This window comes from Iamia sp. SCSIO 61187 (genome assembly GCF_019443745.1).
Lineage (GTDB): Bacteria > Actinomycetota > Acidimicrobiia > Acidimicrobiales > Iamiaceae > Iamia.
Genome location: NZ_CP050948.1, coordinates 3,793,998 through 4,695,907 on the forward strand (window position 1 = coordinate 3,793,998; position 901,910 = coordinate 4,695,907).

General features: G+C 72.7%; 870 protein-coding genes, 10 tRNA genes, 33 pseudogenes and 1 other annotated feature (2 of these 914 cut by a window edge). Of the genes and pseudogenes, 370 read left to right on the forward strand and 543 right to left on the reverse strand.

Features of this window, described 5'->3' with window-relative positions:
* Both HC251_RS18090 and HC251_RS18095 read left to right on the forward strand, forming a co-directional pair.
* Positions 1-750 carry the 3' portion of a cyclopropane-fatty-acyl-phospholipid synthase family protein gene (locus HC251_RS18090; RefSeq protein ID WP_219942009.1) on the forward strand. The gene continues 621 nt to the left of window position 1, outside the view, so the window shows 750 of its 1,371 coding nt (coding positions 622-1,371); the start codon falls outside the window, past its left edge; it ends in the stop codon at positions 748-750.
* Positions 750-1,805 (forward strand): cyclopropane-fatty-acyl-phospholipid synthase family protein, encoded by a 1,056-nt coding sequence (locus HC251_RS18095; protein ID WP_219942010.1) that lies wholly within the window; start codon positions 750-752, stop codon positions 1,803-1,805. The genes HC251_RS18090 and HC251_RS18095 overlap by 1 nt, the downstream gene beginning before the upstream one ends.
* A gap of 75 nt (positions 1,806-1,880) precedes the next feature.
* Here the strand turns inward: HC251_RS18095 and HC251_RS18100 are convergent, their stop codons facing one another.
* Positions 1,881-2,972, reverse strand: a complete 1,092-nt coding sequence (locus tag HC251_RS18100) for an ATP-binding protein (RefSeq protein WP_219942011.1) — start codon at positions 2,970-2,972, stop codon at positions 1,881-1,883.
* 118 nt (positions 2,973-3,090) lie between these two features.
* Between HC251_RS18100 and HC251_RS18105 the strand changes: the two genes are divergently transcribed.
* Positions 3,091-3,900, forward strand: a complete 810-nt coding sequence (locus tag HC251_RS18105) for an acyl-CoA thioesterase II (RefSeq protein WP_255566469.1) — start codon at positions 3,091-3,093, stop codon at positions 3,898-3,900.
* Positions 3,901-3,950: 50 nt separating this feature from the next.
* Here HC251_RS18105 and HC251_RS18110 read toward each other — a convergent pair whose 3' ends face one another.
* On the reverse strand, positions 3,951-4,310 hold the full coding sequence (locus tag HC251_RS18110; protein ID WP_219942012.1) for a DUF4190 domain-containing protein: 360 nt from the start codon (positions 4,308-4,310) through the stop codon (positions 3,951-3,953).
* Between the two features lie 14 nt (positions 4,311-4,324).
* Entirely contained in the window at positions 4,325-5,473 is a 1,149-nt protein-coding gene (locus tag HC251_RS18115; protein ID WP_219942013.1) for an acetyl-CoA C-acetyltransferase, read from the reverse strand.
* A gap of 404 nt (positions 5,474-5,877) precedes the next feature.
* On the opposite strand from HC251_RS18115, the gene HC251_RS18120 reads away from it, so the two are divergent.
* Complete coding sequence (locus HC251_RS18120; RefSeq protein WP_219942014.1) at positions 5,878-6,840, forward strand: endonuclease domain-containing protein; 963 nt, start codon at positions 5,878-5,880, stop codon at positions 6,838-6,840.
* Between the two features lie 127 nt (positions 6,841-6,967).
* On the opposite strand, the gene HC251_RS18125 is transcribed toward HC251_RS18120, so the two are convergent.
* From HC251_RS18125 to HC251_RS18155, 7 genes are all read right to left on the reverse strand, one after another.
* The gene (locus HC251_RS18125) at positions 6,968-8,032 is read right to left on the reverse strand and encodes an acyl-CoA dehydrogenase family protein (protein WP_219942015.1); all 1,065 of its coding nucleotides are present in this window, start codon (positions 8,030-8,032) and stop codon (positions 6,968-6,970) included.
* 5 nt (positions 8,033-8,037) lie between these two features.
* Positions 8,038-9,207: an acyl-CoA dehydrogenase family protein gene (locus HC251_RS18130; protein WP_219942016.1), complete on the reverse strand. Its 1,170-nt coding sequence runs from the start codon at positions 9,205-9,207 to the stop codon at positions 8,038-8,040.
* 80 nt (positions 9,208-9,287) lie between these two features.
* A complete protein-coding gene (locus HC251_RS18135) occupies positions 9,288-10,349 on the reverse strand; it encodes a nitronate monooxygenase family protein (RefSeq protein WP_219942017.1) in 1,062 nt (353 codons plus the stop codon).
* A gap of 33 nt (positions 10,350-10,382) precedes the next feature.
* Positions 10,383-10,892 carry a GNAT family N-acetyltransferase gene (locus HC251_RS18140; protein WP_219942018.1) on the reverse strand — a complete coding sequence of 170 codons (510 nt, stop codon included), beginning with the start codon at positions 10,890-10,892 and terminating at the stop codon, positions 10,383-10,385.
* 103 nt (positions 10,893-10,995) lie between these two features.
* Positions 10,996-11,787, reverse strand: coding sequence for a CoA-transferase subunit beta (locus HC251_RS18145; protein ID WP_219942019.1), 792 nt, complete (start codon positions 11,785-11,787; stop codon positions 10,996-10,998).
* Positions 11,780-12,622, reverse strand: coding sequence for a CoA transferase subunit A (locus tag HC251_RS18150; protein ID WP_219942020.1), 843 nt, complete (start codon positions 12,620-12,622; stop codon positions 11,780-11,782). Before HC251_RS18150 ends, HC251_RS18145 begins: the two co-directional genes overlap by 8 nt.
* 26 nt (positions 12,623-12,648) lie before the next feature.
* Positions 12,649-13,410 carry an enoyl-CoA hydratase family protein gene (locus tag HC251_RS18155; protein WP_219942021.1) on the reverse strand — a complete coding sequence of 254 codons (762 nt, stop codon included), beginning with the start codon at positions 13,408-13,410 and terminating at the stop codon, positions 12,649-12,651.
* Positions 13,411-13,522: 112 nt separating this feature from the next.
* Here HC251_RS18155 and HC251_RS18160 point away from each other — a divergent pair, with 112 nt between their 5' ends.
* Both HC251_RS18160 and HC251_RS18165 read left to right on the forward strand, forming a co-directional pair.
* On the forward strand, positions 13,523-14,275 hold the full coding sequence (locus tag HC251_RS18160; protein WP_219942022.1) for an SDR family oxidoreductase: 753 nt from the start codon (positions 13,523-13,525) through the stop codon (positions 14,273-14,275).
* A 454-nt stretch (positions 14,276-14,729) separates the two neighbouring features.
* Positions 14,730-15,521 carry a hypothetical protein gene (locus HC251_RS18165; protein WP_219942023.1) on the forward strand — a complete coding sequence of 264 codons (792 nt, stop codon included), beginning with the start codon at positions 14,730-14,732 and terminating at the stop codon, positions 15,519-15,521.
* Here the strand turns inward: HC251_RS18165 and HC251_RS26070 are convergent.
* The gene (locus HC251_RS26070) at positions 15,487-16,227 is read right to left on the reverse strand and encodes an MOSC domain-containing protein (RefSeq protein WP_219942024.1); all 741 of its coding nucleotides are present in this window, start codon (positions 16,225-16,227) and stop codon (positions 15,487-15,489) included. The two genes, HC251_RS18165 and HC251_RS26070, sit on opposite strands and share 35 nt — an antisense overlap.
* A 51-nt stretch (positions 16,228-16,278) precedes the next feature.
* Here HC251_RS26070 and HC251_RS18175 point away from each other — a divergent pair, with 51 nt between their 5' ends.
* The 4 genes from HC251_RS18175 (at position 16,279) to HC251_RS18190 (ending at position 20,178) form a co-directional block, all read left to right on the forward strand.
* The gene (locus HC251_RS18175) at positions 16,279-16,689 is read left to right on the forward strand and encodes a PilZ domain-containing protein (RefSeq protein WP_219942025.1); all 411 of its coding nucleotides are present in this window, start codon (positions 16,279-16,281) and stop codon (positions 16,687-16,689) included.
* Positions 16,690-16,753: 64 nt separating this feature from the next.
* Positions 16,754-17,698 carry an EamA family transporter RarD gene (rarD, locus tag HC251_RS18180; protein WP_219942026.1) on the forward strand — a complete coding sequence of 315 codons (945 nt, stop codon included), beginning with the start codon at positions 16,754-16,756 and terminating at the stop codon, positions 17,696-17,698.
* Between the two features lie 67 nt (positions 17,699-17,765).
* Positions 17,766-18,473 carry an acyltransferase gene (locus HC251_RS18185; protein WP_219942027.1) on the forward strand — a complete coding sequence of 236 codons (708 nt, stop codon included), beginning with the start codon at positions 17,766-17,768 and terminating at the stop codon, positions 18,471-18,473.
* Between the two features lie 28 nt (positions 18,474-18,501).
* Positions 18,502-20,178, forward strand: a complete 1,677-nt coding sequence (locus HC251_RS18190; protein ID WP_219942028.1) for a M14 family metallopeptidase — start codon at positions 18,502-18,504, stop codon at positions 20,176-20,178.
* 57 nt (positions 20,179-20,235) lie between these two features.
* On the opposite strand, the gene HC251_RS18195 is transcribed toward HC251_RS18190, so the two are convergent.
* The 5 genes and pseudogenes from HC251_RS18195 to HC251_RS26265 form a co-directional block, all read right to left on the reverse strand.
* Positions 20,236-20,874 carry a hypothetical protein gene (locus HC251_RS18195; protein ID WP_219942029.1) on the reverse strand — a complete coding sequence of 213 codons (639 nt, stop codon included), beginning with the start codon at positions 20,872-20,874 and terminating at the stop codon, positions 20,236-20,238.
* Positions 20,875-20,933: 59 nt separating this feature from the next.
* Positions 20,934-22,220, reverse strand: a complete 1,287-nt coding sequence (locus HC251_RS18200; protein WP_219942030.1) for an ArgE/DapE family deacylase — start codon at positions 22,218-22,220, stop codon at positions 20,934-20,936.
* 31 nt (positions 22,221-22,251) lie between these two features.
* The gene (locus tag HC251_RS18205; protein WP_219942031.1) at positions 22,252-22,707 is read right to left on the reverse strand and encodes a hypothetical protein; all 456 of its coding nucleotides are present in this window, start codon (positions 22,705-22,707) and stop codon (positions 22,252-22,254) included.
* 79 nt (positions 22,708-22,786) lie between these two features.
* Positions 22,787-23,698, reverse strand: coding sequence for a haloalkane dehalogenase (locus tag HC251_RS18210; protein ID WP_219942032.1), 912 nt, complete (start codon positions 23,696-23,698; stop codon positions 22,787-22,789).
* Between the two features lie 80 nt (positions 23,699-23,778).
* A pseudogene (locus HC251_RS26265) lies at positions 23,779-24,690 on the reverse strand (GNAT family N-acetyltransferase).
* 73 nt (positions 24,691-24,763) lie between these two features.
* On the opposite strand from HC251_RS26265, the gene HC251_RS18225 reads away from it, so the two are divergent.
* Positions 24,764-25,357 (forward strand): helix-turn-helix domain-containing protein, encoded by a 594-nt coding sequence (locus HC251_RS18225; RefSeq protein WP_219942035.1) that lies wholly within the window; start codon positions 24,764-24,766, stop codon positions 25,355-25,357.
* On the opposite strand, the gene HC251_RS26270 is transcribed toward HC251_RS18225, so the two are convergent.
* From HC251_RS26270 to HC251_RS18245, 4 genes and pseudogenes are all read right to left on the reverse strand, one after another.
* Positions 25,294-25,644 carry an alpha-hydroxy-acid oxidizing protein gene (locus tag HC251_RS26270; protein ID WP_219945742.1) on the reverse strand — a complete coding sequence of 117 codons (351 nt, stop codon included), beginning with the start codon at positions 25,642-25,644 and terminating at the stop codon, positions 25,294-25,296. The two genes, HC251_RS18225 and HC251_RS26270, sit on opposite strands and share 64 nt — an antisense overlap.
* A 119-nt stretch (positions 25,645-25,763) precedes the next feature.
* Positions 25,764-25,976: pseudogene (locus tag HC251_RS26275) on the reverse strand (alpha-hydroxy-acid oxidizing enzyme); the annotation flags it as partial.
* Between the two features lie 22 nt (positions 25,977-25,998).
* Complete coding sequence (locus tag HC251_RS18240) at positions 25,999-27,321, reverse strand: acyl-CoA dehydrogenase family protein (protein ID WP_255566471.1); 1,323 nt, start codon at positions 27,319-27,321, stop codon at positions 25,999-26,001.
* Between the two features lie 48 nt (positions 27,322-27,369).
* Positions 27,370-27,876 carry a LuxR C-terminal-related transcriptional regulator gene (locus HC251_RS18245; RefSeq protein WP_219942036.1) on the reverse strand — a complete coding sequence of 169 codons (507 nt, stop codon included), beginning with the start codon at positions 27,874-27,876 and terminating at the stop codon, positions 27,370-27,372.
* A gap of 124 nt (positions 27,877-28,000) precedes the next feature.
* Between HC251_RS18245 and HC251_RS18250 the strand changes: the two genes are divergently transcribed.
* Entirely contained in the window at positions 28,001-28,807 is an 807-nt protein-coding gene (locus HC251_RS18250; RefSeq protein WP_219942037.1) for a hypothetical protein, read from the forward strand.
* A gap of 71 nt (positions 28,808-28,878) precedes the next feature.
* On the opposite strand, the gene HC251_RS18255 is transcribed toward HC251_RS18250, so the two are convergent.
* The 4 genes from HC251_RS18255 to HC251_RS18270 all read right to left on the reverse strand — a co-directional run bounded on the left by HC251_RS18255 (position 28,879) and on the right by HC251_RS18270 (position 31,887).
* The gene (locus HC251_RS18255; RefSeq protein ID WP_219942038.1) at positions 28,879-29,439 is read right to left on the reverse strand and encodes a dihydrofolate reductase family protein; all 561 of its coding nucleotides are present in this window, start codon (positions 29,437-29,439) and stop codon (positions 28,879-28,881) included.
* 141 nt (positions 29,440-29,580) lie between these two features.
* On the reverse strand, positions 29,581-30,726 hold the full coding sequence (locus tag HC251_RS18260) for an acyl-CoA dehydrogenase family protein (protein ID WP_370651307.1): 1,146 nt from the start codon (positions 30,724-30,726) through the stop codon (positions 29,581-29,583).
* 118 nt (positions 30,727-30,844) lie between these two features.
* On the reverse strand, positions 30,845-31,246 hold the full coding sequence (locus tag HC251_RS18265; protein WP_219942040.1) for a DUF6463 family protein: 402 nt from the start codon (positions 31,244-31,246) through the stop codon (positions 30,845-30,847).
* A 20-nt stretch (positions 31,247-31,266) separates the two neighbouring features.
* Positions 31,267-31,887, reverse strand: coding sequence for a DUF2867 domain-containing protein (locus HC251_RS18270; protein ID WP_219942041.1), 621 nt, complete (start codon positions 31,885-31,887; stop codon positions 31,267-31,269).
* Positions 31,888-31,984: 97 nt separating this feature from the next.
* Between HC251_RS18270 and HC251_RS18275 the strand changes: the two genes are divergently transcribed.
* The 3 genes from HC251_RS18275 (at position 31,985) to HC251_RS18285 (ending at position 33,702) form a co-directional block, all read left to right on the forward strand.
* A complete protein-coding gene (locus tag HC251_RS18275) occupies positions 31,985-32,557 on the forward strand; it encodes a TetR/AcrR family transcriptional regulator (RefSeq protein ID WP_219942042.1) in 573 nt (190 codons plus the stop codon).
* A gap of 46 nt (positions 32,558-32,603) precedes the next feature.
* Entirely contained in the window at positions 32,604-33,203 is a 600-nt protein-coding gene (locus HC251_RS18280) for a TetR/AcrR family transcriptional regulator (protein ID WP_219942043.1), read from the forward strand.
* A 73-nt stretch (positions 33,204-33,276) separates the two neighbouring features.
* Positions 33,277-33,702 (forward strand): DUF6463 family protein, encoded by a 426-nt coding sequence (locus HC251_RS18285; protein ID WP_219942044.1) that lies wholly within the window; start codon positions 33,277-33,279, stop codon positions 33,700-33,702.
* A 22-nt stretch (positions 33,703-33,724) separates the two neighbouring features.
* Here HC251_RS18285 and HC251_RS18290 read toward each other — a convergent pair whose 3' ends face one another.
* Positions 33,725-34,348: a TetR/AcrR family transcriptional regulator gene (locus tag HC251_RS18290; RefSeq protein ID WP_219942045.1), complete on the reverse strand. Its 624-nt coding sequence runs from the start codon at positions 34,346-34,348 to the stop codon at positions 33,725-33,727.
* Positions 34,349-34,443: 95 nt separating this feature from the next.
* Between HC251_RS18290 and HC251_RS18295 the strand changes: the two genes are divergently transcribed.
* Positions 34,444-35,049, forward strand: a complete 606-nt coding sequence (locus HC251_RS18295; RefSeq protein WP_219942046.1) for a dihydrofolate reductase family protein — start codon at positions 34,444-34,446, stop codon at positions 35,047-35,049.
* Between the two features lie 92 nt (positions 35,050-35,141).
* Positions 35,142-35,849, forward strand: a complete 708-nt coding sequence (locus tag HC251_RS18300) for a spermidine synthase (RefSeq protein ID WP_255566473.1) — start codon at positions 35,142-35,144, stop codon at positions 35,847-35,849.
* A gap of 48 nt (positions 35,850-35,897) precedes the next feature.
* Here HC251_RS18300 and HC251_RS18305 read toward each other — a convergent pair whose 3' ends face one another.
* Positions 35,898-36,503, reverse strand: a complete 606-nt coding sequence (locus HC251_RS18305) for a TetR/AcrR family transcriptional regulator (RefSeq protein ID WP_219942047.1) — start codon at positions 36,501-36,503, stop codon at positions 35,898-35,900.
* Positions 36,504-36,586: 83 nt separating this feature from the next.
* Here HC251_RS18305 and HC251_RS18310 point away from each other — a divergent pair, with 83 nt between their 5' ends.
* The gene (locus HC251_RS18310; RefSeq protein ID WP_219942048.1) at positions 36,587-37,627 is read left to right on the forward strand and encodes an aldo/keto reductase; all 1,041 of its coding nucleotides are present in this window, start codon (positions 36,587-36,589) and stop codon (positions 37,625-37,627) included.
* A 131-nt stretch (positions 37,628-37,758) separates the two neighbouring features.
* On the opposite strand, the gene HC251_RS18315 is transcribed toward HC251_RS18310, so the two are convergent.
* The 5 genes and pseudogenes from HC251_RS18315 to HC251_RS18330 all read right to left on the reverse strand — a co-directional run bounded on the left by HC251_RS18315 (position 37,759) and on the right by HC251_RS18330 (position 40,869).
* Positions 37,759-38,652, reverse strand: coding sequence for a phosphatase PAP2 family protein (locus HC251_RS18315; RefSeq protein WP_219942049.1), 894 nt, complete (start codon positions 38,650-38,652; stop codon positions 37,759-37,761).
* A gap of 126 nt (positions 38,653-38,778) precedes the next feature.
* On the reverse strand, positions 38,779-39,465 hold the full coding sequence (locus tag HC251_RS18320) for a cell wall metabolism sensor histidine kinase WalK (RefSeq protein ID WP_255566474.1): 687 nt from the start codon (positions 39,463-39,465) through the stop codon (positions 38,779-38,781).
* 24 nt (positions 39,466-39,489) lie between these two features.
* A pseudogene (locus tag HC251_RS26280) lies at positions 39,490-39,534 on the reverse strand (hypothetical protein); the annotation flags it as partial.
* Positions 39,531-40,106 (reverse strand): hypothetical protein, encoded by a 576-nt coding sequence (locus tag HC251_RS18325; protein WP_219942051.1) that lies wholly within the window; start codon positions 40,104-40,106, stop codon positions 39,531-39,533. The pseudogene HC251_RS26280 and the gene HC251_RS18325, both read right to left, overlap by 4 nt.
* Positions 40,107-40,191: 85 nt before the next feature.
* The gene (locus HC251_RS18330) at positions 40,192-40,869 is read right to left on the reverse strand and encodes a response regulator transcription factor (RefSeq protein ID WP_219942052.1); all 678 of its coding nucleotides are present in this window, start codon (positions 40,867-40,869) and stop codon (positions 40,192-40,194) included.
* 417 nt (positions 40,870-41,286) lie between these two features.
* Here HC251_RS18330 and xerC (HC251_RS18335) point away from each other — a divergent pair, with 417 nt between their 5' ends.
* Positions 41,287-42,459 carry a tyrosine recombinase XerC gene (xerC, locus tag HC251_RS18335; RefSeq protein ID WP_219942053.1) on the forward strand — a complete coding sequence of 391 codons (1,173 nt, stop codon included), beginning with the start codon at positions 41,287-41,289 and terminating at the stop codon, positions 42,457-42,459.
* Between the two features lie 124 nt (positions 42,460-42,583).
* Here xerC (HC251_RS18335) and HC251_RS18340 read toward each other — a convergent pair whose 3' ends face one another.
* The 6 genes from HC251_RS18340 to HC251_RS18365 form a co-directional block, all read right to left on the reverse strand.
* The gene (locus tag HC251_RS18340) at positions 42,584-43,513 is read right to left on the reverse strand and encodes a hypothetical protein (protein WP_219942054.1); all 930 of its coding nucleotides are present in this window, start codon (positions 43,511-43,513) and stop codon (positions 42,584-42,586) included.
* A 178-nt stretch (positions 43,514-43,691) separates the two neighbouring features.
* Positions 43,692-44,984, reverse strand: coding sequence for a hypothetical protein (locus HC251_RS18345; RefSeq protein WP_219942055.1), 1,293 nt, complete (start codon positions 44,982-44,984; stop codon positions 43,692-43,694).
* Positions 44,985-45,118: 134 nt separating this feature from the next.
* On the reverse strand, positions 45,119-46,819 hold the full coding sequence (locus HC251_RS18350) for an SIR2 family protein (RefSeq protein ID WP_219942056.1): 1,701 nt from the start codon (positions 46,817-46,819) through the stop codon (positions 45,119-45,121).
* Between the two features lie 414 nt (positions 46,820-47,233).
* The gene (locus HC251_RS18355) at positions 47,234-51,964 is read right to left on the reverse strand and encodes a DEAD/DEAH box helicase family protein (RefSeq protein ID WP_219942057.1); all 4,731 of its coding nucleotides are present in this window, start codon (positions 51,962-51,964) and stop codon (positions 47,234-47,236) included.
* A 197-nt stretch (positions 51,965-52,161) separates the two neighbouring features.
* Positions 52,162-52,518 carry a hypothetical protein gene (locus HC251_RS18360; protein ID WP_219942058.1) on the reverse strand — a complete coding sequence of 119 codons (357 nt, stop codon included), beginning with the start codon at positions 52,516-52,518 and terminating at the stop codon, positions 52,162-52,164.
* A gap of 467 nt (positions 52,519-52,985) precedes the next feature.
* Positions 52,986-54,632, reverse strand: a complete 1,647-nt coding sequence (locus HC251_RS18365; protein ID WP_370651308.1) for a type IV secretory system conjugative DNA transfer family protein — start codon at positions 54,630-54,632, stop codon at positions 52,986-52,988.
* Between the two features lie 517 nt (positions 54,633-55,149).
* Here HC251_RS18365 and HC251_RS18370 point away from each other — a divergent pair.
* Both HC251_RS18370 and HC251_RS18375 read left to right on the forward strand, forming a co-directional pair.
* Positions 55,150-56,949 (forward strand): ThiF family adenylyltransferase, encoded by a 1,800-nt coding sequence (locus HC251_RS18370; protein ID WP_219942060.1) that lies wholly within the window; start codon positions 55,150-55,152, stop codon positions 56,947-56,949.
* 20 nt (positions 56,950-56,969) lie between these two features.
* Positions 56,970-57,455, forward strand: coding sequence for a Mov34/MPN/PAD-1 family protein (locus tag HC251_RS18375; protein ID WP_219942061.1), 486 nt, complete (start codon positions 56,970-56,972; stop codon positions 57,453-57,455).
* Positions 57,456-57,581: 126 nt separating this feature from the next.
* Here the strand turns inward: HC251_RS18375 and HC251_RS18380 are convergent, their stop codons facing one another.
* Entirely contained in the window at positions 57,582-57,866 is a 285-nt protein-coding gene (locus HC251_RS18380; RefSeq protein WP_219942062.1) for a metal-sensitive transcriptional regulator, read from the reverse strand.
* A gap of 110 nt (positions 57,867-57,976) precedes the next feature.
* On the opposite strand from HC251_RS18380, the gene HC251_RS18385 reads away from it, so the two are divergent.
* The 6 genes and pseudogenes from HC251_RS18385 (at position 57,977) to HC251_RS18410 (ending at position 63,315) form a co-directional block, all read left to right on the forward strand.
* Positions 57,977-58,183: a heavy-metal-associated domain-containing protein gene (locus HC251_RS18385; RefSeq protein WP_219942063.1), complete on the forward strand. Its 207-nt coding sequence runs from the start codon at positions 57,977-57,979 to the stop codon at positions 58,181-58,183.
* Positions 58,180-58,779, forward strand: a complete 600-nt coding sequence (locus tag HC251_RS18390) for a hypothetical protein (RefSeq protein WP_219942064.1) — start codon at positions 58,180-58,182, stop codon at positions 58,777-58,779. Before HC251_RS18385 ends, HC251_RS18390 begins: the two co-directional genes overlap by 4 nt.
* A gap of 191 nt (positions 58,780-58,970) precedes the next feature.
* Positions 58,971-60,188, forward strand: coding sequence for an IS110 family transposase (locus HC251_RS18395; protein ID WP_219942065.1), 1,218 nt, complete (start codon positions 58,971-58,973; stop codon positions 60,186-60,188).
* Between the two features lie 23 nt (positions 60,189-60,211).
* Positions 60,212-60,601, forward strand: a pseudogene (locus tag HC251_RS18400) (hypothetical protein); the annotation flags it as partial.
* Positions 60,602-60,603: 2 nt separating this feature from the next.
* Positions 60,604-62,862: a cation-translocating P-type ATPase gene (locus HC251_RS18405; protein ID WP_219942067.1), complete on the forward strand. Its 2,259-nt coding sequence runs from the start codon at positions 60,604-60,606 to the stop codon at positions 62,860-62,862.
* 72 nt (positions 62,863-62,934) lie between these two features.
* Positions 62,935-63,315 (forward strand): co-chaperone YbbN, encoded by a 381-nt coding sequence (locus tag HC251_RS18410; RefSeq protein WP_219942068.1) that lies wholly within the window; start codon positions 62,935-62,937, stop codon positions 63,313-63,315.
* Here HC251_RS18410 and HC251_RS18415 read toward each other — a convergent pair.
* Positions 63,312-63,887, reverse strand: coding sequence for a TetR/AcrR family transcriptional regulator (locus HC251_RS18415; protein ID WP_219942069.1), 576 nt, complete (start codon positions 63,885-63,887; stop codon positions 63,312-63,314). The two genes, HC251_RS18410 and HC251_RS18415, sit on opposite strands and share 4 nt — an antisense overlap.
* Positions 63,888-64,194: 307 nt before the next feature.
* On the opposite strand from HC251_RS18415, the gene HC251_RS18420 reads away from it, so the two are divergent.
* Positions 64,195-64,719, forward strand: a complete 525-nt coding sequence (locus HC251_RS18420) for a hypothetical protein (protein WP_219942070.1) — start codon at positions 64,195-64,197, stop codon at positions 64,717-64,719.
* Here HC251_RS18420 and HC251_RS18425 read toward each other — a convergent pair.
* Positions 64,716-65,336, reverse strand: coding sequence for a TetR/AcrR family transcriptional regulator (locus tag HC251_RS18425; RefSeq protein WP_219942071.1), 621 nt, complete (start codon positions 65,334-65,336; stop codon positions 64,716-64,718). The two genes, HC251_RS18420 and HC251_RS18425, sit on opposite strands and share 4 nt — an antisense overlap.
* Positions 65,337-65,389: 53 nt before the next feature.
* Between HC251_RS18425 and HC251_RS18430 the strand changes: the two genes are divergently transcribed.
* Positions 65,390-66,850, forward strand: coding sequence for a DHA2 family efflux MFS transporter permease subunit (locus HC251_RS18430; protein WP_219942072.1), 1,461 nt, complete (start codon positions 65,390-65,392; stop codon positions 66,848-66,850).
* Between the two features lie 222 nt (positions 66,851-67,072).
* Positions 67,073-68,290, forward strand: a complete 1,218-nt coding sequence (locus HC251_RS18435; protein WP_219942065.1) for an IS110 family transposase — start codon at positions 67,073-67,075, stop codon at positions 68,288-68,290.
* Between the two features lie 21 nt (positions 68,291-68,311).
* Here HC251_RS18435 and HC251_RS18440 read toward each other — a convergent pair whose 3' ends face one another.
* Together HC251_RS18440 and lgt (HC251_RS18445) are read right to left on the reverse strand one after the other, a co-directional pair.
* Positions 68,312-68,659: a hypothetical protein gene (locus tag HC251_RS18440; protein WP_219942073.1), complete on the reverse strand. Its 348-nt coding sequence runs from the start codon at positions 68,657-68,659 to the stop codon at positions 68,312-68,314.
* Positions 68,656-69,543, reverse strand: a complete 888-nt coding sequence (lgt, locus tag HC251_RS18445) for a prolipoprotein diacylglyceryl transferase (protein ID WP_219942074.1) — start codon at positions 69,541-69,543, stop codon at positions 68,656-68,658. Before lgt (HC251_RS18445) ends, HC251_RS18440 begins: the two co-directional genes overlap by 4 nt.
* An 83-nt stretch (positions 69,544-69,626) precedes the next feature.
* Between lgt (HC251_RS18445) and HC251_RS18450 the strand changes: the two genes are divergently transcribed.
* Positions 69,627-69,968 (forward strand): BlaI/MecI/CopY family transcriptional regulator, encoded by a 342-nt coding sequence (locus HC251_RS18450; RefSeq protein WP_219942075.1) that lies wholly within the window; start codon positions 69,627-69,629, stop codon positions 69,966-69,968.
* A 150-nt stretch (positions 69,969-70,118) separates the two neighbouring features.
* Positions 70,119-70,844: a M56 family metallopeptidase gene (locus HC251_RS18455; RefSeq protein WP_219942076.1), complete on the forward strand. Its 726-nt coding sequence runs from the start codon at positions 70,119-70,121 to the stop codon at positions 70,842-70,844.
* A 13-nt stretch (positions 70,845-70,857) separates the two neighbouring features.
* Here the strand turns inward: HC251_RS18455 and HC251_RS18460 are convergent, their stop codons facing one another.
* The 4 genes from HC251_RS18460 to HC251_RS18475 all read right to left on the reverse strand — a co-directional run bounded on the left by HC251_RS18460 (position 70,858) and on the right by HC251_RS18475 (position 73,860).
* Positions 70,858-71,343: a DUF305 domain-containing protein gene (locus HC251_RS18460; protein WP_255566476.1), complete on the reverse strand. Its 486-nt coding sequence runs from the start codon at positions 71,341-71,343 to the stop codon at positions 70,858-70,860.
* Positions 71,344-71,706: 363 nt separating this feature from the next.
* A complete protein-coding gene (locus HC251_RS18465; RefSeq protein ID WP_219942078.1) occupies positions 71,707-72,114 on the reverse strand; it encodes a four-helix bundle copper-binding protein in 408 nt (135 codons plus the stop codon).
* 214 nt (positions 72,115-72,328) lie between these two features.
* Entirely contained in the window at positions 72,329-73,153 is an 825-nt protein-coding gene (locus tag HC251_RS18470) for a F510_1955 family glycosylhydrolase (RefSeq protein ID WP_219942079.1), read from the reverse strand.
* 107 nt (positions 73,154-73,260) lie between these two features.
* Positions 73,261-73,860 (reverse strand): DUF305 domain-containing protein, encoded by a 600-nt coding sequence (locus HC251_RS18475; protein ID WP_219942080.1) that lies wholly within the window; start codon positions 73,858-73,860, stop codon positions 73,261-73,263.
* A gap of 364 nt (positions 73,861-74,224) precedes the next feature.
* On the opposite strand from HC251_RS18475, the gene HC251_RS18480 reads away from it, so the two are divergent.
* Both HC251_RS18480 and HC251_RS25740 read left to right on the forward strand, forming a co-directional pair.
* Positions 74,225-74,572, forward strand: a complete 348-nt coding sequence (locus HC251_RS18480) for a hypothetical protein (protein WP_219942081.1) — start codon at positions 74,225-74,227, stop codon at positions 74,570-74,572.
* A 397-nt stretch (positions 74,573-74,969) separates the two neighbouring features.
* Positions 74,970-75,242, forward strand: coding sequence for a DUF2752 domain-containing protein (locus HC251_RS25740; RefSeq protein ID WP_255566742.1), 273 nt, complete (start codon positions 74,970-74,972; stop codon positions 75,240-75,242).
* Between the two features lie 76 nt (positions 75,243-75,318).
* Here HC251_RS25740 and HC251_RS18490 read toward each other — a convergent pair whose 3' ends face one another.
* Entirely contained in the window at positions 75,319-75,714 is a 396-nt protein-coding gene (locus tag HC251_RS18490) for a hypothetical protein (protein ID WP_219942083.1), read from the reverse strand.
* Between the two features lie 311 nt (positions 75,715-76,025).
* Here HC251_RS18490 and HC251_RS18495 point away from each other — a divergent pair, with 311 nt between their 5' ends.
* From HC251_RS18495 to HC251_RS18555, 12 genes and pseudogenes are all read left to right on the forward strand, one after another.
* Complete coding sequence (locus HC251_RS18495) at positions 76,026-76,247, forward strand: DUF2933 domain-containing protein (protein ID WP_255566477.1); 222 nt, start codon at positions 76,026-76,028, stop codon at positions 76,245-76,247.
* A 23-nt stretch (positions 76,248-76,270) separates the two neighbouring features.
* Positions 76,271-76,717 (forward strand): hypothetical protein, encoded by a 447-nt coding sequence (locus HC251_RS18500; RefSeq protein WP_219942084.1) that lies wholly within the window; start codon positions 76,271-76,273, stop codon positions 76,715-76,717.
* Between the two features lie 110 nt (positions 76,718-76,827).
* Positions 76,828-77,136 (forward strand): hypothetical protein, encoded by a 309-nt coding sequence (locus HC251_RS18505; RefSeq protein WP_219942085.1) that lies wholly within the window; start codon positions 76,828-76,830, stop codon positions 77,134-77,136.
* Positions 77,133-78,245 carry an FtsX-like permease family protein gene (locus HC251_RS18510; protein ID WP_219942086.1) on the forward strand — a complete coding sequence of 371 codons (1,113 nt, stop codon included), beginning with the start codon at positions 77,133-77,135 and terminating at the stop codon, positions 78,243-78,245. The genes HC251_RS18505 and HC251_RS18510 overlap by 4 nt, the downstream gene beginning before the upstream one ends.
* 3 nt (positions 78,246-78,248) lie before the next feature.
* Positions 78,249-79,364: an ABC transporter permease gene (locus HC251_RS18515; protein WP_219942087.1), complete on the forward strand. Its 1,116-nt coding sequence runs from the start codon at positions 78,249-78,251 to the stop codon at positions 79,362-79,364.
* A complete protein-coding gene (locus HC251_RS18520) occupies positions 79,361-80,197 on the forward strand; it encodes an ATP-binding cassette domain-containing protein (RefSeq protein WP_219942088.1) in 837 nt (278 codons plus the stop codon). The genes HC251_RS18515 and HC251_RS18520 overlap by 4 nt, the downstream gene beginning before the upstream one ends.
* Positions 80,194-80,460 (forward strand): metal-sensitive transcriptional regulator, encoded by a 267-nt coding sequence (locus HC251_RS18525; RefSeq protein ID WP_219942089.1) that lies wholly within the window; start codon positions 80,194-80,196, stop codon positions 80,458-80,460. Before HC251_RS18520 ends, HC251_RS18525 begins: the two co-directional genes overlap by 4 nt.
* A gap of 183 nt (positions 80,461-80,643) precedes the next feature.
* Complete coding sequence (locus tag HC251_RS18530) at positions 80,644-82,137, forward strand: multicopper oxidase family protein (RefSeq protein ID WP_219942090.1); 1,494 nt, start codon at positions 80,644-80,646, stop codon at positions 82,135-82,137.
* A gap of 121 nt (positions 82,138-82,258) precedes the next feature.
* A complete protein-coding gene (locus HC251_RS18535) occupies positions 82,259-82,573 on the forward strand; it encodes a hypothetical protein (protein ID WP_219942091.1) in 315 nt (104 codons plus the stop codon).
* Positions 82,574-82,774: 201 nt separating this feature from the next.
* Positions 82,775-85,149, forward strand: a pseudogene (locus tag HC251_RS18540) (heavy metal translocating P-type ATPase).
* Between the two features lie 71 nt (positions 85,150-85,220).
* Positions 85,221-85,664, forward strand: a complete 444-nt coding sequence (locus HC251_RS18550) for a DMT family transporter (RefSeq protein ID WP_255566743.1) — start codon at positions 85,221-85,223, stop codon at positions 85,662-85,664.
* Between the two features lie 851 nt (positions 85,665-86,515).
* Positions 86,516-88,165, forward strand: a complete 1,650-nt coding sequence (locus HC251_RS18555) for a SulP family inorganic anion transporter (protein WP_255566744.1) — start codon at positions 86,516-86,518, stop codon at positions 88,163-88,165.
* Between the two features lie 97 nt (positions 88,166-88,262).
* Here HC251_RS18555 and HC251_RS26285 read toward each other — a convergent pair whose 3' ends face one another.
* Both HC251_RS26285 and HC251_RS18565 read right to left on the reverse strand, forming a co-directional pair.
* Entirely contained in the window at positions 88,263-89,201 is a 939-nt protein-coding gene (locus tag HC251_RS26285; RefSeq protein WP_370651257.1) for a DMT family transporter, read from the reverse strand.
* A 103-nt stretch (positions 89,202-89,304) separates the two neighbouring features.
* Positions 89,305-89,808, reverse strand: a pseudogene (locus tag HC251_RS18565) (HAD-IC family P-type ATPase); the annotation flags it as partial.
* Here HC251_RS18565 and HC251_RS26290 point away from each other — a divergent pair.
* Positions 89,804-90,333, forward strand: a pseudogene (locus tag HC251_RS26290) (HAD family hydrolase); the annotation flags it as partial. The pseudogenes HC251_RS18565 and HC251_RS26290 overlap by 5 nt on opposite strands.
* Before the next feature lie 438 nt (positions 90,334-90,771).
* Here the strand turns inward: HC251_RS26290 and HC251_RS18580 are convergent.
* From HC251_RS18580 to HC251_RS18595, 4 genes are all read right to left on the reverse strand, one after another.
* Entirely contained in the window at positions 90,772-91,629 is an 858-nt protein-coding gene (locus HC251_RS18580) for a cytochrome c biogenesis CcdA family protein (protein WP_219942099.1), read from the reverse strand.
* Positions 91,626-92,183, reverse strand: a complete 558-nt coding sequence (locus HC251_RS18585; protein WP_219942100.1) for a hypothetical protein — start codon at positions 92,181-92,183, stop codon at positions 91,626-91,628. Before HC251_RS18585 ends, HC251_RS18580 begins: the two co-directional genes overlap by 4 nt.
* A gap of 152 nt (positions 92,184-92,335) precedes the next feature.
* Positions 92,336-92,845 (reverse strand): TlpA disulfide reductase family protein, encoded by a 510-nt coding sequence (locus HC251_RS18590; protein ID WP_219942101.1) that lies wholly within the window; start codon positions 92,843-92,845, stop codon positions 92,336-92,338.
* A 511-nt stretch (positions 92,846-93,356) separates the two neighbouring features.
* Positions 93,357-93,956, reverse strand: a complete 600-nt coding sequence (locus HC251_RS18595; protein WP_219942102.1) for a DUF305 domain-containing protein — start codon at positions 93,954-93,956, stop codon at positions 93,357-93,359.
* A 725-nt stretch (positions 93,957-94,681) separates the two neighbouring features.
* Here HC251_RS18595 and HC251_RS18600 point away from each other — a divergent pair.
* The 4 genes from HC251_RS18600 to HC251_RS18615 all read left to right on the forward strand — a co-directional run bounded on the left by HC251_RS18600 (position 94,682) and on the right by HC251_RS18615 (position 97,814).
* Complete coding sequence (locus HC251_RS18600) at positions 94,682-95,704, forward strand: hypothetical protein (RefSeq protein ID WP_219942103.1); 1,023 nt, start codon at positions 94,682-94,684, stop codon at positions 95,702-95,704.
* 68 nt (positions 95,705-95,772) lie between these two features.
* On the forward strand, positions 95,773-96,120 hold the full coding sequence (locus tag HC251_RS18605; protein ID WP_219942104.1) for a BlaI/MecI/CopY family transcriptional regulator: 348 nt from the start codon (positions 95,773-95,775) through the stop codon (positions 96,118-96,120).
* On the forward strand, positions 96,120-96,986 hold the full coding sequence (locus HC251_RS18610) for a M56 family metallopeptidase (protein WP_219942105.1): 867 nt from the start codon (positions 96,120-96,122) through the stop codon (positions 96,984-96,986). The genes HC251_RS18605 and HC251_RS18610 overlap by 1 nt, the downstream gene beginning before the upstream one ends.
* A 96-nt stretch (positions 96,987-97,082) precedes the next feature.
* Positions 97,083-97,814, forward strand: coding sequence for a GNAT family N-acetyltransferase (locus HC251_RS18615; protein WP_219942106.1), 732 nt, complete (start codon positions 97,083-97,085; stop codon positions 97,812-97,814).
* A 45-nt stretch (positions 97,815-97,859) separates the two neighbouring features.
* Here the strand turns inward: HC251_RS18615 and HC251_RS18620 are convergent, their stop codons facing one another.
* Positions 97,860-100,154, reverse strand: coding sequence for a penicillin-binding transpeptidase domain-containing protein (locus HC251_RS18620; RefSeq protein WP_219942107.1), 2,295 nt, complete (start codon positions 100,152-100,154; stop codon positions 97,860-97,862).
* Positions 100,155-100,195: 41 nt separating this feature from the next.
* On the opposite strand from HC251_RS18620, the gene murJ reads away from it, so the two are divergent.
* The 4 genes and pseudogenes from murJ (at position 100,196) to HC251_RS26295 (ending at position 103,481) form a co-directional block, all read left to right on the forward strand.
* Entirely contained in the window at positions 100,196-101,755 is a 1,560-nt protein-coding gene (murJ, locus tag HC251_RS18625; protein WP_219942108.1) for a murein biosynthesis integral membrane protein MurJ, read from the forward strand.
* Positions 101,756-101,964: 209 nt separating this feature from the next.
* Positions 101,965-102,305: pseudogene (locus HC251_RS18630) on the forward strand (heavy metal translocating P-type ATPase); the annotation flags it as partial.
* Positions 102,306-102,369: 64 nt separating this feature from the next.
* A complete protein-coding gene (locus HC251_RS18635; RefSeq protein ID WP_219942109.1) occupies positions 102,370-102,807 on the forward strand; it encodes a DUF2752 domain-containing protein in 438 nt (145 codons plus the stop codon).
* A gap of 299 nt (positions 102,808-103,106) precedes the next feature.
* A complete protein-coding gene (locus tag HC251_RS26295) occupies positions 103,107-103,481 on the forward strand; it encodes a M15 family metallopeptidase (RefSeq protein ID WP_370651309.1) in 375 nt (124 codons plus the stop codon).
* A 49-nt stretch (positions 103,482-103,530) separates the two neighbouring features.
* On the opposite strand, the gene HC251_RS18645 is transcribed toward HC251_RS26295, so the two are convergent.
* Positions 103,531-104,676: a VanW family protein gene (locus HC251_RS18645; protein WP_219942111.1), complete on the reverse strand. Its 1,146-nt coding sequence runs from the start codon at positions 104,674-104,676 to the stop codon at positions 103,531-103,533.
* Between the two features lie 542 nt (positions 104,677-105,218).
* Positions 105,219-105,596 (reverse strand): hypothetical protein, encoded by a 378-nt coding sequence (locus HC251_RS18650; protein WP_219942112.1) that lies wholly within the window; start codon positions 105,594-105,596, stop codon positions 105,219-105,221.
* Between the two features lie 574 nt (positions 105,597-106,170).
* Between HC251_RS18650 and HC251_RS18655 the strand changes: the two genes are divergently transcribed.
* On the forward strand, positions 106,171-107,049 hold the full coding sequence (locus HC251_RS18655) for a metal ABC transporter substrate-binding protein (protein WP_219942113.1): 879 nt from the start codon (positions 106,171-106,173) through the stop codon (positions 107,047-107,049).
* 18 nt (positions 107,050-107,067) lie between these two features.
* Here the strand turns inward: HC251_RS18655 and HC251_RS18660 are convergent, their stop codons facing one another.
* Positions 107,068-107,994, reverse strand: coding sequence for a F510_1955 family glycosylhydrolase (locus HC251_RS18660; RefSeq protein WP_219942114.1), 927 nt, complete (start codon positions 107,992-107,994; stop codon positions 107,068-107,070).
* 115 nt (positions 107,995-108,109) lie between these two features.
* On the opposite strand from HC251_RS18660, the gene HC251_RS18665 reads away from it, so the two are divergent.
* The 4 genes from HC251_RS18665 to HC251_RS18680 all read left to right on the forward strand — a co-directional run bounded on the left by HC251_RS18665 (position 108,110) and on the right by HC251_RS18680 (position 111,591).
* Positions 108,110-108,721 carry a trans-aconitate 2-methyltransferase gene (locus tag HC251_RS18665; protein ID WP_219942115.1) on the forward strand — a complete coding sequence of 204 codons (612 nt, stop codon included), beginning with the start codon at positions 108,110-108,112 and terminating at the stop codon, positions 108,719-108,721.
* 56 nt (positions 108,722-108,777) lie between these two features.
* The gene (locus tag HC251_RS18670) at positions 108,778-109,626 is read left to right on the forward strand and encodes a prolipoprotein diacylglyceryl transferase (RefSeq protein ID WP_219942116.1); all 849 of its coding nucleotides are present in this window, start codon (positions 108,778-108,780) and stop codon (positions 109,624-109,626) included.
* Positions 109,626-109,982 (forward strand): hypothetical protein, encoded by a 357-nt coding sequence (locus HC251_RS18675; RefSeq protein ID WP_219942117.1) that lies wholly within the window; start codon positions 109,626-109,628, stop codon positions 109,980-109,982. The genes HC251_RS18670 and HC251_RS18675 overlap by 1 nt, the downstream gene beginning before the upstream one ends.
* Before the next feature lie 103 nt (positions 109,983-110,085).
* On the forward strand, positions 110,086-111,591 hold the full coding sequence (locus tag HC251_RS18680) for a hypothetical protein (RefSeq protein WP_219942118.1): 1,506 nt from the start codon (positions 110,086-110,088) through the stop codon (positions 111,589-111,591).
* On the opposite strand, the gene HC251_RS26300 is transcribed toward HC251_RS18680, so the two are convergent.
* Together HC251_RS26300 and HC251_RS18690 are read right to left on the reverse strand one after the other, a co-directional pair.
* Complete coding sequence (locus tag HC251_RS26300; protein WP_219942119.1) at positions 111,581-111,676, reverse strand: four-helix bundle copper-binding protein; 96 nt, start codon at positions 111,674-111,676, stop codon at positions 111,581-111,583. The genes HC251_RS18680 and HC251_RS26300 overlap by 11 nt on opposite strands.
* A 171-nt stretch (positions 111,677-111,847) precedes the next feature.
* Positions 111,848-112,918, reverse strand: coding sequence for a hypothetical protein (locus HC251_RS18690; RefSeq protein WP_219942120.1), 1,071 nt, complete (start codon positions 112,916-112,918; stop codon positions 111,848-111,850).
* Between the two features lie 230 nt (positions 112,919-113,148).
* Here HC251_RS18690 and HC251_RS18695 point away from each other — a divergent pair, with 230 nt between their 5' ends.
* From HC251_RS18695 to HC251_RS26315, 13 genes and pseudogenes are all read left to right on the forward strand, one after another.
* Entirely contained in the window at positions 113,149-113,508 is a 360-nt protein-coding gene (locus HC251_RS18695) for a BlaI/MecI/CopY family transcriptional regulator (protein WP_219942121.1), read from the forward strand.
* On the forward strand, positions 113,505-114,389 hold the full coding sequence (locus HC251_RS18700) for a M56 family metallopeptidase (RefSeq protein WP_219942122.1): 885 nt from the start codon (positions 113,505-113,507) through the stop codon (positions 114,387-114,389). Before HC251_RS18695 ends, HC251_RS18700 begins: the two co-directional genes overlap by 4 nt.
* Before the next feature lie 364 nt (positions 114,390-114,753).
* Positions 114,754-114,954: a hypothetical protein gene (locus tag HC251_RS18705; protein WP_219942123.1), complete on the forward strand. Its 201-nt coding sequence runs from the start codon at positions 114,754-114,756 to the stop codon at positions 114,952-114,954.
* Entirely contained in the window at positions 114,951-115,115 is a 165-nt protein-coding gene (locus HC251_RS18710; protein WP_219942124.1) for a hypothetical protein, read from the forward strand. The genes HC251_RS18705 and HC251_RS18710 overlap by 4 nt, the downstream gene beginning before the upstream one ends.
* Before the next feature lie 1,121 nt (positions 115,116-116,236).
* The gene (locus HC251_RS18715; protein ID WP_370651310.1) at positions 116,237-118,612 is read left to right on the forward strand and encodes a heavy metal translocating P-type ATPase; all 2,376 of its coding nucleotides are present in this window, start codon (positions 116,237-116,239) and stop codon (positions 118,610-118,612) included.
* A 99-nt stretch (positions 118,613-118,711) separates the two neighbouring features.
* Complete coding sequence (locus HC251_RS18720; protein ID WP_219942126.1) at positions 118,712-118,999, forward strand: hypothetical protein; 288 nt, start codon at positions 118,712-118,714, stop codon at positions 118,997-118,999.
* Positions 118,996-120,027 (forward strand): type II glyceraldehyde-3-phosphate dehydrogenase, encoded by a 1,032-nt coding sequence (locus tag HC251_RS18725; RefSeq protein ID WP_219942127.1) that lies wholly within the window; start codon positions 118,996-118,998, stop codon positions 120,025-120,027. Before HC251_RS18720 ends, HC251_RS18725 begins: the two co-directional genes overlap by 4 nt.
* A 16-nt stretch (positions 120,028-120,043) precedes the next feature.
* A complete protein-coding gene (locus HC251_RS18730; protein ID WP_219942128.1) occupies positions 120,044-120,334 on the forward strand; it encodes an isoamylase early set domain-containing protein in 291 nt (96 codons plus the stop codon).
* Positions 120,335-120,414: 80 nt separating this feature from the next.
* Positions 120,415-121,254, forward strand: a complete 840-nt coding sequence (locus tag HC251_RS18735; RefSeq protein WP_219942129.1) for a DMT family transporter — start codon at positions 120,415-120,417, stop codon at positions 121,252-121,254.
* A 330-nt stretch (positions 121,255-121,584) separates the two neighbouring features.
* Positions 121,585-122,082 carry a nucleoside monophosphate kinase gene (locus tag HC251_RS18740; RefSeq protein WP_219942130.1) on the forward strand — a complete coding sequence of 166 codons (498 nt, stop codon included), beginning with the start codon at positions 121,585-121,587 and terminating at the stop codon, positions 122,080-122,082.
* An 89-nt stretch (positions 122,083-122,171) separates the two neighbouring features.
* Positions 122,172-122,912, forward strand: a pseudogene (locus HC251_RS26305) (HAD-IA family hydrolase).
* Positions 122,909-123,140 (forward strand): annotated as a pseudogene (locus HC251_RS26310) (hypothetical protein); the annotation flags it as partial. The pseudogenes HC251_RS26305 and HC251_RS26310, both read left to right, overlap by 4 nt.
* Before the next feature lie 41 nt (positions 123,141-123,181).
* A complete protein-coding gene (locus tag HC251_RS26315; RefSeq protein ID WP_219942132.1) occupies positions 123,182-123,517 on the forward strand; it encodes a glycosyl hydrolase family 65 protein in 336 nt (111 codons plus the stop codon).
* Here the strand turns inward: HC251_RS26315 and HC251_RS18755 are convergent.
* From HC251_RS18755 to HC251_RS18765, 3 genes are all read right to left on the reverse strand, one after another.
* Entirely contained in the window at positions 123,453-124,127 is a 675-nt protein-coding gene (locus HC251_RS18755) for a DUF6629 family protein (protein WP_219942133.1), read from the reverse strand. The genes HC251_RS26315 and HC251_RS18755 overlap by 65 nt on opposite strands.
* Before the next feature lie 110 nt (positions 124,128-124,237).
* Positions 124,238-125,248, reverse strand: a complete 1,011-nt coding sequence (locus tag HC251_RS18760; protein WP_219942134.1) for a YbhN family protein — start codon at positions 125,246-125,248, stop codon at positions 124,238-124,240.
* A 73-nt stretch (positions 125,249-125,321) separates the two neighbouring features.
* Positions 125,322-127,730 carry a lysylphosphatidylglycerol synthase domain-containing protein gene (locus HC251_RS18765; RefSeq protein ID WP_219942135.1) on the reverse strand — a complete coding sequence of 803 codons (2,409 nt, stop codon included), beginning with the start codon at positions 127,728-127,730 and terminating at the stop codon, positions 125,322-125,324.
* 163 nt (positions 127,731-127,893) lie between these two features.
* Here HC251_RS18765 and HC251_RS18770 point away from each other — a divergent pair, with 163 nt between their 5' ends.
* The 3 genes from HC251_RS18770 to HC251_RS18780 all read left to right on the forward strand — a co-directional run bounded on the left by HC251_RS18770 (position 127,894) and on the right by HC251_RS18780 (position 131,456).
* A complete protein-coding gene (locus HC251_RS18770) occupies positions 127,894-128,598 on the forward strand; it encodes an isoprenylcysteine carboxylmethyltransferase family protein (RefSeq protein ID WP_219942136.1) in 705 nt (234 codons plus the stop codon).
* A 253-nt stretch (positions 128,599-128,851) separates the two neighbouring features.
* Entirely contained in the window at positions 128,852-128,974 is a 123-nt protein-coding gene (locus tag HC251_RS18775; RefSeq protein WP_219942137.1) for a YHS domain-containing protein, read from the forward strand.
* 646 nt (positions 128,975-129,620) lie between these two features.
* On the forward strand, positions 129,621-131,456 hold the full coding sequence (locus tag HC251_RS18780) for an NUDIX domain-containing protein (RefSeq protein WP_219942138.1): 1,836 nt from the start codon (positions 129,621-129,623) through the stop codon (positions 131,454-131,456).
* Positions 131,457-131,651: 195 nt separating this feature from the next.
* Here HC251_RS18780 and HC251_RS26320 read toward each other — a convergent pair.
* The 4 genes and pseudogenes from HC251_RS26320 to HC251_RS18810 form a co-directional block, all read right to left on the reverse strand.
* Positions 131,652-132,295: pseudogene (locus HC251_RS26320) on the reverse strand (acetate/propionate family kinase); the annotation flags it as partial.
* A 38-nt stretch (positions 132,296-132,333) separates the two neighbouring features.
* Positions 132,334-133,500, reverse strand: a pseudogene (locus HC251_RS26325) (phosphoketolase); the annotation flags it as partial.
* Between the two features lie 531 nt (positions 133,501-134,031).
* Complete coding sequence (locus HC251_RS18805; RefSeq protein ID WP_219942141.1) at positions 134,032-134,691, reverse strand: response regulator transcription factor; 660 nt, start codon at positions 134,689-134,691, stop codon at positions 134,032-134,034.
* Positions 134,684-135,853, reverse strand: a complete 1,170-nt coding sequence (locus HC251_RS18810; protein WP_255566746.1) for a GAF domain-containing sensor histidine kinase — start codon at positions 135,851-135,853, stop codon at positions 134,684-134,686. Before HC251_RS18810 ends, HC251_RS18805 begins: the two co-directional genes overlap by 8 nt.
* Positions 135,854-136,499: 646 nt before the next feature.
* Between HC251_RS18810 and HC251_RS18815 the strand changes: the two genes are divergently transcribed.
* The 7 genes from HC251_RS18815 (at position 136,500) to HC251_RS18845 (ending at position 141,616) form a co-directional block, all read left to right on the forward strand.
* Complete coding sequence (locus HC251_RS18815) at positions 136,500-137,057, forward strand: ATP-binding cassette domain-containing protein (protein ID WP_219942143.1); 558 nt, start codon at positions 136,500-136,502, stop codon at positions 137,055-137,057.
* Positions 137,054-137,530, forward strand: coding sequence for a hypothetical protein (locus tag HC251_RS18820; RefSeq protein WP_219942144.1), 477 nt, complete (start codon positions 137,054-137,056; stop codon positions 137,528-137,530). The genes HC251_RS18815 and HC251_RS18820 overlap by 4 nt, the downstream gene beginning before the upstream one ends.
* A 73-nt stretch (positions 137,531-137,603) precedes the next feature.
* On the forward strand, positions 137,604-138,686 hold the full coding sequence (locus HC251_RS18825; protein ID WP_219942145.1) for a hypothetical protein: 1,083 nt from the start codon (positions 137,604-137,606) through the stop codon (positions 138,684-138,686).
* Positions 138,683-139,228, forward strand: a complete 546-nt coding sequence (locus tag HC251_RS18830) for a hypothetical protein (protein WP_219942146.1) — start codon at positions 138,683-138,685, stop codon at positions 139,226-139,228. The genes HC251_RS18825 and HC251_RS18830 overlap by 4 nt, the downstream gene beginning before the upstream one ends.
* An 8-nt stretch (positions 139,229-139,236) precedes the next feature.
* The gene (locus HC251_RS26330) at positions 139,237-139,902 is read left to right on the forward strand and encodes an LOG family protein (RefSeq protein WP_370651258.1); all 666 of its coding nucleotides are present in this window, start codon (positions 139,237-139,239) and stop codon (positions 139,900-139,902) included.
* Between the two features lie 168 nt (positions 139,903-140,070).
* Positions 140,071-140,313 carry a histidine phosphatase family protein gene (locus tag HC251_RS26335; RefSeq protein WP_370651311.1) on the forward strand — a complete coding sequence of 81 codons (243 nt, stop codon included), beginning with the start codon at positions 140,071-140,073 and terminating at the stop codon, positions 140,311-140,313.
* 130 nt (positions 140,314-140,443) lie between these two features.
* Positions 140,444-141,616 (forward strand): site-2 protease family protein, encoded by a 1,173-nt coding sequence (locus tag HC251_RS18845; RefSeq protein WP_219942148.1) that lies wholly within the window; start codon positions 140,444-140,446, stop codon positions 141,614-141,616.
* A gap of 88 nt (positions 141,617-141,704) precedes the next feature.
* Here the strand turns inward: HC251_RS18845 and HC251_RS26340 are convergent, their stop codons facing one another.
* The 4 genes and pseudogenes from HC251_RS26340 to HC251_RS18865 form a co-directional block, all read right to left on the reverse strand.
* The gene (locus HC251_RS26340) at positions 141,705-142,175 is read right to left on the reverse strand and encodes a YgcG family protein (RefSeq protein ID WP_219942149.1); all 471 of its coding nucleotides are present in this window, start codon (positions 142,173-142,175) and stop codon (positions 141,705-141,707) included.
* Positions 142,075-142,804: pseudogene (locus HC251_RS18855) on the reverse strand (LemA family protein). Before HC251_RS18855 ends, HC251_RS26340 begins: the two are co-directional and overlap by 101 nt.
* Positions 142,805-142,907: 103 nt before the next feature.
* The gene (locus HC251_RS18860) at positions 142,908-144,236 is read right to left on the reverse strand and encodes a class I SAM-dependent methyltransferase (RefSeq protein WP_370651259.1); all 1,329 of its coding nucleotides are present in this window, start codon (positions 144,234-144,236) and stop codon (positions 142,908-142,910) included.
* 21 nt (positions 144,237-144,257) lie between these two features.
* Positions 144,258-145,784: a multicopper oxidase family protein gene (locus tag HC251_RS18865; protein ID WP_219942152.1), complete on the reverse strand. Its 1,527-nt coding sequence runs from the start codon at positions 145,782-145,784 to the stop codon at positions 144,258-144,260.
* Positions 145,785-145,993: 209 nt separating this feature from the next.
* On the opposite strand from HC251_RS18865, the gene HC251_RS18870 reads away from it, so the two are divergent.
* On the forward strand, positions 145,994-146,632 hold the full coding sequence (locus HC251_RS18870; protein WP_219942153.1) for a hypothetical protein: 639 nt from the start codon (positions 145,994-145,996) through the stop codon (positions 146,630-146,632).
* Between the two features lie 25 nt (positions 146,633-146,657).
* Here the strand turns inward: HC251_RS18870 and HC251_RS18875 are convergent, their stop codons facing one another.
* The 3 genes from HC251_RS18875 to HC251_RS18885 all read right to left on the reverse strand — a co-directional run bounded on the left by HC251_RS18875 (position 146,658) and on the right by HC251_RS18885 (position 148,558).
* The gene (locus HC251_RS18875) at positions 146,658-148,082 is read right to left on the reverse strand and encodes a molybdopterin-dependent oxidoreductase (RefSeq protein ID WP_219942154.1); all 1,425 of its coding nucleotides are present in this window, start codon (positions 148,080-148,082) and stop codon (positions 146,658-146,660) included.
* Complete coding sequence (locus tag HC251_RS18880) at positions 148,083-148,307, reverse strand: hypothetical protein (protein WP_219942155.1); 225 nt, start codon at positions 148,305-148,307, stop codon at positions 148,083-148,085.
* Between the two features lie 101 nt (positions 148,308-148,408).
* A complete protein-coding gene (locus tag HC251_RS18885; protein ID WP_219942156.1) occupies positions 148,409-148,558 on the reverse strand; it encodes a hypothetical protein in 150 nt (49 codons plus the stop codon).
* Positions 148,559-148,756: 198 nt separating this feature from the next.
* Between HC251_RS18885 and HC251_RS18890 the strand changes: the two genes are divergently transcribed.
* From HC251_RS18890 to HC251_RS18920, 7 genes and pseudogenes are all read left to right on the forward strand, one after another.
* Positions 148,757-149,068, forward strand: coding sequence for a hypothetical protein (locus HC251_RS18890; RefSeq protein ID WP_219942157.1), 312 nt, complete (start codon positions 148,757-148,759; stop codon positions 149,066-149,068).
* Positions 149,065-149,472: a hypothetical protein gene (locus HC251_RS18895; protein ID WP_219942158.1), complete on the forward strand. Its 408-nt coding sequence runs from the start codon at positions 149,065-149,067 to the stop codon at positions 149,470-149,472. Before HC251_RS18890 ends, HC251_RS18895 begins: the two co-directional genes overlap by 4 nt.
* 14 nt (positions 149,473-149,486) lie before the next feature.
* A pseudogene (locus HC251_RS26345) lies at positions 149,487-149,840 on the forward strand (CorA family divalent cation transporter); the annotation flags it as partial.
* A gap of 70 nt (positions 149,841-149,910) precedes the next feature.
* Positions 149,911-150,273, forward strand: a complete 363-nt coding sequence (locus tag HC251_RS18905; protein ID WP_255566481.1) for a CorA family divalent cation transporter — start codon at positions 149,911-149,913, stop codon at positions 150,271-150,273.
* Between the two features lie 117 nt (positions 150,274-150,390).
* Positions 150,391-151,056: an isoprenylcysteine carboxylmethyltransferase family protein gene (locus HC251_RS18910; RefSeq protein WP_219942160.1), complete on the forward strand. Its 666-nt coding sequence runs from the start codon at positions 150,391-150,393 to the stop codon at positions 151,054-151,056.
* Between the two features lie 92 nt (positions 151,057-151,148).
* Positions 151,149-152,345 (forward strand): GAF domain-containing sensor histidine kinase, encoded by a 1,197-nt coding sequence (locus HC251_RS18915; RefSeq protein ID WP_219942161.1) that lies wholly within the window; start codon positions 151,149-151,151, stop codon positions 152,343-152,345.
* Positions 152,342-153,004, forward strand: coding sequence for a response regulator transcription factor (locus HC251_RS18920; RefSeq protein ID WP_219942162.1), 663 nt, complete (start codon positions 152,342-152,344; stop codon positions 153,002-153,004). Before HC251_RS18915 ends, HC251_RS18920 begins: the two co-directional genes overlap by 4 nt.
* 177 nt (positions 153,005-153,181) lie before the next feature.
* Here HC251_RS18920 and HC251_RS18925 read toward each other — a convergent pair whose 3' ends face one another.
* The 9 genes from HC251_RS18925 to HC251_RS18965 all read right to left on the reverse strand — a co-directional run bounded on the left by HC251_RS18925 (position 153,182) and on the right by HC251_RS18965 (position 161,811).
* Positions 153,182-154,630: an NADH-quinone oxidoreductase subunit N gene (locus tag HC251_RS18925; protein WP_219942163.1), complete on the reverse strand. Its 1,449-nt coding sequence runs from the start codon at positions 154,628-154,630 to the stop codon at positions 153,182-153,184.
* A gap of 19 nt (positions 154,631-154,649) precedes the next feature.
* Positions 154,650-156,164: a NuoM family protein gene (locus HC251_RS18930; RefSeq protein ID WP_219942164.1), complete on the reverse strand. Its 1,515-nt coding sequence runs from the start codon at positions 156,162-156,164 to the stop codon at positions 154,650-154,652.
* Between the two features lie 28 nt (positions 156,165-156,192).
* Positions 156,193-158,118, reverse strand: a complete 1,926-nt coding sequence (locus HC251_RS18935) for an NADH-quinone oxidoreductase subunit L (RefSeq protein WP_219942165.1) — start codon at positions 158,116-158,118, stop codon at positions 156,193-156,195.
* 74 nt (positions 158,119-158,192) lie between these two features.
* Entirely contained in the window at positions 158,193-158,498 is a 306-nt protein-coding gene (gene nuoK, locus HC251_RS18940; RefSeq protein WP_219942166.1) for an NADH-quinone oxidoreductase subunit NuoK, read from the reverse strand.
* A complete protein-coding gene (locus HC251_RS18945) occupies positions 158,495-159,040 on the reverse strand; it encodes an NADH-quinone oxidoreductase subunit J (protein ID WP_219942167.1) in 546 nt (181 codons plus the stop codon). Before HC251_RS18945 ends, nuoK (HC251_RS18940) begins: the two co-directional genes overlap by 4 nt.
* Positions 159,041-159,060: 20 nt before the next feature.
* On the reverse strand, positions 159,061-159,993 hold the full coding sequence (locus HC251_RS18950) for a complex I subunit 1 family protein (RefSeq protein ID WP_219942168.1): 933 nt from the start codon (positions 159,991-159,993) through the stop codon (positions 159,061-159,063).
* Positions 159,990-160,931: a hypothetical protein gene (locus tag HC251_RS18955; RefSeq protein ID WP_219942169.1), complete on the reverse strand. Its 942-nt coding sequence runs from the start codon at positions 160,929-160,931 to the stop codon at positions 159,990-159,992. Before HC251_RS18955 ends, HC251_RS18950 begins: the two co-directional genes overlap by 4 nt.
* Before the next feature lie 368 nt (positions 160,932-161,299).
* Positions 161,300-161,662, reverse strand: coding sequence for an NADH-quinone oxidoreductase subunit A (locus HC251_RS18960; RefSeq protein WP_219942170.1), 363 nt, complete (start codon positions 161,660-161,662; stop codon positions 161,300-161,302).
* A 2-nt stretch (positions 161,663-161,664) separates the two neighbouring features.
* Positions 161,665-161,811, reverse strand: coding sequence for a YHS domain-containing protein (locus HC251_RS18965; RefSeq protein WP_219942171.1), 147 nt, complete (start codon positions 161,809-161,811; stop codon positions 161,665-161,667).
* Between the two features lie 881 nt (positions 161,812-162,692).
* On the opposite strand from HC251_RS18965, the gene HC251_RS18970 reads away from it, so the two are divergent.
* From HC251_RS18970 to HC251_RS18985, 4 genes are all read left to right on the forward strand, one after another.
* Positions 162,693-162,965, forward strand: a complete 273-nt coding sequence (locus HC251_RS18970) for an SHOCT domain-containing protein (RefSeq protein WP_219942172.1) — start codon at positions 162,693-162,695, stop codon at positions 162,963-162,965.
* Positions 162,966-163,023: 58 nt separating this feature from the next.
* Positions 163,024-164,358, forward strand: a complete 1,335-nt coding sequence (locus HC251_RS18975) for an APC family permease (protein ID WP_219942173.1) — start codon at positions 163,024-163,026, stop codon at positions 164,356-164,358.
* Between the two features lie 254 nt (positions 164,359-164,612).
* Positions 164,613-164,969, forward strand: coding sequence for a BlaI/MecI/CopY family transcriptional regulator (locus tag HC251_RS18980; RefSeq protein ID WP_255566484.1), 357 nt, complete (start codon positions 164,613-164,615; stop codon positions 164,967-164,969).
* A gap of 17 nt (positions 164,970-164,986) precedes the next feature.
* Positions 164,987-165,862 (forward strand): M56 family metallopeptidase, encoded by an 876-nt coding sequence (locus tag HC251_RS18985; protein WP_219942175.1) that lies wholly within the window; start codon positions 164,987-164,989, stop codon positions 165,860-165,862.
* A 78-nt stretch (positions 165,863-165,940) separates the two neighbouring features.
* Here the strand turns inward: HC251_RS18985 and HC251_RS18990 are convergent, their stop codons facing one another.
* Entirely contained in the window at positions 165,941-166,603 is a 663-nt protein-coding gene (locus tag HC251_RS18990) for an adenylate/guanylate cyclase domain-containing protein (RefSeq protein WP_219942176.1), read from the reverse strand.
* Between the two features lie 559 nt (positions 166,604-167,162).
* Entirely contained in the window at positions 167,163-167,366 is a 204-nt protein-coding gene (locus HC251_RS18995) for a hypothetical protein (protein ID WP_219942177.1), read from the reverse strand.
* A gap of 281 nt (positions 167,367-167,647) precedes the next feature.
* Here HC251_RS18995 and HC251_RS19000 point away from each other — a divergent pair, with 281 nt between their 5' ends.
* The 4 genes from HC251_RS19000 (at position 167,648) to HC251_RS19015 (ending at position 169,172) form a co-directional block, all read left to right on the forward strand.
* Positions 167,648-167,935 carry a hypothetical protein gene (locus tag HC251_RS19000; protein WP_219942178.1) on the forward strand — a complete coding sequence of 96 codons (288 nt, stop codon included), beginning with the start codon at positions 167,648-167,650 and terminating at the stop codon, positions 167,933-167,935.
* Positions 167,928-168,371: a hypothetical protein gene (locus HC251_RS19005; RefSeq protein WP_219942179.1), complete on the forward strand. Its 444-nt coding sequence runs from the start codon at positions 167,928-167,930 to the stop codon at positions 168,369-168,371. The genes HC251_RS19000 and HC251_RS19005 overlap by 8 nt, the downstream gene beginning before the upstream one ends.
* Positions 168,372-168,525: 154 nt before the next feature.
* A complete protein-coding gene (locus HC251_RS19010) occupies positions 168,526-168,702 on the forward strand; it encodes a hypothetical protein (protein WP_219942180.1) in 177 nt (58 codons plus the stop codon).
* Entirely contained in the window at positions 168,699-169,172 is a 474-nt protein-coding gene (locus HC251_RS19015) for a hypothetical protein (RefSeq protein ID WP_219942181.1), read from the forward strand. The genes HC251_RS19010 and HC251_RS19015 overlap by 4 nt, the downstream gene beginning before the upstream one ends.
* Positions 169,173-169,214: 42 nt before the next feature.
* Here HC251_RS19015 and HC251_RS19020 read toward each other — a convergent pair whose 3' ends face one another.
* From HC251_RS19020 to HC251_RS19055, 8 genes are all read right to left on the reverse strand, one after another.
* Positions 169,215-169,421 (reverse strand): hypothetical protein, encoded by a 207-nt coding sequence (locus tag HC251_RS19020; RefSeq protein ID WP_219942182.1) that lies wholly within the window; start codon positions 169,419-169,421, stop codon positions 169,215-169,217.
* A 4-nt stretch (positions 169,422-169,425) separates the two neighbouring features.
* Positions 169,426-169,665 carry a DUF2188 domain-containing protein gene (locus tag HC251_RS26350; protein WP_219942183.1) on the reverse strand — a complete coding sequence of 80 codons (240 nt, stop codon included), beginning with the start codon at positions 169,663-169,665 and terminating at the stop codon, positions 169,426-169,428.
* Between the two features lie 146 nt (positions 169,666-169,811).
* A complete protein-coding gene (locus HC251_RS19030; protein WP_219942184.1) occupies positions 169,812-170,864 on the reverse strand; it encodes a toprim domain-containing protein in 1,053 nt (350 codons plus the stop codon).
* A gap of 3 nt (positions 170,865-170,867) precedes the next feature.
* Positions 170,868-172,163, reverse strand: coding sequence for an ATP-binding protein (locus tag HC251_RS19035; RefSeq protein WP_219942185.1), 1,296 nt, complete (start codon positions 172,161-172,163; stop codon positions 170,868-170,870).
* Positions 172,160-173,635, reverse strand: coding sequence for an SCO6880 family protein (locus HC251_RS19040; RefSeq protein WP_219942186.1), 1,476 nt, complete (start codon positions 173,633-173,635; stop codon positions 172,160-172,162). Before HC251_RS19040 ends, HC251_RS19035 begins: the two co-directional genes overlap by 4 nt.
* Positions 173,628-175,025 (reverse strand): hypothetical protein, encoded by a 1,398-nt coding sequence (locus HC251_RS19045; protein WP_219942187.1) that lies wholly within the window; start codon positions 175,023-175,025, stop codon positions 173,628-173,630. The genes HC251_RS19040 and HC251_RS19045 overlap by 8 nt, the downstream gene beginning before the upstream one ends.
* The gene (locus tag HC251_RS19050; RefSeq protein ID WP_219942188.1) at positions 175,022-175,735 is read right to left on the reverse strand and encodes a hypothetical protein; all 714 of its coding nucleotides are present in this window, start codon (positions 175,733-175,735) and stop codon (positions 175,022-175,024) included. Before HC251_RS19050 ends, HC251_RS19045 begins: the two co-directional genes overlap by 4 nt.
* Positions 175,735-176,025, reverse strand: coding sequence for a hypothetical protein (locus HC251_RS19055; protein WP_219942189.1), 291 nt, complete (start codon positions 176,023-176,025; stop codon positions 175,735-175,737). The genes HC251_RS19050 and HC251_RS19055 overlap by 1 nt, the downstream gene beginning before the upstream one ends.
* Positions 176,026-176,129: 104 nt before the next feature.
* Between HC251_RS19055 and HC251_RS19060 the strand changes: the two genes are divergently transcribed.
* Positions 176,130-177,182 carry a D-alanyl-D-alanine carboxypeptidase family protein gene (locus HC251_RS19060; protein ID WP_219942190.1) on the forward strand — a complete coding sequence of 351 codons (1,053 nt, stop codon included), beginning with the start codon at positions 176,130-176,132 and terminating at the stop codon, positions 177,180-177,182.
* Here the strand turns inward: HC251_RS19060 and HC251_RS19065 are convergent.
* The 3 genes from HC251_RS19065 to HC251_RS19075 form a co-directional block, all read right to left on the reverse strand.
* Positions 177,106-177,606 (reverse strand): hypothetical protein, encoded by a 501-nt coding sequence (locus tag HC251_RS19065; RefSeq protein WP_219942191.1) that lies wholly within the window; start codon positions 177,604-177,606, stop codon positions 177,106-177,108. The two genes, HC251_RS19060 and HC251_RS19065, sit on opposite strands and share 77 nt — an antisense overlap.
* Complete coding sequence (locus HC251_RS19070; RefSeq protein ID WP_219942192.1) at positions 177,575-177,904, reverse strand: hypothetical protein; 330 nt, start codon at positions 177,902-177,904, stop codon at positions 177,575-177,577. The genes HC251_RS19065 and HC251_RS19070 overlap by 32 nt, the downstream gene beginning before the upstream one ends.
* A gap of 107 nt (positions 177,905-178,011) precedes the next feature.
* Entirely contained in the window at positions 178,012-178,425 is a 414-nt protein-coding gene (locus HC251_RS19075) for a heavy metal-responsive transcriptional regulator (RefSeq protein ID WP_219942193.1), read from the reverse strand.
* Between the two features lie 54 nt (positions 178,426-178,479).
* On the opposite strand from HC251_RS19075, the gene HC251_RS19080 reads away from it, so the two are divergent.
* The 3 genes and pseudogenes from HC251_RS19080 to lgt (HC251_RS19095) all read left to right on the forward strand — a co-directional run bounded on the left by HC251_RS19080 (position 178,480) and on the right by lgt (HC251_RS19095) (position 181,363).
* Entirely contained in the window at positions 178,480-178,791 is a 312-nt protein-coding gene (locus HC251_RS19080) for a thioredoxin family protein (RefSeq protein WP_219942194.1), read from the forward strand.
* Positions 178,792-179,082: 291 nt separating this feature from the next.
* Positions 179,083-180,435 (forward strand): annotated as a pseudogene (locus HC251_RS19090) (NAD(P)/FAD-dependent oxidoreductase).
* Positions 180,436-180,535: 100 nt separating this feature from the next.
* Positions 180,536-181,363 carry a prolipoprotein diacylglyceryl transferase gene (gene lgt / locus HC251_RS19095; protein ID WP_219942197.1) on the forward strand — a complete coding sequence of 276 codons (828 nt, stop codon included), beginning with the start codon at positions 180,536-180,538 and terminating at the stop codon, positions 181,361-181,363.
* Positions 181,364-181,380: 17 nt separating this feature from the next.
* Here the strand turns inward: lgt (HC251_RS19095) and HC251_RS19100 are convergent, their stop codons facing one another.
* The 3 genes from HC251_RS19100 to HC251_RS19110 all read right to left on the reverse strand — a co-directional run bounded on the left by HC251_RS19100 (position 181,381) and on the right by HC251_RS19110 (position 185,108).
* Positions 181,381-182,838: a bacterial transcriptional activator domain-containing protein gene (locus tag HC251_RS19100; RefSeq protein ID WP_219942198.1), complete on the reverse strand. Its 1,458-nt coding sequence runs from the start codon at positions 182,836-182,838 to the stop codon at positions 181,381-181,383.
* A gap of 17 nt (positions 182,839-182,855) precedes the next feature.
* A protein-coding gene (locus tag HC251_RS19105; protein ID WP_255566485.1) for an IS3 family transposase occupies positions 182,856-184,108 on the reverse strand; the annotation gives its coding sequence in 2 pieces (ribosomal slippage) (positions 182,856-183,823 and positions 183,823-184,108; 1,254 coding nt in all).
* Positions 183,696-183,823 (reverse strand) — a sequence feature (AL1L pseudoknot). Its footprint overlaps the gene before it by 128 nt.
* Positions 184,109-184,418: 310 nt before the next feature.
* A complete protein-coding gene (locus tag HC251_RS19110; RefSeq protein WP_219942199.1) occupies positions 184,419-185,108 on the reverse strand; it encodes a hypothetical protein in 690 nt (229 codons plus the stop codon).
* A gap of 148 nt (positions 185,109-185,256) precedes the next feature.
* On the opposite strand from HC251_RS19110, the gene HC251_RS19115 reads away from it, so the two are divergent.
* The 5 genes and pseudogenes from HC251_RS19115 (at position 185,257) to HC251_RS19135 (ending at position 190,736) form a co-directional block, all read left to right on the forward strand.
* Entirely contained in the window at positions 185,257-185,664 is a 408-nt protein-coding gene (locus tag HC251_RS19115; protein WP_219942200.1) for a hypothetical protein, read from the forward strand.
* A gap of 30 nt (positions 185,665-185,694) precedes the next feature.
* Positions 185,695-186,839, forward strand: a pseudogene (locus HC251_RS19120) (IS3 family transposase); the annotation flags it as partial.
* 542 nt (positions 186,840-187,381) lie between these two features.
* Positions 187,382-188,664 (forward strand): annotated as a pseudogene (gene mobF / locus HC251_RS26355) (MobF family relaxase); the annotation flags it as partial.
* A gap of 432 nt (positions 188,665-189,096) precedes the next feature.
* Positions 189,097-190,458: an ATP-dependent RecD-like DNA helicase gene (locus tag HC251_RS26360; protein ID WP_370651312.1), complete on the forward strand. Its 1,362-nt coding sequence runs from the start codon at positions 189,097-189,099 to the stop codon at positions 190,456-190,458.
* Positions 190,459-190,490: 32 nt separating this feature from the next.
* Positions 190,491-190,736 carry a helix-turn-helix domain-containing protein gene (locus tag HC251_RS19135; RefSeq protein WP_219942202.1) on the forward strand — a complete coding sequence of 82 codons (246 nt, stop codon included), beginning with the start codon at positions 190,491-190,493 and terminating at the stop codon, positions 190,734-190,736.
* Here HC251_RS19135 and HC251_RS19140 read toward each other — a convergent pair.
* Positions 190,733-191,953 (reverse strand): MFS transporter, encoded by a 1,221-nt coding sequence (locus HC251_RS19140; protein WP_219942203.1) that lies wholly within the window; start codon positions 191,951-191,953, stop codon positions 190,733-190,735. The genes HC251_RS19135 and HC251_RS19140 overlap by 4 nt on opposite strands.
* 122 nt (positions 191,954-192,075) lie before the next feature.
* Here HC251_RS19140 and HC251_RS19145 point away from each other — a divergent pair, with 122 nt between their 5' ends.
* Positions 192,076-192,492 (forward strand): MerR family transcriptional regulator, encoded by a 417-nt coding sequence (locus HC251_RS19145; protein ID WP_219942204.1) that lies wholly within the window; start codon positions 192,076-192,078, stop codon positions 192,490-192,492.
* Positions 192,493-192,607: 115 nt separating this feature from the next.
* Here the strand turns inward: HC251_RS19145 and HC251_RS19150 are convergent, their stop codons facing one another.
* The 3 genes and pseudogenes from HC251_RS19150 to HC251_RS26365 form a co-directional block, all read right to left on the reverse strand.
* Positions 192,608-192,955, reverse strand: a complete 348-nt coding sequence (locus HC251_RS19150) for a DUF3703 domain-containing protein (protein WP_219942205.1) — start codon at positions 192,953-192,955, stop codon at positions 192,608-192,610.
* Positions 192,955-193,634: pseudogene (locus HC251_RS26080) on the reverse strand (cation transporter). Before HC251_RS26080 ends, HC251_RS19150 begins: the two are co-directional and overlap by 1 nt.
* 70 nt (positions 193,635-193,704) lie before the next feature.
* A pseudogene (locus HC251_RS26365) lies at positions 193,705-194,115 on the reverse strand (ArsR/SmtB family transcription factor); the annotation flags it as partial.
* Between HC251_RS26365 and HC251_RS19160 the strand changes: the two are divergent.
* The gene (locus HC251_RS19160) at positions 194,008-195,099 is read left to right on the forward strand and encodes a class I SAM-dependent methyltransferase (RefSeq protein WP_219942207.1); all 1,092 of its coding nucleotides are present in this window, start codon (positions 194,008-194,010) and stop codon (positions 195,097-195,099) included. The pseudogene HC251_RS26365 and the gene HC251_RS19160 overlap by 108 nt on opposite strands.
* A 36-nt stretch (positions 195,100-195,135) precedes the next feature.
* On the opposite strand, the gene HC251_RS19165 is transcribed toward HC251_RS19160, so the two are convergent.
* The 15 genes and pseudogenes from HC251_RS19165 to HC251_RS19225 form a co-directional block, all read right to left on the reverse strand.
* Complete coding sequence (locus tag HC251_RS19165; protein ID WP_219942208.1) at positions 195,136-195,501, reverse strand: hypothetical protein; 366 nt, start codon at positions 195,499-195,501, stop codon at positions 195,136-195,138.
* Positions 195,498-196,097: a vitamin K epoxide reductase family protein gene (locus HC251_RS19170; RefSeq protein WP_219942209.1), complete on the reverse strand. Its 600-nt coding sequence runs from the start codon at positions 196,095-196,097 to the stop codon at positions 195,498-195,500. Before HC251_RS19170 ends, HC251_RS19165 begins: the two co-directional genes overlap by 4 nt.
* A gap of 127 nt (positions 196,098-196,224) precedes the next feature.
* A complete protein-coding gene (locus tag HC251_RS26370; RefSeq protein ID WP_370651260.1) occupies positions 196,225-196,407 on the reverse strand; it encodes a DsbA family protein in 183 nt (60 codons plus the stop codon).
* Between the two features lie 101 nt (positions 196,408-196,508).
* A pseudogene (locus HC251_RS26375) lies at positions 196,509-196,799 on the reverse strand (DsbA family protein); the annotation flags it as partial.
* Between the two features lie 72 nt (positions 196,800-196,871).
* Positions 196,872-197,702 carry a cytochrome c oxidase assembly protein gene (locus HC251_RS19180; RefSeq protein WP_370651261.1) on the reverse strand — a complete coding sequence of 277 codons (831 nt, stop codon included), beginning with the start codon at positions 197,700-197,702 and terminating at the stop codon, positions 196,872-196,874.
* Positions 197,703-197,706: 4 nt separating this feature from the next.
* A complete protein-coding gene (locus tag HC251_RS19185; RefSeq protein WP_255566488.1) occupies positions 197,707-197,967 on the reverse strand; it encodes a copper chaperone PCu(A)C in 261 nt (86 codons plus the stop codon).
* A gap of 34 nt (positions 197,968-198,001) precedes the next feature.
* Entirely contained in the window at positions 198,002-198,196 is a 195-nt protein-coding gene (locus tag HC251_RS19190; RefSeq protein ID WP_219942213.1) for a hypothetical protein, read from the reverse strand.
* Positions 198,197-198,344: 148 nt separating this feature from the next.
* Positions 198,345-198,530: pseudogene (locus HC251_RS26380) on the reverse strand (SCO family protein); the annotation flags it as partial.
* Positions 198,496-198,906 (reverse strand): annotated as a pseudogene (locus HC251_RS26385) (SCO family protein); the annotation flags it as partial. The pseudogenes HC251_RS26380 and HC251_RS26385, both read right to left, overlap by 35 nt.
* The gene (locus HC251_RS19200) at positions 198,906-199,286 is read right to left on the reverse strand and encodes a cytochrome c family protein (protein ID WP_219942215.1); all 381 of its coding nucleotides are present in this window, start codon (positions 199,284-199,286) and stop codon (positions 198,906-198,908) included. The pseudogene HC251_RS26385 and the gene HC251_RS19200, both read right to left, overlap by 1 nt.
* A complete protein-coding gene (locus HC251_RS19205) occupies positions 199,283-200,056 on the reverse strand; it encodes a CPBP family intramembrane glutamic endopeptidase (protein WP_219942216.1) in 774 nt (257 codons plus the stop codon). Before HC251_RS19205 ends, HC251_RS19200 begins: the two co-directional genes overlap by 4 nt.
* Positions 200,040-200,189, reverse strand: a complete 150-nt coding sequence (locus HC251_RS19210; RefSeq protein WP_219942217.1) for a hypothetical protein — start codon at positions 200,187-200,189, stop codon at positions 200,040-200,042. Before HC251_RS19210 ends, HC251_RS19205 begins: the two co-directional genes overlap by 17 nt.
* Positions 200,186-200,971: a DUF305 domain-containing protein gene (locus tag HC251_RS19215; RefSeq protein ID WP_219942218.1), complete on the reverse strand. Its 786-nt coding sequence runs from the start codon at positions 200,969-200,971 to the stop codon at positions 200,186-200,188. Before HC251_RS19215 ends, HC251_RS19210 begins: the two co-directional genes overlap by 4 nt.
* Positions 200,972-201,187: 216 nt before the next feature.
* Positions 201,188-201,751, reverse strand: a complete 564-nt coding sequence (locus tag HC251_RS19220; protein ID WP_219942219.1) for a hypothetical protein — start codon at positions 201,749-201,751, stop codon at positions 201,188-201,190.
* 50 nt (positions 201,752-201,801) lie between these two features.
* Positions 201,802-202,590 carry a DUF1775 domain-containing protein gene (locus tag HC251_RS19225; protein ID WP_219942220.1) on the reverse strand — a complete coding sequence of 263 codons (789 nt, stop codon included), beginning with the start codon at positions 202,588-202,590 and terminating at the stop codon, positions 201,802-201,804.
* Positions 202,591-202,694: 104 nt separating this feature from the next.
* On the opposite strand from HC251_RS19225, the gene HC251_RS19230 reads away from it, so the two are divergent.
* Genes HC251_RS19230 through HC251_RS19245 form a run of 4 tightly spaced genes read left to right on the forward strand, consistent with a single transcriptional unit; the run spans position 202,695 to position 204,632 of the window.
* Positions 202,695-203,075, forward strand: coding sequence for a helix-turn-helix transcriptional regulator (locus tag HC251_RS19230; protein ID WP_219942221.1), 381 nt, complete (start codon positions 202,695-202,697; stop codon positions 203,073-203,075).
* Positions 203,072-203,974: a cation diffusion facilitator family transporter gene (locus HC251_RS19235; protein WP_219942222.1), complete on the forward strand. Its 903-nt coding sequence runs from the start codon at positions 203,072-203,074 to the stop codon at positions 203,972-203,974. Before HC251_RS19230 ends, HC251_RS19235 begins: the two co-directional genes overlap by 4 nt.
* On the forward strand, positions 203,961-204,152 hold the full coding sequence (locus tag HC251_RS19240; protein ID WP_219942223.1) for a hypothetical protein: 192 nt from the start codon (positions 203,961-203,963) through the stop codon (positions 204,150-204,152). Before HC251_RS19235 ends, HC251_RS19240 begins: the two co-directional genes overlap by 14 nt.
* 6 nt (positions 204,153-204,158) lie before the next feature.
* Positions 204,159-204,632 carry a hypothetical protein gene (locus tag HC251_RS19245; protein ID WP_219942224.1) on the forward strand — a complete coding sequence of 158 codons (474 nt, stop codon included), beginning with the start codon at positions 204,159-204,161 and terminating at the stop codon, positions 204,630-204,632.
* 19 nt (positions 204,633-204,651) lie between these two features.
* On the opposite strand, the gene HC251_RS19250 is transcribed toward HC251_RS19245, so the two are convergent.
* The 7 genes from HC251_RS19250 to HC251_RS19280 all read right to left on the reverse strand — a co-directional run bounded on the left by HC251_RS19250 (position 204,652) and on the right by HC251_RS19280 (position 211,894).
* Positions 204,652-205,710, reverse strand: a complete 1,059-nt coding sequence (locus HC251_RS19250) for a hypothetical protein (RefSeq protein ID WP_219942225.1) — start codon at positions 205,708-205,710, stop codon at positions 204,652-204,654.
* Positions 205,711-205,737: 27 nt separating this feature from the next.
* Positions 205,738-206,946 carry a DUF4214 domain-containing protein gene (locus HC251_RS19255; RefSeq protein ID WP_219942226.1) on the reverse strand — a complete coding sequence of 403 codons (1,209 nt, stop codon included), beginning with the start codon at positions 206,944-206,946 and terminating at the stop codon, positions 205,738-205,740.
* Positions 206,947-207,439: 493 nt separating this feature from the next.
* Entirely contained in the window at positions 207,440-208,057 is a 618-nt protein-coding gene (locus tag HC251_RS19260; RefSeq protein WP_219942227.1) for a hypothetical protein, read from the reverse strand.
* The gene (locus HC251_RS19265; RefSeq protein WP_255566750.1) at positions 208,054-209,742 is read right to left on the reverse strand and encodes a copper resistance CopC/CopD family protein; all 1,689 of its coding nucleotides are present in this window, start codon (positions 209,740-209,742) and stop codon (positions 208,054-208,056) included. Before HC251_RS19265 ends, HC251_RS19260 begins: the two co-directional genes overlap by 4 nt.
* Before the next feature lie 19 nt (positions 209,743-209,761).
* Positions 209,762-210,232, reverse strand: coding sequence for a cupredoxin domain-containing protein (locus HC251_RS19270; protein WP_219942229.1), 471 nt, complete (start codon positions 210,230-210,232; stop codon positions 209,762-209,764).
* Positions 210,229-210,936 (reverse strand): zf-HC2 domain-containing protein, encoded by a 708-nt coding sequence (locus HC251_RS19275; RefSeq protein WP_219942230.1) that lies wholly within the window; start codon positions 210,934-210,936, stop codon positions 210,229-210,231. The genes HC251_RS19270 and HC251_RS19275 overlap by 4 nt, the downstream gene beginning before the upstream one ends.
* Positions 210,937-210,961: 25 nt before the next feature.
* Positions 210,962-211,894 carry a sterol desaturase family protein gene (locus tag HC251_RS19280; RefSeq protein ID WP_219942231.1) on the reverse strand — a complete coding sequence of 311 codons (933 nt, stop codon included), beginning with the start codon at positions 211,892-211,894 and terminating at the stop codon, positions 210,962-210,964.
* 110 nt (positions 211,895-212,004) lie between these two features.
* Here HC251_RS19280 and HC251_RS19285 point away from each other — a divergent pair, with 110 nt between their 5' ends.
* From HC251_RS19285 to HC251_RS19345, 13 genes are all read left to right on the forward strand, one after another.
* Positions 212,005-212,538: a TetR/AcrR family transcriptional regulator gene (locus tag HC251_RS19285; RefSeq protein ID WP_219942232.1), complete on the forward strand. Its 534-nt coding sequence runs from the start codon at positions 212,005-212,007 to the stop codon at positions 212,536-212,538.
* Between the two features lie 160 nt (positions 212,539-212,698).
* Complete coding sequence (locus tag HC251_RS19290) at positions 212,699-213,370, forward strand: TlpA disulfide reductase family protein (protein ID WP_219942233.1); 672 nt, start codon at positions 212,699-212,701, stop codon at positions 213,368-213,370.
* A 215-nt stretch (positions 213,371-213,585) separates the two neighbouring features.
* Entirely contained in the window at positions 213,586-215,625 is a 2,040-nt protein-coding gene (locus HC251_RS19295; protein ID WP_219942234.1) for a heme lyase CcmF/NrfE family subunit, read from the forward strand.
* A 68-nt stretch (positions 215,626-215,693) separates the two neighbouring features.
* A complete protein-coding gene (locus HC251_RS19300) occupies positions 215,694-216,218 on the forward strand; it encodes a TlpA disulfide reductase family protein (RefSeq protein ID WP_219942235.1) in 525 nt (174 codons plus the stop codon).
* A 46-nt stretch (positions 216,219-216,264) separates the two neighbouring features.
* Positions 216,265-216,993, forward strand: a complete 729-nt coding sequence (locus HC251_RS19305; protein ID WP_219942236.1) for a cytochrome c biogenesis CcdA family protein — start codon at positions 216,265-216,267, stop codon at positions 216,991-216,993.
* Positions 216,972-217,367 carry a hypothetical protein gene (locus HC251_RS19310; RefSeq protein WP_219942237.1) on the forward strand — a complete coding sequence of 132 codons (396 nt, stop codon included), beginning with the start codon at positions 216,972-216,974 and terminating at the stop codon, positions 217,365-217,367. Before HC251_RS19305 ends, HC251_RS19310 begins: the two co-directional genes overlap by 22 nt.
* 41 nt (positions 217,368-217,408) lie before the next feature.
* The gene (locus HC251_RS19315) at positions 217,409-218,359 is read left to right on the forward strand and encodes a hypothetical protein (RefSeq protein WP_219942238.1); all 951 of its coding nucleotides are present in this window, start codon (positions 217,409-217,411) and stop codon (positions 218,357-218,359) included.
* A gap of 90 nt (positions 218,360-218,449) precedes the next feature.
* Positions 218,450-218,797, forward strand: coding sequence for a helix-turn-helix transcriptional regulator (locus HC251_RS19320; RefSeq protein ID WP_219942239.1), 348 nt, complete (start codon positions 218,450-218,452; stop codon positions 218,795-218,797).
* Entirely contained in the window at positions 218,794-220,746 is a 1,953-nt protein-coding gene (locus HC251_RS19325; protein WP_255566489.1) for a cation-translocating P-type ATPase, read from the forward strand. Before HC251_RS19320 ends, HC251_RS19325 begins: the two co-directional genes overlap by 4 nt.
* The gene (locus HC251_RS19330) at positions 220,743-221,402 is read left to right on the forward strand and encodes an adenylate/guanylate cyclase domain-containing protein (protein ID WP_219942240.1); all 660 of its coding nucleotides are present in this window, start codon (positions 220,743-220,745) and stop codon (positions 221,400-221,402) included. Before HC251_RS19325 ends, HC251_RS19330 begins: the two co-directional genes overlap by 4 nt.
* 54 nt (positions 221,403-221,456) lie before the next feature.
* Entirely contained in the window at positions 221,457-222,854 is a 1,398-nt protein-coding gene (gene lpdA / locus HC251_RS19335) for a dihydrolipoyl dehydrogenase (RefSeq protein WP_219942241.1), read from the forward strand.
* Entirely contained in the window at positions 222,854-223,573 is a 720-nt protein-coding gene (locus HC251_RS19340) for an ABC transporter ATP-binding protein (protein ID WP_219942242.1), read from the forward strand. Before lpdA ends, HC251_RS19340 begins: the two co-directional genes overlap by 1 nt.
* A complete protein-coding gene (locus tag HC251_RS19345; RefSeq protein ID WP_219942243.1) occupies positions 223,570-225,909 on the forward strand; it encodes an FtsX-like permease family protein in 2,340 nt (779 codons plus the stop codon). The genes HC251_RS19340 and HC251_RS19345 overlap by 4 nt, the downstream gene beginning before the upstream one ends.
* A gap of 37 nt (positions 225,910-225,946) precedes the next feature.
* Here HC251_RS19345 and HC251_RS19350 read toward each other — a convergent pair whose 3' ends face one another.
* From HC251_RS19350 to HC251_RS19365, 4 genes are all read right to left on the reverse strand, one after another.
* Positions 225,947-226,438 (reverse strand): TlpA disulfide reductase family protein, encoded by a 492-nt coding sequence (locus HC251_RS19350; protein ID WP_219942244.1) that lies wholly within the window; start codon positions 226,436-226,438, stop codon positions 225,947-225,949.
* A gap of 152 nt (positions 226,439-226,590) precedes the next feature.
* Positions 226,591-227,076: a signal peptidase II gene (gene lspA / locus HC251_RS19355; protein ID WP_219942245.1), complete on the reverse strand. Its 486-nt coding sequence runs from the start codon at positions 227,074-227,076 to the stop codon at positions 226,591-226,593.
* A 116-nt stretch (positions 227,077-227,192) separates the two neighbouring features.
* Positions 227,193-227,636 carry a DUF2752 domain-containing protein gene (locus HC251_RS19360; RefSeq protein ID WP_219942246.1) on the reverse strand — a complete coding sequence of 148 codons (444 nt, stop codon included), beginning with the start codon at positions 227,634-227,636 and terminating at the stop codon, positions 227,193-227,195.
* A 110-nt stretch (positions 227,637-227,746) separates the two neighbouring features.
* Positions 227,747-227,965, reverse strand: a complete 219-nt coding sequence (locus HC251_RS19365) for a hypothetical protein (protein ID WP_219942247.1) — start codon at positions 227,963-227,965, stop codon at positions 227,747-227,749.
* 573 nt (positions 227,966-228,538) lie between these two features.
* On the opposite strand from HC251_RS19365, the gene xerC (HC251_RS19370) reads away from it, so the two are divergent.
* Positions 228,539-229,711: a tyrosine recombinase XerC gene (xerC, locus tag HC251_RS19370; protein WP_219942248.1), complete on the forward strand. Its 1,173-nt coding sequence runs from the start codon at positions 228,539-228,541 to the stop codon at positions 229,709-229,711.
* Between the two features lie 62 nt (positions 229,712-229,773).
* Here the strand turns inward: xerC (HC251_RS19370) and HC251_RS19375 are convergent, their stop codons facing one another.
* The 9 genes and pseudogenes from HC251_RS19375 to HC251_RS19415 form a co-directional block, all read right to left on the reverse strand.
* A complete protein-coding gene (locus HC251_RS19375) occupies positions 229,774-230,310 on the reverse strand; it encodes a DUF4411 family protein (RefSeq protein ID WP_219942249.1) in 537 nt (178 codons plus the stop codon).
* Positions 230,307-230,786, reverse strand: coding sequence for an ImmA/IrrE family metallo-endopeptidase (locus HC251_RS19380; RefSeq protein WP_255566490.1), 480 nt, complete (start codon positions 230,784-230,786; stop codon positions 230,307-230,309). The genes HC251_RS19375 and HC251_RS19380 overlap by 4 nt, the downstream gene beginning before the upstream one ends.
* 35 nt (positions 230,787-230,821) lie before the next feature.
* Positions 230,822-231,508 (reverse strand): annotated as a pseudogene (locus HC251_RS26390) (XRE family transcriptional regulator); the annotation flags it as partial.
* Between the two features lie 191 nt (positions 231,509-231,699).
* Entirely contained in the window at positions 231,700-232,677 is a 978-nt protein-coding gene (locus HC251_RS19390; RefSeq protein ID WP_219942251.1) for an HNH endonuclease, read from the reverse strand.
* A 61-nt stretch (positions 232,678-232,738) separates the two neighbouring features.
* Positions 232,739-233,821, reverse strand: a complete 1,083-nt coding sequence (locus HC251_RS19395) for a TIGR02391 family protein (RefSeq protein ID WP_219942252.1) — start codon at positions 233,819-233,821, stop codon at positions 232,739-232,741.
* Between the two features lie 55 nt (positions 233,822-233,876).
* On the reverse strand, positions 233,877-238,520 hold the full coding sequence (locus HC251_RS19400) for a DEAD/DEAH box helicase family protein (protein WP_219942253.1): 4,644 nt from the start codon (positions 238,518-238,520) through the stop codon (positions 233,877-233,879).
* Positions 238,521-238,800: 280 nt separating this feature from the next.
* On the reverse strand, positions 238,801-239,157 hold the full coding sequence (locus tag HC251_RS19405) for a hypothetical protein (protein ID WP_219942254.1): 357 nt from the start codon (positions 239,155-239,157) through the stop codon (positions 238,801-238,803).
* 159 nt (positions 239,158-239,316) lie between these two features.
* Entirely contained in the window at positions 239,317-239,628 is a 312-nt protein-coding gene (locus tag HC251_RS19410; RefSeq protein WP_219942255.1) for a hypothetical protein, read from the reverse strand.
* The gene (locus HC251_RS19415) at positions 239,625-241,301 is read right to left on the reverse strand and encodes a type IV secretory system conjugative DNA transfer family protein (RefSeq protein WP_370651313.1); all 1,677 of its coding nucleotides are present in this window, start codon (positions 241,299-241,301) and stop codon (positions 239,625-239,627) included. The genes HC251_RS19410 and HC251_RS19415 overlap by 4 nt, the downstream gene beginning before the upstream one ends.
* Positions 241,302-241,789: 488 nt before the next feature.
* On the opposite strand from HC251_RS19415, the gene HC251_RS19420 reads away from it, so the two are divergent.
* From HC251_RS19420 to HC251_RS19430, 3 genes are read left to right on the forward strand one after another with little or no spacing between them, the layout of a single operon-like run.
* Entirely contained in the window at positions 241,790-242,077 is a 288-nt protein-coding gene (locus HC251_RS19420) for a hypothetical protein (RefSeq protein WP_219942257.1), read from the forward strand.
* Positions 242,078-242,088: 11 nt separating this feature from the next.
* A complete protein-coding gene (locus HC251_RS19425) occupies positions 242,089-243,588 on the forward strand; it encodes a ThiF family adenylyltransferase (protein WP_219942258.1) in 1,500 nt (499 codons plus the stop codon).
* Positions 243,589-243,608: 20 nt separating this feature from the next.
* Positions 243,609-244,094 (forward strand): Mov34/MPN/PAD-1 family protein, encoded by a 486-nt coding sequence (locus HC251_RS19430; protein WP_219942259.1) that lies wholly within the window; start codon positions 243,609-243,611, stop codon positions 244,092-244,094.
* Positions 244,095-244,199: 105 nt separating this feature from the next.
* On the opposite strand, the gene HC251_RS19435 is transcribed toward HC251_RS19430, so the two are convergent.
* Positions 244,200-244,403 (reverse strand): hypothetical protein, encoded by a 204-nt coding sequence (locus HC251_RS19435; protein ID WP_219942260.1) that lies wholly within the window; start codon positions 244,401-244,403, stop codon positions 244,200-244,202.
* 257 nt (positions 244,404-244,660) lie between these two features.
* Here HC251_RS19435 and HC251_RS19440 point away from each other — a divergent pair, with 257 nt between their 5' ends.
* The 6 genes from HC251_RS19440 to HC251_RS19465 all read left to right on the forward strand — a co-directional run bounded on the left by HC251_RS19440 (position 244,661) and on the right by HC251_RS19465 (position 247,086).
* Positions 244,661-244,972: a helix-turn-helix transcriptional regulator gene (locus tag HC251_RS19440; protein ID WP_219942261.1), complete on the forward strand. Its 312-nt coding sequence runs from the start codon at positions 244,661-244,663 to the stop codon at positions 244,970-244,972.
* Complete coding sequence (locus HC251_RS19445; RefSeq protein WP_219942262.1) at positions 244,965-245,408, forward strand: hypothetical protein; 444 nt, start codon at positions 244,965-244,967, stop codon at positions 245,406-245,408. The genes HC251_RS19440 and HC251_RS19445 overlap by 8 nt, the downstream gene beginning before the upstream one ends.
* Positions 245,409-245,544: 136 nt before the next feature.
* Positions 245,545-245,745, forward strand: coding sequence for a hypothetical protein (locus HC251_RS19450; RefSeq protein WP_219942263.1), 201 nt, complete (start codon positions 245,545-245,547; stop codon positions 245,743-245,745).
* Complete coding sequence (locus HC251_RS19455) at positions 245,739-246,449, forward strand: antitoxin VbhA family protein (protein ID WP_219942264.1); 711 nt, start codon at positions 245,739-245,741, stop codon at positions 246,447-246,449. The genes HC251_RS19450 and HC251_RS19455 overlap by 7 nt, the downstream gene beginning before the upstream one ends.
* A gap of 22 nt (positions 246,450-246,471) precedes the next feature.
* Positions 246,472-246,768: a hypothetical protein gene (locus HC251_RS19460; protein ID WP_219942265.1), complete on the forward strand. Its 297-nt coding sequence runs from the start codon at positions 246,472-246,474 to the stop codon at positions 246,766-246,768.
* Positions 246,769-246,771: 3 nt separating this feature from the next.
* Complete coding sequence (locus HC251_RS19465) at positions 246,772-247,086, forward strand: Fic family protein (protein WP_219942266.1); 315 nt, start codon at positions 246,772-246,774, stop codon at positions 247,084-247,086.
* A gap of 3 nt (positions 247,087-247,089) precedes the next feature.
* Here the strand turns inward: HC251_RS19465 and HC251_RS19470 are convergent, their stop codons facing one another.
* From HC251_RS19470 to HC251_RS19495, 6 genes are all read right to left on the reverse strand, one after another.
* Positions 247,090-247,893, reverse strand: a complete 804-nt coding sequence (locus HC251_RS19470; protein ID WP_219942267.1) for a toprim domain-containing protein — start codon at positions 247,891-247,893, stop codon at positions 247,090-247,092.
* A gap of 252 nt (positions 247,894-248,145) precedes the next feature.
* Positions 248,146-249,441: an ATP-binding protein gene (locus HC251_RS19475; protein WP_219942268.1), complete on the reverse strand. Its 1,296-nt coding sequence runs from the start codon at positions 249,439-249,441 to the stop codon at positions 248,146-248,148.
* A complete protein-coding gene (locus HC251_RS19480; RefSeq protein ID WP_219942269.1) occupies positions 249,438-250,913 on the reverse strand; it encodes an SCO6880 family protein in 1,476 nt (491 codons plus the stop codon). The genes HC251_RS19475 and HC251_RS19480 overlap by 4 nt, the downstream gene beginning before the upstream one ends.
* Positions 250,906-252,174, reverse strand: coding sequence for a hypothetical protein (locus tag HC251_RS19485; RefSeq protein ID WP_219942270.1), 1,269 nt, complete (start codon positions 252,172-252,174; stop codon positions 250,906-250,908). The genes HC251_RS19480 and HC251_RS19485 overlap by 8 nt, the downstream gene beginning before the upstream one ends.
* Before the next feature lie 107 nt (positions 252,175-252,281).
* Positions 252,282-252,827 carry a hypothetical protein gene (locus HC251_RS19490; RefSeq protein WP_219942271.1) on the reverse strand — a complete coding sequence of 182 codons (546 nt, stop codon included), beginning with the start codon at positions 252,825-252,827 and terminating at the stop codon, positions 252,282-252,284.
* A 167-nt stretch (positions 252,828-252,994) separates the two neighbouring features.
* Positions 252,995-253,285, reverse strand: a complete 291-nt coding sequence (locus HC251_RS19495) for a hypothetical protein (protein WP_219942272.1) — start codon at positions 253,283-253,285, stop codon at positions 252,995-252,997.
* A 105-nt stretch (positions 253,286-253,390) separates the two neighbouring features.
* Between HC251_RS19495 and HC251_RS19500 the strand changes: the two genes are divergently transcribed.
* On the forward strand, positions 253,391-254,443 hold the full coding sequence (locus HC251_RS19500; RefSeq protein ID WP_219942273.1) for a D-alanyl-D-alanine carboxypeptidase family protein: 1,053 nt from the start codon (positions 253,391-253,393) through the stop codon (positions 254,441-254,443).
* Positions 254,444-254,504: 61 nt separating this feature from the next.
* The gene (locus HC251_RS19505; RefSeq protein WP_219942274.1) at positions 254,505-256,406 is read left to right on the forward strand and encodes an AAA family ATPase; all 1,902 of its coding nucleotides are present in this window, start codon (positions 254,505-254,507) and stop codon (positions 256,404-256,406) included.
* Between the two features lie 39 nt (positions 256,407-256,445).
* Here the strand turns inward: HC251_RS19505 and HC251_RS26085 are convergent, their stop codons facing one another.
* The 13 genes from HC251_RS26085 to HC251_RS19570 all read right to left on the reverse strand — a co-directional run bounded on the left by HC251_RS26085 (position 256,446) and on the right by HC251_RS19570 (position 267,809).
* The gene (locus HC251_RS26085) at positions 256,446-259,346 is read right to left on the reverse strand and encodes a LysM peptidoglycan-binding domain-containing protein (protein ID WP_219942275.1); all 2,901 of its coding nucleotides are present in this window, start codon (positions 259,344-259,346) and stop codon (positions 256,446-256,448) included.
* A 32-nt stretch (positions 259,347-259,378) separates the two neighbouring features.
* The gene (locus HC251_RS19515; protein ID WP_219942276.1) at positions 259,379-259,777 is read right to left on the reverse strand and encodes a pilus assembly protein TadG-related protein; all 399 of its coding nucleotides are present in this window, start codon (positions 259,775-259,777) and stop codon (positions 259,379-259,381) included.
* Positions 259,774-260,208 (reverse strand): TadE/TadG family type IV pilus assembly protein, encoded by a 435-nt coding sequence (locus tag HC251_RS19520; protein WP_219942277.1) that lies wholly within the window; start codon positions 260,206-260,208, stop codon positions 259,774-259,776. The genes HC251_RS19515 and HC251_RS19520 overlap by 4 nt, the downstream gene beginning before the upstream one ends.
* Positions 260,205-260,561, reverse strand: a complete 357-nt coding sequence (locus HC251_RS19525) for a TadE family protein (RefSeq protein WP_219942278.1) — start codon at positions 260,559-260,561, stop codon at positions 260,205-260,207. The genes HC251_RS19520 and HC251_RS19525 overlap by 4 nt, the downstream gene beginning before the upstream one ends.
* 36 nt (positions 260,562-260,597) lie before the next feature.
* Entirely contained in the window at positions 260,598-260,798 is a 201-nt protein-coding gene (locus HC251_RS19530) for a hypothetical protein (RefSeq protein ID WP_219942279.1), read from the reverse strand.
* A 34-nt stretch (positions 260,799-260,832) separates the two neighbouring features.
* Positions 260,833-261,741 (reverse strand): type II secretion system F family protein, encoded by a 909-nt coding sequence (locus tag HC251_RS19535; RefSeq protein ID WP_219942280.1) that lies wholly within the window; start codon positions 261,739-261,741, stop codon positions 260,833-260,835.
* Complete coding sequence (locus tag HC251_RS19540) at positions 261,738-262,592, reverse strand: type II secretion system F family protein (RefSeq protein WP_219942281.1); 855 nt, start codon at positions 262,590-262,592, stop codon at positions 261,738-261,740. Before HC251_RS19540 ends, HC251_RS19535 begins: the two co-directional genes overlap by 4 nt.
* Positions 262,589-263,947 carry a CpaF family protein gene (locus HC251_RS19545; protein WP_219942282.1) on the reverse strand — a complete coding sequence of 453 codons (1,359 nt, stop codon included), beginning with the start codon at positions 263,945-263,947 and terminating at the stop codon, positions 262,589-262,591. The genes HC251_RS19540 and HC251_RS19545 overlap by 4 nt, the downstream gene beginning before the upstream one ends.
* Positions 263,944-264,666, reverse strand: a complete 723-nt coding sequence (locus HC251_RS19550) for a hypothetical protein (RefSeq protein ID WP_219942283.1) — start codon at positions 264,664-264,666, stop codon at positions 263,944-263,946. Before HC251_RS19550 ends, HC251_RS19545 begins: the two co-directional genes overlap by 4 nt.
* Positions 264,663-265,232, reverse strand: a complete 570-nt coding sequence (locus HC251_RS19555; protein WP_219942284.1) for an SAF domain-containing protein — start codon at positions 265,230-265,232, stop codon at positions 264,663-264,665. The genes HC251_RS19550 and HC251_RS19555 overlap by 4 nt, the downstream gene beginning before the upstream one ends.
* 115 nt (positions 265,233-265,347) lie before the next feature.
* The gene (locus HC251_RS19560; protein ID WP_219942285.1) at positions 265,348-265,956 is read right to left on the reverse strand and encodes a hypothetical protein; all 609 of its coding nucleotides are present in this window, start codon (positions 265,954-265,956) and stop codon (positions 265,348-265,350) included.
* 200 nt (positions 265,957-266,156) lie between these two features.
* Positions 266,157-266,615 carry a hypothetical protein gene (locus HC251_RS19565; RefSeq protein WP_219942286.1) on the reverse strand — a complete coding sequence of 153 codons (459 nt, stop codon included), beginning with the start codon at positions 266,613-266,615 and terminating at the stop codon, positions 266,157-266,159.
* A 501-nt stretch (positions 266,616-267,116) separates the two neighbouring features.
* Entirely contained in the window at positions 267,117-267,809 is a 693-nt protein-coding gene (locus HC251_RS19570; protein WP_219942287.1) for a hypothetical protein, read from the reverse strand.
* A gap of 148 nt (positions 267,810-267,957) precedes the next feature.
* Here HC251_RS19570 and HC251_RS19575 point away from each other — a divergent pair, with 148 nt between their 5' ends.
* The 3 genes from HC251_RS19575 to HC251_RS26395 all read left to right on the forward strand — a co-directional run bounded on the left by HC251_RS19575 (position 267,958) and on the right by HC251_RS26395 (position 272,357).
* Positions 267,958-268,491, forward strand: coding sequence for a hypothetical protein (locus HC251_RS19575; protein ID WP_219942288.1), 534 nt, complete (start codon positions 267,958-267,960; stop codon positions 268,489-268,491).
* 142 nt (positions 268,492-268,633) lie between these two features.
* Positions 268,634-271,888, forward strand: a complete 3,255-nt coding sequence (mobF, locus tag HC251_RS19580; protein ID WP_219942289.1) for a MobF family relaxase — start codon at positions 268,634-268,636, stop codon at positions 271,886-271,888.
* 55 nt (positions 271,889-271,943) lie between these two features.
* Positions 271,944-272,357 carry a helix-turn-helix domain-containing protein gene (locus HC251_RS26395; RefSeq protein WP_370651262.1) on the forward strand — a complete coding sequence of 138 codons (414 nt, stop codon included), beginning with the start codon at positions 271,944-271,946 and terminating at the stop codon, positions 272,355-272,357.
* 523 nt (positions 272,358-272,880) lie between these two features.
* Here the strand turns inward: HC251_RS26395 and HC251_RS19590 are convergent.
* Genes HC251_RS19590 through HC251_RS19600 form a run of 3 tightly spaced genes read right to left on the reverse strand, consistent with a single transcriptional unit; the run spans position 272,881 to position 275,806 of the window.
* Complete coding sequence (locus HC251_RS19590; RefSeq protein ID WP_219942291.1) at positions 272,881-273,873, reverse strand: MBL fold metallo-hydrolase; 993 nt, start codon at positions 273,871-273,873, stop codon at positions 272,881-272,883.
* Positions 273,870-274,454 (reverse strand): TetR/AcrR family transcriptional regulator, encoded by a 585-nt coding sequence (locus tag HC251_RS19595; protein WP_219942292.1) that lies wholly within the window; start codon positions 274,452-274,454, stop codon positions 273,870-273,872. The genes HC251_RS19590 and HC251_RS19595 overlap by 4 nt, the downstream gene beginning before the upstream one ends.
* Positions 274,451-275,806: a cytochrome P450 gene (locus tag HC251_RS19600; protein WP_219942293.1), complete on the reverse strand. Its 1,356-nt coding sequence runs from the start codon at positions 275,804-275,806 to the stop codon at positions 274,451-274,453. The genes HC251_RS19595 and HC251_RS19600 overlap by 4 nt, the downstream gene beginning before the upstream one ends.
* 176 nt (positions 275,807-275,982) lie before the next feature.
* On the opposite strand from HC251_RS19600, the gene HC251_RS19605 reads away from it, so the two are divergent.
* Positions 275,983-277,140 carry an acyl-CoA dehydrogenase family protein gene (locus tag HC251_RS19605; RefSeq protein ID WP_219942294.1) on the forward strand — a complete coding sequence of 386 codons (1,158 nt, stop codon included), beginning with the start codon at positions 275,983-275,985 and terminating at the stop codon, positions 277,138-277,140.
* Positions 277,137-278,747 carry an NAD(P)/FAD-dependent oxidoreductase gene (locus HC251_RS19610; RefSeq protein ID WP_219942295.1) on the forward strand — a complete coding sequence of 537 codons (1,611 nt, stop codon included), beginning with the start codon at positions 277,137-277,139 and terminating at the stop codon, positions 278,745-278,747. Before HC251_RS19605 ends, HC251_RS19610 begins: the two co-directional genes overlap by 4 nt.
* 24 nt (positions 278,748-278,771) lie before the next feature.
* Here HC251_RS19610 and HC251_RS19615 read toward each other — a convergent pair whose 3' ends face one another.
* From HC251_RS19615 to HC251_RS19655, 9 genes are all read right to left on the reverse strand, one after another.
* Complete coding sequence (locus HC251_RS19615) at positions 278,772-280,634, reverse strand: NAD(P)/FAD-dependent oxidoreductase (RefSeq protein ID WP_219942296.1); 1,863 nt, start codon at positions 280,632-280,634, stop codon at positions 278,772-278,774.
* Between the two features lie 9 nt (positions 280,635-280,643).
* Positions 280,644-281,492: an SDR family NAD(P)-dependent oxidoreductase gene (locus HC251_RS19620; RefSeq protein WP_219942297.1), complete on the reverse strand. Its 849-nt coding sequence runs from the start codon at positions 281,490-281,492 to the stop codon at positions 280,644-280,646.
* On the reverse strand, positions 281,489-282,553 hold the full coding sequence (locus HC251_RS19625) for a hypothetical protein (RefSeq protein WP_219942298.1): 1,065 nt from the start codon (positions 282,551-282,553) through the stop codon (positions 281,489-281,491). Before HC251_RS19625 ends, HC251_RS19620 begins: the two co-directional genes overlap by 4 nt.
* A 90-nt stretch (positions 282,554-282,643) precedes the next feature.
* Positions 282,644-283,276, reverse strand: a complete 633-nt coding sequence (locus HC251_RS19630; protein WP_219942299.1) for a TetR/AcrR family transcriptional regulator — start codon at positions 283,274-283,276, stop codon at positions 282,644-282,646.
* Positions 283,273-283,554 (reverse strand): helix-turn-helix domain-containing protein, encoded by a 282-nt coding sequence (locus HC251_RS19635; protein ID WP_219942300.1) that lies wholly within the window; start codon positions 283,552-283,554, stop codon positions 283,273-283,275. The genes HC251_RS19630 and HC251_RS19635 overlap by 4 nt, the downstream gene beginning before the upstream one ends.
* A 211-nt stretch (positions 283,555-283,765) precedes the next feature.
* Entirely contained in the window at positions 283,766-284,320 is a 555-nt protein-coding gene (locus HC251_RS19640) for a TetR family transcriptional regulator (RefSeq protein WP_219942301.1), read from the reverse strand.
* A gap of 221 nt (positions 284,321-284,541) precedes the next feature.
* A complete protein-coding gene (locus HC251_RS19645) occupies positions 284,542-284,970 on the reverse strand; it encodes a hypothetical protein (RefSeq protein WP_219942302.1) in 429 nt (142 codons plus the stop codon).
* 85 nt (positions 284,971-285,055) lie between these two features.
* Positions 285,056-285,493 (reverse strand): universal stress protein, encoded by a 438-nt coding sequence (locus HC251_RS19650; protein WP_219942303.1) that lies wholly within the window; start codon positions 285,491-285,493, stop codon positions 285,056-285,058.
* Between the two features lie 71 nt (positions 285,494-285,564).
* Complete coding sequence (locus HC251_RS19655) at positions 285,565-287,211, reverse strand: MDR family MFS transporter (RefSeq protein WP_219942304.1); 1,647 nt, start codon at positions 287,209-287,211, stop codon at positions 285,565-285,567.
* A gap of 143 nt (positions 287,212-287,354) precedes the next feature.
* On the opposite strand from HC251_RS19655, the gene HC251_RS19660 reads away from it, so the two are divergent.
* A complete protein-coding gene (locus HC251_RS19660; RefSeq protein WP_219942305.1) occupies positions 287,355-287,765 on the forward strand; it encodes a MarR family winged helix-turn-helix transcriptional regulator in 411 nt (136 codons plus the stop codon).
* On the opposite strand, the gene HC251_RS19665 is transcribed toward HC251_RS19660, so the two are convergent.
* Positions 287,757-289,262, reverse strand: coding sequence for an MFS transporter (locus HC251_RS19665; protein WP_219942306.1), 1,506 nt, complete (start codon positions 289,260-289,262; stop codon positions 287,757-287,759). The two genes, HC251_RS19660 and HC251_RS19665, sit on opposite strands and share 9 nt — an antisense overlap.
* 216 nt (positions 289,263-289,478) lie before the next feature.
* Between HC251_RS19665 and HC251_RS19670 the strand changes: the two genes are divergently transcribed.
* Positions 289,479-290,087, forward strand: coding sequence for a TetR/AcrR family transcriptional regulator (locus tag HC251_RS19670; protein WP_219942307.1), 609 nt, complete (start codon positions 289,479-289,481; stop codon positions 290,085-290,087).
* 528 nt (positions 290,088-290,615) lie between these two features.
* Here the strand turns inward: HC251_RS19670 and HC251_RS19675 are convergent.
* From HC251_RS19675 to HC251_RS19685, 3 genes are all read right to left on the reverse strand, one after another.
* Entirely contained in the window at positions 290,616-291,485 is an 870-nt protein-coding gene (locus tag HC251_RS19675; protein WP_219942308.1) for an SDR family NAD(P)-dependent oxidoreductase, read from the reverse strand.
* Positions 291,486-291,512: 27 nt separating this feature from the next.
* Entirely contained in the window at positions 291,513-292,412 is a 900-nt protein-coding gene (locus tag HC251_RS19680; RefSeq protein ID WP_255566492.1) for an enoyl-CoA hydratase/isomerase family protein, read from the reverse strand.
* A gap of 107 nt (positions 292,413-292,519) precedes the next feature.
* Positions 292,520-292,771, reverse strand: a complete 252-nt coding sequence (locus tag HC251_RS19685) for a hypothetical protein (protein WP_219942309.1) — start codon at positions 292,769-292,771, stop codon at positions 292,520-292,522.
* A gap of 429 nt (positions 292,772-293,200) precedes the next feature.
* Between HC251_RS19685 and HC251_RS19690 the strand changes: the two genes are divergently transcribed.
* Positions 293,201-293,449 (forward strand): hypothetical protein, encoded by a 249-nt coding sequence (locus tag HC251_RS19690; RefSeq protein ID WP_219942310.1) that lies wholly within the window; start codon positions 293,201-293,203, stop codon positions 293,447-293,449.
* 50 nt (positions 293,450-293,499) lie between these two features.
* Here the strand turns inward: HC251_RS19690 and HC251_RS19695 are convergent, their stop codons facing one another.
* From HC251_RS19695 to HC251_RS19710, 4 genes are read right to left on the reverse strand one after another with little or no spacing between them, the layout of a single operon-like run.
* Positions 293,500-293,820, reverse strand: coding sequence for a hypothetical protein (locus HC251_RS19695; RefSeq protein WP_219942311.1), 321 nt, complete (start codon positions 293,818-293,820; stop codon positions 293,500-293,502).
* Complete coding sequence (locus tag HC251_RS19700; RefSeq protein WP_219942312.1) at positions 293,821-294,546, reverse strand: ABC transporter ATP-binding protein; 726 nt, start codon at positions 294,544-294,546, stop codon at positions 293,821-293,823. It abuts the gene before it with no gap.
* Positions 294,543-297,329, reverse strand: a complete 2,787-nt coding sequence (locus tag HC251_RS19705) for an ATP-binding cassette domain-containing protein (protein ID WP_219942313.1) — start codon at positions 297,327-297,329, stop codon at positions 294,543-294,545. The genes HC251_RS19700 and HC251_RS19705 overlap by 4 nt, the downstream gene beginning before the upstream one ends.
* A 21-nt stretch (positions 297,330-297,350) precedes the next feature.
* A complete protein-coding gene (locus tag HC251_RS19710; protein WP_219942314.1) occupies positions 297,351-298,631 on the reverse strand; it encodes an ABC transporter substrate-binding protein in 1,281 nt (426 codons plus the stop codon).
* Positions 298,632-298,956: 325 nt separating this feature from the next.
* Here HC251_RS19710 and HC251_RS19715 point away from each other — a divergent pair, with 325 nt between their 5' ends.
* Positions 298,957-300,114: an acyl-CoA dehydrogenase family protein gene (locus tag HC251_RS19715; RefSeq protein ID WP_219942315.1), complete on the forward strand. Its 1,158-nt coding sequence runs from the start codon at positions 298,957-298,959 to the stop codon at positions 300,112-300,114.
* Positions 300,111-301,721: an NAD(P)/FAD-dependent oxidoreductase gene (locus tag HC251_RS19720; protein ID WP_219942316.1), complete on the forward strand. Its 1,611-nt coding sequence runs from the start codon at positions 300,111-300,113 to the stop codon at positions 301,719-301,721. Before HC251_RS19715 ends, HC251_RS19720 begins: the two co-directional genes overlap by 4 nt.
* A gap of 49 nt (positions 301,722-301,770) precedes the next feature.
* Here the strand turns inward: HC251_RS19720 and HC251_RS19725 are convergent, their stop codons facing one another.
* The 4 genes from HC251_RS19725 to HC251_RS19740 form a co-directional block, all read right to left on the reverse strand.
* Positions 301,771-302,841 carry a hypothetical protein gene (locus HC251_RS19725; protein ID WP_219942317.1) on the reverse strand — a complete coding sequence of 357 codons (1,071 nt, stop codon included), beginning with the start codon at positions 302,839-302,841 and terminating at the stop codon, positions 301,771-301,773.
* A gap of 84 nt (positions 302,842-302,925) precedes the next feature.
* On the reverse strand, positions 302,926-303,492 hold the full coding sequence (locus HC251_RS19730; RefSeq protein WP_219942318.1) for a TetR/AcrR family transcriptional regulator: 567 nt from the start codon (positions 303,490-303,492) through the stop codon (positions 302,926-302,928).
* Positions 303,493-303,607: 115 nt separating this feature from the next.
* Positions 303,608-305,425, reverse strand: coding sequence for an NAD(P)/FAD-dependent oxidoreductase (locus tag HC251_RS19735; protein WP_219945750.1), 1,818 nt, complete (start codon positions 305,423-305,425; stop codon positions 303,608-303,610).
* Between the two features lie 16 nt (positions 305,426-305,441).
* Positions 305,442-307,085, reverse strand: a complete 1,644-nt coding sequence (locus HC251_RS19740) for an AMP-binding protein (RefSeq protein WP_219942319.1) — start codon at positions 307,083-307,085, stop codon at positions 305,442-305,444.
* A 320-nt stretch (positions 307,086-307,405) separates the two neighbouring features.
* Between HC251_RS19740 and HC251_RS19745 the strand changes: the two genes are divergently transcribed.
* Complete coding sequence (locus HC251_RS19745) at positions 307,406-308,500, forward strand: zinc-binding dehydrogenase (RefSeq protein ID WP_219942320.1); 1,095 nt, start codon at positions 307,406-307,408, stop codon at positions 308,498-308,500.
* Positions 308,501-308,654: 154 nt separating this feature from the next.
* Here HC251_RS19745 and HC251_RS19750 read toward each other — a convergent pair whose 3' ends face one another.
* From HC251_RS19750 to HC251_RS19785, 7 genes and pseudogenes are all read right to left on the reverse strand, one after another.
* Entirely contained in the window at positions 308,655-309,101 is a 447-nt protein-coding gene (locus HC251_RS19750) for a PaaI family thioesterase (RefSeq protein WP_219942321.1), read from the reverse strand.
* On the reverse strand, positions 309,098-309,250 hold the full coding sequence (locus tag HC251_RS19755; protein WP_219942322.1) for a hypothetical protein: 153 nt from the start codon (positions 309,248-309,250) through the stop codon (positions 309,098-309,100). The genes HC251_RS19750 and HC251_RS19755 overlap by 4 nt, the downstream gene beginning before the upstream one ends.
* Before the next feature lie 4 nt (positions 309,251-309,254).
* Positions 309,255-309,628 (reverse strand): annotated as a pseudogene (locus tag HC251_RS26400) (MaoC family dehydratase N-terminal domain-containing protein).
* A 48-nt stretch (positions 309,629-309,676) separates the two neighbouring features.
* A complete protein-coding gene (locus HC251_RS19770) occupies positions 309,677-309,958 on the reverse strand; it encodes a hypothetical protein (protein ID WP_219942324.1) in 282 nt (93 codons plus the stop codon).
* Between the two features lie 120 nt (positions 309,959-310,078).
* Complete coding sequence (locus HC251_RS19775) at positions 310,079-311,572, reverse strand: NAD(P)/FAD-dependent oxidoreductase (protein WP_219942325.1); 1,494 nt, start codon at positions 311,570-311,572, stop codon at positions 310,079-310,081.
* Positions 311,569-313,293, reverse strand: a complete 1,725-nt coding sequence (locus HC251_RS19780) for an amidohydrolase family protein (RefSeq protein WP_219942326.1) — start codon at positions 313,291-313,293, stop codon at positions 311,569-311,571. Before HC251_RS19780 ends, HC251_RS19775 begins: the two co-directional genes overlap by 4 nt.
* A gap of 1 nt (position 313,294) precedes the next feature.
* Entirely contained in the window at positions 313,295-314,419 is a 1,125-nt protein-coding gene (locus HC251_RS19785) for an amidohydrolase family protein (protein ID WP_219942327.1), read from the reverse strand.
* Between the two features lie 228 nt (positions 314,420-314,647).
* Between HC251_RS19785 and HC251_RS19790 the strand changes: the two genes are divergently transcribed.
* The 3 genes from HC251_RS19790 to HC251_RS19800 are packed head-to-tail and all read left to right on the forward strand — an operon-like array spanning position 314,648 to position 317,875.
* The gene (locus tag HC251_RS19790) at positions 314,648-315,760 is read left to right on the forward strand and encodes a zinc-binding dehydrogenase (protein ID WP_219942328.1); all 1,113 of its coding nucleotides are present in this window, start codon (positions 314,648-314,650) and stop codon (positions 315,758-315,760) included.
* The gene (locus HC251_RS19795) at positions 315,757-317,034 is read left to right on the forward strand and encodes an acyl-CoA dehydrogenase family protein (RefSeq protein ID WP_219942329.1); all 1,278 of its coding nucleotides are present in this window, start codon (positions 315,757-315,759) and stop codon (positions 317,032-317,034) included. The genes HC251_RS19790 and HC251_RS19795 overlap by 4 nt, the downstream gene beginning before the upstream one ends.
* 28 nt (positions 317,035-317,062) lie before the next feature.
* Positions 317,063-317,875, forward strand: a complete 813-nt coding sequence (locus HC251_RS19800; protein ID WP_219942330.1) for an enoyl-CoA hydratase-related protein — start codon at positions 317,063-317,065, stop codon at positions 317,873-317,875.
* Between the two features lie 199 nt (positions 317,876-318,074).
* Here the strand turns inward: HC251_RS19800 and HC251_RS19805 are convergent, their stop codons facing one another.
* Positions 318,075-318,749 carry an alpha/beta fold hydrolase gene (locus tag HC251_RS19805; RefSeq protein WP_219942331.1) on the reverse strand — a complete coding sequence of 225 codons (675 nt, stop codon included), beginning with the start codon at positions 318,747-318,749 and terminating at the stop codon, positions 318,075-318,077.
* Positions 318,750-318,845: 96 nt separating this feature from the next.
* Between HC251_RS19805 and HC251_RS19810 the strand changes: the two genes are divergently transcribed.
* Positions 318,846-319,532: a TetR/AcrR family transcriptional regulator gene (locus HC251_RS19810; protein ID WP_219942332.1), complete on the forward strand. Its 687-nt coding sequence runs from the start codon at positions 318,846-318,848 to the stop codon at positions 319,530-319,532.
* 261 nt (positions 319,533-319,793) lie between these two features.
* On the opposite strand, the gene HC251_RS19815 is transcribed toward HC251_RS19810, so the two are convergent.
* On the reverse strand, positions 319,794-320,399 hold the full coding sequence (locus HC251_RS19815) for a carboxymuconolactone decarboxylase family protein (RefSeq protein WP_219942333.1): 606 nt from the start codon (positions 320,397-320,399) through the stop codon (positions 319,794-319,796).
* A 29-nt stretch (positions 320,400-320,428) separates the two neighbouring features.
* Complete coding sequence (locus tag HC251_RS19820) at positions 320,429-321,652, reverse strand: cytochrome P450 (RefSeq protein WP_219942334.1); 1,224 nt, start codon at positions 321,650-321,652, stop codon at positions 320,429-320,431.
* Positions 321,653-321,839: 187 nt separating this feature from the next.
* Here HC251_RS19820 and HC251_RS19825 point away from each other — a divergent pair, with 187 nt between their 5' ends.
* From HC251_RS19825 to HC251_RS19845, 5 genes are all read left to right on the forward strand, one after another.
* A complete protein-coding gene (locus HC251_RS19825; protein ID WP_219942335.1) occupies positions 321,840-322,991 on the forward strand; it encodes a hypothetical protein in 1,152 nt (383 codons plus the stop codon).
* Positions 322,988-323,410 carry a Zn-ribbon domain-containing OB-fold protein gene (locus HC251_RS19830; protein ID WP_219942336.1) on the forward strand — a complete coding sequence of 141 codons (423 nt, stop codon included), beginning with the start codon at positions 322,988-322,990 and terminating at the stop codon, positions 323,408-323,410. The genes HC251_RS19825 and HC251_RS19830 overlap by 4 nt, the downstream gene beginning before the upstream one ends.
* A gap of 34 nt (positions 323,411-323,444) precedes the next feature.
* The gene (locus HC251_RS19835; protein ID WP_219942337.1) at positions 323,445-324,428 is read left to right on the forward strand and encodes a nitronate monooxygenase family protein; all 984 of its coding nucleotides are present in this window, start codon (positions 323,445-323,447) and stop codon (positions 324,426-324,428) included.
* A 5-nt stretch (positions 324,429-324,433) separates the two neighbouring features.
* Positions 324,434-325,354 (forward strand): LLM class flavin-dependent oxidoreductase, encoded by a 921-nt coding sequence (locus HC251_RS19840; protein WP_219942338.1) that lies wholly within the window; start codon positions 324,434-324,436, stop codon positions 325,352-325,354.
* 305 nt (positions 325,355-325,659) lie between these two features.
* Positions 325,660-327,171, forward strand: a complete 1,512-nt coding sequence (locus HC251_RS19845; RefSeq protein WP_219942339.1) for an aldehyde dehydrogenase — start codon at positions 325,660-325,662, stop codon at positions 327,169-327,171.
* A 121-nt stretch (positions 327,172-327,292) separates the two neighbouring features.
* Here HC251_RS19845 and HC251_RS19850 read toward each other — a convergent pair whose 3' ends face one another.
* The 3 genes from HC251_RS19850 to HC251_RS19860 form a co-directional block, all read right to left on the reverse strand.
* On the reverse strand, positions 327,293-328,186 hold the full coding sequence (locus HC251_RS19850) for an alpha/beta hydrolase (protein ID WP_219942340.1): 894 nt from the start codon (positions 328,184-328,186) through the stop codon (positions 327,293-327,295).
* A gap of 35 nt (positions 328,187-328,221) precedes the next feature.
* Positions 328,222-329,463 carry an acyl-CoA dehydrogenase family protein gene (locus tag HC251_RS19855; RefSeq protein WP_255566494.1) on the reverse strand — a complete coding sequence of 414 codons (1,242 nt, stop codon included), beginning with the start codon at positions 329,461-329,463 and terminating at the stop codon, positions 328,222-328,224.
* Positions 329,464-329,753: 290 nt separating this feature from the next.
* Entirely contained in the window at positions 329,754-330,365 is a 612-nt protein-coding gene (locus HC251_RS19860; protein WP_255566495.1) for a TetR/AcrR family transcriptional regulator, read from the reverse strand.
* 501 nt (positions 330,366-330,866) lie between these two features.
* Between HC251_RS19860 and HC251_RS26405 the strand changes: the two genes are divergently transcribed.
* The 6 genes from HC251_RS26405 to HC251_RS19890 all read left to right on the forward strand — a co-directional run bounded on the left by HC251_RS26405 (position 330,867) and on the right by HC251_RS19890 (position 336,339).
* Positions 330,867-331,079 carry an enoyl-CoA hydratase-related protein gene (locus HC251_RS26405; protein WP_370651314.1) on the forward strand — a complete coding sequence of 71 codons (213 nt, stop codon included), beginning with the start codon at positions 330,867-330,869 and terminating at the stop codon, positions 331,077-331,079.
* Positions 331,057-331,449 carry an enoyl-CoA hydratase-related protein gene (locus HC251_RS19870; protein WP_219942344.1) on the forward strand — a complete coding sequence of 131 codons (393 nt, stop codon included), beginning with the start codon at positions 331,057-331,059 and terminating at the stop codon, positions 331,447-331,449. The genes HC251_RS26405 and HC251_RS19870 overlap by 23 nt, the downstream gene beginning before the upstream one ends.
* A gap of 96 nt (positions 331,450-331,545) precedes the next feature.
* Positions 331,546-332,721, forward strand: a complete 1,176-nt coding sequence (locus HC251_RS19875; RefSeq protein WP_219942345.1) for an acetyl-CoA acetyltransferase — start codon at positions 331,546-331,548, stop codon at positions 332,719-332,721.
* Positions 332,722-332,730: 9 nt separating this feature from the next.
* Entirely contained in the window at positions 332,731-333,138 is a 408-nt protein-coding gene (locus tag HC251_RS19880) for a Zn-ribbon domain-containing OB-fold protein (protein ID WP_219942346.1), read from the forward strand.
* A gap of 24 nt (positions 333,139-333,162) precedes the next feature.
* The gene (locus HC251_RS19885; protein ID WP_219942347.1) at positions 333,163-334,707 is read left to right on the forward strand and encodes an AMP-binding protein; all 1,545 of its coding nucleotides are present in this window, start codon (positions 333,163-333,165) and stop codon (positions 334,705-334,707) included.
* 36 nt (positions 334,708-334,743) lie between these two features.
* On the forward strand, positions 334,744-336,339 hold the full coding sequence (locus HC251_RS19890) for an acyl-CoA synthetase (RefSeq protein ID WP_219942348.1): 1,596 nt from the start codon (positions 334,744-334,746) through the stop codon (positions 336,337-336,339).
* A gap of 36 nt (positions 336,340-336,375) precedes the next feature.
* On the opposite strand, the pseudogene HC251_RS26410 reads toward HC251_RS19890, so the two are convergent.
* A pseudogene (locus HC251_RS26410) lies at positions 336,376-336,924 on the reverse strand (carboxymuconolactone decarboxylase family protein); the annotation flags it as partial.
* Positions 336,925-336,945: 21 nt separating this feature from the next.
* Positions 336,946-337,278: a cytochrome P450 gene (locus tag HC251_RS19900; protein WP_219942349.1), complete on the reverse strand. Its 333-nt coding sequence runs from the start codon at positions 337,276-337,278 to the stop codon at positions 336,946-336,948.
* Positions 337,279-337,914: 636 nt separating this feature from the next.
* On the opposite strand from HC251_RS19900, the gene HC251_RS19905 reads away from it, so the two are divergent.
* The 3 genes from HC251_RS19905 to HC251_RS19915 all read left to right on the forward strand — a co-directional run bounded on the left by HC251_RS19905 (position 337,915) and on the right by HC251_RS19915 (position 340,685).
* On the forward strand, positions 337,915-338,061 hold the full coding sequence (locus tag HC251_RS19905) for a hypothetical protein (protein ID WP_219942350.1): 147 nt from the start codon (positions 337,915-337,917) through the stop codon (positions 338,059-338,061).
* Positions 338,062-338,086: 25 nt separating this feature from the next.
* Positions 338,087-339,340 carry an acyl-CoA dehydrogenase family protein gene (locus tag HC251_RS19910; RefSeq protein ID WP_219942351.1) on the forward strand — a complete coding sequence of 418 codons (1,254 nt, stop codon included), beginning with the start codon at positions 338,087-338,089 and terminating at the stop codon, positions 339,338-339,340.
* 127 nt (positions 339,341-339,467) lie between these two features.
* Positions 339,468-340,685, forward strand: a complete 1,218-nt coding sequence (locus HC251_RS19915) for a cytochrome P450 (protein WP_219942352.1) — start codon at positions 339,468-339,470, stop codon at positions 340,683-340,685.
* A gap of 74 nt (positions 340,686-340,759) precedes the next feature.
* On the opposite strand, the gene HC251_RS19920 is transcribed toward HC251_RS19915, so the two are convergent.
* Both HC251_RS19920 and HC251_RS19925 read right to left on the reverse strand, forming a co-directional pair.
* On the reverse strand, positions 340,760-342,379 hold the full coding sequence (locus tag HC251_RS19920; RefSeq protein WP_219942353.1) for an NAD(P)/FAD-dependent oxidoreductase: 1,620 nt from the start codon (positions 342,377-342,379) through the stop codon (positions 340,760-340,762).
* A 493-nt stretch (positions 342,380-342,872) separates the two neighbouring features.
* A complete protein-coding gene (locus tag HC251_RS19925) occupies positions 342,873-344,144 on the reverse strand; it encodes an acyl-CoA dehydrogenase family protein (protein ID WP_219942354.1) in 1,272 nt (423 codons plus the stop codon).
* A gap of 124 nt (positions 344,145-344,268) precedes the next feature.
* Here HC251_RS19925 and HC251_RS19930 point away from each other — a divergent pair, with 124 nt between their 5' ends.
* The 4 genes from HC251_RS19930 to HC251_RS19945 all read left to right on the forward strand — a co-directional run bounded on the left by HC251_RS19930 (position 344,269) and on the right by HC251_RS19945 (position 348,958).
* Positions 344,269-345,162 carry an SDR family oxidoreductase gene (locus HC251_RS19930; protein ID WP_219945752.1) on the forward strand — a complete coding sequence of 298 codons (894 nt, stop codon included), beginning with the start codon at positions 344,269-344,271 and terminating at the stop codon, positions 345,160-345,162.
* A 91-nt stretch (positions 345,163-345,253) separates the two neighbouring features.
* The gene (locus HC251_RS19935) at positions 345,254-346,465 is read left to right on the forward strand and encodes a DUF445 domain-containing protein (protein ID WP_219942355.1); all 1,212 of its coding nucleotides are present in this window, start codon (positions 345,254-345,256) and stop codon (positions 346,463-346,465) included.
* Between the two features lie 163 nt (positions 346,466-346,628).
* The gene (locus tag HC251_RS19940) at positions 346,629-347,468 is read left to right on the forward strand and encodes a MaoC/PaaZ C-terminal domain-containing protein (RefSeq protein ID WP_219942356.1); all 840 of its coding nucleotides are present in this window, start codon (positions 346,629-346,631) and stop codon (positions 347,466-347,468) included.
* Positions 347,465-348,958, forward strand: a complete 1,494-nt coding sequence (locus HC251_RS19945; protein ID WP_219942357.1) for a hypothetical protein — start codon at positions 347,465-347,467, stop codon at positions 348,956-348,958. Before HC251_RS19940 ends, HC251_RS19945 begins: the two co-directional genes overlap by 4 nt.
* Here HC251_RS19945 and HC251_RS19950 read toward each other — a convergent pair.
* Both HC251_RS19950 and HC251_RS26415 read right to left on the reverse strand, forming a co-directional pair.
* Positions 348,886-349,656 (reverse strand): MFS transporter, encoded by a 771-nt coding sequence (locus HC251_RS19950; RefSeq protein WP_219942358.1) that lies wholly within the window; start codon positions 349,654-349,656, stop codon positions 348,886-348,888. The two genes, HC251_RS19945 and HC251_RS19950, sit on opposite strands and share 73 nt — an antisense overlap.
* 85 nt (positions 349,657-349,741) lie before the next feature.
* A pseudogene (locus HC251_RS26415) lies at positions 349,742-350,278 on the reverse strand (MFS transporter); the annotation flags it as partial.
* A gap of 69 nt (positions 350,279-350,347) precedes the next feature.
* Between HC251_RS26415 and HC251_RS19960 the strand changes: the two are divergent.
* Positions 350,348-351,754, forward strand: coding sequence for an aldehyde dehydrogenase family protein (locus HC251_RS19960; RefSeq protein WP_219942359.1), 1,407 nt, complete (start codon positions 350,348-350,350; stop codon positions 351,752-351,754).
* Positions 351,755-352,430: 676 nt separating this feature from the next.
* Here HC251_RS19960 and HC251_RS19965 read toward each other — a convergent pair.
* Together HC251_RS19965 and HC251_RS19970 are read right to left on the reverse strand one after the other, a co-directional pair.
* Positions 352,431-353,570 carry a nitronate monooxygenase gene (locus tag HC251_RS19965; protein ID WP_219942360.1) on the reverse strand — a complete coding sequence of 380 codons (1,140 nt, stop codon included), beginning with the start codon at positions 353,568-353,570 and terminating at the stop codon, positions 352,431-352,433.
* Between the two features lie 25 nt (positions 353,571-353,595).
* Positions 353,596-354,846, reverse strand: a complete 1,251-nt coding sequence (locus HC251_RS19970) for a cytochrome P450 (protein ID WP_219942361.1) — start codon at positions 354,844-354,846, stop codon at positions 353,596-353,598.
* Between the two features lie 82 nt (positions 354,847-354,928).
* Here HC251_RS19970 and HC251_RS19975 point away from each other — a divergent pair, with 82 nt between their 5' ends.
* Positions 354,929-356,119: an NAD(P)/FAD-dependent oxidoreductase gene (locus tag HC251_RS19975; protein WP_219942362.1), complete on the forward strand. Its 1,191-nt coding sequence runs from the start codon at positions 354,929-354,931 to the stop codon at positions 356,117-356,119.
* A 47-nt stretch (positions 356,120-356,166) separates the two neighbouring features.
* Here HC251_RS19975 and HC251_RS19980 read toward each other — a convergent pair whose 3' ends face one another.
* The 10 genes from HC251_RS19980 to HC251_RS20025 all read right to left on the reverse strand — a co-directional run bounded on the left by HC251_RS19980 (position 356,167) and on the right by HC251_RS20025 (position 367,098).
* The gene (locus HC251_RS19980) at positions 356,167-356,364 is read right to left on the reverse strand and encodes a ferredoxin (protein WP_219942363.1); all 198 of its coding nucleotides are present in this window, start codon (positions 356,362-356,364) and stop codon (positions 356,167-356,169) included.
* 60 nt (positions 356,365-356,424) lie between these two features.
* A complete protein-coding gene (locus HC251_RS19985; RefSeq protein WP_219942364.1) occupies positions 356,425-357,216 on the reverse strand; it encodes an enoyl-CoA hydratase/isomerase family protein in 792 nt (263 codons plus the stop codon).
* On the reverse strand, positions 357,217-358,002 hold the full coding sequence (locus tag HC251_RS19990) for a TIGR03084 family metal-binding protein (RefSeq protein ID WP_219942365.1): 786 nt from the start codon (positions 358,000-358,002) through the stop codon (positions 357,217-357,219).
* 24 nt (positions 358,003-358,026) lie between these two features.
* Positions 358,027-359,214: an acyl-CoA dehydrogenase family protein gene (locus tag HC251_RS19995; protein ID WP_255566498.1), complete on the reverse strand. Its 1,188-nt coding sequence runs from the start codon at positions 359,212-359,214 to the stop codon at positions 358,027-358,029.
* A gap of 1 nt (position 359,215) precedes the next feature.
* On the reverse strand, positions 359,216-360,985 hold the full coding sequence (locus HC251_RS20000; RefSeq protein WP_219942366.1) for an acyclic terpene utilization AtuA family protein: 1,770 nt from the start codon (positions 360,983-360,985) through the stop codon (positions 359,216-359,218).
* Positions 360,982-362,931, reverse strand: coding sequence for a biotin carboxylase N-terminal domain-containing protein (locus HC251_RS20005; RefSeq protein WP_255566499.1), 1,950 nt, complete (start codon positions 362,929-362,931; stop codon positions 360,982-360,984). The genes HC251_RS20000 and HC251_RS20005 overlap by 4 nt, the downstream gene beginning before the upstream one ends.
* On the reverse strand, positions 362,928-364,571 hold the full coding sequence (locus tag HC251_RS20010) for an acyl-CoA carboxylase subunit beta (RefSeq protein WP_219942367.1): 1,644 nt from the start codon (positions 364,569-364,571) through the stop codon (positions 362,928-362,930). Before HC251_RS20010 ends, HC251_RS20005 begins: the two co-directional genes overlap by 4 nt.
* 96 nt (positions 364,572-364,667) lie before the next feature.
* Complete coding sequence (locus HC251_RS20015; RefSeq protein ID WP_219942368.1) at positions 364,668-365,819, reverse strand: thiolase family protein; 1,152 nt, start codon at positions 365,817-365,819, stop codon at positions 364,668-364,670.
* The gene (locus tag HC251_RS20020; protein WP_219942369.1) at positions 365,816-366,223 is read right to left on the reverse strand and encodes a Zn-ribbon domain-containing OB-fold protein; all 408 of its coding nucleotides are present in this window, start codon (positions 366,221-366,223) and stop codon (positions 365,816-365,818) included. Before HC251_RS20020 ends, HC251_RS20015 begins: the two co-directional genes overlap by 4 nt.
* Positions 366,220-367,098: an alpha/beta fold hydrolase gene (locus HC251_RS20025; RefSeq protein ID WP_219945754.1), complete on the reverse strand. Its 879-nt coding sequence runs from the start codon at positions 367,096-367,098 to the stop codon at positions 366,220-366,222. The genes HC251_RS20020 and HC251_RS20025 overlap by 4 nt, the downstream gene beginning before the upstream one ends.
* A gap of 149 nt (positions 367,099-367,247) precedes the next feature.
* Here HC251_RS20025 and HC251_RS20030 point away from each other — a divergent pair, with 149 nt between their 5' ends.
* On the forward strand, positions 367,248-367,937 hold the full coding sequence (locus tag HC251_RS20030) for a PaaI family thioesterase (RefSeq protein WP_219942370.1): 690 nt from the start codon (positions 367,248-367,250) through the stop codon (positions 367,935-367,937).
* An 82-nt stretch (positions 367,938-368,019) separates the two neighbouring features.
* Here HC251_RS20030 and HC251_RS20035 read toward each other — a convergent pair whose 3' ends face one another.
* Complete coding sequence (locus HC251_RS20035; protein WP_219942371.1) at positions 368,020-368,640, reverse strand: TetR/AcrR family transcriptional regulator; 621 nt, start codon at positions 368,638-368,640, stop codon at positions 368,020-368,022.
* Positions 368,641-368,700: 60 nt separating this feature from the next.
* Between HC251_RS20035 and HC251_RS20040 the strand changes: the two genes are divergently transcribed.
* The 3 genes from HC251_RS20040 to HC251_RS20050 all read left to right on the forward strand — a co-directional run bounded on the left by HC251_RS20040 (position 368,701) and on the right by HC251_RS20050 (position 371,565).
* Positions 368,701-369,144 (forward strand): PaaI family thioesterase, encoded by a 444-nt coding sequence (locus HC251_RS20040; RefSeq protein ID WP_219942372.1) that lies wholly within the window; start codon positions 368,701-368,703, stop codon positions 369,142-369,144.
* A 344-nt stretch (positions 369,145-369,488) separates the two neighbouring features.
* Complete coding sequence (locus tag HC251_RS20045) at positions 369,489-370,517, forward strand: TIGR03617 family F420-dependent LLM class oxidoreductase (RefSeq protein WP_219942373.1); 1,029 nt, start codon at positions 369,489-369,491, stop codon at positions 370,515-370,517.
* Between the two features lie 379 nt (positions 370,518-370,896).
* Positions 370,897-371,565 (forward strand): hypothetical protein, encoded by a 669-nt coding sequence (locus HC251_RS20050; RefSeq protein WP_219942374.1) that lies wholly within the window; start codon positions 370,897-370,899, stop codon positions 371,563-371,565.
* Between the two features lie 152 nt (positions 371,566-371,717).
* On the opposite strand, the gene HC251_RS20055 is transcribed toward HC251_RS20050, so the two are convergent.
* The 9 genes and pseudogenes from HC251_RS20055 to HC251_RS25805 form a co-directional block, all read right to left on the reverse strand.
* Positions 371,718-374,840 carry a 3'-5' exonuclease gene (locus tag HC251_RS20055; protein WP_219942375.1) on the reverse strand — a complete coding sequence of 1,041 codons (3,123 nt, stop codon included), beginning with the start codon at positions 374,838-374,840 and terminating at the stop codon, positions 371,718-371,720.
* A gap of 194 nt (positions 374,841-375,034) precedes the next feature.
* The gene (locus HC251_RS20060) at positions 375,035-376,372 is read right to left on the reverse strand and encodes an ABC transporter substrate-binding protein (protein ID WP_219942376.1); all 1,338 of its coding nucleotides are present in this window, start codon (positions 376,370-376,372) and stop codon (positions 375,035-375,037) included.
* Positions 376,369-377,169: an ABC transporter ATP-binding protein gene (locus tag HC251_RS20065; protein ID WP_219942377.1), complete on the reverse strand. Its 801-nt coding sequence runs from the start codon at positions 377,167-377,169 to the stop codon at positions 376,369-376,371. Before HC251_RS20065 ends, HC251_RS20060 begins: the two co-directional genes overlap by 4 nt.
* On the reverse strand, positions 377,166-377,969 hold the full coding sequence (locus HC251_RS20070) for an ABC transporter ATP-binding protein (RefSeq protein ID WP_219942378.1): 804 nt from the start codon (positions 377,967-377,969) through the stop codon (positions 377,166-377,168). The genes HC251_RS20065 and HC251_RS20070 overlap by 4 nt, the downstream gene beginning before the upstream one ends.
* On the reverse strand, positions 377,966-378,295 hold the full coding sequence (locus HC251_RS20075; RefSeq protein ID WP_219942379.1) for a hypothetical protein: 330 nt from the start codon (positions 378,293-378,295) through the stop codon (positions 377,966-377,968). Before HC251_RS20075 ends, HC251_RS20070 begins: the two co-directional genes overlap by 4 nt.
* A gap of 89 nt (positions 378,296-378,384) precedes the next feature.
* A complete protein-coding gene (locus HC251_RS20080) occupies positions 378,385-380,367 on the reverse strand; it encodes an ABC transporter permease (protein WP_219942380.1) in 1,983 nt (660 codons plus the stop codon).
* 595 nt (positions 380,368-380,962) lie between these two features.
* A complete protein-coding gene (locus HC251_RS20085; RefSeq protein ID WP_255566757.1) occupies positions 380,963-381,754 on the reverse strand; it encodes an LLM class flavin-dependent oxidoreductase in 792 nt (263 codons plus the stop codon).
* Positions 381,666-381,845: pseudogene (locus HC251_RS26420) on the reverse strand (LLM class flavin-dependent oxidoreductase); the annotation flags it as partial. The pseudogene HC251_RS26420 and the gene HC251_RS20085, both read right to left, overlap by 89 nt.
* A gap of 62 nt (positions 381,846-381,907) precedes the next feature.
* A complete protein-coding gene (locus tag HC251_RS25805) occupies positions 381,908-382,279 on the reverse strand; it encodes a Zn-ribbon domain-containing OB-fold protein (RefSeq protein WP_255566758.1) in 372 nt (123 codons plus the stop codon).
* 345 nt (positions 382,280-382,624) lie between these two features.
* Between HC251_RS25805 and HC251_RS20100 the strand changes: the two genes are divergently transcribed.
* Positions 382,625-383,305: an alpha/beta fold hydrolase gene (locus HC251_RS20100; RefSeq protein ID WP_219942383.1), complete on the forward strand. Its 681-nt coding sequence runs from the start codon at positions 382,625-382,627 to the stop codon at positions 383,303-383,305.
* Positions 383,306-383,494: 189 nt separating this feature from the next.
* Here the strand turns inward: HC251_RS20100 and HC251_RS26425 are convergent.
* Together HC251_RS26425 and HC251_RS20110 are read right to left on the reverse strand one after the other, a co-directional pair.
* Positions 383,495-383,650, reverse strand: a pseudogene (locus HC251_RS26425) (MBL fold metallo-hydrolase); the annotation flags it as partial.
* Between the two features lie 329 nt (positions 383,651-383,979).
* Positions 383,980-386,190, reverse strand: a complete 2,211-nt coding sequence (locus HC251_RS20110; RefSeq protein ID WP_219942384.1) for an MMPL family transporter — start codon at positions 386,188-386,190, stop codon at positions 383,980-383,982.
* Positions 386,191-386,408: 218 nt separating this feature from the next.
* On the opposite strand from HC251_RS20110, the gene HC251_RS20115 reads away from it, so the two are divergent.
* Positions 386,409-387,479, forward strand: a complete 1,071-nt coding sequence (locus HC251_RS20115; RefSeq protein WP_219942385.1) for a TIGR03617 family F420-dependent LLM class oxidoreductase — start codon at positions 386,409-386,411, stop codon at positions 387,477-387,479.
* Complete coding sequence (locus HC251_RS20120; protein ID WP_219942386.1) at positions 387,479-387,703, forward strand: helix-turn-helix domain-containing protein; 225 nt, start codon at positions 387,479-387,481, stop codon at positions 387,701-387,703. The genes HC251_RS20115 and HC251_RS20120 overlap by 1 nt, the downstream gene beginning before the upstream one ends.
* A 325-nt stretch (positions 387,704-388,028) precedes the next feature.
* Here HC251_RS20120 and HC251_RS20125 read toward each other — a convergent pair whose 3' ends face one another.
* A complete protein-coding gene (locus HC251_RS20125) occupies positions 388,029-388,658 on the reverse strand; it encodes a TetR/AcrR family transcriptional regulator (RefSeq protein WP_219942387.1) in 630 nt (209 codons plus the stop codon).
* Between the two features lie 50 nt (positions 388,659-388,708).
* Here HC251_RS20125 and HC251_RS20130 point away from each other — a divergent pair, with 50 nt between their 5' ends.
* Positions 388,709-389,206, forward strand: a complete 498-nt coding sequence (locus HC251_RS20130) for a cyclic nucleotide-binding domain-containing protein (RefSeq protein WP_219942388.1) — start codon at positions 388,709-388,711, stop codon at positions 389,204-389,206.
* A gap of 563 nt (positions 389,207-389,769) precedes the next feature.
* Here the strand turns inward: HC251_RS20130 and HC251_RS20135 are convergent.
* The 5 genes from HC251_RS20135 to HC251_RS20155 form a co-directional block, all read right to left on the reverse strand.
* Positions 389,770-389,842 (reverse strand) — tRNA-Glu (locus HC251_RS20135).
* 61 nt (positions 389,843-389,903) lie between these two features.
* A tRNA-Gln gene (locus HC251_RS20140) sits at positions 389,904-389,975 on the reverse strand.
* A gap of 60 nt (positions 389,976-390,035) precedes the next feature.
* Positions 390,036-390,740 (reverse strand): YdcF family protein, encoded by a 705-nt coding sequence (locus HC251_RS20145; protein ID WP_219942389.1) that lies wholly within the window; start codon positions 390,738-390,740, stop codon positions 390,036-390,038.
* Positions 390,740-392,155, reverse strand: coding sequence for a glutamate--tRNA ligase (gltX, locus tag HC251_RS20150; RefSeq protein WP_219942390.1), 1,416 nt, complete (start codon positions 392,153-392,155; stop codon positions 390,740-390,742). Before gltX ends, HC251_RS20145 begins: the two co-directional genes overlap by 1 nt.
* Before the next feature lie 145 nt (positions 392,156-392,300).
* Positions 392,301-392,831: a hypothetical protein gene (locus HC251_RS20155; protein WP_219942391.1), complete on the reverse strand. Its 531-nt coding sequence runs from the start codon at positions 392,829-392,831 to the stop codon at positions 392,301-392,303.
* Positions 392,832-392,937: 106 nt separating this feature from the next.
* Between HC251_RS20155 and HC251_RS20160 the strand changes: the two genes are divergently transcribed.
* Positions 392,938-393,408 (forward strand): DUF4190 domain-containing protein, encoded by a 471-nt coding sequence (locus tag HC251_RS20160; protein WP_219942392.1) that lies wholly within the window; start codon positions 392,938-392,940, stop codon positions 393,406-393,408.
* A 22-nt stretch (positions 393,409-393,430) separates the two neighbouring features.
* Here the strand turns inward: HC251_RS20160 and cimA are convergent, their stop codons facing one another.
* From cimA to HC251_RS20175, 3 genes are read right to left on the reverse strand one after another with little or no spacing between them, the layout of a single operon-like run.
* Positions 393,431-395,107 carry a citramalate synthase gene (cimA, locus tag HC251_RS20165; protein WP_219942393.1) on the reverse strand — a complete coding sequence of 559 codons (1,677 nt, stop codon included), beginning with the start codon at positions 395,105-395,107 and terminating at the stop codon, positions 393,431-393,433.
* Positions 395,097-396,014, reverse strand: a complete 918-nt coding sequence (locus HC251_RS20170; RefSeq protein WP_219942394.1) for a branched-chain amino acid transaminase — start codon at positions 396,012-396,014, stop codon at positions 395,097-395,099. The genes cimA and HC251_RS20170 overlap by 11 nt, the downstream gene beginning before the upstream one ends.
* Before the next feature lie 10 nt (positions 396,015-396,024).
* Positions 396,025-397,020, reverse strand: a complete 996-nt coding sequence (locus HC251_RS20175) for a 3-isopropylmalate dehydrogenase (RefSeq protein ID WP_219942395.1) — start codon at positions 397,018-397,020, stop codon at positions 396,025-396,027.
* Between the two features lie 95 nt (positions 397,021-397,115).
* On the opposite strand from HC251_RS20175, the gene HC251_RS20180 reads away from it, so the two are divergent.
* The 5 genes from HC251_RS20180 (at position 397,116) to HC251_RS20200 (ending at position 401,915) form a co-directional block, all read left to right on the forward strand.
* The gene (locus HC251_RS20180; RefSeq protein ID WP_219942396.1) at positions 397,116-397,586 is read left to right on the forward strand and encodes a transcription elongation factor GreA; all 471 of its coding nucleotides are present in this window, start codon (positions 397,116-397,118) and stop codon (positions 397,584-397,586) included.
* A 115-nt stretch (positions 397,587-397,701) separates the two neighbouring features.
* A complete protein-coding gene (locus tag HC251_RS20185; protein WP_219942397.1) occupies positions 397,702-398,802 on the forward strand; it encodes an ABC transporter ATP-binding protein in 1,101 nt (366 codons plus the stop codon).
* A gap of 24 nt (positions 398,803-398,826) precedes the next feature.
* A complete protein-coding gene (locus HC251_RS20190) occupies positions 398,827-400,023 on the forward strand; it encodes a PotD/PotF family extracellular solute-binding protein (RefSeq protein ID WP_219942398.1) in 1,197 nt (398 codons plus the stop codon).
* Between the two features lie 10 nt (positions 400,024-400,033).
* Entirely contained in the window at positions 400,034-400,942 is a 909-nt protein-coding gene (locus tag HC251_RS20195) for an ABC transporter permease (protein ID WP_255566501.1), read from the forward strand.
* A gap of 139 nt (positions 400,943-401,081) precedes the next feature.
* The gene (locus HC251_RS20200) at positions 401,082-401,915 is read left to right on the forward strand and encodes an ABC transporter permease (RefSeq protein ID WP_219942399.1); all 834 of its coding nucleotides are present in this window, start codon (positions 401,082-401,084) and stop codon (positions 401,913-401,915) included.
* Positions 401,916-401,950: 35 nt separating this feature from the next.
* On the opposite strand, the gene HC251_RS20205 is transcribed toward HC251_RS20200, so the two are convergent.
* Positions 401,951-402,433 carry an Lrp/AsnC family transcriptional regulator gene (locus tag HC251_RS20205; protein WP_219942400.1) on the reverse strand — a complete coding sequence of 161 codons (483 nt, stop codon included), beginning with the start codon at positions 402,431-402,433 and terminating at the stop codon, positions 401,951-401,953.
* On the reverse strand, positions 402,430-403,800 hold the full coding sequence (locus HC251_RS20210; protein ID WP_219945756.1) for an aspartate aminotransferase family protein: 1,371 nt from the start codon (positions 403,798-403,800) through the stop codon (positions 402,430-402,432). Before HC251_RS20210 ends, HC251_RS20205 begins: the two co-directional genes overlap by 4 nt.
* Before the next feature lie 126 nt (positions 403,801-403,926).
* On the opposite strand from HC251_RS20210, the gene HC251_RS20215 reads away from it, so the two are divergent.
* The 6 genes from HC251_RS20215 to HC251_RS20235 all read left to right on the forward strand — a co-directional run bounded on the left by HC251_RS20215 (position 403,927) and on the right by HC251_RS20235 (position 409,386).
* On the forward strand, positions 403,927-405,348 hold the full coding sequence (locus HC251_RS20215; protein ID WP_219942401.1) for an aminobutyraldehyde dehydrogenase: 1,422 nt from the start codon (positions 403,927-403,929) through the stop codon (positions 405,346-405,348).
* A 230-nt stretch (positions 405,349-405,578) separates the two neighbouring features.
* A complete protein-coding gene (locus HC251_RS20220) occupies positions 405,579-406,454 on the forward strand; it encodes an alpha/beta fold hydrolase (protein ID WP_219942402.1) in 876 nt (291 codons plus the stop codon).
* Positions 406,455-406,795: 341 nt separating this feature from the next.
* Positions 406,796-406,948 carry a hypothetical protein gene (locus HC251_RS25810; RefSeq protein ID WP_255566502.1) on the forward strand — a complete coding sequence of 51 codons (153 nt, stop codon included), beginning with the start codon at positions 406,796-406,798 and terminating at the stop codon, positions 406,946-406,948.
* 14 nt (positions 406,949-406,962) lie between these two features.
* A complete protein-coding gene (locus HC251_RS20225; RefSeq protein ID WP_255566503.1) occupies positions 406,963-407,928 on the forward strand; it encodes an MBL fold metallo-hydrolase in 966 nt (321 codons plus the stop codon).
* A 70-nt stretch (positions 407,929-407,998) separates the two neighbouring features.
* On the forward strand, positions 407,999-408,451 hold the full coding sequence (locus tag HC251_RS20230) for a GatB/YqeY domain-containing protein (RefSeq protein WP_219942404.1): 453 nt from the start codon (positions 407,999-408,001) through the stop codon (positions 408,449-408,451).
* Positions 408,452-408,594: 143 nt separating this feature from the next.
* Positions 408,595-409,386, forward strand: coding sequence for a VOC family protein (locus HC251_RS20235; protein ID WP_219942405.1), 792 nt, complete (start codon positions 408,595-408,597; stop codon positions 409,384-409,386).
* A 49-nt stretch (positions 409,387-409,435) separates the two neighbouring features.
* Here the strand turns inward: HC251_RS20235 and HC251_RS20240 are convergent, their stop codons facing one another.
* On the reverse strand, positions 409,436-410,080 hold the full coding sequence (locus HC251_RS20240; RefSeq protein WP_219942406.1) for an IclR family transcriptional regulator: 645 nt from the start codon (positions 410,078-410,080) through the stop codon (positions 409,436-409,438).
* Positions 410,081-410,135: 55 nt separating this feature from the next.
* On the opposite strand from HC251_RS20240, the pseudogene leuC reads away from it, so the two are divergent.
* From leuC to HC251_RS20265, 5 genes and pseudogenes are all read left to right on the forward strand, one after another.
* Positions 410,136-411,558 (forward strand): annotated as a pseudogene (leuC, locus tag HC251_RS20245) (3-isopropylmalate dehydratase large subunit).
* 3 nt (positions 411,559-411,561) lie between these two features.
* Positions 411,562-412,155, forward strand: a complete 594-nt coding sequence (gene leuD / locus HC251_RS20250; protein ID WP_219942407.1) for a 3-isopropylmalate dehydratase small subunit — start codon at positions 411,562-411,564, stop codon at positions 412,153-412,155.
* 122 nt (positions 412,156-412,277) lie between these two features.
* Complete coding sequence (locus HC251_RS20255) at positions 412,278-413,117, forward strand: IS5 family transposase (protein ID WP_255566721.1); 840 nt, start codon at positions 412,278-412,280, stop codon at positions 413,115-413,117.
* A gap of 62 nt (positions 413,118-413,179) precedes the next feature.
* The gene (locus tag HC251_RS20260) at positions 413,180-414,670 is read left to right on the forward strand and encodes an SDR family oxidoreductase (protein WP_219942409.1); all 1,491 of its coding nucleotides are present in this window, start codon (positions 413,180-413,182) and stop codon (positions 414,668-414,670) included.
* 57 nt (positions 414,671-414,727) lie between these two features.
* Positions 414,728-415,264 carry a hypothetical protein gene (locus tag HC251_RS20265; protein WP_219942410.1) on the forward strand — a complete coding sequence of 179 codons (537 nt, stop codon included), beginning with the start codon at positions 414,728-414,730 and terminating at the stop codon, positions 415,262-415,264.
* 78 nt (positions 415,265-415,342) lie between these two features.
* Here HC251_RS20265 and HC251_RS20270 read toward each other — a convergent pair whose 3' ends face one another.
* From HC251_RS20270 to HC251_RS20290, 5 genes are all read right to left on the reverse strand, one after another.
* Complete coding sequence (locus HC251_RS20270; protein WP_219942411.1) at positions 415,343-416,242, reverse strand: hypothetical protein; 900 nt, start codon at positions 416,240-416,242, stop codon at positions 415,343-415,345.
* 10 nt (positions 416,243-416,252) lie between these two features.
* Complete coding sequence (gene serA, locus HC251_RS20275) at positions 416,253-417,821, reverse strand: phosphoglycerate dehydrogenase (RefSeq protein WP_219942412.1); 1,569 nt, start codon at positions 417,819-417,821, stop codon at positions 416,253-416,255.
* A 268-nt stretch (positions 417,822-418,089) separates the two neighbouring features.
* Entirely contained in the window at positions 418,090-419,268 is a 1,179-nt protein-coding gene (locus tag HC251_RS20280; protein ID WP_219942413.1) for an HNH endonuclease signature motif containing protein, read from the reverse strand.
* 1,094 nt (positions 419,269-420,362) lie between these two features.
* Positions 420,363-422,450, reverse strand: a complete 2,088-nt coding sequence (locus tag HC251_RS20285) for a prolyl oligopeptidase family serine peptidase (protein ID WP_255566759.1) — start codon at positions 422,448-422,450, stop codon at positions 420,363-420,365.
* A gap of 76 nt (positions 422,451-422,526) precedes the next feature.
* Positions 422,527-423,738 (reverse strand): pyridoxal phosphate-dependent aminotransferase, encoded by a 1,212-nt coding sequence (locus tag HC251_RS20290; RefSeq protein ID WP_219942415.1) that lies wholly within the window; start codon positions 423,736-423,738, stop codon positions 422,527-422,529.
* Between the two features lie 134 nt (positions 423,739-423,872).
* Here HC251_RS20290 and serC point away from each other — a divergent pair, with 134 nt between their 5' ends.
* Entirely contained in the window at positions 423,873-425,012 is a 1,140-nt protein-coding gene (gene serC, locus HC251_RS20295; protein ID WP_219942416.1) for a phosphoserine transaminase, read from the forward strand.
* Between the two features lie 43 nt (positions 425,013-425,055).
* A complete protein-coding gene (locus HC251_RS20300) occupies positions 425,056-425,847 on the forward strand; it encodes an META domain-containing protein (RefSeq protein ID WP_219942417.1) in 792 nt (263 codons plus the stop codon).
* A 102-nt stretch (positions 425,848-425,949) separates the two neighbouring features.
* On the opposite strand, the gene HC251_RS20305 is transcribed toward HC251_RS20300, so the two are convergent.
* Positions 425,950-427,266, reverse strand: a complete 1,317-nt coding sequence (locus tag HC251_RS20305) for a bifunctional o-acetylhomoserine/o-acetylserine sulfhydrylase (RefSeq protein WP_219942418.1) — start codon at positions 427,264-427,266, stop codon at positions 425,950-425,952.
* 190 nt (positions 427,267-427,456) lie between these two features.
* On the opposite strand from HC251_RS20305, the gene HC251_RS20310 reads away from it, so the two are divergent.
* The 4 genes from HC251_RS20310 (at position 427,457) to HC251_RS26090 (ending at position 433,147) form a co-directional block, all read left to right on the forward strand.
* Positions 427,457-428,857, forward strand: coding sequence for a cation:proton antiporter (locus tag HC251_RS20310; RefSeq protein ID WP_255566760.1), 1,401 nt, complete (start codon positions 427,457-427,459; stop codon positions 428,855-428,857).
* A 130-nt stretch (positions 428,858-428,987) separates the two neighbouring features.
* On the forward strand, positions 428,988-429,575 hold the full coding sequence (locus HC251_RS20315; protein WP_219942420.1) for a DM13 domain-containing protein: 588 nt from the start codon (positions 428,988-428,990) through the stop codon (positions 429,573-429,575).
* A gap of 63 nt (positions 429,576-429,638) precedes the next feature.
* On the forward strand, positions 429,639-431,240 hold the full coding sequence (locus HC251_RS20320; protein WP_219942421.1) for a hypothetical protein: 1,602 nt from the start codon (positions 429,639-429,641) through the stop codon (positions 431,238-431,240).
* 26 nt (positions 431,241-431,266) lie between these two features.
* The gene (locus tag HC251_RS26090) at positions 431,267-433,147 is read left to right on the forward strand and encodes a DUF362 domain-containing protein (RefSeq protein WP_219942422.1); all 1,881 of its coding nucleotides are present in this window, start codon (positions 431,267-431,269) and stop codon (positions 433,145-433,147) included.
* 39 nt (positions 433,148-433,186) lie between these two features.
* Here the strand turns inward: HC251_RS26090 and HC251_RS20330 are convergent, their stop codons facing one another.
* Positions 433,187-434,335: a choice-of-anchor Q domain-containing protein gene (locus HC251_RS20330; RefSeq protein WP_219942423.1), complete on the reverse strand. Its 1,149-nt coding sequence runs from the start codon at positions 434,333-434,335 to the stop codon at positions 433,187-433,189.
* Between the two features lie 122 nt (positions 434,336-434,457).
* On the opposite strand from HC251_RS20330, the gene HC251_RS20335 reads away from it, so the two are divergent.
* Positions 434,458-434,994, forward strand: coding sequence for a SigE family RNA polymerase sigma factor (locus tag HC251_RS20335; protein ID WP_219942424.1), 537 nt, complete (start codon positions 434,458-434,460; stop codon positions 434,992-434,994).
* Complete coding sequence (locus HC251_RS20340) at positions 434,991-436,352, forward strand: hypothetical protein (RefSeq protein ID WP_219942425.1); 1,362 nt, start codon at positions 434,991-434,993, stop codon at positions 436,350-436,352. The genes HC251_RS20335 and HC251_RS20340 overlap by 4 nt, the downstream gene beginning before the upstream one ends.
* 64 nt (positions 436,353-436,416) lie before the next feature.
* Here the strand turns inward: HC251_RS20340 and ilvC are convergent, their stop codons facing one another.
* From ilvC to HC251_RS20355, 3 genes are all read right to left on the reverse strand, one after another.
* Positions 436,417-437,445, reverse strand: a complete 1,029-nt coding sequence (gene ilvC / locus HC251_RS20345) for a ketol-acid reductoisomerase (protein WP_219942426.1) — start codon at positions 437,443-437,445, stop codon at positions 436,417-436,419.
* 81 nt (positions 437,446-437,526) lie between these two features.
* A complete protein-coding gene (ilvN, locus tag HC251_RS20350; protein WP_255566504.1) occupies positions 437,527-438,105 on the reverse strand; it encodes an acetolactate synthase small subunit in 579 nt (192 codons plus the stop codon).
* Between the two features lie 132 nt (positions 438,106-438,237).
* The gene (locus HC251_RS20355; protein ID WP_219942427.1) at positions 438,238-440,013 is read right to left on the reverse strand and encodes an acetolactate synthase large subunit; all 1,776 of its coding nucleotides are present in this window, start codon (positions 440,011-440,013) and stop codon (positions 438,238-438,240) included.
* 380 nt (positions 440,014-440,393) lie between these two features.
* Between HC251_RS20355 and HC251_RS20360 the strand changes: the two genes are divergently transcribed.
* The 3 genes from HC251_RS20360 to HC251_RS20370 are packed head-to-tail and all read left to right on the forward strand — an operon-like array spanning position 440,394 to position 443,472.
* A complete protein-coding gene (locus HC251_RS20360; protein WP_219942428.1) occupies positions 440,394-440,912 on the forward strand; it encodes a hypothetical protein in 519 nt (172 codons plus the stop codon).
* Positions 440,913-440,923: 11 nt separating this feature from the next.
* Positions 440,924-441,727, forward strand: coding sequence for a serine/threonine-protein kinase (locus tag HC251_RS20365; RefSeq protein WP_219942429.1), 804 nt, complete (start codon positions 440,924-440,926; stop codon positions 441,725-441,727).
* Positions 441,724-443,472 carry an FHA domain-containing protein gene (locus HC251_RS20370; protein WP_219942430.1) on the forward strand — a complete coding sequence of 583 codons (1,749 nt, stop codon included), beginning with the start codon at positions 441,724-441,726 and terminating at the stop codon, positions 443,470-443,472. The genes HC251_RS20365 and HC251_RS20370 overlap by 4 nt, the downstream gene beginning before the upstream one ends.
* 309 nt (positions 443,473-443,781) lie before the next feature.
* Here the strand turns inward: HC251_RS20370 and HC251_RS20375 are convergent, their stop codons facing one another.
* Positions 443,782-446,013: a cation:proton antiporter gene (locus HC251_RS20375; protein WP_219942431.1), complete on the reverse strand. Its 2,232-nt coding sequence runs from the start codon at positions 446,011-446,013 to the stop codon at positions 443,782-443,784.
* 188 nt (positions 446,014-446,201) lie between these two features.
* On the opposite strand from HC251_RS20375, the gene HC251_RS20380 reads away from it, so the two are divergent.
* Genes HC251_RS20380 through HC251_RS20405 form a run of 6 tightly spaced genes read left to right on the forward strand, consistent with a single transcriptional unit; the run spans position 446,202 to position 451,572 of the window.
* A complete protein-coding gene (locus HC251_RS20380; RefSeq protein WP_219942432.1) occupies positions 446,202-446,564 on the forward strand; it encodes a helix-turn-helix domain-containing protein in 363 nt (120 codons plus the stop codon).
* Between the two features lie 44 nt (positions 446,565-446,608).
* Positions 446,609-447,595: an ABC transporter ATP-binding protein gene (locus HC251_RS20385; protein WP_219942433.1), complete on the forward strand. Its 987-nt coding sequence runs from the start codon at positions 446,609-446,611 to the stop codon at positions 447,593-447,595.
* Positions 447,592-448,521: an ABC transporter permease gene (locus HC251_RS20390; protein ID WP_219942434.1), complete on the forward strand. Its 930-nt coding sequence runs from the start codon at positions 447,592-447,594 to the stop codon at positions 448,519-448,521. The genes HC251_RS20385 and HC251_RS20390 overlap by 4 nt, the downstream gene beginning before the upstream one ends.
* A complete protein-coding gene (locus tag HC251_RS20395; protein WP_219942435.1) occupies positions 448,518-449,453 on the forward strand; it encodes an ABC transporter ATP-binding protein in 936 nt (311 codons plus the stop codon). The genes HC251_RS20390 and HC251_RS20395 overlap by 4 nt, the downstream gene beginning before the upstream one ends.
* The gene (locus HC251_RS20400; RefSeq protein ID WP_219942436.1) at positions 449,453-450,202 is read left to right on the forward strand and encodes a hypothetical protein; all 750 of its coding nucleotides are present in this window, start codon (positions 449,453-449,455) and stop codon (positions 450,200-450,202) included. Before HC251_RS20395 ends, HC251_RS20400 begins: the two co-directional genes overlap by 1 nt.
* Before the next feature lie 35 nt (positions 450,203-450,237).
* The gene (locus HC251_RS20405; protein ID WP_219942437.1) at positions 450,238-451,572 is read left to right on the forward strand and encodes an MATE family efflux transporter; all 1,335 of its coding nucleotides are present in this window, start codon (positions 450,238-450,240) and stop codon (positions 451,570-451,572) included.
* A gap of 42 nt (positions 451,573-451,614) precedes the next feature.
* On the opposite strand, the gene HC251_RS20410 is transcribed toward HC251_RS20405, so the two are convergent.
* The 7 genes from HC251_RS20410 to HC251_RS20440 all read right to left on the reverse strand — a co-directional run bounded on the left by HC251_RS20410 (position 451,615) and on the right by HC251_RS20440 (position 459,769).
* Complete coding sequence (locus tag HC251_RS20410) at positions 451,615-452,856, reverse strand: GNAT family N-acetyltransferase (RefSeq protein ID WP_219942438.1); 1,242 nt, start codon at positions 452,854-452,856, stop codon at positions 451,615-451,617.
* 60 nt (positions 452,857-452,916) lie between these two features.
* Positions 452,917-454,557 carry a serine/threonine-protein kinase gene (locus tag HC251_RS20415; protein ID WP_219942439.1) on the reverse strand — a complete coding sequence of 547 codons (1,641 nt, stop codon included), beginning with the start codon at positions 454,555-454,557 and terminating at the stop codon, positions 452,917-452,919.
* 172 nt (positions 454,558-454,729) lie between these two features.
* Positions 454,730-456,214: an Asp-tRNA(Asn)/Glu-tRNA(Gln) amidotransferase subunit GatB gene (gene gatB, locus HC251_RS20420; protein WP_219942440.1), complete on the reverse strand. Its 1,485-nt coding sequence runs from the start codon at positions 456,212-456,214 to the stop codon at positions 454,730-454,732.
* Complete coding sequence (gatA, locus tag HC251_RS20425) at positions 456,211-457,644, reverse strand: Asp-tRNA(Asn)/Glu-tRNA(Gln) amidotransferase subunit GatA (protein WP_219942441.1); 1,434 nt, start codon at positions 457,642-457,644, stop codon at positions 456,211-456,213. Before gatA ends, gatB begins: the two co-directional genes overlap by 4 nt.
* The gene (gatC, locus tag HC251_RS20430) at positions 457,644-457,946 is read right to left on the reverse strand and encodes an Asp-tRNA(Asn)/Glu-tRNA(Gln) amidotransferase subunit GatC (RefSeq protein WP_219942442.1); all 303 of its coding nucleotides are present in this window, start codon (positions 457,944-457,946) and stop codon (positions 457,644-457,646) included. Before gatC ends, gatA begins: the two co-directional genes overlap by 1 nt.
* Positions 457,947-458,007: 61 nt before the next feature.
* Positions 458,008-458,877: a hypothetical protein gene (locus HC251_RS20435; RefSeq protein WP_219942443.1), complete on the reverse strand. Its 870-nt coding sequence runs from the start codon at positions 458,875-458,877 to the stop codon at positions 458,008-458,010.
* 142 nt (positions 458,878-459,019) lie between these two features.
* A complete protein-coding gene (locus HC251_RS20440; protein ID WP_219942444.1) occupies positions 459,020-459,769 on the reverse strand; it encodes a carboxylesterase in 750 nt (249 codons plus the stop codon).
* A gap of 53 nt (positions 459,770-459,822) precedes the next feature.
* Here HC251_RS20440 and HC251_RS20445 point away from each other — a divergent pair, with 53 nt between their 5' ends.
* Positions 459,823-460,458, forward strand: coding sequence for a TetR/AcrR family transcriptional regulator (locus HC251_RS20445; protein WP_219942445.1), 636 nt, complete (start codon positions 459,823-459,825; stop codon positions 460,456-460,458).
* A 94-nt stretch (positions 460,459-460,552) separates the two neighbouring features.
* Entirely contained in the window at positions 460,553-460,963 is a 411-nt protein-coding gene (locus HC251_RS20450) for an SCP2 sterol-binding domain-containing protein (RefSeq protein ID WP_219942446.1), read from the forward strand.
* Between the two features lie 181 nt (positions 460,964-461,144).
* Here HC251_RS20450 and HC251_RS20455 read toward each other — a convergent pair whose 3' ends face one another.
* The gene (locus HC251_RS20455; RefSeq protein ID WP_219942447.1) at positions 461,145-462,629 is read right to left on the reverse strand and encodes an MFS transporter; all 1,485 of its coding nucleotides are present in this window, start codon (positions 462,627-462,629) and stop codon (positions 461,145-461,147) included.
* Positions 462,630-462,725: 96 nt separating this feature from the next.
* Positions 462,726-464,915 (reverse strand): PASTA domain-containing protein, encoded by a 2,190-nt coding sequence (locus tag HC251_RS20460; RefSeq protein WP_219942448.1) that lies wholly within the window; start codon positions 464,913-464,915, stop codon positions 462,726-462,728.
* 89 nt (positions 464,916-465,004) lie between these two features.
* On the opposite strand from HC251_RS20460, the gene HC251_RS20465 reads away from it, so the two are divergent.
* Both HC251_RS20465 and HC251_RS20470 read left to right on the forward strand, forming a co-directional pair.
* Positions 465,005-465,553 (forward strand): hypothetical protein, encoded by a 549-nt coding sequence (locus HC251_RS20465; RefSeq protein WP_219942449.1) that lies wholly within the window; start codon positions 465,005-465,007, stop codon positions 465,551-465,553.
* Positions 465,554-465,563: 10 nt separating this feature from the next.
* On the forward strand, positions 465,564-466,085 hold the full coding sequence (locus HC251_RS20470; protein WP_219942450.1) for a hypothetical protein: 522 nt from the start codon (positions 465,564-465,566) through the stop codon (positions 466,083-466,085).
* 16 nt (positions 466,086-466,101) lie between these two features.
* Here the strand turns inward: HC251_RS20470 and ligA are convergent, their stop codons facing one another.
* On the reverse strand, positions 466,102-468,417 hold the full coding sequence (gene ligA / locus HC251_RS20475) for an NAD-dependent DNA ligase LigA (RefSeq protein ID WP_219942451.1): 2,316 nt from the start codon (positions 468,415-468,417) through the stop codon (positions 466,102-466,104).
* A 167-nt stretch (positions 468,418-468,584) separates the two neighbouring features.
* Here ligA and HC251_RS20480 point away from each other — a divergent pair, with 167 nt between their 5' ends.
* On the forward strand, positions 468,585-469,997 hold the full coding sequence (locus HC251_RS20480; protein WP_219942452.1) for a DUF4388 domain-containing protein: 1,413 nt from the start codon (positions 468,585-468,587) through the stop codon (positions 469,995-469,997).
* A gap of 8 nt (positions 469,998-470,005) precedes the next feature.
* Here HC251_RS20480 and HC251_RS20485 read toward each other — a convergent pair whose 3' ends face one another.
* On the reverse strand, positions 470,006-471,001 hold the full coding sequence (locus HC251_RS20485) for a hypothetical protein (protein ID WP_219942453.1): 996 nt from the start codon (positions 470,999-471,001) through the stop codon (positions 470,006-470,008).
* Positions 471,002-471,143: 142 nt separating this feature from the next.
* Here HC251_RS20485 and HC251_RS20490 point away from each other — a divergent pair, with 142 nt between their 5' ends.
* The 6 genes from HC251_RS20490 (at position 471,144) to HC251_RS20515 (ending at position 476,918) form a co-directional block, all read left to right on the forward strand.
* Positions 471,144-472,034, forward strand: a complete 891-nt coding sequence (locus HC251_RS20490) for a hypothetical protein (RefSeq protein ID WP_219942454.1) — start codon at positions 471,144-471,146, stop codon at positions 472,032-472,034.
* 51 nt (positions 472,035-472,085) lie between these two features.
* Positions 472,086-473,204: a serine hydrolase gene (locus tag HC251_RS20495; protein ID WP_219942455.1), complete on the forward strand. Its 1,119-nt coding sequence runs from the start codon at positions 472,086-472,088 to the stop codon at positions 473,202-473,204.
* Positions 473,205-473,242: 38 nt separating this feature from the next.
* Entirely contained in the window at positions 473,243-474,439 is a 1,197-nt protein-coding gene (locus tag HC251_RS20500; RefSeq protein ID WP_255566505.1) for a cysteine desulfurase family protein, read from the forward strand.
* A gap of 58 nt (positions 474,440-474,497) precedes the next feature.
* A complete protein-coding gene (gene mnmA, locus HC251_RS20505; protein ID WP_219942456.1) occupies positions 474,498-475,580 on the forward strand; it encodes a tRNA 2-thiouridine(34) synthase MnmA in 1,083 nt (360 codons plus the stop codon).
* 108 nt (positions 475,581-475,688) lie between these two features.
* Positions 475,689-476,462, forward strand: a complete 774-nt coding sequence (locus HC251_RS20510) for a class I SAM-dependent methyltransferase (RefSeq protein ID WP_219942457.1) — start codon at positions 475,689-475,691, stop codon at positions 476,460-476,462.
* A gap of 18 nt (positions 476,463-476,480) precedes the next feature.
* Positions 476,481-476,918: an SRPBCC family protein gene (locus HC251_RS20515; protein ID WP_219942458.1), complete on the forward strand. Its 438-nt coding sequence runs from the start codon at positions 476,481-476,483 to the stop codon at positions 476,916-476,918.
* Positions 476,919-476,984: 66 nt separating this feature from the next.
* On the opposite strand, the gene HC251_RS20520 is transcribed toward HC251_RS20515, so the two are convergent.
* The 4 genes from HC251_RS20520 to HC251_RS20535 are packed head-to-tail and all read right to left on the reverse strand — an operon-like array spanning position 476,985 to position 481,093.
* Positions 476,985-478,988, reverse strand: coding sequence for a beta-propeller domain-containing protein (locus HC251_RS20520; protein WP_219942459.1), 2,004 nt, complete (start codon positions 478,986-478,988; stop codon positions 476,985-476,987).
* Positions 478,989-479,028: 40 nt separating this feature from the next.
* Complete coding sequence (locus HC251_RS20525) at positions 479,029-479,931, reverse strand: rhomboid family intramembrane serine protease (RefSeq protein ID WP_219942460.1); 903 nt, start codon at positions 479,929-479,931, stop codon at positions 479,029-479,031.
* A 60-nt stretch (positions 479,932-479,991) separates the two neighbouring features.
* Complete coding sequence (locus HC251_RS20530) at positions 479,992-480,774, reverse strand: enoyl-CoA hydratase/isomerase family protein (protein ID WP_219942461.1); 783 nt, start codon at positions 480,772-480,774, stop codon at positions 479,992-479,994.
* Positions 480,775-480,832: 58 nt separating this feature from the next.
* Complete coding sequence (locus HC251_RS20535; protein ID WP_219942462.1) at positions 480,833-481,093, reverse strand: NifU family protein; 261 nt, start codon at positions 481,091-481,093, stop codon at positions 480,833-480,835.
* A 179-nt stretch (positions 481,094-481,272) separates the two neighbouring features.
* Between HC251_RS20535 and HC251_RS20540 the strand changes: the two genes are divergently transcribed.
* Both HC251_RS20540 and HC251_RS20545 read left to right on the forward strand, forming a co-directional pair.
* A complete protein-coding gene (locus HC251_RS20540; protein WP_219942463.1) occupies positions 481,273-482,631 on the forward strand; it encodes a hypothetical protein in 1,359 nt (452 codons plus the stop codon).
* Positions 482,610-482,825, forward strand: a complete 216-nt coding sequence (locus HC251_RS20545) for a hypothetical protein (RefSeq protein ID WP_219942464.1) — start codon at positions 482,610-482,612, stop codon at positions 482,823-482,825. Before HC251_RS20540 ends, HC251_RS20545 begins: the two co-directional genes overlap by 22 nt.
* Positions 482,826-482,848: 23 nt before the next feature.
* Here the strand turns inward: HC251_RS20545 and murA are convergent, their stop codons facing one another.
* Positions 482,849-484,096, reverse strand: coding sequence for a UDP-N-acetylglucosamine 1-carboxyvinyltransferase (gene murA / locus HC251_RS20550; protein WP_255566506.1), 1,248 nt, complete (start codon positions 484,094-484,096; stop codon positions 482,849-482,851).
* Between the two features lie 54 nt (positions 484,097-484,150).
* Between murA and HC251_RS20555 the strand changes: the two genes are divergently transcribed.
* Together HC251_RS20555 and HC251_RS20560 are read left to right on the forward strand one after the other, a co-directional pair.
* Entirely contained in the window at positions 484,151-485,791 is a 1,641-nt protein-coding gene (locus HC251_RS20555) for an MFS transporter (RefSeq protein WP_219942465.1), read from the forward strand.
* A gap of 11 nt (positions 485,792-485,802) precedes the next feature.
* On the forward strand, positions 485,803-486,675 hold the full coding sequence (locus HC251_RS20560; RefSeq protein ID WP_219942466.1) for a L,D-transpeptidase: 873 nt from the start codon (positions 485,803-485,805) through the stop codon (positions 486,673-486,675).
* A gap of 55 nt (positions 486,676-486,730) precedes the next feature.
* Here the strand turns inward: HC251_RS20560 and HC251_RS20565 are convergent, their stop codons facing one another.
* From HC251_RS20565 to HC251_RS20575, 3 genes are all read right to left on the reverse strand, one after another.
* The gene (locus tag HC251_RS20565) at positions 486,731-487,288 is read right to left on the reverse strand and encodes an alpha/beta family hydrolase (protein ID WP_219942467.1); all 558 of its coding nucleotides are present in this window, start codon (positions 487,286-487,288) and stop codon (positions 486,731-486,733) included.
* Complete coding sequence (locus tag HC251_RS20570) at positions 487,288-487,992, reverse strand: J domain-containing protein (RefSeq protein ID WP_219942468.1); 705 nt, start codon at positions 487,990-487,992, stop codon at positions 487,288-487,290. The genes HC251_RS20565 and HC251_RS20570 overlap by 1 nt, the downstream gene beginning before the upstream one ends.
* Before the next feature lie 76 nt (positions 487,993-488,068).
* The gene (locus HC251_RS20575; protein ID WP_219942469.1) at positions 488,069-489,124 is read right to left on the reverse strand and encodes a hypothetical protein; all 1,056 of its coding nucleotides are present in this window, start codon (positions 489,122-489,124) and stop codon (positions 488,069-488,071) included.
* Positions 489,125-489,516: 392 nt separating this feature from the next.
* Here HC251_RS20575 and HC251_RS20580 point away from each other — a divergent pair, with 392 nt between their 5' ends.
* Positions 489,517-490,695: an HNH endonuclease signature motif containing protein gene (locus tag HC251_RS20580; protein ID WP_219942470.1), complete on the forward strand. Its 1,179-nt coding sequence runs from the start codon at positions 489,517-489,519 to the stop codon at positions 490,693-490,695.
* A gap of 64 nt (positions 490,696-490,759) precedes the next feature.
* Here HC251_RS20580 and HC251_RS20585 read toward each other — a convergent pair whose 3' ends face one another.
* The 4 genes from HC251_RS20585 to HC251_RS20600 are packed head-to-tail and all read right to left on the reverse strand — an operon-like array spanning position 490,760 to position 496,566.
* Positions 490,760-493,420, reverse strand: coding sequence for an ATP-dependent DNA helicase UvrD2 (locus HC251_RS20585; RefSeq protein ID WP_219942471.1), 2,661 nt, complete (start codon positions 493,418-493,420; stop codon positions 490,760-490,762).
* Positions 493,417-495,000: a Ppx/GppA phosphatase family protein gene (locus HC251_RS20590; protein WP_219942472.1), complete on the reverse strand. Its 1,584-nt coding sequence runs from the start codon at positions 494,998-495,000 to the stop codon at positions 493,417-493,419. The genes HC251_RS20585 and HC251_RS20590 overlap by 4 nt, the downstream gene beginning before the upstream one ends.
* A 46-nt stretch (positions 495,001-495,046) precedes the next feature.
* Positions 495,047-495,862 (reverse strand): hypothetical protein, encoded by an 816-nt coding sequence (locus HC251_RS20595; protein ID WP_219942473.1) that lies wholly within the window; start codon positions 495,860-495,862, stop codon positions 495,047-495,049.
* Between the two features lie 2 nt (positions 495,863-495,864).
* Positions 495,865-496,566 carry a hypothetical protein gene (locus HC251_RS20600; RefSeq protein ID WP_219942474.1) on the reverse strand — a complete coding sequence of 234 codons (702 nt, stop codon included), beginning with the start codon at positions 496,564-496,566 and terminating at the stop codon, positions 495,865-495,867.
* A 143-nt stretch (positions 496,567-496,709) separates the two neighbouring features.
* Here HC251_RS20600 and glpX point away from each other — a divergent pair, with 143 nt between their 5' ends.
* Positions 496,710-497,705 (forward strand): class II fructose-bisphosphatase, encoded by a 996-nt coding sequence (gene glpX, locus HC251_RS20605; protein ID WP_219942475.1) that lies wholly within the window; start codon positions 496,710-496,712, stop codon positions 497,703-497,705.
* A gap of 37 nt (positions 497,706-497,742) precedes the next feature.
* A complete protein-coding gene (gene arsC, locus HC251_RS20610; protein ID WP_219942476.1) occupies positions 497,743-498,105 on the forward strand; it encodes an arsenate reductase (glutaredoxin) in 363 nt (120 codons plus the stop codon).
* A gap of 339 nt (positions 498,106-498,444) precedes the next feature.
* Here arsC and atpC read toward each other — a convergent pair whose 3' ends face one another.
* The 11 genes from atpC to HC251_RS20665 all read right to left on the reverse strand — a co-directional run bounded on the left by atpC (position 498,445) and on the right by HC251_RS20665 (position 507,743).
* Positions 498,445-498,849, reverse strand: a complete 405-nt coding sequence (atpC, locus tag HC251_RS20615; protein ID WP_219942477.1) for an ATP synthase F1 subunit epsilon — start codon at positions 498,847-498,849, stop codon at positions 498,445-498,447.
* 9 nt (positions 498,850-498,858) lie between these two features.
* Positions 498,859-500,307: a F0F1 ATP synthase subunit beta gene (gene atpD / locus HC251_RS20620; RefSeq protein ID WP_255566507.1), complete on the reverse strand. Its 1,449-nt coding sequence runs from the start codon at positions 500,305-500,307 to the stop codon at positions 498,859-498,861.
* The gene (locus HC251_RS20625; protein ID WP_219942478.1) at positions 500,304-501,302 is read right to left on the reverse strand and encodes a F0F1 ATP synthase subunit gamma; all 999 of its coding nucleotides are present in this window, start codon (positions 501,300-501,302) and stop codon (positions 500,304-500,306) included. Before HC251_RS20625 ends, atpD begins: the two co-directional genes overlap by 4 nt.
* A gap of 8 nt (positions 501,303-501,310) precedes the next feature.
* Positions 501,311-502,945, reverse strand: a complete 1,635-nt coding sequence (atpA, locus tag HC251_RS20630; RefSeq protein ID WP_219942479.1) for a F0F1 ATP synthase subunit alpha — start codon at positions 502,943-502,945, stop codon at positions 501,311-501,313.
* 45 nt (positions 502,946-502,990) lie between these two features.
* Entirely contained in the window at positions 502,991-503,515 is a 525-nt protein-coding gene (gene atpH, locus HC251_RS20635) for an ATP synthase F1 subunit delta (protein WP_219942480.1), read from the reverse strand.
* Entirely contained in the window at positions 503,515-504,180 is a 666-nt protein-coding gene (gene atpF / locus HC251_RS20640; protein ID WP_219942481.1) for a F0F1 ATP synthase subunit B, read from the reverse strand. Before atpF ends, atpH begins: the two co-directional genes overlap by 1 nt.
* A gap of 4 nt (positions 504,181-504,184) precedes the next feature.
* The gene (gene atpE, locus HC251_RS20645) at positions 504,185-504,412 is read right to left on the reverse strand and encodes an ATP synthase F0 subunit C (RefSeq protein ID WP_219942482.1); all 228 of its coding nucleotides are present in this window, start codon (positions 504,410-504,412) and stop codon (positions 504,185-504,187) included.
* Positions 504,413-504,523: 111 nt separating this feature from the next.
* On the reverse strand, positions 504,524-505,285 hold the full coding sequence (atpB, locus tag HC251_RS20650) for a F0F1 ATP synthase subunit A (RefSeq protein ID WP_219942483.1): 762 nt from the start codon (positions 505,283-505,285) through the stop codon (positions 504,524-504,526).
* Position 505,286: 1 nt separating this feature from the next.
* Positions 505,287-505,724, reverse strand: coding sequence for an ATP synthase subunit I (locus HC251_RS20655; RefSeq protein ID WP_219942484.1), 438 nt, complete (start codon positions 505,722-505,724; stop codon positions 505,287-505,289).
* Positions 505,725-505,741: 17 nt separating this feature from the next.
* Positions 505,742-506,014: an AtpZ/AtpI family protein gene (locus HC251_RS20660; RefSeq protein WP_219942485.1), complete on the reverse strand. Its 273-nt coding sequence runs from the start codon at positions 506,012-506,014 to the stop codon at positions 505,742-505,744.
* Positions 506,015-506,237: 223 nt separating this feature from the next.
* Complete coding sequence (locus HC251_RS20665; RefSeq protein ID WP_219942486.1) at positions 506,238-507,743, reverse strand: acetyl-CoA acetyltransferase; 1,506 nt, start codon at positions 507,741-507,743, stop codon at positions 506,238-506,240.
* A gap of 62 nt (positions 507,744-507,805) precedes the next feature.
* Between HC251_RS20665 and HC251_RS20670 the strand changes: the two genes are divergently transcribed.
* The 4 genes from HC251_RS20670 (at position 507,806) to HC251_RS20685 (ending at position 511,532) form a co-directional block, all read left to right on the forward strand.
* Positions 507,806-508,492, forward strand: a complete 687-nt coding sequence (locus tag HC251_RS20670; RefSeq protein WP_255566508.1) for a hypothetical protein — start codon at positions 507,806-507,808, stop codon at positions 508,490-508,492.
* A gap of 8 nt (positions 508,493-508,500) precedes the next feature.
* On the forward strand, positions 508,501-509,019 hold the full coding sequence (gene rpiB / locus HC251_RS20675; protein ID WP_219942488.1) for a ribose 5-phosphate isomerase B: 519 nt from the start codon (positions 508,501-508,503) through the stop codon (positions 509,017-509,019).
* An 11-nt stretch (positions 509,020-509,030) separates the two neighbouring features.
* Positions 509,031-510,296, forward strand: a complete 1,266-nt coding sequence (gene glyA, locus HC251_RS20680; protein ID WP_219942489.1) for a serine hydroxymethyltransferase — start codon at positions 509,031-509,033, stop codon at positions 510,294-510,296.
* A gap of 102 nt (positions 510,297-510,398) precedes the next feature.
* Positions 510,399-511,532: a glycosyltransferase family 4 protein gene (locus tag HC251_RS20685; protein ID WP_219942490.1), complete on the forward strand. Its 1,134-nt coding sequence runs from the start codon at positions 510,399-510,401 to the stop codon at positions 511,530-511,532.
* A gap of 36 nt (positions 511,533-511,568) precedes the next feature.
* On the opposite strand, the gene HC251_RS20690 is transcribed toward HC251_RS20685, so the two are convergent.
* From HC251_RS20690 to HC251_RS20715, 6 genes are all read right to left on the reverse strand, one after another.
* Positions 511,569-511,745, reverse strand: coding sequence for a hypothetical protein (locus HC251_RS20690; RefSeq protein WP_219942491.1), 177 nt, complete (start codon positions 511,743-511,745; stop codon positions 511,569-511,571).
* Between the two features lie 21 nt (positions 511,746-511,766).
* On the reverse strand, positions 511,767-512,525 hold the full coding sequence (locus HC251_RS20695; RefSeq protein WP_219942492.1) for a sporulation protein: 759 nt from the start codon (positions 512,523-512,525) through the stop codon (positions 511,767-511,769).
* Positions 512,526-512,627: 102 nt separating this feature from the next.
* The gene (locus HC251_RS20700) at positions 512,628-513,230 is read right to left on the reverse strand and encodes an L-threonylcarbamoyladenylate synthase (protein ID WP_219942493.1); all 603 of its coding nucleotides are present in this window, start codon (positions 513,228-513,230) and stop codon (positions 512,628-512,630) included.
* Positions 513,227-514,168, reverse strand: a complete 942-nt coding sequence (gene prmC / locus HC251_RS20705; RefSeq protein ID WP_219942494.1) for a peptide chain release factor N(5)-glutamine methyltransferase — start codon at positions 514,166-514,168, stop codon at positions 513,227-513,229. Before prmC ends, HC251_RS20700 begins: the two co-directional genes overlap by 4 nt.
* Positions 514,169-514,170: 2 nt before the next feature.
* Entirely contained in the window at positions 514,171-515,238 is a 1,068-nt protein-coding gene (gene prfA, locus HC251_RS20710) for a peptide chain release factor 1 (RefSeq protein ID WP_219942495.1), read from the reverse strand.
* 48 nt (positions 515,239-515,286) lie between these two features.
* Positions 515,287-515,769 (reverse strand): hypothetical protein, encoded by a 483-nt coding sequence (locus HC251_RS20715; RefSeq protein ID WP_219942496.1) that lies wholly within the window; start codon positions 515,767-515,769, stop codon positions 515,287-515,289.
* Positions 515,770-515,866: 97 nt separating this feature from the next.
* Between HC251_RS20715 and HC251_RS20720 the strand changes: the two genes are divergently transcribed.
* A complete protein-coding gene (locus HC251_RS20720) occupies positions 515,867-516,211 on the forward strand; it encodes a DUF3817 domain-containing protein (protein ID WP_219942497.1) in 345 nt (114 codons plus the stop codon).
* 5 nt (positions 516,212-516,216) lie between these two features.
* On the opposite strand, the gene HC251_RS20725 is transcribed toward HC251_RS20720, so the two are convergent.
* The 14 genes from HC251_RS20725 to folP all read right to left on the reverse strand — a co-directional run bounded on the left by HC251_RS20725 (position 516,217) and on the right by folP (position 531,326).
* Entirely contained in the window at positions 516,217-517,248 is a 1,032-nt protein-coding gene (locus tag HC251_RS20725) for a hypothetical protein (RefSeq protein WP_219942498.1), read from the reverse strand.
* A 4-nt stretch (positions 517,249-517,252) separates the two neighbouring features.
* The gene (gene rpmE / locus HC251_RS20730; protein ID WP_219942499.1) at positions 517,253-517,480 is read right to left on the reverse strand and encodes a 50S ribosomal protein L31; all 228 of its coding nucleotides are present in this window, start codon (positions 517,478-517,480) and stop codon (positions 517,253-517,255) included.
* Between the two features lie 134 nt (positions 517,481-517,614).
* Positions 517,615-519,489: a transcription termination factor Rho gene (gene rho, locus HC251_RS20735; protein ID WP_219942500.1), complete on the reverse strand. Its 1,875-nt coding sequence runs from the start codon at positions 519,487-519,489 to the stop codon at positions 517,615-517,617.
* 300 nt (positions 519,490-519,789) lie between these two features.
* Positions 519,790-521,637, reverse strand: a complete 1,848-nt coding sequence (locus HC251_RS20740; protein ID WP_219942501.1) for an ABC transporter ATP-binding protein — start codon at positions 521,635-521,637, stop codon at positions 519,790-519,792.
* A complete protein-coding gene (locus HC251_RS20745) occupies positions 521,634-523,514 on the reverse strand; it encodes an ABC transporter ATP-binding protein (protein ID WP_219942502.1) in 1,881 nt (626 codons plus the stop codon). Before HC251_RS20745 ends, HC251_RS20740 begins: the two co-directional genes overlap by 4 nt.
* Positions 523,515-524,041: 527 nt before the next feature.
* Positions 524,042-525,652 (reverse strand): L-aspartate oxidase, encoded by a 1,611-nt coding sequence (nadB, locus tag HC251_RS20750; RefSeq protein WP_219942503.1) that lies wholly within the window; start codon positions 525,650-525,652, stop codon positions 524,042-524,044.
* A gap of 151 nt (positions 525,653-525,803) precedes the next feature.
* The gene (panD, locus tag HC251_RS20755) at positions 525,804-526,262 is read right to left on the reverse strand and encodes an aspartate 1-decarboxylase (protein WP_219942504.1); all 459 of its coding nucleotides are present in this window, start codon (positions 526,260-526,262) and stop codon (positions 525,804-525,806) included.
* Positions 526,263-526,423: 161 nt separating this feature from the next.
* Positions 526,424-527,275 carry a pantoate--beta-alanine ligase gene (gene panC / locus HC251_RS20760; RefSeq protein WP_219942505.1) on the reverse strand — a complete coding sequence of 284 codons (852 nt, stop codon included), beginning with the start codon at positions 527,273-527,275 and terminating at the stop codon, positions 526,424-526,426.
* Positions 527,275-527,997, reverse strand: a complete 723-nt coding sequence (locus tag HC251_RS20765) for a DUF2520 domain-containing protein (RefSeq protein ID WP_219942506.1) — start codon at positions 527,995-527,997, stop codon at positions 527,275-527,277. The genes panC and HC251_RS20765 overlap by 1 nt, the downstream gene beginning before the upstream one ends.
* Before the next feature lie 94 nt (positions 527,998-528,091).
* The gene (locus HC251_RS20770; protein WP_219942507.1) at positions 528,092-529,102 is read right to left on the reverse strand and encodes a hypothetical protein; all 1,011 of its coding nucleotides are present in this window, start codon (positions 529,100-529,102) and stop codon (positions 528,092-528,094) included.
* The gene (gene folK / locus HC251_RS20775; protein WP_219942508.1) at positions 529,099-529,578 is read right to left on the reverse strand and encodes a 2-amino-4-hydroxy-6-hydroxymethyldihydropteridine diphosphokinase; all 480 of its coding nucleotides are present in this window, start codon (positions 529,576-529,578) and stop codon (positions 529,099-529,101) included. The genes HC251_RS20770 and folK overlap by 4 nt, the downstream gene beginning before the upstream one ends.
* The gene (gene folB / locus HC251_RS20780) at positions 529,575-529,958 is read right to left on the reverse strand and encodes a dihydroneopterin aldolase (RefSeq protein ID WP_219942509.1); all 384 of its coding nucleotides are present in this window, start codon (positions 529,956-529,958) and stop codon (positions 529,575-529,577) included. Before folB ends, folK begins: the two co-directional genes overlap by 4 nt.
* Positions 529,951-530,466 carry a hypothetical protein gene (locus HC251_RS20785; RefSeq protein ID WP_219942510.1) on the reverse strand — a complete coding sequence of 172 codons (516 nt, stop codon included), beginning with the start codon at positions 530,464-530,466 and terminating at the stop codon, positions 529,951-529,953. Before HC251_RS20785 ends, folB begins: the two co-directional genes overlap by 8 nt.
* Before the next feature lie 74 nt (positions 530,467-530,540).
* Positions 530,541-531,326 (reverse strand): dihydropteroate synthase, encoded by a 786-nt coding sequence (folP, locus tag HC251_RS20790; protein WP_255566509.1) that lies wholly within the window; start codon positions 531,324-531,326, stop codon positions 530,541-530,543.
* A 130-nt stretch (positions 531,327-531,456) separates the two neighbouring features.
* Between folP and HC251_RS20795 the strand changes: the two genes are divergently transcribed.
* On the forward strand, positions 531,457-532,152 hold the full coding sequence (locus tag HC251_RS20795; protein ID WP_219942511.1) for a hypothetical protein: 696 nt from the start codon (positions 531,457-531,459) through the stop codon (positions 532,150-532,152).
* Between the two features lie 10 nt (positions 532,153-532,162).
* On the opposite strand, the gene HC251_RS20800 is transcribed toward HC251_RS20795, so the two are convergent.
* From HC251_RS20800 to HC251_RS20825, 6 genes are all read right to left on the reverse strand, one after another.
* A complete protein-coding gene (locus HC251_RS20800; protein ID WP_370651315.1) occupies positions 532,163-534,442 on the reverse strand; it encodes an FdhF/YdeP family oxidoreductase in 2,280 nt (759 codons plus the stop codon).
* 79 nt (positions 534,443-534,521) lie between these two features.
* A complete protein-coding gene (gene folE / locus HC251_RS20805) occupies positions 534,522-535,145 on the reverse strand; it encodes a GTP cyclohydrolase I FolE (RefSeq protein ID WP_255566510.1) in 624 nt (207 codons plus the stop codon).
* On the reverse strand, positions 535,142-535,690 hold the full coding sequence (gene hpt / locus HC251_RS20810) for a hypoxanthine phosphoribosyltransferase (protein WP_219942513.1): 549 nt from the start codon (positions 535,688-535,690) through the stop codon (positions 535,142-535,144). The genes folE and hpt overlap by 4 nt, the downstream gene beginning before the upstream one ends.
* A gap of 106 nt (positions 535,691-535,796) precedes the next feature.
* Positions 535,797-536,663 carry a tRNA lysidine(34) synthetase TilS gene (tilS, locus tag HC251_RS20815; RefSeq protein ID WP_219942514.1) on the reverse strand — a complete coding sequence of 289 codons (867 nt, stop codon included), beginning with the start codon at positions 536,661-536,663 and terminating at the stop codon, positions 535,797-535,799.
* A gap of 55 nt (positions 536,664-536,718) precedes the next feature.
* Positions 536,719-537,792, reverse strand: coding sequence for a zinc-dependent metalloprotease (locus HC251_RS20820; protein ID WP_219942515.1), 1,074 nt, complete (start codon positions 537,790-537,792; stop codon positions 536,719-536,721).
* Between the two features lie 5 nt (positions 537,793-537,797).
* A complete protein-coding gene (locus HC251_RS20825) occupies positions 537,798-537,944 on the reverse strand; it encodes a hypothetical protein (RefSeq protein WP_219942516.1) in 147 nt (48 codons plus the stop codon).
* A gap of 401 nt (positions 537,945-538,345) precedes the next feature.
* Here HC251_RS20825 and HC251_RS26430 point away from each other — a divergent pair, with 401 nt between their 5' ends.
* The 3 genes from HC251_RS26430 to HC251_RS20840 all read left to right on the forward strand — a co-directional run bounded on the left by HC251_RS26430 (position 538,346) and on the right by HC251_RS20840 (position 540,828).
* The gene (locus HC251_RS26430; RefSeq protein WP_370651316.1) at positions 538,346-538,735 is read left to right on the forward strand and encodes a transposase; all 390 of its coding nucleotides are present in this window, start codon (positions 538,346-538,348) and stop codon (positions 538,733-538,735) included.
* A gap of 11 nt (positions 538,736-538,746) precedes the next feature.
* Positions 538,747-540,087, forward strand: coding sequence for an IS256 family transposase (locus HC251_RS20835; protein WP_219941247.1), 1,341 nt, complete (start codon positions 538,747-538,749; stop codon positions 540,085-540,087).
* A gap of 141 nt (positions 540,088-540,228) precedes the next feature.
* The gene (locus HC251_RS20840; protein WP_219942518.1) at positions 540,229-540,828 is read left to right on the forward strand and encodes a transposase; all 600 of its coding nucleotides are present in this window, start codon (positions 540,229-540,231) and stop codon (positions 540,826-540,828) included.
* 81 nt (positions 540,829-540,909) lie between these two features.
* Here the strand turns inward: HC251_RS20840 and HC251_RS20845 are convergent, their stop codons facing one another.
* From HC251_RS20845 to HC251_RS20880, 8 genes are all read right to left on the reverse strand, one after another.
* Positions 540,910-541,080: a hypothetical protein gene (locus tag HC251_RS20845; protein WP_219942519.1), complete on the reverse strand. Its 171-nt coding sequence runs from the start codon at positions 541,078-541,080 to the stop codon at positions 540,910-540,912.
* A 2-nt stretch (positions 541,081-541,082) separates the two neighbouring features.
* Positions 541,083-541,340 (reverse strand): mycothiol system anti-sigma-R factor, encoded by a 258-nt coding sequence (gene rsrA, locus HC251_RS20850; protein ID WP_219942520.1) that lies wholly within the window; start codon positions 541,338-541,340, stop codon positions 541,083-541,085.
* Positions 541,341-541,360: 20 nt separating this feature from the next.
* Positions 541,361-541,939 (reverse strand): sigma-70 family RNA polymerase sigma factor, encoded by a 579-nt coding sequence (locus HC251_RS20855; protein WP_219945763.1) that lies wholly within the window; start codon positions 541,937-541,939, stop codon positions 541,361-541,363.
* A 67-nt stretch (positions 541,940-542,006) separates the two neighbouring features.
* The gene (locus tag HC251_RS20860; protein WP_219942521.1) at positions 542,007-542,213 is read right to left on the reverse strand and encodes a hypothetical protein; all 207 of its coding nucleotides are present in this window, start codon (positions 542,211-542,213) and stop codon (positions 542,007-542,009) included.
* A 143-nt stretch (positions 542,214-542,356) separates the two neighbouring features.
* Positions 542,357-543,931: a serine/threonine-protein kinase gene (locus HC251_RS20865; protein ID WP_219942522.1), complete on the reverse strand. Its 1,575-nt coding sequence runs from the start codon at positions 543,929-543,931 to the stop codon at positions 542,357-542,359.
* Positions 543,932-543,989: 58 nt separating this feature from the next.
* Complete coding sequence (locus HC251_RS20870; protein ID WP_219942523.1) at positions 543,990-544,946, reverse strand: LysR family transcriptional regulator; 957 nt, start codon at positions 544,944-544,946, stop codon at positions 543,990-543,992.
* A gap of 46 nt (positions 544,947-544,992) precedes the next feature.
* Positions 544,993-546,027, reverse strand: a complete 1,035-nt coding sequence (locus HC251_RS20875; protein WP_219942524.1) for a 2-oxoadipate dioxygenase/decarboxylase family protein — start codon at positions 546,025-546,027, stop codon at positions 544,993-544,995.
* On the reverse strand, positions 546,024-547,100 hold the full coding sequence (locus tag HC251_RS20880) for a saccharopine dehydrogenase C-terminal domain-containing protein (protein ID WP_219942525.1): 1,077 nt from the start codon (positions 547,098-547,100) through the stop codon (positions 546,024-546,026). Before HC251_RS20880 ends, HC251_RS20875 begins: the two co-directional genes overlap by 4 nt.
* A gap of 130 nt (positions 547,101-547,230) precedes the next feature.
* Here HC251_RS20880 and HC251_RS20885 point away from each other — a divergent pair, with 130 nt between their 5' ends.
* Positions 547,231-548,778: an aldehyde dehydrogenase family protein gene (locus HC251_RS20885; RefSeq protein ID WP_219942526.1), complete on the forward strand. Its 1,548-nt coding sequence runs from the start codon at positions 547,231-547,233 to the stop codon at positions 548,776-548,778.
* Between the two features lie 288 nt (positions 548,779-549,066).
* Here HC251_RS20885 and HC251_RS20890 read toward each other — a convergent pair whose 3' ends face one another.
* From HC251_RS20890 to HC251_RS20910, 5 genes are all read right to left on the reverse strand, one after another.
* Positions 549,067-553,962, reverse strand: coding sequence for a diguanylate cyclase (locus HC251_RS20890; protein WP_219942527.1), 4,896 nt, complete (start codon positions 553,960-553,962; stop codon positions 549,067-549,069).
* Entirely contained in the window at positions 553,959-556,172 is a 2,214-nt protein-coding gene (locus HC251_RS20895; protein ID WP_219942528.1) for an NAD(P)-binding protein, read from the reverse strand. Before HC251_RS20895 ends, HC251_RS20890 begins: the two co-directional genes overlap by 4 nt.
* A gap of 188 nt (positions 556,173-556,360) precedes the next feature.
* Positions 556,361-557,635, reverse strand: coding sequence for a lipase family protein (locus HC251_RS20900; protein ID WP_219942529.1), 1,275 nt, complete (start codon positions 557,633-557,635; stop codon positions 556,361-556,363).
* Positions 557,636-557,710: 75 nt separating this feature from the next.
* Positions 557,711-557,784 (reverse strand) — tRNA-His (locus tag HC251_RS20905).
* A 72-nt stretch (positions 557,785-557,856) separates the two neighbouring features.
* Positions 557,857-558,282 (reverse strand): ATP-binding protein, encoded by a 426-nt coding sequence (locus HC251_RS20910; RefSeq protein ID WP_219942530.1) that lies wholly within the window; start codon positions 558,280-558,282, stop codon positions 557,857-557,859.
* 157 nt (positions 558,283-558,439) lie between these two features.
* On the opposite strand from HC251_RS20910, the gene HC251_RS20915 reads away from it, so the two are divergent.
* The 4 genes from HC251_RS20915 (at position 558,440) to HC251_RS20930 (ending at position 562,597) form a co-directional block, all read left to right on the forward strand.
* Positions 558,440-559,129, forward strand: a complete 690-nt coding sequence (locus HC251_RS20915) for a response regulator transcription factor (RefSeq protein WP_219942531.1) — start codon at positions 558,440-558,442, stop codon at positions 559,127-559,129.
* 73 nt (positions 559,130-559,202) lie between these two features.
* Positions 559,203-560,225 carry an iron-containing redox enzyme family protein gene (locus HC251_RS20920; RefSeq protein WP_255566764.1) on the forward strand — a complete coding sequence of 341 codons (1,023 nt, stop codon included), beginning with the start codon at positions 559,203-559,205 and terminating at the stop codon, positions 560,223-560,225.
* 205 nt (positions 560,226-560,430) lie between these two features.
* Positions 560,431-561,489 (forward strand): hypothetical protein, encoded by a 1,059-nt coding sequence (locus tag HC251_RS20925; protein WP_219942533.1) that lies wholly within the window; start codon positions 560,431-560,433, stop codon positions 561,487-561,489.
* Between the two features lie 106 nt (positions 561,490-561,595).
* Entirely contained in the window at positions 561,596-562,597 is a 1,002-nt protein-coding gene (locus HC251_RS20930) for an isopenicillin N synthase family oxygenase (protein ID WP_219942534.1), read from the forward strand.
* Between the two features lie 33 nt (positions 562,598-562,630).
* Here HC251_RS20930 and HC251_RS20935 read toward each other — a convergent pair whose 3' ends face one another.
* The 7 genes from HC251_RS20935 to HC251_RS20965 all read right to left on the reverse strand — a co-directional run bounded on the left by HC251_RS20935 (position 562,631) and on the right by HC251_RS20965 (position 568,076).
* Positions 562,631-563,155 carry a flavin reductase family protein gene (locus HC251_RS20935; protein ID WP_219942535.1) on the reverse strand — a complete coding sequence of 175 codons (525 nt, stop codon included), beginning with the start codon at positions 563,153-563,155 and terminating at the stop codon, positions 562,631-562,633.
* Positions 563,152-563,904 (reverse strand): pyrimidine reductase family protein, encoded by a 753-nt coding sequence (locus HC251_RS20940; RefSeq protein ID WP_219942536.1) that lies wholly within the window; start codon positions 563,902-563,904, stop codon positions 563,152-563,154. The genes HC251_RS20935 and HC251_RS20940 overlap by 4 nt, the downstream gene beginning before the upstream one ends.
* Before the next feature lie 246 nt (positions 563,905-564,150).
* On the reverse strand, positions 564,151-565,152 hold the full coding sequence (locus HC251_RS20945; RefSeq protein ID WP_219942537.1) for a hypothetical protein: 1,002 nt from the start codon (positions 565,150-565,152) through the stop codon (positions 564,151-564,153).
* On the reverse strand, positions 565,149-565,331 hold the full coding sequence (locus HC251_RS20950; RefSeq protein ID WP_219942538.1) for a hypothetical protein: 183 nt from the start codon (positions 565,329-565,331) through the stop codon (positions 565,149-565,151). Before HC251_RS20950 ends, HC251_RS20945 begins: the two co-directional genes overlap by 4 nt.
* Positions 565,332-565,473: 142 nt before the next feature.
* Positions 565,474-566,838: a transaminase gene (locus HC251_RS20955; protein WP_219942539.1), complete on the reverse strand. Its 1,365-nt coding sequence runs from the start codon at positions 566,836-566,838 to the stop codon at positions 565,474-565,476.
* Between the two features lie 19 nt (positions 566,839-566,857).
* Entirely contained in the window at positions 566,858-567,625 is a 768-nt protein-coding gene (locus HC251_RS20960; RefSeq protein ID WP_219942540.1) for a tryptophan 2,3-dioxygenase, read from the reverse strand.
* A gap of 10 nt (positions 567,626-567,635) precedes the next feature.
* The gene (locus HC251_RS20965) at positions 567,636-568,076 is read right to left on the reverse strand and encodes a MarR family winged helix-turn-helix transcriptional regulator (protein ID WP_219942541.1); all 441 of its coding nucleotides are present in this window, start codon (positions 568,074-568,076) and stop codon (positions 567,636-567,638) included.
* Between the two features lie 158 nt (positions 568,077-568,234).
* On the opposite strand from HC251_RS20965, the gene HC251_RS20970 reads away from it, so the two are divergent.
* Positions 568,235-568,825, forward strand: a complete 591-nt coding sequence (locus tag HC251_RS20970) for a YceI family protein (protein WP_219942542.1) — start codon at positions 568,235-568,237, stop codon at positions 568,823-568,825.
* Positions 568,826-568,885: 60 nt separating this feature from the next.
* On the opposite strand, the gene HC251_RS20975 is transcribed toward HC251_RS20970, so the two are convergent.
* From HC251_RS20975 to HC251_RS20995, 5 genes are all read right to left on the reverse strand, one after another.
* A complete protein-coding gene (locus HC251_RS20975; RefSeq protein WP_219942543.1) occupies positions 568,886-569,620 on the reverse strand; it encodes a glycosyltransferase family 39 protein in 735 nt (244 codons plus the stop codon).
* A 20-nt stretch (positions 569,621-569,640) separates the two neighbouring features.
* Positions 569,641-571,059 (reverse strand): trehalose-6-phosphate synthase, encoded by a 1,419-nt coding sequence (locus HC251_RS20980; RefSeq protein WP_219942544.1) that lies wholly within the window; start codon positions 571,057-571,059, stop codon positions 569,641-569,643.
* 113 nt (positions 571,060-571,172) lie between these two features.
* The gene (gene infA, locus HC251_RS20985) at positions 571,173-571,397 is read right to left on the reverse strand and encodes a translation initiation factor IF-1 (protein WP_219942545.1); all 225 of its coding nucleotides are present in this window, start codon (positions 571,395-571,397) and stop codon (positions 571,173-571,175) included.
* A gap of 592 nt (positions 571,398-571,989) precedes the next feature.
* A tRNA-Thr gene (locus HC251_RS20990) sits at positions 571,990-572,062 on the reverse strand.
* Positions 572,063-572,076: 14 nt separating this feature from the next.
* A complete protein-coding gene (locus HC251_RS20995; protein WP_219942546.1) occupies positions 572,077-572,913 on the reverse strand; it encodes a dienelactone hydrolase family protein in 837 nt (278 codons plus the stop codon).
* A gap of 57 nt (positions 572,914-572,970) precedes the next feature.
* On the opposite strand from HC251_RS20995, the gene HC251_RS21000 reads away from it, so the two are divergent.
* On the forward strand, positions 572,971-575,937 hold the full coding sequence (locus tag HC251_RS21000; RefSeq protein WP_219942547.1) for an EAL domain-containing protein: 2,967 nt from the start codon (positions 572,971-572,973) through the stop codon (positions 575,935-575,937).
* 14 nt (positions 575,938-575,951) lie between these two features.
* Here HC251_RS21000 and HC251_RS21005 read toward each other — a convergent pair whose 3' ends face one another.
* From HC251_RS21005 to topA, 3 genes are all read right to left on the reverse strand, one after another.
* Positions 575,952-577,016 (reverse strand): ATP-binding protein, encoded by a 1,065-nt coding sequence (locus HC251_RS21005; protein ID WP_219942548.1) that lies wholly within the window; start codon positions 577,014-577,016, stop codon positions 575,952-575,954.
* 146 nt (positions 577,017-577,162) lie between these two features.
* The gene (tmk, locus tag HC251_RS21010; protein ID WP_219942549.1) at positions 577,163-577,780 is read right to left on the reverse strand and encodes a dTMP kinase; all 618 of its coding nucleotides are present in this window, start codon (positions 577,778-577,780) and stop codon (positions 577,163-577,165) included.
* Positions 577,781-577,785: 5 nt separating this feature from the next.
* Positions 577,786-580,512, reverse strand: a complete 2,727-nt coding sequence (gene topA / locus HC251_RS21015) for a type I DNA topoisomerase (RefSeq protein WP_219942550.1) — start codon at positions 580,510-580,512, stop codon at positions 577,786-577,788.
* A gap of 128 nt (positions 580,513-580,640) precedes the next feature.
* On the opposite strand from topA, the gene HC251_RS21020 reads away from it, so the two are divergent.
* Positions 580,641-581,168 (forward strand): hypothetical protein, encoded by a 528-nt coding sequence (locus HC251_RS21020; RefSeq protein WP_219942551.1) that lies wholly within the window; start codon positions 580,641-580,643, stop codon positions 581,166-581,168.
* Here HC251_RS21020 and arfB read toward each other — a convergent pair whose 3' ends face one another.
* The 3 genes from arfB to HC251_RS21035 form a co-directional block, all read right to left on the reverse strand.
* Complete coding sequence (arfB, locus tag HC251_RS21025; RefSeq protein ID WP_219942552.1) at positions 581,169-581,582, reverse strand: alternative ribosome rescue aminoacyl-tRNA hydrolase ArfB; 414 nt, start codon at positions 581,580-581,582, stop codon at positions 581,169-581,171.
* Between the two features lie 3 nt (positions 581,583-581,585).
* Positions 581,586-582,053: an ATP-binding protein gene (locus HC251_RS21030; protein ID WP_219942553.1), complete on the reverse strand. Its 468-nt coding sequence runs from the start codon at positions 582,051-582,053 to the stop codon at positions 581,586-581,588.
* 64 nt (positions 582,054-582,117) lie between these two features.
* Entirely contained in the window at positions 582,118-582,456 is a 339-nt protein-coding gene (locus tag HC251_RS21035) for an STAS domain-containing protein (protein WP_255566765.1), read from the reverse strand.
* Between the two features lie 192 nt (positions 582,457-582,648).
* Between HC251_RS21035 and HC251_RS21040 the strand changes: the two genes are divergently transcribed.
* Positions 582,649-585,033, forward strand: coding sequence for a DEAD/DEAH box helicase (locus HC251_RS21040; protein WP_219942555.1), 2,385 nt, complete (start codon positions 582,649-582,651; stop codon positions 585,031-585,033).
* Between the two features lie 187 nt (positions 585,034-585,220).
* On the opposite strand, the gene HC251_RS21045 is transcribed toward HC251_RS21040, so the two are convergent.
* The 9 genes from HC251_RS21045 to HC251_RS21085 form a co-directional block, all read right to left on the reverse strand.
* Positions 585,221-586,333, reverse strand: a complete 1,113-nt coding sequence (locus HC251_RS21045; RefSeq protein ID WP_219942556.1) for a hypothetical protein — start codon at positions 586,331-586,333, stop codon at positions 585,221-585,223.
* Positions 586,330-587,166: a sortase gene (locus HC251_RS21050; protein ID WP_219942557.1), complete on the reverse strand. Its 837-nt coding sequence runs from the start codon at positions 587,164-587,166 to the stop codon at positions 586,330-586,332. Before HC251_RS21050 ends, HC251_RS21045 begins: the two co-directional genes overlap by 4 nt.
* A 132-nt stretch (positions 587,167-587,298) precedes the next feature.
* A complete protein-coding gene (locus HC251_RS26095) occupies positions 587,299-588,564 on the reverse strand; it encodes a hypothetical protein (RefSeq protein ID WP_219942558.1) in 1,266 nt (421 codons plus the stop codon).
* A gap of 65 nt (positions 588,565-588,629) precedes the next feature.
* Positions 588,630-589,007 carry a TadE/TadG family type IV pilus assembly protein gene (locus tag HC251_RS21060; protein ID WP_219942559.1) on the reverse strand — a complete coding sequence of 126 codons (378 nt, stop codon included), beginning with the start codon at positions 589,005-589,007 and terminating at the stop codon, positions 588,630-588,632.
* On the reverse strand, positions 589,004-589,237 hold the full coding sequence (locus HC251_RS21065; RefSeq protein ID WP_219942560.1) for a hypothetical protein: 234 nt from the start codon (positions 589,235-589,237) through the stop codon (positions 589,004-589,006). Before HC251_RS21065 ends, HC251_RS21060 begins: the two co-directional genes overlap by 4 nt.
* A gap of 87 nt (positions 589,238-589,324) precedes the next feature.
* Complete coding sequence (locus HC251_RS21070; protein ID WP_219942561.1) at positions 589,325-590,128, reverse strand: type II secretion system F family protein; 804 nt, start codon at positions 590,126-590,128, stop codon at positions 589,325-589,327.
* Positions 590,125-590,985 carry a type II secretion system F family protein gene (locus HC251_RS21075; RefSeq protein ID WP_219942562.1) on the reverse strand — a complete coding sequence of 287 codons (861 nt, stop codon included), beginning with the start codon at positions 590,983-590,985 and terminating at the stop codon, positions 590,125-590,127. The genes HC251_RS21070 and HC251_RS21075 overlap by 4 nt, the downstream gene beginning before the upstream one ends.
* Complete coding sequence (locus HC251_RS21080) at positions 590,982-592,175, reverse strand: CpaF family protein (protein ID WP_219942563.1); 1,194 nt, start codon at positions 592,173-592,175, stop codon at positions 590,982-590,984. The genes HC251_RS21075 and HC251_RS21080 overlap by 4 nt, the downstream gene beginning before the upstream one ends.
* A complete protein-coding gene (locus HC251_RS21085) occupies positions 592,172-592,831 on the reverse strand; it encodes a hypothetical protein (protein WP_219942564.1) in 660 nt (219 codons plus the stop codon). Before HC251_RS21085 ends, HC251_RS21080 begins: the two co-directional genes overlap by 4 nt.
* Before the next feature lie 186 nt (positions 592,832-593,017).
* Here HC251_RS21085 and HC251_RS21090 point away from each other — a divergent pair, with 186 nt between their 5' ends.
* Positions 593,018-594,013, forward strand: coding sequence for an HAD family phosphatase (locus HC251_RS21090; protein ID WP_219942565.1), 996 nt, complete (start codon positions 593,018-593,020; stop codon positions 594,011-594,013).
* 102 nt (positions 594,014-594,115) lie between these two features.
* Here HC251_RS21090 and HC251_RS21095 read toward each other — a convergent pair whose 3' ends face one another.
* On the reverse strand, positions 594,116-594,550 hold the full coding sequence (locus HC251_RS21095) for a PPOX class F420-dependent oxidoreductase (RefSeq protein ID WP_219942566.1): 435 nt from the start codon (positions 594,548-594,550) through the stop codon (positions 594,116-594,118).
* A 74-nt stretch (positions 594,551-594,624) separates the two neighbouring features.
* Here HC251_RS21095 and HC251_RS21100 point away from each other — a divergent pair, with 74 nt between their 5' ends.
* Positions 594,625-595,326 carry a histidine phosphatase family protein gene (locus tag HC251_RS21100; RefSeq protein ID WP_219942567.1) on the forward strand — a complete coding sequence of 234 codons (702 nt, stop codon included), beginning with the start codon at positions 594,625-594,627 and terminating at the stop codon, positions 595,324-595,326.
* Between the two features lie 60 nt (positions 595,327-595,386).
* Here the strand turns inward: HC251_RS21100 and HC251_RS21105 are convergent, their stop codons facing one another.
* From HC251_RS21105 to HC251_RS21140, 8 genes are all read right to left on the reverse strand, one after another.
* Positions 595,387-596,445: a hypothetical protein gene (locus HC251_RS21105; RefSeq protein ID WP_219942568.1), complete on the reverse strand. Its 1,059-nt coding sequence runs from the start codon at positions 596,443-596,445 to the stop codon at positions 595,387-595,389.
* Complete coding sequence (locus HC251_RS21110) at positions 596,429-596,956, reverse strand: RNA polymerase sigma factor (protein WP_219942569.1); 528 nt, start codon at positions 596,954-596,956, stop codon at positions 596,429-596,431. The genes HC251_RS21105 and HC251_RS21110 overlap by 17 nt, the downstream gene beginning before the upstream one ends.
* A gap of 74 nt (positions 596,957-597,030) precedes the next feature.
* Positions 597,031-597,966: an RNA polymerase sigma factor RpoD/SigA gene (locus HC251_RS21115; protein WP_219942570.1), complete on the reverse strand. Its 936-nt coding sequence runs from the start codon at positions 597,964-597,966 to the stop codon at positions 597,031-597,033.
* Positions 597,967-598,237: 271 nt separating this feature from the next.
* Positions 598,238-598,840, reverse strand: coding sequence for a hypothetical protein (locus HC251_RS21120; RefSeq protein WP_219942571.1), 603 nt, complete (start codon positions 598,838-598,840; stop codon positions 598,238-598,240).
* A gap of 98 nt (positions 598,841-598,938) precedes the next feature.
* Entirely contained in the window at positions 598,939-599,826 is an 888-nt protein-coding gene (locus HC251_RS21125; protein WP_219942572.1) for a DMT family transporter, read from the reverse strand.
* Positions 599,823-600,467: an HAD family hydrolase gene (locus HC251_RS21130; RefSeq protein ID WP_219942573.1), complete on the reverse strand. Its 645-nt coding sequence runs from the start codon at positions 600,465-600,467 to the stop codon at positions 599,823-599,825. The genes HC251_RS21125 and HC251_RS21130 overlap by 4 nt, the downstream gene beginning before the upstream one ends.
* Positions 600,464-600,724: a phosphoribosyl-ATP diphosphatase gene (locus tag HC251_RS21135; protein WP_219942574.1), complete on the reverse strand. Its 261-nt coding sequence runs from the start codon at positions 600,722-600,724 to the stop codon at positions 600,464-600,466. Before HC251_RS21135 ends, HC251_RS21130 begins: the two co-directional genes overlap by 4 nt.
* Positions 600,725-600,800: 76 nt before the next feature.
* Positions 600,801-602,531, reverse strand: coding sequence for an NAD+ synthase (locus HC251_RS21140; RefSeq protein ID WP_219942575.1), 1,731 nt, complete (start codon positions 602,529-602,531; stop codon positions 600,801-600,803).
* A gap of 95 nt (positions 602,532-602,626) precedes the next feature.
* Here HC251_RS21140 and HC251_RS21145 point away from each other — a divergent pair, with 95 nt between their 5' ends.
* From HC251_RS21145 to HC251_RS21190, 10 genes are all read left to right on the forward strand, one after another.
* Positions 602,627-602,773, forward strand: coding sequence for a hypothetical protein (locus HC251_RS21145; RefSeq protein ID WP_219942576.1), 147 nt, complete (start codon positions 602,627-602,629; stop codon positions 602,771-602,773).
* 27 nt (positions 602,774-602,800) lie between these two features.
* Complete coding sequence (locus HC251_RS21150) at positions 602,801-603,772, forward strand: cation diffusion facilitator family transporter (protein ID WP_219942577.1); 972 nt, start codon at positions 602,801-602,803, stop codon at positions 603,770-603,772.
* 106 nt (positions 603,773-603,878) lie between these two features.
* A complete protein-coding gene (locus HC251_RS21155) occupies positions 603,879-604,283 on the forward strand; it encodes a nuclear transport factor 2 family protein (RefSeq protein WP_219942578.1) in 405 nt (134 codons plus the stop codon).
* A gap of 211 nt (positions 604,284-604,494) precedes the next feature.
* A complete protein-coding gene (locus HC251_RS21160) occupies positions 604,495-605,373 on the forward strand; it encodes a xanthine dehydrogenase family protein subunit M (protein ID WP_219942579.1) in 879 nt (292 codons plus the stop codon).
* A gap of 2 nt (positions 605,374-605,375) precedes the next feature.
* On the forward strand, positions 605,376-605,885 hold the full coding sequence (locus tag HC251_RS21165) for a (2Fe-2S)-binding protein (protein ID WP_219942580.1): 510 nt from the start codon (positions 605,376-605,378) through the stop codon (positions 605,883-605,885).
* Positions 605,882-608,278: an aerobic carbon-monoxide dehydrogenase large subunit gene (locus HC251_RS21170; protein WP_219942581.1), complete on the forward strand. Its 2,397-nt coding sequence runs from the start codon at positions 605,882-605,884 to the stop codon at positions 608,276-608,278. Before HC251_RS21165 ends, HC251_RS21170 begins: the two co-directional genes overlap by 4 nt.
* Before the next feature lie 5 nt (positions 608,279-608,283).
* A complete protein-coding gene (locus HC251_RS21175) occupies positions 608,284-609,177 on the forward strand; it encodes an XdhC family protein (protein ID WP_219942582.1) in 894 nt (297 codons plus the stop codon).
* On the forward strand, positions 609,174-609,770 hold the full coding sequence (locus tag HC251_RS21180) for an NTP transferase domain-containing protein (protein ID WP_219942583.1): 597 nt from the start codon (positions 609,174-609,176) through the stop codon (positions 609,768-609,770). Before HC251_RS21175 ends, HC251_RS21180 begins: the two co-directional genes overlap by 4 nt.
* Entirely contained in the window at positions 609,767-610,642 is an 876-nt protein-coding gene (locus HC251_RS21185; RefSeq protein WP_219942584.1) for a MoxR family ATPase, read from the forward strand. Before HC251_RS21180 ends, HC251_RS21185 begins: the two co-directional genes overlap by 4 nt.
* A 96-nt stretch (positions 610,643-610,738) precedes the next feature.
* Positions 610,739-611,962, forward strand: a complete 1,224-nt coding sequence (locus tag HC251_RS21190) for a VWA domain-containing protein (protein WP_219942585.1) — start codon at positions 610,739-610,741, stop codon at positions 611,960-611,962.
* Between the two features lie 16 nt (positions 611,963-611,978).
* Here HC251_RS21190 and HC251_RS21195 read toward each other — a convergent pair whose 3' ends face one another.
* Positions 611,979-612,935, reverse strand: a complete 957-nt coding sequence (locus tag HC251_RS21195; RefSeq protein ID WP_219942586.1) for a LysR family transcriptional regulator — start codon at positions 612,933-612,935, stop codon at positions 611,979-611,981.
* 67 nt (positions 612,936-613,002) lie between these two features.
* Here HC251_RS21195 and HC251_RS21200 point away from each other — a divergent pair, with 67 nt between their 5' ends.
* The 3 genes and pseudogenes from HC251_RS21200 (at position 613,003) to HC251_RS21210 (ending at position 619,606) form a co-directional block, all read left to right on the forward strand.
* The gene (locus HC251_RS21200; protein ID WP_219942587.1) at positions 613,003-615,648 is read left to right on the forward strand and encodes a hypothetical protein; all 2,646 of its coding nucleotides are present in this window, start codon (positions 613,003-613,005) and stop codon (positions 615,646-615,648) included.
* A 70-nt stretch (positions 615,649-615,718) separates the two neighbouring features.
* A pseudogene (locus HC251_RS21205) lies at positions 615,719-617,548 on the forward strand (carboxyl transferase domain-containing protein); the annotation flags it as partial.
* Positions 617,549-617,776: 228 nt separating this feature from the next.
* Positions 617,777-619,606 carry a hypothetical protein gene (locus HC251_RS21210; RefSeq protein ID WP_219942588.1) on the forward strand — a complete coding sequence of 610 codons (1,830 nt, stop codon included), beginning with the start codon at positions 617,777-617,779 and terminating at the stop codon, positions 619,604-619,606.
* A gap of 38 nt (positions 619,607-619,644) precedes the next feature.
* Here the strand turns inward: HC251_RS21210 and HC251_RS21215 are convergent, their stop codons facing one another.
* The 9 genes from HC251_RS21215 to HC251_RS21255 form a co-directional block, all read right to left on the reverse strand.
* A complete protein-coding gene (locus tag HC251_RS21215) occupies positions 619,645-620,118 on the reverse strand; it encodes a nitroreductase/quinone reductase family protein (RefSeq protein ID WP_219942589.1) in 474 nt (157 codons plus the stop codon).
* A gap of 10 nt (positions 620,119-620,128) precedes the next feature.
* Positions 620,129-621,052: an SRPBCC family protein gene (locus HC251_RS21220; RefSeq protein ID WP_219942590.1), complete on the reverse strand. Its 924-nt coding sequence runs from the start codon at positions 621,050-621,052 to the stop codon at positions 620,129-620,131.
* Between the two features lie 6 nt (positions 621,053-621,058).
* A complete protein-coding gene (locus HC251_RS21225) occupies positions 621,059-622,231 on the reverse strand; it encodes an XdhC/CoxI family protein (protein WP_255566514.1) in 1,173 nt (390 codons plus the stop codon).
* Between the two features lie 82 nt (positions 622,232-622,313).
* A complete protein-coding gene (locus HC251_RS21230; RefSeq protein ID WP_219942591.1) occupies positions 622,314-623,447 on the reverse strand; it encodes a VWA domain-containing protein in 1,134 nt (377 codons plus the stop codon).
* Positions 623,440-624,336 carry a MoxR family ATPase gene (locus tag HC251_RS21235; RefSeq protein WP_255566515.1) on the reverse strand — a complete coding sequence of 299 codons (897 nt, stop codon included), beginning with the start codon at positions 624,334-624,336 and terminating at the stop codon, positions 623,440-623,442. Before HC251_RS21235 ends, HC251_RS21230 begins: the two co-directional genes overlap by 8 nt.
* Positions 624,337-624,406: 70 nt before the next feature.
* Positions 624,407-625,234 carry a xanthine dehydrogenase family protein subunit M gene (locus tag HC251_RS21240; RefSeq protein WP_219942592.1) on the reverse strand — a complete coding sequence of 276 codons (828 nt, stop codon included), beginning with the start codon at positions 625,232-625,234 and terminating at the stop codon, positions 624,407-624,409.
* Entirely contained in the window at positions 625,231-627,759 is a 2,529-nt protein-coding gene (locus HC251_RS21245) for a xanthine dehydrogenase family protein molybdopterin-binding subunit (RefSeq protein ID WP_219942593.1), read from the reverse strand. Before HC251_RS21245 ends, HC251_RS21240 begins: the two co-directional genes overlap by 4 nt.
* Complete coding sequence (locus HC251_RS21250) at positions 627,756-628,274, reverse strand: (2Fe-2S)-binding protein (protein WP_219942594.1); 519 nt, start codon at positions 628,272-628,274, stop codon at positions 627,756-627,758. Before HC251_RS21250 ends, HC251_RS21245 begins: the two co-directional genes overlap by 4 nt.
* Before the next feature lie 136 nt (positions 628,275-628,410).
* On the reverse strand, positions 628,411-629,184 hold the full coding sequence (locus HC251_RS21255) for an alpha/beta fold hydrolase (protein ID WP_219942595.1): 774 nt from the start codon (positions 629,182-629,184) through the stop codon (positions 628,411-628,413).
* Between the two features lie 37 nt (positions 629,185-629,221).
* On the opposite strand from HC251_RS21255, the gene HC251_RS21260 reads away from it, so the two are divergent.
* The 5 genes from HC251_RS21260 to HC251_RS21280 all read left to right on the forward strand — a co-directional run bounded on the left by HC251_RS21260 (position 629,222) and on the right by HC251_RS21280 (position 633,955).
* Entirely contained in the window at positions 629,222-629,920 is a 699-nt protein-coding gene (locus tag HC251_RS21260) for an ATP-binding cassette domain-containing protein (RefSeq protein WP_219942596.1), read from the forward strand.
* Between the two features lie 10 nt (positions 629,921-629,930).
* Positions 629,931-630,716 carry an ABC transporter permease gene (locus HC251_RS21265; protein ID WP_219942597.1) on the forward strand — a complete coding sequence of 262 codons (786 nt, stop codon included), beginning with the start codon at positions 629,931-629,933 and terminating at the stop codon, positions 630,714-630,716.
* Between the two features lie 89 nt (positions 630,717-630,805).
* A complete protein-coding gene (locus HC251_RS21270; RefSeq protein ID WP_219942598.1) occupies positions 630,806-631,879 on the forward strand; it encodes a DUF4214 domain-containing protein in 1,074 nt (357 codons plus the stop codon).
* A gap of 176 nt (positions 631,880-632,055) precedes the next feature.
* On the forward strand, positions 632,056-633,546 hold the full coding sequence (locus tag HC251_RS21275) for a wax ester/triacylglycerol synthase family O-acyltransferase (protein ID WP_219942599.1): 1,491 nt from the start codon (positions 632,056-632,058) through the stop codon (positions 633,544-633,546).
* A 37-nt stretch (positions 633,547-633,583) separates the two neighbouring features.
* Positions 633,584-633,955 (forward strand): RNA-binding S4 domain-containing protein, encoded by a 372-nt coding sequence (locus tag HC251_RS21280; RefSeq protein ID WP_219942600.1) that lies wholly within the window; start codon positions 633,584-633,586, stop codon positions 633,953-633,955.
* A 61-nt stretch (positions 633,956-634,016) separates the two neighbouring features.
* Here HC251_RS21280 and HC251_RS21285 read toward each other — a convergent pair whose 3' ends face one another.
* Positions 634,017-634,466 (reverse strand): hypothetical protein, encoded by a 450-nt coding sequence (locus tag HC251_RS21285; protein WP_219942601.1) that lies wholly within the window; start codon positions 634,464-634,466, stop codon positions 634,017-634,019.
* Positions 634,467-634,592: 126 nt separating this feature from the next.
* Here HC251_RS21285 and HC251_RS21290 point away from each other — a divergent pair, with 126 nt between their 5' ends.
* Positions 634,593-635,276 (forward strand): hypothetical protein, encoded by a 684-nt coding sequence (locus tag HC251_RS21290; RefSeq protein ID WP_219942602.1) that lies wholly within the window; start codon positions 634,593-634,595, stop codon positions 635,274-635,276.
* 284 nt (positions 635,277-635,560) lie between these two features.
* Positions 635,561-636,307 (forward strand): D-Ala-D-Ala carboxypeptidase family metallohydrolase, encoded by a 747-nt coding sequence (locus tag HC251_RS21295; protein WP_219942603.1) that lies wholly within the window; start codon positions 635,561-635,563, stop codon positions 636,305-636,307.
* A gap of 3 nt (positions 636,308-636,310) precedes the next feature.
* Here HC251_RS21295 and HC251_RS21300 read toward each other — a convergent pair whose 3' ends face one another.
* Both HC251_RS21300 and HC251_RS21305 read right to left on the reverse strand, forming a co-directional pair.
* A complete protein-coding gene (locus HC251_RS21300) occupies positions 636,311-636,676 on the reverse strand; it encodes an MmcQ/YjbR family DNA-binding protein (RefSeq protein ID WP_219942604.1) in 366 nt (121 codons plus the stop codon).
* An 11-nt stretch (positions 636,677-636,687) separates the two neighbouring features.
* Positions 636,688-637,791: a DUF6687 family protein gene (locus HC251_RS21305; RefSeq protein ID WP_219942605.1), complete on the reverse strand. Its 1,104-nt coding sequence runs from the start codon at positions 637,789-637,791 to the stop codon at positions 636,688-636,690.
* Between the two features lie 167 nt (positions 637,792-637,958).
* Here HC251_RS21305 and HC251_RS21310 point away from each other — a divergent pair, with 167 nt between their 5' ends.
* A complete protein-coding gene (locus HC251_RS21310; protein ID WP_219942606.1) occupies positions 637,959-638,330 on the forward strand; it encodes a TraR/DksA C4-type zinc finger protein in 372 nt (123 codons plus the stop codon).
* Positions 638,331-638,496: 166 nt separating this feature from the next.
* Positions 638,497-639,708, forward strand: a complete 1,212-nt coding sequence (locus HC251_RS21315; protein WP_219942607.1) for an amidohydrolase family protein — start codon at positions 638,497-638,499, stop codon at positions 639,706-639,708.
* Between the two features lie 2 nt (positions 639,709-639,710).
* On the opposite strand, the gene HC251_RS21320 is transcribed toward HC251_RS21315, so the two are convergent.
* Complete coding sequence (locus tag HC251_RS21320; protein WP_219942608.1) at positions 639,711-640,205, reverse strand: GNAT family N-acetyltransferase; 495 nt, start codon at positions 640,203-640,205, stop codon at positions 639,711-639,713.
* A gap of 77 nt (positions 640,206-640,282) precedes the next feature.
* Here HC251_RS21320 and HC251_RS21325 point away from each other — a divergent pair, with 77 nt between their 5' ends.
* Positions 640,283-640,795, forward strand: a complete 513-nt coding sequence (locus tag HC251_RS21325; RefSeq protein ID WP_219942609.1) for a GNAT family N-acetyltransferase — start codon at positions 640,283-640,285, stop codon at positions 640,793-640,795.
* Positions 640,796-640,858: 63 nt separating this feature from the next.
* Here the strand turns inward: HC251_RS21325 and HC251_RS21330 are convergent, their stop codons facing one another.
* On the reverse strand, positions 640,859-641,194 hold the full coding sequence (locus HC251_RS21330) for an MGMT family protein (protein ID WP_219942610.1): 336 nt from the start codon (positions 641,192-641,194) through the stop codon (positions 640,859-640,861).
* Between the two features lie 56 nt (positions 641,195-641,250).
* Positions 641,251-642,076, reverse strand: a pseudogene (locus HC251_RS26435) (hypothetical protein).
* A 90-nt stretch (positions 642,077-642,166) separates the two neighbouring features.
* Here HC251_RS26435 and HC251_RS21340 point away from each other — a divergent pair.
* Positions 642,167-642,748: a sugar O-acetyltransferase gene (locus HC251_RS21340; protein ID WP_219942612.1), complete on the forward strand. Its 582-nt coding sequence runs from the start codon at positions 642,167-642,169 to the stop codon at positions 642,746-642,748.
* 24 nt (positions 642,749-642,772) lie between these two features.
* On the opposite strand, the gene HC251_RS21345 is transcribed toward HC251_RS21340, so the two are convergent.
* Together HC251_RS21345 and HC251_RS21350 are read right to left on the reverse strand one after the other, a co-directional pair.
* Positions 642,773-643,483: a hypothetical protein gene (locus HC251_RS21345; RefSeq protein WP_219942613.1), complete on the reverse strand. Its 711-nt coding sequence runs from the start codon at positions 643,481-643,483 to the stop codon at positions 642,773-642,775.
* Between the two features lie 204 nt (positions 643,484-643,687).
* On the reverse strand, positions 643,688-644,287 hold the full coding sequence (locus tag HC251_RS21350) for a HupE/UreJ family protein (RefSeq protein WP_219942614.1): 600 nt from the start codon (positions 644,285-644,287) through the stop codon (positions 643,688-643,690).
* A 290-nt stretch (positions 644,288-644,577) separates the two neighbouring features.
* Here HC251_RS21350 and HC251_RS21355 point away from each other — a divergent pair, with 290 nt between their 5' ends.
* Both HC251_RS21355 and HC251_RS21360 read left to right on the forward strand, forming a co-directional pair.
* Complete coding sequence (locus tag HC251_RS21355; protein WP_219942615.1) at positions 644,578-645,540, forward strand: thrombospondin type 3 repeat-containing protein; 963 nt, start codon at positions 644,578-644,580, stop codon at positions 645,538-645,540.
* A 298-nt stretch (positions 645,541-645,838) separates the two neighbouring features.
* Positions 645,839-646,051: a hypothetical protein gene (locus HC251_RS21360; RefSeq protein ID WP_219942616.1), complete on the forward strand. Its 213-nt coding sequence runs from the start codon at positions 645,839-645,841 to the stop codon at positions 646,049-646,051.
* A 37-nt stretch (positions 646,052-646,088) separates the two neighbouring features.
* On the opposite strand, the gene glnA (HC251_RS21365) is transcribed toward HC251_RS21360, so the two are convergent.
* The gene (gene glnA, locus HC251_RS21365) at positions 646,089-647,513 is read right to left on the reverse strand and encodes a type I glutamate--ammonia ligase (RefSeq protein ID WP_219942617.1); all 1,425 of its coding nucleotides are present in this window, start codon (positions 647,511-647,513) and stop codon (positions 646,089-646,091) included.
* A 423-nt stretch (positions 647,514-647,936) separates the two neighbouring features.
* Complete coding sequence (gene glnII, locus HC251_RS21370; RefSeq protein WP_219942618.1) at positions 647,937-648,944, reverse strand: glutamine synthetase; 1,008 nt, start codon at positions 648,942-648,944, stop codon at positions 647,937-647,939.
* Between the two features lie 291 nt (positions 648,945-649,235).
* Here glnII and glnA (HC251_RS21375) point away from each other — a divergent pair, with 291 nt between their 5' ends.
* Together glnA (HC251_RS21375) and HC251_RS21380 are read left to right on the forward strand one after the other, a co-directional pair.
* Positions 649,236-650,579, forward strand: coding sequence for a type I glutamate--ammonia ligase (gene glnA / locus HC251_RS21375; protein ID WP_219942619.1), 1,344 nt, complete (start codon positions 649,236-649,238; stop codon positions 650,577-650,579).
* Between the two features lie 21 nt (positions 650,580-650,600).
* The gene (locus HC251_RS21380) at positions 650,601-651,281 is read left to right on the forward strand and encodes a winged helix-turn-helix domain-containing protein (RefSeq protein ID WP_219942620.1); all 681 of its coding nucleotides are present in this window, start codon (positions 650,601-650,603) and stop codon (positions 651,279-651,281) included.
* A 53-nt stretch (positions 651,282-651,334) separates the two neighbouring features.
* Here the strand turns inward: HC251_RS21380 and HC251_RS21385 are convergent, their stop codons facing one another.
* The 6 genes from HC251_RS21385 to HC251_RS21410 all read right to left on the reverse strand — a co-directional run bounded on the left by HC251_RS21385 (position 651,335) and on the right by HC251_RS21410 (position 655,621).
* The gene (locus HC251_RS21385) at positions 651,335-651,493 is read right to left on the reverse strand and encodes a hypothetical protein (protein ID WP_219942621.1); all 159 of its coding nucleotides are present in this window, start codon (positions 651,491-651,493) and stop codon (positions 651,335-651,337) included.
* A 42-nt stretch (positions 651,494-651,535) separates the two neighbouring features.
* Positions 651,536-651,883 carry a RidA family protein gene (locus HC251_RS21390; RefSeq protein WP_219942622.1) on the reverse strand — a complete coding sequence of 116 codons (348 nt, stop codon included), beginning with the start codon at positions 651,881-651,883 and terminating at the stop codon, positions 651,536-651,538.
* 5 nt (positions 651,884-651,888) lie between these two features.
* Positions 651,889-653,478: a 2Fe-2S iron-sulfur cluster-binding protein gene (locus HC251_RS21395; RefSeq protein WP_219942623.1), complete on the reverse strand. Its 1,590-nt coding sequence runs from the start codon at positions 653,476-653,478 to the stop codon at positions 651,889-651,891.
* A gap of 46 nt (positions 653,479-653,524) precedes the next feature.
* Complete coding sequence (locus HC251_RS21400; protein ID WP_219942624.1) at positions 653,525-654,379, reverse strand: hypothetical protein; 855 nt, start codon at positions 654,377-654,379, stop codon at positions 653,525-653,527.
* Positions 654,380-654,438: 59 nt separating this feature from the next.
* The gene (erpA, locus tag HC251_RS21405) at positions 654,439-654,759 is read right to left on the reverse strand and encodes an iron-sulfur cluster insertion protein ErpA (protein ID WP_219942625.1); all 321 of its coding nucleotides are present in this window, start codon (positions 654,757-654,759) and stop codon (positions 654,439-654,441) included.
* 88 nt (positions 654,760-654,847) lie between these two features.
* The gene (locus HC251_RS21410) at positions 654,848-655,621 is read right to left on the reverse strand and encodes a metalloregulator ArsR/SmtB family transcription factor (RefSeq protein WP_219942626.1); all 774 of its coding nucleotides are present in this window, start codon (positions 655,619-655,621) and stop codon (positions 654,848-654,850) included.
* Positions 655,622-655,683: 62 nt separating this feature from the next.
* On the opposite strand from HC251_RS21410, the gene HC251_RS21415 reads away from it, so the two are divergent.
* The gene (locus tag HC251_RS21415) at positions 655,684-656,895 is read left to right on the forward strand and encodes an Mrp/NBP35 family ATP-binding protein (RefSeq protein ID WP_219942627.1); all 1,212 of its coding nucleotides are present in this window, start codon (positions 655,684-655,686) and stop codon (positions 656,893-656,895) included.
* Positions 656,896-656,966: 71 nt separating this feature from the next.
* On the opposite strand, the gene HC251_RS21420 is transcribed toward HC251_RS21415, so the two are convergent.
* Together HC251_RS21420 and HC251_RS21425 are read right to left on the reverse strand one after the other, a co-directional pair.
* Positions 656,967-657,641, reverse strand: coding sequence for a response regulator transcription factor (locus tag HC251_RS21420; RefSeq protein ID WP_255566516.1), 675 nt, complete (start codon positions 657,639-657,641; stop codon positions 656,967-656,969).
* Positions 657,638-658,774, reverse strand: a complete 1,137-nt coding sequence (locus tag HC251_RS21425) for a sensor histidine kinase (protein ID WP_219942628.1) — start codon at positions 658,772-658,774, stop codon at positions 657,638-657,640. Before HC251_RS21425 ends, HC251_RS21420 begins: the two co-directional genes overlap by 4 nt.
* A 131-nt stretch (positions 658,775-658,905) precedes the next feature.
* Here HC251_RS21425 and HC251_RS21430 point away from each other — a divergent pair, with 131 nt between their 5' ends.
* On the forward strand, positions 658,906-660,438 hold the full coding sequence (locus tag HC251_RS21430; RefSeq protein ID WP_219942629.1) for a glycosyltransferase family 39 protein: 1,533 nt from the start codon (positions 658,906-658,908) through the stop codon (positions 660,436-660,438).
* 111 nt (positions 660,439-660,549) lie between these two features.
* Here HC251_RS21430 and HC251_RS21435 read toward each other — a convergent pair whose 3' ends face one another.
* The 3 genes from HC251_RS21435 to HC251_RS21445 all read right to left on the reverse strand — a co-directional run bounded on the left by HC251_RS21435 (position 660,550) and on the right by HC251_RS21445 (position 663,398).
* Positions 660,550-661,188, reverse strand: a complete 639-nt coding sequence (locus tag HC251_RS21435) for a M15 family metallopeptidase (protein WP_219942630.1) — start codon at positions 661,186-661,188, stop codon at positions 660,550-660,552.
* Positions 661,189-661,295: 107 nt separating this feature from the next.
* Positions 661,296-661,733: a DUF779 domain-containing protein gene (locus tag HC251_RS21440; protein ID WP_219942631.1), complete on the reverse strand. Its 438-nt coding sequence runs from the start codon at positions 661,731-661,733 to the stop codon at positions 661,296-661,298.
* Between the two features lie 153 nt (positions 661,734-661,886).
* A complete protein-coding gene (locus HC251_RS21445) occupies positions 661,887-663,398 on the reverse strand; it encodes an aldehyde dehydrogenase (protein WP_219942632.1) in 1,512 nt (503 codons plus the stop codon).
* 115 nt (positions 663,399-663,513) lie between these two features.
* On the opposite strand from HC251_RS21445, the gene HC251_RS21450 reads away from it, so the two are divergent.
* From HC251_RS21450 to HC251_RS21470, 5 genes are all read left to right on the forward strand, one after another.
* Positions 663,514-664,077, forward strand: coding sequence for a YbaK/EbsC family protein (locus HC251_RS21450; RefSeq protein ID WP_219942633.1), 564 nt, complete (start codon positions 663,514-663,516; stop codon positions 664,075-664,077).
* Positions 664,078-664,261: 184 nt separating this feature from the next.
* The gene (locus HC251_RS21455) at positions 664,262-665,155 is read left to right on the forward strand and encodes a Rho termination factor N-terminal domain-containing protein (RefSeq protein WP_219942634.1); all 894 of its coding nucleotides are present in this window, start codon (positions 664,262-664,264) and stop codon (positions 665,153-665,155) included.
* A gap of 22 nt (positions 665,156-665,177) precedes the next feature.
* On the forward strand, positions 665,178-665,360 hold the full coding sequence (locus HC251_RS21460; protein ID WP_219942635.1) for a hypothetical protein: 183 nt from the start codon (positions 665,178-665,180) through the stop codon (positions 665,358-665,360).
* Positions 665,357-665,524 carry a hypothetical protein gene (locus tag HC251_RS21465; RefSeq protein ID WP_219942636.1) on the forward strand — a complete coding sequence of 56 codons (168 nt, stop codon included), beginning with the start codon at positions 665,357-665,359 and terminating at the stop codon, positions 665,522-665,524. The genes HC251_RS21460 and HC251_RS21465 overlap by 4 nt, the downstream gene beginning before the upstream one ends.
* Positions 665,525-665,572: 48 nt before the next feature.
* Positions 665,573-665,836 carry a hypothetical protein gene (locus HC251_RS21470; protein WP_219942637.1) on the forward strand — a complete coding sequence of 88 codons (264 nt, stop codon included), beginning with the start codon at positions 665,573-665,575 and terminating at the stop codon, positions 665,834-665,836.
* Between the two features lie 109 nt (positions 665,837-665,945).
* Here the strand turns inward: HC251_RS21470 and HC251_RS21475 are convergent, their stop codons facing one another.
* Genes HC251_RS21475 through HC251_RS21495 form a run of 5 tightly spaced genes read right to left on the reverse strand, consistent with a single transcriptional unit; the run spans position 665,946 to position 669,124 of the window.
* Positions 665,946-666,866, reverse strand: coding sequence for an MBL fold metallo-hydrolase (locus tag HC251_RS21475; protein ID WP_219942638.1), 921 nt, complete (start codon positions 666,864-666,866; stop codon positions 665,946-665,948).
* Positions 666,863-667,786, reverse strand: coding sequence for an NUDIX domain-containing protein (locus tag HC251_RS21480; protein ID WP_219942639.1), 924 nt, complete (start codon positions 667,784-667,786; stop codon positions 666,863-666,865). The genes HC251_RS21475 and HC251_RS21480 overlap by 4 nt, the downstream gene beginning before the upstream one ends.
* Positions 667,783-668,289 (reverse strand): FxsA family protein, encoded by a 507-nt coding sequence (locus HC251_RS21485; RefSeq protein ID WP_219942640.1) that lies wholly within the window; start codon positions 668,287-668,289, stop codon positions 667,783-667,785. Before HC251_RS21485 ends, HC251_RS21480 begins: the two co-directional genes overlap by 4 nt.
* 5 nt (positions 668,290-668,294) lie before the next feature.
* Complete coding sequence (locus tag HC251_RS21490; protein ID WP_219942641.1) at positions 668,295-668,675, reverse strand: helix-turn-helix transcriptional regulator; 381 nt, start codon at positions 668,673-668,675, stop codon at positions 668,295-668,297.
* 2 nt (positions 668,676-668,677) lie between these two features.
* Complete coding sequence (locus HC251_RS21495; protein WP_219942642.1) at positions 668,678-669,124, reverse strand: SRPBCC domain-containing protein; 447 nt, start codon at positions 669,122-669,124, stop codon at positions 668,678-668,680.
* Between the two features lie 94 nt (positions 669,125-669,218).
* Here HC251_RS21495 and HC251_RS21500 point away from each other — a divergent pair, with 94 nt between their 5' ends.
* Positions 669,219-669,827 (forward strand): ATP-dependent Clp protease proteolytic subunit, encoded by a 609-nt coding sequence (locus tag HC251_RS21500; protein WP_304608294.1) that lies wholly within the window; start codon positions 669,219-669,221, stop codon positions 669,825-669,827.
* Between the two features lie 73 nt (positions 669,828-669,900).
* Positions 669,901-670,728: a thioesterase family protein gene (locus HC251_RS21505; RefSeq protein ID WP_219942644.1), complete on the forward strand. Its 828-nt coding sequence runs from the start codon at positions 669,901-669,903 to the stop codon at positions 670,726-670,728.
* Between the two features lie 11 nt (positions 670,729-670,739).
* On the opposite strand, the gene HC251_RS21510 is transcribed toward HC251_RS21505, so the two are convergent.
* Positions 670,740-671,000, reverse strand: a complete 261-nt coding sequence (locus tag HC251_RS21510) for a WhiB family transcriptional regulator (RefSeq protein WP_219942645.1) — start codon at positions 670,998-671,000, stop codon at positions 670,740-670,742.
* Between the two features lie 177 nt (positions 671,001-671,177).
* Positions 671,178-672,527, reverse strand: a complete 1,350-nt coding sequence (locus HC251_RS21515; protein WP_219942646.1) for a nodulation protein NfeD — start codon at positions 672,525-672,527, stop codon at positions 671,178-671,180.
* A gap of 27 nt (positions 672,528-672,554) precedes the next feature.
* Here HC251_RS21515 and HC251_RS21520 point away from each other — a divergent pair, with 27 nt between their 5' ends.
* Both HC251_RS21520 and HC251_RS21525 read left to right on the forward strand, forming a co-directional pair.
* A complete protein-coding gene (locus tag HC251_RS21520; protein WP_219942647.1) occupies positions 672,555-673,601 on the forward strand; it encodes an ArsA-related P-loop ATPase in 1,047 nt (348 codons plus the stop codon).
* Entirely contained in the window at positions 673,598-674,710 is a 1,113-nt protein-coding gene (locus HC251_RS21525) for an ArsA family ATPase (RefSeq protein ID WP_219942648.1), read from the forward strand. Before HC251_RS21520 ends, HC251_RS21525 begins: the two co-directional genes overlap by 4 nt.
* Here the strand turns inward: HC251_RS21525 and HC251_RS21530 are convergent.
* Positions 674,707-675,288 (reverse strand): hypothetical protein, encoded by a 582-nt coding sequence (locus tag HC251_RS21530; RefSeq protein WP_219942649.1) that lies wholly within the window; start codon positions 675,286-675,288, stop codon positions 674,707-674,709. The two genes, HC251_RS21525 and HC251_RS21530, sit on opposite strands and share 4 nt — an antisense overlap.
* Positions 675,289-675,298: 10 nt before the next feature.
* Complete coding sequence (locus HC251_RS21535; protein WP_219942650.1) at positions 675,299-675,646, reverse strand: STAS domain-containing protein; 348 nt, start codon at positions 675,644-675,646, stop codon at positions 675,299-675,301.
* 201 nt (positions 675,647-675,847) lie between these two features.
* Between HC251_RS21535 and HC251_RS21540 the strand changes: the two genes are divergently transcribed.
* The 4 genes from HC251_RS21540 to HC251_RS21555 all read left to right on the forward strand — a co-directional run bounded on the left by HC251_RS21540 (position 675,848) and on the right by HC251_RS21555 (position 678,365).
* A complete protein-coding gene (locus HC251_RS21540) occupies positions 675,848-676,276 on the forward strand; it encodes a response regulator (RefSeq protein ID WP_219942651.1) in 429 nt (142 codons plus the stop codon).
* Positions 676,277-676,361: 85 nt separating this feature from the next.
* Positions 676,362-676,438, forward strand: a tRNA-Pro gene (locus tag HC251_RS21545).
* Between the two features lie 102 nt (positions 676,439-676,540).
* Positions 676,541-676,981 (forward strand): VOC family protein, encoded by a 441-nt coding sequence (locus HC251_RS21550; protein WP_219942652.1) that lies wholly within the window; start codon positions 676,541-676,543, stop codon positions 676,979-676,981.
* Positions 676,982-677,288: 307 nt separating this feature from the next.
* Positions 677,289-678,365 carry a hypothetical protein gene (locus tag HC251_RS21555; protein WP_219942653.1) on the forward strand — a complete coding sequence of 359 codons (1,077 nt, stop codon included), beginning with the start codon at positions 677,289-677,291 and terminating at the stop codon, positions 678,363-678,365.
* A 54-nt stretch (positions 678,366-678,419) separates the two neighbouring features.
* On the opposite strand, the gene HC251_RS21560 is transcribed toward HC251_RS21555, so the two are convergent.
* A complete protein-coding gene (locus HC251_RS21560) occupies positions 678,420-678,845 on the reverse strand; it encodes a type II toxin-antitoxin system PemK/MazF family toxin (RefSeq protein WP_219942654.1) in 426 nt (141 codons plus the stop codon).
* A gap of 39 nt (positions 678,846-678,884) precedes the next feature.
* On the opposite strand from HC251_RS21560, the gene HC251_RS21565 reads away from it, so the two are divergent.
* Positions 678,885-679,166: a MazG nucleotide pyrophosphohydrolase domain-containing protein gene (locus HC251_RS21565; RefSeq protein WP_219942655.1), complete on the forward strand. Its 282-nt coding sequence runs from the start codon at positions 678,885-678,887 to the stop codon at positions 679,164-679,166.
* 74 nt (positions 679,167-679,240) lie between these two features.
* Here the strand turns inward: HC251_RS21565 and HC251_RS21570 are convergent, their stop codons facing one another.
* From HC251_RS21570 to HC251_RS21595, 6 genes are all read right to left on the reverse strand, one after another.
* Positions 679,241-680,080 (reverse strand): CoA pyrophosphatase, encoded by an 840-nt coding sequence (locus HC251_RS21570; protein WP_219942656.1) that lies wholly within the window; start codon positions 680,078-680,080, stop codon positions 679,241-679,243.
* Positions 680,077-680,385 (reverse strand): hypothetical protein, encoded by a 309-nt coding sequence (locus HC251_RS21575; RefSeq protein WP_219942657.1) that lies wholly within the window; start codon positions 680,383-680,385, stop codon positions 680,077-680,079. The genes HC251_RS21570 and HC251_RS21575 overlap by 4 nt, the downstream gene beginning before the upstream one ends.
* Positions 680,386-680,519: 134 nt before the next feature.
* Complete coding sequence (groL, locus tag HC251_RS21580; RefSeq protein ID WP_219942658.1) at positions 680,520-682,163, reverse strand: chaperonin GroEL; 1,644 nt, start codon at positions 682,161-682,163, stop codon at positions 680,520-680,522.
* Positions 682,164-682,171: 8 nt separating this feature from the next.
* On the reverse strand, positions 682,172-682,465 hold the full coding sequence (gene groES, locus HC251_RS21585) for a co-chaperone GroES (protein WP_219942659.1): 294 nt from the start codon (positions 682,463-682,465) through the stop codon (positions 682,172-682,174).
* A 204-nt stretch (positions 682,466-682,669) separates the two neighbouring features.
* Positions 682,670-683,326 carry a hypothetical protein gene (locus tag HC251_RS21590; RefSeq protein ID WP_219942660.1) on the reverse strand — a complete coding sequence of 219 codons (657 nt, stop codon included), beginning with the start codon at positions 683,324-683,326 and terminating at the stop codon, positions 682,670-682,672.
* Positions 683,323-683,895 carry an RNA polymerase sigma factor gene (locus tag HC251_RS21595; RefSeq protein ID WP_219942661.1) on the reverse strand — a complete coding sequence of 191 codons (573 nt, stop codon included), beginning with the start codon at positions 683,893-683,895 and terminating at the stop codon, positions 683,323-683,325. Before HC251_RS21595 ends, HC251_RS21590 begins: the two co-directional genes overlap by 4 nt.
* A gap of 97 nt (positions 683,896-683,992) precedes the next feature.
* On the opposite strand from HC251_RS21595, the gene HC251_RS21600 reads away from it, so the two are divergent.
* Positions 683,993-684,550 carry a hypothetical protein gene (locus HC251_RS21600; RefSeq protein WP_219942662.1) on the forward strand — a complete coding sequence of 186 codons (558 nt, stop codon included), beginning with the start codon at positions 683,993-683,995 and terminating at the stop codon, positions 684,548-684,550.
* On the opposite strand, the gene HC251_RS21605 is transcribed toward HC251_RS21600, so the two are convergent.
* From HC251_RS21605 to HC251_RS21620, 4 genes are all read right to left on the reverse strand, one after another.
* A complete protein-coding gene (locus tag HC251_RS21605) occupies positions 684,490-685,911 on the reverse strand; it encodes an acyltransferase (RefSeq protein WP_219942663.1) in 1,422 nt (473 codons plus the stop codon). The genes HC251_RS21600 and HC251_RS21605 overlap by 61 nt on opposite strands.
* A gap of 99 nt (positions 685,912-686,010) precedes the next feature.
* Positions 686,011-687,006, reverse strand: coding sequence for an ATP-binding cassette domain-containing protein (locus HC251_RS21610; RefSeq protein WP_219942664.1), 996 nt, complete (start codon positions 687,004-687,006; stop codon positions 686,011-686,013).
* Positions 687,003-687,836 carry an ABC transporter permease gene (locus HC251_RS21615; RefSeq protein ID WP_219942665.1) on the reverse strand — a complete coding sequence of 278 codons (834 nt, stop codon included), beginning with the start codon at positions 687,834-687,836 and terminating at the stop codon, positions 687,003-687,005. Before HC251_RS21615 ends, HC251_RS21610 begins: the two co-directional genes overlap by 4 nt.
* The gene (locus HC251_RS21620) at positions 687,829-688,620 is read right to left on the reverse strand and encodes a hypothetical protein (RefSeq protein WP_219942666.1); all 792 of its coding nucleotides are present in this window, start codon (positions 688,618-688,620) and stop codon (positions 687,829-687,831) included. Before HC251_RS21620 ends, HC251_RS21615 begins: the two co-directional genes overlap by 8 nt.
* 78 nt (positions 688,621-688,698) lie before the next feature.
* Between HC251_RS21620 and HC251_RS21625 the strand changes: the two genes are divergently transcribed.
* The 5 genes from HC251_RS21625 (at position 688,699) to HC251_RS21645 (ending at position 695,733) form a co-directional block, all read left to right on the forward strand.
* Positions 688,699-689,295 (forward strand): TetR/AcrR family transcriptional regulator, encoded by a 597-nt coding sequence (locus HC251_RS21625; RefSeq protein WP_219942667.1) that lies wholly within the window; start codon positions 688,699-688,701, stop codon positions 689,293-689,295.
* Complete coding sequence (locus HC251_RS21630; protein ID WP_219942668.1) at positions 689,295-691,025, forward strand: ABC transporter ATP-binding protein; 1,731 nt, start codon at positions 689,295-689,297, stop codon at positions 691,023-691,025. The genes HC251_RS21625 and HC251_RS21630 overlap by 1 nt, the downstream gene beginning before the upstream one ends.
* Before the next feature lie 64 nt (positions 691,026-691,089).
* On the forward strand, positions 691,090-692,991 hold the full coding sequence (locus tag HC251_RS21635; protein ID WP_255566517.1) for an ABC transporter ATP-binding protein: 1,902 nt from the start codon (positions 691,090-691,092) through the stop codon (positions 692,989-692,991).
* A 105-nt stretch (positions 692,992-693,096) separates the two neighbouring features.
* Positions 693,097-694,236 (forward strand): methyltransferase, encoded by a 1,140-nt coding sequence (locus HC251_RS21640; protein ID WP_255566766.1) that lies wholly within the window; start codon positions 693,097-693,099, stop codon positions 694,234-694,236.
* 90 nt (positions 694,237-694,326) lie between these two features.
* Positions 694,327-695,733, forward strand: coding sequence for a YncE family protein (locus HC251_RS21645; protein WP_219942670.1), 1,407 nt, complete (start codon positions 694,327-694,329; stop codon positions 695,731-695,733).
* 43 nt (positions 695,734-695,776) lie between these two features.
* Here the strand turns inward: HC251_RS21645 and HC251_RS21650 are convergent, their stop codons facing one another.
* The 5 genes from HC251_RS21650 to tsaE form a co-directional block, all read right to left on the reverse strand.
* Positions 695,777-695,998 carry a hypothetical protein gene (locus HC251_RS21650; RefSeq protein WP_219942671.1) on the reverse strand — a complete coding sequence of 74 codons (222 nt, stop codon included), beginning with the start codon at positions 695,996-695,998 and terminating at the stop codon, positions 695,777-695,779.
* 40 nt (positions 695,999-696,038) lie between these two features.
* Positions 696,039-697,070: a tRNA (adenosine(37)-N6)-threonylcarbamoyltransferase complex transferase subunit TsaD gene (gene tsaD, locus HC251_RS21655; RefSeq protein ID WP_219942672.1), complete on the reverse strand. Its 1,032-nt coding sequence runs from the start codon at positions 697,068-697,070 to the stop codon at positions 696,039-696,041.
* A gap of 138 nt (positions 697,071-697,208) precedes the next feature.
* Positions 697,209-697,826 carry a ribosomal protein S18-alanine N-acetyltransferase gene (gene rimI / locus HC251_RS21660; RefSeq protein ID WP_219942673.1) on the reverse strand — a complete coding sequence of 206 codons (618 nt, stop codon included), beginning with the start codon at positions 697,824-697,826 and terminating at the stop codon, positions 697,209-697,211.
* Entirely contained in the window at positions 697,826-698,548 is a 723-nt protein-coding gene (gene tsaB / locus HC251_RS21665) for a tRNA (adenosine(37)-N6)-threonylcarbamoyltransferase complex dimerization subunit type 1 TsaB (protein ID WP_219942674.1), read from the reverse strand. Before tsaB ends, rimI begins: the two co-directional genes overlap by 1 nt.
* A 22-nt stretch (positions 698,549-698,570) precedes the next feature.
* Complete coding sequence (gene tsaE / locus HC251_RS21670; protein WP_219942675.1) at positions 698,571-699,074, reverse strand: tRNA (adenosine(37)-N6)-threonylcarbamoyltransferase complex ATPase subunit type 1 TsaE; 504 nt, start codon at positions 699,072-699,074, stop codon at positions 698,571-698,573.
* Between the two features lie 155 nt (positions 699,075-699,229).
* Here tsaE and HC251_RS21675 point away from each other — a divergent pair, with 155 nt between their 5' ends.
* A complete protein-coding gene (locus HC251_RS21675) occupies positions 699,230-700,081 on the forward strand; it encodes a S1 family peptidase (RefSeq protein ID WP_219942676.1) in 852 nt (283 codons plus the stop codon).
* A 63-nt stretch (positions 700,082-700,144) separates the two neighbouring features.
* Here HC251_RS21675 and HC251_RS21680 read toward each other — a convergent pair whose 3' ends face one another.
* From HC251_RS21680 to HC251_RS21695, 4 genes are all read right to left on the reverse strand, one after another.
* Positions 700,145-700,996, reverse strand: coding sequence for a P1 family peptidase (locus HC251_RS21680; RefSeq protein ID WP_219942677.1), 852 nt, complete (start codon positions 700,994-700,996; stop codon positions 700,145-700,147).
* A 58-nt stretch (positions 700,997-701,054) separates the two neighbouring features.
* A complete protein-coding gene (locus HC251_RS21685) occupies positions 701,055-702,206 on the reverse strand; it encodes a DUF3524 domain-containing protein (protein ID WP_219942678.1) in 1,152 nt (383 codons plus the stop codon).
* 43 nt (positions 702,207-702,249) lie between these two features.
* A complete protein-coding gene (locus HC251_RS21690) occupies positions 702,250-703,263 on the reverse strand; it encodes an alpha/beta fold hydrolase (protein ID WP_219942679.1) in 1,014 nt (337 codons plus the stop codon).
* Between the two features lie 103 nt (positions 703,264-703,366).
* On the reverse strand, positions 703,367-703,588 hold the full coding sequence (locus HC251_RS21695) for a hypothetical protein (RefSeq protein ID WP_219942680.1): 222 nt from the start codon (positions 703,586-703,588) through the stop codon (positions 703,367-703,369).
* A gap of 172 nt (positions 703,589-703,760) precedes the next feature.
* Here HC251_RS21695 and HC251_RS21700 point away from each other — a divergent pair, with 172 nt between their 5' ends.
* The gene (locus HC251_RS21700) at positions 703,761-705,188 is read left to right on the forward strand and encodes a PLP-dependent aminotransferase family protein (protein ID WP_219942682.1); all 1,428 of its coding nucleotides are present in this window, start codon (positions 703,761-703,763) and stop codon (positions 705,186-705,188) included.
* Position 705,189: 1 nt separating this feature from the next.
* On the opposite strand, the gene HC251_RS21705 is transcribed toward HC251_RS21700, so the two are convergent.
* From HC251_RS21705 to HC251_RS21770, 14 genes are all read right to left on the reverse strand, one after another.
* Positions 705,190-706,890, reverse strand: a complete 1,701-nt coding sequence (locus HC251_RS21705; protein WP_219942684.1) for a hypothetical protein — start codon at positions 706,888-706,890, stop codon at positions 705,190-705,192.
* Between the two features lie 243 nt (positions 706,891-707,133).
* On the reverse strand, positions 707,134-707,523 hold the full coding sequence (gene rplL / locus HC251_RS21710; RefSeq protein WP_219942685.1) for a 50S ribosomal protein L7/L12: 390 nt from the start codon (positions 707,521-707,523) through the stop codon (positions 707,134-707,136).
* A 2-nt stretch (positions 707,524-707,525) separates the two neighbouring features.
* The gene (gene rplJ, locus HC251_RS21715) at positions 707,526-708,221 is read right to left on the reverse strand and encodes a 50S ribosomal protein L10 (protein WP_219942686.1); all 696 of its coding nucleotides are present in this window, start codon (positions 708,219-708,221) and stop codon (positions 707,526-707,528) included.
* Positions 708,222-708,612: 391 nt separating this feature from the next.
* Complete coding sequence (rplA, locus tag HC251_RS21720) at positions 708,613-709,317, reverse strand: 50S ribosomal protein L1 (RefSeq protein ID WP_219942687.1); 705 nt, start codon at positions 709,315-709,317, stop codon at positions 708,613-708,615.
* Between the two features lie 109 nt (positions 709,318-709,426).
* Positions 709,427-709,852: a 50S ribosomal protein L11 gene (gene rplK, locus HC251_RS21725; protein ID WP_219945769.1), complete on the reverse strand. Its 426-nt coding sequence runs from the start codon at positions 709,850-709,852 to the stop codon at positions 709,427-709,429.
* 104 nt (positions 709,853-709,956) lie between these two features.
* Positions 709,957-710,814: a transcription termination/antitermination protein NusG gene (gene nusG, locus HC251_RS21730; protein WP_219942688.1), complete on the reverse strand. Its 858-nt coding sequence runs from the start codon at positions 710,812-710,814 to the stop codon at positions 709,957-709,959.
* A gap of 22 nt (positions 710,815-710,836) precedes the next feature.
* Complete coding sequence (secE, locus tag HC251_RS21735; protein ID WP_219942689.1) at positions 710,837-711,136, reverse strand: preprotein translocase subunit SecE; 300 nt, start codon at positions 711,134-711,136, stop codon at positions 710,837-710,839.
* A 32-nt stretch (positions 711,137-711,168) separates the two neighbouring features.
* A tRNA-Trp gene (locus HC251_RS21740) sits at positions 711,169-711,241 on the reverse strand.
* A 91-nt stretch (positions 711,242-711,332) separates the two neighbouring features.
* Positions 711,333-711,722, reverse strand: a complete 390-nt coding sequence (locus HC251_RS21745) for a hypothetical protein (protein WP_219942690.1) — start codon at positions 711,720-711,722, stop codon at positions 711,333-711,335.
* Positions 711,719-712,420, reverse strand: a complete 702-nt coding sequence (locus HC251_RS21750; protein ID WP_219942692.1) for an RNA polymerase sigma factor — start codon at positions 712,418-712,420, stop codon at positions 711,719-711,721. Before HC251_RS21750 ends, HC251_RS21745 begins: the two co-directional genes overlap by 4 nt.
* A gap of 22 nt (positions 712,421-712,442) precedes the next feature.
* Positions 712,443-712,607, reverse strand: a complete 165-nt coding sequence (gene rpmG, locus HC251_RS21755; RefSeq protein ID WP_219942693.1) for a 50S ribosomal protein L33 — start codon at positions 712,605-712,607, stop codon at positions 712,443-712,445.
* An 18-nt stretch (positions 712,608-712,625) separates the two neighbouring features.
* Positions 712,626-713,813 (reverse strand): elongation factor Tu, encoded by a 1,188-nt coding sequence (gene tuf, locus HC251_RS21760; RefSeq protein WP_219942698.1) that lies wholly within the window; start codon positions 713,811-713,813, stop codon positions 712,626-712,628.
* 75 nt (positions 713,814-713,888) lie between these two features.
* Positions 713,889-713,965: transfer RNA gene (locus HC251_RS21765), tRNA-Met, on the reverse strand.
* Between the two features lie 38 nt (positions 713,966-714,003).
* Positions 714,004-714,076 (reverse strand) — tRNA-Thr (locus HC251_RS21770).
* A gap of 244 nt (positions 714,077-714,320) precedes the next feature.
* Between HC251_RS21770 and HC251_RS21775 the strand changes: the two genes are divergently transcribed.
* Together HC251_RS21775 and HC251_RS21780 are read left to right on the forward strand one after the other, a co-directional pair.
* Positions 714,321-715,619, forward strand: a complete 1,299-nt coding sequence (locus HC251_RS21775; RefSeq protein ID WP_219942700.1) for a hypothetical protein — start codon at positions 714,321-714,323, stop codon at positions 715,617-715,619.
* A gap of 53 nt (positions 715,620-715,672) precedes the next feature.
* Positions 715,673-716,158, forward strand: a complete 486-nt coding sequence (locus HC251_RS21780) for a GNAT family N-acetyltransferase (RefSeq protein ID WP_219942702.1) — start codon at positions 715,673-715,675, stop codon at positions 716,156-716,158.
* 53 nt (positions 716,159-716,211) lie between these two features.
* Here HC251_RS21780 and HC251_RS21785 read toward each other — a convergent pair whose 3' ends face one another.
* Together HC251_RS21785 and HC251_RS21790 are read right to left on the reverse strand one after the other, a co-directional pair.
* Positions 716,212-716,571 (reverse strand): hypothetical protein, encoded by a 360-nt coding sequence (locus HC251_RS21785; RefSeq protein ID WP_219942704.1) that lies wholly within the window; start codon positions 716,569-716,571, stop codon positions 716,212-716,214.
* A 9-nt stretch (positions 716,572-716,580) separates the two neighbouring features.
* Positions 716,581-718,092 carry an alpha/beta hydrolase gene (locus HC251_RS21790; RefSeq protein ID WP_219942707.1) on the reverse strand — a complete coding sequence of 504 codons (1,512 nt, stop codon included), beginning with the start codon at positions 718,090-718,092 and terminating at the stop codon, positions 716,581-716,583.
* 136 nt (positions 718,093-718,228) lie between these two features.
* Here HC251_RS21790 and HC251_RS21795 point away from each other — a divergent pair, with 136 nt between their 5' ends.
* The 3 genes from HC251_RS21795 (at position 718,229) to HC251_RS21805 (ending at position 720,169) form a co-directional block, all read left to right on the forward strand.
* Entirely contained in the window at positions 718,229-718,654 is a 426-nt protein-coding gene (locus tag HC251_RS21795) for a flavodoxin family protein (protein ID WP_219942709.1), read from the forward strand.
* A gap of 61 nt (positions 718,655-718,715) precedes the next feature.
* Positions 718,716-719,474 carry a PP2C family serine/threonine-protein phosphatase gene (locus HC251_RS21800; RefSeq protein ID WP_219942711.1) on the forward strand — a complete coding sequence of 253 codons (759 nt, stop codon included), beginning with the start codon at positions 718,716-718,718 and terminating at the stop codon, positions 719,472-719,474.
* Positions 719,471-720,169, forward strand: coding sequence for an FHA domain-containing protein (locus tag HC251_RS21805; protein WP_219942712.1), 699 nt, complete (start codon positions 719,471-719,473; stop codon positions 720,167-720,169). Before HC251_RS21800 ends, HC251_RS21805 begins: the two co-directional genes overlap by 4 nt.
* Positions 720,170-720,191: 22 nt before the next feature.
* Here the strand turns inward: HC251_RS21805 and HC251_RS21810 are convergent.
* Positions 720,192-720,276, reverse strand: a tRNA-Tyr gene (locus HC251_RS21810).
* 97 nt (positions 720,277-720,373) lie between these two features.
* Between HC251_RS21810 and HC251_RS21815 the strand changes: the two genes are divergently transcribed.
* Positions 720,374-720,862, forward strand: coding sequence for a YajQ family cyclic di-GMP-binding protein (locus HC251_RS21815; RefSeq protein WP_219945770.1), 489 nt, complete (start codon positions 720,374-720,376; stop codon positions 720,860-720,862).
* Positions 720,863-720,997: 135 nt separating this feature from the next.
* Here the strand turns inward: HC251_RS21815 and HC251_RS26440 are convergent.
* From HC251_RS26440 to HC251_RS21885, 15 genes and pseudogenes are all read right to left on the reverse strand, one after another.
* A pseudogene (locus HC251_RS26440) lies at positions 720,998-721,954 on the reverse strand (DUF559 domain-containing protein); the annotation flags it as partial.
* Between the two features lie 196 nt (positions 721,955-722,150).
* Complete coding sequence (locus HC251_RS21820; protein WP_219942714.1) at positions 722,151-723,005, reverse strand: M48 family metalloprotease; 855 nt, start codon at positions 723,003-723,005, stop codon at positions 722,151-722,153.
* 110 nt (positions 723,006-723,115) lie between these two features.
* Positions 723,116-725,107, reverse strand: a complete 1,992-nt coding sequence (gene acs / locus HC251_RS21825) for an acetate--CoA ligase (protein ID WP_219942715.1) — start codon at positions 725,105-725,107, stop codon at positions 723,116-723,118.
* 151 nt (positions 725,108-725,258) lie between these two features.
* On the reverse strand, positions 725,259-726,329 hold the full coding sequence (locus HC251_RS21830; protein ID WP_219942718.1) for an SAM-dependent methyltransferase: 1,071 nt from the start codon (positions 726,327-726,329) through the stop codon (positions 725,259-725,261).
* Between the two features lie 76 nt (positions 726,330-726,405).
* Complete coding sequence (locus tag HC251_RS21835; RefSeq protein WP_219942720.1) at positions 726,406-727,932, reverse strand: NADH-quinone oxidoreductase subunit N; 1,527 nt, start codon at positions 727,930-727,932, stop codon at positions 726,406-726,408.
* A 6-nt stretch (positions 727,933-727,938) separates the two neighbouring features.
* A complete protein-coding gene (locus HC251_RS21840) occupies positions 727,939-729,483 on the reverse strand; it encodes a NuoM family protein (RefSeq protein ID WP_255566518.1) in 1,545 nt (514 codons plus the stop codon).
* Positions 729,484-729,496: 13 nt separating this feature from the next.
* On the reverse strand, positions 729,497-731,773 hold the full coding sequence (locus tag HC251_RS21845; RefSeq protein WP_219942721.1) for an NADH-quinone oxidoreductase subunit L: 2,277 nt from the start codon (positions 731,771-731,773) through the stop codon (positions 729,497-729,499).
* A gap of 10 nt (positions 731,774-731,783) precedes the next feature.
* A complete protein-coding gene (gene nuoK, locus HC251_RS21850) occupies positions 731,784-732,089 on the reverse strand; it encodes an NADH-quinone oxidoreductase subunit NuoK (RefSeq protein WP_370651317.1) in 306 nt (101 codons plus the stop codon).
* Positions 732,086-732,706: an NADH-quinone oxidoreductase subunit J gene (locus HC251_RS21855; RefSeq protein ID WP_219942725.1), complete on the reverse strand. Its 621-nt coding sequence runs from the start codon at positions 732,704-732,706 to the stop codon at positions 732,086-732,088. The genes nuoK (HC251_RS21850) and HC251_RS21855 overlap by 4 nt, the downstream gene beginning before the upstream one ends.
* On the reverse strand, positions 732,703-733,260 hold the full coding sequence (locus HC251_RS21860; RefSeq protein ID WP_219942726.1) for an NADH-quinone oxidoreductase subunit I: 558 nt from the start codon (positions 733,258-733,260) through the stop codon (positions 732,703-732,705). Before HC251_RS21860 ends, HC251_RS21855 begins: the two co-directional genes overlap by 4 nt.
* On the reverse strand, positions 733,260-734,297 hold the full coding sequence (locus HC251_RS21865; RefSeq protein ID WP_219942727.1) for a complex I subunit 1 family protein: 1,038 nt from the start codon (positions 734,295-734,297) through the stop codon (positions 733,260-733,262). Before HC251_RS21865 ends, HC251_RS21860 begins: the two co-directional genes overlap by 1 nt.
* Positions 734,294-735,466 carry an NADH-quinone oxidoreductase subunit D gene (locus HC251_RS21870; RefSeq protein ID WP_219942728.1) on the reverse strand — a complete coding sequence of 391 codons (1,173 nt, stop codon included), beginning with the start codon at positions 735,464-735,466 and terminating at the stop codon, positions 734,294-734,296. The genes HC251_RS21865 and HC251_RS21870 overlap by 4 nt, the downstream gene beginning before the upstream one ends.
* A complete protein-coding gene (locus tag HC251_RS21875; RefSeq protein ID WP_219942729.1) occupies positions 735,463-736,176 on the reverse strand; it encodes an NADH-quinone oxidoreductase subunit C in 714 nt (237 codons plus the stop codon). Before HC251_RS21875 ends, HC251_RS21870 begins: the two co-directional genes overlap by 4 nt.
* A complete protein-coding gene (locus HC251_RS21880; protein WP_219942730.1) occupies positions 736,166-736,666 on the reverse strand; it encodes an NADH-quinone oxidoreductase subunit B in 501 nt (166 codons plus the stop codon). The genes HC251_RS21875 and HC251_RS21880 overlap by 11 nt, the downstream gene beginning before the upstream one ends.
* Before the next feature lie 25 nt (positions 736,667-736,691).
* Entirely contained in the window at positions 736,692-737,057 is a 366-nt protein-coding gene (locus HC251_RS21885; protein WP_219942735.1) for an NADH-quinone oxidoreductase subunit A, read from the reverse strand.
* 278 nt (positions 737,058-737,335) lie between these two features.
* Between HC251_RS21885 and HC251_RS21890 the strand changes: the two genes are divergently transcribed.
* Positions 737,336-738,286, forward strand: a complete 951-nt coding sequence (locus HC251_RS21890; protein WP_219942737.1) for a type IV toxin-antitoxin system AbiEi family antitoxin domain-containing protein — start codon at positions 737,336-737,338, stop codon at positions 738,284-738,286.
* A 256-nt stretch (positions 738,287-738,542) separates the two neighbouring features.
* Here the strand turns inward: HC251_RS21890 and HC251_RS21895 are convergent, their stop codons facing one another.
* The 21 genes and pseudogenes from HC251_RS21895 to HC251_RS21995 all read right to left on the reverse strand — a co-directional run bounded on the left by HC251_RS21895 (position 738,543) and on the right by HC251_RS21995 (position 760,176).
* Entirely contained in the window at positions 738,543-740,120 is a 1,578-nt protein-coding gene (locus HC251_RS21895) for an NADH-quinone oxidoreductase subunit N (protein WP_219942738.1), read from the reverse strand.
* Positions 740,121-740,259: 139 nt separating this feature from the next.
* Positions 740,260-741,906, reverse strand: coding sequence for an NADH-quinone oxidoreductase subunit M (locus HC251_RS21900; protein WP_255566519.1), 1,647 nt, complete (start codon positions 741,904-741,906; stop codon positions 740,260-740,262).
* On the reverse strand, positions 741,903-743,951 hold the full coding sequence (nuoL, locus tag HC251_RS21905; RefSeq protein WP_219942741.1) for an NADH-quinone oxidoreductase subunit L: 2,049 nt from the start codon (positions 743,949-743,951) through the stop codon (positions 741,903-741,905). The genes HC251_RS21900 and nuoL overlap by 4 nt, the downstream gene beginning before the upstream one ends.
* Before the next feature lie 6 nt (positions 743,952-743,957).
* Complete coding sequence (nuoK, locus tag HC251_RS21910; protein ID WP_219945773.1) at positions 743,958-744,275, reverse strand: NADH-quinone oxidoreductase subunit NuoK; 318 nt, start codon at positions 744,273-744,275, stop codon at positions 743,958-743,960.
* Positions 744,275-744,961, reverse strand: a complete 687-nt coding sequence (locus HC251_RS21915) for an NADH-quinone oxidoreductase subunit J (protein WP_219942743.1) — start codon at positions 744,959-744,961, stop codon at positions 744,275-744,277. Before HC251_RS21915 ends, nuoK (HC251_RS21910) begins: the two co-directional genes overlap by 1 nt.
* A complete protein-coding gene (gene nuoI / locus HC251_RS21920; protein WP_219942744.1) occupies positions 744,961-745,626 on the reverse strand; it encodes an NADH-quinone oxidoreductase subunit NuoI in 666 nt (221 codons plus the stop codon). Before nuoI ends, HC251_RS21915 begins: the two co-directional genes overlap by 1 nt.
* Positions 745,626-746,846 (reverse strand): NADH-quinone oxidoreductase subunit NuoH, encoded by a 1,221-nt coding sequence (nuoH, locus tag HC251_RS21925; protein ID WP_255566520.1) that lies wholly within the window; start codon positions 746,844-746,846, stop codon positions 745,626-745,628. Before nuoH ends, nuoI begins: the two co-directional genes overlap by 1 nt.
* On the reverse strand, positions 746,843-749,596 hold the full coding sequence (gene nuoG / locus HC251_RS21930; RefSeq protein WP_219942746.1) for an NADH-quinone oxidoreductase subunit NuoG: 2,754 nt from the start codon (positions 749,594-749,596) through the stop codon (positions 746,843-746,845). Before nuoG ends, nuoH begins: the two co-directional genes overlap by 4 nt.
* A complete protein-coding gene (nuoF, locus tag HC251_RS21935; protein ID WP_219942748.1) occupies positions 749,593-750,963 on the reverse strand; it encodes an NADH-quinone oxidoreductase subunit NuoF in 1,371 nt (456 codons plus the stop codon). Before nuoF ends, nuoG begins: the two co-directional genes overlap by 4 nt.
* Positions 750,963-751,595, reverse strand: a complete 633-nt coding sequence (gene nuoE / locus HC251_RS21940) for an NAD(P)H-dependent oxidoreductase subunit E (RefSeq protein WP_219942750.1) — start codon at positions 751,593-751,595, stop codon at positions 750,963-750,965. The genes nuoF and nuoE overlap by 1 nt, the downstream gene beginning before the upstream one ends.
* 178 nt (positions 751,596-751,773) lie before the next feature.
* Positions 751,774-753,003 carry an NADH-quinone oxidoreductase subunit D gene (locus HC251_RS21945; protein ID WP_370651318.1) on the reverse strand — a complete coding sequence of 410 codons (1,230 nt, stop codon included), beginning with the start codon at positions 753,001-753,003 and terminating at the stop codon, positions 751,774-751,776.
* A 117-nt stretch (positions 753,004-753,120) separates the two neighbouring features.
* Positions 753,121-753,660: an NADH-quinone oxidoreductase subunit C gene (locus HC251_RS21950; RefSeq protein ID WP_304608295.1), complete on the reverse strand. Its 540-nt coding sequence runs from the start codon at positions 753,658-753,660 to the stop codon at positions 753,121-753,123.
* A gap of 62 nt (positions 753,661-753,722) precedes the next feature.
* Positions 753,723-754,235: pseudogene (locus HC251_RS21955) on the reverse strand (NADH-quinone oxidoreductase subunit B); the annotation flags it as partial.
* Complete coding sequence (locus HC251_RS21960; RefSeq protein WP_219942754.1) at positions 754,235-754,717, reverse strand: NADH-quinone oxidoreductase subunit A; 483 nt, start codon at positions 754,715-754,717, stop codon at positions 754,235-754,237. The pseudogene HC251_RS21955 and the gene HC251_RS21960, both read right to left, overlap by 1 nt.
* A gap of 5 nt (positions 754,718-754,722) precedes the next feature.
* A complete protein-coding gene (locus HC251_RS21965) occupies positions 754,723-755,673 on the reverse strand; it encodes a hypothetical protein (RefSeq protein WP_219942756.1) in 951 nt (316 codons plus the stop codon).
* On the reverse strand, positions 755,673-756,806 hold the full coding sequence (locus HC251_RS21970) for a cytochrome c (RefSeq protein WP_219942757.1): 1,134 nt from the start codon (positions 756,804-756,806) through the stop codon (positions 755,673-755,675). The genes HC251_RS21965 and HC251_RS21970 overlap by 1 nt, the downstream gene beginning before the upstream one ends.
* Complete coding sequence (locus tag HC251_RS21975) at positions 756,806-757,675, reverse strand: ubiquinol-cytochrome c reductase iron-sulfur subunit (RefSeq protein ID WP_219942758.1); 870 nt, start codon at positions 757,673-757,675, stop codon at positions 756,806-756,808. The genes HC251_RS21970 and HC251_RS21975 overlap by 1 nt, the downstream gene beginning before the upstream one ends.
* 10 nt (positions 757,676-757,685) lie before the next feature.
* On the reverse strand, positions 757,686-758,483 hold the full coding sequence (locus HC251_RS21980; RefSeq protein ID WP_219942760.1) for a menaquinol-cytochrome c reductase cytochrome b subunit: 798 nt from the start codon (positions 758,481-758,483) through the stop codon (positions 757,686-757,688).
* Positions 758,484-758,497: 14 nt separating this feature from the next.
* A complete protein-coding gene (gene extP / locus HC251_RS21985; RefSeq protein WP_370651319.1) occupies positions 758,498-759,226 on the reverse strand; it encodes a selenite/tellurite reduction operon b-type cytochrome ExtP in 729 nt (242 codons plus the stop codon).
* An 86-nt stretch (positions 759,227-759,312) separates the two neighbouring features.
* Entirely contained in the window at positions 759,313-759,729 is a 417-nt protein-coding gene (locus HC251_RS21990; RefSeq protein ID WP_219942761.1) for a 4Fe-4S binding protein, read from the reverse strand.
* Positions 759,730-759,732: 3 nt separating this feature from the next.
* Positions 759,733-760,176 (reverse strand): hypothetical protein, encoded by a 444-nt coding sequence (locus tag HC251_RS21995; protein WP_219942762.1) that lies wholly within the window; start codon positions 760,174-760,176, stop codon positions 759,733-759,735.
* A gap of 300 nt (positions 760,177-760,476) precedes the next feature.
* Between HC251_RS21995 and HC251_RS22000 the strand changes: the two genes are divergently transcribed.
* From HC251_RS22000 to HC251_RS22015, 4 genes are all read left to right on the forward strand, one after another.
* The gene (locus HC251_RS22000; protein ID WP_219942763.1) at positions 760,477-761,283 is read left to right on the forward strand and encodes a c-type cytochrome; all 807 of its coding nucleotides are present in this window, start codon (positions 760,477-760,479) and stop codon (positions 761,281-761,283) included.
* A 127-nt stretch (positions 761,284-761,410) separates the two neighbouring features.
* The gene (locus tag HC251_RS22005) at positions 761,411-762,682 is read left to right on the forward strand and encodes a geranylgeranyl reductase family protein (protein ID WP_219942764.1); all 1,272 of its coding nucleotides are present in this window, start codon (positions 761,411-761,413) and stop codon (positions 762,680-762,682) included.
* Positions 762,683-763,080: 398 nt separating this feature from the next.
* Positions 763,081-764,010: a DUF559 domain-containing protein gene (locus HC251_RS22010; protein WP_219942765.1), complete on the forward strand. Its 930-nt coding sequence runs from the start codon at positions 763,081-763,083 to the stop codon at positions 764,008-764,010.
* Positions 764,011-764,192: 182 nt separating this feature from the next.
* Positions 764,193-764,420: a hypothetical protein gene (locus HC251_RS22015; RefSeq protein WP_219942766.1), complete on the forward strand. Its 228-nt coding sequence runs from the start codon at positions 764,193-764,195 to the stop codon at positions 764,418-764,420.
* A gap of 64 nt (positions 764,421-764,484) precedes the next feature.
* On the opposite strand, the gene HC251_RS22020 is transcribed toward HC251_RS22015, so the two are convergent.
* The 7 genes from HC251_RS22020 to hemB form a co-directional block, all read right to left on the reverse strand.
* Positions 764,485-765,597 (reverse strand): prolipoprotein diacylglyceryl transferase, encoded by a 1,113-nt coding sequence (locus tag HC251_RS22020; RefSeq protein ID WP_219942767.1) that lies wholly within the window; start codon positions 765,595-765,597, stop codon positions 764,485-764,487.
* A 284-nt stretch (positions 765,598-765,881) separates the two neighbouring features.
* Complete coding sequence (gene zwf, locus HC251_RS22025) at positions 765,882-767,285, reverse strand: glucose-6-phosphate dehydrogenase (RefSeq protein ID WP_219942768.1); 1,404 nt, start codon at positions 767,283-767,285, stop codon at positions 765,882-765,884.
* Positions 767,285-768,256: a phosphogluconate dehydrogenase (NAD(+)-dependent, decarboxylating) gene (gene gnd, locus HC251_RS22030; protein WP_219942769.1), complete on the reverse strand. Its 972-nt coding sequence runs from the start codon at positions 768,254-768,256 to the stop codon at positions 767,285-767,287. Before gnd ends, zwf begins: the two co-directional genes overlap by 1 nt.
* Entirely contained in the window at positions 768,253-769,776 is a 1,524-nt protein-coding gene (locus HC251_RS22035; protein ID WP_219942770.1) for a hypothetical protein, read from the reverse strand. The genes gnd and HC251_RS22035 overlap by 4 nt, the downstream gene beginning before the upstream one ends.
* Before the next feature lie 85 nt (positions 769,777-769,861).
* Entirely contained in the window at positions 769,862-771,688 is a 1,827-nt protein-coding gene (locus HC251_RS22040) for a bifunctional diguanylate cyclase/phosphodiesterase (protein WP_219942772.1), read from the reverse strand.
* A 4-nt stretch (positions 771,689-771,692) separates the two neighbouring features.
* The gene (locus HC251_RS22045) at positions 771,693-773,000 is read right to left on the reverse strand and encodes a glutamate-1-semialdehyde 2,1-aminomutase (RefSeq protein WP_219945777.1); all 1,308 of its coding nucleotides are present in this window, start codon (positions 772,998-773,000) and stop codon (positions 771,693-771,695) included.
* A 62-nt stretch (positions 773,001-773,062) separates the two neighbouring features.
* On the reverse strand, positions 773,063-774,046 hold the full coding sequence (hemB, locus tag HC251_RS22050) for a porphobilinogen synthase (protein WP_219942773.1): 984 nt from the start codon (positions 774,044-774,046) through the stop codon (positions 773,063-773,065).
* A gap of 65 nt (positions 774,047-774,111) precedes the next feature.
* Here hemB and HC251_RS26100 point away from each other — a divergent pair, with 65 nt between their 5' ends.
* Positions 774,112-776,901, forward strand: a complete 2,790-nt coding sequence (locus HC251_RS26100; RefSeq protein WP_219942774.1) for a helix-turn-helix transcriptional regulator — start codon at positions 774,112-774,114, stop codon at positions 776,899-776,901.
* Positions 776,902-776,940: 39 nt separating this feature from the next.
* On the opposite strand, the gene HC251_RS22060 is transcribed toward HC251_RS26100, so the two are convergent.
* The 18 genes from HC251_RS22060 to HC251_RS22145 form a co-directional block, all read right to left on the reverse strand.
* Entirely contained in the window at positions 776,941-778,998 is a 2,058-nt protein-coding gene (locus HC251_RS22060; protein WP_219942775.1) for a S9 family peptidase, read from the reverse strand.
* A 20-nt stretch (positions 778,999-779,018) separates the two neighbouring features.
* Positions 779,019-779,696 carry an HAD family phosphatase gene (locus HC251_RS22065; RefSeq protein ID WP_219942776.1) on the reverse strand — a complete coding sequence of 226 codons (678 nt, stop codon included), beginning with the start codon at positions 779,694-779,696 and terminating at the stop codon, positions 779,019-779,021.
* Between the two features lie 85 nt (positions 779,697-779,781).
* Positions 779,782-780,693, reverse strand: coding sequence for a carbohydrate kinase family protein (locus HC251_RS22070; protein WP_219942777.1), 912 nt, complete (start codon positions 780,691-780,693; stop codon positions 779,782-779,784).
* Entirely contained in the window at positions 780,686-781,618 is a 933-nt protein-coding gene (locus HC251_RS22075) for a pseudouridine-5'-phosphate glycosidase (RefSeq protein ID WP_219942778.1), read from the reverse strand. Before HC251_RS22075 ends, HC251_RS22070 begins: the two co-directional genes overlap by 8 nt.
* A gap of 55 nt (positions 781,619-781,673) precedes the next feature.
* Entirely contained in the window at positions 781,674-783,152 is a 1,479-nt protein-coding gene (cobA, locus tag HC251_RS22080; protein WP_219942779.1) for a uroporphyrinogen-III C-methyltransferase, read from the reverse strand.
* A gap of 87 nt (positions 783,153-783,239) precedes the next feature.
* The gene (hemC, locus tag HC251_RS22085; RefSeq protein WP_219942780.1) at positions 783,240-784,118 is read right to left on the reverse strand and encodes a hydroxymethylbilane synthase; all 879 of its coding nucleotides are present in this window, start codon (positions 784,116-784,118) and stop codon (positions 783,240-783,242) included.
* A 237-nt stretch (positions 784,119-784,355) separates the two neighbouring features.
* Positions 784,356-785,585, reverse strand: coding sequence for a glutamyl-tRNA reductase (gene hemA / locus HC251_RS22090; protein WP_219942781.1), 1,230 nt, complete (start codon positions 785,583-785,585; stop codon positions 784,356-784,358).
* An 11-nt stretch (positions 785,586-785,596) separates the two neighbouring features.
* The gene (locus HC251_RS22095; RefSeq protein ID WP_219942782.1) at positions 785,597-786,253 is read right to left on the reverse strand and encodes a bifunctional precorrin-2 dehydrogenase/sirohydrochlorin ferrochelatase; all 657 of its coding nucleotides are present in this window, start codon (positions 786,251-786,253) and stop codon (positions 785,597-785,599) included.
* A 20-nt stretch (positions 786,254-786,273) separates the two neighbouring features.
* Positions 786,274-786,975, reverse strand: a complete 702-nt coding sequence (locus HC251_RS22100; RefSeq protein ID WP_219942783.1) for a redox-sensing transcriptional repressor Rex — start codon at positions 786,973-786,975, stop codon at positions 786,274-786,276.
* Between the two features lie 70 nt (positions 786,976-787,045).
* Positions 787,046-788,551: an AMP-binding protein gene (locus tag HC251_RS22105; RefSeq protein ID WP_219942785.1), complete on the reverse strand. Its 1,506-nt coding sequence runs from the start codon at positions 788,549-788,551 to the stop codon at positions 787,046-787,048.
* Between the two features lie 149 nt (positions 788,552-788,700).
* Positions 788,701-789,627, reverse strand: a complete 927-nt coding sequence (locus HC251_RS22110) for an S-adenosyl-l-methionine hydroxide adenosyltransferase family protein (RefSeq protein WP_219942786.1) — start codon at positions 789,625-789,627, stop codon at positions 788,701-788,703.
* Entirely contained in the window at positions 789,624-790,403 is a 780-nt protein-coding gene (proC, locus tag HC251_RS22115) for a pyrroline-5-carboxylate reductase (protein ID WP_219942787.1), read from the reverse strand. The genes HC251_RS22110 and proC overlap by 4 nt, the downstream gene beginning before the upstream one ends.
* Positions 790,404-790,446: 43 nt before the next feature.
* The gene (locus HC251_RS22120) at positions 790,447-791,253 is read right to left on the reverse strand and encodes a hypothetical protein (RefSeq protein WP_219942788.1); all 807 of its coding nucleotides are present in this window, start codon (positions 791,251-791,253) and stop codon (positions 790,447-790,449) included.
* A 245-nt stretch (positions 791,254-791,498) separates the two neighbouring features.
* The gene (locus HC251_RS22125; protein WP_219942789.1) at positions 791,499-791,963 is read right to left on the reverse strand and encodes a YbjN domain-containing protein; all 465 of its coding nucleotides are present in this window, start codon (positions 791,961-791,963) and stop codon (positions 791,499-791,501) included.
* Positions 791,964-792,020: 57 nt separating this feature from the next.
* Complete coding sequence (locus HC251_RS22130; RefSeq protein ID WP_219942790.1) at positions 792,021-793,241, reverse strand: glycosyltransferase; 1,221 nt, start codon at positions 793,239-793,241, stop codon at positions 792,021-792,023.
* Between the two features lie 51 nt (positions 793,242-793,292).
* A complete protein-coding gene (locus HC251_RS22135; protein WP_219942791.1) occupies positions 793,293-793,733 on the reverse strand; it encodes a helix-turn-helix domain-containing protein in 441 nt (146 codons plus the stop codon).
* Positions 793,734-793,815: 82 nt separating this feature from the next.
* The gene (locus HC251_RS22140; protein WP_219942792.1) at positions 793,816-794,775 is read right to left on the reverse strand and encodes a hypothetical protein; all 960 of its coding nucleotides are present in this window, start codon (positions 794,773-794,775) and stop codon (positions 793,816-793,818) included.
* Positions 794,760-795,437 (reverse strand): MoaD/ThiS family protein, encoded by a 678-nt coding sequence (locus HC251_RS22145; protein WP_219942793.1) that lies wholly within the window; start codon positions 795,435-795,437, stop codon positions 794,760-794,762. Before HC251_RS22145 ends, HC251_RS22140 begins: the two co-directional genes overlap by 16 nt.
* 120 nt (positions 795,438-795,557) lie before the next feature.
* Here HC251_RS22145 and HC251_RS22150 point away from each other — a divergent pair, with 120 nt between their 5' ends.
* A complete protein-coding gene (locus tag HC251_RS22150) occupies positions 795,558-796,208 on the forward strand; it encodes a histidine phosphatase family protein (RefSeq protein ID WP_219942794.1) in 651 nt (216 codons plus the stop codon).
* 33 nt (positions 796,209-796,241) lie between these two features.
* Here the strand turns inward: HC251_RS22150 and HC251_RS22155 are convergent, their stop codons facing one another.
* Positions 796,242-796,433, reverse strand: a complete 192-nt coding sequence (locus HC251_RS22155; protein ID WP_219942796.1) for a hypothetical protein — start codon at positions 796,431-796,433, stop codon at positions 796,242-796,244.
* Between the two features lie 10 nt (positions 796,434-796,443).
* Entirely contained in the window at positions 796,444-797,673 is a 1,230-nt protein-coding gene (locus HC251_RS22160) for a D-alanyl-D-alanine carboxypeptidase family protein (protein WP_219942798.1), read from the reverse strand.
* A 106-nt stretch (positions 797,674-797,779) separates the two neighbouring features.
* Between HC251_RS22160 and HC251_RS22165 the strand changes: the two genes are divergently transcribed.
* The 4 genes from HC251_RS22165 (at position 797,780) to HC251_RS22180 (ending at position 800,317) form a co-directional block, all read left to right on the forward strand.
* Complete coding sequence (locus HC251_RS22165; protein WP_219942799.1) at positions 797,780-798,472, forward strand: helix-turn-helix domain-containing protein; 693 nt, start codon at positions 797,780-797,782, stop codon at positions 798,470-798,472.
* Positions 798,473-798,564: 92 nt separating this feature from the next.
* Positions 798,565-798,972, forward strand: a complete 408-nt coding sequence (locus HC251_RS22170; protein WP_219942800.1) for a VOC family protein — start codon at positions 798,565-798,567, stop codon at positions 798,970-798,972.
* Positions 798,973-798,981: 9 nt separating this feature from the next.
* Positions 798,982-799,455 carry an SRPBCC family protein gene (locus HC251_RS22175; RefSeq protein WP_219942801.1) on the forward strand — a complete coding sequence of 158 codons (474 nt, stop codon included), beginning with the start codon at positions 798,982-798,984 and terminating at the stop codon, positions 799,453-799,455.
* A 10-nt stretch (positions 799,456-799,465) separates the two neighbouring features.
* The gene (locus HC251_RS22180; protein WP_219942802.1) at positions 799,466-800,317 is read left to right on the forward strand and encodes an MOSC domain-containing protein; all 852 of its coding nucleotides are present in this window, start codon (positions 799,466-799,468) and stop codon (positions 800,315-800,317) included.
* Between the two features lie 3 nt (positions 800,318-800,320).
* On the opposite strand, the gene HC251_RS22185 is transcribed toward HC251_RS22180, so the two are convergent.
* The 5 genes from HC251_RS22185 to HC251_RS22205 form a co-directional block, all read right to left on the reverse strand.
* Positions 800,321-801,217 carry an LLM class flavin-dependent oxidoreductase gene (locus HC251_RS22185; protein ID WP_219942803.1) on the reverse strand — a complete coding sequence of 299 codons (897 nt, stop codon included), beginning with the start codon at positions 801,215-801,217 and terminating at the stop codon, positions 800,321-800,323.
* A gap of 2 nt (positions 801,218-801,219) precedes the next feature.
* Positions 801,220-801,942: a histidine phosphatase family protein gene (locus HC251_RS22190; RefSeq protein WP_219942804.1), complete on the reverse strand. Its 723-nt coding sequence runs from the start codon at positions 801,940-801,942 to the stop codon at positions 801,220-801,222.
* A gap of 22 nt (positions 801,943-801,964) precedes the next feature.
* The gene (locus tag HC251_RS22195) at positions 801,965-802,228 is read right to left on the reverse strand and encodes a DUF2277 domain-containing protein (RefSeq protein WP_219942805.1); all 264 of its coding nucleotides are present in this window, start codon (positions 802,226-802,228) and stop codon (positions 801,965-801,967) included.
* A gap of 10 nt (positions 802,229-802,238) precedes the next feature.
* Complete coding sequence (locus tag HC251_RS22200; RefSeq protein WP_219942806.1) at positions 802,239-802,448, reverse strand: hypothetical protein; 210 nt, start codon at positions 802,446-802,448, stop codon at positions 802,239-802,241.
* Positions 802,449-802,529: 81 nt separating this feature from the next.
* Entirely contained in the window at positions 802,530-803,513 is a 984-nt protein-coding gene (locus HC251_RS22205) for a GlxA family transcriptional regulator (RefSeq protein ID WP_219942807.1), read from the reverse strand.
* Positions 803,514-803,757: 244 nt separating this feature from the next.
* Here HC251_RS22205 and HC251_RS22210 point away from each other — a divergent pair, with 244 nt between their 5' ends.
* From HC251_RS22210 to HC251_RS22220, 3 genes are read left to right on the forward strand one after another with little or no spacing between them, the layout of a single operon-like run.
* Positions 803,758-804,357 (forward strand): TetR family transcriptional regulator, encoded by a 600-nt coding sequence (locus HC251_RS22210; RefSeq protein ID WP_219942808.1) that lies wholly within the window; start codon positions 803,758-803,760, stop codon positions 804,355-804,357.
* Positions 804,354-805,895 (forward strand): MDR family MFS transporter, encoded by a 1,542-nt coding sequence (locus HC251_RS22215; protein ID WP_219942809.1) that lies wholly within the window; start codon positions 804,354-804,356, stop codon positions 805,893-805,895. Before HC251_RS22210 ends, HC251_RS22215 begins: the two co-directional genes overlap by 4 nt.
* 15 nt (positions 805,896-805,910) lie before the next feature.
* Positions 805,911-806,822, forward strand: coding sequence for an alpha/beta fold hydrolase (locus HC251_RS22220; RefSeq protein ID WP_219942810.1), 912 nt, complete (start codon positions 805,911-805,913; stop codon positions 806,820-806,822).
* On the opposite strand, the gene HC251_RS22225 is transcribed toward HC251_RS22220, so the two are convergent.
* Genes HC251_RS22225 through HC251_RS22245 form a run of 5 tightly spaced genes read right to left on the reverse strand, consistent with a single transcriptional unit; the run spans position 806,794 to position 810,383 of the window.
* Positions 806,794-807,090 carry a metalloregulator ArsR/SmtB family transcription factor gene (locus HC251_RS22225; protein WP_219942811.1) on the reverse strand — a complete coding sequence of 99 codons (297 nt, stop codon included), beginning with the start codon at positions 807,088-807,090 and terminating at the stop codon, positions 806,794-806,796. The genes HC251_RS22220 and HC251_RS22225 overlap by 29 nt on opposite strands.
* Positions 807,091-807,117: 27 nt before the next feature.
* Positions 807,118-807,729 carry a TetR/AcrR family transcriptional regulator gene (locus HC251_RS22230; protein WP_219942812.1) on the reverse strand — a complete coding sequence of 204 codons (612 nt, stop codon included), beginning with the start codon at positions 807,727-807,729 and terminating at the stop codon, positions 807,118-807,120.
* Entirely contained in the window at positions 807,722-808,288 is a 567-nt protein-coding gene (locus HC251_RS22235) for a carboxymuconolactone decarboxylase family protein (protein WP_219942813.1), read from the reverse strand. The genes HC251_RS22230 and HC251_RS22235 overlap by 8 nt, the downstream gene beginning before the upstream one ends.
* Complete coding sequence (locus HC251_RS26105) at positions 808,285-809,148, reverse strand: SDR family NAD(P)-dependent oxidoreductase (RefSeq protein WP_219942814.1); 864 nt, start codon at positions 809,146-809,148, stop codon at positions 808,285-808,287. Before HC251_RS26105 ends, HC251_RS22235 begins: the two co-directional genes overlap by 4 nt.
* The gene (locus tag HC251_RS22245; protein ID WP_219942815.1) at positions 809,148-810,383 is read right to left on the reverse strand and encodes a lipase family protein; all 1,236 of its coding nucleotides are present in this window, start codon (positions 810,381-810,383) and stop codon (positions 809,148-809,150) included. Before HC251_RS22245 ends, HC251_RS26105 begins: the two co-directional genes overlap by 1 nt.
* A gap of 226 nt (positions 810,384-810,609) precedes the next feature.
* Here HC251_RS22245 and HC251_RS22250 point away from each other — a divergent pair, with 226 nt between their 5' ends.
* Positions 810,610-811,269: a M50 family metallopeptidase gene (locus tag HC251_RS22250; protein WP_219942816.1), complete on the forward strand. Its 660-nt coding sequence runs from the start codon at positions 810,610-810,612 to the stop codon at positions 811,267-811,269.
* A gap of 10 nt (positions 811,270-811,279) precedes the next feature.
* Here HC251_RS22250 and HC251_RS22255 read toward each other — a convergent pair whose 3' ends face one another.
* From HC251_RS22255 to HC251_RS22265, 3 genes are all read right to left on the reverse strand, one after another.
* Positions 811,280-812,245: a DNA polymerase domain-containing protein gene (locus HC251_RS22255; RefSeq protein WP_219942817.1), complete on the reverse strand. Its 966-nt coding sequence runs from the start codon at positions 812,243-812,245 to the stop codon at positions 811,280-811,282.
* Positions 812,242-813,291 (reverse strand): NAD-dependent epimerase/dehydratase family protein, encoded by a 1,050-nt coding sequence (locus HC251_RS22260; RefSeq protein WP_219942818.1) that lies wholly within the window; start codon positions 813,289-813,291, stop codon positions 812,242-812,244. The genes HC251_RS22255 and HC251_RS22260 overlap by 4 nt, the downstream gene beginning before the upstream one ends.
* Positions 813,292-813,556: 265 nt before the next feature.
* Entirely contained in the window at positions 813,557-815,569 is a 2,013-nt protein-coding gene (locus tag HC251_RS22265; RefSeq protein ID WP_219942819.1) for a family 43 glycosylhydrolase, read from the reverse strand.
* Between the two features lie 67 nt (positions 815,570-815,636).
* Here HC251_RS22265 and HC251_RS22270 point away from each other — a divergent pair, with 67 nt between their 5' ends.
* Both HC251_RS22270 and HC251_RS22275 read left to right on the forward strand, forming a co-directional pair.
* Positions 815,637-816,443 carry an enoyl-CoA hydratase/isomerase family protein gene (locus HC251_RS22270; RefSeq protein WP_219942820.1) on the forward strand — a complete coding sequence of 269 codons (807 nt, stop codon included), beginning with the start codon at positions 815,637-815,639 and terminating at the stop codon, positions 816,441-816,443.
* Between the two features lie 141 nt (positions 816,444-816,584).
* Positions 816,585-817,265, forward strand: a complete 681-nt coding sequence (locus HC251_RS22275) for a fasciclin domain-containing protein (protein WP_219942821.1) — start codon at positions 816,585-816,587, stop codon at positions 817,263-817,265.
* A 142-nt stretch (positions 817,266-817,407) separates the two neighbouring features.
* On the opposite strand, the gene HC251_RS22280 is transcribed toward HC251_RS22275, so the two are convergent.
* The 3 genes from HC251_RS22280 to HC251_RS22290 form a co-directional block, all read right to left on the reverse strand.
* The gene (locus HC251_RS22280; protein ID WP_219942822.1) at positions 817,408-818,628 is read right to left on the reverse strand and encodes a right-handed parallel beta-helix repeat-containing protein; all 1,221 of its coding nucleotides are present in this window, start codon (positions 818,626-818,628) and stop codon (positions 817,408-817,410) included.
* A 71-nt stretch (positions 818,629-818,699) separates the two neighbouring features.
* Complete coding sequence (locus HC251_RS22285) at positions 818,700-820,673, reverse strand: hypothetical protein (protein ID WP_219942823.1); 1,974 nt, start codon at positions 820,671-820,673, stop codon at positions 818,700-818,702.
* Positions 820,670-821,374, reverse strand: coding sequence for an ABC transporter ATP-binding protein (locus HC251_RS22290; RefSeq protein ID WP_219942824.1), 705 nt, complete (start codon positions 821,372-821,374; stop codon positions 820,670-820,672). The genes HC251_RS22285 and HC251_RS22290 overlap by 4 nt, the downstream gene beginning before the upstream one ends.
* 130 nt (positions 821,375-821,504) lie before the next feature.
* On the opposite strand from HC251_RS22290, the gene HC251_RS22295 reads away from it, so the two are divergent.
* Together HC251_RS22295 and HC251_RS22300 are read left to right on the forward strand one after the other, a co-directional pair.
* Entirely contained in the window at positions 821,505-822,728 is a 1,224-nt protein-coding gene (locus tag HC251_RS22295) for a sensor histidine kinase (RefSeq protein ID WP_219942825.1), read from the forward strand.
* Entirely contained in the window at positions 822,725-823,387 is a 663-nt protein-coding gene (locus HC251_RS22300) for a response regulator transcription factor (RefSeq protein WP_219942826.1), read from the forward strand. The genes HC251_RS22295 and HC251_RS22300 overlap by 4 nt, the downstream gene beginning before the upstream one ends.
* Before the next feature lie 18 nt (positions 823,388-823,405).
* On the opposite strand, the gene HC251_RS22305 is transcribed toward HC251_RS22300, so the two are convergent.
* Complete coding sequence (locus tag HC251_RS22305; protein WP_219942827.1) at positions 823,406-823,987, reverse strand: TetR/AcrR family transcriptional regulator; 582 nt, start codon at positions 823,985-823,987, stop codon at positions 823,406-823,408.
* Positions 823,988-824,178: 191 nt separating this feature from the next.
* On the opposite strand from HC251_RS22305, the gene HC251_RS22310 reads away from it, so the two are divergent.
* On the forward strand, positions 824,179-825,879 hold the full coding sequence (locus tag HC251_RS22310) for a DHA2 family efflux MFS transporter permease subunit (RefSeq protein ID WP_219942828.1): 1,701 nt from the start codon (positions 824,179-824,181) through the stop codon (positions 825,877-825,879).
* Between the two features lie 98 nt (positions 825,880-825,977).
* On the forward strand, positions 825,978-827,576 hold the full coding sequence (locus HC251_RS22315; RefSeq protein WP_219942829.1) for a molybdopterin-dependent oxidoreductase: 1,599 nt from the start codon (positions 825,978-825,980) through the stop codon (positions 827,574-827,576).
* A 56-nt stretch (positions 827,577-827,632) separates the two neighbouring features.
* On the opposite strand, the gene HC251_RS22320 is transcribed toward HC251_RS22315, so the two are convergent.
* Together HC251_RS22320 and HC251_RS22325 are read right to left on the reverse strand one after the other, a co-directional pair.
* On the reverse strand, positions 827,633-829,201 hold the full coding sequence (locus HC251_RS22320) for a sulfatase-like hydrolase/transferase (protein WP_219942830.1): 1,569 nt from the start codon (positions 829,199-829,201) through the stop codon (positions 827,633-827,635).
* 41 nt (positions 829,202-829,242) lie between these two features.
* Positions 829,243-831,144 (reverse strand): DUF4214 domain-containing protein, encoded by a 1,902-nt coding sequence (locus HC251_RS22325; protein ID WP_219942831.1) that lies wholly within the window; start codon positions 831,142-831,144, stop codon positions 829,243-829,245.
* A 103-nt stretch (positions 831,145-831,247) separates the two neighbouring features.
* On the opposite strand from HC251_RS22325, the gene HC251_RS22330 reads away from it, so the two are divergent.
* The 3 genes from HC251_RS22330 to HC251_RS22340 all read left to right on the forward strand — a co-directional run bounded on the left by HC251_RS22330 (position 831,248) and on the right by HC251_RS22340 (position 832,373).
* Positions 831,248-831,514, forward strand: coding sequence for a hypothetical protein (locus HC251_RS22330; RefSeq protein ID WP_219942832.1), 267 nt, complete (start codon positions 831,248-831,250; stop codon positions 831,512-831,514).
* Between the two features lie 94 nt (positions 831,515-831,608).
* On the forward strand, positions 831,609-831,875 hold the full coding sequence (locus tag HC251_RS22335; protein ID WP_219942833.1) for a hypothetical protein: 267 nt from the start codon (positions 831,609-831,611) through the stop codon (positions 831,873-831,875).
* 111 nt (positions 831,876-831,986) lie between these two features.
* Positions 831,987-832,373 (forward strand): hypothetical protein, encoded by a 387-nt coding sequence (locus HC251_RS22340; RefSeq protein ID WP_219942834.1) that lies wholly within the window; start codon positions 831,987-831,989, stop codon positions 832,371-832,373.
* On the opposite strand, the gene HC251_RS22345 is transcribed toward HC251_RS22340, so the two are convergent.
* Positions 832,374-833,624, reverse strand: a complete 1,251-nt coding sequence (locus HC251_RS22345; protein WP_219942835.1) for a 4-alpha-glucanotransferase — start codon at positions 833,622-833,624, stop codon at positions 832,374-832,376.
* A 167-nt stretch (positions 833,625-833,791) separates the two neighbouring features.
* Between HC251_RS22345 and HC251_RS22350 the strand changes: the two genes are divergently transcribed.
* The 9 genes from HC251_RS22350 (at position 833,792) to ligD (ending at position 849,836) form a co-directional block, all read left to right on the forward strand.
* Positions 833,792-835,747 (forward strand): alpha-1,4-glucan--maltose-1-phosphate maltosyltransferase, encoded by a 1,956-nt coding sequence (locus HC251_RS22350; RefSeq protein WP_219942836.1) that lies wholly within the window; start codon positions 833,792-833,794, stop codon positions 835,745-835,747.
* A gap of 7 nt (positions 835,748-835,754) precedes the next feature.
* On the forward strand, positions 835,755-837,593 hold the full coding sequence (gene treS, locus HC251_RS22355; RefSeq protein ID WP_219942837.1) for a maltose alpha-D-glucosyltransferase: 1,839 nt from the start codon (positions 835,755-835,757) through the stop codon (positions 837,591-837,593).
* Positions 837,590-838,933 carry a hypothetical protein gene (locus tag HC251_RS22360; protein ID WP_219942838.1) on the forward strand — a complete coding sequence of 448 codons (1,344 nt, stop codon included), beginning with the start codon at positions 837,590-837,592 and terminating at the stop codon, positions 838,931-838,933. Before treS ends, HC251_RS22360 begins: the two co-directional genes overlap by 4 nt.
* On the forward strand, positions 838,930-840,912 hold the full coding sequence (glgB, locus tag HC251_RS22365; protein ID WP_255566522.1) for a 1,4-alpha-glucan branching protein GlgB: 1,983 nt from the start codon (positions 838,930-838,932) through the stop codon (positions 840,910-840,912). Before HC251_RS22360 ends, glgB begins: the two co-directional genes overlap by 4 nt.
* A 110-nt stretch (positions 840,913-841,022) precedes the next feature.
* Positions 841,023-842,726: a malto-oligosyltrehalose trehalohydrolase gene (treZ, locus tag HC251_RS22370; protein WP_219942839.1), complete on the forward strand. Its 1,704-nt coding sequence runs from the start codon at positions 841,023-841,025 to the stop codon at positions 842,724-842,726.
* Complete coding sequence (glgX, locus tag HC251_RS22375; RefSeq protein ID WP_219942840.1) at positions 842,723-844,885, forward strand: glycogen debranching protein GlgX; 2,163 nt, start codon at positions 842,723-842,725, stop codon at positions 844,883-844,885. Before treZ ends, glgX begins: the two co-directional genes overlap by 4 nt.
* Before the next feature lie 174 nt (positions 844,886-845,059).
* Positions 845,060-846,841 (forward strand): aspartate--tRNA ligase, encoded by a 1,782-nt coding sequence (gene aspS / locus HC251_RS22380; protein ID WP_219942841.1) that lies wholly within the window; start codon positions 845,060-845,062, stop codon positions 846,839-846,841.
* A 4-nt stretch (positions 846,842-846,845) separates the two neighbouring features.
* Complete coding sequence (gene treY, locus HC251_RS22385; RefSeq protein WP_219942842.1) at positions 846,846-848,825, forward strand: malto-oligosyltrehalose synthase; 1,980 nt, start codon at positions 846,846-846,848, stop codon at positions 848,823-848,825.
* A gap of 78 nt (positions 848,826-848,903) precedes the next feature.
* Entirely contained in the window at positions 848,904-849,836 is a 933-nt protein-coding gene (ligD, locus tag HC251_RS22390; protein WP_219942843.1) for a non-homologous end-joining DNA ligase, read from the forward strand.
* 130 nt (positions 849,837-849,966) lie between these two features.
* Here ligD and HC251_RS22395 read toward each other — a convergent pair whose 3' ends face one another.
* Entirely contained in the window at positions 849,967-850,317 is a 351-nt protein-coding gene (locus tag HC251_RS22395) for a hypothetical protein (RefSeq protein WP_219942844.1), read from the reverse strand.
* A gap of 86 nt (positions 850,318-850,403) precedes the next feature.
* Between HC251_RS22395 and HC251_RS22400 the strand changes: the two genes are divergently transcribed.
* Complete coding sequence (locus HC251_RS22400; protein ID WP_219942845.1) at positions 850,404-851,417, forward strand: NAD-dependent epimerase/dehydratase family protein; 1,014 nt, start codon at positions 850,404-850,406, stop codon at positions 851,415-851,417.
* A 45-nt stretch (positions 851,418-851,462) separates the two neighbouring features.
* Here HC251_RS22400 and HC251_RS22405 read toward each other — a convergent pair whose 3' ends face one another.
* Complete coding sequence (locus tag HC251_RS22405) at positions 851,463-852,998, reverse strand: glycosyltransferase family 39 protein (RefSeq protein ID WP_219942846.1); 1,536 nt, start codon at positions 852,996-852,998, stop codon at positions 851,463-851,465.
* Positions 852,999-853,078: 80 nt separating this feature from the next.
* On the opposite strand from HC251_RS22405, the gene HC251_RS22410 reads away from it, so the two are divergent.
* The 3 genes from HC251_RS22410 to HC251_RS22420 all read left to right on the forward strand — a co-directional run bounded on the left by HC251_RS22410 (position 853,079) and on the right by HC251_RS22420 (position 856,825).
* Positions 853,079-853,831 (forward strand): type 1 glutamine amidotransferase, encoded by a 753-nt coding sequence (locus HC251_RS22410; RefSeq protein ID WP_219942847.1) that lies wholly within the window; start codon positions 853,079-853,081, stop codon positions 853,829-853,831.
* A 66-nt stretch (positions 853,832-853,897) separates the two neighbouring features.
* Complete coding sequence (locus HC251_RS22415; RefSeq protein WP_219942848.1) at positions 853,898-855,721, forward strand: NAD(P)/FAD-dependent oxidoreductase; 1,824 nt, start codon at positions 853,898-853,900, stop codon at positions 855,719-855,721.
* Between the two features lie 84 nt (positions 855,722-855,805).
* Positions 855,806-856,825, forward strand: coding sequence for an NADP-dependent oxidoreductase (locus HC251_RS22420; protein WP_255566523.1), 1,020 nt, complete (start codon positions 855,806-855,808; stop codon positions 856,823-856,825).
* A 44-nt stretch (positions 856,826-856,869) separates the two neighbouring features.
* On the opposite strand, the gene fabZ is transcribed toward HC251_RS22420, so the two are convergent.
* Together fabZ and HC251_RS22430 are read right to left on the reverse strand one after the other, a co-directional pair.
* Positions 856,870-857,298, reverse strand: a complete 429-nt coding sequence (gene fabZ, locus HC251_RS22425) for a 3-hydroxyacyl-ACP dehydratase FabZ (RefSeq protein WP_219942849.1) — start codon at positions 857,296-857,298, stop codon at positions 856,870-856,872.
* Positions 857,299-857,308: 10 nt separating this feature from the next.
* Entirely contained in the window at positions 857,309-857,905 is a 597-nt protein-coding gene (locus HC251_RS22430; RefSeq protein ID WP_219942850.1) for a TetR/AcrR family transcriptional regulator, read from the reverse strand.
* A 75-nt stretch (positions 857,906-857,980) separates the two neighbouring features.
* Between HC251_RS22430 and HC251_RS22435 the strand changes: the two genes are divergently transcribed.
* Positions 857,981-858,814 carry a ribonuclease Z gene (locus tag HC251_RS22435; protein WP_219942851.1) on the forward strand — a complete coding sequence of 278 codons (834 nt, stop codon included), beginning with the start codon at positions 857,981-857,983 and terminating at the stop codon, positions 858,812-858,814.
* 49 nt (positions 858,815-858,863) lie between these two features.
* Here HC251_RS22435 and HC251_RS22440 read toward each other — a convergent pair whose 3' ends face one another.
* Both HC251_RS22440 and HC251_RS22445 read right to left on the reverse strand, forming a co-directional pair.
* Entirely contained in the window at positions 858,864-860,816 is a 1,953-nt protein-coding gene (locus tag HC251_RS22440; protein WP_219942852.1) for a clostripain-related cysteine peptidase, read from the reverse strand.
* Positions 860,817-860,969: 153 nt separating this feature from the next.
* A complete protein-coding gene (locus tag HC251_RS22445; RefSeq protein ID WP_219942853.1) occupies positions 860,970-861,977 on the reverse strand; it encodes a patatin-like phospholipase family protein in 1,008 nt (335 codons plus the stop codon).
* Between the two features lie 152 nt (positions 861,978-862,129).
* Here HC251_RS22445 and HC251_RS25845 point away from each other — a divergent pair, with 152 nt between their 5' ends.
* Both HC251_RS25845 and HC251_RS22450 read left to right on the forward strand, forming a co-directional pair.
* Positions 862,130-862,252 carry a hypothetical protein gene (locus HC251_RS25845; RefSeq protein WP_255566524.1) on the forward strand — a complete coding sequence of 41 codons (123 nt, stop codon included), beginning with the start codon at positions 862,130-862,132 and terminating at the stop codon, positions 862,250-862,252.
* Positions 862,253-862,302: 50 nt separating this feature from the next.
* The gene (locus tag HC251_RS22450) at positions 862,303-862,638 is read left to right on the forward strand and encodes a TfoX/Sxy family protein (protein ID WP_219942854.1); all 336 of its coding nucleotides are present in this window, start codon (positions 862,303-862,305) and stop codon (positions 862,636-862,638) included.
* Between the two features lie 48 nt (positions 862,639-862,686).
* On the opposite strand, the gene katG is transcribed toward HC251_RS22450, so the two are convergent.
* A complete protein-coding gene (gene katG / locus HC251_RS22455; RefSeq protein WP_219942855.1) occupies positions 862,687-864,888 on the reverse strand; it encodes a catalase/peroxidase HPI in 2,202 nt (733 codons plus the stop codon).
* A 24-nt stretch (positions 864,889-864,912) separates the two neighbouring features.
* Entirely contained in the window at positions 864,913-865,356 is a 444-nt protein-coding gene (locus HC251_RS22460; RefSeq protein WP_219942856.1) for a Fur family transcriptional regulator, read from the reverse strand.
* 154 nt (positions 865,357-865,510) lie between these two features.
* Between HC251_RS22460 and HC251_RS22465 the strand changes: the two genes are divergently transcribed.
* Entirely contained in the window at positions 865,511-865,720 is a 210-nt protein-coding gene (locus tag HC251_RS22465) for a hypothetical protein (protein WP_219942857.1), read from the forward strand.
* 103 nt (positions 865,721-865,823) lie between these two features.
* The gene (locus HC251_RS22470) at positions 865,824-866,741 is read left to right on the forward strand and encodes an alpha/beta fold hydrolase (RefSeq protein WP_219942858.1); all 918 of its coding nucleotides are present in this window, start codon (positions 865,824-865,826) and stop codon (positions 866,739-866,741) included.
* A gap of 342 nt (positions 866,742-867,083) precedes the next feature.
* On the opposite strand, the gene HC251_RS22475 is transcribed toward HC251_RS22470, so the two are convergent.
* The 6 genes from HC251_RS22475 to nifJ all read right to left on the reverse strand — a co-directional run bounded on the left by HC251_RS22475 (position 867,084) and on the right by nifJ (position 875,733).
* On the reverse strand, positions 867,084-867,293 hold the full coding sequence (locus HC251_RS22475; protein WP_219942859.1) for a dodecin family protein: 210 nt from the start codon (positions 867,291-867,293) through the stop codon (positions 867,084-867,086).
* 75 nt (positions 867,294-867,368) lie between these two features.
* Positions 867,369-867,590, reverse strand: a complete 222-nt coding sequence (locus HC251_RS22480; RefSeq protein WP_219942860.1) for a hypothetical protein — start codon at positions 867,588-867,590, stop codon at positions 867,369-867,371.
* A gap of 208 nt (positions 867,591-867,798) precedes the next feature.
* The gene (gene ppdK / locus HC251_RS22485) at positions 867,799-870,414 is read right to left on the reverse strand and encodes a pyruvate, phosphate dikinase (protein ID WP_219942861.1); all 2,616 of its coding nucleotides are present in this window, start codon (positions 870,412-870,414) and stop codon (positions 867,799-867,801) included.
* Between the two features lie 166 nt (positions 870,415-870,580).
* Entirely contained in the window at positions 870,581-871,003 is a 423-nt protein-coding gene (locus HC251_RS22490; RefSeq protein WP_219942862.1) for a CBS domain-containing protein, read from the reverse strand.
* A gap of 60 nt (positions 871,004-871,063) precedes the next feature.
* On the reverse strand, positions 871,064-872,098 hold the full coding sequence (locus HC251_RS22495) for a dihydroorotate dehydrogenase-like protein (RefSeq protein ID WP_219942863.1): 1,035 nt from the start codon (positions 872,096-872,098) through the stop codon (positions 871,064-871,066).
* Positions 872,095-875,733, reverse strand: coding sequence for a pyruvate:ferredoxin (flavodoxin) oxidoreductase (nifJ, locus tag HC251_RS22500; RefSeq protein ID WP_219942864.1), 3,639 nt, complete (start codon positions 875,731-875,733; stop codon positions 872,095-872,097). Before nifJ ends, HC251_RS22495 begins: the two co-directional genes overlap by 4 nt.
* Before the next feature lie 283 nt (positions 875,734-876,016).
* Between nifJ and HC251_RS22505 the strand changes: the two genes are divergently transcribed.
* Entirely contained in the window at positions 876,017-877,147 is a 1,131-nt protein-coding gene (locus HC251_RS22505; RefSeq protein WP_219942865.1) for a NosD domain-containing protein, read from the forward strand.
* Positions 877,148-877,194: 47 nt separating this feature from the next.
* On the forward strand, positions 877,195-877,554 hold the full coding sequence (locus HC251_RS22510) for a nuclear transport factor 2 family protein (RefSeq protein WP_219942866.1): 360 nt from the start codon (positions 877,195-877,197) through the stop codon (positions 877,552-877,554).
* 36 nt (positions 877,555-877,590) lie between these two features.
* Here the strand turns inward: HC251_RS22510 and HC251_RS22515 are convergent, their stop codons facing one another.
* The 3 genes from HC251_RS22515 to HC251_RS22525 form a co-directional block, all read right to left on the reverse strand.
* Positions 877,591-878,415, reverse strand: coding sequence for a class I SAM-dependent methyltransferase (locus HC251_RS22515; protein ID WP_219942867.1), 825 nt, complete (start codon positions 878,413-878,415; stop codon positions 877,591-877,593).
* Positions 878,412-880,214 (reverse strand): helix-turn-helix transcriptional regulator, encoded by a 1,803-nt coding sequence (locus HC251_RS22520; protein ID WP_219942868.1) that lies wholly within the window; start codon positions 880,212-880,214, stop codon positions 878,412-878,414. The genes HC251_RS22515 and HC251_RS22520 overlap by 4 nt, the downstream gene beginning before the upstream one ends.
* A 79-nt stretch (positions 880,215-880,293) precedes the next feature.
* Entirely contained in the window at positions 880,294-881,073 is a 780-nt protein-coding gene (locus HC251_RS22525; RefSeq protein ID WP_219942869.1) for a hypothetical protein, read from the reverse strand.
* A 116-nt stretch (positions 881,074-881,189) separates the two neighbouring features.
* On the opposite strand from HC251_RS22525, the gene HC251_RS22530 reads away from it, so the two are divergent.
* The gene (locus HC251_RS22530) at positions 881,190-882,299 is read left to right on the forward strand and encodes an NDMA-dependent alcohol dehydrogenase (RefSeq protein WP_219942870.1); all 1,110 of its coding nucleotides are present in this window, start codon (positions 881,190-881,192) and stop codon (positions 882,297-882,299) included.
* A gap of 188 nt (positions 882,300-882,487) precedes the next feature.
* Here HC251_RS22530 and HC251_RS22535 read toward each other — a convergent pair whose 3' ends face one another.
* On the reverse strand, positions 882,488-883,159 hold the full coding sequence (locus HC251_RS22535) for an RNA polymerase sigma factor (RefSeq protein WP_219942871.1): 672 nt from the start codon (positions 883,157-883,159) through the stop codon (positions 882,488-882,490).
* A gap of 75 nt (positions 883,160-883,234) precedes the next feature.
* Complete coding sequence (locus HC251_RS22540; protein ID WP_219942872.1) at positions 883,235-884,302, reverse strand: class I SAM-dependent methyltransferase; 1,068 nt, start codon at positions 884,300-884,302, stop codon at positions 883,235-883,237.
* Positions 884,303-884,485: 183 nt separating this feature from the next.
* On the opposite strand from HC251_RS22540, the gene HC251_RS22545 reads away from it, so the two are divergent.
* The 4 genes from HC251_RS22545 to heR all read left to right on the forward strand — a co-directional run bounded on the left by HC251_RS22545 (position 884,486) and on the right by heR (position 887,562).
* Positions 884,486-885,229, forward strand: coding sequence for a hypothetical protein (locus HC251_RS22545; protein WP_219942873.1), 744 nt, complete (start codon positions 884,486-884,488; stop codon positions 885,227-885,229).
* 45 nt (positions 885,230-885,274) lie between these two features.
* A complete protein-coding gene (locus HC251_RS22550) occupies positions 885,275-885,583 on the forward strand; it encodes an STAS domain-containing protein (RefSeq protein WP_219942874.1) in 309 nt (102 codons plus the stop codon).
* Positions 885,584-885,729: 146 nt separating this feature from the next.
* Positions 885,730-886,740, forward strand: a complete 1,011-nt coding sequence (locus tag HC251_RS22555; protein WP_219942875.1) for a YihY/virulence factor BrkB family protein — start codon at positions 885,730-885,732, stop codon at positions 886,738-886,740.
* 54 nt (positions 886,741-886,794) lie between these two features.
* Positions 886,795-887,562, forward strand: a complete 768-nt coding sequence (heR, locus tag HC251_RS22560; RefSeq protein ID WP_255566525.1) for a heliorhodopsin HeR — start codon at positions 886,795-886,797, stop codon at positions 887,560-887,562.
* A 541-nt stretch (positions 887,563-888,103) separates the two neighbouring features.
* Here heR and HC251_RS22565 read toward each other — a convergent pair.
* Entirely contained in the window at positions 888,104-888,997 is an 894-nt protein-coding gene (locus HC251_RS22565; RefSeq protein WP_219942876.1) for an alpha/beta hydrolase, read from the reverse strand.
* Between the two features lie 356 nt (positions 888,998-889,353).
* Between HC251_RS22565 and HC251_RS22570 the strand changes: the two genes are divergently transcribed.
* The 3 genes from HC251_RS22570 (at position 889,354) to HC251_RS22580 (ending at position 891,792) form a co-directional block, all read left to right on the forward strand.
* The gene (locus HC251_RS22570; protein ID WP_219942877.1) at positions 889,354-889,569 is read left to right on the forward strand and encodes a hypothetical protein; all 216 of its coding nucleotides are present in this window, start codon (positions 889,354-889,356) and stop codon (positions 889,567-889,569) included.
* Positions 889,570-889,708: 139 nt separating this feature from the next.
* A complete protein-coding gene (locus HC251_RS22575) occupies positions 889,709-890,005 on the forward strand; it encodes an ANTAR domain-containing protein (protein WP_219942878.1) in 297 nt (98 codons plus the stop codon).
* Between the two features lie 1,034 nt (positions 890,006-891,039).
* Positions 891,040-891,792 carry a hypothetical protein gene (locus tag HC251_RS22580; protein WP_219942879.1) on the forward strand — a complete coding sequence of 251 codons (753 nt, stop codon included), beginning with the start codon at positions 891,040-891,042 and terminating at the stop codon, positions 891,790-891,792.
* An 83-nt stretch (positions 891,793-891,875) separates the two neighbouring features.
* Here HC251_RS22580 and HC251_RS22585 read toward each other — a convergent pair whose 3' ends face one another.
* A complete protein-coding gene (locus tag HC251_RS22585) occupies positions 891,876-892,076 on the reverse strand; it encodes a hypothetical protein (RefSeq protein ID WP_219942880.1) in 201 nt (66 codons plus the stop codon).
* Between the two features lie 156 nt (positions 892,077-892,232).
* Between HC251_RS22585 and HC251_RS22590 the strand changes: the two genes are divergently transcribed.
* A tRNA-Lys gene (locus HC251_RS22590) sits at positions 892,233-892,305 on the forward strand.
* Position 892,306: 1 nt separating this feature from the next.
* Positions 892,307-893,563: an FAD-dependent oxidoreductase gene (locus tag HC251_RS22595; RefSeq protein WP_219942881.1), complete on the forward strand. Its 1,257-nt coding sequence runs from the start codon at positions 892,307-892,309 to the stop codon at positions 893,561-893,563.
* Between the two features lie 120 nt (positions 893,564-893,683).
* Here HC251_RS22595 and HC251_RS22600 read toward each other — a convergent pair whose 3' ends face one another.
* Positions 893,684-894,115, reverse strand: a complete 432-nt coding sequence (locus tag HC251_RS22600) for an SgcJ/EcaC family oxidoreductase (RefSeq protein WP_219942882.1) — start codon at positions 894,113-894,115, stop codon at positions 893,684-893,686.
* A gap of 108 nt (positions 894,116-894,223) precedes the next feature.
* Between HC251_RS22600 and HC251_RS22605 the strand changes: the two genes are divergently transcribed.
* Positions 894,224-894,373 (forward strand): hypothetical protein, encoded by a 150-nt coding sequence (locus HC251_RS22605; RefSeq protein ID WP_219942883.1) that lies wholly within the window; start codon positions 894,224-894,226, stop codon positions 894,371-894,373.
* A 109-nt stretch (positions 894,374-894,482) separates the two neighbouring features.
* Here HC251_RS22605 and HC251_RS22610 read toward each other — a convergent pair whose 3' ends face one another.
* A complete protein-coding gene (locus HC251_RS22610; RefSeq protein WP_219942884.1) occupies positions 894,483-895,454 on the reverse strand; it encodes a zinc-binding dehydrogenase in 972 nt (323 codons plus the stop codon).
* 36 nt (positions 895,455-895,490) lie between these two features.
* Between HC251_RS22610 and HC251_RS22615 the strand changes: the two genes are divergently transcribed.
* From HC251_RS22615 to HC251_RS22625, 3 genes are all read left to right on the forward strand, one after another.
* Positions 895,491-895,856 (forward strand): TraR/DksA C4-type zinc finger protein, encoded by a 366-nt coding sequence (locus tag HC251_RS22615; RefSeq protein ID WP_219942885.1) that lies wholly within the window; start codon positions 895,491-895,493, stop codon positions 895,854-895,856.
* A 147-nt stretch (positions 895,857-896,003) separates the two neighbouring features.
* Positions 896,004-896,411, forward strand: coding sequence for a Zn-ribbon domain-containing OB-fold protein (locus HC251_RS22620; protein WP_255566526.1), 408 nt, complete (start codon positions 896,004-896,006; stop codon positions 896,409-896,411).
* Positions 896,408-897,616: a thiolase family protein gene (locus HC251_RS22625; protein ID WP_219942887.1), complete on the forward strand. Its 1,209-nt coding sequence runs from the start codon at positions 896,408-896,410 to the stop codon at positions 897,614-897,616. The genes HC251_RS22620 and HC251_RS22625 overlap by 4 nt, the downstream gene beginning before the upstream one ends.
* A gap of 76 nt (positions 897,617-897,692) precedes the next feature.
* Here the strand turns inward: HC251_RS22625 and HC251_RS22630 are convergent, their stop codons facing one another.
* The 4 genes from HC251_RS22630 to HC251_RS22645 form a co-directional block, all read right to left on the reverse strand.
* Complete coding sequence (locus HC251_RS22630) at positions 897,693-898,487, reverse strand: DUF2382 domain-containing protein (RefSeq protein WP_219942888.1); 795 nt, start codon at positions 898,485-898,487, stop codon at positions 897,693-897,695.
* 151 nt (positions 898,488-898,638) lie between these two features.
* Positions 898,639-899,370, reverse strand: coding sequence for a response regulator transcription factor (locus tag HC251_RS22635; protein ID WP_219942889.1), 732 nt, complete (start codon positions 899,368-899,370; stop codon positions 898,639-898,641).
* A 55-nt stretch (positions 899,371-899,425) separates the two neighbouring features.
* Positions 899,426-899,584 (reverse strand): hypothetical protein, encoded by a 159-nt coding sequence (locus tag HC251_RS22640; RefSeq protein WP_219942890.1) that lies wholly within the window; start codon positions 899,582-899,584, stop codon positions 899,426-899,428.
* A gap of 55 nt (positions 899,585-899,639) precedes the next feature.
* On the reverse strand, positions 899,640-901,910 hold the 3' portion of the coding sequence (locus HC251_RS22645; protein WP_219942891.1) for a beta-glucosidase. The gene runs 261 nt beyond the window's last position; 2,271 of the gene's 2,532 nt are visible here — the last part of the coding sequence; its start codon lies off the right edge, out of view — the gene reads right to left on this strand; the stop codon is at positions 899,640-899,642.

The following is a 901,910-nucleotide window of genomic DNA, read 5'->3' on the forward strand; positions in this document are numbered from 1 at the left end:
GGCACCGACGACCTGGCCGAGGCCCAGCGGGCCAAGCTCGACCGCCTCCTCGACCTGCTCGACCTGGCCCCCGGCGAGCGGCTGGTCGAGATCGGCACCGGGTGGGGCGGGCTGGCCGAGCGGGCCGCCGAGCGCGGCATCCGGGTCACAACGTGCACCATCTCCACCGAGCAGCACGCCCTGGCCCGCCAGCGCATCGCCGCCGCCGGCCTCGCCCACCTCGTCGACGTCACCCTGCTCGACTACCGCGACCTGCTGGCCCGGGAGGGCGAGGGCACCTTCGACGCCCTGGTCTCGGTGGAGATGATCGAGGCCGTCGACTGGCGCGACCACGGCGCCTACTTCTCCACCTGCGGACGCCTGCTGAAGCCGGGTGGCCGCCTCGCCCTCCAGGCCATCACCGTCCCCGACAGCCGCTACGAGCGGGCCAAGACCTCGAGCGACTTCGTCAAGGAGCACGTCTTCCCCGGGTCGTGCCTGCCGTCGGTCGAGGTAATCGAGCGCGGCCTGGCCGCCCACACCGACCTCCGGGTCGAGCGGGTCGACGCCTTCCCCCAGGACTACGCCCGCACGCTCCACGAGTGGAACGCCCGCCTCCTCGCCCGCCACGACGACGCCCGCGCCCGCGGCTACGACGACGCCCTGCTGCGGCTCTGGGAGTTCTACCTCTGCTACTGCGAGGCCGCCTACGCCGAGGAGTACGTCTCCCTGGTGCAGGTCCTGGCCACCGCACCCGAGGGGCGGGGCTGATGCCGAAGGTCGTCGACGCCCTCTCCACCCTGTCGTTCCTCGCCCTCGACCGCGGGCTGGTCCCGACGCCGGTGCTCCACGCCGCCTGCCGAGGGCGCGTGGCCAAGCGGCTCCGCACCGAGCGGGCGGGCACCCTGGACGAGCGCAGCGACCGGTTCCGGGCGCTCGTCCAGGAGCTCCGGTCGGGCGCCGTCACCACCCACACGGCCGAGGCCAACGAGCAGCACTACGAGGTCCCGACCCGCTTCTTCGAGGCCGTGCTGGGCCCCCGCCTCAAGTACTCGTCGTGCCTGTACCCGCCGGGCGTCGACGACCTCGCCGCCGCCGAGGTGGCCATGCTCGAGCTGTACGGCGAGCGGGCCCGGCTGGCCGACGGCCAGCGCATCCTCGAGCTGGGCTGCGGGTGGGGCAGCCTCACCCTCTGGATGGCCGAGACCTACCCCGACGCCGAGGTCGTCGCCCTGTCGAACTCCCGCACCCAGCGCGAGCACATCGAGAAGCAGGCCGCCGACCGGGGACTGGCCAACGTCCACGTCATCACCGCGGACGTGGCCACCTTCGACCCCGCCGACCACGGCGAGGGCGCCCCGTTCGACCGGGTGGTGTCGGTCGAGATGCTCGAGCACGTCCGCAACCACGGCGTGATCTTCGAGCGGATCGCCCGCTGGCTGGCCGACGACGGCCTCTTCTTCACCCACGTGTTCGCCGGCCGCGACGTCTGCTTCCGCTACGACGCCGACGACCGCCGGGACTGGATGGCGAGGCACTTCTTCTCCGGCGGGCTGATGCCCCGCGACGACCTCTTCCTCCACCTCCAGGACGACCTCGCCATCGTCGACCACTGGACGCTCAGCGGGGTCCACTACCAGCGGACCTCGCTGGCCTGGCTGGCCAACCTCGAGACCCACCGGGCCGAGCTCGACCGGCTGGTGGGCACGGTCCAGGTCCGCCGGTGGCGAGCCTTCTTCGCCGGCTGCGCCGCCCTCTTCGGCCACGACGACGGCGAGGCCTTCGGCGTCAGCCACTACCTCTTCCGCCCGCGCACGCGCCCGTAGGCCACTCGGCTGCGCCTCGCCGGCCCCCGACCCCCCCGCCCTGACCGCCGACCGGTGCCGGGCACCGGTCCGCGGTCAGAGGGCGAAGCGGCGGCGGACCCAGTCGGCCAGCAGGGGGTCGACGACCACGAGGTGGCCGTCGCGCTCGGCCAGGTACCCGTTGCCGGCCAGGGCGGTGACGGCCGCCCGCGCCGTCCCCGTCGACAGGGAGAGGGTCGCCGCCGCCGTGCCGTAGACGCTGCCGCCGCCGGCCACCACCCGCAGCACCTTCTGGTGGCCCGCCGGGAGCAGGGCGAACAACCGCTCGGAGCCGTTGTCGACCGAGGCCCGCACCTCGGCCAGGGCCCGCTCCCAGTGCTCGACCGTGGCCGCCTCGCCCTCGGGGACGGCACGCCAGACGGCGTCGGCCAGCTGCATGGCCCGCTGCGGGTGCCCCTCGGCGGCGGCGACGAGGGGGGCGACGGCCGGTCCCGCGTCGCGTCCGGTGCGGGCGAAGCCCCCGGTGACGATGGCGACGACCTCCTCGTCGGCCATGGGGCCCAGCTCGACCAGATCGGCCTGGGCGAAGAAGGGCTGCGCCTGGTCGGTGAAGAGGGCCGCCATGGTCGACGGCTGGGACCCGGCGAACACGATCCCGAGATCCCGGTAGTGGTGCTGCAGCTCGGTGCGGAGCACCCCGGCGGCACGGGGGACCCCGGCGATGCCCGAGAACTCGTCGAGCACGAGGACGACCGGTCGACGAGCCGCCACCCGGACGAGGAGCTGGAGGAGGCTGCGCAGGCGCAGGACCGGGTCGGGGCGGTCGCGCGGGCCGCGGGACAGCTCCAGCCCCAGCACGCCGAGGCGGATGGATGCCGCCGCCGCCACCTCGTCGAGGGCCGAGCGGAGGCCACCCCGCACCTCCGCCAACCCCCGGTCGAGCGACGACGCCACGTCGGCCATCGAGCTGACCTCGTAGAGGTCGACCCACACCGTGTCGGAGCCGACCTCGGCCAGGTCGGCGGTGACCCGGCGCAGCAGGCTGGTCTTCCCGTACCGGCGCGGCCCGAGCAGGGCCGTCAGCCGGCGGTCCGTGATGCGCTCGGCCAGATCCCGGCGCAGCTCGTCGCGACCGGTGACCTCGTCGGCCCGGAGCGGACCCTGGAACGGGAACGGGCTCGGTTCCATCACAGTGAAAAGCTATCACTGGACCACAGGTCTGACAGAGGACGACCTCTTCGTCGGGGGGCGCCGGTGGCGGACCGGTTCTGGCCGCCACCGGGACGGTCGGTAGGTTCGCGCCGGCATGGCCGCCGCACCCGACGACGCGTTCACCCCGATGATGGCTCTCGAGCCCCACGGACCCGACACCTTCGTGGGCACCGGACCCCGCTACCCGTGGGGCGGCCTGTACGGCGGCCAGATCGTGGCCCAGGCCCTGCACGCCGCGGCCCAGACCGTCGTCGCCGAGCACCGGGTCCACTCGCTGCACGCCTACTTCATCCGCCGCGGCGACCACGCCGAGCCCGTCCGCTACGAGGTGGCCCGCACCCGCAACGGGCGCTCGTTCACCACCCGCACCGTCGAGGCCCGCCAGGCCGTCGGGGCGATCCTCTCCCTGTCGGCGTCGTTCCAGGTCGACGAGGACGCGCCCGAGGTGCAGACCACCTCCCTCCCGGACGTGCCCCTCCCCGACGGCGCCCCCAACGACTCCTGGAGCGGCGCCTACGACCGCGTCACCCTGCCCCCCGACGCCGAGCACGGCACGGCCGCGGCGTGGGTGAAGCTCTCGCGCCCCCTCACCGGCGCCCACGACACCCCGGCCCTGCACGCCGCCGCCCTCGCCTACATGTCCGACGACGTGCCCACCGACGCCGCCCACGTCCTCGACCCCCGGGGCCGCGACACCGGGCCCGACGAGGGCCTCATCGGGTTCAGCCTCGACCACGCCGTGTGGTTCCACCGCCCGCTGCGCGCCGACGAGTGGCACCTGCACACCGTCACCTGCCACGGGCTCATCTCGTCCCGAGGCCTCACCGTCGGCCGGGTCTTCGCCACCGACGGGACCCACGTGGCGACGGTGACCCAGGAGGTCCTCCTCCGACCGCGCCGCTAGGTGGTGCGTCGCCAGCCGCGCCCCGCTGGGCCACTCGGCTGGGTCAGGGCTCAGGTGCTGCTGCTGGTCCCGAGCACCGCGACGAGGATCACCAGGTAGGCGCCGAACAGCAGCACGTAGATGCCCAGGAGCACGCTGCCGACGATGCCCAGGATCCGCCCCGTGTTGACGTTGCTGCGGTTCGAGTAGCGCAGCGGGTCCCGGTCGATCTCCTCCAGGGCCTTGTTGCCCATGGACCAGGCGAACGGGGCGAGGATCTGGCACAGGACCAGGCCGCAGATGCCGAGGATCAGCACCGTCGTGCCCTGGGGGTGCTCGACCTGCCCGCCGTAGCCGCCGTAGCCCGGCGGCGGGTAGCCCTGGTTGGGGTAGCCGCCTGGTCCGCCGTATCCGCCCGGGGGGTATGACATCGCCGGAGCGTAGGTCAGAGGCGCTCGATGATGGTGACGTTGGCCTGCCCGCCGCCCTCGCACATCGTCTGCAGGCCGTAGCGGCCGCCGGTCGTCTCGAGGTGGTGGAGCAGGGAGGTCATGAGGCGCGCCCCGGTCGCCCCGAGCGGGTGCCCGAGGGCGATGGCGCCGCCGTTGGGGTTCACCTTCTCCATGTCGGGCTCGAGCTCGCGCTCCCAGGCCAGCACCACCGAGGCGAAGGCCTCGTTGATCTCCACGGCGTCGATGTCGCCCATCGTCAGACCGGTCCTCTCCAGGGCGTGCCGGGTGGCGGGGATGGGCGCGGTGAGCATGAAGATGGGGTCGTCGCCCCGCACGCTCATGTGGTGGATCCGGGCCCGGGGGGTGAGGCCGTGGTCGGCGACGGCCCGCTCGCTGGCGATCAGCAGGGCGGCCGAGGCGTCGCTGATCTGGCTGGCGACGGCCGCGGTGACGCGCCCGCCCTCGACGAGGGTGGGCAGGCTGCGGATCTTGTCCCAGTTCGGCTCGCGGGGGCCCTCGTCGGCGGTCACGTCGCCGACGGGGGCGATCTCGGCCTCGAAGCGGCCCTCGTCCCGCGCCCGCAGGGCCCGGGTGTGGGACTCGACGGCGAAGGCCTCCATCTCGTCGCGGGAGATGTCCCACTTCTCGGCGATCATCTCCGCCCCCCGGAACTGGCTGACCTCACCGTCGCCGTAGCGCTCGACCCACCCGGGCGAGGTGGTGAACGGGTCCGGGAACCCCAGGTCGGTCGCCAGGGTCATGGCCGAGCTGATCGGGATCTGGGACATCTGCTGCACCCCGCCGGCCACGACGAGGTCCTGCACCCCGGCCATGACGGCCTGGGCGGCGAAGTGGACGGCCTGCTGGGCGGACCCGCACTGGCGGTCGACCGTCGTGCCGGGCACGTGCTCGGGGCCACCGGCCACCAGCCAGCAGGTGCGGGCGATGTCGCCGGCTTGGCCCCCCACCGAGTCGACGTTGCCGAACACCACGTCGTCCACGGCGCCCGGATCGATCCCGGTGCGGTCGAGCAGGGCCCGGATCGAGTGCGCTCCGAGGTCGGCGGGGTGGAGCTGGCTGAGGCCGCCACCCCGCTTCCCCACCGGGGTCCGGACGGCGTCGACGATGAAGGCCTCGGGCATGCCCCGACGATACCTGACACCCCGTCAGATCGACCGAGCCCCGCCCGCCACCCCCATCGACCGCCGCCCGCCCCGATCCCGCCGCCCTCCGTTCCGACACCGCCCCTTCTGACACCGCCAGGCGACAACGACGACGCCTCACGCGAACAGAACGGCTTCCGATCGCCCGCCATCCGTTCTGACCGCGCCAGGCGACACCGATGACGCCTGGCGCGAACAGAACGGACCCGGGCCGGCGCGCCCGGGCGGGAGCTGTGCCGGGGAGGGTCGGCCCGCAGGTGTGGCCGCAGGCGCGGCGGGGTACCTGCCAGTCCTCCACGGCCTCCTGCGCCGGATCGGGCCGCCCGTGCCCCTGTCCCGCCTCGTGCCGCCCAGGCGGCACCCACACCGAGGAGGTCACGTCCATGGACCCCGTCCTGGGCCGCATCATCGCCGACCTGGCGCGCCGCCAGCACGGCATCGTCAGCCGCCGCCAGCTCGAGGTCGTCGGGATGTCGGTCCGCACCGTCCAGCGCCAGGCCCACGACGGCCTCCTGCTGCCCGCCGGTGCTCGCACCTACCGGCTGGCGTCCGCCCCTGTGACCGGGCGCTCGATCCTGATGGCCGCCACGTTCGACAAGGGGGCCGCGGCCTCGCACCGCGCCGGGCTGTGGCTGGCCGGTGCCACCGAGGAGCCGGAGCGGCTCGACGTGACGGTGCCGAAGGGCCGGTCGATGCGCCGAGCAGCGGCCGACGACCCACGTCTGGAGATCCACTCCACGACCTCGATGCCGGAGTGCGACATCGTGGTGATCGACCGCATCCGGTCCATGAACCTGGCCCGGAGCGTCCTGGGCGCGGCCGCCTTGGTGCCCGACGAGGTGTCGCCGGCCGAGCTGGTCGACGTGGTCGCCTCGGTGATCGAGACCGGGCGAGCGTCGATCGCCTGGCTCCGCTGGATGCTCGACGAGCGCCGGTGCCGGGGTCGCGACGGGGTCACGGCGCTCGAGGAAGCGCTCGACACCCGAGAGCAGGTCGGGCCGACGGACAGCTGGCTGGAACGCCGGACCCTCGAGCTGCTCGACGAGGCGGGCCTGCCCCGCCCGGTGCTCCAGCAGAGGATCCCTCGCACCTCGGGGAAGCCGGCCCGGGTCGACTTCCTGTTCGTGCGGGAGCGGGTGGTCCTCGAGGTGCTCGGGTGGGCGTTCCACCGGACGATGGAGAAGCAGGCCGACGACATGCTCCGGGCCGGGGAGCTCCAGATGCAGGGCTACACCGTCCTCCAGCTCACCGCGCTGGTCCTGCGCACCGACCCGGTCGGGGCCATCGCCCACGTCCGCGACGCCCTCGCCGCCGCGCCCCTCAGCCTCCGCCCCACCCCGTTCTGACACCGCCAGGCGACAGCCGTGACGCCTCACGCGAACAGAACCGCACCCGATCGCCCGCCATCCGTTCTGACCGCGCCAGGCGACAGCGATGACGCCTGGCGCGAACAGAACGGTCCCGATCGCAGGGCTACAACGCGAGGGCGTCGGCGACGCGGGTGCGGTGCCAGGCGGGGTCGCCCCAGGTCCGGGCCAGGACCTCGGCCCGCTTCAGGAAGAGGTGGAGGTCGTACTCGGTGGTGTAGCCGATCGCCCCGTGGCACTGGAGGGCGGTGCGGCCGGCCCGCCGGGCGGCGTCGGAGGCCATGGCCTTGGCCATGGAGACGTCCCGGTGGGTCGTCGCCGCGCCGGTGGCCAGCGACCACGCCGCCCGGTGCACGGCCGGTGCCGCGAACTCGAGCTGCAGGGCGGCGTCGGCGAGGTGGTGCTTGACGGCCTGGAACGACCCGATGGGCACGCCGAACTGGCGGCGCTCGCCGACGTAGCCGACGGTGAGGTCGATCATCCGGCGGGCCAGGCCGACGAGCTGGGCGGCGGTGCCCAGCGCCCCCCGGTCGAAGGCCAGGGCGGCGTCGCCGCCGGCGCCGAGGCGATCGCCGGCCCGCCACGCCTCGAGCTGGACGGTCCGTCGGCCGGCGTCGACGACGTCGGCCAGGGCCCGGTGGTCGCCGCGGGCGACGCCGTCCGCCACCCGGCGCGCCACCCACTCCCCCGTCGCCGGATCGACGTCCAGGGTCAGGAGCAGCGTGACGGCATCGCCCCACGGCACCAACCGGGTGCCGAGCGGGAGCACGGCGGCGCGGCGGCTGCCGTCGAGCACGGAGGCCAGCACCCCGTCGGGGTCGCCGGCGGTGGCGAGCAGCGGTCCGGCCACCGCCGCGGTCTCGACGAAGGGGTGGGGCAGGGCCACGTAGCCCGTCTCCTCGGCGAGGAGCACCCAGTCGAGCTCGGACAGGCCCAGGCCCCCGTGCTCCTCGGGCACGGCCACGCCGAGCACGCCCATCTCGGCCAGCGCGGCCCACACCCGCTCGACGCGGGACGGATCGGCGCGGGCGCCCTCACCCTTGCGGGCGCCGTGGGCGTCGGTGCCCTCGGGCCAGGCGGCGCGGACCACCTCCGGCGGGCACTCCTTGGCCAGGAGGTCCCGCACGGCGTCGCGCAGGTCGTGCTGGTCGTCGGTGAAGGCGAAGCGCACGAGGCCTACTTCCGGGGCAGGCCGAGGACGCGCTCGGCCGCGATGTTGCGTTGGATCTCGTTGGTGCCGGCGTAGATCGGGCCCGACAGGGCGAACTGCCAGCCCTTGGTCCACGGGCCGTCGAGCTCGGCGTCGGGGCCGAGGATGTCGAGCGCCGTCTCGTGGAGGGCCACGTCGAGCTCGGACCACCACAGCTTCACCAGGCTGGAACGGGCCCCGGCCGGGTGGCCGTCGGCGTCGGCCGTGACGGTCTGCAGGGTCTGGAGCCGGTAGGCCTCGGCGTGCATCCAGGCCTGCACGACCCGGTCCCGCAGCGCCGGGTCCCGGCCCCCGCGCTCGCGGTAGAGGTCGGCCAGACGGTCGGCGGTGGCGGTGAAGCGCCCCGGCGAGCGCAGCGTGAGGCCCCGCTCCGACGAGGTGGTGGCCATGGCGACCGACCACCCGGCTCCGACCTCGCCCAGCACGGGGCCGCCGGGCAGGGCGTCGTCGGGGAGGAAGGCGCCGTCGAGGAAGACCTCGGCGAAGCCCTCGTCACCGTCGAGGCGGCCGAACCCCCGGACCGTGATCCCGTCGAGGTCGAGCGGCACGAGGAGGTAGGTGAGGCCCCGATGCCGCTCGCTGTCGGGGTCGGTGCGGAAGAGGCCGAAGAGGTGGGTGCAGAAGGCGCCGCGGGTCGTCCACGTCTTCTGGCCGTCGAGGACCCACCCGCCGCGCTCGTCGTCGCGGCGGGCCCGGGAGCTGAGCGAGGCCAGGTCGCTGCCGGCGTCGGGCTCGCTCCAGCCCTGGCACCACAGGTCGTCGCCCCGGGCCATGCGCCGGAGGATGTGGTCCTGCTGGGCTGCGGTCCCGTACTCGAACACGGTCGGGGCGAGGAGGAAGATCCCGTTCTGGGTGATCCGGGGCGGGGCGCCGGCGCGGTAGTACTCCTCCTCGAAGATCAGCCACTCCCAGCGGCTGGCGGCCCGGCCGCCGTGGGCCTCGGGCCACGACACCACGGCCCAGCCGCCGTCGAACAGGGTCCGCTCCCAATCGAGGTGCTGGGCGAACCCCTCGGCGGTGTCCCCGGAGAGGATCCGGCCGTCGTGGCGGTCGCGCCAGGCGGCCAGGTTCTCCTGCAGCCAGGCGCGGGCCTCGGCCCGGAACGCCTCTTCGTCGTCCGACCACGTCAGGTCCACGGGCCGACCGTATCTGACGACCCGTCAGGTCTCCGAAGTCGGGGTCCGGGCACGGAGCACCTCGGAGGGACTCCGTGCGCTCAGCCGTGGAGGCGGGCGAGGGTGGCGCGGGCGTCGGCCTCGATCTGGTCGAGGATCTCGGCGACCGGCGGCGTGCTGTCGATGAGCCCGGTGACCTGGCCCGTGGGCAAGACGCCGACGTCGGGGTCGCCGTCGACCAGCGCGGCCTTGATCAGCATGGGGGCGTTGGCCGCCATGGCCAGCTGGGCGAGGGTGAGGTCCTGGCTCTTGCGCATGGCCAGGCCCTCGGTGGCCAGGTCCCTCACCGACGTGCCCGTCACCCGCCGGAAGGCGAGGGCGTTGCGCACGGCGCGGGGCAGGCGCGTCACCGCGCTCGACCGGATGAGGCGGTCGACCAGGTCGGTGCGGATCACCCGCTGGGGGGCGCCGTCGAGCGCCTCGGTGACGACGGTGTCGGTGACCCGGGCGGCGAGGTAGCGCTGCTTGACCTCGTCGGGCACCCGGCTCTCGGCGCTGAGCAGGAAGCGGGTGCCCATGGCCACGCCGTCGGCCCCGTAGGCCAGGGCCACGACCAGGCCCCGCCCGTCGTGGAAGCCACCGGCGGCCAGCACCGGGATCTCGGCCCCGACGGCGTCGACCACCTCGGGCAGCAGCAGGGTCGTGGGCACGGGACCGGTGTGGCCCCCGCCCTCCCCGCCCTGGGCGATCACGGCGTCGACGCCCCACCCGAGCATCTTCTCGGCGTGGCGGCGGGCGCCGACGGTGGGCATCACGAGGATCCCGGCGTCGTGCAGACGGTCGATGGTGTCCTTGCTCGGCGCGCCGGCGAAGGAGGCCAGCCGGACGCCCTCGTCGGCGATGAGCCGGACGCGGGCGTCGAGGTCGGGCTGGTCGGGCCGCAGGTTGACGCCGAAGGGGGCGTCGGTCGACGCCTTCACGGCCCCGATGGCCCGGGTCAGCTGGGCCAGGTCCATGGTGACGGCGGCCAGGATGCCGAACCCCCCGGCGGCGCTGGTGGCGGCGGTGAGGTTGGCGCCCGACACCCAGCCCATGCCGGTCTGGACGATCGGGAGGCGGCAGCCCAGGAGGGTGCAGGCGCGGGTGGCGAGGACGTCGGTCATCGTCCCGGACCCTAGACCTGACGGTCCGTCAGATCAGCGCCACGAGAAGGCGAAGATGACGTCGTCGTCGGCGGTGCGGATGCCGCCGGCGGAGGCGTAGAGGCTCGCCGCCGAGGTGTCCGAGGCGTTGGTGATGACGAACCCCCGGGTGATGCCCCGGCTGCGGGCGTGGTCGCCCACGGCCTCGAGGAGGGCGGCCCCGATCCCCTGGTTGCGGAACCGCTCGGCCACGCCGACCTCGTAGATGCACAGGTGGCGCAGGGCGGTGTGCCGGCGGTAGAGCTCGTTCGCGTAGCAGAAGCCCACCGGCTCGTCGCCGGCGAAGGCCACGAAGGTGGCGGTGCGGTCGTCGGCCAGGAAGGCGACCGTCTCGGCCTCGGTCAGGGGCTGGAGCGGCTCCCGCTCGTCGACCGTGCCGAAGGTGGCGTTGGCGACGGCGAGGTGGCTGAGGACGGCGTCGTCACCGGGTCCGAGCCGCCGCACCGTGACCGGCGGGGGCACGCCCGGCGTCGAGCGGTCGCGCTTGCGCGTGGAGAAGCCCACCCGTCGCCATCGGCGGCGCCGCGCCACCCCTGAGGGGAACTCGGTGGGAGATCTGGGACGTCGGTCCCCCGTCCGCCGCCCAGCTCGAGGCCACGGGGGCGGGTCAGGCCGGGTCCGGGACCTCGCGGTAGCGGGTGCCGTCGGGGTCGATCACCGTGCCGAGCAGCTCGAGCTCGTCGGGGGTGGGGAGCCGGCTGGTCGGCACGTCGTCGGGGACGGCGAGCTCGAAGCCCGTTGCCTCCTGGACCTCGGCGACGGTGACCCCGGGGTGCAGCGACCGGATCCGCATGCGGTGGTCGTCGGTCTCGAAGTCGAACACGCCCAGGTTCGACACGACCCGGCGGATCTCGTGCCACCGGGCCGCCTCGGGGCCCAGCTCGGCGGCCCGGTCGTAGCCGATCCCGCACACGACGTCGACGGCCTCGACGAACACCTTCGGGCCGTGGCGGCCGACCCAGTAGCTGGTGGTGTCGTTGATCGTGTTGCCCGGCGCGCCCCGGACGCCGAGCAGCTGGACCGCCGGTCGCTGGGGATCGGGCCCGAGGGCGGCGATGTTCTGGTTGCCGTAACGGTCGACCTGGGTGGCGCCCATCATCACGTGGCGTCGCCCGCTCCAGACCACGTCGAACATGCGCCGATAGGGGTTGAACGTCTCCACGACCCGCTCGGCGGCCGGCACCGACGCGGCGTGGTTGGCGATCAGGGTCGCCTCGCCGTCGGTCATCATCAGATCGGGCTCGAAGCTGGCCCGGGCGAGCCGTCCCCCGATCATGGGGATCACCCCGATCGGGTTGGCCAGGCTCTCGCCGTCGCCGCGGAAGCAGTCGGCGACGGCGACGGCGCAGACGTCAGCCCGCCGGACGTCGGTGGCGGTGTCGGACGTTCCCTCAGGCACGGGCCCACTCCTCGAGGAAGGCGGCGCGGGCGTCGGGGTCCTTGGCGGTGGCGAACCAGCGGGACTGCGCCTCGTCGTCGCGGTCGCGGTCGGGGACGCAGTCGGTGAAGTCGCTGCCGCCCGGGGCCTCGACCACGCCGGTGGTGAACAGGCGGCTGATGCGCAGCCGGGTGACGTCACCGGCCTCGGCGACGAGGTCCTCGGTCGCCACGACCCGCTCGACGCTGACGAAGCCCTCGGCCGCGGCCTCGAGGAACAGGTCGTCGAAGTAGAGGTCGGGCCCGGTGAAGGCGGCGTTGCCCCGCTCGTCGCCCACGTTGACGTGGACCAGGGCGGCGTCGAGGGCGATGGCGGGCTGGGCCACCAGCTCCTCGCCCTCGCCGCCGTCGGGACCGGGGTAGGGCGAGCGGACGGTGCGCAGGCCGGGGTCGAGGCGGAGGACGTCGGAGCCGAGGCCGACCCGGGTGGGCAGGAACGGCACCCGCCACGCCGCGGCCTGGAGCCCGAGGAGCAGCATCCCCTCGTCCAGCTCGGTGCAGGTCAGCAGCCCGGCCTGGCGGGCGGCCCGGAAGTGCGGGTCGAGGCCGGGGACGCTGCCGCCGGTCATCGGGTTGGGCACGTCGGGCGACACGAACGGGAAGGTCAGCCGGCTCATGCGCCCGGCGGCGGCGAGGATCCCGACCTCGGGCCCTCCGTAGGTGACCACGTGGAGGTCGGTGACGTCGCTGCGCAGGATGGCCTTGATCAGCGCCATGGGCTTGCGGCGGCTGCCCCAGCCACCGATGCCGACGGTCATGCCCGACCGCAGCCGGCCGGCGACCTCGTCGGGCGTCATTCGCTTGGCCGTGGGCGGGGCGGTGATCACTTGCTCACGTCCGTGTCCCGCTTGGCCACGAAGGCGTCCCGGTGCTCGTCGGCCACCCCGGCCAGGTTGAGCTCGAAGGTGAAGCCCTGCTCGAAGCGGTAGGAGCGGTGGACGTCCCACAGGTCGATGCCGTTGAGCGACGCCTTGGCCGCCCGCACGACCGTCGGGGACTTGGCCGCGATCTGCTCGGCGACCCCCATCGCCGCGGCCCGCAGCTCGGCCGGCGGGACCACGGCGTGCACCGACCCGTACGAGGCCAGCTCGGCGGCGGTGATCGTGGCCGCGGTGTACACCATCGCCCGGGCCCGGTGCTGGGGGACGAGGCGGGAGAGGTGGGTGGCGGCGCCCAGCGCCCCGCGGTCCACCTCGGGCAGGCCGAAGGTGGCGTCCTCGGCGGCGACGATGACGTCGGCGTTGCCGATCAGGCCGATGCCCCCGCCCAGGCAGTACCCGTTGACGGCGGCGATCACCGGGACCTCGCACTCGTAGACCGCCCCGAAGGCGGCGTAGCACCCCTTGTTGGCGCCGATGAGGGCGTCGAAGCCCTCCGTGGCCTGCATCTCCTTGATGTCGACGCCGGCGTTGAAGCCGCGGCCCTCGGCCCGGAGGACCACGACCCGCACCTCGGGGTCGCGCCCGAGGGCGGCCAGGCGGTCGGCCAGGTCGAACCAGCCGGCCACGGTCAGGGCGTTGACCGGCGGGTTGTCCATGACCACCTCGGCGATGCCGTGGTCGTCGACCGTGTGGGTGGTGGGCATCCGGCTACCTTCTCGAGTGTCGTTCTGACGGGTCGTCAGATCCGCAGCGGCAACCTAGTGACCGTCCGCTCCCGAGGCGAACGTCGTCCGTCGCCGCCCTGGAGGCACCCCCGTGGCCCTGACCATCGACCTGTCCGACCAGGTGGCCCTCGTGACCGGCGGCGGGCGCGGGGTGGGCCGCGGGATCACCGATCGCCTGCGCGCCGCGGGGGCGACGGTCGCCGTCGCCGGCCGGAGCGTGCCGGACGGCCTCCCCGGCGGGGTGACCTTCCACGCCGCCGACGTGCGCGACGCCGATGCCGCCGCCCCGCTGGTCGCCTCGGTGCTCGAGCGGCACGGCCGCCTCGACCTGCTGGTGAACAACGCCGGCGGATCGCCCTCGGTGGCCGCCGCCGACGCCTCGCCCCGGTTCAGCACCCGCATCATCGAGCTGAACCTGCTGTCGGCGCTGCACCTGGCCCACGCCGCCCGGGCCGCGCTGGCCGAGGCCGGGGGGTCGATCGTGAACGTCGCCTCCCTGTCGGGGCTGCGCCCCTCGCCGGGGACGGCGGCCTACGGGGCGGCCAAGGCCGGCCTGGTGAACCTCACCCAGACGCTGGCCATGGAGTGGGCGCCGGCGATGCGGGTCAACGCCGTGTCGGCCGGGATGGTCCGCACCGAGCTGTTCGACGAGTACTACGGCGGCCCCGAGGGGGCGGCGGCGGCCGAGGCCACCGTGCCCATGGGGCGGGCGGCCACGCCGGCCGAGGTCGGTGACGCCGTCGTCTTCCTCGCCTCCCCCCTCGCCTCCTACGTCACCGGCGCCAACCTGGCCGTCCACGGCGGGGGCGAGGCCATCGCCCTCCACCGCGTCCTGGGCCACTGAGGCGCGACAGCGGCGCCCAGTGTGGTGGGCGCCGCTGGCTGTGGCCCGGGCTCGCCGGAGCGTCACCCGAGCCCCTCGCCCATCCCTGCGCGAGGCGGGCCCCCACTCGCCCCCGTCAGATGGACGAAACAGAACCGGTTCTGCCGCCTGGCCAGGACCGACGCGCCCGCAGCGCCCCGGCCACGGAGGGGCGGGACGGCACGGGGGCCCGCGCTCGGTCCGCGCTCGACGAGGCGTCGCGCGGGCGAGGTCGGTGGCGCCGCCGGTCCCGCTCGACCGGCCCGGGGGCCGGGTGCGAGAGCGTCGGCGACGGAGGGGACCGTACCGAACACACGTTCGCGCCGCAAGGGGTCGGCGCGCACCTGCGACGACGGCGGACCTGCGACGGCCAGCCCGGACCTCCTGGCCGGTGTCGCCCGTCGGGAGGGGGTGCCGGGCCCCTACGCTTCACCCGGTGAGCAGCCCGGGCGACCGTCACCGTCGAGGCCCCGGCGGGCCCAGCCGCCCGGCCCGCAGCGGCCGGGTCACGCCCTCGCAGGGACGCCGCCACCGGCCGCAGGTGTCGGGCCTGCTCGACCCCACCGTCGACCACATGGTCACCGCCCTGCTCGACACGGCCATCACGTCCGCACCCCCGGACCACCCGGCCCGCGGCGTCTCGTTCGAGCTGTGGGCGGCCGAGCTGGCGGCCTCGTCGTTCGCCGACGAGGCCATGCCCCGCGCGTTCTACGTCGACCTCGGTGACCGCCTCGCCGCCTCGGCCCGGCCCGAGGCGCCTCCGGCCCTCGCTGCGCTGGCCCTGGCGGTGGAGCACCGCGACGCCACCCCGCTCCGCCGCGCCCGCGACGCCTGGCTGGCGCGGGTCGGCGACGGGGCCGACGCCGACCTCGGCATCGGACGCGAGGTCCCGTCGGGGGCCGTCACCATCGGCCACCCCGACGAGGCCCAGACCAGCGTCGTCGTCGGGCTGGAGGCCGCCGGCGGGGCCCACTCCTTCGGCCTGCTGGTCGACGACGCCCTCGACGGCCTGGGCCGCGACCTCTTCGTCGGGCCGCCGCTGGAGGTCATCGCCGCCGACGCCGCCGACGACCCGGAGCTGGTGGTGACGCCGATCGCGCTCGACGAGGCCCGGCGCCGCATCGAGGACGCCCTCGCCGTCACCCTGGCCGAGGACTGGGACGACCCCCAGGACCTCCGGACCCTGCCGCTGGTCACCCGCCGGCTGGGGCTCCTGCCGCCCGGCTGAGGACCTCGTCGCCCACGGCCACGACGCCGGGCTGGTCGATGGTGGCCCCGACGGCGAGGGTGCCGCCGCAGTCGCCGATGATCGTGCGGAGGATCGACCGATCGGCCTCCACCCCCGGCAGCGGGCGGTTGACCATCACGCAGCGGCTGAGGGGCTTGGTGACCGAGAGCGTGGTGGAGCCGAGGCCGATCGTCCCGCCGACGTGGTCCTCCTCGCCGGACCCCCGCAGCAGGACGTTGCTGCGGAACCGGCGCGGGTCCCACCCGCCCACCGTGGCGTGCGAGACGAGCGACACCCGGGCGCGGGGTGAGTCGTGCCACGCCCCGTCGGCGGCGTCGTAGGCGGCCCAGTCCCGCTCGTCGGGGTCGGGGACCTCGAAGGTGACCCGGGCATCGGTCGACGCCACCAGCGCGACCGGGCGGCCCAACCAGTCCGACAGGTCGGCGTCGGACGACGGCGTGGACCCGTCGGGCAGGGTGATCTCGACCTGTCCCGGACCCAGGTGACGGGCGGCGGCGAGCAGGAGGGCCGGCTCCCGGCGACCGGTCAGGACCCGGCCGGTGCTGGTGTCGCAGATGCCCCAGGTGCGGTCACCGTCGATCCCGAGCGGCCCGACGTGGGCCTCGGCCAGCTGCTCACCCCCCATGGACTTCACCGGGTAGCGCCACAGCTGGTCGACCACCAGGCCGGTCGGGGTGCCCGTCATCACCGACCCAGGATGCCTCAACGGGACGGCCCCGGCGTCCGATGGGACCGGATGGACAGCGAGAAGGACCGGCGGTTGGGCACCCGCCACGTGCTCGGGCCGATCGCCGTGCGCTGGCGGCTCGACGACGGGCTCGTGGCGCCCGTGGACCAGGACCGGGCCGACGCCGGCGCCGGCGCCGAGCGGGCCGGGCTCCTCGACCTGTCGGTGAGCGGCTGCCGGATCATGGCTCGCGCCAGCGACGACATCGCCGTCGGCGACTGGACGATGGTCTCGATCCGCGGCCGATCGGGGCCCGTGGTCGTGCGGCGCATCCTGCCGAGCCGGCAGGAGGGCTTCAGCCAGTACGGCCTCGAGTTCCTCGACCCCCTGTCGGAGCTGACCCAGCTGGTCCACGAGGAGATCGCCCTGCGCAAGGCCCGCGGCGCCGGCATCTTGGCCCCGGAGGCCTCCTCCGACTGAGTCGATCCCCGGCGGTCGGTCATCTCATGGCGGCGCCGAGCTGCGCCGTCGGTAGCGTCACGCCGTGAGCACCGGACCCGACCACGGCGACGCGCCGTCGGCGGCCGACCGGCGCACGGGGATCCTCGCCGGGGTGGGCGCCTACACGCTCTGGGGCGTCTTCCCCCTCGTGTTCCACCAGATCCGGGAGGTCCTCCCGGCCGAGGTCCTGATGCACCGGGTGGCGTGGTCGTTCGTCGTCGTCGCCGGGCTGCTCGGCCTGCGCCGGGAGACCCGGTGGTGGCAGGTGCTCCGCACGGCGACTCCCATGCGCACCCGCCTGGCCGCGGCGGCCGCGCTGATCACGGTGAACTGGCTCGTGTACGTGTGGGCCGTGAGCGAGGAGCACGTCGTGGAGGCGGCCCTCGGCTACTACATCAACCCGCTCATCACCGTGGCCCTGGGCGTCCTCGTGCTGCGGGAGGGCCTGACCCGACTCCAGGTGGTCGCCCTCGGGTTCGCGGCCGCGGCGGTCGCGGTGCTGACGGTCGCCTACGGCCGGGTCCCGTGGGTCGCCCTGGTGCTGGCGTTCTCCTTCGCCGGCTACGGCTTCCTCAAGAAGGCCGTCGTCCTGCCCGCCACCACCTCCCTGGCGGTCGAGACCGCGATCCTGCTGCCCTTCGCCCTCGTGGGCCTGGTCGTGGTGCAGGTGCGCGGCGACGCGGCCTTCCTGCACGGCTCGCTCGGCCGCGACCTCCTCCTCGTGGGGCTCGGCGTCGTGACCGCCGTCCCCCTGGTCCTCTTCGGCACCGCTGCCCGTCGGATCCCCCTCACCCTCCTCGGGCTCCTCCAGTACCTCACGCCGACGTTCCAGCTCCTGTGCGGCGTGCTCGTCCTCGACGAGGACCTCCCACCCGAGCGGCTGGCCGGGTTCGTCCTGGTGTGGGTGGCGCTGGCGCTGCTCGGCGTCGATGCGGTGCGGACCTCGCGCCGGCGCGACGAGCTGGTGCCGGTGGCCGAGGCCGTCTGAGACGACCTCGGGGTGGGCCCCTCACCCGATCGCGGGTGGGGTGCGCGCCCGTCGTAGCCTCCCCGCGGTGAGCGAGACCCGCTTCCAGGTGCTGCGCCGCCGGTTGGTGAACGAGGCCATCCAGCAGGGCTGGCGGCGGGTGCGCAAGGCGGGCGGCATCGCCCCCGGGACGATGGCGGCCGACCGCTTCGGCACCTTCGGCGACGGCAGCATCGTGGGCTTCCCCACCGCCACGCTCTACGGCGAGAAGCAGATGCACATCGGCGAGGAGACCCTCATCGGGTGCTGGGCGACGCTGGCCGCCGGGTACACGCCGGAGCAGACGACCGTGCCGCCCCGAGCCCTCGTCATCGGCGACCGCTGCGTGATCGGGCTGAGGTGCGGGATCGTCGCCCACGAGTCGATCGAGATCGACGACGACGTGTGGTTCGGCCAGGACGTGTTCATCACCGATGCCAACCACGGCTTCGACGACCTCGACATCCCGATCGGCCAGCAGCTCGGACCCCACCAGCCCGTCCGCATCGGTTCGGGGTCGTGGATCGGCCACGGCGCCGTGATCCTCCCCGGGTCCCAGATCGGCCGGCACGTCATCGTCGCCGCCGGGTCCGTCGTGCGGGGCGAGGTGCCCGACTACTCCGTCGTCGGCGGCGTGCCCGCCAAGGTCATCCGGACCCGCACCCGCGACGACGATCGCACCCGCCCCGACGCCCACCCGGAGCTCCGGCCCCGGGGCGAGTACGCCTTCAGCCGGAGCAAGCTCACCGGGCGGTAGCCCCCCGGAGCGGCTCTAGGGTCGGCGGGTGGCCTACGACTTCGACCGCTTCCTCCGGTACGACGAGCTGACCGCCTGGCTCCGGGACCTCGTCGCCGCCCACCCGGACCTGCTCGCCCTCGAGTCCTACGGCACCAGCCACGAGGGCCGCGACCTGTGGCTCGTCACCGCCACCGACACCAGCACCGGCAGCCACGACACCAAGCCGGCCCACTGGGTCGACGCCAGCATCCACGCCATCGAGCTCTCCGGCACGGTGGCCGCCTGCCACCTGCTGCAGCACCTCGTCGAGGGGCACGCCTCCGGCGAGGCCGCCGTCGTCGAGGCCCTGCGGACCCGGACGTTCTACGTCGTGCCCCGGGTCAACCCCGACGGCGCCGAGTGGGTCCTGGCCGACCGGCCCCGCCACCGCCGGTCGAGCACCCGGGCCTGGCCGTGGGCCGACGCCCACGAGTTCCCCGGCGCCCACGTGGAGGACGTCGACGGCGACGGACGGATCCTCCAGATGCGGATCCCCGACCCCGACGGGGCCTGGCGCCCCCACCCCGACGACGAGCGCCTCCTGGTGCCGGTCCCGCTCGACGCCCCTGCCGACGACGCCCCCCGGTACCGGCTGCTCACCGAGTCCCGGGTGGTCGACCACGACGGCTTCACCGTCCCCACCCCCCGGCCGCCCGAGGGCCTCGACCTCAACCGCAACTTCCCCGCCGGGTGGGCCACCAAGGTCACCGGCAGCGGTGACCACCCGCTGTCGGAGCCCGAGATCCACGCCCTCGTCCGCGCCATCGCGGCCCGGCCCAACGTCTGCGGCTACAACGCCTTCCACACCAGCGGCGGGGTGCTGCTGCGCCCGTCGTCGACGACCGCCGACGCCGAGCTCCCACCCGACGACGTGTGGGCCTACACCGAGCTCGGGCGCCGGGGCACCGAGCTCACCGGGTACCCGGTGCACTCCGTGTACGAGGACTTCACCTGGGACCGCAGCGACACCATGAGCGGCGCGGCCGACGACTGGGCCTACGAGCACCTCGGCGTGTTCGGCTGGACGACCGAGCTCTGGGATGTCATCGCCGCCGCCACCGACCACCGGTCCCCGACCAAGATCTGGTACCTCGGGCCGACCGACGACGACGCCCTGGCCGTCCTCCGCTGGTGCGACGAGCACGCCCCCGAGGGCCACGTCGACTGGTACCCGTTCGACCACCCCGACCTCGGCCCGGTCGAGCTGGGCGGGTGGGCCGACGTGGGCGTCTGGGTCAACCCCCCGGCCGACCGGCTGAAGGCCGAGGTCGCACCGCACGCCGCCTTCGCCGTCGCCCACGCCCTGGCGTCGCCGTGCCTGGCCGTCCGCCGGGCCCGGGCCGTCGCCCTCGGCGGGCGGAGCTGGCGGGTCGAGCTGGGGGTGGCGAACACCGGCTGGCTCCCCACCGAGGTGAGCGCCCGGGCCCGCAAGGCCGACATGGTGCGGCCGCTGCTGGCCGAGGCCACCGGCGACGGGGTCACCGTCATCGGCGGGCCCGCCCGCCAGACGCTCGGCCAGCTCGACGGCCGGGCCGCGCTGCGCTTCACCGGCGGCCACGACGGCACGCCCGACCGGGCGCTGGTGACGTGGCTGGTCGAGGCCGACCCCGGCACCGAGGTGCACCTCGCCGCCTGGCACCCCCGTGCCGGCCGGGCCGAGGCCACCGTCGTGCTGGAGGCCTGACACCGCCGCGCCCGCGGTCGGAGGCCCACGGCGGGGCGACTCGGCCGGGCGCGGCCGTCAGCCCGGGCGGGCGAGGTCGAGGATGCGGTCGTCGCCGCGGCGCTGGAACCCGACGTCGGACAGGTAGGCGTCGGCCTTGCGCATGGCCCGGGGGGCGACGACGGACCGGAAGCCGCGGTCGGTGAACAGCCCGCTGCGGCGGTACACGAACTCCCCCGGGGTGAAGTCCCGGAACCGGGGCGAGACGTAGTCGAGGGCGATCTCGGCCACGCCGTCGCCGGCGTCGTGGGCCAGCACGACGCCCACGGTCTCGTCGTCGCGCAGGACCAGGAAGGCCAGCGCCCCGGGCCGACTCCCGTCCCAGGAGAACCCCGGGTTGAAGCGGGCGATGTCGGCCCCGTGGTGGGCGAGGACGTGGGCCAGGTAGCCGTCGGTGGGGACGACCTCGACCACGGCGTAGCTGTCGGGGTCGTGCCGGCTGCGCAGGAGGCGGGTCAGGTGCCACACGTTGATGGCCACGATGGCGACGTTCATGGCGACCATCGGCCACACGCCGATGAGCAGGTTGTAGGTGACCAGCAGGAGGCTGGCCACGAGGTTCAGCTGGCGCAGCCGGAGCAGGCGCGACTGCAGGAGGGAGGTGATGAGGATGGCCGAACCGACCCAGCCCACCACCTCGAGGGCGACCGAGGACATGACGGGAGTCTGTCGCGGCCGACAGCGGGCCCGGCTGTCCGCACCGCCGGACCCCGCCCTCAGCGCGGGCCGCACACCTCCAGGGCGAGCAGCGCCAGGACCCGTGCCGTGACCTCGACCTCGGCCAGGGGGACGGCCTCGTCGGGGGCGTGGGCCAGGTCGACGTCGCCCGGGCCGTAGTGGACGGTGGGTATGCCGCCCAGACCGGTGAGCAGCCGGAGGTCGCTCCCGAAGGGACCGGCCCACGTCGCCGCCGGGGCCCCGGTGACCTCGTGGTGGTGGGCCGCCACCCGCTCGCCCAGGTCGCTCTCGGACGGGAGGCGACCGGAGGCGAACTGGCCGCCCCACCACTCGACCTCGACGGGGTGCTGGCGCAGCCACGGGTCGGCGGCGCAGGCCTCGGCCACCGCCGCCTCGAGGGCGGCCTGGGCCACGGCCGGGTCCTCGTCCAGGGCGACGCCGAGGCGGCCCTCGGCCTCGAGCAGGTCCGGCACCGTCGAGGCCCAGTCGCCCGCCCGCACCACCCCCAGCGACAGGGGGTAGGCGATGCCCCACCGGTCGAGGAGGGGGTCGGCCCCGACGTTGCGCTCGGTCTCCAGGGCGGCGAGGGCGGCGAGCACCGGCACCAGCTTCTCGATGGCGCTCACGCCCTCGGTCCGCCGCGAGGCGTGGGCGGCGCGACCCCGGATGCGGAGCCGGAAGGTGAGGGCGCCGGCGCAGGCCGGCACCAGGTCGAGCGCGGTCGGCTCGGGGACGACGCAGACGTCGGCGGTCCAGCCCCGCCGCAGCAGCCCGAAGGTGCCCAACCCACCATCCTCCTCGCCCTCGACGCTGGCCAGGAGCACGTCGCCGGCCAGGGGCACCCCGGTGGCGGCCAGCGCCCGGACGGCCCAGCGCGCCGCCAGCAGCCCACCCTTCATGTCGCAGGCGCCGCGCCCCCGGACCTCGGTGGCGGTGAGCTCGCCGCTGTAGGGGTCGGGGTGGGTCCACGTGGCCGGGTCGCCGGGCGGGACGACGTCGATGTGCCCGTCGAGCAAGAGCGTCCGCCCACCGTCGGAGCCGGAGCCCGATCCGGGCAGCCGGCCGACGACGCCCCACCCCTCGGTGCGCGGTGCCTCGGTGCCGGGGAAGTCGGGGTCGGACCGCAGCTCGGCGAGGGGCAGCTCCCAGTGGTCGACCTCGAGCCCGTCGGCCGCCAGCGCCGAGGCCATGGCGGCCTGGGCCTCGTGCTCGGCCGCCGTGCCGGTCTGGCTCGGCGTGCGGATGAGGTCCGCCAGCGCCGTCACCATGGCCGGGCGCTGGGCGCCGACCTCGTCGAGGACGCGGGAACGCCAGTCGATGGCCACGACCGGCGACGCTACCCGGGCCCACGATCGGTCATCCCCCGAGGTCGTCGCCGGACGAGAACAGGCTGTCGATGCGACCGAGGGCATCGGCCAGCTCCGGCACGGGCGTCCCTGACGCGGGGCGGGCGGTCGCGGGCCGGGACCGGGGTCGCGTCGTCGAGCCGCGGCCCGACGGGCGCGCCGGCCGGGCCGACCCGGCCGGGCGGCGAGCGCCGGCGGCGGGGTGGCGAGCCTTGGCCACGTCGTCGCGCGAGGGGCCGAGGTGCCGGGGGATGACGGCGTCGTAGCGCCAGCCCGGCGTGATGCGGCCGCCGACCTCCCACCGGGCCGACCAGCCGTGGCCCTCGAGGCTCTCGACCGGAGGCGGGTACCCGTACTCGCCCTCGAGCCACCGGGTGATGCGCTCGCGCGCGGTGGCCTCCGACGGCGGGTCGTCCGGGGCGGTGGGGATGGTGACGGTGAGCCGGTTGGCGGCGATGAGGGCCATGCACCGGATGATGGCGGTGGGGTGTGACAGCGAAGCCCGAGGGCGACGGAACCCCTGGTGAGAGCCTCGCGGGGCGCGGTCAGCCGGTGCGGGCGATGAAGTCGACCAGGACCCGGCCGAGCTCGGCCCCCCGGTCCTCCTGGAGGAAGTGGCCCCCGCCCTCGATGGTGACGTGGTCTTGGTCGGCGGCCCCCGGGACCCGCTCCCGGAAGACGGCGTCGCCGCCGCCCGTGATGGGGTCGGCGTCGCTGAATGCGAGGAGGAACGGCTTCTCGAACCTCTCCAGCACCGCCCACGCCGCCTGGTTGTCCGGGGCGGCGGGGTCGTCGGGGCTGGTGGGGACGAGGGCGGGGAAGATCCGGGCCCCGGCCTTGGCCGCCTCGTCGGGGAACGGGGCGTCGTAGGCGGCGATCACCTCGGGGGCGAGGTCGGTCGTGCAGCCGCCGTTGATGATCTGGCCGACGGGGAACGTCTCGGTCTCCTGGGAGAACCGCTGCCAGGCGAGGAAGGCCTCGCTCGGTGCGCCGTGGCCGGTCGGCAGACCGGTGTTGCCGATGGCGACCCGGGCGAAGCGGTCCGGCTCGGCCGCCACCAGTCGCAGGCCGACGAGCCCGCCCCAGTCCTGGCCGAAGAAGGTGATGGCGCGCAGGTCGAGCCGGTCGAACAGGGCCTGGCGCATCCACTCCACGTGGCGGGCGTAGGTGTAGTCGTCGACGGAGGTGGGCTTGTCGCTCCGCCCGAACCCGACGAGGTCGGGGGCGATCACCCGGTGCCCGGCGGCGACCAGCGGCGGGATCACGTGGCGGTACAGGAACGACCACGAGGGCTCGCCGTGCATCAGGAGGACGGGCGCGGCGTCGGCCGGGCCCTCGTCGAGGTGGTGCACGCGCAGCGTCCCGCCGTCGCCGTCGTCGACCTCCACGTAGTGGGGTGCGAACGGGAAGTCGGGCAGGTCGGCGAAGGCGGCATCGGGGGTGCGGGATGTGTCCATCAGGATCCGATCATGGCGGCGATGCCCACGGCATCGGTGCGCTGGTAGGTGCTCTGCATCTCGTCCGAGACTTCTGTCGCTCAGTCTGTCACGATCGGCGCGGAGGGGTCGTCGAGGCGCTTCTCGAACCAGTGGTGGGCGTAGGGCTCGTCGTTGAAGGGCGCGACCTCGACGAAGCCCGACGACCGGTAGAGGGCGATGGCCTCGACGAGCGCGCGGTTGGTGTCGAGGCGCAACACCGGGGCCCCGACGGCCCGGGCCTCGCGCTCCAGGGCCTCGAGCAACCGCCGGGCCACACCCATGCCCCGCGCCGAGGGCGCCACCCACATGCGCTTCACCTCGGCCCCGGGTCCGGGGCGGAACCGGAGGGCGGCGCAGCCCACGGGCTCGGCGCGCACCCGGGCCAGCAGGAACGTCCCCGCCGGCGGGCGCATCCCCTCGGGGGCGGTGGGTCAGCTGCGACCCGGGTCGAACCCGGTGGGGAACCGGACGGCCAGCTCGGCGGCGTAGCGGTCGAGGCAGACCTGGGCCTCGGGCGACTCCGGGTCGACCGCGACCACCTCGACGAGGGCCATCGTGACCAGCCGCTCGACCTCGGCCATGGCGGCGACCAGACGCTCCCGCTGGGCGGGGCTGAGCGGCTCGACCAGCGAGCGGGCCAGGTCGTCGCTCCGTCGGTCGAGCACCGCCCGCTCGGCCCGGCCGCGCGCGGTGAGGGTGGCCCGCCGCACCCGCCGGTCGGGCTCGCCGGGGCCGACGGCGACCAGGCCGTCGGCCTCCAGGGCGCGCAGCAGCCGGCTGACGTAGCCGGAGTCCAGGCCGAGGCGGGCGCGCAGCTCCCGGACGTCGCACCCGGCCTCGCCCACCTCCCACAGGAGGCGCGCCTGGCCGAGGGGCCGGTCGCGGGCGAGGTAGCGGTCGTCGAGGGCCCCCACCCGCTGGGTGACGGTGCGGTGGAACCGCCGGACCTGCTCGATGGCGGTGGCGTCCATGCCGGCGACCCTAGCCCGATGCCTGACCTCGGTCAGACATCGCTCCCGGCGAGCGGCACGGCAGACTGCCGGGGTGACCGACGGCCTCCAGGACGTGCTGCTCGCCGTGGGGCCGCGCCTGCGGGCCCTGCGCCAGGAGGCGGGCGCCACCCTCGCCCAGGTGGCCGAGACGACCGGCATCTCGGTGAGCACCCTGTCGCGCCTGGAGTCGGGCCAGCGCCGGCCCACCCTCGAGCTCCTGCTGCCGCTCTCGCAGACCTACCAGGTGCCCCTCGACGACCTGGTCGGGGCCCCGCCGGTGGGCGACCCCCGGGTCGAGGCCCGCCCCTTCGACCGCCACGGCTCGACGTGGGTGCCGCTCAGCCAGCAGGCCGGGGGCCCGCAGGCGTTCAAGCAGACGATGCCCGTCGGGTACGGCGCCGGGCCCGTCGAGCTCAAGGTCCACGAGGGCTACGACTGGGTGTACGTCCTCTCCGGCCGGGTGCGCCTGGTCCTCGGCGACCACGACCTGGTCCTGACGCCGGGTGAGGCGGCCGAGTTCGACACCCGGGTGCCCCACGCCTTCGGCAACGCCGGCGACGAGCCGGCCGAGCTGATCTGCCTCTACGGCCCCCAGGGCGAGCGGATGCACGTCCGCGCCAGCCCCCGTCGTCGCGACCAGGCCTGACGCCCGATCCGTCCTGTCGCGGTCAGCGCTCCTCGATGGGCGGCCAGCGCGACAGAACAGCGTCGGCCGGCGACCGGATCGGTTCTGTCGCGGCCAGCGCTCGCGGATGAGCGGTCAGCGCGACAGAACGTCCTGGCAGCCCTTCGCCGCCGCCGGCTGGCGTCGGCCGCCAGCACCGCGTCGGCGACGGTCTGGACGCCCTTGATGACGAGGGGCCCGTCCCAGACCGAGCGGAGCCAGTCGACGTCGGCCCAGGAGAGCCCGGGTCGAACTGGGTGCCGATGCAGTCCGACAGGTTCACCGGCGAGGCGCCGTCGTCGACGTCACGACCGGCCGCGTTGGCGAAGCGGACCGAGCCGACCGCCCGCAGCACCCGGGGCCGGAAGGTCGTGCGGGCGAAGGCGGCGGCGTTGGCGGCGAGGGTGCGCTCGTCCTCGGCCCCGCCGTCGATGGAGTCGTAGACCCCGCCGGGCAGGCGGCGCCGGGCGATGGCGCGCAGGTCCGCCACCGAGGCGGCCCGTCGGAGGCGTCGCTCGACCGGGTCGGTCTCGGGCCGGGCGAACCGCACGACCGACCGCAGCGCAGCCGGCACCCGGCGCAGCGAGGGCTGGGGGCTCACGGGGCCTCCCCGCCGCGCCCGATCAGGGACCGGAGAACTGGAAGCCCATGCCGGCGTGCTTGCCGACGGCGGGGGCGCTGTCCTCGGCGTAGCGGGCCAGCTCGGCCCGACCGACGACGTGCCAGTGGACCTCGTCGGGCCCGTCGGCCAGGCGCAGCGTGCGCTGGGCGGCGTACATGCGGGCCAGCGGCGTCCACTGGGACACGCCGGTGGCCCCGTGGATCTGGATGGCCTCGTCGATGATCTCGCACACCCGGACCGGCACCATGGCCTTCACCGCGCTGACCCACACCCGGGCCTCGGCGTTGCCGAGGGTGTCCATGGCCTTGGCGGCCCGGAGCACCATCAGCCGCATGGCCTCGATCTCGATGCGGGCCTTGGCGATGACCTCGACGTTCTTGCCCAGCCGGGCCAGGGGCTTGCCGAAGGCCTCGCGGTTCAGGCCCCGGCGGACCATCAGCTCGAGGGCCCGCTCGGCGGCACCGATGGAGCGCATGCAGTGGTGGATGCGACCCGGCCCCAGGCGCACCTGGGAGATCTCGAAGCCGCGGCCCTCGCCCAGCAGCATGTTCTCGGCCGGCACGCGGACGTCGGAGAACCGCAGGTGCATGTGCCCGTGGGGGGCGTCGTCCTCGCCGAAGACGTGCATGGCGCCGAGGATCTCGACCCCGGGGGTGTCCATGGGGACCAGGATCTGCGACTGCCGGCGGTGGGGCGGCCCGTCCGGGTTCGTCTCCACCATCACGATCATGATCTTGCAGCGGGGGTCGCCGGCGCCGGAGATGTAGTACTTCTCGCCGTTGATGAGCCACTCGTCGCCGTCGAGCACGGCCGAGCAGGCGATGTTCTTGGCGTCGGAGCTGGCCACGTCGGGCTCGGTCATGGCGAAGGCGGAGCGGATGTCCCCGGCGAGCAGGGGCTTCAGCCACCGCTCCTTCTGCTCGGGGGTGCCGACCCGCTCGAGCACCTCCATGTTCCCGGTGTCGGGGGCCGAGCAGTTCAGGCACTCCGAGGCGAGCGGGTTCTTGCCCAGCTCGTTGGCGATGTAGGCGTAGTCGAGGTTCGAGAGGCCCTCGCCCGTCTCGGCGTCGGGGAGGAAGAAGTTCCACAGCCCGTTGGCCTTGGCCTTGGCCTTCACCGAGTCGAGCAGCTCGAGCTGGCCCTCGCCGTAGCCCCAGTGCTCGGCCCGGCCCTCCCCGAGCCGGAAGAACTCCTCGGTGATGGGATCGACCTCGGTGGCGATGAAGGCCTTCACGGCCTCGAACAGCGGCACGGCGTGCTCGGACATGGCCAGGTTCATGGCGTCGTCGGTCGGCAGACCGGAGTGCATCCCGGGGGCGGGCATGGCGGGTCCCTTCGGAGCCGGGCGGGGTCTCGGGACCCTACCGCTCGGTCACTGGTGCGGCGGCTCGACCTCGGCGGCGTCGTCGGAGGGCCGCAGCAGGAAGGCGACGGCGCCGGCCCGGTTGCGCACGCCGAGCTTGGCGTAGGCCCGGCTGAGGTGAGTCTTGACCGTCTCCCGCCCGAGGAACAGGGCGGCGCCGATCTCGGCGTTGGTCAGGCCCTCGGAGGCCAGCACCAGGACCTGGCTCTCCCGCTCGGTCAGACCGGCCTCCTTCCCCGGCCATCCGGGTCCGTCGTCGCCGGCCGGGTCGCTCGGCCGGCGACCGAGGGCGCTCGGGAGCTGGCGGCGGCTCCGCACCAGCAGGGCGGCGGCCTCGCACACCGGGATGTCGCGCGCCCGGGAGAGGTGCTCGAGCACGTCGAGGGCCTTGGTGTCGTCGATGGCGTGCCGCTCCATGAGGATGCCCTTGGCCTGCCCGAGGATGTCTCGCGCGTCGGGCACGGAGGACCGGCGATCGGTGTCCTTGTCGGCGTCCTGCGGGGGGTGTGCGGTCATGGGGTGGGGTCGGGGAGCCGCTCGTGATCGGACCTGCGGCGCGGCGGTCGACATCGCTCCTCCACTGGTTCGGTGCCGGGCAACCTCCGGCGTGTGTGTCGGGTGGTACGTCCGAACCGGCCGTGTGGCGACCGGCACAGGCGACGCTTCCCACGGCGAGCCCACAGATGCATCCCCCGATCGGGGGAGCGGGGACGGCGCAGGGGACGCCACCCCGCCACCCGGCAGGGAACCTTCGGGGGCCGGGTCCGCTCTCACGGCCACACCCACGGAGCCGGACCGCCGGCAGAAGGAAGGCAGTGCCATGAGCGAGTCCGGATTCGACGACGCCAACCTCGACGCCACGGTGACCGACACCGACGGCGACGGCTTCTTCGACACCGTCGAGGCCGACACCGACGGCGACGGCTACATCGACACCGTCGGCTACGACACCGACGCCGACGGGGTCGTCGACATCGCCGAGGTCGACACCGACGGCGACGGGTTCGTCGACACGATCGTCGACGACGCCGACTACGACGGCATCGTCGACACCGTCTCGTCCGACACCGACGGCGACGGCTTCATCGACACCGTCGGCTACGACACCGACCTCGACGGCGTGGTCGACATCGCCGACGTCGACACCGACGGCGACGGCGTGGTCGACACGGTCGTCGACGACGCCGACTACGACGGCGTGTTCGAGACCGTCTCCACCGACACCGACGGCGACGGCTACATCGAGACCACCGTGGTCGACACCGACGCCGACGGCGTGTTCGACACGGCCGAGGCCGACCTCGACGCCGACGGCTACATCGACACCGTGGCCACCGACACCGACGGCGACGGGGTCATCGACACCGCGGTCGTCGACACCGACGGCGAGGGCGTCGAGGACGTCGCCGTGGTCGACCTCGGCACCGGCCCGTTCCAGGGCTCCTGACCCACCGACCCGACGGCGACCCCGGGTGAGCGCGGCTCACCCGGGGTCGCACCGTCGCGACCGGGACACGGTCACCGGACGACGTCGTAGACCTTCTTCACGACGCCGTTGGAGTAGACGTCGTGCTCGACGAGCGCCAGCTTGGTGGCGTCCTTGTCGGTCTCGCTGAACAGCCGCTGGCCCGCACCCAGCAGGACCGGGAACTCGAGCAGGTGGTAGCGGTCGACCAGCCCGGCGTCGGCCAGGGCGGCGCCGAGCACGGCGCTCCCGTGGACGAGGATCGGGGCGCCGTCGGTCTGCTTGAGGGCGGCGACCTCGTCGATCGAGCGCAGCACGGTCGCCGGCCAGCGCGGATCGCCCTCGGCCAGGGTGGTCGACACGACGTAGCGGGGCATGGCATTGTACTCGGTGAACTCGTCCATCGTCGGCCAGACGGGGGCGAACTCCTCGTAGCTGCGGCGGCCCAGCAGCAGGGCGCCCGCCTCCTGCTGCTCTCGGCCCTTGATCTCGTAGGCCTCCTCGACGAACTCGACCTCCTTGAACGTCCACCCGGCGCTGCGGTGGTCGCCGCCGCCGGGCGCCTCCATCACGCCGTCGGTGGACACGAACGCGGTCACGATCAGGGTGCGCATGGGGATCTCCTTGGTCTCGGGGAGGACGGTCGTCGTCCTCTGATGGTCCTACGAACCGGAGCCGGCGCGATCGACACCCCGCCGGGACGATGCTCGGCCGGTGTCCGGGGTCCGGCGTGAGCGGAGCGGCCCCGGGATCCGTCAGAGGCCGATGGGGTCGTCCACGACGCCGAGCCACACCTGGGCGGAGTCGACGGCGACCTTCTCGCCGATGAAGGCGTGCTGGGTGCCGGTGTAGAGGTCCCGGAAGGCCCGCTCGAGGCGGCTGCCCTCCCGGATGGCGGTCGTCCCCGCAGCCAGGTGCGCCCACTGGGCGATCTCCCGGGACGCGTCGGTCGCGTAGACGGCGGCGGCCCGACCGTCGGCGCGCAGCGTGGGCGTCAGCTCCTCGCCGGCGCCGACCGCGGCCTCGATCCGGTCGAAGGCGTCGCCGACCAGGAGTCGCGCCGCCCGCCACATGCTCTCGTGGCGCGCCAGACCGACCTGGAAGCTGGGCTTGTGGGCCAGCGGCGCCGGGTCGCCCATGCGCACCTTGCTCAGGGCCAGCTCGGTGAGGTCGTCGAGCATGCTGCGGGCGACCCCGAGCGCCCAGCTGGCGTGGCCGGCGGCGACGAGCGGCATCAGCCCCATGCGGAACGTGGGCGCCGAGCCCCGGCCCGGGGTACGGGTGAAGAGCTCGAAGGTCCGGTGGGCGGGGACGACGACGTCGGCGACCTCGTAGTCGTAGGACCCGGTGCCCTTGAGGCCCTGGACGTGCCAGCCGTCGGTGAAGCGCACCTCGTCGCGGGGCATGACCGCCACGCGCAGCTCGGGGATGCCCTCGGACGCGTAGACGAGCTCGCCGTCGACCAACGGCATGAAGCCGGCGGCGACGTACTCGCTGTGGCCGGTCCCGGACCCGAAGCTCCACGAGCCGGTCAGCCGGTAGCCCCCGTCGACGGTCTCACCGGTGCCGTTGGGGAACAGCTGGCCGCCCATGGTGATGCGATCGTCGTGGGCGGTGAAGACCTCGGCGAACCCGGCGTCGGGCAGGTAGGCGGCGACGGCCGCCGTCGTCGGGAGGTTGGCGATCCCGATCCACCCGAACGACCCGTCGAGGCGGGCCATGGCGATCCACGTCTCGATCATCTCGGCGAACGTCGGCTCGCCGCCGCCGGCCTCGGACGGGTTGAACCGCCCCATCAGGCCGGTGTCCCACATGGCGGCGACGACCTCCGGGGTCGTGGTGCGACGCTGCTCGCAGGCGGCCGCCTCGGCCTCGACCAGGGCGGCCATCGCCGCGACCATGGCCGGCCCGTCGGTGGCGGGGTCCGGCAGGGGCTGGGGTGCGGCCATCGGTGGGGTCCGTTCGGTCGGGCGCCGGGGCGCGCGTCGGCGGATCATCGCGCGGGACGCCCGCCCGCGGTCAGACCACCGGCATCGACGAGGCGGAGCTGGCCGGGGTCACGAGGTCCTCGTCGCGCCCGGCCCGGCGGGCGCCCACCAGCAGGAGGACGTGGGCGATCACGATGATGGGCCACGGCGTGAACGGGTTGATCACGGCGTCGACGAGGGTGAGGGTCCCCAGGATCCACGCGATGAACGGGGGCGGGGTGATGCCGTGGCGGTCCATCCACAGCACGGTCAGCCCGATCACGAACAGGGGCGGTCCGAAGCTGGCCAGGCTCAGCCACAGGGCGCTGCCGGCCTCGGTCATGTCGGAGAAGTCCTCGTCCCAGAGCCCGCCGGTGAACCACTCGTCGGCGTGCCCGGCCGCGCCCTCGAAGGTGAGGGCGGCCACGGTGTGCGCCGTCGCGTAGAGGGCCATGATCCACCCCGCGGCCCTGATCACGTGGGCGCTCCCGCCTCGGTGCGGACGAGGTGGGCCCGCTCGCGCCAGGCCCGCTCCCACTGGCGGGTCAGGGCGGGGTACACGATCAGGTACCGGAAGGGCTTGATGGCTGCCATGTAGACCCGCCCGAGGACGCCGTTCGGCCGGACCAGGGCGGCCATCCGCAGCTCGTGCTCGCCGTGGTCGGTCGGCACCCAGCCCAGGTGGCAGACGGCGTGGACGGTCGAGTTGGCCATCTCGAGGGCGCACTCGTCGGGCAGCTCGTACACCAGGGTGAACGGGACGCCCTCCTCCGCGGCGCCGGTGGCGTCCTGGCGCAGGTCGACCGGCAGGCGGTCGCCCAGCGTCTCGGTCCGGCGGGCGAGGCCCTGCTCGGGCTCGTCCCAGCCGAGCAGGGCACCGAGGCGCCACCGCACGGCGAACAGGAACCGGACCACCGGCGGGTTGTCGTCGAGCCCGCCGCCCGCTCGCAGCGCGGCGAGCATCACGGGGAAGTCGTCGGGCCCGGCGCCGGGGGTGCGGAACCGCCAGACGTCCTCGACCTCGAAGTCGGGAGCGATCTCGTGGATGCGCCACGGACGCTCGGTGTGCTCGGTCTCGGGGAGTCGGATCGCCATGGGGGTCTCCCGGGGGTTGTACGGTGGCGTATGAGAGGGACCGTACGCCATTGTGCGGTTCCGTACAACCGGCACGAGGAAGCGAAGAGGGAGTCAGGTGGGAGCGCTACGGACCCCCCGCGAGGGGTGGATCGAGGAGGGGCTGCGGGCGCTGGCCGAGGGGGGCGTGGACGCGGTGCGCGTCGAGGTCCTGGCCAAGGCGCTCGGCGTCACCAAGGGCGGGTTCTACGGCTACTTCGCCGACCGCGCCGCCCTCCTCACCGAGATGCTCGACACCTGGGAGCGCGAGAGCGTCGACGACGTCTTCGAGCGGATCGAGCGCGAGGGCGGGGACGCCCTCGACAAGGTCAGGCTCGCCGGGCAGCTCACCTTCTCCAGCGATCGGTTGCGCCCCATCGACCACGCGGTCCGGGAGTGGGCGCGCCGCGACCCGGACGTCGCCGAGCGCCTCCGCCGGGTCGACAACCGGCGCATGCAGCTGTGCCGCGACGCGATCAGCACGTTCTGCTCCGACCCCGACGAGGTCGAGGCCCGCAGCCTGCTCGCCTTCTGCATGGCGATCGGGAGCCACCTGCTCGCCGCCGACCACCCCGGCCGCACCCGCGCCGAGGTGATGACCCGCGCCGCCGACCTCATCCTCAGCCCCTCGCCCGGGACCGCCGCCCCCTGACCGTCGGCGAGGGCGGCCCGGCGACGGGGTGTGCGAGAGTTCGCCGGTGAGCGACCTGCGCCAGCGCCGCCATCGCGAGACGCGGCGCCAGCTCGTCGATGCCGCGCTCGACCTGTTCGACGAGCGGGGGTACGCGGCGGTGACGATGGGCGACATCGCCGGTGCGGCCGGTGTGTCCCGGCGGACGCTCTACCGCCACTTCCCGACCAAGGACCGGGTCGTCCTCGACCTGCCGGTCGAGTGGACGGAGGTCTGGGACGAGACGCTGGCGGCGCTGCCCCCCGACACCTCGGCCCGCGACGCCGTCGAGCAGATCACCCGCACCATCGCCGGGCGGCTGGACGAGGAGCGGGAGCGGATGCAGCGCGTCTGGCGCATCGTCGAGTCCACCCCCGCCCTCGAGCCCGCCTTCCTCGCCAACCGGGCGTGGACCGAGCGGATCCTGGCCCTGCTGGCGGACGCCCGGCGAGGCCCGGTCGTCGCCGGCCCCGAGGCCCTCACCATCGCCGGGGCGTACCTCGGCGCCATCGACGTGGCCATGGCGGACTGGGCGGCCGGCGCCGACGACCGCACCGTGACCGACACGGTGGACGCCCTGCTCGCCCACCTGCGGCCGCTGTGGCCGGCCGACACCGCCGAGGCATGAGGACCCCGGCACCTCGGCGCCGACCACGCCTGACCCGTTGACGCATGTTGGCACATTGCGCGATCCTGGCGCGATGACGCATCAGCGAGTCGCCCCTGCCCGCCCCGCCCGGGCGACCCGAGGGGCCCTGGACCGACCCCTCGTGGGGCGCTCGCTCGTGGTCATCGCCGCCGTCCACACCGCCGTCGCACCGGCCGTGTACCCGGACTCGCTGCGCAGCACCTGGGAGGCGGGGGTGATCGACGCCGTCGAGGGCGACCCCGCCTCGATCGACCTCCGGGGCATCGGCTTCTGGTACCTGACCGCCGGTCTCGCCGTCGGTCTGCTGGGCGGCGTCGTCCACCGCGCCGAGCAGCGCCCCGACGGGCTGCCGCCGTGGTTCGGGTGGGGGCTGCTGGGGTTCACCGCCTGGGGCGCGACCCTGATGCCGCGGTCGGGGTTCTGGGCCTTCGCCGTGCCCGGCATCCTCGCCCTGCGGAGCCGCCACCCCCGCTCCTGAGCGGACCTCGTCGGCCCCCGGCTCAGGGCCGGTAGGCCCGCAGGAAGGCGGCGACGCCGTCGTCGGCGTGGCGGTCGATGTCGGCGGCCGCCATGCCGTGGTCGGCGCCGAGGAGCATCGCCCGGTTCAGCGGGCCCGACAGGATCAGCCAGTTCAGGTGCTCGGCCGCGGTCGAGACGTCGGGGGCGCGGACGACGCCGCGCCGGTCGAGGTCGGCGACGATGGCGGCCAGCCGCTCGACCGTCCGCGCCAGGCCCAGCTCGTAGAAGCGACGACCGAGCCCCGGGAAGCGGACGGCCTCGGCGATCACCAGCCGCCGGAGGTCGAGCACCTCCGGCTGCATCACCCCGTGGGCGAGCGCCCGGGCGTAGACCGACAGGTCGGCGGCGACATCGTCACCGATGGTCTGGTCGAGGGCGGCGGATGCGCTCGCCGCGCCCTCGACGGTGACGGTGACCAGCTCGAAGAACAGCGACTCCTTGTCGCCGAAGTGCTTGTACACCGTCTGCTTGGAGACCCGGGCTCGGGCGGCGACCTCGTCCATGCTCGCCCCCACGAACCCGTTGGCCATGAACACCCCCGCCGCCGCGTCGAGGATCGTCTGCCGTCGAGTGGGGGGCGATGGCGTGTCCTCGTCGCCGTGCATGGAGGCGATGGTAACCGACCGCATTGGACCTATAGAGTACTGGACCGTCTAGTTCCATCAGTTGTGTGGAGTTGTGCCCCGTGGGGTCCTTGGTCGTGGTCGAGTTCGTCACGCTCGATGGTGTGATGCAGGGGTTCGGATCGCCGGACGAAGATCGCGACGGCGGGTTCGAGCACGGGGGCTGGGGCGCGCCGTACCGCGACCCCTCGCCGCCGAGCGCGTCGACGTTCGCCACCACCTCGGCGTACCTGTTCGGGCGGGGCACCTACGACAAGATGATCCAGTTCTGGCCCCACCAGGGCGACGAGAACCCGATGGCCGCCCACCTGAGGTCGGCGCCCAAGCACGTCGTCACCAGCTCCCCGATCGACGACACGTGGACCAACGCCCACGTCCTCGGCGGCGATGACGTCGAGCAGGCTGTCCGGCGCCTCAAGGACGAGACCGACGGCGACGTCGTCGTCCTGGGGAGCTGGACGCTCCTCGAGTCGCTCATCGCCTGGGACCTGGTCGACGAGTACCGCCTCTTCCTCCACCCGCTCGTCCTCGGCACGGGCAAGCGGCTCTTCCGGCCGCTGGCGCAGCCCCGACCGATGACCCTGGTCGAGGCCACCCCCACGCCGACGGGCGTGGTCGTCCTCCGCTACCGCGCCGGCGGCGATCCCGGAGGCGCCCCGGCGTCCAGCCACCCGAGGAGCTGACCGACCTCGACGCCGCCCGCCGTACCCTGGCGCCGGCCCGGCGAGATCGACGGGCCCGGCGCCATCGCCGGACGACGGACGGACGTGCACCCGTGTTCGAAGAGCTCGATCGCCGGTCGACCGCGCAGGGCGAGATCAGCCTGCGGCGCCGGTTCGACCCGTCGCTGCGGGTCGAGGTCCACGAGGTGCGCCTCGCCGACGCCTTCCTCATGTCGAGCCTGTTCACCGTGGCCGAGGAGGAGCTGGCCCGCCTGACGCTCGCGGCGATCGGCGGAGGCGGACCGCTCGATGTCGTCGTCGGGGGCCTGGGTCTGGGCTGCACCGCCCGGGCCGCCCTGGAGGACCGGCGCGTCCGGAGCGTCCGCGTCATCGAGGCCGCCGAGCCCGTGATCGAATGGCACCGAGCGGGGCTGGTCCCGCTCGGGGCCGAGCTGACCGCCTCGGGCCGGTGCCGCTTCGTCCCCGGCGACTTCTTCCGGGCGGTGCGCTCCGACGCCAGCGACGACGACGCCGTCGGGGACGCCGACGCCGTGCTGCTGGACATCGACCACTCGCCCCGGGACCACCTCCACCCGGACCACGCCGCCTTCTACACCGAGGCGGGGCTGGTCGACGTGCGCCGGCGCCTGCGACCGGGCGGGGCCTTCGGCCTCTGGTCCGACGACCCGCCCGAGGCGGGCTTCACCGGCATCCTCGAGCGGGTGTTCGCCGGCGTCGCCGCCCACGTCGTGGAGTTCCCGAACCCCTACACCGGCGAGACGTCCGCCAACACGGTCTACGTGGCCACGACCCCGGGCTGACCGACAGGTCCGCCGGAGCGTCGTCGCCGCCCGGTCGGGTGCGGCCGCTCAGGCGTCACGCCGGTACGCGCCGGCCTGGGCCGCGGCCACCGCGGCCCGCGCCGCGACGAGGGCCGTCCGGCGCGCCACCGGCGCGGTGCGCGTCAGGTGCTCGTAGTACAGCGGCGCCGAGACGGCGCGGATGACGGCCTCGGCGTCGGTCCCCGGGTCCAGCTCCCCTCGCGCCACCGCATCGTCCACGCACGGGGCCCACTCGGCGATCCGCACGTCGTAGAACCGCTCGAGCGCCTCCGCCGCCGGCGCGTCGGTCATGGCCGCGGCGATGAGGGCGGCGAAGAGCCGGCCCTGGCGCCGGTCGCCCAGGGTGCGGTGCACCAGGAGGGCCAGGGCCTCGAGGTCGCCGGCCAGCGACCCGGTGGCGGCCCGGGGCGTCGACTCCTCGGCCATCTCCTCGAGGAGGTCGGCCACCAGCGCCGCCGGTGTCCCCCACCGCCGGTAGACGGTGGTCCGGCCCACGTCCGCCCGCCGGGCGACCTCGGTGAGGTCGACCCCTCCGAGCCCGTGCTCGGCCAGGACGTCACCCGTGGCGGCGAGGACCGCCGCCCGCACCCGGGCCGTCCGACCGCCGGGTCGCGGGGTCGGGCCGGCGTTCACGTGCCCGACGTTAACGGACCTGTTGTCCCGTTTGGCGGGAACGGGGTACATTAACGGGATATTCGTACCGTTTAGGAGGACCGATGGAGCACCGACAGCTGGGACGATCAGGCCTGCGGGTGCCGGAGCTGAGCTTCGGCGCCGGGACCTTCGGCGGCCGGGGCGAGCTCTTCGGCGCCTGGGGCACCACCGACGTGGACGAGGCGAGGGCGATCGTCGACCGCTGCCTCGAGGCGGGCGTGACGATGTTCGACACTGCCGACGTCTACTCCGCCGGTGCCTCCGAGGAGGTGCTGGGGGCGGCCCTCGAGGGTCGGCGGGACGAGGCCCTCATCTCGACCAAGGCCGGGCTCCCCATGGGCCCCGGGCCCCACGACGCCGGGACGTCCCGCTCCCGGTTGCTCACCGCGGTGGACGACGCCCTGCGCCGGCTGCGCACCGACCGCATCGACCTGTTCCAGCTGCACGCCTTCGACGCCACGACCCCCATCGAGGAGGTCGTCGGGACCCTCGACGGCCTCGTCACCGCCGGGAAGGTCCGCTACGTCGGCGTGTCCAACTTCTCCGGGTGGCAGCTCAAGGCCTCGCTCGACGTCGCCGACCGCAACGGCTGGCCCCGCTACGTCGCCCACCAGGTGTACTACTCCCTGGTCGGGAGGGACTACGAGTGGGACCTGATGCCGCTCGGCGCCGCCGAGGGCGTCGGAGCCCTCGTGTGGAGCCCCCTGGGGTGGGGCCGCCTGACCGGGCGTCTGCGCCGGGGCGCCCCGATCCCCGCCGGCAGCCGCCTCCACCAGACCGCGGAGTACGGCCCGCCGGTCGACGACGAGCTCCTCTACGACGTCGTCGACGTGCTCGACGCCATCGCCCGCGACACCGGCCGGACGGTGCCGCAGATCGCGCTCAACTGGCTGCTGACCCGTCCCACCGTGGCGTCGGTCATCGTCGGGGCCCGGGACATCACCCAGCTCGAGGAGAACCTCGGCGCCACCGGCTGGCGGCTCACCGACGAGCAGGTCGCCCGGCTCGACGCCGCCAGCGCCCGCCCGGCGCCGTACCCCCACTTCCCCTACCAGCGCCAGGAGGGCTTCGCCCGCCTGAACCCGCCGCTCGTCCCGGGGTGATCCCCCGTCGGGAGCACCGGGGCGAGGGACCCCCACGGGATGCCAACCCGTGCCGCCACCTCGAGGGCGTGGCCCAGGTTCGATGAGGCCGTTCGCGACAGCCGGCGGTCGGAGGACGCTCGCGACGACGGCTACGGACGTCCAGGCCGCGGCCCTCGTGGCCCACGGTCTCCCGTCCCAGGCCCCGACGCGGCTGGTCCGGGCGGGACGACCGATCCGTTCCGCATCGGCCAGTGGGGGCTCGCCTGGAACGCGGGGATCGCCGGGCCCTCTTGGGGCAGGAGCTCGGACCGGCGACGGCCCGACGACCTGTCGTCACCGGCACGTCGGTGCAGCCAGGCCTGGACGGCGTTGAGGGCGAGGTAGCCGAGGGCCAGGCTGGCGACGACGTCGGACGTCCAGTGGACGCCGAGCCAGACCCGGCTCCAGGCGACCAGCGCGACGACGGTCCCGGCGAGGCCCACGGACGCCCACCACAGGGTGCGGCGGTGGGTGTGCAGGGCGACGACAGCAGGAAGGAACGCCCAGGTCGCGGTGGCGGCCAGGACGTGGCCGCTCGGGAAGGAGAAGCCGGTGCCGGCGACCAGACGGGCGCCGTCGGGGCGGGGGCGCCCGACGATCTCCTTGAGGAGCCACTCGACCGCAGGGCGGGCGGCGACGGTGGCGACGATCACCCAGGCCAGGCGGGGCGAGCGGCGCGCTGCGGCCAGCGCCAGCGCGGCGCCGAGCGGGTAGACGACGGGCCAGGCGCCGAGACGGGACACGGCACGCGAGAGGTCGTCGATCGCGGTGCTGCGGTGGTCGACGGCGGCCGCGGTGAGCGGGGCGTCCCAGACCAGGAGGCGTCCACCGTCGATCATGGCCAGCGCTCCGAGCACCAGGGGCACGAGCACGGCGAGGGGGATCAGCGATGGCCAGCGCCGGCGCACGGTACGGAACGTGAGCGGCGTCCCGGTCGTCGCGAGGGGGGCTCGGGCGGTCGAGACGGTCGCCGCGGTCGGTGAGGTGATGGGGCGGTCCGCCATGGCACCGCGAGGGTCGCGCCCGGGCGCTGACAGAACGCTGAACGACCCTGAACACCCCCTGAACCGGGGGGTGGGGAGACGTGGTCCCCACGTGACCGTGGTCGGGCTGTGGGCGAAGCCCGGCGATCAGGTCCGGGCCGGGAGGGTCACCTCGACGCGGGCGCCGCCGAGGGTGGCGTCGCCGATCGTGACGGCGCCGTCGTGGGCGGTCACCAGCTCGGCCACGATGGCGAGGCCCAACCCACTGCCCCCGTGGTCGCGCCCGCGGGCGTCGTCGAGCCGCACGAACCGCTCGAAGACGCGATGCCGGTCTTCGGGCGGCACCCCGGGGCCGTCGTCCTCGACGACGAGGTGCACCGTCCCCGACCGCTCGGCGAGCGACACCGTCATCCGCCGGGCCGCGTGGCGGATGGCGTTGTCGAAGAGGTTGCGGACCACTCGCCCCAGCGCGTCGGGATCCCCGTCGACGGCGCCGGCGGACACGCCCGTGGCATCGATCTCGACCTCGGTCGTCGCCTGTCGGTGCCGGACCTCGTCCAGCACGATGTCGTCGAGGTCGACCGGTCGTCGACGCGAGGCCACCGTGTGCTCGTCGGCCCGGGCCAGCACGAGCAGGTCGTCGACCAGTCGTTGGAGGCGCAGCGCCTCGGTCCGCACGGTCTGGGCGAGGGCGTCGCCGGGTATCCGCCGTGGGTGCTCGGACGCGACCTCGGCGTGCTGGCGGAGGGTGGCGATCGGCGAGCGCAGCTCGTGGGAGGCGTCCGACACGAACCGCCGTTGGCGACGCTGGGCCTGTTGCAGGCGATCGAGCATGGTGTTCATGGTGAGGCCGAGCCGGGCCACCTCGTCGCCGGTCGCCGGGACCGGGACCCGGCCGCTCAGGTCGGCGGCCGAGACGCCTTCGACCGTCGTGCGATCACCTCGACCGGCGCCAACGCCCGCCCGACCACCCGCCACGTCGTGAACGCGACCACCGCCAGCACCAGCGGCACGCCGACCATCAACAGCCCGCTCAAGGTGTAGACCGCGTCGGTCGCCTCGTCGAGCGAGCCGGCGACGATGACGCTCCGGGGCCCCTCGGGGGTGCGGGCCGGCGCGGCGACGGCCAGGAAGCCGTGCTCTCGACCGGGCACCTCCACCGTGGCGTGGCTCCCCGCCGCCGGATCGTCCAGCAGGGGCTCACGGCGAGCCTCCCCCACCAGGCCCGGGCTGGCCGCGACCACCCGGCCACCCCGATCGAGGACCTGGGCCACCGTGTCCTCGTCGTCCTCGGCGAGCAGGCCCGGCGCGCCCCCGTTGGCCAGCACCTCGGCGGCGGCCTCGGCCTGGCGGCGGGTCGAGCGCTCGACGCCGTCGGTCAGCGCGACCCGCAGCCCGATCACCAACGCCACCCCGAACACCAACAGGGTCACACCCACCACCAGGGTGGCCAGCGCCGTGGTGCGGACCCGCACGGATCGCGACCACGCCCGGCGGGGCGGCCGCTCGGGCGGGCTCGCCGGCTCGCCTCGTCCGTCCGACGCCGATCCCGCCATGGCGTCAGCCACCCCTCGCGTCCAGGCGGTAGCCGACCCCGCGGCGGGTCGCGATCGCCTCCCGGCCGAAGGGCCGGTCGATCTTGTTGCGCAGGCGCCGCACGTACACCTCGACGATGTTCGGGTCGCCCGCGAAGTCGTCGTCCCACACGTGGCGCAGCACCTCGCGCTTGGTCACGACCTCGCCGCGGCGCCGCATCAAGATCTCCAGCACCGCCAGCTCGCGCGGGGTGAGCTCGATCTCGTCGTCACCCCGCCACACCCGGTGCTCGGCGGGGTCGACCCGCAGGTCCCCGGCGACGAGGACCGCCGGCCGCTCCCGGGGCTGGCGACGCAGCAGCGCCCGCAGCCGGGCCAGCAGGACCGCGTGCGAGAACGGCTTGGTCAGGAAGTCGTCGGCGCCGGTGTCCAGCGCCTCGACCTCGTCCCACTCACCGTCCTTGGCCGTCAGCACCAGGACCGGAGACGCCACACCCTGGTCCCGCAGCCGGGCGCACACCTCGAAGCCGCTCATGCCCGGCAACATCAGGTCGAGCACGATCACGTCGTAGGCGCACTCGCCGGCCCGCCACAGCCCCTCCGGCCCGTCGAACGCGACGTCGACCGCGAACCCCTCGGCCTCCAACCCGGCGCGCAGGCCCTCCGCCAGGCCCCGTTCATCCTCGACGACCAGAACGCGCACACCACCGACGCTACGACCGCGACGGCGCCGTGATCGCTGCGGCGCGGCGGTTCGCCGGCAAGGCCGGGGACTGGACAGCCAGCTCTGCGTCCATCCCCGCCCGAGAACTACGAAAGCCCCTGGTCGGAGGGCATCGCTGCCTTCCTTCCAGGGGCTTGGTGCTGAGCACCCCCAACGGGATTCGAACCCGTGCCGCCACCTTGAGAGGGTGGTGATCTGAGCGGCATCAGCCGCCAAGTTGCGGGTCACAAAGTCCCTGGTCAACCCGCCTGCCGACGGCCCTAGCGGTTGACCGTCAGACCCCCCAGGGACACAATCGGGACACATTCCTGCTCGAAGCCCGCAGGGCGTCGGCGAGCCGACGCACGAGAGCTTCCTCACCCCACCAGGGCCTAGTGCCCGCGGAGAGGAAGCCTCATGCCGCGCCGGATCTACAGCAAGCCCATCGCCTCGTTCGAGTACGGGACCCGCGTCTACGCGCCGTCCGAGTCCAGGCCCACCTACCGGGTCATAGCCAAGGACCCCAACGGGAAGCGGATCTTCCTGCGCTTCCCGACCGAGGACGAGGCCCGCCAGCGCGCCCGCGAGATCGAGACGTCACTCGCCTCGTCGGTCACCCTCCCAGGGAGGGGCAACGCGCCGACCACCGTCGGGCAGCTCATGGACCGCTACCTCGCCAGCCTCGGGTCCCGGTCGACGCGGTACGCCGAGCGTCAGGAGTACCTCCTGCGCTGCTGGGTCCGCCCTGCGCTCGACGATCACCCGCTTCGGGCCTGGACACCCGCCGACTCCGACCAGGTGCTCGACCACGCTCGTGCCTCGCTGGCGCCGGCGACGGTGCAGAACCTCGGAGCCGCGATGCGAGCGCTCGTCACCTTCGCCTTCAAGAACCGCTGGCTGCCTCGCGAGGCGGACCCCATGTGGCTCGTGAAGTACACGCAGACGGCAGAGCACCAAGGCGAGGCGACCGGCTTCATCCCTCGCGACGACCTTCCGACCGACGAGCAGTGCGCCGCCCTCTTCGAGGCGCTGTCCGACCAGGGGCATCCCGACTGGGCGATGGCCATGAGGCTGAAGCACCGCAGCGGACTCCGCTGGGGCGAGCTCATCGCACTCCGCCCCTGCGACCTGAGCTTCTCGGCGAAGCGGACCGTCGCCGTGGTCCGAGCGGTCGAGCAGTCGCGGAAGGGCTTCGCCATCAAGACGACCAAGAACCGTCAGCGCCGGCAGACGATCTTCCCCGCCAGCCTGCGCGACGACCTCGCCGCCTGGTGCGATCAGCGCCCCTCCGACGCCCTGCTCTTCACCGGCACCGACGACGGCTTCGCCAATCGCCGGACCATCCAGCGCTACTGGGCCCGAGCTGCCAAGGCCGCCGGCTGGCCGATGCAGGGACCCATGTCCTCGATCTGGCACCCCCACGACATGCGCCACGTCGCCGCCTGCTGGATGCTGTTCGATGTCGGCCTCGAGGCACCGGCCGTGAGCGCCATGCTCGGCCACGCCAACACCGCCTTCACCCTCAGCCGCTACGTCAGCGTCCGAGGCGACCTCGCCGCCACCGCCACCGCCGCCACCGATGGGTGGTGACGCCCTCACGCATTTTGCGAGTGTCGATCCCGTCCAGGACGTCCACTGGGAACCGACATGCGTCGGCTTCTCTCGAACATCGTGGAGACGTCCCTGTCCACCCATCAGTAGACCGCTCTACCACTCAGTCATCGCCCTTGATGTTGATGGGTTGGACTGTGACGCCTCGGCTCGTGCCCTGAACTGCTCGCAGCCGCTCGAGGTCAGCGGACGCTGCCTTCCAGTTGGGTTTGTGCACGTCGACGGCATAGAGCGGGAAGCCCCAGCATTCAAGGACGAGGTGTCGGTCGCGTTCGCTCGCCTTGCCAGCCAAGCCTGCGGCATCCAGCTCGCCCAGGGTGGCTTGGACCCGGTCGGCGATCTCTTTCCACTGGGTCGACGTGTTGCGGGCGCGGATCAGGCGCGCCTGCTCCTCTCGTGGCAAGCCCTCAAGTCCCTCGAAGAGTTGCTCGTCCGTCGGACCGAGGTCCGGCTCCAGGCTCTCCCAGTGCGTGACCGTCGCATCGATGCCTGCTGTGGTACCAACCCCGAGGCGGACGAGCGCGCCCACGAGTTCGACCGCTGCCGACGGACCGGTCGAGCGACCGACGACATCGAACCGCTTCGGTGACCACCACCCGATCCCATCGTCGCTCTCGACTAGGTCGACGTACATCTGCTCCTCTCGAGCCGACTCGATCTCGTTTCGGAAGATCCAGTCGTCGTCGTTCGGCCCGTCGAGGTAGTAGGCGCGCCGAAGCAGGTCGACGTACGCAGTCAGTTCGCGCAGGTCGGCAGGACGAATGTCGACCACACGGGCGTAAATGCCCTTGGCCACGTGGTCGGTGCAACGCTTGAGCTGATCGACCTGCTCGCTGTGCGGTCGACTCAGGCAACGCGCTGCGTCCAGGAGGGACAGAAACTTGCCGGCCTCCTCCGTCGCGACCATCTCAAGCACGAACCCCCCGCGGGGGCCAAGGTCGGACGTACTCGCATCAGAGGCGAGCGTCGTGACGTGCTCGCCGATCGTCGCAAGACCGTCGGCGAGGCGCAGACGCTGCTCCTCGGGCGACATCTCGGCGATCAGCTTGAAAGCCCTGGGTCTCACAGCGCCAGCGTTGCGCTCGCCTCAGGGAACGGTCCAGCAAAATTCACCTGCGGTCCGGCAACCACTGGGCATCGACCGCCGTCGCCGGCGTCGCGGCGGCCCCCACGACACCGGGCCAGGCGGCAACGTCAGCCGACGAGTAGCCCTACATGAACATCCGATAGGGGTAGGCAGCTCTCGGCAGATCAGGCACTTGAGCGATCGTGTTGGCCAGCCGCTGTGAGTATCGGATGGTCACCGGCGCCGGGTCGTAGAGAGCGTCGTTGTTCCAGTCCATCTTCGAGAGCGCCAGCATCTCCACTGCGGCGAGATCGAGTGACCCGCTGCCCGCTTGGCGCTCGAAGAGGACAGGAGCGGGAATGCTCTTACCTCCCTGGAAGTAGTTGCCGCGTGTGCTGACGCCTCCGACGCTGCCGGCGATCCACAAGAGTCCTTGGGTTCCGGACATCGGCACCATGGTCCCGCGCCGCACGGGATAGCCGTCCGGCTCGCTCTTCTGCGACGGATCCTTCGAGGCCCTGAGCCAGACTCCTCGCCACGAGACGTGCGGCGTGATGTTGATGCACTCGACCTCTGGGACGGCCGCGAGGGCGTCGAGCGCGCCTTCCAATTCGCCGTCGGTGAAGGCAGTCGTCTTGTGAAGGACCATGCGCAGCGGAAGCCGGCCCCCGTTTCGTCGTTGGTAGAGCTCAAGGCTCTGAGCCATCACAGCGCGCATGTCGTCGCGACTCAGGTACGGGTTCCGGCGCACAGCATCGAGGTCATCAATGTCGCGAGCGTCGTAGGCGACGAACTGCATTCCGCCGCCGTCCGCGTCGAACACCTGCGAGCAGCAGGTCACGAACTCCGCGTTCCTCGGGTTCCCTCGAAAGCCGTAGGCGAGGCCGACGTATGCACTCTCAGCGGGCACTCCATCTAGCGGAGCGAGTTTCCATGGAACTCCACCTGCCTTGACGTACGCGGCGATCCCGAGCCGCCAGGCGCGAGCGGCTGCCTGCTCGACGGCGAACGTCCGGTCGTTCAAGACCTGGGTCGGGATCCCGAGAGGTGCTGCGAGGCCCTTCAGGAGGTGGTGTGCGTCGAACTCATTGGTGCGTGTTCCGTGGCTCCAAGCGTCGGGGAGGTGGAAAACAGCGAGGTCGAACTGGTCGCGCATCGCCGCCAATGTGGCGAGAGCCGCCCGGAGTGCTTGGGCGACCTCCTCAGCGGGGTCAGCGCCGTCCGACAGGGATTCGGGCAGGGTCAACTGCGTCGGAGCAGCGGCGGGAACGAACTCCGCCCCGAAGACGGCTTCGAAGCCCGGGAAGTCCGGAACGTAGCCCGATCGATCCTGAGTCTTCTGCTCCGACCGGAGGCTCTGGAGCAGGATCCGACGCTGGTCCCTAGCGGAACTCGGTCCGACGATCGCTACCCGCACCTTCGGCGTGAACCGACCCATCGTCTCCGAGGTGAACGGGCCGAATTGACGCAGCCCTAAGAGAGGATGCGTCTGCAAGGCACGAGGGTCTGAAGCCGAGAACGCAAGGAGCGGCTCAGGGAGCGAGCTGAACGGAGCGAGGCGTCCGACCTTGGTCATGTCCGCACCGCCGAAGACGCTGGTCGGCTCCACGCCGTTGATCGCCCGACGACGAAGGTGCCTGCCGCGCCGTCGCTACTCGCCCACGGGTAGGCGTGGATCTCCTGACTCTGGCCATCCACGAGCAGGTGGGCCCATGCGTCGATGATCGCTGCCCACGTCTTGTTGTAGCGGCGGGCCCACCGCTCCTTGGTCCAACCCCCATCCGCATCCTCACGGGAGCGCTGGTGTGCGGCACCGTCAACTGAACCCGTCCTTGGGCGATCGAGGTAGGTGGCGGGTCTGAGCACGCACCACCACTGATCATCGAAGGCGTCGAGCCGAAGGTGAACGGCTTCCGCGTAGGGCCAGCCGAGGTTCGGGACCCGTCCGGTCAGGCTCCCGCCGTAGGCGTTCCGGAGTTGAGCGAGGGCTCGATCGTCCTCCCGCTGCAGGTCACGAGGTCGACCGCCATCCGGTCGGCGGACCCGGATCACATGGCCGCGCCGCTTGAGCAGCGGTTGGAGCGGCCGCCCGCGCGTAAGTGCTCGGGCGAGGGCCTCGTACACGAGCCCCCGGTGCATGGCGTCGTTCATCGGGTCCAGGGGCACGTCCCCCTGAAGGTCGGCTCCCAGGTCGCCGAAGGCTGCAAGCAGGTCGGCGTCCGAACCGAAGGCATGCAGGGCGGTCCCCCGCGCTGCGACCGTGAGTTTGACTCCCCGTTCTCTTGCGACAGCCCTTGCCTCCTGAGTGTTCAGCGGCTTGTCGAGAAGGACGAGCCGAGCGGTCTGTGGCATCTGAACGATGGGCAGCGCGCTGCAGCGAAGAGCCGGGAACTTCTTTCCCACAGGGCGTCTGAACTCGACAGGGACGAGTCGTGGCCGTGGATGACTTGAGCGCAGATGATCAACGATCTCGGCGGGCATGGTCGCTTGCCGTTCGAGCGCTCCGGCCAACTCGTCGAAGGTAGCGACCTCAAGCACCTCGGCATCGACGCCCGCAGACTCGGCGGCGTCGATCAGATCCCCAACTGCCGGAAGGAGAGCATCACCGCTCCGCGCGACCCATCGGATCCCAGCAGGGAAGGCGCCCGGATGCTCCAGTGCAGCGTGCAAGGCGTCCATTACCGATCGGTCTCGGCCGCTATAGCCCACGACGAGAAGCCCGAACCGGCCGAGGCACGTCACCATGGCGTTGCGCAGGACCTCGTCCTGCCGCTGGAGCTCCTCGGTCGTGTTCTTGAGACGACTTTCCTTGAAGTCACCGTGAAGCTTGACGAGCAGCGGCCAGTCGGACTCCGCGACGCTCCGCGCAGCTCGCTCGCCGCTGTCGATCGAGGCCACTGTGAGCGACGTCGAACCCCTTGGATGCAGGTCGCGAGCAACTGCAACAGCGTTCTCGACCAACGAGTCGAAGTTCGTGGTGATCACACAGCTCGCCTGGCCGGTGGCCACTAGAGAAGCGAGCAGGCGATGCCCATAGGACGGACGGGCATCGGCCACCTTGCGATCGATGTACGTTCGCCTGTCGACTTCGCTCGGGTAGGCCGCCTCAAAAGCGGCCGCATACTCCTCGGGAGCACCCTTTGGCGGAAGCGTGCCGGCCATGGCGAAGTGCTCTTCGATTCGCCGAACCCAGAGTGGGTCACCGATATCGATCTCTCGCAGAGGGAGTTGCAGAGCATCGCTGAAGAGTCGCGCCTTGAACTCGCGAATCATGTGGGTCCCGGTTGGGACGTTGGCTGCAGCGGAAGCTCCCGCCCCCAGCAACCAGGCCCACCGCGACGGGCTCAGCGCGAAGGATCTAGCGAACGTCGCAACATCTGTGCTCGATCGCACTGCCATGGCTCCTCTCGACCGCGGAGCCGTCTGTCCCCCGGCGAACCATCTGGACTAACGATGGTCGCGCGTCTAGCTGATCTTGAGCCGGATCCGCGCCAGACGAACGCAATCGAAGGCTCGAGGCGACGCAAGCGGCGCCTCATTCAGGCGATGGGCGGCGGGCTCAACAATCGCCCGCCTTCCCGGCCGGCCCTCGGTTTCGTCGCATTGCCGTGCCCTCGCGGGTGACCTCGGCCAACGTGCTCCGCCACGGCGAAGTCTTTCTGCGAACCGCGCCGCTTGCCGCTCGCATCATCCGAGCCCAGGTGCGCTGATCGAAGGAGCCGTGCGGCTCTGCTCCGGCGCCGGGGCAGCGGGGTCCTCGGGCGTGAGGGCCTCGGTGATCTCGTGTTGGCGACGGCGTAAGGCCCTCAGGTCGTCGGTCTGGTCCCAAGTGCGGCCGAGGCGCTCCCCTGCTCGGGCCGCTTCGCTGCGGGCTGCGTCTCGCTCGGCCCTGAGCCGGTCGAGCTCGCCTGGCAGACGCTGGAGGTGACGCTCGAGGCGGCCAACGACGGATGCCGGGTCGACGTCCCGCCACTCGGATACCAGGTACACCAGGTCGATTGGGGTGCCGGGCACGAACAGTCGCACCTCAGAATCGGCGCCGAAGGCGAGGCGACGGCCTCGCACGTCGTGGCCCCCGAGGTGACCCACGGGCCAGTCCGTCCGTTCGTCGGGAGGCGTCGAGCCCGGCACAAGCCGACCGGCCACGAGTCGACGCAGGTGCTCGCCGGCATCGGGCCGCTTCCGGTGGATGTGGCCGTCAACGGTCATGGCGAAGCGATCAGCCCGGGTGTCTTCGAGGCGAGCCACCGCCGGCTCTAGGTCAGCGATGCGTCCGTCGAGGTGGTCGGCCCTCGCCGTGGCCGAGTCGTAGGTGCGGCGGAGGTTCCGCTGATCGTCGCCGTGGGCGCGTTCGAGCCGGGTCAACCGCGCCACCTCGGCGTCGACCTTGGCCTTCTCCAAGATGAGGGGGTCGCCGGTGGCGAGGGCCTTGACCTCTTGGAACGACAGGGTCTGGTCGCCGATGTCCTCGACCTCACGCTCGCCGAGGTCGCCGCGTGTCACCTGGCCGATGAACGCTGCCTTCCGTTCGAGTGTCTGCCACAGGTAGGTGTCGAACGATCGCTCGGTGACGTAGCGGGTGATGTGGATCTCGGGGTTCTGGTTGCCCTGACGGACGCCCCGGCCGTCTCGCTGCTCGACGTCCGCCGGCCGCCACGGCGCGTCGAGGTGGTGCACGGCCACCACCCGGTTCTGGACATTGGTACCGACACCCATCGTCTCGGTGGAACCGACGAGCACCGAGACCGAGCCGTCTCGGCAGGCGGCGAAGAGGGCCGCCTTGGCATCGTCGGACTTGGCTTCTTGGATGAAGCGGATCGACTCGGCCGGCACCCCGCGCCGCACGAGCTGGGCGCGTAGGTCGTGGTAGGCGTTCCACCCTGCCGCTGCGGGCGTGGACACGTCGCAGAACACCAGCTGGAGAGCACCGGGGCGCATGGTCAGCTGCCCGCCGGCGCCCTCGTAGGTCCGGTCGGCGGTGGCGTGATGAAGCGCCGCGACACGCTGGGCGGCAGCGGCAACCTTGCCCCCGTAGGGCTGGTCGAGGGCCACGAGGCGAAGGTCGAGAGCCGCCCGTCGGCCGTCCCCGGTGACCTTGAGCATGTTGTCCTTCGTGGGATCGACCGCTGCGGCCCGGACCTTCTCGGCCCTGGCGGCGAGATCGGCCACGTACTCGATCAGCTCGTCGCTGGGCTCGACGACGACCGTCTCAGGCTTGCCACCGACCAAGAGGGGCACCGGTAGGCCGAGGTCTTCGGCGGTCCGCACGTCGGCCACCTGCCGGTAGAGGCCCAGCAGCTCCGGCACGTTCTGGAACCGTGCGAACCGGGTCTGCATCCGGTAGCTGCTGCCGTCGGGGGACAACTCGAGCGCGGTATGCGTCCGGCCGAACGTGGCGGCCCACGCATCGAACGCCCGCAATCCCACTGCCTCCAGCAGGTCGGGATGCAGGTAGGACTGCATGACCCACAGCTCGGCCATGGAGTTGGCGACGGGGGTTGCGGTCGAGAGCGTCACGACCTTCGGCCCGTGGTCTCGGCGCAGCGCCCACAGCTTGGCGGTGAGGTCCTGCGCACGCTGGGAGCCAGTGGTGGCGACGCCGTCGATGCTGGAGTCGACGCGCCGGTTCTTGTGGGCGTGTGCCTCGTCGACGTAGAGGTAGTCGATCCCGGTCTCCTCGAACCGGACGCCGTCATCCTTCGACTCCTCTGCGAGCAGCCGCTTGTAGACCTCCTCCATCTTCGCGATGCGCCGTTCGAGCTTCTTGACCGAGAGGCCCTTGCCGTCCTTGGACTGGCCGAGCGCCTCACGCGCCGTGTCGATCTCCTCTCCCAGGTACGCCCGGAGGAGGTCGGTGCCGAGCGGGATGCGGGCGAAGCCGGAGTGGCTGAAGATCACGGCGTCCCAGTCACCCGTGGCCGCTCGGGCGACGAACTCCTTGCGTCGATCCTTCGACAGGTGCTCGCGGTCGGCGATCAGGAGTCGGGCCGTCGGGTAGAGCTGGAGCCACTCGCGGCTGAACTGCTCCAGCATGTGGTTCGGGACCACGACGGCCGGCTTGTTGGCGAGTCCGAGCCGGCGCTGCTCCATCGCCGCCATGACGATGGTGGCGGTCTTGCCGGCCCCGACTGCGTGGGCGAGGAGGGCGCGCCCGTCGGTGAGGATGCGGGCGACTGCGTCACGCTGGTGTTGCCTTGGCGTGAAAGTCCCCGCCAAGCCAGGGAAGGTGAGGTGCGATCCGTCGTGGTGGGGCAGGACGGTGCTGGCGAACAGCTTGTTGTACCGGTCTGCGAGTCGGGCGGACCTCGTTGGGTCCTCCCAGATCCACGTCGAGAAGCGACTGGCCAGCAGCTCTTGCTTGTCCCGTGCCGCCAGCGTCTCGGCGTCGTTGCGGACGCGCCTTCCGCCCTCCACCGCGTCCGTGACCGTGTGGAGCCTCTGGTTCAGCGCGGCATCGAGCAGGACGAGCGCATCAGCGCGTGAGGTCCCCCACTCGGAGGTGAGGGCCACGCCCCGCCGGGAGCCGTCGCGGAGGCGGACGGTCCACGAGCCGAGCTCGGCGAGCCGCTCGACATCGACTCCGACGTCGAGCACCTCGCGGCAGAACGCCTCGACATCGGTGGAAGGGATCCAGGTTGCGCCCGGCCGGGCGGTGATCTCGGATGGGTCGAGCTGGCGGGGCAGGCTCGCTTCGAGGGCGGCGACGTTGACGGCGAACCGTTGATCGCTCTCAGCGGCTGCACGGGCGGCGTCGAGGCGCTCCCGGATGTTCCCCGATAGGTACTGGGCTGCGGGGAGGAGGCCACCAGTGCCGGGATCGTCGTAGACCAGCTCGCCGAGGCGCTCCCGCGCCTTGGCGTCCTCGACACCGAGGAGATGTGCGACCCGTCCCAGGGTCACGGTGCCCGTCTCGTCCAGGCAGACGGACACGGCTTCCGCTGGCGTCTCGACTCCCTCGCGCTGGCTTGGAGGGGCGATCACGCGCTCGGTGAAGATCGCAGCCGGCCGGGCCTCTTGGGTCGCCTGGTCGAAGTCCTCCAGCGCAGCGACGAGGGGCCAGTCCGGGTCCATTCGGAACCCGCCCATGCGCGGGCGCACGCGACGGAGCACCTCGGCGCCCGTCTCCGGGTCGCGCCGACCGGTGCGGGCCTGGCTGGAGCGGTTGAGTGGCCCGTGCTGGCGGACGTAGGCGCGGTAGCGGTCCGTGAGGATCGCTTGGGCCTCGGCCAAGGCAAGGTCGGAGCCGCCCTCGACCTGCACTTCGAGGACGGCTCTCGCCGCATCCCGAAGACTGACGAGGCGGACGAGCTCGCCCCGATCCTTGGCGAACCGAGGCGTGTAGAGGTGAGCCTGCCCGTCGGTGACCTGGGCGACTCGACCGCGCGGGTTCACCACCAGGCTTCCGTCCTGGGCCCATCGAGTGTCGAAGTCGCCGCCCCCCGCCGTGTCGGGCGTTCGAGGCGAAGCCGGGGCGACGGCGACGTTGTCGCTACTGAAGCCTCGGCGCTGGGCGAGCGCATCGGCGACGAGCGGGCCGAGCGCTGCGCTGAGTTGCTCGTCGACGGACCCCGTGGCGGTGACCGTGATCTCGTTCTCGCGGTACATCCCTCGCGTGGTCGAGAGCTGGCCCAGGATCCGATCGGGGTGCGACGCGAAGTAGGAGTTGATGCGGAGGTCACCAGTCGCCTCGTCGTCCACCAGGTTCGCCGGGACGGTCTCCACCCACTCCCTGCTGCCGGGCTCGTCGCCTTCGCGTCGGCGGCGCAGAACTAGGAGATCGACGACGACTTCGGTGCCCGACGACTCGGCGAACGCCCTGGCCGGCAGGCGCGCGGCCCCCACGAGGTCAGCGAGCGCGGCCATCTCCTCCCGGGCGGAAGGGCCTTGGGCATCGAGCGTGTAGCGGGACGTCAGCGCGACCACGAACCCGCCGGGCCGCACCAGGTGAAGACTCTTCAGCAGGAAGTAGTTGTGCAACGACCGGCGGCCCCGGTTGTGCTTGGGGTCGTGCGGGCGGACCTGTGCGAACGGCACGTTCCCGATCACCAGGTCGAAGGCGCCGTCGTCGCACCGGAAGTCCTCGAAGCCGGAGTGGTGGACGGTGGCCCGGGCTCCGTAGAGGTGTCGTGTGATCTCAGCCGTCGTGGGGTCCAGCTCGACGCCGACGAGCGAGGCATCGCTCGGCGCGAGACCGAGGAAGGTGCCCGAGCCGCATCCGGGTTCGAGCACCGTCCCTCCGCTGAAGCCGAGGTCGGTCGCGGCGCGCCACATGGCCTGAGCCACCTCGGCCGATGTGTAGTGGGCGTTCAACGTGCTCCGCCGGGCCTGTGCCCACGCCTCGTCGGTTCCGAGCAGCGACCGCAGCTCGGCCCGTGCTCCGCTGTCACGGTCGGAGCCCTCGTCGAAGATGTGCGGCACCGCGCCCCAACCCGACCAGCGGGCCAGGACAGCCTGCTCTGGCTGGGTCGCCCAGCGTCCCTCGGCGCGGCAGGCGGTGAGGACACGCAGCGCTGCGAGGTTGGCGTCCAGCTTGGCTCGCTCGCCCGGTGGAGCGAGGTCAGCTTGGCTGTGGGGCCTGAAGACGGGTGGCCGACCCCGGGTCGGCTGCGCCGTCTCTAGATCGGATCGCTCAGGGCGTTGATCTCCGCCAGCCGCCGGTAGTAGCGGTCGAGGTCCGGATCGTCGGTCCAGTCCTCGGTGTCCGGGTCCGCCGCCTCCTGCTGGAAGAGGGGGTGCTGGCTCACCACCACCTCCGTCGCTGCCGCCAGTGCCTGGGAGCTGCGGATGCGGAGAACGTCCGGTCCTTCGCCTGCCCTGACCGGACCGAGGATCTCGTCCCGGCACCGGTTCACTTCGGTGGCGATCTCCTCGCCGATCCGTGTGAAGTACACCTCGGGATCCGGGATCGCCGCCAACGCCGTCGGGCGGTGCTGCTGGTGGAACTCGAGGGCGAGTCGCCCGTAGTGGTTCATGGCCGGGGGCCTCCTCTGCCGATGCCGGCTCGGTGGGAGGGAGCACATCGTCGAACAGCGAGAGCTGTTCGACCGGACCATGGCGAGCGCTCCGATCGCGGCTCACAGCCTATGCCTGCCGCGCACGACGTCGGTGGCATCGTCCGCCCCTGGGCCACCTCACCGGCCGAGCCCCACGACGCGTCTCGGAGGGGGGTGTTCCTGCGCTTTGTCGAGGGCCGCACGAGCGGCTGCGACTCGGTCACGCACCCACAGCTCTTGCTCCCCGGCGGTGGCGACCCGGCGAAAGCCGGCGGTGCCGAGCGCGACGCGGGTCCGATCACCGATGTCGGAGTCGGTCCTGACGAGCTGGTGGCGACGCGGGTCGTAGACCACCTCGACCTGGTTGCCGCCCCAGAGTCCCGCCGGCTCTGCCACCCAGCCGACCGGAGCTAGCTGGCCCCCGTCGATGGGCCGCATGAAGGGCTTCACTGGCTCCGCTCCCCCCGCCCCGGCAGCGGCAGATCTGCCCGGCGCGCAAGGTGCCGGGAGCGGTGGAACGGGCGCGTTCGCACGTGGGCAGGCGGGAGCGTTCCGTGCACCAGCAGGGCGTCACCGGGTCGCATCTGCCGCAGGACGTGGGGAGGCGCGAGAGGCGTCCGGGCGGTCGAGAGCTGCATCGAGCCCCGACCACCGCCGTCGCCTACCGACCGGGAGCGCGAGTCGACCTCGGCGTCGCCGAGGATCTGACTCACGTACTTCAACGAGGCGCCGTCCGACAGCCCGGCGTAGAAGAGCTTGCTCAGGTGGTTCGTGAGGATCGTGTCCGCCGCCCGACCATGCGACGACTCGATCTGGGCGAGCGACTGCCAGATGGTCACCAACAGAACGCCGAGTCCCGCCAAAGTCGACGCGTACTCGGCCAACGACCGCAGCGGCGTGTTGCCCGCCTCGTCGATGACGATCAGCAGAGGCGGATCGAGCGGCTTCCCGGTGGCGGCGACGTGGCGATACACCTGGGCCACGAGGTCGTTCAGCAGGCCACCGAACGCCGGGGCGAGGCGTCGTTGATCCTCGATCGGCGAGCAGAGGTACAGGCTGTTCACCCCGCTGAGGAGCCAAGCCAGATCGACCCCGGCCGCATCGGCCTCACTCCGGCGGGACGATGCCGCGACGTTCGGATCGGACCACGGCCACACCACGGTCTGCGCCGTGGCGTAGACGCTGGAGCGGGTCCGCTCGTCCATCTCCCAGACCGCCACCAGTCCCTGAGAAGCGTCCGTTGCGCCCAGCGCCACCTCGTCGTCCTCGTCGACCATGAAGGCGTCGAGCGCGGCACGGACCTCGCCGGGCCCGAGCTCCCCCGGCTGGTCCTGGCGGAGGACCCATTCGCACACCGTTCCCATGTCCCGCTGGGCGTGGTGCGCGACCCACAGCAGGCCCGAGAGGAGGATCTCCGACTGCGACAGCCAGAAGTCCAGACCGCCCTCGACGCCACCCCGGGGCGCGGCGTCGCAGAGGGCACGCGCGGCTCGCTGCGCGCCCGAGATGGTGCCGGCGCCATCCACGGGCGACCACCGGGCCTCGCCCCCGACCTGCCGGGTCGACCCCGTCGGGTCGTAGACCCGCACCTCACCGAGGGTCAACCGCCAGCTGGCGGTGGAATCGAGCAGGTCCGCCTTCACCGAGCTGAGGACCGCGGGGCCGTCCCACTCGAGGATTCCCGACACGGCTGCGCTCGTCTTGCCAGACCTCGACGGGCCGACGAGCGCGACCGCCCCTCGGTCGCCCGCCCGTCGTGTCGACCTCCTCGAGCGGCCCTGACGACGGACCTCCGTGGCGACGAGCGAGCGACCGAACCGGGCGAGGATGAACCGGCCCGACACGGGCCCTCGCACGAGCACCGGGGCCAGGTCCCGCCGCCGGGCGAAGGCGGGTCGAGCATCGACGCCCAGAGGCCGGCGCTTCGACGTCCCCACTCGCGACCAGGGCGACCAGTGGAGGACGACCGCGCCGAGCACGACGAAGACCACGGCGACGAGCGCCGTGCAGGTCCAGTAGATGACCGGGCCCGGCAGCTCGTCGGCCAAAGGCGGCCCCCACGCCCGGGCCGGGTCACCCATCCGGCTGGGCATCCGCCCAACGGCCCGGCCGGCCTCATCGATCCCCACCAGCTGCGGCGCACCGGCGATGGCCAGCGCCAGGACCGCGCCGGCCCAGACCACGCCGACTGACGAGAGGACTGCGCCCGCGCCAAGGAAGACCAGGACGTCGAACCCGCTCAAGCCGTCGTGCTGCACGCCCCTCTAGGCCGCGATGACCTCCGAAACATCACGCGCGACGTCGTTTGACCCTCGACGCCCGCTTCACTGTCACACCCTCCTCGTACCATCGGCTGCAGGCCGCAGCGCGCGGTCTGATCTCGCAGAGGAGGCATCTCATGCCCCGACCCGATTCTCCCGGCCGCCCGGACGACACACCCGGACAGGGGCCGCCGTCCGATCCGCCCGGTCGGCCCGACGTCCCTCCGGGTCCGCCGCCCGACCGGCCCGGCCCGCCGCCGGATCGGCCTCGCCCGCCGTCGCCGCCGCGCCCTCCGGATCATCGACCCGTCGGGTGACCTTCGACCCATGGTGGGTCCGATTCCCTGAGGTGCTCGAGGCCGAGGAACGCGACCTCGAGCGCCTCGGGGGTCGACCGCCGATCGTCGACGCAGATCTGCTGAACGCCCGCGGCATTCGGCGGTACCAAGTGCCGTACACCGACGCCGGAGGGACCCGGCACGACCTGGAGGTGACCTATAGCGACCTGCACCCCTACTTCCAGGTGTCGGTGCGAAGCAATGATGTCTTTCGGGTGCACCAGGCCCCCTTCACGGGCCGGCTCTGCCTCCTCCATGGTCAGGGGGCGTGGGACGTCGCCGACACGGCCGCGTCCGTGATCGCAGAACAGATGCCCAAGCTGCTCGCTGACGCGGCCGCAGCAGACGGCGGGGAAACGCCCACATCCTCCCCGGACCGCATGCCGAACGTCGACCCGATCACCAACTACTACGACCCAGCCGTACACACCGTGATGCGCATCGACGGCGGCTGGGCCAACGTGATGGAGACGCGGAGCGGTCGGCTGCGGGTCGCTCTGGATGCACAGAGCGCGCAGGGCGCGCTGCGCGGCACCGTGTTCGAGGTCCAAGACGAAGAAGGTGCCGTCCTGCGATCCGCTGATGCCGCTCTGGCCGCCCTGTACGTGAACGACCAGCTGATCGACGGCCGGTGGGTCCGGCTGGACAGCGCGCCCGCCGAGGGTTCGGCTGAGGCCGTCCTGTCCGCGGCCGTGGACGCAGACAGGACGCTGGCGGCGCCTGCCTACGAGCGCGTCGGCGACCAGGAGGTCGACCTGATCGGCGTGGTACTCGAAGACGATGTCCGCGCCGACCTGGACTCGAGCACGCTGGTGCGCGGCGACAGCTGGCTCTTCGTCGCCCGGGTTCGAACCCGGGCGCGCCCGCCCGCCAAGCCGCAACGAGGGCGAGTGACAGAGCCTTCCGTCAAAGTGAGTCCTCCAAATCTGCTTCGCACCGATCGTGCTGGACCCACGGACCTTCGAGAGCGGGTGCCCTCGCTTCGGCCCCTGGGTGCTGCAACCATCGCCCTCATCGGTCTCGGCGGCGTCGGCGCGCCGAGCGCCGTCGAGTTCGCCAAGGCCGGTGCCGGGCGCCTACGGATGATCGAGTCCGACGCGCTCAGCACCGGCAACGGGGCCCGCTGGCCGCTCGGATTCTTGAGCGCCGGGCACCCGAAGCTCGTCGCGCTCCTATCGCACCTCAAGCAGAACTGGCCCTACACCGACATCGAGCTGCTGCCGTGCCGCCTAGGGCAACCGAGGGAAAGCGGCGACTCGGTCGAAGAGCGTGACGCAGCACCCTCGGATCTCGACACGCTCGACAAGTGGCTCGATGGTGCCGCCCTGATCTACGACGCCACCGCAGACCGAGGCGTCAACTACTTCTTATCCGAGCTGGCCAAGGACCGGGGAATTCCATACGTCGTCGTGTCAGCCACCGAGGGCGGGTTCGGCGGGATGGTCGCCCGGTTCGATCCGAGACCTGAGACCGCCTGCTGGACGTGTCTCATGCATCACTTCGAGGCGGGGACCTTGACCCCGCCACCTCGCGACCAGAACGCCGCGACCGCCAACACCTGGCCGGCCGGCTGCATCGACCCGACGTTCACCGGCGCCGGGTTCGACATCGCGGCGATCGCGCTGGCTGGGGTCCGGCTGGCATGCGCAACGATGTGCGCGGGGACGGACGGCTCCTACCCCGCAGCGACCTGGGACTACGCACGATACGAGTTCCGGACGGCCGATCTCGCCCTGCCCGGGTTCGCGGAAACCTTCACCATCGAGCCCCATCCGGACTGCCACCCATGCGCCAACCGACGGTCTTCGTAGCCAGTACGGCCGTCGACGCCATGACGGCCGAGGCACGCCGTTGCCACCCGGTTGAGACCGGCGGCATGCTCATCGGCTGGGACGACTTCGAGGCCGGGCATCTGGTCGTCGCCACGATCATCGGCCCGGGCCCGAACGCTGAGCACCACACGTGGGGATTCACCCCCGACGGCGCGTGGCAGCAGGAGCAACTGGATCGGATCTACGTCGCGACAGGGGGACGGCTGACCTTCGTGGGGGACTGGCACGTCCACCCTGCCGGTGGCTTCGGGATGAGCCGCCGAGATCGCCGTACGATGGCAGCCACCGCCGACGAACCCGAAAGCCGTTTGGAGGTAGCGCTGATGGGGCTCCTCGCCAAAGACGGCGAGCGCTATCGCCTGGGCATGTGGACGCTGGGAGACCGGCGATGGCCTCTTGGGCCGCCAACCGCGCTCCCTCTTCCGACGGCAACCTGGACGCCCACCCCCGGCGAGGCCTTCTGGGGGCCCCTGGACGTCGCCTGACCCCGAGGAACGCAAGGAGGCGCGAAGTCCGCCTTCGGAGGGTGGATCGGGGTCACGTGACCTCTCGTTACCTCCCGGTGGCCGAGCCGGCGAGGCCAGGGACCAAGCCCGCCATCCCGGGCCGCACTATCGGGAGAGCATGCGGCCGACTGCGCCCATCAGCTCCTGGACCTGTTCGTCGGGGTCAGTGGGGCCGCCGTGGCCGCCGGCGAGGCAGTGGCGGGCATGGTCGTCGAGGAGGCCGAGGGCGACCTTGTCGAGGGCGACGCGGACGGCGTTGATCTGGGTGAGGACATCGATGCAGTAGCGGTCCTCGTCGATCATGCGGCTGATGCCCCGCACCTGGCCCTCCACTCGGGAGAGGCGGGTCTGCAACTGCTCCTTGGTGGCGGTGTAGCCGCGGTCGGTCATGAGCGTTCTCCGGTTCTTCTGGGTCTGAGGTTGACGATCATACCCCCTAGGGGTATACATTTCTATACCCCCCGGGGGTACTCTCCCCAGAACGCTCGAAGGAGCCCGCCATGACCACCACCACCGTCAACGTCTCCGGCATGACCTGCGGCCATTGCGTCCAGTCCGTCAAGAACGAGCTGGCCAAGGTGCCCGGCGTCGACGCCGTCGAGGTCGACCTGGCCGGTGGCAAGGTCGAGATCTCCAGCTCCTCGCCCATCGACGATGCGGCGATCGCTGCCGCCGTCGACGAGGCGGGATACGAGGTCTCGTCGTGAACGTCCCCACCAAGCTCGGCGCCTACGGCGCGGGCCTCGCCGTGGTGTTCGCCGCCGCCCTGGGAGCAGGCGCGGCGGCGGGCCCCTTCGGTGAGCCGGACGAGCCCGACCACGGCTCTGAGCACACCACATCGGACGCCGGTGACGGCGCCCAGCAGGAGAACGACATGCAGACCACGGACCCCACCGCTCTCACCCCCGGCGGCCTCGAGGTCTCGAGCGGCGGCTACTCCTTCGTCCCCGCCGCCACGACCTACCGGACCGGCGACACCGTCCCCTTCGAGTTCACGATCGAGGGCTCCGACGGCGCTCCCGTCACCGAGTTCCGGACCGAGCACGACAAGGACCTCCACCTCATCGTGGTGGGCCGGGACCTGTCCGGCTACCAGCACGTCCACCCCGTCCGCGACGAGACCGGCACGTGGTCGGTGGAGCTCGACCTGTCGGCTCCCGGCACCTACCGGGCCCTCGCCGACTTCGCCCCTGAAGATGCCGAGGCACTCACGCTCGGGATCGACCTCCAGGTGCCCGGTGATGCCCAGCCCGTCCCGGGCCCCGCGCCTAATGGGACTCGACCGTCGGGTCCTTCGGGGTGACGATGGTCCCGAGCCGCTGGTCGGTCAGCACTCATCTCGCCTGGACCGCGAGTCCTACGGCTAGATCGTGCGCCGGCCGGTCGGTGAGGACGACCTTGATGGCTGGTGCGATGACGTGCCGTGGAGCACTGAACCATTAGGACGCCGGTGGTCGCCTCGGGCTCGATCCGAACCTGTTGCAGGAGGCGCTGATGGCGAAGGTGTTCGTAGGTCACGACTGGGCTGAGGCCCATCACGACGTGTTGGTCCTCGACGAGCATGGGGAGCGCGTCGGGGGCGGTCGGCTGCCCGAGGGCGTTGCCGGTGTCGCCCGGTTCCACGAGTTGGTCGCCGATCACGTCGAGGACTCGGCCGAGGTGGTGGTGGCGACCGAGACCGACAGGGGGTTGTTCGTCGGGTCGTTGGTGGCGGCTGGCTACACGGTGTTGGCGATCAACCCGCTGTCGACGTCGCGGTATCGGGAACGTCACTCGACCTCGGGGGCGAAGTCCGACCCCGGCGACGCCCGGGTGTTGGCCGAGCTGGCCCGGACCGATGGCCACAACCACCGGCCGATTGCCGGTGACAGCGAGCTGGTCGAGGCCATCAAGGTCCTGGCCCGGGCTCACCAGAGCCTGATCTGGACCCGGCAGCGCCAGTCCAACCAGCTCCGCTCGACGCTGCGCGAGTTCTATCCCGCCGCGCTCGACGCCTTTGGTGAGCTGGGCCACCCCGACGCGCTGGCCGTGTTGGCCATCGCCCCAACACCGGCCCAGGGGCGGCGGCTGTCGCGGTCGAAGATCGCCTCTGCGCTGCGCCGAGGGGGACGCCAGCGCCGCGTCGAGGAGCGGGCGATCGAGATCCAGACGGCGCTGCGCTCCACCCAGCTCACCGCCCCCGACCTCGTCGCTGATGCCATGGGCTCGGTCGTCGCCGCGCTGGTCGGCGTGATCGGTGAGCTGGTCGCCCAGATCGCCGTCCTCGAGACCGACCTGGCCGACCGTTTTGACCAGCACCCGGACGCCAAGATCATCCGCTCCCTGCCAGGACTGGGGATGACCCTCGGCGCCCGGGTGCTCGCAGAGTTCGGGGACGACCCGAACCGCTACCGCGATGCGAAGTCTCGCAAGAACTACGCCGGCACGTCACCCATCACCAGAGCCTCGGGCAAGAGCCACGTCGTGTTGGCCCGCTACGCCCGCAACCGACGCCTCGCCGATGCCTGCTACCTCTGGGCCTTCGCCGCCCTCGCAGCCAGCCCTGGCGCCCGAGCGTTCTACGACCACCGGCGCGCCCACGGCGACACCCACCACCGCGCCCTACGAGCCCTCGCCAACCGCCTCGTCGGCATCCTCCACGGCTGCCTCCGACACCAGACCCCTTACGACGAACACACCGCCTGGGCCCACCGCACCGACATCGCCGCTTGACGCCCTACAACCGTGCGATGTCTAGCCGGACCGCCGAGGTCGACGCCTACACCGTCACCCTCGACGGCGACCTGCGGGCCGGCAGCGAGTCTGCTCTGACCCTGTCGGTCTCCAAGGAGGGGCAGCCGATCACCGACCTCCAGCCCTACCTGGCGGCCTACGGCCACCTCGTGGCCCTGCGAGCCGGAGACCTCGGCTACCTCCACGTCCACCCCGAGGGAGCCCCCGGCGACGGCGAGACGCCCGCCGGGCCCGACATCGACTTCGCAGCTCACGTCCCGTCGGCCGGCAACTACCGGCTCTACCTCGACTTCCGCCACGGCGACGTGGTGCGCACCGCCGAGTTCACCGTCGAGGTCGGCCCCGATGACGGCTCGTCCGAGGCCGGCGCGGCGCACGAGGGAGGCCACTGATCATGAGCACGACCGACACCACCGCGAACCGGGTCGAGCTGTCCATCGGCGGCATGACCTGCGCCTCGTGCGCCATGCGCATCGAGAAACGCCTCAACAAGGTCGACGGCGTGACCGCCACGGTCAACTACGCCACCGAGAAGGCGACGGTCACCTTCGATGACAGCGTCGAGTCTGATCGCCTCGTCAGCGAGGTCGAGGCGGCCGGCTACACCGCCCAGCTGCCCCGGACCGCATCGTCGGCCGAGAGCGACGACGACACCGCCGAGGCGGATCCCACCCGGCCGCTCCGCCAACGGCTGATCATCTCGACCTTGCTGACCATCCCGGTGGTGGCGTTGTCGATGATCCCGGCATTGCAGTTCGACAACTGGCAGTGGCTCTCCCTCACCCTGGCTGCTCCAGTCGTGGTCTGGGGTGCCCTGCCGTTCCACCGGGCGGCGTGGGTGAACCTGCGCCACGGCACCGCCACCATGGACACGCTGATCTCGATCGGCACGCTCGCTGCGTTCCTGTGGTCGCTCTACAGCCTGTTCATCGGCGATGCCGGCATGGTCGGGATGAAGATGGCCTTCGAGCTCACCATCGAGCGCGGCTCGGGCCAGGACGAGATCTACCTGGAGGCCGCAGCCGCGGTGACCACGTTCATCCTCGCTGGCCGGTACTTCGAGGCGAAGGCCAAGCGCCGGACCGGAGCGGCCTTGCGGTCGCTGCTCGACCTCGGAGCCAAGGACGTCGTGGTCCTCCGCGACGGCCGTGAGGAGCGGGTCGGCATCGACCAGCTCGTCGTCGGTGACCGCTTCGTCGCTCGACCGGGCGAGAAGATCGCCACCGACGGCGTGGTCGAGGAGGGCACATCGGCGGTCGACGCCTCGCTGCTCACAGGCGAGAGCGTCCCCATCGAGGTCGGACCCGGCGACCCGGTCACCGGGGCCACGGTCAACGCCGGCGGACGGCTCATCATCCGTGCCACCCGGGTCGGTGCCGACACGCAGCTGGCCCAGATCGCACGGCTGGTGACCGACGCCCAGACGGGTAAGGCCGCCGTCCAGCGATTGGCCGACCGGGTCTCGGCGATCTTCGTCCCCGTGGTGATCGCCCTGTCGATCGGCACCCTGGGGTTCTGGCTCGGCACGGGTGACGGCGCCTCGGCGGCGTTCACCGCCGCAGTGGCCGTGCTGATCATCGCCTGCCCGTGCGCCCTCGGCCTGGCCACGCCCGTCGCCCTGATGGTCGGGACAGGACGAGGTGCGCAGCTCGGGATCCTCATCAAGGGGCCGGAGGTGCTGGAGTCCACCCGCAAGGTCGACACCGTCGTGCTGGACAAGACCGGCACGGTCACCACCGGGAAGATGAGCCTGGTCGACGCCGTCACGGCCGCCGGCACGGATCGCAATGAACTTCTGCGCCTCGTCGGTGCCCTCGAGCACGCGTCCGAGCACCCCATCGCCCAGGCCATCGCCGACGGAGCCCGGGACGAGGTCGGCGACCTGCCCGCCGTCGAGTCCTTCACCAACCGGGAGGGCCTCGGTGTGGAGGGCGTGGTCGAAGGTCAGGCCGTCATCGCCGGACGACCGGCTCTGCTCGCCGACTGGGGGCTCCACCTCGACGACGACCTGGCGGCCGCCAAGGCCGCGGCCGAGGCCAAGGGCCACACAGCCGTCGTCGCCGGATGGGACGGCGCTGTCCGCGGCGTCCTGGTCGTCTCCGACACGGTCAAGGACACCTCGCCCGAGGCCATCGCCCAGCTCCGCAAGCTGGGCCTCACACCGGTTCTGCTCACCGGCGACAACGAGGCTGCGGCGAAGACAGTGGCCGCACAGGTCGGCATCGACGAGGTCATCGCCGAGGTCCTGCCCTCGGAGAAGGTCGACGTCATCCAACGCCTCCAGTCCGACGGCAAGGTCGTCGCCATGGTCGGCGACGGCGTCAACGACGCAGCCGCCCTCGCCCAGGCCGACCTCGGTCTCTCCATGGGCACAGGCACCGACGCCGCCATCGAGGCCAGCGACCTCACCCTGGTCCGAGGCGACCTGCGAGCCGCACCCGACGCCATCCGCCTCGCCCGCAAGACCCTCGGCACAATCAAGAGCAACCTGTTCTGGGCCTTCGCCTACAACGTCGCCGCCATCCCCCTGGCGGCTGCCGGGTTCCTCAACCCAATGATCGCCGGCGCCGCCATGGCGCTGTCCTCGGTCTTCGTCATCACCAACAGCCTGCGCCTACGGCGCTTCGCCCCCCTGAGCTCGCACGCCGACTGACGCACCACCCTCTCGCCGGGGCCCGGGCACCTCCTCGCCCGGGTCCCGGCACACCCGACCCGGAGGCACATCGTGTCCACTCGCACCCGCACCCCGGCCCACACCGTCGCCAAGCCCACCCGGACCACGGATGGCAGGTTCGCGTTCGACGTGCTCCGCCAAGAGGGCCCCGTCCTGGTCGACTTCTACGCCTCCTGGTGCCCCAGCTGCCAGCACCTCGAACCGGTGCTCGACGAGCTGGCCAACGAATGGGCCGGTCTCGTGAGGATCGTGAAGCTCGACGTCGAGCGCAACCGCGCCACCGCCGACCGCTACGGCGTCCGCGGCATCCCGACGCTCATCCTCTTCGAGGGCGGCGTCGAGCAGCACCGCCTCGTCAACGTCGTCAAGCGGCAGCGGATCGAGGACGAGCTGGGCGACCACCTCGTCACCGCCCTCGGCCTGCGCGACTAGATCGCCGAACCCTCGAAGCGCAGCCCCTCGAGCACCGTCGCAACGAGCCGCCGGGCCGCCGCCTTGGACGGAAGGTGTCGTGCCCCACCGAGAGCGCCGATGCAGAAGACGGCCAGCTCCCGGGGGGCGACATCGTCTCGGACGGCGCCATGTCTCGCAGCGGCGTCGATCAGGTCGGTGAACAGTGACTCCACCTCGTCGGCCGAGCCCTGGGCATGGCCCCGACCGTGGAGGGCCCCTGCGGCCTCCGAGGGCTCGTGGGCCGTCAGCTCGGTGTACGCCCGGAGTCCTCGCACGAGTTGTTCGGCCGGGTCCGGCTGCCCTTCCACCTCGGCGCGCAGGGCCCGGACATGCTCTTCGAGCAACCGCTCGTGCCAGGCGACGAGCACTTCGTCCACCCCGGCGAAGTACTTGTAGAGGGTCGCCCGACCGATGCCGGCCTCCTGTGCAAGCCCGGCCATGGTCACCGAGTGCAGCCCCCCGGCTCCGACCATGCGAGCGGATGCGTCGAGGATGGCGTCGCGCACCTCTCGGCGGTGGCCGGCGATCGTTCCGGTTCGGACCCTCGGCATCAGGCCAGGGTAGCCAACCTTCCGGGATCGAGACACGCTGTCTTGATCAGAGACAGAGTGTCTCGTAACGTGCCGCGGTCACGCTCAACAACGGAGGACCTCGCATGGACCGCTCGACATCACCTCAAGACACCCCGGCCGCCTCCGTCTACCCCCGGCGCCCTCGGTGGGTCGTGTTGGGGCTCGCTCTTGCGGCCATCCTCGTGGTCGGCGTGGTCATCCTGTTGATGGTGGGAGGGCATGGCCCCGAGCGCCACTCGGGAGGCGGATCGACCCCGTCGCACTCCGCCCCGTCGCACGGCAACCCATGACGGCGTCCCTGCGGGTCCGGCGATTCGGGCTGACCCTCCACGTCCTCTCCTCGGTCGGCTGGCTCGGAGGAGTCGGCCTGGCCCTTGCCCTCGCCGGCACCGCCCTGCTGTCGGACGACGAGTCGACCGTGCGGTCCGCCCTCATCGCGCTCGACGCCAGCGGCTGGTGGTACCTGCTGCCGCTCAGCGTCGCGTCGCTGACGACCGGGATCGTCCAGTCGCTCATCACGAGGTGGGGCCTCTTCAACCACTACTGGATCGTCGCCAAGCTCGCGATCAACGCCTTCGCCGCCTTGATCCTCCTCCTCTACATGCAGTCGCTCGGGCACTACGCAGCCCTTGCGAAGAACACAGCGACGACCCTCGCCGAGCTCCGCGACCCGTCCCCGCTGATCCACACCATCGGCGCGCTGGTCCTCCTGGTGGGCGCCACAGCCCTCTCGATCTACAAGCCGCCCGGTCTCACCCGCCGCGGCTATCGGGCCCGTGAAAGGAGCCCCGGCCTCGATCCGCCCTCCTAGACGCGGCGGCCGACCCCGGGTCCGCGACCTCCCGTCGAGCGGCCGCCCGGACCGGCGAGCGCCTCGAGCGACGGGGTCAGAATTCGCTCGAGATCCTCGACATCGGCCGCTGCGAGCGCGGGGACCTCGAGGAGGTAGCGACCGATCGCTACGCCGAGCATCGTGGCGTTGAGGAGCGCAGCCCGAAGGGCAGCGTCCGACCCTCCGATCGTGTCGGCGACAGCGGCCTGCGCATCGGCCATCACCTGGTCCCGCATCACCTGCCCAGCCACAGGATGGGTGAGGCTGCTGCGCATCAGCGCCTCGATGGCCGGCCGTTGCTCGGGATCCTCGAAGGCATCAACGACGTGGTGAACCAGAGCGTGCGTCAGCTCCTCACGTCCCGCGCCGATCAGCCCTTCGACCGGGACGCTGCCCTGCGCCGCTGAGGCGAAGAGCCCGTCCTTCGATCCGAAGTGCTGCATCACCAGAGCCGGGTCCACCTCGGCCCGATCGGCGACCGTCCGTATCGAGGTGCGCTCGTAGCCCCGCTCGGCGAACAGCGCTTGCGCCGCAGAGAGGATCGCCTGCCGGCTGCGGGTCCGCCGCTCGGCTCGGGTCGGGGACTCGTCCGTCATCTTCGCTCCACAAGTGTTGACTGAATTCGATTTCACTCTACACTCGTTGAGCCATGGCCATGCACCGCAGGTCTTCCGTCAACCGTCCCGGCGCCCGCCGTGCCGCTGCACTCGTGGTCTTGGCGGGGAGCCAGCTGCTCATCGTCCTCGACGCCACCATCGTCAACGTCGCCCTCAGCGCGATCGCTCGCGACCTGAGGCTCTCGGCGGCCGACCTCCAGTGGGTGATCACCGGCTACGTCCTGGCCTTCGGCGGCTTCCTCCTCCTCGGTGGCCGGCTCGCCGACACCTACGGGCGGCGGCGGCTCTTCGTCGGCGGCGCCACGCTCTTCGCCATCGGCTCCGTCGCCTGCGCCCTGGCCTGGTCAGCGCCAAGCCTCCTGGTCGGTCGGGCGGTGCAGGGGCTCGGCGCCGCAGCGGTCGCCCCCTCAGCGATGTCGCTCTTGCTCACCGTCTTCCCCGAAGGCGACGGACGGGCGAAGGCACTGGCGGTGTGGGGCGGGGTCTCGTCCAGCGGGACCGCTCTCGGGTTGATCCTCGGCGGGGTCATCACCGACCTCCTGTCCTGGGAGTGGGTCTTCGCCCTGGCCGCCCCCATCGCCGGCGCCGCTGCGATCGCCGCGCTGCGCGTGTTGCCGGAGACGGCCGCCGCCCCACGGCGGTTCGACGTGGCCGGCGCCGCGCTGGCCACCGGCGGGCTGACGGCGCTCGTCTACGGGCTGGTACAGGGGCCCGAGGTGGGGTGGAGGTCGACGTCGACCGTGGTCACCCTGCTCGTCGCTGCCATCCTCGTCGGCGGCTTTGCCTGGACCCAGACCCATCGCTCGTTCGGGCTGCTCCCCCGTCGGCTGCTCCGCCACCGTGCGGTCGTCGGCGCCAACGTCGTCGGCCTCATCCTCGGCGCGGCGATCTACGGGCTGTTCTTCTTCATGAGCCTCTTCATGGGCGATCTCGCCGGATACGACGCGGTCGAGACGGGGCTGGCATTCCTGCCAATGGCAGCCGCGATCGCCGTGGGCTCCGCCGTCGCAGGCCGCCTGATCGGCCGGACTGGCCCGTTCTCTCTCCTCGTCGGCTCCACCGGAGCGGTGACGGTGGGCCTGGCGAGCCTGGCGCGCATCAGTCCGGCCACCACCTACCTCGCCGTGCAGCTGCCAGGGTTCCTCCTGACCGGCGTCGGCCTCGGCCTGGCCTTCGTCGCCCTCACCACCGCAGCAGTCGGCGCGGCGCCACCGGAAGATCGCGGCGTCGCGGCTGCCCTGTTCAACTCAGCCCAGCAGGTCGGCGGCGCGCTGGGGCTGGCGTTGATGACCGCCGTGAGCACCGCCCGCACAGCCGCCTTGACCGAGCCCGGGGCGATTCCGGCCGCCGGCGCCACCACGGCCGGCTGGTCCCTCGGCTTCGCCGTCTCCAGTGCGCTGATGGCATCGGGCCTGATCGTCATCCTGGTCATGGTCCGTCCTGCTCCGAGGAAGTCAGGTGCGGAGGAGTTGGCGGACGCCAGCCCCGCCTAATGGGACTCGACCGTCGGGTCCTTCGGGGTGACGATGGTCCCGAGCCGCTGGTCGGTCAGCACTCATCTCGCCTGGACCGCGAGTCCTACGGCTAGATCGTGCGCCGGCCGGTCGGTGAGGACGACCTTGATGGCTGGTGCGATGACGTGCCGTGGAGCACTGAACCATTAGGACGCCGGTGGTCGCCTCGGGCTCGATCCGAACCTGTTGCAGGAGGCGCTGATGGCGAAGGTGTTCGTAGGTCACGACTGGGCTGAGGCCCATCACGACGTGTTGGTCCTCGACGAGCATGGGGAGCGCGTCGGGGGCGGTCGGCTGCCCGAGGGCGTTGCCGGTGTCGCCCGGTTCCACGAGTTGGTCGCCGATCACGTCGAGGACTCGGCCGAGGTGGTGGTGGCGACCGAGACCGACAGGGGGTTGTTCGTCGGGTCGTTGGTGGCGGCTGGCTACACGGTGTTGGCGATCAACCCGCTGTCGACGTCGCGGTATCGGGAACGTCACTCGACCTCGGGGGCGAAGTCCGACCCCGGCGACGCCCGGGTGTTGGCCGAGCTGGCCCGGACCGATGGCCACAACCACCGGCCGATTGCCGGTGACAGCGAGCTGGTCGAGGCCATCAAGGTCCTGGCCCGGGCTCACCAGAGCCTGATCTGGACCCGGCAGCGCCAGTCCAACCAGCTCCGCTCGACGCTGCGCGAGTTCTATCCCGCCGCGCTCGACGCCTTTGGTGAGCTGGGCCACCCCGACGCGCTGGCCGTGTTGGCCATCGCCCCAACACCGGCCCAGGGGCGGCGGCTGTCGCGGTCGAAGATCGCCTCTGCGCTGCGCCGAGGGGGACGCCAGCGCCGCGTCGAGGAGCGGGCGATCGAGATCCAGACGGCGCTGCGCTCCACCCAGCTCACCGCCCCCGACCTCGTCGCTGATGCCATGGGCTCGGTCGTCGCCGCGCTGGTCGGCGTGATCGGTGAGCTGGTCGCCCAGATCGCCGTCCTCGAGACCGACCTGGCCGACCGTTTTGACCAGCACCCGGACGCCAAGATCATCCGCTCCCTGCCAGGACTGGGGATGACCCTCGGCGCCCGGGTGCTCGCAGAGTTCGGGGACGACCCGAACCGCTACCGCGATGCGAAGTCTCGCAAGAACTACGCCGGCACGTCACCCATCACCAGAGCCTCGGGCAAGAGCCACGTCGTGTTGGCCCGCTACGCCCGCAACCGACGCCTCGCCGATGCCTGCTACCTCTGGGCCTTCGCCGCCCTCGCAGCCAGCCCTGGCGCCCGAGCGTTCTACGACCACCGGCGCGCCCACGGCGACACCCACCACCGCGCCCTACGAGCCCTCGCCAACCGCCTCGTCGGCATCCTCCACGGCTGCCTCCGACACCAGACCCCTTACGACGAACACACCGCCTGGGCCCACCGCACCGACATCGCCGCTTGACGCCCTACAACCGTGCGATGTCTAGTCGCGGTCGGCCGGGCCCATCCGACCGAGGACCGCCACGCCGGAGAGTACGACCAACCCAACGAGAGGTAGGCCGACGACAGCATCGGTCAGCGCCTGGTCGAACAGATGCAGCTCGTCCCGGTGCCTGACGAGGTGGAGCACGGCAAGCCCCAGCCCGAGGACGACGAGAGACCGCCCGACCTGGCGCCGGCGTTCGCGACGAGCGAACGCGCAGCGCAGCTCCTCGGCGCGGCGGACCGCGTCCTGGTGGTCGATCTCGCGACAGGTCAGGCCGTCTGTGCGCTCCTGCAGCCGCCGGTCGTCGAGGACGGGACGGTACGGCCGATGGCGGCGTTTGCTCACAAGGCTCGCTCCGTTGGCGGTGGCTGGCCGTCCGACCCGTCCTGGGGCACCTCGTCGCCGGATGCAGGCGCATCCGCCTCGTCGTCAACCGCTTCGGGACGCGACGCCAACCACGCCAGGCCGGAGACGCCGATGGTCATGGCGACGATCCCGGCCCACTGGCTGCCCGTCAGGCCCAAGCGGCGATCGTCGGCACGGGCGAAGTCGAGCAGGAACCGGTTCAGCCCGTAGAGAACCACGAGCAACGCCCCCAGGGCGCCGCGTCGGCGCAGCCAGCGCCGTCGCGCCAGCAGCATGATCCCGAAGATGCCGAGGCTCAGAATCAGGTCGTAGGCAGCGGTCAGGTGCACGACCTCGCCCGGAGGACAGGGGGACCCCACGTTGCGGCCGACGTCGACGACATCGGGGCACCGGTAGCCCCAGGGGACGTCGGTGGTCTGCCCGAGGTGGTCGGCGATGATGATGTCGCCGATGCGGCCGACGGCGATCCCGAGCGGCAGCCACGGCGCAGCGAGATCGAGCCCGGCCCAGAAGTCGACCCCCCGCCGCCGCGCCGACCACCACGCGACCAACAGGGCGCCGGTGAGCCCGCCGAGCAGCGAGATCCCGCCCTCCCAGACCTTGAACCACTCGACGGGCGACTCGTAGCTCGAGAGGTGGTTGAGAACGTAGAAGAAGCGGGCGCCGACGATCCCCCCGATCCCCGCCCGGTAGAGGATGGCGACCAGATCGTCTTCGGGCAGACCTGCTCGCCGAGCGTCCCGCAGGAACCACCACGCTCCGAAGACGAACCCGACCGCGGTGAAGATCCCGTGCGGCGAGACCGACAGTGGCCCGATGTCGATGCGGACGATCGGTGAGTAGGAAATCTCGGCCAGGAGCACCGCCCCAATCTACGACACGCTGTCGTAGCTTCGGGGTCGCGATTGGTCGGCATTGGCTTCGGCCTGTGAGTGACCGCCGACCGATGGGCTCCCTGGAGCGCGCCGTGTTGGAGCAGCTCTGGGCGCAGGACGACGGGGCGACACCGGCCGAGATCCGCGAGGCCCTAGACGGCGACATCGGGTACACGACGGTCGCTACGATCCTCACCCGGTTGGCGCAGAAGGGTCAGGTTGAGCGCGAGCGCGCCGGCCGGGGGTTCCGGTACCGGGCGCTGAGCACCGAAGCCGAGCTGGCGGCCCGGCGCATGCAGGATGCGTTGAAGCCGGTGCAAGATCGCTCGCTGGTCCTGTCCCGGTTCGTCGACGGGCAGACCGACGGGGATAAACAAGCGCTGCGACAGATCCTCGACGAGCTCGACCGATGAGCCCTGTGCTCCTCGCGCCCCTGACCGTTGCGCTCCTCGCTGCCGGCCTCGGCGGCCTCTCCCAGCGCTACTTCCGGCCGGGTGCGGCCACGTGGAGCCTCACGATCAGCACCGTCCTTGCTGCGGTGGCCACGATCAGCGCTGCGGGTGATGACGATCTTCAGCTTCGTCCACGTGGCGCCCGTGACCGGGCAGCTCCTTGCGTGGTGCCTCGGACTCAACCACCACTCCGGACGGGTCCCCTGGGCCGAGGCAACCGTCGCCGCATTCTGGCTGGCTGTTGCCGCGTTACGGCTCCGCCGGTGTCGAGCGGGCGACCGGGCGCTGATCCCTCAGGGGACCGCGGGCGACGTCGAAGTGCTCGATGGTAACGAGCCGGTGGCGTACACGCTGCCTGGCCAATGCGGGCGAATCGTCGTCTCGAACGGGATGCTGCGGGCCCTCTCCGGCGGGGAGCAGGAGGTGCTCTTCTCCCACGAGAGGTCGCACCTGCGTCGACGGCACGACCGGTTCATCCACGCTGTCGACCTCGGGGTGGCAGTGATGCCGCTCCTCTTCCCGATGAAGCGTTTCGTCCGCTTTGCGACGGAGCGGTGGGCCGACGAGGACGCTGTCCGCTCGGTCGGCGATCGACGCCTCGTCGCACGGGCCCTCACCCGAGCGGCGTTGGTCCAGCACGGGTCGATCCAACCCGGCATGGCTCTCGCAGGTCTCGGCGTCCGGGCGCGTGTCGACCAGCTCCTCGCCGCTCCGGCCCGGCCCGCTGTGGTCCGAGCGACGCTGCTCATCACGGCCGGCCTCACGGCCACCGTGGCCGCCAGCTCGTCGCTGCAGGTTCACCACCTGGCCATGGTGGCCGAGCAGCTCTGCGGCTAGGCCAGACCAAGCGTCAGCAGGAGCCCTCGAACTCGGGAACGGGCCGGCGCTCGGCCTCCTGTTCGGACGTGACCTCGCCGTTCTCTGCGATGTCGTCGATGAGCCACTCCATCTCCTTGATCTCGCGACGCTGGGCCCGTTCGATCTCGCAGGCCAGCTCCTGGACCCGGACATCGTCGATGTCGGCCCGGTCGCTGGTCAGGATGGCGATCGAGTGGTGCGGAACCATGGCCTTCATGTACTCCCGATCGTCGACGAAGTGCTGCGATCGCGACAACCAGAGGGCGACTGCGCCGAAGGCGACGGCGAAGATCACGATCGCGACGTTCACCGTCGGCATGGCGTGCATCTTCCACATGAAGCCCATCATCACCACGGCCATCATCGATCCCATGAGGAGGGCCATGTAGACGCGCTCCTCGCTCCAACGCACGTGGCCCCATGCGAACGTGTTCGTGTACGTGAGGAGGAACATCAGTACCGTGGAGGTCAGGATCATCAACCCGAACCTGACGTAGGCCCTCCGGTCGTCGGACGAAGAACCTTCGTTTCGGTCCTCGTTCGACGAACGGCGAAGGCGGGCTGGGACAATGGGGGGCATGTAGTCCTCCTACTTGGTTGGTCGGGCGTGCGGGCTTCCCTCGAAGTGATCGAGGCGCGAGCCACTGCGTGTCACCTGCGGCCGCAGCGGCTGACTTCGCCGTTGGGAAAGGAACTTTTCGGGGATCGGACACGTCCGCATCGCGAACGATGTAGATCGGGATGTCGACGGCGTTGATGGCGGCTGGGCTCGCGCTCCTCGCTTGCCTGACGCTGCTGCGCCTGCCCGCTCAGGTCCGTCGCCCGATCGGCTGACCGCCCGTCAGTCGCCGAGCGCCGCCAGAACGGCCTCACAGGCCGCGGCGCACCGCTCGCACTGCTCGGCACACACACGGCAGTGGTCGTGCATCTCGGCGTGCTGACGGCACTCCTCGCCGCAAGTCCGACACGCCGTGAGGCATGCCTCGACGATGGCGCCGGTGATCGCCGGGTCGTAGGCGGTCTGCCGGGAGAGCACCCGCCCCGTCGTCTCGCAGATGTCGGCGCAGTCGAGGTCGGTCCGGATGCACTTGCGGAGCTCGGCGACCATGTCCTCAGCAAGGCAGGCATCAGCGCAGGAGGTGCAGGTCTGGGCGCACTCGAAACAGGCGTCGATGCATGCGGCGAGCACCTCTGGATCGATCCCGGTCTCGGCGGGCGTCGTCTTGATCATCGTCAGTGCTGGGCTCATGGGGCCTCCTGGGCTTGGGGACGGGAGCCGTCTACCCGACGGCTCAGCTACGACACGATGTCGCACAGGACCGTGACCGAGCCGTTACTTGGGCTGAGAGCTCGGCGCGGCCACCTCGGTCATCGGAGGTCTGCTCAGCAACCTTCGGCGTGAGCCATGGGAGCTGGACCTCATACAGGCCTGGTCGCACCACGGTTTGAAGCCGGCGGTCGCCTTAGCCGTCGTCCCGGAAGATGGGCTCCCACTTCTCACCATCCGGTGACCCGTAGATCGTGGTGATGCCGTCCGCATCTGCGGACGCGGTGTAGAAGGCGTCAGATGTGGCAAGGAAGGCGTGGGGTTCGCCCGCGAGCCGTCCTGCCGGTTCCCACCCGGGCTCGCCTCCTTGCCAGACCTGTCCCCCCGCGTCAATCCCCCACAAGCCTGCGTCTGCGTTCCAGCTGAGACTGACGAGGTCGGGGCCTTCGGCTGAGGTCCACGTTCGGCCGCCGTCGGTCGACTTCATGAGGCCGGTCGGCGACCCGAGGAGCACGTGGTCTGCGTCGGACGGGTCGACGGCGAACCCGAGCAGATCGACCGTCGAGCGGGTCTCCCAGGACCTGTGATCGGTGGTGGCCATCAGCCCGCCACTCGTCGAATCCCACCCGTACAAGGTCTCGTCGACCACGGCCAGCCCGTGGAAGTCGGCTTCGCCGGCCAGTGAGAGGGGCTGCCACGTCTCACCGCCGTCGGTCGACTCGATGAGACCGAGCAGCCCCGGCTGACCGGCCTCGAAGCCCGCCAAGTCCGGGTGCCCGGAGCCGAGGTAGTGGTTGGGCCCCGCGACGGTGAAGCCCATCGTGTCCTGGAACGAATCGCCCACGCGTGAGACTGCGCCGCCGCGTCCCTCGTCGATGCGGAAGAGGCCGCTGTGGGTCGCCACCATCAGCGCCCCGTCCGCAGGGTCGATGCCCAGGCCGTGGACGTGGGCGATCCCCGGATCCGCTCCGCCGGCGGTGCCGTCGGCACCATCTGGCCCACCGTCATCGGTGAGCAGCACCACGAGTACCCCAACGACGGCCAGAGCAGCGACGGCGACAACAGCCGGCGCGAGCAAACGCCGGGTGAGCGTGGGCTGGCGAGGTCGGGGTTCATCCATGCCGAGCGTCAGGCTGCGTCGAGGATGCCTTGCATCTCCTCGATCTCGGCCTGCTGGGCGTCGATGATCGTCTGCGCCAGCTCCTTGGCCTCGGCGTTCTGGCCGTCGTCGAGCTCGGTCTCGGCCTGCTCGATGGCGCCCTCGTGGTGCTCGATCATCATGGTCAGGAACATCTCGTCGAACTCCGGGCCCGAGACGTCCTCGAGCATCGTCATGTCGTCGTCGCTCATCATCCCGGCCATGCCGCTGTGGTCCATGCCCTCGGCGACCTCTTGACCCCAGTCCTCGAGCCAGCCCGTCATGAGCTCGATCTCGGGGTCCTGGGCGGCCTTGATGCGCTCGGCCAGGTCGATGACCTCAGGGCTCTCGGCCCGACCTTCGGCGTGGTCGGCCATCTGCACCGCCTGTTGGTGGTGGGGGATCATCCCCTGGGCGAAGTCCACGTCGGCGTCGTTGAAGTCGGCGTCGGCAGCAGCCGTGCCGGTGGTCTCGGAGGAGTCGTCACCGCTGTGGTCCATGCCCCCCATGTCGTCATCGTCGCCACAGGCGGCGAACAGCCCGGCCAGGCCGATGAGGGCGACAAGCCCTATGACGATGCGCTTCTTCATGTATTGGCCTCCTGGGCCGATCGCGTTCTACGACATGTTGTCGTACACCCTAGAGAGGCGGGACATCCCCAGCAATGCGGCCGAGCCTCCGGGCGATGATCGCCACCCGGAGGGGTGACTCGCAGGGCCCTATCCGAGCTCGTCGACCTGCTACTACATTGTGTCGGAGACAGACTGAGCACAGAAGAGCCAAGGACCCATCGCTGGGCTGGGCTGTGCAGTAGGGCCGGTCGGGCTGGACGGTCGAGAGGGTGGGAGTGGGCGGCGGGAGCCTCGTCCCCCCACCACGAACTGGCCGTCATCGACCAGTTCCACTTGGGCCCGACCCCTAGCTGACCGATGGGGCGCGATGAACGGACGAGGAATGACCAGCTTCGGTGCGGCGTGTGGCGTGTGCTGCGGGCTGCCGATGCTCATCGTCGCAGGTGCACTGTCGATCGGGACAGCGGCATTCGCTGGCGTCGCAGTCGGCGGCATCCTCGCGGTCGCCGCCACCACCTATCTGGTCGTCCGGAGGCGGACGCCCGACCTCCCTCCTGTCGCGGCGGTGGCGGTCTTCGCCGTCGGGGCCGCCCTGTCGGGGTTCGGGCTCGTCCGGATGGCGGACGACGCCGACCGGATCTCCACGGGGATGGTGGCAGCCGGGCTCGCTTTGCTTGCCTGCCTGACCCTGCTGCGCCTGCCCGATCAGGTCCGACGCACGATCAGCTGAACGGGCGTTGGCCGATCGCGGCGAGCACGACCTCCCGGGCCGACGCACCGCATCCACGGCTCGGCGCTGATCCGAAGATGGTCGTGGATCTCAGCGTGCCGACAGCAATCAGCACTGCGGGCCCGGCAAGCCGTGCGGCAGGCATCGACGAGGGTCCGGGTGATCGAGGGGCCGCAGGCGGTCTGGTGGGCTAGCCGGCCGTGGCGCTACGACGTCTTGTCGTAGTGTGCTGGCCATGATCGAGGGTGCTCTTCCCGGCCGAGTAGGGCTTCTCCCTGAAGACCGCGCGCCGTGGCTCACCGGCATCGTCGGAATCGGACTCATCGGGGCGCTGTACCTCAGGGCCTTCGGCTTGCCTGGAGCAGACCTCCACGGGCCCCTCCACCGTCAAGGCATCATGGATCCGTTGTGCGGGGGGACCCGGGCGACGTACGTCTTGGTGCGCGGGGACGTCGCTGCAGCCTGGTCTTGGAACCCCTTGGTGCCGCTGCTGGCCGCCGCTGCCGTGGTCCTCGTCGTGCGGTTCGTCGTCGGCTTGGTGGCCCACCGGTGGCTCGCGGTGCAGCTGCCCCGCAGAGTTTGGCTCGCATTGTCCGCTGCCGTGCTCGTCGTCATCGAGGTCAACCAGCAGCTCCAGGCCGAGCGTCTCATGGAGGCCGTGCCCGGCTGACCGTCGTGTCGGCGACCTACAGCACCAGGTCGCAGCCCGGAGCACACGTGCCGAAGCGGGTGCCATCTACTGCGGTTCAACATCGCGCCCGGCGGGCCGGGCCGAGGACCGGCTCTCGTTGGCGCGACGTTTCGCCGGGGGGGCAGGGGTCGTGGCGGCAGCCGAGCACCCGACGCATCTCGTCGCCGAGCCGGTCGGCCACTTCGTCGCGTGCAAGCCAGGCGGCGGCGCCGCAGCGCAGTGCCGCGGCGCGATAGGCGGGGTCGGGCTCGGGGCCGATCACGATGACCCGCTCCAGCGGGACGCGGGCGAGAGCCGTGACGCACGAAGCGGGGATGTCGGCGACGTCGATCACCACCAGGTCCGCGCCGACCTCATCGATCGTGCGTGAGAGCGAGCCGTCGGTGTGGGTCTCGGTGGCAACCCAGCAGCCACACTCCCGTTCGAGGAGCTCACGGGTGAACTGGAGCATCGACGGGTGTCGCATGGCCACCAGGACACGGGGTTGGCCGTCGCAGACCGGGCAGGTCTCGGCCCGGTCCGCATCGACTGGGCGCTGGTGGTGGGCCATGGGGTGACCTCCTCGGACGCGAGTCTGCGTGCGAGGCGCGACATCCGCATCCGCGACCGCTACGGATCCAGGTTCGGTCGCCTACTGAACGCCCGACAACCGCCTCGCATCGGCTCCGTAGTCGGCCGAGGGCTGCTTCCGTACCCGCGACGGATGGCAGCGGCCACGGATGCGCAGACGATGGGGGCATCAAGACGACCAAGGAGCCACAGATGAACCACTCGCAGATGCTCAAGCCGATGCTGATCGGGGCCGCGGTGCTGTTCGGGCTCAGCCTGTTCGGGGTGCCGGTGGGCAGCTTCCTGCCGTTCCTGATCTTGCTCGTGTGCCCGCTCATGATGATCTTCATGATGCGGGGGATGGATCACGGTGGCGGGCACGGTCCTCGGGACGAGGACGCCCACGCTGGCCATGGCCACCGCGAGCAGACGTGACCAGCCGTAGCGTCAGAGCCGGCGTGCTCGCTGCCGCAGGCCTGGCGCTCTTCTACGTCCTGATCGTCGCCGGAGCCTCCCAGTCCTGGGCGCACCTCGCCGAGCAGACGTCCCAGGACCGGTTCTACCTGGGGGCCATCGTCGCCGGCTTCGGCACCCAGGTCGGTTTGATGTCCGAGCTGCGACGACGCCACCGGCTCCACCACGGCGCCACCGCGGCGGGTGGTGCCGGCGCCGGCGCGTCGACGGTCGGCATGGTGGCCTGCTGCGCCCACCACCTCGCGGACCTCGCTCCGTTCGTGGGCCTCACCGGCGCAGCCGCCTTCATGACCGACTACCGCGTTCCCTTCATGGTCGTGGGCATCAGCGTCAACGCCATCGGCGTGGCCTTCGCCGCCCTCCGCCTCCACGGCACGCCGGATCCCGCCGGGCACCGATCGAAGGAGGGGTCGTGCGCCGCCGCAGCCTGACCCTGGTCGTCGTCGTCGTCCTCATCGCCGCCCTCGGAGCGCTGTACCTGGCGGTCCGATCTCCGGACGGAGCATCCCGAGGCGGTGAGCAGGCAGACAGTGGCTTGGACGTGCAGCAGGTCGAGGCGGGCGAGGTCGACGTCACGATCGATCCGGTCGAGCTCGATGACGAGGGTGCAGCGTTCGAGATCACCTTCGACACCCATTCGGTCGAGCTCGACGCCGACGTGATGCGGGCGACACTCGTCGTGGCCGGATCGGAGTGGCCCGCCATGAACTGGAACGGCGACGGACCGGGGGGCCACCACCGCGAGGGCACACTGCGATTCCGGGCAACAGGACCACCGAAGGGCGAAGCGGTCCTGGCGCTGGCTGGGCTCCCTGATCCGGTCGAAGTCCGATGGGTGGTCGGAGGATGAACCGGGCGGCGCCGCGGGGGCGTGTGCCGCTCGCGCGCCGCAACGCCTTGTCGGAGCCGCGCCGCTTGGCGGCCGCCGCTGGCGGTGTCGGCTTGGCGCTCGTGCTCATCCTGCTCATCGACGGCCTGTGGGCCGGCATCGAGGCGAACATCACCACCTACGAGGACAACGTCGGTGCCGATCTGTACGTCGCCCAGCCGGGCGCCCGCAACTTCATCGGTGCTCCCAGCGTCATCCCGGCCAGCACGGTCGATCGGGTGCGGGCCGACCCGGACGTCGAGTGGGCGGCGACGATCCGAAGCTTCCTGTCGATCGTGGACCTGCATGACCGCAAGGTGGCGACGAACGTTGTTGGCTTCACGCCCGGTGATCGGGGTGGGCCCTGGGATCTCAGGACCGGGAGAGCCCCTGCGGCCGACGACGAGGTCGCAGTCGGATCGGTGCTCGCTCGCCAACACGGTCTCCGGATCGGGGAGCGTGTCGAGATCCTGGGCACGACCTTCCGGGTCGTCGGCACGACGACCGACGCGTTCATGGTCTCGTTCGTGTTCATGACCCATGCCGCGACCGACGGCTTGCTGGGGTCTCCGGACACCAGCAGCTTCGTGCTCGTCGGAACTCCTGCGCCCGAGGCCGTGCGGGCCCGACTACAGGCAAGTGGCCTGGCGATCCTCGATCGAGAGACTCTGGCGAGCAACGACCTGGCGTTGATGGGACGGGCCTACAAGGTCCCGCTCGGGGTCATGCGAGGAGTTGCGTTCGCCATCGGCAGCCTGGTGATCGCCCTCACCACGTACAGCGCCATCGTCGAGCGGCGCCGCGAGTACGGGATCGTGAAGGCGATCGGGGCACGGAGGACGTACCTCGTCGGGATCGCGCTCCAGCAGTCGCTCATCGTGTCGATGGCGGGGCTTGTCGCCAGCGCGGTGCTCTTCGTGGCGGCACGGGCAGCCATCACCTCGGTCAGACCGCAGTTCGTCATCGTGGCCACGGCGGGCAACGTGGTGCGAGCGGCGGGCGTCGCCATCCTGATGGCCTTGCTGGCAGCCCTGCTCCCCGCTCGACGCCTCGCCCGCCTGGAACCGGCGACCGCCTACGGAGGGGGCTGAGCGATGACCGGTCACGTCTCCCTCGCCCGCAAGAACATCTTCCAGGACCGGCGCCGCGCCTTGCTGTCGATCGTCGGGGTGAGCGCTGCGCTCCTCCTGGTCCTCGTGCTCGACGGCGTCTTCGCCGGCGCGATGCAGCAGGTCAGCGCCTACATGCGCAACTCGCCCGCCGACGTCTTCCTGTCCCAGGAGGGAGTACGGACCATGCACATGAGCCAGACGTCGCTTCCGTCTGGCGTCGTGGCCGAGGCGGCCGCGGTCGACGGTGTCGAGTGGGCCGTCGGGCTCCGGTACACCACCGGCATCCTGGACGCCGGCGGTGGTCAGCAGACCACCTACGTCCTCGGGTACGACACCTCCAGCGGAAGAGGCGGACCTGGCCGACTCGCCCGGGGCGCACCGCCGGCACCGGGAGAGATCGTCGTCGACGCCACAGCGGCAGACGAGCTCGGCATCGACGTCGGTGACCCGGTGACGGTCCTCGGAACGACATTCCTGGTCAGCGGCCTGTCGACCGACGGGACGAACATCGTCAACACGACCGTCTACATCCGCTCGGAGGACTTCGCCCGCATGCGAGGCGACAGCGTCTCCTACGTGCTGGTGGGCGCACGCCCCGGCGTCGACGGAGACGACCTGGCCAACGCGCTCGAGGTCGCCGTGCCGGGAACGACGGCTCAGACCCGCGACGAGTTCGGACGGCAGGAGCGGAACGTGGTCAGGGGCATGGCCGCAGACGTCATGGGGATCATGACCGTGATCGCCTTCCTCATCGCCGTCGTGGTGGTCGGCCTCACCCTGTTCACGACGACCCTCGCCAAGCTGCGCGAGTACGGGGTGGTGAAGGCTCTGGGTGCCGGGACCACCCGGCTCACCGGGATCGTCGTCGCCCAGGCCATCTGGACGATCGCCCTCGGCTTGGGTCTCGCCGTCGTCCTGGGGGTCGCGATCGGCACGGCCATCGAAGCACTGACCCCGAACGTCGAGGTCGTCATCGAGCCGGCGTCGGTCGTGCGCACCGGCGTCAGCGCGATGCTGGCCGCGCTGCTCGCCACCGTGGTTCCCCTGCGCCGGGTGATCAAGGTCGATCCGGCCACCAGCTTCAGGAGGGCGTCATGACCTCGCTCGCATTGAGAGTTCGCGACCTGACGAAGACGTTTGGTCAGGGCGACCTCGCCGTCAACGCCGTCCAAGGCGTCGACCTCGACGTGATGACCGGCGAGGTCATCCTGATCATGGGACCGTCGGGCAGTGGCAAGACGACGCTGCTGCTCATGCTCGGCGCCATGCTGCGACCCACCGCCGGGTCGGTCGAGATCGACGACGTCGAGCTTGCGGCGGCTCCCGAACGCAGGTTGCCGTCGCTGCGGGCGCACCACCTCGGCTTCATCTTCCAGGACTTCAACCTGCTCGGCGCGCTCACGGCTCGGGAGAACGTCGAGCTGGCCTGCAACCTCGGCGGAACCACCGGGCGCCGTGCCAGGGAACGGGCCGACGAGCTGCTGGGCAGGGTCGGGCTCTCCCATCGACTGGACTTCCGCCCCGATCAGCTGTCCGGCGGCGAGAAGCAGCGGGTGGCGATCGCCAGAGCCTTGGCGAACGACCCGCGCCTGCTGCTGGCGGACGAACCGACCGCGAACCTCGATTCCAGTCACGGGCGTGAGATCGCACGGTTGCTCCGACGCCTCGCCGAGGAGGACGGCCGCAGCGTCGTCATCGTCAGCCACGACGAGCGCCTCCGCGAGGTCGCCGACAGGGTCCTCTGGTTGGAGGACGGCGAGTTCACCGAGCTGGAGCGGATGGCCATCGATCCGGTGTGCGGAATGGCCGTGGATCGGACGTCCTCGTCGCGCCTGCAGGAGGACGGTGGCGAGTGGTGGTTCTGCTCCGACGCCTGCCGCGACGACTTCGCGACGAGGTCGCCTCACGAGCGCCAGGAGCTCACGTCATGACGCAGTGCCGACACCTCAGCCACGATGACATCCTTCTGCGGCTCCGCAGGGCCGAGGGCCAGGTGCGCGGCATCCAGCGGATGGTCGAGACCGGCGAGACCTGCGTCGACGTCCTGACGCAGATCGCGTCGACGCGTGCCGCGCTGGCTGCCGTGGCCCTCGGACTGCTCGACGACGAGATCACACGAGCGGTCGCCAGCGGCGGCTCGGCCGACGATGTCGCGGCGATCCGCTCCTCGCTGGCTCTGTTCGCTCAGCACTGACCGGGCCCGCCGCTCCGGTCCGTAGTCGTCCGAAGTCGGCTTCGTAGTGCGCCCCGATGACGGGCCGAAGGATCCGGGCGACCATCGAGGCGCACGGGGCAAAGGCGCGCCGCCCTGTCCTCGGAGAGGCGAACCATGAGCCCATCGACCCGTCGAACCCTTGTGATCGTAGGAGCCTTCGCCTTGATCGTTACGGGGGTCTGGGGCACTGCGGTCCGCCCCTGGCAGGAAGCTGAGAACTACTCCGTGATCGGCGCCACCGACCCGGCGGTGGCCGCGGCCGAGGCCGAGCGGCGCACTCCCGGAGCGTCCGTGCAGGACGTCGCCCTGACTGCTGCGCCAACGACGTTCACCATCGAGGGCGCTGAGGTCGAGACGTGGGCGTTCAACGGGGCGGTGCCCGGACCGGAGGTGCGCGTCCAGGCTGGCGACATCGTGCGGGCCGAGGTGCGCAACGAGCTGCCCGAGCCGCTCACCATCCACTGGCACGGGATCGCGCTCCGCAACGACATGGACGGCGTCCCCGATCTCACCCAGGACGCCATCGAGCCCGCTGAGACGTTCACCTACGAGTTCACGGCGCCCGATCCCGGCACCTACTTCTTCCATCCGCACACCGGCACCCAGCTCGACCGCGGCCTGTACGCGCCGTTCATCGTCGAGGACCCCTCCCAACCGGGGGGTGATGACGTCGTGGTGATGATCGACGACTGGGTCGACGGGACCGGGCGCACCCCTGACGACGTTCTCGACGAGCTGCTCCTCATGCCCGCCGAAGGCGACATGGGCCACGACATGAGCGAGATGGGCGGCGACTCGCCCACGCCCCCAATGGACCACGGAGACATGCCGGGCACCACGAGCGCCGATCAGCCGTTGGTGTCCGACACCGGCGACGTCGACTATCCCTTCTACCTCATCAACGGGCGCCCGCCCTCTGATCCCGCCGAGTACGAGGTGACCCCCGGCGAGCCCGTCCGGCTACGGCTCATCAACGCCGGGTCCGATACACCGTTTCGGGTCGCGGTGGTCGGTGCTCAGCTCACCGTCGTGGCCACCGACGGCTTCCCGGTGGAGCCCGTCGATGTCGACACGCTGTTCCTCGGGATGGGCGAGCGCTACGACGTCGAGGTCACCATCGACGAGGTCGGTGCCGTGCCGCTCGTGGCCGAGCCGCTGGGCAAGCCTGGCGAGGCCGTGGCCCTGCTCCGCACGGGCCCCGGCGCGGCGCCCCCGGCGGACATCTCGCCGACCCAGCTGGGTGGCCGGATCTTGGCCCTCAGCGATCTCAGGGCTGCAAGCGAGGTCCGCCTGCCTGCTGCGCCTGTCGATCGGGACTACTCCGTCGAGCTCACGGGTGGGATGGCCCCTTACGCCTGGGGCATCGCCGGCACCTCAGATGGCGCCCTGACGCTGCCCGTCCGAGACGGCGACCGGGTTCGACTGACCATCGACAACGGGACCGAGATGTTGCACCCGATCCACCTGCACGGCCACACGTTCCAAGTCGTGACCGATGCGGGCGACGGGCCCCGCAAGGACACCCTCATCGTGTCGGCCATGAGCCGGATCACCGTCGAGCTGGACGCCGACAACCCCGGTCAGTGGGTCCTGCACTGTCACAACATCTACCACGCCGAGGTCGGGATGATGACGGTGCTGACCTACGTCCGATAGGGCCCTTCCGCGCCCCCGTCCGCTTCCCAACTCCCGCAACGACGATCCGTACTCGCCCCCGATGTGCTGCTGAGCGAGACGGAGGACGCTCATGGAACCTTCGACGACCAGGAGGACGACCATGGACGCAGAGCGCACGATCAAGCGACTGAGCATCTTCGGCGTGCTCCTCTTCGCAGCGGTCATCACACTCGGCCTCGCGTCGCAGCCCGATGACCCGTCTGGGGGACCGAGTCGTCCCGCACCGGGGACCGCCTACTCCCACGACACACTGCAACAAGACGCCGGGATGACCGAGCAGATGTCGACGCCGAACGCGAACACCGGCGGCTCGTACCACCAGAACGACGCGCAGCTCCGACGTTCGCAAGATCCCGGCTACGTCCGAGCCCTCGAGGAGCACCAAGCGGGCCTCGATCAGATGCTCGCCCGATGACGCAACCTCGCCGCCGCGCCGCGAGCCACCCATCTGACGCCGGTTCCCTCCCCGACCTCTCGTACGACATCATGTCGTAGGTTGATGGACGAGCGAGCGGCCCTGACCCACTTCCCGTCCGGAGACCCTGTGCAGACCGACGACCACCGCCACCAGGAGGCGAGCCCCGCCCAGGCCTGCGTCGTCCTGGAGACCAAGGGGATGCAGTGGGCGACCGAGCAACGGGTCGTCGAGTGCGTGCTGGACCGGGTCCCCGGCGTCCGCTCGGTCGAGGTGAACCCGGTCGCCCAGACTGCCACGGTCACCTACGACGCTTCTGTGACGAGCGTCGGACACCTGCGCTCGCGGATCGAAGACTGCGGCTACGGATGCGCCGGCGAGTCGGTGCCCCGCCACTGCTGTGATCCGATGGAGCACGCGGGCCATGCGCCGGCAACGGCGGCGAACGGCCACGAGCTCGGAGGCGAGGGCCACGCCCACCAGCCTGCGACCGGTCCGTCAGCTCACGAGATGATGGGCCACGGCGGCCACGGCGCCATGTCGATGGATGCCATGGTCGCCGACATGCGCCGGCGCTTCTTGGTCGCCGCCGTGTTCTCGATCCCGATCCTGCTGTGGTCGCCGATCGGGCGGGACGTCCTGGGCTTCGACGTGGCCGCGCCGTTCGGGCTGCGCGACGACGTCTTAATGCTGGCCCTGAGCCTCCCCGTGATGGCGTACTCCGCGTGGATCTTCTTCGACGGAGCGTTCCGTGCTCTTCGGGCCCGCACCCTGGACATGATGGTGCTCGTCGCCGTGGCCGTCGGCGCCGGGTTCCTGTACTCGCTGGGTGTCACCCTCACTGGTGGGGGCGAGGTGTTCTACGAGGCGGCGACGGTTCTGGCGGCCTTCGTCTTGCTCGGGCACTGGTTCGAGATGCGAGCACGCGGCGGCGCCAACGAGGCGATCCGCACCCTCCTGGACCTCGCCCCACCGATGGCCACGGTGATCCGCGACGGAGAGCCGGTCGACATCCCCACCTCCGATGTCGCAGTCGGTGACCTCCTGCTCGTGCGACCCGGGGCCAAGGTCGCCGCCGACGGCGTCGTCGAAGACGGAGACAGCGACATCGACGAGTCCATGGTCACCGGCGAGAGCCTCCCGATCCACAAGGCACCGGGCGACGGCGTCATCGGCGCGACCCTCAACACCACCGGCACCCTGCGGGTGCGGGCCAGCAGGGTCGGCTCCGACACAGCCCTGGCCCAGATCGTCAAGCTCGTCCAGGAGGCCCAGAACTCCAAGGCGCCGGGGCAGCGTCTCGCCGACCGAGCCGCGTTCTGGCTGGTGTTCGTCGCCTTGATCGGGGGAACGATCACCTTCCTCGCCTGGTACGCCGTGGCCGGCCGCCCCGCCAGCGAGGCCATCCTCTTCGCGATCACCGTCGTGGTCATCACCTGTCCGGATGCGCTCGGTCTGGCGACGCCCACGGCGATCATGGTGGGCACCGGCCTCGGCGCCAAGCGGGGCGTCCTCTTCAAGAACGCCATGGCGCTGGAGACCTCGGCCCGGACCGACACCGTGGTGATGGACAAGACCGGGACGCTGACCAAGGGCGAACCGGAGGTGACCGACGTCATCACGTCCGGCGAGAGCGACGAGCTGCGCTTCCTGTCCCTGGTCGCCGCCGTCGAGGCCGAATCCGAGCACCCGCTCGCCACCGCGATCGTCGACGAGGCCGATCGGCGGGGCGCAGAGCGGGCAGCGGTCGCGCAGTCCTTCGACAGCGTCCCCGGCCATGGTGCCATCGCCACCGTCGACGGGCACCGTGTCGTCATCGGCAATCGACGTCTCATGGAACGTGAGGGCATCGAGCTGGGCGCGCTGGCAGCACGGCGAGAGGAGCTGGCCCAGGGCGGGCGCACTGCCGTCATGGTCGGGATCGACGGGGCTGCCGCTGGACTCATCGCCATGGCCGACGCTCCCCGGCCCACGGCCCACACTGCCGTGAGCGAGCTCCGGTCGCAGGGCATCAACGTCGTCATGCTCACGGGTGACAACGAGGCGACCGCCCGGCGGATCGCGACGATCCTCGGCGTGGACGACGTCATCGCTGACGTCCTCCGGGCGACAAGGCGTCTCGTGTGGCTGAGCTCCAGGCCCAGGGTCGCAAGGTCGCCATGGTGGGCGATGGCGTGAACGACGCCCCGGCCTTGGCGCAGGCCGACATCGGCGTCGCCATCGGTGCTGGCACCGACGTTGCCATCGAGACGGCCGATGTCGTCCTGATGCGCAGCGACCCCCTCGACGTGCCCGTGGCCCTCGAGATCGGCAGGGGCACGCTGCGCAAGATGCGCCAGAACCTCGGGTGGGCCATCGGCTACAACGCCATCGCCCTCCCCATCGCCGCTGGCGTCTTCGCGCCCGCCTTCGGCCTCGTCCTCCGGCCCGAGATCGCCGCGCTGTCGATGTCTGGGTCCAGCTTCTTGGTCGCCGTCAACGCGCTGCTCCTCAAGCGCCTTGACCTCCCCACTCGCTCCCAGGACGCCGAGCAGCCGACTCCGACCTCGTCTGCGGAGGTCGAGGCCGGCCGATGACGCCATCTCGGAGCGGGAGTGGTGCACCTGGCTTCGGAGATGCCGGCAAGAGCCGTCCGCGCCCCGTGCGCATGCTCTGGACCACTGCGGCGTGGGGGGCGTGCTTCGTCGCCATCCGCTGGGGACTGCGGGATGCCTCGGTGCTGTGGTTCGCCATGCTGCGGTCGACCATCGGGGGGATGGCACTGGTGACGCTCGGACTGATCCAGAGGCGGCCCCTCCCTGCAACCCTCACGAGCTGGGTGCGCATCACCGCGTTGGGCCTCTTCAACGGTGCGTTCGCGTTCGGCGCCATGTTCGCCGGGGCCGAGGGACTGGCCACCGGCACGGCCGCCGTGCTGGCCAACGCACAGCCATTGCTGATCGTGCTGCCGGCGTGGTGGCTCTTCAGCGAGCGAGTCACGGCCCGAAACGGGTTGGTACTGGCCCTGGCTTCGTCGGCCTCGTCATCGTCGCCGCACCCGGCGGTGGCGGATCCGGCGCGCTGCTGTCGGTTCTCGCGGCAGCCGCCATGACCGCCGGGACGCTCCTGTCTCGCACCTTGGGCCGCCTCGACATCGTCCAGGTGGCCGGATGGCACTTCGTGATCGGCGGCCTCGGCGATCTGCTCCCCGTCGGCCGGCCGGCTCCCCCCGCTCGATCGAAACGACCCCTGAGCAGAAGGCGCACCCAGGTGCGACCGCATGGCCCTGACCGAGCGACATCTCGACCGGCATCGAGCACGCCGCCCGCACCTCTCGGCTTCTCGGGCGTCGCCGACCTTCCGGCCGAAGCCGTTCCCGAGATGCGCCGGCCCCGGACGCTCGCGGCGCACGGCTGACGCGACACCGCCCCGACCCGAAGGCCGGGGCGGTCACGTGCGGGGACGTCGAGCGGCGCCTACCGGCTCCTGCCCGGAGCTCGAGCCGACGGGCTCCCGGACGTAACGCGGCAGCTCGAAGCCCCGGAGGTCCCCGCATGGGGTCCGGGGTTGCCGCCCTCGGGGGAACCCCCATGCGCCTCCTCTTCGGCGACGTGATCGTTGCCGAAGTACGAGAACCCCGGCGTGGCCTCGTCGCCAGCGGGAGCGACGCAGTGGGCGGCCGAGGCGGGGCTGGCCTGACTGAAGCCGAGGCCCCCGATGACCGCCGCGGCAGCGACGGCGAGACGGATGCGCTTGTTCATGTGGGTGTCCAGACGTGGGCTCATCGTGACGGCGGAGGTTCGGCACACGTAGGGCCGAAGGTGACGAGTCGCGATGTCGACTGGCGTCCGAGCCGGGGCAGCCGGATCGAGCGAAGGAAGCACCGAGCGGGACTACGGTCGAACGATGGCCCGCACTCGGGGAGGACGTCTCCGAGTGGCGTCTCTGCTGCCGGGTGTTGCCATGCTCCGGCGGTATCAGTCAGCTTGGTTGGGCGCCGACCTCCTCGCGGGGTTGACGGTTGGCGCCATGCTCATCCCGCAGTCGATGGCCTACGCGGCGCTGGCGGGGCTGCCACCCGAGTACGGGTTCTACGCGGTGATCGGCGCTCTGGTGGTCTACGCGCTGGTCGGCACCAGCCGACACCTGGGCGTCGGGCCCGAGCCTGGGACCGCTGTGCTCGCCGCTCTGGGAGTCTCGTCGATCGCTGCAGGTGACAGGGAACGCTACGTCGCCCTGATGGCGGCGCTGGCGCTGCTCGTCGCTGCGATCTGTGTCGTGGGAGCGGTCGCCCGGCTCGGGTTCCTGGCATCTCTCCTCTCGAAACCGGTGCTCGTCGGCTACATCACCGGCGTGGGCCTGACCCTGTTGAGCAGCCAGCTGGCGGGCCTCACCGGTGCGCCTTTAGAGAGCGACACCTTGTTCTCTCGCTTCCGCGAGCTGCTCAGCGAGCTCGACCAGGTCCGACCAGCCTCGCTCCTCCTCGGCGTCGCCACGCTTGCGCTCATGGTGGGCCTCCGTGCTGCGGCGCCGCGAGTGCCGGGCGCGCTGGTCGCAGTCGTGATGGCGACCGTCGTCACCGCAGCCTTCGGCCTCGCTCAGCAGGGGGTGGCGGTCGTCGGCACCATCCCCGGCGGCCTACCCATCCCGGGCATCCCGGACGTGTCTCTCGCGGACCTGGGGAAGCTGTTGCCGGTTGCCGCCGGGATTGCACTGGTCGGCTACACCGACAACGTTCTCACCGCTCGCTCCGTAGCGGCACGCCACGGGTATCGGGTCGACCCGAACCAGGAACTGCTCGCACTCGGGCTCACCAACCTGACCGCCGGCCTTTCCCGGGGGTTCCCCATCTCGTCCAGCGCGAGCCGTACTGCGGTGCCCGCGTCGCTCGGCAGCCGCACCCAGCTCGCGTCGATCGTGGCCTCGGCCTTCGTTGTGGCCACCTTGCTCGGTCTGCGCCCCCTGCTGAGCGAGATCCCTCGAGCGGCGCTGGCCGCCGTGATCCTCGCGGCCGCCATCACCATCATCGATGCGGCTGGCATGGTGGCGCTCTGGCGAACCGGACGGGACGAGGCCTCGCTCGCCCTGGCCACCGCCTTTGGGGTGGTCGTGTTCGGTGTGCTGGCTGGGGTGTTGGTCGCGGTGGTGCTCTCGGTGGTGATGGCGCTCTACCGGATCGCCCGCCCCCACGATGCCGTGCTCGGAGACTACCCCGCCCTAGATGGCTGGGTCGAGGTCGACGCCCACTCTCAGGCGGAGACCGAACCCGGCCTGGTCGTCTACCGGTTCGACGCGCCGCTGTTCTTTCTCAACGCCGAACGATTCAGCGAGCGTGTCAAGCAGGTGCTCAGCGACAACCCCGGCGATGAGGACTGGCTCGTACTCGACTTCGAGGGCATCGGCTCGCTCGACGCAACCGCCACCGAAACGCTGGCCGAGCTTGTCGAGGAGGTGGCGGGGTGCGGCGTGGGCGTCGTGGCGATCGCTCGTGCCAACAGCACGGTGATGGGACGGCTCCTCCGGGCCAGGCTGATCGAGCCGGAGGGGCACCTGCGATCATTCCCGACGATCAACGGCGCAGTAGCTGCCTACCGGAGCCGCCATGACGGCTGACCGCTGGCTCGCTGACCGCTCGCTCTCGGTACCCCCCAAACCTGGATCGACAGTGGGTTGCCGCTGACCCGGTGCCGGCGGCGAGGGCCATCGGCCCTCAGGATTGCGCAGACGTTCCACGCCCCGGGTCTGACCGGCATGGTCGTGCACGCATGCGAGTCAGTGATGGACGATCTCCTGAAAACCCGGTGGTGATCTCCAGTCCCGAACGCCTTCGAGCTGCGTCGTCACCCCTGGCCCTTGGGTGGACAGGGCCGCCGTCTCCAGTGATGCCGGGACCCGCGCGGCGAACCACGGTCGAGAGCGAGACGAGGACCAGGGACATCCCTGCGATTGCCCAACGACCGGGACGCTCGTCGTGAGGAGCAGGCCGAACGCAACGCCGAAGACGGGCACCAGGAAGGTCCACGCGGCCAGCTCGCCAAGGGGGAGCGCAACGTCTCGGTGAACCACGCCCAGAACGCCAGCGCCGAGCCGACCAGCGCCAGGAACGCGAGCGACCCGACGAACCGGGGCGTCCAAGGAAGTGCCAGCCCACGGCCTGGACGACGTCGATGCCGGCGAGGCGTCTCGAGAGCAAGGTCCCGGCGGTGATGGCCATCGCAGCCAGGATCGCCAGCCAGGCACCCGATCCGCCCCCGCCCGGCACGGCGACGACGATCAGGCCAGCGAACCCGACGACCAGCCCGAGCGAAGTGCGGGCGGTCCCCCGTTCGCCGTAGAGCCACCACGCTGGGAGGAGGACCAGTAGTGGTTGGGCGGTGGTGAGGACGGCGGCGGTCCCCGTGGCGAGGCCGTCGGCGCTCGCGAACATCGCAGCGAAGCCGATGCTGGCATTGGTCACCGCCAGCAGGACGATCAGGTGCCACGACTTGGCACCGGCCGGCATGGGTCGCCGTTGTGCGGTTTCAAGCGTGATGAGGGCGGCGCCGGCGACCAGGGCCCGCAGGGCCGCGAACCACAGCACCGGAGCGTCCCGCAGACCCCAACGGATGGCCACGAAGCAACCGCCCCAGGCCGCTGTCACCCACAGCATCCGACCGGTGCGGGGCTGGCTGCGTCGGTCGCGGCCGGTCCATTCGAGCCGCGCTGCACCCCTGACCGGACCTGCGCCGCACGCGTCCGCGAGGCGGGGAGGGTCACACCGTCACGTCGGAGCCGTCCGGCGCCTGTCTGCGAGGCCCTTGCGCCCCGTCCGCAATCCGGGCCTCCGCGCCGTCGGCCGGCTCAGGCAGCCGGAGATGCATGAGCAGCAGGGCGTTGACGGCGACGAGGAAGCTGGAGCCGGACATGGACAGGGCGGCGATCTCGGGGCGCATCACGTCCGAAGGCGGGCTCGAAGACGCCGGCGGCGATGGGGAGGGCGATGACGTTGTACCCGATGGCCCAGCCGAGGTTCTGACGCATCTCGCGGCGGTTCCACGGCCGATCTGGAGGGCGACGTCGACGTCGAGGGGATCGCTGCGCATCAACACGATGTCGGCGGTCTCGATGGCGACATCGGTCCCTGCCCCGATAGCCACACCGATCTCAGCTTGGGCAAGGGCCGGCGCATCGTTGACGCCGTCGCCCACCATCGCCACCTTTTTGCCCTGCGCCTGGAGCTCGGCGATGGCCGACTTGTCACCGGGGAGGACGTCAGCGTTCTGGTTCGTCCTGGTCGCCCTCGTCGGCGGCAACGGGCACCTTCCTGGTGTGGAGCGTGCTGGCCGGCCGGCCGGTCGGCGAGGCCATGTTGTTCGCCATCACGGTGGTCGTCATCACCTGCCCGGACGCCCCGGGCCTGGCCACGCCAACGGCGATCATGCTCGGCACCGGGCTGGGGCCAATCGCGGTGTGCTCTTCAAGAACGCCGTGGCCCTCGAAGCAACTGCACACATCGAAGTCGTCGTCATGGACAAGGCCGGAACTCTGACCAAGGGTGAGCCCGAGGTTATGGACGTCATCGCGGAGGGCATCGAGGACGATCGGCTCCTCGCCCTCGTCGCTGCCGTTGAACGGGAATCGGAGCACACCCTGGCCCAGTCGATCGTCACCGAAGCCGTCGAGCGTGGTGCGCCGGCCCTGCGAGCTGAGAGCTTCGAGGGCATCCCTGGCCACGGCGCCCTCGCCGATGTCGACGGACACCGTGTGTCGTGGTCGGCAACCGCCGACTGATGGAACGCGATGACGGTGCTGACAGCGAGCAGCTGTCCGATCCGGCTGGCAGTGGCCTCGTTGTCACCGGTCAACATGACGACCTCGGCGCCGAGCCGCCGAGGCTCGGCGACCGCGACAGCGGCGGTTGGACGGGGGGCGTCGGCCATGCCGACCAGGCCAGCGGCACGACCGTCGATGGCGAGGAGGACGGCGGTCCGGCCGCCCTCGGCGAGCTCTTGGCGTCGGGCACCGAGCTGGCCGAGAGCGACACCGTGACGCACTCGACCATCGTGCGCCCGATGCCGCGGCGTCAGCCGGGCATTGGGGTGCTGAGACCTAGCGTGAGACATGCGCCCTCCGGTTGAGCTGTGAGTGGTCGAAGACCCACAAGCCCACTCGGAGGGCTCACCTCATCGGTGGGTCACCCCACCCCACCCGGACAGGGACAACGTCCCCGGTCGTCACAGCTAGTCGCTGCCCGTCGGCGACGACCGTCCGGAGCTGCGCCTCCCGGCGAAGGCGACGGCGAAGGTGACAACGGCGATTACGACCACGACCTGGACCGGGCCGATGCGCTCGAGCCATGCCTGGAGACTGAGGCGCCATCGCTCCCCCACCTCAACGAACCGATCGTTCCGAAGGTCACCGCCGTACACGGACAGCTCCCATCGTGCGTACCAGATTGCGTAGGCACCGCTCAGGATCATCAGGCCCCCGCCGATCCGTGGCGCGTACCTCGAAAGGCGGCGCAGCTCGGCCACCGGCCACGGCCGGGCCAGCGCCGCAGAGACCCCGAGGGCAAGGATGATCGCGCCCATGCCGACGCCGTAGGCCACGTAGGCACCGATGCCGGCGAGCACGGACTCGTCCATCGCCGAGGCGGTGATGGCCAGGAAGGGCCCGATCGTGCACGACAGCGACGCGAGCGCGTAGGCCACGCCATACGTCCCCATGGCCACCGGCCCGCGTCCCCGCGCCGCTCGCACGGTGATCGCCGGCATGGGAAGGGGTCGGCCGAGGATCGACGCGCCTCCCCCTATGACGAGGAGGAGGCCGATCGCGATCGTCACCCATGGGAGCTGACCTCGTATCCGGTCGGTCGTCGAGGACAAGGCGATCCCCAGCGCGACGAACACGACCACGAAACCGGCGGTCACCGCACCGGCTGAAGAGATCGCTCGCGCCAAGCGGCGGTCGAGCGTCGCCCGATCGCCGTCACCGCTGACGAAGAAGCCCACGTACGCAGGGAGCAGCGAGAAGCCGCAGGGGTTGATGGCCGCGACCATGCCGGCCGACAGCGACAGGATCAGCGTTGCGCTGCTCATGGCGCCGCCGCCCCGGGCTGCCGTCGGCCCAGCCGCACCGCCGCGAGGCACGCTCCGCCCGCCAGCACCGCGACGCCGACGGAGGTCGTGTGCTGACGGGTCGGCGCGCTGCCGAGCCGGGGCAGCCAGATCGATGCGACGCTGCGGGTGATCGCGATGAACGCCAACCCGGCCGCGATGACGGCGCCGGCTGGCCATCCGGACCGGCACAGCCCGCGAGCCAGCGCGGCAGTCGCGAAGACGCCGATCGCCATGAGGAGCCCGATGGGGACCATCTTCACGTCCAGTCCGTCCGGTCGGAGGCCAAGGGCGCTGACCGGCCCGTAGCAACCGTCCCTGAAGAGGCACGCCGCCTCGTACGTCCCGTAGCCCGCCATGGCGAGCGGAGTGAGGTCGGCGAGCCGCCCGAGGGGCCCTCCCGGAGCACGGCGGCCCTGCCACGCAGCCGTCGCCATCGCCGCCGCGACACCGGGCCAGAACTCGACACCGCTGCGGATCACGAGCATGTCCGAGACGCTGCCGATCGATCCGGGATCGTCGATCGCCAAGGTCACCAGCCGACCCACCACCAGACCGACGGCAGCCGGCAGCAGGAAGGCGTCGACGACGGTCGTCTCCGGAGCCAGTGAGGAGACCGACCAGAACCGGGAGAGCAGAGCGGGGACGCCGAGAGCGGCGATGACGCTCACCAGCAGACCGAAGTCGATCAACGAAGCGCCTCCTCGATCAGCGTCGCGAGCCTCTGCTCCGAGATGCCTCCGCGGACCGTGCTGATCAGCTCGCCGTCGCGATCGAACACGTACGTGGTCGGGTAGGCAGTCAGGCCGAGCGCCACCCGGATGCGTCCTGTCTCGTCGAAGACGTTGGGATAGGTCAGCTCGAACTCGTCGAGGAACCGGCGAGCCGCCCCCGGGTCGTCCTTCGATGCGACCCCGAGGACCACCGCCTCTCCTCGGTAGTTCTCGGCCGCCCTCTGCAGGAGCGGCATCTCCGTCCGGCACGGCGCACACCACGATGCCCACACGTTGACGACGACCGGCGTGCCTCGGAGCCCGACGAGGATGCCTTCGAACGCAGCTTCGTCGACGGCCGGCATCGATCCCTCCGCCGGTAGCGGCCTCGGTTGGCCGGAGGCCTGGAAGTCGGGGGGCGTCGGCTCCCTCAGGGCAGCGACCCCGATCAGAAGGGCCGCGACCACGCCCACGGCCGGCAGCACCCACCGCCGCCCTCGCATGGCCAGATCCGTCACCTGCATTACGACAGTATGTCGTAGGTGGCCGACCGCGCAGGGGTCGGGAACACCGGTGGCTCGGGACCCCGCCGCGTCTGCCGAGCGCCCATCGACGCCTCCGACCACCTCTTCTACGACGTCCTGTCGAAGGCTTGCGCGGTAAGCACAGCCCGACCCGCAACCGACGGATCGATCGTGGCAGCCGTCATTCTCGGGGCATCCTGCTGGCGTGCGTCGTCGGCGGCCTCGTCATCGCCCGGTCCGCGCGCCGCAGCCGCGAACCAGCCGACGCCCGAGGGTCCTCTGGAGCGGCAGAAGACCCACCGCCCGCTTCCAGCAGCGAAGGACCAGCTTCCGAGTGATTGATGGCGCTCGGCGCCGTCCCGCTCACATCGAGCCCAAGCGGCGGTCGGCTGGTCCTCCCCGAACCTGGTGATGTCCGGAAGGGCTCCTTCGAGCTCGCGCTGCCGCCGGAACGTGCGCGATCGGACGCACATCAGGCTGCGTCGAGGATGCCCTGCATCTCCTCGATCTCGCCCCGCTGGGCATCGATGATCGTCTGCGCCAGCTCCTTGGCCGCAGCGTTCTGACCATCGTCGAGCTCGGTCTCGGCCTGTTCGATGGCGCCCTCGTGGTGCTCGATCATCATGGTGAGGAACATCTCGTCGAACTCCGCTCCCGAGGCGTCTTCGAGAGCGGTCATGTCCTCGTCGCCCATCATCCCGGCCATGCCCTCGTGGTCCATGGCCTCGGGCATCTCCTGACCCCAATCCTCGAGCCACCCGCGCATCAGCTCGATCTCCGGGTCCTGAGCAGCCTTGATGCGCTCAGCGAGATCGATGACCTCGGGACTCTCCGCGCGTCCATCCGCCAGGTCAGCCATCTCCACCGCCTGCTCGTGGTGGGGGATCATGCTCTGGGCGAAGGACACGTCGGCACCGTTGAACTCGGCGTCGGCCGCAGCTGCCTCAGTGGTCTCCGAGGAGTCGTCACCGCCGTGATCCATGCCCGCCATGTCGTCATCGCCGCCACATGCCGCGAGCAGGCTCGCGAGACCGATCAAGGCGACGAACCCGAGAACGATGCGCTTCTTCATGCGTGGCCTCCGGCCATGGGATCTACGACAGTGTGTCGAACACCGTACGAGGCGCCCACAACAGAGGCAAAGCGGGTTCGGAGCTCGGAGCCGGCATCGTCGTTCTTCTACATCTGTACTGCCCTCACCAGCTCCGCACGCTGGCGACGGCCCTGCGGCAGCTCGACGACCTTCCGGTCGTCGTCGTGGTGGTGCGCATCGACCCGCACGAAGGCGGACCTCCCTTCGGCGGTTCCTCGACCGCTTCGACGCGTCGTTCATCGGCTTGGTCGGTGACGCCGAGCGCTCCACGGTGCACAGGTCGCTCCCGGGGTGACGTGATCGCCTACGGGCTAGATGATGTGGCCCGTGCCGCCTATCCCGTAGGGACCTCCGTCGCAGATTGGGTGCGCGATCTTCGGCTCCTGGCGAGTGCGCGTCGGGCGCGTTGCAGAGCTGTCACCGTACGCGTGATCGCGTCGCGGGTCTCGGCCCTCCGGCTGCGGCCTCCGGCCCCGCCGACAGCTGCGCCCTTGCCGAACCTTCTTCGATGACGACGAAGCGGATGCCGCCGGAGGGCTCAGCAATCACGTTGACGACCATCGTGGCGGCGACCATCACCGTCGTCAGCCCGAGCGCGACGAATGCCCCGCCGAAGAGCCCGGTGCCGAAAGCAGACGCTCCCCCGAAGGGCCGCCTGGCGCTCGTGAATCGCCTACGACATGTGTCGTTGGTAGGTTGCCATCGTGTCCTTCCTCGCCCGCCCGCGGCGCCTTCTCATGTTGTCAGCCGTCGCCGGCGTCCTCTCGGTGGCCGGTTGCGGCTCAGCCGCGGACGATCGCGATGTCACCGCACCATCCGTCGAGGCGTCGACCGCCACGGAGCCTGTCGACGTCACGCCCTCGTCCACAAGCACGACGCAGCCCGCTCCGGTGGTGCCGGCGGCTGTGCCCTTCCAGCCGCTTGCCGACGAGGTGGCCGTCGAGGCCAAGCAGGTCGCAGCCGATCTCGTCGTGGCAGCGGGGACCTACGACGCCGGGGCCGGAACGGTGGAAGGTGCCATGGAGCGGATCCAGGCCATCGGAGGCGACCCTATGATCGCCGACGCCATGGGGAACCTGCTCCTTCCCGACGCATCGGCGAGCGTCGAGATCGTCTACCCGCAGCTGGGCGGGCTCACCGAGACCCAGGCGTCGATCATCCTCGTCATCCGCCAGCACCTTGCCGACTCGAGCGGCCGCCGAGAGGTGACCCGCACGCTCGACGTGCGCGTGGCCAGTACCGGCGACCGCTGGGGGGTGGAGCAGGTCGCCTCCGACGGCGGCTCTCCGCCGATCGATCCGCCCCCGCCCAGCGAGGCGGCGCAGGCAGCGCTGGCCGACCCACGCCTGACGTTCCCGGACACGGCGCGGTGGGACATCGAGGCAGGTCGAGTTGACGACCGCGTGCTTGTCGCCCTGGTCGATGCGGCTGCGCAGTCCCCGCTCACCGTGACGACGATGACGGAGGGCCATCCTCTGGAGGTCTTCGGGACGCAGAGGACCAGCAACCACACGGAGGGCCGGGCGGTCGACATCTGGGCCGTCGGGGGAACACCTGTGATCGCGCTCCGCGACGATGCGAGTGCGGCGCGCAGGGTGGTGGATCGGCTGTTCGCAAGCGGTGTCGAGGAGCTCGGGTCGCCATGGGACCTGGACGGAGCGGGGGCATCTCGATCTTTCACCAACACCGTCCACCAGGACCACATCCACCTGGCCTTCGACCGTTGACTGGGCGCGCCCCGCACGACGAGCTGGCAGGTCCCTTCAGGTACGATCGGCGGATGCCTCGAAGGGTCATGGGCGCGCTCGAGGGCGAAGTGCTCGCCGTTCTGTCGGCCGCAGGTCGGCCAGTGACACCGGCCGAGGTGCGCGATGCACTCGACGCAGAGGTCGCCTACACCACGGTGGCAACCGTTCTCGCCCGGTTGCAGGCGAAGGGCTTTGTGACCCGTACGCCCTCGGCGCGCACCTACGTCTACGAGCTGGCGGTCCAGGAGTCGCGCATCGTCGCCGATCGCATGCACGGAGACCTCCGGCGCAGTTCCGACCGCAGGGGCGTGCTCCAGCAGTTCGTCGGCGATCTCGACCCAGATGAGGCTGCCGAGCTCCGCTCTCTCCTCCGGGCCGCCCAGCGCTCGGGCTGATGGACCTCTGGCTGCTCCTTCCCGGGGCCCTGCTCACCGTGGCTGCGTTGGTCGCTCCCCGCGCCACGGGACGCCTCCACCCGGCGACCGCAGTACGGATCATCACGGTCGCGGCCTCAGCGGCAGCTGTGACGGCTGCGGCGTGGGTGCTCCTCGTCGTGTCCGGTCTGGCCCTCGAGGCGGGCCCGCACGGTGGCCAGCACTCCACGGTCGGCCGAGTGGTCATGTCCCACGAACCGGTTCCGGGAGCAATGGCCGCGGCGGTCATCGTGTGGTTGACGATCGCCGCCGGACGTCTGGCCCACGCCCGCCGCGCGACGATCCTCGTCCGCCGCGCTGTCCCCGGTTCCCGTGGCGTCGTGGTGGCTGATGGCCTCGGCGTGGTGGCCCTCGCGATCCCCGGACGACGCGCGCGCATCGTCATCTCTCGGGAGACCGTCGTTCGATGCACCCCCGGCGAGACGGCGGTCGTCGTGGCGCACGAGTGGTCCCACCTCCAACGCCGTCACGGCTGGTACGCCGCAGCGGTCCGCGTCGCGTCGATCGCGTGCCCGTGGCTCAAGGCAGCGGACCGTCACGTGACGTTCCTGCTGGAGCGATGGGCCGACGAGGACGCAGCGGCGTCGGTTGGAGATCGGAACCTCGTCGCCCGGACGATCGCCAAGCTGGCGCTGATCGGTCGAACCCCTGACGGCGTGTTGGCCTTCGCCGGCGGCGACGCCGTGGCGCGGACGAAGGCGATGCTGGCGCCGGCGCCGGCGCCCCCCCGGCTGGCGGATCGGCTCACCGTCGCCGGTGCGAGCGCAGCGGCGACCGGTCTGGCCGGCTCCAGCCTCCAGCTGCACCACGTCCTCGCCGCTTTCTGATCATCCCGGGGAGGCGGCGGTGCGCAAGACCATGACCCCCGCAGCGTCCGGTGCCTCGAACGGATCCCGCTACGACTCTTGTAGTATTGTCCAGGTGTGGATCTCCGCGAGATGGCTGCCGTCGACCTGGCCGACGGGTCCGTCGAGATCCGACCTCTGGGCCGGGACGACCTCGCGTGGTCGGCCGCCCTCCACCGAGCGCAGCTCCCCCATGGGTTCTTCGCCCAGCTCGGCGCTCGGTACCTTCGTACGTACCACGCGAGCTTCATCACCAGCCCGCATGCGCTCGGCCTGGTGGCGGTCGCTCGAGGAAGGCCGTCAGGTTTCCTCCTGGCGACGACGGACGGGGCCGCTCACTACCGCCATGTGCTCCGCTACTCGGGGCTGCGCCTGATCCTGCGTGGCGCGCTCGCGCTGACGACACGGCCGCGGCTGCTCCTCCGCTTCGTCGTCACTCGGGCCCGGCGATACGCCCGCGGCGCCCACCGCCTCCGCCGACAGCACTCTCAGGCTCCCCCGAAGCACGGGCGCGCCAGCGAGGTGGTGCATGTCGCAGTCGACCCGGCTTGCTCTGGCAAGGGGATCGGGAGCGCGCTGCTCATCCATGCCGAGGCCGCAGTGGCGGGCTTGGGTGCCGTTCGAATGATTGCAAAGACGGCCGATGCTGGAGGGTTCTACGTCTCCGCCGGCTGGGTGAAGGTCGCATCGAAGACCGACTTGGAAGGCGTGCGCCACGACGTCTTCAAGCGGAGACTCGATCGGCCGCTCGCCTCGAACGGAGATCGACAGACCCTGCCCGTCGCCGCCGCCGCGACCGGCCTTGCGTAAAAGTTTCGTGAGCCAAGTGCCGAGGCCGGCCGAGCATGAGGTCGATCAATCCGCCTGAGCTGCGACAGGCGGCTGGAAGGCCTCGATGGCGGCGTCGACGTCGAACCAGCCTCCGAGCGGCGCCTGGGTCGGGCTGCCCTCTCCACCGAGAGCAGCAACGTCGCATCCTGCGGCGGCGAGCGGTTCGAGGACTCGCCGCACGAAGGGAACAGCGGCAGAGCTGCCGAAGCCAGCCTGCTCGAAGATGGCGCTGATGGCGATGCGAGGGGCGGTCGAGGGCGCAAAGGCGACGAAGAGCGACGAGTCGTCCTTGTCCGTCGCCTGGGCCGTTCCGGTCTTCCCGGCCACGGCGCAAGCGGACTGGTCGAAGCCCTGGAAGGTCGCCGACGCGGTACCGCCGGTGCCCGGCTTGGTCACCTGGTCGAGACCCGTGAGGATGGCTTCTCGCCACCCGGGCGCGAACGGCACCTGACCTGTCTTCTCCGGCTCAAGGACCCGGCGGGCCGTCTGCGTGCCGAACGGCGACACCTGGAGGACGAGCTGCGGGCGCCACGTCGTGCCCCCGTTGGCGAAGGTGGCGTACCCGTTCGCCAGCTGCAGGGGGGTGGTCAGTACATCGCCCTGACCGATGGCGGTGTTGGCACTCGTGCCGGCCAGCCAGCGCCCGTACTCCTCCTGGTCCGCGGGATCGTCGTAGAGGGATTCGGCGAAGGTCCTCTGCCAGGCCGGGGTCGGGATGCGGCCCGCCGCCTCGCCGGGGAGGTCGATGCCCGTCCGCTCGCCGAGGCCCCACACCTCCATCTGCCTCTGCAACCCGTCCTCGCCGAGCTGATCCTTCCTCAACCACGACTCATGACCGAGCCGGTAGAAGTAGGTGTCGGACGAGACGGTGAGCGCGCGGGCGAGGTCGACCGCTCCCTTGGCGTCCATGCCGGCGTTCTGCTTGCGGCACAGGCTCGAGCTGCACGGCTGGCTGAAGTAATACACGCCGGTGTCCTGGTACACGTACTCGGGTGTGACGAGAGAGGTCGCCAGAGCCGCGTAGGAGCTGAACAGCTTGAACGTCGACCCAGGGGCGTACTGCCCGCCGATCGCCCGGTTCGTCAGCGGGTTCCGATGCTCCTCGGCCCGCTCCGGCGAGGCGATGGCCTCGTAGTCCGCCGACGAGATGCCTCCGGTGAAGAGGCTCGGGTCGAACGTCGGGTAGGAGGCCATCGCCAGCACCTGGCCGTCACGAGGATCGATGGCCACCGCGGCGGCCCCCGGTGGATCACATCCGTCCGCTCCGCAGTCGGCGGCCTCGGCACGCCGGCGACGCTCGACCTCTGCCGCCAGGCCGACCTCGACCATGTATTGGAGGTCGATGTCGACGGTGAGGTAGACGTCGTCGCCCGGCACGGGCTCCCGCCTTCGCTCGACCACCTCCCGCACGCGCCGGCCGCGAGCGTCTACCTCGTAGACCTTGACTCCCGGCACTCCCCTGAGGTCCCGCTCGAGAGTGCGCTCGATCCCCGCCTTGCCGCTCGAGTGGTCTGGTTCATATGGCTTCTCTTGATTCTCGAAGAGCTCCAGGTCCTCGTTGCTGACTGGGCCGACGTAGCCGAGGACGTGTGCCAAGAGCGCCCCGTACCGGTAGGCGCGAGCTGTCACCCTCGCTGCTCGCACGGAGGGAAACTCCTCAGCCCGCTCCGTGAGGAGGATCTCGAGATCTTCGCTGATGGCAGTCTCGATCGGGACGGGTCGATCCTTGCTGTAGCGAGGATCCTCGATCCTCTCGCTCAGCTCCTCGGGGGTGATCGGCGCTGCTCCGTCCTCGTTGGCGGCGCCGTCACCGATGGCGACCCCTGCCGGAGCGGGACGCTGACCCTCGGACTCCCCTCCGACAGGAGGGTTCTCGGCCGGATCCTCGAGCGGATCCGAGGTCGGTACCGGAAGGGTCGTCTCGGTCGGATCCGGGCGCGGGCCGGGATCGTTCGGTACCCGCTGACCCGCAGCACGCAGCATCGCGTCCCTGTTGAGCTCCAACGCGAGGCGCCGAAGCAGCTCGTTCTGCTCGGGAGCGGCGAGATCATGGAAGGCCTGGTAATCGACTTCGACCCGGATCACGCGCTCGTTCTCAACCAGCGGAATGCCGTCGCGGTCGAGGATGCGTCCCCGCGGCGCCTCGGTCACGACCGTCCGCACGTTCGTCGCTGCGACTTCCGCCGCGTAGCGGTCGTTCTCGAGGACCTGGAGGTACCAGAGCCGTACGAAGAGCGTACCCACGAGGGCGATGCTCACGATGCCGAGGAGGCGTTGGCGGCGCATGTGCTGCTCGGGGGTCACGTAGCCGCTCTGCACCGACACGCGACCTGTGCAGACCCGGCGACAACATCCCGCCCGTGAAGATCCGCGACCGACTCAGCAGGCAGCCGGCGATGGCGATGGCGGCCGGCACGACGCTCAGCCGGGCCACTGGTCTCGGGCGCACACTGGCGCTCGCGTCCGTCCTCGGTCTGGGCGGCCTGAGCGACGCCTACAACCTGGCCAACACTGTGCCGAACATGTTCTTCACGCTGGTGGTCGGCGGCCCCATCGCCTCCGCCCTCGTGCCTGTGCTGGTGGCGGCCCGCAAGGAAGGCGACCGATCGGCGACACCAGCCGTCTTCACTGCTCTCGTCCTGGCCGCGATCGTCGCGGGGATGGCTCTGTTCGCAGCAGCACCTCTCGTCATCGACCTCCTGGCACCCTCGGGCATCGGAAGAAGCGACCCCGGCCGCGGTTCGGCACTGGCGACCCTGTGGCTCCGCTTGTTCGCGGCCCAGGTTCCGCTCTACGCGCTGAGCGTGTTCGGCGTCGGTGTGATGACCGTCCACGGTCGGCTCGCCATGGGCGCATTGGCGCCTGTGCTGACCAACGTCGGCATCGTCGTTGCCGCTGTCGGCTTCGGTGTCCTTGCGACGCAACGCTCCACGGCGGTCCGCGGCGCCCCGGTGATCGTGCTCGGCCTGGGGACCACGGTTGCCGTGGCCGCGACGTCGCTGGTCCAGATCTGGGGTGCACGCCGGGTCGACGAAGGGGTCCGCTTCACCCTCCGCGGACTGAGTCGTCACCCTGCGCTCGCAGAGCTGGTCCGCCTGGGGGCGTGGACGCTGCTCTACGTCGGGGTCAACCAGGTCGGCCTCGCAGCGGTGACGGCCTTGGCGAGCACGATCGAGGGCGGGATATCCGCATACCAGTGGGCGTTCATGATCATGCAGCTGCCGTATGCCGTGGTCGCGGTCTCGGTGATCTCTGCCGCGGTTCCGCAGCTCGCGGCGGCCGACGAAGACGACGTGCGAGAGCTCCTGTCGGGGCCGATCCGTACCACGGCCACCTTGATGATCCCGGCGGCACTCGGGCTCGTCCTCGCGGCGGGCCCGTTGGCCGCGGTGGTGCTGGGGGGGAGGGGCGATCCCATCCTCGGCAACGCGATCCGCGGCTTCGGCATCTCGCTCGTGCCGTTCTGCTTCTTCCAGCTCCTGTGCCGCGCTTCGTACGCCCGAAGGGACAGCCGATCGCCCGCCATCGTGAACGTCGCCGTCAACGTCGTCAACATCGCCGCCGCCGCCGCCACCTTCACCCTGACGGACAGTGCTCAGGGCCGCATCCTCGCTCTCACCCTCGCCCACGCTGCGTCCTATGCGGTCGGGATCGTCTTGATCGTCGGCCGCCTGAGACGCCGGACCGTGCGCGGCCTCGGCGTTCGGCGACGCCACCTCCTGCGGCCGCTTGCCGCCACCGCAGCCATGGGTGGCGCACTCGTCCCGCTGACCGTCGCCCTGAACCACCACGCCGTGGGGCGGGGGTCGGCGTTCTCTGTCGTCGCTGTGACCGTTGCGGTCGGAGCACTCGCCTACTGGGCGGTGGGCCGAGTGATCGGGCTCCGAGTCGTCGATGCCATCCACACTCGGGCCCGCTGATTGGGTCGATCGTTCCGAGCGAGGCATTACTACAGATGTAGCAGGCGGCGAAGCGGTCGCGGCATCTGGCGGGCGGATGAGCCGTCGACCTGGAGAGCGCCGAATGCTGACACCCCCCTCCGGCCGACCACCTTTCCGCTGTACGACAACTGTAGGAGTGTTCGGGCGCCCCGTCACCAGTCGCTAGGCCCTGACCTTCACCGCATGGGGGTCAGGCCATGGCCATGGTGGGCGACGGTGTCAACGACGCCCCCTCCCTTGCTCGAGCGGACGTCGGCTTCGCCATCGGTGCGGCACCGACGTCGCCATCGAGTCCGCCGGGGTAGTCCTCGCCTCGTCCGGCCCCCGCAGCGTGCTGGGCGTCAGTGGTCCAGAACCTCGTCTGGGGGCCGGCTACAACTTGTTCGCCATCCCCCTGGCCGCCGGCGTCCTGGCCTTCGCCGGCCTCACCTTGTCGCCTGCGGTGGGGGCGATCTTGATGAGCGTCAGCACCATCGTGGTGGCCCTCAACGCCCAGCTGCTCCGCCGTGTCGTTCTCCGACCGGGCTGACCAGAGGTCGTGCACGAGTCGCAACAGCAGCCAGTACGACAGTGTGTCGTAAGGTTCTCATTCGATGAACGACCCCGACACCCGCCGCCGCATCATCGGCTTCACCGCCGAGGACCGCATGCCGTGGCTCACCGCCCTGCTGAGCATCGGGATCCTCGGCGGCCTCTACCTGCGGATCTTCGGTCTTCCGGGTCGAGACCTTCATGGCTTCCTTCACCGCGCTGGCGTCATGGACCCCTTCTGCGGTGGGACCCGGGCCACGTACCTCCTCGTACGGGGACGGCTGGTGGAGGCGTGGTCGTGGAACCCTCTCGTACCGCTCCTTGCGCTCGGCGCGGTCGTGATCTTCGTCCGGATCGTCCTCGGCCTCACGACCAACCGCTGGCTCCAGGTCTCGCTGTCCCGCCGGGCTTGGGTCCCCGGCGTCAGCGCGCTGCTCGTGATCATCGAGATCAACCAGCAGCTGCAGGCGGAGCGGCTGATGGAGGTCGTCCCGACCTAGAGGCAACCAGCTCATCATCGGCGACCAGGGCGGGCCAGAGCGCCCCTCGGTGGGCCCCTCGGCGCCGACCACGTCACCGTGGACGCACGGTCGAGACCCGACCGTTCGCTCAACTCCGCCGCGCCGAAGCCCGATAGGCGTGGCGAGACGACCACGGGAGATCAACGGTGAAGGACACACGGCGCGGCGATCGATCTGCCGCCAGGGCGACCTCTGCGATCGCTGCCCCCGTGGTCGGGCTGATCTTGCTGTTCGGCCTGAGTGCCGCACCCGCTGGTGCGGCTCAGTCGGCGACGCGCGTGAACTGCCCCACCGGGGGAACGATCAGCGTCGCTCCTGCCATGGCCGACGAGGTCCGCCACCTGCTGAGCCACGCGCGTGCAGACGGTGTGATGCTGTGCGGATCGGGGCTCCGGTCAACGGCCACCCAGATCGAGCTGCGGCGGGCCAACTGCGGCCGCTCGCACCACGCGGTCTGGCACATGACCCCCAGCCGATGCTCTCCGCCGACCGCCTTGCCCGGAACCTCGATGCACGAGAAGGGCCTGGCCGTCGACTTCCACAGGTGTGGTAGAGGATCCCGGTGCTTCGACTGGCTCCGACGCCACGCAGCCGCCTTCGGCCTGAGGAACCTCCCCTCGGAGACTTGGCATTGGAGCACGAACGGACGCTGAGGCCGTTGTCCGACCCGCTCCGAGAGGACAACATCGAGGTCGTGTCGCGTCAGCCGTCGCAGGTGCGGATGCCGGTGTCGCGGTAGGTGGCCCGGAAGGTGTCTACGGCCGTTCGGCCGTCCGGGTACGTGATCGTCCGCTCTGTGGTGACCGTGGTGCACGCCGGAGCGGTCCTGGCCTCGCTCTGACCGGTCTGTTGACCGTAGGCGTGCTGGGTCGAGTACAGCGTCACCGTGATGCTCGTGTCGGTGTAGCTCGTCCAGATCATGATCCCGTAGGGCGTGTCGTTTGTGAACTTCAGGTCGGGAGCCGGGTAGCCCATGGTGGCTTCTCGGCCTCGTGGATACCGGCTGAAGTACTCGGAGTGGGCCTGGTACTCCTCGAACGGGAGTCCGGCGAAGTAGGCCGCGTTGAAGGTCGTGGTCGCGAACTGCGAGACGCCGCCACCCACCTCGCTGACGTGCTCGCCGTTGCTGATGGCGCCGGCCTCGACGAAGCCCTTCTCCACGGTTCGGGGGCCGACCCGCTCGTTGATCGAGAACGTCTCGCCCGGCAGGACGACCGCTCCCCGCACGAGGTCGGCGATGCGCTGGATGTTGGTCACCCGGGGCTCGCCGGGCGCGTGGTAGGTGGTGAAGGACTTGACCTGCGGCTGGCCGTTCCACTCGGTGGTGGTGCCGACCGGCTCCTTGATGCCGAGGGCCTGGGCCTCCTCGCTGGTGAGCTCGGGCTCCTCGATGACCGGCTCGATGGCGAGTGCGGTCTGCCCTTCGCGCAGGGCCCGGGCGATCTTGCTGGCGGCGTCGTCGCCGCAGCAGCGCTGGCCCACCACGGCGGGGATGATCTGGACCTGGCCGGCGGCGTCGAGGGTGAAGCCGGCGTCCTTGGGCGCGGCCTCGCCGAGCGAGCCGATCCGGTCGACGAGGGCGGCGTTCATGGCATCGCCGTCGAAGATGATCTCGAAGCCGTCTCCGGTGACCTGAACACCGACCCAGCTGCGCAGCTCGGCGGGCTCGAATGTGGCGGTCTTGCCGGCGACGGTGGCGACGAAGGGCTGGGCGGTGATCGCGGTGGCCCGGTTGGCGACCTCCTGGGCCTCGGCGTCGGCGATCTTCGGGTCGGTCTGGTCGGGCTCGACCTCGATGGTGAGCGGGTCCTCGCCGGCTCGTGCGGCATCGAGGAGCCGCTCCTCCACCAGCTGTGGGTCTAGTGCCAGGCCGGGCTGACCCGGCTGGACCCGTACACCGTCTGGAGAGGCGACGATGGCCGGTTCGACCGGTCGACGGGCGGCCTCGCCTTCAAGCGCAGGGAGTGCGAGCGCAAGCTGGTCGGACCGGACCGTGTACGTCGGCCTGATCTCCACGGGTGAGACGAAGGAGCGGGCCCAGGTCAGCGGTCGGGCGAGGATCGGCGCCTCACGACCGCCGTCGAGCACCGCTGAGATCGTCGCTGCCGAGTCGAGCACCAAGCCCAGCTCCCCCGCGGTGGACTCCAGGGTTCGGTCGCCCGTGCGGATCTCGACCACGGTGCGGCCGAAGACGTCCGCCGTCTGCGCCAACCTGGCCGTCACATCTTCGACGGACCGGCCCCCGACGTCACGCCCACCGAACTTGACGTTGCGAAGGGTGCCATTCGCCGACGCGGTCGTGTCGATCGCCCAGCTCCCGAAGAACAGGACCACGATGAGCGCGGGTAGACCGACCCGGAGGATGGACTTCGCGCGAGGTCGGGCCACGTTCACAGCGCCGTGGCTGCTGTGACCCGAGCCGGCGTCCGGGCTTCATCACAGGCGGTCACCCTCGACCGGGTCGCGACACCCAGGATCTTCGGTGCGGCCTGCTTGCTGAGCAGCTCAGGCGCGAAGCGGAACCGCCGGATCTGACCGATGACGAATCCCGCGTCCTCGATGGCCCGTTCGGTGTCACGGGTGACGTGGCAACCCCCGCCCACGTATGGGTGCACCCCGTCGATCGCCCGCTGGACGCGAGCGGCGCGGGGATCGGGATCGATGTCGTGCTCGTAGAAGCGAAGCTGGCCGCCGGGCCGGAGGACGCGATGGACCTCGTCCCAGGGGCGGCGGATCCTGTGGGCCGTGGCGCCCACGGGCATCGTCACCAAAGACATCGGCATGTCCTACTACACTCGTCGTAGTTGTCGTCTCGGCCGAAGATAGCCCATGGAGCGCCGACGGCTCGCTCTTGGTGGCCGATCTCGCTCGAAGGCCGTGATGGGGTCACCTCGTCCACGAGGCGATGCTCGATCGCGCTATCGCTGCGCGGGGCGCGCCGTCGCCTCAGGACCGAGGATGGGCCGGGCGATAGTCTGGTCAGCGATGTGCGCGCAGTGCTTCGTGCAAGCGACACCGATGGTCGTCGGTGGGATGGCCCTGCTCCGTCGCCGCTACCTCATCGGTCGGTTCAGGGCCTTGCGGGATCGTCTTCGTACGGCGGAGGCGGTGGACGAGGCAGCTGGCCGAGATGAGTCGGTTGGCGTCGCGGGCCGCAGCGGCGAGTCCTCCGGCCAAGCGACCGAGCTGACCTCTGTGTCGAGGTAAGGCCGAAGGCTCGGCCGAGTGGATTTGGCGCGCCCGTCCACAAACGATAATGGTTCTCGTATTCAGACCAACGGGAGAACCATGCGCCGAACATCCGTCACCGCCATCGCCGCCTTCACGTGCGCAGGATTCGCCATGACCGCCCTGGCAGGCTGTGGAGGCGGCGCCGACACCGCGAGTCCCGGCGGGCGGCCGACCGTCGTGGTGACGACCAGCATCCTCGGCGACGTGACCGGCGAGCTCATCGGCGACGCCGCAGAGGTGGTCGTGATCATGCCACCTGGTTCCGACCCTCATGACTTCGAAGCATCTGCGCAACAGGTCGACCAGATGCGACGCGCTGACGCGCTGATCACGAACGGTGGCGGCTTCGAGGTGAGCCTGGCTGAAGCGGTCGAGACCGCTCGGTCTGAGGGCGTCCCGACGCATGACGCCATCGGAGGCGTCGAGACGATCGACTTCGAAGAGGGCGGCGAGGGCGTCGATCCTCACTTCTTCACGGACCCGAGCCGCATGGCGGACGCCGCGGCCGACATCGTGGACTTCCTCACGACGGAGGTCCCCGCCTTGGCGGTCGACGACGTCCGGACGACTGCGAACGCCTACGTCGAGGAGCTGAGGGATGTCGACGCCTCCGTGCAGCGGACACTCTCGTCGATCCCCGACGAGGACCGGATCATGATCACCAACCACGAGGTCTTCGGGTACTTCGCCGATCGGTACGACTTCGAGGTGGTTGGAGTCGTCATCCCGGCTGGGTCGACCGGCGGCGAGCCGAGTGCCGGGAACCTCGCTGACCTCGTGGGCGTCATCGAAGAGGCGGGAGCCCCAGCCATCTTCGCCGACACCTCGGCGCCCACCCAGCTGGCCGAGACGCTCGCCTCTGAATCGAGCACGGGGGTCGATGTGGTGGAGCTCTTCAGCGAATCGCTCGGCGAGCCAGGGTCTGGCGGTGAGACCTACGTGGAGATGGTGAGGTCGAACGCAGACCGCATCGCAGCTGCGCTCGGCTGAGCCACCCGTCTCACGTGGTCAGGCCTCGTCGCGATGCTCGAGGTTCCATGTCTCACCGCCGTCGTCGGAGCGGTAGATGCCCGTGAGGTCATCCTCGTCGCTCGCGGCGGCCCACAGGTCGTCGCCGGTGGCCAGCAGAGCTTGCGGCGCTTCGTCCAGCGCTCCCGCCGGCTCCCAGCTCGATCCCCCATCATCGCTCCGCTGGACGCGGCCGGAGGGCTCCAGGCCCCAGAGCGGACCATCAGCCGCCCACGAGACGACGACGAGCACGGGCGAGGACGGTGCGTCCCACCTGCGTCCACCGTCCGACGACAGGCGCACGCCCTCGGGTGTCGCCGCGACGGTCCGCTCTTCGTCGGCAGGATCGACCGCAAACCCGGTCAGCGCGATCCGCGACCAAACCTCCCAGTCCCTACCGTCTGGGGCGACCATCAGCTGCGAGCTCGTCGAGTCCCAGCCGTACACCAGGTCGTGAACGGCGACCAGGGCGTGGAAGTCGGCTTCGCCGGAGAGGGAGATGTCGTCCCAGCTCTCGCCGGCATCGGTGGACTCGATCAGCCCCAGCAGCCCGGGATCACCGGCCTCCAAGCCGGCGACATCGGGATGTCCGCTCCCGAGGAAGCGACCGGGGCCCGTCACGGTGAAGCCCATGGTGTCCTGCACGGTCTCTCCCACCGTCTGAGGCGGAGCGCCGTCCTCGATCCGGAACATGCCGTGGTGGGTGGCGATGTAGAGGGAGTCATCTGCGGGATCGATCCCCAGCCCGTGCACGTGCGCGACCCCGAGATCGTCCTCGGTCGAGGTGGTCGAGGGGCAATCGGCATCTCGGTCGCGACCGACGATCACCGGTACGGCTCCCACGAGGACTGCGACGTTCAGCGGGACGACGAGCCATGCGCTCGGCGGCGGCGTTCTGCGTCTCGCGGTGGTGGCGCTGACCGGCATCGGCGACGTCGTCCTCTCTGCCAGGCGCTCAGCCAACGGCACGGGCGCGGCCCTTCAGTACGACAGCATGTAGTAAATAGTCGCGTCTCGTCCAACCATCCGTCCGAGGATCTCGATGCCCGCCACCGCCCAGGCCGCCACGAACGCACGCCGCTGGCTCATCGCCGCCTTCCGATCGGCTCGCAACATCGCCACCGACCTCCGGCACGGCCAGTTCACCGCCGCCGTGCCCGGTCGACATGGCGACACGAACAACTCAGACCACAAGGTCCTGCAAGCAGTCTTCGACCAGCGGGTGCGACCCGGCGACGTCATCATCGACGTGGGCTGCGGTCGAGGCCGAGTCCTCGCTCACCTTCTGAGGAACCACCCAGGCCATCGGGTGGTCGGGATCGAGATCGACCATGAGCTGGCGGCCACGACGGCGCGTCGCTTCGCCGACGAGGCGCTGTGCGAGGTCATCGCCGGCGATGCGGTCGCCGTTCTGCCCGACGATGCAACGCTCCTGTTCCTCTTCAACCCCTTCGGCGAGGCCGACATCGAGCGGCTGCGGGTGGCGTTGGAGGCACGGCCTGCGACTCAGCCGCCCCAGCGCCTTCTCTACTCGAACCCTCGGCACCTCGGCGGATTCGAGTCGAGCGATGCGTGGACGGTGCGGATGAACACGCTCGGCGGCGGCCGCCTGGTCCCCTTCCACGACCTGGCCGTGATCGACCGAGTCGTCTAGGCGCGCCGAGGAGGCGATCGGACAAAATACGACAGCGTGTCGTAACTTGGCGCTCGATGCTGAGCGCCATCTCGTACTCGCCGCTGGTGAAGATCGACCTGGGGCCGCTGTCGGTGTCGCCTCACGGGATCTTCACTGCCGTGGGGTTCCTCGTCGGCGCCTGGTTCTTCCTCCGGGACACCCGCCGGCGTGGGATCGACGACGAACCGGTCATCGAGGTCCTGATGCGGGCCGCCATCGGTGCGATCGTCGGTGCGCGCTTGGTCTACGTCGTCAACCACCTCGACAGGTACGCCTCTCCCGTCGAGTGGCTCAAGGTCTGGGAGGGCGGGATCAGCCTCCTCGGCGGTCTCACCGGCGGAGTCCTCGTCGGGTGGTGGGCGGGCCGCCGACGTGGGCTGGATGTGGTCGGCTTGCTCGACCTCGCCTGTCCCTGGTTCCCGCTTGGCATCGCCGTCGGGAGGATCGGCGACGTCATCATCGCCGACCACCTGGGTCCGACGACCTCGATGCCGTTCGGCTTCGAGTGCCCCTCGAACCCGGACGTCGGGGTCACCGTGGGCTCACCGTGTCCGCCGGGGGAGGTGGTCCACCTGACCGCGGCCTACGACATGCTCGCCGCGGCCGCGATCTTCGTCGTCATGTACCTGTTGCGGCGACGACTGTCAGAGCGGCGTGGGCAGGCGGCGCTGGCGCTGGTCGCTCTCTACGGCCTCAACCGCTTCACGCTCGACTTCGTGAGGGCGGACGACCGCCGGCTCGGTCTCACCGGCAGTCAATGGACCGCCCTGGTGGCCTTCACGGTCGCCACGACCGTGCTGGTCATTCGATGGAAGCGCCCACCGGAGGACCTCTCACCACCGGATTCCGTCGACCAGGCCGACGACATCGCAAGGAGGCCTTGATGGCGAAGAAGCGACAGCGCAACAACCCGCGGCGGCCGGAGGTCGTGCAGAAGCGGACCTCCGCTCGGGCAGAACAGCGCGCCAGCCGAGCTCGGGCCGAGCAAGAGGCCGCGGAGGCGAAGGCTCGTGAGATGAGCCGGCTGCTCGTTCGGTACGAGCGGATGCGGCGGGCCGGCTGGATCGCACTCGCGATGGCCCCGGCCCTCGTCGCCATCCACACGTTCGATCACTGGGACTGGTTCCACGTCTACGACCAGGGCCTCGAGGAGCTGACCATCGGCTACCCCGCAGCAGGTGTGGTGGCCCTCTTGGCCGCAGTCCTCCTCGGGCAGGTCAGCCCACTGGAACGGCGTTGATCTCGGCAGCCGCTCGGCCGCTTCCACACGCCGAGGCCTCGGGTTGATGGCGCGACGACCACCGTTGTTCAGCCGGGAGGGACACCCGTCCTTCTCCCCCCTCTTGGCGAGCCTGGCCGTGTCGGCGGGAGCCGTCGCGCTCTTCGGCACCTACTGGGACGATGCGTGGCACACCGACAGAGGGCGCGATTCGTTTGCCATCGCTCCTCACCTCACCCTCTACGGCGGAGTCCTCGCCCTCGTCTTGGTCGTCGTGGTCTGGTGGTGGAAGGCAGGATCTCGGGTCGGACGAGCACGGGCTGCGTCGAGTGATCCCCTGTTGCGCCGTGCCCTCCTCGCGCTTGTCGCTGTCGTTGTGTCGGCCCCGCTGGACGATCTCTGGCACCGGCTCTACGGGCGCGACGCCGTCCTATGGAGCCCGCCACACCTGCTGGCGACGGCGGCGCTGATCCTGCTGGCGACTAGCCTCTACTCGGCCACGTGGCGCATCGAGAGCGTGGGCGGCCCCTGGCTCAACTCGCTCCTCGGTGCGCTGGTGCTCAGTGCCCTGCTCGTGCCGGTCATGGAGTACGAGGCCGACGTGCCGCAGTTCTCCCTGGTCTTCTACCTGCCCATCGTGTGCGCCGCTGTGACCTTCTGCGCGGCACTCGTCTTCCGCTCGCCGCCGCAGCCGTGGCCGATGGCAAAGGTCGCGATCGGGGCATCCGTGATGAGGGCGATCGTCGTCGTGACGCTGGCGGCCCTGGGGTTCTCGACGCCGATCGTGTCACCGGTGCTGCTCGTGGCCATCGCGGTCGATGTGGTCATCCGTCGCGGCGCGAGCCCTGTCTGGTTCGTTGTGGTGGTACCCGCCGTGGTCCACATCGCGTACGGCCTGTGGCTACCGGCCATCCCGAACGGCGTGTCGATCGAGCCGTCGACCCTCCTTGTCAGCCTCGGGCTGTCCGTCCCGGCTACGGCGGCGGCCCTCGCCATTTCGGGCCAAGACCTGACACCGCTCACGCGCAGTAGGAGCCGACTCGCACTTCCGGGCTCTGTCGTTGCCGTCGCGGCCGTCGGCACCCTCGGCCTCTGGTCCGAGCCGGCGCAGGCGCACGATCCAGGGCAGGGACCTGAGAGGGGCCTCGCATCGCTCAGCGTCGTCATCGACGGCCCATCCGTGGAGATGGCCGTGCGGCTCCATGAATGCGGTGGCCTCGAACCGGTGGACCTGCGCGTCACCCGGGCGGGAACGACCCGTTCCGCGCCGCTCCGAGCCCAGGATCGCTGCACGTACCAGGGCACGATCGATGCTCCTGATCCGGGACGGTGGTTCGGCTACGCATCGTTCAGGTCGGCATCCGGTCGAGATCTGGAGACATGGGTACCGATCCAGAACGGAGGATCGAGCCGCCAGCGTCACGATCGCGTCCTGTACGAGGTGACCCAGCGCGAGGCGAGCCTGGCCAGATCGGCGACTGGGGCCGGGTTGGTCGCGCTGAGCGCGGCCCTGATCGTCGTCGCCGTCCGGACGCGCGCCAGCCGCTCGTCGGGCCGCGCCGCTTCCCCCCCGGGTACGAGCGACGTCGATCAGCCCGAGGAGGGCACGGTGCGGCCGTTCAGGCTGTGAGGAGCGCCTCGCACGCCTGCTCGCACCGGCGACACGCTTTGGCGCAGACCCGGCAGTGGTCGTGTGGTCGGCATGACCCTCGCACTCCTCAGCGCCGCGAAGACACGCGTCTCCGCAGGCGGTGAGAAGCGTCCGAGTCACCTCGGGGTCGTAGGCCGACTGACGTGAGAGGGTCCTTCCGGTCGCGTCGCAGATGTCGGAACCTCGGCTCGCTGTTCGGAGTTGGACCACGCCGCGTGGTCCCGCGCCGCTGTGCTCAGCGCTCCGTTGCGGTGCGAGGGAGCGGCGTGACGAGCAAGCCGATGCCGCCCGCGAGGAGTGCGCTCAGGAAGGCAGTGCCGGCCCACACCTCGGCCGACCAGGAGACAGAGCCCTCATCGATCGCGTAGAGCGCGAAGTAGGACAACCAGAGAACAGCGATGGAGCCCGCAGACACGTAAGCAGCGGGCGCCCGCCACCGCACGAGCGCGTCGCCGGCCACGCCCGCGGCGAGACCTGCGAGGAGGACGAGGGGCTGGGCGAAGTCGTCTGTGCCGGTGAACAGCACGACGAGGAGGCCGAAGAGCAGGGAGAGCGTGCCGGCGGGCGTACGCCATCGACGCAGCAGCAGCGCGACCGCTCCAGCGATCACGACGCTCATGAGCAGGATCGAGCCGACTCCGACGAGCTGCTGCAGCTCGTGGACGTCACTGCTCGGGTGACTGTGCTCCTGACCTTGACGCCGGCTGAAGGCGGTGCCTGCAGCGTTGTTGGAGAACGGCGAGAAGAAGGACAGGAAGAAGGCGACGAGCGCCGTCTCGAGGGCCACCGCCAGGGCCACGGGGAGGAACTCGCGGGAGGACGGCTCCTCGTCGAGGTCCAGCCACGCGGCGCGCACCGGGGCACTCAGCGCAACGAGTCCGCTGGCCATCAGCAGGAGATGCGTCGGGCTGAGAAGCGCTTCAAGCCCGACCTCGATCCCGAACAGCTCGTGCCACGCCAGGTCGCCGGTCGCCGCGACGCCGAACACGGCCAGCGCCACGAGCGTCAACCCATGCCCTCGCGGCATCGTCTCCCGCATCGGCCGGCCGGGCTCGCGGTCGCGCAGCGCCCGATCGAGGGCGAAGGCCGCCGCCGCTGCGAATCCCGAGTACAGGACGCCGTGCCACGGGGTGAAGAAGCTCTCCGGCTTCTGGTTGTCGTGCGCCCAACCATCCAGGAACAGCCCCACGATCATCCACAGGCCGAACAGCGCACCGAGCATGTGGTCCAGGCGGGAGAGCACAGGGCGCTGAGCCGCCGGGCCAACGGGCTCGACGCCGAGTGACGTCTGCGCCTCGCGGATCACGGTCTGGGAAGATACTACGTCCTGTCGTAGGCAGGTGTGCGTCCGAGGCGCGCCAATCGAGGTGGCAGCCGAGTTTCGTGCCGACGAACCCCTCCGATCCCGCTCACCGGGGCTTGCGGTCGCCGGAAGGCCACCACCAGCGTGGTCGGGAGCTCAGGCGACGCTGGAGCGATCCGACACGGCGGCGGACGGTGCTACAGGTGGTCGTGGAGCCTCCTAGGCTGGCGTCGATGACGGATCGACGACCGACTGGCGCGCTCGAGCGGGCGGTGCTCGAGCAGCTGTGGGCCAGAGCCGAGGGTGCGACCCCAGGAGAGATCCGTGCGGCTCTCGATGATCAGGTGGCCTACACCACCGTCACGACGATCCTCACCCGCCTGACCCAGAAGGGCCTCGCTGAACGGGAATCCGCTCGACGCGGCTTCCGCTACCGGGCGCTGAGCAGCGAAGCAGAGCTGGCGGCGTCGCGGATGCAGGACGCGCTCACCCCGGCGAGCGACCGGACGCTCGTCTTGAGCCGTTTCGTGGATGGGCTCTCGAATCAGGACGAGGCGGCGCTTCGCAAGATCCTCGACGAGGGCGGACCGTGAGCCCAACGCTCCTCCTGCCGGTGACGGTCTCACTGCTCGCCGCCGGCCTGGGCGGCCTCTCGCAGCGCTACTTCCGTCCTGCCATCGCGGCCTGGAGCCTGACGGTCAGCACCGTGCTCGCCGCGGCTGCGGCCCTGAGCGCGGCGTTGATGACCATCGTCAGCTTCGTCCACGTCGCACCGGTGAGCGGGGACTTCCTCTCCTGGTGCCTTGGGATCGAGCACGATCCGGCCCGGGTCCCATGGGTGGAGGCCGGGCTCGCGTCGACCTTCTTGGCAATCGCCTCCGTGCGTCTGCGCCGCTGCCGAGCAAGGTACCGGTCGCTGAGCCCCGACGACGCCGGCGACGATGTCGAGCTGATCGACGGCGAGCAGCCGTTGGCCTACACACTCCCGGGACGTTGTGGTCGCATCGTCGTCTCGTCCGGGATGTTGCGGGCCCTCAGCGACGACGAGCAGCGGGTGCTCTTCTCCCACGAGCGGTCTCACCTCCACCGCCGGCACGATCTGTTCCTCTACGCCGTCGATCTCGGCGTCGCCATCGTTCCTCCGCTCGCTCCGATGAGCCGTTTCGTCCGCTTCGCCACCGAGCGCTGGGCTGACGAGGACGCCGCTCGCACAGTGGGCGACCGCCGGCTCGTTGCGCGAGCCGTCGCTCGCGCCGCGATCGCACAGAACTCGGTCGTGCAGCCAGGTCTCGCCCTGGCCGGCCTAGGCGTGCGTTCCCGTGTGGAGCAGCTGCTCGAGGACCCGACCGGGCCGTCGAAGCTGCGCGGGGCCCTTCTCCTCACCGCCGGCCTCACCGCGACGGTCGCCGCCAGTGCTTCGCTCCAGGTGCACCACCTGGCGATGGTAATCGAGCAGCTCTGCGGCCGCAGCTGATCCAGCGGCGGGCGCCGGGTCGAAGCTGAGCTCCAGGTCAGCGCAATGGCACTGGCGCACTTGCGTTGGTCGCCGGCATCCGGAGCAGAGAGCGAGGCACGACACGATCGCGATGCCGGCGACGACGAGGGCCCGGGGACCTCGGCTCGGCCCGTCCGCCAGCAACACCAAGCCGATGACCACGATGCACCGCCGATCGCCAGGAGAAGGGCAGCGGTCACTTTGGAGATGGACGGTGAGCGCCGTGTCATGACCAGGCCAGCGATCGCGGTCGCACCGGCGGCCGCGCCGACCGAGACGGCGACGGCCATGGCCAACCCGGCGGAGACGGCACCGAGTACGACGAGCGTCGGGAGGCCGCAGGATGCTGCGCCGACGCCGAGACGTCTGCGGCGTTCGTCCGTCGATCGGTGCACGACGCGCCGGGGCCCGGGCGCTGGCTGCGATCGCAGCCGAGCCCATCATCGACGTCGACACCACAGCGGCCGAAGTGCTCGCCCGCCTGGGCGACGAGGTGACGGTGCGGGGAATCCGGGCGGTCTTCGCAGAGATGAGGTCCCGGTGAAGGATCGACTCGCGGTCTACGGACTCGACAAGCCGTTCGGCCCGGACGCCTTCTACTCGACCATCGGCTCTGTCGTGTCGAGCTACGTGGAGGCAACCGGCGCACGGTGGACGGACTGGACCGACCCGGACCGCACCGCCGACGAACCCGCAGGCAGCTGAGACCCGGGGAACGGCAGCCCGGCGCGGGCTCGGTCGCGTCCCCCGTTCGCGCCGTGGATCCTCGTGGCAGGTCCCGCGACCCGGGTGGGACCTCGGCAATCTGCACTCCACCGATCGGCAGTCCCCCGCTGCGCCAATCCGCAAGGTGTGCGGATGGCGAGCCTGCCCCTCCTCCGTGCCGTCCCAGTAGAGGGCTCGGCACGGGCGGGCCCGGAAAGGGCGCAGCGAAGACGACCATCCTGCCGTTGGTAGCGGTGGCGCTCGCCGTCCAATGGTCCACCACCGTCGCCATCGCACCCTGCTCCCAACGCCGGCGACCGTGGTGACCCGGCGACGCCACCCGCTGGAGGGCGCCGACCGATGACCGCCTTCGCCGCGTCCCGGACGGCTCCGCCAGCCGTCCGGGACCGGCTTCCCGGGAGAGGGCGACGACCATGACCGCGTTCCGCGTCGACTCGGAGGCCCGAAACCTGCGCACCGTGCTGCTGCACCGTCCCGACCTCGAGCTTCGCCGCCTGACCGCTTCCAACGTCGGCCGCCTCCCGATCGACGACTCGGGGTGGGTGCGCCGGGTTCGTCGAGAGCCACTCTTTGCTGACGCGCTCCGTGGCGAGGGCGTCGAGGTGCTCCTGCTCGCCGTCGGGCGCTTGCCAGTGCAGTCGGTCTCGACCGGGTCGAGGTCCTCACGACCGAAAGCAACGGATCCGAGGCCGAGGTGGAGCCGCGGGACGCCACCAACGTGCTCGCCGTCCTCCTGGTCTCGGCGTTGCGTACGAGGGCAACGTCGCCACCACCACCGCTGTCCGCAGGCCGGGACCGAGGATCACCATCGCTGGCAGCGACCTCGGCTTCGGCCGCGGCGGTTCTCGCACATGAGCTGTCCGCCCGCGACGCCGCCTGAGCTTGCTGGGGGGCGGGCCGTGGCATCAGGGGTAGGGCAATTTCCCACAGGTGGCGCTCAGGGACGATCACGGATGCGCCCTCGGTCGCTCCAGGCGACGATGGAGGACGACCCGGCCGGCCCCCCGCCCCGGGACGAGCAAAATCAGGAGGACACCGTGAGCACCATCGGTCACCAGGACCACCACCACCACGACTCGGGTCACGAGGCGCCGACAGCCTTGGACACCCAAGTGGTGCTGGAGGTCAAGGGCCTGCACTGGGCGACCGAGAAGGCTGCGATCGAGCGCACCCTCGGCCGCTTCGCTGGGGTCCGCACCGTCGAGGCGAACCCCGTGGCCCAGACGGCCACGGTCTCCTACGACCCAGACGAGACGAGCATCGCCGACCTGCAGCGCGGGATCGAGGAGTGCGGCTACCACTGCGACGGCCAGTCCGTCCCCGCACACCTCTGCAACCCGATGGAGGAGCCGAGCACGGACGGGCGCGCGGATGCCGCCGGCGGCGAGCCGGAGGCGCTGCCGTCACCGCACGACGCGATGGGCCACGGCGGGCATGGCGGGAGGTCGATGGCCGACATGGTCGCCGACATGCGCCGCCGGTTCCTGGTCGCCGCGATCTTCTCCCTGCCGATCCTGTTGTGGTCGCCCATCGGCCGCGACGTCATCGGCTTCGAGGCCGACGCGCCTTTCGGGTTGCGCGACGACGTGTTCCAACTGCTGCTCAGCCTTCCCGTCGTCTTCTACTCGGCGTGGATCTTCTTCGACGGCGCCTTCCGGGCCCTGCGCGCCCGCACCCTTGACATGATGGTTTTGGTCGCCGTGGCGGTCGGCGCCGGCTGGCTCTACTCGCTCGGCGTCACCCTCACCGGCGGCGGCGAGGTGTTCTACGAGGCCGCAACAGTGCTGTCGGCGTTCGTGCTCCTCGGCCATTGGTTCGAGATGCGAGCGCGCGGCGGAGCGAATGACGCGATTCGGGCACTGCTGGATCTCGCCCCACCGATGGCGACGGTGATCCGCGACAGCGAGTCCGTCGAGGTGCCGACTGCCGAGGTGCAGGTCGGCGACCTGCTGCTCGTGCGGCCCGGCTCGAAGGTCGCCGTCGATGGCGTCGTCGAGGAGGGCGAGAGCGAGCTCGACGAGTCGATGGTCACCGGTGAGAGCCTCCCAGTGCACAAGTCGCCGGGTGGGATGGTCATCGGCGCGACCCTCAACACCACCGGGACGTTGCGGGTTCGGGCCACCAAGGTCGGCGCCGAGACGGCCCTCGCCCAGATCGTCAAGCTCGTCCAAGAGGCCCAGAACTCGAAGGCGCCGGGCCAGCGCCTCGCCGACCGGGCGGCGTTCTGGCTGGTGTTCGTCGCCCTCATCGGCGGCACCGGCACGTTCCTGTTCTGGAGCGTCGTCGCGGGCCGCCCGGTGAGCGAGGCGATGCTGTTCGCCATCACCGTCGTCGTCATCACGTGTCCCGACGCCCTCGGGCTCGCCACCCCGACCGCGATCATGGTCGGCACCGGCCTCGGCGCCCGCAGGGGTGTGCTGTTCAAGAACGCCATGGCCCTGGAGGCCGCTGCGCACATCGACACGGTGGTCATGGACAAGACCGGCACCCTCACGAAGGGCGAGCCTGAGGTCACCGACGTCATCGCCGACGGCATCGACGGGGACCGGCTGCTCGCCCTGGTCGCGGCCGTCGAGCGCGAGTCCGAGCATCCCTTGGCCCAGGCCATCGTCACCGAGGCCGAGAGCCGCGGCGGCCCGACGCTGCGGGCCGAGGCCTTCGAGAGCGTGCCCGGCCACGGCGCTCTCGCCACCGTCGACGGCCAGCGGGTCGTCGTCGGCAATCGCCGCCTGATGGAGCGCGACGGGATCGACCTCGGCGAGCTCGCGGCCCGCCGCACCGAGCTGGCCGAGGGTGGCCGCACCGCAGTGATCGTAGCCGTGGACGGCCGCGCCGCAGGACTCGTCGGCATGGCCGACGCTGCCCGCCCCACCGCTGCCGCCGCGGTCGCCGAGCTGCGCCGTCTCGGCGCCGAGGTCGTCATGCTCACCGGCGACAACGAGGCCACCGCCCGGCGCATCGGGTCGCTGCTCGGGGTCACCACGGTGATCGCCGAGGTCCTTCCCGGTGACAAGGCATCCAAGGTCGCCGAGCTGCAAGCCCAAGGGCGGAAGGTGGCCATGGTCGGCGACGGCGTCAACGACGCCCCCGCGCTCGCCCAGGCCGACATCGGCGTCGCCATCGGTGCCGGCACCGACGTGGCCATCGAGACCGCCGACGTCGTGCTCATGCGCAGCGACCCCCTCGACGTGCCCGTCGCCCTGCAGATCGGCCGGGGCACGGTCCGGAAGATGCGCCAGAACCTCGGCTGGGCCATCGGCTACAACGCCTTCGCCCTCCCCATCGCCGCGGGCGTGTTCGAACCCGCCTTCGGGATGGTGCTGCGCCCCGAGATCGCTGCGCTCTCCATGTCCGGATCGAGCCTCCTCGTCGCGGTGAACGCCATCATGCTCAAGCGCCTTCGGCTCCCGTCAGCGGCGCCAGAGCACCTCGAACCCGCCGAAATCGGCGTCCCCGAGCCGGCCCCCGTCGACTGACGCGACCCGGCTCGGCACCGCGGCTCCGTGGTCCGCCGCAACCGCGATGGGGGTTCTCAGCGGATGCGAGCGCCACCCCCTCCGACGGATGCTCACACCATGACCTATCCCGCCGAGAACGAGCTCACCTTCGCGCAGCGCGGCCTGGCGTGGGGGCGTTGGACAGCGGCCATCACGACCACCGGCGCCGGCATCGTCGTCGTCGCCCTCGTAGCGCGGGTCGGCGCCGCCGCCGCCGTCGCAACGGCCGTGTTCGTCGTGGTTGCCGTCGGCGCAGCCGTATGGCGCGCCGCCGCCGAGGGTCGACGCTGGCGGCGAGCCCTCGGCCGCGCCCGCAGCGGAGGTGCTCGATCACCGCAGCGGGCGCGTAGGGGGCGGTCGGCATGAGGGCGACCCGTGTTGCGGTCAACGGCTACGGCGTGATCGGCAAGCGCGTCGCCGACGCCGTCGCCCTCCAGGACGACATGGAGCTCGTCGGGGTGGCTGACGTCGCCGTCGACTACCGGCTTAGCCTCGCCGCCGCGAGGAACCTCTCGCTGTTCGGCTCGACGGCGGACGCCACGGAAGCCATGACCCAGGCCGGGCTTGCCCCGGCCGGCACGCTGCACGACCTGCTCGGCCGGGCCGACATCGTGGTCGACGCCACACCGAAGCGGGTGGGCGCTACCAACAAGGCCCGCTACGACGCCCTGGGGGTGAAGGCGATCTTCCAGGGCGGCGAGCCCCACGATCTGACCGGCCTGTCATTCGTGGCCCAGGCCAACTACACCCAGGCGCTCGGGCACACCGCGGCGCGAGTGGTCTCGTGCAACACGACCGGTCTCGTGCGGATGCTCGGGGCGCTCGACAGCCGAGGCCTGCTCGAGTCGGCCCGGGCGGTGCTCCTGAGGCGCGCCACCGACCCGTGGGAGTCTCACACGAGCGGGATGATCAACACCCTGATGCCGGAACCGAAGGTTCCGTCCCACCAGGGACCCGACGCCTGCACCGTCCTGCCCGACCTCGACCTCGTCACGGTCGCTGCGGCCGGCCCGTTCAACCTGGCCCACGTGCACTTCGTGTTCGTGACCGCGCCCCGCCCGACCAGCCGCGACGAGGTCCTCGCCGCGCTCGGGGCCGCACCCCGCATCGCCCTGGTCGAGGCCGCAGCCGGGGTCGAGGCACCCAACGCGGTCATCGAGATCGCCCGCGACCTGGGCCGGCCCCGCGCCGACGTCTGGGAGGTCGCCGTGTGGGCCGACACGATCGCCGTCGACGACCGTGAGGTGGTCCTGACCTACATGGTCCACAACGAGTCGATCGTCGTCCCCGAGAACATCGACGCGGTTCGGGCCCTGTCCGGGACCGAGCCTGACCCAGCCACCTCCATCGCCGCGACAGACGCCAACCTCGGCATGCGGGCCACACTGCCCTGACACAAGAGGAACGATGATGCGCAGGCAACACCTGAAGAACGGCACGTGGAAAGTCACCTTCGACCTGACCGCCGAAGCCGGCGTCAAGGACGTCCACCTTTGCGGTGAGTTCAGGGACTGGTCACCGACCGCCACGCCGATGACCCGGCGCGAGGACGGCACCTACCGGGTGACCGTCGCCCTGGAGCCGGGACGGAGCTACCGGTTCCGCTACCTGCTCGACGGGGACCGGTGGGAGAACGACTGGGCGGCCCACGACTACGTGCCGAACGAGCACGGCGGCGACGACTCCGTCGTCGTCGCGTGACTCCGCTCGCCCCGTCACCAGTGCGCGACCGCCCGACCGCCGTCCCCACATCGCCGACCAGTCGGCCCCGTTCGGCTCGCATGCTGTGGGTTACTGCGGCATGGGGCGGCTGCTTCGTTGCCATCCATTGGGGGCTGCGGGACGCGCCGGTGCTGTGGTTCGCCGCGCTGCGGGCGCTCGTGGCCGGCGTCGCGCTCGTAGCGGTGGCCACCGTGCAGCGTCGGCCGCGACCAGCGGGCGGCCGCTCGTGGTGGCTCATCGGGCTGCTAGCGGTGACGAACGCCAGCATCGCGTTCGCGGCGATGTTCGCCGGCGTCGACGGCCTCGCTACGGGCACGGCTGCGGTCTTGGCCAACGCCCAACCGCTGCTGATCCTGCTCCCCGCGTGGTGGCTCTACGACGAGCGGGTCACCGCCCGCACGACCGTCGGGCTCGTGGTCGGCTTCGCCGGCCTGGGCGTGGTGGCTGTGCCCGGCGGCGGCGGATCCGGCGCCTGGCTGTCCATGCTGGCCGCCGTCGCGATCACCGCGGGGACCTTGCTGTCCCGGCGGCTCGCCGGCACCGATCTCGTCCAGGCCGCCGGCTGGCACTTCCTCATTGGTGGCGCCATCCTCGCCGCGGTGGCCGGCGCCGTCGAGGGCCTTCCCCGGATCGACTGGACGCCCCGCTTCGTCCTATCGCTCGCCTTCCTGGCGCTGGTCGGCACCGCGCTGGCCTTCTGGGCGTGGTTCACCGAGACCCTGCGCTGCCCGCTCGGTCAGCTGGCCGCGTGGACGTTCCTGACACCGGTGTTCGGCATCTTCTTCGGCGTGCTCCTGACGAGCGAGTACCCAGGCCGGTGGGCCGCCGCCGGGATGGTGCTGGTCCTCGCGTCGATGTGGACCGTCGTCCGATCACCGGCACCGGCGGCATCGACGTGAGCCGCTACCGCTGGGCCGCGCCCGCCGGGAATCTACAGCTGGGCCCGCTCGCCGTCCGCACCATCGGCGAGGGCAACCCGGAGCCGTTCCTCCAGGGGCTCGGCGGGTGCAACCGCTACTGGGGCCCCGACTACGGCGCGCTCGCCCGGCACGACTGCCTGGTGGTGCCCGACCTGCTCGGCTTCGGCGCCTCCCTCAAGCCGTCGACGGGCTACACGGCCGACGCCCACGTCTCCCTCATGGCGGTCCCGGGAGCGGACCATGAGCTGCCCTCGCCCGGCCCGGGACCGTCCTCGACGAGCTCGGCGCCCTGCACTCGGCGGTGCCGACGTGAGGGTCATCCTCCTCGGCCCACCTGGCTCCGGGAAGGGCACGCAGGCTCGCTTGCTGGCCAGCCACCTCGGCGTCACCCATCTCTCGGTGGGCGCGGTCCTGCGCGCCGAGATCAGGGGGCAATCCCGGCTCGGCGCCCGGATAGCGGCGGCGGTCGCAGCCGTGGATCTCGTGCCCATGGCCGATGTGCTGGACGTGCTGGACGTGCCGCTGACCATGGCGACACGGTCAGGCGGTGGGGTCCTCGACGGCGCGCCCCGGGCGGTCGACCAGGCCGCCGCGCTCGACGGCACGCTCGACGCGATGGACGCGCCCGCCGACCGCGTCGTCGTCCTCGAGGTCCCCGAAAACCCAGGTCCGGGCACGCCTCGCGCGCCGGGCTCGAGTGGAGCACCGGGTTTGACGACAGTGAGGAGGTCATCATCCACCGCCGCGCCGTCTGGGCCCGGGAAGGGCTGCCGGTGGCAGCCTGGTACGAGCGGCAGGAACGTCTGACGCGAGTCGACGGGACCGGCGACGTCGCCATCGTGGCCCGCCGGGTCTCCGACGCGTCGACCGCTAGCGGGTTGGCAGGGTGAGCTGACGTGTTGGGCCTGCCCCCGCCGATCCGAGCCTGCCTCGTCGATCTCGACGGGGTGCTCACTCGGCTCGCCACCGTGCGCGCGCGCCTGGAAGGACATGTTCGACGCCTTCCTCGCCGGGCGCGCCGGGCAGACCGGCGAGACGCTCGCCCCGCTCGACGCCGGCAGCGACTACGAGCGCTAGGTGGACGGCATGCCCTGCCTCGACGGCACCGGTCGTTCCTCGCCCCTCGCGGGATCACGCTCCCGGGCGGCGCACCCGAGGACCCGCCGGGAGCTCCCACGCTCCACGGCTGAGCAACCAGCAGAACGACCTCGTCCTGGGGCGGCTGGCCGAGGATGGCATCGAGGTGTTCGAGGGCTCGGTCCGCTAGGTGCGCGCGGTCCGCGCAGCCAGGCTGGCGATCGCGGTCGTCTCCTCCAGCGCCAAGACCGTCGACGCCCACGCCGCCGCTGGCATCACTGACCTGTTCGGCGTCCGCATCGACGGCGTGGTTGCCCGCGAGCGGAAGCTGCCCGGCAAGCCCGCGCCCGACAGGTTCCTGGCGGCCGCCGCCGCGCTCGGCGTCGCGCCCACGGAGGCCGCCGTGTTCGAGGGCGCGCTGGCCGGGGTCGAGGCGGGCACGGCTGTCCGGTTCGGGTTCGTCGTCGGTGTCGACCGCAACGAACCGGGTCGACGAGCTGCGCGCCCGGGGCGCCGACGTCGTCGTGCGCGGCCTGGCCGAGCTCATGGAGGAACCGTGACGGGCGAGGCGATCTTCGAGGTCGAGCCGTGGCGGGTCCGAGAGTCGAGCCTCGCGCTGGGGCACCTGCCGCACAGCGAGTCGGTGTTCGCCCTGTCGAACGGCCACATCGGGTGCGAGGCAACCTCGACGAGGGCGAGTCGCACTCCCTGCCCGGCACGCACTTGAACTCGGTCTACGAGCTGCGCCGCTTCCCTACGCCGAGGCCGGCGACGGCTACCCCGTCTCTATCGTCGGCGTCTGGAGCGCGTCGCCGCCGGGTTCGGTGGCATGCGGGCGTCACCGTCGCTCGGGTTCGCGCCGCGCCTGCCCACCGCCATCTCCCGGCTCGCGTTCCGCGTTTGCTACCGGGGCCGGCACCTGTCGATCACGGTGACCGCAGACTCGGCCACCTACGATCTGCTCGACGGGCCGCCCCTCACGATGACGCACCACGGCGCGCTGGTCGAGCTCGGAGAGCGGAGCGTTGCCCTTGCGATCCCGCCGATCGCAGCGACGCCGACGCCGACCCAGCCGCCCGGCCGGTCGCCGGCCAGGCGCGTCACGGCGCAACCCTTCCCTGCGCGCGCGCCAGGGCGGGACGGCAGGCCTGCATCGGGCCGCTGAAGTGGACGTAGACGAGCAGGCTCAAGACGGCGGCGAAGAAGCACCACACCGACACGAACGTCTTGACCGACACCTGGTACGCGGCGACGGCGAGCACGAACGCGAGCACACCGAACACGTTGACGCACCGGTGGCTGGAGAACAGGCCGCTGACGCAAGTGGCGAGGAAGTAGACGACCAGCACGGCCCCGATGAAGAAGTGAGGCGAGTCGTAGAAGATGCTCCGGCCCTCGACGCGTGCAATGACCGGGTAACGGAGGATGAAGTACAGGAGGTAGAGCCCGACACCGAGGCCGAGCACCTGGAAGACGGCGACGGAGGCCCTTCGCCGCCGGTCGTGCTCGACCAGCAAGATGGCGAAGGGTACGAAGATGGGCCACCACACGTGGGAGAACATCGAGAAGATGTAGGTCGCCGATGTTCTCACCGCGGGCAGGTCGTTGCGGAAGCTCAGCCAGAGGAAGCCTTCCGAGAACTGCTGCACACCGAACAGCAGCGGAACCAGCGCAAGCGGCAGCTCGACCTTGCCCTGCGACTTGCGCAGCGTCAGGCCTCCCACCGCGCCGAGCGCAGTCCCGGCGGTGAAGCTCGCAGTTGCAGAGAAGCACATGGCGACGTTCCGAGGTGGTGGGCGGGTGGGTTCTGATGGCTGGATCGAGTGCCACATCGATGCGCGTCACTAGGGCCGCGCGGTCGCCCACCTGGCGGGCGACGGCGACCCTACGCCGACCCAGCCTCGGCCGCCGGCAGCGGCGCGGAGCGAGGTGCTGTCCGCCTCCAGACGAGGTACGCGGCGGCCCCCAGGAGGATCTGGAGAAGGTAGGTGAGCGCCCGGTACACGAGCACGGCGGCAACAACGGGTGCACGCGTGCCGCCCGCCGCCGTGAGCCCGGTGGTGAGGGCCAGCTCGACGACGCCGAGCCCGCCGGGGCTGAAGGGCACGGCTGTCGCCAGGCGGGCGAACGCGAACACGGCGAGGATCTCGCTCCAGCCGACTTCCGCTGCTGGCACCCCCGTCGCTCGGAGCGAGGCCAGCAGGACGAGGAAGAGCGACAGGTGGCCGACCGCAGTCGCGGCCGTGAGCAGGTGCCAGCGGGTGGCCAGCAGGTCACCGGCGCGTGCCCGGAACCGGCGCATAGCGACGTCCCACCCCTGCGGCACCGGGCGGCGAAGGAGCCGCAGTGGTGGCGTGACGATCGCGGCGGCAACCAGCGCCACCCGGGAGGCGGCGGAATCAGTGCGCAGGGCGGCGGCAAGGACCGCGACGGCGCCCGCCAACCCGGCGACACCGAGGGCGGCGGCGACGACGCGCGGCGTCTCGATGTCACCGTCGATGGCCAGCGCGGCCAGGGCGACGATCGGCAGGGCGAGCTTGGCGAAGTTGTTCCACACTCCGGTGATGACCATGGCCAACGTCGCCGAGGACCGGCGGTAGCCCCACGAGCGCAGCATCGAGTAGGTCAGCGCCACCGCCACGTAGCTGCCGGCCGGCACGGTGTTGGCGACCGCCGTCGGCGCGTGCGCGATCAGCGCGGCCCGCCGCAGACCGAGGTTCGGGACGGCCACCATCCACACCAGCCAGTAGGTGACGACGTTCCAGGTGGCCGCGACCGCGAGCACCCCTGCTCCCCGCCAACCGACGTGACCGACCGCGTGCCACACGTCCGCCGCCGAGGCGAGGCGGGGGAGCGCGAACCCGAACACCGCGACGACGACGCCGAGGGCGATCACCGTGCGCGCCCACCGGTTTGACGAGTGCGACCGTCGCCGGCTCGGCTCCGCAGGGCTCAACGCGAGGTCCATGTCAGCAGCAGCCCTGCCGGCGCAGCCGCCGGTAGGCGAACGCAGCGGGGAGCAAGGGCAGCCAGTAGGTGACCGCCCGGAACACGATCACCGAGCCCACGGCGGGCGCGACGGAAACTCCGAGCACCATGAGCCCGGCCGCCAACGCCGGCTCGACGACGCCGAGCCCGCCGGGGAGCGGACCGCCCACGGCCAGCGCCGAGGCCGCCAGGTAGAGGGCGACGGCGGCGGCCATCGGGACCGAGACCGACACCGCGTGCAGCGCAGCGAGGAACGTCGCGGCGAGCGACGCCGTGAGCGCAACCTGCCACGCCAGCAGATGCGCGCGGCGGCGGTCGCCGGCCAGGCCTCGAAGCAACCCGAGCCGCCGCACGGTCACCCGTATCAGCGCGCGCCGGCTGGTGGGCAGCCAGCCCACCAGGCCCGCAGCGAGGGCGACGACGAGGCCGGCCACCACGACCGACGCCGGACGGGGAGGTTCGACGAAGCGGAGCCCGGCGGCGAGCGCCGCCGCGCCGGCCCCGGCGAGGGCCACGGTGTGCACGGCGAGGCCGGCGGCGCGGGTGAGGTGTACTGCTTCCTCTGCTTCCCCGGTGCGCATGCCGGCGGCGCACAAATAGGCGGTGCTGACCTCGGTGCTCCCGTGGCCTCTGCGGGATCCTCGGGAGGCGAGTGTCGACGCGAGCTGGCTGGCCACCGTCCGGCCGAGCGCCAGCGGCCGTCCCGCAGCGGCGGTGAGGGCGAGGGCAGCGAACAAGTACTGCAGCGTCCCGGCTACGGCGGCGGCGACCAGCCAGCGCCAGCGGCTGTCGGCGAGCACCGACCCGACACCGGCGGCGCCGGCGGCACCGACCAGCAGGTGATGGGTGACGTACCCGCCGGCGGCGACGGCGAGGAGCTTGGCGGGACGCAGACGGACGCGCAGCAGCGAGCGCGGGTCGACCGGTACGCCGAGCCCGGCCATCGCGTGGTGGAGCGCGTCGAGGGCATTGGGATCGTCCGCGAGCCGGCGCCGGGTCGCGGTGGAGAGGGCGAGCGGCTGCAGGAACGGCGCCGCGTGCCGTAGCGCGTCAGCACCGACGGCAGCGAGGGCGGCGGCGACCGCCCGGGGAGCGCCGATGGCGGTCGCGGTCGAGGCGAGGAGCTCGGCGACGTCGCGAGCGAGCTGGTCGTCGGCCGCGCCCGATTGGGCGAAACCGAAGTCCACCAGCCACGCCCGGCCGTCGACCCCGATCACGACGTTGGCGAGGCGAAGGTCGCGATGGGCGACGCGGGCGGCCCGCAACGCCACCACCTGCCGCCAGATGTCGGCCAGCACCTCGTCTCCCAGGTTGCCGGCCGCAGACGCGTCGGTGCCGGCGACGCGCCGCTCGGCGAGGAGCCACACGCCGTCGTCGGCCCCGGCGGTGGCGAGCAGCTCGGGCACGCGGGCCCCGGCTCGGGCGGCGGCGAGGAGCAGGTAGGCCTCGTGCTCGATCTGCTGCTTGGCGGTGGCGAGGGGCGCCTCGTCGCCGACCTCACGGAAGGCGAGCCATCGGCCGACCCGGAACAGCAGGTCGGCGTCGCGTTGGTCCCGGCCGACCGCCTTGACGAACACCTCCCCATCGGCGCCCTCACCCACGAACGGCACCGAACCCCGCGCATCCGCGTGGAGCGGGCGCACCGTCCGGACGTCGACCCCGACCCGTGCCAGGCCGGCGAGAACGCTGTCGGCCGACGGGGGGTGAGCGACGGTCCCGCGCAAGAGATGCACGCCGGCGGCCAGCGCCCAGCCCAGGGCGACGCCGCCGACGACGTCGAGAGGGAGGTGGGCGCCCGAGTAGACCCGTGCCGCGGCGACGAGCCACACCACTGCCCACAGCATCCGGCGGGTCCGGCGGCTCACCTGGCTCGAGGCGACCGTCGCCAGTGCTGCGGCGACTGTGGCATGACCGGAGACGAACCCGTGCCCCGTGGTGGGAACGCCCCGCAGGATCACGTCCTCGATCAGGACGCCGGGTCGGCCCCGGTGGGCAAGGTCCTTGATGACCTTGGCCAGGACCCACGCAGCCACTCCGGCGAGCGTCAGGTCGACGGCCAACCGGCGGCGCCGGAGGACGACTGCGAGCGCCGCCGCGATCGGCACCGCGCCGATCCAGCCCGCCTGGGTGACGACACGCAGAGGCCCGTTGAGCCACCCGGGGAGGTCGTTCAGGAGCCGGAACGCGTCGCGCTCGGGGCGGGTGAGCACCCCGCCGCCGGCAACAACCGACAACCACCCCAACACCGCCAGCCCTGTGACCACCCGGAAGATGTCGCCGGGGTGGCGGTAGCGCGCCGGCCGGGCGGGACGGACGCCAGGGCGCCGCGGAACGACCGACGGTACGTCCCCGATCGGGGCGTCGGAGGTCGCGGTCGAACCTCGGGCCATGGCACCAGCGTCCGCCTGACGACGCAGCTGCGCATCGGGGTGTCCTGCCGACCGGCGTTGCGGGATGACCGCAACCAAGATCTGCGCTCGTCACCGATGGCCGCCACCCATCCCTTCCGTACGGTCGTAGCCACCTCGGATCAACGAAACGGGAGGCCTCGACATGGACTACGGCTACGGGCTTTGGGCCCTCGTCATCATCAACTCGGCGATCTTCATCATCTTCGCGCTCAGCTTCTTCCGGCCCGGCAACCGCCGTGACTGGAAGGCGATGGGCGGCTTCACGGCGTTCGTCGTCGCCCTGTTCACCGAGATGTACGGGTTCCCGCTCACCATCTACCTCCTCACCAGCGCCTTCGGCAGCCGCTTCGAGTCGCTCACCCTCACCCACAACGGCGGCCACCTCTGGTCCGAGCTCATCGGCTGGCAGGGCGACCCACACATGAGCCCGTTCCACCTCGCCAGCTACCTGTTCATCGGCGGCGGCATGTGGGTGATCGTCGCCGCCTGGCGCGTGCTGTGGGCCTCCGCCCGCACCAACTCGCTGGCCACCACTGGTCCCTACGCCCAGGCGCGGCACCCGCAGTATGCCGGGTTCCTCGCCGTCATGGTCGGGTTCCTGCTCCAGTGGCCGACCCTGCCGACACTCGTGATGTTCCCGATCCTCGTCGGGGTGTACCGGCGCCTCGCCGTCGCCGAGGAGCGCAGCGTGCGGGAGGAGTTCACCGACACCTGGGACGCCTACGCTGCAACCACGCCGAGGTTCATCCCTCGCCGACTCGCCCGGGCGTCCTCCCCCACACCTCCCCGCGCCGAGCCGCTGGCCCGCCCGCCCCATGCTGAGTCGCACTCCGGGGCTTCACGGTGACGGTCACCGCCGAGTGCTCAAGTCCGGCAGCGCAGCCGACGAGGCGCCGCAGCCTCGGCGGCCCACGAACGGGTTCCCCGCGGAGTGGTGCATCGACGAGGAGGCAACCCGCCCACGGCGAGCGACCCTGACCTCCCGCCCGCCCCCGTCCCGAACCGCCGCAAGGGTGCCCTCGACGAGCCGTCTGTGTGCAGCAAGATGGCGGCACGACCACGAGCTGAAGGAGACGACCGATGGCCGTGAAGGACCCGGTGTGCGGCATGAGCATCGAGGAGGCGACGCGGTCGCCACCGCCGAGCACGGCGGCACGACCTACTACTTCTGCAGCGAGGACTGCGCCGAGCAGTTCGGCGATGATCCCGAGTCCTACACGTAGCGGCGTGGTCGCGCTCGCCGCGTCCAGCGCCATCCTCGCCGTCCTGATCGCCTCGGACCCGCTCGTGCTCGCGGGGAGGTGGTGGGTGGCGGCACGATCCGACCAGCCGGGTGACGGAACCCGAGCGGGTGCCGTTCGCCGGCTCCCTCCCCGCGTGCGCGCTTGGAACCGCTTCCACGCCCCGGCTGCACCGGCCCCTGAGCGACCGCACAGAGGGAGTGACGGTGGCCGGCCCATCGACGCGAGGTCAAGCTGTTGGTCATGTTCCCTTCCCCGTTTGGCACCACCGACGCCTGGCCGTCGGAGGAGCACCCGGTGCGTGAGGGCTTCGGCCCCGCGTGGGATGCCTACGCTGCTGTGACGCCCCGGCTGGAACCCCACCCTCGGTCGCTCACGGCTTCGGCGACAGGTGGCACCGCCGCTCCCGCAGTAGCGAAGTCCATCTGATGCTCGGGACCGAGCCTGCCAACGCCGACGGGGCGGACTCAGCGTCTCCGTGCGTCGAGTCCGCGTGCAGCTGCGTACCGCCGTTGACCGCGCCCGCCGATCAAATCGCAACACTTCGGGACGTGATCGCCGCCGAGACGGAGCCGGTCGTGAGCCTCACCCACCTGCTACGGCTGTGCCGGGACGAGCATCCGACGCTGTGGGAGCACCACGCCGATCCCCGCTGCCGCGCCGCGTCGCCACCCTGGTGGGCCGAGCGGCGCAGGCGCTGCCGGAACCGGGGACGCAGTCGGTCATCACGGCGCCGGCACGCCAGTCGCTGGCCGCTGCGCTGGCACCCACCGCCGAAGCGCCCGCGGTGGTCGTCGCCCATGCACTCGCCGAACTGCTCGACACCTGCTTCGGCCACAGCTTCACCGACTGGTTCCGCCAGCGCAGCCCCTACCAGCCGGCGATCGGCGATCCGATCCCACTGGACCACCCGGACCTGCCCCGGATCATCGCCATGGCGCCGACCGCGCCGCCGTGGCGACTGGCCAACCGACTCGACGAGACCCGCCGGGTGCGCCTGGCCGGGGGGTGGACCACCCAGTTCCGAATCGTGTTCGACTACGGCCTCTTCGACGCCCTCGCCAGCCTGATCACCGAGAACACCGTGTTTGCAACCTGTCACCCGAACCACGACCTGTCCGAATTCGAGCTGACTGGCGACCGTCAGGCGCCTGCGTTTCCCGTCCGGCCCGCCGACATGACGGTCCAGCGCGACCGCATCGACCGTCTGCTCGTCGAGGCCGCCGACGCCGGCGCGAGCGTGGTCGTGCTCCCCGAGCTGTGCGTGACCGAGGAGCTCGCCGGCGAACTCGAGCGGTGGGTCCGCCGGCCCGGCCCGTTGCGGCTGCTGGTGGCGGGCAGCTTCCACCACATCGACCCTGCGGAGCCGGCTCATCGCGCCAACCGGGCGCTGGCATGGGTGCGAGACCACCCGGCGCCGCTCCTCCACGACAAGCACCCTCCGGCGGACCGGCCAGTCGTGGAGGACATCACGCCGGTCGGATGGCCGGAGCTGAGGATCTACGTGACGGCCGACGGTTGGCACCTGGTGATCGCCATCTGCCGCGACCTGCTCAACCCGCACGCGGTGCACGCCCTCACCGAAGCCGGCGCCAACCTGATTCTGGCCCCCTCGATGAGCGAAACCCTCATCCCGTTCGGCGGTCCCGTCGCCCAGCTCGTCGGCGCCAGCCAGGCGCTCGTCGCCGTGGCCAACAACCCCGCCGACTGGTCCGACATCGACCACCCCCACGACGGCCAGCAGCCCGCCCGAGCGCTGTTCGGCCACCCCGGGTTCGGTCGGCAGACGCGGCTCGTACAAGCGCCCGACGAGGACCTGGGCCTCGCCTTCCTGCGAGTGGGCGTCGGACAGGTCGGCTGGCATCCCGCCCGTTCGGAACGAGCCGGCACCGTCGCGGCCGAGGCTGCCGCCGCCTCCGACGACCCACCCCCACAGTGGCTGGCCGGGCTCCACGGGCTCGCCGCCCCGACCTCAGCGTCGACACCCACCTCGGTCACCCTCCGCGCCGCCGCGGTGTTGGTCGTGGTCACCGACGGGCCGGGCGGACCCCACGTGCTGCTCACCGGCCGCGCCCCCGACCTGACGCACTACCCGGACCAACTGGTCTTCCCGGGCGGCGCCGCCGACCCCGATGATTGCGGCCCGGTGGACACGGCGCTGCGCGAAGCACGAGAGGAGACGGGCCTCGACGCCGGCAGCGTGCAGGTCATCGGGATCCTCCCACCCTTCGGCCTGCCCGAAAGCGGCTTTCTCGTGACCCCCGTGCTCGCGTGGTCGAAACGACCGCTGTTCGTCCACCCCGCCAACCCGGCCGAGGTCACCACGATCCAAACAGTCCTCGTCGGCGCCGCGCGCGTCGGTGGTGAGGCGGGCACGACCCCATCCGAGCCCGAAGTGGCCACCGTCGGGGTGATGACCGGCACCATCCTCGACCTGCTGGCAGCCCGCGTCGCCCGCAGGTGAAGCCGCGTTCAACGCCAGCCGCGGTGTTTGTGGAGCGGAAAGGCGGCACAGGCGCGGCGCGCAGCGGCGGGCGTTGGCGTGGCGGGGTGTCGGACGTTCCGACGAGATTCCCCCGGCTGACTTAGCCGTGACCTATCCACTTCGACGGCTCACCATCGCCCGGGACGGCCGCCCCGCGCCCGCCTGAGCAGGGCATCAGCGGGGCCTACGGATTCGAGAGTCGGCTCGGACAGCCTGGGCGATCTCCAGATCTTCCCGAGCACCGATGACGAAGACTCGGACTCGCTCGTCGCCGGTGAGCTCACAATCGACTCGTGCGATTGGCGTTGGCCCGGTCGTCGATCGACACTTCGAGGAAGCGGAGGCCGGCGAGGGCAGGCAGACGGATCTGGGGCGCGTGCTCGCGCCGCCGCTGAACACGAGCGCGTCGATGCCGGCGCAGGCGGCGGCCATGGCAGCGATCCCTGCGACGAGCCGGTGGACGTAGACGGCGAGGGCGAGTTCGGCCGCTTGATCGCCGGCCGCGGATCGTTCCAGCACGGTCCGCATGTCGGGGGTGCCGGCGAGGGCGTCGAGGCCGGACTGGTGTTCGAGGCGGTCGTGGATCTCGTTTGTGGTGAGCCCTGCGTGGAGCTGGAGCCACAGTACAAGGCCGGGGTCGCGCTGCCGGAGCGTGTCGCCATCATCAGACCGTCGAGTGGCCAGAATCCTATGGTGGGGTCGACGCAGCGGCCATCAACGGCAGCGGCAAGGGATGCTCCGGCGCCGAGGTAGCACGTGACGATCCTCAGGGGTCCCTCCGTTGCGCCGAGCATCTGTGCGGCTCGTCGTGAGGTCGACGCATGGGCGGTCCGTGAAAGCCGTACTAGCGGGCGGGGACGTCGACGGCCCGGGCCCGGTGGTCCGGCAGCACGAGGTCGCGGAGGAGCCGGCCACCGTTGCCGTGCAGGTCGGCGCCCATGCGCCGGTCACCGCTCGGTGCGAGGGCGCGTACCGCGTCGACCGGGAGCCCGCCCGTGTCGAACAGCTCCTCGGGCCGGTAGCTGCGCAACCACGCTTCGAGCGCGGCGAGGTGGTCGGGGCGTTCGGCCAGGCCTGCGAGGGGCACCTGGTGCGAGCGGACTTTGCCCTCGACGGCGACCCCGTCGACCTCCTTCGGGCCGGTCCAGCCCTGGGGTGCGCAACACGATCAGCGGCCACCGCTGTCGGACCGATCACCCCATTGCGCCAGGCGGTCTGGATGCGAGCGATCTCGTCGAGCGCGACGTCGAGGGTCGCCGCCTCTGTTGGTGCATCGCTTCTGGGTTGTCGCCGCTCACGACAAGGGGCAGGTAGCCATAGCCCTCGAGCAGGCGGTGCAGCTGGTCGTCGGGGATCCGGGCGAGCACGGTGGGGTTGGCGATCTTGTAGCCGTTGAGGTGCGGCACGGGCAGCACGGCCCCGTCGGTCGCGGGGCTGAGGAACTTGTTGGAGTGCCATGACACGGCCAGGTTGCCCGTCTCGGCCTCGCCGTCGCCGACCACGCAACACACGATCAGGTCCGGGTTGTCGAGGGCGGCCCCATGGGCGTGAACGAGCGAAGAGCCGAGCTCGCCCCCTTCGTTGATCTAGCCTGGCGTCTCGGGGGCGGCGTGCGACGGTATGCCGCCGGGGAACGAGAACTGGCGGGCCAGCTCGGCGAGCCCGACGACGTTGCGTGTGACGTCGGGGTACAGGTCGGTGTAGGTGCCCTCGAGGTAGGTGTTGGCGACCATGGCGGGCCCGCCGTGGCCGGGGCCGCAGACGTAGAGCACGTCGAGATCCCGGGCGAGGATGGCCCGGTTGAGGTGGGCGTAGACGAAGTTGAGCTCGGGACAGGTTCCCTAGTGGCCCAGGAGCCGGGGCTTGACGTGCTCGAGCCGTAGGGCTTGCGCAGGAGCGGGTTGGCGAGCAGGTAGATCTGAGCGGCCGACAGGTAGTTGGCCGCCGTCCACCAGCTGTCGACGCGCGCGAGATCGCCGGCTGCCAGAGGCGGCTGCTCCGCGAGCTTCGCTGGCTCGGTCATCGAGGGATCCTCCAGAGGACGATGGCGGGGCGGTCGCCGGGCGGCGAAAGGCAGGCGCCGGGCAGGGGCCGTGCGTCCAGCCGAGCGCGTCTCGCATACAGTCACTGAGGTCCTCGCCCACCCGGTCGCTGGCCAGCCACGCCCCGGCGCCGCCGGCACGGGCGGCGTGCTCGTAGGCCGGGTCCGGTTCGGGGCCGATCACCACGACCCGCTGTGCGGGGAACGATCCGAGCAGCTCGCGGCAGCACCGCGGGAAGTCGCTGGCGTCAACGATGACCAGATCGCGCAGGGGACGCGGCGATCCGATGGGCGAGGTCGGCGCGCTCGGTGATGGCATCGACCTGCCCGCAGGCGTGGTCGCGCGTGAGGAGCTCGACGATCAGGCTTTCCCAGGCCGCAGTGTGCCACTGCGACGGCGACGGACGACGCCGGCGCACACGGGGCACCCCACCTGGTCATCCATGCCGGCGATCGTGTCGCTCCGCGCCGCAGGTGACATCCGGACGGACTACCGATCGACATTGCGGCGGCCTACAGGGCGTCGTCGGCTTCGAGGATTCCAGACTTTCGAGCCACGCGCACGATCTCAGCTCGGGTCCGCACGTTGAGCTTCTGATGGATGTGAGCCCGGTGGCTCTCCACGGTCCGGACCGAGACGTAGAGCCGCACGGCGATCTCGGCGTTGGTCAGACCGTTCGCGATGAGGGTCAGAACCTCCACCTCGCGTTCGGACAGCTCGCCGCCGGGTCCGGCCGGGCGCGAGGTCGCGGCGTCGGGCGCCAGCAGCGCCGCGCCGAGGGACGGGTGGACGTACTGCTTGCCGGCCGCCACCTGGCGGACGGCCTGGACCATTTCGACGTCGGCGGCTTCCTTGACGAGATATCCGGCGGCGCCGGCGTCGAACGCTCGCCGGAGATAGGCGACGTCGTCGTGGACGGTGAGCACGAGCACCCTGGTCGCCGGGCTGGTCGCGCAGACGTCGGCGGTCGCGGCGATGCCGCTGCGGTCCGGCAGGCCGACATCCATGACGAACACGTCCGGCTGGGTATCGCGAGCGACCTCGACAGCTTCGGCGGCCGAGCCGGCCTCCCCGACGATCTCGAGGTCGGGCTCAGCCTCGAGGATCCGGCGCAGCCCGCTGCGGACCACGGCATGATCGTCACAGAGCGCGATGCGGATCCGATCAGCCACGTGCGACCTCGAGCAGCACCAGAGTCCCCTCGGCCGGCGTCGAGCTGATCGACAGCGTCCCGTCGACGAGCTCCGCGCGCTCGTACATCCCCGTGACCCCGATGTGGGGCCGGGCCAGTCGATGCGCAACGTCGAAACCGATCCCGTCGTCCTCGATCAGGACTCGGACCAGGCCGTCACGGCCGCTGAGCGTGACGCTTGCGCTCGCGGCCGACGCGTGACGGATGACGTTCGTAAGGGCCTCCTGCACCACCCGGTAGATGACCGTCTCGATCTCCGGCGCAAGCCGTTCGTCGGCGCCGAGCACGTCGGTGTCAACCTCGATGGTGAGGCCGGTGCGGGCGGCGAGATCCTCTCCTAGACGCTGGAGGGCGGGGACCAGCCCGATGTCGTCGAGCACGGTCGGTCGCAGGTCGAACGCAAGCTGGCGCGCCCGACGCAGACCGTCGGCGACGAGCTCTCGCAGGTCGGCGACGCGGCGGCGGGCGTCGTCGGCGTCGAGGCCGGGGTCGGCGAACGAGTCCTCCACCAGCCGAAGGCCGAGAAGGACCGAGGTGAGCGCTTGGCCGACGTCGTCGTGCAGGTCTCGGCTCACCCGGGCGCGCTCGGCCTCCTGAGCGGCGATCACCTGCCTCAGCAGCTCCCGGCGGGCCCTCGCCTGCTCCTGAGCGGCGGCACGGCTCAGCTCCAAGGCCATGAGCTCGGTCGTCTCGATAGCCCCGGCCGCGAACGCAGCCAGCGCGACCACGAGCGCTTCGTCGCTCTCGTCGAACACCGCTCCGTCGGCCTTCTCGGTGACGTAAAGGTTCCCGTAGCGGCGGCCGGCACGCATGATCGGGACACCGAGGAGCGTACGCATCGGTGGATGACCAGGCGGGAAGCCGACCGAACGGGGGTCCGCCCCGAGGTCTTCGAGTCGGACCGGGCACTCAGCGATGATCACCTCGCCCAGGAGGCCGCGGCCCTGCGGGTAGCTCCCGATCGCCTCGACCGTCGCGCTGTCGATGCCGTGGTGGACGAACGTTGTGAGCTGACCGGCCTCGTAGACGCCGAGCGCCGCGTAGCGGGCGTCGGCCACCGACGCAGCACCCTCGACGATGCGGTGCAAAACGGTGTCGCGATCGTGGGGTCCCCCCAGGTCGAGCGCAGCGCGCAGCAACACGCGCAACCGCTCCTGGCCAATCGCCGGCGATCGCCGTGTACCTGTTCGGACTCACGAGGACCGAGACCTGACGGTTCGGCGGACGTACGACACCATGTCGTAGACCTTAGGCGGCCCCACTGCCGGAGTGGGTCTGGGCAGACGCGCTGCTGTCGTGATGGACAGCTTCGTCGGTCCGTCGCGCCGCAGCCGAAGACAACGCTTCTCCAGCTCGGTGACGCGGGCGCTGTGGCCGCAGTGGTGTTCGACACACACGCCCGTGGAGCTCCTCGGCGGCGGGACCGGCCGAGGGCGAAGCGGTTCTCATGCTCGCTGGCCTGTCCGAGCCGCTCACGTTCCGCTGGCCGCTTCCGTAGAGGACTTGCCGGTCCCGGTCGGTTGGTGCCCCGCCGTCTCGTCGGTCACGAGCCGCGGTTCCGTAGCCAACCGCACCGCGGTCCGAGTGTTGGACGGATGGCCTCGCCGGCTCAACCCACGATGGTCGGTGGAGACCACAAGTCGAGGAGGAACGATGGGCTGGCTCAAGTCGCTCGTGCCTGACGACCAGCACACGGCCATTGGACGGGCTCCGGGACCTGGCCTCGAGGCGGTCGGGATCACCAAGTCCTACCGGCGGGGGATCTGGCCCCGCCGGCGCGCCCTGCCCGTGCTCCGCGGCGCCGACCTCTCGGTCGGCGCCGGCGAGGTTGTCGGCCTGGTCGGCGAGAACGGTTCGGGAAAGAGCACTCTGATGAAGGTCCTCGTCGGCGCCTTGGCTGCCGACGGCGGACGTGTGCAGGTCTCGGGCCGGATCGGATACTGCCCGCAGGAGGCCGTCCTCTACGACCGGCTCACCTGCGACGAGCACCTCGAGCTGTTTGGAGTCGCGTACGGCATGGATGAGGGGGCTGTGGTCGCGGGGGCCGACGGCCTCTACGACACGCTCGGTTTCGAGCACTGGCGTGCTGCCCGGGTCGAGGAGCTGTCGGGCGGCACCCGGGCCAAGCTCAACCTGGCGCTCGCGCTGCTCGCCGATCCCGAGGTGCTGCTCCTCGACGAGCCCTACGCCGGGTTCGACTGGGACACCTACCAGCGGTTCTGGGGCCTGGCCGCCGAGCGGCGGGCTGCCGGCCGCAGCGTCCTGGTGATCAGCCACTTCGTCACCGACCAGGAGCGCTTCGACCGGCTCGTGGAGCTGCGCGACGGCAGGACCGTGTCGCGATGAACGCCATGACCGCCCTGGTCGGCCGCCGGGCGGTGCTCGACTACGCCCGCCGCCCCCTCAAACTCGTGCTGCTCATCGCCGTCCCTGTCGTGCTCGTCTTCGTGTGGGGCGGCACGCTGGCCGACTTCTCCAAGCTGGTGGGCGGCACAGCCGACCAGGTCCAGGTCGAGGCGGCCACCGCCGGGTGGGCGGCCGCCGTGCTGGCCGGTCTCGGCGGGTTCTTCCAGGTGTCCGGTTCGCGGGCAGCGGACCGACGCCTCGCCGCCGCCGGCCACCGGACAGCCCCCGTCGCCGCCGGCCGCCTCGGCGCGTCCCTCGGCCTCGCGGCGGTGGCTGCCGCCGGGGCTTGCTGGCGTTGGCCGCCCGTACCGGCATCAACGATCCCGTCCGGGCCGTCGCCGCGACGCTGCTGGTGGCGATCATCTACCTCGCGCTCGGGGTGCTCGTCGGAACCGTCGTGCGGTCCGACATGAACGGGGCGCTGCTGATCACCCTGGCCTGGATCCTCGACGTGTTCCTCGGCCCCGGCCTCGGGGCGGGTCATCGGTGCTGACCCGGGTGTTCCCGCTGCACTTCCCGACGCTCGTGCTCACCAGCCAGGCCAGCGGCCACGCCGGGCCCCTCGGCGATGTGGGCTGGTCTCTCGCGTGGGCGGTCGGCCTGGCTGCCCTCGCCGTCGCCCGCCTCGCCGCGACGACCCGGCCGGCACCGGCGCCAGTCGGACCTGTGCCCTCCGGCGCCACGACCGCCGCGGTGCGGGCACCGGCGACAGGGCGCCCGACGGCAGCGGCCGATCGGCCGACCCCGCCCGCCGACGCATCGCTGGTCGCAATCAGAGCCCGCCCGGCAATCGCAGTCGGCGACCGGTCGGGTCTGGGTGGCGTCGGCGCGGTCCTGAGGGCGGGGATGCGCGAGTACCGCCGCAACCGGCTCCTGTGGGCGCTTCTGGTCGGCGTCCCCGCAGTCTTCATCGGCCTGGCCATCGCGGTGACCGTCGACGAACCCGGCCCCGTCGCTCTCGTGGACGGCGCCCGCCGGTTCACCGCGATGCTGTCTCAGCGCCGCATGCACGCCGCGAACATGGTGCCGGTCACCTCGGCGTTCCTCGCCGGCCTCGCAGGACTGTTCATCGTCACCGGCTCCGCCGGCGGCGACCGGCGCCTGGTCCTCGCCGGCCTCCGACCCCGCGAGGTGCTGGCCGGCCGGCTGGGCGTCATCGGCGCAGCGACCGTCGTGACCACCGCCGCCGCCGTCACCGTGTCGGGAGCATGGTACCCGCCGCGGCAATGGGTGGTCTTCGCGGGCGCCAACCTGCTCATCGCGCTCACGTACGCCATGGTCGGCGTTCTGGTCGGACCGCTCACCGGCCGCCTCGGCGGCCTCTACCTGATCCTCCTGCTGGCGTTCATCGACGTCGGCCTGGGCCAGACCGTCATGTTCCCCGGCGGTCCCCCCGCCTGGGGCGCGTTCCTGCCGGCCCGCGGAGCCTCGCGGGTGCTGATCGACGGCGCATTCACCGCCCGCTTCGATCAGGTCGGCTACCTCCGGCTCGGCCTCGCCTGGCTGGCCGCCCTCACGGCCGCCACGGCCGTGGTGTACCAGCGTCGCACCGCATCGAGGCGGTCATGACCGTGGCCGCCCCCACCGGCGGCGTCGAAGACCTCCTCAGTCGGCTCCGCAAGGTCGAAGGACAGGTCCAGGGGCTGCAGCACCTCGCCCACGGCGGTGACAGCATCGACGAGCTGCCGGCACGGCTTGTCGCCGCCCGGGGGCGCCTTGAATGCGGTCGCCGTCGGCGCCTCCCATCTGTCAGAACAGACGTCGCTTCGACCACCGACCCCGGTCACCGCCGACGAGGACCTCCTCCCCTGCGCCGACCCGGCCGACGACGACGCCGCCGCGTCGAGCGCATCCGGCAGGAGTTCCCCGCCGGGCTCGCAGCGCTGGCAGCCCTGGGCAAAGCAGTCTTGATCTTCGGCTCGGGTCGGGTGGCTGACGGCGATCCCCGCTACGAACGCGCCCGCCGGGTCGCGGCCCGGCTCGGCGAAGCCGGGTTCGCCATCATCACCGGCGGCGGAGCCGGCCTCATGGAGGCCGCCAACCGCGGCGCCCGCGAGTCGGGACGACCTCGGTCGGGCTCGGCATCGAGCTGCCCCACGGGCAGGGACTGAACCCCTACGTGGTCGTCGCCGTGGGCTTCCGCTACTTCTTCGCCCGGAAGCTCGTGTTCGTCCGCTACGCGTCGGCCTTCGTGGTGCTGACCGGCGGGTTCGGGGACCGTCGACGAGCTGTCCGAAGCACTTGCGCTCATCCAGACCGGGAAGGTTCCGTAGTCCTCGTGGGCTCCGACCACTGGCGCGGCATGAACGACTGGCTTCGCGATGCCTTCGACAGCAGCGGCTTCACCAGCATCATCGACACCGACCTCCTGGTGGTGAGGGACGACCCGACGAGATCGCCGAGCTCGTGCATCGCTGCCACCTCCGCCGTCAGGCGCTGGCACCGGCGACCCGTTCGCCGTAGCCGCCGTGCAGGAGGTGAGGATGCGATCGCAAATGTCGCGAGTGGTCCTCGTTGCTGCCGCCGCGATGAGCGCGCTGCGGTGACGGTCGAGCGGCGGGCACCGCTGGACCGCGGCGGGGTCGTTCTCGTACGCCACGGCGAGACGGCCTGCACGGTCAGCGGGTCCGCACACCAGCAGCACCGACATGCCCCTCACCGACGTCGGCCGGCACCAAGCCGAGCGGCTGGCCGTCTGAGTGGACAGGCGTTCGCCGTCGTGCTCGCGAGCCCGCGCCAGCGCGGCCGAGACGTGCCGCATGGCGGGCTTCGGCGGAGTCGCTGAGCGATGCGGTGAGGTGAGATGCGATGAGGTGAGATGAGGTGGAGTGAGATGAGGTGAGGTGAGGTGAGGTGACGGAGTGGGACTACGGCGCCTTCGAGGGTCGTCGCACGACAAGGATTCGCCTCGAGGTGCCGGGCTGGTCGCTGTGGCGCGACGGCGTTCCCGGTGGTGAGACCGCAGCCGAGGGTCGGAGCCCGGGCAGACCGAACGCTCGACCGCGTCCGGCACGCAGCGGGAGACGCGCTCGTCTTCTCTAACGGGCACTTCCTGCGCGTGCTGGCGGCCCGCTGGCTGGGCCTCCGCGCCAACGAAGCCCGCCTCCTTGCGCTCCACCCGGCAAGTGTCAGTGTCCTCGGCTGGGAGCGTGAACAACGAGTCCTCCGCCGGTGGAACGACGTCATGGACCGGTAGGGAACGCGCCCGAGGCCCGCAGCCGGCTGCGGGATCTCCCGGATGCGAGGGTCCGCAGCGACCTCGGATGGCAGCCCCGACGACGCCATCCACACTGGTCGCATCGACCTGGATCGACGAGGAGCCCGCCATGACCGAGCCCACCCACACGCATGCCTGGCAGGCCCGACAGGACGAGGTCCGGCTCGGCTGCGTCGCCGGGTTCCCGGTGGGGATGAACTGGAGCGTGCTGGTCATCGCCTGGCTGCTCACGTGGAGCCTCGCGACCGGTGGGTTGCCCCACGGCGCCCCCGGTCACGCAGCGGGAACGTACTGGGCGGCTGGGGCGGTCGCCGCGGTGGTGTTCCTTGCGTCGCTGCTCGCGCACGAGCTCGCCCACTCCGTCGTCGCCCGCCGGTCCGGCATCGAGGTCACCGGCATCACCCTGTGGCTGTTCGGTGGCGTCGCCTCTCTGTCACGTGAGCCAGAGACGCCCGCCGCTGACCTGCGCATCGCCGCCGCCGGCCCAGGCGCCAGCCTCGCCCTCGCCGGGCTCTTCGGCGTCGGCTCGCTTGCCGTCGAAGCCACCTCCGCCCCCCACATCCTTGCGAGCGTCACCGGCTGGCTGGCCGGCGTGAACCTGATGCTCGGCCTGTTCAACCTCATCCCTGGCGCACCCCTCGACGGCGGCCGCGTGCTCCGCGCCATCGTGTGGCGGCTGCGCGGCGACCGCCACCAGGCGGCCCTGATCGCCACCAGCGCCGGCGCTGTCGTCGGCTACGGCCTCATCGGTCTGGGCCTGACCCAGTTCCTCGTCGCCGGCGGCATCGGCGGCCTGTGGTTCGTCTTCATCGGGTGGTTCCTCCTCAACGCCGCCCGCGCCGAGAAGGCCCACGAGCGCATCCGCCACGCCCTCACCGGGGTCAAGATGTCCGACGCCATGACTCCCGCCACCAGCGTCATCCCCGCCTGGCTCGCGGTGGGCGACGCCATCGAGCGCCACGCGCTCACCGACCGGATCGACGTCTGGCCCGTCGAAGGTTTCGACGGTCGGATCGCGGGCGTCGTCACCATCGACGGTCTGCGCGCCGTGCCCGTCGACGAACGCACCGCCACCCAGGTGTCGGCGATCACGATCCCCGCCGACGCTCTTGTCCAGGTCCCTCTGACCTCCACGGTCATCGAGCTCCTCGGTCGAGCCGACAGCGTGGTCGATCGCCCAGTCCTCGTCAGCGACGGCGATCGCGTCGTTGGGATCGTCACCGGCGACGATCTCGAGCGCGTCGCCGGCCGACGGCTCGGAGCCACCCGCTCCCACCACTGATGGCTCGCACCTTCTCGGCCCCGACCCGCCCGGCCGCGACCAGCGCAGGGGGACGAGGCGCTCACGGATGATGCGGCCGGACTGCAGGTCAATCTTCGCCCTCCAAGCCTCGTCCGACCTCGATGCGCAGCTTGCGGTCGCCATTGGCGATGACGAGGAGGATGCCGCTGTCTTCACGCTGCCGCCCCACGCCCCACGAGCGACCCAGGTCAATCGTGTAGTCCTCGATCGACTCTGAGTGCCCGTGCTCTCGATGACAGCGACGGCGATCTGGTTGCCCGATGGTGCTTCGTGGTCGATCAGCTCGGCACCGACCCGCTGCTCGGTGGCCGTGGCCACGGTATGGCTTTGGTCGACGACCGGCTGGGTGAACTCGGGGAAGTGCTCGTCGGCCCCGGCAGCGCCAGCCATCACGACCAGCAGCCCGACGAGGGCGAGGATGAGCATGAGGCGACGAGTCACGGCACAGTTGTCGTCGAGCCGCCGAGGTCGACGACAGGGTTGTCGGCCGATCTGGGCGAGGCCTCGACCAGCGGCCGTCGGTCGAACCCGAAGGCACCGGCGATGAGGCTACGGGGGAAGCTGCGGGTGGCCACGTTGTAGGAGGTGACGGCGCCGTTGAAGTCGCGGCGGGCATGGGCGATGCGGTTCTCGGTGCCCTCGAGCTGGGTCTGCAGGACGCGGATGTTCTCGTTGCTGCGCAGCTCGGAGTAGCTCTCTACGATCGCGAGCAGACGCCCGAGACCGGCCTCGATCTGGCTGGTGGCGGCGGTCTGTTCCTCCACCGACCCAGGCGCCGGCGTAGGCCTGGCGGGCCTGGGCCAGCTCCCCGAACACGGTTTGCTCCTGGTCGAGGGCGCCGCGCACGGCGCTGACGAGGTTGGGGATGAGGTCGTTGCGCCGCTGGAGTTGGGCGTCGAGATCGGCGAACGCGCGCTCGCGGTGGCCTCCTTGCCGACCAGCCCGTCGTACGGCACCGCGAGCAGGAGCCCGGCCAGCAGGAGCACGCCGACCACGACGGCGACGGGTAACCAGCCGGCGGGGGCGGCGGCCGCTCCTCATCCGAGAGATGGCGGTGGTCATGTCAACGCTCCTGACGTCGATGGGTGCCGGCTGATGTGCATCGGCATTGAGCCTCACATCGGGCGTCCCCTGGGCCGCCCACCATCCGGCCCCGTTGCCGATCATCGCTGGTCAGCTACCGAAGACGACGTGGCGAGGTCCCTCGCCGCGTCCAAGTCCGCTGCCCGCACCGGCCGAAGAGCCACCTTGGTCGGCGCTGGGGCTCATCTCAGGCCGTCGCCCACCCGTCGCGGGTGCGGGGCATCCCGCTGGCGCCGTCGGCGTCGGCGACGACACCGAGGACCTGGTGGACGTTGAGTCCGCCGTCGTCGAAGCCGACCGCGGACGCTGCCATGTACAGCCGCCACACTCGGGCTCGCCGGGGGCCGACGAGGTCGACCGCTTCGTCCCAGTGCTCCTCGAGGTTGGCGACCCACTGGCGCAGCGTCAGGGCGTAGTGCTCGCGCAGCGACTCGACGTCGCGCACCTCGCACCCGGCAGCCTGCATCGCGTTGACCGTGTCGCCGACGTCGAGCAGCTCGCCGTCGGGGAACACGTAGCGGCCCATGAAGGTCCGGGACCCGATCTTCGAGCCACCCACCGAGGAGATGGCGTGGTTGAGCAGCCGACCGCTGGGGGCCAGCAGGGCCGAAAGCGTCGAGAAGTACTCGGCGATGCGGGGCTTGCCCACGTGCTCGGACATCCCGATCGAGGAGATGGCGTCGAAGCGCTCGCCGCGGAGGTCGCGGTAGTCCTGCAGCCGGATCTCGACCCGGTCGGCGAGGTCGGCCTCTTCGACCCTCCGCCGGGCCGCGTCGTGCTGTTCCCGGCTGATCGTCACGCCGACGACGTCGGCGCTGTAGTGGCGGGCGGCGTGGATCGCCATCGATCCCCATCCGCACCCGACGTCGAGGAGGCGCATGCCCGGCCGCTCGTGGAGGCCGAGCTTGCGGCACACCAGGTCATGCTTGGACGCCTGCGCATCGTTGAGCGACATCGCCGGATCGGCGAACCGCGCGCAGGAGTAGGTCATCGACGGCCCGAGCACGAGACGATAGAAGTCGTTGCCGACGTCGTAGTGGTGCCCGACGACCTCTGCGTCGCGGGCGGTGGAGTGGCGTCGGCCTCGGGGTCGTGCCTCTTCCGGGGGAGGCGCCGGGGGCCGGCCGACGGCGCCGAGGCGCCGGGCGGCGGCGGCCGTGCGAGGCAGTGCGCGCCACCCGGACCGCAGGTTCGCGGCGGCGGGGCGCAGCGCCCTGATCGCCTCGTACAGGTCGCCGTCGACGTCGACGTCGCCGGCTACGAAGGCACGGGCGATGCCGAGCTCGCCGGGTGACCACAGCACCCGCCGCAGCGCGTCGGGCGAGCGGAGCCGGATGGTGCAGGACTCGTCGTCCGGGCCGACGCTCGTGCCGTCCCACAGCTCGAGCCGCACCGGCACCGCGCCGAGGAGCGTGGCGGCGAGCGGGACGGCGGCTTCGGCAGCGGGCCCATGGCCGACGACTGCACAGCGGCTCACGGCCCCGGACGGTGGCGATTCTGTCGTGATGTCCCGCATCGTTCCTTCCCTTGACCCGTGTCAGCGCACGTAGGACAGGACGGTCATCATCCCGGCCTCAGCGTGGTAGATGTTGTGGCAGTGCAGGGCCCACTGGCCCGGGTTGTCCGCCTCGAAGTCTGCGGTGACCGTTTCCATCGGCCGGACGATGGCGGTGTCCTTGCGGGCGCCGGGACCGTCCTGATGCTGCACCTGGAAGGTGTGGCCGTGCAGGTGCATCGGGTGGAACATCGGTGACCGGTTCTCGAAGCGCAGCCGAACGCGGTCGCCCTCGCGGAGCTGGTGGTCGGCGTTGCGCAGCTGGGATTCGTGGAACGGCCGGCCGTTGAGTGTCCACCGGTAGCTGTCCATGTCACCGGCGAGCCGGAAGTCGAGCGTGCGGTCGGGAGTTCTCGGCGGCAGCGTCACGCCCTCGGTGGCGCGCAGATCAGCGAGCGTCAAGAGCCGGCCCTCGAGCTCGGCCGGTCGTACGTCGGGAGTGGGCGCCGTGCCGGTGGCGGTGCGGATCACCGCGAGCCCGCCGCTGGTGCCTCCCTCGGGAAGGGCGACGACGGGGATGGCGCCGTCGACGGCCAGGGTGATGACGGCGTCGTAGCGCTCGCCCATCCCGAGCAGGACCGCGTCGCCGGTGACCGGTTCGATGGAGAAGCCGTCGCTGTGGGTGACGGTGAGGCGGTGTCCGCCGACGGCGAACCGGAAGGGGCGGTCGGAGCCGGCGTTGATGATGCGGAGCCGGATGCGCTCGCCCCGGCTGGCCTCGAAGGTGAACGGGTCCTCGGGTGGGCGGCCGTTGATGACGTAGGTCGGGTAGTCGACGTCGCCGACGTCCATGCCGAGGCCCGACGGCCCCATGTCCATGCCGCCATCGCCCATGTCCATTCCTGTGTCATCGGAGCCCATGTCCATGCCGCCCATGCCTGAGTCGCGGAGCTCGGCGAGGACGGTGTCCGGATCGGCACCGGCGAGCCAGTCGTCGAGGACGAGGACGAGCTCGCGGTCGTAGTCGCCTGGCTCGTTGGGGTCCTCGACGATGAGCGGCGCGTAGAGGCCGCGGTCGAGCTGGGGTCCGACGTGGGGATGGAAGAAGTAGGTGCCGGGGTCGGGGGCGGTGAACTCGTAGTCGAACCGCTCGCCCGGTGCCACCGGCGGCTGGGTGACACCGGGGACGCCGTCCATGTCGTTGCGTAGTGCGATCCCGTGCCAGTGCACCGTCGTCGGTTCGGGCAAGTCGTTGGTGAACGCGGCTCGCAGCACGCTGCCGGCGCGCATGCGGATCTCACGGCCCGGGACCGTGTCCCCGTACGCCCAGGTCTGGCGCCCGGCCGCGGTGCTTGCAGTCAGTGGCGCCGCCGCGAAGGCCACGTCGGTGATCGCCGCGCCCTGCCGGCGGCGGCGCTGCTCGACGGCGGCGACCCGGGGCGAGCCGGCGGTGACGATCGACGGTGGGTCGTCCCGGGAGGCAAGCAGCAGCCCGCCCCCGGCGGCGGCGCCGGCGGTCCCGCCAGCGAGGACCAGGAACCGGCGGCGGGTGATGAAGGGACCTGACATCTGCGCTCCTCAGCAGTCGACGTGGCGGCAACGCGACACTGCCAGGCCTCGAGTAGACCCGCTGGCGCCAGGCGCGGCATCCGCAGCAACTGCGGATCCCTCCTGCGGCCTTCCCCCTGCGCAGATCCGTGGGCGGCGGCGATGCGTGTCGCCAATCGCCGGGCGGAGGATCGAACCAGCATCCTCGGAAGCCGAAGGAGGGTCCAGCGGTGCACATGCCGCTTCCGCAGTGGGCGATCTGGAGCGAGGTGGCCATCCGGCTTGGCTGGGCCGCTGCCGCTGCGGTGATCTGGGCGGTCATGTCCCGGCGAGGGCACGACGGTGGCCTGTGGGCCGTGATCGGGCTTGTCCTCGGCCCCTTCGCCGTCCCCGCGGCCGTCATCTGCGCCCGGCGCGCCGCGCGCCGACCACCCGTCGTCGTGGCCGACGGCCCCGGTGGGAGTGCGGGTTGCGCGCCGGCGGTGCTCGTCGTCGTCGACGCGGACGATCCGGGAAGCCGGGCGGCGCAGGCTGCGGCGGCCGACGCCGTCGGAGGGCCCGTCGAGCTGGCGGTCGTCGTCGGTCGCGACACCCTCGATCGCAGCGCCCGTGAGGGGTCGCTGCGCCGTGCCCGCCGCGCTCTTGCCGCTGTGGCCGCCGCGATTACGAGCCCGGCACCCGGCCAGGTGATCCTCGAGGGCCGGCCCGCCGCCGCCGTGGCACTCCACAGCCGGCTCCGCGGCATCGCCACAGTCGTCGTCACGTCGACCCCGTCCGGCGACCGGCTGAGGGGCGCGCTTGGCGACCGTCTCGAGGTGCGCACGGCGGCGCCGATCCTCGAACGGTCGGCACCGGTGCCCACGCCGTAGCTCACCGGTGACCAACGCCGGCGGGTCACCCGTCGGCGACGGTGACGACGACCTCGTGGTAGCCGGTCACACCCGACGGGAACGGCGGTCTGGGTTCGCCGTCCTGGACCTGGCCGTCGCCGCGAACCGCGCGAGTTCGGATGCGGTGCGTTCCAGGCGCCAATACGGGCCGGTACCGCCACCTTCGCCACGCCAGGGGGCCGAGCGAGTCGGCCAGCTCGGCGGTGACCCACGGGCTGCCGTCGACGGACAGCTCCACGGCGGCGACACCGTCGGGTGGCGCCCACGCCACACCTGACACGATCATCGTGGCGCCCACCTGGCGGGCGCCGTCGATCCGGGAGTGGGTGCGCGCCGTCACGGCACCGGGTGGCCACCCCCGTCGCTCCCAGTCGCCGGGAACGTGGCGGTCGGTGAAGTCGAGGCCCGTCAGCCACTTCACGCCCGCGAACTGCCCGTAGAGGCCGGGCACGAGGAAGCGGGCCGGGAACCCGTGGGCGGTGGTCAACGGCTGCCCGTTCATCCCGACCGCGATGTACGCGTCCAACCCCGAGGCCTCGAGCTCGGCCACCGGCAGCGAGATGGTGAACCCGTCGACGGACCTCGTGACAACGTGGGTCGCCGTCGGCTTCGCCCCGACGAGATCGCGCAGCGACGCGAGCGGCACGCCCTGCCAGCGGGCGTTGGCCGCCCGCTCCCAGCCGACGCGGTTGTGGATGCACACCAGCGCGGCGTCGACGTCGACCGTTCCGAGAGCGAGGAGCGTCGCCAAGTCCAGCTGCTTGGGGTGGGCCACCTCACCGGTGATCACCAGCCGCCAGGTGTCCCGACGCACGGCGGGGGCACCGAAGTTGACGTCGGTGACATGGAACTGGTCCAAGGGCGTGACCAGCGGCGTGGGGTGATCCCAGGTCTCGGCACCGTCAGTCGGCGGGACAGCAGCCAGCGGTGGCGGGCCCGTCGATGAGGCGGCGGCCTCGGCCCGCCGGCGTCGTCGGTGCGCGGCGACGGCGGCCGCCGCGGCGGCCGCGGTGGTGGCGGACGCAGCGATGGGCCGGCGCCGTGCCACCCCGGTGGCCGCGGCGGCGACGACGGTCTGCGTCACGGCGACCAGGACCGTGGCCCCCGGTCGGCGAGGCGGTCGCCGCAGCGCGACCGCGGTGACGGCGACAGTCAATGCGGCTCTTCGGAGCCGGGTCCCGGGCGATCGGCGGGAGCCGGCGGCCCCCGCGCCGAGGGACGCCAGCGACGCTGCGCTCGTCAGCCGGAGCGCGGTCTTGTCCCGCCGGTGGAGGCGGAACACGGCCGCCTCCACGGCGGCGAGCGGGAGCCGGTCCGCCACCAGCCGGGAGACCGCGTCGGTCGGGCCCACGCTCCTGGTCACCGCAGCGATCAGCTCGCCTGCCGCGACACCGGCGACGCCACCCACGAGGCGGGCGGGGTCGCTCATCTATCGGTCGTGCGTCGACCGCGGTCGCGGCAGCAGCGTGGCCGAAATCGTGCGGCCGAACACAAGCCAGACGAGCAGACCCATGATGGCCTCGAGCTCGAGGGCGGTCACGGCGGTCATCGCGCCGACGGCTCGCATGGCGAGCGCCACGAGCAGGGCCGCGGCGATGGCGACGGCGCCGAACCTGATCAGACGGCGGCGGGAGACGGGCTCGGCTGGCTGCACCGGAGCGCACGAGGGGCGACGGAGGCCGGGCGCGGTCTCGGTCGCCCATTTTGCCGATATGCGGCCACGGTCGTTCGTCCCGGGCCTGGCCGCGGCGGGGCTCATCGCAACAGCGGCCGGTGGTTGCGGCGAGACAGGCGGCGTGCGTCCGGGGCGTTGAGCCGCCACAGCTCGATCGAGACAAGCGCCACGACGAGCCCGAGCAGCAGCTGCATCACGAACGCAGAGTAGTGGAAGAAGTACATCTCCATGTCGATTCTCCTTTCTCGTTCGGTGCCGTGATCCTCCGTCACGGCTCCGTCTGAGCCATCCGCGCCAGCTCCCGACATCGCCTGCGGGAAGCCTGTAGCCGCAAACGGCGTCGCCCGGCCCACCGGCCGTGAGGCTTGCGGGCCGGCCGCACGCGCAACCCGTGGCCACCCCTGATGGCGGAACCGATCCGAGCGCAGATGATCGAGTCAACAACCGCGAAGCAAAGAAAAAAGGAGGAGACCATCATGGGCTGGCTCGCATCGAACTGGATCTTCATCCTGCTCGTGGTCGGCATGGTGTGGATGCACCTCGGCCACGGCGGTCACGGCGGCCACGGCGGTCACGGTGGCCACGGCAATCAGCGCCAGCCGGGCCGGCCCGAGGACCGCGACGAGCACCGCAGCGGCCACGGCAGCCACGGCGGGCACGGGACGCCGGCGAACCCGGCTCCGACGCCGGGCGATGACCGCATCGGGCCCACGAGCACCGGGCCAGGGCGGGCCGTATGATGGACGGCCGGCGCGAAGGTCTCATCCTGCTCGACATCCCGCCCGGCATGGACGAGCACTTCGACGTGTCGTTCCTCGAGCGGACCGGGCACCCCGTCGAGGTGTGCCGTGGGCCGCAGGATCGACCGTGCCCCTTGCTTGGGGGGCTGGGCTGCCCGAAGTTCGAGTCGGCCCACGGCATCGTGTTCGAGCTCGACCTCGACCTCGACCGGGTCGAGCATCGGGAGATCCTCGAGCAGTACCAGGCGCTGACCGACGGCAACCGCCCCATCCGGGTCGTCGTCCCTGCCGGCCAGGCTGAGCGCTACCGCGACGTTCTGGCCGGCGTCGAGATCTGGGCCCACGAGCCGACCGTCGCTGAGCTCGACGGCTTCGCCGCCAGGGTCGAGGCGACCGACCGGTAAGGCCGGAGACGGAGATGTCGACCGGTGGGACCGCTTCGGCGATCCCCACCGAAACAGTGGAGGCTCGCCGTGGGCGACGTGACGACCAGGGTGTACCGCGACGGCGTTCTCGACGCCGAGGGCTTCCCTCTCGCCGACGTCTCGGACTACCTCGAAGAGCCCGACATCGTGGTGTGGTGGACTTCTGCACGCCCACCAGGAAGCAGCTCGCCGAGCTCGACGCCGAGCTCGGCCTGCACGAGCTCGCCGTCGAAGACGCCCTCGGCCCGCATCAGCGACCGAAGCTCGACCACTACGCCAGGCACCTGTTCCTGTCGTGCCACGCCGTCCACCTCGACGCCGCACGCGGCTGCTTCGTCGAGACCGAGATCGACGCGTTCCTCAACCAGCGCTGGCTGATCACCGTCCGCGAAGGACGCCGGGTTCCCGATCGAGCCTGTGCTCCAGCGCTGGGACCGCTCGCCCGACCTCGCTACCCACGGGATGAGCTTCTTGCTCTACGGCCTGCTCGACGTCGTCGTCGACGGCTACTTCGACACCATCCAAGCCTTCGACGACTACTACGACGAGGTCAGCGACAGCATCTTCTCCGAGCGCCCCCTCAACCCCGACGAGCAGCGGCGCTGGTTCGACATGCGCCGCGCCAAGGTCCGCTTCCACCGCCTCGCCGTCCCCCTGCGCGAAGCGGTCAGCAGCCTCATGCGGCGAGAGCACGGCGCCGTGTCCGAGGAGCTGTACATCGTGATCGTTGCGATGGCCGTGTTGGTGCGCCCAGGAGCGAGCGGACCCGCCGCCGCCTGAACCCGTAGTTCGCCGCACTCGATCAGCCGTCCACCCGGATGCCCCGAGCACCCCGATCGTGGCGCGATCGGTGCATCAGATCGCCCAACACCGGGCGCAAGACGACGGAGGTGCACCGTGGGCTCGTACGGCTACGGACTCTGGTTCCTGGTCATCATCAACTCGGCGGTGTTCATCATCTTCGCGGCGAGCTTCTTCCACCCCCGCTCGAGCCGCGACTGGAAGGCCATGGGGGCCTTCTCGTCGTTCATCGTCGCCCTCATGGTTGAGATGTACGGGTTCCCGCTCACCATCTACCTCCTGTCCGGGTGGCTGGGCAGCCGCTTCAAGAGCCTGACCCTCACCCATGACGGCGGTCACCTCTGGAGCGAGCTCATCGGTTGGGAGGGAGACCCTCACCTCAGCCCGTTCCACCTCGCCAGCTACGTGTTCATCGGCCTCGGGTTCTGGATCATCGCCGCCGCCTGGCCCGTCCTGCTCCGCGCCGCCAAGGCCGGGACCGTGGCGACGAGGGGGCCCTACCTGCGAGTGCGCCACCCCCAGTACGCCGGCTTCCTCTCCATCACCTTCGGCTTCCTCCTCCAGTGGCCGACGATCCCCACGCTCCTGATGTTCCCGGTGCTGGTGTGGATCTACCGGCGACTCTCGATCCAAGAGGAGAAGACGGCGGCCACAGAGTTCGGCGAGGCGTGGCATGCCTACGCTGCGGCGACTCCCCGGTTCCTCCCCCGCCTGAGGGGATGGGCCACAGATCGAGCCCCCCGCACCCGCCCACGGTGGTGACGCCCAGACCCCTGCTCCCGGCCATGCCACCCACCGCCCCGGTGGGTACGATCTCCTACACGATGTCGTTGATAGAGACGTGGGCGTAGGCCATGGCCCACCAGGAAGTCGACCGGCTGCCCGCACTGCTCGAGGCGGCGCTGGAGCTCGCCGGCGAGCACGACCTCCCGCGCATCCTCGAGCGCCTCGTCGAATGTGCTGCCGACGTGGCCGGCGCGAGGTACGCCGCCTTGGGCGTCTACGACCGCGCGGGGCACATCGAGCAGTTCGTCCACCACGGGATGGACGACGAGACAGTCGTCCGCATCGGACGGCTGCCCCAGGGCAAGGGTCTCCTCGGTGACGTCATCGCCGCAGACGGCCCGATCCGGCTCGTGGACCTCGGAGCGGACCCGCGGTCCTGCGGGCTGCCCGCGGCACACCCCCCCATGCGTTCGTTCCTCGGGGTGCCGGTCCGGGTGGCGGGCCGCCGGTTCGGGAACCTCTACCTGACCGAGAAGCGAGGAACCGACTCGTTCGACGACGAGGACGAACGGCTGGTCGCCACACTGGCCGCGTTCGCAGCGGCGGCCATCGAGGCAGCGATGCTGGTCGATGCCGAGCGGGAGCTAGCGCTCGTCCAGGCCCGGTCGCAGGCCCAGACGGACCTGCTCGGTCAGGTCATAGCGGCCCAAGAAGCCGAGCGCGCCCGCGTCGCACGCGACCTCCACGACCAGGTCGGGCAATCTCTGACCTCCGTACTCCTCGGGCTCCGGCTGGTCGACGGCTCCCTCTCCGGCGAACCGTGCGACGTGGCCGACGCCCGACTCCACACCGACGAAGTGCGAGGTCTCGTCGCCCAGGCTCTCGACGAGGTGCGTCAGCTCGCCTTCGATCTCCGGCCCACGGTCCTCGACGACGTCGGGCTGCCGGCGGCGGTCCGCCGGCTCGCCACCGAGGTCTCCGGCCGGTTCGACCTGCCGATCCGGGTGCAGATCGCTGCCGATGGGGACGAGGCCGAGCTCAGATCGGAGATCGAGACGGTCGTCTACCGAGTCGTGCAGGAGAGCCTGACCAACGTGGTGCGCCACGCACGGGCCAGTCGCGCGACCGTCGAGGTGTCGATCGAGCCAGACCACGTCCGGGCCGTCATCATCGACGACGGCGTGGGCTTCGCCGTCGACGACGGGGTGCTGCGCTCACTGGGCCTGGCCGGGATGCGGGAACGTGCGCTGCTCGTCGACGGCAACCTGCAGATCACCTCAGCTCCGGGCGCAGGGACGTCGATCGTGGTGAAGGTGCCCCGTTGAGCGAGCCGACCCGGGTCGCACTGTGCGACGACCATGCGGTCGTGCGGAGCGGGCTGCGCCGCATCGTCGACGACGAGCCGGGCTTCGACGTCGTCGGCGAGGCCGGGTCGGCGGCAGAGGCGGTCGAGCTGGCCCGGGCGGAGCGACCCGATGTGTTCGTCATGGATCTCGGATTGCCCGGCACGAACGGCATCGAGGCGACGCGACAGGTACTCGTCGTCAGTCCGGCGACGGCGGTGCTGGTTCTGACCGTCCACGACGACGTCGCGTACCTGCGCAAGGCGTTCGACGCCGGAGCGCGCGGGTACCTCGTCAAGGACGCCGCCGACATCGAGCTGGTGCAGGCCATCAGCCAGGTCGCCCGCGGAGAGGAATACGTCCACCCGCGGCTGGGCGCTGCGCTGCTCGGCGCCGAGGCCACAGCCCGCATCGCCGGACCGGGCGGCGAGCTGTCCGGGCGGGAGGTCGAGGTGCTCCGCCTCGTCGCCCTCGGCAACACCAACGCCGAGATCGCCGCGGAGCTCTACGTGTCGGTCCGAACCGTCGAGTCCCACCGGGCGCACGTGCAGCAGAAGCTCGCCCTCAAGACCCGTGCGGATCTCGTCCGCTACGCGAGGGACCATGGGGTTCTCGAAGGCTTGCCCGACGCCGACGGGTAGCCGCGGGACCCCGCCGTCCGCTCTGCGCCATCAACCCTCGAGTGGATCAGCGGCCCGTCCGGATGACGCCGAGATCCGATGGTTCCATGGCGGGCGAGCGCCCACGACCGACGATGTCGGCGGGAACGGCCGGCCGTCGCGCCACCGGCGCGTCGACACATCCGCTTCGTGGAACCATCAGCCGGGGAGCAGGTTGATCCCATCGAATGCTCGGAAGAACGGCTCTGCGCCGAGGCCGACGAGCACCACGGCCCCGCCGGTGACGACGGCGGCGAGCCCAGCAGCGCGGCTGAGGACCGGGACCGGACCCGACGGTGCGTCGAAGTACATCGGGGCAAGCACGCGGACGTAGTACGCGATGGACACCACCGTGTTGAGGGCTCCCAGGACCGCGAGCCAGCCGTAGCCCGCGTCGATGGAGGCCGCGAACAAGCTCAGCTTGGCGGCGAAGCCAGCGAGTGGGGGCACGCCGATGAACGAGAGAAGCGTGATGGTCAGCGTGGCGGCCAGGAGCGGACGGGCACGTGCCAGACCTGCGTATGCGACACGGTCTGTGCGCCCCCGGAGCTGTACGACGACGCCGAAGGCAGCGACGTTGGCGAGCACGTAGGCGAGGAGGAAGTACAGCAGCGACGACAGGGCGAGCTCGCTGCGCTCCACAGCGACGATGGCGAGCAGTCCGTAGCCGGTCTGGGAGACCGATGACCAGCCCAGCAGGCGGCGCACGTCGTCCTGCCACAGCGCGGCCAGGTTGCCAAGCGTCATCGTGGCGGCGGCGATGACGGCGACGAGGGGTCGCCACCCGAGCCCGTCCGGTGGCAGGACCAGCACCAGGCGTGCGAGGAACAGGAACGCCCCGACCTTGGGCACGGACGACACCAAGGCCGCGACAGGTGCCGGCGCACCTTCGGCGACGTCGGGCATCCACGCGTGTGCGGGCACGGCGCCGAGCTTGAACGCCACGGCGACGATCACCAGGGCGGCGGCGACGGCCAAGCCTGGTCCGCTCTCCGAGACAAGGCCCGTGCGCAGGCCGGTCAACGTCGTGGTCCCGCCGAGCCCGAAGAGGTAGGCGACGCCGATCAGCATGCTGGCGCTGGTGAGGGCGCCCAGCAGGAAGTACTTGATGCCCGCCTCGGCGGAGGTGCGGGACAACCGGTGGTAGGCGGTGAGGACGTAGCCCGTGGCCGACGACAGCAGCATCGAGGTGACGAACTGCTTGAGGTCCGTCGCGCCGGCAAGGAGCACGGCACCGAGGGAGGAGAACAGCAGCAAGGAGTAGTACTCGCCGCTGCGAGGATCGCCGCGGAACCAGGGCAAAGAGAGCGCGATCACGGCAGCGGTCGCGACCAGGACTATCAGCTTGGCCCAGACGGCCGGCAGGTCGCGGGCGTAGGTCTCTGCGAACGTGTATGCCTCGGGCCCGTCCAGCATCGGGATGGTGGTCGCTGCGGCGACGGCGACAGTGAGGAGCGCCAGGACGGCTGCGCCGCTCTGGAGGCGTCGGGGCGCGGCAAGGGCGTAGAGCAGGACGATGACGCCGCCGACGACGAGGACCAGCTCGGGGATGACATCGCCCAGCATGGAGCCCATGTCCATCGCTGCGGAGCCACTGGTGTCGTCCACCGTCGCCGACCTTCGTGCGCTATCGGCCGACGAAGGGGCTGGCGAAGGTGTCGATCACGTCGAGCAGCAGTGCCGGAGCGACGCCGATGCCGATGATGAGGACGACGAGCGTGCCGAGGGTCAACCGTTCGACCCATCCCAGGTCCGGCCATGCCGTCCACCGATCCGGGAGGGGACCGAGGAACACCTGCTGAAGCATGCGCAGGAAGAGTGCAGCGGTGATGACGATGCCGAGCAGCCCGATGCCTGCGAGCCACGGGTAGACGGCGAGGGCACCGGCGAACACCTGGAACTCGGCGACGAATCCGGCGAGACCCGGCAGGCCGAGGCTGGCGAAGACCGCAACAACGGTAATCCCGGTGAGTGCGGGTGCTCGCCCGGCGAGGCCGCCGTACTCCTCCATCTCGTAGGTCTTCCCTCGGGTGAGGATCGATCCGCTGACGAGGAACAGCGCGCCGGTGATGAGGCCATGGGCCACCATCTCCAGCGTGGCGCCGGTCAGGGCCAGCGCTTGGGCGCCTTCTTGACCGGCGATGCTGGCGCCGGCAGCCGATAGCCCCAGCATCACGTAGCCCATGTGGTTGACGCTGGTGTAGGCGATGAGCCGCTTGAGGTTCGTCTGGGCCATGGCCACGAGCGAGCCGTAGACGATGGAGACGACGGCGAGGACGCCGATCGGGAACGCGAAGCGGGCGAACGTTTCCGGTTGCATCGACATGAGGACGCGCACGAAGCCGTACGTGCCCATCTTGAGCAGAACGCCTGCGAGGACGGCTGATGCGGGGCCGGGGGCGTCGACGTGGGCGGGAGGGAGCCAGGTGTGGAAGGGCACGATCGGTGTCTTGACCCCGAAACCGACGAAGAACCCGAGGAAGACGAGCGTGGCGTAGACGCCGCCTGCGGGAAGAGGCTGCTGGCGGATGATCTCTGCCATGTCGAACGTCCGTGGTTCGGTGGCGAGGTACAGACCGAGGATGGCGAGCAGGAGAGCCAGCGAACCGGCGAAGGTGTAGACGAAGAACTTCAGCGCCGAGCGTTGGGCGTCGCCGTGCCCCCATGCGCCGATCAGGAAGTAGATGCCCACGAGGCTCAGGTCCCAGAACACGAAGAAGAGGAAGAGGTCCAGCGACAGGAACAGGCCGACCGAGACGCCCTCGAGGAAGAGCATGAGCGCGTAGTAGGGCCCTGGCCGACCGCGCAGATCGACCGGGTACGCGATCGCAACGGCGAACACGAGCGCGGTCATGAGGGCGAGCGGGAGCGACAGCCCGTCCACGCCGACCCGATAGCCGACACCGAGCGTTGGGATCCACTCGCTCGACTCGACGAGCTCGAAGCGGTCGCCGCCGTCAAACCGGGCCCAGGCCCCGAGGAGGATGACCAATGGCACGACGCCGACCACACTGGCGATCAGACGGAGCCGGGATGCCCATGGGTCGTCGGCTGCTGGTCCCACATCGGATCGCAGGCGCCGAGGGAGGAGGGCGAACACGGCGGCGGCAGCGATCGGCAGGAAGATGGCGATGGTCAGCACAAGAGCTCCATGAGCGTCGGCGTCGGAATCAGCTCGACAGGGCCAGAAGGAGTACGGCGGCGACGACGACGCCCACCGCAACGAGGGCGTAGTAGTGGTGCGCTTGGCCGGTCTGCAGCTTGCGGCTTGCATGCCCACCGACACCGACGAGCCATGCAGAACCCTCGACCGCCCCGTCGACGACGCGGTCGTCGGCGACACCGGAAGCATGGGCGCCCTTGAGGGTGAGGGCCGCCAGCGCCCGGACGGCACCATCGACCGATTGCTCGTCTGCCCTGCGGGTCCCCCGGGCCCCGAGGCCCACCGCTCCGGCCAGGCCGCGCACGAAGGCGTCGAGGCTCCACTCGGCGCGTCCCCAGGCCAGCCGCGACAGCGTGCGGGTCAGCCGCTCGGCGCCACGCACCCCGGCGTCCACGACCCGGTCGTCGAAGCGGGCGAGCCCGCGGGACAGTGCCAACGTCGGGTCGACGACGGCCACCCGGCTCAGCCGGGCCAGGCCGTACCAGTCGGCCACCACCGCCAGGGTTCCCTTCGGTGTTGATGCGTGCAGGCGACCGGTTCGCCACGCCCAGAGCACGCCGGAGACGACGGCGGCGGTGAGGCCGAGCGTCACCCCCAGCTCCCACAGGGGGGCCTCGTACAGTTCACCGCCCGTCGCCCGCTCCAGGACCTCGCCGCTGCCCGGAAGCCACAAAACGGAGAGAGCAACGGTGATGGCGGCGAGGACGCCGAGCGACCAGCATTCCGCCGGCGTCGGTTGCGCGTCGACGCGGCGACCAATGGCGTCGTCGGCGGGACCTCGCCCGAAGGCCAGGAGCTGGAACCGGAAGGCGTACGCGACGCTCAGGGCGCCGGCGACGAGCACTCCGAGGAGGAGCCACGTGCTGCGGTGCGCTGCGGCCGCGCCGATCTCCTGCTTCGCCCAAGCCGCGCCGAGCGGCGGGATGGCGGCGAGGGCGGCGGCACCCACGAGCGACAGTCCAGCGACGCGCGGCAGCGCCCGGCCGAGCCGCATTCCGCCCAGGTCGCCGCTGCCTGCCGCGTGGATCGCCACGCCGGCGGCGAGGAACAGCAACGACTTGAACGCTGCATGGGTGACGAGCTGGGCGCCGGCGGCGACGGTCGAACCGGCGCCGATCGCTACGAACATCAACCCGTACTGCGCCGACGTCGAGGCGGCGAGGACCCACTTCGCCTGCGACTGCAGCACTGCGATGACGCCACCGGCCAGGGCGGTCGCCAAGCCGACGCCGGCGACGGCGGGCAGGAACCATCCCGTCGGCTCCAGTGCCGGCGCCAGGCGGATGAGGAGGTAGGCGCCTGCCGAGACCAGTGTGGCCGAGTGCAGCAGCGCCGACACCGGGGTTGGGCCCGCCATGGCCGCGAACAACCAGGGGGAGAAGGGGAGCTGCGCTGACTTGGCGACGACGGCGAGGAGCAGGCCTGCGGCCAAGGCGTGCCGGCGACCGCCGTCGACGGCTGCGAGGTCGTCGTATCCCAGCGCGCCCGTCGCCGCGAACGTCATGCCTGCGGCCACGTAGAGGCCGAGGTCGCCAATGCGGGTAGTGATGAACGCCTGTGCCGCGGCGGCGCCGTTGGACCGATCCCGCCAGCTGTGTCCGATGAGCGCCCATGAGAAGGCGCCGATCAGCTCCCACGCGAGCAACAGAACGAGCAGGTCGGTCGCCACGACGAGGATTTCCATGGCGGCGACGAACGCCAGCAGGAGGGCGAGCAGTCGGGTCCGCCCCTCCTCCACCGTGGCGGCGGCGTAGGCCAGCACGGGTGCCGCCACGACGGGGATGAGGACCACCATGATCCGGGCGAAGCCGTTGACTGCGACGCACAGCTCGAGGGTGTGGCTCCAGCGCCATGCCAGCTCGGGTTCAGCCCAAGCCGCCATCACGGCGACGGCGATGGTCGCAACCGCCGAGCCGACCGCAACGACACCCACGGCGCGGGAGCGCCGCCGCAGCCCCAGGACCGACGCGGACCCGAGAGCGGGGAGGAGCAGGAGGAGCGCGACCGTCATCCCTTGAGCTTCCGCAGCTTCTCGGTGATGTCGGCCCGGCGCACCCGGTACACGTTGGTGATGAGGGCGAACCCGAGTGCCATCTCGATCGCCATCACGGTCATGAACACGATCGCCAGCATCTGTCCTTGGGGATTGCCCCCGGTGCTGAGTGCCCAGAGCGCGATGAGCGCGAGCAGGGCACCGTTGATCATGAGCTCGAGGCCCATCATCAACATGACGAAGGACTGCTGACTGATCGCCCCGTAGAGGCCGATCGCGAACAACGCCGCTGCGACGACGAGCAGGGCCTCGAGGGTCACGGCGACTCCAGCTCCTCGATCTCCAGCGCCGGCTCCCGTGACCCCTCGTCGGCCGTCCCGAACCGACCGTTGCGGCTGGCCAGCGCGATCGCGCCGATCATCGTGGCCAGCAGGGCGACGCCGGCGGTCTGGAACACCAGCATCGAGTCGCCGAGGAGCTCGAAGCCGAGCTCGGTGGTGGCGTCGACCGAGGCGTCGACCTGCTGGTCGGGGAAGTCGACCGTAAGGCCGACCACGGAGAGGCCGGCGAACGACACGATGCCGGCGGCCACGGCGAAGCGGTGCTGGTGCACCATGAACATCGGGTTCAAGCCGGCCGGGTTCATCATGTACATGACCATGACGACAGCCATGATCAGCATCTCGCCGGCCATCATCAGGATCAGCACCACGCCGAGGAACTCGGCTGCCAGCATCACCAGGATGGCGCCCACCCCGACGAAGGAGGCCAGCAGCCAGAACGCGGCGCGGACCATGGAGTCAGTCCGGAAGACCAGGTACCCGGTGACCACACTTCCGGCGGCGAAGCACCAGAACAGCACGTCCACAACCAGCGACCGGTTCACAGGAGGAGCGCTCCGCTCACGAAGATGTTGACCAGCGCCAGCGGGATGAGCACGGTCCAGCAGGCGACGACGAACGGCTCGATGCGGACGCGTGCCACGAGATGCCGGCTGCCGACGATCATGACGAGCAGAAGCAGCGTCTTGAGTGCCATCCATACCGACCCAGGAAGCAGCGGACCCCACCAGCCGCCGAGGAACGCGGCTGCTCCCATCGAGGCGATGGCGAAGAGCATGGCGGCCCGGGCCAGCTCCCAGGCGAGGCGGTCGGTGCCCGCGTCCTCCGCCGACGTGCCGCCGACGAGGTCGGCGCCGTCGGGCAAGTTCAACGGGCCCCAGAAGCTCACCCCGACACCGACCATCAGGTAGATCGGCAGCCCCAGCGGCTGCCGCACTACGTTCCACAGGTCGCCTTGAGCCTCCACGATGTCCATCACCGCCAGTGACTCAGCCGGGAGCGCGGTGGCCAGCATGGCCAGGAGGAACGGGATCTGGAGAGACAGTGCCTGGGCGCCGTAGCGATAGGCGCCGATCAGGGGGAACAGCGCGTTCGGTGACCACCCGTGGAGGAACACGGCGATCATCACGAACGCGATGGCGGCGGCGAACACGACGAACCCGGTGCTCGGGTCGGCGACGGCCGCGCCGCGAGCGATCGGGACGACGGCGAGTGCGGTTGCGGCGAGCCCACCGAGGAGCGCCGGTGCGAGCGCCCATCCGGGCGCATCTGCGCGTTCGGTACGGCGTCGTCGTTGCGTGAGGAGCAGCGCTACCGTCCGGAGCGGGTCCAGGGCCACGTCACTGCCGACGCGCCCTACACCGGCGGCCGCTCTCCCGGCCGCCCTGTCGATCACCGCGACGGCGTACACGCCGATCGCCATGGCGACGGCTACCGAGAACACTGCCGCACCGGGTTCCAGGTAGGCCCTCACGGGACCGGCAGCTCCCCGTCCGGGGAGCGCAGGGCCAGGACCTCGTCGGTGTCCAGGTCCAGGCTCACCACGGTGGACACTGCGTCGCCCCACTCCATGCCCTCCAACAGCGACGGCAGCAGTGGGAGCACCCGCTGTGCCGGTGGGTCGCCTGCGGTGAGCCGGCCCCGCGGCGACTCCAAGGGCGCCTCGGGGTCGTGTTGGCGATCGCCCGCCCGACCGGCCAGCTGCAGGGCCTGGTGGGCCTCGGCGAGTCGCTGCGCGATGCGGGCGCGGGCGTCACTGCCCTCGTGGATGATCGGTTCGAAGCCGAGCCCGTCGTAGGCGGGATCGGCGGATCGCTCGTCCTGCTCGACTCCGGACGCGCGGGCGACGGGTCCTGTCGCTGTGCCCTCGAGCTGGTCGGCCGGAATCAGCCCGACCCCCCTGCTCGCCCAGCCCAGCAGCTGTGAGCGGCGCAGGAGACGGTGCAACCGCTGGACGTCCTCGCTCTGGCTCAGGTGGACCTGGGTCGCGAGCCGGAGGACCCGACGCGCAAGCGAAGGTAGTTGGTGCGCAACGAGCGCGGAAGCGATCGACCGAAGATGCGAACGGGCGCGCTCGAGCTCCAGGAACGACACCGGCACGGGGCCGTCGAGCGCGTCATGGAAGGGGCTCCGCACATGGGCCTCCGCCGGTGTCTCCGCGTCGATGGCCAGGACGACGTGCGACTGCTGGATGACGTCGCCCTGGAGTCGGACTTCGAGCACGAGACCGGTCGGGAAGCGGGCGAAGAACGGGCCGATGCGGACGGTGAGCTGGTCCAGGCGCAGACCGTCCCTGTCGGGAGCGACCTCCGCCATGGGACGCCCGTAGGGTACGCCCCCGGTCATCCCCGTCCCGCCCTGGCCGTACGGACCGATCCCTCGCCAGGAGGCGGGCGCCTCGTCTGGCAGCACCGGAGGGCTAGAGGCCAGCTCGCCGAGCAGGAGGCGCTTGTGGGTGTCGACGGCGGCGTCGACGAGGGCCGAGGGATCGGCGTCGTGCACCTCCACCGCCGGTCGGATCGGTGGATCGATGCTCGAACCCAGCGACCACCACACCGGCACGCGTGGTCGCGAGAGACCGTCGTGCAGGCGTCCGAGCTCTGTAGTGAGGTGGGCGGGTACCGAGCCGGCCATCAACAGCACGTTCGCAGCAGCAGGCGAGTCGACGAGGTGCAGCCGAGGCTGCAGCAGGAGGTCGTCCACCTGGGTCTGGGCGCCGGCGCCCGCCACGGCGTACACCGGCACGGGCGCTCGGGCCGCGGCCCGTTCGACGGCAGCGCTCAGGCCCACCGCAGCGCGCGCTCCCGCCAGGCGTAGAGCACGCCCACGAGCAGGATCGTGATGAACATGCCCATCTCGACGAGGGCGATTCCGCCTTCTCGGACAAACACGACGGCCCACGGATACATGAAGACCATCTCCATGTCGAAGGCCAGGAACAGCAGAGCCATCACGTAGTACCGGGCGTGGAACCGACTCCACGCGTGGACCTCCGGCGGGTGGCCGCCGAGGAACGGCACCCGCTCCGGGGCCGTCTCGCCGACCCCAGCGATGGCGTCGCTCGCCGATCGGAGCGCCACGAGCGCGACGGTGACGAAGACAAAGACGGCGAGCGACGCACCAAGCGGCCCCAGAGCGGTCATGGCTAGGTGTAGTCGTCGGGGTTCTCGCGGAACTCCTCTGCGCAGTCCTGGCTGCAGAAGAAGTAGTTCGATCCGTCGTGGGCGACGGTGGCTACGGCGTCGTCCTCAGCAATCGTCATCCCGCAGACCGGGTCTTTGACATCGGGCATGTTGCCGTCCTTCGGGTCGGAGGCTTGCCGTAGCGGGTTCTACTACATGGCGTAGTCCCTCGGGGTTGAGTGTGCGTCAACGCACGTAGGAGGCGACGGTCGCCCTGCTCGCCTGTGCGTCGTAGATGTCGTGGCAGTGGTTCGCCAACGACCCCGGGTCGTCGATGGCGACGGCGACGGCAGTGCGTACAAGTCGGTGCCGTCGCTGCCCGCTCCAAGTTCGAGTCTGCTCCGTACAGCCGCCCGTCCGTGACGACGAGCGCCTGGAAGTCAGGGTCGCCGAGCCGAGGGCGAGGCGTGTACTGGCATGCCCGGGCAAATCGCTCCAGTGTCCCGTTCAGTGCCGCGGTGCGGCGAAGCGGTGGAACTGGGCGGCGGCGAGCGCCGTGAGGCCCCCAAGCCACATGAGCGCAAGGGCAAGGCGCCGGACTCGTCCAGGCTGGGGGCGAAGGCGCCGTCAAGGAGCACTCGCACCGATCCGTGAGCGGGCATCATGGAGGCCCAGGCTGGTGGTGCGGCATCGAACATGGCGTTCTGAGCGATGCCGATGTCGATGAAGGGGACTGCGAGCATCACGTAGAGGCCACAGAGGAGGCCGTGGCCCCGCGAGCACGCCGATCGTCCCGTAGGTGAGCGCGGTCACGTCACGAGAGGGCTCGGGCACTCCGCCCCTGCTCGTGCTGCATCGGTACCCACCCGCAGCGAAGAACCCGTAGTTCTCGCCGATGTCAGCATCTGAGGCGGCAGCGACGATGTGATCCAGGACCACAACGAGAAGCTGTGTCCCAGGTGAACGCCGGTCGACGTCCCGACGTGATCGCCGCGTTCACCGCCGACCCGGCCGCACACCTGCGTCCGACCACGACAAGGAGCTGACCGCGATGCTGACCTTCGCCACGCTCGCACGCATCACCGCCGACAACGACGGCTGGGGCCACATGGACGGCTGGGGCGGTGGCTGGATGTGGCTCTGGGGAACCTTGATGATGCTCTCCTGGGTCGCAATCATCGCCGCCGCCATCTGGTTCCTCAGCCGGAGTCGCGACACGACCGGGAGTCGCCCGTCACGGGCCAAGGAGATCCTCGAGGAGCGCTATGCCAGCGGCGAGCTCACCACCGAGGAGTACCGCGAACGACTCGACCACCTCCGATGATGCCCGCCGGTCCCGCCACCGCCGAGAAGCACTCGAAAGAGGTCCGACCGTGGACCAGATGACCGCCGCTGACGACAGCGCCCCGGAGGATGTACCCGGGAGTCTGACGTTGTCGGGGGCGGTCGCGCTCGGCACGGGGGTGATGATCGGCGCCGGGATCTTCGCGCTGACTGGGCAGACGGCTCGGCTGACGGGCGACTGGTTTCCTCTGGCCTTCGTGGCGGCCGCCGGGGTGGTGGGGGCGAGTGCCTATTCGTACGTGAAGTTGTCGAACGCGTTCCCGTCCTCGGGTGGGGTCGCCATGTTCTTGAGGGAGGAGTACGGCCCCGGGACGGCGACGGGCGTGTTCGCCATCTTCATGTATGTGTCGATGGTGATCAGCGAGGCACTCGTGGCGAGGACGTTTGGCTCGTACCTGCTCCAGCTCGTGCACCTCGAACCGGCGACGTTCTGGGTGCCTGCATTCGCAGTGGCGTTGCTCGTCGCCGCGTTCGGCGTGAACGTCGCCGGCAACAGGGCAATGCAGGCCACGCAGCGGGTCATGGCGGCGGTCAAGATCGTCGGCCTCGGTGCGTTCGCGATCGCGGGGCTCTGGTTCGCGTCGGCGGCCGAGTTCACCAGCGGCGGCGGGGGCGAGTACACGGCATCGCCGGAGGGCTTCCTGGCCGCGGTCGCTCTGGCGATCCTCGCCTACAAGGGATTCACCACGATCACCAACAGCGGCGGCGAGCTTGTCGATCCGCACCGAAACACAGGACGGGCGATCGTGATCGCGCTGGTGATCTGCACGGTGGTGTACCTGGCCATCGCTGCTGCGGTGGCGGGGAACCTCGATGTGGTCGAGATCGTGGCCGCCGAGGATTACTCGCTGGCTGAGGCGGCCCGTCCAGCCTTCGGTGACGGTGGGGTGAGCTTCACCGTCGGGTTGGCCATCGTGGCGACGGCCTCGGGGGTGATGGCCAGCATCTTCGCGGCGTCACGGATGCTGGCGATGCTGACGCACATGGCCCAGGTCCCGCACCGGCATTTCGGCATGCCCGGCACGGTGCGGACCCACACCACCGTGTACACCGTGGTCTTGGCCATCGGTCTGGCAGCGACGCTGGATCTGCGTCGAATCGCCGCGTTGGGTGCCATCTACTACCTGATCATGGACATCGCCATCCATTGGGGGCTGTTGCGGCACCTACGTGATCGCGTTCAGCACCGCCGCGCCATCGTGGTCGGTGCCATCGTGCTCGATGTCGTGGTCCTCTGTGCGTTCGTGTGGGTGAATGCGTCGGTCGATCCGCTCGGCCTCTGGGTGGCGGCCGTGGGCATCGTGCTCGTCGTGCTGGGCGAGCGGCTGTTCATGGCCTCCCACACCCGACCCGACGGCACGATGGACATGTGAGCGCTCGAAGGGCCGCTCGTGAGGGCTCGACCGAGGTTCGGTACAACCGTCCGGGGCAGCTTCGCACCCACTGCCCACCAACTCTCGGCCACCCACCTCTCGGTCGGTGCAGCGTTCCGAGAACAAGTCGCACCGCAGACACATCGGTATCTGCGTCGGGGTGAGGTTGGCGCTGGAAGCCAGGGCAGGACGTCGGCTCAGCGTCGTAGTCGTGCGGCCGGTCGGAGGTACGCTTGGCCTCGGAGGTGAGAGGCATGCCACGACGGCCAGACGGCGCACTGGAGCAGGAGATCATGGCGGTCCTGTGGACCGCAGATGAAGTTCTGCTGCCCGCGCAGATCCGCGAGCGCATCCCCTCGGACCTCGCTTACACCAGCGTCGCCACCGTGCTGACCCGCCTGCAGGCCAAGGGGCTTGTGGAGCGGGAAGGGGTAGGGCGCGCCTTCGCCTACCGCGCCACGGTCAGCGACTCCGAGCTAGCGGTGCGGAAGATGAGCGATGCCATGGCCAAAGCCTCCGATCGAGGCCAGGTCCTCGCCGGCTTCGTCGGCAGCCTCTCCCAGAAGGAGGCCAAGGCGCTGCGATCGCTTCTGGAGAGGGGGAGGGCCTGATGTCTCCCTTGAGCGTCGTGCCGCTGGCCGTGACGATCGCCCTGGCGATGGCCATCGCCGCAGCTCACAAGCGTGTTCCGCCGGCCCTCGCGTCGCGCCTGCTCGCCATCACGCTCGGGGCGGTCGTCGTCGCTGCGGCACCGGCGGTCTGGCTCACGGCGTTGGACTTCCTCACGCACCTGCCGATCTTCGGCACCGGGATGCGACGATCGCTGGAAGCGGTAGGCGTGGCTGTCCCCGCCACGGAAGGTCACAGGCGGGTGTCGCCGTGGATCGGCGTTCCTGCGGTCACGATGACGGTGTGGGGCGCCGCACAAGCCTGCCGAGCCGTACGGCGCCACCGGCAGCTGCGCGATGACACCCATTCGCCGATCGATGTCGCTGACTGCGACGAACCCTTCGCAGTGACACTGCCCGGCCGAGGCGGCCGGATCATGCTGTCACGCGGGATGTTCGATCTGCTCGACGACCGAGAGCTGGCGGTCGTGCTCGACCACGAGCAGGCGCACGCCGACCACCGCCACGACCGGTACCTGCTGGTCGAGCAGGTCGGCACCGCGGTCTTCCCCCTCGTACGGCCGCTCGGAACGCGCCTGCGCTTCTCACTGGAGCGGTGGGCCGACGAGGAAGCCGCCGCCTCATGTGGCGATCGGTCGTTCGTCGGGCAGACACTCGGCAAAGTCGCGCTCCACAACGTCCAACCTGCCACGGGCATGTCGTTCGGCAGCCTGGGCACAGTCGGACGCGTGGCTGCGCTCCTCGGGCCCCCGGTCGGTGCCCCCCGCCGAGTGGAGGTCGCAGCGATCGGGGCCACCATGGGCCTGACCTGCCTGCTGGCGATGGTGCAGCTGCACCACCTGGAACCCCTCATCCGTCTGCTCTGCCCAGGCTGATCGGTGCCGGGAGCGGACGCGCAGGAGCCCGTGACCGGGCTGCTCGTCGAGGTGGGGCGTCTCCGCAATTCGACCGTGTCAGTCGACGTCTGCGTCAACCCATCGATCGGGATCTGCACTGAAGGCCCCGGCGCACTCGAGCGAGCAGAACCAGTGGTCATGGTCGCCGTGCTTCAGCCGGCCGGCGGCCCCAGCGCGAGTGATGGCCATCCGACAGACCGGATCGACCACCCGCTCGTTCGCCCGTGGGCAGGGCTCCACGTAGTAGAGGTCGACCGGCTCTGAGACATGCCGCAAACGCACCTTGCCGAGAGGCTCGACCGAGACGCCTAGGCCGCGAGCTGCCGCCGCCACCGTCGCGGTCACCAGGACCTCACCGCTCCGAGCCTCGGCTGCGACGCGCGCCGCGAGGTTGACAGCGGCCCCGAACCAGTCGCCGTCCCGTTCAATCGCGGGACCGTGATGCAGGCCGACCCGCACAGCCGGAAACCCCGGCTCCTCATCGATGGCGGAGCAAAGCCGACCCACAAGCTCCAGACCCGCTGAAGGTGTGGGAGCCGTCAGCATCACCGCATCTCCGATGCACTTCACCAGGCGGTCCTCGGGGCCGAGAGCAGCCCGGCTAAGCGCGGTGAACCGTGCGACCAGGTCGGCAGCCTGCTCGTCACCGTGAGCCTCGGTGAGAGCCGTGTAGCCGGCAAGATCGACGAACACGAAGGTTCGAGGGGTGCTCATCGGCATCGATGCCCGCACGCGAGAATGGACACGATCAGGCCCGGACGCCTCGAGCGTGATCGCAGAACCGCCTTGACGGACTCGACGAGGTGGGGCCTGTACTCCATGACCCACGGATGGCGGGTGTACCGGCCGCCAACAGCGTCTTGCAGACCGTCCATCTCGAGCTGGCCATGAGCGCGCCGTCGCGCGACGAGGTCTCAGTGGTCATCGCCGCGCTGATGAAATGTTGCCTCGAGCTCACCGGCGGAGGCTAGGCCTCTCTCCGCCCGCACATGACGGCGATGGGCAGGTGCATCGCCGCTCGTGCCCGAGCCGATCAAGCTTCCAGGATCGCCGCGCAGTCTCGATCGCCCATCCAAGATCGCGCCGGCTGACCCTGTGGCGTCGTCGAGAGAGGCCGTCGGGGAGCCGATGGATCCCGATCTGACGGACGACAAGCCGGGACCGCCGCCGCGTCAGGGCCTCGACGACGTCTCCCTGGTGCTCGTAGGGTCGACGTCAACCAGCAGCTCCAGCCGAGCGACGGGTGGAGGCGCTGCCGTCCTGACCTGCTGACCGTGAACTAGTCGAGGCGGCCGGTCTTGCGAGCCCACTCCTCGACGTCGGGCCAGCTCCAGAGCCGGGTGCGGCCCCACATCCCGAGCGGCTCGGGGAAGTCTGCATAGCGGAGAGCGTAGTTGCCGACCGTCTGCGGGTGAGCAAGGCCGAGTCGTTCAGCGATCATCCGCACGTCCACGAGGTCGTCGACGTCGACGTTGCGGCCCATTGACCTGGGACCCTAGGCGCACTCATTGACGTTAGGTCACGTCAGTGGTACTGCTGGTTGTGCCCTCGACAACCGGGGGTGCTGAGTGGCCCCGGCGCAGGTGGAACTGCCCGGGGCCGTGGCCGAACCCTTGCTAGGAGGGCCCGACGATTTCCGACACTTCGCGCGCACGCCCAGGGCGTTTAGCCGCTGGCGGCGAACTGCGACCTGCGCATTCTCCGCACCCTGAACGAACCGACGCGGAGGGCGGGGTCCGGCTTCCGGTGCCCAGTCGGTGGGAGGTGCCAATCGAGCTGTGGGCGTCGTTCGTCCGCTACGCCCGTCGCTACCGGGGCCTGAGCCAACTGGCGCTCGCACTCGCTGCAGATGCGTCGCAGCAGACGAGCTCGAAGGTCGAGGCGGGCAGCATCTGCCCTCACGATCGCCTGAAGGTCCGGCTCGCCGAGGCGCTCGACGTCCGCACGGCCGACCTCTTCCCGTGGCCGTCCCAGCTCGTGTGGGCGGCCGCCGGCGAAGTCGCGTGGCCCGTCTTGCCCGGCGGCCGAAGCCCGGAGGGTCCACATGTGTGACCGGCCGACCTCCGACGGCAGCGACGTCCCGGCCCCCGTCGACCCGGTTGCGTTCGAACGGCTCCAGAGAGAGGTGACCGGCCTCCGCCTCCAGATCGCGGACGAGGTGCGAACGGGACGGCTCGTCGTCGTGGACGAGGCGGGCATCGCTCGTGTGCGCGTCACCGCCGAGTCCGGTGGGGACTGCCGACTCGTCCTGCTCGACGAGGACGGGTTCGAGCGCATCAGCCTGATGGGGCTGGACCACGTCGGAGCGATCGAGGTCGCTGCCCGGTCACGCAGCGGCAAGCCGAGCCGGGCGGAGGTCGTCGCCCACGATCCCGCCGACGCCGACGGGTGCGTGGTTGGTCTGTACCTGTTCGACCGGGGCAACGAGGTAGCGGGGTTTCACGTCTTCGAGGAGCGCCAGGCCGATGTCTGGACCGAGCCCTCGTAGGCGGTGTTCGCCAGCGGCCTCCCGTCCAGGTGCAGCCACCGGGCGGGGGATCGCCGGCACACGGATCAGGGCTATCTCCACGTCGCCGGACGCGTCGCCTCCCGGGCCGCCGTGGCGGGTCGAGGTCGTCCTGTTGGCTCAGCCGTTCCGTTGCATGGCGAGCGGCCAGCCCGGGTACCACCTAGCCCTGAGGCTGACACCGACAGCACTGGGTCCCTTCAGTCGCCCGATCCTGCTCGACCCAGGCGCCGTCTATGGCCTCATCGAGTCGGCGATGACGGTTCTCGAAGCCGGGATCGACTTCGTGACCGAGGAGGACGAGGAGTGGTGACCGACCCAGGCGCTCATCCCTGGCCACAGCCGACCGCCGAAGGCGCGCACGCGACCTTCCACGTCGCGGGTTGGCGGTACATGGGGGCCGAGGTCGCCTATGAGCGGACCATGGTCGTGGGTGGTCGCCCGCTCCTGTTCGCCGCGCTGGCAGGAGCAAGCGCTCTGAGCAATCGGCGGCGACGGGAGGAGGCAGCTCGACTTGCCGCCCCTCGATGGCGGCCACTCGGAGACGTCACCGTCGTGGTTGCAGAAGACCGCCTCCTGGTTCTGCACGAAGGCGTTTGGGCGTCGGTGTGGCTCGACGCGATCAATGCAGTGCATAGCCCCCACGACAGCACCGTGACGTTGCTCTTCGTCGACGACCCTCCCTACGCCTTCTCGGGTGCCTGGGCAGGGCATCTGGCGTCCGCGCTCGACCGGGCCCTGGCCGACCGGCACCACGAGGGCAGGGCGACCGTCGACGCCTAGCTGCGGGACACAGGATCGGGTCGGCGTCGCGAGAGCCGCGCGCTAGTGCGTGGCAGCCCCGTAGTGCGGATCAGTCGGGTCCCCGCCGAGCTTGGCGGCTGCGGCGTCGCATGTAGCCCTCATGTCGGCGATGTGGCGACGGTCGTCGTCGTCCTCGGCGGTGTCCTCGAGGTTCCGGACCTGGTCGTCCCTCCAGAAGGAGAGGGCCGCCAGGACGTACCGGCGCTCGCCCTCGGTGAGATCGTCCACGGAGTCAACCGGGCCGACGGGGCGAGTCGTGGCCACCGTGAGAGTCGCGCCGCTGGATCTTGCCGTCGCGTCCCTTCACCACGAGCTCGGCGCCCTCCCGTCTTGCCTGGGCTCGGCCCCTGGCCTCGGCATCGGCCTTGCGATCCATCACCCGTGAGGCCTTCTGGGTGCCGTCCTTCTGGACCGCCCATCGCCCGTCCGGTCTCGGCTCGATCGAGATGTGCGGAATCTTCCTCTTCGCCATGGCCCCTCCTGGAGTCGCGAGGTGACGCGACCGTACGCGTCGCTAGAGGCCGCCGCTCGGGGACGACCACGTACGGTTCTGGCGAGACCAGGGAGGGACCCCCATGATCCTCGCCGCCGCCCAAGAGGCAGCAGCCGACCCGCCGTTCAGCGGCCGAGGCTGCGACCTACAGGCTCCACCCGTCGCGCATCGGCGATCGCCGCCTCCAGCCGCTCGGGCCAGTTGTCTCCCGCCAGCAAGCACTCGTTGAGGTCGCCGCCGGGAGGGCGCACGTTGAGAGCGGTGCGTTGGTGAGCCGCCAGGAGGGCCCTGAGGTGAGCGGCGCTTCGCTGGCCCTTGCCCTCCTCGGGGTCGAAAGCCGTCACGAGGGGCGCCGGCAGCCGGGCGAGGGCCAGGGCGTGCGACGCGTCCGGGCATCCGGTCCCGAAGAACGGGATCGCGACGTACCCCGCGGCTGCGGCGGACAGACCATCGATCGCGCCCTCGGTGATCACGATCTCGTCGTGGAGCCGGCGAGCCGGCTCGTACCGGCACATGCGCGGGCTCGGTGCGAGGTCGTAGGCCGGGTTGAGGTACCGGGTCCGACCGGGACCGGGACGCATGACCCGGATGTGGGCGTAGATCGGTTGACCATCGACGATGGTCGGAAGGACGGCACCGGCGGCTCGTGGCATGCCGTCGGGACGGAACTGACGCCGCGATCCCGTATCGGCCCCGATGTCGTTGACGCGCAGGACGTCCTCGGGCAGGCCGCGCTCGTCGGTGAGCCACCGAAGGACGGGTGCGCCCGCTGGGGTCCACAGCGTCGCGGCGCACTCCCGTGCGTAACGCGCCAGTCCTTCCGGATCCCGCTCGCAACGAGGCCGGGGCGGGCGTTGTGCCGGACGAACCACGGCGACGTACGGGCGCTGGCCGGCCCTCGCGGCCAGGTAGTCGAATGCGGTTCGGACGCTCCCTCCATGGACGGCGAGCACGAGGTCGATGGCCGTGCCGCCCGTGCCGCAGCCGAAGCACCCCCACCGTTGCTCGCCTCGTCGCGTCGTGTAGATGCCGAGAGGTGGCGTCCGTCCCGTCTGCGCATGGTTCGGGTTCGGGCACGGCCAGGTCGCCGATCGCTCCGTGCCGTGGTGTGGGCCCAGCAGCTCGTCGGCGAGCGTCTCGAGCGAGACCGAGGCCAGGAGGGCAGAGCGGTCGTACACGGCTCATGCCGCTTCGGATCGGCCCTGCATCCGGGCATCGGTGTCGGTGAGACTTGCCTCGCTCGGAGCGAGCAGGTGCTGGACGAGGGCGCTCCGACCACCGATGTGCCAGAGGGCGCGGCCCCGAGCGAGCTGGCCGACGACGCGCGTCTCTGGCTCGGTCAGGCCGAAGTGCGTCGCGGCCGCGCTGAGCTGGTCCGGTGCCTGGCGCAGGATGATCGTCGTCGCCGCGTCGGCGAGGAGGCCGGCGGCGATCTTGGCTGTGCTGGTCCCGTCGTCGGCCTGGGCGGCGAGGTCGGAGGCCCTGTGGGCGACGCACAGGTTGGCGACGCCGTAGGTCCGGCCGAGCTTGCAGGCGCTCTGGAGGTAGGCCGCGGTGTGGCGGTTGGCCAGGAGCGCCCAGGCCTCGTCGAGCACCTGCATGCGTTGCGGCCCGGGGCAGGCCATCAGCTGCTGGAGCCAGCCGGCCGCGGCGACCATCACCAGTGGCAGAGCGTCGGAGTCGACGGGGACGCCGGAGAGGTCGAGCACGAGACCCGGTCCGTCCCAGCGGAGCGGGACGGTCGACGGTCCGTCGAACATGCCCCGCAGCGATCGGGTGAGGAGCTTGTCGAGCGCGTAGGCGACGGCGGACGCGTCGACCGCAACCTCCTCGCTCGTGCGACGGAGACGGCTCGCCATGTCGGCGGTGGGGGCCGTGAGGAGTCGTGCGACGTCGACGAGGGTCGGCTCCGGACCCATCGGCGAATGGCGGAGCTGTTCGACCGCGGCGAAGGTGGCCGCGTCCTCGATCGGGCTCAGCGAGCGTTCGAGGACCGTGGCGACGAGGGCCGTGCACATCTCGGCCTGACGGATGGTCTGCTTCGAGGCGGGCTCGTGGTCGGCGGCCGGGCCGGGGGCGAGCGGGTTGATGCGCACCGTGCCGCCTGGGCTGAGGCGGATGACGGTGAGATCGAGGCGCTCGGCGAGCACGCTGTACTCGCCCTTCGGGTCGACGATCGCGAACCACCGACCGGTGGGCCCGGTTCCGTAGACGGCGGCCTGGCGCCACAGCATCGTCTTGATGAGGGCCGACTTGCCGTTGCCCGGTTCACCGAGAACCCAGGCGTTCGGGTTCGTGATGTGGCCCTGGGCGTAGGAGTCGAACGGATCCCAGTAGAACGCGCCGTTGCCGGCCAGGAGGTCGAGGCCGACGTAGGTGCCCCTGTGGCCGAGGCTCGTCTGTACCGAGAACGGGTAGAGCGAGCAGACGTGGGCGGTGGTGCCGCGGTGCAGCGGGATGCGCAGCGTGGGTCTCACGACGCGAAGAGGGTCGAGGGCGCGAGGCCGAGGGGCAGAGCGGCGGCCCAGGCGATGTCCTGGCGCGCGTCGAGGACCCGGATGTCCATCCCATGCTCTCGGGCCAGCTGCTCGACGATCTCGCCGTGCTCGTCGAGCAGTTCGAGGCTCGGCGCCGACACGGTGACCAGCCCTGCGTAGGCCACCTCCGGGTAGCCGGCGACGAGCTCCTCCTCGCGGTCGAGGAGGGCCTGGGTGGCCCGACGGTGTCGTGCATCGACACGCCGCCCCTTCTCCTCCCGGGTCGTCGCGTCCGAGTCCAGCTTGACCAGGTCCCGTTCGATGCGCCGGCGGCTCTGGTGGGTGGGGACCGGCACGAGGACCACGGTCATGGCGCGCGTGATGCCGCCGGCTGCGAGGAATGGCTCGAGCCAGCTCGGGGCGACAGCGAGGCGCGGCCAGCTCCCGATCCACCAGGTGCGGTGCCACGCCGAGTCGACACGGACCTCGTGCCATCTGGACTCGACGGCCAAGGGACCAGCGGTCGATGCGACCACGTGCTGGAGGCGATCGGCCAGTCGCCCGGCCAACGGACCCTGCTTCGTTGCGTGCGGAGCGATGCGAAGGCGAACGAGGCGCTGGAGCGCTCTTGGGTCCAGCGGCTCCGCGGCCGTGAGGCCGGCTGCGCGCAGCCCGCGCAGCAGCGCCTCCACCGATGTGACCAGTGCTCGTGAGAAGCGATCCTCGGCATCGCCGCCGTGGCGTCCGAGCCGGTCGCGGGCGACCGTGAGCGTGACGACGACCTCGTGGGAGGTGGTGGCGTCGGCCCCGCGCTGGAGGAGCTCCCGGTAGGACGACTCGGCCTCGGGGTGAGGCGTGTCCCGGTCGTGGTGGTCCAACCAGGCGGTGTGCTCCTGGAGGCCCGCCGGACGGGCCAGGTCGGACCACGCGAGGTGGGCAACGACGCTGCGCTCGACTGCGAACTGTGCCAGGAGGTCGCCCCACCCGGCGAGCAGGCGCGCTTGCTCGATCGCCGGTTGGACCACGAACTCGGGACCGGTGACCGGGACAGCGACGGTCAGGGTCGAGCGCTGGTGGTCGCGCACAGCCCCGAGGTCGCCGGTGGCCCGCCAGTCGATCGGAACGATCTCGAGCCCGTCCAGGCATGGCGGGGCCGGCGCGGGGTCGACCGTTGGCCACAGCGGGAGCGCCGCGTGCCAACGTCGCCCACGCCGGCATCCGGCCCATGACCACTCGACGAGGAGCGGGACCCACTCCCATACGGCGCGACCGCCGATACGACCGAAGGCCACGGCCACGGCGGTCAGGAGCGGGGCCGCCGCCACCGGCACGGGCGCACCTCCGCTGATGGCGAGGACCGCTCCCAGGATCCCTCCTCCGAGCATCACGCACTGGAGGACGCCCAGGCCCAGGAAGACGCCCGACCGGTCCAACGGTTCGAGGCGATAGGTGCGGGCCGGCGTCTCAGACATCGCCAGCGCCTTCGGGACGTCGCGGGTGGGCCGGGGCCTTCTTCGACACACCACGGGGCACGGGTGACCTCGGCGGTGGAGATGACGTCGACGCACCTCCGTCGGCGACGGCCTCGGCGCTTCCCGTACCCGCGGTGGCGCCCTTCCGGGCGGCGCCGACCGCAGCGGAACCTGCGGCGGCCGCCACGACCGCGGCGGCGCCGATCGGGCCCGCGGCGCCTGCGCCGCCGGCCGCCGCTCCCCCTCCGCCGGCCGCCGATCCCCCTGACCCGGATGCCGCTCCCCCACCGGATGCGGCGCCGCCGCCTGCGCCTCCGGGAGCGGACGAAGCGCCCGCCCCGGCGGGGACCGAGCCGCCGCCTCCGAGCTGGCTGATGCGACCCTTCGACAGCGACCGGGTGGAGCTGGAGAGCAGGAGACCTTGCTGGGCCGCCCGTGCGGGTCCACCCCGGACGCCCTGGGACACCACCGCCGCCTCCGTGAGCGGCATCAGCTTCGCGATCAGCAGCGGCGAGAAGGCGGCTACGCCGAAGGCCGCGGCGGCCGTGAGCAGGATGCCGACTGCCTGGCCCACCGATCCTTGCGGGTCCTCGGCGAAGGCCTCCGGGGTCGGAAGCGCCGTGACCTCGCCACCGGACCCGGCGCCGACGGCCGCCGCCGCAGCGACTGCCAAGGCCACGGCGATGACGAGCTTCGACAGGATCAAGGCACACAGCAGCTCGAGGAGCTTCCGCGTGGCGCCTCGTGTCGCCGGCCACAGGCGGGCGGCGAACACCAGCGGCGCCAGGGCGACGACGATGTAGATCAGCGCGGATCGGATGACCAGCTCGGCCATGAGGACCAGGCCCGCACACACCGTCACCAAGCCGAGGAGGAACACGACGAGGGCGGTCGAGGTCCCGCCCTGGAGTCGTTCCAGCGAAGCGACGACCGCGCCGAACTCGGCGATGTCGTCCTGGAAGGTCGACATCAGGTGGCCCGAGAGTGCGTCGGTCAAGGCGATCAGCGCCTGGGTCACCGTGACGAGGCCGACCATGCCGAGGATCGACACCGGAAGATCCAGAGCGATCGCCCGGAGCATCCCGCTGACGTCCGCGCTCAGGATGCCTTGGACGATGGCGGCGAAGAGGAACAGGAGCAGCAGCGCGCCCCCGATGCTCACCGTCGTTGCGTAGGGACCATCACCAGTGATGAACCAGTCGGCCTGGACGTTCGGGTCTGTGGCATCGATGAAGAAGTTGAAGACCCCTCCGACGACCCAGACCACGGCGTCGACCACCCAGGCGACCAAGCCTCCGATCACCAGCTCGAAGCCGACCGTGGCTGTGCCCTGGACGAAACCGGACACCTGGTCGATGGCCCAGTCCACGGGGTTCCAGAAGGCGATCACCGCACCGGCTCCCCGTCCAGGCGAACGAAGCCCTCCAAGGCTTCGTCGAAGGGGATGGCGTCCCAGGGCCGATCACCGGGACCCACCATGGGCGTCGGCCCTGCGGTGTCCCGGATGTCCTCGAGAGTCCAGTCGCCGCCGCTCCATGCGAGGTCGACGGTGAACGTCCGCCACTCGGCCTGCGGTGCGGCGACCTCGACCGCCGAGAGGACCGTGACGGCCCAGACCTCGACGGTGGCGTGCTCGTCGGAGTGGTCGAGCACTGACCATGCCAGCGGTCGCACCAGCCACCAGACGCGCCCGGGCGACTCTCCCAGCTGCTCGCGCGCCTCGCTGACCTCCTCGACGACGCTGGCCACCAGCTCGTCGGCCGAGGACGGCGTGGCGATAGCCCGCACCGCCGCTTCGACCTCGTCGTCGCCGAAGTAGAGCCATCGCTGGGACGCCGTGGCGAAGGCGATCGCGGCCGAGACGGCCCCCGTCTCGTCCCGGGAGTAGCCCACCGGCATGCCGGCCCGTTCCTCGGCGGGGCCCGATGGCACCGCCGAGGTCTGGATCCTCGGCGGTCCGGTCGTCGCAGTCGGGGCTCGCCGCTCGTTCGAGCCGGTCGTCGCCATCGCGAGGGCCACGAGGATGGCGACCACCACGAGCGCCCCAGCGGCGATCATGAGCCGCCGGCGTGGCGCCAGGTCGTGAGTCGAGGTGCCCATCAGCCCGCCGCCTCGAAGAGGAGGTTGACCGCCGAGGGCGCCAGGCCCGCCAGGATCGCCCCGACGACGCCGCCCAGCGCGAAGGACTTGCCCTTGCTCGCCGCCCCGTAGCTACCGCCCTCCCGAGCCAGCCCGTACATGGCTGCCCCGAGGAGGATGGAGCCCAGGCTCGCCCAGAGGGCGATCATCTGCGCCCAGTCCAGCAGCTGCTGGATCAGGTCAGCGCCTGGAAGTCCCTCGGACGACGCATCGACGTCCACCTGTGCGAGCAACCCGATGAAGGAGCTCATCGGACCACCTCCTTCGCGGTCGAGATGCGCCCCTAGGCCCCACAGCGACCCGGATCGCGACATCGACCGCGGCAGAAATCGCCAGCCGGCCGGCCTAGGCCGTCATGCCCACGGGGAAGACCATCGGAGTCACGAGCGCGACGGCGCTCATCGCCCTGCTGGCCGCGACGATCGGCCTGCCCGTCCTGACGGTCAGCGGGTTGTTCGACCGCCCGGAGCTCGGCTTCGGACCGGCCGGCGCCGGCCTGGAGGGCGTTCCGCCGGTCGCCGCCGAGGCCTACCAGCGAGCTGCGGCCGCCGCTCCCTCGTTCTCACCGCCCTGCTCGATCCCTCCGTCCCTTCTCGCCGGCGTGGGCGAGGTCGAAAGCGGACACGGCACCCACGGGGGTGCGACCGCGAGCGGCAACGGGGATGTCCGCCCACCGATCATCGGGATCCCTCTGCCCCAGCTCGGCGACGACACGGACGGTGGACGGTGGGACGGCTCGAGCACAGTCGACCATGCGGTCGGTCCGATGCAGTTCATCCCCAGCACCTGGCGGGCCTACGGCGCAGACGGCAACGACGACGGCGCCGCCGATCCTCACAACCTCTACGACGCCGCCCTGGCCGCCGCCGGCTACCTCTGCGCAAGCGGCTCGCCCATGGCGACCGAGAGCGACTGGCGCCGCGGCCTCTGGGCCTACAACCACTCCGAGGCCTACGCGGACGACGTGCTCGAGGCCGCCCGGCGCTACGAGGCCGCCGACACGTCACCCACATCGGGCAGCGGCGACGTGCAGCTCGTCGATGTCGAGGGAGTCGGCCCGACCAATGCCGCGTGGGCGCATCAGGTCCGCTCGCTCCTCGCCGCCGCGGCAGCCGAAGGAGTTCCGCTCACCGGCAGCTCGTATCGGGACCCGGCCGAGCAGATCGCCCTTCGCAGGGCCCACTGCGGCACCAGCCACTACGCGATCTACGAGATGCCGTCCTCGCAGTGCTCGCCACCGACCGCCCGACCCGGCACCTCACAGCACGAGCAGGGCCTGGCGATCGACTTCGACGCCTGCTCGACCCGATCGACCGCGTGCTGGAGCTGGCTCAACGCCAACGCCATCCGCTTCGGCCTCCACCCGTTGTCCAGCGAGCCCTGGCACTGGAGCATCGACGGCAACTAGCGGCGACGACGACGGTGGTTGTGGGCACGAGCGCCGGGGCTCCGACGGCGGCGACGGCGAGGCCGAGGGGAAGGATGCGACCGCGGCCGTGCCTGTCGGCGGCACGCCCGATGGTGGTGCCGAACACGAAGCCGGGGATGCCGTAGCCGAGGATGGCGGGCGCGATGCCGACCTCGCCGAGGTCGTAGCGCTCGACGAAGTACAGCCCGAACCAGGTGTAGGGCCCGGAGTGGAACGTCGAGTTGACGAGCACGTAGCTGTAGGTGCGTCGCCCGCGTCCGCTGCCGAGCAGCGACCGGTAGCCGGCCAGGCCGGCCAGGCTGGCCGTCTGCCGGGCTGGCCGGTCGCCCAGTTGGTCCCGTTGGACGTAGAGGATGGCTAGGGCCGCTGGCTCAGTGCGGACACCGTGAGGAACAGGCCGCACCAGCCGAGCACGGCTCGGCGAGCACGCCAAGGCTGGGGCCGAAGGCGGTCCCGCCGGCCATCGCTGCGAACAACCAGCCGAGGGGTCGTCCCCGCTGCTCGAACCGTTTGGCTTCGTCCGCGAGGTCCTTCGACGGGAGGTGGCCGAAATCAACCAGCGCATCGCAGACCTCATCACCCGGAGCGATGAGCTTGCCGTCCTCGACCGTCTCGCCGATGAGCTGCCCGACTCGGGACCGGGTACCCGCCGCCTGATCGACTACGTCCGGCAGGAAGACCCAAGCCAACCGATCTTCCACCTGACCCCGGCGAGGGTGTGCAAGGTCTGGTGGTGGCTCCCGGCGTATCGCCATCGAGGCTGCCCTACGGCGCCGTCAGCAACGGCCGTTGGCATGCAGCGTTGACCCTATTTCGTGTCGTCTCCGTCGATCGTGAGGATGTGGCAGACGTCGTCGTCGCCGCACTTGGAGGGGTCGAGGGAGCGGCTGCGCCGGAGGAGTTGGTGAAGTTCGGCTTCGACTGCTGCGAGGTGCCGTTGGCGTTGCTGGACCTCGGAGAGTTTGGTCTCGAGGAGCAATCCGACGTGGCTGCACGGCACGGTGCCCTCGTCGCGGAGGTCGATGATGGTACCGATCTCTGCGAGCGTCAGCCCGGAGGCTTGTGCCGTGCGGATGAATCGCAGCCGGTGCAACGCAGCGTCGTGGTACAGCCGGTAGCCGTTCGTCGCTCGTTCCGGTTCGGGGAGCAGCCCTCGCCGCTCGTAGAACCGCACCGTCTCGGGGGGCACCCCCACTGCATCTGCCAACTCACCGATCCGCATTGCCCGATCCTACCGCTTGACCTTGATCCGCAGATCAAGGTCTACGGTCCGGTGATGGACGTGACGCTGCTCTACTTCGCCGACTGCCCGAACTGGAAGGTGGCCGACGGCCATCTCGCTGAGGTCGCCCGAGAGCTGCCGGACGTGACGATCACGCGACAACTGGTCAGCACCCCCGAGGATGCAGCGCGGGTCGGTTTCCATGGCTCGCCCAGCATCCTCGTGGACGGGGTCGACGTCTTCGCCCAGCCCGAAGATGATCCCGGCGGTCGGGTCGGCTTGTCCTGCCGGGTGTATCAGACCCCTGATGGCCCGGCTGGGTCCCCCACCCTGAGCCAGCTGCGAGCGGTGATGACCCGTGGCTGATCGCAAGACCCCCGTTGGCTTCATCGGCATGGGCGCCGCCATGGGCATCTGTTGCGCGTTCTCCATCCTGGTCCCGGTCGGCGTGGCCGGGGTCATCGCTGGGCTGTCGGTGGGCCATTGGACCTTGATCGCCGCCGCCGCCGCCGTCGCCGTCACGGCGATCGGGCTCCGCCGGCGCGGTCGACAACGCGACCGGTGTCAAGGGCCTGCTGAGCTCACCTCGACGCCGAGCGCAGAACATGCCCGATTGCCCTCGCCGGCGACTCGCCCCTCGACACGACCGACCGCGAGATGACGACCTCGTATGACTTGGTCGTGATCGGTGCGGGCATGGCCGGCGGCGCGGCGGCCAACAAATGCGCGTCCGAAGGCTGGCGTGTCGCGATCGTCGACGAGCTCCCCTACGGGGGCACCTGTGCGCTGCGGGGCTGCGACCCCAAGAAGATCCTGCGCCGGGGCGCCGAGATCATCGACAGCGCCAGGCTCATGAGCGGCAAAGGCATCGACTCCGCCGGGTTGACGATCAACTGGTCTGACCTGATGAAGCACAAGCACGGATTCACCGACCCGGCTCCGCAGAGCATGGAACAGGGGCTGATCCGCAACGGCGTCGAGACGTTCCACGGCACAGCGGCGTTCACTGCGCCGCACCTGCTCGACATCGACGGCGACACGGTCTAGTCGACACACTTCCTGATCGCCACCGGAGCACGCCCGAACACCATGGACTTTCCAGGCGCCGACCACCTGCTCGACAGCACCGACTTCTTGAACCTGGCCAGCCTTCCTACCCGGATCCTGTTCATCGGCGGCGGCTTCATCTCATTCGAGTTCGCGCACATCGCAGCCCGGGCCGGCAGCCGACCGGTCATCATCGATCGCGGCGAACGCCCTCTCAAAGGCTTCGATCCCGATCTCGTCGAGCTCCTGGTCGCCCGCAGCTCGGCCGTAGGGATCGACGTTCACCGCCAAACCGTCGTCACCTCGATCAAATCGACCGGCTCGGGCTACCGCGTGACCGTTGATCGCGCCGGCGACCAAACCGTGATCGAGACCGACCTCGTCGTACACGGCGCAGGCCGCAGCCCAGAACTATCGAGACTTGAGCTCGACGCCGCAGGCGTCGCCCACGGCGAGAGAGGCGTGAGTGTCGCCGGCCACCTCCAGAGCACCACCAACCCACGCGTCTTCGCAGCCGGCGACTCAGCCGACACCCCCGGCATGCCCCTGACCCCGGTCGCCGTGATCGAAGGCAAGGTCGCAGCATCGAACATGCTCAAGAACACGACCATCGTTCCCGACTACCACGGGGTGCCCACGGCCGTCTTCACGATCCCCGAGCTCGCCAGGGTGGGACTGCTCGAAGCAGACGCCAGGCAGAAGGACATCGATCTCGACATCCGCTACACCGACACCGCCGACTGGTACTCGAACTACCGCACCGGCGAGACGACCGCAGCAGCGAAGATCCTCGTCGACACCTCGACCGACACCATCGTCGGTGCCCACATGCTCGGGCCCGAGTACGGCGAGCTCATCAACTTCTGCGCCCTCGCCATCAAGCTTGGACTCACCACCAGGCAGCTGAAGTCGATGACCGCCGCCTACCCGACCGTCACGTCGGACCTCGGCTCCATGCTATGACGGCGCCGATCTTGCGTTCGAAAGGGCCCTGCTCGCCTTCGCCGCGTCGCGTCGCACCCTGGCCTCGGTCCCGCGCCCGCTTCGCCATGATCGTACCGAAGTGGTCCTGAGCGCCATCCCAAGCCCAAGTCAGAACGCGCTCGAGCTCGGCCCGTTGACCATACGGGCCTATGGGCTGGCGATCGGCTTGGGTGTCATCGTGGGCGTGGTCATCGCCCAGCGACGCTGGGCGGCTCGCGGTGGCGATCCCAGCGACATCTCAGGGTTGGCGGTATGGGCCGTGACGGTCGGTGTGGTGGGCGCCCGGGCGTACCACGTCCTCACCGACTACCAGCGCTTCGAGGGTCGCTGGCTCGATGCGTTCAAGGTCTGGGAAGGCGGACTCGGCATCCCGGGTGGGCTGCTCGCCGGGGTCGTGGCCGGTGTCCTGGTCGCCCGCCGCAGAGATCTGCCCGCGGCCGAGCTGCTTGACGTTGCGGCCCCAGCGATCCCCATCGCCCAGGCCATCGGAAGGCTGGGCAACTGGTTCAATCAGGAGCTGTTCGGCCGTCCGACGGACCTGCCCTGGGGTTTGCGGATCGACGCCTCCCGGCGACCCGATGGCTACCTCAATGACGCGACCTTCCACCCCACGTTCCTCTACGAAGCCCTGTGGAACCTCGCACTTGCGGGCGCCTTGGTCCTCTACGGAAGGCGCCGACCTGACGGGCCGCCGGGACGGATCTTCGCCCTGTACGTCGCCGGATACGCCGCCGGCCGTCTCTGGGTCGAGGCGCTCAGGATCGACGAAGCCTCTCTGATCGCCGGGGTCCGCGTGAACATCTGGGTGAGCGCCGCGGCCGGAGCGGTCCTGGCTGTCTGGTGGCTCATCCACCGCAGGGATGGCTCGCCTGCCGCACTCGACGACAGCACCCCCTCCACATCGTGATCGCGGCTCTCAGCCTCCTAGCCCGTCAGCTCGTCGAAGGTGGCTTGGACGGAGTCCTCGACGTCGAGGTCGAGATCGTCGAGGCCCTTGATGTAGGCGGCGTAGGCGCTTAGCACGGCCTGGCGGTTGCCGGCGGCTGCGTGCGCACGCATCAGTGCTTCGGCCAGACCGCTGTGGAGGGGCAGGGCGGCGGTGACCGAGTGAAGGACATCGGCGGCAGCCTCCGGCTCGCCGAGGTCGATGTACGTCTCGGCGCACTGCTGGGCGACCCCGGCGATGCGCACTTCCCACCGGTTCACCAGGTTCTCGACGTCGATCCAGGTGTACGAGGACCGGGCCCGACTCGGGTAGCTGAACACCTTTCCGGTCACGAGGCCCAGGGCCTCCCGGTAGACGTCGGCCGCTTCGGCTGGCGGAAGGTTGGCGGCCCGAGCAACACGCCGCTCGAACAGCTCCGTGTCGGTGACGAGCCGTGGCCCGGCGCTGTATCGCCCGTCGTGCGAGGTCGGGAGGTGGTTCGTCCCAACCCCGGCTCGGCACTGTGACATGAGGTCACGCAGCCGGCGACGGTGGTCGGCCAGGCCCGGCTCGCTCCAGCAGGCGTCCTGGAGCTGTTCCGAGGACACTGACCGGTGGATGGCGATGTAGGCGATCACGGCTGTCGGCTTGGGCGCGATGCCCTTGCGGCCGCCCTCGATCGTGATGTCGCCCAAGAGGCGGACGAGGACGTCGTACTCCGGCTCCGAGGTGTCGACCTCGTCGCCTTCGGTCTCGCCGGGGTCGGGCTCGGGCTCCTCGTCGGGATCTGGCCAAGGCAGCTCGACCGCCTCCGCGGAGCGCACGAGACGAGCGATGTCCGCGGCGCCCTCGGTGTCGACCATCTGGCCTGTGCAGGTGAGACCGAGGGCGGGGACGGTCACCACGCCGGCCCGGCACTCGATGGTCGTCGCCGGAGCATCGACGGCGCCGACGACGACCACACCGACGGTCGATGGCCGACAGGTCGTCAGCGCATCGAGCACGCCCTGCGGTGGCGCCGACGCAGCGATGACGGCCAGCGGGGCGAGGACATCGTGAGCCGGGTCGGCTCCACGGCCGACGAACCCGTTGCCCCAGCCGTTGGTCTCGATCGCCCGGTGGGTCTGCTCGACCCACACGCCGAGGTCTGCTGCGATGGCGTCCCAGTCGTCCACGACGGTGGCGTGGTCGAAGCCCTGGGTGACGCTCGGGTCGAGCAGCTCGCCGACCACGAAGACCTCGGGGGCGTCGGCGGTCGAGCGGAGCAGCAGCTCCATGGCCATCGACCGCGCCAGCTCCCGGCTCGCCTGGCCGTCGCCGATGAGGCTCACCAGCCCCTCGGCCTCGAGGTCGACATAGACCTGGCCGTCGTCGTCAGGCTGTCCCAGTGTGACGAGGAGCGGCACCGCGGAGATGTCGCCGGGCGGGAGGTCGATGGTCTGGTCCAGCGTCCACACACTGAACCGCCCCGGGTTCAGTGGAGGGCTGGTTGTCCCAGGATCGGGCGATCCTGGGTGTTCAGTTGACGGTAGTGGTCGTTCTCGAACTCGACGGGCGGCACGTAGCCGAGGCTGCTGTGGAGGCGGGTCTCGTTGAACCAGTGGACCCAGCCGAGGGTGGCCAGCTCGAGGTCTCCGACGGTTCGCCAGGGGCCGTCACGGTGGACGAGCTCGGTCTTGTAGAGGCCGATGGCCGACTCGGCCAAGGCGTTGTCGTAGGAGTCCCCGACGGTCCCGATCGACGCGACGGCTCCCGCGTCGGTGAGGCGCTCGGCGTAGCGGATCGATGTGTATTGGCTTCCAGCGTCGGAGTGGTGCACGAGGCCGTCGAGGCGGTGGCCGTCGCGGGTCCAGATGGCCATCTCCAACGCGTCGAGCGGCAGCTCGGTGGGCATCGATGTTGCGGTGCGCCAGCCAACGATCCGCCTCGAGAACACGTCGGTCACGAACGCCGTGTAGGCCATGCCGGCCCACGTGGCCACGTAGGTGAAGTCCACGACCCAGAGCCGGTTCGGCGCTGGGGCGGTGAAGTCCCGCTTCACCAGATCCGGGGGCCGCACCGCTGCGTCGTCGGCGCTGGTCGTGCGGACCTTGCGACCCCGGCGTGCGCCTTGCAGACCCTCAGCGCGCATCAACCGCTCGACGGTGCAACGGGCAACCTCGTGGCCCTCGCGACGGAGCTGGTGCCAGACCTTCCGGGCCCCGTAGACGCCACGACCGACCTCGAAGTGCACGCGCCTGATCTCGACGACCAACGCATCATCGGCGATCTGGCGTGCCGAGGGCGGGCGGGTCTTGGCCGCGTAGTAGGTGCTCGGGGCGATCGCCACGCCGTGGGCGGCCAGGACGCGGCAGATCGGCTCGACCCCGAAGCGGTCGCGGTGGTCGTCGATGAAGACGACTACCAAGGCAGTCGAGGGTCGAGCTCCCTCGCGAAGAAACTCGACGCCGCCAACAAGATCTCGTTGGCCCGCTTGAGCTCGTGGACCTCAGTCTCGAGATCTTTGATCCGCTGGGAATCCGAGGTCGTGGTGCCGGGCCGGCGGCCGGCGTCGATGTCGGCCTGCTTGCACCAACCCCGCAACGTGTCCTTGTTGACCCCGACCCGCTGGCCGATCCGGACCACCGCAGCGTTCAATGACAGCTCAGGATCTTGCTCCTGGGCCTCCCTCACGAGCCGCATGGCCCGCTCCCTCAGCTCGGCCGGGTACTTCCTCGGTGCTGGCATGACTCCACCTTTCCGTGGGATCAATGCCTCCACAAGACCCGGGGCGGTTCACTCTCCCCGGTTGCCCGATCGATCAGGCGTCGGCCACTCCGTGGACGGGAGGACGGGGTTGGGAGCATCGACCACGGAGCATCCGACGTGTCACCCCGCACCGAAGCGGGTTGAGTCCTCGCAAGGCGGGACGCCTCAGCACTACCCAAGGGTGTGATGGGGCATACATGAGATGTCATGAGAAGGCAGGAGCCGCGCATGACGCACCTCGTCGGGGGACGCACGATGTGACGACCGGCTCGGCGGGCTGGTTCCAAGCTCACCCGACGAGCCGCAGCTCGCGAAGGCGGCGCTCGGCCCGCCAGCGGCGCTGGCCGATGGCGGCGGGTGTGGTGCCCTGTTCACGAGCGAGTTCCACGAGCGTCTCGCCGTGGACCCTCGTCCGCACGATCATCGAGGCCGCCCTGGGCATGACGTGACCCTCGACCTCGGCGACGCGGAGCTGCTCGAACACCGAGCGAGCGATGACCTCGTCCTCGGGCGTGCGAGTCGGTGACGGTGGGTCGGACACCATCTCCGCCCACTCGCCCGGAGCCTCGATCCGGCGGTGCGCCCGGTAGCGCTTCTTCACGTCGAGCAGGACGTTGCCGGCGACTCTCCCTTCCCGGTCGACGGGGTAGGTGCGGATCCGCTCCCAGGCGATTGAGACCAGCTCCTCGATGGCGTTGTGATCGTCGTTGCCCGTCGTGCGGCCGAGGTGGAGACCCGGGGAGGAGGGCCTGGCATGGAGCGTCGGCGGCGAGTCGTCGTCGGCCGCCATGGTCACCAGCGCCCGGAGGACTGGGTTGGCCCGGTCGGCGTCGCGGCGAGCGGCGAGGACGTCGTCGAGGTCGACGAGCCCCGCCAAGGCCTCGTGCGTGTTGGCCCACCGGATGACGGCGCGGCGGGCGGCGGGGCCGGTGGCGATGCGGTCCCACTCTTGATCCAGGTCCTGTGCGATTCGAGCCATCGGTGGCCTCCTCGTGTCGATGAGCACGGGGAGGGTCTGATGGAGGCATCGTGCGAACCGTCGTGAGACGAGTCGTGCTCGCGAAGGTTCCCGCACGATCACGTCTCTCCGATGAGGGATCGGCGTGGGGTCGACGGCCTAGCGAGCCGTGGAACGACACCTGATCACCATCTCGCCGGCGGGCCACCCGGACCCCCGGGTCGCGCGCGCCGGCTTCGACCTCGAGCACGCCTACGTCGAGCGGTGCTGGGCACCGGTGCTCGGGCCGACGTCGACCGCCTTGCTCCGGCGCCTACCGGCGCTCTGGGCCGAGGCCGAGCCGGCGCGCATCGACTTCGGTGAGCTCTCCCGCTCCCTCGGCGTCGGCACGGGGCGGGGCGAGCACAGCCCGCTCTCGCGAACGCTGGATCGCCTCGTGCGCTACCGCTTCGCCCGCCAAGCAGCGGACGGCCAGTGGGAGGTCTTCCGCCAGGTGCGCCCCCTGGACACCCACCAACTCCGGCGACTGCCGGAGTGGTCTGACCTTCCCCCGGTTGCTCGGACACCGATCGTGTGAGGACGATGTCCTTGCCGAAGGGAGCCTCGAGTGCCGTTGCCTCATCCGCCGGAGTTCCGGCGTCGTGCTGTTGAGCTAGCCCGCCAGGTCGATGACGACGGCCAGCGTGTGCGACCGGTGAAGGACCTGGCCATGGAGCTGGGCATCTCGGAGTCGTGCCTGCGCAACTGGGTCGCCCAGGCCGACGTCGACGAAGGCCGCCGCGAGGGACTCACCACCGGTGAGCGGTCTGAGCTGGCTGAGCTACGCCGGGAGAAGCGCCGTCTGGAGCTCGAGAACGAGATCCTCAAGCGCGCCGCTGCCTACTTCGCTCGGGAGAACGTCCTCCCAAAATGATGTTCCCGGTGATCGCCGAGCTGGCGATCGAGGGCGTACCGATCAGGGTCGCCTGCCGGGTCCTCAACGTGTCGCCGTCGGGGTTCTACGACTGGCGGAACCGGCCACCATCGGCCCGTGCGCTCGCCGATGCTGAGCTGACCGCCACGATCCAGGACATCCACGCTGCTTCGAGGGGCACCTACGGCTCGCCTCGGGTCCATGCCGAGCTCCGCCTCGGCATGGGCCTGCGCTGCGGTCGCAAGCGCGTCGAGCGGCTGATGCGCCAGTCAGGGATCTGCGGGGTCCATCGCCGCAAGGGCACCCGCCGACGACCGGCGCCGGCCGTGCACGACGATCTGGTCCGTCGCCAGTTCCACCCGACCGGGCCCGACAGGCTCTGGGTCACCGACATCACCCAGCACCGCACCGACCAAGGCTGGGTCTACCTCGCCGTGGTCCTCGACGCCTGGTCCCGGCGCGTCGTGGGCTGGTCGATCTCTGAACGCATCGAAGCCGACATCGTCGTCGATGCCTTGGACATGGCCCGCTGGCGCCGCCGCTCAGCGGCCGGGACCGTGGTTCACTCCGACCGCGGAGCCCAATACACCTCCTGGGCCTTCGGCCACCGGCTCCGCCAAGCCGGCCTCCTCGGCTCCATGGGCCGCATCGGCTGCGGCCTCGACAACGCCATGGCCGAGAGCTTCTTCGGGTCCATGCAGATCGAGCTGCTCGACCGCCGCCGCTGGGCCACCCGAGACGAGCTCGCCACCGCCCTGTTCGACTGGATCGAAGCCTTCTACAACCCCACCCGCCGCCACTCCGCCCTCGGCTACCTCAGCCCCATCGCCTACGAACGAGCCACACCCCCGCCGCCACCGCGGCATGATCACCACACCAACCCCGTCCGGAGAACCGGGGGAAGGTCAGGTCCCGCCGGATGCACACCGAGCTGCTCGACCGGCACATCGCCGGCCTCACCTCCACGACACCAGCAGCTCAGCTCACCACCCGACTCGACCGCATCCAATCCCGCCGACCACCAGAACACCGACCCAACACCACCACTCCATCCAGACACCTCGAACCATGACCCCACCACGACCGAACAGCCACCCACACACCCGCCCATCCACCTCCCCACCGACCCAGCAGATACGACAGGCACACATTTGCGGGTTCCCCTTCGGGGAACCCGCCGACCGCCGTCGCCAAGCCGTCCGGTGAAGTTCACCGTCACCCCGCTCGGCGGGGGTCGGAGCGCTATCGCGCAGGTGGTCGATGGCATCGTCCGGTACCTCCAGCCCCGGCGGCGAGCGCCGGCCGTCCGTCGTCTGGGGCCGACGGTCCGTCGAGGTACTACGCCGACAGCGGCGAGGAGCCAGGGCGCTGGTCCGGGCGGGCAGCCGAGCTGGCAGGCCTCCGAGGCCGGGTGCGCACGGACGACTTCGCTGCGGTGCTATCGGGCCGTGATCCCGGGACCGGCGAACGTCTGATCACGGCCCAGGGCTCAGCGGGACGTCGACACGACCTCGGCGTGGGTCGCCACACGCTGACCACGCCGGAAGGCATGCACCTGTACGACGAGGCGGACGCCGCTGCCGCCCTCGGGTTGACCCGGTCAGAGGTGGGTCGGATGTTGTATGTCGGGGCGGCGCTCGCCGTGGCTCAACTCGCAGCGCCGGCCGAAGACGACGGCGTGGAGGATCGTGCGCTCAGTCGTGCTCGCGATCGTGCGCGCACGATGTCCCAGGTCAGAGGCTCGTATCTGGTGCCGATCCTCGCGGATGGACACCGATGGGTGACCGAAGCAGAGCTGGCGTCGTGCGACGTCGCTCGTAGCGCCGGAACCGATCCCGACGTAGTTCGGGCGCTCGGCGACGACGGCGACCAGCTGCCGATCGCCGAGGCCGCCCGCCTCGCCGGGGTCACGACCCGCTACCTCCGCCAGCTGGCCTGTCGCTACGAGGACGACGGACCGGAGATCGAGCGACGCCTTGCTGCCGGCCGTCTGCCGCGCCGTGCCTACCTGGTCGCGCACAGAGGCACGAAGGGTCGCTGGCTGGTGACGCGCCAGGAGCTGGCCGCCTTCCTCGAACGCCGGAGGCCGCCGTCGGTCCGAGTGGCATACGACGTGACGGCGACGACCGAGAAGTCCCTCGGCGTGCTCGCGCTCCTCGGTGACACCGCAGCGCGAGACGCGGTGCTCGGCTCGATCGAGGCCGGCAACGACTGGGCCATGGGCTGGCTCGAGGAGCACGCCGCCTATGGCCGCGTGGGCGGCAACCCGGTGAAGGCCGAGGGTTGGATGGTGGCCTCGTTCCGGCACCTGACGTCCCGCTCGTTGGACCCCTTCCCCACCACCACAACGTCGTGGCTAACGCCGTCACCCTCTCCGACGGGAGTCACCGCGGGCTCGACGCCCGCGGTCTCTATCGCCATGCTCAGGCCGCGTCCGCGCTGGCTACGGCTGAGATGCGCCACCAGCTGTCGGCCCGTCTCGGCGTGCGGTGGCGGCCAGGACGTCGCGGAGGATGGGAGATCGCCGGCATCGACGACCGCGTCGTGCGCGAGTTCTCGAAGCGGCGCAACGAGATCGACGACGCCCTCCGCGAGCTGGAACAGGAGATCGGTCGGGGCGCCCACCCTGGGGAGATCGAGACCATTGTCCTCCGCACCCGCCCGGCCAAGAGCCACACGCCGGTCGCAGAGCTCACATCCGAGTGGAGGGCGCGGGCCGCCGCTCTCGGCCTCGACCTCGATGCCCTGTCGCGGCTGGGAGGTCGGCCGCCCCAGGACGTCGAGCCCGACGCCGCCGAGGTGTTCGCCCTCTTGGCGGCGCCGGATGGGGTCTGCGAAGGGGGCTCGGTGTTCACACGGTCCGTCGCAGTCGCAGCGCTCGTCGACCTTCCGGTTCCCGACGAGGACGGCACTCCGCAGCCCCTGCTCGTCGGAGCCGCCCGTCTCGAGCGTCTGATCGACGACTTCCTTGCGTCCGAGCACGTCGTGTGCCTCGTCGGCTCGGGCGAACCGCTCTACACGACCGTCGAGGCCCTCGGCATCCAGGAACGCATCGCCGACCGCTACGAACTAGGCCTCCATGGCAGCGGCCATGCCGTGCCCGCTCCGGCGCTCACCGCAGCCCTGGGCGGACACCCCCACCTGACCAACGAGCAGCGCGCGTTGGTCCGCTCCTGGTGCGCGGGCGGACACCGCTTCCAGGCGGCCATCGGGCGTGCTGGCGCGGGCAAGACCACAACTGTGGCGGCTTGCGCAGACGCCTGGGCCGCCGCCGGCCACCGGGTCCTCGGCGCAGCAGTGAAGGGCGAGGCCGCTCGTACGTTGGCAGCGGCGACGGGCATCGAGTGCGAGACGCTCGCCTGGTACCTCGCCCACGACGACCCCGACGACCTCCCCCTCGACTCGCGGACCGTGCTCGTCATCGACGAAGCCTCGACGATCGGCGACCGCGACCTCGACGCGATCATGACCATGGCCGCCCGCACCGGGGCCTCGCTGCGGCTCATCGGCGATCCCGCTCAGCACGGCGCGGTGCCCGCCGGAGGCATGTTCCGCGTCCTGTGCGAACGACACCCCCCCACGACCCCCGAGCTGCGCACGACCCACCGGGTCCGCCATCCGGACGACCGAGCCGCAGCCGAGGCGCTCCGCGACGGCCGAATCGGCGAAGCCCTCGACCACCTCGAAGCCGCCGGGCACCTCCACATCGCCTCCGACGACCTCGCCATGTACCGCCAGATCCTCGGCCGCTGGTGGGACGCCCACCAGGCCGGGCTCGCCCACCCGATGGTCGATCGCCGCAACGCGACCCGACGCCAGCTCAACCGCCTCGCCCACCACCTTCTTCGAGCCCATGGCCAGGTCGCGGTGGACGAGGTCCCCGCCAGCGATGACCGCCGGTTCTCCATCGGCGATCGAGTCACCGCACGGGCTCCCGATCGAAGCCTTCACGTCCCCGGCGATCGGCGTGCCTACGTCCGCAACGGGGCCCTCGGCACCATCACCGCTACCCGACACAGCCCGACCGATCCTGGGGGCGACACGTTGACAGTCGCCTTCGACGGCATCGGCACCGTCGACGTCCCCCGGAGGTTCTTCGATCATCACGACCGAGACGGCCGTGTCGAGGTGGGCCTGGACCACGCCTACGCGCTGACGAGCTACGCCGTCCAAAGTTCGACCCACGCCGTGTCGACGAGTCGCATCGACCCCACCGCGACCCGGGCAGAGACCTACGTCGACATCACCCGAGGCCGCTCGGCGAACCACCTCTACCTCACGGCAGCAGCGAACCAGCTCGATGAAGAGGCCCTGCCGCGAGCGCCTGGCCCCTCGGCGGACGAAGCCGTCGAGCGACGCCTTGAACGCTCCACCGGCGAGCTGACGGCGTACGAGCTGGCCCACGTTGACGACGGACCCGCTGGTCGTCCGAAGCGCCCCCCCGAACTCCATCTGTGAGGTTCACGGACCCGCCAGGGCCTAGGCACCCCATGAAGACGCCACACCACAGCACCGAGGTGCTCACGATCGAGGAGGCAGCCGCGGTGCTCCGCATCAGCCGCGGCGCGGCCTACGCACAGGCCCGCCGCTGGCGCGAGACGGGTGGCCGGGAGGGCATTCCCTGCCTCCAGCTCGGCCGTACCCTCCGCGTCCCGATCGGGGCGTTGCAAGAGATGCTCGAACACCCCGAGTCGGCCAGTGTTCCGAACCTCGCCCGTCACCTTGAGACCGCCTAGCCGTGCTCGCCAGCCATGCGGGAATCAGCGTCACCCACGTTGGCCGCGTGTACGAGGCGCTGCGGAGCGAGGGTCAGGCCGAGTGCACCGGCGCCTACGAGTAGTGCCCCGCCGAGCAAGTAGACGGCTGCGATGCCGAAGCGGTCGGCTGCAAGACCTCCGACTCCGATGCTCAGGAGCCGTCCGGTCTGCCAGACCACATCGAAGAAGGCAAAGACCCGCCCACGCATCCGCTCGGGCACCGTGGTCTGCAGAACGCTGTTGTAGGTGACGTTGCCGGTGCTCGTCCCGACGCCGTACGCAGCGAGAGCCCCCAGCGCCACTCCGAAGGAGGTGCTGGCGGCGAGCACCACATCGACTACGCCTCGAAGGACGTAGGGGCCGAACAACCATCCTCGACGGCGCACGTCCTTCGCGATGCGCTGGAGGACGAGTGGCCCGACACCGGCGCCGACTCCTATCGCTGCGATCAACAGTCCGAACTGGCTCGCGCGGACATCGAGGTGATCCTCGGCGAGGACCACGAGGAGCGCAGAGGTCGCGCCGGCCGAGAGCGCTGCGAGACCCTGCACGCAGGCCAGCACCCCGAGGAACCGGCTCGAACGTATGGCCTTCAGACCTTCCGCAATGTCAGCGAGGTGCTTCCCCGCCGACCGAACTGGTTCGCGCACCATCGGAAGGCGGACCAGCAGGACCGCCGAGATGACGAAGGTGAGGGCATTGAGGAGGAAGGCAATCCGGGCCCCTGCCGTCGCGACGATCAGGCCGGCGACGGGTGCGAGGGCGATCTGGGAGATGACAGCAGCCGACCACACGGCAGCGTTGGCGCCCACGATGTCGTCTGGGTCGACCACTACTGCAGGGAGAGCGCTCCCAGCGGCCGGGTTGAACAGCACGGTGAAGGCCGAAAGCGCAAACGCAGCCAGGTACACGGCGAGGAGCTCGTCGTGGAAGACGGCCAGCCCTATGGCAACCAAGGCGCGCGCGACATCGGCGGACACCATGATCCGCCTGCGGTCGTAGCGGTCCACGAACGACCCGGCGATGAACCCGAAGAGGATCACCGGTGCGATTTCGAGAGCGACAGTGCCCGCGACCTTCACTCCAGAGCCGGTCAACTCGTACACGACGATCACGAGGGCCACTGAGTTGAAGGTGTCGCCCCAGCGAGAGACGGTCTGAGCAGCCCAGAAGCGACGGAACGCCGGTCGGCTCATCGCCCGCCGGAGCGGCGTCGCCCCGGAGCCGCGGCTGTCTGACTCGTCGTGGTGCGAGGGGGATCCGATGCGAATCGACGATAGAACCTTGTCCTAGGGGCAAGGTCAAGGAGCTTCCGATCATGTCGACGTCGAGCCTCACCATCGGGCAGGCCGCTGACCTCACAGGCCTCACTCCGAAGGCCATCCGGCTCTATGAGGCTCGCGGCCTCATCGGCCCAGCCTCCCGCACGTCAGGCGGATACCGCACCTATGGGCCGGAGGAGATCGCCGTGCTGAGGTTCGTGCGGCAGGCGAAGTCCATCGGGCTGCGACTCGAGGAGATCGGCCAGATCATCGACCTTCAGCGTTCCGAAGGGCGTCCCTGCGGGATGGTCGTCGAGCTGCTCGACCGCCGACTGGCGGGCATAGATCGGGCCATCGCCGATCTGTGTGCGGTGCGCGCGACGCTCAGCAACGCTCGTGACCAGGCAGAGCAGGCGATGCGGTCCGGGCGCGAAGCCGTTGTCTGCACCGTCATAGAGTCAGCTGCTCCGTGAACAGGACCGTCCGTTGCGGGACTGGACGATGGAAGCCGGGACGTGGTCGTGGCTCAGCGAAGGTTCAGCCGAGACCTGGCGCGCCATTGCGACGTCTAGCTGACCGCGCGCGTTATCAGACGCGGTCGAGAAGGGCGGCGAGGTCGGGCGGAACGGGCGCGGGCTTCATCATGGGGACCGTGGCTCGACCGCTGTTGCCGCTCGGATAGCGGCCGGCGAGGGAGCCAGGGCCGGCGACGATCAGGCGGACGACCTGGCCGATCGCCTCTCGTCGGTCTCGTTCTCGGAGGCCTTGGCGGAGCATGAGGCCATGCACCTTCACATGGGGCCAGGCCCATGGTTGGGAGAGGATGTGGGCTCGTTCGAGGTGGTCCCATCGGGCTTGGCCCTCGGAGTAGCCGGCTGCTTGCAGCTCGGCGTCGAAGGCGTTGCGCACCGCGTCAGGCATAGGTCGGCGGGCCATCAGTCGCACCCCGGGCAGCAGGCGTCGTCCGGCTCGTCGGCGAGGGCCGAGGGGGCGGCACAGCAGACCTCGCCGTTGAGGGCCTCGCGTCCTTCCTTGACGGCGACGGCGGCAATGACGAGGGCGGCGATGGGGTCGGCCCAGGACCAGCCGAGGACGCTGTTGGCGACGAGGCCGAGCAGCAAGACCGCCGAGAGGTAGGTGCACAGCAGCGTTTGCTTGCTGTTGGCCACGACGCTGGCCGAACCGAGCGCTCGGCCGGTTCGGCGCTCGAACCAGGACAGGACGGGCATGATCGCCAGGCTCAAGGCGGCGAGGACGATGCCAACGGTGCTGTGGTCCGCCTCGGCGGCGCCGAGCAGCGTGCGGAGGGCGTCGAAGGACACGTAGGCGGCAAGGGCGAAGAACGAGACGGCAACGAGCCGCAGGGCCGTCTGCTCTCGCGCTCGGTGGTCGGTGCCCGCAAACTGCCAGGCGACCGCAGCGGCCGAGAGCACCTCGACGGTCGAGTCGAGGCCGAACCCGACGAGCGCCGCCGAGCCCGCAACGGTGCCGGCGGTGATGGCGATGACGCCCTCGACGACGTTGTAGGTGATCGTCGCAGCCACCGTGAACCGGACCGGCGCCGCAGCACCGTCTCCCTGTTGGGGGTGAGTGCCGAGAACTGGACTGTGGTCATGTCTCGCTCCCGCACTCGGGCACTCGACGACCAGGGTGACGTCGAGCAGGTCTCGCAGGGCGTGGGAGAGGTGGCGGTCGGCCAGCTCATAGCGGAGTTGACGCCCCTCGGGTTGGGCGACGACGAGGCCGCAGCCGCGGAGGCAGGCGAGGTGGTTGCTGACGTTCGGGCGGCTGAGGCCAAGTTCTTCGGCCATGGCCGCCGGGTAGGCCGGGCCATCGAGGAGCATCAGCAAGATGCGGCAACGGTTCGGATCGGCCAGGGCCCGACCCAGTCGGCTCATGGCTTCGAGCCGTGTAGCGGTGTTCAGCACAGGCTGAACTATACCGCTCGCCGCTGAACTGTCCAGCGTCCGACCGGTAGCGTCGCCGCCATGGCATCCACCATGGTCGACGAAGGACCCGACGAGGTCGAGATCGCGCTGTTCGCCTACGAGGTGGCCAAGGTGCGCGCCGGGGCGATCACGGCGGCGATGGTCCATCTGGGTGATCGGCTCGGCCTCTACCGCACCCTGGCCGACCTGGAACGACCGGTGTCGTCGGCCGAGCTGGCCGACGCAGCCGGGCTGGTCGAGCGGTGGGTGCGGGAGTGGCTCTACAACCAGGCCGCTGCCGGACTGGTGCTCGTCGACGACGCCGAGCGCTTCTCGCTGTCGGCCGCTGGTGCGGTCGTCCTGGCCGACCCGGATCACGAGGCGAACCTGGCCGGGATGTTCCACTCGCTGCCCCAGACGATGCAACGGCTGGAGAGGCTCCCGGACAGCTTCCGCACCGGCGTCGGCTACGACTACGACGCTCACGGCCCCGACGGCGCCATCGGCATCGAGCGGACCTTCGAGCCGTGGATGCGAGCGCACCTCGTCGCCGACGTCGTCCCGCTCCTCGACGATGTCGTCGCTCGGCTCGAGGCAGGTGCGACGGTGGCCGACGTCGGGTGCGGGTCCGGCGGGGTCGTGCTCGAGCTGGCCGCCGCGTTCCCGGCCAGCCAGATCGTCGGTTACGAGATCTCCCACCTCGCCCTCGACCGAGCCGGAGCGCGGCTCGCCGAGCGAGGGCTGGCCAACGTCGAGTTCCGCCACGGCGGCGACGAGCCCATCCCCGACGACGGATCGTTTGCCCTCGTCGCCACCTGCGACTGTCTCCACGACATGACCGATCCCGCCGGCATGGCTCGCACCATCCGGGGTGCGGTGGCCGAGGACGGGACCTGGCTGCTCATCGACATCAAGGCCTACGACACCTACGCCGAGAACGTCGCCCACAACCCCGTCGCCGCCATGATGTACGGCGAGAGCGTCATGAGCTGCATGTCCTCCGGCCTTTCCGAACCGGGCGGCGCCGGGCTAGGCACCCTCGGGTTGTCGGCCCGCCGAGCCGAGGCGATCGCCCGCGACGCGGGCTTCACCCGCTTCCGCCAGCTCGACGTCGACCACGCCGTCAACGCCTTCTACGAGATCCGCCCCTAGCTCGGCGCAGCACCTCCGGGTCTTGCCTCAATCGGATCAACCGCCACCGGCGCCATCTTCAGGAGGGCGACAGCGGTCGATGATCTCCCTGAGCTCGTCGGGCAGCTCCGACGGTGCCTCTTCCTGCCTGTCGTTGATCTCGCGGAATTGCTCGTAGGTGAGGCCGCTGGGCGAGGTGATCTCCTCGTAAGCGCAACCGCACACATCCTCGGCGGTGTCGCCGTCGTAGGTCGGCCCATCGCCTGAGTCGTCCGTCAGGGCGGCGACGCAACCCTCCGTGAAGTTGCGCTCGGTGGTGGCGCCATAGTCGTCGGGGACATCTCGACCGCCTGAGCAGCCGGCGAGCATGGCCAGGGCGAGCAAGGTGAGGGGCCAGCGGAACCACGAGGTGGAAGCGTTCACAGGAGGGTCTCCCAGTAGGACCAGAAGCGGCGGGTGATGAGTCCGATGATGACGAGGAACCACACGGTGACGATGACCGCCTGGTAGTCGGTGACCAGGCGTCCGAGTCGGGCTGGTTGCGGGCGAATGGAACCGGTGCGGATGAGCATGGCGACGGTGGTGACGAACAGCGGGATCGTCACGGCCCACACCGCCATGCAGTACGGGCACAGGGCGCCGATGCGGTAGATGCTCTGGAACATCAGCCAGTGGACGAACCCGACGCCGAAGGTGGCGCCGGCACCGAGGCCGCGGAGTACCCAGCGGGGAAGGTGGGCTCCGGCGAGGAGCACGACACCGATGGTCATGATGATGGTGAAGCCGACGATGCCGATGATCGGGTTCGGGAACCCGAACGCCTCGGCCTGGTCGGTGGTCATGACCGATCCGCAGGAGATGATCGGGTTGATGTCGCAGGTGAGGATCCGGTCGGGGTCTTCGAGGAGGGCGATCTTCTCGACGAGGAGCGTCGCCGCAGCGAGCAGGCCGATGAGGCCGGCGACGACGAGACCGGCGGCGAAGCGCCGGCTCGGCGCGGCGCGGTCGGTGGTGCTCACGAGGCCAGCACCCGCCGCCGGCAACCCTGACGAAGCCGGCGGCGGGTGAGGGTCGCTCCCGGTCGCCTTCGTCCGCCGGCTGCCACCGGCGGTCGTGGCGTCGTCAGGGCGACAGAACGGGATGGGCTCAACGGCCGACGGCCTCGTCGAGCTGCGCGGTCAGGTCCTCGACGGTGCTCAGGTCAAGCTCCTCGCCGTCGAGGAAGAACGTCGGGGTGCCCGTGACGCCGAGATCCTCGCCGTCGGCCTGGTCGCGCTCGACTTTGGCCTCGGTAGCGGGGTCTTCGTACACCGCGCTGAACTCGTCCATATCGAGCCGATCTGCTCGGCGAGATCGAAGAAGTGCTGCTCCTCGGGGGTCTGCTGCTCGCCCCACGCGGGCTGAGTTTCGAAGAGCAGGTCGTACATCTCCTCGAACTTGCCCTGGGCGTTGGCGGCCTCGGCTGCTTTGGCGGCATTGACCGAGCTGGCGTGCAGCGGCATGTAGCGCACGACGATCTCCAGGTCGCCCTCGTAGTCCTGGCGGACCTGATCGACCACCGGCTTGACCGCTCGGCAGGCCTCGCACTCGAAGTCGAGGAACTCGACGAGCACTGGCGCCCCTTCGTCCGGGTGGCCAGGCGGATGCTGTCGGCCCGGCCAGGCGGTCGTCTTGCTCGGAACCGCCTGCGGCCGTCTTCTCCGGTTCGCCGTCGTCACCACCGAGGAGTGCGACGGCGGCGAGTGCGATGGCGGCGCACACGATCAGCGCGAGGGACATCTTGACGCTCTTGCTCATGGGGTAGTGGCTCCTGTCAGGGTTGGTTCGGAGGGGGTGGACGGTGCGGTGAGGTCGTCGTCTCGTCGAGCGGCGCGCACGAAGGTGGCGGCGATCACGGGCCAGATGAGGGGGAGGTTGCCGACCTTCATCAACACGCCGGCGGCCTGCTGGTCGCTGGCCGGGTCGATGCCGCCGACCCGCGGGGCGAGCTCGTAGAGGCGGTAGAGGGGATCGTCGGCGAAGGTGAGGAACCCGCCAGGGATCATGGGGACGAGCCCGGCGGCGAGGAACAGGTACCCGGCTTGGATGAGCGGCCGGGCGCGGTGTTCGGGCAGCGGGCTGATGATCGGCAGCCACATGACCAACCCACCGAGCAGCCACACCACGTCGAGGACGAACGATCCGAGCTGGGTGACCCGGACGGTGTCGACGGTCCAGGGGGCATGGGTGGCGAGCAGCACGACGTTGGCGACGACGGCGGCGATCAGCGGGTGCGACGCTGCCCGGAGCACCCGGCGAACCAGCCCCGCAGGGATCACCGACCGGGCCAGATCTTCGGGGACGGCGAGCAGCAGCATCGGCGCGGCGAAGAAGGTGTAGAGCATGTACTGGGCCATGTGGGCGGAGGCGAGGTAGCCGGAGCCGAGCGCTCCGACGGGCCAGTCCGTCGCGATCCACAGGGCGAAGAGGCCGGTGATCCAGGAGGCGCGCTGGCGGCCGGTGAGCCGCACCCCCGTCCGGCGGGCGCGAGCCCCGCAGAGACGACGAGGAGGGCCATGAAGGCCCACACCCCGGGGTAGGCCCGGGGCGTCCACGACCACGGCAGCCGGGTCGCTGAGCACCACCAGGTCATGGCGTGTCCTTGGTCAGGAGGGCGACGGCGTCGTCTGCGGTGACGACCCGGATCTCGATCGTCATGTCCTCGGCCCGGTCGAGGTCGAGGCGCAGGGACACGAGGTCGTCGGTGGTGACCTCGCGGCTGACGTCCTCGAGCATGATGTGCGCATCGCCGGGACGCAGGGCGCCGTCGGTCTCCCCGGCGATGTCGATGCCGTCTGTCGGCTCCATGACCGAGAGCCCGTCGCGCTCGGCGGTCTGGTGGAGGGTCACCTTCGCGGCCAGGCCGGCGCTGTCACCGACCAGGTCAGCGCCCGACAATCCGGTCAGCCCGGCCGTGGTTGTCGAGATCCAGGTAGACCGCCAGGGCCATCGAGCCCTCCGTGATGAAGGCGTCGATGACCTTCACGCGGTTGGCCTCGGCCGCGACCGAGCCGCCTCCACATCCGGCGACGACGAGTAGCAGGAAGGGCACGAACACCAGCGCGACGAGCGTCTTCACGTCTCGTCCCACTCGTTGCGGGCCAGGACCGGGAGATCGTCGATCCAGTCCTGTTGGCGGACGCGAAGGGGTACACGACGTGGGACTGGTCGTCCGCGGTGTAGGCGATGACCTGGGCGGAGTGGCCCACGAGGTAGTCGCCGCCGGGCTCCTCGGGTTCCTCGGTGATAGCCACCGACACGTTGGCGGCCTCCTGGGCGAGCCGCAGCTCCTCCTCGGTGCCCGTCAGGCCGACGAACTGCGGGTCGAAGCGGTCCAGGAACGTTCGGATCGCCTCCGGTGTGTCCGCGTTGGCGGTCGACGCCCACGAACACCACGGTCGGCGTGGGGACACCGGGTCGTTCGAGCGCGAAGGCCAGGTTCGACAGGTGGAGGGGGCAGACGTCCGGGCACGACGTGTAGCCGAAGAACAACAGGGTCAGCTCGCCCGCAGTCTCGTCGGCGAAGTCGTAGGGGCGGCCATCGGTGTCGGTGAGGGTGAACTCCGGTCGAGGCTGTGGCGCGCCGAGCATGGTGCCGTTGAGAGCTGACCGGTCCGGCTCCTCCATCGGGTTCTGAGCACGGAAGGCGACCGCGATGCCGAGGAGCAGGACGGTGACGGCGACGACGATGAACGGTGCTCGGGGGACCTTCGCCTTCGGCTTCGCGGGCGCCGAGGTCCTCTCGTCGTCGGCTCCGGTGTCGACATCGTCGGTGACGGCGTCGGGCATCAGGACAGCTCCTCGATGTAGGTGACGATGGCGTCGACCTGGTCCTGCTCGAGGCCGAGGTCGGGCATGATCGGCGTGAACCCGTCGACGACCTCGGCGTCGGGGTCCTCGATGGATCGGGCGAGGTAGGCGCGGTCGGCACGGACGGTCGAGCCGTCGACCAGGGGCACTTCAGACCCGGCCAGCCCCTTCCACGTCGGGCCCTGCTTCCGATCGCCGTTCGTGCTGTGGCAGGTCGAGCAGCCGAGCGAACCGACGAGGTCGGCACCATCGACCCGGCCCGCTCGCGGCTCGGTGTCACCCCCGCAGGCCACGAGCCCGATGGCGACGGCGAGAGCTGAGGTCGCGGCGCCGAGGGGGCGCATCAGGCGCGCACTCACGAGACGACACCCAACACCGAGGCACAGCGATCCTCAACCGACGAGCTCAGGATCACGAGGGTGACGACGGTGGTGGCGTTGAACGCAGCATGGGTCACGATCGCCGGGCCGAGCCGACCGGAGCGCGCCGTGATGGAGCCGAGCACGAGCCCGAACGCGACCAGCGCCGGGAGCTGGAGCAGCTGGTAGTGCACCGCCCCGAACACCAACGCCGTGGCGACGACTCCGACGGTTCGGCCGATGCCGGTCGTCATCCCCCGCTGCACGAACCCACGGAAGAACAGCTCCTCGACGAACGGGGCGCCTACGACGGTGATGGCGAACAGCACCACGACGCCGAAGGGGTCGTCGGCCTTGTAGGCCAGCTGGCAGGCGGGCTCTCGAAGCTGGTCGGTCGAGCGGCCGAGCACGTGCGCCCATGGGGAGGAGATGATCGGCACCAGGACCAGCTGGCAGGCGACGCCGATCGCGAGCCCGATGGGGACGTCGACGAGCCGGAACCGGAGACCGAGGTCCCGGAAGATCGACGCAGTTCGCCCACGTAGGACGAACGCGACCGATAGCGCCATGCCCACCCACAACGTGGTCTGCAAGAACGCGACCGTCACGAGCGAAGCCGAATCGGTGCTCTCCTCGCCCAATGCGGTCAGCAGCACCGACCCGAGGACGGTGCTGACGACGAGGGCGATCAGGGCAGCGGCGATCACCTCGCGCACGCCCCAGGCGGCCCGCTGTGGCGTGGTGACAGCCGGCTCAGAGGTCGTCGACACCGTGCTCCTTGCGGCTACGCCGAGCCGAACGGGCGATGACCAGCCCACCGACGACGAAGGCGAGCACGATCGCTCCCAGGATGACGGCGGCGACGACGCTTCCGTCCGAGGCGGACTGGGCCTCCGCGATCACGACGAGGCCTCATCGTCGACCGGTTCGACGTCGTCGTCCTCTCGCCGCCCGACTCGCCCCGCCACGACCCACGCCACGGCGGCCACGACGCCGGCCGCGAGCACGAGGCCGACGCCGATCAGCAAGAGGGGGCCCCGCCCGTCGTCGCTATCTCGCTCGGGAGGAACGTTGATCTCAGGCGACTCGGGGTACCCGTCGGGCAGGCCGATGCCGAGCCGGGCCCGTGCGGCCCCGTACTCCTGGATCTCTGACACCTGGCTCCGGGCCATCCGGTCCGCCAGCTCGCGCACATAAGGGTCACTGGCCTCCTTGGCCGCCTCCTCCGACATGTGGGCCCCACCCAGGTGGTGTCGGCTCATCAGGGCGAAGAACAGCTCGGCCGCCTCCTCCCCATCGAGCTCTTCAAGACGGGACAGCTCCTCGGCGCTCGCCAGGCCGGGCATCTCGTCTTCGGGGACCGGCATTCCCATCCAGCCCATGGCGTTGCCGTCGCCGAGAGGGTCCTCGTTGTAGCGGTACAGCGTGGCCTGCATCAGCCCGAACTCGAACTGCTGGGCGACGATGATCTCCTGGGCGTAGACCGCGACCTCCTCCGGCAGCTCGCCGGCCAATGCCGTGCGAGCGATGACCACGGCTTGGTTGTGGTGGGTGCTCATGTCCCGGAGGAACCCGACGTCGACGGCCGACGACGCCTGGGACTCGCGATCCCGGAAGGCGTAGCCAGCCGTGGCGCCGAGGAACAGCACCGCGACGACCAGCACGACGAGCTTGAGCGGTGTCATCGGGCCGAACCACCGCTCCCACCGTCCGGGGCGGGGTTCAAGGCTTGGTTGATCAGGTTCGTCCGCGCCTACTTGGGCGTCGGACTGCGAGGGGGCGTCAGCGGTGACGGCCATGTGCATCTCCACGTGCGTACGGGGCGCGCCGCAACCACGACGCTCCGTCCGGCACCACGCGGCGATGGCCGCGGCCCGCACGCTGCAAACAGCAGCGAGGGGCTAGATCAGGTGTGGCGCCGGCACATCGACCGGAGGTCCGCGCCGGGAGAGCGACGACAGCGCGACGATCTGCGCAGCCATTGCCCGGGCAACGAGATCAGCCGGCACGGCGGCCCAGGCCTCGCAGCGTCCGCGGCGCAGGCGGGCGAGGGTCCGACCCAGCCGGGAGGCGAGCCGCAACACGACCCAAGCCAGAGCGCCCGCAGCCGCGTGCGCCGCCACCGCCACCCAGAACCGCCCCGACTGCGCGGCGCTCCAGGGATCGGTCCCGGTCAGGGCGTGCTCGATGAGGTCGAGGCCCACGAAGGCGAGCACCTGCTGGACGATGAGGGCCAAGGGCCCCGTCGCGGTCGCACGGCCACGCCACCCATCCCGAGCTGCGGCGAGACCGGCCCACCCGGCCAGCGGAAGGCCGACGCAGAGGAGCGCCTGGAGGAGGATCGACCCCCATTCGCCGAGCTCTGCGGCCGGCTGGTGACCTGTCAGGACCGACGCCGCGAGATGGCCGACGACGAGGCCACCCGGGAGCACCATCAGGTGCCGGCGTCGAACTGTGGACATCACCGACCGCAGGGTAGGCGGCGCCTGACACCAGATCCCATCGGGGCCAGATGTCACGAGGCTTGCGAGCGCCGCCGCAGGATCATGTAGACGGCAACGCCAACGGCACCGAGTCCGACGATCAGCAGAGCAGCGACCGACACGCCACTGCTGCCGCCGTCGTCATCAGAGCTGGTCGCGCCGGTGGTCGGGGAGGCCGCCTCGTCGTCGGCGAGAGGCGGCGTCGTCGACGGCGAGGCGGGAAGGGATGTGGGCGGCTCGGCCGCCTCCGGGGTCGGCGTTGCAGGCTCGCCCTCTGCCGGGTTGTCGACAGCGACGATCTCGCCCAGCCGGTCCCGCCCCGGCGCGTCCGCCGCGACCTCGTCGATCGTCGCGGCGGACTCGGAGCCAGCCGCCAGGATCAGCAGACGTGGTGCGGGGTACTCGCCCTCGGGATCACCGTCGATCCACGCCAGCTCCTTGTCGCCCTCGCACATCTGCACCGCCGGGAAGGTCAACAGCTCGCCGACTGCGTCGGGCGCAGCGAACGTGATCGGAAACGCCCCCGCCTGATCCGCCGCGAGCAGACCGCCGCTCCACTTCAGGACCGTGTTCCCCTCGCCATCAGGCTCCGTCGACTGCTGCCACCCGTCCACCGCACCGGCGGTGGCGCCTTCCACCGGCGCCCGAACGCTTACCTCGATCGTCGGCTCCCCAGCACACCCGTGCGTCGGCCGAAACGTCACCGTCGCCTCTCCCCCAGCTGGAACAGCCACCGTGTCGGAGTCGGTGTGCGCTCCGCTCGGGGTGGGCAACAGCAGCAGGGTGGCGACGGAGATGAGCGGGGCGGCGAACACCTTCACTACGACCATGTCGCCGCGTTCCGCCGGCTGGTTCCCCGAAGCTCCTGCCGGCCCGACACATGCGAACCTTGACATATGAACAGGTCTTCATGGATAGTGCTCCCGTGGCTCCACCGACTCTCGCCACCCGTTCGACGGCGACCGGCGACCACGACCGGATCGCCGGTGCGCGAGGGCGTCTGCCGTCGGACGTCGAGATCGACAGGATCGCCACGCTGTTCCGTCTGATGTCCGACCCGACCCGGGCGAAGATCCTGTACTGCCTTCTGGCCGCCGGAGAGATGCGAGTAGCCGACATCGCTCAGACCGTCGGAGCTTCCGAGAGCAACGTGTCGCACGCCCTACGCCTCCTGCGCACCGGAGACGTCGTGGCAAACCGCAGGGACGGGAGATCGATCTTGTACCGGCTGCACGATGATCACATCCGCTCGCTGCTGGACCTGTTACTCGAGCACGCCCGTCACGACTCGGAGGATCCACGATGAGCGGAGATCACAGCCACGCATCGATAAGCGCCGGAGCCCGCCACAAGGGCCCCCTGCTCGCCGCCTTCGCCCTGCTGGCCACCTTCATGGTGGTGGAGGTAGCAGCCGGGTTGATCACGAACTCGTTGGCCCTCCTTTCGGATGCTGGGCACATGCTCACCGACGTGATCGGCATCGGGATGGCCCTCGCAGCCATCCAGCTGGCGCAGCGCTCGACCCGGTCGCACCAGACGTTCGGGCTCTACCGGCTGGAGATCCTGGCCGCTCTCGCCAACGCCGTGCTGCTGTTCGGCGTCGCCATCTACGTGCTCTTCGAGGCCGTGCGACGCTTCTCGGAGCCGCCCGAGGTGCTGGGCACCCCGATGCTGATCGTTGCCGTGCTCGGGCTGTGCGCCAACCTTGGGGCCTTCGCCCTCCTGCGTTCAGGCTCGAAGGAGAGCCTGAACCTGGAGGGCGCGTACCTCGAGGTGCTCTCCGACACGATCGGATCGGTCGGGGTCATCATCGCGGCGATCGTGCTCCAGCTGACCGGCTGGGGGTGGGTCGATCCCGTGGTGGGAGTGGGCATCGGGCTGTTCATCCTGCCTCGGACATGGCGCCTCGGAGCGAAGGCGGTACGCATCCTGGTGCAGGCCGCACCGCCGGATCTCGACCTGGACGCGATGCGCAGCTCGCTCGCCGCGATCCCGGGCGTGACCGACGTGCACGATCTCCACGTCTGGACGCTGACCTCGGACATGGAAGTCGCCTCGGCCCATCTGATGGTCTCGACCGGCGTCGACACCCACACCGTCCTCGACCGAGCACGGTCCCTGCTCGCCGACGATCACGCCATCGCCCACGCCACGCTGCAGGTCGAACCCGACGACCACGAAGGCTGCGCCGATGTCCACTGGTGATCGACCAACCCTCCTCGGCATGGTGCTGGCCCACCAAGGCGGCTGGGACGAGGTCCTCCTCATCCTCGTCCCGATCGCCTTGTTCGCCGGGTTGCTCTGGCTGGCGAACCACCGAGCGGAGCGCACGCTCGCCCAACGCAAGGCTGCCCTCGACGATGCAGATCGGAACGAGGAGTAGTCGCCGGTGAGGACAATCGAGATCTCGACCCAGCTCGACGCGCCCGCGGACGTGATCTGGGCGGCGATGAAGACGCCGGACGCGTTAGTACACGTCGCCGGCTCGATGCTCCGCTACCGGGCAGCCGAACGCCTGGACCGGCCGTGGCGGGTCGACGACGCCATCGTCGGATGGACGTTCCTGGGGCGCGTCGTGCCGTTCTCTCGTCACCACCTCACGGTGAAGCTGATCGACGACGAGGCTCGCGTCCTCGTCACGGAGGAGCACGGCGGCGCCGTTCGGCGCTGGGATCACGTGTTGATCACATCACCCGTCGATGCCCGGCGGAGCACCTACCAGGACCGCATCACGATCGATGCCGGCGCCCTGACCCCTGCCGTGGCCCTCTTCGCCCAGGTCTTCTACCGCTACCGCCAACGCCGATGGCGACGCCTGGCCCCCGTCCTCGACGTCTCCCGCAGAGTCGAGTTCACCGGCTGATCGACGCGGCTAGCACTGATCAGGCTGGCGCCGAAGCTGCGGGACCAGCCTCGGAAGCCGGCTCGTCGAGGTCGCTCAGGTCCGGAGCGAGGGTGCCGGACCTGATGATCAGCGCCGCGACACCGATGACCGCTCCGAGAGCGACCGCGGTCATCGAGCGATCGACGCTCGCCGGGAGGGAGGTGGGGAGGAGGGCCTTCCAGAGCACCTGGATGCGAACCAACGCCCAGCCGCCGAGGGCAGCCGCGCCGGCGAGCGCCACGACGCCGCGCAGCACCCGGCTCCTACCGATGAGCACGACGACCCCGGCGATGACGGCGATGGCTGGGAGGATCACCACGAGCGTCGAGGTGGACGCTCCGGGAGGGCTCTCGCTGCGCTGGGCGGCGCCAGCCACCACGCCGCCGATGCCCGCGAACAGCAGCACCACGCCAGCAGCGGGCACCGCCGGGACGAGGCGGGACATCCCAAGACCCACCGCCACGGCGACCACGAGGGCGAGCGCGAACCACGGCAGCGGCGACGGTGCGTCGATCAGGCGGTAGTCGCCAGTGATCACCACCTCCTCGCCGTCCACCACCATCGGCACCTCCCACCCCACGCCCTGGTCCGTGCGGGCTGCCTCCGCAACCTCGCCGCCCATGAAGTGGATCCGGTGGTCGTGCCACGCCCACCTTCCATCGGTGGCCACGACCTTCCACCGTGGCTCGGCCCCCGCGTTCACGCCGCTGGCATCGGTGCGAGTCCGCGACTGGTTGAGGAAGGCCGTGGGTGAGGACTGGTTCTCCTCGACCGTCCCGTCGTCCCGGAAGCGCAGGTACGGATCGCCGTCGTAGCCCGGTACCTCGACCGTCGTACCGTCGGCGACCTCGAGCAACAAGAACCCGTCGCCGCCCACGATGGACGCTCGGAAGCCATCGGTGTTGGGGACGATGTCGTCGATCTGCGAGCGGTAGTCGGTCGGGCCGGGTGGATCGGCAGACGCCGGCCCGGCGAGCCCGGCGACCAGCCCGAGGACGACGGCGAGGGCGACGAGGACCCGCCGGGCGATGCGGGCAGACCGGGATGGGAGGCTCACCGGGGCAATGATGGCGCGCTGCGCAGTTCAGCCCACGGCGGCTGTGTACTCGTCGGTCTGGCGCAGCATCGTGATCATGCTGCGAGTGGAGCCCGACTCATCGACCTGGGACTGCCACGCCGACAGCTCGGACGATGTGGGGATGCGATTCAACATCACCCCGTAGCAGGCGACGACGTGCATGCGCGACCTCTGGCTCGCCTTGTACTCCGGCGACTCGCTGAACCCGGTCATGACCCGGCCCCGGGTGACCCCGGCCGCGAGCTGATCGACCCAGTACTGCTTTCCCGCGGCGTCCGGATCGCGTCCGAGCACGTTCCGGTAGACCAGGTCGACGTAGCCGGCGTCGTCGAGGGAGCCGTACATCCGGCTGAACTCAGGGGCTCGGGCGAACTGCTCGGCGATCCGATGGAGGGACCAGGATCCGCTCCGCCGGGCATCCATCCAGTACACGAAGCCGCCCGTGTCCGGGAGCCGCCGGTAGAAAGCCTGGTAGAGGCGGGCGATGCACTGGGTCATGTCGTCGCCCTCGCCGGACTCGAGGAAGTACTGCATCAGCCAGTCCGGGCTCCGCGTGCCGTAGTCCAGCATCTCGCCGTAGTAGGTGAGGTCGCCCGACGACGGCGCCCGGCCGAAGAAGTCCTCGTACTGATAGGCGATGAAGGCGCGTGAGCTGTCGAACGGCCGGAACGCCTCGGGCGGGACTGGCGTCAGCTCCTTCGCTGCCTTGGCGTTGCGCAGCGACTCGCGCGGGTTCACCGATGCCGACGACCACAGCCGCTGTGTCTCGCTGGAGAAGCTGCCGCTGGCCGGCTTCCGGATCTCGAAGTGGAGGTGATAGGTGCCCTCGGCGTTGCCGCTGTCGCCGCAGTAGGCGACGAACTCGCCTTGCCGGACCCGATGACCGCGAGCTGCGGCCTCGTTGCCGACGAACTGCCGCAGGCTCGGCCCCCAGGCCGTGTCCGCCCGGTTGTCCGTGGTGTGGGTGCCTGGGCGCTCGTCGTTGTTGTGGAGGTAGCAGTAGAACCATCCGTCGTCGCCGCGGATGTAGAGCGAGTTGCCCGAGGATCGATGGCGGAACTCGACGATGGTGCCGCTGACCACGGCGAGCATCTTCGTCATCTGCGGAGCGATGAGGTCCTGGCCCTGGTGGGCTCGGGAGCACCCGTCACGACAGGCGCCGTAGGTGTCGCTCCACGTGGCCGAGGTGTTCGGCCGGCCCAGGAGCGGCCACATGATGCCTCGGTCGGGGCTCTCCTGAAGCAGGGTGTCGAAGCTGCGGGTCTGACCGACGGATCGCTCGGTCGGGTGGACAGGCTGCGCGGTCGTCGGTGGTGTCGGTGCGGTGCTGGTGCTCGATGTGGGGGAGGTGGTGCCCGAGGATGCGCTGGCGGTCGGGGACGGCTCGCTCGTCGTCGTGCTTGCATCTTCCTGGCCGAAGGCCGGGAAGCCGCGCAACGCGACCCCCGCACCGACGGCGGCGCCGGCGGTGAGCACCCGGCGACGCGTCAACCGAGGCTGGACGGTCTTCGCTGGGGGATGGATGTCCATGAGGCGCCTTGCTCTTCGTCGGTCAGCTAGCCATCGGCACCGATCGGCGTCCGAACAGGTCCGGCGAGCTCCGCCGACCGACCGGCCGATGATGTTGCGATCACGTTACGGGCTCGGGCAGGCCTGCTGGAAGGCAGGTCGGGACATTTCGCCGCCGATGCGTTTCCCCGCTGGACGCTCAGGCGTCGGCGGCTACCTCGTCCGGGTCGCGCCTGCGTCCCAGCAAGATGATGCCCATCGCGACGAGGGCAACGACGACCACGACCGCGGCACCGACCAGCGCCAGGCTCGCTCCACCATCGTCGGACCCGGCATCGACCTCCTGATCGGAGATCGGATCGGCGGCCTGCTCCTCGGGGATGGTCGTCGGCGAGGCCTCGGCCGTCGTGGTCGTCTCGGGTGCCGTTGTCGTCACCGTCGAGGTCGTCTCTTCCGCCATCGGCGGGGCGGTGACCTCGGCGGTGGTCGGCGGTTCGACGGAGGTGACGCGGATCGGGGCGCCCTCGGCAGCGACCACCGTCGCCTGGTAGTCGCCGTCCTGTGCTCCGGGCTGCATGGGGACAGGGGTGGCTTCTCCAACGACCACGGTGACGGTGGCGTCGGGAAGGCCATGACCGTCATCGACGGCGATCAGGTGGACCGTCACCGTCACCTCATCCCCGTCCCTCGTGATCGAGGTGACCTCCATCTGGCCTTCCCCGCCATGGGCGTGGGCGGCGGGCGCGGTCCCGAGGACGATGGCGACTGCGATGCCCAGCACGATCGGGGCACGGTGCAACCAGCGGGCGGTTGTCATTGAACGGATACCTCGAAGGTGAAGGTGGCTGTCGTCGTCAAGGTCACGGTCATGAGCGTGACCGTCCAGGTCCCCGCGGTCGGGAGCGAGGCGCCGTAGATGCTGGCATGGTCCGGTGTGACCGGGGTGACGCCGTCCAGCTTGCGTGGGGGGATGCCCTCCCGGGCCACCGTGGCCTCCAGCGCGTCGAACCGCACGGCTCGACCGTCGGTGTCGGTGAGGTAGATGTGCATGGTGTTGTCGCCCACCTGCGCCGGGGTGACCTGGAGTCGCATCGTGAGGTCCCCCTCGGTCCGCACGTCCTCGTAGGGCTCGGCGAGGACGTCGCGGCCAGGCGGTTGGTTGACCAGCCCGGCGGTCACCGCCAAGACCAAGGCGCCCACCACGACCTCCGCCCTCACGACGTTGAGCAGGGCGCGCCGTGCGGCGCCAGCCGAGGGTGCCGGCTGCCCGTCGGCTGCCACCCGACCGAGCAGGGGGATGAGGCGGGTGCGGTTGATCCAGCCGAGCACCACCAGCAGGGCGAACCCCACCACCTTCGCGACGACCAGCTGACCCGACGCCGTCTGGGTGATGGCGTCGCGGTATCCCAAGAGCAGCCAGGCCGAAGCGGACCCCGAGACCAACACCACCACCGCCGCCGCCAGCGCAGCACCGGACACCGCACGTACGGCTCGGTCGGGATCCGCGAGCGACGGCCCGGCGACGACGAGGGCGACCAACATGCCGAGCCAGATCGATGCGGCCAACAGGTGGACGGCGTCAGCCGAGACGGCCAGTGCTCTCGCATCGGCGGTCCACGGATGGCCAGCGACCGGAGCGAGCAGGCCAGCAAGGGCGACGATCCCTCCGGTGCCGACGAGGACCCCGGGGCGGTGACGGATCCAACCGGCCAGGCCAACCAGCGCAGCGGCGAGGAGCACACCGGACCGGAGCAGGGCGACTGCGACCGGACGGCTGTCGCTTGCGACCTCGGTGACGAGGCTCAGCGCTGCGAAGGGTGACCTGCCGCTGGTGCTGGCGGTCTGCGCGACGACCGCGGCGGCCGTGCCCAACGCGCTGGTCGCCGCACCGCCGAGGATGAGGGCGCCGATCCGACGCGCCCCGGCGACGTCGCCTTGCGGTGCGCGTCGTTGCAACTGAGCGAGGAGCAGCGCGCCGCCGACCGCCACCGCAGCGCCCGCGTAGCCGAGCCAACGGCCCACACCCCCTGTCGCCGAGGTGGCGATGGGGATCGACTGGTCGATGTTCGCTGCCCCGGTGCGAACGCCGACGTGGAACACGAACGAACCCGTGATGGTGTGGCCGTCGTCGCTGACGACGCGGTACGCCACCGTGTAGGTCCCCCGGACACCGCCGTCGATGCCGACCACGAGGGTTCGCCCTTGGTCGGCCTCGTCGACCGAATCCTCGATCCGCCCGCCCGAGGGCGACACCACCTGGACGGCGCCGGTCGATGCGCTCACCGGCTCGTCGAAGCGAAGCGTCACCTGGTCGGGCGCATCCTCGACCAGGGCATCATCGGCGGGGCTGGTGTCCTGGAGCGAAGCGTGCGCGCCGGCCGGGCCAACGCCCAATACCAGCGTGCCGAGAAACGCGAGCAGGGCACCGACGGCGACAACGAGACGGCGGCCGAGCGGTGGCACGGGCGGGGAATCTATGTGAGCGCCGCCTCGCGGCGACATCAGCACGTAGGACGACTGCTCAGACAGCGTGGATCGTGCCCTTCATCATGGGGTGGGCGTCGCAGAGGTAGTCGTAGCTCCCGGGCTCATCGATCGTGAACCGCAACGTCTGGGTGACGGGGCCATCCTCGAGCGGCGACTTGGGATCCCCTGCCGAGCGGATGTGGAGGTTGTGGGGCACGCTGCGATCGCGGTTCTCGATCGTGGCCTTGACCTCCACGCCTGCCGGAACTGTGACCGTGTCGATGTCCCACGCCAGGTTCTCCGCGACGATCGTGAACTCGCGGACCGGATCCCCGACAGGTCCGCCTGCTCCATCGTCGGATCCACACGCCGCAAGCAAAGCTCCTGCCACGGCCCCTAAGGCCAGCCGGAGGAACCTACGACGGTCGAGTGAGGCCGGGGTCAGTGTGGTCAGGGGCACCACCCCGTCACTGCCCTCGGCAGGGGTATCAGCAGGGAAACGCAAATGGGTTTCGAAGGAGGTCATGCGGCGGACATCCTGCTTCGCATGTCCCGATCAGCACGAGGGCGTCGGGTGAGCGCAGCAAGGAGAGCGACGCCCGTCATTGCGAGCACGTGCTGGCCCTCGCTCGCAGCAACTGTCTGACCCTGGAACAGGTCGATGGCTGCAGTGAGCAGCATCGCCCCTGCGAGCGCTCCTGCGAACGGCAGCATTCCGGTGGCGAGACGAGGCCGCCAGACCGAGGCGAGCAGGCCGATCCCGAGCGCAACCTCGAACGCGCCCATCTCCCTCGTGATGTGGATCGGGGCAGCCGTGCTCTCCGCTAGGAGGAGGGCAGGGAGGGCGAGTACGAGCTGGGTCAGGCCCACCGCCAGGAGCGCGTAGCGCACCCCCTCCCTGACCGGCCGTGGACGGATCGCCAGCGGCACAGCCGCCAGGATCTCATCCGTTCGATCGCGAAGAGGCTCCACCGATCTGACGCGCACCCAGCCGTGCAATCGCGCAGCGACAGTCTCCCAGTCCCGACACGCCCCGCAGCGTTCGAGGTGGCGACTCGCCCCGGTCACGGACGCTGGGTCTCCCTCGCCGTCCAGATCCGCAGAGAGCGCCTCTCGGCATTCGTCGCAATCCATGCTCTCCCAGTCGTTGCGGAGAGCGCCGCAGTTCCCTCCATCCTGTGTCGGGGCCCGGATGGGTGTCTCCCTCGCGACCGAAGCCTTCCTCGCCATCGCATCGGGTGGAAGTTGCGTCCGGTCACCCAGCTCGCCTCGTGCCCGACTCGTCCGCCGGGATCGCAGGGGAACGGCGGAAGGGATCGGCGATCTGTGCCAGGTATCGAGTCGGGAACTCTGGCCGCTTGTCGATGCCTAGGTCGTCCGAGGTGAAGCGCTTCTGCTCGTCCCAGGATGCGGTGCCCAACAGGCGATCCCAGATGTTCGTGAAGAGGCCGAAGTTCACGTCACCGACGCCCGCCCATCGGTAGTGGTGGAAGCGGTGGACGGAGTTGAGCGCAAGCACGTGGCGTAGCGGCCCGACGGCGTAGTCGACGTTGGAGTGCTGGAGCAGCAGCTGGATGCCGACCATGAAGACGAGCGCCGTGGCTACCGCGGTCGGCAACCCGAGCACGACGAGAGGCGTCGTCGCGACAGCCGTCTCGAACAGCTGGTGGAGCGGGTGCTTCAACAGCCCGTTGAAGCCGTAGAAGCGCTCGACGCTGTGGTGGACAGCGTGAAATCGCCAGAGGGCAGGCGCCTTGTGGCTCGCCCAGTGGGCCAGCGTGATCCCCGCGTCCGCTACCACCACAGCAGCGAGAACCTGAACCACAAAGGGCCAGCCGTTCGGCCAGAGCCCTTCGACCCCGAAGTGCTCGACGGTCAGAGGAAGTGCGAGCAGGGAGCCGATCTGCAAGCCCTCGTTCACCAGTGCGTGGGCGAAGTCACGACCGACGTCCCCTCGGGCGGCGTTCCAGGCCGGCTCGTAGGGGGCGATCCTCTCGGCCACGAAGGACGCCGCGATTGCTCCGATCAGAAGCGCCGCCAGCAGGACCTTCGAGGCTCCTCGCGAGGCCAGCCAGAGGCCGAAGCCGTTCAGACCAAGGAGCATCAGGGGCAGGTACCCGTGACGGGTGATCATCTCGAGCAGCGTTCGGGAGTGTTGTGCCGATGCATCACATGCGTTGCGTCCCATGAAGTCCATAGTGACGTGTCCGCTGCGACGATGCAACGCCTCTGTTGCGTGAGGCTCGTCACCTACGTCACAATCGTGCGGTGGAGACCTCGACGGCGCTCATCGCCGCAGTGGAGGCGGCCGTCGCCGAGCACGGGTTCGACGGCGTGACCCTCGAACAGATCGCCGGGCAGGCCGGGCTGAACCGGGTCACGCTCTACCGTCGGGGGCTAACGCGGGAGACGCTCCTCACCAGCGCCGCCCTCGCTGCGGCCGAGGAGTTTCGAGCCGCTGCTCTCCCGGCCTTGACGGCGACCACAAGCGCTCGGGATCGCCTCATGCTGCTTGCTCACGCCCTGTTCGACCTGGCGGACCAGCACCTGGCGCTCCTCGCCGGTCTGTTCGACGGACCGACTGCGGTGTTCCACCTCGCGACCGACGACCACGACGCGCTGACGAGACTCGAGTACACGGCACCCTTCGCCCGCATCCTCACCGACGGACAGGCGGACGGAACGCTGGCCAGCGTCGACCCAGAGGAAGATGCCGAGGTGCTCTTCAACCTCCTCGGGTGGACCTACGTCCACCTCCGGCGAAGCCACGGTTGGAGCCCGGCGCAGGCGCGGCCGGCGGTCCTCCGGCAGCTTCGATGGACGGCGACATAGGCCCGTCGTCGTCCTCCGCCGAGACATCCTCTGCTGGCGGCCGGGCCCGGCACGGGTGCCAGGTGACCGGCGTCGAGGGAGCGTCACCATCGACGCCCCGGAGCGGCCCGTGCAGCCGTCCGCGTGGCTCTGTCGGGGAACGGCGCCGTAGCGTCCCGCGATGGCCGATGGCGACGACAGCCCCGACCCCGAGGACGACGCTCCCAACGACGAGGCTCGTGACGACGCGACCGACCATCCGAGGGCGACGCCTCCTCGTCGCACATTGGATGGAAGAACCTTGGCGACGTGCGCCGTCATCGCGCTGGTCGCAGCGCTGGTCGCGGGCTTCGTCGCCAGCCGCCTCACGGACGACGACGGGGACGAAGGGGAACCCGGACCGGGAGAGCTCACGCTCGCTGAGGATGCGCCCGACCTGGCCCTCCCCCGGCTGGGTTCGGACGAGGAGGTCCGCCTGACGGACTATCGCGGTCAGCCGTTGGTCGTGAACTTCTGGGGTTCGTGGTGCGTTCCCTGTGTCGAGGAGATGCCCGATCTGGAGCGCGTGTTCCAGTCGGTCGGCGACCAGGTTGCCTTCTTGGGTGTGAACGTCAACGACTCCGTGGAGGCCGCAACCCGCATGGTCGCCCGGACGGGCGTGACCTACGACCTGGCGCAGGACGTGGACGGTGCCCTCGGTCGCGCCCTCGAGGTCACCACGTTCCCGACGACGTTCCTCATCGACGCCGACGGCACCATCGTCGACGTCTCGCGACGCGAGATCTCGGCCGAGAGGCTGTGCGAGAAGATCAACCAGTCGCTGCTCAACCAGTCGCTCGAGGAGTGCGGGTGAGCGCCGCTGGCGACGCATCGGCTCGCTGGTTCCGAGGCGTCTGATGTCGAGTGCCGATGTTATCGTCGCCCACCGATGCTAGGTGCGCCAGAACTCACGCCGCATCCTCGGTGCGCACCCCTATCCGCTCTCGAGGACGGTGACGGCCGGACTGGCGAAGCGCTGCGACCCACCGAGCTGCGCCAGGCCGACAACTCGACGTATCGGTTCCGAGGGTGAACTCGGCTCTCGGCACCGCGGGTGTCGCCCTCGCCCTCGTCGCCTCGCTCGGCGGCATCCTCACCGTCGTCGTCGCCCAGACGAAGGGTCGGCCCGCCCTCCTCAAGCAGATCCCCGCCTTCGTGGGCTTGGTCATGCTTGGGGCTCTGCTGGCCGTCGCGGCGCTGCAACGGGCACTCATCACACGCGACTTCTCCGTCGATTTCGTCGCGCAGAACGGCAGCCGATCGACGTCGTTGCCGTTCACGATCGCGACGATGTGGGCTGCGCTGGAAGGCTCGATCCTGCTCTGGGGGCTCGTCCTCGCTGGCTACCTGGTGGCGGTGGCCTGGAAGTTCCGGACCCGGCTCGACGATCCGGTGGTGGCGTGGGCCATGCTGGCCCTGTTCGTCGTCACTGCCTTCTTCTTCGGGCTGATGGTGGGTCCGGCCGACCCCTTCGGCACCGTGGCCAACCCGCCCACCGAGGGTCCCGGGCCCAACCCGCTGCTGCAGGACCACCTGCTGATGGCCTTTCACCCGCCGATGCTCTACCTGGGCTACGTGGGGGTCACCGTTCCGTTCGCCTTCGCCATCGGCGCCCTGGCCACCGGCCGGGTGGGTGAGGGCTGGCTGGTCGAGACCCGTCGCTGGTTCCTGTTCGCCTGGGGTTTCCTCACCGTCGGCATCGTGCTCGGTGCGTGGTGGAGCTACGAGGTGCTCGGCTGGGGCGGGTACTGGGCGTGGGACCCGGTCGAGAACGCCTCGTTGCTGCCCTGGCTCACCGGCACCGCCTACCTGCACTCGGTGATGGTCCAGGAGCGGCGCGGGATGCTCCGGGTCTGGAACCTATCCCTGCTCTGCGCCACCTTCGCCCTCACCATCCTGGGCACCTTCCTCACCCGCTCCGGCGTCCTCGACTCCGTCCACGCCTTCAGCGAGTCGACCATCGGCCCCCTCTTCCTCGGCTTCTTCGGCCTTGTCGTGGTCGTCACGCTCGGACTCATCGGCTGGCGCGGCGAGCAGCTCCGCGCCCCGGGACGCATCGACTCACCCCTGTCTCGCGAGGCCTCCTTCCTCGCCAACAACCTCCTGTTCACCGGGTTCGCCTTCGTCGTGCTGTTCGGCACCGTGTTCCCCCTCATCGCCGAGGCCGTCGATGACCGGCGGGTGTCGGTCGGCGTGCCCTACTTCAACCGCATGGCCGGCCCCATCGGCCTGATGCTGCTGTTCCTTATGGCGGTCGCCCCGGCCCTGCCATGGCGCAAGGCCTCGACCGAGACCCTGTCGCAGCGCCTTCTCTGGCCGGCCTGGTTCGGCGTCGGCGTGGTCGTCGCATGCGTCGCCGCCGGCACCCGGGGCATCGTCCCCCTGGTCGCATTCGGCCTGGGCGCCTTCGCCGGCGCCGCTGCCCTCCGCCAGGTCATCCTGGCCACCCGGCGCAACGGCTGGCGCGGCCTCGTGGGCCGCACCAACGGCGGCATGATCGTCCACTTCGGTGTGGTGATGATCGCCATCGGGCTGGCCGCCTCGGGGTCGTTCGCCGAGCAGGCCGAGGCCCGCATGGCCCCGGGCGACACCCGCACGATCCACGGCCACGAGATCACCTACGTCGGCTACGAGGAGCGCGACTCCGACCCGACCCGCCTCGTCCGGGCCACCGAGGTCCGCGTCGACGGTCGGACGCTCGAGCCCCGGCTCCAACGATTTCCGAACGCCAGCCAGGAGATCGGCAAGCCGGCGGTGCGCTACGGCATCGGCGACACCGTCTACGTCGCCCTCCTCCAGGCGCCCCGTGAGGCCGACGGCACGATCCTCCTGCGGGTCATCGTCCAGCCCCTCGTCGGCTGGCTGTGGGCCGGCGGCGCGGTGATGGTCCTCGGCACGATCCTGTCCGCCTTCCCTGGGCGCCGCCGCCGGGGCACCGAGCCCACCTCCGCACCGAGCCGCTGGGACCGCCGGCCCCACGACGACGACACCGACCCAGTCCTCGGCGGCACCGGCGCCGCCGGCACCGACGAACCCGACGAGCAGCGCGAGCCGGTGGTGACGACATGACCGATGTCCACGCCGACCCAGCCCTTGACCCGGGGGAGGACGACGAGGCCCCGGCCCGACGCTGGCGGGTGCTCGGGCTGCCGGTTCCGGTGGTGGTCGCCGGCGCTCTCGGCGTTCTGATGGTCCTGCTCATCGTCCTCCTGGCCACGCGCGATCCGGCGTCCGACCGCCAGGTCGACAGCCCCCTGCTGGGTCGGTCGGCGCCACGCATCCAGGGCACGACCATCGAGGGCCGAGAGTTCGACTCGGCGACCTACGACGGCCGCTGGCTCGTCGTGAACTTCTTCGCCACCTGGTGCGTGCCCTGCATCGAGGAGCACTCTGAGCTTGTGGCTTTCCAGCAGGCCCAGCGCGAGGCCGGACAGGCCAACGTGATCAGCGTCGTGTTCGACGATGATGAGGCCTCCGTGCGCCGGTTCTTTGATCGCAACGGCGGCGACTGGCCAGTCGTCCTGGCACCGTCGCAGGTCATCGCCGACTGGGGCGTCCGCGGAGTCCCCGAGTCCTTCGTCGTCGACCCCTCCGGCACGGTGCGCTACAAGCTGATTGGTGGCGTCACCGCCCAGGGCCTCAGCAGGCTGGTCGGTCCGTGACCGGGACGTCCACCGTCGAGCCCATCTGCCTGGACTGGTGCGGGTGATGGAGACCGTCACGCTCCCCCTCGTGGCCGTCGTCGCTGGGTTGGTGTCGTTCAGCTCGCCGTGCTGCCTTCCCCTGATCCCGGGGTACCTGTCCTATGTCTCGGCGCTTCCGGTGTCCGAGCTGGGTCAGCGATCGTCCCGACGGATGACGTTGCGAGCGGCGTTGCTGTTCGTCGCCGGGTTCACCGCGGTCTTCACCGCGTTGGGCGTCGGCGCCACGGTGGTCGGCTCGGCCCTGCTGCGCAACCAGGACACTGTGGTGCGCTGGTTCGGAGTGGTGATCATCCTGCTCGGCCTTTCGACCATGGGACTGTTGAGGCTCCCGGTCCTCCAACGCGAGAAGCGGGTCGACCTGGCCAGAGTGCCGCGCGGCCCGGCGTGGGCCTTCCCGATGGGCATGGCCTTCGCCGCGGGATGGGCGCCGTGCATCGGGCCCGTCCTCGCCACCATCTTGGCGACGGCCTCGGTCGCAGGCAGCGCCTGGTGGGGCGGCATCCTGCTCGCCCTGTACTCAGCCGGGCTCGGCATCCCGTTCGTGCTCCTCGCCCTGGGGTTCAACCGTGCCAGCAGCTCGATGGACTGGCTACGCCGCCACAGCCGTCGCATCGAGATCGCCGGAGGAACCCTCCTCGTCGTCGTCGGAGTGATGTTCATCACCGGCCGTTGGCAGGCACTCTTCCGGCCCATGCAGCGATGGTTCGCCCAGTGGGGCTGGCCACCGATATGAGGCCTGCGACGAAGGTCGTCGCCACTGCACTCACGGTCGCGATGTTTGGTTGCAGCAGTCCGGCCCCGGCGGAGCAGGAAGGGGAGGAGGTGGTCGCCGCCGTGTGCGAGGCTCGAGCCGCGGCCGCTGGGGGCGACGCAGACGGGGCTCGCCGGACCTTCGTCAACAACGCTCACGGACGCCTCCACGAGCTGGCGGCGGAGACAGGCAGGGTCGACCGGCGCGCCGAGGCTCGGTTGCTAGAGGCGAAGCAGCGTGTGGAGGCGGTGCTCGAGGAGCCTGGGCCGGACTTCGCCGATCGCCTGGAGAGGCTCGCGGTCGCCGCGGCCGAAGCAGCCGAGGTGGTTGACGACGAGCGCCCGGCCGGGTGCTAGGTCATGAGAGGTTCATGAGACTCCCAAGAGCAGCCTTCCTCGTGGTCGCCCTCGCCCTCGCAGCGACCCTTCTGGGATGTTCCGACGGAGGCGGAGGCTCTCGCGACTCGGGTCAGGCAGACGGTGGTTCCGCTCCGGCTGCGCTTCCGGCGAACTTCGATCTCGCCGCTGACAGCCCTCAGCCTTTCCTGCTCGGGCTCATCGGTGCCGGCCAAGAATCCATCGCCTACGGGACGATCGATCTCGCCTTCGAGTTCGTGGGGCCCAGAGACGACCCGCTGTCAGAGCCTCGGCCTGGGCAGTCGGCGTCGGCGTCGTTCCAGGCCGTCTCGGGCAAGCAGATCGATCCCGCCACACCGGGGCCGAAGGCAGTGTCACCATCGACCGCACGGGGCGTCTACGCCACCGAGCCCCTCAGCTTCCCCGACGCTGGCTACTGGAACGTGTCCACACAGCTGTCCCTCGAGGAAGAGCCGGTCACGGTGACGGCAGTGTTCGAGGTGCTGGAGGATCACAAGGTGTCGGCGGTCGGAACCCCTGCGCCGAGAACCGAGAACCCCCTCGCCGGCGACGACGCCGTCCCTCCGGCAGCGATCGACTCCCGCGCTAGAGACGACGAACCCATCCCCGATCCCGAGCTGCACGAGATCTCGGTTGCCGACGCACTCGCTGCGGGTCGTCCGTTCGTGGTCGTGGTGTCGACGCCCACCTACTGCACCAGCCTGTTCTGCGGCCCCATCACCGACACCGTTGGCGACCTGTCGGAGCGGTACGCGGATCGGATGGAGTTCGTGCACCTGGAGGTCTGGGCCGACTACGAGGGCCAAGACCTCAACCCCGCCGCTGCGGAGTGGATCCAGCAAGAAGACGGCGAGGGCAACGAGCCCTGGACCTTCGTCGTTGACGCCATGGGCGTCATAACGCACCGGTTCGACAACTTCGCCAACGAGGACGTCCTAGAACGGGCGATCGAGGACACGTTGGCGGCCTGACGTCGGCCCGGGCGGCGAGCATCCGGGGCCGGGTGCTGGATCCAGCAGGTTCACCATTGACGCATCGGTCAATGGCTATAAGATCGGTGCATGTCGATCATTCGTGATGGGGAGAACACCGACCTCGCCCTGGGCGCCAAACTGTTCCGGGGGCTCGGTGACCCGACCCGGCTTGCCATCCTGCGGACCCTGGCGGGTGGGGAGCGGAGGGTCGTCGACCTCGTGGGCGAGATCGGGACCTCGCAGCCCAACATCTCCGGCCACCTGGCCTGCTTGAAGGACTGTGGGCTCGTTACCGATCGCCCTCAGGGGCGGGCGGTGTTCTACGCACTCGCCACCCCCGAGCTGTTCGACGTGCTGCGATCGGCAGAGTCGTTGTTGGAGGCGACCGGGCACCAGATCGCCCTGTGCCCGAACTTCGAGGAGGGCGTGTCGTGAGCGCCGAGGCGGAGCGGGGGCTCTTGGTCGACGACAGCGGAGCTCACGACGAGGACGACGAAGGCGCCGAGCGGATCTGGGAGAGCCCCGAGGTGCGTTGGTCGGCCCTGTCCGGGTTGCTGCTCCTGGTCGGCTTCCTCATCTCGGCGTTCGACGGGCCCGACGCCGTGGCCTCCGGTGTCTACGTCGCCGCCACGGTGGCAGGGGCGCGGTTCTTCGCCCTCGAAGCGCTCGAGGAGCTGGTGCGCGAGCGCAAGATCGGCATCGAGCTGCTGATGACGGTGGGCGCGCTCGCCGCTGGCGCCCTGGGCGAGTGGGGCGAGGCGGCGATGTTGGTCTTCCTCTACTCGATCTCCGAGGCGCTCGAGGAGTTCACCGAGTCCCGTACCGAAGGTGCGATCCGCGCACTCATGGACCTGGCTCCGAAGACCGTCACCTTGCTGCGCGACGGCCAGCAGATCGAGACACCGGCGAAGGACGTCGTCGTGGGCGACCGGTTCCTCGTCCGCCCGGGCGAGGGGCTCGCCACCGATGGAACCATCATCGAGGGTGCTTCCGCGCTGGACGAGTCGGCGGTGACCGGCGAGTCGATCCCCGTGGAGAAGACCGCAGGGCAGAAGGTGTTCGCCGGGACGCTCAACGGCTCCGGTGTTCTCACCGTCGAGGCGACAGCGACCCACGAGAACAACACGCTGGCCAAGATCGTCCACCTGGTCACCGAGGCCCAGGAGGAGAAGGGCCGAGCGCAGCGGTTCATGGAGCGATTCACCAGCCGCTACTCACCTGCGGTCCTGGCCGTCGGCGTCGCTGTCGCCGTCATCGGGGGCCTCATCGGCGACTGGCACACCTGGCTGGAGCGGGCTGCAACGGTGATCGTGGCCGCCGCTCCCTGTGCCCTCGTCATCTCGATCCCGGTCACCTACGTCGCCGCCATCGGCAACGCCGGTCGCCGCGGCATCTTGGTTAAGGGCGGCGTCGTCCTGGAAGACCTGGCCACCGTCCAGGTCGCCGCCTTCGACAAGACGGGCACACTCACCCACGGGCGCCCCGAGCTCGTCGAGATCCTCGCTGCCGAGGGCATCGACGACCTCGGGGCCTTGGCGCTCGCGGCGGGCGTGGAGCGCGCCAGCGAGCATCCGCTCGCCAAGGCCGTCGTCGAGGGCGCGGTGGAGCGCAAGGTCGCCGCCGCGGAGGTCACCGACATCACCGCGCTCGTCGGTGCCGGCATCGAAGGTCGCCACCAGGGGCGCCGCATCCTCGTGGGCTCCCCCAAGCTGATGGGCGAGCGCGGGTTGTCGCTGGCCGCCTTCGGGGACCGCATCGCCGAGCTGGAGTCTTCTGGTGCGACGGCGGTCGTCCTGGTCGTCGACGACGTCCCACAGGCTGCGTTCGGCCTGGCCGACACCATCCGGGACCAGGCTGCAGGGACGGTCTCTGCGCTCAAGGTCGCCGGCATCGAGCGCACGGTCATGATCACCGGCGACAACCGCCGGACGGCCGAGGCCATCGCCCAGCGAGCGGGCGTGGATGAGACGCTCGCCGAGCAGCGCCCCGAGGACAAGGCGGCCGCCATCCGTGATCTGCAGGAGCGCTACGGCGGCGTGGTCATGGCCGGCGACGGGATCAACGATGCGCCCGCCCTCGCCGCCGCCACCGTCGGCGTGGCCATGGGTTCGGCCGGCAGCGACGCCGCGCTCGAGACCGCCGACGTCGCGCTCATGTCCGACGACCTGTCCAAGCTCGCCGACGCGCTCTATCTCGCCCGGCGGACCCGGAAGGTCGTGCGCCAGAACCTGGCGCTGTCGTTCGCCGTCCTCGTCGTGCTCGTGCCCGGCGCCCTCCTCGGGGTGCTCAACCTCCCGATCGCCGTGGCCGGCCACGAGCTGTCCGAGCTGGTCGTCATCATCTCGGGCCTGCGCATGGCCCGCGCCGGCGCCGCACCGCGATGACCACCGAGCGGACCGTCGCCTTCATCGACCTCGCGGGGTTCACCGCCCTGACCGAGGTCCACGGCGACGGCGCCGCGATCGATCTCATCGACGCCCTCACCGACGCAGCCGTCGAAGCCTGCCGCAAGGCCGAGGCGCAGCTGGTGAAGACCATTGGCGATGCCGTCATGATCGCCGCCCCGACACCGGCCGCTGGGTTCGAGGCGGTGCGACTCCTCTTCCAGGTGGCCTACGGGCTCGACGGCTTCCCGGAACCGCGCGCCGGGCTCCACCACGGCCCTGTGATCGAACGAGATGGCGACTACTTCGGTGCCACCGTGAACCTCGCCGCCCGGGTCGCCAGCCGGGCCGCCAGCGGCCAGGCGCTCATCACGGAGCCCATCTTGGGAGCGGCGGCCGAGGCCGACATCGACGTCGTCCCGCTGGGCTCCCAGCAGCTCCGCAACATCCTCGACCCCGTCGAGCTGTACGCCGTCGAGCTCTGCGCCACCCAAGTCGATGTCGCCGTCGACCCGGTGTGTCGCATGCGCCTCTCCTGCCAGGCGACCATCGCCCGAGTGAAGCACGCAGGCATCGAGCACCGGTTCTGCTCGCTCGGATGCGTCGCCGCCTTCGCCACCGACCCCGACCGCTACATCACCGGAGCGTCCACGTGACCCGCCACCGCCCGCCGCCCTGCCCCCCAGCACTTCGACGAGGGCCGCAGCCCGATGACAGCGGCGGAGACCTTCGATGTCGTCGTGTTGGGCGGTGGCACCGGCGGCTACTCGTGCGCCCTGCGAGCAGCCGACCTCGGGCTGCGCACCGCCGTGGTCGAACGGGACAAGGTCGGCGGAACGTGCCTCCACCGCGGCTGCATCCCAGCAAAGGCACTGCTCCAGGCGGCAGAGGTCGCCGAACACGCAGCCGACGCCGCCCACTACGGCGTGCGCGCGACCTTCCACGGCGTCGACCCGGTAGCAGTTCAGCGCTACAAGCAGCGCATCGTCGACACCAACCACAAGGGCCTCCAGTCGACGCTTCGCCGCCGCGGCGTCGAGGTCATCGCCGGCACAGCCCGGATGACCAACGCGACCACCCTCGACGTCGACACCGCCGACGGCCTCCGACGGGTGGCTGCAACTCGCGGTCTGGTGCTCGCCACCGGCTCGGCACCACGAGCACTGCCGGTCGAGGGCCTCGACGTCGACGGGCACCGCGTGATCACCAGCGACCACGCCCTGTTCCTCGAGCGGGTCCCCGAACGGCCGATCATCATCGGTGCCAGCGCCGTCGGCGTGGAGTTCGCGACGATCTGGAAAACGTTCGGCGCCCGATCCGTCACGGTCATCGAGGCACTGCCGGCCGTCGTGCCACGCGAGGACGTCGACACGAGCAAGGCCCTTGCTTCGGCCCTGAGCAAGCAGGGCATCGACGTGCGCACCGGGGTGAGCGTCGTGGGCGCAGACCGGTCCAGCGACGCCGTGCGGGTCCGGTTGGGCGACGGCACGGCTCTCGAAGGCGACATCGTCCTCGTTGCCATCGGCCGCGCGCCTGTCAGCGACGGGATGGGCTTCAGCGAGGCCGGTGTAACGCTGGACCGTGGCTACGTCGGTGTCAATGAGTGGTGCGAGACCGAAGCCGCAGGGGTCTACGCCATAGGCGACGTGATCGGCCGCCTCGGCTTGGCCCACTCCTCGTTCCAGGAGGGGTTCCTCGTCGCCGAGCGCATCGCAGGCCGGTCCGTGGTGCCCATCGACTACGCCGGCACACCACGCGTCTACTACTGCCACCCCGAGGTCGCCTCGGTCGGCCTCACCGAGCAACAACTCACCGAGCGCGGCATCCCCTTCCAGAGTCAGCTGCACCCCTTCAGCCACAACGCCCGGGCGATGATGACCAAGGCCAGCGGGCACGTGAAGGTGCTCGTCGGCGCCGAGGGTGGGCCGGTGCTTGGCGTCCACATCGTGGGCCCGCGTGCGACCGACATCATCGGAGAGGCCCAGCTCATCTACAGCTGGGAGGCGCTCCCCACCGAGGTGGCCCAGTTCATCCACCCGCACCCGACCCTCGTGGAGGCCATCGGCGAAGCGCACATGGCCGCCGCCGGGCGACCGCTCCACGGCTGATGGCGCCGCTGATCGAACTGCGGGACGTCACCCGCGAGTACCGCATGGGCGAGGTGACGGTCCAGGCCCTGCGTGGCCTCGACCTCGATGTCGACGCGGGCCAGGTGGTGGTCCTGCTCGGACCTTCGGGTTCGGGCAAGACAACTCTCCTCAACCTGATCGGCGGCCTGGACTCCCCCTCCTCGGGTGCGGTCGCCGTCGCTGGCGAGGCGACGGCGGACCACGATGCGCGGCGTCTGGCGGACTACCGGGCGCGCACGGTCGGGTTCGTGTTCCAGTTCTTCAACCTCATCCCATCCCTGACCGCCGCGGAGAACGTCGAGTTCGCCCTCGCCCTCGTCGACCGCGACCACGCGGGTGCAGCCCGGCGAGCTCGGGAGCTGCTCGAGCGGGTGGGGCTCGGGGACCGTGCTGATCACTTCCCGTCACAGCTGTCCGGTGGCCAGCAGCAACGAGTCGCCATCGCCCGCGCTCTGGCCAACCGGCCCGCAGTGCTCCTGTGCGACGAGCCGACCGGCAACCTCGACGTCGACACCGGCCGCCAGGTCCTCGACGTTCTCAACGACACGGCCCGGCGGGAGAACACCACGGTCCTGCTCGTCACCCACAACGGCGCCATAGCTCCTATGGCCGACCGGGTCCTGCGGCTGCGCGACGGACGCATCGAGTACGACGAGCGCAACCCGAACCCGACCCCGCCAAGCGAGCTGGACTGGTGACCCGGCGGCTTCTCGCCCGCAAGACGCTCCGGGAGCTGCGCGCCAACCGCGCCCAGACCATCGCCCTGGCGTCGGTGATCGCTCTCGGGGTGACCGTGTTCATCGCCGCCATCGGCGCCTACCAGGACCTGGCCTCCTCCGAAGCCACCACCTATGAACGCCTCCGCCTCGCCGACGCCTGGTACCGCATCGAGCCGACGGACCAATCCCTCGTCGAGGACGTCGCGACGCGACCCGATGTGCAGGACGTCGAGGCCCGCCTGGTGATCGACAGCGGCCTGCAGGTCGGGCGGGATCGCGTCCGGGCCCGGCTCATCGGGACCAGCGTCACCGGGCCGGCCGCAGTGAACGACGTGGCTGTCATCGACGGGCAGCGGCCGTCTGACACCGACGGAGTGCTCCTCGAACGGACCTTCGCCGAACGCCGTGGCATCGCACCGGGCGACACGGTGACTGCGCTCCTCGACGGCGAGGAGGTCCCGTTGCGCGTTGCGGCGACGGTGGCGACACCCGAGTACTTGCAGGTCACCCCCGACCGCTACGAGCTCCTCCCCGCCCCCAGCAGCTTCGCCGTCATTTTCATCGACCGGACCCAGCTCCAGGAGCTGACCGACAATCGCGGCCAGGTCAACGACATCGTCGTACGCCTGGACGGCGACAACTCCTCGACGGCCGCCGTGGAGGCCGACCTGCGCGGGCGGGCCTCGGTGATCGAGGCCACCCCTCGCTCCGACCAGGCCAGCTACGCCGCCCTGGAGCAGGACCTAGGGAGCTTCCGCGCCATCGCCATCGCCATGCCCACCATCATCCTTGCCGCCGGCGTGATCGCCATGGCCGTGATGATGGGCCGCGTCGTCCGCAGCCAACGACCGCTCATCGGCATCATGAAAGCGCTCGGCTACACCGACCGTACCGTCCTGACCCACTACCTCACCCACGCCCTCGTGATCGGCACCATCGGCTCGATCGTGGGTGTCGTCGCAGGAAGCCTCCTAAGCGGCGTCGTCACCCGCGCCTACACCGCCGAGATCGGCGTTCCCTACACCACCTCCGCCTTCCACCCCGCACTCGCCGCACTGGCGGTCGGAGTCTCGCTCGTCGCCATCGCCGTCGCGACCTGGCACCCCGCCCGCCGGTCCGCCCGACTCGCCCCCGCCCTCGCCACCCGCATCGACCCCGTCGGCCTCGACCACCCGGGGAGGCGAAGCCGAATCGAACGCCTCCTGCCCCTGCCGCTCAACGCCCGCCTGCCCCTCCGCACCGCCACCAGGGCCCGAGGCCGCGCCATCGGCACCGCCAGCGGCATCGCTGCCGCCATGCTCCTGCTGCTCATGGTCCTCGCCCTGCGCGACGCAGTGGATCTCTTCATCACCCGCACGTTCGATGACCTCGAGCAGTGGGACATCGCCGTCACCTTCGACGAACCACGAGACCCCGCCGCACGCGCACCGATCACCGACACTCCCGGTGTCACCGAGGCCAGTCCCTTCCTTCAGGCTCCTGCGCGTCTCGAAGCGCGTGCCCGCGCCCAAGACGTGCTGCTCACCGCCCTCGATCCTGGACAGGACCTCCGCCGACTCCGCCTCGATGGCACGACGATGGCCAGAGCGCTTGCGCCCGGCCAGATCGTGCTCACCGACGGGCTCGCAGACGATCTCGGCATCGACGTTGGCGACTCGCTCACCGCGGCCACGCCAACCGGCCCCGTCCGCCTCAGGGTCAGTGCCACATCCGACGAGCCCATCCCGTCCCGGGCCTACGTCGGGCTCACCACCGCAGCCGAGGTGGCCGGCGCGACCGTCGCCAACGGCATGCACCTCCGGGTCGAGGGCGACCAGGCCACGATCCGCTCGGCTCTCTACGACGTCCCCGGCGTCACCGCCGTCGCGGTCCGCGACGAGCAACGATCCGACCTGCGGTCGCTGCTTTCGGTGTTCGACGCCCTCATCGCCGTGATGCTCGCGTTCTCCGGCGCCATGGCCTTCGCCGTCCTCTTCAACGCCATGACCATCAACGTCCTCGAACGCGAACGCGAATACGCCACCATGCGATCCGTCGGCGCCCGGCCCGCACTGATCGCCCGCCTCCTCGCCCTCGAGGTCCTGGTGCTGTGGGCCCTCGCCCTCCTCCCAGGCCTGCTCGCAGGAACGTGGGTGGCCGCTCGCCTCGGCGACGCCATAGCCGCCGACCTCTTCACCCTCGAGGTGCGGGCCACACCTGCGAGCTACGTCATCGCCGCGGCGGGGGTCCTGGCCATCGCCCTCCTTGCCCTACTGCTCCCCCTACGTCGCGTGGCACGCCTGGACCTGGCGTCCGCCACCAAGACCCTCGGATGACCCCTTCCGAGCCGATCAAGGCAGTGGTCGAGCGGGTCTAGGTGCCGTCGTCGTCCAGCAGCTCGCGGATCGCCCGGGCGAGCTCGGCCGCCGTCAGCTCACCCGTGCGAGTCCCCGCGATGGTCCCGTCGCGGGCGACGAACACCGTGGACGGCATGCCGAAGAGCCCGTAGTCGCGTGCAGTGCCGCGGTCGGGGTCCATGCCCGACGGATAGGCGACGCCGGCCTCGGCGACGAACCCGAGCGCATCGTCCCGGTTGTCCTGGTGATTGACCCCGATGAAGGCCACCCGGTCACCGAACTCGTCATACGCCGCTTGCAGCGCCGGCATCTCCCATCGACACGGCAGGCACCACGAAGCCCAGAAGTTGACCACCGCCGGGCGACCACCCCGACCGTCGAGACCCACCGTCGCCTTTGGGTCCTCCAGATCGGGCAGGTCGAAGTTCGGTGCCTGCTTGCCTTCGCCAGCGCGAAGTTCGGCCGGCCGCGGAGTCCATGCAGAGTTCCCCGCGACGACCGCCACCACGGCAAACCCGAGCCCGATCCACGGGCGACTCCGTCGCCACTCTCGACTCGTCGAATCCGCCTCCGCCTTTCGGCGGGTTCGCCTATGCCCGCTCACATCGGTCCCGCCTGCTGTTCCCGCTCCCCTGACTCCCGCCAGCGACCTGCGCCGGCTCACCGCTCCGAGGTCTCGGCCTGGGACACGCCGATCGGTTCGGTGCCGCGTCCCCGCAGCTCTTGGCGAGCACCGTCGAACACGATGAGCGCCGCTCCTGTGCATATCGCGACGTCAGCAAGGTTGAAGGTCGGCCACCACGTCAGATGCACCATGTCGACAACCGAGCCACCCACCATCCGATCGAGCAGGTTGCCGACCGCCCCTCCGAGCACAAGCCCAACTGCAAGCGGTGGCTGCAGGCGACCCGTCCAACCAGCCCGGGCCAGGCCGACGCAGAGCGCCCCGGTGAGCACGAGGAGCAGACCGGTCGGTGCCGACTGACCGAGGCCGAACGCGACCCCCGGGTTTCGCGACAGCTGGAGCGAGAGCGATCCCCCGATCTCAACCGGCACAGCCAGCGCGGCAGCAGCCCACATCTTCGAGGCCGCATCGACCACGAGGGCGGCCCCCGCGGCGACGACCAGGCGCCGGCGCGCACTCACGCTTCGCACTCGCAGATCGAGGGCCGCTCAGCGCGGGCATGCCAGAGCTTGCGGGCAGTTAGTTGCATCGGCGAGGGATTGTATTATCGCCGATCCGTTATGAGAAGTCGGCACGCCTACGCGCTGGCGCCGAGAAGCCGCTCCGCTTGAAGCGACTGGTTCACCTGCAGAGCGACCAACCCGACCATCGCAGCACCCAGCACGAACTTCCGCGGGACGAAGACCTCCACCCATCGACCCGTCAGCCGACCCACGACGGCGCGAACGATCACCGCCACAACCAGGATGGCGAGCAGCGGCACCACCGGGTTCCACGACCACGCCACCCCGACATCACCGTTGGCCAACGCGAGGGTCCCTCGCGTGCCGCCACAGAACGGACAAGGGATGCCGGCGCTGTGGAGCGGTCCACCTGGGTCGAACTTCGGCAGACCACCGACTCGAAGTCCGATGGCGCCGAGGACAGCCGCAGCACCAAGGACAAGCAGCCACCTGGCGCGATCCGCAGAAGCGAGGGCGACCCGGGGACGGCCTGCCGCTGCCGCTGTCATCTCGATCATCGTCCCTTGCTCCTTCCGTGATCGAACGCAACCTACGGCATGCGACGGAACGAGGTTCTCGCAAGGCTCTCGGCACTGCGCTCGAACCGGGAGTTCGTGAGCCGTGGCCCCTACGGCGTTGTGCGGTCGTACAGGACCTGGCTCACCCAACCGCCATAGCCGCTCCAGCCGCGGCTCTGCCCCAGGGCAGCCACGCGCTCGATGGCCCGGTGGCCGGCAGGTGTGCGCCAGACCCGTTCGCCGTCCCACTCCAGCAAGCCGGCCTGACCCAGACGGCGCATCGCCAGCTCCTTCTCTTCGAGGGAGAGATCGCGGAACGCCTGGCCCATCAGCTGGGCTCGGGAGACGCCGTCCAAGCCCGGCGTAGGCCAGGACGATGTAGTCGATCGTGGGGTCCTCGCCAGCCGAACGGGCTCCGTCACTTGGGTACATGCGTTCCCACGATCGCGCGACCTGCTGCTGCGATCCACGGTCCATCGAGATTTCTTCGGCCGAGTCCGTCAGACGGGCACAAATCGGGCACAAACGGCTCGCCACGGGACCGATCGGGACGCAACGGACCGACACGGGATGGACGGCGGCGGCGGAGCCCGGAAACGACAAAGCCCCTGGTCGGAGGGCGTTTCTGCCTCCTTCCAGGGGCTTGGTGCTGAGCACCCCCAACGGGATTCGAACCCGTGCCGCCACCTTGAGAGGGTGGTGATCTGAGCGGAATCCGCGCCATGCCGCGGCGACAAACTCCCTGGTCAGCCCGCCTGCCGAAGCACGGGCCGTTGACCCCCAGGCCGCTGAGGGACACAATCGGGACACATTCCTGCTCGAAGCCCGCAGGGCGTCGGCGAGCCGACGCACGAGAGCTTCCTCACCCCATCAGGGCCTAGTGCCCGCGGAGAGGAAGCCTCATGCCGCGCCGGATCTACAGCAAGCCGATCGCCTCGTTCGAGTACGGGACCCGCGTCTACGCACCGTCCGAGTCCAGGCCCACCTACCGGGTAATCGCCAAGGACCCCAACGGCAAGCGGATCTTCCTCCGCTTCTCGACCGAGGCCGAGGCCCGCCAACGCGCCCGCGAGATCGAGACGTCACTCGCCTCGTCGGTCACCCTCCCCGGGAGGGGCAACGCCCCGACCACTGTCGGGCAGCTGATCGACCGCTACCTCGCCAGTCTCGGGTCCCGGTCGACCCGGTACGCCGAGCGTCAGGAGTACCTTCTCCGCTGCTGGGTCCGCCCTGTGCTCGATGACCATCCGCTGCGGGCCTGGACCCCCGCCGACTCCGATCAGGTGCTCGACCAGGCTCGCGCCTCGCTGGCGCCGGCGACGGTGCAGAACCTCGGTGCCGCGATGCGTGCGCTCGTCACCTTCGCCTTCAAGAACCGGTGGCTCCCCCGTGAGGCAGACCCGATGTGGAAGGTGCAGTACACGCCGAAGCCCGAGCACCAGGGCGAGGCAACCGGCTTCATCCCACGCGACGACCTGCCGACCGACGAGCAGTGCGCCGCCCTCTTCGCGGCGCTCGCCGAGCAGGGTCATCCGGACTGGGCACTGGCCATGAGGCTCAAGCACCGCAGCGGCCTCCGCTGGGGTGAGCTCATCGCCCTCCGCCCGTGCGACCTGACCTTCTCGCCGAAGCGGAGCATCGCCGTCGTCCGGGCCGTCGAGCAGTCCCGGAAGGGCTTCGCCATCAAAACCACCAAGAATCGGCAGCGCCGGCAGACGATCTTCCCGGCCAGCCTCTGCGACGACCTCGCCGCCTGGTGCGCTGAGCGCCCATCCGACGCCCTCCTCTTCATCGGCACCGACGGCGGCTTCGCCAACCGCCGGACGGTCCAGCGCTTCTGGGCTCGGGCAGCGAAGGCCGCGGGCTGGCCCATGCAGGGACCGATGTCGGCGATCTGGCACCCCCACGACATGCGCCACGTCGCCGCCTGCTGGATGCTCTACGACGTCGGCCTCGAGGCACCGGCGGTGAGCGCAATGCTCGGCCACGCCAACACCGCCTTCACCCTCAGCCGCTACGTCAGCGTCCGAGGCGACCTCGCCGCCACCGCCACCGCCGCCACCGAAGTTTGGTGACGCCCTTGGTTGCCAAAGTCCCGGTACTTGACGACGTCCGCCCTGAGGCTCGCTCGGCAGGGTCAGAGTCCGGCGTCGTCTTCGAGTCCCTCGTTGTCCCGTGGGTCGTCTAAGCCATCCTCGGGCGCAGCCATTAGATCGAGGAACTCGGTGGTGCTCATGCACTGCACACCGCACCTACCGCACGCCGTGGTCATCGCGATCTTGATGGGCATCCGGTCCACCGCGTCGTCAGTCACGACGACCACATCGTGACCAGCGGCGATCATGTCCAGAGCCAGTCCAATGACCTCAGGGTCCGCCTCTTCTCGGTCCGAAGACTGATCGACCACCTCTGGTGCCTTCGCCATCACGGCCGCAACCGACGCCGGATCCGGCTCCAGTGGATGCTGCATACGGTCCTGCATCCCCCTCGCCCACGCCCCGGGCATGTCCGGATGCTGAACATCCGACACCTCCCGGATCACCGACTTGGCTATTGCAACCTCGCCGGCGTCCACCTTGGCCTCAAGGCGCTTGAAGAACTCCCACTGCTTGCCGACCGGGATCTCGGACTTCAGATTGACGATGGTGCTGGAGTCCAGAACGTGCACCTTCACCTGGCCACCTTGTCGCTACCCGATCGAATCATGTGCTCGAGATCGGTGAAGCCCGCGGGCGCTAGATGTAGGTACCCTCCTGCCTCTCGCTGCGTGATGAGACCCTGATCGACGCCACTTATGAACAGATCGGGCACGCGACGCCCGAAGAACCGCACCCGCTTCTCGGCTGCAGGCACGCCGCCGCCAGCCTTCTTGGTGGGCTCGGGCGGCAGATCAAGCGTGGGCCCCGCCAGTTGTTCGACAACCCCAAATAGGCGTGGCCGAACGCCCGTCTCCTCCGCACGGATGGCGGCGGCCCGCAGGCTGACCTTGAAACGGCGAGCGATTCGGGAAATCAAGGAAAACGCGTCCCGCTCGTCGGTGTCGAGGCCCAACCCGAGGGCTGCCGCCATTGACTTGAACGCCTCCGCGGGCAGCAGAAAGGCGGCAGCGAACCTCTCGCACCACCGCTCGACCGCCGGCGCGTTAGGCATCCGCGGGTTGACGAACGAGACGCAAGCGGACTCCTCCCGAGAACGAGGTGACCCAGTTCATGCATCATCGAATAGATGCGAACTTCGGGCCTGTAGGCCGAATTCACCGCAAGCATCGGGGCGCGCGTGTCGAAGGTCGAGAACCCCCTGAGGCCGCCCCGCCCGAGCTCAAACTGGAAGACCAGAACGCCTCTTTCGGTCAGAGCTCGACGCCACTCGCGGTACGCCGTGCCCGGATCCGGCCAAGCGAGTTGCTCCTCAACCGAGACGCCGACGAAATCTCGTACCACGGCAGCGGCAGCCTCCGGCGAGACCTCCATCTGAGCGGCGGGAAGGGGTTCAGGCTGCTCGTCCGGGTTGTGGTCGATGAGCCAGCTGGCCGCCTCCTGCAGGCGCCGGGCCCAGCGGATCTCCCCGATCTCTGTCGGGGTGAGATCTCGCCCGCCGGGAGCGTGACGAAGCCGGGTAGGGAGAGCGGCCCGAGCCGGAGGCTCAGCCAGATAGAAGAGAGCAGAGGGGCGCTTCAGGATCTTCGCGATCCGTCGCAACTGAGGCACGGAGGGGCGAGCGTCGCCAGAGACCCACGACTCGACCCGCTCGGTCGGCACCTTGAGCCGCTCGGCGAGTCCCGTGATCGACTCGCCGGCCTCGTCGATCGCCCACTGGAGAACCGACGGGTTGATCGGCGCAGTCTGGGTCGGCACTTCGACAGTCTCGCCCATCCCGCGAGCATCCGTGCGCCCAGATCGATGCAGCCTGGACACCTTCACTCAGACGCACTGCTCGAACCGGCTCGCCACAGCTGCCCGTCGACAACCCGACGCCCGCAAGACCGCCCCGCCCGAGCCTCCCAAGGTCCCGAGCTTCGATCTCTAGCAGGAACCGGCCCGCTTCGACAGGCACGCGGGGACGCTCAACCGTTTCCTCGACGCCTTCGGCTGCGGCCCGACCCTGGGGCGGGTGTCTCGTAACCCAGCGCTGCCGACGACCGGAAGTCCCAGGGGTAGACGGACCAGGTAAAGCCGACGACGACTGCGCCCTCGGTCTCGAACGCCTTCCTCGCCTTCGGCGGCACCAGTGTGAAGGGCGAGATGTCCACCCCGAGCGATGTCACCTCGTGATTGGCGTCCAGCACCATCAGCAGGCTGAGAGGCGCAAAGGACAACTCCATGACCCACGCCCAGCGCCCAGTCTCGGTGTCGACCTTGAGCTGAGGGCCCACCATCCTGGTTCGGGGTCCCCAGCAGAGTGCGAGATGGATCGCCATGCGTCCCGGTAGGTCGACGCAGGCCCGCTCGAGGATCATGTCGCGGATCTCCGGGTGGCGACCGGCCAGATCCCATCCTCCGCTGAGGCTGCACATCATGGAGAGGACCTGGCGGATGAAGTCCCCCGGCGCGACTCCTCCATCGTCGGCACCGCCGAGCCTGAACTCGATGCCGAAGGGTTCCGGGTTGCGGTCCTGCTCGATCGGCGACGGGAGCTCTCCGAGCAGCTGGGCGGCCCGAGCCGCCCAGGCCTTGTACTCGGTGCCGTATCGCTGCCCGGTCAACTCGTTGCAGGGCTTGCACAACGTGTAGCCCCATACGCCCCCCTGCCCAGAGTCACCTCCGACGAGGTCCAACCCGCCTTCGGCCCTGTTCAGCCAGTCGTCGAAGGTGAAGGACCGGTACTGTCCCTTGTTCCCCACGGCCTGTGGGGGGATGTGCTCTCGGGTCAAATCAGCGTCGCGGCCACAGATCCGGCACCGCCCCCGATGCGGGGCCTGCGGAAGCATCTCGATCGTGGAGTCGAAGTAGTCGGCGGGGGCAACGGCCATGGCCTCCTCCCAGCCCGCGACAGCGGCGGGCGACGGAACGGTTCCCGGTTTGCTCACGGCTATCAGGCCCATCGCTGGGAGCGTACGGGGGCCCGCCCGTCAGGGCCGGCGTGTTCTCGCGCCGGCCGCGCCGCTACGACCGCGATGTCTCGCCGCGCAGAATTCCGTCGTCGTCGAAGATGTCGGGCCGCAGCTTGCGGATCTCGCTGACGAGCATCGAGACGATGGCCATCGCTCCGTTGGCCCGCTCGACGATGCCTCCGGCGGCAACGTGCGTGCCGGGGTTGCGCACGGCAGCGATGAAGCCCTGCGCGAGCTCCCGCCATCCGATCGCCTCGTTCGCGTGGTCAGGGTTGCCCAGTTGCAACGACCCGTTGGACCCGAACGCCCTTCCCATGAGGTCCTTCGGATTGAGGGTTGTCGGGAGCCCGCTCGCGGCACGCACGACCTCTTCCAAGTAGAGGCCGGCGGACCGGATGACTTCGCCCCACCGCTCCCCGGTCACCGCCGGTCCTACCTCGCGCCACACCCCCGGGTCGATGCCGAGCGGGGGCGTCGCCGACGACGACGGCCCAACCGCAGGCGCGCGAAGCGCGGTGCCCGGAGCCCAGCCGAGACGACGCGTGATCAAGTCGAGGTAGTCCTCGACCGACTTGAGACCCGCGTACCAGGCGAGGCTCCTGGACACCTCCCAGGTGATGTCGGCAGGTTTGTCGCCGAGGCGATAGGAGCCCCAGCCCGGTGGTTCGCACGCAAACACGGCGAGGGCGATGTCGACGTCAAGCTTGCTGTCACCACCAGTCCGTTTGTGGACCACCTCGGACAGATCGCTCCAGCTCTGGTGCATCTCGACCGGCCGATTGGGATCTGGCGGCAAGGCCACGTAGCGCTCCGCCAAGTCCACGATGAGGCCGAGGACGGAGGCGACGGTGCCGCTGGCACCGGGGATCTGAGCGAGGCCGGCGATGGTCACCTTCAGCGGCTCGGCCAGGTCGACGAATCCCCCGCCTGATTGAAGGATCGGCCCGTAGCGGGCCGTCCCCAGCATCGGCAGGCTCCGAACCAACTCATCCAGATCGATTCGCCTTCCAAGGCTCCCAGCCACGTAGTCGCCGATCGGCCATCGACCCTTGTCTCGCAGGAAGGCATGGACGAAGTCGATCACCACAAGGGCGTCGGCCGGCAGGGGCGATCGAAGGGGATTGTCCTCGGCCATGAGCGTGACCGTACCGACGCGCTACGACAGCGAACGGCACCCCTTTCCGACCGACTCATCCGAGCCCAGGTGCACCGATCGATGCACCGGCGCGACTGCGCTCGGGAGACGGGTCGGCGGGACCCTCGGGCAACATGGCCTCGGTGATCTCCTGCTGGCGTCGACGCAGGGCCGTCAGCTCGTCGGCCTGGTCCCAGGTGCGGCCGAGCCGCTCCCATGCTCGCGTTGCTTCGGAGCGTGCGCCTTCTCGATCGGCCCTGAGCCGGTCGAGCTCGGCGGGCAGACGCTGGAGCTGCCGCTCGAGGCGGCCGACGACGGATGCCGGGTCGACGTCGCGCCATTCGGACACCAGGTACACGAGGTCGACAGGGGTGCCGGGCACGGACAGTCGCACCTCGGCATCGGCGCCGTAGGCGAGGCGGCGGCCTCGCACCTCGTGCCCTCCGAGGTGGCCCACAGGCCAATCAATCCGTTCGTCGGAAGGCGACGCGCCCGGGACCAGCCGATCGGCCACGAGGCGGTGCACGTGCTCGCCAGCGTCAGGTCGCTCCCGGTGGACGTGACCGTCGACAGTCATGGCGAAGCGGTCGCCCCGGGTGTTTTCGAGGCGAGCGACGGCGGCCTCCAGGTCTGCGATGCGCCCGTCGAGGTGATCGGCCCTCGCCGTGGCCGAGTCGTGGGTGCGGCGGAGGTTCCGCTGGTCGTCGTGGTGGGCCCGTTCCAGCCGCGTGAGCCGTGCCACCTCGGAGTCGACCTTGGCCTTCTCCAGGATGAGCGGGTCGCCGGTGGCGAGGGCCTTGACCTCTTGGAACGAGAGGGTCTGGTCGCCGATGTCCTCAACCTCCCTCTCGCCGAGGTCGCCGCGAGTCACCTGGCCGATGAACGCTGCCTTCCGTTCGAGGGTGTGCCACAGGTAGGTGTCGAACGAGCGCTCGGTGACGTAGCGGGTGATGTGGATCTCCGGGTTCTGGTTGCCCTGCCGGACTCCCCGGCCGTCTCGTTGCTCGACGTCTGCCGGCCGCCACGGTGCGTCGAGGTGGTGGACGGCCACGACGCGGTTCTGGACGTTGGTACCGACGCCCATCGTCTCCGTGGAACCGACGAGCACCGAGACCGAGCCATCCCGACACGCAGCGAAGAGGGCCGCCTTGGCATCGTCGGACTTGGCCTCCTGGATGAAGCGGATCGTGTCGGCCGGCACGCCGCGCCGCACGAGCTGGGCTCGTAGGTCGTCGTAGGCGTTCCACCCTGCCGCTGCGGGCGTGGACACGTCGCAGAAGACGAGCTGGAGAGCGCCGGGACGCATGGTGAGCTGACCGTCGGGGCCCTCGTAGGTGCGATCGGCGGTGGCGTGGTGGAGAGCGGCGACACGCTGGGCGGCAGCGGCGACCTTGCCCCCGTACGGCTGGTCGAGGTCCACGAGGCGAAGGTCGAGTGCCGCCCTCCGGCCGTCCCCGGTGACCTTGAGCATGTTGTCCTTCGAGGGATCGACCGCTGCGGCGCGGACCCTCTCGGCCCGGGCGGCGAGATCGGCTACGTACTCGATGAGCTCGTCGCTGGGCTCGACGACGACCGTCTCCGGCTTGCCACCGACGATGGCGGGCACCGGCAGACCAAGGTCCTCGGCCGTCCGGACGTCGGCCACCTGCCGGTAGAGGCCCAGCAGCTCCGGCACGTTCTGGAACCGTGCGAAGCGGGTCTGCATCCGGTAGCTGCTGCCGTCGGGGGACAGCTCGAGCGCCGTGTGGGTGCGGCCGAACGTGGCGGCCCACGCGTCGAACGCCCGCAGTCCCACCTCCTCCAGCAGGTCGGGGTGTAGGTAGGACTGCATGACCCACAGCTCGGCCATGGAGTTGGCGACTGGCGTTGCGGTCGAGAGGGTGACGACCTTCGGGCCGTGGTCTCGCCGCAGCGCCCACAGCTTGGCGGTGAGGTCCTGAGCACGCTGGGAGCCGGTGGTGGCGACGCCGTCGATGCTGGAGTCCACGCGCCGGTTCTTGTGAGCGTGCGCTTCGTCGACGTAGAGGTAGTCGATCCCGGTCTCCTCGAACCGGACGCCGTCATCCTTCGACTCCTCTGCGAGCAGCCGCTTGTAGACCTCCTCCATCTTCGCGATGCGCCGTTCGAGCTTCTTGACCGAGAGGCCCTTGCCCCCCTTGGACTGGCCGAGCGCCTCACGCGCCGTGTCGATCTCCTCTCCCAGGTACGCCCGCAGGAGATCGGTGCCCAGCGGGATGCGGGCGAAGCCGGAGTGGCTGAAGATCACGGCGTCCCAGTCACCCGTGGCCGCTCGGGCGACGAACTCCTTGCGTCGATCCTTCGACAGGTGCTCGCGGTCGGCGATCAGGAGCCGGGCCGTCGGATAGAGCTGGAGCCACTCGCGGCTGAACTGCTCCAGCATGTGGTTCGGGACCACGACCGCCGGCTTGTTGGCGAGTCCGAGCCGCCGCTGCTCCATCGCCGCCATGACGATGGTGGCGGTCTTGCCGGCGCCGACCGCATGGGCGAGAAGGGCGCGCCCATCCGAGAGGATGCGGGCGACAGCGTCACGCTGGTGAGGCCGGGGGGTGAAGGTCTCTGCCAACCCCGGGAAGGTGAGGTGCGATCCGTCGTGGTGAGGCAGGAGAGTGCTGGCGAACAGCTCGTTGTACCGGTCTGCGAGCCGGGCGGACCTCGCCGGGTCCTCCCAGATCCACGTCGAGAAGCGACTGGCCAGCAGCTCTTGCTTGTCGCGGGCCGCCAGCGTCTCGGCGTCGTTGCGGACGCGCCTTCCGCCCTCCACTGCGTCGGTGACCGTGTGGAGCCTCTGGTTCAGCGCGGCATCGAGCAGGACGAGTGCGTCGGCGCGTGAGGTCCCCCACTCCGAGGTGAGGGCCACGCCCCGTCGGGAGCCGTCGCGGAGGCGGACGGTCCACGAGCCGAGCTCGGCGAGCCGCTCGACGTCGACCCCGACGTCGAGCACCTCGCGACAGAACGCCTCGACATCCGTGGAAGGGATCCAGGTTGCGCCCGGTCGAGCCGTGATCTCGGATGGATCGAGCTGGCGGGGCAGGCTCGCTTCGAGGGCGGCGACGTTGACGGCGAACCGTTGATCAGTCTCGGCCGCTGCACGGGCTGCTTCGACCCGGTGCCTGATGTTCCCCGAGAGGTACAGGGCCGCGGGAATGAGCTCGCCGGTATCGGGGTCGTCGAAGACCAGCTCACCGAGGCGCTCCCGCGCTTCGGAGTCTTCGACACCGAGGAGGCGGGCGACCCGTCCCAGGGTCACGGTGCCCGTCTCGTCCAGGCACACGGACACGGCTTCCGCTGGCGTCTCGACTCCCTCGCGCTGGCTTGGAGGGGCGATCACGCGCTCGGTGAAGATCGCAGCGGGGCGTGCCTCCTGGGTCGCTTGGTCGAAGTCCTCCAGCGCAGCGACGAGGGGCCAGTCCGGGTCCATGCGGAACCCGCCCATGCGCGGGCGCACGCGACGGAGCACCTCGGCGCCCGTCTCCGCGTCGCGCCGACCGGTGCGGGCTTGACTGGAGCGGTTGAGCGGCCCGTGCTGGCGGACGTAGGCGCGGTAGCGGTCGGTGAGGACCGCCTGGGCCTCTGCCAGGGCCTGATCTGACCCGCCCTCGACCTGCACGTCCAGCACGGCTCTCGCCGCATCCCGGAGACCCACCAGACGGACCAGCTCGCCTCGATCCTTGGCGAACCGAGGGGCGTAGAGGTGAGCGTGCCCGTCGGTGACCTGGCCGACCCGACCGCGGGGGTTCACCACCAGGCTTCCGTCCTGAGCCCAGCGGGTATCGAAGTCGCCGCCGCCCGGCGTGTCGGCTGCACGAGGCGAGCACGCGGTGACGTTGTCGCCGCCGAACCCCCGGCCCTGGGCCAGCGCGTCGGCGACGATCTGGTCGAGCGCCACGGTGAGGTGACCGACGACGGGACCGGTGGCGGTGACCGTGATCTCGTTCTCGCGGTACATCCCCCGCGTGGCCGAGAGCTGTCCCAGGATCCGATCGGGGTGCGACGCGAAGTAGGAGTTGATGCGGAGGTCACTGGTCGCGCCCTCGCCCGTCAGGTCCGCCGGGACGGTCTGCACCCACTCCTCGCTGACCGGCTCGTCACCTTCCTGGCGGCGGCGCAGCACGAGGAGGTCGACGACGACCTCGGTGCCCGATGACTCGGCGAACGCCCTGGCCGGCAGGCGGGCGGCCCCCACGAGGTCGGCGAGTGCAGCCATCTCCTCGCGGGCGGCGCACCCCTGAGCGTCGAGCGTGTAGCGGGAAGTCAGGGCGACCACGAACCCACCGGGCCGCACCAGGTGGAGGCTCTTGATCAAGAAGTAGTTGTGCAACGATCGGCGACCCCGGTTGTGCTCGAGGTCGTGAGGGCGGACCTGCCCGAAGGGCACGTTCCCGATCACGAGGTCGAAGGCACCGTCAGCGCCCCGGAAATCCTCGAAGCCGGAGTGGTGGACGGTGGCGCGGGCTCCGTAGAGGTGCCGTGCGATCTCGGCCGTCGTCGGGTCCAGCTCGATGCCGACGAGCGAGGCGTCACTCGGCGCGAGGCCGAGGAAGGCCGACCCGATCCGCACCCGGGTTCGAGAACCCTCCCTCCGCTGAAGCCCAACCTTGTCGCGGCGCCCCACATGGCCTGGGCAACCTCGGCCGAGGTGTAGTGGGCGTTCAACGTGCTCCGCCGGGCATGCGCCCACGCCTCGTCGGTGCCGAGCAGCGACCGAAGCTCGTCACGGGCCGGTCCGTCCCGATCGGAGCCTTCGTCGAAGACATGCGGGACGGCGCCCCACCCCGACCAGCGGGCCAGGACGGCCTGCTCGGACTCGGTCGCCCAGCGCTTCTCGGCACGACAGGCGGCGAGGACGCGCAGTGCGGCGAGGTTGGCGTCGAGCTTGGCTCGCTCGCCCGGCGGGGCGAGGTCGGCCTGGCTTCGGGGCGAGAAGGCGGATGGGCGGCTCTCGGCCGGTTGCCCCGTCTCTAGTTCGGCTCGCCCAGGGCGTTGATGTCCGCCAGCCCCTGGTAGTAGCGATCGAGGTCCGGATCGTCGGCCCAGTCCTCGGACTCCAGGTCCGTCGCCTCCGGCTGGAAGAGGGGGTGCTGGCTCAGCACGACCTCCGCCGCCGCCGCCTGTGCCTGGGAGCTGCGGATGCGAAGGGCCTCTGGCCCTTCGCCTTCCCGAGGCGGCCCGAGGATCTCGTCCCTCAATCGGATCACCTCGGCGGCTATCTCCTCGCCGATCCGGGCGAAGTAGAGGTCGGGATCGGGAATCGCTGCGAGCGCCGTCGGGCGGTGCCGCTGGCTGAACTCGAGGGCGAGTCGTCCGTAGTGGTTCATGGTCGGGGGCCTCCTCTGCCGATGCCGGCTCGGTGGGAGGGAGCACATCATCGAACAGCGAGAGCTGTTCGACCGGACCATGGCGAGCGCTCCGATCGCGGCTCACAGCCTACGCCTGCCTTCCCCCGCGCCGGCGGAACCCTCCGCCCCTGATCCACCTCACCGGCCAAGCCCTGCGACACGCTGCGGGTGGTTGCGCGCCTGCGTGCTGTCGAGGGCCGCACGAGCCGCCTCAACTCGATCCCGCACCCACAGCTCCTGCTCCCCAGCGGAGGCGACGCGGCGAAAGCCCGCTGTCCCGAGCGCGACTCGGGTGCGATCGCCGATGTCGGAGTCGGTCCTGACGAGCTGGTGGCGCCGCGGGTCGTAGACCACCTCGACCTGCTTGCCGCCCCAGAGCCCTGCCGGCTCTGCAACCCAGCCGACTGGGGCCAGTCGGCCCCTGTCGACGGGACGCATGAACGGCTTCACTGACCCCGCTCTCCTCGGTCAGGTAGCGGCAGACCGGCCCGGCGCGCCAGATACCGGGAGCGGTGGAACGGCCGCGTCCGCACGTGCGCCGGCGGGAGCGTCCCGTGCACGAGCAGGGCATCCCCGGGTCGCATCTGGCGCAGGACGTGGGGAGGCGCAAGGGGCGTTCGAGCCGTCGAGAGCTGCATCGAGCTTCGTCCACCGCCGTCGCCCACCGACCGGGAGCGCGAATCGACCTCGGCCTCGCCGAGGATCTGGCTCACGTACTTCAACGAAGCGCCGTCCGACAGCCCGGCGTAGAAGAGCTTGCTCAGGTGGTTGGTGAGGATGGTGTCCGCCGCCCGGCCGTACGACGACTCGATCTGGGCGAGCGACTGCCAGATCGTCACCAACAGCACGCCGAGCCCGGCCAAGGTCGACGCGTACTCGGCCAACGCCCGCAGCGGCGTGTTGCCCGCCTCGTCGATGACGATCAGCAGGGGCGGATCGAGCGGCTTCCCGCTGGCGGCGACGTGGCGATACACCTGGGCCACGAGGTCGTTGAGCAGGCCGCCGAAGGCCGGCGCGAGGCGGCGTTGATCCTCGATCGGCGAGCAGAGGTACAGGCTGTTCGCGCCGCTGAGGAGCCAGGCCAGGTCGACGCCGGCCCCCTCGGCCTCGCCGCGGCGGGAAGATGCCGCCACGTCCGGATCAGACCAGGGCCACACCACCGTCTGGGCCGTCGCGTAGACGCTGGAGCGGGTCCGCTCGTCCATCTCCCATACGGCCACCAGGCCCTGGGACGCATCCGTCGCGCCGAGCGCCACCTCGTCGTCCTCGTCGACCATGAAGGCGTCGAGCGCGCTGCGGACCTCACCTGGCCCGAGCTCGCCCGGCTGGTCCTGGCGAAGGACCCACTCGCAGACCGTCCCCATGTCCCGCTGGGCGTGATGCGCGACCCACAGCAGGCCCGAGAGGAGGATCTCGGACTGCGACAACCAGAAGTCCAGGCCACCCTCGACACCACCCCGAGGAGCCGCGTCGCAGAGCGCACGCGCTGCCCGCTGCGCGCCCGAGATGGTTCCCGCGCCATCCACGGGCGACCAGCGGGCCTCTCGCCCGATCTGCCTGGTCGACCCCGTCGGGTCGTAGACCCGGACCTCACCGAGCGTCGACCGCCATCCGGCGGTGGAACCCAGCAGATCCGCCTTCACCGAGCTGAGGACCGCGGGGCCGTCCCATTCGAGGATCCCTGACACCGCCGCGCTCGTCTTGCCCGACCTCGACGGGCCGACGAGCGCCACTGCCCCTCGATCGCCGGCCCGTCGCGTCGACCACCGCGAACGGCCCTGCCGGCGGACCTCGGTGGCAACGAGCCGACGGCCGAACCGGGCGAGGATGAACCGCCCTGAGGCCGGACCCCGAACGAGCACGGGGGCGAGGTCCCGCCGACGGGCGAAGGCCGGTCGTGCATCGACGCCCAAGGGCCGGCGCTTCGACGTGCCGACCCGCGACCACGGCGACCAGCGGAGGACAACGGCGCCGAGTACCACGAGGGCCACGGCGACGAACCCAGTGCAGGTCCAGTAGGTGACCGGACCCGGCATCGCGTCAGCCAGGGATGGCCCCCACGCCTGAGCCGGATCGCCCATCCGCCTGGGCATCCGCCCGAGGGCCTGCCCGGCCTCGTCCATTCCGACCAGCTGCGGCGCCCCGGCGATGGCCAGCGCCAGGACCGCTCCCGCCCAGACCACGCCGACAGACGCAAGCGCTGCGCCTGCGCCAAGGAGGACCAGGATCTCGAACCCGCTCAGGCCGTCGTGATGCACGCCCCTCTAGGCCGCTATGACCTCCGAAACATCACGCGGCGTCGTCGTCGGACCCTCGACGCCCGCTTCACTGTCACACCCCCCTCGTACCATCGGCTGCAGGCCGCAGCGTGCGGTCTGATCTCGCAGAGGAGGCATCTCATGCCCCGACCCGACTCTCCCGGCCGCCCGGACGACACGCCCGGACAGGGGCCGCCGTCCGATCCGCCCGGTCGGCCCGACGTCCCTCCGGGTCCGCCGCCCGACCGGCCCGGCCCGCCGCCGGATCGGCCTCGCCCGCCGTCGCCGCCGCGGCCTCCGGATCATCGACCCGTCGGGTGACCTTCGCCCCATGGTGGGTCCGGTTCCCTGAGGTGCTCGAGGCCGAGGAACGCGACCTCGAGCGCCTCGGGGGTCGACCGCCGATCGTCGACGCAGATCTGCTGGAGGCCCGCGGCATCCGGCGGTACCAAGTGCCGTACACCGACGCCGGAGGAACCCGGCACGACCTGGAGGTGACCTACAGCGACCTGCACCCCTACTTCCAGGTGTCGGTACGAAGTGATGGTGTCTTTCGGGTGCACCAGGCCCCCTTCACGGGTCGGCTCTGCCTCCTCCACGGTCAGGGGTGTGGGACGTCGCCGACACAGCCGCGTCCCTGATCGCAGAGCAGATGCCCAAGCTGCTCGCCGACGCGGCCGCAGCAAACAACGGGGAAGCGCCCACGTCCTCGCCAGACCGCATGCCGAACGTCGACCCGATCACCAACTACTACGACCCAGCCGTACACACCGTGATGCGGATCGACGGCGGCTGGGCCAACGTGATGGAGACGCGGGGCGGTCGGCTGCGGGTCGCTCTGGATGCACAGAGCGCGCAGGGGGCTCTGCGAGGCACCGTGTTCGAGGTCCAGGACGAAGAGGGTGCCGTCCTGCGATCCGCTGATGCCGCTCTGGCCACCCTGTACGTGAACGACCAGCTGATCGACGGCCGGTGGGTTCGGCTGGACAGCGCGCCCGCCGAGGGTTCTGCTGAGGCCGTCCTGTCTGCGGCCGTGGACGCAGACAGGACGCTGGCGGCGCCTGCCTACGAGCGCGTCGGCGACCAGGAGGTGGACCTGATCGGCGTGGTACTCGAGGACGATGTCCGCGCCGACCTGGACTCGAGCACGCTGGTGCGCGGCGACAGCTGGCTCTTCGTCGCGCGGGTTCGAACCCGGGCGCGCCCGCCCGCCAAGCGGCAACGAGGGCGAGTGACAGAGTCTTCCGTCAAAGTGAGTCCTCCAAATCTGCTTCGCACCGATCGTGCTGGACCCACGGACCTTCGAGAGCGGGTGCCGTCGCTTCGGCCGCTGGATGCTGCAACCATCGCCCTCATCGGTCTCGGCGGCGTGGGCGCGCCGAGCGCGGTCGAGTTCGCCAAGGCCGGTGCCGGGCGCCTACGGATGATCGAGTCCGACGCGCTCAGCACCGGCAACGGGGCCCGCTGGCCGCTCGGATTCTTGAGTGCAGGGCACCCGAAGCTCGTCGCGCTCGCATCGCACCTGAAGCAGAACTGGCCCTACACCGACATCGAGCTGCTGCCGTGCCGCCTAGGGCAACCGAGGGAAGGCGACGACTCGATCGGAGAAGGTGATGCAGCACCCTCGGATCTCGACACGCTCGACAAGTGGCTAGATGGTGCCGCCCTGATCTACGACGCCACCGCAGACCGAGGCGTCAACTACTTCTTATCCGAGCTGGCCAAGGATCGTGGGATTCCATATGTCGTCGTGTCAGCCACCGAGGGCGGGTTCGGCGGGATGGTCGCCCGGTTCGATCCGAGACCTGAGACCGCCTGCTGGACGTGTCTCATGCATCACTTCGAGGCGGGGACCTTGACCCCGCCACCTCGTGACCAGAACGCCGCGACCGCCAACACCTGGCCGGCCGGCTGCATCGACCCGACGTTCACCGGCGCCGGGTTCGACATCGCGGCGATCGCGCTGGCTGGGGTCCGGCTGGCATGCGCAACGATGTGCGCGGGGACGGACGGCTCCTACCCCGCAGCGACCTGGGACTACGCACGATACGAGTTCCGGACGGCCGATCTCGCCCTGCCCGGCGTTACGGAAGCCTTCACCATCGAGCCCCATCCGGACTGCCAACCGTGCGCCAACCGACGGTCTTCGTAGCCAGTACGGCCGTCGACGCCATGACGGCCGAGGCACGCCGTTGCCACCCCGTCGAGACCGGCGGCATGCTCGTCGGCTGGGACGACTTCGAGGCCGGGCATCTGGTCGTCGCCACGATCATCGGCCCGGGCCCGAACGCTGAGCACCACACGTGGGGATTCACCCCCGACGGCGCCTGGCAGCAGGAGCAGCTGGCCCAGATCTACCTGGCGACCGACGGTCGGCTGAGTTTCGTGGGCGACTGGCACGTGCATCCTGCCGGTGGCTTCGGAATGAGCCGCCGAGACCGCCGAACGATGGCTGCCACGGTAGACGAGCCCGACAGCCGCCTGGCGGTGGCGCTGATGGGTCTTCTCGCTCAGGAGGACGAGCACTATCGGCTTGGCATGTGGACGCTGGGGGACCGGCGATGGCCTTTTGGGCTGCCGAACGCGGTCCGCCTACCGACGACTATCTGGACGCCGACGGCGGGTGAGGCCTTCTGGGTGCGGCTGGGCATCGCCTGACCGATCAGGGAGCCCCACAGGAGACATCTGCCGCCTGCCGACGACGACCCTGAGGTTGCGGGGTCTGGGAGTCGGTTCGCGGATCCCGTGTTGGGCGACCGGGAACTACTCGAGACGGCCGGTGTCGCGGGCCCACTTCTCGACGTCGGGCCAGCTCCAGAGGCGGGTGCGGCCCCACATGCCGAGCGGTTCCGGGAAGTCGGGGTAGCGGAGGGCGAAGTTACCGACCGTCTGCGGGTGGGCGAGGCCGAGGCGTTCAGCGATCATCCGCACGTCCACGAGGTCGTCCACGTCGACGTTGCGGCCCATTGACCTGGGACCCTAGACGGACTCCTTGACGTGAGGTCACGTCAGTGGTACTGCTGATTGGGCCCTCGACAACCGAGGGTGCTGAGTGGCCCCGGCGCAGCTGGAACTGCCCGGGGCCGTGGCCGAACCCTCCGTAGAAGGGCCCGACGATGGCTGAGATTACGCGCGCACGCCCACAGGGTGTGCCCGTTGAAGATGGACCGCAGCCGGCGGATCCACCGCCCCAAGATGACGCTGCCATCGAGGCCGGCGTCCGCGTGTCGCTGCTGGGCCGTTGGGAGGTGCCCCTCGTGCTGTGGGCGCACTTCGTCAACTACGCCCGCCGCTACCGGGGCCTGACGCAGGACGCGCTCGCCCAGGCCGCGGACGTGTCGCAACAGACGGTCTCGAAGATCGAGGCGGGCCGCATCTGCCCTCATGATCGCCTGAAGGCCCGACTCGCCCAGGCGCTCGAAGCGGACACGGCGGACCTCTTCCCGTGGCCCTCCCAGCTCGTGCAGACCACTGCTGGCGACGTTGCGTGGCCCGCCCTGGCCGGGGCCCCGAGCGAGAGGGCCGGTCATGTCTGACGGGCCGACAGCTGAGGACAGCGACGTTCCGGCCCGGGTCGACCCGGTGGCGTTCGAGCGGCTCCAGCGAGAGGTGACCGACCTTCGCCTCCAGATCGCGGACGAGGTGAGGACGGGGCGACTCGTCGTCGTGGACGAGACGGGCATCGCCCGCGCCCGCCTCACCGCCGAGGCGGGTGGGGACTGCCGATTTGTGCTGCTCGACGAGGACGGCTTCGAGCGGATCGGCCTGAAGTGCCTCGATGAGGTCGGGGCCATCGAGGTCGCCGGCCGGTCACGAAGCGGCGAGCCCACCCGAGCGGCGGTCGTCGCCCACGACCCGTCCGGCGGCGACGGGTGTGTGGTCGGCCTCTACCTGATGGACCGCGGCAATGAGGTAGCGGGGTTTCACGTCTTCGAGGAGCGCCAGGCAGATGTCTGGACCGAGTCCTCGTAGGCGCTGTTCGCCAGCGGCCTCCCGTCCAGGTGCAGCCACCGGGCGGGGGGTCGCTGGCACACGGATCACGGCGATCACCCCATCGTCGTCGGACGCATCGCTGCCCGCCCCGCCGTGGCGGGTCGAGTTCGTCGTCATGTCCGAGCCGTTCCAGTGCATGGCGAGCGGTCGGCAGGGGTACCACCTAGCCCTGATGCTGACGCCGACAGCGTTGGGCCCGTTCAGCCGCCCGATCCTGCTCGACGCAGGAGCCGTGGAAGGCCTCATCGACTCGGCCTTGGACATCCTCGAAGCCGGGATCGACTTCGTGATGGAGGAGGACGACGAAAGATGGTGACCGACCCGAGCGCTCACGCTTGGTCACAGCGCACCGACACCACGCCCGCATCCTTCCGCGTCGCGGGCTGGCGCTACCTGGGGGTCGATGTGGCGTACGAGCAGAGCACGGTCATCGGCGGTGGCCCGCTCATGTTCTCCGCACTCGCCGGGGCGAGCATGGTGGGCAACCGCCGTCGGCGGGACGAGGCCGGTCGGCTTGCCGCCCCTCGGTGGCGCCCACTCGGGGACATCACCGTCGTCTTCGACGACGCACGCCTGCTGGTCCACCACGAGGGCGCATGGGCGTCGGTGTGGCTCGACGCAATCACGATGCTTCAGGGTCATCCCGGTGGGGCCGGCGTCACGCTCCTTTTCGCCGATGACCCTCCCTATGCCTTCACGGGAGCGTGGGCCGGGCATCTGGCGGCGGCGATCGAGCGTGCTCTGGCTGCCCGCCGCGCCCCGGCTGGCACCTCTGTGGCAGAGGGCGACGAGCCGCGCCGTAGTAGATTGGTGCCCATGGGACAGGACCCGAGCGTCCGGAGCGCCGTGGCCTCGGCCCGGCTGGAGGGCGTCGAGCTGGAGCCCGCTGTGGTGGCCATCCTCGAGGCGGCTGCGGCCGGCGAGATGACCAGCGACCAGGCCCGGCGGAAGATCCTGGCCGAGCACGGCGTCGACCTGCCGACCGAGCACCGCCTCTCGCAGCCCGCGCACGCCAACTAGCGCCGAACGCACCCGGCCGGCCGTGACGGTCGATCCCTTCACCGACCCGGCTACGGGATGCCTGCTCAACCTGCTCGGGATCGCCGACCCCGCGCAGCTCATCGTCGTGGAGGCTGCGCTCGTCGCCGAAGCCGAGCGCTCCCTGTATGCCCACCCGGATCTGATCCGGCAGACCTGGGACGGCGACCACTGGCGGGCGGTCCATCGCTACCTGTTCGGCGACATCTACGCGTGGGCCGGAGAGCTCCGATCCGTGGACATCCACAAGGAGGGTCACCGCTTCCACCCCGTCGCTCGCTTGGCCCAAGGGGTGACGTGATGCATGGACCAGCTCCGGACCGTGGCGACAGGCCCACGGCTGGAACCCGCCGACCTCGCCGACGCTCTCAGCACCGTCCTGTCCGACATGAACGAGGCGCACCCCTTCCGGGAGGGCAACGGCCGCACGCAACGCTCGCTCATCACCCAGGCTGCGGCCCGGCACGGCCAGATGCTCGACTGGTCGGACGTCAGCCCTGCCGAGAACATCGCGGCGTCGGTCGCATCCCTCGACGACCCAGGTGCCTTCGCGCCGCTCTTGAGCCGGATCATGGGCGCGGGCGACCAGCCCTCGCCTCTGCGTCGCGGCGCCTCCTGAGCCTCAACCGGCGAGGCTGCGACCGATGGTCTCCGCCCTCCGTGCGTCGGCGATCGCCGCCTCGAACCGTTGGGGCCAGTCGTCTCCCGCCAACAAGCACTCGTTGAGGTCGCCGTCGGGCGGGCGCACATTGAGAGCGGTGCGTTGGTGAGCCGCCAGGAGGGCCCTGAGGTGAGCGGCGCTCCGCTGGCCCTTGCCCTCTTCCGGGTCGAAGGCCATCACGAGCGGGCCCGGAAGGCGAGCGAGCGCCAGAGCGTGTGAGGCATCCGGACACCCGGTCCCGAAGAAGGGGACGGCGACGTACCCCGCGGCGGCGGCCGACAGCCCATCGATCGCTCCCTCGGTGATCACGATCTCGTCGTGGAGCCGGCGAGCCGGCTCGTACCTGCACATGCGCGGGCTCGGCGCGAGGTCGTAGGCCGGGTTGAGGTAGCGGGTGCGATCGGGACCGGGACGCATCACCCGGATGTGGGCATAGATCGGTTGACCATCGACGATGGTCGGGAGGACGGCACCGGCCGCTCGTGGCATCCCGTCGGGACGGAACTGGCGGCGCGACCCCGTGTCGGCCCCTATCTCGTTGACGCGCAGGACGTCCTCGGGCAGGCCGCGCTCGTCGGTGAGCCAACGAAGGATGGGTGCGCCCGCCGGGGTCCAGAGCGTCGCGGCGCACTCCCGCGCGTACCGTGCCAGACCTTCCGGGTCCCGCTCGCACCGACGCCCGGGTGGACGGTGCGCCGGACCGACCAAGGCGTCGTCAGGGCGCTGGCCGGCCCTCGCGGCCAGGTAGTCGAAGGCGCTCCGCACGCTGCCCCCATGGACGGCGAGCACCAGGTCGATGGCCGAGCCCCCCGCCCCGCACCCGAAGCACCCCCACCGTTGCTCACCCCATCGCGTCGTGTAGATGCCGAGAGGCGGCGTCCGTCCCGTCTGCGCGTGATTCGGGTTCGGGCACGGCCAGGTCGCCGATCGCTCCGTGCCGTGGTGTGGCCCCAGCAGCTCGTCGGCGAGCGCCTCGAGCGAGACCGAGGCCAGGAGGGCAGAGCGGTCGTACACGGCTCATGCCGCCTCGGATCGGCCGTGCATGCGGGCGTCGGTGTCGCTGAGGTCGACCTCGCTCGGAGCGAGCAGGTGCTGGACGAGGGCGCTGCGACCGCCGATGTGCCAGAGGGCGCGGCCTCGCGCCAGCTGGCCGACGACGCGCACCTCTGGCTCGGTGAGGCCGAAGTGGGTCGCGGCAGCTCTGAGCTGGTCCGGTGCCTGGCGCAAGATGATCGTCGTCGCGGCATCGGCGAGGAGGCCGGCGGCGATCTTGGCTGTGCTGGTCCCGTCGTCGGCCTGGGCGGCGAGGTCGGAGGCGCGGTGGGCGACGCACAGGTTGGCGACGCCGTACGTCCGGCCGAGCTTGCATGCGCTCTGGAGGTAGGCCGCGGTGTGGCGGTTGGCCAGGAGGGCCCAGGCCTCGTCGAGCACCTGCATGCGCTGCGGCCCCGGGCAGGCCATCAGCTGCTGGAGCCAGCCGGCCGCAGCGACCATCACCAGCGGCAGAGCGTCGGAGTCGACGGGCACGCCGGAGAGGTCGAGCACCAGCCCCGGGCCGTCCCACCGAAGCGGGACGGTCGACGGCCCGTCGAACATTCCGCGCAGCGACCGGGTGAGGAGCTTGTCGAGCGCGTAGGCGACGGCGGACGCGTCGACCGCGACCTCCTCGCTCGTGCGACGAAGGCGGGAGGCCATGTCGGTGGTCGGGTCCGTGAGGAGCCGGGCGACGTCGACAAGGGTCGGTTCCGACCTCATCGGGGCCTGGCGGAGCTGCTCGACCGCAGCGAAGGTCGCTGCGTCCTCGATCGGGCTCAGCGACCGTTCGAGGACGGTGGCGACCAGCGCAGTGCACATCTCGGCCTGGCGGATGGTCTGCTTCGAGGCGGGCTCGTGATCGGCGGCCGGGCCTGGGGCGAGCGGGTTGATCCGCACCGAGCCGCCCGGGCTGAGGCGGATGACGGTGAGGTCGAGCCGCTCGGCGAGCAGGCTGTACTCGCCCTTCGGGTCAACGACTGCGAACCACCGGCCGTTGGGTCCCGTTCCGTAGACCGCGGCCTGGCGCCACAGCAACGTCTTGATGAGGGCCGACTTGCCGTTGCCCGGTTCGCCGAGGACCCAGGCGTTGGGGTTCGTGATGTGGCCCTGGGCGTAGGAGTCGAACGGATCCCAGTAGAAGGCGCCGTTGCCGGCCAGCAGGTCGATGCCGATGTACGTGCCTCTGTGGCCCAGGCTCGCCTGGACCGAGAACGGGTAGAGCGAGCAGACGTGGGCGGTCGTGCCGCGGTGCAACGGGAGTCGCAGTGTGGGTCTCACGACGCGAGGAGGGTCGAGGGCGCGAGGCCCACGGGCAGAGCGGCGGCCCAGGCGACGTCCTGACGCGCGTCGAGGACCCGGATGTCCATCCCGTGCTCTCGTGCCAGCTGCTCGACGATCTCGCCGTGCTCGTCGAGGAGTTCAAGGCTGGGCGCCGACACGGTGACGAGTCCCGCGTAGGCCACCTCCGGGTAGCCGGCGACGAGCTCCTCCTCACGGTCCAGCAGGGCCTGGGTGGCACGACGGTGCCGTGCGTCGACCCGCCGGCCCTTCTCTTCCCGGGTCGTTGCATCCGAGTCCAGCTTCACCAGGTCCCGCTCGATGCGGCGACGGCTCTGGTGGGTTGGAACGGGCACGAGGACCACGGTCATGGCCCGCGTGATGCCGCCGGCGGCGAGGAACGGCTCGAGCCAGCTCGGGGCGACAGCGAGGCGAGGCCAGCTCCCGATCCACCAGGTGCGGTGCCACGCCGAGTCGACACGGACCTCGTGCCATCGGGACTCGACGGCCAGGGGGCCGGCCGTCGATGCGACGACGTGCTGGAGGCGATCGGCCAGTCGCCCGGCCAACGGACCTTGCTTCGTTGCGTGCGGAGCGATCCGAAGGCGAACGAGGCGTTGGAGCGCTCTCGGGTCCAGAGGCTCCGCAGCCGTGAGCCCGGCCGCCCGCAGCCCTCGCAGCAGGGCCTCGACCGAGGTGATCAGCGCTCGTGCCAAGCGGTCCTCGGCGTTGCCGCCCTGGCGACCGAGCCGGTCGCGGGCGACGGTGAGCGTGACGACGACCTCGTGGGTGGTGGTGGCGTCGGCCCCGCGCTGGAGGAGCTCCCGATAGGACGATTCGGCCTCGGGGTGAGGCGTGTCCCGGTCGTGGTGGTCCAGCCAGGCGGTGTGCTCCTGGAGGCCCGCAGGACGAGCCAGATCGGACCACGCGAGGTGGGTGACGACGCTGCGCTCGACTGCGAACTGTGCCAGGAGGTCGCCCCACCCGGCGAGCAGGCGCTCTTGCTCGATCGCCGGTTGGACCACGAACTCGGGTCCGGTCACTGGGACGGCGACGGTGAGGGTCGAGCGCTGGTGGTCTCTCACCGCGCCGAGGTCGCCGGCGGCGCGCCAGTCGATCGGAACGATCTCGAGCCCGTCCAGGCATGGCGGGGCCGGCGCAGGGTCGACCGTGGGCCACAGCGGGAGCGCCGCCTGCCACCGGCGCCCACGCCGGCACCCAGCCCAGGACCACTCGACGAGGAGCGGGACCCACTCCCACACGGCGCGACCGCCGATGCGACCGAAGGCCACGGCTACGGCGGTGAGGAGCGGGGCCGCCGCCACCGCCACGGGCGCTCCAGCGCTGATGGCGAGGACCGCTCCCAGGATCCCTGCTCCGAGCATCACGCACTGGAGGACGCCCAGGCCCAGGAACACCCCCGACTGGTCCAACGGTTCGAGGCGAAAGGTGCGGGCCGGTGTCTCAGACATCGCCAGCGCCTTCGGGACGTCCCGGGTGGGCCGGGGCTCTCGTCGGCTCACCACGGGGCGCGGGTGACCTCGGCGGTGGGGATGACGTCGGCGCACCTCCGTCGGCGACGGCCTCGGCGCTTCCGGTTCCTGCGGTGGCGCCCTTCCGGGCGGCGCCGACCGCAGCGGAACCTGCGGCGGCCGCCACGACCGCGGCGGCTCCGATCGGGCCCGCAGCGCCTGCGCCGCCGGCCGCCGCTCCCCCCGACCCCGATGCGGCTCCCCCACCCGATGCAGCGCTGCCGCCGCTTGCACCACCGGGAGCGGACGAAGCGCCCGCCCCGGCCGGGACCGAGCCGCCACCGCCGAGCTGGCTGATGCGACCCTTCGACAACGACCGGGTGGAGCTGGAGAGCAGGAGACCTTGCTGGGCCGCCCGCGCGGGTCCACCCCGGACGCCCTGGGACACCACCGCCGCCTCCGTGAGCGGCATCAGCTTCGCGATCAGCAGCGGCGAGAAGGCGGCCACGCCAAAGGCCGCGGCGGCCGTGAGCAGGATGCCGACTGCCTGGCCCACCGATCCCTGCGGGTCCTCGGCGAAGGCCTCAGGGGTCGGAAGCGCCGTGACCTCGCCACCGGACCCGGCGCCGACGGCAGCCGCCGCAGCGACGGCCAAGGCCACGGCGATGACGAGCTTCGACAGGATCAAAGCGCACAGCAGCTCCAGCAGCTTGCGGGTGGCGCCTCTGGTGGCCGGCCACAGGCGGGCGGCGAACACCAGCGGCGCCAGGGCCACGACGATGTAGATCAGCGCGGATCGGATGACCAGCTCGGCCATGAGGACCAGGCCCGCGCACACGGTCACCAAGCCGAGGAGGAACACGACAAGGGCGGTCGAGGTCCCGCCCTGAAGTCGTTCCAGCGAAGCGACGACCGCGCCGAACTCGGCGATGTCGTCCTGGAAGGTCGACAGGAGGTGGCCCGAGAGTGCGTCGGTCAGGGCAATCAGCGCCTGGGTCAACGTGACGAGGCCGACCATGCCGAGGATCGACACCGGAAGATCCAGAGCGATCGCCCGGAGCATCCCGCTGACGTCCGCGCTCAGGATGCCTTGGACGATGGCGGCGAAGAGGAACAGGAGCAGCAGCGCGCCCCCGATGCTCACCGTCGTTGCGTAGGGACCATCGCCGGTGATGAACCAGTCGGCCTGGACGTTCGGGTCGGTGGCATCGATGAAGAAGTTGAAGACCCCTCCGACGACCCAGACCACGGCGTCGACCACCCAGGCGACCAAGCCTCCGATCACCAGCTCGAAGCCGGCCGTGGCTGTGCCCTGGACGAACCCGGACACCTGGTCGATGGCCCAGTCCACGGGGTTCCAGAAGGCGATCACCGCACCGGCTCCCCGTCGAGGCGGGTGAAGCCATCCAGGGCGTCGTCGAAGGGGATGGCATCCCACGGCCGATCGCCGGGCCCGACCATCGGCGTCGGCCCGGGCTCGTTCCTGATGTCCTCGAGCGTCCAGTCGCCGCCGCTCCAGGCGAGGTCGACGGTGAAGGTTCCCCACTCGGCCTGTGGTGCAGCGACCTCGGCGGCCGAGAGGACCGTGACGGCCCACACCTCGACGGTGGCGCGGTCGTCGTCGCGATCGAGCACCGACCATGCCAGGGGCCTCACCAACCACCAGACCCGCCCGGGGGACGCGCCCAGCTGCTCCCGAGCCTTGCTCACCTCCTCGACGACGCTTGCCACCAGCTCGTCGGCCGAAGAGGGCGTGGCGATGGCCCGCACCGCCGCTTCGACCTCGTCGTCTCCGAAGTAGAGCCATCGCTGAGACGCCGTGGCGAACGCGATCGCGGCCGAGACGGCCCCTGTCTCGTCCCGGGAGTAGCCGACCGGCATGCCGGCCCGCTCCTCGGCGGGGCCCGAAGGCACCGCCGAGGTCTGGACCCTCGGCCGTCCGGTCGTCGCAGTCGGGGCTGGCCGCTCGTTCGAGCCGGTCGTCCCCATCGCGAGGGCCACGAGGATGGCGACCACCACGAGCGCCCCCGCAGCGATCATGAGCCGCCGGCGTGGCGCCAGGCCGTGAGTCGAGGTGCCCATTAGCCCGCCGCCTCGAAGAGGAGGTTGACGGCCGACGGCGCCAGGCCCGCCAGGATCGCCCCAACAACCCCGCCCAGGGCGAAGGACTTGCCCTTGCTGGCCGCGCCGTAGCTGCCGCCTTCTCGAGCCAGCCCGTACATGGCTGCTCCCAGGAGGATGGAGCCGAGGCTCGCCCAGAGGGCGATCATCTGCGCCCAGTTCAGCAGCTGCTGGATGAGGTCGGCACCTGGGAGTCCGTCGGACGACGCATCGACGTCCACCTGTGCGAGCAACCCGATGAAGGAGCTCATCGGACCACCTCCTTCGCGGTCGAGATGCGCCCCTAGGCCCCACAGCGACCCGAATCGCGACATCGACCGCGGCAGAAATCGCGGAGCAGGTCGGCCTAGGCCGACATGGCGACGGGGAAGACAATCGGAGCGACGAGTGCCGCGGCGCTCGTCGTCCTGCTCGCAGCGACGATCGGCCTGCCGGTCCTCACGGTCAGCGGGCTGTTCGACCGGCCAGAGCTCGGCTTCGGACCGTCCGGCGCCGTCCTCGACGGCGTTCCCCCCGTGGCGGCCGACGCCTACCGGCGCGCTGCGGCCGCGGCGCCATCGTTCTTACCGCCGTGCTCGGTGCCGCCGGCCCTCCTCGCCGGCGTGGGTGAGGTCGAGAGCGGGCACGGCACCCACGGAGGTGCCACCGTGGGCAGCAACGGAGACGTCCGTCCGCCGATCATCGGGATCCCCCTGCCGCAGCTCGGCGACGACACCGACGGTGGAACGTGGGACGGCTCGACGACCGTGGACCACGCCGTCGGGCCCATGCAGTTCATCCCCAGCACCTGGCGTACCTACGGCGCAGACGGCAACGACGACGGCCTCGCCGATCCTCACAACCTCTACGACGCGGCCCTGGCCGCCGCCGGCTACCTCTGCGCTAGCGGCTCCCCGATGGCAACGGAGGCCGACTGGCGCCGCGGCCTCTGGGCCTACAACCGCTCCGAGGCCTACGCCGACGACGTGATCGAGGCTGCCCGGGGCTACGAGGCAGCGGAGGCGCCACCCGCGGCAGGCGAAGGGAACGTGCAGCTCATCGAAGTCAACGGCATCGGCCCGACCAACGTCGCATGGGCCCACCAGGTCCGCTCTCTCCTCGCCGCCGCAGCAGCCGATGGGGTACCGCTCACCGGCAGCTCGTACCGCAACCCGGCCGAGCAGATCGCCCTTCGTAAGGCCCACTGCGGTACCAGCCAGTACGCGATCTACGAGATGCCGTCCTCGCAGTGCTCGCCCCCAACCGCCCGACCCGGCACCTCACAGCACGAGCAGGGCCTTGCCATCGACTTCGACGCCTGCTCGACTCGATCGACCGCCTGCTGGCGTTGGCTCAACGCCAACGCCGCCCGCTTCGGCCTCCACCCGCTGTCCAGCGAGCCCTGGCACTGGAGCATCGACGGCAGTTAGATGCCGGCTGTCACACCCCTCCGTCATACTGTGCACCGTCGTCTAAACAGGAGGGTTGCCAGTGCGGCTAAAGACTTTCAGGGTGGGGCCGTACCGGAACGTCCTCGATACCAAGCCGATCGAGGTGGACTCGCAGATCACGGTCTTGGTCGGCAAGAACGAGTCCGGGAAGACAAACCTCCTTCATGCTCTGGACGGCCTCAACCCGGCGAACGGGCCCCGCGGCTTTCCGACCCACGACTATCCCCGATGGCTGCAGAAGCGCCACCAGCGGAGCGGCGAGTTCGAGAACGCTCATGCCATCGATGCGACCTTCGCCCTCGAAGAGGGAGATGTCACCGCCGTTCGAGATGCGCTCGGCGATGGTGTGCTCCTCGTCGACGAGTTCTCGGCCTTCCGCCCCTACAACGAAGACGGATTCACCGTCTACCGGCCCGACGTCGACACGAGGAAGGCGATCGAACACGCCCTTGGGGAGCTCGACGTGCCGCACGACGGCGACCTCGGCAAGTTGCGGGAGCGCCTCACGGCAGAGGCGGCCGAGGTTTCGAGCGACGAGACCCCCACCCCGGCAGCTGCGACGGCCGCTCTTGCTCTGAAGGCTCTCGAGAGCGTCTTCGGTACCTCGAACGAGCCCGGCCACATCGCCGCCAATATCCTCCGCTCACGGATGCCGCGATTCTTCTACTTCGATGACCTGGCCATGCTCCCCGGCACCGTGGCCGACATCGCACCACTGATCACTGCCTTGGAGGCGGGTGACCTCGATGGATTGTCTGACGAGGACCGCACCGCCGCCCGCCTCCTGCACATGGGGTACGCCGGTGAGGACGTTGCGTCGATCGACTACGTCCAGCGGAAGGCAGAGCTGCAGGCCGTAGGTGCCGAGTTGACGTCCGATGTCATGGAGTATTGGCGGCAGAACCCAAGCCTTCGATTGGAAATCGACATCAACCCTGTCGAAGAGACAGGACCGAACGGCACTCGCATCATTCGACGTGAGCTGAAGCTCGACGTCAACGACACACGGCACCTGTTCTCCAACAGCCTCGACTCGCGCTCGAGCGGATTCCGATGGTTCCTCTCGTTCGTGGCCGCGTTCGCCGAGTTCGAGCATGACTCCGACGTCATCGTGCTGCTCGACGAACCAGGGCTCGGACTCCATGCCCGGGCGCAGGCGGACTTCCTGCGCTTCATCGACGAGCGCGTCGCGGCCCACCACCAAGTCATCTTCACGACCCACTCGCCGTTCATGGTCGAGCCAGCCCACCTCGAGCGGGTCCGCGTCGTCGAGGACCGGGGTCCGGCTGAAGGCAGCGCCGTCGAGGCGGTCGGTGGCGGCTCATCAGATCCGGACACGCTCTTCCCACTACAAGCGGCACTCGGCTACGACATAGCGCAGAACCTGTTCGTCGGTCCCGACAACCTGGTCGTGGAGGGCCTGTCCGACTTCACGTACATCACGGTGATGTCGGACCACCTTCGTTCCCTCGATCGGACCGGCCTCGACGATCGCTGGCGCCTCCTTCCCGCTGGCGGCGCCACCAACATCCCGACGTTCGTCGCGCTGGTTGGGCCATCCCTCGACGTCACGGTGTTGGTCGACGGCGGGGAACTCGGGAACCAGAAGATTCAGAACCTGGTCAAGTCCGGCCTCCTAAAGGACAAGCGGCTACTGACCCCCGCGTCGTCTCCGAAGGACGCCGACATCGAGGATCTCTTCACCGACGACGACTACCTCGCACTCTTCAACGCCGCCTTCGGTAAGTCCGTTCGCTCGTCCGCACTGAAGGGCAAGGACCGGATCGTGAAGCGCATCGCCCGTGCGGAAGAGGAGTTCGATCACAACAAGCCGGCGAGGCACCTCCTGCACAACCGCGATACAGCGCTCGGAGCGATCTCCGAGGAGACCCTGGGCCGATTCGAAGCACTCTTCGCTGCAATCAACTCAACGCTCCGCTAGTCGGACTGACAGCACCGCCATACCTGGCGCCTGTCACTCCTAGCCCGTCAACTCATCGAAGGTGACTTGGACCGAGTCCTCGACGTCGAGGTTGAGGCCGTCGAGGCCCTTGATGTAGGCGGCGTAGGCGCTGCGGACGGCTTGGAGGTTGCCGGCGGCTGCGTGCGCACGCATCAGGGCTTCGACCAGGCCGCTGTGGAGGGGTAGGGCGGAGGCGATCGAGTGGAGGACCTCGGCGGCGGTCTCCGGCTCGCCGAGGTCGATGTAGGTCTCGGCGCACTGCTGGGCGACGCCAGCGATGCGCACCTCCCAGCGGTTCACCAAGTTCTCGACGTCGATCCATGCAAACGACGCCCGAGCCCGGCTCGGGTAGCTGAACACCTTCCCGGTCACGAGCCCAAGGGCGTCTCGGTACGCGCCGGCCGCTTCGGCTGGGGACAGTCCTGCGGCCCGGGCGATGCGCCGTTCGAAGAGCTCCGTGTCGGTCACGAGCCTCGGGCCGGCGCTGTATCGCCCGTCATGCGAGGTCGGGAGGTGGTTCGTCCCGACGGCGGCTCGGCACTGGGACATCAGGTCTCGCAGTCGCCGACGGTGGTCGGTCAGTCCCGGCTCGCTCCAGCAGGCGTCCTGGAGCTGCTCCGAGGACACGGAGCGGTGGATGGCGATGTAGGCGATCACGGCTGTCGGCTTGGGTGCGATGCCCTTGCGACCGCCTTCGATCGTGATGTCGCCCAAGAGCCGAACGAGGACGTCGTACTCCGGTTCCGAGGTGTCGATGTCGGCGGCCTGGCCGAGGTCGGGGTCGCTCACCTCCTCGGGATCTGGCCATGGCAGCTCGACCTGTTCGGCAGCATGCGCGAGACGAGCGAGGTCCACAGCGCCCTGGGCGTCGACCGCCTGGCCTGTGCAGGTGAGGCCCAGGACAGGGATGGTCACCAACCCGGCTCGGCACTCGACGGTCGTCGCCGGGGCATCGACGGGCCCGACGACGACCACACCGACAGTCGAGGGCCGACGGGTCGTCATGGCATCGAGCACCTCCGGCGGTGGTTCTGTCGCGGCGACGACGGCCAGCGGGGCCAGGACATCGTGAGCCGGGTCAGCGCCTCGGCCGACGAACCCGTTGCCCCAGCCGTTGGTCTCGATGGCACGGTGGGTTTGCTCGACCCACACGCCGAGGTCTGCCGCGATGGCATCCCAATCGTCCACGACGATGGCGTGCTCGAAGTCATCGGTGACGCTCGGGTCGAGCAGCTCGCCGACCAGGAAGACCTCGGGGGCGTCGGCGGTCGAGCGGAGCAGCAGCTCTATGGCGATCGACCGCGCCAGTTCCCGGCTCGCCTCATCGTCGCCGATCAGACTGAGCAGCCCCTCGGCCTCGAGGTCGACGTAGATCTGGCCGTCATCGTCCGGCTGGCCCAGCGTGACGAGGAGTGGCACGGCCGACATGCCCCCGGGCGGGAGGTCGATGGTCTGGTCCAGCGTCCACACACCCGGATCGGTCGTCACCGTCCAGCCCGCCGGCGGATGGGGGTAGGCCTGGTCGAGCAGCACGTCCAGATGAGCCGCGGAATGCTGAACGACCCTCGGGCGGCACGGCGCACGGAGTTCGGCGAGGGACACGGCCAGTTGGTGGAGCGCTGCGTGGAGCTGGTCGACGGCGCCCTCGTCGGCCCGGGCGATCACCTGTCGATGGAGGGTTCGGTCGGCCTCGCCGGTCGACGGCGCCGCATGGCCAGGGTGGAGGACGCTGAAACGGCGGCGACCCGCTCGGATCGCCCTGGCGACCCCGACGGCCAAGGCGGCGCTTGCGAGTCCTCCGACGACGATCGGAGCGACGGGCATACGGGAGGTGTCGCCTCGATCGCCTGCCGTCGCTCGGGGTGTCGCGCCCCGAGCTGGACCCTCGCCGACCGGATTGCCCGGAGGATCGGGCTCCGGGTCGATCTGCGGTTCCGGCGGCGGAGGCGCAGGCGGCTGAGGAGTAGGAGGAGGTGCGGGCGGCGGAGGAGGAGGCGGAGGCGGCGGCGGGACGGCCGCCGCGTAGGGGGTCGGCGGGACGAGCACGGTCTGGCCCGCGTGGACCCGGTCGGGGTCCGGAAGCCGCTCGTCGTTCGCATCGACGAGGGTCCGCCAGTAGCGATCGATCTCCGCCGGCGTGGGATGGCGCCCGAGGTCCTCCTCGACGCGGTCGGCGGCGATCGACCAGAGGTGCTCCCCTGGGGCGACGGCCGCCTCGGCGGGCATCGGCGGCGCGGCACCGGGCAGGGCCGCGGCGTCGGACGGAAGGAGGAGCACCCACCCGGGGCGCAGGAGGTCGTCATCGGCCGAGATCGTGTGACCGTCGGGCATGGTCCGGCCCACGTTCAGGTCGCGGATCTCAGCCCACCGGAGGCCGTCGCCGAGGGTCCGTTCGGCGATCGACCAGAGCGAATCGTGGCGCTCCACCGTGATCGTCGGCGCGCTCGAAGCTGGTAGGTCGGCTCGCTCACCGTCCATCACGGGCTCCGGTGTCGGACCAGGCGGAGCCTCGTCATCGATCGCCCAGGTGACCAGCTCGACCTGCGCGGGAGGCACGGGCTGGATCGGCGGCGGTGTGGCGCCGGCAGCCGAGGGATGGAGCGTTCCCGCCATCATCAGCACCCCGGAGACGAGCCGTGCCGCCGCCTGCTGCATCCCCGGGATGAGCGGCAACCGCGCCGTGGGGCGCCCACGCATCGTGGCGACGATCTCGGCGAGGACGGCGACAGCGAGCTGCGCCCAGGCGAGCCAGATGACGACCGCCAGCGCGTTGACCAATACCTCGTCGGGGATGCCGACCCGGATTGCCTGCTCGGCTCCCGAGAGGCTGGGAAGCCTGCGCGGCAGCGGCCAGCCGACGAACACAGCAAGGGCAACAGGCGGTCCGACGAGGAGTCCAGCGGTCGTCGCCAGCGACATCGACCCCCGTAGCATCTCCGAACGACGCCGCTTCACGGTGCGGGCCCGTTCACTGCGGTGGCCGTCTCGCTGACGGTCACGATCCGGTCCGGCCCCGGCAAGATGCGAAGTGGCTGCCGGAGGGTGACCGTGACGGTGATGTCGGCTCCGACGACGACCACCTCGCCCGCGACACCTGATCTGTCCAGGTAGCCCTCGGCGGAAGCGGCCGCGGCGTCTGGGTCGAGGACGACCTCTCCGGTGCTGCGGAGGTGGGTGATGTCGATCTCTTGCGCTCCCGCCCGAGCCGCACCATTCGCCGCTCCTCGGGCTCGCGCCTGCGCGGCGATGATCTCGCCGCCGTCGTAGGCCATGCCGGCGACGAGAACGAGAGCGACCGCGACGACCGTGACGAAGGCGGTGACACTTCCCTGCTCGGGATCGCGTGTCATGGTTCGCTCCGATGGGCGTCGATGACCTCGACGGCCGTGGCGCTGAAGGTGCGTCGCCCTGGTACACCGAGCAGCGCAACGTCGGCCATCGAGGCGGTGCACCGGAGGTCCACAGTGACGGTCCCACCAGGCTCGAGGTCGCTCGTGTCCACCCGCACGTCGAGCGCGATGCACGGCACCCCCGATGCCGACAGGTTCTCCCTTGCCACCCGCTCGGCGTCCTCGGCCGCGTCGCCGGGGTGCTGGCGAAGCGAGGCGGCACGAGCCGCCTCCGACGCAGCGCGGGTGACGTTGCCCTCGGCTTCGGACACCTTGCCGGCGAAGACGACCAGGAGGAGCAAGAGGACGAGCGCCGGGGCGATGACCGCGGTCTCGATGGCGACGGACCCCCTCTCGTCGCGGAGGTCGAGGCGATCGGTCGACGAGGTCATCGTTCCGGCAAGGGGATGAAGCGCTCGATGGGCCCGTGGCTCCGGGAGGTCACCGACCAGCTGAAGCCGGGGATGAGTTGGGGACCGTGGCCCCGGACCTCGGCCGAGACCTCCTCGGGACCGCGGGTCACGGTGACGGTGACGTCGGCGAGGTTGCCCGATCCATCCACGAACCGCAGGGCAGCGCGGGTGCCGTCCCCCTCGGTGCCATCGGGCGCTTGGGCAGCGTCGATCGCTTCCGCCGCAGCGGCATTCGCCACCTGCTTGGCGTGCCACCACAGCCCGTACTGGACGATGAGCATGAGCCAGAGCAGAACGGCGGGGAAGAGGATCGCCACCTGGACGGTCGTCATCCCATCCTCGCCGCGAAGCCTCCGGAGCGACATCGGTCAAGAGGGCTGCTGCGGGTTCGGGATGTTGTCGGCGTTGCCCTTGGCGGCGGCCACGATGATCCCGAGGACGAGGATGGCGGCCCCGACCAACAGGAAGGTGATGACCGCGACCTCCGTGGTGGTCATCCCGTCCTCGTTGTCGGGAGGAACGCGGCAGCGGGCGCACAGGTACTGCCAGATCAGGTCGACATCGGACATGGCGTGGTCCTCCGTGGGTCGGGTGGGCGTGGCGTCATGGCTGCGGGCCTCCGACCGAGGTGATCTGGGCGACGGCCGGGTAGGCGATGAAGAGCAGGAAGCCGAGGAGGAGCACTGCCACCGGGATGGTCATCCGCTCGGTAGCGGCCTCCGCCGCGGCCTCGGTCTCTGCGACCTGGTGCCCCCTGAGCGTGTCGGCCTTGGCGGCGAGCGAGCCTCTGATGCGAGCACCGTGGGAACCGGCGAGCGACACGCTGGCTGCCAGCTCGCTCAGCTCGCTCACATCGAGCTGCTCGGCGAGGTCGGCGAACGCCGCCCATGGCGACACCCGGGTGAGCCGAGCCCGCTGCAAGGCCCGGCGAATGGTGCGATACCCCCACCCGTCGCCGGCGTCGGCGGCTGCATGGAGCGCTGTCTCGATGCCAGCGCCCCCAGCGAGCAAGACCACGACGAGATCGAGGTACGAGGAGAGGGAGTGCCTGAACGCACGCCGTCGACGCTCGGCCTCGTCGTGCAGGAGGTGGTCCGGGAGCAGGAACCCACCGACCGCCGTTCCGAGGGACAACAGCGCGACCAACGCCGGTGGCGGCCCGACGCCCAACGACATCAGCGCGACTCCGAGGCAGTTCGTCACCAGGAGGCCGACGACGCCCCCAGCGAGCTTCTCGGTGGCATGGCGCTCGGCCGTCCGGCCCACGATGTCGAGGTCGTGGCGGTAGCGCTCGACGTCCACCCCGACGGCCGACACGAGGGATCGAGCCCGACCGCCGATGCGGTCGTCGGGGTGCGTGGGCGACCCCGTTTCGGCCATCGAACGACTAGGTCTGGCGAGATCGCGGAGGACTGCCTCGAGCGGCTTCGGTCGAGGGGCGAGCCCCCGTACCGTGAGGACGACTCCGGCTCCGGTCCCGGCACCGAGGACTGCGAGCAGGAGCGGCGTCATGACCCTGCTCCTCCGGGGCTGACGACCCGTGCGGTGAAGCGCTCCGGCATCTCGATCGCCGCCATGCGGGTGAGCAGCCAGCCGCCGAGGAAGAAGACCCCGCCGACCAGACCGAGCACGAGCTGGCCGGCCGGCTCGTCGTACACGTCGAGGTAGCCGCGGTTGCCGATGGCGAGGAACGCGACCGCAGCGATCACGACGCCGACGATGACCTTGGCCGCCGTCCTCACCCGGGTGCGGCCGATGTCGACTCGGATGCGCATGCGGGCCTCTCCCCGGGCCGCGTCCGCAAGGCGGGACAGGAGGTTCGACAGGTCGCTCGCCTCGAGCCGGGACGCGATGACGAGGGCCGCCACGACCAGGTCCCCGGAGGGATGCTCCAGGTCGGCTCCGAACGCGACGAGGGCATCGGGCAGGCGCTGATGATCGAGCCGGCGGACGAGGCCGGCAACCTCGATGCTGATTGGTGCCGGAGCCACGGACGCCGTTGCGGTGATGGCCTCTTCGAGGCCCGACGCCGCGACGATGGAGTCGCGGATCATCTCCGTCCACGTTGCGATCGCCTCGGTCTTTGCGATCGCGTCCTGACGGGCCGTCCGTCCTCCGAGCATCGACGGCAACGTCCAGCCGGCGACGCCAGCCAGGATGCCGCCCACCACCCACCCGGTGAACGTCACCACCGCCAGGGCCACGACGACGACAACGGCCAGGCGGGTGAGCCCTCGGCCCGTGGGGACGCGGAGGACGTCGCCGGTCTCGGGGAGCAGGTCCCGACCGCTCAGTCCCGCCACCATCAGCACGACGCCGAGTCCGGCACCGGCCGCGAGGCCTGCGATCAGAAGCGCCGTCATCGCCACCACCCGTCGGCCAGGCCGTGGGCCCTCGGATCGAAGCCGTGCCGTTCGAGTCGGGCGGTCAGCGCGGAGGAGGGCGGTGCCGCGGGGATCGCCGCGGCCTGCTCGTCGGGTCGCCACAGCTCGTTGCTGACGACCTGGCCGACCTCGACCGTTCCGGTGACCTCCCTCACGCTGGTGACCTGCCGTCGACCGCCGACCCAGCCGAGGTGGACGATCACGTCGACGGCGTTGGCGACGAGCAGGTGGGTGACCTCGGGGGCCAGGCGCTCCCGCGTCATGGCGGCGTACATGGCTAGCCGGCTGAACACGCCCCGGGAGGAGTCGGCGTGCACCGAGCACATCGAACCGTCGTTGCCCTGCGACATGGCTAGCAGCATCGGGAGCACCTCTGCGCCCCGAACCTCGCCGACGATCACCCGGTCCGGGTCCATGCGGAGCCCCGAGCGGACGAGCTCCGCCATGGTGAACGCACCGGCCCCTTCGGTGTTGGCCTCCCGCGCTTCGAGCGTGGTGTGGTCGGGGTGCAAGGCGTCGAAGCGCTCCAACCCGATCTCCAGTGAGTCCTCGATCGTGATGAGGCGCTCACCGGACGGGATCTCGTTGATCAAGCATCTCAACGTGGTGGTCTTGCCGGTCCCCGTGCCCCCGGCGACGATCAGGTTCGCCCGGGCCCGAACGCACGCTCCGAGGAAGGAAGCGATCAATGGGTCGCACACGCCGAGGTCGACGAGCTGGTCGAGCCGGCAGATGTCGAAGTCGTGCCGTCGGATGGTGATGGTGGGCCGGCCCGAGACCGACATCAGAGCGTGGAGCCGATCGCCGTTGGGGAGCTGGAGGTCCAGCTCGGGATGGGCGTGATCCCACCGGCGCTCGCTGCGGCCGAGCCGTCGGGCCGCGGTGGCGATGATGTCGATCAGCTCGTCGTCGGTGGCGGCCACCGGGGGCCCGGCGACCTTGGTGCCGTCCCGCATGTGGAGCCAGACCCGTTGGCAGCCGGACACATGGATGTCCCGGACGGCCGGATCATCGAGCAGGGGCTGCAGCCGAGCCATGCCGAGCAGCCGATCGAGCACTGCTCCGCTGATCGCCTCCTCTTCGGACTCGCTCAACGGCCGATCACCGTGCGCGTAGGCGTGGCGGGCGAGCGCCTGCAAGGCGTCGGCCACCAGCTTGCTCGCCAAGGCACGCTCGTCCTCCGGACCGAGCCGTCGACCTCCGCCCTCCTCCCGCTGCTCGTGAGCCCGAGCCAGCGCCTCGCCGACCTCGCGGTGCAGCTTGGCCACCAGCTCGGCGTCGACCTCCGAGTCCTCATCACCCACCAGGTAGCGGGACGACATCGTGGCGGTCATGGCGCGACGACCTCGGGTGAGGAGAAGGTCCGTTGCACGCGCGCCGAGCGAGCGACGGTGTCGGCGAGGCCGATCGACGCGCGGGCCAGACGACTGCGGGACAAGCCTGACGTGCGGGCTCCGCTCAACGCATCGGCGGCGGCCGGATCGTCGGGCAGCTCGCCCACGACCTCCACCTGAAGGGCATCGGCGATCTCATCGGCCCGGTACGGCCCGCGTCCGGTCAGCACCATGCCGATGCGTGCGCGGGAGCCGTCCCGGAGCCGGGGCACGTGATGCGAGAGCGTGACGAGGTGCTCGATCGTCGGCCGGGCGACCAGCAAGATCAGATCCGCGGCACCCACCAGAGGGCTGCGGCGTCCAAGTCGACCGAGGTCAGCCACGACGAGATCGGCGTCGCAGCGCGTCAGGGCGGTCCCCAGCCGTAGGCCCGCGCCGCGCCACAGGGCCTCCGCCGCGTCAGGCGCATCGGGCCCGACCAGCACGGCCACACCGCCGGCCGACTGCGCATGCTCCTGCCAGCGATGCTCCTCCGACGGCTCGGCGGCCATGGTCGTCAGGCCCGGCTCGCGGCCGAGCCCGTACCTGGCCGCCAGCACACCACCGGCGACGTCCGCCTCCACGAGGAGGGAGCCCTGGATCGCGCCCGCGATGAGCAGCGACGCGGTCGTGACCCCCGGCGCGCCACGCGCCGATCCGAGGACGACGAGGGCGCTCACTGCGACACCATCACCAGACGCAACGATCCGGCACCCGCAGCCGCCGCCACCGCCGCGGCATCGACCTCGTCCGCCACGATCGAGACGAGCCTCTGATCGCCGCTCAACTCCTCGACCGCCGAGACGGTCGCATCGCGAGCGATCACCGGGTCGCTCGGCTCGCTCTCGACCTCGGGGGCCTCGCTCGCCGACCGAACCACGTGGACCATGTCGCCCGTCGCGATGCCAGAGGCCGGGTACTGGCCGGGATCGAGGAGCAGGCCGACGATGCCCTGACCGTCTTCGAGCACAGCCGCGTCGGCCACGACGTCGGCGGTCAACAGGGTGCCTGCCCGCAGATCGACGAGGGCCGTCTGCCCCACGACCCGTCCGAGATCGCCCCGCCCGAGATGGGCAACGCCACCTTCGCTCGCGATGTGGATTACGGAGATGTCCGACTCGGTGATGACTTCGCCTCGGTCGACGTCTCCGGCCACGGCCAACGCCGGCACGCGACTCACCGACCCGAGATGGGCCAGGAGCGCGGCCAGTGCGAACCCCAGGGTGACCAGAAGGCCGATCGCCACCTGCGGCAACCGGACCCGCTGGCGAGGCGGCAGGACACCGGGCGCTCCTGGCGCGTGCCCGTTGCCGGCCACGCGATCTGCGACGCCAGGGGGGAACGGCGCGGTGCTCGTCATCTCAGTCCTGTCCGATCGCCTGGATCTCGTCGACGACCACCTCGATCGCCGACGTGCGGCTGATGGCGGGCAGCGAACCTCCGGCGCCGATGTTCGAGGTCCACGTCACCTCCAGGCTCACGGTGGCCGACAGCTCGAGGCCGTCGGACGCTCTCCGATAGGTGTGGGAGCAGTCCGTCGCCGACTCGGGCAACCCGGCCCGCCACGGACGGCCGGCGTCGCAGCGGATCCCTGCTCCATCACCCAAGGACCAGGCGGTCGATGTCGGTCGGGCGGTCACCGTGACCGTGACCCGTCCCGCGGTCGCCGTCGCTTCGTAGGCCTGCCACCACCCTTGATCGACCCACAGCCATGTCGGCACGTTGACGACGAGGTCGTTCGGGTTCGGGCTCGTGCGAACAGCTGGGCCTTCGATGCCGATCGACGCCAGGGCTTGCGCGGCGAGCGCGGCGGGGTCGACGAGCCCACCCTCCGGGGTGAGGAACTGACCATCGACGGCGACCGGCCCCAAGCCCGGGCAGACGTACTGGAGCCATCGGCCGGTGTTCGAGTGCATCGTGTCGAGGGTGTCCGTGTCGTAGATCGCCATCTGGAGGTCGTCCTCGATCACGACCTCCCAGGCACAGGGGTCCGGGCTTCCTCCCGCTCCGGTCGAGGCGGTGTCCGGCGTGCCGGAACCTCCGTCCTGCGCCGTGGCGGTCGGAGAACCGCTGCCGTCGACATAGGCCCCTCCGCCCGGTCCGGGAGGACGGTTGTCGGCGAGAGCCGGTGATGCGAGGCAGAGCGTGAGCAGCCCCGCCAGGACGGCTGTCAGGAGACGAGCGCGCATCCTGCCACCCCCTCCCAGACCTGGATCGCTCGCACCGCTGAGACCCGCCACGGCCCTCCGTGCTCTCGCACGAGGTCGCCTCGGACGTTGTGGGTGCTGATGTCGTCATCGACCACCTCACCGGTGTCCTGACGCACGACGAGGCCGTCGTCGACGTAGCACTCCTGCACCACCGCGACGTCGCCCTCGATCGACACCACCTCGACTCGTTGGAAAGCGGCGGGGTGCTCCCGCTGGCGGTAGGCGAGACCCGCTTCGAGGTTGCTCTGCGCCTCCGCCACTGCCGCCTCGAGCTGAGCGCCGGTGGCGAACTCGGCCAGGCCCGGGTGGGCGGGGTCGGGAACGCCCGAGTTGGCCTCGAGCCGAGCGGCCCAGTAGCCGAGGTACCGATCGATCACCTCCTGCTCGGCGGCATCGCCGCCCGTCGGACCGCTCGTCACGGGCGGAGCCGAGGTGGTGGACGACGACGTTGGCGAGGTGGAGCTGGTCGTCGGTCGCGACGACGGGCTCGGATCCTCCGTAGTGCTCCTGCTCGTAGGCGGCCCCGGGTCGGTTCGACCGTCGTCGCCACCGCATCCGGCGGCCAGAGCCCCGATCACCAGCACCACAACCCAGGGCTGCCTCCACCTGCGTTGGCGCTGCTGGTGCTTGAGAACCATGGCCCTCTCCCCATTCGCCCGACCGATCAGGCGCCGGCCGTTCCGTGGACGGGAGGACGGGGCTGGGAGCATCGACCACGGAGCATCCGACGTGTCGGTCCGCACCGAGGATGCCGACCGAATCCTGCGGAGGCAGGACACGCCAGAACTACCCAGGCGTGTGTCGGGGCATACATGAGATGTCATGAAAAGGCAGAAGCCGCGCATGACGCACCTGGTGGGGGGAACGAGCGGTGAGACGAAGGACTCGTGCCACTGGTTCCGGGTGAGCCGCCGCATGGCTCACCCGACCAGGCGCAGCTCGCGCAGGCGGCGCTCAGCTCGCCAGCGCCGCTGGCCGATGGCGGCAGCCGTAGTGCCCTGCTCGCGAGCGAGCTCGACGAGCGTCTCGCCGTGGACCCGCGTCCGAACGATCATCGCGGCGGCCCTGGGCATGACGTGGCCCTCGAGTTCGGCGTCGCGGAGCTGGTCGAAGATCGAGTGGGAGATCACCTCGTCCTCTGGCGTCCAGCTGGACGAGGGCGGGTCGGTCACCATCTCCGCCCACTCGCCGGGAGCCTCGATCCGGCGATGTGCCCGGTAGCGCTTCTTCACGTCGAGCAGGACGTTGCCGGCGACGGAGCCCTCCCTGCCGACGGGGTAGGTGCGGATGCGTTCCCAGGCGAGCGAGATCAGCTCCTCGACGGCATTGTGATCGTCGTTCCCCGTCATGCGGGCGAGGTGGACCAGGCCCGGGAGGAGGGCCTGGAGCAGCGTCCGGGCCGCGAGGTCATCGTCGGCAGCCATGGTCACCAGTGCCCGGAGGATGGGGTCGGCCCGCCCGACGTGGCGGCGGGCGGCGAGGACGTCGTCTAGGTCGACGAGCCCGGCCAACGCCTCGTGGGTGTTCGCCCACCGGATGAGGGCGCGGCGGGCAGCGGGTCCGGTGGCGATTCGGTCCCACTCTCGGTCCAGATCTTGCGCGATTCGTGCCATCGGAGGCCTCCTCGTGTCGATGAGCACGGGGAGGATCTGATGGAGGGGTCGTGCGAACTGTCGTGAGACGAGTCGTGCTTGCGAAGGTTCCCGCACGATCACGTCCCTCGGATGAGGGATCGGCGAGGGGTCCGCGGCCTAGCGAGCCGTGGAACGGCATCACCTGATCACCATCTCGCCGGCAGGCCACCCCGACCCTCGGGTCGCGCGCGCCGGCTTCGACCTCGAGCACGCCTACATCGAGCGGTGCTGGGCACCGGTGCTCGGACCGACGTCGACGGCCCTCCTCCGCCGACTACCGGCGCTCTGGGCGGAGGCCGAGCCGGCGCGGATGGACTTCGGTGAGCTCTCCCGCTCCCTCGGCGTCGGCACCGGTCGTGGAGCGCACAGCCCGCTCTCGCGAACGATGGATCGGCTCGCGCGCTACCGCTTCGCCCGGCCAGCGGCGGACGGCCGGTGGGAGGTCTTCCGCCAGGTGCGCCCCCTGGAGGCCCACGAGCTCCGCCGGCTGCCGGAGTGGTCCCGCCGGATGCACACCGAGCTGCTCGACCGGCACATCGCCGGCCTCACCAGCACGACGCCGGCCGCACAGCTCACCGCCCGACTCGACCGCATCCAAACCCGCCGACCACCAGACCACCGACCCATCACCGCCACCCCATCCAGACACCTCGAACCATGACCCCACCACGACCGAACAGCCACCTACGCACCCGCCCATCCCCCGACCCATCCACCTCCCCACCGACCCAACAGATGCGACAGGCACACATTTGCGGGTTCCCCTCCGGGGAACCCGCCGCCCGCCGTCGCCGGGCCGTCCCGTGAAGTTCACCGTCACCCCGCTGGGCGGGGGCCGGAGCGCTGTGGCGCAGGTGGTCGATGGCATCGTCCGGTACCTCCAGCCCCGGACCACAAGTGCCGGTCGCCCGGCGGGCGAAGCCGAGGGACCGTCGAGGTACTACGCCGACAGCGGTGAGGAGCCGGGGCGCTGGTCCGGGCGGGCGGCCGAGCTTGCCGGTCTTCGAGGCCGGGTGCGCACGGACGAGTTCGCTGCGGTGCTGTCGGGACGTGATCCCGGGACCGGCGAACGCCTGATCACGGCGCAGGGCTCGGCGGGCCGCCGTCATGACCTGGGTGCAGGTCGCCACACGGTGACCACGGCAGAAGGGGTGCACCTGTACGACGAGGCGGATGCTGCCGCCGCCCTCGGGTTGACCAGGTCGGAGGTGGGTCGGATGTTGGATGTCGGGGCGGCGCTCGCCGTGGCTCAGCTCGCCGCGCCGACCGAAGACGATCGTGTGGAGGATCGTGCGCACAGTCGTGCTCGCGATCGTGCTCGCACGATGTCCCAGGTCAGGGGCTCGTACCTGGTACCGATCTTCGTGGACGGGCACCGATGGGTGACCGAGGAGGAGCTGGCCTCGTGCGATGCCGCTCGCAGCGTGGGGACCGATCCTGACGCAGTCCGGGCGCTCGGCGACGACGGCGACCAGCTGCCGATCGCCGAGGCTGCCCGCCTCGCCGGGGTCACGACGCGCTACCTCCGCCAGCTGGCCGGCCGCTACGAGGACGAGGGACCGGAGATCGAGCGACGCGTCGCTGCCGGGCGCCAGCCGCGCCGTGCCTACCTGGTTGCCCACAGGGGCACGAAGGGCCGCTGGCTGGTGACCCGCCAGGAGCTGGCCGCCTTCCTCGAACGGCGACGGCCGCCGGCGGTCCGAGTGGCATACGACGTGACGGCGACGACCGAGAAGTCCCTCGGCGTGCTCGCGCTTCTCGGTGACACCGCAGCGCGAGAAGCGGTGCTCGGCTCGATCCAGGCCGGCAACGACTGGGCCATGGGCTGGCTCGAGGAGCACGCCGCCTACGGCCGCGTAGGCGGCAAGCCGGTAAAGGCCGAAGGGTGGATGGTGGCCTCCTTCCGGCACCTGACGTCCCGCTCGCTGGACCCCTTCCCCCACCACCACAACGTCGTGGCCAACACCGTCACCCTCCCCGACGGGAGCCACCGCGCGCTGGATGCCCGCGGCCTCTATCGGCACGCTCAGGCTGCATCCGCTCTCGCCACGGCCGAGATGCGCCACCAGCTGTCGGCTCGACTCGGCGTGCGGTGGCGGCCTGGACGGCGCGGCGGGTGGGAGATCGCCGGCATCGACGACCGCGTCGTGCGCGAGTTCTCGAAGCGGCGCAACGAGATCGACGATGCCCTCCGCGAGCTGGAACACGAGATCGGTCGGGGCGCCCACCCCGGAGAGATCGAGACGATCGTCCTCCGCACCCGGCCGGCCAAGAGCCACACGCCGGTCTCGAAGCTCACGGCCGAGTGGTGGGCGCGCGCCGCCGCCCTGGGCCTCGACCTCGATGCCCTATCGCTGCTGGTGGGTCGGCCGCCTCAGGACGTCGAGCCCGACGCCGCAGATGTGTTCGCCCTCCTGGCGGCACCGGATGGAGTCTGCGAAGGAGGCTCGGTGTTCACCCGGTCCGTCGCACTCGCAACGCTCGTCGACCTCCCGGTTCCCGACGAGGACGGCACCACACAGCCATTCCTCGTCGGAGCCGCCCGGCTCGAAGGGCTGATCGACGACTTCCTCGCGTCCGAGCACGTCGTGTGCCTCGTCGGCGACGGCGAGCCGCTCTACGCGACCGTCGAGGCCCTCCGCATCCAGGAGCGCATCGCTGATCGCTACGCTCGCGGCCTCCATCGCGGCGGCCATGGCGTGCCCGCTCCGGCGCTCAACGCGGCTCTCGACGGACACCCCCATCTGACGGACGAGCAGCGGGCTCTAGTCCGCTCCTGGTGTACGGGCGGTCACCGCTTCCAGGCGGCCATCGGCCGTGCCGGTGCAGGCAAGACCACCACCGTGGCCGCCTGCGCCGACGCCTGGTCAGCCGCAGGCCACCGGGTCCTCGGCGCAGCGGTAAAGGGCGAGGCCGCTCGTACGTTGGCAGCGGCCACCGGCATCGAGTGCGAGACACTCGCCTGGTACCTCGCCCACGATGACCCCGAGGCTCTCCCCCTCGACTCGCGCACGGTACTCGTGGTCGACGAGGCCTCGACCATCGGCGACCGCGACCTCGACGCGATCATGACCATGGCCGCTCGCACCGGGGCCTCCCTCCGGTTCATCGGCGATCCTGCTCAACACGGTGCGGTGCCCGCCGGAGGCATGTTCCGCGTCCTGTGTGAACGACACCCCGCCACGACCCCCGAGCTGCGCACGACCCACCGCGTCCAACATCCGAACGACCGAGCCGCGGCCGAGGCCCTCCGCGACGGCCGCATCGCCGAAGCCCTTGACCGGCTCGAGGCCGCCGGGCACCTTCACATCGCCCCCGACGACCTCTCCATGTACCGCCAGATCCTCGGCCGCTGGTGGGACTCCCACCAGGCCGGACTCGACCACCCAATGGTCGATCGTCGAAATTTGACCCGACGCCAGCTCAATCGCCTCGCACACCACCTGCTCCGGGCTCACGGTGAGGTCGCTCCAGACGAGGTCCTTGCGAGCGACGACCGCCGGTTCTCCGTCGGAGATCGAGTCACCGCACGGGTGCCAGACCGGGATCTCCACGTGCCCGGCGACCGGCACGCCTACGTCCGCAACGGTGCCCTCGGGACCATCACCGCCGCCAGATGTGATCCGAGCGACCCCGCCAGCGACACGCTGACCGTCGCCTTCGATGGCATCGGCACGATTGACGTCCCCCGCACCTTCTTCGACCGCCACGACCGAGGGGCCCGCTCGGAGGTGGGGCTCGACCACGCCTACGCCTTGACGAGCTACGCCGTCCAGGGTTCCACCCACGCCGTATCGACGAGTCGCATCGACCCCACGGCGACCCGCTCCGAGACGTATGTCGACATCACCCGTGGACGCTCCGCCAACCATCTCTACCTCACGGCGGCGGCCAACCAGCTCGATGACGAGGCCCTTCCCCGAGCACCCGGCCCCTCGCCCGACGAAGCCGTGGAACGGCGTCTCGAACGCTCCACCGGTGAGCTGACCGCCTACGAGCTGGCCCACGCCGACGCCACGGTGCGCTCGTCACGATCACCCGCAGGACTCCACCTGTGAGGTTCTCAGTCGGCGATTGGCCTAGGAAGTCGAACCCGGCCACGCGAGGTGCCTGATGCAAAGTCCCCCTGGCAGCACCGAGGTGCTCACGATCGAGGAAGCGGCCACAGTGCTCCGCATCAGCCGAGGCGCGGCGTACGCCCTCGCCCGCCGATGGCGTGAGACAAGTGGCCGCGAGGGCATCCCTTGTCTCCAGCTCGGTCGGTCCCTCCGAGTCCCTCGCGACGCTCTGCACGAGATGCTTGCCCACCCGGAATCGGCCGGCCCACCCGGACCAGGCCCGGAACTTGGCGACCGCGGCATCCGGATTCGGGTAGAAGACTGCGCCGATCCGTCGCTTGCAACTGGCCTAGCCTCGGCGCTCGCCGACGGCGGTGATCCTCGCCATGGCCGCGTGGCCCGCCGGAGTCCGCCAGACCCGCTCATCGTCGGCGCATGCCACGCCGGCTCGGATCAGGCGAACCAGTGATCGCTCCTTCTTCGACGCTGAGAGAGCAGAACGCCTGACCCACCAGCTGCGCTCGGCTGACGCCGTCTTGGTCGGCGTAGGCCATCACGATGTAGTCGACGGCGTCGTCCTCACCCGGCGAGCCTGAGTGACCTTCTGGGTACATGTGTGTTTTTGCATATCCGGTTAACTCCAGTGGCGTGGCGTCCCGCGAGGTGGTGTAGGTCGACGTCAGCGTGATGCACGTCGTGTTCTGAACAGTGTGGTTCAGGCGGTGATGGCCAGGGGCGGCTCGGCCGCCCCGTCGGGCGATCGCAAGGAGGCTCCGAGCGCTGGCGCGGAGTCGACGGTCTCGACGCCACCGACATCGTCGAGCAGGTCGGGCAGCTCGGCGATGAAGTCGCGGTCGCCACCCTCAGGCCGTCGTCCCGGGCAAACACGAGGTAGGCGGCGTCCCGAGATTGCTCGGTGGGATCAGGCCTCGCGGAGAATGTCGTCGGCGACGACCGACGGCGACGACGTCATAGAGGCGGGCCTTCCCTCATCATGTGGGGCGGAAGCGGATCGGGCTGCCTTCGACGCGCATGATCATGCCGTCATCCTCGAGGAGGTCGAGGTGGCCGAGGGCCTCGGACACCCCGAGCATGCGGCTGAAGCCCTCGAGCTCGGGGAACATGACGATGGCGACCTCGAAGGCGGTCGGCTGTCCGCAGGATCTGACGATGTCGAGGACGTCGAGCGCGCGGGCTGCGTGGTGGTCTCGTGTGTGCGCAACGAGCGCCGGGACGTCGGTGAAGGCGGAACCATGTCCTGGCAGCACCAGGCCGGGGTCCATGGCGGTGAACCTGTCGAGGGAGCCGAGGTACTCGCTGAGGCTCCGCCGGCGCCCGTCGGGGACGTCGTCGTCAGGCTCGAGGACGGGGTTGGGGGTGATGTGGCCCAGGAGGTGATCCCCCGACAGCAGCATGTCGCCGGCGGGGTCGTGGAGCGAGAGGTGACCGGTCGCGTGGCCGGGCGTCACGTGGGCGGTCCACGTCCTGCCGCCGAGCTCGATGGGGTCGAGATCGTCGACGGGAAGGAGGCGGTGGTCGGCAATCGGCGTGGTGAGCGATCGGACGCCGTCGTAAAACGTCGCAAGGTCGGCACGCAACGATCCCGGGATTCCGACGCGCTCGCTCAGCTCCGACCGCTGGGTGCGCCCGAACTCGCCGCGCAGCTTCGTCAACTCCGCTCTGCCGCAGACGACAGGGGCGTCGGCGAGCTCGGCCAGCCATCCAGCGGCGCCGAAGTGGTCCGGGTGGCCATGGGTCACCACGACGGCATCCACATCGGCGGTCCCGATGCCGGCTACGGTGAGGAAGGCCTGGAGCTGGGAGGTGCTGTCGCTCCACATCATCCCCGGATCGACCACGGTAGTCGTCGAGCCGAGCAGCAGGTAGCAGTTCACCGTTCCGACCGGGAACGGTGTCGGGAGCTGCGCTCGGAGTGTGCCGGCGGGGAGCTCCTCGATCGCGGGGACAATCACGGGGGCGGTCATGGGATGTCTTCCGGTCGGAGACCCGACCAGAACATGGGCACGAGCTCGCTGCTGACGGCCTCGGCGTCGAGGCCGCCGTCGATCACGAGGCAGCGCAGGCCGACGACGGTGACCGCCCCGTAGAGCGCGGTCGCCGCCAGCTCGGGGTCGACGGCGCGGATGGAGCCATCACGACCGCCGAGGACGAGGAGCTTGCGCACCGGCTCGTGGAACGACGCGTTGATGGCCGCGGCGATGTCGGGCAGCTTTCCGGCCTTGCCGAGGTTCGAGGTCAGGAGCTGTGCCGTTGCGGGGTACTCGGCGAGATGCGCCAGCTGTGCCCGGACCACTGCTGCGAGACGTTCGGGGACGGCCAAGGTGGGGTCATCGGCGTCAGCCACCGACTCGGTGAGGCGGTCCAGCATGCGCCGGAGGAGGAAGGCCAGCACGTCCTCCTTGCTCGAGAAGTAGTAGTAGAGCGTCGCTCGCGGCACGCCGCTGGCTGCGGCGATGTCGTCGATGCGGACGTCATCCCAGGAGGCGACGAACCCGCCGGCGGTCGCGATCAGCTTGTCGGCCATGGCCTCGGGAACGGCCCTCATGAGGTGAGCTCGGGATCGGTGACGGCGGTGACGCGCAGGCCCTCGAGGCCCCGGAGTGTGATGCTCTGGCGCCACGTCGGCTCCTCGATGAGCTCGATCCTCGCGAACCGCTCGAGCATCCGACCGAAGACGACCTCGCCCTCCAGCCGGGCGAGATGGGCGCCGAGGCAGTGGTGGATGCCCCAGCCGAAGCTGAGCGGGTTGTTGGGACTGCGGCCGACGTCGAACACGTCGGGCTCGGTAAAGACCTGCGGGTCCCGGTTGGCCGCCCCGAGGAAGGTGACGACCGATGTACCGGCCTCGACCGGGTGTCCGTCGACCTCGGCGTCGACGAGGGCAGTGCGGGCGTCGAGCTGCACGGGGCTCTCGAAGCGCAGCATCTCCTCGACGGCCGTCAGCAGCAGGCTCGGGTCGGCGCGGAGCCGAGCCAGCTGGTCCGGATGGCGGAGCAAGCACAGGGTGCCGTTGCCGATGAGGTTGGTGGTCGTCTCGAACCCCGCGCCAAAGAGCAAGATCGCCGTCGAGACCAGCTCATCTTCTGTGAGGCGGTCACCATCAGCGTCCTCGATGGCGATCATCGCCGAGAGCAGGTCGCCCGACGGCCTCCTCCTCCGCCGGGCGACCAGGTCGTGGAAGTACTCCGACATCTCCCCCATCGACCGCTGGGCATCGGCGAGGGCTTCGGCGCTCGGCGCCGCCTCGATCATCGCCGTCGACGCCCGGACCAAGGTGCGGAACTGGTCTCGGTCCTCTTCAGGGACGCCGACCAGCTCACCGATCACCGCCACCGGGAAGCGGAAGGCCACGGCGTCAAGAAGGTCCACGTCCTGGCCCCCCCCGGCAGCGTCGAACAGCGGATCGACGAGCTCGACAAGTCGCGGTCGGAGCTCCTCGACGCGGCGGGGCGTGAAGGCGCGTGACACCAGGCCCCGCAGCCGAGTGTGGTCGGGAGGATCGGCGAAGAGCATGTTGCGCGAGGCACGGCGCATCTCGCCGGACCGCACCGCCACCTCGGCGTCGGCCATCGCCCCCATCATGGACCCGTTGCCGCGTCCGAACCGAGGGTCGTGGAGCACGTGCTTGGCTACGCCGTAGTCGCTGACGAACCACACCCCGGTCGACGGCGAACAGTGCACCGCCCGACCCTCGCGGAGCCGACGGTACAGCGGGTACGGATCGGCCCGGCCGGTCTCACCCCCGAGGATCTCGAACACCACCTCATCGGCCTCCCCTGCACTGAGCATCTCAACGGCCGATCTAGATCTCATGTCCAGGAAAACTACAACACGGATGACCAGTCGGCCATGGTCGGTGGGACGAGCATCGCCGAGGAGCACGACGCTGACGGGCAAGGAGCTCCTGCACCGAGACGCCATCGAGGTGCGGGCGCCGACACCCACCGATCCGACTGTGGGTCGGAATGCTCCGTGACCTGACATCGGCCCGGTGATCCGCGAGACGATCACCGACTCGTGTTGCACGCCGCTACTGTCTGGCTCGGCATCGAAGCAACAGGAGCGTGCCGCAGATGGACTTCGACCTGCCGGGCGCCGACCACCCGGACCGCAAGGCGATCCGTGAGTGGCTGGCGGAGCGCCCGGCGCCGACTGGGCGCCAGCTCGCGGAGGCCGGCTACGTGGCGCCGCACTGGCCGGCGCCGTGGGGTCTCGACGCCGACCCGATCCAGCAGCTCGTCATCGATGACGAGCTCAAGCGGGCCGGCGTCCGCCGACCGTTGAACCCCATCGGCATCGGTTGGGCCGGCCCGACGATCCTGCACGCCGGCACCCAGGAGCAGAAGGATCGGTACCTGATGCCGCTGCTCGCCGGGGAGGAGGTGTGGTGCCAGCTGTTCTCCGAGCCTCAGGCCGGCTCCGACCTGGCCAACCTGGGCACCCGGGCGGTGCGCGACGGCGACGAGTACGTGATCACCGGCCAGAAGATCTGGACGTCGCTGGCGCAGCTCTCCGCCTACGGCATCCTGATCGCCCGCACCGACCCGGACCAACCCAAGCACCAGGGCGTGTCGTACTTCATCTGCCCCATGGACGCACCGGGCATCGAGATCCGCCCCATCATCGCGATGACCGGAGGTCACACGTTCAACGAGGTGTTCCTCACCGACGTGCGCATCCCGGCCGAGAACCTCGTGGGAGAGGAGAACCGCGGCTGGTCGCTGGCCAAGGTGACCCTGGGCAACGAGCGGGTCTCGCTGTCCTCCGGCGGGGCCCTGTGGGGCCACGGGCCCACCGCCGCTGACCTCCTCGACGTCGTCCGCGAGCACGGCAGCATCGACGATCCGCTGCTGCCCCAGCGCCTGGCCCAGCTCCGCATCGAGTCCGAGCTTCTGCGGCTCATCCGCCTGCGCACCGTCACGGCCGCCATCAAGGGTGAGCCTCCGGGGCCGGAGGCATCGATCCGCAAGGTGATGGCCGACGAGCACGGGCAGCACATCATGGAGGTGGCCAAGGACCTGGCTGGCACGGCGGGCGTGCGCGACGACGTGGGACCCTTCGGTGGCGACGCCGACGTGTGGGCCCACGGGTTCCTCTTCGCCCCCGCCCTCACCATCGGTGGCGGCACCGGCGTGGTGCAGCGGAACATCATCGGCGAGCGGGTGCTGGGGCTTCCTCACGACATCGACGTGGAGCAGGGCCTGCCCTGGGCGGAGGCGAGGCGGCGATGAGCACGCCCGAGCACGACGTCGTCGTCGTCGGCGCCGGCTTCGCCGGCCTCTACCAGCTCCACCACCTGCGCGACCTCGGTCTGCGGGTCACACTGCTTGAAGCCGGCACCGGGCTGGGCGGCATCTGGTACTTGAACTGCTACCCGGGCGCCCGCGTCGACTCACACGTGCCCCTCTACGAGTACTCCGACGAGGCCCTCTGGAAGGACTGGTACTGGGACGAGCGCTTCCCCGACTGGCAGGCGCTGCGCCGCTACTTCGACCACGTCGACTCCGTCTGGGGCCTGCGCGACGACATCCGGTTCAGCACCCGGGTGGCGGGCGCGTCGTGGGACGAGGAGCAGCGGTGCTGGGACGTGCGCACCGACGGTGGCGAGACGCTGCGCACGCGGTTCGTGGTGCTGTGCACCGGCTTCGCCGCCAAGGCCTACGTTCCGGACCTCCCGGGCCTCGCCGACTTCGGCGGCGAGTGGTCGCACACGGCCCACTGGCCCCAGGACGGCATCGATCTGACCGGCCGGCGGGTGGCGGTGCTCGGAACCGCCGCCAGCGGCGTCCAGGTGATCCAGGAGGCGGCCCGGGTCGCCGAGCACGTCACCGTGTTCCAGCGCACGCCGATCCTGGCCCTGGCCATGCAGCAGCGCCGCCTCACCCGCGACGACCAGGACGAGGCCAAGCCCGGGTACCCGGAGATCTTCGCGCGGCGCACCCAGACCAACAGCGGCTTCGCCTACCCCGAGCGCGGGGTCAACACCTTCGACGTGTCCGAGGCCGACCGGCTCGAGACCTACGAGCGGCTGTGGCAGGAGGGCGGCTTCGCCTTCTGGGCCGGCGGCTACTCGGACCTGCTGCTGGACGAGGTGGCCAACCGCACCGCCTACGACTTCTGGCGGACCAAGGTCCACGAGCGCGTGCACGACCCCGCCGTCGCCGCGATCCTCGCCCCGGCCGAGCCACCCCACCCCTTCGGGGTGAAGCGGCCGTCGCTCGAGCAGTGGTACTACGACGCCTTCAACCAAGACAACGTCGAGCTGGTCGACCTGCGGACCACGCCCATCGAGGCCGTCACCGCCAGCGGGGTGCGCACCACCGCCGGCGAGTACCCGTGCGACCTGCTGGCGCTGGCCACCGGCTTCGACGCGGTCACCGGTGGCCTGGTCAGCATCGACCTGCGCGGCACCGAGGGCCAGACGCTGGGCGAGCACTGGGCCGGCGGGGTCCGCACCCACCTGGGCCTGGCCAGCCAGGGGTTCCCCAACCTCTTCTACCTGTACGGGCCCCAGAGCCCGTCGGGGTTCTGCAACGGGCCCACGTGCGCCGAGGTCCAGGGCGACTGGGTGGTCGAGCTGCTCGCCCACCTGCACGGCACCGGCACCACCCGCATCGAGGCCACGGCCGAGGCGGAGGAGGAGTGGCGGGGCATGGTCCACGGCATCGCCGAGATGACGCTGTTCCCCCGGGCCGACTCCTGGTACATGGGGGCCAACATCCCGGGCAAGCCCCGAGAGATGCTCAACTGGCCCGGCGGCCTGCAGCTGTACCTGGCCTCGTGCCAGGACGCGGCCGCGGCGGGCTACCGGGGCTTCCACCTCGCCGGCGGCGGCTGAGCGCCGCCACCGGCGAGCTGCGGTTCAGGCCATGTCCAGGCCGGCGAAGTCACCCGAGGTGCGCCAGGCGTCGATGTAGGAGAAGAACGCCAGCGGCCCGCCCGGGAAGCCCAGAACGTTGGCCCGCTGGGCAGCCGTGGCCGGCTGGCCCTCGTTGTTGTAGTAGCCGGGCGTGCACTCGGGTGATCCGGGCACGTACAGGGACCGGCGGCCGTCCCCCTCACCGTCGTCGCCCCCGCCGAGCAGGGGGCTCGGCGGGCCGTCGTGGAGGCGCTGCAGCCACGACTCTTCGGCTTCGGCGGTGGCCTCCACGGTGCGGCAGCCCCGCTCGACGGCGGCGCCGACCACAGCGGCGATCGTCGCCCCGGCCTCGCTCATGTTGTGCGGAACGTTGGCGATGTGGTTGGCGCCCTGGCTCAGCTGCACGATGAAGGCGTTGGGGAACCCGTGCACGTGGATGCCGTGCAGGGTGCGCATGCCGTCGGCCCAGTGCTCGCACAAGCGGAGCCCGTCCCGGCCAACCAGGTCGAACCCGCACCGGGACACGAAGTCGGTGCCGACCTCGAAGCCGGTGGCCCACACGATGCAGTCGACCTCGTACTCCCGGCCGGCCACGACCACCCCACGCTCGGTGACGCGTTCGATACCCTTGCCGTCGGTGTCGACCAGGGTGACGCCACGACGGCCGAAGGCGTCGAGGTACTCGTCGTGGAAGCAGGGCCGCTTGCACAGCTGCCCGTACCAGGCCTTGAGCGCCTCGGCGGTCGCCGGGTCGGCGACGACGGAGTCGACCCGGGCCCGGATCTCCTCCATCTTCTCGAAGTCGGCGTCTTCGAACGCGTCGAGGAGGGCGTCGGCGTCGAACGCGCCGCCCTCGGCCATGCGGGCCATGACCTTCGCCTTGACACGGCGGGAGATGTCGGTCCAGCCGTCGGCCACGAGGTCTTCGTCGGCGCCGAAACCGCCCATGGTGTTGGCGGTGAAGTTCTCCAGCCAGCGTTGCTGCCACCCGGGCGTGGCGATGCCGGCGAACCACGCGGGGTCGGTGGGCGCGTTGCCCCTGATGTCGACCGACGACGGCGTGCGCTGGAGCACGTACAGCTCGCCGGCGTCGCGAGCCAGGTGCGGCACGCATTGCACGGCGGTGGCCCCGGTGCCGACGATGGCCACCCGCTTGTCGGCCAGGCCGGTCATGGGCGAGCCGTCGGGACCGCCCCCGGTGTAGGCGTAGTCCCAGCGACTGGTGTGGAACGAGTGCCCCTGGTACGTCTCGATGCCGGGCAGGTCTGGCAGCTTGGCCACGTGCAGGGGCCCGGTGCCGACGCCGAGGAACTGGGTGGTGAACCGGTCGCCCCGGTCGGTGGAGACGACCCACACCTGCTCGGCGTCGTCCCAGAGCAGGTCGGTGACCTCGGTGTGGAACAGGGCATCCTCGTACAGCCCGTACTGGCGCCCGATCCGCCGGCAGTGCTCGAGGATCTCGGGCGCGTGGGCGTACTTCTCGGTGGGCATGTGCCCCGTCTCCTCCAGCAGCGGGAGATAGACGAAGGACGCAGTGTCGCACTGGGCGCCCGGGTAGCGGTTCCAGTACCAGGTGCCGCCGAAGTCCCCGGCCTTGTCGAGGATGCGCACGTCGCTCACGCCGGCCTCGGCCAGGCGGGCGCCGGTGACGAGCCCGGCGAACCCGCCGCCCACGAAGGTGAAGGTGACGTGGTCGGTGACCGGCCCGCGGGGCTGCACGGGCAGGTACGGGTCGCGCACCAGCTCGCCGGCGAGGCGCCGGTACTGGGCGTTGCCCTCCCGGCGGAGCCGCTTGTCGCGCTCGGCCCGGTAGCGGCGGCGCAGCGCCTCCTTGTCGATGGCCGGGGATGTCTCGGTGGTGGTCACGGTGCGGCTCTACAGGTTCATGGACAGCTGGGGGTCATGCCCTTGCAGGATGGCGCCGGCCCGGGTCTCGACCGCCGGCATCATGTCGGGGTGGGTGAAGACGTAGAAGGCGCCCTCGCGCACCGCGTCGACCACCAGTGCGGCCACCTCGGCCGGGTCCATCCCCGAGGAGAGCACCCGGCGGAGCATGTCCACCGCCATGCCGGCCGACTCGCCGGAGGGCGCGTCGGCCTGCCCTCCTCCGGGGCGGTTGCGCTCCGAGGAGTGGATGTTGGTGTTCACCCACCCCGGGCACAGCACCGACACCCCCACGCACGAGCCCGTCATCGCGAGCTCGTGGAACAGGGCTTCGCTGATGGCCACGACGGCGAACTTCGACGCGCCGTACGGGGCCATGAACGGGGCGGACACATGGCCAGCGAGAGAGGCGGTGTTGACGACGTGGGCCGGCTCGCCGTGGGCGAGCATGCCGGGCAGGAAGGCGCGCAGGCCGTGGATGACGCCCCAGAGGTTGACGCCGAGCACCCACTCCCAGTCCTTCGTGGTCAGTTCCCAAGTGAGCCCGCCGGCACCGACGCCGGCGTTGTTGCACAGCAGGTGCACGGGGCCGAAGACGTCGACCGCCTCGGCGGCCAGGGCGTCGACGGCCTCGCCATCGGACACGTCGGTGATCACCGGGTGCACCTGCGCCCCCCGCTCGCGCAACCTGTCTGCGGCCTGTTCGAGCGCCGGCGCCTCGACGTCGGCCATCACCACCCGGGCGCCGTCGCCTGCGAAGCGCTCGGCCAGCGCGAAGCCGATGCCGCTCGCTGCGCCGGTGACGACCGCCGTGCAACCGGCGACGTCGGGCAGCGTCATGCCCCTGCACCGGCGGTCTCGAGGTGGTGGAGCTCGGCCAGCAGGTCGGCGCCCCTGGGGTGCGACGCGAGGGCGTGCTCGAGCTCGCTGACGGTCGCCGCCCGGTTCTGGTCCTCGAGCCGGCCGAGGGACTCGGCCAGGGACGTCTCCCACATCGGCCCGATGATGTCGGTCCCCGGGTACTTGCGGCCGGACTCGCCGATGAAGGTGCGGTCGCGCATCTCTGTGAGCGCGGTGCGCAGGTACTCCACGTGCGGCGTCTCGTCGGCGCGGATGTAGGACACGATGCGGGCGGCCTCGCCCTCGCCGGCGACCAGCCCGGTGTCGGAGAGCAGCTCCTCGGCCCACGCGAAGGTGTGGAACGCCTTGATCTCCACGAACAGCACCCGCAGCATCGTGGAGATCAGCAGCTCCAGGCCGGGGTCGAGGTCCTCGAAGGCGCGCTTGTCCATGAACCGCTGCCGGGCGCCGACGGGGTCGGGCTCGGCCCCGAACGCGATGCCCATGCGCTGCATCATGAGCGCGGTCTCGTCGTGGGTGACCGGGTTCTCGAAGGCGATGTCGCGGGTGGCGTACCACATGCGGTCGTGCCCGGCCTCCTCGCCGAAGCCGGCCTCGTCGCGGGCGTGGGCCTCGACCAGGCCCCTGGCCAGGTGGTCCAGCGCCGTGCCGCGGATGTCGTCGTCGAAGAACCTCTGCATGTCGGCCGGGGCCAGGAAGCGGATCATGGCCCCGAACCCCTCGACCGTGCCGATGCGGGTCAGCGTGGCGATGATCGGCTCGCGCACGCCGCTGCGGAGCAGGAACCGGGCCTGCTCCACGGTCGGGTAGTTCCCCGGCCAGGTCTCCATCGGGGCGTGGAGGATCTCGGTGCCGAAGTCCTTGCGGTGCGCCTCCTGCCAGGCGGCGATGGCCGAGCCCCGCACCGCGGTGCGAGGCGACACGTAGGTACCGTCGGCCAGGAACCCACCGTGGCACCGGATGCCACCGGCGATCAACGGCTCCTCGATGGGATGGGTGGTCAGCAGGTCGTCGGCGGCGAACTCGAGCGTGTGGGCCATCTGGTCCTCCTCACGGTGGCGGGCCCATGGCCCCCCCGGAGCACGGACCGTAGGCGCGTGTCTACAGTTGTGCAACCCACCGCTCGCCGCTCAGCGGCGAGGGCGGCCGTCGAGGTCGAGCAGCGAGGCCATGGCCGCGAACCACTGCTCGGGCACGTCGTCGCCGGCGCCGGTGGCGGCCTGGATGAAGTCGCGCAGCAGGAGCCAGCCGAAGGAGAAGGCGAAGGCCATGAGGTCGCTGGCGTCGAGGTCGGCGTGGTCGCCGATCGCGGCCCGCAGCGTCTCCACCATCCGGTGCCCGCCGGCTAGGTCGGAGCCCAGCACGTCGGCCAGCTCCCCGTCGAGCATGGCCCGGGTGAGCACCATCCAGTACGTGCGGTTGTCCTCCAGCGTGTGGAAGGCGTCGAGCGCGCTGGCCACCGTCGCCTGGCGGAAGGGATCCGTCGCCGCCAGGCGCTGCGCCAGGTGATCGTGGACGGCGCCTACCAGGCGCTGCTTCGAGCCGAAGTGGCGGTGGATCAGGCCGTGGTTCACCGCAGCGGCCCGGGCGATCTCGCGCAGCGACGTGGCCGCTGGCCCCTTCTCGGCGAACAGCACCGAAGCCGCCTCCAGGACCGCCTCCTTGACCTCGTGCTCGCCGCGGGGTGAACAAGAGACCCCGAAGGCCCGACACGCCCGGGCGACGCCGACCCGCGACGCCCACGCCTCGATCAGATCGGTCATGGCTTGTTCCTGGTCGGCTCGGCGCTGCTGCGGGACATCTCATGCAGCAGCGCCGAGACTTTTGCCTGGGCCTCGATCAGCTCGTTCGCCGTGCCCAGCTCGCCTTCGAGCTGGGCGACCCGGTCACGCAGCCGGGCCAGCTCGGCCCGGGTGCGGTCCGTCTTCGGGCGACCCGTGGGCCGATCGGCCAGACCCTCCAGCGCCCCCTGGTCGCGCTGGTTGCGCCAGTGGGCGATCAGCTGCGAGTACAGGCCCTCCCGCCGGCAGATCTCGCCCACGGCGCCCGGCTCACGGTCGCCTTGGCCTGGTCGATCTCGGTCAAGATGTCGAGCTTGTACTGCGCCGGCCACGTCCGCTTCGCACGGCGCACCTCGGTCTCATCAGCGGTCATCGTTGTCATGATCTCTCACCTCCTCCGCCCCAATCGTTGCGGCTACAGCATCAAGCAGCCACCATCTGACAGGTAGGGGATCTGCGGAGATGAAGCGCTCACCTCAGGAGTCGCGCGACGGCGTCGGCCACGACGCCCGCACGGCTCCCCGACGTGGCAGCGCTGACGAGATCCAGCTCGGCGGGCGCTGAGGCCCAGACCGCGGCGATGTGGTGGACGAGCATCAGGGTGACGTCCGGCGGATATCGATCCGACACCCGGCCTTCGCGCTGGGCTGCGGCGATGAGGTCGACCCTGGCCCTGATGTTGTGAACGGCGATCTCGTGGGGCGCATCGCTCGACCGTTCGAGGCGGTGCCAGGTGGCCAGCCGCCGCAGATCGGGGTGCTCCTCGTAGGCTTCGACCAAGCGTGCTGCGTAGCCGGGCAGGTCGTACACGTCGAGTGGGATGCCAGTGACCACCTGTGCAACCACAGTGGAGAAGACAGCGTCGAAAAGCTCGTTCTTGCTTTCGAAGTAGTGGTACATCAGCGCCTTGTTCGTCTTGGCGATCACGGCGATCCGGTCGACCCGGGCCCCGGCGATGCCGTGGGTGGCGAACTCCTCGCGGGCGGCGGCGAGCAAGCGCCGTCGGGTGGCGCTGGCGTCTCTCATGGAGTCACGACTCGTCGTCCTGGCCCGCTCGTCGGCCGGGATCCGTCCATCGCGTCGACTCGGTGCACGCAGTCGTCCACTCCATGGTTTGGCAGAGCGCCTCGATGTCGGATCCCCAGCGGTCTGGCTCGACCGGACAAGGCACTTCGACGACGGGTCTAGACATCACGTCCAAAAGTGTAGGCGGGGCGGCGGAGCGGGTCTAAGTGGTTGACACACGATCAGGATGCGTCGAGCTCGAGACGAAGGTGGTCGAGGCCGTGCCGCAGGACGTCTTGCACCACCGCCACTGCGTGCATCGCCCGATCGGCCGGACCGAGCTCGACGTGGGTCCAGATCTCGGTACCCGGATGGAGGTACCGGTGAGCGCCAGGGCGCATCACCGCGCGCACGGTGAGGTGGGCACGAAACCACAGGTCGCCGGTGGCCCCGACCACGAGGAGAGCGCCGTCCTCCGGCAGCCATTCCTCGTGGGCACGCTCGAGCACGAGGTCGCCGGCTCCTGACGCGATCGTGGTTCGCGATCCATCGCGGCGGCCACCGAACCAGGCGGCGATCGCCGTCGGCCCGTCCAGGCACGAGAGCGCTTCCTGGGGAGGACACGCCACCACGACGTGCTCGTCGACTCGGACGAAGCGCTCCCTCACCATGGCCTGCTCGGCGCCTTGGCGGCGCCGCCACGTGCCACGATCGGCGTGGTTTGCGCATCGGCTGGGCTCATCGGGAGTGGCACGTTCACGTGTCGGGCGGAACGATGAGCACAGGTCGGTCGCACTCGTGCACAAGCCGTTCACTCATGCTCGTGCGTGATCCGCAGGGGAAGCGGCGTCGCCCGCTGCGCCCGATGGCAACCCAGGTCGCGTCGTGGTCGGTCGCGGCCCGGGCCAGCTCGGTGATGGGATCACCGCGGCGGACCTCGAACCGCCACCGGAGATCGGTGCCGGCCAGGACCACTTCGCAGTCCAGGTGACAGCGATCGACGACCTCGTCGTCGGTGACGGCGAGCGCTCCGGCGCCACTGACGGGAGCGGTGGTGACGAGAGGGTGAGTGCGGACCACGTGGACGGCGACGATGCGGTGGCCGGTCAGGGCGGCCTGTCGAGCAGCGACGGCGAGCGCCGCCAGAGACCCGTCGGATCCGTCGAGGCCCACCACGACGGTTAGCGCCTCCATGACCTCACGCCGGCGTCCTCACCGCTCGTGCAGCGGGGGCCCCAGCTCGGGGACATTGATGGCCGAGCGGGTCATCGGGACGCTCCGTCCGCATCGATGGGGACGGTGCCGTCGTCGGTGAGCTCGTCGACGGTCGCCTCTCCGCCGACCACCTCGGCCAACGCGATCTCCGCGCCTTCGAGGGTGGAGCCGATGTGTGCGGTGTCCTTGAGCGGAAGCCCGGGAAGCGCGATCGCGATCGCCACGCCGATCACCAACAGGGGCACCGTGCACAGGAAGATCGCCGTGATCGAATCGGCCATCGCCTCGGTCACGGGCAGCAGGATGTCCGGCGGGAGAGCCTGGATCTGCTCCGGGGTGGCGGTCAGCGCCTCAGGGCTCAGTCCAGCCGAACCCAGCGCACCCGCGGAGAAGATCGCGGCGAGCTTGTCGTCGAGCAGGGTGGCGAACAGCACCCCGAAGAGCGACACCCCGAAGGACCCACCGAGGCTGCGGAAGAAGTTCACCGAGGACGTCGCGACCCCGAGGTCCTTGAAGTCGGCGGCGTTCTGCACGGCGAGGACCAAGACCTGCATGACCATGCCGAGTCCCACGCCCACGATCAGCATGTACAGGGAGCTGGCGGCCCGAGTCGTGTCGGGCTCCATCGTCGACAACAGGTACATGCCGACCGCAGCCACCCCCATGCCCGCGATGGGCCACCTCCGGTAGTGACCGGTCTTGGCGATGACTCGTCCAGAGAGGATCGAGGTGGTCATGAGTCCGGCCATGAGCGGCAACAAGAGGAGGCCGGAGTTGGTGGCAGTGGCTCCGGTGGCGACCTGGAGGAACAACGGCAGGAACACGATCGCGCCGAACATCGCGCCGCCGAGGAGGAACGACAGCGCGACTCCGGCGCTGAAGACGCGGCCGCGGAACAGCCGAAGCGGCAGGATCGGTTCTGGAGTGCGGGTCTCCCACCAGAGGAACACGGCAGTGAGCACGACGGAGCCGCCGAGGAGCCCGACGATGACCGCCGAATCCCACGGGTACTCGCTGCCACCCCACACGAGACCCAACAGCAGCGTCGAAACGCTCGCAACGAGCAGCGCCGCTCCGGCGAAGTCGATCTTGTGGTCCTGGCGCGCGAAGGGCAGGCGCAGCACGGCGCTCGTGATGACCAGGGCCATGATCCCGATCGGGACGTTGACGTAGAAGACCCATCGCCACGTGAGGTTGTCGACGAAGAACCCACCGAGCAGTGGTCCTGCCACGGAGGCGACTGCGAACACCGCCCCCAGGTAGCCCGTGTAGCGGCCTCGCTCCCGGGGCGAGACGATGTCGCCGATGATGGCGAACGCCATGGCCATCAGGCCACCGGCTCCGATCCCTTGGATGCCGCGGAACACGATGAGCTGGAGCATGTCCTGGGAGAGCCCACACAGGACCGATCCCAGGACGAAGATGACGATGGCCGACTGGAACATCAGTCGGCGGCCATAGATGTCTGACAGCTTCCCGTAGAGCGGGGTGCTGGCGGTGGTGGTCAACAGGTAGGCCGTGACGACCCATGAGAGGTGGTCGAGGCCGCCGAGCTCGCCCACGATGGTCGGCAGCGCAGTCGACACGATCGTCTGGTCGAGGGCGGCGAGGAGCATGCCGGCCATCAGTCCGCTGAAGACCACCAAGATCTGCCGGTGGGTGAGACGAGAGGCGGGAAGCGCCGCGACGTCGCGCATGGTTGCACCCTACAACCATTTGGTTGTAGGGTGCAAGGACTACCATCGGTGGGGTGATTGAGCCACTCGCAGAGATCGACCCGGTCGCGGAGCGGATCCGGGTTGCGTGGAGAGATCTCCGGAGGACGGGCTCGACAGGGCCCGTGCGGGCGTTCCTGTACGAGCCGGACCCACCCCTCGACGTCGCCCAGGCCGACGCCCTCGATCTCATCGTGTCCCACGCCCCGGTGCGGATGAGTGAGGTGGCGGCCCTGTTGCGCGTCGATCCGTCGACGGCTACGCGGACCGTGGCCCGGCTGCAGAAGCTGGCTCTGGTCGACCGGACCACGGACTCCGGCGACGCCCGGGTGGTCCTGGTCGTGCCGAGTGGGGGTGGTCGACGTCTGCACGCCAGGGTGCGGGGCCGGTCGAACGTCCTGCTGTCCGAGCTGCTGGACACCTTCGAGGCCGAGGACCGAGAACGCCTGGCGTCGTTGATGGAGCGGCTGGTCGGTGCCGTCGAGGCGCAGCGAGCCGCGCCCGGCGCCCGTGCGTCAACGGCGGCGTCAGGGTGAGTGATCGCTCTCGGTCAGTGCCTCGGCGTGGTCGCTCAGATCGGGGCCCGCTTCGACTCCAGCCGCCGTCCTTGGGCCCCGGAGAGCGGTGAACACGGCCGCAACGAGCGCCAGGCCTGCCGCCAGGTACAACGCTGGGGCCATGCCGTCGACGAAGGCCTGTCGGGAGGCGTCGACGAGGGCGGTTCCGTCGGCACCCATCCGTCCCGCCGCGGCGAGTGCACCGCCGATTCCCGAGGTCACCGGTTCGGCGACCTCGGGTGGCAGGGAGACGGCGGTCGGCTCGATGTTCGACCGATAGGCAGAGTTCAGGACCGAACCGATGAGGGCGATGCCCACGGCGCCGCCCATCTCGCGCACCGTGTCGTTGAGCGCCGAGGCGACACCCTGCTTCTCCTCGGGGAGAGAGGAGGTGATCGCTGCGGTGGACGGGCTCATGGCGAGTCCGACACCGGCTCCGAGCACGAGGATGCCAGGGAGCACCGAGAGGTACCCTCCGCCGGGATCCGCGAGGGTGGCGAAGAGGACCAGACCTCCTGCGAGCAGCAGCATCCCGGTGACGAGGGTGCGCCGGAAGCCGATCCGCTCGGCGATGGTCGGGGCGATCGTGGACAGCGGCATCATCATCGCCGCCATCGGAAGCAGCCCTGACGCCGCCTTCAGCGCGGAGTAGCCGAGGACGGCCTGGAGGTACTGCACCAGCACCAGGAACAGCGAGAACATCACGGCGAACACCACGAAGAGGTTGATCGAACCGGCGGCGAGGCCGCGGAGCGCGAAGACGCGCACATCGACCAGCGGGTGATCCCGGCGGAGCTCGACGAGCACGAACGCGACGGCGCCGAGCAGTCCGGCAGCCAACGCAGCCACCGTGACTGCGTCGGTCCACCCCCGCTCGGGCCCCTCGTGGAAGGCCAAGACGAGCCCACCGACGGCGAGGACCGACAGGAGCGAGCCTGCGATGTCGAAGCCCGCCCCGGTGTGTTCGACCGAGTGCGGGACGAACGCTGCGGTCAGCCCGAAGGAGACAGCAGCCAGACCGATCGGAAGAGCGAAGACCCACGGCCAGGTGGCGTTGTCGATGATCGCGGCCGAGGCGAAGAGCCCGATGATGCCGCCCGCACCCGCGAACCCTGCCCAGGTGCCGATGGCCTTGGCCTGCTCCTCGTGCGGGAAGCTCGTGGTGATGACCGACAGGGTGACGGGCATCACCATCGCGGCGGACAGTCCGGCGACGACGCGCAGCGCGATGAGCACGCTCGGCTCGGTCGCGAAGGAGGAGGCCAGGTTGATCAGCGAGAACGCCACGAGACCGATCATGAGGACCGGCTTGCGTCCCCATCTGTCCCCGATCGCCCCCACGGGCATGAGGAGGGCAGCGAGGGCGAGGGTGTAGCCGTTGATGATCCACAGCAGCTCGCTCTGGGAGGCATCGAGATCCGCGGCCAACGCCTGTTGCGCGACGTTGAGGCCCGATACCGAGGCGACGACCGCCACGAGCGCGACGCACATGGCGGCCAGGACGAGCAGTCGGCGACGCGGGTCCACGATGACCTCGTCGTGGAGGCCCGGGATCTCAGGCGGCGGGCCGAGGTCGGTGGTGGTCGTCAACGGTGGCTCCTGGGGTCTCGATCCGGCAACGAGGACCAACGTCTAGCACGTAACGTCATCTAGAGGACAGCCTGTAGCGGATAGTTTGGTACGTTCGTCCACGTGAGCGATGGGCTGAGCGTTGATCCGCGCGTGGTACGCACCCGCCACGACGTCTTGGCCGCGGCGCGCTCTGTCCTCCTCGACGAAGGTTGGGAGCGTGTCACCCTGGCCCGGGTTGCCGAGCGCAGCGGGTACGCCCGCACGACCTTGTACCGACACTGGCCTCAGCGCCTCGATCTGCTCCGGGACCTGATCCGCGAGGAAGGTCGCCTGACCCACACCTCCATGACAGGTGACCTGCGCGCAGACCTCGTCGCAGAGCTGGAAGCGTTCCGGGCTGCCCTCACCACCACCGGCTTCGGCCGAGTGTTCGTCGCAATCGGCCAGCAGGCCGGCGACGATCCTGAGTTTGCAGATCTGAACCGGGAGATGCGCGCCGAGGGCGGGCGGGTCTTGCACGCGATCGTGGTCGACGGGGTGCAGCGTGGCGAGCTCGCGAACGACCTCAGGCCAGACGCAGCCATCCCGCAGCTGGTCGGTCCGGTGCTCTTCCGCCATCTGTTCGAGGGCGACGACGTCCTCGACTCCGAGTTCGTCATGTCGGTGGTCGACTGGTTCCTGGCTGCTGCCCGCGAGGGCGAACCCGTGGCGCCGGCACCTCCCGCCTAGTCGGAGGGCTCGCAACCCCACGAGGACAGCGCCCCGGGCGAGCGCGCCGCAACGCCCGCCGCACCGCAGCTGCACCCTCGTGAGCGAGGACCTCAGAGTCCGAGGGGCGGGCCGTCTCGCCGCGTGACGCGCACCCCGACGGGGGACTGGTGCAGCTCGAGGTCCGGGCGTGCAGCCCTCCCCGACGGTCAGGCACTCGGTCTAGACAGTTTGCTCTAAACACGAGTTGCAACCGGTAGGTCCTGGCGGGTTGCGTCGAGCCAGAACGGGTGCGTTTGCGAGGGCCCGACGGAGGCGGTGCTGGTCCTCGGCGTGCGACGTGGGCGGCACGATGTCTCACCCACAGTGGTACCGGTGATGAGCCGCAGCAGGGAGCGCTCCGAGCCGGCGCTCGGCCCAGAACGGGGCCTCCAAGTCCTCCCGCAGATGCTGGTCGCGCGCGAGCACCTGTCGATGGCGGCGAGCGGCCCCGACGGTCGCAACGATGTCCTGACGGGCCCGACGGCCGCGGGCCTCGGTCGACGCGACTCAGGGCCGGAGCGGCGACGGGTGGCGAGCGTCGACGATGTCGTCGCACCGGGTGCGCACGAGCGCCTCGGTGCGCTCGGGGTGGGTGAGGATGTAGAAGCGGTTGCCGCGCACCGCGTCGACGACAGCGGCGCCCACCTCATCGGGCGAGAGGATCTGGCCGAACGCGTCGGCCGCGGCCTCGGTGGCTCCGGGCTCACCCACCCCCTCCATGAGCGCCGACAGACCGCCCGACCCGCCATCGTCGTCGGCGAGCGGCTCGGGCCGGTTGCGCTGGGACTCGAAGATGTTCGTCATCACGAGCCCCGGGCACAGGACGGACACGCCGATGTCGGCTCCGGCGAGGCGCAGGTCTCGGTACAGGGTCTCGCTCAGGGTGACCACGCCGTGCTTGGAGACGTTGTAGGCGCCAAGGGAGGGCACCGAGATGAGACCGGCCATGGATGCGGTGTTGACCACGTGCGCCGGGCCGCCCTGCTCGAGCATGAGGGGCACGAACACACGGATCCCGTGGATGACGCCCCACAGGTTGACCCCGAGCACCCACTGCCAGTCCCGCTCGGTGTGGGCCCAGATCGGTCCACCCACCCCGACGCCGGCGTTGTTGTGGACGAGGTGCACGGCGCCGAACTCCGTCACGGCGGCATCGGCGAGCGCCGTGACGGAGTCCCCGTCGGACACGTCGGTGCGCACGCCCAGGACGCGGTGACCGGCCCGGGCCAGGCCGGCGACGGTGGCGTCGAGCGCGTCCTGTTGGATGTCGGCGACCACGACGCTCATGCCGGCGGCTGCGAGCTGGGTGGCCACCGCTCGGCCGATGCCGCTCCCGCCGCCGGTCACCACCGCGACCCGCCCCTCAAGCTGCTCCATGTCTGCGCCTCCTGGTGGGTTCGGGGGCTACCGGCCGTGGAAGACCGGCGGCCGGCGCTCGGCGTAGGCGGCGATGCCCTCGCGGGCGTCGTCGGTGGCGAGGAGGCGGACCTGCTCGGCCAGCTCGTGATCGGTGGTGGCCCGCAGCCGGTCGAGGCGATCGCCCGCGAGCGTGCGCTTGACCGCCTGCACCACCAGCGGTGCTGAGCCGGCGATCCGGGCGGCGATCTCGCGGCTGCGCTCCCGCACGGTGCCGGCGTCGGCGACGCACTCGTCGGCCAGGCCGATCGCCGCGGCCTCCGTGCCGTCGATCCGGGTACCGGTGTAGAAGAGCCGGCGGGCATGCTGGCCACCCACGAGCGCGGGCAGCGTCTCGGTCAGGGCGAACCCGGGGTGGAAGCCCAGCCGGGCGAAGTTGGCCGACCAACGGGCCTCCGGGCAGGTCACGCGGAAGTCGGCGACCAGGGCGAGCCCGAGGCCGCCGCCGATGGCGGCGCCGTGCACCGCGGCCACCACCGGCGTGGCGATGACGAACAGCCGCAGCGCCTCGTGGTAGAGGGAACCAGCGCCGATGCCTCCGCCGCTGCCGAACGAGCCGGCATCCGGGGTCTGGCCGGAGAAGTCCGCGCCGGCGCAGAAGGACCGGCCTTCCGCGGCGAGCACGATCGCCCGGCACTCGGGATCGGCATCGAGCTCTTCGAACGCCGACGCGAGGTCACCGATCAGTCCGGCGTCGAAGAAGTTGTGTGGTGGACGCCGCAGCTCCACCACCCCCACCAGACCCTCTTGCTCGATCCCGACAGCGGCCACCGGTACCCCCTTCGTGATTCCGCATCGGAACCTAATCGCTCGCGGGTCGCAGGACGATACTCGTCGCGTGTCGTGCTGGCCCCGGCAGAAACGGGACGAATGCCGCACCATCAGCATCTGGGCGTGGCTCCTGCACCGTCCGGTCCGTCGCCGTCGGCGGCCGCCACCGTGTCGCAGTGGGCGCGCGCCGACCGGGCCCGGCCCGACGGCGACCGAGGGGTCGTTCAGCTGCTGCTGGTGGCGTCGGTCTGTCGCCCGCGCGAGCCGCCAGCGGTGAGGTCCGGCACGTCCGCGTCGTCGTCGACGAAGGACGTCTCGAGGACAGCGCCGAACCTCTCCCCGTCCGTCACCGGCTCGTCGTTCCGCACCGACGTGCGCAGCGGCAGCTCGGGGAGGCGCAGCACGCCGAGGAAGCCGAGCACAGCGATCGGCATGGCGATGGTGTCGGAGAGGCTGTCGGCGAAGCCGCCGAGCACCGCATCGCGGACGGGGCAGGGCGGCGTTGGCGTCGGGGGTGCCGAGCAGGTCGCTCCCACCGCCGCCGCCCTCGACCCCCGCGGCAGTCAGACGTTCGGGGATGTAGCGGCCCAACCCCTTCGGGAGCAGCGCTCCGAAGACGGCGACCCCGAGGGCCCCGCCCATCGAGCGGAAGAAGGTGGCGGCCGACGTTGCCGTGCCCAGTCGCGGAGCTCGACGGCGTTCTGCACCGCGAGGACCAGCACCTGCATGACCATGCCGAGGCCTGCGCCCAGGACGAGCATCTAGCTTCCGGCGACGGGGAGCGGCGTCGACGCCGAGCAGCGAGAACAGCCCGAGGCCGACGGCCACCACCATGAGGCCCACGACCGGGAAGATCTTGTAGCGGCCGGTGCGGGTGATGATCCGGCCCGATCCGATCGACATCGGTGAGCCGCCAGGTCCAGGCGCTCGAGGACGACGGTCTGGCCCGCCGCGAGCCCCACCCGACCGATCGTCGAGGGTGGGTCGTCGTCATCGACGACGGTGGGGTGACCGCGGTCGAGGCGCTGCACCGGCTGGCAGAGCGCATCGAGACCTTCAACGTCGGCTACCGGTCCCGCGCGGTGACCCGTCGGTGTCCCCAGGACGGCGCCGCGTCGTCGTCGGCCTCGTCGCGGCCATTCCGATGGGGGTAGCGCACCCATCGGCGCGGCATCGTCCACCGCCGACCAGGTCGGCCGCGCCACTAGCGCGACGACGCAGATCCCGTGGGGAGGAAGGCCACGACCAGGGCGGCGCCGCCGATGATGGCAGAGACGATGGCCGCCAAGCCGCTGCTGGCAAGGAACGGCAGCTGGTCGGCGACGATGTCGCGGGACGCCACCTGGTCCCAGCAGATCCACACCAGCACGAACGCGGAGATCCACGCGACGATGGCGACGGTGAGCGCCACCGAACGACGCCTGCGACCCAGCTCTGCGGCATCGTCGCTGACCAGCTCGCGCAGCGCACCCCAGTCGACGATCGGCGTCGCGGCCTCCGTGGTGTCGGCATCGATGTCGCGCATTCAGGTTCCTCCGGTTCCGAAGTAGGCCGCCTGGGCAGCCTGGTACAAGCCGCCGCCGACATCGTCGGCCACGAGCCGGTCGCTGATGGTCCCCTGCTCGAGCACGACGATGTGCGTGGCGACGCTGCTGATGCGGATGTTCTGTTCCACGGCCACCACGGCGGTGCCCGATGCGTGGATGTTGGCCAGGATCTCGAAGACCCGGTCGACCATGACCGGGGCGAGGCCGAGCGACGCCTCGTCGACGAGCAGGACAGTCGGGCCGCTCATGAGGGCCCGCCCCACCGCCAGCTGCTGCTGCTCGCCGCCCGACATCGTCCCGGCGGACTGGCCGCGGCGCTCCCCCAGCCGGGGCAGCAACTCGTAGACCCGATCGAGCGCGTCCCTGCGCCCGGTCCACCCCTGGCCCGCGATGGCACCGGTGAGGAGGTTCTCTTCGACCGACAGGGAGGGGAAGACCTCCCGGCCCTCTGGGCACAGGGCGAGGCCGGCGAGCACCCGATCACTCGTGCGCGTGCCGTCCAGCGACGTGCCGCCGAGCTCGACGGTGCCGGCGAAGACCTCGCACAGCCCCATGATCGCCCGCAGTGTGGTCGACTTGCCGGCGCCGTTGGCGCCGACGACGGCCAGGAACGTGTCCGGCGAGACGTCGAGCTCGATGGCGCGCACCACGGGCACTCCGCCGTAGCCGGCCACCAGCCCTCGCACCGACAAGGCGGCGGTCACGATGGCACCGGCCCGGGGGCGGCCACGGGCTGGCCGAGGTAGGCCTCGATCACCTCGGGCCGGGAGAGCACCTCGTCGGGCCGGCCCTCGGTGAGCACGCTTCCGAAGTCGAGCACGTAGATCCGGTCGGAGACCGACCGCACGAGGCCGACATCGTGCTCGATGACGACCACCGTGATGCCAAGCTCCCGGCGCAGCGCAGCGATGGCCTGGGCGACCCACTCGCTCTGGGCGCCGTGGAGGCCCGCGGCCGGCTCGTCGAGGAGCAGCGCCACCGGCCTCGTGGCCACGGCACAGCCGATCTCGAGGACCTTGCGGTGCCCGTAGGGCAAGGTGCCGACCGGACGCCGGGCCGCGTAGCCCAGGCCGAGCACCTCGAGCACCTCGTCGGCGACGCTGGCCCGCTTGCGGTCGCGGCGCAACTGGTCCGGCGACAGCCCGACCGCGTCACCGTAGGACGTCCCGGTCGCCCGCCCGTACTGGGCCATGAGCAGGTTGGCATGAGCCGTCTCCGACGGCCACAGTCCGCCCTGCTGGAACGATCGGCCGAGACCGCGTCGGGTCCGCTCGGCGGGCGTGAGCTCGGATATGGCGTGGCCGCGGAACCAGACCTCGCCCTGGGACGGGGTGATGAAACCGCTCAGGACGTTGAACGTCGTGGTCTTGCCCGCCCCGTTGGGCCCGAGGATGCCGACGACCTCACCGGGATGGACGTCGAGCGACAAGGAGGCGATGGCGACGTTGCCGCCGAAGCGCACCGTGACATCGCGGGCACTGAGCAGGACGGGCCGGAGCATCTCGCGGTCGGGCATCCGGACCACGACCGGACCCGGGACGACCGGTGCCGGCGCCGCGAGCTCGGACGCCGCGTGCCTCCTTGCTCGCTCGTCGACGCCGCCCGTGGGTCGTGCGAGATGGCGACGCTCGAGCAGGGCGCGCAGGGCCCCTCCGGCGCCCAGGGGCTGGCGACCGATGAGCAGCACCACGATCACCGCGGCGACCAGCGTGACGATCTGGTTGCTGCCCGAGGCGTAGAGGTCGATCAGGGTGAAACCGACGGCGACGGCGACGACCCCCGCCCGGGACCCGAGCCCGCCGAGCACCACCCAGACCACGATCGTGAGCGACAGCTGCACCGGGAAGACCGAGGCCACCACGATGCCCTGGCGGAAGGCGTAGGTCGACCCGGCCAGCCCGGCCAGGACGCCGGAGATGGTGAAGCCGACCACCCCCAGCCGGGTGGCGTCGATGCCCCGGGTCGACGCCGCCGTCTGGTTCTCGCGGATGGCGACCAGGCCCCGCAGCAGCGGGACCCGCTCGAGGCGGCGCAGGCCGACCCAGACGAGCACCAGGAGGATCCCGCAGGCGGCCAGAAAGGTGCCGTCGTCGCCGAGGTCGAACGGGCCGATCTCGGGGCGCCCGAGCGTCAGGCCAGCGCCGCCTTGGGAGAACGTCTCGGTGGGGAACACGAACGCCTGCAGCACCACCCCGAACGCCAGCGTCAAGACAGCCAGGTAGAGCCCACGGACCCGCAGCGAGGCGGCGCCGAGGGCGGCGGCGGCGGCCCCGGCCAGCACCGGCCCGGCCATGAAGCCCAGCATGGGCGGCAGCTCCCAGGTGGTGGTGGCGATCGCCGCGCCGAAGGCGCCGAGCCCGAAGAGGCCGGCATGGCCGAGGGACAGCTGCCCGGTGGCCGAGGCCAGGAAGTTGAGGCTGAGGGCCAGCAGCGCGTACACCGGCAGGGCCGACAGCTTGAAGGCGTCGGGACCGGACACCGCACCGGCGATCACGACAGTGGCCACCACGGCCAGCGCTGGCCCGGTCGGGCCCACGGCCCTTGCGAACGCCGACCCCAGGCGCGGGTCGCGCACCATCGGCGGCAGGCGGACCAACGACTCGGATCCCTCGAAGGCGAGACCACGCCGGGCCCGGGTGAAGAGCCCCTGGGGACGGAGCAGCAGCACGGCGCCGAGCACGACGAAGACGACCATCTCCGGGGCGCCGGGGGTGCCGCCCCAGTAGAGCCGGGTGAGGCTCTCCGCAACGCCGACGACCAGGCCACCGAGGATGGCGCCGGGCAGGCTGATCATGCCGCCGAGCATGGCGGCGGCGAAGGCCTGCGGGAGCACGGCGATGAGGAACCCGGGGGTGATGCTCTGGGTCGTCCACCCGGACAACACGCCAGCGAGGGCGCCGAGGGCGCCGGCCGCGCTCCAGGCCGCAACCTCGAGCCGACGCGGGTCGAGGCCGACGATGCGAGCGCCCTCGCGGTTGTCGGCGCCGGCCCGCAACGCCAAGCCGATCCGGGTCCGCTCGAGACCCAACCACAGGGCGACGCCGGCGCCGGCGGCGACGGCGACGACGAGGATGCGGGTCGGGGTGAGCACGACCCCGGCCAGCTCGACACCGTCGCCGGACACCAGGGTGGGGAACGGCCGGGTCCCGCCGAGCCAGCGGGCCTCGATCAGAGTCGTCGCCGACAGGAGCCCGACGGTTCCCACCAGTGGGGGGAGGATCCCACCGTCACGACCGAGCAGCACCACCGCCGTGGCCGCCCCCACTGCGGCGCCCACGGCCACCCCGGCCGCCACCGCCAGCGGCCATGGCAGGTCGTGGCCCATGGCGATGCTGGCGGCGATGAAGGCGGCGAGGGTGCCGAAGGCACCCTGCGCGAAGTTGAGCACACGAGAGACGCTGTGGACGAGCACCAGGCCGAGTGCCAGCAGCGCATAGGTGGAGCCCCCGGCGATGCCGACGACCACAAAGGTGAGCAGCTCTTCCATCGAGGGCGGCGATCTGGCTGTTCAGCCGAAGCTGGAGGTCCACTCGGACACCAGCTCACGTTCCCATGGTGCCTCACCGGTGGCCTCGACCACGACGATGCTGTCGGCGCCGACCCTGTCGCCGCCGAAGTCGATCGGGTTGGCCAGCCCGTTGTCGTACTGCATGGAGTCGAGCGCTTCGAGGAACGCACCGGTGCTCAGGTCCGGTCCGGCCTGGTCCATCGCCTCGCGGTACACGTCGAACAGACCCCAGAAGGTCACCAGTTCGTCGGGGGCGTCCCGGTCGGGGTAGGCGGCGGCCCACGCCTCCTCGGCCTCGCGAGCCAGGGGGTTGTCGGTGACGTCGCCCCGCACGGCCGCGAACGACTGGCAGCCGACCAGCTCAGGGACGCCGATCGGCGGCTCCGACGCGCACGACAAGGTGTTCGAGACGGTCACGTACTGGGGCGTGAAGCCCTGTTCGGCGCACAGCCGCGCGAGCTGCGTCGACACCGTCGGCACCAAGATCATGAACACCACCTCGACGTCGAGGTTGCTCAGCTTCACGCACTCGGCGGTGAGCTCGTTGGCATTGCCCTGCTTGTCCACCGCGTCGGCGGCGGCGACGTTGCCGCCGAGCTCGTCCATCTTGGCGGTGAACGCGTCCTGGGCACCCTCGGAGCTCGGGCTGTTGAAGCGAACCATGGCGACGGGGGTCTCCGTGTCCGTCAGCTCGGCGAGGATGTACTCGGCCATGAGGTCCGACATCATCTCGTAGGTCATGGTCATGGCCCGGTACCCCGGCTTGTCGACCAGGCCGGCCTCGGCGACCCCGAGGCTGAGGTAGGGCAACTGGTTCTCGGTCGCCAGGTTGGCGCACGTGGTGATCTGGTCGGCGCCCGAGGTGCCCGAGACGAAGAGCAGCTCATCGCTGATCAGGTCCCGGCAGGCCTGCTGGGCGGCGTTCGCGTCGTAGCCGTCATCGACCAGGGTCACCTCCACCTCGCGCCCGTGGATGCCCCCCTGCTCGTTCACGGTGTCCCAGTAGAGCTGGGTGAGGTCGGCCAGCCCGAGGATGTCTCCGATGTCGATGCCGCCGATGGTCTCCGGGGCGTGGACGCCGATCTTGATGGTGGAGTCGGTGACACCCGTGGTGCTGTCCTCGATCTCGGCCTCCCCCTCTGGCGTCTGGGACGGCTCGCCGGCGCCCCCATCCACCGAGGCGTCGCCGTCGGCGGACGACGATTCGTCATCGGCACCGCACGCACTGAGCAACAGCACACCGGCCAACAGCAGGCCCATCCACCGTCTGGTCGCGATCACGAAGCCCCCTTCGGCACCGGACCCAGTGTCCCGTGTCACACGAGACTATAGGCATCCCACGTCGCGCGAGGGTCAACCCGGCGACCCCGGTGCCCAGCCACCGCTCCGACCGCTGGTCCCCGGGTCCCCTCTGCCGCTGAGCGTGCGGCGCCGCGCCGTGGCCGCCGGACCACGCCGTGCTTGCGTCGCCGAGGGCGCCGCACGGGCGGCGCTGCGACGCCGGCGGGCTTGCGGGCCCCTGGCCCTCCCCCGGTTTGCGAGACGATTCCCGTCGCGTGTCGCACGCCGCTACTGTCCGTTGTGATCGAGGGACAGGAGCGAGCTGATGGACTTCGACCTGCCGGGCGACGACCACCCGGACCGCAGGTCGGTGCGGGACTGGCTGCGGGAGCACCCGCAGCCGAGCGGACGCCAGCTGGCCGAGGCCGGTTACGTGGCGCCGCACTGGCCGGCGCCGTGGGGGATGGATGCTGACCCGATCCGGCAGCTGGTGATCGACGACGAGCTCAAGCGGGCGGGCGCGCACCGGCCGATGAACCCGATCGGCATCGGCTGGGCCGGCCCGACGATCCTCCACGCCGGCACCCAGGAGCACAAGGACCGCTACCTCATGCCGCTGCTGGCGGGCGAGGAGGTCTGGTGCCAGCTGTTCTCCGAGCCTCAGGCCGGCTCCGACCTGGCCAACCTGGGCACCCGGGCGGTGCGCGACGGCGACGAGTACGTGGTCAACGGGCAGAAGATCTGGACGTCGCTGGCCCAGTTCTCCGCCTATGGCATCCTCATCGCCCGCACGGATCCGGATCAGCCCAAGCACCAGGGGGTGTCGTACTTCATCTGTCCCATGGACGCACCGGGCATCGAGATCCGCCCGATCATCGAGATGACCGGAGGTCACACGTTCAACGAGGTGTTCCTCACCGACGTGCGCATCCCGGCCGAGAACCTCGTGGGAGAGGAGAACCGCGGCTGGTCGCTGGCCAAGGTGACCCTGGGCAACGAGCGGGTCTCGCTGTCCTCCGGCGGGGCGCTGTGGGGCCACGGACCCACCGCCGATGACCTCCTCGACGTGGTCCGGGACCACGGCCACGTCGACGATCCGCTGCTGCGCCAGCGGCTCGCCCGGCTCTACATCGAGTCCGAGCTTCTGCGGCTGATCCGCCTGCGCACGGTCACGGCCGCGATCAAGGGTGAGCCTCCGGGGCCGGAGGCATCGATCCGCAAGGTGATGGCCGACGAGCACGGGCAGCACATCATGGAGGTGGCCAAGGACCTGGCTGGCACGGCGGGCGTGCGCGACGACGTGGGACCCTTCGGTGGCGACGCCGATCTGTGGGCCCACGGGTTCCTCTTCGCCCCCGCCCTCACCGTCGGCGGCGGCACTGGCGTGGTGCAGCGGAACATCATCGGCGAGCGTGTGCTGGGCCTCCCCCACGACGTCGACGTGGAGCAGGGCCTGTCGTGGGTGGAGGCCAGGCGGCGATGAGCACCCCCGACCACGATGTCGTCGTCGTCGGCGCCGGCTTCGCCGGGCTGTACCAGCTGCACCACCTGCGCGACCTCGGTCTGCGGGTGACCCTGCTTGAAGCCGGCACCGGGCTGGGCGGCATCTGGTACTGGAACTGCTACCCGGGCGCCCGCGTCGACTCGCACGTGCCGCTCTACGAGTACTCCGACCCTGCGCTGTGGCAGGACTGGTACTGGGACGAGCGCTTCCCCGACTGGCAGGCGCTGCGCCGCTACTTCGACCACGTCGACTCCGTCTGGGGCCTGCGCGACGACATCCGCTTCGAGACCAGGGTCACCGCCGGCGCCTGGGACGAGGCCCAGCGGTGCTGGGAGCTGCGCACCGATGCCGGCGACACTCTGCGCACCGGCTTCGTGGTGATGTGCACCGGGTTCGCGGCCAAGGCCCACGTGCCCGACATCCCCGGCCTGGACACCTTCGAAGGCAACTGGTCCCACACCGCCCACTGGCCCCAGGGGGGGGTCGACCTGACCGGCCGGCGGGTGGCGGTGATCGGCACCGGCGCGAGTGGCGTGCAGGTGGTCCAAGAGGCGGCCCGGGTGGCCGAGCACGTCACGGTGTTCCAGCGCACGCCGATCATGGCGCTGGCCATGCAGCAGCGAAGCCTCAGCCGTGAGGACCAGGACGAGGCCAAGGCGGAGTACCCGGCGATCTTCGAGCGGCGCACCCAGACCAACAGCGGTTTCGCCTACCCCGAACATGGGGTCAACACCTTCGACGTGTCGGCGGACGAGCGCCTCGAGACCTACGAGCGCCTGTGGCAGGAGGGCGGGTTCGCGTTCTGGGCCGGCGGCTACTCCGACCTGCTCCTCGACGAGGCGGCCAACCGCACCGCGTACGTCTTCTGGCGCGCCAAGGTCCACGAGCGGGTGCACGACCCCGCCGTCGCCGAGGTCCTCGCGCCGGCCGAACCGCCCCACCCGTTCGGGGTGAAGCGCCCGTCGCTGGAGCAGTGGTACTACGACGCCTTCAACCAGGACAACGTCGAGCTGGTGGACCTCCGTCGGTCGCCGATCGGGTCGATCGCCCCCACAGGGGTCCGCACCACGGCGGGCGAGCACCCCTGCGACCTGCTGGTCATGGCCACCGGATTCGACGCCGTCACCGGCGGCCTGGTGAGCATCGACCTGCGTGGCCGCAACGGTGAGACCCTGCGCGACCACTGGGCGGGCGGTGTCCTCACCCACCTCGGCTTGTCCAGCCACGGCTTCCCCAACCTGCTGTTCCTGTACGGGCCGCAGAGCCCATCGGGGTTCTGCAACGGTCCCACCTGCGCCGAGGTGCAGGGAGACTGGGTCGTCGAGCTGCTCGCCCACCTGCGCGACACGGGCACCACCCGCATCGAGGCCACCGCAGAGGCCGAAGAGGAGTGGCGGACGATGGTGCACTCCATCGCCGACATGACGCTGTTCCCCCGGGCCGACTCGTGGTACATGGGCGCCAACATCCCGGGCAAGCCCCGGGAGATGCTCAACTGGCCGGGCGGCCTGCAGCTGTACCTGGCGTCGTGCCGGGAGTCAGCAGCCGACGGCTACCGCGGCTTCGCGCTGGACGACCCGGGCTGAGGGACCCGCCCCCGAGGCGGCGGGCAGGCGGGACCGGCTCGCCCGCCGATCAGCCCTCCGTCGCCGCCAGAGGAGCAGCGAGGCTGTGGAACTCGGCGAGCAGGCCGGCGCTGTTGGGCCGGGAGGAGACGGCGAGCTCCAGCTCGGCGACGGTGGCCGCCCGGTTCTGCTCCTCGAGCAACCCGAGCGACTCGGCCAGCGACGCGTCCCACAGCTGGCCGATGATGTCGGTGCCCGGGTAGCGCTTCCCCGACTCACCGACGAAGGTGCGGTCGCGCATCTCGGTGAGCGCGGTGCGCAGGTACTCGACGTGGGGCGTCTCGTCGGCGCGGATGTAGGACACGAGACGGCCCGCCTCGCCGTCGCCGGCCACCAGATCGGGGTCGGACAGGAGCTCCTCGGCCCAGGCGAAGACGTGGAAGGCCTTGATCTCCACGAACAGCACCCGCAGCATGGTGGAGATCAGCATCTCGAGGCCGACGTCGAGGTCCTCGAAGGTGCGCTTGCCGAGGAACCGCTGCCGGGCCCCGTCCGGGTCGGGTTCCCCGGCGGGGGCGATCCCCATGCGCCGCAGCATGAGCTCCGTCTCGTCCTCGGTGACCGGGTTCTCGAAGGCGATGTCGCGCACGGCGTACCACATGCGGTCGTGGCCGGCCTCGTCGCCGTGGCCGGCCTCGTCGCGGGCGTGGGCCTCGACGAGGCCCTTGGACAGGTGGTCCAGGGCCGTGCCCCGGATGTCGTCGTCGAAGAACCGCTGCATGTCCGGTGGGGCGAGGAAGCGGATCATCGCGCCGAAGCCCTCCACCGTGCCGATGCGCGTGAGGTTTGCCACGATCGGCTCTCGCACACCGCGGCGGAGCAGGAGCCGAGCCTGCTCGACGCTGGGGTAGTTCCCCGGCCACGTCTCGACGGGGGCGTGCAGGATCTCGGTGCCGAAGTCCTGGCGATGCTGATCCTGCCAGGCGGCCAGCGCCGGCCGGCGGAACTTGGTGCGGGGCGAAACGTAGCTGCCGTCGGAGAGGAACCCGCCGTGGCAGCGCACACCGCCGGCCAGGAGCGGCTCCTCGATCTCGTCGCTGGCCAGGAGCTCTTCGGAGCTGAACTCGAGCGCGTGGGCCATGGCGTCATCCTCGTCTCGGGTCGGCGGCCCGACCCTCGGTCGTAGCGTAGTCGGATGTCTACAGCGCGGCAAGGGTGCCGCTCGTCAGCGGGGTGCGAGCAGGGCGGCCATGGCCGAGAACCACTGCTCGGGCACGTCGTCCCCCCCGCCGGTCGCGACCTGGATGAAGTCCCGCAGCAGGAGCCAGCCGAGCGAGAAGGCGAAGCCCATGGCCACGAGGTCGGCGGCGCCGATGGGTGCGCCGTCGGGCAGGGCCGCCTCCAGCGTCTCCACCATCCGGCGAGCGCCGGGGAGGTCGGAGCTGAGCACCTCGCCCAGCTCGCCGTCGAGCATGGCGCGGGTCAGCACGGTCCAGTAGGCGCGATCATCCTCGAGGGTGTGGAAGGCGCGCAGCGCGCTGTCGAGCGTGGCCTCGCCGAAGGGTTCGGCCGCGGCCAGCCGCTCGGCCAGGTGGTCGTGTACGGCTCGGACCAGCTGGCGCTTCGTCCCGAAGTGACGGTGGATGAGCCCGTGGTTCACGCCGGCCACGGCGGCGATCTCCCGCAGCGACGTGGCGGTAGGGCCCTTCTCGGCGAACAGGCGGGCGGCGGCGGCCACGATCGCCTCCTTCACCTCCTGCTCCCCGTGGGGACGGTGGTCGTCGCCGGGCACGGCACCGACCATAGGGCAGTGCTGCGCCGGCCCCGGCGAGCCGCGGTCCACCCGTCAGCGCGTCGCCGCGCCCATGCGAGTGCCCCGGGCCCCTGGCTCGTAGTCGTCCCGCGCCCTACCGGAACTCGACGCCATCGAAGCCCCCGGCGGTCCAGCCGCGCAGGTGCTCGAAGAACGACATGGGCCCGCCGGGGTGGCCCTTGGCGATCTCTCCGGCGAAGCCGGCGCCGGGCTGGCCCTCGTTGTTGTAGTAACCCGGGGTGCAGTCGGCCGAACCGAGCGCGGACCCCACGGCCGTCGTCCCCCCGCCCGAGATCAGCTCCATCCACGCCTGCTCAGCGTCCTCGGTCACCTCCACGACGCGATGGCCGCCCTCCACGGCGTGACGCACCACGGCGGCGACCGCCCTCGAGGTCTCGGTGAAGTTGTGGGGGACGTTCGAGATGAGGTTGGCACCGTGGCCGAGCTGGGTGATGAAGAGGTTCGGGAAGCCGTGCACGTGCATGCCGTGCAGGGTCCGCATCCCGTCAGCCCAGTACTGCGACAGTCGCCGACCACCACGTCCGATGGGGTCGTAGCCGGCCCGTTCGGTGAAGGGCGTGCCGACCTCGAAGCCGGAGGCGAAGATGATGCAGTCGACCTCGTGTTCGACGCCGGAGACCACGACGCCGGTCGGAGTGATCCGCTCCACGCCCTTGCCGTCGGTATCCACCAGGTGGACGTTGGGGTTGTTGTAGGCCTGCAGGTACTCGTCGTGGAAGCAGGGCCGCTTGCACAGCTGGCGGTACCAGGCCTTCAGCTTCTGAGCCGTCTCCGGATCCTCCACCACCTCGTCGCAACGAGCCCGGATCTGCTCCATCTTCTCGAAGTCGGCGTCCTCGACGGCGTCCATGATCCGGGGGAGGTCGACAGGACCCTCGAGCGAGGCGATGCGGTGCAGGATGCGCCGGGCCAGCTCGGTCCAACCGTCCATGACCAGGTCTTCCTCGACCAGGGCCCCGGTCTGGTTCATGGTGAAGTTCTCGAGCCAGCGCTGCTGCCACCCTGGCGTGGCGATGCCGGCGAACCACTCGGGGTCGATGGGGTGGTTGCCGCGCACGTCGACCGACGACGGGGTCCGCTGGAAGACGAACAGATCGCCGGCGTGGTGGGCGAGGCGGGGCACGCACTGCACGGCAGTGGCCCCCGTGCCGATGACCGCCACCCGCTTGTCGGCGAGACCGGTCATCGGCGCACCGGTGGGGTCACCACCGGTGTAGGAGTAGTCCCAGCGGCTGGTGTGGAACGCGTGGCCCTCGAACTCGTCGATGCCGGGCACCCCGGGCAGCTTGGGGACGTGAAGCGGTCCGGTTCCCATCGACAGGAACTGGGCGGTGAACTCGTCGCCCCGGTCGGTGCGCACGACCCAGCGCGCCCGCTCCTCGTCCCACTCGAGACCGGTGACCTCAGTGTGGAACAGGGCGCCGTCGTAGAGACCGAAGTGCTTGCCGATCCGCTGGCAGTGCTCGAGGATCTCCGGGCCGTGCGCGTACTTCTCGGTGGGCATGTGCCCGGTCTCCTCGAGCAGCGGCATGTACACCATCGACGCGGTGTCGCACTGGGCACCGGGGTACCGGTTCCAGTACCAGGTCCCGCCGAAGTCCCCGCCCTTGTCGATGATGCGGACACTGGTGATCCCAGCCTCGGCGAGCCGGGCCCCGGTGAGGAGCCCGGCGAAGCCGCCACCGATGATCGCCACCGTCACGCCGTCGGTGATCGGGTCACGCGGCGCGACCGGCAGGTACGGGTCCACCGCGTAGTGGGCGAACCGCCCGGCCAAGCGCTGGTACTGGGCGTTCCCGTCCGGGCGGAGCCGCTTGTCGCGCTCCTGGCGGTACTTCGCCTTCAGCGCATTTTGTCGAGGTCGGGTGCGGCACTCGGTGACACGGGAGATCCTTTCGACACGTCCCTCAAGGAGCCGGGGTAGGGGACGGGACTGACAGGTGATCGAGCAGCCGCCGACGGCTGCCGGCGTAGTCCGCCTTGCCGTTCGGGGCCCGCCCCACGTCGTCCACGATCAGTACGTGGCGCGGCGCCTTGTACCCGGCGATGCGCCGCTTGACGTGGGCGATCAGGTCCTCGGCCGTGACCGAGTGGCCGTCGGCGAGGGACACGACGGCTGCGACCGCCTCGCCGAGGGCCGGGTCCGGCACCCCCACCACGGTCGTGTCTCGCACGGCCGGGTGCGACTCGAGGGCCTCCTCGACCTCTTCGGGAAAGACCTTCTCGCCGCCGGTGTTGATGCACAGCGACCCCCGGCCGAGCAGGGTGATGCTGCCGTCGTCCTCGACCCGGGCCCAGTCGCCCGGCACCGATACCCGCTGGGCGGCGACGGTGCGGAAGGTGGCCGCCGTCTTGTCAGGGTCCTTGTGGTAGCCGACCGGTCCTGGTCCGCCGACGGCGAGCAGACCGGCACCGCCGGGCCCGAGCACGTTGTCGTCCTCGTCGATGACCATGGCGAGCGCACCGAGGGAGAACGTGGCCGTGGACGGGTCGGAGCCGGCCCCCGACACCGATGAACCCAACCCGTTGGCTTCGGTGGAGCCGAGCAGATCGGCAAACAGGGTGCCGGGGAGGTGGCGGGCGAGGCCGGCCTTGGTCTCGGCGCTCCACATCACACCGGCCGACACGAGCAGCTGCAGGCTCGAGAGGTCCCGTTGGCCCGGAGCGGCGTCGAGCGCCTCCAGGATCGGCCGGGCGAAGGCGTCGCCCACGATGGCCACGGCCGTGACGCCCTCGCGCTCGATGGTGGCGAGCAGGGACCGCACGTCGAAGTGCCGGTCCGGCAGCGTGACCACGGTCCCGCCCTGGACCAGCATGCTCTTGGCGAACATGTACCCCGTGGCGTGCATGAGCGGCGATCCGGGGATGCCCACCGGCGACTCTTCGGCCGCGCTCAGCCGGTCACGCACGGCGCCGAGGTCGCACTCGTCAGGGTCCCCGACGACGTTGAAGGACCGGAACATGTCGTCATGGCGCCACATCACGCCCTTGGGCATGCCGGTGGTGCCACCGGTGTAAATCATCACGATGTCGTCGCCGCTGCGGCCCCACGGGGGCTGGTAGGCCCCGACGGGCCCTGTGCTCACGATCGCCTCGTAGGGCTCGGCCCAGTCCGGGCACGTCCCGCTGCCATCGTCGACCAGCAGCCACCGCCGCACGGTGGGCACCCGGTCGCGCATCGCCTCGATGGTGTCGGTGAAGGCCCCGTGGAACACGACGGCCACCGCGTCGGCGTTGTCCCACAGGTAGGCGAGCTCGTCGGCCCGGTAGCGGTAGTTGGTGTTCACCGGGGTGAGCCCGGCCTGGTAGGCCGCGTAGGAGACCTCCAGGTACTCGGAGCAGTTGTAGAGGTACTGCGCCACCCGGTCGCCCTGCCCGGCGCCGCCGTCCACGAGGCTCGACGCCAGCCGCCCGGCGCGGTCCCGGAACGCCGCCCAGCTGGTGCGCCGGTCCCCGTGGACCACGGCGTCCAGGCCCGGGCGCAGCTCGGCGACCAGGTCCCAGACGTCGGCGTACTGCCAACCCGTGCCAGCAGCGTTGACCTGGCTCATCGGTCCCCCAACGGTCGTCGGATCCGCCGCCCTCCGGACGCCCGGCGACCGATCCACCGGCGAATTGTACCCGCGTGGCACCCGGGAGTGCCAACGGCCCGCGGCGGCGCCTGGCGGTCGCGCCGGGTCTCGGCAGAGCGCACGCAGTCCCCGGTGCGGGTCGCCCTCACCCCCAGCGGGTACGGGTCGGGAACGGATGCGGTGTCCACGGCGAGCGCTCCGTCAGCAGATGGTGGAGGCGCAAGGTAACGTGAAGGGACGAAACATGCAACAGTCACAGTTCAATGTGACACACCGCGCACGCCGAACCCGGGGACGACATGAACGCCGCTGCCATGGTGCTCGCAGCACCACGCACCCTCGAGCCGCGAGAGCTGCCGCTCCCCCAGATCGGTGCCGACGACGCCCTGCTCCGAGTGGAGGCCTGCGGGCTGTGCGGCACCGACCACGAGCAGTACAGCGGCCAGCTCCATCCGGGACACGCCTTCATACCCGGTCACGAGGCCGTCGGGGTGATCGAGCAGATCGGCCCGGTGGCCGCCGAGCGATGGGGCGTGTCGGAGGGGCAGCGGGTGGCGGTCGAGGTGTTCCGGTCCTGCCGGGAGTGCGACGCCTGCCGGGCCGGCACCTACCGGCGGTGCGTGCGCAACGGCCTGACCACCATGTACGGGTTCGTGTCCGTCGACACCGACCCGGGGCTGTGGGGCGGCTACGCCACGCACCAGTACCTGGCGCCGGACTCGATGGTGCTGCCGGTGCCCGAGGGCCTCGACCCGGTGGTGGCCACGTTGTTCAACCCGCTGGGGGCCGGCATCCGCTGGGGCGCCACGGTGCCGGGCACCGGTCCCGGCGACGCCGTGGCCGTCCTCGGCTGCGGGGTTCGCGGGCTCTCGGCGGCGGTGGCGGCCAAGGAGGCCGGCGCCGACTTCGTGATGGTGACCGGCGCCGGCGAGCGCGATCGTCCCCGCCTCGCCGCCGCCCCCGACTTCGGCGCCGACCTGGTGGTCGACGTGACCGAGGACGACCCGATCGCGGCGTTCCGGGCCGCCACCGGCCGCCCGGGTGCCGACGTCATCGTCGACGTCACCGCCAAGGCGCCCCAGGTGGTGGCCCAGGCGGTGCAGCTGGCCGCCGCCGGTGGACGCATCGTCATCGCCGGCACCCGCGGCGGCGGCGGGGCGCCAGGGTTCGAGCCCGACCACGTCGTGTACAAGGAGCTGCGCATCGAGGGCGCCCTCGGAGTGGACGTGGTCGCCTACCGCGCCGCGCTCGACGTGCTCGCCTCGGGCCGTTACCCCTTCGCCGATCTCGATCGGGTCACCGTCGGCCTCGACGGCGTCGAGGACCTGCTTCGCACCATGGCCGGCGAGGGCGGCACCCCACCCATCCACGGCGTGGTCACGCCTGGGCGGTGACGCCGGGCGGCGACCCGCCGGCGCAGCCCGGGGCGCCCCTGGTGAGACACCGCGATGCACACGTCTCGATCAGGCGTCGGCGGCCGCAGCCGCGGATCGGCCCGCCCCCGCACCGGCCCGCCACCGCGCCTGACGTCGAGGCGGGGCGCGGCGGTCATGGGACGATCCGATAGGTGAGGATGGCGTGGGCCACGGGGCTCCCGGCCTCGTCCTCGCCGACGATGTCGACGAAGATCAGCTCCTTGGCCCGCCGGGTCGTTGTGGCCCGGCAGACGAGGTCGGAGCGCTTGCACGCACCGACGTACTGGATCGACAGACCGACGGTCGAGGCCCGGGCACCCTTGGCGAAGTCGTGGTTCGACCAGGCGGCGAACGCGCCGCAGGTGTCGAGGGCACCGGCGATGGCACCACCGTGGTAGTAGACGCCCTCGTTGGTCAGGTCCTCCCGGAACGGGAGGCGCATGGCCACGGCATCGGGTTCGAACGTCTCGACCTGCAGCCCGAGCAGGGAGATGAACGGCGTCCGCGGCATGTGCTCGGCAATCATCGCCCGGCGGCGCTGCTGCTCCTCCTCGCTCAGGGCCTCCGCACCCTCGCTCACGCCGGGTACTCCGCGACCGCGGAGCCCGAGAGGGCCCGTTTGCCGGTGTCGGTGTGGCAGGCGACCTCGACCGTCACCCGCTCGTGCCCGGAGGCCTCGTCGACCGAGACGACCCGGCCGGTGAAGGTGAGCTCGTCACCGGGCCACACCCGCTCACGCCTCCACCGCCTTCGCCGTCTCGATCAACCGCCACCGCTCGGTGACCACGGTGTGGCCGGACGCGTCCACGTACCGGTTCTCGGGGGTGTAGATCCGCAGCGTCCCGCCGCGGCGGCCCTGCTTCTCCTCGATGCCGGCCAGGTCCTGGTGGACCGTGAGCTCCTCTCCGGCCAGGAGGGCCGGGTGTACTGCCACTCGGACTCGCCGTGCAGCGTGCGGGTCAGGTCGAGGTCGTGCCCGGCCAGCGGGTTCGGTCCGGTGCGCCAGTGGGCCGAGGCGGCGACGAACGTGAGCGGGGCCGGGATCCCTGCGAAGCCCTGCTGCGCGGCCGCAGCGCGATCACGGTGCGCGGAGTTGTCGTCCCGCACGGCCTGGGCGAACTCGGCGACCTTGCCCTTCGACGACGAAGCGGAAGCTCATCGGGGCGCCTCCGGGTCGGCGGCTTCAGGGGTGGGGACGGACATCGTATGCTCCTCGGGGTTGGTGGTCACGTGCGGTCTCGGTACGGCGGTCAGGATCGGGGCACGTCGGGTCAAGGGAAGGTCGCGGTCGATCCGGGGCTCCAGAGGCAGGCCGAGCACCCGCTCGCCCAGGATGTTGCGCATGACCTCGGACGTGCCCCCCTCGGTGGTGGTGGCACGGGAGCGCAGGAAGGACCGCTCCAGGGAGTCGGAACCGAACCGCTCCGGGCAGGTCATCTCGTAGCTCGGCCCGCCTCCATCACCTCGGCACGGGCCAGCTCCTCGTCGCCGAGGAAGATGCCGCCGTCGCTCATGACCGCGTCCCCCGACACCGGGGGCCGTCCCCGTCCCTCGTGGTCAGGGGTTCGCTCCGACCGCGGCCCCGGTCACCCGGTACTGGGTGAGGTCGGGGGCCTGCATCACCTCGCGGAAGTGATCGATGCTCCACGGCCAGGCCGCCGGGATGCCCCGGTCGTCGAGGTACCAGCTACGACAACCGGTGACCCACACCGTGTTCTTGGTCGCCTCCACCCGGGCCTGCTCGAAGGCCTCGGCCGCCTCGGCGGTCGGCTCCACCGACTCGGCGCCGTCGCGGAGCAGGTCGAGCAGCTGGATGGTGTAGTCGAGCTGGAGCTCGGCGACGTCGATGAGCGAGAAGTTCCCGACCGGTCCGTTCGGCCCGTTGAGGAGGAACAGGTTGGGCAAGCCCGGGACGGCGAGGGCGACGTGAGCGCTGGGACGCTCGGCCCAGACGTCGTCGAGGCAGACGCCGTCGCGCCCTCGCACCTGGATCGGGCGCAGGAATCGGTCGGAGCGGAACCCGGTGGCCAGCACGAGCACGTCGAGCTCGTGGAGCTCGCCGTCGACGGTGCGCACTCCCCCGGCCTCGATGCGCTCGATCCGCTCGGTGACCAGCGAGGCGTTGGGGCGCTGGATGGCGTCGTAGAACTCGCCGGAGGCGACGAGGCGCTTGCACCCGGCGCGGTAGTCGGGGCGCAGCTGCTCGCGCAGGACCGGATCCGCCACTTTCTCGAGGTGGGCGCGGCACGCCTCCTCGATGATCGCCATGGCCGGTGAGTCGGCGGCGATCACGGCGTTGGCGAAGTGGTCGGCGAAGGCCTGGCCGAGGCCGTCGCGCGCCTGGCGCATCAGGGAGGGGTCGTCCCGGAACGCCCGGCGCTGGGCCTCGTCGTAGGGGGTGTTGTCGACCGGCATGATCCACTGCGGCGTGCGCTGGAACAGGTCCAGGTGCGCCACCCGGTCGACCAGGGCACCGGTGATCTGCACGGCCGAGGAGCCGGTGCCGATCACGCCGACCCGGCGACCGTCGACGGGCACGTCGTGGTCCCACCGGGCGCTGTGGAACGTGGCGCCGGCGAAGGAGCCCAACCCGGGCAGGTCGGGGACGTTGGGGTGGTGGAGCACACCGGTGGCGGCGATGACGACGTCGAACTCGTCCCGGTGCCCGCGGGCCGTGGCTAGCGCCCACCGGCCACCGTCGTAGTCGAGCGACACGACCTCCTCGCCGAAGCGCGTCCGCTCGTACACGCCCTGGCTGCGGGCGACGCCCTGGAAGTACGCCTGGATCTCGTCGCCGGGGGAGAACGTGTGCGTCCAGTCGGCGTTGGCCGCGAACGAGTAGCTGTAGAGGTGCGAGGGCACGTCGCACGCGATGCCGGGGTAGGTGTTCTCCCGCCACGTGCCCCCCACGTCGTGCGCCTTCTCGAACACGGTCACGTCGTCGATGCCGGCCTCGCGCAGCTTGATCACGCTGGCGATGCCAGCCATGCCGGCGCCGATGACGGCGACGCGCAGGTCTCGCACGTTGTCCCCTCCAGAGGTGTCGGTCACGCCGGGGCCGGTTGGGGCCCACGCACCAGGCGGCCGGGCAGCTCGCCCGTCGGCTCGCCGCCCCGGTAGGTCTCCACGCCGGCCACGACGGTGTGGAGATAGCCGTCGGCCCGCTGCAGCAGGCGTCGGCCGCCGGCCGGGAGGTCGTAGCGGACCTCGGGACGACGGGCTCGGAGGTTGTCGAAGTCGACCACGTTGATGTCGGCCCGGTACCCGGGAGCCAGCATGCCGCGGTCACGCAGGCCCACCGTGCGGGCGGTGTCCCGGCAGTGCTGCTGCACCAGGTAGGCCAGCCCCAGCCGTCCGTGGTCGCGGTCGCGACCCCACATCGTGAGCAGCGTCGTCGGGAAGCTGCCGTCGCTGATCGTGCCCACGTGGGCGCCGCCGTCGCCGAGGCCGGGGACCGTGTGGGGATGGGCCAGCATCTCCCCCACCGCGTCGAGGGTGCCGCCGGCGAAGTTGAGCGCCGGCAGGTACAGCAGCGTGCGACCCTCGTCGGCCACGAGCAGGTCGTACACGTAGTCCTCGACCGCCCGACCGGCGCGAGCCGCTCGGGCCGCGATGCTGTCGTCGGGGTCCGGCTCGTAGTCAGGTGGGTCGGCCAGCTCGTACATAGCCTCGAAGCGGCCGATCAGCCCGCCGCCCAGCTTGCGCACCTTGCCGCTGGTCGCCGCGGCCTCCAGCACCCGGGCCTTGAAGCCCTCGTCGGCCATGACCCGGGCCTGCTCGGGCACGCTGAGCGTGGCGATCTCGGCGAAGACCGGGTTGGTGAGGAACGGGTGGAGCGTGCACTGGAGGCCGAGCAGCAGGCCGACGGCACGGGTGCCCACCTGGGCGGTGATGGCCAGTCCGTCGGCCTGGGCGGCGTCGATGCGTCCCAGCACCTCGCGGTACCCGTCCGGGTCGAACGGGCTCTGCACGAGCGAGAACGACAGGGGCCGACCCGACTCGGACACCATCCGGCGGAAGGTGGCGAACTCCTCGTCGGTGTTCATGTGGTCGGACACCACCTGCAGCACACCGCGCCCGAGCTCGCCGAGCCCCCGGGCGATGCCGACGAGCTCGTCGGCCGACGCGGTCAGCGTGGGGGTGGGCTCGCCGCGGCTTGTGCGGTGGTTCATCGTCCGCGACGTCGTGAACCCCAGCGCCCCCGCGGCCACGCCCTCGGCCGCCAGCGACGCCATCTGGGTGATCTCCTCGGCCGTGGCCGGCTCGCGCTGGGCCCCCCGCTCCCCCATGACGTGCAACCGGACGGCGCCGTGGGGCACCTGGGCGGCGACGTCGATGTCGTGGGGGATGCGGTCGACGGCCTCGAGGTACTCGCCGAAGGACTGCCACTCCCAGCTCAGCCCCTCGTGCAGGGCCGCGCCGGGGATGTCCTCGACGCCCTCCATCAGCTCGATGAGACGGTCGTGGTCGGCCGGCCGGACCGGTGCGAAGCCCACGCCGCAGTTGCCCATCACCACCGTCGTGACACCTTGCCACGACGATGGGGCCAGGTGGTGGTCCCAGGTGGCCTGGCCGTCGTAGTGGGCGTGGATGTCGACGAAGCCGGGGGTGACGAGCGCTCCGTCGGCGTCGATCTCCCGCGAGGCGGTCCCCTCGACCCGGCCGACAGCCACTATGCGGTCGCCGTCGACGGCGAGGTCGGCAGGGCGCGGTGCGCCGCCCGAGCCGTCGACGACCGTGCCTCCCCTGATGATGAGGTCGTGGGTGGCCACGTCAGGCGGTGGTGGTCAGCGAGGAGGTGTCGATGCCGTACAGCTCGGCGACGTTGTCGCTGAGGATGGCCTTGGTCTGCTCGTCGCTCAGCTGGGCGGTGTGCTTGTCGAGCAGCTCCTGGGACCACGGCCAGGTGGAGTCGCTGTGGGGGAAGTCGTTGGCCCACATGAGCCGCTTCCAGTTCATGGCATCGGCGAAGCGGAACGCGGTCCAGTCGTCCTGGAACGTGACGTAGATGTGCTCGGCGAAGTACTCGCTGGGGAGACGCTTCAGGTCGGCCCCGGGCTTGAGCCAGTACCGGTGGCGGTTGAAGGCGTGGTCCATCCGGTACATGAAGTGCGGGACCCAGCCAGCGTCGGCCTCGACGCACACCACCTTCAGGCCCGGGTGGCGTTCGAACACACCGCCGAAGACGAGCATGGCCATGATGTCCTGGCAGCCCCGCACGATGGACAGGAAGCTGGAGATCGCCGGACCGCGGGTCTTGTCGCTCTTGGTGGTGAGGATGTGGAAGCTGAGCGGCAGCTCGAGCTCGATGGCGGTTTCCCAGAACGGGTCGTACACCGGCGAGTCGTAGTCCTCCACCGCTGGCAGGCCCGGCATCATCACGCCCCGCAGGCCCAGTGCCTTGATGGCCTTCAGGTCCTCGATGCCCTCCTCCGGGGAGCGCATGGCCGTCTGGCCGGCGCCGAGGAGGCGGTGGGGCGCATGCGCGCAGTACTCGGCGATCCAGCGGTTGTAGGCGTCGAAGGACGCCTTCTTGAGGTCGTAGTCGTCGATGTTGCAGAGGACCATGCCCACCGTGGGGTAGATGATCTCGGCGGCGACGCCGTCCGCGTCCTGCTCGGCCAGCCGGGCGGTCGGATCCCAGCCACCCCGGTGGAGCTCATCGAAGCGGGTGCCCTTGGTGCGGATCTCGGACGGGTCCTTGCCCGCCGCGGCGACCAAGCCCATGGGGATCGGCACCTTGGAGCCCTCCACCACGAACATGTCCCCCATCTCCTCGCCGCCGTCCACCATGTGGGGAGCACGGTCGCGCCACGCGGGATCGATGAAGTCGGTGTAGGTGTTCGGCGCCTCGGTGATGTGCGAGTCCGCCGAGATGATCGGGTAGTCGACCTTCATGTGCGTGTTCCCCTGTGCTCGATCCCGGCACCCTCGTGGCACCCTTGAGTGCCACCGAGCATGCCCCAGAGCGCACGGCTCCGCAAGGCCCTGGCGCGGCCCGCAATGCCCCCCAGCGACATTGACACTCCAGGGTGCCAGGCCGATACTTGCGGCGACGCCACCCGGAGCGGGCGCGACCGGGGGCGCAGCACCGAGCGCACCGTGAGAAGCAGCGAGGGAGCGACCATGACGACCACCGGGCGGGCCGCCCTGTTCTTCGGCCCGGGCAAGCCCTTCGAGCTCACCGAGCTGCCGGTGCCGGATCCGGAGCCGGGCGCCATGGTGGTCCGCGTCACGAGGGCGAACATCTGCGGCAGCGACCTGCACATCTGGCGCGGCGACGGCTTCCTGTCGGCCATGGCCCGCGCCGACGGGCGCATCGTCGGCCACGAGATGACCGGCACCGTCCATGCGCTCGGAGCGGGCGTCACGACGGATTGGGCCGGGCAGCCGCTGGCCGAGGGTGATCGTGTCGCCTACCAGTACTTCGCTCCGTGCGGGCGATGCCGGTCCTGCACCCGGGGCATGACCGAGGCGTGCAACCGATCGTTCCGGGTGCTCCAGGGCCGGCCCACGGACTTCCCGCACTTCCGGGGCGCCTACGCCGACTACTTCTACCTCACCCCCCAGATGGCCGTGTACAAGGTGCCCGACCAGGTGACCGACACGATGGTCGCCGGCGTCAACTGCGCGCTGGCCCAGGTGATCATGGGCTTGGAGCGGGTGCAGATGGGCATGGGTGACCGGGTGGTCGTCCAGGGTGCGGGCGGCTTGGGGCTCTACGCGACCGCCGTCGCCCGCGACCGGGGCGCCGAGACGGTCATCGTCATCGACGGGGTGGAGGACCGCCTCGACCTCGCCCGCCGGATGGGCGCCGACCACACCATCGACATGCGCCAGGTCACCACCGCCGACGAGCGGGTGGCGGCGGTCAAGGACCTCACCGCCGGCTGGGGCGCCGACGTCGTGTGCGAGCTGGTCGGTCGTCCCGACGCGATCAGCGAGGGCCTGCGCATGGTCGGGCTCGGCGGGCGGTACCTGGAGATCGGCACCTTCTACCCGGGAACGTCCCTCGAGCTCGACCCGGGGTTCCTGGTCATGGCCAACGTGCGGGTCGAGGCGGTGGCCGCCTACGACGCGCGCAGCCTGCAGCGAGCGCTGGGCTTCCTCAAGCGCCACGTCGACGACCTGCCCCTCGAGCAGGTGGTCGTCGACTACCCGCTCGAGCAGATCAACCAGGCCTTCGCCGACCAGGACGCTGGCAAGGTGACCCGCGCGTCGCTCATCATGACGGCATGAGCGCCGCCGCACGCCTCGACCAGCAACCGTCTGCGGAAGAGGTCCTCGCCGAGGTGAGGGACTGGCTCGCCGTCACGTGGGATCCGGAGCGACCGCTCGACGAGTGGCGCGCCCTGCTCGTCGACTCCGGGTGGGGGTGCCCGGGCTGGCCGCGCGACCGGTACGGCCGGGGCCTGCCCCCCGACCTGGCCCGGTTGGCCACCGACGAGCTCCGAGCGGCCGGCGCCGTCGGTCCCGCCGTCGGGGTCGGCATGTCGCTCGCCGCGCCGACGCTGCTCGAACACGGCAGCCTCGAGCTGCAACGCGTCCTGCTGCGAGGCATCGCCACAGGCCAGGACCCCTGGTGCCAGCTCTTCAGCGAACCCAGCAACGGCTCCGACCTGGCCGGCCTCACCACGCACGCCCGCCGCGACGGCGACGAGTGGGTGGTCACCGGCCAGAAGGTGTGGACCACCGGCGCCCACCACGCCGCCTACGGGATGCTGCTCGCCCGCACCGACCCCGACGTCCCCAAGCACCATGGCATCTCGTTCTTCGCGCTTCCCATGCACCAGCCCGGGGTCGAGGTCCGCCCGCTGCGCCAGATGAACGGGCGGTCGTCGTTCAACGAGGTGTTCCTCGACGAGGCGTGCGTGCCGCACGCCAACCTGGTGGGTGATCTGCACGGCGGCTGGGCCGTGGCTCGCACCACGCTGTCGCACGAGCGCGGCCTCGCGGCTGGCCTGTTCGGCGCCCTTCCCTCGGCCGGCGGTGGTCGGACGCGGGAACAGGCCGCCGCCGAGGCCGCCGCGTACCTGAAGACCTACGAGTGGTACCCCCAACGGGCCGGACGGCCCGACCTGGTCGCCCCCCTCGCTCGACGGCTGGGCCGCTCCGGCGATCCGGTGCTGCGACAGGAGGTGGCCGCCCTCCACGCCCTCCAGTGGGCGGCGCAACGCACCGCACAGCGGGCCAGCGTCCAGCGCAAGGCGGGACGCCCCGGCCCCGAGGGATCGCTCGGCAAGCTGCACTCCAGCGCCATCGCCCGGGCCGCCGCGACCACCCACACCCACGTCGCCGGCGCCCACGCCATGCTCGACGGCCCCGGGTCGCTGGAGGGGGGGATCGTCGCCGAGGTCCTCGTCTCGGTGCCGGGGCAATCCATCGCCGGCGGCACCGACGAGATCCAGCACGACATCATCGGTGAGCGGGTCCTCGGTCTGCCGAAGGAGCCCTCCGTCGACGCCGCCATCCCCTTCCGCGACGTGCGCACCAACCGCCGACCGACGCGGTGAGGCGGCGCCGCGGCCCACAGGAGCACCCGTGACCGAACCCCACCTCCTCGACGACGCCCACGACGGCATCGCCGTGCTCACCATGAACCGCCCGGACAAGCGCAACGCGCTCAGCCCCGAGATGCTCGTTCGCCTCGCTCAGGCCTGGCGGCGCATCCGCGACGACGACGACGTCCGAGTCGCGGTGCTGACCGGCGCCGGCGACAAGGCGTTCTGCGCCGGGGCCGACCTCGGCCGCCTCATCCCGCTCCTGACCCGGCAACGAGGACCGGAAGACGAGTGGGACCAGGCCCTGCTCTCCGACAAGGCCGCTTTCGCCGACGGGCTGCTCCGCGGCTTCGACCTCGACAAGCCGATCATCTCGGCCATCGCCGGGGACGCCCTCGCCGGCGGCACCGAGCTGGTCCTGGCCACCGACCTGCGGGTTGCCGCCGCCGGCATCACGATGGGGCTCACCGAGGTGGCCCGGGGCCTGATCCCCGGTGGCGGTGGCCTGAGCCGGCTGCCCCGCCAGGTCCCCCGGGCCAAGGCCATGGAGATCCTCCTGCTCGGCCAGCCCATGCCCGTCGACGAGGCAAGGCGCATCGGGCTGGTCAACGAGGTCGTCCCCCGCGACGAGGTGATGGGCCGGGCCATGGACATGGCCCAGCGCATCGCCGCCAACGGGCCGCTCGCCGTACGGGCGGTCAAGGAGGCGGTCCGGCGCTCCGAGGGCACCAGTCTCGACGAGTCACTGCGCATCGAGTCCGAGGTCGGCGTGCCGGTGTTCACCTCCAAGGACGCCGTCGAGGGCCCGCGAGCGTTCATGGAGAAGCGCCCACCTCGGTTCACAGGGAGCTGAGCAGGACAGCCGGTCGAGGGGACGGGGCCGCCGCACCGCAGGTCGCCGTCGAGGCCGAGGAGCAGGCCACCGCCTGCAGCGACCCCGCACGCTCAAGGGTTGCGCGGATAGGGCCGGGTCGTGCCGGACATCTCCTCGGCAGAGCCTCGGAGAGCAATGCACTGTGCTTCTGGGTCGCCTCGCCGAACGGCTCGGCTCCTCAGTCCGAGATGCTCCCGAGGAACTCGCGGACGTGGCTGCCGACCAGGTCGGCGTGGGTCAGGTGGGGGAAGTGACCTGCTCCGTCGACCACGACCAGCTCACAGTCGGGGACCTCGTCCACGATGATGCGGCAACCGGCGTGGTACCGGGCATCGTCGCCACCGACGACGACGAGGACGGGCAGCCCGACCCCGGCCAACCCGTCGAGCACGACGCCGTCGGGCTGCTCGGCGATCCCGCGAGCCGCCTTCGGGATGCCGTGCCGGTCGGCGTAGCGGGCGATGAACGTGCTCCAGCTCTGGCGCTTGGCCGGGTCACGGAAGCCAGGGCCGGTGGAGACGAGCACCAGCCCGGCGACGCCGGTGGCGTCGATCACCGTCCGGCACAGGGACAGGTAGCCACCGAGGCTGTGGCCGACGAGCACGGCCGGCCCGGTCCCGGCGGCGGTGACCGCAGCGTCGAGCCAGGCCAGCGCCCCGGCCCGCGAGGACGGATGCGGTCCCGCGACCGATGACCCGTGGCCGGGGAGGTCCCACCGGGCCACGCGGTACCCGGAGAGGAAGGGGAGGAGGTGGTCGAAAGTGGAGGAGTCGTCAGCGAACCCGTGGGTCAGGACCACGGGGGGTCCGGTCCCCTCCACCGTCAGGTGCATGCCGGCGGGCGTGGTGGTCACCCGGTGATGCTGCGCCGCCACCGGTGGCGGGGGCAAGCCCGGCGGTGCACCGCTGTCCAGGTGCAGCCGCGGTCCAGGAGGTGCAAAGGTGGTCCGATGGCCCGCAAGCCCGCGACCGACCAGGTCGACGATCCACGCGCCGCTGTGCGCGAGCGCATCGTCCGCGGCGCTCGCGCCGAGCTGGCCGCGCGCGGCCTCGCCGTGCGGGTCGAGGATGTGGCCACGGCCGCCGGGGTCGGCCGCCGGACCGTGTTCCGGTACTTCGAGACCCGCGAATCCCTCCTGGCCGCCGCCCTCGAGGACTCGATGCGCAGCTACGGCGACCATGTTCCACGTCCGGAGCCCGATGTCGAGCTCGAGACGTGGCTTCGCATCGCACTCGTCGCTGTTCACCGCATGAACGCCCAGCACGGCCGGGTGTACTTCGAGCTGGCGTCGGGCGCCGAGATGCACGGCCAGCTTGGCGACATCGCCCGAGCCCGGCGTGCCGCGCGGGCCGAGCTGGTGCACCGGTTCACAGATACGGCCTGGCGGCTGGCCGGTGGCGCGGCCGATCCGCCCCGCTGGCTCCACGACGCCGTGGCCGTCTTCCTGTCGGCCTTCACGACCGAGGCGCTCGGCCCCGACTTCGGCCGTAGTCCTCAGGAGGTCGGCGAGTCAGTGGCTACGGCGCTGAGCCACGCCGTTCGGGGTGCGGTGGCCGAGGGCGCCGTGAGCGCAGATCCGGGTCCGCGCCAGGGGAGCAGCCGGTCACGGGGCGGGTCGCGACACCGAAGCGCGTGAGCCGGCGGCAGCTGCCGCCGGCCGAACGTCCGCCCTCGCTCCCCCCAGACCGATGCGGGCGTCGTGGGCCACGCCGACCCCACCGGATCGATGATCTCGGCCGCGGGCCCCGCCCCCGAGACGCCGGCGCCCGCGACGGCGTGGTGGTCGGCGTCCCCCACCAGCGCTTCGGTGAGATGATCGTCGCCATCGTGGAACCCGAGGCCGAGGCGCCGGCGGAGCGGGCGATCATCGACCACGTCCGCGCGCGCACCGCTCCTCTCAATCGAGCTCGCTGGCCACGGGGTTCCGAGCCGGCTCCGGCACGGCACCGTCCGGCGGCCACGGGTCGACGCCGTCCTCGAGCGGCACCTCGAGGGTCCGCAGGAGCTGGGCGAACATCGACCAGTTGGCGATGGCCAACACGACCTCCAGGCGGGCCTTCTCGTCGGGCACCGTCGCCTCCAGCTCGGCCCACGTGCGAGCGCTGATGGCCCCGCCGCCGAGCGTCTCGTCGGTGGCGGCGAGCACCGCCCGGTCGGCGCGATCGAAGCGGTCGCTGGCCTTCCAGTCGCGCACGCCGAGGAGGTCGTCCTCGGGGATCTCGAGCATGCGGGCAACCCGCCAGTGCTGGGTCCACTCGTACACCGACCCTTGGCGCCAGCCGATCCGCATGATGATCAGCTCGCGCCGACGCGGTTCGAGTGAGCCGTTCCACAGCAGCTGGTGGAGCAGCCCGTTGACTCGGGCGGCGAGGTCCTCGTGGCGCAGCAGCACCTTGAAGACCGACAGTCGGGCCATGCCCTCGGGCACGCCGACCCCGGCGGCTGCGGCGTGGGCGGCGTCGACGTCGAGCATCGGGATGCGGGCATCGGGCGGGGTCGTCATCGTGGGGGTCCTCGTGTGGTCCAGTCCGTCTACCAGCGCACCGGGACGCGGCGCGGGCCGCGGACCTGGCCGCCGCTCCACGTGACGGCGTCGGGGTCGGTGAGCTCGAAGGTGGGGATGCGGTCGAGGAAGCGCTCGATGGCCACGCGCAGCTCCATCCGGGCCAGGTTCGAGCCGAGGCAGCGGTGGATGCCGGAGCCGAAGGCGAAGTGACGGTTTCGCTGCCGGTCGATGATGAACTCGTCGGGTCGCTCGAAGTGGTCGGGGTCGCGGTTGCCGGCGGGGAACGCCATCAGGACCTTGTCCCCCTTCTTCATCGGGCAGCCGGCGTGCTCGGTGTCCTCGGCGACGTAGCGCGCCATGGTCACGGGGCTGTAGAACCGCAGCAGCTCCTCGATCGCCGTGGGCATCAGCTCGGGCTCGGCCCGCAGGCGAGCCTGGTCATCGGGGTGTGACGCCAGGTGGTAAAGGCTCGATCCGATCGAGCTCCAGGTCGTGTCGATGCCGGCGAGCAGCAGGAGGAAGCAGCTGCCGATGCGGTGGCGGTCGTCGAGGGGGTCACCGTCGTGGCGAGCCCCGACGAGCACGGTGATGAGGTCGTCGGGCCGCTCGCCCTCCGGGACCCGTTCCCGTTGGTCGAGCTTGTCCCCGAAGTAGCTGATGACCTCCATCACCGCGTCGGCGGAGGCCTGGATGTCGTGGAACCCCTGCTGGAGGATGGTGACCGCCCAACCGGTGAAGGTCTCCTCGTCCTCGAGGGGCACGCCGAGCATGCGGGCGATGACCCGCACCGGGATGTGCTGGGCGTAGTCCCGGGCCGCATCGGCGTGGCCGGCGTCGACGAAACCGTCGATGAGGTCGTCGGCCAAGCCGTGGGTGATCGGCGTGAGCTCCTCGATCCGGGTGGGCCCGAACCGGGGCAGCAGCATGCGGCGGGCCCACGTGTGCACCGGTGGGTCAGAGGTGATGGGCGGGGCGATCAGCATGATCGCCGCCTCGGGGTTCAGCTCCCGGCCCGGCGTGATCACGGCGATGTCACGTGACGAGAAGCGCTCGGTGTCGTGCGCGATGGCGGCGATGTCGTCGTACCGGGTCGGCAGCCAGGTGGAGCCGTACCGCTCGGTGTGGGCGATGGGGCAGCCCGGACGCAGGTCGGCCCATACCGGGGCCGGGTCCGCGACGTACTCGGGGTCGAGGATGTCGAAGTCGGTGGACCAGTCACGGACCTCGGACCTCGGATCGATGGCGGTCATCGGCTTTCCTCACGGCTCGGCGGACGTCTCACGGCGGCAACGGCCCCGTTGGTGGAACACTAGCGGCGAATTTCCTTCCGCGCGAGACACATGACAAGATCCGTCTCGCCCGATCGATCCACCGGAGGGAGCGTCAATGCCAGTCGAGGGGAGACGCCCCGCACGGGGCCCGTGGGGTTCCACCGCCGTGGTGGGCATCGGCGAGACCGACTACCTCCGCGGCGCCGACGTCCACGTCTGCGACCTCATCCTCGACGCGTCGATGGCGGCGATCACCGATGCCGGGCTGACACCGGCCGACATCGACGGCATCATCCCCCCGCCGGGGTACATGAGCACCGAGGAGATCGCCGCCAACCTGGGCATCCCCGACATCGCCTACCACGTCAGCGTGCTCATGGGCGGCGCCTCCCCCACCGCCTCACTCCAGACGGCGGCGATGGCCATCGACGCCGGCTTGGCCGATGCGGTGCTCGTCACCCTGGGGTGGAACGGCTACTCGGCGCTGCGACCGAAGCCCGACGCCCGACCGACCCATCGCACCATGAACCTCGGACCCATGGGCGAGACGGTCCGCAACTTCTACGCACCGTACGGGCTGATGTCGGCCGCGCAGCACTACAGCCTCTACCTCCGCAGCTACGTCGACACCTTCGGGGTGCCCGAGGATGCGGCCGCCGCCGTCGCCCTCGCCTGCCGGGAGCACGCGCAGCTCAACGACAAGGCCCTGATGCGGGGCCGCCCGCTCACACGCGAGGAGTACGACGCCTCTCCCTACATCGCCGAGCCGCTCCGCAAGTTCGACTGCTGCCTCGAGACCGACTGCGCGGCGGCCGTGGTCGTCACCTCGCTGGAGCGGGCACGCGACCTCGCCCACCCGCCCGTGGTGTACATGGGCGGGGCGGAGGGGCATCCGCAGCCCGCCGACGAGATCATCGGACGGCCGGACCTCCTCGAGCTGGGCATCCACCGTGCGGCACCGCGGGCGTTCGCAAGAGCCGGCGTCGGACCGCAGGACATCGACGTGCTCGAGATCTACGACTGCTTCACCTACGTGGTCCTCCTCCAGCTCGAGGCGCTCGGCTACGCCGAGCCGGGCGGCGCCGCCGACTTCGTGGCCGACGGCACCATCTCCACGGGTGGCCGCTTCCCGCTCAACACGCACGGCGGCTTGCTCTCCCAGGGCCACTGCTGGGGGTTGAACCACCTGGTGGAGGCGACCCGCCAGCTGCGGGGCGATGGCAGGGCGGCCCAGGTGCAGGGCGCCGAGCTGGTCCTGGTGACCGGCTACGGCGACCTGGGCGACGGCAGCGTCGCGATCCTGGGGGTCGACCGGTGAGCGGCACCTACGTGCCCAAGCCCGAGTGGCTCGTGCTCGCCTGGCACCGGGCCTGCCTCGAAGCCGAGGCTCTCACCCTGCAGCGCTGCGACGCGTGCGGGACGTGGCGTCACCCGCCGCGGCGGTTCTGCGCCGATTGCGCCAGCCCGGCGGCGTCGTTCGAGCCGGTGACAGGGACGGGGAGGGTCCTGTCCCTGGCGGTCAGCCACCGCAGCCTCGACCCGGGCTGGCAGGCCGAGGTGCCCTTCGCGACGCTGGTCGTCGAGCTCGAGGAGGGGCCCCGCGTGCTGGCGGCGACCAAGGCCGCCCCGGCCGAGGTCGGCATCGGCACGGCGGTGCGCTGCTCCGTCGAGCGCCGGTCCGAGGACTTCGTACTCGTGTGGGCCGAGCCGGCGACCGACACCCCCATCCTTGAGTGACACAGGAGGTCGACGGCCCGCCGTCGAGCGCACCATGATCCACACCAGATTGACCGACCTGCTCGACTGCCAGCACCCGGTGATGCTCGCCGGCATGGGTGGCGTGTCCTACGCCGCCCTCGTGGCCGCGGTGAGCGATGCCGGCGGGTTCGGCACGCTCGGCGCCGCCCCCATGGGCATCGACCGCCTGAAGCGGGAGATGGCCGAGGTCCGCGAGCGGACCAGCGCGCCGTTCGGCGTCGACCTCCTCACCGCCCTGCCCGGAGGCATGGAGGAGCAGGTCGACGCGATCATCGCCGGCGGCGCGTCGGTCTTCGTGGCCGGCCTGGGCGTGCCGCGCGAGGTCGTGGACCAATGCCACCGCGCCGGGGTCCTGGTCATGAACATGTGCGGCAAGGTTCGCCACGCCGTGGCCGCCGTCGAGGCAGGCTGCGACGTCGTCATCGCCCAGGGCACCGAAGCAGGCGGGCACACGGGCACGGTGGCGACCATGCCGCTGGTCCCCCAGATCGTCGATGCCGTCGGCGACCGGGTGCCCGTCGTGGCGGCCGGCGGCATCTTCGACGGCCGGGGCCTGGCCGCCGCCCTCGCCCTCGGTGCCGATGGCGTGTGGGTGGGCACCCGCTTCATCGCCACCCCGGAGGCGCACGTGGTGTCCGGCTACCGCGAGGCGCTCGTCGGGGGTCGTGACGACGACACCGTCATCACCCGGGCCTACACGGGCAAGACGCTGCGGGCCGTGCGCAACGACTACACGCAGTTCTTCGAGGAGCACCCCGAGGAGCTGGCTCGGTTCCCCGACCAGATCGGCCGCTCGATGTCCGACGGGGCCATGCACCTCGGCGCCCCGCCCGAGACCGACGACATCGACCCGGCCAAGGAGTGCTACGCCGCCGGGCAGGGCCTCGGTGGCATCGACGAGATCGTGCCCGCCGGCGAGCTCGTCCATCGGTTCGTCGAGGAGGCCGAGCGGGAGATCGACCGGCTCGGCTCCCTGCGAGCGCCCGTGCGGGGCTGACCGAGGTGACCCCGCTGCGCGTCGGCGCCGCCCCGCCCCCTCCGGCGGAGCCGGGTCCCGACGCCCAGGCCGCCATCCTGCAGGCCATGGCCGACGCCGGCTGTGACCACCTCGTCGTCGGCGACCACGTCTGCTTCTTCGGTGGCTGGGGCGTCGACGGCCTGGTGGAGGCCACGGCCCTCTCCATGCTCCACCCCACATTGCCCGTGCACACCAGCGTCTACCTGCTCGGGCTCCGACACCCCGTGCTGGTCGCCCGCCAGATCTCCACGCTGGCGGCGCGGGCGCCAGGCCGCTTGGTGCTCGGCGTCGGCATCGGCGGCGAGGACCGCGACGAGGTGCGGGCGTGCGGCGTCGACCCGTCCACCCGGGGACGGCGCATGGACGAAAGCCTGGCCGTCCTGCGTCCGCTCCTCGCCGGCCGCACCGTGGACCACACCGGCGAGTTCTTCTCGCTGTCCGCGGTGTCCGTCCGCCCGGCCCCACCGGCCCCGGTCCCGGTCGTCGTCGGAGGACGTTCCACCGCGGCGGTGCGACGGTCCGGTCGCCTGGGTGACGGCTGGCTCGGCATCTGGGTGTCACCCGAGCGCTTCGCCGCGGCCACCGCCGAGGCGCAAGACGCCGCCGACGCCGCCGGCCGGGGCGACGTCGACTGGCAGCACGGGATGACGGTCTGGTGCGGCCTGGCCGACGACCGCAGCTCGGCCACCGACGCTGTCTCCCAGGCCATGGAGGGTCTCTACGGTCTGTCCTTCGAACGCTTCGCCCGGTACGTGCCGGCCGGCGCGCCCGCCGACGTGGCCGACGCGCTCCAGCCCTACGTGGACGCCGGCTGTCGCACGTTCAACCTGCTCACCCAGAGTCCTGACCCGTCCATGATCCCGGGCGCCGTCGGCGAGGTCCGCCGGCTCCTCGCATCCGCCTGACCCCGCGCGCGACGTCGACGCCTGGCTCCACGAGACGGGTTCCCGATCTCACATCGCGAGTGGTGGACCCCGGCTCGCCGACCGACGCCGGCCTCGCCCATCCGATGCCGCCCACCCCCGCGGCGTGTGTCACCTGGCGACCACGGCGACGTCCCGTCGAGTCGTCAGCCCCGCCAGTTCCCCTCCGCCAGAGTCCTGGGGTAGTGTACGGACGACGCTCACCGTACTACGTCTCATCACGACGCCGAGGGAATGGAGTGGCCGCATGGACGAGGATCTCGGCATCCGGACCGTCCTCGAGATCGATGCCTGACCTCCCGGCCCGGCCCGAACCCACACGCTCCGGGGACGGGCACGATGCTCCGTCGAGCCTCGAGCTCCCGCACCTCGCCGCGTACATCGCCGGGCGCTTCGAGACCTCCGGAGAACCGTTCGCCTGCGAGAACCCGGCAACCGGAGCGGAGCTGTGCACGCTGCCGACATCGAACCGGACCACGGTCGGTCGGGCCGTGGATGCCGCGCAGACCGCGTTCCTCGGAGAGTGGGGCACCTGGTCACTGGGGCGGCGCCAACGGGTGCTCGATCGGCTCTCGGATCTCCTCGAGATGCACCAACACGAGTTCAGCCGCCTCGAGAGTGCCGAGAACGGGGTGCCGATCGACCTCGTCGCGAGGTTCTCGGTGGCGGCCATGGTCAAGAACGTCCGTTACTTCGCGAGCTGGATCGACAAGTTCGGGGGTGAGGTCGTCCCCGTCATGTCCAGTGGCGCACTCGACTACGTGGTGCCGGAGCCGTACGGGGTCGTCGCGATCCTCACCGCCTACAACACGCCTTCGCTCTTCCTCGGGTCGAAGGTCGGGCCCGCGCTCGCGACCGGGAACACCGTCGTCGTGAAGCCTTCACCACTCGCATCGCTGACAGCACTCCGCTTCGCCGAGCTCTGTGATGAGGCCGGGCTCCCGCCCGGGGTGGTGAACGTCGTCCTCGGTGGAGCGGAGACCGGAGCGGCCCTCGTCGCCCATCCAGGCGTCGACAAGGTGAGCTTCACCGGCTCGCACGACGCGGGCCGCGCCGTGTCGAGAGCCGCGGCTGAGCACCTGACCCCCGTGGCGCTCGAGCTCGGGGGCAAGTCACCCAACATCGTCTTCGCCGATGCCGATGGCGGCCGGGTCGGCATGGGCGCGGCTGTCGGCGCGTTCGCGCTGACCGGCCAGGCCTGCGTCGCGGGGACCCGACTCTTCGTCGAACGCGAGGCTCTCGACCGCGTCCTCCCGGAGATCGTCGGTGCGACGCACATGCTTCCCCTGGGAGACCCTCAGGTCTCCGGGACAGTGCTCGGACCCCTGATCAGCGCAGCGCACCGCACGCGGGTCGAGGCGGCGATCCAGACCGCCCGTGACGGAGGGGCCGAGATCCTCACCGGTGGTGACCGCCCGGCGGACCCGAACCTGTCGAACGGTTACTACCTGAACCCCACACTGGTCCTCGGCGCGGCCGACGACTCGCCACTGGTGCGAGAGGAGCTGTTCGGGCCGGTCGTCGCGGTCCTACCGTTCGAGTCCGAGGACGAGCTCGTCCGCCGGGCCAACGACACCCACTACGGGCTCGCAGCCGGGATCTGGACCCGGGACGTGGGTCGCGCGCATCGCGTCGCGAGAGCTCTGCGCGCCGGAACAGTGTGGATCAACAGCTACGGGGTCGTGCCCCACACGGCCCCCTTCGGTGGGTTCAAGCAGAGCGGGTCGGGGCGCGAAGGCGGGCGTTGGGCGATGGACATGTACACCCAACCGAAGAACGTCTACATCGACCTCTCCTGACTGACGACGCGCCGGGACCGGCGCGGCACCGCCGGTGATCCGGGTCGCCGTTCGGCGCGACTCAGCGGCTCGCTGTGGAGCCGACGTGACCGACCGGCGGCCGGCGGGTGGGACCGTGCGGTCAGCTCACCCGCTCGCCAATGAAGCGGGCGACGCGCGCGATGCCCTCGTCGGCCTCCAGCACGGCGCCGGCGAAGAAGTGCCAGACGTGGATGAGGTCCTCGCCCTCGAACAGCGTCACGTCGACACCCGCAGCACGAGCCCGCTCGGTCACCCGGCGGGCGTCGTCGAGCAGCACCTCAGCGGTGCCGACCTCGACCATCAGCGGAGGCAGGCCGGACAGGTCGGCGAACAGCGGGCTCAGCCCCGGGGAGCCGGGGTCGTGGTCGGGGCCGGCGTAGGCCGCCGCCCAGCGCCCGAGGTCCTCGGCGTGGACCATGGGGTCGGCGTCGGCCTTCTCCGACATGGTCGCCCCCGACTGGGTCAGGTCCGCCCACGGTGACAGGCACACGCCGGCCGCCGGCAGCGGGTCGCCGGCGTCGCGCAGGGCCACCAGCGTCGCCAGCGTGAGTCCGCCCCCGGCCGAGTCGCCGGCGACGACCACCCGTGCAGCGTCGGCGCCGTCCGCGACGGTCCATCGGTACGCCGCGCAGGCGTCGTCGAGGGCGGCCGGGAACGGGTGCTCGGGGGCCAGCCGGTAGTCGACGGCCAGCACTCGGCCGGCGACGGCCGAGCCGAGGTGCGTCAGCATGGGCCGGTGGCTGTCCAGCGATCCGATGCAGTAGCCGCCGCCGTGGAGGTAGACCACGACAGGACCATCGCCAGAGCCGATGCGCTCGGCCCGCACCCCTCCGGCGTCGACCTCCTCCACCGCGACGCCCTCTGCCGCAGGGAGGAGGGCGCCGAGGCCGTCGTAGGCCTCGCGCCACTCGCCGAGGGTCATGGGGGCACCGCCACGCTCGTCGGCCTGGGCCCGGAGCATGGTGACGATGTTCTCTAGTGCGTCGCTGCGCATCGGGCTCTCCGTCGTGGTCTGGTCGGGCGCAATGGTCAGCGGTCGGTGCCCTGGGTGCCGACCGTCAGGTCGCGGAAGGCCACGTCCTTGTCGGTGCGCGGCTCACGGGGCAGGCCGAGCACCCGCTCGCCGATGATGTTGCGCTGGATCTGGTCGGTGCCGCCCCCGATGGAGATGAGGTAGCTCGACAGGCCGACCTCGTGGACGCGTCCGCCGAACGGCGAGTCGGCACCCCAGAGGGTGGCGTGGGGGCCGCAGAGGCGGAAGAGCGTCTCGCGCATGGTCTGGAGCAGCTGCGAGGCGGCGAGCTTGCCGATCGAGACCTCGGGCCCCGGCCGCCCGCCCCGCTCGACGGCCGCCTTCGCTCGCAGCTCTGTGTAGCGGGCGATCTCGATCAGGCTGTGGATGCGGGCGTACTCCTGGCGGGCCACCGGATCGTGCGCGTCGCCGTAGCGCTCGAGCACGGCCAGCAGCAGGTCGGCTGCGCCCGAGCGCGTGCGTCCCGCGGGACGCTCCTCGTCACGCACCAGCTGGTCGGCCGGTGCATCGAGGTCGATCTCTCGGATGGAGGCACTGGATCCCGAGCTGCCGAACGAGCCGGCGCCGAGCATCGTCCGCTCGTTGGCGAGGGTGGTCAGCGCGACCGACCAGCCTTCGCCCAGCCCACCGATCTGGTTCGCCGCGGGCACCAGGGCGTCGGTGAGGAACACCTCGTTGAAGATCGCCCGGCCGGTCATCTCCCGGATCGGCCGGACCTCGATGCCGGGCTGGTCCATCTCGATCACGAAGTAGGTGATCCCGGCGTGCTTGGGGACGGACGCGTCGGTGCGGGCCACCAAGATCCCGTAGCGGGCGATGTGGGCCCCCGATGTCCACACCTTCTGGCCGTTCACCACCCATTCGTCGCCGTCACGCTCGGCACGGGTCTGCAGGGACGCCAGGTCGGAGCCGGCGCCGGGTTCGGAGAACAGCTGGCACCAGATCTCCCCGGTGACGATGCCGGGCAGGAACCGACGCCGCTGCTCCTCGGTGCCGTGGGCGATGATGGTGGGCGCCGCCAGGTTCTGGGCGATGCCGGCGGGTGGCGGAGCCACACGGGCGTCGCGTCGCGCGTCGGTGACCCGACGGGCGCCGTCACCGGACAGGCCGCGCCCGTAGATCCCTTCCGGCCAGGTCGGGAACCCCCACCCGCTCTCGGCCAGCCGACGCCACCACTCGCGCAGCGCCATCTTCGAGTCCCAGTTGGCATCGAACCACGCCCGGGCCTCGGGGTACACGTCCTGGTCCGCTGGGTGTCCTCCCGCGACGCCTTCCCCGACATGAGACATGAGGGGTAGTGTGTCATGGCGGGGTGTAGAGCGCTACACGGCGCTGCGGCGGCGGCGTGCGAGTGGGTCGCCCGGGGTCGAGAGTCCACCCGAGGGCGACCTGCGACCCGCTCGCCCGGCAGGCAGAGCGCCGGGACCAGCGAGCTTCGGGGGTCGACGCCACCCGGTCAGCGCGCCGACTGCGCCGCCAGCCCACCGCCGGGCACCGGTCGTCCCCACCGAGCCGACCGACCCCGAGCTCAGTCGCACGTGATCGCCCCAGCGCAGTACGTGCGCAGGAACTCGCGCTCCTTGGCCTGCGGTCGCCTGCGGGGACCGGCCACCGAGAGCAGCGACAAGATCATCCGGAGGACGAACTCGGCGGCATCCTCGGAGACGATGCCGTCGCGAAGCTGCCCGGAGGTGCGCGCCTGGTCGAAGATGGGCCGCAGGAAGTCCTGGGTCAGCTCGTACAGCGCCGCGGAGGCACCGGCGATGCTGGTCGTGTGCCCGGCGACCTCCGGAGCGAACAACAGGGCTAGGTGGTCGCTCCTCCGGACCGCTGCGACCGTGTACAGCACGCCCTCGACGATGGCGTCTCCGAGCGTCTGCTCCCGTTGGACGCGACGGTCGAGCGACGCCAGGAACTCTCTACCCTCCCGGAGCACGACACCGAGGATGATCTCGTCCCGGCCGCCCCCGAAGTAGCGGTACACGGTGGCCCGCGACACCCCGGCCTCGGTTGCGATGTCCTCGAGGGTCGTCTTGGCCACGCCGAACCGTGTGAAGCACACCTCGGCCGCGTCGACCAGCCGGTCGCGCGCGTCGTCAACCGAAGTCGGGGCCTCGCTGCCCCATGACTCTCTCGCCATCCGGGCCACCGCCGCACCCTACGCCATGCATCGTAGCCTGATGAGACAGGCAGTACGTTCTGTCCCATGACTGACCGCGAAGACCGGTCGACCCCGCGATCGCTGACGCGATGCTCGATGCCGCCAACAACCCGACGATGACGCGCGACATCATCCGCCGTCCCGGCCCCTGACCCCCACGGACGCCCCTATGACCGATCCCACCTTCTCGTCGACGTGCGCGACGGCATAGCCGTGGTCACCATGAACCGTCCCGACAAGCGCAACGCGCTGGGCCCCGGAGATGCTGGTTCGCCTGGCCGAGGCGTGCCGGCAGGTCCGTGACGACGACGCCATCCGGGTCGCCGTGCTCACCGGCGCCGGCGACAAGGCGTTCTGCGCGGCGCCGACCTCGGCCGGCTCATCACGCTGCTCACCCGTCAGCGGAACCCGGAGGACGAGTGAGACGAGCGGTTGCTGTCCGACAAAGCCGCGTTCGCCGACGGGCCGCTGCGGGGCTTCGTGCTCGACACTCCGGTGATCTCGGCCATCCAGGGCGACGCCTTGGCCGGCGGCACCGAGCTGGTGCTGGCCACCGACCTGCGCGTGGCCGCCGAGGGTGCACGGTCGGGCTCACCGAGGTGGCCTGCTGCCTCATCCCCGGCGGAGGCGGGGCAGCCGCCTCCCCGCCAGGTCCCACGGGCCAAAGGCGATGGAGATCTTGCTGCTCGGTGAGCGGATGCCGGTGGAGGGGGCATGGCGCATCGGCCTGATCAACGAGGTCGGCCCCCGCGGCGAGGTCCTCGAGCGGGCCATGGAGCTCGCCCGCCGCATCGCCGGCAACGGCCCGCTCGCCGTGCGAGCCGTCAAGGAGGCGGTCCGCCGCTCCGAGGGCACCAGCCTGGACGAGGCGCTGCGCATCGAGTCCGAGGTCGGAGTTCCCGGGTTCACGGTCAAGGACGCGGTCGAGGGGCCGCTGGCTTCATGGAGAAGCCCCCACCGATCTTCACGGGAAGCTAGAGCCCCGGTCCTTCACCTCACGGCAGGAACCGGACTGGCGCGCGACGGGGGGCATGGTTCAGCCTGCATCCACCGAGCTCAGTAGCGGTGATCGGGGCTCGGCGACCCGAAACAGGAGGTGTGTTATGTTCCGCCCGCTCCGGCCAGGTCTGGCCATCGCACAACCATCGGAAGGCCCGACGTGACCAACCCACTACGAGGCAACGCCGCCATCGTGGGCGCCACCGACACCGTGTCGCCCACCGGCGTCCTCGGTCGCACCGATGCCCAGCTCGAGGTCGAGATGATCCGCGCCGCCCTCGACGACGCCGGCTTGACGATCAGCGACGTCGACTGCGTGATGTCCACCAACGGGATGATGGCCTCGCTCGAGCTCGGCGAACGCCTCGGCGTCCGGGGCCGGTTCACCGACTCCACCATGACCGGCGGCTCGAGCTCCGAGGTGCACGTCGAGCACGCAGCCGCAGCCATCGCCGCCGGGCTCTGCGAGGTGGCCGTCATCGTCTACGCCGCCACGCCCCGAGGCGGCAAGAACCCCTTCGCCGGCGGCGGCCCCGGCGTCGGAGGCAAGGACTCCGCCCTGTTCCAGTGGGACCTTCCCTACGGGCTCGGGTTGCCGGCTGCGAGCTACAGCCTGGCCGCCCAGCGGCACATGCACGACTACGGCACCACCGCCGAGCAGCTCGCCCAGGTCGCCGTCTCGATCCGGGAGTGGGCGGTGAAGAACCCCAACGCCTACCACCAGGACCCGATCTCCATCGACGACGTCCTCGCATCGCCGATGGTGGCCGAGCCGCTGCACAAGCTCGACTGCTGCCTCGTCACCGACGGCGCCGGCGCGCTCGTGGTGACCTCGGCCGACCGCGCCCGTGACCTCGCCCGCCCGCCCGTCTACGTGCTCGGCGCCGGCACCGCACACACCCACGGCATGTCGATCTCCCAGATGGGCGACGTCACCACGACCGGTGCCGCCGTGTCCGGCCCCCGAGCCATGGCCATGGCCGAGATCACCCACGACGACATCGACGTGGTCGAGCTCTACGACAGCTTCACCATCACCGCGCTCATGACCCTCGAAGACCTCGGCTTCTGCGCCAAGGGCGAGGGAGGCGCGTTCGTCTCCGACGGCCGCCTCGGCCCCGCGGGCACGCTGCCCACGAACACCAACGGCGGCGGGCTCGCATACACCCACCCCGGCATGTACGGCATGTTCATCCTCGTCGAAGCCGTCCGCCAGCTCCGGGGCGAGTGCGGCGACCGCCAGGTGCCCGGCGCCGAGGTCGCCATCGCCAACGGATGTGGCGGCGTCTTGTCGTGCACGTCCACCATCGTCCTCGGCACCGAGGCCACCCGCTAGGAGCCGCTGATGCCGCGCATCGAACCGCCGATCACTCCGCTCGCCGAGCCGTACTGGGAAGGCACCCGTCGCCGGGAGCTCCTGGCGCAGCGGTGCCCGTCCTGCGACCGGTTCGTCTGGTACCCCAGGGATGCGTGCCCGGGCTGCCTCGGCACCGACCTGGCATGGAGCCCCCTGGCGGGGACCGGAACCATCTACACGTTCAACGTCATGCGCAAGCCCGGCAACCCGATGATGGCCGACGAGGTGCCCTACGTGGTCGCCCTCGTCGATCTCGACGAGGGCGTCCGCATGACCACCAACATCGTCGGCGCCGATCCGGCCGGCCTGCGCTGCGACCAACGGGTCGTCGTCGACTGGTCAGCGGAGCTCGCCGACGGGCGACGGCTCCCGGTCTTCCGACCGGTGGCCGGCTGACGTCACGACACCACCCGAGGAACCATGTATCCAGGAGTCCATGCCACCACCACGCCGGACAAGCCGGCCCTGATCATGGGCGGCACCGGCGAGGCCGTCACCTACCGCGAGCTCGACGAGCGATCCAACCAGCTGGCGCGGCTGTGGCGCGACCACGGCCTCGAGCCGGGTGACCACGTCGCTATCTTCAGCGAGAACCAGCCACGGTACCTGGAGGTGATGTGGGCGGCCCTGCGGTCGGGCCTCTACATCACCACGGTGAACAGCTACCTGTCGGCCGAGGAGGTCGCCTACATCCTCGACGACTCCGGCGCACGGTCGCTCGTGACCACCACCGACAAGGCCGATGTCGCGGCCGAGGCGCTGAAGGACGCGCCCGGCGTGGCCCTGCCGCTGCTCATCGGCGATGGCGACGCTCGCTTCGAGTCCTACGTCGACGCGGTGTCGGCCATGCCCACCGAGCGCCTCGAGGAGGAGCCCGCCGGTGAGATGATGCTGTACTCGTCTGGGACGACCGGTCGCCCCAAGGGGATCAAGCGGCCGCTGTCGGGCAACACCATCGACCAGGGAATCATGATCGCAGCCCTGCTCGGCGGTGTGTTCGGCATGGACGCTGACACCACCTACCTGTCGCCGGCTCCCCTGTACCACTCGGCCCCCATCGGCTTCAACCTCGGCGTGCAGTCCCTCGGCGGCACCACCGTGATCATGGAGAAGTTCGACCCGGTGGAGGCGCTGCGGCTCATCGAGGCCCACCAGGCCGGGCACTCCCAGTGGGTGCCCACGATGTTCGTGCGCATGCTCAAGCTGCCCCCGGAGCAGCGCGAGGCCTTCGACGTGTCGTCGATGCAGGTGGCGGTGCACGCCGCGGCGCCGTGCCCGGTGGAGGTCAAGCACCAGATGATGGCGTGGTGGGGGCCCGTCCTGTGGGAGTACTACGCCGGAACCGAGCTCAACGGGTTCTGCCTGGTCAAGCCGGAGGACTGGCTGGAGCGGCCCGGCACCGTGGGCAAGCCCCTCATCGGCGAGATCCACATCCTCGATGAGGAGGGCAACGAGCTGCCGCCCGGCGAGGGCGGCACGATCTACTTCGGTGGCGGACCGCCGTACGAGTACCACAACGCACCGGAGAAGACCGAGAGCTCCAAGGACCCGAAGGGCCACGGCTGGACCACCCTCGGCGACGTCGGGTACCTCGACGAGGACGGCTGGCTGTTCCTCACCGACCGCAAGGCGTTCATGATCATCTCCGGCGGGGTGAACATCTACCCCCAGGAGATCGAGGACTGCCTGATCATGCACCCCAAGGTCGCCGATGTCGCTGTCTTCGGCATCCCCGACGACGAGATGGGCGAGTCGGTGCTCGCCGCCGTGCAGCCCGCCGAGGGGGTCGAGCCCGGCCCCCATCTCGAGGCCGAGCTGGGGTCGTTCGCCCGCGAGCACATCGCCGGCTACAAGGTCCCCAAGCGCTTCGAGTTCCTCGACGAGCTCCCTCGCCTGCCCACCGGCAAGCTGTACAAGCGCAAGCTGCGCGACACCTACTGGCACGGTCGCGACCGCGCCATCTGAACCCCCGCTGCCGATCCCGACCTCTGGAGAAACGACATGCCCGGTTGGAACTTCGCCGAGATCTGGGAGGCTGCGGCCGACCACCTGCCCGACGCACCCTTCGCCAAGCAAGGCCACCGCACGGTCACCTGGAGCGAGGCCGACCGGCGCGCCGACGGCATCGCCCGCACGCTGCTCGACGCGAGGGCCGGCAAGCAGGACAAGGTGGCCCAGTACCTGTACAACTGCCCGGAGTACCTGGAGACGGTGTTCGCCTGCTTCAAGGCGTCGCTCGTCCCCGTGAACACGAACTACCGGTACACCAAGGACGAGCTCGTCTACCTGTGGGACAACGCCGACGCTGTGGCCGTCGTGTTCCACGGCTGCTTCGTCGACACCATCGAAGCCATCCGCGACCGGGTGCGGAAGGTGAAGACCTGGCTGTGGGTCGACGACGGCTCCGGCCCGTGCCCTGACTGGGCGATGCCGTACGAGGAGGCCGCGTCGCGCCAGACCGCCCGGGTGCTGCCCGCCCACGGGCGCGACGGCGACGACCTCTACATGCTCTACACCGGCGGCACCACCGGCATGCCCAAGGGCGTGATGTGGCGCCAGGACGACCTGGTCATCGTCCTGTGCGGCACCCTGGGCACACCGCTGCCCGAGGAGCGCGACCCGACGGTGCTCGACACGATGCTCCAGAGCCCCGGGGCAGTGGGGATCCCGGCATGCCCGCTGATGCACGGCACCGGCGCCTTCACCTCGTTCTCCATCCTCTCCGCCGGCGGGTGCATGGTCCTGCTGCCCAGCCGGCACTTCGACCCGGAGGAGCTCCTGGACGAGGTCGAGGCCAAGAAGGTCAACGCCGTCGCCATCGTCGGCGACGCCTTCGCCAAGCCGATCCTCGGGGCGCTCGACGCCCACCCCGGACGCTGGGACCTGTCGTCGCTCATGGCCATGACGTCGTCGGGCGTGATGTGGAGCGAGGAGACCAAGCAGGGGCTGCTCCGGCACAACCCGCAGATGTTCCTCATGGACGCCTTCTCGTCGTCGGAGGCCCTCGGCATGGGCCAGTCGGTGTCCGGCGGCGGACAGGCCGCCAAGACGGCCAAGTTCGAGCCCGGCCTCAACACGATCGTCGTCGACGAGCAGGACCAGCGGATCATCGAGCCCGGGGTCATGGGTCGCCTTGCCGTCGGCGGCCGCCAGCCCATCGGCTACTACAAGGACCCGGAGAAGTCAGCCCGCACGTTCATCACGGTCGACGGCAAGCGCTACTCGTGCCCCGGCGACTACGCCGTCCTCGAGGACGACGGCACGGTGACGGTCCTCGGCCGTGGGTCGGTGTGCATCAACACGGGTGGCGAGAAGGTCTTCCCCGAGGAGGTCGAGGAAGCCATCAAGACCCACGGCGCCGTGCGCGACGCCGTGGTGGTGGGCGTGCCCCACGAGCGCTTCGGCGAGATGATCGTCGCCGTGGTGGAGCCCGCGTCCGAGCCGCCGGCCCAGCAGGAGATCATCGATCACGTCCGCGGGCGCCTGGCCGCCTACAAGGCGCCCCGCCGCGTGATCACCGTCGACACGATCGGCCGAGCCCCCAACGGCAAGGTCGACTACAAGCGCCTGAAGGAGCACGCCACCGCCACGGTCTGAGCTCCAGCGATCGGAAAGCGGGACCAGCGGCGGGCGTCATCGGGCCGCGGCATGGCCTCCCCGACCCACACCAGCGGCGAGGTGGCCCGGGCGAGGTGCCCCGGCCGTGGTCGTCTCGGAGCGGGAGATCGCGGGATCAGATGGCCAGCTCGCTGGCCACCTGGGCCCGGGCCGGCTCGGGCACGGCGCCGTCCACGGGTCGACACCTTCCTCGAGCGCGAGGTCCAGCGAGCGCAGCAGCTGGGCGAACAACGACGAGTTGGGATGGCGATGACGACCTCGAGGCGGGCTCGCTCGTCGGGCACCGTCCCCTCCAGCTCGTCCCAGGTGCCGGCGCTGATAGCGCCCGACGCGAGCGTCTCGTCGGTGGCGGCCAACTACGGCGCGGTCGGCGCGGTCGAAGCGGTCGCTGCACTTCCAGTCGCGCACGCCTTCGAGGTCGTCCTCGGAGATCTCGAGCTTCCGGGGCACCCGCCAGTGCTGCGTCCACTCGTACATCGAGCCCTGGCGCCAACCGATGCGCATGATGATCAGCTCCCGCAGGCGGGCGTCGAGCTCGCCGTTCCACAGCAGCTGGTGGAGGAATGCGTTGACCCGGGTGCCGGTCTACCACCGCACCGGGACCGGGCGCGGGCCCCGCACCTGGCCACCGCTCCACGTGACGGCGTCAGCGTCGGCGAGCTCCGAGGTTGGAATGCGGTCGAGGAAGCGCTCGATGGCCACTCGAAGCTCCATTCGGGCCAGGTTCGAGCCGAGGCAGCGGTGGATGCCCGAGCCGAAGGCGAAGTGGCGGTCGCGCTGCCGATCGATGACGAACTCGTCGGGGCGATCGAAGTGTTCGGGGTCGCGGTTGCCAGCCGGGAAGGCCATCAGCACCTTGTCGCCCCTCTTCATCGGGCAACCGGCGTAGTCGGTGTCCTCGGCCACGAGCCGGGCCATGGTCACCGGGCTGTGGAACCGCAGGAGCTCCTCCAGGCCGTGATCATCAGCTCCGGCTCCTCCGCCCGCAGCCGTGCCTGGTCCTCAGGGTGAGACGTGAGGTGGTACAGGCTCGAGCCGATGGCTCGATGCGGCTCGGGCCGAAGCGGGGCAGCAGCATGCGCCGCGCCCAGGAGTGCAGCGGCGGGTCCGAGGTGATCGGTGGGGCGATGAGCATGATGGTCGCCTCGAGTTCAGCTCGGGCCCGGCGTGATCACGGCGATGTCCCGGGAGGAGAACCGATCGACGTCGTGGGCGATGGCGCGAGATGGTCGTGTCGGCTGGGGAGCCCACGTGGACCCGTACCGGTCGGTGTGGGCCATGGCGCAGCGCTCCCGCAGCTCGGCCCACGTCGGCGCCTGGTCCGCGACGTTTAGTCCGGGTCGAGGATGTCGAAGTCAGGGGCCCAGTCCAGGCCGTCGGAACGTGGGTCGGTGGCGGTCATGGTTCCTCCGCACCGGCGGCAGCAAGGTCCGGCCGACGGCCGTCGGCGCAACACTATCCCCGAGTTGTCTCCTCGGCGGCACACGTGACAGGATCCGTCGCACCGCGCACACGGCACGGGAGGGAAGTCGCATTCCAGCCGCAGGTGCCCAGGTGAGCGGCACCTACGTGCCCAAGCCTGAGTGGCTCGTGCTCCACCGGCACCGGGCCTGCATCGAGGCCGAGTCCCTCACCGTCTTCGTCGAGGAGGCCGAGCGCGAGATCGACCGGCTCGCCTCGCTGCGAGCCGCCACCCGCTGACCACCTGAACACAGGAGCAACACAGATGACCACCATCGAGGACACTGCGCTCGACGTCCACCTCTGGCTCGACGAGAGCTGGGATCCCGACCTCACGGTCGCCGAGTGGTGGGCCCGCATGGCCGACGCCCGCCTCGCCCACCCGATGCTGCCCGCCCCTTGGGGCCGGGGTTGGAGCCGGAACCAGGCCGCCGGCCTCGCTCAGGCGATGGTGCAGCGCAAGGCCCTCGGCCCACCGTCGGGCCTGGGCATGATGCTGGCGGCTCCGACGATCATCGCCCACGCCTCCCAGGAGCTGCAGCACCGCCTGGTGCCGAAGATCCTCAACGGCCAGCACGGCTGGTGCCAGCTGTTCTCCGAGCCGGGCGCCGGCTCCGACCTGGCCGGTCTGCAGTGCCGCGCCGAGCGCGACGGCGACGAGTGGGTGGTGACCGGCCAGAAGGTGTGGACGTCCCTCGGCCAGTGGGCCGACTACGGCATCCTCGTCGCCCGCACCGAACCGGACGCGCCCAAGCATCGGGGCATCACGTACTTCGCATTCCCGATGCTCCAGGACGGTGTCGAGGTGCGGCCGCTGCGGGAGATGACGGGCCGGGCCCTGTTCAACGAGGTCTTCCTCGACGAGGCCCGGGTCCCCCACGCCAACGTGGTCGGCCAGGTCGGTGACGGCTGGCGGGTCGCGAACACCACGCTGATGGTGGAGCGCAGCGGCATCGGAGGCAACAACGTCGCCGCCCCGAGCGCGGCCATCGCCGGCACCATCGCCGGCCACCTCGACCGGCCCGCCGGCTCCTTCGAGCACGAGACGCCGGCCCTGGGCGAGGGCGGCGTGGGGCCCGGGCGGGTCAAGTCCTTCGTCAGGCTGGCGCGGGAGCTGGGCAAGCTCGACGATCCCACCGTCCGCCAGGACCTGATGCGCCTGCACTCCATGGTGGAGATCAACGGCTGGCACCTGGGCCGCATGAAGTCGGGCAACGCCGCCACCGGCGGGGAGGGGAACCTGGCCAAGCTGCGCAACAGCGACGCGGTCCGCCTCGCCCGCGACCTGGGCTGCCGGATCCTCGGTCCCGGCGCCACGTTCGTGGGGCCGGACTCGCCGTCGGGCGGGTCCATCCAGGAGCTGACCCTGTTCTCGCCGGCGCCGTCCATCTACGGCGGCAGCGACCAGGTCCAGCGCAACATCATCGGCGAGCGCGTCCTCGGCCTGCCCAAGGAACCGGGTCCGGCCAAGGACACGCCGTTCCGGGACCTGCCCCAGAACACCTCGCCGTCGCGCTGACTCGAGGTTTCCGCTCGAGGGGGCTCCGTCCGTCGCCCGTTCGACACGTGGCGATGCATGTAACATGCGCTACGGTCGACACGCCGGATGCGTCGCAGAGACACGTCGGCAGAGACAAGGGGTGCCCATGACCATCATCGACGAGGTCCTCGACTGGGCGAACGACTTCGACATCTTCCACCGCGACTACGTCACCGAACCCGAGCGGCCGTGGGCCGAGCTGCGTGACCGGTGCCCGATCGCCTTCACCGAGCGCCGCAACCGGGCGTGGCTCCCCGTGCGCTACGACGACATCGCCGAGATCGCCCACGACGTGGAGCACTTCTCCTCCAGCGACGTGGGCGTGGTGACCATCAACCGGCAGGGCGAGGGGGCCCTCACCGCCGGTGCGCCGCCCATCAGCTCGGACCCGCCCGTGCACACCTGGGCCCGGCGCCTGCTGCTGCCGGCGTTCGGCCCGTCGGCCGTCGAGCAGATGACGCCCATCACCCGGGGGCTGGCCAGCTCGCTCATCGACGAGTTCATCCACACCGGCAGGGGCGACGCCGCCGCCGACTACGCCCAGCACATCCCGGTTCGCATCATCGCCACCATGCTCGGCATCCCGCTCGAGCACGAGGAGCGGTTCACCGAGTGGGTGGTCAAGATCCTCCAGGAGGGGTTCCTGAACCCACAGGGCTCCCGCGGGGCGCTCGAGGAGCTGGTCGGCTACTTCGCGGAGCGCATCGGCGAGCACCGAGCCCTGCCCGAGGGGGAGCGCCCCGACGACCTGCTGACCCTGCTCATCGAGTCCGACGTCGAAGGCGAGCCCATCGAGGACATGCACCTGCTCGGCACGTGCTTCCTGCTGCTCGTCGCCGGTATCGACACGACTTGGAGCGCCATCGGCTCGGGCCTGTGGCACCTGGCGGCCAACCCCGACGACCAGCGCCGGCTGCGGGAGGACCCGTCGCTCATGGACACTGCGGTCGAGGAGATGCTGCGCATGTACAGCCCGGTCACCATGGCCCGGGCCGTCACCGAGGACATCGAGTACAAGGGCTGCCCCATGAAGGCAGGCGACAAGGTGCTCATGGCCTTCCCGGCCGGCAACCGCGATCCCGAGCACTTCGAGCGGGCCGACGAGTTCGTCATCGACCGCAAGAAGAACCGCCACTTCGCCTTCGGGTCCGGCATCCACCGCTGCTTGGGGTCGAACCTGGCCCGCATGGAGCTGAAGGTCGCCATCGAGACCTTCCTCGAGCGGGTGCCGTTCTTCCGGCTGGAGGATCCCGCGGCGGTGACCTGGGTGGGCGGCCAGGTGCGCGGCCCCCGCAGCGTGCCCGTGGTGTTCGGCGCTCCCTGACCACACCTCGGACCAACAGGCGGCGGACCGGTCCCTGGGGGGACCGGTCCGCCCGGGGTTCCGGGGCCTCGCCCTCAGGCTGAGACGAGGAACCCCTCGTAGTCGGACGCGGCGACCTCGTCGCAGCGAGCGCGGTAGTTGGCCAGCCCGCCGACATAGGGCATGAAGACCCGCTTCTTGCCGGGGATGTTGGCGCCGAGGTACCAGGAGTCGGCCCGGTTGAACAGGCCGAACCGGGAAACCTCGGCCACGTGGTCGGTCCACGCGTCCTCGGCCTCCCGCGTCGCTTCGATGACCCGGTGGCCCCGCTGGCGCAGCTCATCGGTGCAGCCGGCGATCCACTCGACGTGCTGCTCGATGGACGTGGGCATGTTGGTGAGCACCGACGGGCTGCCCGGACCGGTGATGGTGAACAGGTTGGGGAACCCGGCCACCTGCAACCCCAGGTACGAGGTGGGTCCGTCGGCCCACTTCTCGGCCAGGGTGAGCCCGTCACGGCCGGTGATGTTCATGCACAGCAGCGGCCCGGTCATGGCGTCGAACCCGGTGGCGAAGACGATGGTGTCGACCTCGTGGTGGCCGTGCCGCGCCTGGACGCTGGTGGGCGTGATGCGCGTGATGCCGCCGTCGGAGACGTCCACCAGGGTGACGTTGTCCCGGTTGAAGGTCTCGTAGTAGTCGGAGTCGATCGGTGGCCGCTTGGCCCCGTACGGGTAGCCCTTCGGGCACAGCTTCTCGGCGACGTCGGGATCCTTCACGACGGAGCGGATCTTGGACCGGATGAACTCGGCGGCGGTCTCGTTCGCTCGCTCGTCGAGGAGGAGATCGAAGAAGCCGCCCCACAGGAACTTGAAGCCGCCCTCCTCCCAGAGCGCCTCGTAGATGGCGTTTCGCTCCTCGTCGGTCAGCTCGAGGGCCGAGCGTGACGAAGGGGTGTAGGGGAACCCGGCGAAGGACGCCTTCGTGGCCCGTACGACCTCGTCGTAGCGTGACTTGATGCGGACCCACTCGTCGCGGTCCATCTGCCGGTCCCGCGCCGGCACCGTGTAGTTCGGCGTGCGCTGGAACACGTAGAGGTGCTCGGCCTGGCGGGCGATGACCGGGGCCGCTTGGATGCCGGTGGACCCGGTGCCGATCTGGGCGACCCGGCGTCCGGTGAAGTCGACCCCCTCGTGGGGCCAGCGACCGGTGTGGAACCACTGTCCCTCGAACTCGTCGCGGCCGGGGATGTCGGGCACGTTGGCTGCGGACAGGCAGCCCACGGCCGTGACCAGGTAGGTGGCGGCGAGCGTCCGTCCGGTGTCCGTGCGCACGATCCACCGGGCGCCCTCGTCGTCCCAGGTGGCCGATTCCACCCGAGTGTCGAAGCTGAAGCTGCGGCGCAGTTCGAGCCGATCGGCGGCGAACTCGAGGTACCGGAGGATCTCCGGCTGCTCCGGGTAGCGCGACGACCAGTCCCACTCGTCGAGCAACACCTTCGAGAAGGTGTAGCAGTAGTAGAAGCTCTCCGAGTCGCAGCGGGCGCCCGGGTAGCGGTTCCAGTACCAGGTGCCGCCTGGTCCGGAGCCGGCCTCGATGCCGACGACGTCCAGGCCGAGCTCGTCCCGAGCCTGGTGGACCATGTACAGGCCGGAGAACCCGGCCCCCACGACGATCATGTCGTGGACGGCGTCTGTGCCGTGCGCTGTGGACATGCGCTCCCCTGTGTTGCGAACCGAGCGACGTTGCGAGCCGGGCGGCGGATGGTGGAACATCGTACATCAGATGTTCAACATGCTCCCGGCCCGTGCGCCGCCGGGCCCGCTGTCAGCCGGCGGCGTGCCGGCGCACGAGCGCGGCGACGCGGGCGATGCCCTCGTCGGCCTCCGGCACCGCCCCGGCGAAGAAGTGCCACACGTGGATGAGGCCCTCGCCCTCGAACAGGGTGACGTCAACGCCCGCCTCCCGACCCGAGCGGCGACACGGCGGGCGTCGTCGAGCAGCACCTCGGCGGTGCCCACCTCCACCGGGGACGCCGTCGACCGCGGGCAGAAGCGAGCCGAGACCCTGCTAGGCGTCGCGCCACTCCTGCATGGTCATCTCGACGTCGTCGCGCTCGGGGGCTGGGTGCGGCATGATCACGATGTTCTCCAGTGCGCCGCTGCGCATGGCTCTCTCCTCGCATGTTCGCCGGATCGTCGCCGACGGTCAGTCGCGGTGCTTGGTGCCGACCGTCAGCTCGGTGAAGGGCACGTCCTTGTCCACGCGCGGCTCACGGGGCAGGCCGAGCACGCGCTCGCCGATGATGTTGCGCTGGATCTCGTCGGAGCCGCCGGCGATGGAGATGGCCGGGCTGAACAGGGCGAGCTGCTGGAGCAGGCCCCCGAGCGGCGTGTCGACGCCCATGAGCTGGCCATGGGGCCCGAGCGCCTCCAGCCCGACGTCGCGGAGCTGGCGGACCAGCTCGGAAGCCACGAGCTTGCCGGTGGACACCTCGGGGCCCGGCCCGCGCCCGGCGGCCTTGGCCGCCTGCACCCGCAAGCTGGTGAAGCGGGTGATCTCCATGAGGGTGTAGATCCGCATGACCTTGTCCCGCAGGACCCGGTCGTCCTGGCGTCCGACGAGGGCTGGCAGGTCCTTGACCAGCCCGCCACCTCCACCGAAGGCGGCGGCCATGCCGGCCATCTCGCCGCCACCACCGGTGCGCTGGCCAGCCGGCCGGTCGAGGTCATTGCGTCCGATCATGGCCCCGCCGGCAGCGCCGGCCATGCCGGATGCACCGAGCGAGCTGCGCTCGTGGGCGAGGGTGGTGACGGCGACGGCCCACCCACGGTTGACCTCGCCGATCACGTTGGCGTGCGGCACCCGGGCGTCGGTCAGGAACACCTCGTTGAAGGTCGCGCCACCCGTCATCTCCTTGAGCGGCCGCACCTCGACGCCGGGCTGGTCCATGTCGATGACGAAGTAGGTGATGCCCTCGTGCTTGGGCACGTCCGGGTCGGTGCGGGCGATCAGGATCCCCCACTTCGAGTACTGGGCACCGGAGGTCCAGACCTTCTGCCCGTTCACGATCCATTCGTCGCCATCCCGCTCGGCACGGGTCTGCAGACCGGCCAGGTCGGAGCCGGCTCCCGGCTCCGAGAAGAGCTGGCACCAGATCTCCTTGCCGCTGACCATGTTGGGCAAGAACCGCTGCCGCTGCTCGTCGGTGCCATGGTCCACGATGGTGGGTCCCGCCATCATCACTCCGATGCCGCTCGGTGGGCCGACCGCACCGATCGCGGCGCGGGCGGCGTCGACCTGCTTGGCCTGGTCGCTGGTGAGGCCCCGTCCGAACCAGCGCTCCGGCCAGGTCGGGAAGCCCCAGCCGCTGTCGGCGAGTCGCTCCCACCAGCGCCCGAGGGCCATCTCGGGGTCCCAGTTCTCACGGAGCCAGGTCTCGGCGTCCTCACGCACCGTCGGGGGCGTCAACGTGGTCATCTCTCGTCCTCCTCGGGGTTTCCGATGCCCGCGGGGCGGGTCGGGCTCGGGTGGGCGCAACGGTAGGACAGATGATTTATGTTGTCACATGTCCCGGGGGAGAGCCCCCGGCGGAAAGGATCAGATGACGGACATCGGATTCGATGGCCATGTCGCCATCGTCACCGGCGCTGGGCACGGCCTCGGTCGCCAGCACGCCCTGGCACTGGCCTCGCGTGGCGCGCGGGTCGTGGTGAACGACCTCGGCGGGGCCGTGGACGGGAGCGGTTCCGACACCGGACCGGCCCAGCAGGTCGCCGATGAGATCAACGATCAGGGGGGCGAAGCCGTCGCCAACACCGACTCCGTGTCCAGCCAGCAGGGCGGCGAGGCCATCGTGCAGAGCGCGCTCGACGCGTTCGGCCGGGTCGACATCGTGATCAACAACGCCGGCATCCTCCGGGACAAGGCGTTCCACAACCTGACCCCTGAGCTGCTCGACCCGGTGCTGCAGGTGCACCTGTACGGCGCGTTCTGGGTGACGCTGCCGGCCTGGAAGCTCATGCGGGAGCAGGGCTACGGGCGCGTCGTCAACACCAGCTCGGCCGCTGGGCTGTTCGGCAACTTCGGCCAGACCAACTACGGCGCCGCGAAGATGGGCCTGGTCGGCTTCACCAGGGCGCTGGCCCAGGAGGGCCGCAAGCGCAACGTGCTCGCCAACGTCATCGCGCCGGGAGCCCGCACGCGCATGACCGAGGACCTGCTCGGCTCGATGGCGGACTCGCTCGACCCGGAGAAGGTGTCCCCGGTCGTGGTGTACCTGTCCTCCGACCAGTGCGATGTCACCGGCCAGATCCTTTCGGTGGCCGGCGGGCGGGTGAGCCGCGTGGTCGTCGCCGAGCCGCTCGGCTACTACTCCGCGGACCTGACGCCCGAGCAGGTGCGCGACAACTGGGACACCATCGCGTCGCTCGACGACCTGATCGTGCCCGACAACGCGACCGAGGAGATGGCCCAGCTGCTCAACGCCGCCAGGTAGCGGATCCGGCGTCCTCCGGCTGGTCGCCAGCCGGAGGACATCGCCGCCCCCGGCGGCGAACACTGAGCTGACCGACCCCGAGGGGGCTCCCGTGCGCGACACCGCCCTGGTGTTCATCACCATCCCGCTGATCACCGCCTTCATCGGCTACATCACCAACTGGGCCGCGGTGAAGATGGTGTTCCACCCTTCCGAGCCCTGGGGCATCGGTCCGCTGAAGTGGCAGGGCATCGTCTACCGGCTGGCCCCCAAGCTCGCCACGGAGATCGCCACCACCACGGGCCATGTCCTCAGCCCCGAGGACATGGTCGAGCGCCTGGACGCCCACGGGCTCATGCGCAAGCTGATCGAGGAGCGTCCGAACGACGTCGACGCCATCTTCGGCGAGGCACTCGACGTGGTGAGCCCCGGCACCTGGGCCGGCATGGCCCCGGAGGCGCGTGAGCAGGTGCGCACCATGGTGCTCGGACACATCGAGCAGAGCATCGGCCAGGGCCTGGTCACCATGGGCGAGCGGGCGGAAGACCTGATCGACCTCGACCGCCTGATGGTGGAGGAGCTGAGCGGCCCGAACGCCGACCGCCTGGCCCGGGTGGCGCAGGAGGTCGGCCACCGCGAGCTGCGCTTCATCGAGCTCTACGGCGGCGTGTTCGGCTTCCTCATCGGCATCGTCCAGGCCGCCGCGTACACGTTGTTCTCCCTGTGGTGGACCATGCCGATCGTCGGGGCGATCGTCGGTCTGGGCACGAACTGGCTGGCCATCCAGATGATCTTCCGCCCCCTGGAGCCCCGCCGCTACGTCGGCCTGGTGACCTACCAGGGGATGTTCCCCAAGCGGCAGGCCGAGATCGCCTACGACTACGGGCGCATCGCGGCGCACGAGGTGCTCACCCCGGCGAACCTCATCGACCACGTCACCCAGAACCCCGCGGCCGGTGAGCTCGTGGGAGAGCTCGTGGGCCAGGCCCGCGCCCAGCTCGACCAGCTCCGGCCCGTGCTGGCCGTGTTCGCCGGGGACGAGGTCACCGACGACCACCTCGACAAGGTCACCGTCGTGCTGACTCAGCGCCTCACCGACCTGTTGCCGCAGGTCCGGCCGCTCGTCGAGGAGCACCTCTCCCCCACCCTGCGCCTCGACGAGCTCATCGAGGAGCGCTTGGCCGTGCTCGACAAGCACCAGTTCGAGCGGATGCTCCGCGGGATCTTCGAGGAGGACGAGATCATCCTCGTCCTCATCGGTGGCGCGCTCGGTGGTGCGGTCGGCGCCCTGCAGGGCGCCGCGGTGTTCGCGACCGGCTGGTGAGCCGGCGTCAGGTGGGCCCCGTCGCCGCCCGGTCCAGCCTCGGGGTCTCGACCATGATCACCTCGACCCGCAGACGGGAGATGCTCGGGCCCCGAGTTCGGCAGTGATACACCATTCGCCGGATGTCTTGCGGCCAGCTCGCGGCACCGGACAGACTGTGCCCATGTCACGCCCTCTCTCCACCGATCTCACCGGCCTCGAGCTCCCGCCGGTCGCCGCGTCCTGGAACGAGAAGGACGTCATGCTCTACGCCCTGGGCGTCGGTGCCCGGCCACCCGAGGACCTGGACTTCGTCTACGAGGGGCGAGGGCCGGTCGTGCTGCCCACCTACGGGGTGATCCCTGGGCTCATGGCGATGGGTGGGCTGTTCGGCGAGGTCGACGTGAACCCGGCCATGATCTTGCACGGCGAGCAGTCGATCACCTGCCACCGCACCCTGCCGCCGAAGGCCGACGTCGAGATCCGCGGGCGGATCACCGAGGCGTGGGACAAGGGCAAGGCGGCCGTGATCGGCTTCGAGGGGGTGGCGAGCGACGCCCAGGGCGCCTTGTTCACCGCGGCGGCCACCCTGTTCGTCCGTGGTGCCGGCGGTTTCGGCGGCGAGCGAGGGCCGTCGACGTCGGGGAAGAACCAACCACCCGACCGCGACCCCGATGTGGTGATCGAGTACCAGACCCGCCAGGAGCAGGCGGCGATCTACCGCCTCTCAGGCGACCGCAACCCGCTGCACATCGACCCGGAGTTCGCCAAGATGGCCGGGTTCGACGCCCCCTTCAACCACGGCCTGTGCACCTTCGGGTTCGTGGGCCGCGCCGTGCTGTCCGGGGTCTTCGACGGTGACGTCGACGCCTTCGGCAGCCTCGAGGGCCGCTTCGCCGACCAGGTGTGGCCCGAGGACACCATCGTCGCCAAGATCTGGCGGGACGGCGACGGTGCCATCGTCGAAGCCTCGACGCAGAAGGGGAACGTCGTGCTGAGCCAGGCCCGAGCCACGCACCGGTGAGCATCGACCCCCGCGCCCCGGTCCTGGTCGGCGTCGGCCAGGTGACCAACCGGGGTGGCGACCTCGTCGACCCGATCACGCTCGCCGCCGAGGCGACCCGCGCCGCCCTGGCCGACTGCGGTGGGCGACTGGTCCCCGACACCGTCGCCATGCCCGGCATCTTGTCGCCCCGCACCGAGCATCCGGCCCAGCGCCTCGACGTCGTCCTCGGCTTCGGCGCCCGCCGCCACCTCTCGTCCACCATCGGCGGCAACACGCCCCAGTGGCTGGTCGGTGTGCTGGGAGCGGACATCGCCGCCGGGCGCTGCGACGTGGCCCTGATCGCCGGGGCCGAGGCCGGGGCCTCGGCCCGGCAGGCCCGCAAGGGAGGCAGCCCGCCGCCGGTCAGCATCGAGGCGCCCGACGCCGACGTCGAGATCGGCGACACCCGCATCGGCGCGTCCGATCGCGAGATGTCCGCCGGCCTGGCGCCGCCGCCGTTCCTGTACCCGATCCTGGAGTCGGCCGTCGCGCACGCCGCCGGTCGAACCCTGGACGAGCAGCGGCGGTTCCTCGGCGCCTTCATGGCGCTGGCGACCTCCGTGGCCGCCTCCCGCCCCGACCTCGCCTGGTTCCCCCGGGTCCGGTCGGCCGCAGAGCTGTCGGAGCCCACGCCCGACAACCGGATGATCGCCGAGCCGTACACCAAGCTGATGAACGCCATCATCGAGGTGGACCAAGCGGCCGCGCTGGTGCTGTGCTCGGTGGAGGCGGCCGAGGCCGCCGGCGTCCCCCGCGACCGGTGGGTGTTCCCGCTCGGCGTGGCTGACCTGAACGACGTCTTCCACCCCGTGCAGCGGCCGGAGCTGCACCGATCTCCGGCGATCGAGGCTGCCGGCCGGCGCCTGTTCGACGACGTCGGCGTGGGCCTCGACGACATCTCCCGCTTCGACTTCTACTCATGCTTCCCCGTGGCCGTGGAGATGTCGGCCACGGCGCTGGGGCTGGACCTGGCCGACGAGCGGCCGTTCACGGTCACCGGCGGCCACGCCTACTTCGGTGGTCCGGGGAACGACTATACGACCCACAGCATCGCCACCATGGCCGCCGAGCTGCGGGCCGACCCGGGGGCGGTGGGCCTCACCAGCGGGCTGGGCTGGTACGTCACCAAGCACTCGCTCGGGTTGTGGAGCACCGAGCCGCGGGGCTCCGGCTTCGTCCGGCCCGACCTCTCCGAGGAACAGGCCAGCATCGACGCCACCGCCCGGCCGCTGGCGCCCATCGACGCCACCTGCGAGGCCACCGTGGACGGGTGGACGGTGATCCACGACCGCGACATGGGCCCGGCGGCCGTGGTCGCCTACGCCACCACCGACGAGGGAGCCCGCGCCGTGGTCCGCCGGGACGATCCCGGCCTGGCCGCCGAGCTGTCCGGCGGTCAGCTGGTGCGCAGCCGCATCGTGGTCGAGCCTCCGTCCGAGGGCGAGGGCCCGGCGGGCTTCACCATCTGAGGCCCAGGGTCCTCAGGCCACCCGGCGGGGCGACTGGCCGGGAGTCGGCTCGCCGGGGTGGAGCGGCGGCTCGGCCTCGTCGGCGGTCTTGGGTCCCCAGAGGGCGGTGAAGATCGCTGCGGCCAGGCTGACGCCGGCCGCCAGGTAGAGGGCGGGGCCATCCCCTCGACGAACGCGCGGCGAGCGACGTCGGCGAGCGGCACACCCGCCTCGCTTAGACTCTCGGCCACCGCCAGCGCGCCGCCGATCCCATCACGCACGGGCTCGGCGGCCTCGTCGGGCACGCCCACGGTGGCCGGCTCGACGGCGGACCTGTAGCCGGCGTTCAGCACCGACCCGATCAGCGCGATGCCCACCGCGCCACCCATCTCCCGGACGGTGTCGTTGAGCGCAGAGGCCACGCCCTGCTTCTCCTCGGGCAGCGACGAGGTGATGGCAGAGGTGGACGGGCTCATCGCCAGCCCCACCCCGGCGCCGATCACGAGCATGCCGGGGAGCACGGAGGCGTAGCCGCTGTCGGCATCGGCGAGCACGGCGAAGAGCGCGAGCCCGGCGGCGAGCAGCAGCATCCCGGTGACCAGGGTGCGCCGAAAGCCGATCCGCTCGGCGATGGTGGGCGCCGTGGTCGACAGCGGCATCATCATCGCGGCCATCGGCAACAGCCCGGCGGCCGCGATGAGGGCCGAGTAGCCGAGCACCCGCCTGCAGGAACTGGACCAGCACGAGGAACAGCGAGAACATCACCCCGAAGACCACGAACAGGTTGACGGAGCCGGCGGCCAGGCCACGGATGGCGAAGATCCTCACGTCGAGCAGCGGGTGCTCGCTGCGGTGCTCGACGGCCACGAAGACCAGCGATCCCAGGACGCCGGCCGTGATCGCGGCCATGGTGATGGGCGCGGTCCAGCCCTGCTCGGCGCCCTCTGCGAACAGGCCGATGATGCCGCCCGCGCCGGCGAAGCCGGCCCAGATCCCGATGGCCTTGGCCTTCTCGTCGGCCGGGAAGTTGGTGGTGATGACCGACAGCGTCACCGGCATGACCATGGCTGCCGCGACGCCGGCGAGGACCCGGAGGGCGATGAGCGTGCTCGGGTCGCCTGCGAACGCCGAGGCGACGTTCACCGCGGCGAAGGCGACGAGCCCGATGGCGAGCACCGGCTTTCGGCCCCAGCGGCCGCCGATGGCGCCCGCCGGCATGAGCAGCGCGGCCAGAGCCACCGTGTAGCGGTTGATGATCCACAGGAGCTGGCTCTGGGGGCTCCGAGTCAGGCCATGCCTCGCATCTTTGCCGACGCCGGCCCGGCGGCAGGCGAGGGGCATCGCCCTTCGCCATGTGCGACAATCGCTGGCGATGTCTCGTGACGGACGGGCACGACCGAAGGGGCCACGATGAGCGAAGTGACCATGACGATCGACGGCGCGGAGGCGACCACGGAGGGGACCTTCGACGTCGTCAACCCGGCCACCGGGGCGGCCGAGGCGAAGGCGCCGGACTGCACGCCCCAGCAGCTGGAGACGGCCATGGCCTCGGCGGCCAAGGCGTACCGGGACTGGCGCCGCGACGAAGCCCGTCGGCGCGAGCTGCTTCGCACCTCCGCCGACGCCCTCATGGCGGCCGCCGACGACATCGCGCCGATCCTGACCCAGGAGCAGGGCAAGCCGCTGGGCGAATCGACGATGGAGGTGCTCGGCGCCGCCATCTGGTTCCAGTACTACGCAGACCTCGAGATCCCCCGCCAGGTGATCCAGGACGACGACGCCGCCTTCGTCGAGGTCGTGCAGCGCCCCCTCGGGGTGGTCGCCGGCATCACGCCGTGGAACTTCCCGCTGGTCCTCGCCTCCTGGAAGATCGCCCCTGCCCTGCTGGCCGGGAACACCATGGTCCTCAAGCCGTCGCCGTTCACCCCCCGGGCCACGCTCAAGGTCGGCGAGATCCTGCGCGACGTTCTGCCCCCGGGTGTGCTCAACGTGATCAGCGGGCGCGATCCGCTCGGCGCCTCCATGACCGCCCACCCGATCCCACGCAAGATCAGCTTCACCGGGTCGGTGGCCACCGGGAAGAAGGTGGCGGCCGCCGCAGCCCCGGACCTCAAGCGCACCACCCTGGAGCTGGGCGGCAACGACCCGGCCATCGTCCTCGACGACGTGGACGTCGACGCCGTGGTCGAAAAGCTCTTCTGGGGAGCCTTTCAGAACAACGGCCAGGTGTGCTCGGCCATCAAGCGCGTGTACGTCCCCGAGTCCCTGCACGACCGCATCGTCGGCGGCCTCGCCGACCGAGCCCGTTCGGTGAAGGTCGGTGCCGGCACGGAAGCCGACGTCCAGCTCGGTCCGATCAACAACCGCCCCCAGTTCGAGCGGGTCAGCGAGCTGGTCGCCGACGCCCTCTCCTCCGGTGCGGTCGCGGCCGCCGGCGGGCGGCCGATGGAGACCGACGGCTTCTTCTTCCAGCCGACGATCCTCACCAACGTCTCCGAAGGCACGCGCATCGTGGACGAGGAGCAGTTCGGCCCGGCGCTGCCAGTCATCACCTACCGCGACGTCGACGAGGTCGTGGCGCGGGCCAATGCCACCCACTACGGGCTCTCCGGATCGGTGTGGGGCACGGACGTCGACCGCGCCACGCAGATCGCCGAGGACCTCGAGTGCGGTACCGCGTGGGTGAACACCCACCTGGCACTCGCCCCCCACCAGCCCTTCGGGGGCGCCAAGTGGAGCGGGATCGGCGTCGAGAACGGCACGTGGGGCCTGCTCGGGTTCTGCGAACCCCAGGTCGTCCACCGCTCCAAGGCCTGACCACCCGCATCCCCACGCAGAGCACGACAACCCGTGACCACACGCCGCAAAGCGTTCATCGCGGGACCGCCCACCGTGCAGGAGACGACCGGATGCCCCGCCGATCGCTGACCAAGCCTCGCCCTGGCCGCATCCACCGCCCACCTGGTGTACGAGGTGGGGCGCCCAGATCGGTCTCCTCGGTGCGGCGACAGCAGGGATCGTCTCGGCCGGCGCCGGGTTCGGGGGCGCTGCTGTCTGGGCGTGGCGCCGCGCCGAGCGCAGCGCCGACGGCGATCACGGCGTCGCGGCGACCGATGCGCTGCTCGCGGCCGCGGCCGTCGCCCACCTCACCGGATGGCCACGCCGCCGAGGGCCACTCGGCCTGCCCCTCCTGGTCGAGTGCGAGGGCATGGGCCCTCAGCTCATGGGGCCCTACAACGCCATCCTCTACACCAGCGGCCTCGCCGCCCTCGCCGCCCTGGCGGCCGAGGGCGGTGGCGCGGCCCGCGGTCCGGCGCTGCTCGGCGCTGCGGCCGCGCCCCGTGCTGGTCGTTCTGCAACGGGTCGACCATCGGGCCCGGGAGCGCCGGGCACAGGAGCGCCCGCGAAGGTGGAACCGGCGCCTGCGTGCCGGCGGCGCAGGTTCCGGTGGGATCAGCCCCTCGTCATGGTCCAGGTGTTGTCCGGTCTGATCTCAGCTCGTCGCAGCCGCTTCGCTGGCGAAGCGTTCCAGCACGTCGGCGTACTCGTTGACCATGTCCAAGACGACCTGGCCCGCCTTTTTGGTCGAGTTCATCTGCCCGACGACTTGCCCGACGAAGTAGGTGGCCAGCTCGTGAGCTCCAGACCCGGGCGTGTTCGCGGCACGGTTGATGCGCGCTTGGGCCTCGGAGACGAGCAGCGGCTGCAGCGGCATGCCGAGGGTGCCGGGCCCGTCGGGTCGCTCCCACTCCTCGGTCCACTTCGTCTTCAGCATGCGGGCCGGCTTGCCGGTGATCGACCGAGAACGCACCGTGTCCTTCGATCCGGCGGCCAGGTACTTGTCCTTGATCACCGGCTGGGTCTCGGCCTCCACTGTGGTGAGCCACACCGAGCCGCACCAGACGCCCTCAGCGCCGAGGGCCATGGACGCGGCGACCTGGCGACCGTTGGCGATGCCACCGGCGGCGACCACCGGGGTGGGCGCGACCGCGTCGACCACCTGGGGGATGAGGACCATGGTGGCGATCTCACCGGTGTGTCCGCCCCCCTCGGTCCCCTGGGCGACAACGATGTCCACGCCGATCTCCTGGTGGCGCAGTGCGTGCTCGGGTGTGCCGGCCAGGGCGGCGACGACCACGCCAGCGGCGTGGGCTCGGTCGATCAGCGCCGACGGCGGCGGGCCGAGGGCGCTGGCGATCAGCTTGATGTCGTGCCCGAAGGCCACGTCGAGCAGCGGCTCGTAGCCCTTGGGCGACACGTTCATGCCGCCGAGACGGGCGACAGCCTCCTTCTGCTCGGGGTCGAGCTCGGGCACCGCGTAGCGGGCCAAGATCTCATCGACGAAGGCCTGGTGCTCCGGCGGGAGCAGCTGGCGCAGCGCATCGCGGTCGAGGCCGCCCTCCTCGGCGCCCGCGTACTTCTGGGGCAGCAGCAGGTCGACGCCGTAGGGACGGCCCGCGACATGCTCCTCGATCCACGTGAGGTCGATCTCGAGCTGCTTGGGTGTGTGCGCCACCGCGCCGAGCACGCCGAACCCGCCAGCGTTGGTCACTGCGGCGACGACGTCGCGACAGTGGCTGAAGGCGAGGATCGGATACTCGACGCCGAGCATGTCGGCTACGCGGGTCTTCACAGCGGGTTCCCCCTGTTGGGTGTGGTCAGGACGTGATGGGCACGCACCGCGGACCGCGCACCTGACCCCCGGTCCAGGTGACGGCGTCGGGGTCGGCCAGCTCGAAGGTCGGGATGCGCTCGAGGAAGGTCTCGAGCGCGACCTTGATCTCCATGCGGGCGAGGTTGGACCCGAGACAGCGGTGGATGCCGGACCCGAAGGCGAAGTGGCGGTTCCGCTTCCGGTCGATGATGAACTGGTCCGGGTCCTCGAACATCTCGGGGTCGTGGTTGCCCGCGGGGAAGGCCATGAGGATCTTGTCACCCTCCTTCATCGGGCACCCGGCGAGCTCGGTGTCCTCGGTGACGTACCGGGCCATGGTGACCGGGCTGTAGAAGCGCAGGAACTCCTCGACGGCCATCGGCATGAGCTCGGGCTCGTCGCGGAGGCGCTGCTGGTCCTCGGGGTGGGTGGCCAGGTGCCACAGCGCGGAGCCGATGTTGCTCCACGTGGTGTCGATGCCGGCCACGAGCAGCAAGAAGCACGTGCCGAGCAGGTGCTGGTCGGAGATGGGCTCGTCGGTCTCGGCCTCGATGAGCATGGTGATGATGTCGTCGGGCCGGGTGCCCGGCTCCATGGCCCGCCGTTCGGCCACGGCACCGACGAAGTACATCGTCATCTCGCCGAGGGCGTCCATGGCACCGTCGATGTTCTGGAACCCGTTCTGCAGGGTGCGGACGACCCAGCCGGTGAACTTGTCCTCGTCCTCGACGGGCACGCCGAGCATCTGGGCGATGATCCGCACCGGGATGTGCCGGGCGTAGTCGGACGCCGCGTCGCCGTGGCCGTCGCTGAAGTGCTCGTCGATCAGATCGTTGGCCAGCCCGCGGGTGATCGGCGTCATCTTCTCGATCGCCGTCGGACCGAAGGCGGGCAACAGCAGCCGGCGGGCCCACGTGTGCACCGGCGGATCGGAGCTGATCGGCGGCACGGGCATGAGGTCGTTGATCGGCTGGTCGAACGGCGACACGACGACGATGTCGCGGGAGGAGAACCGCTCGACGTCGTGCGCGATCTCCGTGAGGTCCTCGTAACGCACCGGCAGCCACGTGCGCTGACGACGCTCGGTGAAGGCAATCGGACAGCGCTCACGCTGCTCGGACCACCGCTGCTCGGGATGGACCACGTAGTCCTCGTCCATCAGGTCGAAGTCGGTGGCCCAATCCGTGACGGGGCCGTAGTCCTCCTGCACGCCGGCACGGAACTGCAGGCCGGTGGTCGGTGTCGGTTCAGTCATCTGCTCATCCTCAGTCGCGGGCCATGAGACATCATACGCAGTGCATCTCGCGGGTCGCCAAAGGACATGCCACGCTGTCCGGATGCTCGACAACGGACGTGCGGTGATCGTCGGTGGTTCGCTCGCGGGGCTGCGCACGGCGCAGTCGCTGCGACGGGAGGGCCACGAGGGGCCGATCACCATCATCTCCGACGAGCCGCACTGGCCTCCCTACGACCGGCCGCCGCTGTCGAAGCAGGTGCTGGTCGGCTCCCTCGCACCGGAGCGGGTGCGACTTCGGGTACCGGACGAGGTCGACGCCGAGGTCTGCACCGGGGTGCGCGCTGTCGGTCTCGACCTCGCCGCCCGGACCGTGCTGCTCGAGCACAGCGAGCGCGTGCCCTACGACGGCCTCGTGGTGGCCACCGGTGCCTCGCCACGGCGGATCCCGGCCACCGAAGCCCTGGCCGGGGTCCACGTGCTGCGCACGATCGACGACAGCCTGGCCCTGCGCGCCGAGCTCGAACATGCAGCGCAGGTCGTGGTGGTGGGGGCCGGCTTCATCGGCTGCGAGGTCGCCAGCTCGTGTCGAGCGCTCGGCCTGGACGTCACCATCGTCGACGCGCTCCCCTTCCCGCTCACGCCGCTGGGTGCCCGCGCCGGCGAGATCGTCCGTGCTCTCCATGAGGCCAACGGGGTCCGGCTTCGCCTCGGCACCGGGGTGGTCGGCTTCGACGGCGACGACCGCGTGCGTGGGGTGCGCCTCGCCGACGGCACCACCGTCGGGGCCGACGTCGTGGTGGTGGGCATCGGCGTCGTGCCGGCCACCAGGTGGCTGGACGGCTCCGGGCTCACCCTCGACGACGGCGTGGCGTGCGACGAGGCGTGCCTGGCCCGCGGCGGCGGCGACCGGGTGGTTGCCGTCGGCGACGTCGCCCGGTGGGACCACCCTCGCTACGGGACGAGCCGGATCGAGCACTGGACCAACGCCGGCGAGCAGGCCGCCCACGCCGCCAAGGCACTCGTGCACGGCAGGGAAGCGGCGGGCCCGTTCGCGCCGGTCCCCTACTTCTGGTCCGACCAGTTCGGCCGCAAGCTCCAGTTCGTGGGCACGTGCGGCGCCGACGACGAGTTCGCGATCGTCGAGGGCTCGGTGGACGACGGCCGTTGGGTGGCTGCCTACGGGCGCGACGGCGTCACCGTGGCCGCGCTGTGCGTCGGCTGGCCGGCCCGGCTGGCACCGTGGCACCAGCTCGTGACCGAAGCCGCCGCCTTCCCCCCGTCGGTCCCGTAGCCGGGCGGGTCGGTACCCGCGGCGAGACGGAAGCCGGCCGGCACACGTCAGTCGTCGCTGATGGTGATGGCGTACTCGGGGCAGTTGTCGACGGCGAGCTGCGCCGCCTCCTCCTGGCCGAGCGGCACCTCGCCGTCGCCCTTCACCCACGCCATGCCCAGATCGTCGACCTCGAACAGGTCCGGGGCGAGGACGACGCATCGGTTGTGGCCCTGGCACTTCTCCTGGTCAACGTGAACGCGCATGACGGCAACCCTAGCCCTCCTGACGATACACGGACCGAGCCTTGACACATGTCGCCCGCCTCACCTCTTGTCCTCGCGGCGGCGGGAGAACGACGGCGTGCGCTTCTCGAGGAACGCGGTCATGCCCTCGCGGGCCTCGTCGGTCCCGAACAGCCGCGTGGACACCTCCGAGGTCCAGGCGAACGCCTCGTCGGTCGGCAGCTGCGGCACCTGTGCGAGCAGCTCCTTGGCCGCGGCCAGGGCGCCCGGAGCCGCGGCGAGGAGGTCGTCCACGACGGCGTCGACCTCGGCATCGAGGCGGTCGGCCGGCACGGCCGCGTTGATCAGCCCCATCTCCGCCGCCTCCCGACCGCTGAAGCGGTTGCCGCGCAGGAACGTGGCCCGGGCGTCGGCCGTGCGCAGCTTGGGCAGGCACACCACGGAGATCACGGCTGGGGCGACACCGATGCGCACCTCGGTGAAGCCGAACTTGGCGTCCTCGTGGGCGATGGAGATGTCCATGGCTGCGGCCAGGCCCATCCCGCCGGCCACGCAGTGCCCGGCGATGCGGCCCACGTAGGGCTTGGGCGACCGAGCGAAGCGGCCGAAGAGGTGCATGGGGCTGGACACTGCGGCTGGCGCCGGCTCGTCGGCGCCGGACCCCAGCCGGCGCTCGGACAGATTGGCTCCGGCGCAGAACGCCGAGCCCTCGTTGGTCAGCACCACGACGCGGACCTCGTCGTCCGCCTCGGCGGCCTCGAAGGCCTGGACCATCTCGGTGATCAGCTGGCGGCCGAGGGCGTTGCGGTGCTCGGTGTCGCACAGGCTGACGGTGCAGACGCCGTCACGGGTCTCGGATCGAACGACGGACATCTAGCGCGCTCCCCTCGGCGCTGGCCCCTCCGTCGGGGAACCGGCGTAGGCCTGGGCCTTGGCCATCCAGTCGAGGGCGATGTCACCTTCGACGACCAGGTCGGTGTCGTCGAGGTGGCGACGTTGGGTGACGACCAGACAGAAGTGCTCGGCGGGGCCCCGGACCGTCGCCGGGGCATCGTCGGGACCGAAGGCCCAGGTGCCGCCGTCGGGGCCCTCCAGCTCGACCCGCACCTCCCCGGCGGGCATCTCCTCGCTGCGGTTGGCATAGGTCCAGCCGCGGGTGATGTAGCCCAGCTGGGCGATGTGGCGGAGGCGACCTGTGGCCGGACGGTGCCCGCCGACGGCGTCGACCACATCGGTGCCGTGCGCCCAGCACTCCATGAGCCGGGCGGTGAGGAACGACTTGGCGCCCATCGACGGCCCGTACCAAGGGATGCGCTGAGCGTCCTCGAGGCGGCCGGCCGCGTCGAGCAGACCGGCCCGGTTCTCCCGCCACTTCTCGAGCAGCCCGTCGGGGCCGAGGCTGCGGAACAGCGTGAGCTCGTCCACCTGGTCCCCGGCGCCCAGCAGCTGCTCGAAGCTCGCCTGGAAGCGGTCAGGGGCGGTGATGGCCAAGGTGGCGGTGCCGTCGAAGTACGTGAGGTGACCGATCTGGTCGGCGACGCTCCAGCCGGGGCTGGCGGTGGGCCGTGTCCACCCCTCGGCGGGTAGGTCGGCGACGACGCTGTCGAGGGATTCGTGTTCCGATCGCAGGTCGGCGACGAGGGAGGGCAGGTCAGTCATGGGTGCTCCGTTCCTGGAAGTGCATCAGCTCTCGACGCGGGGCTCGCGGGGGAGCCCCAGGACCAGCTCCCCGATGATGTTGCGCTGGATGGCGAAGGTGCCGCCGCCGACGGTGAGCGCCGATGAGAACAGGAACCCGTAGTGCCACACCGGGTCGACATCGGGGAACCGGCTGTGGTCGGCGGTGATCTCGGTGACACTCGTGCGGGCGTCCTCGGGGAGCGGACCCGCGGGTCCCGACCCCTCGAGCATGCCGTTCGCCCCGACGATGTCCTTGGCCAGGGCCATCACGTGCTGGCCGTGCTCGTCGGCCATCGCCTTCTGGATCGACGCCTCCGGTCCGGGTGTCTGGCCCTTCAAGCGGGCCGACAGGGTCCGCAGGCGGTTGAGGCGAAGGACCTCGGCCTCGCAGTGCAGCCCGGCCAGCCGCTGGCGGATCAGCGGGTCGGACGCGGCGCCGTCGGTGCGGACCAGCTCGATCAGGTCGGCAGCCGAGGGGCCAGCGCCCCACAACGAGCCGGCCGAGGAGAGCATCACCCGCTCGTTGGACAAGGTGATCTTGGTGAGCCGCCACCCGTCGTCCTGCTGGCCGAGGAGGTTCTCGGCCGGGAGGCGCACGTCGTCGAAGAAGACCTGGTTGAACGAGTGCGCCGTCGTCATGTCGATGATCGGCTCCAGGGTCATGCCCGGCAGGTCCATGGGGCAGACGAAGTAGCTGATGCCCCGGTGCTTGGGCGCGCCCGGGTCGGTGCGGGCGATGAGGATCCCGTACCGACTCTGGTGGCCCCCGCTGGTCCAGATCTTGGAGCCGTTCACGATGTAGGTGTCGCCGTCGCGCACCGCGCTCGTGCGCACCGAGGCCAGGTCGGACCCTGCGTCGGGTTCGCTGAACAGCTGGCACCACTGGTCCTCCCCGCTCAGGATGCGCGGCAGGTATCGCTGCTTCTGCTCGTCTGTGCCCGCGGCAAGAATCGTGGGCGCGGCCCAGCCGAGCCCGATGCCGCCCGGGCGCCTGATCCCGGCACGGTCCAGCTCCTCGTCGATGATGAGCTGGTGCATGGGATCGGCCTCGAGGCCCCAGGGGGTGGGCCAGTGGGGCACGACGTAGCCCGCCTCGGCGATCTCGGCCATCGAGGCCCCGGGGTGGTCGGCGAGCCAACGGCGGATCTCCGACCGGCGCGGATCGTCCTCGGGTGGCATGTCGAAGTCCACGTCAGCGTCCCTCCAGCAGGGCCTCGGGGATGTCCACGACACGGGCCCGGAGCCACTCGCCGAGGCTCTTGGCCTGAGGGTCCCTCCGGGTCGATGCGGCCACGCCCTCCTCGAGCAGGCCGTGCACGACGAAGTTGAGCGACCGGATCGAGGCGAGCCGATGGCGGTCGATGGCGAGCGGGGCCGCCTCGGGGAGCAGCTCCCGCAGGACGGCGGTGGTGAGGAACTCGTCCAACCAGGCCCAGGCCGCGTCGCTGCGGGCGAACGCGCCGAGGTTGGCGTTGCCGCCCTTGTCGCCGGACCGGGTCCCGATGATCGTGCCGATCGGCGCTCGGACGGTGGGCCCCGTGGCCACGGTGGTCGACGGACCCGGTCGGGGCTCGACCACCACGTCGGCGAGAGGGGCGGTGGACTCCACGACGGTGGCGGACCCGCCGAGGATCGTCACGTGCTGGGGCACGAGGTCGGCAGGGACCACCGCCGGACGGTAGACGCCGTAGGGCTGGGCCTGCTGGCCGCCCCTACCCCCGAGGCCGACGAAGCCGGGGATTGTGGACAGGCCGAGCTCGACGGTGGCGTCGAAGACGACCCGGCCGACCTTGCGCTCGTCGGGGTCCTTCAACGACAGCCGCCACGACGCCGTGGCCTCCTCGTTGGTGGCCGGATCGGGCTTGTCGGTGCGCACGAGCCGGGTCTTGACCGTGGCGTAGTCATCCGGTCCGTAGGGGAGGGCCTCCCAGAACGCCGCCTCCACGAGCGCAGCCTTCTCCTCGATGTCGAGTCCCACCAGACCGACGGCGACCTCGTTGCGGAACCCCCCGAGCTCGTTCATGGCGACCTTGAGCGTCGACGGCGGAGGCTCGCCCTTGGTGCCGCTGATCCGGACCCGATCGGGGCCGACCTCTTCGAGCTGGATCGTGTCGAACCGGGCCGTGACGTCGGGCCCGAGGTAGGCCGGCGAGTCGATCTCGTACAGGAGCTGGGAGGTGACCGTGCCCACCGACACCTCGCCGCCGGTTCCCTCGTGCTTGCCGATGACGGTGGCGCCGTCGGCGGCGACCTCGGCCCACGGGAACCCGGTGCGGGTGAGGCCCGGGACCTCGGTGAAGAACGAGTAGTTGCCGCCTGTGGCCTGGGTGCCGCACTCGATGACGTGACCGGCCACCACCGCACCGGCCAGCGCGTCCCAGTCGTCGCGGGCCCAGCCGTGGTGCCACGCGGCGGGACCGCACACGACGGCCGCGTCGGTGGTGCGCCCGGTGACGACGATGTCGGCACCGCGGCGCAACGCCTCGACGATCCCCCAGCACCCGAGGTAGGCGTTGGCGGTGATGAAACGGGACGTGTCGCCGATCGGTTCACCCGTCTCGTAGTGCGCCAGGTCGATGCCGGCCTCGACCAGATCGTCGAGGCGCCCGAGGATGTCGTCCCCGGCGACGTGGGCGATGGTCGGGGACAGCCCGAGCTTCTCGGCCACCTCGGCGACGGCCTCGGCGCAGCCGTCGGGGTCGAGCCCCCCCGCGTTGGAGACCACCTTGATGCCCCGGTCCAGGCAGGTGCCCATGACCTGCTCCATCTGGGTGACGAAGCTGCGGGCATAGCCGCCTCCGGGGCGCTTGGCTCTGGTGCGCTGGAGGATGAGCATGGTCAGCTCGGCGAGCCAGTCGCCCGTGAGCACGTCGATCGGGCCTCCCTCGACCACCTCGCGCGCCGCCGACGGGCGGTCGCCGTAGAACCCGGAGCAGTTGGCGATGCGGATCGGGTCGGTCATGACTCCCCTTCCACCTCCTCGGTGTCGATGACGAGCAGGACTGCGCCGGTGCCGACCTGGTCCCCGGCGCGCACGCGGACCTCGGCGACCACGCCGTCGACCGGTGCACGGACGTGGTGCTCCATCTTCATCGCTTCGAGCACCACCAGCACCTGCCCCGCCTCGACCGGATGGCCGGCAGAGCAGCGCACGTCGAGCACCGATCCCGGCATCGGCGCGGTGAGGCCGCCGCCGACGGGTTCGGCGCCCGGCGGCACGAACCGCGGAACGACCTCCAGGCTGAGCGTGCCGGCGGGCACCTGCACATGCACGCGCGCACCGTCGAGCGTCACCCGGGTGCGCCGGCGTCTCCCGTCCAGCTCGACGTCGATGCCGGCCCCGTCCCACCCGTGCACCCACGCCGTGCTCTCGCCGACGCCGAAGCTGCCGTCCCGGCGAGCCTGGTAGCGGACGTCGATCTCGTCGTCGCCGTGGCGGAGCACCACCTGCTGGGCGGGCATGGGCGAGTTGCGCCAGCCCGTGGGCAGGCCCCGGAGGACCTCGGCCCGGTCGCGGTTGCGGCCCTGCAGCCACAGGGCGGCGGCAACCGCGGCACGGCGCAGCTCCCCCTCGTCGACCGCCATTGAGCGCGGCGGGTCGACGCGTTCGATGAAGTCGGTGGTCGTGGCGCCGGCGAGGAACTCCTCGGTGCGCAGCACCTCCGCCAGGAACGCCCGGTTGGTCACCACGCCCCCGAGGTGGAGCCGCTCGAGCGCGAGGGCGAGGCGCCCGGCGGCCTCGGCCCGGGTCGGGCCGTGCGCGATGACCTTGGCCAACATCGGGTCGAAGTCCACCCCGACCACCGAGCCCGACCGCACGCCGGTGTCCCAGCGCACCGCCGGGTCGGCAGGGTGGTCGTAGGCGACGAGGGTGCCGGTGGCGGGGAGGAAGCCGGCGGCGGGGTCCTCGGCGTAGAGCCGGGCCTCGATGGCGTGACCCGAGAAGGTGATGGACTCCTGGTCGCGGTCGAGGCGTTCCCCTGCCGCCACCCGCAGCTGCTCGCGGACGAGGTCGATGCCCGTGACCTCCTCGGTGACCGGGTGCTCCACCTGGAGACGGGTGTTGACCTCGAGGAAGAAGAACGTCTCGCGGGCTTCGTCGAAGATGAACTCGACGGTCCCCGCCGACCGGTAGCCCAGCGCCTGGGCCAGCCGCAGCGCGGCCTCGCCCATGGCGGCGCGCGACGATGCATCGATCGCCGGCGACGGGGACTCCTCGATCACCTTCTGGTGGCGACGCTGGATGGAGCACTCGCGCTCACCCAGGTGGATGAGGTTCCCGTGGTCGTCGCCCAGGATCTGGATCTCGATGTGCCGCGCCCTGCCCACGTGACGCTCGAGGAAGACGCGACCGTCGCCGAACGCGCTCGCCGCCTCCCGCTGGGCCGCGGCGACGGCTTCGTCGAGCGCGTCGGCGGACTCGACCACCCGCATGCCCTTGCCGCCGCCGCCGGCGGCCGCCTTGACGAGCAGGGGGAAGCCGACGTCGCCGGCCCGGGAGGGGTCGTCGGTCGACGGCAGCGTGGGGACGCCGACCTCGGTCGCGATCCGCTTGGCGGCCAGCTTGTCGCCCATCGACTCGATGACCTCGGGCGTCGGGCCGACCCAGGTGATGCCGGCCTCGATGACAGCACGGGCGAAGCCCGCGCTCTCGGACAAGAAGCCGTAGCCGGGATGGATCGCATCGACGCCGGAGGACCTGGCGGCGGTGACGATGGCCGCGCTGTCGAGGTAGCCGCCGTCGGGGAGCCGAACGGCCTCGTCGGCCTCGGACACGAAGGGCGCGTCGGCGTCGGCGTCGACGTAGACGGCGACGCACCGCAGACCCATGGAACGTGCTGTGCGGAACACCCGTCGGGCGATCTCGCCCCGGTTGGCGACGAGCAGGGAACGCAACGGCCGGGTCACAGCCGGAACACCCCGTAGCTCGCCGCGCCCTCGATGGGGCGGTTGCGGACGGCCGACAGGCACAGGCCGAGCACGGTGCGGGTGTCGCGGGGATCGATGATGCCGTCGTCGCTGATCGCCCCCGTGGCCTCGACGGCCAGCGACCCTCGCTCCTGGGCGTCTTCCACCATGGCCACGATGGCGGCGTCCTCCTGTTCGTCGAACTCCTCGTTCCTGCGGGCGGCGCGCTGGCGGCGCACGATCGACATCACGCCCGCGATCTGCTTCGGTCCCATCACGGCGATCTTGGCGGTGGGCCAGATGAAGGTGAACCGGTTGCCGAAGGCGCGCCCCGACATGCCGTAGGTGCCCGCGCCGTAGCTGGACCCGATGATCACCGTCAGGTGGGGGACCGTCGAGTTGGAGACGGCGTTGATCATCTGCGAACCCTTCTTCACGATGCCCTCGGCCTCGAAGTCCTTGCCGACCATGTAGCCGGTGACGTTCTGCAGGAACACCAGCGGGACGTCGATCTGGTTGCAGAGCTGGATGAAGTGGGCCGCCTTCTGCGAGGCGTCGGGGTAGATCACCCCGTTGTTGCCCAAGATCCCGACCGGGTAGCCATGGATCTGCGCCCACCCGCACACCATCGTCGGGCCCCAGCGGGGCTTGAACTCCTCGAAGCGGGAGCCGTCCACGGTGCGGGCGACGACGTCGCGCACATCGACCGGCTGGCGCAGGTCGCGGCTGACCAGCCCCAGCAGCTCGTCGCGGTCGTGGATCGGCTCGTCCACCCCCTCCAGCGGCGGCGGGCCGGGCTTGCGGACGTTCAGGTGGGACACCGCCTCGCGGCACATGCGCAGGGCGTCCATCTCGTCCTCGGCGAAGTAGTCGCCGAGACCGGACACCTCGGCGTGGAGGGCGGCGCCGCCGAGGGTCTCGTCGTCGCTCTCCTCGCCCGTGGCCATCTTCACCAGCGGCGGGCCCGCCAGGAATATCTTCGACTGCTCCCTCACCACGATCACGTAGTCGGAAAGGCCGGGCTGGTACGCCCCTCCGGCCGTGGAGGAGCCGAACACCACACACACCGACGGAATGCGCAGCTTCGACAGCTCGATCATCTCGTAGAAGGGCCGACCGCTCTCGGCGAAGTGCGTCGTCTGCGTCTTCGGCCCGCTGCTCCCCGCGCCGCCCATGCGCAGGTCGGCCCCAGCCGACTCCACGAAGCTGATGTAGGGCATGTGGTTCTCGCGGGCGATCTCTATGGCGCGCGACCACTTCTTGCCGGCGTAGGGCGTGAGCGCGCCGCCGAGCACGGAGGGGTCGTTGCCCATGATCACGCACTCGGTGCCGGCGATGACCCCGACGCCGACGACCATGCCGCCGCCGACGGTGTAGTCCGACCCGTAGCCCGCGAGGGCGCTGATCTCGAGGAACGGGGTGTCCGGGTCCAGCACGTTGGCGATGCGCTCGCGGATGGGCATCTTGCCCCGAGAGCGCATCCTGGCGATGGAGTCGGGACCACCGCCGGCCTCGGCCTGGGCCAGGAGGGTGTCGATGACGTCGAGCTGCTCGAGGCAGTCGTCGCGGTTCTTGCCGAACTGCTCGCTGCCCGTGTCGACCGTCGAGAGAAGCGGCGGGGCCAGGATCGGGGATCTCACGGGATTCGCTTTCGGGGGGAAGAAGGGTAGGCGGGGCCGGAACCACCACCAGGGACGGCCGAAGAGGAGGGGCATCTGCCACCTCCGGCCGACGGGTCAGCTCCGTTGGAGGATGTGCACGACGCAGACGGAACCGGCGCCCGCCATGTGACACAGGCCGGTGCGGGCCCCGTCGACCTGACGGGGGCCCGCCTGGCCCCGAAGCTGCACCACGGTCTCGTGCACCTGAGCTAGACCGGTGGGCCCGCCGGGGTGACCCCGCGCCGTGAGCCCGCCATCGGTGCTGAACGGGATCCTCCCACCGAGGGAGGTCTCGCCGGCAAGCACCAGCTGGTCGCCCTCGCCGTCGCAGCAGATGCCGAGCAGCTCGTAGTACACCAGTTCCTCGACGGGGAAGGCATCGTGGACCTGGACCAGGTCGAGCTCTGCCGGCCCCACCCCTGCCTGCTCGTACGCCGCGCCCGCGGTGTCGCGGGTCATCTGCGACGGACCGATCACGGCCCCGAGGAACACGTGACCGTCGGTGTAGGTCTCGGACCGTTGCTGGGACGCGAGGACCTTGATCTTCGGCCCGCCTAGCCGGCGGGCCACCGCCTCGCTGGCGACGATGGCCGCGGCAGCACCGCCACCGGCTGCACAGGCCATCTTCGAGGTGTGCGGGTACGAGATCATCGTGGAGGCCAGGACCTCCTCGACGGTCATCTCGTGATCGGCCCGGCGCTGGGCCATCGGGTTCTGGCGGGCGTGGTTCCAGTTCTTCGCCGCGATCGCCGCGTAGGTCTCGACCGTCGTGCCGGCGTCGTGCATGCGCCGGGTCGCCCACATCGCGAAGAACGCCGCGGGCAACATGACGTCCTCGGCGCCGAGGCCCTTCTTGCGGCCGCGCCCGAGACCGCCCATCCGGTTCATGTCGTCGAAGCCGAGGGCCATGGCGACATCCACCCGTCCACCGGCAACGGCGTGGACAGCTTCCCCGAACGCGCAGGAACCGGTCGCCGATGCGTTCTCGACGTGGGTCACGGGGATCCCGGTGAGGCCGAAGTCCTTGGCGATGTGGACACCGGCCGTGATGGCACCGCCGATGTAGCCGTTGTACAGCGCGCCGACCTCGGGAAAGTCGAGACCAGAGTCCTCGAGGGCGGCAATGCCGGCGACGTAGGCCATGTCGGAGACGGGGACGCCCTCGTTGTTAAAGGGGTGCATCCCCACGCCGACCACGTAGACGTCGCGGTTGAACGAGCCGGTCATCGGATCACCTCGAAGCGGAACGTGGCGAGCTCGTTGCCGTCGGCGTCGTCTCCCACGGGGAACAGCGTGAGGCCCATCTGGTCGCCGATCGACCAGTCCTCCGGGGATCCCACCAGGGGGGCCTGCACACGGACCCCTTCGGGAAGGTCCACCTGACCGACGGCGTAGCCACCCTGGTCCCCGAAGGAGATCTTGCCCATGCGCGGCACGTGCAGAAAGGTCCAGGCGTACAGGATGCCCACCGGACCGAGGTCGACGTCGCGGACCGGGCTGCGGGTCACCGGGCAGCGCTTGCGGCGCGGCCAGAAGTAGAGAGCAGACTCCGGGGCGTGGGATCCGAGCAGCCGGGGTCGGTCCTCGCCCTCGAGCGGAAGGCGGAAGAGGTGCGGATCGGTCGGGATCAACCGGCCATCTCCTCGTCCTCGACGAGGTCGTCCATGAACTCGACGACCGCGTCCGTGAAGGCGTCGTTGCGGTCGCCGACGACCATGTGACCGGCGTCGGCGATGTCGACGAAGCGTGCGTGCGGGCACTGCTGGCGGAAGATCTCGACGCCCTGGAGGCTCAACATGTCCGACATGCGGCCGCGCACGAGCAGGGTGGGCACCCGTACGGACCGAGCGGCGTCGCCCAGCGCGCCGGGGTCACGGCGCTCGTCGCGGCTCTTGCCCGACAGGAACGCTGGATCCCAGTGCCAACGCCAGCGACCGTCCTCCCCTCGCCGCAAGTTCTTCTTGAGCCCCTCGAGGCTGCTCGGTCGGGGGCGGTTGGGCCGGTACGTCTCGATGGCGTCGGCTGCGTCATCGAGGGATGCGAAGCCCTCGGGGGCCGCCGACATGAACGAGACGATGCGATCCACGCCCTGCTCCTCCATCTGAGTGGCGATATCGACCAGGACCAGCGCTCGCATGCGTCCGGGTCGCAGCGAACCCTCGCTGACGAGTCCGACGATGCCACCCATCGACGCCCCCACGAGCACGGGCGCGCGGCCGATCTCGGCGCACACCGCGTCGAGGTCCTCGACCATGGCTTCGATCGTGTAGTCACCGTCGGGCGACCACCCGGAGTCCCCGTGACCCCGCAGGTCGAGGGTCCACGCCTCGTACCCGCGAACGGCGAGATGCTCGGCTGTCCCTCCCCAGCTGTGGCGAGTCTGGCCACCTCCGTGGAGCAGGAGCACGGGCGGTCGTTCGGTCCATGAGCCGTAGCGATCGGCCACCAGCTCGAGTCCCGACGCAGTTGCGATGCGGTGCGGCGCGGGAGCAGAAGTAGCGTTCATCGGCGGGGTCCCGTCCTTCAAACGGCAGGTCTGGGTCGACGTGGTCTCGGGCTGCGGCCCCTCCACGCGGGACCAACGTAGGACATGAGATCCCTCGTGTCAGATGTACGCGCTTTCGTCCGATGCCTCAGGTGCGGCAGAGTGTCTCGATGGACGAGGACCGGACAGGGACCCCCGGGACCGATGCCCACGCCGACCTGCCCGCACGGGTCGGCGCGGCGGCAGCCATGAACCGTCTCAGCCACGCGCTCGTCAGCCATCGCGCCAGCCCCGCCGTCCTTCGACGGATCGCCGTGGCCGCCGACGAGCTTGCGCAGGACATCGAGCGCGAGCCCCGCCGCTCCCGGTCCGGTGAGATCTCGGAGAGCCCGCGCTTCGTGCAAGCGATCCTGGAGGCTCGGCCGCTCGGCGACGTCGTGGAGGACGGGGCATTCATCGACATGTTCAGCGACTCGCCGGTCTCTGGGTCCGCCAACCCCCTCGCGATGGGGCTCAAGATCCGCCGGGAGGCCGATGAGGCCGTCGGGATCGTGACGCTGCGGCCTGGGTGGGAGGGCGCGCCCGGGCGCGGCCACGGAGGCGTCGTGGCCGCGTGCGTCGACGAGACGATCGGCGGGCTGCTCCCACTCATCGGAGAGATGGCCTTCACCGGTGAGCTGTCCCTCCGCTACGAGGCGCCGTGCCCCGTCGGTCAACCGCTCGAGTTCCGGGCTAGACTCGACCGGCGTGATGGTAGGAAGCTGAGCATCAACTGCGTCGGTACCGCCCAAGGTGCTGTCTTCGTGCGGGCCACCTCGTTGTTCATCACCGTCGACCTCGACCGGTTCCACCAGTACTGAGCCGCCATCGTCTCAGCGTGCGAGTCACCTCTCCGCGGACGCGCAACCCCTCGGCCCGCTCACCTCATCGGTGGATCCAGGTTCAGTCGGCGAGGATGGCGCCGGCACAGTAGGTCCGCACGAATGCCCGCTCCTTGGCCTGGGAGCGAGCCTTGGGACCGCTGACGGAGAGCATCGACAAGATGATGCGCAACACGTACTCGGCGGCGTCCTCGGCCTCCACGCCGGGACGCAGGCGGTCGTCGACCCCGGCGGCCGTGAATATTGGTCTGAGGAAGTCGGTGGCGAGCTCGAACAGCGCGGTCGACGCTCCCGCGATCGCCGTCGTCTGTCCGGCGACCTCGGGCGCGAACAGCAGTGCCAGGTTGTCGTTCTTCCGCACCGAGGCCACCGTGTAGAGCACACCTTCCACGATGGCGTCGGTGAGGTCGGGCTCACGCTGGACGCGCCGTCTGAGCGAGTCGAGGAAGGCGCGCGCTTCTCGCAGGACGACGGCGAGGATGATCTCGTCCCGCCCTCCGTCGAAGTAGCGGTACACGGTCGCGCGAGACACGCCTGCCGTGTTGGCGATGTCGTCCAGGGTCGTCTTGTTCACGCCGAAGCGAGAGAAGCACGCTTCGGCGGCGTCGATCAGCCGGTTCCGGGCCTCGTCGATCGAGGCGGGTGCGTCGCTGCGCCAAGAGGTGATCGCTGATCGGGCCATCTCACGAGTGTACGGCAGCGGCGGCCCGACCATTGTGAGACGCCGGCTAGCCTCTGTTTCATGTCCGGCTTCCTTGAGCGATTCGACCAGTCCATCGCCGATGCCATGCTGAAGGCGAGCGACGCCGCCGGAGGTCTCCCGGAGTACCTCGGCATCGAGCACGTCCGTTTCGAGCCTGGCCGGCTGTTCTGCACCGCGACGATCGACCCGTCGCTGCTCACTCCGTTCGGCAACGCCCATGGTGGCGTGACCGCAGCGATCGTTGACCACGTGACAGGCGTCGTCGTCTACCCGCTCATGGAGCGGGGCCAGTGGGCGGCGACGACCGAGATCAAGGTGAACTACATCGCACCGCTGAAGGCCGAGTCGGTCGACGCCGAGGCGACCGTGGTGGCCCTGACCCGCCGCTCCGCCGTGGTCCGCTGCGAGCTGTACCGCCAGGACGAGGCGAGGCGCGTGTTGGCCGCGGCCCAGGCGACGCTGACCATCGTGGACCCCCGCTGAGGCGGACCGCGGCGATCAGGCGGGTTCCCAGCCGCTTCCCACCTCTGGCCCGGAGGTGGCCCCCGTGGACCTGCATGAGACATGGGATCACGGACGTGTTGCAGCGGTGGGACGTCGCGGGCAGACTGCGCCGCAATGCCACGTCCCCTCTCCCCCGACCTCGTCGGACTCGAGCTCGCTCCGGCTGCTGCGACCCGGAACGAGACCGATGTCATCTTGTACGCCCTCGGTGTCGGGGGCCGTCCGACCCATGGCGTCGTCCGCGCCGAAGTGCCGGTCCACCCGCTCGTCCCCGGCCGTCTCACGTTGGCGGGCTCTCGGTCCCGACCGGGTCACCAGCGGCCGTGAAGCTCGATCTCATGACCGGGGGGCTGCCCCTCCGGTCCGTCCAGGAGCTGGCCCGCCATGCTCGCGACGCGGGATTCGCCGGCCTGGTCATCACCGAGGGCGGGCGCACCGCCTACCTGTCCTGCGCCGCGGCCGCCCTCGCCGCCGACATCGACATCCTCACCGGCGTCGCCGTGGCCTTCCCCCGCAGCCCCATGGTCACTGCCCAGGTCGCGTGGGAGCTGGCCGACGCCAGCGACGGTCGGTTCCGGCTCGGCCTCGGCACGCAGGTCCGTGCCCACATCGAACGCCGCTACGGCAGCGCCTTCGACCCACCCGGTCCCCGCATGCGCGACTACCTCCTCGCCGTTCGAGCCTGCTTCGACGCTTTCCGCACCGGCGCCCCCCTCGACCACCACGGCCCCCACTACGACCTCTCGCTGCTGCCCGCCATGTGGTCACCCGGGCCCATCGACGCCCCCGACCCGCCGATCGACCTCGCCGCGGTCAACCCGTGGATGCTCCGGGTCGCCGGCCACCACGCCGACGGCGTCCACATCCACCCCCTCAACACCCCCACCTACCTGGCCGAGACGGTCGTTCCCGAGCTCGCCGCCGGAGCCGCGCAGGCCGGGCGCGAGCCGGGCGACCTCGAGATCATCGTCCCCGCCTTCGTCGTCGTCGGCAACGCCGACTCCGACCGCGCTCGATGGCGAGAGCTCGCCCGCATGCAGGTCGCCTTCTACGGATCCACCCCGAACTACGCGTTCATCTTCGAACAGCTCGGCCACCCGGGCACCACCCCCGCGCTCCGCGAACGTCAGAAGGCCGGCGACCTCGCCGGCATGGCCGCCGTCATCACCGACGACATCCTCGGCCACTTCACCGTCGAGGGCACCTGGGCCACGATCGCGGATGCCATCACCGACCGCTACTCCGGCATCGCCACCCGCGTCGTGAGCTACTTCGGGGCCATCGCGTGGACCGAAGATCCCCAGGAGCTCCGACGGTGGGGCGACGTCACCGGAGCCCTCGCCTCGGCCTGAGTTCGGCAGCAAGATGACCTGATGGGTCTTAGAAACCCCACCCTCGCGACCGGCTCGGACCCTCGAGATCTCCCGAGGTTCCCGCCCCGCTCCCGACGGAGGGTGGATGGCGTACGGGCGTTCGATCCGTCTCTGCGGTCCGGGCGCAGGATCTCTTCTTCGGCGGCTGGGTTCTTGGTAGACGTTGTTCACCAGGCGCGCCTCGGGTGCCCCCCCGGAAGCGTGCCCTCGGCCATCAACTCGGCCGAGTCGTCGGAGCACACCCGGTCGACCGTCAGCGCCGGCAACCGCCGTCGGTCAGTGCACGGGCCAGCCGAGCCGGCACCCTGGCAGCCATGGCTTCGCCACGTCTCGCCCCTACCAAAGCGGTGCGCTTGCCGTGTCCATCGTGACGCCAGCCTCGCCGCCTCGAGATCCGTTGACCGGCCACACTGGCGGGATGGCAGACCCGATCAAGCGGCTCGACGCCGCCGTGGCGCGTCTCGCCGCCGAGACGACCGGGCGACAGCGCACCGGCACGACCCACGGCGACTGCGATGACGTGGTGGGCACCGTTGCGACCGACGATGCCATCGGGTTCGACCCCCGCCCTCTGCTGCGCGCTCTCGACGAGGCCGGCGCGGTGGTTGTCGTGATGGGTCAGATCGCCGGGATCCTTCACGGAAGCACCGAACTAACCGGCGATCTCGACCTCCTGTGGGACGGACGGGCCGAGCAACGGGCGGCTCTCGCCATGGCCTTTGCCGCCGTCGACGCGTCGCTGGTGGACGACGACGACAAGCCGGTTGCGTGCGACGAAGCCGCCTTCGCCCTGGCCAAGGTGCAGTTCGCCACCGACTGCGCCAGTGGCGACTGCTGCACGCCAGCCCTGCCCTGGGGCGAGCTCGACGTGGCGACCTTCGCCCAGCGGGCCCGCGTCGTCACGACACCCGAGGGGTGGTGCGTGCGCTACCTGCGTCGCAACGACCTGATCACCATGCGGCGAGCTGTCGGCCGCCCCAAGGACCTGCGACGCGCGGCCGAGATGGAAGCGCTCCCTCCCGCTTGACCTCGCTGTCGGATCATGGGCGCGCCTGCTGTTCGTGTGGGGAATGCAGACGGCCTGAAGGCGCAGCTCGAACGGCTCCTCCCGGGCACCTGAGCCTGGCAAGGCCAGTGCTGACGTGAGGCCAACGAGGGCCTGCGGGGCTGGAGCCTCGCTCAGCCAGCCTCGGTCCTGCGGAACCGTGGTGGCCTGACGCGCTGAGGGTTCTGGGGGTGGTGGCGTCGGACCGGGATCGGGTTGCCGTCCTCGTCGAAGAGGCCTGAGGGGCGGACCCGTCGGCGTTCGAGCCGGCCGGCGAGCTGTTGGGTGCGGCCGTGGAGGCGGGTCCAGCCGTCGTGGCTGCTGCCGTTCTGGGTGCGCATGGCTGCCTCGCAGACGGCCAGGGCGGCACGTAGGTCGGTGGTACGGCCGGCGGCTGCGAGCTGGCCGGCGTAGGCGTCGGCGACGTCGGGGTGCCGGCACCCGAGGCTCCAGGCGGCCCGGACGACCTGGTCGGCGTGCTCGGGTAGGCCGATCGCCCGCCAGTGCCCGACGCAGGCCCACAGGGCCGCATCTGCGACCGGGGTGAGCCCGTCGGCGGTCCAGGTGGTGAACACGCCGACCATCGCCCGCTTGCCGGTGACCCCGAGGAACCCCTTCGCCGTCTGGGCGGGGTCGGAGAGGGCGGCAGGGCCGATCGTGTCAGCCCACGTGTCGAGCGGGCACGGCTCGCGGCCCCGGCAGGTCGGGCACCGGTCGCTGTCCCCGCAGCGGCCCAACGGGGCCAGGAGGGGGAGCCAGTGGTGGGCCCAGGCGATGAACGCCCGGCGGTCAGCGAGCCGCCCGGACGGCATGGGCGGCAGGTCCGGCAAGAGCGGGAGCAGAGCGCCGAGGACCGTGGCGGCCCCGGGTGTGTCGCCGGCGGTGCAGCGGTCGGCGAGGACGGCTTCGAGCTCGGCGATGAGCACGGGTGCTGGCGGTCTGGCGTTGGCGACCCGGTCGTCGAGGTTGCGGCAACGGAGGGTGGCGCACTCGCCGACCGCGGTGCGCCACTCGGCCAGCATGTTCGGCCCGGCCCGGGCCGACAGGATCACGGCGTGGCCGGCGACGTGCTCCGGTGGGAGCACCTTGGAGCGGACCCGTCGGAGCAGCTGGGAGGCGGTGACGGCCTTGACGGTGAGGGTCGTCGTGGTCCCGGAGACCGCTGTGAGCAGGGCGGTGAAGTCCCGTTCGCCGTGGCGGGCGGCGGTGTTGAGGAGCTCGACGGCTGCCTCGGCGCAGACGAGCGCATCGGCGAGGGCGTCGTGGGGTCGGTCGTTGGTCAGCCCGAGTGCGTCGGCGAGGGCGGCGAGGCTGCCGCCGGTGGGCTTGACGCCGACCGTCTGGGCGAGCCGGCCGCCGGTGTCGAGGATCGGGAGCTCGGGGAGCTGCTGGCCGATGCGCTGGTACTCGGCCCGCAGGACCCCGGCGTCGAAGCCGACGTTGTGGGCGACGAACACGAGCTGCTCGTCGTCGGCGGCGGTGAGCGCACCCCGCAGGTTGTCGGCGATCGCAGCGAAGCTCGGTTCGCCGTGAAGGTGCTCCTCGGTCAGACGGTGGAACTGGGCGGAGCCGGCGTCGACGGCCATGTCGGGGTCGACGAGGGTCTGCCACTTCCCTCGGACGAGGCCGGCCCGGGCGGTCACGACGCCGACGGACACGACCCGCAGCTCGTTGCCGTCGGTGACGGTCTCGACGTCGACGACGGCCAGGCGGACCCCGGCCCACAAGGCGGCCACCGCAGCTGCGTCGCTGCTGGCCGCGTTGGCCCGGAGCAGGGCTGCGACCTCCTCGGGGTGGTCGAAGGCGCCGTGGTGGGCGGCAACGGTCAGGTCGAACAGGAGGTTCGTGCGCTCGAGGTTGGCGAACGCTGTGCGGCGCATCGCCATCAGGGGCTTCACGTGCTTGGCGATCAGGGTCTCGAGGCCGCCGGTCGACACGGGCACGAGCGGGTACCGGTTGAGGTCGTCGATCACCGCTGCGAAGCGGGCCTCGTTGTTGCGGCGCTGCGTGCCGATCTTGTCGAGCGGCAGCTTCCGGGCGACGACGGCGGCTTCGAGCTCGTCCCACCACGCCGACCAGGAGGCGGCGTCGGTGAGGGCCGCAGAGCCGTGGTGGAGCTTGCGCATGTGCTCGGCGATCGGCGGGATCAACTGGGGGCCGTGGCCGATGACAGCCTTGGCGCCGGCGGTGCCGGCGAGGGCGAGCTCGATGCGCTGGCCGAGGTGCCACATCGACGGGATGAACTTCGTGCGGGCCGGATCGAAGTGCCTCTCGACCGCAGCGATGATCCCGGTCCCGGCGTCGGCGACGACGAAGTCCGGGGCGTAGCCGAGCTCGTCGAACAGGAGCCGCCACGCCGGCGTGTTCGACTTCGCCATGGCCCGCACCAGGCGCAGCCGCGCCGCCGGCCCCACGGGGCCCCAGGCCGTCTCGGCCAGGGCGAGGGCGTAGAAGCCGGCGTCCCGCCGCTTGGTCTTCTGGCCGATCTCGGCGCCGTAGACCGGTACGTCGTCGACGAGGACGACCTGCGGCTGCTCGAGGACCTCCCCGTTCGCCCACTGCTCGTCGAGCCGGGCCCGCTCGACGCAGGCGGCGTCCCGGAGCCGGGCGTCGATCGGGTCGTAGATGACCGGCGAGAACGCCTCCACCCAGTCGGCCCCGATGTGCCAGGCGTTCCGGGCCGCCTTCGCTGCGGCGCTCGTCTTCCTCGGCGTCGGCGTCGGGGCGATCGGGGCGAACGGATCCTCCTCAGGCTCCGGTCCGGCGCTCGAGGAGGTCTGGGTCCGGGAGGTGCCCGTGACCCGGTGGGCCCACCGGCCCGTCTCGGCGTAGGACATGCCGCCCGCCATGAGCTCGAGGCCCCGGACGACGACCCGGGTCGACCAGGTGTGCCGTCGGGCCACCGCGGTGTCGCCCCGGTGGACCCCACGAACCTCCTCGCACGCCTCGCACTGCTCGGCCCCTTCGTGCACGTGGTCCCGGGGGAGCACCGGCGTGAACACGTGGAACTTGGTGCCGTCGGCCGGGGTGCAGCGGTACCGCTGGCGCCGCTTCGCCGTCGAGGTGGCGTAGGTCCCCGCCCGCACGACCTTCGACCCCGGGTGGGCCGGACACGCCGGCGGCGGCGTCCAGCGCGCTGCGAGCACCGCCTGGTCGGCGACGACGGTGACCGTGAACCGGTGCGGGGCTCCTACCGCCGGCGTGCACTGGTAGCGGCGCTGCTGGCCCTTGGCGCTCTGGCGGGTCCCTCTCGCCACGACATGGCTCTCCGGGTGCTCAAGGCACCTCGCTACCTCGACGAACCGACGGCGGCCCGAGCCTGTTCCGCCCAAGGGGGCTTATTCTAAGACCCACCTGGGACATCTTGCTGCCGAACTCACCTCGGCCTGAGGGCGGGGCGGGCGCCGCCGAGCGGGGTCCCGCGCAGCACCCCCCACGGCCGTCCCAGCCCTCATTCCAGGTCGTCCGAGATCTGCGTCAGGAAGCACGTCCCGCCGAACTCCTCCTTCTGCGGGCTGCTGAAGTAGTCGGTCGCCGGCGTCCTGCTGGCCGTCTGGGTCTCCTCGTCGAACTCCCAGGGCCCGATCCACACCTGCTCCGAGCCCGTCTTGCAGTCCGGGGCCATGGAGATGATCGGAGGGGTGACCCCGACCTCGAAGTCCTCGACCCCTTGGATCCACTCGTTGAGGCCGTCTCTGGTGATCTGATCCCCCTGCTCCTCGAGGGCGGCGACCAACAGCTTCGCGCCGGCCCAGTAGCCCAACATGGCCGGCGACTCGAGGTGTCCCGGAACGGCCAGCTCAGGGGCAACGGCCCTGACCGCCTCGATGTACTCCTCGTGGGCGGAAGTCAGCTCCCGGGGTGCACCGGTGGTCGGCTGGTCTCCGTTGGACCCACCCCAGACGCCGTCGATCGATGGACCGGCGATCGTCGCGATCTCGGGGACGCTGGCCGGCCAACCGCCCCAGCCGATGTCCGGCTTCCACCCCTGGCGCTCGGCGGCCTGCACGCACAAGAAGAAGGCCGCCGACTGGAAGTCCCACCAGTCGACGTCGAGCTCTCGCACCTTCGCCAGGAGGCTGTCACAGCTGCCGGACTCGAGGGAGTATGGGTCCGTCGTGACCACCTCGGCGCCCGCGTTCTCCCACGACTCCTCGATGAAGGGCACGTAGGAGCTGATGTCGATGAAGGTGTTGTCGTACATCACGGCCACCTTCATGTCTTCCTCGAGGATGCCCTGGTCATCGAGCCCGGCGATGGTCTCCTGGGTCCACAGGAGGGCGTTGCCGACGACCGGGTAGATGGTCGGGTAGCGAGATGAGAAGGCCTTCGGTGAGACACCGAACACCAGGGTCGGGATCTCCCTCTCGGTCAGGTAGTCGATAGCACCATCGGCGAAGCCGGTGATGAGAGCGATCACCTCGTCCTGTTCCACCAACCGTCTGAAGTTGGCAAGGAGCTGCGAGGCATCGGCCCGGTCGTCGTAGGTGATGAGCTCGAGCTGGCGACCGTTCACGCCTCCGGCCTCGTTGATCATCTCGAAGTAGGCCCGGATGGCCCCGACGACCTCGTCACCGAGGAAGCCGGTCGGTCCCGAGAGAGTGATGCTGGCCCCGAGACGGATCGTGGTGTCGGTGACCCCCGGGTCCGAAGGTCCCTCGGCGCCGGGCCCGTCCGTCGAACCCCCGCCCGCGGCCTGGGGGGGGTCGGACACGTTGCGGGCGCCACAGGCCGACATCACCAGCACGGCGACGACGAGAACCGCACGCAACGGATGGGTCTTCTTCATCGGTCAGCTCCTTCGGGGGTGGACAGGTACGCATCGACGAGCTCTCGTGATGCGGCGATCTCTTCGGCCGGGCCCGACAGCACGCTCGTGCCGTTCTCGATGACCACGCAACGGTCGGCGGCGGCGAGGGCCACATCGGCGTACTGCTCGACGACGACGATGGTCAGCCCCGAGGTCATCAGGCGCTGAAGCACCTCGTAGATCGCCTCGACCATGATGGGAGCCAGTCCCAGCGACGGTTCGTCGATGAGCAGGAGGCTCGGGTCCGCCAGCAGGCCCCGCGCCACCGCGACCATCTGCTGCTCGCCGCCGGAGAGGGTGCCGGCACGCTGGTCGAGGCGCTCGCGCACCCGTGGGAGCGACTCGGTCACTCGCTCGATCTCGTCGGCGAGCACGCGGCGCCGCAGGCGTCGGTGGTACCCGCCCATGGCCAGGTTCTCCTGGACGGTGAGATCCGCGAAGAGGTGGCGACCCTCGGGCACCAGGATCAGTCCGAGCCGGACCCGACGCTCGGGGCCCAGACCGGTGACGTCACGGCCGGCCAGCTGCACGGTCCCGCCCTGGCTGGCGACGGTGCCCGCCAACGTGCGCAGGCTCGTCGTCTTCCCGGCGCCGTTGCGGCCGAGGATGGCCACCATCTCGCCGCGTCCGACACGCAGGTCGAGGTCGCGCACCACCTGGACCTCACCGAAGCCGGCGCGAAGCCCCTCCACCAGGAGCAGGTCGTCCACGGTGTCGACCGCGCCGGGCGGGTCGGTGATGGCGTCCCGGGGTGTGTCGGCCGGCACGCCCGTCATGCCAAGGTCCCTGCACCGAGGTACGCGGCGGCAACCTGTGGGTCGGCCAGGACTGCGTCGGTGGGGCCGCTGGTCAGCACCCGACCGAGGTCGAGCACCGTCGTCTCCTGGGCCAACGACCGCACCACCGACATGTCGTGCTCGACCAGCAGCACCGTCACGCCGAGCTCGGAGCACGCTCGGCGCACGATGTCGGCCAGCGTGGCCGTCTCACCGGCTCCCATGCCGGCCGAAGGCTCGTCGAGCAGCATGAGACGAGGACCGAGGGCAAGGGCTCGGGCCAGCTCCACGCGCCGCCGATCGCCATAGGGCAGCTCCCCGGCGGGACGGTGCGCGACGCCGGCCAGCCCCACGAAGCCGAGGGCGGCCCGGGCCAGCTCGCGGATCTCCCGGTCTTCGCGTCGCGCTCGGCGCGTCTGGAGCAACGCGCCCGGCAGGCCTGTGCACCGGAACCGGCCGAGGCCGACCGCGACGTTGTCGAGCGCGCTGAGGTCGGCCACCAGCGACAGGTTCTGGAACGTCCGGCCCAATCCCAGGCGGGCCCGCCGCCGGGTTCCCAGGGCCGTCAGGTCGGTCCCGTCGAGGAGGACCTGGCCGCTGGTGGGGCGCACCGTGCCGGCGATGACGTTGAACAGCGTGGTCTTGCCGGCTCCGTTGGGCCCGACCAGCGCGGCGACGTGGCCGGCGGCGACGGCGAGTGACACCCCGTCGTTGGCGACCAGGCCCCCGAAGCGCACGGTGACATCACGCACGGCGAGGAGCGGCGCCCCGGCCGTGGACTCCGAGGCAGGGGCGGTCACCTGGGACCCACGCTCCCAGCCGGTGCGTCGAGATCCTTGCCCAACGGGACCTCCGACGGCGGGGGACCGGATGGCTCGGCCGTCGGGCCGGACTCCAGCCAGCCCAGGAGAGCGTCGAAGCGGGCCTGGAGGTGGCGGACCTCGGCTCGGTCCTTCTCGTGCTCGGTCCTGATCAGCAGCGCGGCCCCGCAGAGGACCAGGCTGAGGCCGGGTGCGGTACCTGAGGCGAGGTAGGGGAGCTGGCGTCCGGGATCGGTGGAGTCGGACGCTCCCCAGTAGCCCACGAAGAGCAGGGCGGCGCCGATCGCGACCAGCGCCCAGGGCAACGAGCCACGCCGCCGGGGACGGGGCGCGACATCGTCCTTGTCTCGCACCTCACCGCGAGAGAGAGGATGATCCTGAAGGGTGTCGCTGGTCATGGGAGCCTCTCTGGGCGCACGGGGCGTCGGTGCGCGGCGAACGCCGCGACGGCCGCAGGGGTTGGGGGGGTGATACGAGCCAGACGGGCGCGCGCGATCCTTCCGGCTTCGACTCGTCGGTCGTCTCGCACCTCCGCCGCCCCCCCGAGGTGGAACATCGACGCCAGTCCGGCGGGCCGGACCGCCACCAACAAGATCACGGCGGCACCGGCGACGATGTCCGGCACGGCGCTGGCGCTGCTCCCGGCGCGCACCTGGAGGAGCTGGGGCACCAGCCCGAAGGCCAACGCGGCCAGGATGGGCCCGCCGAGGGAGCGGAGGCCGCCGACGACGGTGTAGACGAGCAGCGACAGAGAGAGCAGCAGCGAGAAGTCGCGGGGGTTGATCCCGGACACCAGCACGGCGTAGAGGCCGCCGCCGAGCGTCGCCGTGAACGACGCCAGGAGGAAGGCGCCCATGCGGGTCCGACCGGCGCTCGCGCCGAAGCTGGTCACGGTGTCGGGGTCGTCGCGGGCGGCGAGCAGGAGGCTCCCGTGGGTCGATCGACGGACGTTGCCGGCCACGCCGAAGAGCACGAGGGCGACGCCCAGCATCACGAAGTAGACGGCGATGTCGCTGGAGAGGTCGATGCCGAGGAGGTCACCCCGGGGGAGGGAGCCGGGCAGCTCGCGCCATTCGAAGAGCCAGGCGGCGGCGGCGCCCGAGAAGACGAGGGAGGCCACCGCGAACTGCAGGCCACCCAACCTCAGCGCCGGGAGACCGGCGATGGCGCCCATGGCGGTGCCCGCCAAGGCGGACACCAGCAAGGCGGCGGCGAGCCCGAAGCCCCGATCGTCGACGAGGTAGGCGGTGCCGAACGCGCCGATGCCGACGTACGCGCCCTGCATGAGGCTCACCTGCCCGCCCCAGCCGGTGATGATGACGATGCTGAGCACCTCGATGGCGAAGAAGACGGCCCGACCTCCGACGAAGGCCCAGTACGACGAGTTGGCCGGGACGGCGACGGCGATGACCGCACCCGCGGCGGCGATCGGGGCGGCAGCAGTGTGCCACCAGGAGACGAGGCCCGCCGGCACGGTGAGGCGCCCGGGGGGACGGGCGACGGGCTCGGGTCGGGCGCCGACCACCCACCGTCGTCGCAAGACGAGGATGGCCACGACGAACGCCATCGTCGCCAGCTCGGGCCCCCCGGGTGTCGACGATCGCGTGACCGTCACGCTCTCCAGCACGCCGACGGAGAGCCCCCCGACGAAGGCGAGCCCGATCGATCCGAGCCCGCCCAGCAGCGCGCCAGCGAGGGACTTGGCCAGCAGGAGCGGGAAGGTGCCGACGCTGAGGAGCTGCAGCGGGGCAACGAGCACTCCCGCCGTGGATGCGAGAAACGCAGCCAACCCCCAGTTGAACTGAGCGATCCGGACCGGTGCGACGCCACAGAGACGGGCGGCCTCGCTGTCGGTGGCGGTGGCGCGCACCGCCGTCCCGAAGCGGGTCCGGTAGAGGAACACCGCCAAGGCGGCGGCGCTGACCGCCGCCGTGACGAGGACGGCCACCTGTTGGTAGCCGAACCTGGCATCTCCGATGCCCACGGTCTCGTCCGCCAGGAGCAGCGGGGCGGACCGCGGTTCGAAGCCGTATCGCCACAACAGGGCCGACGTCGTCAGAGTGAGGACCGCGAGCGTGGCGATGAGACGGGTGGCGGGCGGGGCGCCTCGTACCGGGCGGATGGCCAACCGTTCGACCACCAGACCGTAGGCGGTGGAGACGACGATGGCCGCCAGCGCGGCCAGTGGCTTGGGCCATCCCGTCTCCCCCACCTCGCCGGCGAGGTCGACGTAGACGAAGGCGCCCACCGCGGCGAACGACGCGTGGGCGAACGAGAGCACGCCCGTCGAGCGGAACATCAGCGTGATGCTCACGGCGATCAGGGAGTACGCGCCGCCCGTGAACAGTCCGATCGCGATTGGCTCAAGTTCGAACATCGCACGTCCAGGTCGTGGGGTCTCCAGGCGAGAAGACGCACAAGATAGAGTCAATCTCATGTCTCGTGCAATGCCGATCGTGACGTCGGGCACTCTCGGTGAGCGACGCTTCGCCGCGCGTCATAGAGCTCGTCACAGCCGAACGGTCAGAGGATCTGATTGGGCGTCCCCAGGCATTGACCCCGAGGTACATCTCACACTTCTGCTCCAGACCGATCGCCTTCAGCAGGTCGACGGCGTTCCCGTGGGACTCGTACCCCTTGGCCTCCTTGAAGTTGTCCCAGTCGCCAAGGCCTCGACGACCATGTGAGCGGCCTCGTCGAAGCGCGGGCGGGACTCGTCCATCGGTATGCCGAAGCCCTCGTACTCACGGAGGGCCAGCCGCCGCCCTTACTCCGAACCGCACCCGGCCTCCAGCGAGGTGGTCGAGCAGCGCGATTCGCTCGGCCACTCGGAGAGGGTCGTGAGAGCGCAGGATCGCTCGAACCCACTCCTCGTCTGGCCCGAATCGACAAGCGACGGCACATGTCCCACGCAGATGCGAGAGAGGCGATGCCTCGAGCCGCCGCCATGCCTCGACCAACCGGTGCGTCGGTCATCCGGCCTGACCGTACCGGGACCCGTCATCGAGGAGGCGCCGGACCTCGCCGACAGCGCCCGCGATGGTGGACCGGTCGGCGCTCTGGGCGAGGAGGTTGAAGGTGCGGCAGCCCGCCTCGACGTAGGGGCGGAGAGCGCCGGCCACCTCCGCAGGTGTGCCGGAAGGGACGTAGCGGGCGAAGGTCGAGAACGGGACGCCGTAGATGCCCTCCATCGCCCGGGCCACGACGCGTTCGCCCTCGGCCCGGTCCTGGCCGAACCCACACCACACGGTCATCCCGTGGTGCCAGTCGCTCCTCGCTCGGCCCGCTGCGTCGGCTTCGTCGGCCACCTGGTCCACGGCGGCGGCGAACCGCTCCGGAGAGACCCAGATGCCGAGCCAGCCGTCCCCGAGCCGCCCGGCCCGCCGCACCGCCGCCGACGAGCGTCCACCGACGACGATCGGGATCGGCTCGGCCGGGCAGGGGAGCACCTTCGTCCCCTCGACGGTGAAGAAGTCCCCACGATGGGTCACGGCCTCTCCACCGAGGAGACCTCGAAGCACGGTCATCGAGTCGTCCATCCGCCGGCCGCGGGTAGCGGGGTCCACTCCACACGACGCCACCTCGTTGCGGTCCTCGCCGCCGATGCCGACTCCGAAGACCAAATCGGCCCGGGGCCAGGGATGCGAGGGTCGAGAGCTGGCGCGCCACCACGACTGGGTGGCGCAGCACCAGCAGGTAGACGCTGATGTGGATCGGCAGGGCCGGGACGAGCATCGCCAGAGCCGTGGCGTGGACGAGACCATCGATCCCGAAGCCACCGAAGAAGCTGACGTGGTCACCGACGACGAGATGGTCGACGCCGGCCTCAGCGAGTTGGTCCAACTCGTCGCGCATCGTCTCGTCTCCGGCTCCGAAGGAGAGGGGTGGGATCGTCCCGACCTTGACCGAACCCACGCTCAGCTCCGTCCCGCCGGGGCCTGGGCATCTGAGGCGCCCGGCCGCGCCCAGACGAGGGCGAAGTCGTCGCCACGGCGCTCGACCCGGAGCCCGACGGCGATGGCGCAGGGGTCGAGCTCGGTTGCGGCGACGACCCGCAGGCCCTCCTCGAGCTCAACTACCGACGCGGCGAAGGCGATCGACTCTGCCCACCCCGGGTGGAGGCTTCGATCGCTCACGGCGAGGCTGATGACCCGGCCCTCGCCTGATACGGCCTCGAAACGTGCGTCGTCCGAGGCACCATCGGAGCAGAAGCGTCGGGGCGGCTGGCGCCAGAGGCCACACGCCCGGCCGCGCTTCAGAGGGCGGCAGTGGGCGACGCCCCCTCCCATCAGGACCGACGCCGAGTAGGCTACGTCGGGCACGCCGAGGTGGGCCGCCAGCACCTCGGTGCTGACGAACCCCGGTGGGGGGACGATGCCATCTGTCGGCCCGGCCGAAGCCCTGCGTCGCCGATCGCCTCCACGACGGCATCGAGGATCAGGTCGCACACGTGGCGGTCGGTGCTGCGCACGTAGTCCGTCTCGCCGACACCGACGATGGCGGTGGTACCCGAGAATCCCACGGGTCTCCCTTCCCGGTCGCCCGGACGTCGGGCTTGGTCGTGTCGTGGGCCGAGCGACAAGATACACGACATGTCGAACGCAGCGCGCCAGGTCGGCTCGGCCCCGACGCCTGTGGACGTCACCGGCGATCTGCACCTCTTCGACCGGGGCGATGGTCCCGGGGTCGTCTTCACCCACGGCTTCGCCGACGATTCCACCACCTTCGACGCCCTCATCGCCGAGGTCGGCCAAGTGCACAGGGTGGTGACGTGGGATCTGCCCGGCCACGGCCACTCACCCCTGGGGAGACACCGATCGACGCGCGCCACCGGGCTGGCCGGACTCGGACGTGCGATCGACGCCGCAGGCCAGCGGCCGGTGACCCTGATCGGCCACAGCCTCGGGGGCTACCTCTCGTTGTGCCGGGCGGCGCTCGCGCCGGGCGGGGTGGCGGGGCTCGTGCTCATCGCCACCGGTCCCGGGTTCCGGGACCCCGACAAGCGCGCGGCGTGGAACGAACGCATCAGCGCCTACGCGGCCAAGCGGGGCGTGGCCCCTCAGGCAGTGGGTCTGGCCGAGCAGCCCGACGGGCTGGTCATCGAGCGGCTGGCTTCGATCACGGCGCCGACCCTCGTCGTCGTCGGTCGCGAGGATCGTGCGTACCACCGGGGTGCTGAGCTCATGGCGAGAGTCATGCCCGATGCCACCTTGCTTGTCGTCGCCGGTGCCGGCCACTTCCCCCACCGGACGCACACCCCGGAGGTCGCGCAAGCCGTCGGCGTGCTGCTCGATCAGGTGCGAAGCTCGACATGACCGGCCCGGGCTCGTCACGTGGCACGACAGCATGAGGACCTGCCGCTCCCTCGGCTGCGAACGGCTACAGCGGTAGAAGACCAAGAGGTCAGCGCGCAACGACTCGGGGAAACCGAGGATCTTCGTGAGATCCGGGTCCCGCAGGCGTCCGAACTCGCAGCCAAGCTTCGTTGGCTCGGCGCGACCGCACACGTCCGGCGCATCGGCGGCATCGGCCAGCCAGCCCGCAGCGCCGAGGTGGTCCGGGTGGCCGCGGGTCACCATGACAGCGTGGACGTCGGTGATCGTGATGCCCGCCTCGGCGAGCAACGCCTCCGCCTGGGCAGTGCTGTCGTGCCACGTCATCCCCGGGGTCGACCACGGCTGGGGTCGGCCCGAGCAGCAGGTAGCAGTTGACGGTGCCGACTGGGAACGGGGTCGGCAGCTCGGCGCTGCGCGATGATCGCCCGGTGGCCACCGAGTACGGCCGTTACGCGGGGCTGGCGAGCACCTCGGCGGCCCGGTCCGGTGCTTGCCCGTGGGTCACGGTTGCGGTGTACCGCCGGGCGGTCTTGGCGAGCTGGGTTGCGGTTGCGATGTCGACGTGATGACCCACCAGGCCACGGCCGAGCTTCCTGCATCGCCGCCGCGAGGTCGGCTCGGGCGGCGAGCTTGTTCGGCGGTTTCGTCGAGGTTCATGGACCGGGCTCCCAAGCGGGCCGGTCTGGGCCGTCGTCGAGCGGGGGGGTCGAAGTCTTCGTGGCGTCGGTGCCCTCGATCGCGAGATCGGGTAGGACACGGTCGAGCCAGCCCGGGATCCACCAGTTGGCGTCGCCGAGGACGCTCATCGTGGCCGGCACGAGCAGCAGTCGGATGATGGTGGCGTCGAGCAGGACAGCGACGGCGAGACCCACCCCGAACATCTTGATCTCGGTGCTGTCCCCGGCGACGAAGCTCGCGAACACGGCGAACATGATGGCCGCTGCGGCGGTGATGACGCGGGCGCTAGCCGACAGGCCGTGCACGATCGCCTTCGTGTTGTCGCCATCGGCCAGCCATGCTTCTCGAACGCGCGAGAGTATGAAGACCTCGTAGTCCATCGAGAGGCCGAAGAGCACTGCGAACAGGGCCATCGGCAGAAACGAGATGATGGGCACGGTTTGCTCGAGCCCGATGAGGTCCTTCGCCCACCCCCACTGGAACACGGCGACGATCACGCCGTAGGAGGCGGCGATGCCCAAGAGGTTCATCGCCGCGGCTTTGGCCGCGACGACCGGGGCTCTGAACACGGCCGTGAGCAGCACGAAGCTGAGTAGAACGACGGCCGCGATGAAGAGGGGGAGCCGATCGTTGAGACGTCCGGAGATGTCGATGTAGAAGGCGGTCGCGCCGGTTACCTCGATCTGTGCCCCTGCCTGCTCTTCGAGGGCGGTCTGGCCTCGGATGGTCCGCACCAGATCGGCGGTGGCCTCGTCCTCGGGGCCGCTGGAGGGGATGACCTGCACGATGGCGCTGGTGCCGTCGTCGTTGGGAAGCGGGGGCGTGACCTGCTGGACCTCAGGAAGTCGCCCCAGTCGTTCGCTTACTGTCCCGGCTGCGCCGGGTTCGGCGTCGGTGAGGTCGATGACGACGAGCAGCGGTGCGTTGGCGCCGACTCCGAAACCCCTGGTGAGCAGGTCGAAGGCGACACGAGGGGGTGACCCCTCCGGCCGATTGCGGGCGTCGGGCCACCCGGTGTGCAGGCTGAACGCAGGTATGGCCAGCACAAGGAGGAAGGGAAGGCCGACGGCGAGCGCCGCCCATGGTCGAGCGGTGACGGCCCGTGCCCATCTCGCACTCCACGCAGTCGTGGAGTCGGGGTCGATCTCGGCCCGGACCTTCACGAAGGGGGTGCGGAGCCGGTCGATGTTGGTGCCGACGAGGCCGAGCGTGGCCGGCAGGAGGGTGATCGCTACCAGCACGGCGACGGCGACGGTGATCGCAACTGACACGCCCATGCTGGCGATGAGCGGGATGCCGACCAGGGTGAGGCCGAGCATCGAGATCATGACCGTAACCCCGGCGAAGACGACCGAGCGGCCGGCGGAGTGGATGGCCATGCCGACCGAATGGCAGGGATCGTGGCCGTGGGCGAGGTGCTGTCGATGGCGGGTGACGACGAACAGCGCGTAATCGATGCCGACGGCGAGCCCGATCATCGATGCCATCACAGGGGCGACCGAAATGACGTCCATGCCGTTGGCGAGGAGCCCGATGAGCAACACCCCGACGACGACCCCGATGATCGCGCCAAGGAGGGGCGCGAGCATGGCGATCACGGAACCGAACGCAATGAGCAGCGTTGCGATCGCAACGACTAGCCCGATGATCTCCGACGTCCGAGCTTGTTCCGGGTCGGTCCGTTCGACGACCTGGCCGCCGTAGCCGACCTCGATGCCTGCGGCTCGTGCGGGGGCGGCGGTCTCGAACAGCGCTTCGACCTGGTCCTTGGGCACCGAACGGGCGCCGACGTCGTAGACGATCTGGGCGTAGGCGACGGTGCCGTCAGGGGACTGAAGTACTGGTGCGGCAGGCCCGAACGGGTCGATGACCTGGCGGACGTGGTCTAGGGCTTCGACCTGTGAGAGGGTCTCGGCGATGGCGGCCTGGTTGGCGGCGTCGGTGACCTGTCCGTTCGTGGTGGCGAACACGGCGATGGCCCGTCCCCCAGCCTGAGCGGGGAAGCGCTGCTCGAGCTGGTCGAGTGCCTGCTGGGAGGGGGTGCCGGGCACCTCGATGTTGTCCGTGGTGGGCTTCCCGAACGCAATTGACAGAGCGGCGATCACGGCGACGCCAGCCAGCCATGCAGTGATCACGCGCCAGGGGTGGGTGGCGGCAAACCGGCCGAGCCGGTACAGCGAGCTCATGCCGCTACTCGAGCGATCCATCAGGCTGAGGTCATAGCGCGCGTGACGTCGGTCGACCGCTGACGATCACCCTCGAGGATCTCGAACGCCGTCTCGTCCGCTTCGTCCACACCGAGGGTTTCAACAACAGTTTTAGACGACACGTCCAGGATGGTAGACCCTCGCCAGTCGCCCGGCCACCGGCCAGGCGCCCGATCTGGCCAATGCGAGGAGCGACCATGAAGCTCGACCTGATGACAGGCGGAATCGGTCTCCGCGGCGTGCAGGCGCTCGCGTCAGCTGCGGAGGCGTCGGGGCATGACGGCCTCGTCATCACCGAAGCCGGGCGTACGGCGTACCTGTCGTGCGCGGCTGCGGCGCTCGCCGCCGACGTCGACATCCTGACGGGGATCGCAGTCGCCTTCCCTCGCAGTCCGATGGTCACCGCCTCCACCGCCTGGGAGCTCGCCGACGCGAGCCGAGGGCGCTTCCGGCTGGGGCTGGGCACCCAAGTCCGAGCACACATCGAGCGGCGCTACAGCACGGACTTCGACCACCCCGGCCCTCGCCTCGAGGACTACGTCCGCGCCGTGCGGGCGTGCTTCGCCGCCTTCCGGGGCGACGATGGGCTCGACCACCACGGCGACTTCTACGACCTGACGCTCCTGCCGAAGATGTGGTCGCCCGGGCCGATCGACGTGCCGGACCCGCCCATCGACATCGCCGCCGTCAACCCGTGGATGTTGCGCCTCGCCGGACGCGTAGCCGACGGGGTCCACGTCCATCCGCTCAACACCTCGACCTACCTGCGCGACACGGTCGTCCCCAACCTCACCGCGGGAGCCGAGGGCGCCGGCCGCACGATCGAGGACCTCGACGTCATCGTCCCTGCGTTCATCGTGATCGGCGACGACGAAGCTGAGCAGGACCGCTGGCGCGAGATGGCCCGGATACAGGTCGCCTTCTACGGCTCGACCCCGAACTACGCCTTCATCTTCGAGCAGATCGGTCGTGACGACATCACCCCGCAGCTTCGGACCCACCAGAAGACGGGCGACATCGCACGCATGGCGGCCGTCATCGACGACGACGTCCTGCGCGAGTTCACCATCCAAGCGACATGGTCGACCGCCGCCGAAGCGATCGCGTCCCGCTACCGGGGCATCGCGTCACGCGTCGTCAACTACTTCGGGGCAGCGGCGTGGGCCCAGGACCCTGGATGGCTCGAACGCTGGAGAGACGTCACCACGACGCTGCGCGCCGGAACCACCGCGCCTTCATCACCAGTACATGAGTCCCCTTTGGGCTGATGACCGAGTGGATGGACTCCTCCGAGGTCGCCGAACTGCTCGGCATCTCGCCTCGGACCCTCGACAACTGGTGCCACTGCCGGAAGATCAAGTACTGCAAGCCGGGGCGAAAGCGCCGGTTCCGCCGTTCGGATGTGATGGACTTCCTGGCCGAGAGCGGCCCGCGAGGTCGATCGCAGATGGCCGCCCGGCCAGCAACGCTCACGACCCAACGGCTTGACTGAACAGGCACGAGTCCGGACTGGCACGTCCCGGTGGCGGTCTGCTTCCACTGGTGCGCTGGGCCGCCTTCCTCGCACCGTCGGCCCGGCGCTCTCGCCTGCGTCGCAGGCTCGGCGCGTTGATCCGATGACAAGGAGCGATCCGCGAGCTGACTGCTCGACCCTTCAAGACTCGATTGGCAAAGCTGAAAGACCGGCTCGGCCCCGACCTGCCACGCCGCCCCGTGCCTCGGCACGATGACAGCCAGGCGCTCGCCGCGCCCCGTCATGACCCGAGGAACGACGCCCTAGCTGGAGCTGCGCACTTGGCCTCTTCGACCACACCGTATCAGGCTGATCCTGGTGATTTCTCCAGCGCCGGGCGAAGGATCTCGGCCAAGAAGCTCTCTGCGTCCTCGACTGGAGCGAGGATGAGGGAGATGCCGATGCGCACCAGCCAACCCGACAGGACCCGACCATCACGGTGAGCGATCTGACCCTCCGAGGCGAGTAGGTCCAGCACCGGCGACAGCACCGCCCCGGCCCGGTCGATGATCTCTGGGAGCTCGGTCGCAAGCAGCGGGCCGATCACGGCTGGTTCGTCGCGTAGCACCTTCTGCAGCACGGGATGGGACCTCGCCTCGCTGACCAGCCCGCTCAGGATCCGCACGACCAGAGCGGGACCATCCTCCTTGCCGTCGATGGAAGGGATCATGTCAAGGAGGCGCTGCAGATCACGAGCGATCAGCAGACCGAGGATCTGCTCGATCCCACCAGCCTGCCGGTACACGGTCACCCGGCTGACGCCCATCTCGGCCGCGATGTCCGGCACCCGCGTGCGGGCGATGCCGTGGCGCACGAAGCATGCCGCCGCAGCGTCCAGCAAGGGGTCCAGTGCGACCGAGGGGCGATCGGGCAGCCCCGCCATGGTGACGCCCGGAGGCTCGTCTTCATCGTGCGCAGCGACTGCGGGCGTCATACGATGCTACACTTTCGTAAAACCGTTTCAGGTGCTCGGGTGAGGGGCAGATGATGATCATGACCCACCTGACGCGGACAGCCCTCGAAGGTTGCCAGCTGATCGCCGGGCTGCCACGGGTCGCTGCACGTCGCCTCCTCATCGGAAGCGAAGTCTTTGCTGTGCCCGCCGGGGGGCTCGTGCTCGTCGAAGGCGATCCGAGCAACGACGCCTACATCCTGCTGAGCGGCGCCCTTGGAGTCGAGACCCGACGTACGCATCTCGCCTGCCTGTCGGCCGGTGCCCACTTCGGCGAGGTTGGCGTTCTGACCGGGCGAGCCCGATCGGCGACTGTAGAAGCCATCGAGAGAAGCGACGTACTCCGCATCGACGGCAGGCGCTTTCGTGCGGCGGTCGAACGATCGGGCCCTTTCGGTACGGCGGTGCGAACCGAGATGGCACGACGATCGTTCGTCGCCTCCCAGCCGTGGTTGACGGTCCCCTGCCAGCACACCCCGCCGGCTCGGAACGACGTGCACTCGGCCGTCAGGTTGGTGACAGGCGGCTGATCGGTGGGAAGCCCCCGGGGCGATGTGGTGATGACGATCTTCGCCGCAGTGTCTCGGCCACGCGACCCCGTCGACGATGCCCATCTGCCACCGCCCAGGCGCGCTCCCGCCACGTGTAGTCAAGCGCCTCCGCTTCCGGGCTGGCGGCGTCACCAGGCATGACGGGACAGCAGCGCTTCGCGAGGTCCGAGCGGGCAGCGGATCGGTGCGCTGCCGGCTAGTCACCGTCAGGATCCTGCTCGGCTCCGATCGGGAGCCCGGCGCATCTCCACGGTCCGCCTTCCAAGCTCCGGGGGCAATCTCCTCCGGACACGACGATGCGCGACGAGCGATACGCCAGCGCGGACAGACCGCGGCTCCGACCCACCCAAGCCACCGTGTCCACCATGAACCGGGATCCGCACACTTCCGGTCGGGACACAAATGGGACACAAACGGCTCGCCACGGGACCGATCGGGACGCAACGGACCGACACGGGATGGACGGCGGCGGCGGAGCCCGGAAACGACAAAGCCCCTGGTCGGAGGGCGTTTCTGCCTCCTTCCAGGGGCTTGGTGCTGAGCACCCCCAACGGGATTCGAACCCGTGCCGCCACCTTGAGAGGGTGGTGTCCTAGGCCGCTAGACGATGGGGGCCTGTGTGCAGCTGTCGCCGAGGCGGCAGCCTATGTGGTGATCGTGGGGAGCCACGATTCCGCTCGGGGGGGAGGACTCGAACCCCCAACGACTGGACCAGAACCAGCTGTGTTACCGATTACACCACCCCCGAAAGGTGGAGCGGTCACCCTACCCGAGCCCCTCCGGACGGTGCACACCCGTTGCGGCCCGATCAGTCGATGAGGTTCGTCAGCCGGCGGTACCCGATGATGCGGCCCAGCGAGACGGCTCCGGTCTCCCGCGACAGCTGCATGATCGACGGCCCGTCCATGTCGACGCCGGACACGTGGGGGGTGAGGCCGACCTCCCGGGCGATGCCGCTGACGCGGAGGGCGTGGTACCCGTCGGTGACGAGGAGGACCTCCCGGGCGTCCTCGTCGCGGAGGAAGCGGGAGGTGGCGGCGAGCGACTCGTAGGTGCTCTGCCCCTGGACCTCCTTCAAGATGGCCTCGTCGGGCACCCGCTGCTGGATCAGCCAGTTGTACCCCGCCGTCGCCTCGGTGTAGCGGTCGCCGGCCTGGCGCCCGCCGGTGACCACGATGAGCGGCGCCAGGCCCTGGCGGTAGAGCTCGAGCCCCCGCTGGAGGCGGGCGGCCAGCACCGGCGAGGGCCGTCCGTCGTACTGGGCGGCGCCGAGGATCACGATGGCGTCGGCCGTCTCGACCCCGTCGCGGCTCGATGCCCGCCACACCTGGATGAACGTCACCGACAGGTAGGCCAGCAGCAGCACCAGCAGGGCGCCGACGATGCGGATGGCTCGGCGCCGCCAGCGTCGGCGGCGTCCGACGGGACCGGCCGCCTCCACCTGGAGCGCGGCGTGCTCCCCACTCGTGATCGTGCCCGGAGGCAGCTGGTCGGTGGCGGTCGGCGGTGCCATCAGCCCAGTCGTGCCCGGGCGGCGTCCAGCCGAACCAGGGTCCGCTCCCGCCCGAGGGCCTCCAGCGACTCCCACAGGGGCGGCCCGACCCGCCGTCCCGTGGTCGCCACCCGCACCGGCCCTGACGCCTTGGCCATCTGGGGGCTGCCGTCCTCCTTGGTGATCCCGGCCGTCGTGGCGGCCCGCTCCACCGCGGCCGAGATGGCGGCCGCGGTCCACCCGTCCCCGTCGTCGAGGGCCCGCAGCTCGGTGACCGAGGCGTCGAGCATCGGCCCCGAGGCCTTGCCCCGCACGACGACCTTGTCCCAGTCGGCCTCGTCGGTGGGCGGTTCGGCGAGCCAGAGGAAGTCGACCATCTCGGCCACCTCGCCGAGGGTGCGCACCCGCTCCTGCACGAGCGGGCCGATGGAGGCCAGCGCGGCGCGGGCCTCGTCGTGGGGCAGGAACGCTCCCGCCCGGGCAACGAAGTCGTCGAGGGGCAGGCGGCGGATCCACTCGGCGTTGACGTGGAGCAGCTTCTTGCGGTCGAAGAAGGCGGGCGACGGGTTGACCTGGGCGAGGTCGTAGAGGTCGACGATCTCCCGGACGGGCCGGACCTCGACCCCGTCGGGCGGACCCCAGCCGAGCAGGGCCAGGTAGTTCACCATCCCCTCGGGCAGGAAGCCCTCGGCCCGGTAGTCGGCCACGGACACGTCGTCGCGCCGCTTCGAGAGCTTCTTGCGGCCCTCGTTGACCAGCAGCGGCATGTGGGCGAAGGCCACCGGCTCGGGCAGGCCCAGCGCCCGCAGGATCATCAGGTACTTCGGCGTGCCGTTGACGTGGTCCTCGCCCCGGATGACGTGGGTGATGCCCATGTGGGCGTCGTCGAGGGCGTTGGCCAGCAGGAACACGGGCGAGCCGTTGGACCGCAGCAGGACGAAGTCCTCGAGCGAGTCGTTGGCGAAGCTGACCTCGCCCCGCACCAGGTCGGTCCAGGCGGTCGTGCCCTCCGGGCGACGGAAGCGCAGGGCCGTGGCCTCGCCCCGCTCGAGCCCGCGGTCGCGGCAGAACCCGTCGTAGCCGGGTGGGCCGCCCCGCTCCTGGGCCCGGGCCTGGACCTGCTCGGCGGTGCAGTCGCACCAGTAGGCCTGCCCGTCGGCGGCCAGCTTCAGGGCCATGGCCCGGTGGTCGTCGGTGCGGTCGCTCTGGTGGACCGGCTCACCGTCCCAGTCGAGCCCCAGCCACCGGAGCATCTCGAGGACGTTCTCGATCAGCTCGGGCCGGTTGCGCTCGGCGTCGGTGTCCTCGATGCGGAGCAGGAACCGCCCGCCGGCCCTCCGGGCGACGAGCCAGTTGGCCAGGGCCGAGTGGGCCGAGCCGACGTGGAGGAACCCCGTGGGTGAGGGCGCGAAGCGGACGACGGGGGCATCGGGCACGCAGTCGAGAGTACGGCGTCGGCGAGGCCGACACCCACAGGGTGCTGAGGGGTCGGAGCGCGTGGGTGCTGCCGGCCCGCCACCGACCCGGTCACGCCCGCCGACGGCGCGGGAGCACGGATGGTGCCAGGCACCATCCGTGTTCTCAGGCGGGGAGGTCGAGCAGGCTGCGCCAATCGGCCCGGTGGGCCTCGGCGACCTGGGCCGGCGTCATGCTCAGCGTCGTGTCGGGGACGGAGTCGACGACGTCGCGCAGGGCGACGTAGTGGTGGGCGGCGTGGCCCACGCCCTCGAACCAGCGCCGGCGGACCTCGACCAGGGCCGGGTCCGGCTCGGCGTCGAGGAAGCCCCAGACCGTGAAGGCCACGGTGAGGTCGTGCAGCACCGGCGCCCGACCGAAGAGCGACGACCGCTTCATGGCGATGGCCACGCACCCGCCGACCACGTCGTGATGGTCCTCACCATCGGCGAGGTGCAGCCGGTCGTCGAACGTGCGGGCGATCTTGAGGGCGAACCCGAGGTCCGGGCCGGGGGCACCGAAGCGATCGCCGCGGGGCTGGTCCCCCACGACCTCGCCGGGCCGGGTGGCCACCCACGACTCGGGCCGGCGGGGGTTCGACCGGTACGCCCGGACCCGGGCCATCGCGTCGGTGGGGACGTACTCCGGAGCAGCCATCGGGGCGAGGCTACCCGGGGTGCCGACCCCCACCCGAAGACGGGGGCCGCCGGGTAGCGTCGCCGGCCGCGAGCGCCACGCGGGCGGTCGCACGACGGAGGTGCCCATGTCCTATCCCCCTCCCGCGGGCTACGGCGCGCCGGGCGGCTACGGCGGTTACGCCGGTCCCCCGCCCTCGAACGGTCTGGCCACGGCTGCGCTCGTCACGGGCCTCATCTCGGCCCTGTGCGCCCCCGTGCTGTTCCTCGCCGCCATCCCGCTCGGGTTCGCCGGTCTGAGCAAGGCGAACAAGCTGAACGGCGTCGGCCGGGGCCAGGCCATCGGCGGCCTCGTCGCCGGCTTCGTGGGGCTGGCGTGGACCGTCCTGTTCGTCATCCTCATCGCCGCGGGCGCCATCTTCGCCGACAACGCCGACGAGCTCTTCGACCTGTGCGGGCCCGACGACCAGTCGCCGAGCGGGTTCCCGTGCGAGAGCCAGGGCGAAGCGGACCCCAACCCCGACGCCGAGGGGGTCGACACGGACCCCGCCGACCAGGTGTGCAACGTCGACCGGTTCCTCGAGGACCCCGACTGCTGACCCGCGTCGCCGGCGCCTGGGGTCAGGCGTCGGCGGTGTGGAGCAGGCCGTAGACGATCGAGTCGACCAGGGCCTGCCAGGACGCCTCGATGATGTTCGTGTCGACGCCGATGGTGGTCCAGGTGCGTTCGCCGTCGGTGGAGTCGACGAGCACCCGCACGACGGCGCCCGTCGTCGACGACGAGTCGAGGACGCGCACCCGGAAGTCGATCAGCTTGATCCGCGACAGGGCCTGGTAGCGCCCGTTCAGCGCCGTCCGAAGGGCCTGGTCGAGGGCGTTCACGGGACCGTTGCCCTCGCCGATGGCCACCAGCCGCTCGTCGCCGACCCACACCTTCACCGAGGCCTCAGTGTCGATCATCGACTCGCCGTCGTCGATGGGGACCCCGCCGCGCACCGCGTTGCGGTGGTAGGTCGTGACCCGGTAGCCCTCCAGGTCGAAGAAGCCCTGGCGCCAGCCACCGGCCTCGCGCATGAGCAGCTCGAGGCTGGCGTCGGCCGCCTCGTAGACGAAGCCCAGCGCCTCGCGCTGCTTGAGCTCCTCGGTGAGCATGGCCGCGGCCGCCCCGTCGAGCTCGACGCCCATCTCGGCCGCCTTCATCGCCATCCCGGCCCGCCCGCCGAGATCGCTGACCAGCACACGGGTGTGGTTGCCCACCACGGCGGGGTCGACGTGCTCGTAGCTGGCGCCACCGACCTTGCCCAGGGCCGAGGTGTGCAGCCCGCCCTTGTGGGCGAAGGCCGACGACCCCACGTAGGGGTCGGCGGGGTGGGGCGGGAGGTTGACCAGCTCGGCCACGTGGCGGCTCACCGCGGTGAGGCGCTCCATGCGCCCCTCGGGCAGGCACCGGATCCCGAGCTTGAGCTCGAGGTCCGGGATGCACGTCATGAGGTTGGCGTTGCCGGTGCGCTCGCCGTAGCCGTTCACCGTGCCCTGGAGCTGGGTGGCCCCGCCGAGGACGCCGGCGACGGAGTTGGCCACGGCGCAGCCCGAGTCGTTCTGGGTGTGGATCCCGATCTGCACGTCGCCGCCCAGGTGGGCGACCACCTCGGCGGTGGCCTGCTGGACCTCGTGGGGCAGCGAGCCGCCGTTGGTGTCGCAGAGCACGACGGCCTCGGCCCCGTTCTCGGCCGCCGCCTCGAGCACCCGCAGGGTGAACTCGGCGTCGTCCCGGTAGCCGTCGAAGAAGTGCTCGGCGTCGAAGAACACCCGCAGGCCCTGGGCCCGGAGGAAGGCCACCGAGTCGGCCACCATGGCCACGCCCTCGTCGAGGGTGGTGCCGAGGGCCTCGGTGACGTGGAAGGCCGAGCTCTTGCCCACGATGCACGCGGTGCTCACCCCGGCGTCGACCAGGGCCTTCAGCGTCGGGTCGACGTCGACCTTGCCCGCCGGCCGTCGGGTGGACCCGAAGGCGACCAGCTCGGCCGTCGACAGCGAGAGCTCCTTCGGCGCCCGGGCGAAGAACTCGGCGTCGCGGGGGTTGGCCAGGGGGTAGCCGCCCTCGATCCAGCGCACGCCCAGCCAGTCGAGCTGCTCGGCGACGCGGAGCTTGTCGTCGACGGTGAGCGAGATGCCCTCGAACTGGGCCCCGTCGCGCAGGGTCGTGTCGAAGACGTCGATCGCGGCCGGTGCGCCCTCGGGACGCCGCGCCCGGATCACCTCGGGGGCGACGCGGGCAGAGGCGTCGTCACTCGGCATGCTCGACCCAGTCCTTGTACCGGTCGACCTCGCCGCGGACGGTCCGGTGGTACTCCTCGCCGATGGCGAGGGTCATGGGGCCGGGCGACGGGATCTCGCGGTCGTCCACCGACGCCACCGCCGAGACCTCGGCGGCGGTGCCGCAGACGAACATCTCCTCGGCGATGTAGAGGTCCGAGCGGGCCAGCTCGCCCACGGTGACCTCGAAGCCGAGATCGGCGGCGATGGTCGAGACGGTCGACTGGGTGATCCCCTCCAGCGCGCCCGACGACAGCGGCGGGGTGATGAAGCGGCCCTTGCGGGCGACGAAGACGTTCTCGCCGGTGCACTCGGACACGAACCCCTGGGGGTTGAGCATCAGGGCCTCGTCGTAGCCGGCCTTGAGGGCCTCGACCTTGGCCAGCGAGGAGTTGACGTAGTTGCCGGTGGTCTTGGCCGCGGGCGGCATGGTGTTGTGGTCGTGGCGGGTCCAGGACGAGATCTTCATGCGCACGCCCTTGGTGAGGGCGTCGTCGCCGAGGTAGGCGCCCCAGGGCCAGCAGGCGATCGACACGTCGACCGAGCAGGGCAGGGTGTTGAGCCCCATCTCGCCGTAGCCGAAGTAGGCGATGGGCCGGATGTAGCAGCTGGCCAGCCCGGTCGACGCCACGGTGGCCTTGGTCGCGGCCACCAGCTCCTCGGGCGTGTACGGGATCTCCATGCCGAGGATCTGGGCCGACTGGAACATGCGGGTGATGTGGTCGGTGAGGCGGAAGATGCCGGGCCCGTCGGGGGTCTCGTAGGCCCGGATGCCCTCGAAGACGCCCATCCCGTAGTGCAGGGTGTGGGTCAGCACGTGGATGCGGGCGTCGTCCCACGGCACCAGCTCGCCGTTCATCCAGATCTTCTCGGTGGGCGTGATCGGCATGGGGTGTCTCCTACAGGGCTGCGACGACGGCGTCGCCGATCTCGGGGGTGGGGCGGGTCTCGGGGCGGCCGTCGCGGCCGGCGACGACGGTGGCGCAGGCGGTGCGGATCTTGGCCGCGGCCGCCTCCTCGCCCAGCAGGTCGAGCATCAGGGTGGCCGAGAGGATGGCGGCCAGCGGGTCGGCCTTCTGCTGGCCGGCGATGTCGGGGGCCGAGCCGTGCACGGGCTCGAACATCGACGGGGCCTGCCGGGTCGGGTCCATGTTCCCGCTGGAGGCCAGGCCGATGCCGCCCGACACGGCACCGCCGAGGTCGGTGAGGATGTCGCCGAAGAGGTTGTCGGTGACGATCACGTCGTAGCGCTGCGGGTCCTGCACGAAGTAGATGCAGGCCGCGTCGACGTGGTTGTACGCCGTGGTCACCTCGGGGTACTCGGCCGCCACCTCGTCGAAGGTGCGCTGCCAGAGGTCGCCGGAGAAGGTCAGCACGTTGGTCTTGTGGACCAGGGTGAGGTGCTTGCGCCGGGTCATGGCCAGATCGAAGGCGTAGCGGACGCAGCGCTCGACGCCCATCCGGGTGTTGACCGAACCCTGGGTGGCGACCTCGTGCGGGGTGCCCTGGCGGAGGAACCCGCCCTCGCCGGCGTAGGTGCCCTCGGTGTTCTCCCGGATGACGACCATGTCGATGCCTGCGGCCGGGTCGGTGAAGGGCCGCTGGTTGATGTACTGGTCGAGGGCGAAGCGCATCTTGAGCAGCAGGCCCCGCTCGATCACCCCCGGGGGGACGTCCGGGGTGCCGACGGCGCCGAGGAGGATGGCGTCGTAGCCCCGGAGCTCCTCCAGGGTCTCGTCGGGCAGGACGGTCCCGTCGCGGAGGTAGCGGGCCCCGCCCAGGTCGAAGTCGGTGGTGTCGACCTCGACGCCGGCGGCGCGCACGACCTTCAGGGCCTCGGCCACCACCTCGGGACCGATCCCGTCTCCTCCGATGACTGCCACGCGGTGGGCCACTGCTCTCCTCTGGGGACGTCCGGGTCCGAACCCTCCAGACTAGATGGGCGCCCAGCGCCTTTCCCCTTGCCGGTCCGGCCACATAGCCTCGTCTGATGCCCCCGGACACGACCCAGCTCTCGCAGGCGGCGTACGACCGGCTCAAGGCGGAGTACGACGACCTGACCACGCGAGGGCGCATCGACATCGCCCGCAAGATCGAGACCGCCCGCGAGCTCGGCGACCTCTCCGAGAACGGCGACTACCACGCCGCCAAGGAGGAGCAGGGGAAGATGCAGGGCCGCATCCTGCACCTCCAGGCCATCTTGGAGAACCACGAGATCGTCGACACCGCGAGCGGCGGCACCGTCGCCCCGGGGTCGATCGTGACCATCCGCTACGAGGGTGACGACGACACCGAGCGCTACCTGCTCGGCTCGATCGAGGAGCGCCACGACGACCTCGACGTCATGTCCCCCGGCTCCCCGCTGGGCGAGGCCCTGGTCGGCCACGTGGCCGGCGACGTCGTGTCCTACGAGACCCCCACCGGCGCCACCCTCAACGTCGAGCTCGTCGCCGTCGAGTAGCACCCCGGCGGACGACCCGCTCGTTTCACAACCCCGAAACAAGCGAATCGGTTACCGTACGCGCACCTGCCGACCAGATCGGTCGTCAAGGGTGTGATGCAGGGAGCTCGACACGTTGGCCGATGGCGCGGGTGAGGATGCGATCCGCCTGGAGCGGGTGTCCAAGCGCTTCGGCGGCCAGACCGCCGTGCACCTGGCCGACTTCGGCATCCGGCCGGGTGAGTTCTTCTCGATGCTCGGCCCCTCGGGCTGCGGGAAGACCACGACCCTGCGGATGATCGCCGGGTTCGAGAGCCCGTCCGACGGGCGCATCCTCCTCGAGGGCAGGGACGTGTCCCGGACGCCGCCGTACCGCCGCAACGTCAACACCGTCTTCCAGCAGTACGCCCTGTTCCCCCACCTCAACGTGCACAAGAACGTCTCGTTCGGGCTCGAGAGCCGACGGCTGCCGAAGTCGGAGGTCCGCCAGCGCGTGGGCGAGATGCTCGAGATCGTCCGCATGGAGGGGTTCGCCAACCGGCGACCGGCCCAGCTCTCGGGCGGCCAGCAGCAGCGCGTGGCCCTCGCCCGCGCCCTCGTCAACCGGCCCGCCGCCCTCCTCCTCGACGAGCCCCTGGCCGCCCTCGACCTCAAGCTGCGCCAGGCCATGCAGCTCGAGCTCAAGCGGATCCAGCGCGACACCGGCATCACGTTCGTTTTCGTCACCCACGACCAGCAGGAGGCGCTCACCATGAGCGACCGGGTCGCGGTGATGAGCGGCGGCTGGGTCGAGCAGATCGGGTCGCCCGAGGAGGTGTACCACGAGCCCCGCACGCCGTTCGTCGCCGGGTTCATCGGGGAGGCCAACCTGCTGCCCGGCCTCGCCGGCGGCGACGCCGTCACCATGATCCGCCCCGAGCGGGTCAGCATCGCCAAGGACGCCCCCATCGACGGGCGGGGCGGGGTCGAGGGCACCGTCGTCGAGATCGTCTTCCGGGGCCCGACCGTCCACGTGGCCCTGGACACCGCGACCGACGCCCACGTGGTCGCCCACCTCGACCGCTTCCCCGACGGCCTCCGCCCCGGCGACCGGGCGTGGGCCACCTGGGACGCCGACGCCGCCTACGTCGTGCCCGAGGCATCGGTCGGCCCGATCGACGAGCTGCCGGTCGACCCCGACGCCGAGCCCGGCTCGCCGACGACCCCGCCCGAGCTCACCAAGCCCGACCCCTCCTGACCCTCCTCACCCTCGGAGACACCCATGCCCAGCTCCCGCCCCTCCCGACGTCGCCTGGTGCTCCCCGCCGGGCCCGAGCTGTCCCGCCGCCGGATGCTCGGCGGCATGGGTGCCCTGGCCGGCGTGGGGCTGCTGGGCCCCACCCTCCTGGCGGCCTGCGGTGACGACGACAGCAGCGGCGGCGGGGGCGGCGGGGGTGGCGGTGGTGGTGACACCAACGCCCTCCGCTTCGACAACTGGCCGGCGTACATCGACGAGGAGACCGTCGCCCTGTTCACCGAGGCGTCGGGCCTCGACTTCACCTACAACGAGAACTTCAACGACAACAACGAGTACTTCGCCCGGGTCCAGTCCGACCTGGCCGCCGGGCGCGACATCGGCACCGACATCATCGCCCCGACCTACTGGATGGCGGGCCGGCTGATCTCGCTGGGATGGGTGCAGGAGCTGGACCTCGACGCCATCCCCAACGCGTCCAACCTGGTCGAGAGCCTCCGCAACCCGAGCTGGGACCCCGACGGCACCTTCAGCCTCCCGTGGCAGGCGGGCATGACCGGCATCGCCTACAACGCCGAGGCCGCCGGGCGCGACCTCACCAGCCTGGAGGACCTGTTCGACCCCGCCTTCTCCGGCAAGATCGGGATGCTCACCGAGATGCGCGACACCGTCGGGCTGATGATGCTCCTCGAGGGGGAGGACCCGGCCGAGGCGACGATCGAGTCCGCCGAGGCCGCCTTCGAGCGGATCCGGACGGCCAAGGAGGACGGGACCGTCCGCCAGTTCACCGGCAACGACTACATGGACGACCTGGCCTCGGGGAACTTCATCGCCTGCATCGGCTGGTCGGGCGACATCGCCCAGCTGGCCCTCGAGGACCCGAACCTCAAGTTCGTCATCCCCGACGAGGGCGGCATGAGCTGGACCGACACCATGGTCGTCCCCAACGGGGCCGAGAACGCCGGCAACGTGGCCACGTGGATGGACTACGTCTACGACCCCGAGAACGCGGCCCGCATCACCGAGTACGTGGGCTACAACTCGCCGGTCGAGGGCGTCCGGGACATCCTCGCCGCCGGCACCGACGACCAGAAGGCGCTCGCCGAGAGCACCCTGCTGTTCCCCGACGAGGAGACCCTCGGCCGGCTGCACTCGTTCGCCAACCTCGACGAGGACGCCGAGGCCGAGTTCGACGAGCGCTTCTCCGAGATCATCGGCGTCTGAGGGTCGGCGCGTGGCCCGCAGGGACGACGGCGAGGAGGACCGGGACAAGCGGTCCGGGGGATGGGTGCCCTACGGGCTCCTGTCGCCCGGCGTGATCTGGCTGATCCTGTTCTTCCTCGTGCCCATGGCCACCCTGGCCAAGATGTCGCTCTCGTCCAAGGAGAGCCGCTTCGACTTCGAGCCCTCGTTCACCTGGGAGTGGGCCAACTACACCGACGCCTTCGACGCCTACAGCGACGAGATGCTGCGCTCGTTCGCCTACGCCGGCATCGCCACCTTGCTGACCATCGCCATCGGGTACCCGGTCGCCTACGTCATCGCCTTCCGGGGCGGTCGGTTCCGCAACGTCCTCGTCGGCCTGGTGGTGATCCCGTTCTTCACCTCGTTCCTGATCCGGACGCTGGCGTGGCAGACGGTCCTGTTCGACGACGGCCCGGTGGTGGGCCTCGTCGACGCCGTCGGCCTCACCGGCCTGCTCGACGCCGTCGGGATCATGAGCGACGGCCGCCTCCTCCAGACCCACGCCGCGGTGATCGGCGGGCTCACCTACAACTTCCTGCCGTTCATGATCCTGCCGATCTACGTGAGCCTGGAGAAGATCGACATCCGCCTCACCGACGCGGCGAAGGACCTCTACAGCGACGGCTGGCGGGCGTTCCGCAAGGTCGTCCTGCCGCTGTCGATGCCGGGCGTGTTCGCCGGGACGCTGCTCACGTTCATCCCCGCCGCCGGCGACTTCGTCAACGCCCGGTTCCTCGGCGGCCCGAACAACACCATGATCGGGTCGGTGGTGCAGGACCGCTTCCTGGTCCAGCTCGACTACCCGACCGCGGCGGCGCTGTCGTTCGTGTTGATGGCGATCATCACCGTCGCCGTCGTCGTCTACAGCAGCGTCCTCGGCACGGACGACCTCATATGAGCGAGCGCAGCGAGCGAATCAGACGACGGAGTCATCTCTTCGGCGGCGGAGCGAGCGCAGCGAGTGGAGACGCCGGCGCTCATCGGTGCTCCGGTCGCGGTACCGACTCGCGCCGTCGACATCGATCGGCGGAGCACCGATGAGCGCGCCGGAGACGACGCAGGGGCGCGTGGGGCGGTGGGCCCTGAACGCCTACGCCGTGCTGGGCTTCGTCTACCTCTTCGTGCCCATCGCCGTGATCGTCGCCTTCTCGTTCAACCAGCCGGCGGGCAAGTTCAACATCGTCTGGCAGAGCTTCACCCTCGACAACTGGGCCGACCCCTTCGCCCCCGGGCCCCTGATGGACGCCATGGTGGTCTCGATCAAGATCGCCCTCGTCGCCGCCGGCGGCTCGACGGTCCTGGGCACGCTGATCGCCCTCGCCCTGGTCCGCTACCGCTTCAAGGGCGGGAAGATCGTCGACCTCCTGCTCGTGCTGCCCCTCACCGCGCCCGAGATCGTGCTGGGCGCGTCGCTGCTGTCGCTGTTCCTCGACGCCGGCGTGCAGCGGGGGTTCTGGACCATCGCCATCGCCCACGTCCTCTTCTGCACCTCCTTCGTGGCCCTGACGGTGAAGGCCCGCATCCGGGGCTTCGACTGGACCCTCGAGGACGCGGCCATGGACCTCGGCGCGCCGCCGTGGCGCACGTTCCGCAAGGTCACGCTCCCGCTCATCACCCCGGGGATCATCGCCGCCGCCCTGCTGTCGTTCGCCCTGTCGATCGACGACTTCATCATCACGTTCTTCAACGCGGGCTCGACCGAGACGTTCCCCCTGCGGATCTTCGGGGCGTCGCGGACCGAGATCTCGCCCCAGATCAACGTCCTGGCGACCGTCATCCTGCTCGCCTCGGTCGGCGTGATGGTCGCGGGCGTCGCCCTCCGGGCCGCCATCGAGGGTCGCACCCTCCGCCGCTCGAAGCGCCAGGCCTGACCGCCACGAGGGCCGGGCACCGTGCGGCGGTCGCGCTAGCGGGTGCCCCAGGCGTAGGTCTGCTTGACCAGCTTGAGGTACGTGAGGATCTCGGTGGAGACGACGCCGGGCACGCCGCGGATCGACACCGTGACCAGATCGAGCAGGTGGGCGGCGTCGGGGGCCACGACCTCGACGAGCACGTCGTAGCGCCCGGCGGTGATGACGACGTAGTCCACGTCGTCCGACTCGGCGATGGCGTCGGCCACGACCCGGCTGTCGCCCTCGACCCGGACGCCGACCATGGCCTGCAGGCCCAGCCCCAGCATGGCCGGGTCGGTCACGGCCACGACCTGCATCACGCCCCGGTCGATGAGCCGCTGGACCCGCTGCCGCACCGCCGCCTGCGAGAGCCCCACCTGCGGCCCCAGCTTCGAGTACGGGACCCGCCCGTCGGTCTGCAGGGCCCGGATCACCGCCTTGTCCACCTCGTCGAGGTCGACGGGCTCGGCCCCGTCGTCGCCGCCCGCCGTGGTCACCGCTCCTCGAGCTCCTTCCAGGCCTCGAGCAGCGTCTGGCGGATGATCCCGGCGATGGCCTCGAACTCCTCCGGACCCGACACGAGCGGCGGCGCGAGCTGGATCACCGGGTCGCCCCGGTCGTCGGCCCGGCAGATCAGGCCGTTCTCGAGCAGGCGGTTGGAGAGGAAGCCGCGCAGGAGCCACTCGGACTCGTCGTCGGTGAAGGCGGTGCCGCCCTTGGTCATCTCGATGCCGTAGAAGTAGCCCATGCCCCGGACCTCGCGCACGATGGGCAGGTCGAGGAGCGTGTCGAGCTGGGTGCGGAACTCGTCCTCGAGCTCCCGGGCCCGGCCGGGCAGGTCCTCGCGCTCCATGACGTCGAGGTTGGCCAGCGCCACCGCGCAGCTCACCGGGTGGCCCCCGAAGGTGATGCCGTGGAGGAACGACGAGGTCGGCTCGAGGAACGGCTCGGCGATGCGGTCGGACACGAGCACGCCGCCGAGGGGGGCGTAGCCCGACGTGACGCCCTTGGCGAAGGTGAGCATGTCGGGCTGGTAGCCGAGGCGGGCCGAGCCGAACCAGTCCCCCAGCCGCCCGAAGGCGCAGATCACCTCGTCGGAGACGAGGAGCACGCCGTGGGTGTCGCAGATCTCCCGGACCCGCTGGAAGTAGCCGTCGCCGGGGACGAAGCAGCCCCCGGCGTTCTGCACCGGCTCCAGGAACACCGCCGCCACGGTCTCGGGGCCCTCGGCGACGATCATCCGCTCGATCTCCTCGGCGCACGCCGCCGTGCACGGCCCCATCCCCTCGGGGTCGCACGTCGGGCAGCTCTGCGAGTTGGTGATGCCGACGTGGCGCGACAGCCCGTTGAGCATCGGGAGGAACGGCTCCTTGATGGCGTCGAGGCCGGTGATGTTCAGCGTCGAGAGGGTGGCCCCGTGGTACGCCAGGTTCCGGGCGATGACCTTCACCCGCTCGGTCTGGCCGATGGCCAGGAAGTACTGGCGCGCCAGCTTCCACGCCGTGTCGACGGCCTCGGCCCCGCCGGTGGTGAGGAAGACCCGGTTGAGGTCCCCGGGCGCCATGCCGGCCAGGCGGGCGGCCAGCTCGATGCCGGTGGGGTGGGCGTAGGTCCACAGCGGGAAGTAGGCGAGGGTCTCGGCCTGGGCGGCGGCGGCCCGGGCGATCTCCTCCCGACCGTGGCCGGCCTGGACGACGAACAGCCCGGCCAGGCCGTCGAGGTACCGGGTGCCCTCGCTGTCCCAGACGTGGGCGCCCTGGCCCCGTTCGATGATCGTCGGGCCTTGACCGCCCTCGCCGGCCAGGCGCGAGAAGTGCAGCCAGAGGTGGTCGGCGGCCGCAGCGTCGAGCTCGGCGGGGGTCATGGTCACGGCAGGGCTCCTCGGCCGACGGTCGATCCGACTGTAGTTCCGCCCGCTGGCGACCGGATCATGCGCCACATGGCAGGCTGGCGATCGGATCCCTCGCTCTCTGACCGGAGGCTGACCCCCGTGCAGGACCAGAACCACATCGGCGGGACGTTCCGCCCCGCCCGGTCGGGTGCCACCGACGACGTCCTCGACCCGGCCACCGGGCAGGCGATGGGCACGGCGCCGGCCAGCGACGCCGCCGACGTGGACGACGCCGTCCGGGCCGCCGCCGACGCCTTCCCGGCCTGGGCCGCCCTGACCCCGCGGGCCCGGTCCGAGCTGCTCCACCGCCTGGCCGACGCCATCGCCGCCGACATCGAGGGCCTCTCCGCCCTGGAGGCCCGCAACGTGGGCAAGCCCACCTCGATCATCGAGTTCGAGATGGACCTGACCGTCGACAACTGGGCGTTCTTCGCGTCGGCCGGCCGCTTCCTCGAGGGCCGGGCCGCGGGCGAGTACATGGAGGGGTACACGTCGATGATCCGGCGCGAGCCCCTCGGCGTCGTCGGCTCCATCGCCCCGTGGAACTACCCGCTGAACATGGCGACGTGGAAGGTCGGCCCGGCATTGGCGGCGGGCAACACCGTCGTCCTCAAGCCGTCGGAGCTCACGCCCTACACCGCCCTGCGGCTGGCCGAGCTGGCCGCCGACGTCCTCCCGCCCGGCGTCCTCAACGTGGTGTGCGGGCGGGGGGAGACGGCCGGGGTCGCCCTGGTCGAGCACCCTGAGGTGGCGATGGTGTCGCTGACCGGGTCGGTCGCCGCCGGCCAGGCCGTGGCCCGGGCGGCGGCGACCACGCTCAAGCGGGTGCACCTCGAGCTGGGCGGCAAGGCGCCGGTCGTCGTCTTCGACGACGCCGACCCGCAGGCGGTGGCCGAGGGGGTGCGGGCCGCCGGCTACTACAACTCGGGCCAGGACTGCACCGCCGCCTGCCGGCTGATCGCCGGGCCCGCCATCCACGACGAGGTGGTGGCCGCCCTGGTCGCCGAGGTCGGGGCCATCCCCTTCGGCGACCCCTCGGCGGCCGACACCGAGGTCGGCCCGGTCGTGTCGGCGGCCCAGCGCGAGCGCGTCGCCGGCATGGTGGCCCGGGCGGTCGACGCCGGTGCGTCGGTCGCCGTGGGCGGGTCGGCGGGCGACGGCGCCGGGTTCTTCTACGAGCCGACCGTGGTGGTCGACGTCGACCAGGCCTCGGAGATCGCCCAGCGCGAGGTGTTCGGCCCCGTCGTCACCGTCCAGCGGGCCCCCGACGAGGAGACCCTGCTGCGGTGGGCCAACGACGTCGACTACGGCCTCGCCGCGTCGGTGTGGACCCGCGACGTGGGCCGGGCCATGCGGATGGCCGCCGGTCTCCGGTTCGGCACGGTGTGGGTCAACGACCACATCCCGATCATCAGCGAGATGCCCCACGGCGGGTTCAAGCAGTCCGGCTACGGCAAGGACATGTCGATCTACGCCGTCGAGCACTACACCGAGCTCAAGCACGTCATGGTCAAGCACTGACGCCGACGCCAGGTCGCAGGCGCGACCGCTCACCCACGGGGGAGCCGCCGGGCCCCTTCCCGCCGAAGCGGCTGCGCCGCCGGCTCGATCCGACGTAGGCCGGGTGGAGGGGCTGCCGCCAGGCCCACCGGACCGTCGCGTGAGACTCTCCCGTCGCCCGGCACACTGAGGGGGTGAGGGCGGACCAAGCCACGGCGGGTGACGGCCCGAACCGACGCACCGTGAGCCTGGTGACCGACGCCGAGGTGGTCCCGCCGCCCGGGCTGCCCCCCGGCCGCACCGTCGCCCTCCCCCACGGCGGCGAGGCCTTCGTCCGGGCCGACCTCGGCGGGCCCGACGACGACCGCCCCCCCGTCCTGTTGATCCACGGCTGGACGGTCACGGCCGACACCACCTTCGCCCCGACCTACCCGGCCCTGGCCGACCGGTACCGGGTCATCGCCCCGGACCTGCGGGGCCACGGGCGCTCCAGCCCCGCCCGGGGCCGACTCCGGCTGGAGGGCCTGGCCGACGACTGCGCCGCCGTGCTCGACGCCCTCGAGGTCGAGCGGGTCATCGTCGTCGGGTACTCGCTGGGCGGGGCCGTCGCCCAGCTGGTCTGGCACCGCCACCGGCACCGGCTCTCGGGCCTGGTCGTGTGCTCCACCGCCCGCCACTTCCAGTCCGGCCCCGTGGGGGACCTCTGGTACCGGGGGCAGGCGTTGATCGCCCCCGCCGTGCGCGCCTTCCCGGGGCCGGCCCGGTCCCGCATGGTGCGGGCCGTCGACGGCAAGGTCGCCGACGGCCCCCACGCCGCCTGGTACCGGCGCGAGCTGCTCCGCAGCGACCCGCCGTCGCTGCTGCGCGTCGGCGCCGCCCTGGGCCGGTTCCGGTCCACCGCCTGGATCGGCGGCGTCGACGTCCCCGCCGCCGCGATCATCACGACCCTGGACCGCACCGTCCCCAGCCGTCGCCAGCGGGCCCTGGCCGCCGCCATCCCAGGCTGTCGCACCTACGAGGTCGCCGGGCCCCACAACGCCGCCGTGACCCGCCCCGACCTGTGGGTGCCCCAGCTGCGCCACGCCCTCGACGGCCTGCGCCCCCGACCGGGCGGACCCCGGGGCTGAGCGCTCGCTACGGTCGCGCCAGTGTCACCCTGGTCGTTGCCCGGGGGCTTGGCTCCCACCGTCGGTGTCCCTCGTGGACAGCGTGCTTCGTGCCGGTCCTCGGGCGCGCAGACGCGGCTGGCGTGGCTTGGTGGGAGCGTGGCATCGCCCCCACCGAGGTGGGCCCGCCGACCGGTTCTGGACGTGATCGCCTGCGTCGTTCTGACACCGCTGCCGGACACCGATGGCGCCTGGCGCGACCAGAACGAGGCTCCAGGCGGCCATCGCCGTTCTGACACCGCAGCCGGCCAGGGGTGTCGCCTGGCGCGAACAGAACCGACGATGGCGACGGAGGTCGCTCGATGAGCCTGACCGCACTGCGGTGCCACCCCGCCACCCGGGCGGCCATCGACCGGCGCACCACCCACGACCGCACGACCGACCGAGCCCTGCTCACCGACACCGAACCCAACACCTCGACCTCCCCGGCGCACCTGCGCGCCGAGGTCGCCTGACCGAGGAGCACACCGTGGATCCCCGCTCCGTGCCCTTCGCCACCGGGAGGCACCAGGTCGGCGACGGCTGCCACGCCTGGCTCCAGCCCGACGGCGGGTGGGGCTGGTCCAACGCCGGCCTGGTCGTCGGCGACGGCGCCTCGCTGCTCGTCGACACGCTGTTCGACCTGCACCTCACCCGGGCCATGCTCGACGGCCTCGCCCCGCTCACCGAGGCCGCCCCCATCGGCACCCTCGTCAACACCCACGCCAACGGCGACCACTGCTACGGCAACGAGCTGGTGACCGGAGCGGAGATCGTCGCCTCCGACGCCACCGCCCGCGAGTTCGCCGACGTCCCGCCGGCGGCGATGGCGGCGCTCAAGGGGGCGGACGGGCCCGTCGGTGCCCTGTTCCAGCGGTTCTTCGGCGCCTTCGACTTCGAGGGCATCACCCCGACACCGCCGACCCGCACGTTCTCGGACCGCCTCGGGCTCGACGTGGCCGGGACGCGCGTCGACCTGGTCGAGGTCGGCCCGGCGCACACCGAGGGCGACACCATCGTCCACGTGCCCGACGCCGGCGTCGTCTTCACCGGGGACATCTGCTTCATCGAGGGCACGCCGATCGTGTGGGCGGGCCCGCTCGACCGGTGGGTCGCGGCCTGCGACCTGATCGTCGACCTCGACCCCGTCGCCGTGGTCCCCGGCCACGGCCCCGTGACCGACACGGCGGGGGTCGTCCGGGTGCGGGACTACCTGGCGTGGGTCGACGGCGAGGTCCGGGACCGCTTCGCCCGGGGGATGACGGCCGCCGAGGCGGCCCGGGACCTGGCCGGCGAGCTGGCCTCGTCGCCGTTCGCGGCGTGGGGCGAGGAGGGCCGCATCGCGGTCAACGTCGAGACCGCCTTCCGGCACCTCGACCCCGCCCACGAGCCGGCCGGCGTGGTGGACCTGTTCCAGCGCATGGCCGAGATCGAGGGCTGGGCCCCGCCGCCGTAGCGAGGACCACCACGGACCCCGACGTCCCGGCCCTCGTGGTCCGGCGCGTGGGCCCGCCTACCCTCGGGTCATGCTTGCCGAGCGGATCCAGTCCGACCTCACCGCCTCGATGAAGGCCCGCGACCAGCTGACGACGACCGTCCTGCGGTCGGTGCTGGCGGCGGTGAAGGAGGCCCGGGTGGCGGAGGGCGCGGCCGACGAGCTCACCGACGCCGACGTCGAGGCGGTCGTCAAGCGGGAGGCCAAGAAGCGCGACGAGGCGGCGGCCGCCTTCGCCGACGCCGGGCGCGAGGAGCAGGCCGCCAAGGAGCGGGCCGAGGGCGAGATCCTGGCCCGGAACCTCCCGGCCCCGCTCACCGACGCCGAGCTGGAGGAGCTGGTGACCCGGGTCCTCCAGGCGGGCGGGTTCTCCTCGCCCACGGACATGGGCCCGGCCATGAAGGCGGTGCAGGCCGAGGTCGCAGGCCGCCGCGACGGCAAGGCCGTCAGCGCCCTGGTGAAGGCCCGCCTCACCGGCGGCTGAGCCTCGACCCCGTCGAACCTTGGACGGGAACCGCATCATGCTGCGGGGTTCCGTCCAAGGTCGGCGGCGGGGGCGATGAGTTCGCCGTTCGGAGGACGTCGGTAGGGGGCACGCTCGCCCACCCCATCCCGAAGGAACCCGCCATGCCCCACGTCGACTCGATGCCCGTCGGTCACCCCTGCTGGATCGACCTCATGACCTCGGACCCGGACGCCAGCCGGGCCTTCTACCAGAGCTTCCTCGGCTGGACGTCCGAGGCCAGCGGCCCCGAGTACGGGGGCTACATCACCTTCTCGCTCGACGGGACGGTCGTCGCCGGCGGCATGGACAAGAACGCCATGCCCGACAACGCCGACATGCCCGACGTCTGGTCGATCTACCTCCACGTCGAGGACGCCAAGGCCACCGCCGAGGCCATCGTGGCCAACGGTGGCAGCCTCATGTTCGACCCCATGGAGGTCCCCGGCCTGGGGATCATGGGCTTCGCCACCGACCCGACCGGTGCCGCCATCGGCTACTGGCAGCCCCTCGCCCACCACGGCTTCGGCGTGGTCGCCGAGCCCAACGCCCCCGGATGGTTCGAGCTCCACACCCGCGACTTCGCCGGCGCCATCGCCTTCTACGAGGCGGTCTTCGGCTGGACCACCTACGCGACGGGCGACACCGACGAGTTCCGCTACTCCACCCTCGAGAAGGACGAGCGGGCCGCCGCCGGCGTCATGGACGCCTCCGGCTTCCTGCCCGAGGGCGTCCCGGCCCACTGGTCGGTGTACTTCTCGGTGCCCGACACGGCCGCCGCCGTCGCCCGGGCCACCGAGCTCGGGGCCACCCTCGTCATGGGCCCCGACGCGACCCCGTTCGGCACCCTGGCCACGATGACCGACCCTACCGGCGCCGTGTTCAAGCTCAGCGACGGCACCGCCACCCCCGACTGACGGGCGGCCGACCGACCACCGCCGACCGGTGCCCGGCACCGGTCGGCGGTCAGCCCACGGCGGCCTCGATGCGGCGGGCGGCGGCGACCACCGCGGCCCCGTGGCGCTCGCCCGGCGACGGCCCGAGGCGGTCGACCGGGCCGCTGATGCCGACGGCGGCCACGACGGCGCCGGACGCGTCCCGGACCGGGGCGCTGACCGACGCCACCCCCGGCGCCCGGTCCTCGACCGACTCGACCCAGGGGTCGTCGGGGGCGCCGGCGAGGATGCGACCGGCCGAGCCCCGGCTCAGCGGCAGCCGGGAGCCCTCGGCCACGATCGTGCGCAGCTCGTGGCTCGACTCCCGCGAGAGCAGGCAGCGGCGGGCGTCGCCCTCGCGGACGTAGAGCTGGGCGCTCTCGCCCGTCGCCTCCACCAGGGCCGCCAGCGCCGGCCCGGCGGCGTCGCCCCACGGCCAGCCCTCGGCCGCGGCCCGGCCCAGCCCGACCAGCTCGGGCCCGAGGGCGAAGCCACCGTCGTCGGTCCGGCGCACCAGGCCGTGGGCGACCAGGGCCGAGGCCAGGCGGTGGGCCGTCGGCTTGGGGATGTCGGTGGCGGCGACCAGCCCGCCCAGCGACGCCGGCCCGGCCGCGAGGGCGCGCAGCAGGGCCACGGACTTGTCGAGGACCCCGACGCTGCGTACGCTCTGTTCCACGAGACGAGATTGTCATCTCACATCCTGGAACAGTCAAGCCGAGCCGAGGATCACCATGGCGCAACCGAGGACACTGAGCGAGAAGGTCTGGGACGCCCACGTGGTCGCCCGCGGCGACGGCGAGCCCGACCTGCTCTACGTCGACCTCCACCTCGTCCACGAGGTCACCAGCCCCCAGGCCTTCGACGGGATCCGCCTCAGCGGCCGCACCGTCCGCCGCCCCGACCTCACCGTGGCCACCGAGGACCACAACGTCCCCACGGCCGACACGCACCTCGAGATCGCCGACCCCGTCAGCCGCACCCAGGTCGAGACGCTCCGCCGCAACGCCGCCGAGTTCGGCATCACCATCCACCCCATGGGGACGCCCGGTCAGGGCATCGTCCACATCATCGGGCCCGAGCAGGGTCTCACCCTGCCGGGGATGACGATCGTCTGCGGCGACAGCCACACCTCCACCCACGGGGCCTTCGGCGCCCTCGCCTTCGGCATCGGCACCAGCGAGGTCGAGCACGTCCTCGCCACCCAGACCCTCCCCCAGGCCCCGGCCAAGACCCTGGCCGTCACCGTCGACGGCACCCTGCCGCACGGCAGCACGGCCAAGGACGTGATCCTGGCCATCCTCGGGCGGATCGGCACCGGAGGCGGCATCGGCCACATCGCCGAGTACCGGGGCGAGGTGATCCGGGCCCTGTCGATGGAGGGGCGGATGACCGTCTGCAACATGTCGATCGAGGCCGGCGCCAAGGCCGGGCTCATCGCCCCCGACGAGACGACGTTCGCCTACCTCGAGGGCCGCGACCACGCCCCGACGGGCGCGGCGTGGGACGAGGCCGTCGCCTACTGGCGGACGCTCGCCACCGACGAGGGCGCCACCTTCGACACCGAGGTCGTCCTCGACGGCGCCGAGATCTTCCCCCACGTCTCCTGGGGCACGAACCCCGGGCAGGTCGCCCCGATCACCGCCTCCGTGCCCGACCCCAGCGCCATCGGCGACCCTGGCGAGCGGGGCGCGGCCGAGCGGGCCCTCGAGTACATGGGTCTGACCGCCGGCACCCCCCTGAAGGAGGTGGGCGTCGACACGGTGTTCATCGGGTCCTGCACCAACGGGCGCATCGAGGACCTGCGCGCCGTCGCCGCCGTGGCCGAGGGCCGGCGGGTCGCCTCGGGGCTGCGGACGCTCGTCGTCCCCGGCTCGTGGCGGGTCAAGGCCCAGGCCGAGGAGGAGGGGCTCGACCGCATCCTCGTCGAGGCCGGCTTCGACTGGCGGGACCCGGGCTGCTCGATGTGCCTGGCCATGAACCCCGACAAGCTGGCCCCCGGCGAGCGCTGCGCCTCGACCAGCAACCGCAACTTCGAGGGCCGCCAGGGCCGGGGCGGGCGCACCCACCTCGTCTCTCCCCGTCGCCGCGGCCACGGCCATCGCCGGCCACTTCGCCACCCCCGACGACCTGGCCCCCGTGGCCGCAGGAGCCTGACCCATGGATGCCGTCCACATCGTCTCCGGCACCGCCGTCCCGCTCGACCGCAGCGACGTCGACACCGACCAGATCATCCCGTCGGACTGGCTGAAGCAGGTGTCCCGCACCGGCTTCGAGAAGGGCCTGTTCTCCGAGTGGCGCGACGACCGGGACTTCGTCCTCAACCAGGAGCAGTACGCCGGCGCCACCATCCTCGTGGCCGGGCCCAACTTCGGCACCGGCTCGTCCCGCGAGCACGCCGTGTGGGCCATCCAGCAGTACGGCTTCCGGGCCGTCGTGTCGCCCCGCTTCGGCGACATCTTCCGCAACAACTCGACCAAGAACGGCCTGGTGCCCGTCGTCGTGCCGCCCGAGGTGGGCGAGCAGCTCCTCCGGGCGGTCGAGGCCGACCCCACGCTGGAGATCACGATCGACGTCGAGCGCCGCACCCTGGAGGCGCCCGCCATCGGGCTGTCGTGCGACTTCCCCCTCGACGAGTCGGTGCGGCACCGGTTCCTCGAGGGCCTCGACGACATCGGCCTCACCCTGAAGCAGGGCGAGGCCATCGACACCTACGAGGCGACCCGCCCGACCTGGTACCCCACCACCGCCTGACCGCGGAGCACGGATGGTGCCAGGAGGCCGCGCGGTTTGGTGACCATCCCCTGGTCGGGGTGGTGGCTCGCGTTTCATAGCGAGTGCGCCCAACAACCAGACCAGGGGAGGTCGAGTCCATGATGCGCGCGCTCGATCCTGAAGTCAGCGACGCTGTGTTCGTCACGGTCGAATGGCTGGTGCCTCCAGCACCGAAGCGTCGCCAAGGTGGTGGCCGGCGCCGGGTCCCAGACCGGGTGATCTTCCGGGGCCTGATGATCCGCCTCGTCACCGGAGTGGCGTGGGAGACCGTCGAGTTCTTGCTTCACCACGAGGTCTCCGACACCACCCTGCGCGCCCGCCGCGACGAATGGGTTCGGGCCGGTGTGTTCAACCGGCTCATGGCCCAAGCGCTGCGCGCCTATGACAAGGTCATCGGTCTCGACACCACCGACGTGGTCATCGACGGCAGCCACCACCCCGCCCCCTGCGGAGGCGAAGGAACCGGCATCGCCCCAGGTAACAAGGGTCGTCTGGCCTGGAAGTGGAGTACCGCGGTGGAGGCCGCCGGCATCCCGTTGGGCTGGGCCCTCGACGGCGGCAACCGCAACGACTACCGCATGCTCGAGCCCACCCTTGATGTCGTGACCACCGGGCCCACCGCCCGAGCCATCGGCACCCTCCACCTCGACCGCGGGTACGGCTACCCATCGCTTCCCGACCGTCTCGCCGGCTACGACATCTCCGAGTTCAACGCCCTGTGGCGCAACAAGCCCGGCCAAGGCGCCGTGGCCTTGGTCGGCTTCGGCAAACGATGGACCGTCGAACGCACCCACTCCTGGCTCACCAACTACGGACAGCTCCGCCGCAACACCGACCGCCGCACAGAACACCGCCACGCCGCCCTCTGCCTAGCCATCGCGTTCCTCATCACCGCCAAGCTGATCGACCACCGCAACCAGCACTACCGACCTATCCGCTGAGCCTCCAGGCACCATCCGTGCTCCCGGGGGGTGGGGGTCCGGGGTTCGGGTAGGGGCGGCGGGTGAAGATCCTCGTGACCGGTGCGACCGGCTACATCGGCGGCCGCCTGGTGCCCGAGCTCCTGGCCGCCGGCCATGACGTGCGGTGCCTGGCCCGCACCCCAGCCAAGCTCGACGACGCCGCCTGGCGGGACCAGGTGGAGGTGGTGGCCGGTGACCTGACCGACGATGAGTCGGTGCGGGCCGCGTTCGCCGACGTCGACGCCGGCTACTTCCTCGTCCACTCCATGGGCGGGGCCGACGACTTCGCCGCCCAGGACCGCGAGGCGGCGGCGACGTTCCGGGACGCGGCGGCCGACGCGGGGGCCCGCCTCCTGGTCTACCTGGGCGGGCTGGGCGCCGACGACGACCCCACCCTCAGCCCCCACCTGGCCTCCCGTCACGAGGTCGGGCAGGTGCTGGCCGACGGACCTGTCCCGGTCACCGAGCTGCGCGCCGCGGTGATCATCGGGTCGGGGTCGGCGAGCTTCGAGATGCTGCGCTCGCTGGTCGAGGTGCTGCCGGCGATGGTGACGCCGAAGTGGGTCGGGAACCGTTGCCAGCCCATCTCGATCCGCGACGTGCTGACCTACCTCGTCGCCGTCCTCGACGACGGCGGCGAGGGCACCAGCCGGGTGCTCGAGATCGGCGGCCCCGACGTCCTCACCTACGCCGACATGATGCGGACCTACGCCAAGGTCGCCGGCCTGCGCCGTCGGCTCCTGGTGCGGGTGCCGGTGCTGACGCCCAGCCTGTCCTCGCTGTGGATCGGGCTCGTCACGCCGCTGCCGACCGGGCTGGCCCGCCCGTTAGTGGAGAGCCTCGTCAACGAGGTCGTCGTCGCCGACCGGCCCATCTCCGCCGTCATCGACCACCAACCCGTCGACTTCGCCGAGGCTCTCGAGCTGGCCCTGCGCCGGGTGTCCGACCTCGAGGTCACGACCCGGTGGTCCGACGCCGGTCTCCCCGGGCGCACACCAGCCGACCCGCTCCCCACCGACCCGGACTGGTCGGGTGGCCGCCTCCTCGTCGACGAGCAGCAGGTCGCCACCACCGCCCCCCCGGAGGACGTCTTCGCCGTGGTCGAGGGCATCGGCGGGAAGCGGGGCTGGTACGTGACGCCGATCCTCTGGAGCGCCCGCGGCCTGGTCGACAAGCTGGTCGGCGGCGTCGGCATGCGCCGGGGCCGACGGCACCCGGACCGCATGCGCGTCGGCGACGCCGTCGACTTCTGGCGGGTCGAGGCCGTCGAGCGCCCCTTGCTGATCCGGCTGCGGGCCGAGATGCGCCTCCCCGGCCAGGCGTGGCTGGAGTGGCGGATCGAGGTCGAGGACGACGGCCGCACGTGCCTCCGCCAGCGGGCCCTGTTCCACCCCCGCGGCGTGGTGGGCCGGGCGTACTGGTACGCGCTGGTGCCGTTCCACATCCTCATCTTCAAGCGCATGTGCCAGCGGATCGCCGCGGCCGCCGGCGGTGAGGTCGACGGCCTGCCCAAGACCGCCTCCGCCGCCTGACCGGGCGGCTCGCCCCCCGGAGGCCGGGCGGGGACGTGCGCCGTAGCATCGCGGGCCATGCGTCGGCCGCAGCTCCGCTCCGTCTTCCTCCTGGGGATCCTGGTCGGGCTGGTGGCGTCCCTCGTGCGCCTGCTCCTGCGGGACGCCCGGCCGGCCCCCGCCCCGCTGGCCAGCCCCCCGGCGCCGCTGCCGTCGACCGTCGCGGCGCCGCCCACGCCGGTGCCGGTCGCGGTGGCCGACCCCCCCGACGCCGCACCCGCGCCGGCCGCCTCGTCGATGGCGGAGGCACCCACGCCCCCGACCGTCGTCGGAGCGCCGGCCCCGGCAGGAGCCGCCGACCCGGGTGCGGCCGGTGCCGATCCGGGCGAGGCCGCGGGCGCTGACGCCGACGCCGATGGGTCCGGCGCCGACGGACACGCCTGGGTGGCCGCGGTCGACGGCGACTGCCCCGACGGCTACCCGATCAAGGCCAAGGTGAGCAGCGGGATCTACCACCGCCCCGGCGGGCTCTCCTACGAGCGCACCAGCCCGGACCGCTGCTACCCCGACGTGGCTGCGGCCGAGGCCGACGGCTTCCGCGCCGCCAAGCGGTAGGTCCCGCGCTGCCGCCGAGCACTCGTGCTCGCCGTCGCAGGGGGTCTCGCGTCGAGGCGGCCGCGGCCGCGCGCCGGGCTAGGCGGGGGCGGCCGGGTCCGGCTCGGCCGGGACGTCGCCGATCTGGGCCTCGTCGGCCTCGGAGGTGGTGTCGCCGTCGGTGGTCAGGAGCCAGGCGCCGGCAGCGATGCCGACCAGCGGGAGGACCAGGATCCCCAGGACGGGCTCCCCGCTGAGGGTCACGCCGAAGGGGTTCGCCTGGTCGGCGGGCGGGATCAGCCGCTCGCCGGTCAGGAACGTCCTCCGGGCCGCCTCGAAGGTGCACAGGCCGGCCACGGCCACGCCGGCGACCCGGCGCCCCCAGCCGCCGCCGACGACGGCGACGGCGATGGCGACGACGGCGACCGCCGCCGCCGCCCACACGGCGCGCCCGCCGCCGGTCGAGGTGTCCAGCAACGACCCGAAGCGGGGCTCGAACAGGGCGTCGCGGGTCAGGTCGCGCACCCGGTACCAGTTCACGCCGAGCAGCCCGAACAACGTCGCCCCGGCCACGAGGATGGCCAGCCCGTCTCCGAGCAGGACGCCACCGTCCGACCAGCGCACCTCGCGGACGCCGACGGCCACGGCGACGGCGGCGGCGACCAGGCCGACGAGCACGGCGGCGGCGAACACCCGCACCGCCCCGGGCCCGCCCGATGTCCACACCTGGTCGACGCTGCCGGCGAGCCACGGCAGCCCCAGCACCCCCACGCCCACGACCCGGGCCCCCACGGCGGGACGCGCCGCCGCGGTCAGCCCCAGGGCGGCGAGCACGAGCAGGTGCACGGCGACGCCGACGTTGCGGTGCGTGGCCGTGGCCTCGGCCAGGGTGATCGACCGCCCGTCACCCGCCGCCACGGGCACGGCGAAGTGGCACGTGAAGGCCACCAGCCCGGCCAGGCCGGTCGTCGCCCCCAGGGCGCGGGTCGCGAGGGCCACGGGCTCGGGCCTAGGCCCGGTCGACCACCGCCACCGAGAGCACGCCCTCGGCGGACCGGAGGGCGGCGACGGCCGCGTCGGGCAGCGACCGGCTCGTGGCGATGACCATCAGCGCGGTGGCCTCCTCGTCCGAGCGACCGACGTCCATGTCGGCGATGTTGACCTCGGCATCGCCGAGCACGGTGCCGACCCGGCCGATGACGCCGGGGCGGTCGTCGTTGCGGACGAACACCATGTGCGGGGACGGGGGCACGTCGACCGAGTGGCCGTCGACGTGGACCAGGCGGGGCTCGGACCGCAGCCCGACGAGCGTGCCGGCCACGGTGTGGCCACCGCCGGAGATGGTGATCAGGTTGACGAAGTCGCGCGACGTGACGGTGGTGGTGTCGCGCACCTCGATCCCCCGCTCGGCCGCGACCTGGGGGGCGTTGACGTAGCTGACCGGCTCCTCGGTGGTGCCGGCGAAGGCGCCCTTGAGGACCGACAGCGTGAGGATCCGGGTGTCGTAGCCCGCCAGCTCGCCGGCGTACTCGACGTCGAGCACCGGCGGCAGGCCCTCGTGCAGACCGGCGAAGATGCCGCCGAGCTGCTCGGCCACGCCCAGGAACGGGCGCACCGTCTCCGACGCCTCGGCGGCGGCGATGTTCACGGCGAAGGGCACGAACTCACCGGCGAGGGCCAGGCGGACCTGGTCGGCGATGGTGTCGCCCGCCTTGTCCTGGGCCTCGGCCGTGCTGGCGCCCAGGTGGGGCGTCCCGACGAACCCGGGCTGGGAGAACAGCGGCGACTCGGTGGTGGGCTCGCTGGCGAAGACGTCGAGGGCGGCGCCACCGCAGCGTCCGTCCTCGAGGGCGGCAGCCAGGGCGGCCTCGTCGATCACGCCGCCGCGGCTGACGTTCACGATGCGGATCCCGGGCTTGGCCGCGGCGAAGAAGTCCTCGCCGATCATCCCGACCGTCTCGGGCGTCTTCACCACGTGGAGGGTGACGAAGTCGGCGGTGGCGGCGAGGGTGTCGAGGTCGACGAGCTCGATGTTGATCTTCCGGGCCGCCTCGGGGGTCACGAACGGGTCGTGGGCGATGATCCTCATGCCGAAGGCGCTGGCCCGCTGGGCGACCAGCTTGCCGATCCGGCCCAGGCCGACGATGCCGAGCGTCTTGTCGGCCAGCTCGACGCCGACCCACTTCGACCGCTCCCACCGACCGGCCATGAGGGCGCCGTGGGCCTGGGGCACCGAGCGGGCGACGGCGAGGAGCATGCCCATGGTGTGCTCGGCGGTGGAGAGGATGTTCGACTGCGGCGCGTTGACGACCATGACGCCGCGGCGCGTGGCCGTCTCGACGTCGACGTTGTCGAGACCGATGCCGGCCCGGCCCACGACGACGAGGTCGGTCCCGGCCTCCAGGACCTCGGCCGTGACCTGGGTCGACGAGCGGATGATCAGGGCGTGGGCGCCGGGGATCACGCCGAGGAGCTCCTCGGGGGACAGCCCCGTCCGGACGTCGACGTCGTGGCCGGCGGCGCGCAGGGCGTCGAGCCCGCCCTCGGCGATCTTCTCGGTGACGAGCACTCGGGCCATCGGCCGAGTCTGGCGGGTCACCCCCCGACCCACCAACGTGATGCGCCGTCAGTCCACCTGCGAGACGTCGTACGTGTTCCCGTCCGGGTCCCGGAAGTCGAACATCGCCGGGACGCCGGGCCAGCGGGGCAGCTCGTCGACGTCGACCCCGGCCGGGTAGCGGAGGAACCCGGAGCACGGATGGTGCCTGGCACCGTCCGTGGCGTGACCCGGCGTGGGGCGCGGTGGTGAGCCCGCCGGGGGCGGGCTCACCTGGTGGTGTCGGGGCTCAGGCGGCGAGGGCCCGTCGGTCGACGGGCTGGGATCGTCGTTTCCGTCCGTCGGGGGTGGTGATGATGACGGTGGCGTCGGGTTGGAGCTCGATGGTCCAGCCGGGGCGGTGGACGACGCCGTGGTGGTACCGGCACAGCAGCACCAGGTTCCGTAGGTTGGTGGGTCCTTGGTGGGCGATCCACTCGGCGACGTGGTGGCCGTCGGTGCGATGGGCAGGTCGGTCGCAGCCCGGGAACCGGCACCCCTTGTCGCGGATGCACAACGCCTGGAACAACGGCGCCGGGATCGTCCGCGTGGACCGTCCGTAGTCCAACACGGTGCCATCCGCCTTGGTGATGACCCGGTGGATGTTCGCATCACACGCCAGCCGCCGGGCGACGTCGGCGGTGATCGGGGTGCCGTCGTCGAAGCACCCCTGCCCGCGACCTGAGGTGAGCTCCTCGAGGCCGATGGTGATGTTCACATGCGGGCGGTGCCGTCCGCCCTTGTGGTCGGACTGGTGGTCGAGGAAGTGGGTGAAGATCTCGGCCAGGGCGTCGTGACGCCGCTGGGCCGGGGTCCGCTCGTCGTCGTCTGTCTTGTTGCCCATGGCCAACCGGAGGGCGGCCTGGGCGGCGTGGAACGCCTCGGGCTCGAGGTTCGCGTCCAACCGCCCACCCGACAGCGTCGGCGACAGGTGGGCGGAGCGGTCCGGGTCGGGCTCGCCCTCGTGGCCGTCGTCGAGGGTCTCCTTGGCGTGGGCGGCCCAGGACTTCATGGCCACCACCGCCTCGGTCACGTCGAGGCCGGCGAGCATCGCGACGAGGTCGTCCTCGCGGGCTTGGAACAGCGGGGCGGTGCGGTCGTTGAGGTTGGCCACCACCGCCGCGACGTGACCACCCGACACCTCACCAGAGAGCCATGCGGCGCGCAGGACGGGGAGGTGGCGGAGGCGGCGGGCGGTGGTGGCCAGCCGTTGGGCGTCGCTGTTGGTCATCCGCCCTCGGACCCGCAACCAGGCGGTCATCGAGGCGCAGCCCTCGGCGGTGTCCCACTGGTTGGTGTCATCGAACCGGCAGACGGCCTCGATGAGCTTGGCCTCGAACCGATCCCGCCAGAACAGCGCCGTCTCGAGGGCGTCGCCATCGACCGGGATGTCCAGGTCGGAGATGGTGGTGGGGAGCGCCTCGAACATGACCCCAGTGATACCCGACAGACGGGAATCGAACCCCACAAACCTAGGAAATCTCACGGTTTCCCGGCTTCTGTGTGCCCTTCTGAGGCTCGCAGATCGGTTGTGGTCACCAGTGCCCGAACCGGCGGGTCGGGCCGCAGGACGCCGCACAGCGCCGGCCCCCCGAGCCGACGCCACACCACCGCCTCGCACCCCACCGCCGTACCCAGCCATCGCGTACGACCGACTCGCAGCGGCCCACGACCGGATCGCCCGGAGGGCACGGGCCAGGAGGCGGCGCGTGCAGGCGGTGGGCCGCACGTGGTGCCAGGCACGAAGCGACCATCGGTCCCGGGCCCGACGAGGACCCGACCCATCCGCTGACCCTCCAGAGCACGAACCGTGGGATCCTCTGCCCCGAACACTCGACGCGCTCTACCCTGCGGGCGTGGGGGCGAGGACGGCGGAGGGCGGGCTGAGCATCCGGCTGCCGGTCGACGCCGACCGCCCCGTCCTCAACGCCGTCCTGTGGGGTCTGGCGTCGGGCGCCTTCGTCGCCGGGTTCGTGGTCTTCGAGCGGCGAGGCCTGGGCGCGCCGGTCGCCGTCGGGCTGCCACTCGGTGCGGCTGCGGCGCTGGTGGTCGGGACGCTCACCTTCCTCGCCCTCCGCCGACGGTCGAAGGGCCACCGGCTCGTGTGCGACGACGACGGGATCGCCTTCGTCGCCTCGGGTTCCGTGCGCTGGCGGGTGCCGTGGACCTCGGTCCGGAGTGCGCAGATCGTCGACGGCACGATCCCGGAGGCGGGTCGGCACGACCCCGCCTTCTGCACCTTCCTCGTCCTCGACCTCGATCCGTCCGCCGCGCCGACGACCCGTCCCTGCCCCGCCACGACGACCGGTGGTGGTTCTCGCTCCTCCGGGCCGAGGACAAGGCTCCGTCGCTCGGGGCCGAGCTCCGCCGCCGGATCCCCGGCGCGGTCGAGCGGGCTCGTCACGACGGCGACGTCCCCCTCGCCCTCACCTCGCGCGACGGCGCCCCCAGCCGAGCCTCCCGTCGGTAGTCCGTCGGGACGACGAGGTGCCGGACCACGACGCGCCGGGCCCGTCGTGTCCCCTAGAGAGCCGAGGCGGGGAGGGGCGGGAGGTCGTCGGCCGGGGTGAAGCCGAGGACCTGGCCGTAGAAGGCCAGCTCGGCCTGCACGGCGCGCACGACGGTGTCGGACCGGCGGAAGCCGTGGCCCTCGCCCTCGAAGAGGAGGTAGGCGTGGGGCAGACCCTTGGCCGCCACCGCGGCGACGACGGCCTCGGCCTGGCTGGGCGGCACGACCATGTCGTCGGCCCCCTGGAGCACCAGCACCGGCGTGGCCAGCCCGTCGAGGAGGTTGATGGGGCTGCGCTCGGCGTAGGTCGCCTCCGCCTCGGGCCAGGGCCCGACGAGACCGTCCAGGTAGCGGGACTCGAACTTGTGGGTGTCGCGGGCCAGGGCGGCCAGGTCGGTCACCCCGTAGAGGCTGGTGCCGGCGGCGAAGGCGTCCGACGTGCACAGGGCGGCCAGCGTGGTGAGCCCCCCGGCCGAGCCCCCCCGGATCACCATGCGGTCCCCGTCGACGATGCCCTCGGCGGCGAGGAACCGGGCGGCGGCGATGCAGTCCTCGACGTCGACCACGCCCCAGCCCCCGTCGAGCAGCCGGCGGTAGGGCCGGCCGTACCCGGTCGAGCCGCCGTAGTCGACGTCGACCACGGCGAAGCCCCGGGTCGTCCACAGCTGGGTGCGCAGGTCGAGCATGGGCCGGGCCGCGCTGGTGGGGCCGCCGTGGATCATCACGACGAGCGGCGGGCGCTCGTCGTCGGGTCCGACCCACCGCGAGCTGGTCGGCCGGTACAGCACGGCGTGGGCCGTCCGCCCCCCGGCGCTGGGGAAGGAGATCGGCTCGGGACCGGCCACGTCGTCGGGGGCGAGGCCGACGTCACGGGGCTCGCGCAGGACGCCCGGCGCCGGGAGGGCGGTGCGGCCCCGGCCGCCGTCGGACCCGGGCGCGTCGAGGGCGGCGGGCAGGTCGAGGATGACCGGGGTGGGCTCGGCCGTCGCCGAGGCGACGACGACCACGGCCTGCGACGGCCCCGGGCCGGCGACGACCTGGGACACGACCGACGCGGGAGCGCCGCCCACGGCGAGGGTGACCGGCACCGGCGGGGCGGCGGGCGTGGCCGGGTCGACCAGCACCAGGGAGGTCGTCCCACCGGCCGTCGCCGACGCCAGGACCCGGCCATCGCCCAGCGGGGCGTGCCACCGCAGCCCGCCGACCCAGCGAGGGCCGCCGATCTCGGCCTCCACCGGGCCGACGACGTGCGCCGTCCCGTCGGGGCCGTCCGCCCCCGGGTCGGCGACCCGGTGGAGGTTCCACCACCCGGATCGGTCCGAGCAGGCCCACAGCGTCCCGCCCCGGTCCCACTCGGGCTGGACGACCGACTCCTCGGGGCCGCCGGCGACGACGACCTCGGCGCCCCGCAGCTCCGGCGCGCCGGTGGTGTCGAGGCCGAGGCGGGCGACGCAGAGCTCGGTGCCGTCCCACGGCATGCGCGGGTGACCCCACCGGATCCACGCCAGGCGGGCGGGGCCGGGCACGGGGGAGGCGACGAAGTCGGACCCCGAGACGAGCACCCGGATGGCGTCGGGGTCGGTGGCGGCCGAGCCGTCGGTGGGCACGGCCACGATCTCGTGGCGGGGCTCCGGCGCGTCGGCCGGCACGCCGGCCTCGCCGGGGTGGGCCTCTCTGACAGCCAGCACCCAGCCGTGGTTGAGGGCCACCACGTCGCCGTAGCGCAGGCCCCGGGCCGAGGCCGGCTCGGGGGTCAGGGGGACGGCCACACCGTCGGGGTCGTCGGCCACGAGGCGGTGCAGGCGCTGGTCGTCCCACTGGGCGAAGACCACCACCCCGCTCTCGACGCACCACGCCCCGCCGCCGTACTCGTACAGGCCGGTGCGGGCGTTGCCGTCGGGGCCGAGGGCGTCGGAGGTGGTGCCGTCGACCCGTCGCCGCACCAGCTCGATGCGCCCGCCCTCGTCGGGGCGGGACTCGCTCCACCAGACGTCGTCGCCGTCGACCCGCACCTCGCCCACGGCCCGGGCCCCGGCGACCAGCGCCTCGACGGCCAGCGGTGACGGCCACGTCCCGTAGGCCCGGACCTCCCGCCCGCTCATCGGGCCCACCCGGGACGAACCTTGGACGGGACCCCGCAGCATGGTGCCGGGTCCGTCCAACGTTCGGCGTGGGTGCTCACCGGCCGAGCAGGTCGGCGATGCGGCCGATGCCCTCGCCCAGATCGTCGTCGCCGAGGGCGAACGACAGGCGGGCGTACCCGGGCGCGGCGAAGGCCTCGCCGGGGACGATGGCGACCTTGGCCTCCTCGAGGATGACCTTGGCCAGGTCGACGGTGGAGGCCACCGGCCGGCCGGCCACCGAGCCCCGCTCGACGATGGCCTCGAACGACGGGAAGGCGTAGAACGCGCCCTGGGGCGCCATGCAGCTCACGCCGTCGATGGCGTTGAGCAGCTGGTGCATCCGCTTGCCCCGCCGGTCGAACGACTCCCGCATGCGGACGACGTCGTCGAGCCCACCGGTCAGGGCGGCCAGCGCGGCGCGCTGGCTGACGTTGGCGACGTTCGAGGTCTGGTGCGACTGGAGGCCGGACGCGGCCTTGGCCATGTCGGTCGGCCCGACCAGCCACCCGACCCGCCACCCCGTCATGGCGTAGGTCTTGGCCACCCCGTTGAGCACCAGGCACCGGTCGGCCACCTCGGGGACCACCGCGGGCATGGAGTGGAACTCGTGGTCGTCGTAGGTGAGGTGCTCGTAGATCTCGTCGGTGACGACCCACACGTCGTTCTCGGCCGCCCACCGGCCGATGGCCTCGACCTCCTCGCGGGGGTAGACCGCGCCCGTCGGGTTCGACGGGGACACGAACACCATGGCCTTGGTGTTCGGGGTGCGGGCCGCCTCGAGCTGGTCGACGGTGACCCGGAAGCCGGCCGACTCCGGGGCGAGGATCTCCACGGGCACGCCGCCGGCGAGGCGGATCGGCTCCGGGTAGGTCGTCCAGTACGGCGCCGGCAGGAGGACCTCGTCACCGGGGTCGAGGAGGGTGGCGAAGGCGTTGTAGACGGCGTGCTTGCCGCCGTTGGTGACGACGACCTGGTCGGCGGTGACCTCGTAGCCGGAGTCGCGCTGGGTCTTCTCGGCGATGGCCGCCCGCAGCTCGGGGAGGCCCGGCGCCGGCGTGTAGCGGTGGTTCTTCGGGTCGCGACAGGCCTCGACGGCCGCCTCGACGATGTGGTCCGGGGTCGGGAAGTCGGGTTCGCCGGCCCCGAAGCCGATGACGTTCTCCCCCGCGGCCTTCAGGGCCTTGGCCTGGGCGTCGACGGCCAGGGTGGCCGAGGGCGTGATGGCGGCGACCCGGCGGGACACTCTGCGGGCGGCGGAGGTGGGCATCGGGACCTTCTCTCGGTGGCGGGCTCGGGGGGACCGGACCCGAGCATCGCCCCGCCGGGGCCGGCGAAGCGATTCCCCCTGCTGGGTGGAAGCGATTTCCCCGGGGGTGGGGCGTACGCGATCGTGGCACGTCGATGGCCTCCTCTCCCCCCGACATCTCGATCCCCGCCGACCTCCTCCCGGCCGACGGGCGGTTCTGCTGCGGTCCCTCCAAGGTCCGGCCCGAGGCCGTGGCCGCCCTGGCGGCCGAGGCCGGCGAGTACCTCGGCACCTCGCACCGCCAGCCCGGCGTGCGGTTCATGGTCGCCCGCCTGCGGAACGGGCTGGCCGAGATGTTCGCCCTGCCCGACGGGTACGAGGTGCTCCTGGGCAACGGCGGGACCACGGCGTTCTGGGACGCCCTCTCCTTCGGTGTGGTCCAGGAGAGGAGCCACCACCTGGTCTTCGGCGAGTTCTCCGGCAAGTTCGCCGAGGTCACCCGGTCGGCCCCCCACCTGGGCGAGCCCTCGACGGCCAAGGCCGACCCCGGCTCGACCCCCGCCCTCGCCGCCGTCGACGGGGCCGACGCCTACGCCCTCACCCACAACGAGACCTCCACCGGCGTGGCCGTCACGCCCACCCGCCCGGAGGGCGCCGACGCCGGCAGCCTGGTGCTGGTCGACGCCACCTCGGCCGCCGGCGGGCTGCGGTTCGACCCGGCCGACACCGACGTCTACTACTTCGCCCCCCAGAAATGCCTGGCCTCCGACGGCGGCCTGTGGCTGGCCGCCTGCTCGCCGGCCGCCATCGAGCGGATCGAGCGCATCGCCGCCAGCGACCGGTGGGTCCCCGCCAGCCTCGACCTGGGCATCGCCCTGGAGAACTCCCGCAAGGACCAGACCTACAACACCCCGGCGCTGGCCACGATCTTCCTCGCCGTCCAGCAGGTCGAGTGGATCAACGCCCACGGGGGCCTCCACTGGGCCGCCGGTCGCACCGAGGCCAACGCCGAGGTCGCCTACGAGTGGGCCGAGGCGTCCGAGCACGCCACCCCGTACGTCACCGACCCGGCCCTGCGGAGCAACGTCGTGGCCACCGTCGACCTGGCCGACGACGTCGACGCGACGGTGGTCGCGGCCGTGCTCCGGGCCAACGGCGTCCACGACACCGAGAGCTACCGCAAGCTGGGCCGGAACCAGCTCCGCTTCGCCCTCTTCCCGGCGATCGACGCCGAGGACGTCGCCGCCCTCACCCGCTGCGTCGACCACGTCGTGGGCGAGCTCCGCTCGGCCTGACCGCACGGGGAACCGGGCGACGACCGGCACCGTCTCACCGCCCGTGCGCACCCTCGCCGTCCTCGCCCTGGCCACCGTGCTGCTCGTCGCCGGCTGCGGCGACGACGGGGAGGACGTCGGCACCTCCGACGGCCCGCCCTCCGGCCGCGACGACCCGCTCGCCGGGCGGACCTTCCTGAGCGAGCCCGGCGCCGACCTGGTGACGGGCACCCGGCTCCGCCTCACCTTCGACGGCGGCCAGCTCGGCCTCCAGGCCGGCTGCAACCAGCTGTCGGGCGGCTACCGCCTCGACGGCGACACGACGCTCGTCGTGGAGCCGCTGGGCGGGACCGAGATGGGCTGCGACCCCGCCCTCATGGACCAGGACGCCCGCCTCGCCGAGCTGTTCGCCGCGCCCGTGCCGTTCGTGCTCGAGGGCGACACCCTCACCGTCGAGCCCGGCGGCGCGACCTTCGTGCTGGTCGACGAGCAGTCCGCCTCACCCGACGCGGCGCTGGTCGGGCCGGGGTGGACGCTCGACACCCTCGTCGAGGGCGACATCGCCAGCTCGGTCCCGGCGGGCGTCACCGCCACCATCGCCTTCGACGCCGACGGCGCCTTCCAGATCGAGACCGGGTGCAACGCCGGCGAGGGCACCTACGCCGCCCCGGACGAGGGCACGATCGCCGTCGAGGAGGTCGCCGTGGAGCTGGCCGGGTGCGACGACGAGCGCGGCACCGTCGAGGAGGCGGTGCTGGGCGTGCTGCACTCGGGCGTCCTCACCGTCTCGATCGACGGCGACCGCCTCACCCTCACCGCCGCCGACGGCACCGGCCTCGGGTTCACCGCCGGGTAGGTCCGACCTCGGTGGGATCGACGCCCCGCCCGGAGCGCCGACCCCACCGAGACCGGGCGGCCCAGCCCTCGGTGGCCTGGCCATCTCGTCCTGGGGGTCGCGTCAGCCCTTGGCGGCGGTGAAGCCGGCGTCGAGGTCGGCGATGATGTCGACGATCGACTCCAGGCCGACCGACAGGCGGACCAGGCCGGGGGCCACGCCGGTGGAGGTCTGCTCGACCTCGGTCAGCTGGGAGTGCGTGGTCGACGCCGGGTGGATGGCCAGGCTGCGGACGTCGCCGATGTTGGCGACGTGGCTGTGGAGGGTCAGGCCCTCGACGAAGCGCTGGCCGGCCTCCTTCCCACCGGCGATGACGAACGCCGGCACCGAGCCGTAGCCCTTGCCCTCGGTGAGCTGGTTGGCCCGCTCGTGCCAGCGCGACCCGGGCACGCCGGCCCACTGGATCGACTCGACCTGGGGGTGGTCGGTCAGGTGGGCGATCACCGCCGCGGTGTTGGCGTTGTGGCGCTCCATCCGCAGGCTCAGCGTCTCGAGGCCCTGGAGGAGCAGGAACGAGTTGAACGGGCTGATGGCGGCGCCGATGTCGCGCAGCAGCTGGACGCGGGCCTTGAGGATGTAGGCCCCCGGCCCGAGGGCGGGCCAGTACTGGAGGCCGTGGTAGCTGGGGTCGGGCTCGGTGAACTGCGGGAAGCGCTCGGCGTGGGCGCCGAAGTCGAAGCTGCCGGCGTCGGCGATGATGCCGCCGATCGAGGTCCCGTGGCCCCCGATGAACTTGGTGGCGGAGTGGACGACGATGTCGGCGCCGTGCTCGAAGGGGCGGATCAGCCAGGGCGTGGCCACGGTGTTGTCGACGATGAGGGGGACGCCGACCTCGTGGGCCAGGTCGGCCACGCCGCGGATGTCGAGGACGTCGTTGCGCGGGTTGCCGATGCTCTCGCCGTAGAACGCCTTGGTGTTGGGGCGCACCGCGGCGCGCCAGGCGTCGAGGTCGTCGGGGTCGTCGATGAAGGTGGTCTCGATGCCCATCTTCGGCAGCGTGTAGTGGAGGAGGTTGTAGGTGCCCCCGTACAGGGCCGCCGACGCGACGACGTGGCTGCCGGCCTCGGCCAGGTTGAGGATGGCGATCGTCTCGGCCGCCTGGCCCGAGGCCACGGCGAGGGCGCCGGGGATGCCGAGGGCGGTGTCGGGTGCCCCCTCGAGCGCCGCGACCCGCGCCTCGACCACCGCCTGGGTCGGGTTCATGATCCGCGTGTAGATGTTGCCCACCTCGGCCAGCCCGAAGAGGTTGGCGGCGTGGGCGCTGTCGCGGAACTGGTACGACGTCGTCTGGTAGATCGGCACGGCCCGGGCCCCGGTGGTCGGGTCGGGCTCCTGGCCGGCGTGGATCTGGCGGGTCTCGAAACCCCAGTCGGTGCTCATGCCCGGGACCCTAGCGCCCGAAACCCGACCTCATCGGTCAGGAATCGCTCCGAGCAGGGCGATCCGCAGGTGAGGGGTCCTGTCCCCCCTCTGCACGAGACCGATGACACGGGGGCGTCGCCGTCGTACTGTTCCGCCCCGAGCGCCGGGGTCGGCCGGGTGCTCACGACCGTGGGAGGTCACCGTGGGGATGCCCCTTCTGGCCCAGATGCCGGCGCCGTTCGCCGCGACCGGGCTCAAGCCCAGCTTCGTGCTGGCGTTCGTGCTGCTGGACCTGGTGCTGATCATCGTCGCCGCCCGCCTGTGCGGCGCCCTGGCCCGCAAGGTCGGCCAGCCCGCGGTGGTGGGCGAGATCATCGCCGGCGTCCTGCTCGGCCCCACGCTCCTCGGGCCCAAGCTGTTCGAGCTGTCCAACCCGCCGGACTTCCTCCACTGCGACATCTCCAACTCGCCGGGGATGGCCGGATCGGAGTTCGTGCCCAACGTGTCGGCCTGCCTCTTCCCGCCCCAGTCCCGCAGCATCCTCGGGGTGCTCGGGCAGGTGGCCCTCATCTTCTTCATGTTCCTCGTCGGCATCGAGGTCAACGAGCGGGCCCTCAAGGGCAAGGAGAAGGGCATCGGCCTCGTCGCCGTCGGCGCCGTCCTGGTGCCCATCGCCCTCGGCTTCGCCATCACCCCCATGCTGTTCAACGAGGACTTCGTCGCGAACTTCGGCACCGCCGACGAGCCCAGCAAGCTCGGGTTCACCCTGTTCGTCGGCGCCCTGCTCTCGGTCACGGCCTTCCCCGTCATGGCCCGCATCCTCCAGGAGAAGGGGCTGACGACCAGCCCGATGGGCGCGACCGGCATCGCCGCCGCCGCCGTGGTCACGATCCTGATGTTCCTGACCATCGCCACCGCGGATGGCGTGGCCAAGGAGCGAGACCTGGTCAAGATCCTCCAGGTCTGGGTGATCGCCGCCGTCTACATCGCCGTCATGTTGCTGGTGGTGAGGCGGCTCCTGGCCCCCCTGGGCCGGAAGTACCAGGAGACCGGCGTCTTGTCCCCCGACACCTTCGCCATCTTCGTCGGGGTGGCCGTCGCCTCGGGCTACGTGGCCGACCGCATCGGCATCAACGTGATCGTCGGCGGGTTCATGGCCGGGCTGGCCATGCCCGAGCCCCGGGCGGCCATCTGGAAGGAGATGACGACCCGCCTCGGCGAGGTGACGGCCGTGATCCTCCTGCCGGTCTTCCTGGCCTTCAGCGGGCTCAACACCGACTTCACCCAGCTGACCGTCGCCGCCGTGCCGGGCATCATCGTCCTCGTGATCGCCGGCATCGTCGGCAAGCTCGTCGGTGGCGCCGTGTTCGCCAAGCTCGGCGGGCTCAGCTGGGCCGAGGGCACCGTGATCGGGGTCCTCATGAACTGCCGCGGCCTGCTGGTCCTGGTGGCCGCCCTGGCGGCCGTCGATGCCGGCGCCATCAGCCCGCTGCTCCAGCTCGGCGGCGTCGTCATGGCCCTCGTCACCACGGCGATGACCGGGCCGCTGTTCGACGCCACCATCACCAAGGTCGACACCCCGTCGGAGGCCGAGCCCCAGCCCGCCTGACACCCTCGGACCGCCCCGTGTTCCCGCCCGGGACGGGTGACCGCACCCCGGGCACCGGCCCCCCTGGTCGCCCTCTCCGACCAGGCGTACCGTCGCCCTCGACCCCGCCCCTCGTCCCACGGAGACCCCCGTGACCGCCCCCTACGAAGGCCAGCAGCTCCCGCCGCACCTGCAACCGCCCAAGAAGCGGAGCAAGGCGCCGCTCCTGATCGGCCTCGGCGTCGTCGCCCTCGCGGTGGTGGCGTTCCTCGCCTTCGGCGTCTTCGAGGTCCACACGCTCTTCACCGACGAGAAGGTGGCCGAGGAGGGGCCGGTGTTCGACTCCGGCGCCGCCGCCGACGCCTCGGCCGACGCCGATGCCGGCGCGACCACGGCCCCCGCCGGCGACGATGCCGCCACCGACGCCCCGGCCGTGACCACCGCGGCCACGGGCACCTTCGACGGCGTCGACCACCCCGGCGAGGGCACGGTGAACATCCTGACCGACGGCAGCCAGACCTTCGTCCGCTTCGAGGACGACTTCTCCACCGACAACGGCCCCGACCTCTACGTCGCCGTCGTCGTCGGCGGCGAGCGCATCGAGCTCGAGGAGCTCAAGGGCAACGTGGGCTCGCAGAACTACGAGCTGCCCGCCGACATCGACCCCGCCTCGATCGAGACCGTGCAAGTGTGGTGCAAGCGCTTCGACGTGGTGTTCACCGAAGCCTCGCTCGCCTGACCCGAAGACCCGCAGTCCCAGACCTGATCATGACGGCGCCCGGGGGGCGCCAGGGAGACCGCCGTGACCGACAACAGCTCGACGATCAGCATCAACAGCTCGGCCATCGCCGCCGCCGCGGACATGCCGGACCCCTCGGGGTCGGGGGAGCCGGGCGACCTCAACGCCCAGCTGATCGGCACCGACATCTGGACCGACCAGATGGTCATCGACGCCGGGATCCCCATCCACGACGTCCCGCTCGTCTCCGTCGGTGGCGGCATCGGCAGCTTCGTGATGGCCGACTTCCTCCGCATCGCCGGGATGCCGGCCAACCAGATGCGGGTCCTCACCAACCTCGACGTCCCGTGGCAGACCTACGAGTACCTCACCAAGGTCTCGCAGATCCCTCGCCCCGAGCGGCTCCGCTCGGACTCGCAGTCGATGCCCGACAACATCTGGGGCTTCCCCTCCTTCGCCTTCCGCGAGGCGTGGAAGGAGAAGACGATCGACCCGATCTACAACGTCTGCACCGAGCCGATCCTGCGCGACTACTACACGCCTCGCGCCGGCCACGTCTTCGAGACGATGGAGAAGGAGGCGGCCCGCATCGGCTACTGGGACATGGTGTCCAAGGGCCAGGTCCGCATGGTGCGGCGCCGCTACGGCGGCGGCTACTTCACCATCCTCACCCCACCCCAGGGCACCTCGGCGACCAAGCGGGTCGCCTTCCGCTCGACCTACGTGCACGTTGCGGTCGGCTACCCGGGCGTGGCCTTCCTCCCCGACCTCCAGGAGTACCGCTCCAAGTACGACGACTACGTGCGGGTCGTGAACTCCTACGAGCCCCACGAGCACGTCTACGAGGAGCTCAAGCGCCGCCCCGGCGTCGTCGTGATCCGGGGCAACGGCATCGTCGCGTCGCGCGTCCTCCAGCGGCTCATCGACGACCGCGACCGCGACGGCCTCCAGACCCAGATCCTGCACCTGTTCCGGACGTACCGGACCGAGTCGTTCGGCCCGAGCATCTTCCTGCGCCGCAAGGCCCGCAACGGCTGGATCTACCAGGGGTTCAACTGGCCCAAGTCGGCGTGGGGCGGCGCCAACAAGCGCAAGTTCGAGAAGCTCGAGGGCCAGGAGCGGGCCGAGTTCTACAAGCTGCTCGCCGGCACCACCACACCCAACCGGAAGGACTGGAAGGCCCAGCTCAAGCGGGGCACCGCCGAGGGCTGGTACCGCACCTACACCGGGACGGTCGACTCGGTCGTCCCCGGGCCCGACGGCACGGTGATCACCAAGGTGAAGGCCAAGGACGGCAGCCTCCTCGAGGTCCCGGCCCACTTCATCATCGACGCCACCGGGCTGGAGGCGAACATCCGCGAGCACCGCCTGTTCGCCGATCTCCTCGACCACTCCGGGGCCCAGCTCAACCCGCTCGGCCGCCTCGACGTCGAGCGCCACTTCGAGATCCGTGGCACCCAGAGCCACCCGGGCACGATGTACGCGGTCGGGACGATGACCCTCGGCGGCTACTTCGCCGGGGTCGACACCTTCCTCGGGCTCCAGTACTCGGCGCTGCGCGTCATGGACGACCTCGCCGCGCGCGGCTTCGTCAAGAAGATGGGCCCGTTCCGGAGCACGGCCCAGTGGTGGCGCTGGGCCCGGCACAAGCCGCTGGCCAGCTAGGGCCCCCACCCTGCGACCCTGTCGCCATGGCCGACCGACAGGGCACCCTCGACGGGCCGGCGCGGGCGGTGCTCGACGACAGCACCGCCCTGCTCGAGCGCTGGCGGCGCGGCCACGCCGGTCGCCCCGACGAGGAGAGGATCAAGCTCCTCCTGCTCGCCCTGGAGCGGGAGCAGATCGTCTCGGTCGCCTACCGGGAGGACGTCCTGGCCGCCCGCATCGGGCGGCTCGGCCTGCCCGACGACGCCGCCGCCCTGGTGCGGCGGGCGCTGCTGTGGGCGTGGAAGGACGAGCAGCTGCACACCGAGTACGTGCGGGGCCTGCTGCTCGGGTCGCGGCGCCCCGTCCCCGCCGCCGTCGTCGCCGGCCGCCAGGTCGTGGGCACGATCTCCGGGTGGGTCACCGCCGTGCGCCACCACCACGACCCGGCCGAGGCGCCGATGCGCACCGCGGCGGCCGGGGTCCTCGTCCTGGCCGCCCGCCTGACCCGCCGCATCCCGGCGGCGCTGGCCGACGAGCTGCGGTTCCGATCCCTCCGCCGGTACCTCCTGCTCAACGTCGTGCTGGAGCGGACGGCCGAGCTCGCCTACCTCCGCCTGGCCGAGGTTGCCCGCGCCGTGGGCGACGACGACGAGGCCGAGACCTTCACCCGCATCGCCACCGACGAGGCCGGGCACGGGTCCGCCTTCGCCCTCCTGGCCGACGCCCTCGACGGCGACGACCGCTGGACCGGTCCGACCGAGGCCGTCGCCGCCGCCCTCCGGGACGTCAGCCCCTGGTTCGTCGCCCTGGACCGGCGCCGTCCGGGCCCGTCGGGCCGGTCAGGCCCGCCGGGCCGGTCGGCGACCGACGGCGGGCTCGGGTCGGGGGCGCCGGTGCACGTCCGCGCCGCGGCGCCGGGCACCGCCGACCCCACCGCGACCACCGCGGCGGTGCTGTCCGACGTCGGGCTCGACCGCCTGGTCGCGCCGGGCTCGCGCGTCGCGATCCGCACCGCGTTCATGTACGGCTACGACCGGCGCGACCGCTCCAACGTCGTGGATCCCCGGATCGTGCGCGCCGTCGCCGCCGCCGCCCGGACCGCCGGGGCCGACGACGTCGCCGTGCTGGAGGCCCGCACGGTGTACGGCCGGTGGTTCGCCCACCGCTCCGTGGCCGAGGTCGCCGCCTACTTCGGCTACGGCGACGAGGCGTACCGGGTGGTCGACATCGACGCCGACCTCGACCCGTGGACCTACGAGCGGGGCCTGGGCCGCCGCACGATCTGCCGCACCTGGCGGGACGCCGACGTGCGCATCGTCGTGGCCAAGGCCCGGGCCGACCCGACCGAGCACGCCCACCTGGGCCTGGCCACCCTGGAGGGGAGCGCCGGACGCCACGACGAGACGGTCCACCCCGGCCGGGTGGTGGACTTCCGGACGGCCACGATGATGGCGCTCGACGCCGCCGCCCCCGACCTCGCCGTCGTGGATGCGTTCGGGCCGGTCGCCGACGGACCGTTCGGCATCATGGGGTCGCACCGACCGGCGGAGGGTCGCCGGGTGTACGCCGGGCGCGACGCCCTCTCCGTCGACGTCGCCGTCCTGGCCGACCTGGGTCAGCCCGACCCGACCCGCAGCCCGATCGTCCGCACCGCGGCCGCCTGGTTCGGCGCCGACCTCCGAGCGCCCGAGGTCGTCGGCGATCGCGGTGCGCCCGACGGCTTCCGCGGCCCCACGCCCACCGTCGTGCACAGGGCGCTGGCCGGGCTGGGGTACCCCGTCTACGTCTACCTGGGGGGCCGGGGCCAGCGGTTCACGCCCCGGATGGACGCCGCCGCCTTCCCACCACTCGGCCCGGTGTCCCTCCTGACCCGGGCGACCCGGTGGCTGGCCCAGGTCCCCTTCGGCCTCCGCCCTCCCCCCTGAGCCATCGCCACGGATGGTGCCTGGCACCATCCGTGTGCATCAGCCGGTGAAGCGGGCGGGCCCGGGGACCGGGACCGCTGGTGGGGCCGGGCTCGGGGCCGGCGGCTCGACCGGGGGCGGGGGCGGGGGCGGGGCCGCCGCCTCGACCTCGACGGCACCGACGTCGCACCGGGCGCCCTGGGGCCGGGCCACGCCCCGCTGGTCCTCGGCGATGCCGGCGCAGTCGGCCCCGTCGAGCAGCGGGCTGCCCGACGCCGGGACGCGGGTCGCCGTCGGTCCACCGTTCGCCCCCAGGGCCCCGAGGCCCGGATCGCCGACGCCCGGCTGGTCGTCGGCCCCGGCTCCGAAGCCGCAGGTGCCGTCGCCGTCCACGTTGGCGCCGGCCGAGGTGGTCGACGCACCCGGGTCGATGGCGCAGTCGGCGCCGGGCCCGTCGCCGGCGACGACGGAGCCGTAGCTGATCAGGTCGTCGGAGCCGGGCTGGAGCTCGATGGCTGCGCCGACGGACGCGGAGTTGCCGGCGACGGTGGCGAAGAGCAGCTCGACGGCGGTGTTCACCACGGCGATGCCACCACCGCTGGCGGCCGTGTTGCCCGAGACGGTGCTGTTGACGAGGTCGGCGACCTGGTCGACCCAGATCCCCCCACCGGCACCACCGGCGGTGTTGCCCGAGACGGTGGACGAGTCGAGCGTGACCCGGATGGCGGCGATGCCGCCGCCGACGCTCGACGCCGCGTTGCCAACGACCGACGACCGAACCAGGCTCACGGCGGCGGTGTCGGCGGCGATGCCCCCGCCGATCCCGGCGGCCAGGCTGCCCCCGGTGATCGTGGCCTCGACGACGGTCAGGTCGCCGTCGGTGTCGATGACCCGCTCGCCGGCGCACGTCTGGCTGATCGTCGCCCCGTTGCCGGTGATGGTGAGGGGCTGGGTGCCGGTGTGGGCCAGGTCGCCCTCGGCGCAGTCCGTGAGCTCGTAGGTCGCGCCGTCCTGGAGGACGATCTCGGTCGGTTCGACCGCCGCGCTCGCCTGGGCGAAGGCGTCCCGGAGCGAGCCGGCGCCGCCGTCCACCGTGGTCGTGACGGTGATCACCGCGGCCCCGGCCGGCGCCGAGGTCCCGACTGCCGTGGCGGCGGCCACCGCTCCCGCCGCCACCACTGCCCCCCACCGACGCGCTCGTGCTCCCACGGATCGTCTCCTCGTTGCCCGCGACCCAATGCGGGCCGACGGTGACAGGATGTCGCATCCCGGGCGGCGAGCAAAGCGGATCGTGTCAACCGATCGGGGGCGCGACGGGTCTGGGGGGGAACATGAGCGAGATCTCGGCGACGCCCTCCTCCTCCGCCTCCGGGCCCGCCCGGCCGGCGGACCTGGCCCCCGACCTCGCCGGTCTCTTCGCCGACCACCATCACCGCCTGCTGCGGGTGGCCTTCCTCCTCAGCGGGGACGACCGCACCGCCGAGGACCTGGTGGCCGACGCCTTCGCCAAGGCCTACCGCCACCTCGTCCGCGGGCGGGTCGACGATCCCGGGGCCTACCTCCGCCGCGCGGTGGTCAACGGCTGGAAGCGCCAGCTGGGCCGACGCATCCGAGACCGGGAGCGGGCCCGGCACCTCCGGGTCGGATGGGACCCCACCTTCGAGGACGCCACCGCCGAGCGCGAGCGGATCCTGGCCGCCCTGGCCCCGCTGCCGGCCCGCCAGCGGGCCGTCGTCGTCCTGCGCTTCCTCGACGATCTGTCAGAGGCGGACACCGCCGCCGTCCTCGGGATCAGCCCCGGCTCGGTCAAGACCCACAGCCACCGCGCCCTCGCCCGCCTGCGCACCACCCTCGAGGAGGACACGTGATCGACTTCGAGCCCGCGCTCCGCCAGCACCTCGACCGGGCCGCGTCCGACGTGGAAGCCCCGCCCGGGCTGCTGTCGACCATCGAGAGGAGGGTGGTGGCCCAGCGTCGGCGCACCGTCGCCCTCCGTCTGGCCGGCGCTCTCGTCGTCGTGGCCTTGGCTGCCGGGATCACGCTGACCGTCACGAACGGCGCCGACGATCAGGACGGTGCCACCGTGGCCACCGACCCGTCCGGCACCACCAGTCCGGCGCCTCCCGATGCGTCGACGACCGTCGTGCCCCCGCAGCCGCCGGGGCCCGTGCCCACCTCCGGGGCGTGGTCGCCGATGGCCGACGCCCCCATCGCCGGGCGCATCGACCACATGGCGGTCGACATGGACGGCGAGGTCCTCGTCTGGGGCGGCGACGGGTTCGACGGCGAGCCGCGGCTCGACGGCGCGGTGTACGAGACCGCCACGGACTCCTGGCGCAGCATCCCAGCGTCGCCCCTCCCGGGCGGTGGGTCCGCCCTCGGGGTGTGGACGGGCTCGGTGGCCCTCGTCCTGGACTGGAACGGCGGGACCTTGGCGCTGGCGGCGTTCGACCCCGCCACCGACAGATGGACCCGCATGGCCGACCCACCGAGCTCCGTCTCACGGGACGGGATCCCCTCCATCGCCTGGGCCGGCGACCGCTTGGTGCTCGTCTCGGCGCTCGGCTCGCGCGCCCAGGTGGCGACCTACGAACCCGCCACCGCGACGTGGACGGAGCAGGCCGATCCTCCGATGGTCGTCGGTGGGTTCGCCAGCGACGTGGTGTGGACCGGGAGCGAGGTCCTCTTCGTGGGCGAGGCTTCCGGGGCCGACGCCACCAGCGCGACCACCGTCGTCCTGGCCTACGACCCGGCCGCCGACGAGTGGCGCACCATCCCGCTCGGCCTGACCGACGACCAGCGCTACGCGACCGCTGCGGTCTGGACAGGGACGCACCTGCTGGTCGGCGGCGGGGCCACGCCGTCGGGCACCGGGCTGGCCGACGCCGCCCTGCTCGACCCGGACACCGGCGTGTGGACCCCGCTCCCCGACGCCCCCGCGCCGTTCAGCGGCAACCCGTTCGGGACGGAGGTGTGGACCGGGACCCGCTTCGTCGCCGTCTTCGAGCGGCCCGATGGGCTCGGCGGGACGCCGGTGGCCTTCGACATCACCACCGGCGGTTGGTCGCAGGGCCCGGAGTCGGACTCGCCGGTCGGCCGGGTCCCGACGGTGTGGTCGGGCGACCGGGTGGTCGTCCCGCTGGGTGGCGAGACCAGCCCGACGCCCGACGGGGTCGGCTTCTGCTGCGACCGCGGCCCCGCCGGCGGCACGAGCTACACGCCCTGATGCCGGTGTCCGTTCTGTCAACCCTCGTGCGCCGCCACGACGCACGAGGGTTGACAGAACGAGATCAGTCCCCGCCCGACGCGTCCTCGACCTTGGTCTTGCCGGCCGAGATCCACGGCATCATGTCGCGGAGGCCGGCTCCGACCTGCTCGATCTGGTGGTCCTTGCCGGCCTGGCGGAGCTCCTCGAAGCGGGAACCGCCGCCCTTGACCTCGCCGACGAACTCCTCGGCGAAGGCGCCGCTCTGGATCTCGCCGAGCACCTTCTTCATCTCGGCCTTCACCGAGTCGGTGATGATGCGAGGGCCGCGGGTGAGGTCGCCGTACTCGGCGGTGGTGGAGATCGAGTAGCGCATGCCGGCGATGCCCTGCTCGTACATGAGGTCGACGATGAGCTTCAGCTCGTGCAGGCACTCGAAGTAGGCCGACTCGGGCTGGTACCCGGCCTCGACGAGGGTCTCGAAGCCGGCCTGGACGAGAGCGGTGAGACCACCGCAGAGGACGACCTGCTCACCGAACAGGTCGGTCTCGGTCTCCTCCTCGAAGGTGGTGTCGAGCACGCCGGCCCGGGTGCCGCCGATGGCGTCGGCGTAGGCGAGGGCCACGCCGCGGGCGGTGCCGCTGGCGTCCTGGTGCACGGCGATCAGGGCCGGCACACCGCCGCCCTCGGTGTAGGTGCGGCGGACGAGGTGGCCCGGGCCCTTGGGGGCCACGAGGGCGACGTCGACGCCGTCGGGGGCGCTCACGTAGCCGAAGCGCACGGAGAAGCCGTGGGCCACGAGGACGGTGTCGCCGTCCTTCAGGTTGGGGGCGACGTGCTCGGTGAAGACGTCCTCGTGCTCGGTGTCGGGCAGGAGGATCATGATCACGTCGGCCTCGGCCGACGCCTCCGACAGGCCGGCGACCTTCAGCCCGGCCTCGCGGGCCTTGGCGGCCGAGGACGAGCCCTCGCGCAGGCCGACGCGGACGTCGATGCCGGAGTCGGCCAGGTTCAGGGCGTGGGCGTGGCCCTGCGACCCGTAGCCGAGGATGGCCACCTTCTTGTCGGCGAGCAGGGAGCGGTCGGCGTCAGCCTCGTAGGACACGGTGGCCATGGGTGGTTCTTCCTCGTCAGTCTCAGGGTTGGTGGGGAACTGCGGCCGGGGCGGGGGACCCGCTCACGGTCGCGAGAGGGGTCAGGCGATGTCGGCGGCGTGGGCCTCGGGGGGCACCGACGCCGTCGCCGACGCGGGGCCGCGCTGGGCGCCCAGGCGGGGCAGGGCGACCCGACCGGTCCGCTGGATCTCGCGGATGCCGAAGGGCCGCAGCATCTCCTCGAAGTCGTCCACCTTGGTCGGGTGGCCCTCGAGGGAGAGGGTGAGCTCGTCGTGGGTGACGGCCAGGATGCGGCCCTCGAAGATCTGCGCCAGCTCGACGACCTGGCCCCGGACCTCCGGGGTCGCCGAGACGGTGACGAGCAGCAGCTCGCGCTCGACCGACCAGCGGGGGTCGAGCTCGCTGATCTCGATGACGTTGATCAGCTTGTCGAGCTGCTTGACGATCTGCTCCAGCGGGGCCGACTCCACGTCGACCACGACGGTGATGCGGCTGAAGCCCTCGTCCTCGGTGGGCGCCACCGCGAGCGACACGATGTTGTAGCCCCGGCGGGCGAAGAGGTTGGCCACCCGGCTCAGCACGCCGGAGCGGTTCTCGACGAGCACGGAGAGCACGTGGTGGCGGATGGGGTCGCCGGGGAGGGCGTCTCGCCTCGTCATCAGCGCTCACCTCCGTCGGTGGGCTCCGCCGACCCGGTGGGCAGCGTGGGGCGCTGATGACCGCCGGCTCCGCAGGCTCCGCCGGCGAAGACACCTCGTTGCTCGATGGTTCGCTCGCTTCGCTCGCTCACGTCAGTGGCCCCCCTCGCCGGTCTGGACGCCGTGGCCGGCCTGGAACGGCGGGACCTGGATCTCGTCGTTGGTCGTGCCGGCGGCGACCATCGGGAAGACCTTCTCCCGGCTGTCGGTGCGGAACTCGACGACGACGGGGCGGTCGTCGATGTCGTTGGCCTTGTCGATGGCGGGCTGGATCTCCTCGGGCGACTCGACCCGGATGCCGACGCAGCCCATCGACTCGGCCCACTTCACGTAGTCGGGCAGGTCGGGCGACAGGTACACCTCGGAGTAGCGCTCCTCGTAGAACATCTCCTGCCACTGGCGGACCATGCCGAGGTAGGCGTTGTTGAGGATGGCCACCTTGACCGGGATGCGCTCGGCCGAGGCGGTGACGAGCTCCTGGGCCGTCATCTGGAAGCACCCGTCGCCGTCGACGGCCCAGACCATGCGGTCGGGGCGGCCCACCTTGGCGCCGATGGCGGCCGGCACCGAGAAGCCCATGGTGCCGAGCCCCCCGGAGTTGATCCACGTGTACGGGTGCTGGAAGCGCCAGTACTGGCTGGCCCACATCTGGTGCTGGCCGACGCCCGAGGCGAGGATCGTGTCCTCCGGGACGGAGTCGCGCAGGTGCTCGAGCACCATCTGGGGCTTGAGCTGGTCGCCCTCGGCGGGCGGCTCGTAGGCCAGCGGGTAGCGCTCCTGCCAGCCGCTGATCTGGCTGTTCCACGGGCCCCGGTCGGGGGTGGTGGCCCCGGCCGAGAGGCGCCGGCGGAGGGCGGCGACGAGGTCCTCGATGATCAGGCGGCAGTCGCCGTGGATCGGCACGTCGGGCCGGCGGACCTTGCCCAGCTCGGCGGCGTCGATGTCGGCGTGGATGATCTTGGCCTCGGGGGCGAACCCGGCGACCTTGCCGGTGACCCGGTCGTCGAAGCGGGCGCCCAGGGCGATCAGCAGGTCCGAGCGCTGCATGGAGGTCACGGCGGTGTAGTTGCCGTGCATGCCCGGCATGCCGAGGCACAGGTCGTGGCCGTCGGGGAAGGCGCCACGGGCCATCAAGGTGGTGACGACCCGGATCTGGGTGAGCTCGGCCAGCTCCCGCAGCGCCTCGGCCGCCCGGGCCTTGAGGATGCCGCCGCCCACGTAGAGGACGGGGCGCTCGGCGGCGAGGATCAGCTCGGCCGCCCGCTCGATGGCCTCGGGGTCGCCGGTCGTCGCCGGGTGGTAGCCCGGCAGCGACGCCTCGACCTCGGCGTCGGTGGGCCAGTCCCAGCCGGTGGCCGAGGCCGGGTTGGTCGGGTCGACGATGTCCTTGGGGATGTCGACCAGGACGGGCCCGGGGCGGCCGGTGGTGGCCAGGTGGAACGCCTGGCGGATGACCAGCGGGATCTCGTCGGCCGAGGTGACCAGGAAGTTGTGCTTGGTCACGGCCTGGGTGATGCCGGTGATGTCGCACTCCTGGAAGGCGTCGGTGCCGATGGCCGCCCGGGGCACCTGCCCGGTGATGCACACCATGGGGATCGAGTCCATGTAGGCGTCGGCGAGGGGGGTGACGATGTTCGTGGCCCCGGGACCCGAGGTCACCATGGCGACCCCCGGGCGGCCGGTGGCGTGGGCGTAGCCCTCGGCCATGTGGCCGGCGCCCTGCTCGTGGCGCACGAGGATGTGGCGGATCGTCGAGTCGAGGACGGGGTCGTACACCGGGAGGATGGCCCCACCGGGGAGGCCGAACATCACCTCGGTCCCCTCCATCTCGAGGGCACGGATCAGTGCCTGTCCTCCGTTCATGTCCATCGTCTCGTCTCCTGGGTCTCGGGCTTCGTGGGTTGGTGGGGGGTCAGACGTGCGCTCTGGCGCCTCGCCGACGCTCGTGCGGCGGCTGAAAACGACGACGACCTCCCCGCGAGGGGAGGTCGATGGAGCGCACGCGATGAGATGCCGGCGGCGTGCGCTCTAGGGCCCGAGTACGAGGAGGGTGCCGGTGGACATCGCTCGGCAGCATCGCGCACGGCGGCGGACCCCGTCCAACCTGATGCGCGGCCGGCGCCACCGGTCGAGCCTGGGTCCCCTCCCCGACCCGGGGGCGGACCCGACCACGACGCCCCAGGCCAGGGCTACAGTCCCGCAGGTTCCCGGGGCCCGATGGGGGGCTCGGACCTTGATGGAGGTGCGCCATGACACCGGTCTTCCTGGGCCGCATCCAGACGAGGATCTACGTGTCGCTCCTGATCGGGGGCTTGTGGACCCTGATCATCAGCCCGTTCCTCCTCCTCGACCCGCCGGGCCCCGAGGGCTTCGGGCCCGTGTTCGCCATCGACTCCATGGGCGGGTCGAACGCCATCGCCCAGACCTACAAGCTGACCTTCGCCGCCCTCCTCATCACCACGGTGTTCGGCTGCCTGGTGTGGGAGCCGATCTACCACCTCCTCATGCAGTTCCGGTGGGAGAAGGACTGGCCGGCGTTCTTCCACCTCCTGCAGGTGTTCCCCGAGGGTCTCTCGACCTTCCTGCTCCTGCACGTCGCCGTGCTGAACCCCTTCGGCGACATCGGTCCCGACAAGGAGCAGTTCGTCCCCGTCCCCGCCTACATCTTCCTGTTCGTCACCACCTGGATCATCACGTGGCTGTTCGCCAACGGCCCCATGAAGATCTTCTTCCTCCGTTGGCGCTTCAACGGCGGACGGCTCGTCTGAGAGGGCACTCCATGGACCGCATCGCCGACTACACCTTCATCCAGCCCCTCGGGGAGGGCAGCAGCGGGAAGTACTTCCTGGCAGCCACGCCCCCCCGGCTGGGCATCGCCGCCGACCACGTCGCCGTCAAGGTGCTCCAGGTCTCGGCCGGGGAGGAGGCGTTCCACCGCCTGACCCGCGAGCTGCGCACCTTCGCCAAGGTCCGCAGCGCCCACCTCGTCACCCTCTACGACGCCGGCCAGGAGGGGGGGCAGTGCTACTACGCCATGGAGTACTGCCCGGGCGGATCGCTGGCGTACCCCACCCGCGAGCTGGGACGGACCGAGACGATCGCCGCCGTGTCCGCCGCCGCCCGGGCCGCCCACGACCTCCACGAGGCGGGCATCGCCCACCGCGACATCAAGCCGGCGAACATCCTGCTGACCGACGACGGGGCCAAGCTCGCCGACCTCGGCCTGGTGCAGATCCTCGCCCCCGGCCAGACCATCACCGGGCTCGGCGCCGTCGGCTCGGTCGAGTACCTCGACCCGGCGATCATGCGCGGCGAGCGGGCCTCCCGGGCCACCGACATCTGGGCCCTCGGCGTGACCCTCCACCGGGTCCTCTCGGGCAAGGGGGTGTACGGCGACCTGCCCGACCGTGACCCGCTCCTGGCGGTCCGGCGCGTCCTGTCGTCGCCGCCCACCCTGGACTCCTCTCTGTCCGACGCCGAGGCCGACCTCGTCCGCCGCTGCCTCGACCCCGACCTCTCGGCCCGGTACCGCACCGCGGCCGAGGTGGCCGACGCCCTCGACGCCCTTGGGAGCGCCTCATGAACCTCAGCGAAGGGCGCCTGGCGCCCGTCCCCGGCTCCGACGGCCTGGTCACGCGCACCCCGGGCGCCGTGCTGTTCGTCGCCGGCCGCACGCCGGTGCACGAGGTCCGGAGGATCACCGAGATCGTCACCGGCGCCCGCGGCGACGCCCCCGCCCGCCCCCTGGCCCGCGAGCTGGCCTCGCTCGTCGCCGGCGACGAGGACGGGTCGCTGCCCGGCTTCGCCGTGGTGGCCGCCTCCCCCGGCGGCACCTACGTCCGGGTCTACGGCGCCGTCGAGGTCCACCTCCACGGCGACGACGGCCAGGAGATGCTCACCGGCGTGGGCTCGTTCACCGGCGTCGACCGCGAGCTCGCCGGGACGTTCCACACCATCGCCGTCCAGCCCGCCGGCCAGCCCGTCCCCGCCCCGGTCTTCGACGTCGACGTGCAGGCCGGCACGGCCCCGGGCAACGGCTTCTCGATCACGACGATGACCTCGCCGACCGACGCCCCCGTGGAGGTGCCCCCGTCGACCGAGGCCAGCGGGGCGCCGGCACCGGCACCACCCGAGGAGCCGGGCGCTGACTCCGGCCCCGGCTCCGGCTCCGGCGAGGCCGATGCCGTCGCCGCCATGCACGTCGTCGGCGGGTCCGCCCCCGCCCCTGGCTCCGAGCCCGAGGCCGACGTCGTCACCCCGGGGCCCGACGCCGCCGTCGACGCCCCGACCCAGGCGTGGACCCCGTCCACCGCCGACTTCGAGGCCGACGACATCGCCGCCGCCCCGGCCGACGAGCCGGCGTGGGGCTCGGTCGCACCCGACGCGGCGCCGAGCGAGGCGCCCGTCGCCGAGGGCGTCCCGCTCGACACCGGTGCCGACGCGCCGGCCCCGGAGGCGCCGACCACGGTCCAGCCCCCCCAGGCGCCCCCGTCGCTCGGCAAGGCCCCGGCCGCCGAGGCGCCCGGCACGCCCACCCCGCCGCCCGACCTCCCGTCGACCAGCGCCGCCCCGTCGTCGGCTCCCGCCGAGCCGGTGCCGTTCGAGGCCCTGCCCGTCGCCGACCCGGCGCCGGCCCCCCCGCCGCACGAGCCGGCGACCACGGCCCTCCCGGTCGCCCCCCCGGCGGACGAGGCCCCGGCGGCGCCCGAGCCACCTGCGGCGGCCGCTCCGGCCGGCGGGTTCACCTCGCAGCTGCTCGGTGCGCTCGACGAGGACGAGCCCGACGAGCGCGAGCCGCTCCCGGTCGAGCTCGACCCGGGCGAGGTCCGCCAGCCCGACGCCCAGATCACCGCCGAGGTCCAGGTCCAGGGCGTGATCTGCTCGCGGGGCCACTTCAACGACCCCCGGTCGCGGTTCTGCTCGTCGTGCGGCATCTCCATGGTGCAGAACACCCAGATCCTCACCAACGGGCCCCGGCCGCCGCTCGGCGTGATGGTGTTCGAGGACGGGGCGACGTTCTCGCTGTCGTCCGACTACGTCGTCGGCCGCCAGCCCGACGTCAGCGAGCTCGTGCAGCAGGGCCTGGCCCTGCCCCTCCCGGTCGACGACCCCGAGCGGTCGATCTCCCGGGCCCACGCCGAGCTCCGCCTCGTCGACTGGGACGTCCACCTGGTCAACCTGTCGGGCACCAACGGCTCGTTCGTGTGGGACGAGAACGGCCAGCAGTGGGTCCCCATCCCCGAGGGCCAGTCGGTCGTGCTCACCCCCGGCATGCGGGTCGCCCTCGGCCGCCGCAGCGCGGTGTTCGAGTCCAGCCTCGTCCGCTGACCCGTCCCGCCCCGCGTTCCCGGGACGGAGGCGACGCCCGTCGAGCGAGCACGCGAGTCGTCCCGAGCGCCGGGCCAGACCGGTGCCGTGACGGTTCTCGGTGCAGATCGTGCAGCCCAGGACCGTGATCGGTACCAAGAGCGACCCAGGCCGGCCTCCCCGCCGTTCTCGGTGCAGATCGTGCAGCCCAGGACCGTGATCGGTACCAAGAACGACCCAGGCCGGCCTCCCCGCCGTTCTCGGTGCAGATCGTGCAGCCCAGGACCGTGATCGGTACCAAGATCGACCCCGAGGTCAGGGGTGGCGAGCTCAGTCGATGGGCGTGGGGGCGGCGGCCGCCTCGTCGAGGAGGGTCTCGAGGCCGGAGCGCTCGAGCTGGTTCGGGTCGGGGGCGACGAGGAGCACCGGGCACCCGAACCGCTCGGCGTCGGGCCGGGCCCGCTCGACGGGCTGGAGGCCCTCGGGGCCGGCGAAGGGTCGCACCACGGCGACGGCACCGTCGACGACGGCGGCCCCCTCCGGGGTGTCCAGCCCGGCGTCGGAGGTGCGGGCCGGGCGGCCCAGGGCCCCGAGCCGGGCGACGACGCTGGTGAAGCGCCTGGCGCCCCGCCCGGCGGAGCCGAGGCCGACGATGGTGGGGGCGGTGCCGGCGGGGAGGGCGAGGCGCACGCCGTACTCCAGGGCGGCGACGCCGGCGGGGCCGTCGCCGACCTCGACCACGGGCGGCCCCGCCACCGCCTCCTCCGGCGCCGCGGCCCGGGGCAGGGGGGCGACGACGACGCCGACGTCGGCGGGCCCCAGCGCGACCAGGGCCCCGACGGTCGCCACCCACGCCGGGTCGTCCCGGCGGTCACCGACGAGCACGAGGCGCGCGCCCATCCGCTGCGCCTGGGCGGCGATGTCGGGGGCGAGCGACGTGGTCCGCTGCGAGAACGACGTGACCGACAGCCCCTGGGCCCGGACCCGCTCCTCGAGCCCGCGCACGGTGTCGAGCTCTCCGGCGATGGTGTCGAGGAAGCTCGACAGCTCCCGTCCGCCGGCGTCGTCGGGCTGCTCCTCGAAGTTGGTCAGCACCACCTCGGCCGGCATCTGGGCCCGGGCGATGCCGCACGCCAGGTCGACCAGCGCGTCGGCGCGGGTCGGGTCGTCGATGGCGACGAGCACGCGGAAGGCGATGGCGTCGCCGAGGGAGGCCCGTTCGGCCTCGGCGATGTCGTGCTCGACCATGCGGTCGGGGTAGATGCGCTTGAGCAACGGCGAGGTCATGACCGTCGTGATGATCGCCATGAGCACGAGGGCGGTGAAGAGCGTCGGGTCGAGCACGCCCTTCTCGAGCCCGATCGACAGCAGCACCAGCTCGGTGAGGCCGCGCGTGTTCATCAGCGTCCCGATGGCCGCCGACCGGCGCCACGACATCCCCTGGACCCGGCCGGCGATCGTCGCCCCGGCGAACTTGCCCACGCAGGCGACAGCGACGACGGCGAGCAGGATGGCCACGAAGCTGCCGATGGAGATGCCCTTGCCCACCTGAGCGTTGAGCCCGGTGGTGATGAAGAAGAGCGGCAGGAGGAGGAGGACGGCGACGCTCTCGATCCGGTCGAGGATCTTGTGGGTGAAGTCCTCGGCCCCCTCCCGGGGGAACACGACGCCGAGCATGAAGGCCCCGAAGATCGAGTGGATGCCGATCTTGGAGGTGCACCACGAGGCGGCCAGGAGCATGACGAGCACGGCCGCGAGGGCGTCGGGGGGCAGGCCCCCACCCGCGGCCCTCACCCGGTCGTTGATCTTGGCCAGCACCGGCTTGACCACCACGGACATGAAGACGCCGAAGGCGATCGTCAGGCCCATCACCCGGAGGAGGTGCACGAGCGGGTTGCCGCCCCCCTCCCCGGTCGCCGACTCGACCACCGCCAGGACGAGGGCCAGCAGCGACCAGGCCAGGATGTCGTCGATGGCGGCGCAGGCCAGGGTGATGGCGCCCACGGCTGTCCCCTGCATCCGGCGCTCGTTGAGGATGCGGGCCAGGACCGGGAAGGCGGTCACCGACATCGACGCCCCGACGAAGAGCCCGAACGGGACGAAGTCGTCGAAGCCGGGTGGTTCGTAGCGGTCGTGGACCAGCCAGGCCAGGCCGAACCCCAGCGAGAACGGCAGCAGCACCGAGGTGAGCGACACGCCGGCGGCGAGGCGCTCCTTGCCCCGGATCAGCTTCATGTCGAGCTCGAGGCCGACGACGAACATGAAGATGACGAGGCCGATCTCGGCCAGCACCTTGAGGAAGGGCCGGGCCTCGAGGGGGAAGAACGTGTCGCTCAGGCTCTCGTCGAGGCCGAGCAGCTCGGTGACGGTCCCGGACCCGAGCACGAGCGGGCCGAGCGCCAGCCCGGCGAGGATCTCGCCCACGACCGGCGGCTGCCCGATGCGGCGGAACAGGGCGCCCACCGCCCGGGCCACGACCACGATGATGGCGATGTCGATCAGCACCCAGGCGACGGTGTCCTCCGAGACGCCCCCGCCGGCAGCGACGATCCAACCCGACATGCGCTCCTCCGTCCCGGGCGCTGGCCCGTGCCCGCCCGACCTCCGGGCTCGTCGGCGGCCAAGAGTACGACGCACGACCACCCTGCGGGAGACGTCCGGGGAGGCCGCCCCTGCCCCTCGCCCGCCCCGGCCCGGCAGCGGTCCCAGATCCGACGGTTCACACGGCGCAGGCGTGGAACACTGCGACGGTGCCTGCACCCGATCGCTCCCTGTTCGCCGATCGCCTCCGACGCCAGCTGCGCAGCAGGCGTCTCAGCCAGGCGTCGCTCGCCGCCCAGCTCGGGGTCAGCCAGCAGACGGTCTCCAAGTGGGTGGCGGGCGAGACCCAGCCCCGGGTGAAGCTGCTGCCGCCGCTGGCCGAGGCGCTGGGCATGGATCCGACCGACCTGTCGGCCGCCCTCGTGGCCCGGGCCGAGCCCCGGAACCTCGACGAGGCCATGGAGCTGCGGGTCGCGGCGCTCGACCGCCTCATCCGCGACCTCGACCTCGACCAGATGGACCGGGTCGAGGCCTACGTCCGCGGCCTGCGCGACGCCTCCAGCCCCCGCTGAGCCGGCGACCCGTCACGGGCGCGGTGGGCCCCTAGGGTCGGTCCGTGCCCGTCGTCGCCCCCGCCGGTCCGTCGCGGCCGGGTGGGGACGACACCGTCGTCGTCCGGACCGAAGGTGTCGTGAAGCGCTGGGGCGGCACGCTGGCCCTCGCCGGCGCCGACGTCGCCATCGGTCCGGGCGTCACCGGCCTGCTCGGGGCCAACGGCTCGGGCAAGACGACCCTCCTCGGCCTGCTGCTCGGCCTCCACCACCCCGACGACGGCCGCATCGAGGTCCTGGGGCTGGACCCGACCCGGGCCGGTCCCGAGGTGCGGGCTCGGGTCGGCTACTCCCCCGAGCACCACTCCCTGCCGCCTGACGTGAAGGCGGTGGACTTCGTGCGCCACGTCGGGGAGCTGCACGGCCTCCCCCGCCGGGAGGCCACCGGTCGGGCGTCCGACGTGCTCTGGCAGCTGGGCCTGGGCGAGGAGCGCACCCGCCCGCTCGGCACCATGTCCACCGGTCAGCGCCAGCGGGTGAAGCTGGCCCAGGCCATCGTCCACGACCCGGTGCTGGTCCTGCTCGACGAGCCGACCGAGGGCCTCGACCCCGTGCAGCGCGACGACATGCTCGCCCTCATCCGCCGGGTGGGCGGCGAGTTCGGGATCCACGTGGTGCTGTCGAGCCACGTGCTCGACGAGGTCGAGCGGGTCGCCGACGGGGCCGTGATCCTCCATGCCGGCCGGGTCGTCGGGGCCGGGCGACTGGCCGACCTCCAGGCGTCGAGCCGCGGCGGCGTGGTGGTCGACGTGGTGGGCGACCCCTCCGCCCTGGTGCGGGGCCTCGAGGCCCGGGGCCACCCCGTGGAGGTCGTCGGTGGGCGGCTGTTCGTGGCCGGTGGCGACGAGGCCTTCGACGTCGTCCGCGACGGCCTGGCCGAGCTCGGCCTGCCCGTGCGGCGGCTCGAGCCCCGCCGCCGCTCGCTGGAGGAGGTCTTCCTCGCCTCCGGGCTGCTCGGGGGCCAGGCCGCGGCCGAGGAGGGGTGGCAGTGAGCGAGCGGAGCGAGCGAACCGACAGCACGAGCGAGCGGAGCGACCAGGCGCCGGACGGCGCCCCCCGGGCCCGCATCCTCGACCGCGGGTACCGGCCCTACCGGGGGCCGCGCACCGGGGTCCGGGGGGCCATGACGACGGTCTGGCGCCAGAGCGTCCAGCGCGCCCTCGGGATCCGTCGGTCGGCGTGGGCCAAGGTCCTGCCCCTCGCGTCGGTGGCCATCGCCTACGTGCCGGCCGTCGTCTTCATCGGCGTGGTCGCCCTCCTCCCCGAGGCGGAGACGACCGAGCTCCAGCTGCCCACCTTCGGCGAGTACTTCCCGTTCATCCAGGCCGCCGTGCTGCTGTTCGTCTCGTTCGTCGGACCGGAGATCCTCTGCACCGACCGCCGGACGGGGATGGTCGGCATCTACCTGGCCTCGCCGCTGTCGCGCGACACCTACGTCGGGGCCAAGGCGGCCGCCGCCTTCTCGGTCATCGCCCTCATCACCATCGGTCCGCCGCTGCTGATGCTCGTCGCCTACGTCCTCCAGGGCGTCGGTCCCGACGGTCCCGGCGGGGTGGCCAGCACCCTGGTCCGCATCGTCGTGGCCGGCGTCCTGCTGGCCGTGCTCTACACCGCCGTCGGCCTCGGGGTGTCGAGCCTCACCGACCGGAAGGCGTTCGCCACCGCGGCGCTGCTCCTGCTGATGGTGGTGGTGTCCGGCTTCGTCACCGTCCTCATCGACGAGGCCGACCTCCCCGGCGCCTTCCAGGCCGCCAGCCTCATCTCGGGGCCCTTCACCCTCGTCGAGCTCGTCCACGGCGAGCCGGCCGACATCGTCGGCCTGTCGCTGCCCATGGCCCTCGCCGGGCTGGGGGCGTGGACCGCGCTCGGCGCCGCCGTCACCCGCACCCGGTACCAGCTCCTGCAGGTGACCCGGTGACGGGCCCCGGCCCCACCCCGCCGATGGTGGCCGTCGACGGCTGCACCCGCTGGTTCGGCGACGTCGTCGCCGTGTCCGAGGTGTCGTTCTCGCTCGGGCCCGGCGTGACCGCCCTCCTCGGCCCCAACGGGGCGGGCAAGTCGACGCTCCTCCGGCTGCTGTGCGGCCTCGTGGCCCCGGCGCGGGGCACGGTGCGCATCCTCGGCCGCGATCCCCGGCGCGACGTCGCGGTCCACCGCCACCTCGGGCTGGTGCCCCAGCAGGAGACCGTGTTCGACCGGCTCACCGCCTTCGAGCTGGTCGAGCTGTGCGCCGGGCTGCGCGGCGTCGAGGACGCCAAGGTGGCGGCGACGTGGGCCCTCGACGCCGTCGAGCTCGACGGGCGCGACCCCCGGCCGCTCCCCACCTACTCCCGGGGGATGCGCCAGCGGGTGAAGGTCGCCCAGGCCATCGTCCACCGCCCGTCGGTGATCGTGCTCGACGAGCCCCTGACCGGCCTCGACCCCCGCCAGCGCCGGCACATGACCGACCTGTTCCACTCCCTCGGCGACCAGGGCTGCTGCGTGATCGTGTCGAGCCACGTGCTCGAGGAGGTCGAGCGGTTCGGCTCCGACGTGCTGGTCATCGTGCAGGGCCGGCTCGCCGCCGAGGGCGACTTCCGGGCCATCCGGGACCTGATGGACGACCGCCCCCACCGCATCCGCCTCCGCACCGACCACCCCCAGGAGGTCGCCGGCCGCCTGCTGGCGGCGCGCACGATCGTCGGCCTCGACGTGGTCGACGTCGACACCGTGATCGTCGAGACCGACCGGGTGCACGAGCTGCGGGCGACCGTCGCCGCCGTGGCCCGGGCCGCCGACGCCCGGCTGTGGGAGGTCGTCCCCCTCGACGACGACCTCGACTCGGTCTTCCGCTACCTGGTGGGCCGCTGATGGCCGCCACCCGTCCCGAGGTCGGGACCGGGACCCCCCGGGGCAGCTTCCTGCGGCTCTACCGGCTGGTGCTGCGCCACCAGCTGACCTGGGGGCGGGCGCTCGTGGTCGTCGGCCTCGGCGTGCTGGCATCCCTCGTGGGTCTGGCGGTCCGGGCGGGGGCCAACGACCCCACCACGGCGGGGACCGAGATGATCAACGCCATCGCCTTCACCACGATCGTGCCCGTGTGCGCCCTGATGTTCGCCAGCTCGTCGCTGGGCGACATGGTCGACGACCGCACCCTCGTGTACGTGTGGCTGGCCCCCGTCTCGCGGGTCTGGTTCGCCCTGGCCGCCACCCTCGCGTCGATCACGGTGGCCCTCCCGCTGGCCGTGGTGCCCCTGACCATCGCCGCCGCCGCCACCGGGGCCGGCCCCGAGCTGGTGTGGGCGACGGCGCTGGCCGCCGCCGTCGGGATCGTGGGCTACTGCGGGCTGTTCACCGCCCTCGGGCTCCGCTTCCGTCGGGCCCTCGTCTGGGGGATCGCCTACATCCTCCTGTGGGAGGGGTTCGTGGCCACCGCCAGCGACGCCGCCGCCCTCCTCTCGCTGCGGGCGTACACGGCGTCGATCCTGTCCCAGGCGACGGGCGTCGGTCTCCGGCTCGGGACCCTCACGATGGCCTCGGGCGTGATCGTCCCGCCCCTCGTCGCCGCCGCCTCGGTCGGCCTCACGACCTGGCTGCTCACCCGCGCCGACGTGGACTGAAGAGCGAGCGTCGAGCGAACTGGTAGCCAGGGTCGATGACCACGGCCGCCGAGGTGGACGACGCACCGGCGTCGGCCCGGGCGATCCTCCGGCTGGCCGTGCCGGCGCTGGGGGCGCTGGCGGCCGAGCCGCTCTACGTCCTGGCCGACACCGCCATCGTCGGCCACCTCGGCACCCCCCAGCTCGGCGGGCTGGGCGTGGCGTCGACGATCCTGCTCACCGGCTACACCGTCTTCATCTTCCTCGCCTACGGGACGACGGGGGCGGTGGCCCGACGGATGGGCGCCGGGGACGAGCGGGGGGCGACCCACCTCGCCGTGCAGGGCCTGTGGCTGGCCGCCGGCCTCGCCCTCGTGTCGGCGGCGGTGCTGTGGGTCCTCGGCCCGCCGCTGATCGACCTGCTCGGGGCGGACCACGAGGTGGCCGGCCACGCCCGGGTCTACCTCCGCATCTCGCTGCTCGGCCTCCCCGGCCTGCTCGTCACCATGGCCGGGACCGGCTACCTCCGGGGCATCCAGGACGCCCGGACGCCCCTCGTGGTGGCGGTGTCGACGTCCATCGCCAACATCGCCATCCAGGTGGTGCTGATCGAGGGCTTCGACCGGGGCATCGGCGCCTCGGCCCTGTCGACGGTCGTGGCCCAGACCGCCGGCGCTGCGGTCTACCTGGCCAAGGTCGTCGGCGGCGCCCGCCGCACCGGCGCCGGTCTGCGGCCGGACCGGGTCGCGCTGCGGCGGCTGGCGACGATCGGCCGCGACCTCCTCATCCGCACCGCCGCCCTGCGGCTGGCGCTGGGGGGCGGGACGGTGGTCGCGGCCCGGCTCGGCGTCGTGCCCCTCGCCGCCCACCAGGTCGCCTTCGAGGTGCTGACGTTCCTGTCCCTGTCCCTCGACGCCCTCGCCATCGCCGGCCAGTCGCTGGTGGGCACCGACCTCGGCGCCGGGGCCGCGGCCCGGGCCCGGGCCACGGGCCGGCGCATCCTGGTGTGGGCCGCCGGCGCCGGGATCGTCACGGGGGTGGCCATCACCGCGGTCCGCCACCCGCTCGCCGGGGTGTTCACCGACGACGGCGCCGTCGAGGCCCTGAGTGCCGACCTCCTGCTGTGGGTCGCCCTGTTCCAGGTCCCGGCAGGCGTGGTCTACGCCCTCGACGGCATCCTCATCGGCGCCGGTGACCTCCGCTTCCTCGCCCGGGCGTCGGTCGGCGTCACGGCCGTCTTCCTGCCGTGCGCCGTCGCCGTCGCCGTGACCGACGCCGGGATCGGGTGGCTGTGGGCCGCCCTCGGTCTGATGTTCCTCACCCGCCTCGTGCCCCTCCTCCGCCGGTTCCAGCGGGGCGCGTGGGCCGTCCTCGGCGCCGACCACCCGTGACCCACCCCCACCCCTCGCCCCGCCCCCGGACCGGGATGGGGGTCAGAACATGGTGGCGCAGTGCGGGGCCCGCTCGGCCCGGAACAGGGTGTCGGCCACGGCCAGGGCGCCGGGACGCTCCTCGGTGATGCGCCCGGCGCGGGCCAGCGTCGTCGGCGGCACGCCGCCGAGGGCGAGGGCGCCCAGCTCCTCGGCCCCCAGGACCAGGTCCGCCGGCGCCTCGCTGGGCGTCACCGTCCCGGACCCGTCGGGGTCGGCGGCGACGACGAAGCGGCCCCCGGACGCGGGCCGGAAGGGGTCGACCACCTCGAGCACCACCTCACCGGCACCGCCCCAGCGGCGCGGGCCGAGGGCGGCGGCGACGTCGAGGATGCGGAGCCACAGCCAGTCGGTCAGCTCCGAGGTGCGCACCCGACGGGGGTCGGCCACGGCCCACGGCAGCGGGTCGTCGACGGCGACGTGGAGGGCGTCGACCTCGACCGAGAGGTCGACGTCGACCAGCCCCCGCCACAGCGCCAGCTGCACCGCGTCGTCGACGGCGGCGACCTCGCGGGCGACCACCCGGCTGGCCGGCAGCCGGTCCGGCCACGCCTCGACCACGCGGAACGTGGCCCACCCGTCGACCGCCCCCCGGTCGTCGTGGTGGGCCAGCACGTAGAGGGCGCTGGCGCCGTCGCGCCGGTCCGGCCGGTCGAGGAAGACGTGCGTCTCCCACCACGCCGGGCTGCGCCGGACCCACCCCGGGCGGGCCGGGCGGATGCGCTCGTAGACCTCGGGGAGGGCGGCGCGGGCCTCGTCGATCGTCATCACGCGGAGCCGACCGCCGGCGACCGGGGCATCGGGGCGGAACCGGGCATGGCCGACGGCGAGCCGCTGGCGCACCCCGCGGGTGGCGAGCCCGTAGCCGAAGCGCCCGTAGATGACGGACTCCGAGGCGGTGAGGATGGCGACCGGCTCCGGACCGGCGGCGACGTCGTCGAGCTGCCGGCGCATCAGCTCGGTGAGGATGCCGCGACGCTTGTGGGTCGACGCCACGCCCACCATGGTCACCCCCGCGGCGGCGACGGCCGCGCCCCCGGGCAGCGTGAGGTCCATGGTGAAGGCGCCCGTCCCGCCGACCCAGTCGTCGCCGTCGAGGGCGCCGATGCTCCGGGCCGGCTCCCACAGCACCCGCTCGTCGTCGAGGGTGTGCGGCTCGGGGGCGGGATCGCCGAAGCCCCGCAGCACGGGTCGCATGAAGGCCTCGAGCTCGTCGGGCTCGGGGACGCGGTAGGTCAGCGGCACCCGGTCAGCATGGCCCCCGGACCCCTGCGCCGCGGCCCGAGTTCCGGGAGCGGTCGGACCTCAGAGGCAGTCTTCGACGACGGACTGGATCTCCGGGGGGAGGTCGGTGATCCCCGCCGTCCCGAGCGCGGCCAGCTCGTCCTCGGTGTAGGTGTCCTCCAGGCCGTCCACGATGCAGCCGCACTGCTCCTCGGTGGCCCCGCTGCCGGTGCAGCCGGTGACGAAGGCCTCGCGGGTCTCCTCCGAGAAGCCGCCGGTCGGTTCGGTCGGCGGGGCGACCGTCTCGGCCGACACCTCGGGGTCGGTGTCCTCGGACGCCTCCTCCTCGGTGCCGGCCGAGGCGCCGTCGGGCTGACGGTCGGAGGCCGACGAGTCGCCCCCGCTGGCGGCGGCGGCCACGGCGATGATGACGGCCACGATCACGAGGGCGACGACGGCCACGATGGCGACGATCTTGCCGCCGTTGCTGCCCTCGTCGTGGGCCTGGCCGTACCCGTAGGCCCCGGTCTGGGGGCCGTAGGTGCCGCTCTGGGGCGAGGGGTTGTAGCCGGTGGCCGGCCCGTAGCCCCCGGTCGACGGGTCGTAGGCCCCGGACTGCTGGCCGTAGGCGGTCTGGGGCGCCGGGGTACCCGCGCCCCAGGCCTGCTGGGGCTGCGGGGGCGGCGTGTAGGACGCCTGCTGGCCGTAGGCCGGCTGCGGCGGCGGGGTGGTGGTCGACGGCGCCGGAGCGGGCGAGGCCGGGGCCGAGGGGGCGCTGGCCCCCGCCGAGAGGGCCGCCGCCCCGGCGGCGATCGCCGCCTCGGGCAGACCGGGCTCCATGTCGGGATCGGTGTGCAGCGGCGCCGAGGCGATGCCGTGCTGCTCCTGGATGTACTGGGCCCACTGGGCCACCTCGAGCGCCGACCCCGGCCGCTTCTCGGGGTCCTTGTCCATCAGGGTGTGGATCAGGAGGGCGAGGTCGGCGGGGATGTCGTGGTCGTCGAGCGGCGGCGGGTCCTCGGTGTTGACCCGGTACATGATCGCCACGACCGACTCGTCGGCCTCCTTGACGAACGGGGTCTTCCCGGTGGCGACGGCGCAGAGCATGGCGCCGAGGGCGTAGATGTCGCTCGCGCTCGAGGCCCGGGCGCCCCGGAGGACCTCGGGGGCGGTGTAGGCGACGGTGCCGGTGATGACGCCGGTGGCGGTGCGCTGGGTGTCGCCGAAGCGGGCGATCCCGAAGTCGGCCAGCTTGTAGTCGCCGATGCGGGACGTGAGGACGTTGGCCGGCTTGATGTCGCGGTGGAGGATCCCGGCCTGGTGGGCGGCGCCGAGGGCGTCGCACATCTGCACCGTGACCCGCAGGACCTCCTCCCACGGGGCCGGGCCGTGGTCGGCCAGCTTGGCCTGGAGCGAGCCGGACGGCAGGTTCTCCATGGCCAGGAAGGGCAGGCCCTCCTCGGTCTGGCCGGCGTCGTACACGGTGACGACGTGGGGGTGCCACGACAGCGACCCGATGGCCTGGCACTCGGCCTCGAACCGCCGCTTGGCGTCCTCGTCGGAGGGGTCGACGTTGGTCAGCACCTTGAGGGCCACGGTGCGACGGAGCTTGGGCTGGCTGGCCCGGTACACCACCGCGAAGCCACCCCGCCCCAGCTCCCGCTCGACCTCGTACCCGGGGATCACCACGCCTCCCTTGGAGAGGCTCGGTCCGTCACTCATCTCGTGACCCTTCCATCAGTCCGGGGCGATGCTAGGCGTCACCCCGCCGCCCGCCGAGCCTTCACCCCGTGGTCGGGACCCCCACCCCGCTCCGGGAACCTCGAGGACCGCGACGTGGCCGGCACGGCGTGGTCCTCCGCCACGGATGGTGCCAGGCACCATCCGTGGCGGGCTACAGGCCGGCCTTGGTGCGGAGGAGGGCGGTGACGGCCTTGCCGTCGGCCTGGCCCTTGCTGGCCCGCATGACCTGGCCGACGAAGAACCCGGTGAGCTTGCCCTGGGCCTTGGCGTCGCCGGTGCGGAACTGCTCCCACTCGTCGGCGTGGCCGGCGATCACCTCGTCGACCATGGCCTCGAGGGCGCCGGTGTCCATGGCCTCGTACCCCTTGGCCGCGGCGATCTCCTCGGGGGTGGCGTCGGAGGTCAGCATCTCGGCCAGGACGGCCTTGGCCTGGGTGGCGGTCAGGGCGCCGGAGGTCTCCAGGGCGATGAGGGCAGCGAGCCGCTCCGGGGCCAGGTCGGCCCCGCCCTCGACCGACAGGTTCTGGCTGACGTGGACGAGCACCCGCGCCGGGTCGGCCCCGGCGGCGATGGCGCCGTGGGCCTGGGCGTCCTGGTCGCGCTCGACGATCAGGGCGACGGTCTCGTCCGGGAGGGTCACGCCGGTGGCCTCGGCCAGCGCCGTGCGCCGGGCCGCCGGCATGGGCGGCAGGTCGCGGCCGATCTGCTCGATCCACGCCGGGTCGGGGTCGACCGGCAGCAGGTCGGGCTCGGGGAAGTACCGGTAGTCGTCGGCCTCCTCCTTGGAGCGCATCATCGAGGTCCGCCCCGTCTCCTCGTTCCAGTGCCGGGTCTGCTGGGCGACGGTCTCGCCGTCGGCGAGGAGCTGGGCCTGGCGCTTGGCCTCGTACTCGATGGCCCGGCCGAGGCTGCGGAGGGAGTTCAGGTTCTTGATCTCGCAGCGGGTGCCGAGGGCGTCGGAGCCGACGGGGCGGACCGAGACGTTGGCGTCGACCCGCAGCGAGCCCTCCTCCATCTTGCCGTCGCTCACACCGGCGGCGACGAGGATCGATCGCAGCTCGGACACGTACTGGCGGGCCTGCTCGGGCGTGCGGACGTGGGGCCGGGACACGATCTCCAGCAGCGGGACGCCGGCCCGGTTGTAGTCGACGAGCGAGTGGTCGGCGCCGGTGATGCGGCCGTCCCCGCCGACGTGGGTCGACTTGCCGGTGTCCTCCTCGAGGTGGGCCCGCTCGAGCCCCACGACGTGGCCGCCGGGGAGGTCGACGGTGCCCTCGCTCACGATCGGAAGGTCGTACTGCGAGATCTGGAAGTCCTTCGGCATGTCCGGGTAGAAGTAGTTCTTCCGGCTGAACACCGACCGGCGGATCTCGCCGCCCGTCGCCAGGCCGAAGCGGATCGCCAGCTCGATCGCCTTCTCGTTCACGACCGGCAGGGTGCCCGGCAGGCCGAGCGTCACCGGGTCGATGTTCGTGTTGGGCGCGTCGCCGAAGCGGTTCGGCGCGCTGGAGAACATCTTGGTGGCGGTGGCCAGCTCGGCGTGGACCTCGAGCCCGCACACCAGCTCGTAGGTCGTGCCCCCGGCCTCGACCGTGTAGATCTCGTCGCTGTCGACAGTCGAGAAGACCGCGGTCATGGGGCAGCTCCTTCGAGGACGGCGGCGGTGCGGAACAGGTCGACCTCGGCGAGGGCGGGGGCCATCACCTGCACACCGACGGGCAGGCCGTCGGCGCCGGTGCCGAACGGGACCGAGATGGCCGGGTCGCCCGAGAGGTTCGACGGGATGGTGCACACGTCGTTGAGGTACATGGTCAGGGGGTCGGCGGTCTTCTCGCCCAGCGGGAACGCGGTGGTGGGCGAGGTGGGCGACAGCAGCACGTCGACCTCCGCGTAGGCGGCGGCGAAGTCCCGGGCGATGAGCGTGCGCACCCGTTGGGCCTGGCCGTAGAAGGCGTCGTAGTAGCCGGCCGACAGGGCGTAGGTCCCGAGCATGATGCGCCGCTTGACCTCGGCCCCGAACCCCTGGGTGCGGGTGGCCACCATCATCTCGTGAGTGGTCGGGGCGTCGACCCGGAGGCCGTAGCGCACGCCGTCGAAGCGGGCCAGGTTGCTGGAGGCCTCGGCCGGGGCGATGAGGTAGTAGGCCGACAGCCCGAAGGTCACGGCGGGGACGGACACCTCGGAGACCTTGGCCCCGGCGGCGGCGAGGGCGTCGGCCGCGGCGCGGACCTGGGCCACCACCTCGGGGGCGACGCCCTCCATCTCCAGCATCTCGGTGACCACCCCGACGCGCAGCCCGTCGACGCCCTCGTCGAGGCGGGCGAGGTAGTCGGGCTGGGCCTCGGTGGCGGAGGTGGCGTCCATGGGGTCGTGGCCGCCGACGACCTGGAGGGCGAGGGCGGCATCGGCCACCGTGCGGGTGAAGGGGCCGATCTGGTCGAGGCTCGACGCGAAGGCGATCAGCCCGTAGCGGCTGACGCGGCCGTAGGTCGGCTTGAGCCCGACCACGCCGCACAGGGCGGCGGGCTGGCGGATCGACCCACCGGTGTCGGAGCCGAACGCCAGCGGCGTGTACCCGGCGGCCACGGCCGCGGCGCTGCCGCCCGACGAGCCTCCGGGGACCCGGGTGGTGTCGAGCGGGTTGCGGGTGGGGCCGAAGGCGGAGTTCTCGGTGGAGCTGCCCATGGCGAACTCGTCGAGGTTGGTCTTGCCCACCACCACGGCGCCGGCCGCGGCGAGCCGCTCGACGACCGTGCCGTCGTAGGGCGGCACCCAGCCCTCGAGGATCTTCGAGGCGCAGGTCGTGGGCACACCCCGCGTGCACATGTTGTCCTTGAGGGCCACGGGCACCCCGGCGAGGGGCCCCGGGTCCTCGCCGGCGGCGACGCGGGCGTCGACGGCGTCGGCCGCGGCGCGGGCGCCGTCGGCGTCGACGTGCAGGAAGGCGTGGATGTCACCGTCGCCGGCCTCGATGGCGGCCAGGTGCTCGTCGACCAGCTGGCGAGCGGTCCACTCGCCGGCCCTGACGCCGGCGGCGACCTCCCGGGCGGAGATGAAGGAGTCCATCAGGGGGCCTCGCCCAGGATCGGCGGGACCCGGAAGCGCCCGTCCTCGACGCTGGGGGCGGCGGCCAGGACGTCCTCGGGGCGCAGCGTGGGGCCCACCTCGTCCTTGCGGAACACGTTGCCGAGCGGCAGCGGGTGGGCGGTGGGGGGCACGTCGGCCAGGTCCAGCGCCTCGACGTCCTCGGCGTGCTCGAGCACGGCGGCGAGCTGGCCCGTGAATGTCTCCAGCTCGTCCTCGCTCAGCTCCAGGCGAGCGAGCCGGGCCACGTGGGCCACGTCGTCGCGGGTGATCCTCTCAGCCATCCCGCCGACAGTAGGCGGGCACCCCCGGCGAACCCGAAGGGGATCGCCGGCGCTCGTCCGATCAGCCCGTGAAGCGGGCGTCGGTGCGCACCGGCCGAGCCGGCCCGGCGACGGTGGGCGGCGGGGTGGCGGCGGCCGCCAGGACCACGATCTCGACGTCGACGGTGCCGTAGCAGACGACCGCGGGGAAGGCGCGCGGGGCGCGAGGCGCCACCCGTCCGGCGCCGAGGGCGAAGCCGCCGGCCCCGCTGGTGCAGACCCGCACGTCGAAGGCATAGGTACCGGGCGTGGTGGCGACGCCGCCCCACTCGTCGTCCTCGTAGGTCAGACCGGGGGGCAGCTGCCCGTCGACCGGCGTGTCGAGGCCCTCGGGGACGGCTCGCACCGCGAAGGTGGCGGGATCCTCGGTGGCGGAGCCCGCCTCGGTGCTGTCCGTCGAGTCGTCGCCGCCGCCCTCACCCTCGTCCTCGAAGTCCTCGAAGAAGCCGAGGGGCTCGGGCTGCTCGCCCACGTCGATCGTCTGGCGGTCGGCGCCGTCCCGGATGAGGTAGCCCAGGTCGTCGTCGCAGCTGATCGCCTCGAACACCTCGTCGGTGACCTCCAGCGTCACCGCATCCTCGGGGCCGGCGAGGTAGCCCACGCCGGGCTCGACGGTGATGGTCAGATCGCCCGTCTCGTAGTCGTCGACCTCGAAGCCGAACCCGGCGAAGGACTCCCCGGCGGGCACGAGGACCTCGGTGGGCGGGTCGACGAGGTCGTCGGCCAGGCTGCCGGCGAAGGTGACGGCGAGGTTCACGTCGACGGGGCTCGCCTGGTCGAGCTCGATGAAGAGGTCGCCGTAGGTGACCTGCTCGAGGTGCTCGACGCCGTCGCAGTCCACGTAGGAGTAGGTCCCCGGCGGGTAGCCGTCGACGTAGCTGACCTCCGGCACCACCGGGACCTGGCCCGGAGCCGGGCCTGCGCCCCCGAGGACGACGGCAGCCGCCGCGATGCCGGACCCGACCAGTGCGCGGCCGAGCCGCCTCCCCCTGTGCATCCGGGGATGCTGGCACACCGGGCCGGTCAGATCGTGATCAGGCGAGCACCTTGGTGCAGAAGGCGGTCACCGCCTCGGCCACGGCGGGGCCGTCGTGGTCGAGGGTGACGACGTGGAAGCTGTCGGGGGCCGTGACCCGCTCGACCGGACCGGTGACCGACGCGGCGAGCACGTCGCTGTTGCGGGGGTCGACGACGTGGTCCTGCGGGCTGGTCACCACCAGCACGGGGCAGGTGATCCGCGACAGCCGGCCCTCGAGCTCGGCGGCGGCGTCGAACAGGGTCAGCAGCGGGCGCAGCGGCGACTCGGGGTAGGCCGACTCGACCACACCCTCCTTGGCGATGTCGGAGCCGATGCCGGGCATGACCTCGTCGCCCCCGGCGAGCATGGCCTCGAGGGCGTCGCGCATGCCCTCCGGTGGCGTCACCACCGCGTTGAGGCACGCGATGCCCGCGATCTCGGGGTGCTCGGAGGCCAGCCAGGCGGTGAGCGCCCCACCCATCGAGAGGCCGACCACGGCGACCTTCTGGCACCGGGAGGCCAGCTCGGCGTAGGCCTGCTCGGCGGCGGCGAGCCAGTCCGGGAAGCCGGTCGGGATCATGTCCTCGACCGCGGTGCCGTGGCCGGGCAGGAGCGGGACCTCGACGGTGAACCCGGCGGCGGCGACGGCCTCGGCGACGGGCCGCATCGAGCTGGGGTTGCCGGTGAAGCCGTGGACCACGAGCACGCCGCGATCGCTCCCGGCGACCGACCACGGCTCGGCCCCGGCGATGATGGGTGCGGTCACGATGCGGCCTCCGGCAGGTCGGCGAGGGGTGGGTCGGTACTGTACGGCAGGTGATGGCCGACACGTCCGACCCGCGGCGCCTGACCGCCCAGGGTCGGGAACGCCGGCTCCAGCTCATCGAGGCGGCCAGCGAGCTGTTCGCCGAGCGGGGCTACGACGACACCCGCATCGTCGACATCGTCGAGCGGGCCGGTGTCGCCAAGGGCCTCTTCTACTGGTACTTCGAGAACAAGGAGGCCCTGTTCCGCGACCTCGTGCTGCAGAACCGCCTCCAGCTCCGGCGGGCCCAGGCGGCGGCGATCGACGTCGAGGCCGAGCCCCTCCGGCGGATCCGCCAGGGCGCCGAGGCGTCGGTCGTCTACATGGCCAACCACTCCCGCCTCTTCTCGCTGATCGAGGTCGAGTCGGTCGCCGGGCTCGACGACGTCCTCCGCCAGGGCACCGAGGAGCACGCCCGCGACGTCGCCGCCCTCGTGACCGAGGGCATCGCCGACGGGACCGTGCGCGACGAGGACCCGATGCTGCTGGCCTACGGCGTCGTCGGCGCCGTCGGGTACTACGGCCACTTCCAGCGGACCGGGCGGGTGTCGATGCCGATCGAGGCCCTGGCCGCCTTCGTCGGTCGCTTCGTCGTGTGCTCGCTGGCCGCCGACGAGCGCATCGCCCGCCGCGTCCTCGCGCCCGCCTGAGGCCCGCACCCGGGCGGTCCGAGGGGACCCCCGGCCGCGGTTCCTGCAGGTAACGTGCGCCGAACCCCGATCGACGGACCTCCGGAGGCCCCCTGTGGCGCAGTTCTTGACCGACGAGTGGCTCGAGCAGGCCAAGGCCATCCGCGAGGAGTACCGCGGCAAGGCCGGCGCCCCGCCCCACGTGGTGAAGATGAACCTCAACATCAAGGAGTGCCCCGACGAGGTCGGCTCCGGCGGCGTGATGGAGGCCCACATGGACTCCACCGGCGGCGAGATGGAGATGGACACCGGCCACATCGAGGACCCCCAGCTGACCGTCACCCTCCCCTACGACATCGCCAAGGCGATCCTCGTCGAGGGCAACCCCCAGGCCGGGATGCAGGCGTTCATGTCGGGCCAGATCCAGGTCACCGGCGACATGACCAAGCTGATGGCCATGCAGTCCGGCGCCATCGACCCGGTCCAGGCCGAGATCGCGAGCAAGATCCAGGCCATCACCGACTGAAGCCAGGTCGCAGACGGGGCCGCACGCGGACGGGGAGCCGCCGGACCGCTTCCCGCCGAAGCTCGCTGCGCTCGCCGGCTCGATCCGACGCAGGCCGGGTGAAGGGGCTGCCGCCAGGCCCAACGGACCCCCTCGCGTGCGGCCTGCGCGCCCGGGAGGGCGCGCCCCGTGCGGGGCCCGATCAGTCGGTGAGCGTGCTGGTGGTGGGCACGGGGACGCCGTGGAGCTCGGCGTCGACCTCCATCGGGTCCTCGTGCACCTCCGGAGCGCGGCGGGGCGAGCGACGGACGCCGGCGGAGGCCACGACGCAGAGGGCGGCGAGCACGGCGGCGGCCAGGTACGCCTGGCTGTAGCTGCCCTCCAGCCCGGCCGGCCCCTCCCGGACCTGCTGGACGGTCTGCATCAGCTGGATCCCGAAGGTCACGCCGACCTGCACGATCATCTGCTGGGCGGCCCCGGCGATCCCCAGGTCCGCCTCGTCGACGGCGTGGGAGATGGTCGACGACATGGCCGGGTTGGAGATGCCCATGGCCACGCCGGCCAGGGCCAGGCCGCCGATGATGACCAGCGCCGGGGTGCCGGCGCGGATGGTCGCCATCCACAGCATCGAGGCCACGATGGCCGACGCCCCGGCCATGCCCGCCACCCGCTCCCCCAGCCGGGCCACCGCCATGGCGGCCAGCGGCCCGGCGATGGCGAAGGCCAGCGGCCGGGCGGTGGAGATGAGCCCGGTCTTGGTCTCGTCGAAGCCGAGCACGTTCTGCAGGAGCAACGGGGTGAGGACGAAGCTGCCCATGTAGGTGGCGTTCATCAGCCCGAGCATCAGGATCGGCAGGGCGAAGTTCCGGCGCTTGAGGTAGCGGGGCGGGAGCAGCGGGCTCTCGACCCGGCCCTCGTGACGGAGGAAGAGGACGGCGGCCAGCGGGGCGAGCAGGAAGCAGCCGACGACCAGGGGGTCGGACCAGCCCCGGCCGGGGGCCAGGTTGAGGGCGAGCAGCACGGGGGTGGCCGCCAGGGCGAGGAGCAGGGCGCCGCCCCAGTCGAACCGGGTGGCGGCGCGCCGCGGGGTCTCGGGCAGGACCCGGGCCGCGACCGCGGCGGCGGCCAGGACGAGGGGGACCTGGCCGGCGAAGATCGCCCGCCACCCGAGGGTCGACACCAGCGGTCCGCCCACCACCACGCCGATCACCGGGCCGCCGGCGGCCACCATCGACCACCAGCCGAGGGCCTTGACCCGCTGGGACCGGGGGAAGACGAGGGCGATCAGGGCGAAGCTGGCCGGCCCCGTCGCCGCCCCCTGGGCGGCGGCGATGATCCGGAAGGCGATCAGCGACCCGGCGCTCCAGGCCACGGCGCTGGCGGCGGCGCTGATGCTCGCCCCGGCCAGTCCGATGAGGAACACCCGGCGCTGGCCCCAGAGGTCGCCCAGCTTGCCGACGGCGGGGCCGATGATGCCGAAGGCGAGGATCGGGCCGCTCACGACCCAGGTCAGGGTGCTCTGGGAGGCCCCCAGGTCGTCGGAGATCCGGGGGATGGAGACGGCGAGGATCGTGACCGTCACGTTCACCGAGAACAGCCCCAGCAGCAGCACCGTGAGGATGACCCGCGGCGACCGGGTGGTGCGGAGGGCGGGCTCGTCGTCGCTGGTGACGCCGTCCTCGACCATCCCGGCAACGGTACTTGACCCGCGGGTCAATCCAGCCCGGCGACCCGGGTGCAACCGGTCACACGGATGGTGCCAGGCACCATCCGTGGGCGGCGGTCAGCGGCGGAGGGTGATGTCGACCTCGGAGCCGCGGCGGACCTGCTCGCCGGCACCGGGCGACGAGCTGGCCGGGGCGCCGGCCGCGGGCCCGGCGACGTCGCCGGCCACCAGGCCCTCGGCCTCGAGCAGGGCCACGGCCTCGGCCAGGCTCCCCACCGAGCTCACGTCGGGCACGGTGACCAGGTCCGGGCCCCGGGAGACGACGACCGTCACCGTGCTGTCCCGCTCGGCGGTCGCGCCGGGGCCCGGCTCGGTGCTGATGACCAGCCCGGCCTCGACGTCGTCGCTGAAGGCGCCCTCCACGGCGGGGACCAGCCCCAGCTCGTCGAGCCGGGCGACCACGTCGTCCTCGGGCTGGCCCACGAGGTCGTCGGGGATGGTGCGGGGCTCGGGCCCCTGCGAGACGAGGAGGCGCACCTCGGTGCCCTTGGGGACCCGGGCGGGGAGGTCGTCGAGGACCTCGATCACCAGCCCGGCCCCGACCTCCTCGTCGAAGCGCTCCTCGACCACCGGCACCAGCTCGGAGAACTCGAGCAGCTCCTCGGCCCGGCCCCGCTCCATGCCCGGCGTGATGGCCGGCAGGTCGACCTCGGTCGGGCCGTCGGAGACCTCGAGGACGACGGGCTCGCCCTCGGCCAGCCGGGTCCCCTGCCCGGGGACGGTCCGCAGGACCTCGCCCTCCTCGGTGCCGTCCTCGCGGACCCGGCGGACCTCCACGTCCCAGCCCTGGGCCTCGAGCGACGAGACCGCCGCCTCCTCGGTGAGACCGCTCACCGCCGGGACCGGCGAGGTCTGCGGTCCCTCGGCGAGGTCCGCGACCAGCACGCCGATGGCGGCGCCCAGGGCGCCGACGAGCAGCACGATGAAGACGATGCGGGGCCAGCGCCGGCGGCGCCCGGTCGGCGAGCGGGGGTCCCAGTCATCGCCCGTCCAACCGTCGTCGGCACCGTCGAAGGGGGGCGCATCGTCCTCGTCGGCGGCGGTGGCCGGTGGGCGGGCGATGGTGGCGACCCCGACCGGGTCCTGGCTCCACGCCATGAACCCGGTGGCGTCGGTCTCGCCGTCCCCGTCGTCGAGGCCCTCGGCGGCGAACGACCCGAGCACGGCGGCGGCCCCCGACGCCCCGTCCCCGGCCCGCCCGGGGACCCCGTCGGCGACGGTGGCGTCGGCGACGGTGGCGTCGGCGACGGTGGCGTCGGCGGCCGGGGCGGCGACGGTGGGGTCGACGGCGGCCGACCCCGGGGCGGGCGGCACCGCCGCCGTGGCATCGGCGCCGTCCCCGGCGATCGTCGTCGGGTCGCGATCCTCGGCCAGATCGACCCCGATGGTCCCGGCGAGGGGCAGCGGGGCGGGACGGGGCAGGCGGCCGGCGACGCTCGCCAGGCCGAGGGCCAGCTCGCGAGCGTCGAGGCGGTCCTCGACCTCGGGGGCGGCGGCGTCGGCGAGCACGTCGCCCAGCGGGCCCAGCGCCGGCGCCGGCACGAGCTCCCGGCCCACGCGGGCCATCAGCGTCCCCAGCGTGGTGTCGGCCGCGAACGGCACCTCGCCGGTGACCGCCTCGACCAGGACGAGGGCCAGGGAGTACACGTCGGCCCGGCCGGTGAGCGACAGGCCCTGGGCCTGCTCGGGGGAGGCGTAGCGGGCGGTGCCGACGACGGCGCCCTGGGGCTCGGTCCACGCCGCCTCGGCCAGGGCCCGGGCCAGGCCGAAGTCGGCGATCCGCAGCCGGCCGTCGTCGCCGAAGAGGAGGTTGGCGGGCTTCACGTCGCGGTGCACGAAGCCCCGGCGGTGGGCGTAGTCGAGGCCCCGGGCGGCCTGGAGGCCGACCACGAGCGCCTGGGACGGGGACAGGCGGTGGCCCCCGTCGAGCAACCCCCGCAGGCTCCCGCCCCCGAGGAGCTCCATGACGATCCACGGCAGGTCGTCGTCGTGGCCCCAGTCGTAGACGGCCATCACGTTGGGGTGGTTGAGGGCGGCGGCGGCCTGGGCCTCGGCGCGGAACCGGCGGAGGAACACCTGGTCCTCGGCCAGGGCCTCGTGGAGCACCTTCACCGCCACCTGCCGCTCGAGCCGCACGTCGTCGGCCACGAACACCTGGGCGGACGCGCCGCGACCGATCGGGGCCAGGAGGCGGTAGCGGCCCCCCAGGACCCGACCGACCTGCTCGGTCATGCGGGACGGCGGCACCTGATCGAGAGTACGGCGTCGGCACCGCCGGACCCGTGAGGGTCGGTCCGATGTCCCCCCTCCCGCCAGCGGCTGGCACCATGGACGGCGTGGAGGACGACGACACCGCCGGCCCTCTGGCCACCGACGAGCGCGACGAGCCGTTCGACCCGTCGACCATCCGCGACCCCCTGCCGCAGCCGCTGCTCTCGTGGCGCCGGCTGGCGATCGTGGCGATCCTGGGCGTGGCCGTGCTGTGCCTCTACATCGCCGGACGGTCGGCCGGCGACAGCGACCCGGTCGCCAGCGACAGCTCCTCGGCCATCGCGAGCTACCAGCCCGCCCCCGGCGGGCGGGTCCTGCGCCAGTCCGAGGTGGGCGTCGTGCTGGAGGACGGCTACGACGGCCGCATCACCATCGACGGGGTCGCCATCCCCGAGGAGCAGATGGTCGGCGCCATCGACCCGAGCAACCCCGAGTACGACCCCGAGGCCGGGCCCCGGCCCAACAACAAGAGCGTCGTGAAGTACCAGCCCGGTCCGGGCAAGGCGGTCACCGAGTACGACACCGGGTCGGTCGAGATCACGATCCGCTACTGGCGCATCGCCGACGGCCCGGAGACGGCGACCTCCACCACCTACACCGTCAGCGTCTTCTGAGGCGCCGGCCGTGACGGCGCGCCCCGATCGGCGCCTGGCGCCGGTCGAGGTCCGCACGCTTCCCGCTGCGCCGCGGCTGGTGCCGCCCCGCCCGACCACGATGACCGCCGCCGTGGCCCTCATGGCGGTCGGCGCCGTGGTCTCGGCCGCCGAGGGCGTCGCCACGCACCAGCTCACCGACCACGTCGACACCCGGCGCCGGCTGGCCGACCGCGGCCTGACCGGCGACCTCGACCGCCTGGCCGACGTGTCCCTCGTGCTGGCCCTGGCCCTCGGCCTGGTCGCGGCGGCCATCTGGATCGTCCACGCCGTCGCCTGTGCACGGGGGCACCGGTGGGCTCGGACGTCGGGCACCGTCCTGGGCGTCCTGTTCGTCCTGGCGAGCCTCGTCGCTCTCGCCGGCGCCGGCTCCGGCTCCGGTGCGACGGTCGCCCACCAGCTGCTGCGGATCGGCGTCGCCGGCGGGACGGTCGTGCTGCTCTGGCTCCCGTCGTCGACGGCCTTCTTCCGCGACACCTCGGCGCGCACCTGACGGGACCGCCAGCCGCCTACCCCTCGTCGCCCTCCGACGCCGGCTCGTCGCCGGGGCGGAGACCGGTGTCGAGGAGGGCCACGAAGGCGGCCTCGTCCAGGATGGGGACGCCCAGCTCCTCGGCCTTGGTCAGCTTCGACGCCCCGGCCTCGCCCCCGACGACGAGGGCGTAGGTCTTCTTCGACACGCTCCCGGGGCTCTTGCCCCCGCGGGCCTTGATGGCGGCGGCGGCCTCCTCCCGGCTGAAGCCCTCGAGCGTGCCGGTGACGACGACCGCCTTCCCCTCGAGCACGGGCTCGACGTCGGGGCGCTCGGGGCCCTGGAGGTTCACCCCGGCGGCCCGGAGCCGCTCGACCAGCTCGGCCGAGCCCTCCCGGTCGAACCACTCCCGCACCGAGGCGGCGATGGTGGGGCCCACCCCCTCGACGGCGGCCATCTGCTCGACGCTGGCCCCGGCGATGGCGTCGAGGTGGCCCAGGCCCTCGGCCAGGGCCTCGGCCCCCGCCGGTCCCAGGTGGCGGATGTTGAGCCCGACGAGCAGCCGGTCGAGCGGCCGCTCCTTGGTGGCCTCGATGGCGGCCCGGAGCTTCCCTGCCGCCTCGTCGCCCAGGCCGCGCAAGGTGTCGGCGGTGGAGCGGAAGCGGGGTGCGTCGGCCGCCAGGTCGCCCACCAGCTCGGCGCCCAGCAGGTCCTCGGCGTCGGCGGGGACCGTGGTGGCCACGTCCGCGGTGTCGACGGCGTCGAGCCTGGCCCGCTCGTCGCCGGTGCGCTCCCGGGCGGCGGCGACGGCGGCGGTGGCCCACCCGCCGACGAGGGACCGCAGCTCGGAGACCCGGTCCCAGTCGACGGTGTAGATGTCGGCGATGTCGGCGATGAGGCCGAGGTCGAGGAACAGGCGGACCCGCTGCTCGCCGAACCCCTCGATGTCCATCGAGCCCCGCCCGGCGAAGTGCTCGATCGACCCGGCCCGCTGGAACGGGCACTCGGGGTCGACGCAGCGGGTGTCGCTCTCGCCCTCGGGGCGGACGAGGGTCGACCGGCGGGGGCACGGGCAGACCGTGGGGAACTGCCACTCGGGCCGGTCCGGGTCGTCGCGCGGGAGGACCGGCCCGACGACCTCGGGGATGACGTCGCCGGCGCGGCGCACGACGACCGTGTCGCCCTCCCGCACGTCCTTGAGCCGCACCTGGTCCTCGTTGTGGAGGGTCGCCTGGCGGACGTTGGCGCCCCCGACGAACACCTCCTCGAGCTGGGCGTAGGGCGTGGTGCGCCCGGTGCGGCCGACGGAGATCTGGATGGCGTTGAGGCGGGTGGTGCGCTCCTCGGGCGGGAACTTGTAGGCGATGGCCCACCGGGGTGCCCGGCTGGTGGAGCCGAGCTCGTTCCGCACGCCGAGGTCGTCGACCTTCACCACGGCGCCGTCGATGTCGTAGTCGAGCTCGGCCCGGCGGTCCTTCCACCCGTCGCAGTAGGCGAAGACCTCGTCGAAGGTGCCGAGGACCCGGATCTCGGGGTTCACCGGCAGCCCCGCCTCGCCCAGGAAGTCCAGCGTCTCCCGGTGCTTGGTGAAGCGGGGCCCGCCGTCGACCTCGCCCAGCTGGTAGCACCACATCGAGAGCTCGCGCCGGGCCGTGACCTCGGCGTTCTTCTGCCGCAGGGAGCCGGCGGCGGCGTTGCGGGGGTTGACGGCGACCGGGGTGGGCTTGCGCCCCTCGGCCAGCCGGCCCCGGTTCTCCTCCTCCTGGCGGGCGACCAGCCGGGCGAAGGCGGAGCGGGCCATGTAGACCTCGCCCCGGACCTCCAGGACCCGGGGCGCGCCCCGACCCAGGCGGTGCGGGACGTCGGCGATGGTGCGCACGTTGGCGGTGACGTCCTCACCCACCCGGCCGTCACCGCGAGTGGCGGCCTGGACCAGCTCACCGTCCTCGTAGAGCAGCGAGATCGCCACCCCGTCGATCTTGAGCTCGCACACGTAGTCGACGGGGTCGTCGTCGGGCCCGGCCCCGAGCCGCCGCTCCAGGCGGTCGCCCCAGGCGACCAGGCTGTCGCTGTCGAAGGCGTTGTCGAGCGACATCATGGGCTGGCGGTGGCGCACCGGGGCGAAGAGCGTGCTCGGCGCCGACCCCACCCGTTGCGTGGGTGAATCCTCTGTGACCAGGTCCGGGTGGAGCTCCTCGAGGGCCCGCAGCTCGCGGACGAGGGCGTCGTAGTCGGCGTCGGAGACGGTCGGGGCGTCGAGCTCGTGGTACCGGCGATCGTGCTCGGCGATCTCGGTCCGCAGCTCGGCCGCCCGGCCGGCCGGGTCGGCCACCGGGTCGAGGTCGGGCTCCACGGCGCCGAGCATACGGAAGGAGGCTCCGTCGTCCGGACCGGGCGCCCCCGTTAGCACGCGCGCACCACCACCGTGCGTGATGGGAACCCTCAAGGACGCCAGGGCCGCGCCGATGAGGGGTGCGGGGAGAACCCCCCTCGCCCGCCCTCACATCGGACTCTGATCACATGGCGCTCAACGGATCCCTGGACGACTACTCCCCGGCCGGCGCCCTCCGCGTCCTCTCCTCGACGGGGAAGACCGGCGCCGTCCGGTTCACGGGCAGCGCCGGGTGCACCGTCTACCTCAACGAGGGCCTGCTCTACTTCGCCCGCGGCGAGGGCACCGACGACGCCCTGGCCACCGCGCTCGTCCGCCCGGGGCGGGTCAGCACCGAGGCGTGGGGCCGGGCCGTCGAGGAGGCGGGCGACGCCCCCCGCGTCGGCGAGCTGCTCGTCGAGCACGCCGGCATCGACGCCGACCTGATGGCCTCGGTCGTGCTCTCGGTGATCTACGACCCGCTCATCACCCTCTTCCGCGAGGGCGACGGTCGCTTCGACTTCGAGCCGGACACCATGCACTGGATCGGGCCCTACCGCGGCTTCAACGTCGAGGCCGTCGTCAACGAGGTCCGCCGCCGGGTCCGCCACGTCGACGAGATGAGCGACGTCGTCCCCTCCACCTCGGCCTGGGTCAGCCCGGTCCGGACCCTGCCCGACGGCGCCGCCCAGGTCACCCTCCTCCGGGAGGACTGGGAGCTGATCGCCTCGCTGTCCGGGCCCCGCACCGTCGACGAGCTGGCCGCGGCCATGGGCCGCGGTCGCTACTCGACGGCGATGGTCGTCCACCGCCTCGCCGTCGCCGGCCTGCTCGACGTCGTGCCCGAGCCCTTCGCCGACGACGACGCCTACCACGAGCCCAGCGCGGCCGAGCGCCTGGCCGCCGCCGGGGACGCCCCCGCCACGAGCGACGCCGCCGTCGACCTCGACGGGGACGCCACCGACGCCGGCGCCCCCACCGGGGACCCGTTCGCCCCGTTGGACCCTCCGGTGGGCAACCCCTTCGCCCCGCCCGTGGCCGAGGTCGACGTCGACGTCACCACCGGTGACGACGCCGCCTGGGACGCCTGGTCCGCCGGGAACCCCTTCGACCACCCGCCCACCGACGACGAGGCCGACGAGCCGGTCAGCTTCGGCCCGACGCTCGACGGCGGCTCCGTCGGCCCCGAGGCCGCGCCCGACGACGACCTCCTGCCCCGGCGCACCGCCGTGCGCGAGGCCGACCGGCCCAGCATCCCCCACCGCCAGGACGACGTGGCCCCCGGGTTGGCGGGCATCACCGGCTTCCACGACCCCACCGCCCGCTCCATGGGCCACCAGCAAGACGACGCCCTCTCGGCCGCCACCTCGGCCGACACCGTCGGCGACCCCAACGCGGCGTGGCTGGAGAACCTCTACGCCCAGTTCATCGACGAGGCTCCCGAGGTCGGCAAGCCCCGCAAGAAGGACGTCCTCGACGTCGCCTTCCAGGCCCCCGAGCAGGCCGACACCGAGAAGGTCGGGACGCTCAAGCGCCTCGCCGCCGCCCTCCGCCGCCTGTAGGACGGTCTCTACGCTCCGACGCTGAGGCGGACGCCGGCCAGCTGGTCGTGGATCCGTCGTCCGAGGGTGCGGGTCAGGTCGTGCACCAGGCCGACCTGGGCCACGTCGTGGAGCGCCAGCCCGCACGCCGGCGTCACGAGGGCCTGGCGTCGGATGCGCACCGGGTCGCAGCCGGCCTGGACCAGCGCGCACCAGCGGGCCGACAGGTCCCGCCACCAGTGCGACGCCGTCTCGCCGAGGGGGCGGTCGGTGGGGACCGCACCCCAGGCGATCCACCCGTCGCGCTCGAGGAAGGTGGCGAGGGCGCCGGCGCTGGAGCCGAGGTCGGCCCCGACCGGCGCGGACAGGATGCGGGGTCCGGCCTGGAGGACGGCCCGCCAGTCGGTGGGGCCGCAGACGTGGAGGCCGGTGATGGCCCGGCTCTCCCACGCCGCCAGGGCGCCCGACACCAGGTCGACCACGGACTCGGGGTCGGCGAGCGCGGCCGGGGGCCCGCCGACGAGGGCGGGCTCGTCGAGGAAGGCCACGACGGTGGCCTCGGGGGCCACGGCGGCGACGGCGTCGACCACGCCCCGGGCCCGGGCCCGCACCGCGGTGGCGGCCACGGCGGCGGCCACTGCGGGCTCGGCGCCGCCGTGGACGAGGGCCATGGCCAAGGTGGCGGGACCGGTGATCTGGACCTTCACCGGCGCCGTCCGGCCCTCGATGGCGGCCAGGAACCGGCGGAAGGTGACGAACGGGGCGCCGTCGAGGCCGAGGTCGGCGATCGGCGCCTCGGGGTCGAGGGCCGACGGGGTCACGTCGATGGTGCCGTCGGCGAGGACGTCGACGCCCGGCACGCCCCAGGCGGCCTGGGCGATCATCCCCTCGCGGGCGTCGCGTCGGGGCAGCGTCGGCGCCGCCGGCAGCTCCGGAAGGGCGTCGAGCACGAAGGCCACGGCCTCGTCGGCGTCGTCGAACGGCAGGCTGCCGACCGCGGTGGGCGTGCCGATGCCGAAGGGCATCGGTTCGCTGTCCGTCCACCCGTCGGTGGCATCACCGCCCTGCACGGTTCCCCCTTCGTGTCGTCGGTCCGATGCCTCGGTCGCTCCCGAGTGCTACAGGAGTAGCCATCCGTGGCCTCCGTGGGCAAATCTCGGGCCCCCCATGAACCGCCCCCGCCCGACGCCCACGCCCGTCATCGTCTGGGTGCTGCGCGCCGCCTGGCTCGTGCTGCCCCTCGCCGCCGGACCGGCGGTGGGGGCGGCGCTCGACGACCGGTCGGAGCCTGTGCAGGTGCTGGGGACCGTCCTGGCGTGGGGCGCGTGGGCGGCCGTGCTCGTCGCCACCCTCGTGCCCCGGGCGACCAGCCTCACCGCCGTCCGGCTCGGGGCGCCGGCCGCCCTCGCCGCCGCGGCGTGGGCCGCCGGCCCCGGCAGCCCCGACGACGACGTCGTCCGCGGGGTCGTCGCCGTGGTGGCCGCTGCCGTCGCCGTGGCCGTGGTCGCGGCGCCGGCCGTGGGTGACGCGTTCGTCGACGGCTCGTCGTACGGCAACGAGCGCCGCTTCGCCCTCCGCACGCCGCTGCCGCTCCTCGTGCTGGCCGCGACGACGTGGGCCGGGGTCGCCGCCGCGGCCGTCGCCGGGCCGTTCCTGCTGGCGGCCGAGCAGTGGGTCCTCGGCGCCGTGCTGACCGCCGCGGGGGGCGCCGTCGTGTGGTTCGGCGTCCGCTCGCTGCACGGGCTGGCCCGCCGGTGGCTCGTCCTCGTCCCCTCCGGCGTCGTGGTGCACGATCCCGTCGGCCGCCCCGACTCGGTGATGGCGCCCCGCCCGCTCATCGTCCGGCTGGGCCCGGCCCCGGCCGACAGCGACGGGCTCGACCTGACCCTCGGCGCGAGCGGCCTGGCCCTCGAGCTGGAGACCTCCGAACCGCTGCCGGTCACGGTGCGCCAGGGGCGCGACGTGGGGACCGAGCCGGCGGCGCGGGTGCTGGTGGCGGTGGCCCGCCCGGCGGCGGTGCTGGCCGAGGCCGAGGCCCGACGGCTCCCCACCCGGTAGGCCCCGGGGGGAACCTGCACGCGGACTGCGGAGATGTGGCACGGTCGCGGGGTGCTCGACGACGCCAAGGTCTCCACGTTCCTCGCCCGTGCCCGTCGGGAGGTCGACGACGGCCTCCTGCCGGCGGTCCAGGTGGCCATCGGCCTCGACGGCGAGGTCGTCGTCGACGAGACCTTCGGCGCGCCGCCCGAGACCCGCTTCGTCCCCTTCAGCTGCACCAAGGCGCTGGTCGGGTCGGCCGCCTGGCAGCTGGTGGGCGAGGGGTCGCTCGACCTGAGCCGCCCCGTGGCCGAGTACGTCCCGGCGTTCGGCACCAACGGCAAGGAGGCGGTCACCGTCGAGCAGACGCTGCTCCACGTGGGCGGCTTCCCGATGGCCCCGCTCGGCCCCAACCGCTGGTCGACGCGCGAGGGCCGCCTCGAGGCCTTCTCCCGCTGGCGGCTGACGCTCGTGCCCGGCGAGACGTTCATGTACCACCCGACCGCGGCCCACTGGGTCGTGGCCGAGATCATCGAGGCCCTCGACGGCCGTCCCTACGCCGACGCCATCCAGGCCCGCGTGACCGACCCCCTCGGCCTGCCCCGGATGCTGGCCATCCCGCCCGAGGAGCAGGGCGACGTGATCGACGCCGTCGGCGTGGGCGAGCCGCCCACGCCCGAGGAGATGGAGGAGGCCTTCGGCGTCCGCATCGACATCGGGGCCCTCATCCCTCCCGACGTGGCCCTCGGAGCCCTCCTGAGCCTGAACACGCCCGAGGCCCGGACGGTGGGCGTGCCCGGCGGCGGCGGGGTGGTCCGCGCCGCCGACCTCGCCCTCCTCTACCAGGCCTTCCTCCACGACCCGAAGGGCCTGTGGGACCCCGAGGTGCTGGCCGACGTCACCGGCACCGTGCGCAACACGCTGCCCGACATGTTCGGCGTGCCCGCCAACCGCACCCGGGGCGGCCTGGTGGTGCGGGGCGACGACGGGCTCGGCCACCGCCGGGGCATGGGCCACACCGCCTCGCCCCGGGCCTTCGGCCACAGCGGGGCCGGCGGCCAGGTCGCCTTCGCCGACCCCGAGACGGGCCTGAGCATCTGCTACCTCACCAACGGCCTCGACCAGCACCTCATCCGGGAGAACCGGCGGGTCACGGCCATCACCAGCCTGGCTGCCGAGCTCGTCGCCTGACCGAGCCCGGCCCGCCCGCCCCCCGGTAGCGTCGGGGCGTGCCCCTGGACCCGGTCGTGCCGACCTACCTCGACCACGCCGCCAGCACGCCGATGCGGCCCGAGGCGGTGGCCGCCATGGTCCCGTTCCTGGCCGAGCATTACGGCAACCCGTCGGGGTCCCACGCCGCCGCCCGCCACGCCCGTCGGGCCGTCGACGACGCCCGCGACGCGGTGGCCGCGCTCGTCGGGTGCCGGCCGGGCGAGGTCGTGTTCACGTCCGCGGGCACCGAGGCCGACGTCACCGCCCTGACCGGGGTGGCCGCCGCCCGCCCCGGCCCGGTGGCGGTGTCGGCCATCGAGCACGCCGCCGTGCTCGACACGGCGCGGGCCCTCGCCGCCGCCGGCACCGAGGTCGTCGAGCTGGCGGTCGACGGGCGCGGGCGGGTCGACCCCGACGCCGTCCCGGCCGGTGCCGCCCTCGTCTCGGTCGGCCTGGCCAACAACGAGGTCGGCACCATCCACCCGCTCGAGGCCCTGGCCGAGCGGGGCGCGGTCCTGCACACCGACGCCGTCCAGGCCGCGGCGTGGCTCGACCTCCCCCGCCGGGCGGCGCCGGCCGCCCTCGTCTCGCTCAGCGCCCACAAGCTCGGCGGGCCCAAGGGCGTCGGCGCCCTCGTCGTGCGCGACGGCACGCCCCTCGCCCCCCTCCTCACCGGCGGTGGTCAGGAGCGGGGCCGGCGCAGCGGCACCCAGAACGTGGCCGGCATCGTCGCCTTCGGGGTCGCCGCCGCCCTCGCCGCCGACGAGCGGGAGGCCAAGGCCGCCCGCGTCGCCCGGCTCCGCGACCGGCTCGCCGCGGGTCTCCTCCCCGTCCTGCGCGGCCTCGTGCCCGACGCCGTCGAGACGGTCGTGCCCCCGGGCGGCGATCGGGACCACGTCCTGCCCGGCCACCTCCACCTGTGCCTGCCCGGGGCGGCGGCCGACGAGGTCCTCTTCCTGCTCGACCAGGCCGGCGTGGCCGCCACCGCGGCCTCGTCGTGCGCCTCGGGCGCCACCGCGCCGTCGCACGTCCTCGCCGCCCTGGGCGTCGACGTCACCGCGGCCCGCGGCTCGCTCCGCCTCACCCTCGGGTGGTCCACCACCGACGCCGACGTCGACCGGGCCCTCGAGGCCGTGCCCGCCGCCGTCGCCCGCGCCGTCGGTGCCCCGCCTCCCACCCCCCAGTACCAGGGAGCCACGGGGGGTCGGCCATGAGGGTCCTCGTCGCACGCCGCCTGGGCTCCTCGGACCGGCGCCGTGCGGGGGGTCGGCCATGAGGGTCCTCGTCGCCATGTCCGGCGGGGTGGACTCCTCGGTCGCCGCGGCGCGGCTGGTCGCCGCCGGCCACGAGGTCGAGGGGGCCACGCTCAAGCTGTGGGGCGGGGCGTCGGACACCGGGTGCTGCTCGGTGGCCGACGCCGACGACGCCCGCCGGGTCGCCGACCGCCTCGGCATCGACCACCACACCTTCGCCTACGCCGACGAGTTCGAGGCCGGCGTGGTCGGTCCCTACGTGGCCGCCCACGCCGCCGGGGCCACGCCCAACCCTTGCATGGCCTGCAACCGCGAGGTGAAGTTCGGGGCCCTGCTCGACCGGGCCGACCGCCTCGGCTTCGCCGCCGTCGCCACCGGCCACCACGCCCGGGTCGTCACCGGGCCCGACGGGGTGCGCCGGGTCGGCCGCGGCGCCGACGGGGCCAAGGACCAGTCGTACGTCCTGGCCGGCCTCGACCACGACCGGCTGGGCCGGGTGCTCTTCCCGGTCGGGTCCTCGACCAAGGGCGACGTCCGGGGCGAGGCGGCCGCGCTCGGCCTCGTCACCGCGGCCAAGCCCGACAGCCAGGACGTCTGCTTCATCACCCGGACCGACGGTCGCGCCCGCTTCCTCGGGCGGCGCCTGACCCTGACCACGGGCCGGGTGGTCGACGGCGACGGACGGGAGCTCGGGACCGTCCCCGCGGTCGAGGCCGTGACCATCGGCCAGCGGCGGGGCCTGGGGCTCCCGGGCGGGACCGCCCCCCGCTACGTCGTCGCCACCGACCCCTCCACCGCCACCGTCGTGGTCGGCTCCGAGGCCGACCTGCGGGTCGGGTCCCAGGCCGTCGCCGACGTCGGGTGGTCAGCCGGCCCGCTCACCGGGGACCTGGTGTGGCAGGTGAGCGCCCACGGCACCCCGCGGGTGGGTCGGCTGGTCGCCGACGGTGCCGGGGCACGGGTGCACTGGCGGTCGCCCGAGCGGCGGGTGGCGCCGGGCCAGGCCCTGGTCGCCTACGACGGCGACGTCGTGGTCGCCTGGGCGACGGCCCGCCCCGACCCGGATCGTCACGACCTGATGGACCCGGCCAGCACCCCATGACCGCACCCGGCGCTGACCTGCACCGATGCGTCGGACGGCGATTCGCTGGCGATTCGACGTCCGACGACCGGACCGCGGCCGCCCGACCCGTCGCCAGGCCGGTCTGAGGTGGAGGGCTACGACGCCGCCACCTACGGCGACCGCTTCGCCGACGTCTACGACGACTGGTACGACGACCCCGACGCCACCGAGGCGGCCGTCGCCGCCCTGGTCGCTCGGGCCCGGGCGGTGGCACCCGCGGGCACCACCACCCCCTCCCTCCTCGAGCTGGGCGCCGGCACCGGCCGCCTCGCCCTCCCCCTGGCCGCCGCCGGCCTGGCCGTCACCGGCGTCGACGCCTCGACCGCCATGTTCGACCGGCTGGCGGCCAAGCCCGGCGGCAGCCGGGTCACGGCCGTCGTCGGCGACATGGCCGGCCCCCTCCCCGACGGCCCCTTCGACCTCGTCGTCGTGGCTCGCAACACCTTCTTCAACCTCACCACCGAGGCCGCCCAGCGGGCCTGCCTGAGAGAGGTCGCTCGGGTCCTCGCCCCCGGCGGCCGGCTGGTGCTCGAGGCCTTCGTGCCGACCGACGACGACGGGCCCACCTCCTCGGTCGAAGTCCGCAGCATCACCGCCGACCGCGTCCTGCTCTTCGTCGACCGCCACGACCCGGCGACCAGCGAGGCCTGGAGCTCCTTCGTCGACATCTCGCCCGACGGGATCCGCCTCCGCCCCTGCCACGTCCGCTACCTCCGCCCCGCCGACCTCGACGCCCTCGCCGCCGCGTGCGGGCTGGCCCTCGACGACCGGGCCGAGGACTGGGCCGGCGCCCGGTTCGACGACACCTCGGCGCACCACGTGTCCACCTACCGCCGCTCCGACCCCGGGTCCGCGGCCTGACCGGGCCAGACTGCCGCCATGGGACGCGTCAAGGTCGGGATCACCATCGACGCACCCCCCCGCCGGGTCTGGGCCGAGGTCGAGCACCCCGAGCGCCACGTGGACTGGATGGCGGACGCGGTGGCGATCCGCTTCACGTCCCGGTCGCGGCAGGGCGTGGGCACCACCTTCGAGTGCGACACCAAGGTCGGTCCGTTCCGCCTGACCGACGAGATGGAGATCACCGACTGGCGCGCCGGCAAGGTCATGGGCGTGCGCCACGTCGGCCTCGTCACCGGCACCGGCCGGTTCACCCTCCGCCGCGCCCGGCGGGGGCGGACGCGGTTCACCTGGGAGGAGCGCCTCCGCTACCCGTGGTGGATGGGCGGCCCCGTCGGCGGCGTCGTCGGCGACCGCATCATGGGGCGGATCTGGCGGGGGAACCTCCGACGCCTGAAGGCCCAGATCGAGGGCTGACGCGCCCCGCTCTCGTCCCGGCGTGGAGGAGGACGCCTGCGGTGCGATCAGGGGCCGACGGTCGGGTCAGAGGGTGACGCGCCCGGTCGGATGGCCGGCGCCGTCGAGCACGACGATCTCCGGGCCGGCGAGCAGGGCCCAGCCGTCACCGACGCTCAGGACCCGGGTGGCAGGCTCCGAGGTGGACACGGCGTGGCGGGCGACCTCGACCAGCTCACCGCCGGCGGTGTCCACCACCACGACCTCGCCGGCCAGCCCCGCCCAGGTGTCCCCGGGCCCCGCATCAGGTGCGACCTCCTCCGCCACCCCGTAGGACGTGGCCGGCACGGCGAAGCGGCCGTCACCCAGGTCGAGGTAGGCGTGGTGGTCGACCGAGACCGCGGACTCGTCGCCCAGCACGAGCTCACCGACGACGGCCGGGGCGGTCGGGTCCGAGACGTCGAACAGCTTGGCCGCAGCCCGCCCGTCCCCGCCGGGCCCGAACCCGACCACCAGCCCGCCCCCGAGCGGGTGGAGGTAGGAGCTGAACCCGGGGAGCTCGACCTCGCCCAGGACCTGCGGGGCCGACGGGTCCGCGAGGTCGACCACGTAGAACGGGTCGGTCTGGAGGAACGTCACGGCGTAGGCCGTGGTGCCGGCGAAGCGGACGCCGTGCAGGGTCTCGCCGGGGTGCCCGAAGGGTTCGGTCCGGCCGACGACGTCGAGGGCGCCGTCGGTGTCGAGCACGACGATCTCGTTGAGCGCCGGGCCCTCCGGCCCGGGCGGCGGCGGCGGGAGGGGCTCGGTCACGACCGTCGTCAGGGGCGGCTCGCTCGACTCGCGCCCGTCGGGCGCCGTCGTGGTCTCGGGCTCGACCACGTCGGGCTCGGTCATCTCCGGTTCGGTCGTCTCCGGTGCCGCCGGGGCCACGTCGACGGCGACACCGACGTCGCCCCCGAAGGCGCGGACCCCGCCGCCCTGGGTCACCGCGACCCGCAGGAACCGGTCGTGCTCGGACATGGAGAGCTCGTCGAGGAGGCTGCCCTCCACCTGACCCGAGCCCGTCGGCTCGAGCGTGGCCGCCTCGAACCGGTGGATCCCGGTCGTGGTCGACCCATCGGGGTGCCACTGCGGTGTGGCCAGGTAGATCGACCCGGTCGTGACGTGGACCAGGGAGCCCGAGCCGACCACCTCGGCGGCGCGGACGGGGTCGACCTCACCGGTGGCCGGGAGGGTGACCAGCAGCGTGGCCGTCGGGTCGGACGGTCCCTCGGGGTGGAGGACCTCGTCGCAGGCGACGGGGCCGTCGGCGAACGGCACCGCGGAGGGATCGGCCGGCGGGAGGCCACCCGCGCCGTCGAAGGCAGGGGTGGCGAAGCCCTCGGTGGCCACGACGTGGAGCTCGTCACCGACCCGCCGGGCGTCCACCAGCGACCCGGTCGTGGTCCACGATCCCTCGGGCTCGAGCCCGGCGACGTCGACGGCGACCCGCTCGACGACCACTCCCCCGCTGTCGCCGTGACCGACCACCCAGGCCACGCCGGCCTCGGCGTCGTAGGTGATCTGGGCATCCCAGGGAACCGCGGTCGCCGCCACGACCTCGGCGGCGACCAGGTCCACGACGGCCAGGCGGCCCGACGACGTCACGAGGACGACGTCCTCGGTGAGCCGGTCGACCAGGTCGATCTCGTCGACCCCCTCGACCGCCACGTTGGTCTCGTCGACGGCCGGCCCCCCCGACGCAGCCCCCTCGGCCCCGTCGACGGCGACCGCGGTGGTCGAGGGGGCGCCGCCGTCGGACGGAGCTGCGGTCGGCGCGTCGGCCTCGGCCATGTCACCACCCACGGCGTCGAAGGACTCCTCGGCCCGCCCTGCGCCCGGGTCCATGGCCCCGGAGCCCCAGGCCGCCAGGTCGTCGCACGACGAGAACGTCGAGAGCTCCACCGCTCCCGCGACCTTCGACGGGGTCCCCGTCTCCCCCGCCGCCAGCACGAGGGCCGTGGTGAGCAGGCCGACGCCCAGCAGGGCCAGGGCACCGATCGCGCCGCGCCGGGGGCGGCTGCCGGGGGTCATGGACGCAGCGGTGGTCATGGCCCCTCCGACGCTGCGCACCCCGTCCCGGTTCCCGCGGTCAGCGGATGATGATGTCCCCGTACTCGCCCACCATGAGCCCGTAGGCCACGAGGGCGAGCACGACGGTGAGGGCGACGGTGATCCCCGACGCGACCAACCCGCCCTTCGGGCCGAGGCGCTTGCTGCCCTCGACGAGCACGAGGCCGCCGAGCCCGCCGGCGACGAGGCCGCCCACGTGCCCGCCGATGGAGATGCCCGGGATGCTGAAGGTGAGCAGCAGGTTGATGCCGAGCGTGGTGACGAGGCCCGAGCGCATCAGGTCGATGTTCCGGTCGCGGGCCACGAAGAACGCCGCCCCCATGAGCCCGTAGGCGGCACCGGAGGCGCCGATGGTGACCGCGGTGGGGTCGAGCACCAGCACGCCCAGCGACCCCCCGATCAGGGCGAGGGCGTAGAGGGCGACGAACCGGGTGCGGCCCAGCGCCGACTCCAGCATCTGGCCGAGGATCCAGATGAAGTACATGTTCATCGCCAGGTGCAGGAACCCGAACGGGATGCCGTTCGAGTGCAGGAAGCCACCGGTGACGATGCGCCACGGCTCGTCGGGCACGAAGGGCCCGAACAGGGCCCCGTCGGCGAACAGGCCGTTGTCGTCCCGCGCGAGGGCGATCGCCTTCCCGCCGGCGGAGAAGGGCTCCAGGGCGCTGGTCGCGAGCATCGCCGCGAACGCCAGCACGTTGATGGCGATCAGGACCTGGGTGGCGATGGGCCGGGTCACCAGCGCCGCCACGCCCTGGTAGACCCGCTGCTTGCCCTGGGCGGCGCAGTCGGGGCAGTGGAACCCGACCGACGCCTGGCGCATGCACGCCGGGCAGATGGGGCGGTCGCAGCGCTGGCACGAGATCCCGGCCATCCGGTCGGGGTGGCGGTAGCACGTGCGGACGTTGGTCGGGGCCGTCATGGTCCTGCTGACGCTACCGACGTCCGGACCGCTGCGGTCGGCACCGCCGTGAGCGGTCGGTCACCGCCCGGTGAAGCGCGCCTTGCCGGGACCGTGCTCGCGGAACGACTCCACACCGATGCGGGCATCGTCGGTGGCGAACACCTGGGTGAAGAGCTCCTGCTCGAGCTCCAAGCCCGACCCCAGGGTCACGTCGAAGCCGCGGTCGATGGCCCGCTTGGCCAGCCCCTGGGCCGCCACCGCCCCGGCCGCCAGCTCGGCGGCCCAGGCGATCGCCGCGTCCTGCACCTCGGCGGCGGGCACGACGCGGTCGACGAGCCCGATGCGCAGGGCCTCCTCGGCGTCGACCTGGCGGCCCGAGAGGATCATGTCCTTGGCCCGGGCGGGGCCGACGAGGCGCGCCAGCCGCTGGGTGCCACCGCCGCCGGGGATGATGCCCAGCAGGATCTCGGGCTGCCCGAAGCGGGCCCGGTCCGACGCGATCCGCAGGTCGCAGGCGAGGGCCAGCTCGCAGCCGCCACCCAACGCCACACCGCTGACGGCGGCGATCACGGCCCGGGGGATGTCGGCCACGGCGTTCAGGGCCCGCAGGAAGCAGGTGCCCACGGCGCGCGCCTCGTCGGGTCCGGCGAACTCGGAGATGTCCGCCCCGGCGGCGAAGATGCGGTCGCCGCCGGTGACGACCACGGCCCCGGGAGGGGCGTCGATCAGGGCCTGGGCCGCCCCCTCGAGCTGCTCGAGCAGGCCCGTGGACAGGGCGTTGACCTTGCCGTTCTCGATGCGCAGGACGGCGACGTCGTCGTCCCGGCGCTCGACGGAGACGAGGGGCTGCGAGGAGGACATGGCGGGCGAACCTACCCGAGGGACGCCGCCGATCGAACCCCCGGCTCGGCGGCCGGGGTCAGAGGGAGACGACGCTCTCGGACTCGAGACCCATGCCGACGGCCTCGACGGCGGTCACGCCCGGGACCCGGTCCTTCAGGATCCGCTCCACGCCGGCCTTGAGGGTCACGGTGGAGGCCGGGCAGCTCACGCAGGCGCCGGTGAGCTCGACGGTGACGACGCCGGTGTCCTCGTCGAATCCGCGCAGCTCGATGTCGCCGTTGTCGGCCTGGATGGCCGGGCGGATCGCCTGGATGGTGGCGTGGAGCTTCTCGAGCATGCGGTCGCTGTTCGTCGAAGGGACGGTGGTGCAGTCTCCCAGGTCACGAGGAGGTGTCGAAACCCGGCACAGGGCACAACCACCAGGGGGCCGCCCCCTGTTCCCCGTCCCCGACGTGCCCCCCGTCACCCCGGGTCTCGACCGCGGGCCGATGCCGGCCCGTCCCTACCATCGGGCGGGTGACGGCGTCGATCCTGGCCCACGGAGCAGACGGCCTCGCCGGCGACGGCGTGCCCACCGCCCTGCTCTACGGCGTGGTCGTCGCCGGCGCCGTGGTCGTCGCCCTCGGCCTCCGGGCCCGGGGGACCCGCCCGTCGGGCGGCCCGGCCGTGGCCCCGCTGACCCTCGACGGGGCCGAGGGCCGCGCCTGGCCGGGCGACGACGCCCCCGCCGGCGCCCGGATCGCCTTCCACGCCGTGGGCGTGCTGGGGCTGGTGGCGCTGCTGGTCGTCGGGTGGGCGGGCTCGGACCTGAGCGGCCTCAACGCCCTCCCGTCCACCCTTCTCTCCCTGTGGTGGGCGATCCCCGTCCTCGCCCTGCTGCTGGGCGACTGGTGGCTCCTCGTCGACCCCTTCGACGCCGTCGCCGCCGGCATCGAGCGTGTACGGCCGCCCACGGTGGCGACCGGCGGGGGCGAGGTCGACGAGGCCGGCGACTGGTGGGTGCCCGCCGCCCTGCTCGCCAGCTTCGCCTGGATGGTGACGTGCTGGCTCGACGGCCAGGAACCCCGGAACATGGCCCTCTGGCTGACCGCCCTCACCGGGGTGATGGTCGTCGGCGCCGCCCTGGGCGGGCGGGCCTGGGTCCGGCGGTCCTCGCCCCTGGCCGTGCTGACCGGGGCCGTCGCCGCCGCCGCCCCGGTCACGTGGGAGGGCGGACGGCCCCGCCCCCGCAACCCGCTGGCCGGGCTGGCCGGTCGGGCCGGGGGCCGGCGCACGGCCGCCGTGGTCCTCGTCGTCCTCGGCACCGCGTTCTGGGAGGCCGTCAGCGGCACCCAGTGGTGGGCCGACCTGGTGGGGACGAGCGGCACCGGGGGCACGGCGTCCAGCCTGGTGTGGTCGACCGTGGGCCTGGCCTGGTGCATCTTGCTGGCCGGGGCGGCCTGGATGGGGGCCGGCGCCGCCGCCGAGGCCGTGGCCCGGTCGGTCGGGGGGCCGGCCCTGGACGAGCCCTTCGGCACCGACGCGGTCGTGGCCCTCGCCCCCCTCGCCGCCGTGGCCCTCGCCGCCCACCAGCTCACGACCCTGCTCGTCACCGCCCAGTACGCCGTGCTCTTCCACGCCGCCGACCCCTTCGCCGAGGGCTGGGACCTCACCGGGACCCGGTCCTGGGTCCCGAACGAGCAGGTCCTGTCCCCGACGGCCGCGTCGTGGGTCCGCCTGGCGCTCCTGCTGGTCGGCCTGGGCCTGCTGCTGGCCGGCGCCTGGGATCGGCTCGCCGCCCGGGTCGGCCGGGCCGTCGTCACCGCCGGGTGGGTCGTGGCCGCCTTCACCGCAGCCGTCGGGAGCCTGGCCCTGTGGCTGCTCCTGGGCGCGTGATGGGCGCCGCCGCCGTGCTGGCCCACCAGGGCGGGTGGGACGAGATCCTGCTCGTCCTCACCCCGATCGCCCTCTTCGCCGGGCTGCTGTGGCTGGCCAACTCCCGGGCCAACCGCGAGCTCCGCCGCCGCGCCGAGGCCGACGGCGACACCGCCGGGTCCGAGCCCGATGCCGACGACCCGCCGTCCCCGTAGTGGGCCGGCGACATGCGACGGGTTCAGTCGGCGTCCATGTCGGCGCCGATCGAGCGCATCTTCTCGACGAAGCGGTCGTAGCCCCGGGCCACGTGCTGGGCGTCGGCGATGACCGTCTCGCCGTCGGCGCCGAGGGCGGCCATGGCGATCGCGGCCCCGGCCCGGATGTCGTGGGCCTTCACCGGGGCGCCCGACAGGCGGGGCACGCCCCGGATCAGGGCGTAGTGGTGCTCGACCCGGATGTCGGCGCCCATGCGGACCAGCTCGTCGACGTAGCGGAAGCGGCCGCCGAAGATGTTCTCGGTGGCGATGGAGGGCCCGTCGGCCACGCTCAGGGCGGCGACCATGAGGGGCAGGTAGTCGGTGGCGATGCCCGGGTACGGGAGGCTGTTGATGTCGACGGCCCGGATCCGCTCGGGCGCCGCCGCCCACACGCCGTCGGGGTGGGCCGAGGTCCGCAGCCCCATGTCGCCCATCTTGTGCATCAGCATGTCCATGTGCTCCGGGCGGGCCTGCTCCAGCACCAGCTCGCCGCCGGCCACGGCCAGTCCGGTGAGGAAGGTGGCGGCCTCCAGCCGGTCGGGGATGACGGCGTGGTCGACGGGGTGGAGGTGCTCGACCCCGTCGACGGTGACCGTCGAGCTGCCGGCACCGATGATCGTGGCGCCCATCCGGTTCAAGAAGGCGGCCAGGTCGGCCAGCTCGGGCTCCTTGGCCGCGTTCTCGATGACGGTCGTGCCCTCGGCCAGGACCGCAGCCATCAGCACGTTCTCGGTGGCGCCCACGCTCGGGTACTCGAGCACGATGCGGGTGCCCCGCAGCCGCTCGGCCCGGCCCTCGATGTAGCCGTGCTCGAAGGTCAGGTCGGCCCCGAGCCGGCGGAGCCCGTCGAGGTGCATGTCGATGGGGCGCTGGCCGAAGTCGTCGCCGCCCGGGAGTGACACCCGAGCGCGTCCGACCCGGGCGAGCAGCGGGCCGAGCACCACGATCGAGGCCCGCATGGCCTCGACCAGTTCGTAGGGCGCCTCGGGGGTGATCTCGGCCGGCCGCACGATGGTGAGCACGTCACCGTCGAGCGTGGCGGTGCACCCCATGGCCTCGAGCAGCTCGGCCATCAGCCGCACGTCGGTGATGTCGGGGACGTTGCGGATGGTGAAGGTGCCCTCGGCCAGGACGGTCGCCGCCATCAGCTTGAGCACCGAGTTCTTGGCGCCGGAGATGGCGACCCGGCCCGAGAGGGGCCCGCCGCCCCGGACGAGGATCCGTTGCATCCGGTCAGCATGGCCGATGGCAACCGGCTCGGGTCGACGGGACATCATCGGGCCGTGCCGAACCTCGCCCAGACCGTCGTCGTGGACGACGCCACGGCGAGCACCCTGACGGCTCCCCGGTCCGACATCGTCACCGAGCGGCCCTGGACGGCCGCCGACGACGCCGCCTGGCGCGAGCGGCACCCCGACGACGACCCCGCCACCGAGGGGTGGACCTCCTTCGCCGTCGAGCGGGGGCCGATGCTGGCCTACCGGCGCGACGTCCGGTCCACCCCTGCCGGGGACGGGACGGTGCGCGTCGAGGAGCGGACCCGCTACCAGCTCGCCCTCGGGGTCTGGTCCGGCGCCGTCGTGTGGCCGACGAACCGGGCGCTGCGGCGCACCGTCTCCCGCCAGACCACCTACGCGCCGGTGTGGGCCCCGCCCGACGGCCTCGACGCCCGCTCGGGCCGCGTCCTGGGCCTGCTGCTGACCCTCGCCCTCGTCGCCGGCTACATGGGCACCGTCCTGACCCAGACCATCACCTTCGCCGCCGACGAGTTCGGGCGGGACACCACGGCGCAGGGCAACGTGCTCGCCGCCGTGCGGGTCGGGGTGCTGGGCAGCCTGGCCATCGTCGCCCTGGCCGACCGCAAGGGCCGTCGCCGGCTGCTGCTGTGGTCGGTCGCCCTGGCCATCGCCGCCACCGTGGCCGGCGCCTTCGCCCCGTCCATGGAGGTCCTGGGGGTGTCCCAGACCCTCGCCCGCGGCTTCCAGACCGCCGTGACCCTGCTCCTCGCGGTCGTGGCGGCCGAGGAGATGCCCAAGGGGGCCCGGGCCTACGCCATCAGCGTCATGACCATGACCGGCGCCCTGGGGGCGGGCATGGCCGTGTGGGCCCTGCCGCTGGCCGACGTGGGCGAGCGGGGCTGGCGGATCATCTACCTCGTCCCCGTCCTCGGCCTGCCCGTGCTCCGGCGGGTCGGCCGGACGCTGCCGGAGAGCCAGCGCTTCGTCCGGCCCCACCGCCAGGCCACGGTGATGCGGGGCCACGCCCGGCGCTTCTGGGCCATCGGCGCCGCCCTGTTCTGCGCCTCGGCCTTCGGCGCCCCCAGCAGCCAGCTGCTCAACGACTTCCTCAAGGACGAGCGGGGCTTCTCGGCCGCCCGCATCGCCCTGTTCACCCTCGTCACCAGCACCCCCGCCGGGCTGGCCCTCGTCGCCGGCGGCCGGCTGGCCGACACCCGGGGCCGGCGGGTCGTCGTCGCCGTCGGGGTGGCCGGCGGGGCGGTCGTCGCGGCGTGGGGCTTCACCACCCACGGCTGGCCCCTCTGGGCGGCCAACCTGGTCGCCACCATGCTCGGCGCCCTCGCCGTGCCGGCCATGGGGGCCTACGGCCCCGAGCTGTTCCCCACCGCCGCCCGGGCCAAGGCCAACGGCATCCTCCAGGTGATGTCGGTGGCCGGGAGCGCCATCGGTCTGGTCGTGGCCGGCCACGTGACCGACCGGACCGGCGAGCTGGCCGACGCCATGCTCCTGCTGCTGCCCCTCGCCCTGATCGTCGCCGTCCTGGCCCTGACCGTCTTCCCCGAGACCGCCCGCCGCCAGCTCGAGGAGATCAACCCGGAGGACGACCTCACCCGGCCCGGCGAGGGGGAGGTCATCGCCGCCGACCCCGCCACGGCCGACCTCTGGCCACCCGACGGGCCCCGGTAGCATCGCCGGCCGTGCCGCCGGCCCCGTCGTCTCGCTCCTGGCGGCCCCTCGCGCTCGCCGCCGGGGCCGCCGTCGCGCTCGTCGTCGCCGTCCTGCTCTCGATCAGCCACGCCGAGCCCCGCCTGCGCCCGGCGTCGTCGATCCCGACCACGACCTCGACCTCTCCCACGATGACGGCGCCGTACCGGCCGGTGGAGTCGTCCTCGACCGACGCCGCCACCGACTCGGCGTCGACGACCACGGCGGCCGCAGCACCGGCCGGCCTCGGCGTCCTCCCGGCCCGGACGAGCGAGGTGGCGACGGTCCGGACCGGCGTCGACGAGGTCCCCGTCTACGCCAGCGCCGAGGCGGCGGAGGTGGCCCAGACGATCCCGGCCACGGGGGACTACGGCCAGCAGCAGGTGTTCCTGGTGGCCGGCCGGTCGGGCGAGCGGCTCGAGGTCCTGCTCCCGGTGCGCCCCAACGGCAGCCGGGGGTGGATCGACGCCTCCGCCGTCGACGTCGCCACCCACGACTACCAGATCCAGGTGTCGCTCTCGGGCTACCGGATGCTCGTCCAGCGGGGGTCGGAGGTCGTGATCGACACCGCCATCGGCGTCGGCACCCAGGACACACCCACCGTCGGCGGCGACTTCTACACCTGGGTCCTGATCGACCCGACCAACGCCGGGTACGGGTCCTACGCCTACGGCCTGTCGGGGTTCTCGACGCTCGAGCAGTTCGCCGGCGGTGACGGGCGCATGGGCATCCACGGCACCACCGACGCCAGCTCGATCGGCCGGAACGTCAGCCACGGCTGCGTCCGGATCCCCGACGACGTCGTCGTGCAGATGGTCGAGGACATCGGCCTCCCCCTCGGCGTCCCCGTCACCGTCCTCGCCTGAACCGTTCTGTCAATCCCCGTGGGGCGCCACGCCCCATGAGGATTGACAGAACGCGTCAGAGGGAGCCGAGCCAGTCGGCGACGGTGGCGGCGATGGCGGCGTCCTGGCCCTTGGGCGAGTGGCCGCCGGGGACCCAGACGTGGGTGACGGGTCCGGCGATGGCGGCGGTGTGGTGCTCGATCTCCTCGGGGGAGCCGAAGGGGTCCCTCGACCCACCGACGAAGAGGCAGGGCACGGTGATCCGGGGCAGGTGCTCGATCCGCAGCTTCTCGGGCTTGCCCGGGGGGTGGAGGGGATAGCTGAGCAGCACGAGCGCGGCGGCGGGGAGCCCCTCGGCCACCGCCATCGAGCACATCCGCCCGCCCATCGACCGGCCGCCGAGGGCGATCCGGTCCGGGGCCACCCCGGCCGACGCCGCCAGCCCGACCGCCTCCTCGCGCACGGACGCGATCAGCTTGGGCGCCCGGTCCGGGGCCTTGCGCCCCTCCCGGCGGTAGGGGAAGTCCATGCGGACGGTCGGCACGGCGACCGCCTGCTCCACCGCGACCAGGGCCGGGCTCTCGCGGTCGGCCCCGGCCCCGGGGGCGAGGAGCAGCGCCTCGACGGTGGCCATCAGCTGGCGAGCAGGATGCGCCGGGCCTCGGTCAGCTCGGCGATCCGCTCGGCGGCCTCGACCTCGCCGCCACCGTGGTCGGGGTGGGCGACGCGCAGCAGCTCGCGGAAGCGGCGCTGGACGTCCTTGCGCCCGGGCGTCGGGCCGGCCAGGCCGAGGACCGTGAGGGCCCAGGCCTCCGGGTCGGCGTACCGGGCGGCGGCGGTGACGATCCCCGCGCCCTGGCCGCTGACGGCGGTGAGGATCGAGTCGTCGAGGGCGCCCCGCCAGTGCAGCCCCCGGCGCACGACCCGCATCACCGGTCCACGGCTCTCGATCGGGAGCCGGCCGGCGGCGTAGACGACGGCCAGGACCTGCGGGCCCGGCGAGGTGCCCTCCGACAGGTCGAGGTCGAGGTGCATCCGCTCGCCGTCGCCGGTGAGGCGGTGGATCCGCCGGGTGAGCCCGACGTGGTCGGTCTGGAACCGGTGGCGGAGGCGGGGCTGGGGGATCGTGTGGCCCAGCTCCAGCTGGTGGGTCAGGCGCTCGAGGTCACCGTGGAGGTCGGGGTCGACCCGGCCGACGAAGGCGGCGGCCACGGCGCCGAGCAGGATCCCTCCGAACCCGGGCGCGGGTGAGACGGGCAGGGTGCAGGAGCCGAGCGCGACCCGTCGGGTCGGGGCGATCGGCCGCGACTGGAACACCTCCAGCTCGGCCAGGACCATCGGTCGAGCGTACCGGCCCCCCGGCTCGTCGGGCTCCTCGGGGCGTCGTCTTCGGCGGCGCGCCCGGGTCTTCTCGTCAGACCAGCGGGCGGATGTGGGAGCGCAGCGCCGTGGCCGCGTCGACGACCTCGTCGTCGGTCGAGTCGGTCTCGCCGAGGGTGTCGCGCAGGGCCTCGACCAGGTCGGTGATGGTGCCCCACGCAGCCTCGTCGAACCCGAACGGGAGGCCCATCGCCAGCGCCGACTCGGCGGCGTCGTCGAAGCGCACGGTGGCGGGCCGGTCCGAGGGATCGTGGAGGAGGCGGTCGCTGCTCACGAACAGCTCCGACAGGACCTCCTGGGCGTCGGGCCCGTCGAGCTCGTCCTCGGTGGGCTGCTCGTCCTCCCACGCCGCCGTCACCTGCTCGACCAGGTCGTCGACCCGCTCCTCGTCGTCGACGCCCACGGTGATCTCCCGGTAGCCCCGCATGTGGGGGATCCGGTGCTCGATCAGGACCTCGAGGAAGCGCTCCTCCAGGCCGGGCGGCCAGTCGCCGACCTCGTAGATCACCGGCTCGACGTCGGGCGACAGGTCGAGGGCGATGCGCTCCTCGATGTAGTCGATCAGGTCGTCGACCACCTCCGCGTCCGACGCCCGGACGACCAGGGTGCTGGCCTCCCACGCCCGCCGCACCCGGGCCGCCGCCAGCTCCCCGTCGAGCAGCTGGCGCTCGCGCGCCCCCCAGTCGGCCAGCTCGAACTCGACCTGCCCGGTGTCGACCAGCTCCTCGTCGTCGTCGTCCTCGTCGTCGTCCTCGTCGTCGTCCTCGTCGTCGTCCTCGTCGTCGTCGGCGTCGGCGTCGGCGTCGGCGTCGGCGTCGGCGTCGATGGCATCGACGGCAGCCTCCTCGTCCTCGGCGGTCACGGCGACGGCGTCGACCTCGTCGTCCTCGGGGTCCTCGTCGACCCGGACGCCGTCGACGGTCTCGTCGTCGGTGCCGGCGTCCTCCGCGTCCGCGTCGGTGGCGTCGACGGCGACGTCGGCACCCGCCGTCACCGCCTCGACGGGGTCGGTCTCTCGCCCCTCGTCAGCATCGTCGACCTCGGTGTCGGCCGCATCCGAGCGTGACCGCTTGCGCGAGAACAGTCCCATGCCGCCAGTATCCCGCACGGGGTTCGGTCGCCCGGACCCGTGCCTGGCGGGCCAGCCGGCTCGGCGCTCGCAGGCCATCCGGTCGCCGGCTGCTGCACATCGGTCGTACCGATGGCTCGTACGGCGGTGGCGCTGCGGGCTGGTGGAGTGCTCGCCGCTCGATGGGCCCGGGCGAGGTCTTCTCGGCCTCACCTCGTCAGGGTCGTGCACGGACCGTTGTGGCCGGTCTCGCGCCGGGCGCTGTGTGGCCTTCTGCGGGCCGGGTACCTGTTTCGGGCACGACTTCCCACAACCGGTCTGCGGGCCTCACAGGGCCACACAGGAGACGGGAGACCCGAGGATTTCTTGGGTTTCCGGGGTTCGATTCCCGTCTGTCGGGTATCATGGGTGTCATGTTCGAGGCGCTCGCCACCACCATCGATGACCTGGACATCCCGGTCGATGGCGACGCCCTCGAAGAAGCGCTGTACCTGCGTGACCGCCTCGACGCCAAGATCTCCCAGGCGGTGGGGTCCTTCGAGGCCACCAACGAGTACGACACCGCAGATGGCTGCCCGACCATGGCGACCTGGCTGCGGGTCAAGGGGCGGATGACCGCTCATGACGCCCAACGCACGGCCAAGACCGCCCGCCGGCTCGGCCACCTCCCGATCCTGCAGACGGCGTGGCTCGACGGATCGGTGTCCGGGGGGCACGTCGCCGCCGTCGTGGCGAACCTCAACGACCGCACCGCACCGCTGTTCCAGGACGAGGAAGCCAACCTCGTCCGCGTGTTGGGCGAGCTCGACGTCACCGGGGCCGTGGTGGCGATGAAGACCTGGGCCGCCCATGCCAAGGAGATCGTCGACGACGGCCACGAAGGCGAGCCCGACCCGGACCGCTCCGCCCACCTGTCACCAACCCTCAACGGCGGGCGGTTGGACGCGAACCTCGAACCAGAGGCCTTCCACGCCGCCCAAGCCGCCCTCAGGTTGGTGATGGGCAAGCGCGGTGAGGACGACGAGCGGACACCCGCGCAGCGGCGCCACGACGGCCTCGCCGAGATCTTCAACCACTTCCTCGACCACCAACACGACCACAAGGGCGGCCGCCACCGCCCCCACGTCAACATCACCATCGGCCTCGAGTCGCTGATCGAGGGCAAGGGCCAGGGCAGCTTCGACGACGGCACCCCGGTCGACGCCCACACCGCACGACGGTTGGCGTGTGATGCGAACATCCACCGGGTCATCACCAAGGCTGACGGCACCGTGCTCGACTACGGGCGGAGCACACGGACGATCCCGGCGCCGTTGTTCCAGGCGCTGTGCATCAGGGACAAGGGCTGTCGGTTCCCGGGCTGTGACCGACCCGCGCATCGCACCGATGGCCACCACGTGGCCGAGTGGATCGCCCACCACGGCCCGACGAACCCACGCAACCTCGTGCTGCTCTGTCGGTACCACCACGGCGTCGTCCACCGCCCCGGCTGGACCATCGAGCTGATGCCCGACGCGACGGTGATCGTCACCACCCCCGACGGGCGAAAGCGACGATCCCAGCCCGTCGACCGACGGGCCCTCGCCGCCTGAACCCCGACACCCCAGGTGAGCCCGCCCCGAGCGGGCTCACCACCGCGCCGGGAGGCGGGCGGAGCTACTCGGGGCTGGTGAGGGCGAGGATCTCGTCGCCGTACTTCTGGAGCTTGCTGGGGCCAATGCCGGGGACGGAGGCCAGCTCCCGCGAAGAGGTCGGCGCCCGCTGGGCGATGGCCCGCAGGGTGGCGTCGGAGGCGACGACGTAGGCGGGGACGCCATCGGCCCGGCTGCGCTCGCGCCGCCAGGCCTTGAGACGCTCCTCCCGCTCCCCCGCCTCCCCCTCCAGGGGGTCGCCCTTGGGGGCTCGGCCGCCCTCGGAGCGGCCCTTCGCCGTCGCCGCCGGGGCCGTGGTCCGCACGATCGGGGACGGCGCCGCCCGGCGCGGGGCGTCGCCGGTCAGCTCGGCCAGGAACGGCGACGGGCGGCTCTCGTCGCCCAGCACCACGACCCGGGACCGCCCCCGGGTGATGGCGACGTGGAGGACGCGCCGCTCCTCCTCCTCGTCGGCCGCCAGCCGGTGGGGCAGCAGCCCGGCGGTCACGCCGGCGACGACGACGCACGGCCACTCCCGCCCCTTCACCCGGTGCACCGTCGACAGGGTCACCGCCGGCCCCCGAGGGGACGCCTGGCCGAGGGCCCGACGCAGCCAGGGCTCGAACCCGTCGAGCTCGGGATGCAGGTCGGCCACCTGGATCAGGGCCTCGAGGTCGTCGAGCTGGCTCGAGCCCTCCCCGCCCTTCGACCGGTCGAGGCCCTCCATGGCCTCGCCCAGCCCGATGCGGTCGCGGATGACCTCGAGGGCCTGGCGGGTCGTGCCGGTGCCGGCCGAGGCCACGATCCCGAGGTCGGCGGCCAGGGTGGCGATCTTGTCGGCGACCTTGACGTCGTCGATCCGGGTGGCGATGGCGGCGACCTCGGCCACGGTCATGGACCGCCGGAACCACTTGGTGATCCACTGGGGCAGCCTTCGGCTGGGCCGGCGGTAGACCTCGGCCAGGTCCTCGGGCCGGATGGCCGTCGGGTCGGCGGCGATGCGCAGGTAGGCGAGGGCGGCGCGGGCGCCCGTGCGATCGAGGAGCTCGGTCCCCACCGTGGCCCGCACGGGGATCTGGGCCTCGGCCAGGGCGACCACCGGAGCCAGGAGGAGGGCGTGGACCCGGGTCAGGACCGCGATGTCGCCCAGCGGGCGACCCTCGTCGATCCAGCCCTGCACCGCCGCCACGAGGGCGCCGGCTCCGCCGGACGGGTCGTGGCCGACGATGCGGAAGGCGTCGGGCGAGACGTCGGCGTCGGGGCGGGGGCGGATCTCCTTGGCGACGCGCCGGTGGTTGTACGACAGCAGCGTGGCCGCGGCCTCGACGATGGGCGCGGCGCAGCGGTGGTTGACCTCGAGGGCGTGCTCACCGCCACCGGGGAACCAGGTGGCGAAGTCGATGAGGAACCGGGGGTCGGCGCCGGCGTGGCCGTAGATCACCTGGTCGTCGTCGCCGACGCCGAAGACGTCGAGCGGCGGGCCGGCGACCAGCCGGACCAGCACCACGTGGGCGGGCGTGAGGTCCTGGAGCTCGTCGACGAGGAGGTGGCGGTGGCGGGACTGGACGTCGCGGCGGAGCTCTCCGTCGGTGAGGAGCGCCTCGATGGCGGCGCAGATCTGCTCGTCGAAGTCGACGACGCCCCGCCGGGCCAGCTCCTCCCGGTAGGGGTCGACGATGCCGGCGAAGCCGGGCACGTCGCCCCGCTCCTCCTCGACCTCCCGAGGGCTGCGCAGCCCGAGGCGGACCTCGGTGAGCGCCTCCAGGTAGGGGGCGACGGGGTCGGTGTTGGCCTGGCGCCGGCGCTTGGGCAGCAGGCCGTCGAGGAGGCGGCGCACCTCCCGCTCGTCGATGACCGGCGGGGCACCGCCCCGCTGGCGGGCGAGGACGGCGTAGGCCAGGCCGTTGAGCGTCTGGACGCGGGCGCCCAGCCCGTCGGTCCGCTCGACCATCTCGTCGCGGGCCTTGACGTTGTAGGCCACGGCCAGGGGCGACCCCGGCTCCCACCCGCGGTCGGCGATGAGGTGGCGCAGGCGTTCGGTGAGGACCCGGGTCTTGCCCGACCCGGCGGGGGCGACGATGCGGGCCGGCCCCCGCTCGTGGGCCACGGCGGCCATCTGGTCAGGAGCCAAGTCGGTGGACGGGGCGACCGGGGGCGGGGCGACCGCCAGGCGCCCGACCTCGACCGACTCGCGGTGGACGACGCCGAACCCACCGACCACCTCGGGGGCGAAGGGCTGGCGGGGGCCGCCGTCGACCCACAGCGGGGTGCCGTCGGCCAGCAGGAGGTCGGCCGGCCCCTCCGGCGTCGCCCGCGCCCCGTCGGCCAGACGGGCGGCCTTGACGCCCCACCACCACACCGGTTCGGCGGGGCGGGCGTCCCACGACGCAGCCCACACCAGGAAGTGGAGCCGGTCGAGCGGGCAGTCGACGTCGACGCCCAGGTCCCACGGCGTGCCCACGACGGGCACGGGCTCGCGGAAGCGGGACGGATCCACGCGCAGCTCGACGACGACCGGGCGCCGCTCGGCCCACGCCGCGTGGAGCTGGGCGACGACGCCTCCGGGCGCGGCCAGCACGGCCTCGTCCACGACGACCACCGGTGCGTCGGCCCACGCCGCCGGTGCGGTCTGGCCGCCGTCGATGACGACCGACCGGCCGAACGGCCCCGGCGACGGGTGGCTCACGACGCCCCGGCCGCGACCGCCGGCGCCTCGGCCTCGCCCCGGCGGACGACCTGGACCTCGGCGTCGAGCACCTCGCCCAGGAGGGAGGACCGCTCGAGGGCCGTGTGCAGCTCGAGGTCGATGTCCTGGCCGACGGTCGGGGTGACCTCGATGCGGACGACGTCGCCGTCGTGGGTGGCGCGCACCGACGCGACCCGCCGGGCGTGGGTGCGGTCGAGGCCGATGGCGGCGCGGAGCAGGGCGGCGAGCGAGCGGACGACGTCCTGCTCGTCGTCGGGGAGCCGGGCGAACTCGGCGTGACGGCCCTTGGGCGCGCTCTTGCGGTGGTAACGAGCCACCAGGGCGATGCGCTCGATCTCGGCGTCGGTGAAGCCGACCAGCCGGTCGCTGTGGCGGATCACGTAGTACGAGTGCTTGTGGTGCCCGTCGTGGCTCACCGTCAGGCCCACGTTGGCGAGGAGGGCGGCGGCCTCGAGGTGGTCGCGGGCGTCGGGCGGGAGCCCCATGGGCCCGGCCAGGTCGTCGTGGAGCTGGAGGGCGAGGGTGGCCACCCAGGCCGAGTGCTCGGGGTCGTCGTCGAAGGCGGAGGCGAGGTGCCGCACGCTCCGGCGGGCCACGTCGGTCAGGTGGTGCAGGGACCCGCCCCGGACCCGGTGCAGGGTGTCGATCAGCACGCCCTCGCGGAGGGCGGCCTCGCTGACCGTGAGCGACTCGATGCCGAACCGCTCCACCACGCCCTCGAGGATCAGGGCGCCGGCGGTGATGATGTCGACCCGCTTCGGGTCGAGGCCCTCGACCTCGTCGAGCGAGCCCTTGCGCGCCGCCCGGGCCAGCTCGGCAGCGACGGCACGGATCTCGTCGCCGGTCGCGGTGGCCCCGTTCCACGTGCGCACCGGCGCCTCGTCGCCCGCGCTGCGACGGGCCAGGCGGACGACCTGCTCGATGGTGCCCGACGACCCGACGGCGACCTCGAACCCGTGCTGGCGCACGGCCGGCTCGAAGGCGACGAGCGCCCCCCGGACGTGGCGCCGGCAGGCCTCGACGTCGGACTTCGACGGCGACCCGTCGGCGAAGAAGCGGTTGGTCAGGCGGACGGCGCCCACCTTGAGCGAGCGGGAGGCGAGGGTCTCGCCCTCGTGGCCGACGAGCAGCTCGGTGCTGCCGCCGCCGATGTCGCAGAGCAGCAGCCGGGAGTCGAACACGGGCAGGGCCGACAGCACGCCGAGGTGGATCAGCCGGGCCTCCTCGACGCCGGAGATGACCTCGACCTCGACGCCCGCCTCCCGGCGGGCCCGCTCCAGGAACACCTCGGGGTCCTGCGCCTCGCGGACGGCGGACGTGGCCACGGCCCGGAGCTCGGCGTCGTGGGCGTCGGCCAGCCGCCGGAACCGGTCGAGGGCGGCCACGCCCCGCTCCACGGCCTCCGGGGCCAGCTCCTTCATGTCCCCGGCGCCCTGGCCCAGGCGGACCTGCTCCTTCTCCCGGGAGATGACGTCGAAGCGGTCGCCCTCCACGACGCGGGCGATCACCATGTGCAGGGAGTTGGTGCCGACGTCCACCGCGGCGAGCACTTCGGTCACCCGCGAGACGCTACAAGCCCCCCGCGACACCCAGACCGGTGGCTCCTCAGTCGATGACCGCCTGCCACTGCTCGACGGGGACAGGCTCCGTCTCGGAGGTCGGGTTGGGCAGCTCGGGCAGGTTCCCACCCACCGCACCTGCGGACCAGGTTGCCCGCCAGTAGGCCTCGACGGTCACGTCCATGGTGCCGACGTCGATCCAGGTGTGGGTGAGGTCTCCGCCCCGTGGCGGTCCGCCCTGGGACGTCGTCTCGGTCGTGGCTCCGTCGCCCCAGTGGACCACGTAGCGCGGGGTCATGGTGATGACGATGTCGGGCCCGATGGGGTTGTCGATCGTCTGCGTCGGCGTGGGATCACCGCCGATCTCGAGGTAGGCCGTGATGCCGGTCACCGAGCCGTGGCCGTTGTTCACGACGAGGGGGGTCGGTGGGGGCGGGGCGACCTCGGTCTGCCACATCTGCTCGACGTAGGCGACGAGGTCGAAGGTCTCCTCGGCGGCGCAGACACCCCAGGCCTGGGCATCGTTGTACTCGGTCAACGTGGCCTGGACCTCGGCCCACGTCTGGCCGCCCTGTCCCTCGGCGACGGTCGCTCCCCAACAGCCGTCGTCGTACTGGTAGGTGCCGTCCTCGGGAGCGAGACCGTCGAAGAAGTCGACCTGGTAGGTCACCGGGGGGCCGTCGCTGTTGCCACTGAAGTCGGGGACCTCGGACCCGAGCGGCACCCCGTTCGAGTCGGAGAACCCGAAGGTCCCGTTGCCGGAGCTCCCGTCCGGGTCGGCGCCGGCGGGGACCGCCGCCCCGACGAGGCAACCGACGACGAGAGCGAGCGCCAGGGCTGCGGTGGTGGCTCGTCTGCTCACCGTCACCCCTCGCAGCTCGCGCCGGCGAACGACCCACCGTCCTCGGTGGACCCCAGGGCCGAGAACCGCCATCCGGTCTGGGCCTCGCTGGGCTCGATCTTGAAGAACCGCTTGATGGGGCCGGGGACGGCTGCGCCCACCAGCGGACGCAGGTCGAACACGGCCGAGCCCGAGGCACACCCTGGTTGGCTGATCTCGACCGTGACGTCGGTGATCGGGATGGGGCCGGGCTCCGGCACCACGGCGGCCAACCCACCGACGCTCTCGATGCCGGAGATCTCGTTCTCGAGCAGGTCCGGGAAGAAGATGCGCGCCAGGTCGCCCCGGAACTGCTCGTCGAGGCCTCCCCTCTCGCGGGCCGCGACGAAGCTGGCGACGTAGGCCTCGTACAGGCGCTCGAGCTCGCCGGCGACCTCGGCGTCGGTGAGCGGCGTGCCGGCGTCCTCCGAGCCCGCCTCGCTCGTCCCCGTGCCCTCCGTGGTCGTCGTCGTCTCGTCGGTGTCCTCGGTGGTCGTGGTCTCCTCACCGCCCTCGCCGCCGGCGGCGGAGGCCTCGGTGGTGGGCGACGTCGTCGTGGGGCTGGTGTCGTCGCCGCCGTCGTCGGAGCAGGCGGCCGCGGTGACGGCCACCAGGACCAGGCTCAGCAGGAGGGCGGACGGCGCGCGACGGAGGACCCGTCGCATGCCCAGGGGGGAAGTGCGCATGCTCCGACCTGGATACCCCCTCCGGCCGGGCCGAACACCCTTCGTTCCGGGGTCGCCACCCCGGGCGGCGGGGTCAGCGGGTGCCACCACGGCCGAGGGTTGCGGCCTACGGCGCCGATCAGCGCCTCCACTACTGTCCGACCATGGCGCCCGATCCACAGGTCCCCGACCGCAACCTGGCCATGGAGCTGGTGCGGGTCACCGAAGCCGCGGCCATGGCCGCCTCCCGCTGGATGGGCCGAGGGGACAAGATCGGGGCCGACGGCGCCGCCGTCGACGCCATGCGCGTCGTCCTCGACACCGTCTCGATGGATGGCATCGTCGTCATCGGCGAGGGCGAGAAGGACGAGGCGCCGATGCTCTACAACGGCGAGCGCATCGGCGACGGCAACCCGCCGGAGACCGACATCGCCGTGGACCCGGTCGAGGGCACGACGCTCACCGCCCTGGGCCGGGGCGGGGCCATCTCGGTCATCGCCGTCTCGGAGCGGGGGACGATGTTCAACCCCGGCCCCTGCGTCTACATGGAGAAGATCGCCGTGGGCCCGGAGGCGGCCGGGCTGATCGACGTCACCGCCTCGGTGGCCGACAACCTGCAGGCCGTGGCCAAGGCCAAGGGCGAGTCGGTGCGGGACCTCACCGCCGTCGTCCTCGACCGGCCCCGCCACGCCGACCTGATCCGGGAGATCCGGGAGGCGGGCGCCCGCATCCGCCTCATCCAGGACGGCGACGTGATCGGCGTCGTCTCCACGGCCTGGCCCGACGCCGGCGCCGACATCCTCTTCGGCATCGGCGGCACCCCCGAGGGCGTCCTGGCGGCGGCGGCCATGAAGTGCATGGGCGGGGAGATCCAGGGCCGGCTCTGGCCCCGCGACGACGCCGAGCGCCAGGCCGCCGTCGACGCCGGCTACGACCTCGAGCGGGTCCTCCACACCGACGACCTGGTGCGCGGGGACAACGCCTTCTTCGCCGCCACCGGCATCACCGACGGCGACGTCCTCAAGGGCGTCCACTACACCTCGATCGGGATCACCACCCAGTCGCTGGTGATGCGGTCGAAGTCGGGCACCGTCCGCCAGGTCGACGCCCGCCACCACAGCCAGAAGCTCAAGGCGATCAGCTCCGTGGACTACGGATGAGGCCGGCCCGCTCAGCTCGACGGCAGGGGGACGACGGGTGACCACGTCTGCGGAGGTCACCACCACCCTCTGGCACAACGCCCGCTGCTCGAAGTCCCGGCAGGCCAAGACGCTCCTCGAGGAGCTGGGCGTGGAGGCCGAGGTCCGCGAGTACCTCAAGGAGCCCCCGACGCGCGAGGAGCTCGAGGCCCTGATGGCGGCCCTCGGGCTCGACGACCCCCGCCCGCTGGTGCGCACCGGCGAGGACGCCTACCGCCAGCTCGGGCTGGCCGACGCCACCGCCGACGAGCTGCTCGACGCCCTGGTCGACAACCCGATCCTGCTGCAACGGCCCATCGTGGTCCGCGACGGCGTCGCCGTCATCGGCCGGCCGCCCGAGGACATCACCACCGTCCTCTGAGCCACCGTCCTCGACCCCGGCGAGACCACGTCGTGCCGGGCCCGTCGTGGACCTGTGCCCGGTCCACCCGTGGGACCCACGCCGTCAGACCCACCCCGTCAGACCCACCCGCGTCGAACCCGCCGGCGGGGGGGAGGGACCGGCGGGTTCGATGCGGGTGGTTGTCACCGATCGCTTGGGGTGAGGTCCAGCACGGCGGGGGTGTGCCGGAGCTCGCGATCGGGACGGCGGCACCATGCCCGTCTCCGAGCGGCCCCAAACCACATGTGCGAAGATTTCTCCGGGCACCGGTGAGGGCGGATCCGCCCTGGTCAGCCGCCTACCGGGCGGCCCTCGGCCTCAGGCGTCGGTGTCGTGGCCGGCGGCGCGGAGGCGGACCTCGGCCCGCCGGGCAGCGCCGAGGGCCTCGTCGTCGTCGTCGGCGCCCCGGAGGGCGCTCTCGGCCCGCTGCTTGGCCGCCCGGGCCCGGGCCACGTCGATGCTGGTGGCCAGCTCGGCCTGGTCGGACAGCAGCGACACGCGGTCCTGGCTGACCTCGACGAAGCCGCCGTGGACGGCGACCTTGATCACGTCCCCGCCGACCTGGGCGATCTCGGTGACGCCCTGGCCCAGCTGGCCGAGGTAGGTGGTGTGGCCGGGGAGGAAGGCGATGTCGCCACCCTCCTCGACGCGCGTCACGACGCGCTCGGCCTCACCGGACCACAGCACCCGCTCGGGCGAGACGACCTGGACCTCGAGGGGCATCGGGCTACCTCACTCCCCCGCGGACTTGCGCAGCTCGGCCGCCTTGGCCTGGGCGGCCTCGGCGCCACCGACGTTCAGGAAGGCCTGCTCGGGCAGGTCGTCCAGGTCGCCGCGGACCAGGGCCTCGAAGCTGTCGACGGTCTCCTCGACGGGCGTGGTGATGCCCTCGAGACCGGTGAAGGTCTCGGCCACGTACATGGGCTGGGAGAGGAACCGCTGGATCTTGCGGGCCCGGTCGACGGTGACCCGGTCCTCCTCGGAGAGCTCGTCCATGCCGAGGATGGCGATGATGTCCTGCAGCTCCTTGTAGCGCTGGAGGATCTGCTGGACCGAGCGGGCCACGTCGTAGTGGCGCTGCCCGACGACCTCGGGGGCGAGGATGTTCGAGGTCGAGGCGAGCGGGTCCACGGCGGGGTAGATGCCGAGGGCGGCGATGTCGCGGGACAGCTCGGTGGTGCCGTCGAAGTGGGTGAACGAGCTGAACGGCGCCGGGTCGGTGTAGTCGTCGGCGGGCACGTACACGGCCTGCAGCGAGGTGATCGACCGGCCCCGGGTCGAGGTGATGCGCTCCTGGAGGACGCCCATCTCGTCGGCCAGGGTGGGCTGGTAGCCCACGGCCGAGGGCATGCGGCCCAGCAGGGTCGACACCTCCGAGCCGGCCTGGGTGAACCGGAAGATGTTGTCGACGAAGAGCAGCACGTCCTGCTGCTGCACGTCACGGAAGTACTCGGCCATGGTGAGGGCCGAGAGGGCCACCCGGAGGCGCACGCCCGGCGGCTCGTCCATCTGGCCGAAGCAGAGGGCGGCCTTCTCGAGGACGCCCGCCTCCTCCATCTCGATCATGAGGTCGGTGCCCTCACGGGTGCGCTCGCCCACGCCGGCGAACACCGACACACCACCGTGGTTCTGGGCGACGCGGCGGATCATCTCCTGGATGAGCACCGTCTTGCCCACGCCGGCGCCGCCGAAGAGGCCGATCTTGCCGCCGGTCTTGTAGGGGGTGAGGAGGTCGATGACCTTGATGCCGGTCTCGAACACCGTCGAGGACGGCTCCTGGGCGTCGAAGGTCGGCGAGTCCCGGTGGATCTCCCAACGGGTCTCGACCTCGCCCAGCTCCTCGGAGCTGACGTCGAGGGGCTCGCCGATCACGTTGAACACGTGGCCGAGGACGACGTCGCCGACGGGCACGGTGATGCCGGCGCCGGTGTTGACCACGGCCTGGCCGCGGCGGAGGCCGTCGGTGGGCTTGAGGCAGATGGCGCGGACGCGCCCGTCTCCGATCTGCTGGGCCACCTCGGCCCGCACCTCGGTGGTCTCCCCACCCGACTCGATGGTCATCGAGAGGCAGGTGTTGATCTCGGGCATGGCGCCGCGGGGGAACTCGACGTCGACCACGGGGCCGGCGACGGTGACGACACGGCCGTCCTTGAGGGTCACGTCTGGCTCGGTGCTGGTCACGAGGCGTCTCCTACGGGGAAGTGAAGGGTGCGGTGCGGAGGCACCGGGTGGTCGAAGGGGTCGGACTGGAAGACGTGGTCGATGAGCAGCTCATCGGGGTCGTCGGCGTTGGCCGTCCGGAGGGCCTCGGCGCCGCCCACGATCTCCATGATCTCGTTGGTGATGCTGTCCTGCCGGGCCCGGTTCATCACCCGGGTGAGCTTGATGATCAGCTCCTCGGCGTTGTCGGTGGCGGCCTTCATGGCCCGCTGGCGGCTGGCGTGCTCGGAGGCGGCGGAGTCCAGGAGGGCGGCGAAGAGCCGGGCGGTGACGTAGCGCGGGAGGAGTGACTCGAGGATGGGCCCGGGGTCGGGCTCGAACTCGTAGGCCGAGGTGGCCCGCTCTTCGGAGGCGGACTCCCCGCCCACCCCGGTGAGGGGCATGAACTTGCGCACCACGACGTCCTGCTGGCCCATGGACACGAACCGGGTGAAGACCAGCACGACCTCCTGGACCTCACCGGAGGTGTAGAGGTCGGTGATGACCTCGCCGATGCCGACGGCGTCGTCGTAGGTCGGCGAGTCGCTGATGCCCTCGAAGCTCTCGGCGATGTCGTAGCTGCGGTAGGCGAAGTAGCCCTGGGCCTTGCGGCCGACGGTGATGAGGGCGTAGTCGGCGCCCTCGCCCTGGCGGGCCTGGATCTCGCGCTCGGCCGCCCGGATGACCGAGGTGTTGTAGCCCCCGGCCAGGCCGCGGTCGGACGAGACGACGACGAAGGCCACCTTGCGGACGTCCTCGGCCGCCTGCAGCAGCGGGTGGTCGGTGATGCCACCGTTCTCGGCCAGGTGCTGGATCACGTCGGTGAGCAGCTCGCTGTAGGGCCGCGCTTCGTGGGCCCGCTGCTGGGCCTTGGCCACGCGGGTCGCGGCGATGAGCTCCATCGCCCGGGTGATCTTCTTGGTCGACTGGACGCTCTTGATGCGGCGTCGCAGGACCCGTTCCTGGCCTCCGGCCACGGTGTCTCCTAGGCCTCGGTGTCGTCGGTGCGGTCGACCTGGTCCTCGGGCAAGATGCCCTCGGGCCGGCCGCCGGCCTTGGTGAGGTCGGCGTGGCCGGGGTCGAGCTGCTCGGGCTGGTGCCCGGGCTCGTCGCTGGCCGAGAAGACCTCGTTGAAGCTGTCGAGGGCGGCCTTGAGGGCGTCCTCGTCGAGCTTGCCGGTCGTGCGGATGTCCTCGAGCAGGCCCTTGTTGCGGCTGCGGAAGACGTCGAGCAGCTCGGCCTCCCAGCGCCGCACGTCGGCGACGGGGACCTTGTCGAGGTAGCCCCGGGTGCCGGCGTAGAGCACCACCACCTGCTCCTCGACCGGGAACGGCGAGTTGAGGCCCTGCTTGAGCAGCTCGGTGAGGCGGTAGCCCCGGTCGAGGGTGGCCTGCGACACGGCGTCGAGGTCGGAGCCGATGGAGGCGAACGACTCGAGCTCGCGGAACTGGGCCAGGTCGCCCTTGAGCGTGCCCACCGCGGTCTTCATGGCCTTGATCTGGGCGGCGCCGCCGACGCGGGACACGGACTGGCCCACGTTGATGGCGGGGCGGATGCCCGACTTGAACAGGTCGTCCTCGAGGAACACCTGGCCGTCGGTGATCGAGATCACGTTGGTCGGGATGTAGGCCGAGATGTCGCCGGCCTTGGTCTCGATGATCGGCAGGGCGGTCATGGAGCCGGCGCCGTTCTCGTCGGAGAGCTTGGCGGCCCGCTCCAGGAGGCGGCTGTGCAGGTAGAAGACGTCGCCGGGGTAGGCCTCGCGGCCCGGCGGGCGGCGCAGCAGCAGCGACACCGAGCGGTAGGCCTCGGCCTGCTTGGAGAGGTCGTCGTAGACGGCCAGGGCGTGCTCGCCGTTCTCCATCCAGTGCTGGCCCATGGCGCAGCCGGCGTAGGGGGCGAGGTACTTGTACGGGGCCGGGTCCGACGCCGGCGAGACCACGACGACGGTGTACTCCATGGCGCCGTGGCTCTCGAGGGTGGCGACGGTCTGGGCGACGGTCGAGGCCTTCTGCCCGATCGCCACGTACACGCACTTCACCCCGAGACCCTTCTGGTTCAGGATCGTGTCGATGGCGACGACGGTCTTGCCCGTCTTGCGGTCGCCGATGATCAGCTCGCGCTGACCCCGGCCGATCGGCGTCATGGCGTCGATGGCCTTGATGCCGGTCTGGAGGGGCTCGTGCACGGGCTTGCGGCCCATGATCCCGGGGGCCTGGACCTCCATGCGGCGGGTGCCCACGTTGGAGAGCGGGCCCTTGCCGTCGACGGGCTCGCCGAGGGTGTTGACGACGCGGCCGAGGAGGCCGTCGCCGCACGGGACCGAGAGGATCTCGCCGGTGGCCCGGACGGCCTGGCCCTCGGCGATGTGGTCGACGTCGCCGAGCACGACGGCGCCGATCGACTCCTCGTCGAGGTTCAGCGCCAGCCCGATGGTGCCGTCGGCGAACTCGAGCATCTCGTTCACCGCGCAGTCGGGGAGGCCCTCGACGCGGGCGATGCCGTCGCCGACCTCGATGACCCGGCCGACCTGGGCCGCGGAGCTGTCGGGCTGGAAGTCCGCCAGGCTCTTGCGGAGGGCGGCGGTGATGTCGTCGGTGCTGATGGTGAGCTCAGCCATGGGGGCTCGCTTCTTCTCTTTGGAGGACTGGGTTCTAGATCGTGCTTAGAAGGCAGCGCGGAGCTGCTCGAGGCGGCGGCGGACGGTGCCGTCGAGGACGGTGTCACCGACCTCGGCGACGAGGCCGCCCTGGACGGTCGGGTCGACCACGACCTTGACCTCGACGTTCTTGCCGGTGGCCCGGGCGAGGGCCTCGGCCAGGCGGCTGGTCTGCTCGTCGGAGAGGGCGACGGCCGAGCGGACGCGAGCCACAGCCGACTCCCGGGAGGCGGCCCGCAGGCCGACCAGGGTGTCGACGATCGCCGGCAGCTCGCGGGCCCGACCGTTGCCGACCACGAGACCCACCAGGTTCACGGTGGTCGGCTGGGCCTTGCCCTCGAGCAGGTCGGTGACGATCTGCTGGCGCCGGGCCGGCTCGATGTGCGGGTCCGAGAGGGTCTCGAGGAGCTCGTCGTTGCCCTCGAGGATCCGGGCGAACCGGAACAGCTCGTCCTCGACCTCGCCGAGGGAGTCCTCGGCGCTGATCACGGCCAGGAAGGCCGAGGCGTAGGCATCGCTCCTGTCGGCCATCAGCTGCTGGCCCCCACCGACTCGATGTAGCTGTCGATGAGCGCCCGGTTGGTGGCGTCGTCGAGGTTGCGCTCGACGACCCGCTCGGCGGCACCGAGGGCCAGGGCGGTGATCTCGCCGCGGAGGTCGGCCAGGGCCTGCGCCTTCGAGGCCTCGATCTCCGTGGCGGCCCGCTGGCGCATCTCGGCGATCTCGCCGTCGATGGCCGCGATCCGCTCCTGGCGGACGGCGTCGGCGTCCTGCCGGGCCTCCTCGAGGATGCGGGCCGACTCGTTGCGGGCGTCGGCCAGCTGGGCGTGGTACTGGGCCAGGACCTTGTCGGCCTCGGCCTTGCTGGCCTCGGCGCCCTCGATGTCGCCCCGGATCTTCTCGGTGCGGTCGTTCATGGCCTTCTTGATGGCCGGGTAGCCCTTCCAGAAGAGGAAGCCGAAGACGACCAGGAAGCCGAAGGCGCCCCAGATGATCTCGTTCGTCTCGGGCAGGATCGGGCTCGGGGCCTCCTGGCACTCGACGTCGATGGAGTTGGCCTCCTCGAGCTCGTGGATGCACTCCTCGACGGCGTGGTCGAGCTCTCCTGCGGCGCCGGCCGGGGCCGACGTGAACAGGAGCGTGCCCAGACCGATCACCGCCGCGGCCACGAGGGCCATGCGTCGGGTCGTGGTCATCGGATCACGCTCCACCGAGGAAGAAGACCACGAAGCCGATGAGGGCGAGGGCCTCGACGAAGGCGATGCCGAGGAACATGGTGGTGCGCACCATGCCGGCGGCCTCCGGCTGGCGCGCCATGGCCTGGACGGACTGGCCGACCAGGTAGCCGATGCCGATGCCCGGGCCGATGGCGCCCAGGCCGTAGGTCAGGGCCGCCAGGCCGGTGTCGGTGATCTCTGCGAGGAGCATGGTTCGGGGTGAACCTTTCTTTATTGGTGGGTCAGTGTCGGCGGAGCCGACGCCGCTGGGGCGGTGGGTGGGGTCGGAGGACGGAGCTATCTGGGACGTGGTGGATCTGGGTCAGTGCTCGTGGCTGACGGCGGCACCGAAGTACACGCCGAACAGGAGGGTGAACACGTAGGCCTGCAGGAACGAGACCATCACCTCGAAGGCGGTGAAGAAGACGACGCCGAAGGCCGGCAGCGGCAGGAAGACCACGTACCACTTGGTGGTCCAGAGCCCGGCCGACAAGACGCCGAAGGTGACGAGGAGGATGTGGCCGGCGAGCAGGTTGGCGAAGAGTCGCACGGTGTGGCTGAACGGCTGGACCAGGAACTTCGAGACGAACTCGATCGGCACCACGAGGATGTAGAGCGGCCACGGCACGCCCGGGGGGAACATCGTGTGGGTGATGTACTTGAGCTTGTGCTCCTTGATCCCGGCACCGTGGTAGAGCACGTAGCTGGTCACGGCGAGGAGCATCGGCAGGGCGATGCGGGCGCTCGCCGGCATCTGGATGACCGGGATGACCTCGAAGATGTTCGTGAAGAAGATGAAGAAGAACAGCGACAGCATGAACGGGGCGAGCCACCGCCGGTTCGTGTGGCCGATCGTCGGCTCGATCAGCTGCTCCTCGACGAACTCGACCGAGATCTCGGCCAGGTTCTGGGCACCGGTCGGCACCAGCTGCTTCTTGTTCCCCAGGACGAAGATCAGCAGCGTGAAGAGCACCGCGAAGCCGTAGACCAGGACGACCTTGTTGATCTCCCACCAGGCACCGTCGCCGACGAAGCCGGGCCAGTTGACGATGTGGCTCAGGGGCGGGAACTCGAGCGCGAACACGTCAGCGCTCCTCCTTCACGGGAGTGGGCTTGAGGCCGGGGAAGGCCAGGGAGGCAGAGACGAAGCGGGACTCCCAGATGAGGAGTCCCAGGTGGCCGATCACGAGGGTCAGACCGAGCGGCACCGGCGCGACCCACGGCTGGTCGCCGATGAGGAGGACGACGGCGGAGATGATCGCCAGGCGGACCAGGAAGCCGAAGAGGGCGACGCCGGCGACCAGCCCGTAGCTGATGCGGGCCGCCCAGGCCTGCAGGGCGGCGGCCGCCACGAAGTTGACCAGCACCAGAGCGACGGCGATGGCGACGGAGGCGAGACCGTCGAGCCGCCAGCCCAGGAAGCCGACGAGGAGGGCGGCCGGGGCGGCGTAGAGGCCCCGGCGCACGAGATCGTGGATGATCTCGGTCTCGGGGGCGGGGCCGAGGTCGCGCGTGGCGAGCACGGAGGGGGCCGGGGCGGTCACGAGCGGCCTCGGGACCTCAGGAGCCCGACCTTGGCCGACGCCGACGGGAGCGGGGCAGGGCGGACGGCGCGGGGGCGGGTGGCGGCGGTCCCCTCGAACGCCTCCATGTCCTTGTCGTAGCCGAGCTTGATCTTCACGGCGGTGCCGAGGATGCCGACGGCCGCGACGACGATCGTGAACACCGGGCTGGTGCCGGCGACCCGGTCGATCAGCCAGCCGATGAACCCGAAGACCACAGGCGTGAGCGCCAGGTCGACCCCTCGGCCCAAGGCGTCGGAGAACCCTCGGTTGAGGTCTTGTCGGGTGCGAAGGTCGAACACTCGGGATCCGTGGGGAGGCTTGCGGAGCAAGGGCGGGGCACCGCTTGTGAAGCGATGCGCAAACTAGGTGGCACCCCTCCCTCCCCGCAAGTTTCACATTCCGGCAACGCAGACCCGCCTCCCTACCAGGTAGGCGTCCGACGGTCGGGAGGCGCCTGGCCCCACCCGGCCGCTAGAGGGAGAGGGTCCCATCGGCGGTGCGGTGGGCGGCGACGCCGACGGGCTCGTCGTGGGTGACCAGGGCGATGACGTCGTCGTCGGTGCTGGTGCACCAGGACCGGTGGCGGTCGGGGGTGCGGGTGGCGAGGTACGCCTGCTCCGGCTTCCCGTCCCGGTCGTGCATGACGGTGGCCGCCTCGATGCGGACGGCGCCCTCGTGGTCGGCGACCAGGTCGACCGAGCCGACGGCGTCGACCTCGGCCTGGCAGTCCCGGTGGGCGAAGCGGCCCCGGGGCGGGGGCGTCGTGGAGTAGACGCCGAAGGCGTGCTTGGTGAGGTAGCCGCCGTTGGCCGTCACCAGGCCGACGCTCCCGGCGTCGGCGCGGAGGACCTCGGCCATGGTGGCGATCGAGTGCGACACGTAGTCGTTCCACGGCCCGCCGGCGAAGCTCAGGCCGCCGGTCACGGTCAGCTGACGTTCGAGGCCCAGGCCGAGCTCGGTCGCCGCGACCTGCACGGCGCTCGGGAAGCAGGAGTACACGTCGACGTGGGCCAGGTCGTCCACGCCGACCGCCGCCAGCTCCAGCGCCTTCTTGCCGGCGATGCCGATGGCGGGCGAGCGGTGGAGCGAGATCCGGTTGCCGACGAACCACGTGTCGTGGGCGTCGGTGCCGGTCCAGGGGAACACCCACCGGTCGGTCGGGATCCCGAGGTCACGGGCCCGCTCCACCGAGCAGACGATCAGGGCGGCCGCCTGCTCCACGCTGTTGTTGGAGTTCATGAGCTTCGGGTACGGGTGGCCGATCATGCGGTTGTCCGGGCCGGCGGTGCGGATCTCCTCCGCCGTGCGGGCCTCCCGGATCCAGGCGTGGGGGTTGGCCGCCGCCACCTCGCTGAACCGGGCCCACAGCTCGGAGACCACCCGCTGGTGCTCGGCCTGGTCCCGGCCGGCGGCGGCCCGGACCGCGCTCTCGAAGATCGGGTACAGCTGCACCGGCATGAACAGCCCCCGGGCGATCTCGTCCTCGTGGGCCAGCGGCGTCTCGTCCCCGAGCATCTCGGTCGGGGAGGCGTCGTCGCCCTGGACGGTCCAGCCCAGGTCGGTGCCGGCCTTGCGGGCCGCGGTGCGGGTGCGCCACGCCTCGGCGCCCCCCACGAGCACGGCGTCGGCCCGGCCGGCGCTGATGTCGACCGCCGCCCGGTTCAGGAGCGTCTGCGGGTAGTTGCCGCCGGCGACGGTGGACCAACGGCGGGCCGGCGCGGCGCCGAGGTGGGCGGCGACGAGGGCGGCCGGGTCCCGGTACCGCCACGAGAGGATGTCGACCACGGCGACGGTGTCGAGCCCGGCGAGCAGCCGGTCGGCGGCACCGCCCGTGTCGGCCGCCGCCCGGCGGGCGGCCTCGGCCAGCATGGCCACCGGCTCCATCGGGTCCTCGCCCCGGTCGACCCGGACGTTGAGCTGGCCGACACCCACCAGGACGGGCGTGCGGGGGTCGAGAGCGGCAGGTGCAGGAGCCATCGCCGGGCAACGTAGAGCGCAGGCCGCCCCCCCGCCCGAAACCGCTCGCCAGCTCGGGACGGGTGGCGAGCCGGCCGCTCCCCCGGCCGCGTCCCGACGCGGTTCGGGGCCGGCGAGCGTGCGCGGGGCGGGGTGGATGTGGGGGGCGGACGGGCGGGACGTACGATCCGAGGATCGACATCCTCGTCCTCTGCACCGGGAACCAGTGCCGCTCGCCGATGGGCGAGGTGCTGCTGCGCGACCGCCTGGCGCGCGTCGGCGTCGACGCCGAGGTGCGCTCGGCCGGCCTGGTGAGCGAGGGCGCCCCGGCCTCGCCCAACGGCGTCAAGGTGATGGCCAAGCGGGGCCTCGACCTCAGCGCCCACCGCAGCCAGAAGCTCACGCCCGACGCCGTGGCCCACGCCGACCTGGTGCTCGGCATGGCGCGCGAGCACGTGCGCGAGGCCGTCGTCCTCGACCCGGCCAGCCTGGCCAAGACCTTCACGATGCGCGAGCTGGCCCGCCGGGCCGAGCGGACGGGACCACGCCGCCCGGGCCCCGACGGCGGGCTCGAGCCGATGGCCGACTGGCTGGCACGGGTGGGGGCGGGCCGTCGGGCCGCCGACCTCCTGGGCACCAGCACCGACGACGACGTGGCCGACCCCATCGGCCTCTCGAAGCGGACCTACGAGCGCACGGCCCAGGAGATCGAGGACCTCGTCACCACGATCGTGCGCCACGCCTTCCCGGTGCCGGCGGGGCGGCCATGATCGGGCCCATGCGCATCGCCATCGGCTCCGACCACGCCGGCTTCGCCCTCAAGGCCCACCTCGTCGACCACCTGCGCGGGGCCGGCCACGAGGTGCTCGACGCCGGCACCGACGACGACACGTCGGTCGACTACCCCGGCTACTGCGCCGCCGTCGCCCGGGCGGTGGCCTCGGGCGCCGTCGACCGCGGGATCGTCATGGGTGGCTCGGGCCAGGGCGAGCAGATCGCCGCCAACGCCGTGCGCGGGGTGCGGGCGGCCCTGTGCAACGACCTGTTCACGGCGCGGATGAGCCGGCTCCACAACGACGCCAACGTGCTCTCGTTGGGCGGGCGCATCGTGGGCACCGGTCTGGCCGACGAGATCGTCGACACCTGGCTCGCCACCGAGTTCGAGGGCGACCGCCACACCCACCGGGTCGAGCAGCTGGCCGAGATCGCCTCGCTCGCCGCCGACCCCGACGCTCAAGACGCCCTGATCGACCGTCTCGCTCCCGGTGCCCTGGCCCGGGCGCGCGGCGAGGAGTAGAGGAGACCCGCATGCCCTGGCCCGCCGACGACGACACCGAGCTGTTCTCCATCATCGACGCCGAGGTCGAGCGTCAGAACACCACGCTCCAGCTCATCGCCTCGGAGAACTTCACGTCCCCCGCCGTGCTCCGGGCCACCGGGACGGTCCTGACCAACAAGTACAGCGAGGGCTACCCGGGCAAGCGCTACTACGGCGGCAACGAGGTCATCGACCAGGCCGAGGAGCTGGCCCGCCACCGGGCCTGCGAGCTCTTCGGCGCCGACCACGCCAACGTCCAGCCCCACTCCGGGGCCAACGCCAACATGGCCGTGTACCTCGCCATGCTCCAGCCCGGCGACACGGTCCTCGGGCTGCGCCTCGACCAGGGCGGCCACCTGACCCACGGGTCGCCGGTGAACGCCAGCGGCATCCTGTACCGGTTCGTCTCCTACGGCGTCACCCCCTCCGACGAGCGCATCGACTTCGACCAGGTCCGCGACCTGGCCAAGGAGCACCAGCCCAAGATCATCGTGGCCGGGGCCACGGCCTACCCCCGGATCATCGACCCCGCCCCGTTCCGGGAGATCGCCGACGAGGTCGGGGCGCTGTTCATGTTCGACGCCGCCCACATCGCCGGGTTGATCGCCGGTGGGGCCCACCCCAACCCGGTGCCCCACGCCGACATCGTCACCTTCACGACCCACAAGACACTGCGGGGCCCGCGCGGGGGCTGCATCCTCACCCGCGCCGAGCACGCCACCGCCATCGACAAGGCCGTCTTCCCCGGGTCCCAGGGCGGACCCCTCGACCACGTGATCGCGGCCAAGGCGGTGGCCTTCCGCGAGGCGGCCGACCCGTCCTTCGCCGCCTACGCCCAGGGCATCGTGGCCAACGCCGCCGCCCTGGCCCAGCGGCTGGCCGAGCACGGCCTGCGGCTGGTGTCGGGCGGCACGGACAACCACCTCATGCTCGTCGACCTGCGCAGCCTCGACGCCGACCTGTCGGGCAAGAAGGCCCGCCTCGCCCTCGACCGGGCCGGCATCAGCCTCAACGAGAACACCGTGCCCGACGACCCCCGCCCGCCGTACATCACCAGCGGGCTGCGGATCGGCACCCCGGCGGTGACGACCCAGGGCATGGGCGTCGAGGAGATGGGCACCGTCGGTGACCTCATCCACCGCACCCTGGCGGGTCGGGCCGACGAGGCCGAGATCGCCGCCGTGCGCGAGGAGGTCCGCCAGCTCTGCGGCCGGTTCGCCCCGTACCCCGACATCGGCCCCGGCCTGCCGTCTTGACCAGGCCGCCACGGCGGTGAAGCGGCCGGGCCGGCGCCCGGCAGTAGCGTCGGGGCCGATGCGGGCCCCCACCAGCGACGCCACCGCGGGCGCGGTCCGGACGTGAGGCCCGACGCCCTCGCCTACGGCATCGTCTTCGCTACGGCGTTCGGCATCGCCCTCGTGCTGACCCCCGTCTGCGGTTGGGTCGCCAAGCGGATCGGGGCCATCGACGACCGGGTGGACGACCGTCGGGTCCACACCGCCCCGACCCCCTACCTGGGGGGCGTGGCCATGTGCCTCTCGATCCTCGGCGCCGCCCTGGTGGCGTGGCGGATGGACGCCTTCCGGGACGTCTTCGCCGACGGCGGGGTGCAGTCGCCGCTCAACGGTGTCCTCCTCGCCGCGGTGATCGCCTGCGTGGTGGGCACGTGGGACGACCTGCGCGACGTCTCCCCGCCGGCCAAGACCGCCGGGCTGGTGCTGTCCGGCAGCGCCCTCTACTGGATGGGCGCGGCCCTGTTCATCGTGCGCATCCCCTTCGCCGGCACGATCGTCCTGTCGTGGGACATGGTCCCGCTGGTCACGGTGATCTGGGCCATGGGCATGGCCAACGCGACCAACTTCATCGACGGGCTCGACGGCCTGGCCGCCGGCATCGTCGCCATCGCCAGCGGGGCCCTGTTCCTCTACTCCCACCGCCTGTCGGACCCCAACGTCAACGTCCTGCTGGTCGACAGCCCGGCCCCCCTGATCGCCATCGTGGTCCTCGGCGCGTGCGTGGGGTTCCTGCCCTACAACTTCAACCCGGCGCGGATCTTCATGGGCGACGGGGGCGCGCTCATGCTCGGCGTGGTCATGGCCGGCGCGACCATGCTCGTCGGCGGCCAGACCGACGCCCAGGTGAGCGGGCGGACGTACTTCTTCTACCTGCCGCTGCTCATCCCCCTCGTGGTGATGGGCGTCCCCATCCTCGACACGGCGTGGGCCATCGTGAGGCGCACCCGCAAGGGCCTGAGCCCCGCCCACGCCGACAAGAACCACCTCCACCACCGGCTGATGCGCCTGGGCCACGGCCACCGCCGCAGCGTCCTGATCCTGTGGACCTGGACCGCCCTGCTGTCCGCCTTCGTGCTGGTGCCGGTGTACACCGACCGCGGCAACTCGGTCGTCCCCATCGGGATCGCCGCCGCCGGGCTGGTGCTCTACACCTACCTGCACCCCGGTGCCCGCCGCACCCGCGGCATCGAGGGCTAGGGCGTCGAACACGGATGGTGCCAGGCACCATCCGTGCTAGTCCGCCTGGTCGGTGGCCTCGGTGGCGACGCTGAGGACGACGGCGCCGAAGACGATGAGGGTGGTGGCGACGGTGTGGATCAGGTCGTCCCGGCCGACCTCGAGGGCCCCGAGGATGACGAGGACGGCCCCCGCCGCCATGAAGGCCACGCCCATCCGGGTCCCGCTCAGCATCGGACAGGACCCTAGCGACCGCTAGCCGAAGAAGCGGCCGCTGGCGCGGGCCAGCTCGTCGAGGTGCTGGCGGATGGCGCTGTCCCAGTCGAAGGGCTCCTGGGTCGGGCCGGCCAGGTTGCTCTGGCGCTCCCGCGACGCCAGCAGGCCCCGGCGCTCGAGCTCGATGACGACCCGGGTCTCGTGGGGCCCGGTCACGAACGTCAGCTCGGCCTCGGGGATCTTGCCGTGGCCCCGGAACTCCACCTCGTTGTAGAAGCCGAGCGACGAGCCCGCGATCGACCCCTTCTCGAGGTCGGCGCTCTGCAGGTTGAAGCCGACCCGCTCCATGGCCGCCACGACCTCCTCGTGCACCGGCAGGGGGTGGATGTCGATCGGGTCGAAGTCGGTGGCGTCCTTGCCGCCGGGGAGGTCGAAGCGGGTCTGCACGCCGAGCTTCATGCGCTCGAAGCGCCGGCCCCGGAGGCTGTTGAACGGCGCCTCCCAGGGGACCTCCATCTGGAACGGGACCGACGTGTTGACCCCGGCCTCGAGCCGGCCCGCCCCCGCCACCTGGAGGTCGGCGAACTTGATGCGCGAGAGGTACTCGTCGTCACCCGACTCGACCTCGACGGTCGCGGCCAGCGAGAGGGTCAGGTTGTTGAAGTCACGGGGCTCGGAGCCGCCGGTGATGCGCACCTCGCCCTGGAGGACGCCGCCGGGGTACACGGCGGGGGTGGACAGGACAGTGTCGACCGAGGGCCCCCCGACCCCGAAGGCCTGCTTCAGCTTCTTGAACATCGTGCACTCCCCTGTGGTGGGCCCGCTCGTGGTTGGCGGGCGGCATCGTGCCACGCCGGAGCGCCACGCGGGAAGGGTTGCCCGGGGGGTGCCCCACCCGGCTCAGGCCAGGCCGAGGGCGGCGGCGTCGAGGGACCCCTGCCGCAGGATCCGCCACGGGTCCTCGGTGACGTCGACCACCGTCGAGGCGGTCCCCCGGAGCGGTCCGCCGTCGGCCACCACGGCGACGGGGGCCGTCAGCTCGGCCGCCGCCTCGGCTGCGGTCGCGGGGGTCGGCTGGCCGTGGCGGTTGGCGCTCGTCGTGGCGATGGGCCCCACCCGGGCCGCCACCGCCCGCACCAGGCGGTCGGCCGGGCAGCGGACGCCGATCGTGCGGGGGTCGCCGCCGAGGTCCCACCCCTGCCGCTCCGGGTGACGACGGAGGACGACGGTCAGGGGCCCGGGCCAGTGGGCGGCCACGAGGGCGGGGACGCCCGGGGGGACGGCGCCGACCAGGTCGTCGAGGGCGGCGGCGTCGGCCACGAGCACGGCGAGGGGCACGTCGGGGCGCCGGTCCTTCAGGGCGTAGAGGCGGGCGGTGGCCCCGGGGACCGTCGGCAGGGCGGCGACCCCGTAGACCGTGTCGGTCGGGATAACCACCGGCTCGCCCGCCTCGAGGGCGGCGACCAACCGGTCGACCAGCCGGCCGTCGACCGCCTCGGTCATCGGGCGGCGCGGGCGACGAGGGCGCGGTCGCGGCCGGAGAGGTCGGGGCGGACGTCCACCTCGACCAGGCCGGCGGCCTCGGCCGCGGCTCGGGCGGCCTCGGCCTGGGTCGCCCCGATCTCCATCACGACGAGGCCGGACGGGGCGAGCCAGGACACGGCATCGGTGAGGATCCGCTCGACGGCCTCGAGCCCGGTCGGGCCCGACACGAGGGCGTCCGCCGGCTCCCAGTCGGCGACGACGGGCGGGAGGGTCTCGTCGGCGGCGACGTAGGGCGGGTTGGACACGACCACGTCGACGCGGCCGGCCCGGTCGGGCGGCAGCGGGTCGAACCAGGATCCGTGGTGGACCGCGACCGTGCTGCCCGCCATCCCCAGCCCCGCCAGGTTGGCGCGGGCGACGGCCACGGCGTCGGCCGACAGGTCGACCAGGTGCACCTCGGCGCCGCGCCACTCGGCGGCGACGGCCAGGCCGATGGCGCCCGAGCCGCAGCCCAGGTCCACGACGACCGGCGGCGCGGCCCGCCCGGACGCGGCCATCTCGTCCCGGCGGCGGGCCAGCTCGGCCAGGACGTGGTCGACGACGCCCTCGGTCTCGGGGCGAGGGATCAGGACCCGCCGGTCGACCATCAGGTCGAGGGTCCGGAAGCCCCACCGCCCGAGCACGTACTGCAGCGGCTCGCCGGCGAGGCGGCGGGCCACCATGGCATCGAGGGCGGCGACGCCGTTCACCGTCGCCGGTTCGTCCAGGTGGACCAGGAGATCCGCCCCGTCGCGGCCGGTCGCCTCCTCGACGATGCGCCGGGCCTCGACCTCGGCGCCCTCGACCCCCCCGTCGGCGAGGGTCGCCACCGCCTCGGCCAGGAGGGCCCGCCACGGGACGGTGGCCTCCTCGGCGCCGGCCGGGGGCGCGCCGGGGCCGCCGTGCTCGCCGGCCACCCTCAGGCCCCGGTCTCGGTCAGGCGACGGGTCTGCTCGTCGGCGACGAGGGCGTCGCTGACGTCGTCGAGATCGCCGGCCAGCACCTTGTCGAGCTTGTAGAGCGTGAGGCCGATGCGGTGGTCGCTGACCCGGTTCTCCTTGAAGTTGTAGGTCCGGATCTTCTCGCTGCGACCACCCCCGCCGGTCTGGCTGCGGCGGGCCTCGGAGGCCTCGGCCTCGGCCCGCTCCTGCTCGGCCCGGAGCAGACGGCTCCGCAGCACCCGCAGGGCCTTCTCCTTGTTCTGGAGCTGGCTCTTCTCGTCCTGCATGGACACCACCAGGCCGGTGGGCTTGTGGGTGATGCGGACGGCGGAGTCGGTGGTGTTGACCGACTGCCCGCCGGGGCCCGACGAGCGGTAGACGTCGACCTGGAGGTCGTTGGGGTCGATCTTGACGTCGACCTCGTCGGCCTCCGGGAGCACGGTCACGGTGGCCGACGAGGTGTGGATCCGGCCCTGCGACTCGGTGACGGGGACGCGCTGCACCCGGTGGGGCCCGCCCTCGTGCTTGAAGTGCGCCCAGGCGCCGTCGCCCCTCACCTGGAAGGTGACCGACTCGAAGCCCCCCATGGGCGAGGCGTCGGCCTCCATCACCGTGAGGGGCCAGCCCTTGTGGGCGGCCCACGCCTTGTACATCTCGAACAGGTCGCGGGCGAAGAGGTTGGCCTCCTCGCCCCCCTCGGCGCCCCGCACCTCGACGATGACGTTGCGGTCGTCGTTGGGGTCGCGGGGCAAGAGGAGCAGGCGGATCTCGGCCGTCAGGCGGGCGATGTCGGCCTCGGTCTCGGCGACCTCGTCCCGCATCATCTCCTTCTCGTCGGGCTCGGCCTCGGCCAGCATCTCGCGGGCCGTGGCCAGGTCGTCGGTGCGGGACCGCAGCTCCTCGGCGCGCGACACGATGGCCTCGAGCTCCTTGTGCCGGCGGGCCAGGTCCGCCGACCTGGCCTGGTCGGCGTAGACGTCGGGGTCCGACAGCCGGGCCTCGACGTCGGCCAGCTCCCGGGCCAGCTCATCGAGTCGTTCCAGCATCGGGGCCACGGTAGCGGGACGGTCTGTCGGCGCCCCCGGGCGCACCGGTCAGGAGGGGCCGGGGGGCGGGTCCTCGTCGAGGCCGAGCTCCTTGCGCATGGCGGCGAGGCGCTGGTCGGCGGCCCGCTTCTGGGCCTCGAAGTCGATCGACCCCAGCTGCGGGTCGGTGGCGAGGCGGGGCGGCTCGGCCGGGCCGGCCGCGACCGCCGGCGACCCCCCGGCGGGAGGCTCGGCGAGCGATGGAGACGCGGGGGCGTCGCCCGCGCCTCGGCGCTCGGCCCCGGTGGCCTCGACATCCCGGCCGGCCTCCTCGGCCCGGCGGGCCTGCTCGGCCTGGCGAGCCTGGTGCTCGATGCGGGCCCGGGCCTCGTCGAGCGTCGGGGCGGCGCCGTCGCTCGCCAGCCACGGCTCCTCCTGGGCCCGGGCCGCCAGCTCGGCCTCGCGGCGGTCGAGCTCGGCGTCGCCGCGGGTGACGGTCTCGTCGAGCTTGGCCTTGGCGTAGCGCAGCCAGCGCTCCCACTGGGCGGCCATCAGCGACCTCGGCTCGGGCGGTGCACGCCCCCGATCATCGCAGCCGCACGCCCGGTCCGTCTGGCACGAGGGCCGCCCGACGCCCCATCCTTCCGGGGTGACCGAGCCCACCGTCCCCGCCGTCTCCCTGCCCTCGGTGGCCAGGCTCCTGCGCGCCGTGAGCCTGATCGAGGGCGTGTCCTACCTCGTCCTCCTGGGCTGCGTCGTCGCCAAGTACGCCTTCGACGCCCCCGGCGAGGGCGGGGTGCCGATCATGGGCCCGACGCACGGGACGATCTTCCTCGTGTTCGCCGTCCTCGTGCTGATCGGTCGGGAGGAGCAGGGCTGGAACGGGGGCCAGACGCTCCTGGCGCTGGTGCTCTCGGCCGTGCCCCTCGGGGGCTTCTACGTCGAGCGCAAGATGATCCAGGTCCCCGGCCCCGGCGCGCCGGCTCCGGCCTAGGACCCCTACTCCCAGGCGATCTTCCACTCACCGTCCAGCCCGACGACGTCGGCCGGAGCGGCCAGGCGGGCGGCCAGGTCGCGGGTCAGGGGGAGGGCGTCGCGGGCGGGGACGACCAGGATCAGGCGGGCGCCCGGCGCCCGGGCGGCCCGGTCGTCGGCGGCCGCCGGCACCAGCTCGAGGTCGACGCCCGTCGAGCAGGAGACGACCACGGGCTCACCCGCGGTGTCGACCCCGACGGCGGTGGCGACGGCCGTCTCCTTGAGGTTGGTCCGGCCCACGGCGGAGGGCACCGGCCGCAGGGCTGCGACACCGATGCGCTCGGGGTCGGTCACCAGGGCGGCGCGCATCCACCGCTCGGGGACCAGCTGGTTGAGCGGGTGGGGTGGGGCCCCGGGCCGGCGGTACCGGGCCACGATCTCGACCGCCCGGTGCAGGCGGTCGGCCGGGGCCAGGTCGGCCTGGGCCAGCTCGCCCATCTCCCGGTCGAAGCGGCCCACGCCGACGCCGAGCTCGGGTCCGGCCTCCCCCGCCGTGATCCGGCCGACCTCGAGCCCGAGCAGCTCGCCGAGGACGACGCCGTCCTCCTCGACCACGGTCAGCCCGGCCTCGCGCAGCAGGCTGCGGAGGTCGGCGTCGCCGGGCACCGGGCGCAGCGGGGGCACGGGCACCGGCTCGACGGCGACCAGCTGGGCGCCGTCGGCCCGCCACACCGTCGGCGCGGGCGCGAAGAAGGTGGCCCGCCGGGCCAGCAGACCGGCCGCCTCGGCGTCGTCGACGACCACGTGGAGCATCTCGGACCCGTGGCGGCGGGCCCAGGCGAGGGCGGCGCCCAGGCTGCGATCCGCGTCGGGTCCGAGCAGCACCCAGACCGTCGACCCGTCGACCAGCCCGGCCCCGCCCGGGAGCGCGCCCGCGCGCCCCGGGCCACTCGCTCGCTCGCCGACCACGACCGCGTCGTCTCCGACGCGGCCCCGGGTCAGGGCTCTCAGCTTGGCGGCGTTCAGAGCAGCGAGCTGCTCAGCGCCCAGGGCCAAGGGGTCAGCCCTCGGTCTCGGCCTTCTTGCCCTTGCGGGCCCCGTAGCGACGCTCGAAGCGGTCGATGCGGCCGCCGGTGTCCACCAGCTTCTGCTTGCCGGTGTAGAAGGGGTGGCACTCGTTGCAGAGCTCGACGCGGAGCGAGTCGCTCGTCGACCGCGTCGTGAACGTGTTCCCGCAGGAGCACGTCACCGAGGTCTCGGTGTAGCTGGGGTGGATGTCGGTCTTCATGGCTGTCTCCAGTTCTCGTCTCTGTGGCCCCGGTTTCCGAACGGGGCTCCGACGAAGGTGTTCCATCTTGGTCCAACGCCGGCGCATTCCCACCATGGGCCCGGCCGGTGGAGGCTGGCACGGGGCCGGTCGGGTCAGGCGCCGGCGCGGGCCTTGCCGACCTCGTCGAGGAACTCCTTGTTGGTCTTGAAGGTCCTGAGCCGGTCGAGCAGGAGCTCGAGGGCGGCGGCCTCGGGGGCGCCGCCGTCCTTGGCGGCGCCGTCCTTCACCGCGCCGAGCACCTTGCGCAGGGTGTCGACCTGGCCCACTTGGCGCCGCTCGAACAGCAGCTCCTCGTGGCGGGTCGAGCTGGCGTCGACGTCGATGGCGGGGAAGACGCGCCGCTCGGCCAGGCGCCGGCTGAGCCGAAGCTCCATGTTCCCGGTGCCCTTGAACTCCTCGAAGATGTGCTCGTCCATCTTCGAGCCGGTCTCGACCAGGGCGGTGGCGAGGATCGTCAGCGAGCCGCCCTCCTCGGCGTTGCGGGCGGCGCCGAAGAACTTCTTGGGCGGGTACAGGGCGGCGGCGTCGATGCCGCCGCTCATGATCCGCCCGCTGGGCGGGGCGGCCAGGTTGTAGGCCCGGGCCAGGCGGGTGATGCCGTCGAGCATGATCACGACGTCCTGACCGTCCTCGACGAGGCGCTTGGCCCGCTCGATCACCAGCTCGGCGACCTGGATGTGCTCCTCGCTGGGCCGGTCGAACGTCGACGCCGCCACCTCGCCGTTGATCAGCCACCGGCGCATGTCGGTGACCTCCTCGGGGCGCTCGTCGACCAGCAGGACGATGAGGGTGACGTCGGGCGAGTTGAGCTCGATCGACCGGGCGATCTGCTTCATGATCGTGGTCTTGCCGGCCTTGGGCGGCGACACGATCAGGCCCCGCTGGCCCTTCCCGATGGGGGCGAGCAGGTCGATGATCCGGGTCGTCATGGTGGCGGCGGCGCCCTCGGTCTCGAGCGGGAGGCGCTCGTCGGGGAACAGCGGGGTCAGCTCCTCGAAGCGGCGGCGCTCGCGGGCGTGGTCGGGGGCGGCCCCGTTCACGGCGTCGATCTGCAGGAGCGCCGGGTTCTTCTCGTTGCGGGACGCAGGCCGGCTGCGGCCGGTGACGCGGTCGCCCTTGCGCAGGCCGAACTGGCGGACCTGCTTGACCGAGACGTAGACGTCGTCGGTCGAGGGCAGGTAGCCGCGGAGGCGCAGGAACCCGTAGCCGTCGTCGCGCAGGTCGAGGAAGCCCTCGACCTCGACCGGCTCGCCCTCGTACTGGTGGTCGGGCTGGCCGTCTCGATTGCGGCCCCGGCGCCGCCGGCGGCGGTTGCCGTCCTCGGGCTCGTCGCCGTCGCCGCCCGGGCCGGACCCGCCCGGCTCCTTGGCGTTCGGGTCGGCGCCGCCCTGGTCCCGTTCGTTCGGGGTGGCCCCGCCCTGGCCCCGGTCGCGCCCCTGGCCCTGGTCCCGGCCCTGGCCCTGGCCCTGGTCCCGGCCCTGGCCCTGGTCCCGGCCCTGGTCCCGGCCCTGGTCCCGGCCCTGGCCCTGGTCGCGCCGTGGGCCCTGGTCGCCCTTCGGGGCCGGGTCCCGGCCGGGGCCCTGGTCGCGCCGCGAGCCCTGGTCCTGGTCGCCCTTCGGGCCCTGGTCACGGCCGCCACGGTCCGCCGCGGGTCGGGAGCCCGGCCCGGCCCGGTCGCGGCCGCCGTCGTCCGCCGCCGCCTCGGTCGTGGCGCCGTCGGCCTCGTCCGGAGCGTCGCCGCTGCTCGCAGCACCTCCGGCCGCCGGGGGTGCCTCGGAGGGCGCGGCGTCGGCGTCGGGCGCGTCGCTGCCGTCGCCCTCGGCGGTGACGCCCGCCAGCGTGAGGATCAGATCGACGATGTCGGCCTTCTTGGCCCGAGCCGGGGGCTTCTTGCCGAGCGACTCGGCGATCTGGCTCAGCTCGTTGCGCTCCTTGCCCTCGAGCAGGGCACGTTCGAAGCCACTCATGGCTGGTTCCTTTCGGGAGCCGACGGGCTCCGAGGTCCGGCGTCCGCGCCTCGAGGCTGCGGATGGCGGGGAGAAGGGACGCCCCGTCTCGGAGCCCGCGGAGACCGCAGGACAACCCCGAGGGGACGGCCGAAGCATAGCGGCGGACCGGCGACGGCCTCGGTTCGCGGTACCGATCCCGGCCTGACAGCGCACGATCCGCACCAGGAACGGGCAGGCCGGCGACGGCGTCTGTTCCCGGTACCGATCCCGGCCTGACGGCGCACGATCCGTCCCAGGAACGGCGGGCGGGCCGACCGGTCAGGCCGTCGTGCGGGTGCCGCCGACCCAGCTGCGGTGCAGGCCGGCGTAGACGCCTCCGAGGGCGACCAGCGCGTCGTGGGTGCCCTCCTCGACCAGGCGGCCGGCGTCGAACACCAGAACCCGGTCGGCCCGCTCCGCCGTCGACAGGCGGTGGGCGACGGTCACCGTGGTCCGGCCCGCCGCCATCCGGGTGAGGGCCACGGCCAGGGCCCGCTCGGTCTCGGGGTCGACGGCGGAGGTGGCCTCGTCGAGGACCAGCAGGCCGGGGTCCGACACCTGGGCCCGGACGAGGGCCACCAGCTGGCGCTCGCCGACGGAGAGGTTGTCGCCCCGCTCCCCCGCCTCGGTGTCGAGGCCCCGGGGCAGGCGGGCGACCCACCAGCTGAGGCCCAGGTCGTCGATGGCGGCGTCGATGTCGTCGTCGGTGGCGTCGAGCCGCCCGAACCGGATGTTCTCGCGCACCGTCGTGGCGAACAGGAACCCGTCCTGGGGGACCATCCGGATGCGGTGGAGGCGCGACGTCGGGGCGACGGTCCGCAGGTCGTGCCCACCGACCTCGATGGTGCCGGCCACGGGGTCGGCGAGGCGGGCGAGGAGGCTGGCGAAGGTGGTCTTGCCCGAACCGGTCTGGCCGACGACGGCCACCGACGAGCCCGCCGCGACCTCGACCGACACGTCCTCCAGCACCAGCGGGCCGTTGCCCCCGGTGGTCGCCCGGTAGGCGAAGGCGACGTCGGTGACCCGCACGCCGAGGGGGCCCTCGGGCAGGGCGACGCCGGGGTCGGGCTCGACCACGTCGAGCGGGATGTCGAGCGTGCCCAGGACCTTCCGGGCGCCGGCCGCCGCGTTCTGGGTCTGGTCCAGGACCTCGCCCAGGTCGGCGATGGGCTGGGTGAGCAGGGTGACGAGGAAGGCGAAGGCGACGAGCTCGCCGGCGTCGAGGCCCCACGCCGGGCCCTGCCAGACGCCGACGGCGGCGACGGTCGCCACCGCGATGGCGCCGAAGATGTCCGACAGGGGGAACATGATGGCGAAGACCCGGGCCGCGCCGAGCTCGGCCCGGTACTGGCGCTGGACGGCGTGGCGCAGTCGGCGCCGGCCCCGGTCGCCCAGACCGTAGGCCCGGATCACCGGGGCGCCGCCGATGGCCTCGGAGAACTCGCCGAGGGTGTCGCCGACCCGGTCGCGCACCGCGTCCCACCGGCGCAGCTGGACCTTCTGGAGCTGGCGCAGCAGGACCGTGACGGGCACGAACACGGCGAACGCCAGGAGCGTCAGCCGCCACGAGTAGACGGCCATGACGGTGCCGACGCCGAGGATCGTCGCCGTGGCGCTCAGCCAGACCATGGCCCCCCAGCTCCAGAACTGGGCGAGGGTCTCGACGTCGCTGGTGACCCGGGAGACGAGCACGCCCCGGCGGGACTCGGTGTGGTCGGCGGCCGAGAGGCGGTGGATGTGGTCGAAGGTGCGGACGCGCACGCCGGCCAGGCCGCTCTCGGCGGCGCGGGTCAGCCGGGCCAGCCCGATGCGCTCCAGGGTCCAGAACACGGCGATGGCGACCACGGCGATGGCCACGGCGACGGCGATGAACGTCGGGCGGTACCCGTCGGGGCCGAGGATGCCCCGGTCGAGGACCTGCTGGAGGAGGACGGGGACGGTGACCCGGCCGGCGGCGATGGCCAGGGCCAGGAGGGCGGTGAGGCCGGCGCCGTGGCGCAGCTCGGGCATCTCCCCGACGATGCGGCGGAAGGCGACGACGGCGCCCCCCTCGATGGCGTCGACGTCGTCGGGGTCGGGGGCGTGGCCCTCGTCCCGGCCCTCCTCGATCGGAAGCGGGCTGCTCATCGGTGCCCTCTGTCGAACGTGGAGGCGACGGTGGCGTCGTCGTCGATGGGGTCGTCGTCGGCCTCGTAGGCCCGGACCAGGGCGGCGTAGGCGGGGACGGTCTCCAGCAGCTCGTCGTGGGGTCCCAGGGCGGCGACCCGCCCGGCCTCGAGGAACAGGACACGGTCGGCCAGGCGGATGGTCGAGACGCGGTGGGCGACCACGACGGTGGTGGTGGCCAGGGCCTCACCCAGCCCGGCGAGGATCTGGCCCTCGACCGACGGGTCGATGGCGCTGGTGGCGTCGTCGAGGATGAGCAGCCGGGGCCGGCGCACCAGGGCCCGGGCCAGGGCCAGCCGCTGGCGCTGGCCGCCCGAGAGGGTGATGCCCCGCTCGCCCAGCTCGGTGTCGAACCCGAGGGGGAGGGCGGCCACGAACCCGTCGGCCCGGGCCAGGCGGAGGGCCTCGCCCACGGCGGCGTCGAGCTCGGTGGTGCGGGCCACGTCCGGCGCCGCCTCGTCCATCCCGGCCAGGACGTTGGCCCGCACGGTGTCGGCGAAGAGGAACGACTCCTGGAACACCACGCCCACGGCGGCGGGCAGCTCGGCGGGGTCGAGGTCGGCCACGTCGACGCCGCCGAGGCGCACGTGCCCGGTGGTGGGCTCGAGCAGGCCGGCCAGGCACAGGCACAGCGAGGTCTTGCCCCCGGCGGTGGCGCCGGCGACGGCCAGCACCTCACCGGGGGCGATCGAGAACGACAGGTCGGCGAGCACCGGCGTGGCCGGGTCGTGGGCGAACGAGACACCGTCGACCTCGACCGCCAGGGCGCCGGCGGGGAGCGTCGCTGCCCCGCGGGCCGGGTGGCGGTCCCGGTCGTCGGGCGCCAGGACCTCGTCCAGGCGGGCGGCGGCCACGACCGACGGCGGCATCGACTCGAGCAGGTAGCCCATCACCCGCATCGGCGTGGTGAGCACGGCGAACAGGGCGAGGGCCTCGACGATGCCCCCCTCGCTGACCGCCCCGGTCGACAGGCGCCAGGCGCCCAGGCCGAGGACGGCGACGGCGCCGAGGTTGGGCAGGGCCGTCAGCCCGGGCTCGAACCAGGCCCGCAGCTCGCCCACCCGCACCCGCTCGTCGCGCAGCGCCCCGGCCGCCCGCCGGGCCCGCGTCGTCTCGTGGTCGGCCAGGCCGAGCGACTTGACCACCAGGGCGCCGTCGAAGCTCTCGTGGGCCACCGACGCCAGGTCGCCGTAGCGGGCCTGGGCCCGGGCGGCCGGGTGCTCGACGCGGGACGTGTAGATCCGGTTGGCGACCATCAGGGTCGGGAACACGGCCAGAGCGACCAGGGCGAGCACCCAGTCGACCATCAGGAGCCGGGCGAAGGCGATCACGCCGATCACCACCGCGCTCATGGAGAACGGCGCCGGATTGATGAACTCGATGGCCTTCACGGCGTCGTTGTCGGCGTGGGCCATGAGCTGGCCCGCGGGCCGACGGGCGTGGAAGCGGAGGGGGGCGTCGAGGTACCGGTCGGCCAGGGCCTCCCGCCAGGTGGCGCCCATGCGGAAGGTCGTCATGCTGCAGAAGTAGCGACGGGCGACGACGCCGGCGGCCCGGGCCAGGGCCACCATCACCACGGCGCAGGTGATGACGAGGACGGTGCCGCCGTCGACGGGCCCGAAGGTGCCGCCGTCGCGCTCCTCGGCCAGACCCGGGACGATGACGTCGTCGGTGACCCGCCCGAGGGCGATGGTCGAGCCGACCGTCATCGCCGCGAACAGCCCGGCGCCCAGCACGGCCACGATGAACGGGCGGGGGTGCGTCCGGACCGACCGCCAGAGCAGGGTCATCCCCCGTCGGACGACGGAGCGCGGGTCGGGGGTCTCGTCGTCCAGCATGCCGTCAGGCATCCAACCGACCCGGCCCCCCGACCGCAACTCCGTTCCCCTGTGACCTCGGTGGCAGAGGGGAGGGCGTCCGGGATCCGCCCTCCGGGGCTTCGAGTGGACCAGCCCGACCCTCGGGCACGTCAACGTGTGGTTCGGCCAGGACTGGATCGACCCCGAGCGCACCGGCGGGCTCGTCGGGGTCGAGGGCATCCCCGGCTTCCTCGACGAGCTGGGCGAGGGGGGCGCCGCGGTGGGTGAGCCGCTGGAGGCCCTGGTCACGGATCTCCCGACGACCGGCCTCTCCATGGCCGGCTTCTACCGGTGGCTGCGGTCCCAGCCGGGCGGGCTGCTGGGCGGGGGCGGGGCCGACGCCCTCGCCGGGTTCAACCACCCGGGCCGCGAGCCCGGGCGGTTCGCCGCCTTCGCCTACGACGCCCGACGACCCGACGGCCGGACGGTTCTGTCGCGGCACGCGCTCATCGGTGAGCGCTCAGCGCGACAGAACCGAGGCGGCCCGGCGGCGGAGGACGGGCTCCTCAGACGAGGACGAGGCGGTGGCGCTGGGCGGGGTCCGTGGCGGGGTGGTCCCGCCGGGTGTGGGCGCCGCGGCTCTCGGTGCGGGACACGGCGGCGGCGATGACGGCCCGGCCGACGTCGACCAGGTTGGCCACCTCGTGGGCCTCGGGCGACAGCGGCCCGGCGGCGGCGCTGGCGGCGACGGCCGCGGCGGCGTCGACGGCGACCTGGTCGGCGTCGGCGAGCGAGGCCTCGTCGCGCACGACCCCGGCTCCGGCGGTCAGAGCCCGCTGGAGCCGGTTGCGGACGTCGGCCCACGGCTCGGTCGGCGGGACGGGGGCCGGGGGGACCGCCGCCGGTCGGGACAGCAGCACCCCGCCGATCGTGCCCGGGCCGACCGGTCCGCCCTCCGGGTCGCCCCCGAGGACGGCCCGCATGGCCCCCGTCGGGTGGGCGCCGACCTGGCCCCGCTCGATCGCCTCCACCGCCCGGGGCCCGAACACCATCCCCTCGAGCAGCGAGTTCGACGCCAGCCGGTTCGCCCCGTGGACACCCGTGCACGACGCCTCCCCCGCGGCCCACAGGCCCGGCAGCGACGACGAGCCGTCGAGGTCGGTGACGATCCCCCCGCAGGTGTAGTGGGCCGCCGGGGCGACGGGCAGGAGGTCGCGGGTCGGGTCGAGGCCGACCTCCCGGAGGGCGGCGTGGATCGTCGGGAAGCGGGCGGCGAACTCCTCGAGGTGCCGGGCGTCGAGGAAGACGTGGTCGATCCCCTGCGAGACCATCACCTCCAGCTCGGCCCGGGACACGACGTCGCGCGGCTGGAGCTCGTCGACAAAGCGCTCGCCCCGGCCGTCCCGCAGCAGGGCGCCGTGGCCCCGGAGGGCCTCCGACAGGAGGGGGCGGGGCATGGCCTCGTGGTGCAGCGCCGTCGGGTGGAACTGCACGAACTCGACGTCGGCCACGGCCACGCCCGCCCGCAGGGCCATGGCGATGCCGTCGCCGGTCGCCTCCAGCGGGTTGGTGGTGACGGCGTAGAGCTGGCCGGCCCCGCCGGTGGTCACGAGGACGTTGGCCGCCCGCACGACGAGCTCCGAACCGTCGGCCCGGGTGGCGGTGACGCCGCGGCAGCGCCCGCCCTCGACGACGAGGTCGACGGCGAAGTGGTGCTCGTACAGGGCCGAGGTGCCCCGCTGGGCGGCGGCGACCAGCGCCCGCTCGACCTCCCACCCGGTGGCGGCGCCGCCGGCGTGCACGATGCGGGCCTGGCTGTGCCCGCCCTCGCGGGCGAGGAGCAGCTTGCCGTCGGGGTCGCGGTCGAAGGCGGCGCCCAGGGCGATGAGGTCGAGCACGCGGGCCGGCCCCTCGTCGACGAGCACCCGGACCGCCTCGGTGTCGCACAGCCCGACGCCGCAGGCGAGGGTGTCGGCCAGGTGGAGGTCGGTGGAGTCGGGGTCGTCGTGCAGCACGGCGGCCACCCCGCCCTGGGCCCACCGGGTCGTCGCCTGGGGCAGCTCTCCCTTGGTCAGCACCCCGACCCGCATGTTGTGGACGTCGGCGGCGCGCACCGCGGCGGACAGCCCGGCCACCCCGCTCCCCAGCACCAGCAGGTCGAGCTCCTCGGCAGCCATGACCGCTCGGTCTACCAGTCAGTGACGGTTCGTCGATCGCCCGCGCCCCGGTCCGGTGGGCCTGGCGGCAGCCCCGAAGGTGCGTGGGGTCAGCGCCAGCCCGAGCCGGCGGCGAAGCCGCTTCGGCGGGAGGGGGCCCGGCAGCACCCCGTCACCGGGCGCGCGGTCCCGCCTGCGACTTGGCTTCGAGGTCGGGCTCCACCTCGACGTAGCGGCGGGGGGCGGGGGAAGTGAGGTCGGCCAGGCGTTGCGCCGTCGCCTCGTCGACGACGCCGTTGGCGGTGTCGACGTGGACGATGCGCGGGGCGTAGGCGTCGAGCTCGGCGTCCTCGTAGTCGGCGTAGCTGATGACGATGACCCGGTCGCCGGGGGACACCAGCCGGGCGGCCGCCCCGTTGAGGCAGATGGCGCCCGAGCCCCGGGGCCCCTCGATCACGTAGGTCTCGAGGCGGGCGCCGTTGTCGATGTCGAGCACGGCGACCTGTTCGAACTCGACCAGGTCGGCGGCGTCCATGAGGTCCCGGTCCACCGTGATCGAGCCGACGTAGTGCAGGTCGGCGTCGATCACCGTGGCGCGGTGGATCTTCGACTTCATCATCCGTCGTCGCACGTGAGGTTCTCCTGGGCTGGTGGACGCCGGCGGACCGGTCGCCCCCGGGTGGGAACCCCCCCATCCTGCCCCGCTCCCCCACCCCCGGCGAACTCGGTGGCAGACCTCGGACGCTCGTCCCGCATCTGCCACCGAGATCCGGCTCGGGCGAGCGGGCTTCGTCAGGCGGGGACCGTGACGCCGACGTTGTCGAGGAGGCGGGGCGTCCCGACCCGGGCGGCGACGAGCAGCCGCACCTCACCCTCGAGGCGGGCGGGCGAGACCAGGGTGTCGGCCTCGACGGCGGCGGCGTAGTCGAGCAGGACCAGCGGTTCGGTGGCCACCACCTCGGCCATGGCCGCCTCTACCGCCGCGGGGTCGCGCTCGCCCGCCTCGATGCGGGCGGCGCCGTGGCGGAGGGCCCGGTGCAGCACCGGGGCCGCCGCCCGCTCCTCGGCCGACAGGTAGACGTTGCGGCTGGAGCGGGCCAGCCCGTCGGGCTCGCGCCGCGTCGGGCAGGCGACGACCTCGACCGGGAACGACAGGTCGGCCGCCATGCGTCGCACGACGCACACCTGCTGCCAGTCCTTCTCGCCGAAGTAGGTGCGGCCCGGGCCCATGATCGAGAACAGCTTGGCCACGACCGTCGCCACCCCGGCGAAGTGGGTGGGGCGGGTGGCCCCCTCGAAGCGGGCGGTGACGTCGTCGACCGCCACCGTCGTGAGGATCGGCCGGGGGTACATCTCCTCGACCGACGGGGCGAAGACCAGGTCGACGCCGGCCGCCTCGGCCAGGGCCAGGTCCCGGGGCAGGTCGCGGGGGTAGGCGTCGAGGTCCTCCCCCGCCCCGAACTGGAGCGGGTTGACGAAGATGCTGGCGGCGACGAGGTCGCACTCGGCCCGGGCCGCGGCCATCAGCGACACGTGGCCCTCGTGCAGGTACCCCATGGTCAGCACGAACCCGACGGTGGCACCCCCGGCCCGGGCGGCGGCGGTGGCGGACCGGACCTCGGCGATGGTGGTGACGACGTCCATCACACCCGCCCGGCGAGGCGGCGGGCCTCGTGGACCAGGGCCTCGTAGGCGGCCCGTTCGGCCGGGTCGAGGGCGGCGCGGTGGCGGTCGAGGGTCGCGGTGTCGCCCCGGGCCGCCGGGCCGGTGAGGGCCGCGGCCGGGCCGAGGGCGGCCACGTTGTCGACCGTGGCCCGGGCCAGGTCGAGGTAGGCCTCGAGGGGGACGCCGATCGGCGCCGCCACCCGCTCGACCTGGCCGAGCAGGGCCACCAGGTGGTTCGAGGCGATGCAGGCGGCGGCGTGGTACGCCGCCCGGTGCTCGTCGGGCACCTCGACGGCGCGCCCCCCGAGGGCACGCACGACCCGGCCGGCGATCGCGTCGCCCGCCACCGCGAACCACGCCCCCGCCCGGAGCCGCTCGGCGCCGAGGGCTGCGGTCGGGAGGGCCACGAGGGGGTGGATCGACGCCGGGCGGGCGTGGGGACCCAGCACGTCGAGGCCTCGCGACCCCGACAGGTGGGCGACGACGGCGGACCCGGGCCCGACGGCGGCGGCCACCTCGGCGACGGCGTCGTCGGGCACGGCCAGCACCACCAGGTCGACGCCGTCGGCGGTGGTCGCGTCGCGCCCGGGCACGACCTCCACGTCCCACCCGACGGCGGTCAGGGCGCCGGCGAGGGCGCCACCGGCCCGGCCCCGACCGACGATGCGGACGGCGGCGGGGGCAGGCGCAGGCGGGGGCACGGGCCCAGCGTACGGAGCCGACGACCCCGCCTCGACCAGAGGGCGGCTCCGATCCGGCGCCGGGTCGCCACCGACGGGGCGCCGCCCGGCGGGGTCAGGGGTACTGGACGACGAGGTCGTCGAAGGCGCCCGGGACGTCGCCGTCGATGGCGGCCAGGCCCACGGCGCTGACCGGTCCCAACTCGTCGACGGTGGCGACCACGGCGCCGTTGGCCAGCAGCTCCACCTGCGGTCCCACCGAGCTCAGCCCGACCCGGAGGCCGGGCGAGATGGCCGGGAGCGGGGCGTCGACCATCACCTCGGGCTCGGCTCCACCCAGGCGGTGGAGGACCACCGTCGAGTCGTCCGGCATCACGACCCATGCGTAGGTCTCGCCGTCGGCGGTCAGGAAGGCGAGGCCCACCCCGACGCCCCCGGTCGGCAGGGTGACCTGGGCCCGGGTCTCGGAGCCGGGCACCGGGAACGTCGCCACCGCCATCGCCTCGGGGCCGGTCGAGACGGCCTGGCCGTCGACGACCTCGAAGTCGCCCGAGAAGGCGGTCCACGGGACGTCCTCGCTCGGCGGGGGCAGGACGGCGCTGTCCACGTCGAAGGTGAGGGCGACGTCGGGCTCGGTCAGGGCGGGGTCGTCGGCCGGCTCGGCGGGGGCGAGGGGCGCCGTCGTCTCGGCCGGCAGCGAGCCCTCCTCCACCGGGATCGTGGTCGGGATCGGACCGGTGTCGGCCGTCGGCTCGTCGTCGTCCCCCAGGACGAGGATGCCGGCGACGACGAGGACGAAGGCGACGACGGCCGCCACCAGCAGCGGCCCGGGCCGGAGGCGAGCGAGGAGGGATCGGCCGTCACCCGCCGGCTCGGCGGGGCGCGGCGCTGCGCCGTCGGCGTCGGCGTCGTCGGGGACCGGCGCCCCGGACGGCACCCGTTGGTGGGCCGGGCCGGCGGGCACGATCCGCAGGGAGTGCCCGATGGTGTCGAGGTCGGCGACGAGCGTCTCGGTGTCGACCTCGATGCCGACGCGCGCCAGGGTCCGGCGGAGGTCCTCGAGCCCCATGTCGGGGCGACGCTCGAGCGCGACCCGGATCACCCGGCGACGGGCCTCGTCGCTCATGGCGCCACCGGTCCGTCCGACGCCAGGGACCCCCACCGGACGACGCCCTCGGCCGGAGGGCCGTCGGCGGGCACCAGGTCGGGGGCCACGTCGGCGAGGGGCACGAGGACGAAGGCCCGCTCGAACATGCGGGGGTGGGGCACGACCAGGTCGGGCTCGTCGACCTCCTCGCCGTCGATCCACAGCACGTCGACGTCGAGCGTCCGGGGCCCCCACCGCTCGAGCCGGACCCGCTCGGCCGCCGCCTCCAGCTCGTGGGCCCGGGCCAGCAGGTCGCGGGCGGGGCGGTCGGTGCGCAGGGCCACGACGGCGTTCAGGTACGGCCCCTGGTCGGGTCCGCCCACCGGGGCGGTCTCGTACACCTCGGACACGGCGGTGACCTCGTCGCCGAGGGCGTCGACCGCCCGGCTGAGGTGCGCGGCCCGGTCGCCGAGGTTGGAGCCGAGCGCCAGCAGGACGCGGCGGGCGCCGGTCACCCTGCGGTGGTCCCCTGGCGGGTGCGCGTGATGCGCACCCCGGACGTGTCCACGATCTGGGCCACCGGGGGCCGCAGCTTGCGCACGGCGACGGTGACGCCGAGGACCCGGTCGTCGGACAGGACCACCTCGGCGATGCGCGCCGCCAGCCGCTCCAGGAGCTGGAACCGCTCGGTCGTGACGACCCGCTCCACCAGCTCGCACACGGCGCCGTAGTCGACGGTGTCGTCGAGGTCGTCGGACTCTCCGGCGGCGGCCAGGTCGGCGTGGATGGCGAGGTCGACCTCGAGGGGCTGGGCCCGCTCCTGCTCCTCGGGCAGGGCTCCGCACACCCCGAGGGCGGTCAGGCCGCGCAGCTCGATCAGGTCGCCGTCAGGCACGGGCACCCGGGAGCTCGGGGGCGAGGGCGATCAGCTCGCGACCGACGGGGCCGATCTGGCGGGCGAGCATGCGCTCGACGAGCATCGTGGCCTTGGGGGCCTCGGGCACCAGCCCGCTCCAGATCACGTAGGCGGCGACGATGCCGGCGATGCGGTCGCCCAGCTCGTCGCCGTGCATGAGGAGCTTCTCGCCGTCGGCGAGCAGCCGCTCGATCTCGGGGAACAGCTCCGACAGGATCGGGGCCGGCTCGTCGTGGCTCCGCAGCGGTCGGTGCAGCCAGGCCACCTCGAGCTCGGTGTAGCTGTGGAGGTTGTGGCTGGCCGGGATGAGCGAGATCACCTTGGTGAAGCCCTGCTCCCGGACCCAGATGATCTCCTCCTGGCGGCGGACGCGCCGGTGGTTGGCGCCGTAGCCACCAGGGCGCTCGCACACGGCGAAGCGATCCTTGATGACCCATGAGAAGTTCCTGGGCTTGATGCCCTGGGCCCACTTGCCCTTCATCCCCATGCGGGGGTTCCTTCCTCGTCCGGCGCAGCGTCTCCGATCATGCCCCAATCCGTCCTCGGGGGCGACTGCGCTGGTCAGAGGCCTGCAACGGCCCTCGCCGCGGCCAGCGTGGCGTCCACGTCGTGGGCGCGGACCATCCTCGCCCCGGCCCGGTAGCCCCACACCGCGGTGGCCAGCGACCCCTCCAGCCGGTCGTCGGGAGGGGTCGGGTCCGCCACCCCGTCGGCGGTGGCGAGCAGCTGGCCCAGGAACCGCTTCCGGCTGGTCCCGAGCAGCACCGGGAAGCCGGTGGCCACCAGCTCGTCGAGCCGGGCGAGGAGGGCCAGGTTGTGCTCCACCGTCTTGCCGAAGCCGATGCCCGGGTCGATCCAGACCTCCCCGACCCCGGCGGCGACGGCGGCGTCGGCCCGGGCGACCAGGAAGCTGCGGACCTCGTCCACCACGTCGTCGTAGCGGGGGTCGCGCTGCATCGTGCGCGGGTCGCCCTGCATGTGCATCGCCACCCAGCCGACGTGGTGGTGCGCGGCGACCTCGTGGAGGGTGGCCGACACGTCGTTGACCAGCGTCGCCCCCGCGGCGACGGCCCGATCGGCGACCTCGGCGTGGCGGGTGTCGATCGAGACCCGGACGAGCGGGCTGAGGGCGGCGACGACGGGAACGACCCGATCGACCTCCTCGGTCACCGGCACCGGCTCGGCGCCCGGGCGGGTGGACTCGCCCCCGACGTCGACCACGTCGACGCCGGCCGCCGCCATGGCCCGCCCGTGGGCGATCGCCGCCTCGTGGTCCAGGTACAGCCCGCCGTCGCTGAAGCTGTCCGGCGTCACGTTCACGACGCCCATCACGAGTGGTCTCGTCACGGCCGGACCCTACGCCCACCCCCGGACCGGAAGGGGTGCCCGGACCGGTCCGCCCGTCGAGGGTAGCCCGGGCCGGTCGGGGTAGTCCCGGGCGTCGGCCCGCTCCGGGCACCCCACCTCGAGGAGACCCATGACCGTCGTGCTGTCCATCGTCTGCGCTGACGGGCTGGTGATGGCGTCCGACTCGCAGATCACCGACTCGGCCCGGGGGATGAGCTACCCCGGGCAGAAGCTGCACGAGCTGGGGGCGACCGCAGCGTGGGGCGGCAGCGGCGCCCGGTCGGTCCTGCTCGACCTCGAGCGCATCTTCGCGGCGTCGGCGGCCGCCATCCTCGAGGGCGAGGACGTCGGGCGCGAGCTGCAGGAGCGGGTGATCCCGGTGCTGAAGCACCACTACGAGAACTTCATCGTCGACGTCCCCGGCGAGGAGACCCAGGGGACCCCTTCGGCCTACGTCCTCGCCGCCGGCTACTCGCACGGCGAGCCGTTCGTCGTCGAGATCAACCCGAACGGGATGGTGAGCCACTACGAGGACGTGGGGTTCCACGCCGTCGGCAGCGGTGCCGCCATGGCCCAGCAGGCCGGTGCGCTGCTCGCCCACTTCGACATGACCGAGCGATCGGCCGACTACGGGGTCGTCGCCGCCGTGCGGACCCTCGACGCCCTGGCCCGCACCTCGCCCAGCGTCGGGGACGAGATCGACGTCTGCCGCATCCGGCCCGAGGAGGCGCACCACCTCGATGCCGACGAGGTGGCCGACGTGCGGAAGCTCGTCGCCCGCTGGGGCGAGGCCGAGCAGCGCGCCCTCGACGAGCTGCTCGACTGACCGGCCACGGTCAGCCGGCCGGTTCGAACCGCACGACGATCGACTTGCTGGTGGGCGTCCCGCTCACCTCGGCGGTGCTGTCGAGGGGGACGAGGACGTTGGCCTCGGGGAAGTAGGCGGCGCAGGTGCCGCGGGCGGCGGGGAAGGCCACCAGGCGGAACCCCGGCGCCCGGCGCTCGCCGTCGTCCCACTCGGACACCACGTCGACGTGGTCGCCGTCGGCGAACCCCAGGGCGGCCAGGTCGTCGGGGTGGGCGAACACGACCCGTCGCCCGGCCCGGATGCCCCGGTACCGGTCGTCGAGGCCGTAGATCGTCGTGTTGTACTGGTCGTGGCTGCGGACGGTCTGGAGCAGCAGCCGGCCCTCGGGGAGGGTGAGCACCTCCAGCGGGTTGACCGTGAACCGGGCCTTCCCGGTGGCGGTGGCGAAGGTCCGGCTGTCCCGGGGCCCGTTGGGGAGGGTGAAGCCCTCGACGACCCGGGCCTCGTAGTCCTCGAACCCGGGGATGACCCGGCTGATCTGGTCGCGGATGACGCCGTAGTCGGCCTGCATGGCCTCCCAGTCGGCGGTGGTGCGGCCCGGCACCAGCCGCCGGGCCACCTGGGCGACGACCTCGACCTCGCTGGGGACGTCGGGCGCCGGCGGTGGGAGGTGGCCGCGGGAGGCGTGGACCATGCCCATCGAGTCCTCGACGCTGACGTGCTGGGGCCCGTCGGCCTGGAGGTCGACGTCGGTCCGGCCCCGGCACGGGAGGATGACCGACACCTCCCCCGGGCTGGTGTGGCTGCGGTTGAGCTTGGTCGAGACGTGGACGGTGAGCCGGGCCGAGGCCAGGGCGGCGGCGGTGACCTCGGTGTCGGGGCCGGCGGCGACGAAGTTGCCGCCCATGGCGAAGAAGGCCCGGGCCTCGCCGTCGCGGAGGGCCCGGATGGCTGCCACCGTGTCGTGGCCGTGGTGGCGGGGCGGGTCGAACCCCAGCTCGGCGCCGAGGCGGTCGAGGAAGGCGTCCGGCGGCTTCTCCCAGATCCCCATGGTCCGGTCGCCCTGGACGTTGCTGTGGCCCCGGACGGGGCAGGGGCCGGCGCCCGGGCGGCCGACGTTCCCCCGCAGGAGCAGGAAGTTCACGATCTCGCGGATCGTGGCCACCGAGTTGCGGTGCTGGGTCAGGCCCATGGCCCAGCACACGATGATCCGGTCGGCGGCCAACACATCGTCGACCAACCCGTCGATGGCCTCCCCGGTCAGCCCCGTCGCGGCCCCGACGGCCTCCTGGTCGAGGTCGGCGAGGTGGGCGGCGTAGGCGTCGAAGCCGTCGGTGTGCTCGGCGATGAAGGCGTGGTCGAGGGCCCGACCGGAGGCCCGGTCGGCCTCGAGCAGACGGGCTCCGACGGCCTGGAACAGGGCCAGGTCGCCGTTGACCCGGATCTGGAGGAAGCGGTCGGCCAGCTCGGTCCCCCGCCCGACCAGGCCCCGGGGCCGCTGCGGGTTCTTGAACCGGAGGAGACCGGCCTCGGGCAGCGGGTTGACGGCGACGATGCGGGCCCCGTTGGCCTTGGCCTCCTCGAGCGCGGTCAGCATCCGCGGGTGGTTCGTGCCCGGGTTCTGCCCGCAGATGATGATCAGGTCCGTGTGGGTGACGTCGTCGAGCAGCACCGTGCCCTTGCCCACGCCGAGCGTCTCGGTGAGCGCCGCCCCGCTCGACTCGTGGCACATGTTCGAGCAGTCGGGGAGGTTGTTGGTGCCGAAGGCCCGGACCATCAGCTGGTAGGCGAAGGCGGCCTCGTTGCTGGTGCGCCCCGAGGTGTAGAAGATCGCCTCGTCCGGGCGGGCGAGGGCGCCCAGCTCGGCGGCGATCAGGTCGTAGGCCTCGCCCCAGGCGATGGGCTCGTAGTGCGACGCCCCGGGCCGGCGGACCACGGGGTCGACCAGGCGCCCCTGCTGGCCCAGCCAGTGGTCGCTCCGCCCCGCCAGCTCGGCGATCGAGTGGCGGGCGAAGAGGTCGGCGGTGACCCGGCGGAGCGTGGCCTCCTCGGCCACGGCCTTGGCCCCGTTCTCGCAGAACTCGGTCTGGGAGCGTCGCTCGGGGTCGGGCCAGGCGCACCCCGGGCAGTCGAACCCGTCGACCTGGTTCACCTTGAGCAGGCTCGTCAGGCTGCGCCCGACGCCCATCTCCCGCACCGACTGGGCGACGGTGTGGGCGACGGCGCGCACCCCGGCGGCGACGTCGGTCGGCGCGCCGACCTCGATGCCCTCGTCGCCCTGGTCGTGCGCCGGTGCCGCCTTGTGCATGCCACCAGTCAACTCGCCCACGACGGGCCCGGCACCTCGTGGCCCTCGGTCCCTCGACGGGCCCGGCACGTCGTGGTCCTCAGTCCCTCCCGCGGCCGCCGGTGACGAAGCGCATGGCCTCCTGGCGGGTGGCGACGCTGGAGCGGAACAGGCCCCGGACCGCCGAGGTCACCGTCGAGGAGCCGGCCTTGCGGACGCCCCGCATCGACATGCAGAGGTGCTCGGCCTCGATGACCACCATCACGCCCTTGGGCTCGAGGTTCTGGTCCAGGGCGTCGGCCACCTGCGAGGTCAGGCGCTCCTGCACCTGCGGGCGACGGGCGTACCCGTCGACCAGGCGGGCGACCTTGGACAGGCCGATCACCCGGCCGTCGTCGTTCGGGATGTACGCCACGTGGGCCATGCCCGTGAACGGCACCAGGTGGTGCTCGCACATCGAGTAGAGGGGGATGTCGCGGACCATGACCATCTCGTCGTGGTCGGCCTCGAAGGTGACCTTGAGGTGGCGGCGGGGGTCCTCGTGGAGGCCCGAGGCGATCTCGGCCCACATGCGGGCGACGCGGTCGGGCGTCTCGAGCAGGCCGTCGCGGTGGACGTCCTCGCCGATGGCGGCGAGGAGCTCGCGCACGGCGGCGGCGACGCGCGCCTCGTCGACGCCCGGCCCAGGCTCGGTGGGGGGTTCGACCGGGACGGCCACGCTCACGCCCCCTTGTAGGTGCGGACGTCGGGCAGGTTGCGGTACCTCTCGGCCACGTCGAGGCCGTAGCCGATGACGAAGTCGGGCGGGATGCTGAAGCCCACGTACTTGAGCCCCAGGTCGCCCTTCTGCTGGCCCTCCCGCACGAGCATGGCGCACACCTCGAGGCTGGCCGGGCCCCGAGCGAGGAGGTTCCGGCGCAGGTACTGGAGGGTGAGGCCGCTGTCGATGATGTCCTCGACGACGATCACGTCGCGGCCCGAGAGGTCGAGGTCCAGGTCCTTGACGATCCGCACGACGCCGCTGGTCTTGGTGGCGGCGCCGTAGGACGAGACGGCCATGAAGTCGCACTCGACGGGCAGGTCGATGGCCCGGGCCAGGTCGGCCATGAAGACGAAGGCGCCCTTCAGCACGCCCACCAGGAGCGGCGCCCGGCCGGCGTAGTCGTCGGCGATCTGGGCCCCGAGCTCGGCCACCCGCGCCGCGATGGCCGCCTGGCTGACGACCACCTCGCCCAGCGCAGGATCGTCGGTGGGCGCAGCGGGCTCCATGGCGGGGCAACCTACCGGCTCCCCCCGGCGGTGCGACCACCGCCGTCACCACCCGACCTGGGACGGAACGCCGCAGCATGGTGCGGTTGCCGTCCAGGGTCCGGGCTCAGGTCGGCCGGGGGACCAGGGCCAGGCGGCCGGCGGAGCGCTGGACCCGCCATCCGCCGGCGACCTCGGTGGCCACGGCCTCGCCCCGGGCGACGGCCAGCACCCGCTCGACGCTCGCGGCCGACGGGGGCTGCCCGTCGGCGGTGGGCCGGAGCCAGGACCGGATCGCCGCCCGGGCGAGGGCGGTCGGCGCCGCGGCCAGGGCCGGGGCGTCGGTGGGGTCGAGCTCGTCGGCCAGGGCGGCGATGAGGTCGGCGTCGTCGGCCAGGAGGCCGGCCTGGCGGGCGAGCACCGGGACCAGGTCCCGGCCGGCGAGGTCGGCCAGCAGGGGCAGGACCTCGTGGCGGACCCGGTTGCGCAGGAAGCGGGGATCGTCGTTGCTGGGGTCCTCCACCGGGGTGAGCCCCTCGGCCGCGCACAGGGCCTCGGTCTCGGCCCGGCGCAGGCCGAGGATCGGGTGCCGGTGCCCGGGCCGCAGGGCCCCGAGCCCGGTGGTGCCGGCCCCCCGCAGGAGGTTGACCAGCACCGTCTCGGCCCGGTCGTCGAGCGTGTGGCCGGTCGCGGCACCGGGTCCGAGCACGGCGTGGCGGGCGGCGCGGGCCCGGGCCTCGAGGTCGGGGCCCTCGGGCACGTCCACCCGCTCGGCCCGGAAGGCGGCCCCGCAGCGCTCGGCGGCGGCGGCCACGACGTCGGCCTCGTCGGCCGAGCCCGGCCGCAGCCCGTGGTCGACGTGCACGGCGGTGACCTCGCAGCCCGCCGCCGTCGCCAGCACGAGCAGGGCCAGCGAGTCGGCCCCACCCGACACCCCGACGACGAGCGGCGTCCCCGGCGGGGGGAACGTGCACCGCCCCAGCAACCCCCCCACCGAACCTTGTCCGGAACCGTGCCGCAGAGGGGGACTTCCGGACAAAGGTGGAGCGCTACGCCGCGGGTTCGGCGACGCCGACCCGGGCCAGCCAGGCCTGCGGGTCGCGGATCTCGGTCATGGTCGGGAGGTTGGCCGGATCCTCCCAGGCCCGCTCGAGCTGCTCGGGGCCACCGGCCTCCTCGACCACCTCGATGAACCGCTCCCCCTGCTCGTACTGCTTGAGCTTGGCCTCGAGGCCGATCAGCTTCTGCAGGACCTTGATCAGCGGGCTCGCGTTCTGGCGGCGCTGGCGCAGCACCTGGCCGAACCGCACCGAGCTGGGGATCTGGTCGGCGCCGGCCCGGTCCATGGTGACGTCCCCGTGCCCCTCGAGCAGGCTCATCAGCCCGCCGATGTGCTCCAGCAGGTCACGCTGGGTCGGGCTGCTGAACACGGCGGCCAGACCGCCCTCGTCGAGGGGGTTGGTGCCCTTGCGGATCTGCTCGGCGGCGCGCGTGACGGCCTCCAGGACCTGCTTGGGGTCCTCGTCGACGGCCGAGACCATCCCGTCGACCAGGCCCAGGAAGTGCTCGCGCATCCACGGGATCCCGGTGAACTGCATCCGGTGGGTGACCTCGTGGAGCGCCAGCCACTGGCGGAACTCGCGGGGTGGGAAGGCGAACTTCTTCTCCAGGGCCAAGATGTTGGGGCCGACGTAGTGGACCAGGTCCTGCTCCTCGGGGTCCTCGTCCTCGATCACCAGGAGGTCGTACTGGCCGAGGACCCGGCCCGACATCCAGCCGAGCAGGGCGCCCACCTCGGCGCCGGCGATGCGCCGGGCGACGGGGGCGGCCAGGCCCGAGCCCATCTTCTCCTCGAGCCGGTTGGTGACGGGCCGCAGGAGACGCTGGAACGAGGCGATGTTGGCCTGGACCCACGCCGCCCGGTCGTCGACCCGGGCCCGGGCGGGGCCGGCCAGGCTGCGGAGACCGGTGGTCGCCGCGACCTGCTCCTCGGCGAGGGTCGTCAGCTCGTCGAAGTCCGCGACCAGGGAGTCGGCGTGGTACGAGCGGTGGAAGGGGTCGGTGCCGGCGGCGCGGACCGCCACCCGCTCCGCCAGATCCCAGTCGACCGCGCTCGCCGCCACGCCCTTCAGCTGCGCTTGGTGCCGCGGGGCGGGTACTTGGGCCGGACGACCGAGCGGAAGTACATGACGATCAGCTGGATGGTGGCGAGGACGGCGCCGATGGCGAGGCCGACGGCCATCCACTGGGTCCAGATCACCGCACCGAGGAGCATGGATCGATCCTAGAGGCGGGACCCTCTCGTCAGGAACCTCGCTGCGCTCGGTTCCTTCCTCGAACTGATCGAGCTCGCTGCGCTCGCGCTGTTGTGGCCGCCTCCGCCTCGTTCCTCGCCTCCGGCGGCCTCTTGCGGGGGAGACCCCCGCACCCCCAGCGGCGGTGATGATGTGGGTGGAGAGGCCCCTCCGGGCGGTCTGACTCTCCCAGCGGCTGACCTTCCCTTGTGGGGGTGTCTTGGCGCAGATCTGTCGGCCGCCCGGGGGGCTTCTCCGGTTGCGCCTGCTGGCTTGGCGTCCGTGACTTCATAGGAGCCTGGCCTGGTCCCATCACCGTCTTGTCCGCGTTGCCGGCTGGCGGGCGCTGTCCCTCGAACAAGGAGCAGCAATGGTGACCACGATGACAGACGACCCGGTGCGCGTCACGGGCGGCGTCGATACCCACAAGCACGTCCATGTGGCCGCCGCCCTCGATGGCCGGGGCGGGGTGTTGGGGGTGAGGGAGTTCCCGGCCACGGGTGCAGGTCATGTCGATCTGCGGGGTTGGTTGGGCTCGTTCGGGACCGTGGACGCTGTCGGGGTCGAAGGAACTGGGTCCTGGGGGGCCGGGTTGTGTCGATCGCTGCGCGAGGCCCAGGTCACCGTCCATGAGGTCTGGCGCCCGAACCGTCAACGTCGTCGCAGGACCGGCAAGTCCGACCCTGCCGATGCTGTGGCGGCTGCCCGGGCTGTTCAGGCCGGTGAGGGCCTGTCAGATGGTCTGTGTAGGAGCTCCTCTTCCATGAGGTAGTGAACGTGTCCATGACCGATGACGAGGTCGAGCGGTCGGCTGAGCGGGCTGCTGTGCAGCAGCTCGTCGATGCCGGACTGCTCGACGATCTGATGTCCCGGGTTGATGCCGGGGAGGTGCAGCTGACCGGCGAGGGCGGCTTCTTGCCCGAGATGATCAAGGCCGTCCTCGAACGGGGTCTGGCCGCTGAGCTGACCGGCCATCTCGGCTACGAGCGGGGCGACCCGGCCGGACGGGGGTCGGGGAACTCGCGCAACGGCTCCACGCCGAAGACGGTGGCGACCGAGGTCGGCGATGTCGATCTGGCCACGCCCCGGGACCGGCTCGGGACCTTCGAACCCCGGCTGGTCCCGAAGGGCGCCCGGCGGACCGGGGGCCTCGACGAGATGATCATCTCGCTCTACGCCGGCGGCATGACCATCCGCGACATCGGCGCTCACCTGGCCCGGACGCTGGGCACCGAGCTGAGCCACGAGACGATCTCGAAGATCACCGACGCCGTGCTCGAGGAGGTCAAGGCCTGGCAGAGCAGGCCGCTCGAGGAGCTCTACCCGGTGATCTACCTCGACGCTCTGGTGGTCAAGGTCCGAGACGGCCATCAGGTCCGCAACAAGGCCGCCCACATCGCCGTCGGCGTCGATCTCGACGGCATCAAGCACGTGCTGGGGATCTGGGTCCAGGCCAACGAAGGGGCCAAGTTCTGGGCGGCGGTCTGCGCCGAGCTGGCCAACAGGGGCGTCCGAGACGTCCTCATCGTCTGCTGCGACGGGCTCACCGGGTTCCCCGAGGCCATCGAGGCGACCTGGCCCCAGGCCACCGTGCAGACCTGCGTCGTGCACCTCATCCGGGCCTCGATGCGCTTCGTGTCCTACAAGGACCGCCGAGCCGTCGCCGCTGCGCTCAAGCTCGTCTACACCGCCCCCAACGCCGAGGTCGCCGAGGCCGCCTTGCTCGAGTTCGCCGAGTCAGACCTCGGTCAGCGCTACCCGGCCACGGTCTCGACCTGGACCGCCGCGTGGGAGCGGTTCATCCCGTTCCTCGAGTTCCCGCCGGCGCTGCGCAAGGTGATCTACACGACCAACACGATCGAGTCGCTGAACTACCAGCTCCGCAAGATCATCAAGAACCGCGGTCACTTCCCCAACGACGACGCCGTCGTGAAGCTCCTCTGGCTCGCCATCCGAGACATCGAAGACAAGCGGGCCCGCCAACGCGCCGCCGAAGCCGGCAAGGCCCGCAACAAGCGCACCGCCCCCGGCCACCTGGTCGAAGGCGCCGCCACCCACGGATGGCGACCCGCCCTCGGCGCCCTCACCATCGCCTACCCCGACCGCCTCGCCGGCCGGATCTGACCCCCCAACCACGAGCTGCTTACACAGAAGTCTTGACAGGCCCAGGACCGGACCGGGCCTGCTGAGGCCGCCCGTCTCGCTCGCATCAGCCGAGACTCGCTCACCCGGGAGCTCACCAAGCTGGCCAACCAGATCCACGCGGTGATCGACAGCACCGCCTCGGAGACGCTCCGAGACCGCTACCGGCACAAGACGATCTCGCAGATCGCCACCGAGGCCGCCCGGTCCCGCCCGGGGGGCGAGGTCACGAACCCCGACGTCATGGCCGCCATCACCCTGCGGCGCCTTGCTCGGCGGTGGCTCGCAGCCAGCGTCGAACGCGACGAGGTCGACATCGACTTGAAGGTCATCGTCGAAGCCGCCGCCCCCCAACTGCTCGATGAGCCCGGCATCGGCGTCGATGTTGCGTCGGTCTTCATCGTCAGCCTCGGCGACAACCCCGACCGCATGGCCACCGACGCAGCAGCCGCAGCCGCCTGGGGCGCCAGCCCCGTCGATGCCAGCAGCGGCCTCCACCAGCGACACCGGCTCAACCGCGGCGGCGACCGCCAAGCCAACCGGGCCCTCTACATCGTCGCCCTGTGCCGCATGCGATGGGACCCCACCACCCAGGCCTACATCGCCCGCCGAATCGCCGAGGGAAAGACCAAGAAGGAAGCGATCCGCGCCCTCAAACGCCACCTCGCCCGCCGCATCTGGCGCCTCCTCACACAAACCCCCGCCCCCTGCCCCTCGCCTTGACATCCATAGGAGCATCTGCGCCGGGCCGGACCCCCTCGTGCACTCACGTGGGAGCTGCTCGCGAGCGAGTGACCGAGAGAGCTATGCGATGTGGCGGCCGCGGGTGCGGAGGAGGACGGTCGGGTGGTGGAGGGAGCAGTGCTCGGCGTCGTTGTAGACCGACAGCCGCGTCTCGCAGCCCTCCTCGGCGCAGACCCGTGGCCCCGCCGACCCCGCGGCGGTGCTGCCGGCGCGGGAGCGAGACCGGGGCACGGCTAGGCCTCGCCCTCGATCAGGTGGGCGACCCGGGCCTTCAGGGCGTCGGGCACCTCGTCGCGGCACTTCTGGGCGATCACCTGCTTGAGCTCGGCCTGGAAGTCGAAGGCCTCGAAGCACTCGCCGCAGGCGGTCAGGTGCTGCTCGATGTCGGCCCGACGCGAGGAGGTGAGCTCGCCGTCGAGGTACTCGTACAGCTCGTGCAGAGCGTCGGAGCAGTCGCCGGTCTCGGTCGAGGTGGTGTCGTCGGAAGCCATGTCTGGTGAGCGCAGTCTGGTCAACGAGCCCGTTCGGGCTGGCGGCGGGGCGGGGCATCGGGGTCGGTGTCCTCGTCGGCGAGGCCCCGTCGCTTGGCGAACTCGAACAACGCCTTCTGGAGCCGGCTTCTTCCCCGGTGCAGCCGGCTCATCACCGTCCCGATGGGGATGTCGAGGATCTCGGCGATCTCCTTGTACGAGAAGCCCTCGACGTCGGCCAGCAGCACGGCCATGCGGAACTGCTCCGGGAGCTCCTCCACGGCCGTCTTGATCTCGGCCTCGGTGAACCAGTCCATCAGCTCGTCCTCGGCGCTCCGGCCGACCTGGGCGGCCTCGAGCCCGCCGAGCCGCTGGTACAGGTACGGGTCCTCGGACTCGTCCAGCTCGGTCTCGTCCGGGCGGCGCTGCTTGGCCCGGTAGATGTTGATGTAGGTGTTGGTGAGGATCCGGTAGAGCCAGGCCTTGAGGTTGGTGCCCTCGGTGAACCCGCCGTAGCCCCGGTACGCCTTGAGGTACGTCTCCTGCACCAGGTCCTCGGCGTCGGAGGGGTTGCGCGTCATGCGCAGGGCGGCCGAGTAGAGCGACCCCATCAGGGGCATGGCGTCCTCGGCGAAGCGGGCCTGGTCAGCCACGGCACGGGGTCCACGGGGGCATCGGCCCCCCACACTAGATGTCGAAGTCCTCGTGCAGCCCCTCGACGAAGCGGTGGAAGGCGATGTGGTCCGAGGCGAAGGTCTTGCGGTCGCCGTCGGGGCCCTCGACGACGACGGTGTCGCCGGTGGCCGCCTCGGTGACCTCGACCGGCCGCCACCCCTGCTCGTAGAGCAGGCCTCGCAGCTCGGCCAGGACCGGATCGTCGCCCCATCCCGCCATGTCGTCCTCCTGCGGTCGTCGTCCCCGGGTCCCCGGGCCTCGGCCGACGATAGGGGCGGGCCGCATTCGGCGCTCGACGTCGGCTCGGGCCGCCGCGGATCGCCTCGGATGCGGACCGTGGCGCGCCCGGCGGCCGAGGCCGCTCAGGCCTCGGCGGTGACCTCGACGGTGTCGCAGTCGTCGCCGTCGCCCGGGTCGAGGGTCGCCCGCCCGTCGGTGATGCCGGTCGGGTCGGGGGAGGCCGTGACCTCGCCGCCGACCTGGCCGGGCACGGCCGAGAAGTAGGCCACGACACCGGTCGCCGGGCGGTACAGGGCAGGTGTGTCGCGGCCGTCGCAGTCCCAGTCGCCGAGGAACAGCTGCCCGGGGCTGCGGTCGCCGCCCACCCGGAAGTCGTAGCTGCGGGGTTGGACGTCGTCCTCGTCGAGCCGGAACCGCATGACCTGTCCGTCCCACACGACCGGGACGGGGCAGCCGTCGCCGTTGAGGTCCCCGGTGAGCTCCTCGGACCCGGGGGGCACGTCGAGGGGGGGCAGGTCGGCGCACTCGACGGCCTCGGGCGGCCCGCCCCCGGCGACCTGCACGTCGCCCGGTGCCTGCTCCTCGTCGAGGCGGTCGCGCACCCAGAGCCCGCCGGCCACCGCCCCGGCGAGCAGGACGACCACGGCGGCGAGGGTCAGGATGGGATGACCACGATCGGGGCCCTCGTCCCGGCGGGGCGGGCGGGGGCCGAAGGCCCGCGTGCCGCGGGCGCCGACGCCGTCGCCCCGCCCCGGTTCACCGGTGCCCTCGGCGCCGTCGGCCCCGTCGTCGAGGAGGGGGACGTCGAGGTCCGCCTCGGCCCGCCGGTCGGCGGGCGTCGTGGTCGGGGTCCCGGGCAGGACCACCTCGTCGGCCGGCACCGCGGCCCGGAGGGCGTGGGCGAGGGCCTCGGCGGTGGGCGGCCGGGCCTCCGGGTCGCGGGCCAGGGCCGTCTCGACCACGGCGGCCAGGGCGGGGGGGACGCCCGGGACGGCGGCCAGCGGCGGGTGGTCCCCGGCCTCGGCCGCCGCCAGCACGGCGCGGCTGTCGGCCCCGGCGTGGGGGAGGCGCCCGGCGAGGGCCAGGTAGGCCACCACCCCCAGGCCGTAGACGTCGTTGCGGGGCTCGGGCACCCCCGTCCCGACCAGCTCCGGGTCGACGTAGCCGGTGGTGCCCTCGACGGCGCTGCGGCTGGACTCGTCCAGGGCAGCCAGGCCGGGGAGGCCGGGCAGCAGGTGCTGGGCCACCCCGAAGTCGCCGAGGAGGGGCTCGCCGTCGGAGGTGAAGAGGATGTTGGCCGGCTTCACGTCGCCGTGGAGCACGCCTTGGCGGTGCGCCGACCCGAGGGCGTCGGCCACCCGGGACACGACAGCCACCGCCTGGCCGGCGGTCAGGCGGCCCCGCTCGACGAGGAGGTCGTGGAGCGACCCACCCCGGGCCAGCGACATGACGATGGCGACGCCGTCGCCGTCGTCGAGCACGTCGATGACCCGGACGATGTGCGGGTGGTCGAGCTCGGCCAGGATCGCCGCCTCCCGCCGCAGCCGGTCGGCCGCGTCGTCCTCGCCGCGGGCGGCCCGGGCCCGCTTGACCGCCACGACCTGGGCCAGCGCCCCCAGCCGGGTGGCCTGCCACACCGATCCGGTCGTCCCCCGGCCCACCAGGGCGTCCAGGCGGTAGGGGCCGACCGTCTCCACCTCGGCCCCGTACCCGACCGCCGGGACCCCGACACCTGGGTGCCCGACCCCGATCCGTTCAGGCGGCCTGGAGGTCGGCGGCGGCGGTCAGGGCGTCGAGGACGGCGACGATGGCGGGCCGGGCGACGGCTGCCGAGCGGGTCACGGCCAGCAGCTCGCGGGTGACCGCCGGCGGGGCCAGGGGACGGACCTCGATGCCGGCGACGCCGGCGCGCACGCCGAGGCGGGGCAGGAGGGCGACGCCGTGGCCGGCGGCGACGTGCTCGAGGTGGAGGATGAGGTCGTCGGTCTGCCAGCGCACCCGGGGCTCGAACCCGGCGGACCGGCAGGCGCTCCGCACGGCCGCCCCGCAGCTGACCTCGTCGGGGGCGACGATCCAGTCGTCGCCGGCCAGGTCCGACAGCGCCACCGGGCCCGATCGGCGCCGGCGGAGGGCGGGGTGGTCGGCCGGCAGGACGGCCATGAGGGGCTCGACGAGCAGGGGGCGGGCATCGAGGTCGGCGTCGACGGGCAGGGGTGCCGCCGCGTAGCGGTCGACCACGGCCAGGTCGATGGTCCCCCGGTCGAGGTGGTCGAGGCTGCGGTGCGGCTCCTCGTCGATGACGGTGACGTCGAGGTCGGGATGGGCGGCCCGCAGGCGGGCGATCACGGGCGACACCAGGGCCGGCGCCGCGCTGGGGACGGTGGCGATGCGGAACGGCCCGCCCACCGCGCCCCGGGCCCGGTCGAGCTCGGCCGACGCCGCGGCCAGGGCGTCGAGCACCCGGTCGGCGTGCTCGACCAGGGCGTGGCCGGCCGGGGTGAGCGTGGCCCGCCGGTCGGCCCGGTCGATCAGGGCCAGGCCCGCCTCCCGCTCGAGGGCCGAGAGCTGCTGGGACACCGCCGACGGGGTCAGGCCCAGGGCCCGGGCCGTGGCTGCGATGGTGCCCCGCCGGGCCAGCTCGCGGACCATGCGCAGGCGGTCGACGGTGAGCGGGTCGCGCCCGGGTCGGCCGCCGGTGGCGCTCTCGCTCATCCCGGCCGGCCGGGTCCGCCAGGCGCGCCGGGCGCGCCGCGGGCGGTCATGCCGGCTCGCCGGGCTCGCCGGCGTCGGCGGGCCGGGTCATGGCGAAGATGCCGGTGGCGTTGGCGGCGTCGAAGGCGAGGTCGAGCCCGCCCTCGGGGAGCGGGTCGCGGGAGATCACCTCGAAGAACGAGCCCGGGACCTCGCGCTCGACGACGTCGCCCTCCAGCGTGCGCAGCGCCCGCACGACGGTGGTGGCCCGGTGGGCGGTCTGGCGCACCCGGCCCGACGCCGACACCTCGACGGTGTCCTTGATGGGCCGGCCCCGCTCCCGCTCGCGGTCGGCGACGGCGGCGACGTCGTCGACCCGGTCGGTGCAGTGGTTGCAGGTGGTGCCCTCGGTGGCGATCCACGCCATCTCGGCCGACTCGGCCCGCAGCAGGTCGTGGTCGCGGTCGGTGGGCAGCGGGTGCTGGCGGCCGAACGACCGCCGCAGGGCGTCGACCAGGGCGACGGCGTCGTCGAGGGGCAGCGACCGGTCGGCGGCGAGGCGGGCGAGCCGGTCGCGGGTCGCGGTGTCGAGCGGGTCGGTCGACGGGGCGAGGACGCGGGTGACGGCGTCCTGGAACGCGGGCGAGAAGGTGTCGGGGTGGAGCTCGGACACGAACCACTGGGGCACGACCTCGGGCCGGTCGAGGTGGGCGTAGGCGTGGCCGGTCATCCGCAGCCGGGTCAGCGGGTAGGTGGCGTGGCGCTCGTAGCCCAACGGCCGCAGGATGCGGGTGACCTGCTCGATGCCGGGGGGCAGGGCGCCGGCGGGCCAGGCGACGGTGCGGACGGCGGCGTGGTCGAGGACGACGCCCCGCCCGGCGGCCCGCTGGTCGACGGCGTAGGCCGCGGCCGACGGCACGACCTCCATCAGGTCGGCGTAGAGCACGACGTGGAGGGCGTGGGCCACGTCCGCCCGCTCGACCGCCGCGGTCGCCACGGATGGTGCCTGGCACCATCCGTGGCCGAGGTCGACGGTGGCGAGGACCTCGTCGGCGGCGGCGTCGCCCAGCACCCGGCGGACGATCGACGCGACCTCGGTCATGCCACCGCCACCTCGTCGCGGAACAGGCTGCCGGTCGGGGTCGAGAGCAGGTCGTCGAAGGAGACGTCCTCCTGGCGGAGGAAGCCCTTGCCCGGCACCGCGCCCCGGGCGACCAGCTCGACGACGCCGCAGGCCGAGGCGGCCGTGGTCCACGAGATGGCCCGCCACATCCGGCCGGCGATCTCGATCGGCTGCCAGGCCCGGACGTACTCCCGCCGGGTGAGCCCGTCGGGACCCTGGCCCTCGACCGCGGCGTAGAGGTACACGACGTCGTCGTCGACCGGCGGCTTGGCGTTGACGAGGATCTCGCCCGCCAGCTCCCGCCGGTCGCGCAGGGCCAGCTCGTCGAGCAGGAAGCGGATGGCGTCGCAGTGGCCCGGGTACCGCAGGGTCTTGTAGTCGAGGTGGCGGATGCGCCCGTCGTAGGTCTCGCACAGGGTGCCGAGCCCGCCGGAGGTGGCGAAGGCCTCCAGCCGGTCGCCGGAGATCACGACCGTCTCGATGTCGGCCATGGCCGGCACCAGCTGGCGGTGCCCGTCCCGGATGACCTCGCAGTCGTTGATGTACTCGTTGATGACGCCCTCGGGCGACCACGTGAACGCGTAGCCGAGGACCCCCGACGGGTGCTGGGGCAGGGCCCCGACCCGGAGCTGCATCCGCCGCAGGTCGGTGAGCCCGTCGGCCAGGGACGAGCCGACGATGCCGACCAGCCCGGGCGCCAGCCCGCACTGAGGAGCCATCACCACGTCGGACCCGACGGCCAGCTCGCGGATGCGGGTGGTGGTCGGGACGTCCTCGGTGAGGTCGAAGTAGTGGAGCCCGGCGACGGCGGCCGCCTCGGCCACGCCCAGGTTCCGGTCGTAGGGCAGGCACGACACCACCGCGTCGAAACCGTCGAGCTCGCTCCGGAGCGACTCGGGGTCGCCGACGTCGAACACGTCGACCGGGAAGCCGAGGTCGGGCCGGGGCCGCAGGTCGCCCCCGGCCACCTCGAACCCGGCCCCGCCGAGCAGGTGCGCCACCAGCTCGCCGACCTTGCCCAGGCCCAGCACCCGGATCCGCTCGATCGTCACCTGCGTCCTCCTCGACGGTTCCCGGCGAACCTCGGACGGGAACCGCACCAGGCGGCGCCGTTCCGTCCCACGTTCCGGCCTGCCATCAGCACAGCTGACGACTAGGATGGCGAAGACGTTAGCAGATCTGATGCGCCCCACCGGAGGCCCGATGTCCCGCCTGCCCACCCCCGACGCCCTGCACCGCACCACGGCGGAGGTGCTCGAGCGGCTGGGCGTGACCGTCCCCGAGGGGTCGGACCTCCCCGCCCGCACGCCGATCACCGGCACCGCCGTCGGACCGGACCTGGCCGCGTCGACCCCGGCCGACGTCGACGCCGCCGTCGAGCGGGCCACCGCCGCCTTCGGCACCTGGCGGACCACGCCGCCCCCGGTGCGGGGCCAGCTGGTGCGAGCCCTCGGCGAGGAGCTGCGGGCCCACAAGGACGACCTGGGCGCCCTGGTGAGCCTGGAGGCCGGGAAGATCCGGTCCGAGGGCCTGGGCGAGGTCCAGGAGATGATCGACATCTGCGACCTGGCGGTGGGCCAGTCCCGCCAGCTCTTCGGCAAGACCATCGCCAGCGAGCGCCCCGGTCACCGGATGATGGAGACCTGGCAGCCGCTCGGGCCGGTCGGGATCATCACCGCCTTCAACTTCCCCGTCGCCGTGTGGGCGTGGAACACGGCCATGGCCCTCGTCGCCGGCGACCCCGTGGTGTGGAAGCCGTCGGAGAAGACCCCGCTCACCGCCCTGGCCTGCCAGGCCCTGCTCGACCGGGCCGCGGCGACCGTCGACGCCCCCGCCCACCTGGGCCAGGTCGTCCTGGGCGATGCCGCCGTCGGGCGGGCCCTGGTCGACCACGAGGGGCTCCCGCTCATCTCGGCCACCGGCTCGACCCCGATGGGCCGCGCCGTGGGCGAGCGGGTGGCCGCCCGCTTCGGCCGGTCGCTCCTCGAGCTGGGCGGCAACAACGCCGCCGTGGTCGCCCCGTCGGCCGACCTCGACCTGGTCGCCCGGGCGGTGGTGTTCTCCGCCGCCGGCACCGCCGGCCAGCGCTGCACCAGCCTGCGCCGGCTCATCGTCCACGCCGACGTCCACGACGAGGTCGTCGAGCGGGTGGGCGCCGCCTTCGCGTCGCTGCCCGTCGGCGACCCGCTGGCCGACGGCACCCTCGTGGGACCGCTGATCGACGGGGCGGCCGCCGACCGGGTCGGCAAGGCGCTGGCCACCGCCCAGGGCGACGGCGGCACCGTGGTCACCGGCGGGTCGCGGGTCCTGGAGGACGAGGCGGCCGACGCCTTCTACGTGAGCCCCGCCCTGGTCGCCATGCCCGGGCAGACCGACATCGTCCGCACCGAGACCTTCGGCCCGCTCCTCTACGCCCTCCCCTACACCGACCTCGACGAGGCCATCGCCCTCCACAACGGCGTGCCCCAGGGCCTGTCCTCGTCGATCTTCACCCGCGACGTGCGCGAGGCCGAGCGCTTCGTCGGGCCCGACGGCTCCGACTGCGGCATCGCCAACGTCAACATCGGCCCGTCGGGCGCCGAGGTCGGGGGCGCCTTCGGCGGCGAGAAGGAGACCGGCGGCGGCCGCGAGTCCGGCTCCGACGCCTGGCGGGCCTACATGCGCCGCACGACGACCACGGTCAACTACTCCGACGAGCTCCCCCTCGCCCAAGGCGTCCAGTTCGGCTGAGCTCTCACATCAGGAACCTCGCTGCGCTCGGTTCCTTCTTCGAACTGGTGGTGCTCGCTGCGCTCGCCCTGAAGACCTTCCCGGCGGCGGACGGCTCGTTCCTCGCCGCCACGCTCGCCTCTGCGGTGGGAGACCCCCCCCGCACCCCCCAGCGGCTGCGCCGGACTGAACGGGAACGGCGGGAGTCCACCTGCTCGCTGCGGTGCAGCTCAGCCCCGAGAGCAGCGAGCTCCCCTAGCTCGGAGGAGTGGAGCGAGCGCCAGCGAGCGAACGACTCCGAAACCGTGACTACGAGACCACCCGGTTCCCCCCCGAGCGCTTGGCCCGGTACATGGAGTCGTCGGCGGCGCCGAGGAGGGCGTCGACGTCGTCGAGCGAGGTGACGCCGACCATGTCGGCCCGGCCCACGCCGATGGAGACGCCGAGCGACACGGGTGCAGCGGCGCCGACGTCGATGGGCTGGGCGACGGCGACCCGGATGCGCTCGGCGACCTGGGCCAGCTCCTCGTCGGACACGCCGATCGAGACGACCACGAACTCGTCGCCGCCGAGGCGGGCCACGACGTCGTCGGACCGGACGGCGGCCCGCAGCCGGCGGGCCACCTCGACGAGGGCGGCATCGCCGGCGGTGTGGCCCAGGCGGTCGTTGACCCCCTTGAACCCGTCGAGGTCGCAGAACAACACCCCGACGCGAGGTCCCTCACCGGCCACGGGTGCGGCGTCGGCCGGTCGGGCGGTGCCGTCCATGACGGAGCGGAGGGCGGACTCGAGGCCGAGCCGGTTGGCCACCCCCGTGAGCGCGTCGGTCTCGGCGAGGGTCGACATGCTGTCGGCGGTCGATCGGAGGTCGGCCACGTCCTGGGCGAGGGCGCCGAGGTCCGAGGTGAGGCGGGCGTGCTCGACCGCCGAGATGGCCTGGGCGGCGAGGACCCGCAGGGCGCTGACGCGGGTCGGCTCCACCCCGTCGGGCCGGTCGTCGCTCTCCAGGACGAAGGCGCCGGGGGTGCCGGTGGCGCCGCCGATGGGCAGGCCGAGGAGGGCCCGTGGCGCCCGCTCGCGGAGGGCCTCGTCGGCCCGCAGGCGGCGGTCGTCGGCCGGGTCGACGAGGGCCAGCACCTGGCGGGTGCGCAGCACGTAGTGCAGGGCGTGGGGGCTGAGGCCCGGGTGCTCGGCGGGGTCGGGGGACGGGCGGGGCACGACCTCGACGACGCCGTTGCGCACCTGGGCGGCAGCCTCGACGACGGGGCCGGCCGGCGAGTGGAGGACGAGGTAGCCCCGGGTGGCGCCGGCCTGGCGCATCACCAGGTCGACCATCCGCTGGAGGAAGTCGCGCACCTCGAGGCCCTCGCCGAGGAGGGTGCTGGCCTCGGCCAGGGTCTCGGCCGCCACCGTGCTGGGCTGGCCGACGGGCACGCGACCGGGGTCGGCGCCGGGGCGGACGGCGGCGGCGTCGGGCATCGGGGCGCTGACCAGGCCGGGCAGCCGGGCCGGCAGCCCGGCGGCCACGGCATCGGCGCCCCAGGCCAGCCAGGCGTCCTGGGCGACCGAGGCGTAGTGGCGGGCCAGGCGGTCGCGGCCCCGGTCCCGGTGGTGGCGGGCGGCCCGCTGGGCCGCCAGCCCGAGGTCGCCGAGGGCACCGTGCTCGGTGGCCAGCCGGACGGCCTCCTCGTAGCGGTCCATCGCCCGTCGGGCCGACCCGCTGGCGTCGGCGGTGACCGCGTCGACGAGGGCGAGACGGTGGGCGTGGTTCGCGGGGGCGTGCTCGGCCAGCGCCCTCAGGCGGGCCCGGGCCCGGGCCAGCTCGGCCCGGCGGCGGGCCCGGGACGATGCACCGGAGGCGGCGGCGAGGGCGTCGGCGGCGATCAGGGCGGCCTGGAAGCGGTGCACCCCGACGACGGCCTCGCCCGGCGCCGAGCGCAGGAGCGGGGCGGCGGCGGCGACCGCCTCGGCGGCGACGTCGCGACGGTCGTGGCTGAGGGCGACGAGGGCGCGGAGCGTGTGGACGATCACGGCCAGCTCGCCGCCGCGCCGCTTGGCCGCGAGCCACTCCGGTGCCGAGAAGGCCGGGCCGTCGAGCACGTCGCCGTCGCCGCCGGTCCGCAGGTCGGCGACCGCCTGGGCGACGACGTCGACCCTCTGGCGGAACGCCCTCTCCCCCATGGCGTCGAGCTCCTCGGCCATGGCGTCGGCGGTGGCCTCGACCGACTGGAGGGGCCGGGCGGCGAGAAGGCCGTGCAGCACCCCGAAGGTGCCCCCGGTCAGCCCGTAGCCCCGGGCCCCGGAGGCGACGGTGGCGCGGTAGCGCTGGAGCAGCGGGTCGACGGTGGCGTCGAGGGGCTCGCCCCAGTGGCGGACGAAGGCGTCCACGGCGAAGCCGACCATGGTCGCGTTGGTGGCCCGGCCCCGGCTCCCCAGCTCGGCCGCGACCCGGCCGAAGCGCAGGCCCCGCGGGGTGGCGCCCGGCAGCGAGACGCAGAGCATCCCGTAGGCGGCGATGAAGTAGCCCGAGGCGTCGGCGACCCCGTGCCGGGCGGTGAGGCGCGTCCCCCGGAGCACCAGGAGGATGTGGGTGAGGGGCTGGTCGACGTAGGCCAGGTGGACGCAGCCGAGCATGGCGTCGAGGGTGGCGAGGAGGCGCTCGTCCTCCAGCGCCGGGGCGGTGAGGAACCACTCGGGGTCGAACCGGCCCAGCTCGGCATGGGTGCGCGCCGCCTCGACGGCGACGTCGCGCCAGGTCGGGCGGGCCGGGAGCGGCTCGCCCAGCTCGGCCAGCACGAGGCGCAGGTGCTCGAGGCCGCCGTCGTGGTCCTGTCGGGTCCACGCCCGCATGCCCAGGACCCGCATCGTCCGCACCCGCTGCGGGGCGGACGGGTCGTGGGCGCCGATGGCGTCCAGGAGCTCGTCGACCAGCTCGGGCCGGCCGACGACGAGGGCGTGCTCGGCGGCGCGGAGGTGGAGCTCGAAGGCCCGCTCGGGCTGCGTCTGCCAGCCCTGCTCGCCGAGTGCCTCGATGGCGGTGCGCTGGAGGTCGAGCGCCTCCTGGAACGCTCCGGCGCGGTGGGCGGCGCGAGCGGCGTCCTCGCACAACCCGACGAGCAGCTGGCGGGCGTCGGGGTCGGTGGCCAGGGTCGGGTCGCGCCGCAGGAGGTCGATGACGTCGATGCGGTGGGCGTCGGCCAGGTCGGGGTGCCCGTCGGGCCCCTCGTCGGCGGTCGCCAGCACGGCCCGGGCGACCCGCTGCTCGAGCTCGGCCCGCTCGGTGGCGTCGAGGGCGGCCAGGACCGCGTCGCGCACACCGTCGTCGAGGCACGCCAGCTCCCCGCGGGGCGAGGCCGGCGCCAGCACGTGGGCCACGACGGCCCGATCGACGACCGCGGCGGCGGCCTGGTCCGCGATCCCGAGGACGCGGGCGACCACCGGGACCCGGGCGGCGCGCCCGGCGACGGCGACGATGGCGGCTCCGGTGAGGGCGTCCGGTGCCAGGTCCCGGACCCGCGCGCCGGCGACCTCGGCCAGCGTGAGCGGGGCCTCGACCCGACGGGCCCGTTCGGACCAGCGCCAGACGCCGGCATCGACGTCGATCCACAGGTCGCCCGACTCGACCAGCGTCCACAGGTCGGCCAGGGCCACGCGGGGCAGGCCGCCGGAGCGGCGCCACACGGCGTCGGCCAGCTCGGCGACCGCTGGGGCGGCCATCCCCGTCCCCTGGGCGATGAGCTCGGCGACGTCGTCGGGGGCGAGCGGCGCGACCTCGACCTCCTCGACCACCGCGCCCCGGGCGGCGACCCGGGCGATCAGGTCCCGGAGGGCGCCCGACGAGCCGTCGGTGACGACCACGACGAGGAAGGGGCCGGCGTCGGGGTGGCCGCCGACGGACTCGAGGGCGCCCATGAACGTGGCGTCGCCCAGGTCGCCGTCGTCGAAGATCCCGACGGCGGGTGGCAGGTGGCGGGCCACCGCCGCGATCGACGCCCGCGTGGCCCGGGTGACCCGGCCCAGCGCCTCGGAGGGGTCGATGTGCGGCGGCTCCGGCTGCGGTCCGACCACCAGGCCCAGGGCGGGCAGCACCTGGGTGGCCACGGCGAGGTCGTCCCCCAGGGAGCGGCGGAGGTGGCCCTCGACGGCCCGCACGACGGGCTCGGGAGCGGTCAGGAGCTGGTCGACCAGCTGGGTCATGACCGTGGCGCCGGCGCGGAAGGCGACCGTCGCCCCCGGGTCGGACATCGTCGCCGTGCCGCAGAGCACCCCCTTGGCCCGCAGGTCGTCGGCGACGGCCCGCACGAGCGCGGTGCGGCCCGACCCGGGCTGCCCGCGGACGACGACGACGCGGCCCTGGCCGGCGGCGGCCACCGCGTCGGCGGCGGCCACGAGCCGCGAGCGAAGGTCGTCGCGCCCGACGACCTGGCGGGGGTCCTCCCACCGGAGGGCCACCTCGTCGTCGGACGGCGCCGGGGAGGGGCCGCCGTCCACGAGGTGCCGGCGCTGGGCCCGGAGGTCGGCGACCAGGCCGAGGACCGATCGGTGCCGGCGCCGCGGGTCGGGGTGGGTGGCCCGGTCGAGGACGACGGCCAGCCCGTCGGGGATGGGCCCGAGCGCAGCCAGGAGGGCCTGGGTCGTCGCGCCCAGCGCGTACCGGTCGATGGCCGCGTCGGCCGGGACCGGCTCGGGTCCGCGCTGCTCGGGGGCGAGGTGGCTCCCGTGGCTCGAGCGCCGGGGCCGGACCCCGCTCTCGGACGCGTCGTACAGGTCGACCAGCACGGGGCCGTCGGGGCCGAGGACGACGTGCTCGCCGTCGACGGCCCGGTGGACGACACCCCGGGCGTGGAGGGCCGCCAGGGCGGAGCCGACGGCGATGGCGACGTCGAGGACGCCGACGAGGTCGATGGCGCCGGCCGTCACCGCCTCGGCCCACGTCGGCCCGGGCGGGTCGTCGAGCACCAGGGCGACGCGCATCGACGTGTCGACCAGGTCCCGGGCCGTCACCAGGTGGCGGTGGCGGACCGCGGTCGTGGCCTGGTGCTCGCGGCGCAGCCGCTCGCGCGAGGCGTCGGTCGGGAGGTCCGAGGCGTGCGTCTTCACCAGGACGGGGGCCCCGTCCCGGGCGCGAGCGCGCAGCACCAGGGTGTCCCCCCGTCGTTGGACGGGACGGAGGTCCTCCAGACCCGGGAGGAGGCCGATGGTCACCCGGTGGTCACCCGGTCGTCGCCGGGGACGGTGACGGCGGTGGTCTCGATCGTCGTGATCCCCTCCTCGTGTGCCTGGTGCGGCCGAGCGAAGTCGTAGCCGACGATGGCGTCCAGCGCTGGCGCACCGGTGAGGGCGTGTGCCGCCAGGTGGCCGGACATGACCGCACCCTCGAACGAGCCGATGTCCATGCCGGTCGAGATCCAGTCGCTGGCCAGGGCCAGGTTCGACGCCCCGCTGGCCCACGCCTGGGGGCGGAGGACGCCGCTCCCGGGCGGGGACGGGACGTAGCGCTCGTTGGGATCGGCGTTGGCCCGCCAGTACTGGAGGTCGACGCGGGCCTCGCCCTCGGCGCCGGCGTCGGGCGGGCACCACAGCAGGTCGGGGTCGAAGGCGCCACCGGTGAAGGCGTTGGTCCCGGCCGCGGGCAGGACCGAGCACGCCGAGCGCAGCCACTGGACGAACGTGGCCCGGGCCCGCTCGGCGAGCAGGTCGGGCGTGCCGTGGACGTCCGGGGCCGGCCAGGGGCCACGGTGGGCCATCGGCCCGCACAGGTAGATCAGGCCCCGGGGCCCTCCCCGCTCGGGCCAGGCCTCGCCGGCCAGCACGTCGCTCATGTCGGCCAGCCCCAGGGGTTGGACGGCGGCGGTGCCGATCGTCCGGTCGGTGCCGGGCAGCCGGGGCAGGCCGAGCTCGTGGGTCGTGACCGTGGTCCAGATCTGGGCGGCCATGGTCATCACGCCGGGCATGGCCTCGACGGCCGGCGCCCAGGGGGCGGCGGCGACGAGGGTCGGCGCCAGCTCGGCCAGGCTCGGCAGCGGCAGCGCGCTGATGATGCAGTCGTAGTCGACGTCGGCGACGAGGGTCTCGTGGGCGACCGGCGCCCACGGGGTCCACCACGACTCGAGGTCGATGCCGCCGGCCTCGAGCTCCTCGCCCTGCACCAGCTGTGCGGAGATCGGGCTGGCGGGCCAGGCGAGGGTCCCGTCGGGCACGGTCACCAGGGGGTCGTAGGGGGCGTCGCCGATGGTCGTCGCCTGGACGTCGACCTCGACCCGCTCGATGCGGCCGGTCGCCTCGTCGAAGACGAGCTCGGTCACCCGGCGGAAGAACCGGACGTCGACCCCTCGCTCCCGGGCGACCCGGTAGAAGGGGGCGATGACGGTGTCGCCTGTCCCCCGCGTGAACCAGTAGCTGCCCTGGCCGCACGAGAGGAGCTGGCGGAGGACGAACCACAGGAACGACGAGGTGGCCATGGTGGGCGCCAGGCTGGCGTCGCCGTGGGGCACCTGGAAGCAGATCTGGGCCGGGACCTGGGTGGCGCTGCTGGTGACGGCGGCCTCGGCCATGCCGTGGCGTCGGAGCCAGTCCAGGTAGTCCTCGTGGTCGACCGTCGCCAGGCCGCGCTCGAAGACCCCGTCGGCGATCACGCCGCGGAGCACGGTGACGTACAGCTCGACCTGGCACCAGGCGGACCGGATGCGGGCGGCGCGGCTGGTGCCGGCCGCGTCCTCGACGTGGCCCCGGAGGTGCAGCCGGGCCGCCTCCAGGAGGTCGAGGGCGCCCCGGTGGTGCCCGGCGTGCGGCTCACGGGGGTCGAGCTCCTCGCGCTCGAGGATCTCGGACAGGGCGGCGAGGTGCAGGTGGTGGCCGCCGGGCGAGCGCAGCCCCTCGCCGGCTCCGGGGCCGAAGGCCTCCTCGAGGATCGAGAGGACCTCGCGGATGATCTCACCGACGAGGGTCGCCGGGTCGGGGACGTTCTCGGGGCCCCACGGGTCCAGGTCGTTGTGGGGCATCGTCTGGCTGGTCAGCTCCCAGCGCCGCTCGAGCATGTCGGCGAGGGTCAGGTGGTTGCTGGGCACGAGGACCTGGTCGATCGTCTCGACCCGACCGTCGGGCCCGGGCGGCAGCTCCTGCAGGCACCCGTCGAGCATCCGCATGGCGTTGGTGTACATGTTGCCGAAGAGGTGGATGCCGTGCTCCTGGATGCGGGCATCGCCCTCCAGGCGCCAGCCGCCGGCGCCGTCGGGCACGGCCCGACCACGCCGCCCGGTCGCCCCCTTGCCGCCGACCCGCCAGCCGAGCTGGAGGAGGGTGACCTCGTACTCGTCCCGCCAGGTGGGGTGCAGGTCGGGATCGGTCAGCGACAGGGCGGCGGCCAGACCGGCCGGCCCTCCGCCCACGATCAGGATCTTGCGGCGCTCGGTCATGTGCCCTCCGGTGGTGCGACGTTCTGCGGGCGCCCCGGGAGCCGCCCCTCCGGCGGGCGCGTCCCGGAGGCGGGGTCCCCATCGGCAGGCGCCTCCCGGTCAGGAGGGTGACCGCTCAGAACGAAGGGGTTCCACCACGCACCGTGGGCCGTCCCTGCTCACCGGCCCGGGCGGGGGTGGAGCGACGCTCAGGGGCAGGTGGTCGGCACCGGCTCGCCGGCGAGGATCTGGTCGAACCACTCGAGGGCCTGGGGGTAGGCGACCCGCGCCGCCTCCCCGTGGTCGCCCCCGCCCTCGAGCACCCTCCGCTCGACGGCCTGGCCCAGGCCGCACATGCGGTCGAAGAGGATCCCGCTGAGGGCGACGGGGACGACGTCGTCCTCGTCGCTGTGGATGATGAGGACGGGGTCGTCGAGGAGCACCTGCCCCGGGCTGTTCTCCCGGGCCAGCTCCGGCCAGGGCGGGGTGCGGGGACCGTCGGGCCGGACGAGGGGACCCGACGCGGCGGCGAGGGCGGCGAAGACGTCGCCCACGCATCCCTCGTCGACGGCGTCGAGGAGGGACGTGCCCTCGTCGGTGAGGAACAGGGCGGGGTCGGCCTCCGGGTAGGCCGCCTCGTACCCGGCCACGATCATGGCTCCGAAGCCGGCGACGCCGGGGGCCCCGGCGGCGGAGAGGATGATGTCGAGCTCGGTGGCCGGGGCGCCGGCGAAGGTGCCGACCACGTCGAGCTCGGGGGCCCACCCGGCCGCCACCTCGGCGGCCCACAGGGCACCGTGCCCGCCCTGGGAGTAGCCGGCGATGGCGACGGTGTCGCTGCGCTCGGCGTCGGGCAGCTGGCCGGCGGCGAGGACGGCGTCGACGACGCTGCGGCCCTCGCTCACCCCGACCAGGTAGGGGTGCCGCCCGGGCGTCCCCAGGCCCTCGTAGTCGGTGACGGCGACGATCCACCCCCGGTCGACCGCCGGTCCGGCGATGGCCAGCTCGGCGGCGCCGCCGGCGCGGGACGGCGCGCACTCGTCGGCGATCCCCGTCGTGCCGTGGGCGATGGTGAGCACCGTGCGCCCCTCGGGTGGGGCGGGGGCGTCGGGGACGACCACCGTCCCGGTGACGACGATGGGATCGCCCGCGAGCGACTCCGACAGGTACATCACCCGGTACGACCGGGCGCCCTCGGGGCCGGGCTCCACCTCCTGGTAGCGGAGCAGGTCGCCGTGGGCGCCGGCCGGCAGCGGGTCGGGCACCTCGTACAGGGCGTCCACGTCGTCGGCGGGGACCTCGACGGGTCGGGGCGGCCCCGCCTCGGTGCCGCCACCCGGCTCCTCGGGCTCGACCGTGTCGGACGTGGCGTCCTGGTCCGGGGGGCCCAGCCGCTCCGAGGACCGGTCGGCCTGGTCGTCGGTGCAGGCGACCCCGACCAGGACGAGGAGGACGGCCAGGGCGAGGCGGGCAGGTCGGCGCACGACCGCGACGCTACCCACGGCCGCGACGAGCGCCCGGTCCCCCGTGGCCCCTCGCCCCCCGCCCGGGGTCTTCAGTACCGCGGAGGAGATTTGAACCCCTGACCTCCTGATCCACAATCAGGCGCTCTAACCAACTGAGCTACCGCGGCGTACCGTGCCCGATCATGCTGGCGTGACGGCCCCAGGCGCAACACCGATGCCCGCCCGGGAGCCCGGCGGGGTCAGCCGTCGCCGGGGAACGGGCCGACCCGGGCCCAGACCGTCTTGCCCCCGCCGTCGACGACGCGGACGCCCCACTCCTCGCTCAGGGCATCGACGATGTGCAGGCCGAGGCCGCGCGTGTGCTGCTCGTAGGGGATGCGCTTGACCGGTGGCTCGGGGTCGCGGTCGGACACCATGACCTCGACGCAGTCGGCCCCGGCCTGCCGCACCTCGACGACCGAGACGGACCGGGCGTGGACGATGGCGTTGGTGATGAGCTCGCTGGTGACGACCTCGAGATCCTCGAGCTCGCTCAGCCCCCAGCTCGCCGCCAGCTCGACCACCTGGGTCCGGACGCCGTCCACGGCCTCGAGGTCGACAGGCACCTCGACCCGCAGCGCCGGGTCCCCGGAGGCCGGGGCGGGTGAGCAGTCGGGGTCAGCCACGCCAAGAGGCTGCCCGATGCGGACCCCCCCACACACTTCGGGAGGGATGCCACACAGATCCGGGTGGCCACCCGGGAGGCGACCGAGGCGCGCTCTCGGGGCGCAGCGTGGCACGATCGGGAGAACACTGGCTGGGGGCCGAGAAGGTGAGGGACACGTGAGCGAGTCACCCGTGCGGGTCTGCGTGGTGGACGACTACGACATCGTCGTGGCCGGGACGGCGGCCCTGCTGGCGCCGCACGCCGACCTCGTGCGCGTCGTCGAGCGCACGACCGAGGAGGGCCCGGACCACCGCGTCGACGTCGCCCTGCTCGACTGCTTCGCCCTCCCCGACCACGGTGCCCTCGTCATCGCCGCCCTGGCCGCGCACCCCAACGTCGGCCGCGTCGCCGTCTACTCGTGGGACACCGACAAGGCCCTCATCGAGGCGGCCCTGCGGAGCGGGGCCCGGGGGTTCCTGAGCAAGGGCCTCGACGGCCGCCGGCTGGCCGAGGCGATCGTCGCCGTGCACCGGGGCCAGGAGGTCGTCGCCCGGGCCGACGGGGCCGCCCGGGCCACCCCCGACGGCCCCCGGCGCTGGCCCGGCCACGCCGCCGGGCTGACCGAGCGCGAGAGCGAGGTCCTGGCCCTCATCACCCAGGGCAAGAGCACGCGCGACATCGCCAGCGCGCTCTACATCGGGGTCAACTCGGTGAAGACCCACACCCAGAAGATCTTCCGCAAGATCGGGGTGTCGACCCGCACCGAGGCCGCCCTCTGGGGCGTCGACCACGGGTTCCGGCCCGACCGCAGCTCCCACGACGAGTGGGCCCCCGCGCGCCCGAACGGCCCTCGCCCGAACGGCTGACCCGGGGTTTGACCCCGGCGATCAGGGAGAGTGAGGCGGCCCCGACGCCTCCTCGGAGCCCCCCTTGTCACCAGTGCTGCCCCACCCGCGTGGTCCCCTCTCGTCCGCCCTCCTGGACTGGTGGACGGCGGGGCGCCCGCTCCCCACGACCGTCCCCGAGGTCGGCAACGCCACCGTCGACGACGACCTCCACCTGGCCCTGTGGGCCTGCTACCAGCTCCACTACGGCGGCTTCGTCGGGGTCGACGACGCCATGGAGTGGGACCCGGCCACCCTCGCCTTCCGGGCCCGGCTGGAGGCCCAGTTCGAGCAGGACCTGCGGCTCGAGCACCGCGCCGCCGACCTGCCCGAGAACCCCCCCGCCGCCCTCCGCTGCATCAGCGGCTGGGCCGGGCCCCCGCTGGCCCGCACCGTCGCCGGCCGGGGCACCCTCGACCAGCTTCGTGAGGTGTCGATCCACCGCTCGGCCTACCAGCTGAAGGAGGCCGACCCCCACACGTGGGCCATCCCCCGGCTCCGGGGCCCCGGGCGGGCGGCCATGATCGAGATCCAGGCCGACGAGTACGGCGAGGGCGTCCCCGGGGAGGCCCACTGCGAGCTGTTCGCGGCGGCGATGGTCGACCTCGGCCTCGACCCCACCTTCGGCGGGTACATCGACCGCCTGCCCGGTGTCACCCTGGCGACGGACAACCTCATCAGCATGTTCGGCCTCCACCGCCGGCTGCGGGGGGCGGCCGTCGGCCACCTGGCCCTGTTCGAGATGTGCTCGGTCGTGCCCATGTCGCACTACCTGCGGGCCGCCCGGCGCATCGGCGGCCTGCCGGCGCTCGAGCGCTTCTACGCCGTCCACGTCGAGGTCGACGAGCACCACGCCCGCCTCGCCCTCGAGGGCATGGTCGCGCCGCTCGTCGAGGCCGAGCCGGCGCTCGGGCCCGACGTCGTGTTCGGCGCCGCCGCCCTCAGCCGGGTCGAGGCCCGGCTGGCCGAGCACGTCCTCGGCGCCTGGAGCGCGGGCCGCTCGTCGCTGCGGCCCGACGCCGCCGCCCGGCCGGCGCGCCGTCTGAGCGCCGTGCCCGCCCTCGCCGCCGCCGGCTGACCTCCGTCGCCCTCCTCGGTCCTGTTCGCGCCAGGCGACACGCCTGGCCGGGAGCGGTGTCAGAACGGCGATGGCCGCCGCGGCCGCCGTTCTGGTCACGCCAGACGACATCTGTGTCCGACAGCGGTGTCAGAACGGTGCCGGCGGCCGCGGCCGGGGGTGGACCCGGCGCGGCCTGACGGGTCGCCAGGTACGGTGCGCGGCCATGGCGATCCGCGTGGTGCAGTGGGCGACCGGCGGCGTGGGGAGGGCGGCCATCGAGGGCGTCGTCCGCCACCCCGACCTGGAGCTGGTGGGGTGCTGGGTCCACTCGGAGGCCAAGGCCGGCCAGGACGTCGGCGTCCTGGCCGGCGGCGAGCCGATCGGCGTCGTCGCCACCGCCACCGAGGCCGAGGCGCTGGCCATCGAGGCCGACTGCGTCGTCTACGCCCCGCTCATCCCCGACGAGGCCCAGGTGGCCCGCATCCTGCGGGCGGGGCGGGACGTCGTCACGCCGGTGGGCTGGGTCTACCCGGAGCCCGGGCGCCACCCGGACCTGGAGGCGGCGTGCGCCGAGGGCGGGTCCACCCTCCACGGCAGCGGCATCCACCCCGGCGGCATCACCGAGCGGTTCCCGCTCATGATCTCGTCGCTCGTCTCGGCCGCGACCCACGTGCGGGCCGAGGAGTTCTCCGACATCCGCAGCTACGGCGCCCCCGACGTGATCCGCCACATCATGGCGTTCGGAGCCACGCCCGAGGAGGCCCTCGCCAGCCCCATGGCCGGGCTGCTCACCGGCGGGTTCGGGCGGGCCGTGCGCATGGTGGTCGACGAGATGGGCTTCGCGGCGGCGCCCGATCTGCGGACGACCCAGGACGTCGCCGTGGCCACCGCCCCCATCCCCAGCCCGATCGGCGACATCCAGCCCGGTCAGGTCGCGGCGCGCCGCTTCCAGTGGGAGGCGCTCGTCGGCGAGACCCCGGTGGTGACGGCCGCGGTGAACTGGCTGATGGGCGAGGACGACCTCGACGGCGGGTGGACGCTGGGCGAGGGCGGCGAGCGGTTCGAGGTCGAGGTCACCGGCGACCCGTCGGTCCTGCTCACGTTCCAAGGCCTGCAACCCGAGCGGTGGGAGGACGGCGTCGACCGCAACCCGGGCATCGTGGCCACCGCCATGCACTGCGTGAACGCCATCCCCTACGTCCACCGGGCCGAGCCCGGCATCAAGACCTACCTCGACCTCCCGCTCATCGCCGGACGCGCCGCGCCGGGCCTGGCCCGGTGACCGGCTGAGGGCCGTCAGCACCGTCCGACGGGGCGCTCGGTTGCGATCACGTGAACCATCGGGTCCGGGCCTTGTCCTGCGGCCCGGCCCGCGGCAGCGTCGCCCCATGAGCGCCCTCGTCCCCACCGTCGACCTGGCGGCCCCCGACCCGGAAGCGGTGGACGCCGCCTGCCGGACGATCGGCTTCCTCCAGGTGGTCGGGCACGGCATCCCCGAGCGCACGGTCGCCGACGCACTCGACGCGCTGGACGCCTACTTCGCCCTCCCGCTCGAGGTGAAGCTCGACGGCCGACCGCCCCGCACCGACGTCGACCGGGGCTACGCCGCCCCCGGCGACGAGTCGCTCTCCTACAGCCTCGGTGTGGAGGCGCCGCCGGACCTGTTCGAGGCGTTCAACATCGGTGCCGACGACCTCGACGACGCCGACCCGGCGGTGCGGGCCGAGCGCCACCGCCACCTCGCCCCCAACCTGTGGCCGGCGCAGCCCCCGGAGCTCCGCCCGGCGCTGAACGCCTACTTCGCGGCGGCGCGCGCCGTCGCCCACCGGCTCACCTCCGCCTTCGCCGTGGCCCTCGGGCTCGACGCCGACTTCTTCGAGCAGCACACCCGCCACTCGACCGACATGCTCCGCAGCATCCGCTACGAGCGATCGCCCGGCGCGCCCGACCCCCTCCCGGGCCAGCAGCGGATGGGCGCCCACACCGACTACGGCATCGTCACCGTGCTGTGGGCCGATCCCGTCCCCGGGCTCCAGATCGTCGGGCCCGACGGTGGCTGGCACGACGTGGTCCCCGCCCCCGGGGCGCTCCTGGTCAACCTCGGGGACCTCCTGGCGCAGTGGACCAACGACCGCTGGCGCTCGACGCTGCACCGCGTCGTGCCGCCGGCCGCCGGCGTCGACGGGCCCGCCGTCCGCCGCTCGATGGCGTTCTTCCACGACGGCGACCACGACGCCCTGGTCGAGGTCCTGCCCACCTGCACCTCGGCCGACGACCCGCCCCGCTACGCGCCCGTGCGCGCCGGCGACCACCTCCTGGCCAAGCTCCTCGGCCCCCGCGACCTGGTCGCCACCGAGGGCACGGCTGACGCCCGCCTCCCCACGGCCTGACGGGCCACGACGGCCCGGGCCCGCCGTGCCCCGTCAGCGAGCCCGTTCCGTGGGCGGGGAGGGGCGCTCCTCGGCCTCGTGGCCGGGCGTGAGGTCGTCGACGTCGGAGAGGCGGAGCGGGGTGAAGCGCCCCTCGGCGGTGGCCTCGGTCGGCTCGGTCACCACGCACAGGTGGTCGCCGCCCTCGTCGAGGACCGCGATGCGGCGGGCGACCACCCGGCGGGGGCAGGCCCGGAGGAGCGGGACCCCGTCGGGGCCCTCGTCCCACGCGCACAGGGAGAGCTTGTCGACCTCGTCGCCGGTCTGCGTCCCGAACAGCTCGGCCACGTCCCGCTGGGTCGCATCCAGGTAGTGGACGGCCAGCGTCGTCGCCCGCTGGACGACGCGGCCGGTGTGGTTCGCCTTCGAGAGCCAGACGCAGTACCGGGGCGGCTCGATGCTCGACTGGGCGTGGAACCCGACCAGGCAGCCGGCCCGCTCCCCGTCGTGGGCGCTGGTGACGACGACCATGGCCGGGTCCAGCGACGCAGCGATGGTGGCGAAGGCGTCGACGCTCACGGCGCGGCCCGCACGTAGCGGAGGTACAGGGAGCCGTGGGCCTCGGCGACGTGGGCCAGCTCCATGCGCGTCAGGTCGGCTCCGGCGGGGGTGACGCTGACGGGGAGCGGGTCGCCGCCGAGCACGGGCGAGATCGTCAGGCACAGCTCGTCGAGGAGCCCCGCCGCCGCGACCTGGCCCAGCAGCGTCGGCCCGCCCTCGCACAGGCCGACCTTGGCGTCGAACCGCTCCCGCAGGGTGGCGAGGGCGGCGCCCGGCTCGACCTCGGCCTCGCCGGCGACGACGACGTCGGCGACGGCCTCGGCCCGCTCGAGGGCGGCGGGGTCGGCCGCCGCGCAGGTCACGATGATCGGCCGGGGGGCGTCGGCCGCCTCCGGCGCGGCGAAGAGCGGCATGTCCCAGTCGAGGCGGAGCGACCGGCTGACGATGGCGATCGGCGGGGTCGGCGGGAGCCCGGCCGCGACCCGGCTGGCGACCAGGTCGTCGGTGAGGCGGACCGGGCCGTAGCGCTCGCGCCGCGCCGTCTCGGCGCCGACGACCACCACGTCGGCCACGGCCCGCAGGGACCGGAACAGGACCGCGTCGGTCTCGTCGGACAGCGCGCCGACGCGCCCGCCGACGGCGGCCGACCCGTCGAGGCCACCGACCATGTTGGCCAGCACCCACGGTCGCCCGTCGACGGGGTCGCGGTCGACCACGTAGAGGTCCAGGAGGTCGTCGACCGGCTGCGTTGGTCCCCAGAGGTGCACCCGCCCGTGTCTACACCGTGGCCACGCCGGGGCGACGGAGACGGGGGTGCCGTCGACCGCGGCGTTGCCCGGGCCCGCCGGAGCAGCGCGCCCCGCGCCTCAGCGGACGATGGACGACGAGGAGCTCTTGTCCTTCTTGTCCTTCTTGTCCTGGCGCTTCTCCTTGAGCGACTTGGCCGCCTTCTTGGCGGACTCCTTGTGGGGGGCACGGTCGGGCATGAGGTCTCCTGGTGGTGGTGGTGGGGTTCAGCCCAGGGCGGCGGCGACGAGCCGGCCGCACTGGAGGGTCGAGATGAGGGCGAGGGTCGCCTCGGCGTCGTGGTCCGCGCTCGGGCCGGTGCCCGTGAGCCGCCCGGCGCAGGCCCCGGCGTCGGCGTGCCACAGCGGGACGTCGAGGTCGTTGGCACCGGCGAACCACTGCCACGCCTGCTCGAGCGTGGCGATCCAGCGGCGATCGCCGGTGAGGGCGGCGGCCCGGGTGCAGGCGGCGGCGAGGGCGGCCACATCGACCGGGCGTTGGTCGAAGCCGGCGAGGGGGTCGCTCCGGACCCGGCCACCGTCGGGGGTCGGTGACAGGTGGCCTGACGCCGTCTCCCGGTCGACCAGCCAGCCGAGGAGGGCGAGCCCGTCGTCGACGACGTCGGGGCGGCCGAGCACGGCGCCGGCCGCGAGCAGGGCGTCGGGGACCACTGCGGCCATGGCGTCGACGCGGTCGGACGGCCAGGGCCACGCGGGGTCGTCGCGGCGCGGCCCGATGGCGGCGACGGCGTCGACGAGGAGGGCGCGGGCCGGTGGGTGGTGGCGGTCGATCGCCACCAGCTCGGCGGCGCCCAGGGCGGCGATGGCCATGGAGCGGACCGACGTCGAGCGGGCGGCGAGCCCCCGGCGGGCGTGGACCCGCCCGGCCTCCCGCATCCAGGGGTCGGGCCCCGACCCGGCGGCGGTGGCGAAGGCCCCCACGCTGCGCGCCCAGGCGTCACCGGGGTGGCGATCGCCGCGCCAGCGCCCGCGCTCGGTGCGCTCGGAGCGGACCGTCCCGTCGATGCCCTGGGCGTCGGCGAGGAGCCGGAACGAGGTGCGGGCCAGCTCGACCAGCGGCGCCGAGGGCGTGCGCTCCCGGCAGACGGCCACGAGGGCGCCCGCGGCGCCCTCGACGCGGTAGCGGTGGTCGCTGCTCGCCAGCCGGCTGACGAGGCCGTCGGGCTGGGACAGGGCGATGAGGTGGGCGAACGAGGGGTCCGGGATCACGGACGGTCGCGGCGGACGACCGGTCCGGAGAGCGCCTCGCGGCACCCGGCGCAGGCCCACCAGCCCTGCTGGGCGGTGGGGTGGGCGTCGGGGTCGCCCTCGAAGGACTTGCGGCAACGGCCGCACACACGGTCAGCGACAGCCGCAGGAGCGACCTCGTCGGAGGGGGCGGGGGCCATGGTGGATCCCTTCGGATCGCAGCACCACCCCGGCGGGAGCCTGAAGGATCGAACGGGCGACCTGTGCCCCCGCACCGTACCGGACCGGGGGCTGGTGCACTCCGCCGGCCCGCGCGGGCGCGGCGGGGCGCGCCGACCGCCGTCAGGCGAGGAGGGCAGCGACGGCCTCGGCCAGGACGGCGAGGTGGGCGTCGACGTCGGCCGCGGTGGTCGTCGGCGCCATCAGGGCCATGTTGTGGAACGGCGTGAGCAGGATGCCGCGGTTGACCAGGAAGAGGTGGAGGAGGTCCTCCAGGTCGCCGTCGGTCGCCCGCTGCGATGCACCGCCGGTGCGGGGGGCCGGGGCGCAGAAGCGGTACTCGGCCCGGGCACCGAGCTGGGCGATGCTCCACGGCAGGTCGTGCTCGTCGATCAGGTCCTGGACGCCGGCGGTGTACCGGGTGGCGGTGGCGATCATGCGGTCGAACGCGGCCTCGGTGAGCACCTCGGTCAGGGTCGCCCGGGCGGCGGCGAGCGACAGGGCGTTGCCGGCCAGGGTCCCCCCGACGCCGCCGGTGTCGACCAGGTCGAGCTCGGGGCGGGCGGCGATGCGGTCCCGCACCTCGTCGCTCAGGCCGTAGGCCCCGATCGGGATGCCGCCGCCGATCGCCTTGCCGAGCGTGACGACGTCGGGGGCCAGCCCCCACGCCGCCGTGCAGCCGCCGGGGCCGGCCGAGAGGGTGTGGGTCTCGTCGACGATCAGCAGGGCGCCGGCTTGCGTGGCCAGGGCCCGCAGGCCGTCGAGGTAGCCCGGCTCGGGCAGCACGATGCCCATGTTGGTGAGGGCCGGCTCGACCAGCAGGGCGGCCACGTCGCCGTGGGCCAGCTCCGCCTCGAGGCCGCCCAGGTCGTTGTACTCAACCACGCGGGTGGTCTCGGTGACGTCCCACGGGGCGCCCACGCCGCCGGGGCGGGGCGCAGGCCGGCCGTCGTCGCCGAGGACGATGAACGTCTCGTCGACGCTGCCGTGGTAGCACCAGCTGTGCACCAGGATCCGGGGCCGGCCGGTGACGGCGCGGGCCAGCCGGATGGCCCACCGGTTGGCGTCGGTGGCGCTCAGGGCGAAGCTCCAGGTGGGCAGGCCGAAGCGGCGCGAGAGCTCGGCGGCCACCGCCGCTGCGTCCTCGGTGGGCATCATCGTCGTGGCCCCACCCGCCTCGGCGTAGCGCCGCTGCACGGCGGCGACCGTCGCCGGGGGTGAGTGCCCGGCCATGGCGCCGGTGTCACCCAGGCAGAAGTCGACCAGCTCGTGCCCGTCGAGGTCGACGACGCGGGAGCCGTGGGCCTCGACGTGGACCAGCGGGAACCCGCCGGGGGCCTTGGCCATCCACGTCATGGGGACGCCCGCGAAGAGGTGGGTCGACGCCTCGGCAGCGGCACGGGACCGGGGGTTCCGCTCGGCGTAGCGCGCCCGCTCGGACGCCAGGAGGTCGGCGATCCGCCCTCGGTCGATCGTGGTCCCGGTCATCCGGGGATGATCCCACGGGTCACAGGCGGCTGCGGACGGCCCACAGGGCGGGGAACAGCGGGGAGAAGAGGGTGCGGCGGAGGTACTCGGCGCCGGCCGACCCGCCCGTCCCGATCCGGTCCCCGATCGTGCGCTCGACCATCTTCACGTGGCGGTAGCGCCACTCCTGGAGGCCCTCGTCCAGGTCGACCAGGCGCTCGGCCAGCTGTGCCGGCTCGCCGTCGGCGGTGTACACGGCGACGAGGACGTCCTCGATCCCGCCGGGGGCTACGGGGTCGACCGGGAAGCCGACGTGCCCGAGGTAGGTCACGTAGGAGTCGAACAACGACGGGCGGGCGACGGCGGCCTCGATGCGGGCCCGGGCCTCGCTGCCCGCGGCGTGGGCCCGCCCGACGGCGGCGTCGCGACGGCCGAGGACGGCCTCGATCTCGCGGAACTGGGCGCTCTGGAACCCGCTGGCGGTGTCGAGGCGGGCGCGGAAGCTGGTGAACTGCCGGGGCGTCATGGTCTCGAGCACGTCGATCTGGGCGACGGCCACCTTCAAGATGGTGAGGATCCGGCCCAGCGTGTGCAGCGAGCGCGAGGTCTCCCCCGCCTCGAGGGCCGCCTGCAGGTGGGCCAGCTCGTGGAGCAGCTGCTTGAACCACAGCTCGTAGACCTGGTGCACGACGATGAACAGGTGCTCGTCGTGCTCCTCGGAGCGGGGCCGCTGGGCGCCGAGCACCTCGTCGAGCGCCAGGTACGACGCGTACGACACCGCCGCGTCGGGCTGGGGGTCGGTCGTCACCCGCGCCGTTCTACCCCGTGGCGTCGTGGGCCGCGACGACCTTGGTCAGGGCCCGGGCGACCTGGCCGCGCTCGGCCGCCGTGAGGTGGCGGGCGAAGTGCTCCTCGATGCCGGCGAGGTAGACGGGGGCGGCCGCCCGCCGCGCCCGGCGGCCCTCGGCGGTGAGGGTGGCCAGGCTGGCCCGCCCGTCGGCGGGGTCGGGCTCGCGGGTGACGAGCCCGGCGCGGACGAGGTCGTCGACCAGCCGGCTCACCCGGGTCCGGGACAGGACGGTCCGGGCCGCCAGGTCCTGCATGCGCAGCTGGCGCCCGGGCGCGGCGTCGAGCTCGAGGAGGACGTCGTACCAGGAGAGGGCGACGACCCCGGCGGCGGCCATGTCGCGCTCGATGGCGCGCAGAGCGCGGTGCTGGGCGAGGAGGACCGCCCTCCAGGCGTCGATGGGATCGTCCACGACCTCACGGTAGCGGATTGTGTGCATCTGCACGCATCTCTACAATGCGTGCAGACGCACACATCTGGTGGCGTCCAGGCGACCCCCCAGGGGTCCCGTCACATCCCCGGCCCGAGATCCGTCATCTCGGCATCCCCATCCCCCTCTCGGAGGACGCCATGAGCACCACCCACCCCCTGACCGGTCCCGCCACCCGCACCATCGGCGGCGCTGAGCTGCCTGCGCCAGGCCGCTGGGAGATCGACCCCGGTCACGCCGAGGTCGCCTTCATCGGACGCCACCTCGTCGTCAGCAAGGTCCGCGGTCGCTTCACCGGCGTCCGCGGCACCGTCGTCGTCGACGAGGAGCCGGAGGCCTCCTCCCTGGAGGTCGAGATCGACCTGGCCACGGTCGACTCCGGCGACGCAACCCGGGACGAGCACCTGCGCTCGGCCGACCTCCTCGACGTCGAGGCCCACCCCACGGCGACCTACCGGTCCACCGCCGTCCGCTGGGACGGCTCGGCGGGCACCGTCGAGGGCGAGCAGACCATCCACGGGGTGACCCGCCCCGTGCCCCTGCAGGTCGAGCACCTGGGCACCGTCACCGACCCGTGGGGCGGCGTGCGGGCCGCCTTCTCGGCCCACACCACCATCGACCGGGAGGACTGGGGCATCACCTGGAACATGCCCCTCGCCAACGGCGGCCTGGTGGTGTCCAAGGAGATCCGCATCGAGATCGAGGTCGAGACCGTCCGCACCGACGCCTGAAGCTCACCGCCGGGCCCGTCCGCCACCCCGTCCACCCGGCCCCGTGGCGGGACCGACGGGTCACTCGATCCGGACGAACACCGTCGTGGGGACGGCGAAGAAGAGGGGGACGGAGTACCCCTCGTAGGACTCCACCGGTTCGGCCGGGTCGTACGACGAGAGCAACCGGTACCCCTCCGGCGGCGCGGACGTGCCGACGCGGAGGAGGATGTGGACCGCCTCCTCACCGGTGGCGGGGTGGCGGGCCCGGTAGTCGTAGAGCACGTAGTCGTTCTCCCGTTCCTCGTCGACGAGGCGGACGTCGACGCCTTCCAGGCGGAGCTGGCCGATGACGCTGTCGGCGTGGCCGTACAGCACCAGGTCGGGGCCGAGCGGCTCGCCGACCCCCAGGATCATCAGCGCCGTGGCCGCGAGGAACCCGGCTTCGAGGACGGGGCCGGTGGTCCTCCGCAGGGTGAGCGCGACGAGGGCCAGGCAGGCGACGCTGAGGACGACGCACCCCAGGACCAACCCGTACCCGGGCGCCCCGAAGACCCGGGCCGGGAGAGCGAGGAACCAGAAGCCGAGGGGCCCCGGGTGGCGGACGTGGACGCCGGAGTAGTACCCGATGGAGGACGGCATGCCGAGGAGCGGGATCTCGGAGGTGAAGGTGTCGGCCGCGCCGGCCGCGATCATCCCGTTGTCGCCGACGGGGGTCCACCCACGGTCGATGGCCGACCACCCGCTCGTGATCGGCGCGAGGGCGATCGCCGCCCAGCCGACGCTCAGGACGTGCGGCAGGCGTCCCTCCCCCATCCGGCGGGAGGGTAGCCCGATCAGCTGGCCGCGGTGGTCGGGCCCTCGATCGCCGAGATCTGCTCGTCGAGCCAGGCGTGGACGTCGTGACGGTGGATGCGTCGCGCCATGGTCCTGAGCGCCCGGCGCCGCGAGGGCGCGGCGACCTCGAGGGCGGTCTCGATCCGGCCGGCGAGCCCGTCGACGTCGAAGGGGTTGCACTGCACGGCCTCGCGGAGCTCCTCCGCGGCGCCCGTGAACTCGCTCAGCACCAGGACCCCGTCGCCGCCGGTCGCCGCCTGGGCCACCACGAACTCCTTGGCGACGAGGTTCATCCCGTCGATCAGCGGCGTCACGAGCAAGGCGTCGGCCAGGGCGTAGTAGCCGTAGAGCTGCTCGGGCGGCAGCCCCCGGTACAGGTAGTGGACCGGGACGTCGCCCCCCGTCGGCGTGAACCGGCCGTTGATGCGACCGATCAGCCGCTCGACGGTGTCTCGCAGGTCGCGGTACTCCTGGACGTCGTCCCGGCTGGGCACGGCGATCTGGACCAGCACCACCCGACCGCGAAGGTCCTTCCGCCGCTCCAGCAGGGCCTCGAAGGCGAGGAGCCGCTCGACGATGCCCTTGGTGTAGTCGAGACGATCCACGCCGAGGAGGACCGTCCGCCCTGCGAACTGGTCGCGGAGCTCGGCCAGCTCGGCGCCGGCGGACGGTGAGGTGACGGCGGAACGGATCGCCGCGGCATCGATCGAGATCGGCGCCGACGTGGTCCGCACGACGCGGCCATCGGCGAGGTGCAGGTCCCCGCCGCGGGCGGTGACCTCCGCGCCGAGGACCCGACCGCACGAGCGCACGAAGTTCTTGCGGTAGCGCTCGGTGTGGAAGGACACGACGTCGGCTCCGAGCAGCCCCCGCACGATCTCGGCACGCCACGGGAGGCGGGCGTAGATGTCCGGGGCCGGCCAGGGGACGTGGAGGAAGAACCCGATCCTCTCGTCGGGACGGACGGCGCGGACGAGCTCGGGCACGAGCATCAGGTGGTAGTCCTGCACCCACAGGACGGGGCGATCGACGTGAGCCAGGGCGTCGACCGCCGCATCGGCGAAGCGCCCGTTGACCTCCTGGTACTGGGTCCACCACCCTCGGTCGAAGACCGGGCGCTCGACGGCGTTGTGCAGCAGGGGCCACAGCGTCCGGTTGGAGAAGCCGTGGTAGAAGCCCTCGACGGCTCCGGGGCGGAGCCGGATCGGCCGCAGACCGATCCGCATCGAGGGCAGGTGCCCCGGTGCGCCCCGATTGCCGCCGTCCCACCCGACCCACGTCCCGTCGCGCGCCTCCATCACCGGCTTCAAGGCGGTCACCAGACCGCCCGGTGCGAGCTGCCACCCATCCGGCGTGCGCTGGACGGGGAGCCGGTTGGCGACAGCCACGATCGACGACGCCCGCGGTGAGCCCGTCATGGGCGGACGGGGCCGCGGTGCCGGGTCCCCGGCCGGGCCCGCACGAGCAGCGGGGTCGGTTCGAGCCTCACCGCCACCTTCCCGCCGGACCCGCCGTCACCATCACCGCAGTGTCAGCCGAAGCGGTAGGTGATCCGGCCTCGTCCCAGCTCGTACGGGCTGACCTCGAGCTGGACCCGATCCCCGGGGAGGACCCGGATGCGGTTGCGACGCAGGCGCCCGCTGATGTGGGCCAGGACGAGGTGGTCGTTCTCGAGCTCGACGCGGAACGTCCCCCCGCGCATCGCCTCCGCGACCGTCCCCTCGAACACGATCTGATCGCTCCTCACCTTCGCCATCCCGCCACTCCTCGCCCTCGACCCTCCCCCCACGTGAGGGTAGGTCGGCGGCGACGCCCTTCCACTGCGGGCGGGCCTCCTCATGACGAGGTGGCACCTCAGCCGAGGGAACGCGGAGCCCGAGCGGGGAATCGAACCCCGGACCTCCTCATGACGAGGTGGGACCTCAGCCGAGGGAACGCGGAGCCCGAGCGGGGAATCGAACCCCGGACCTCCTCATGACGAGGTGGCACCTCAGCCGAGGGAACGCCGAGCCCGAGCGGGGAATCGAACCCCGGACCTCCTCATGACGAGGTGGCACCTCAGCCGAGGGAACGCCGAGCCCGAGCGGGGAATCGAACCCCGGACCTCCTCATGACGAGGTGGGACCTCAGCCGAGGGAACGCGGAGCCCGAGCGGGGAATCGAACCCCGGACCTCCTCATGACGAGGTGGCACCTCAGCCGAGGGAACGCGGAGCCCGAGCGGGGAATCGAACCCCGGACCTCCTCATGACGAGGTGGCACCTCAGCCGAGGGAACGCGGAGCCCGAGCGGGGAATCGAACCCCGGACCTTCTCATGACGAGGTGGGACCTCAGCCGAGGGAACGCGGAGCCCGAGCGGGGAATCGAACCCCGGACCTTCTCATTACGAGTGAGACGCTCTGCCGACTGAGCTACTCGGGCGAAGGGGGTCGACCCTAGCCCCCGTCGGTGGGGGCGAGCAGCCTCGTTCGGAACAGGTCCAGGACCTGGTCCAGGGCGGCGCGGGTCGGCTGACCCTCGGCGTCGTGCAGGTCCTCGGTCAGCACCGAGTGGGCGGCCTTCCGGTGGCCCCAGGGGTTGCCCGGGGAGGAGTCGATCTCGACGCCGACGAAGCGGTCGCCGAGCAGCCGGCGGAGGGTGGCGAACTTCTCGGGCGGGGCCAGGCGGTCCTCGCTGAAGCGCAGCCCGAGGACGGTGAGGTCGCGGGCCGCGCAGGTCTCGACCATGGCCGCCTGGTCCTCGGGTGAGAGGCCGAGCGCCGCCCGTCCGGCGCTGGTCAGGCCGAGCGGCAGCGACGGCTGCGACAGCACGGGGGCGAGCACCGGGGCGTCGGCGATCATCCCGAGGGCGAACCCGCCGGTGAAGCACATGCCGACCACGCCGATGCCGGGCCCGCCGCACTCGTCGTGGAGCTGGCGGCCGAGCCCCCGCAGCCAGTCCATGACCGGCGACGTGCGCCGGGTGGCGAGCACCCCGAACTCCCGGGACACGCAGGCGGGGACGAAGCTGGTGGCCACGTCGGCCAGCTCCGATCGGGCCCCGGACCGGTGGGGATCCCGGCCCGGCTCGCCGAACAGGTGCGGCAGGGCCACGGAGCACCCGAGGTCGACGACCCGCCGGGCGAAGGCGATGACCGACGGGGTGATGCCGGGCATCTCGGCGATCACGATCACCCCGGGACCTGAACCGGCCCGGTAGACGGTGCGGGTGGTCCCGCCGTGGGCCACCTGGGTGCGGGCGAAGCCGTCGAGCTCGACGGGCGTGCGGGACATGGCCGCTGACCCTACGACCTGCGAGACTCGGGGCACGTCGCACCAACCAGGACGGTGATGGACCCCACGGCGAGAACACCCCGCCTGAGCCCGGCCGCCCGGGAGGCGACGAGGGCGCAGGTCTTCGCCCTGTCCGACACCGCCATCGTCGTGACGAGCGCCGACCATCGGGTCGTCGAGGCCAACCCCGCCCTGCGGACCCTCCTGGCCATGCCCGAGGAGGAGATCCTCGGGCGCCCCCTGCTCGACCTGGTCCACCCCGAGCACCGGGAGCTCATCGCCGGCTGGCTGACCGGCTGCGACGCCGGCGACGTCGTCCCGCTGCACGTCGACTCGCGGTTCGGCCGCCCCGGGGCCGAGCGCTGGTTCACCGCCCACGGCCACGCCGTCACCGGCGCCGACGACCGGATCGAGGCCTTCGTCCTCACCGTCACGGAGTCGACGGCGACGCACCGGCTGAGCGGGGCGCTGGCGTCGGCCCACGTCGACATGGCGAGCCTGATCGACCGCATCCCGCTCGCCGTGGCCCGGCTGGGCCCGGGTGACGTGGTGACCCAGTGGAACCCGGCGGCCGAGGACGTCCTGGGCTGGAGCGCGGACGAGGCCGTCGGCGCGCCGCTCCGGGCGCTGGGTGAGGGCTCGGCCGGCATCCGGGCCCGGACCCTCGCCGGCGATCCCCTCGACGGCGCCCGCCTCGCCGGCATCACCGCGGCCGGCACGCCGATCGAGCTGAAGGTGTGGACCAGCGCGATCACGGCGGGGTCGGGACCCGAGACCGAGGTCGTCGTCCTCGTGGTCGACGTCACCGCCGACGTCGAGCTGGACCGCTCCCTGCACGCCAGCGAGCACCGCTGGCGCACGCTGGTCCAGAACATCTCCGACACCGTCACCGTCCTCGACCCCGACGGGCGCATCGTCAGCACGACCGGCCAGGTGGCGCCGGTCCTCGGCTACCCGACCGACTCCTGGGACGGCGTGACCTTCACCGACCTCATGCACCCCGACGACGTCGCGCGCATCGGGCCGCTCGTGCAGCAGGCGCTCGAGGCGCCCGGCAACGCCGTCACCACCGAGGCCCGGGTCCGTCACCACGACGGCACCTGGGTCGACGTCTGGGCCCATGCCGTGAACCTGATCGACGATCCGACCGTGGGCGGCATCGTCCTCACGACCCGGAACATCACCGAGCAGAAGCGGTCCGAGGCCCTCGTCGCCAGCCAGACGGCGATCCTCGAGCTCATCGCCGGCACGACGCCGCTCGACGCCGTGCTGGAGGCCATCGCCGCCATGGTCGAGGACCACGACGAGGGGGCCCAGGCCGCCGTCGCCCTCGTCGAGGGCCGTCGCCTGCGCCCCCGGGCCGCTCTCGGTCGCGGGCCCGGGCCCGAGCTGCGCGCCGCCCTCGGCGAGGTCGACGTCACCCCTGCCCTCCACGCGCGCGTCAGCGGGCCCCACGGCGTCCCCTGGGTGCGCCACCTCGACGACCCCGAGACCTCCGACACCATGCGGCCCGCCCTGGTCGCCGCCGGGGTCGAGACGGTGTGGTGGGCGCCGGTCGTGCCCGCCGGCAGCGACCTCGCCGTGGCCGCCATCGTGTCGTTCCACCGGGACCGACGCCCCCCGACCCCCCACGCCCTCCGCGCCGCCGAGATCGCCTGCACCCTCGTCTCGGTGGCCCTCGATCGCCACGCGGCCGTCACCGAGCTGGCCCACCGGGAGATGCACGACGCCCTCACCGGCCTGCCCAACCGCACCCTCCTCCTCGACCGGCTCCAGACGGCCCTCGACCGGGCGCACCGCACCGAGTCCGAGGTCGGCGTCGTCTACGTCGACCTCGACCACTTCAAGCTGGTCAACGACACCTACGGCCTGGCGCAGGGCGACGAGGTCCTGTCGGCGGTCGCCGACCGCCTCCGCCGGGCGACCCGCCCCGACGACACCATCGCCCGGGTGGCGGCCGACGAGTTCGTCGTGGTGTGCGCCCGTCCCGGCCGGCTCGACACGGTGCTGGCGGTCGCCGACCGCCTGCGGGAGGCGCTGGCCGAGCCGTTCTCGCCCGGTGGCGGCGACCTCGTCCTCACCGCCAGCCTGGGGCTGGCCCTGAGCCACCCGGGGGTCGACGCCCCCACCCTGCTCCGCCAGGCCGACGCGGCCATGCTGCGGGCCAAGCAGCGCGGCCGTGACCGCGTGGACGTGTTCGACCCGGACATGCAGGCCAGCGCCCGCCAGCGCCTCAGCCTGGCTGCCGACCTCCGCCAGGCCCTCGAGCGGGACGAGCTGCGCGTGGTGTACCAGCCCATCGTCGACCTGGCCACGGGCGGGGTGGTGGGCGCCGAGGCGCTGTGCCGCTGGCAGCACCCGGGGCTCGGGCCGGTCCCGCCCGACGAGTTCATCCCCGTCGCCGAGGAGACCGGGGCCATCCGCCCCATCGGGGCCTGGGTCCTCGACACCGCCCTGGCGACCCTCGCCCCCCTCGTGCAGCCCGACGCCGCCGGCCGGCGGCGACGCTTCGAGGTCGCCGTCAACCTGTCGCCCCGGCAGCTCGACCAGCCCGCTCTGGCCGCCGCCGTGGCCGGGGCCGTGGCGCGGCACGGGTGGCAGCCCGAGGACCTCTGCCTCGAGCTCACCGAGACGGCGATCACCGACGACCTCGATCTGGCCTCGCACGCGCTGCTCGCCATCCGGGCGACAGGGGTCCGCATCGCCGTCGACGACTTCGGCACCGGCTACTCCTCGCTGACGCACCTCCAGCGCCTGCCGTTCGACACGATCAAGGTCGACCAGTCGTTCGTCCGCGGTCTCGGCGAGCCGGGCGGCGTCGACCGGGCGACCATCGTCAGCGCCGTGGTCGGCATCGCCACCGCCATGGGCCTCGAGTCCGTGGCCGAGGGCATCGAGACGAGCGCCCAGCTCGCCGCCCTCCGCGAGCTGGGCTGCACGCGCGGCCAGGGCTACTACTTCGCCAAGCCGATGTCCGCCGAGGAGCTCATCCGCCTGGTGCGGGACGAGGTCAACCTCGGCTGACGCCGCGGCAACCCCTAGCGCGAGGGCAGGTCGAGGAGGAGGGCCTGGAGGAGGAGCTCCTCGGTCGGGTTGCGGACGAGGGCGTCGAGGGCGAGCCAGATCCGGTCGAGGGCGGCGGCGGCGTCGTCGACGGTGATGCCGGCCGGCGCCGACGGCTCCCCGACCACCACGGCCCGGTAGGCGTGGGCCAGCTCGGCCAGGCCCATGCGGATCTCGTCGGTGCGGAGGCGGCGGAGCTGGCGCTTGTGGCGCTCGTCGAGCACCCGGGCGCCCGACCCCCGCTGGCCGTAGCGCTCGATGCGCTCGTTGAGGGCCTCGACCTCGCGGGCCTGCTGCTCCTGGAGCGGTCCGGCGGCGGCGTCGATGTCGGCCCGGCGCTCGGCCACGACCTCGGCCACCGTCGCGCCGGTGCCGTCGAGGCGGGCGGGGATGGCGGCCCACGCCGCCAGGCGGAGGGCGACGCGCTCGTCGGCGGCCAGCAGGCGGGCCCGGTCGAGGTCGCCGTGGGCGGCCTCGGCCACCTGGGCGGCGGCCTCGGCGTCGTGGCCCTCGTCCTCCAGCACCGAGGCGACGGTCGCCGCGCTCAGGGCGGGGAGCTCGACCTGCACGCACCGCGAGGCGATGGTGACCAGGTCCTCGGTGATGTCGTCGGCCAGGACGACGAAGATGGTCCCGCCGGGGGGCTCCTCGATCGTCTTCAGCAGGCGGCCGGCGGTGGCCGGGATGACGAGGTGGAACTCGTCGAGGACGAGGACCTTGCGGTCGCTCTCGATGGGCTTGAGCGACGCCAGCCGGACGATCTCGGCGGCCTGCTCGACCCGGATGCTCGCCCCCTCCCGCCGCACGATGGCGATGTCGGGGTGCTGGTCGAGGGCGGCGAGCGACCGGTGCCGGTCGGCCTCGGCGGGGTCGGCGGTGGCGGCGGCGAGCAGCTCGCCGGCGAACACCCGGGCCGCGGCCTCCTTCCCGCTCCCCGGGGGGCCCAGGAACAGGTAGGCGTGCACCGGGTCGGCGAGGGCGGCCTTCAGCTGGGCCACGGCCCGCTCCTGCCCGGGCACCGCGCTCCACGGATCGCTCACTCCGTCACCCTGCCACGACCCACCCACCCCCCCGAACTCTGTCCGGAAGTCCCCCTCCTCGGCACGGTTCCGGACAAAGCTCGACGGCGTCTCGCCAACCTTGTCCGGAAGTCCCCCTCCTCGGCACGGTTCCGGACAAAGTTGGGTCAGAGGGCGAGGCGGGTGGCGACGACGGCGTCGACGCGGGCCTGGACCTCGGCCACGGTGCCGCCGCCGTCGACGACGGCCCAGCGCTCGGGGTCGGCCGCCGCCTGGGCGGCGTAGCTGCGGGCCACGGCCTCGTGGAGGGCGGCGCCGGCCTTCTCCAGGCGGTCGCGGCCGGTGCCCCCGATCCGGGCCCGGGCCTCGGCGTCGGTGACGGTCAGCAGGACCACCAGGTCGGGCTGGAGGTCCTCGGTGGCCCACAGCGACAGGCGCCGCACCACGTCGGCCCCCAGACCCCGGCCGTCGCCCTGGTAGGCGACCGACGACGGGATGTACCGGTCGGTCACGACGTGGCGACCGTCGGCCAGCGCCGGCCGCACCACCGTGGCCACGTGCTGGGCCCGGTCGGCCGCCATCAGCAGCGCCTCGGCCCGGTCGACCAGCCCGTTGTCGTCGGCGGCCAGGACGATGCCGCGGATCTCGGCCCCGATCGCCGTCCCGCCCGGCTCGCGGGTCAGGCGGGCGCCCAGCCGCTCGGCCAGGAGGCGGGCCTGGGTCGACTTGCCGCACCCCTCGCCCCCCTCGAAGGCGATGAACCGGCCGTCGGCTCCGCCGGTCACGGGCGCTAGCCCTCCGATGTCTCGGCCGGTGCCTTCTTCTTCGCCGCCGCCTTCTTGGTGGCCGCCTTCTTGGTGGCCGCCTTCTTGGTCGCGGCCTTCTTCTTGGCCGGCGCCTTCTTCTTGGCCGCCTTCTTCTTGGTGGCCTTCTTCTTCTTCGACGGTCCCGCCTCGCGGCGGATCTGCAGCAGCTCGGCGGCCCGGTCGATGGTCATGTTCTCGACCGTGTCGCCCTTGCGGAGGCTGGCGTTGGTCTCGCCGTCGGTGACGTACGGACCGAAGCGGCCGTCCTTGACCACGACCGGCTGGCCCGACACCGGGTCCTTGCCCTCGAGCTCCCGCAGCGGCGCGGCCGGCGCCGCCTGCCCCCGGCCCCGCTTGGGCTGGGCGAAGATGCGCAGGGCGGCGTCGAGGTCGACGGTGAACATCTGCTCCTCGGTCTCCAGCGACCGGCTGTCGGTGCCCTTCTTGAGGTACGGCCCGTAGCGGCCGTTCTGGGCGGTGATCTCCTCGCCGCTCTCGGGGTCGACGCCGACGGTGCGGGGCAGCGACAGCAGCTTCAGGGCGTCGTCGAGGGTGATGGTGTCGAGCGTCATCGTCTGCAGCAGCGACGACGTCTTGGGCTTGGTCTTGGCGCCGTCCTCGATCTCACCCAGCTGCACGTAGGGGCCGTACCGGCCGGGCTTGGCGTAGACGGCGAGGCCGGTCTCGGGGTCGGTCCCGAGGGCGACGTCGCCCTTGGGGGCGGACAGCAGCTCGATGGCCTTGGCCACGTCGAGCTCGTCGGGGGCGATGTCGTCGGGGACCGACGCCGTCTCGTCGCCCCGCTTCACGTAGGGCCCGTAGCGGCCGGGCTTGACGACGATCGGCTCGCCGTCGGCGTCGACGCCGATCGGGATGGAGTTGATGGCGGCGGCGTCGATCTTCGACAGCCCCTCGTCGACCAACCGCTCGAGCCCGATGCGGCCCTCGTCGCCCCCGTCGCCGTTGCCGGTGGCGGGGCCGTCCCCGCCGTCGCCGAACCAGAACTGGTGGAGCCACGGCTCGCGCTCGAGCGAGGCGGCGGCGATCTGGTCGAGCTCGTCCTCCATCCGGGCGGTGTAGGCGTAGTCGACCAGGTCGGTGAAGTGCTCCTCGAGCAGCTTGATCACCGCGAACGCCGTCCACGACGGGACCAGGGCGGTGCCCTTCTTCCACACGTAGCCGCGGTCCTGGATGACCTGCATGATCGACGCGTAGGTCGACGGCCGCCCGATGCCCAGCTCCTCGAGCCGCTTGACGAGCGAGGCCTCGGTGTAGCGGGCCGGGGGCGAGGTGGTGTGGCCCAGGGCCTCGACCTCGGTGGGCGTGAGGGTCTGGCCCTCGGTGAGCGCCGGCAGCAGGCTCTCGCGGTCGTCGAGCTGGGCGTCGGGGTCGTCGGCGCCCTCGACGTAGGCCCGCATGTAGCCGGGGAAGGTGATGGTGCGGCCCGACGCCGACCACTCCGTCGTCGTGGGCTCGGCCCGGCCGGCCTCGGTCGCCGGCGCCTCGAGGCGGACCGACAGCGAGCGGCCCCGGGCGTCGGCCATCTGGCAGGCGATGGTGCGCTTCCAGACCAGGTCGTAGAGGGCGAGGGCGTCGCCCCGCAGCTCGCCCCGCAGGGAGTCGGGCGTGCGGAACGTCTCGCCCGCAGGGCGGATGGCCTCGTGGGCCTCCTGGGCGTTCTTGACCTTGCGGCTGTAGGTGCGGGGCGCGTCGGGCAGGTAGTCGTTGCCGTACATGGCGCGGATCTGGCTGCGGGCCGCGGTGATCGCCGTCTCCGACAGGTTGATGCTGTCGGTCCGCATGTAGGTGATGTAGCCGCCCTGGTACAGCTCCTGGGCGACGCGCATGACGCCGGCGGCGGTCATCCGCAGCTTGCGCCCGCCCTCCTGCTGGAGGGTCGAGGTCATGAACGGGGGCTTGGGGCGGGAGGTGAAGGGCTTCTCCTCCACGCTGGTGACGGTGAAGGTCGCCCCGTCGAGGCCGTCGCGGACCGCCTCGGCCCGGGCCTGATCGAGCACGACGACGCTCTCCTTGGACCGGCCCTCGGAGTCGAAGTCGCGGCCCTGGGCGACCCGCTTGCCCTCGACGGCGACGATGCCGCTGGTGAAGGCGGGGTCGGTGGCGAAGGCGGCACTGAGGTCCCAGTAGTCGGCCGACACGAACGCCATCCGCTCGCGCTCGCGCTCGACGACCAGCCGCACCGCCGGGCTCTGGACCCGGCCGGCCGACAGGCCCTGGTTGACCTTGCGCCACAGGACGCTGGAGACGGGGTAGCCGAAGAGCCGGTCGACGATGCGCCGGGACTCCTGGGCGTTGACCAGCCCCATGTCGATGTCGCGCCACTCGTCCACGGCCCTCTCGATGGCGCCGCGGGTGATCTCGTGGAACACCATCCGCTTGACCGGCACCCGCGGCTTGAGCTCCTCGAGGAGGTGCCAGGAGATGGCCTCGCCCTCACGGTCCTCGTCCGTCGCGAGGTAGAGCTCGTCGACGTCCTTGAGCAGCGCCTTGAGCCGGCGGATGACGTCCCTCTTGTTGGCGTGGACCTCGTAGGTGGGGGCGAAGCCGTGGTCGACGTCGACGCCGAGCCCCTTCGCCGGGAGGTCACGGATGTGCCCGATCGAGGACTCGACGACGAAGTCATCACCGAGGATCCCCTCGATGGTGCGCGCCTTTGCGGGCGACTCGACGATCACGAGCGATCTGGCCATACCGCGGGAAGGGTACGGGTGCGCGACGCCGTCGTGTCAAGCACAGACAGCGGTCGCGCCTCGCCGACCCGGGGGTCGACGGGCCGACGGACCCCCTCGGGACCGTCGCCGTCGACTAGGAATCGACCATGCCGGCGCCCCGTCCGCACCCCGACGAGATCGTCGTGTCGGTGCCCGCCTCGGTGCGCCGGCGCCACGAGGGACGCATGCTGGTGATGTTCGTCCTCGCCGCCCTCCCGGTCGGCGCCATCCTCTGGTTCCTCGTGACCCCGGCCGTCGCCGCGCTGTACGTCGTGGCCCAGACCCTCTTCCTCTGGTTCGGCCTCCGGCGCCGCCACTCCCCCGTCCTGCGGCTCTCGCCCGACGGCCTCTCCTACGAGCCGGGGCGGTTCCACGTCCGCTGCACCTGGGCCGACGTCGACGCCCTGGGCGAGGTCGACCTGCCCGACGGTCGGGTCGAGGCCCTGGTCCTCGCCGACGGCCACCTCCACTGGGCCGTCGACCCCGCGACCAAGCGCCAGGTCCAGGCTCGGGGCTGGGACCGCATCATCCCCATCGGCACCTTCGAGCCCGAGTGGGAGTGGGGCGAGATCGGCCAGGCCTTCCGGCAGTGGGCCCCCTGGGTGTTCGAGCTGCCCGAACCCGACCTCCCCTGACTATTCGTCTGGTCGGGGTTTCTGGCGCTGCTGCTTCTTGTCGCTGGTCTCCCGCTTGGCCTTGAGGCGGCGCTCCTTGGACCCCCGGCTGGGCTTGGTCTTCACCCGCCGGCGCGGTGGGACCAGCGCCTGCCGGAGCGACTCGGCCAGCCGCTGGCGGGCGATGTCGCGGTTGCGGGCCTGGCTGCGCTCGTCGTCGGCCACCACCCGCACCTCGGGACCGAGCCGGGCGACGACCCTCCGCTTCTGCTCGGGCCCGAGCACCGAGCTGTGCTCGACCGAGAAGCGCAGCTCGACCCGCGTGCTGGCCTTGTTGGCGTGCTGGCCCCCGGGCCCCCCGGAGGGGCTGAAGGTCTCGACCAGCTCCCACCCGGGGACGACCAGCCCCTCGCGCACCGGGAGGTCGTCGGCCACGGGCTAGGTCGTGACCGAGGCCTCGGCGTGGAGGACCACCCGCACGCGGGTCCCCTCGGGGCCGGAGGTGATCTCGGCCTCGTCGGAGAGGGCCTTGATCAGGGGGATGCCCAGACCCCTCTCGATGCGCAGGCGCGACGGGTCGGTGACCGGCGGCAGGATGGCGAGCCCGTCGGGGTCGAACCCGCCGCCCTCGTCGGCGATGATCACCTCGACGCCCGTCGCCCGCAGGTGGCACTCGATGGCGATGGTGGACCCGAGGGTCGCCGGGTCCACGCCCTGGTCGTGGGCCCGGACCCGCAGCGCCTCGATGGCGTTGGTGCACGCCTCGGAGACGATGACCCGCAGGTCGTCGACGCGCTCGTCGTCGAGGAGGGGCTCGACGCGGGCCGTGCCGGCGATGACCATCCGCACCAGCGCCAGGTACTCGGGCTGGGCGGGGACGCGCAGCCGGACCACGTCGTCTCTCACCCCGCCCTCCGACACGATGTCGGCTCGCCCCCTGGTCCGGTCACGTCAGCTGCGGGCATCGAGGTCAGGCGGAGACGGTTGCCTCGTCGACGCTGCGGTGGATGGCGAACACCTTGGTCAGCCCCGTGATCTCGAAGACCTTCAAGATGCGGGGCCCGGTGCACACCAGGGCCAGGTCGCCCTCGTTGGTGCGAACCCGCTTCAGGGCGCCGACCAGGACGCCGAGGCCGGTGGAGTCGATGAAGTCGACCTTCTCGAGGTCGACGACGATCCGGGTCCGGCCCTCGCCGACGAGCCCGACCAGACGTTCCCGCAACCGGGGCGCGGTGGCCACGTCGACCTCTCCCGAGACCGCCAGGACGGCCCAACCGTCCCGCTCGGTGAGCTCCAAGCCCAGTTCGATCACGTCACCCTCCTCGAGAGGTCGTCGACGCCAACACGCGCCGTGAGGGCACGGTACACCGCCACGCGGGTCACCCCTGCTGACGACCCGGGAGGCCCGTCGGCACGGCATGCCATCGGTGGAGTTACGCCCCTGTCGTTAGCATGGTCGCCAGGCGGACACCCGTTCGCTCCGATCGCTCCCGGCTCGCCCATGACGCTCCTCACCGACGCCGCCCCGGACCGCCTGCTCGAGGTGCTCGAGCGGCGCGCCGACGGGTTGGTCCACGTCGAGCGGATCCCGGCCCGGCCGGCCCGCTACGCCGATCTCACCGACCCGCTGCCGGACCGCCTCGCCCCCCACCTGCCCCACCCGCGCCTGTGGGTCCACCAGGCCGAGGCCATCGCCCACGCCCGGGCCGGGCGCCACGTCGCCGTCGCCACCGGCACGGCGTCGGGCAAGTCCCTCTGCTTCCAGCTGCCGATCGCCGAGGCTGTCACCGCGCCCGTCACCGGTGCGGGCCCCGCCTCTCGCAAGCCCGGCGGCGCCGGGACAGCCCTGCTCATCGGACCCACGAAGGCCCTGGCCCAGGACCAGCTGCGGGCCCTGGGGGCCCTCGGCGTCCCCGGGCTGGTGGCCGCCACCTACGACGGCGACGCCAGCCCGGAGGCCCGCACGTGGGCCCGGGCCCACGCCAACGTGATCCTCACCAACCCCGAGATGCTGCACTGCGGCCTCCTCCCCCACCACGAGAGGTGGGCGACGTTCCTCCACCGCCTGCGCTACGTGGTGGTCGACGAGCTGCACACCTTCCGGGGGGTCTTCGGCAGCCACGTCGCCCACGTGCTGCGCCGGCTGCGGCGCCTCTGCGCCCGCTACGGCGCCGACCCGACCTTCGTGTTCGCCTCGGCCACCATCGGCCAGCCCTCGACCCTGGCCTCGGCCCTGATCGGGGCGCCCGTCGCCGAGGTCACCGACGACGGGTCCCCGCGGGGCGAGCGCCTCGTCGCCCTGTGGAACCCACCGCTGGTCGATGCCGGGACCGGGTCCCGCGTGTCGGCCCACAAGGTCACGGCCGCCCTCGTCGCCGACCTGGTGGCCGCCGACCACCGCACCATCGCCTTCTGCCGCAGCCGGCGCGGCACCGAGGTGGTGGCGGCCGACGCCCAGCGCCGCCTGGGCGACGCCTGGGCCGGCGCCGTGCGCCCCTACCGGGGCGGGTACCTGGCGGCCGAGCGGCGGGAGATCGAGGCCGAGCTGTTCGGGGGACGCCTGCGGGGCGTCGTGGCCACCTCGGCCCTCGAGCTCGGGGTCGACGTCGGCGGGCTCGACGCCTGCGTGCTCGACGGCTTCCCCGGCACCATCGCCTCCCTGTGGCAGCAGGCGGGCCGGGCCGGCCGGGCCCAGCAGCGCTCGCTGGCGGTCCTCGTCGCCGGCGACGACGCCCTCGACCAGTACCTGATGACCCACCCGTCGGAGGTGTTCAGCCGGGCCCCGGAGCCGGCGGTGGTGAACCCCTCGAACCCGTTCGTGCTCGACGCCCACCTGGCCTGTGCGGCCTACGAGACGCCGCTCGCCCCCGAGGACGAGCGCTGGTGGGGCGGCGACCTCGACGACGCCGTCCGCCGGCTGGTCGTGACCGACCGGCTCAAGATCCGCAGCGCGACGAGGCTGTCTCGCCTCGGCGGGGCCGGGCCCCGCGCCGTGTGGGCGGCCCGCGGCTTCCCGTCGCACGGGGTCGGCCTCCGCAGCGGCGGCGGCCGCGAGGTCCGCATCGTGCGGGCCGACGGGTCGCTCGTGGGCACCGTCGACGAGGGCCGTGCCCCTGAGGTCGTCCACCCAGGTGCCGTGTACCTGCACCAGGGTGTGGCCTGGCGGGTGCAGGAGCTCGACCTCGACGAGGGATCCGCCGTGGTGACCCGCACCGACGGCTCGGAGTCGACCCAGGCCCGGTCGACGATCCACATCGCCGTGCTCGGCACCGAGCAGACGCGCCCCGTCGGTCGGGTCGAGCTGTCGCTCGGCGCCGTCGAGGTCACCTCCCAGGTCACCGGCTACCAGCGCCGCGACGTCGCCAGCGGCGAGGTCCTGGGGGTGGTCGACGTCGACCTGCCGCCGTCGTCGCTGGTCACCCGGGCCTTCTGGTACGCCATCCCCACCGGGCTGCTCCGCCGGGCCGGGCTCCCGCCGGCGTCGTGGCCGGGCACGCTCCACGCCGCCGAGCACACCGCCATCGGCATGCTCCCGCTGTTCACCATCTGCGACCGGTGGGACGTCGGCGGCGTCTCCACCCCGTGGTGCGCCGACCTCGCCAGCCCGGCGATCTTCGTCTACGACGGCTACCCCGGGGGCGCGGGCATCGCCGAGCTGGGCTACGACGCCGCCCACCGCCACCTCGCCGCCACCCTCGAGACCCTCCAGCGCTGCCCGTGCGCGACCGGGTGCCCGTCGTGCGTCCAGTCACCCAAGTGCGGGAACCTCAACGAGCCGCTCGACAAGGCCGGGGCCATCGCCCTGCTCGAGGCGGTGCGCGTCCCGGCGGCCCACGACGCCCCGCCCACCGGCGTGACCCCGGCGCGCCACCCCCGCTCGGCCTAGCGCCCGCGACCCACGCTCGGCCTCGCGCCCGCCGGCCCCGATCCGCCCCGCGCCCGCCAGCTCTGATCGGCCGAGGAAGGCCCCACCCTCGGACGCCCGTGCGGCGGCGACGGGACGCCCGGCCCGCCCCCCGCTCGGGCCGGGCGCCGCGTCGCGCCCGCGACACCCGTGTCAGGGATGTTCGACGTCAGAGGAGGGAGACCTGCTCGTCGCGCCCCGGGCGGGACCGCCGCAGGTACCAGCCGATGTGGGTCGCCACCGTGACCAGCAGGAGGCCGAGGGCGAAGGGGCCGACCAGCCCCGGCGCCTCCTTCTCGCGGGTGCGGACCAGCGAGGCCGACGGGGAGGTCCCGGCCGCCGTCTCCTCGGCGGCGCCCTCGGATGCCGCGGCGGGCTCCTCGCCCGGCACGAAGGCGTCGTCGGGGACGCCGTAGGGCAGCTCCTCGCTGTAGCCCTCCGGCAGCGTGGCCGTCGAGCCCGTGCCCCGGGTCGGCGGGCCGGTGCGGCGCGGCCCGGCGGGCGGAGCGGTGCCGCCGGTGGGGGACGGGGAGCCGCCGCCGCCGGCGCGCGGGGCGGGGGCCGGGGGGTCCGGCGCCGGCCGGTCGGGCGGCGCCGGGGCCTGCTGCGGCGTCGGGACGGTGACGCCGCGCTCGGACGACGGCGGCGAGGTCACCGTCGGACCGTCGGGTCCCTCGGCGCCCCAGCGCACGGCGGCCAGACGGAAGGCGTGGGGCCCGGGGGCGGCGGCGACGGCGACGCTGGTCTGGTCGCGCGGGTAGGTGCCCACGTCCACGAGCGTCCAGCCGACGACGTCGGGGGCGGCGGTCCCGGGCCAGCTCACCAGCGCCCCGGTCGCGGTCACGATGGCGTTCGGCGGCGCCGGGGCGGGACCGGCCCAGGCCAGGCCCACCGGCTCGGTGACGGGCGCCCCGGAGGACCCGGCGTCGGTCCGGGCCGTGACGCTGACCCGGTGCGGCCCGTTGCACTCGGGCTCGACGGCGGCGTCGTACCGGCCGTCCCGGGGCACGACGGAGACCGGGGCGACCCGGCACGCCTCGGGCAGGCCGTCACCCGGCACGAGGGCGACGGTGACCGCCCGGACCGGGGCGAGGACGCCGAGCGGGCCGAGGAAGGAGGCCCGGCCGGTGACCCGGACCGGGCGGGCGTCCACCACGTCCGGGTGATCGTCGATCGTGAGGTCCCAGCCGGGGTCGGCGGCCCCGGCCGCGGGCGGGAGGGCGAGCGCCACCCCGACGACGGAGGCGACGGCGGCGATCCAGAGGAGGGGGCGTCGGGTCATGTCTCACCTCGGATGTCCGGGGGCGTGCGGCCGCCGCGGTCGTCGTGCAGCGGCTCACCCACCAGATCGGCCTGGAGCACCAGTCGCTCTCGCGCCGAGCCCTTGGGGTGGCAGGTGGTGAGCGTCAGGCGGGGCGTGTCGGTGGGGGCGACCACCTCGACCTGGTCGGGGCTCACCACGATGGCCTCGGTGGCCACCCGGTAGGTGCAGGTCCCGAGCGGGGTCTCGAGGGTGATCTCGGCGCCGGGCGCCACCTCGTCGAGGCGGTTGAAGGGCTGGCCGAAGGTCGTGCGGTGGCCGGCGATGGCGACGTTCCCCGCCCCGCACGGAAGGGCGGTCTCCGGGTAGTGGCCGGCGCCGGCGCGCAGGGCGTCCTGGGTGGTCCCCTCGACCACGATGACGTCGACACCGATCGACGGGGCCCGCAGCCGGGTGAGGCTGTCGCCGGACCGGACGTCGCCGGCCACGAAGGCCTCGGCCGCCTCGGGGTCGGCGATCTGCTCCTCCAGCTGGTCCTCGAGGCGGATCTGCAGGCGGGCCTGGTACTGGTCGGTCCAGAACGGCCAGGTCATGCTGACCCCGGCGGCCACGATCAGGACCACGGTGAGCACGCCGAGGCCGCGGCGCACCGCCGTGGACCGGGCCAGCCGATCGCCCAGCCCGGGCCGGCGGCCGGCCCTGCCGGTCGGTCCGGCGGCGGTGGGCCCGGTGGCCGCCGCCGGCGTGGTGCCGGGGCGCCGACGCCCGGACCGCCGAGGTCCGAGGCCCAGGGCGACGAGCACGGCGGCGCACGCCCCGGCCGCCAGCACGATCACCAGGGAGGTGCCGGTCACGGGCGGGTGCCCGGCGGGGCGGGGGCGGTGGACGTCCGGCGCGAGCTCATGGGCGTGTCCTGGTCCGGCGGAGGGGTGCGAGGGGTGCGGTGGCCGCCCCCGTGGCGGGGGCGGCCGATCGGGGGGTGGGGGTCAGACCGGGGAGGTGCGGGTCCGCCGCAGGACGAGGACGGTGATGCCGGCCCCGACCCCCAGGAGGACGCCGACGGGGACCCAGCCGCCCTCGCCGCCGGTGCGGGGGAGGGCGGCTCGCGAGGCGGGGGGCGCCGGGGCGGCGGCGGGCGGGTCCGCCGGCGGGGCGGCGGGCGGGGCCACCGGCTCCTCGGCCGGGCGCTCCACGGCGGCGGCGGCGTCGGACGCGGCCAGGACGATGCCGCCCTGGGCCTCGGGGAGGCCGGTCAGCAGGTCGAGGCGGACGGCCGCGGCCGAGCTGCGGGCGGTGGTCTCGCCGACCTCGTCCTCACCGGAGGCGACCACGATGCGGGCGTCGAGCGGGGGCGGGAGGGGGAGCTGCACGGTCTGGCCGGGCGGCACGGCGATGGGCCCGCCCGGGAGCCCGGCGGCGACGAGGGGGGCGCCGAACTCGACGGTCACCGGGGCGGCGACGTGCTGGGCGGTGAGGGTGCCGTCGGAGTAGGTGGCGGTGGCGGTGGACCCGCCGACGGTGATGGTGGCGGCCAGGCCGTCGAGGATCCTGACGACCAGGCCCTCGGCCGTGGCGGTGCCGGATGCGGCGGTGCCGGATGCGGTGGAGGTGGCCTCGGTCGGCCCGCTCTCGATCGTCACGATCGAGACGGCACCGTCGAGGATGAGCTCGAGCGCGGTCTGCAGCAGCCCGAGCTCCTCGACCGGCAGGGGCGCCTGGCCCAGGAGGTCGAGGATGGGGGCGACGACCTGATCGGTCACGTCACCCAGCTCGGGCGGGAGGGGCAGGTCGGCGACGTTGACGTCGATGGTGAGGGGCTGGGCCTGGGCGCTCCCGGTGCCGGCCCCCTCCGAGGCCGAGGCCTGCGAGGCGCTACACAGGGGGCTGAGGCCCGACGGGGCCGAGATGTCGACCGGCACGGGGATGTCGGGCAGCGGCAGCTCGCCGCAGGTGGGTTCCTCGCTGCCCGAGGTGGGGGTGTCGGCGTCGGCGCTGGCGGACGACTCGCCGAAGGCCTGGGGGCCGAGGAGGGCGCCGACGCCGCCGGCCGAGCCGGTCGGGGCCGAGCTGGCGGCGGTCTCGACCGCCCCGATGACCAGCTGCTGGCCGAACAGGCTGACGCGGAGGGTCGCGGCCTGGGCCTCGGCCCGGGGCACGACGACCGTGTCCTCCTGGGCGCTGCCGGGGACGGCCCCCAAGGTGAGGGCGGAGGCCACACCCAGGGCGGCCAGGGCTCGAGGGATCGCACGCATGGCCGGGGGGGTTCGCCGGGGGGAGGCGTTCTCCTCCCCCCCGACCGACCTGACGGGTCGTCAGGTCACCGTTCGACCCGCATCGAGGCCTGGCCCCGGACGGCGACGTCGGCGACGAGGGCGCCCACGAGCGGGACCTCGGTCCGGCTGGGGCACGTGACCGTCACCGTGAGGGTGGCACCGACCTCGGCCGGTCGGGACACGGCGGTCGAGCACCCCTCGCCCCCGGCGTCGGCCACCGCGGCCTGCGCCACCCCGGGTCGCCCGTCGACCGCCACGGCGCGCGCCGCCTCGCGCGCCACGTGGACGGTGCCCACGTGGTCGGCCACCACCAGGCCGGCTTGGACGACGGCGAGGAGGGCGAGGAGCACGGCCGGGAGGGCCAGGGCCAGCTCGACGGTGGCCTGGCCGGTGTCGTCCCCGGGGCGGCGCCGCCGGGTCACATCCGGCTCTGCAGCTCGTCGAACACCGCGTCGAATAGGTCGCCGATCCGGCCCGAGCCGGTGGCCCAGGTGATCAGGGCGATGGCGATGACCGCCGCACCGAGGAGGACCAGCGCGTACTCGGCGGTGGCCTGGCCGGCCTGGCGGTCGGCGTCGGCGGGCAGGCGGGGTCCGAGGCGACCGACGACCGGTCGCAGACGGACGAGCAGGGGGATGAGGGCGAGGGGCATGGCGTCTCCTGAAGGGCGGGCGCGCCGGGGCGCGACGTGAGGGGGCGGTGGCGGGGGCCACGAGACGGCGGCGGAGCCGCGAGGCGCTCAGCGGCGCAGGTCGGCGAGGGCGGCCACGACGGGCGGGACGATGGCCAGGAGCACGAACGCCGGGAGCGAGCAGAGCACCAGCGGGAAAAGGAGCCGGACCGGGACCTGGCGGGCCCGGGCCTCGACGGCGCGCCGGCGGTCGGCCCGGAGGTCGTGGGCCAGTCGGGTCAGCGGGTCGACGACCGGCGACCCGTCGTGGTGGGCGGCGACGAGGAGGGCCACCAGCGGCCGGCTGGCCGGCCCCTGGGCGGCGACCCGCTCGAGGGCGTCGGCCAGCGGCTCGCCGTGGGTGGTGCGGGCGTGGGCCTCGGCCAGGGCCGGCCCCAGCGGGGCCGGGCTCCGGGGGGCGACCAGGCCCAGCGCCGGCCCGACGGCGAGCCCGCTCCCGAGCCCGAGGGCGAGCAGGTCGACGGCGTCGGGCAGGGCGTCGGCCCAGGCCCGCCGATCGGCCTCGGCCGCTCGGCGGCGGGCCAGCCGGGGGCCCATGGCCGCCGCCGCCAGGGGGAGCGGCGCGAGGGCCGGCGCCACCACCACGAGGACGGGGACGACGATGGCCGCCGCCCCCACCCACCCGTCGGCGGCGGGGTCGGGGGCCGGCTCCGGCCGGCCGGCCGCCCGGGCCAGGGCCGTCCGCACGCGGGCCCCCAGGGCGCCCACCGGCCCCGCCCGAGCGGCCCGCCGGTCGCCGGTCCTCGGGACCGGGGGGCGACGCCGGGGCCGCCGGGCCGCCAGCCCGACGGTGAGCAGGGCGGTCCACCCGCCGACGAGCGCGGCGTCGACGATGGCGACGTCGGGGGTCACGACCGGGCTCTCGACACGATGCGGTGCATCCACAGGGCGCCGACGACGTCGAGGGCGGTGGCCAGGCCGATGCAGCCGAGCCCCCACGGGGTGCCGAGCAGGGCCCGGGCCACCGCCCGGTCGGCCGCCGCCCCACCTGCGGCCACCACCACCGGGAGGGCGACGAGCACGGCGGCTGACGCCCGCGCCTGGCTGGCGAGCGCCCGGGCCTCGTCGGCGACGGCCGCCCGGGCCCTCAGCGTGGCGGCGACGCCGTCGAGGGCCCGGCTGGCGCGGCCCCCGGCCGCGTCGGCCACGGCCAGGGCCCCGACCACCAGCTGGACGGAGCGGCGAGGGTGGTCGTCGACCCAGCCCTCCAGGGCCTCACCCCACCCGGCGCCGCCGTCGACCCGGGCCACGGCGACCTCGAGCGCCGCCCCGTGCGGCCCCCCGACGGCGGCCCCGGCGCCGAGGACGGCGCTGCGGAGGTCGAGCCCGGCCCGGAGCCCCCGGCCGACGTGCTCGACGAGCTCGGGCAGCCGGGCGTCGGCCTGGCGGGCGCCCCGACCCCGGGCCATCCGGAGGGCGACGCCGCCGACGACGACGGCCACGCCGGCGGCGACCAGGCCTCCCACGACCCCACCCCGGGAGCCGGCCAGCAGGCCCAGGAGCCCGGCGGACCCGAGCCCCAGCCGCGCCCACCGGGCCGGGTCGCCGTCGACCCCCGCCTCGACGAGGGCCTCGGACCACCAGGCGGGCAGCCGCGCCGTCCGGCGCCCCGCCGGCGGGCGGGGCCGTCGGTCGGCCGCCGGGCGGCGGCCCACGGCCACGCACCCGACGGCCCCGAGCCCGCCGGCCAGCACCAGCGCCGCGCTCACCGGGGGCCTCCCCGGTGGAGGGGGCGGGACCGCGAGGGGCGGGTGAGGGGGCCGAGGACCTCGGTGCCGGTGGCCACGGGGGTGGTGCGGGTCACCGCGGCCGGGTCGGGGGCGACCTCGGCCACGGCGACCACCCGCCGGGAGCCGTCGGCCCGGCGGGCGATCTGGACGACCAGGTCGACGGCGCTGGCGATCTGCTCGCGCACGGCGGGGAGGGGCAGGTCGGCCCCGGTGAGCACCATCGTCTCCAGGCGGCGCAGGGCGTCGGTGGGTGAGCTGGCGTGCAGCGTGCTGAGCGAGCCGTCGTGGCCGGTGTTCATGGCCTGCAACATGTCGAGGGCCTCGGGCCCTCTGACCTCGCCCACGACGATCCGGTCGGGGCGCATCCGCAGGGCGGCCCGCACCAGGTCCCGGATCGTGACCTCGCCGGTGCCCTCGACCGACGGCGGTCGGGCCTCGAGGCGCACCACGTGGCGGCCCGGGAGCCGCAGCTCGGCCGCGTCCTCGACGGTGACGATCCGCTCGTCGGGGTCGATGTGGCCGGCCAGGGCGTTGAGCAGGGTGGTCTTGCCCGCCCCCGCACCCCCGCTCACCACGATCTGGCGGCGCTGGGCCACCGCCGTCCGGAGGAGGTCGGCCACGACCGGGGCGGCGACCTCGTCGAGCGCCACGGCCCGGGCCCCGAACCGGCGGATGGTGATGCACGGTCCGTCGACGGCCAGCGGCGGCACGACGACGTGGACGCGGGACCCGTCGGGCAGCCGGGCGTCGGCCAGCGGGCGGGATCGATCGGCGCGCGCCCCGGTGGGCATCAGCACCCGGGCGACGAGGCGGTCCACCGTCGACCGGTCGACCCGCACCTCGGTGCGGACCAGGTGGCCGGCCCGCTCCACCCACACCGGACCGGGTCCGTTCACCATCACCTCGGTGACGGTGGGGTCGGCCAGCAGCGGCTCGATGACCCCCAGCCCGGTGGCCCGGGCCCGCACCCGGCGGGCCACCGCCAGCACCTCGTCGGGCGGGAGGTGCGGGGCGGCCTCGCGGACCAGGGCGTCGATGGCGCCCGGGGCCACCGCCGCCGGGATGGACGGCGCGGCGAGGACGCGCCGGTGGACCTCGGCCTCGACGGCGTCGACCCGGCGGGCCCCGACCGCCGCGCCCGGGTCCGCCGGGAGGGCGGAGGCGGTCACGCCGCCGCCTGCAGCGAGCGGGCCAGGGCCCGGGGGACCCGCCGGGCCAGGACCCCGGCGTCGACGGCGCGGGCGACCGCGGGGTCGACGGGGATGTCGGCCACGACCGGGGCGCCGACGACGGTCTCGACGTCCTCGCGACCCATCGTCCGCCCCGCTTCGCGGAGCAGGACCACCCCCGACGGCCGCACCGGCAGGTCGACGGCGCGCCGCAGCCCCAGGTAGCAGGCCCGGGTCACCAGCAGCGACCGCGAGGCCTCCGCCACCAGGGGCAGCCCGGGGCTGTCGGGCCCCACCACCCCGGCGTCGACGACCACGGGCCGGGCCTCGGCGCCGAGGAGCCGGGCCAGGACCTCGTGGCGGGCGGACGGGCCGGGGAGCCCCCGCCCGCGCGGCAGCAGCGCCAGGCCGGGTCCGACGGACAGCTCGAGGCGGGCGAGGGCGTCGGCGGCCACGTCCTCCCCCGCCGAGGTCCACCCGGTGAGCCCGGGGTCGCGGGGGTCGGGCAGGCCGAGCGTGGCGGGGACGTCGCCGCCGAGGTCGACGAGCAGGGCCCCACCGTCGAGGGTGTGGGTGCGGGCGAGGGTGGTGGCGAGGGCGACGGACACGACGGTGGTGCCGACACCGCCCTTCACCGACCAGCAGGTGACGAGCATGGGGCCTCCCGGGCGCGGGGATCGAGGGGTGCGCGGGGGAAGCGAGGGCCCCACCGTCCCCCGTCGTCGCCGTCCCGAAACCTGGCGGGACGAACCGGCGACCGTCCCACCGACGGCTCCCGCCCGCCCGGCGCTGGCCTCCCCCGACCGGGGGAGGGTGGCCCGACCACCTCCTAGGGTGGACGGGTGGAGGCCGCCTTCTTCGACCTGGACAAGACGGTCATCGCCAAGGCGTCGATGGTCGCCTTCGGGAAGCCGCTCTACCGGGCCGGGCTCCTCAACCGCTGGATCCTCCTGCGGGCCCTCTCCGGCCAGCTCGTCTACCTCTACCTCGGCGCCGACGAGGAGCGGATGGCCCGCATGCGGACCAAGGTCCTGGCCCTCACGGCGGGGTGGGACCAGGCCCAGATGCGTGCCGTGGTGGCCGCGACCCTCGAGGAGGTCATCGACCCGATCGTGTTCGACGAGGCCGTCGACCTCATCGCCGAGCACCAGGCCGCCGGCCGGCGCGTCTTCATCATCTCCGCCTCACCGGAGGAGATCGTGGTGCCCCTCGCCCGCCACCTCGGCGTCGACGAGGCCATCGCCACCCGGGCCCGGGTCGACGACCGGGGCCGCTACACCGGCGAGGTCGCGTTCTACGCCTACGGCGTCCACAAGGCCGAGCGGATGGAGGAGGTCGCGGCCGAGCGGGGCATCGACCTGGCCGCGTCCTACGCCTACTCGGACTCGATCACCGACGTCCCCATGCTCGAGGCCGTCGGCCACCCCGTCGCCGTCAACCCCGACCGGGACCTGGCCAAGGTGGCCGCCGACCGGGGCTGGGAGGTGCGCTGGTTCACCCGCAAGGTGCCGCTGCGGGAGCGGGTCGCCATGCCGAGCCCGGGCCCCACCGCGGCCGTCGGCGGCGGGCTGCTGGCCACCGGGGCGGCCGGGGCGACGGCGTGGTGGTGGCTGCGACGGGACCGGAGCGTGCAGGAGACCGCCCACCAGGCGGCCGGTCTGGCCCGCCTGGTCGGCACCTGGGCCGGTCCCGTGGCCCACGCTGCGAGCACGACGGCGGGGTGGCTCCCCGGCCGGGTCCCGACGCGACGACGCCCGCTCCCGCGGCGCCCGCCGGCACCGGGGCGCGGACGCCGGGGTCAGATCTCGTCGAGGGTCAGACGGCGCGGAGCTTCTTGAAGGCGATGCCTCCGAGAGCGGCGACGATCAGGAGGAGGATGAGCTTCTTGGCCATGGCGCCAACCTAGTGGTCCGTCCCCGCGTCGGCCGCGGTCGGGGATGTCAGTCGGCGACGCCGACGACGGCGGTGACCTTGGTCGGCGTCACCCGCACGACCATCTCGGGCGGGACCGCGTTGCGCCGGCCGTAGGCCTCGGCCTCCTCCTCGCCCATGTAGCGGGCGGCGATGCGCGTGGCCCAGTGCAGCAGCTCGTCGGGGTCGGTGGACGTGGTCGTCGTCCCCGCGATGGTGACGAAGCTGAACGGTGGCGCCTCGTCGTCGACGCACAGGCTCACCCGCCCGTCGCGGCGGATGGCCTTGCCCTTGATGGTGTCGGCCGAGGTCATGAACACGACCTCGTCGCCGTCGACGTCGATCCACACCGGCGCCACGTGCGGGCTGCCGTCCCTGCGCACGACGGCGAGCTTCGCCGTGTGCGCCGGGAGGGCGGTCAGGAAGCCCTGCCACCAACCGTCGGGGGCCTGCGTGTATCCCATCCCGCGGAGCCAACCGACGAGGTCCGACCGCGATTCCCCGCCTCGCTGTCGCGGGGGCTGGTTAGGTTCGGATCGTGGAGCTGATCCTCGTCCGCCACGGCGAGCCCCTGTGGGTCGTCGACGGCCGCAACCGCAACGACCCCGAGCTGACCGAGCGCGGCCGCGCCCAGGCGGAGCGCATCGCGGCCCGGATCGCCGACCCCGACCAGGAGCCGGCCGACGGCCCCGTCGACCTCCTGCTCGTGAGCCCGGCCCGGCGGGCCCAGGAGACGTGCGCCCCCATCGCCGCCGCCACCGGGCTCGAGCCCGTCACCCACCCGTGGCTCGTCGAGATGGGGATGCCCGACGCCTGGGACGACCAGCCCATCGAGGTCGTCGAGGCCGCCTTCGCCGAGCAGCGCACGAAGCCCCGCATGGAGTGGTGGGACGGCCTCCCCGGGGCCGAGACCATGCAGGACTTCCACGACAGGGTGTCGCGCGGCCTCGACGCCGCCCTGGCCGAGGTCGGGGTCACGGCCACGGGCGAGCACGCCCTGTGGGACGTGGCCGACGACGCCCCGGGCCGCATCGTCACCGTGGCCCACGGCGGGACCAACAGCACGCTCGTCGCCCACCTCCTCGGCGTCGAGAAGGAGCCGTGGGACTGGTACCGCTTCGTGATGGGCCACGCCTCGGTGGCGGTGCTCCGCACCCAGCCCCTCGCCGGGGCCCACATCTGGTCGCTGTGCGCCCTGGGCGACGCGACCCACCTCGACCGGGCCGACCGCACCGCCTGACCCCTCCCCCCGGGCCCGACGGTGCGCCGCCGACGCCGTGTCAACGGCCCGTCCCGTCGCTCAGCCGGTCAGGTCGAGGGGTGCGAGGGCCAGGACGCTGGCGGCGTCGTCGGCGGCCACGCCGATGCCGCAGGCGCCCGGCTCGGCCACGCAGTCGAGACCCACCTCCCCCGGGCCGGCGACGGGCAGCGGGAAGTCGGCGAGGACGAGGGTGCCGTCGTCGGCGGCGGGGACCGCGGTGCTCGGCCCCTCCTGGGCCGGGTTGCCCCGCCCGTCCGGGTAGGTGCACGGGTCGTCGCCCCCGCCCTGGAGCCGCACCGTGGGGCACCAGCCGACACCCACGACGGCGCCGGGCTGGAGCCCAGATGCCCGGACCGTGGCCACGCCGCCGGGCGCGAGGGGCCCAGGCGGGTCCAGGGTGACCTGCGGCCGGATGGGTGCGTCGGTGGGGTCCATCTCCATCGGCAGGCGGGCCACCGGCTCCTGGCGGTCGCCGACCCGGATCACCAGGACGCATGGCGCGCACGGTGCCCATCCGGGGTCGTACCCGCCCGGCGGGGCCAGGTTGACGAAGACGTCGTGGAAGGCGGTGAACGTGAGCTGGGTCTCGGGTCCGTCCTGGACGGTGAGGCCCCGACCCCGCGCCGACGAGCACTGGTCGCCCTGCTCGGGCGACCCGCCCGTGCGGCACTGGGACACCGTGACGGGCTCACCGGTCGCCACCCCGGTCAGGGTGATCAGCAGCGTGTCGCCGTCGCCGACGCCGCCCTCGTCGCCGTCGACGACGGCCTCGGGCTCGGGCGGGGGGGCGATCGGGTCGCTCCCGGCCGCGGTGGAACCGGGCTCGAGCCCCCCGCCGTCCGCCCCCGAGGACGGCGGCGAGGGGTCGGCCGAGGTCGAGGTGCCGCCGTCGGCGACCACCTCGGCACCGGGGTCGTCGGTGGCGGCCAGACCCACGCCCACTCCGGCAGCGAGCACCACGACGGCGACGGCGGCACCGGTCACCAGCCGGCGGCGGCGGACCCGACGGGCGGCGCGGCCCCGGATCACGCCGACCGGCGTGGGCTGCGCCGGGGGGTGGGCGGCCAGGTCGGCCAGGACGTCATCGACGGGCGGCATCGGCGTTCTCCTCGGGATCGAGCGCGAGCGGGTCCAGCGTCCGGGCCAGCCGGGCGCGGGCGGAGTGCAGGGTCGAGGCGGCGGTGCCCGGCGCCGTGCCCATGATCGAGGCGACCTGGCCGACCGGCAGGTCGGCCACGTACCGGAGGACGACGGCCTCCCGCTCGCGGGGTGGCAGGGCGGCGAGCGCCTCCCACACCTCGGGCGACCACGCCGGCGGCGGGGCCTCGACCGGGGCCGTGCTGGCGACCCACACGAGCAGGCGCCGCTCGTGGCCCGACCGCCGCAGCCGACGGCGGGCGTCGTTCAGGGCGACGGTGGTGACCCACCCCCCGGGCGAGGCCATGGCCCGCACCCGGGGCCACCGCTCGCAGGCCCGGGTGAAGGCCTCGTCCGCGCACTCGGCGGCGATCGACGGCCGGCCGGTGATGGCGGCGACGGTGGACACCACGCGCGGGTGCTCGCGCAGGTACCAGTCGTCGAACGCCTCGTCCACGCCCGTCCGAGTCACGACGGGACCGTTCGGTTGGGTCCGGGCTCGTGGCCCCGGACGATCACGGCGGCGGCGCCCTCAGGCGCCGAGGGTCAGACGGCCAGGAGGTCGCGGGCGCCGGTGTCCGAGGATGGGTGGCGCAGCTTCGACATGGCCCGGGCCTCGATCTGGCGGATGCGCTCGCGGGTGAGGTTGAAGTGCTCCCCCACCTCCTCGAGCGTGCGGGGCTCGCCCCGGTCGAGGCCGAAGCGCAGCTTGAGGATCTCGCGCTCGCGGTCGTCGAGGGGGGCCAGGAGGCGGTTGATCTCCTCGGGGAGGAGCGCGGTGGCGGCCACCTCGAAGGGCGACTCGGCCGAGCGGTCCTCGACCACGTCGCCGAGCTCGGCGTCGCCGTCCTCGCGCAGCGGCTCCGACAGCGAGAGGGGCTCGGCCGCGAAGCGGAGCGCCTCGGTGACCTTGTCCTCGGGCATCTCGACCTCGGCCGAGAGCTCGGCGAGGGTGGCCGGGCGCCCGAGCTTGAGCTCGAGCCGGGCCCGGGCCTTCTGGAGCCGGGCCAGGGTGTCGCCGGCGTGGACGGGGAGGCGGATGGTGCGCCCGGTGTTGGCGATGCCGCGGGTGATGGCCTGGCGGATCCACCACGTGGCGTAGGTCGAGAACTTGAAGCCCTTGCGCCAGTCGAACTTCTCGACGGCGTGCATGAGGCCGAGGTTGCCCTCCTGGATCAGGTCCAGCAGCGGCAGGCCCGAGGCCTGGTACTTCTTGGCGATCGAGACGACCAGCCGCAGGTTCGACTGCACGAACGTGCGCTCGGCCTGCTCGCCGTCGCGGGCGGTGCGGCGCAGCTCGCGCTTCTTGGCCGGGGTGACCTTGTCCCCCGACTCCAGGGCGATGCGGGCCTCCGCACCGGCCTCGATGGCCTGGGCCAGGCGCACCTCGTCGTCCTTCGTGAGCAGTGGGTACTGCCCGATGTCCGTGAGGTAGAGGCGGACGAGGTCTTCCTCATCGCGCTCGACGCGCTCCTTGGCCAACGTTCTTCCTCTGCTGCTCGGGGCTGGGGTGCCGGGGCGTCCGGCCTGTCGTGATCGTGCTCCTGGCGCGCCCACGCCAGACGTGCTGCGGGCTCAGCGCACAGGTGCGCGAGCACCGGCCAGAAACTCTCTGATCCCTGAGGATACCGGGATGGTCAATACCCTCCGCGCTCGGATCGAACCCATCGGATGGGTCACCTGTCGGTCGCGTCGCGTGCGGTGTGAGCAGATCTGCGCGGTTGATCAGCCACGGAGAGCGACCTGGCCCTGGTCAGACAGGGGGGATGTCGGGGGGCGGGGGACGCATGCCTCCGCTGGTCACCAGCTCCTCCTCGAGCTGGAGGGCGGCGGCGTGGGCGACCCCCACGGTGCGTCGATCGACGAGGAGCGCCTGCAGCAGCCCCTCGCCCTGGTCCCGGAGCTCGGCCAGATCGGTCCGGGCGTGGCGGACGGCACGGGCGGCCCCGTCGGCCGAGGGCCCCATGGGCGCCCCCCAGCTCGCCAGCAGCCGGGGCAGCAGCACCCGGTGGAGCAGGGCGAGACGGGACTCGGCCGCCCCGGCGACACCCAGGCTGGCCACGATGTCTGCCGCCCCCCCCGTCGGCGGGGCGACCCACGCCGCCGGATCGACGGGCGCGGGTCGGGGCAGCAGCCCCCGCAGGGCCAGGGCGTGGTCCCCGGCCACGCGCGACAGCTCGGCCAGGTGGACCCGGACGGCGGCCTCCCGGGTGTCGGCCACCCAGGCGCCGGCGAGGGCGAAGACCTGCTCGAGCCACCAGACGTCGGCCCCGAGCGCCGCTCCGAGCTCCAGCATGGTGGCGGGACCGGCGGCGACGGCGGGTCCGGGCTCGGACGGGGGCGGGTCGGCAGCCACGGGCGCAGCGTAGGGGCGCAGCCGGACGCCCCCGTGCGCACCCGAGGTCCGGGGCTCCCCCATCGGGGGGACCAGAGGTCACCGCTCGGGTGAGCGGGCTACCCGTGGACGGTGGGCTCGAGGGCCGGGTCGGTCGTGCGGGCGCCGGTCAGGAGGGGCACCAGCTCCACCCACGCGATGGCGGCCAGGATGACGAACGCCCCCAGCAGCCCCCGGACGCCCAGGTCGTCGCCCGTGGCCAGACCCAGGATCCCCGCCGAGACGGGCTCCACGAGGAGCACGAGGGCCGCCCGGGACGCCGGCACCGTGCGCTGGCCGGCGACCATGCAGAAGAAGGCGACGGCGGTGGCGAAGAGCCCGGTGAACACGACCGCGCCCCACGCCGGGGCACCGAACCCGTAGCCGCCCAGGCCGAACCCGGGCACGGCGCAGACGATGCCGACGGTGAGGACCTGCACGCAGGTGAAGCGCACGGGGTCGAAGCGGTCGGCGCCCCGCGCGACCACGACGAGGTGGCCGGCGAAGCCGAAGGCGCAGCCGAGCGTCAGGACCTCGCCCCACCCGAAGGCGTCGGCGCCCGACCCCGACAGCAGGTAGAGGCCGATCACGGCGATGACGACGCCGGTCACGGTCCTCCGGTCCGGCAGGCGACGCTCGCCCACCGCCACCAGGACGGGGACGATCACGACCAGCAGGTAGGTGATGAAGGCCGACGTCGAGCTGGGCGTCGAGCGCAGCCCGAAGGTCTGGAGCAGGTAGGCGGCGGCGAGGAGGAGCCCGGCACCGATGCCGAGGCGCACCTCGCCGCGGTGACCTGGTCGCCGGAGGGCGACCGGGGCCAGCACCAGGGCGGCGACGAGGAACCGGGCGCCGAGGAACGGCGTGGGCTCGGCGTCCTCGATGGCGTCCTGCACGACCAGGAAGGTCGATCCGAAGAGCAGCCCGGCGAGGGCCAGGGCGGCGGTGCCCCGGGCCTCGGAGCTCACGGCGAGGGCGCGAGGAGCCTGTCGAGGGCGATGACGGCCTCGGCCGGGTCCCCCACCAGGAGGCCGACCAGGCCGGCGCGCTCGGCGCCGGCGATGTTGCCGGGGTGGTCGTCGAGGAAGATGGCCCGCTGGGGGTCGGCGACGCCGAGCAGCTCGAGGGTGTGGGCGAAGATGCGCGGGTCGGGCTTGCGCATGCCCACCTCGGAGGAGTCGACCACGGCGTCGAAGAGGTCCTCGACCGGCACCCGCTCGCGCCAGGACCGCGACCCCTCCTTGACGTTGTTCGTGCACAGGGCCGTCAGGTAGCCGTCGGCCCGCAGGGACCGGATGCGCTCGACGATCACGTCGTGGACGGTGAGACGGCCCATCATCGAGCCGAAGGCGTCCCAGTCGACCTCGATGCCGACCTCGTCGTACTGGTCGGCCACCCAGGCGACCCACTCGGCGATGGGGGCCTCGCCCCGCTCGACCTGGTGCCAGACGTGGTCGGTGTCCTCGCCGTAGGGGCCGAGGAGGAGGGCGAGGGCCTCGTCCCTGCTGGCCACGCCGGACACCGTGTCGGCGATGGCGTCGAAGGCCGAGGCGATGACGACGCCCGAGAGGTCGAACACGATGGCGTCGAACCGCCGCTCCCCCCTCACAGGTGGCGGTAGACGTCGGCGGGGGTGAGGCCGCGGGCCACCATCACCACCTGGAGCCGGTAGAGCAGCTGGCTGATCTCCAGGGCCAGGGCGTCGTCGTCCTCGTGCTCGGCCGCCAGCCACACCTCGCCCGCCTCCTCGATGACCTTCTTGCCCATGGCGTGGATCCCGGCGTCGAGGGCGGCGACCGTCGCCGACCCCTCAGGTCGCTCCTCGGCCCGGGTGCGCAGGACCTCGTACAGCTCGTCGAAGGTCATGGGGCGGCGGCGCAGGCGTCGCCCTCGGGGCGGCGGCTCGGGTCGGAGGGCGTGGGCACCCGGGATTCCTAGCCGGTCAGCCGCGGAACGCGTTGGTGATGGGGAGGCGACGGTCCTTGCCGAAGGCCTTGTCGGTGACGCGGGGCCCGGGGGGCGACTGGCGCCGCTTGTACTCGGCCCCGTCGACGAGACGGGTGATCCGCCGCACGACCTCCGGGTCGTGGCCGGCGGCGATGATCTCGCCCGGGGTCCGGTCGTGCTCGACGTAGGCGTCGAGGATGGGGTCGAGCACCTCGTAGGGCGGCAGCGACTGGTCGTCGGTCTGGTCGGGGCGGAGCTCGGCCGAGGGCGGCTTGGTCAGGACGTTCTCGGGGATCAGGTCGTAGCCGGCCCGCTCGTTGCGCCGACGGCACAGCTGGAACACCCGCAGCTTGAGCACGTCCTTGATGAGGGCGTAGCCGCCGACGGTGTCGCCGTAGAGGGTGGCGTACCCGACGGCCGCCTCGCTCTTGTTGCTGGTCGACAGGACGAGCCACCCCAGCTTGTTCGACAGGGCCATCAGGACCTGGCCCCGGATGCGGGACTGGAGGTTCTCCTCGGTGAGGTCCTCGTCGAGGCCGGCGAAGGACTCGCTCAGCATCTCGGTGACGGCGGCGTGGGCCGGCTCGATGGGGATCGTGCGGTGGTCGGTGCCGAGGTTGGCGGCCAGCTTCGCGGCATCTGCCACCGAGTGGTCCGACGAGTAGCGCGAGGGCATGGCGACGGTGTGGACCCGGTCGGCGCCGAGGGCGTCGGCGGCGAGGACGGCGACGATCGAGGAGTCGAGCCCGCCCGACAGCCCGATCACCACGTCGGAGAAGCCGTTCTTCTCGACGTAGGCCCGGGTACCGACCACGAGCGCCTCCCAGACCTCGTCGTCGGGGTGCATCGGCGGGGCGACGGCCGGGGCGATGGGCTCGGGGTGGGTCTCGACGTCGCCGCCGACGACGGGCACGGGGGTCACCTCGATCAGCGGGAGCTGCTCGTCGACCGGCCGGCCCCGGGGGTCGAGCAGCCGCTTGCGGTAGACGGGTCCGATCTCGACGTCGACGACGAGGACGTCCTCGACGAACTGCGGCGAGCGGGCCAGGAGCGTGCCGTCGGGACCGAACGCCATCGAGCCGCCGTCGAAGACGAGCTCGTCCTGGCCCCCGACCTGGTTGACGTAGAGGAGGGCGGTGCTGGCGTCGGCCGCCCGGGTCGCGAGCATCCGCTCCCGCCGGGCGAGCTTGCCCTCCGCGTAGGGCGAGGCGTTGATGTTGACGACGACCTCGGCCCCGCTGTCGGCCTGGTCGGCGGTGGGACCGCGGGGGTTCCAGATGTCCTCGCAGATGGAGACCCCGATGGGGACCCCCTTGACCGACCACAGGGTCGCCGGCTCCTGGCCCCGCCCGAAGTAGCGCAGCTCGTCGAAGACGCCGTAGTTGGGCAGGTCGCACTTGTGGTAGACGCCGCGGACCTCGCCCCCGGCGCACACCGCGGCGGCGTTGTGGAGGTCGCGGGCCAGGTCGACGAACCCGACGATGGCCACGCAGTCGCCCGTCGCCTCGGCCACCTGCTGGAGGGCCTCGAGGTTGGCGGTGACGAAGCCCGGCTTCAGCAGGAGGTCCTCGGGCGGGTACCCGGTGATGGCCAGCTCGGGGAAGGCGGCGATGTCTGCCCCGGCCTCCTCGGCCCGGCGGTACGCGGCGAGGATCCGCTCGACGTTGCCGTCGAGGTCCCCGACCCACGTGTCGATCTGGCAGGCGGCGAGGCGGAGGCGAGCCATGGCGCCAGGGTAGGGGCCGGCCCCGACCCGGTCGTCGGGATCACCCGCGCGGGTGGCGCCGGGCGGCGGGCAGGCGCTGCCGGTACCGTGCGCAGGTGAACCTCGGCGTGACGGAGCTCCTGATCCTCCTGATCGTCCTGGTGTTCTTCGTGGTGGTGGTCGGGGGCACCGTCGCCCTCGTCGTGGGCATGGTGCGCCGCTCCCAGCGGGCGACGCACCACGGCCGCCCGCCGCCGCCCTGAGGCGACCTTGACCCCACGCCCCGACACATGCGATCCTTCGCATGTGTCGATGACGGCGGGACCCGGGTGAGCGGCGACCACGGCCACTCCCACGGGCCGACCCTCGCCCGCGCCGGCGCCCGCCACCTCCGGCGCCTGACCATCTCGTTCGCCATCATCGCCGCCTTCTTCGTCGTCGAGGCGGTCGCCGGCCTGGCGACCCGCTCGCTGGCGCTGCTGTCCGACGCCGGCCACATGCTCACCGACGTGGTCGGGCTCGGGATGGCCCTCGCCGCCATCAGCCTGGCCAGCCGGCACGAGGCTCGGAGCGGGGGTGCGGGCAGTCGCCACACCTTCGGCCTCTACCGCCTCGAGATCCTGGCCGCGTTCGTCAACGCCCTCCTCTTGTTCGGCGTGGCCGGCTACGTGCTGGTCGAGGCGGTCCGCCGGCTCCAGGACCCGGCCGAGGTGCTGGGGGCACCGATGCTGGCCGTCGCCGGCGCCGGCCTGGTCGCCAACCTGGTCGTGTTCGCCCTGCTGCGCGAGGGGGCCAAGGAGAGCCTGAACGTCGAGGGCGCCTACCTCGAGGTGCTCGCCGACACCCTCGGGTCGATCGGGGTGATCATCGCCGCCGTGCTGCTCCAGGTCTTCGGGTGGACGTGGGTCGACCCTGTCGTCGGCGCCCTCATCGGCCTGTGGATCCTGCCCCGCACCTGGCGCCTCGGTCGCCAGGCGGTGCACATCCTGCTGCAGTCGGCCCCCGACGGGGTCGATCTGGCCAAGCTGGGCGACGAGCTGGCCGCCCTGCCCGGCGTCATCGACGTCCACGACCTCCACGTCTGGACCCTGACCTCGGAGATGGAGGCGGCGTCGGCGCACCTCATGACCACCCCCGACACCGACGCCCACCAGGTCCTCGACCAGGCCCGGGCCCTGCTCCACGAGAGCTACGCCATCGACCACGCCACCTTCCAGGTCGAGCCCAGCACCCACACCGGGTGCACCGAGGTGGCCTGGTAGCGGTCGCTCGGTTCTGTCGCGCCAGCCGGTCACAGGTGACCGCTGGGCGCGACAGAACGCGGTCGAGGCCGACCACGGGCACGCAGGGGTCCGGTACCGTCCGGCCATGGCCTCGGAGCAGAGCCCGGTCGCGGTGGTGGAGGCGATCTACGCGGCGATGGCGGCGCGCGACTTCGGCGCCGTGCTCGCCCGCCTCGGCCCCGACTTCGTGGTGACCCAGGACCCGCGGCTGCCGTGGGGCGGGCGCTACGAGGGCCCCGACGGGTTCGCCACCCTCGGCCTGGCCCTGCTCGAGAGCATCGAGTCGCAGGTCACCACCGACGCCATCTTCGAGGCCGACGGCGACGTCCTCCAGGTCGGGCGGACGCGAGGGACGGTGCGGGCCACCGGCACCGCCTTCGACATCCCCGAGGTCCACCGCTGGACCATCGTCGACGGGCTCGCCGTGCGGGCCCACTTCGCCATCGACACCCCGGCCATGCTCGCCGCCCTCGGCCGCACGGCGACGTAGCCAACGCCCTCGGTGGCCCGGCGGTCCGCAGGGTCGTTCTGAGGCAGGGGTGAGCCGGGGGTGGCCGACCTGTGGCTCAGAACGGTGTGCGCCCGTGGGCGAAGGGCCACGGTTCGCGACAGGGGGACCTAAGGAAAGCCTTAGGTCGCGGTTGACCGGGCCCGGCGCGACATGTGACAAGGGGCACGATCCACGATCCCCGGGAGGCCCCATGCAGGTCCCTGCCCCGTTCGAGTACGAGCGCGCCACCAGTGTCGACCACGCCCTCGACCTGCTGGTCCGGTTGGGCGACGAGGCGCGGCTGGTGGCGGGCGGGCACAGCCTCCTGCCGATGATGAAGCTGCGCCTGGCCACGCCCGAGTACCTGGTCGACATCAACGACCTGCACGGCGAGCTGGGCTACATCCAGGTCGAGGCGGGCCAGATCCGCGTCGGCGCCATGACCCGCCACCGCGAGCTGCTCGAGTCGGCCGAGCTGGCCGCGGCCTTCCCGATCTTCGGCGACGCCGAGCGGGTGATCGCCGACCCGGTGGTGCGCAACCGCGGCACCCTCGGCGGGTCGCTGTGCCAGGCCGACCCCTCCGAGGACCTCTCGGCGGTGTGCACCACGATCGACGCCAGCTGCGTGATCCGGTCGAGGGACGGCGAGCGGGTCGTCAGCATGGAGGACTTCCACCGGGGCCCCTACGAGACGGCGGTGGGCCAGGGCGAGATGCTCACCGAGGTCCGCATCCCCGTCCGCTCCGGCGGGTCGAGCGCCTACGAGAAGGTCGAGCGCCGCGCCGGTGACTGGGCCATCGTCTCGGCCGGCGCCGCGGTCTGGATGGACGAGGGTCGCATCACCGATGCCCGCGTGGGCCTGGCCGCCGTCGGCCCCAACACCACCGGCATCCCGGCCATCTCCGACGCCCTGCGCGGCCAGGAGCCGACCGAGGAGCTGTTCGAGCAGGCCGGCGCCATCGCCGCCGAGAGCTGCGAGCCCAGCACCGACGCCCGGGGCACCGAGGCCTACAAGCGCCACCTGGCCGACGAGCTCACCCGCCGGACGCTGCGGCGCTCGGTCGCCCGGATCAACGGAACGGAGTCCTGACCATGCAGGTGACGATGACGGTGAACGGCACGGAGGTGACGCGCGAGATCGAGGGCCGCATGCTGCTGGTCCACTTCCTGCGCGACACCCTCGCCCTGACGGGCACGCACTGGGGGTGCGACACCAGCAACTGCGGCACCTGCGTGGTGTGGATGGACGGCGAGCCGGTGAAGTCCTGCACCGTGCTGGCCGCCATGGCCGGCGGGCACGAGGTGCGGACCGTCGAGGGCCTCGAGGTCGACGACGTCCTCGACCCCGTCCAGGAGGGCTTCATGCAGTGCCACGGCCTCCAGTGCGGCTTCTGCACGCCGGGGATGCTGATGACAGCTCGGGCCCTGCTCGATCGCGACCCGGACCCGAGCGAGGACACGATCCGCGAGGCCATCTCCGGCCAGATCTGCCGCTGCACGGGCTACACGACGATCGTGCGCTCCATCCGCTGGGCGGCGATGCACGAGGCCGCCGCCGCCCGGGGCCAGTCCGAGGTCGAGACGACGGTGGCGAGCCGATGACCACCATCGAGGAGAGGCTCCAGCCGGAGTCGTTCGACGACAACGACCAGAAGCCGGTCGGCTACGGCCGCATGCTCCGCAAGGAGGACCCCCGCTTCATCCGCGGTCGGGGCCGGTACTGCGACGACATCCAGCTCACCGGGATGCTGCACCTCGCCATCCTCCGGTCACCGGTGGCCCACGCCCGCATCGTCAGCATCGACACCAGCGCGGCGCAGGCGCACCCCAAGGTCCTGGCCGTCGTCACCGGTGCCGACCTGGCCGAGAAGGGCCTGGCCTGGATGCCCACCCTGTCCAACGACGTCCAGGCCGTGCTGGCCACCGACAAGGTCCGGTTCCAGGGCCAGGAGGTCGCCTTCGTGGTGGCCGAGGACCGCTACGCCGCTCGCGACGGCGTCGAGCTGATCGACGTCGAGTACGACATCCTCGACCCGGTCATCGACGTGCGGAGGGCGCTCGAGCCCGATGCCCCGCTCATCCGCGACGACCTCGAGGGCAAGACCGACAACCACTGCTTCGACTGGGAGACCGGCGACGAGGAGGCCACCGCCCGGGTGTTCGAGACGGCCGACGTCGTCGTCACCGAGGACATCGTCTACCCCCGCGTCCACCCGGCGCCCATGGAGACCTGCGGCTGCGTGGCCGACTACGACAAGGTCGACGGCCAGCTCACGCTGTGGTCCACCACCCAGGCGCCCCACGCCCACCGCACCGTCTACGCCCTGGTGTCGGGCCTGCCCGAGCACAAGATCCGCATCATCGCCCCCGACATCGGGGGCGGCTTCGGCAACAAGGTGCCGATCTACCCCGGTTACGTGTGCTCGATCGTGGCCTCGCTGGTGACGGGCAAGCCGGTCAAGTGGATGGAGGACCGCACCGAGAACCTCATCAGCACCGGCTTCGCCCGGGACTACGTGATGCGGGGCGAGATCGCCGCCACCAAGGACGGCAAGATCCTCGGCATCCGCACCCACGTGCTGGCCGACCACGGCGCCTTCAACGGGACGGCCGCGCCGATCAAGTACCCGGCCGGGTTCTTCGGCGTCTTCACCGGCAGCTACGACATCGAGGCCGCCCACTGCAAGATGACCGCGGTCTACACGAACAAGGCGCCCGGCGGCGTCGCCTACGCCTGCTCGTTCCGCATCACCGAGGCCGTGTACCTCGTCGAGCGGCTGGTCGACTGCCTGGCCTACGACCTCGAGGTCGACCCCGCCGAGCTGCGGCTGCAGAACCTGCTCCGGCCCGAGCAGTTCCCGTACACGAGCAAGACGGGGTGGGTCTACGACTCGGGCGACTACGAGCCCGCCCTGCGCAAGTCGATGGCGATGATCGGCTACGACGACCTCCGCCGTGAGCAGGCCGAGAAGCGGGAGCGGGGCGAGCTCATGGGCATCGGCGTCGCCTTCTTCACCGAGGCGGTCGGTGCCGGGCCCCGCAAGGACATGGACATCCTCGGCCTGGGCATGGCCGACGGCTGCGAGCTGCGGATCCACCCGACCGGCAAGGCGGTCGTCCGTCTCTCGTGCATGAGTCAGGGCCAGGGTCACGAGACGACCTACGCCCAGATCGTGGCCGAGGAGATCGGCATCCCGCCCAGCGACATCCAGGTCGTCAACGGCGACACCGACCAGACGCCGTTCGGGCTCGGCACCTACGGCAGCCGCTCGACCCCGGTGTCGGGTGCCGCCGCCGCCCTGGTGTCCCGCAAGGTGCGCGACAAGGCCCAGATCATCGCCTCGGGGATGCTCGAGGTGTCCGTGGCCGACCTCGAGTGGGACAAGGGCTCGTTCCACGTGAAGGGCGACCCGTCGGCGTCGGTGACGATCCAGGACATCGCCATGCGGGCCCACGGCGCCGGCGACCTGCCCGAGGGCATCGAGGGCGGGCTCGAGGCCCAGATCTGCTACAACCCGTCGAACCTCACCTACCCGTTCGGGGCGTACATCTGCGTGGTCGACATCGACCCCGGCACGGCCCAGGTGAAGGTCCGGCGCTTCGTGGCCGTCGACGACTGCGGGACCCGGATCAACGAGATGATCATCGAGGGCCAGGTGCACGGCGGGCTCACCGACGGTGTCGGCATGGCCCTGATGGAGATCATCGCCTTCGACGACGACGGCAACTGCCTCAGCGGCTCGCTCATGGACTACTTGATCCCGACGGCGCTGGAGACGCCCACGTGGGAGACCGGCAGCACGGTCACCCCGTCGCCCCACCATCCGATCGGGGCCAAGGGCGTCGGCGAGTCGGCAACCGTCGGGTCGCCGCCGGCCATCGTCAACGCCGTGGTCGATGCGCTCAAGCCCTACGGCATCCGCCACGCGGACATGCCGCTGACCCCCTCGCGGGTGTGGGACGCCATGCAGGGCCACCCCACTCCGCCCATCTGAGGCCGATGGAGCCCACGTCCTCGTCCCGGGTTGCCGCCCTCGTCGCCGGGCGGGTGCCGTTCGTGCAGGCCACCGTCGTGCGGGCCCAGTGCCCCACCTCGGCCCGACCCGGCGACAGCGCCGTCGTGCTGGGCGACGGCGCCATCGAGGGCTTCGTCGGCGGTCAGTGCGCCGAGGGCTCGGTGCGCGCCGCCGCCCTCTCGGTGCTCGCGACCGGGGAGGCGCTGCTCCTCCGCATCCTCCCCGAGGGCGAGGCCCCACCGCCCGAGGCGCGAGGGGCGGCGACCGTCGTGAACCCGTGCCTGTCCGGCGGCGCCCTGGAGGTCTTCCTCGAGCCGCGGCTCCCCGCCCCGCTGCTCGGCCTGGTCGGCGGGAGCCCGATCGCCGAGGCCGTGGCCCGGCTGGGCGAGCCACTCGGGTTCGCGGTGGCGCGCGCCCAGCCCGGGGACACCGTGCCCGCCGGCGCCATCGCCGTCGTCGTGGCGACCCACGGCCGCGACGAGGAGGGGACCATCCGCCGAGCGCTCGGCGCCGGCATCGGCTTCGTCGGGCTGGTGGCCAGCGCGAGCCGGGGGGCGGCGGTCCTCGACGCCATGGAGCTCGACCCCGCCGAGCGGGCCCGGGTGCGCACCCCCGTGGGCCTCGACATCGGCGCCCGCACGGCCGAGGAGATCGCCCTGTCGATCATGGCCGAGGTCGTCCGGGCCATCCGGGTCGACGGCCTGACCCCACCCGATCTCTCCTCCGACGCCCCGCCCGTCGAGGTGCGCGACCCGGTGTGCGGGATGACCGTGGTGGTCGGTCCCGACACCCCCCACGCGGTCGTCGAGGGCGCCGAGCACTGGTACTGCGGGACCGGCTGCCGCGACCACCACGTGGCCACGGTCCCGGTCTCGTGACCCGGTTCGTCACGGGGCTGGTGCTGGCCGGCGGCACGTCGTCGCGCCTCGGGCGACCCAAGCAGCTGCTGCCCTACCGGGGCGCGACGCTGCTCGATGCCACCTTGGACCGGGCCCGGGCGTGCCGGTTCGACCAGCTGATCGTCGCCCTCGGCGCGGCGGCCGACGAGGTGCGGTCGACCGTCGATCTCTCGGGCGTCGACGTCGTCGAGAGCGATGCACCGGCCGACGGGTGCTCGCGATCGATCGCCGCCGCTCTCGGCGCCGTCGACCCGCGGTCCGCCGGCCTGGTGCTCCTGCTCGGCGACCAGCCGGGCGTCCGGCCCGAGACGGTGGCCGTCCTCGTGGCGGCGGCGGGGGACGCACCGATGGGCGTCGTCCGCTACCACGACGGCCGGGGCCATCCGCTCTGGCTGGGCGCCGACACGTTCGCCGACCTCGCTGGCCTCCACGGCGACAAGGGCGTCTGGCGGCTGCTCGAGTCGGGCGGCCACGAGGTGGTCGAGGTGCCGGGCGCGGGGCCGGTGCCGCTCGACGTCGACACCGAGGCCGACCACGAGGCCCTCCTCGCGGCCGATCGGGGACCGGTGTGACCCCGCCCTTCGCCGACCCCGACGACGTCGTGCGCCGCCTCGACGAGGTCGACTACCTGGCCGACGAGGGCACCGCCACCGCCCTGTTCCTCGCCACCGCCCTCGGTCGGCCCCTCCTCCTCGAGGGCGAGCCGGGCGTCGGCAAGACGGCTGCGGCCCAGGCCCTGTCCGGGGCCCTGGGGTCCCCGCTCATCCGGCTCCAGTGCTACGAGGGGCTGTCCGCCGGGGAGGCGCTCTACGAGTGGAACTACCAGCGCCAGGTGCTGGCCGTCCGCCTGGCCGAGGCGCGGCACGAGACACCGCACCAGGCCGACCTGTTCACCGAGGAGTTCCTCCACGAGCGGCCCATCCTGCGTTGCGTCCGCCATCGCGGCCCGAGGCCGCCGGTGCTCCTGGTCGACGAGATCGACCGGGCCGACGACGAGTTCGAGGCCCTGCTGCTGGAGTTCCTGGGGGAGGCGTCGGTGACCATCCCCGAGCTGGGCACCTTCCGGGCCGAGACGCCCCCTCTCGTGGTGCTCACGTCGAACCGCAGCCGCGAGCTGCACGACGCCCTGAAGCGGCGGTGCCTCTACCACTGGATCGACTACCCGTCGCCCGAGCGCGCCGCCGCCATCGTCCGCCGCTCGGTCCCGGGCGGGAGCGACCCGCTGATCAGCGACGCCACCACCCTCGTGGGCCGGCTGCGCCGGCTCGACCTCGACAAGGCGCCAGGGCTGGCCGAGGCCATCGACTGGGTGGCGGCCCTGACCGCCCTCGGCGTCACCGAGCTGACGGCGGCGGCCGCGCTCCGCACGCTGTCGACGGTGGCCAAGACGCCTGACGACCGCGACGCCGTGCAGGGCGTGCTCGCCGAGGTGGGGACGGCGTGATCCTCGCCCGCCACGAGGTGCTGCCCCTCGTCGAGACGGGCCTCACCGTCAGGGCGGCCGACCCGGTCACCGCGCCCCGCTCGCTCCTGCGCCGTCGTGACCGCCGGCACCGCTGACGCCGGGCCCGGCGGGCTGCGGGACGTCGACCGGGCCGCCTTCGCCGTCGCCCTCGCGCACCGGTTGCGCGGCGCCGGCTGCGCCGTTCCGCTGACGGCGGCGGAGACGCTGGCCGAGGCGCTCGCCGCCTGCCCTCCCGTGGACCGATCCCGTCTCTACTGGACCACGCGGGTGAGCCTGCTGCGCCGGGAGCAGGACAGGGAACGCTTCGACGCCGCCTTCGCGGCCGTGTTCGACGCCGTCCTCGGCGTCGACCCCCACGCCCGCCGTCGCCCGCCGAGCCCGGACGCGGCCCCGGTCGAGGGCGCGCCAGCACCGGTCCCCGGGCCCGATCCCGAGGGCGACGACGCCGACGAGACCTCGCTCCCGTGGGCGACGCTCCCCGCCACCATCACACCGGTCGTCGCGGCCGACGAGGGCACGGCCGTGCCCGAGCGTCGTCCCAGCGACCGTCCCGGCCCGCTCGACCTGCCCTTCGCCGACCTCGACCCCGACGACCTGGCCACCCTGGCCGCATCGCTGGGAGCGGCGCTCGGCGACTGGCCCCGACGGCGCAGCCGGCGCCACGCCCACCACCCCGCCGGCCACCGCGTCGCCCTGCGCGCCACCATCGCCCGGAGCCGGCGCACGGCGTGGGAACCCGTGGACCTGGTGCGCACCCGCGCCGTCACCCGGCCCCGCCGGATCGTCGTCCTGTGCGACGTCAGCCGGTCGATGCAGCCCCACGCCGCCGCCCTGTTCCACCTGATGCGCGTGATGGCGACCGGCGCCCACGCCGAGGTGTTCGCCTTCTCCACGACGCTCACCCGCCTGACGCCCGTCCTCGCCCACCGCTCGCCCGAGCGGGCCGTCGACCTGGCCAGCTCCCTCGTCGACGACCGCTTCGGGGGAACCCGCATCGCCACCAACGTCCACGCCCTCCTGCGCGGCCGCCACGGCGACGCCACCCGCGGCGCGATCGTCGTCGTCGCCTCCGACGGCTGGGACGCCGACGCCCCCGAGGCGCTGGCCGCCGAGATGGCCCGGCTGCGACGACGGGCCCACCGTGTCGTGTGGCTCAACCCGCGGCTCGCCGCCCCCGGGTTCGCCCCGGAGGTCGGCGCCCTGGCCGCCGCCCTGCCCCACGTCGACGCCCACCTCCCGGCCCACAGCCTCCGAGCTCTCGCCGCCGCCCTGGCGGCGGTGGGCGACGCCGCCCACTGATCCAGCCCTCCGTCCCTCAGCTCCAGAGGGTCACGTGGACCGAGGGCCGGAAGCGGCGGACGCCGGCCCCCGACCCGTGCAGCATCGCCTGGGTCGCCCGGGGCGAGGTGATGAAGCGCACCAGCTCGGAGGCCGCCGCGGCGCGGCTGTGGATCGGGAGGGTGAGCGCGGTCCACGTGCCGTCGGACTGGCCGCCGCGCACATCGACCCGGACCAGGCGCCCCTCGGCCAGGTCGTCGGCCACGACGAACGCCACCGCCGGGGCCACCCCGTGGCCGCGGGTCGCCTCCTCCAGCGCGGCGGCGTGGCTCTGGAAGATGCGCTGGTTGGCCTCGGGCACCCGGAACGATCCGAGCAGGCGGCGCATGGCCCCCTGGTTCTCGGCGGCCGTGGGCCCCAGGAGCCATGTCTGCTCGCGGAGCGCCTCGGGACGGGCCCGGGCGCCGGCCAGGGGGTGGCCGGCGCCGGCCACGAGGACCACCTGGTACTTGAGGAACGGCGTGGCCGCCAGGTCCTCGACGACGGCGCGGGGTCGGGGACCGATGGCCACGTCGGCGGCGCGGGAGGCGAGCAGCCCGGCGAACTGGGCCACGGGCACGGCGCTCAGCTCGACCTCGAGGTCGGCCGCCCGCCCGGTGAAGAGCTCGATGAGGCCGGGGGCGGCGTACTCGGCGAACAGGCTCGTCACGGCCAGCCGCAGCATGCGCTGCCCCTGCCCGGCCTGGCTCACCTCCCGGACCGTGAGGTCGGCCAGGCCCAGCATCTCGGTCGCCCGGCTGGCGAGCCGCAACCCACCGGGGGTGAACGCCAGCCCCGACGAGGCCCGGACGAACAGCCGGTCGTCGAGCTCGCGCCGGAGCACGGCCACGTGCCCCGAGACGGCCGCCTCGGAGACCTCCAGCTCCGCCGCAGCCGCCTTGACCGACCCGAGGCGCACCACGGCCACGAAGGCGCGCAGCTGGGTGGGGGTCACGGCCGGCGAGGGTACGCCTGGTGCCGGGCCCCCGCCCGGTGGGCCAGCAGGGGCAAGATGTCCCGACGTGGCCGGTCCCCCCTCGCTCGACGCCCTGGTCCGGCGGTCCGCCGATCCGGCCCGGGTGGCCGGCGTGCTGGACCGCCTCGACGACGCAGCCGGGGACCGGGTCGCCGCCGACGAGGACCTGGCCCGGGCCGTCGTCGCCGTCGCCGCCGCCAGCGCGTGGATGGGTCGGCTGCTGGTGGCCGACGCCGGTGCGGTCGACGTGCTCGCCGACCTCGACGCGCCGGTCGCCGACGGCGACGTCGACGACGCCCGCACCGTCGCCCGGTGGTGGCGTCGCGAACAGGTCCGCATCGCCGCCCGTGACCTCGTCGGGCGCGACCCCCTCGAGACGACCATGGCCCTCCTGGCCCGGGGCGCGGCGGCGGTGCTGGGCCACGCCCTCCGGGTCGCCGGCGCCGACCACCTCGCCGTGGTCGGCCTGGGGAAGGCCGGCGGCAACGAGCTCAACTACGCCTCCGACGTCGACGTCGTCCTCGTCGGCCCCACGGGCGACGCCGCCGACCGCGGCGCCGCCCAGCGGGCGCTCACCGTGGCCCGCACCGCCCTGCGCGTCGACCTCGACCTGCGCCCGGGCGGGCGCGACGGCGCCCTGGTCCGCACCGTCGAGGGCTACCGGGCCCACTGGGACCGGTGGGCCGAGCCGTGGGAGCGCCAGGCCCTGCTCAAGGCCCGACCCCTCGCCGGGGCCTCGGACCTGGGCGACGCCTTCGCCGCGGCCGCGGCCGACGTGGTGTGGGACCGACCCTTCGCGGCCGACGACCTCCACGCCGTCCGAGCCCTGAAGGCCCGCACCGAGCGCCACGCCCTCGCCCGCGACGGGGCGGGGGACGTCAAGCGCACCCCGGGGGGCATCCGCGACATCGAGTTCTCGGCCCAGCTCCTGCAGCTCGTCCACGGCCCGCTCGACCCCGCCCTGCGCGTGCGGGGGACGCTGCCGGCGCTCACCGCCCTGGCCGACGGGGGCTACGTCGACGAGGACGACGCCCGGTGGCTGCGGGCGTCGTACCGGTTCCTGCGCCGGGTGGAGCACGGCGTCCAGCTCGACCAGGGCCGCCAGGTCCACGCCCTGCCCGGGGAGCGGCCGGACCGCGAGCGGCTGGCGCGGGTCCTCGGCCTGGTCGACCGCCCCCGGGAGACCGCCGTCGACGCGCTCGACCGGGAGGTGACGGCCTGTCGCCAGACGGTCCGGAGCATCCACGAGCGCCTCTACTTCCGTCCCCTGCTGGAGTCGTTCACCCGCGTCGACGCCCCCCTCTCCCCCGACGCCGCTGCCACCCGCCTGGCCGCCTTCGGCTTCGGCGACGCGGCCCGCACGCGCCAGGCCGTCACCGAGCTGACCGCCGGCCTGACCCGCTCGTCGCGCCTCATGGCCGCCCTCCTCCCGCTGATCCTCGACTGGCTCTCCGCCGCTCCCGACCCCGACCAGGGACTGCTCGCCCTGCGCACGCTCGTGGCCGCCGACGCCCGGGCCGTCGCCACCGCCTGCCGGGAGTCGCCCGAGACCGCCCGGCGGCTGAGCCTCCTGGCCGGCACCAGCCCCATCCTGGTGCGGGGCCTGGTCCGGGCGCCCGACCTGCTGACCCGGCTCGGCGGACCGCTCGATGACGCGCGCGATGCCATCGTCCGCCGGGTGTGCGCCGCCGGGGCCCGGGGCGACGACGCCGCGACGGTGCGGACCGCGCTGCGCCGGGCGGTGCGGCGGGAGATGACGCGCATCGGCATGGACGAGGTCCTCGACGACCGGGCGCCGCCGGCGACCGGGTCGGACCTGGCCACCGTCGCCCACGCCGCCGTCGACGTCGCCGTCCAGGTCGCCGACCCCCAGGTCCCCTTCGTCGTCCTCGCCCTGGGCCGGCTGTCGGGGGGCGAGCTCGCCTACGCCTCCGACCTCGACCTCTTGATCGTCCACGACGCCGACGACGAGGCCGGCCGGGAGGAGGCCGCTCGCGCCGGGGAGGTCCTGCGCCGGGTGCTCGTCGGGACGGGACCGGCCGACCGCACCTACGACGTCGACCTCGACCTCCGCCCCGGCGGCCGCAGCGGCGTCCTCGTCCCCAGCCGCGACGCGGTGGTGGCCCACCTGGGCCGGTGGGTCGAGCCCTGGCAGCGCCTGGCCCTCACCCGGCTGCGCCCGCTCTCGGGCGACGCCGACCTCACCGCCCGCCTCCTCGCCGACGTCGACCCGCTGGTGTGGCGGCCGCCCGACGAGGCCGATCGCCGCGCCATCCGGCGGGTGAAGGCCCGGGTGGAGGCCGAGCGCGTCCCGCCCGGGGAGGACGCCCGGTTCCACCTCAAGCTGGGCCCCGGGGGGCTGTCCGACATCGAGCTGACGGTGGCCCTCCTGCTGTGGGAGCACGGCCTCCGGGAGGCGGCGACCGCCGCCGGGATCGCCGTGCTCGCCGCCGAGGGCCACCTCACCACCGGGGAGGCCGGGGTCCTCGCCGCCGCCCACGCCTTCTGCCAGCGGGCCCGCAACCGCTGGACCCTCGTCGCCGGCCAGGGCCACGACGCCCTGCCCGGCGGCGACGAGCTGACCGTCCTGGCCCGCTCGCTGGCCACCACCGGGCCCGAGCTCCGCGACGAGTACCTCCGCCTCACCCGGCGCTCCCGTCGCGTCGTCGAGCGCCGCTTCTACGGCCAGTAGCGAGGAGCTCGGTGGCAGATGTGGGACGAACACCCCACATCTGCCACCGAGTTCGCCAAGATGGGCCGCCGTGGCCGACACCGATGCGGATCTGACCGTCACCTCGCCTCTCCAGGGGCTCGTCGTGGAGGTGCGGGTGGCCGCCGGCGACCCGGTGCGGGCCGGGCAGGTCGTGGCCGTCGTCGAGTCGATGAAGATGCACCACGACGTGGCCGCCGAGGCGACCGGGACCGTGACCTCCGTCGGCGTCGCCGTCGAGGACCAGGTCGCGGCGGGCGCCGTCGTCGCCGTGATCCGCCCCGGCGCACCCGACGAGCACGCCGCCGCGACCACCGCCACGGTCGACCTCGACGCCCGCCGGGCCGACCTCGACGAGGTGGTCGCCCGCCACGCCATCGGCCTCGACGAAGCCCGGCCCGAGGCGGTGGCCAAGATCCACGGGCGGGGGCGCCGCACGGCCCGGGAGAACATCGCCGACCTGGTCGACGAGGGCTCCTTCGTCGAGTACTCGCCGCTGGCCATCGCCGCCCAGCGCCGCCGCCGCTCGCTCGACGACCTCATCGCCCGCACCCCGGCCGACGGGCTGGTCGGCGGGATCGCCACCGTGAACGGCGGCCGGGCGATCGTCGCGTCCTACGACTACATGGTCCTGGCCGGCACCCAGGGCCACCAGAACCACCGCAAGAAGGACCGGCTCTTCGACCTGGCCGAGCGCCAGCGCCTGCCCGTCGTGCTGTTCGCCGAGGGCGGCGGCGGTCGACCGGGTGACACCGACACCACCCAGGTGTCCGGGCTCGACTGCCTCGCCTTCAACCTGTTCGGTCGGCTCTCGGGCACGGTGCCGCTCGTGGGCATCGGGTCGGGGCGGTGCTTCGCCGGCAACGCCGCCCTCCTCGGCTGCTGCGACGTCGTGATCGCCACCCGCGAGGCGAACATCGGCATGGGCGGGCCGGCGATGATCGAGGGCGGGGGGCTCGGCGTCTACGCCCCGTCCGACATCGGGCCGACCGACGTGCAGAGCGCCAACGGCGTCATCGACGTCCTGGTCGACGACGATGCCGCCGCCGTGGCCGCGGCGGCGCGCTACCTGTCGTACTTCCGGCACGACGGGCCGGCGGGGGTGCCCGACGACTGGTCGGCCGCCGACCAGCGGCTCCTCCGCCACCTCGTCCCCGAGGACCGGCTCAAGGTCTACGACGTGCGGGCCGTCCTCGACGCCCTGGTCGACGAGGGGTCGCGCATGGAGCTGCGGTCCGGCTTCGCGCCCGGGATGATCACGTCCCTGGCCCGGATCGAGGGGCGTCCGCTGGGCCTGGTGGCCAACGACCCCCGCCACCTCGGCGGCGCCATCGACAGCGCTGCGGCCGACAAGGCGGCCCGGTTCCTGCAGCTGTGCGACGCCCACGGGCTGCCGGTGCTCTTCGCCTGCGACACGCCCGGGTTCATGGTCGGGCCCGACTCCGAGGAGGCCGCCGCCGTGCGGCACATGAGCCGGCTGTTCGTCACCGGCGCCAACCTCTCGGTCCCCTGCGCCACGGTGATCCTGCGCAAGGCCTACGGGCTCGGCGCCCAGGCGATGGCGGCGGGCTCGTTCAAGGCTCCCGAGTTCGTCATCGCCTGGCCGACCGGCGAGCTGGGCGGCATGGGCCTCGAGGGCGCGGTGCGGCTCGGGTTCCGCGACGAGCTGGCCGCTGCCCCCGACGACGAGGCCCGCCAGGCCCTGTTCGACCAGATGGTGGCGGCGGCCTACGAGCACGGCAAGGCGCTCAACGTCGCCGCCCAGCTGGAGATCGACGACGTCATCGACCCCATCGACACCCGCCGGTGGATCACCACCGCCCTCCTCGCCGCGCCCATCCCCGACGACCGCCCCCGCCGCCCGAACATCGACACCTGGTAGCCCGCGGAAGGTGCCGGCACGGAAGGTGCCTGGCACCTTCCGTGTCCGTCCCGATGGGTCTGACCCTGCGAGGCCTCCCGTTGCCGGAGAACGGGTCCGTCGTCGAGGGTTGGACGGGGCGCCGATGGGGAAGCCTCAGCGTTACCCCTGGTAACAGGGCGCCGGCCGTCACTGCTCCCGTCGCACCCGGCCGGCTCGATCCGACCCCCGATCGAGGAGCGACGACCGGTGCTGACCCTCACCCTGGCCCAGACCCCGAGCGCCGGCGGAGCGCCCGTCGGCGAGGTCGTCGGGGCGTCCGCCGTGGCCCTGGCCTCGATCGTCGCCGTGGTCGCCCTCGGGGTGGCCCACCGCCGGCGGGGCGTGCTCGACCCCTTCGTGCAGGTCGTCGAGGAGCGGACCGGTCGACCGGCCTGGTCGATCGTCCCCGTGCTGATCACCCTGGTGTCCCTGGCCGTCGCCGTGTGGGGCTACTACTGGGACGTCTCCTGGCACATCGACCGGGGCCGCGACGAGGGCGCCTTCGCCAACCCGGCGCACTGGTTCATCATCATCGGGCTGGACGGCATCGCCTTCGCCGCCCTGCTGGCCATGGTCCTGGGCGACGATCGCAGCCCCTCGGCGGTCCGCCTCACCGACCGGTGGAAGGTCCCCGTGGGCGGGATCATGCTCACCGCCTGCAGCCTGATCGCCCTGGCGGGGTTCCCGCTCGACGACATCTGGCACCGCCTCTTCGGCCAGGACGTGACGGCCTGGGGCCCGACCCACATCCAGCTGATCGGCGGGGCGTCGCTCGCCACCCTCGGGTGCTGGGCCCTGCTGATCGAGGGGGCCCGGGCCATGCCGGGCACCCCGCCGACCCGGTTCGCCGCCCTCCGGGAGCGGACGGCCGACATCACCCTCGCCGGCGCCTTCCTCGTCGGGCTGTCGACCCTGCAGGTCGAGTTCGACTTCGGCGTGCCGCAGTTCCGCGCGCTCTACCACCCGACCCTGCTGGCCCTGGCCGGCGGCCTCGGCCTCGTCGCCGCCCGCATCCGCCTCGGGCGCGGGGGCGCCCTCATGGCGGTGGGCGGGTTCCTGGCCCTCCGGGGTGCGCTCAGCCTGGGCGTCGAGCTCTCGGGCCGGTCGACGTTCCACTTCCCCCTCTACATCGGCTCCGCCCTCGCGGTGGAGGGCGTGTTCCTTTGGCTGCGGCGGCAGGGCCAGGTCACCGTCGGCGCCGCCGCCGGGCTGGCGGTGGGGACCGTGGGCATGGCCGCCGAGGCCCTGTGGTCGCAGGTGTGGATGCCGATCCCCTGGACCACCGCCCTCCTGCCCGACGCGCTGGTGGTCTGCGTCGTCGCCGGGACCGCCGGCGGCGCCCTGGGCGGGCTGGTGGGCCGGGCCCTCGCACCGGAGGCGGCCGAGCGCCAGCCGGTCCCGGCCTGGGCCGCCCCGGTGGCCTGGCTGGGCGCCGTCGGCGTCATCGCCTTCTGCCTGCCCATCGGCGCCCCCGAGGGCTGGTCCGGCGACATCGCCGTGGGCGAGCGCCGGATCGTCGACGGCGTCGAGGTCGCCGACGTCACCGTGACGCCGTCGCCCGGTGGGGCGGCCGCCGCCGCCCGCGACGGGGTCCTGTTCGAGGTCCTGTCGTGGCAGGGCGCGGCCGAGGGCGGCGACGGGGGGTCGTCCATGGTCGACCTCGTCCCGGTCGGCGATGGCGCGTACCGGACCGAGGCACCGGTGCCGGTCAGCGGGTCGGCGAAGACCATGGTCCGCCTCCAGACCAAGGGCGACATGGTCTCGGCACCCATCTTCATGCCCGCCGACGAGGCCCTGGGCCTCGACGCCCTCCCGGCCGAGGACGGCGAGGTCGCCTTCGTGGCCGACAAGCAGAACCTCCAGCGCGAGGCCCGCACCGATCGGGTCGCCCTCGAGCGCGCCGCCTACGTCGTCATCGCCCTGCTGGCCGGGGTGTGGATGGTCGCCCTGTCGTGGGGGCTGGCCCGCCTCGACCCGGCCAGCGGCTCCCGGCCCTCGCCCCGCCTCCGGCCCACGGGCTCCCCCGCACCGGCGTAGCGTCGGCGCCGTGGATGCCGTGGGCGCCACCAGCATCGTCAGGCTGGGGACGCCCGCACCAACCTGAACACCCCGATGTCACGGGAGGTGCGGGCCTCGTAGGTGCCCATCTGGGGGATCGTCGCCTTGATCGCCGGCCACAGGCGGGCCTTCTCCTCGGCGTCGAGCAGGGTCGCCGTCACCGGGTAGGCGTCGCCGCGGAGGAGCACCTCGGCGTGCGGGTCGGCCTCGAGGTTGTGGCGCCAGGCCGGGTGGTGCTCCTGGCCCATGGCGCTGGCCACGACGAGGAGGTCGTCGCCGTCGCGGTGGTAGGCCAGCTGGACGGTGCGGGGCTGGCCGCTCCTCCGCCCGGTGGTGGTGAGGGCCAGCATCGGCAGGGTGGGCTTGCCGGTGATCGTGAACCGGCCTCCCGTGGCGCGGAACAGCCTGGGGTCGACCTTGGCCGCCACGTGCCGCACGGTCCACGACCCGGCCCTCGTCGCCGAGAACCGGTTGACCAGCCGTGCGTACACGGCGTCGACGCTACTTCCGGTGGCGGCGGCGCCAGTAGAGGGCGAAGAAGATCGCCATCACGGCGGCGACGGGGAACGCCACCTTCTTGGCGACCGGGACCCCGGCGGTCTCGAGGAGGTCGATGGGCTCGGCCTCGGGGCCCTCGACCCTCCGCGCTCCGGCCGTGCCGGGGGCCGCCGTACCGGCGTCGCCGCCATCGCCCGCCGTGGCGCTCGTCGTCCCGCCGCCGACCGCGGCCGACCCGGCGGGGACCCCACCGGCCGGCGGGACGGGCGCCGTCTCGACCGGGCTCCCGGGACCGGCCGACGCGGCCGTCGCCGCCTCGGTGACGTCGACGACGGGCGCCTCGCCCACGCCTCCGGGTGGTGTGGCGGCGTCGGTCTCGCCGTCGCCCGTCGCCGCACCGGCGCCGCGGGACCCGTCCCCGGCGTCGCCGGGCTCGTCCTGCGCGTCGTCGGGGCCGCCCCCGGCGTCGTCGGCGCTGCCCCCGGCCAGGACCCGCGACTCCAGGCAGTCGACGAACTGGCCCAGGAGCTTGGTCGAGATGTCGGCCATGGCGCTGCGCCCGAACTGGGCGACCTTCCCCGTGATGCTCAGGTCGCTGGTGATGGTCACCTCGGTGCCGCCGTCGGCGGTCGCGGTGGCCGAGGCGGTGATGGTGGCGTTGGCGTTGCCCTTCCCGCCGGTGTCCTTGCCGCTGGCCTTGAGGACGGCCCGGTGCCCGTCGTCGTCGCGCTCGACCATGGTGGCCGTGCCCTTGAAGCGGGCGTTGATGGGGCCGACCTTGAGCTTCACCTCGCCCCGGTACTCCTCGCCCTCGACCTCCGTCAGCTGGGCGCCGGGCATGCACGGCGCGATGCGCTCGATGTCGCACAGGATCGGCCACATCTCGTCGATCGGCGTGGCGACGGTGAAGGTGTTGGTGAGCTCCATGGCTGTCTACCTCGGGTGTCCGTGGATCGGTCCGGTGGTGTCGCGCAGGTGGGGGGCGGGGCGACCGCTGCGCAGGGCGATGATCTCGGCGACGATGGCGACGCCGGTCTCCTCGGGGGTGCGGGCGCCGATGTCGAGCCCGATGGGCGAGTGGAGCCGGTCGAGGTCGGCCGGGTCGGTGACGCCCTCCTCGGCCAGGCGGACGAGGCGGCGGTCGTGGGTGCGACGGCTGCCCATGACCCCGATGTACCCCACCCCGGTGGCCAGCGCGGCCCGGATGGCGGGCACGTCGAACTTGGCGTCGTGGGTGAGGACGCAGACGGCGTCGCCCGGACCGAGGGTCGGACCCACCCGCTCGAGCAGGCGGTGCGGCCAGTCGACCACCACCTCGTGGGCCTCGGGGAAGCGCTCGGCGGTGGCGAACACCTCGCGGGCGTCGCAGACCGTGACCCGGTAGCCGAGGGTGCGGGCGACGCGGGTGAGGGCGGCGGTGAAGTCGACGGCCCCGAACACCAGCATCTGCGGGGGCGGGGCGAACGACTCGACGAAGACGGTGACGGCGGCCTCGTCCGCCTCGCCGTGGCTCCCGTAGTGGCGCAGTCCCGAACGGGCCACGCCCAGCTCGCCCCGGGCGTCGCGCACGACGGCGTGGTCGCGCCCCTCGTCGCCCACGCTGCCGACGGCGTCCTCGTCGGGGGCGACGAGCAGGCTGCGCCCGAGCCCGGGCCCGTCGACGATGGTGGCCACGGCGACGGGCCGCCGCTCGCGGATGTCGGTGCCGAGCCGGTCCCACACCTCGCCCAGCCCGCCGGCCCGGTCGAGGGGCTCGAGGAACAGCCGGACCGTCCCCCCGCACGTGAGGCCGACGGCGAAGGCGTCCTCGTCGGAGTACCCGAAGGTGACCATGCGGGGCGTGCCCGGCTCGTGGTCGGACCCCGCCCCCGGCGGGACCAGGCCCAGGTCCGGTCGCTCGACCCCGAGGAGGTCGAGGGCCTCGGCCACGACGGCGCCCTCGACGCAGCCCCCCGACACCGACCCGGCGACCTGGCCGTCGTCGCTCACGGCCATGGCCGCCCCGGCGTCGCGGGGGCCGGAGCCCTCCAGGTCGACGACCCGCCCCAGGGCGACCCGCTTGCCGGCGGCCAGCCACCCGTCGACCGTGTCGAGGATCTCCCTCATCCCCCGACCCCCCGCGTCCTTGCGTCACTGGCAGGAGAAGACCTCCCGCCGGTGGCGCAAGAAAGGTGGTGGAGCGGGGGGATCATGCGACGGACCGGGACGGGGGCACGTCGGACAGTGTGGCGAGCAGGTGGGCCAGACCCTCCAGGTCGGCGAGGGACGCGCCAGGGACGAAGGTGTCGACGTGGGGCAGGGCCGCAGCCATCCCCTGGGCCAGGGGCTCGTAGCCGGGGACGGCGCGCAGCGGGTTGACCCACACCACGTGGTGGGCGAGGCGGTGGAGCCGGGCCATGGCCTCGGCCACGAGGGCCGGATCGCCCCGGTCCCAGCCGTCGGACAGCACCACGACGACGGCGCCCCGGGCCATGCCCCGGGCACCCCACCGGTCGACGAACTGCCCCAGGGCGTCGCCCAGCCGGGTGCCACCGGACCAGTCGGCCACGTCACCGGCGGTGCGGGCGAGCGCCTCATCCGGGTCGCGGGTGGTGAGGGCCCGGGTGATGCGGGTCAGGCGGGTCCCGAGGGTGAAGGCCTCGACCCGGCCGGCACCGCGCGAGGTCACCGCGGCGTGGGCGAAGCGGACGAGAGCCCGGGCGTAGGGCTCCATCGACCCGCTGACGTCGAGCAGCAGGACCAGCCTTCGGGGTCGGTCGCTCGGCGCCCGCTGGTGCAGCCGGAGCGGCTCGCCGCCGGTGGCCAGGGCGGCGTGGACGGTGCGTCGGAGGTCGAGCTCGTCGCCCCGCCGGGCCGGCCGGCGCCGCCGCGACCTCCGGGTGGCGACGTCGACCCGCAGGGCGGAGATCGCCCGGTGGAGCTGGACCCGCTCGTCGACCGTGCACGTCGCCAGGTCGACCTGGCGCAGCTGCTCGACGGCGCTGTGGCGCAGCACCCGGTCGTCGTCGTCCCCGACGCCCTCGCCGTCGGACCCACCCTCGCCCTCCACGAGGACCTCGGTGGGAACCGGGACCGAGGGCGCCGACCAGGTGACCCGCTCCTCCAGCACGGCGGTGAAGGCGGCGTCGTAGGCGGCGGCGTCCTCGGGCCGGTGGATCAGGGTGGCCCGCCCGGCCCAGTACAGGTCCTGGCGGCGGGCCGCGCCGACGGCGGCGACGGCCTCGGCGCAGGCGACCTCCGACCGCAGCGCCACCGGCACCCCGTGGGCCCGCACGGCCCGGGCCAGCGCCGCCACCAGCTCGGCGGCCCCACCGTCAGGCATCGGAGGTCCGGGAGCGGAGGGCGTCGACGAGGGCGTCGATGCCGAAGGACCGGGTGCGCTCGGCGTCCTCGCGGTACTTGAGGACGGCGCCGAGGGTGGCGTCGACGGAGGCGGCGTCGAGCGTGCGCCGGCCGAGGGCGGCCAGCGCCGTGGCCCAGTCGATCGACTCGGCCACGCCGGGCGGCTTGTAGAGCCCGAGGGTGCGCAGCTGGGCCGTGGCCGCGGCCACCTCCCGGGCCAGCACCTCGTCGGCCTCCGGCACCCGCAGGCGGATGACGGCCACCTCCCGCTCGAAGGTCGGGTGCTCCACCCAGTGGTAGAGGCAGCGCCGCTTCAGGGCGTCGTGGACGTCGCGGGTCCGGTTCGACGTGATGACGACGACGGGCGGCACGGCGGCGGTGATGGTCCCCAGCTCGGGGACGGTCACCGTCCAGTCCGACAGGACCTCGAGCAGGAGGGCCTCGAACTCGTCGTCGGCCCGGTCGACCTCGTCGATCAGCAGCACCGGCGGCGCGTCGCCACGGATGGTGCCAGGCACCTTCCGTGTCCCGAGCGCGGCGAGGACGGGCCGGCGGACCAGGAAGCGCTCGTCGTACATCTCGGCCTCGACCTCCTCGACCGACGACGAGAGCGCCCCGGCGGCCTCGGCGGCGCGGAGGTGCAGGAGCTGGCGGGCGTGGTCCCACTCGTAGAGGGCCTGGGAGGCGTCGATGCCCTCGAAGCACTGGAGCCGCAGCAGCTCGCCGCCCGTCCACCGGGCGAGCACCTTGGCCACCTCGGTCTTGCCCACGCCGGCGTCCCCCTCCAGCAGGAGGGGGCGCCGCATGTGGAGGGCGAGGAACACGACCGTCGCCAACCCCTCGTCGGCCAGGTACCCGTGCTCCGCCATCGCCTCCCGCACGACGGATGGGGTCAGACCCCTTCCATCCGGCGACGGAAGGGGTCTGACCCCTTCCGCCTCAGCCACCCGCTTCCTCGAGGGCCCGCCTCGTGAGGACCTTGGCCAGGTGGGTGCGGTACTCGACGCTGGCGTTGGTGTCGGCCCCGGGCTCGGTGCCCTCGGCGACCCGCTCGGCCGCCTCGGCCGGCGACGCCCCACCGGACCAGGCCTCGGCCACGCCGGCGGCGACCAGCGGGGTGGGGCCCATGTTCACCAGCCCCACCCCGGAGGACCCGTTGCGGCTGACGGCGGCCACGCCGACGATGGCCCAGTCGAGGGCCCGCCGGTTGAACTTCTGGAACGACCAGCCGGCGTCGGGGACGGCCGGGACCCGCAGCTCGACGAGGAGCTCGTCGGGCTCGAGGGCGGCCTCGAGGAACCCGGTGAAGAAGTCCGACGCAGCGATGACCCGCTCGCCCCGGGCGGCCGAGCGCACCACCACCGACCCGCCGAGGGCGAGCAGCGCGGCGGGCAGGTCCGACGCCGGGTCGGCGTGGGCGATCGAGCCGCCGACGGTGCCCCGGTGGCGGACCTGGGGGTCGCCGATCTGGGTGGCCACGTGGGCGAGCAGCGGGACCTGGGCCTTCAGGACCTCGTCGCGCCCGGCGTCGTGGTGGGTGGTCAGGGCGCCGATGGCGACGGTGTCGCCGTCGTGGCGGACGTACGACAGGTCCGAGATGCGGCCCACGTCGACGAGGACCTCGGGCGACGCCAGCCGCAGCTTCATCAGCGGCAGCAGGGAGTGGCCGCCGGCGAGGAGCTTGGCCTCGTCGCCGTGCTCGGCCAGGGCCGCCATGGCCTCGTCGGTGGACGAGGCCCGGACGTACTGGAACGGGGCGGGGATCACGATGCACCTCCCGGCTCGGCGCCGCCTGGTCCGGGGCGCAGGGTGTCGGACGGGACGTCCCGGGCGGCGTCGGCGGTGTCGGTGGCCTCGGCCGTGACCGAGTCCGACCCGCCGCCGGCCCTGGCCGCCTGGATGGCCTCCCACACGTGGAGCGGCGACGCCGGCATGCGCATCTCGGTGACGCCGAGGTGCGAGAGGGCGTCGACGACGGCGTTGATGACGGTGGACGCGGCGCCGATGGTGCCGGCCTCGCCCACCCCCTTCACACCCAGGGGGTTGGTGGGCGACGGCGTGACCGAGTGCCCCAGCCGCATGGACGGGACGTCGGACGCCGCCGGCACCAGGTACTCGGCCAGGCTGGCGGCCTGGGGGTTGCCGTCGGCGTCGAAGACGGCCTCCTCGAACAGCGCCTGGGCCAGCCCCTGGATGATCCCGCCGTGGACCTGGCCCTCGACGATCATGGGGTTGATCTGGGTGCCGCAGTCGTCGACGGCCACGTAGTCCCGCACGTCCACCTGGCCGGTCTCCTCGTCGACCTCGACCACGCACACGTGGGTGCCGAACGGCCACGAGAAGTTGGGCGGGTCGTAGGTGACCTGGGCCTCGAGGGTGGGCTCGACGTCGTCGGGCAGGTCGTGGGCGGTGAAGGCCTCGAAGGCCACCGCCGCCATCGGCATCTCCTTGTCGGGCGAGCCCTTGACGCTGAACACGCCGGCCGAGAACTGGAGGTCGTCGGCCGCGGCCTCGAGCTGGTGGGCGGCGATCTGGCGGGCCTTCTCGATCACCTTGTCGCACGCCATGGCGATGGCGACGCCGCCGACGGGCAGCGACCGCGACCCGTAGGTGTCCATGCCGTGCGGGCTGATGCTCGTGTCGGAGTGGAGGACCTCGACGTCGTCGGGGCTGACCCCGAGCCGCTCGGCCACGATCATCGACCAGCTGGTCTCGTGGCCCTGGCCGTGGGGGGTGGCCCCCGAGACGACCTGGACCTTGCCCGTCGGCATCATCCGCACCGTCGCCGACTCCCAGCCGCCGGCCGAGTAGTTGAGCGACGCCAGCACCCGGCTGGGGGCGAGGCCGCACATCTCGAAGTACGACGACATGCCGATGCCCAGGTGCTTGGTGCCACCCGCGGCCCGGCGCTCGGCCTGCTCGCGCCGGAGGTCCTCGTAGCCGGCCATCTCGAGGGCGATCCGGGCCGCCCCCTCGTGGTCGCCCGAGTCGTACTCGAGGCCCGTGACCGCGGTGTAGGGGAACTGGTCCTTGCCGATGTAGTTGCGGCGCCGGATCTCGGCCGGGTCGACGCCGACCTCCTTGGCCAGCAGGTCCATGCCCCGCTCGATGGCGTAGGTGGCCTCGGGCCGGCCCGCGCCCCGGTAGGCGTCGGTGGGCGTCATGGTCGTGAACACCGACGTGCACGTGAACGAGAACGCAGGGACGTCGTAGACGCCGCAGTAGAGGAACGCGCCCAGCAGGGGGATGCCCGGCGTGACCAGCTGGAGGTAGGCACCCATGTCGCCGATGAGGCGGACCCGGACGCCGGTGACCTTGCCGTCGGCGTCGGCGGCCAGGTCGATCTCCTGGATCTGGCCTCGGCCGTGGATGGTGGCCTGGGCGTTCTCGGTCCGCTCCTCGGCCCAGCGCACCGGCACCTTGAGCTTGTGGGCCAGGCCGACGGCGAGGAGCTCCTCGGCGTAGACGTTGAGCTTCGACCCGAACCCGCCGCCCACGCTGGGGGCGACGACACGGATGTCGGCCTCGGAGATGCCGGTGGTCACCGCCGTCATGACCTTGAGGATGTGGGGGACCTGGGTCGCCGAGTACAGCGTGATCCCACCGCCGAACGGGGCCGGCACGCACGCCACGGCGCGGGGCTCCATGGCCATGGGGATCAGCCGCTGCTGGACGAAGCGGCCCGTGACGGTGTGGGCGGCGGCGTCGAAGGCGCTCTTGACCGCGTCCTCGTCGAGCTCGAGGTTCCAGGTGTAGGAGACGTTGGTGCCGATGTCGTCGTGGATGACCACCCGGTCGGACAGGGCGTCCTCGAGGTCGATCACCGCCTCCAGCGGGTCGTAGTCGACGTCGACGAGCTCGACCGCGTCGCGGGCCGCGGCGTACGACTCGGCCAGCACCACGGCCACGGCGTCGCCCACGTAGGCGACCTTGTCCTTGGCCAGCGGGTAGTGCGCCGGGTTCTTCATGTCGTCGGTGACGGGCCAGGCGCACGGCATGGGGTTGGCCCACATGTCGTCGAGGTCGGCGCCGGTGTAGACGGCCCGCACGCCGGGGGCGGCGGCGGCCGCCGCCGTGTCGATGGCGGTGATGCGGGCGTGGGCGAAGGGGCTGCGGACCAGCGCCATGTGGAGCGCCCCGGGGATCTGGAGGTCGTCGGTGTAGCGGCCCTCCCCGGTCAGCAGGGTCGGGTCCTCCCGGCGGAGGCGGCGGGAGCCGATGACCCCGCTGCCGTTGCCCGGGCTCGTGGCCACGGTGGTGTCGACGTCGTCGAGCGGCTCGGTGGCGGTCATGCCGGCACCTCCTCGCGCCGGACCTGGACCTCGGTGGCGTTCCCGACGTCGCCGCGGGCGCAGGCGAGCACCGAGGCGACGATGTTCTGGTAGCCGGTGCAGCGGCAGAGGTTCCCCTCCAGACCCTCGCGGACCGCGGCCTCGTCGAGGGTCCGGCCTTCGGCCTCGGCCTCGGCGACGAGCGCCGTCGACGCCATCACCATGCCGGGCGTGCAGTAGCCGCACTGGAGCCCGTGGTTCTCCATGAACGCGACCTGCATGGGGTGGAGCTGGCCGTCGGTGGCCATGCCCTCGATGGTGGTGATCTCGCAGCCCTCGGCCTGGACGGCGAGCACCGTGCAGGACTTCACCGACTGGCCGTCGAGGTGGACGGTGCAGGCGCCGCACGACGTGGTGTCGCAACCGACGTTGGTGCCGGTCAGGCCGAGCACCTCCCGCAGGTGGTGGACCAGCAGGGTCCGAGGTTCGACGTCGGCGGTGCGCTCGACCCCGTTGACCGTGAGCGTGACCCTCATGGGCGACCTCCCGTGGGTGGATCCAGGTGTGGTGGTGGTCACATGGTGCGCGCGGATCGCGCCCCTCTGCTCGGGGTGCCTCGCGGGAGGGGAGGGTCCGGCCCACGTCGTGCCCGGCACCCGTGGTCCCGGCCGGTCAGCCGGCGAGGAACTCGATCACGGCGGGGACGAAGCGGGGCGCCATCAGGGCGCCCATGTGGTCGCCGGGCACGACCTCGAGCCGGGCGTCGGCGATGGCGTCGACGAGGACCTCGGGTCGCGACGCCAGGTCGTCGGCGTCCCCCACGACCAGGAGGGTCGGGGCGGTGATGCGGCCCAGGGCGATGGGCGTGCGGTGGACCGACCGGGCCTGGGCGGCCAGGGCCAGGCGGTCGCCGCCGACGGCGTCGACGAAGCCCCGGAACGCGCCCACGCCGGGATCGGCGACCTCGCCCGGGTCGTCCTGCTCCAGGACCTCGGCGAGGAGGGTGCGGTCCATCACGCGGGTGTCGACGCCGCCCAGCTCGACGATGGCCGAGCCCACGCCCCCGATGACGAGCCGGCGCACCCGGGGCTCCCGGGTGGCGGTGAGGACGGCGGTGACGCCGCCCATCGAGTACCCGACGAGGTCGAAGCGGTCGAGCCCGAGGTGGTCGGCCAGCTCGGTGACGTCCTGGGCCATCCGGTCCTCGCCGTAGAGCGACGGGTCGTGGGGCGTGTCGGAGCGCCCGTGGCCGCGGGCGTCGTGGGCCACCACGTCCCGCCCGGCGGCGACGAGGGCGTCGACGACCCCCGGGAGCACCCAGTTGAGGTGGGCGTTGGCGATGAACCCGTGGTGCAGCACGACGGGCGGGAGGCCCGGCGCACCGTCCCCGCCGGCCCAGGTGCGGTAGGCCAGACCGACCCCGTCGGACGTCGTGAAGCGCTCCATGGGCCGCCATCATGGTGGACCGCGCCAGACTCGCGGGGTGGACGTCCCGCTGTTCGCCTTCGAGGGGGTGGGGGTCGAGCGGGACGGGACCCAGGTGCTGGCCGACGTCACCGTGGACGTGCCCGACGCCGGCACCACCGTGTTCGTCGGACCGTCGGGGGCGGGGAAGTCGACCCTGCTCCGGTGCTGCAACCGCCTCGAGACCCCGACCGAGGGGACCATCCGCTTCCGCGGCGAGGCCCTGGCCGCGCTGGACCCGCTCGCCCACCGCCGGCGGGTCGGCATGGTCTTCCAGGCTCCGGCCCGGTTCCCCGGCACCGTCGCCGACAACCTGCGCGCCGTGGCCACCTCCCTGACCGAGGCCGAGGCCGGCGACCTGCTCGATCGCGTCGGCCTCGACCGCGACCTGCTCGGCCGCCAGGCCGACGCCCTCTCCGGGGGCGAGGCCCAGCGCATGGTCCTGGCCCGGGCCCTGACGACCCGGCCCGAGGTGCTCCTCGCCGACGAGCCCACGTCCGCCCTCGACGCCCGGGCCACCCGCCACCTGGAGGACCTGGCCCGCAGCCTCGTGGCCGACGGGATGCCCGTGCTGTGGGTCACCCACGACCTCGACCAGGTGCACCGGCTGGCCGACCACCTCGTGGTCCTGCGCGCCGGCCGGGTGACCTGGAGCGGGCCGGCATCGGACGCCGGGGCCGCCGACGCCCTGACCGCCGCGGCCGAGGACGGCTCGTGAGGGCGCGCCGGTGAACGGCGGCGACGTCGTCGGCTGGGCCGGGCTGGCCGTGTCGCTGGTCTTCGTGCTGGCCGCCGTCGCCCTGACCTGGCAGCAGGGCCTGCGCCTGGGGCGCCCGATCGTCGTCGCCGTGGCCCGGTCGCTGGCCCAGATGGCGGTCGTCGGCGCCGCCCTCGTCCCCATCGTCGACCCCGACACCCCGCTGGCGTGGTCCTGGGCCTGGGTGGCGGCGATCACCGTGTTCGCCGCCGTCACCGTGGCCCGGCGGGCCCCCGACGTCCCGGGCCTGTTCACCGTCGCCCTCCTCGCCATGGGGCTGGTGGCCGGGATGGGCCTGGCGGTGATGTTCGGCCTGGGGATCTTCGCCCTCGAGGGGAGGACGCTCGTGCCCGTCGCGGGGATGATCGTGGGCAACTCGATGAAGGCCGCGGTGGTCGGCGCGGCCCGGGTGTCGGAGGCCGTGGCCGACGCCCGGCCGGAGATCGAGGCCGGCCTGGCCCTCGGGATGACGCCCCGGCGGGCGTCGCTGCGGTTCGTGCGGTCGGCGCTGCGCACCGCCATCTCGCCCCAGGTGGAGCAGACCGCGGCCCTGGGGATCGTGTTCCTCCCCGGGGCGATGACCGGGCTCATCCTGGCCGGCGTGGCGCCGCTGGAGGCGGTCCGCACCCAGCTGGCCCTGATGTACGTGATCCTGGCCGGGGTGGTCGTGGCCGCCCTGACCGCCGGCCTGGGCACGCTCACCCGCCTGACGACCCGCGACCAGACGATCGTCGCCCTCGCCCGCACCGACGCCTGATCCCCGCCCGTCGCCGAGCTCGGTGGCTCGGCACGGAAGGCCTCGGCGGAAAAGTGTGCGGGCGGTGCGGGTGGCCGCGTCACACCGGCATGACCACGCACACCACCACCACCACCTCCACCGTCCGCCGGCTGGCGCTGCTGGCCCTGGGACTGCTCGTCCTCCTGACCGGCGTCGGCATCGGGTCCGCGCCCGCCTCGGCCTACGCGCCCACCTCGCCCAAGGCCATCATCGCCGTGGGCTACGACGCCGCCGACGACTTCGTCCGGGTCTACTGGGCCCCGCCGCTCGACACCGGCGGCAAGGCGATCACCGAGTACCGCATCGAGCGGTTCCAGCAGGGCCAGGCCCAGGTCCAGAAGGTGTGGACCCAGGCGACCACCGCCCCGCTGGTCGACACCACCGTCGTCCCGGGCGTCACCTACTCCTACCGGGTGCGCGCCACCAACGCCGACGGCACCAGCGCCTGGAGCGAGTCGATGGTCGCCAGCGTGCAGCAGTACCACACCGAGATCTCGCAGTTCGGCACCGATGCGGGTGCGTTCGTGACCCGCCAGTACCAGGACTTCCTCGGCCGCAACCCCAGCTTCGGCGAGAAGAGCACCGCGGTGGTGAACCTGAACAGCGGCACCTGGACCACCGGCGACGTGATCGACGCCCTCGTGGCCAAGCCCGAGCGGGCCCACCGCCACCAGATCATCCGGCTCTACAACGCCTACTTCGACCGCAACGCCGACCACGGGGGCCTGGAGTTCTGGAGCGACCAGATCACCACCAAGGGCAAGACCATCGGTGCGGTCTCGAACGCCTTCGCCGCCTCGCAGGAGTTCAAGGCCACCTACGGCAACCTGAGCAACGCCCAGTTCGTCACCCTCGTCTACCAGAACGTCCTGGACCGCGAGCCCGACGCGGGGGGCCTCGCCTACTGGAAGGGCCAGCTCGACACCAAGGCGATCAGCCGGGGTCACATGATGACGAAGTTCTCCGAGTCCGCCGAGTACCGGGCCCTGAGCCGGGGCCGGGTCCTCGCCGCCGACGTCTACGACGCCATGATCGGCGCCGAGAGCACCGGCCTCGAGCTCAGCCTCTGGGCCGCCCACATCCAGGGCGGCGGCAACGCCGGGGACTACGGCACCCGCACGATGCTGCTGAACAAGTACTGACCCGACCGGAACCCACCGATCGTGCCCCCGCCCCGCCCGGCGGGGGCACGGTCGCGCCCGGCGTGTGACGCGCCCGTCGAGGTGGAAGGGTGGCGGCCGTCACAGCGCGCCCGCGCCACCCCGTCGTCGGCCACCGCCCGGTCCGGTCCGACGGGGACCCGGAGACCGGAGGACCCATGGACCAGCTCACCGGACTCGACGCCACCTTCCTCTACATGGAGTCGGAGACCCAGTTCGGCCACGTGTCGGGCCTGTCGGTCTTCGCCCGCCCCGACGACCCGGGCTACGACCCGCTGACCGCCTGGCGGGCGGAGATCGAGCGGCGCCTCCACCTGCTCGAGCCCCTCCGCCGCCGGGTGCGCGACGTGCCGTTCCGGCTCGACCACCCGTTCTGGGAGGACGACCCGGACTTCGACCTCGAGTACCACGTCCGCCACACGGCGGTGGCCCCACCGGGGAGCGACCAGCAGCTGGGCGAGCTCATCGCCCGCATCATCGCCCGGCCCCTCGACCGGCGGCGGCCGCTGTGGGAGAGCTACGTGATCGAGGGGCTGCCCGACGACCACTTCGCCATCCTCTCCAAGATCCACCACGCCACCGTCGACGGGGCGTCCGGCGCCGAGCTGCTGACGCTCATGCTCGACTCCAGCCCCGAGGGCGACGCCGGCGACGACCCGGCGCTGGGGAGCTGGGCCCCGGAGCCCCCGCGCAGCGACGGCGCCGTTCTGGTCACCGCCGCCGCGGGGCTGGTCCGCAAGCCGGGCCGGGCCCTGGTCCTCGGCGCCCGGACCGCCCGCCAGATCGGGGCCGCCACCCGCAACCCGGTGCTGGTCGCGGCGGCCAACCAGCTCCGCTCCAACCTCCGCGGCCCCCTGGGGACGGTGCTGAACATCGGCCGCGAGCGCCACCCCGTGGGCGAGGTCGCCGGCCCGCTGCCGCAGGGGATGGCCCCGCACACGCCGTTCAACGACCGCATCACCGCCCACCGCCGCTTCGCCTTCCGGTCGACGTCGCTCACGTCGGTGAAGGAGGTGAAGAACGCCCTGGGCGCGACGGTCAACGACGTCGTCATGGCCATGTGCGCGGGAGGCGTGCGGCGCTGGCTCGAGGACCACGACGCCCTGCCCGACAAGGCGCTCATCGCCATGGTGCCGGTGTCCATCCGCACCGGGGAGGAGGAGCACCGCTGGACCAACCGGGTGTCGGCCATCTTCTCGGGGCTGCCGACCGACGAGCCCGACCCGCTCGAGCGGGTGCGCAAGGTCCACGAGGCCATGGCCGGGGCCAAGGGCCTGTTCGACGCCGTGCCGGCCGAGCAGCTGACGGACTTCACCCAGTTCGCCCCGCCGGCCGTCTTCGCCCGGGCCATGCGGACGGCCCTGCGCCTGAGCGGCCGCTTCACGCCCTTCAACCTCGTCGTGTCGAACGTCCCCGGCCCCCGCCAGCCGCTGTACACCGCCGGGGCCGAGCTCCTGCACTACTACCCGGTGTCCACCGTGGTCGACGGCCAGGGCCTCAACGTCACCGTCCAGAGCTACCGCGACACCCTCGACGTCGGCCTCGTCGCCTGCCGGGACCTCGTCCCGGACCTGTGGGACATGGTCGACAACATCGTCGAGGAGCTCGCCGTCATCGGCAAGGCGGTCGGCGTGGACGTCGAGCTCTGACGCCCCGGGCCGGCGGCGGGCCGGGCAAGATCGGGTCGTGACGGAGACGGCCCGGGTCGATCGGTGGCTGTGGGCGGTGCGCCTGGCCAAGACCCGCTCGGAGGCGACGGCACTGTGCAAGGCCGGCCACGTCCGCATCGACGGCCGGCCGGCGAAGCCGTCGACCGGCGTGCGCATCGGGGACCGGGTGACGGCCCGCATCCACCAGGTCGACCGTGACGTCGAGGTCGTCCGGCTGATCGAGAAGCGGGTCGGTGCCCCGGTGGCCGCCGAGTGCCTCGTCGACCACACCCCGCCCCCGCCGCCGAGGCCGGCGGAGCAGGTCCCCTTCGGCGAGCGTGACCGGGGCGCCGGACGCCCCACCAAGCGAGACCGGCGCCAGATCGACCGGGTCCGGCGCGGAGGCTAGGGGCGACCTTGTCCGGAAGTCCCCCTCCTCGGCAGGGTTCCGGACAAAGGATGGTCCTCGGTCAGGCGCGGAGGCTGACCACGTGCTGGCCGCCGCCCTCGTCGACCTGGGTGGTGACCGCCAGGTCGGGTTCGAGCCGGCCGACCCGGTCGACCAGCCAGGCGGCGACGGCGTCGGCGTCGTCCCGGCTCAGGCACCGGGCCACCGCCTCGCGCCCGCCCTTGCGCTGGAGCCGGTCGACCACGGCGATCAACGGCGCCGGGTCGACGAGGAAGAGGTCGTCGGGCCACGGCACCACGGGCGCCACCGCGCCCTTGCCCGTGTTGCACCCTCGGTGGGCGAGCCGCTCGACCGGTGCCGCCCTCTTCTTGTTCTTGGCCTTGGCCCGCGTCGTCCGCAGGTCGATGCTCGGACCGCGGGGGTCGTTGACCGACATGTCGGGGTCGACCGGCTCGTCGCAGAGCCAGCACCGCCAGCCGTCGGCCTCCCCCACCTCGTCCAACCGGCTCACCGGGGGGACGGTACCGGGGCGGGGGCCTCACGCCGTAGGGCGCCGGATCGCCTCGACCAGGCTCGTGCAGCCGTCGGCGCCGTCCACCGCTGCCCCGCCGACGAGGCCGCCTCGTAGCCTCCGGGGGTGGACCCCGCCCCCACCCCGCCCGCAGACCACGTCGAGGTCGCCGACGGCGACGTCACCTGGCGCTTCGAGCGCTCGTTCCTCACGTCGCGCTGGACCTGCATCTGGGGCCAGGGGTGCAAGGGCATCCTCGACCGCCCCGCCCCCGAGCTGATGCAGGGGTGCTGCTCGGTGGGCGCCGAGCTCGACGGCGCCGAGGAGGGGGCTCAGATCAGCGCCTACGCGGCGATGCTCGAGCCCCACCTCTTCCAGCACCACGCCGAGGCCGAGGCCGGCGGCGTCTTCGGCGACGACCGCAAGCTCAGCACCCGGGTCGTCGACGGTGCGTGCATCTTCCTCAACCGCCCCGGGTTCGCCGGCGGCGCCGGGTGCGCGCTGCACATCGCCGCCGTCGAGGTCGACGAGCCGCCGCTCGAGTGGAAGCCGTCGGTGTGCTGGCAGCTCCCCCTCAAGGTCGACTGGGCCGAGGGCACCACCCCGGACAGCGAGGTCGCCACGGTCCGGGGCTGGACCAGGGCGGACTGGAACGAGGAGGGCGACGAGATGGCCTGGTGCTGCACCGAGGAGCCCGAGCCCTACGTCGGCGACCGGCCCGTCGTCGAGTCGCTGGCCGAGGAGCTCACCGCCATGGTCGGCACCGAGGTCTACGTCGAGCTCCGCCGCCGCCTCGCCGACCCCGCCTGACCCCCGTCGCCGCAGGCCGCAGCCTGCGACGGACCGCAGCATGCGACAGCCACCCAGCAAGACCGTGGCCACCTGTCGCAGGAACGGAGATGTCGCAGGTTCCCGCGGCCGAAGGGCACGGTCGCCCACGAGCGCCGGCCGACGACGTGCGCGCGGGCCGACGGCCGGGCCGGTCGCGAGGGTCCCCGGCGCCCGCCGCCCGACTCCCTACCGTCGGGTGCGGCTCGCCACCGCGAACGAGCGTCAGCGCACCCTCCTGCGGCGAGCCGAGGAGGCGGTCCGCCATGTCCCCACCTGGCCGGCGACGAGGTGCCCGGGCGGTCGTCGCGGTCGTCCTGCTGGGATCGACGCTCGCCCTCGTCGCCCCCGCAGCACCGGTCGCCGCCGACGGCTGCGCCACGTGGCGGCGCACCCTGAGCCAGGGAACGACCGGCAGCGACGTCCGCCGCCTCCAGGTCCGGGTGGCCGGCTACCCGGGGTTCGGACGGCGGCTGTCCGTCGACGGGGAGTTCGGCCCCGCCACCCGTGCCGCCGTGCGCCGGTTCCAAGCCGCGTACGGCCTCGGCGTCGACGGGATCGCCGGGCCCCGGACGCTCGGGCTGGTCGAGCGGCTCCAGGACGATGACTGCACGCCGGCCGGCTTCTCGTTCGGCGAGCTCGACGACGGCTGCGGCGGCCGCGGCTTCGACGGAGGGCGCACCACGACTGCGACCGCCCGGTCGACGGCCCTGGTGACGATGTGGAAGCTCCAGGCCCTGCGGCACGCGCTCCGGGAGCGCCCCATCACGGTGGCCAGCGGGTTCCGCTCCATCCCCTGCAACCGGCTGGCCGGCGGCGCCGCCCGGAGCCGCCACCTCTTCGGCGACGCCGCAGACCTCGACGCCGGCCCCCACACCCTGTGCGCGCTGGCCCGCCAGGCGCGACACCACGGGTTCCAGGGGATCTACGGCCCGGGCTACCCGGGCCACAGCAGCCACGTCCACGTCGACGGGAGCGGACGGTCGTGGCGCGCCCCCCGCTGCGGGATCTAGGCGTCAGCCCGGGCGCGCCTCGGGGTGGTCGTCGAGGTAGGCCTTCAGGACCCGCTTGGGCGCCTTGGCCAGCCAGGCGTCGGTGATCAGCTCGGTCAGCTCGTCCTCGTCGACCTCCTCGAGCCGCACGAGGACGGTCGGGTAGCCGTCGTAGTGGGGTGTGGTGAAGAACTTCCGCTCGTCGGAGGCCAGGAGGGCCTCCTTCTCGCCGAGATCGGCGACGAAGCAGACGAGGGCGCCCTCGGCCTCGGAGCGGATGCGCAGGAACCCCTTGTCCTTCACCCGGAACCCGGGCGACCCGAACCAGGGCTTCTCGGTGGTCTCCGGGAGCGCCAGGGCGATCCGGCGGACGTCGTCCTCGGTGGCCATGGCCCGGAAGGCTACGCCTGGGCCGCCGAGGCGAGGGCGGGTGCGAGGCGCGTCGCGACCTCGGCCGGCGGGTGGGCGCTGGGCGTCGGCCGGCTGCCGTCGTCGAGGAACGAGAGGATGACCGGGAAGGCCCGCCCGGGGACGGCCGCGAACGGGTCGACCTCGTCGGCCACCACCCAGGTGCCGGGGCGCCGCTCGTCGGCCCGCAGGGCGGCCACCGCCTCGGCGAGCGGCGCGGACCGGATGCGCCACGTGTTCGACGACCCCGTGCCCTCCAGCACCGGCGGCCGCCAGCGGTCCGGCGTGTGGGCCCACACGTAGGTCGGCAGCCACAGGTCGTGGGTCCAGCCGCCGTCGACCGGCAGCGACACCAGGTGGGCGGCCTGGCCGTGGGCCCGGTTGCGGACGTGGGGCCACAGCCACACCGTCGCGTCGACGACGGCGTTGAACGGCGGGAGGTGCAGCGCTGCGGTGCGGTCGTCGCCGCCGAGCGGGGGCAGGACGTAGGCGACGAGGCGCGGGTCGACCTGGGTGACGGCCACCTCGCGGCCGAGGCGGGCCGCCTGGGCTTCGAGGAGGTCCCACCCGGCGGTCACCGATGGCGTCTCGGGGTGCGTCCCGGCCAGCACGGCGCGGGTCAGGGCGAAGGCGGCCTCGTAGGCCTCCTGCGGGTCCCGGCCCGGCGCCCCGAACCCGCCCATCAGCAGGGTCAGCTCCTGGGCGAGCACGAAGGCGTCGCGATCGCCCCCGGCGGCCAGGTCGCCGACCTCGGCAGCGCCGACGACCACGTCCCGGTGGGCCAGGGCGAGGTCGGGGTGGACGAGGCAGAAGACCGAGAGGATCCCGTCCACGTCGACGTGGTTGTTGACCGCCAGGTCGTAGGAGCCGGCGTCGGCGGGCGGGTCCTCCAGGAACCGCACGCAGATCTCGGTCGAGGTGTCGGCCGCCCACCGGTCCGGCGTCGAGGTCGGGACCCAGCGGCTGAGCTCGAGGTCGGCCCCGGGCCGGAACGACGCGCCGGCCGACCCGTCGACGTAGAGGGTGCGCGCTGACGGCGGGACGGGAGCGGCCGAGCCGAGGATGTGGACCCGGGGGACGGCGGTCGGCGGCGGCACGTCGGCGACGGTACGACCTCACGCCGAGGTGATGTCGAGGGCCCGGTGACAGCGGTGCGACCGAGGTGGCGGCGGCCGTCGCGCAGAGTTCACAGATCCGATGGCGTCGACCGGCTCCGACGGCTGTAGGTTGCCAGCCCCCCACCCTCCGAGGACTGCACCCAGCGATGGCAACCAAGCTCAACGTCACCAGCCACCAGAAGCGACTGGAGTCGCTGCGCGACGAGGCCACCGAGCGCCTCGAGCAGCTCACCAAGGACTACGACGCCCTGGCTGAGGTCGGCACCGACGTGGGGTCGGGCGACGACGAGGGCGGGTCCGAGTCCGACGGGACCTTCGTCGAGCGGGACCGCATCCGGGCCCAGATCGCCGAGGACCGCAAGCTCCTCGAGGAGATCGAGGTCGCCCTGGGCCGAGCCGAGAGCGACGACTGGAAGACCTGCACGTCGTGTGGCGGCCCCATCGGCGCCGACCGCATCGAGGCCCTCCCCACCACCACCCTCTGCGTCACCTGCAAGGCCTCCCGCACCACCTGGTGACCTGACCAGGCGCGTCGCCGGCCGGCGAGGCACCAGCCGAGTGGCCCTGGTGACGGCCGGCGAGGCGTCCGCCGAGTAGCCCGGGCGACGGCCGGCGAGGCGCCAGCCGAGTGGCCCTGGTTGACGGCGGCGCCCCACCAGGAGCGCCGTGCGGTAGAGAGGGCCCATGGCGCGGACCCTCTTCCACGGCGGCCTCCTCTTCGACGGCACGGGCAGTGACCCGGCGCCGGCCGACGTGGTGGTCGACGACGACCGCATCGCCCACGTCGGGGCACCGGGCACGGGCGACGGCGACACGACGGTCGACCTCGACGGCCAGACCCTGCTGCCGGGACTGTTCGACTGCCACGTCCACGTCACCTTCGACGGCTTCGACGTGATGGCGGGCATCCAGGAGCCGTTCTCGTACCGCTTCTACATCGCGGCGCGGAGCCTGCGGCGGACCTTGGAGGCGGGCATCACGAGCGTCCGCGACGCCGCCGGGGCCGACGCCGGGATCCGGCGCGCCGTGGACGAGGGGATGGTCCCCGGACCGCGGATGCAGATCGCCATCGACATCATCAGCCAGACCGGCGGCCACGGCGACGAGCACTTCGGCTGCGGCCACCGCATCCCACTGGTGAGCCCGGAGTACCCGGGCCACCCGTCGGCGATCGTCGACGGCCCCGACGAGATGCGGAAGATGGTGCGCACCCTCATCCGAGAGGGGGCCGACGTCCTCAAGGTCGCCACCAGCGGCGGGGTGCTGAGCCCGGTGAGCGATCCCAAGCGGGCCCAGCTCCGGCCGTCCGAGCTGGACGTGCTGGTGGAGGAGGCCACCGCCGCCGGCCGCTTCGTGATGGCCCACGCCCAGGCGACCGACGGGATCAAGAACGCGGTGCGGGCCGGGATCCGCTCGATCGAGCACGGCATCTACCTCGACGACGAGGCCATCGAGCTGATGGTCGACCGGGGCACGTGGCTGGTGCCGACGCTCATCGCCCCCATCTGGGTCCTGGAGTCGGTCGACGCCGGCGCCCGGCTCACCGCGGCCCAGGTCCACAAGGCCCGGATGGTCGTCGACGACCACGCCGCCTCGTTCCGGCGGGCGGTCGAGGCCGGCGTCAAGGTCGCCATGGGCACCGACGCCGGGGTGGGCCCGCACGGCGACAACCTCCGCGAGCTCGAGCTGATGGAGGCGGGGGGCATGGCCCCGACCGAGGTGCTCCGGTCGACGACCCAGGAGGCGGCCCGCCTGCTGGGCGTGGACGACCGGCGGGGCACGGTCGAGGAGGGCAAGGACGCCGACCTGGTCGTGGTCGACGGTGACGCCCTCACCCTCGCCGGCCTCGGTGACCGCGTGGCCCAGGTGTGGAAGGCGGGCCAGCGCCTCGTGTGAGGTCAGGCGGGCTTGGTGTAGACGAGCATGTCGGTGTCGATCTGCCAGTCGCGGTCCGGCTGGCGCCGGTAGCCGAGCCGGGCGTAGAGCTGCTGGGCGCCGGCCATCTCCCGCATGGTCGAGAGGACGACGGCGCGGTGGCCGGTCCGCCGGGCCTCGACCTCGACGCCGGCCATGAGCGCCTCGGCCACCCCCCGGCGCCGGGCCGGGCCGGCGACGGACAGCATCCGGACCTCCAGCTCGCCGGGGACGGCGACCTCGGCCCACGGGGTCCCCGCCGGCGCCAGGGTGACCGAGCCCACCACCTCGCCGGCGATCTCGGCCACGAGCACCGTCCCCTCCGCCATCCGGGTGGCGGCGTCGCGCAGCAGCACGGCGTACTCCTCGCCCCCCTCGATCTCGAGGTAGCCGTCGCCCCGGTACGCCGCCTCGGTGATGGCGCCCACGGCGTGGAGGTCGTCGGCATGGGCGGGGCGGACGACGATCGGCTCGGGCACGGGGCGAGGGTAGCGACGGCGCCCGCCGAGGCGAACCCCACCGGCCGGGCGCCCCGCCGGGGCGTACCGTGCTCGCCATGACCGAGCTCCGCGGCCGCATCGTCCGCCTGCGCGACCCGGCCGAGGGGGACATCCCCGACCTGGCCCGGATGCGCGAGCACCCCGAGCTCCACCACCGATGGCGGGGCGGCGACGACAAGGTGGCGGCGGTGCGCGAGGACATGGCCGAGGACGGGTCCGTCGGGCTGGTGATCGAGGTCGACGACCGCGTCGTCGGCTGGATCCAGTACAGCGAGGAGCTCGAGCCCGACTACAAGCACGCCAGCATCGACATCTACGTCGACGCCGACGTCCACGGGGTGGGGATCGGGACCGACGCCATCCGCACCCTCGCCCGGCACCTGTTCGAGGATCACGGCCACCACCGCATCGAGATCGACCCGGCGGCCGACAACGAGGCCGCCATCGCCTGCTACACCAAGGTCGGCTTCCGGCCGGTGGGCATCCTCCGCCAGTCCGAGCGGGACAACGACGGCACCTGGCACGACGCCCTGATGATGGACATGCTCGCCAGCGAGCTCACGCCCTGACCGTCGCCGTCGGCAGTCCTGATCGGTCGGCGTCGGCCTGTCCTGGCCGGCGAGCGCCTCCGATCACGTCGCGGCGGGGTGGACCCGACGGTGCTCGTCGACCCGGTGGCCCTCGGCCTCGAGCCTCGGGACCTGGGTCGGGGCATGGCTGCGATAGACCCGGCCGTCGCCGGGCAGGACCCGCCACCAGGGGAGGCCGGGCGCGGCCCGCAGCACGTTGGCCACGGCCTGGCCGGCGCCGGGCCGTCCGACCTCCTCGGCCACCTCGCCGTAGGTCGCCAGCTCCCCCGGCTCCAGCCCGGCCACCGCGGCCACGACCCGGGCCTGGAACGGCGTCGGCTCGTGGTCGTCCGGCCAGGGGGCGGCGCGCGGCGGCATGGTGTCGTCGACCCTCGCCATCGGGCGCAAGGTAGCGACCGGCCGCGCCGGCGGCGCTCCCCCGTCCGGGCGATCCCTCACCCGGCCAGCAGGCGCTCCAGGGAGGCGACCACGGCGGCGACGAAGCGGTCCCGGACCGGGGGTGGGACGCGGTCGAGCGAGAGGTAGGGGTTGAGGTCCTCGAGCTCGACGAGCAGGAGCTCGCCGGTGGCGGTGCGGCAGCAGTCGACCCGCTGGATGCCGTGGTCGACGTCGTTCCAGTCGACGAACCGCTGGGCCAGGGCGAGGTCGGCGGCGCCGGGCCCGTACGGCGTGAGCTCCCAGCGCTTCCTCGCATCGCTCGTGCGCAGGGCGTAGTGGAAGGCCCGGTCGACGTAGGTGAACGACACCTCCTCGACCATGGCGATGCGGGGCTGGACCAGGGTCGTCCCCGAGCTCGAGGTCGGCCAGCGCCGCGGGCGCGACCACCTCCAGCCCGATCGAGTCGGCGCCGAGGAGGGGCTTGGTGACGTAGGCGTCGGCGGCGGGGAGACGGCCGAGGTCCGCACGCCGGGACACCGTGGGGATCACGGGCCACCCCGCGGCGCTGAGGTCGACGAGGTACTGCTTGCCCCGGGCGTCGCCCTTGGCGGCGAGGGAGGTGAACACCTTCGTGCCCCGGGCGGCGGCCTCGGTGCGGAAGCGCTCGTAGGCGGCGAGGTGGCCGATCACCGGTCCGGTGTTGCGGAGCACCAGGGCGTCGAAGCGGTCCATCAGCTCGACGGCGTCGGTCGGGTGGGCCAGGGCCACGGTGAAGTGCTCGCGCAGCCGGGCCGAGAGCCACACGTCCTCGTCGCCGTAGCGCCGGCCCCGGGCCTCGTAGGTGGGGTCGGTGAGGTAGAGCAGCGACGGCCGGGGCACCACCCCACCCTGCCCGACCTCGGGCTCCGACCATCGGGCGACCCGACCTCGGGTGCCGATCGGGCACCCGGGCTCGGCCCGTAGGGTCGACGGATGCGCGACGCGCCGGACCCCGACGACAGGCGATCCATGCGGGAGCGGATGCTGGCCGGCAGCCCCTACCTCGCCGACGACCCCGAGCTGGAGGCGCTCTCCCGGGCCGCCCGCGCCCGCCAGGACCGCTACAACGCCAGCCCGCACGACCGGGCCCTGCGCCGCGAGCTGCTGGCCGAGCTGCTCGGAGCGGTGGGCGAGGACACCGAGATCCGCCCGCCCTACGCCTGCGACTACGGCATCCACACCCGGGTCGGTGCCCGGGTGTTCGCCAACTTCGGCCTGGTGGCCCTCGACGTGGCGCCCATCACCATCGGCGACGACGTGCAGATCGGCCCGAACGTGCAGCTGCTCACGCCCACCCACCCGATCGACCCGGACCTGCGCCGGCAGCGGTGGGAGGCGGCGGCCCCGATCACCATCGAGGAGAACGTGTGGATCGGCGGCGGCGCCATCGTCCTCGCCGGGGTCACGGTCGGGGCGGGCAGCGTGGTCGGCGCCGGTGCCGTGGTCACCCGCGACGTCCCGCCCGACGTCGTGGTGGTCGGCAACCCCGCCCGCGTCCTCCGCCCGACGCGCTGAGGCGCGTCGGGCGGGGACGGCTGATCAGCCGATCGCGGCCTGGATGGCCTCGACGTTGGCGGTGACGATGGCGACGGGGTCGGGACCCTCCTCGACGCCGGCCGGGCCGACGAACTGGAAGACGGAGAGGACGTTGGCGACCTGGGCCACGACGATCGCACCCTCGGTGCCGTCGGCCTCCGAGGTCACCTCGATGGCGTAGGCGTCGGTGCCGACCGCCTCGGACACGTCGGTCGGGGCGCTCAGGGTCAGACCGGGCTCGGTGGTGTCGGTCTCGCAGGACAGGGCGTCCTGCGACGCGGCGAGGGTCTCCGCCGCGGTGCCCTCGTCGGCGTAGCTGCGGACCTCGTGCTGGAGGAAGAGCTGCAGCTCCTCCTCGGCCAGCACCGTGCCGGCGATGTCGTCGGACGGGTACTCCTCGTCGATGCTCGTGCCGCAGGGGCCGGGCTCGGTCGAGGTCTCGTACTCGGCCTCGACGAAGCCCTCGCCGACGTCCTCCGGGGTGACCAGCAGGCTGGTCAGGTCGACGGCGGCGCCGGCCTCGGCCTCCTCGCCCTCGGCCTCGGTGTCCTCGGTCTCGGCCTCGGTCTCGTCGGTGGCGGCGGTGTCCTCGGTCTCGGCCTCGGCCTCGGTGGTGTCCGACGAGGTGTCGTCACCGTCGTCGTCGCCGCAGGCGGAGAGCGAGAGGGTCAGGGCGAGGGCCGCGGCCCCTGCGATGAGTGGGCGGTAGCGCATGGATCTCCAATGAGGGTGTGGACGGCCGCGGCCGGGCTCACCCCAGGTCCCCACCATGGTCCGATCGGGGCCTACGCCCCGAGCGGCGAGACACCATGGCACGCCGACCCCCCGGCCCCGCCATCTGACGGTCACCGCCCGAACCGGGCCGTGACCGCGGCCGCGTGCTGCCGTCCGGCGGGGCGCGTACCTGCCGGGAAGGGGCTACGCGCCGGTGACGAGGAGGGCGCCGGCGGTGGCGACGAGCGCCCCGGCCGCCACGCGCGCGGCCGGGGCCCGGCGCAGTCCGAGACCGATGCCGGTGCCGGCCAGGTGCAGACCCGCGGTCGCCACGACGAACCCGGCCATGTAGGCGAGGGGCGTGGCGCCGCCGGGGAGCTCGGCGCCGTGGGCCTGGCCGTGCAGCGCCCCGATGACGACGGCGGCGAGGGGGAGCCAGAGGCTCGAGGTCTCGGTGCGGGCGACGATCAGCCCACCCAGCCCGACGACCGACGCGGCGATCGCCAGCTCGACGAACGGCGCGTCGACGCCGCCGAACCCGAGCAGACCGCCGGCGACCATCCCGGCGAGGAACCCCACGGGCGTCAGCCAGGCGATGCGCCGATCCTTGGCGATGGCGGCCAGCACACCGACGGCGACCATGGCGAGGAGGTGGTCGACGCCCACCAGCGGGTGGGTGAGGCCGTCGCCGGCACCGCCGGCGGGCAGGCCGGAGTGGGCGGCCACCGGGTGGGCCACGAGCACCGTGGCGGCAGCGGCGCCGACCGAGACGGCGAGGGTGCGGCGGGACGGGCGACGGCTCATGGCTGCGGGACCTCTCGTGGGGCGGCATCGGGACGACGGGTCGACGCATCGTCGCGCGCCGGTGATCCGCCCCGTGACGGACCGCGAGGGCAGGGTCGCGCCTCGCCTCACTCACCCGAACACCTGATGGCGCGCCGTCGTGACACGTGGCACGATGCCCGCCGGGGGGCGCCACCGGCGGCCTCGGGGGGCGTTGCGTTGATCTGCCGGCAGCAGTTGGTCGCCGAGCCGGCAGGGAGCGAGGGCGAAACCGACGTCCGGATCCATCCACGAACAGAACTGGACTGTCGATGCACATCAAGAAGCTGCTCGCGGGCGCGGCCGCGCTCGCCCTCGCCGGCCTGGCCGGCACCCTGCCGGCCGCCGCCGCTGACAGCGAGGTGGTGACCGAGGGTGACGTGACCCGCCAGGTGGAGAACACCCCGCCCACGGACGACTGGGTGCTCTACACCCGGACGGGGACGCCTCCGACCGCCGGCGCCTTCGTCGACGACGCTGACGCTCCGCTGGGCACCGGGAGCCTCCAGCTCACCACGGTGACCGGCTCGGAGAAGGTGTTCCTCTTCAACTACGACCACATCGGCACCGACTTGGGCGATGTCGACGACATCTCGTACTCGACCTACCGGCAGGCCGGCAGCGCCCAGCAGGTCGCGGCTCTCAACCTGCAGGTCGACTACAACGGCGCGGCCGCCGGCGGGTTCACGACCCTCGTCTACGAGCCCGTCTACAACAACGCCACCCAGCCGGTCGTCACCGGCGTGTGGCAGGACTGGTCGGCGGACGGGTCCGGCCGGTGGTGGTCGACCCAGCCCATCAACGGACAGGGCGCCGGTGCGACGGTCGCGAACTTCAGGACCTGGGACCAGATCGTGGCCAACAACCCCGACGCCGTCATCCTCGGTGGCGTGGGCGTGAACCAGGGCAGCGGCAACCCCGGCCTGGTCTCGAACGTCGACGCCCTCACCTTCGACGAGACCACCTACGACTTCGAGCTCGTCAAGGACACCGACGGCGACGGCGTCGAGGACGGCGACGACAACTGCATCAACGACACCAACCCCGACCAGGCCGACGCCGACGGCGACGGCCAGGGCGACCCCTGCGACCCGGACGACGATGGCGACGGCATCCCCGACACCGCCCCGCCCACCGACAAGGACCAGTGCAAGAAGGGCGGGTACGCCACGTTCAACAACCCCTCGTTCAAGAACCAGGGGCAGTGCGTGAGCTACGTGGCCGCCCAGCAGTAGCCGGGCCCATCGAGCCACCGGGCCCGCATCGAGCGGGAGTGGCCGACGAGCCTGGACGGGTCATGAGCCGCCCCCGGCCCTCGGGCCGGGGGCGGTCCCGCGCCTGGGGTCGAGCACGCCGAGTGCGGCGACCAGCCTTGCTGCGATGCGGTCGAGCTGGTCACGGCTGGGGTGGGAGCCCCATCGGGCCGAGATGACGAACCCGTCGCCCGCGTGGCGGGGGAGACGCCACGCACGGTTGGCAGCGCACGGGGGCGGTCGACCTACCATCACCCCGACCGTTGCCGAGGAGGCACCCGTGAAGAAGCTGTTGGCGTTCCTGTCCGCCGTCATCGCCAGCGTCACACTGTTCGCGTCCCAGGCCGCGGCCACCGCCGGCAGCAACACCGGGACGGGCGGCGACGCCGAGGAGCCGACCTGGGTCATCCCGCTGGTGGTGCTGTTCGTCCTCATCTGCGCCGCGGCTGCGTTCCTCGGCGTCCGCCGGCCCAAGGACGACAGCTCGTTCTGAGGGCGCGGCGCGGCCCACCCGGGGCCTGGCGGCCGCGTCAGATGTCGTAGTACAGCGTGAACTCGTAGGGGTGGGGGCGCAGGCGGAGGGCATCGACCTCGTGGGTGCGCTTGTAGGACACCCACGTCTCGAGGAGGTCGTCGGTGAAGACGTCACCGGCGCGGAGGAAGTCGCTGTCAGCCTCGAGGGCGTCAAGGGCGGCCTCGAGCGAGGCCGGGACCTGGGGCACGCCGGCCAGCTCCTCGGGCGGCAGGTCGTACAGGTCCTTGTCGACCGGCTCGGGCGGCTCGATGCGCTTCTCGATCCCGTCCAGGCCGGCCAGCAGCATGGCGCTGAAGGCGAGGTACGGGTTGCAGGTGGAGTCGGGGCAGCGGAACTCGACCCGCTTGGCCTTGGGGGAGAGGTTGGCGATCGGGATCCGGCACGACGCCGACCGGTTGCGCTGGCTGTAGACGAGGTTCACGGGCGCCTCGTAGCCGGGCACCAGCCGCTTGAAGCTGTTGGTCGTCGGGTTGGTGAACGCCAGCAGCGCAGGGGCGTGGTGCAGCAGCCCGCCGATGTACCAGCGGGCCAGGTCCGACAGCCCGGCGTACCCGGTCTCGTCGTAGAACAGCGGCTCGCCGCCCTTCCACAGCGACTGGTGGGTGTGCATCCCCGAGCCGTTGTCCTCGAACACCGGCTTGGGCATGAACGTGAGGCTCTTGCCCGCCTCCCACGCCGTCGACTTGAGGACGTACTTGAACGTCATCAGCTTGTCGGCCATGGCGAGGAGGGTGTCGTACTGGATGCCGATCTCACCCTGGCCGCCCGAGGCGACCTCGTGGTGGTGGAGCTCGACGGGGACGCCGACCGACTCCAGGGTGAGGCTCATCTGCGAGCGCAGGTCCTGGAGGTGGTCCATGGGCGGGACCGGGAAGTACCCCTCCTTGGTGCGGGGCTTGTGACCCAGGTTCGGGCCCTCGTCGCGCCCGGTGTTCCACTGCGCCTCGACCGAGTCGACCTCGTAGAACGAGCCGTTGGGGCGGGTCGCGAAGCGGACGTCGTCGAAGACGAAGAACTCCGGCTCCGGGCCGAAGAAGGCGGTGTCGGCCAGGCCGGTGGAGAACAGGTGCTGCTCGGCCTTGCGGGCGATGTGGCGCGGGTCGCGGCTGTAGCTCTCGCCCGTCAGGGGGTCGGCCACGAAGCAGTGCAGCACGTAGGTGGGATGCTGCCGGAACGGGTCGAGGTAGCCGGTGTCGGGATCCGGGATCAGGATCATGTCCGACTCCTGGATCTGCTGGAACCCCCGCACCGAGCTGCCGTCGAAGGGGTGGCCGGTCTCGAAGTGGCCCTCGTCGAGCACCGCGGCGGGGATGGTGACGTGCTGCATCACCCCGGGCAGGTCCGAGAACCGGAAGTCGACGAAGGCGACCTCGTGCTCGGCGATGACGTCGAGCACCTCGGCCGGCGTGCGCTGCTCCACGGGCGTCTCCTCACAGGTCGGACGGGGAGAACCTAACCCCGGGCGCGACACCCGCCGGCGAGCGAGCCCGCGAGCGAGTGGCGCAGACGAACGGGGGCCGGTCCCCGTGGGGACCGGCCCTCGTCTGTTCTGGCACCGTGGAGCGACAGCGGTGACGCCTCGCGCAACCAGAACGGCCGCCGCCCCCGGTTTGCGCCGTTCTGACACCGTGAGGCGACAGCGGTGACGCCCAGCGGTGTCAGAACCGAGGACGACCGTCCGACAGGACCTCGAGCATCGAGCTCGGCGTCGCCCCGGACCACCTCGGCGATCAGCAGCGCCGGCGGCGCATCGGCACGGATGGTGCCAGGCACCTTCCGTGCGCCCGACGCGACGAGGGCCGGCCCCCCAGGGGGACCGGCCCTCGACCGCAGGCGGTGGGCCCTACAGGGCGGCCGAGCAGATCGTGTTGGTGATCAGCCGGGTGACGACGTAGGGGTCCATGTTGGCGTTGGGCCGACGGTCCTCGATGTAGCCCTTCTTGTCCTGGGCGACCTGCCAGGGGATGCGGACCGAGGCGCCGCGGTTGGAGACGCCGTAGCTGTACTCGCTCCACGGGGCCGTCTCGTGCAGGCCGGTGAGGCGGTGCTCGATGTCGGCGCCGTAGCCGGCGATGTGCTCCTCGACCTTGCCCGGGGCGCCGAGCGCCTCGCAGGCGGCGATGATGGCGTCGTAGCCCTCGCGCATGGCCTTGGTCGAGAAGTTGGTGTGGGCGCCGGCGCCGTTCCAGTCACCCTTGACCGGCTTGGGGTCGAGGGTGGCGGCGACGTCGAAGTCCTCGGCGATGCGGTACAGGAGGTAGCGGGCGAGCCACATCTGGTCCGACACCTCGAGGGGCGAGAGCGGGCCGACCTGGAACTCCCACTGGCCGGGCATGACCTCGGCGTTGATGCCCGAGAGGGTGATGCCGGCCTCGAGGCACGCCTCGAGGTGGGCCTCGACGATGTCGCGGCCGTAGACCTCGTCGGCGCCGATGCCGCAGTAGTAGAAGCCCTGCGGCGCCGGGAAGCCGCCCTTCGGGAAGCCGAGGGGGTGGCCATCGGAGAAGAAGGTGTACTCCTGCTCGATGCCGAACAGCGGCTCCTGGTCGGCGAACTGGTCGTCGATGGCCCGCAGCGCCGCCCGCGTGTTGGTCGGGTGGGGGGTCATGTCGATGAGCAGGACCTCGCACAGCACCAGGACGTCGTCGCCGCCCCGGATGGGGTCGGGCACGACCTTGACCGGCTGGAGGACGCAGTCCGACTGGTCGCCGGGGGCCTGGTTGGTGCTGGACCCGTCGAAGCCCCAGATGGGCCACTCGTCCGGCGCCTCGGCGACGACCTTGGTCTTCGACCGCAGGCGGGCGGTCGGCTCGGTGCCGTCGATCCAGATGTACTCGGCCTTGATCGCCACGGGCGTGGCTCCTTCGCTCTTCTCGAGGATGTGGGGTGGTGGGACGGCGGCACCCTGCCAGCGGGGCGTGTCACTGCCGTTTCCCGATTGTGAACTGGGTGTGAACCGGGCATCGGGCCCTCCCCGACGGTAGCCACGTCCCCACGCACCGGCCTCGCCAGGCGTCGTCCCCCCAGGTCACGAGCGAGATCCGTCACATCGATCCCAAACCTGCTTGTCCGACTGTGAACGTGATGTGAACCCGGGCCCCGTCAGGTTGCCAGCGGCCGGCGCGGCGACGACGATGCGCACGTGGATCCCCAGAAGGCCTACGTGTTGCGCACCGTCGAGGAGCGGGGAGTCCGGCTCATCCGGCTCTGGTTCACCGACGTCGTGGGCCAGCTCAAGTCCTTCGCCATCTCCCCCGCCGAGCTCGAGTCGGCCTTCGACGAGGGGATGCAGTTCGACGGCAGCGCCATCGACGGCTTCAGCCGCATCCAGGAGTCCGACGTGCTGGCCCGGCCCGACCCCGGCAGCTTCGAGCTCCTCCCGTGGGGCCAGACCGACGAGACCGCGGCCCGCATGTTCTGCGACATCACGAACCTCGACGGCAGCCCGTTCGAGGGCGACCCCCGCCAGGTCCTCAAGCGCAACCTCGACCGGGCCCGGGAGCGGGGCTTCAGCTTCTACGTCGCCCCCGAGATGGAGTTCTTCTACTTCGCCGACGAGGAGGGCGGGATGGGCCATCGAGCGCCCACGCCGCTCGACAACGGGTCGTACTTCGACCTCACGACCGCCGACGTCAGCTCCGACCTCCGCAAGCGCACCATCCACACGCTCGAGGCCATGGGCATCCCGGTCGAGTACTCCTTCCACGAGGACAGCCCCAGCCAGCACGAGATCGACCTGCGCTACACCGACGCCCTCACGATGGCCGACAACGTGATGACGTTCCGCCTGGTGGTGCGGGAGATCGCCATGGAGCGCGGCGTGCACGCCACCTTCATGCCGAAGCCGATCAGCGGCGTGCAGGGCTCGGGGATGCACACCCACATGTCGCTCTACGAGGGCGACAGCAACGCCTTCGCCGACGCCAGCGACCCCTACCGGCTGTCGAAGATCGGGCGGGGCTTCATCGCCGGGCTGCTCCACCACGCCCCCGAGATCACCGCCGTCACCAACCAGCTGGTCAACTCCTACAAGCGGCTCATCCCCGGCACCGAGGCCCCGGCCCACGTGTCGTGGGCCCGCAACAACCGCTCCGCCCTCATCCGGGTGCCGGTCACCAAGTCGGGCAAGGACGCCTCGGTCCGGATCGAGTTCCGCTCCCCCGACCCGGCCTGCAACCCGTACCTGGCCTTCTCGGTCATCCTCGCCGCCGGGCTCAAGGGCCTCGACGAGGGCTACGACCTCCCCGAGGAGACCACCACCAACGTCTTCGAGCTGACGCCGGCCCAGCGGGCGGCCGAGGGGCTGCGCGAGCTCCCCCAGTCGCTGGCCGACGCCCTCGACGTGATGGAGGGCTCCGAGCTGGTGGCCGAGGCCCTCGGCGAGCACATCTTCGGCTGGTTCATCCGCAACAAGCGGAGCGAGTGGGCCGACTACAAGAAGCAGGTCACCCCCTACGAGCTGGAGCGCTACCTCGCGGCCTGGTAGGCCGCGCAGGAGCTGAACCCCATGGAGCCCTGGCTCGTCTACCCCGATCCCCCGCCGCCCGAGCTGGTGCAGACCCTCGAGCTGGCCGGTCACGCCTGGAAGGCCATCCCCGACGAGGTCGCCGTCGCCCGCCTCGACCCCGAGACGAGCTGGCGCGGTGCCGTCGTGACCCTGGGCGACGCCCCCGAGACCGGCCTCGCCGTCTGCCGGGCCCTGCGGAAGCGGGACGTGCCCATCGAGCCCGTCCTGCTCCTCGTCCGGGGCGCCGGCCTGGCCGACCTCGAGCTGCGCGACGACCTCTACGACGACTTCTGCCTCGACCCGTTCCACCCCCGCGAGCTCGAGGCCCGGCTCCGGCACCTGCTGTGGCGGGCCGGCAGCGGGTCCGGCCCGGAGATGATCGAGTACGGCGGGCTGGCCCTCAACCTGGAGACCTACCAGGCGGCCATCGAGAACCGGCCGCTCGACCTCACGTACATGGAGTACGAGCTGCTCAAGTTCCTGGCCCAGCACCCCGGACGGGTGTTCACCCGAGAGACCCTGCTGAGCCGGGTCTGGGGCTACGAGTACTACGGCGGCGCCCGCACCGTCGACGTCCACGTGCGGCGGCTCCGGGCCAAGCTGGGCGAGGAGCACGCCGGCCTCATCACCACGGTGCGCTCGGTCGGCTACCGCTTCGGCCAGTCCCGCTGGGGCTCGTAGGGCTCTGACCGGGGCGCGCTCGGATCACCTCGGAGGCGATCCGTGGTCGGTGCCTAGCGGTTGAGCTCGATCAGCTCGGAGCCCTCGTTGGCGGCCTCGCCCTCCTTCTTCAGGAAGAAGCCGAGGGTGCCGGCGATCGCGCCCCCGCTCAGCGCCACCCCGACGGGGATCACGACCACGAGGACCACAGCGATGATGATGGCTCCGATCACCCCGCCATCTTGCCCCGCCGCCCCCCGACCGGCGAACCGGGGCTACGAGGGCGCCATCGCCCAGCACTCCACCTCGACGCGGCAGTCGAAGGGCAGGGCGGCCACGGCGACGCAGGAGCGGGCGGGACGGGGGTCGGCGAAGGTGGCGACCCACCGCTCGTTGAGGACCGGGTAGTCGGCCATGTCGGTGAGGAAGACGGTGGTCTTCACCACGTCGGCCAGCGAGGCGCCGGCCTCGGCCAGACGGTCGACCACGTTGGCCAGGACCGCGTCGACCTGCTCGGCGAAGGGCTTGTCGTGGAGGAAGGTGCCGTCGCGCAGGGGGACCTGACCGGACACGGCGATCCACCCTCCGGCGGTCACGACGGGCGTGTACGGGGCGTTCGTCATGCCTGTCACGGTAGGCCGGTCGGGAGGTCGGTGGGGGCGCCGGCCGCCAGCCAGGCGGCGGTGGCCACGGCGACGAACACGGCGTCGGATCCGTTGACCGGCGGCCGGTCGGACGCCACGACCTCGACCTCCACCGGCGGCATCTCGGAGGCCTTGAGGATCCCGAACGAGCGGATGGTCAGGTCCTCGATGACGCCGTCGGGCGTCACCGCCAGGCCCTCGCTGCGGATCCACGACAGCGCCTGGTGGGCGGCGCCGATGCAGAAGCTGCGCAGGACGACGGGGTCGAGGGGGTCGCCGGCGGACACCCGCACCCGCACCGACCCGTCGGCGGCGATGGTCGCCTCGGCCTCGCCCCCGTCGGGGCCGGTGACGGGCCCCGGACGGGCGACGGCGGCGAGCAGCAGGGCGGCCTCGGCCCAGCCGGCGGCGCGCAGGCCGGCGTCGGTGGGCGGGCCCGCCGTCTCGACCTCCTCGACCACCAGCCCCGGGGCGACCCGGGCCACGGCCGCCGCAACCCCCGGCGTGGCCACGATGCGCAGGACCCCGGTGCCGTCGGGGCGCACTCCGCCGGCGACGGGGGGCCGCTTGGGGCCGAGCCGGACGACGTCCTCGCGGGCGAGGAGGACGCGCACGGGGCGGTCGTGGCGGTCGGCGAGGGCGCGCGCCGCCGAGGCGACCGGCGACGAGCGCTTGCCGCCGAAGGCGCCGCCGTTGACCAGCGGGCCGACCGGATCGCCGCCGGGCGCGCACCAGGCCGCATCGGGTTCGAGGTAGGCGGGCTCGACCCAGCAGGTGCGGAGCGTCGCCGCCCACTCCCCCGCCGGCAGGTCGAGCGGAGGCACGGGGTCGACGGTGGTGCGTCGGCCCTGGACCTTGCCGGCCTGGCGGCGGGCGGCGGCGAGGGTCTCGGCGACGATCCAGCCACCGCGCCCGTCGGGGACGGCGACGAGGGCGTCGGCGGGGGCGCTGTCGTCGGCGAACCCACCCCGGCCCAGGGCGACCTCGGGCCCGACCGTCTGGGGGGCGTGGCCCTCGATGCCGGCCCGCCGCGACGCGGCATCGAGGTCGCGGTCCGGGCCGGCGGGGCGCGCCGACGGCCCCGTGGGTGCGGCGACGGCCGCGTAGGCGTCGTGGATGGGCCGCCACCCGGTGCACCGGCACAGGTGGGCGGCGAGCGCCCGGTCGACGCCGGCCTCGTCGTCGGGGGCCACGCCCTTGGCCCGGGCCCCCTCCAGCCGGCAGATGATCCCCGGGGTGCAGAACCCGCACTGGCTGGCGCCGGTCGCGGCGAAGGCGTCGGCCCACGCCGCGGCGACGTCGGGATCGAGCCCGTCCACGGTCGTGATCCGACGCCCGGCGACCCGCCGCAGGGGGGTGACGCAGGCGACGCGCGGCGACCCGTCGACGAGCACCGTGCAGCACCCGCACTGGCCCTGGGGGGAGCAGCCGTCCTTGGCCGAGCGCACGCCGAGGTGGTCGCGCAGGGCGTCGAGGAGGGTGATCCCGTCGTCGGCCACCTCCACCGGGCGACCGTCGACCTCGAGGGCCACGGTGCTCGCCGGGGGCTGCGATGAGGGGGCCGGGTCGGTCACCCCTCGACCCTACGGCCGACCTCCGCCGGGTCCGAACCGGACGGGGTCAGGCCGTGAGGCGGGCGAGGGCCTCGGCCAGCTCGTCGCTGTCGTAGATGACGTCGAGGCGCTCGGCCACGGTGCCGTCGGCGGCCACCAGGAAGAGGCACGGCTCGTACGGCAGCTGCCACGCGGCGACGGCGGGGGCGAGGGTGGCCTCGGGGCCCTCGGCCTCGACCTCCTCGGCCGACTCGTAGACCTCGACGTGGATGAAGGTGACGTCGGGGGTGGCTGCCTGGGCCTCGACGAACAGGTCGAGCACCGGGCCGCAGATGGCGGTCTGGCAGAACGCCGGCGTCGACACCAGCACCGCCGTCGGGGAGGTCCCGAGCACCGACTCCAAGCCCACCTCGTGGAGGGGGCAGGGCGGCTCCTGGGTGCAGATGGGATCGACGCAGCGGGGGTCACCCACGGTCGGCGTCGGCGTCGGCGGGAGCGGCTGGCCGGGCCGGGGGATCGCGATCTCCTCGACCGCGCGCACCTCGAAGGCGGCGTCGACGGGGGACCCGTCGACCTCGGTCACCGCTCGGTAGAAGCCGGGCTCCGGGGTCGTGAGCAGGAGCGGGTAGTACGACCGGGGCAGGCCGGCGTCGCGCCGGGCGACCTCGATGCCGGTCTCGACCGGGTTCCCGTCGACGTCCTGGACGGTGAAGGCCAGCGTCGCGGGGGCGTCCTCGACGAGGGCGCCGCTGGCGTCGCCCACCCCGAGGGGGATCCGACCCGGCTCCCCGGGCACGAGGCTGGAGCCGCTGTCGGACATGAGCACCAGGACCCGGTCGGACTCCGTCGGCTCGCTCGACGGGTCGGGGTCGGTCGCGCCGTCGTCGTCATCGCCGCAGGCGGCCAGGCCGCCGACGACCACCAGGCCACCGAGGGCGGCGGCCCCGCGCAGGACGGTCCGACGGCTGAGGCCGCCGGCGCTCAGCTGAAGCTCTGGCCGCAGCCGCAGGTGCGCTGGGCGTTCGGGTTGTTGATGGAGAAGCCGGCCTGGGTGAGGCCGTCGGCGTAGTCGAGGGTGGCGCCCTCGAGCAGCATGGCGCTCGACGGGTCGACGACGACCTTGACGCCGTCCTTCTCTACCGAGAGGTCGTCGTCGGCGATCTCGGTGTCGAAGAACATGTCGTAGCTGAAGCCCGAGCAGCCGCCGGGACGGACGGCGACCCGGAGGGCCAGGCCCTCGTCACCCTCGGCGGTGATGAGCTCCGAGACCTTGCTGGCGGCCTTGTCGGTGAGTGCGATCACGTGCGCTGCTCCTCCTCGTCGTGTGCGCTCGCGCGCAGCACCGCGAGCCTACCGTCGGTCCGCCCCGCCGCACCCCTCGGGCTGGACCTCAGGCCGGTGCGGGCTCGGTGGCGGGGTCGGCCGACAGCCGGATCTCCACCTGGCAGGGGTCGCGGTCGACCAGGGACCCGAAGCCGACGACCTCGCCCCCTCCGGTGGCGTCGACCACCCCCTCGATGAGGCCGCGGTGCAGGCCGCAGAGCAGGTCGGGGCGTTGGGTGGCCAGGTCCCGGAAGGGACAGTGGGCGAAGGCGATGGTGACGGCCTCGGCCCCGGCGACCGGGTCCTCGTCGATCAGCAGGGCGGGGTCGAAGCCCATGGCGTCCAGCTGGGCGACCACCGCGGTCAGACAGCCCCGGTGCCGGAGGCGCTCGCCGTCGGCCCGGCCCTGGTCGCGCCCGGCGTCGAGGGCGTCGGCCCCGTCGGCCCCGGTGGACGCGGCGATGCGCAGCAGCATGCGGGCCAGGATCGGGAACGACGCCGGCTCCAGGCCCAGGCTGGGGGCGTCGGCGGCGAGGGAGTAGAGGTGCTGGGGCCGGCCCACCCCACCGCGGGAGTCGGTCCGGACCTCGAGCAGGCCCACGTCGCGCATGCGCTCGAGGTGGGGGCGGACCGTGTTGGGGTGGAGGTCGAGCACGGCGGCCACGTCGGCGGTGGCCAGGGGGCGGGGGGACCGGGCCAGCTCCAGGTAGATGGCGTAGCGGGTGTTGTCGCCGAGGGCCTTGAGCACCGCCAGGCGGCCGGCGTCGTGGGCGTCGTCGGGTCCGTCGGGGCGCTCGACGACAGGGTCGCCGCTCACCTGACCCGGGGTGTCGCCGTCCACACCGCTGAGGCTACCGCCCCCAGCCCGGGGTTCTCCCGGCCACCGCCGGTAGAATCCCCCCCGTGAAGGTCGACCTCGATGAGCTGCGAGCACTGCTGCGGGGCGTGATCGACCCGGAGCTGGGCAGCGACATCGTCGATCTCGGCATGGTTCGGTCGATCACCGCCACCGACGAGGGCGCCGTCACCGTCACCATCGCCCTCACCACCTCCGGGTGCCCGCTGCGGGCCCAGATCCAGCGCGACATCCGCACCCGCCTCGGCTCCGTGCCCGGCGTGGCGTCGGTGAAGCTGGAGTGGTCGGAGATGACGGCCGAGGAGCGCACCGGCGCCATGGCCAAGGCCCGCTTCAACGTCTCCCAGCGCGACGAGGACACCGCCGTCGGCCCCACCACCAAGGTGATCCTGGTGGCGTCGGGCAAGGGCGGGGTCGGCAAGTCGTCGGTCACCGTCAACCTCGCCACCGCCATGGCCGCCCGGGGCCTGAAGGTCGGGGTCCTCGACGCCGACGTCTGGGGGTTCTCGGTCCCCCGCATGCTCGGCATCGACGGCCGCCTGGCCGGCCACGAGCGCGACGGCCGCAAGGTGATGGTCCCCCACCGCAAGCCGGTCGGGTCCGGCGAGCTGCGGGTCATCTCCATGGGCTTCCTCGTCGAGGACGAGGCGTCGGCCCTGATGTGGCGCGGCCTGATGCTGAACCGGGGCGTGCAGCACTTCTTGCAGGACGTCGAGTGGGGCGACGACCTCGACTACCTGCTCGTCGACATGCCGCCGGGCACCGGCGACGTCCAGATGGGCGTGGCCAAGCTGATCCCCCGGGCCGAGGTCCTCGTGGTCACCACGCCCGCACTCGCCGCCCAGAAGGTCGCCGAGCGGGCGGTCAGCATGGCCCGCAAGAGCTACCTGCGGGTGGCCGGCGTGGTCGAGAACATGAGCGCCTTCACCTGCGACCACGGCGAGACCTACGCCCTGTTCGGCACCGGTGGCGGCGCCGCCCTGGCCGAGTCGTCGGGCGCCCCCCTCCTCGCCCAGATCCCCCTCGAGGCCGACGTCGTGCGGGGCGGCGACACCGGCGAGCCCGCCGCCCTGGGCGACGGCCCGGCGGCCGAGGCCTTCCGGGCCCTGGCCGAGGCCGTCGTGGTCGAGGCCGTCCCGCCCGTCGCCATGGCCGGCTGCACCGCCCGCATGCTCGACGCCGCCGTGGCCGCCCTCGACGCCCTCGACGAGTCCGAGGCCGGGGCCCCCGCCGAGACCCCGGTCGACCTGCCCACCTGACCGGCGCCACGGATGGTGCCTGGCACCTTTCGTGCCGGACCACGGATGGTGCCTGGCACCGTGCGTGGCCGTCAGTCGCCGGGCTGCACCAGGCCGAGGTCGTAGGCCAGGATCACGGCCTGGACCCGGTCGCGGAGGCCGAGCTTGGCGAACACCCGGTTGACGTGGGTCTTCACCGTCGACTCGCCCAGGTGGAGCTCGGCCGCGATCTCGCCGTTGGTGCGCCCCCGGGCCATCGCCAGGAGGACCTCCCGCTCGCGCTCGGTCAGGTCGCGGAGGACCTCGTCGACCCGCGCCGTCGGCGTCGGCGGGGCGAGGCGGTCGAGCAGCCGACGGGTCACCGACGGGGCCAGCAGGGCGTCGCCCCGGGCCACGGTGCGCACGGCGTCGACCAGCTGGCCGCGGCTGGCGTCCTTCAGGAGGAACCCCGAGGCACCGGCCCGCAGGGCGTCGTGGACGTGCTCGTCGAGGTCGAAGGTGGTGAGGATCAGCACCCGCAGCGGGTCGGTCACCCCCGGCCCGGCGAGGGCGGTGGTGGCAGCGATGCCGTCGAGGACGGGCATGCGCACGTCCATCAGGACCACGTCGGGCCGGACGCGACGGGCGACCTCCACCGCCTCCCGGCCGTCGGCCGCCTCGCCCCGGACCTCGATGTCGGGCTGGGCGTCGAGGATGGCGGCGAAGCCGGCGCGCACGACGGGCTGGTCGTCGGCGATGACGACCCGCAGCGGGCCGGGCCCGGTCACGTCGGCCGCCCCAGGGGCAGGCGGGCGGCGACGGCGAACCCGCCGGTGGGGCGGGGCCCGACCTCGAGGTCGCCGTCGAGCAGGGCGACCCGCTCCCGGATCCCGACCAGGCCCCGGCGCCCGGGGTCGAGGTCGGGCCACGGGGAGGCGCCGGGCCCGTCGTCCTCGACGACCAGCTCGAGGCGGGCCGGGTCCCAGCCCACGCGCACGCGGGTCGGGGCGGCACCGGCGTGGCGGACGACGTTGGTGAGCGCCTCCTGGACGATGCGGTAGGCGCTCACGTCGAGCCCGTCGTCGACGGGGCGGGGCTCGCCGTCGACCACCAGCTCGACGGGCAGACCCGCCGAGCGCACCCGCTCGACCAGCTCGGGCAGGCGGTCGAGCCCGGGCTGGGGCTCGGTCCCGGTGGGGCTGTCGTCGCGCAGGACGCCGAGGAGCCGGCGCAGCTCCACCATGGCCTGGCGGCCGGTGGCGGAGATGTCGTCGAAGGCGGCGACGGCGGCCTCGTCGCCCCGCGCCTCGGCCGGCGCGGCGCCGGCCTCGGCCTGGACGACCATGACGCTGACGTGGTGAGCGACCACGTCGTGGAGCTCGCGGGCGATGCGCTGGCGCTCGGCGGCGAGGGCGCCGTCGACCTCGGCCCGGCGGCTGCCGGCCACCGCCGTCAGCCGCTCCCGGTAGGCCGCCCCGAGGGCGAGGGCGGCGAGGGCCGGGACGAACACGGAGTACCAGTCGTCGGGGCCCGAGTCGGCCGACAGCACGACGGCGACGATGCCGGAGCTGACGAACACCCCGGCGACCCCGAAGGTGGCGGCCCGGCTCGAGAGGGCGGCCACGGTGGCCAGCGACAGGACCATCGACGCGTACACCGGGGGGTCGGGGAGCTCGGCGAAGCCGTAGGTGCTGATCAGCACCCCGACCATCACCGACGTGGCGAGCGGCCAGCGTCGCCGGACCACCAGCACCGCCCCGGCGGCGAGCAGGAGGGCGGCGCCCCCGAGCGTCTGCCGGGGGTCCCCGGGGTCCCGCTCCGCCCCCGCCACGGCGCCGAGCAGGTCGAGCAGCCCGACGCCGAGGCCCAGGGCGACGTCGATCGCCGGCGGGGCGAGGCGTCGGGTCCGGGACGGGGTCATGGCGACGACGGTACCGATGCCCCGTCGCCCGGGCGTCGCCCTGCGGGACCGTCGTCGTCCACCCCCGGGTGGAGGACCGACCGGCTCGCGGTCTGACGACCTCCGCTCGTGCGTCCCGCACGATCGACCCCATGACCGCTCCCCTCCGCATCGACCTCCACGCCGGTGTCCGTCCCGGCGAACCGACATCCCGCGCCGCGGAGGAGGCCGACCACCGGTCCGGGGGACCGCTGGCGTGGCGGGCGGTGCTCGCCGTCGCCGCCGTCAAGGTGGTGCTGAACCTCCTCGCCGCGCCCCGCTACGGCTGGCACCGCGACGAGCTCTACTACGCCGACGCCGGGCGACACCTGGCCGCCGGGTTCGTCGACTTCCCGCCGCTGACGGCGCTGCTCGCAGCCGCCGCTCGGCTCGTCACGGGGGCCTCGCTCGTGGGCCTGCGGAGCTTCGCCTCGCTCGCCGGGGCGGCGACCATCGTCGTGGTCGCGGCCGTGGCGCGAGAGCTCGGTGGGGGGCGTCGGGCCCAGGTGCTCGCCGCCATCGCGGTGACGCCGATGCTCGTCGGCAGCAACGCCATGTTCCAGACCGTGTCGTTCGACCAGCTGGGGTGGGCGCTCGTGATCTGGGCGGCGGCGGCCCTCCTCGTCCGCGGCCCCACGACCGGGGGGTGGGTGCTCGTCGGCAGCGCGGCAGCCCTCGCCTGGTCGACCAAGTACACGGTCGGGGTGCTGCTCGTCGGGCTCGCCGTCGGGTGGCTGGCCACCCGGGCGGGGCGGGTCACGCTGCGGGGTGGAGCCCCGTGGCTGGCCGGCGCCATCGTGGTGGTCGTGGCCCTGCCCAACCTGTGGTGGCAGGCCCGGCACGGGTGGCCGAGCGTCGACTTCTTCGCCGGGCGCAATGGCGAGGTCCGGGGCGAGAACCCACCGTGGCGGTTCGTCCTCGAGCTGGCCCTCCTCGCCGGACCCCTGGCGGTCCCGCTGGCGCTCTCCGGGCTGCGGTCGCTGGTCCGGGACGCCACCACCCGCCCGCTCGGGATCGGCCTGGCCCTGGTGGCGCCGGCCTGGCTGGTGGCGGGCGGCAAGTCGTACTACGCCGCCCCCCTCGTCATCGGAGCCTTCGCCGCCGGGGCGGTGCGCTGGGAGCAGCGGACGGCGCCCTGCCCGAACCGCCGCCTGCCCGCAGCCCTCGCCGCCTCGGCCCTGCTGGCCGCCCCGTTCATCGCGCCCTTCCTGCCGACCGCCGCCATGGTCGACCTCGGCTTGGACCAGGTGAGGGAGGACTACGCCGAGATGGTCGGGTGGCCCGAGCTGGCCGCCGAGGTCGACACCGCGGCGGAGACCACCGGGACGACCGTCGTGGTGGCGGCGAACTACGGCGTCGCCGGCGCCGTCGAGCGGTTCGGCACCGACCCTGCCGTCGAGGTGGTGAGCGGCCACGTCCAGTGGCGCTACTGGACCCCGTCGCCGCGGGCGCTCGCCGCCGAGGACGTGCTGCTGGTGGGGTACTCCGAGACCGGCGCCGCCCGGCGTCTCTGCCGGACCGACCCCACCGTGGTCGGGCGGGTCACCAACGACGCCGGCGTCGACAACGAGGAGGACGGGGTGCCCATCCTCCGCTGCACCCTGCGGGCCCCACTGGCCGACCTCCGCGCCGATCTCGTCCACTGACGAGCGGATGGCTGGCGCCGAGGGACGAGGCGGCACGAGCGGGAAGGACGGCGCGGTCCACCTCCGAGGCGCCAGCCGAGGAGATCAGCACTTGCAACCTCGCCGGGAGCGTCAGCGACCAGAGAGGCTGAAGTGCTGGTAGTCCTTGGCGCTGGACCAGTCGCCGCCCCACTCCCAGCCGTTGATCCCCCAGGCGTGCCACACGCCGTCGCCCCGGGCGATCATGCCGGGGACGGTGTGGCTGCGGTCGGTCCAGTCCCGACCCTCGGGGGGTTCGACCGTCGAGCCCTTCACGTAGGGGTTCTGCACCGGGTTGATGTCGATGGCCCGGCCGTAGGCGTGCTCGGACCAGCTGGTGCTGCCGGCGACCCGACGGCAGTTGAACGCCGAGGTGTTGTTGGCGGCCATCGATCGATCGTCGCTGGCGCCGTAGGCGTCGACGGGGTGGATGCGCCGGATCTGGAAGCGCTCGTCGTAGATGCGCCGGAAGGCGTCGCGCACCTGGGCGACCACGTCGTCGTGGACGACGACGCGGCCGGTGTGACGGGCCCCGTCGTAGCCCCAGTACGCGACCTGCACCGTCGACAGCGAGGTCCAGTGGACCGGGCAGCCTTCGCGCCACGAGTGGGGGACGTCGGCTCGCGCGACCGGGGTGACGGTCGACGAGAACGCCGGGGCCGACGCCGGCGGTCGGGCTCCACCGGTGGGGTCGGGGTGGCAAGCGGCCAGGAGCACGACGACCAGGGCCAAGGCGGCGACGCCTGCCCGACCGGGCGCGAGGGACGGACGACGACGGGGACCCACCATGGTCCCACCATCGGTCGTGCACCCTGCGCGGTCAAGCACGCACGCCGAGATCAGCGGATGCGGAGCCTCTGGAGCTCGGGGGGGATCGAGCCCACGACCGGGCGCTGGACGGCCGGGCCCCGCACCGTCTCGGCCGGGACGGCGCACTCCTCGGGCTCGCCGGTGGAGTCGATGCCGCTCCCCCGCAGCACGAGGCGCAGGCCCAGCTCGGTCTCGACCGAGAGCGACTCACCGGTGTCCTCGATCACCTCGATCCGCGGGCCCTGGTCGCCGGGGTACAGGCGGGTCAGGTACTCCGGGGCGTAGATCACCACGTCGCCGATCGACCCGACCGGCTCCATGTCGGCGCCGGGGAGGAAGTCCTCGTACAGGAACGGGGCGGTCGACTCGCAGCAGCCGGTCCCGATCGTCACCGTCAGCGTCCCGGACCGCCGCGTCGCCATCTCGGCGACGACCTCGGCGGCCCGGGCGCTGGCCTGGATCCTCACCTGAGGGCCCGGCGGGCGCCGAAGCCCCGCTTCCGACGTGCGGTGGGTCTGGCGGCAGCCCCGAGAGCGGTCGATGTCAGCGCCAGCCCGAGCTGGCGAGCGCCGCGAGCTTCGGCGGGCAGTGCTGGCGGCCGACCCGGGCAGAGCATCTCTTCAGATGTTCCCCGACAGCGCGGCGTAGTGCATGTAGCCGTCGCGGCCGGTCGAGGGGTTGGTGTGGACGTGCTTGGCCTGGCGGTAGATGTCGTAGCCGGCGGTGCCGAGCTCGCGCCCGATCCCCGACTGCTTGTAGCCACCGAAGGGACGCTCCGGGCTGATCATGTGGTAGTCGTTGATCCACACGGTGCCGGTCTGGAGGCGGTCGGCGATGCCCTGGGCCCGCTCGACGCTGCCGGACTGGACGCCGCCGCCGAGGCCGTAGATCGACCGGTTGGCGATGGCCACGGCCTCGTCGTCGCTCTCGAACGGGATGACGCAGAGGACCGGTCCGAAGATCTCCTCCTGGGCGATCCGGGCCTCGTTGTCGACGCCGGCGAAGATCGTCGGGCGGTAGAAGTTCTCGGTGACGAGGTCGTCGGCCAGGCCCTCGGGCTCGCTGCCGCCGCAGATCGGCTCGCCGACCTCCTCGCGGCCGAGCTCGACGTAGCGCCGGACGGTGTCGGCCTGGGCCCGGCTGACCATGGGGCCGAGGTCGCTGTTGAAGTCCATCTGCGAGCCGATGACGATCTTGCCGGCCCGGTCGACCAGCAGGCCGAGGAACTCGTCGTAGATGCTCTTGTGCACCAGGGCGCGGGTGCCGGACTCGCACACCTGGCCGTTGTGGAAGAAGGTGCCGAAGAGGACGGCGGCTGCGGCGATGTCGAGGTCGGCGTCGTCGAGGACGATGTTGGCCGACTTGCCGCCCAGCTCGAGGGTGACGGGTTTGATGGTGCCCGACGCCAACTGCATGATCCGGCGCCCGACCTCGGTCGAGCCGGTGAAGGCGACCTTGTCGACCATCTCGTTGCTGGCCAGCTCCTCACCCGCGGTGCCGCCGGGGCCGGCGATGACGTTGAGCACGCCGTTGGGCAGGCCGGCCTCCTGGGCCAGCTCGCCGAGCATGAGCGCGGTGACCGACGTGTACGACGCCGGCTTGAGGACCGAGGTGTTCCCGGCGGCGAGGGCGGGGCCCATCTTCCAGCACGCCATCAGCAGCGGGAAGTTGAACGGCACGATGCCGGTGCACACGCCGTAGGGCTCGTAGCGGACGTAGTTCTCCGACGGCGGGAACGGCGAGCCCTCGAGCTCGACCCGGTCCGGGCGCTCGCGGGCCATGCGGGCGAACCACTGGAGGGCGCCGGCGGCGCCGGGCACGTCGGCGAAGGTGGCCTTCTTGATGGTGCCGCCTGAGTCGCGGGCCTCGGCCTCGGCGAAGCGCTCGGCGTTGGCGGTGAGCAGCTCGGCCATCTTGTCGAGGTAGCCGGCCCGCTCCTCGCCCGACATGTCCTTCCACGGGCCGTCGTCGAAGGCGGTGCGGGCGGCCTGGATGGCCCGCTTGGCATCCTCGCGGTCGGCCTTGGCCACCTCGCCGATGGGCTGCTCGGTGGCGGGATCGGTGGTGGTGAAGGTCTCACCGGAGGCGGAGTCGACGTACTCGCCGTCGATGAAGAGCTTGAAGTCGGCCATCTGTCTGGTCCCCTTGGGTGGTACTTGACCTAGCGGTCAAGAACCTACCGCAGTGCCCCGCCGGGCGACAGGGGTCCCGCGGTGCACGGTCTCGCTCTCGGGCAAGGTGGGGGCGATGACCGACGCGCCGTTCCCGAAGCTCGCCACCGCCCCGGCCCTCGACCGACCCGGGCTGCTCGGCGCCCCCGTGCGGGAGGCCGTGCAGCGGCTGGTCGACGACGGCCTGGTGGTGACCGAGGCGGTGCTGTCGGCGCCGATCGACGCCGAGGCGTCCGACACGGCCCGCTTCGTCGAGGCCTACGCCGTCCCCCCCGAGGCGGCGGCGAACTGCGTGGTCGTCACCGGCCGACGCGAGGGCCAAGAGCGCGTCGCCGCCGTGGTGGTGCTGTCCTCGACCCGGGCCGACGTCAACGGCAGGGCCAAGCGCCTGCTCGACGTCCGCAAGTGCTCGTTCCTGGGCCAGGACGAGGCGGTGGCGCGCACCGGGATGGAGCACGGCGGCATCAGCCCGCTCGGCCTGCCCGAGGGCTGGCGGGTGCTGGTCGACCGGCGGGTGGCCGAGGCCGGGCCCGTGGTCGTCGGGTCGGGCATCCGGGCGTCGAAGGTCGTCCTCGACGGGGCCCTGTTCGAGGGCCTGCCCGGCGTCGAGGTCGTCGACGACCTGGCCCAGCCCCTCTGACTCCCTCTCGCCGTCCGGGGGTGGCACTCACGGGCGACGGACACCATGAGCCATCGGTCACATCGAGTGTGCGTGGTGCGCACCCAGGTGGGTAGCGGGTCCGGCGACAACACGACGTCGTCCCCCCAACGACGTCACCAGACGGCTCGACTCCCCACACCCCACGTCACAGCACGGAGGCACGATGACCGACCACCGAGAGCACCATCTCGTCGACCTCGCTCGCACGGGGGTCCGCGACCTGCCGCGCAACGCAGCCTGGGCCCTCTCCAAGGTCCTCCGCCCTGCAGGAGCGGCATCCGAGGCCGCCGCATCGGGGGCGTCCGAGGCGGTGAGCTCCGTCTCCTCCAAGGGCCGGCGGGTGGCCCAGAGCGCCGCGTCGCTGGCGACCCGCCAGAACGGAGACGGATCCGTCGAGTCCCTGATCCATCACGCCGAGAGGGCCGCCGAGGAGGCCGACGCCGCCGAGGCGGCGGCCGTCGCCCGCGCCGAGGAGGCCAAGCGGGCCGCAGAGGAGGCCCAGCGCACCGCCGAGGAGGCCACGACCCGCATCGATGCAGCCGAAGCCGCCGCCGCGGAGACCGTCGAGTCGCGGACGGAGGCCGCCCGAGCGGAGGGCGAGGAGCGGATCCGCCAGGCCGAGCGGGACGCGGCCGAGCACGTCGAGGCGTCACGGGCCGAGGCGCAGCGGACCACCGAGCGCGAGCTCGACGAGCTGCGCGCCGAGCTCGACGAGCGTGTCACCCGAACCCGCGAGCAGGCGCAAGAAGCCGCACGGGCGGCCCAGGAGGCGCTCGACGAGGCCGACGAGAAGGTGGCGGAGGCGCGCGACCGAGCCGACCGAGCCCGTCGCGCCGCCGACGAGGCTGCGTCCGAGGCCGCCCGCACCGCCGACCGGTTGCGCGGCGAGGTCCGGCCCGCCACGACGGCGGCGCTGAGGACCACCAAGGCCGACCTCGAGGAGCGGACCAAGGCCGAGCTCCTGGAGCTGGCCGCCACCGCCGAGATCGAGGGTCGCTCGTCCATGTCCAAGTCCGAGCTGGTCGCCGCCCTGTCCGACCGCTCCGTGTCCACCTGAGCCCCGACCAGGAGGTTGCCCGATGAACATCCCCTTCCGCCGCAAGACCACACCGTGGCAGCGGGCTCTGGCTCCCCTCGCCAGAGCCGTGCCCCGCACCATCCCCGCCGGGCGGGCCAGGACCGCCGTCGGTGTCGTCGGTGCCGCCGTGGCCGCCACCGCCGCCTCCGCTGCGGCCAGCAGTGCCCGCCAGGGGTCGTCGTGAAGCTCGGCGCGCTGGTCGTGTTCGGAGTCGGCTACGTCGCCGGCACCCGCGCCGGCCGCGAGCGCTACGACCAGCTGGTGGCCCTGAGCCAACGCCTGGCGGATCGACTCGAGGAGCGAGCCGGGGCGCCACCCCGCGCCCTCGGGGCCGACGGGGAGGGCTGAGCCGTGCCTCGCCCCACCCGGCGGCGACGAAGGTCATCGTCGCGTTCGGTGGCTCGAGCCGTCCACCTCGACGACTCGCCAGCCAGGGGCCAGCTGATCGCCCTTGCCCTCGAGGCCCGCCTACTCGGCCGTCTTCGCCTCCTCACCGTCGACGCCGTCGTGGACGTCGCCGACCTCGCGGCGGGCCCCCGTCCCGTGGTCGACGCTCGCGTCCGCGACGCACCCCGACCCCTGCGGGCCCGGCGGGCCGAGGCCGAGGCCCTGCTCCAGGACGCGCGACGCTCACTCGCCGCCACCCCGTCCGCCGACTGATCCGGGTCGCAGCCTCGGCGTTCGTCCCAGAAAGACGACAGGGGGAGGCCGCTGGGGCCGATCCTGTCGATCGCGCCTCGCACGTCCGGGGCGGCGGCGGGTCGCAGGCTCAGCCGACGGCGACCCAGGTGGTGTCGGGGTCGTCGACGTCGACGCCACGGGCCCGGCCCTCCGCCGTGAGCTTGCGGAGGTGGGCCCAGACGCTGAAGCGGGCGACGGGGTGGAGCAGCTCGTGGACGTCGACGTACACGGCCCGCACCAGGGCCTCGGTGTCGGCACCCGCCGAGCCGGCCGCGGCCAGGGCGTCGGCGACCGCCGCCTCGCGGGCGAGGCGGTGGGTGATGTAGTGCTCGAGGTAGGCGTCGGGCTCGGTGAGGAGGGGCCCGTGGGCGGGGGCGAGGGCGTCGGGCTCCAGCGCCCGCACCTTCTCGAGCGAGGCGAGGTAGGCGGCCATGTCGCCGTCGGGCGGGGCGATGACCACCGTCGAGCCCGACATGACGTGGTCGCCGGTGAGGAGCACCCGCCGTTGCTCGTCCCAGAAGCAGATGTGGTCCGAGGCGTGGCCGGGCGTGTGGACGGCGGTGAGGGCGGCGTCGCCCTCGCCCACGGTGTCGCCGTCGCCCAGCGTGCGGTCGAGCTCCAGGCCCTCGGTGGGGCCGAAGCCCACCACCTCGGCGTCGGTGCGGGCCGCCAGCCCGGGCGCCGCGGGCCAGTGGTCGATGTGGGTGTGGGTCAGGGCGATCCACCGGATGCGGCCGGCACCGGCCTCCTCCAGGGCGTCGAGGTGGCCCTCGTCGTCGGGCCCGGGATCGACCACGGTGAGGTCGCCGGTGCCGACGAGGTAGCAGTTGGTCCCCGGCCCGGTCATCATCCCCGGGTTCGGCGCGGTGAGGCGGCGCAGGCCGGGGCGGAGCTCGACGAGCTGGCCGGCGACGACGTCACCCACCATGGCCTCTGGCATCGACGGCACCGCCGCCTCGCCCTGGACCGAGGCCGCGGCGGACCCCACACCCCTGCTGTCGCTGCTCATCCGTTGCCCTCCTCGGTCCGCGCCAGGCGCTCGATCCGCTCGCCCGCCGTCGTCGCCGCCGCGCTGCGGGCCTCCGCCGACGGCCAGGTGCCGAGCGACCGGTCGCCGCGGTAGGCCTCGTCGTACTCGGCGTCGCCGGGCATCACGATCCGCACCCCGCCGTCGTCCATGATCACCCGCGGCTGGACGGTGGGGACGTCGACCATCTCGGCCGCCGCCTCCAGCGCCTGGGCCGCCGTCTCGGAGGCGAGCAACGCCCGCAGCGAGGCGATCGTGGGCGGCAGCATCGTGAACTCACCCGCCCGCTGGCGCTCGATGGCGTCGGTGGGGCGGATCCACACGTGGGCGATGGTCTCGCGGTCGTCGTGCACCGGGATCTGGTTCGGCGGCGCCGCGGCCAGGAAGAAGCGGGTGTCGTAGCGACGCGGTGCGCCTTCGGGCGTGATCCAGTGCCCGAAGTACCACATCGAGTCCACGGCGAGGCGCAGGGCCTCCTCCTCGCACACCGACACCAGGCTGCGCTCGCCCTGGTCGACGGCTCGCCGGTGGGCCACGAACCGCTCGGCCACCACCGGGTCGTCGAGCGAGACCAGCTCGCCGTCCTCGCCGTAGGCGAGCAGGTAACCCGACTCCTCGAACGACTCGCGGATGGCGGCGATCCAGAACGCCAGGCCGCCGGCCTCGATGCCGAGACGGGTGGAGGCCTCGGCGTCGGACCTGCCCTCGCACCACGGCTCCAGCGTGTCGCCCCGGTCGGGCGGGTCGACGGCGCCGCCGGGGAAGACGTAGGCACCGCCGACGAAGTCGGACTGCAGGTTGCGCCGGAGCATGAACACCTCGAGCCCGTCGTCGCCGTCGCGCACGAGCAGGACCGTGGCGGCGTCGCGCAGGGGCACGGCGTCGGGGTCGGGGGCGCTCACCGCCGGTCGCCGGGGCCGAGGGGGGTGGTGTCGCGGCGCGCCGGGGGCGTGTCGCGGACGGTGGCGTCGAACACGTCGGCCCGGGGGCGGCGGGCGCCCCCGCCGAACATCGGTCCCGACACGAAGGCGAAGCCCTGGCCCATGCGGGCCGTGAACCGACGGAGCAGCGCCACCCGGGCGATGGCCCGGGTGGGGGGAAACAGCAGGGCGAAGCCGACGATGTCGGTCAGGAACCCGGGGGTGAGCATCAGCACGCCGGCGATCAGGATGAGGAGGCCGTCGGCCAGCTCGGTGGTCGGCAGGTCGCTGGCCCGCAGCCGCTCGTCGATGCGGCGGATGACGCTGCGGCCCTGGCGCTTGATCAGCCAGCTGCCGAGGATGCCCTCGACGAGGAGCAGGCCGATGGTCTGCCACCCACCGATGACATCGGCGACCTGGAGGATGAACCAGAGCTCGACGATCGGCCCGATCACCAGGAGGAGGAGGGCGATCAGCCAGGCCATGGGGGTCAGGGTACCGGCGGCACGCGACCACCGTCCGGCGCCGGGCCGGCGGCGGCCGCCGCCACCAGCCGGGCGAGGCGGGCGTCCCACGCCGTGCCCGTGGCGGTCAGCCAGGCGGCGGCATCGGCCATGGGCTGGGGCGTCACCCGCCAGCGGCGCTCGCGCCCGGCCCGCTCGTCGACCACCAGACCGGCGGCGGCGAGCTGGTCGAGGTGCTTGGCGGCGGCCTGGCGGGTGACGCCGACGGCGAGGCCGACGTCCGTGGCCGTGGCCGCGCCCTGGTCGGCCACGGCACGCAGGACGGCCCGGCGGGTGGGGTCGGCCAGGGCCGAGAACACGGCGCCGACCCGGGCCTCGTCGTCCGCCGGGCCGTCGGGTGACGGCACGATCAGGCCATCAGGTCGAGGGCGGCGCCCCGCCCGGCGAAGGCGGGGACGGCGCCGAGCGCCCCGACCTCGAGGTGGAGCATCCGGTGGTCCCAGGCGGCGCCGGCGTCGAGGCACGCGGCCATGCTCCCGCCGGCGTGCTCCTCGACCACGGTGACCCGGCTGCCGTCGCCGTCGTCGTCGACGGTGAAGGTGACCGAGGAGGGCGTGCCCTCGTCGGTGGCCCACTCGAAGGCGAGGGAGCGCCCCTCGTCGACCTCGACCACGCGCCCGTGGCGTTCGACCCCGTCGTCGTCCCGCACCCGGAGGGCGGCGCCGGCCGCGGGGTCGAGGTGCACGTCGGCCCCGAGCCAGCGGGCCAGGCCGTCGGCCGTGCCGACCAGGCGCCAGGCCGCGTCACGGTCGAGGTCGAGGTGGACGGAGCGGACGACGCGGGCGGGGGTCTCCATGCAACCCGATGGTTGCACATCTGCGCCCCGATGCCTACCCTGGCGGCTCAGACGCAACCGAATGGTTGCACCACCGACTGTCCAGGAGGCGACCGTGCTGATCCCCACCGTCATCGAGCGCACCGACCGGGGGGAGCGGGCCTACGACGTCTACTCCCGCCTCCTGCAGGAGCGGATCGTGTTCTTCGGCACCGAGCTCGACGCCACCGTGGCCAACGTGATCATCGCCCAGATGCTCCACCTCCAGGCCGAGGACCCCGACAAGGACATCCGCCTCTACATCAACTCGCCCGGCGGCGACATGAACGCCCTGTTCGCGATCTACGACACCATGCAGGTCCTCAGCTGCGACGTCTCGACGGTCTGCATCGGCCAGGCCGCGTCCGCCGCCGCGGTCATCCTCGCCGGCGGGGCCCGGGGCAAGCGCTTCGCCCTGCCGACCGCCCGGGTCCTCATCCACCAGCCCCATGGCGGGGCCCAGGGCCAGTCGACCGACCTCGAGCTGGCGGTCAAGGAGATGGTCCTGCTCCGCGACCGGATGGTCCAGGCCCTGGCCGAGGACACCGGCCAGGACCCGACCAGGATCCAGCGCGACATCGACCGCGACTTCATCCTCCGCGGTGACGAGGCGGTCGCCTACGGCCTCGTCGACGAGGTGCTCTCCAAGCCCGAAGCCCGTTTCGAGAGCCTCCCCGCCCGCTGAGGTCTCGTCCCCACGGATGGTGCCTGGCACCATCCGTGTCGCCCCGGGGGAGGCGGGCCGTACCCTGCCGGCGATGAGCGACGATGCCGGCCCCGACGCCCTGTTCACCGTGCTCGACGAGGGGCGGGTCCGGGCGACCGAGCTGGCCCGGGGTCCGTGGGACCCCCGCGCCCTCCACGGCGGGCCGGTGGCGGCCCTGGCCGCCCGGGGGCTCGAGCGGGCGCTCGCGAGCCACGCCGGTCCCGACGACCCCGCGTTCCGGCCGGTGCGTCTCACCGTCGAGCTCGAGCGCCCCGTCGGGCTCGACCCCCTCACGGTCGCGGCCGAGGTCACCCGCCCCGGCCGGTCGGTGCGCACCGCCGAGCTCACCCTCCACGACGAGGCCGGCCGGCGGCTGGCGCGGGCGACGCTGGTGGCCATCCGGGTCCGCCCCGAGCCGCTCGACCTCACCGGGGCGGTCCTCCCCGACGACCCGACCCCGCCGCCGCCCACCGGCACCGCGGCCCCCACGTGGGTGACCGGCGGGGGCCCGGCGTTCCACAGCCACGCCGTGCGCCACTCGTTCGTCGCCGGGAGCTTCATGGACCTGGGCCCCTCCACGGACTGGATCCGCCTACGGGTCCCGGTGGTGGCGGGCGAGGAGCCCAGCCCGCTCCAGCGGGTGGCTGCCGCCGCCGACTTCGGCAACGGGGTGTCGGCCGCCGTCGCCCACGACAGCCACACCTTCATCAACCCCGACCTCACGGTGACGCTGGTGCGCGACGCCGTCGGCGAGTCCATCGGCATCGCGGCCACGACGCGGGTCGATCCCGCGGGCGTCGGCAGCACCGAGACGGCGCTGTGGGACGAGCGGGGCCGGATCGGCCTCGCCGTGCAGACGCTGGTGGTGGAGCCCCGCTGAGGGGCCCCGGGTCAGGCCCGGCTGGCGACGAGGTTCCGGCGCTCGGCCTCGCTCAGCCCACCCCAGATGCCGTGGTTCTCACGGATCTGGAGGGCGTACTCCAGGCACGGCGCCTTCACCGGGCACGTGCGACAGATCTCTTTGGCCCGGACCTCCCGGGCCGCCTTCTCGTCCCGCCGCTCGAAGCTCGACGGCGGATAGAACACGGCTGAGTGCGGACCACGGCAGGCTGCTCGCAGCTGCCACTCGTCCTCGACACGCTGTGCGCTCACTAGCGACCCCTTTCGGGCTCACCCCCATCTGGCGGGGAGCCCAACCACGGAGGGATGCGGAGGCAGGACCTGCCTCCCTGGGCGGTTTTCGACCCTAGGACCGACGTCACACCGGGACAAGGGAAACCTTCGCGAGCGCGACGTACGCTGCCGCGAGCGGCGACGACGACGGCGGCGCTACTCGGAGTGGCGCTCGCGGTGGTCGCGGGCCGCGCCCTCGAGCGGCTCGACCTCCAGCAGCAGGCCGTCGACCTCCACGACCCGCACCGCATCGCCGGCCGCCACCGGCGTCGCCCGGTTGGTGCGGGCCCGCCACGGCGCCCCCCGCACCCGCACGACGCCGTCGGGTGAGATCTCGGTGACAGCCTGGCCCTCCTCGCCGATCATCCACCCCCGGCCGATCGTCGGGGTGGAGAACCGGGTGCGGACCATGGCCGGCATGGCCCCGATCACGAAGATCAGCATCCCCACGATCCCGACCAGCAGGGTGATCCACGACAGCGAGAGCCCGTCGTAGAGGAAGAGCGAGCCGACCACCAGGGCGACCGTCCCGATCCCGGTCCACACCCGGGGCACGCCGGTCTGGACGTCGATCGAGTAGGCGACCACCGTCAGCACGAGGAGGGCGACGGCCCAGCCCCGGGCGGGCAGGGCGGCCAGCCCGTAGGCGCCGAGGATCGTGCACCCGGCGCCGACCACGCCGGCGACGCCGATCCCCGCCGTGAACAGCTCGAACACGATGAGGGCCAGGCCCGCCAGCAGGAGGAGGTAGGCGACCGCCGGGCTCGACACGGTGTGGAGCAGCTGGTCGGTGATGGGCAGCTTGGAGAACACCGGGATCGAGTCCCCGGCCACGGTGCGCTGGGGACGACCGTCCTCGTCCTCGACCACCTCGGTCTCCACACCGTCGAGGTCGATCAGGAAGGTGCCGAGCACGGGCGCCTCCCGCGCCGCCAGCCCCAGCTCGAGCGCGGTGTCGTCGTCGACCGTCCCGTCCTCGATGCGGTCCAGGTTCTGCCGGAAGGCCGGGGTGAACCGCTCGGGGTCGACGACCGGCTCCCCGAGGTCGCCGAGGCGGCTGCCCGGCGCCACGCCCACCTGGCAGGCGACGGCGGCGAGCTGGGCCACGCCCGCCGTCGCCCGGGTGCCCGAGGGCCCGACCCACACGGCGACGGGGACGTCGGCGGTCCGGACCCGCTCGACCAGCTCGGCCACCCGGGCGTCGCTGACCACGGTCCGCTTGCTGTTGACCTGGAGCACCAGCCAGGAGACCTCGGCCTCCTCGGCGTCGTCGATGCTGCGCTCGACGAACCGGGCCAGGACGGGGTCGAGCAGACCGCTGACGGTGACCACGGCCAGACGGCCTCCCCCGGCCTCGGCGCGCTCGGCGCAGGGGGCCGGATCGCCGTCCGGCTCCTGCTGGGCGGCGGCCGGGCCGCCCACCAGCACCGACAGGCCGAGGACGACCAGACCCAGCGCGAGCGCCAGAGCACCGGTCCGCCGGGTGGTGGTCGATAGCCTGCGCACCGAGATGCCTCCGATGTGTGGACGACGGTGACGGACGCCGCGGGTGCGGACCCGTTCTTCACCGCGTCTCGGGTCGTCATCGTCGCCGGGAAGGGCGGAGTCGGCAAAACGACCGTCACCTCGGCGCTCGCCCTCGCCGCCGCCCGGCAGGGCCTGCGGGCGCTGATCGTCGAGCTGGAGGGCAAGTCGGGGCTGGCCTCCACGTTCGGTCGCGAGCCCCTCGACTACGACGAGGTCGTGCTGGCCGACGCCGACGAGACCGGCGGCGGCGAGGTCCGGGCCCGGACGCTCACCCCCGACGACGCCCTGATCGAGTACCTCGACGACGCCGGGCTGGGGCGCCTGTCGAAGCGGCTGGTGTCGTCGGGCGTGGTCGACATGGTGTCGACCGCCGTGCCCGGTCTGCGCGACATCGTCGTCCTGGGCAAGGTCAAGCAGATCGAGCAGCGGATGGCCGCCGAGGCGCGCCGGCGAGCCGACCAGACCGGCACCGGCGACGCCGACGCCGACGCCGACGCGCCCGACCTCATCGTGATCGACGCCCCCGCCGCCGGCCACGCCATCACCTTCCTCCGCTCGGCCCGGGGCCTGATCGACGCCGTGCGGGTGGGGCCGATCCGCTCGCAGGCGACCGACGTCCAGCGGATGCTGTCCGACGCCGAGCGCACCCAGGTCGTGCTGGTGACCCTGCCGGAGGAGACCCCGGTCAACGAGCTGGTGGAGACGGCCTTCAGCCTGGAGGACGAGGTGGGGGTGAGCCTCGGCCCCGTCGTCGTCAACGCCCTCTACCCCGACGTCGAGGGCCTCGACGCCGACCCGGCCGAGGCTGCCGCCGCGGCCGGGACGTCGCTGCGGAAGGGCGAGGCCGCCGAGCTGGCCGCCGCCGCCGACTTCCGGCGCCACCGCATCGCCCTCCAGGAGGAGCAGCTCGCCCGTCTGGCCGAGGGCCTGCCCCTGCACCAGATCCGCCTGCCGTTCCTCTTCGAGTCCGAGCTCGACCCCGAGGGCCTGGCCGTGCTGGCCGACGCCTTCCTCGCCGGCCTGGCCGAGGCCCCGGTGGAGCCGACGTCGTGAGCGGGACCGTCGAACGGCTGGTCCCGGCCGACCTGGGTGAGCTCGTCGACCGGGCCGAGATCGTCATCTGCTGCGGCTCGGGCGGCGTGGGCAAGACCACCACCGCAGCCGTGCTCGCCCTCCAGGCCGCCCGCGACGGGCGCCGGGCCGTCGTGGTCACCATCGACCCGGCCCGGCGGCTGGCCGACGCCCTCGGCCTCACCGACATCGGCAACACGCCCACGACCATCGACGGTGACTGGGACGGCGAGCTGTCGGCGGTGATGCTCGACACCAAGTCGACCTTCGACGCCGTGGTGGTGCGCTACGCCGCCGACGACGACCAGGCCCAGCGGATCCTGGCCAACCGGTTCTACCGCAACATCTCCGGGGCCCTGTCGGGCACGCAGGAGTACATGGCCATGGAGAAGCTCTACGAGCTCCAGGCCGACGCCGCCTTCGACCTCGTCGTGGTCGACACCCCGCCGACGCGCCACGCCCTCGACTTCCTCGACGCCCCCAAGAACCTGACCCGGTTCCTCGACCACCGGCTCTACCGCATCCTCACCGCCCCCACCCGGGGGGCGATGAAGGCGGTCAACCGGGTGGCCACCTCGTTCATCCGCCAGGTCACCAAGGTCGTCGGGGCCGAGGTCTTCGACGACGCCATCGCCTTCTTCCAGGCCTTCGAGGGCATGGAGGACGGGTTCCGGGAGCGGGCCGACGCCGTGCTCGAGCTGCTCGACGACCCCCGCACCGCGTTCGTGCTCGTCGCCTCGCCCCGGCGCGACACGGTGGAGGAGGCGCGCTACTTCGCCGACCGGCTGGCGGAGTCGTCGATCCCCGTCGCCGGGCTGGTGGTCAACCGGGTCCACCCCCGCTTCAGCGACCAGCTGCCCGAGGGGCTGCGCGAGCGGGCCCGGACCCTCGCCGGCACCGACCTGGGCGGGCTGTACGGGAACCTGGCCGACTTCGCCCTCATCCGCTCCCGGGAGGACGAGCACCTCGAGGGGCTGGCCGAGCAGGTCGCCCCCGCCCCGGTGGCCCGGGTGCCGTACCTCCGCTCGGACGTGCACGACCTCGACGGGCTGGCGGAGATCGCCACCCACCTGTTCTCGACGGACGGCTAGCGACGGTCCTCGACGAGGGCCATCAGCACCGCGAGGTCGGCGACCTCCTCGGTGGGCAGGACCAGCGCGTCCCCGGTGCTGGTGCGGAGCCGGACCGGCCCGTCGGCCGGGCGCTCGATCCCCCTCACCTGGGCCCACGGCATGGGCGGGTGGGGGTGCACGAGCACGTCGTGGGCGTTGGCGGCGGCGACGCCGAAGTCGACCGAGCCCCCCACGCCGAGGACCTCGCGGGCCAACGCCAGGCGCACCTCGGCGCTGGCCCGGGCGGCGCGGTCGCACAGGCCGGCCAGCGCCGCGGCCCGACCGATGGTGCCCGTCGCCCAGCGGGTCCCGTCCTCGCCGAGGAAGGTCCACCGGGCGTCGCCCCCGGGGCCGTCGTCGGTGGTCCGGGGCGGGGAGCTGGTGAAGACCTGGGTGGTGGCGTGGGGCAGGACCAGCGTGCCGTCCCGGTCCTCGACGACCAGCCCGCCCTCGTGTCGGTGCGCGGCCCGGCCGGTGTCCTTGCGGCGGCGGAGACCGCCGAGGATCGGGGCCGACTCGATGCGCTCGCCGAGGCCGCGGTGCTCGCCCTCGTCCACGGGGCGCGGATCAGCCGGCCGGGGCGGCCGTGAGGACGGCGGCTGCGCCCTCGACGGTCTCCTCGACCGGGACGAGCCGGTCGAAGCCGGTGGTGTGGAGCAGCCGGGTCAGCGTGGGCCGCCCGCAGGCGACGGCGACCTCGCCGCCGGACTCGCGCGTGCGGCGGATGCCGCCGATCAGGGCGCCGAGGCCGGCGGAGTCCATGAACGGGACGTTCGAGAGGTCGATGAGCAGGCGCGACGCCGTCGCCACCTCGCTCAGGACCTCGCGGAAGTCACCGACCGTGTACGCGTCGAGCTCCCCGACCGGACGGCACAGGGTGTAGCTCTCGGTGGAGGCGACCTCGATCTCGAGCACGGGAGTTGGGCTCCTGGTCCGGGGGCGGGCGGGTGGCTGGGGGCGGCTCCGCCGGAGCCCCTGCAGCCGGACGGCCAGCGTACCGGGCCGGGCGTCCCCCGCCCGGGCGACCACCGACCGGGCGTGGCCCACCCCGTCCGGTGAGCGGCACGCGGGGCGCGCCACGTGGAGGCCGACGGCACGCAGGGTTAAGGTCCGGCGGTGCCCGACCTCCGCACCGTGCTCCTCGCCACCGACGCCGACTGGATCGCCGACGAGGTCGACGCCGCCCTGGGCGACGACGACATCGAGGTCCTGCGCGTCCGCACCGGCGCCGAGGTGGTCGACGTGACCGCCGACCTCGAACCGGACCTGGTCGTCCTCGACCTCCAGATCGGGAACATGGGGGGCATGGCGGCGTGCATGGCCCTGCACCTCGAGGAGGGCGCCGGCCGGCTCGACCCCGTGCCCGTGCTGATGCTGCTCGACCGGCCCCACGACGTCTTCCTGGCCAAGCGCTCCCAGGCCGACGGCTGGATCACCAAGCCGCTCGACCCGTTCCGTCTCCGCCGCGCCGCCCGGGCGCTGCTGGCCGGCGGCGAGTGGCACGACGGCCAGGTCGACCCCGCGGCCGACGCCGTCGCCCCCTGACCCAGCTCCTCGGCGCCGTGGCCCGCTGGGTCCGATCGCGTTGGAGGCGCACCCGGTCGCGGGGGTAGGGTCGCTCTTCAACACACGGGGTGTGGCGCAGCTTGGCAGCGCGCTTCGTTCGGGACGAAGAGGTCGTGGGTTCAAATCCCGCCACCCCGACCAGATCGTGAGAGGGCCGGCCCGGGCGCCGGCCCTCGTCGCGCCCGCCGGTCGCCACGCCCCGCAGGACCTTTCCCTGCGCCCGACCGGGGGTAGGGACTGCCCATGAGCCTCCGTTGGCAGTGCGTCTGCATCGACACCCCCGACCCCGCCGGGTTGAGCCGCTGGTGGGCCGAGCTCCTGGGGTGGCGGATCACCTACGAGGATCCCGAGGAGGTCGTGCTCGAGCCGCCCGCGGGCTCGCCCGAGGACGGGGTGTCGCCCGACCTGCTCTTCCTCAAGGTCGACGACCCCAAGGTCGTCAAGAACCGCCTCCACATCGACCTGCGGCCCGACGACCGCGACGCCGAGGTCGCCCGGGCCGTGGCGATGGCGGCGACCCGCGTCGACATCGGCCAGGGCGAACCGACCTGGGTGGTGCTCGCCGATCCCGAGGGCAACGAGTTCTGCATCCTGCGGGCCTTCACCCCCGAGGAGATGGCCGAGGAGGCCGCCGAGCAGGCCACGACCCTCGCCACGGCCACCGAGGGCGAGGCCGTCGCCTGAGGCGCCCGCGGACCCGTGGCCGGCCCACGGATGGTGCCTGGCCGCCATCGCCGTTCTGACACCGCAGCCGGACACCTATGTCGCCTGGCGCGAACAGAACGACCGTCGAGGCGGCCATCGCCGTTCTGACACCGCTGCCGGACATCGATGTCGCCTGGCGCGAACAGAACCGAGGATGGCGACGGAGGTCGTTCCGATGAGCGTGACCGCACCAGCCGGCGTCGTGGCCGCCACACGGATGGTGCCTGGCACCATCCGTGGGTCGACCCGGCGAGCCGGGAACGAGAACAGGTTCTAGTGTCGGTCGATGGCCGACGAGCGGATCGACACCGTGGTGTGGGGCACCGGGAACGTGGGCCGGGCGGCCATCCGGGCCGTGGCCGCCCACCCGGCGCTGCGGCTGACGGCGGTCATCACGAGCAGCGCCGCCAAGGTCGGGCGGGACGCCGGCGCCCTGGCCGACGTCGGGCGCGACCTCGGCGTCGCCCTCACCGACGACCGCGACGCCACCCTCGCCGCCGGCCCGGGGGCGCTCGTCTACGCCGCCTCCGGCGACCTGCGGCCCGACGACGCCGTCGCCGACATCGCCCGAGCACTGGCCGCCGGCGCCGTCGTCGTGACCCCGTCGGTCTACGCCCTCTACGACCACCGGTCGGCGCCGGCGGCCGTGCGCGACCCGATCGTGGCCGCCACCGAGGAGGGCGGCAGCGCCCTGTTCGTCTCGGGCATCGACCCGGGGTGGGGCAACGACGTCCTGCCCCTGCTCATGACGGGCCTGGGCTCGGTGGTCGAGCAGGTGCGGGCCCAGGAGATCTTCGACTACTCGACCTACGACCAGCCCGACGCGGTCCGCCACCTGGTCGGCATGGGCCAGCCCATGGACGAGGTCCCGCCGATGGTGGCGCCCACCGTCCCGTCGATGGTGTGGGGCGGACAGGTCCGGCTGATCGCCCGGGGCATGGGCGTCGAGCTCGACGAGGTCCGCGAGGAGGTCGAGCGACGGGCCCTCGACGAGACCGTCACCAACGTCATGGGCACCTTCGCGGCAGGGACCCAGGGGGCGCTCCGGTTCGAGGTCCAGGGCATCGTCGACGGCGAGGTGCGGATCGTGATCGAGCACGTCACCCGGATCCACCCGTCGGCCGCGCCCGACTGGCCCCGACCCCCGGCCGGCGCCGACGGCGCCCACCGAGTGGTCGTCGAGGGCCGTCCCCGCATCGAGGTGACCGTCGAGGCCACCGACGAGGGCGGCAACCGGGCCGCCGGCGGCAACGCCACCGCCGTCGGCCGCCTGGTCAACGCCATCCCGTGGCTCCGGGCCGCGCCCGCCGGCCTCTACGACGCCCTCGAGGTCCCGCTCCTCCCCGCCACCGGCCGCTTCTGAGCCCGCCGGCCCGACGCCGACCCGCACGAGGACGCCGGGCGACGGTGCGGGACGTCAGCCCAGGTCGGGGTGCCGGGCCCGGGCGCCGGCCACGACCCGGTCGAAGCGCTCCCGGTCCAGGGCCGCGCCCTCCCGGCGGATGGCGGTGGGCACGACGCGGAGCAGCCGGTCGACGTTGGCGAAGCTGACCCGACCGCGGCCGTCCCACGGTCCGCGCCCCACCTCGATCCACTCCTCGGCGTCGCGCCGGCCGTCGTGGTCGCGGCTCGAGAGCGGCACGACCACCAGGTCCTCGCCCGCCACCCCGATCACCGCGACCGGACGGTCCTTGCCCCGGGCCGGGTCGTCCTCGTAGGGGACCCACGCCCACACCACCTCCCCCGGGTCGGGGTCGCCGTCGCGCTCGGGCCGGTAGGTGATGGTGACCTCGCCGGCGGCGACCGGCACCGCGTCCGAGGGCCGGCCCGAGCTGTCGTCCATGCCGCACGGTACGGGAGACCACCGCCCTACGGTGGCGCGGTGGACATCGCCGACTTCCAGGCCCGCATCGCCGCCGCCTACGGCGCCCGGGACGCCGAGCGGGGCCGGCCGGCCACCGTCGCCTGGCTGGCCGAGGAGGTCGGGGAGCTGGCCCAGGCCACCCGCAAGGGCACGCCCGAGCAGCAGCTCCACGAGCTGGGCGACGTCCTGGCCTGGCTGGCCAGCCTGGCCGAGCAGCTGGGTCTCAGCCTCGACGAGGCGGCCCGGCGCTACGCCGCGGGCTGCCCGTCCTGCGACCGGTCCCCCTGCGCCTGCCCCTAGTGCCGACCCCGCCCGGACGGGCGCCGTGGCCGTGGCGGTGCCTGCCGAGGACGACGCGACCCGGGCGAACGCTCTCAGTCGTGGCCGAGCTCGCCCCGGCCGACGGTGCCGGTGACGAACCCGAGCAGCTGGCGCAGCATCGCGGCGGTGGCGCCCCAGACGGTGTCGCCCACGAGGTCGAAGAAGACGATCGGGCGGGAGACGCCCGGGCCGAAGGACCAGCGCTCCTCGCGGAACACCCCCGGCGCCATCAGCTCGGAGAGGGGGACGTGGAGGACGGCGTCGACCTCGGGCGAGGTCGGTCGCAGCTCGGGCTGGCTGGGGATGACACCGACCCACGGGACGATGAACGCCCCGCTGGTGACGGTGGCCAGGTGGTCGAGCTCGCCGACCACCTCGACGGCGGTCGGGGGCAGCCCGACCTCCTCGTGCGCCTCTCGCAGGGCGGTGGCCACCAGGTCGGGGTCGGTCGGGTCGGCGCGGCCGCCGGGGAAGCTGACCTCACCGGCGTGGGCGCGCATGTGCCGGCCCCGCCGGGTGAGGACGACGTGGGCCTCGCCGTCGCGGTCGTAGAGCGGGGCGAGCACCGCCGAGGGGACCGCGGGCCGGGCCTGGCGCGCCAGGGCGCGGCGGAGCTCGGCCGGCAGCGTGACCGAGCCGAAACCCTCCCGCTCCACCGGCGACAGCTCCGCCGGCCCCATGGCGGCCAACGCTCGCCGGACGTCCTCGACGGTCGGGTGCCGCACGTCCTCGGGCAGGTCCGCCCAGGGGGCCGGGGCGCCGGGGGCCGCGCCGGGGGGTCGGGGGATGCGCTGCGGGCCGCCCCGGGCGGGGTCGGCGGGCTGCGTGGGGGCCGGGACCCCGGCGGCGAGCAGGGCGGACCGCGCCACCTCGCCCGGCTCCAGGTCGGTCATCCCTCGGCCGAGGCCGCCGCCGCGGTCAGGTGCTCGAGGAGGGCCCGGACGCCCGCCGCGTGGAGCGCCGTCATCACCGGGCCCGGTGCGGTCTGCCCCGTCTCCCACCCCATCCAGGCGTCGAGGGCCTCGGCCGGCTGGACGCCCTCGGGCGCCACGTCGGCCGTGGTGCCCACGTGGTCGAGCACGTCGCGCATCCCGCCCGTCTTGAGGTTGGACATCACCCGCCCGGGCGGCGTCTCGCCCGTCTCCCACTCGGTCCACGCCGAGAGCAGCTTGGCCGGATCAGCAGGGGGTCGTTCCACGACTGTCGATCCTACGGCCGCCGCCGCCCGGTCGGACCGCCGTCGCCGGAACGCGACGGAGCCCGGGCCGAGGCCCGGGCTCCGATCAGTGCTGGGTGCTGAGCGACCCACCGGGGCATCGGCCCCGGCGTGGGTCACATCATGCCCATGCCACCCATGCCGCCCATGCCGCCACCACCGGCGGGCATCGCCGGCTCGGGCTCGGGCTTGTCGGCCACGATGGCCTCGGTGGTGAGGAGCAGGCCGGCGATCGACGCCGCGTTCTGCAGCGCCGCCCGCGTGACCTTGGCGGGGTCGAGCACACCGGCCTTGAGGAGGTCCTCGAACTCGCCGCTGGCGGCGTTGAAGCCGTTGGCGCCCTTCTTGGACTCGACCTCGCGGACGATGACCGCACCCTCGAAGCCGGCGTTGTCGGCGATCAGCCGGGCCGGGGCCTCGAGCGCCTTGTAGACGCTCTTGGCGCCGGTGGCCTCGTCGCCCTCCAGCTTCTCGGCCACGTCGGACACCCGGGGACGGCTGCGGAGCAGGGCGGTGCCACCACCGGGCACCACGCCCTCCTCGATGGCCGCGCGGGTCGCCGACAGGGCGTCCTCGATGCGGTGCTTCTTCTCCTTGAGCTCCACCTCGGTGGCGGCGCCGACCTTCACGACGGCCACGCCGCCGGCCAGCTTCGCCAGGCGCTCCTGGAGCTTCTCGCGGTCCCAGTCCGAGTCGGTCTCCTCGATCTCCCGCTTGATCTGGGAGATGCGGCCCTGGACGTCGTCCTCGGAGCCGGCGCCCTCGACCAGCGTGGTGTCGTCCTTGGTGACGACGACCTTGCGGGCCCGACCGAGGAGGTCGATGGTGACGCTGTCGAGCTTGAGCCCGACGGTCTCGGAGATGACCTGGCCGCCGGTGAGGGTGGCCATGTCGGCCAGCATCGCCTTGCGGCGCTCGCCGAAGCCGGGGGCCTTGACGGCCACCGAGTTGAACGTGCCGCGGATCTTGTTGACCACGAGGGTGGCCAGGGCCTCGCCCTCGACGTCCTCGGCGATGATCAGGAGCGGCTTCGAGGTCTGCATGACCTTCTCGAGGACCGGCAGGAGGTCCTGGACCGAGCCGATCTTGCCCTCGACGAAGAGCACGTAGGCGTCCTCGAGGACGGCTTCCTGGCGCTCGGCGTCGGTGACGAAGTACGGGGACAGGTAGCCCTTGTCGAACTGCATGCCCTCGGTGAAGTCGAGGTCCATGCCGAAGGTGTTCGACTCCTCGATGGTGACCACGCCGTCCTTGCCCACCTTGTCGATGGCGTCGGCGAGGACCTCGCCGATGGAGGCGTCGTTGTTGGCCGAGATGGTGGCGACCTGGGCGATCTCGCTGCGGTCGTCGATGTCGCGGGCCTGGTCGCGGATGGCCTCGACGGCGGCCTCGACGGCCTTGTCGATGCCCCGCTTGAGGGCCATCGGGTTGGCGCCGGCGGCCACGTTGCGGAGGCCCTCCTTCACCAGGGCCTGGGCCAGGACGGTCGCGGTGGTGGTGCCGTCACCGGCGACGTCGTTCGTCTTGGTGGCGACCTCCTTCACCAGCTGGGCGCCCATGTTCTCGTACGGGTCCTCGAGCTCCACCTCGCGGGCGATCGACACGCCGTCGTTGGTGATGGTCGGGGCGCCGAACTTCTTCTCGAGCACCACGTTGCGGCCGCGCGGCCCGAGGGTGACCTTCACCGCGTCGGCCAGCTTGTTCACGCCGGCCTCGAGGCCGCGGCGAGCCTCGTCTTGGAACTTCAGGGTCTTGGACATGCGGTCTCCTACTTGTCGACCTTGGCGAGGACGTCGCGGGCGTTGAGGATCAGCAGGTCCTCGCCCTCGACGGTGATCTCGGTGCCGCCGTACTTGGAGTAGACGACGGTGTCGCCCACGGCGACGTCGGTCGGGATCAGCTCACCGGTGTTCTCGGCCCGGCGGCCGGGGCCGACGGCGAGGACCTCGCCCTGCTGGGGCTTCTCCTTGGCGGTGTCGGGGATGACCAGCCCGCTGGCGGTGGTGGCCTCGGCATCACCGGGGCGGACGACGATGCGATCGTCGAGCGGCTGAAGGTTCATTGCGCCTCCGTGCGTCTTCTTCTTCGTCCCCACCGGCGGCGGGGGTCCCCTGGGGAATCAGGGCGGCTGGCACTCGATCGTGCCGAGTGCCAACCCTACGGCCACGCGTTGGCACTCGCAAGACCCGAGTGCCAACGCGGGCGAACTTCCGGACGCCACCCCGCCGGATGCTGCGGTCCCCGTCCGGGGATCGGCGCCGGGGCGCTACTCGTCGAGGTCGGCGGTGGACCACACCTCGCCGGTGCCCGGGGCCACCAGCTCGATGCCGGTCAGGTCGCCCCGGTCGGTGGGCAGGGCGACGAGCCAGCCGGCGCCGGGGTCCGCGCTCCAGGGCTCGGTGTCCACCGTCGTGCCGTCGGCGAAGCGCATGCGACAGGTGTAGGTCGCGCCCTCGGGCCCGGTGGTCAGGCCCACGACGAGGACGGGCTCGCCGTCGACCTCGGTGGCCGTCGCCGTGCCCACGCCCCGCCCGTCGGCGGTCGTGGTGATGGCGGCGACCCGCTCCGGCCCGCTGGACGGGTCGGCGCCGAACGCCCACCAGGCCCCGCCGGCGGCGAGGGCGACCACCACCAGGGCGGCGGCGACCAGGGGCAGCCACCGGGGCGACCGACCCGATGCGGGGGCGGCGACGGGGCCGATGCCCATCCCGGCCAGGGTCCGCTCGTCGAAGCCGATCGGCGGGTCGACGGCGGGCGCGGCCACGACCACGCCCTCGACCGCGGCGACCAGGTCGTCGTACTCGTGGCGACAGGCGGGGCAGACGAGCAGGTGCCGCGCCAGGGTCGTCCGCCTCTCCCCCGTCACCTGCCCGAGGGCGAGGTCGACCAGCTCGTCGCCGGGGTGGTCGTGGTCGGCGGTCATGGTCCCTCCACCGGGGTCGCGGCGCGCATGCGGCGCAGGCCGGTGCGGATGCGGGTCTTGGCCGTGCCCAGCGGGATGCCCTCGTGCGCCCCGACCTCGGCCGCCGTGCAGCCCCCCAACACGGCCAGCACCACCGCCCGGGCCTGCTCGGGTGGCCCGGCCCGCAGGGACGCCAGGGCCCGATCGGCCTCCACCGCCGTGCTGGCCGCCTCGGCGGTGGCGTCGCCGGCGAGGGTGAGGTGCAGGAGGCGGTCGAGCTCGTCGCCGTCGGTCGGGTCCGCCCGCCGGGCCCGGACGGCGTCGATGGCCAGGTTCCGGGTGATGGTGAGCAGCCAGCCCGCCACCGTCCCGCGGGCCCGGTCGAAGGTCGGCGCCGCCCGCCAAGCGCGGAGGAACGCCTCCTGGGCCACGTCCTCGGCCAGCGCCCGGTCCCGCGTCACCGACACGGCCAGACCGTAGACCTGGGCCTGGAACCGGCGGACGAAGGCGGTGGCGGCGTCGGGGTCCTCCACGACCATCCCGGCGACGAGGGCGTCGTCGGCCGCACGAGCGTGGTGGGGCACGGTCACATCGTCTCCTACGGACGAGAGCCCCGCCGAGATTGCAATCCCTCCCGGGGGCTCGGCCGTAGGACCGGGTGACCCACCCACGAACCCGGAGGCTCCCATGGCCCCATCCCGATCCCGCATCGTCGGCGCCGCCCTCGTCGCCGTCGTCCTCCTGTTGGCCGCGTGCAGCGACGACGACGAGCCCACCGCCACTGGCGACGGTGGATCCGCCACCGAGACCACCGCCTCGGCCGACGACGCGGCCGACCCGTACGGCGCGGCGTCCGACGACGGCACCGAGACGACCGAGGCGTCGGACCCCGCCGCCGAGCCCACCGTCGCCGTCGCCGAGAGCGACCTGGGCCCGATCGTCGTGGACGGCCAGGGCGTCACGCTCTACCTGTTCACCAACGACACCCAGGGCGAGCCCAGCACGTGCACCGAGGGCTGTGCCGCCACCTGGCCGGCGCTGACGGGCCCGGTCGCCGCCGGCGAGGGCGTCGACGAGGCCCTGATCGGCACGGTGGCCAACCCCGACGGCACCGAGCAGGCGACCTACGACGGCTGGCCGCTCTACTACTACGCCCAGGACGGCGGGCCCGGCGACACCAACGGTCAGGGCGTGGGCGGCGTCTGGTGGGTGCTCGACGCCGCGGGCGAAGCCATCGAGGGCTGACCCGACGCTCCGCCGCCGCCCGGTCCCGACGGGGCCGGGCGGCCGTGGGCCAGGGCGGTGCCGACGCCGAAGAGGCCGAGGGCCACGAGCGGGAGGCCGAGGGGCCCGGCGGCGCTGAGGCCGTCCAGGGTGATGAGGGCGAAGGCGACGGCGAGCAGCGGCACGGCGACGATCGGGGCCCACGGCGATGCCGGGGACGCGGGCGGCCGCGTCCCCGGCCGACGCTCGACCCGCCCGACGAGGGCCACGATCGGCACCAGGACCAGACCCAGCACCGCCACCGTCGCCCACCGGGTCACCCACCACGCCGTGGTGCCCTCGGCCGGGTCGGGCACCACGCCGAGCGGGAGGAGGACGACGCCGGCCCCGACCAGAGCGGTGAAGTGCCACAGCAGGATCGACATGGCGTTGCGGTTGAGGACGAGGGCGAACGCCTGGACCGGCCGACGCTCGAGGGCGCGCTGGAGGAGGGGCCGGGCGAGGAGGGCCAGCCCGGTCTGGGCCAGGCCGAGGGCGACGAGGGTCGTCGTCGGCGGGGCGTTGTTGGCCAGCTCCTGGCCCGGGTACCCGACCAGGCTGACCGGGAACGGCCCGACGTGGGTCAGCAGCCCCAGGGAGGCCAGCCCGCCGCCGAGCAGCGCCGCCCCCGCCCGGCGGCGGTGGCGCAGCAGGCGGCCGTCGTACCAGGCGAACCCGACCTGCTGGCAGACGCCGAAGACGAGCACGAAGTTGAGCGAGGCGAACCCGTCGCCGGCACCCCCGACCCGAGCGGCGTCGACCAGGGCGGCGGCCCCGGCCAGGGCCACGACCACCCACCAGCCGTGGCGGAGGTGGGCCCGCCACAGCGCCGGCGCCAGGGCGACCACGAGCACGTAGACGGCGAGGAACCACACCGGCACGACCACCAGCCAGGCGATGGGCTCGACCACGTCGGCCGGCACACCGACCGCCCGCGAGAGGGCCGCCCCGCCGGCGCCGACGCCGAACAGCAGCGCCACCGGCCGGGTGAGCCGGACCAGGCGGGTGCGCAGCCAGGTGGCGTACCGCTCGCCGCGGGCCCTCGCCGCCGACCACGAGGCGGCGTTGGCCACGCCGCCGACGACGAAGAAGAGGGGCATGACCTGGAACAGCCAGGTCAGCGGGCGCAGGGACGGCACCGTCGCCAGGGCGTTGACACCGTCGAAGCGGCCGTCGTCGTAGCTCGGCACCACGACCATCCAGTGGCCGACGGCCACGGCCACGATGGCCAGGGCCCGCAGCAGGTCGACCGTCAGGTCCCGCTCGGGCGGCGCGGGACGGGCGCGCTCGACGGGTGCGGCCGGCGCGACGGGCGGGTCGGGGACGAGGGTGGTGGTGGGCACGGTGCCTCCGGTGCAGGTGGGTCCGGGTCACCCTCGGCGCCGACGGGCCCCGCTGGCATGGCGTCCACCCCCCAGGGGCCGGTGGGGAGGCCCCAGCGCTCAGACCGGGTCGGCCAGCCCGCGCCGGTAGACAGCGGCGACCACCTCGTCCACCGCCGGCTCCTCGACGGCGACGTCCACCACGTCGGCCTGGGCCATGGCCGCGGCGACCACCGACGCGGCCGAGACCTCCGCCGACGCCAGCCGGAGGCGCTGGCGCACCCCGTCGACCTCCTCGACCACGGTGTCGGCCACGACGAGAGGCGGACCCGGCTCGGCCAGGGTGACGACGACCGTGCGGGTCGCCCCGCTGGCCCGGACCAGGGCGGCCAGGTCGCCGTCGTGGACCACGCGACCGTGGTCGATCACCACGACCCGGCGGCACAGCCGCTCCACGTCGACCAGGTCGTGGGTGGTCAGCAGGACGGTCACCCCCCGGTCGGTGTTGAGGTGGGCGAGGAACCGGCGCACGCGGTCCTTGGCCACCACGTCGAGCCCGATCGTGGGCTCGTCGAGGTACAGCAGCTCGGGCCCGTGGAGGAGGGCGGCGGCCAGGTCGCCCCGCATCCGCTGCCCGAGCGACAGCTGGCGGACGGGCGTGGCGAGGAGGTCTGCCAGGTCGAGCAGCTCGTCGAGCTCGGCCCGGCGGACTCGGTAGTCGGCCTCGGGCACGGCGTAGATGTGGCGGAGGAGCTCGAAGCTGTCGACCAGCGGGAGGTCGGGCCAGAGCTGCGACCGCTGGCCGAACACCACACCTACCCGGCGGGCCAGCTCGATGCGGTGCCGGTTGGGGTCGAGGCCGTCGACCCGCACCGACCCACCTGTGGGCACGAGGATGCCGGTGAGCATCTTGACCGTGGTCGACTTCCCGGCGCCGTTGGGCCCGAGGTACCCGACCATCTCGCCCCGCCGGACGGTCAGGTCGATGCCATCGACGGCGCGCACCTGGCGTCGGGCCCGGCGCAGACGACCCCGGCGCACCCGCTGGGTGAAGACCTTCTCCGCGGCCCGGAGCTCGATCAGCACCTCGGCGGACGAGCCCGGCGGCGCGGTCATGCGCCGGAGCTCCGGTACGAGCGGATGCCCACCCGCCAGATGGTCAGGGCCACGACGAGGGCGACGGCGCCCACCGCGGGACCGACCCAGGCCAGCGCGCCCAGGCCGCCGAAGGGGTCGTCGCGGCCGAGCAGCCCGAGGGCCGGGTAGTAGGCGGTGAAGGCGAGGGGCACGACGAAGCGGGCCAGCTGGCGCAGCCAGGGCCCGTAGACCCCGAGCGGGTAGGTCGACATCTCCCGGCCGCCGTAGGTGAAGGCCGAGGACACCTCCCGCGAGTCGATCAGCCAGAAGCTGATCGACGTGGTGGCGATCCACACGGCCACGTAGATCCCCACCGCTCCGGTCACGCCGACGACCAGGCGGGCCGCGACCGCCGGCGACGACGGGGCCACGTCGGCCATCACCAGCCCGGTGACGAGGATGGCGACGCCCTGGGCCACCTTCCCCAGGCTCCGCAGGTCGACGTCGCCGGCGATGATCTGCGGCATCGCCCGCCGGGGACGCAGGAGCAGCACGTCGAGCCTCCCCGTGCGGACCAGGTCGGGCAGCTCGTCCAGCTGCCCCACGACCAGGTCGGCGAGGTAGAAGCCGGTGCAGGCCAGGCCGTGGAGGAGCAGCACCTCCCCCACCGTCCACCCGACCAGCTCGTCGACGTTGGAGAACACAGCCACGATGGCCACCAGGTCGAGGGCGGTGAGCAGCATGCTGGCCGTCACGCCGATGGCGAACGAGGCCGGGTACTCGAGCGTCGAGCGCACCTCGGCGCCGAGCAGCCGGGCGTACACCCGCCACGGGCGCAGCGGGCCGGGGGCGACGGCCGCCTCAGCCACCCTGGACCACCACCTTCCGCGTGGCCCGGGCCTGGACGACGCGCCCGGCACCGAGGAGGGCGACGGCCCAGGCCGCCTGCACGGCGAGCGAGGCCGGCAGCGACGGCCGCGCCGTGCCGGTCCACACGTCGGAGACGAGCTGGATCGTCGCCGCGAACGGCAGGGCGCGCAGCACCGTCTCGAGGCCGTCGGGCAGGAGGGGCAGCGGGATGGTCATCCCCGCCCCCACGATCCAGACCACCATCAGGCCCCGGACCGCGCCCTTGGCGTCGAGCAGCCAGAACCCGCTGCTGTAGGCCAGGTAGCGGAGGGCGTAGCTCACGGTCACGGCCAGGACGAGGGCGAGGGCCACGGCGGGCACGTCGCGCCCGGCCGGGAGGCGGGCGCCGAAGAAGACCAGGCCGACGACGACCGGGGGCACGAACCGCACCAGCACCTCGTAGCCCGCCCGCCCGGCGTCGACCGCCCCCCACCACGCCTGGAGGTCGACCGGCCGGTAGAGGTCCACGACCACGTCACCGGTGCGGATCCGGTCCACCAGGTCCTGGTGGCGCAGGAACACGTCCATCACGCCGAGCATCCCCTGGGCCAGCCACACCTGGGTGACGAGGCCGGCCTCGTCGAGCCCGCCGATGTCGGCCCCCCGCTCCCGGGCCACGGCCCCGACCACGGCCGAGAGGAAGATCCCGAACACCGTGTTGGTGAACACCGACGCGGCCGTCGCCCCCCGGTAGGTGGCGAACCGGCGGAAGGACCGCCGGGCCACCTCCACGTACACCCGCACGGCACCGGACCGTACCGCCTCGACGCCCGCCCTGAATGAGTGAGTGCTCACTCAGTCAGGCCCGCTACCGTGCCGGACGTGCCCTCCGCCGCTCCCCCCGCCCCGAGCCGGACGCGAGCCCCGGCGATGTCGGTCGAGGACCGTCGCTCGGCCATCGTCGCCACGGCCGTCCCTCTGTTCCTCGAGGGCGGGCTCGCCGTGCGCACCCGCCAGGTCGCCGAGGCCGCCGGGATCGCCGAGGGCACCTTGTTCCGGGCCTTCGCCGACAAGGAGGACCTGGTCGACGCGGTCATCGCCGCCGCCATCGACCCGGCTCCGATCGACGAGGCGCTCGACGCCATCGACCGTGACCTCCCCCTCGAGCAGCGCCTCGCCGCCGCCGCCGACGTCCTGCGCGACCGGGTGACGACGTACCACAAGGTGATGGCGCTGGCCGGGGCGGCGCCGGCGGGTCGGCTCAAGCCCGGCGAGGCGCCCGAGCACCTGCCCCGGCTCGAGGCCCTGATCGAACCGGACGCCGACCGGCTCCGCCTCTCGCCCCGCGAAGTGGCGCACCTGCTGCGGGGCCTCGTCGTCGCCAGCGTCCACCCGTCCTTCCACCCGGGAGCGCCCCGCCCGTCGGACGCCATCGTCGACCTGCTGCTGCACGGCGTGGCCCGGACCGAGGGGCGCTGATGCTGTCCGACCTCATCCGCACGCACCTCCGGCCCTACAAGCGGCCGCTGCTGCTCCTGCTCGTGCTCCAGATCGTCCAGGCCGGCGCCACCCTCGTCCTGCCGACGATCAACGCCGACATCATCGACAAGGGCGTGGTCCCCGGCGACGACGGCTACGTGCGCCGGCTGGGGGCGGTGATGCTGGCGGTGGCCATCGTCCAGGTCGTGTTCAACGTGGCCGCCATCCGGGTGGGCGCCCGGGTCGCCACCGCCTTCGGGCGCGACGTCCGCCACAGCATCTTCCACTCGGTCACCCGGTACTCGGCGCGCGAGGTCGGCGAGCTCGGTCCGCCGTCGCTGATCACCCGCATCACCAACGACGTGCAGCAGGTGCAGATGCTCGTCGTGATGTCGCTGACGATCCTGGCCGCCGCCCCGATCACCATCGTCGTCGGCACGTTCATGGCGGTGCGCGAGGACGGGCCCCTGTCGCTGCTCCTGCTCGTCGCCGTGCCCGCCCTGGTGCTCGGCGTGGGCACCGTGGTGCTGCGGATGATCCCGCAGTTCCAGGCCATCCAGGAGAAGATCGACCGGGTCAACGCCGTGCTGCGCGAGCAGATCGTCGGCATCCGCGTCGTGCGGGCCTTCGGGCGGGAGCCGCACGAGGCCGAGCGGTTCAGCACCGCCAACGCCGAGCTCACCATGCGCTCGCTCAACGCCGGGCGGCTCATGGCCTTCATGTTCCCGATCGTCTTCACCGTGCTGAACACCTCGAGCGTGGCCGCGGTGTGGTTCGGCGCCGGGCGCATCGACAGCGGCGACATGCAGATCGGCGCCCTCATCGCCTTCCTCAGCTACCTCATCCAGATCCTCATGGCCGTGATGATGGGGACCTTCGTGGCGGTGATGACGCCCCGGGCCCAGGTCTGCGCCGAGCGCATCCAGGAGGTCCTGCGCAAGGAGCCGACCGTGGCCGACGCCCCCGGCGCCCTCACCGAGCTCCCCGAGCACCCCACCCTCGAGCTGCGCGACGTCGGCTTCCACTACCCAGGAGCCGAGGCACCGGTGCTGGGCGGGGTACGCCTCACCGTCGCCCCCGGCACCACCACGGCGATCATCGGGAGCACGGGGTCGGGCAAGACGACCCTGCTGAACCTCATCCCCCGGCTCTTCGACGCCACCGAGGGCGCCGTCCTGGTGGGGGGCACCGACATCCGGGAGGTCGAGACCGAGGCGCTGTGGCGACGGATCGGCCTGGTGCCGCAGAAGCCGTACCTCTTCTCGGGCACGGTGGGGTCCAACATCCGCCTCGGGGCTCCGGACGCCACCGACGGCGAGGTCTGGGCCGCCCTGGAGACCAGCCAGGCCCGCGGCTTCGTCGAGGCCATGGGCGGGCTCGACGCCCGCATCGAGCAGGGCGGCAGCAACGTCTCCGGCGGCCAGCGCCAACGCCTGGCCATCGCCCGGGCGGTGGTGCGCCGCCCGGCGATCTACCTCTTCGACGACTCCTTCTCGGCCCTCGACCTGGCCACCGACGCCCGGCTGCGGGCCGCCCTCGCCCCGGCCATGGCCGAGGCGGCGATGGTCGTGGTCGCCCAGCGGGTGTCGACGATCATCGGCGCCGACCAGATCCTGGTGCTGGAGGACGGGCGCCCCGTCGGCCTCGGCCCCCACGACGAGCTGGTCCGCACCTGCCCCACCTACGCCGAGATCGTCGCCTCCCAGGCCACCACCGAGGCGGCAGCATGATGCTTCTGCCGATCCCCATCCCCCTCCTCGGTGGACGAGGGTCGACAGGACGGGGTGATCGACGGTGACCACGCTCGACAAGGCACCGCCGCCGGCCGACGACGGCGACGGGCCCGACGACGACGTCGCCTACCGCCCGCCGGCGGGCGAGACCCGCGGCATCGGCGGGGGCCGGATGGGTGCCATCGGCATGCCGGTCGAGAAGACCGAGGACTTCCGCGGCACCCTCCAGCGGCTGTCCGACCGCCTGCGCACCGAGCGGGGCAACGTGGTCGCCGTCGTGGTCCTCTCGGTGGTGAGCGTGGCCCTGATGTCGCTCGGGCCGCGCGTGCTGGGCCGGGGCACCAACGTCGTCGTCGACGGCATCCTCTCGGGGGCCGGCGTCGACTGGGACCGGCTGCGGGGCATCCTCCTGCTCGCCCTCGGCCTCTACCTCACCTCGGCGGCGATGACCTACCTCCAGGGCTACCTGCTGGCCGGCATCGTCCAGCGCTCGATGGAGCGGCTCCGCGACGACGTCGAGGACAAGATCAACCGGCTGCCCCTGGCGCACCTCGACAAGCAGTCGCGGGGCGACGTCCTCAGCCGGGTCACCAACGACATCGACAACCTGGCCCAGGGCCTCCAGCAGACGCTGAGCCAGATCCTCAACTCGTCGCTCCACATCGTCGGCGTCGTCATCATGATGTTCACCATCTCGTGGCCGCTGGCCCTGGTGGCGCTGGTGACGATCCCGGTGTCGCTGCGGCTGCTGAAGGCGATCACCAACCGCTCGAAGAAGCGCTTCATCGCCCAGTGGACCCACACCGGCGCCCTCAACGGCCAGGTCGAGGAGGCCTTCACCGGGCACACGCTGATGAAGGTCTACGGCCTGCGGGCCGCCACCGAGGAGCGCTTCGACGCCAAGAACCAGGAGCTGTTCGACGCCGCCGACGAGGCCCAGTTCCTGTCGGGCACGGTGCAGCCGGCGATGATGTTCCTCGGCAACCTGAACTACGTGATCATCGCCGTGCTCGGCGGTCTCCAGGTCTCGTCGGGCCGGATGTCGATCGGCGACATCCAGGCCTTCATCCAGTACTCCCGGCAGTTCACCCAGCCCCTCACGCAGCTGGCCTCGATGGTGAGCGTGTTCCAGTCCAGCGTGGCCTCGGCCGAGCGGGTGTTCACCATGCTCGACTGGCCGGACCAGTCCCCGGACCCGGTCGACGCCACCGCACCGACCTCGGTGCGCGGGCGGGTGGAGTTCGACCACGTCCACTTCTCCTACGACCCCGACCGGCCGCTGATCCAGGACCTCTCGCTGGTGGCCGAGCCGGGCCAGACGGTCGCCATCGTCGGCCCCACCGGCGCGGGCAAGACCACGCTGGTGAACCTGATCATGCGGTTCTACGAGCTCGACGAGGGCCAGATCCGCCTCGACGGCCAGGACATCGCCACCATGCGCCGGGCCGACCTGCGGGCCCAGATCGGCATGGTCCTCCAGGACACCTGGCTGTTCGAGGGCACCATCCGAGAGAACATCGCCTTCGGGAACCTGGAGGCGACCGACGACCAGATCCGGGAGGCGGCCCGGGCCACCTACGTCGACCGCTTCGTCCACTCGATGCCCGAGGGCTACGACACCGTCCTCGACGACGAGGGCACCAGCGTGAGCGCGGGCGAGAAGCAGCTGCTCACCATCGCCCGGGCGTTCCTCGCCGACCCCGCCATCTTGATCCTCGACGAGGCCACCAGCTCGGTCGACACCCGCACCGAGGTGCTGATCCAGGAGGCCATGTCGGCCCTGCGGACCAACCGGACCAGCTTCGTGATCGCCCACCGCCTGTCGACGATCCGCGACGCCGACACCATCCTCGTGATGGACGGCGGGCGCATCGCCGGGCAGGGCCACCACGACGACCTCCTCGCCCGGGGCGGCGCCTACGCCGACCTCTACAACGCCCAGTTCGCCGGTCACGCCACCTGACCCGCGCCTTCGGCCCACTCGGCTCCGCCTCGCCGGGCGGGCGACCTTTGTCCGGAAAACCCCCTCCTCGGCAGGGTTCCGGACAAAGGTGGGGGGGTGGAGACGATGGCGGTGCCCCAGGGGACGTTCGCGCTCGAGCGGCCCGACGCCGGCGAGCGGTCGCCGCTGCGGGCGTGGGACGCGGCCGACGAGATGGTGCTGCGACACCTCGACGCCGTCGGCGCGACCGGCGAGGTGGTGCTGGTCGGCGACGCCTGGGGGGCGCTGGCCTGCGCCCTGGCGCCGACCGGCCCGACCGTGGTGGTCGACTCCTACGTCGCCGGGCGGGCGATCGGGCACAACCTGGCCGCCCACGGCCTGCTCGCCTCCTCCGTGCGGGTGGTGACGCCGCTCGCCGACCTCCCCGAGCGGGTCGACGTGGCCGTGGTGAAGGTGCCCAAGACGACCGCTCTGCTCGAGCACGTGCTCCACCGCCTGGCGCCGTCGCTGCACGGGGGGTCGATCGTCGTCGGCGCCGGGATGGCCCGCCACGTGCACAGCTCGACCATCGACCTCTTCGAGCGCCTGGTCGGGCCGACCCGCACCTCGCGGGCCGAGAAGAAGGCCCGCCTCATCCACGCCCAGGTCGCCGGGCGCGTCGTGGGTCCGAGCCCCTGGCCCCGCGAGGTCGTCGTCACCCCGCCCGGCGGCGAGCCGCTGACGGCGGTGGCCCACGCCGGGGTCTTCTCGGCCGACCACCTCGACCCCGGGACGGCCCTGCTGCTGGCCCACCTGCCCGAGCCCGGCGTCCACCGCGCCGCCGTCGACCTGGGCTGCGGCACGGGCGTCGTGGGCACGGTGCTGGCCCGGCGCGACCCCGACCTGGAGGTCACCTTCGTCGACGACTCAACCCTGGCGGTGGCCTCGGCCCGGGCGACGTGGGCCGGAGCACTCGGCGACCGGACGGCACGGTTCACCGTCGGCGACGCCCTCGAGGACCTGGCCGACGGCGAGCCGGTGACCCCCGACCTCGTGGTGGTCAACCCGCCCTTCCACCGGGACCACACCGTCGGCGACGCCACCGCCTGGCGGATGTTCGCCCAGGCCCGTGCGGTCCTCGCCCCCGGCGGCGAGCTGCTCGTCGTGGGAAACCGGCACCTCGCCTACCACGCCAAGCTCAAGCGCCTCTTCGGGACCGCTGCGGTCGAGGTGGTCGGCAGCGACCCCGGCTTCGTCGTCCTGCGCGCCGCCACGTCGCCCCGCTGAGCCTCACCGACCCCCCGTCGCCCACCTGCGCCGCCGAGGGCGCCCGCCCCCGGTCGACGGCGGGGTACGGTCCGGCGGAACATCGGGCTGGTGCAGATCGGGACGGACATGGGCGGCCTCGACCACGAGATCGCGACGAGCGCCGCCGACGCCCTGGCCGCCCTCGGGCGCACCGAGGACGTGGCCTTCGCCCCCGACGGGCGCCGCCTGGCCATCGCCGACTTCGGGCGCCACCTCCTCGTGGTCGTCGACGTCGCCGTGACGGCAGGGGATGCCGGCGTGGCACTCACCGTCGGTCGCGTGGTCGAGGTCACGGCCACCGGGCTCGACCAACCCCACGGGGTGGCCTGGCTCGACGACGCCACGCTGATCGTGGGGAACCGGGCCGGGGGTCTCGTCGTCCTCGACGCCCCTGCTCCCCCACCCGGCGCCGCCCGTCGGGTCGCGGCCGATCCCGTCACGATCACCGGCGCCCTCGCGCCGCTCGACGGCCCCGGGTCCCTGGCGGTGCTCGTCGCTCCGGATGGCGCCCGCGAGCTCCTCGTGTGCGGCAACTGGGCGAACAGCATCACCCGCCACCGGGTCACGGAAGGTCGCCCCGTGACGGTCACCGACGCCGAGGTCTGGCTCCGGCGCTTCCTCTCGCTGCCCGACGGCGTCGCCGTCAGCCCCGACGGCTGCTGGGTGGCGGTGAGCAACCACGAGGACCAGACCGTCCTGGTGTACGACCGCACCGAGGAGGCCTCACCCGACGAGCGCGCCCCGGTCGCCATGCTGCGCGGGACCCGCTACCCGCACGGGCTCCGCTTCACGGCGGACGGTGCGCACCTCCTGGTGGCCGACGCCGGCGCGCCCGTCGTCAACGTCTACCGCCGCGGGCCGGCGGGGTGGGCGGCGGCGAGCTACCCGACCGGTGTCCTGCGGGTGATGGACGACGCCACCTTCGCGTCCGGCCGCTCCCGCCCCGACGAGGGTGGACCCAAGGGGCTCGACATCGACCCGTCCGGTCGGGTGCTGGTGGTGACGTGCGAGGGGAGGCCGTTGGCCGTGTTCGATCTGGCTGCCGTCCTCGCCGGCGCGCCGCCGATCGACCCGGCGACGCTGATCCCCTACGAGGTCGATGCTCTCGACCGCCTGGCCGCCGTCCGGGCGGCCCGGACCGAATCGGACCTGGCAGCCATGGCGGCCGAGAGCCGCGAGCACGACGCCCGCGCCGCCGCGGTCCGCGCCGAGGAGCACCTGCAGCACGTCCAGCAGGTCGCCGCCGCGTCCGACGCCAAGGCCCGCGAGGCCCTCCGGCGCGCCAGCGAGGCCGAGGAGCGGGCATGGAGGGCCGAGCTGGTGTCGGCCGACCTCGAGGCCCGTCTGACCGCGGCCGAGGCCGGCGTCGCCGGGGTCCACGCCACCCTGCCCGGGCGTCTGGCCCGTCGGGTGCTCCGGCGGGCGGCACACCTCGGCGCTCGCCTCGGCCGGAGCCGCACCGCCCCGACGCGGTGATCAGCCGCCGGCTGGCCGCGGACCCCTTTTCACCCGGTCGGGCTCAGACCTGGCCGGGCTCGCCGCCCTCCTCCACCACGATGGCGTCGGAGCCACCGCCGTCGGGGTCGGCCCCGGGCGCCACGTCGGTCGGTCCGACGTCGCCGACGATGGTGGGGTCCTCGACCCCCACGCCGGTGCCGCGCATGCGATCCACGAGACCGTCCGGCTCCTGATCGTCCTCGTCGTCGTCGCCGGCGGGTGGGAGAGGGGGTTGGTCGGTCATGGGGGCGGCACTCGCCCGGGGACCGGGGCCGCACACGTCGTCAGAGGCCGAGGCCCGGGACCGCTCCGGTGTCGAGCGGGCTGGGACCGTCGGTGACGAGGCGGTGCCAGCCGGCGGCGGCGACCATCGCCGCGTTGTCCGTGCACATGGCGGGCGACGGCAGCGACACCCGCAGCCCGGCGGCCTCGCCCCGCTCGACGGCGAGGCGGCGCAGTCGCGAGTTGGCGGCGACCCCGCCACCGAGGCACAGGCCCTTGGCCCCCACCTGCTCGGCGGCCCGCAGGGCCTTGACCGTCAGCACGTCGACCACCGCCGCCTGGAACGAGGCGGCGACGTCGACGGTGGCCACGTCGGGGTGGCGACGGACGTGGTTGATCACCGCCGTCTTGAGCCCCGAGAACGACAGGTCGAGCCCCTCGTCGAGCATGGCCCGGGGGAAGGCGATGGCCTCGGGGTCACCGTGCTCGGCGGCGGCGTCGATGGCCGGGCCGCCGGGGTAGGCGAGGCCGAGGTACCGGGCGACCTTGTCGAAGGCCTCGCCGGCGGCGTCGTCGAGCGTGCCGCCGAGCACCTCGTAGGAGCCCGGGGCGTCCATGGCCACCAGCAGGGTGTGCCCGCCCGACACGAGGAGGACGACGACCGGCAGCTCCACGTCGGGGTCGTCGAGGAGGGCGGCGTGGAGGTGGGCCTCGAGGTGGTTGACGGCGACGAAGGGGACGTCCCACACGAGGGCGAAGGCCTTGGCCGTGGCCACGCCCACCAGCAGGGCGCCGACGAGGCCGGGGCCGTAGGTCGCAGCGACGGCACCGACCTCGTGGTCGGCCAGCCCCCCCTCGACCAGGGCCTCGGCGATGACGGGGGTGAGGAGCTCGACGTGGGCTCGGCTGGCGACCTCCGGCACCACGCCGCCGTAGCGGGCGTGGATGTCGACCTGGCTGGACACGACCGACGACTGCACCCGCCGACCCCCGACGACGACGGCGGCGGCCGTCTCGTCGCACGACGTCTCGATGCCGAGGACGGGCAGGGCGTCGAGGTCGACGGCGGCCGGGTCCCACCGCGTGCCGGTCATGCTTGCCCTCCAGCGCCCTCGACCCGACCCTCGTCCGACACCCACGTCCCGCTGCCGTCTCGGGCGCTCATGCTTGCCCTCCAGCGCCCTCGACCCGACCCTCGTCCGACACCCACGTCCCGCTGCCGTCTCGGGCGCTCATGCTCGCCCTCCCGCGCCCTCGACCCGTGCCCCGTCGCCGGAGCGCACGCCCTGGAGGACGCTCGGCGTCGGCAGCGCCGCCTCGATGCGGGCCAGGCGCTCGGCGTACTCCGGCGACCCGACGTCGATGGCCCACATGATCACGGCATCCTCCCGGTTGTCGACGTAGTACGCCCGGCGCACGCCGGCCGGCGCGAACCCGAACCGGCTGTAGAGGCTCTGGGCGCCACGGTTCGACGCCCGCACCTCGAGCGTCACCCTCTCGGCGCCGAAGGCCAGCGCGTCGCGCACCACCACGAGCATCAGCCGGGTGGCGAGGCCCTGGCGCTGGTGGGCGGGGGCCACGGCGACGGTGGTGACGTGGGCGTCGCCGGCGAGGACCATCAGCCCGGCGTAGCCCACGACCTCGGTGCCCTGGCGGGCCACCACGTAGCTCCGGCCGTCGGTGGTCGAGAGCTCGCCCAGGTAGAGCCCGAGCGACCACGGTCGCGGGTAGACCTGGTGGTCGATGCGCAGCACCTGGCGCAGGTGGCGGCGGCGCATCGGGGTGATGACGACCGGCGATCCGGCGGCGGCGGAGCCGGGCCGGGGGTCGGGTCGGGTCGTCGCCGCCATCAGCCCGACCCCGGCTGGGGCCCGGGGACGCCCTCGCGGGTGGCCCAGCTGATCTCGGCGTCGGGCTTGCGCAGGTAGGTGGGCGTCACGTCCCACGGCTGCACCCACTCCTCCCGCAGGGCGAGGTGGTGGGCCAGGAGGACGAGGTCGCGCGCCGACGGGCCCGCCAGCCCGTGGGTCACGACCTCGGCCTGGACCAGCGACCGGAACTCGTCCTGGTACCGGAGGGCGCCGTCGCCCACGAGGAGCAGGTCGCCGCGGTGGGCCTGGAGCTCGGCCCGCAGGTCGTCGGGCGTGCTCACCCGCGGCTCGGTGATGCGCTGCACACCGCCCGGGACCGTCCGGTAGAGGGCCGAGAACAGCTCGCCCCGACGGGCGTCGATCACGGCGGCGATGAGGCGGTCGGTGAACCGGGCCGGGAAGGCCAGGAGGTCGAGGCTGGAGATGGGGATGACGGGGACCCGCAGCGCCTGGGCCACCGCCTTGGCCGTGGCCACGCCCACGCGCAGCCCCGTGAACAGGCCGGGCCCGATGTCGACGGCCACGGCCCCGATCTCGGCCAGCTCGACGCGGGCCTGGCGGCACACGAACTCGATCGACGGGGTGAGCGACTCGGCGTGGCGCCGGCTCCGCGACGAGTGGGCCGAGGCCAGCACCCCCTCGTGGCCGCCCACCGCGCACCCGACCTGGGCCGTCGCCGACTCGATGCCCAGGATCAGCACGACGCCGTCCCCTCCGCGCTGGTCACGATGCGTCCTCCCACGGCTCCAGGGTGGCCCGCAGGCCGTCGGCGCGCGCCTTCCACCGCGGCCCGACGGGCCGCATCTCCCACCGGCGGACGTCGCCCGACGCCGGGTCGTCGTCGAGGGGGGCGAAGGTGATCCGGATCTCGAGGTAGTCGGCCGGGAGCACCGGCACCACCGCGTCCCCCCACTCGATGACGACCACGGCGCCGTCGTCGACCATCTCGGCCAACCCGACGTCGAGGGCCTCGTGCAGGTGCTCGAGCCGGTACACGTCGAGGTGGTGCACCCGGACCCGCCCCCCCTCGTAGGTGTGGGCGATGGTGAAGGTCGGGCTGGTGATGCGCTCGTCGATGCCGAGGGCGGCGCCCAGGCCCTGCACGAAGGCCGTCTTGCCGGCGCCCATCTCCCCGGTGAGGAGCACGACGTCGCCGGGCCGCACGAGGGCGGCCAGGGCACCAGCGAGGGCGCGGGTGTCGTCGACGGAGGTGGTGCGGGCCAGCACGGTCCAGGAGAGGGACGAGGGACGGGGAGCCCGCCGAGCGTATCGCCGGGCCCTGGTGGCAGCGGCCCCGGGGGTCGCCGCCCCCCGGAGCGTCGCGCCGACCCGGACCCGCCGCCGTCAGGAGGACGACAGGCACGGGCGTCGAACAGGCCGCCATGACCCCCCGAACCCCCCATCGTCGTCGCGTCCCCGCTGCGCTCGCGGCTCTCGGCCTGGCGCTCGTGGCGGTGCTGGCCGGCGCCCCCGCCCCGGCCTCGGCCTACGCACCGGCCGACACCGCCACCATCCACCCCGGCGTCCAGATGTTCACCGACGGCGCCCAGTGCACGGCCAACTTCGTGTTCAGCGACGGCACCGACCTCTACATCGGCTACGCCGCCCACTGCGCCGGTCTGGGCGAGGCGACCGACACCGACGGCTGCCTGGCCGGGACCCTGCCGGTCGGCACCCCCGTCGAGATCGACGGCGCCTCCCAGCCCGGCACCCTCGCCTACAGCTCGTGGGCCACCATGCAGGCCGTCGGGGAGACCGACCCCGACGCCTGCGCCTACAACGACCTGGCCCTGGTCCGGATCGATCCCGCCGACCACGACAAGGTCAACCCGTCGGTCCCCCACTGGGGTGGTCCGACCGGCATCAACACCACCGGCGTGGGCGCCCTGACCCGGGTCTACAGCTACGGCAACTCCAGCCTGCGGCAGGGCATCACCCTGCTCAGCCCCAAGACGGGCGTGAGCCTGGGCACCACCGGCGGCGGCTGGACCCACCCCCTCTACACCGTCAGCCCCGGCATCCCCGGCGACTCCGGCAGCGCGTTCCTCGACGCCCAGGGCCGCGCCCTCGGCGTCCTGAGCACGCTGGCCCTCGCCCCGCTCCCCCTGAGCAACAACGTGTCGGACCTCAACAAGGGCCTGGAGTACATGCGGGCCCACACCACCCTCGACGCCATCTCGCTGGTGCCCGGCGACCTGGCCTTCGACGGCGACCAGCTCCCCCTCGGCCTGTAGCCCACCGCCTCCGGACCGGTGGTCGGCTCCCCGCCGGGGGGATCCGGTCACCGGTCCGTCGCGTCAGGCCAGGGCCCGGACGGCCCGCTCGACGGCAGCCACGGCCAGCAGGCGGACGTGGTCGAGACGGGCCTCGACCTCGCCGGTGGCCACGGCGACGAGGGCGTCACCGTCGACCCGGGTGTGGGCGGGGACGATCGCTCGCCCGAGCCCGTCGTGGCCCCCCTGGGCCACCACGAGGCAGCCGAGCCCGTCGAGGCGGGCGTTGGTGGCGATGACCCCGATGGTCGTGTTGCCCATGGGGGCGGGGGGGACGCTGGGCAGGGCGTCCTCGACGCCGACCAGGCCGGTGCCGTCGGCGTCGATCGAGCCGTAGGCGTTCACCGCGACCAGGGCCGCCACCACCAGCGGACCGGAGCGGACGGTGGCCCCGCCCAGGCCCCCGGGCTCGGCGTGCTCGGGCCCCCGCCACTTCCCCACCGTGGCCCCCGTGCCCGCACCGACCCGGCCGTGGGCGAACGCCCCCTCGGAGGCGGTGGCGCAGGCGAAGCGGCCCTCGGCCGGCCCGGGGCGGATCGACGAGGACCCGACGGCCAGGTCGAACAGCCCGAGGGTGGGGACGATCGGCACCGGCCCGGCGGGGGTGGCGAACCCCCGACCGCGGTCCTCCAGCCACCCCATCACCCCGTCGGCGGCGGCCAGCCCGAAGGCGGACCCCCCGGTGAGGAGCACGGCGTCGATCCGATCGACGAGGCGCCCGGGCACCAGGAGGTCGAGCTCCCGGCTGGCGGGCGCCCCGCCCCGGACCTCGGCCGAGGCGGCCGTGCCCTCGGGCACGAGCACGACGGTGCACCCGGTCCGGGCCTCGGCGTCGGTCCAGTGCCCGACCGCGAGCCCGCCGACGTCGGTGATCACGGCCCCGCCCCGGAACCGGGGACGATCCCGGGCGCCGGCGCCCCCACCATCGTCCCCACTACGCGGCCGGACCGGGGAGGGCGATGGGCACGTCGTCGGGGACCTTGCCGGCGGCGACGGCCTCGAGGGCGGCGTCGTAGGCGGGGGCCAGGGCGGCCCAGTCGAAGCGGTCCATGGTCGCGGCGAGGCCGGCGACGGCGGCGCGCGCCGCGGGGAGGTCCTCGAGCAGGGTGCGGAGCCGTCGGACCATGTCGCCGTAGGCGCCGTACAGGACGGCGTCGTGGAACCGGCGGGGCACGATCTCGGGGTACGACAGGGCCCGGGGCAGCAGCGGGACGGCGCCCGCGGCCATGGCCTCGACCATGGCCACGCCGAAGAACTCGTGCACGGCGGTGGACACGACGATGGCCGACCGCCCCAGTAGCCGGACGTACTCGTCCCGGGGGAGGTGGCCGGCGTGCACCAGGCGGGAGCCGAACCGCTCCTCGGCCTCGATGAACTCGCGGGGGTCGGCGCGGGCGTTGGCGCCGGCCAGGGCGACCCGGAAGGCCAGGCCCTCGTGGTCGAGCCGGCGCAGGGCTCGGAAGAACAGCTCGGGGGCCTTGTCGTGGTCCCAGCGGTGGCTCCACAGCACGATGGGGGCGCCGTCGTCGTCGCGCTCGGGGTGGTCCCCGGCCACCGCCCCCACGTCGACGCCCACCGGCAGGAGCGACGTGCGGGCCTGCACGTCGGCCAGCAGGTGGTCGTGGCGCTGGTCGGGCGGACGCGCGAGCAGCTCGGGCAGGGCGCCGAACAGGGCGTCGCGGTGGAACGCCGAGTTCACGAAGACGTGGTCGGCGGCCACCATCGACGTCCAGTTGCGGTAGGCCATGTCGTCGTCGATGGGCTCGCCGGTCAGGGCGGCCCGGGCCGGCTGGGTCTCGTGCAGGTAGAGGGCGACGGGGGTGCTGCCCAGCCACGCCCGCGAGTGGCCGCCGAAGGCCGCCACGTCGAGCATCGAGCTGGCCAGCACGACGTCGGGCGGCCCGTGGGCCTCGACGACCTCCGCCGCCCGCTCGGCCAGGGTGAGGGCGCCGCCCCGGAGGCGCCACCGCCAGTACGCCCCGTCGTGGGCGACGACGTGCACCTCGTGGGCGCTGCGGCGGGCGAACCCCTCGGCCCACGCCTGGTGCGAACCGGTCAGCCACGGCTCGACCAGCAGGACCCTCATCGGCCGACCGTGCCCGGTCCGGCGCCCGCGCCCACCGGTCGGCCTAGGACCCCGTCGGGGCCAGCGCGCCGCCGGCCCCCTCGGTGCGCTCGGCCAGGTCGCGGATCAGCCGGGCGACGTCGTCGGGTCGCTCCTGCATGAGCTGGTGGCCGGCCTGAGGGAGGACCGTGAGCTCGGCGTCGGGCAGGTGGTCGACCATCTGGCGGGCGAAGGTCGGCGGGGTGAGGATGTCCCGGCTCCCGACCACCACGAAGGCGGGCACGTCGACCTCGCCCAGCCGGTGCGTGGTGTCGTGGTCGTGGAGGATCCCGGCCAGGCAGCGTTGGACGGCCTCCTCGTCGGTGCTCTCGATCGACGCCCGCACCTGCTCGATGGCGGCGGCCGACGGGGCCTTGCCGAACACCGAGCGGATGAGGAACAGCGACAGGTCGTTGCCGGAGAAGCGGAGGCCGCGGACCGGCTTGCCCGAGTCGAGGCGCTCGACGATGAGGGCGCCGAGGGCCGTCGCCCGGGGGACGAGGAGCGGGACCACGGGGCGGGCCGCGGCGGTGGCGACGAGGCCGAGCCCGCTCACCCTCTCCCGGAGCACGTCGGGGTGGTCGACGGCGAAGTTGAGGGCGGCCATGCCCCCCATGGAGTGGCCGACGACCAGGGCGTCGCGCAGGTCGAGACGGGTGAGCACGGTGGCGATGTCCCGGCCCAGCACGGTCATGTCGTAGCCCTCGTCACCCGCGGTCGACCGCCCGTGGCCGCGCTGGTCGAGGGACAGCACCCGGAAGTCCGCGGCCAGCTCGTGCAGCTGGGGCGACCACAGCTCGGCGTTGAGGGTGATGCCGTGGACGAGGAGGACCGGCCGCCCCTCCCCCCGCTCGAGCAGGTGGAGCGATCCCCCGTCGTGGCTGGGGACGGTCAGGTGGCGGACGTCCTCGGGCGGGCGGAGGAGGTCGTCGTCGGTCCGCCGGCGGGACCGGACGTGGCGGGCGGCGGCCTTCTCGGCGGCCAAGCCGGCCCCGGCCAGGGCGCCGACGCGCAGGAGCGTGCGGGTCACGGAGCGCATGGCGTCATCGTCGCACGAATCGCCGGTCCCCCACCGACGGGCCACCGATCCGATGGCCCGCCGACGGGGGGTCGCGCCCGGCGCGGGCCGGGCCGCGCCCGCGCTACGCGGCGGTCGGGGATGCGCCGGGGACAGGCGGCGCATCCCCGACGACGGGGGGCCGGGCGGGGCCGGCGGCGAGGCGCTCGACGTCCAGGGCGGCGACGGTCCCGCACCAGCAGCGCAGCCGGGCCCGGTGGCCGGTCGGCGTCGGCTCGAGGGCCAGGAGCCGGCGGGCGGTGAGGAGCACGCGGGCGGCGCAGGTGGGGCACCAGGGATCGAACATGGCGGACTCCTCGGTCGGGCGCCGGCCACGGTGGCCGGTGGCGGGACCCCCCGAGCATGGGCCATGGACAGGCGCACCTCACGGGCCATACCATGCCGATTGGCCCACGTTCGGTTGGGCCAATCGTGGGCCGATCTCCGGTCCCGGGAGGGCCGCAGGCCCGGAGGACGCCATGCGCACCGTGTCGCCGCCCACCGCCACCGACCTGCCGGCGCTGATGGCCGGGTGGTCCGAGCGGGGCACCGGGTCGCTCCCCCGCCGGTTGGCCCAGGCGCTGCGCACGCTGCTCGACGCCGGGATCCTGACGCCCGGCACCCGTCTCCCGCCCGAACGGAAGCTGGCCGAGATGCTGGCGGTCAGCCGGGGGACGGTGACCACCGCCCTCGACGAGCTGCGGGCGGAGGGGCGGATCGAGTCCCGCACCGGGCGCGGGTCGGAGGTGGCCGGGGGCGGGCCCCGCCCCGAGGTGCCCCGCCGCATCAGCTCGCACTTCCTGGACGCCGCCGCCGCCATCAACCTGTCGACCGGCAACCCGCCCGACGCCACGCACCTCCCGTCGTTCACCCTGACCCCCGACGACCTCACCGCCGAGGGCGGGGGGCACGGTCTGTCGCCGCAGGGGCTCCCGTCCCTGATGGTCGCCCTGGCCGACGAGGCATCCCGGTCAGGCATCCTCGCCGGCCCCGACCAGGTCCACGTCACCAACGGCTCGCACCACGCCCTGGCCCTGGTCGCCGAGGCGGTCGGCGCCCCGGGCGATGCCGTCGTCGTCGAGGACCCGTCCTACCCCGGCGTGTTCGACGTGATCGACCACCTCGGCGCCCGCGCCATCGGCATCCCCCGCCCGCCCGAGGGCATCGACCCCCACCAGCTCGACGCCGTCCTCGGCGAGCGCCGGCCCGCCCTCGTGTACCTCCAGGGCGGGGTCCACAACCCGCTCGGGCAGGCCCCGGCCCGGGGTCGCTGGCGGGCCATCGCCGCCGTGCTCGACGCCCACGGCGCGACCGTCGTCGAGGATCGCGCCCTCGTCCCCATGACCGAGCCCGAGGATCGGCCCGAGCCCCTGGCCGCCCTGTGCCGGACGGCCACGGTCGTGACGCTGGGGTCGATCGGCAAGGTCGGTTGGGGCGGGCTGCGCGTCGGCTGGCTCATCGGGCCCCACCCGCTCGTCGAGCGGACCGTGCGCCTGCGGACGGTCACGGACCTGGGCACGTCGATGCCGAGCCAGATCATCACCCGGCGCCTGCTGCCCACCATCGACGCCCTCGCCGCCGGGCGCCGCGCCACGCTCGACACGGCACGGGCGCGGGCCCACGAGCGGCTGGCCGACGAGGTCCCCGAGTGGGAGGTGGCCGCCTCCCGTGGCGGGTCCGCCCTCTGGGTCCGGCTGCCCGTCCCCGACGCCATGGGGGTCGTCCAGGCCGCCCGCCGCCACGGCGTGCTGGTCGCCCCGGGCTCGGTCGCCCGCCCGGGCGGCGGCCCCGACCCGCACGTGCGGATCTGCGTCGACCGCCCCCATCCGGTGGTCGACGAGGGCCTGACCCGCCTGCTCCGCGCCTGGCGCGAGGTCACCGCCCCCGCGGTCCCGGTCCTCGGGTAGCTCAGCAGGACGGGGGTCCGTCGTCGGGCCCGACCGTGACCCGGACGGCGCTCGGGCCGTCGCGGGTCGGGACGTCGATCCGGGCGATGACCTCGCTCCCTCGCGGCATCCCCGAGGAAGGGCTGGAGAGGGTGACGACGGCCGTGCACCGCTTGCCCTTGGGGAAGTAGCGAGGGCCCGGGCTGAAGCCGTCGTTGCCCGCCACCACGGGTCGGGCCCCGGCGCGGCGGATGCGGTAGGCCGTCGCGGCGACGAGCTCCGACGGGGCGCGGCCGTGGCCCACGACGTAGTACCGGCCGCCCGCGTCCACCGCACGGACGACCGCATCTCCCACCGCTCGGGCCTCGGCGTGGATCGGGAGGTCGGGCTCGGCCTCCGACGGGCCGAGGACGGCGATGGCGACGATGGCGACGCACCCCACCGCGGTCACCAGGGCACCGCCGCGCCCGGAGCGAGCGCCCGGACGCAGGGCGACCACGTCGACGGCCCGCACCGCCGCCCATCCGAGCACGAGCCAGGCCAGCATCCCGACGAGGACCAGCCACCACGCCGTGTAGGTGAGCGTCAGGAACAGCCGGCCGGGCGTCGCCCGCGCCACCGCCGCACCCGCACCGACGAGCGCCAGGACGAGGAGGACCGGCACCACGACCTCCCGCTCTCGACGTCGGGCGGCGCGCAGGCCCAGGACGGCGAGCGCGCCGATGACGGCGACGCTGGTGAGAGCGGCCGTCGTGGGCGCCGGGCGGAAGAACACGCTCTCGACCTGTTCGTCGGGCAGCACGTCGCCACCGACGAAGGCCGGCGGCACGCCCAGGACGTCGGCGAGGAGGCGACCCACGAGGCTCCAGGTGGACGGCTCGCCGGGCGCGCCGCGTGCGAGCAGCGTCAGGTTGCCAGGGTCCGAGGTGATCTCGTCGAGCACCGGGAGGGCCCAGCACACGACGCCGACCACCACCGCCCCGAGGAGGGGACGGGCGCTCCCCGGCGGGAGCCGAAGCCGGTGCCGCAGGCCGGCGGGGCGGTCGGCCCTCGCGGTCGCCAGCAGCCCGGCGACGAGACCGATCGCCAGGACGGGTAGCGCAGCCACGGCCAGGACCGTGTGGACCTGGGCGCAGAACGAGGCGACGAGCACGGCCACGGGCAGGAGCCGCAGCTCGCCCATCCCCAGCGACCAGGCGAGGAGGACCAGCAGCACGAGCGGTATCAGGCCGAGCGCCGGGTTCCACGTCGAGACCAGGCCACCGGGGTTGAGCGCTCGGGACGACAGCGCGAGACCGAGCGCCAGGGCCAGGGCCAACCCCACCCCACCGCGCCGCGCCGCCAGCCGGACCGATGCGACCATCGCCGACGCCGAGAGCGCGGCGGCGACGACCACGGTCCCCCACAGCGGCCCCCACCGGGCGGTCACCGCGAACGGCCAGTAGCCCATCGGCCCGGGGCTGCGGGTGGTCTCGCCGACCTCGGCCGACACCGTGCTCAGCTGCCCGAGCCGGGGGGTGCGCCCGGTGAGGACGTCGGCGGCCCGGATGCTGATGATCGCCTGGTCACCGATCGGCACCCAGTCCGCGCGGATCACGCGCACGGCGGCGACGATCGACGGCACGGCGACGCAGACGGAGATCAGCAGGAGACGCCGCCGGTCGCGCCGGCCGGAGGGCGACGCATCCTCCGCCTCCAGCTCGCCGTCGCCTCGCTCCCGCATCGACCCCTCTCTCACACCCGGCCGGCGAGAGTACTACGAGACCGACGTCACACCTGAGAGACGGTGGTCGCCGGGGGGTCCTGGACGATCAGAGGCGCCTCGCTCCGGGAGGACGTCCTCGGCGCGGGCGCCGATGGTGGCCCTGTGCGGGGACGCGCCGCTGGCCGCACCCCGGAGGGTGCGGCCAGCGGTGGCGAAGCGGATCAGCGAGGCGGCCACCCCTGGATGGGGTGGACCTGCGAGCTACTTGAGCTCGACGCTCGCGCCCTCGGCCTCGAGGGCCTCCTTGGCCTTCTCGGCGTCCTCCTTGGAGGCCTTCTCGATGACAGGCTTGGGAGCGTTGTCGACGAGGTCCTTGGCCTCCTTGAGGCCCAGCCCGCTGAGCGAGCGGACGGCCTTGATGACCTTGACCTTGTTGTCGCCGGCGGCGGTGAGCACGACGTCGAACTCGTCCTGCTCCTCGGCCTCCTCGGCGGCGCCGCCGCCACCGGCGGGGGCGGCCGCAGCGGCCGCCACGGGGGCGGCGGCGGTGACGTCGAAGCGCTCCTCGAACGCCTTCTTGAGCTCGGACAGCTCCAGCACGGTCATGCCCGCGATGGCGTCGAGGATGTCGTCAGTGGAAAGGGTGGCCATGTTCAGCTCTCCTCGGTAGCGGCCGACTCGGCCGGGGTCTCGGTGGTGTCGTCGGCCGGGGCCGACTCGGTGGCATCGGCGTCAGCCGACTCGGTGGTCGCAGCCTCGGCCGTCGCAGCGGCGTCGGCCTCGGCCGGGGTCTCCTCCGCCGCGGGGGCGGGGTCGGTGGGGGCGCCGGGGGCGCCGCCCGCCTCGATGAGGGCGTTCAGGGCGTAGCTGAACGACCGGGGGACGGCGTCGAGCAGGCTCGCCATCTGCTGCATGGGGGCGGCGAACAGACCGGCGATCTCCGCCAGCAGCTGGTCGCGGCTCGGGAGGTCGGCGAGGGCCTTGACCTCGTCGGCGCCGAGCACCGAGGTGCCCAGCAGGCCGCCCTTGACGACCAGCGCCGGGTTGGTCCGGGCGAAGTCCCGCAGGGCCTTGGCCACGCCGGCGGCGTCGCCGTCGACGAACGCGATGGCGGTCGGGCCGGTGAGCAGGTCGTCGATGTCGAGGCCCCGCTCGCGCGCGGCGATCCGCACCAGCGTGTTCTTGTAGATCTTGTAGGTGCCGCCGGAGCTGCGCAGGGCGTCGCGCAGCTCGGCCATGGCGGGCACGTCGAGGCCGCGGTACTCCGTGAGCACGGCGGCTTCGGCGGCGTCGAGACGCTCGCCCACCTCGGTGACCACGGCGGCCTTCTCAGGTCGTGGCTCTCCCATGGCTCTCCTCTCTCGATCGGGTGGCGCTGCCGAGCGCGAGGACACGAGAGAGAGGAAGCAGGCTTCCCCGCCTCGACTGGCGGCCCGTGGGCCCTTCGCCACCGTGAGGTGGACCAGCTGTCTCCGGCGAGCAGAGCTCAGATGTGAACAGCGAACGCTACCGCTGCAACCCCAAGGGGACCAAACCCAGACGACGCATGAGCACGACCCCGGCGATGGACCGCCACCAGGCCGCAGCCCGGCGCAGCCGCAGGGGGCGTGGGGGGCACCCCCACACGAAGAGGCGTGTGCCCGAGGAACGAGGGCTCCGCCTCTGGGAAGGTCTTCAGCGCGAGCGCAGCGAGGCCCGCTCAGCTCTGAGGAGTGGAGCGAGCGCCAGCGAGCGAACGACTCAGACTTCCTCGACGACCTTGATGCGGTTGGGGTCGATCTTGATGCCGGGGCCCATGGTGGAGGCGACGCCGACCTTGCGGAGGTACCGGCCCTTCGACGAGGCCGGCTTGGCCCGGTGGAGCTCGTCGATGACGGCCCGCAGGTTGGCGACCAGGTCGGCGCTGGCGAAGGACGCCTTGCCCACCGGGACGTGGACGTTGCCGTAGCGGTCGGTGCGGTACTCGACCTTGCCGCCCTTGAAGTCGGCGACGGCCTTGCCCACGTCGGTGGTCACGGTGCCGGTCTTGGGGTTGGGCATGAGCCCGCGGGGGCCGAGCACGCGGCCCAGGCGCCCGACGGTCGGCATCATGTCCGGGGTGGCGATGGCCAGGTCGAAGTCGAGCATGCCCCCCTCGACCTGGGCGGCCAGGTCGTCGCTGCCCACGATGTCGGCGCCGGCGGCGCGGGCCTCGTCGGCGGCGTCGCCGGCGGCGAAGACGGCGATGCGCACGTCCTTGCCGGTGCCCGACGGCAGGGCCACGGTGCCCCGGACCATCTGGTCGGCCTTGCGGGGGTCGACGCCGAGGCGGACGCCCAGCTCGATGGTCTCGTCGAAGCCGGCCGTCGCCAGCGTCTTCACCAGCTCCACGGCCTCGTCGGCCGAGTGCAGGTTCTCGCGGTCGTACCGCTTGGTCGCGTCGGTGTAGCGCTTGCCCTTCGCCATGGTGGTGGCTCCCTCGTGTCGATGGCCCGGGGCGAGGTCCTCCCCGGTGCCTGGGTTGTACCGGTCCGCCGGACGGCGGGACGGCTGCGGCCCGGGGGCCGGCGGAAGATCAGACGACCTGGAGGCCCATGGAGCGGGCCGTGCCCTCGACCTGCTTGATGGCGGCGTCGATGTCGTTGGCGTTGAGGTCGGGCAGCTTGGTCTCGGCGATGGAGCGGACCTGGTCGGCGGTGACCGAGCCGGCGCCCTCCTTGCCGGGGTTCTGCGAGCCCTTGGTGATGCCGGCGGCCTCGCGGAGGAGGACGGGCGTCGGCGGGGTCTTGGTGATGAAGGTGAAGGTGCGGTCCTCGAAGACCGTGATCTCCACGGGCACGATGGTGCCCCGCTGGGACTCGGTCTGGGCGTTGTACGCCTTGCAGAAGTCCATGATGGCCACGCCGTGCGGGCCCAGGGCGGTGCCCACGGGCGGGGCCGGGTTGGCCTGGCCGGCGGGGATCTGGATCTTGACGACGGCCAGGACCTTCTTCTTGGCCACGACGGGCACTTCCTTCTTCTGCGAAACGGGCCCCGAGCGTCAGCGCGAGGGGGACGGACCAGCGTACGGGGATCGGGGCGGCGAGCGCCAGATGGCCCAGATGCTCAGAACTTGGCGACCTGCGAGAAGTCGAGCTCGACGGGGGTCTCGCGGCCGAAGATGTCGACCAGGACCTTGACCTTGAGCTGGTCCTCGTTGATCTCGACGATCTCGCCGGAGAAGTTGGCGAACGGGCCTTCCTTGACCCGGACGGTCTCGCCCAGCTCGTGCTCGAGGCGGGCCCGGCCCTTCTTGGTCGGGAGCTCCTCGGTGTCGTCCTTGACGGCGAGGAAGGTCTCGACGTCGCGGCGGGGCAGCGGCGAGGGCTTGTTGCCGGCGCCGACGAACCCGGTGACGCCGGGGGTGTTGCGGATGACGTACCAGGAGTCGTCGTCGAGGAAGCAGCGCACCAGCAGGTAGCCGGGGAACATCTTCTTCTGGACGACCTGCTTCTTGCCGCCGCGGATCTCGACGACGTCCTCCATGGGGATGACGACCTCGTGGATCCGTCCCTCCATGTTCATCGACGAGGTGCGGGCCTCGAGGTTCTGCTTGACCTTCTTCTCGTAGCCCGACTGGGTGTGGACCACGAACCAGCGGCCGGGCCGGTCGTAGGGGCTCTCGACGGGGGCGGCGGCCTCCTCCTCGACGAGCGCCTCGGCATCGACGACCTCGGGAGCGACGACCTCGCCGGTCTCGGGGTCGACGCCGGCCGGGGCGGCCTCGCCCGTCTCGGGGTCGGTCGCCGGGAGGGCGACCACGTCGGCGGCGGTCACGTCCTCGCCGGGCTCGGTCGCCGGGGCGTCGGCCTCGCCGGCGTCGGGGGTGATGGTGCCCGGCGTGGCGGCGTCGGTCGGCGACGGCGGGGCGTCGGTCTCGGCCGCGTCGGGCGCGTCAGCGGGCTCTGGTTCGAGGAAGGTCATGAATCGATCTTGGGAGAGGGGGTCACGCGTCGTAGATCCACAGGACGGCCTTGGCCAGTCCGAAGTCGACACCCGCGATCAGCGCGGTGAGGACCACGATGGTGATGAAGACGATGATGGAGTAGTTGGTCGTCTCGGCCCGGGTGGGCCAGTTGACCTTGCGCATCTCGGCGCGGACCTCGCGCACGAACTGGCGCGGCTTGGTGCGCTGCTCCTTGGGGCGCGGGGCGGAGGGGGCGCGGCGCTGGGCCTTGGGCTGGCCCTCGCTGTCGAGCGCGCCCTGCTTCTGCAGGAGGCGCTTCTGTTCACGGTTCATCGCCATCGGTGGCACCTGACGAACGGGGATGGATGGAGCAGGGCAGGAGGGAGTCGAACCCCCAACCGCCGGTTTTGGAGACCGGTGCTCTGCCAGTTGAGCTACTGCCCTCGGCGTTCCGGCTCGCGGGAGCAGGGACCGGTCGAGACTAGCAAGGGGACCGTCGAGGTCCCACTCGCCGAACCGGGCCGGTCGGCTGGGGTCAGCCGGCCAGCGGGAGACGGCGCGAGCGGGTGCGGGTCACGAGGACGACGGCCCCGGCCGCCCCGGCGGCGGCGGTCGCGGCGGCCAGGCCCCCGATGTAGGCGGCCCGGCGGCCGGTGAGGAGCGAGCGGATGGCGTGGCGCTCGCCGGCCTCCTCGATGTGGGCCAGCACCTCGGTCACCAGGCCGGGGGCGGGCTCGAGCACCTCCTCGCGCAGCGAGCGCAGGGCCCGCAGCACCCGGCGGTGCTGCACCAGGTCGGCCTGGCAGCGCAGGCACCCCTGGACGTGGCGCCGGGCGGCCCGGTCGAGGGAGCCGGTGTCGCCGCCCGAGGCGGCCAGCTGGTCGCCCAGCTCGGCGCAGGTGCTGGTGCTGGTGGCGGCGGTCATGGCAGGTCCTCCCCCGCATCGCCGTCCCCGGCGTCGTCGCGACCGGGGAACAGGTGGTCCTTCAGCTTCCGGCGGGCCCGGTGCAGCCGCACCTTGGCCGCCGACTCCGAGATCCCCAGCTCGGCGGCGATGGCCTCGTGGGGCAGGTCGTAGACGTCGCGCAGCACGACGACGGCCCGCAGCTTCGGGGGGAGCTCGTCGAGGGCCAGCACCAGGCGGCCCCGCAGGTCCGAGGCGTCGGCCTGGGCCGCGGGGTCGAGGTCGGGGCGGGTGTCGACCACGACCATGTCGTCGACCAGCTCGTCGTGGCGGTGCCGGCGGCGCTTGCCCACGTAGGTGGAGGCGCAGTTCGCCGTGATGCGGTACATCCAGGTCGTGAAGCGGGCCTCGCCCCGGAACCGCCCGATCGACCGGTAGGCGCGCAGGTACGCCTCCTGGACGACGTCGCGGGCATCGTCGTCGCTGCCGGTGATCCGCCGGGCCAGCGTGTAGGTCTCGGCGTGGGTGGCGCTCACGAGCTCCTCGAAGGCCTTGTCGTCGCCGGCCTGGGCCCGGGCCACGAGGGCGGCCATCGCGTCCGGGTCGGAGCGAGGGTCGCGGTCGGGGCCGAGCCGCGGGACGGCGGCGGCGGACAGCATCGAGGGGTCGGACCCTCCCAGGGGGAGGCTGGTTACTCCCTCCTCCGGCGTGTCCGTCATGGGTGGCCTCCCGGCCGGTGCGCTACCTGGTCTCCTTGTGGACGGTGTGCGACCGCTCCCACTGGCAGTACTTCTTCATCTCGATGCGCTCGCGGTCGTTGACCTTGTTCTTGGTCGTGATGTAGTTGCGGCGCTTGCACGACGTGCACTCGAGGGTGACGCCGATCCGCTTGTCGTTCCTGGCCATGGCCTGTCTCTCGGTTCTCTACTTGGTGATCTTGGTGACGCGGCCGGAGCCGACGGTGCGTCCACCCTCGCGGATGGCGAAGCGGAGGCCCTCTTCCATGGCGATGGGGTGGATGAGCTCGACGCTCATGGAGGTGTTGTCGCCGGGCATGGCCATCTCGGTCCCCTCCGGCAAGGTGATGGTGCCGGTGATGTCGGTGGTCCGGAAGAAGAACTGGGGCCGGTAGTTGTTGAAGAACGGCTTGTGCCGGCCGCCCTCGTCCTTGGTCAGCACGTACACCTCGCCCTCGAAGTCCGAGTGCGGCGTGATGCTGCCCGGCTTGGCCAGCACCTGACCCCGCTCGACGTCTTCCTTCTTCGTGCCCCGCAACAGAGCGCCGATGTTGTCACCGGCCTGGCCCTGGTCGAGGAGCTTGCGGAACATCTCCACCCCGGTGCAGGTCGTCTTCTGGGTGTCACGGATCCCGACGATCTCGATCTCGTCACCGGTGTGGATCGCCCCCTGCTCGACCTTGCCGGTCACCACCGTCCCACGCCCGGTGATCGAGAACACATCCTCGATCGGCATCAAGAACGGCTTGTCGATGTCACGGGTCGGCTCGGGCACGAAGCTGTCGACCGCGTCCATCAGCTCCATCACCTGAGCAGCCGCATCAGCATCGCCCTCGAGGGCCTTGAGCGCCGAGACCCGGACCACCGGGGTGTCATCACCGGGGAACTCGTACTCGGTCAACAGCTCACGGACCTCCATGTCGACGAGCTCCAACAGCTCCTCGTCATCGACCATGTCGACCTTGTTCAACGCCACCACGATCGAGGGCACACCGACCTGACGGGCCAACAGCACGTGCTCCCGGGTCTGGGGCATCGGACCATCGGTCGCCGCCACCACCAAGATCGCCCCGTCGACCTGAGCCGCACCGGTGATCATGTTCTTGATGTAGTCAGCGTGACCCGGCATGTCGACATGGGCGTAGTGACGGTTCGCCGTCTCGTACTCCACATGCGAGATGTTGATCGTGATCCCCCGCTGACGCTCCTCAGGAGCCTTGTCGATCATGTCGAACGGGGTGAAGGCCGTGGTCGGGTCGGCCTCGTGCAACGTCTTGGTGATCGCCGCAGTGAGGGTGGTCTTGCCGTGGTCGATGTGACCCATCGTCCCGATGTTCAGGTGCGGCTTGGACCGGTCGAACTTCTCCTTGGCCATGCTGACGTGCCTCCTCGGCGCGAGACGGGCCGGGCGGAGTGCCCGGCGGCGGGGTGGTGAGATCGGTTGCGTGGTTGGTAGCGACGGTCGGGTTCGAACCGACGACCTCTCGATTATGAGCCGAGCGCTCTCACCAGCTGAGCTACGTCGCCGCATCGGTCGATCGCCGGCCCGGGACCGACGACCTACGAGCCTCCTGTGGGAATCGAACCCACGACCTTTTCCTTACCATGGAAACGCTCTGCCGACTGAGCTAAGGAGGCGTGGCGGACCCGGGCGCGCCGGGATGGCCGGGGGTGCATCCTAGGCGCGGCCACGGGCACCTCCCCAACCTGAACCCGGCTCACCGAGGCCGCCGCCGGACACACCAGAGCCACCCGACACCGGAGGCAACACCATGAACGAACGTGCTGGAGCGCAGCCCCGCGTCGTCGACCGAGCGCCCTCCGTGACATGGGCCGGGGCGCTCAAGTCGCAGGTGGGGGTGCCGACAGGCGCAAGGTGCGCATGAGCAGGATGGTGATCGAGGCGGGACGCCACACGATCGCCCTCGACCTCCACCCCAAGCTGACCGTCATCACCGGCCTTGGCGACCTCGAGCGCGAGAGCCTGGCCGGCGAGCTCCTGGGCGCCCTCGGTCCCAGCCGACCGGGAGTCCACGTCGAGCTCACCACCGACGACGGGCGCCACCTCGCCGTCTTCCGCCCGACCAACGGTCGGGCCCGGCTCGTCGACGTCGACCAGTCCCGCGACATCACCCCCCGCGACGTCGACGGAGGCGTCGACCTCTACTCGCACCACGGCATCGACATGACCGGCGCCCGTCGGGCCCTGAAGGTCACCCGGGCCGACCTCACCACCCAGGCCCAGGGCGACGTCGTCGTGCACCGGCTGGCCGAGGTCGACCAGACCGCCCTGTGGGCCGCCGCCGCCCGGGTGCGCGTCACCGACGAGGCCCTCCAGGCCGAGTCGGTCGCCGCCGGCACCGCCCCCGAGGACGCCGAGATCATCGATCGCATCGAGCGCCGTCACGCCCAGCTCGAGACCGCCCTCGAGGCCCTCAACCGGACCAACCGCCTGGCGCGCGTCGTCACCGCCGCCGGCGTGGTCGGCTGCGTGCTGGCGGCCCTGGTCCAGCCCGTGCTCGCCCTGCCCCTGCTCGCCATCACCGGCCTGGCCCTCGGCGCCGCCTTCGTCTACCGGGCTCGCGCCGCCCGGGCCGAGCGGGCCGAGCGCGAGGCGCTCGACGCCGCCGGGGCCGAGTCCTACCTCGGGTTCCACGTCGCCCGCATCGACGGCCTGGTCTCGGGCGACCAGGCCCGCCGCCGCCTCCTCGCCGCTGCCGCCGACCACCGCCTGGCCGCGGCCCGGTGGTTCGAGGTCGCCGGCGACGTCAGCGTCGACTGGGCCATGGAGCACCACACCGAGATCGCCGTGGCCGCCCGCCTCCGCGCCGACGTCCGCAACCTGGGCGTCATGTCGTCGAGCGCCCCGGGCGACGAGGACGAGATGGCCGCCGACCTGGCCCACGCCCTCCTCGGCCGCATGGCCCGGGCCCGCAGCCTCGGGGACCTGGGCGAGACCTTCCCCCTCGTGATCGACGAGCCCTTCGTCGACCTCGACCCCGGCCTGAAGCCGTCGCTGCTCGAGCTGATGTCCCGCTCGGCCGGCAACCCCCAGGTCGTGCTGCTCACCGCCGACGAGGAGGTCGCCTCCTGGGCCCGCCTCGAGGCCCTGACCGGCGAGCTCTCGGTGCTCGAGCCGACCCCCGACTCCCAGCCGGTCGCGGCCAGCGGGGTGGCGTAGCCCCCACGCGGAACCGGGCGTGACCAGCGCCTCCCGGTCCGTATCCTCGGCCGATGGACGTGCGGCTGGCGACGATCGAGGACGGCGAGGGGATCAGGGCCATCTACAACCGCGAGGTGCTCGAGGGGACGGCCACGTTCGACCTGCGCCCCCGCAGCGCCGAGGACCAGCGCCGTTGGCTGACCGATCGGTCGGGCGCCCACGCCGTCATCGTCGCGGTCGAGGGGGACGAGGTCCTGGGCTTCGGGTCCCTGTCGGCCTACCGTTCCCGTCCCGCCTACGCGACCACGGTCGAGGACTCCGTCTACGTCGCGCCCCAGCACCAGGGCGCCGGTGTCGGCCGGGCGCTGCTCGAGGCCCTGGTCGAGGCGGCCGAGCTCCGGGGCTTCCACACCGTCATCGGTCGCATCGCCGGCGGCAACGAGGGCTCGATCGCCCTGCACCAGCGGTGCGGGTTCGAGGTCGTCGGGGTCGAGCGCGAGGTCGGCCGCAAGTTCCGGCGCTGGCTCGACGTCACCGTGGTGCAACGAGTTCTCTGAGCGGGCGTCGCGCGGGTCACAGGGATCCGACGACCTCGCGGACCGGGTAGGCCTCAGCGGGGGACCTGGCCGCCGTCGGCGAGGATCTCGGCGGCGCGGCGGTTGGCCCGCACCTGGGCGGCGGCGGCGTCGTCCCAGGCGGCGCGGAGGCGGGCGATCTGGGCGGCGACGTCGGCGCCGGTGAGGACCGCCTCCTGCGTCGCCCGGTGCTCGTCGTAGGCCTGGCGGTGCCCACCGGCCCAGTCCACCAGGCGGGCCTGCCCGGATGAGCGGGCGTCGAGGTTGGCGGTGATGGCGGCGCGCAGGCCGTCGAGCCGCTGGCCCACGGCGTCGGCGGCGCCGAAGTCGAACTCCACGGGGCTGGCCCCGGACGCCACCGGCGGCCGGGGGGCGCACCCGTCTCTCCATCCCATGACGCCTCCTCAGCCCGTCGGGGTGGGGGTCGGGACGGGCACGGTCGGTGCCGGGGTGGGCTCCGGCGTCGGGCCGGGGGACGGCTCGGGCGGCTCGGTCGGGGTCGGGACCGGTTCGGGGAGCGGCATCGGTCGGGGCTCGGGGCCGAGCACCTCGGCCTCGAGGATGGCCTCCAGGTCCGCCACCGTCGGTGGTTCGCCGGCGGCCTGCTGCTCGTCGAGGTAGGCCTCGACGGCGGGATGGTCGATCACCCGGCTGGCGGTGCGGTGGTCGTAGGTGGAGAACAGCCACTCGCGCACGTCGGTCTGCGGTGACGACCCGCCGCCGACGCGGTCGATCGCCTCCTGGGTGAGCGAGCGCACCAGGCCCTGGCCGTGGTCGGGGGTCAGTCCGAGGTGGCCGTCGCCGGCTGCGCTGTCGTGGTCGACGACGGTGGTGTCGAGCCCGGCCTGGCGGCGCCACTCGACGAGGGTGCTGAGCCCGTCGCCGTCGGAGGCCTCGTCGCCGAGCGCCTCGGGCCCCTGGAGCTCGTACCAGAACAGGGCGTCGTCGCCGTTGTTGATGGTGATGGTGAGGTCGCGCACCCGGGGGCCGACGAGGGCGCCGTAGTGGTCGGTGTCCCCGGTGGGGGCCGACGCCGGGATCGCCGGCTGGACCATCGTGTAGTCGACGGAGAACCGGCCCGTCGGGTCCTCCATCTGGGAGAGCGCCCGGGTCACGACGTGGTTGCCGAGGCTGTGGGCGGTGATGGCCACGTGCCCGTCGGGGTCGGCGGCGGCGATGGCCGTGAACAGCGGGGCGAGCGTGTCGCCCGTGGCCATGGCCGAGTCCTCGGCGGCGCCGAAGTTGCCCCACGAGCCCGGCGAGGCCCCGACGCTGTCACCCTCGTCCCAGTCGATGACGAGCACCGTCGCCCCCTCCACCCCCTGTTGGTCGTAGAGGTCCGCCGTCGCCTCGCCGGCGCCGGTCGCGCTCGCCGACGACGTGGTCCAACCGTGGGCGACGATGTGCAGGGGCCCACCGGTGCCGGCGATGCCCAGCTCCTCCACCAGCAGCTGCCACTCGAGCTCGCCCATCCCCTCGGGGCGCTCGTCGACGAGCAACCGGATCACCCGGGTCTGACCGTCGCTCCCGTCGCGCACCACCTCGAACAGGTGCGACCACTCCCCCTGGTCGACCGCCTCGGCCAGGCTCGGGGGGCCGGCCGTGTCGAGCTGCATCTCGTTGGAGAAGAGCACCGCCGGGCAGCCGTCGGTGGAGCAGATCCGCTCGGTGGCCCGGAAGGCGTCGGCGATCCGCCCCACCCACAGGTCGAGGTAGGACAGCTCGTCGACGGCGCCGTCGATCGCCTCCACCGCGGTGGCATCGACCCGGCCGCCGAAGCCGGACGGCGTGGCGTTCCACCCCTCGACCAGGGCCGGGAGCCCGGCGAGGGCATCGTTGATGTCCTGGTCGGCCGGGGTCAGGGCCTCCACGTAGCGGTCGAGCTCGTCGGGGTTGGCGCTGATCTGGGGCGTCACCGGGGTCCTCGGGAAGCAGCACGGCTCGAACGCGCGTGCACGACGATGCACCTCGTACCCTCTCGGTCCCGACTTCAACCACGAGGGTCCGGCCTTGCTAGACAGGGCACCGCGCCGGACCGACCGAGGAGCCAGGATGCGGGCCGTCATCATCTACAACAGCCTCACCGGCACCACCGAGAAGGCCGCGCACCGCATCGCCAGCGAGCTCAAGGCCCTGCGCGTCGAGGCCACGCCGGTGCCCATCGCGGAGGTCGACGAGGCCACCGTCGCCGACGTCGACCTGGTCATCGTGGGCACCTGGACCGACGGCATCGTGATCGTGGGCCAGAAGCCCGCCGGCAAGAAGAAGCTGCGCAACCTGCCCTCGCTCGCCGGCAAGAAGGCCGTCGTCTACTGCACCTACGCCGTCGACCCCGGCCACACGCTCGACAAGCTGGTCGCCGAGGTCGCCGCCAAGGGGGCCGACGTCATCGGCGGGTTCGCCATCGCCCGCCACGACCTGGTCGGCGACGTGGCCGAGTTCGTCGACCGGCTGACCCCGGAGCTGGCCGGGGCCTGATCCCGCCCGGGGGCCAGAGGTGGCCCTGGCGGACCGACCGGGGCGGGGGGACGCTGGGGTCGTGAGGATCCTCCGGCGCCGACGACGGACCACCAGCGCGCCGCCCGAGGTCGGCGGCGCCACCGACGCGGGCCGCCGGGACGAGAACCAGGATCGCTGGGCCGCCGGGCCGGGCTGGGCGGCGGTGTGCGACGGCGTCGGGGGCCACGCCGGTGGGGCCGCCGCCGCGGCCACCGCGCTCGACGCGGTGCGGGCCGTGCTCACCGCCACCGACCTCGACCGTCTCGACGAGGCCGGCGCACGCGCGGTCCTGACCGAGGCGGCGAGCGTCGCCAACGCCGCCGTGCTCACCGGGCGGGCCCAGGCCCCCGGGCAGGCGGACATGGCCACCACCCTGACCGCGGCGGTGGCTCTGGCGGACCGGCGGCGCTGGGTGGTGGTCCAGGTCGGCGACTCCCCCGCCTGGTCGGTCGGGCCGGAGACGGCCCGGTCCATCACGTGGGACCACAACCTCGTCGGCGACCTGGTGCGCACCGGCGTCCTCCGGCCCGAGGAGGCGGCGGGCCACCGCGGCCGCCACGTCATCACCCGGGCCATCGGGATCGCCCCTGCCGTCGACCCGGAGCTCTTCACCGTCGCCGTGGCACCAGGTGAGGCGCTGGTGCTGGCCTCCGACGGGCTCTCCGACGTGGCCGAGCCGGCGGCCGCCGTGCCCGTCGTCGCCGGCGCCGCCGACGCCCGGAGCGCGGCCGAGGACCTGGTCGCCCTCGCCCTGGCGCGGGGCACGGCCGACAACGTGACGGTCGTGGTCGTCCGGTGACGCTGCACCTCCGCGTCGACCCGGCGCCGTGGACGGCGACCTTCGCCCGCGAGGAGGTGGCCCGGGTCGGTCGGAGCCGCTCCGCCGACGTCCGGGTCGGGCACCAGCGCATCGGCGACCGGTGGACCGTCTCGTCGGAGCACGCCGAGCTCCGGTGGGACGGCACCCGGTGGGCCACCCGGAACGTCAGCTCCCGGACGGGCCTGCTCCACGTCTACGAGCCGGGCTACGAGGAGGTCCCGCTCGAGCCCGGGCGCCCCTGGGTCCCTGTTCGTCACCGGTGGGCCCTGGCGTTCGGCCCACCGGACCACCGCACCGTCGTGGTGGCGACGACCGACGACCACGCCGGCCCGGGCACCGGTGCCGACGCACCCCCGGCGAGCGAGGACCCCGATCCGACGATGAGCCTCGACGACATCGTCGCCGTCGCCCTCACCGCCCTCGAGCGCGACGTCCTGCTGGCGTACTACTCCGACTTCGCCCTGCTCCCCCGCCCCGCCGTCCTGGCCCCCCGCACCCACGACGAGGCCGCCCGGCGGCTCGGACGCAGCCGGGACTCGACCCGCAAGGCGATCGAGCGGGTCAACGACAAGATCGCCCGGGCACCGGGCGCCCCGGCGGCGGCGACGGGCCGCAACGTCACCCCCGAGATCGGGAGCTGGCTGGCCCGGATGGGCCTGGTCGACCCGCTCTGATCAGAGCGGGTCGACCCTGCGATGGTGGGCCGGGGAGGATTTGAACCTCCGAAGGCTGTGCCGGCAGATTTACAGTCTGCTCCCTTTGGCCACTCGGGCACCGACCCATGGGGTGGAGATCGCAGGATAGTCGTGGCCCCCGGGGGTGGAGCCAGCCGGCTCGCCACGTGAGCGCGACGGGCTCCCGCGGGTACCTTTCCCCTCATGCCGAGCTTCGACGTCTCCTCCACGCTCGACCAGCAAGAGGTCCGCAACGCGGTCGACCAGGCCGCCCGCGAGATCGCCAACCGGTACGACTTCAAGGGCACCGGGTCGACCATCGAGCTGGGCGAGAACGAGATCAAGCTCCACTCCTCGAGCGAGGACCGGCTGCGGGCCCTCCGCCAGGTCCTCGAGGAGAAGCTGGTCAAGCGCAAGGTCTCGCTGAAGGGCCTCGACTACGGCGACGAGGAGGCGGCGTCGGGTGGCGCCGTGCGCCAGACGGCGACGCTCGCCGCCGGGATCTCGTCCGACAAGGCCCGGGAGCTGAACAAGTTCATCAAGGGCCTGGGTCTTAAGGGCATCCAGTCCCAGGCCCAGGGCGACGAGCTGCGGGTCACCGGCAAGAAGCGCGACGACCTCCAGGCCGTCATCTCGGCGCTGAAGGAGGGCGACTTCGGCGTGCCCCTCAGCTTCGGCAACTTCCGCGACTGACGCCGAGGCGCCGGTGGACCTCGGCCCGGCCCACCTCCGCCCGTCCCGGCCCGACCCGTTCTGTCGCGCTGAGCGCTCATCGGCGACCGCCTGGCGCGACAGAAGGGTCCCCCGACCGGCCAGGGCCTCGCCGATGAGCCGGCAGATCCGCTGCGGCTCCTGGTCCATCGCTCGAGACGTGACCTGCAGGACCCGGTAGCCCGCGACCTGGAGCTCGTTGGCCCGCATGGTGTCGGCCGTCAGCTGGTCCGGAGTGCGGTGGAAGGCGTAGCCGAGCGCCTCGATGACGAGCCGTTCGGCCTCGTAGAGGAAGTCGACCCGGGCCGGGCCGCCCGCGGAGCGGGCGATGCGCCGCTGGAGGGCAGGTCGTGGCAGGCCCGCCGCATCGACCAGCCGCAGGAGGCGCCGTTCGAGCCAGCTCTCCGTCGGGCCCATCCTGGTCCGAGCGTCGAGCGCCCGCTCGAAGGCCGCCACGCCGTCCCGCCCGCGGCACCGACGCTCGGCCAGGACCCAGCGCAGCCACGGCAGGGAGGCGCCACCTGTCTCCAGCGCGGCGCTCACGACATCGATCAGCTGCTCCTCGGTGAGCACGTGCGGGACCAGCGCGCCGAGCGACATCAGCGTCCGGGCGAGGCTCATGGTCCTGATGCCATCGACGACGACGATGTCCTCGGGCGGCAGGTTGGTCGAGGCGTGCACGATGAGCGTCCGGCGATCGGCTGCCGCCAGGGTCGTCGACCGCCCCTTCAGCACCGTCACCTCGATGACGCCACCGAGCGGCATGTACCCGTGCAGCCATGTGCTCGTCCGCTGCGACGCGACCGCGTCGCGGTCGAGGCATGCCGCCCGCACGATCTGCCGGTCCGTCGGTGGGGCCGACGGGAGGCGATAGGTCCGCGCCCCGACCGGTACGAGCAGGCCGGTCGCCGTCCGGCGGCGCACCGTCGCACCGCTGACGCCCGCATCGAGCAGCTGGGCCCGCGTCACCAGACCGTCCTGTCCTGCGGCGATGGCGGCGACGGCCGCCTCTCGCTCTGGGTCCACGTTCGCTCCCCGGTCGGGGGCGGCGGCGCCGCCCGTGGCGCGGGCCATGAGGCCGATCCGCCAAGGGGTCCCGGGGCGTCGGTGCGGGCTTACCCGATCGTCCTCGAGTCCAAGCCCCGATCGGTTCTGTCGCGCCCAGCGCTCACCCACGAGCGCTCAGCGCGACAGAACGGGACAGGCCCACGCCCCGATCGGTTCTGTCGCGACCAGCGCTCACCGATGAGCGCTCAGCGCGACAGAACGGTCAGCGCCAGGCGCCGGCGCGGAGGCGGGCGACGCGCTCCTCGGTGGGCGGGTGGGTGCGGAACAGGCTGGCGAACTGGACCCGGCGGCCGCTCAGCGGGTTGATGATGTAGGCCTGGGCGTGGGCCTGGTCGATCTGCATCGGCACCTGATGGGCGTAGGCGTCGATCTTCTGGAGGGCCCGGGCCAGGCCCTCGCCGTCGCCGAGCAGCGCCGCACCCGAGCGGTCGGCCTCGAACTCCCGGCTGCGGGACAGCGCCATCTGGAGGACGGCCGCCGCCAGCGGGGCGAGGAGGGCCATGGCCAGCAGGCCGAAGATGCCCCCGTCGCGGTCGCGGTCGCCACCTCCCCCGCCGCCGAGCATGGCGCCCCACATCACCATGCGGGCCGAGAAGGTGATGCCCATGGCCACCGCGGCGGCGACCGAGGAGATGAGGATGTCGCGGTTGCCGACGTGGCTGATCTCGTGGGCCAGGACGCCCCGCAGCTCGTCCCACGTGAGCACCTGGAGGATCCCCTCGGTGACGGCGACGGCGGCGTGCTCCGGGTTGCGGCCGGTGGCGAAGGCGTTGGGCTGGGCCTCGGGGCTGACGTAGAGCCGGGGCATCGGCATGTCCGCCCGGGCCGCGAGGTCCCGCACGATGGCGAAGTACTCGGGCATCTCGGCCTCGGTGACCTCGCGGGCCCGCGCCGCCCGGATGGCGATCGTGTCGCTGAACCAGTAGGAGCCGCCCACGAACGCCAGCCCGACGACCAGACCGATCACCGCCCCGGTCGTGCCGAAGAACGATCCGATGAGGACCATGAGCCCGCCGAGACCGGCGAGCAGGACGGTGGTCTTGAGGGTGTTGCGCATCGGCTCCTGAGCCTCCAGGGGCTCCCCCGGGCGGGGCGCCACCTGATCCCGAGGCTAGGACCGGGACCGAAAGATCAGATCAGGGGGAGGTTGCGCTCCCGCGACGCCCATCAGTCGTCGGCGGCGGCCCCGGCCGCGGCCCGGTCGCGGATCTCGTCGACCACGCCGGGGTCGGCGAGGGTCGTGGTGTCGCCCAGCTCCCGCCCCTCGGCCACGTCGCGCAGCAACCGGCGCATGATCTTGCCCGAGCGGGTCTTGGGCAGGTCGTCGGTGAAGATGATCGTCTTGGGCCGGCCGATCTTGCCGATCTTGTCGGCCACGTGCTCGCGGAGCTCGGCCCCCACCTCGTCGGACGGCTCGGTGCTGCCCCGCAGGGTCACGAAGGCGACGATGGCCTGGCCGGTGGTGTCGTCCTTGGCGCCGACGACGGCCGCCTCGGCCACCTTGGCGTTGTCGACGAGGGCGGACTCGACCTCGGTGGTGGAGATCCGGTGGCCGGAGACGTTCATGACGTCGTCGACCCGGCCGAGCACCCAGAGGTAGCCGTCGTCGTCGATCTTGGCGCCGTCTCCGGCGAAGTAGCGGCCCTCGAAGCGGCTCCAGTACGTGTCCTGGTAGCGCTGCGGATCGCCGTAGATGCCCCGCAGCATCGACGGCCACGGGCGGGTGAGGGTGAGGTAGCCACCGCCCTTGGGCACGACCTCACCGTCGTTGTCGACCAGCTCGGCGCCGATGCCCGGCAGGGGGAAGGTGGCCGAGCCGGGCTTGGTGGTGGTGGCGCCCGGGAGGGGCGAGATCATGATGGCGCCGGTCTCGGTCTGCCACCAGGTGTCGACGATCGGGCAGCGCTCGCCGCCGATGTTGAGGTGGTACCAGACCCACGCCTCGGGGTTGATGGGCTCACCGACCGACCCCAGCACCCGCAGCGACGACAGGTCGTGCTTCTCGGGCTCCTCGGTGCCCCACTTCATGAAGGTGCGGATCGCCGTCGGCGCGGTGTAGAGGATCGTCACCCCGTACTTCTCGACGATGGCCCAGAACCGGTCCCGGCCGGGCGTGTCGGGCGTGCCCTCGTACATGACCGAGGTGGCCCCGTTGGCCAGGGGTCCGTAGACGATGTAGCTGTGGCCGGTGACCCAGCCGATGTCGGCGGTGCACCAGTACACGTCGGTCTCGGGGTGGAGGTCGAAGACGTACTTGTGGGTGAACGCGGTCTGGGTCAGGTAGCCGCCCGAGGTGTGCATGATGCCCTTGGGCTTGCCCGTGGTGCCCGAGGTGTACAGCAGGAACAGCAGGTCCTCGCTGTCCATGGGTTCGGCCGGGCACTCGGCGTCGGCCGCGGCCATGAGGTCGTGGTACCAGTGGTCGCGCCCCTCGGTCATGGCCGTCTCGACCTCGCCTCCGGATGCGGCGATGCGGTCGACGACGACCACGGCCTCGACCGACGTCGTGTCGGCGAGGGCGACGTCGACGGTGGGCTTGAGGAGGCCGGGCTTGCCCCGCCGCCAGCCGCCGTCGGCGGTGACGACGACCTTGCACTCGGCGTCGTTGATGCGGTCCGAGAGCGAGTCGGCCGAGAAGCCGCCGAACACCACCGAGTGGGGGGCACCGATGCGGGCGCACGCCAGCACGGCGACGGGCAGCTCGGGGATCATCGGCATGTAGATGGCGACCCGGTCGCCCTTGGTGACACCGAGGCCCTTGAGCACGTTGGCGAAGCGCTGGACCTCGGCGAGGAGGTCGGCGTAGGTGATGGTGCGGGTGTCGCCGGGCTCGCCCTCCCAGTGGAACGCCACCCGGTCACCGATCCCGGCGGCGACGTGGCGGTCGAGGCAGTTCTCGCTCACGTTGAGCTGCCCGCCGACGAACCACTTGGCGAAGGGCAGGTCCCACTCGAGGATGGTGTCCCAGTCGCGCTGCCAGGTGACCAGGTCGGCCGCCTGGCGGGCCCAGAAGCCCTCGAAGTCGGCCTCCCCCTCGTCGTAGAACTCGGCGTCGCGGACGAGGGCGTCGACCTTGAAGGCGTCGGGCGGCGGGAAGGTGCGGTCCTCGGCGAGGTAGTCCTCGATCGTCGCGCTGGTGTCCTTCGCCTCGTCGCTCATGGTGCCTCCAGGCCTGGTCGGGGTGCCGCCGGTCACCCTACCCAGGACGGCGGCGGCCTCTCCCGGGCGGAGCACGAACGGTCGTCATCGACGATGGACGGCCTCTGCCGCCGCCCGAGCGGTTCCCGGATCCGGGCCGGTCGCCGACGGGTCAGCGAGCGCCGTGCCACTCGGCCACGGTGAAGCCTCCCAGGCCGGTCGGGTCGAGCAGCGCCTCGGCTTCGCTCACCCGGCTCCGCAGCCGCAGGGCGGCGAGGTCGACGGGCCCGGCCCGCTCGGCCCAGGCCCGCCGGCCCTCCTCGACGAGGGCCTCGATCCCCCACCCCCGGAGGGCCTCGGCCTGGGTGGCGACCCGGTCGGGCGGTCGGGCGGCGTCGGCCAGCTGGTCGACGGCGACCTCGACGGTGACGTCCTGGTGGCCGGGGTCGGCCCAGGGGTCCCCGCCGCGGGTGTGGCCGCGGTACGTGCGCACCCACTCCGCCCAGGGCCGGGCGGCCATCTCGGCGGTGGAGGCGGTGTAGTCGAGCACGACCAGCCGGCCCCCCGGAGCGATCTGGTCCACCGAGTCCGCCACCCACCGGCCGGCGGCATCCTGGATCGGGGCCCTTGCCCCGACCTCGGCCCTCGGGGCCAGCCGGTCGAGCCGGGCGGCCCGGGCGGGATCGAGGGCGGCGAGGACCTCGTCCCCCTCGGTCGTGAGGCGGACCTCGAGCCAGCCCTCCTCGCCCCGCTCGGCCAGGTCGAAGGGCAGGTTGTCGAGCAGCTCGTTGGCCACGATGACGTGGGCGGGGCCCGAGGGGCGGGAGGCGGCGCTGGCCACCCACGGCCCCCCGCCGGCGGCGCCCCACGACCCGGTCGCCGGCACGGCCCCGACGTGGGGCAGGTGGTCGGGGTGCAGGAGCCGCTGGGACGCCGCCCGCTCGACCAGCACCCACCGGAGGGCGGCGCCGCAACCCGGCCCGGCCTGCACGACCCCGCGGGCCAGGGTGCCGGGGCCGGCCCCGTGCTCGTGGACGACGAAGGGGTCGGGGCGTCCGGCGTCGTGCCACCAGCCGTCGAGGGCCCGGGCCAGGACCGCCCCGAAGAGCGGACCGACCTCGGGGCTGGTCACGAAGTCGCCCCGCCGCCCGGCCCGGCCACCCCGGTCGTAGAACCCGGAGCCCTCGGCGTAGAGGGCCCGCTCGACGAAGCGGGAGACGGGGATCGAGGCAGGGTCGGCCACGGCGTCACCCTCGCACGTCGCCCCGACCGAGCCGGAGCCCGTCACGACGGGGCGGCCGGGCCGAGGATGCCCGGGATCAGCCGGCGACGGCGAGAAGGTCGGTGGCGGCGTCGCCGAAGTGGCCGACGGTCCCGGGCAGGAACCCGAACACGATGGTGACGATGGCGGTCACGCCGAGGGCGATCACGAGGGCGCTGGGCACCCGGATGGGGGTGGCGTCGCCGTCGGGGTTCGGGTCGAAGAACATCGTCTTGGCGATGTTGGCGTAGTAGTAGAGCGCGATCACCGAGTTCACGGCGACGATCACACCCATGACGTAGCCGGCGGCGGTCTCGCTCCCGACCACCGCCCGGAAGACCTGGAACTTGGCGAACCAGCCGCCGAGCGGGGGGATGCCGGCCAGGGCGAAGAGGAACACCGCCATCAGGACGCTCAGACCGGGTGCGTACTCGAACAGCCCGCCCCAGGTGCCGATCTCGGCGCTGCGGGTCTTGCGGGCCACGGCGATGATGACGGCGAAGGCGCCCAGGTTCATCACCGTGTAGATGAGCAGGTAGCCGACGACGGCGCGGATGGCGTCCTGGCCGACCTCGACGCTCTCGCCGGCGATGGCCAGCGGGGCGAGGATGAACCCGGCCTGCGCCACCGAGGAGTAGGCGAACAGCCGGACCACGTTGGTCTGCCGCAGGGCGATCAGGTTGCCCACGAACATGGTGGCGGTGGCGAGCACGAACATGAGCGGGCCGTAGATGTCGTCCCGGCCGTAGAAGGCCACGAAGATCAGCTCCATCAGGGCGACGAAGCCGGCGGCCTTCGAGGCGACGGAGAGGAACGCGGTGATCGGCGTGGGGGCGCCCTCGTAGGTGTCGGGCGCCCAGTTGTGGAACGGCACGGCCGAGACCTTGAAGCCGAACCCGACGAGGACGAACACGATGCCGAGGGCGGCGACGGGCGTGTCGCCGAAGGCGCCGCCGATCTGGGCCCCGATGCCGGCCAGCAGGGTGGTGCCGGTGCCGCCGTAGACGAGCGACATGCCGTAGAGCATCACCGCCGAGGCGAACACGCCCATCAGGTAGTACTTCATGCCGGCCTCGTTGCCGGTGAGCGTCCGCTTCCGCCAGCCCGCCAGCAGGTAGGCCGGGATCGAGAGGAGCTCGAGGGCGACGAAGATCGTCAGCAGGTCGCGGGCCGACGCCATGATCGCCATGCCCAGCACCGAGCTGGCGAGCAGGGTGTAGTACTCGCCCTCCCAGTAGTCGCCCTCGGCGATGTAGTTCGTCGAGAGCAGGACGGTGACGTAGCCGGAGAGGATGAAGATGGCCTTCATCACCAGGGCGAAGTCGTCGACCACGTAGGCCCCGCCGAACATGGCCCGGTCGCTGCCGTCGATGGCCAGGGTCAGCAGGGGGATGGCCGAGCCGAGGAACCCGATGCCGGTGAGCGACGAGGTGAGCCACTTGTTGTGCTGCTCGGTGAAGAGGTCGACCAGCAGCACGACCACGAAGGTGGCCGTCAGCACCAGCTCGGGGGCGAGGGCGTGCCAGTCGAGGACGGGCGCGTCGAACGGCAGCGTCGAGGCGGAGGCGAGGAGCGACGCGAGCACGGGTCCCTAGTTCCCGATGGCCGTCAGCGACTGCACGACGGCGCCGTCGGTGACCTTGAAGAGCAGGTTCGGGTACACGCCGAGCACGACGATGAGCACGATCATCGGGGCCCAGGCGATGTAGTCCGTCAGGTGCATGTCGTGGACGTGCTCCTCGGCGAACTCCTCCTTGGGCGTCCCGAAGGCGACCCGCTGGAGCAGCCAGAGCAGGTAGCCGGCGGCGAGGACCGTGCCGATGGCGGCGATGACCATGTAGACCCGGAACAGCTCCTCGGACGAGCCGCCGCCCGGGTTGTAGGCCGAGAGGATCGCCGGGAACTCGCCCCAGAACCCGGCCAGGCCGGGCAGTCCCAGCGACGCCATGACGCTGAAGCCGAGGAGCCAGCCCATCCGCGGGGCCTGGAGGAGGAGCCCGCCGAGCCGCTTGATCTCGAGCGTGTGGTAGCGCTCCTTCACCGAGCCGGCGATGAAGAAGAGCATCCCGGTGATCAGGCCGTGGGCGACCATGCCGAAGATGGCGGCGTTGATGCCGAAGTCCGTGAGGGTCGAGATGCCGAGCATCACGTAGCCCATGTGGGCCACCGAGGAGAAGGCGATGAGCCGCTTCATGTCGGTCTGGGCCAGGCACCCGAGGGCGCCGTAGATGATCCCGATCACCGCGAGCCCGCCGATCCACGGGGCCCAGTCCTGGGCCGCCTCGGGCAGGATCGGGATGGCGATGCGGATGAAGCCGTAGGTGCCGAGCTTCAGGAGCACGGCGGCCAGGAGCACCGAGCCCTGGGTCGGTGCCTGGGTGTGGGCGTCGGGCAGCCAGGTGTGGAACGGGAACATCGGCACCTTGATGCCGAAGCCCATGAACATGCCGCCGAAGATGAGCACGGCGGTGGTCGACGCCAGGCCGGCCCCTCCCCACTCGGTGAGGGCCCGCATGTCGAAGGTGTTCAGGGCGTCGCCCTGGGCGTCGGTGGCCAGGAAGTAGAGCGAGAGGAACGCCACCAGCATCAGGGCCGAGCCGAACAGCGTGTACAGGAAGAACTTGATCGAGGCGTACTGGCGGTCCTCGCCGCCCCAGACACCGATCATGAAGTACATCGGGAGCAGGACGACCTCGAAGAAGACGAAGAAGAGGATGAGGTCCTGGGCGATGAAGCTGCCCACCATCCCGGTCTCGAGGATCAGGATCAGGGCCAGGAAGGCCTTGGGGTTGTGGGGCGCAGGGAAGTGGTTCCAGGAGTAGATGATCACCAGCGGGACGATGAACACCGTCAGCAGCAGCAGCGGTAGCGCCATGCCGTCGACGCCGACGATGAACCGGCTGCTGATGACGTCGATCCAGGGGTGGTCCACGACGTACTGGAGCGACTTGGTGTCGTCGTAGTCGAAGGAGGCGGCCACCGCGACCCCGACCGCGAACACGGCCAGGCTGGTGGCGAGGGCCACCACCTTGATCAAGGTCTCCTCGGCCTTGGGGATGGCCATCACCACCAGCGCTCCCACGAGGGGGAGGAAGGCGGCGAGGCTGAGCCCCCAACCGTCGAGCAGGTCTTCCACGATGTCTCCTCTGTCAGCTCGTGCTGGCGATGACGACGAACACGGCGGCCAGGACGGTGGCCGCGCCGAACAGGTAGGCGCCGTAGGTCTGGACCTTGCCGGTCTGTCCCTTGCGGAGCAGCTGGCCCGTGCCCTCGGCGCCGGCGCCCGATCCCTTGACGAACAGGTCGATGCCGCCCTGGTCGACGTTCTTGTAGATCCAGCGGCCGGCGGCGGTGGCGGACGTCCCGACCACGTTGACGACGCCGTCGATGATGTTCTGGTTCACCCAGTTGGCGCCCCGGGCGATCGGGCCCTTGACGCCCCCGGCGATGGCGCCGGTGTAGAGGGCGTCGAGGTAGTACTTCTGCTCGAGCAGGCGGTAGCCGGCGCGCGCCGCCTTGTTGCGCTGCGTGATCCCGTGCGGCCCGGCGCCCTTCCAGTACCAGAGGTAGACGAGGCCGGCGGCGAGCAGGGCGAGCAGCGTGGAGGTCAGGGCGATCTGCAGGGAGAACTCTGGGTGCTCGAGGACGTCGCCGACGGTCTGGTCCGCGTACGGGAACCAGGCCACCCGTGGCTCGACGTAGTGCTCGAACCGGAGCGTGACGCCTTCGGGCAGGCCCGAGAACAGACCTGTGTCGGGGATGTTGGCGAAGCCGGCGACGATGGCGAGGCCGGCGAGGATCACCAGCGGGATGACGATGCGAGGCCCCGACTCGTGCGGCGTGTGCTCCTTCGCTGCACCCCGGGGCTCGCCGAAGAAGCAGTAGTAGATGGCCCGGGTCATGTAGGCCGCCGTGCACATGGCGCCCAGGGTGCCGACCACCAGCATCAGCTGGTAACCCCCCTTGCCCCCGAGCTGCCCGGCACCGGCGAGGATCTCGTCCTTCGACCAGAAGCCGGCCAGCGGGAACAGCCCGGCCAGCGCGGCGGTGCCGATCACGAACGTCCTGAACGTCCACGGCATGTGCTTGCGCAGCCCGCCGTAGTCCTTCTTCATGTCGAAGCTGTGGTGGTTGGCGTGGCTCATCGAGCCTGCGCCGAGGAAGAGGCACGCCTTGAACATGGCATGGGTGAAGAGGTGGAAGATCGCCGCCGTCCAGGCGCCGACGCCCAGGGCCATCACCATGAAGCCGAGCTGGGAGACGGTGGAGTAGGCCAGCACCTTCTTGATGTCGCTCTGGACGAACGCCAGCAGCGCCCCGAGGAACAAGGTGATGGTGCCCACCACGGCCAGCGCGTTGATGTTGGCCGAGCCGATCGAGAGGCCGTGCCAGAACACCGGGTACAGGCGGGCGACCATGTAGATGCCGGCCACGACCATGGTGGCAGCGTGGATGAGCGCCGACACCGGTGTGGGGCCGGCCATGGCGTCGGGCAGCCAGGTGTGGAGGATGAACTGGCCCGACTTCGACATCACCGCGGCGATGAGGCAGAGCGAGGCGACCAGCAGCACGAGGTGGTCGATCTGGCCCGTGTTGGCCATGGTGGTGATGCGGAGGATGTCGAAGCTGCCGATCAGGCCCCGGGAGCTGTCGCCCGCGGCGAAGTACAGGATGATCATCCCCACCAGCAGGCCGACGTCGCCGACCCGGTTGGTGAGGAAGGCCTTGAGGGCGGCGTCGGAGTTGGGCTTCTCCTCCCACCAGTGCCCGATCAGCGCGAACGAGCAGAGGCCGACCAGCTCCCACCCCACGATCATCTGCAGGACGTTCTGGCTGAGCACGAACATCAGCATCGAGGCGGTGAACAGGCTGAGGAAGGCGTAGTAGTGGGTGAAGCGGCGGTCGCCGGCGACGTAGTCGCTCGAGTACACGTGGACCAGCCCCGACACGAGGGTGACGACCAGCAGCATCAGCACGCTGAGCCCGTCGACCAGCGTGCCGACCTTGATGTCGAAGCCGCCGGTCTGCAGCCAGCTGATCTTCCGGACGACGGGCGGGTACTCGTGAGACTCCTCTTCCGCCGCACCCTCCTCGGCCGCACCCTCCTCGGTCGCGCCCCCCTCGGCCGCGCCCTCCTCGGTCGCGCCGGCCTCCTCACCGTGACCGGTCGGCTCCTCGGCCGTGGTCAGGGCGTAGGCGATCTCGTCATCGGGGTCGACGGCCTCCTCGGTCGCGTGCTCGGCCTCGGGCGGGTGGTTGACCCGCTGGACCCAGCCCACGCCGGTGGCGATGGCGAGGACGAAGCAGATGGAGATGGCGGCGATGCCGATCTCGGCCCCGCCCCGGGGCAGGCGCTTGCCCACGGCCAAGATGGCCACGAACGACACCGCCATGATCAGCGGGATGATGAAGGCGTGGGTCAGCATGAGATCTCCATCACCCGCGCATCAGGTCGAGCTCGTCGAGGTCGACGCTGCGACGGTTGCGGTAGATGGCCAGGACGATGGCCAGACCGACGCCGACCTCGGCGGCGGCGACGGCGATCACGAACAGGGCGAACACCTGGCCCGACAGGTCGCCGTGCATGGCCGAGAAGGCGATGAGGTTGATGTTCACGGCGTTGAGGATCAGCTCGATCGACATGAGGACGGCGACGCCGTTGCGGCGGGCGATCACGCCGTAGACGCCGATGGCGAACAGGGCTGCGCCGAGCAGGAGGAACTGGTTGAGCAGCACGGTCAGTCCTTCCGGGCGATCACGATGGCGCCCACGAGGGCGGCGGTGAGCAGGACCGAGATGATCTCGAACTGGACCAGGTACCGGGAGAAGATGCTGTCCGACACGGCCTGGGTGTTCGACAGGCGGGCGTCGGGGTCGACGACGGCCACGTCCCCGTCGTCGGTGGTCTCGAGGGCGGCGGCCGTGGGGTAGCCCATCTGGCGGTCCTCGAGGACCTTGGCGTCCTCGAAGGTGTCGACCAGGCTGAACGAGAGCAGGCCGAAGAGGACGACGGCGACGAAGGCGCCGCCGAACCACGACCGGCGGGTGAGGTCGGCCTCCTGGCCCAGCTTGGCCCGGGTCAGCATCACGCCGAACAGGAACAGGACGACGACGGCGCCGATGTAGACCATCACCTGGGTGACGGCCACGAACTCGGCGGCCAGGAGGATGTACTGGGCGGCGGCGCCGGCGAGGACCAGGACCAGCCACATGGCGGCGTGGACGACGTTCCGGGTGGTGACGACGCGGATCGCGCCGAACACCATCATGACGGCGATGAGCCCGAAGGCGACCGTCTGGCTGACGTTGATCGGGTCGTCGACGCCCGGGAGCGCCATCGTCGAGGCGAGCAGGCTCACGTCGGCGGGACCTTCTTGACCTTCATCTCGGACCCGGCCTCGTAGGCCTCGAAGGCCGGGACCGTCTCCATCCACTCGCCCAGGCGGGTCTTGTCGTGGAGCAGGTCGGCGATGCGGGGCTCGGAGTACTCGTACTCGGGCGTCCAGAAGAGGGCCTCGAAGGGGCAGACCTCGACGCAGATGCCGCAGTACATGCAGAGCGAGTAGTCGATGTCGAAGCGGTCGAGGGCGTTGACCTGGCGGGGCTTGCCGCCGGGGCGGCGCGGCGGCGCCTTCTCCTTGTGGCCCTCGATGTAGATGCACCAGTCGGGGCAGCTGCGGGCGCAGAGCATGCAGGCGGTGCAGTTGCCCTCGTGGAGGGCGATGACGCCCCGGGCCCGGGGCGCCGGGTCTTCCTTCTCGCGCGGGTACTGCACCGTGACCGAGCCGGCGGTGGGCGCGGGGATCAGCTTCTTCATGCCCTTGTGCGGGAACATGGTCCGCATGAGCTCGGTCATGGTGACCTTGAGCCCGATCAGCATGCCGGGGAGCTTGGGACCCTTGGGTCGGGGCATCAGAACACCACCTTCAGCACCATGGTGGCGAAGATGTTCACCAGGGCGATGGGGATGAGGACCGTCCAGGCGAAGCTCTGGAGCTGGTCCTCGCGGAAACGGGGGTAGGTGAACCGGGCCCAGAAGATCAGGAAGCCGACGACCATCATCTTCCCCAGCACCACCAGGGGTCCGACGATGTTCATGTAGTTGGCGTCCATGTCCAGCCCGGGCAGGTAGTACCCGCCGAGGAACAAGGTGGAGGCGATGATCGCGAAGGCGCCGGCCGAGGCGAACTCGCCGATGAAGAACAGCAGGAAGCGCAGCCCCGAGTACTCGGTCATGTAGCCGGTGACGAGCTCGGACTCGGCGACGGGCATGTCGAACGGGGGCTGGGTGAGCTCGGCCTGGGTGGCCACCATGAAGATGGCGAACCCGACGAGCTGGGTGAGGATGAACGGGTTCCCGAGCGCCCCGAAGCCGAAGATCTCCCCCTCGGCCTGGGCTCGGATGATGTCGAACATGTTGAGGCTGCCGGCCTGGATGCAGACGCCGATGACGGCGAGCACCATGGGCAGCTCGTAGGCGATCAGCTGGCCGGCGGCGCGCAGGCCACCCATCAGCGAGTACTTGTTGGCCGAGGCCCAGCCGGCCACGAGGACACCGATGATCGAGATCGACGACACGGCGAGGATGTAGAAGATCCCGGTGTCGAGGTCGGCGAAGAAGGCGTCGGGCCCGAACGGGATGGCCACGTACACCAGCAGCACCGACGCCACCACGATGTAGGGGGCGATGAAGAACAGCTTGCGGTCGGCCTTGGCCGGGACGATGTCCTCCTTCTGGAGGAACTTGCCGACCTCGGCGAGCAGCTGCAGCGAGCCGTAGGGCCCGGCCTCGTTGGGGCCGAGACGGCTCTGCATGAAGCTCATCATCTTGAACAGGAAGAGGTAGACGAACGTGCCGGCCGGCAGCAGGACGGCGGCCAGCACGGCCACCGACCGGAGGACCGACTGCTGCCAGTACGACAGCTCCAGGGCCAGGATCGTGCCGCTCACCGGTCGATGTCCCCGAGGATGAAGTAGAGCGACGCCAGGATGCTCACGATGTCGGGGACGTAGACGCCGCGGAGGACCCACGGCAGGATCGAGACGTTGTTGAAGCTGGCCGAGCGGATCTTGAGCCGGAACGGCCCGAGGTCGCCCTTGCTGACCACGTAGTAGCCCATGGCGCCGAGCGGGTTCTCGGTCTGGACGTAGGCCTCGCCCGCGGGGACCTTGATGATGCGGGGGACCTTGGCCATGATCGGCCCGCTGGGGAGCCCGTCGAGGCACTGGTCGACCATGAGCGACGCCTCGCGGATCTCCTGGATCCGGATCCACCAGCGGCTGAAGCAGTCGCCGTCGGGGTGGGTGTGCACCGTCCAGTCGAGCTCGGGGTGGACCATCCCGCTGGGGGCGTCCCGGCGCAGGTCGAAGTCGACGCCGGAGCCGCGCAGGTTGGCGCCCGACAGCCCGTAGCTCATGGCCACGTCGCCGGGGATGACCCCGATGCCCCGGGTGCGGGCCTGGAAGATCTCGTTCCCCGTGACGAGCTCGTCGATCTCGTCGCAGAAGCCCCGGACCTTCTCCATGGCCAGCTTGGTGTCGGCGATCCAGCCCTTGGGCAGGTCGTCCTTCAGCCCGCCGATGCGGTCGAAGTTCGGGTGGAAGCGTCCGCCGGTGACGGCCTCGATCTGGTTGAGGACGTACTCGCGGTCGCGGAAGCCGTAGAACGCCGCCGTCTGGCCGCCGAGCTGGAGGGCGGTGTCGCCGGCGAACAGCACCAGGTTGGCGATGCGGCTCATCTCGAACAGGGCGGTGCGGATCCACTGGGCCCGGGGCGGGGCCTCGACGTCCATCAGCCGCTCGGCGGCCAGGATGAAGGGCACCTCGTTGGCGAAGCTGCCCAGCCAGTCGATGCGGTTCACGAGCGTCGTGACCTGGGGGTAGGTCCGGACCTCGGAGAGCTTCTCGTAGCCCCGGTGCATGTAGCCGGCGATGGGCTCGGCCGAGATGACCTGCTCGGCGTCGAGCTTGGCCACGACGCGCAGCGTCCCGTGGGTGGCGGGGTGCTGGGGGCCGAGGTTGAGGGTCATGCCCTCGGTCTCGATCTCGAAGTTGATGCGGGCGTCGGCGGCCTGGGCGGCCACGTAGCGGGCCTGCTCGCGGTCGAGGGCTGCGGTCACTCGGCACCTCCCTCGGTGGTCTCGGCGGGGGCGTCGCCGTCGGCGGCCCCCTCGTCTTCGGCCGGCATGGGCTCGACGTCGATGATCCCGGGCCACGGCTTGACGATGCGGGCGATCAGGGGGAAGTCCTTGCGGAGCGGGTTCCCCTCGAAGTCGCCCGGCAGGTAGATGTGCCGGAGGCCGGGGTGGCCGTCGAAGGTGATGCCGAACATCTCCCACGTCTCCCGCTCGTGCCAGTCGGCGCCGTCGTAGACGGGCACCCAGCTCGGCACGGTGAGGTCCTCGGGCACGTCAGCCTTGAGGATCAGGCCGCTGCCGTCGGAGAGGTCGACGACCCGGGCGAACACCTGGAAGCGGGTGTCGCCACCGGCGACGCCCGTCACGATGGTGGGGTCGACCTCCTTGGGGGGCGACATGCCGTCGTCCTCGTAGCGGCCGTAGGGCGAGGGGAGCCAGTCGATGGCCGACAGGAAGTCGAACCAGCGACAGCCCAGGTGGTCGCGAGCGACCTGGCCGGCGGTGCGCCAGGCCTCGGCCGTGACCCGGACCCACAGGGACCGGCCCACGCCGATCTCGGAGTCGAGGACGGCGTCGCCCAGCTCGGCGACCAGGCGGTCGCGCATCGACTCGAGCACCTCGTCGCGGACGGTGTCCTCGGCCGGGGCCTCGTCAGGGGCGGGGGTGGTGGAGGTGTCCGTGTCAGGTGACAACGATCGGTTCCCCCTTCCAGCGCTCGGCGGGATCCTCGGTGCGGATCCGCTCCTGCAGGAGGACGATGCCCTCGAGCAGGGCCTCGGGGCGGGGCGGGCAGCCGGGGACGTAGACGTCGACGGGGATGATCTGGTCGACGCCCTTGGTGACCGAGTAGCTGTCCCAGTACGGGCCGCCGCAGTTGGCGCAGCTGCCCATCGAGATCACGTACTTGGGGTCGGGCATCTGCTCGTACAGGCGCCGGACGGCCGGAGCCATCTTGTCGGTGACCGTGCCGGAGATGACGACCAGGTCGGCCTGGCGGGGCGAGGCCGGGAAGGGGATGACGCCCAGGCGCATCACGTCGAAGCGGGGGGAGGCGAAGGCCGCACCCATCTCGATGGCGCAGCACGCCAGCCCCCACTGGTACACCCAGAGGGAGTACTTGCGGGAGATGTTGAGGAGCGCCGTCAGGGGCTTGGGCGACTTGCCGCTCTCGATGAGCCCCATCAGCGGGCCGACACGATGGTGTGGATCAGATCCATCTCAAGACCTTCTTGCGCCAGGCGTAGAGCAGGCCGAGGGCCAGCACGCCGATGAAGACCGACATCTCGACGACGCCGAAGGTGCCGTAGGCCTCCAGCCGGGTGGCCCAGGGGAAGATGAAGACGGCTTCGACGTCGAACATCACGAAGAGGAGGGCGAAGATGTAGTACCGGATCTCGGCCTGGGTCCAGCCCTCGCCGACGGGGTCGACGCCGCTCTCGTAGGCGATGAGCTTCTCGGGCCGGGGCCGCTTGGGGCGCAGGAGCGAGCCCAGCCCGAGCACCGCACCCACCAGCCCGACCGCGACGCATCCGAAGATGAACACGGTGAGGTAAGAGCGGAGGAATTCCGACACGTCCGGGAATCTAGTGAGCCCCTTCACGATGGGCCAAAGGGGGGCGGCCACCCCGGTGGCGGGCCCCGGCGAGCCTCCGCGACCGTTCTCCGCCAGAACTGGTTTCGGCGCGGTGTGGTCGCGCAGGCGCGATCTCAGCGCGCCGAAACCCGCGCTCGGCGGTTCTGGCGCGGCGTGGTCGCGTGGGCGCGACCACACCGCGCCAGAACGGCGGAGGACCCCGCAAGCCACGGGACGGCAGTGGGCTGGATGTCACACCCTGCCGGGATGATGGGGCGATGCAACCCGACATCGAACGCACCATCGCCACCCACGCCGCCCGCCAGATCGGCCTCGTCACCCGGGACCAGCTGCTCAGGGCGGGTCTGTCCCGCTCGTCGATCTGGAGGCGCACCCAGGAAGGTCTCCTGATCGCGGCCGGGGGACGGACCTTCAGCGTGGGGGCCAGCCCGCCGAGCGACGAGCAGGCGGTGCTGGCCGCATGCCTCGACCACGGTGGCGTCGCCACCCATCGAGCCGGGTGCTGGCTGAGGGGCCTGTGGTCGCAGCCGTCCCCGATCGAGATCACGGTGCCCCGCCTTCGATCGAGCCGGACGTCCACCGTCTTCGACCGGGACGTGATCGTGCACACGACCACGTCCCTGCCCCTCGCCGACCTGACGACGGTCCGTGGCGTGCCGACCGTGAGCGTGGCTCGCAGCCTCCTCGGGCTCGGCGCCCTGGTGCCGGGGGACGTCACCCAGGACGAGCTGGCGGCGGCCGTCGCCGATGCGTGCGAGCGGGGCCTGGCCTCGGAGCGGTGGCTGCTGTGGCTGCTCGAGCGGCGGCGCATCCAGGGCCGCAACGGGGTCATCGCCTTCGAGGAGGCGATCGCGGCCCGTCTCGCGCTGGGACCGACCGAGAGCTGGCTGGAGCGAGAGCTCGTCGGGATGATCCTCGCAGCCGGGCTGCCCCGGCCGGTCGTGCAGCGGCGCGTCCGCCGCCAGGGGAGGTTCGTCGGCCGGGTCGACCTGGCGTTCGACGGCACTCCGGTCGTGGTGGAGGCATTGGGGTACGCCCACCACCGGTCCCGGGCCGACCTCGAGCGCGACACCAGGCGGGTGAACCAGCTCACGCTGGCCGGCAAGCGCGTGCTGCAGTTCGGCTACGACCAGATCGTCAGGGACAAGGCGTCGGTGCTCGTTGCCATCGCCGATGCCCTGGGGGTCGAGGTCGAGCTGGCGGCCTGATCTCGTCCTCGCTCCGGCCGGCGGGGTCTGCCGGATCAGACGGGGATCTACCGCGACCGTCCCGGGCAGGAACCGGTTCCGGCCCCGGATCGTCGCGTCGACAGGCCATCCGATCGTTCTGGCGCGATCAGGTCGCGTCCACGCGACCCCACCGCCCCGGAACCGCTCGCTCGCAGCTCTGGCGCGGACAGGTCGCGCCAGCGCGACGCTCACGCACCGGGACGCGTTCGTGCCCGACGTCGTCGCGAGCCGCGGGTCAGCCGCCGTCGGTGGGGGCGGCCTCGGCCCCGTCGTCGGGGACCTCGGCCAAGAGGGACGGGGTGGCGTCTCGGGCGGTGCGGGTGAGGGGGTCGGGCACCACGCCCAGGCCGATGGTCGCGATGAGGGCCAGCCCGATGGTGAGCTTGGCCGCGACCGGGACCTGGATGCGCCGGACGGGGCCGTCGGCCACGACCTCGGCCTCGTCGTCGGTGGCCCCGGCGTACATCGAGAGCACGATCCGCAGGTAGAGGAAGGCGGACACGACGGCGGTGAGCATGGCCACCAGGCCGAGCCAGAACGAGTCGGCCTCGACCACGGCCTGCACGGCGTAGAACTTGGCCAGGAAGCCCGAGGTCAGCGGGGTCCCGGCCTGGGCCAGCAGGAAGACCGTCAGGGCGAGGGCGAGCAGCGGCTCGCGCCGGGCCAGACCGGAGTAGTCGCCCAGCGAGTGGCGCCCGTCGCCCCGGCGCCCGACGACCGTGATCACCCCGAAGGTGCCCCCGACCATCACCGTGTACGAGGCCAGGTAGAAGAGGACGGCGGCGACGCCCTCGACGCTGCCGGTCGCCACCGCGATGAGCATGAAGCCGGCGTGGTTGATGGACGAGTAGGCCATCATCCGCTTGACGTCGGTCTGGACGACGGCGAGGACGGCGCCGACGACGAGGCTGGCCACCGCCAGGCCGTAGACGATCGGCTGCCAGTCGAGCAGCCGCGTCTCGAAGGCGACGACCAGCACCCGCAGCATCCCGGCGAAGCCGGCCGCCTTCACCGAGGTGGCCATGAACGACACGACCGGCGACGGCGAGCCCTGGTACACGTCGGGGGTCCAGGCGTGGAACGGGGCGGCGGCGACCTTGAACCCGAAGCCCACCACCAGCAGCCCGATGCCGGCGAGGAGCAGGCCCTCGTCCTCGAGCCGGTTCTCGGCGAGGAAGTCGGCGATCTTGGCCAGGCTGGTCGACCCGGTGGCCCCGTAGACCAGGGCGATGCCGTAGAGGAAGAAGGCCGACGAGAAGCCGCCCAGCACGAAGTACTTGAGGGCGGCCTCGCCCGAGCGCAGCCGGCGGCGGTGCAGCCCGGCGAGGACGTAGGCGGCGATGGAGAGGATCTCGAGGCCGAGGAAGAGGACGATCAGGTCGCCGGCCGAGCACATGATGATCCCGCCCGCGGCGGAGACCACGTAGAGGATGTAGGCCTCGGGCCCGTCGAGGTCCTCCCGGCGCATGTAGCCGTCGGTGAGGAGGGCGGCGATGATCACGCCGACGGCGATCACCACGATGAGGAACAGCGAGAACCCGTCGACGGCGTAGGCGCCGGCCACGACGCTGCGATCGCCGCTCTCGGGCAGGTCCCGCCACAGCAGCACGGCCGCCACGATGGTGCCGAGGGCGATGGCGACGGTGGTGAGGGCGCCCCACGCGACTCCCTGCCGCCGGGGCAGGAGGCCGCCCATGATCAGCAGCACGATGGCGCCGACGACCATCACCAGGAACGGCGAGAGCGCGCTCCACGCGATCGGCGGCGTGTCGACGGTGGCGGCGTCGGCCTGGGCCAGCAGCAGGGCGTTCATCGGCGCACCATCGGGCCGTGGACCACATGCAGCCGGCTCGCCGCAGCGGTGCACCGATGAGCGCCGCCGGCTCCGCTCGCTGCGCTCGCGGCGCCGCCGGAGAAACGACTGTGCTGTCTGGTTCGCTCGCTGCGCTCGCTCACCCCTCCCCCTCCTCGGCGCCGTGGCCGGCCTCGTCGGACTCGTGCTCCTCGGCCTCGGCGTAGGTCGACTTCCGGGCTTCGCGACCGGTCTGGTTGACCTCGGGCTCGGTGAAGTCGCTGTGCTCCTCGACGTGGGCGACGAGCGCCTTCACCGACGGCTCCATCCGCTCGAGGACGGGCTTGGGGTAGACGCCGAGGAAGACGATCAGCCCGAGCAGCGGGGCCATCACCAGGCCCTCGCGCAGCGTGATCTCGGCGAAGCCCCGGTTGTCCTCGTCGGGCTCGCCGTGGAAGGTGCGCTGGTAGGCCCAGAGCAGGTACAGGGCGGCGAGGATCACGCCCGAGGCGGCCACGACCGACCACCACCGGGCCGACGTGAACGAGCCCAGGAGGATGAGGAACTCGCCCACGAAGCCGTTGAGCCCGGGCAGCCCGATCGACGAGAGCACCACCACGGTGAACACGCCGGCGAAGATGGGCGCCACCTTCTGGAGGCCCTTCAGCTTGGCGATCTCCCGGGTGTGGCGGCGGTCGGAGATCATCCCCACCAGGAGGAAGAGGGCCCCGGTCGAGATGCCGTGGTTGACCATCTGCAGCACCGAGCCCTCGAGGCCCTGGGTGGTGAGCGAGAAGGTGCCGAGGACGATGAACCCCAGGTGGGCCACCGAGGAGTAGGCGACGAGCCGCTTGAGGTCCTTCTGCATCGTCGCCACGACGGCGCCGTAGATGACCCCGACCGTGCCCAGGGTGATCATCACCGGGGCGAACCAGGCCGCCGCCTCCGGGAAGAGGAAGAGCCCGAAGCGCAGGAACCCGTAGGTGCCGAGCTTCAGCATGACGCCGGCCAGGATCACCGACCCGGCCGTGGGGGCCTGGGTGTGGGCGTCGGGCAGCCACGTGTGCAGCGGGAAGACGGGGACCTTGATGGCGAAGGCCACGGCGAAGGCCAGGAACAGCCAGCGGGCGCTGTTGGTGGCGATCGACTGGTCCTGGGCGATCTGGACGAGGTCGAAGGTGATCCCGCCCCCCGACTCCTGGGCGTGGAGGACGGCGGTGGCGATGAGGCCGACCAGCATGAAGGCCGAGCCGAACATCGTGTACAGGAAGAACTTCATCGCCGCGTAGCGACGCTCGGCGTAGCCCCACCCGCTGATGAGGAAGTACATCGGCACCAGCACGATCTCGAACATCACGAAGAAGACGAAGAGGTCGAGGGCCAGGAAGACGCCGAGGCAGCCGGCCTCGAGGAGCAGGATCCACGCCAGGAACGGCTTCTCGTCGTGGTGCGCGGGGGCCGCGACGATGGCGATCGGGAACAGCACCCCGGTCATCACCAGCAGGAACAGCGAGATCCCGTCGACGCCCAGGTACCAGGAGATGTCGAGGTCACGGATCCAGGTGGCCTTGTCGACCATCTGGAAGCCGGCGTCGGCCGTCTCGAAGGTGACCAGCACGGCGATGGTCAGGGCCCCGGTCAGCACCGAGAAGGTGATGGCGAGGGCCCGGGACAGCTCGGCCCGGCGCTTCGACACGAGGGCGACGAGGAGGGCGCCGACGGCGGGCAGCACCACGATGGTGCTGAGGAGCGGGATCTCGGCGGCGGCTTGGCCGCCCTCGGACGCAGCCAGCAGGAGGGCGTTCACAGGAGGGCCCCCCGGAGGATCATGACGAACACGACGAAGATGGCGCCGGCGGTGAGGAACCCGGCGTAGGCCCGGACGAAGCCGGTCTGGGTCCGGCGCAGCCCGCCGCCGCCGACGCGCACGAGCGTGGCCACGCCGTTGACGGCACCGTCGACGACCGTGCGGTCGAACCAGGCGACGGCGTCGAAGGCCTTGCGCCCCGGCCCGCCCATGAAGGTCGAGATGGACGAGTCGTAGTACCAGCCCCGCAGCAGGATCGGCGGCGTGGCCGGCTGGTCCTCGTACCGGCGGCGGAGGTACAGGGCGGCGGCGCCGACGATGCCGGCGATGCCGGCCACGATGGCCACCGCGGCCAGGGCCCACTTCGTCGCCGTCGACGAGGTCAGGTGGTGCTCGCCCGCCTCGACGACCGGCAGCAGCCAGTGCTCGAGGCGCTTGGTCGAGTCGGTGAACGGCAGCTGGATGGCGCCGCCCACGAGCGCCAGCCCGGCGAGCACGACGAGGGGGGCCGTCATCGTCCAGGGCGACTCGTGGGGGTGGATCTCGTCCTTCGGCCCGACGCCGTGGGGCAGGTGGCCGCTCTCGTAGACGTTGTGGACCGTCGGGGAGCCCGCCTCATCGCCGTCGGCGTCATCGACCTCGCCGTCGTCGCCGGCACCGGCGGGGACGAGGCCGCGCTCGCGGGCCAGCTCGGGGGCGGCGTCGACGAGGGGGCGGTCCCAGCGGGGCGTGCCGAAGAAGGTGAGGAAGACCTGGCGGCTCATGTAGAAGGCCGTGAGCAGCGCCGTCACCAGGCCGATGGCCCACAGGACCGGGCTCTTCTCCCAGGCGAACAGCAGGATCTCGTCCTTCGACCAGAAGCCCGAGAACGGCGGCACGCCGGCGATGGCCAGCCAGCCCACCAGGTAGGTGATGGCCGTGATCGGGAGGAGCTTGCGGAGGGCGCCCATGCGCCGCATGTCCTGCTCGTCTCCGAGCCCGTGGATGACCGACCCGGACCCGAGGAACATCAGGGCCTTGAAGAAGGCGTGGGTGACCATGTGGAAGATGGCGGCCACGTAGGCGCCGGACCCGATGGCCAGGAACATGTACCCCAGCTGCGAGATGGTGGAGTAGGCCAGGACCTTCTTGATGTCGTGCTGGCCCACGGCGATGGTGGCCGCCACCAGGGCGGTGAGGGCGCCGACCACGGCGATCACCATGGTGACCCAGTCCGACGACGCCGCGATCACCGGGCTCATCCGGGTCAGGAGGTACACGCCGGAGGTCACCATGGTGGCGGCGTGGATGAGGGCCGAGACGGGCGTGGGACCGGCCATGGCGTCGGGCAGCCACACGAACAGGGGGATCTGGGCCGACTTGCCGGTGGCGCCGACGAGGAGCAGCAGGGTGATGGCGGTGGCGGTGCTCGTGGCCAGGCCGCCGGCGCCCTCGATGATGTCGGCGTAGGTGATGGACCCCAGCGCCGTGAACGTGAGGAACATGGCGACCATGTAGCCCCAGTCACCGATGCGGTTGGTGACGAAGGCCTTCTTGCCGGCCGAGGCGTTGGCGTCGGACTCGTGCCAGAACGAGATCAGGAAGTACGAGCAGGCGCCCACGCCCTCCCAGCCCAGGAAGGTGATGAGCAGGTTGTCGCCCAGCACCAGCATCAGCATGGAGAAGACGAACAGGTTCAGGTACAGGAAGAACTTGCTGAACCGGGGGTCGCCGTGCATGTAGCCGATGGCGTAGAGGTGGATGAGCGTGGCGATGCCCGTGATGAAGAGGCACATCGTCAGCGACAGGGGGTCGGCCAGGAAGCCCACGTCGACGGTGAACCCGCCGGCCGGCACCCACTCGAAGAGGACCTGGCTGAACGCCCGGCTCTCCTCGGGCTCGCCGACGAGGCCGAGGAAGACGACGACGCTGGCCACGAACGACCCGCCGACGGCGGCGGTGGCGAGCCAGCCCGCCAGGGGCTCACCCAGGCGGCGGCCCAGGGCGACGAGCACCAGGAAGCCGGCCAGGGGCAGGGCAGGGATGAGCCAGGTCAGGTCGAGCATGTGGCGTCAGCCCCTGAGCAGGGAGGCGTCGTCGGCGGTGGCCAGGGGCCGGCGCCGGAGGATGGAGACGATGATGCCGAGGCCGACCACGACCTCGGCGGCCGCCACGACGAGGACGAAGAAGACGATGACCTGCCCGCCCACGTCGTCGAGGTCGCGGGCGAAGGTCACGAAGGTGAGGTTGACGGCGTTGAGCATGAGCTCCACGCACATGAACATCACCAGCGGGTTGCGGCGGACCATCACCCCGACGGCACCGACGGCGAACAGCAGGGCGGCCAGCGCCAGGTACCAGCCCGGCGAGACGGCGTTGGCGGCGAGCATCACGGCGTCGCCTCCTCGTCGTCGCGCTCCTCGTCGAGGACGGGGTCGCCGGGGAGGCTGGCCACGGGCTCGTCGGCGTCGAGCTGGGCGCCCTTGGTCGTGCGGGCCAGCACGACGGCGCCGACGACGGCGATGACCAGCAGCAGCGAGGTGATCTCGAAGGCGAAGAGCTGCTCGGAGAAGAGCAGCCGGCCGATCTGGGAGATGTCGTCCTCGCCCCGGTCCCAGCGGGCCGAGGCCGCCGGGGCGCCGGTGATGGTGCTGGTGACGACGACCGCGACCAGGCCGAGGGCCAGGAGGGCGCCCAGGACGAGGGCGACGGGGCGCTGGCCGACGAGGGGGTCGGTCTCGAGGTCATCGGACGAGTCGACGCCGAGCAGCATGATGACGAACAGGAACAGCACGACGATGGCGCCGGCGTAGACGATCACCTGGACGGCGGCGAGGAAGTTGGCCTGCTGGGCCACGAAGAGCACCGCGACCCCGAAGAGGGTGGCGACCAGCGACAGGGCGGCGTGCACCGGGTTGCTGCTGATGACGACACCGACCGCCCCGCCGAGGACGATGGCCCCGGCGACGCCGAACACGGTGGGCTCGACGCCGATGGTGACGAGACCGATGGCGACCAGCAGCACGCCGATGACGGCGCCCAGCACGGTGGTCTGGTTGACCCCGGTGCGGCCCATCAGTGGTGGCCCCCGGCGTGATCGTCGCCGTGGCGGTCAGGGGCCGGGATCGTCGGGTCGTCGACCCCCTGGTCGCTGTCGGGGGGCCGCACGCCGAAACCGAGCTCGCCCGACCAGGCGACCTTGCCCTCGTAGCGGGCGTCGCCGGAGGGCGACGTGGCGCGCATCCAGGCCGAGGTCAGGGGGGCGACCACGTCGAGGTCGGTCCAGTCCTCCCACGGCAGCTGCTGGGGCAGACCGTCGTCGTCGACGAGCAGCTCGGCCTTGGTGTAGATGCCGTCGGAGCGGTTGGTGAAGGAGAACTCGAACAGCTTCGACTCGGTGATGGCCTCGGTGGGGCACGCCTCCACGCAGAGGTCGCAGTGGATGCACCGGAGGTAGTTGATCTCGTAGACGAACCCGTAGCGCTCGCCGGGGCTGACCGGGTCGTCGGGCGGGTTGTCGGCGCCGCGCACGTAGATGCACCGGGCCGGGCAGACGCCGGCGCACAGCTCGCACCCGATGCACTTCTCCATCCCGTCCTCGTACCGGTTGAGGACGTGACGACCGTGCATCCTCACGGCCTTGTCGCGCTTGCCGCCCTCATCCTTGACGTACTCGCGGGTGGTGCGCTGCCGCTTGCCCATCTGCTTGAGGGTGACCAGGAAGCCGCCGAGGTAGCCCATCAGATGCCCACCTCTCCTTCGAGCTCGCGGTTGCGGCGCGCGGCCCACTGGGCGGCCGACAGCAGGCCGTAGCCGACGGCCATGACCACGACGCCGACGGCGGCGACGACGAACGGGTTCCAGCCCTCGTCGTCGCCGACCCGGAAGGCGGTGACGAGGAGGAACCAGCCGAGGGCGAGCGGGATGAGGACCTTCCAGCCCAGCATCATTAGCTGGTCGTACCGGACCCGGGGCAGCGTGGCCCGGAACCACACGAACATGAACAGGAAGCCGAAGAGCTTCACCATGAACCAGATCGTCCCCCAGAGCCAGCCCGGGCCGATCGGGACGGGGCCGTTGGGGCCGCCGAGGAAGAGGGTCACGATGATCGCCGACATGGTGACCGTGTTCATGAACTCGGCCAGGAAGAAGAGGGCGAAGCGGAACGCCGAGTACTCGGTGTTGAACCCGCCGACGAGCTCCTGCTCGGCCTCGACCAGGTCGAACGGCGGGCGGTTGAGCTCGGCCGTGGCCGCGATGAGGAAGATGATGAACGGCACCACGCCGGTCACGACGATGTTCCAGTCGATGAACGGGATCCAGCTGCTCGACTGGGCGTCGACGATGCCGTTGGTGCTGAGGGTGCCCGACACCAGGACGACGGTGACGACCGACAGCCCCAGGGCGGCCTCGTAGGACACCATCTGGGCCGAGGCCCGCACCGAGCCGAGCAGCGGGTACTTCGAGCCCGACGACCAGCCGGCGAGCATGATCCCGTAGACCGCGATGCTCGACATGGCCAGGATGAACAGCACCCCGACGGGCGGGTCGGCGAGCTGCATCAGCGTCTGGTGGCCGAAGACGGTGATCTCGCCCCGCTTGCCGTCGGTGAAGTCCCCACCGATCGGGATCACGGCGAAGACGAGGAAGGCGGGGATCGCGGTCAGGTACGGCGCCAGGATGAAGATCCGGCGGTCGGCCCGGTCGGGCAGCGAGTCCTCCTTCATGAAGAACTTGAGCCCGTCGGCGACGGTCTGGAACAGCCCGAAGGGTCCGGCCCGGTTGGGACCGATCCGGTTCTGGAGGTCCGAGATGGCCTTGCGCTCGAACCAGACCATGAACAGCACGGAGACGAGGAGCAGGACGAGGGCCAGCACGGCCTTCACGACGACGACGAGGATGTCGCCGGCGGTGAGGTCGTCGACCAGCAGCGGGTCGAAGGCGAGGATCGAGCTGATCACGACGTCGTCTCCACCCGGACCTCGGTGACGGGCTGGCCCACGTCGACCAGATCGCCGGCCCCGCCCGAGCGGCGGAGGGCGACGGCGGCGACGCCCCGCGGGACGCCGGGGTCGGCCACCACGGTGAGGCTGACCGCGGCCCGGGGGGAGGTGGCCCGGACCCGGCTGCCGGCCTCGACTCCGAGGCGCTCGAGCACCGTGGGGTGCACCCGCAGCGGGGCGTCGCCGGCGAGGCCGGCGATGGCCGGGGCCGCCTGGGTCAGGGTGCCGTCGTCGTAGAGGGTGCGGCTGACGACGAGGCGCAGGGCGTAGGAGTCGACCGGCGGGACCGGCGTCGGCTCGGGGGCCACGAAGCGGACCGAGGGCGAGGACGTACCCTCGTCCTGCTCGTCGTCGGGGCCCTCGACCACGTCGACGGTGGCGGCGTCGCCGCCGCCCTCGTGGTCGGACTCGGTGAGCTCGGCGTCGTCCGCCTCGGCCCCCTCGGGGCCGGTGGAGCCGGTGTCGCCGTGGGCCGCGCCCTCGCCGCTCGGCTCGGGGGCGTCGTCCTGGTCGACCTCGGGCTGGGCCGCGCCCCCCTCGGGACCGAGGTCGGTGCCGCCCAGGGCGACGCCCTCGTCGTCGACGACGGTGGTCTGCAGCGGGGCCGCCTCCATCGGGGCGACGACCCCGTCACCCGTGGCGGCCAGCACCTCGGCGGTGATGCCGGCGTGGCTGGGCGCCACCGACTCGATCTCGGCCCAGATGTCGGCCACCGACTCGAGGCCCAGGTCGGCACCGAGGCGCATCGCCACCTCGGCGGCGAGCATCCACGCCGGGCGGGCGGTTCCGGGAGGCGTGACGGCCTGGCCGAGGACGCTGATGCGGCCCTCGACGTTGGTGTGGGTGCCGGTGACCTCGTTGGGCCCGGCGGCGGCGAGCACGACGTCGGCCCGGCTCGACGACTCGGTGAGGAACAGGTCGACGGCGATGATGGTGCGGGCCCCGGCCAGGGCGGCGGCGGCCAGCTCGCGGTCGGGGAAGTCCGCCAGCGGGTCGGCGCCCAGCAGGACGAGCACGTCGACCTTGCCCTCGGCGGCGGCGGTGAGGATGCCGGTGGCGTCGAGCCCGGGGGCCTTCGGGACCCGCGGCCACACCACGCCGAGGCGGTCGGCGCCGGACTCCAGGGTGGTGCGGCCCGGGAGGAGGCCGGGCGCCAGGCCCATGTCGAGGGCGCCGTTGACGTTGGCCCGGCGCAGCAGCGGGAGGACCTTGGCCTCGGGGCGGGTGCGGGCCAGCACGGCGGCGGCATCGACGGTGTAGCCGGCGGACTCGGCCACCGAGCCGCGCCCCAGGGCCACGGTGATCTCGCCGTCGAGGAGCTCGCGGGCGGCGGCGAGGGCGGTGGCGTCGGTGCCGTCGGGCGCCTCGCCCCCGTCGAGCAGGGCGGCGACGAGGGCGGGGAGGTCGCCGGGGGCGGGGTGGAACGCGGCCGTGGCCAGACCGTCGAGGGCCGTGGCGGTCGGGGTCACGGCGACGAGCCGCACGCCGTCCTCGAGCACGGCGTGGCGGAGCCGCAGGTAGAGGACGGCCAGCTCCTCGCGGGGGTCGGCGCCGATCCAGAGGATCGTGCCGCCCGGGGCGCACAGCCCGTCGATGGTGGCGCGGGGCAGGCCGAGGACGACCTCGGCGGGGAGCCCGTCGCCCATCTGGGCGTCGACGTGGTCGGTGCCGATCACGCCCTTGGCCAGCTTGGCCCACGCGTAGGCGTCCTCGTTGGTGAGGCGGGCCCCGCCGAGCACGGCGACGGCGCCGGCGCCCCCGGCCCTCTTGGCGTCCTTGATGGCGTCGGCGGCGAAGCGGACGGCGTCGGACCAGGTCGTCTCGACCAGGTCGTCGCCGGCGCGCACGAGCGGGGCGCCCAGGCGCTCGTCGGACTCGATGGCCTCGAAGCCGAAGCGCCCCTTGTCGCACAGCCAGCCCCAGTTGACGGGGTCGACGTCGACGCCGTTCTGGCGGAGCACCCGGTTGCGGGAGGTGTCGACCGAGGTGCGACAGCCCATGGCGCAGCCCTGGCAGGTCGACTCCACCTGGACCAGGTCCCACGGGCGGGCCTTGAACCGGTACGAGCTCGACGTCAGGGCGCCGACCGGGCAGATCTGCACCGTGTTGCCGCTGTAGTACGACGCGAAGGGGTGGTCGGGGAAGGTGTTGACCTGGGTCTGGTTGCCGCGGTCGATGAAGTGGATGAGCGGCTCGCCCGCCACCTCGTCGGCGAACCGGGTGCACCGGTCGCAGAGGATGCAGCGCTCGCGGTCGAGCAGCACCAGGTCGCTGACCGGGATGGGCTTCTCGAAGTGCCGCTTCTCCTCGACCATCCGGGACTCGCCGGGGCCGTGGCTCATGGCCTGGTCCTGGAGCGGGCACTCGCCGCCCTTGTCGCAGACCGGGCAGTCGAGGGGGTGGTTGATGAGGAGGAACTCGAGGACGCCGGTCTGGGCCTTGATGGTGACGGGCGTGCCGGTCTCGACGGTCATGCCGTCGGAGCACTCGATCATGCACGAGGGCTGGAGGGCGGGGCCCCGGCCGGTGTCGATCTCGACCAGGCACTGCCGGCACATGCCGACCGGCTTCATGCGCGGGTGGTAGCAGAACCGGGGGATGTAGACGCCGGCCCGCTCGGCGGCGTCGATGACCAGCTCGCCCTTGTCGGCCGCCACCTCGTGGCCGTCGACCGTGACGGTGACGGTCTCGGTGCGCGTGTCGGTCATGCGGGGACCTCCGCCGGGTCGCCCGTCGGCCTGGGCCCGTAGGCGCCACCGGCCATGGGGACGGTGACGGGGATCTCCCCGCCACCGAGGCAGGCCTCGAACTCGTCGCGGAAGCGGCTGACGGCCGAGGCGATGGGCGACACCGCCGACGGGCCGAGCGGGCAGATGGTGGTCTGCTTCGGCGGCCAGGCGATGCCGGGGCTGATGTTGTCGCAGACGTCGAGCAGGAGGTCGAGGTCGCTGCGGCGGCCGTGGCCGTCGAGGATGCGCTCGAGGATCTTCTCCAACCAGCTGGTGCCCTCGCGGCATGGGGTGCACTTGCCGCACGACTCCCGGGCGAAGAAGCGCACGACGCGCAGGGCCGCCTTGACCACGTCGGTGGTGTCGTCCATGACGACCACGGCGCCGGAGCCGAGCATCGAGCCGGCCTTGTCGACGGCGCCCTTCTCGAGGGGGAGGTCGAGGTGCTCGTCGTAGAACCACGGGGCCGAGGCGCCGCCGGGGATGAACGCCTTGAGGGCGTTCCCGTCGCGGATGCCGCCGCCGTACACGGGGGCGTAGATCAGGTCCCGGAAGGTGGTGACGCCGAACTCGACCTCGTACACGCCCGGGTTCCGGACGTGGCCCGACACCGCGAACATGCGCGTGCCCCGGCTGGCCTCGGCGCCCAGGTCGGCGAAGGCGGCGCCGCCCTCGCGCAGGATCCACGGCAGGTTGGCCAGGGTCTCGACGTTGTTGACCACCGTCGGCTGGAGGTACAGGCCCTTGGCGGCCGGGAAGAACGGCGGCTTGAGGCGGGGCATGCCCCGGTTGCCCTCGAGCGACTCGATGAGGGCGGTCTCCTCGCCGACGATGTAGGCGCCGGCGCCCCAGTGCAGGACGATGTCGACCGAGAAGTCGGTGCCGAGGATGCCCTTGCCGACGAAGCCCTTGGCGTAGGCCTCGTTGAGCGCCTCGGCGATGCGCTCCTGGGCCAGGGCCATCTCGCCCCGCACGTAGAGGAACGCCTGGGCGCAGCCGATGGCGTAGCAGGCGATGAGCACGCCCTCGATCAGCTGGTGCGGGTCGCGCTCCATGAGGAGGCGGTCCTTGTAGGTGCCGGGCTCGGACTCGTCGCCGTTGACGACGAGGTAGCGCGGCCAGACGCCGGGAGGGCAGAAGCCCCACTTCACGCCGGCCGGGAACCCGGCGCCGCCCCGCCCGAGGAGGCTGGCCGTCTTGACCTCCTCGGCCACCTCGTCGGGCCGCTTGGCCAGGGCCGCCCGGAGCCCCTCGTACCCGCCGGTGGCGAGGGCGCGGTCGATGGTGTGGGAGTCGTCGTGCTCGAAGCGCGCCGTGATGATCTTGGGAGCGTCGGTGACCGCCATCAGCCCTTCGCCCCTTCCTTGGCGGGGGCGGGGCGGGAGGTGATCCAGACCGGCTCCTCGGCGCCCTCGACGAAGCCGGGGCCGGCGGCCTTGTCCGACGGGATGTGCTGGCGGACGCGGGCGACGGTGCCATGGGGCGGCACCTCGTCGTCGAGCCGGCCGGCGCGCAGGTCCTCGACCATCTGGTCGAACTGCTCGTGGGTGATGCGGTGCCGGTAGCGGTAGTTCACCTGGAGGCACGGGGCCTCGGTGCAGGCAGCGATGCACTCGACGTCCTCGACGGTGAACATCCCGTCGGGCGTGGTCGAGCCGGACCGGATGCCGAGGCTCTCCTCGGCGTGGTGCAGGAGCTCCTCCCCGCCCATGAGCTGGCAGGAGATGTTCGTGCACACGTTGATGACGTAGCGGCCGACCGGCTCGCGCTTGAACATCTCGTAGAACGAGCAGGTCCCCAGGACCTCGGCCGGGGTCACCCCGACCAGCTCGGCCAGGTGCTCCATGGCGTCCTCGGCGACGTGGCCGTCCTGCTCCTGGGCCAGGTGCAGCAGCGGGATCAGCGCCGACTTCGGGCGCGGGTAGCGCCCGATGATCTCCCGCGCCAGCGCCACGTTGGAGGGGTTCAGCCGCGCCACGGCGCCACCCTGCCAGCAACGGTGCACGACCGCGAAAACGCCCGGTCCGGCGTGCGCACCGGGGTCAGATGCCTTCCGACCCTCCGAGGACGGGTGGAGCACCGGACGGGACGGTCGGATGGTGCCCGACCCCCCGACCAGGCAACCTGCGACGTGCACCGGAGGCCTGGCGTCGCCCTCACCGATCCACCTCGCCCATGATGGGGTCGACGCTCGAGATGACGGCCACGCCGTCGGCGATGAGGCCGTTGTGCATCATGTGGGGCAGCGTCTGGATGTTGACGAACGACGGGCCCCGCACGTGCATGCGGTACGGCGTGGCCGTCCCGTCCGAGACGATGTAGACGCCGAGCTCGCCGCGCGGGCTCTCGACGGCCTCGTAGGCCTCGCCCACCGGGACCCGGAAGCCCTCGGTGAAGATCTTGAAGTGGTGGATGAGGGCCTCCATCGACTCGTCGATGCGGGCCCGGGGCGGGGGCGTGACCTTCTTGTCCTGCACCCGGTAGTCGCCGTCGGGGATCTGGTGGAGGATCTGCTCGATGATGCGGAGCGACTCGCGGGTCTCGGCCAGGCGGATGGCGTAGCGGTCGAAGCAGTCGCCGTAGGAGCCCACCACGACGTCGAAGTCGACCTGGTCGTAGGCGAGGTACGGCATGGCCCGGCGGAGGTCCCAGGCGTAGCCGGTCGAGCGGAGGATCGGGCCGGTGGCGCCGAGGGCGATGGCCTCCTCGGTGGTGATGATGCCGACGCCCTGGAGGCGGTCGCGGTAGATCGGCTGGTCGGTGAGGAGGACCTCGTACTCGTCGAGGCGGCCGGGGATGGTGTCGATGAGGGCCTGCACGGCCTCCCGCCAACCGGAGGGGAGGTCGGCGGCCACGCCGCCGGGGCGGATGAAGTTGTGGTTCATCCGGAGGCCGGTGATCATCTCGAGGACCCGCAGGGTCTCCTCGCGCTCGCGCCAGCCGTAGATCATCATCGACACGGCGCCCAGGTCCATGCCGTTGGTGCCGAGGAACAGCAGGTGCGAGCTGACGCGGTTGAGCTCGCACAGCAGCATGCGGATCCAGGTCGCCCGCTCGGGGACCTCGACGCCGAGCAGCTTCTCGGTGGTGAGGGAGAACGCCAGCTCGTTGAACAGGGGCGAGGCGTAGTCCATGCGTGTGACGTTGGTGGGCCCCTGGAGGTAGGTGAGCTGCTCGCCCGTCTTCTCCATCCCCGTGTGCAGGTAGCCGATCACCGGCTTGGTGCGCAGCACCGTCTCGCCGTCGAGCTCGAGCATGAGGCGCAGCACGCCGTGCGTCGACGGGTGCTGGGGACCCATGTTCAAGATGGTGGTGGTGGCCTCGTCGGCGTCCTCGTCCGGGTCGACCTCGCCGGCGGCGGCGACCTCGGCCTCGGACATCCGCATGACCGAACCCAGCTCGCGCAGCACCTCGACCCCGCCCGCGACGTCGCGGGGGGCCATCTCCTGGGCGCCCTCGTCGGTGAGGGCCGGAGGGTGTTCGGTCGCCGTCATGGGGGCCTCCTACCTCGGTCCCGGGTCGCCCTTGAACTGCACGGGGATCCGCCCCACCGCGTAGTCCTTGCGGAGCGGGTGCCCCTCCCAGTCCTCGGGCATGAGGATGCGGGTCAGGTCGGGGTGGCCCTCGAAGCTGATGCCGAACATGTCGAAGACCTCGCGCTCGAGGGCCTCGGTGCCGGGGTGCACCTCGAAGAGGGTGGGGACCGTGGGATCGTCCTCGGGCACCTGGACCTTGATGCGCAACCGGGCCGGGTCCCGGTGGTTGATGAGCAGGACCACGACCTCGAACCGCTCGGGCTCGACGCCCTCGGGCAGGGTTCGGGGGCTGGCGTTGGCCAGGTGGTCCACGGCGGTGACGTCGAGGCACATCAGCCAGCCCTCGTCGCGCAGGGCGCGGACGAGGTCGACGAGGTCGCCGCGGGGCACGTGGACGGTGGTCTCGCCCAGGGCCTCGGTGACCGGGTGGCCGTGGACCTCGGGCGCGGGCTCGACGACGCTGGCCTCAGCGCCGTCCTCGGGGGTGTCGGCTTCCGTCTCGGGCACGGCTACGGCTTCCCGAGCAGGACCGGCGCCGACTGGCCGTCGCGCTGGTCGACGGTGAGCCCGGCCCCGCCGCCGGTCTCGGCCCGACGACGCAGGATCTCGCCGCTGCCGATCTTCTCGTGGAGGGTGTTGATGGCGTGGATGAGGGTCTCGGGTCCCGGCGGGCACCCCGGAGCGTAGACGTCGACGGGCACGACCTGGTCGACGCCCTGCACGATGGCGTAGTTGTTGAACATCCCGCCCGAGCTGGCGCACACGCCCATCGACAGGACCCACTTGGGCTCCATCATCTGGTCGTAGACGTGACGCAGGACCGGCGCCATCTTCTGCGACACCCGGCCGGCGACGATCATGAGGTCCGCCTGGCGGGGGGAGGCCCGGAAGACCTCCATGCCGAAGCGGGCGATGTCGTAGTGCGAGCCGCCGGTGCCCATCATCTCGATGGCGCAGCAGGCCAGCCCGAACGTCGCCGGCATCAGCGACGAGCGCCGGGCCCAGCGGACGAGGTCCTCGACCCGGCCGGTCAGGATGTTGTGGTCGAGCCCCTCGAGGCCCTCGTCGACGTCCCAGCCCATCAGGCGGCCTCCGTCCCGTGTGGCGTCGGCCGGCCTTCGAGGCCGACCTTGCGGATCGTGGTCGCGGTGGTGCGCGCCGCGGAGACGATCGGGTCGCCGGCGTCGGCGGACCGACGCTCCCGTCGCATCGGGCCCCAGTCGAGGCCGCGGTTGCCGATGAGGTACACGAAGGTGGCGAACACGATGACCGAGAAGGCCACCAGCTCGACCAGCCCGAAGGCCCCGAGCTCCTGGTGGATCACGGCGTAGGGGTAGAGGAACACGATCTCGATGTCGAAGACGATGAAGATCATGGCCACGAAGTAGAAGCGCACCGGGAACCGGGCGGGCGGCTCGCGCGACGGGACGATGCCGGACTCGTACGGCGCCGCCTTGGCGGCGGTGGGCCGGCGGGGGGCCATGAGGCCGGATGCCACCCGGCTGATGACCGCGAAGAGGAGGGCCAGGACGAAGAGGACGACGATGGGGAGGTACTGGCCCATCGTCATCAGCCTCCGGCGGCGGCCCGGGCCTGGGCCACGAGCTTGTCGCGGCGGTGGAGCGAGTTGCAGCAGATCGCGAACACGATCAGCGAGGCGAAGAAGACGAAGATCGCCGGCTGCCGGCGCGAGCCGAGGTCGCGGACCATGACGACGGACACGACGGGCTGCTCCTCGTCGGCCTCGGGCGTGGGCGGTGGCTGGCCCGGGACGGTCTCGCGGGGGATGACCTCCTGGACCCGCACCACGACGCGGTGGGTCGGGTGGCCGAAGGGCCAGGTGACCACGCGCTCGACCTTGAAGGCGGCGCGCCCGAAGGCCGAGTCGTCCGCGAGGGGCTCCTTGCCGCCCTTCGTCCAGGCGTCGAGGACCACGAAGTCGGTGGACGCCTCGAACAGGGCCCGCTCCTCGGTGAGGTAGGCCGACGCCGCGGCCACCGCCTCACCGGTCTGCTTGTCGGCCGCGCCGAGCAGCTCCCACCCGTCGTCGGTCTCGACGACGTCCTCGATGGCGGGGTCGTCGCGCAGCGCCGGGTCGACGCTCAGCAGGTCGCCCAGCTGGGGCTGGCGGCGGCCGGGCTCGTCGGGGAACTGGGTCGAGAGGGCCTCGTCGGCGTCGATGATGGCGCGCAGCTCGTCGGCGTCGGGGAGCTCGTCGCGCGGGGGGACCGTCCGGGCGTCGGCCGTGTTGGCCTGGCCGAGGTCGCCGTAGTTGACCTCCTCGACACTCCAGGTCGCCAGGCGGCCCTGGTAGCCGATCCCGTACATGGCCCACACCAGGCCCATGATCGCCATCCAGCCGGCCAGGCCGGTGAGGGTGAGGAGGAAGCCGAGGCGCCAGCCGCTGTTGGTCGACAGGATCAGCCAGATCGACCCACCGAGGATGAGGGCGCCGAGGACGACGGTGAGGAAGCCGCGGAACCCGGGATCCCAGGTGAGGGCGGCGAGCATCAGCTCCACTACAGACCCCTGACGTAGCGGACGATCTTCTCGACGTCGTCCTTCGAGTACATGCCACCGTCGAGATCGGGGTCGGAGGCCTCGGAGGCCTCCACGCCGACCTCGCCGGTCTCGGGCGAGCTCTGGGGCTCGGCCGGCACCTGGCAGAAGCCGGGCATGCGGCCCGTCCCCTGCGAGTTGCGGCCGTAGTTCACGCCCCGCTCGGACCCGGCGCAGACGAAGTCGACCTGCTGGATGAAGCCGGCGACGGCGCCCGGGAAGCGCACCTGGCTGACCCCGCCCCGGAGGGCCGGGCCCAGGGCGCCGTTCCCGTCGGCCCCCTTCTCCCCGTAGGACCATCCGGTGGTGTGGCAGCGACCGCAGGCGTAGGCCCCGCCGGCGAAGCCGGTGTAGTAGCCGAGGTTGAACATGGCCTCGCCCTCGGAGGCGTAGGGCACGCCGGCGAGCTCGGCGGCCGCCATCTCGTCGGCGACGGCCTGGTCGACCTGGGCCTGGGACTCCTCGGGCGAGATCTGGATCGACTCGAGGTAGTCCATCAGGTTCTGGAGCTGCTGCTCGTTGAGCGGGCCACCGCCCTCGACGCCCCAGGCGGGCATCGGCGAGTAGGTGCGGCCGTAGGTGAGGATGTAGCGCACCTCCTCGCGGGAGAAGCGGAGGAACACCGTGTTGAGCGCCGGGCCCTGCCAGTCGACCTGCTTGACGAACTGGCCGTTGGCGTCGGTGATGGTGAACGGCGTGGTGCCGCCCTCGGCGGTCATGCCGCCGTGGCAGAAGGCGCAGTTGAAGCCGCCGTTCTCGGTGGTGTCGAACATGGCCGCCCCCCGGGCCACGAAGGCGCGGTTGAAGTCCTCGCGGGCCCCCTCCTGCCGGGCCGGCTCGTTGAGCCAGTACAGCGGCAGGGTGATGGCCACCACGAAGAGCCCGATCAGGCCGAAGGTGAGGGTCCGGTCGAGCTTCTTCCCCTCGAGCTCCTCGTCGGAGTAGTACGGCTTCCGGTTCGGCGCCAGCTCGATCTCCGAGCCGACCTCGGCCCGGCCCTGGCGGACGTTGATCCACGCGTAGCTGAGGACGATGACCAGGGCCGCGAAGAGGGCGATGCCCCCGATGGCGGACTGGGTGCTGGCGAACAGCATCAGTGGGCTGCCCCTCCGGAGATGCAGTGCGGACCCTCGGCCTCCTGGCCGGTGGTGTTCACGCCGATGGGCGGCCCCTGGATGATGAGGCCGGTGTCGACGGTGAAGGAGTCACCCGACACCGTCATGGCGAAGCGGTCGAGGCCACGCGGCGCGGGCCCGGCCTTCTTCTCGCCGACGCGGTTGTACTGCGAGCCGTGGCAGCCGCACTCGAACCACTGGGAGGTGGCGCACTCGGGGACGCGGCAGCCGAGGTGCGGGCACTTCTGGTAGAGGGCGATGAGGCCCGCCTCCATGCCGGCCAGCTCGGAGGGCGAGTACACCTTGCGGGCGTTGTCGAGCGACGCCGAGGGGTACTCGGTGATCCACATCCGGCCCTCGGGGTAGTAGAGGAAGCCGTTGTTCTGGTCGATCTGGGCCTTGATCTCGGCCACCTTGCCGACGGAGATCTTGGAGCCGAAGCCGGTGCTGCCCTGGGGCCAGAGGAAGGCCAGGGCGGCGGGGGCGAAGCCGCCGATGCCGAGCCCGAAGCCGGCGATGATCCCCCGGTTCATGAACTGGCGACGGGTGACGCCCATGGCGTCCTCGTCGGGCGGGGTCCACGCCACCGGCGTCGAGGGCACGGCGCTCTCGACGTCGGTGCTCTCCTGGCGGGCGGCGGCGGTGGCCAGCTCGACCTCCTTGCCGGTGGTGGGCGCGGCCTCGGCGGCGGGTGCCGTGGCCTTGCGGGCCTTGACGTCGCGCTCGCGCGTCTCCCGGGCCAGGTGGCCGACGGCGCGCTGGGTGTCGCGGTTGCGCTGGACGGTGAAGAGGGCGGCGGCCGCGCCGAGGACGAGGACGACGACGGCGAGGATCACGAGTGCGGACATGGGGGACCTCCTACAGCTCGAAGAAGAGCCCGGCGTCCCAGGGGAACACGAAGTTCTGCCCCGGGCCCCGGAAGAACGAGCCGATCATGACCAGGACCGTCCAGAACATCATGAAGAGCGTGAAGAGCGAGATCGCGAACTTCCGGTCCTCGGGCTTGTTGGACGGGTTCCGGTCGGTATAGGGAGCCAGGATCAGGGCGAAGATGCCCATGCCTGGGATGGTGACGCCCGCGACCATGGGGTGGAACATGGTCAGCAGCTCCTGGAGACCCAGGAAGTACCAGGGCGCCTTCGAGGGGTTCGGCGTCTGGTTGGGGTTGGCCAGGGTCAGCAGGGGGGCGTTCACGAAGATCGAGAAGATCAGGGTGAACGCGGTGCACAGCAGGGCGGCGACGAACTCGACCGCCAGCAGGTGGGGCCAGGTGTGGACCTTGTCCTGGGGGAGGGCCTTGACGTCCTGGATCGACCCGGACTTCACGACCGTCAGCAGGCGCTGGGTGTGGCCGCCGGGACCGGCGGCGACGGGAGGCGCAGCGGTGGCCACGCCCCCACCGGCGGGGGCCGCGGTGGCGACGGCGGTGCCGCCGCCGGAGGCCGGGGCGTCGCCGCCACCGGCGCTCTTGCTGCGGGCGGCCTTGGCCCGCTCGAGCAGGTGGGCGGGGATGCGGCTGTCGCCGGCGCTCTCGCCGGCGGAGCCGGTGTCGGCGCCGCCGGTGCTCGCCGCCGGGGCGTCGGCGGGCTTGGAGGCGGCCGCCTTCTGGCGGGCCTCCTCTGCGCGCTTGCGGAGGTGTTCGGGGATCTCGGTCACGTCGCCTCCGTCTCCTACAGCGGCCCGCTGATGCCGCCGTCCTTGCGCACCCGCCAGAAGTGGATCGCCATGAAGATGACGATCACGAACGGGAGCATCAAGACGTGCAGCACGTACCAGCGCAACAAGGTGTCGGTCCCGATCTCGGCCCCGCCCAGCAGGGCGAAGCGGACCTGGTTCCCGAACACCGGGGTGTAGCCCATCATGTTCGTGCCCACGGCCACCGCCCACAGCGCCAGCTGGTCCCACGGGAGCAGGTAGCCGGTGAAGCTGAGCAGCAGGGTGAGCGTCAAGAGGATCACGCCGATGACCCAGTTGAACTCGCGGGGCGGCTTGTAGGCCCCGTGGTAGAAGACGCGGGCCATGTGGAGGAACACCGACAGCACCATGAGGTGGGCGGCCCACCGGTGCATGTTCCGGACCAGCAGGCCGAAGGCGACGTTGGTCTGCAGGGCGTAGACGTCGTTCCAGGCCTGCGCCGCGGTCGGACGGTAGAAGAACATCAGGAAGATGCCGGTGACCGTGAGCAGGATGAAGAGGAAGAAGCTCAGCCCGCCGAGGCACAGGGTGTACGACACCTTGACGGCGTGGCGCTTCACCTTCACCGGGTGCAGGTGGTACAGCACCGAGTTCATGATCACGTACGACCGGTTGCGAGGGCTGTCGGTGTAGCCCTTCCGGAAGATGGAGCCGGGGCGGAAGATGGAGTTCCAGGTCTGGGAGGCCTGGACCTTGTCGGTCATGTCCGCCATCACCCGGGCGCCGCGCCCCTTGCTCTGCATGGCCTTGGCCATCGTCTACCGACCCTTCTCAGTCGTCGTGGGAGCGCTCACGAGAGCCGCATCCCGTAGCCGTACCCGTAGGAGTTCGTGCGCTGGTGCGGGTCACCCTCGGCGGCGGGGTCGCCGATCTTGCCGAGGATGATGACGCCCGTCGGGCACCGGTCGACGCAGAGGGCGCACCGGGTGCACACGTCGTCGTCGATGGTGAAGATCACGTGGTCGCTGGGGTCGATGCCCGGGCGTTCGGTGCCCTCGGCCTCAGCGATGGCGTCGGGGCGCACCATGAAGATGCACTTCCACGGGCAGATGTCGACGCAGCCCTCGCACATGATGCACTCGGACTGGTCGATGTGGATGAACTGCTTGGGCTTGACCGCCTTGGCCAGGTACCCGGCGTCGACCTCGCGCAGGACGTAGTCGGCCCGGAACTCGGGCATGGGGGGGTTGGCGTCGGTGCGGGCCACGGGTCAGGCCCTCCTCGCCAGCGGGCGTCCGTAGGCGGTGGTCTTCTCCTCCAGCGCCTTGCGCCGGCGCTCGACCTTGTCGCCGCGTCCCTGCCACACGGCCCAGAGGGCGACGTGGAGGGCGAGGAACACCCCGTAGATGACGACGGCGATGAGGTGGGAGAGGGTCTGGTACGAGATGTTCATGGGCACCTCGCGCAGCGCCCCGGTGCCGCTGGGGCCGGCCAGGTACTTGTCCGGGCGCCAGCCCAGCTCGTTCTCGGACCAGGTCAGCCACTGGTGCGGCACCACGCCGTAGACCCAGAAGAGGCCGAAGAAGGCGTAGGTGGCGGCGACCATGGCCTCACCCCACGAGAGGGGGGTGCCCACGGGCCGACGCTTGGCGAACCAGAAGATGCTGGCGAGAAGCAGGATCGAGATCAGGCAGGACCCGACGAACGCGACCACGCGGTACGCACCTCCTGGTTAGTGAAGTCGCTCACAAATGGGATCCGCCGACGCTGCACGCAGGGCCGGCTGGTGGATCGTGGTCTAGCACGGGCCACCTTCGACGGGCACATCAGAGGCGACCCCCGGCGCCCACCGCCGCGAGGCCGCCGGGACCGCCGGCGCAGCACCCGCCTCGCTTGGAGACGGTCCCGAGGACCGACCTAGAGTGCGGCCCACCGCCGGGCCCCACGGCCCGACGATCTCCCCGCTCCGGGGCCGCTCGGGCCCCGTCCTCGTCCGCCTGCGGAGGCACGTCCGTTGACCGAGATCCCGGAACACCTGCTCAAGCGCTCCAAGGAGCGGCGGGCGGCCCTCGGGCTCCCCGGCGGTGAGGGCGGCTCCGGCGACGCGACCCCCAGCGGCGAGGGCGACGCCCCCAAGGCCGAGGTCGCCAAGAGCGAGGCCCCCGCGGCCGCCCCGGCCAAGGTCGAGGAGAAGCCGCCGCCGCCCCCGAAGCCCAAGCCGGCCTACATCCAGGCCGCCGAGAGGCGGAAGCGGATCCCGTACTGGGCCATGCCCGTCATCGCCCTCCTCCCGGTCTGGGCCTTCGTCTACGCCCAGGGCGTCCAGACCCCGCCGGAGACCGACACCGTCCTCGCCACCGGCGAGGAGGTGTACCCCGGCAGCTGCGGCGGCTGCCACGGCCCCACCGGCGGCGGCGGCACCGGCGCCCAGCTGAGCGACGGCGAGGTGCTGGCCACCTTCCCCGACCCGGTCGCCATGATGGAATGGATCCACCTCGGCGCAGCCGAGTGGGTCGGCGGCGCCTCGGGGCCCTACGGCGACCCGGACCGCGAGGGCGGTCCCCACGACGCCAGCACCCTGCCCGGCGCCATGCCCGGCTTCCCCGACCTCACCCCCGAGGAGCTGGCCGGCGTGACCCGGTACATCCGCGAGGAGCTCGCCGGTGAGGCCCCGGCCAGCCCCGAGGTCCAGGAGCTCTACGAGGAGTGGGCGGCCCTGGCCATCGAGAACGCCGAGGCGGGCGAGGTCGTGTACCGCGAGGTCCCCGGCGACGACGCCGAGGTCCAGGAGCGGGTCGAGGCCGTCGGCGCGGGCGGCTGACGCCCGGGTTCCGACCCGTCGTCGGCCGACGTGCGTCGGGTCCCGCAGCGGGATCTCCCCCGGAGCGGGCCGTGACTTCCGGCCCCGCCTGGCGGGATCGCCCGCCGGGACCGCAGACTGACCGACGATGACCACCGCCACCCCCCCGCCCGAGCGCTGCGACGTCCTCGTCGTCGGGGGTGGGCCGGCCGGGTCCGCCACCGCCCACTGGCTGGCCAAGGCCGGCCGCGACGTCGTCGTGGTCGAGAAGAAGACCTTCCCCCGCGAGAAGACCTGCGGCGACGGGCTGACGCCCCGAGCGGTCCACCAGCTCGAGGACATGGGCCTCGGCCCCGCCCTGGAGGGCTACCACCGCTACGACGGGCTCCGGGCCGTCGCCCACGGCGTGACCCTCGAGCTGAAGTGGCCCGAGCACCCCGTCTACCCGTCGCACGGCTACGTGGTCCGCCGGCGGGACCTCGACGAGATGGTCGCCGAGAGGGCCGTCGCCCTGGGCGCCACCCTCCACACCGGCACCGAGGCGGTCCGCCCCCTCCAGCGCGACGGCCTCGTCGTCGGCGCCGTGGTGAAGGACAAGGGCGCCGGCGTCGAGCGCGAGATCCACGCCCGCTACGTCGTGGTCGCCGACGGCGCCAACTCCCGCTTCGGGCGGGCGCTGGGCACGGCCCGCAACCGGACCTACCCCATGGGCATCGCCATCCGGACCTACTACGAGAGCCCGCTCCACGACGAGCCGTGGATCGAGTCGGCCCTCGACGTCCGTGACCGCCAGGGCCGCTCGCTCCCGGGCTACGGCTGGATCTTCCCGGTCGGCGACGGGACGATCAACGTCGGCATCGGCCTGCTGTCGACCTTCAAGGGCTACCGCGAGGTGAACACCAGCCACCTGATGGAGGAGTTCGCCAACACCCTGCCTGACTACTGGGGGATCGACCCCGACTCCCCCACCTGCGCCCCGACCGGCGGCCGCATCCCCATGGCCCAGTCGATCAACCCCAAGATCGGCCCGACCTGGGTCGCCGTCGGCGACGCCGCCGGCTCGGTCAACCCCTTCAACGGCGAGGGCATCGACTACGCCTACGAGACGGGCCGGCTCGTCGCCGAGCTGCTCGACGAGGCCATCGGGACCGGTGACGGGATGGCCCTCCAGCGGTACCCGGCCCTGATCGCCGAGGAGTACGGCCTGTACTTCCGGGTCGCCCGGCTGTTCAGCGTGGTGATCGGCAACCCCGCCGTCATGCGGGAGCTGACCCGGGTCGGGATGCAGTCGCGCAGCCTCATGGACTGGGTCCTGCGGATCATGGCCAACCTCCTCCGCGAGGACGAGCTGGGCCCGGCCGAGGCCGCCTACAAGGCCGTCGCCGCCATCGTCCGCACCATCCCCGAGCCCTCGGCCTAGGCCGGCCACCGTTCCTGGTACGGAACCCGAGCCTCCGGGCCACGATCCGCACCAAGAACCGGCCCACCCCGGCGCCCCACCCGTTCTTGGTACCGATCACGCGCCTCCGGGCCACGATCCGCACCAAGAACCGGTCGCCCCTCGCCCGCCACCGTTCTTGGTACGGAACCCGCGCCCCCGGGCCACGATCCGCACCACGAACCGCCCCACCCCGGCGCCCCCTCCCTTCTTGGTACCGATCACGCGCCTCCGGGCCACGATCCGTACCAAGAACCGGTCGCCCTTCGCCCGCCACCGTTCTCGGTACGGAACCCGCGCTCCCGGGCCACGATCCGCACCACGAACAGGGGCGGGCGCGGCGCCGGCTGATTGTCACACCCCCTCGGCATGATCGGGACATGAGCCCGACCATCCAACGGGCCATCGCCGAGCGGGCCAGAGAACAGCTCGGCCTCATCACCCGTCCGCAGCTCGTCGAGCTGGGGCTGTCCGCCTCCTCGATCCGGCACCTCGCCTCGGGCCTCCTCGAGCCGTGCGGCCGCCACACGTTCCGGGTGCGCGGCCATCCACCGACCCCCTCGTCCGAGGCCATGGGCGTGTGCCTCGACTACGACGGGGTGGCGACGACCCGGACGGCGGCCCGGCTCCACATCCTCGGATCCGACCTCTACGGCGATGCGATCGAGGTCCTGGTGACCCGACGGACCAACCGGGAGCCCCGTCCGGGGGTGATCGTGCGCAGCACCACCAACCTGTCGGCCGACGACGTCGTGCGGGTCGGTGGGGTCCCGTGCCTGAACGTGGCCCGGACGTTCCTGTCGCTGGCGGCGCTGGTGCCCGAGGTGCCGGCTGACGCCATCCGCACCGGCATCGGCGACGCCTGCCGGGAGGGCAAGGTCAGCGACGCCTGGCTGTGGTGGACGCTCGAGCGGCTGCGGTGCCGTGGCCGCGCCGGTGTGATCGCCCTGGAGGAGATCCTTCGCCGTCGGGAGGAGCTGGGCCCGACCGAGAGCTGGCTCGAGCACACCTTCCTCGAGCTGCTCGACGCCGCCGGCCTGCCGTTGCCGGTGGTGCAACGCCGCATCGCCCGGGACGGCAGCTTCGCCGGGCGGGTCGATTGCTTCTTCCCCGATGTCGGCCTGGTGGTCGAGCTCGAGGGGCACCGCCACCACAGCACGCCCGAGCAGCGCGCCCGGGACGAGGCCCGGCGCCGACGTCTGATCCTCACGGGCGTGCGGGTCATGGTGGTCACCTACGACGAGCTCGTCGGTGACCCCGACCAGGTCTTGGCCGACGTGGCCGCCGCCCTGACGATCCTTGCGGCCTGATGGGGGGCCGACCGATGCCCCACCGCTCGACGCCCGCGCCGACGGTTCCTGGTCCCGATCACGCACCCCGGGGGACCGTGAGCGGGCCCGGGGAGGGGACACCCACCCAGGTCATGGAAGTGACACCGGACTGCAACCGGTCCGGCCCGGGACCGCAACGTCAGGGGCGTACAACCGTCGACATGCTCACGTTCCGACGCCAGCACGACGACCCCCGCCCGGCGTGGACCGAGGCCCCGGCGTGCGCCGAGTACCGGACCACCGGGCTCGAGCTGCGGCTGATCGACCTGGTCGAGCTGCGGGAGCGCTCGGAGCGGGCCGGCTTCGACGACATCGCCGTCCTCGACGCCGAGATCGCCGAGGTGCGGGAGGAGCTGGTGGCCCTGGGCGTCGATCCCCTGGCGGCCTGACCGCCTCCCCCGGGCCGCCGCTTCGGAGCGACGGTGGGCCGGGGCGAGGGGCGGGCGGTCCCGATCAGGGGGAGCGGGGCGTGTCGACGTCGGGCTCGGGGTCCTCGGGGGAGGTCCCGGGACCGACGTCCGCGTCCCCGCTCGGGGCGGCGTCCCCGGCGTCCGACGCATCGCCGTCGGCCGCGTCGGGGGCGTCGTCCACGGCCACGGTGCCGGGCTCGGGGGCGCTCGTGGTGTGGGCGGGGCGGGCGCTGCTCGCCCGGCGCTTGGTGGTGGCGACGGTGGTGCCGTCGCCCGCGGTGCGGGTCGTGGTCTCGACGACGGGTGTGCCGCCGACCTCGCCGTCGGCGATGGCCCGGGCCAGGGCGGGCCGCACCTTGACCAGCAGGTAGATCCCGATGGGGACCATGGCCAGGCACATCCACTGGGCCCCGGTCATCCCGGCGACCCGCTCGTCGTTCACGCGCATGGCGTCGTAGGTGAAGCGCTGGACGGCGTAGGTGAGCAGGAAGATGCCCCCGACGGTGCTGGGGGTGGGCTTCTTGGCCAGGATCCACCACAGGATGCCGAAGAGGACGAACAAGGTGATGCACTCGTACAGCGACGGGTTGAGGAAGCTGGTGCCCTCCTCGATGAAGGGGGCCGAGTCCGACAGGCCCAACCGGGGCTCCCGCAGCTCGCCGCCGTCGTAGCGGGTGGCGAGGAGGAAGTCGGACTCCCGCCCGAAGTGCTCGCCGACGGCCAGGCAGCCGAGCCGGCCGAAGGCGGCCCCGAGGAGGACGGCCACGGCGAAGCCGTCGAGGAGCTGCCAGCGCTGGAGCCGGCTCCAGCCCAGGAACGTGGGCAGCCCGACGGCGATGGCGGCGATGAACCCACCGGAGAACTGGAGCCCGCCCTCCCAGACGGCGATGACGTCGATGGGGTCCTGGATCTGGTCCCAGTGCGTGGCGACCCAGGTGGCCCGGGCGCCGACGACGCCGGCCAGGACCATGCGGGTGCCCAGGCGGTAGGTGTCGTCGCGGGTCATGCCGTACTTCTCGCCGTGGGCGGCGGCGAACCAGATGCCGAGCACCACCCCGATGGCGGTCATCAGCCCGAAGGTCCGGAGCGTCAGCGGCCCCAGCTCGATCGTCGGGTGCGTCGTGTAGGGGATGACCGCGACCAGCGAGCTCAGCACCGCGCCATGATCGTGCCTCGACCAGAGAACCGCCAGCCAGCCAGCCCCGCCATCACGGTCGCGCACCGCCAGCGAGGCAGACGACGCCAGACGACGCTCACCCGCGGACCGACCAGATCTCCCGCCGGAGATCGGCCGCCCGGCTCAGCCGCTGGGGGGGCGCGGGGGGTCTCCCCCCGCAGAGGAGCGGTGTGCCCGAGGGACGAGGGCTCCCGCTCCGGGACGACCTTCAGCGCGAGCGCAGCGAGCCCGCTCAGCTCGTAGGAACGGAGCGAAGCGAGTGACTACGAAACCGGCGAGATCCAGCCCCCGACGTCGCGGGCGAGGGCGTCGGCCTCGGGGGGGCCCATCGAGCCCTCGCGGTAGAGGACCGTCTCGGGCGGGTCGTCCAGGACCCGCTCGACGATCCGCCACTGCTGGTCGAGGCTGTCGGCCCGGCCGAAGCGGCGGCGGTCACCCTCGAGGGCGTCGTCGATGAGCCGCTCGTAGGCCTCGGCCCGGGCGCCGAGGGCGTCGTCGTAGTCGACGTCGAGCTGGATGGGCTGGGTCACCAGCTGGTCGCCCGGGGCCTTGGCCAGGAGGTGGAGCGACACCCCGTCGTCGGCGCCGAGCCGGAACCGGAGGAAGCTGGGCTCAGGGGTGGGCTTGTCCTCGTCGGTGAACAGCAGGCGGGGCGGGTCGGTGAAGCGGACGATCGCCTCGGTCGCCGTGGTGCCGAGGGACTTGCCCGTCCGGATCAGCCAGGGGACGCCGGCCCAGCGCCAGGAGTCGATCTCGAAGCGCAGGGCCACGTAGGTCTCGACGTCGCTGCCGCCCTGCACCCCCTCCTCGTCGGGGTAGCCCCGGTACTGCCCCCGTACGACCTGGGCCGGGTCGATCGGTCGGATCTGGCGGAACAGGCGGGTCTTCTCGTCGGCGAGGGCGTCGGCGTCGGCCGCCACCGGTGGCTCCATGGCCAGCAGGGCGACGATCTGGAGGAGGTGGTTCTGGACCACGTCGCGGAGGGCGCCGACGCTCTCGTAGAACTTGCCCCGGGACCCGACGCCGAAGTCCTCGGCCATGGTGATCTGCACGCTCGAGATGTGGCCCCGGTTCCACAGCGGCTCGAGCATGGAGTTGGCGAAGCGGAACACCAGGAGGTTCTCGACGCCCTCCTTCCCGAGGAAGTGGTCGATGCGGTAGACGGCCTCCTCGGGGAACGCCCGGTGCAGCACGTCGTTGAGCTCGTGGGCCGAGGCCCGGTCGCGGCCGAAGGGCTTCTCCACCACGACCCGCCCGTGCTCGCTGAGCCCGACCCGCTGGAGGCCCTGGACGACGTCGTCGAACAGCGCCGGCGGGATCGACAGGAAGAACAGGGGCCGCTCGACCCCCGCCTCGCGGACCCGCTCGGCGAGGCGGTCGAAGGTCTCGGCCTCGCGGTAGTCGCCCGGGAGGTAGCTGAGGTGGCCGCACAGGCGGTCCAGGACGGCGCCGTCGACGGCGTCGACCTTGGCCTCGATGCTCTCGCGGGCCCGCTGGCGGAGCTGGTCGTCGCTCCACTGCGACGTGGAGACGCCGATCACGGGCCCGAGGTCGCCGTCGGCCTCGATCTGGTAGAGCGCCGGGAAGAGCTTCTTGGCCGCCAGGTCGCCGGTGGCCCCGAACAGGACCAGGCCGTCGCAGCGGTCGGCCGCCTTCGGGGCCGCCATCAGCGGTCGCCCGGCGGGTGCGGCGTGGGCGACGCCCCCGGTGCGTCCGAGGGCCGGGCCGGCTCGATCGGCTCGGCCGGCTCCTGCTCGTCCAGCTTGGTGACGGCGTGCCCGCCGAACTGGTTCCGGAGGGCGGAGATGGCCCGCATCTCGACGTCGGTCTCGTCCTGGGAGACGAACCGGGCGAAGAGCGACGCGGCGATGACGGGGGCGGCCACGCCGAGGCGGACGGCCTCCTCGACGGTCCAGCGCCCCTCCCCCGAGTCCTTGGCGGTGGGGGCGATGCCCTCGAAGCCGGGGTTCTCCTCCAGCCCCTTCACCATGAGGTCGAGGAGCCAGGACCGCACCACCGAGCCCGTCTGCCACGACCGGAGCCCGGCCAGCACGTCGATGCCCAGCTCGCTGGCCTCGAGGATGGCGTAGCCCTCGGCGAAGGCCTGCATCATCCCGTACTCGACGCCGTTGTGGACCATCTTGGTGAAGTGCCCGGCGCCGGGCGGGCCGACGTGGGTCAGGCCGTTCCCCTCCCCCGGCGACAGCGTCTCGAGGGCCGGCCACAGGACCTGGACGTGCTCGTCGAGGCCGCCGACCATGAGGGCGTAGCCGTTCTGCAGACCCCAGACCCCGCCGCTGGTGCCGGCGTCGACCCACCCGATCCCCTTCTCGGCCAGCTGGCCGGCCCGGCGGATCGAGTCCTTGAAGTTGGAGTTGCCGCCGTCGACGATCACGTCGCCCGGCCCCATCAGGTCGCCCAGCTCCTGGATGGTGGCCTCGGTGGCGTCACCGGCCGGGACCATCACCCACGCCACGCGCCGCCCCTCGGGCCCGAGGGCCTCGACGAGGGCGGCGAGGGAGTCGACGTCGCGCCCGTCGGGGGCCCGGTCGTAGCCGACGACCTCGTGGCCGTCGCGCCGCAGCCGCTCGGCCATGTTGCCGCCCATCCGGCCCAGCCCGACCATCCCCAGCCTCACCGGGCCACCTCCTGGAGGTCGGCCAGGGCCACCCGCCCGGCGCGGAGCCCCTGGTCCTGCAGGGTGCGCAGGTCGCCCTCGGCCTGGGCGTGCTTGAGGGTCGAGAAGCCGAACGGCTGGCCCGGGATGGGCACGTCGACGGGATCGTCGCCGACCACCTGGACGAACACGCCCGACGGCGGGCCTCCCTTGTGGAGCTGGCCGGTGCTGTGCAGGAACCGGGGCCCGAGCCCCACGGTCGTGGCGACCCGGTGGCGGTCGCGGATCGCGGTCCGGGCGTCCTCCAGCAGGTCGACCTCCCCCGCCTCGGGGTCGATGTAGGCCTGGATGGCGACGTAGTCGCCCGGGCCGACCTGGCCGAGGAGGTCGTCCAGCGGCGTGACGGGGACCTCGCCCAGGCCCCGCTCGAGGACCTCGGCGGTGGCCGCCTTGGCCTGGGCCACGTTGGGTTGGTCGAAGGGGTTGATGCCGAGGGCGGCACCGCACAGGGCGGTGGCCACCTCCCAGGTGAGCACCAGCTCGCCCAGCCCGTCGGGGCCGCCGGACGGCAGCTGGACGACCGGGTGGCCGGCGTCGGCCAGGGGGTCGAGGCCGTGGTGCTCGCCGATGGCGACGAAGAGGCGGTCGTCCCCGTAGACCTCGGGCGGGCCGAGGCGCTCGCCGGCGATGGGGATCACACCGGTGCCGTGCTTGCCCGTGGACTCGGCGAGCAGCTGCTCGAGCCACAGGCCGATGGTGTCGATCTCGCCGTCGACGACGAGGGTCAGCTTGTCCCGGCCGACCTTGGCCCCGCCGGCCATGGCGGCCGCCAGACGCAGACCGGGGTTGGCGTTCGGGTCCGGGTCCTGGAGGGCGGCGGTGGCGGCGTCGGCCGAGGTGAGCAGGGCGGCCACGTCGAGGCCGGCGGCGGCCGCCGGGACCAGCCCGAAGTACGACAGGGCGGAGTAGCGGCCGCCGATGTCGGCGGGGTTCTCGAAGAGGGCCCGGAACCGCTCGGACCGGGCCCGCTCGGCGAGCGACGAGCCCGGGTCGGTGACGACGGCGACGTGGCCGGTGTCGCCCCCGTGCTCGAGGACGGCGGCGAGGTGGCTCAGCGTCTCGATGGTCGAGCCCGACTTGGAGGAGGCGATGAACAGGGTGGCCTCGGGCGGGCACTCCTGGGTGATGCGCAGCACGGCGGCGGGGTCGGTGGTGTCGAGCACCCGGAGACCGGGGCGGCCGGCCTGGGGCGGGAACGACCGGGCCAGCACCTCGGGGAAGAGGCTCGAGCCGCCCATGCCCATGACGACGACGTGCTCGATGCCGTCGGAGACCAGGGCGTCGGCGAAGGTGCGGAGGCGCTCGTCCTGGGTGGCCATGGCCCCGGCCACGTCGAGCCACCCGAGGCGATCGGCCACCTCGGTCGGGTCGTCCTGCCAGAGGGTGTGGTCCCTGGCCCACATCCGGCGGACCGCGTCGCGGCTCCGCAGGTCGTCGAGCGCCGCGGTGACGGCCTCGCCGATCGGACCGAGCCTGTCCATGTTCGACCTCCAGCCAGCCAGGACCGTCCCGGCCCGTCGTCCGCCCGTTGCTACCACGCCCTCCGCGCCACCCGCTCCTCGCGGGTCAGACCGACCGCGACAGGTCGAGCTGCTCGAGGCGGACGGGCTCCCCGAACCAGTAGCCCTGGGCCGCGTCGCAGCCCATCTCCCGGAGGATGTCGGCCTGGGCCGCCTCCTCCACGCCCTCGGCCACCACGCTGAAGCCCAGCGAGCGACCCAGCGTCACCGCGGCGGACACGATGGCCCGGTCGCGGGCGTCGGCGACGATGCCCGCCACGAAGGTGCGGTCGATCTTGAGGCTGTCGGCCACCTCGGTCTGGCGCAGCTGCTCGAGCGAGGCGTAGCCGGTCCCGAAGTCGTCGATCGAGACCCGCACCCCGATCCGGCGCAGGGAGCGCAGGAGCGATGCGCTGCGGTCGGCGTCGCGGGCCAGGGCGCTCTCGGTGATCTCCAGCCGCAGACGGGCCGGGTCGACCCGGTGACGCCGCAGCGACGCGGTGACCTCGTCGATGAGCGAGGGCTCGTCGAGCTGGCGGGCCGAGAGGTTGACGCTGACGACCACCGGCAGGCCGGCGGCGATGTCGGCCAGGGCGGTGTCGACGGCCCAGGCGCCCAGGGCGACGACGAGGCCGCTCTCCTCGGCGACGGGGATGAACTCGTCGGGCTCGACCGCCCCCCGGACGGGGTGGTCCCAGCGCACGAGGGCCTCCACGCCCACCAGACGCCCGTCGGCCAGGGCCACCTGGGGCTGGTACACCAGGTGCAGGGACCGGTCGGCGAGGGCGCGACGCAGGTCGGTCTCGGTGTCCTGGCGGGCCAGGGCGTCCTCGTAGGTGCCGGGCCGGTAGCGCACGACGCTGGCACCGCCCCGCTCGGCGGCCTCGCGGGCCGCCAGGTCGGCCTTGGTGACCATGCTGTTGACGGTGTCGGCGTCGGTGGCCACCACGACGCCCACGCCGGGGGTCGGGGCGTGGCTGTGGTCGCCCACGGTGACGGGCGTGGCCAGGGCCCGGCGCACCCGCTCGCCGATCTCGCCGGCCTCGTCGGGCCCGGCGCCCTCGCAGATCGCCCCCAGGGCATCGGCGCGCAGGTGGCCGACCACGTCACCGGGGCGGACGACCGCCCGCATGCGGTGCGCCGCCTCGCGCATCAGCTCCTCGGTGCGGTCGACCTCGGCGGCGTCGACGAGCCGGTCGAGGCGGTCGAGGCGGCTCAGGGTGACCTGCACGAGGGCGACCGGCCGCCGGCCGGCCCGGTGGAGCGCCTCGCGCAGGCGGGCGGTGAGGAGGCTGCGGGTGGGGAGGCCGGTGACGCCGTCCTCGACGGTCGAGCGGCGCAGGCGCGCCCGGTCCGCCTCCCGGGCCAGGGCGAGGGCGGCCACCGTCACCCAGGGCGTGAGGGCCAGATCGTGGGCGTCGGCCTCGGCGTCGCCGGGGGGCGCCGGGTCCGGGCCGGGGCCGACCGGGAACAGGGCCAGGACGCCGAGCGGCGCCCCACCCTCGGCCAGGGCGACGAGCAGGGGCAGGCCCAGGCCGGCGGCGGTGAGCTCGGCGGTGACCTCGGCCCAGGGCGCGACGTCGCCCCGCGCCCGGACGGCGGCCCCGAGGCGGGGCGGGGGCCCGGGCCCGCCGCCGGTGGCCACCCGATCCAGCGCCAGGACGGCGCGCCGCGGCAGCCCGATGTCGCGGCCGTAGACCCGTCCCGGTCCCGACCGACCGGCGACGACGACGAGGTGGCCGGGGCGCGCCGCCGACGCCTGGGACCCGATCCGGTCGGCCAGCACGGGGATGGCCTCGCCGGCCAGCACGGCGGCGACGGCGGCGTCGAGCGCAGCCCGCTCCGCCTCGGGCGTCAGCGCCGCACCCGCGTCGGTCCCCTCCGAGCGGGCCACGGCCTCAGCCCGCCGCGATGGCGTCGGCGGCCTCGGCGGCCAGGGCCACGACCTCGTCGACGACGGCGTCGACGTGGGCCAGGCCCGGGAAGAGGATCTCGTAGGGCCCCGGGGCCAGGGCCACGCCCCGGTCGAGGAGGGCGTGGAAGAGGGCGGCGTAGGCCGTGGTGTCGGTGGTGCGCGCCGCGTCGTAGTCGAGCGGGACCTCGGCCCCCATGAACAGCCCGACGAGGGTGCCCTCGACGGGGATCCGGGCGGTCAGCCCGGCGGCGTCGAAGGCGGCCTGCAACCCGCCTCCGAGCCGGGCCGCGGTGGCCTCGAGGCGGACGTAGGCGTCGTCGTCGAGGAGGGCGAGGGCGGCCAGCCCGGCGGCGGTGGCGAGGGGGTTCCCCGACAGGGTGCCGGCCTGGTAGACGGGGCCGAGCGGGGCGAGCTGCTCCATCACGTCGGCCCGGCCGCCGAAGGCGCCGACGTTGAGGCCGCCGCCGATGACCTTGCCGAAGCACGACAGGTCGGGGGTGACGCCGTACCGCGCCTGGGCCCCGCCCCGGGCCAGGCGGAACCCGGTGATGACCTCGTCGAAGACGAGGAGGGCGCCCACCCGGTCGCACTCGGCGCGCAGCCCGGCCAGGAAGCCGGGGGCGGGGGTGACCAGGCCCATGTTGGCGGCGACGGGCTCGACGATCACGCAGGCGATGGTCTCGTCGAGCTCGGGGACGACGTTGTACGGCGCCACGATCGTGTCGGCCACGGCGCCGGCGGGCACCCCGGCCGACCCGGGGACGGCGACGGCCCCGGCGGCGTCGCCGGCCTCGGCCTCGATGAGGGCCACGGCGCTCCCGGCCTCGGCCAGCAGGCCGTCGCTGTGGCCGTGGTAGTTGCCCGCGAACTTCACGATCCGGTCCCGCCCGGTGGCCCCCCGCGCCAGGCGGAGGGCGCTCATGGTGGCCTCGGTCCCGCTCGACACCAGCCGGACGCGCTCGCAGGCCGGCACCCGGGTGCGGATCTCCTCGGCCAGCAGCACCTCGCGCTCGGTCGGGGCCCCGTAGGACGTGCCGCCGGCGGCGGCCTCCTGGATGGCGGCGACGATCGCCGGATGGGCGTGGCCAGCGATGATCGCCCCGTAGGACTGCACCAGGTCGAGAAGCCGGGTGCCCTCGGCGTCCCACACGTAGGGCCCCTCGGCGCGGGCGACGAAGTAGGGGGTGCCCCCGACCGACCGGAAGGCCCGGACGGGCGAGTTGACCCCGCCGGGGATGACGGCCTGGGCCCGGGCGAAGAGGTCGGCGTTGGCGGTGGACGGCGTGGCGATGCCGCGCAGGCTACGCGGTCCCCGCCCCGGTCCCGGTCCTGGGCCGCGCCGCGGGCGACGCCTCAGGCGGTGAGCACCTCGGCGACCTCGCCCGCCAGGTAGGTGAGGATGAGGTCGGCGCCCGCCCGCTTGATGGCGGTGAGGTGCTCGAGGGCCACGGCGTCGCCGTCGATCCAGCCCCGCTCGGCCGCCGCCTTGATCATCGAGTACTCACCCGACACGTGGTACGCCGCCAGGGGCACGTCGACCTCGGCCCGGGCCCGGGCGAGGATGTCGAGGTAGGCGAGGGCCGGCTTCACCATCACCATGTCGGCCCCCTCGGCGATGTCGGTGCGGATCTCCTCCATGGCCTCGCGGGCGTTGCCCATGTCCTGCTGGTAGGCCCGGCGGTCGCCGCCGCCGGCGATCTCGACGTCGACCGCCTCGCGGAACGGCCCGTACAGCGACGACGCGTACTTGGCCGCGTAGGCGAGGATGGCGACCTCGGGGTGGCCCACGTCGTCGAGGGCGTCGCGGATGGCCATGACCTGGCCGTCCATCATCCCCGACGGGGCGCACACGTCGGCGCCGGCGTCGGCCTGGGCCATGGCCGCCTCGGCGTAGCGCCCGAGGGTGGCGTCGTTGTCGACCAGCCCGTCGGGGGTGAGCAGGCCGCAGTGGCCGTGGTCGGTGTACTCGTCGAGGCACAGGTCGGCCATGAGGACGACGTCGTCGCCGACGTCGTCGCGCAGGTCCCGCAGGGCGACCTGCACGATGCCGTCGGGGTCGGACGCGCCCAGGCCCTCGGGGTCCTTGGCCGCGGGGATGCCGAAGAGGATCACCGCGCCGATGCCCACGTCCCGGAGGCGCTTCACCTCGGCCCGGAGGCTGTCCCGGGTGTGCTGGACGACGCCCGGGAGCGAGCCGATGGGGTGGGGGGCGTCGATCCCCTCGCGGACGAAGAGGGGGGCCACCAGGTCGTCGACGCCGAGACGGGTCTCGGCGACGAGGCGGCGGAGCGTCGGCGTGCGGCGGAGCCGGCGCAGCCGACGTTGCGGGAAGGCCATCCCGCCAGCCTACGAAGGCCGGAACCCGACGCCCGGTGTCGCAGGGGCTCGGTAGGTTTGGCGTCATGCTCGCAGGGCGACCGGGCCTCAGCCCGGTGATGGTGGGCCGCAGGGGGCCCCTGGACCGCCTGGCCGACCTCCTGGCGGCCGAGGCGCCCGGCGTCGCGCTCATCGGCGGCGAGGCCGGCATCGGCAAGTCCCGCCTCGTCCGCGAGCTGCTCGCCGGGCTGCCCGACGACCGGCGGGTGCTGACGGGCCAGGCCGACCCCGGCGGGCTCAGCCACCCCTTCCAGCTGGTGCTCGACGTGGTGACCAGCCGCACCGCCCCCGACGACGAGCGCCTGGCCGCCCTGCGGGCCGACGCCGACGAGCGCCTCCCGCTGGCGGACCTCCTCACCGTGGCCGTCGCCCTGGTGTGCGACCTGGTCGACGGGGACCGGACCGTCGTGGTGTTCGAGGACCTGCACTGGGCCGACTCCGAGAGCATCACCGTGTTCGAGCGGCTGGCCGCGATCGGCGCCGACGCGCCGGCGCTGGTGGGCACCTACCGCCCCGGCGACCTCACCCGTCGCCACCCCCTCACCGACGCCCTCGCCCGCCTCGACCGCCGCCCCCACGCCGTCCACCTCCGCATCGACCGGCTGTCGATCCCCGACGTGCAGGACTTCCTCGCCGCCGTGTACGGGTCCCGCCCGTCGTACCGGGTGGCCGAGGCCCTCCACACCCGCAGCGGCGGCAACCCCCTCTTCCTGGAGGAGCTGCTGGTGGCCTCGGGTGGGGCCACCCTCGACGACCTCGCCGCCGCCCCCCTGCCCTGGAACCTGGCCGAGGCGGTGCGGGCCCAGGTCGACGATCTCGAGCCGCCGTCGCGCCGGGTGATCGAGACGGCTGCGGTGCTGGGTCGCCGGGTCCCGTTCGACGTCCTGGCCGCCGTCACCGGCCTCGACGAGAGCGACCTGATCCCGGTGCTCCGGGACCTCATCGACCGCGACCTGCTCACCGAGACCGAGGTCGACGTGTTCAGCTTCCGCCACGACCTGTCGCGGGAGGCCATCGAGCAGCGGCTCCTCGGGCGCGAGCGCCGGCGCATCCACCAGGCCGCCCTCGACGCCCTGCACCGGGCCCAGTCGCCCAACCTGGGCGCCATGGCCCGCCACGCCCAGGGCGCGGGCCGGCCTGAGGAGATGGTCGACCTGGCCCGCCGGGGCAGCCGGAAGTACCTCGCCATCGGCTCGAGCTACCAGGCCCTCGACCTGGCCGAGCTCGGGCTGTCCGAATGCGAGGACGACCCCGAGCTGCTGGCCACCGCGGCCCGGGCGGCCTGGCTGTCGGGTCTCCACACCGACGCCGTCGTCCACGCCGAGGCGCTCGTGGCCCACGCCGACGCCGCCGGCGACGTCGCCAACCGGGCCGCCGGGCGGCGGCTCCTGCTCCGCCTGTACTGGGAGCTGGGCCACGAGCCGTCGCGGGCCGAGGTCATGGACGCCCTGATCGCCGACCTCGACCTGCTCGACGACGGCCCCGACCGGGCTGCGGCCCTGACCGACCTGGCCCAGGTGTCGATGCTCACCAACCGCATCGACGACACCCTGCACTGGGCCCAGCTCGCCATCGAGGCGGCCGAGCGCCACGGCCTCCCCCAGGTCCGGCGCAACGCCATCGTCGAGCGGGCCAGCGCCCTGCTCAACGACCGGGAGAGGGCGGCCGAGACGGTGGCCGACCTGGTCCGCACCGGCGAGGAGGCCTTCGCCGCCGGCGAGGACCTCCTGGCCGCCCGGGCGTGGAGCAACGCCGCCTTCTCCAGCGCCGGCATCCTCACCTCGGCCCAGCGGCTGGAGCTGCTGGAGAAGATGCACGAGGCCGCCGACCGGGCCGGCTGGCAGCCCGAGGGCAACCACTCGCTGGCGTCGGGGCGCTTCGAGGTCGCCTTCCACGACGGCGACATGGCGACGGCCGAAGCCGCCGTCGACGGCTACTTCGCCAGCGCCGTGGCTGCCGCGATCGGCAAGCACGGCTGGCTCGGCCTCCGCACGCCCCAGCTCTACCTCGAGCAGGGGCGGCCCGACGCCGCCCAGTGCGCCCTCGACGACATCGACGAGCTCCCCCACCCGATGACCGAGCTGCGCTCCGCCATCGGCCTCGAGGTGGCCCTGGCCCGGCGGGACACGACCTCGGTCGAGGCCCGGCTGGCCGAGCTGTTCGCCAAGGCCGCCGTCGACGGGCTCGACGCCGACTCGCTGGTCGACGTGATCCCCCGGTGCGGTGAGCTGGGCCTCGACCCCACCGTGGCCCGCCGGCTGGTGGCCGAGACCCGCCGCATCTGGGGCGGGACGTCGGAGATCCTGGCCCTCGGCCGGGCCCGGCTGGAGGGCCACATCGACCTGGCCGAGGGGCGCAACGAGGAGGCCCTGGCCCGGCTCCAGCAGGTCGTCGACACGCCCGACGGGCTCCTCATCCGCTCGGCCGGGCAGCGGGCCACCGACCACATGGGGGTGGCCCGGGCCCTGATCGCCCTCGGCCGGGCGCCCGAGGCCAAGCCCCACGCCGACGCCGCGCGCGAGCTCCTGGCCCGCTGGCCCGGCTACCGCCGCCAGCAGCTCGAGACCCTCGACCGGCGCCTGGGCGGGGCCCCGGCCGACGACGCCTCGGGGATCGAGTCCCTCACCCCCCGCGAGCGCGAGGTCCTGGCCCTGGTGGCCGAGGGCCTCTCCAACGGCGAGCTGGCCGAGCGGCTCTACATCTCCCCCCGGACCGCGGGCGTGCACGTCTCGAACATCCTGGCCAAGCTGGGCGTGTCCCGCCGGACCGAGGCCGCCGCCTGGGCCCACCGCCACCAGGCCGAGCTGGACGCCTAGGGCGGGCACGGATCGCCTCGGAGGCGATCCGTGCCGGGGTCAGGCGTCGTCGGGCTGGAGGTGCTGGCCGAACCAGTCGATGATGAGCCGGGCCCGCTGGACCCGGTGCTTCGGGCTCCCCGAGCGCGACAGCTCGTGGCCCTCGCCCGGGAAGCGGTGGTAGCGGACCTCGCGGCCCAGCTTGCGCAGGGCGAGGTAGAGCTTGTCGGCCTGCTCGACCGGGCACCGCCAGTCCTCGTCGGAGTGGAGGATCAGGACGGGGGTGGTGATGTCGCGCACGTGGGTGATGGGCGACATGCGACGGAACTCGTCGGGGTCGTCGAGGTGGTCGACGCCGAGCATGGCGCCGAAGAGGCCCATGGCGTCCGAGGTCGTCTCCAGGGTGAGCATGTCGTTGACGGCCCGCTCGCTGCAGGCGGCGGCGAAGCGGTCGGTGTGGCCGATGATCCACGTCGTCATGTAGCCGCCGTAGCTGCCCCCGAGCACGCCCATGCGGTCGGGGTCGAGGAACGGGAACCGCTCCAGGGCACCGTCGAGGGCGGCGATGAGGTCGCGGTGGTCGTCGCCGCCCCAGCCCTCGCCGGGGTCGACGGCGGCGCGGGGCGAGCGGATGTTGCGCAGCCAGGTGGTGTCGCGACCGGTCGAGCCGTGGGGGTTGGCGAAGACGACGCAGAACCCGGCCGAGGCCCACATCTGGAACTCGTCGAACCAGCGCTCGCCGTACTGGGTGGTCGGCCCCCCGTGGATGCTGAGCAGCACCGGGTGCCGCTCGCCCGCCGACCGGTCCAGGTCCCGCGGCGTGACCAGCCAGACGTCGATGTCGCCGCCGGCCGGCGACGGCACGGTGAAGCGCTCGGTCGGGTGGGCCGGGCAGCGGGCGTGGAAGGCCTCGGTGTGGTGGCTGATCCGCCGCTCGGACGCGCCGGTCGCCTCACCGGCCGGGTCGAGGACCACGACCTCCGGCAGGGTCTCCGGGTCGGTCCGGGTGACGGCGAGGGTGCCCCCGGCCAGGTCCCAGGCGGCGATGACGCACCCGGTGGCGCCGGCGACGACGGTGGGCTCGCCCCCGCGGGCGGGCACCCGGAAGATCGGCGCCGCCCCGCGGTCCTCGGCCCCGAAGACCAGGTCGTCGCCGTCCCACACCGGAGGGCGGGCGCCGGGGTAGGGCGCGTGGGTCCGGTCGAGGGCCTCGGCCGGGAAGGTGACCTCGCCGCTGTCCACGTCGATGACGGCGAGCCGGGTGTTCCAGGGCTCGTGGAGGAGGCGTTCCTCGAGGGCGGCGATGCGCCGCCCGTCGGGCTCCCAGGCGAGGGCCGAGTAGGAGACGGGTCCGCCGACGACGGGCGTGGTGGTCGGGAGCTCGGCCGGGATGCCGGATCCCACCTCGGCGACGTAGACGCCGGCGCGCTGGTCGAGGTCGAAGTCGCGGGTCAGCCCGCCGCTGAAGGCGAGGCGGGTGCTGTCGGGGGACCACTCCGGGTTGCCGTGGTCGCCCTGCTCAGCGTCCCCGATGCCGTCGTCGACGCCCGTGGGCGCGGCGCCGGTGACGACCGTGGCCGGGGCCGAGCCGTCGACGGGGACGACCCAGATCCGGGTGGGGCGGTCGACGATCCAGCCCTCGCCGTCGAGCATGCTCAGCAGCCGGGTGACCTCGCGGGGCGGGCGGGCGGCGTCGTCCTCGCCCTCGTCGTAGCGGGCGGTGCGCTGGCGGCAGGCGAAGGCGATGCGGGTGCCGTCGGGCGACCAGCGCAGCTGGCTGATGCTCTCGGGCTGGGAGGTCAGGGTGACGACCTCGCCGGGGCCGTCGACCGGCAGCAGGTGGAGCGTCGATCGCTTCTCGTCACCGTCCTTCTCGCGCCCGCTGGTGAAGGCGAGGAGCGTGCCGTCCGGCGACCACGTCGGCTCGCCGTCGCCGTCGGTGCCGGCGGTGACCTGCCGGGGCGGGCGGGAGCCGTCCGTGGGCGCCAGCCACACGGCGGAGCGGTAGCGGTTGGCGTCGAGGTCGGTGCGCCTCACCGTCCACGCGACCAGGCGGCCGTCGGGGGACACGGCGGGGGCGCCGACCTCGACCATGTGGCCGATGTCGTCGGGGAGCACGGCCGCCGACGGTACCGGGGTCAGCCGACCAGCGCGGCCAGCGATCCGGGGGTGAGCTCGGCGAGGGAGGCGACGACGAGGTCGGCGCCGGTCAGGTCCTGGTGCGTGGTCAGCCGGCTGGGCACGGCCACGACGGCGGCCAGGCCGGCGGCCCGGGCCGACTCGATCCCCCGGTGGGTGTCCTCGACGGCCACGGTGGCGCCGGGGTCGACGCCGAGCTCGGCGACGGCGGCGTCGTAGAGGTCGGGGGCGGGCTTGCCCGCGCCCACGTCGTCGTGGTCGATCCCCACGAGGTGCACGAAGCGGTCGGTGAGGCCGAAGCGGCCCAGGTGGTGCTCGAGCCACTCGCGCTGGGAGCCCGAGGCCACGGCCAGCAGCACGCCCTCGGCGTGCAGGGCGTGCACCAGCTCGGCCGCGCCGTCGGCGATGACCGCCGAGTCGCGCGACGTCGGGATGCCGGTGACGGCGGCGTGGGCGGCGTCGAAGGCGGCCTCGTCCGCGGCGAGCCCCAGGGTTGCGGCCAGCTCGTCCCAGTACGGCTCGCCGTGCGACACGCCGACGGCGTGGGCGGCCCACAGCTCGGGGGTCAGCTCGCCGCCGAGCCGGGCGACCGCCGCCCGGGCCCGCTCGAAGATGGGCCACTCGGTGTCGACCAGCGTCCCGTCGAAGTCGAACACCACCGCCGCCAGCCGTCCCACCCCCCGAGGTTGGCCCGCGACCGCCGCCGGCGGCGAACCGGTCGTCGGTCGGTCGCACCGTCGACCGGTCCGACCACCGGTCCCCTCACGGGTCCGGGGGACCAGGCCGGGTGGTCGGGAGCGGGGGGCGGGCGCCGACCTGGGCCACGGCCCGGGCGGCGACGGCCACGCCGGCGGCCAGGGCGCCGGCGGCGTCGGCCCCGGCGACGAGGGCGGCCAGGGCCCCGGCGGCCAGGGCGTCACCTGCCCCGGTGGTGTCGACGACCTCGGCCGGGGCGGCGGGCAGCGTGATCGCCGGGCCGGCGCCGATCCAGCTCGCCCCACCTGCGCCCTCCTTGAGCACGACCGCGCCCACGTGGCCCCGCACGGCGCCGATCCCCCCGAGGGCGGCGAGCTCGTCGGCGTTGGCGAACAGCACGTCGATCCCCGCCATGAGGTCGCGGGCGCGGGCCGCGCCGAGGTCCCGGAGCGGCCCCGAGCTGGCGGCGTCGACCGAGGTCCGGACACCCTGCGCCCGGGCCGCGGCCAGGGCCTCGACCCCGGCGGCCCGCGAGCCCTCGTGGAGGAGGGCGTAGCCGGAGACGTGCACCCACCCGACGTCGTCGGTGAGGGCGGCGGCGACCGCCGCCGCCGGGAGGGCGTCGTTGGCGCCGCGGTCGGGCAGCATCGTCCGCTCCCCGTCGGGGGCGACGATCACGACGCAGGTGCCGGTGGCGACACCGGTCAGCACGGGCCCGACGAGCTCGACCCCGGCGGCCGCCAGGTCGTGGCGGGCCGCGGCGCCGAGGGCGTCGTCGCCCACCGCCGCCAGCAGGGCGACCGCCGTGCCCCGATCGGCCAGCCAGCAGGCGGTGTTGGCCGCCGACCCGCCGCCCGTGAGGCGCACCCGGGCCGCGGTGTCGCTGCCCGGCCGCAGGGGGCCGTCGGGGACGGCCACCACGTCGACGAGCAGGTCGCCGACGACGAGGATCCGGGCCGGGGCCCCGGCCTCAGGCACCCCCGGCGCGGGCCGCGGCGATGCGGGCGGCCAGCGTGGCGTTCTCCAGGACCAGGTCGATGTTGACCTGGAGGCTGAGACCGGCGGTGGCCTGGTGGAAGTACGCCAGCAGGAACGGGGTGACGTCCTTGCCGCGGACGTCGGTCTTGGCCGCCAGGTCGAGGCCCTCGCCCAGCACCCGGTCGTGCATCTCCTGCGGGAGGGCGTCCTCCTCCTTCACCGGGTTGGCCACCACCAGCGCCGAGGTGTCCGTCCCCAGGGCGATGCGGGCACCGATGACGGCCGCCACCTCCTCGGGCGTGTCGCAGCGCCACTCGAGGTCGAACCCGGAGTCGGGCCGGTAGAAGGCGGGGAACCGGCTGGTGCCGTAGCCGACCACGCCGATGCCGAGGGTCTCCATGCGCTCGAGGGTGGCGGCCACGTCGAGGATCGACTTCACGCCGGCGCACACCACGGTGATCGGGGTGCGGGCCAGCACGGGCAGGTCGGCCGACTCGTCCCAGGTGCGGGAGGCGTCGCGGTGCACCCCGCCCAGGCCGCCGGTGGCGAACAGGGCGATGCCGGCCCGGGCGGCCAGGTGGGCGGTGGCAGCGACGGTGGTGGCACCGTGCCCGCCCTGGGCGGCCACGACGGCCAGGTCGCGCGGGCTGACCTTGGCGACCTCGTCGGAGGTGGCGATGACGTCGAGGGCGGCATCGTCGAGGCCGATCCGGGCCTGCCCCTCGACGACGGCGATGGTGGCGGGGACGGCGCCGGCGGCCCGCACGGTGTCCTCGATCCGGACGGCCACGTCCCGGTTGTCGGGCCGGGGCAGGCCGTGGCTGATCAGGGTCGACTCGAGGGCGACGACCGGCGCGCCGCTCGCCAGCGCCTCCGCCACGTCGGGGGCGACGACGAGGCCGTCGGGGGAAGCAGGACCGGGCATGGCCGGGAGTGTGCCACGCCGCCGCCGCCCTCAACCGCACAACGTGGTCTGGCCGCTACGACTCCACCCGCTCCGGAGGGGCGAGGTGGTCCCGCAGGGCCGCCACCAGACCGGGGATCGAGTGGTCGGACGCCTCGACGGACACGGCGAGGCCGTGGGCGCGGGCGGTGCCCGCCGTGACCGGGCCGATGCAGGCCACGACCGGCGGGACGGCACCGACGCCGAAGGCCTCGACGAAGCGGCTGACCGTCGACGACGAGGTGAAGGTGACGGCGTCGGCCGTGGCCAGGGCCTCCCGGTCCCCGTCGGTGCCGGGGGCGGCGACCGTGCGGTAGGCGGGCACGACGTCGACCTCCCACCCGGCGGCGCGCAGGCCGTCGGGCAGGACCGGGCGGGCCTCCTCGGCCCGGGCGATCACGACCCGCCCCCCGTCGGCCGGCGGGGCGGGGAAGGCCTCGAGGAGGGCCTCGGCCACGAACCGGGGCGGGACCAGGTCGGCCACCACCCGGTAGCGCTCCAGGGCGGCCGCCGTGCCCGGCCCGATGGCGGCGACGCGCACCCCGCCCAGCGCCCGGGTGTCGGGCAGGTGGGCGAAGGTCCGCTCGACGCCGTTGGGCGAGGTGAGGACCAGCCAGTCGGCCCCGCCGATCCCGTCCAGGGCGGCGCCCAGGGCGGCGCCTCCGTCGGAGGGCGGCTCGATGGCGATGACCGGGACCTCGACGGCCTCGGCCCCCAGCTCGCCCAGCGCCCGGCTCAGCTCGGAGGCCTGGATGCGCGTGCGGGTGACGACGATGCGCCGGCCGAGGAGCGGCCGGTCCTCGAACCAGCGCAGCTCGGTGCCGGCCACCCGCCCCACCACGATGACCGACGGCGAGGCGAGCGGGTGGTCGCCCAGGGTGGCGAGGGTCGCCCGGGTGGTGTGCTGGTCGGGGCGGGTGCCCCAGCGGACCGCCGCCGCCGGGGTGTCGGGCGCCAGCCCGCCGGCCAGCAGCCGCTCGGCGATCCGGGGCCATCGGGCGACGCCCATGAGGACGACGAGGGTGCCGCCGAGGCGGGCGGCGGCCTCCCAGTCGATCGTCCCGGGCCCCGAGGACGGGTCCTCGTGGCCGGTGATCACGGTGAAGGCGGTCGACGAGAAGCGCTGGGTGACGGGGATCCCGGCGTAGGCGGGGACGGCGATGGCCGAGGTGATGCCGGGGACGACCTCGTAGGCGAGGCCGGCGGCCGCCAGGGCGGCGGCCTCCTCGCTGCCCCGGGCGAAGACGAACGGGTCGCCGCCCTTGAGCCGCACGACCTCCTGGCCGGCCCGCCCCCGCTCGACCAGCAGGGCGTTGATCTGCTCCTGGGTGAGCCGGGCGTGGCCCGGCGCCTTGCCCACGTCGATGCGCTCGGCGGCGGCCGGGGCCAGGTCGAGCAGGGCGGCCGCCGACAGCCGGTCGTGGACCACGACGTCGGCCCGGCCCAGGGCCTCGGCCCCCCGCAGGGTCAGCAGCCCCGGGTCACCTGGTCCCGCACCGACCAGCCAGACCGTCACCTTCCCGACCCTACGCGAGCCCGCGGGCCGCACCTGCCGCCGGGCACCCAGGTCACGGACGCGACGTGCCAGGCACGTCGCGTCCGGTCAGGCGGTGGCGAGGGTCCGGAGGTCCTGGGCCAGGCCACGGGCCAGGCTCTCGCCGTCGGCCGCGGGGCCGACGGCCTCCTCGACGTGGACGGTGCCGTCGTCCCCGGCGAGCAGGGCCTGCACGTGGACGCGGTCGCCGTCGAGGGTCGCGTGGGCGCCGGCGGGCAGGTCGCAGTCGCCGCCGAGCTCGGCCAGGAAGGCCCGCTCGACGTCGACCCGGGTGCGGGACGGACCGTGCTCGACGGCGGCGAGGAGCACTGCGGTCTCGGCGTCGCCGGCCCGGCCCTCGACGGCCAGCGCCGCCTGCCCCACCTGGGGGATCAGCAGGTCGGCGCCCAGCACCTCGTCGATCCGGTCGGCCCACCCCAGGCGCTGGAGGGCCACGGCGGCGACGACGATCGCCCCGCCGGCCGGGACCTTGCCCAGCCGGGTCGCCATGTTCCCCCGCAGCTCGGTGAAGACGAGGTCCGGTCGCAAGGTGGCCAGCTGCACCCGTCGCCGCTGCGACCCGGTGGCCACCGTCGCCCCGGCGGCCAGGCCGTCGAGGGTGGCTCCGACCAGGGCGTCGCGCGGGTCGCCCCGCTCGGGGACGGCGGCGAGGGCGAGGCCCTCGCCGGTCACGGCGGGGAGGTCCTTGGCCGAGTGGACGGCGGCGTCGGCGTCCCCGTCGAGCACCAGCCGCTGGACCTCGGTGGCGAACACGCCCTTGCCCCCGATCTCGGAGATGGGGACGTCGAGCCGCCGGTCCCCCAGCGTGTCGGTCCGCACCAGCGTCACCTCGAGGCCGGGGTGCGCCGCTCGCAGGAGGTCGGCCACGTGCTCCGCCTGCCACAGCGCCAGCGGCGAGCTCCGCGTCGCGAGGCGAACCGTCTTCACGAGGCGATCCCGACCCGGCGAGGCCCCGACGACGCCCGCCCGCGAACCGGCCTCGCCTCCCGCGAGACGACAGCCGCCCGGCGCAGCCGCTGGGGGGCGCGGGGGGTCTCCCCCCGCAGAGGAGCCGTGGCGCCGAGGGACGAGGCGTCCGGCTCCGGGAGGGTGTTCAGCGCGAGCGCAGCGAGCACGACCAGTTCGAAGGAACGGAGTGAGCGCCAGCGAACGAGTGACTGAGAGTCACTCACTCAGGCCGTAGAGGTCGCGGAGCGACTCCGCCATCCGCTCGCCGGCGGGGGTGCCGGCGGTGGCCTTGAGGCGGACGGTCGGCTCGTGGAGGACCTTGGCCAGCAGGGCGCGGGTCAGGCCCTCCACGGCGGCCTTCTGGCGGTCGTCGAGACCGCCGAGCCGGCCGGCGAAGCGGGCCACCTCGGCCTGGCGGAGGTCCTCGGCCCGGGCGTGGAGGGCGGCGACGAGCGGCGCCGCGGCCCGGGCCGACACGTCGGCCCGGTAGCGGTCGGCCTCGTCGAGGACGATGCCCTCGACCGCGCTCATCTCGCGGCGCCGGCCCTCGATGCCGGCCTGGGCGAAGGTGCGCAGGTCGTCGATGTCGAGGAGGGTGACGCCGGGCAGCTCGCCGACCGAGGGGTCGACGTCGCGGGGGACGGCCACGTCGACCACGAGCAGCGGGTCGGAGTCGCGCCGGGCGAGGGCCGACTCGAGCTCGGCGTGGTCGATGATCACCGACGTGGCGCCGGTGGAGGTCAGCAGCACGTCGCACTCGGCGAGGGCCGAGTCGAGCTGCGACAGGGGGACGACCTCGCCGTCGATGTCGGCGGCCAGGGCGGCGGCCCGCTCGGCGGTGCGGTTGGCGACGAGGACGCGCTCGGCCCCCGCCCCCTTGAGGGCGGTGGCCATCGACCGGCCGATGGTCCCGGCACCGATGACGAGCACGGTGCGCCCGGCGACGGTGCCCAGCCGCTCGGCGGCCATCTCGACCGCGGCGTGCGACACCGAGGCGGTGCCGGAGGCGATGCCGGTCTCGGTGCGGGCCCGCTTGCCGGTCTCGACGGCGTGGCGGAAGAGCAGGTTGAGGCTGGGGCCGACGGTGCCCTCGTCGACGGCGGTGGTCCAGGCGCCGCGCACCTGGCTGAGCACCTCGGTGTCGCCCAGCACGTCGGAGTCGAGCCCGGCGACGACCCGGAACAGGTGGCGGACGGCCTCGTCGTCGTAGTGGACGTAGAGGTGGTCGGCGAAGTCCTCGGGGGCGACGTGGGCCAGCTCGGCCAGGACGTCGCGGACCTCCTGGTAGGCGGCGTGGAACCGCTCGGCCACGAGGTAGACCTCGGTGCGGTTGCAGGTCGAGACCACGACGGCCTCGGTGACGTGGTCGCACGTCGCCAGCGCCACCAGCACCTTGGGGGTGCGGGTGCCGTCGAAGGCGAACCGCTCGAACAGGTCGAGGGGCATCGTCCGATGGTTCAGGCCGATGGCGACGACAGACACGCCTTCAGCAACTCCTTCGCGGCAGTGATCCTTCCAGCGCGGATCTCGTCCAGCATCCCCGACCTGATGGCTCCCCGCCAATCGAGGCCCTCGCTCGTCCGTCCCTCGGCCCGGATGCGGTCGCGCTCCTCGGCCAGCAGGTCGAGCAGGACCTCGTGCTCGGGCCCCAGCAGCGCCTCGACCTCCTCGCGCAGCCAGGTGGCGAACGCCGGGCTGCGGCCCTCGGTCGAGATGGTCACGAGGAGGCTCCCGCGGCGCACCCGGGAGGGGAGGGTGACCGAGCAGCGGGCCGGGTCGTCGGCGGCGTTGACCCACACCCCGGCGGCGTCGCCGTCGTCGTAGACGGCCTGGTTCACCGCCGGGTCGTCGGTGGCGGTCACGACGAACCGGTAGTCGGCGGCCTCGCCCCGTCGGTAGGGCCGGACCTCGCAGCGCAGCCGCTCGTCGGCGAGGAGGGCGGGCTCGATGCGGGGGGCGACCACGGTGACGTCGGCACCGCACCGGACCAGCTCGCCGATCTTCTGGGCGGCGACGGTGCCCCCGCCGACCACGAGGACGGGGCGGCCACCGAGGCGCAGGCCGACCGGGTAGAGCGGGCCGGTGCCCGAGGCAGGAGCGTCGGCAGCGGCCATGGGCGCGGTCCCCTGGCTGCTCAGCCGGCGGCGCCGGCCGCGGGGGCCGGCGGGAGGCCGGCGACGGCGGGGTCGTCGACCGCCGGGCCGCCGTCGCGCCGCTGCTGGTAGAAGCTGAGGATCTGGAGCTCGACGGCCAGGTCGACCTTGCGGAGCGACACGCCGTCGGGGACCGAGATGACGGCCGGGGCGAAGTTGAGGATCGAGGTCACGCCGGCGGCGGCGAGCTGGTCGGCGACGCTCTGGGCGGCGTGGGCGGGGGTGGCGATGATGCCGATGACGCTGCCCAGCCCGGCGACGATGTCGGGCAGGTCGCCCAGCCCCTGGACCGTGACGCCGTGGACGACATCGCCGACCTTGCTCGGGTCGGCGTCGACGAGGGCGGCGATCGGGAAGCCCCGGTCGCGGAACCCGCCGTAGTTGGCGAGGGCCTGCCCCAGGTTGCCGACGCCCACGATGATCACGGGCCAGTCGTGGGTCAGCCCCAGCTCGCGGCTCATCTGGAACGTCAGGTACTCGACGTCGTAGCCGACGCCCCGCGTGCCGTAGGACCCCAGGTACGACAGGTCCTTGCGGACCTTGGCGGCGTTGACGCCGGCCAGCTCGGCCAGACGCTCCGAGGAGATGGTGGTGGCCTTGGCCTCGGACTCCTCGGCCAGCGCCCGCAGGTACACCGGGAGGCGGGCCACGGTGGCCTCCGGGATCCGACGACGCTCGGTCACGGTCCGAACCTAGTCCCCCACGTGCACACGTTCACAAGCAGGCCGCACCCGACCGGCCCGGGCCGCCCACCTAGCTGGCGACCTGGTCCCGGAGCTGGTTCCGCAGGACCTTGCCGGCGATGCCGTGGGGGAGCTCGTCGACGAACATCACCTTCTCCGGGCACTTGTACCGGGGGAGCATGGTCGCGGCGAAGTCGTGGACGGCGTCCTCGTCGATGTGACGGCCCTCGGCCACCACGACGAAGGCCTTGACCGCCTCGCCCGAGTAGGGGTGGGGCACGCCGACGACGGCGCAGTCCTCGATGGCCGGGTGCTCGAGCAGGACCTCCTCGACCTCGGCCGGGAACACGTTGAAACCGCTGACGATGATGAGGTCCTTGGCCCGGTCGACGAGGAACAGGTAGCCCTCGTCGTCGACCACGCCGAGGTCGCCGGTGCGGAGCCAGCCGTCGTCGGTGATGACCGAGCAGCCGTCCTCCTCACCCCAGTAGCCCTTGAAGACGTTGGGGCCGCGGACCCAGATCTCGCCCTCGTCGCCGACGAGCACGTCCTCGCCGTCCTGGTCGACGAGGCGGACCTCGACCCCGTCGAGCGGGGCCCCGATCGACCCGGGCTTGACCGGGAGCCCGATCCCCGAGGTGACCACGGGCGAGGCCTCGGTCAGCCCGTAGCCCTCGTGGAGCTCGAGGGCGAAGCGCTCCCGCATCCGCTCGGCCACGTCCGGGGACAGGGCGGCCGCCCCCGAGGTGGCCGTGCGCACGTTGGCGAAGGCCCCGGGCGGGAGGCCCGGCAGCGACGCCCACGCCGCCCACATGGTCGGGGCGCCGGCGACGATGGTGACGGTGTGGCGCTGGATGGCCTCGACCGCCGACTGGGGGTCGAAGCGCTCCATGAGGAGCGTGGCCGAGCCGGACCGGAGGGCGACGCCGAGGATGGCGTTGAGCCCCATGATGTGGAACAGCGGCAGGACGCAGAGGCTGACGTCGCCCTCGACGTGGACGACCTCGCGCACGCTCAGGACCTGGTCGACGTTGGCCAGCAGGTTGCCGTGGCTGAGGATCGCCGGGCGGGGGCTGCCGGCGGTCCCGCTGGTGAACATGAGGACGGCGGTGTCGTCCTCGGCGCGCTCGACGACCGGGACGGGGTCGGCGGCCATGAGGTCGTCGAAGCGGATGGTGTCCTCGACCTCGTCGTTGCGGGTGGCGACCACCGCCTGCAGGTCGGGGAGCGACTCCCGGTCGATCCCCGAGACGGCGGCCAGGCCCGAGGGGCCCACGATGGCGACCTTGGCGCCCACCTCGGCCAGGTTCGACTGGAGGGCCCGGGGCGGGCTGAGCGGGTTCAGGGGCACGGCGATGGCCCCGGTGCCCAGCACGGCCAGGTAGGAGACGACGAAGTACCAGTTGTTGGCGCACACCAGCGCCACCCGGTCGCCGGGCTCGACGCCCAGGCCGACGAGGCCGCCGCGCAGGCGGGCGACCTGGTCCCGCAGGTCCCCGAACGTGGTCGTCCGTCCCCGGCTGATGAGGGCGGTGTCCTCGTCAGGGTGCGGATCGATGATCGTCGCCAGGTTCACGGCCGGCAGAGTACGCGGTCGCGCCGCTCCCCCGCCCGGCCGGCGGGCGGGACGGACGATCTACCGCGCCATGAAGAACAGCTGGATGACGGCGGCGCCGAAGATCATGACGAGCAGGAGGGCGAGGACGATCGTGGTGCCGGGGCGCATCAGGGCTTGCTCCTCAGGGTGACGGGACGGGACGTGCCCTGGGGGGCGCCGTCGTCGCCGAGCGACGACACGGTGACGGCGGCGCTCGGCGCCACGCCGAGCTCCTCGGCCGCCGAGCGCTGGTCGAGCACCAGGGCCAGGAGCCCGTAGGAGTCGACGGCCAGGCCCAGCTCGCCGGGCACCAGGTCGGCGTAGGCCCGGACCCGGCGGGCGGTGCGCTCGGCCCCGTCGATGCGGATCGAGACCCGGTCGCCCTCGACGCCCAGCGGGGCCAGGTCGTCGGGCCCGAGGTTGAGCTGGACGTTGCCGAAGCGGTCGATCCAGAGGACCTCGGCGCCGATGCCGTCGTCCTCGATCTGGGGCAGCGGCAACATGCCGGGGCGGAGGGTCAGGGCGTCGATGTCGGGGCCCAGGTCGTCGAGGGGGACGCCCCGGCACAGCGCCGCGGCCGCCGGGGCGAAGACGTCCCGACCGTCGAAGGTCGGGCCCGGGGCCTCGAGCCGGTGCTCGGGGTTGGTGAGCTCGACGGCCCGGGTGGCCCCCCCGACCATGGCGACGGCCGACGCCAGCAGCCCGTTGTCGGGTCCGACGAGGATCGACTCGCCCCCGCCCACCTCCACGGCGATGGCGCGCCGGTCGGTGCCGACGCCGGGGTCGACCACGGCGAGGACGACGCCCGGGGCCAGGTACTGGGCGCTGCGGGCCAGGGTCAGCCCGCCGGCGCGCACGTCGTGGGCGGGGACGTCGTGGGTCACGTCGATCACGACGACGCCGGGGGCGAGGGTGCGGATGACGGAGTGGACGACGCCGACGAACTCGTCGGTCCGGCCGTAGTCGGAGAGGAACGAGATGGTGTCGAAGCGCAGCCCGTCCGTGCCCCCTGCTCGCTCGCTGCGCTCGCTCGTGCCGCCGGTCGGCTCGGTCATGCTCCCAGCTCCCGGCTGCGCTCGGTGGCGGCGACCACGGCGTCGATCACCGCGGCCCGCACGCCGCCGGACTCCAGCGCCCGCAGCCCGGCCGCCGTCGTCCCGCCCGGCGAGGTGACCTGGGCGCGGAGCGCCTCGGGGCCCTCCCCCGTCTCGGCCAGCAGGCGGGCGGCGCCGAGGAGGGTCTGGACCGCCAGCTCCCGGCTGGCCGGCCGGGGCAGGCCCACCAGGACGCCGGCGTCGATCAGGGCCTCGGCCACCAGGAACACGTAGGCGGGGCCCGAGCCCGACAGGCCGGTGACGGCGTCGAGCTGGGCCTCGGGGACCCGGACGACGGTGCCCACGGCGCCCAGCACCTCCTCGGCCCAGGTGAGGTCGTCGTCGGTGGCGTGGGTCCCGCCGGCGACGGCCGCCGCCCCCGCCCCGACCAGGGCGGGGGTGTTGGGCATGGCCCGGACGACCGGGGTGCCCTCGGGCAGCCCGGCCTCCAGGGCCGCGGTCGTGACGCCGGCGGCGATCGACAGGACCCGCCGGGGGGCGACACCGTCGAGGGCGTCGACGGCGTCACCGGGCTTCACGGCCACCACGGTGTCGACCCCGTCGACCGCCGTGGTCGAGACGTCGAGGCCGGGGTGGGCGGCGGCCAGCTCGTCGGCGCGGGCCGCCACCGCCTCGACGACGGTGAGGTCCTCGGGGCGGGCCCAGCCCGAGGCGACCAGCCCCGCGACGAGGGCCTCGCCCATGCGCCCCCCGCCGATCACCAGCAACCGTGCCATGCCCCGGAGGCTGCCACCGCCGGCCCTCGCGTGCGAACCGGGGTCAGCCGACCTCGGTGGCGTGGCGGTCGGCGATGACCGTGTAGAGCTCGGTCAGCGTCTCCTCGAAGGCGGTGTCGCCGATGTCGAGCGTGGCGGTGAAGCTGATGACCTCACCGGTGCGGAACACGTGCAGGTCGACCAGGCCGTCGACGGTCGCCCCGTCGTCGCCGGGCACGCTCACGCTGCCGACGAGGCCGACGGACTCCTCGGTGAGGGACGGGTCGTCGGCCTGGAAGCCCACCGTGGCGGTGGCGCCGTCGCCGAAGCTCTCCGTCATCACGTCCTCGACGCAGGGGCCGAAGGCGTCGCCGGCGACCTCGTCGAGGAGGGCCGAGGCCGTCTCGGCCGAGTCGACCACGACCGTCTGCATGCTGATCACCTGGCCGCTCGTCGCGTCGACGTCGACCGAGAAGGTGCCGGTCTCGGCCTCGCCCACGGTGACCGACTCGATGGCGGTCTCGACGAAGCAGTCGTCGATGTTGGCCCCGCCGTCGTCGTCCTCGGCCGGCTGCTCGGTCCAGCCCTCGGCGAAGTCGTCGATGGTCAGGTTGATCCGCTCGGCCAGGGCCACCGCCTCGGGGTCGCCCTCGGTGCCGTCGCCCGAGCCGTCGCCGGACACGGGGTCGGACGTGGTGGTCGACTCCTCCGGCTCGTCGGCCGCAGCCGTGGTCGACCCGTCGGCGGCCGCGGTCGTCTCGGTGGTCTCCTCCGCGGCGTCGTCGTCGCCGTCGTCGCCGCAGGCGGTCACGAGCAGGCTGAGGGCGCAGGCGGCGGCCAGCACCCGTGTCCCGACACGGGGCACGTTCATGGGTTCTCCTCCATCGGCGGGGCCCACCCAGGCCCCGGGGGCGTGATGGTGGCACGGCCGCGCCGGCCGGCGACACCCGCCCGAGGGGTGACCCGACCCCGTCGGCGCCCCCCGGAGGGAGGCCGCGTGCGCACTTCCCCGAACGCTCCACGGCCCTCCCTCGTGCGGGGGCCGCCGCACCCATACCCACCCTCATGGCATTCCATGCACTTCGATGCCATGCCGTGCGGCGCTCCCGGTTCCGGTCAGCCGGCTCCGAGCAGCGAGGCGAACCCGATCCGGAGGGCGGGCCGGAAGCAGCGCTCGACCGCCTCGTGGTGCAGGGCGAGGATGCGATCGATGTCGTCGCGCCCCATGCCGTCGTGGGGGATCTCGCCGACCAGGTAGGCGGCGTCCTCCTCGCCGACGGCGAAGGCCACGCCCCGCAGGCGGGTGTTGCGCCGCAGCAGGTGCTCGTAGAAGCGGGCCGGGTCGTCCACCGGCGCCGGCAGCACGTAGGACTCGTGGTGGAGCGTCCGCTGCCGGAGGTGGAGCCAGACCGTGGTGTGGTCGCGCTCCTCGCCCTCCAGCCGCACGAACCAGCGGCGCTCGCCCGTCTCGTCGGTGTCGACCGCCTCGATGAGCGGGTTCTCCACCTGGAGCTCGTCGAGCCAGCCGGCGATCCGCTCCGCCAGCCGGTCCAGCTCCTCACGCGATGCAGGCGCAGTCATGCCCGGAGCGTACGGCGGCCCCGCTGCGATGGGAGCGAGGCGAGTGACCGAGAAGACCTACGCGGCGCAGTCCAAGGGGCCGCGGGCGGTGACGTCGGCGTAGACGCCGGCGAGGGCCCGGGCCGCGGTCGACCAGCTGGACCCGGCGGCCAGCTCGGCGGCGGCCCGCCCCATGCGGGTGGCGCGCTCGGGGAGGCACAGCAGCGAGTCGATGGCCTCGGCCCAGGCGACCGGCCCCCGGGACCCGACGAGGAGGCCGGTGCGACGGTGGTCCACGAGGGTCGAGAGCCCGCCGACGTCGGCGGCCACCACCGGCCGCCCGCAGGCGGCGGCCTCGAGGGCCACCAGGCCGTAGGACTCCGAGCGGCTGGGCACGACGACGACGTCGGCCGCCCGGTACAGCGAGGACAGCTGGTGGTGCGGGCGGGGGGCGAGGAACCGGACCCGGTCGCCGAGGCCCCGGTCGGCGACGAAGGCCTCGACCCCGGCGAGGGTGGCGGCCCCGTCGACCCCGCTCGGCCCGCCGCAGGCGACGAGGACGGTGTTACGCGCCCACAGCAGGTCGAGCGCCTGCACGGCCACGTCGAGGCCCTTCAGCCGCTGGAAGCGGCCCACGAACAGCGCCACCGGCGCCTCGCCGACGTCGAGCCCGGCGGCCTGCCGGGCCGCGGCCCGCGGCCCCGGCGAGAACAGGGCGTGCTCCACGCCCGGGGGGACGACCGCGATCCGGGACCGGGGCACGCCGTAGAGGTCCACCAGCTGTCGGGCCTCGGCGTCGCAGGACGCCAGCACGGCGTCGGAGCAGGCCATCACGGCCAGCTCGGCCTGGGCCCGGCTCTCGGGCTCGGGGTCGCCGGCCGCCGTCTTCACCCGGGCGAGGGTGTGGAAGGTCGACACCAGCGGCACGTCCAGGAGGTGCTTGATGCGGTGGCCGGCCACCCCCGAGAGCCAGTAGTTGGCGTGGAGCACGTCGACCCCGCCCCGGGCCACGATGGCGGCGGCGACGGCGGCCGCCCACTCGTCGACGACCGCCGGCAGCTCCTCCTTGGGCATGTCCACCGCCCCGGCGGGCACGTGGTGGACGGTGACGCCGGGTTCGACGGCCACCTCGGCCGGCAGGCCCTCGGCGTCGGTGCGGACGTAGACGTCGCAGCGGTGGCCGGCGTGGGCCAGGCCCGCGGCCATCTCCCGCACGTAGACGTTCATGCCGCCGCTGTCACCGCTCCCGGGTTGGGCCAGTGGTGACGTGTGCAGGCTGAGGAGGGCGATCCGAGCCACGGGGTCCTCAACGTCGAGCGGGACGGCCCGATTCCGGGCTCGGCGCGGGTGTCACGCGGCGTCGACGTCGCCGTCGGGCGGGCCGGGCTCGCCGTCGGGGTCGGGGTCGGCCTCCGCGGCGGCGGCCGGCTCGGTCGGGGCGGGCGGGGCGGACGCGGCCCGGAACGACTCGTAGATCTGGATGAGGGTGCGCTTCTGCTCCTCGCCGATCCACGGGTCGCGGCGGATCTCGGCGACCAGGTCGACGCCGTCGGGGCGCTCCTCGAGGATCCCGGCCCGGATGTAGAGCGTCTCGGAGCTGATCTCGAGAGCCCGGGCGATCTGCTGGAGGATCTCGGCCGACGGCTTGCGCAGCCCGCGCTCGATCTGGCTCAGGTAGGGGTTGGACACGCCCGCCATCTCCGACAGCTTGCGGAGCGACAGGTGCCCGATGTGGCGCTGCTCGCGGATGAACTCCCCGAGGTCGCGCCACCTCTCCTCGAGCTCGGTCATGCCCGCCAGGCTACGGCTCCCGCCCGGGAGACCGAAACCACAGCGAGCGCGGCATTGCCCGACGCGAGCAGCCCGTGCCGCGTCAGCGGCTCGCCATGAACACGCCGACCGCCCAGACCCAGACCGGCGCCAGGAGCAGGTAGGAGTCGAGGCGGCGGACCGACGGGGCGTGGGCGTCGCTGGCGGGGAGGATCGCCGACGCCGCCAGCTGCCCGAGCGGGCACGCCACCGCGGCGAAGGCGGCGAAGGTGTAGGCGGGCACGCCGTCGAACGGCGGGACGGCGAGCAGGGCGATCACCAGGGCGACCACGCCGATCGTCACGATCCCCGTCAGCGGGCCCTCGACGCTGTTCGACGAGCCCGAGCCGATCAGGTAGTCGCCGGCCTCGTAGGCGGAGGCGAACAGGAGCAGGGCCACGACGGCGCCGATCTCGAGGTCGTAGGTGAGGATCACCGCCGCCGCCGCCAGCCCGAAGGGGACGGCGCACCCGATGGTCGACCCGGCCGCCGAGAGGACGCGGTCGCGGTCTGCTCCGCCCAGGGCCACCCGGGCGACCGCCACGACCACCACGGCCACGATGGCGCCCCCCAGGGCCCGGGCCCCGGCGGCGCCGGCGCCGGCCACCACGGCCGCGCCGAGGGCGGCGATCCACGGGTCCGCGGCGACGCCGCGCTCGCGCCAGCGCTCGGCGGCCTCCAGGGCGGCCCAGCCGGCGGCGATGGCGAAGACGAAGGTGAGGACCCACCAGCCCAGGGCGACGGCGCCCATGATGGCGATGAACCACAGCACCCCCAGCGTGACCCGGGGCCCGTCGGTGTCGTAGACGACCGCGTAGCGGCGGCCGAGGAGCGTCCGCCGCTCGCGCCCGCCGCTGACCTTCCGCTCCTTGCCCCGGATTGTGATGCTGCCGGTGACGGGGACCCCGACCGACCGCATGCGGGTGAGGACCGTGGCCGGGGTCCCGTCGGGGCCGGGGCCATCGGCGTCGGGGGCGAGCGGGGTGCCGGTCGGGGTCGTGGTGCGGGTCAGGGCCTGCGGCACCAGCCGCGGGGCCGGCGCCGACTGCTCCCGGGCGGGCGCCGGGTCGGCCTCGCGGGGCGGAGGCGCGGCCCGGCCCAACGGTCGGGGGTCCGCGTCGCTGCGGGCCCGGGGCGGAGGCGCGGCCCGCCGGCCCCCCGGTCGGGGATCCGCGCCGCTGCGGGCCCGGGGCGGAGGCGCGGCCCGCCGGCCCCCCGGTCGGGGTCGGCGCCGCGGACCGGTGCCCGACGGGCGCCGGGGGCGCCACGCCGGCCGTCGGGCGCAGGCGTCCGACGAGCGGCGGTCCCGGGGCGGCGGTCCTCGGCCCGGCGCACCGCCGCCTCGGCCCGGGGCGAGCGCCTCGGAGCGGGCGGGCGCCCCGTCGAGGGCGGGGGCTCGGCCGGCGCGAAGGTCCGCCGGGCGCGGCGCCCGTCGGGCTCGCCGGGCCCGCTGCCACCCGACACAGGGGGCAGCACCGCGACCTCGTCCCGGTCCCCCACCGGGTCGCTCCCCACGGCCGGTTCGCCGTTGCGCCACACCTTGCTGGCGTCGATCACGGCGCCCAGCTCGGGACCGAACCGGGCCCGCGCCGCGGCCAGGACCTCGTCGACGGTCACACCGGGCACCTCGACAGAGGCGGTTCCGGCTGCCTCGCGGGCGGCGGCGAAGAGCCGGAGGACAGGCATGGCGGGGCGTGATCCTACTGGCGCCCCCTCCGGCGGGCCCCGTCCGGTGCGCCGGAGGGGCCGAGACGGCCACCCGCTCGGGTGCCGACGGGGCGCGGCCGGTCGGTAGGTTGGCCCGCCGTGCCCGCCGTCCGCGTCCTGCTCGTCCGTCACGGCGAGTCCACCTGGAACGCCGACGGGCGGTGGCAGGGCCAGGCCGACCCACCCCTGACCGAGCGGGGCCGGGAGCAGGCCGTGGCCGCCGCCGCCGGCCTGCCCGACCCGGTCGACCAGCTGTGGGCGTCCGACCTCGACCGGGCCCGGGTCACCGCCGAGCTGCTGGCCGAGGCTCGGGCGTGCGGGCCCGTCACCGTCGACCCCCGGTTCCGCGAGCGCGACGCGGGCGCCTTCTCGGGCCTGACCCGGGTCGAGATCCACCAGCGCCACCCGGGTCTGCTCCCCGACGACCCGGTCCGGGCCCCCGGCACCGAGGGCGACGGCCTCCTCCCCCCGCCCGGGTGGGAGCCCGACGACCACCTGGCGGCGCGGGCCTGGGAGGGGATCGGGCGCCTGGCCGCCTCGCTGGAGGCGGAGGGGGCGACGACCGGGGTGGTCGTCACCCACAGCGGGCTGATCTACGCGGTCGAGCGGGACCTGGTGGGCGATCGCACCCGGATCGCCAACCTCGAGGGCCGCTGGCTGCACCGCACCGGGGCGGGCTGGGAGGCCGGCCCCCGGCACCTCCTGCTCGACCCGGCCACCACCGCCATCACCCGGCCCGACCAGCTCTGACCCCGCCCTCCTGCGGCTGACGCAGGAGCGCGCTCAGACGGGGAGGTGGGCGGCGCAGGTGGGCTGGGTGGGGGCGGCGGCGAGGACGTCGTCGTCGATGGGGGCGTCGCAGGCCAGGCAGCGGCCGTAGGTGCCGGCGTCGAGGCGCTCGAGGGCGGCCTCGACGGCGACCAGGTCGGCGGTGACGGCGTCGAGGTCGAGGGGGGCGTCGGCGACGGGGTCCACGGCCGCCACCCTAGGACCCGCCCCGACGGCGGTCGCGGCGGCGGGGCTTGGCCGGCCGGCGGTCGATCGTGTCGGCCATGGCCCGCTCCCGGGCGAAGAGGGCGACGACCACGACCACCAGGACCCCGACGCCGCCGACCACGAGCCACAGGACCTCGGCCGGCAGACCGGCGTCGGACGAGGTCGAGCGCACGGGGGCGGCCGCCGTCTCCTCGTCGGCGGCCGGGGTGGCGGGGCCGGTGGCGGGGTCCGAGTCGCTCGAGGCCGGCTCGGGGGCGGTCGACGTGGTGGTCGTCGACGTGGTCGTCGTGGTGGGGGCGGGACCGGCGCCGGGCACGGGCGGCAGCGTGTCACCGGTCGTGGCCTCCACCTCGGCCAGCATGAACCCGGCGTCGAGCAGCTCGCGGGCGTGGGCGTAGTGCGCCTCGGACCCGAGGACGACGACGAGGAGGGTCCGTCCGTCGCGCTCGGCCGCCCCGACGAAGGTCATGCCGGCCCGGCTGGTGAAGCCGGTCTTGAGCCCGATGGCCCCGGGGTAGGCGTCGAGGAAGGCGTTGAGGTTGCGGACGGTGTGGGGCTCGCCGTCGCCGCCGACCCACTCGTGGCCGGGGGCGGTGGCGATCTCGGCCAGCTCGGGGTCGGCCAGGTAGGCGCGCCCGGCGATGGCCAGGTCGCGGGCGCTGAGGAGGTTGCCGCCGTCGACCGAGCGGTCGTCGTCGAGGCCGGCGGGGTCCCGGAGCAGGGGCGCGTCGGCCAGCCCCAACGACTCGGCGAGGGCCTGGGACCGGGCCGCGTACCCCGCCATCGACCCTCCGCCGGCGGCCTGCCCGAGCGCCCAGGCGGCGTCGTTGCAGGAGCACAGCATCATGGCGTAGGCCAGGTCCCGCACCCCCCAGGACGACCCCTGCTGCATGCCGATGCGCCGCGGCGGGGCGAGCGCGGCCGTCCCCGAGATGCCGATCTCCCCCTCGAAGTCCAGGTGCTGGCGGGCGAGCAGGGCGGTGAGGATCTTCGTCGTGCTGGCCGGGGGCAGGGCCTCGCGGGCGTTGGCCTCGGTGATGACCTCGCCGGTCTCGACGTCGACCACGATCGACGCGCGGGGCGGAGGGACGGGCGCGACGGTGTCGGTCGGACCGGGGGGCGGCGGCTCCTGGGCCCCGGCGGGTCCGATCCCCGTCGCGACGAGCGTCGCGAGCACGGCCAGGGCGGCGACGAGCAACCTGATCACCCGCCGGGACATCGGGCCCATGGTGGCAGCACCCGGCGGCCCGTCCCAAGCAGGCCCGGCGGGGATCTCCCCCCTGAGGACGGCGCGGTCGGCCGTCGGCCGCGCCAGGCTGGGCGGCGTGTACCGCGAGCGGCGCTCGACCATCCCCGGGGCGGTGACCTGGACGGTGACGTCCGACGGGACGCCGGGCCGGGTCCTGCCCGACGGCTGCATGGACCTGCTGTGGATGGGCGGCCGGCTGGTCGTCGCCGGGCCCGACACGACCGCCTTCCTGAGCGCCTCGCCCGCGGGCGCGGTGGTCGCAGGGGTCCGCTTCGCCCCCGGCTCGGCCCCGGGCGTCCTCGCCCTGCCGGCCCACGCCGCCCGGGACCAGCGCGTCCTGCTGGCCGACGTGTGGGGCGACCGCGCCGTGCGCCCCCTGGAGGACGAGGTGGCCGCCGCCGCCGGTCCGGCCCGGGCCCTCGAGCGCGTCGTCGCCCGGCACGGACGGGCGACGCCGCAGGTCGACCCGGTCCTGGCCGAGGTGGTCCGCCGCCTGGCCGGCGACGAGGCCGTCGGCGCCGTCGCCGACGCGGTCGGGCTGAGCGCCCGCCAGCTCCACCGACGGTCCCTCGACGCCTTCGGCTACGGCCCCAAGCTGCTGGCCCGGATCCTGCGGCTGCAGCGGGCCCTGGCCCACGCCCGCCGGGGTGCGCCCCTGGCCGAGGTGGCGGCCGTCCACGGCTACGCCGACCAGTCCCACCTCGCCCGCGACGTCCGCGCCCTGGCCGGGACCAGCCTCGGGGGGCTGGGCGTGGGCCGGGCCGCCTGAGCCCTGCGTGGCGCGTCACCTCCGGGGCGAGGCGTCGCGGGCGTCCGATCCGTCCAAGACACCCAGGGCGGCGCGGCGCGAGGGTGGCGCCCATGGCCCCCCAGATCGCCGTCGTCGAGCTCGTCGTGGCCGACATGGCCGCCTCCCTCGCCTTCTACCGCCGCCTCGGCCTCGACGTCCCGCCCGAGGCCGACGCCGAGCCCCACGTCCAGGTCGCCCTCCCCGGCGGGCTCCACCTGGCGTGGGACACCGAGGAGACCATCCGATCCTTCGACCCCGACTGGTCGCCGCCCTCCGGCGGGCACCGGGCCGCCCTGGCGTTCGCCTGCGCCGACCCGGCCGAGGTCGACGCCACCCACGCCGCCCTGGTCGCCGCCGGCCACCCCAGCCACCTCGACCCCTGGGACGCGCCCTGGGGCATGCGCTACGCCACCCTGCTCGACCCCGACGGCGGCGCCGTCGACCTGTTCGCCCCCCTCCCCCCGGCATCGGAGACGTAGTGTGCGGGCGTGACCGATCCCGACGTCCCCGAGGGCGTCTCGGTGGAGCAGGACCGCGACACGGTGTCCGCCACCACCGTCGTCGCCGCCCCGCCCGCCGAGGTGTTCGACTTCATCCGCCGTCCCGCCAACCACCCGGTGATCAGCGGTGACGCCACCGTGAAGGGCACGACCATCGGGCCCGAGGTCCTGGGCGAGGGTGACCGCTTCGGGATGAAGATGAAGCTCGGCGCCCCCTACCGGGTGACCTCGCAGGTCAAGGAGTTCACCCACGGCACCAAGATCGCCTGGGCCCACTTCAGCGGCCACCGGTGGCGCTGGGAGCTGGAGCCCACCGCCGACGGCCTGACCAAGCTGACCGAGACCTACGACCAGACGACGGCGAAGGCGCCGTTCCTGCTCCGTCTGGGCGGGTACCCCGGCCGCCACAAGGCGAACGTCGCCCGGTCGGTCGCCAACGTGCGCGACCACTTCGCCTCGTAGCGAGCCGGCCGTGCGCGTCGCCGAGATCTGGCAGTACCCGGTGAAGTCCATGGTCGGGACGACGGTCGACCGCGTCGACCTCGGCCCCACCGGCCTCGTCGGCGACCGGACCTGGGCCGCCCGCGACCAGGTCCGGGGGGGCATCCGGGGCGGCAAGGTGCTGGGCGGGCTGATGCAGCTCTCGGCCCGCTACGTGGCCGGCCCCGGGTCCACCGGCGGCGCCGTGGCCATCACCTTGCCCGACGGGTCGACGGTGACGACCGACGACCCCGAAGTCCACGACCGGGTGTCGGCCGCCATCGACCACGAGGTGGTGCTGGAGGCCCTGCGCCCGGCCGAGGACCTCGACCACTACCGGCGGGGCGAGGCCTACCACGACGACGTCATGGTCGAGCTGCGGTCCATCTTCGGGCGGGAGGACGACGAGCCCCTCCCCGACCTCTCGCAGTTCCCGTCCGAGATCATCGAGTTCGAGTCGCCCCCAGGCACCTACTACGACGTCCACCCGCTGATGCTGATGAGCACCTCGGCGTTCCGGGCGCTGGAGCTCGCCCTGCCCGACAGCACCATCGACGTGCGCCGGTTCCGGCCCAGCCTCGTCGTGGACACCGGGGATGCCGACGGGCACCCCGAGCGGGGCTGGATCGGCCGACGGGTGCGGATCGGCGGGGCGGTCGTGGCCATCGAGGGCGGGTGCCCGCGGTGCGTGATGGTGACCCGCCGCATCGACGACGACGTGCCCCAGGACCGCACCATCCTGCGCCACGTCGTGCGGGACCTGGGCCAGGACGTCGGGGTCTACGCCACCGTCGTCGAGCCCGGCCCCATCAGCGCGGGCGACGGGGTCGAGCTGCTCGGCTGAGCGCTACCGGAACGCCGGGGCCACCTCGGTGATCAGCAGGTCGAGGGCGTCGGTGGCCCGGTCGAGGGGGCCGAGGGTGAAGTCGGGGACGATCAGCTCGTCGAGCCCGGCCTCGGCCCACCGTCCGATGGTGTCGACCAGCTGCTCGGCGGTGCCGCCGATGGCGGGCCGGACGGCGCGCAGCTCCTCGGCCTTGGCCGCCCCGTCGGGGCCGACGAGGACGAGCGCCTGGGTCGAGCGGTGGAGGGTCGCCGGGTCGCGGCCGGCCTCCTCCAGGGCCCGGTCGTAGCCCGCCCGCTTCTCCACCCACTGCTCCGGGGTGCTCCAGGTGTTCCACTCCTGGGCATGTGTCGCCACGATCCGGGCCATGACCGTCTGGCCGCTCGACCCGACGAGGAGGGGCAGCGGGCCGACGGGCTTGGGCGAGAGGGGGGCGTCGGTGAGCTGGTAGCGGTCGCCGGCCACCGTGATCCGGGCCTGGTCGCGCAGACCGGTGATGACCTGGCAGGCCTCCTCGAACCAGGCCAGCCGCTCCTTCACCGTGCCGAGGGGGATGCCGTAGGCCTCGTGCTCGTTCACCTGCCACCCGGCGCCGATGCCCAGGACCATCCGGCCGCCGGAGATGTGGTCGATGGTGGTGGCCTGCTTGGCCAGCACCGCCGGGTGCCGGTAGGTGTTGCCGGCGACCAGCGACCCGAGCCGGACCCGCGGGACCGTGGCGGCGAGGGCGGCCAGCAGCGAGAAGCACTCGTGCATGGGCTCGTCGCTGGGGCCGTCCTGGTTGGCCATGAAGTGGTCGGCGACCCAGAGCCCGTCCCACCCCGTCGCCTCGGCGTGGCGGCCGCGGGTGAGCACCTCGTCGGTCGGGTGGGCGGTGGAGATCCAGTGGCTGAAGCGCATGGTCAGGACTCCGGGAGCTCGGGCTCGGGGTCGAGGTCGAAGCCCCCGAGGTGGGCGGTGTCGTTGAAGCGACGCACGATCCAGCGGTCGCCGTCGACGACGAGGTGGGTGATCGACCCGTTGTCGGCCCCCACGAAGGCGAAGCCCCGCTGGCCGTCGACGGCCTGGCGGACCAGCTCGCCGATGACTCCGCCGTGGACCACGACCACCACGCGCTGGTCGGGGTGGGCGGCGACGATGCGCCCGATCCCGGCGCGCAGCCGGGCGCCGAAGGCCTCGGACGGCTCGGCGCCGGGGATGGCGTCCCAGCGCTGGGTCTCGAACATCTGGAGGGCGACGGGGTGGCCCTCGGCCACGTTCCTCCGGAAGGCCCCGCCCTCCCAGTCCCCGAGGTGGACCTCGCGGAGGTCGGGCTCGACGATCGGGGTCAGGCCGGTCTTCTCGGCGAGGGGGGCCGCCGTCTGGTGGGTGCGGCGCAGGGTCGTGACGTAGATGGCGTCGATCTGCTGGTCGGCCAGCCGGTGGCCGACCTGCTCGGCCTGCCAGAGCCCGTCGGGGGCGAGGGCCGGGTCGTCGTGCCCGTCGACCTGGGGGATCTCGACGCCGGGGACGACGGCGGCCGACTCGCCGTGGCGCACGAGGAAGATCTCCGTCGCCCCGGGCGGGCGGCGGAAGCGGTGCTGGCGGTACTCCGTGGGGCGGTCCTGGTCTGCGTCGTCGCTCACCCGCCCGACGGTACCGACGGGATCAGCCGGCGGCGGCCTTGCGGGCGGCGATCACGCGGAGCGGGGGCTCCTTCATCGGCGGCTGGCGACGCGGCGGGCACTGGGCCAGGAGCCGCGACGTGGCCTCGGCGATCTCCACCACGGCGGCCTCGAAGGCCTCCTCCACCTTGGCGTTGGGGTGGCGGATGCCCGAGACCTTGCGCACGTACTGGCGGGCGGCGGCCTCGACCTCCTCCTCGGTGGCGGGCGGCTCGAGCCCGCGGAGCTCGGTGATGTTGCGGCACATGCCGCCCAGGCTACGGATCGGCCGGGGGCGCTGCCGGCGCGCCCCGCTCGGCGGTGACGGCCACGACCAGGTCCCGGATCCCGGCGGGGGCCTTGGCCCGGGCACCGGCCAGGACCGGGTGGTCGCGGGCGGCGAGGGCGCCGGTGACGAAGCCGCCGGGCACCACCACCACGTCGGGCGCCGGGACGTCGGCGAAGGTGGCCTCGACCGGCACGGTCATCAGGCCGTTGTCGTCGACGACGGGCCCGACCCAGTCGAGGGCGGTGGCCCCCGGGGGCGATGGCGACCTGCACGGATCCTCCTAGGCGGAGAGCCGGTTGAAGTGGGCGCGGTAGGCGGCGGGGGTGGTCCCGACCCGCCGGCGGAAGGCGCGGTGGAGCACCTCCGGTGAGCGGAGCCCGACCCGGCGGGCGACGGCCCCCACGGTGAGGTCCGAGGTCTCGAGGAGCCGGCGGGCGGCCTCGACGCGGAGCGCCTCCACGGCGGCCGCCGGCGAGGTCCCGGTCTCGGCCCGGAAGGCCCGCCCGAAGGTGCGCACGCTCATGGCGCAGCGGGATGCGAGGGCGGCGACCGAGAGGTCCTCGTCGAGGTGGTCGGGGAGCCAGCGCTGGAGCTCGCGGATGGCCGGCGTGCGGGCCGGGGCCGACGACAGCTGGGCGCTGAACTGGGTCTGGCCGCCGGGGCGGCGGACGAACACCACGAGCCAGCCGGCGACGGCGTGGGCCAGCTCGGCGCCGTGGTCGTGCTCGACGAGGGCGAGCGCCAGGTCGAGGGCGGAGGTCACCCCGGCCGAGGTCCACCGGTCGCGGTCGCGGACGTAGATGCGGTCGGCCACGACGTCGATGGCGGGGTGGTCGGCGGCGAGCCGGTCGCACGACGCCCAGTGCGTCGTGGCCTGGTGGTCGTCGAGCAGGCCGGTGGCGGCCAGGACCTCGGCGCCGGTGCAGACCGAGGTGACGCGCCCGGCCCGCCGGCCGACGGCGCCCAGGTCGGCGACGAACGTGGTGTCGCGGGCGGCGGCGCGGGTCCCGAGACCGCCGACCACCACGAGGGTGTCGACGGCGACGCCCCGGTGCGCCAGCTCGGCCAGGCTGGCGTCGGCGCCCACCCAGATCCCGCACTCGGACCGGACGGCCTCCCCGTCGGCGGTCGCGGTCACGAGCCGGTACCCGGGGTCGGCGCCCAGGAGGGTGGCGGACCGGAACGCCTCGGCCGGGCCGGCCAGGTCCAGGAGGTTGAGGCCCTCGGGCACGACGAGCAGGACGAGGTGGGGATCGGTGGCCACGGCGCCATCGTCGCCGGGACCCGCCGTGGCGTAAAGGTCCTGGTCATGATGATCTCGGCCAACGCCGCGAGACGCTGACCAGCGCCGATGCGAACGACCCGTCGGAGAGCGAATCGCTGGCGAATCGCCCTCCGACGGATCCGGCCCAACCGACGGGGGGGCCGGCGGGGGTCGGAGGGCCCCTGCCGCCCCTTGCCGGTTCTGCAAAGTTGCAGGCTCGGCACGTTCTCACCAGGATGGCCGGATGTCGACGGGGCTCCGCGAGCGCAAGAAGGCCGAGACCCGGCGGGCCATCAGCGCCGCCGCCCTGCGCCTGGCCCTCGCCGACGGACCGGCCCGGGTCACCGTCGACGCCATCGCCGAGGCCGCCGACGTCTCCCCCCGGACCGTGTTCAACTACTTCGCCACCAAGGAGGAGGCCATCATCGGCCTCGACCCCGACGGGCGGGCCGCGGTCGTCGAGCGGCTGGCCGCCCGTCCTGCGGAGGAGCCCCCGCTGACCGCCCTCCGGGAGGCGATGCGCAGCGACGACCCGACCGGCGCCGTCTCGTGGCGGGCCCGGGCCCGCCTGGCCCGGGAGCACCCGCAGCTCCAGAGCGCGTACGTCGCCGGCTTCACCGCCCTCGAGGACGAGCTCACCGAGGTCGTGGCCCGCCGGATCGGCCTCGACCCGGTCGCCGACGCCTACCCCCGCCTCGTCGCCACCGTCGCCCTCACCGCCCTGCGGGTCGCGGTCCAGAACGCCATCGACGTCGGACGACTCGAGTCCATGGCCGACCTCGTCGACGAGGCCTTCGCCACCGTCGCTGCCGGCCTCCCCACCCCCGCCAGGAGCACGCCGTGAGCACCACCGTCAGCAACCCCGCCGTCAACGCGGCCGGCTACACCCACAAGCGGGTGCTGGTGATCTTCTCGGCCCTGATGCTGGGCATGGTCCTGGCCGCGCTCGACCAGACGATCGTCGCCACCGCCCTCCCCACCATCGTGGGCGACCTCGGCGGCCTCGACCACCTGGCCTGGGTGGTCACCAGCTACCTGCTGGCGACCACGGTGTCGACGCCCCTCTACGGCAAGCTCGGCGACCTGTTCGGGCGCAAGACCCTGTTCCTGGTCGCCATCGGCATCTTCGTGGCCGGCAGCGTCCTGTGCGGCCTGGCCACCTCCATGCCCACGCTCATCGCCTACCGGGCCGTCCAGGGCGTCGGCGGCGGCGGCCTGATCGTGCTCGGCCAGGCGATCATCGCCGACGTGGTGAGCCCCCGGGAGCGGGGTCGCTACCAGGGCATCTTCGGCGCCTTCTTCGGGGCGTCGAGCGTGGCCGGCCCGCTCCTCGGCGGGTTCTTCACCGACAACCTGTCGTGGCGCTGGGTCTTCACCATCAACATCCCGCTCGGGCTGGTGGCCTTCGTCGCCGCCTGGATCGTGCTGCCGGCCTCGCCCCGTCGGGAGCGGGTGCGCATCGACTACGCCGGTGCGGTCGTGCTGTCGGCCGCCATCACCCTGATCGTGCTGGTCACCACGTGGGGCGGCAACGAGTACGAGTGGGGCTCGCCAACCATCGTCGCCATGATCATCGGTGCCGCCGCCCTGACCGCGGTCTTCGTCGCCATCGAGCGGCGCGCCGACGAGCCGATCCTCCCGCTCCGGCTCTTCCGCAACCGCACCTTCGACCTGTCGAGCGGCATCGGGCTGATGATCGGCATGGCCATGTTCGGCGTCATCAGCTTCCTCCCCCTCTTCCTCCAGACCGTGAACGGCGCCTCGGCCACCGACTCGGGGCTGCTGCTGGCGCCGCTGATGATGGGGCTGCTGGCGAGCTCGATCGTGGCCGGCCGATCCGTCACCCGCACCGGTCGGTACCGCCGGTTCCCCATCGCCGGGTGCGCGATCACCGCGGTCGGGATGTTCCTGCTGTCGACCCTCGGTCCCGACTCGTCCCGCTGGGAGTCGGGCATCTACATGGTCGTGTGCGGCATCGGCCTCGGCTTCACCATGCAGCTGATCGTCCTGGCCACCCAGAACGCGGTGCCGGTGTCGGACCTCGGCGTCGCCACCGCCTCGGTCAACTTCTTCCGCTCCATCGGGGGGTCGATCGGCGTCGCCCTCTTCGGCGCCCTGTTCAACTCCCGGCTGGCGGCAGCCATCGGTGAGGACGAGTCGCTGCGCCCCGAAGCGGTCCAGGCCCTCCGCCCGGGCCCGCGGGCGGCCTACATCAGCGACTTCGCCGACGCCCTGACGGGGACGTTCCTCTACGCCGTGCCGCTGCTCGTCCTGGCCCTCGGCCTCGCCGTCGCCATGCGGGAGCTCCCGCTGCGCACCCACAACCAGGCGGCGGACCCCGACGCCGTCCGCCCCGAGGCCCTCACCCCCGACCCGGTCTGAGGGGGCCCGGCCACCATGCGCGTCCCCTCATCCCGCGGCACCTCGATCGTCGTCCACGACCTCGGCGGCGAGGGGCCCGCCCTCCTGGTCTGCCACGCCACCGGGTTCTGCGGCGGCGCCTACCGGCCCCTCGCCGCCGCCCTCGCCCCGCACCACCGGGTGTTCGCCCTCGACGCCCGCGGCCACGGCGAGTCCACGCCACCCGATGACGGCGACTTCGACTGGGGCGGCATGGCCGACGACGTCGCCGCCGCCGCTCGGGCTGTGGCCGGCGTGGCCGACGGGCCGCTGCACGTGGTCGGCCACTCGATGGGCGGGGCCGCCGCCCTGCTGGCCGAGCAGCGGGCGCCCGGGACCTTCGCCTCGGCCTACCTCTACGAGCCCATCGTGCCCACCGCGCCGCTCCCGGCCGGTGCCGGCGGGGACGCCGGGCCGGGGGACGCCGCCGACGGGAGCGCCGCCCTGTCGAACCCGATGGCCGACGCCGCCCGCCGCCGGCGAGAGGTCTTCGCCTCGCGCGCCGAGGCCCTGTGGCGCTACGCCTCCCGACCGCCGCTCGCCGTGCTCCAGGCCGCCTCGCTGGCCGCCTACGTCGAGGCCGGCTTCGCCGACCTCCCCGACGGGAGCGTGCGGCTGCGGTGCCGGGCCGAGCACGAGGCCCGGACGTTCGCCTCGACCGGTGGCATCCACCTCGCCGTCGTCGCCGACGTCGCCGTGCCGACCGTCGTTGCGTGCGGCGGGGCGGACCCGGGGATGGTCGCCGACATGGGCCCGAACCTGGCCGCCGCCCTCCCCCACGCCACCCTCGAGCGCCACCCCCGCCTGGGGCACTTCGGCCCGCTGCAGGACCCGGCCACCATCGCCGCCGCCATCGTCGCCCACACGACGGCGACGACCGCTACCCCTCCCGCTCGGCGGCGTGGGTGACGGCGTCACCGACGATGTGGGCGACGTGGCGGTCGGTCAGCCCGTAGGCGACCTCGCGGCCGCGGCGGTGGCTCACCACCAGGTCCACGTCCTTGAGGATCCGCAGGTGCTGCGACACGAGGGGCTGGGGGACGCCGAGGGCCTCGACCAGCTCGTGCACGAAGCGCTCCCCCTGCGCCAGCTCGAGCACGATGGCGATGCGGTGGGCGTTGGCCAGCGCCCGGAGCAGGTCGGCCGCGGCCCGGTGGCTCGACGGGGCGTCCTCCACGGCGGGCAACGGTAGCGGGAACGGTTCTCAGCGGCAGGCGAGGGCGGCGGCGACGAGGTCGAGGATCGGCTGACGGAGGGCAGCGAGGGCGGCGGTGTCACCGCTGACGAGGGGCTCGGTCACCAGCGAGCCGACGGCGGCGACGAGGACGGTGCAGGCGAAGCGGCCGCGCTCGTCGCCGACGCCGAGCACGTCGGCCAGCACGGCCGTGATCCGCTCCTGCAGCGCAGCCCGGCGACGGATCGCCTCGGGGCCGGCGGCGTGGCACTCGACCAGGAGCACGCGGGCGGGGCCGGCCGAGGCGGCGAGGACCTCGAGGTAGCGGGTGAGCAGCCGGTCGAACCGGGCCAACGGGGCGTCGCCGCCGTCGCCGAGCACCGGGACCACCTCGGCCAGGAGGATCTCCCCGGCGGTGTCGAAGGCGGCGAGGAAGCAGTCGAGCTTCGAAGCGAACTGCTCGTAGAACGTCTGGCGGGACACGCCCGCCCGGCCGATGACGTCGGCCACCGAGGTGGCGGCGTAGCCCTTCTCCCCCACCACCTCGGTCAGGGCCAGCATCAGGCGGGCCCGCTGGGCCGCCGCCACCTCCTCGCGCGTGAGGGAGTGCCGGCCCCGCGGCAGCCGCGCCACCTCAGCCACGCCGTCGTCGCCGGGGCCGGCGCTCGTCGGGGGCGACGCGCAGCGTGCGCAGGAACGTCGCCAGCATCTCGTAGTGGCCGGCGAGCAGGACGAGCTCGATGGCCGCCCGCTCGTCGAGGTGGCGGCGGAGGTCGGCCCAGCCGGCGTCGTCGATGTCGCCGTCGCGGTGGAGGGAGTCGACGGCGGCGAGCAGCGCCCGCTCGCGCTCGGACAGCCCGGGGGCGGAGGGCCCGGCCTCGACCCGGGCCAGGTCGGCCTCGGTCACGCCGGCGCGCCGGCCGAGGTGGCGGTGGTGCTCCCACTCGTAGGTGCACCCGGTCAGGTGGGCGACGCGGAGGATGACGAGCTCGGTCTCCCGGCGCGGCAGCGTCCCGAACGGCATGAGCCGGCTCGCGAACCGGAGCCAGCCCCGGAGGAGCCGGCGGTGCCTGCCCAAGGTGAGGAAGAGGTGGGGCGGGCCGGTGCCCTGGGCCCGGCCGGCGGCGTGGCTGAGGGCCCACGTGAGCACGCCGACGTCGCCCCGGCCGCCGGGGGTGATCCGCGGGGCCGCATCGGTCACCGGTCGGCCCGCTCGGGCTGGGGGGTGGTCAGGTCGACCCGCTCGGTGCGGGCGATGGCCAGGGCCTCGACCAACCCGCGCTGGGTCGCCCGCTCGACGACGACCTGGGCGGCCATGCGGACGGGCAGGACGGCGCCGACCCACGCCGGAGCGACGATGCGGCGGCGGCGCCGGGCGATGCCCCGCTCCAGGGCCCGGACCCCGAGCTCGAGCGGCGCCACGCCGGTGGCCCGGGCCGCCGGGCCCTGGCCCATCAGGGTCCGGGCCGCCTCGGTGCCGAAGCCCCGGCTGGTCATGTCGGTGTCGAGCTCGGCGAAGTAGGCGACGCCGACCCGGGCGCCGGTCGGGCGCAGCTCGGCCCGCAGGGTGTTGCCCAGTGCCTCGACGGCGGCCTTCGACGCGCCGTAGGCGCCGAGGAGGGGCGGCTGGACGGCGGCGGCGAGCGACGCCACCGCCACGGCGTAGCCCGACGGGTGGCTGATGTGGGGGCCGGCCGCCCGCAGGGTCAGGTAGGCGCCCACCACGTTGACCTCCAGCGTCCGCCGCATGATCTCCGGGTCCCCGCCGATCAGGGGGAGCTGGGCGGCGACGCCGGCGTTGGCCACCACCACGTCGAGCCCGCCGAGGGCGTCGACGGCGGCGGCCACGGCGGCGTCGACGTCGTCCTCGACGGTGACGTCGCACGCGGTCCAGGGCGCACCGCCGCAGCGGCCGGCGACGGCGGCCAGCCCGTCCGGCTCCAGACCGGCGAGGGCGACGCGCGCGCCGCGCTCGTGGAGCCGTTCGGCCAGGGCGGCGCCGATGCCCCGGGCCGCCCCGGTGATCAGCACCCGTCGTCCGGTCAGCGGTCGCTCGGCCATCACTCGTCTCCTGGGTCGGTGCAGCTGTCGGTGGCCTCGTCGCCGGCCAGGCGGGCCTCGATCCACGCCGTCACCGCGTCGGCCGTCGCCGGGAGGATGGATCCGTGGTCGGCGCCGTCGACGACGGTCAGCTCGGTGACCTGCCCGGCGGCGCACAACCGGGCGAACAGGTCGCGCACCCGGTCGATGACCACCCGGTCGTCGACGGTGCCCGAGGCCAGGTAGACGGGGACGCCGTCGACGGCGACCTCGCCCACGTCGTTGGCCAGCAGCACGCTGCGGGCCGGCTCGGTCTGGCGGGGGTCGGCCACGAAGGCCCCGCCGAGGGCGACGGGGACGAGGGCCTCGGTGATCTCGTCGAGGCAGCCGGTCTCGAACACCTCGGCGGCGGCGAGGGCCTCGGGGGTGAGGTACTCGGCCGGGTCGAGCTCGGGGTGCTCGGTCGCCCCGCCGACGAGGCCCATCATGGTGAGGACGGCGGTGACGATCGGGTCGATGCCGCCGTAGACCCGGTCGAGCATCGCCGCCGGAGCCAGGGCGACGGTGCCGACGAGGTCGAGCTCGGGGGCCCGCTCGACCGAGAGCTCGTGGGCACTCAGGGCGCCGTGGCCGCCCTGCGAGTGTCCGACGGCGACCCAGCGGTCGCCGGCGTGGGCGTCGGGGAGCCGGCCGGCCGCCCGCACGATGTCGATGACGGCGTGGCCCTCGCTGGGCTTCGACAGGTAGGGGTGGATCTCGCCCACCGGGCCCTGGCCCACGTAGTCGGTCATGGCCCAGACGCCCTCGACGCCCCAGCCCGGGGCCTCGTCGGTCGTGCGGCTGAGGGCGCACTGCTCGGCCACGCCGGTGGTGCCGTGGGCGGTCGAGAGCACGGGCCACCCACCCTCGGGGGCGTCGCCGGTCGGGTGGGTGATGACGCCGGTGACGGCCCGGTCGCGGCCCTGGGCGTCGGTCGAGTGGTACATGACCCGCACGGTGGCCCGCCCGTCGGTCTCACCCACGTCCTGGATCCGGATGAGGTCGCCCGGCTCGCCCGCCGGCAGCGGGTCGGGCACCACGTAGAAGTCCTCGACGCTCCCCGGGAACACCTCGGGACCCGCGGGGGCGGATGCGGTCGGGGCCGGGCTCGTGGTCGTCGTCGCCCCGGTGTCGTCGTCGGCGGCGCCGTCGTCTCCCCCCGAGCAGCCGACCAGCAGGGCCAGCACGGCGGCGACGGCAGCAGCTCTCCGGGTCACGGGCGAGCACCGTAGCCGATCCATGAACACGAGTGTTCACCGATCTGGGGACCGCCGCCGACACCGTTCTGAGCCAGGGATCGGCCACCCGTGGCCCACCTCTGGCTCAGAACCGTCCCGCCTGATCGCGTCCCGGGTTCTGAGCCAGGGATCGGCCAGCTGTGGCCCACCTCTGGCTCAGAACGGTCGACGCCGCTCGACGAGACGGGTGGGGCATCATCCGGGGGTGAGCTGGGGTGCGGTCGTCGCCGCCGTGGTGGCGGTCGGCCTGGTCGTGACCCCGGCCTGGCGGATCAGCCGCGGGTGGGTGACGCTCGGCCACGAGGTCGGCCACGCCCTCGCCGCCATCGTCGCCGAGGCCCGGGTGCGGCGGATCCGGGTCGAGCTCGACACCTCGGGCGTCACCGAGTGGAGCGGGACCTCCGTGCACCGCCGCATCCCCCGGGGCTTCGTGGCCTGGTGGGGCTACCCGGCGCCCGGGCTCGGAGCCGTGCTCCTCGCCGTCGGCGTCCGCACCGACCACGAGGTCGTGTCCTTGGGCGTCCTCGCCGTCGCCTCCCTGGTCGTGCTGGCCGTGTGGATCCGCAGCGCCTGGGGCGCGGTGCTCACCATCGCCCTGGGCGGCGGGGCCGCGCTCGGGGCGACGAGCGGCGACACCGTCGCCAAGGCCATCGCCGTCGGGGTCGCCGCCCTGTGGGCGGTCGGCGGCGTCCGGGCGGCGGCGTCGGCCGCGCCCCGGACCCGGCGGGGCGACGGGTCCGACCAGGCGACGCTGGCCGAGGTGCTGTGGCTGCCGGTCGGGTTCTGGTCGGCGACGATGGTGGTCACGGCGGCGGCGACCACCCTGGCCGCCGCCGTCATCGCCGCCCCCGCCGTGACCGGCTGAGCCCAGCCGATCAGCCCAGCTCGGGGAGCTCCTGGGGGGCGTCGATCAGCTCCCGCAGCGGGTCGCCGACGGCCTCGACGTGGGCGAGGGCGGTGCGGATGGTCCACCGGTCCGGGGCCAGGTCGGGGTCGTCGAGCTCGTCCCAGGTGATCGGCACGGAGACGGGCGCCCCGGGCGCGGGGCGGGCCGAGAACGGCGCCACCAGCGTCTTGTTGACGGCGTTCTGGGTGAAGTCGAGCCGCGCCCGGCCGCCCCGCTCGCGCTTGGCCCACGCCCAGCTGACGAGGTCGGGCACCACCCGGCCGACGGCGCGCGACAGGGCCTCGACCCAGTCGCGGGTGTCGTCGAACGAGTACCCGGGTGCCACCGGGATCCAGATCTGGATGCCCCGCTTGCCGGTGACCTTGGCCGCGGCCCGCACGTCGAGCTGCTCCAGGGCGGCGCGGTGGAGCACGGCCAGCTGGACCAGGTCCTCCCACGTGGTGTCCGTCCCCGGGTCGAGGTCGATGTAGGCCCACGCCGGCTCCTGCGACGACGCCGTCCGCGAGTTCCACGGGTTGAGCTCGACCGAGCCGTAGTTGGCCAGCCACGCCAGGGCCGGCGGGCTGTCGACGACGAAGTAGGTGCGGGTCTCGCCGTCCCGGGCGCGGGGGTAGTCCCACGTCGCCATCCACTCCGGGGCGTGGCTGGGGACGGCCTTGTGCCAGAACCCGGGCTTGTCGACGCCCTGGGGGAAGCGGTTCGAGTTCACCGCCCGACCGGCGAGGTACGGGAGCATGTGCGGGGCGATGACGGCGTGGTACCGGATGAGGTCCCGCTTGGTCACCGGCGCCCCGTCGGCGCCCGGCGGGAACAGCACCTTGTCGAGGTTGGTGAGCGCCAGGGTGCGGCCCTGGAGCTCCCACCGGCCCTTGGCCCCGAGGGCGTCGAGGGCGGCCAGCTCGTCGTCGGTGGGCGGGTCCCAGGACGGCGTCACGCGTCGTCGGGCTCCGGCCCCCCGCCGTCGGCCGGCCGTCCGAGGGTGGACCGGATGGCGCCCCGGCTCGACCACCGCGGCATCCACCCGAGGACGTCCTTGGCCTTGGTGGTGTCCATCACCGAGGGGTGGCTCATGGCCTCGACCCACTCGACGAGGGGCGGGACGAGCGGTGGGGTGGGCAGGGCGGCGAGGCTGCGGGCGGCGGCGTGGACGATCTTGGCCGGGATCGGGAGGGGGGCCAGGCCCAGCTCCCCGGCGATCTCGGCGCCGGTCAGGGTGTCGTCGGCGGCGATGTTGTAGGCGCCGGGCGGGCCGGCCCCGACGGCGCAGAGGAGCAGGGCCTGGCCGACGTCGTCCTCGTGGATCAGCTGGACGGGGACGTCGGGGGCGAGCACCGGCAGGGGGAACGGCAGCCGGTCGACGGCGCCGGCGATGCTGCGACCGAGGTGCTCGAGCGGGCCGGGGAGGATGTCCTTGGCGCCCATGGCGTGGGGGCCGAGCACGATCGGCGGGCGCAGGAGGTAGAGGCCGAGGTCGGGGGCGGCGGCCGAGGCCGCCTCCAGGAGGCCCTCGAGCTCGGCCTTCTCCTGGGCGTAGAAGAGGCGGTGGGCCGGGCGGGTGGGCCAGTCCTCGGTCATGCCCACCGGGTTGTCGGAGTGGAACCCGTAGGCGGCCACCGACGAGGCGTAGACGAAGCGGCGGACCCCGGCGGCGGCCGCGGCCCGGAAGGCGTTGAGGGTGCCGCCGATGTTGATGTCGCGGGTGACCTCGCGCGACGCCGTGCCGGTGATCAAGAAGGCGAGGTGGACGACCACGTCGGCCCCGGCGAAGACCTCGGCCAGGGCCTCCTCGTCGCGCACGTCGCCCTGGCGGTACTCCATCTTCGACCAGCCCAGGGCGGCCGGGTCGAAGGGGCGGCGGGCGATGCCGACGATCCGTCCGACCCGCGGGTCCCGCTCGAGCAGCGGCACCACCCCGTGCCCGAACGTCCCCGTCGGCCCCGTCACCGCCACGACCAGGTCGGACTCCGCACCATCAGCCATCCGCCGACCGTACAAGCCCAAACCCCCGGAGAGGCCCGGCCGAGAGACGAGGCGAGCAGAGAACCTCCGGCAGACCAGCCGGGAGCCAGACGAGGACGGGAGGCCCGGCGCAGCCGCAGGGGGGTGCGGGGGGTCGCCCCCCGCAGAGGAGCGGTGTCGCCGAGGGACGAGGCGTCCCGCTCCGGGAGGACCTTCAGCCCCGAGCGGAGCGAGGGCCCGTCAGTTCGAGGAAGAGACCGAGCGAAGCGAGCGTCTCTGACGAGAGCTACGAGTACCAGTAGATGTCGTCGACCTGGTTGCCGTCGTAGTCGCCCACGACCGGGGTGTAGATGCCGTTGATCGTCTGGCCCACGGCGGACTTGGTTCCGTCCCGGCCCAGGTCCTTCCAGCGGGAGTCCTGCCCCGGACCGGGGGTGTACCAGACGATGTCGTCGCGGCCGTTGCCGTCGAAGTCGCCGGCGAAGGGCCGGTACTGGGCACCGGTGACCCTACTGGCCGTCTTGGTGATCGAGCCGTCCCGCTCGAACCACCAGATCGAGTCGGCGGCTGCGCCGGGGCCGTACCAGAAGATGTCGTCGACGCCGTCGCCGTCGAAGTCGCCCACCACCGGTCGGTAGCTGCCGAAGATGGAGACGGCCCGCGAGCGGGGGATGCCGTCGGTCCCGAACGACCAGATGGTGTCGGGGGCGTGGCCCGGCTGGACCCAGAGGATGTCGCTGGTCCCGTTCCCGTCGAAGTCGCCGACCGAGGGCGAAGCCGTCCACGGCATGGAGAGGTCGCGCTTCACCCACCCACCGCCACCGGCGCCGAGCCACACCTGGTCCCGCCGGGCGTTGGGCTCGTGGTTGGTGCCCGACTGGTTCGGGTCGGCGACCTTGGGGTCGGGGCCGGGCTGGTACCAGTAGATGTCACCGCGACCGTCGGCGTTGAAGTCCCCGGCGAGGGGCACGAAGGTGCCCCTCTGGTCGAAGGTGGTCGGGGAGAACCGGCCGGCGGTGGCGGTGCCCCTCCAGAGGGAGTCGGGCCGGTCCCACGGCCCGTAGAAGACGATGTCGTCGTAGCCGTCGCCGGTGAAGTCACCGGTGGCGGGGATGTAGCTGCCCGAGACCCGCGGCGAGGTCGAGGTGTAGGCGCCGGTGCTGCGGTGCGACCACAGGTTGTCCGGCCCGGCGCCGTTGTCGAGGTAGCGCCTCACCACCCGCACGCCCGAGGCCGGGTCCGGGGACAGCTCCATCACGTGCTGGCGGCGGTAGCCGGTGCCGCGCCCTCCGCTGGTCCCCGTCCAGGCGTGGTAGACGGCGGTGAACCGGCCCCGGGCGTCGACGATCCCGTCGGCCCCGCCGGGGCCGTAGGCGCCGGCGGCGGAGCGGAGGATCGGGTTCGACCCGGACTTGGTGCACGGCCCCAGCGGGCCCGAGCACAGGGCGTAGCCGGTGGCGTAGCTGCTCGAGCTGTACTCGTTGCCGGAGTAGAGGAGGACGTAGCGCCCGTTGACCTTGGTCATCGACGGGTTCTCGACGACCCGCCCCTCCCAGCCCTGGCTGACGGTGATGAGCCGGCGGGCGGCCCCGCCGGCGAAGGACGTGCCGGTGGCCGAGAGCTCCCGGCCCCAGACCGCCGGGTAGTTGCCCCGCAGGTTCCCCTCGGTCTTCCAGATCAGGAACGCCCGGCCCGTCGCCTCGTCGACGATCACGTCGGGGTCGATGGCGCCGCCGGGGTCCGTCGAGGTCGACGTCGACACGATCGGCGAGCTCGACGCGGCCCGGAAGGGGCCCATGGGGTTGTCCGCGGTGGCCACGTAGATGGCGAAGCGGCCGTAGGGCGTGTAGCTGCCCGGGTTGGCGATGCGGACCGAGATGAAGGCCACCCACCGGCCCCGGATGTGGGCCACCGACGGCGCCCACGGCTCCTTCTGCACGCCGCTGGGGGTCCAGGGCATGTCGGGGAAGCCGTCGTTGTAGTAGCCGTAGCCGTCCCGCATCCCGAGCGCCCCCTCGTACTGGGTCCGGGGGGTCCAGGTGAGGCCGTCGCCCGACCAGCCCACGGGGAGGTTCGAGCTCCCGTGGTTGGTGCTGTAGGTGAACAGCAGGTCGCCCATGGACGCGACGGTGGGGTCGGGGTGGACGCCCGTGTAGGGGACGCCGGGCTTGTACCACCCACCGCTGTTCGAGGATCCGTACGACGGCGGACCGCCGGGGGCCGGCTCGCACGCCGTGCCGAGGGCCAGCGTCGCGGCCAGGGCCACGAGGCCGATGATCCGCCGTGATCTCGTGCTCATCCCCCTCACCGTCGGCCGCGACGGGCCGAGATCAAGCGCCCGGCCCGGCGTGGGCCAGGCTGGCCCCATGACCGACCGGTACGCCGACTTCCCCGACCTCACCTTCGACCGTCCGGCCGACGGCGTGCTGCGGATCACCCTCGACGGGCCCGGGCTCAACGCCGTCGACCGGGCCGTGCACCGCCAGCTGGCCGACGTCTGGCTCGCCGTCGACCGCGACCCCGACACCAACGTGGCCCTGCTGCGGGGGGCGGGGCGGGCCTTCTCGGCCGGCGGCAGCTTCGAGATGGTCGAGGAGATCATGGACGACGAGGCGGTCCGCCTGCGCGTCCTGCGCGAGGCCCGGGACCTCGTCTTCAACGTGATCGACTGCTCGAAGCCGATCGTGTCGGCGATCCACGGCCCCGCCGTCGGGGCCGGGCTGTGCGCCGCCCTCCTGGCCGACGTCTCGGTGGCCGCCCGCACGGCCAGGATCATCGACGGCCACACCCGGCTGGGCGTGGCCGCCGGTGACCACGCCGCCATCTGCTGGCCCCTCCTGTGCGGCATGGCCAAGGCCAAGTACCTGCTGCTGACGTGCGATCCGCTCACCGGCGAGGAGGCCGAGCGCATCGGCCTGGTGTCGCTGGTCGCCGACGACGACGCCGTCCAGGACCGGGCCCTCGAGGTCGCCACCCAGCTCGCCGGTGGCGCCCAGGCGGCGATCCGCCTCACCAAGCACACCCTGAACCACTGGTACCGCCAGCAGGCCGCGGTGTTCGACGCCTCGCTCGCCTACGAGTTCCTCGGCTTCACCGGACCGGACGCCCGGGAGGGCCTGGCCGCCCACCGGGAGAAGCGTCCTCCCCGCTTCGACGGGCCCACCTCCGAGTAGCCCGCGACCCGGAGAACGCTGACTGCGCAACTTTCCTCCAATCCGGCGGGGGGTGGTGGCCGAACACCACCTGGCTCCCGACGACCGGGGGCCGCGATCGACCCTCCCCGGGGTCGCCCCTACGAGAGGACCCTCCTGCACATGCGCACCAAGAAGCCCTTCATGACACTGCTGGCCCTGCTGGCCACGCTCTCCCTCGCCGCCGCGGCGTGTGGTGACGACGAGGGCAGCGACACCGCCTCCGGCAGCGACACCGAGACCACCGTCACCGAGGACGAGGGCACCGAGACCACCGAGGCCGATGACGACGCCATGGCCGAGGACGACGCCGCCATGGCCGAGCCCGTCGGCGAGGCCTGCTCCGCCATCCCCGCCGACGGCGAGGGCAGCAGCGCCGGGATGGCCGACGACACCGCCGGCACCGCCGCCAGCAACAACCCGGTCCTGAGCACGCTGGTCGAGGCCGTCGTGGCCGCCGACCTGGTCGACGCCCTCAACGCCCCGGACGCCGAGTACACCATCTTCGCCCCGGCCAACAGCGCCTTCGAGGCGATCCCGGCCGAGGACCTCGACGCCCTGCTCGCCGACACCGACGCCCTCACCGACGTCCTGACCTACCACGTCTACGACGGTGGGATGCTCGACGCCGAGGCCCTGTCCGGCGAGTCCGAGCTGACCATGCTCAACGGTGACACCGTCGAGCTGGCGATGGAGGGCGACAGCCTCACCATCAACGGTGAGTCGACCGTGGTCTGCGCCAACGTGACCACCGCCAACGCGACCGTCCACATCATCGACTCGGTCCTCATGCCCCCGGCGTGAGTCCCCTCTGAGAGCAGCCGCCGATGCGGGGGGCTGACCCTCTCGGATGGAGGAGCCCGGGCCCACGGCCCGGGCTCCTCCGCGCTCGGGGTGCGGTCCCGGGTGCGCCCCGCCGGCCGGCGGCGGGGCGACGGGCGGGCGATCAGCCCACGATCTGGGTGATGCCGCCGGGGTTCTCGCCCTCGACGGCGACGGGGAAGCCGTCCACCGTCCCGGTGACGAGGCAGCGCTCGGTCCCGCCCTCGAGCACCACCCCCGGTCCCTCGGCCGGACGGTCGCCCCGGCGGAACGACGTGAGCCCGGTGAGGGCGCTGGTGCGCGTGTCGTCGAGCCGGAAGCCGGCCCCGGCGTTGGAGTCGGCCTGGCAGCCGGCGAGCGTGGAGTTGGCGGTGCCGCGCAGCACGAAGCCGTCGCCGAAGGAGTCCTGCGCCTGGCACCCCACGAGCTGGTTGCGCTCGCCCGTGACGACGAACTCGTCGTGGTTGAAGTAGGCCTTGCACCCCTCGAGCCGGTTGTTGGCCCGGGTGATCAGGTAGCCCGGGCCGTCGCACCCGGCCACGTCGCAGGCGACGAAGACCCCGTCGGTGCCCCCGACGAGGATGCCGGCCCGCCCGTCGCCGGCCTTGGCGCACTCGAACACGACGGCCTGGAGGACCCGGGTGGCGCGGACCTCGGCCGGGGTGGCGCCATCGGGTGGGTCGACGCCGATGGCGATGCCGTGCCCGCCGAAGTACACGACGATGACATCGGCGATCAGGTGGAACGAGTCGCTCCCGGTGACCGGGGTCAGCGACCCCCTGTTGTTGCCCCGGAGGGCGATGCCGTGCCGGCCCGCGGTCTGCTCGCCCGTCGACCCGTCGAGGGTGAGGTCGCGGATGGCGGCGTTGGCGACAGGCGTGCCGTCGGCGTCGGCCTCGATCACGAGGGCGGGCTCGTCGACCCCCGAGGCCAGCTTGATGACCGTGCCCGGGCCGGCACCGCGGAGGGTCACGCCGGAGCGGAGGAAGAGGCTGCCGCTGATGGGGAAGACGCCCGCCCCCAGGTGGACGGTGCCGCCGCGCAGCGGGCCGGTGCCTTCGCCGGCGGCGGCGTCGAGGGCGTCCTGGAGGGCACCGCGGTCGTCGCCCTCGCCGGTGCCCCGGGCCCCGTGGTCGCGGGTCGCGTCGCGCCACCCGCCCGGCGGCGAGCCCGCGGGGGCGGTGGCCCCGGCCCGCGGGAGCCCCGGCGAGCCGTCGTCGTCGCCCCGGCCGATGGCGGCCAGGGCGACGGCGGCCACCCCGGCCCCGGCCAGGCCGGCGCCGGCGATGAGCACGCCCCGACGGCCGGCGTCGGGACGGGCGGGGGTCTCGTCGGCGGCGTCCACCGTCAGAGGCTGGCACGCACGACCGACCTCCGGGCACCACGGCGACGCCGTCCGTCCCGGCGGGGTCCGGCCTACTCGCGCGGCGCGTCGCGCGTGGCGGCGACGAGGACGGGGCGGGTGAGGGCGACGGCGACGGCACCGGCGGCCAGGGCGGCCAGGCCCAGGCCCGCCATGGGGACCACGTCGGGCCCCACGACCGGCTGCTCCTCGGCCGCGGCGGCGACCATGAGGAGCTGGGCGGCGCCGGCGCCGCTGGCCATGGCGCCGATGCTGGCCAGCCCGAGGGGCACCATCGCCTGCCACCGCCGGGCCCGCTGGAGGACCTCGAGGGACGTGCCGGCCAGGCGCAGGCGGGTGAGGGTGACCCGCTGGTCGAGGATCGAGGCCGTCGAGCCGATGGCCGTCGCCACGGTGGCCAGGCCGAGGGCGGCCAGCGACATCACCACGCTGGCCCGGCCCAGGTCCTCGACCATCAACCGGGCCTCGGCGTCGATGTCGGCGAGGGACGACACGCCGGCGGTGGGGTCGGCGGCCAAGATGGCGGTGCGCACCACCTCGACGTCGGTGCCGGCCTCGGCCACGACCGTCCCACGGGTCACGACCTCCTCCCCCTCCGACGACGACCAGCCCGCGACCTCGGTCCCGGGCACGGCCTCGGCCACGGCCCGCTCGACCGCCCGCACGGCCTCACCGTCGGCCGGGCCGGCGACGGAGAGGTACAGGTCGGTCGCCTCGTCCAGGTGCTCGACGGAGTCGGAGACGGCCCGGACCGTCGGGATGACGCCGAAGAGGAACCCGGCGATGAGCCCGGCCATCACCATGCCGCTGACGGCGCGGTAGGTGCCGCGGGCGTCGTCGGTGATGCGACGGCCGGCGAGGACCGGCCCCGGTCGCCGGCCGAGGTGGGCCAGGGCGGCGCCGACGAGCCACGTCAGCAGCGGCCCGACCACGGCCAGCGTGCCGATCACCGCCCCCAGGCCGAGCAGCACCGGGACCACCGAGCCGCCGTGGCCCAGCTGGGCGGCCGAGACCGTGAGGGCGAGCCACGCCACCGGCACGACCAGGAGGCGCACGAGCCGCGGGCGGCGGCCGCCCACCCGACTCGACACGCCGAGCGGGCCGATCACCACCTTCCGCAGGGCCACCGTCGCGCTCCCCGCGGCCAGCAGCGGCACCAGCACGACGGCGGCGGCGAGGGCGCCGGCCCCGAGCCAGAGGTCGGCGACGGCGAAGTCGCTCCCGCCCAGCTCGATGCGGGCGGCGGCGGGCAGGACCGCGGCGTAGAGGGCCACCCCGCCCACGGCGCCGGCCAGCGCGGCCAACGCCGTCTCGAGGGCGGTGACGGCGACGACGAGGCCCGGCGTGGCGCCGACGAGGCGGAGCCCGGCGAGGCGCTGCTCGCGCTGGGCGGCGGTGAGACGGGCCAGGGCGCCGACGAGCAGCAGCGTCGGGACCACGAGGAGGACGGCGGCGATCTGGGCCATGACCCGGTAGTCGGCGATGACGTCGGTCTCGCCACTGGCGTCGTAGCCGACGATGGGGGTGCCGTCGACGGCGATCTCGCCCTCGGCCCGGCCCACCACGGCGACCAGGTCGGCGTCGATGGCCCGGCCCTCGGGCCCGACCTGGCCGACGATCGTCCCCGGGAGGCGGTCGCCGAGGGCGGCCGCCGGCTCGGACGCCAACAGGTCGGCCAGGGCCGGCGACACGACGACCTCGCCCGGGCCGGGGACGGCGTCCACGCCCGGCGGGAGGGGCACGGTGCCGCGGCCGGTCGGGGCCAGCTCGACCCGGGTGATCTCCCGGCCCCGGTAGGCATCGGTCATCGTGCGCTGGACCGCGGTGGCCGCGTCGGGGTCGGCGGCGGCCATCGGGGTCCGCCAGGCGACCCGGTCGCCCCGGGCACCGAGGGCGGGGCTCACCGAGAGGGCGAGCAGCGCGAGCGTCGTCGCGGCGAGGACGCCGGCGGCGCTCATGGCGAGCACGGTCCACTGGCGGGCACCGCCGCGCCGCCACAGCAGACCGGAGATGCGCAGCACGGTCATCGACCGGCCTCGGAGACCAGGGCGCCGTCGCGCAGGTGGAGGGTGCGGTCGCAGGCGGCGGCCACCTCGGGGTCGTGGGTCACCACGAGGAGGGCGGCGCCCGAGGTCCGGCAGGCGCGGACCAGGAGGGCGACCACGTCGCGGCCGGTCGCCCGGTCGAGGGCGGCGGTGGGCTCGTCGGCGAAGACCCCGCGGGGCCGGGCGACCAGGGCGCGGGCGATGGCGACGCGCTGGGCCTGGCCACCCGAGAGCTCGCCCGGGCGGCGCCGCTCCAGGCCCTCGAGCCCGAGGGGACCGAACCAGCGGTCCGCCTCGGCGGCGGCCCGCCGGCGGGTGGCCCCGGTGAGCATGAGGGGGAGGGCGACGTTCTCGATCGCCGGCAGCTCGGGCAGGAGCTGGCCCGACTGGAAGACGAACCCGAGCTCGGCGGCGCGCAGGCGGCTCCGCTCCCGCTCGGAGAGGCGGTCGATGCGGCGGTCGCCGAGCCAGACCTCACCGAGGTCGGGGCGTTCGACGCCGGCCAGGCAGTGCAGCAGCGTCGACTTCCCCGACCCGCTCGGCCCCATGGCGGCGACGGCCTCGCCCCGGCCGATGGCGACGTCGACGCCGGCCAGGGCCGTCGTCTCGCCGAACCGCCGCCACAGGTTCGTCCCCCGCAGGGCGGTGGCGGTCGCGGTGGGGGTGGGGGTGAGCGTGTCCATGGCGGCGAGCGTGCGCCCGGCGGGGGTGCCGGCGCATCGGTCGGGCGGCCAGGAGGGGGTGACCGATCGGACCGACGCCGATGGCCGATCGGCGGAGGCCGGGGCCGGGACCGGTCCGTACCATCGGGACGTGCTCCCCGCGACCTCGCCCGCTGCGCCCGGAGGGGCGCGGGCGTGGTGGGATCGGGTGACCCGGCTGCTGCCGTGGGTCGTCGACCTGGCGGTGGTGGGCGCGGTGGGGGTGGTCGCCCTGATCGACGTCGTCCAGCTCTCGGGGGCGCTCGCCGCCGAGAAGGCCCTCGCCGGCCTGGCCGCCGTGGCCCTGGCCGGCGCCCGGCGGTGGGCGGCGCTGCCCGCCCTCGCCCTCCTCGTGGCCGGGACCGTCGGCCTCGCCGTCCTCGCCACCTCCGTCGTCGGGGACCCGGGGATCCCGGCCCTGGCCCCGATCGTCGCCGTCGCCGCCCTGTCCACGCCGGTGGTGCGGCGCCAGCCCGCGCTCGTCGCCGCCGGGGCGGCGGCGGCCGGGGCGGTGGCCGTGGCCAGCGTGGCGACGTGGCCGTCGGAGCCGCCGGTCCGGATCGTGGCCACCGGCCTCCTCGGCGGTGCCTACGCCCTGGGCGTCGGGGCCGGGGTGTACCTCCGCCACCTCGACGGCGAGCGGCTCCGGGCCGCCGACGCGGCGCGGCGGTCCGAGCGGATCGACATCGCCCGGGAGCTGCACGACCTGGTGGCGCACTACATCACCGGGATCGTGGTCCAGGCCCAGGCCGCCCAGGTCGTGGCCGACCGCGACCCGGCGGCCGCCGGCGCCGCCCTCGAGCGCATCGAGGGCGCCGGCCGCGACGCCCTCACGGCCATGCGGGGGATGGTGGGGACGCTGCGGGGCACGGCCGACCGGGCCCCGACCGCCCCGCCCGCCGGGCTGGCCGCCCTCGACGACCTCGCCGGGCTGGAGGACCTGGTCGCCCGCAGCCGCCGGACCGGCCTGCCCGTCACCCTGGGCATCAGCGCCGAGGCCGGCGAGACCGCACGGGGGGCCACGGCGGCGGCGACCCACCGCATCGTCCAGGAGGCGCTGACCAACGTGCACCGCCACGCCGTCGACCCGACCCGCGTCGACGTCGCCGTCCGGGTCGTCGACGGGCACCTCGTCGTCACCGTGGCCGACGACGGCCGCCTGCCGCTGGGGCCCGACCCCACCGCCGCCCTCGCCGGCGGTGGCTTCGGGCTGATCGGGATGGCCGAGCGGGCCGAGGCGCTCGGCGGCCGGCTCGTGGCCGGCCCGGCCGTCCCGCCCGAGCAGGGCTGGCGGGTCGAGGCCGTGCTGCCGGCGATGGCGTCGGTGGGGCGGTGAGCATCCGGGTGGTGCTGGCCGACGACCAGGAGATGGTGCGGGCCGGGTTCCGCCTCATCCTGGAGGCGACCGACGACATCTCGGTCGTCGGCGAGGCGGCCGACGGGCGCACGGCGGTGGAGCTGTGCCGGCGGCTCCGCCCCGACGTGGCCCTGCTCGACATCCGCATGCCCGTCCTCGACGGCCTGGAGGCCACGCGCCTGCTCGCCGGCCGGGAGGTCGCCGAACCGGTGCGGGTCGTGGTCGTCACCACCTTCGACCTCGACGAGTACGTCCACGCCGCCCTCCTCCACGGCGCCACCGGGTTCCTGCTCAAGGACGCCGGGCCGGCCCTGCTCGTCGAGGCGGTCCGGGCCGCGGTGCGGGGCGATGCCCTGGTGTCCCCGCAGGTCACGACCCGCCTGCTGCGCCAGCTCAGCGGCGGGGCCGCCGCCCGGCGGGCCGTGGCCGCCCCGGCCGAGCCCCTGACCGAGCGGGAGGGGCAGGTCCTGACCCTCGTCGCCCGCGGCCTCACCAACGCCGAGATCGGCGGGAGCCTCTTCGTCTCCCCGTCGACGGTGAAGTCCCACCTGGCCTCGCTGCAGGCGAAGATCGGCGCCCGCAACCGGGGTGAGCTGGCCGCCTGGGCGTGGCAGTCCGGCCACATGGACGGAGCCTGATCGGGGGCGGGAGGCCGCTCAGCCCACCCGCGCCTCGACGGTGGCGTGGAGACCGGCGATGGCGCCGTTCAAGACGGCGTCGATGAACTCGGGGGTCGCCTCTCGGCGCTCGACCAGGCGGCGGTAGGTGAAGGGCCCGATCACCATGGCCAGGGCGGTGTCGAGGTCGAGGTCCCGGCTGATCTCGCCCCGCAGCTGGGCCAGCTGGAGGACGGTGCGCAGCGGGCGCTTCCGCTCGGCGAGGACGGAGGTCACGATCTCCTCCATCTCGGGGTCCCGCTTGGCGGCGTCGATGAGCAGCGGGAGCATGTCGGTCACCCGCCGCTCCTCCTCGACCTCGTTGAACCGCCCGAACAGGTAGCGCAGGTCGTCGGCGAGCGAGCCGGTGTCGGGGGTCGGCTGCTCGATGACGCAGCCCCGGGCGGCCTTGGCGATGAGGCCCTCCCGGGAGGCGAAGTGGCGGTACAGGGTCGACTTGGCCACGCCCGACCGGGACGCCACCTCCTCGAGGGTCACGCCCTCGACGCCGGCCTCCAGCAGAAGCTCGACGGTCGCGTCGAGAGCAGCGCGGTGCGCTTCTTCACTGCGGGGACGGGCCACGATCCTGAACCGTAGCGAAAGCAGACCTCGACCGCTCTCGAACACCGGCCGCAGGGTGGCCGATGTCACCGTCGACGTGCGGAAACACCGGGTCGGGAAGGATCCGTCGCCCTCTAAGGTTACGGGTCGATGTCGTAGCGAAACCCCCGACGCAGAGGTCGGGCCGGGACGGCACGCAGAGAGGCACAGCGATGGCAGAGCTCACCAAGGACGCCGGTCACCCGACCGCAGGCACCGACGAGACCTTCGGGATCGACCCCACGATCTACGCCCGGCGGTGGAAGACCCTCGTGGTCCTCTGCACCAGCCTGCTGATCGTCATCATCGGCAACACCAGCCTGAACGTGGCCCTGCCGACGCTGGCGCGCGAGCTCGAGGCCTCGACCAGCTCGCTCCAGTGGATGGTCGACGCCTACGCCCTCGTGTTCGCCGGGCTCCTGTTCACCGCCGGCACCATCGGCGACCGCTTCGGCCGCAAGGGAGCGCTGCAGGCGGGCCTCGGCGTCTTCCTCGTCGGCGCCGCCTTCGCCACCGTCGCCGACACCGCCGGCCAGGTGATCACGGCCCGGGCGATCATGGGCATCGCCGCCGCCTTCGTGATGCCGTCGACGCTGTCGATCCTCACCAACGTCTTCCCCGCCCACGAGCGTCCCCGGGCCATCGCCATCTGGGCCGGCATCTCCGGCGGCGGCGCCGCCATCGGGCCGATCGCCTCGGGCTGGCTCATCGAGCACTACTGGTGGGGCTCGGTCTTCCTGATCAACGTCCCGATCATCCTCATCGCCCTCGTCGCCGGCGCCGTGCTGGTGCCCCGGTCGAAGGACCCGGAGAAGGTGCCCCTCGACTTCCTCGGCGCCGGGCTGTCGATCATCGGCCTCGGGTCGCTGGTGTACGCCATCATCGAGGGCCCCCACCACGGCTGGGCCTCCCCCGAGACGCTGCTGACCTTCGCCGCCTCGTTCACGGCCCTCGGCCTCTTCGCCGCCTGGGAGCTGCGGGCCCGGCACCCGATGCTCGACCTGCGGCTGTTCCGCGACCGCCGGTTCAGCGTGGCCTCGGCCGGCATGTCGCTGACCTTCTTCGCCATGTTCGGCACCTTCTTCCTGGTCGCCCAGTACTTCCAGCTGGTCCTCGGCTACTCGGCCCTCGAGTCGGGCCTGCTCCAGCTGCCGATGGCGGCGGTGATGATGAGCGTCGCCCCGCAGGTGCCCAAGCTGGTCGCCCGCTTCGGCGCCGCCCGGGTCGTCCCCTTCGGGCTCGGGTTCACCGCCACCGGCCTGGCGATCTTCTCCCAGGTCGGGGTGAGCAGCTCGATCGCCATGGTCTACCTGTCGATCCTCCCGCTGGCCTTCGGCATGTCGCTGACCATGACCCCGCTGACCACGCTCATCATGTCGTCGGTCCCGCTGGGCAAGGCCGGCGTGGGCTCGGCCATGAACGACACCACCCGGGAGCTGGGCGGTGCCCTCGGCGTGGCCGTCCTCGGCTCGCTCGTGACCAGCCAGTACGCCTCGAGCCTGGCCCCCGCCCTCACCGGGCTGCCCGACGGCGCCCGGTCCCTGGCCGACTCGGGCCTCACCGGTGCCCTCGCCGTCGGCCAGCAGATCGGCGGGGCCCCCGGCGCCGCCCTCACCTCCGCCGCCCAGCAGGCGTTCGTCGACGGGCTCGGCCTGGCGGCCATCGTCGGCTCGCTCGTGGTGTTCTCGGCCGCCGCCGCGGCCTGGTTCCTGCTCCCCAAGGGCGCCCCGGTGCCGTTCGGAGCGGTGCCGGGCACGCCCGGCGACGCGGTCCGCCCCGACGCCGCCGGCGACGTGGTCGACGACGGCGAGCTCGAGCCCTCCCCCACCATCACCGACGGTGACGCCGGCCGGGAGCCCACCCTCGTCGACTGACGGGCGCACGCATCGCCTCGGAGGCGATCCGTGCACTCCCATCGCCGCGGGGCGAGGGGTGACCGATCCGGGAGGGGTGCGGTGACGAACCAGGGCTGATGCCCTCGCTCGCCGCCCGCCTCCGTCCCACCGGGGGCAGCCTGCGGGCCGTGCTCGCCGGCCTCCTCGCCGCCGGGGTCGGGCTCGGCGTCGCCGAGCTCGTCGGCGGCATCCTCACCGACGCCGGCTCACCGGTCGTCGCCGTCGGCGGTCTCGTGATCGACAACGTCCCGCCGAGCGTCAAGGACTTCGCCATCGAGACGTTCGGCAAGAACGACAAGGTCGCCCTGATCGTCGGGACCCTCGTCATCGTGTTCGTCCTCGGCGTGGTCCTGGCCCTCGTCGCCCGGCGCCGCCCGGCCGTCGCCGCCGCCGTCGTCGTCGCCGTGTCGCTCGTCGGCGTGGTCGCCACCCGCGACCAGGGCACCGCCGGCCTCGTCGCCTCCGCCCTCCCCTCCCTGCTCGGCGCGGCCGCTGCCATCGCCGCCCTCGCCCTCCTGCGGGCGACCTACACGCCCGGCGGCGACGTGGTCGCCGCCCTGCCCGTCGTGGGGCGCGAGCGCCGGTCGCACCTCGACGACCCGACCGACGGGCTGCCGCCCCGCCGCGAGTTCCTCATCGCCTCGGGCACCGCCCTGGTCCTGGCCGGGGCGGCCGCCGGTGCCGGCCGCACCCTCCAGGCCCGGAACAACGCCAGCGCCAGCCGCCAGGCGGTGACGCTGCCCCGTCCCGTCGACCCGCTCCCGCCGATCCCCCGGGGCACGAGCGTCGGCGTCGAGGGCGTGAGCCCGTTCACCACGCCGAACCGGGACTTCTACCGCATCGACAAGAACATCACCCCCCTCCAGGTCAAGACCGACGGCTACGTCCTGAAGGTCACCGGCATGGTCGACCGGACGATCGAGCTCCCGTGGGAGGACCTGATCGCCCGCGACATGCGGGAGTACGACATCACCATGACCTGCGTGTCGAACCTCATCGGCGGCAACCTGGTCGGCAACGCCCGCTGGCTCGGGTTCCCGCTGAGCGAGCTGCTCGACGAGGCCGGCGTCCGCGCCGGGGCCGACCAGGTGGTCGGGCGCTCGGCCGACGACTACACCGGCGGCTTCCCCGTCGAGGCCGCCTACGACCGTGACGCCATCGTCGCCGTCGGCATGAACGGCGAGCCCCTCCCGATCGATCACGGCTTCCCGGTGCGCCTCGTCGTCCCCGGGCTCTACGGCTACATCGCCTCGGTGAAGTGGCTGACCGAGGTGGAGCTGACGACCTTCGACGCCTTCGACAGCTACTGGGTGCGCCGGGACTACGCCGCCCGGGCGCCCGTGAAGACCATGAGCCGCATCGACACCCCCCGGAACCTGGCCAAGCCGTCGCCCGGCACGGTGCCCATCGCCGGGGTGGCGTGGGCCCAGACCCGCGGCATCGCGAAGGTCGAGGTCCTCGTCGACGACGGCGAGTGGACCGAGGCGACCCTCGGCGAGGCCCTGGGCGAGGACACCTGGCGGCAGTGGACGCTCCCGGTCGAGCTCGACGCCGGCTTCCACACGGTGAAGGTGCGCGCCACCGACGGCGAGGGCGAGGTCCAGCCCGAGGAGCGGACCGACCCGCTCCCCGACGGTGCGAGCGGCTGGCACACCATCCGCCTCAGCGTCCAGTAGCCGGGCCCGCGCCGAAGGACGTGCACCGCATCGGTGCTCTTCCGTGCTGAGAACGCCTACGCGGTGCAGGTGGGCGTGGTGCCGGCGTCCGAGAGCACCATCTGCTCGACGGCGAGGCGCTCGAACATCTCGGCCCGCAGCCCGGCGGCGCCGGGGTCGGCGAAGCGGTTGGCCATCTCGTCGGGGTCGTCGTCGAGGGCGAACAGCTCGCCCTCCTCGCTCCCCCGGTACACCGACAGCCGGCCCGCGGCGGTGATGAGGGTGCGCATCCGCAGGGGCTGGCCCAGCCCGGCCAGGTCGAAGGGCTCGTCCTCCTCCACGAGGATCTGGTCGCGCGGGGCGACGGCGGGGTCGTCGAGCACCGGCCGCAGGCTGTGGCCCTGCATGCCCTCGTAGGGGTCGACCCCGCACAGGTCGAGGATCGTCTGGGCCACGTCGATCGAGCCGACGAGCGACGACGACTCCGCCCCCACGGTCTGGCCCGGGCGGGCGACGAGCAGCGGGACCCGCAGCGCCGGCCGGTAGTGCATGGCCGCCTTCAGCATCAGGCCGTGGTCCCCGAACATCTCGGCGTGGTCGCTGGTGAAGATCACCACGGTGTCGTCGGCGGCGCCGGTCGCCTCCAGGGCGTCCAGCACCCCGCCGATGGCGCGGTCGAGGAGGGTGATCGACCCGTACTCCTTGGCCGCCGCCTCCCGCCACACCTCGGCCGTGGGCGAGAACGGCAGGACCGGGATGGCCGGCGGCGGTGCCCCCCGGCCCTGCCGCCAGGCGCGGAGGTGGGCCGGCGAGGCCTCGTGGGGGTCGTCGAAGGTGGCCGGCAGCTCCAGGTCGTCGGGGTCGTAGAGCGACCAGTACTCGTCGGGCGGGCAGAAGGGGTGGTGGGGGTCGGGGAACGAGACCTGGAGGAAGAACGGGTCGTCGCCCCGGGCCGCGTCCTCGACGAACGCCACGCCCCGCTCCCCCACGAAGGCGGTGGGGTGCAGCTCGGCGGGCAGCGCCGGCCTCCACGCCTGCCACCAGTGGGGCGAGGTCTCGGCCGCCACCTCGGCCCCCAGCGACGTGGCCGGGTCGACCCCCCGGTCGATGAGCCAGCGGAGGTAGTGGCCGCTCATCACGTCGCCGTGGCCGACGGTGAGCTCGACGTGGTCGAAGCCGTAGAAGTCCTCGGGCACGTCGACGTCGCCGGCGGCGTAGCGGGCCTCGTCCTCCCAGCCGTCCCACCCGGGCGGGCGGGGGCGCACGACGGCGTCGGGCTCGGCCAGGCCGGCGCGCAGGAGCGGCACCATGTCCCGCCCGAAGCCCATGTTCTGGAAGTGGGCCTTGCCGACCAGGCCGGTGCGGTACCCGGCGCGGCGCAGCTCGCGGACGCAGGTGCTGGCGTCCCAGTCGAGGGCGATGCCGTTGCACCGGGTGCCGTGGGCCGACGGCATGCGTCCGGTGAGGAGGGTGGCCCGGTTGGGCATGCAGATCGGGTTGGCGGCGAAGGCCTCGGTGAAGCTGGTCGCCCGGGCGGCCAGGGCGTCGAGGTGCGGGGTCTGCACCACCGCGCTGCCACCGAAGCCGGTGTGGTCGAGACGGTGCTGGTCGGTGACGATCAGCACCACGTTGGGGCGTGCGGCCATGCCCCATGCTGTCACGTCAGGTGACAGAAGGTTGGCTCGCCTCAGGGGAAGCGGGCCTCGGACCGTCGCTGGTACTCGTCGCTCCGGGCGAGGCTGACCGCCAGGGCCAGGTCCCCCTCGGCCTTCACCCGCGGCCCCCAGTAGTCGACGTCGGACGCCGAGGCGGGCCGGGCCAGCAGCTTCCCGTACAACCCGTCGACCCGCGCCGCGACCGACTCGGCCGACTGGAAGAAGCGGTGGGCGACCGACGGCCGGTTCGTGCGGGCGACCTGGTCGACCCAGTACGCCACGCCGGCGGCGTCGGCGGGGCGGCCGAGGATGGCGTCGTAGAGGTCCCCGACCCACGCCTCCGGCGTCCCGCCCACGGCGCCGACGTACTCCGCCGAGGCGTAGAAGCTGGCGGCCACGCGGGCGACGGTCCGCCGCCCCGACGCCAGCTCCCGGACCCAGAAGGCCACGTCGGCGGCCGTCCCCTCCCGGCCGAGGGTCGAGCGGTAGAGGTCCTGGACGATCGCCGAGAGCCACTCCGGGCCCCGGGTGAGGCGCCCCAGGACGGCGGTCTTGGTGTCGCCGGCGGCGAGGGCGAGGGCGACCGCCTCGGCCCGGCGCAGGTCGGTCCGACCCAGGAGGTCGGTCACCGCCGCGGTGGCGAACGAGTGGCCCGGCGTGCGGTCGGCGACAGGTGCGGTGCCGTCGTCGCCCAGCCGGGCGCGAACCCAGTCCATGATCGCCCGGCGGAAGCGCGGCGGGTGCGCCGGGTTGGTGTTGACGTCGCTGTTGCTGTCGGCGGGAGCGTGCTGGTCGCAGTCGCCGGGCGTCGCCGGGTCGTCGACGCACAGCTCCATGGACCGCGAGCGGCTGCCCGGCCCCTGGGCGGCGATGGCCCGGCGGACCCCCTCGTGCATGCAGGCGTTGGCCCCCAGCATGGCGTCGGGACCGTCCTCCACCGGGCACCGGACCGGCCGGTCGCCGCACCAGATCGGGTCCCGGGGCGTCCAGACGTCGAGCACCGGGCTCGACAGCCGGCCGTCGGCCACCAGGCGGGCCGGGCGGTTGGCGGGGTCGACGATCGCCGGGTGGAGCCGGCGCCGGAAGATCTCCGTCCCCTCGGCGTCGGGGTCGCCGCAGCCCGGCTGCCCCTCGGCCCACCCGGTGAAGGCGTCGGCGAAGATGCCGGAGTCGGCGACCACCGCCGTGGGCGCCAGGCCCTGCTCCTCGAGGGCCCAGGCCACGTGCCAGGCGCCGAAGGACCCGGCGCTGGTGCCGTGCACGACGATGTCGTCGGTCGGCCCGAACCGGAGGGCGAAGGCGACGGCGGCCTTGGTCGCGTAGAGGCCGTTGACGGTCCGGGGCCGACCGTCGGGGGTCAGGTGCGGGTTGTTGGGGTCCGCGACGTCGGGCCCGCCGTAGCCGTCGTGGCCGCACATCGACACGCCGAGCATCCGGTAGCCGGCGGGGTCGGCTCGCACCGAGGCCATGATCCCGCCGTCGGTGCTGTGGCCGCGGGTGAGGTAGCGGATCTGTCGGTCGGCGTCCTCCTCGTGCATGTTCCAGCTGTCGGGTGGCTGCTTCTGGCCCTGGGCGTCGAAGTGCCCGAACCCGCCGCCGTGCATGTACACCCACAGCGGGCGGACGGCGTCGGCCGGGGTGCCGACCCGGGTGGCGATGGTGAAGGTGCTGTAGCCCCCGATGGCGCACGGGTAGGCCCGGTTGCGGAGCTGGACGTAGCTCCAGCCGTCGCGCGTCGACGCCGCCACCAGCTCGATGCGGGACGTCGACCCGGGGGCGCCCACGGCCGGCACGGTGGCGGCCGACGGGGCGGGCGCGACGGGCGCGTCCTGGGCCCCGGCCGGGGGGCCGGTCCACCCCACCCCCAGGCACAGCACGGCCACCAGGGCGGGGAGCCAACGCCGCCGCGGGCGGAGCACGACGGGTCCCGGCACGGTCACATCTTGGTTCGTCGGCCGGGAGGCCCGCAGATCGAGGGCCTGGTTCGCCCCCGACCCGACGGGGGAGCCCACCGGGGAGACGACGCAGGAGGTCGACATGCCGGTCGCATCGTTCGTGATGGGGGCGGAGGGATGGACGCCCGTGGGGCACAAGAGCACCCGGGACGACAGCCGCATGCTCCCGGTGGGACCGATCCACGCCGCCGACCCGGAGGCGGGGACGTCGGTGTGCGGCGGGATCGCCCTCGAGCTCGACCGGGCCGGGCGCAGCTTCACGCCGTGGGGCCCGGGGACCTGCCCCCGCTGCAGCGAGTCGCTCGACCCGCAGCCGGCACCCACCCCGCCCGACGCCCACCACCGCTGACCCGCCCACGGCGGGCCACGGCAGCCCTGGTCCCGCCGGTTTGTGGCCGTCGGGTGCGGGGAGCCCGGATGCGTCCCCCACCCGAGGAGCCCCGATGAGCGACGCACCCGAGACCAACTCCCGCCCCGGCGAGGAGGTGCGGGAGCCCGAGAACAGCACCGTGGACGACTGGATGGGCCAGGACATCGCCCGCGACGAGGAGGTCGCCGAGCGGGTCGCGGCCGACAGCGACAGCCTCGAGGAGGCCGAGGCCAAGTTCGACGAGCAGGCCCGCGGCGAGCAGGCGCACAAGGAGGGCTACCCCCGCCCCGACGACGAGCAGCCCGACCCCGACGCCCCGGTGGGCGACGAGTCGCCCTGACGGTCGCTGTCGCTCGTCACCCGAAGGGGTGGAGTGGGCCGTGTGACGGTTGGATGTCACACGAGTGGGGAGGACGACCACGCTGGGCGCAGAGCGAGGAGAACCCCCACCGTGGCCTTCCACACCATCGACCGCGACGACGAGCGAGCCGTCGTCTTCGATGGAGGGGGTCGTGCCGGGTGGGCTGAGCTGCTCCGCCGGCTGCCCCGCCTCGTCGTCCCCGACCGGCCGCTGGTGCTCGACGTCAGCGCCCTCACCCTGCTCCCGGCCGAGGTCGCCGACCTCCGCCGGTCCATCGGGAGCCTCACTGGACGTGACGTCCGGGTCGCCTGCTCCCGGTTGAGCGGGCGGCGGGTCCTGCGTCGGCTGCTCCCCGACGAGGTGGCGGTCGTCCTGGCTCCGGGCGTGGTGCCCGACCCCTGCCCCGCCGAGGCCGACCGGGCGGTGGGCACCGCCGCCCTCGAGGAGACCGACGGCCCCGAGCTCACCCCCGCCTGATCACGGCGCCAGGCGGTCCGACCCCTCCAACGACCGACGCAGGCGGCCGGCCACGGCCGGGGTCAGCTGGCGGCGCTCGGCCTGCCACGACCAGTTGCCCACCGCGGTGCCGGGCTGGTTCATCCGGGCGTCCGACCCGAGGCCCAGGACGTCCTGGAGCGGGACGATCGCCATCGCCGCCGGCGAGGCCATGGTCAGGTCGACCACGGTCCACCACGGCTGGGCGCTGTCGGCCTCGACCCCCGCGGCATCGGCCGTGGCGCGCACCCGGCCCTGCGCCGCCGGGGCCAGGGAGCGCCACCACCCGAGGGCGGTGTCGTTGTCGTGGGTGCCGCTGTAGGCCACCTGGTGCTCGTGGTGGCGGGAGGGGTGGTGGAGGTTGGGGCGGGTCCCGTCGAAGCCGAACTGGAGCACGGCCATGCCCGGGAACCCGAGCTCGTCCCGCAGGCGCTCCACCGCCGGGGTGATCACGCCCAGGTCCTCGGCGATGACCGGGAGGGGGCCGAGCTCGGCGGCGGCGGCGTCGAACACGTCGCGCCCGGGGCCCCGGACCCAGCGCCCCTCGATGGCCGTGGGGCACTCCTCGGGCACCGCCCAGTAGGCGGTGAAGGCCCGGAAGTGGTCGATGCGGGTGAGGTCGACGAGGTCGAAGGTGCGCCGCAGGCGCTCGGTCCACCAGCGGTAGCCCTGGCGCCGGTGGGCCGGCCAGTCGAACAGGGGGTTCCCCCAGCGCTGGCCGGTGGCGCTGAAGGCGTCGGGCGGGACGCCGGCCACGGCACCGGCGCGGAACAGCTGCGGGTGGGCCCGGTGGTCGGCGCCGTCGGGCGCCACGTAGATCGGCACGTCCCCGATGAGCCGCACGCCGGCGTCGGCGGCGTGGGCCCGCAGGGCGCGCCACTCCCGCTCGAAGCGGACCTGGTCCCGCACCGCCTCGCGGGCGTCGCCCCCGGTGGCGGTGACGAACGCGACCCACTCGTCGATCCACCCGGCGCCGGGACCGAGCCGGAAGTCGTCCTCGTCGGCGACGGTCACCCGGGCGCGCGGTGAGGCCAGGAGCCCGGACCACCCGGCGAAGGCGGAGGCCGACCGGTACGGCGATCCGTGCTCGTCGGGCGGGCCGACGGGCAGCACCTGCCACCAGCCGACCCCGGCGGTCGCCAGCCAGTCGACGAACCGCCGGGCGTCGCCGAGGGTGCCGCCCGGGATCGAGGTCACGTGGGCCAGCACCCCGGCCGATCGAGGTCCGCGCACGGTCGCAGCCTCGCGCGTCGCCGACCGGTCCCGGGCCATCGGCCGCTGCTCCCCGCGCCCGGCCGACGCAACCGCGCCCCCGGTGTGGCGCCCGGCTCACCAGGGGAAACGCGGTGTTCACGGGATCGCCGTTGTTTCGGTCCGAGGTCGCGGGTAGGGCTGGGCGGGTGGAACCTGTCCCCGGTCGCGCCTCCGCCGCCCCTCCCCCGCGCATCGTCATCGAGCACCCGACGCCGGTGGTCGACTGCGGGCGCCACCTCCCGAAGAGGACGGTCGGCGAGACCCTCGAGGTCGGCGCCGACATCTTCCGGGACGGTCACGAGGTGCTGCGCGCCGTCGTGCGCTGGAAGCCGCCGGGGCCCGGGAAGCGCCCCTGGCAGGAGAGCCCCCTGCGCCACGTCGACGCCGCCGTCAAGGGGGTCCGCTGGGAGGGCCGGTTCCCCGTCGACGCCCTCGGGCGCTGGAAGTGGACCGTCGAGGCGTGGGTCGACGAGCTGGCCTCGTGGCGGGAGGAGATCCGCCGCAAGGCCGACGCCGGCCAGGAGGACCTGAGCAGCGAGCTGGCCGAGGGTGCGCTCCTGCTGCGGGCCGCGGCCAAGCGGGCCAAGGGCGACGACCGCACCGCCATCGCCTCCGCCGCCGACGTCGTCGAGGACGGCGACGCCCCCACCCGCACCCGCGTCGGGGCCGCCCTCGACCCCGCCCTGGTCGCCCTGTGCGACGCCCACCCCGACCGCTCCCGCGCCGTGAAGCTGCCCCGGGCCCAGGAGCTCGACGTCGACCCGGAGCGGGCCCGGTTCGGCTCCTGGTACGAGCTGTTCCCCCGGTCCTGGGGCGGTCTGGCCGGCGTGCAGGAGCAGCTCCCCGCCCTCGCCGACCTCGGCTTCGACGTCGTCTACCTCCCGCCGATCCACCCCATCGGCGTCACCAACCGCAAGGGCCGGAACAACACGCTCGTCGCCGGCCCCGACGACCCGGGCTCGCCGTGGGCCATCGGCGGTCCCGACGGCGGCCACGACGCCGTCCACCCCGAGCTCGGCACCATCGACGACCTCGACCGGCTGGTGGCCGCCGCCCGCGACCTCGACATCGAGATCGCCCTCGACTTCGCCATCCAGTGCTCGGCCGACCACCCCTGGCTGACCGAGCACTCCGAGTGGTTCAACCGGCGCCCCGACGGGACGCTCAAGTACGCCGAGAACCCGCCCAAGAAGTACCAGGACATCTACAACGTCAACTTCGACTGCGAGGACTGGCGGGGGCTGTGGACCGCCCTCCGCGACGTCGTCCTGTTCTGGGTCGACCACGGGATCCGGGTCTTCCGCGTCGACAACCCGCACACCAAGCCGGTGCCGTTCTGGGAGTGGCTGATCCGCTCGGTCCGCGACGACCACCCCGAGGTGATCTTCCTGGCCGAGGCCTTCACCCACCGGGCCATGATGCGGACCCTCGCCAAGGCCGGCTTCAACCAGAGCTACACGTACTTCACCTGGAAGCAGTCCTCGTGGGAGCTGGCCGAGTACGTGACCGAGCTGGCCACCACCGAGGAGCGGGAGTACTTCCGGCCCAACTTCTTCGCCAACACCCCCGACATCCTGACCGCCGAGCTGGCCGACGGCGGCCCGGCGAAGTTCGTCAGCCGCCTGATCCTGGCCGCCACCCTCTCGCCCAGCTACGGCATCTACTCCGGCTTCGAGAGCTTCGAGCGGACCCCGGTGCAGCCGGGCTCTGAGGAGTACCTCGACAGCGAGAAGTACGAGGCCAAGCGGCGCGCGCTCGACGGTCCGCTGCTGCCTCTGGTCGAGCAGCTCAACCGCATCCGCCGCCAGCAGGTCCCGCTGCAGCACATGTCCGGCACCCGCTTCCTCGACACCGAGAACCCGGCGCTCCTCGCCTTCGCCAAGCAGCACGAGGGCCAGACGGTCATCACCGTCGTGTCGCTCGACCCCGAGCACGTCCAGGAGGGCGTAGTCGTGGTGCCCTACGAGCTCGGCCTGCCGCCCAGCTTCAAGGCCCACGACCTGCTCACCGGCGACACCTTCGACTGGCGGATCGGTCGCAACTACGTGCGACTGGTGCCGTTGGACCAACCCGCCCACATCATCGAGATCGAGGTCGCGTGAGCGCCGCATGACGCACGAGAACCCCGCACGCGACACCGCCACCCACTGGTTCGAGGCCAACCCGCTCTGGTTCAAGACCGCGGTCTTCTACGAGTTGCACCTGCGCGCCTTCTTCGACAGCAACAACGACGGCTCCGGTGACTTCCGGGGCCTGACCGAGAAGCTGGACTACCTCCAGTGGCTCGGCGTCGACTGCATCTGGCTGCTGCCGACCTACCCCTCGCCGCTGCGCGACGGCGGCTACGACATCGCCGACTTCAACGGCGTGCACCCGGACTACGGCACCCTCGACGACGTCAAGGAGTTCCTGGCCGCCGCCCACGAGAAGGGGATGCGCGTCATCACGGACCTGGTGATGAACCACACCTCCAACGACCACGCCTGGTTCCAGGAGAGCCGCCAGCCCGGCAGCGAGAAGCGGGACTGGTACGTCTGGTCCGACAGCGACGACCTGTACAAGGACGCCCGGATCATCTTCACCGACACCGAGGTCTCGAACTGGACCTGGGACCCGGAGGCCGGCGCCTACTACTGGCACCGCTTCTTCAGCCACCAGCCCGACCTCAACTACGAGAACCCCGACGTGCAGGAGGCGATGCTCGACGTCCTGCGCTTCTGGCTCGACCTCGGGCTCGACGGCTTCCGCCTCGACGCCGTGCCGTACCTCTTCGAGGAGGACGGGACGAACTGCGAGAACCTGCCCGCGACCCACGAGTTCCTCAAGCGGGTGCGCGCCACCGTCGACGCCGAGTACCCCGACCGGGTCCTGCTGGCCGAGGCCAACCAGTGGCCCGAGGACGTGGTCGACTACTTCGGCGACGGCGACGAGTGCCACATGGCGTTCCACTTCCCGGTCATGCCCCGCATGTTCATGTCGCTCCGCCGGGAGGACGCCACCCCCATGATCGAGATCCTCGAGCGCACGCCCGAGATCCCCGAGAGCTGCCAGTGGGGCCTGTTCCTCCGCAACCACGACGAGCTGACGCTCGAGATGGTCACCGACGAGGAGCGGGACTACATGTACGCCGAGTACGCCAAGGACCCCCGGATGAAGATCAACGTCGGCATCCGCCGGCGCCTGGCCCCGCTGCTCGACGGCAGCCGCGAGGACATCACCCTCCTCCACGCCATCCTCTTCTCCCTGCCGGGGTCACCGATCCTCTACTACGGCGACGAGATCGCCATGGGCGACAACGTGTACCTCGGCGACCGCGACGGCGTCCGCACGCCGATGCAGTGGACCGGCGACCGCAACGGCGGGTTCAGCCGGGCCGACTTCGCCCAGCTCTACGCCCCGCCGCTGATGGACCCCGTCTACGGGTTCCAGGCCGTGAACGTCGAGGCCCAGCTGCGCACGCCGAACAGCCTGCTGCGCTGGATCCAGCGCTTCGTGGCCCTCCGCAAGGAGCACCCCGTCTTCGGGCTCGGCACCTACCGGGCGCTCAAGACCTCGAACACCAAGATCTTCGCCGTGCTGCGGGAGTACGAGGGCGACACCGTGCTGTGCGTCCACAACATCGCCCGCTCGGCCCAGGCGGTCGAGCTCGACCTGTCGGAGTTCCAGGACCGCTGGCCCGAGGAGATGCTGGGGCGCACCCGCTTCCCCCGCATCGGCGAGCTCCCCTACCTGCTCACCATGGCGCCGCGCGGGTTCTTCTGGTTCCGCCTCACCGAGGAGGAGCGGCCCGAGGAGCGCTTCGACGCCGCCCTCGAGGCGGCCGAGGCCCGCTCCGAGGAGGAGCGGGTCGCGGCCGAGGACCGGGCCGCCCACGAGCGGGCCGAGGCCGAGGACGCCGCCGCCGAGGACGTGCTCCGGGGACCGGCGGCCGACGAGGTGGGAGGATGACCATCATCAAGGCCTTGGACGAGATCGACCTCGATTCCCTCACCGAGTGGGTGGTCGCCCAGCGCTGGTTCTCGGGCAAGTCCCGGGAGGTCCACGTCGGCGTCCGCACCGCGCTGCCGCTGTGCGAGGACCCGGGCCTGGGCCTGGTCATCGCCGAGGCCCGCACCCCGGCGGGGACCCACGAGCTGTTCCAGCTGGTGGTCGGGGTCGACGGCGGGGCCCTCGACCACGACGCCCTGGCCGACCCCGAGCGGGCGGCGGCGCTGGCCGACCTCCTGCGGGGCGGCGGGACGGTGGAGGGGGCCGAGCACACCGTCGCCTTCACCTGGGCCGACGCCGCCCCGACCCTGGGTGACCGGCCCACCGTGCGCCCGCTGCGCGCCGAGCAGTCGAACTCGTCGGTCGTCATCGACGACCAGGTGATCCTGAAGGTGTTCCGCCACCTCGAGCCGGGCGAGAACCCCGAGCTCGAGATGCTGGAGTTCCTCTCGACCCACGGGTTCGACGGGGCACCGACCCTCGTCGGGTCGTACTCCCTGCACGGTGACCTGATCGACGCGACCCTCGGCGTGGCCCAGCAGTACCTGGCCGGCGCCGTCGACGGCTGGGACCTGGCCCAGGACGCCCTGACCTCGGGCGCCACCGACCGCCTCACCCCCCGCCTCGCCGACCTCGGTCGCGTCGTGGGCGAGATGCACAGCGCCCTGGGCTCGGACGCCTCCGACCCCGACTTCGCCCCCGAGGAGGCGAGCGACGAGGCCCTCCCGCTCTTCATCGCCACCATCGACGAGGAGATCGAGCAGGTCTTCTCCAAGCTGCCCGAGCACGAGGTGTTCGCCCCCATCACCGGGCGGGGCGACGACCTGCGCGACCGGCTGCGGCGGATGTCCTCGGGCGGGTCCGTGGGCCGGCTGATCCGCCACCACGGCGACCTCCACCTGGGCCAGACGATGCTCGACGACGGCCGCTGGACGATCCTCGACTTCGAGGGTGAGCCGTCACGCCCGCTGCGCGAGCGGCGGCGCAAGCGGTCGGCCCTGCGCGACGTCGCCGGCATGCTGCGCTCGTTCGCCTACGCCGCATCGGCCGCCGAGCGGGCCGGCGCGTCGCTCCCCGACGGCTGGGAGGCCGCCGCCCGCCAGGCGTTCCTCGACGGCTACCACGCCGGCGTCGAGCCCGCCCTCCTGCCCGCCGGCGAGGCCGCCACCGCCCAGGTCCTGGCGATCTTCGAGCTGGAGAAGGCCGTCTACGAGCTGCGCTACGAGATCGACAACCGCCCCGACTGGGCCGCGATCCCGGTGGCCGGCATCGCCCGCCTGCTCGACGAGGACACCCCGTGACGACCGACCGCATCGACGCCGACAGCTCCCCTGCGACGCCTCCAGGCCACTCGGCTGACGCCTCGCCGGCCACCGGGATCACGCTGGGCGAGATCGACCTCCACCTGCTCAACGAGGGCCGGCACCGCCGGCTCCACGACGTGCTCGGCGCCCACGTCCGCACCGTCGACGGCGTCGAGGGCACCGCCTTCTCGGTGTGGGCCCCCGACGCTCGCTCGGTGAGCGTGGTCGGCGACTTCAACCACTGGGTCGGCGGCAGCCACCCGATGCACCCGATCGGGTCCTCGGGCGTGTGGGAGGTGTTCGTGCCCGGCGTCGGCGCGGGCACGGCCTACAAGTTCGAGGTCCACGGCCGCGACGGGTCGCTCGTCCAGCACGCCGACCCCGTCGCCCTCCAGGCCGAGGTGCCGCCGGCCACGGCGTCGATCGTGAGCGCCTCGCACCACACCTGGACCGACGCCGGCTGGGTCGAGCGGCGTCGGTCGCTCGACCCCCAGGTCGGACCCATGTCGATCTACGAGGTCCACCTCGGGTCCTGGCGACGCGACCCGGCCAACCCCGACGTCCCCCTGGGCTACGCCCAGGTCGCCGACGAGCTGGCCGCCTACGTCACCGACATGGGCTTCACCCACGTCGAGCTGCTGCCGGTCATGCACCACCCCTTCGGCGGCTCGTGGGGCTACCAGGTCACGTCGTTCTTCGCCCCCGCGGCGGCCTGGGGCACGCCCGACGAGCTCAAGTACCTCGTCGACACGCTCCACGCCCACGGCATCGGCGTCATCCTCGACTGGGTCCCGGCCCACTTCCCCCGCGACGAGTGGGCCCTCGCCCGCTTCGACGGCACCGAGCTGTACGAGCACGCCGGGCCCCGGGGCTCGCACCCCGACTGGGGCACGCTCGTGTTCAACCACGGCCGCCACGAGGTCAAGGGCTTCCTGCTGGCCAACGCCCTGTTCTGGCTCCAGGACATGCACGCCGACGGCCTCCGCGTCGACGCCGTGGCCTCGATGCTCTACCTGGACTACTCCCGCGAGGAGGGCCAGTGGGCGCCCAACGTCCACGGCGGGCGCGAGGACCTGGAGGCGGTGGCCTTCCTCCAGGAGGTGAACACCGTCATCCACGCCGAGGAGCCGGGCGTGGCCTCGGTGGCCGAGGAGTCGACCGCCTGGCCCGGCGTGTCCAAGCCGGTCGACGGCGGCGGGCTGGGCTTCGGGTTCAAGTGGAACATGGGGTGGATGCACGACACCCTCGCCTACTTCCAGCAGGACCCCGTGCACCGGAAGTACCACCACAACGAGCTGACGTTCAGCCTCGTCTACGCCTTCGACGAGAGCTTCATCCTCCCGCTGAGCCACGACGAGGTCGTCCACGGCAAGCGCTCGCTGCTGGAGAAGATGCCCGGCGACCGCTGGCAGCAGATGGCCAACCTGCGGGCCCTCTACGGCTACATGTGGGCCCACCCGGGCAAGCAGCTCCTCTTCATGGGCGGCGAGATCGCCCAGGAGCGGGAGTGGAGCGAGGAGCGCAGCGTCGACTGGCACCTGCTCGAGCAGCCCGACCACGCCGGCGTCCAGGGCCTCGTCCGCGACCTCAACCACTGCTACCGCCGCCACCCCGCCCTGTGGGAGGTCGACGGCGACCCGGCCGGCTTCAGCTGGCTCGAGGGCGGCGACGCCGACCGCAGCGTGGTGGCCTTCGCCCGCCACAGCGCCGGATCCGCCGAGCACCTGGTGTGCGTGGCCAACCTGACCCCCGTGCCCCGCGAGGGCTACCGGGTGGGCCTGCCGACCTGGGGGCGCTGGACCGAGGTGCTCAACACCGACGCCGCGCCCTACGGCGGCTCGAACGTCGGCAACATGGGCGGCGTCGACGCCGAGAGCGTCCCGTGGCACGGCCAGCCCTGGTCGGCCGAGATGACCCTCCCGCCGCTCGGCGTGGTGTGGTTCGCCTCCCCCGCGGTGGGAACTGCCACCCGGTGAGCGATGCCCGACTGACACAACCGACCGACGACGCGCTCCTGCCCTTCGAGCACCCCCTCGGCGCCACCGTCCTCGGTCGGAGTGGGTCAGACCCACTCCGACCGGACGGGGTGCTGTTCCGGGTGTGGGCGCCGGCCGCCGAGGACGACGTGGTGGTGCGCCTGCTGACGGGCGCGGCCGCCGGCGACCACCCGATGGTCGACGCCGGCACGGGTGTGCGCCAGGCGACGGTGGCGGGCGCCGCCCCGGGCGACGACTACGTGTACGTCCTCGACGGGCGCGCGCTCCCCGACCCGGCCAGCCGGCACCAGCCCGAGGGGGTCCGGGGGCCGTCGCGCGTCGTCGACCCCGCCGCCTTCACGTGGACCGACGACGGCTTCGTCGCCCACCCCCTGGCCGAGAGCGTCCTCTACGAGCTGCACATCGGGACCTTCAGCGAGGACGGCACCTTCGACGGCGCCATCCCCCACCTCGCCGCCCTCGCCGACCTCGGCGTCACCGCCATCGAGATCATGCCGGTCGCCGAGTTCCCCGGACGCTGGGGCTGGGGCTACGACGGCGTGTACCTCGGAGCCGCCCACTCGACCTACGGCGGGCCCGAGGGCCTGGCCCGGCTCGTCGACGCCGCCCACTCGCACGGCCTGGCCGTCGTGCTCGACGTGGTCCACAACCACCTCGGCTCCACCGGCGCCGAGCAGATCGCCGCCTTCGGCCCGTACTTCACCGACAAGTACTCGACCTGGTGGGGCTCGGCCCTCAACTACGACGACGCCTGGAGCGACCCGGTCCGGGAGTGGGTCCTCCAGAGCGTCGAGTGGTACCTGCGCGACCTCCACGTCGACGGGCTGCGGCTCGACGCCGTGCACGCCGTGTTCGACCAGGGCGCCGAGCACCTCGTCGCCGCCGTCGCCCGCCGGAGCCACGAGGTCCGCCCCGGCGCCCTCGTCATCGCCGAGAGCGCGCTGAACGACCCCAAGGTCATCCGGCCGCCCGAGCTCGGCGGGTGGGGCTGCGACGCCCAGTGGGCCGACGACCTCCACCACGCCGTGCGGGTCCTCGCCACCGGCGAGCGCGACGGGTACTACGCCGACTTCGGGTCGGTCGCCGACCTGGCCAAGGCCCTGCACCGGCCCTACGTGCACACCGGCGGCTGGAGCCCGGCGCGCCAGCGGCGCTTCGGCGCCCCCGCCGACGACCGCCCGCCCGAGCAGTTCGTCGTGTTCACCCAGGACCACGACCAGGTGGGCAACCGGGCCCTCGGAGACCGCCTCCCCGCCGAGGTCCAGCCCGTCGCCGCCCTCATCGTCCTGACCTCCCCGTTCACGCCCATGCTCTTCATGGGCGAGGAGCACGGGGAGCCGGCGCCCTTCCAGTTCTTCAGCGACCACATCGACCCCGAGATCGCCGAGGCCACCCGGGAGGGTCGCAAGCGGGAGTTCGCCGCCTTCGCCGCCTTCTCGGGCGAGGAGGTCCCCGACCCCCAGGACGAGGCCACCTTCCTCCGCTCCAAGCTGACCGGCCAGGTCGACCCGACCATCGCCGCCCTCTACCGCAAGCTCCTCGAGGCCCGCCGCGCCCTCCCCCCCGGCGAGGTCGACGAGGTCGCCTTCGACGAGGAGGCCCGCTGGGTCCGGTTCCGCCGCGGCCCGTTCCACGTCGTCGCCTCCTTCGCGGCGGCGCCGAGCACCGTCCCCCTCCCGCCCCACGTGACCGAGGTCCTCGTGTCCACCCACCACACCTTCGCCGTCACCGACGGCGCCATCGCCCTGCCCCCGCTCGGGGGCGCGCTCCTGCGCGAGGGGGCGGGCCGATGACCGACGCCACCGTCGACCCCAGCCACCCGGACGCTCCGACCGAGGTCTGGCCCGGCCAGCCCTTCCCCCTGGGCGCGACCTGGGACGGCCAGGGCGTCAACTTCTCGCTGTTCAGCGAGAACGCCACCTGCGTCGAGCTGTGCCTGTTCGACGACGAGGGCACCGAGGAGCGCATCGAGGTCACCGAGCGCACCGCCTTCAACTGGCACGTCTACGTCCCCGGGCGGGGGCCGGGCTGCCGCTACGGCTACCGGGTGCACGGGCCGTACCAGCCCGAGGACGGCTTCCGCTTCAACCCGGCCAAGCTCCTGATCGACCCCTACGCCAAGGCCATCGAGGGCGGCATCGACTTCGCCGCCGCCAGCGTCCTGCCCTACGTCCCCGACGACACCGACACCGCCGACCTCGAGCCCGACGACGAGGACGACGCCGACGCCATCCCCAAGTCGCTGGTCATCGACCCGCACTTCGACTGGGAGGACGACCGGCGCCCGAACCACCCGTGGAGCGAGACGGTCATCTACGAGGTCCACGTCAAGGGGTTCACCGAGCTGCACCCCGAGGTCCGGGAGGACCTGCGCGGCACCTACGGCGGGTTGGCCTCCGAGCCGGCGGTCGCGTACCTCAAGGACCTCGGCGTGACCGCCGTCGAGCTGCTCCCGATCCACCACATCGCCGACGAGAGCTTCCTCCACGACCGGGGCCTCACGAACTACTGGGGCTACAGCACCATCGGCTTCCTGGCCCCCCACGCCGGCTACGCCGCGACCGGCAGCAACGGCGAGCAGATCCGTGAGTTCAAGGGGATGGTGAAGGCCCTGCACCGGGCGGGCATCGAGGTGATCCTCGACGTCGTCTACAACCACACCGCCGAGGGCAACCACCTCGGGCCGATGCTGTCGTTCAAGGGCGTCGACAACACGTCGTACTACCGGCTGATGCCCGACGACCCCCGGTACTACATGGACTTCACCGGCACCGGGAACTCGCTCAACGCCGTGCACCCGAGCGTGCTGCGGATGATCATGGACTCGCTGCGGTACTGGGTGACCGAGTGCCACGTCGACGGGTTCCGCTTCGACCTGGCCTCGGCCCTGGCCCGCGAGCTCTACGAGGTCGACCGCCTGTCGGCCTTCTTCGACGTCATCCACCAGGACCCCGTCCTGTCCCAGGTGAAGCTGATCGCCGAGCCGTGGGACGTCGGCCCCGGCGGCTACCAGGTCGGCAACTTCCCGGTCCTGTGGACCGAGTGGAACGGCATCTACCGCGACAGCATGCGGGACTTCTGGCGGGGCGAGGCCGACAACGCCGAGTTCGCCTCCCGCCTCACCGGGTCGAGCGACCTGTACGAGTCCGACGGTCGGTCCCCCGTCGCGTCGATCAACTTCGTCACCGCCCACGACGGGTTCACGCTGGCCGACCTGGTCAGCTACGAGCACAAGCACAACGAGGCCAACCTGGAGGACAACCAGGACGGCACCGACGACAACCGGTCGTGGAACTGCGGGGTCGAGGGCGAGACCGACGACCCCGAGATCCTCGAGCTCCGGGCCCGCCAGCGCCGGAACCTGATGACCACCCTGCTGATGAGCCAGGGCGTGCCCATGATCCTCGGGGGCGACGAGATCTGCCGCTCCCAGGGCGGCAACAACAACGGGTGGTGCCAGGACAACGAGATCTCCTGGTTCGACTGGGACCTCGACGAGGGGGCCGTCGAGATGCGGGACTTCACCCGCCGCCTCATCCACCTGCGCCGCGAGCACCCGGTGCTGCGCCGGGCCAAGTTCCTCGAGGGCGAGTCCAGCGACACCACCTCGCTGCCCGACGCCTGGTGGTTCCGCCCCGACGGCCGCCGCATGACCCGGCGCGACTGGGACCGGGGCGACGGCCACGCCGTGGGCCTGTTCCTCAACGGCCACGCCCTCCAGGACCGCAACGCCCACGGGCGCCGCATCGTCGACGACTCGTTCCTCCTGCTCGTCAACGCCCACCACGAGGACGTCCCGTTCGTCTTGCCGGCGCGCCGCTTCGGCGCCCAGTGGGACGTGGTGCTCACCACCGTCGACCCGGCGGTCGAGGAGGGCGCCTGGTCGGCCGCCCCCCGGGCCCGGGTCGACGTGATGGCCCGGTCCATCACCCTCCTCCGCCGGGCCGAGTGACCGGAGCGGACGCGACGTGCCTGGCACGTCGCGTCCCGTCGCGTCCGTCCGGACGCGACGTGCCAGGCACCCTCCGTGCGCGCCCTTCGCCAGGAGGGGCGGCGGGGAGCGGCTGGTAGGTTCGCCCCTCGGTCTCGACCCGTGGACCGAGCCCACACGAGGAACTGCAGGACGTTGACGGACTACCGAACCCACCGGTGCACGGAGCTCGACCTGGCCCAGGAGGGCCAGACGGTGAAGGTCGCCGGGTGGATGGCCAACGTCCGCGACCACGGCGGGCTCGTCTTCCTCGACGTGCGCGACCACTCCGGCCGGCTCCAGGTCGTGCTGCCCGAGGACGCCGAGATGGCCGGTCTCGTCCGCGGGATCGGCAAGGAGTCGGTGATCGCGGTCGAGGGCGAGGTGCGGGCCCGCCCCGAGGGCACCCGCAACCCGAACCTGGCCACCGGTGACATCGAGCTGGCCGCCAGCCACATCGAGGTCCTGGGCGAGGCGACCCGCGCCCTGCCCTTCGAGCTCAGCCAGGTCGAGTCGGTGCGCGAGGACATCCGCCTCCGCCACCGCTACCTCGACATGCGCACCGAGCGCCTCCAGCGGAACCTGATGCTGCGGTCGCAGGTGATCCAGCACATCCGCGACCAGATGATCGAGCTCGACTTCGTCGAGATCCAGACGCCGATCCTCACCAGCTCGTCCCCCGAGGGCGCCCGCGACTACCTGGTCCCGAGCCGCCGCTACCCGGGCAGCTTCTACGCCCTGCCCCAGGCGCCCCAGCAGTTCAAGCAGCTGTTGATGGTGGGCGGCGTCGAGCGCTACTTCCAGATCGCCCCCTGCTTCCGGGACGAGGACGGCCGCGCCGACCGCTCGCCGGGCGAGTTCTACCAGCTCGACCTGGAGATGGCCTTCGCCACCCAGGAGGACGTCTTCACCGTCGTGGAGACCGTGTTCGACGACCTGTTCGCCGCCTTCTCCGAGCGGGAGCGGACGCCGATCCCGTTCCCCCGCATCCCCTACGCCGAGGCCATGGTCCGCTACGGCACCGACAAGCCCGACCTGCGCAACCCGCTCGTCATCACCGACCTGACCGACCACTTCGCCACGTCCGACGTCGGCGTGTTCAAGGGCAAGACGGTGCGGGCCCTGCGGATCCCCGGCGGTGCCGGCCAGGGTCGCCGCTTCTTCGACGACCTGACCTCGGTGGCCACCGACTGGGGCGCCAAGGGCATGGCCTGGTGCAAGCTCAACGAGGACGGCACCAGCGGCCCCATCGCCAAGGCCCTCACCGACGACGACCTCGCCGCGGTGAAGACCGCCACCGGGGCCGACACCGGCGACGCCCTCCTGTTCATCGCCGACACCGAGGCCATGGCCGCCCGGGTCACCGGCGCCCTGCGCACCGAGGTCGGTGAGCGGCTCGAGCTGATCGAGCAGGACGTCTACCGCTTCTGCTGGGTCGTCGACTTCCCCATGTACGAGCGCGACGAGGACACCGGCGTCGTCGACTTCAGCCACAACCCGTTCTCGATGCCCCAGGGCGGTGCCGAGGCGCTGGAGGCCGAGGACCCCACGTCGATCCTGGCCTACCAGTACGACATCGTGTGCAACGGCTACGAGCTGTCGTCGGGCGCGGTCCGGAACCACGACCCCAAGCTGATGGTCAAGGCCTTCGCCCTCGCCGGCTACACCGAGGAGGAGGTCGGCTCCCGCTTCGGTGCGCTGTACAACGCCTTCCAGTACGGAGCCCCGCCCCACGCCGGTGTGGCGCCGGGCATCGACCGCATCTTGATGCTGCTCTCGGACGAGGAGCTGATCCGCGACGTCATCGCCTTCCCGATGACCGTGCAGGCCCGCGACCTCCTGATGGGCGCGCCGGCCCCGGTCTCGGACCGCCAGCTGGCCGAGCTCAACATCCGCACCGTCGTCCCCGCGCCCGAGCCCGGGCCCGCGACCTCCTAGCGCAGTGCCCGAGCGTCGGCCCCTGGTCGCCACCTACCGGATCCAGCTGACGCCCGAGGGCATGGACCTGCACCGGGTCCGCCAGCTGGTCCCCTACCTGCGCGACCTCGGCGTCTCGCACGTCTACCTGTCGCCGGTCCTCACCGCCCGCACCGGCTCGTCCCACGGCTACGACCAGGTCGACCCCACCACCGTGTCGGCCTCGCTGGGCGGCGAGGACGCCCTGCGGGCGCTGGCCGAGGAGATCGGCGTCATCCTCGACATCGTCCCCAACCACATGGGCACCGGCGACGAGAACCGCTGGTGGACCGACGAGCGCCTGCGGGAGCAGTTCTTCGACCTCGACCCCGAGACCGGGCGGTGGCGCCGGTTCTTCGACGTCGACGAGCTCGCCGCCCTCCGCCAGGAGGACCCCGAGGTCTTCTCCGTGACCCACGAGACCCCGATGCGGCTCGTGCGCGAGGGGGTCGTCGACGGGCTGCGGGTCGACCACCCCGACGGCCTGGCCGACCCCGCCGGCTACCTCCGCCGGCTGGCCGAGGGCACCGGCGGCACCGACGTCTGGGTCGAGAAGATCCTCCACGTGGGCGAGGCCCTGCGGCCCTGGCCGGTCTCGGGCACCGTGGGCTACGAGGTCCTCAACGACATCACCGCCCTGTTCGTCGACCCCGCCGGCGAGCCCGCCCTCACCGCGCTGTGGGTCTCGCTCTCGGGCGACGACCGGCCCTTCGCCGACCACGCCGCCGAGGCGATGGCCGAGCAGGCCGCCACCACGTTCCGCCCCGAGGTCGAGCGCCTGGCGCGGACGGTGGCGGCGTCGGGGCTCGACCTGGGCGACGACCCGGTCGCCACCCTGACGCGAGCCGTGGCCACCTTCCCCGTGTACCGCAGCTACGTCGTCCCCGAGCGCGACGAGGTCGACGACGCCGACCGGGCCGTCGCCGAGGAGGCCGACATGCCCGTCGCCCTGCTCGACGTCTTGACCCTCGACGAGCGGGGCCACGACGAGGTCGTCACCCGCTTCCAGCAGACCACCCCGGCGGTCACCGCCAAGGGGGTCGAGGACACCGCCTTCTACCGCTACCTCCGGCTGCTGGCCCTCAACGAGGTCGGCGGCGATCCCGGCCGCTTCGGCCTGGACGTCGCCGCCTTCCACCGGGCGAACCAGGCCCGGGCCCGGTCGTGGCCGCGGAACCTGGTGATCTCCTCGACGCACGACACCAAGCGGTCGGCCGACGTGCGGGCCCGGTTGGGGCTCCTCGCCACCCACGCCGACGAGTGGGCCACCCTGGTCGCCGGGTGGCGCCGGGTCACCGCCGACCTCGTGGTCGGCGGCGCCCCCGACGGCGTCGAGCAGGCCCTGATCTTCCAGACACTGCTGGGGGCGTGGCCCCTGTCCGCCGAGCGGTTGGAGCAGTACCTCACCAAGGCCCTCCGGGAGGCCAAGCGGACCACGACGTGGGTCGAGCCCGACGAGTCGTGGGAGGCGCGGGTGCAGTCCTACGCCCGGGCCCTGCTCGACCACGAGGGCTTCCTCGCGACGTTCCTCCCGTTCCAGGCGCGCATCGCCGCCGAGGGCGCGGCGGTCGCCCTCGCCCAGGTGCTGCTCAAGGTGACCGTGCCCGGCGTGCCCGACATCTACCAGGGCGACGAGCTCGAGGACCTGTCTCTGGTCGACCCGGACAACCGCCGCCCGGTCGACTGGGACGCCCGGCGGGCCGCCCTGGCCGCCGCCGACCCACCGCCGAAGCTGGTCCTGATCCGCGCCGGCCTCGCCCTCCGCGCCCGACGCCCGGACGCCTTCGCCGGCGCCTACCGGCCGATCGACGCCGGCCCCGACGTGTGCGCCTTCACCCGCGGCGCCGACGAGGTCCTCGTCGTCGTCCCCCTCCGCCCCGGCGCCGACACCGCGCCGGTCGACGTCCCGGGCGAGTGGCAGGACGTCTTCGTCGCCGACGGCATCGCCCTCCGCGAGCGCTCCTGACGCGACCCTTGTCCGGAAGTCCCCCTCCTCGGCAGGGTTCCGGACAAGGTTGGGCGAGGCGTGGGTAGCGTCGGCCCCGTGGCGACGACGTACGAGGTCGGCGGCCGGACGATCGAGATCACCCACCCCGACCGCGTCCTGTTCCCCGACGACGGCCTCACCAAGGCGGACCTGGCCGAGTACCACCACCGGGTGGCGCCGACCCTCCTCCGCCACCTCGCCGACCGTCCGCTGATGCTGCAGCGGTTCCCGGAGGGCATCGACGGCACCGGCTTCTACCAGAAGGAGGCGGGGCGGGGCGTGCCCTCCTGGGTGCGCACGGTCGAGGCCCGCAAGGAGGGCGGGACCGTCAACCACCCGGTCGTCGACGACGAGGCCGCCCTGCTGGCGCTCACCAACCTGGGCACCATCTCGTTCCACCGCTGGCCCAGCCGGGCCGACGACCTGGAGCACCCCGACCTGCTGCTCGTCGACCTCGACCCGTCCGACGACGACTTCGACGGGGTGCGCCGGGCCGCCCGCTGGACCCGGGACGTGCTCGACGAGCTCGACCTGGCGTCGTACCTGCAGGTCACCGGCTCACGGGGGATCCACGTGGTGACCCCGGTCGACCGGGCGGCACCCACCGAGGCGGCCGCCGCCTTCGCCCAGCACGTGGCCCGCCTCCTCGCCCTGCGCCACCCCGACGCGCTCACCGACGCCGGCCGCAAGGCCAAGCGTCGAGGCCGTCTCTACGTCGACGTGGCCCGCAACGGGTGGGCCCAGACGGCGGTGACGCCGTACTCGGTCCGCCCCCGCCGGGGTGCGCCCGTCGCCACCCCCATCACGTGGGACGAGCTCGAGGACCCCGACCTCCGCCCCGACGGGTTCACCACCGCCACCGTGCCCGACCGGCTGGCCGCCGGCGACGATCCGTGGGCCGGCATGGGTCGTCGCGCCCGCTCGCTCCAGAGCCGGTGGCAGCGGCTCGAGGGCCTGGTCGCCGAGGCCGAGGCCTCCGCCTCGGCCTGACCGGCTTGCGAGCGGTATCACCCCTCCGGGTGTGGCGACCCGGGGCAGGTGTGATCCACGATGCACGAAGGTGGGGCTCGGGGGTGATGGGGCCCGCGAGCCCCACCTCGTCCGAGCCCACCTGCTCGGGCTACCCGCTGGTGGCGTCGAGGTGCTGGAGCAGGTCGTGGGCGGCCAGCTCGACCTCCTTGTGCCGCCACTCCGACGCCCGGTACACGCAGGCGATGAGCGCCGTGCGGTGGACCCGCCGGAAGTCGCCGGCCACGAAGGCGTAGCGGGCCTTGGTCTCGTCGCCGGCCCCCTCGGTGAGCCCGAGGTGCCAGCGGGCGTAGTCCTCCCAGCCGTGCCGCTCGAGGTAGGCGTTCTGGGCGGCGGCGTCGGGCTGCACGTCGCCCCAGTCGCTGTCGAGCACGTACTGTCGGGCGTCGATGAGCGACCGCACGTGGGCCACGGCGTCGGGGTTCACGGAGTACGTCGCCATGCCCCGATCGTCCCACGCCTACGGTGGCGGCGGTGGGGAGCACGCGCCCGGGACGAGGGCCCCGTCCGACGGCCGAGAGGCGACGCGTGCTGGTGACCGGGGGCGGCGGGTTCGTCGGGTCCTTCGCCGTGCCCGCCCTGCTGGAGGCCGGGCACGACGTCCGCCTCCTCGTGCGCAGCCCGGAGCGGGCGCTCGGCGTCCTGGCCCGGCGGGGCGTGGGCGAGGCCGACGTGGAGCTGGTCGTGGGGGACATGGTCGACGCCGATGTCGTCGGCCCCGCCGCCGTCGGCTGCGACGCCACGATCCACGCCGCCGCCGCCATCGGGATGACCGGTCACGACGGCACCTCGGTGCTGGACGTCAACACCCGCGGCGCCCGCACCGTCGTGGACGCCGCCCTGGCCGCCGGGCACGACCCGGTCGTGCACGTGTCGAGCGTGGCCGTGTTCGTCCCGCCGGTCGAGCCGGTGATCGGGCCCGGCTCGACGCTGGCCTCGCCCCGCACGGACTACGGCCGCTCGAAGGTCGTGACCGAGCAGGAGCTGCGGGCCCGCCAGGACGCCGGCGACCCGATCACGATCGTCTACCCCGGCGGGGTGATCGGACGGGACCAGCCCCACCTCGACGCGACCCTCGAGGGCCTCGTCGCCGCCCGCACCCAGGGCTGGCCCCGCACCCGCGGCGGGGTCGCCCTCGTCGACGTGCGGGACCTGGCCGACGCCCTCGTCGCCTGCCTGGCCCCCGGGGCCGGGCCCCGGCGGCTCGTGCTCGGTGGCCACTTCCTCCGGTGGGCCGAGCTGGGCGCGCTGGTCGACGACATCACCGGCGTCCGGGCCTGGCGGGCCCCGCTGCCCAAGCCCGTCCTGATGGCCGTGGCCACCCTCCTCGACGGCGTCCGCCGCGTCCGGCCCCTCTCGTACCCGCTGACCCGCGACGCGGCCGAGATCATGACGACGATGGTCGCCACCGACGACCGGGCCACTCTGGACGCGCTGGGCATCGAGCTGCGCCCGGTGCGCGAGTCGCTGGACGAGACCCTGCGGTGGCTGGCCGAGGCCGGCCACCTCCCGGCCCGGAGCGCCGGCCGCCTCGCCCCCTGAGCGCGCCGGGCTGCTCACCCCCCGCACGCCGGAGGACGCGGGCGGTCAGGCGACCGGTTCGAGGAGGACCACGACGATGGCGGAGCGCGGGGCGCGCCAGCGGGCCACCTCCCGGTGGGTGGCGGGCCGGCCGGCGACGCCGTCGACGACCAGGTGCGGCAGGCGGTCGAGCTCGAGGCGGTGGGCGTCGGCCACGAGCCAGATCCGCCCGGCCCGGCGGGCCTCGTTCCACCGCACGGTCCCGGGCGTCTCGTCGGGCTCGAACCGGCGCACCGGCCCCAGCGGGCGGTCGGACGGGAGGAGCTGGGGCGGGGCGGCCGGATCGACGTCGCGCCAGGCCGCCTCGAAGGGCGGCCGGGTGGTGTACTCCCGCGAGAGGAGGATGGTGTCCCCGGGCCGCAGCCCGGCGGCGACCCGGCGGGCGGCGACGGTCCACCCGTCGAGGGGCCGGTCGTGCAGGGCGACCTGGCCAGCGGCCAGGGCGACCACGACCGCCGCAGCGCCGACGACCCGGGCCGCCGACCACCGCGGTCGGGCGCCGACGGTCCGCGCCAGGGCGGCCGCCATGAGCAGGGCCAGGCCGGCCACCGAGCCGACGACGTAGCGGGGCACGAGCGACGGCCGGACGACCGACAGCAGGGCGATGAGCACCAGCGGCCCCACCCCCCACAGCACCGGCACGAGCGCCCGGGCCCGGGCGAGGGGCGCGACCGCCCGGCGGCTGCTGACGACGGCCACGACGACGCCGACCAGCACGACCCCGACCAGCACCGCCGCCACCCCGTCCCACCCGCTGGTGAGGCGGCCGGTCACGAACCACACCTGGTCGAGGCTCAAGGGGTCGACCCAGTTGCCCACGTCGTCCGAGGCGGTGCGGGCCAGCCACGCGGTGAGGGCGACGGCGAGGCCCACGCCCCGGAGCGCCCGCAGGGCCGTCGCCCGGTCGACGCGGCCGACGAGCACGGCACCCAGCTGCGGGACCAGCTGCAGGACCGCCAAGCCGTGGAACAGGGGCAGGGCGACGGCGATGGCGGTGTGGGCCCACCACCACCGCCGGGCCCGCCCCCGCCCGTCGGCCAGGCCGTGGTCGACGGCCAGCCACGAGAGGGCGACGAGGAGCATGACGAACGCGTACGACCGGGCCTCGCGCGCCTGGGCGAACCACAGGGGCGAGAGCGCCATGAGGACGCCGGCGAGGGCCGCCTCGCGGGCGCCGGCGAGGCGGCGGGCCACGGCGACGGTGACGGCGACGGCGGCCACGGCGGCGATGACCGACAGGCTCCGCATCCACCAGATCGACTCCGACACCGCCATCCACGGTCGCAGCAGGAGGTAGTAGGCGGCCATGGTGTAGCTGGTGCCGGGCAGCGTGTCGCGCAGCTGGTGGATGGCGCCGAGGGAGTAGGCCTCGTCCAGCCACAGGCCCCGGTGCCCGAGCCGGAACCAGGCCGTCGCCGCACCGACGACCATGCCGGGAGCGGCGAGCCGCCACCAGGGCGCGGCCGACGCCGGCGGCGAGGCGGGCGGCGGCGGGTCCGCCCGTGGCGGAGGGGGCGGTGACCCGAGGTCGGTCGAGGTCAAGCTGTGGTCCTCCCAGGCGGACGCTCCACGGTAGCGACGACGCCGTGGCGCCCCGGTCCGGCCCCTCTAACCTCGGCGGCGTGTCGCCGACGTCGTCGTCAACGCCCGCACCGCTCCGGGTCGGCCTCGTGCTCCTCGGGTCGCCGCCGCCGGGCGCCCCGGCCTCCGAGGGCGGGTACCTCGCCATGTTCGAGCGCCTCCTCGCCCCCCACGGCATCGAGCTGACCGGCCTCGACGCCACCGCCGGACCGCTCGACGTCGACCCCGGCGACCACGCCGCCTACGTGCTCACCGGCTCGGCCACGTCGGTCTACGACGACGAGCCGTGGATCGCCCCGGCCGAGGACTTCGTCCGCGCCGTGGTCGATCGCGGCATCCCCGTCGCCGGCATCTGCTTCGGCCACCAGCTGCTGGCCCAGGCCCTCGGCGGCCGGGTGGAGAGGGCGGGGGCGGGCTGGGGCATGGGCGTCCACGTCTACGACCTCGACGTCGGCGATGCCGCCTGGGCCGGGGCCGCGCCGCCCACCGGGCTCCGGCTCCAGGCCATGCACCAGGACCAGGTCGTGAGCCTGCCCGAGGGGGCGCGGGTGTGGGCCCGGTCCGAGCACTGCCCCATCGCCGGGTTCACCGTCGGCGACCGGGTCTGGACCGTGCAGGCCCACCCCGAGTTCGCCGTCGACTACGCCCGCGGCCTGATCGACCGGCGCCGGGCCGTCGTCGATGCGGCCGTGGCCGACGCCGCCGCCGTCAGCGTCGAGGAGGCCACCGACCACGAGCTGGTGGCGGGCTGGATCGCCCACGTCCTGCGCGCCGATGCCGTCGCCCGCACCTGATCGGGGCCGCCCTCGACGCCGAGGGCGGCCGACGTTGTTGCACGCGACGTGCAGTAAGATCGACCCATGACGGCCACGGGACCGACGATCGATCGCGAGGCGGTGCTGGCCCGCTACCGGGCCGAGCGCGACAAGCGCCTGCGCGAGGACGGCAACGACCAGTACGTCGAGGTCACCGGGGCCTTCGCCCACTACGTCGACGACCCCTACGTGCCCCGGACCGAGCGCGACCCGGTCTCGATCACCACGACGGTGGCCCTCATCGGGGGCGGGTTCTCCGGCCTCGTCACCGGCGCCCGGCTCAAGCAGGCCGGCATCGACGACGTCCGCATCATCGAGAAGGGCGGCGACGTCGGCGGCACGTGGTACTGGAACCGGTACCCCGGCGCCCAGTGCGACACCCACTCGTTCGTCTACATGCCGCTCCTCGAGGAGACCGGCCACATGCCGACCGAGAAGTACGCCCACGGTCCCGAGATCCTCGAGCACTGCCAGCGCATCGCCACCCGGTTCGGCCTCTACGACGACGCCCTGCTGCACACCGAGGTGAGGGCCGTCGAGTGGGACGCCGCCAGCTCGCGCTGGGTCCTGCGCACCGACCGGGGCGACGAGATCCGGGCCCGGTTCGTGGTGATGGGGACCGGGCCCCTGCACCGGCCCAAGCTGCCGGGCATCCCCGGCCTGGGCACCTTCGAGGGCCACACCTTCCACACCAGCCGCTGGGACTACGACTACACCGGCGGCGACCACACCGGCGCCCCCATGGATCGGCTGGCCGACAAGCGGGTCGGGATCATCGGCACCGGCGCCACCTCGGTCCAGTGCGTGCCCCACCTGGCCCGGGCGTGCGGCGAGCTCTTCGTGTTCCAGCGCACCCCCTCGTCGATCGACGTGCGGTCGAACGAGCCCACCGACCCCGAGTGGTTCGAGCGCGAGGTGCTCGAGCCCGGCTGGCAGGAGCGCTGGCTGGCCAGCTTCACCGCCGTGCAGACCGGCAACTTCGGACACGAGGACCTGGTGCAGGACGGGTGGACCGACATCTCCCGGCGCATCCGGGACAAGATCCTCGCCGACCCCGAGGCGACGTTCACGATCGAGTCGTTCCAGCAGGCCTTCGAGGACTCGGACTTCGAGAAGATGGACGAGATCCGGGCCCGGGTCGACGAGATCGTGCAGGACCGGGCCACCGCCGACGCCCTCAAGCCGTGGTACCGCCAGCTGTGCAAGCGGCCCTGCTTCCACGACGAGTACCTCGACGCCTTCAACGAGCCCGGCACCCACCTGATCGACACCGACGGTCGGGGCGTCGAGCGCATCACGCCCCAGGGCGTCGTCGTCGGCGGCGTCGAGCACCCGCTCGACTGCATCATCTTCGCCTCCGGGTTCGAGGTCGGCACCGACCACGCCCGGCGGGCCGGCTTCGACCCCGTCGGTCGGGACGGTTTGGCCCTGTCGGAGCACTGGGCCGAGGGCATGCGCACGCTCCACGGGATGCACGTCCACGGCTTCCCGAACCTGTTCGTGCTGCAGGCCGCCCACGGCGCCAACCTGATCTCGAACTACCCCCACAACCTCTCCGAGGGGGGCAAGACGATCGCCGCCATCGTCCGCCACGCCGAGGACCACGACCTCACCGAGGTGGAGGCCACCGCCGAGGCCGAGCAGGGGTGGGTCGACCTGCTCCACGCCTCGGGCCGGGTCTTCGGCGCCGGGTTCCTCGCCGACTGCACGCCCGGCTACTACAACAACGAGGGCCAGCCGGCCGGGCCCAACGCCGGCATCGCGTCCGTCGGCTACCCCGACGGCCCGGTGGCGTTCTTCGCCCTCATGGAGCAGTGGCGCACCAGCGGCGACTTCGAGGGCCTCGCCCTCCGCCGGGACCCGGCCTGAGCCGTCCGGGGACGACGGCGGGCGCCCGGGCGCCCGGATCCGTCCCCGGTACGCCCGGTCGGCGGTCTGGCTAGGTTCTCCGCGGTGACCAATCTGACGAACCGTCAGGTCGTGCTGCGACGCCGGCCGACCGGGCTGGTGCAGCCCGGCGACACCGAGCTGATCGAGACCGCCGCGCCCGAGCTGGCCGACGGCGAGGCCCTCGTCCGCACGACCTACCTGGGCATCGACGCCGCCGTCCGGACCTGGCTCGACGACGCCCGCGGCTACCTCCCGCCGGTCGCCATCGGCGATCCGATCCGGGCCGCCGGCGTGGGCGAGGTGGTCGAGACCCGCTGCGACGCCTACGCCGTGGGCGACGTGGTGACTTACCTGCCCGGGTTCCAGGAGCTGGCGGTCGTGCGCGACGACGTCTTCACCACCGTCATCCCCGGCGTCGAGGACCAGCTGGCGATGCTGACGGTGTACGGCTCGACCGGCGCCACCGCCTACTTCGGCATGACCGACATCGGCCGCCCGCAGGCCGGCGAGACGGTCGTGGTCTCCGCCGCCGCCGGGGCGACCGGGTCGATCGCCGGCCAGATCGCCAAGATCGCCGGCGCCCGCGTCGTCGGCATCGCCGGCGGGCCCGAGAAGTGCCGGGTCGTGGTCGAGGAGCTCGGCTTCGACGCCTGCATCGACCACCGCGGGCCCGACCTGGCCGCGGCCCTGAAGGAGGCGTGCCCCCAGCGGGTCGACGTGTACTTCGACAACGTCGGCGGCCCGATCCTCGACGCCGTGCTCGGCCGGCTGGCCCAGGGTGGCCGGATCGTCCTGTGCGGGGTGATCTCCAGCTACCTCACCGGCGAGCACCCGGGCCCGGCGAACTACACCAACCTGCTGGCCCGCTGCGGGTTGATGCAGGGCTTCAACACCCTGCACCAGTGGGACCGCTTCCCCGAGGCCTTCGAGGCCCTCCGCCGCTGGGAGGCCGAGGGCCGCCTGGTCCACCGGGCCCACGTCCACGAGGGCCTCGAGCACGCCGTCGACGCCCTCAACGGCCTCTTCACCGGGGCCAACATCGGCAAGACGGTGGTGAAGGTCTCCGACCCGACCGTCGGCTGAGCACCGCCGGCGGCACCCAGCGGAGACGCACGAAGCGGAGCAGGCTAGGCGAGGACGAAGAGGAGGCGGCCCCGGGCGGTCTCCTCCCCGGCGACGGTGGCCCGGCCCCGCCCCCAGCCGCCCCGCCCACCGAGGCGCTCGATCTCGACCTCGAGCGTCAGCTCGTCGCCCGGGACGACCTGGCGGCGGAACCGGACGTCCTCGACCCCGCCGAACAGCGGCAGCCGCTCGGCGTGGCGGGGGTCGGCGAGGACGGCGATGGCGCCGGCCTGGGCCAGGGCCTCGAGCTGGAGGACGCCGGGGACGATCGGGTTGCCGGGGAAGTGGCCGGCGAGCCAGGCCTCGTCCCCGGTGATCTGCCAGCGGGCCGTGACCGACCGGCCCGGCTCGCAGGCGTCGACGGCGTCGACGAAGCGGAACGGGGGCCGGTGGGGCAGCAGGCCGATGAGGTCGTCGCTCGCGCCCGGGGCCATGGGTCCGACCCTATTCGGGGCGCAGGAGGGCGCCGGCCGCCCGCCGGAGCACGCGCGCGGCCTCGGCGTCGGTGAGACCCCGGTTCTCGCGCAGGTGCTCGACCGACTCGAACCCGAGGACGACGTCCAGGGCGGCCAGGAGGTCGGCCCGGGGCTCGGCCGGGAGGGCGTCGAACTCGGGGGCGAACATGGCCGCGACCTGGTCGAGCAGCTGGCGCCGCCCCACGACCAGGCGCTCGCCGATGATCGGGTTGCTGCGGGCCCGCAGCAGGGCGACCCGGACCATGGGGGCGATGGTCTGGTGCAGGAGGAGGCGCGACGCCACGATCCGGGCGACCCGCACCTCGACCGGCCCGAGACCCGGGTCCTCCAGCTCCAACAGCGGGGCCACCCGCTCGATGTGCCGGGCCATGGCCGCCCGCACCAGCGCGTCCATGTCGGCGAAGTAGCGCTGGACCGACCGGGCCGACACCCCGGACCGCTCCGCCACCACCGCCAGCCCCGGGACGGCGGCGTCCTCCCGGAACAGGTCGAGTGCGGCATCGATCACCGCGTCCCGGTTGCGATCGCGTCGCGCGGTGCGCCCGTCTGCTGCCACGTCGGCCATGGCCCCAACCTACCGACGGCGACCGTCCCGCCTATTGTGGCATCTACTACGACACAAGATGGCCGAGGAGCCGCCGTGCTGACGATCACCCTGCTGGGCACCGGGAGCCCGCTGCCCGACCCCCACCGCGCCGGGCCCGCCACCTTGGTCTCGACCGGTGACGTGCACGTCCTCGTCGACGCCGGCCGGGGCGTGCTCATGCGGCTCGCCGCCGCGGGCGTCGGCGCCGGCCAGCTCCACGCCGTCGTGCTGACCCACCTCCACAGCGACCACCTCACCGACCTCGGCGACGTCATCACCACCCGGTGGATCACCACCTTCGCCCCCACCCCGCTCACCGTCGTCGGGCCGCCGGGCACGCAGGACGTGGTCGACCACCTGCTGGCCTCGCTCGCCCCCGACATCGCCTACCGGCTGGCGCACCACGACGACCTCGACCACCCCCCGCCGGTCACCGTCGTCGAGCTCACCGACGGACCCGTGCCCGCCGACCTGGCCATCGCCGTCTCCTGCGCCCCGACCGACCACCGCCCGGTCGAGCCGTCGATCGCCTTCCGGTTCGACATCGCCGGCGCATCGGTCGTGGTCGCCGGGGACACCGTGCCCTGCGCCGGGCTCGATCGGCTCTGCGCCGGCGCCGGCGCCCTGGTCCACACCGCGGTCCGGGCCGATGTCGTGCAGGCGATCGGGCTGCCCCGGATGCTCGACATCCTCGACTACCACTCGTCGGTCGAGCAGGCCGCCGCCACCGCCCAGCGGGCCGGGGTCGACACCCTCGTGCTGACCCACTACGTCCCCGCCTTCCCACCCGGCGGCGGCGACGACTGGCGGGCCCTGGCCGCAGCCCACTTCCACGGGCGCATCGAGCTGGGCGACGACCTCCACCGCGTCGAGGTCGCCCCCCGCTGATCGCCGCGCCCCCGCCGACCGGTGCCGGGCACCGGTCGGCGGTCTCGGGCTACGGGATGGGGACGAGGGCGGTCACGGTCGCCTCGTTGCCGCCGAAGTCGACGATCGTCAGCTCGGTGTAGACCTCGGTGCCCGACGGCAGGGCCGGGAAGTCGTAGGTGAGGTCGGGGAGGTTGGCGTAGAGGGCGACGTCGCTGGAGGCGACCCACTCCTCGGTGCCGTCCGGGGCGACCTGGAGCAGCTCGGGGGCGATGAGCCCCTCGGGGTCGGCCTGGAGCTCGCCCACCGTGCCGGTCTCGGGGTCGACGGCGTAGTAGGTCTCGCTGACGACGTCCCCGGTCTCGGGGTCGTAGGTGATGACCAGGCGCACGTCCTGGTAGGTCTCGCCCTCGACGTCGTCGGGGGCGTAGTACGCCATCGGCACCGTCAGCGTGCCGAGCCCGGTCTCCTCGTCGAAGGTGAGGTCGACGAAGGCGGTGACGGTGTCGATGCCGTCGCTGATCTCGAAGGTGGTCAGGTCGTAGGTCCCGATCGCGGTGCCCGAACCGTCGGAGGACACCTCGGCCGGCTCGACCCCGAGGTACAGCGTCGAGCCGTCCTCCTGGATCACGCCGTAGCGGATGACCGCCTCGGTGAGGTTGGGCTCGAGGGCCGGGTCGAACGACGACTGGATGACGAGACCGTCCTCGTCGAAGGTGACCTCGGCCGAGCCGTCGGTGCCGACGAAGGTGGGCTCGTCGTCGGCCGCGATCTCGCCGCCGGTGCCGTAGTAGCTGGCCAGGAAGGCGGCCCAGTCGGCGGCCGCCGGGACCTCGTCGTAGGCGGCGTCGTAGAGGTCGGCCGACTCAGGGAAGTAGATCGACATGCCGGTCGACGCCCCGCTCACGGGGCCGGCGATCTTGTAGGCGACCACGTCGTTCAGGGCCCGCACCAGGGCGTCGGCCTGGTCCGAGACGTCGAGGGCCTCGACCCCGATCTCGGCGGCCAGGACCCCGAGGTCGGCGGCGTGGGAGCTCTGCGTCGGGTCGGGGTCCTTGCCGAACTCGAGCACGGTCGCCCGCTCGGCGCCGACGACCGGGGCGATGTCCGCGCCCCGCTCGGCCAGGGCGGTGCTGAACTCCGACACGGCGGCGTCGAGCGGCCCCATCTGGGTGAGGTCGAGCATCGAGAGGGTGATGTCCTGGGCGTCGCCGTTCTCGGCGGCGTGGTCCACGAACCCGTCGACCAGGGCGGTGCCCAGGTCGTCGGCGGTGGCCTCGGGGTCGTCGGCCAGCACCTGGAGGGCCCGGTAGTCCCAGCCGTGGCCCGGCTCGAGCTCGGACGAGGCGACCATGCGGTCGGCCAGCGGGGCCAGGGTGGAGGCGACCTCGTAGCCGGCCATGAGGCAGGCGTCGAACCCGAGGAGGTCGAAGCGGTCGAGGCCGGCCTGCTCGAGGCCGTCGCTGATGCCGGTGCTGATCTCGGCCAGGTCGAGCACGTCCTGGTCGGCCGAGTCGTCGGGGCCGACGCCGGGCCAGGAGGCGCCGTGGTCGGAGACGATGAGGGCGTAGTGGGCGGCCGGGTTCTCGGCCACGCCGGTGGCGATGAAGTCGGTGAGGGTCGCGGGATCGCCGGTGTTGACGTCGCCCAGCTCCTCGAGCTCGGTGAACTCGCCCTGGCCGACCTGCAGCGTCTTGGCGCCGGTCCAGTCGGCGATGTTGAGGAGGTCCTGGTCGGTCTCCTCGGCGGAGCGGTCGACGAAGGTGACGATGTTCAGCCCCTCCTGCGAACCGACCTCGGTCATCTCGACCAGGTCGGCCAGCATCGGCTCCTCGAGGTTCGTGTCGGCCATGGAGTAGGCGAGGATCGTCCAGCCCTCGCCGCTGCGGGCCTCCGAGGTCTCCTCGCCGCCGTCCGCCTCCGACCCGGCGGGGCCGTCGCCCTCGGCTGCGTCGTCATCCCCCGCGCTGCAGCCGGCCAGCAGGCCGAGCACCGCGAGGACGCACACCAGTCGTCGCACCATGTCTCCATCTCCGTCGTCCCACACCCACGGCGCCCCCGCGCCGTCGGCCGGCAACGTAGCCCAGCGGTCGCTCGGCACCGGCAACGGCGGGGTCAACGGCGACGCACGCCTCGGCGGTCGGGGCCGCGGCGCCCGGTCCGGCAGGCGGCGCTCCTAGCTGGCCAGGGCGCTCACGGCGTGGTCGCGCTGGGAGGCCCGGTCGGCGAGGACGGCGAGGCGGGCGGCGACCCGGGGGTCGGCCGTCCGGCGGCCGGTGTCGAGGAACGCCTCGCGCACCACGTCCTCGGCCCGGTCGTCGGCCATGGCGTTGACGCCCATGGCCCGCAGCACCCGGGCCGACGGCTCGACCCGGACGACCTCGGTGCCCCTCCGGCGCAGGCGGGCGACCTCGCGCTCCAGGCGGCGATGGACCGCTCGCCGGACCACGGCGTCGGGCGTGGGCGCCCACCCGCCGGCGACGGACATGGAGGCGACCACGACGACGAGGTCGAGGCCCTCGGCCCGCAGGACGTCGGCGTTGGTCGACGAGTGCACGCCGCCGTCGACGTGCTCGGCGCCGTCGATGCGCACGGGCCGGAAGTAGCCCGGGATGGAGCACGACGCGGTGACCGCCTTCGGCAACGACGCCGGAGGAGCGCCGGGCCGGCCGAAGACCACCCGGGCCCCGTCCCGACGTCGGACGGTGGCGATCCACAGCCCGTCGGGCCACGGCTGCCCGTCGGTGGCGGTGGCGAGGGCCTCGGCCTCGCCCTCGATGTCGACCCGCCCGGCGGGCAGCAGGGTGAGGGCGGCCACCGTCGGTCGGAACGCCCACGGCCGACGGAGCGACCGGGCCACCAGGGCGGGCGACGGCACGTGCCAGGGCCGCACCAGGTCGCGCACGGCGAAGGGAGCGAGGTCGGGCGGTGCGTCGCCCAGGACCGAGAGGAGGGCCCCCTCGACCGACAGCGGCGCCTCGACGGCGAACGCGGCCAGGTCGGTGGCGGGTACGCCGAGGCGGAGCAGCGTCGCCGTGATCGACCCGGCCGACGAGCCGACGATGACGTCGGCGGTGCGGGGGTCCCAGTCGAGGTCGTGCTCGAGGGCGGCGAGGACCCCCGCCTGGTACGCCTGCCCGACCAGCCCACCCGCGCCCAGGACCAGGCCGACGCGGGGGCTCACGTCGACGAGGTGGTCGTCGTCTCGGTCATCGGGCTCCTCCGGGGCCGGGTGCAGCGGCCGCCCCCTCCCCGCCGGCGAGCACGCCAACCCACCGGGTTTCGGCCCTCCGTCAGCGCGCAGTGCTGGCACCCGCCCGCACCGGAGGAGCCACCATGCGCATCGGACGGAACACCGACGTCAGGCCGGTCGGCGGAGGGATCGGCTGCCTGCTGATGATCCTGATCTCGATCGCCCTGTCCGTGGGCCTGACGCTGCTGGTCAACCTGGGCCGCTGACCCCCGGCCCCGGACCTACCGTGGTCCCCCCGCCCCGCCGAGGAGGACCGTTGGCCTACGACGAAGGGCTCGCCGCCCGCATCCGGGACCTGCTCCAGCCCGAGCCCGGCATCACCGAGAGGGCCATGTTCGGTGGCCTGGCCTTCCTGGTCGACGGGAACATGGCCGTCACCGCCAGCGGGCAGGGCGGCGCCATGGTGCGCGTCGACCCCGCCGACGCCGAGCGCCTGGTCGCGTCGACGCCCGCCGAGCCCATGGAGATGCGGGGCCGCCCGATGGGCGGCTGGCTGCGGGTCGCGGGACCCGACCTCGACGACGACGACGCCCTCGAGGCCTGGGTGGGGCGGGGCGTGGCCACCGCCCGGGCCCTCCCGCCGAAGGGCTGACCCGCCCGGTGGCCGGCTCGACGTGAGCCGGCCACCGGACCGGGCTGGCTACGCCAGGTCGTAGCGGTCGGCGTCCATCACCTTGGTCCACGCCGCCGCGAAGTCCCGGGCGAACGCCTCGCCGGCGTCGGCCGAGGCGTAGACCTCGGCCAGCGCCCGCAGCTCGGAGTGCGAGCCGAACACCAGGTCGACGGCCGTCGCCCGGCGACCGTCGGCGCTCTCGTAGACGTACTCCTCGTCGGACACCCGCCACTCGGTGACCTCACCGAGGAGGTTGACGAAGAAGTCCGTCGTGAGCTGCCCGGGCCGGTCGGTGAAGACCCCGAGGTCGCTGCCGTCGTGGTTGGCCCCCAGGGCCCGCATCCCGCCGACCAGCACCGTCATCTCGGTGGCGGTGAGCCCGAGCAGGCTGGCCCGGTCGAGCAGCAGCGTCTCGGGGGCGAGCTTGATGCCCGGGCGGAGGTAGTTGCGGAAGCCGTCGGCCCGCAGCTCGAGCGGGGCGAAGGAGTCGACGTCGGTCTGTTCCTGGGACGCGTCGGTCCGGCCCGGGTGGAACGCGACGGTGATGTCGAACCCGGCGTCCTGGGCCGCCTTCTCGACCGCGGCCGTGCCGGCCAGGACGATCAGGTCGGCCAGCGAGATCTTGACGCCGCCGCTCTGGGCGCCGTTGAACTCCTGCTGGATGCCCTCGAGGGTCGGGATGACCTCGCCGGCGACGGCGTTCGACTCCCAGTCCTTCTGCGGCGCCAGGCGGATGCGCGCACCGTTGGCGCCGCCCCGCTTGTCGGTGCAGCGGAAGCTCGAGGCCGACGCCCACGCCGTGGCGACCAGCTGCTGGATCGACAGCCCGGAGTCGAGGACCTTGGCCTTGAGCTCGGCGATCTCGGCGTCGCCGACGAGGTCGTGGTCGACGTCGGGGACGGGGTCCTGCCAGAGCTGCGGCTCGGCGATCCACGGGCCGCGGTAGCGGCTGATCGGGCCCATGTCGCGGTGGAGCAGCTTGTACCAGGCCTTGGCGAAGGCGAGGCGGAACTCGTCGGGGTTCTCCTTGAACCGCTTCGAGATCTCGTCGTAGGTCTCGTCGGTCTTCAGGGCCAGGTCGCTGGTGAGCATCCGCGGCGCCTCGGTGCCGTCGTCGTGGGCGTGGGGCACCGGCTGGGCGTCGTCGTTGGTGGCCACCCACTGGTTGGCGCCGGCCGGGCTCTGCTCGAGCTCGTAGGTGTTGCCGTAGAGGTTGTCGAAGAAGCCGGTCTCGCCGTTCTCCCACTTGATCGGGTTCTGGGTCCAGGTCACCTCGAGGCCGCTGGTGATGGCGTCGGCGCCCTTGCCGGTGCCGTGGGGGTTGTGCCAGCCGAAGCCCTGGGCCTCGATCGGGGCCGCCTCGACCTCGGGCCCGATCTCGTCGGCGGAGTGGGCGCCGTGGGTCTTGCCGAAGCTGTGGCCACCGGCGATCAGGGCCACGGTCTCCTCGTCGTCCATCGCCATCCGGGCGAAGGTCTCGCGGATGTCGTGGGCCGACTCGGCCGCCTCGGGGTTGCCGTTGGGGCCCTCGGGGTTGACGTAGATCAGCCCCATCTGGACCGCGCCCAGCGGGTCGGACAGCTCGCGCTCGCCGCTGTAGCGCTCGTCGCCCAGCCACTCGCCCTCGGGACCCCAGATGACCTCCTCCGGCTCCCACGCGTCGGGCCGGCCGAAGGCGAAGCCGAAGGTCTCGAAGCCCATGTCCTCGAGGGCGACGTTGCCGGCGAACACCAGCAGGTCGGCCCACGACAGCTTGCGGCCGTACTTCTGCTTCACCGGCCACAACAGACGGCGGGCCTTGTCGAGGCTGACGTTGTCGGGCCAGCTGTTCAGCGGGGCGAAGCGCTGCATCCCGGAGCCGGCGCCGCCCCGGCCGTCGCTGATGCGGTAGGTGCCGGCCGCGTGCCAGCTGAGCCGGATCATCAGCCCGCCGTAGTGCCCGAAGTCCGCCGGCCACCAGTCCTTGGAGTCGGTGAGGACGGCCCGCACGTCCTCCTTGACGGCGTCGAAGTCGAGCGTCTCGACCTCGGCGGCGTAGTCGAAGTCGGGGCCGTAGGGGTTGACCCGGGCGGTGTGCTGGTGGAGGACGTTGAGGTCGAGGCGTTCGGGCCACCAGTCCCGGTTGGTGAGCGGGCGGCCGCCGGTCTTGGGCTGGGGCGAGTCGATCGCCGGGTTCTCGCTCTCGCTGGCACTGCTGGTGGGGCTCGTGTTGTCAGGCGCATCGGGCACGACGGACCGCTCCTTGGGTTGGGATCAGGGGGTGGGGATGGGTGTGCGGGCGCACGCGGGGCAACGGCCCCAGTAGATGACCTCGGCCTCGTCGACCTCGTAGCCGGCGTTCTCGGCGGCGGTGAGGCAGGGGGTCTCCCCCACCGCGCAGTCGACGTCGACGACCTGGTTGCAGGTCCGGCAGATCAGGTGGTGGTGGTTGTCGCCCACCCGGGCCTCGTAGCGGGCGGGGGACCCGGCCGGCTGGATGCGGCGGAGGAGGCCCTTCTCGGTGAGGGCGGCCAGGACGTCGTAGACGGCCTGGCGGGACACGGTGCCGATCTCGGCCCGGACGGCCTCGTCGATGTCGTTGGCGGTGCCGTGGGGCCGCTCCGCGACGGCCCCGAGGACGGCCAGGCGCTGGGCGGTGACCTGGAGGCCGTGCTGGCGGAGGATCGCGGCCCGGTCGGCCGAGGTGTCCGAGGTCACGTCGCGCACCCTACGGGCTGAACTGGACCGAGTCCAGGGTTTGTTCGGCCCGGCTCTCGGCCGCGATCGACCGGTGAGCAGGATCACCCGAACGGGGGCGTGGCCGGGCGGTCACGGCGGGTAGCGGGGCTCCAGCCGTCGCCCGGAGGACCCCGTGATCGCCCTGCGCCACCCCACCACCCACGCCCCGCAGACCTGGGAGGTCGCCGCCGCCTGCGACGAGTTCCGGTGCACCGGGATCGAGCTCCAGCTGATCGACGCCGTGGACGAGCTGGAGCGGGCCGAGGCCGCCGGTCGGCCGGACCAGGAGGAGCTGGCCCTGCGGGTGCTGGCCCTCCAGTACGAGCTGGCCGACGCCGTCTGACCACCCCCGACCGGACCGTCGGGGTGCGAGGTCGACGCCCGGCCGTCGGTGCGAGGACGTTCGCCTCTGGGCAGGAGGTCCCCGGGGTGGGAGGCTCTTCCCGATGTCGCGCATCCCGCTCCGCACGGTCACCCTCCACGGTCACGAGGTCAGCTACCGGATGGGCGGTGAGGGACCCGTCGTCTTGCTGATCCACGGGATGGCGGGGTCGTCGCGCACCTGGAAGGACGTCACCGACCTGCTGGTGGGCGACGGGCACACGGTCGTCGCACCCGACCTCCTGGGTCACGGGCTGTCGGCCAAGCCCATGGGGGACTACTCGCTCGGCGCCTTCGCCAGTGGCCTGCGCGACCTCCTCGGGGTCCTCGACATCGAGGGGGCCACGATCGTGGGTCAGTCCCTCGGCGGCGGCGTCGCCATGCAGCTCGCCTACCAGCACCCCGAGCTGGTCGAGCGCCTGGTCCTCGTCTGCAGCGGAGGTCTGGGACGGGAGGTCAGCTGGATGCTGCGGGCCCTCACCCTCCCCGGGGCCGAGCTCGTGATGCCCGTCATCTTCCCGTCCTTCGTGCGCGACCGAGGCAACGCCGTGAGCCGCGTGCTGCACGAGCGGGGCCTGCGGGCACCCCACCTCGCCGAGATGTGGCGGGCCTACGCCTCGCTGGCCGGGGCGGAGAACCGGAGCGCGTTCCTGCGCACCTTGCGATCGGTGGTCGATCCCGGGGGCCAGACCGTCTCGGCCCTCGACCGCCTGTACCTGGCCGCCGCCGTCCCGACCCTCATCGTCTGGGGCGACCAGGACCCGATCATCCCCCTGGACCACGGACGCGCCGCCCACGAGGCCATCGTCGGGAGCCGGTTCGAGGTGCTGGAGGGCTGCGGCCACTTCCCGCACGTCGAGGAGCCGCAGCGGTTCGTCGAGGTGCTGGAGGACTTCATCGCCACCACCGAGCCGGCCCAGGCCGAGACCGCGGACTTCCGGCAGCTCCTGGTCGCCCACGCCGAGGCCACCTCGGGCCTCTGAGCGCTCGTGGCTGGCCCCGGTGCGGGGACGGCCCTGCCGACACCATGGGGCCGACCTTGCGAGCCGATGGCGCTCCGCCCACCGGTGCCAGGAGCGCGAGCGGATGGGCATGGCCACGAAGCCGGCTGGTGCGCTCATCAGAACGACGTCCGTCGGCATCCTCGGTTCTGTTCGCGCCAGGCGACACGCCTGGCCGGCAGCGGTGTCAGAACGGCGATGGCCGCCTCGACGGTCGTTCTGTTCGCGCCAGGCGACATCGGTGTCCGGCAGCGGTGTCAGAACGGTGCCGGCGGCGCCCGAGCGAACCGGCCTGCGGGCGGCGGCCGACCGGCGGGGCGAGGGCTACTCGCCGCCCTCGTACTTGAACGAGACCCGGAGCTTGACCCGGTAGGTGAGGGTGTCGCCCTCGGCGAGGTCGATGTCCTGCTCGACGACCTCGGCGACGCGCAGGCCGCGCACGCTCTGGCGAGCGGACGTGATGGCGGTGGCCGCGGCGTCCTCCCACGACGACTCGCTCGTCCCGATCAGCTCGATCACCTTGTAGACGCTCATGGGTCAACCTCCTCGGTGGGCCCCGACGGGCCCGCCGCGAGTCTGCCGGGTGGCGGGCCCGCCTGCCCGGCGTCGCTAGTGCTCGTGCTCGATGCGCTGCACGAGGAGCTGCTTGCCCATGTCAGCGGTGCGCCGGTAGCCCATCTGGACCTGCTCGAAGAAGGACTTCAGCTCGTCGTCGGTGCCGGGGTCGTCGAGGTACTGCTGGATCGTCTCGGCCCCCTGGAGGGCGTGGTACACGACGCTGATGACGTTGTAGGTGGGGTCGGTGGTGCCGGTGGCCTGGTGGTCGCTCATGGTGCGGGCCCTCCCGTCGCGGTGGTGTGGGGTTGGAACGCCGCGCCCCTCCCCCTCGTGAGCGTCTCGAACCCGGTCGCGGTCCCGGGTGAGACCCGCGCGGCGCCTGGCACCGCGCCGGCCTGCGGCGGTCAGGGTCGAGGTGGGCGACGTCCCGGACGACGGTGATGGGATGGGCCCTGCCGCCCCGTCGGCGAGGTGGACGGGCTCAGCCGTCGGCGATGCAGGCCTGGGCGGCGGCGAGGCGGGCGACGGGCACCCGGAACGGCGAGCACGACACGTAGTCGAGCCCGGCCGAGCGGAAGAAGGCGATGGAGTCGGGGTCGCCCCCGTGCTCGCCGCAGACGCCGATCGGGAGGCGGCGCTTCACGGCCCGGGCCTTCTCGACCGCGATCCGCACCAGCGCGCCCACGCCGTCGGTGTCGATCGACGCGAACGGGTCTCCCGGCAGGAGCCCCTGCTGGACGTACCGGGGCATCATCTTGGCCTCGACGTCGTCACGGCTGAACCCGAAGGTCATCTGGGTCAGGTCGTTGGTCCCGAAGCTGAAGAAGTCCGAGACCCGGGCGAGCTGGTCGGCGACGACCGCGGCGCGCGGGGTCTCGATCATCGTCCCGATGAGCAGGGTGCTGGTGACGCCGAGCTCCTCGGCCGCGGCGATCACCCAGGAGCGGGCGAGCTCCATCTCCTCGCGGGAGACGGTGAGCGGGATCATCACCTCGACGATGGGCTTGCCGCCCGCCTGCACCCGGTCCCGCACCGCGTCGAGCAGGGCCCGGACCTGCATGCCGTAGAGGCCGGGCTTCATCACGGCCAGGCGGACGCCCCGGATGCCGAGCATGGGGTTGGCCTCGGCCCAGTCCTCGGCCGCCGCCCGGAGCCGCTTCTCCTCGTCGGTGAGCGTGCCCGCCGCCTCCTTGAGGTCGAGGTCCTCGACGTGGGGCAGGAACTCGTGGAGCGGCGGGTCGAGCAGCCGCACCAGGACGGGCAGCCCGTCCATGACCTCGAGGATCTCGACGAAGTCCTGGTGCTGCACCCGACGGAGCTCGTCGAGGGCGGCCGCCTCGTCCTCGTCGGTGTCGGCCAGGATCATCTGCTGGACGATCGGCAGCCGGTCGGCGCGCAGGAACATGTGCTCGGTCCGGCACAGGCCGATCCCCTCGGCGCCGAAGCGGAGGGCGTTGGCGGCGTCCTCGGCGTTGTCGGCGTTGGCCCGGACGGCGAGCTTCCCCCGCCGCAGGGCGTCGGCCCACGAGAGGAGGGTGTCGAACTCCGGCGACGGCTCGGGCGCCGTGAGCGTCGCCGCCCCGAGGGCGACCTCCCCGCTGGTGCCGTCGATCGAGATCGTGTCGCCCTCCTCCACCGTCACGTCGCCGACGGTGAAGGAGCGGCCGTGGATCTTCACCGCGTCGGCACCGACGACGGCCGGCTTCCCCCAGCCCCGGGCGACGACGGCGGCGTGCGAGACGAGGCCGCCCCGGGTCGTCAGGAGCCCGGTCGCGGCCAGCATGCCGTGCACGTCGTCGGGGTTGGTCTCCTTGCGGACGAGGATCACCGAGTCGCCCGACCGGGCCCGCTCGACGGCGTCGTCGGCGGAGAACACCACGACCCCCACCGCCGCCCCGGGCGAGGCGGCCAGGCCCTTGGCGACGACGGTGTGGTCGTGGTCGACGAGGCGGGGGTGGAGCACCTGGTCGAGCTGGTCGGGCTTCACCCGCCCGACGGCCTCGGCGCGCGTCAGCTTGATGTGGCGGTCGGTGGTCATCTCGACGGCCATCCGCAGCGCCGCCGGGCCCGTGCGCTTGCCCACCCGGACCTGCAGCATCCAGAGCTTCCCTTGGTCGATCGTGAACTCCAGGTCGAGCATGTCCCGGTAGTGGGCCTCGAGCTCGTGCATGTGGCCGAGCAGCTCGGCGTGCAGGTCGGGGAAGTCGTCGGCCAGGGCGTCCAGCGGCTTGGTGATGCGCACGCCGGCCACCACGTCCTCGCCCTGGGCGTTGAGCAGGAAGTCGCCGTAGGGGACGTTCTCACCGGTGGCGGCGTTGCGGGTGAACGCGACCCCGGTGCCGGACCGGTCGTCGCGGTTGCCGAACACCATCGCCTGCACGTTCACCGCCGTGCCGAGGCGGTGGTCGATGCCCTCCTGCTCCCGGTAGGCGATGGCCCGGGCGCCGTTCCACGAGCGGAACACCGCTTCGATGGCGGCGCGCAGCTGGACGTGGGGGTCCTGGGGGAACGGCTTGCCCGTGGCCGAGCGGATCGTCGCCTTGTACTGCTTGCACAGCGCCTTCCACGCGTCGGCTCCGAGGGCGGCCTCGTCGTCGACCCCGGCGGCGACGCGCGCCTCGTCGAGGGCCTCGTCGAAGGGCTCGGCCGACGCCCCCAGCACCACCCGCCCGTACATCGACAGGAGGCGGGCGTAGGAGCGGTAGGCGAACCCCTCGTCGTCGTTGGCCTTGGCGAAGGCCCGCACGGTGCGGTCGTTGAGGCCGAGGTTCAAGACGGTGTCCATCATCCCCGGCATCGAGAACTTGGCGCCCGACCGGACCGAGAGGAGCAGCGGGTCCTCGGTGTCGCCCAGGACCGAGCCCATCTTCTTCTCGAGCTTGGCGAGGTGGCGCTCGACCTCCTGGTCGAGGCCGGGGGGCCAGCCCTCGTCCATGTAGGTGACGCAGGCGGCGGTGGTGATGGTGAACCCCGGTGGCACCGGCAGCTCCAGCACCGAGGACATCTCGGCCAGGTTCGCCCCCTTGCCGCCCAACAGGTCCTTCAGCTCCATCGGGGGCTTCCGGTGACGGTGGTCGAAGGCATAGATCAGCGGCATGGCGACTTCCCTGCTCTGGACGACGGGGTCCTTCCTCCCCTGCCTACTCCGGTCCCCGAGCCCTCGTCAGGGGCGAAGGTCCCGACCGCAGGGACCGCCGACCCGCGGACGGGCCGGCACCGTCGGCGCGCCGACAGGTCGGGTCCGGCCGACCTGTGGGCGGCGGTCAGCTGTCGGCGGTGTCGGCCTCGGTGTCGCCGGAGACGATGCCGAGCAGGTCGCGGGCCGACACGATCCCGACGGTGGCGCCGTCGCGCTCGACGAGGACGTGGCGCACCCAGCGCTCCATCATGAGGGTCGCCACCTCGCCGACGGTCGCGTGGGCGTCGCACCGGACCAGGTCGGTGGCGGCCACGGTGGAGCAGGCGATGGCGCCCAGGTCCTTGCCGGCGGCCACGGCGCGGACCACGTCGCGCTCGGAGACGATCCCGGCGGGTCCGCCGGCGCCGGTGACCACCAGGGCGCCGACGTCGGCGTCGACGAGGAGCGAGGCGACGTCGCGCAGGGTGGCGTCCGGGGCGATCTCGACGAGCGCGTCGCCGGTCAGGGTGGAGATGGGACGGTCTGCGCTGGTGAGGTCTCTTTCCATGGCCCCACGCTGCCCCCTGGCCCCGGTCGCCAGACAGGGTCCAAGGTCCCCTCTCGGGCGTCAGGAGGACGGCGACTCGTCGGTCAGGACGTGGGGCGCGGTCCAGGAGTGCAGCGTCTGGATGTAGTTGGCCCGCTCGAAGGCCGAGGGGTCGCCCGAGGTGGCCTGGGTCGCGCTACCGCGCAGCTGGCCGACGGAGTGGTAGTCGTGGTCGTCCAGCCAGGTGCGGAGCTCCTCCTCGACGACGCTCAGGTACTGCGGCCCGTGGCGCAGCACCGCCGAGGTCACCATGGCCACGTCGGCGCCGACCATGAGCGCCTTGACCACGTCGGTGCCGGCGTGGACGCCGGAGGTCGCGGCGAGCGAGACGTCCGGTCCCAGCTGGGGCCGGAGGATGGCGATCCAGCGCATCGGGAGGCGCAGCTCGCCGGGTCGGCTGAGCTCGACGCGGTTGACGACCTCGAGCGCCTCGAGGTCGAGGTCCGGTTGGTAGAAGCGGTTGAACAGCACCAGCCCGTCGGCGCCGGCCTCGACCACGGCGGCGGCGAAGCTGGCCATGGCCGAGTAGTGCGGGCTGAGCTTGACCGCGAACGGGATCGACAGGGCGCCCCGCACGGCGCGGACGATGTCGAGGTCGGCCCCCTCCATGCTCGCCGCGTCGCGCGTGGGGTCGGCGGCGACGTGGTACAGGTTCAGCTCGATGGCGTCGGCCCCCGCCTCCTCCATGAGGGAGGCGTACCGCACCCAGCCGCCGGCGCTGCTGGCGTTCAGGCTGGCGATGACCGGGACCGACGACTGGGCCTTGAGCCGCTCGAGCAGGGCGAGGTAGCGGTCGCCCGCGCTGGCGAGGTCGCCGACGTCGGGGAAGTAGTCGAGGGCCTCGGCGAAGTGCTCCGAGCCGGCCTCGAGCGACCGGGTGAGCTGGATCTCCTCGTTGAGGATCTCCTCCTCGAACAGCGACGGCATCACGATCGCCGACGCCCCTGCGTCCTCGACCAGCTTGGCCGACGCCGGCTCGCCGTTGAGGGGCGAGGCCGAGGCCACGATCGGTGTCCGCAGCTCGAGGCCGAGGTAGCGGGTGGTGAGGTCGCTCATGCCGGGTCCTCGCTCTCGTACCGGTACCCGGCGTCGTTCTCGACCTCGGGCTCGACGTCGGCCCCGGGTTCGGTGTGGGGCACGGTGCGCTCCATGGCGGCCAGCTGCTCGTAGTAGCGCCACCGCTCGTCGATGTCGGCCTGGAGGAGCGAGGCGAGGTGCCGGGCCCGGGCCGGGTCGGTGCGCTCGAGGATGGCGTAGCGGGTCTCGCTGGCGACGAAGTCGCGCACGGGGATGGACGGCTTCCGGGAGTCGAGCTTGAAGGGCTGGCCCCCGTCGACCTCGCTCGGGTGGAAGCGGTACAGCGGCCAGTAGCCGCTCTTGACCGCGTCCTTCTGGTGCGTCATCGACTTGGACATGTCGATGCCGTGGGCGATGCACGTGCTGTAGGCGATGACCAGCGAGGGCCCCGGCCACGCATCGGCCTCGAGGAGCGCCTTGGTGGTCTGCAGCTCGTTGGCGCCCATCGAGATCTGGGCGACGTAGACGTTGCCGTAGGCCCGGGCGATGGCGCCGAGGTCCTTCTTCCCGGTGCTCTTGCCGGCGGCCGCGAACTTGGCCACGGCTCCCCGCTGGGTCGCCTTGGAGGCCTGCCCACCGGTGTTGGAGTACACCTCGGTGTCGAGGACCAGGATGTTGACGTTGCGGCCCGACGACAAGACGTGGTCGAGGCCGCCGAAGCCGATGTCGTAGGCCCACCCGTCCCCGCCGATGAGCCACACCCCCTGGCGGACCAGGTTGCTGGCGACGGCGGTGAGGCGGGCCGCGTCGGCCCCGCCGACGGCGGCGAGCCGCTCGACCAGGTCGCCGACGAGGCGGCGCTGCTCGCGGACCTCGGGCTCGGTGCCCTGGGGGTTGGCGAGGATGGCGCCGGCGAGGTCGTCGCCGACCTGGGGGGCCAGCCGCTGCAGCAGGGCCCGCGCCGACGCGTCCTGGGCGTCGAGCCCGAGCCGGATCCCCAGCCCGAACTCGGCGTTGTCCTCGAAGAGGGAGTTGTTCCACGCCGGCCCGCGGCCCGCGGCGTTGGTCGTCCACGGGGTGGTCGGGAGGTTGGCGCCGTAGATCGACGAGCAGCCGGTGGCGTTGGCGACGACCATCCGGTCCCCGAACAGCTGGCTCACGAGCCGGATGTAGGGAGTCTCGCCGCAGCCGGCGCAGGCGCCGGAGAACTCGAACAGCGGCTCGAGCACCTGGCTGCCCTTCACCGTGTCGTGGGGCAGGAGGTCCCGGTCGAGGTAGGGGATGTCGAGGAAGCTCTCCCACCGTCGCCGCTCGAGGTCGCGGTGGACCATCAGCGGCTCCATGTTGATGGCCTTGTGGCCGATCTCGGTCTTGCTCTTGGCCGGGCAGACGTCGACGCAGACGCCGCAGCCGGTGCAGTCGTCGGGGGCCACCTGGATGGTGAGGTGGTGGCCGGCGAGGTCCTTGGAGCGGAACGGCTTGGTGAGGGTCTCCTCCGGCACCGAGGCAGCGACGTCGTCGGTGAAGACCTTCATGCGGATCGTGGCGTGGGGGCAGACGATGGCGCACTTGCCGCAGTCGATGCAGACGTCGGGGTCCCAGATCGGGATCTCCTTGGCGATCGAGCGCTTCTCGTAGGTCGTCGTGCCCGTCGGGAACGACCCGTCGACGGGCAGGGCGCTCACCGGGAGGCGGTCGCCGTCGCCGCTCATCAGCATCGCCGTCACCCGCTTCACGAAGTCGGGCGCCTCGTCGGGGATGGTCACCTCGATCGACCGGTCGCTCGTCGCCGCGTCGGGCACCTGCACCCGGTGGAGGTTCGCCAGGGCGGTGTCGATGGCGGCGAAGTTGCGCTCGATGACCGCCCGGCCCCGCTTGGCGTAGGTCGCCTCGACGGCGGCCTTGATGCTGGCGATGGCCTCGTCGGCGGGCAGGACCCCCGACAGCTGGAAGAAGCACGGCTGCATCACGGTGTTGATGCGGTTCCCCATCCCCGCCTCGCGGGCGACGCGGTAGGCGTCGATCACCCAGAGGTCGAGGTCCTTGTCGAGGATCTCGCGCTGCACCTCGACGGGGAGGTTGTCCCAGACCGCGTCGGGCCCGAACGGCGAGTTGAGCAGGACGGTGGCGCCCGGGCGGGCGGCGGGGAGCACCTTCAGCTTCTCGAGCAGCCCGAACTGGTGGCAGGCGACGAAGTCGGCCCCGTCGATCAGGTAGGTCGAGCGGATCGGCTCGGGCCCGAACCGGAGGTGCGACACGGTGACCGAGCCCGACTTCTTCGAGTCGTAGACGAAGTACCCCTGGGCGTGGAGGTCGGTGCTCTCCCCGATGATCTTCACCGTGCTCTTGTTGGCGCCCACCGTGCCGTCGGAGCCCAGGCCGAAGAACATCGCCTGCACCTCCCCCGCCGGGCGGGGGTGCACGAAGTCGCCGTCGATGGGCAGGCTCAGGCGGGTGACGTCGTCGTAGATGCCGACGGTGAAGTGGCGGCGCGGGCGGGCGGCGGCGAGCTCGTCGAACACCGGCTTCAGCATCGAGGGCGTGACCTCCTTGGAAGACAGCCCGTAGCGGCCGCCGACGACGCGGGGGGCCCGGGCGAACGGCGGGTCGTCGGCGTCCATGGCCTCGTCGATGGCGGCGAGCACCGAGAGGTAGAGCGGCTCTCCGACGGCGCCCGGCTCCTTGGTGCGATCGAGCACGGCGATCGACCGCACCGACGGCGGCAGCGCCGCGACCAGGGCGGCGACAGGGAACGGCTGGAAGAGCCGCACCGTCACCATGCCGACCCGCTCCCCCGCTGCGTTCATGTCGTCGACGGTCTCCTCCAGCGCCCCCGCCGCCGACCCCATCACGACGACGACCCGGTCGGCGTCGACGGCGCCGTGGTACTCGACCAGCCCGTACCGCCGGCCGGTGCGCTCCGCCAGCTCGTCGAGCACCTCCTCGACGATGCCGGGCACCGCCAGGTGGAACGGGTTCGACGCCTCGCGCGCCTGGAAGAACACGTCGGGGTTCTGGGCGGTGCCCCGGACGACCGGCGCCTCCGGGGTCATGCCCCGGGATCGGAAGGCCAAGACGTCCTCGTCGCGGATCAGGGCGGCGATGTCGTCGTCGGTGAGAGGGTCGATCGTGTCGATCTCGTGCGAGGTGCGGAACCCGTCGAAGAAGTGCAGGAACGGGACCCGGGACCGGAGCGTGGCGGCGTGGGCCACCAGGGCGAAGTCCTGCGCCTCCTGGACCGAGGCCGCCGACAGCATCGCCCAGCCCGTCGCCCGGGCGTGCATGACGTCGCTGTGGTCGCCGAAGATCGACAGGGCGTGGGTCGCGATGGTGCGGGCCGCCACGTGGATCACCGCCGGCGTGAGCTCCCCGGCGATCTTGAACATGTTGGGGATCATCAGCAGCAGGCCCTGCGAGGCCGTGAACGTCGTCGCCAGCGCCCCCTTCTGGAGGGCGCCGTGCAGCGCCCCGGCCGCCCCCGCCTCGGACTGCATCTCCACCACGTCAGGCACGTCGCCCCACAGGTTCCCGCGCCCGGCCGCGGCCCAGTCGTCGCAGTGCTCACCCATGGGCGACGCCGGGGTGATCGGGTACAGGGCGACGACCTCGCTCAGCGCGTAGGCGACGCGAGCGGCCGCCTCGTTCCCGTCGACGCACTTCCACCGCTCGGCCACGGCCTCTCCTCGATGTGGGGTGACCTCCACGCTGCCCGCTCGGCGGCGCCCACGAAAGGGTCCAAGGTCCCGTCTCGCCGCCGACCGGCCGGGGGGCGACGACACGACCCCACGAGGACGCCCCCCGAGCACCGTCGGTCCGGTGCCGGAGTCCGACGACCATTGCGCTCGGGGCACCGTCCCGCAGCCCGCACACTGGACGGGGTGATCAGCCGTCACCCCTTGGCAGGTGGGCGGCGGACCGATGCGGTGCCAGCCTGCAGTGGCCGACGAGGAGGCATCGATGCGGCGAAGCGTGCTCGCCGCCGTGGTGACGATCCTGACGGCGGCTGCAGGTCTCACCGCCTGTGAGCCGGCTCCGACGTGCGGCGCCGTCATCACCGCCGACACGACGCTCGCCGCTGACATCCGCGAGTGTGCGGGGGACGGGCTCGTCATCGGCGCCGACGGCGTGACCCTCGACCTGGGCGGGCACACCATCGCGAGCGGCACCGACGACACCGGCGGCCGCGGGACCGTCGGCATCCGCATCGAGGGCCACGACGACGTCACCATCCTCGGCGGCACCGTCACCGGCTTCGCGACCGGCGTCGGAGCGACCGACGCCGCCCGGCTCGCCCTCGACCGCCTGACGGTCAGCGCCGGGGTCACCGGCGTCCGGTTCGACCGGGTGCGCGACGGTCACCTGGGCCGGAGCTCGGTGGCCGGAGCGTTCGACTCGATCCTGCTCCTCCGCTCCGCCCGCAACAGCGTCCACGACACGGTCGGTGTCGGCGACGCCGACACCCGCTCGGCCATCCGCCTCGAACGCAGCAACGGCAACATCGTCACCGACGGGACCTTCCGCGGGAGCAACGGCCCGAACATCCAGCTCGTCGGCTCCCACCGCAACCGCGTCGAGGGCAACGACGCCGGAGGCAGCAACACCGCCGGGATCGAGCTCGTCGGCTCCCACCGCAACCGGGTGCTGCGGAACCTCACGGCGTCCGAGTCCGAGTCCGTGACCCTCGTCGACAGCGACGACACGCTCGTCGACGGGAACGACGGCGGACGCTCGACCATCGTCGTCTCGGGATCCGACCGCACCCGGGTGACGCGGAACCTGGCCGGTGCGATCCGCATCGCCTCGTCGACGGGGACGATCGTGACCTACAACACCGTGACCCACGCGTGGGCTGACGTCATCACCGTCGACGCGGCGTCGGCCGACACGAGGCTCGTCGGCAACGTGGTCACGGTCTCGGGCCAGGACGGGATCGACGTCGAGCACGTCGGGACCTACGTGGCCGACAACGTCTCCGATCGCAACGGTGAGCGCGGCATCGAGGCCGTGGCCGGGGTGACCGACGGCGGCGGCAACCGGGCTCGCGACAACGGTGAGACCCCCGAGTGCCTCAACGTGGTCTGCACGTGACGACCGACGGGGCGCGGGAGGTGGGTCACGATCTGGACCGTCTGCTCGTGGAGCACACCGAGGCGTGGAACAGCCACGACCTCGATCGGCTGATGAGCCTGTTCGCCGACGACTGCGCCTTCGACGCCTCCGCCGGTCCGGAGCACTGCGGCGCCCGGTACGCCGGTCGGGCCGAGGTGCGGGCTGCGTTCGCCGAGGTGCTCCGCTCGATGCCGGACGCGCACTGGGGCGGTGGCCGCCACTTCGTCCTCGCCGACGACTACGGCGTGTCGGAGTGGCGACTGACCGCCACCCTGCTCGACGGCGCCCGCATCGACGTCCTCGGGTGCGACTTCCTCACGGTGCGGGACGGCCTGATCGTGCGGAAGAGCTCCTTCCGCAAGCAACGTCCTCCGGTGGCAGGCTGATGGGGTGGTGCCGACTGAGCAGGGCGAACGACACCATCACGGGTGGTCTCCCCGGTGGCCGGTCGCGATGAGGAGGCCGGGCTCCATCACCGTCGCGTCGCCGTCCACGTAGGGCGCGCCGCGCTCCGCGACCTCGGCCTCGAGGTCCGCCCGCGCCTGCTCGTCGAGCTCGGCCGCCATCGCCGCCAGGGGGGTGCTCTGCACGTACTGCCAGAGGAACTCGGCCGGTGGGCCGACCCGCAGGGGGATGGACGTGGCCTGCACGGCGACGCCCTCGAAGCCGGCGGCGGCCATCAACGTCCGGGCCTCGTCGGGATCGGCGAGGGAGAACACGGCGTGGACGAACATCGACGCGCCAGGGCCGAGGTGGGCCGTGAGGGCCTCGTCGATGGCCACGAACAGGGGCGGGGTGGGACCGGGCGTGGTCCAGGCGATCCGACCGCCGGGGGCGAGGACGCGACGGGCCTCCCGCAGCGCCTGGACCTTGTCGGAGAAGAACTGCAGCCCCATCGAGCACAGCACCAGGTCGAAGCCACCCTCCGGCAGGGGCACGGCCTCGGCCGGCGCCGCGACCCAGTCGATGCGCTCCGGGCCGACCGAGCGGGCCACGTCGAGCGTGCCCGGGTTGGCGTCGATCCCGGTCACGTGACCGTCGGGACCGACGAGGTCGAGGGCGAGGCGTGCTGCGACCCCGGTGCCGCAGGCGACGTCGAGGACCCTCTCCCCCGGGGCGGGAGCGGCGACCTCGAGCAGCCGGCGGGCCACCGGCTCACCGATCGCGGGCACGAAGTGGCGCTCGTAGCTCTCGGCGCCGCTGGCGCGGTAGGTCTCGTACAGGGAGGTCGCACGTCGGGTGGTCATCGGTCCTCCTCGGGTCGACGCGACGAACGTACGCAGGAGGCCACGGGTGCGACATCGGGAGGATCCGCCAGGTTCGGTCGGACCGGCATGGGGGGAAACCCCCACCGTCGTCGCCCCCTCAGTGGCCGGGGCCGCGCCAGGAGGCCGTGGTCGGAGGCCCACGCCGTCGCCGCCGCCCGGTTGGCCACGTCGAGCTTGGTGAAGATGTTGCCGAGGTGCCGCTCGACGGTGCGCTCGCTGATCGAGAGCTCGCCGGCGATCTGCCGGTTGGTGCGGCCGGCGGCCACGAGGCGGAGCACCTCGACCTCACGGTCGGTGACGACCCGGCGGTCTTCCGCGGACCCGGGTGGCTCCACGGGGGCCGGCACCTCGTCGGACAGCAGCCGGTCGAGCTGGGCGAGGGCCGTCCGCGCCCCCAGCTCCTCGAACGCGCCCCGGGCGACCTGGCACTCGCGGGCGGCGCCCTCGCGGTCGTCGAGGTGGCGGCAGGCGGCGGCGAGCAGCATCCGGACCTGGGCCACCTCGAAGGGGGCCTCGAGCCGCTGCCAGGCGACGAGGGCCTCGTGCAGGGGCGCGAGCGCCGCCGCCGCCGCCGCACCGCGGGTCACGAGCAGGGCGCCCCGGGCCTGCCCGGCGACCGCCCTCAGCATGGTGGCGCCCGAGGACGCGGCCAGCTGGTCGAGCTCGTCGACGGCGACCTGGGCATCGGCCGGTCGACCGGCGGCGAGCAGGATCTCCACGACCGACGGCAGCAGCCGCGTCCGGTCCACGGGGTCCACCGCGCTGTCGAGCGCGGCGTCGATCGCGGCGGCGGCCGCGTCGACGCGGCCCTCGGCCAGGAGCAGGAGGGAGAGGCCGGGTTGGGGGTCGCGGCCGGCGGCGTGGGCCGCCGGTACGCGGCGTCGGCCTCGGGCAGCTCGCCCCGCAGGCGGTGCAGGTCGCCGAGCTGGTAGTGCGCCATGCCCACGGCGGGGTGCGGCGGATCGCTCAGCCGCTGGCGAGCCTCCTCGGCCTGGACGACGGCTCCGGCCCAGTCCCCCCCGGAGCTGCAGGACCTGGGCCCGGTGCACGAGGCACTGGCCCCGGTACGGCACCAGCCCGGTCTGGTGATCGCACCAGCGGTCGAGGGCTGCCGTCCACTCCCGCGCTCGGCGCAGGTCGAAGACCCTCTGGCACGCGTCGATGACCGCGCAGTAGACGAGGCCGGAGATCACGGGCGAGGTCTCGCCGGAGGTGACCGAGACCATGGCCTCGTCGAACAGCCCCAACCCCTCGTCGGTCCGTCCCAGGCGCAGCAGCACCTCGCCCTGCCCGAGCAGGCCGAGGGCCGCCAGGTCGGGATCCCCGAAGCGCCGAGCGAGCGAGTCGGCGCCGGCGAAGCGCTCGAGGGCCGTGTCGGGCTCGCCCGCGCCCATGGCGGCCAGGCCCGCCGGCACGAGCAGGTAGCCCCGCTCCACCGTGTCGAGCCGGTGCTCGTCGACCATCCGGCCTGCCCGCGCCAGCCACCCCCGGCCCTGGGCCATGTCACCCCGTTGCACGAGCGCGAACCCGAGCCAGAAGGCGCAGCGCACGGCCCGCCGTGGGTCGCCCTGCGCCCGCCACCCCTGGTGGGCCCGGGCCCAGGCATCGGTGCTCTCGGTGTCGTGCCCGGTCAGGTAGGCGGCGGTGGCGACCCGCTCGAGGTCGACCGGACCCAGCGGGTCGACGCGGTCGGCGTCGTGGAGGGCCGCGTAGGCCTCGGGCCAGGCGCGCGCTCCGAACGCCGTGCGGCCTCGCTCCAGAGCCTCGGTGGTGTCCATCGCCTGTGCCCGAGGGGGACGGTACTCCTGGGCCGGGGCCCCGTGCTGAGCGCCACCCCGAGGACCGGTCCGGCGGTCGTCAGCGCACGATCCCGAAGAGGCACTCGACGTCGACCTGGGCCACGGCGAGCAGGTCGTCCGGATCCGGGCGCACGAGCGACGCTCGACCGCCGAGGTCGAACCCGTGCATGTGCAGGTGCGTCACGCCGTCGTCGGCCCGCGAGGGGACACCCTCCGTCGGCGTCGCCGACGCCAGCACCGCGACCCCGGCGGTGCGGGCCAACCGGGCGAGCCCCGGCCCGAGCTGGGCCGGGGGACCGAAGCGAGCCGTGTCGTGCACGACGAGCACATCCGCGCCGGCGCCCACGGCCACCTCGCGGAGAGCGTCGAGCGAACCGGTCGAGCACACGGAGACGTCCCGACCGCGCAGGCTCCGCAACCCAGAGACGACGGCCGCCCACTCGCGCTCGGAGAGCCGGGCGTCGGTCACGCTCACCTCCGGGACGCCTGCGCTGCCCGCCAGGATCCCGGTCGCCACGGCGACGACGTCTCGCCCATCCACCAGGCACCGGTGGGGCACGTGGCGGGCGACCGTGCTCAGCAGCGCGGTGGCCTGCGCCTCGATGTCGGCCTCGACGATGACGGCCCGGCCCCGCCAGACGCCGCCGCCGAGCACGCGATCCAGCGGCAGGAGACCGGTGCCCAGGGGCAGCAGGTCATCGGTGTCCGCCACGACCGGCTCCTCGTGGGCGAGGCGCCGGTCCATCTGGCCGAGCAGCGCGTCGAGGGCGTGCGCGATCGGGACGGCGCGCTCGCCACCCCACCACGCGTGCGTCAGGTCCTCGGGCAGCCCTCCCATGGGCTCCGTTGCTACCAGTCCCCATGCGCACCCGCCGACCCGGTTCTGGACATCTGTCCACTTGGGGCGGGGGTCGCGGTACGGTGCCGACGTCCGTCGACGATGCGAGGTGTGGTGTGCAGACGAAGGCCGCGGTCCTGTGGGAGAGGAACACCCCCTGGTCCATCGAGGACGTCGAGCTGGACGACCCGAAGGACGGCGAGGTCCTCGTGCGCATGGTCGCCTCGGGGATGTGCCACTCCGACGACCACGCCGTCACCGGCGACCTGCCCGTCTCGCTCCCGATGGTGTGCGGCCACGAGGGCGCAGGGGTGGTCGAGGCCGTCGGGCCCGGCGTGAGCCGGGTCAAGCCGGGCGACCACGTCGTGTTCGCCTTCATCCCCGCCTGCGGTGAGTGCCCGTCGTGCTCGACGGGGCACCAGAACCTGTGCGACAACGGCGCCGGCGCCCTCGGCGGGCTCAAGATGGACGGCACCTCGCGCCACCACGCCCAGGGGCAGGACCTGTTCACCCTCGTGGGCCTCGGCACCTTCTCCCACCACACCGTGGTGCACGAGTGGAGCTGCGTGCCGATCGACCCGCAGATCCCGCTCGAGCGGGCCTGCCTCGTCGGCTGCGGCGTCACCACCGGGTGGGGTTCGGCCGTCTACGCCGCCGAGGTGAAGCCGGGTGACGACGTGGCCATCATCGGCATCGGCGGCATCGGGGCGAGCGCCCTGATGGGGGCCAAGCTGGCCGGCGCCGAGCGGATCTTCGCCATCGACCCCATCGAGCTCAAGCGGGACGAGGCCAAGCGGCTGGGTGCCACGCACGTGGCCGCCAGCATCGACGAGGCCTTCGGGCTGATCCAGCAGGAGACCTGGGGCCGCATGTGCAGCAAGGTCATCGCCTGCGTCGGGGTGGGCTCGGGTGCCGACGTGGCCGCCACGATGCGGCTGGTGTCCAAGCGGGGCCGGCTGGTCGTCACCAACATCCACCCCATGCACGAGACCGAGGTCCAGCTGTCGCTGTGCGACCTGACCTTGATGGAGAAGCAGATCGTCGGCTCGATCTTCGGCTCGGCCAACCCGCTGTTCGACATCCCCCGGCTGCTCCGCCTGTACGTCGGCGGCCAGCTCGACCTCGACGCCATCGTCACCAACACCTACCCGCTCGAGGACGTCAACCAGGGCTTCGCCGACATGAAGTCGGGCGCCAACGTGCGCGGCGTCATCACCATGAGCTGATGCCGCCGCCTCCCGAACGACTGCCCGTCCGGTGCCTGCCCGACCAGGCGGATGGGACCGAGGCCCAGTGCCCGCCCGGCCGCCGGGCCCCGCGCCCCGCGCCCCGAGCAGCCGGTCCCACCGCCAGGCGCGGTCGGGCACGAGCGCGCCGAGGGCGTTGAACGCCGACATCACGAGGGTGGGCCTCATCACCGCTCGCCACTCCAGCCAACGACGCGAGGTCCATCACAGCCTCGGGACGGGCGGGGGCGACGGGACCTCCGGCGCGCGGACGGCGCCGCCGAGCACGTCGGCCCCGACCCGTCGAGGAGGGCGCGCAGGCGGGCCCGGCCTCGGTGCAGCAGGACCCGCTCGTGGCCGTCGGACAGACCGAGCCGCGCCGCGACGTCGTGGTTGCCCAGACCCTCGACGTCGTGGAGGACCACGACCCGACGCTGCTGGTCGGGCAGCTCGGGCAGGAGGGCGACGACTCGACGGGCGAGGCCGGCCGCGTCGAGGCGGTCGTCGACGCCCTCCGACGACGGCACCGACGGCAGCGCCCAGGCCGCGCAGGCGCCGGCCCGCTCCACCAGGTCCGAGTCGGGCCGGCCCGCCCGCCGCTCGCGGCCGACGCACGTCCGGGCCCGGTTGCGCATGATGTGGAACAACCAGGTGCGGAACGAGGAGCGGCCCTGGAACTCGCCGATGCCCTGCACCACGGCGAGCCACGTCTCCTGGCACACCTCCTCGGCGACGGCGCGGCTGCCGACGGTGGCCTCGGCGGCCCGCAGGAGTGCCGGCTGGTAGCGGTCCATCACCTCCACGAGCGCGTCCTCGTCCCCGCCGCGCAGCCGCTCGACCAGCCCGGATCCATCGCCCACTGGGGCCAGCGTACGACGGTGCGCCGGGTGTGTCCCGGGGAACCTCGGGGTGCGGTCGAGCGGCCGCGCGGGGCGTCAGACCTTGGCCTCCAGGACCAGGTTGAGGGGTGTCTCGGCGGCTCGCCGGAACGACGAGAACCCCGCCTCCTCGAAGACCTCGGCCAGGCGGGCCTCGCCGGCCTGGGCGCCGAGGCCCAGGCCCACCTCCTGCGACAGGGAGTTGGGGGTGCAGATCGACGACGACGCCGTGTAGAGCAGGGCAGCCATCGGGTTCTCGGCGATGTTGGCCGCCCGACCGTCGATGGCGAACGGCTCGACGAGCAGGACCGTGCCGCCATCGGCCAGGTGCTCCCGGGCGTGGCGGGCGATGCCGACGGGGTCCCCCATGTCGTGGAGGCAGTCGAAGAAGCAGATCAGGTCGAACGTGCCGTCGTAGCCCTTGGCGTCGGCCACCTCGAACCGGGTGCGGTCCGCGACGCCGGCCTCCAGGGCCCGCGTCCGGGCTGTCTCGACCGACGGACCGTGGAAGTCGAACCCGGTGACGCGGGCGTGCGGGAAGGACTGGGCGACCACGATCGCCGACGCCCCGTGCCCGCATCCGACGTCGGCGACGGTGCCGCCCCCGGTGAGCGTCTCCTCGACGCCGTCCAGGGCCGAGATCCACCCCGGCAGCTCCGCCCGGTACCCGGCCCGGAAGAGCCACTCGGTGCCCGAGAAGAGGCACGGGTGGTGATCGCCCCAGGACAGGGCACCGTCGGAGCGGAACGCCTCGGTGACCTTGGGCAGGTCGATGAACAGGGACCCCAGGGCGTTCATCGCTCGGGCCACGAAGGCCGGCGAACCCTCGTCGGCGAGGGCCATGGTGGCCTCGGGGGTGAGCGCGTAGGTGTCGTGGTCGGCGTCCCAGGCGACGAGGCCGCCGGCGACCTGGCCGTCGAGCCACTCCCGGACCAGCCGCGGGTGGCACCCGGCCTTGGCGGCCAGCTCGTCGGCCGTGGTCGGTCCGATGTCGGTGAGCACGCCGTACAGGCCGAGCTCGTCGCCCAGCCACATGCCGAAGCACATCGCACCTCCCGTCATGTAGCCCACCACCTGCCCCATCAGCTCCTCGAGCCGGGTCTCGTCGACGACTGCTGCTTCCATGGCTGCCTCCTGTGGTGCCGGACACTGAACGGTCCTCCGACGAGGGGTGCCCGTTACAGGTCCACGGGCCGCTCCCGGCGACGGAGGACCGGCGGACCGCCGGCCGGAGCCGACGACCCAGCGCACCGGCACGACGCCACGGGTTCGTGTCCCGTCCACGAGATCCGCGATCGTTCCAGCGACATGGACGAGGGACAGCAGATGACCGGACGGGCGCGGCTCGTCACCGTCGAGAGCCGCTACGCCGGCCCGCCGCAGATGGGCCACGGCGGCTACGTCGCCGGGCTCCTCACCGGCCGGTGGCCGGGCGCGGTCGAGGTGACGCTCCGACGGGCCACGCCGCTCGACACCCCCCTGCGCCTCGACGAGCAGGACCCGTCCCGGTCGTCGCTGTGGCACGGCGACGACCTCGTCGCCGAGGCCGTCCCCACCGACCTCGTCCTCGACGTGCCCCGTCCACCCACCCGCGACGAGGCGGCCGCCGCCGAGGCGGGCTCGCCCGCGCGCCAGGGCCCCGGGGTGCACCCGACCTGCTTCGGGTGCGGCCTGGCTCGCACCGACGGCCACGGCCTGCGGATCGCCGCCGGGCCCGTGCCCGGGAGCGACGGGGACCAGGTCGCGGCGGTCTGGCGTCCCGACCCCGGCGCCGCCGGGCCCGACGGGTGGGTCGACGGGCGGATCGTCGTGGCCGCCCTCGACTGCCCGGGCGCCTTCGCCTTCATCGCCGCCGGCGAGCCCGCCGGCCTGCTCGGCCGCATCACCGTGCGCCGGGACGCCCCCGTCCCGGCCGACCAGGACCTCATCGTGACGGGCTGGCGCATCGGGAGCGACGGCCGGAAGCTGCTCGCCGGCACCGCCCTCTTCTCGACGAGCGGCGAGCTCCTGGCCGCGGCCAAGGCGGTCTGGTTCCCGTTCCCCTCCGGCTGACCGCGAGCAGGTCCCCGGGCCCGCACGTCGCTAGCGTCCGCGCCGATGTCGACGAGCAGCCTCCACGTCGTGGTGCACAGCCGCGGGTCGGTGGTCCGGGCGCGCGTGGCGGGCAAGCTCGACGCCGCGACGGTGCGGGTGTTCCTCGACGCCATCGAGCCGCTGGCCGAGGGGGCCCGCCAGGTCGTGCTCGACTGCGAGGCGCTCGAGTTCTGCGACTCCACCGGGCTGCGGAGCTTCGTCGTCGTCCGCAACCGGATCGGCGTGCCCGGCGCCCTCACCCTCGACCGGCCCTCGGACGAGCTCCGGCGGCTCCTGGAGATCACCGGGCTGACGGGCTTCCTCGACGAGTAGGACCGACCCACGGGGCGCGACGGCGTGGTGTTGTCTCGGCACCGATTCGGTCGGCCCGCGCTGGGTAGGCGCGTCCGGGAACCGAGCATCGCCCGTCCGCTCCGGCCGCCGCAGCCTGTCCGCGCCACCCGCCGAGGAGGTCCGCCATGTCCGACGCAGGAGACCCCACGTGGAGCGACGACACCCGTCGCGACGCAGAGGACTGGCGGGGCGAGCCCGGGCCCGCCCACGCACCGCGGGGCGGGCTGGCGCAGACGCTCAAGCGCACGCTCACCGAGTTCAAGGAGGACGAGCTCACGGACAGAGCCGCAGCCCTCACCTACTACTCGGTGCTGTCCATCTTCCCCGCCCTCATCGCCATGGTGTCCGTGGTGGGGCTGGTGGGCGACCCCGAGACGATCACGGACACGCTCACGGGCATCGCCGAGTCGCTGGGCTCCTCCAGCGCCGTCGAGACCTTCGAGCAGCCCATCGATGACGTCACCAGCGACCGCAACGCTGCGGGGCTCGGGCTCATCGTCGGGCTGGGGGCGGCGCTGTGGACGGCATCGGGCTACATCGGCGCCTTCATGCGGGCCTCCAACGAGATCTACGAGGTGGAGGAGGGGCGTTCCGTCTTCATGCTGCGTCCGCTGCAGATGGTGGTCACGCTCATCCTCGTGGTGCTCCTGGCCGTGGTGCTCGGCGCCATCGCCCTGACCGGCCCCGTCGCCCGTGAGGTCGGTGAGCAGATCGGGGTCGGGAGCGGCGCCATCACCGCCTGGAACATCCTCAAGTGGCCGGTCCTGGGGGTGGTCGTGATGTTCATGCTGGCCCTCCTCTACTACTCGGCGCCGAACGCCAAGCTCCCTGGTTTCAAGTGGATCACCCCCGGCAGCGTGGTCGCCGTGCTCATCTGGGTCGCAGCATCTGTCGGGTTCGCCTTCTTCGTCGCGAGCTTCGGGTCCTACAACACGACCTACGGGGCGTTGGCCGGTGTCGTCATCGCCCTCATCTGGCTGTGGCTCACCAACCTGGCGATCCTCTTCGGCGCCGAGCTCAACGCCGAGGTCGAACGAAGCCGACAGCTCGACGAGGGCACGTCGGGCGCCGAGCGCAAGATCCAGCTGCCGGAGCGCAAGGCCCCCAAGCCGAAGAGGAGGGCTCGCACCGTCTGACCGGCGACGCCGCGCCGCGGGTCCGTCCCGGAGCCCTGCTGGTACCGTCCCGCGATGGCCGACGCCGAGGCAGGGATGACCCGGGCGAGGCTCGACGACCTGCGACGGTGGAACCTCGGGCTCACCGTCCTGCACCTGGCCCAGGCGGTCGCCGTCGTGGTGCTGGCCAGCGACTTCGCCGTCACGGTGACCTCGACCTTCCCGACCGGGCCGCCCGGCGCCGACGCACCCGCGCCGGAGGACCTCGTCGACATCCGCATCGGGTGGGCGGTCGCGGCCTTCCTCGGCCTCGCCGCCCTCGACCACCTCCTCACCGCGACCGTCGGGCGCCGCACCTACGAGGCCGACCTCGAGCGGGGGATCAACCGGTTCCGCTGGGTGGAGTACGCCTTCAGCGCCACCTTGATGATCGTCCTGATCGGCAGCTACAGCGGGATCACCGACATCACCGCCATCGTCGGCATCGCCGGCGCCAACATCGCCATGATCCTCTTCGGGTGGCTGCAGGAGGAGGCGAACCCGCCCGGGCGGGCGACCCTCACCATGCGGCCGTTCTGGTTCGGGTGCGTGGCGGGGGCGGCCCCGTGGGTCGCCATCGTCGTGAACGTCGCCGGCGCCGACACGGTGCCGACCTTCGTCTACGGCATCGTCGTCGCCCAGTTCGTGTTCTTCATGAGCTTCGGGGTCAACCAGTGGCTGCAGTACCGAGGGGTCGGGCCCTGGTCGGACTACGCGTTCGGCGAGAAGGCGTACCTGGTGCTCAGCCTCGGGGCGAAGTCGGTGCTGGCCTGGCAGATCTTCGGCGGCTCGCTGGCCGGCTGACCCGACCTGTCCGGCCACACCCTCCTGGTCGAGGGCGGGATCGCAGGGGCCGCCGAGCGGCTCTCATAGGAGAGCCATCTCCTCCTACGCACCCCGTTCGCAGCGCGCCATGACCCGCTCGACGCACCGGGCCTCCGTCGCGCCGGACCGTCATCCGGCGCGGAGGACGATCGCGGGGGCGACCCGCCTCGCCATCCGAGCCGGCACGACGGCGGCGACGACGGCGAGAGCCACGGCTGCGACGGCGGCGCCGACGAGCACCGGCCAGGGCGTCTCCGGGGCCTCGACGACGCCGATGCCGCGCGCGCGTCGACAGTGCTCGGGAGCGTCGCCTTCGGAGCTTGCGTGAGCCGTCGCACCCCTGGCCCATGTCCTTCAAGACGAGGTCGGCGTCGGCCGCGGTGACCTCGATGCCCCCAGGCCTGAGACCACAACGAGCTCGTGCTTCCGATCGCCTCGGTGCGCCGAGCTCGCGACCGACGACGGCGTTCGCTCGGTGACCGGTCCGACGCGGACCCTCCTTCGCTCTGACGCGTCGGGGTCAGCGGGCCGCCCGGGCAGCGTCGAGGTGGGCGTAGAAGAAGTTGCGCGTGAGATCGCTGATCTGGTCGGAGTGCTCGTAGTAGGGCACGTGGCCCTCTCCCTCCCACGTGACGAGGGCGGCGCGGAGCCCGGCGTCCTCGGCCGTGTCGCGCGTCGCCGTCGCCCAAGAGTACGGGACCAGTCCGTCGTTCGTGCCGTGGAAGAGGAGGGCGGGGGCGTCGCCGGGACCGACCGAGCCAGTGAAGATGACCGCACCCGAGAGCGACGCCGCAGCCCTGATGGCCGAGGAGTACCCCGGGTTCCCGCTGTTGCCCGGGACGGGCGTCGCGTAGCCGACGTTGAGGGCGGTGATCGCTCCCGCCGACGTGCCCGCCATGGCGATGCGGTTCGGGTCGATGCGGTAGCGGGAGGCGTAGCGACGGAAGAACCGGACCGCGGCCTGGGCGTCCTCGATGGCGTCGTAGATCGACTCGATGCAGGTCGCGTTGGGTTCCCTGCACCCCTGCGGCGAGAGGCGGTAGGAGATCGATGCGGTCACGTACCCCCTGCGGGCGAAGCTGGTGGCCTGCTCGACGATCTCCCCGGACGTCTTGGACCCGGAGGAGAAGCCTCCGCCGTGCACCCAGATGATCAGGGGCCGGGCCGTCACCGTGTCGCCCGCGGGCTCGTAGAGGTCGAGCTTCAAGACCTTGGTCGCGCCCTGCTGGTCGACAGCCTGGCCGTAGGTGATGTCGGCGGTCTTGGTGACGTCGGCGACCACGGGGTCGCGGTACCGGAGGTTCCCTTCTCCCGGGGGGTAGGCGAGATCGCAGGACGTGGCGATGAGGGCGAGGGCGAGGGCCGCGACCAACACCTTGGCGAGGCTCCGGCGGCGCGCGGTCGAGGTGAGCATGGCGAGATCGTAAAGGCGGGGCCGACCGGGCGCCCGGGGACGAGACCGAAGCCTCGGCCACGTACCGCCCGTCGAGTTCGAGAGAACGCCCACGACCGTCACATCAACCCCATGACGACCCCGCCCAGGGCGACCAGCCCGCCACGGAACCCGGTGCGCTTCAGGCCCTGGTCGGTCGCGGCCGGACGGCGGTTCGATCGGGCCACGATGGTGCGCCGCGACGTCGAGGTCTACGGGGCCGTGCTCCGCCGCTGACGAGAAGACGTCGGGGTCAGGGCGTCGCACCGCCCCGCCGTACGGCGGGGCGGTGCTCATGGATGCCGTCCGTGCGCCGATCCGTAGGGTCGGAGGACACCGTGACCAAGCGACTCATGCTGATCTACCCGGACGAACGCCCGACCGATGCACCCGAGGTCGTGTGGATGCAGGATGCTGCCGACCTGGAGCTCGTCGTCGAGCGATTCCCTGGCGCGGTCGGCTACATCGACCTCGACGACGGTGACCTCGAGGTTCGCCCGGGGGCCGTCGACGTCGACACCATCCGGTCCCAGCTCGACCGCGTCATCCGCTGACCGAGCTCGCCCGCACGGGCACCCGGATCCGGTGCGCTCGGCGGACAGCCCAGGGGCCACTCCGGGCGGTTGACACCTGTCGTATGATCAGCCCTTTCGCGATTGCGAAGCCTCGTCGTACCAGTCTGCTGCCCTCGTCGTGTCGCCCCCGTCTCGCTCCTCAGATGAGCCGCGCTCCGCGTTCGGGGGGTCTGACGAGGCGCACAACTTCCGTCTGCATGACCTCGTCGCGAGCCGAACCCTCATCGACTCCAGCTGGTACCTGATCGGGCGGGCCGAGGGCATCCTGATGGAACGCCATCAGCTCACCGACGATCAGGCGTACGCGTGGCTCGTGCGCGCCGCTCAGGAGCTGGACAAGAGGCTTGTCGAGGTCGCAGCGCATGTCGCGCGAACTAGCCCTCCCGATGAGGTCGTGGTCGACCTGCGCGACTGAGGGTACGTCGCCGTTCGGCGGACGGCAGCACATCGACTCGGCAACCTTCTCGCCCCCGTCGACGCGCCCGCTTCAGATCGGCGGTTGCCCTGGCCATCCGACGCGAGGGGGTCGCCGTGGCTCACACGCCTTGGGGGGTCGGACCGACCCGGGCCTCTGCTCCGCCCTCGCCGCCACCGCCTTCAAGTTTCGTGCTCGAGATGCTGGCGGAGACCAGGGGCCGCGAGCCGACTGAGCCGTGCCGGGTGTGATGTCCTCCCGTCGACAGACCGTGCGACCAGAGGCAGCGCCCGTGCTGACAGCCCCCTCCGGGAGCAGCAGGTCAGGCTCGTCCATGAGCGCCTCCCCGTCCGGTCCCCACGACGGCAAGTCCACCGAGCCCCCGGTGGGCAGTGCCGTGAGCGTACGCCGGGCGCTCCTTCCACTTCAGCCCATGAGCCCGCCGACGCTACCCACATGGTCGTCTACAGCGGCGACCCCGATTGGATCTGCGCCGAGCCGGTGACGAGGGTGAACAACGGCATCGCCATGGCGACCCGCGCTGCCGCGGCCACCCAGTCCAGGACTTCGAAGCCGGGCTCTTCCTCGAGGTGCGCGATACGTTCGCTCGTCGCTCGCCGATGATGGCCCGAGGGCACTCAAGACCCGGTGACGGGCAACGCTCGGCTGATCCGGCCGCAAGGTGTGAGCCAGGACGACCCTGAGGAGCGGCCCCTGCGCCGTCGTCCGAAGCGGACGGGAGAGGGCAGGAGCAAGTACCACCTCCTCGACGCTCCCCCTGGCGCCGCCACGCCGCCGGAATGGTGTCAGCAAAGGGGGTGAGGATGCCTCGCCCGAGCAGGGGGTACCGGAGAGCTCCCGGTGCTTACCGTTGGTAAGCGATGAAGCGATGGAACCCCTCTGTCCTCGCCACCTTGATCGTCCTGGTGCTCGGTGCATCGAGCCTCACGGGCTGCGAACCGGCACCTCCCTACGACGTCGCCGTGTTCGGGGACGTGCCGTACTCGGACTCCCTCGAGGCCGCCTACGACCGCATGATCGCCGACATCAACGCCTCGTCGGCCGTGTTCTCCACCCACCTCGGCGACTTCAAGAGCAGCTCAGCGCCTTGCACCGACGCCAACGTCATCGAGAACATCGGTCGGTTCGACTCGTTCGACGAGCCGCTCGTCTACACGCCGGGCGACAACGAGTGGCTCGATTGCGGCTCATCGCGAGACGATCGTCTCCGCCGACTCCGCGAGCTCGTCTTTCGAAGCACTGGCACCACGTCGCGAGGTCGCACCACACGGTCGCTTGCCTCACAGGCCGAGTCCGGCTACCCGGAGAACGCGCGGTGGTCGCACGCCACGATCACCTTCGTCACCCTCCACGTCGTGGGCGGCGGTGACGACCAGAGCCGCTCCCAAGGGCGGGCCCGTCGCGCAGCGACGATCACATGGCTTCGCGACGCGTTCAGGGCCGCTCGCGATGCTGGCCACGAGGGGGTCGTCCTCCTCTCCCAGGACAGCGCCTACAACGCAGACGGAACGATCTCATCTTCGTACCGAGACCTGGCTGACGCCGTACGGGCCGAGACGCTTGCCTTCTCGGGCCAGGTGCTGTGGATGCAGGGTGACGGCCACACCTTCCGAGTCGACCAGCCGATGCGCGACGGCAGCGGCGACATCGTGACGAGGTTCCGACGAGTGCAGGTCGAGGGCGAGAGCAAGGTGAGCTACGTATCGCTGCGCGTGACCCCCGGGTCTGACCAGGTCTTCTCCATCACCCTCTCCCGGCGCTACTGATCCCATCGCAGCGAGCGGTCGAGCAGACATGTGCGGGCTGACCCCGGTGCCCGGATCCGGTGCCCCGCGTCGGGTGAGCTTGGTCAGCGGATGACGCCGATGAGCTGGGTCCATGTGGTGTCGACATCGGCGGCCCCCGGGCCGACCTCGAGGTCACCGTCGTCGAGGTCGAAGCGGCCGACCGTGCCAGGGAATCGTTCGACGACGAGCTCGAGGCCCCCACCGTCGGGAATCCGCACGACTTCGGGTGCATCGGTCGGGCGTTCGTCTGCGTAGATCAGCACGTGTCGCTTGGTCTGGTGTCCTTCGACCCTCGCCGTGCTCGTGCCTCGTCGAGCGGGGTGGCCGCCACAGTCGGCCACTGCTCTTCCCTGTTCAGTACGCTCATCGTGTTCGCACCCTTTCGTTGTGTCGCATGGCTTTGCGGGGTGCGGCAGCCAGGGTCGCTAGCTCAACTGGCAGAGCATCGGGCTTTTAACCCGCTGGTTCAGGGTTCGAGTCCCTGGCGACCCACGTGGACGTGATCGTGGTGGGCGGGGGCATCGTCGGGCTGGCCACCGCCCACCAGATCCTCCGGGCTGCGCCCGACAGCCGGGTCACCGTGCTCGAGAAGGAGTCCGAGGTCGGGCGGCACCAGAGCTCCCACAATTCCGGCGTCCTCCATGCCGGCATCTACTACGCGCCGGGGTCGCTCAAGGCCAAGCTGTGCCACGCCGGGCGGGAGGAGCTGGAGCGGTTCGCCGACGAGCACGGCGTGCCCCGGCGCCGCACGGGCAAGCTGGTCGTCGCCCTCGGCCCCGAGGAGGACGCCGCCCTCGACGCCCTCGCCGCCCGGGCCCGGGCCAACGGGGTGCCGGGCCTCCGGACGGTGACGGCGGCCGAGATCCGGGAGATCGAGCCCCACGCCGCCGGCCACCGCGGCCTCCACTCCCCCGTCACCGGCGTCATCGACTTCCTCGCCGTGTGCCGGGCGCTCGTCGACGAGGTCGAGGCCGCCGGCTGCGTCGTCCGCACCGGCCACCGGGTGACCGCCATCGCCGAGGACAAGGGCGGCGTCACCGTGACCGCCGAACGTTGGACGGGAGCCGCATCATCCTGCGGCATCCCGTCCAACGTTGGCGGGGTGGGCGGGCGGCGAGGCGACGTGGGGGAGGTGCGGGCCGACCTGGTCGTCACCTGCGGTGGGCTGCAGGCCGACCGGCTGGCGGCGCTGACGCTCCCCCCGGGGAGCCGGGTCGTGCCCTTCCGCGGGTCCTACCTGCGGCTGCGGCCCGACGCCGCCCGCCTGGTGCAGGGCAACCTGTACCCCGTCCCCGACCCCCGCTTCCCGTTCCTCGGCGTGCACTTCACCCGGCGGATCGACGACGAGGTGTGGGCCGGGCCCAACGCCCTCCTGGCCCTCGGCCGAGAGGCCTACGACCGCCGTCCCGTGGCCCGCGACCTGGTCGAGGTGGCCCGCTTCGGCGGCTCCTGGCGCCTGGCCGCCCGCCACGTCGGGACCGGCGCCCGCGAGCTGCTCGACGAGCGGCTGCGGGGCCGGTACCTGCGCCGCATGCAGGCCTACCTGCCCGAGCTGCGGGCCGAGGACGTGGAGCCGGGACCGTCGGGCATCCGGGCCCAGCTGGTGGACCGGCGGGGCACCCTCGTCGACGACTTCGTGACGAGCCGCTCGGCCCGAGCGATCCACCTGCTGAACGCGCCGTCGCCGGCCGCCACCGCGTCGCTCGCCATCGGTCGGATGCTCGCCGGCCAGGTCCTCGGCGACCGGTGAGCCGACCGACCACGGCGGGCTCGTGCGGCCGTCACGGGACGAGACCGCCCACTCCTCGCCGCACGACGGCGACGACGGGGCGACGGCGACGACCGGGCGCCGGCGCCGGGGGCGACGGGGCTACGGGGTGCGGTCCGGGAACGAGTGGTGCTCGTGGGTCACGACCCACCGCCCCGACCGCTTCTCCAGCCCGACGGTGAGGCGCAGCCTCTGGTGGGGGTGGGCGGCGACCTCGGACGCCGGGCCGCACCGCAGCAGGGCCCAGGCGAAGGCGACCGTGTCGCCCACGGTCACGTCCAGCTCCACCAGCTCGAACACGCCGTCGCCGGACTGCCACTCGAGGAACGGCGGCCACGTCGCCCGGTAGGCGTCGCGACCCCGCACGCCCGCGTCGGGCGGCGGGACGTCGAACATCACGATGTCGTCGGCGTGGCCGGCCAGCACCCCGGCGAGGTCGGCCTCCTGCACGGCGGTGAACCACCGCTCCAGCAGGATGCGCACCTGTTCCTCGTCGGTCGTCGCGGTCGTCGTGTCCACGGGGGTGGTCGTCATGGTGCCTCCTCGGGGTCGGTGTCCTCTCCCGTACCGACGGGGCCGCCCGCCGATCCCCATCGGACCGGGCCCTTGCCAGACCGCCATGGCGAACGTATGTTCGCTCTCATGGCTGCGCTCACCGACCACCGGCTCTCCGTCATCGACCGCCACGCCCGCCAGCGGATGACGGCCATGGACCGCGTCACCATCGAGCTGATCGCCGAGATCCGCCGCCTCCGGGAGGAGCTGGCCCAGGCCCCGCGGACCGACGGCTGACCGACCCAGCCCGGTCCGACGACACCGCCACTCGGCTCGCCTGCCCGGCCGGGGCCGTGCGCCGGACGTCATGCGTGCCCACCCGGCCGCGGCCCAGGACGACGTGGCGCTACGGGACGGTGAGGACCAGCTTGCCGAAGCCCGTGCCCTCGGCCAGGCGCTCGAACGAGACCCGGGCGTCGGCCAGGGGGCGGACGTCGTCGACCGTCGGCCGGATGCCTGCCCCGCGCACCAGGTCGAGCAGGGCGACCAGCTCGTCGCGGGTCCCCATGGTCGAGCCCACGACCGACAGCTGGAGGAAGAAGACCCGGTTGAGGTCGGCCGAGGGGTCGGGACCGCTGGTCGCCCCGCTGACGACGATCCGCCCGCCGGGGCGAAGGGACCGGAGCGAGTGCTCCCACGTCGCCCGGCCGACCGTCTCGACGACGACGTCGACCTTCTCCGGGAGGCGCTCGCCGGTCGCCACGGCGAGGTCGGCGCCCAGCCCGAGGGCCTGGTCGCGCTTGGTCGCGTCCCGCGACGTGCACAGCACCCGGTGGCCGAGGGCCTTGGCCAGGACGATGGCGGCGGTGGCGACGCCGCCCCCGGCCCCCTGCACCAGGACGGTGCCGGGCCCGTCGAGGCCGGAGCGGGTCGTGAGCATCCGGTAGGCGGTGAGCCAGGCCGTGGGGAAGCAGGCCGCCTCCTCGAACGACATCCCCTCGGGCAGGGGCACGACGTTGCGAGCCGGGACGACGACGGCCTCGGCCAGGGTGCCCGGGTGGAGCTCGGAGAGGAGGGTGCGTCGGGGGTCGAGCGTCTCGTCCCCACCCCCGGCGGCGGGGTCGCCCATGACGGCGTGGACGACGACCTGGCGCCCGTCGGCCGTCACCCCGGCGGCGTCGCAGCCGAGCGTCATGGGCAGCCGGTCGGCCGCCAGCCCGACCCCGCGGAGCGACCAGAGGTCGTGGTGGTTGAGGGCTGCGGCCCGGACGTCGACCCGCACCCACCCGTCGGGCACCTCGGGGTCGGCCACCTCGTGGACGGCGAGCCCGGAGAGGGGGTCGTCCTTCGACTGGGACAGGCACTGGACGGCGAGCATCGGGCCACCTTCGCACAGCGTCGGTAGGGTCGATCGATGGCGCTGAGCGAGGCGGCGCGCGACGAGCTGCGTCGGATGGTCGTCGAGGAGCGGGACCGGACCGCGGCACGGTTGGCGGCGCTCGAGCAGACCTTCGCCGAGCTGGTCGCGGCGGCCGACCTCGAACCGCCCGACGACGAGCACGACCCCGACGGCACCACCGCCTACGAGCGGGCCCAGGTCTCGTCGCTGGCGGGGGAGGCGCGGGTCCGGCTGGCCGAGCTCGACGCCGCCCTGGCCGCCGACGCCGACCTCGGCACCTGCGCGACCTGCGGCGGGGAGGTCGGGTGGGAGCGGCTCCAGGCCCTGCCGGGCACGCGGCACTGCGTCGCCTGCGCCGCGTCCGGGGCGGTCCCACCCTGACGAACCGCCGCCCCTCCGCCGTTCTGTCGACCCCCATGTGTCTCCCCGGCGCATGAGGGGTGACGGAACGCCCCAGCCCGCTGGGACAGCGCGCCGGGCGCCGGTTGGCTACGTTGACCGCCCGGTCAAGAAAACGTGGAGGCGCCCGTGGGCACCCAGATCCCGATCGTCGACTACCTCGTCCTCGATCCCGAACCGCACCTCCGGGTGCACGAGTGCACGGCGTGCGGAGCCCGGTTCTTCGACCGGCGCAACGCCTGCGCCTCGTGCTCGGGCACCGACTTCGCCCCGGCCGACCTGCCGGCCGAGGGCACGGTGACGGCGTACACGATCGTCACCTTCGCCGCCCCCGGCGTCGAGGTCCCGTTCGTGGCCGCCGTCCTCGACTGCGGGGGCACCAAGGTCCAGGCCAACCTGCGCGACGTCACGCCCGACCCCGACCACGTCCGCCTGGGCATGCCCGTCCGCCTCACCACCTACTCGATGGGCCCAGACGCCAACGGCGACGAGGGCGTCGGCTTCGGCTTCGCCCCTCTCGAAGGAGCACTGACATGACCGACCGCGACGCCATCTACATCCTCGGCATCTCGATGACGAGGTTCGGCAAGCACCCGGACCTGGACACGTTCGACCTCGGCGCCGAGGCGGCCACGGCCGCCCTGGCCGACGGCGGGGTCACCATGGCCGACGTCGGCGTGCTCGCCGCCGGCAACCTGATGGGCCAGGGGCTGGGCTTCGGCCAGGGCCTGCAGAAGCAGATCGGCCAGACCGGCATCCCCGTCTACAACGTGTCCAACGCCTGCGCCACCGGGGCAACCGCCCTGCGCACCGCGATCATGGCCCTCAAGGCCGGCGAGTGCGAGATCGGCCTCGCCGTCGGCGTCGAGAAGCTGGCCGGGGCGGGGCTCCTCGCCGGCGGCAACCGCAAGGAGGGCGACGGCACCTGGTCGCCCAAGGGGCGGATCGGCGCCATCGTCGCCACCGACGGGCGGATCGGCACCGCCACCATGCCCGGCACCTTCGCCCAGATCGGCATGGAGTACCTGCACCAGCACGCCTACGGCGGGGCACCGTTCGAGCTCTTCGCCAAGATCAGCGAGAAGAACCACTCGCACTCGACCCTGAACCCGCTGGCGGCCTACACGAAGGCCATGAGCCTCGAGCAGATCATGGGCGACCACATGGTCGCCTACCCGAACACCCGACCGATGTGCTCGGCCAACTGCGACGGCGCCGCCGCCGCCGTCGTCGTCACCGGCGAGCGCCTGGCGTCGATGTCCGACGCCCAGCAGCGCCGGGCGGTCAAGATCGCCGCCTCGGTGCTGACCTCGGACCCGTGGACCGACGGCTGCCAGGTGCTGCCCGACGTCAACACCCTCACCCGGTCCGCCGCCACCCAGGCCTACGAGCAGGCGGGCGTCGGGCCCAACGACCTCGACCTGGTCGAGCTGCACGACTGCTTCGCCACCGCCGAGCTCGTCCACTACGACAACCTGCAGCTCTGCGAGCCCGGCGGCGCCGTCGACCTGTTCGAGTCGGGGGCGACGTGGCGCGACGGGCGCATCCCGGTGAACGTGTCCGGCGGCCTCCAGTCGAAGGGCCACCCCATCTCGGCCACGGGCATCGCCAACGTCTGGGAGGTGTGCCACCACCTGCGGGGCGAGGCCGGCGACCGCCAGATCGAGGGGGCCCGCACCGGCCTGGCCCACGTGATCGGGCTGGGCTCGGCCTGCGGCGTCCACATCCTCCAGGCCGCCTGAGCACGGAAGGTGCCAGGCACCATCCGCGTCGCACGGATGGTGCCTGGCACCTTGTGTGTCGGGCGGGCGCCGAGGGTCAGCCGCGCGTGCCGCCGCGGGCGTCGCCCTCGACCTCGACCTTCTCCTTGCGGACCTGCTCGGTGACCTCGCGGTCCTCGACCTCGACGTCCTTCTCGGCCCGGACGCGCTCCTTGGGCACGACCTTCTTGTCCACGACGACCTCCTCCTCGTTGAGCACGACCTCGTGCTCCTCGTCGGAGATGTCGGGGCCCTCCATGGCCTTGCCGACGTTGCCGTCGGTGATCGGCTCGCGCTCGACGCGGAGCTTCTCCTTGCGGACGGGCACGGTGGTGGTCACGTTCTCGGTGACCACGTACTTGCGGAGGCGGGCCCGGCCGGCCTCGCGGTCGCGGGTGCCGACGTCGACCTCCTCCTCCGAGCGGGTCATGGCCGAGTCGGTGTCGGGGCCGGAGGTGTCGTGGCCGGCGCCACGGCTCGTGTCGTGCTGGTCCCAGTCCTGGGCGTCGCGGTCGGTGTCGCTCCAGGCCTGGTACTCGCGCCCGTAGTACTCGTAGAGCCGGCTCTCCTCGGCGTTGGAGATGAAGCCGGCGTCGGGGTCGACGTTGGGGGCGTCCTTGACGAAGGCCTTCTCGTAGGGGGCCTTCAGGGCGTCGCCGTCGGCGTCGACCCCGTCGATGGGCACGAAGGTCTCGTTGCGCCCGAACATGCCGGTGCTGACGGCGAGCCACTCGGGCTGACCGGTCGCCCGGTCCATGTACACGTTCTGCAGCTTGCCGATCTTGTCCCCGTCGCGGTCGACGACGTCGGCGCCGACCCAGTCGGTCCAAGTGGCTTGGCGGGTGTCGGTCATGGTGATCCTCGGGGTGGTTCGGGGGTGGTGGGCCCCTCGCTCGCCCCCGACGGGGGGTTCCAACCACGCCGGAGCGCGGTTCCCCCCGGCGGGGGACCGCCACCATCCCTCGGCCGGGGGACGCCCGTCCCCCGCTCCCGGCGGTGGGCCGCTACCCCTCTGGGCGCGCCACCGGGTCGCCCTGGTCGAGGGCCTCGTGCGAGCTCCGGAACCGGGCGAAGGCCCCGTCGGCGAGCAGGAAGCGCACGGCCTCGGCCCGGTTGCGGACGCCGAGCCGGGCGTAGGCCCGGCTGAGGTAGGTCTTCACCGTCTCCCGGCCGAGGTACAGCGCAGCACCGATCTCGGCGTTGGTCAGGCCCTCCGAGGCGAGGACGAGCACCTGGCTCTCCCGCTCGGTCAGGCCGTCGGCCTTGCCCGGCCAGTCGAGCTCGTCCAGCGCCGGGGGGCCGGTGATGGCCTCGTCGGTGCCCCGGGCGACGACCTCCTCACCGGCGGCCACCCGCAGGATGGCATCGACGATGACCTCCGCCGGCAGGGTCTTGGAGATGAACCCGGTCGCCCCGTGGCGGCGGGCGTCGGCGATCAGCTGGTCGTTGAGCTCGAGGGTGAACATGGCGACGTGGAGGATGTCGCGGTGCCGGCGGAGCCGGTCCAGGGCCTGGCCGGCGATGCCGACGCGGCCGTAGGTGTCGTAGAGGGCGACGTGGATCGGGGGGTGGTCGACCGGCTCGCCGATGACGATGCGCTCGGCCACGTCGACCTGGCCCGGGAACCGGCCCAGCATGGTGGCGATGCCGTCGATGATCAGCTCGTAGTCGTTGACGGCGGCCACCGAGACGGGAAGGGCCAGGTCCACCTCCGTCCTCGATCCCTCGCTCGTCACGGCACCATGGTGGCCGACGCGGGGCGGAGCCGCGGAGGCGGCGTCGGCTCGTCCGTCAGGCCGGCAGGACGGCGAGCCACCACAGCAGGGCGACGCCGACGACCAGGAGCGCGGTCAGCGCCCACAGGGCGAGCTCCCTCGCATCCGTCGGCCCGACGCGGCCCGAGCGGCGGCGGCTCGGGCCGGCGGGACGGGCGGGCAGGGGCGCGACCATGGCCGGCCCGCTGCCCGTCGCCGGACCCCCGACGCCGCGGTCCCCCGACCGGGGGTCACGCCGGGACGACCTCGACGGGCACGACGTGGGCGATGTCGGCGCTCGAGCGCCCGACGCGCAGTGCGTAGGTCCCGGCCTCGACCCGCCAACCCGGGGAGCGCACCGCGGCGGCGGCACCGGGGGGCTTGAGCGGCAGGCGCTCGACCACGGCGGCGTGCCCCTCGGTGCCGACGTCCCACCAGGCGAAGGCACGGTCGTCGAGGGTCAGCCGGACGACCGTCGACTCGCCGGCGGTCAGGTGCACCTTGGCGAAGGCCTTGAGCTCCTGTGGCGGCCGGGGCACCTCCGTCCGCGACGGAGGCGCGACGTAGAGCTGCACCACCTCGCTGCCGGACCGGCTGCCGGTGTTGGTCACGGGCACCTCGACGACGAGCTCGTCCCCGGTGCCGGCGGTGAAGGACGCGGGCACCGTCGGCGTCCCCACGTCGAAGGTCGTGTACGAGAGCCCGTGCCCGAAGGGGAACCGGACCGGCAGGTGCCGGGACTGGTACCAGCGGTACCCGACGAAGACGCCCTCGCCGTAGCGGTGGTGGTCGTGGTCGCCGGGGAAGGTGCCCCACGACGGGTTGTGCTCGAGGCGCTCCGGCACGGTGGTGGGCAGCCGCCCCCCGGGCTCGGCGTCCCCGGTGAGGATCCGGGCCAGGGCCGGCCCCATCGCCTGGCCGCCGAACCAGGCCTGCACCACGGCGGCGGGGTCGTCGATCCAGTCCATGGTCACGGGGGCCCCGGCGTTGACGACGACGACGGTGCGAGGGTTCGCCGCCGCCACGGCGCGGATCAGGCCGTCCTGCTCGCCAGGCAGGTCCATCGAGCGCCGGTCGAAGCCCTCCGACTCCCACTCGTCGTCGGTCCCGACGACCACGACGGCGACGTCGGCCTCGGCGGCGGCGGCCACCGCCCGCTCGACGGCGTCGGGCGGCAGGAGGGCCCGGAGCCCGACCTTCACGCCGTAGACGCCGCCCGAGCCGCCGTCGCCGCCGGAGGTGTAGTCGATGGCGATCTCGACGGGGTCGCCGGCGACGAGGTCGATCGTCTCGGTGACCTCCTTGCTGCCGTAGCCCATGAACGTGCGCCCGCGCGGGAGCGGCGTCGCCATGCCGTCGATCAGCACGCGGCCGCCGACGGCCAGCCGGGCCCGGCCGGCCTGGGCGAGGGTGAAGAGGTGGGGCCCGGTGCGCTCGGGGGTGAACGTGCACGTGGCCCGGGCGGTGAACTCGGCGGGCACGCCCTGGGGCGGGCCGAAGCTGAGCAGCTGCGTCGCGGTCAGGGTCTCGGCCCGCACCTGCTCACCGCCGGGCTCGGACCCGGCGTGGTAGGTGACGGCGACCTCGGCCTTCAGGGTCGGGGCCGCCCGGGTGATGTCGACGCCGGGCTCGTGGACGACCTCGACGTCGGGGCCCAGGTGGTCGCCGATGGCCTCGAGCGGGGTGGCGACGTGGAAGGGCTCCACGTGCGAGGACCCGCCGCCCATGATCACGGCCTTGGCCGCGTTGGGCCCGATGACGGCGACGCGCCGCAGCGCCGACCGGTCGAGCGGCAGGGTCCCGTCGTTGGTGAGGAGCACCGTGCCGGAGACGGCGGCCTCGAGGGCCAGCTCGCGGTCGGCGGGCTCGTCGGCCGACGTGGGCTCCTCGGTCCCGGTGTCGTCGAGCGCCCCCACCCGCTCGAACACCGACAGCAGCCGCGTGACCTGGGCGTCGAGGTCGGCCTCGGCCACGGTCCCGGCCCGGACGGCGTCGGCCAGCGGCGCCCCGAAGGCCCGCCCCGGGCCGGGCATCTCCAGGTCGACGCCCGCCGCCGGCGACACCTCGGTGGTGGTGACGCCGTACCAGTCGGTGACGACGAAGCCGCTGAAGCCCCACTCGTCGCGGAGGATGCCGCCGAGCAGCGCCTCGTCCTCGGTGCACCAGATGCCGTTGAGCCGGTTGTAGCTCGTCATCACCCCGAGGCTCCCGCCCTCGCGGATGGCCAGCTCGAACGGGAGCAGGTAGATCTCCCGGAGGGTCCGCTCGTCGACGTCGGAGCTCATCGAGGTGCGCTCGTGCTCGGCGTCGTTGGCGACCAGGTGCTTGACCGTCGTGGCCACGTCCTGGGCCTGCACGCCCCGGACGAGGGCGGCTGCGGCCCGGCCCGACAGCAGCGGGTCCTCCGAGTAGCACTCGAAGTTCCGCCCGGCGAGGGGCGAGCGGTGGATGTTCACGGTCGGGGCGAGGAGGACCCGGCACGCCTTGCGCCGGGCCTCGGTGCCGAGCAGCACGCCGACGCG

What these genes read in the sequence shown, in the direction of transcription:
- HC251_RS18270 (WP_219942041.1), bottom strand. Translation starts at nt 31,887, where the DNA reads ATGGCGATCCGACTCCCCGAGACCGAGCACACCGAGCGTCCGTGGCGC.
- HC251_RS20860 (WP_219942521.1), bottom strand. Translation starts at nt 542,213, where the DNA reads ATGGCGGGATGGGGCGACGATCCGGTCCTGGCCGAGCTGCGAGGCCTG.
- HC251_RS21970 (WP_219942757.1), bottom strand. Translation starts at nt 756,806, where the DNA reads ATGCTGTTCGCCAGCACCCAGTCCGCCATCGGGGGCATCGCCCTCTTC.
- HC251_RS20925 (WP_219942533.1), top strand. Translation starts at nt 560,431, where the DNA reads ATGGCGATCCGCGTGGTGCAGTGGGCGACCGGCGGCGTGGGGAGGGCG.
- HC251_RS19330 (WP_219942240.1), top strand. Translation starts at nt 220,743, where the DNA reads ATGACCACCGAGCGGACCGTCGCCTTCATCGACCTCGCGGGGTTCACC.
- HC251_RS18150 (WP_219942020.1), bottom strand. Translation starts at nt 12,622, where the DNA reads ATGACGCCCGACGAGGTCGCCGGCCGGCTGCGGTCGGGCATGACCGTC.
- HC251_RS19005 (WP_219942179.1), top strand. Translation starts at nt 167,928, where the DNA reads ATGTGTGACCGGCCGACCTCCGACGGCAGCGACGTCCCGGCCCCCGTC.
- HC251_RS26430 (WP_370651316.1), top strand. Translation starts at nt 538,346, where the DNA reads ATGACAGACGACCCGGTGCGCGTCACGGGCGGCGTCGATACCCACAAG.
- HC251_RS19365 (WP_219942247.1), bottom strand. Translation starts at nt 227,965, where the DNA reads ATGGGCCAGGCGTTCCGCGATCTCTCCCTCGAAGAGAAGGAGCTGGCG.
- HC251_RS18830 (WP_219942146.1), top strand. Translation starts at nt 138,683, where the DNA reads ATGACCGTGGCCGCCCCCACCGGCGGCGTCGAAGACCTCCTCAGTCGG.
- proC (WP_219942787.1), bottom strand. Translation starts at nt 790,403, where the DNA reads ATGGCACGGTTGCTGGTGATCGGCGGGGGGCGCATGGGCGAGGCCCTC.
- HC251_RS20180 (WP_219942396.1), top strand. Translation starts at nt 397,116, where the DNA reads ATGCCCCCGGACACGACCCAGCTCTCGCAGGCGGCGTACGACCGGCTC.
- HC251_RS21675 (WP_219942676.1), top strand. Translation starts at nt 699,230, where the DNA reads ATGACCCCCCGAACCCCCCATCGTCGTCGCGTCCCCGCTGCGCTCGCG.
- lpdA (WP_219942241.1), top strand. Translation starts at nt 221,457, where the DNA reads ATGACAGCGGCGGAGACCTTCGATGTCGTCGTGTTGGGCGGTGGCACC.
- HC251_RS20955 (WP_219942539.1), bottom strand. Translation starts at nt 566,838, where the DNA reads ATGACCGGGACCACGATCGACCGAGGGCGGATCGCCGACCTCCTGGCG.
- HC251_RS18420 (WP_219942070.1), top strand. Translation starts at nt 64,195, where the DNA reads ATGACGGCGTCCCTGCGGGTCCGGCGATTCGGGCTGACCCTCCACGTC.
- HC251_RS20360 (WP_219942428.1), top strand. Translation starts at nt 440,394, where the DNA reads ATGACACCGGTCTTCCTGGGCCGCATCCAGACGAGGATCTACGTGTCG.
- HC251_RS19140 (WP_219942203.1), bottom strand. Translation starts at nt 191,953, where the DNA reads ATGAGCCGACCGGCGTTCCGTCGCTTCTGGGCTGCTCAGACCGTCTCT.
- HC251_RS19850 (WP_219942340.1), bottom strand. Translation starts at nt 328,186, where the DNA reads ATGCGCAGCGACGCACTAGAGAACATCGTCACCATGCTCCGGGCCCAG.
- HC251_RS20125 (WP_219942387.1), bottom strand. Translation starts at nt 388,658, where the DNA reads ATGACGCCCGCAGTCGCTGCGCACGATGAAGACGAGCCTCCGGGCGTC.
- HC251_RS21495 (WP_219942642.1), bottom strand. Translation starts at nt 669,124, where the DNA reads ATGGAGACCCCCGCCCGCGTCGTCCGCTCCGTCCACCTCGACCTCGAC.
- glgX (WP_219942840.1), top strand. Translation starts at nt 842,723, where the DNA reads ATGACCGACGCCACCGTCGACCCCAGCCACCCGGACGCTCCGACCGAG.
- HC251_RS22520 (WP_219942868.1), bottom strand. Translation starts at nt 880,214, where the DNA reads ATGGACACCACCGAGGCTCTGGAGCGAGGCCGCACGGCGTTCGGAGCG.
- HC251_RS18265 (WP_219942040.1), bottom strand. Translation starts at nt 31,246, where the DNA reads ATGGCCCTCTACGCGACGGCGCACACCGTGGCCGCCCTCACCTTCGAG.
- HC251_RS26350 (WP_219942183.1), bottom strand. Translation starts at nt 169,665, where the DNA reads ATGGCGAAGAGGAAGATTCCGCACATCTCGATCGAGCCGAGACCGGAC.
- HC251_RS19650 (WP_219942303.1), bottom strand. Translation starts at nt 285,493, where the DNA reads ATGGAGGCGCTAACCGTCGTGGTGGGCCTCGACGGATCCGACGGGTCT.
- HC251_RS20855 (WP_219945763.1), bottom strand. Translation starts at nt 541,939, where the DNA reads ATGCCCCTGATGGGGTCGCTCTACTCGGCCGCCCTGCGCATGACGCGC.
- HC251_RS20525 (WP_219942460.1), bottom strand. Translation starts at nt 479,931, where the DNA reads ATGACGGCCCCGACCAACGTCCGCACGTGCTACCGCCACCCCGACCGG.
- HC251_RS22470 (WP_219942858.1), top strand. Translation starts at nt 865,824, where the DNA reads ATGTCGCGCATCCCGCTCCGCACGGTCACCCTCCACGGTCACGAGGTC.
- HC251_RS22475 (WP_219942859.1), bottom strand. Translation starts at nt 867,293, where the DNA reads ATGAGCGTCTACAAGGTGATCGAGCTGATCGGGACGAGCGAGTCGTCG.
- HC251_RS19930 (WP_219945752.1), top strand. Translation starts at nt 344,269, where the DNA reads ATGACGGACATCGGATTCGATGGCCATGTCGCCATCGTCACCGGCGCT.
- HC251_RS22270 (WP_219942820.1), top strand. Translation starts at nt 815,637, where the DNA reads ATGACCGACCGGTACGCCGACTTCCCCGACCTCACCTTCGACCGTCCG.
- HC251_RS22170 (WP_219942800.1), top strand. Translation starts at nt 798,565, where the DNA reads ATGGCCCCCCAGATCGCCGTCGTCGAGCTCGTCGTGGCCGACATGGCC.
- HC251_RS21255 (WP_219942595.1), bottom strand. Translation starts at nt 629,184, where the DNA reads ATGGAGCGCTTCACGACGTCCGACGGGGTCGGTCTGGCCTACCGCACC.
- HC251_RS26085 (WP_219942275.1), bottom strand. Translation starts at nt 259,346, where the DNA reads ATGTCGCTGGCGACGACCGCTGGACTCCTCGTCGGACCGCCTGTTGCC.
- HC251_RS21700 (WP_219942682.1), top strand. Translation starts at nt 703,761, where the DNA reads ATGCGCACCGTGTCGCCGCCCACCGCCACCGACCTGCCGGCGCTGATG.
- HC251_RS22515 (WP_219942867.1), bottom strand. Translation starts at nt 878,415, where the DNA reads ATGACCACCCGACGTGCGACCTCCCTGTACGAGACCTACCGCGCCAGC.
- HC251_RS20230 (WP_219942404.1), top strand. Translation starts at nt 407,999, where the DNA reads ATGCTTGCCGAGCGGATCCAGTCCGACCTCACCGCCTCGATGAAGGCC.
- HC251_RS19500 (WP_219942273.1), top strand. Translation starts at nt 253,391, where the DNA reads ATGGCGACGGGGAAGACAATCGGAGCGACGAGTGCCGCGGCGCTCGTC.
- HC251_RS21455 (WP_219942634.1), top strand. Translation starts at nt 664,262, where the DNA reads ATGACCGACCACCGAGAGCACCATCTCGTCGACCTCGCTCGCACGGGG.
- HC251_RS18990 (WP_219942176.1), bottom strand. Translation starts at nt 166,603, where the DNA reads ATGCCGATGAGCACCCCTCGAACCTTCGTGTTCGTCGATCTTGCCGGC.
- HC251_RS21245 (WP_219942593.1), bottom strand. Translation starts at nt 627,759, where the DNA reads ATGACCGCCACCGAGCCGCTCGACGACGTCGACACCACCGTGGCCACG.
- HC251_RS19080 (WP_219942194.1), top strand. Translation starts at nt 178,480, where the DNA reads ATGGACGTGACGCTGCTCTACTTCGCCGACTGCCCGAACTGGAAGGTG.
- HC251_RS19810 (WP_219942332.1), top strand. Translation starts at nt 318,846, where the DNA reads ATGGCCCGCAAGCCCGCGACCGACCAGGTCGACGATCCACGCGCCGCT.
- HC251_RS21705 (WP_219942684.1), bottom strand. Translation starts at nt 706,890, where the DNA reads ATGCGGGAGCGAGGCGACGGCGAGCTGGAGGCGGAGGATGCGTCGCCC.
- nuoK (WP_219945773.1), bottom strand. Translation starts at nt 744,275, where the DNA reads ATGCTCGCCGCCAACGCCGTCTCGCCGGGCTGGTACCTGGCGCTGGCC.
- HC251_RS19605 (WP_219942294.1), top strand. Translation starts at nt 275,983, where the DNA reads ATGGACTTCGACCTGCCGGGCGCCGACCACCCGGACCGCAAGGCGATC.
- HC251_RS18965 (WP_219942171.1), bottom strand. Translation starts at nt 161,811, where the DNA reads ATGCCCGATGTCAAAGACCCGGTCTGCGGGATGACGATTGCTGAGGAC.
- HC251_RS21300 (WP_219942604.1), bottom strand. Translation starts at nt 636,676, where the DNA reads ATGGCCACCGAGGACGACGTCCGCCGGATCGCCCTGGCGCTCCCGGAG.
- HC251_RS19255 (WP_219942226.1), bottom strand. Translation starts at nt 206,946, where the DNA reads ATGTGGCCGCTCCTGGGCCGGCCGAACACCTCGGCCACGTGGAGCGAC.
- HC251_RS18705 (WP_219942123.1), top strand. Translation starts at nt 114,754, where the DNA reads ATGCTGCGCCGACGCCGAGACGTCTGCGGCGTTCGTCCGTCGATCGGT.
- HC251_RS20355 (WP_219942427.1), bottom strand. Translation starts at nt 440,013, where the DNA reads ATGGACATGAACGGAGGACAGGCACTGATCCGTGCCCTCGAGATGGAG.
- HC251_RS21000 (WP_219942547.1), top strand. Translation starts at nt 572,971, where the DNA reads ATGGACCCCACGGCGAGAACACCCCGCCTGAGCCCGGCCGCCCGGGAG.
- HC251_RS20190 (WP_219942398.1), top strand. Translation starts at nt 398,827, where the DNA reads ATGCCCAGCTCCCGCCCCTCCCGACGTCGCCTGGTGCTCCCCGCCGGG.
- HC251_RS20480 (WP_219942452.1), top strand. Translation starts at nt 468,585, where the DNA reads ATGGCGCTCAACGGATCCCTGGACGACTACTCCCCGGCCGGCGCCCTC.
- HC251_RS18730 (WP_219942128.1), top strand. Translation starts at nt 120,044, where the DNA reads ATGCGCAGGCAACACCTGAAGAACGGCACGTGGAAAGTCACCTTCGAC.
- HC251_RS18430 (WP_219942072.1), top strand. Translation starts at nt 65,390, where the DNA reads ATGGCCATGCACCGCAGGTCTTCCGTCAACCGTCCCGGCGCCCGCCGT.
- HC251_RS22490 (WP_219942862.1), bottom strand. Translation starts at nt 871,003, where the DNA reads ATGGAAAGAGACCTCACCAGCGCAGACCGTCCCATCTCCACCCTGACC.
- HC251_RS18890 (WP_219942157.1), top strand. Translation starts at nt 148,757, where the DNA reads ATGATCGAGTCAACAACCGCGAAGCAAAGAAAAAAGGAGGAGACCATC.
- HC251_RS18665 (WP_219942115.1), top strand. Translation starts at nt 108,110, where the DNA reads ATGCCCGCCACCGCCCAGGCCGCCACGAACGCACGCCGCTGGCTCATC.
- HC251_RS19940 (WP_219942356.1), top strand. Translation starts at nt 346,629, where the DNA reads ATGTCACGCCCTCTCTCCACCGATCTCACCGGCCTCGAGCTCCCGCCG.
- HC251_RS19495 (WP_219942272.1), bottom strand. Translation starts at nt 253,285, where the DNA reads ATGAGCTCCTTCATCGGGTTGCTCGCACAGGTGGACGTCGATGCGTCG.
- HC251_RS18735 (WP_219942129.1), top strand. Translation starts at nt 120,415, where the DNA reads ATGCTGTGGGTTACTGCGGCATGGGGCGGCTGCTTCGTTGCCATCCAT.
- HC251_RS18450 (WP_219942075.1), top strand. Translation starts at nt 69,627, where the DNA reads ATGGGCTCCCTGGAGCGCGCCGTGTTGGAGCAGCTCTGGGCGCAGGAC.
- HC251_RS20575 (WP_219942469.1), bottom strand. Translation starts at nt 489,124, where the DNA reads ATGGGACTGTTCTCGCGCAAGCGGTCACGCTCGGATGCGGCCGACACC.
- HC251_RS19720 (WP_219942316.1), top strand. Translation starts at nt 300,111, where the DNA reads ATGAGCACCCCCGACCACGATGTCGTCGTCGTCGGCGCCGGCTTCGCC.
- HC251_RS18660 (WP_219942114.1), bottom strand. Translation starts at nt 107,994, where the DNA reads ATGCCGGTCAGCGCCACCACCGCGAGACGCAGAACGCCGCCGCCGAGC.
- atpC (WP_219942477.1), bottom strand. Translation starts at nt 498,849, where the DNA reads ATGCCCCTCGAGGTCCAGGTCGTCTCGCCCGAGCGGGTGCTGTGGTCC.
- HC251_RS22145 (WP_219942793.1), bottom strand. Translation starts at nt 795,437, where the DNA reads ATGCCTGTCCTCCGGCTCTTCGCCGCCGCCCGCGAGGCAGCCGGAACC.
- HC251_RS21085 (WP_219942564.1), bottom strand. Translation starts at nt 592,831, where the DNA reads ATGCTCGTCACCTGCTGGTCGGTGAAGGGCGGTGTCGGCACCACCGTC.
- HC251_RS18670 (WP_219942116.1), top strand. Translation starts at nt 108,778, where the DNA reads ATGCTGAGCGCCATCTCGTACTCGCCGCTGGTGAAGATCGACCTGGGG.
- HC251_RS22135 (WP_219942791.1), bottom strand. Translation starts at nt 793,733, where the DNA reads ATGACCGAGCTCGAGGAGAGGTGGCGCGACCTCGGGGAGTTCATCCGC.
- HC251_RS19280 (WP_219942231.1), bottom strand. Translation starts at nt 211,894, where the DNA reads ATGGGACGCAACGCATGTGATGCATCGGCACAACACTCCCGAACGCTG.
- HC251_RS21895 (WP_219942738.1), bottom strand. Translation starts at nt 740,120, where the DNA reads ATGAACGCCCTGCTGCTGGCCCAGGCCGACGCCGCCACCGTCGACACG.
- HC251_RS22615 (WP_219942885.1), top strand. Translation starts at nt 895,491, where the DNA reads ATGGCGCTGAGCGAGGCGGCGCGCGACGAGCTGCGTCGGATGGTCGTC.
- HC251_RS18340 (WP_219942054.1), bottom strand. Translation starts at nt 43,513, where the DNA reads ATGTCGCCCGAGGAGCAGCGTCTGCGCCTCGCCGACGGTCTTGCGACG.
- HC251_RS20825 (WP_219942516.1), bottom strand. Translation starts at nt 537,944, where the DNA reads ATGCTCCTCGGTGCGGTGATCTGGACCCAGTGGATGGCCGTCGGCCTC.
- HC251_RS18155 (WP_219942021.1), bottom strand. Translation starts at nt 13,410, where the DNA reads ATGCCCACCACCCACACGGTCGACGACCACGGCATCGCCGAGGTGGTC.
- gatC (WP_219942442.1), bottom strand. Translation starts at nt 457,946, where the DNA reads ATGGCTGAGAGGATCACCCGCGACGACGTGGCCCACGTGGCCCGGCTC.
- atpA (WP_219942479.1), bottom strand. Translation starts at nt 502,945, where the DNA reads ATGGCTGAGCTCACCATCAGCACCGACGACATCACCGCCGCCCTCCGC.
- hpt (WP_219942513.1), bottom strand. Translation starts at nt 535,690, where the DNA reads ATGGAGCCCGCTGCGCCCACCGACGATCCTGCGCTGGGCGAGGTGGTC.
- HC251_RS19640 (WP_219942301.1), bottom strand. Translation starts at nt 284,320, where the DNA reads ATGAGAGACGCCAGCGCCACCCGACGGCGCTTGCTCGCCGCCGCCCGC.
- atpH (WP_219942480.1), bottom strand. Translation starts at nt 503,515, where the DNA reads ATGGCCGACAGGAGCGATGCCTACGCCTCGGCCTTCCTGGCCGTGATC.
- xerC (WP_219942248.1), top strand. Translation starts at nt 228,539, where the DNA reads ATGCCGCGCCGGATCTACAGCAAGCCGATCGCCTCGTTCGAGTACGGG.
- HC251_RS19455 (WP_219942264.1), top strand. Translation starts at nt 245,739, where the DNA reads ATGGTGACCGACCCGAGCGCTCACGCTTGGTCACAGCGCACCGACACC.
- HC251_RS19655 (WP_219942304.1), bottom strand. Translation starts at nt 287,211, where the DNA reads ATGCGCGACGTCGCGGCGCTTCCCGCCTCTCGTCTCACCCACCGGCAG.
- HC251_RS22210 (WP_219942808.1), top strand. Translation starts at nt 803,758, where the DNA reads ATGTCGACGGGGCTCCGCGAGCGCAAGAAGGCCGAGACCCGGCGGGCC.
- HC251_RS18260 (WP_370651307.1), bottom strand. Translation starts at nt 30,726, where the DNA reads ATGGTCGCGGCGATGGCCGCCCTGGTCGAGGCCGAGGCGGCCGCCTGC.
- HC251_RS19910 (WP_219942351.1), top strand. Translation starts at nt 338,087, where the DNA reads ATGACCACCATCGAGGACACTGCGCTCGACGTCCACCTCTGGCTCGAC.
- HC251_RS18720 (WP_219942126.1), top strand. Translation starts at nt 118,712, where the DNA reads ATGACCTATCCCGCCGAGAACGAGCTCACCTTCGCGCAGCGCGGCCTG.
- HC251_RS18595 (WP_219942102.1), bottom strand. Translation starts at nt 93,956, where the DNA reads ATGAAGAAGCGCATCGTTCTCGGGTTCGTCGCCTTGATCGGTCTCGCG.
- HC251_RS20715 (WP_219942496.1), bottom strand. Translation starts at nt 515,769, where the DNA reads ATGGCCGCCCAGTGGGAGCGCTGGCTGCGCTACGCCAAGGCCAAGCTC.
- HC251_RS19960 (WP_219942359.1), top strand. Translation starts at nt 350,348, where the DNA reads ATGAGCGAAGTGACCATGACGATCGACGGCGCGGAGGCGACCACGGAG.
- hemB (WP_219942773.1), bottom strand. Translation starts at nt 774,046, where the DNA reads ATGGCCTTCCCGCAACGTCGGCTGCGCCGGCTCCGCCGCACGCCGACG.
- nuoF (WP_219942748.1), bottom strand. Translation starts at nt 750,963, where the DNA reads ATGGCGGTCACCGACGCTCCCAAGATCATCACGGCGCGCTTCGAGCAC.
- HC251_RS21390 (WP_219942622.1), bottom strand. Translation starts at nt 651,883, where the DNA reads ATGACGAACGCCCCGTACACGCCCGTCGTGACCGCCGGAGGGTGGATC.
- HC251_RS18360 (WP_219942058.1), bottom strand. Translation starts at nt 52,518, where the DNA reads ATGAACCACTACGGGCGACTCGCCCTCGAGTTCCACCAGCAGCACCGC.
- HC251_RS19885 (WP_219942347.1), top strand. Translation starts at nt 333,163, where the DNA reads ATGTATCCAGGAGTCCATGCCACCACCACGCCGGACAAGCCGGCCCTG.
- cimA (WP_219942393.1), bottom strand. Translation starts at nt 395,107, where the DNA reads ATGCCGAGTGACGACGCCTCTGCCCGCGTCGCCCCCGAGGTGATCCGG.
- HC251_RS21345 (WP_219942613.1), bottom strand. Translation starts at nt 643,483, where the DNA reads ATGCGCTACCGCCCACTCATCGCAGGGGCCGCGGCCCTCGCCCTGACC.
- HC251_RS19240 (WP_219942223.1), top strand. Translation starts at nt 203,961, where the DNA reads ATGTCCACTGGTGATCGACCAACCCTCCTCGGCATGGTGCTGGCCCAC.
- HC251_RS19725 (WP_219942317.1), bottom strand. Translation starts at nt 302,841, where the DNA reads ATGGCCCACGCGCTCGAGTTCAGCTCCGAAGAGCTCCTGGCCAGCGAC.
- HC251_RS19595 (WP_219942292.1), bottom strand. Translation starts at nt 274,454, where the DNA reads ATGAGGGCCGTTCCCGAGGCCATGGCCGACAAGCTGATCGCGACCGCC.
- HC251_RS22525 (WP_219942869.1), bottom strand. Translation starts at nt 881,073, where the DNA reads ATGGGAGGGCTGCCCGAGGACCTGACGCACGCGTGGTGGGGTGGCGAG.
- HC251_RS18580 (WP_219942099.1), bottom strand. Translation starts at nt 91,629, where the DNA reads ATGAGCAGCGCAACGCTGATCCTGTCGCTGTCGGCCGGCATGGTCGCG.
- HC251_RS19265 (WP_255566750.1), bottom strand. Translation starts at nt 209,742, where the DNA reads ATGTCGCCGCGAGGCGGCGCTCACATAGATTCCCCGCCCGTGCCACCG.
- HC251_RS20375 (WP_219942431.1), bottom strand. Translation starts at nt 446,013, where the DNA reads ATGTCGGGTTGGATCGTCGCTGCCGGCGGGGGCGTCTCGGAGGACACC.
- HC251_RS21325 (WP_219942609.1), top strand. Translation starts at nt 640,283, where the DNA reads ATGACCGAGCTCCGCGGCCGCATCGTCCGCCTGCGCGACCCGGCCGAG.
- HC251_RS22260 (WP_219942818.1), bottom strand. Translation starts at nt 813,291, where the DNA reads ATGGCTGATGGTGCGGAGTCCGACCTGGTCGTGGCGGTGACGGGGCCG.
- HC251_RS25845 (WP_255566524.1), top strand. Translation starts at nt 862,130, where the DNA reads ATGCGCATCGGACGGAACACCGACGTCAGGCCGGTCGGCGGAGGGATC.
- HC251_RS20210 (WP_219945756.1), bottom strand. Translation starts at nt 403,800, where the DNA reads ATGACCCCCGCCGAGCTCGACGCTGCGGCCGCCGACCACCTCTGGCTG.
- HC251_RS19815 (WP_219942333.1), bottom strand. Translation starts at nt 320,399, where the DNA reads ATGACGACCCCGCCCGATGCCCGCATCCCGATGCTCGACGTCGACGCC.
- HC251_RS19525 (WP_219942278.1), bottom strand. Translation starts at nt 260,561, where the DNA reads ATGACGACCGTCCAGGTGGCGATCCTCTTCCCCGCCGTTCTGCTCTGG.
- HC251_RS19055 (WP_219942189.1), bottom strand. Translation starts at nt 176,025, where the DNA reads ATGAGCTCCTTCATCGGGTTGCTCGCACAGGTGGACGTCGATGCGTCG.
- HC251_RS19625 (WP_219942298.1), bottom strand. Translation starts at nt 282,553, where the DNA reads ATGGCCCACACGCTCGAGTTCGCCGCCGACGACCTGCTGACCACCCAT.
- HC251_RS18285 (WP_219942044.1), top strand. Translation starts at nt 33,277, where the DNA reads ATGACGCATCAGCGAGTCGCCCCTGCCCGCCCCGCCCGGGCGACCCGA.
- HC251_RS20455 (WP_219942447.1), bottom strand. Translation starts at nt 462,629, where the DNA reads ATGGTCGAGGACGGCGTCACCAGCGACGACGAGCCCGCCCTCCGCACC.
- HC251_RS18675 (WP_219942117.1), top strand. Translation starts at nt 109,626, where the DNA reads ATGGCGAAGAAGCGACAGCGCAACAACCCGCGGCGGCCGGAGGTCGTG.
- HC251_RS19740 (WP_219942319.1), bottom strand. Translation starts at nt 307,085, where the DNA reads ATGAGCCAGGTCAACGCTGCTGGCACGGGTTGGCAGTACGCCGACGTC.
- HC251_RS26395 (WP_370651262.1), top strand. Translation starts at nt 271,944, where the DNA reads ATGCAAAGTCCCCCTGGCAGCACCGAGGTGCTCACGATCGAGGAAGCG.
- HC251_RS21750 (WP_219942692.1), bottom strand. Translation starts at nt 712,420, where the DNA reads ATGACGGACACGCCGGAGGAGGGAGTAACCAGCCTCCCCCTGGGAGGG.
- HC251_RS22005 (WP_219942764.1), top strand. Translation starts at nt 761,411, where the DNA reads ATGACCACCGCCACCCCCCCGCCCGAGCGCTGCGACGTCCTCGTCGTC.
- HC251_RS18435 (WP_219942065.1), top strand. Translation starts at nt 67,073, where the DNA reads ATGGCGAAGGTGTTCGTAGGTCACGACTGGGCTGAGGCCCATCACGAC.
- xerC (WP_219942053.1), top strand. Translation starts at nt 41,287, where the DNA reads ATGCCGCGCCGGATCTACAGCAAGCCCATCGCCTCGTTCGAGTACGGG.
- secE (WP_219942689.1), bottom strand. Translation starts at nt 711,136, where the DNA reads ATGGCGATGAACCGTGAACAGAAGCGCCTCCTGCAGAAGCAGGGCGCG.
- HC251_RS18375 (WP_219942061.1), top strand. Translation starts at nt 56,970, where the DNA reads ATGACGGCCGAGGCACGCCGTTGCCACCCGGTTGAGACCGGCGGCATG.
- HC251_RS21780 (WP_219942702.1), top strand. Translation starts at nt 715,673, where the DNA reads ATGGACGTGCGGCTGGCGACGATCGAGGACGGCGAGGGGATCAGGGCC.
- HC251_RS18365 (WP_370651308.1), bottom strand. Translation starts at nt 54,632, where the DNA reads ATGCCCAGCCGGATGGGTGACCCGGCCCGGGCGTGGGGGCCGCCTTTG.
- HC251_RS19260 (WP_219942227.1), bottom strand. Translation starts at nt 208,057, where the DNA reads ATGACAACCGCCCGCTGGTTGCACCGTGCCCCGATCGTGCTGGGCATC.
- HC251_RS21235 (WP_255566515.1), bottom strand. Translation starts at nt 624,336, where the DNA reads ATGGCGGAGCACGGGTACCTGGCCGACGAGGGGTTGGCGACGGTCGTG.
- HC251_RS26090 (WP_219942422.1), top strand. Translation starts at nt 431,267, where the DNA reads ATGGCCGACCGACAGGGCACCCTCGACGGGCCGGCGCGGGCGGTGCTC.
- HC251_RS20980 (WP_219942544.1), bottom strand. Translation starts at nt 571,059, where the DNA reads ATGACGGGCTCACCGCGGGCGTCGTCGATCGTGGCTGTCGCCAACCGG.
- HC251_RS21815 (WP_219945770.1), top strand. Translation starts at nt 720,374, where the DNA reads ATGCCGAGCTTCGACGTCTCCTCCACGCTCGACCAGCAAGAGGTCCGC.
- HC251_RS19520 (WP_219942277.1), bottom strand. Translation starts at nt 260,208, where the DNA reads ATGACCTCGTCGACCGATCGCCTCGACCTCCGCGACGAGAGGGGGTCC.
- nuoL (WP_219942741.1), bottom strand. Translation starts at nt 743,951, where the DNA reads ATGCTCGACCTGACCTGGCTCATCCCTGCCCTGCCCCTGGCCGGCTTC.
- HC251_RS19985 (WP_219942364.1), bottom strand. Translation starts at nt 357,216, where the DNA reads ATGTCCGTCGTTCGATCCGAGACCCGTGACGGCGTCTGCACCGTCAGC.
- HC251_RS18475 (WP_219942080.1), bottom strand. Translation starts at nt 73,860, where the DNA reads ATGAAGAAGCGCATCGTCATAGGGCTTGTCGCCCTCATCGGCCTGGCC.
- atpF (WP_219942481.1), bottom strand. Translation starts at nt 504,180, where the DNA reads ATGACCACGACCCGACGCATGGCCCTCGTGGCCGCGGCGGTGATCGGT.
- HC251_RS22600 (WP_219942882.1), bottom strand. Translation starts at nt 894,115, where the DNA reads ATGACGACCACCCCCGTGGACACGACGACCGCGACGACCGACGAGGAA.
- HC251_RS21505 (WP_219942644.1), top strand. Translation starts at nt 669,901, where the DNA reads ATGAGCGACGATGCCGGCCCCGACGCCCTGTTCACCGTGCTCGACGAG.
- HC251_RS22360 (WP_219942838.1), top strand. Translation starts at nt 837,590, where the DNA reads ATGACCATCATCAAGGCCTTGGACGAGATCGACCTCGATTCCCTCACC.
- HC251_RS18845 (WP_219942148.1), top strand. Translation starts at nt 140,444, where the DNA reads ATGACCGAGCCCACCCACACGCATGCCTGGCAGGCCCGACAGGACGAG.
- HC251_RS18425 (WP_219942071.1), bottom strand. Translation starts at nt 65,336, where the DNA reads ATGACGGACGAGTCCCCGACCCGAGCCGAGCGGCGGACCCGCAGCCGG.
- rplJ (WP_219942686.1), bottom strand. Translation starts at nt 708,221, where the DNA reads ATGGGAGAGCCACGACCTGAGAAGGCCGCCGTGGTCACCGAGGTGGGC.
- HC251_RS19465 (WP_219942266.1), top strand. Translation starts at nt 246,772, where the DNA reads ATGGACCAGCTCCGGACCGTGGCGACAGGCCCACGGCTGGAACCCGCC.
- HC251_RS18455 (WP_219942076.1), top strand. Translation starts at nt 70,119, where the DNA reads ATGACGATCTTCAGCTTCGTCCACGTGGCGCCCGTGACCGGGCAGCTC.
- nadB (WP_219942503.1), bottom strand. Translation starts at nt 525,652, where the DNA reads ATGGCTGCCGAGGAGCTCGACCTGCTGGTGCTGGGGAGCGGGGTGGCC.
- HC251_RS18610 (WP_219942105.1), top strand. Translation starts at nt 96,120, where the DNA reads ATGGACCTCTGGCTGCTCCTTCCCGGGGCCCTGCTCACCGTGGCTGCG.
- HC251_RS20120 (WP_219942386.1), top strand. Translation starts at nt 387,479, where the DNA reads ATGACCGAGTGGATGGACTCCTCCGAGGTCGCCGAACTGCTCGGCATC.
- HC251_RS22565 (WP_219942876.1), bottom strand. Translation starts at nt 888,997, where the DNA reads ATGCTCACCTCGACCGCGCGCCGCCGGAGCCTCGCCAAGGTGTTGGTC.
- mnmA (WP_219942456.1), top strand. Translation starts at nt 474,498, where the DNA reads ATGAGGGTCCTCGTCGCCATGTCCGGCGGGGTGGACTCCTCGGTCGCC.
- rplL (WP_219942685.1), bottom strand. Translation starts at nt 707,523, where the DNA reads ATGGCCACCCTTTCCACTGACGACATCCTCGACGCCATCGCGGGCATG.
- rpiB (WP_219942488.1), top strand. Translation starts at nt 508,501, where the DNA reads ATGCGCATCGCCATCGGCTCCGACCACGCCGGCTTCGCCCTCAAGGCC.
- panC (WP_219942505.1), bottom strand. Translation starts at nt 527,275, where the DNA reads ATGGACGTCGTCACCACCATCGCCGAGGTCCGGTCCGCCACCGCCGCC.
- glpX (WP_219942475.1), top strand. Translation starts at nt 496,710, where the DNA reads ATGGCGCCCGATCCACAGGTCCCCGACCGCAACCTGGCCATGGAGCTG.
- HC251_RS21270 (WP_219942598.1), top strand. Translation starts at nt 630,806, where the DNA reads ATGACCACGCACACCACCACCACCACCTCCACCGTCCGCCGGCTGGCG.
- tuf (WP_219942698.1), bottom strand. Translation starts at nt 713,813, where the DNA reads ATGGCCAAGGAGAAGTTCGACCGGTCCAAGCCGCACCTGAACATCGGG.
- HC251_RS21350 (WP_219942614.1), bottom strand. Translation starts at nt 644,287, where the DNA reads ATGAGCCGTCGCCCGTCCCGCCGCACCCTCGCCGTCTCGGTCGGCGCC.
- HC251_RS18555 (WP_255566744.1), top strand. Translation starts at nt 86,516, where the DNA reads ATGCTCCGGCGGTATCAGTCAGCTTGGTTGGGCGCCGACCTCCTCGCG.
- HC251_RS20060 (WP_219942376.1), bottom strand. Translation starts at nt 376,372, where the DNA reads ATGAAGAAGACCCATCCGTTGCGTGCGGTTCTCGTCGTCGCCGTGCTG.
- HC251_RS19745 (WP_219942320.1), top strand. Translation starts at nt 307,406, where the DNA reads ATGAACGCCGCTGCCATGGTGCTCGCAGCACCACGCACCCTCGAGCCG.
- HC251_RS20255 (WP_255566721.1), top strand. Translation starts at nt 412,278, where the DNA reads ATGCGCGCGCTCGATCCTGAAGTCAGCGACGCTGTGTTCGTCACGGTC.
- HC251_RS21225 (WP_255566514.1), bottom strand. Translation starts at nt 622,231, where the DNA reads ATGAGGGAGATCCTCGACACGGTCGACGGGTGGCTGGCCGCCGGCAAG.
- HC251_RS19835 (WP_219942337.1), top strand. Translation starts at nt 323,445, where the DNA reads ATGATCCACACCAGATTGACCGACCTGCTCGACTGCCAGCACCCGGTG.
- HC251_RS19110 (WP_219942199.1), bottom strand. Translation starts at nt 185,108, where the DNA reads ATGGCTCGAATCGCACAGGACCTGGATCAAGAGTGGGACCGCATCGCC.
- HC251_RS18195 (WP_219942029.1), bottom strand. Translation starts at nt 20,874, where the DNA reads ATGTCCTCGGTCGCCCTCGAGGTGGTGGGCTGGGTCGGTTCGGCCATC.
- HC251_RS19535 (WP_219942280.1), bottom strand. Translation starts at nt 261,741, where the DNA reads ATGACGCCGCTCCTGCTCGCAGTCCTCGGTGCCGGGACCGGAGCCGGA.
- HC251_RS25810 (WP_255566502.1), top strand. Translation starts at nt 406,796, where the DNA reads ATGAGCCTGACCGCACTGCGGTGCCACCCCGCCACCCGGGCGGCCATC.
- infA (WP_219942545.1), bottom strand. Translation starts at nt 571,397, where the DNA reads ATGGCGAAGGTGAGGAGCGATCAGATCGTGTTCGAGGGGACGGTCGCG.
- HC251_RS22440 (WP_219942852.1), bottom strand. Translation starts at nt 860,816, where the DNA reads ATGGTGCGACGACTGGTGTGCGTCCTCGCGGTGCTCGGCCTGCTGGCC.
- HC251_RS18405 (WP_219942067.1), top strand. Translation starts at nt 60,604, where the DNA reads ATGAGCACGACCGACACCACCGCGAACCGGGTCGAGCTGTCCATCGGC.
- HC251_RS19590 (WP_219942291.1), bottom strand. Translation starts at nt 273,873, where the DNA reads ATGACCGCCCCCGTGATTGTCCCCGCGATCGAGGAGCTCCCCGCCGGC.
- HC251_RS20065 (WP_219942377.1), bottom strand. Translation starts at nt 377,169, where the DNA reads ATGACGGGCGTGCCGGCCGACACACCCCGGGACGCCATCACCGACCCG.
- HC251_RS19270 (WP_219942229.1), bottom strand. Translation starts at nt 210,232, where the DNA reads ATGACCTCCTTCGAAACCCATTTGCGTTTCCCTGCTGATACCCCTGCC.
- HC251_RS21445 (WP_219942632.1), bottom strand. Translation starts at nt 663,398, where the DNA reads ATGGCCGACTTCAAGCTCTTCATCGACGGCGAGTACGTCGACTCCGCC.
- HC251_RS26285 (WP_370651257.1), bottom strand. Translation starts at nt 89,201, where the DNA reads ATGCTGTGGGTGACAGCGGCCTGGGGCGGTTGCTTCGTGGCCATCCGT.
- HC251_RS21330 (WP_219942610.1), bottom strand. Translation starts at nt 641,194, where the DNA reads ATGGCGAGGGTCGACGACACCATGCCGCCGCGCGCCGCCCCCTGGCCG.
- HC251_RS21105 (WP_219942568.1), bottom strand. Translation starts at nt 596,445, where the DNA reads ATGCCGCCCGTCGATGACGTCCTGGCCGACCTGGCCGCCCACCCCCCG.
- HC251_RS19360 (WP_219942246.1), bottom strand. Translation starts at nt 227,636, where the DNA reads ATGATCGAGATGACAGCGGCAGCGGCAGGCCGTCCCCGGGTCGCCCTC.
- HC251_RS22605 (WP_219942883.1), top strand. Translation starts at nt 894,224, where the DNA reads ATGGCTGCGCTCACCGACCACCGGCTCTCCGTCATCGACCGCCACGCC.
- HC251_RS19980 (WP_219942363.1), bottom strand. Translation starts at nt 356,364, where the DNA reads ATGCGCGTTCACGTTGACCAGGAGAAGTGCCAGGGCCACAACCGATGC.
- HC251_RS18460 (WP_255566476.1), bottom strand. Translation starts at nt 71,343, where the DNA reads ATGATCCTGACCTCCACGGTACTGATGTTCCTCCTCACGTACACGAAC.
- HC251_RS18895 (WP_219942158.1), top strand. Translation starts at nt 149,065, where the DNA reads ATGATGGACGGCCGGCGCGAAGGTCTCATCCTGCTCGACATCCCGCCC.
- HC251_RS19305 (WP_219942236.1), top strand. Translation starts at nt 216,265, where the DNA reads ATGGAGACCGTCACGCTCCCCCTCGTGGCCGTCGTCGCTGGGTTGGTG.
- HC251_RS20895 (WP_219942528.1), bottom strand. Translation starts at nt 556,172, where the DNA reads ATGACCGAGCGCCGCAAGATCCTGATCGTGGGCGGAGGGCCGGCCGGT.
- HC251_RS21745 (WP_219942690.1), bottom strand. Translation starts at nt 711,722, where the DNA reads ATGACCGCCGCCACCAGCACCAGCACCTGCGCCGAGCTGGGCGACCAG.
- HC251_RS18885 (WP_219942156.1), bottom strand. Translation starts at nt 148,558, where the DNA reads ATGGAGATGTACTTCTTCCACTACTCTGCGTTCGTGATGCAGCTGCTG.
- HC251_RS19970 (WP_219942361.1), bottom strand. Translation starts at nt 354,846, where the DNA reads ATGACTGAACCGACACCGACCACCGGCCTGCAGTTCCGTGCCGGCGTG.
- HC251_RS20795 (WP_219942511.1), top strand. Translation starts at nt 531,457, where the DNA reads ATGACCGTCGTGCTGTCCATCGTCTGCGCTGACGGGCTGGTGATGGCG.
- HC251_RS19075 (WP_219942193.1), bottom strand. Translation starts at nt 178,425, where the DNA reads ATGCGGATCGGTGAGTTGGCAGATGCAGTGGGGGTGCCCCCCGAGACG.
- HC251_RS20085 (WP_255566757.1), bottom strand. Translation starts at nt 381,754, where the DNA reads ATGGTCTCGTCCACGCCACGGCTCTGGCGATGCTCGTCCCGGCCCTGC.
- nuoI (WP_219942744.1), bottom strand. Translation starts at nt 745,626, where the DNA reads ATGGGCTACCTCGGCGGCTTCCTGGTCACCCTCAAGCAGATGGGCAAG.
- extP (WP_370651319.1), bottom strand. Translation starts at nt 759,226, where the DNA reads ATGACCGACAAGGTCCAGGCCTCCCAGACCTGGAACTCCATCTTCCGC.
- HC251_RS18975 (WP_219942173.1), top strand. Translation starts at nt 163,024, where the DNA reads ATGACCGCCGCTGACGACAGCGCCCCGGAGGATGTACCCGGGAGTCTG.
- HC251_RS21860 (WP_219942726.1), bottom strand. Translation starts at nt 733,260, where the DNA reads ATGCCCCGACCCAAGGGTCCCAAGCTCCCCGGCATGCTGATCGGGCTC.
- HC251_RS22480 (WP_219942860.1), bottom strand. Translation starts at nt 867,590, where the DNA reads ATGAGCGACCACCAGGCCACCGGCACCACCGACCCCACCTACAACGTC.
- HC251_RS18100 (WP_219942011.1), bottom strand. Translation starts at nt 2,972, where the DNA reads ATGGAACCGAGCCCGTTCCCGTTCCAGGGTCCGCTCCGGGCCGACGAG.
- HC251_RS18350 (WP_219942056.1), bottom strand. Translation starts at nt 46,819, where the DNA reads ATGATTCGCGAGTTCAAGGCGCGACTCTTCAGCGATGCTCTGCAACTC.
- HC251_RS21650 (WP_219942671.1), bottom strand. Translation starts at nt 695,998, where the DNA reads ATGACCGACCAACCCCCTCTCCCACCCGCCGGCGACGACGACGAGGAC.
- HC251_RS21040 (WP_219942555.1), top strand. Translation starts at nt 582,649, where the DNA reads ATGACGCTCCTCACCGACGCCGCCCCGGACCGCCTGCTCGAGGTGCTC.
- HC251_RS21020 (WP_219942551.1), top strand. Translation starts at nt 580,641, where the DNA reads ATGCCGGCGCCCCGTCCGCACCCCGACGAGATCGTCGTGTCGGTGCCC.
- HC251_RS20015 (WP_219942368.1), bottom strand. Translation starts at nt 365,819, where the DNA reads ATGACCGGCTCGTTCAACCGCGACGTCTACGTGGTCGGCGTGGGGATG.
- HC251_RS20000 (WP_219942366.1), bottom strand. Translation starts at nt 360,985, where the DNA reads ATGACCGACCCGATCCGCATCGCCAACTGCTCCGGGTTCTACGGCGAC.
- HC251_RS20770 (WP_219942507.1), bottom strand. Translation starts at nt 529,102, where the DNA reads ATGAGCGACGAGGCCCGTCGCCGGGTGATCCGGGTCGCGCTCGAGCGT.
- HC251_RS21785 (WP_219942704.1), bottom strand. Translation starts at nt 716,571, where the DNA reads ATGGGATGGAGAGACGGGTGCGCCCCCCGGCCGCCGGTGGCGTCCGGG.
- HC251_RS21560 (WP_219942654.1), bottom strand. Translation starts at nt 678,845, where the DNA reads ATGGACGACAGCTCGGGCCGGCCCTCGGACGCGGTGCCGGTCGCCGCC.
- HC251_RS22285 (WP_219942823.1), bottom strand. Translation starts at nt 820,673, where the DNA reads ATGACCGTGCTGCGCATCTCCGGTCTGCTGTGGCGGCGCGGCGGTGCC.
- ilvN (WP_255566504.1), bottom strand. Translation starts at nt 438,105, where the DNA reads ATGACGAGGCGAGACGCCCTCCCCGGCGACCCCATCCGCCACCACGTG.
- HC251_RS20405 (WP_219942437.1), top strand. Translation starts at nt 450,238, where the DNA reads ATGACCACGGCCGCCGAGGTGGACGACGCACCGGCGTCGGCCCGGGCG.
- HC251_RS21570 (WP_219942656.1), bottom strand. Translation starts at nt 680,080, where the DNA reads ATGACCGACCTGGAGCCGGGCGAGGTGGCGCGGTCCGCCCTGCTCGCC.
- HC251_RS19845 (WP_219942339.1), top strand. Translation starts at nt 325,660, where the DNA reads ATGCCTGACCTCCCGGCCCGGCCCGAACCCACACGCTCCGGGGACGGG.
- HC251_RS22555 (WP_219942875.1), top strand. Translation starts at nt 885,730, where the DNA reads ATGTCCGACGCAGGAGACCCCACGTGGAGCGACGACACCCGTCGCGAC.
- HC251_RS20160 (WP_219942392.1), top strand. Translation starts at nt 392,938, where the DNA reads ATGTCCTATCCCCCTCCCGCGGGCTACGGCGCGCCGGGCGGCTACGGC.
- HC251_RS20535 (WP_219942462.1), bottom strand. Translation starts at nt 481,093, where the DNA reads ATGCTCGAGAAGCTCCACGCCACCATCCAGGCGATCCGCCCGGCCATC.
- HC251_RS22540 (WP_219942872.1), bottom strand. Translation starts at nt 884,302, where the DNA reads ATGGAAGCAGCAGTCGTCGACGAGACCCGGCTCGAGGAGCTGATGGGG.
- hemA (WP_219942781.1), bottom strand. Translation starts at nt 785,585, where the DNA reads ATGCCCCTCGACCTGTTCGAGCGGTTCGCCTTCGACGGCACCCGCACC.
- HC251_RS20800 (WP_370651315.1), bottom strand. Translation starts at nt 534,442, where the DNA reads ATGCACAAGGCGGCACCGGCGCACGACCAGGGCGACGAGGGCATCGAG.
- HC251_RS22580 (WP_219942879.1), top strand. Translation starts at nt 891,040, where the DNA reads ATGATCGCCGACATCAACGCCTCGTCGGCCGTGTTCTCCACCCACCTC.
- rho (WP_219942500.1), bottom strand. Translation starts at nt 519,489, where the DNA reads ATGAGTGGCTTCGAACGTGCCCTGCTCGAGGGCAAGGAGCGCAACGAG.
- HC251_RS21220 (WP_219942590.1), bottom strand. Translation starts at nt 621,052, where the DNA reads ATGGAGCTCACCAACACCTTCACCGTCGCCACGCCGATCGACGAGATG.
- nuoG (WP_219942746.1), bottom strand. Translation starts at nt 749,596, where the DNA reads ATGACCGACACGCGCACCGAGACCGTCACCGTCACGGTCGACGGCCAC.
- rplA (WP_219942687.1), bottom strand. Translation starts at nt 709,317, where the DNA reads ATGGCGAAGGGCAAGCGCTACACCGACGCGACCAAGCGGTACGACCGC.
- HC251_RS18210 (WP_219942032.1), bottom strand. Translation starts at nt 23,698, where the DNA reads ATGGACACATCCCGCACCCCCGATGCCGCCTTCGCCGACCTGCCCGAC.
- HC251_RS18415 (WP_219942069.1), bottom strand. Translation starts at nt 63,887, where the DNA reads ATGCCGAGGGTCCGAACCGGAACGATCGCCGGCCACCGCCGAGAGGTG.
- HC251_RS19545 (WP_219942282.1), bottom strand. Translation starts at nt 263,947, where the DNA reads ATGACCGCCACGATGTCGTCCCGCTACCTGGTGGGTGATGAGGACTCG.
- HC251_RS18875 (WP_219942154.1), bottom strand. Translation starts at nt 148,082, where the DNA reads ATGAGCGACCCCGCCCGCCTCGTGGGTGGCGTCGCCGGTGTCGCGGCA.
- leuD (WP_219942407.1), top strand. Translation starts at nt 411,562, where the DNA reads ATGGATGCCGTCCACATCGTCTCCGGCACCGCCGTCCCGCTCGACCGC.
- HC251_RS22275 (WP_219942821.1), top strand. Translation starts at nt 816,585, where the DNA reads ATGCGCACCAAGAAGCCCTTCATGACACTGCTGGCCCTGCTGGCCACG.
- HC251_RS22015 (WP_219942766.1), top strand. Translation starts at nt 764,193, where the DNA reads ATGCTCACGTTCCGACGCCAGCACGACGACCCCCGCCCGGCGTGGACC.
- HC251_RS19480 (WP_219942269.1), bottom strand. Translation starts at nt 250,913, where the DNA reads ATGTCTGAGACACCGGCCCGCACCTTTCGCCTCGAACCGTTGGACCAG.
- HC251_RS20875 (WP_219942524.1), bottom strand. Translation starts at nt 546,027, where the DNA reads ATGACCGAGGTCGCGTCGATCGTCCGCCGGGTGCTGGGCGACGCCGCC.
- HC251_RS19215 (WP_219942218.1), bottom strand. Translation starts at nt 200,971, where the DNA reads ATGACACCGCTCAAGCTCGTCGTGCTGGTCGTCGCGGTGCTGTTCCTC.
- groES (WP_219942659.1), bottom strand. Translation starts at nt 682,465, where the DNA reads ATGAACCTTCAGCCGCTCGACGATCGCATCGTCGTCCGCCCCGGTGAT.
- HC251_RS20310 (WP_255566760.1), top strand. Translation starts at nt 427,457, where the DNA reads ATGCCCCTTCTGGCCCAGATGCCGGCGCCGTTCGCCGCGACCGGGCTC.
- HC251_RS21890 (WP_219942737.1), top strand. Translation starts at nt 737,336, where the DNA reads ATGCAACCCGACATCGAACGCACCATCGCCACCCACGCCGCCCGCCAG.
- HC251_RS20950 (WP_219942538.1), bottom strand. Translation starts at nt 565,331, where the DNA reads ATGGCCCCCGCCCCCTCCGACGAGGTCGCTCCTGCGGCTGTCGCTGAC.
- HC251_RS18320 (WP_255566474.1), bottom strand. Translation starts at nt 39,465, where the DNA reads ATGCTCGATCGCCTGCAACAGGCCCAGCGTCGCCAACGGCGGTTCGTG.
- HC251_RS19925 (WP_219942354.1), bottom strand. Translation starts at nt 344,144, where the DNA reads ATGACCACGTTGACGCCCCCGACGGTGCGTGAGGACGCCGAGACCTGG.
- HC251_RS18385 (WP_219942063.1), top strand. Translation starts at nt 57,977, where the DNA reads ATGACCACCACCACCGTCAACGTCTCCGGCATGACCTGCGGCCATTGC.
- HC251_RS19695 (WP_219942311.1), bottom strand. Translation starts at nt 293,820, where the DNA reads ATGCGCGACATCGATGCCGACACCACGGAGGCCGCGACGCCGATCGTC.
- HC251_RS25740 (WP_255566742.1), top strand. Translation starts at nt 74,970, where the DNA reads ATGGATCCGTTGTGCGGGGGGACCCGGGCGACGTACGTCTTGGTGCGC.
- HC251_RS22320 (WP_219942830.1), bottom strand. Translation starts at nt 829,201, where the DNA reads ATGGCCGCACGCCCCAACGTGGTGCTGATCGTCACCGACCAGCACCGT.
- HC251_RS19860 (WP_255566495.1), bottom strand. Translation starts at nt 330,365, where the DNA reads ATGGCGAGAGAGTCATGGGGCAGCGAGGCCCCGACTTCGGTTGACGAC.
- HC251_RS20520 (WP_219942459.1), bottom strand. Translation starts at nt 478,988, where the DNA reads ATGACCACCGCTGCGTCCATGACCCCCGGCAGCCGCCCCCGGCGCGGC.
- HC251_RS21095 (WP_219942566.1), bottom strand. Translation starts at nt 594,550, where the DNA reads ATGGGATACACGCAGGCCCCCGACGGTTGGTGGCAGGGCTTCCTGACC.
- HC251_RS22010 (WP_219942765.1), top strand. Translation starts at nt 763,081, where the DNA reads ATGAGCCCGACCATCCAACGGGCCATCGCCGAGCGGGCCAGAGAACAG.
- HC251_RS18095 (WP_219942010.1), top strand. Translation starts at nt 750, where the DNA reads ATGCCGAAGGTCGTCGACGCCCTCTCCACCCTGTCGTTCCTCGCCCTC.
- HC251_RS18120 (WP_219942014.1), top strand. Translation starts at nt 5,878, where the DNA reads ATGGACCCCGTCCTGGGCCGCATCATCGCCGACCTGGCGCGCCGCCAG.
- HC251_RS18115 (WP_219942013.1), bottom strand. Translation starts at nt 5,473, where the DNA reads ATGCCCGAGGCCTTCATCGTCGACGCCGTCCGGACCCCGGTGGGGAAG.
- HC251_RS19450 (WP_219942263.1), top strand. Translation starts at nt 245,545, where the DNA reads ATGTCCGAGCCGTTCCAGTGCATGGCGAGCGGTCGGCAGGGGTACCAC.
- HC251_RS19915 (WP_219942352.1), top strand. Translation starts at nt 339,468, where the DNA reads ATGACCATCATCGACGAGGTCCTCGACTGGGCGAACGACTTCGACATC.
- HC251_RS22035 (WP_219942770.1), bottom strand. Translation starts at nt 769,776, where the DNA reads ATGGACAGGCTCGGTCCGATCGGCGAGGCCGTCACCGCGGCGCTCGAC.
- rimI (WP_219942673.1), bottom strand. Translation starts at nt 697,826, where the DNA reads ATGGCGGCGACGACCCGACCCGACCCCCGGCCCGGCTCCGCCGCCGCC.
- HC251_RS22160 (WP_219942798.1), bottom strand. Translation starts at nt 797,673, where the DNA reads ATGTCCCGGCGGGTGATCAGGTTGCTCGTCGCCGCCCTGGCCGTGCTC.
- HC251_RS19880 (WP_219942346.1), top strand. Translation starts at nt 332,731, where the DNA reads ATGCCGCGCATCGAACCGCCGATCACTCCGCTCGCCGAGCCGTACTGG.
- HC251_RS19235 (WP_219942222.1), top strand. Translation starts at nt 203,072, where the DNA reads ATGAGCGGAGATCACAGCCACGCATCGATAAGCGCCGGAGCCCGCCAC.
- HC251_RS18860 (WP_370651259.1), bottom strand. Translation starts at nt 144,236, where the DNA reads ATGCGGGACATCACGACAGAATCGCCACCGTCCGGGGCCGTGAGCCGC.
- HC251_RS26370 (WP_370651260.1), bottom strand. Translation starts at nt 196,407, where the DNA reads ATGGACGAGTTCAGCGCGGTGTACGAAGACCCCGCTACCGAGGCCAAA.
- HC251_RS22330 (WP_219942832.1), top strand. Translation starts at nt 831,248, where the DNA reads ATGCCGGTCGCATCGTTCGTGATGGGGGCGGAGGGATGGACGCCCGTG.
- HC251_RS18290 (WP_219942045.1), bottom strand. Translation starts at nt 34,348, where the DNA reads ATGCACGGCGACGAGGACACGCCATCGCCCCCCACTCGACGGCAGACG.
- HC251_RS18345 (WP_219942055.1), bottom strand. Translation starts at nt 44,984, where the DNA reads ATGGGTCGGTTCACGCCGAAGGTGCGGGTAGCGATCGTCGGACCGAGT.
- HC251_RS19715 (WP_219942315.1), top strand. Translation starts at nt 298,957, where the DNA reads ATGGACTTCGACCTGCCGGGCGACGACCACCCGGACCGCAGGTCGGTG.
- murA (WP_255566506.1), bottom strand. Translation starts at nt 484,096, where the DNA reads ATGCAACGGATCCTCGTCCGGGGCGGCGGGCCCCTCTCGGGCCGGGTC.
- HC251_RS21315 (WP_219942607.1), top strand. Translation starts at nt 638,497, where the DNA reads ATGGCGCGGACCCTCTTCCACGGCGGCCTCCTCTTCGACGGCACGGGC.
- HC251_RS18465 (WP_219942078.1), bottom strand. Translation starts at nt 72,114, where the DNA reads ATGAGCCCAGCACTGACGATGATCAAGACGACGCCCGCCGAGACCGGG.
- HC251_RS19630 (WP_219942299.1), bottom strand. Translation starts at nt 283,276, where the DNA reads ATGACCGATCTGATCGAGGCGTGGGCGTCGCGGGTCGGCGTCGCCCGG.
- HC251_RS20400 (WP_219942436.1), top strand. Translation starts at nt 449,453, where the DNA reads ATGGCCGCCACCCGTCCCGAGGTCGGGACCGGGACCCCCCGGGGCAGC.
- HC251_RS18635 (WP_219942109.1), top strand. Translation starts at nt 102,370, where the DNA reads ATGAACGACCCCGACACCCGCCGCCGCATCATCGGCTTCACCGCCGAG.
- HC251_RS21975 (WP_219942758.1), bottom strand. Translation starts at nt 757,675, where the DNA reads ATGTCCGCACTCGTGATCCTCGCCGTCGTCGTCCTCGTCCTCGGCGCG.
- HC251_RS19405 (WP_219942254.1), bottom strand. Translation starts at nt 239,157, where the DNA reads ATGAACCACTACGGACGACTCGCCCTCGAGTTCAGCCAGCGGCACCGC.
- groL (WP_219942658.1), bottom strand. Translation starts at nt 682,163, where the DNA reads ATGTCCAAGACCCTGAAGTTCCAAGACGAGGCTCGCCGCGGCCTCGAG.
- HC251_RS22265 (WP_219942819.1), bottom strand. Translation starts at nt 815,569, where the DNA reads ATGAGCACGAGATCACGGCGGATCATCGGCCTCGTGGCCCTGGCCGCG.
- HC251_RS22625 (WP_219942887.1), top strand. Translation starts at nt 896,408, where the DNA reads ATGACCGACCGCGACGCCATCTACATCCTCGGCATCTCGATGACGAGG.
- HC251_RS22315 (WP_219942829.1), top strand. Translation starts at nt 825,978, where the DNA reads ATGCCCTCGCTCGCCGCCCGCCTCCGTCCCACCGGGGGCAGCCTGCGG.
- HC251_RS21160 (WP_219942579.1), top strand. Translation starts at nt 604,495, where the DNA reads ATGCAGGTCCCTGCCCCGTTCGAGTACGAGCGCGCCACCAGTGTCGAC.
- HC251_RS20930 (WP_219942534.1), top strand. Translation starts at nt 561,596, where the DNA reads ATGAGCGCCCTCGTCCCCACCGTCGACCTGGCGGCCCCCGACCCGGAA.
- HC251_RS20110 (WP_219942384.1), bottom strand. Translation starts at nt 386,190, where the DNA reads ATGAGCTCGCTGTACCGGCTCGGCCGGTTTGCCGCCACCCACCCCTGG.
- acs (WP_219942715.1), bottom strand. Translation starts at nt 725,107, where the DNA reads ATGAGCGACGAGGCGAAGGACACCAGCGCGACGATCGAGGACTACCTC.
- HC251_RS18380 (WP_219942062.1), bottom strand. Translation starts at nt 57,866, where the DNA reads ATGACCGACCGCGGCTACACCGCCACCAAGGAGCAGTTGCAGACCCGC.
- HC251_RS26100 (WP_219942774.1), top strand. Translation starts at nt 774,112, where the DNA reads ATGCTCGCAGGGCGACCGGGCCTCAGCCCGGTGATGGTGGGCCGCAGG.
- serA (WP_219942412.1), bottom strand. Translation starts at nt 417,821, where the DNA reads ATGGCCCGAGTGCTCGTCACCGAGAAGATCGCCGAGGGCGGGCTCGAC.
- HC251_RS19445 (WP_219942262.1), top strand. Translation starts at nt 244,965, where the DNA reads ATGTCTGACGGGCCGACAGCTGAGGACAGCGACGTTCCGGCCCGGGTC.
- HC251_RS21295 (WP_219942603.1), top strand. Translation starts at nt 635,561, where the DNA reads ATGTCCCCACCTGGCCGGCGACGAGGTGCCCGGGCGGTCGTCGCGGTC.
- HC251_RS21945 (WP_370651318.1), bottom strand. Translation starts at nt 753,003, where the DNA reads ATGCGGATGTCCGAGGCCGAGGTCGCCGCCGCCGGCGAGGTCGACCCG.
- HC251_RS22110 (WP_219942786.1), bottom strand. Translation starts at nt 789,627, where the DNA reads ATGACCGAGCCGACCGGCGGCACGAGCGAGCGCAGCGAGCGAGCAGGG.
- HC251_RS20200 (WP_219942399.1), top strand. Translation starts at nt 401,082, where the DNA reads ATGAGCGCGCCGGAGACGACGCAGGGGCGCGTGGGGCGGTGGGCCCTG.
- HC251_RS21355 (WP_219942615.1), top strand. Translation starts at nt 644,578, where the DNA reads ATGCACATCAAGAAGCTGCTCGCGGGCGCGGCCGCGCTCGCCCTCGCC.
- HC251_RS19820 (WP_219942334.1), bottom strand. Translation starts at nt 321,652, where the DNA reads ATGACCGCCATCGATCCGAGGTCCGAGGTCCGTGACTGGTCCACCGAC.
- HC251_RS19530 (WP_219942279.1), bottom strand. Translation starts at nt 260,798, where the DNA reads ATGTCCGATGTCGACCTGATCTGGCAGTACCTGTGCGCCCGCTGCCGC.
- gatA (WP_219942441.1), bottom strand. Translation starts at nt 457,644, where the DNA reads ATGGACTCCTTCATCTCCGCCCGGGAGGTCGCCGCCGGCGTCAGGGCC.
- HC251_RS18605 (WP_219942104.1), top strand. Translation starts at nt 95,773, where the DNA reads ATGGGCGCGCTCGAGGGCGAAGTGCTCGCCGTTCTGTCGGCCGCAGGT.
- HC251_RS18655 (WP_219942113.1), top strand. Translation starts at nt 106,171, where the DNA reads ATGACCGCCCTGGCAGGCTGTGGAGGCGGCGCCGACACCGCGAGTCCC.
- HC251_RS22545 (WP_219942873.1), top strand. Translation starts at nt 884,486, where the DNA reads ATGGACGAGGGACAGCAGATGACCGGACGGGCGCGGCTCGTCACCGTC.
- HC251_RS22195 (WP_219942805.1), bottom strand. Translation starts at nt 802,228, where the DNA reads ATGTGCCGCAACATCACCGAGCTCCGCGGGCTCGAGCCGCCCGCCACC.
- HC251_RS21915 (WP_219942743.1), bottom strand. Translation starts at nt 744,961, where the DNA reads ATGGGCCGCACCGGGGTCAACCAGACCACCGTGCTGGGCGCCGTCATC.
- HC251_RS20170 (WP_219942394.1), bottom strand. Translation starts at nt 396,014, where the DNA reads ATGCCGATCACGCCCACCGAGAAGATCTGGATGAACGGCGAGCTGGTG.
- HC251_RS21590 (WP_219942660.1), bottom strand. Translation starts at nt 683,326, where the DNA reads ATGACCGCCGACCACGACCACCCCGGCGACGAGCTGGTCGACCTCGCC.
- HC251_RS18310 (WP_219942048.1), top strand. Translation starts at nt 36,587, where the DNA reads ATGGAGCACCGACAGCTGGGACGATCAGGCCTGCGGGTGCCGGAGCTG.
- HC251_RS19770 (WP_219942324.1), bottom strand. Translation starts at nt 309,958, where the DNA reads ATGACCTGCCCGGAGCGGTTCGGTTCCGACTCCCTGGAGCGGTCCTTC.
- HC251_RS19010 (WP_219942180.1), top strand. Translation starts at nt 168,526, where the DNA reads ATGGCGAGCGGCCAGCCCGGGTACCACCTAGCCCTGAGGCTGACACCG.
- HC251_RS19145 (WP_219942204.1), top strand. Translation starts at nt 192,076, where the DNA reads ATGTCGACGTCGAGCCTCACCATCGGGCAGGCCGCTGACCTCACAGGC.
- HC251_RS20415 (WP_219942439.1), bottom strand. Translation starts at nt 454,557, where the DNA reads ATGAGTGACGGACCGAGCCTCTCCAAGGGAGGCGTGGTGATCCCCGGG.
- HC251_RS19435 (WP_219942260.1), bottom strand. Translation starts at nt 244,403, where the DNA reads ATGGGCCGCAACGTCGACGTGGACGACCTCGTGGACGTGCGGATGATC.
- HC251_RS21600 (WP_219942662.1), top strand. Translation starts at nt 683,993, where the DNA reads ATGGCCCCATCCCGATCCCGCATCGTCGGCGCCGCCCTCGTCGCCGTC.
- HC251_RS22200 (WP_219942806.1), bottom strand. Translation starts at nt 802,448, where the DNA reads ATGACCGTGCCGGTCGAGGCCACCTTCGCCGACGTCCCGGCGCCCGAC.
- HC251_RS22335 (WP_219942833.1), top strand. Translation starts at nt 831,609, where the DNA reads ATGAGCGACGCACCCGAGACCAACTCCCGCCCCGGCGAGGAGGTGCGG.
- HC251_RS22640 (WP_219942890.1), bottom strand. Translation starts at nt 899,584, where the DNA reads ATGGTCGCGCCCCTGCCCGCCCGTCCCGCCGGCCCGAGCCGCCGCCGC.
- HC251_RS18525 (WP_219942089.1), top strand. Translation starts at nt 80,194, where the DNA reads ATGACGCAGTGCCGACACCTCAGCCACGATGACATCCTTCTGCGGCTC.
- HC251_RS20515 (WP_219942458.1), top strand. Translation starts at nt 476,481, where the DNA reads ATGGGACGCGTCAAGGTCGGGATCACCATCGACGCACCCCCCCGCCGG.
- HC251_RS19990 (WP_219942365.1), bottom strand. Translation starts at nt 358,002, where the DNA reads ATGACTGACCTGCCCTCCCTCGTCGCCGACCTGCGATCGGAACACGAA.
- zwf (WP_219942768.1), bottom strand. Translation starts at nt 767,285, where the DNA reads ATGGCGGCCCCGAAGGCGGCCGACCGCTGCGACGGCCTGGTCCTGTTC.
- HC251_RS19340 (WP_219942242.1), top strand. Translation starts at nt 222,854, where the DNA reads ATGGCGCCGCTGATCGAACTGCGGGACGTCACCCGCGAGTACCGCATG.
- HC251_RS18395 (WP_219942065.1), top strand. Translation starts at nt 58,971, where the DNA reads ATGGCGAAGGTGTTCGTAGGTCACGACTGGGCTGAGGCCCATCACGAC.
- HC251_RS22630 (WP_219942888.1), bottom strand. Translation starts at nt 898,487, where the DNA reads ATGACCGACACCCGCCAAGCCACTTGGACCGACTGGGTCGGCGCCGAC.
- HC251_RS21775 (WP_219942700.1), top strand. Translation starts at nt 714,321, where the DNA reads ATGAGCAGGATGGTGATCGAGGCGGGACGCCACACGATCGCCCTCGAC.
- HC251_RS20740 (WP_219942501.1), bottom strand. Translation starts at nt 521,637, where the DNA reads ATGAGCAGCCCGCTTCCGATCGAGGAGGGCCGGGACGAGGGCCACGCC.
- heR (WP_255566525.1), top strand. Translation starts at nt 886,795, where the DNA reads ATGGCCGACGCCGAGGCAGGGATGACCCGGGCGAGGCTCGACGACCTG.
- HC251_RS21475 (WP_219942638.1), bottom strand. Translation starts at nt 666,866, where the DNA reads ATGAGCAGCGACAGCAGGGGTGTGGGGTCCGCCGCGGCCTCGGTCCAG.
- HC251_RS21695 (WP_219942680.1), bottom strand. Translation starts at nt 703,588, where the DNA reads ATGTTCGATCCCTGGTGCCCCACCTGCGCCGCCCGCGTGCTCCTCACC.
- HC251_RS18995 (WP_219942177.1), bottom strand. Translation starts at nt 167,366, where the DNA reads ATGGGCCGCAACGTCGACGTCGACGACCTCGTGGACGTGCGGATGATC.
- HC251_RS21150 (WP_219942577.1), top strand. Translation starts at nt 602,801, where the DNA reads ATGCGATCCTTCGCATGTGTCGATGACGGCGGGACCCGGGTGAGCGGC.
- HC251_RS18105 (WP_255566469.1), top strand. Translation starts at nt 3,091, where the DNA reads ATGGCCGCCGCACCCGACGACGCGTTCACCCCGATGATGGCTCTCGAG.
- HC251_RS21450 (WP_219942633.1), top strand. Translation starts at nt 663,514, where the DNA reads ATGACCGACGCGCCGTTCCCGAAGCTCGCCACCGCCCCGGCCCTCGAC.
- HC251_RS22395 (WP_219942844.1), bottom strand. Translation starts at nt 850,317, where the DNA reads ATGGCGACGTACTCCGTGAACCCCGACGCCGTGGCCCACGTGCGGTCG.
- HC251_RS21685 (WP_219942678.1), bottom strand. Translation starts at nt 702,206, where the DNA reads ATGAGGGTCCTGCTGGTCGAGCCGTGGCTGACCGGTTCGCACCAGGCG.
- HC251_RS19425 (WP_219942258.1), top strand. Translation starts at nt 242,089, where the DNA reads ATGCCCAAGCTGCTCGCCGACGCGGCCGCAGCAAACAACGGGGAAGCG.
- HC251_RS20115 (WP_219942385.1), top strand. Translation starts at nt 386,409, where the DNA reads ATGAAGCTCGACCTGATGACAGGCGGAATCGGTCTCCGCGGCGTGCAG.
- HC251_RS21135 (WP_219942574.1), bottom strand. Translation starts at nt 600,724, where the DNA reads ATGACCTTCGACGAGCTGTACGAGGTCCTGCGCACCCGGGCCGAGGAG.
- HC251_RS21140 (WP_219942575.1), bottom strand. Translation starts at nt 602,531, where the DNA reads ATGGCTCGCCTCCGCCTCGCCGCCTGCCAGATCGACACGTGGGTCGGG.
- HC251_RS18480 (WP_219942081.1), top strand. Translation starts at nt 74,225, where the DNA reads ATGACCAGCTTCGGTGCGGCGTGTGGCGTGTGCTGCGGGCTGCCGATG.
- HC251_RS19275 (WP_219942230.1), bottom strand. Translation starts at nt 210,936, where the DNA reads ATGGCGAGGAAGGCTTCGGTCGCGAGGGAGACACCCATCCGGGCCCCG.
- HC251_RS20665 (WP_219942486.1), bottom strand. Translation starts at nt 507,743, where the DNA reads ATGGCTCCTGCACCTGCCGCTCTCGACCCCCGCACGCCCGTCCTGGTG.
- HC251_RS18820 (WP_219942144.1), top strand. Translation starts at nt 137,054, where the DNA reads ATGAACGCCATGACCGCCCTGGTCGGCCGCCGGGCGGTGCTCGACTAC.
- HC251_RS22120 (WP_219942788.1), bottom strand. Translation starts at nt 791,253, where the DNA reads ATGAACGTGCCCCGTGTCGGGACACGGGTGCTGGCCGCCGCCTGCGCC.
- HC251_RS21630 (WP_219942668.1), top strand. Translation starts at nt 689,295, where the DNA reads ATGCTGTCCGACCTCATCCGCACGCACCTCCGGCCCTACAAGCGGCCG.
- HC251_RS21550 (WP_219942652.1), top strand. Translation starts at nt 676,541, where the DNA reads ATGAGCCTCCGTTGGCAGTGCGTCTGCATCGACACCCCCGACCCCGCC.
- HC251_RS21310 (WP_219942606.1), top strand. Translation starts at nt 637,959, where the DNA reads ATGGCAACCAAGCTCAACGTCACCAGCCACCAGAAGCGACTGGAGTCG.
- HC251_RS20235 (WP_219942405.1), top strand. Translation starts at nt 408,595, where the DNA reads ATGCCCCACGTCGACTCGATGCCCGTCGGTCACCCCTGCTGGATCGAC.
- HC251_RS22495 (WP_219942863.1), bottom strand. Translation starts at nt 872,098, where the DNA reads ATGAGCGACCTCACCACCCGCTACCTCGGCCTCGAGCTGCGGACACCG.
- HC251_RS20130 (WP_219942388.1), top strand. Translation starts at nt 388,709, where the DNA reads ATGATGATCATGACCCACCTGACGCGGACAGCCCTCGAAGGTTGCCAG.
- HC251_RS21170 (WP_219942581.1), top strand. Translation starts at nt 605,882, where the DNA reads ATGACCACCATCGAGGAGAGGCTCCAGCCGGAGTCGTTCGACGACAAC.
- HC251_RS18695 (WP_219942121.1), top strand. Translation starts at nt 113,149, where the DNA reads ATGACGGATCGACGACCGACTGGCGCGCTCGAGCGGGCGGTGCTCGAG.
- HC251_RS22505 (WP_219942865.1), top strand. Translation starts at nt 876,017, where the DNA reads ATGCGGCGAAGCGTGCTCGCCGCCGTGGTGACGATCCTGACGGCGGCT.
- HC251_RS20025 (WP_219945754.1), bottom strand. Translation starts at nt 367,098, where the DNA reads ATGAACGCTACTTCTGCTCCCGCGCCGCACCGCATCGCAACTGCGTCG.
- HC251_RS19150 (WP_219942205.1), bottom strand. Translation starts at nt 192,955, where the DNA reads ATGGCCCGCCGACCTATGCCTGACGCGGTGCGCAACGCCTTCGACGCC.
- HC251_RS22075 (WP_219942778.1), bottom strand. Translation starts at nt 781,618, where the DNA reads ATGCCCGGTCCTGCTTCCCCCGACGGCCTCGTCGTCGCCCCCGACGTG.
- HC251_RS20335 (WP_219942424.1), top strand. Translation starts at nt 434,458, where the DNA reads ATGAGCGAGATCTCGGCGACGCCCTCCTCCTCCGCCTCCGGGCCCGCC.
- HC251_RS21460 (WP_219942635.1), top strand. Translation starts at nt 665,178, where the DNA reads ATGAACATCCCCTTCCGCCGCAAGACCACACCGTGGCAGCGGGCTCTG.
- HC251_RS21250 (WP_219942594.1), bottom strand. Translation starts at nt 628,274, where the DNA reads ATGAGGGTCACGCTCACGGTCAACGGGGTCGAGCGCACCGCCGACGTC.
- HC251_RS21380 (WP_219942620.1), top strand. Translation starts at nt 650,601, where the DNA reads ATGGAGCCCTGGCTCGTCTACCCCGATCCCCCGCCGCCCGAGCTGGTG.
- HC251_RS22095 (WP_219942782.1), bottom strand. Translation starts at nt 786,253, where the DNA reads ATGGCCGCTGCCGACGCTCCTGCCTCGGGCACCGGCCCGCTCTACCCG.
- HC251_RS20690 (WP_219942491.1), bottom strand. Translation starts at nt 511,745, where the DNA reads ATGCTGAGCGGGACCCGGATGGGCGTGGCCTTCATGGCGGCGGGGGCC.
- HC251_RS18205 (WP_219942031.1), bottom strand. Translation starts at nt 22,707, where the DNA reads ATGGCCCTCATCGCCGCCAACCGGCTCACCGTCACCATCCCCACCGCC.
- HC251_RS20365 (WP_219942429.1), top strand. Translation starts at nt 440,924, where the DNA reads ATGGACCGCATCGCCGACTACACCTTCATCCAGCCCCTCGGGGAGGGC.
- ppdK (WP_219942861.1), bottom strand. Translation starts at nt 870,414, where the DNA reads ATGCCGCTGATCTATGCCTTCGACCACCGTCACCGGAAGCCCCCGATG.
- HC251_RS18535 (WP_219942091.1), top strand. Translation starts at nt 82,259, where the DNA reads ATGGACGCAGAGCGCACGATCAAGCGACTGAGCATCTTCGGCGTGCTC.
- HC251_RS20080 (WP_219942380.1), bottom strand. Translation starts at nt 380,367, where the DNA reads ATGTTCGAACTTGAGCCAATCGCGATCGGACTGTTCACGGGCGGCGCG.
- glyA (WP_219942489.1), top strand. Translation starts at nt 509,031, where the DNA reads ATGCCCTGGCCCGCCGACGACGACACCGAGCTGTTCTCCATCATCGAC.
- HC251_RS21555 (WP_219942653.1), top strand. Translation starts at nt 677,289, where the DNA reads ATGGCCGACGAGCGGATCGACACCGTGGTGTGGGGCACCGGGAACGTG.
- HC251_RS19890 (WP_219942348.1), top strand. Translation starts at nt 334,744, where the DNA reads ATGCCCGGTTGGAACTTCGCCGAGATCTGGGAGGCTGCGGCCGACCAC.
- HC251_RS19570 (WP_219942287.1), bottom strand. Translation starts at nt 267,809, where the DNA reads ATGGCACGAATCGCGCAAGATCTGGACCGAGAGTGGGACCGAATCGCC.
- serC (WP_219942416.1), top strand. Translation starts at nt 423,873, where the DNA reads ATGGCCTCCTCTCCCCCCGACATCTCGATCCCCGCCGACCTCCTCCCG.
- HC251_RS18315 (WP_219942049.1), bottom strand. Translation starts at nt 38,652, where the DNA reads ATGGCGGACCGCCCCATCACCTCACCGACCGCGGCGACCGTCTCGACC.
- HC251_RS21340 (WP_219942612.1), top strand. Translation starts at nt 642,167, where the DNA reads ATGCGCGACGCGCCGGACCCCGACGACAGGCGATCCATGCGGGAGCGG.
- gatB (WP_219942440.1), bottom strand. Translation starts at nt 456,214, where the DNA reads ATGACCGCGGTCTTCTCGACTGTCGACAGCGACGAGATCTACACGGTC.
- HC251_RS20305 (WP_219942418.1), bottom strand. Translation starts at nt 427,266, where the DNA reads ATGAGCACCGACTGGGGTTTCGAGACCCGCCAGATCCACGCCGGCCAG.
- HC251_RS21065 (WP_219942560.1), bottom strand. Translation starts at nt 589,237, where the DNA reads ATGCCCCTCGCCCTCATCCCCCTGCTCGTCCGTCTGCGACCGGTCGTC.
- HC251_RS21960 (WP_219942754.1), bottom strand. Translation starts at nt 754,717, where the DNA reads ATGGGCCAGTACCTCCCCATCGTCGTCCTCTTCGTCCTGGCCCTCCTC.
- nusG (WP_219942688.1), bottom strand. Translation starts at nt 710,814, where the DNA reads ATGACCTTCCTCGAACCAGAGCCCGCTGACGCGCCCGACGCGGCCGAG.
- ilvC (WP_219942426.1), bottom strand. Translation starts at nt 437,445, where the DNA reads ATGGCCACCGTGTCCTACGAGGCTGACGCCGACCGCTCCCTGCTCGCC.
- HC251_RS21230 (WP_219942591.1), bottom strand. Translation starts at nt 623,447, where the DNA reads ATGCCTGACGGTGGGGCCGCCGAGCTGGTGGCGGCGCTGGCCCGGGCC.
- HC251_RS20265 (WP_219942410.1), top strand. Translation starts at nt 414,728, where the DNA reads ATGCGTCGGCCGCAGCTCCGCTCCGTCTTCCTCCTGGGGATCCTGGTC.
- HC251_RS21175 (WP_219942582.1), top strand. Translation starts at nt 608,284, where the DNA reads ATGGAGCCCACGTCCTCGTCCCGGGTTGCCGCCCTCGTCGCCGGGCGG.
- fabZ (WP_219942849.1), bottom strand. Translation starts at nt 857,298, where the DNA reads ATGGCCCCGGGCGCGAGCGACGACCTCATCGGCCTGCTGCCCCACCGG.
- HC251_RS19675 (WP_219942308.1), bottom strand. Translation starts at nt 291,485, where the DNA reads ATGGAGCAGCTTGAGGGGCGGGTCGCGGTGGTGACCGGCGGCGGGAGC.
- HC251_RS26315 (WP_219942132.1), top strand. Translation starts at nt 123,182, where the DNA reads ATGCGGGCGTCACCGTCGCTCGGGTTCGCGCCGCGCCTGCCCACCGCC.
- HC251_RS22430 (WP_219942850.1), bottom strand. Translation starts at nt 857,905, where the DNA reads ATGGCCGACGTGGCAGCAGACGGGCGCACCGCGCGACGCGATCGCAAC.
- HC251_RS19060 (WP_219942190.1), top strand. Translation starts at nt 176,130, where the DNA reads ATGCCCACGGGGAAGACCATCGGAGTCACGAGCGCGACGGCGCTCATC.
- HC251_RS19705 (WP_219942313.1), bottom strand. Translation starts at nt 297,329, where the DNA reads ATGGAAGAGCTGCTCACCTTTGTGGTCGTCGGCATCGCCGGGGGCTCC.
- HC251_RS19620 (WP_219942297.1), bottom strand. Translation starts at nt 281,492, where the DNA reads ATGACGCTGCCCGACGTCGCCGGTTGCACGGCGGTCGTCACCGGCGCA.
- HC251_RS20445 (WP_219942445.1), top strand. Translation starts at nt 459,823, where the DNA reads ATGGCCGACACGTCCGACCCGCGGCGCCTGACCGCCCAGGGTCGGGAA.
- HC251_RS26095 (WP_219942558.1), bottom strand. Translation starts at nt 588,564, where the DNA reads ATGCGTGCGATCCCTCGAGCCCTGGCCGCCCTGGGTGTGGCCTCCGCC.
- HC251_RS18865 (WP_219942152.1), bottom strand. Translation starts at nt 145,784, where the DNA reads ATGTCAGGTCCCTTCATCACCCGCCGCCGGTTCCTGGTCCTCGCTGGC.
- HC251_RS18770 (WP_219942136.1), top strand. Translation starts at nt 127,894, where the DNA reads ATGGACTACGGCTACGGGCTTTGGGCCCTCGTCATCATCAACTCGGCG.
- HC251_RS20565 (WP_219942467.1), bottom strand. Translation starts at nt 487,288, where the DNA reads ATGGCCACCGTCGAGGCGCTGCTCCTCGCCCCCGGGGCCGGGGCCGAC.
- HC251_RS20975 (WP_219942543.1), bottom strand. Translation starts at nt 569,620, where the DNA reads ATGGGGGAGGGACGCCTGCCGCACGTCCTGAGCGTCGGCTGGGCGGCG.
- rpmE (WP_219942499.1), bottom strand. Translation starts at nt 517,480, where the DNA reads ATGAAGACCGACATCCACCCCAGCTACACCGAGACCTCGGTGACGTGC.
- HC251_RS20035 (WP_219942371.1), bottom strand. Translation starts at nt 368,640, where the DNA reads ATGGCCCGATCAGCGATCACCTCTTGGCGCAGCGACGCACCCGCCTCG.
- HC251_RS18240 (WP_255566471.1), bottom strand. Translation starts at nt 27,321, where the DNA reads ATGCCCGCCCCCGGGATGCACTCCGGTCTGCCGACCGACGACGCCATG.
- HC251_RS19920 (WP_219942353.1), bottom strand. Translation starts at nt 342,379, where the DNA reads ATGTCCACAGCGCACGGCACAGACGCCGTCCACGACATGATCGTCGTG.
- HC251_RS19680 (WP_255566492.1), bottom strand. Translation starts at nt 292,412, where the DNA reads ATGCTGATGGTGCGGCATTCGTCCCGTTTCTGCCGGGGCCAGCACGAC.
- HC251_RS18510 (WP_219942086.1), top strand. Translation starts at nt 77,133, where the DNA reads ATGAACCGGGCGGCGCCGCGGGGGCGTGTGCCGCTCGCGCGCCGCAAC.
- HC251_RS19380 (WP_255566490.1), bottom strand. Translation starts at nt 230,786, where the DNA reads ATGCCTAACGCGCCGGCGGTCGAGCGGTGGTGCGAGAGGTTCGCTGCC.
- HC251_RS22125 (WP_219942789.1), bottom strand. Translation starts at nt 791,963, where the DNA reads ATGACTGCGCCTGCATCGCGTGAGGAGCTGGACCGGCTGGCGGAGCGG.
- HC251_RS18255 (WP_219942038.1), bottom strand. Translation starts at nt 29,439, where the DNA reads ATGCGCACCCTGATCGTGACCGCGTTCGTGTCCACCGACGGCGTGATG.
- topA (WP_219942550.1), bottom strand. Translation starts at nt 580,512, where the DNA reads ATGGCCAGATCGCTCGTGATCGTCGAGTCGCCCGCAAAGGCGCGCACC.
- HC251_RS20145 (WP_219942389.1), bottom strand. Translation starts at nt 390,740, where the DNA reads ATGGCACCGCCGACCGCCACCGACCAGCTGCCTCCGGGCACGATCACG.
- HC251_RS18765 (WP_219942135.1), bottom strand. Translation starts at nt 127,730, where the DNA reads ATGGCCCGAGGTTCGACCGCGACCTCCGACGCCCCGATCGGGGACGTA.
- HC251_RS19900 (WP_219942349.1), bottom strand. Translation starts at nt 337,278, where the DNA reads ATGGCCCGGCTCGTGGCCGAGGACACCGACTACGCCGGTTGCCCGATG.
- HC251_RS18550 (WP_255566743.1), top strand. Translation starts at nt 85,221, where the DNA reads ATGCTCTGGACCACTGCGGCGTGGGGGGCGTGCTTCGTCGCCATCCGC.
- HC251_RS22550 (WP_219942874.1), top strand. Translation starts at nt 885,275, where the DNA reads ATGTCGACGAGCAGCCTCCACGTCGTGGTGCACAGCCGCGGGTCGGTG.
- HC251_RS21820 (WP_219942714.1), bottom strand. Translation starts at nt 723,005, where the DNA reads ATGCGCAACACCCTCAAGACCACCGTCCTGCTCGCCGGTCTCGGCGGG.
- HC251_RS19430 (WP_219942259.1), top strand. Translation starts at nt 243,609, where the DNA reads ATGACGGCCGAGGCACGCCGTTGCCACCCCGTCGAGACCGGCGGCATG.
- HC251_RS20580 (WP_219942470.1), top strand. Translation starts at nt 489,517, where the DNA reads ATGTTCGAGGCGCTCGCCACCACCATCGATGACCTGGACATCCCGGTC.
- HC251_RS19515 (WP_219942276.1), bottom strand. Translation starts at nt 259,777, where the DNA reads ATGACACGCGATCCCGAGCAGGGAAGTGTCACCGCCTTCGTCACGGTC.
- HC251_RS25805 (WP_255566758.1), bottom strand. Translation starts at nt 382,279, where the DNA reads ATGGGAGGGGGCGTCGCCCACTGCCGCCCTCTGAAGCGCGGCCGGGCG.
- HC251_RS20870 (WP_219942523.1), bottom strand. Translation starts at nt 544,946, where the DNA reads ATGAGCGAGAGCGCCACCGGCGGCCGACCCGGGCGCGACCCGCTCACC.
- HC251_RS19160 (WP_219942207.1), top strand. Translation starts at nt 194,008, where the DNA reads ATGGCATCCACCATGGTCGACGAAGGACCCGACGAGGTCGAGATCGCG.
- HC251_RS18725 (WP_219942127.1), top strand. Translation starts at nt 118,996, where the DNA reads ATGAGGGCGACCCGTGTTGCGGTCAACGGCTACGGCGTGATCGGCAAG.
- HC251_RS19610 (WP_219942295.1), top strand. Translation starts at nt 277,137, where the DNA reads ATGAGCACGCCCGAGCACGACGTCGTCGTCGTCGGCGCCGGCTTCGCC.
- rpmG (WP_219942693.1), bottom strand. Translation starts at nt 712,607, where the DNA reads ATGGCCAGGAACGACAAGCGGATCGGCGTCACCCTCGAGTGCACGTCG.
- HC251_RS18135 (WP_219942017.1), bottom strand. Translation starts at nt 10,349, where the DNA reads ATGACCGACGTCCTCGCCACCCGCGCCTGCACCCTCCTGGGCTGCCGC.
- HC251_RS21275 (WP_219942599.1), top strand. Translation starts at nt 632,056, where the DNA reads ATGGACCAGCTCACCGGACTCGACGCCACCTTCCTCTACATGGAGTCG.
- HC251_RS20490 (WP_219942454.1), top strand. Translation starts at nt 471,144, where the DNA reads ATGAACCGCCCCCGCCCGACGCCCACGCCCGTCATCGTCTGGGTGCTG.
- HC251_RS20370 (WP_219942430.1), top strand. Translation starts at nt 441,724, where the DNA reads ATGAACCTCAGCGAAGGGCGCCTGGCGCCCGTCCCCGGCTCCGACGGC.
- HC251_RS21165 (WP_219942580.1), top strand. Translation starts at nt 605,376, where the DNA reads ATGCAGGTGACGATGACGGTGAACGGCACGGAGGTGACGCGCGAGATC.
- HC251_RS20970 (WP_219942542.1), top strand. Translation starts at nt 568,235, where the DNA reads ATGAGCACCACCCACCCCCTGACCGGTCCCGCCACCCGCACCATCGGC.
- HC251_RS20030 (WP_219942370.1), top strand. Translation starts at nt 367,248, where the DNA reads ATGGACGAGGACCGGACAGGGACCCCCGGGACCGATGCCCACGCCGAC.
- atpE (WP_219942482.1), bottom strand. Translation starts at nt 504,412, where the DNA reads ATGCTCCTCGCAGAGATCACCGACACCGGCCTGGCGGCCCTGACCTAC.
- HC251_RS22310 (WP_219942828.1), top strand. Translation starts at nt 824,179, where the DNA reads ATGGCAGAGCTCACCAAGGACGCCGGTCACCCGACCGCAGGCACCGAC.
- HC251_RS21155 (WP_219942578.1), top strand. Translation starts at nt 603,879, where the DNA reads ATGGCCTCGGAGCAGAGCCCGGTCGCGGTGGTGGAGGCGATCTACGCG.
- HC251_RS20745 (WP_219942502.1), bottom strand. Translation starts at nt 523,514, where the DNA reads ATGCTGGACGACGAGACCCCCGACCCGCGCTCCGTCGTCCGACGGGGG.
- HC251_RS19540 (WP_219942281.1), bottom strand. Translation starts at nt 262,592, where the DNA reads ATGACGGCGCTTCTGATCGCAGGCCTCGCGGCCGGTGCCGGACTCGGC.
- tsaD (WP_219942672.1), bottom strand. Translation starts at nt 697,070, where the DNA reads ATGACCGGCACGCGGTGGGACCCGGCCGCCGTCGACCTCGACGCCCTG.
- HC251_RS18245 (WP_219942036.1), bottom strand. Translation starts at nt 27,876, where the DNA reads ATGACCGCACACCCCCCGCAGGACGCCGACAAGGACACCGATCGCCGG.
- HC251_RS18110 (WP_219942012.1), bottom strand. Translation starts at nt 4,310, where the DNA reads ATGTCATACCCCCCGGGCGGATACGGCGGACCAGGCGGCTACCCCAAC.
- HC251_RS19390 (WP_219942251.1), bottom strand. Translation starts at nt 232,677, where the DNA reads ATGGGCCTGATAGCCGTGAGCAAACCGGGAACCGTTCCGTCGCCCGCC.
- HC251_RS19870 (WP_219942344.1), top strand. Translation starts at nt 331,057, where the DNA reads ATGGAGATCTTGCTGCTCGGTGAGCGGATGCCGGTGGAGGGGGCATGG.
- HC251_RS21880 (WP_219942730.1), bottom strand. Translation starts at nt 736,666, where the DNA reads ATGGGGCTCATCGAGAGCGGCAAGTCGCCCAAGCCCCTGACGGCGCTC.
- treS (WP_219942837.1), top strand. Translation starts at nt 835,755, where the DNA reads ATGACGCACGAGAACCCCGCACGCGACACCGCCACCCACTGGTTCGAG.
- HC251_RS21610 (WP_219942664.1), bottom strand. Translation starts at nt 687,006, where the DNA reads ATGACCGCGCCGCCGGGCTCGTCCGCCGAGGTGCTGATCGAGCTCCGG.
- HC251_RS21485 (WP_219942640.1), bottom strand. Translation starts at nt 668,289, where the DNA reads ATGGCCTGGCTGATCGCCCTCCTCCTCCTGGTGATCGGGCCGATCGTC.
- HC251_RS18960 (WP_219942170.1), bottom strand. Translation starts at nt 161,662, where the DNA reads ATGACCGCTCTGGGGCCGCTTGGTGCGTCGCTCGCCGTCTTTGTCTTC.
- HC251_RS18755 (WP_219942133.1), bottom strand. Translation starts at nt 124,127, where the DNA reads ATGTGCTTCTCTGCAACTGCGAGCTTCACCGCCGGGACTGCGCTCGGC.
- HC251_RS19050 (WP_219942188.1), bottom strand. Translation starts at nt 175,735, where the DNA reads ATGGGCACCTCGACTCACGACCTGGCGCCACGCCGGCGGCTCATGATC.
- HC251_RS20530 (WP_219942461.1), bottom strand. Translation starts at nt 480,774, where the DNA reads ATGTCCTCCTCGCAGCCCCTCGTCTCCGTCGAGCGCCGGGACGACGAC.
- HC251_RS20485 (WP_219942453.1), bottom strand. Translation starts at nt 471,001, where the DNA reads ATGCCCTTCGGCATCGGCACGCCCACCGCGGTCGGCAGCCTGCCGTTC.
- HC251_RS18495 (WP_255566477.1), top strand. Translation starts at nt 76,026, where the DNA reads ATGAACCACTCGCAGATGCTCAAGCCGATGCTGATCGGGGCCGCGGTG.
- HC251_RS19790 (WP_219942328.1), top strand. Translation starts at nt 314,648, where the DNA reads ATGACGACCACCGGGCGGGCCGCCCTGTTCTTCGGCCCGGGCAAGCCC.
- HC251_RS21795 (WP_219942709.1), top strand. Translation starts at nt 718,229, where the DNA reads ATGCGGGCCGTCATCATCTACAACAGCCTCACCGGCACCACCGAGAAG.
- HC251_RS18970 (WP_219942172.1), top strand. Translation starts at nt 162,693, where the DNA reads ATGCTGACCTTCGCCACGCTCGCACGCATCACCGCCGACAACGACGGC.
- HC251_RS20570 (WP_219942468.1), bottom strand. Translation starts at nt 487,992, where the DNA reads ATGGTCCTGGCCGAGCTGGAGGTGTTCCAGTCGCGGCCGATCGCCCCG.
- HC251_RS22290 (WP_219942824.1), bottom strand. Translation starts at nt 821,374, where the DNA reads ATGGACACGCTCACCCCCACCCCCACCGCGACCGCCACCGCCCTGCGG.
- HC251_RS21045 (WP_219942556.1), bottom strand. Translation starts at nt 586,333, where the DNA reads ATGACCCGACGCCCCCTCCTCTGGATCGCCGCCGTCGCCTCCGTCGTC.
- HC251_RS22185 (WP_219942803.1), bottom strand. Translation starts at nt 801,217, where the DNA reads ATGCGCTTCAGCCACTGGATCTCCACCGCCCACCCGACCGACGAGGTG.
- HC251_RS19290 (WP_219942233.1), top strand. Translation starts at nt 212,699, where the DNA reads ATGGCCGATGGCGACGACAGCCCCGACCCCGAGGACGACGCTCCCAAC.
- HC251_RS20280 (WP_219942413.1), bottom strand. Translation starts at nt 419,268, where the DNA reads ATGTTCGAGGCGCTCCCCACCACCATCTCCGACCTGGACATCCCGGTC.
- HC251_RS18490 (WP_219942083.1), bottom strand. Translation starts at nt 75,714, where the DNA reads ATGCTCCAGTTCACCCGTGAGCTCCTCGAACGGGAGTGTGGCTGCTGG.
- HC251_RS20835 (WP_219941247.1), top strand. Translation starts at nt 538,747, where the DNA reads ATGACCGATGACGAGGTCGAGCGGTCGGCTGAGCGGGCTGCTGTGCAG.
- HC251_RS22610 (WP_219942884.1), bottom strand. Translation starts at nt 895,454, where the DNA reads ATGCTCGCCGTCCAGTGCCTGTCCCAGTCGAAGGACGACCCCCTCTCC.
- HC251_RS20885 (WP_219942526.1), top strand. Translation starts at nt 547,231, where the DNA reads ATGCGCCCCACCGGAGGCCCGATGTCCCGCCTGCCCACCCCCGACGCC.
- HC251_RS20600 (WP_219942474.1), bottom strand. Translation starts at nt 496,566, where the DNA reads ATGCGCACTTCCCCCCTGGGCATGCGACGGGTCCTCCGTCGCGCGCCG.
- HC251_RS21425 (WP_219942628.1), bottom strand. Translation starts at nt 658,774, where the DNA reads ATGACCCCGTCCCGGACCCGACGCCTCGCCCCGCCGGCGATCGACGTC.
- HC251_RS19975 (WP_219942362.1), top strand. Translation starts at nt 354,929, where the DNA reads ATGCTCGACAACGGACGTGCGGTGATCGTCGGTGGTTCGCTCGCGGGG.
- HC251_RS22220 (WP_219942810.1), top strand. Translation starts at nt 805,911, where the DNA reads ATGCGCGTCCCCTCATCCCGCGGCACCTCGATCGTCGTCCACGACCTC.
- prfA (WP_219942495.1), bottom strand. Translation starts at nt 515,238, where the DNA reads ATGCTGGAACGACTCGATGAGCTGGCCCGGGAGCTGGCCGACGTCGAG.
- HC251_RS21640 (WP_255566766.1), top strand. Translation starts at nt 693,097, where the DNA reads ATGGCGGTGCCCCAGGGGACGTTCGCGCTCGAGCGGCCCGACGCCGGC.
- HC251_RS19795 (WP_219942329.1), top strand. Translation starts at nt 315,757, where the DNA reads ATGAGCGCCGCCGCACGCCTCGACCAGCAACCGTCTGCGGAAGAGGTC.
- HC251_RS19415 (WP_370651313.1), bottom strand. Translation starts at nt 241,301, where the DNA reads ATGGACGAGGCCGGGCAGGCCCTCGGGCGGATGCCCAGGCGGATGGGC.
- HC251_RS20700 (WP_219942493.1), bottom strand. Translation starts at nt 513,230, where the DNA reads ATGACCGAGGCGGTCGACGGCCGGCTGGTCGACCGGTTGGTCGCCGCC.
- HC251_RS19320 (WP_219942239.1), top strand. Translation starts at nt 218,450, where the DNA reads ATGTCGATCATTCGTGATGGGGAGAACACCGACCTCGCCCTGGGCGCC.
- HC251_RS18515 (WP_219942087.1), top strand. Translation starts at nt 78,249, where the DNA reads ATGACCGGTCACGTCTCCCTCGCCCGCAAGAACATCTTCCAGGACCGG.
- HC251_RS20040 (WP_219942372.1), top strand. Translation starts at nt 368,701, where the DNA reads ATGTCCGGCTTCCTTGAGCGATTCGACCAGTCCATCGCCGATGCCATG.
- HC251_RS18175 (WP_219942025.1), top strand. Translation starts at nt 16,279, where the DNA reads ATGGACAGCGAGAAGGACCGGCGGTTGGGCACCCGCCACGTGCTCGGG.
- HC251_RS26070 (WP_219942024.1), bottom strand. Translation starts at nt 16,227, where the DNA reads ATGACGGGCACCCCGACCGGCCTGGTGGTCGACCAGCTGTGGCGCTAC.
- HC251_RS20785 (WP_219942510.1), bottom strand. Translation starts at nt 530,466, where the DNA reads ATGGGGATGAAGGGCAAGTGGGCCCAGGGCATCAAGCCCAGGAACTTC.
- HC251_RS19645 (WP_219942302.1), bottom strand. Translation starts at nt 284,970, where the DNA reads ATGGTGAGGGAGCGCTTCGTCCGAGTCGACGAGCACGTCGTGGTGGCG.
- HC251_RS21690 (WP_219942679.1), bottom strand. Translation starts at nt 703,263, where the DNA reads ATGCGCTCCGTGACCCGCACGCTCCTGCGCGTCGGCGCCCTGGCCGGG.
- rsrA (WP_219942520.1), bottom strand. Translation starts at nt 541,340, where the DNA reads ATGGCTTCCGACGACACCACCTCGACCGAGACCGGCGACTGCTCCGAC.
- HC251_RS20285 (WP_255566759.1), bottom strand. Translation starts at nt 422,450, where the DNA reads ATGAGCGGGCGGGAGGTCCGGGCCTACGGGACGTGGCCGTCACCGCTG.
- HC251_RS18520 (WP_219942088.1), top strand. Translation starts at nt 79,361, where the DNA reads ATGACCTCGCTCGCATTGAGAGTTCGCGACCTGACGAAGACGTTTGGT.
- HC251_RS19395 (WP_219942252.1), bottom strand. Translation starts at nt 233,821, where the DNA reads ATGGCCGAGGACAATCCCCTTCGATCGCCCCTGCCGGCCGACGCCCTT.
- HC251_RS20995 (WP_219942546.1), bottom strand. Translation starts at nt 572,913, where the DNA reads ATGTCCCGCACGCCCGTCGAGCTCGACGGCTTCGCCCGCACCCAGGTG.
- HC251_RS20290 (WP_219942415.1), bottom strand. Translation starts at nt 423,738, where the DNA reads ATGCCCACCTCCGCCGCCCGCAGAGTGTCCCGCCGGGTCGCCGCCATC.
- HC251_RS21845 (WP_219942721.1), bottom strand. Translation starts at nt 731,773, where the DNA reads ATGCTGACCCACGCCTTCATCATCCCGCTGATCATGGCGGTGTCGTTC.
- HC251_RS21430 (WP_219942629.1), top strand. Translation starts at nt 658,906, where the DNA reads ATGACCGCTCCCCTCCGCATCGACCTCCACGCCGGTGTCCGTCCCGGC.
- HC251_RS18915 (WP_219942161.1), top strand. Translation starts at nt 151,149, where the DNA reads ATGGCCCACCAGGAAGTCGACCGGCTGCCCGCACTGCTCGAGGCGGCG.
- HC251_RS18980 (WP_255566484.1), top strand. Translation starts at nt 164,613, where the DNA reads ATGCCACGACGGCCAGACGGCGCACTGGAGCAGGAGATCATGGCGGTC.
- HC251_RS22415 (WP_219942848.1), top strand. Translation starts at nt 853,898, where the DNA reads ATGACGGCCACGGGACCGACGATCGATCGCGAGGCGGTGCTGGCCCGC.
- HC251_RS20695 (WP_219942492.1), bottom strand. Translation starts at nt 512,525, where the DNA reads ATGTTCAAGAAGCTGAAGCAGGCCTTCGGGGTCGGGGGGCCCTCGGTC.
- HC251_RS19785 (WP_219942327.1), bottom strand. Translation starts at nt 314,419, where the DNA reads ATGAAGGTCGACTACCCGATCATCTCGGCGGACTCGCACATCACCGAG.
- HC251_RS19040 (WP_219942186.1), bottom strand. Translation starts at nt 173,635, where the DNA reads ATGTCTGAGACGCCGGCCCGCACCTATCGCCTCGAACCGTTGGACCGG.
- HC251_RS20155 (WP_219942391.1), bottom strand. Translation starts at nt 392,831, where the DNA reads ATGGCTGCTCCGGAGTACGTCCCCACCGACGCGATGGCCCGGGTCCGG.
- HC251_RS26105 (WP_219942814.1), bottom strand. Translation starts at nt 809,148, where the DNA reads ATGGCCGAGCGACCGCTGACCGGACGACGGGTGCTGATCACCGGGGCG.
- HC251_RS19135 (WP_219942202.1), top strand. Translation starts at nt 190,491, where the DNA reads ATGAAGACGCCACACCACAGCACCGAGGTGCTCACGATCGAGGAGGCA.